At 70.4% G+C, this 902,884-nt stretch carries 816 protein-coding genes, 20 tRNA genes, 3 rRNA genes, 1 other RNA gene, 5 pseudogenes and 1 riboswitch (1 of these 846 cut by a window edge); of the genes and pseudogenes, 387 read left to right on the top strand and 458 right to left on the bottom strand.

The features are described 5' to 3' along the window. Nucleotides 1–563: 563 nt before the first annotated feature. Entirely contained in the window at nucleotides 564–1,559 is a 996-nt protein-coding gene (trpS, locus tag OHT77_RS25450) for a tryptophan--tRNA ligase (protein WP_328830770.1), read from the top strand. Nucleotides 1,560–1,593: 34 nt separating this feature from the next. Here trpS and proC read toward each other — a convergent pair whose 3' ends face one another. The 3 genes from proC to OHT77_RS25435 form a co-directional block, all read right to left on the bottom strand. Then, nucleotides 1,594–2,403 carry a pyrroline-5-carboxylate reductase gene (proC, locus tag OHT77_RS25445; protein ID WP_328830769.1) on the bottom strand — a complete coding sequence of 270 codons (810 nt, stop codon included), beginning with the start codon at nucleotides 2,401–2,403 and terminating at the stop codon, nucleotides 1,594–1,596. A gap of 158 nt (nucleotides 2,404–2,561) precedes the next feature. Next, nucleotides 2,562–3,383, bottom strand: coding sequence for an ABC transporter permease (locus tag OHT77_RS25440; RefSeq protein ID WP_328830768.1), 822 nt, complete (start codon nucleotides 3,381–3,383; stop codon nucleotides 2,562–2,564). After that, nucleotides 3,380–4,246, bottom strand: a complete 867-nt coding sequence (locus tag OHT77_RS25435) for an ABC transporter ATP-binding protein (protein ID WP_328830767.1) — start codon at nucleotides 4,244–4,246, stop codon at nucleotides 3,380–3,382. Before OHT77_RS25435 ends, OHT77_RS25440 begins: the two co-directional genes overlap by 4 nt. Nucleotides 4,247–4,293: 47 nt before the next feature. On the opposite strand from OHT77_RS25435, the gene OHT77_RS25430 reads away from it, so the two are divergent. Next, nucleotides 4,294–4,518 (top strand): hypothetical protein, encoded by a 225-nt coding sequence (locus OHT77_RS25430; protein ID WP_328830766.1) that lies wholly within the window; start codon nucleotides 4,294–4,296, stop codon nucleotides 4,516–4,518. Between the two features lie 79 nt (nucleotides 4,519–4,597). Here the strand turns inward: OHT77_RS25430 and OHT77_RS25425 are convergent, their stop codons facing one another. The 4 genes from OHT77_RS25425 to OHT77_RS25410 all read right to left on the bottom strand — a co-directional run bounded on the left by OHT77_RS25425 (nucleotide 4,598) and on the right by OHT77_RS25410 (nucleotide 6,984). Continuing rightward, nucleotides 4,598–5,380, bottom strand: coding sequence for a class I SAM-dependent methyltransferase (locus OHT77_RS25425; RefSeq protein WP_328830765.1), 783 nt, complete (start codon nucleotides 5,378–5,380; stop codon nucleotides 4,598–4,600). A 355-nt stretch (nucleotides 5,381–5,735) separates the two neighbouring features. Further along, nucleotides 5,736–6,251 (bottom strand): EamA/RhaT family transporter, encoded by a 516-nt coding sequence (locus OHT77_RS25420; protein WP_328830764.1) that lies wholly within the window; start codon nucleotides 6,249–6,251, stop codon nucleotides 5,736–5,738. 45 nt (nucleotides 6,252–6,296) lie between these two features. Further along, nucleotides 6,297–6,644 carry an SH3 domain-containing protein gene (locus OHT77_RS25415; protein WP_328830763.1) on the bottom strand — a complete coding sequence of 116 codons (348 nt, stop codon included), beginning with the start codon at nucleotides 6,642–6,644 and terminating at the stop codon, nucleotides 6,297–6,299. A 28-nt stretch (nucleotides 6,645–6,672) separates the two neighbouring features. Next, on the bottom strand, nucleotides 6,673–6,984 hold the full coding sequence (locus OHT77_RS25410) for an SH3 domain-containing protein (RefSeq protein ID WP_328830762.1): 312 nt from the start codon (nucleotides 6,982–6,984) through the stop codon (nucleotides 6,673–6,675). A gap of 182 nt (nucleotides 6,985–7,166) precedes the next feature. Here OHT77_RS25410 and OHT77_RS25405 point away from each other — a divergent pair, with 182 nt between their 5' ends. Continuing rightward, a complete protein-coding gene (locus tag OHT77_RS25405) occupies nucleotides 7,167–9,251 on the top strand; it encodes a serine/threonine-protein kinase (RefSeq protein ID WP_328830761.1) in 2,085 nt (694 codons plus the stop codon). Between the two features lie 139 nt (nucleotides 9,252–9,390). Here OHT77_RS25405 and ilvD read toward each other — a convergent pair whose 3' ends face one another. The 4 genes from ilvD to OHT77_RS25385 all read right to left on the bottom strand — a co-directional run bounded on the left by ilvD (nucleotide 9,391) and on the right by OHT77_RS25385 (nucleotide 14,168). Further along, a complete protein-coding gene (gene ilvD / locus OHT77_RS25400; RefSeq protein ID WP_328830760.1) occupies nucleotides 9,391–11,244 on the bottom strand; it encodes a dihydroxy-acid dehydratase in 1,854 nt (617 codons plus the stop codon). Between the two features lie 203 nt (nucleotides 11,245–11,447). Further along, on the bottom strand, nucleotides 11,448–12,053 hold the full coding sequence (locus tag OHT77_RS25395) for a TetR/AcrR family transcriptional regulator (RefSeq protein ID WP_328830759.1): 606 nt from the start codon (nucleotides 12,051–12,053) through the stop codon (nucleotides 11,448–11,450). Then, the gene (locus OHT77_RS25390) at nucleotides 12,050–12,874 is read right to left on the bottom strand and encodes a sugar phosphate isomerase/epimerase family protein (protein ID WP_266769759.1); all 825 of its coding nucleotides are present in this window, start codon (nucleotides 12,872–12,874) and stop codon (nucleotides 12,050–12,052) included. The genes OHT77_RS25395 and OHT77_RS25390 overlap by 4 nt, the downstream gene beginning before the upstream one ends. 361 nt (nucleotides 12,875–13,235) lie before the next feature. Next, complete coding sequence (locus OHT77_RS25385; RefSeq protein ID WP_266769761.1) at nucleotides 13,236–14,168, bottom strand: Ppx/GppA phosphatase family protein; 933 nt, start codon at nucleotides 14,166–14,168, stop codon at nucleotides 13,236–13,238. Nucleotides 14,169–14,251: 83 nt separating this feature from the next. Between OHT77_RS25385 and OHT77_RS25380 the strand changes: the two genes are divergently transcribed. Next, the gene (locus tag OHT77_RS25380; protein WP_328830758.1) at nucleotides 14,252–15,109 is read left to right on the top strand and encodes a hypothetical protein; all 858 of its coding nucleotides are present in this window, start codon (nucleotides 14,252–14,254) and stop codon (nucleotides 15,107–15,109) included. A 3-nt stretch (nucleotides 15,110–15,112) separates the two neighbouring features. On the opposite strand, the gene OHT77_RS25375 is transcribed toward OHT77_RS25380, so the two are convergent. After that, complete coding sequence (locus OHT77_RS25375) at nucleotides 15,113–16,807, bottom strand: BACON domain-containing protein (RefSeq protein ID WP_443048116.1); 1,695 nt, start codon at nucleotides 16,805–16,807, stop codon at nucleotides 15,113–15,115. A 201-nt stretch (nucleotides 16,808–17,008) separates the two neighbouring features. Between OHT77_RS25375 and radA the strand changes: the two genes are divergently transcribed. Together radA and disA are read left to right on the top strand one after the other, a co-directional pair. Further along, nucleotides 17,009–18,418: a DNA repair protein RadA gene (gene radA / locus OHT77_RS25370; RefSeq protein WP_266769766.1), complete on the top strand. Its 1,410-nt coding sequence runs from the start codon at nucleotides 17,009–17,011 to the stop codon at nucleotides 18,416–18,418. A gap of 137 nt (nucleotides 18,419–18,555) precedes the next feature. Beyond that, nucleotides 18,556–19,614 (top strand): DNA integrity scanning diadenylate cyclase DisA, encoded by a 1,059-nt coding sequence (gene disA, locus OHT77_RS25365; RefSeq protein ID WP_328834341.1) that lies wholly within the window; start codon nucleotides 18,556–18,558, stop codon nucleotides 19,612–19,614. 46 nt (nucleotides 19,615–19,660) lie between these two features. On the opposite strand, the gene OHT77_RS25360 is transcribed toward disA, so the two are convergent. Continuing rightward, the gene (locus OHT77_RS25360; protein ID WP_328830756.1) at nucleotides 19,661–20,560 is read right to left on the bottom strand and encodes a hypothetical protein; all 900 of its coding nucleotides are present in this window, start codon (nucleotides 20,558–20,560) and stop codon (nucleotides 19,661–19,663) included. A gap of 490 nt (nucleotides 20,561–21,050) precedes the next feature. On the opposite strand from OHT77_RS25360, the gene OHT77_RS25355 reads away from it, so the two are divergent. The 5 genes from OHT77_RS25355 (at nucleotide 21,051) to cseC (ending at nucleotide 25,714) form a co-directional block, all read left to right on the top strand. Beyond that, nucleotides 21,051–21,992 carry an A/G-specific adenine glycosylase gene (locus OHT77_RS25355; protein ID WP_328830755.1) on the top strand — a complete coding sequence of 314 codons (942 nt, stop codon included), beginning with the start codon at nucleotides 21,051–21,053 and terminating at the stop codon, nucleotides 21,990–21,992. A gap of 300 nt (nucleotides 21,993–22,292) precedes the next feature. Beyond that, entirely contained in the window at nucleotides 22,293–22,832 is a 540-nt protein-coding gene (locus OHT77_RS25350) for a SigE family RNA polymerase sigma factor (RefSeq protein ID WP_019064956.1), read from the top strand. Beyond that, complete coding sequence (locus OHT77_RS25345) at nucleotides 22,820–23,509, top strand: hypothetical protein (protein ID WP_405880119.1); 690 nt, start codon at nucleotides 22,820–22,822, stop codon at nucleotides 23,507–23,509. Before OHT77_RS25350 ends, OHT77_RS25345 begins: the two co-directional genes overlap by 13 nt. Nucleotides 23,510–23,654: 145 nt before the next feature. After that, the gene (cseB, locus tag OHT77_RS25340; RefSeq protein ID WP_328830754.1) at nucleotides 23,655–24,362 is read left to right on the top strand and encodes a two-component system response regulator CseB; all 708 of its coding nucleotides are present in this window, start codon (nucleotides 23,655–23,657) and stop codon (nucleotides 24,360–24,362) included. 44 nt (nucleotides 24,363–24,406) lie between these two features. Beyond that, complete coding sequence (gene cseC, locus OHT77_RS25335) at nucleotides 24,407–25,714, top strand: two-component system sensor histidine kinase CseC (RefSeq protein ID WP_390923493.1); 1,308 nt, start codon at nucleotides 24,407–24,409, stop codon at nucleotides 25,712–25,714. 18 nt (nucleotides 25,715–25,732) lie between these two features. Here cseC and OHT77_RS25330 read toward each other — a convergent pair whose 3' ends face one another. From OHT77_RS25330 to OHT77_RS25315, 4 genes are all read right to left on the bottom strand, one after another. After that, nucleotides 25,733–26,608 carry a class I SAM-dependent methyltransferase gene (locus OHT77_RS25330; RefSeq protein WP_328830752.1) on the bottom strand — a complete coding sequence of 292 codons (876 nt, stop codon included), beginning with the start codon at nucleotides 26,606–26,608 and terminating at the stop codon, nucleotides 25,733–25,735. Beyond that, nucleotides 26,605–27,039: a VOC family protein gene (locus tag OHT77_RS25325; protein ID WP_266769776.1), complete on the bottom strand. Its 435-nt coding sequence runs from the start codon at nucleotides 27,037–27,039 to the stop codon at nucleotides 26,605–26,607. The genes OHT77_RS25330 and OHT77_RS25325 overlap by 4 nt, the downstream gene beginning before the upstream one ends. Continuing rightward, complete coding sequence (locus OHT77_RS25320) at nucleotides 27,036–27,518, bottom strand: helix-turn-helix transcriptional regulator (RefSeq protein WP_328834339.1); 483 nt, start codon at nucleotides 27,516–27,518, stop codon at nucleotides 27,036–27,038. Before OHT77_RS25320 ends, OHT77_RS25325 begins: the two co-directional genes overlap by 4 nt. A gap of 339 nt (nucleotides 27,519–27,857) precedes the next feature. After that, entirely contained in the window at nucleotides 27,858–29,444 is a 1,587-nt protein-coding gene (locus OHT77_RS25315) for an MDR family MFS transporter (protein ID WP_328830751.1), read from the bottom strand. Nucleotides 29,445–29,572: 128 nt separating this feature from the next. Between OHT77_RS25315 and OHT77_RS25310 the strand changes: the two genes are divergently transcribed. After that, nucleotides 29,573–30,169, top strand: a complete 597-nt coding sequence (locus OHT77_RS25310; protein WP_328834338.1) for a TetR/AcrR family transcriptional regulator — start codon at nucleotides 29,573–29,575, stop codon at nucleotides 30,167–30,169. Nucleotides 30,170–30,179: 10 nt separating this feature from the next. Here the strand turns inward: OHT77_RS25310 and OHT77_RS25305 are convergent, their stop codons facing one another. After that, nucleotides 30,180–30,761 (bottom strand): M23 family metallopeptidase, encoded by a 582-nt coding sequence (locus OHT77_RS25305; protein WP_328830750.1) that lies wholly within the window; start codon nucleotides 30,759–30,761, stop codon nucleotides 30,180–30,182. Between the two features lie 461 nt (nucleotides 30,762–31,222). Between OHT77_RS25305 and OHT77_RS25300 the strand changes: the two genes are divergently transcribed. Then, nucleotides 31,223–31,825 carry an HAD family acid phosphatase gene (locus OHT77_RS25300; RefSeq protein WP_328830749.1) on the top strand — a complete coding sequence of 201 codons (603 nt, stop codon included), beginning with the start codon at nucleotides 31,223–31,225 and terminating at the stop codon, nucleotides 31,823–31,825. Nucleotides 31,826–31,872: 47 nt separating this feature from the next. After that, nucleotides 31,873–34,757: pseudogene (locus OHT77_RS25295) on the top strand (NACHT domain-containing protein). 82 nt (nucleotides 34,758–34,839) lie between these two features. Here the strand turns inward: OHT77_RS25295 and OHT77_RS25290 are convergent. Next, nucleotides 34,840–37,368: an ATP-dependent Clp protease ATP-binding subunit gene (locus tag OHT77_RS25290; RefSeq protein ID WP_328830748.1), complete on the bottom strand. Its 2,529-nt coding sequence runs from the start codon at nucleotides 37,366–37,368 to the stop codon at nucleotides 34,840–34,842. A gap of 441 nt (nucleotides 37,369–37,809) precedes the next feature. Between OHT77_RS25290 and OHT77_RS25285 the strand changes: the two genes are divergently transcribed. Continuing rightward, complete coding sequence (locus tag OHT77_RS25285; RefSeq protein WP_328830747.1) at nucleotides 37,810–38,457, top strand: SCO3374 family protein; 648 nt, start codon at nucleotides 37,810–37,812, stop codon at nucleotides 38,455–38,457. Here OHT77_RS25285 and OHT77_RS25280 read toward each other — a convergent pair. From OHT77_RS25280 to OHT77_RS25235, 10 genes are all read right to left on the bottom strand, one after another. Continuing rightward, the gene (locus OHT77_RS25280; RefSeq protein WP_055512928.1) at nucleotides 38,436–38,771 is read right to left on the bottom strand and encodes a histone-like nucleoid-structuring protein Lsr2; all 336 of its coding nucleotides are present in this window, start codon (nucleotides 38,769–38,771) and stop codon (nucleotides 38,436–38,438) included. The two genes, OHT77_RS25285 and OHT77_RS25280, sit on opposite strands and share 22 nt — an antisense overlap. A gap of 224 nt (nucleotides 38,772–38,995) precedes the next feature. Continuing rightward, nucleotides 38,996–39,529, bottom strand: coding sequence for an amino-acid N-acetyltransferase (locus OHT77_RS25275; RefSeq protein WP_019064250.1), 534 nt, complete (start codon nucleotides 39,527–39,529; stop codon nucleotides 38,996–38,998). 9 nt (nucleotides 39,530–39,538) lie between these two features. After that, nucleotides 39,539–39,952, bottom strand: coding sequence for a BlaI/MecI/CopY family transcriptional regulator (locus tag OHT77_RS25270; RefSeq protein ID WP_266769787.1), 414 nt, complete (start codon nucleotides 39,950–39,952; stop codon nucleotides 39,539–39,541). A gap of 120 nt (nucleotides 39,953–40,072) precedes the next feature. Continuing rightward, nucleotides 40,073–40,252, bottom strand: coding sequence for a hypothetical protein (locus OHT77_RS25265; protein ID WP_266769788.1), 180 nt, complete (start codon nucleotides 40,250–40,252; stop codon nucleotides 40,073–40,075). A gap of 48 nt (nucleotides 40,253–40,300) precedes the next feature. Then, nucleotides 40,301–40,960 (bottom strand): hypothetical protein, encoded by a 660-nt coding sequence (locus OHT77_RS25260; RefSeq protein ID WP_328834337.1) that lies wholly within the window; start codon nucleotides 40,958–40,960, stop codon nucleotides 40,301–40,303. A gap of 221 nt (nucleotides 40,961–41,181) precedes the next feature. Further along, the gene (locus OHT77_RS25255) at nucleotides 41,182–41,979 is read right to left on the bottom strand and encodes a type III pantothenate kinase (RefSeq protein ID WP_266769789.1); all 798 of its coding nucleotides are present in this window, start codon (nucleotides 41,977–41,979) and stop codon (nucleotides 41,182–41,184) included. A 2-nt stretch (nucleotides 41,980–41,981) separates the two neighbouring features. Next, nucleotides 41,982–42,968, bottom strand: a complete 987-nt coding sequence (gene nadC / locus OHT77_RS25250) for a carboxylating nicotinate-nucleotide diphosphorylase (protein WP_328830746.1) — start codon at nucleotides 42,966–42,968, stop codon at nucleotides 41,982–41,984. 5 nt (nucleotides 42,969–42,973) lie between these two features. Continuing rightward, a complete protein-coding gene (locus tag OHT77_RS25245; RefSeq protein ID WP_328830745.1) occupies nucleotides 42,974–44,692 on the bottom strand; it encodes an L-aspartate oxidase in 1,719 nt (572 codons plus the stop codon). Beyond that, the gene (gene panC, locus OHT77_RS25240) at nucleotides 44,689–45,696 is read right to left on the bottom strand and encodes a pantoate--beta-alanine ligase (protein WP_328830744.1); all 1,008 of its coding nucleotides are present in this window, start codon (nucleotides 45,694–45,696) and stop codon (nucleotides 44,689–44,691) included. Before panC ends, OHT77_RS25245 begins: the two co-directional genes overlap by 4 nt. Next, nucleotides 45,693–46,613, bottom strand: coding sequence for a Rossmann-like and DUF2520 domain-containing protein (locus tag OHT77_RS25235; protein WP_328830743.1), 921 nt, complete (start codon nucleotides 46,611–46,613; stop codon nucleotides 45,693–45,695). Before OHT77_RS25235 ends, panC begins: the two co-directional genes overlap by 4 nt. Nucleotides 46,614–46,797: 184 nt before the next feature. Between OHT77_RS25235 and OHT77_RS25230 the strand changes: the two genes are divergently transcribed. Continuing rightward, nucleotides 46,798–48,006: a threonine aldolase family protein gene (locus OHT77_RS25230; protein WP_328830742.1), complete on the top strand. Its 1,209-nt coding sequence runs from the start codon at nucleotides 46,798–46,800 to the stop codon at nucleotides 48,004–48,006. Between the two features lie 135 nt (nucleotides 48,007–48,141). Here the strand turns inward: OHT77_RS25230 and OHT77_RS25225 are convergent, their stop codons facing one another. After that, complete coding sequence (locus tag OHT77_RS25225; RefSeq protein ID WP_328830741.1) at nucleotides 48,142–48,366, bottom strand: hypothetical protein; 225 nt, start codon at nucleotides 48,364–48,366, stop codon at nucleotides 48,142–48,144. A 99-nt stretch (nucleotides 48,367–48,465) separates the two neighbouring features. Here OHT77_RS25225 and OHT77_RS25220 point away from each other — a divergent pair, with 99 nt between their 5' ends. Continuing rightward, entirely contained in the window at nucleotides 48,466–49,578 is a 1,113-nt protein-coding gene (locus OHT77_RS25220; protein WP_328830740.1) for a DUF5937 family protein, read from the top strand. 49 nt (nucleotides 49,579–49,627) lie between these two features. Here OHT77_RS25220 and OHT77_RS25215 read toward each other — a convergent pair whose 3' ends face one another. After that, the gene (locus OHT77_RS25215; RefSeq protein ID WP_328830739.1) at nucleotides 49,628–50,299 is read right to left on the bottom strand and encodes a response regulator transcription factor; all 672 of its coding nucleotides are present in this window, start codon (nucleotides 50,297–50,299) and stop codon (nucleotides 49,628–49,630) included. A 135-nt stretch (nucleotides 50,300–50,434) separates the two neighbouring features. Beyond that, nucleotides 50,435–51,640 carry a sensor histidine kinase gene (locus OHT77_RS25210; protein ID WP_328830738.1) on the bottom strand — a complete coding sequence of 402 codons (1,206 nt, stop codon included), beginning with the start codon at nucleotides 51,638–51,640 and terminating at the stop codon, nucleotides 50,435–50,437. Nucleotides 51,641–51,758: 118 nt separating this feature from the next. On the opposite strand from OHT77_RS25210, the gene OHT77_RS25205 reads away from it, so the two are divergent. Next, nucleotides 51,759–52,784: an SAM-dependent methyltransferase gene (locus tag OHT77_RS25205; protein WP_328830737.1), complete on the top strand. Its 1,026-nt coding sequence runs from the start codon at nucleotides 51,759–51,761 to the stop codon at nucleotides 52,782–52,784. Between the two features lie 58 nt (nucleotides 52,785–52,842). Here the strand turns inward: OHT77_RS25205 and OHT77_RS25200 are convergent, their stop codons facing one another. Further along, the gene (locus OHT77_RS25200; RefSeq protein ID WP_328830736.1) at nucleotides 52,843–53,994 is read right to left on the bottom strand and encodes an NADH-quinone oxidoreductase subunit D; all 1,152 of its coding nucleotides are present in this window, start codon (nucleotides 53,992–53,994) and stop codon (nucleotides 52,843–52,845) included. Between the two features lie 31 nt (nucleotides 53,995–54,025). Here OHT77_RS25200 and OHT77_RS25195 point away from each other — a divergent pair, with 31 nt between their 5' ends. Both OHT77_RS25195 and OHT77_RS25190 read left to right on the top strand, forming a co-directional pair. Continuing rightward, a complete protein-coding gene (locus OHT77_RS25195) occupies nucleotides 54,026–54,526 on the top strand; it encodes a PH domain-containing protein (protein ID WP_328830735.1) in 501 nt (166 codons plus the stop codon). Further along, nucleotides 54,523–55,878, top strand: coding sequence for a PH domain-containing protein (locus tag OHT77_RS25190; protein ID WP_443048113.1), 1,356 nt, complete (start codon nucleotides 54,523–54,525; stop codon nucleotides 55,876–55,878). The genes OHT77_RS25195 and OHT77_RS25190 overlap by 4 nt, the downstream gene beginning before the upstream one ends. A gap of 7 nt (nucleotides 55,879–55,885) precedes the next feature. On the opposite strand, the gene OHT77_RS25185 is transcribed toward OHT77_RS25190, so the two are convergent. Both OHT77_RS25185 and OHT77_RS25180 read right to left on the bottom strand, forming a co-directional pair. After that, complete coding sequence (locus tag OHT77_RS25185) at nucleotides 55,886–57,334, bottom strand: hypothetical protein (RefSeq protein WP_328830734.1); 1,449 nt, start codon at nucleotides 57,332–57,334, stop codon at nucleotides 55,886–55,888. Between the two features lie 88 nt (nucleotides 57,335–57,422). Then, nucleotides 57,423–58,559, bottom strand: coding sequence for an alpha/beta hydrolase (locus OHT77_RS25180; protein ID WP_328830733.1), 1,137 nt, complete (start codon nucleotides 58,557–58,559; stop codon nucleotides 57,423–57,425). Between the two features lie 226 nt (nucleotides 58,560–58,785). On the opposite strand from OHT77_RS25180, the gene OHT77_RS25175 reads away from it, so the two are divergent. From OHT77_RS25175 to OHT77_RS25150, 6 genes are all read left to right on the top strand, one after another. Beyond that, the gene (locus tag OHT77_RS25175; protein ID WP_328830732.1) at nucleotides 58,786–60,597 is read left to right on the top strand and encodes a phosphatidylglycerol lysyltransferase domain-containing protein; all 1,812 of its coding nucleotides are present in this window, start codon (nucleotides 58,786–58,788) and stop codon (nucleotides 60,595–60,597) included. Nucleotides 60,598–60,748: 151 nt separating this feature from the next. Next, nucleotides 60,749–61,657 carry a dihydropteroate synthase gene (folP, locus tag OHT77_RS25170; protein WP_328830731.1) on the top strand — a complete coding sequence of 303 codons (909 nt, stop codon included), beginning with the start codon at nucleotides 60,749–60,751 and terminating at the stop codon, nucleotides 61,655–61,657. Then, nucleotides 61,654–62,157, top strand: coding sequence for a nuclear transport factor 2 family protein (locus OHT77_RS25165; RefSeq protein WP_328830730.1), 504 nt, complete (start codon nucleotides 61,654–61,656; stop codon nucleotides 62,155–62,157). Before folP ends, OHT77_RS25165 begins: the two co-directional genes overlap by 4 nt. Before the next feature lie 300 nt (nucleotides 62,158–62,457). Further along, a complete protein-coding gene (folB, locus tag OHT77_RS25160) occupies nucleotides 62,458–62,817 on the top strand; it encodes a dihydroneopterin aldolase (RefSeq protein ID WP_266769819.1) in 360 nt (119 codons plus the stop codon). Next, nucleotides 62,814–63,425 (top strand): 2-amino-4-hydroxy-6-hydroxymethyldihydropteridine diphosphokinase, encoded by a 612-nt coding sequence (gene folK / locus OHT77_RS25155; protein WP_328830729.1) that lies wholly within the window; start codon nucleotides 62,814–62,816, stop codon nucleotides 63,423–63,425. The genes folB and folK overlap by 4 nt, the downstream gene beginning before the upstream one ends. Before the next feature lie 59 nt (nucleotides 63,426–63,484). Next, a complete protein-coding gene (locus OHT77_RS25150) occupies nucleotides 63,485–63,973 on the top strand; it encodes a DUF3180 domain-containing protein (protein WP_328830728.1) in 489 nt (162 codons plus the stop codon). Between the two features lie 99 nt (nucleotides 63,974–64,072). Here OHT77_RS25150 and folE read toward each other — a convergent pair whose 3' ends face one another. From folE to dacB, 6 genes are all read right to left on the bottom strand, one after another. Then, entirely contained in the window at nucleotides 64,073–64,678 is a 606-nt protein-coding gene (gene folE, locus OHT77_RS25145) for a GTP cyclohydrolase I FolE (RefSeq protein WP_266769825.1), read from the bottom strand. A gap of 132 nt (nucleotides 64,679–64,810) precedes the next feature. Then, a complete protein-coding gene (ftsH, locus tag OHT77_RS25140; RefSeq protein ID WP_328830727.1) occupies nucleotides 64,811–66,844 on the bottom strand; it encodes an ATP-dependent zinc metalloprotease FtsH in 2,034 nt (677 codons plus the stop codon). A 185-nt stretch (nucleotides 66,845–67,029) separates the two neighbouring features. Next, a complete protein-coding gene (gene hpt / locus OHT77_RS25135; RefSeq protein ID WP_033286141.1) occupies nucleotides 67,030–67,590 on the bottom strand; it encodes a hypoxanthine phosphoribosyltransferase in 561 nt (186 codons plus the stop codon). A gap of 65 nt (nucleotides 67,591–67,655) precedes the next feature. Next, entirely contained in the window at nucleotides 67,656–68,696 is a 1,041-nt protein-coding gene (gene tilS, locus OHT77_RS25130) for a tRNA lysidine(34) synthetase TilS (RefSeq protein WP_266769829.1), read from the bottom strand. A 193-nt stretch (nucleotides 68,697–68,889) separates the two neighbouring features. Continuing rightward, nucleotides 68,890–70,014: a zinc-dependent metalloprotease gene (locus OHT77_RS25125; RefSeq protein WP_328830726.1), complete on the bottom strand. Its 1,125-nt coding sequence runs from the start codon at nucleotides 70,012–70,014 to the stop codon at nucleotides 68,890–68,892. Nucleotides 70,015–70,106: 92 nt separating this feature from the next. Continuing rightward, nucleotides 70,107–71,723 (bottom strand): D-alanyl-D-alanine carboxypeptidase/D-alanyl-D-alanine endopeptidase, encoded by a 1,617-nt coding sequence (dacB, locus tag OHT77_RS25120; RefSeq protein WP_328834335.1) that lies wholly within the window; start codon nucleotides 71,721–71,723, stop codon nucleotides 70,107–70,109. A gap of 124 nt (nucleotides 71,724–71,847) precedes the next feature. On the opposite strand from dacB, the gene OHT77_RS25115 reads away from it, so the two are divergent. Continuing rightward, entirely contained in the window at nucleotides 71,848–72,339 is a 492-nt protein-coding gene (locus OHT77_RS25115; protein ID WP_019070224.1) for an inorganic diphosphatase, read from the top strand. Between the two features lie 103 nt (nucleotides 72,340–72,442). After that, nucleotides 72,443–74,095, top strand: a complete 1,653-nt coding sequence (locus OHT77_RS25110; protein ID WP_328830725.1) for a threonine/serine ThrE exporter family protein — start codon at nucleotides 72,443–72,445, stop codon at nucleotides 74,093–74,095. Between the two features lie 34 nt (nucleotides 74,096–74,129). Here the strand turns inward: OHT77_RS25110 and OHT77_RS25105 are convergent, their stop codons facing one another. Then, on the bottom strand, nucleotides 74,130–75,089 hold the full coding sequence (locus tag OHT77_RS25105) for a DedA family protein (protein WP_405880137.1): 960 nt from the start codon (nucleotides 75,087–75,089) through the stop codon (nucleotides 74,130–74,132). 146 nt (nucleotides 75,090–75,235) lie between these two features. On the opposite strand from OHT77_RS25105, the gene OHT77_RS25100 reads away from it, so the two are divergent. Further along, the gene (locus OHT77_RS25100) at nucleotides 75,236–75,601 is read left to right on the top strand and encodes a YbjQ family protein (protein ID WP_328830723.1); all 366 of its coding nucleotides are present in this window, start codon (nucleotides 75,236–75,238) and stop codon (nucleotides 75,599–75,601) included. A 22-nt stretch (nucleotides 75,602–75,623) separates the two neighbouring features. Here the strand turns inward: OHT77_RS25100 and OHT77_RS25095 are convergent, their stop codons facing one another. After that, the gene (locus OHT77_RS25095) at nucleotides 75,624–76,385 is read right to left on the bottom strand and encodes a MerR family transcriptional regulator (protein WP_328830722.1); all 762 of its coding nucleotides are present in this window, start codon (nucleotides 76,383–76,385) and stop codon (nucleotides 75,624–75,626) included. Between the two features lie 145 nt (nucleotides 76,386–76,530). Between OHT77_RS25095 and OHT77_RS25090 the strand changes: the two genes are divergently transcribed. Both OHT77_RS25090 and OHT77_RS25085 read left to right on the top strand, forming a co-directional pair. Beyond that, nucleotides 76,531–77,814 (top strand): ion channel protein, encoded by a 1,284-nt coding sequence (locus OHT77_RS25090; RefSeq protein WP_328830721.1) that lies wholly within the window; start codon nucleotides 76,531–76,533, stop codon nucleotides 77,812–77,814. A gap of 39 nt (nucleotides 77,815–77,853) precedes the next feature. Continuing rightward, complete coding sequence (locus tag OHT77_RS25085) at nucleotides 77,854–79,260, top strand: glutamate decarboxylase (RefSeq protein WP_328830720.1); 1,407 nt, start codon at nucleotides 77,854–77,856, stop codon at nucleotides 79,258–79,260. A gap of 469 nt (nucleotides 79,261–79,729) precedes the next feature. On the opposite strand, the gene OHT77_RS25080 is transcribed toward OHT77_RS25085, so the two are convergent. From OHT77_RS25080 to OHT77_RS25055, 6 genes are all read right to left on the bottom strand, one after another. Further along, nucleotides 79,730–80,491 (bottom strand): ABC transporter permease, encoded by a 762-nt coding sequence (locus tag OHT77_RS25080; protein WP_328830719.1) that lies wholly within the window; start codon nucleotides 80,489–80,491, stop codon nucleotides 79,730–79,732. Further along, nucleotides 80,488–81,489 carry an ATP-binding cassette domain-containing protein gene (locus tag OHT77_RS25075; RefSeq protein WP_328830718.1) on the bottom strand — a complete coding sequence of 334 codons (1,002 nt, stop codon included), beginning with the start codon at nucleotides 81,487–81,489 and terminating at the stop codon, nucleotides 80,488–80,490. Before OHT77_RS25075 ends, OHT77_RS25080 begins: the two co-directional genes overlap by 4 nt. 78 nt (nucleotides 81,490–81,567) lie before the next feature. Then, the gene (locus OHT77_RS25070; RefSeq protein WP_266769845.1) at nucleotides 81,568–82,209 is read right to left on the bottom strand and encodes a PadR family transcriptional regulator; all 642 of its coding nucleotides are present in this window, start codon (nucleotides 82,207–82,209) and stop codon (nucleotides 81,568–81,570) included. 24 nt (nucleotides 82,210–82,233) lie between these two features. Next, nucleotides 82,234–82,782, bottom strand: coding sequence for a DinB family protein (locus tag OHT77_RS25065; protein WP_328830717.1), 549 nt, complete (start codon nucleotides 82,780–82,782; stop codon nucleotides 82,234–82,236). A gap of 201 nt (nucleotides 82,783–82,983) precedes the next feature. After that, complete coding sequence (locus OHT77_RS25060) at nucleotides 82,984–84,444, bottom strand: aldehyde dehydrogenase family protein (protein WP_328830716.1); 1,461 nt, start codon at nucleotides 84,442–84,444, stop codon at nucleotides 82,984–82,986. A 118-nt stretch (nucleotides 84,445–84,562) separates the two neighbouring features. Continuing rightward, nucleotides 84,563–85,387, bottom strand: a complete 825-nt coding sequence (locus OHT77_RS25055) for a helix-turn-helix domain-containing protein (protein ID WP_328834334.1) — start codon at nucleotides 85,385–85,387, stop codon at nucleotides 84,563–84,565. Nucleotides 85,388–85,741: 354 nt separating this feature from the next. Between OHT77_RS25055 and OHT77_RS25050 the strand changes: the two genes are divergently transcribed. Beyond that, nucleotides 85,742–86,254, top strand: a complete 513-nt coding sequence (locus OHT77_RS25050) for an ATP-binding protein (RefSeq protein ID WP_328830715.1) — start codon at nucleotides 85,742–85,744, stop codon at nucleotides 86,252–86,254. A gap of 66 nt (nucleotides 86,255–86,320) precedes the next feature. On the opposite strand, the gene OHT77_RS25045 is transcribed toward OHT77_RS25050, so the two are convergent. The 5 genes from OHT77_RS25045 to rpmG form a co-directional block, all read right to left on the bottom strand. Further along, on the bottom strand, nucleotides 86,321–86,539 hold the full coding sequence (locus OHT77_RS25045; RefSeq protein ID WP_051105974.1) for a DUF397 domain-containing protein: 219 nt from the start codon (nucleotides 86,537–86,539) through the stop codon (nucleotides 86,321–86,323). 287 nt (nucleotides 86,540–86,826) lie between these two features. Continuing rightward, on the bottom strand, nucleotides 86,827–87,060 hold the full coding sequence (rpsR, locus tag OHT77_RS25040) for a 30S ribosomal protein S18 (protein ID WP_328830714.1): 234 nt from the start codon (nucleotides 87,058–87,060) through the stop codon (nucleotides 86,827–86,829). 2 nt (nucleotides 87,061–87,062) lie between these two features. After that, nucleotides 87,063–88,424, bottom strand: a complete 1,362-nt coding sequence (locus OHT77_RS25035) for a GTP-binding protein (RefSeq protein ID WP_328830713.1) — start codon at nucleotides 88,422–88,424, stop codon at nucleotides 87,063–87,065. A gap of 2 nt (nucleotides 88,425–88,426) precedes the next feature. Further along, nucleotides 88,427–88,675 (bottom strand): type B 50S ribosomal protein L31, encoded by a 249-nt coding sequence (locus OHT77_RS25030; protein ID WP_328830712.1) that lies wholly within the window; start codon nucleotides 88,673–88,675, stop codon nucleotides 88,427–88,429. A gap of 5 nt (nucleotides 88,676–88,680) precedes the next feature. Continuing rightward, entirely contained in the window at nucleotides 88,681–88,845 is a 165-nt protein-coding gene (rpmG, locus tag OHT77_RS25025; protein WP_328830711.1) for a 50S ribosomal protein L33, read from the bottom strand. 75 nt (nucleotides 88,846–88,920) lie between these two features. Here rpmG and rpmB point away from each other — a divergent pair, with 75 nt between their 5' ends. From rpmB to OHT77_RS25005, 4 genes are all read left to right on the top strand, one after another. Continuing rightward, entirely contained in the window at nucleotides 88,921–89,157 is a 237-nt protein-coding gene (gene rpmB / locus OHT77_RS25020; RefSeq protein ID WP_328830710.1) for a 50S ribosomal protein L28, read from the top strand. Then, nucleotides 89,157–89,462: a 30S ribosomal protein S14 gene (gene rpsN, locus OHT77_RS25015; protein ID WP_328830709.1), complete on the top strand. Its 306-nt coding sequence runs from the start codon at nucleotides 89,157–89,159 to the stop codon at nucleotides 89,460–89,462. Before rpmB ends, rpsN begins: the two co-directional genes overlap by 1 nt. Before the next feature lie 111 nt (nucleotides 89,463–89,573). Beyond that, entirely contained in the window at nucleotides 89,574–90,044 is a 471-nt protein-coding gene (locus tag OHT77_RS25010; RefSeq protein ID WP_328834333.1) for a hypothetical protein, read from the top strand. A 90-nt stretch (nucleotides 90,045–90,134) separates the two neighbouring features. After that, on the top strand, nucleotides 90,135–90,656 hold the full coding sequence (locus OHT77_RS25005; protein WP_266769861.1) for a DUF4232 domain-containing protein: 522 nt from the start codon (nucleotides 90,135–90,137) through the stop codon (nucleotides 90,654–90,656). 19 nt (nucleotides 90,657–90,675) lie between these two features. Here OHT77_RS25005 and OHT77_RS25000 read toward each other — a convergent pair whose 3' ends face one another. Further along, nucleotides 90,676–91,797, bottom strand: coding sequence for a DUF2786 domain-containing protein (locus tag OHT77_RS25000; RefSeq protein ID WP_328830708.1), 1,122 nt, complete (start codon nucleotides 91,795–91,797; stop codon nucleotides 90,676–90,678). A gap of 224 nt (nucleotides 91,798–92,021) precedes the next feature. On the opposite strand from OHT77_RS25000, the gene OHT77_RS24995 reads away from it, so the two are divergent. Then, the gene (locus OHT77_RS24995) at nucleotides 92,022–92,747 is read left to right on the top strand and encodes a Clp protease N-terminal domain-containing protein (protein WP_328830707.1); all 726 of its coding nucleotides are present in this window, start codon (nucleotides 92,022–92,024) and stop codon (nucleotides 92,745–92,747) included. A 136-nt stretch (nucleotides 92,748–92,883) separates the two neighbouring features. Beyond that, nucleotides 92,884–94,572 (top strand): bifunctional 3'-5' exonuclease/DNA polymerase, encoded by a 1,689-nt coding sequence (locus tag OHT77_RS24990; RefSeq protein ID WP_328830706.1) that lies wholly within the window; start codon nucleotides 92,884–92,886, stop codon nucleotides 94,570–94,572. Between the two features lie 3 nt (nucleotides 94,573–94,575). On the opposite strand, the gene OHT77_RS24985 is transcribed toward OHT77_RS24990, so the two are convergent. The 4 genes from OHT77_RS24985 to OHT77_RS24970 all read right to left on the bottom strand — a co-directional run bounded on the left by OHT77_RS24985 (nucleotide 94,576) and on the right by OHT77_RS24970 (nucleotide 100,265). Next, nucleotides 94,576–97,257 carry a tetratricopeptide repeat protein gene (locus OHT77_RS24985; protein ID WP_328830705.1) on the bottom strand — a complete coding sequence of 894 codons (2,682 nt, stop codon included), beginning with the start codon at nucleotides 97,255–97,257 and terminating at the stop codon, nucleotides 94,576–94,578. A gap of 100 nt (nucleotides 97,258–97,357) precedes the next feature. Beyond that, the gene (locus tag OHT77_RS24980; protein ID WP_443048111.1) at nucleotides 97,358–98,206 is read right to left on the bottom strand and encodes an AfsR/SARP family transcriptional regulator; all 849 of its coding nucleotides are present in this window, start codon (nucleotides 98,204–98,206) and stop codon (nucleotides 97,358–97,360) included. 428 nt (nucleotides 98,207–98,634) lie between these two features. Continuing rightward, nucleotides 98,635–99,528 carry a glycosyltransferase family 2 protein gene (locus OHT77_RS24975; protein WP_328830704.1) on the bottom strand — a complete coding sequence of 298 codons (894 nt, stop codon included), beginning with the start codon at nucleotides 99,526–99,528 and terminating at the stop codon, nucleotides 98,635–98,637. 275 nt (nucleotides 99,529–99,803) lie between these two features. Continuing rightward, nucleotides 99,804–100,265 carry a DUF5707 domain-containing protein gene (locus OHT77_RS24970; protein ID WP_328830703.1) on the bottom strand — a complete coding sequence of 154 codons (462 nt, stop codon included), beginning with the start codon at nucleotides 100,263–100,265 and terminating at the stop codon, nucleotides 99,804–99,806. A gap of 205 nt (nucleotides 100,266–100,470) precedes the next feature. Here OHT77_RS24970 and OHT77_RS24965 point away from each other — a divergent pair, with 205 nt between their 5' ends. The 4 genes from OHT77_RS24965 (at nucleotide 100,471) to OHT77_RS24950 (ending at nucleotide 104,331) form a co-directional block, all read left to right on the top strand. Next, complete coding sequence (locus OHT77_RS24965) at nucleotides 100,471–102,810, top strand: sensor histidine kinase (protein ID WP_328830702.1); 2,340 nt, start codon at nucleotides 100,471–100,473, stop codon at nucleotides 102,808–102,810. Next, nucleotides 102,807–103,493, top strand: a complete 687-nt coding sequence (locus OHT77_RS24960; protein ID WP_328830701.1) for a response regulator transcription factor — start codon at nucleotides 102,807–102,809, stop codon at nucleotides 103,491–103,493. The genes OHT77_RS24965 and OHT77_RS24960 overlap by 4 nt, the downstream gene beginning before the upstream one ends. Nucleotides 103,494–103,536: 43 nt before the next feature. Further along, a complete protein-coding gene (locus tag OHT77_RS24955) occupies nucleotides 103,537–103,869 on the top strand; it encodes an SCO4225 family membrane protein (protein WP_328830700.1) in 333 nt (110 codons plus the stop codon). 81 nt (nucleotides 103,870–103,950) lie between these two features. Continuing rightward, nucleotides 103,951–104,331 carry an ANTAR domain-containing protein gene (locus OHT77_RS24950; RefSeq protein ID WP_328830699.1) on the top strand — a complete coding sequence of 127 codons (381 nt, stop codon included), beginning with the start codon at nucleotides 103,951–103,953 and terminating at the stop codon, nucleotides 104,329–104,331. Between the two features lie 174 nt (nucleotides 104,332–104,505). Here OHT77_RS24950 and OHT77_RS24945 read toward each other — a convergent pair whose 3' ends face one another. Then, nucleotides 104,506–105,096: a hypothetical protein gene (locus OHT77_RS24945; RefSeq protein ID WP_328834332.1), complete on the bottom strand. Its 591-nt coding sequence runs from the start codon at nucleotides 105,094–105,096 to the stop codon at nucleotides 104,506–104,508. A gap of 328 nt (nucleotides 105,097–105,424) precedes the next feature. On the opposite strand from OHT77_RS24945, the gene OHT77_RS24940 reads away from it, so the two are divergent. After that, nucleotides 105,425–106,249, top strand: coding sequence for a SigB/SigF/SigG family RNA polymerase sigma factor (locus tag OHT77_RS24940; protein ID WP_328830698.1), 825 nt, complete (start codon nucleotides 105,425–105,427; stop codon nucleotides 106,247–106,249). Nucleotides 106,250–106,265: 16 nt separating this feature from the next. Here the strand turns inward: OHT77_RS24940 and OHT77_RS24935 are convergent. The 13 genes and pseudogenes from OHT77_RS24935 to bldG form a co-directional block, all read right to left on the bottom strand. After that, nucleotides 106,266–106,715 (bottom strand): annotated as a pseudogene (locus OHT77_RS24935) (DUF5994 family protein); the annotation flags it as partial. 267 nt (nucleotides 106,716–106,982) lie between these two features. Continuing rightward, nucleotides 106,983–107,056 (bottom strand) — tRNA-Thr (locus OHT77_RS24930). Nucleotides 107,057–107,162: 106 nt separating this feature from the next. Continuing rightward, nucleotides 107,163–108,830, bottom strand: coding sequence for an alpha/beta hydrolase (locus tag OHT77_RS24925; protein WP_328830697.1), 1,668 nt, complete (start codon nucleotides 108,828–108,830; stop codon nucleotides 107,163–107,165). A 170-nt stretch (nucleotides 108,831–109,000) separates the two neighbouring features. Continuing rightward, on the bottom strand, nucleotides 109,001–110,206 hold the full coding sequence (locus OHT77_RS24920) for a DNA polymerase III subunit delta' (protein ID WP_328830696.1): 1,206 nt from the start codon (nucleotides 110,204–110,206) through the stop codon (nucleotides 109,001–109,003). Between the two features lie 410 nt (nucleotides 110,207–110,616). Further along, the gene (tmk, locus tag OHT77_RS24915; RefSeq protein WP_328830695.1) at nucleotides 110,617–113,883 is read right to left on the bottom strand and encodes a dTMP kinase; all 3,267 of its coding nucleotides are present in this window, start codon (nucleotides 113,881–113,883) and stop codon (nucleotides 110,617–110,619) included. Between the two features lie 212 nt (nucleotides 113,884–114,095). Further along, nucleotides 114,096–116,927, bottom strand: a complete 2,832-nt coding sequence (gene topA / locus OHT77_RS24910; RefSeq protein WP_328830694.1) for a type I DNA topoisomerase — start codon at nucleotides 116,925–116,927, stop codon at nucleotides 114,096–114,098. A gap of 270 nt (nucleotides 116,928–117,197) precedes the next feature. Beyond that, entirely contained in the window at nucleotides 117,198–117,395 is a 198-nt protein-coding gene (locus tag OHT77_RS24905) for a hypothetical protein (RefSeq protein ID WP_266769886.1), read from the bottom strand. Between the two features lie 95 nt (nucleotides 117,396–117,490). Continuing rightward, on the bottom strand, nucleotides 117,491–118,384 hold the full coding sequence (locus OHT77_RS24900) for a septum formation family protein (protein ID WP_328830693.1): 894 nt from the start codon (nucleotides 118,382–118,384) through the stop codon (nucleotides 117,491–117,493). Nucleotides 118,385–119,694: 1,310 nt separating this feature from the next. Next, nucleotides 119,695–121,215: a DUF7059 domain-containing protein gene (locus OHT77_RS24895; protein ID WP_328830692.1), complete on the bottom strand. Its 1,521-nt coding sequence runs from the start codon at nucleotides 121,213–121,215 to the stop codon at nucleotides 119,695–119,697. A 181-nt stretch (nucleotides 121,216–121,396) separates the two neighbouring features. Continuing rightward, nucleotides 121,397–121,993: a small secreted protein gene (locus OHT77_RS24890; protein ID WP_266769890.1), complete on the bottom strand. Its 597-nt coding sequence runs from the start codon at nucleotides 121,991–121,993 to the stop codon at nucleotides 121,397–121,399. 195 nt (nucleotides 121,994–122,188) lie between these two features. Continuing rightward, entirely contained in the window at nucleotides 122,189–124,600 is a 2,412-nt protein-coding gene (locus OHT77_RS24885; protein WP_328830691.1) for a sodium-translocating pyrophosphatase, read from the bottom strand. 288 nt (nucleotides 124,601–124,888) lie between these two features. Further along, nucleotides 124,889–125,326: an ATP-binding protein gene (locus tag OHT77_RS24880; RefSeq protein ID WP_328830690.1), complete on the bottom strand. Its 438-nt coding sequence runs from the start codon at nucleotides 125,324–125,326 to the stop codon at nucleotides 124,889–124,891. A gap of 118 nt (nucleotides 125,327–125,444) precedes the next feature. Next, entirely contained in the window at nucleotides 125,445–125,786 is a 342-nt protein-coding gene (bldG, locus tag OHT77_RS24875; RefSeq protein WP_003975386.1) for an anti-sigma factor antagonist BldG, read from the bottom strand. Between the two features lie 80 nt (nucleotides 125,787–125,866). On the opposite strand from bldG, the gene OHT77_RS24870 reads away from it, so the two are divergent. Then, on the top strand, nucleotides 125,867–128,377 hold the full coding sequence (locus OHT77_RS24870; RefSeq protein ID WP_328830689.1) for a DEAD/DEAH box helicase: 2,511 nt from the start codon (nucleotides 125,867–125,869) through the stop codon (nucleotides 128,375–128,377). A 179-nt stretch (nucleotides 128,378–128,556) separates the two neighbouring features. On the opposite strand, the gene OHT77_RS24865 is transcribed toward OHT77_RS24870, so the two are convergent. The 7 genes from OHT77_RS24865 to ssd all read right to left on the bottom strand — a co-directional run bounded on the left by OHT77_RS24865 (nucleotide 128,557) and on the right by ssd (nucleotide 134,097). Further along, complete coding sequence (locus tag OHT77_RS24865) at nucleotides 128,557–128,973, bottom strand: Rv3654c family TadE-like protein (protein WP_443048216.1); 417 nt, start codon at nucleotides 128,971–128,973, stop codon at nucleotides 128,557–128,559. Between the two features lie 26 nt (nucleotides 128,974–128,999). Further along, entirely contained in the window at nucleotides 129,000–129,377 is a 378-nt protein-coding gene (locus OHT77_RS24860) for a TadE family type IV pilus minor pilin (protein ID WP_328830688.1), read from the bottom strand. Then, nucleotides 129,364–129,597: a DUF4244 domain-containing protein gene (locus OHT77_RS24855; RefSeq protein WP_328830687.1), complete on the bottom strand. Its 234-nt coding sequence runs from the start codon at nucleotides 129,595–129,597 to the stop codon at nucleotides 129,364–129,366. The genes OHT77_RS24860 and OHT77_RS24855 overlap by 14 nt, the downstream gene beginning before the upstream one ends. 84 nt (nucleotides 129,598–129,681) lie before the next feature. Continuing rightward, nucleotides 129,682–130,611: a type II secretion system F family protein gene (locus OHT77_RS24850; protein ID WP_328830686.1), complete on the bottom strand. Its 930-nt coding sequence runs from the start codon at nucleotides 130,609–130,611 to the stop codon at nucleotides 129,682–129,684. Nucleotides 130,612–130,682: 71 nt separating this feature from the next. Next, complete coding sequence (locus tag OHT77_RS24845) at nucleotides 130,683–131,543, bottom strand: type II secretion system F family protein (protein ID WP_328830685.1); 861 nt, start codon at nucleotides 131,541–131,543, stop codon at nucleotides 130,683–130,685. A gap of 110 nt (nucleotides 131,544–131,653) precedes the next feature. Further along, the gene (locus OHT77_RS24840; protein WP_328830684.1) at nucleotides 131,654–132,811 is read right to left on the bottom strand and encodes a TadA family conjugal transfer-associated ATPase; all 1,158 of its coding nucleotides are present in this window, start codon (nucleotides 132,809–132,811) and stop codon (nucleotides 131,654–131,656) included. Nucleotides 132,812–132,993: 182 nt separating this feature from the next. Then, a complete protein-coding gene (gene ssd, locus OHT77_RS24835) occupies nucleotides 132,994–134,097 on the bottom strand; it encodes a septum site-determining protein Ssd (protein WP_328830683.1) in 1,104 nt (367 codons plus the stop codon). 582 nt (nucleotides 134,098–134,679) lie between these two features. Here ssd and OHT77_RS24830 point away from each other — a divergent pair. Continuing rightward, nucleotides 134,680–135,513: an HAD family hydrolase gene (locus tag OHT77_RS24830; protein WP_328830682.1), complete on the top strand. Its 834-nt coding sequence runs from the start codon at nucleotides 134,680–134,682 to the stop codon at nucleotides 135,511–135,513. Between the two features lie 153 nt (nucleotides 135,514–135,666). Next, complete coding sequence (locus tag OHT77_RS24825) at nucleotides 135,667–135,831, top strand: hypothetical protein (RefSeq protein ID WP_266769908.1); 165 nt, start codon at nucleotides 135,667–135,669, stop codon at nucleotides 135,829–135,831. 42 nt (nucleotides 135,832–135,873) lie between these two features. Here the strand turns inward: OHT77_RS24825 and OHT77_RS24820 are convergent, their stop codons facing one another. Then, nucleotides 135,874–136,698 carry an oxidoreductase gene (locus OHT77_RS24820; RefSeq protein ID WP_328830681.1) on the bottom strand — a complete coding sequence of 275 codons (825 nt, stop codon included), beginning with the start codon at nucleotides 136,696–136,698 and terminating at the stop codon, nucleotides 135,874–135,876. Between the two features lie 101 nt (nucleotides 136,699–136,799). Between OHT77_RS24820 and OHT77_RS24815 the strand changes: the two genes are divergently transcribed. Beyond that, nucleotides 136,800–137,780: an ATP-binding protein gene (locus tag OHT77_RS24815; RefSeq protein ID WP_328830680.1), complete on the top strand. Its 981-nt coding sequence runs from the start codon at nucleotides 136,800–136,802 to the stop codon at nucleotides 137,778–137,780. A gap of 33 nt (nucleotides 137,781–137,813) precedes the next feature. Here the strand turns inward: OHT77_RS24815 and OHT77_RS24810 are convergent, their stop codons facing one another. Then, nucleotides 137,814–139,085 (bottom strand): hypothetical protein, encoded by a 1,272-nt coding sequence (locus OHT77_RS24810; RefSeq protein ID WP_328830679.1) that lies wholly within the window; start codon nucleotides 139,083–139,085, stop codon nucleotides 137,814–137,816. A 335-nt stretch (nucleotides 139,086–139,420) separates the two neighbouring features. Between OHT77_RS24810 and OHT77_RS24805 the strand changes: the two genes are divergently transcribed. The 6 genes from OHT77_RS24805 (at nucleotide 139,421) to OHT77_RS24780 (ending at nucleotide 147,687) form a co-directional block, all read left to right on the top strand. Continuing rightward, the gene (locus OHT77_RS24805) at nucleotides 139,421–142,108 is read left to right on the top strand and encodes a bifunctional SulP family inorganic anion transporter/carbonic anhydrase (protein WP_328830678.1); all 2,688 of its coding nucleotides are present in this window, start codon (nucleotides 139,421–139,423) and stop codon (nucleotides 142,106–142,108) included. A 167-nt stretch (nucleotides 142,109–142,275) separates the two neighbouring features. Next, nucleotides 142,276–144,237 (top strand): acetate--CoA ligase, encoded by a 1,962-nt coding sequence (gene acs, locus OHT77_RS24800; protein WP_328830677.1) that lies wholly within the window; start codon nucleotides 142,276–142,278, stop codon nucleotides 144,235–144,237. Nucleotides 144,238–144,431: 194 nt separating this feature from the next. Then, complete coding sequence (gene nhaA / locus OHT77_RS24795; RefSeq protein ID WP_328830676.1) at nucleotides 144,432–145,871, top strand: Na+/H+ antiporter NhaA; 1,440 nt, start codon at nucleotides 144,432–144,434, stop codon at nucleotides 145,869–145,871. 43 nt (nucleotides 145,872–145,914) lie between these two features. Next, entirely contained in the window at nucleotides 145,915–146,400 is a 486-nt protein-coding gene (locus OHT77_RS24790; protein ID WP_328830675.1) for a phage holin family protein, read from the top strand. After that, the gene (locus OHT77_RS24785) at nucleotides 146,397–147,347 is read left to right on the top strand and encodes an alpha/beta fold hydrolase (protein WP_328830674.1); all 951 of its coding nucleotides are present in this window, start codon (nucleotides 146,397–146,399) and stop codon (nucleotides 147,345–147,347) included. Before OHT77_RS24790 ends, OHT77_RS24785 begins: the two co-directional genes overlap by 4 nt. Before the next feature lie 160 nt (nucleotides 147,348–147,507). Next, entirely contained in the window at nucleotides 147,508–147,687 is a 180-nt protein-coding gene (locus OHT77_RS24780; RefSeq protein ID WP_078623198.1) for a hypothetical protein, read from the top strand. Between the two features lie 44 nt (nucleotides 147,688–147,731). Here OHT77_RS24780 and OHT77_RS24775 read toward each other — a convergent pair whose 3' ends face one another. The 3 genes from OHT77_RS24775 to nth form a co-directional block, all read right to left on the bottom strand. Further along, nucleotides 147,732–148,931 carry a MarP family serine protease gene (locus OHT77_RS24775; protein WP_328830673.1) on the bottom strand — a complete coding sequence of 400 codons (1,200 nt, stop codon included), beginning with the start codon at nucleotides 148,929–148,931 and terminating at the stop codon, nucleotides 147,732–147,734. A 120-nt stretch (nucleotides 148,932–149,051) separates the two neighbouring features. Next, the gene (locus OHT77_RS24770; protein WP_328830672.1) at nucleotides 149,052–149,747 is read right to left on the bottom strand and encodes an NUDIX hydrolase; all 696 of its coding nucleotides are present in this window, start codon (nucleotides 149,745–149,747) and stop codon (nucleotides 149,052–149,054) included. Nucleotides 149,748–149,822: 75 nt separating this feature from the next. Beyond that, entirely contained in the window at nucleotides 149,823–150,701 is an 879-nt protein-coding gene (gene nth / locus OHT77_RS24765) for an endonuclease III (RefSeq protein ID WP_328830671.1), read from the bottom strand. A 252-nt stretch (nucleotides 150,702–150,953) separates the two neighbouring features. On the opposite strand from nth, the gene OHT77_RS24760 reads away from it, so the two are divergent. The 3 genes from OHT77_RS24760 to OHT77_RS24750 all read left to right on the top strand — a co-directional run bounded on the left by OHT77_RS24760 (nucleotide 150,954) and on the right by OHT77_RS24750 (nucleotide 153,703). Beyond that, nucleotides 150,954–151,628, top strand: a complete 675-nt coding sequence (locus OHT77_RS24760) for a Crp/Fnr family transcriptional regulator (protein ID WP_019063754.1) — start codon at nucleotides 150,954–150,956, stop codon at nucleotides 151,626–151,628. Nucleotides 151,629–151,742: 114 nt separating this feature from the next. Continuing rightward, complete coding sequence (locus OHT77_RS24755) at nucleotides 151,743–152,786, top strand: outer membrane protein assembly factor BamB family protein (RefSeq protein ID WP_328830670.1); 1,044 nt, start codon at nucleotides 151,743–151,745, stop codon at nucleotides 152,784–152,786. A 92-nt stretch (nucleotides 152,787–152,878) separates the two neighbouring features. Then, the gene (locus OHT77_RS24750; RefSeq protein WP_328830669.1) at nucleotides 152,879–153,703 is read left to right on the top strand and encodes a nucleotidyltransferase domain-containing protein; all 825 of its coding nucleotides are present in this window, start codon (nucleotides 152,879–152,881) and stop codon (nucleotides 153,701–153,703) included. Here OHT77_RS24750 and OHT77_RS24745 read toward each other — a convergent pair. The 4 genes from OHT77_RS24745 to OHT77_RS24730 form a co-directional block, all read right to left on the bottom strand. After that, nucleotides 153,700–154,530, bottom strand: a complete 831-nt coding sequence (locus tag OHT77_RS24745) for an MBL fold metallo-hydrolase (RefSeq protein ID WP_328830668.1) — start codon at nucleotides 154,528–154,530, stop codon at nucleotides 153,700–153,702. The genes OHT77_RS24750 and OHT77_RS24745 overlap by 4 nt on opposite strands. 55 nt (nucleotides 154,531–154,585) lie before the next feature. Further along, complete coding sequence (locus tag OHT77_RS24740) at nucleotides 154,586–155,455, bottom strand: NUDIX hydrolase (protein ID WP_328830667.1); 870 nt, start codon at nucleotides 155,453–155,455, stop codon at nucleotides 154,586–154,588. A gap of 244 nt (nucleotides 155,456–155,699) precedes the next feature. Then, nucleotides 155,700–156,167, bottom strand: a complete 468-nt coding sequence (locus tag OHT77_RS24735) for a RidA family protein (RefSeq protein ID WP_328830666.1) — start codon at nucleotides 156,165–156,167, stop codon at nucleotides 155,700–155,702. Beyond that, nucleotides 156,164–156,322 carry a DUF4177 domain-containing protein gene (locus OHT77_RS24730; RefSeq protein WP_019063748.1) on the bottom strand — a complete coding sequence of 53 codons (159 nt, stop codon included), beginning with the start codon at nucleotides 156,320–156,322 and terminating at the stop codon, nucleotides 156,164–156,166. Before OHT77_RS24730 ends, OHT77_RS24735 begins: the two co-directional genes overlap by 4 nt. A 95-nt stretch (nucleotides 156,323–156,417) precedes the next feature. On the opposite strand from OHT77_RS24730, the gene OHT77_RS24725 reads away from it, so the two are divergent. Together OHT77_RS24725 and OHT77_RS24720 are read left to right on the top strand one after the other, a co-directional pair. Further along, on the top strand, nucleotides 156,418–157,395 hold the full coding sequence (locus OHT77_RS24725) for an ArsA family ATPase (protein ID WP_266769935.1): 978 nt from the start codon (nucleotides 156,418–156,420) through the stop codon (nucleotides 157,393–157,395). Next, nucleotides 157,392–158,798 carry an ArsA family ATPase gene (locus OHT77_RS24720; RefSeq protein WP_328830665.1) on the top strand — a complete coding sequence of 469 codons (1,407 nt, stop codon included), beginning with the start codon at nucleotides 157,392–157,394 and terminating at the stop codon, nucleotides 158,796–158,798. Before OHT77_RS24725 ends, OHT77_RS24720 begins: the two co-directional genes overlap by 4 nt. Before the next feature lie 93 nt (nucleotides 158,799–158,891). Here OHT77_RS24720 and wblA read toward each other — a convergent pair whose 3' ends face one another. Continuing rightward, nucleotides 158,892–159,230 carry a transcriptional regulator WblA gene (wblA, locus tag OHT77_RS24715; RefSeq protein ID WP_019063745.1) on the bottom strand — a complete coding sequence of 113 codons (339 nt, stop codon included), beginning with the start codon at nucleotides 159,228–159,230 and terminating at the stop codon, nucleotides 158,892–158,894. A 406-nt stretch (nucleotides 159,231–159,636) separates the two neighbouring features. Here wblA and OHT77_RS24710 point away from each other — a divergent pair, with 406 nt between their 5' ends. Then, nucleotides 159,637–161,961, top strand: coding sequence for a transglycosylase domain-containing protein (locus OHT77_RS24710; RefSeq protein ID WP_328830664.1), 2,325 nt, complete (start codon nucleotides 159,637–159,639; stop codon nucleotides 161,959–161,961). 106 nt (nucleotides 161,962–162,067) lie between these two features. Here OHT77_RS24710 and OHT77_RS24705 read toward each other — a convergent pair whose 3' ends face one another. Beyond that, nucleotides 162,068–162,535 (bottom strand): GatB/YqeY domain-containing protein, encoded by a 468-nt coding sequence (locus OHT77_RS24705; RefSeq protein ID WP_266769940.1) that lies wholly within the window; start codon nucleotides 162,533–162,535, stop codon nucleotides 162,068–162,070. Nucleotides 162,536–162,676: 141 nt separating this feature from the next. Between OHT77_RS24705 and OHT77_RS24700 the strand changes: the two genes are divergently transcribed. From OHT77_RS24700 to OHT77_RS24690, 3 genes are all read left to right on the top strand, one after another. Next, nucleotides 162,677–163,603: a metallophosphoesterase gene (locus OHT77_RS24700; RefSeq protein ID WP_328830663.1), complete on the top strand. Its 927-nt coding sequence runs from the start codon at nucleotides 162,677–162,679 to the stop codon at nucleotides 163,601–163,603. Nucleotides 163,604–163,980: 377 nt separating this feature from the next. Continuing rightward, the gene (locus OHT77_RS24695; RefSeq protein ID WP_328830662.1) at nucleotides 163,981–164,763 is read left to right on the top strand and encodes a Pr6Pr family membrane protein; all 783 of its coding nucleotides are present in this window, start codon (nucleotides 163,981–163,983) and stop codon (nucleotides 164,761–164,763) included. A 54-nt stretch (nucleotides 164,764–164,817) separates the two neighbouring features. Further along, a tRNA-Pro gene (locus OHT77_RS24690) sits at nucleotides 164,818–164,891 on the top strand. A gap of 105 nt (nucleotides 164,892–164,996) precedes the next feature. Here the strand turns inward: OHT77_RS24690 and OHT77_RS24685 are convergent. Continuing rightward, nucleotides 164,997–165,353: a hypothetical protein gene (locus OHT77_RS24685; RefSeq protein WP_328830661.1), complete on the bottom strand. Its 357-nt coding sequence runs from the start codon at nucleotides 165,351–165,353 to the stop codon at nucleotides 164,997–164,999. A gap of 204 nt (nucleotides 165,354–165,557) precedes the next feature. Beyond that, nucleotides 165,558–166,352 (bottom strand): DUF4232 domain-containing protein, encoded by a 795-nt coding sequence (locus OHT77_RS24680; protein ID WP_328830660.1) that lies wholly within the window; start codon nucleotides 166,350–166,352, stop codon nucleotides 165,558–165,560. A gap of 220 nt (nucleotides 166,353–166,572) precedes the next feature. Between OHT77_RS24680 and OHT77_RS24675 the strand changes: the two genes are divergently transcribed. From OHT77_RS24675 to OHT77_RS24660, 4 genes are all read left to right on the top strand, one after another. Further along, nucleotides 166,573–168,168, top strand: a complete 1,596-nt coding sequence (locus tag OHT77_RS24675; protein ID WP_328830659.1) for a helix-turn-helix domain-containing protein — start codon at nucleotides 166,573–166,575, stop codon at nucleotides 168,166–168,168. A 271-nt stretch (nucleotides 168,169–168,439) separates the two neighbouring features. Then, entirely contained in the window at nucleotides 168,440–168,793 is a 354-nt protein-coding gene (locus OHT77_RS24670) for an STAS domain-containing protein (RefSeq protein ID WP_328830658.1), read from the top strand. A gap of 10 nt (nucleotides 168,794–168,803) precedes the next feature. After that, on the top strand, nucleotides 168,804–169,691 hold the full coding sequence (locus OHT77_RS24665; protein ID WP_328830657.1) for an ANTAR domain-containing protein: 888 nt from the start codon (nucleotides 168,804–168,806) through the stop codon (nucleotides 169,689–169,691). After that, on the top strand, nucleotides 169,688–170,434 hold the full coding sequence (locus OHT77_RS24660) for a GAF and ANTAR domain-containing protein (RefSeq protein ID WP_328830656.1): 747 nt from the start codon (nucleotides 169,688–169,690) through the stop codon (nucleotides 170,432–170,434). Before OHT77_RS24665 ends, OHT77_RS24660 begins: the two co-directional genes overlap by 4 nt. 17 nt (nucleotides 170,435–170,451) lie before the next feature. On the opposite strand, the gene OHT77_RS24655 is transcribed toward OHT77_RS24660, so the two are convergent. Further along, nucleotides 170,452–171,474, bottom strand: coding sequence for an acyl-CoA desaturase (locus tag OHT77_RS24655; RefSeq protein ID WP_328830655.1), 1,023 nt, complete (start codon nucleotides 171,472–171,474; stop codon nucleotides 170,452–170,454). A gap of 283 nt (nucleotides 171,475–171,757) precedes the next feature. On the opposite strand from OHT77_RS24655, the gene OHT77_RS24650 reads away from it, so the two are divergent. Then, the gene (locus OHT77_RS24650; protein ID WP_328830654.1) at nucleotides 171,758–172,117 is read left to right on the top strand and encodes a hypothetical protein; all 360 of its coding nucleotides are present in this window, start codon (nucleotides 171,758–171,760) and stop codon (nucleotides 172,115–172,117) included. A gap of 65 nt (nucleotides 172,118–172,182) precedes the next feature. Here the strand turns inward: OHT77_RS24650 and OHT77_RS24645 are convergent, their stop codons facing one another. The 3 genes from OHT77_RS24645 to OHT77_RS24635 all read right to left on the bottom strand — a co-directional run bounded on the left by OHT77_RS24645 (nucleotide 172,183) and on the right by OHT77_RS24635 (nucleotide 180,014). Beyond that, entirely contained in the window at nucleotides 172,183–176,994 is a 4,812-nt protein-coding gene (locus OHT77_RS24645; RefSeq protein WP_328830653.1) for a DNA repair ATPase, read from the bottom strand. A gap of 82 nt (nucleotides 176,995–177,076) precedes the next feature. Beyond that, on the bottom strand, nucleotides 177,077–179,191 hold the full coding sequence (locus OHT77_RS24640; RefSeq protein WP_328830652.1) for a flotillin family protein: 2,115 nt from the start codon (nucleotides 179,189–179,191) through the stop codon (nucleotides 177,077–177,079). Nucleotides 179,192–179,354: 163 nt separating this feature from the next. Next, a complete protein-coding gene (locus OHT77_RS24635) occupies nucleotides 179,355–180,014 on the bottom strand; it encodes a hypothetical protein (RefSeq protein ID WP_328834330.1) in 660 nt (219 codons plus the stop codon). A gap of 272 nt (nucleotides 180,015–180,286) precedes the next feature. Here OHT77_RS24635 and OHT77_RS24630 point away from each other — a divergent pair, with 272 nt between their 5' ends. Beyond that, entirely contained in the window at nucleotides 180,287–181,345 is a 1,059-nt protein-coding gene (locus OHT77_RS24630) for a PucR family transcriptional regulator (protein ID WP_328830651.1), read from the top strand. A gap of 90 nt (nucleotides 181,346–181,435) precedes the next feature. On the opposite strand, the gene OHT77_RS24625 is transcribed toward OHT77_RS24630, so the two are convergent. From OHT77_RS24625 to OHT77_RS24610, 4 genes are all read right to left on the bottom strand, one after another. After that, the gene (locus OHT77_RS24625) at nucleotides 181,436–181,774 is read right to left on the bottom strand and encodes an SCO5918 family protein (RefSeq protein ID WP_266769996.1); all 339 of its coding nucleotides are present in this window, start codon (nucleotides 181,772–181,774) and stop codon (nucleotides 181,436–181,438) included. A 151-nt stretch (nucleotides 181,775–181,925) separates the two neighbouring features. Further along, nucleotides 181,926–182,129, bottom strand: coding sequence for a cold-shock protein (locus OHT77_RS24620; RefSeq protein WP_019063123.1), 204 nt, complete (start codon nucleotides 182,127–182,129; stop codon nucleotides 181,926–181,928). A 203-nt stretch (nucleotides 182,130–182,332) separates the two neighbouring features. Next, nucleotides 182,333–182,704, bottom strand: a complete 372-nt coding sequence (locus tag OHT77_RS24615) for a MerR family transcriptional regulator (RefSeq protein ID WP_328830650.1) — start codon at nucleotides 182,702–182,704, stop codon at nucleotides 182,333–182,335. Nucleotides 182,705–182,839: 135 nt separating this feature from the next. After that, entirely contained in the window at nucleotides 182,840–183,610 is a 771-nt protein-coding gene (locus OHT77_RS24610) for a hypothetical protein (protein ID WP_328830649.1), read from the bottom strand. Between the two features lie 288 nt (nucleotides 183,611–183,898). Between OHT77_RS24610 and OHT77_RS24605 the strand changes: the two genes are divergently transcribed. After that, complete coding sequence (locus OHT77_RS24605; protein WP_328830648.1) at nucleotides 183,899–184,357, top strand: DUF5994 family protein; 459 nt, start codon at nucleotides 183,899–183,901, stop codon at nucleotides 184,355–184,357. A 27-nt stretch (nucleotides 184,358–184,384) separates the two neighbouring features. On the opposite strand, the gene OHT77_RS24600 is transcribed toward OHT77_RS24605, so the two are convergent. Together OHT77_RS24600 and OHT77_RS24595 are read right to left on the bottom strand one after the other, a co-directional pair. Beyond that, complete coding sequence (locus OHT77_RS24600; protein WP_328830647.1) at nucleotides 184,385–185,170, bottom strand: TIGR03943 family putative permease subunit; 786 nt, start codon at nucleotides 185,168–185,170, stop codon at nucleotides 184,385–184,387. Further along, on the bottom strand, nucleotides 185,167–186,261 hold the full coding sequence (locus tag OHT77_RS24595) for a permease (RefSeq protein ID WP_328830646.1): 1,095 nt from the start codon (nucleotides 186,259–186,261) through the stop codon (nucleotides 185,167–185,169). The genes OHT77_RS24600 and OHT77_RS24595 overlap by 4 nt, the downstream gene beginning before the upstream one ends. A gap of 180 nt (nucleotides 186,262–186,441) precedes the next feature. On the opposite strand from OHT77_RS24595, the gene OHT77_RS24590 reads away from it, so the two are divergent. Next, nucleotides 186,442–188,373 (top strand): potassium channel family protein, encoded by a 1,932-nt coding sequence (locus OHT77_RS24590; RefSeq protein ID WP_328834329.1) that lies wholly within the window; start codon nucleotides 186,442–186,444, stop codon nucleotides 188,371–188,373. 132 nt (nucleotides 188,374–188,505) lie between these two features. Here the strand turns inward: OHT77_RS24590 and OHT77_RS24585 are convergent, their stop codons facing one another. Continuing rightward, complete coding sequence (locus OHT77_RS24585) at nucleotides 188,506–190,305, bottom strand: S9 family peptidase (RefSeq protein ID WP_328830645.1); 1,800 nt, start codon at nucleotides 190,303–190,305, stop codon at nucleotides 188,506–188,508. A gap of 159 nt (nucleotides 190,306–190,464) precedes the next feature. On the opposite strand from OHT77_RS24585, the gene OHT77_RS24580 reads away from it, so the two are divergent. Next, nucleotides 190,465–191,259 (top strand): SURF1 family protein, encoded by a 795-nt coding sequence (locus OHT77_RS24580; RefSeq protein WP_328830644.1) that lies wholly within the window; start codon nucleotides 190,465–190,467, stop codon nucleotides 191,257–191,259. A gap of 51 nt (nucleotides 191,260–191,310) precedes the next feature. Here OHT77_RS24580 and OHT77_RS24575 read toward each other — a convergent pair whose 3' ends face one another. The 4 genes from OHT77_RS24575 to OHT77_RS24560 form a co-directional block, all read right to left on the bottom strand. Then, complete coding sequence (locus OHT77_RS24575; protein WP_328830643.1) at nucleotides 191,311–192,645, bottom strand: hypothetical protein; 1,335 nt, start codon at nucleotides 192,643–192,645, stop codon at nucleotides 191,311–191,313. Continuing rightward, on the bottom strand, nucleotides 192,642–193,217 hold the full coding sequence (locus OHT77_RS24570) for a SigE family RNA polymerase sigma factor (RefSeq protein ID WP_019063113.1): 576 nt from the start codon (nucleotides 193,215–193,217) through the stop codon (nucleotides 192,642–192,644). Before OHT77_RS24570 ends, OHT77_RS24575 begins: the two co-directional genes overlap by 4 nt. A gap of 502 nt (nucleotides 193,218–193,719) precedes the next feature. Continuing rightward, nucleotides 193,720–194,787 (bottom strand): aspartate-semialdehyde dehydrogenase, encoded by a 1,068-nt coding sequence (locus OHT77_RS24565; protein ID WP_328830642.1) that lies wholly within the window; start codon nucleotides 194,785–194,787, stop codon nucleotides 193,720–193,722. Continuing rightward, complete coding sequence (locus tag OHT77_RS24560; protein WP_266770013.1) at nucleotides 194,787–196,058, bottom strand: aspartate kinase; 1,272 nt, start codon at nucleotides 196,056–196,058, stop codon at nucleotides 194,787–194,789. Before OHT77_RS24560 ends, OHT77_RS24565 begins: the two co-directional genes overlap by 1 nt. Before the next feature lie 252 nt (nucleotides 196,059–196,310). Here OHT77_RS24560 and OHT77_RS24555 point away from each other — a divergent pair, with 252 nt between their 5' ends. Continuing rightward, nucleotides 196,311–197,030: a sulfite exporter TauE/SafE family protein gene (locus OHT77_RS24555; protein WP_328830641.1), complete on the top strand. Its 720-nt coding sequence runs from the start codon at nucleotides 196,311–196,313 to the stop codon at nucleotides 197,028–197,030. A 37-nt stretch (nucleotides 197,031–197,067) separates the two neighbouring features. On the opposite strand, the gene OHT77_RS24550 is transcribed toward OHT77_RS24555, so the two are convergent. The 3 genes from OHT77_RS24550 to OHT77_RS24540 form a co-directional block, all read right to left on the bottom strand. After that, a complete protein-coding gene (locus OHT77_RS24550) occupies nucleotides 197,068–197,727 on the bottom strand; it encodes a DUF5063 domain-containing protein (protein ID WP_266770016.1) in 660 nt (219 codons plus the stop codon). Continuing rightward, nucleotides 197,720–198,319 carry a recombination mediator RecR gene (gene recR / locus OHT77_RS24545; protein WP_328830640.1) on the bottom strand — a complete coding sequence of 200 codons (600 nt, stop codon included), beginning with the start codon at nucleotides 198,317–198,319 and terminating at the stop codon, nucleotides 197,720–197,722. Before recR ends, OHT77_RS24550 begins: the two co-directional genes overlap by 8 nt. 69 nt (nucleotides 198,320–198,388) lie before the next feature. Further along, entirely contained in the window at nucleotides 198,389–198,736 is a 348-nt protein-coding gene (locus tag OHT77_RS24540; protein WP_328830639.1) for a YbaB/EbfC family nucleoid-associated protein, read from the bottom strand. 261 nt (nucleotides 198,737–198,997) lie between these two features. Between OHT77_RS24540 and OHT77_RS24535 the strand changes: the two genes are divergently transcribed. Next, complete coding sequence (locus OHT77_RS24535; RefSeq protein ID WP_328830638.1) at nucleotides 198,998–199,708, top strand: SLATT domain-containing protein; 711 nt, start codon at nucleotides 198,998–199,000, stop codon at nucleotides 199,706–199,708. A 19-nt stretch (nucleotides 199,709–199,727) separates the two neighbouring features. Here the strand turns inward: OHT77_RS24535 and OHT77_RS24530 are convergent, their stop codons facing one another. Both OHT77_RS24530 and OHT77_RS45050 read right to left on the bottom strand, forming a co-directional pair. Next, nucleotides 199,728–201,254: a substrate-binding domain-containing protein gene (locus OHT77_RS24530; RefSeq protein WP_328830637.1), complete on the bottom strand. Its 1,527-nt coding sequence runs from the start codon at nucleotides 201,252–201,254 to the stop codon at nucleotides 199,728–199,730. 2,189 nt (nucleotides 201,255–203,443) lie between these two features. Next, nucleotides 203,444–204,520 (bottom strand): annotated as a pseudogene (locus OHT77_RS45050) (serine/threonine-protein kinase); the annotation flags it as partial. A 204-nt stretch (nucleotides 204,521–204,724) separates the two neighbouring features. On the opposite strand from OHT77_RS45050, the gene OHT77_RS24520 reads away from it, so the two are divergent. The 4 genes from OHT77_RS24520 to OHT77_RS24505 all read left to right on the top strand — a co-directional run bounded on the left by OHT77_RS24520 (nucleotide 204,725) and on the right by OHT77_RS24505 (nucleotide 210,120). Next, on the top strand, nucleotides 204,725–206,080 hold the full coding sequence (locus OHT77_RS24520) for an aspartate aminotransferase family protein (RefSeq protein WP_328830635.1): 1,356 nt from the start codon (nucleotides 204,725–204,727) through the stop codon (nucleotides 206,078–206,080). 150 nt (nucleotides 206,081–206,230) lie between these two features. Then, nucleotides 206,231–206,932: a GntR family transcriptional regulator gene (locus OHT77_RS24515; protein ID WP_328834328.1), complete on the top strand. Its 702-nt coding sequence runs from the start codon at nucleotides 206,231–206,233 to the stop codon at nucleotides 206,930–206,932. Between the two features lie 41 nt (nucleotides 206,933–206,973). After that, nucleotides 206,974–209,379: a glycosyltransferase gene (locus OHT77_RS24510; protein ID WP_328830634.1), complete on the top strand. Its 2,406-nt coding sequence runs from the start codon at nucleotides 206,974–206,976 to the stop codon at nucleotides 209,377–209,379. Nucleotides 209,380–209,469: 90 nt separating this feature from the next. Next, nucleotides 209,470–210,120, top strand: a complete 651-nt coding sequence (locus tag OHT77_RS24505) for a hypothetical protein (RefSeq protein WP_328830633.1) — start codon at nucleotides 209,470–209,472, stop codon at nucleotides 210,118–210,120. Here the strand turns inward: OHT77_RS24505 and OHT77_RS24500 are convergent. Next, on the bottom strand, nucleotides 210,117–210,989 hold the full coding sequence (locus OHT77_RS24500; protein ID WP_328830632.1) for a helix-turn-helix transcriptional regulator: 873 nt from the start codon (nucleotides 210,987–210,989) through the stop codon (nucleotides 210,117–210,119). The two genes, OHT77_RS24505 and OHT77_RS24500, sit on opposite strands and share 4 nt — an antisense overlap. Nucleotides 210,990–211,141: 152 nt before the next feature. Here OHT77_RS24500 and OHT77_RS24495 point away from each other — a divergent pair, with 152 nt between their 5' ends. Continuing rightward, complete coding sequence (locus OHT77_RS24495) at nucleotides 211,142–211,357, top strand: tautomerase family protein (RefSeq protein WP_328830631.1); 216 nt, start codon at nucleotides 211,142–211,144, stop codon at nucleotides 211,355–211,357. 4 nt (nucleotides 211,358–211,361) lie between these two features. Here OHT77_RS24495 and OHT77_RS24490 read toward each other — a convergent pair whose 3' ends face one another. From OHT77_RS24490 to OHT77_RS24480, 3 genes are all read right to left on the bottom strand, one after another. Beyond that, nucleotides 211,362–211,652 carry a hypothetical protein gene (locus OHT77_RS24490; protein ID WP_266770037.1) on the bottom strand — a complete coding sequence of 97 codons (291 nt, stop codon included), beginning with the start codon at nucleotides 211,650–211,652 and terminating at the stop codon, nucleotides 211,362–211,364. Nucleotides 211,653–211,770: 118 nt separating this feature from the next. After that, nucleotides 211,771–213,579, bottom strand: a complete 1,809-nt coding sequence (locus OHT77_RS24485) for a bifunctional metallophosphatase/5'-nucleotidase (RefSeq protein WP_328830630.1) — start codon at nucleotides 213,577–213,579, stop codon at nucleotides 211,771–211,773. Between the two features lie 164 nt (nucleotides 213,580–213,743). Then, on the bottom strand, nucleotides 213,744–215,027 hold the full coding sequence (locus OHT77_RS24480; RefSeq protein ID WP_266770043.1) for an adenylosuccinate synthase: 1,284 nt from the start codon (nucleotides 215,025–215,027) through the stop codon (nucleotides 213,744–213,746). Nucleotides 215,028–215,213: 186 nt separating this feature from the next. Between OHT77_RS24480 and OHT77_RS24475 the strand changes: the two genes are divergently transcribed. Next, the gene (locus OHT77_RS24475; RefSeq protein ID WP_328830629.1) at nucleotides 215,214–216,089 is read left to right on the top strand and encodes a diacylglycerol kinase; all 876 of its coding nucleotides are present in this window, start codon (nucleotides 215,214–215,216) and stop codon (nucleotides 216,087–216,089) included. A 397-nt stretch (nucleotides 216,090–216,486) separates the two neighbouring features. On the opposite strand, the gene OHT77_RS24470 is transcribed toward OHT77_RS24475, so the two are convergent. The 3 genes from OHT77_RS24470 to OHT77_RS24460 form a co-directional block, all read right to left on the bottom strand. Further along, entirely contained in the window at nucleotides 216,487–217,209 is a 723-nt protein-coding gene (locus tag OHT77_RS24470) for a DUF4232 domain-containing protein (protein WP_328830628.1), read from the bottom strand. 255 nt (nucleotides 217,210–217,464) lie between these two features. Continuing rightward, entirely contained in the window at nucleotides 217,465–218,226 is a 762-nt protein-coding gene (gene eutC / locus OHT77_RS24465; protein ID WP_328830627.1) for an ethanolamine ammonia-lyase subunit EutC, read from the bottom strand. Next, the gene (locus OHT77_RS24460) at nucleotides 218,223–219,611 is read right to left on the bottom strand and encodes an ethanolamine ammonia-lyase subunit EutB (protein ID WP_328830626.1); all 1,389 of its coding nucleotides are present in this window, start codon (nucleotides 219,609–219,611) and stop codon (nucleotides 218,223–218,225) included. Before OHT77_RS24460 ends, eutC begins: the two co-directional genes overlap by 4 nt. Nucleotides 219,612–219,761: 150 nt before the next feature. Between OHT77_RS24460 and OHT77_RS24455 the strand changes: the two genes are divergently transcribed. Continuing rightward, nucleotides 219,762–221,273, top strand: coding sequence for an APC family permease (locus OHT77_RS24455; protein WP_328830625.1), 1,512 nt, complete (start codon nucleotides 219,762–219,764; stop codon nucleotides 221,271–221,273). Nucleotides 221,274–221,368: 95 nt separating this feature from the next. Here the strand turns inward: OHT77_RS24455 and OHT77_RS24450 are convergent, their stop codons facing one another. After that, the gene (locus tag OHT77_RS24450) at nucleotides 221,369–221,866 is read right to left on the bottom strand and encodes a GbsR/MarR family transcriptional regulator (protein WP_328830624.1); all 498 of its coding nucleotides are present in this window, start codon (nucleotides 221,864–221,866) and stop codon (nucleotides 221,369–221,371) included. A gap of 74 nt (nucleotides 221,867–221,940) precedes the next feature. Here OHT77_RS24450 and OHT77_RS24445 point away from each other — a divergent pair, with 74 nt between their 5' ends. Then, the gene (locus tag OHT77_RS24445) at nucleotides 221,941–222,885 is read left to right on the top strand and encodes an ABC transporter ATP-binding protein (protein WP_328830623.1); all 945 of its coding nucleotides are present in this window, start codon (nucleotides 221,941–221,943) and stop codon (nucleotides 222,883–222,885) included. Next, complete coding sequence (locus OHT77_RS24440; RefSeq protein ID WP_328830622.1) at nucleotides 222,882–224,492, top strand: ABC transporter permease; 1,611 nt, start codon at nucleotides 222,882–222,884, stop codon at nucleotides 224,490–224,492. The genes OHT77_RS24445 and OHT77_RS24440 overlap by 4 nt, the downstream gene beginning before the upstream one ends. Before the next feature lie 68 nt (nucleotides 224,493–224,560). Here OHT77_RS24440 and OHT77_RS24435 read toward each other — a convergent pair whose 3' ends face one another. Continuing rightward, nucleotides 224,561–225,259 carry an MBL fold metallo-hydrolase gene (locus tag OHT77_RS24435; RefSeq protein ID WP_328830621.1) on the bottom strand — a complete coding sequence of 233 codons (699 nt, stop codon included), beginning with the start codon at nucleotides 225,257–225,259 and terminating at the stop codon, nucleotides 224,561–224,563. A gap of 160 nt (nucleotides 225,260–225,419) precedes the next feature. Between OHT77_RS24435 and OHT77_RS24430 the strand changes: the two genes are divergently transcribed. Beyond that, entirely contained in the window at nucleotides 225,420–226,103 is a 684-nt protein-coding gene (locus tag OHT77_RS24430) for a TetR/AcrR family transcriptional regulator (RefSeq protein WP_328830620.1), read from the top strand. Nucleotides 226,104–226,155: 52 nt separating this feature from the next. Next, complete coding sequence (locus OHT77_RS24425) at nucleotides 226,156–226,647, top strand: hypothetical protein (RefSeq protein ID WP_328830619.1); 492 nt, start codon at nucleotides 226,156–226,158, stop codon at nucleotides 226,645–226,647. Nucleotides 226,648–226,724: 77 nt separating this feature from the next. Here OHT77_RS24425 and OHT77_RS24420 read toward each other — a convergent pair whose 3' ends face one another. After that, entirely contained in the window at nucleotides 226,725–228,185 is a 1,461-nt protein-coding gene (locus tag OHT77_RS24420) for an MFS transporter (RefSeq protein ID WP_328830618.1), read from the bottom strand. An 81-nt stretch (nucleotides 228,186–228,266) separates the two neighbouring features. On the opposite strand from OHT77_RS24420, the gene OHT77_RS24415 reads away from it, so the two are divergent. Then, a complete protein-coding gene (locus tag OHT77_RS24415; RefSeq protein WP_328830617.1) occupies nucleotides 228,267–228,821 on the top strand; it encodes a MarR family winged helix-turn-helix transcriptional regulator in 555 nt (184 codons plus the stop codon). 32 nt (nucleotides 228,822–228,853) lie between these two features. On the opposite strand, the gene OHT77_RS24410 is transcribed toward OHT77_RS24415, so the two are convergent. The 4 genes from OHT77_RS24410 to OHT77_RS24395 form a co-directional block, all read right to left on the bottom strand. Next, nucleotides 228,854–230,077 (bottom strand): cytochrome P450, encoded by a 1,224-nt coding sequence (locus OHT77_RS24410; RefSeq protein WP_328830616.1) that lies wholly within the window; start codon nucleotides 230,075–230,077, stop codon nucleotides 228,854–228,856. Between the two features lie 115 nt (nucleotides 230,078–230,192). Next, nucleotides 230,193–230,861, bottom strand: a complete 669-nt coding sequence (locus OHT77_RS24405; RefSeq protein ID WP_328830615.1) for a response regulator transcription factor — start codon at nucleotides 230,859–230,861, stop codon at nucleotides 230,193–230,195. Beyond that, nucleotides 230,858–232,204 carry a sensor histidine kinase gene (locus tag OHT77_RS24400; RefSeq protein WP_420311398.1) on the bottom strand — a complete coding sequence of 449 codons (1,347 nt, stop codon included), beginning with the start codon at nucleotides 232,202–232,204 and terminating at the stop codon, nucleotides 230,858–230,860. The genes OHT77_RS24405 and OHT77_RS24400 overlap by 4 nt, the downstream gene beginning before the upstream one ends. A 121-nt stretch (nucleotides 232,205–232,325) precedes the next feature. Next, complete coding sequence (locus OHT77_RS24395) at nucleotides 232,326–233,258, bottom strand: alpha/beta hydrolase family protein (protein WP_328830614.1); 933 nt, start codon at nucleotides 233,256–233,258, stop codon at nucleotides 232,326–232,328. Nucleotides 233,259–233,488: 230 nt separating this feature from the next. Here OHT77_RS24395 and OHT77_RS24390 point away from each other — a divergent pair, with 230 nt between their 5' ends. Beyond that, complete coding sequence (locus OHT77_RS24390) at nucleotides 233,489–234,151, top strand: TetR/AcrR family transcriptional regulator (protein WP_328830613.1); 663 nt, start codon at nucleotides 233,489–233,491, stop codon at nucleotides 234,149–234,151. On the opposite strand, the gene kynU is transcribed toward OHT77_RS24390, so the two are convergent. The 11 genes from kynU to OHT77_RS24335 all read right to left on the bottom strand — a co-directional run bounded on the left by kynU (nucleotide 234,148) and on the right by OHT77_RS24335 (nucleotide 245,606). Beyond that, complete coding sequence (gene kynU, locus OHT77_RS24385) at nucleotides 234,148–235,338, bottom strand: kynureninase (protein ID WP_328830612.1); 1,191 nt, start codon at nucleotides 235,336–235,338, stop codon at nucleotides 234,148–234,150. The genes OHT77_RS24390 and kynU overlap by 4 nt on opposite strands. Continuing rightward, nucleotides 235,331–236,170 (bottom strand): tryptophan 2,3-dioxygenase family protein, encoded by an 840-nt coding sequence (locus OHT77_RS24380; protein ID WP_328830611.1) that lies wholly within the window; start codon nucleotides 236,168–236,170, stop codon nucleotides 235,331–235,333. Before OHT77_RS24380 ends, kynU begins: the two co-directional genes overlap by 8 nt. A gap of 153 nt (nucleotides 236,171–236,323) precedes the next feature. Then, entirely contained in the window at nucleotides 236,324–236,737 is a 414-nt protein-coding gene (locus tag OHT77_RS24375; RefSeq protein ID WP_328830610.1) for a DUF3151 domain-containing protein, read from the bottom strand. Between the two features lie 78 nt (nucleotides 236,738–236,815). Next, nucleotides 236,816–238,285, bottom strand: coding sequence for an MFS transporter (locus OHT77_RS24370; protein WP_328830609.1), 1,470 nt, complete (start codon nucleotides 238,283–238,285; stop codon nucleotides 236,816–236,818). Nucleotides 238,286–238,351: 66 nt separating this feature from the next. Beyond that, nucleotides 238,352–239,383 carry a class II fructose-bisphosphate aldolase gene (fbaA, locus tag OHT77_RS24365; RefSeq protein ID WP_328830608.1) on the bottom strand — a complete coding sequence of 344 codons (1,032 nt, stop codon included), beginning with the start codon at nucleotides 239,381–239,383 and terminating at the stop codon, nucleotides 238,352–238,354. 174 nt (nucleotides 239,384–239,557) lie between these two features. Then, nucleotides 239,558–240,106 carry an orotate phosphoribosyltransferase gene (gene pyrE / locus OHT77_RS24360; RefSeq protein ID WP_328830607.1) on the bottom strand — a complete coding sequence of 183 codons (549 nt, stop codon included), beginning with the start codon at nucleotides 240,104–240,106 and terminating at the stop codon, nucleotides 239,558–239,560. 10 nt (nucleotides 240,107–240,116) lie between these two features. Next, complete coding sequence (locus OHT77_RS24355) at nucleotides 240,117–240,905, bottom strand: aldose epimerase family protein (RefSeq protein WP_328830606.1); 789 nt, start codon at nucleotides 240,903–240,905, stop codon at nucleotides 240,117–240,119. 44 nt (nucleotides 240,906–240,949) lie between these two features. Further along, nucleotides 240,950–241,843 carry an SRPBCC family protein gene (locus tag OHT77_RS24350; RefSeq protein WP_328830605.1) on the bottom strand — a complete coding sequence of 298 codons (894 nt, stop codon included), beginning with the start codon at nucleotides 241,841–241,843 and terminating at the stop codon, nucleotides 240,950–240,952. Nucleotides 241,844–241,942: 99 nt separating this feature from the next. Then, the gene (locus tag OHT77_RS24345) at nucleotides 241,943–243,538 is read right to left on the bottom strand and encodes a polyamine aminopropyltransferase (RefSeq protein ID WP_328830604.1); all 1,596 of its coding nucleotides are present in this window, start codon (nucleotides 243,536–243,538) and stop codon (nucleotides 241,943–241,945) included. Nucleotides 243,539–243,666: 128 nt separating this feature from the next. Next, complete coding sequence (locus tag OHT77_RS24340) at nucleotides 243,667–244,203, bottom strand: DUF2617 family protein (protein ID WP_328830603.1); 537 nt, start codon at nucleotides 244,201–244,203, stop codon at nucleotides 243,667–243,669. Between the two features lie 1,103 nt (nucleotides 244,204–245,306). Continuing rightward, on the bottom strand, nucleotides 245,307–245,606 hold the full coding sequence (locus OHT77_RS24335; RefSeq protein WP_328830602.1) for a hypothetical protein: 300 nt from the start codon (nucleotides 245,604–245,606) through the stop codon (nucleotides 245,307–245,309). A gap of 129 nt (nucleotides 245,607–245,735) precedes the next feature. On the opposite strand from OHT77_RS24335, the gene OHT77_RS24330 reads away from it, so the two are divergent. Next, entirely contained in the window at nucleotides 245,736–246,965 is a 1,230-nt protein-coding gene (locus OHT77_RS24330; protein WP_328830601.1) for a pyridoxal phosphate-dependent aminotransferase, read from the top strand. A 110-nt stretch (nucleotides 246,966–247,075) separates the two neighbouring features. Here OHT77_RS24330 and OHT77_RS24325 read toward each other — a convergent pair whose 3' ends face one another. Together OHT77_RS24325 and clpB are read right to left on the bottom strand one after the other, a co-directional pair. Further along, nucleotides 247,076–247,609, bottom strand: coding sequence for a YbjN domain-containing protein (locus OHT77_RS24325; protein ID WP_328830600.1), 534 nt, complete (start codon nucleotides 247,607–247,609; stop codon nucleotides 247,076–247,078). 125 nt (nucleotides 247,610–247,734) lie between these two features. Further along, nucleotides 247,735–250,332, bottom strand: coding sequence for an ATP-dependent chaperone ClpB (gene clpB / locus OHT77_RS24320; RefSeq protein ID WP_328830599.1), 2,598 nt, complete (start codon nucleotides 250,330–250,332; stop codon nucleotides 247,735–247,737). A gap of 132 nt (nucleotides 250,333–250,464) precedes the next feature. On the opposite strand from clpB, the gene OHT77_RS24315 reads away from it, so the two are divergent. Beyond that, nucleotides 250,465–250,878, top strand: a complete 414-nt coding sequence (locus OHT77_RS24315; protein WP_328830598.1) for a pyridoxamine 5'-phosphate oxidase family protein — start codon at nucleotides 250,465–250,467, stop codon at nucleotides 250,876–250,878. A 140-nt stretch (nucleotides 250,879–251,018) separates the two neighbouring features. On the opposite strand, the gene OHT77_RS24310 is transcribed toward OHT77_RS24315, so the two are convergent. Beyond that, the gene (locus OHT77_RS24310) at nucleotides 251,019–251,354 is read right to left on the bottom strand and encodes a hypothetical protein (protein ID WP_266770105.1); all 336 of its coding nucleotides are present in this window, start codon (nucleotides 251,352–251,354) and stop codon (nucleotides 251,019–251,021) included. 297 nt (nucleotides 251,355–251,651) lie between these two features. Here OHT77_RS24310 and OHT77_RS24305 point away from each other — a divergent pair, with 297 nt between their 5' ends. Further along, nucleotides 251,652–252,689, top strand: a complete 1,038-nt coding sequence (locus OHT77_RS24305) for a helix-turn-helix transcriptional regulator (protein WP_384877186.1) — start codon at nucleotides 251,652–251,654, stop codon at nucleotides 252,687–252,689. Then, a complete protein-coding gene (locus tag OHT77_RS24300; protein WP_328830596.1) occupies nucleotides 252,686–253,657 on the top strand; it encodes a helix-turn-helix transcriptional regulator in 972 nt (323 codons plus the stop codon). Before OHT77_RS24305 ends, OHT77_RS24300 begins: the two co-directional genes overlap by 4 nt. Here OHT77_RS24300 and OHT77_RS24295 read toward each other — a convergent pair. Continuing rightward, nucleotides 253,620–254,681, bottom strand: a complete 1,062-nt coding sequence (locus OHT77_RS24295; RefSeq protein ID WP_266770112.1) for a helix-turn-helix transcriptional regulator — start codon at nucleotides 254,679–254,681, stop codon at nucleotides 253,620–253,622. The two genes, OHT77_RS24300 and OHT77_RS24295, sit on opposite strands and share 38 nt — an antisense overlap. A gap of 262 nt (nucleotides 254,682–254,943) precedes the next feature. Between OHT77_RS24295 and OHT77_RS24290 the strand changes: the two genes are divergently transcribed. The 3 genes from OHT77_RS24290 to OHT77_RS24280 are packed head-to-tail and all read left to right on the top strand — an operon-like array spanning nucleotide 254,944 to nucleotide 258,261. Beyond that, complete coding sequence (locus OHT77_RS24290) at nucleotides 254,944–256,488, top strand: circularly permuted type 2 ATP-grasp protein (RefSeq protein ID WP_328830595.1); 1,545 nt, start codon at nucleotides 254,944–254,946, stop codon at nucleotides 256,486–256,488. Further along, nucleotides 256,485–257,417 (top strand): alpha-E domain-containing protein, encoded by a 933-nt coding sequence (locus OHT77_RS24285; RefSeq protein WP_033284781.1) that lies wholly within the window; start codon nucleotides 256,485–256,487, stop codon nucleotides 257,415–257,417. Before OHT77_RS24290 ends, OHT77_RS24285 begins: the two co-directional genes overlap by 4 nt. A 1-nt stretch (nucleotide 257,418) precedes the next feature. After that, complete coding sequence (locus OHT77_RS24280; RefSeq protein WP_328830594.1) at nucleotides 257,419–258,261, top strand: transglutaminase family protein; 843 nt, start codon at nucleotides 257,419–257,421, stop codon at nucleotides 258,259–258,261. Between the two features lie 232 nt (nucleotides 258,262–258,493). On the opposite strand, the gene OHT77_RS24275 is transcribed toward OHT77_RS24280, so the two are convergent. The 6 genes from OHT77_RS24275 to OHT77_RS24250 form a co-directional block, all read right to left on the bottom strand. Then, complete coding sequence (locus tag OHT77_RS24275) at nucleotides 258,494–259,600, bottom strand: sugar ABC transporter substrate-binding protein (RefSeq protein ID WP_328830593.1); 1,107 nt, start codon at nucleotides 259,598–259,600, stop codon at nucleotides 258,494–258,496. 285 nt (nucleotides 259,601–259,885) lie between these two features. Then, nucleotides 259,886–260,338 carry a heat shock protein transcriptional repressor HspR gene (locus tag OHT77_RS24270; protein WP_033284884.1) on the bottom strand — a complete coding sequence of 151 codons (453 nt, stop codon included), beginning with the start codon at nucleotides 260,336–260,338 and terminating at the stop codon, nucleotides 259,886–259,888. Between the two features lie 5 nt (nucleotides 260,339–260,343). Continuing rightward, the gene (dnaJ, locus tag OHT77_RS24265; protein WP_266770126.1) at nucleotides 260,344–261,534 is read right to left on the bottom strand and encodes a molecular chaperone DnaJ; all 1,191 of its coding nucleotides are present in this window, start codon (nucleotides 261,532–261,534) and stop codon (nucleotides 260,344–260,346) included. 60 nt (nucleotides 261,535–261,594) lie between these two features. Further along, a complete protein-coding gene (gene grpE, locus OHT77_RS24260; RefSeq protein ID WP_266770128.1) occupies nucleotides 261,595–262,269 on the bottom strand; it encodes a nucleotide exchange factor GrpE in 675 nt (224 codons plus the stop codon). Further along, complete coding sequence (dnaK, locus tag OHT77_RS24255; protein WP_328830592.1) at nucleotides 262,266–264,110, bottom strand: molecular chaperone DnaK; 1,845 nt, start codon at nucleotides 264,108–264,110, stop codon at nucleotides 262,266–262,268. Before dnaK ends, grpE begins: the two co-directional genes overlap by 4 nt. Before the next feature lie 96 nt (nucleotides 264,111–264,206). Beyond that, nucleotides 264,207–265,229: an MraY family glycosyltransferase gene (locus OHT77_RS24250; RefSeq protein WP_328830591.1), complete on the bottom strand. Its 1,023-nt coding sequence runs from the start codon at nucleotides 265,227–265,229 to the stop codon at nucleotides 264,207–264,209. Nucleotides 265,230–265,470: 241 nt separating this feature from the next. Between OHT77_RS24250 and OHT77_RS24245 the strand changes: the two genes are divergently transcribed. The 4 genes from OHT77_RS24245 to OHT77_RS24230 all read left to right on the top strand — a co-directional run bounded on the left by OHT77_RS24245 (nucleotide 265,471) and on the right by OHT77_RS24230 (nucleotide 270,085). Continuing rightward, nucleotides 265,471–267,762 carry a (Fe-S)-binding protein gene (locus OHT77_RS24245; protein WP_328830590.1) on the top strand — a complete coding sequence of 764 codons (2,292 nt, stop codon included), beginning with the start codon at nucleotides 265,471–265,473 and terminating at the stop codon, nucleotides 267,760–267,762. 206 nt (nucleotides 267,763–267,968) lie between these two features. Continuing rightward, nucleotides 267,969–268,370, top strand: coding sequence for a hypothetical protein (locus OHT77_RS24240; protein WP_328830589.1), 402 nt, complete (start codon nucleotides 267,969–267,971; stop codon nucleotides 268,368–268,370). 359 nt (nucleotides 268,371–268,729) lie between these two features. Next, nucleotides 268,730–269,683, top strand: coding sequence for a Yip1 family protein (locus OHT77_RS24235; protein WP_328830588.1), 954 nt, complete (start codon nucleotides 268,730–268,732; stop codon nucleotides 269,681–269,683). 90 nt (nucleotides 269,684–269,773) lie between these two features. Next, entirely contained in the window at nucleotides 269,774–270,085 is a 312-nt protein-coding gene (locus OHT77_RS24230; protein WP_328830587.1) for a hypothetical protein, read from the top strand. A gap of 307 nt (nucleotides 270,086–270,392) precedes the next feature. Here the strand turns inward: OHT77_RS24230 and OHT77_RS24225 are convergent, their stop codons facing one another. Together OHT77_RS24225 and dcd are read right to left on the bottom strand one after the other, a co-directional pair. Next, complete coding sequence (locus OHT77_RS24225; RefSeq protein WP_420311388.1) at nucleotides 270,393–270,902, bottom strand: phosphoribosyltransferase; 510 nt, start codon at nucleotides 270,900–270,902, stop codon at nucleotides 270,393–270,395. A 2-nt stretch (nucleotides 270,903–270,904) separates the two neighbouring features. Then, entirely contained in the window at nucleotides 270,905–271,480 is a 576-nt protein-coding gene (dcd, locus tag OHT77_RS24220) for a dCTP deaminase (RefSeq protein WP_266770151.1), read from the bottom strand. 622 nt (nucleotides 271,481–272,102) lie between these two features. On the opposite strand from dcd, the gene OHT77_RS24215 reads away from it, so the two are divergent. Further along, nucleotides 272,103–272,176: transfer RNA gene (locus OHT77_RS24215), tRNA-Gly, on the top strand. Between the two features lie 90 nt (nucleotides 272,177–272,266). On the opposite strand, the gene OHT77_RS24210 is transcribed toward OHT77_RS24215, so the two are convergent. The 11 genes from OHT77_RS24210 to OHT77_RS24160 all read right to left on the bottom strand — a co-directional run bounded on the left by OHT77_RS24210 (nucleotide 272,267) and on the right by OHT77_RS24160 (nucleotide 279,725). Beyond that, nucleotides 272,267–273,433, bottom strand: a complete 1,167-nt coding sequence (locus OHT77_RS24210) for a tyrosine-type recombinase/integrase (RefSeq protein WP_328830585.1) — start codon at nucleotides 273,431–273,433, stop codon at nucleotides 272,267–272,269. Continuing rightward, nucleotides 273,433–273,645 carry an excisionase family DNA-binding protein gene (locus OHT77_RS24205; protein ID WP_328830584.1) on the bottom strand — a complete coding sequence of 71 codons (213 nt, stop codon included), beginning with the start codon at nucleotides 273,643–273,645 and terminating at the stop codon, nucleotides 273,433–273,435. Before OHT77_RS24205 ends, OHT77_RS24210 begins: the two co-directional genes overlap by 1 nt. Next, nucleotides 273,642–274,940 carry a replication initiator gene (locus OHT77_RS24200; RefSeq protein WP_328834326.1) on the bottom strand — a complete coding sequence of 433 codons (1,299 nt, stop codon included), beginning with the start codon at nucleotides 274,938–274,940 and terminating at the stop codon, nucleotides 273,642–273,644. Before OHT77_RS24200 ends, OHT77_RS24205 begins: the two co-directional genes overlap by 4 nt. 152 nt (nucleotides 274,941–275,092) lie before the next feature. Further along, nucleotides 275,093–275,335 (bottom strand): SpdD protein, encoded by a 243-nt coding sequence (locus OHT77_RS24195; protein WP_328830583.1) that lies wholly within the window; start codon nucleotides 275,333–275,335, stop codon nucleotides 275,093–275,095. 25 nt (nucleotides 275,336–275,360) lie between these two features. After that, nucleotides 275,361–275,555, bottom strand: a complete 195-nt coding sequence (locus OHT77_RS24190) for a hypothetical protein (RefSeq protein WP_019075277.1) — start codon at nucleotides 275,553–275,555, stop codon at nucleotides 275,361–275,363. A 16-nt stretch (nucleotides 275,556–275,571) separates the two neighbouring features. Further along, entirely contained in the window at nucleotides 275,572–275,763 is a 192-nt protein-coding gene (locus OHT77_RS24185; protein ID WP_328830582.1) for a mobile element transfer protein, read from the bottom strand. A 266-nt stretch (nucleotides 275,764–276,029) separates the two neighbouring features. Beyond that, nucleotides 276,030–276,653, bottom strand: coding sequence for a DUF2637 domain-containing protein (locus OHT77_RS24180; protein WP_328830581.1), 624 nt, complete (start codon nucleotides 276,651–276,653; stop codon nucleotides 276,030–276,032). An 82-nt stretch (nucleotides 276,654–276,735) separates the two neighbouring features. After that, nucleotides 276,736–278,112 carry an FtsK/SpoIIIE domain-containing protein gene (locus tag OHT77_RS24175; RefSeq protein ID WP_328830580.1) on the bottom strand — a complete coding sequence of 459 codons (1,377 nt, stop codon included), beginning with the start codon at nucleotides 278,110–278,112 and terminating at the stop codon, nucleotides 276,736–276,738. Beyond that, on the bottom strand, nucleotides 278,112–278,468 hold the full coding sequence (locus OHT77_RS24170) for an SCO3933 family regulatory protein (protein WP_328830579.1): 357 nt from the start codon (nucleotides 278,466–278,468) through the stop codon (nucleotides 278,112–278,114). The genes OHT77_RS24175 and OHT77_RS24170 overlap by 1 nt, the downstream gene beginning before the upstream one ends. A gap of 172 nt (nucleotides 278,469–278,640) precedes the next feature. Further along, on the bottom strand, nucleotides 278,641–278,922 hold the full coding sequence (locus tag OHT77_RS24165; RefSeq protein ID WP_328834325.1) for a DUF3027 domain-containing protein: 282 nt from the start codon (nucleotides 278,920–278,922) through the stop codon (nucleotides 278,641–278,643). A 14-nt stretch (nucleotides 278,923–278,936) separates the two neighbouring features. Next, a complete protein-coding gene (locus OHT77_RS24160; RefSeq protein WP_328830578.1) occupies nucleotides 278,937–279,725 on the bottom strand; it encodes a GntR family transcriptional regulator in 789 nt (262 codons plus the stop codon). Between the two features lie 110 nt (nucleotides 279,726–279,835). Between OHT77_RS24160 and OHT77_RS24155 the strand changes: the two genes are divergently transcribed. From OHT77_RS24155 to OHT77_RS24145, 3 genes are read left to right on the top strand one after another with little or no spacing between them, the layout of a single operon-like run. Continuing rightward, the gene (locus OHT77_RS24155; protein WP_328834324.1) at nucleotides 279,836–280,243 is read left to right on the top strand and encodes an NUDIX hydrolase; all 408 of its coding nucleotides are present in this window, start codon (nucleotides 279,836–279,838) and stop codon (nucleotides 280,241–280,243) included. A gap of 46 nt (nucleotides 280,244–280,289) precedes the next feature. Beyond that, nucleotides 280,290–280,718, top strand: a complete 429-nt coding sequence (locus OHT77_RS24150; protein ID WP_328830577.1) for an ATP-binding protein — start codon at nucleotides 280,290–280,292, stop codon at nucleotides 280,716–280,718. Further along, nucleotides 280,712–281,095: a hypothetical protein gene (locus tag OHT77_RS24145; protein WP_328830576.1), complete on the top strand. Its 384-nt coding sequence runs from the start codon at nucleotides 280,712–280,714 to the stop codon at nucleotides 281,093–281,095. The genes OHT77_RS24150 and OHT77_RS24145 overlap by 7 nt, the downstream gene beginning before the upstream one ends. A 22-nt stretch (nucleotides 281,096–281,117) precedes the next feature. On the opposite strand, the gene OHT77_RS24140 is transcribed toward OHT77_RS24145, so the two are convergent. The 3 genes from OHT77_RS24140 to OHT77_RS24130 all read right to left on the bottom strand — a co-directional run bounded on the left by OHT77_RS24140 (nucleotide 281,118) and on the right by OHT77_RS24130 (nucleotide 283,830). After that, nucleotides 281,118–281,645, bottom strand: coding sequence for a hypothetical protein (locus tag OHT77_RS24140; protein ID WP_328830575.1), 528 nt, complete (start codon nucleotides 281,643–281,645; stop codon nucleotides 281,118–281,120). A gap of 431 nt (nucleotides 281,646–282,076) precedes the next feature. Next, nucleotides 282,077–282,625, bottom strand: coding sequence for a hypothetical protein (locus OHT77_RS24135; protein ID WP_328830574.1), 549 nt, complete (start codon nucleotides 282,623–282,625; stop codon nucleotides 282,077–282,079). Between the two features lie 5 nt (nucleotides 282,626–282,630). Next, nucleotides 282,631–283,830 carry an AAA family ATPase gene (locus OHT77_RS24130; RefSeq protein WP_328830573.1) on the bottom strand — a complete coding sequence of 400 codons (1,200 nt, stop codon included), beginning with the start codon at nucleotides 283,828–283,830 and terminating at the stop codon, nucleotides 282,631–282,633. Between the two features lie 1,112 nt (nucleotides 283,831–284,942). Here OHT77_RS24130 and OHT77_RS24120 point away from each other — a divergent pair. From OHT77_RS24120 to OHT77_RS24090, 7 genes are all read left to right on the top strand, one after another. Next, nucleotides 284,943–285,353 (top strand): hypothetical protein, encoded by a 411-nt coding sequence (locus OHT77_RS24120; RefSeq protein WP_328830571.1) that lies wholly within the window; start codon nucleotides 284,943–284,945, stop codon nucleotides 285,351–285,353. A gap of 344 nt (nucleotides 285,354–285,697) precedes the next feature. Further along, complete coding sequence (locus tag OHT77_RS24115) at nucleotides 285,698–287,230, top strand: hypothetical protein (protein WP_328830570.1); 1,533 nt, start codon at nucleotides 285,698–285,700, stop codon at nucleotides 287,228–287,230. Between the two features lie 272 nt (nucleotides 287,231–287,502). Further along, nucleotides 287,503–288,033: an RNA polymerase sigma factor gene (locus tag OHT77_RS24110; protein WP_328830569.1), complete on the top strand. Its 531-nt coding sequence runs from the start codon at nucleotides 287,503–287,505 to the stop codon at nucleotides 288,031–288,033. Nucleotides 288,034–288,347: 314 nt separating this feature from the next. Further along, the gene (locus OHT77_RS24105) at nucleotides 288,348–289,202 is read left to right on the top strand and encodes a zf-HC2 domain-containing protein (protein ID WP_328834323.1); all 855 of its coding nucleotides are present in this window, start codon (nucleotides 288,348–288,350) and stop codon (nucleotides 289,200–289,202) included. Nucleotides 289,203–289,302: 100 nt separating this feature from the next. After that, nucleotides 289,303–290,109, top strand: a complete 807-nt coding sequence (locus OHT77_RS24100) for an ABC transporter ATP-binding protein (protein WP_328830568.1) — start codon at nucleotides 289,303–289,305, stop codon at nucleotides 290,107–290,109. Continuing rightward, on the top strand, nucleotides 290,106–291,560 hold the full coding sequence (locus OHT77_RS24095) for a hypothetical protein (RefSeq protein WP_328830567.1): 1,455 nt from the start codon (nucleotides 290,106–290,108) through the stop codon (nucleotides 291,558–291,560). The genes OHT77_RS24100 and OHT77_RS24095 overlap by 4 nt, the downstream gene beginning before the upstream one ends. A gap of 101 nt (nucleotides 291,561–291,661) precedes the next feature. Next, the gene (locus OHT77_RS24090; RefSeq protein ID WP_328834322.1) at nucleotides 291,662–292,237 is read left to right on the top strand and encodes a hypothetical protein; all 576 of its coding nucleotides are present in this window, start codon (nucleotides 291,662–291,664) and stop codon (nucleotides 292,235–292,237) included. A gap of 11 nt (nucleotides 292,238–292,248) precedes the next feature. Here the strand turns inward: OHT77_RS24090 and OHT77_RS24085 are convergent, their stop codons facing one another. Beyond that, nucleotides 292,249–292,995, bottom strand: a complete 747-nt coding sequence (locus OHT77_RS24085; RefSeq protein WP_328830566.1) for a hypothetical protein — start codon at nucleotides 292,993–292,995, stop codon at nucleotides 292,249–292,251. After that, nucleotides 292,988–293,536, bottom strand: a complete 549-nt coding sequence (locus OHT77_RS24080; RefSeq protein WP_328830565.1) for a SigE family RNA polymerase sigma factor — start codon at nucleotides 293,534–293,536, stop codon at nucleotides 292,988–292,990. Before OHT77_RS24080 ends, OHT77_RS24085 begins: the two co-directional genes overlap by 8 nt. Before the next feature lie 159 nt (nucleotides 293,537–293,695). Between OHT77_RS24080 and OHT77_RS24075 the strand changes: the two genes are divergently transcribed. The 5 genes from OHT77_RS24075 (at nucleotide 293,696) to OHT77_RS24055 (ending at nucleotide 299,128) form a co-directional block, all read left to right on the top strand. Beyond that, on the top strand, nucleotides 293,696–294,844 hold the full coding sequence (locus tag OHT77_RS24075) for a sigma factor-like helix-turn-helix DNA-binding protein (protein ID WP_328830564.1): 1,149 nt from the start codon (nucleotides 293,696–293,698) through the stop codon (nucleotides 294,842–294,844). Next, nucleotides 294,841–296,616, top strand: coding sequence for a transglycosylase domain-containing protein (locus tag OHT77_RS24070; RefSeq protein WP_328830563.1), 1,776 nt, complete (start codon nucleotides 294,841–294,843; stop codon nucleotides 296,614–296,616). Before OHT77_RS24075 ends, OHT77_RS24070 begins: the two co-directional genes overlap by 4 nt. Before the next feature lie 153 nt (nucleotides 296,617–296,769). Then, nucleotides 296,770–297,201, top strand: coding sequence for a hypothetical protein (locus OHT77_RS24065; protein WP_328830562.1), 432 nt, complete (start codon nucleotides 296,770–296,772; stop codon nucleotides 297,199–297,201). A gap of 146 nt (nucleotides 297,202–297,347) precedes the next feature. Next, nucleotides 297,348–298,457, top strand: a complete 1,110-nt coding sequence (locus tag OHT77_RS24060) for a sensor histidine kinase (protein ID WP_328830561.1) — start codon at nucleotides 297,348–297,350, stop codon at nucleotides 298,455–298,457. Beyond that, nucleotides 298,454–299,128 (top strand): response regulator transcription factor, encoded by a 675-nt coding sequence (locus OHT77_RS24055; protein ID WP_328830560.1) that lies wholly within the window; start codon nucleotides 298,454–298,456, stop codon nucleotides 299,126–299,128. Before OHT77_RS24060 ends, OHT77_RS24055 begins: the two co-directional genes overlap by 4 nt. Before the next feature lie 205 nt (nucleotides 299,129–299,333). Here the strand turns inward: OHT77_RS24055 and OHT77_RS24050 are convergent, their stop codons facing one another. Then, nucleotides 299,334–300,122 carry an SDR family NAD(P)-dependent oxidoreductase gene (locus OHT77_RS24050; protein ID WP_328830559.1) on the bottom strand — a complete coding sequence of 263 codons (789 nt, stop codon included), beginning with the start codon at nucleotides 300,120–300,122 and terminating at the stop codon, nucleotides 299,334–299,336. A gap of 108 nt (nucleotides 300,123–300,230) precedes the next feature. Between OHT77_RS24050 and OHT77_RS24045 the strand changes: the two genes are divergently transcribed. Continuing rightward, nucleotides 300,231–300,941, top strand: coding sequence for a TetR/AcrR family transcriptional regulator (locus OHT77_RS24045; RefSeq protein ID WP_328830558.1), 711 nt, complete (start codon nucleotides 300,231–300,233; stop codon nucleotides 300,939–300,941). Between the two features lie 45 nt (nucleotides 300,942–300,986). Here the strand turns inward: OHT77_RS24045 and OHT77_RS24040 are convergent, their stop codons facing one another. Continuing rightward, entirely contained in the window at nucleotides 300,987–302,168 is a 1,182-nt protein-coding gene (locus OHT77_RS24040) for a hypothetical protein (RefSeq protein ID WP_328830557.1), read from the bottom strand. 226 nt (nucleotides 302,169–302,394) lie between these two features. On the opposite strand from OHT77_RS24040, the gene OHT77_RS24035 reads away from it, so the two are divergent. From OHT77_RS24035 to OHT77_RS24015, 5 genes are all read left to right on the top strand, one after another. Next, nucleotides 302,395–302,670, top strand: a complete 276-nt coding sequence (locus OHT77_RS24035; RefSeq protein WP_328830556.1) for a hypothetical protein — start codon at nucleotides 302,395–302,397, stop codon at nucleotides 302,668–302,670. A 182-nt stretch (nucleotides 302,671–302,852) separates the two neighbouring features. Next, nucleotides 302,853–303,989, top strand: coding sequence for a lactonase family protein (locus tag OHT77_RS24030; RefSeq protein WP_328830555.1), 1,137 nt, complete (start codon nucleotides 302,853–302,855; stop codon nucleotides 303,987–303,989). Between the two features lie 168 nt (nucleotides 303,990–304,157). Next, nucleotides 304,158–304,742, top strand: coding sequence for a sigma-70 family RNA polymerase sigma factor (locus OHT77_RS24025; protein ID WP_328830554.1), 585 nt, complete (start codon nucleotides 304,158–304,160; stop codon nucleotides 304,740–304,742). After that, a complete protein-coding gene (locus OHT77_RS24020; protein ID WP_328830553.1) occupies nucleotides 304,739–304,882 on the top strand; it encodes a hypothetical protein in 144 nt (47 codons plus the stop codon). Before OHT77_RS24025 ends, OHT77_RS24020 begins: the two co-directional genes overlap by 4 nt. After that, nucleotides 304,879–305,631 carry an anti-sigma factor gene (locus OHT77_RS24015; RefSeq protein WP_328830552.1) on the top strand — a complete coding sequence of 251 codons (753 nt, stop codon included), beginning with the start codon at nucleotides 304,879–304,881 and terminating at the stop codon, nucleotides 305,629–305,631. The genes OHT77_RS24020 and OHT77_RS24015 overlap by 4 nt, the downstream gene beginning before the upstream one ends. Before the next feature lie 25 nt (nucleotides 305,632–305,656). On the opposite strand, the gene OHT77_RS24010 is transcribed toward OHT77_RS24015, so the two are convergent. The 3 genes from OHT77_RS24010 to OHT77_RS24000 are packed head-to-tail and all read right to left on the bottom strand — an operon-like array spanning nucleotide 305,657 to nucleotide 307,223. Further along, the gene (locus OHT77_RS24010; RefSeq protein WP_328830551.1) at nucleotides 305,657–306,019 is read right to left on the bottom strand and encodes a hypothetical protein; all 363 of its coding nucleotides are present in this window, start codon (nucleotides 306,017–306,019) and stop codon (nucleotides 305,657–305,659) included. Next, on the bottom strand, nucleotides 306,016–306,645 hold the full coding sequence (locus tag OHT77_RS24005) for an Asp23/Gls24 family envelope stress response protein (protein WP_328830550.1): 630 nt from the start codon (nucleotides 306,643–306,645) through the stop codon (nucleotides 306,016–306,018). Before OHT77_RS24005 ends, OHT77_RS24010 begins: the two co-directional genes overlap by 4 nt. Beyond that, a complete protein-coding gene (locus tag OHT77_RS24000) occupies nucleotides 306,642–307,223 on the bottom strand; it encodes an RNA polymerase sigma factor (RefSeq protein ID WP_328834321.1) in 582 nt (193 codons plus the stop codon). Before OHT77_RS24000 ends, OHT77_RS24005 begins: the two co-directional genes overlap by 4 nt. 298 nt (nucleotides 307,224–307,521) lie before the next feature. On the opposite strand from OHT77_RS24000, the gene OHT77_RS23995 reads away from it, so the two are divergent. The 5 genes from OHT77_RS23995 (at nucleotide 307,522) to OHT77_RS23975 (ending at nucleotide 310,794) form a co-directional block, all read left to right on the top strand. Next, complete coding sequence (locus OHT77_RS23995) at nucleotides 307,522–308,016, top strand: Asp23/Gls24 family envelope stress response protein (protein WP_328830549.1); 495 nt, start codon at nucleotides 307,522–307,524, stop codon at nucleotides 308,014–308,016. A 67-nt stretch (nucleotides 308,017–308,083) separates the two neighbouring features. After that, nucleotides 308,084–308,269, top strand: coding sequence for a hypothetical protein (locus OHT77_RS23990; RefSeq protein WP_328830548.1), 186 nt, complete (start codon nucleotides 308,084–308,086; stop codon nucleotides 308,267–308,269). Further along, nucleotides 308,266–309,267 carry a DUF6286 domain-containing Asp23/Gls24 family envelope stress response protein gene (locus tag OHT77_RS23985; RefSeq protein WP_328830547.1) on the top strand — a complete coding sequence of 334 codons (1,002 nt, stop codon included), beginning with the start codon at nucleotides 308,266–308,268 and terminating at the stop codon, nucleotides 309,265–309,267. The genes OHT77_RS23990 and OHT77_RS23985 overlap by 4 nt, the downstream gene beginning before the upstream one ends. Continuing rightward, on the top strand, nucleotides 309,267–309,851 hold the full coding sequence (locus OHT77_RS23980; RefSeq protein ID WP_328830546.1) for a hypothetical protein: 585 nt from the start codon (nucleotides 309,267–309,269) through the stop codon (nucleotides 309,849–309,851). The genes OHT77_RS23985 and OHT77_RS23980 overlap by 1 nt, the downstream gene beginning before the upstream one ends. After that, nucleotides 309,841–310,794, top strand: a complete 954-nt coding sequence (locus tag OHT77_RS23975; protein ID WP_328830545.1) for a YihY/virulence factor BrkB family protein — start codon at nucleotides 309,841–309,843, stop codon at nucleotides 310,792–310,794. Before OHT77_RS23980 ends, OHT77_RS23975 begins: the two co-directional genes overlap by 11 nt. Nucleotides 310,795–310,871: 77 nt before the next feature. Here the strand turns inward: OHT77_RS23975 and OHT77_RS23970 are convergent, their stop codons facing one another. From OHT77_RS23970 to OHT77_RS23930, 9 genes are all read right to left on the bottom strand, one after another. After that, entirely contained in the window at nucleotides 310,872–311,522 is a 651-nt protein-coding gene (locus tag OHT77_RS23970) for an alpha/beta fold hydrolase (protein WP_328830544.1), read from the bottom strand. Between the two features lie 80 nt (nucleotides 311,523–311,602). Then, a complete protein-coding gene (locus OHT77_RS23965; protein WP_328830543.1) occupies nucleotides 311,603–312,421 on the bottom strand; it encodes a DUF1295 domain-containing protein in 819 nt (272 codons plus the stop codon). Further along, on the bottom strand, nucleotides 312,418–313,734 hold the full coding sequence (locus OHT77_RS23960; RefSeq protein WP_328830542.1) for a cyclopropane-fatty-acyl-phospholipid synthase family protein: 1,317 nt from the start codon (nucleotides 313,732–313,734) through the stop codon (nucleotides 312,418–312,420). Before OHT77_RS23960 ends, OHT77_RS23965 begins: the two co-directional genes overlap by 4 nt. Continuing rightward, complete coding sequence (locus OHT77_RS23955; protein ID WP_328834320.1) at nucleotides 313,731–314,492, bottom strand: DUF1365 domain-containing protein; 762 nt, start codon at nucleotides 314,490–314,492, stop codon at nucleotides 313,731–313,733. Before OHT77_RS23955 ends, OHT77_RS23960 begins: the two co-directional genes overlap by 4 nt. Before the next feature lie 68 nt (nucleotides 314,493–314,560). Next, entirely contained in the window at nucleotides 314,561–315,859 is a 1,299-nt protein-coding gene (locus tag OHT77_RS23950; protein ID WP_328834319.1) for an NAD(P)/FAD-dependent oxidoreductase, read from the bottom strand. A gap of 162 nt (nucleotides 315,860–316,021) precedes the next feature. Then, nucleotides 316,022–317,239 carry a serine hydrolase domain-containing protein gene (locus OHT77_RS23945; protein WP_328830541.1) on the bottom strand — a complete coding sequence of 406 codons (1,218 nt, stop codon included), beginning with the start codon at nucleotides 317,237–317,239 and terminating at the stop codon, nucleotides 316,022–316,024. 192 nt (nucleotides 317,240–317,431) lie between these two features. Then, on the bottom strand, nucleotides 317,432–319,963 hold the full coding sequence (locus tag OHT77_RS23940) for an ABC transporter permease (RefSeq protein WP_328830540.1): 2,532 nt from the start codon (nucleotides 319,961–319,963) through the stop codon (nucleotides 317,432–317,434). 3 nt (nucleotides 319,964–319,966) lie between these two features. Continuing rightward, nucleotides 319,967–320,710 (bottom strand): ABC transporter ATP-binding protein, encoded by a 744-nt coding sequence (locus OHT77_RS23935; protein WP_328830539.1) that lies wholly within the window; start codon nucleotides 320,708–320,710, stop codon nucleotides 319,967–319,969. Continuing rightward, entirely contained in the window at nucleotides 320,707–320,916 is a 210-nt protein-coding gene (locus tag OHT77_RS23930) for a hypothetical protein (protein WP_266770193.1), read from the bottom strand. The genes OHT77_RS23935 and OHT77_RS23930 overlap by 4 nt, the downstream gene beginning before the upstream one ends. Before the next feature lie 176 nt (nucleotides 320,917–321,092). On the opposite strand from OHT77_RS23930, the gene OHT77_RS23925 reads away from it, so the two are divergent. The 3 genes from OHT77_RS23925 (at nucleotide 321,093) to OHT77_RS23915 (ending at nucleotide 324,426) form a co-directional block, all read left to right on the top strand. Continuing rightward, the gene (locus OHT77_RS23925) at nucleotides 321,093–322,382 is read left to right on the top strand and encodes a sensor histidine kinase (protein ID WP_328830538.1); all 1,290 of its coding nucleotides are present in this window, start codon (nucleotides 321,093–321,095) and stop codon (nucleotides 322,380–322,382) included. A 72-nt stretch (nucleotides 322,383–322,454) separates the two neighbouring features. Beyond that, entirely contained in the window at nucleotides 322,455–323,114 is a 660-nt protein-coding gene (locus tag OHT77_RS23920; protein ID WP_266770195.1) for a response regulator transcription factor, read from the top strand. Nucleotides 323,115–323,262: 148 nt separating this feature from the next. After that, the gene (locus OHT77_RS23915; RefSeq protein WP_328830537.1) at nucleotides 323,263–324,426 is read left to right on the top strand and encodes a serine hydrolase domain-containing protein; all 1,164 of its coding nucleotides are present in this window, start codon (nucleotides 323,263–323,265) and stop codon (nucleotides 324,424–324,426) included. A 117-nt stretch (nucleotides 324,427–324,543) separates the two neighbouring features. On the opposite strand, the gene OHT77_RS23910 is transcribed toward OHT77_RS23915, so the two are convergent. Beyond that, nucleotides 324,544–325,365, bottom strand: coding sequence for a COG4705 family protein (locus OHT77_RS23910; protein WP_328830536.1), 822 nt, complete (start codon nucleotides 325,363–325,365; stop codon nucleotides 324,544–324,546). Nucleotides 325,366–325,500: 135 nt separating this feature from the next. On the opposite strand from OHT77_RS23910, the gene OHT77_RS23905 reads away from it, so the two are divergent. Continuing rightward, the gene (locus OHT77_RS23905) at nucleotides 325,501–326,178 is read left to right on the top strand and encodes a response regulator transcription factor (RefSeq protein ID WP_328830535.1); all 678 of its coding nucleotides are present in this window, start codon (nucleotides 325,501–325,503) and stop codon (nucleotides 326,176–326,178) included. Nucleotides 326,179–326,465: 287 nt separating this feature from the next. Here the strand turns inward: OHT77_RS23905 and OHT77_RS23900 are convergent, their stop codons facing one another. Next, on the bottom strand, nucleotides 326,466–327,257 hold the full coding sequence (locus OHT77_RS23900) for a COG4705 family protein (RefSeq protein ID WP_328830534.1): 792 nt from the start codon (nucleotides 327,255–327,257) through the stop codon (nucleotides 326,466–326,468). Nucleotides 327,258–327,580: 323 nt separating this feature from the next. On the opposite strand from OHT77_RS23900, the gene OHT77_RS23895 reads away from it, so the two are divergent. Continuing rightward, nucleotides 327,581–328,423 (top strand): alpha/beta fold hydrolase, encoded by an 843-nt coding sequence (locus tag OHT77_RS23895; protein ID WP_328830533.1) that lies wholly within the window; start codon nucleotides 327,581–327,583, stop codon nucleotides 328,421–328,423. Between the two features lie 442 nt (nucleotides 328,424–328,865). Here the strand turns inward: OHT77_RS23895 and OHT77_RS23890 are convergent, their stop codons facing one another. Then, a complete protein-coding gene (locus tag OHT77_RS23890; RefSeq protein WP_328830532.1) occupies nucleotides 328,866–329,705 on the bottom strand; it encodes an SDR family oxidoreductase in 840 nt (279 codons plus the stop codon). Between the two features lie 92 nt (nucleotides 329,706–329,797). Between OHT77_RS23890 and OHT77_RS23885 the strand changes: the two genes are divergently transcribed. Then, complete coding sequence (locus OHT77_RS23885; RefSeq protein WP_328830531.1) at nucleotides 329,798–330,172, top strand: winged helix-turn-helix transcriptional regulator; 375 nt, start codon at nucleotides 329,798–329,800, stop codon at nucleotides 330,170–330,172. 41 nt (nucleotides 330,173–330,213) lie between these two features. On the opposite strand, the gene OHT77_RS23880 is transcribed toward OHT77_RS23885, so the two are convergent. Beyond that, nucleotides 330,214–331,155, bottom strand: a complete 942-nt coding sequence (locus OHT77_RS23880) for an alpha/beta hydrolase (RefSeq protein ID WP_328830530.1) — start codon at nucleotides 331,153–331,155, stop codon at nucleotides 330,214–330,216. A gap of 125 nt (nucleotides 331,156–331,280) precedes the next feature. Here OHT77_RS23880 and OHT77_RS23875 point away from each other — a divergent pair, with 125 nt between their 5' ends. Together OHT77_RS23875 and OHT77_RS23870 are read left to right on the top strand one after the other, a co-directional pair. Further along, complete coding sequence (locus tag OHT77_RS23875; RefSeq protein WP_328830529.1) at nucleotides 331,281–331,757, top strand: MarR family winged helix-turn-helix transcriptional regulator; 477 nt, start codon at nucleotides 331,281–331,283, stop codon at nucleotides 331,755–331,757. Between the two features lie 227 nt (nucleotides 331,758–331,984). Continuing rightward, entirely contained in the window at nucleotides 331,985–333,376 is a 1,392-nt protein-coding gene (locus OHT77_RS23870) for an alpha/beta fold hydrolase (protein WP_328830528.1), read from the top strand. 43 nt (nucleotides 333,377–333,419) lie between these two features. Here the strand turns inward: OHT77_RS23870 and OHT77_RS23865 are convergent, their stop codons facing one another. From OHT77_RS23865 to OHT77_RS23825, 8 genes are all read right to left on the bottom strand, one after another. Continuing rightward, the gene (locus OHT77_RS23865; RefSeq protein WP_328830527.1) at nucleotides 333,420–335,363 is read right to left on the bottom strand and encodes a serine/threonine-protein kinase; all 1,944 of its coding nucleotides are present in this window, start codon (nucleotides 335,361–335,363) and stop codon (nucleotides 333,420–333,422) included. Between the two features lie 145 nt (nucleotides 335,364–335,508). After that, nucleotides 335,509–336,711 carry a cytochrome P450 gene (locus tag OHT77_RS23860; protein WP_328830526.1) on the bottom strand — a complete coding sequence of 401 codons (1,203 nt, stop codon included), beginning with the start codon at nucleotides 336,709–336,711 and terminating at the stop codon, nucleotides 335,509–335,511. Continuing rightward, nucleotides 336,708–337,469, bottom strand: coding sequence for a ferredoxin (locus OHT77_RS45045; RefSeq protein ID WP_443048101.1), 762 nt, complete (start codon nucleotides 337,467–337,469; stop codon nucleotides 336,708–336,710). Before OHT77_RS45045 ends, OHT77_RS23860 begins: the two co-directional genes overlap by 4 nt. Nucleotides 337,470–337,529: 60 nt before the next feature. Continuing rightward, nucleotides 337,530–338,525, bottom strand: a complete 996-nt coding sequence (locus OHT77_RS23845) for a 3-oxoacyl-ACP synthase III family protein (protein WP_328830525.1) — start codon at nucleotides 338,523–338,525, stop codon at nucleotides 337,530–337,532. Nucleotides 338,526–338,623: 98 nt separating this feature from the next. After that, nucleotides 338,624–339,859: a beta-ketoacyl-[acyl-carrier-protein] synthase family protein gene (locus tag OHT77_RS23840; RefSeq protein WP_328830524.1), complete on the bottom strand. Its 1,236-nt coding sequence runs from the start codon at nucleotides 339,857–339,859 to the stop codon at nucleotides 338,624–338,626. Continuing rightward, nucleotides 339,859–340,092, bottom strand: coding sequence for an acyl carrier protein (locus tag OHT77_RS23835; RefSeq protein WP_328830523.1), 234 nt, complete (start codon nucleotides 340,090–340,092; stop codon nucleotides 339,859–339,861). Before OHT77_RS23835 ends, OHT77_RS23840 begins: the two co-directional genes overlap by 1 nt. Nucleotides 340,093–340,369: 277 nt before the next feature. Beyond that, complete coding sequence (locus tag OHT77_RS23830; RefSeq protein ID WP_328830522.1) at nucleotides 340,370–341,461, bottom strand: beta-ketoacyl-ACP synthase 3; 1,092 nt, start codon at nucleotides 341,459–341,461, stop codon at nucleotides 340,370–340,372. 234 nt (nucleotides 341,462–341,695) lie between these two features. Beyond that, a complete protein-coding gene (locus tag OHT77_RS23825) occupies nucleotides 341,696–342,010 on the bottom strand; it encodes a hypothetical protein (RefSeq protein ID WP_328830521.1) in 315 nt (104 codons plus the stop codon). 143 nt (nucleotides 342,011–342,153) lie between these two features. On the opposite strand from OHT77_RS23825, the pseudogene OHT77_RS23820 reads away from it, so the two are divergent. After that, a pseudogene (locus OHT77_RS23820) lies at nucleotides 342,154–342,621 on the top strand (helix-turn-helix domain-containing protein); the annotation flags it as partial. A 27-nt stretch (nucleotides 342,622–342,648) separates the two neighbouring features. Further along, nucleotides 342,649–343,011, top strand: coding sequence for an antibiotic biosynthesis monooxygenase family protein (locus tag OHT77_RS23815; protein WP_328830520.1), 363 nt, complete (start codon nucleotides 342,649–342,651; stop codon nucleotides 343,009–343,011). Between the two features lie 45 nt (nucleotides 343,012–343,056). Here the strand turns inward: OHT77_RS23815 and OHT77_RS23810 are convergent, their stop codons facing one another. Continuing rightward, complete coding sequence (locus OHT77_RS23810; RefSeq protein WP_328830519.1) at nucleotides 343,057–344,604, bottom strand: PH domain-containing protein; 1,548 nt, start codon at nucleotides 344,602–344,604, stop codon at nucleotides 343,057–343,059. 123 nt (nucleotides 344,605–344,727) lie between these two features. Further along, nucleotides 344,728–345,636 carry a helix-turn-helix transcriptional regulator gene (locus OHT77_RS23805; protein WP_328830518.1) on the bottom strand — a complete coding sequence of 303 codons (909 nt, stop codon included), beginning with the start codon at nucleotides 345,634–345,636 and terminating at the stop codon, nucleotides 344,728–344,730. A 217-nt stretch (nucleotides 345,637–345,853) separates the two neighbouring features. Here OHT77_RS23805 and OHT77_RS23800 point away from each other — a divergent pair, with 217 nt between their 5' ends. The 4 genes from OHT77_RS23800 (at nucleotide 345,854) to OHT77_RS23785 (ending at nucleotide 351,332) form a co-directional block, all read left to right on the top strand. Beyond that, the gene (locus OHT77_RS23800) at nucleotides 345,854–346,831 is read left to right on the top strand and encodes an aldo/keto reductase (protein WP_328830517.1); all 978 of its coding nucleotides are present in this window, start codon (nucleotides 345,854–345,856) and stop codon (nucleotides 346,829–346,831) included. A 105-nt stretch (nucleotides 346,832–346,936) separates the two neighbouring features. After that, nucleotides 346,937–347,965 carry an alcohol dehydrogenase catalytic domain-containing protein gene (locus OHT77_RS23795; protein WP_328830516.1) on the top strand — a complete coding sequence of 343 codons (1,029 nt, stop codon included), beginning with the start codon at nucleotides 346,937–346,939 and terminating at the stop codon, nucleotides 347,963–347,965. Between the two features lie 63 nt (nucleotides 347,966–348,028). Continuing rightward, nucleotides 348,029–349,162: an acyltransferase family protein gene (locus tag OHT77_RS23790; protein WP_328830515.1), complete on the top strand. Its 1,134-nt coding sequence runs from the start codon at nucleotides 348,029–348,031 to the stop codon at nucleotides 349,160–349,162. 229 nt (nucleotides 349,163–349,391) lie between these two features. Continuing rightward, a complete protein-coding gene (locus OHT77_RS23785) occupies nucleotides 349,392–351,332 on the top strand; it encodes a YncE family protein (RefSeq protein ID WP_328834317.1) in 1,941 nt (646 codons plus the stop codon). Nucleotides 351,333–351,358: 26 nt separating this feature from the next. Here OHT77_RS23785 and OHT77_RS23780 read toward each other — a convergent pair whose 3' ends face one another. Next, nucleotides 351,359–352,003 carry a TetR family transcriptional regulator gene (locus OHT77_RS23780; RefSeq protein WP_328830514.1) on the bottom strand — a complete coding sequence of 215 codons (645 nt, stop codon included), beginning with the start codon at nucleotides 352,001–352,003 and terminating at the stop codon, nucleotides 351,359–351,361. Nucleotides 352,004–352,159: 156 nt separating this feature from the next. Here OHT77_RS23780 and OHT77_RS23775 point away from each other — a divergent pair, with 156 nt between their 5' ends. Together OHT77_RS23775 and OHT77_RS23770 are read left to right on the top strand one after the other, a co-directional pair. After that, nucleotides 352,160–353,734, top strand: a complete 1,575-nt coding sequence (locus OHT77_RS23775) for an FAD-dependent monooxygenase (RefSeq protein WP_328830513.1) — start codon at nucleotides 352,160–352,162, stop codon at nucleotides 353,732–353,734. Between the two features lie 10 nt (nucleotides 353,735–353,744). Beyond that, nucleotides 353,745–354,116: a DUF6479 family protein gene (locus OHT77_RS23770; protein ID WP_328830512.1), complete on the top strand. Its 372-nt coding sequence runs from the start codon at nucleotides 353,745–353,747 to the stop codon at nucleotides 354,114–354,116. Between the two features lie 69 nt (nucleotides 354,117–354,185). Here the strand turns inward: OHT77_RS23770 and OHT77_RS23765 are convergent, their stop codons facing one another. From OHT77_RS23765 to OHT77_RS23735, 7 genes are all read right to left on the bottom strand, one after another. Further along, nucleotides 354,186–355,298 (bottom strand): sensor histidine kinase, encoded by a 1,113-nt coding sequence (locus OHT77_RS23765; protein WP_266770236.1) that lies wholly within the window; start codon nucleotides 355,296–355,298, stop codon nucleotides 354,186–354,188. A 3-nt stretch (nucleotides 355,299–355,301) separates the two neighbouring features. After that, nucleotides 355,302–356,066: a response regulator transcription factor gene (locus tag OHT77_RS23760; protein WP_328830511.1), complete on the bottom strand. Its 765-nt coding sequence runs from the start codon at nucleotides 356,064–356,066 to the stop codon at nucleotides 355,302–355,304. Between the two features lie 160 nt (nucleotides 356,067–356,226). Then, complete coding sequence (locus OHT77_RS23755; RefSeq protein ID WP_328830510.1) at nucleotides 356,227–356,739, bottom strand: DUF7144 family membrane protein; 513 nt, start codon at nucleotides 356,737–356,739, stop codon at nucleotides 356,227–356,229. A gap of 72 nt (nucleotides 356,740–356,811) precedes the next feature. After that, nucleotides 356,812–358,140 carry a hypothetical protein gene (locus tag OHT77_RS23750; RefSeq protein ID WP_328830509.1) on the bottom strand — a complete coding sequence of 443 codons (1,329 nt, stop codon included), beginning with the start codon at nucleotides 358,138–358,140 and terminating at the stop codon, nucleotides 356,812–356,814. A 67-nt stretch (nucleotides 358,141–358,207) separates the two neighbouring features. Further along, a complete protein-coding gene (locus OHT77_RS23745) occupies nucleotides 358,208–359,560 on the bottom strand; it encodes a dipeptidase (RefSeq protein WP_328834316.1) in 1,353 nt (450 codons plus the stop codon). Nucleotides 359,561–359,565: 5 nt separating this feature from the next. Continuing rightward, nucleotides 359,566–360,003: a hypothetical protein gene (locus OHT77_RS23740; protein WP_328830508.1), complete on the bottom strand. Its 438-nt coding sequence runs from the start codon at nucleotides 360,001–360,003 to the stop codon at nucleotides 359,566–359,568. Beyond that, entirely contained in the window at nucleotides 360,000–361,481 is a 1,482-nt protein-coding gene (locus OHT77_RS23735; RefSeq protein ID WP_328830507.1) for an APC family permease, read from the bottom strand. The genes OHT77_RS23740 and OHT77_RS23735 overlap by 4 nt, the downstream gene beginning before the upstream one ends. A gap of 137 nt (nucleotides 361,482–361,618) precedes the next feature. Between OHT77_RS23735 and OHT77_RS23730 the strand changes: the two genes are divergently transcribed. After that, the gene (locus OHT77_RS23730) at nucleotides 361,619–362,908 is read left to right on the top strand and encodes a threonine/serine exporter family protein (protein WP_328830506.1); all 1,290 of its coding nucleotides are present in this window, start codon (nucleotides 361,619–361,621) and stop codon (nucleotides 362,906–362,908) included. A gap of 32 nt (nucleotides 362,909–362,940) precedes the next feature. Here OHT77_RS23730 and OHT77_RS23725 read toward each other — a convergent pair whose 3' ends face one another. Then, the gene (locus tag OHT77_RS23725) at nucleotides 362,941–363,639 is read right to left on the bottom strand and encodes a DUF6445 family protein (protein ID WP_328830505.1); all 699 of its coding nucleotides are present in this window, start codon (nucleotides 363,637–363,639) and stop codon (nucleotides 362,941–362,943) included. A 213-nt stretch (nucleotides 363,640–363,852) separates the two neighbouring features. Between OHT77_RS23725 and OHT77_RS23720 the strand changes: the two genes are divergently transcribed. Further along, a complete protein-coding gene (locus tag OHT77_RS23720; RefSeq protein WP_328830504.1) occupies nucleotides 363,853–364,326 on the top strand; it encodes a carboxymuconolactone decarboxylase family protein in 474 nt (157 codons plus the stop codon). A gap of 262 nt (nucleotides 364,327–364,588) precedes the next feature. After that, complete coding sequence (locus OHT77_RS23715) at nucleotides 364,589–365,329, top strand: DUF4142 domain-containing protein (RefSeq protein ID WP_266776568.1); 741 nt, start codon at nucleotides 364,589–364,591, stop codon at nucleotides 365,327–365,329. A gap of 5 nt (nucleotides 365,330–365,334) precedes the next feature. Here OHT77_RS23715 and OHT77_RS23710 read toward each other — a convergent pair whose 3' ends face one another. Beyond that, the gene (locus OHT77_RS23710) at nucleotides 365,335–366,984 is read right to left on the bottom strand and encodes a glycoside hydrolase family 13 protein (RefSeq protein ID WP_328830503.1); all 1,650 of its coding nucleotides are present in this window, start codon (nucleotides 366,982–366,984) and stop codon (nucleotides 365,335–365,337) included. Nucleotides 366,985–367,180: 196 nt separating this feature from the next. Here OHT77_RS23710 and OHT77_RS23705 point away from each other — a divergent pair, with 196 nt between their 5' ends. Then, a complete protein-coding gene (locus OHT77_RS23705) occupies nucleotides 367,181–368,110 on the top strand; it encodes an LAETG motif-containing sortase-dependent surface protein (protein ID WP_328830502.1) in 930 nt (309 codons plus the stop codon). Between the two features lie 74 nt (nucleotides 368,111–368,184). Here OHT77_RS23705 and OHT77_RS23700 read toward each other — a convergent pair whose 3' ends face one another. The 4 genes from OHT77_RS23700 to OHT77_RS23685 form a co-directional block, all read right to left on the bottom strand. Continuing rightward, a complete protein-coding gene (locus OHT77_RS23700; protein ID WP_328830501.1) occupies nucleotides 368,185–369,144 on the bottom strand; it encodes a nucleoside hydrolase in 960 nt (319 codons plus the stop codon). A gap of 63 nt (nucleotides 369,145–369,207) precedes the next feature. After that, a complete protein-coding gene (thrS, locus tag OHT77_RS23695; RefSeq protein WP_328830500.1) occupies nucleotides 369,208–370,428 on the bottom strand; it encodes a threonine--tRNA ligase in 1,221 nt (406 codons plus the stop codon). A 220-nt stretch (nucleotides 370,429–370,648) separates the two neighbouring features. After that, nucleotides 370,649–371,344 (bottom strand): type 1 glutamine amidotransferase domain-containing protein, encoded by a 696-nt coding sequence (locus OHT77_RS23690; protein ID WP_328830499.1) that lies wholly within the window; start codon nucleotides 371,342–371,344, stop codon nucleotides 370,649–370,651. Between the two features lie 407 nt (nucleotides 371,345–371,751). Further along, nucleotides 371,752–372,672: a LysR family transcriptional regulator gene (locus OHT77_RS23685; protein WP_328830498.1), complete on the bottom strand. Its 921-nt coding sequence runs from the start codon at nucleotides 372,670–372,672 to the stop codon at nucleotides 371,752–371,754. Nucleotides 372,673–372,807: 135 nt separating this feature from the next. On the opposite strand from OHT77_RS23685, the gene OHT77_RS23680 reads away from it, so the two are divergent. Then, the gene (locus tag OHT77_RS23680) at nucleotides 372,808–373,623 is read left to right on the top strand and encodes an inositol monophosphatase family protein (RefSeq protein WP_328830497.1); all 816 of its coding nucleotides are present in this window, start codon (nucleotides 372,808–372,810) and stop codon (nucleotides 373,621–373,623) included. Nucleotides 373,624–373,716: 93 nt separating this feature from the next. Then, nucleotides 373,717–374,313 carry an NADPH-dependent F420 reductase gene (locus tag OHT77_RS23675; RefSeq protein ID WP_328830496.1) on the top strand — a complete coding sequence of 199 codons (597 nt, stop codon included), beginning with the start codon at nucleotides 373,717–373,719 and terminating at the stop codon, nucleotides 374,311–374,313. Here the strand turns inward: OHT77_RS23675 and OHT77_RS23670 are convergent, their stop codons facing one another. Further along, the gene (locus tag OHT77_RS23670) at nucleotides 374,314–374,811 is read right to left on the bottom strand and encodes a pyridoxamine 5'-phosphate oxidase family protein (RefSeq protein WP_328830495.1); all 498 of its coding nucleotides are present in this window, start codon (nucleotides 374,809–374,811) and stop codon (nucleotides 374,314–374,316) included. Nucleotides 374,812–374,966: 155 nt separating this feature from the next. Here OHT77_RS23670 and OHT77_RS23665 point away from each other — a divergent pair, with 155 nt between their 5' ends. Then, the gene (locus OHT77_RS23665; RefSeq protein ID WP_328830494.1) at nucleotides 374,967–376,700 is read left to right on the top strand and encodes a RecQ family ATP-dependent DNA helicase; all 1,734 of its coding nucleotides are present in this window, start codon (nucleotides 374,967–374,969) and stop codon (nucleotides 376,698–376,700) included. A gap of 418 nt (nucleotides 376,701–377,118) precedes the next feature. Beyond that, nucleotides 377,119–377,895 (top strand): hypothetical protein, encoded by a 777-nt coding sequence (locus OHT77_RS23660; RefSeq protein WP_328830493.1) that lies wholly within the window; start codon nucleotides 377,119–377,121, stop codon nucleotides 377,893–377,895. 16 nt (nucleotides 377,896–377,911) lie between these two features. Here OHT77_RS23660 and OHT77_RS23655 read toward each other — a convergent pair whose 3' ends face one another. The 5 genes from OHT77_RS23655 to OHT77_RS23635 all read right to left on the bottom strand — a co-directional run bounded on the left by OHT77_RS23655 (nucleotide 377,912) and on the right by OHT77_RS23635 (nucleotide 382,247). Further along, the gene (locus tag OHT77_RS23655) at nucleotides 377,912–378,640 is read right to left on the bottom strand and encodes a TIGR03943 family putative permease subunit (protein ID WP_328834315.1); all 729 of its coding nucleotides are present in this window, start codon (nucleotides 378,638–378,640) and stop codon (nucleotides 377,912–377,914) included. Further along, complete coding sequence (locus OHT77_RS23650; RefSeq protein ID WP_328834314.1) at nucleotides 378,637–379,653, bottom strand: permease; 1,017 nt, start codon at nucleotides 379,651–379,653, stop codon at nucleotides 378,637–378,639. Before OHT77_RS23650 ends, OHT77_RS23655 begins: the two co-directional genes overlap by 4 nt. Nucleotides 379,654–379,792: 139 nt before the next feature. Then, entirely contained in the window at nucleotides 379,793–381,136 is a 1,344-nt protein-coding gene (locus OHT77_RS23645; protein ID WP_266770263.1) for a helix-turn-helix domain-containing protein, read from the bottom strand. A 48-nt stretch (nucleotides 381,137–381,184) separates the two neighbouring features. Next, nucleotides 381,185–381,439, bottom strand: coding sequence for a DUF397 domain-containing protein (locus OHT77_RS23640; RefSeq protein WP_328830492.1), 255 nt, complete (start codon nucleotides 381,437–381,439; stop codon nucleotides 381,185–381,187). After that, complete coding sequence (locus OHT77_RS23635) at nucleotides 381,390–382,247, bottom strand: helix-turn-helix domain-containing protein (protein ID WP_328830491.1); 858 nt, start codon at nucleotides 382,245–382,247, stop codon at nucleotides 381,390–381,392. The genes OHT77_RS23640 and OHT77_RS23635 overlap by 50 nt, the downstream gene beginning before the upstream one ends. A 112-nt stretch (nucleotides 382,248–382,359) precedes the next feature. On the opposite strand from OHT77_RS23635, the gene OHT77_RS23630 reads away from it, so the two are divergent. Continuing rightward, complete coding sequence (locus OHT77_RS23630; protein WP_328830490.1) at nucleotides 382,360–382,677, top strand: DUF6401 family natural product biosynthesis protein; 318 nt, start codon at nucleotides 382,360–382,362, stop codon at nucleotides 382,675–382,677. A gap of 305 nt (nucleotides 382,678–382,982) precedes the next feature. Here OHT77_RS23630 and OHT77_RS23625 read toward each other — a convergent pair whose 3' ends face one another. Continuing rightward, nucleotides 382,983–383,795, bottom strand: a complete 813-nt coding sequence (locus tag OHT77_RS23625; RefSeq protein ID WP_328830489.1) for a mechanosensitive ion channel family protein — start codon at nucleotides 383,793–383,795, stop codon at nucleotides 382,983–382,985. 145 nt (nucleotides 383,796–383,940) lie between these two features. Between OHT77_RS23625 and OHT77_RS23620 the strand changes: the two genes are divergently transcribed. Beyond that, the gene (locus OHT77_RS23620; protein ID WP_328830488.1) at nucleotides 383,941–385,179 is read left to right on the top strand and encodes an amidohydrolase; all 1,239 of its coding nucleotides are present in this window, start codon (nucleotides 383,941–383,943) and stop codon (nucleotides 385,177–385,179) included. 5 nt (nucleotides 385,180–385,184) lie between these two features. On the opposite strand, the gene OHT77_RS23615 is transcribed toward OHT77_RS23620, so the two are convergent. The 6 genes from OHT77_RS23615 to OHT77_RS23590 form a co-directional block, all read right to left on the bottom strand. Continuing rightward, nucleotides 385,185–386,543: an extracellular solute-binding protein gene (locus OHT77_RS23615; protein ID WP_328830487.1), complete on the bottom strand. Its 1,359-nt coding sequence runs from the start codon at nucleotides 386,541–386,543 to the stop codon at nucleotides 385,185–385,187. After that, nucleotides 386,543–389,131, bottom strand: a complete 2,589-nt coding sequence (locus tag OHT77_RS23610; RefSeq protein ID WP_328830486.1) for a substrate-binding domain-containing protein — start codon at nucleotides 389,129–389,131, stop codon at nucleotides 386,543–386,545. Before OHT77_RS23610 ends, OHT77_RS23615 begins: the two co-directional genes overlap by 1 nt. Before the next feature lie 4 nt (nucleotides 389,132–389,135). Beyond that, complete coding sequence (locus OHT77_RS23605) at nucleotides 389,136–389,486, bottom strand: hypothetical protein (RefSeq protein ID WP_266770273.1); 351 nt, start codon at nucleotides 389,484–389,486, stop codon at nucleotides 389,136–389,138. A gap of 82 nt (nucleotides 389,487–389,568) precedes the next feature. Beyond that, the gene (locus OHT77_RS23600) at nucleotides 389,569–390,798 is read right to left on the bottom strand and encodes a hypothetical protein (RefSeq protein WP_328830485.1); all 1,230 of its coding nucleotides are present in this window, start codon (nucleotides 390,796–390,798) and stop codon (nucleotides 389,569–389,571) included. Nucleotides 390,799–390,884: 86 nt separating this feature from the next. Continuing rightward, entirely contained in the window at nucleotides 390,885–392,105 is a 1,221-nt protein-coding gene (locus OHT77_RS23595) for a PP2C family protein-serine/threonine phosphatase (RefSeq protein ID WP_328830484.1), read from the bottom strand. 4 nt (nucleotides 392,106–392,109) lie between these two features. After that, nucleotides 392,110–392,748 carry an NAD(P)-dependent oxidoreductase gene (locus tag OHT77_RS23590; RefSeq protein WP_328830483.1) on the bottom strand — a complete coding sequence of 213 codons (639 nt, stop codon included), beginning with the start codon at nucleotides 392,746–392,748 and terminating at the stop codon, nucleotides 392,110–392,112. Between the two features lie 102 nt (nucleotides 392,749–392,850). Between OHT77_RS23590 and OHT77_RS23585 the strand changes: the two genes are divergently transcribed. Further along, on the top strand, nucleotides 392,851–393,336 hold the full coding sequence (locus tag OHT77_RS23585; protein WP_328830482.1) for a hypothetical protein: 486 nt from the start codon (nucleotides 392,851–392,853) through the stop codon (nucleotides 393,334–393,336). 86 nt (nucleotides 393,337–393,422) lie between these two features. Here the strand turns inward: OHT77_RS23585 and OHT77_RS23580 are convergent, their stop codons facing one another. Further along, nucleotides 393,423–393,986, bottom strand: a complete 564-nt coding sequence (locus OHT77_RS23580; RefSeq protein WP_328830481.1) for an SH3 domain-containing protein — start codon at nucleotides 393,984–393,986, stop codon at nucleotides 393,423–393,425. A 199-nt stretch (nucleotides 393,987–394,185) separates the two neighbouring features. Here OHT77_RS23580 and OHT77_RS23575 point away from each other — a divergent pair, with 199 nt between their 5' ends. After that, entirely contained in the window at nucleotides 394,186–395,154 is a 969-nt protein-coding gene (locus tag OHT77_RS23575) for a hypothetical protein (RefSeq protein ID WP_328830480.1), read from the top strand. A 128-nt stretch (nucleotides 395,155–395,282) separates the two neighbouring features. On the opposite strand, the gene OHT77_RS23570 is transcribed toward OHT77_RS23575, so the two are convergent. Beyond that, on the bottom strand, nucleotides 395,283–396,647 hold the full coding sequence (locus OHT77_RS23570) for an aminotransferase-like domain-containing protein (RefSeq protein ID WP_328830479.1): 1,365 nt from the start codon (nucleotides 396,645–396,647) through the stop codon (nucleotides 395,283–395,285). 91 nt (nucleotides 396,648–396,738) lie between these two features. Between OHT77_RS23570 and OHT77_RS23565 the strand changes: the two genes are divergently transcribed. The 3 genes from OHT77_RS23565 (at nucleotide 396,739) to OHT77_RS23555 (ending at nucleotide 400,637) form a co-directional block, all read left to right on the top strand. Continuing rightward, entirely contained in the window at nucleotides 396,739–397,488 is a 750-nt protein-coding gene (locus OHT77_RS23565) for an alpha/beta fold hydrolase (RefSeq protein WP_328830478.1), read from the top strand. 78 nt (nucleotides 397,489–397,566) lie between these two features. After that, complete coding sequence (locus OHT77_RS23560; RefSeq protein WP_328830477.1) at nucleotides 397,567–398,565, top strand: endonuclease/exonuclease/phosphatase family protein; 999 nt, start codon at nucleotides 397,567–397,569, stop codon at nucleotides 398,563–398,565. Between the two features lie 26 nt (nucleotides 398,566–398,591). After that, complete coding sequence (locus OHT77_RS23555) at nucleotides 398,592–400,637, top strand: FUSC family protein (RefSeq protein WP_328830476.1); 2,046 nt, start codon at nucleotides 398,592–398,594, stop codon at nucleotides 400,635–400,637. 33 nt (nucleotides 400,638–400,670) lie between these two features. On the opposite strand, the gene OHT77_RS23550 is transcribed toward OHT77_RS23555, so the two are convergent. Then, nucleotides 400,671–401,228: a hypothetical protein gene (locus OHT77_RS23550; protein WP_328830475.1), complete on the bottom strand. Its 558-nt coding sequence runs from the start codon at nucleotides 401,226–401,228 to the stop codon at nucleotides 400,671–400,673. 304 nt (nucleotides 401,229–401,532) lie between these two features. Between OHT77_RS23550 and OHT77_RS23545 the strand changes: the two genes are divergently transcribed. From OHT77_RS23545 to OHT77_RS23530, 4 genes are all read left to right on the top strand, one after another. Next, nucleotides 401,533–403,227 (top strand): VWA domain-containing protein, encoded by a 1,695-nt coding sequence (locus OHT77_RS23545; protein ID WP_328830474.1) that lies wholly within the window; start codon nucleotides 401,533–401,535, stop codon nucleotides 403,225–403,227. 157 nt (nucleotides 403,228–403,384) lie between these two features. Next, on the top strand, nucleotides 403,385–405,106 hold the full coding sequence (gene metG / locus OHT77_RS23540; protein WP_328830473.1) for a methionine--tRNA ligase: 1,722 nt from the start codon (nucleotides 403,385–403,387) through the stop codon (nucleotides 405,104–405,106). A 30-nt stretch (nucleotides 405,107–405,136) separates the two neighbouring features. After that, a complete protein-coding gene (gene metG, locus OHT77_RS23535) occupies nucleotides 405,137–406,708 on the top strand; it encodes a methionine--tRNA ligase (protein WP_328830472.1) in 1,572 nt (523 codons plus the stop codon). A 53-nt stretch (nucleotides 406,709–406,761) separates the two neighbouring features. Further along, nucleotides 406,762–407,238, top strand: coding sequence for a hypothetical protein (locus OHT77_RS23530; RefSeq protein ID WP_328830471.1), 477 nt, complete (start codon nucleotides 406,762–406,764; stop codon nucleotides 407,236–407,238). Between the two features lie 61 nt (nucleotides 407,239–407,299). Here the strand turns inward: OHT77_RS23530 and OHT77_RS23525 are convergent, their stop codons facing one another. The 4 genes from OHT77_RS23525 to aspS all read right to left on the bottom strand — a co-directional run bounded on the left by OHT77_RS23525 (nucleotide 407,300) and on the right by aspS (nucleotide 412,270). Further along, complete coding sequence (locus OHT77_RS23525) at nucleotides 407,300–408,649, bottom strand: pectate lyase family protein (protein WP_328830470.1); 1,350 nt, start codon at nucleotides 408,647–408,649, stop codon at nucleotides 407,300–407,302. A 219-nt stretch (nucleotides 408,650–408,868) separates the two neighbouring features. Continuing rightward, entirely contained in the window at nucleotides 408,869–409,252 is a 384-nt protein-coding gene (locus OHT77_RS23520) for a hypothetical protein (protein WP_328830469.1), read from the bottom strand. A 157-nt stretch (nucleotides 409,253–409,409) separates the two neighbouring features. Beyond that, nucleotides 409,410–410,384, bottom strand: coding sequence for an intradiol ring-cleavage dioxygenase (locus OHT77_RS23515; RefSeq protein WP_328830468.1), 975 nt, complete (start codon nucleotides 410,382–410,384; stop codon nucleotides 409,410–409,412). A 122-nt stretch (nucleotides 410,385–410,506) separates the two neighbouring features. Then, nucleotides 410,507–412,270 carry an aspartate--tRNA ligase gene (gene aspS, locus OHT77_RS23510; RefSeq protein ID WP_266770304.1) on the bottom strand — a complete coding sequence of 588 codons (1,764 nt, stop codon included), beginning with the start codon at nucleotides 412,268–412,270 and terminating at the stop codon, nucleotides 410,507–410,509. A 165-nt stretch (nucleotides 412,271–412,435) separates the two neighbouring features. Between aspS and OHT77_RS23505 the strand changes: the two genes are divergently transcribed. Then, nucleotides 412,436–414,619 carry a SpoIIE family protein phosphatase gene (locus OHT77_RS23505; protein ID WP_328830467.1) on the top strand — a complete coding sequence of 728 codons (2,184 nt, stop codon included), beginning with the start codon at nucleotides 412,436–412,438 and terminating at the stop codon, nucleotides 414,617–414,619. Here the strand turns inward: OHT77_RS23505 and OHT77_RS23500 are convergent. Next, nucleotides 414,547–415,635 carry an AI-2E family transporter gene (locus OHT77_RS23500; protein WP_328830466.1) on the bottom strand — a complete coding sequence of 363 codons (1,089 nt, stop codon included), beginning with the start codon at nucleotides 415,633–415,635 and terminating at the stop codon, nucleotides 414,547–414,549. The genes OHT77_RS23505 and OHT77_RS23500 overlap by 73 nt on opposite strands. A gap of 117 nt (nucleotides 415,636–415,752) precedes the next feature. Between OHT77_RS23500 and OHT77_RS23495 the strand changes: the two genes are divergently transcribed. Together OHT77_RS23495 and OHT77_RS23490 are read left to right on the top strand one after the other, a co-directional pair. Continuing rightward, nucleotides 415,753–415,989, top strand: coding sequence for a hypothetical protein (locus OHT77_RS23495; RefSeq protein ID WP_328830465.1), 237 nt, complete (start codon nucleotides 415,753–415,755; stop codon nucleotides 415,987–415,989). Between the two features lie 65 nt (nucleotides 415,990–416,054). After that, nucleotides 416,055–416,258: a cold-shock protein gene (locus OHT77_RS23490; RefSeq protein WP_266770310.1), complete on the top strand. Its 204-nt coding sequence runs from the start codon at nucleotides 416,055–416,057 to the stop codon at nucleotides 416,256–416,258. Nucleotides 416,259–416,356: 98 nt separating this feature from the next. Here OHT77_RS23490 and OHT77_RS23485 read toward each other — a convergent pair whose 3' ends face one another. Together OHT77_RS23485 and OHT77_RS23480 are read right to left on the bottom strand one after the other, a co-directional pair. Continuing rightward, nucleotides 416,357–417,328, bottom strand: coding sequence for a pirin family protein (locus tag OHT77_RS23485; RefSeq protein WP_328830464.1), 972 nt, complete (start codon nucleotides 417,326–417,328; stop codon nucleotides 416,357–416,359). Nucleotides 417,329–417,458: 130 nt separating this feature from the next. Further along, nucleotides 417,459–417,932, bottom strand: coding sequence for an SseB family protein (locus tag OHT77_RS23480; RefSeq protein ID WP_019073480.1), 474 nt, complete (start codon nucleotides 417,930–417,932; stop codon nucleotides 417,459–417,461). Nucleotides 417,933–418,081: 149 nt separating this feature from the next. On the opposite strand from OHT77_RS23480, the gene OHT77_RS23475 reads away from it, so the two are divergent. The 3 genes from OHT77_RS23475 to OHT77_RS23465 all read left to right on the top strand — a co-directional run bounded on the left by OHT77_RS23475 (nucleotide 418,082) and on the right by OHT77_RS23465 (nucleotide 421,674). Further along, nucleotides 418,082–419,908 (top strand): acyl-CoA dehydrogenase, encoded by a 1,827-nt coding sequence (locus OHT77_RS23475; RefSeq protein ID WP_328830463.1) that lies wholly within the window; start codon nucleotides 418,082–418,084, stop codon nucleotides 419,906–419,908. A gap of 120 nt (nucleotides 419,909–420,028) precedes the next feature. Beyond that, complete coding sequence (locus tag OHT77_RS23470; protein WP_266770320.1) at nucleotides 420,029–421,345, top strand: M18 family aminopeptidase; 1,317 nt, start codon at nucleotides 420,029–420,031, stop codon at nucleotides 421,343–421,345. Between the two features lie 89 nt (nucleotides 421,346–421,434). Then, complete coding sequence (locus OHT77_RS23465; protein WP_328830462.1) at nucleotides 421,435–421,674, top strand: DUF6458 family protein; 240 nt, start codon at nucleotides 421,435–421,437, stop codon at nucleotides 421,672–421,674. Between the two features lie 160 nt (nucleotides 421,675–421,834). On the opposite strand, the gene OHT77_RS23460 is transcribed toward OHT77_RS23465, so the two are convergent. Both OHT77_RS23460 and OHT77_RS23455 read right to left on the bottom strand, forming a co-directional pair. Continuing rightward, nucleotides 421,835–423,673 (bottom strand): thioredoxin-like domain-containing protein, encoded by a 1,839-nt coding sequence (locus tag OHT77_RS23460; RefSeq protein ID WP_328830461.1) that lies wholly within the window; start codon nucleotides 423,671–423,673, stop codon nucleotides 421,835–421,837. 29 nt (nucleotides 423,674–423,702) lie between these two features. Further along, on the bottom strand, nucleotides 423,703–424,119 hold the full coding sequence (locus OHT77_RS23455) for a cupin domain-containing protein (protein WP_328830460.1): 417 nt from the start codon (nucleotides 424,117–424,119) through the stop codon (nucleotides 423,703–423,705). A 52-nt stretch (nucleotides 424,120–424,171) separates the two neighbouring features. On the opposite strand from OHT77_RS23455, the gene OHT77_RS23450 reads away from it, so the two are divergent. Further along, nucleotides 424,172–425,197 carry a GlxA family transcriptional regulator gene (locus OHT77_RS23450; protein ID WP_328830459.1) on the top strand — a complete coding sequence of 342 codons (1,026 nt, stop codon included), beginning with the start codon at nucleotides 424,172–424,174 and terminating at the stop codon, nucleotides 425,195–425,197. Beyond that, entirely contained in the window at nucleotides 425,194–425,685 is a 492-nt protein-coding gene (locus OHT77_RS23445; RefSeq protein ID WP_328830458.1) for an LURP-one-related/scramblase family protein, read from the top strand. The genes OHT77_RS23450 and OHT77_RS23445 overlap by 4 nt, the downstream gene beginning before the upstream one ends. Before the next feature lie 122 nt (nucleotides 425,686–425,807). On the opposite strand, the gene OHT77_RS23440 is transcribed toward OHT77_RS23445, so the two are convergent. Further along, the gene (locus OHT77_RS23440) at nucleotides 425,808–426,632 is read right to left on the bottom strand and encodes a carbon-nitrogen family hydrolase (RefSeq protein ID WP_328830457.1); all 825 of its coding nucleotides are present in this window, start codon (nucleotides 426,630–426,632) and stop codon (nucleotides 425,808–425,810) included. 179 nt (nucleotides 426,633–426,811) lie between these two features. Between OHT77_RS23440 and OHT77_RS23435 the strand changes: the two genes are divergently transcribed. Both OHT77_RS23435 and OHT77_RS23430 read left to right on the top strand, forming a co-directional pair. Further along, nucleotides 426,812–427,636: a maleylpyruvate isomerase family mycothiol-dependent enzyme gene (locus OHT77_RS23435; protein ID WP_328830456.1), complete on the top strand. Its 825-nt coding sequence runs from the start codon at nucleotides 426,812–426,814 to the stop codon at nucleotides 427,634–427,636. A 124-nt stretch (nucleotides 427,637–427,760) separates the two neighbouring features. Further along, on the top strand, nucleotides 427,761–428,588 hold the full coding sequence (locus tag OHT77_RS23430) for an SAM-dependent methyltransferase (RefSeq protein WP_328830455.1): 828 nt from the start codon (nucleotides 427,761–427,763) through the stop codon (nucleotides 428,586–428,588). A 90-nt stretch (nucleotides 428,589–428,678) separates the two neighbouring features. Here the strand turns inward: OHT77_RS23430 and OHT77_RS23425 are convergent, their stop codons facing one another. Together OHT77_RS23425 and OHT77_RS23420 are read right to left on the bottom strand one after the other, a co-directional pair. Continuing rightward, the gene (locus tag OHT77_RS23425) at nucleotides 428,679–429,998 is read right to left on the bottom strand and encodes an MFS transporter (RefSeq protein ID WP_328830454.1); all 1,320 of its coding nucleotides are present in this window, start codon (nucleotides 429,996–429,998) and stop codon (nucleotides 428,679–428,681) included. Next, nucleotides 429,995–430,708, bottom strand: coding sequence for a GntR family transcriptional regulator (locus OHT77_RS23420; protein ID WP_328830453.1), 714 nt, complete (start codon nucleotides 430,706–430,708; stop codon nucleotides 429,995–429,997). Before OHT77_RS23420 ends, OHT77_RS23425 begins: the two co-directional genes overlap by 4 nt. A 298-nt stretch (nucleotides 430,709–431,006) precedes the next feature. Between OHT77_RS23420 and OHT77_RS23415 the strand changes: the two genes are divergently transcribed. Beyond that, the gene (locus OHT77_RS23415; RefSeq protein ID WP_328830452.1) at nucleotides 431,007–431,918 is read left to right on the top strand and encodes a D-alanyl-D-alanine carboxypeptidase family protein; all 912 of its coding nucleotides are present in this window, start codon (nucleotides 431,007–431,009) and stop codon (nucleotides 431,916–431,918) included. A gap of 103 nt (nucleotides 431,919–432,021) precedes the next feature. Here OHT77_RS23415 and OHT77_RS23410 read toward each other — a convergent pair whose 3' ends face one another. From OHT77_RS23410 to OHT77_RS23400, 3 genes are read right to left on the bottom strand one after another with little or no spacing between them, the layout of a single operon-like run. Beyond that, nucleotides 432,022–433,122, bottom strand: coding sequence for a DUF6183 family protein (locus OHT77_RS23410; protein WP_328830451.1), 1,101 nt, complete (start codon nucleotides 433,120–433,122; stop codon nucleotides 432,022–432,024). Next, nucleotides 433,119–433,310 carry a DUF397 domain-containing protein gene (locus OHT77_RS23405; protein WP_328830450.1) on the bottom strand — a complete coding sequence of 64 codons (192 nt, stop codon included), beginning with the start codon at nucleotides 433,308–433,310 and terminating at the stop codon, nucleotides 433,119–433,121. The genes OHT77_RS23410 and OHT77_RS23405 overlap by 4 nt, the downstream gene beginning before the upstream one ends. 5 nt (nucleotides 433,311–433,315) lie before the next feature. Beyond that, on the bottom strand, nucleotides 433,316–434,194 hold the full coding sequence (locus OHT77_RS23400; RefSeq protein WP_328830449.1) for a helix-turn-helix domain-containing protein: 879 nt from the start codon (nucleotides 434,192–434,194) through the stop codon (nucleotides 433,316–433,318). A 232-nt stretch (nucleotides 434,195–434,426) separates the two neighbouring features. On the opposite strand from OHT77_RS23400, the gene OHT77_RS23395 reads away from it, so the two are divergent. The 7 genes from OHT77_RS23395 (at nucleotide 434,427) to OHT77_RS23365 (ending at nucleotide 439,296) form a co-directional block, all read left to right on the top strand. Then, nucleotides 434,427–434,876: an ATP-binding protein gene (locus OHT77_RS23395; protein ID WP_328830448.1), complete on the top strand. Its 450-nt coding sequence runs from the start codon at nucleotides 434,427–434,429 to the stop codon at nucleotides 434,874–434,876. Nucleotides 434,877–434,999: 123 nt separating this feature from the next. Next, entirely contained in the window at nucleotides 435,000–435,431 is a 432-nt protein-coding gene (locus tag OHT77_RS23390; protein WP_328830447.1) for a WXG100 family type VII secretion target, read from the top strand. 91 nt (nucleotides 435,432–435,522) lie between these two features. Next, the gene (locus tag OHT77_RS23385; RefSeq protein WP_328830446.1) at nucleotides 435,523–435,837 is read left to right on the top strand and encodes a WXG100 family type VII secretion target; all 315 of its coding nucleotides are present in this window, start codon (nucleotides 435,523–435,525) and stop codon (nucleotides 435,835–435,837) included. Further along, the gene (locus OHT77_RS23380) at nucleotides 435,837–437,582 is read left to right on the top strand and encodes an RNase A-like domain-containing protein (RefSeq protein WP_328830445.1); all 1,746 of its coding nucleotides are present in this window, start codon (nucleotides 435,837–435,839) and stop codon (nucleotides 437,580–437,582) included. Before OHT77_RS23385 ends, OHT77_RS23380 begins: the two co-directional genes overlap by 1 nt. Nucleotides 437,583–437,603: 21 nt before the next feature. Next, on the top strand, nucleotides 437,604–438,161 hold the full coding sequence (locus OHT77_RS23375) for a hypothetical protein (RefSeq protein ID WP_328830444.1): 558 nt from the start codon (nucleotides 437,604–437,606) through the stop codon (nucleotides 438,159–438,161). Between the two features lie 14 nt (nucleotides 438,162–438,175). Beyond that, on the top strand, nucleotides 438,176–438,475 hold the full coding sequence (locus tag OHT77_RS23370) for an RNase A-like domain-containing protein (RefSeq protein WP_328830443.1): 300 nt from the start codon (nucleotides 438,176–438,178) through the stop codon (nucleotides 438,473–438,475). A 131-nt stretch (nucleotides 438,476–438,606) separates the two neighbouring features. Then, nucleotides 438,607–439,296, top strand: coding sequence for a contact-dependent growth inhibition system immunity protein (locus tag OHT77_RS23365; RefSeq protein WP_328830442.1), 690 nt, complete (start codon nucleotides 438,607–438,609; stop codon nucleotides 439,294–439,296). A 50-nt stretch (nucleotides 439,297–439,346) separates the two neighbouring features. Here the strand turns inward: OHT77_RS23365 and OHT77_RS23360 are convergent, their stop codons facing one another. From OHT77_RS23360 to pdhA (OHT77_RS23350), 3 genes are read right to left on the bottom strand one after another with little or no spacing between them, the layout of a single operon-like run. Further along, nucleotides 439,347–440,738, bottom strand: coding sequence for a dihydrolipoamide acetyltransferase family protein (locus OHT77_RS23360; protein WP_328830441.1), 1,392 nt, complete (start codon nucleotides 440,736–440,738; stop codon nucleotides 439,347–439,349). 10 nt (nucleotides 440,739–440,748) lie between these two features. Then, the gene (locus tag OHT77_RS23355) at nucleotides 440,749–441,741 is read right to left on the bottom strand and encodes an alpha-ketoacid dehydrogenase subunit beta (RefSeq protein WP_266770356.1); all 993 of its coding nucleotides are present in this window, start codon (nucleotides 441,739–441,741) and stop codon (nucleotides 440,749–440,751) included. A gap of 1 nt (nucleotide 441,742) precedes the next feature. Beyond that, a complete protein-coding gene (pdhA, locus tag OHT77_RS23350) occupies nucleotides 441,743–442,900 on the bottom strand; it encodes a pyruvate dehydrogenase (acetyl-transferring) E1 component subunit alpha (protein ID WP_266770357.1) in 1,158 nt (385 codons plus the stop codon). 321 nt (nucleotides 442,901–443,221) lie between these two features. Between pdhA (OHT77_RS23350) and OHT77_RS23345 the strand changes: the two genes are divergently transcribed. The 3 genes from OHT77_RS23345 (at nucleotide 443,222) to OHT77_RS23335 (ending at nucleotide 445,511) form a co-directional block, all read left to right on the top strand. Continuing rightward, complete coding sequence (locus OHT77_RS23345; RefSeq protein WP_328830440.1) at nucleotides 443,222–443,884, top strand: response regulator transcription factor; 663 nt, start codon at nucleotides 443,222–443,224, stop codon at nucleotides 443,882–443,884. Between the two features lie 104 nt (nucleotides 443,885–443,988). Continuing rightward, nucleotides 443,989–444,390 (top strand): pyridoxamine 5'-phosphate oxidase family protein, encoded by a 402-nt coding sequence (locus OHT77_RS23340; RefSeq protein WP_328830439.1) that lies wholly within the window; start codon nucleotides 443,989–443,991, stop codon nucleotides 444,388–444,390. A gap of 113 nt (nucleotides 444,391–444,503) precedes the next feature. Further along, the gene (locus tag OHT77_RS23335; protein WP_266776576.1) at nucleotides 444,504–445,511 is read left to right on the top strand and encodes a phosphotransferase; all 1,008 of its coding nucleotides are present in this window, start codon (nucleotides 444,504–444,506) and stop codon (nucleotides 445,509–445,511) included. Between the two features lie 137 nt (nucleotides 445,512–445,648). On the opposite strand, the gene OHT77_RS23330 is transcribed toward OHT77_RS23335, so the two are convergent. Beyond that, nucleotides 445,649–447,226, bottom strand: a complete 1,578-nt coding sequence (locus OHT77_RS23330) for a protein kinase domain-containing protein (RefSeq protein ID WP_443048096.1) — start codon at nucleotides 447,224–447,226, stop codon at nucleotides 445,649–445,651. Nucleotides 447,227–447,545: 319 nt separating this feature from the next. Here OHT77_RS23330 and OHT77_RS23325 point away from each other — a divergent pair, with 319 nt between their 5' ends. After that, entirely contained in the window at nucleotides 447,546–449,171 is a 1,626-nt protein-coding gene (locus OHT77_RS23325) for a Stk1 family PASTA domain-containing Ser/Thr kinase (protein ID WP_328830438.1), read from the top strand. 62 nt (nucleotides 449,172–449,233) lie between these two features. Here OHT77_RS23325 and OHT77_RS23320 read toward each other — a convergent pair whose 3' ends face one another. After that, nucleotides 449,234–449,773, bottom strand: coding sequence for a bacterial proteasome activator family protein (locus OHT77_RS23320; RefSeq protein WP_328830437.1), 540 nt, complete (start codon nucleotides 449,771–449,773; stop codon nucleotides 449,234–449,236). A gap of 161 nt (nucleotides 449,774–449,934) precedes the next feature. On the opposite strand from OHT77_RS23320, the gene OHT77_RS23315 reads away from it, so the two are divergent. Then, entirely contained in the window at nucleotides 449,935–450,618 is a 684-nt protein-coding gene (locus tag OHT77_RS23315; RefSeq protein WP_328830436.1) for a hypothetical protein, read from the top strand. 12 nt (nucleotides 450,619–450,630) lie between these two features. Here OHT77_RS23315 and OHT77_RS23310 read toward each other — a convergent pair whose 3' ends face one another. From OHT77_RS23310 to pdhA (OHT77_RS23280), 7 genes are read right to left on the bottom strand one after another with little or no spacing between them, the layout of a single operon-like run. Then, nucleotides 450,631–451,611: an NAD(P)H-quinone oxidoreductase gene (locus OHT77_RS23310; RefSeq protein ID WP_328830435.1), complete on the bottom strand. Its 981-nt coding sequence runs from the start codon at nucleotides 451,609–451,611 to the stop codon at nucleotides 450,631–450,633. Between the two features lie 46 nt (nucleotides 451,612–451,657). Further along, nucleotides 451,658–452,752: a potassium channel family protein gene (locus OHT77_RS23305; protein WP_328830434.1), complete on the bottom strand. Its 1,095-nt coding sequence runs from the start codon at nucleotides 452,750–452,752 to the stop codon at nucleotides 451,658–451,660. Further along, entirely contained in the window at nucleotides 452,749–454,134 is a 1,386-nt protein-coding gene (locus OHT77_RS23300; RefSeq protein ID WP_328830433.1) for a molybdopterin molybdotransferase MoeA, read from the bottom strand. Before OHT77_RS23300 ends, OHT77_RS23305 begins: the two co-directional genes overlap by 4 nt. Further along, nucleotides 454,131–455,111 carry an NTP transferase domain-containing protein gene (locus OHT77_RS23295; RefSeq protein ID WP_328830432.1) on the bottom strand — a complete coding sequence of 327 codons (981 nt, stop codon included), beginning with the start codon at nucleotides 455,109–455,111 and terminating at the stop codon, nucleotides 454,131–454,133. Before OHT77_RS23295 ends, OHT77_RS23300 begins: the two co-directional genes overlap by 4 nt. A gap of 54 nt (nucleotides 455,112–455,165) precedes the next feature. Next, nucleotides 455,166–456,560 carry a dihydrolipoamide acetyltransferase family protein gene (locus tag OHT77_RS23290; RefSeq protein ID WP_328830431.1) on the bottom strand — a complete coding sequence of 465 codons (1,395 nt, stop codon included), beginning with the start codon at nucleotides 456,558–456,560 and terminating at the stop codon, nucleotides 455,166–455,168. Further along, nucleotides 456,560–457,564, bottom strand: coding sequence for an alpha-ketoacid dehydrogenase subunit beta (locus OHT77_RS23285; RefSeq protein ID WP_328830430.1), 1,005 nt, complete (start codon nucleotides 457,562–457,564; stop codon nucleotides 456,560–456,562). Before OHT77_RS23285 ends, OHT77_RS23290 begins: the two co-directional genes overlap by 1 nt. After that, nucleotides 457,564–458,697, bottom strand: coding sequence for a pyruvate dehydrogenase (acetyl-transferring) E1 component subunit alpha (gene pdhA / locus OHT77_RS23280; protein WP_266770373.1), 1,134 nt, complete (start codon nucleotides 458,695–458,697; stop codon nucleotides 457,564–457,566). The genes OHT77_RS23285 and pdhA (OHT77_RS23280) overlap by 1 nt, the downstream gene beginning before the upstream one ends. A 189-nt stretch (nucleotides 458,698–458,886) precedes the next feature. On the opposite strand from pdhA (OHT77_RS23280), the gene OHT77_RS23275 reads away from it, so the two are divergent. Further along, nucleotides 458,887–459,372, top strand: a complete 486-nt coding sequence (locus OHT77_RS23275; protein WP_328834312.1) for an Lrp/AsnC family transcriptional regulator — start codon at nucleotides 458,887–458,889, stop codon at nucleotides 459,370–459,372. A gap of 101 nt (nucleotides 459,373–459,473) precedes the next feature. Here the strand turns inward: OHT77_RS23275 and OHT77_RS23270 are convergent, their stop codons facing one another. Both OHT77_RS23270 and OHT77_RS23265 read right to left on the bottom strand, forming a co-directional pair. Then, complete coding sequence (locus OHT77_RS23270; RefSeq protein ID WP_328830429.1) at nucleotides 459,474–460,070, bottom strand: TetR/AcrR family transcriptional regulator; 597 nt, start codon at nucleotides 460,068–460,070, stop codon at nucleotides 459,474–459,476. Further along, on the bottom strand, nucleotides 460,067–461,581 hold the full coding sequence (locus OHT77_RS23265) for a 3-hydroxyacyl-CoA dehydrogenase (RefSeq protein ID WP_328830428.1): 1,515 nt from the start codon (nucleotides 461,579–461,581) through the stop codon (nucleotides 460,067–460,069). The genes OHT77_RS23270 and OHT77_RS23265 overlap by 4 nt, the downstream gene beginning before the upstream one ends. Nucleotides 461,582–461,741: 160 nt before the next feature. On the opposite strand from OHT77_RS23265, the gene paaN reads away from it, so the two are divergent. Then, a complete protein-coding gene (gene paaN, locus OHT77_RS23260; protein ID WP_328830427.1) occupies nucleotides 461,742–463,433 on the top strand; it encodes a phenylacetic acid degradation protein PaaN in 1,692 nt (563 codons plus the stop codon). A gap of 34 nt (nucleotides 463,434–463,467) precedes the next feature. Here paaN and OHT77_RS23255 read toward each other — a convergent pair whose 3' ends face one another. From OHT77_RS23255 to OHT77_RS23245, 3 genes are all read right to left on the bottom strand, one after another. Beyond that, nucleotides 463,468–464,232, bottom strand: a complete 765-nt coding sequence (locus OHT77_RS23255; RefSeq protein ID WP_328830426.1) for a TrmH family RNA methyltransferase — start codon at nucleotides 464,230–464,232, stop codon at nucleotides 463,468–463,470. Between the two features lie 66 nt (nucleotides 464,233–464,298). Continuing rightward, on the bottom strand, nucleotides 464,299–465,537 hold the full coding sequence (locus tag OHT77_RS23250) for an HTTM domain-containing protein (protein ID WP_328830425.1): 1,239 nt from the start codon (nucleotides 465,535–465,537) through the stop codon (nucleotides 464,299–464,301). Next, complete coding sequence (locus OHT77_RS23245; RefSeq protein WP_328830424.1) at nucleotides 465,534–466,457, bottom strand: DUF5819 family protein; 924 nt, start codon at nucleotides 466,455–466,457, stop codon at nucleotides 465,534–465,536. Before OHT77_RS23245 ends, OHT77_RS23250 begins: the two co-directional genes overlap by 4 nt. Before the next feature lie 678 nt (nucleotides 466,458–467,135). Here OHT77_RS23245 and OHT77_RS23240 point away from each other — a divergent pair. Further along, complete coding sequence (locus tag OHT77_RS23240) at nucleotides 467,136–468,269, top strand: acyl-CoA dehydrogenase family protein (protein ID WP_328830423.1); 1,134 nt, start codon at nucleotides 467,136–467,138, stop codon at nucleotides 468,267–468,269. A 147-nt stretch (nucleotides 468,270–468,416) separates the two neighbouring features. On the opposite strand, the gene OHT77_RS23235 is transcribed toward OHT77_RS23240, so the two are convergent. From OHT77_RS23235 to OHT77_RS23220, 4 genes are all read right to left on the bottom strand, one after another. Next, nucleotides 468,417–468,746 (bottom strand): rhodanese-like domain-containing protein, encoded by a 330-nt coding sequence (locus OHT77_RS23235; RefSeq protein WP_043675918.1) that lies wholly within the window; start codon nucleotides 468,744–468,746, stop codon nucleotides 468,417–468,419. 14 nt (nucleotides 468,747–468,760) lie between these two features. Next, nucleotides 468,761–469,834 (bottom strand): J domain-containing protein, encoded by a 1,074-nt coding sequence (locus OHT77_RS23230; RefSeq protein WP_328830422.1) that lies wholly within the window; start codon nucleotides 469,832–469,834, stop codon nucleotides 468,761–468,763. A 120-nt stretch (nucleotides 469,835–469,954) separates the two neighbouring features. Further along, nucleotides 469,955–471,364 carry a DUF2252 domain-containing protein gene (locus OHT77_RS23225; RefSeq protein ID WP_328830421.1) on the bottom strand — a complete coding sequence of 470 codons (1,410 nt, stop codon included), beginning with the start codon at nucleotides 471,362–471,364 and terminating at the stop codon, nucleotides 469,955–469,957. Between the two features lie 375 nt (nucleotides 471,365–471,739). Next, nucleotides 471,740–472,102 carry a winged helix-turn-helix transcriptional regulator gene (locus tag OHT77_RS23220; RefSeq protein WP_266770386.1) on the bottom strand — a complete coding sequence of 121 codons (363 nt, stop codon included), beginning with the start codon at nucleotides 472,100–472,102 and terminating at the stop codon, nucleotides 471,740–471,742. A gap of 142 nt (nucleotides 472,103–472,244) precedes the next feature. On the opposite strand from OHT77_RS23220, the gene OHT77_RS23215 reads away from it, so the two are divergent. Then, a complete protein-coding gene (locus OHT77_RS23215; RefSeq protein WP_328830420.1) occupies nucleotides 472,245–472,898 on the top strand; it encodes an FMN-dependent NADH-azoreductase in 654 nt (217 codons plus the stop codon). A gap of 704 nt (nucleotides 472,899–473,602) precedes the next feature. Here OHT77_RS23215 and OHT77_RS23210 read toward each other — a convergent pair. Then, nucleotides 473,603–473,686: transfer RNA gene (locus OHT77_RS23210), tRNA-Leu, on the bottom strand. A gap of 920 nt (nucleotides 473,687–474,606) precedes the next feature. Here OHT77_RS23210 and OHT77_RS23205 point away from each other — a divergent pair. The 6 genes from OHT77_RS23205 to pknB all read left to right on the top strand — a co-directional run bounded on the left by OHT77_RS23205 (nucleotide 474,607) and on the right by pknB (nucleotide 482,726). Beyond that, nucleotides 474,607–475,455: an FhaA domain-containing protein gene (locus OHT77_RS23205; protein WP_266770389.1), complete on the top strand. Its 849-nt coding sequence runs from the start codon at nucleotides 474,607–474,609 to the stop codon at nucleotides 475,453–475,455. Nucleotides 475,456–475,465: 10 nt separating this feature from the next. Next, entirely contained in the window at nucleotides 475,466–475,987 is a 522-nt protein-coding gene (locus OHT77_RS23200; protein WP_328830419.1) for an FHA domain-containing protein FhaB/FipA, read from the top strand. A 90-nt stretch (nucleotides 475,988–476,077) separates the two neighbouring features. Beyond that, complete coding sequence (locus OHT77_RS23195) at nucleotides 476,078–477,610, top strand: Stp1/IreP family PP2C-type Ser/Thr phosphatase (RefSeq protein WP_328834310.1); 1,533 nt, start codon at nucleotides 476,078–476,080, stop codon at nucleotides 477,608–477,610. Nucleotides 477,611–477,640: 30 nt separating this feature from the next. Beyond that, nucleotides 477,641–479,080 (top strand): FtsW/RodA/SpoVE family cell cycle protein, encoded by a 1,440-nt coding sequence (locus OHT77_RS23190; RefSeq protein WP_328830418.1) that lies wholly within the window; start codon nucleotides 477,641–477,643, stop codon nucleotides 479,078–479,080. Continuing rightward, complete coding sequence (locus tag OHT77_RS23185) at nucleotides 479,077–480,564, top strand: peptidoglycan D,D-transpeptidase FtsI family protein (protein WP_328830417.1); 1,488 nt, start codon at nucleotides 479,077–479,079, stop codon at nucleotides 480,562–480,564. The genes OHT77_RS23190 and OHT77_RS23185 overlap by 4 nt, the downstream gene beginning before the upstream one ends. A 170-nt stretch (nucleotides 480,565–480,734) precedes the next feature. Next, nucleotides 480,735–482,726: a Stk1 family PASTA domain-containing Ser/Thr kinase gene (gene pknB / locus OHT77_RS23180; protein WP_328830416.1), complete on the top strand. Its 1,992-nt coding sequence runs from the start codon at nucleotides 480,735–480,737 to the stop codon at nucleotides 482,724–482,726. Nucleotides 482,727–482,796: 70 nt separating this feature from the next. Here pknB and OHT77_RS23175 read toward each other — a convergent pair whose 3' ends face one another. From OHT77_RS23175 to OHT77_RS23150, 6 genes are read right to left on the bottom strand one after another with little or no spacing between them, the layout of a single operon-like run. Continuing rightward, nucleotides 482,797–483,546: a class E sortase gene (locus tag OHT77_RS23175; protein ID WP_328830415.1), complete on the bottom strand. Its 750-nt coding sequence runs from the start codon at nucleotides 483,544–483,546 to the stop codon at nucleotides 482,797–482,799. 12 nt (nucleotides 483,547–483,558) lie between these two features. Next, nucleotides 483,559–484,656: a class E sortase gene (locus OHT77_RS23170; RefSeq protein WP_328830414.1), complete on the bottom strand. Its 1,098-nt coding sequence runs from the start codon at nucleotides 484,654–484,656 to the stop codon at nucleotides 483,559–483,561. Then, nucleotides 484,653–485,291: an aminodeoxychorismate/anthranilate synthase component II gene (locus OHT77_RS23165; RefSeq protein WP_266770399.1), complete on the bottom strand. Its 639-nt coding sequence runs from the start codon at nucleotides 485,289–485,291 to the stop codon at nucleotides 484,653–484,655. Before OHT77_RS23165 ends, OHT77_RS23170 begins: the two co-directional genes overlap by 4 nt. Then, nucleotides 485,288–485,485, bottom strand: coding sequence for a hypothetical protein (locus OHT77_RS23160; RefSeq protein WP_026150117.1), 198 nt, complete (start codon nucleotides 485,483–485,485; stop codon nucleotides 485,288–485,290). The genes OHT77_RS23165 and OHT77_RS23160 overlap by 4 nt, the downstream gene beginning before the upstream one ends. Nucleotides 485,486–485,501: 16 nt before the next feature. After that, nucleotides 485,502–486,200 (bottom strand): class E sortase, encoded by a 699-nt coding sequence (locus OHT77_RS23155; RefSeq protein WP_328830413.1) that lies wholly within the window; start codon nucleotides 486,198–486,200, stop codon nucleotides 485,502–485,504. 21 nt (nucleotides 486,201–486,221) lie between these two features. Then, nucleotides 486,222–487,001, bottom strand: coding sequence for a DUF881 domain-containing protein (locus OHT77_RS23150; protein WP_328830412.1), 780 nt, complete (start codon nucleotides 486,999–487,001; stop codon nucleotides 486,222–486,224). Between the two features lie 142 nt (nucleotides 487,002–487,143). Between OHT77_RS23150 and crgA the strand changes: the two genes are divergently transcribed. After that, nucleotides 487,144–487,398, top strand: coding sequence for a cell division protein CrgA (gene crgA / locus OHT77_RS23145; protein ID WP_033285718.1), 255 nt, complete (start codon nucleotides 487,144–487,146; stop codon nucleotides 487,396–487,398). 248 nt (nucleotides 487,399–487,646) lie between these two features. Here crgA and OHT77_RS23140 read toward each other — a convergent pair whose 3' ends face one another. Next, on the bottom strand, nucleotides 487,647–488,558 hold the full coding sequence (locus OHT77_RS23140; RefSeq protein WP_328830411.1) for a rhomboid family intramembrane serine protease: 912 nt from the start codon (nucleotides 488,556–488,558) through the stop codon (nucleotides 487,647–487,649). Nucleotides 488,559–488,656: 98 nt separating this feature from the next. Continuing rightward, nucleotides 488,657–489,184, bottom strand: coding sequence for a peptidylprolyl isomerase (locus tag OHT77_RS23135; protein ID WP_328830410.1), 528 nt, complete (start codon nucleotides 489,182–489,184; stop codon nucleotides 488,657–488,659). Nucleotides 489,185–489,504: 320 nt separating this feature from the next. On the opposite strand from OHT77_RS23135, the gene OHT77_RS23130 reads away from it, so the two are divergent. Then, the gene (locus tag OHT77_RS23130; protein ID WP_328830409.1) at nucleotides 489,505–490,206 is read left to right on the top strand and encodes a DUF5324 family protein; all 702 of its coding nucleotides are present in this window, start codon (nucleotides 489,505–489,507) and stop codon (nucleotides 490,204–490,206) included. 443 nt (nucleotides 490,207–490,649) lie between these two features. Here the strand turns inward: OHT77_RS23130 and OHT77_RS23125 are convergent. Next, nucleotides 490,650–490,722 (bottom strand) — tRNA-Ala (locus OHT77_RS23125). Nucleotides 490,723–490,901: 179 nt separating this feature from the next. On the opposite strand from OHT77_RS23125, the gene OHT77_RS23120 reads away from it, so the two are divergent. After that, nucleotides 490,902–491,450, top strand: coding sequence for a helix-turn-helix domain-containing protein (locus OHT77_RS23120; protein ID WP_019055167.1), 549 nt, complete (start codon nucleotides 490,902–490,904; stop codon nucleotides 491,448–491,450). 204 nt (nucleotides 491,451–491,654) lie between these two features. Further along, the gene (locus OHT77_RS23115) at nucleotides 491,655–493,337 is read left to right on the top strand and encodes a serine/threonine-protein kinase (RefSeq protein WP_328830408.1); all 1,683 of its coding nucleotides are present in this window, start codon (nucleotides 491,655–491,657) and stop codon (nucleotides 493,335–493,337) included. A 7-nt stretch (nucleotides 493,338–493,344) separates the two neighbouring features. Here OHT77_RS23115 and OHT77_RS23110 read toward each other — a convergent pair whose 3' ends face one another. Continuing rightward, entirely contained in the window at nucleotides 493,345–494,775 is a 1,431-nt protein-coding gene (locus OHT77_RS23110; RefSeq protein ID WP_443048095.1) for a hypothetical protein, read from the bottom strand. A gap of 153 nt (nucleotides 494,776–494,928) precedes the next feature. Next, a complete protein-coding gene (locus OHT77_RS23105; protein WP_003999697.1) occupies nucleotides 494,929–495,057 on the bottom strand; it encodes a DLW-39 family protein in 129 nt (42 codons plus the stop codon). Between the two features lie 337 nt (nucleotides 495,058–495,394). On the opposite strand from OHT77_RS23105, the gene OHT77_RS23100 reads away from it, so the two are divergent. Then, a complete protein-coding gene (locus tag OHT77_RS23100) occupies nucleotides 495,395–495,742 on the top strand; it encodes a DUF6344 domain-containing protein (RefSeq protein WP_328830406.1) in 348 nt (115 codons plus the stop codon). 517 nt (nucleotides 495,743–496,259) lie between these two features. Here the strand turns inward: OHT77_RS23100 and OHT77_RS23095 are convergent. The 9 genes from OHT77_RS23095 to dnaA form a co-directional block, all read right to left on the bottom strand. Next, nucleotides 496,260–496,333, bottom strand: a tRNA-Ile gene (locus OHT77_RS23095). A 136-nt stretch (nucleotides 496,334–496,469) separates the two neighbouring features. Then, a complete protein-coding gene (locus tag OHT77_RS23090; RefSeq protein ID WP_328830405.1) occupies nucleotides 496,470–497,288 on the bottom strand; it encodes a DUF3566 domain-containing protein in 819 nt (272 codons plus the stop codon). Between the two features lie 18 nt (nucleotides 497,289–497,306). After that, complete coding sequence (gyrA, locus tag OHT77_RS23085) at nucleotides 497,307–499,901, bottom strand: DNA gyrase subunit A (protein WP_328830404.1); 2,595 nt, start codon at nucleotides 499,899–499,901, stop codon at nucleotides 497,307–497,309. A 42-nt stretch (nucleotides 499,902–499,943) separates the two neighbouring features. Further along, nucleotides 499,944–502,004: a DNA topoisomerase (ATP-hydrolyzing) subunit B gene (gene gyrB, locus OHT77_RS23080; RefSeq protein ID WP_328830403.1), complete on the bottom strand. Its 2,061-nt coding sequence runs from the start codon at nucleotides 502,002–502,004 to the stop codon at nucleotides 499,944–499,946. A gap of 353 nt (nucleotides 502,005–502,357) precedes the next feature. Next, nucleotides 502,358–502,912 (bottom strand): DUF721 domain-containing protein, encoded by a 555-nt coding sequence (locus OHT77_RS23075; RefSeq protein WP_328830402.1) that lies wholly within the window; start codon nucleotides 502,910–502,912, stop codon nucleotides 502,358–502,360. Beyond that, nucleotides 502,909–504,030: a DNA replication/repair protein RecF gene (gene recF, locus OHT77_RS23070; RefSeq protein WP_328830401.1), complete on the bottom strand. Its 1,122-nt coding sequence runs from the start codon at nucleotides 504,028–504,030 to the stop codon at nucleotides 502,909–502,911. The genes OHT77_RS23075 and recF overlap by 4 nt, the downstream gene beginning before the upstream one ends. An 86-nt stretch (nucleotides 504,031–504,116) precedes the next feature. Then, nucleotides 504,117–504,992 (bottom strand): phosphogluconate dehydrogenase (NAD(+)-dependent, decarboxylating), encoded by an 876-nt coding sequence (gene gnd, locus OHT77_RS23065; RefSeq protein ID WP_328830400.1) that lies wholly within the window; start codon nucleotides 504,990–504,992, stop codon nucleotides 504,117–504,119. Nucleotides 504,993–505,141: 149 nt separating this feature from the next. Next, nucleotides 505,142–506,272 (bottom strand): DNA polymerase III subunit beta, encoded by a 1,131-nt coding sequence (gene dnaN / locus OHT77_RS23060; protein WP_266770422.1) that lies wholly within the window; start codon nucleotides 506,270–506,272, stop codon nucleotides 505,142–505,144. A gap of 4,441 nt (nucleotides 506,273–510,713) precedes the next feature. After that, on the bottom strand, nucleotides 510,714–512,720 hold the full coding sequence (gene dnaA / locus OHT77_RS23055; RefSeq protein WP_328830399.1) for a chromosomal replication initiator protein DnaA: 2,007 nt from the start codon (nucleotides 512,718–512,720) through the stop codon (nucleotides 510,714–510,716). 399 nt (nucleotides 512,721–513,119) lie between these two features. On the opposite strand from dnaA, the gene rpmH reads away from it, so the two are divergent. From rpmH to OHT77_RS23010, 9 genes are all read left to right on the top strand, one after another. Continuing rightward, complete coding sequence (gene rpmH, locus OHT77_RS23050; RefSeq protein ID WP_006381191.1) at nucleotides 513,120–513,257, top strand: 50S ribosomal protein L34; 138 nt, start codon at nucleotides 513,120–513,122, stop codon at nucleotides 513,255–513,257. A gap of 21 nt (nucleotides 513,258–513,278) precedes the next feature. Then, the gene (gene rnpA, locus OHT77_RS23045) at nucleotides 513,279–513,650 is read left to right on the top strand and encodes a ribonuclease P protein component (RefSeq protein WP_266770423.1); all 372 of its coding nucleotides are present in this window, start codon (nucleotides 513,279–513,281) and stop codon (nucleotides 513,648–513,650) included. Then, on the top strand, nucleotides 513,647–514,000 hold the full coding sequence (gene yidD, locus OHT77_RS23040; RefSeq protein WP_019073355.1) for a membrane protein insertion efficiency factor YidD: 354 nt from the start codon (nucleotides 513,647–513,649) through the stop codon (nucleotides 513,998–514,000). Before rnpA ends, yidD begins: the two co-directional genes overlap by 4 nt. Before the next feature lie 3 nt (nucleotides 514,001–514,003). Further along, nucleotides 514,004–515,302 (top strand): membrane protein insertase YidC, encoded by a 1,299-nt coding sequence (gene yidC / locus OHT77_RS23035; protein ID WP_328830398.1) that lies wholly within the window; start codon nucleotides 514,004–514,006, stop codon nucleotides 515,300–515,302. A gap of 15 nt (nucleotides 515,303–515,317) precedes the next feature. Continuing rightward, on the top strand, nucleotides 515,318–515,830 hold the full coding sequence (locus OHT77_RS23030) for a Jag family protein (RefSeq protein ID WP_019055151.1): 513 nt from the start codon (nucleotides 515,318–515,320) through the stop codon (nucleotides 515,828–515,830). 144 nt (nucleotides 515,831–515,974) lie between these two features. Beyond that, entirely contained in the window at nucleotides 515,975–516,691 is a 717-nt protein-coding gene (gene rsmG / locus OHT77_RS23025; RefSeq protein ID WP_328830397.1) for a 16S rRNA (guanine(527)-N(7))-methyltransferase RsmG, read from the top strand. A gap of 363 nt (nucleotides 516,692–517,054) precedes the next feature. Further along, nucleotides 517,055–518,128, top strand: a complete 1,074-nt coding sequence (locus OHT77_RS23020) for a ParA family protein (protein WP_266776587.1) — start codon at nucleotides 517,055–517,057, stop codon at nucleotides 518,126–518,128. Further along, nucleotides 518,125–519,216 (top strand): ParB/RepB/Spo0J family partition protein, encoded by a 1,092-nt coding sequence (locus OHT77_RS23015; RefSeq protein ID WP_328830396.1) that lies wholly within the window; start codon nucleotides 518,125–518,127, stop codon nucleotides 519,214–519,216. The genes OHT77_RS23020 and OHT77_RS23015 overlap by 4 nt, the downstream gene beginning before the upstream one ends. A 329-nt stretch (nucleotides 519,217–519,545) precedes the next feature. Next, complete coding sequence (locus OHT77_RS23010) at nucleotides 519,546–520,163, top strand: GNAT family N-acetyltransferase (protein WP_328830395.1); 618 nt, start codon at nucleotides 519,546–519,548, stop codon at nucleotides 520,161–520,163. A 69-nt stretch (nucleotides 520,164–520,232) separates the two neighbouring features. Here the strand turns inward: OHT77_RS23010 and trxA are convergent, their stop codons facing one another. From trxA to OHT77_RS22975, 7 genes are all read right to left on the bottom strand, one after another. Then, a complete protein-coding gene (gene trxA, locus OHT77_RS23005) occupies nucleotides 520,233–520,565 on the bottom strand; it encodes a thioredoxin (RefSeq protein WP_266770431.1) in 333 nt (110 codons plus the stop codon). Between the two features lie 42 nt (nucleotides 520,566–520,607). Continuing rightward, a complete protein-coding gene (trxB, locus tag OHT77_RS23000; protein ID WP_266770433.1) occupies nucleotides 520,608–521,576 on the bottom strand; it encodes a thioredoxin-disulfide reductase in 969 nt (322 codons plus the stop codon). Between the two features lie 183 nt (nucleotides 521,577–521,759). Next, a complete protein-coding gene (locus OHT77_RS22995; RefSeq protein ID WP_328830394.1) occupies nucleotides 521,760–522,761 on the bottom strand; it encodes an anti-sigma factor family protein in 1,002 nt (333 codons plus the stop codon). Further along, nucleotides 522,758–523,483 (bottom strand): RNA polymerase sigma factor SigM, encoded by a 726-nt coding sequence (gene sigM, locus OHT77_RS22990; RefSeq protein WP_328830393.1) that lies wholly within the window; start codon nucleotides 523,481–523,483, stop codon nucleotides 522,758–522,760. Before sigM ends, OHT77_RS22995 begins: the two co-directional genes overlap by 4 nt. 26 nt (nucleotides 523,484–523,509) lie before the next feature. Then, nucleotides 523,510–525,228, bottom strand: a complete 1,719-nt coding sequence (locus OHT77_RS22985; RefSeq protein WP_328830392.1) for a protein kinase family protein — start codon at nucleotides 525,226–525,228, stop codon at nucleotides 523,510–523,512. A gap of 118 nt (nucleotides 525,229–525,346) precedes the next feature. After that, complete coding sequence (gene murJ, locus OHT77_RS22980) at nucleotides 525,347–527,587, bottom strand: murein biosynthesis integral membrane protein MurJ (RefSeq protein WP_328830391.1); 2,241 nt, start codon at nucleotides 527,585–527,587, stop codon at nucleotides 525,347–525,349. A gap of 46 nt (nucleotides 527,588–527,633) precedes the next feature. Beyond that, nucleotides 527,634–530,039, bottom strand: coding sequence for a DUF6049 family protein (locus OHT77_RS22975; RefSeq protein ID WP_328830390.1), 2,406 nt, complete (start codon nucleotides 530,037–530,039; stop codon nucleotides 527,634–527,636). Between the two features lie 285 nt (nucleotides 530,040–530,324). Between OHT77_RS22975 and OHT77_RS22970 the strand changes: the two genes are divergently transcribed. Then, a complete protein-coding gene (locus OHT77_RS22970; RefSeq protein ID WP_328830389.1) occupies nucleotides 530,325–531,767 on the top strand; it encodes a CCA tRNA nucleotidyltransferase in 1,443 nt (480 codons plus the stop codon). 95 nt (nucleotides 531,768–531,862) lie between these two features. On the opposite strand, the gene OHT77_RS22965 is transcribed toward OHT77_RS22970, so the two are convergent. The 4 genes from OHT77_RS22965 to OHT77_RS22950 form a co-directional block, all read right to left on the bottom strand. Then, nucleotides 531,863–532,435 carry an LppU/SCO3897 family protein gene (locus OHT77_RS22965; protein ID WP_328830388.1) on the bottom strand — a complete coding sequence of 191 codons (573 nt, stop codon included), beginning with the start codon at nucleotides 532,433–532,435 and terminating at the stop codon, nucleotides 531,863–531,865. Between the two features lie 132 nt (nucleotides 532,436–532,567). After that, nucleotides 532,568–533,845, bottom strand: coding sequence for an MFS transporter (locus OHT77_RS22960; protein WP_328830387.1), 1,278 nt, complete (start codon nucleotides 533,843–533,845; stop codon nucleotides 532,568–532,570). Nucleotides 533,846–533,922: 77 nt separating this feature from the next. Then, nucleotides 533,923–535,005: an inositol-3-phosphate synthase gene (locus tag OHT77_RS22955; protein ID WP_328830386.1), complete on the bottom strand. Its 1,083-nt coding sequence runs from the start codon at nucleotides 535,003–535,005 to the stop codon at nucleotides 533,923–533,925. 44 nt (nucleotides 535,006–535,049) lie between these two features. Continuing rightward, a complete protein-coding gene (locus tag OHT77_RS22950; RefSeq protein WP_328830385.1) occupies nucleotides 535,050–535,736 on the bottom strand; it encodes a PadR family transcriptional regulator in 687 nt (228 codons plus the stop codon). Nucleotides 535,737–536,471: 735 nt separating this feature from the next. Here OHT77_RS22950 and OHT77_RS22945 point away from each other — a divergent pair. Beyond that, nucleotides 536,472–538,715, top strand: a complete 2,244-nt coding sequence (locus tag OHT77_RS22945; RefSeq protein WP_328830384.1) for a transglycosylase domain-containing protein — start codon at nucleotides 536,472–536,474, stop codon at nucleotides 538,713–538,715. 135 nt (nucleotides 538,716–538,850) lie between these two features. Further along, nucleotides 538,851–540,350, top strand: a complete 1,500-nt coding sequence (locus OHT77_RS22940; protein ID WP_328830383.1) for a glycosyltransferase family 87 protein — start codon at nucleotides 538,851–538,853, stop codon at nucleotides 540,348–540,350. Nucleotides 540,351–540,476: 126 nt separating this feature from the next. Here the strand turns inward: OHT77_RS22940 and OHT77_RS22935 are convergent, their stop codons facing one another. The 3 genes from OHT77_RS22935 to OHT77_RS22925 form a co-directional block, all read right to left on the bottom strand. After that, nucleotides 540,477–541,508 (bottom strand): alanine racemase, encoded by a 1,032-nt coding sequence (locus tag OHT77_RS22935; RefSeq protein ID WP_328830382.1) that lies wholly within the window; start codon nucleotides 541,506–541,508, stop codon nucleotides 540,477–540,479. 83 nt (nucleotides 541,509–541,591) lie between these two features. Continuing rightward, nucleotides 541,592–542,713, bottom strand: coding sequence for a peptidoglycan bridge formation glycyltransferase FemX (gene femX, locus OHT77_RS22930; protein ID WP_328830381.1), 1,122 nt, complete (start codon nucleotides 542,711–542,713; stop codon nucleotides 541,592–541,594). Nucleotides 542,714–542,892: 179 nt separating this feature from the next. Further along, nucleotides 542,893–543,207, bottom strand: coding sequence for a hypothetical protein (locus tag OHT77_RS22925; protein ID WP_266770454.1), 315 nt, complete (start codon nucleotides 543,205–543,207; stop codon nucleotides 542,893–542,895). 276 nt (nucleotides 543,208–543,483) lie between these two features. Here OHT77_RS22925 and rpsF point away from each other — a divergent pair, with 276 nt between their 5' ends. From rpsF to rplI, 4 genes are all read left to right on the top strand, one after another. Next, nucleotides 543,484–543,774 (top strand): 30S ribosomal protein S6, encoded by a 291-nt coding sequence (gene rpsF / locus OHT77_RS22920; protein WP_006604399.1) that lies wholly within the window; start codon nucleotides 543,484–543,486, stop codon nucleotides 543,772–543,774. 78 nt (nucleotides 543,775–543,852) lie between these two features. Continuing rightward, nucleotides 543,853–544,464 carry a single-stranded DNA-binding protein gene (locus OHT77_RS22915; RefSeq protein ID WP_328830380.1) on the top strand — a complete coding sequence of 204 codons (612 nt, stop codon included), beginning with the start codon at nucleotides 543,853–543,855 and terminating at the stop codon, nucleotides 544,462–544,464. Between the two features lie 57 nt (nucleotides 544,465–544,521). Then, complete coding sequence (rpsR, locus tag OHT77_RS22910) at nucleotides 544,522–544,758, top strand: 30S ribosomal protein S18 (protein ID WP_006381652.1); 237 nt, start codon at nucleotides 544,522–544,524, stop codon at nucleotides 544,756–544,758. A gap of 18 nt (nucleotides 544,759–544,776) precedes the next feature. Next, nucleotides 544,777–545,223, top strand: coding sequence for a 50S ribosomal protein L9 (gene rplI / locus OHT77_RS22905; RefSeq protein WP_019055128.1), 447 nt, complete (start codon nucleotides 544,777–544,779; stop codon nucleotides 545,221–545,223). A gap of 265 nt (nucleotides 545,224–545,488) precedes the next feature. Here rplI and OHT77_RS22900 read toward each other — a convergent pair whose 3' ends face one another. Beyond that, on the bottom strand, nucleotides 545,489–546,826 hold the full coding sequence (locus tag OHT77_RS22900; protein WP_328830379.1) for an MATE family efflux transporter: 1,338 nt from the start codon (nucleotides 546,824–546,826) through the stop codon (nucleotides 545,489–545,491). 459 nt (nucleotides 546,827–547,285) lie between these two features. Here OHT77_RS22900 and dnaB point away from each other — a divergent pair, with 459 nt between their 5' ends. After that, on the top strand, nucleotides 547,286–548,764 hold the full coding sequence (dnaB, locus tag OHT77_RS22895; protein ID WP_026150108.1) for a replicative DNA helicase: 1,479 nt from the start codon (nucleotides 547,286–547,288) through the stop codon (nucleotides 548,762–548,764). 45 nt (nucleotides 548,765–548,809) lie between these two features. On the opposite strand, the gene OHT77_RS22890 is transcribed toward dnaB, so the two are convergent. Further along, nucleotides 548,810–548,968: a hypothetical protein gene (locus OHT77_RS22890; RefSeq protein ID WP_328830378.1), complete on the bottom strand. Its 159-nt coding sequence runs from the start codon at nucleotides 548,966–548,968 to the stop codon at nucleotides 548,810–548,812. Nucleotides 548,969–549,012: 44 nt separating this feature from the next. Continuing rightward, nucleotides 549,013–549,576, bottom strand: a complete 564-nt coding sequence (locus tag OHT77_RS22885) for a dihydrofolate reductase family protein (protein WP_328830377.1) — start codon at nucleotides 549,574–549,576, stop codon at nucleotides 549,013–549,015. 270 nt (nucleotides 549,577–549,846) lie between these two features. Here OHT77_RS22885 and OHT77_RS22880 point away from each other — a divergent pair, with 270 nt between their 5' ends. Beyond that, a complete protein-coding gene (locus tag OHT77_RS22880) occupies nucleotides 549,847–551,232 on the top strand; it encodes a serine hydrolase domain-containing protein (protein ID WP_328830376.1) in 1,386 nt (461 codons plus the stop codon). Between the two features lie 112 nt (nucleotides 551,233–551,344). On the opposite strand, the gene OHT77_RS22875 is transcribed toward OHT77_RS22880, so the two are convergent. Together OHT77_RS22875 and OHT77_RS22870 are read right to left on the bottom strand one after the other, a co-directional pair. Further along, nucleotides 551,345–551,797, bottom strand: coding sequence for a GNAT family N-acetyltransferase (locus OHT77_RS22875; protein WP_328830375.1), 453 nt, complete (start codon nucleotides 551,795–551,797; stop codon nucleotides 551,345–551,347). 43 nt (nucleotides 551,798–551,840) lie between these two features. Continuing rightward, nucleotides 551,841–552,299 (bottom strand): MarR family winged helix-turn-helix transcriptional regulator, encoded by a 459-nt coding sequence (locus OHT77_RS22870; protein WP_328830374.1) that lies wholly within the window; start codon nucleotides 552,297–552,299, stop codon nucleotides 551,841–551,843. A 141-nt stretch (nucleotides 552,300–552,440) separates the two neighbouring features. Here OHT77_RS22870 and OHT77_RS22865 point away from each other — a divergent pair, with 141 nt between their 5' ends. Both OHT77_RS22865 and OHT77_RS22860 read left to right on the top strand, forming a co-directional pair. Continuing rightward, complete coding sequence (locus OHT77_RS22865; RefSeq protein WP_328830373.1) at nucleotides 552,441–553,649, top strand: MFS transporter; 1,209 nt, start codon at nucleotides 552,441–552,443, stop codon at nucleotides 553,647–553,649. Between the two features lie 109 nt (nucleotides 553,650–553,758). Then, a complete protein-coding gene (locus tag OHT77_RS22860; protein ID WP_266770468.1) occupies nucleotides 553,759–554,181 on the top strand; it encodes a GlcG/HbpS family heme-binding protein in 423 nt (140 codons plus the stop codon). A 72-nt stretch (nucleotides 554,182–554,253) separates the two neighbouring features. On the opposite strand, the gene OHT77_RS22855 is transcribed toward OHT77_RS22860, so the two are convergent. Beyond that, nucleotides 554,254–555,120: a GNAT family N-acetyltransferase gene (locus OHT77_RS22855; RefSeq protein ID WP_328830372.1), complete on the bottom strand. Its 867-nt coding sequence runs from the start codon at nucleotides 555,118–555,120 to the stop codon at nucleotides 554,254–554,256. Nucleotides 555,121–555,315: 195 nt separating this feature from the next. Here OHT77_RS22855 and OHT77_RS22850 point away from each other — a divergent pair, with 195 nt between their 5' ends. After that, complete coding sequence (locus OHT77_RS22850) at nucleotides 555,316–555,951, top strand: HAD family hydrolase (RefSeq protein WP_328830371.1); 636 nt, start codon at nucleotides 555,316–555,318, stop codon at nucleotides 555,949–555,951. 283 nt (nucleotides 555,952–556,234) lie between these two features. Further along, on the top strand, nucleotides 556,235–558,070 hold the full coding sequence (locus OHT77_RS22845; RefSeq protein WP_443048092.1) for a globin domain-containing protein: 1,836 nt from the start codon (nucleotides 556,235–556,237) through the stop codon (nucleotides 558,068–558,070). Nucleotides 558,071–558,086: 16 nt separating this feature from the next. Here OHT77_RS22845 and OHT77_RS22840 read toward each other — a convergent pair whose 3' ends face one another. The 5 genes from OHT77_RS22840 to OHT77_RS22820 form a co-directional block, all read right to left on the bottom strand. Continuing rightward, nucleotides 558,087–558,569 (bottom strand): NUDIX domain-containing protein, encoded by a 483-nt coding sequence (locus OHT77_RS22840; RefSeq protein WP_328830369.1) that lies wholly within the window; start codon nucleotides 558,567–558,569, stop codon nucleotides 558,087–558,089. Nucleotides 558,570–558,691: 122 nt separating this feature from the next. Further along, on the bottom strand, nucleotides 558,692–559,597 hold the full coding sequence (locus OHT77_RS22835; RefSeq protein ID WP_328830368.1) for a LysR family transcriptional regulator: 906 nt from the start codon (nucleotides 559,595–559,597) through the stop codon (nucleotides 558,692–558,694). Between the two features lie 227 nt (nucleotides 559,598–559,824). Further along, nucleotides 559,825–560,982 carry a cystathionine gamma-lyase gene (locus tag OHT77_RS22830; RefSeq protein WP_328830367.1) on the bottom strand — a complete coding sequence of 386 codons (1,158 nt, stop codon included), beginning with the start codon at nucleotides 560,980–560,982 and terminating at the stop codon, nucleotides 559,825–559,827. Further along, entirely contained in the window at nucleotides 560,979–561,470 is a 492-nt protein-coding gene (locus tag OHT77_RS22825; RefSeq protein WP_328830366.1) for a low molecular weight protein-tyrosine-phosphatase, read from the bottom strand. The genes OHT77_RS22830 and OHT77_RS22825 overlap by 4 nt, the downstream gene beginning before the upstream one ends. Nucleotides 561,471–561,477: 7 nt before the next feature. Then, nucleotides 561,478–561,855, bottom strand: coding sequence for a phage holin family protein (locus OHT77_RS22820; protein WP_033285767.1), 378 nt, complete (start codon nucleotides 561,853–561,855; stop codon nucleotides 561,478–561,480). Between the two features lie 48 nt (nucleotides 561,856–561,903). On the opposite strand from OHT77_RS22820, the gene OHT77_RS22815 reads away from it, so the two are divergent. The 4 genes from OHT77_RS22815 (at nucleotide 561,904) to OHT77_RS22800 (ending at nucleotide 564,489) form a co-directional block, all read left to right on the top strand. Continuing rightward, nucleotides 561,904–562,221, top strand: a complete 318-nt coding sequence (locus OHT77_RS22815) for a cupin domain-containing protein (RefSeq protein ID WP_033285768.1) — start codon at nucleotides 561,904–561,906, stop codon at nucleotides 562,219–562,221. 231 nt (nucleotides 562,222–562,452) lie between these two features. After that, a complete protein-coding gene (locus OHT77_RS22810; protein WP_328830365.1) occupies nucleotides 562,453–562,665 on the top strand; it encodes a DUF5326 family protein in 213 nt (70 codons plus the stop codon). A 552-nt stretch (nucleotides 562,666–563,217) separates the two neighbouring features. Next, entirely contained in the window at nucleotides 563,218–563,952 is a 735-nt protein-coding gene (locus OHT77_RS22805) for an IclR family transcriptional regulator (protein ID WP_328834309.1), read from the top strand. A 99-nt stretch (nucleotides 563,953–564,051) separates the two neighbouring features. Next, a complete protein-coding gene (locus tag OHT77_RS22800; RefSeq protein ID WP_266770484.1) occupies nucleotides 564,052–564,489 on the top strand; it encodes an SsgA family sporulation/cell division regulator in 438 nt (145 codons plus the stop codon). 365 nt (nucleotides 564,490–564,854) lie between these two features. On the opposite strand, the gene OHT77_RS22795 is transcribed toward OHT77_RS22800, so the two are convergent. Further along, the gene (locus tag OHT77_RS22795) at nucleotides 564,855–566,378 is read right to left on the bottom strand and encodes a YibE/F family protein (protein ID WP_328830364.1); all 1,524 of its coding nucleotides are present in this window, start codon (nucleotides 566,376–566,378) and stop codon (nucleotides 564,855–564,857) included. Between the two features lie 253 nt (nucleotides 566,379–566,631). Between OHT77_RS22795 and thiC the strand changes: the two genes are divergently transcribed. Beyond that, a complete protein-coding gene (gene thiC / locus OHT77_RS22790) occupies nucleotides 566,632–568,452 on the top strand; it encodes a phosphomethylpyrimidine synthase ThiC (protein WP_328830363.1) in 1,821 nt (606 codons plus the stop codon). A gap of 10 nt (nucleotides 568,453–568,462) precedes the next feature. Here the strand turns inward: thiC and OHT77_RS22785 are convergent, their stop codons facing one another. Beyond that, a complete protein-coding gene (locus OHT77_RS22785) occupies nucleotides 568,463–569,704 on the bottom strand; it encodes a serine hydrolase domain-containing protein (protein WP_328830362.1) in 1,242 nt (413 codons plus the stop codon). Nucleotides 569,705–570,047: 343 nt separating this feature from the next. Here OHT77_RS22785 and OHT77_RS22780 point away from each other — a divergent pair, with 343 nt between their 5' ends. Then, nucleotides 570,048–571,046 carry a hypothetical protein gene (locus tag OHT77_RS22780; RefSeq protein WP_328830361.1) on the top strand — a complete coding sequence of 333 codons (999 nt, stop codon included), beginning with the start codon at nucleotides 570,048–570,050 and terminating at the stop codon, nucleotides 571,044–571,046. Nucleotides 571,047–571,304: 258 nt separating this feature from the next. On the opposite strand, the gene OHT77_RS22775 is transcribed toward OHT77_RS22780, so the two are convergent. From OHT77_RS22775 to OHT77_RS22765, 3 genes are all read right to left on the bottom strand, one after another. Then, entirely contained in the window at nucleotides 571,305–572,165 is an 861-nt protein-coding gene (locus tag OHT77_RS22775) for a hypothetical protein (RefSeq protein WP_328830360.1), read from the bottom strand. 192 nt (nucleotides 572,166–572,357) lie between these two features. Further along, entirely contained in the window at nucleotides 572,358–573,461 is a 1,104-nt protein-coding gene (locus OHT77_RS22770) for a metallophosphoesterase (protein WP_328830359.1), read from the bottom strand. A gap of 1,893 nt (nucleotides 573,462–575,354) precedes the next feature. Continuing rightward, nucleotides 575,355–576,467 carry a LacI family DNA-binding transcriptional regulator gene (locus OHT77_RS22765; protein ID WP_328830358.1) on the bottom strand — a complete coding sequence of 371 codons (1,113 nt, stop codon included), beginning with the start codon at nucleotides 576,465–576,467 and terminating at the stop codon, nucleotides 575,355–575,357. Between the two features lie 618 nt (nucleotides 576,468–577,085). Between OHT77_RS22765 and hisC the strand changes: the two genes are divergently transcribed. The 6 genes from hisC to OHT77_RS22735 all read left to right on the top strand — a co-directional run bounded on the left by hisC (nucleotide 577,086) and on the right by OHT77_RS22735 (nucleotide 587,527). Beyond that, nucleotides 577,086–578,159 (top strand): histidinol-phosphate transaminase, encoded by a 1,074-nt coding sequence (hisC, locus tag OHT77_RS22760; protein WP_328830357.1) that lies wholly within the window; start codon nucleotides 577,086–577,088, stop codon nucleotides 578,157–578,159. Between the two features lie 336 nt (nucleotides 578,160–578,495). After that, the gene (locus OHT77_RS22755) at nucleotides 578,496–580,004 is read left to right on the top strand and encodes a cytochrome ubiquinol oxidase subunit I (RefSeq protein ID WP_328830356.1); all 1,509 of its coding nucleotides are present in this window, start codon (nucleotides 578,496–578,498) and stop codon (nucleotides 580,002–580,004) included. A 21-nt stretch (nucleotides 580,005–580,025) separates the two neighbouring features. Next, nucleotides 580,026–581,030 carry a cytochrome d ubiquinol oxidase subunit II gene (gene cydB, locus OHT77_RS22750; protein ID WP_328830355.1) on the top strand — a complete coding sequence of 335 codons (1,005 nt, stop codon included), beginning with the start codon at nucleotides 580,026–580,028 and terminating at the stop codon, nucleotides 581,028–581,030. A 73-nt stretch (nucleotides 581,031–581,103) separates the two neighbouring features. Continuing rightward, nucleotides 581,104–584,598, top strand: coding sequence for a thiol reductant ABC exporter subunit CydD (cydD, locus tag OHT77_RS22745; protein ID WP_328830354.1), 3,495 nt, complete (start codon nucleotides 581,104–581,106; stop codon nucleotides 584,596–584,598). A gap of 62 nt (nucleotides 584,599–584,660) precedes the next feature. Beyond that, entirely contained in the window at nucleotides 584,661–586,346 is a 1,686-nt protein-coding gene (locus OHT77_RS22740; RefSeq protein ID WP_328830353.1) for a sensor histidine kinase, read from the top strand. Nucleotides 586,347–586,483: 137 nt separating this feature from the next. Then, entirely contained in the window at nucleotides 586,484–587,527 is a 1,044-nt protein-coding gene (locus tag OHT77_RS22735) for a M23 family metallopeptidase (protein ID WP_328830352.1), read from the top strand. Between the two features lie 37 nt (nucleotides 587,528–587,564). Here the strand turns inward: OHT77_RS22735 and OHT77_RS22730 are convergent, their stop codons facing one another. The 8 genes from OHT77_RS22730 to OHT77_RS22695 all read right to left on the bottom strand — a co-directional run bounded on the left by OHT77_RS22730 (nucleotide 587,565) and on the right by OHT77_RS22695 (nucleotide 595,142). After that, on the bottom strand, nucleotides 587,565–588,455 hold the full coding sequence (locus OHT77_RS22730; protein WP_328830351.1) for a Cof-type HAD-IIB family hydrolase: 891 nt from the start codon (nucleotides 588,453–588,455) through the stop codon (nucleotides 587,565–587,567). 88 nt (nucleotides 588,456–588,543) lie between these two features. Further along, nucleotides 588,544–589,446: an LLM class flavin-dependent oxidoreductase gene (locus OHT77_RS22725; protein ID WP_328830350.1), complete on the bottom strand. Its 903-nt coding sequence runs from the start codon at nucleotides 589,444–589,446 to the stop codon at nucleotides 588,544–588,546. Between the two features lie 42 nt (nucleotides 589,447–589,488). Continuing rightward, the gene (locus OHT77_RS22720) at nucleotides 589,489–589,935 is read right to left on the bottom strand and encodes a hypothetical protein (protein ID WP_328830349.1); all 447 of its coding nucleotides are present in this window, start codon (nucleotides 589,933–589,935) and stop codon (nucleotides 589,489–589,491) included. 93 nt (nucleotides 589,936–590,028) lie between these two features. Further along, nucleotides 590,029–590,577, bottom strand: a complete 549-nt coding sequence (locus tag OHT77_RS22715) for an RNA 2'-phosphotransferase (RefSeq protein ID WP_328830348.1) — start codon at nucleotides 590,575–590,577, stop codon at nucleotides 590,029–590,031. A gap of 122 nt (nucleotides 590,578–590,699) precedes the next feature. Next, nucleotides 590,700–591,665, bottom strand: a complete 966-nt coding sequence (locus OHT77_RS22710) for a MerR family transcriptional regulator (protein WP_328830347.1) — start codon at nucleotides 591,663–591,665, stop codon at nucleotides 590,700–590,702. Further along, nucleotides 591,662–592,549 (bottom strand): metal-dependent hydrolase, encoded by an 888-nt coding sequence (locus OHT77_RS22705; protein WP_328830346.1) that lies wholly within the window; start codon nucleotides 592,547–592,549, stop codon nucleotides 591,662–591,664. Before OHT77_RS22705 ends, OHT77_RS22710 begins: the two co-directional genes overlap by 4 nt. Continuing rightward, nucleotides 592,546–594,303 (bottom strand): SDR family oxidoreductase, encoded by a 1,758-nt coding sequence (locus OHT77_RS22700; RefSeq protein WP_328830345.1) that lies wholly within the window; start codon nucleotides 594,301–594,303, stop codon nucleotides 592,546–592,548. Before OHT77_RS22700 ends, OHT77_RS22705 begins: the two co-directional genes overlap by 4 nt. Beyond that, nucleotides 594,300–595,142: a M24 family metallopeptidase gene (locus OHT77_RS22695; RefSeq protein ID WP_328830344.1), complete on the bottom strand. Its 843-nt coding sequence runs from the start codon at nucleotides 595,140–595,142 to the stop codon at nucleotides 594,300–594,302. The genes OHT77_RS22700 and OHT77_RS22695 overlap by 4 nt, the downstream gene beginning before the upstream one ends. Before the next feature lie 246 nt (nucleotides 595,143–595,388). Here OHT77_RS22695 and OHT77_RS22690 point away from each other — a divergent pair, with 246 nt between their 5' ends. The 5 genes from OHT77_RS22690 (at nucleotide 595,389) to OHT77_RS22670 (ending at nucleotide 599,222) form a co-directional block, all read left to right on the top strand. Then, nucleotides 595,389–596,369 (top strand): ABC transporter ATP-binding protein, encoded by a 981-nt coding sequence (locus tag OHT77_RS22690; protein WP_266776591.1) that lies wholly within the window; start codon nucleotides 595,389–595,391, stop codon nucleotides 596,367–596,369. Beyond that, the gene (locus OHT77_RS22685; RefSeq protein ID WP_328830343.1) at nucleotides 596,359–597,267 is read left to right on the top strand and encodes an ABC transporter permease; all 909 of its coding nucleotides are present in this window, start codon (nucleotides 596,359–596,361) and stop codon (nucleotides 597,265–597,267) included. Before OHT77_RS22690 ends, OHT77_RS22685 begins: the two co-directional genes overlap by 11 nt. Then, nucleotides 597,264–598,175 (top strand): ABC transporter ATP-binding protein, encoded by a 912-nt coding sequence (locus OHT77_RS22680; RefSeq protein ID WP_328830342.1) that lies wholly within the window; start codon nucleotides 597,264–597,266, stop codon nucleotides 598,173–598,175. The genes OHT77_RS22685 and OHT77_RS22680 overlap by 4 nt, the downstream gene beginning before the upstream one ends. 9 nt (nucleotides 598,176–598,184) lie before the next feature. Next, on the top strand, nucleotides 598,185–598,904 hold the full coding sequence (locus OHT77_RS22675; protein WP_328830341.1) for an ABC transporter permease: 720 nt from the start codon (nucleotides 598,185–598,187) through the stop codon (nucleotides 598,902–598,904). A gap of 78 nt (nucleotides 598,905–598,982) precedes the next feature. Next, nucleotides 598,983–599,222: an SGM_3592 family protein gene (locus OHT77_RS22670; protein WP_328830340.1), complete on the top strand. Its 240-nt coding sequence runs from the start codon at nucleotides 598,983–598,985 to the stop codon at nucleotides 599,220–599,222. 475 nt (nucleotides 599,223–599,697) lie between these two features. Here OHT77_RS22670 and OHT77_RS22665 read toward each other — a convergent pair whose 3' ends face one another. The 9 genes from OHT77_RS22665 to OHT77_RS22625 form a co-directional block, all read right to left on the bottom strand. Beyond that, the gene (locus tag OHT77_RS22665; RefSeq protein WP_328830339.1) at nucleotides 599,698–600,501 is read right to left on the bottom strand and encodes an HAD family hydrolase; all 804 of its coding nucleotides are present in this window, start codon (nucleotides 600,499–600,501) and stop codon (nucleotides 599,698–599,700) included. Further along, nucleotides 600,498–601,775: a serine--tRNA ligase gene (serS, locus tag OHT77_RS22660; RefSeq protein WP_328830338.1), complete on the bottom strand. Its 1,278-nt coding sequence runs from the start codon at nucleotides 601,773–601,775 to the stop codon at nucleotides 600,498–600,500. Before serS ends, OHT77_RS22665 begins: the two co-directional genes overlap by 4 nt. Nucleotides 601,776–602,359: 584 nt before the next feature. Then, the gene (pheA, locus tag OHT77_RS22655; RefSeq protein WP_328830337.1) at nucleotides 602,360–603,292 is read right to left on the bottom strand and encodes a prephenate dehydratase; all 933 of its coding nucleotides are present in this window, start codon (nucleotides 603,290–603,292) and stop codon (nucleotides 602,360–602,362) included. Between the two features lie 71 nt (nucleotides 603,293–603,363). Further along, nucleotides 603,364–604,662, bottom strand: a complete 1,299-nt coding sequence (gene efeB / locus OHT77_RS22650) for an iron uptake transporter deferrochelatase/peroxidase subunit (RefSeq protein WP_328830336.1) — start codon at nucleotides 604,660–604,662, stop codon at nucleotides 603,364–603,366. Nucleotides 604,663–604,670: 8 nt separating this feature from the next. After that, complete coding sequence (locus tag OHT77_RS22645; RefSeq protein WP_328830335.1) at nucleotides 604,671–606,749, bottom strand: copper resistance CopC/CopD family protein; 2,079 nt, start codon at nucleotides 606,747–606,749, stop codon at nucleotides 604,671–604,673. Nucleotides 606,750–606,764: 15 nt separating this feature from the next. Further along, entirely contained in the window at nucleotides 606,765–607,214 is a 450-nt protein-coding gene (locus OHT77_RS22640) for a copper chaperone PCu(A)C (RefSeq protein WP_328830334.1), read from the bottom strand. After that, a complete protein-coding gene (locus tag OHT77_RS22635) occupies nucleotides 607,211–607,861 on the bottom strand; it encodes an SCO family protein (protein WP_328830333.1) in 651 nt (216 codons plus the stop codon). The genes OHT77_RS22640 and OHT77_RS22635 overlap by 4 nt, the downstream gene beginning before the upstream one ends. A gap of 93 nt (nucleotides 607,862–607,954) precedes the next feature. Further along, nucleotides 607,955–608,683, bottom strand: a complete 729-nt coding sequence (locus OHT77_RS22630) for a YcnI family copper-binding membrane protein (RefSeq protein ID WP_328830332.1) — start codon at nucleotides 608,681–608,683, stop codon at nucleotides 607,955–607,957. Between the two features lie 175 nt (nucleotides 608,684–608,858). Next, nucleotides 608,859–609,704: a hypothetical protein gene (locus OHT77_RS22625; protein WP_328830331.1), complete on the bottom strand. Its 846-nt coding sequence runs from the start codon at nucleotides 609,702–609,704 to the stop codon at nucleotides 608,859–608,861. 236 nt (nucleotides 609,705–609,940) lie between these two features. Between OHT77_RS22625 and OHT77_RS22620 the strand changes: the two genes are divergently transcribed. Beyond that, nucleotides 609,941–610,387, top strand: coding sequence for an ATP-binding protein (locus OHT77_RS22620; RefSeq protein WP_266770533.1), 447 nt, complete (start codon nucleotides 609,941–609,943; stop codon nucleotides 610,385–610,387). A 26-nt stretch (nucleotides 610,388–610,413) separates the two neighbouring features. Here OHT77_RS22620 and OHT77_RS22615 read toward each other — a convergent pair whose 3' ends face one another. The 4 genes from OHT77_RS22615 to OHT77_RS22600 form a co-directional block, all read right to left on the bottom strand. Further along, nucleotides 610,414–611,670 (bottom strand): MFS transporter, encoded by a 1,257-nt coding sequence (locus OHT77_RS22615; RefSeq protein WP_328830330.1) that lies wholly within the window; start codon nucleotides 611,668–611,670, stop codon nucleotides 610,414–610,416. Nucleotides 611,671–611,793: 123 nt separating this feature from the next. Then, nucleotides 611,794–613,185, bottom strand: a complete 1,392-nt coding sequence (gene pdxR / locus OHT77_RS22610; RefSeq protein ID WP_328830329.1) for a MocR-like pyridoxine biosynthesis transcription factor PdxR — start codon at nucleotides 613,183–613,185, stop codon at nucleotides 611,794–611,796. 129 nt (nucleotides 613,186–613,314) lie between these two features. Next, nucleotides 613,315–614,817: an aminopeptidase P family protein gene (locus OHT77_RS22605; RefSeq protein ID WP_328830328.1), complete on the bottom strand. Its 1,503-nt coding sequence runs from the start codon at nucleotides 614,815–614,817 to the stop codon at nucleotides 613,315–613,317. Nucleotides 614,818–614,910: 93 nt separating this feature from the next. Next, the gene (locus OHT77_RS22600) at nucleotides 614,911–616,455 is read right to left on the bottom strand and encodes a PP2C family protein-serine/threonine phosphatase (protein ID WP_328834308.1); all 1,545 of its coding nucleotides are present in this window, start codon (nucleotides 616,453–616,455) and stop codon (nucleotides 614,911–614,913) included. A gap of 457 nt (nucleotides 616,456–616,912) precedes the next feature. On the opposite strand from OHT77_RS22600, the gene OHT77_RS22595 reads away from it, so the two are divergent. Continuing rightward, the gene (locus tag OHT77_RS22595; RefSeq protein WP_266770541.1) at nucleotides 616,913–617,578 is read left to right on the top strand and encodes a bifunctional DNA primase/polymerase; all 666 of its coding nucleotides are present in this window, start codon (nucleotides 616,913–616,915) and stop codon (nucleotides 617,576–617,578) included. A gap of 95 nt (nucleotides 617,579–617,673) precedes the next feature. Continuing rightward, complete coding sequence (locus tag OHT77_RS22590) at nucleotides 617,674–618,264, top strand: hypothetical protein (protein WP_328830327.1); 591 nt, start codon at nucleotides 617,674–617,676, stop codon at nucleotides 618,262–618,264. A gap of 244 nt (nucleotides 618,265–618,508) precedes the next feature. Here the strand turns inward: OHT77_RS22590 and OHT77_RS22585 are convergent, their stop codons facing one another. The 3 genes from OHT77_RS22585 to OHT77_RS22575 all read right to left on the bottom strand — a co-directional run bounded on the left by OHT77_RS22585 (nucleotide 618,509) and on the right by OHT77_RS22575 (nucleotide 621,876). Continuing rightward, on the bottom strand, nucleotides 618,509–619,498 hold the full coding sequence (locus OHT77_RS22585) for a DUF5926 family protein (protein ID WP_328830326.1): 990 nt from the start codon (nucleotides 619,496–619,498) through the stop codon (nucleotides 618,509–618,511). 753 nt (nucleotides 619,499–620,251) lie between these two features. Continuing rightward, on the bottom strand, nucleotides 620,252–620,803 hold the full coding sequence (locus OHT77_RS22580; RefSeq protein ID WP_401323551.1) for an ATP-binding protein: 552 nt from the start codon (nucleotides 620,801–620,803) through the stop codon (nucleotides 620,252–620,254). Between the two features lie 230 nt (nucleotides 620,804–621,033). Continuing rightward, on the bottom strand, nucleotides 621,034–621,876 hold the full coding sequence (locus OHT77_RS22575) for a glycerophosphodiester phosphodiesterase (RefSeq protein ID WP_328830325.1): 843 nt from the start codon (nucleotides 621,874–621,876) through the stop codon (nucleotides 621,034–621,036). A gap of 305 nt (nucleotides 621,877–622,181) precedes the next feature. Between OHT77_RS22575 and OHT77_RS22570 the strand changes: the two genes are divergently transcribed. The 3 genes from OHT77_RS22570 (at nucleotide 622,182) to OHT77_RS22560 (ending at nucleotide 624,997) form a co-directional block, all read left to right on the top strand. Beyond that, entirely contained in the window at nucleotides 622,182–623,735 is a 1,554-nt protein-coding gene (locus OHT77_RS22570; protein WP_328830324.1) for a S1C family serine protease, read from the top strand. A 216-nt stretch (nucleotides 623,736–623,951) separates the two neighbouring features. Then, nucleotides 623,952–624,815 carry a GNAT family N-acetyltransferase gene (locus OHT77_RS22565; protein ID WP_328830323.1) on the top strand — a complete coding sequence of 288 codons (864 nt, stop codon included), beginning with the start codon at nucleotides 623,952–623,954 and terminating at the stop codon, nucleotides 624,813–624,815. 95 nt (nucleotides 624,816–624,910) lie between these two features. Then, nucleotides 624,911–624,997, top strand: a tRNA-Ser gene (locus OHT77_RS22560). Between the two features lie 76 nt (nucleotides 624,998–625,073). Here OHT77_RS22560 and OHT77_RS22555 read toward each other — a convergent pair. Then, entirely contained in the window at nucleotides 625,074–625,946 is an 873-nt protein-coding gene (locus tag OHT77_RS22555; RefSeq protein ID WP_328830322.1) for a bifunctional DNA primase/polymerase, read from the bottom strand. 357 nt (nucleotides 625,947–626,303) lie between these two features. Here OHT77_RS22555 and OHT77_RS22550 point away from each other — a divergent pair, with 357 nt between their 5' ends. The 8 genes from OHT77_RS22550 to OHT77_RS22515 all read left to right on the top strand — a co-directional run bounded on the left by OHT77_RS22550 (nucleotide 626,304) and on the right by OHT77_RS22515 (nucleotide 635,455). Next, nucleotides 626,304–626,615 (top strand): hypothetical protein, encoded by a 312-nt coding sequence (locus OHT77_RS22550; RefSeq protein ID WP_328830321.1) that lies wholly within the window; start codon nucleotides 626,304–626,306, stop codon nucleotides 626,613–626,615. A gap of 242 nt (nucleotides 626,616–626,857) precedes the next feature. After that, nucleotides 626,858–628,120, top strand: coding sequence for an acyl-CoA dehydrogenase family protein (locus OHT77_RS22545; protein WP_328830320.1), 1,263 nt, complete (start codon nucleotides 626,858–626,860; stop codon nucleotides 628,118–628,120). Nucleotides 628,121–628,212: 92 nt separating this feature from the next. Continuing rightward, nucleotides 628,213–629,190 (top strand): bifunctional MaoC family dehydratase N-terminal/OB-fold nucleic acid binding domain-containing protein, encoded by a 978-nt coding sequence (locus OHT77_RS22540; protein ID WP_328834306.1) that lies wholly within the window; start codon nucleotides 628,213–628,215, stop codon nucleotides 629,188–629,190. A 1-nt stretch (nucleotide 629,191) separates the two neighbouring features. Further along, a complete protein-coding gene (locus tag OHT77_RS22535; protein ID WP_328830319.1) occupies nucleotides 629,192–630,376 on the top strand; it encodes an acyl-CoA dehydrogenase family protein in 1,185 nt (394 codons plus the stop codon). A gap of 44 nt (nucleotides 630,377–630,420) precedes the next feature. Beyond that, nucleotides 630,421–630,858 (top strand): MaoC family dehydratase, encoded by a 438-nt coding sequence (locus tag OHT77_RS22530; RefSeq protein ID WP_328834305.1) that lies wholly within the window; start codon nucleotides 630,421–630,423, stop codon nucleotides 630,856–630,858. Continuing rightward, nucleotides 630,855–632,027, top strand: coding sequence for a lipid-transfer protein (locus tag OHT77_RS22525; protein ID WP_328830318.1), 1,173 nt, complete (start codon nucleotides 630,855–630,857; stop codon nucleotides 632,025–632,027). Before OHT77_RS22530 ends, OHT77_RS22525 begins: the two co-directional genes overlap by 4 nt. A 968-nt stretch (nucleotides 632,028–632,995) precedes the next feature. Next, entirely contained in the window at nucleotides 632,996–633,499 is a 504-nt protein-coding gene (locus tag OHT77_RS22520) for a SigE family RNA polymerase sigma factor (RefSeq protein WP_328834304.1), read from the top strand. A 279-nt stretch (nucleotides 633,500–633,778) separates the two neighbouring features. After that, nucleotides 633,779–635,455, top strand: a complete 1,677-nt coding sequence (locus OHT77_RS22515; RefSeq protein WP_328830317.1) for a long-chain fatty acid--CoA ligase — start codon at nucleotides 633,779–633,781, stop codon at nucleotides 635,453–635,455. 575 nt (nucleotides 635,456–636,030) lie between these two features. On the opposite strand, the gene OHT77_RS22510 is transcribed toward OHT77_RS22515, so the two are convergent. Continuing rightward, nucleotides 636,031–637,260, bottom strand: coding sequence for an MFS transporter (locus tag OHT77_RS22510; protein ID WP_328830316.1), 1,230 nt, complete (start codon nucleotides 637,258–637,260; stop codon nucleotides 636,031–636,033). 132 nt (nucleotides 637,261–637,392) lie between these two features. Here OHT77_RS22510 and OHT77_RS22505 point away from each other — a divergent pair, with 132 nt between their 5' ends. Further along, on the top strand, nucleotides 637,393–637,971 hold the full coding sequence (locus tag OHT77_RS22505) for a TetR family transcriptional regulator (protein ID WP_328830315.1): 579 nt from the start codon (nucleotides 637,393–637,395) through the stop codon (nucleotides 637,969–637,971). A 42-nt stretch (nucleotides 637,972–638,013) separates the two neighbouring features. On the opposite strand, the gene OHT77_RS22500 is transcribed toward OHT77_RS22505, so the two are convergent. Beyond that, nucleotides 638,014–642,366 carry a PAS domain-containing protein gene (locus OHT77_RS22500; RefSeq protein ID WP_328830314.1) on the bottom strand — a complete coding sequence of 1,451 codons (4,353 nt, stop codon included), beginning with the start codon at nucleotides 642,364–642,366 and terminating at the stop codon, nucleotides 638,014–638,016. 213 nt (nucleotides 642,367–642,579) lie between these two features. After that, entirely contained in the window at nucleotides 642,580–643,068 is a 489-nt protein-coding gene (locus OHT77_RS22495) for an SSI family serine proteinase inhibitor (protein ID WP_328830313.1), read from the bottom strand. Nucleotides 643,069–643,237: 169 nt separating this feature from the next. Between OHT77_RS22495 and OHT77_RS22490 the strand changes: the two genes are divergently transcribed. The 4 genes from OHT77_RS22490 (at nucleotide 643,238) to OHT77_RS22475 (ending at nucleotide 644,343) form a co-directional block, all read left to right on the top strand. Then, a tRNA-Ser gene (locus OHT77_RS22490) sits at nucleotides 643,238–643,328 on the top strand. A 205-nt stretch (nucleotides 643,329–643,533) separates the two neighbouring features. After that, nucleotides 643,534–643,606, top strand: a tRNA-Arg gene (locus OHT77_RS22485). 268 nt (nucleotides 643,607–643,874) lie between these two features. After that, the gene (locus tag OHT77_RS22480; protein WP_026150079.1) at nucleotides 643,875–644,096 is read left to right on the top strand and encodes a hypothetical protein; all 222 of its coding nucleotides are present in this window, start codon (nucleotides 643,875–643,877) and stop codon (nucleotides 644,094–644,096) included. A 79-nt stretch (nucleotides 644,097–644,175) separates the two neighbouring features. Beyond that, nucleotides 644,176–644,343 carry a hypothetical protein gene (locus OHT77_RS22475; RefSeq protein ID WP_328830312.1) on the top strand — a complete coding sequence of 56 codons (168 nt, stop codon included), beginning with the start codon at nucleotides 644,176–644,178 and terminating at the stop codon, nucleotides 644,341–644,343. 433 nt (nucleotides 644,344–644,776) lie between these two features. Here the strand turns inward: OHT77_RS22475 and OHT77_RS22470 are convergent, their stop codons facing one another. Further along, entirely contained in the window at nucleotides 644,777–645,295 is a 519-nt protein-coding gene (locus OHT77_RS22470; RefSeq protein WP_328834303.1) for a hypothetical protein, read from the bottom strand. A gap of 204 nt (nucleotides 645,296–645,499) precedes the next feature. Next, a complete protein-coding gene (locus OHT77_RS22465) occupies nucleotides 645,500–645,985 on the bottom strand; it encodes a MarR family winged helix-turn-helix transcriptional regulator (protein WP_328830311.1) in 486 nt (161 codons plus the stop codon). A 163-nt stretch (nucleotides 645,986–646,148) separates the two neighbouring features. Here OHT77_RS22465 and OHT77_RS22460 point away from each other — a divergent pair, with 163 nt between their 5' ends. The 10 genes from OHT77_RS22460 (at nucleotide 646,149) to OHT77_RS22415 (ending at nucleotide 657,889) form a co-directional block, all read left to right on the top strand. Beyond that, nucleotides 646,149–646,523 (top strand): HGxxPAAW family protein, encoded by a 375-nt coding sequence (locus OHT77_RS22460; protein WP_328830310.1) that lies wholly within the window; start codon nucleotides 646,149–646,151, stop codon nucleotides 646,521–646,523. Nucleotides 646,524–646,559: 36 nt separating this feature from the next. Beyond that, on the top strand, nucleotides 646,560–647,450 hold the full coding sequence (locus OHT77_RS22455; protein ID WP_328830309.1) for a DUF2797 domain-containing protein: 891 nt from the start codon (nucleotides 646,560–646,562) through the stop codon (nucleotides 647,448–647,450). A 230-nt stretch (nucleotides 647,451–647,680) separates the two neighbouring features. Then, nucleotides 647,681–648,184 (top strand): antibiotic biosynthesis monooxygenase family protein, encoded by a 504-nt coding sequence (locus OHT77_RS22450; protein ID WP_328830308.1) that lies wholly within the window; start codon nucleotides 647,681–647,683, stop codon nucleotides 648,182–648,184. After that, entirely contained in the window at nucleotides 648,181–649,059 is an 879-nt protein-coding gene (locus tag OHT77_RS22445; protein WP_328830307.1) for an amidohydrolase family protein, read from the top strand. Before OHT77_RS22450 ends, OHT77_RS22445 begins: the two co-directional genes overlap by 4 nt. 220 nt (nucleotides 649,060–649,279) lie before the next feature. Next, complete coding sequence (locus OHT77_RS22440) at nucleotides 649,280–650,020, top strand: response regulator transcription factor (protein WP_328830306.1); 741 nt, start codon at nucleotides 649,280–649,282, stop codon at nucleotides 650,018–650,020. Next, nucleotides 650,017–651,651: a HAMP domain-containing sensor histidine kinase gene (locus OHT77_RS22435; protein ID WP_328830305.1), complete on the top strand. Its 1,635-nt coding sequence runs from the start codon at nucleotides 650,017–650,019 to the stop codon at nucleotides 651,649–651,651. The genes OHT77_RS22440 and OHT77_RS22435 overlap by 4 nt, the downstream gene beginning before the upstream one ends. A gap of 14 nt (nucleotides 651,652–651,665) precedes the next feature. After that, on the top strand, nucleotides 651,666–653,168 hold the full coding sequence (locus tag OHT77_RS22430; RefSeq protein ID WP_328830304.1) for a bifunctional glycosyltransferase family 2/GtrA family protein: 1,503 nt from the start codon (nucleotides 651,666–651,668) through the stop codon (nucleotides 653,166–653,168). Continuing rightward, entirely contained in the window at nucleotides 653,165–655,402 is a 2,238-nt protein-coding gene (locus OHT77_RS22425; RefSeq protein WP_328830303.1) for an ArnT family glycosyltransferase, read from the top strand. Before OHT77_RS22430 ends, OHT77_RS22425 begins: the two co-directional genes overlap by 4 nt. A gap of 104 nt (nucleotides 655,403–655,506) precedes the next feature. Then, entirely contained in the window at nucleotides 655,507–656,982 is a 1,476-nt protein-coding gene (locus OHT77_RS22420; protein ID WP_328830302.1) for an MFS transporter, read from the top strand. Nucleotides 656,983–657,094: 112 nt separating this feature from the next. After that, nucleotides 657,095–657,889, top strand: coding sequence for a TetR/AcrR family transcriptional regulator (locus OHT77_RS22415; protein ID WP_328830301.1), 795 nt, complete (start codon nucleotides 657,095–657,097; stop codon nucleotides 657,887–657,889). 64 nt (nucleotides 657,890–657,953) lie between these two features. On the opposite strand, the gene OHT77_RS22410 is transcribed toward OHT77_RS22415, so the two are convergent. From OHT77_RS22410 to OHT77_RS22395, 4 genes are all read right to left on the bottom strand, one after another. After that, a complete protein-coding gene (locus tag OHT77_RS22410) occupies nucleotides 657,954–658,421 on the bottom strand; it encodes a PPOX class F420-dependent oxidoreductase (protein WP_328830300.1) in 468 nt (155 codons plus the stop codon). Nucleotides 658,422–658,469: 48 nt separating this feature from the next. Next, on the bottom strand, nucleotides 658,470–659,291 hold the full coding sequence (locus OHT77_RS22405) for a YceI family protein (RefSeq protein WP_328830299.1): 822 nt from the start codon (nucleotides 659,289–659,291) through the stop codon (nucleotides 658,470–658,472). Between the two features lie 102 nt (nucleotides 659,292–659,393). After that, nucleotides 659,394–661,937, bottom strand: a complete 2,544-nt coding sequence (locus OHT77_RS22400; RefSeq protein ID WP_328830298.1) for an MFS transporter — start codon at nucleotides 661,935–661,937, stop codon at nucleotides 659,394–659,396. A gap of 21 nt (nucleotides 661,938–661,958) precedes the next feature. Next, a complete protein-coding gene (locus OHT77_RS22395; protein ID WP_328830297.1) occupies nucleotides 661,959–662,483 on the bottom strand; it encodes a MarR family winged helix-turn-helix transcriptional regulator in 525 nt (174 codons plus the stop codon). A gap of 198 nt (nucleotides 662,484–662,681) precedes the next feature. Between OHT77_RS22395 and OHT77_RS22390 the strand changes: the two genes are divergently transcribed. Next, nucleotides 662,682–662,885 (top strand): hypothetical protein, encoded by a 204-nt coding sequence (locus tag OHT77_RS22390; protein WP_266770592.1) that lies wholly within the window; start codon nucleotides 662,682–662,684, stop codon nucleotides 662,883–662,885. Nucleotides 662,886–662,945: 60 nt separating this feature from the next. On the opposite strand, the gene OHT77_RS22385 is transcribed toward OHT77_RS22390, so the two are convergent. The 10 genes from OHT77_RS22385 to OHT77_RS22340 form a co-directional block, all read right to left on the bottom strand. After that, nucleotides 662,946–663,389 carry a GNAT family N-acetyltransferase gene (locus tag OHT77_RS22385; protein ID WP_328830296.1) on the bottom strand — a complete coding sequence of 148 codons (444 nt, stop codon included), beginning with the start codon at nucleotides 663,387–663,389 and terminating at the stop codon, nucleotides 662,946–662,948. Between the two features lie 22 nt (nucleotides 663,390–663,411). Continuing rightward, nucleotides 663,412–664,128 carry a hypothetical protein gene (locus OHT77_RS22380; protein ID WP_328830295.1) on the bottom strand — a complete coding sequence of 239 codons (717 nt, stop codon included), beginning with the start codon at nucleotides 664,126–664,128 and terminating at the stop codon, nucleotides 663,412–663,414. Nucleotides 664,129–664,178: 50 nt separating this feature from the next. Beyond that, entirely contained in the window at nucleotides 664,179–665,069 is an 891-nt protein-coding gene (locus tag OHT77_RS22375; RefSeq protein WP_328830294.1) for an RNA polymerase sigma factor SigF, read from the bottom strand. Nucleotides 665,070–665,355: 286 nt separating this feature from the next. Beyond that, on the bottom strand, nucleotides 665,356–666,204 hold the full coding sequence (locus OHT77_RS22370; RefSeq protein WP_328830293.1) for an RNA polymerase sigma factor SigF: 849 nt from the start codon (nucleotides 666,202–666,204) through the stop codon (nucleotides 665,356–665,358). Nucleotides 666,205–666,378: 174 nt separating this feature from the next. Further along, nucleotides 666,379–666,672 carry a Dabb family protein gene (locus tag OHT77_RS22365; protein WP_328830292.1) on the bottom strand — a complete coding sequence of 98 codons (294 nt, stop codon included), beginning with the start codon at nucleotides 666,670–666,672 and terminating at the stop codon, nucleotides 666,379–666,381. Nucleotides 666,673–666,697: 25 nt separating this feature from the next. Next, nucleotides 666,698–666,874 carry a hypothetical protein gene (locus tag OHT77_RS22360; RefSeq protein ID WP_043685720.1) on the bottom strand — a complete coding sequence of 59 codons (177 nt, stop codon included), beginning with the start codon at nucleotides 666,872–666,874 and terminating at the stop codon, nucleotides 666,698–666,700. A gap of 123 nt (nucleotides 666,875–666,997) precedes the next feature. After that, nucleotides 666,998–667,082, bottom strand: a tRNA-Ser gene (locus OHT77_RS22355). Between the two features lie 66 nt (nucleotides 667,083–667,148). Continuing rightward, nucleotides 667,149–667,580, bottom strand: coding sequence for a tRNA adenosine(34) deaminase TadA (gene tadA, locus OHT77_RS22350; protein WP_328830291.1), 432 nt, complete (start codon nucleotides 667,578–667,580; stop codon nucleotides 667,149–667,151). Nucleotides 667,581–667,636: 56 nt separating this feature from the next. After that, nucleotides 667,637–668,170: a tRNA adenosine deaminase-associated protein gene (locus OHT77_RS22345; protein ID WP_328830290.1), complete on the bottom strand. Its 534-nt coding sequence runs from the start codon at nucleotides 668,168–668,170 to the stop codon at nucleotides 667,637–667,639. Nucleotides 668,171–668,413: 243 nt separating this feature from the next. Continuing rightward, a complete protein-coding gene (locus OHT77_RS22340) occupies nucleotides 668,414–668,656 on the bottom strand; it encodes a hypothetical protein (protein WP_328830289.1) in 243 nt (80 codons plus the stop codon). A gap of 128 nt (nucleotides 668,657–668,784) precedes the next feature. Here OHT77_RS22340 and upp point away from each other — a divergent pair, with 128 nt between their 5' ends. Continuing rightward, nucleotides 668,785–669,420, top strand: a complete 636-nt coding sequence (gene upp / locus OHT77_RS22335; RefSeq protein ID WP_266770606.1) for a uracil phosphoribosyltransferase — start codon at nucleotides 668,785–668,787, stop codon at nucleotides 669,418–669,420. A 123-nt stretch (nucleotides 669,421–669,543) separates the two neighbouring features. On the opposite strand, the gene OHT77_RS22330 is transcribed toward upp, so the two are convergent. After that, nucleotides 669,544–670,164 (bottom strand): LytR C-terminal domain-containing protein, encoded by a 621-nt coding sequence (locus tag OHT77_RS22330; protein ID WP_328834302.1) that lies wholly within the window; start codon nucleotides 670,162–670,164, stop codon nucleotides 669,544–669,546. A 192-nt stretch (nucleotides 670,165–670,356) separates the two neighbouring features. Continuing rightward, on the bottom strand, nucleotides 670,357–670,653 hold the full coding sequence (locus OHT77_RS22325; protein ID WP_003999914.1) for a type II toxin-antitoxin system VapB family antitoxin: 297 nt from the start codon (nucleotides 670,651–670,653) through the stop codon (nucleotides 670,357–670,359). Between the two features lie 105 nt (nucleotides 670,654–670,758). Here OHT77_RS22325 and OHT77_RS22320 point away from each other — a divergent pair, with 105 nt between their 5' ends. Further along, the gene (locus OHT77_RS22320) at nucleotides 670,759–672,282 is read left to right on the top strand and encodes a helicase HerA-like domain-containing protein (RefSeq protein ID WP_328830288.1); all 1,524 of its coding nucleotides are present in this window, start codon (nucleotides 670,759–670,761) and stop codon (nucleotides 672,280–672,282) included. A 23-nt stretch (nucleotides 672,283–672,305) separates the two neighbouring features. On the opposite strand, the gene OHT77_RS22315 is transcribed toward OHT77_RS22320, so the two are convergent. The 6 genes from OHT77_RS22315 to OHT77_RS22290 form a co-directional block, all read right to left on the bottom strand. After that, nucleotides 672,306–672,428, bottom strand: a complete 123-nt coding sequence (locus tag OHT77_RS22315; protein ID WP_328830287.1) for a hypothetical protein — start codon at nucleotides 672,426–672,428, stop codon at nucleotides 672,306–672,308. 51 nt (nucleotides 672,429–672,479) lie between these two features. Next, on the bottom strand, nucleotides 672,480–672,818 hold the full coding sequence (locus OHT77_RS22310; RefSeq protein ID WP_328830286.1) for a hypothetical protein: 339 nt from the start codon (nucleotides 672,816–672,818) through the stop codon (nucleotides 672,480–672,482). 78 nt (nucleotides 672,819–672,896) lie between these two features. Next, nucleotides 672,897–673,556 carry an HdeD family acid-resistance protein gene (locus tag OHT77_RS22305; RefSeq protein ID WP_328830285.1) on the bottom strand — a complete coding sequence of 220 codons (660 nt, stop codon included), beginning with the start codon at nucleotides 673,554–673,556 and terminating at the stop codon, nucleotides 672,897–672,899. Nucleotides 673,557–673,632: 76 nt separating this feature from the next. Beyond that, nucleotides 673,633–674,229, bottom strand: a complete 597-nt coding sequence (locus tag OHT77_RS22300) for an HhH-GPD-type base excision DNA repair protein (protein ID WP_328830284.1) — start codon at nucleotides 674,227–674,229, stop codon at nucleotides 673,633–673,635. A gap of 76 nt (nucleotides 674,230–674,305) precedes the next feature. Then, nucleotides 674,306–674,659, bottom strand: coding sequence for a VOC family protein (locus OHT77_RS22295; protein WP_266770615.1), 354 nt, complete (start codon nucleotides 674,657–674,659; stop codon nucleotides 674,306–674,308). Between the two features lie 55 nt (nucleotides 674,660–674,714). Next, on the bottom strand, nucleotides 674,715–675,428 hold the full coding sequence (locus tag OHT77_RS22290) for a siderophore-interacting protein (RefSeq protein ID WP_328830283.1): 714 nt from the start codon (nucleotides 675,426–675,428) through the stop codon (nucleotides 674,715–674,717). A 105-nt stretch (nucleotides 675,429–675,533) separates the two neighbouring features. On the opposite strand from OHT77_RS22290, the gene OHT77_RS22285 reads away from it, so the two are divergent. The 5 genes from OHT77_RS22285 to OHT77_RS22265 all read left to right on the top strand — a co-directional run bounded on the left by OHT77_RS22285 (nucleotide 675,534) and on the right by OHT77_RS22265 (nucleotide 681,644). Next, entirely contained in the window at nucleotides 675,534–677,795 is a 2,262-nt protein-coding gene (locus OHT77_RS22285; RefSeq protein WP_328830282.1) for a penicillin acylase family protein, read from the top strand. Then, nucleotides 677,788–678,396 (top strand): GNAT family N-acetyltransferase, encoded by a 609-nt coding sequence (locus tag OHT77_RS22280; RefSeq protein ID WP_328830281.1) that lies wholly within the window; start codon nucleotides 677,788–677,790, stop codon nucleotides 678,394–678,396. Before OHT77_RS22285 ends, OHT77_RS22280 begins: the two co-directional genes overlap by 8 nt. A gap of 9 nt (nucleotides 678,397–678,405) precedes the next feature. Then, complete coding sequence (locus OHT77_RS22275) at nucleotides 678,406–678,888, top strand: cupin domain-containing protein (RefSeq protein ID WP_328830280.1); 483 nt, start codon at nucleotides 678,406–678,408, stop codon at nucleotides 678,886–678,888. Beyond that, nucleotides 678,876–679,658, top strand: a complete 783-nt coding sequence (locus tag OHT77_RS22270; RefSeq protein WP_328830279.1) for an SDR family NAD(P)-dependent oxidoreductase — start codon at nucleotides 678,876–678,878, stop codon at nucleotides 679,656–679,658. The genes OHT77_RS22275 and OHT77_RS22270 overlap by 13 nt, the downstream gene beginning before the upstream one ends. A gap of 213 nt (nucleotides 679,659–679,871) precedes the next feature. Then, a complete protein-coding gene (locus OHT77_RS22265; RefSeq protein WP_328834301.1) occupies nucleotides 679,872–681,644 on the top strand; it encodes a copper resistance CopC/CopD family protein in 1,773 nt (590 codons plus the stop codon). Between the two features lie 21 nt (nucleotides 681,645–681,665). Here the strand turns inward: OHT77_RS22265 and OHT77_RS22260 are convergent, their stop codons facing one another. Together OHT77_RS22260 and OHT77_RS22255 are read right to left on the bottom strand one after the other, a co-directional pair. Continuing rightward, nucleotides 681,666–682,661 (bottom strand): cytochrome c oxidase assembly protein, encoded by a 996-nt coding sequence (locus OHT77_RS22260; protein WP_328830278.1) that lies wholly within the window; start codon nucleotides 682,659–682,661, stop codon nucleotides 681,666–681,668. A 138-nt stretch (nucleotides 682,662–682,799) separates the two neighbouring features. After that, nucleotides 682,800–684,212, bottom strand: a complete 1,413-nt coding sequence (locus OHT77_RS22255; RefSeq protein WP_328830277.1) for an alpha/beta hydrolase-fold protein — start codon at nucleotides 684,210–684,212, stop codon at nucleotides 682,800–682,802. Between the two features lie 439 nt (nucleotides 684,213–684,651). Here OHT77_RS22255 and OHT77_RS22250 point away from each other — a divergent pair, with 439 nt between their 5' ends. From OHT77_RS22250 to OHT77_RS22240, 3 genes are all read left to right on the top strand, one after another. Further along, nucleotides 684,652–685,194: a hypothetical protein gene (locus tag OHT77_RS22250; protein WP_328830276.1), complete on the top strand. Its 543-nt coding sequence runs from the start codon at nucleotides 684,652–684,654 to the stop codon at nucleotides 685,192–685,194. Between the two features lie 71 nt (nucleotides 685,195–685,265). Beyond that, the gene (locus tag OHT77_RS22245) at nucleotides 685,266–685,595 is read left to right on the top strand and encodes a hypothetical protein (RefSeq protein WP_328830275.1); all 330 of its coding nucleotides are present in this window, start codon (nucleotides 685,266–685,268) and stop codon (nucleotides 685,593–685,595) included. Nucleotides 685,596–685,650: 55 nt separating this feature from the next. Next, nucleotides 685,651–686,115: a PH domain-containing protein gene (locus OHT77_RS22240; protein WP_328830274.1), complete on the top strand. Its 465-nt coding sequence runs from the start codon at nucleotides 685,651–685,653 to the stop codon at nucleotides 686,113–686,115. A 39-nt stretch (nucleotides 686,116–686,154) separates the two neighbouring features. Here the strand turns inward: OHT77_RS22240 and OHT77_RS22235 are convergent, their stop codons facing one another. Together OHT77_RS22235 and OHT77_RS22230 are read right to left on the bottom strand one after the other, a co-directional pair. Then, nucleotides 686,155–686,442 (bottom strand): glutaredoxin domain-containing protein, encoded by a 288-nt coding sequence (locus tag OHT77_RS22235; RefSeq protein WP_328830273.1) that lies wholly within the window; start codon nucleotides 686,440–686,442, stop codon nucleotides 686,155–686,157. Nucleotide 686,443: 1 nt separating this feature from the next. Beyond that, nucleotides 686,444–686,674 carry a hypothetical protein gene (locus OHT77_RS22230; RefSeq protein ID WP_328830272.1) on the bottom strand — a complete coding sequence of 77 codons (231 nt, stop codon included), beginning with the start codon at nucleotides 686,672–686,674 and terminating at the stop codon, nucleotides 686,444–686,446. Nucleotides 686,675–686,777: 103 nt separating this feature from the next. On the opposite strand from OHT77_RS22230, the gene OHT77_RS22225 reads away from it, so the two are divergent. The 5 genes from OHT77_RS22225 (at nucleotide 686,778) to OHT77_RS22205 (ending at nucleotide 692,733) form a co-directional block, all read left to right on the top strand. Next, complete coding sequence (locus OHT77_RS22225) at nucleotides 686,778–688,205, top strand: acyclic terpene utilization AtuA family protein (protein WP_328830271.1); 1,428 nt, start codon at nucleotides 686,778–686,780, stop codon at nucleotides 688,203–688,205. Between the two features lies 1 nt (nucleotide 688,206). After that, complete coding sequence (locus tag OHT77_RS22220; protein WP_328830270.1) at nucleotides 688,207–688,539, top strand: AtuA-related protein; 333 nt, start codon at nucleotides 688,207–688,209, stop codon at nucleotides 688,537–688,539. A gap of 4 nt (nucleotides 688,540–688,543) precedes the next feature. Then, nucleotides 688,544–690,073 carry a carboxylesterase/lipase family protein gene (locus OHT77_RS22215; RefSeq protein ID WP_328830269.1) on the top strand — a complete coding sequence of 510 codons (1,530 nt, stop codon included), beginning with the start codon at nucleotides 688,544–688,546 and terminating at the stop codon, nucleotides 690,071–690,073. A gap of 196 nt (nucleotides 690,074–690,269) precedes the next feature. Next, nucleotides 690,270–690,506 carry a hypothetical protein gene (locus OHT77_RS22210; protein ID WP_328830268.1) on the top strand — a complete coding sequence of 79 codons (237 nt, stop codon included), beginning with the start codon at nucleotides 690,270–690,272 and terminating at the stop codon, nucleotides 690,504–690,506. A gap of 1,897 nt (nucleotides 690,507–692,403) precedes the next feature. Continuing rightward, complete coding sequence (locus OHT77_RS22205) at nucleotides 692,404–692,733, top strand: hypothetical protein (protein WP_328830267.1); 330 nt, start codon at nucleotides 692,404–692,406, stop codon at nucleotides 692,731–692,733. Nucleotides 692,734–692,871: 138 nt separating this feature from the next. Here the strand turns inward: OHT77_RS22205 and OHT77_RS22200 are convergent, their stop codons facing one another. The 5 genes from OHT77_RS22200 to OHT77_RS22180 form a co-directional block, all read right to left on the bottom strand. Continuing rightward, entirely contained in the window at nucleotides 692,872–693,330 is a 459-nt protein-coding gene (locus OHT77_RS22200; protein WP_328830266.1) for a hypothetical protein, read from the bottom strand. A gap of 78 nt (nucleotides 693,331–693,408) precedes the next feature. Continuing rightward, nucleotides 693,409–693,696 (bottom strand): hypothetical protein, encoded by a 288-nt coding sequence (locus OHT77_RS22195; RefSeq protein ID WP_328830265.1) that lies wholly within the window; start codon nucleotides 693,694–693,696, stop codon nucleotides 693,409–693,411. 631 nt (nucleotides 693,697–694,327) lie between these two features. Next, the gene (locus OHT77_RS22190) at nucleotides 694,328–695,566 is read right to left on the bottom strand and encodes a type II toxin-antitoxin system death-on-curing family toxin (protein ID WP_328830264.1); all 1,239 of its coding nucleotides are present in this window, start codon (nucleotides 695,564–695,566) and stop codon (nucleotides 694,328–694,330) included. Between the two features lie 222 nt (nucleotides 695,567–695,788). Beyond that, on the bottom strand, nucleotides 695,789–696,547 hold the full coding sequence (locus OHT77_RS22185) for a hypothetical protein (RefSeq protein ID WP_328830263.1): 759 nt from the start codon (nucleotides 696,545–696,547) through the stop codon (nucleotides 695,789–695,791). 15 nt (nucleotides 696,548–696,562) lie between these two features. Beyond that, nucleotides 696,563–697,204: a hypothetical protein gene (locus OHT77_RS22180; protein WP_328830262.1), complete on the bottom strand. Its 642-nt coding sequence runs from the start codon at nucleotides 697,202–697,204 to the stop codon at nucleotides 696,563–696,565. Between the two features lie 975 nt (nucleotides 697,205–698,179). Here OHT77_RS22180 and OHT77_RS22175 point away from each other — a divergent pair. Continuing rightward, the gene (locus OHT77_RS22175; protein ID WP_328830261.1) at nucleotides 698,180–698,665 is read left to right on the top strand and encodes a hypothetical protein; all 486 of its coding nucleotides are present in this window, start codon (nucleotides 698,180–698,182) and stop codon (nucleotides 698,663–698,665) included. A 220-nt stretch (nucleotides 698,666–698,885) separates the two neighbouring features. Then, nucleotides 698,886–699,698 (top strand): annotated as a pseudogene (locus OHT77_RS22170) (tyrosine-type recombinase/integrase); the annotation flags it as partial. Between the two features lie 15 nt (nucleotides 699,699–699,713). Here the strand turns inward: OHT77_RS22170 and OHT77_RS22165 are convergent. Then, nucleotides 699,714–700,055 (bottom strand): hypothetical protein, encoded by a 342-nt coding sequence (locus tag OHT77_RS22165; protein WP_328830260.1) that lies wholly within the window; start codon nucleotides 700,053–700,055, stop codon nucleotides 699,714–699,716. 160 nt (nucleotides 700,056–700,215) lie between these two features. Continuing rightward, nucleotides 700,216–700,303, bottom strand: a tRNA-Ser gene (locus OHT77_RS22160). Nucleotides 700,304–700,374: 71 nt separating this feature from the next. Between OHT77_RS22160 and ffs the strand changes: the two genes are divergently transcribed. The 6 genes from ffs to OHT77_RS22130 all read left to right on the top strand — a co-directional run bounded on the left by ffs (nucleotide 700,375) and on the right by OHT77_RS22130 (nucleotide 709,109). Then, nucleotides 700,375–700,473: signal recognition particle sRNA small type (gene ffs / locus OHT77_RS22155), an RNA gene on the top strand. 73 nt (nucleotides 700,474–700,546) lie between these two features. Continuing rightward, nucleotides 700,547–702,784: a DNA polymerase III subunit gamma and tau gene (locus OHT77_RS22150; RefSeq protein ID WP_328830259.1), complete on the top strand. Its 2,238-nt coding sequence runs from the start codon at nucleotides 700,547–700,549 to the stop codon at nucleotides 702,782–702,784. A 154-nt stretch (nucleotides 702,785–702,938) separates the two neighbouring features. Further along, a complete protein-coding gene (gene purD, locus OHT77_RS22145) occupies nucleotides 702,939–704,192 on the top strand; it encodes a phosphoribosylamine--glycine ligase (RefSeq protein ID WP_328830258.1) in 1,254 nt (417 codons plus the stop codon). Between the two features lie 371 nt (nucleotides 704,193–704,563). Beyond that, nucleotides 704,564–706,411: a hypothetical protein gene (locus OHT77_RS22140; protein WP_328834299.1), complete on the top strand. Its 1,848-nt coding sequence runs from the start codon at nucleotides 704,564–704,566 to the stop codon at nucleotides 706,409–706,411. 193 nt (nucleotides 706,412–706,604) lie between these two features. Next, nucleotides 706,605–708,116, top strand: a complete 1,512-nt coding sequence (locus tag OHT77_RS22135; RefSeq protein WP_328830257.1) for a N,N-dimethylformamidase beta subunit family domain-containing protein — start codon at nucleotides 706,605–706,607, stop codon at nucleotides 708,114–708,116. Nucleotides 708,117–708,209: 93 nt separating this feature from the next. Next, nucleotides 708,210–709,109, top strand: a complete 900-nt coding sequence (locus OHT77_RS22130; protein WP_328830256.1) for a phosphoribosylaminoimidazolesuccinocarboxamide synthase — start codon at nucleotides 708,210–708,212, stop codon at nucleotides 709,107–709,109. 45 nt (nucleotides 709,110–709,154) lie between these two features. On the opposite strand, the gene OHT77_RS22125 is transcribed toward OHT77_RS22130, so the two are convergent. From OHT77_RS22125 to OHT77_RS22090, 8 genes are all read right to left on the bottom strand, one after another. Further along, a tRNA-Gly gene (locus OHT77_RS22125) sits at nucleotides 709,155–709,227 on the bottom strand. A 23-nt stretch (nucleotides 709,228–709,250) separates the two neighbouring features. After that, nucleotides 709,251–709,868, bottom strand: coding sequence for a response regulator transcription factor (locus tag OHT77_RS22120; RefSeq protein ID WP_328830255.1), 618 nt, complete (start codon nucleotides 709,866–709,868; stop codon nucleotides 709,251–709,253). A gap of 241 nt (nucleotides 709,869–710,109) precedes the next feature. Further along, entirely contained in the window at nucleotides 710,110–711,348 is a 1,239-nt protein-coding gene (locus tag OHT77_RS22115; protein ID WP_328834298.1) for a sensor histidine kinase, read from the bottom strand. Nucleotides 711,349–711,365: 17 nt separating this feature from the next. Then, nucleotides 711,366–712,139 carry an ABC transporter permease gene (locus OHT77_RS22110; protein ID WP_328830254.1) on the bottom strand — a complete coding sequence of 258 codons (774 nt, stop codon included), beginning with the start codon at nucleotides 712,137–712,139 and terminating at the stop codon, nucleotides 711,366–711,368. Beyond that, the gene (locus tag OHT77_RS22105) at nucleotides 712,136–713,074 is read right to left on the bottom strand and encodes an ABC transporter ATP-binding protein (RefSeq protein WP_328830253.1); all 939 of its coding nucleotides are present in this window, start codon (nucleotides 713,072–713,074) and stop codon (nucleotides 712,136–712,138) included. The genes OHT77_RS22110 and OHT77_RS22105 overlap by 4 nt, the downstream gene beginning before the upstream one ends. Nucleotides 713,075–713,197: 123 nt before the next feature. Next, a tRNA-Gly gene (locus tag OHT77_RS22100) sits at nucleotides 713,198–713,273 on the bottom strand. A gap of 83 nt (nucleotides 713,274–713,356) precedes the next feature. Then, nucleotides 713,357–713,428: transfer RNA gene (locus OHT77_RS22095), tRNA-Gly, on the bottom strand. Nucleotides 713,429–713,553: 125 nt separating this feature from the next. Continuing rightward, nucleotides 713,554–713,871 carry a histone-like nucleoid-structuring protein Lsr2 gene (locus OHT77_RS22090; RefSeq protein WP_019073805.1) on the bottom strand — a complete coding sequence of 106 codons (318 nt, stop codon included), beginning with the start codon at nucleotides 713,869–713,871 and terminating at the stop codon, nucleotides 713,554–713,556. 371 nt (nucleotides 713,872–714,242) lie between these two features. On the opposite strand from OHT77_RS22090, the gene purS reads away from it, so the two are divergent. The 3 genes from purS to purL are packed head-to-tail and all read left to right on the top strand — an operon-like array spanning nucleotide 714,243 to nucleotide 717,462. Beyond that, complete coding sequence (gene purS, locus OHT77_RS22085; protein ID WP_266770661.1) at nucleotides 714,243–714,506, top strand: phosphoribosylformylglycinamidine synthase subunit PurS; 264 nt, start codon at nucleotides 714,243–714,245, stop codon at nucleotides 714,504–714,506. Further along, nucleotides 714,503–715,207: a phosphoribosylformylglycinamidine synthase subunit PurQ gene (gene purQ / locus OHT77_RS22080; protein WP_266770663.1), complete on the top strand. Its 705-nt coding sequence runs from the start codon at nucleotides 714,503–714,505 to the stop codon at nucleotides 715,205–715,207. The genes purS and purQ overlap by 4 nt, the downstream gene beginning before the upstream one ends. Further along, on the top strand, nucleotides 715,204–717,462 hold the full coding sequence (purL, locus tag OHT77_RS22075; RefSeq protein ID WP_328830252.1) for a phosphoribosylformylglycinamidine synthase subunit PurL: 2,259 nt from the start codon (nucleotides 715,204–715,206) through the stop codon (nucleotides 717,460–717,462). The genes purQ and purL overlap by 4 nt, the downstream gene beginning before the upstream one ends. Before the next feature lie 99 nt (nucleotides 717,463–717,561). On the opposite strand, the gene OHT77_RS22070 is transcribed toward purL, so the two are convergent. Next, entirely contained in the window at nucleotides 717,562–718,704 is a 1,143-nt protein-coding gene (locus tag OHT77_RS22070) for an FAD-dependent oxidoreductase (protein ID WP_328830251.1), read from the bottom strand. A 172-nt stretch (nucleotides 718,705–718,876) separates the two neighbouring features. Between OHT77_RS22070 and OHT77_RS22065 the strand changes: the two genes are divergently transcribed. Then, nucleotides 718,877–719,473, top strand: a complete 597-nt coding sequence (locus tag OHT77_RS22065; protein WP_328830250.1) for an O-methyltransferase — start codon at nucleotides 718,877–718,879, stop codon at nucleotides 719,471–719,473. 108 nt (nucleotides 719,474–719,581) lie between these two features. Here the strand turns inward: OHT77_RS22065 and OHT77_RS22060 are convergent, their stop codons facing one another. Further along, nucleotides 719,582–721,069: an MFS transporter gene (locus OHT77_RS22060; RefSeq protein ID WP_328830249.1), complete on the bottom strand. Its 1,488-nt coding sequence runs from the start codon at nucleotides 721,067–721,069 to the stop codon at nucleotides 719,582–719,584. Between the two features lie 95 nt (nucleotides 721,070–721,164). Here OHT77_RS22060 and OHT77_RS22055 point away from each other — a divergent pair, with 95 nt between their 5' ends. The 5 genes from OHT77_RS22055 to purM all read left to right on the top strand — a co-directional run bounded on the left by OHT77_RS22055 (nucleotide 721,165) and on the right by purM (nucleotide 726,142). Further along, nucleotides 721,165–721,809, top strand: a complete 645-nt coding sequence (locus OHT77_RS22055) for a TetR/AcrR family transcriptional regulator (protein WP_328830248.1) — start codon at nucleotides 721,165–721,167, stop codon at nucleotides 721,807–721,809. 315 nt (nucleotides 721,810–722,124) lie between these two features. Beyond that, on the top strand, nucleotides 722,125–722,922 hold the full coding sequence (locus OHT77_RS22050) for a maleylpyruvate isomerase family mycothiol-dependent enzyme (RefSeq protein ID WP_328830247.1): 798 nt from the start codon (nucleotides 722,125–722,127) through the stop codon (nucleotides 722,920–722,922). Nucleotides 722,923–722,986: 64 nt separating this feature from the next. Further along, complete coding sequence (locus OHT77_RS22045) at nucleotides 722,987–723,445, top strand: META domain-containing protein (RefSeq protein ID WP_328830246.1); 459 nt, start codon at nucleotides 722,987–722,989, stop codon at nucleotides 723,443–723,445. Nucleotides 723,446–723,506: 61 nt separating this feature from the next. Continuing rightward, nucleotides 723,507–725,033, top strand: coding sequence for an amidophosphoribosyltransferase (gene purF, locus OHT77_RS22040; RefSeq protein WP_266770673.1), 1,527 nt, complete (start codon nucleotides 723,507–723,509; stop codon nucleotides 725,031–725,033). Nucleotides 725,034–725,068: 35 nt separating this feature from the next. Further along, complete coding sequence (gene purM, locus OHT77_RS22035; RefSeq protein WP_328830245.1) at nucleotides 725,069–726,142, top strand: phosphoribosylformylglycinamidine cyclo-ligase; 1,074 nt, start codon at nucleotides 725,069–725,071, stop codon at nucleotides 726,140–726,142. Between the two features lie 125 nt (nucleotides 726,143–726,267). On the opposite strand, the gene OHT77_RS22030 is transcribed toward purM, so the two are convergent. Both OHT77_RS22030 and OHT77_RS22025 read right to left on the bottom strand, forming a co-directional pair. Further along, complete coding sequence (locus OHT77_RS22030; RefSeq protein ID WP_019061825.1) at nucleotides 726,268–726,525, bottom strand: DUF3073 domain-containing protein; 258 nt, start codon at nucleotides 726,523–726,525, stop codon at nucleotides 726,268–726,270. Between the two features lie 303 nt (nucleotides 726,526–726,828). Further along, nucleotides 726,829–727,923 carry a Leu/Phe/Val dehydrogenase gene (locus tag OHT77_RS22025; protein WP_328830244.1) on the bottom strand — a complete coding sequence of 365 codons (1,095 nt, stop codon included), beginning with the start codon at nucleotides 727,921–727,923 and terminating at the stop codon, nucleotides 726,829–726,831. A gap of 222 nt (nucleotides 727,924–728,145) precedes the next feature. On the opposite strand from OHT77_RS22025, the gene OHT77_RS22020 reads away from it, so the two are divergent. Both OHT77_RS22020 and bldC read left to right on the top strand, forming a co-directional pair. Beyond that, nucleotides 728,146–728,991 carry a hypothetical protein gene (locus OHT77_RS22020; RefSeq protein WP_266770679.1) on the top strand — a complete coding sequence of 282 codons (846 nt, stop codon included), beginning with the start codon at nucleotides 728,146–728,148 and terminating at the stop codon, nucleotides 728,989–728,991. 531 nt (nucleotides 728,992–729,522) lie between these two features. Beyond that, nucleotides 729,523–729,729 carry a developmental transcriptional regulator BldC gene (gene bldC / locus OHT77_RS22015; protein ID WP_003949541.1) on the top strand — a complete coding sequence of 69 codons (207 nt, stop codon included), beginning with the start codon at nucleotides 729,523–729,525 and terminating at the stop codon, nucleotides 729,727–729,729. 400 nt (nucleotides 729,730–730,129) lie between these two features. On the opposite strand, the gene OHT77_RS22010 is transcribed toward bldC, so the two are convergent. The 9 genes from OHT77_RS22010 to OHT77_RS21970 form a co-directional block, all read right to left on the bottom strand. Next, complete coding sequence (locus OHT77_RS22010) at nucleotides 730,130–730,306, bottom strand: DUF6274 family protein (RefSeq protein WP_328830243.1); 177 nt, start codon at nucleotides 730,304–730,306, stop codon at nucleotides 730,130–730,132. Between the two features lie 178 nt (nucleotides 730,307–730,484). Continuing rightward, a tRNA-Asp gene (locus OHT77_RS22005) sits at nucleotides 730,485–730,559 on the bottom strand. A 95-nt stretch (nucleotides 730,560–730,654) separates the two neighbouring features. Next, the gene (hrpA, locus tag OHT77_RS22000; protein ID WP_328830242.1) at nucleotides 730,655–734,653 is read right to left on the bottom strand and encodes an ATP-dependent RNA helicase HrpA; all 3,999 of its coding nucleotides are present in this window, start codon (nucleotides 734,651–734,653) and stop codon (nucleotides 730,655–730,657) included. 93 nt (nucleotides 734,654–734,746) lie between these two features. After that, nucleotides 734,747–735,055, bottom strand: coding sequence for a hypothetical protein (locus tag OHT77_RS21995; RefSeq protein ID WP_328830241.1), 309 nt, complete (start codon nucleotides 735,053–735,055; stop codon nucleotides 734,747–734,749). A 69-nt stretch (nucleotides 735,056–735,124) separates the two neighbouring features. After that, a tRNA-Phe gene (locus OHT77_RS21990) sits at nucleotides 735,125–735,198 on the bottom strand. A 24-nt stretch (nucleotides 735,199–735,222) separates the two neighbouring features. Next, nucleotides 735,223–735,297 (bottom strand) — tRNA-Asp (locus OHT77_RS21985). A 49-nt stretch (nucleotides 735,298–735,346) separates the two neighbouring features. Further along, a tRNA-Glu gene (locus OHT77_RS21980) sits at nucleotides 735,347–735,419 on the bottom strand. A gap of 80 nt (nucleotides 735,420–735,499) precedes the next feature. Next, nucleotides 735,500–737,134 carry a metallophosphoesterase family protein gene (locus tag OHT77_RS21975; RefSeq protein ID WP_328830240.1) on the bottom strand — a complete coding sequence of 545 codons (1,635 nt, stop codon included), beginning with the start codon at nucleotides 737,132–737,134 and terminating at the stop codon, nucleotides 735,500–735,502. 407 nt (nucleotides 737,135–737,541) lie between these two features. Further along, nucleotides 737,542–737,892, bottom strand: a complete 351-nt coding sequence (locus OHT77_RS21970; protein ID WP_266770685.1) for a metallopeptidase family protein — start codon at nucleotides 737,890–737,892, stop codon at nucleotides 737,542–737,544. A 275-nt stretch (nucleotides 737,893–738,167) separates the two neighbouring features. Between OHT77_RS21970 and OHT77_RS21965 the strand changes: the two genes are divergently transcribed. From OHT77_RS21965 to OHT77_RS21930, 8 genes are all read left to right on the top strand, one after another. Next, the gene (locus OHT77_RS21965) at nucleotides 738,168–738,677 is read left to right on the top strand and encodes a hypothetical protein (protein WP_328830239.1); all 510 of its coding nucleotides are present in this window, start codon (nucleotides 738,168–738,170) and stop codon (nucleotides 738,675–738,677) included. Nucleotides 738,678–738,897: 220 nt separating this feature from the next. Beyond that, nucleotides 738,898–741,102, top strand: a complete 2,205-nt coding sequence (locus OHT77_RS21960) for a DEAD/DEAH box helicase (protein WP_328830238.1) — start codon at nucleotides 738,898–738,900, stop codon at nucleotides 741,100–741,102. A 182-nt stretch (nucleotides 741,103–741,284) separates the two neighbouring features. Continuing rightward, complete coding sequence (locus OHT77_RS21955) at nucleotides 741,285–744,368, top strand: FG-GAP repeat domain-containing protein (protein ID WP_328830237.1); 3,084 nt, start codon at nucleotides 741,285–741,287, stop codon at nucleotides 744,366–744,368. A gap of 69 nt (nucleotides 744,369–744,437) precedes the next feature. Continuing rightward, on the top strand, nucleotides 744,438–745,997 hold the full coding sequence (locus OHT77_RS21950) for an amino acid permease (RefSeq protein ID WP_328830236.1): 1,560 nt from the start codon (nucleotides 744,438–744,440) through the stop codon (nucleotides 745,995–745,997). Between the two features lie 130 nt (nucleotides 745,998–746,127). After that, a tRNA-Lys gene (locus OHT77_RS21945) sits at nucleotides 746,128–746,200 on the top strand. A gap of 237 nt (nucleotides 746,201–746,437) precedes the next feature. Next, nucleotides 746,438–747,316 carry a CPBP family intramembrane glutamic endopeptidase gene (locus OHT77_RS21940; RefSeq protein WP_328830235.1) on the top strand — a complete coding sequence of 293 codons (879 nt, stop codon included), beginning with the start codon at nucleotides 746,438–746,440 and terminating at the stop codon, nucleotides 747,314–747,316. Nucleotides 747,317–747,364: 48 nt separating this feature from the next. Further along, nucleotides 747,365–748,648 (top strand): sensor histidine kinase, encoded by a 1,284-nt coding sequence (locus OHT77_RS21935; protein WP_328830234.1) that lies wholly within the window; start codon nucleotides 747,365–747,367, stop codon nucleotides 748,646–748,648. Nucleotides 748,649–748,652: 4 nt separating this feature from the next. Beyond that, the gene (locus OHT77_RS21930) at nucleotides 748,653–749,345 is read left to right on the top strand and encodes a response regulator transcription factor (RefSeq protein ID WP_328830233.1); all 693 of its coding nucleotides are present in this window, start codon (nucleotides 748,653–748,655) and stop codon (nucleotides 749,343–749,345) included. Nucleotides 749,346–749,407: 62 nt separating this feature from the next. Here the strand turns inward: OHT77_RS21930 and OHT77_RS21925 are convergent, their stop codons facing one another. The 3 genes from OHT77_RS21925 to OHT77_RS21915 all read right to left on the bottom strand — a co-directional run bounded on the left by OHT77_RS21925 (nucleotide 749,408) and on the right by OHT77_RS21915 (nucleotide 751,230). After that, on the bottom strand, nucleotides 749,408–750,247 hold the full coding sequence (locus OHT77_RS21925; protein ID WP_328830232.1) for an RNA polymerase sigma factor SigF: 840 nt from the start codon (nucleotides 750,245–750,247) through the stop codon (nucleotides 749,408–749,410). A gap of 255 nt (nucleotides 750,248–750,502) precedes the next feature. Then, nucleotides 750,503–750,856, bottom strand: a complete 354-nt coding sequence (locus OHT77_RS21920; protein ID WP_328830231.1) for a PRC-barrel domain containing protein — start codon at nucleotides 750,854–750,856, stop codon at nucleotides 750,503–750,505. Between the two features lie 203 nt (nucleotides 750,857–751,059). Beyond that, nucleotides 751,060–751,230 (bottom strand): hydrophobic protein, encoded by a 171-nt coding sequence (locus tag OHT77_RS21915; RefSeq protein WP_266770719.1) that lies wholly within the window; start codon nucleotides 751,228–751,230, stop codon nucleotides 751,060–751,062. A gap of 181 nt (nucleotides 751,231–751,411) precedes the next feature. On the opposite strand from OHT77_RS21915, the gene OHT77_RS21910 reads away from it, so the two are divergent. Next, complete coding sequence (locus tag OHT77_RS21910; protein WP_328830230.1) at nucleotides 751,412–751,588, top strand: CsbD family protein; 177 nt, start codon at nucleotides 751,412–751,414, stop codon at nucleotides 751,586–751,588. Between the two features lie 218 nt (nucleotides 751,589–751,806). On the opposite strand, the gene OHT77_RS21905 is transcribed toward OHT77_RS21910, so the two are convergent. Further along, entirely contained in the window at nucleotides 751,807–752,196 is a 390-nt protein-coding gene (locus OHT77_RS21905; RefSeq protein WP_328830229.1) for an ATP-binding protein, read from the bottom strand. Between the two features lie 680 nt (nucleotides 752,197–752,876). Here OHT77_RS21905 and OHT77_RS21900 point away from each other — a divergent pair. Then, nucleotides 752,877–753,212: a MerR family transcriptional regulator gene (locus OHT77_RS21900; RefSeq protein WP_328830228.1), complete on the top strand. Its 336-nt coding sequence runs from the start codon at nucleotides 752,877–752,879 to the stop codon at nucleotides 753,210–753,212. A 40-nt stretch (nucleotides 753,213–753,252) separates the two neighbouring features. On the opposite strand, the gene OHT77_RS21895 is transcribed toward OHT77_RS21900, so the two are convergent. Further along, a complete protein-coding gene (locus OHT77_RS21895) occupies nucleotides 753,253–754,533 on the bottom strand; it encodes a phospholipase D-like domain-containing protein (RefSeq protein ID WP_328830227.1) in 1,281 nt (426 codons plus the stop codon). A 74-nt stretch (nucleotides 754,534–754,607) separates the two neighbouring features. Here OHT77_RS21895 and OHT77_RS21890 point away from each other — a divergent pair, with 74 nt between their 5' ends. Continuing rightward, nucleotides 754,608–755,447 (top strand): DUF1206 domain-containing protein, encoded by an 840-nt coding sequence (locus OHT77_RS21890; RefSeq protein WP_328830226.1) that lies wholly within the window; start codon nucleotides 754,608–754,610, stop codon nucleotides 755,445–755,447. A 71-nt stretch (nucleotides 755,448–755,518) separates the two neighbouring features. On the opposite strand, the gene OHT77_RS21885 is transcribed toward OHT77_RS21890, so the two are convergent. Continuing rightward, on the bottom strand, nucleotides 755,519–756,133 hold the full coding sequence (locus OHT77_RS21885; RefSeq protein ID WP_328830225.1) for a TetR/AcrR family transcriptional regulator: 615 nt from the start codon (nucleotides 756,131–756,133) through the stop codon (nucleotides 755,519–755,521). Continuing rightward, nucleotides 756,133–756,981, bottom strand: a complete 849-nt coding sequence (locus OHT77_RS21880; protein ID WP_328830224.1) for an oxidoreductase — start codon at nucleotides 756,979–756,981, stop codon at nucleotides 756,133–756,135. The genes OHT77_RS21885 and OHT77_RS21880 overlap by 1 nt, the downstream gene beginning before the upstream one ends. 172 nt (nucleotides 756,982–757,153) lie before the next feature. Between OHT77_RS21880 and OHT77_RS21875 the strand changes: the two genes are divergently transcribed. Next, nucleotides 757,154–757,600 (top strand): NUDIX domain-containing protein, encoded by a 447-nt coding sequence (locus OHT77_RS21875; protein ID WP_328830223.1) that lies wholly within the window; start codon nucleotides 757,154–757,156, stop codon nucleotides 757,598–757,600. Between the two features lie 49 nt (nucleotides 757,601–757,649). Here OHT77_RS21875 and OHT77_RS21870 read toward each other — a convergent pair whose 3' ends face one another. The 5 genes from OHT77_RS21870 to OHT77_RS21850 form a co-directional block, all read right to left on the bottom strand. Next, complete coding sequence (locus tag OHT77_RS21870; RefSeq protein ID WP_328830222.1) at nucleotides 757,650–759,332, bottom strand: carboxylesterase/lipase family protein; 1,683 nt, start codon at nucleotides 759,330–759,332, stop codon at nucleotides 757,650–757,652. Between the two features lie 149 nt (nucleotides 759,333–759,481). Then, nucleotides 759,482–760,429 (bottom strand): SGNH/GDSL hydrolase family protein, encoded by a 948-nt coding sequence (locus OHT77_RS21865; protein ID WP_328830221.1) that lies wholly within the window; start codon nucleotides 760,427–760,429, stop codon nucleotides 759,482–759,484. Between the two features lie 161 nt (nucleotides 760,430–760,590). Further along, complete coding sequence (locus OHT77_RS21860; RefSeq protein WP_328830220.1) at nucleotides 760,591–762,795, bottom strand: MMPL family transporter; 2,205 nt, start codon at nucleotides 762,793–762,795, stop codon at nucleotides 760,591–760,593. Nucleotides 762,796–762,982: 187 nt separating this feature from the next. Next, on the bottom strand, nucleotides 762,983–763,624 hold the full coding sequence (locus OHT77_RS21855) for a GTP cyclohydrolase II (protein WP_318017270.1): 642 nt from the start codon (nucleotides 763,622–763,624) through the stop codon (nucleotides 762,983–762,985). Nucleotides 763,625–763,781: 157 nt separating this feature from the next. Continuing rightward, nucleotides 763,782–764,279 carry a MarR family winged helix-turn-helix transcriptional regulator gene (locus tag OHT77_RS21850; RefSeq protein WP_328830219.1) on the bottom strand — a complete coding sequence of 166 codons (498 nt, stop codon included), beginning with the start codon at nucleotides 764,277–764,279 and terminating at the stop codon, nucleotides 763,782–763,784. A 92-nt stretch (nucleotides 764,280–764,371) separates the two neighbouring features. Between OHT77_RS21850 and OHT77_RS21845 the strand changes: the two genes are divergently transcribed. The 6 genes from OHT77_RS21845 (at nucleotide 764,372) to OHT77_RS21820 (ending at nucleotide 770,815) form a co-directional block, all read left to right on the top strand. Beyond that, the gene (locus OHT77_RS21845) at nucleotides 764,372–765,511 is read left to right on the top strand and encodes a dihydrofolate reductase family protein (protein ID WP_328830218.1); all 1,140 of its coding nucleotides are present in this window, start codon (nucleotides 764,372–764,374) and stop codon (nucleotides 765,509–765,511) included. Between the two features lie 242 nt (nucleotides 765,512–765,753). Next, a complete protein-coding gene (locus OHT77_RS21840) occupies nucleotides 765,754–766,959 on the top strand; it encodes an alginate lyase family protein (protein WP_328830217.1) in 1,206 nt (401 codons plus the stop codon). 52 nt (nucleotides 766,960–767,011) lie between these two features. Further along, a tRNA-Met gene (locus tag OHT77_RS21835) sits at nucleotides 767,012–767,085 on the top strand. A 107-nt stretch (nucleotides 767,086–767,192) separates the two neighbouring features. After that, nucleotides 767,193–768,371 carry a PP2C family protein-serine/threonine phosphatase gene (locus tag OHT77_RS21830; RefSeq protein ID WP_328830216.1) on the top strand — a complete coding sequence of 393 codons (1,179 nt, stop codon included), beginning with the start codon at nucleotides 767,193–767,195 and terminating at the stop codon, nucleotides 768,369–768,371. Between the two features lie 233 nt (nucleotides 768,372–768,604). After that, nucleotides 768,605–768,761: riboswitch (cyclic di-AMP (ydaO/yuaA leader) on the top strand. Between the two features lie 11 nt (nucleotides 768,762–768,772). Continuing rightward, on the top strand, nucleotides 768,773–769,783 hold the full coding sequence (locus tag OHT77_RS21825) for a M23 family metallopeptidase (protein WP_266770745.1): 1,011 nt from the start codon (nucleotides 768,773–768,775) through the stop codon (nucleotides 769,781–769,783). Between the two features lie 87 nt (nucleotides 769,784–769,870). Next, nucleotides 769,871–770,815, top strand: a complete 945-nt coding sequence (locus OHT77_RS21820) for an aldo/keto reductase (RefSeq protein ID WP_328830215.1) — start codon at nucleotides 769,871–769,873, stop codon at nucleotides 770,813–770,815. A 12-nt stretch (nucleotides 770,816–770,827) separates the two neighbouring features. On the opposite strand, the gene OHT77_RS21815 is transcribed toward OHT77_RS21820, so the two are convergent. The 4 genes from OHT77_RS21815 to OHT77_RS21800 form a co-directional block, all read right to left on the bottom strand. Next, entirely contained in the window at nucleotides 770,828–772,120 is a 1,293-nt protein-coding gene (locus OHT77_RS21815; protein WP_328830214.1) for a PrsW family intramembrane metalloprotease, read from the bottom strand. Between the two features lie 49 nt (nucleotides 772,121–772,169). Then, the gene (gene trmB, locus OHT77_RS21810) at nucleotides 772,170–773,000 is read right to left on the bottom strand and encodes a tRNA (guanosine(46)-N7)-methyltransferase TrmB (protein WP_328830213.1); all 831 of its coding nucleotides are present in this window, start codon (nucleotides 772,998–773,000) and stop codon (nucleotides 772,170–772,172) included. 182 nt (nucleotides 773,001–773,182) lie between these two features. Further along, nucleotides 773,183–774,457 carry an L-2-hydroxyglutarate oxidase gene (gene lhgO, locus OHT77_RS21805; RefSeq protein WP_328830212.1) on the bottom strand — a complete coding sequence of 425 codons (1,275 nt, stop codon included), beginning with the start codon at nucleotides 774,455–774,457 and terminating at the stop codon, nucleotides 773,183–773,185. A gap of 154 nt (nucleotides 774,458–774,611) precedes the next feature. Further along, nucleotides 774,612–776,036: an MFS transporter gene (locus tag OHT77_RS21800; protein WP_266770753.1), complete on the bottom strand. Its 1,425-nt coding sequence runs from the start codon at nucleotides 776,034–776,036 to the stop codon at nucleotides 774,612–774,614. A 671-nt stretch (nucleotides 776,037–776,707) separates the two neighbouring features. Between OHT77_RS21800 and OHT77_RS21795 the strand changes: the two genes are divergently transcribed. Beyond that, entirely contained in the window at nucleotides 776,708–778,786 is a 2,079-nt protein-coding gene (locus tag OHT77_RS21795; RefSeq protein WP_328830211.1) for an asparagine synthase-related protein, read from the top strand. 71 nt (nucleotides 778,787–778,857) lie between these two features. Here the strand turns inward: OHT77_RS21795 and OHT77_RS21790 are convergent, their stop codons facing one another. Then, complete coding sequence (locus OHT77_RS21790) at nucleotides 778,858–782,700, bottom strand: amino acid adenylation domain-containing protein (RefSeq protein WP_328830210.1); 3,843 nt, start codon at nucleotides 782,698–782,700, stop codon at nucleotides 778,858–778,860. Between the two features lie 163 nt (nucleotides 782,701–782,863). On the opposite strand from OHT77_RS21790, the gene OHT77_RS21785 reads away from it, so the two are divergent. The 11 genes from OHT77_RS21785 to OHT77_RS21735 are packed head-to-tail and all read left to right on the top strand — an operon-like array spanning nucleotide 782,864 to nucleotide 793,273. Further along, nucleotides 782,864–783,439 carry an NADPH-dependent FMN reductase gene (locus tag OHT77_RS21785; protein WP_328830209.1) on the top strand — a complete coding sequence of 192 codons (576 nt, stop codon included), beginning with the start codon at nucleotides 782,864–782,866 and terminating at the stop codon, nucleotides 783,437–783,439. Next, entirely contained in the window at nucleotides 783,436–784,068 is a 633-nt protein-coding gene (gene epsC / locus OHT77_RS21780; protein ID WP_328830208.1) for a serine O-acetyltransferase EpsC, read from the top strand. The genes OHT77_RS21785 and epsC overlap by 4 nt, the downstream gene beginning before the upstream one ends. 43 nt (nucleotides 784,069–784,111) lie before the next feature. Beyond that, complete coding sequence (locus OHT77_RS21775; protein WP_328830207.1) at nucleotides 784,112–785,056, top strand: PLP-dependent cysteine synthase family protein; 945 nt, start codon at nucleotides 784,112–784,114, stop codon at nucleotides 785,054–785,056. After that, complete coding sequence (locus OHT77_RS21770; RefSeq protein ID WP_328830206.1) at nucleotides 785,053–786,324, top strand: MFS transporter; 1,272 nt, start codon at nucleotides 785,053–785,055, stop codon at nucleotides 786,322–786,324. Before OHT77_RS21775 ends, OHT77_RS21770 begins: the two co-directional genes overlap by 4 nt. 58 nt (nucleotides 786,325–786,382) lie before the next feature. Then, nucleotides 786,383–788,878, top strand: a complete 2,496-nt coding sequence (locus OHT77_RS21765; RefSeq protein ID WP_328830205.1) for an ATP-grasp domain-containing protein — start codon at nucleotides 786,383–786,385, stop codon at nucleotides 788,876–788,878. Further along, nucleotides 788,875–789,615 carry a hypothetical protein gene (locus OHT77_RS21760; RefSeq protein WP_328830204.1) on the top strand — a complete coding sequence of 247 codons (741 nt, stop codon included), beginning with the start codon at nucleotides 788,875–788,877 and terminating at the stop codon, nucleotides 789,613–789,615. Before OHT77_RS21765 ends, OHT77_RS21760 begins: the two co-directional genes overlap by 4 nt. Further along, a complete protein-coding gene (locus tag OHT77_RS21755) occupies nucleotides 789,616–790,881 on the top strand; it encodes an ATP-binding protein (protein WP_328830203.1) in 1,266 nt (421 codons plus the stop codon). A 26-nt stretch (nucleotides 790,882–790,907) separates the two neighbouring features. Beyond that, nucleotides 790,908–791,885, top strand: a complete 978-nt coding sequence (gene cysK / locus OHT77_RS21750) for a cysteine synthase A (protein ID WP_328830202.1) — start codon at nucleotides 790,908–790,910, stop codon at nucleotides 791,883–791,885. A gap of 1 nt (nucleotide 791,886) precedes the next feature. Then, the gene (locus tag OHT77_RS21745) at nucleotides 791,887–792,102 is read left to right on the top strand and encodes a tautomerase family protein (protein ID WP_266770767.1); all 216 of its coding nucleotides are present in this window, start codon (nucleotides 791,887–791,889) and stop codon (nucleotides 792,100–792,102) included. After that, complete coding sequence (locus OHT77_RS21740) at nucleotides 792,099–793,148, top strand: phosphoribosylglycinamide synthetase (RefSeq protein ID WP_328830201.1); 1,050 nt, start codon at nucleotides 792,099–792,101, stop codon at nucleotides 793,146–793,148. The genes OHT77_RS21745 and OHT77_RS21740 overlap by 4 nt, the downstream gene beginning before the upstream one ends. Next, nucleotides 793,121–793,273 (top strand): hypothetical protein, encoded by a 153-nt coding sequence (locus OHT77_RS21735; protein ID WP_328830200.1) that lies wholly within the window; start codon nucleotides 793,121–793,123, stop codon nucleotides 793,271–793,273. Before OHT77_RS21740 ends, OHT77_RS21735 begins: the two co-directional genes overlap by 28 nt. Nucleotides 793,274–793,348: 75 nt before the next feature. Here the strand turns inward: OHT77_RS21735 and OHT77_RS21730 are convergent, their stop codons facing one another. Further along, entirely contained in the window at nucleotides 793,349–796,354 is a 3,006-nt protein-coding gene (locus OHT77_RS21730) for an AfsR/SARP family transcriptional regulator (protein WP_328830199.1), read from the bottom strand. 221 nt (nucleotides 796,355–796,575) lie between these two features. Between OHT77_RS21730 and OHT77_RS21725 the strand changes: the two genes are divergently transcribed. After that, nucleotides 796,576–799,824, top strand: coding sequence for a BTAD domain-containing putative transcriptional regulator (locus tag OHT77_RS21725; RefSeq protein ID WP_328830198.1), 3,249 nt, complete (start codon nucleotides 796,576–796,578; stop codon nucleotides 799,822–799,824). Between the two features lie 75 nt (nucleotides 799,825–799,899). Here the strand turns inward: OHT77_RS21725 and OHT77_RS21720 are convergent, their stop codons facing one another. Together OHT77_RS21720 and OHT77_RS21715 are read right to left on the bottom strand one after the other, a co-directional pair. Next, entirely contained in the window at nucleotides 799,900–801,840 is a 1,941-nt protein-coding gene (locus OHT77_RS21720) for a sigma-70 family RNA polymerase sigma factor (RefSeq protein WP_328830197.1), read from the bottom strand. A gap of 538 nt (nucleotides 801,841–802,378) precedes the next feature. Next, nucleotides 802,379–803,149, bottom strand: coding sequence for a TetR/AcrR family transcriptional regulator (locus tag OHT77_RS21715; protein WP_328830196.1), 771 nt, complete (start codon nucleotides 803,147–803,149; stop codon nucleotides 802,379–802,381). 377 nt (nucleotides 803,150–803,526) lie between these two features. On the opposite strand from OHT77_RS21715, the gene OHT77_RS21710 reads away from it, so the two are divergent. After that, on the top strand, nucleotides 803,527–804,894 hold the full coding sequence (locus OHT77_RS21710) for an NAD(P)/FAD-dependent oxidoreductase (protein ID WP_328830195.1): 1,368 nt from the start codon (nucleotides 803,527–803,529) through the stop codon (nucleotides 804,892–804,894). Between the two features lie 132 nt (nucleotides 804,895–805,026). Continuing rightward, nucleotides 805,027–806,685, top strand: a complete 1,659-nt coding sequence (locus OHT77_RS21705; protein ID WP_328830194.1) for an ATP-binding SpoIIE family protein phosphatase — start codon at nucleotides 805,027–805,029, stop codon at nucleotides 806,683–806,685. A 1-nt stretch (nucleotide 806,686) separates the two neighbouring features. Here OHT77_RS21705 and OHT77_RS21700 read toward each other — a convergent pair whose 3' ends face one another. Beyond that, the gene (locus OHT77_RS21700) at nucleotides 806,687–807,985 is read right to left on the bottom strand and encodes an MFS transporter (RefSeq protein ID WP_328830193.1); all 1,299 of its coding nucleotides are present in this window, start codon (nucleotides 807,983–807,985) and stop codon (nucleotides 806,687–806,689) included. A 118-nt stretch (nucleotides 807,986–808,103) separates the two neighbouring features. On the opposite strand from OHT77_RS21700, the gene OHT77_RS21695 reads away from it, so the two are divergent. From OHT77_RS21695 to OHT77_RS21675, 5 genes are all read left to right on the top strand, one after another. Continuing rightward, nucleotides 808,104–808,655, top strand: a complete 552-nt coding sequence (locus OHT77_RS21695; protein WP_266770783.1) for a MarR family winged helix-turn-helix transcriptional regulator — start codon at nucleotides 808,104–808,106, stop codon at nucleotides 808,653–808,655. 683 nt (nucleotides 808,656–809,338) lie between these two features. Further along, a 16S ribosomal RNA gene (locus tag OHT77_RS21690) occupies nucleotides 809,339–810,864 on the top strand. A 306-nt stretch (nucleotides 810,865–811,170) separates the two neighbouring features. Continuing rightward, nucleotides 811,171–814,293 (top strand): 23S ribosomal RNA (locus tag OHT77_RS21685). A 91-nt stretch (nucleotides 814,294–814,384) separates the two neighbouring features. Next, nucleotides 814,385–814,501, top strand: a 5S ribosomal RNA gene (gene rrf, locus OHT77_RS21680). Together the 16S, 23S and 5S rRNA genes form the textbook arrangement of a ribosomal RNA operon. 71 nt (nucleotides 814,502–814,572) lie before the next feature. Beyond that, nucleotides 814,573–815,118 (top strand): GNAT family N-acetyltransferase, encoded by a 546-nt coding sequence (locus OHT77_RS21675; protein WP_328830192.1) that lies wholly within the window; start codon nucleotides 814,573–814,575, stop codon nucleotides 815,116–815,118. Between the two features lie 25 nt (nucleotides 815,119–815,143). Here OHT77_RS21675 and OHT77_RS21670 read toward each other — a convergent pair whose 3' ends face one another. The 9 genes from OHT77_RS21670 to OHT77_RS21630 all read right to left on the bottom strand — a co-directional run bounded on the left by OHT77_RS21670 (nucleotide 815,144) and on the right by OHT77_RS21630 (nucleotide 826,804). Next, the gene (locus tag OHT77_RS21670; protein WP_328830191.1) at nucleotides 815,144–816,622 is read right to left on the bottom strand and encodes a type VI secretion protein; all 1,479 of its coding nucleotides are present in this window, start codon (nucleotides 816,620–816,622) and stop codon (nucleotides 815,144–815,146) included. Nucleotides 816,623–816,638: 16 nt separating this feature from the next. Next, nucleotides 816,639–818,072 carry an ATP-binding protein gene (locus OHT77_RS21665; RefSeq protein WP_266770788.1) on the bottom strand — a complete coding sequence of 478 codons (1,434 nt, stop codon included), beginning with the start codon at nucleotides 818,070–818,072 and terminating at the stop codon, nucleotides 816,639–816,641. A 7-nt stretch (nucleotides 818,073–818,079) separates the two neighbouring features. Further along, the gene (locus OHT77_RS21660; protein ID WP_328830190.1) at nucleotides 818,080–819,639 is read right to left on the bottom strand and encodes an SCO6880 family protein; all 1,560 of its coding nucleotides are present in this window, start codon (nucleotides 819,637–819,639) and stop codon (nucleotides 818,080–818,082) included. Beyond that, complete coding sequence (locus tag OHT77_RS21655; protein ID WP_328830189.1) at nucleotides 819,636–820,949, bottom strand: hypothetical protein; 1,314 nt, start codon at nucleotides 820,947–820,949, stop codon at nucleotides 819,636–819,638. The genes OHT77_RS21660 and OHT77_RS21655 overlap by 4 nt, the downstream gene beginning before the upstream one ends. Continuing rightward, the gene (locus OHT77_RS21650) at nucleotides 820,939–821,778 is read right to left on the bottom strand and encodes a hypothetical protein (protein WP_328830188.1); all 840 of its coding nucleotides are present in this window, start codon (nucleotides 821,776–821,778) and stop codon (nucleotides 820,939–820,941) included. Before OHT77_RS21650 ends, OHT77_RS21655 begins: the two co-directional genes overlap by 11 nt. A gap of 168 nt (nucleotides 821,779–821,946) precedes the next feature. Continuing rightward, the gene (locus OHT77_RS21645; protein WP_014673544.1) at nucleotides 821,947–822,255 is read right to left on the bottom strand and encodes a hypothetical protein; all 309 of its coding nucleotides are present in this window, start codon (nucleotides 822,253–822,255) and stop codon (nucleotides 821,947–821,949) included. A gap of 370 nt (nucleotides 822,256–822,625) precedes the next feature. Beyond that, nucleotides 822,626–823,942 (bottom strand): S53 family peptidase, encoded by a 1,317-nt coding sequence (locus OHT77_RS21640; protein ID WP_328830187.1) that lies wholly within the window; start codon nucleotides 823,940–823,942, stop codon nucleotides 822,626–822,628. Between the two features lie 390 nt (nucleotides 823,943–824,332). After that, nucleotides 824,333–825,694 carry a S53 family peptidase gene (locus OHT77_RS21635; RefSeq protein ID WP_328830186.1) on the bottom strand — a complete coding sequence of 454 codons (1,362 nt, stop codon included), beginning with the start codon at nucleotides 825,692–825,694 and terminating at the stop codon, nucleotides 824,333–824,335. A gap of 513 nt (nucleotides 825,695–826,207) precedes the next feature. Then, the gene (locus OHT77_RS21630; RefSeq protein WP_328830185.1) at nucleotides 826,208–826,804 is read right to left on the bottom strand and encodes a TetR/AcrR family transcriptional regulator; all 597 of its coding nucleotides are present in this window, start codon (nucleotides 826,802–826,804) and stop codon (nucleotides 826,208–826,210) included. 99 nt (nucleotides 826,805–826,903) lie between these two features. Between OHT77_RS21630 and OHT77_RS21625 the strand changes: the two genes are divergently transcribed. Further along, nucleotides 826,904–827,842, top strand: coding sequence for an oxidoreductase (locus tag OHT77_RS21625; protein WP_328830184.1), 939 nt, complete (start codon nucleotides 826,904–826,906; stop codon nucleotides 827,840–827,842). Here OHT77_RS21625 and OHT77_RS21620 read toward each other — a convergent pair. Further along, nucleotides 827,839–828,222, bottom strand: coding sequence for a VOC family protein (locus OHT77_RS21620; protein WP_328830183.1), 384 nt, complete (start codon nucleotides 828,220–828,222; stop codon nucleotides 827,839–827,841). The genes OHT77_RS21625 and OHT77_RS21620 overlap by 4 nt on opposite strands. A gap of 254 nt (nucleotides 828,223–828,476) precedes the next feature. On the opposite strand from OHT77_RS21620, the gene OHT77_RS21615 reads away from it, so the two are divergent. The 3 genes from OHT77_RS21615 (at nucleotide 828,477) to OHT77_RS21605 (ending at nucleotide 831,365) form a co-directional block, all read left to right on the top strand. Then, nucleotides 828,477–829,268 carry a trypsin-like serine peptidase gene (locus tag OHT77_RS21615; RefSeq protein ID WP_328830182.1) on the top strand — a complete coding sequence of 264 codons (792 nt, stop codon included), beginning with the start codon at nucleotides 828,477–828,479 and terminating at the stop codon, nucleotides 829,266–829,268. Nucleotides 829,269–829,558: 290 nt separating this feature from the next. Further along, a complete protein-coding gene (locus OHT77_RS21610; RefSeq protein WP_266776622.1) occupies nucleotides 829,559–830,503 on the top strand; it encodes a bifunctional lytic transglycosylase/C40 family peptidase in 945 nt (314 codons plus the stop codon). A 166-nt stretch (nucleotides 830,504–830,669) separates the two neighbouring features. Continuing rightward, complete coding sequence (locus OHT77_RS21605) at nucleotides 830,670–831,365, top strand: phosphatase PAP2 family protein (protein ID WP_328830181.1); 696 nt, start codon at nucleotides 830,670–830,672, stop codon at nucleotides 831,363–831,365. Between the two features lie 73 nt (nucleotides 831,366–831,438). On the opposite strand, the gene OHT77_RS21600 is transcribed toward OHT77_RS21605, so the two are convergent. Continuing rightward, nucleotides 831,439–833,010, bottom strand: a complete 1,572-nt coding sequence (locus OHT77_RS21600) for an FAD-dependent oxidoreductase (RefSeq protein ID WP_328830180.1) — start codon at nucleotides 833,008–833,010, stop codon at nucleotides 831,439–831,441. A 394-nt stretch (nucleotides 833,011–833,404) separates the two neighbouring features. On the opposite strand from OHT77_RS21600, the gene OHT77_RS21590 reads away from it, so the two are divergent. After that, the gene (locus OHT77_RS21590; protein WP_328830178.1) at nucleotides 833,405–834,280 is read left to right on the top strand and encodes a hypothetical protein; all 876 of its coding nucleotides are present in this window, start codon (nucleotides 833,405–833,407) and stop codon (nucleotides 834,278–834,280) included. Nucleotides 834,281–834,387: 107 nt separating this feature from the next. After that, the gene (locus OHT77_RS21585) at nucleotides 834,388–834,570 is read left to right on the top strand and encodes a hypothetical protein (protein ID WP_328830177.1); all 183 of its coding nucleotides are present in this window, start codon (nucleotides 834,388–834,390) and stop codon (nucleotides 834,568–834,570) included. Between the two features lie 20 nt (nucleotides 834,571–834,590). On the opposite strand, the gene OHT77_RS21580 is transcribed toward OHT77_RS21585, so the two are convergent. Continuing rightward, complete coding sequence (locus tag OHT77_RS21580; RefSeq protein WP_328830176.1) at nucleotides 834,591–834,944, bottom strand: metal-sensitive transcriptional regulator; 354 nt, start codon at nucleotides 834,942–834,944, stop codon at nucleotides 834,591–834,593. Between the two features lie 197 nt (nucleotides 834,945–835,141). Here OHT77_RS21580 and OHT77_RS21575 point away from each other — a divergent pair, with 197 nt between their 5' ends. Further along, on the top strand, nucleotides 835,142–835,762 hold the full coding sequence (locus OHT77_RS21575; protein ID WP_266770821.1) for a DUF47 domain-containing protein: 621 nt from the start codon (nucleotides 835,142–835,144) through the stop codon (nucleotides 835,760–835,762). 7 nt (nucleotides 835,763–835,769) lie between these two features. Next, nucleotides 835,770–836,768, top strand: coding sequence for an inorganic phosphate transporter (locus tag OHT77_RS21570; protein WP_328830175.1), 999 nt, complete (start codon nucleotides 835,770–835,772; stop codon nucleotides 836,766–836,768). Between the two features lie 427 nt (nucleotides 836,769–837,195). Here the strand turns inward: OHT77_RS21570 and pstB are convergent, their stop codons facing one another. The 12 genes from pstB to OHT77_RS21510 all read right to left on the bottom strand — a co-directional run bounded on the left by pstB (nucleotide 837,196) and on the right by OHT77_RS21510 (nucleotide 849,824). Continuing rightward, complete coding sequence (gene pstB / locus OHT77_RS21565) at nucleotides 837,196–837,972, bottom strand: phosphate ABC transporter ATP-binding protein PstB (protein WP_328830174.1); 777 nt, start codon at nucleotides 837,970–837,972, stop codon at nucleotides 837,196–837,198. Nucleotides 837,973–838,043: 71 nt separating this feature from the next. Then, nucleotides 838,044–839,105 carry a phosphate ABC transporter permease PstA gene (gene pstA, locus OHT77_RS21560; RefSeq protein ID WP_328830173.1) on the bottom strand — a complete coding sequence of 354 codons (1,062 nt, stop codon included), beginning with the start codon at nucleotides 839,103–839,105 and terminating at the stop codon, nucleotides 838,044–838,046. Further along, complete coding sequence (gene pstC / locus OHT77_RS21555; RefSeq protein ID WP_328830172.1) at nucleotides 839,102–840,112, bottom strand: phosphate ABC transporter permease subunit PstC; 1,011 nt, start codon at nucleotides 840,110–840,112, stop codon at nucleotides 839,102–839,104. The genes pstA and pstC overlap by 4 nt, the downstream gene beginning before the upstream one ends. Before the next feature lie 108 nt (nucleotides 840,113–840,220). Beyond that, on the bottom strand, nucleotides 840,221–841,354 hold the full coding sequence (gene pstS / locus OHT77_RS21550; protein WP_328830171.1) for a phosphate ABC transporter substrate-binding protein PstS: 1,134 nt from the start codon (nucleotides 841,352–841,354) through the stop codon (nucleotides 840,221–840,223). Between the two features lie 349 nt (nucleotides 841,355–841,703). Then, nucleotides 841,704–842,144, bottom strand: coding sequence for an NUDIX hydrolase (locus tag OHT77_RS21545; protein ID WP_328830170.1), 441 nt, complete (start codon nucleotides 842,142–842,144; stop codon nucleotides 841,704–841,706). A gap of 41 nt (nucleotides 842,145–842,185) precedes the next feature. Further along, nucleotides 842,186–843,340, bottom strand: coding sequence for a CHAD domain-containing protein (locus OHT77_RS21540; RefSeq protein WP_328830169.1), 1,155 nt, complete (start codon nucleotides 843,338–843,340; stop codon nucleotides 842,186–842,188). Beyond that, entirely contained in the window at nucleotides 843,321–845,555 is a 2,235-nt protein-coding gene (locus OHT77_RS21535) for an RNA degradosome polyphosphate kinase (RefSeq protein ID WP_328830168.1), read from the bottom strand. The genes OHT77_RS21540 and OHT77_RS21535 overlap by 20 nt, the downstream gene beginning before the upstream one ends. Before the next feature lie 265 nt (nucleotides 845,556–845,820). Further along, entirely contained in the window at nucleotides 845,821–846,771 is a 951-nt protein-coding gene (locus OHT77_RS21530) for a hypothetical protein (RefSeq protein WP_328830167.1), read from the bottom strand. After that, complete coding sequence (locus OHT77_RS21525) at nucleotides 846,768–847,526, bottom strand: hypothetical protein (RefSeq protein ID WP_328830166.1); 759 nt, start codon at nucleotides 847,524–847,526, stop codon at nucleotides 846,768–846,770. Before OHT77_RS21525 ends, OHT77_RS21530 begins: the two co-directional genes overlap by 4 nt. Continuing rightward, the gene (locus OHT77_RS21520; RefSeq protein ID WP_328830165.1) at nucleotides 847,523–848,554 is read right to left on the bottom strand and encodes an ABC transporter permease; all 1,032 of its coding nucleotides are present in this window, start codon (nucleotides 848,552–848,554) and stop codon (nucleotides 847,523–847,525) included. Before OHT77_RS21520 ends, OHT77_RS21525 begins: the two co-directional genes overlap by 4 nt. Then, on the bottom strand, nucleotides 848,551–849,441 hold the full coding sequence (locus OHT77_RS21515; RefSeq protein WP_266770839.1) for an ABC transporter ATP-binding protein: 891 nt from the start codon (nucleotides 849,439–849,441) through the stop codon (nucleotides 848,551–848,553). Before OHT77_RS21515 ends, OHT77_RS21520 begins: the two co-directional genes overlap by 4 nt. Further along, nucleotides 849,438–849,824, bottom strand: coding sequence for a GntR family transcriptional regulator (locus OHT77_RS21510; RefSeq protein WP_266770841.1), 387 nt, complete (start codon nucleotides 849,822–849,824; stop codon nucleotides 849,438–849,440). Before OHT77_RS21510 ends, OHT77_RS21515 begins: the two co-directional genes overlap by 4 nt. A 199-nt stretch (nucleotides 849,825–850,023) precedes the next feature. Between OHT77_RS21510 and OHT77_RS21505 the strand changes: the two genes are divergently transcribed. The 5 genes from OHT77_RS21505 to OHT77_RS21485 all read left to right on the top strand — a co-directional run bounded on the left by OHT77_RS21505 (nucleotide 850,024) and on the right by OHT77_RS21485 (nucleotide 854,832). Then, nucleotides 850,024–850,575, top strand: a complete 552-nt coding sequence (locus OHT77_RS21505) for an RNA polymerase sigma factor (RefSeq protein ID WP_328830164.1) — start codon at nucleotides 850,024–850,026, stop codon at nucleotides 850,573–850,575. Then, entirely contained in the window at nucleotides 850,572–851,408 is an 837-nt protein-coding gene (locus tag OHT77_RS21500) for a zf-HC2 domain-containing protein (RefSeq protein WP_328830163.1), read from the top strand. Before OHT77_RS21505 ends, OHT77_RS21500 begins: the two co-directional genes overlap by 4 nt. Before the next feature lie 237 nt (nucleotides 851,409–851,645). Continuing rightward, nucleotides 851,646–852,506 (top strand): ABC transporter ATP-binding protein, encoded by an 861-nt coding sequence (locus tag OHT77_RS21495; RefSeq protein WP_328830162.1) that lies wholly within the window; start codon nucleotides 851,646–851,648, stop codon nucleotides 852,504–852,506. Continuing rightward, on the top strand, nucleotides 852,503–854,029 hold the full coding sequence (locus OHT77_RS21490; protein WP_328830161.1) for an ABC transporter permease: 1,527 nt from the start codon (nucleotides 852,503–852,505) through the stop codon (nucleotides 854,027–854,029). The genes OHT77_RS21495 and OHT77_RS21490 overlap by 4 nt, the downstream gene beginning before the upstream one ends. Nucleotides 854,030–854,157: 128 nt before the next feature. Then, nucleotides 854,158–854,832, top strand: a complete 675-nt coding sequence (locus OHT77_RS21485; RefSeq protein WP_328830160.1) for an ABC transporter — start codon at nucleotides 854,158–854,160, stop codon at nucleotides 854,830–854,832. A 453-nt stretch (nucleotides 854,833–855,285) separates the two neighbouring features. Here OHT77_RS21485 and mshD read toward each other — a convergent pair whose 3' ends face one another. Continuing rightward, on the bottom strand, nucleotides 855,286–856,215 hold the full coding sequence (gene mshD, locus OHT77_RS21480; protein WP_328830159.1) for a mycothiol synthase: 930 nt from the start codon (nucleotides 856,213–856,215) through the stop codon (nucleotides 855,286–855,288). A gap of 144 nt (nucleotides 856,216–856,359) precedes the next feature. Between mshD and OHT77_RS21475 the strand changes: the two genes are divergently transcribed. The 3 genes from OHT77_RS21475 (at nucleotide 856,360) to OHT77_RS21465 (ending at nucleotide 860,911) form a co-directional block, all read left to right on the top strand. Then, nucleotides 856,360–858,171 (top strand): bifunctional metallophosphatase/5'-nucleotidase, encoded by a 1,812-nt coding sequence (locus tag OHT77_RS21475; protein ID WP_328830158.1) that lies wholly within the window; start codon nucleotides 856,360–856,362, stop codon nucleotides 858,169–858,171. A 263-nt stretch (nucleotides 858,172–858,434) separates the two neighbouring features. Beyond that, nucleotides 858,435–858,566 (top strand): hypothetical protein, encoded by a 132-nt coding sequence (locus OHT77_RS21470; protein ID WP_328830157.1) that lies wholly within the window; start codon nucleotides 858,435–858,437, stop codon nucleotides 858,564–858,566. Between the two features lie 512 nt (nucleotides 858,567–859,078). Further along, nucleotides 859,079–860,911 (top strand): ABC transporter ATP-binding protein, encoded by a 1,833-nt coding sequence (locus OHT77_RS21465; RefSeq protein WP_328830156.1) that lies wholly within the window; start codon nucleotides 859,079–859,081, stop codon nucleotides 860,909–860,911. 1 nt (nucleotide 860,912) lies between these two features. Here OHT77_RS21465 and OHT77_RS21460 read toward each other — a convergent pair whose 3' ends face one another. Further along, the gene (locus OHT77_RS21460) at nucleotides 860,913–861,635 is read right to left on the bottom strand and encodes a response regulator transcription factor (protein ID WP_328830155.1); all 723 of its coding nucleotides are present in this window, start codon (nucleotides 861,633–861,635) and stop codon (nucleotides 860,913–860,915) included. Between the two features lie 83 nt (nucleotides 861,636–861,718). Continuing rightward, nucleotides 861,719–862,264, bottom strand: coding sequence for a CGNR zinc finger domain-containing protein (locus tag OHT77_RS21455; protein ID WP_328830154.1), 546 nt, complete (start codon nucleotides 862,262–862,264; stop codon nucleotides 861,719–861,721). A 61-nt stretch (nucleotides 862,265–862,325) separates the two neighbouring features. Between OHT77_RS21455 and OHT77_RS21450 the strand changes: the two genes are divergently transcribed. Continuing rightward, on the top strand, nucleotides 862,326–863,501 hold the full coding sequence (locus tag OHT77_RS21450; RefSeq protein WP_328830153.1) for an epoxide hydrolase family protein: 1,176 nt from the start codon (nucleotides 862,326–862,328) through the stop codon (nucleotides 863,499–863,501). Here the strand turns inward: OHT77_RS21450 and OHT77_RS21445 are convergent. The 4 genes from OHT77_RS21445 to OHT77_RS21430 form a co-directional block, all read right to left on the bottom strand. Next, entirely contained in the window at nucleotides 863,498–864,973 is a 1,476-nt protein-coding gene (locus OHT77_RS21445; RefSeq protein ID WP_328834297.1) for a sensor histidine kinase, read from the bottom strand. The two genes, OHT77_RS21450 and OHT77_RS21445, sit on opposite strands and share 4 nt — an antisense overlap. A 50-nt stretch (nucleotides 864,974–865,023) precedes the next feature. Then, on the bottom strand, nucleotides 865,024–865,761 hold the full coding sequence (locus OHT77_RS21440) for a response regulator transcription factor (protein WP_266770858.1): 738 nt from the start codon (nucleotides 865,759–865,761) through the stop codon (nucleotides 865,024–865,026). A gap of 169 nt (nucleotides 865,762–865,930) precedes the next feature. Next, nucleotides 865,931–866,137 carry a hypothetical protein gene (locus OHT77_RS21435; protein ID WP_328830152.1) on the bottom strand — a complete coding sequence of 69 codons (207 nt, stop codon included), beginning with the start codon at nucleotides 866,135–866,137 and terminating at the stop codon, nucleotides 865,931–865,933. Nucleotides 866,138–866,173: 36 nt separating this feature from the next. Further along, nucleotides 866,174–867,436 carry a S1C family serine protease gene (locus OHT77_RS21430; RefSeq protein ID WP_328830151.1) on the bottom strand — a complete coding sequence of 421 codons (1,263 nt, stop codon included), beginning with the start codon at nucleotides 867,434–867,436 and terminating at the stop codon, nucleotides 866,174–866,176. Nucleotides 867,437–867,778: 342 nt separating this feature from the next. Here OHT77_RS21430 and OHT77_RS21425 point away from each other — a divergent pair, with 342 nt between their 5' ends. Further along, complete coding sequence (locus tag OHT77_RS21425) at nucleotides 867,779–869,530, top strand: trypsin-like serine protease (protein ID WP_328830150.1); 1,752 nt, start codon at nucleotides 867,779–867,781, stop codon at nucleotides 869,528–869,530. A gap of 28 nt (nucleotides 869,531–869,558) precedes the next feature. On the opposite strand, the gene OHT77_RS21420 is transcribed toward OHT77_RS21425, so the two are convergent. Together OHT77_RS21420 and OHT77_RS21415 are read right to left on the bottom strand one after the other, a co-directional pair. Next, entirely contained in the window at nucleotides 869,559–870,584 is a 1,026-nt protein-coding gene (locus OHT77_RS21420; RefSeq protein ID WP_078652459.1) for a LacI family DNA-binding transcriptional regulator, read from the bottom strand. A gap of 119 nt (nucleotides 870,585–870,703) precedes the next feature. Continuing rightward, nucleotides 870,704–871,504, bottom strand: coding sequence for a response regulator transcription factor (locus tag OHT77_RS21415; RefSeq protein ID WP_328830149.1), 801 nt, complete (start codon nucleotides 871,502–871,504; stop codon nucleotides 870,704–870,706). Nucleotides 871,505–871,697: 193 nt separating this feature from the next. Here OHT77_RS21415 and OHT77_RS21410 point away from each other — a divergent pair, with 193 nt between their 5' ends. The 8 genes from OHT77_RS21410 (at nucleotide 871,698) to OHT77_RS21375 (ending at nucleotide 877,354) form a co-directional block, all read left to right on the top strand. Continuing rightward, on the top strand, nucleotides 871,698–872,600 hold the full coding sequence (locus tag OHT77_RS21410) for an alpha/beta hydrolase (RefSeq protein WP_328830148.1): 903 nt from the start codon (nucleotides 871,698–871,700) through the stop codon (nucleotides 872,598–872,600). Nucleotides 872,601–872,652: 52 nt separating this feature from the next. Beyond that, a complete protein-coding gene (locus tag OHT77_RS21405; protein ID WP_266770868.1) occupies nucleotides 872,653–872,907 on the top strand; it encodes a MoaD/ThiS family protein in 255 nt (84 codons plus the stop codon). A gap of 8 nt (nucleotides 872,908–872,915) precedes the next feature. Further along, nucleotides 872,916–874,034, top strand: a complete 1,119-nt coding sequence (locus tag OHT77_RS21400) for a hypothetical protein (RefSeq protein WP_328830147.1) — start codon at nucleotides 872,916–872,918, stop codon at nucleotides 874,032–874,034. 164 nt (nucleotides 874,035–874,198) lie between these two features. Beyond that, nucleotides 874,199–874,945 carry an LmeA family phospholipid-binding protein gene (locus tag OHT77_RS21395; RefSeq protein ID WP_328830146.1) on the top strand — a complete coding sequence of 249 codons (747 nt, stop codon included), beginning with the start codon at nucleotides 874,199–874,201 and terminating at the stop codon, nucleotides 874,943–874,945. A gap of 458 nt (nucleotides 874,946–875,403) precedes the next feature. Beyond that, nucleotides 875,404–876,243 carry a sulfurtransferase gene (locus OHT77_RS21390; protein ID WP_266770872.1) on the top strand — a complete coding sequence of 280 codons (840 nt, stop codon included), beginning with the start codon at nucleotides 875,404–875,406 and terminating at the stop codon, nucleotides 876,241–876,243. A gap of 38 nt (nucleotides 876,244–876,281) precedes the next feature. Continuing rightward, nucleotides 876,282–876,569, top strand: a complete 288-nt coding sequence (locus OHT77_RS21385; protein WP_019064558.1) for a DUF1416 domain-containing protein — start codon at nucleotides 876,282–876,284, stop codon at nucleotides 876,567–876,569. Between the two features lie 111 nt (nucleotides 876,570–876,680). Then, complete coding sequence (locus OHT77_RS21380; protein WP_043673068.1) at nucleotides 876,681–876,941, top strand: DUF3099 domain-containing protein; 261 nt, start codon at nucleotides 876,681–876,683, stop codon at nucleotides 876,939–876,941. 29 nt (nucleotides 876,942–876,970) lie between these two features. Next, nucleotides 876,971–877,354, top strand: a complete 384-nt coding sequence (locus tag OHT77_RS21375; RefSeq protein ID WP_328830145.1) for a VOC family protein — start codon at nucleotides 876,971–876,973, stop codon at nucleotides 877,352–877,354. Between the two features lie 30 nt (nucleotides 877,355–877,384). Here the strand turns inward: OHT77_RS21375 and OHT77_RS21370 are convergent, their stop codons facing one another. Further along, nucleotides 877,385–878,077: a TetR/AcrR family transcriptional regulator gene (locus OHT77_RS21370; protein ID WP_328830144.1), complete on the bottom strand. Its 693-nt coding sequence runs from the start codon at nucleotides 878,075–878,077 to the stop codon at nucleotides 877,385–877,387. A 123-nt stretch (nucleotides 878,078–878,200) separates the two neighbouring features. Here OHT77_RS21370 and OHT77_RS21365 point away from each other — a divergent pair, with 123 nt between their 5' ends. Then, on the top strand, nucleotides 878,201–879,325 hold the full coding sequence (locus OHT77_RS21365; protein WP_328830143.1) for an FAD-dependent oxidoreductase: 1,125 nt from the start codon (nucleotides 878,201–878,203) through the stop codon (nucleotides 879,323–879,325). Nucleotides 879,326–879,356: 31 nt separating this feature from the next. Here the strand turns inward: OHT77_RS21365 and OHT77_RS21360 are convergent, their stop codons facing one another. Then, nucleotides 879,357–879,605, bottom strand: a complete 249-nt coding sequence (locus OHT77_RS21360; protein WP_328830142.1) for a hypothetical protein — start codon at nucleotides 879,603–879,605, stop codon at nucleotides 879,357–879,359. Then, entirely contained in the window at nucleotides 879,602–879,967 is a 366-nt protein-coding gene (locus OHT77_RS21355; protein ID WP_266770882.1) for a hypothetical protein, read from the bottom strand. The genes OHT77_RS21360 and OHT77_RS21355 overlap by 4 nt, the downstream gene beginning before the upstream one ends. A gap of 175 nt (nucleotides 879,968–880,142) precedes the next feature. Here OHT77_RS21355 and OHT77_RS21350 point away from each other — a divergent pair, with 175 nt between their 5' ends. Next, nucleotides 880,143–880,988 carry a DUF5753 domain-containing protein gene (locus tag OHT77_RS21350; RefSeq protein ID WP_328830141.1) on the top strand — a complete coding sequence of 282 codons (846 nt, stop codon included), beginning with the start codon at nucleotides 880,143–880,145 and terminating at the stop codon, nucleotides 880,986–880,988. Continuing rightward, nucleotides 880,970–881,155 carry a DUF397 domain-containing protein gene (locus OHT77_RS21345; RefSeq protein WP_328830140.1) on the top strand — a complete coding sequence of 62 codons (186 nt, stop codon included), beginning with the start codon at nucleotides 880,970–880,972 and terminating at the stop codon, nucleotides 881,153–881,155. The genes OHT77_RS21350 and OHT77_RS21345 overlap by 19 nt, the downstream gene beginning before the upstream one ends. Here OHT77_RS21345 and OHT77_RS21340 read toward each other — a convergent pair. Continuing rightward, the gene (locus OHT77_RS21340) at nucleotides 881,149–881,511 is read right to left on the bottom strand and encodes a DsrE family protein (RefSeq protein ID WP_328830139.1); all 363 of its coding nucleotides are present in this window, start codon (nucleotides 881,509–881,511) and stop codon (nucleotides 881,149–881,151) included. The two genes, OHT77_RS21345 and OHT77_RS21340, sit on opposite strands and share 7 nt — an antisense overlap. A 99-nt stretch (nucleotides 881,512–881,610) precedes the next feature. Here OHT77_RS21340 and OHT77_RS21335 point away from each other — a divergent pair, with 99 nt between their 5' ends. The 6 genes from OHT77_RS21335 to ygfZ all read left to right on the top strand — a co-directional run bounded on the left by OHT77_RS21335 (nucleotide 881,611) and on the right by ygfZ (nucleotide 886,388). Next, the gene (locus OHT77_RS21335) at nucleotides 881,611–882,396 is read left to right on the top strand and encodes a hypothetical protein (RefSeq protein ID WP_328830138.1); all 786 of its coding nucleotides are present in this window, start codon (nucleotides 881,611–881,613) and stop codon (nucleotides 882,394–882,396) included. Next, nucleotides 882,393–883,208: a hypothetical protein gene (locus tag OHT77_RS21330; RefSeq protein WP_328830137.1), complete on the top strand. Its 816-nt coding sequence runs from the start codon at nucleotides 882,393–882,395 to the stop codon at nucleotides 883,206–883,208. The genes OHT77_RS21335 and OHT77_RS21330 overlap by 4 nt, the downstream gene beginning before the upstream one ends. Further along, the gene (locus tag OHT77_RS21325) at nucleotides 883,205–884,164 is read left to right on the top strand and encodes a hypothetical protein (protein ID WP_328830136.1); all 960 of its coding nucleotides are present in this window, start codon (nucleotides 883,205–883,207) and stop codon (nucleotides 884,162–884,164) included. The genes OHT77_RS21330 and OHT77_RS21325 overlap by 4 nt, the downstream gene beginning before the upstream one ends. A gap of 206 nt (nucleotides 884,165–884,370) precedes the next feature. Further along, a complete protein-coding gene (locus OHT77_RS21320) occupies nucleotides 884,371–884,946 on the top strand; it encodes an FABP family protein (RefSeq protein WP_266770912.1) in 576 nt (191 codons plus the stop codon). Nucleotides 884,947–884,962: 16 nt separating this feature from the next. Next, a complete protein-coding gene (locus OHT77_RS21315) occupies nucleotides 884,963–885,412 on the top strand; it encodes a Fur family transcriptional regulator (RefSeq protein ID WP_328830135.1) in 450 nt (149 codons plus the stop codon). A 10-nt stretch (nucleotides 885,413–885,422) separates the two neighbouring features. Beyond that, nucleotides 885,423–886,388, top strand: a complete 966-nt coding sequence (gene ygfZ / locus OHT77_RS21310; protein ID WP_266770916.1) for a CAF17-like 4Fe-4S cluster assembly/insertion protein YgfZ — start codon at nucleotides 885,423–885,425, stop codon at nucleotides 886,386–886,388. 28 nt (nucleotides 886,389–886,416) lie between these two features. Here the strand turns inward: ygfZ and OHT77_RS21305 are convergent, their stop codons facing one another. Further along, nucleotides 886,417–886,794 carry a nuclear transport factor 2 family protein gene (locus tag OHT77_RS21305; protein WP_328830134.1) on the bottom strand — a complete coding sequence of 126 codons (378 nt, stop codon included), beginning with the start codon at nucleotides 886,792–886,794 and terminating at the stop codon, nucleotides 886,417–886,419. Between the two features lie 41 nt (nucleotides 886,795–886,835). Beyond that, the gene (gene dtd / locus OHT77_RS21300) at nucleotides 886,836–887,261 is read right to left on the bottom strand and encodes a D-aminoacyl-tRNA deacylase (RefSeq protein ID WP_328830133.1); all 426 of its coding nucleotides are present in this window, start codon (nucleotides 887,259–887,261) and stop codon (nucleotides 886,836–886,838) included. Nucleotides 887,262–887,499: 238 nt separating this feature from the next. Between dtd and OHT77_RS21295 the strand changes: the two genes are divergently transcribed. From OHT77_RS21295 to OHT77_RS21280, 4 genes are all read left to right on the top strand, one after another. Then, on the top strand, nucleotides 887,500–888,102 hold the full coding sequence (locus tag OHT77_RS21295) for an RsiG family protein (protein WP_328830132.1): 603 nt from the start codon (nucleotides 887,500–887,502) through the stop codon (nucleotides 888,100–888,102). A gap of 31 nt (nucleotides 888,103–888,133) precedes the next feature. Then, a complete protein-coding gene (locus tag OHT77_RS21290) occupies nucleotides 888,134–889,096 on the top strand; it encodes an asparaginase (RefSeq protein ID WP_328830131.1) in 963 nt (320 codons plus the stop codon). Between the two features lie 772 nt (nucleotides 889,097–889,868). Further along, a complete protein-coding gene (locus tag OHT77_RS21285) occupies nucleotides 889,869–891,143 on the top strand; it encodes a GNAT family N-acetyltransferase (protein ID WP_328830130.1) in 1,275 nt (424 codons plus the stop codon). A gap of 284 nt (nucleotides 891,144–891,427) precedes the next feature. Next, nucleotides 891,428–892,342 (top strand): winged helix-turn-helix domain-containing protein, encoded by a 915-nt coding sequence (locus OHT77_RS21280; protein ID WP_328830129.1) that lies wholly within the window; start codon nucleotides 891,428–891,430, stop codon nucleotides 892,340–892,342. Nucleotides 892,343–892,357: 15 nt separating this feature from the next. On the opposite strand, the gene OHT77_RS21275 is transcribed toward OHT77_RS21280, so the two are convergent. Then, a complete protein-coding gene (locus OHT77_RS21275; protein ID WP_266770963.1) occupies nucleotides 892,358–892,546 on the bottom strand; it encodes a hypothetical protein in 189 nt (62 codons plus the stop codon). 166 nt (nucleotides 892,547–892,712) lie between these two features. Between OHT77_RS21275 and OHT77_RS21270 the strand changes: the two genes are divergently transcribed. Together OHT77_RS21270 and OHT77_RS21265 are read left to right on the top strand one after the other, a co-directional pair. Then, nucleotides 892,713–893,594 carry a FadR/GntR family transcriptional regulator gene (locus OHT77_RS21270; RefSeq protein ID WP_328830128.1) on the top strand — a complete coding sequence of 294 codons (882 nt, stop codon included), beginning with the start codon at nucleotides 892,713–892,715 and terminating at the stop codon, nucleotides 893,592–893,594. Beyond that, nucleotides 893,594–894,331 carry an HAD family hydrolase gene (locus OHT77_RS21265; protein ID WP_328830127.1) on the top strand — a complete coding sequence of 246 codons (738 nt, stop codon included), beginning with the start codon at nucleotides 893,594–893,596 and terminating at the stop codon, nucleotides 894,329–894,331. The genes OHT77_RS21270 and OHT77_RS21265 overlap by 1 nt, the downstream gene beginning before the upstream one ends. On the opposite strand, the gene OHT77_RS21260 is transcribed toward OHT77_RS21265, so the two are convergent. Further along, entirely contained in the window at nucleotides 894,322–894,504 is a 183-nt protein-coding gene (locus OHT77_RS21260) for a hypothetical protein (protein ID WP_328830126.1), read from the bottom strand. The genes OHT77_RS21265 and OHT77_RS21260 overlap by 10 nt on opposite strands. A gap of 186 nt (nucleotides 894,505–894,690) precedes the next feature. On the opposite strand from OHT77_RS21260, the gene OHT77_RS21255 reads away from it, so the two are divergent. The 3 genes from OHT77_RS21255 (at nucleotide 894,691) to OHT77_RS21245 (ending at nucleotide 898,927) form a co-directional block, all read left to right on the top strand. Continuing rightward, on the top strand, nucleotides 894,691–895,611 hold the full coding sequence (locus tag OHT77_RS21255; protein WP_328830125.1) for a GntR family transcriptional regulator: 921 nt from the start codon (nucleotides 894,691–894,693) through the stop codon (nucleotides 895,609–895,611). 162 nt (nucleotides 895,612–895,773) lie between these two features. Next, nucleotides 895,774–897,999, top strand: a complete 2,226-nt coding sequence (locus OHT77_RS21250) for a phosphotransferase family protein (protein ID WP_328830124.1) — start codon at nucleotides 895,774–895,776, stop codon at nucleotides 897,997–897,999. A gap of 40 nt (nucleotides 898,000–898,039) precedes the next feature. Further along, nucleotides 898,040–898,927: a hypothetical protein gene (locus tag OHT77_RS21245; RefSeq protein WP_328830123.1), complete on the top strand. Its 888-nt coding sequence runs from the start codon at nucleotides 898,040–898,042 to the stop codon at nucleotides 898,925–898,927. A 12-nt stretch (nucleotides 898,928–898,939) separates the two neighbouring features. Here the strand turns inward: OHT77_RS21245 and OHT77_RS21240 are convergent, their stop codons facing one another. After that, nucleotides 898,940–899,824, bottom strand: a complete 885-nt coding sequence (locus OHT77_RS21240) for a nitroreductase/quinone reductase family protein (RefSeq protein ID WP_328830122.1) — start codon at nucleotides 899,822–899,824, stop codon at nucleotides 898,940–898,942. Nucleotides 899,825–899,999: 175 nt separating this feature from the next. On the opposite strand from OHT77_RS21240, the gene OHT77_RS21235 reads away from it, so the two are divergent. The 5 genes from OHT77_RS21235 to OHT77_RS21215 all read left to right on the top strand — a co-directional run. Next, the gene (locus tag OHT77_RS21235; protein WP_328830121.1) at nucleotides 900,000–900,623 is read left to right on the top strand and encodes an RraA family protein; all 624 of its coding nucleotides are present in this window, start codon (nucleotides 900,000–900,002) and stop codon (nucleotides 900,621–900,623) included. A gap of 109 nt (nucleotides 900,624–900,732) precedes the next feature. Continuing rightward, on the top strand, nucleotides 900,733–901,224 hold the full coding sequence (locus OHT77_RS21230) for an HAD domain-containing protein (protein ID WP_328830120.1): 492 nt from the start codon (nucleotides 900,733–900,735) through the stop codon (nucleotides 901,222–901,224). 39 nt (nucleotides 901,225–901,263) lie between these two features. Further along, on the top strand, nucleotides 901,264–901,716 hold the full coding sequence (locus tag OHT77_RS21225) for a GNAT family N-acetyltransferase (RefSeq protein WP_328830119.1): 453 nt from the start codon (nucleotides 901,264–901,266) through the stop codon (nucleotides 901,714–901,716). A 55-nt stretch (nucleotides 901,717–901,771) separates the two neighbouring features. Next, nucleotides 901,772–902,233 (top strand): hypothetical protein, encoded by a 462-nt coding sequence (locus tag OHT77_RS21220; RefSeq protein WP_328830118.1) that lies wholly within the window; start codon nucleotides 901,772–901,774, stop codon nucleotides 902,231–902,233. Continuing rightward, a protein-coding gene (locus tag OHT77_RS21215) for an SDR family oxidoreductase (RefSeq protein WP_328830117.1) crosses the window boundary here: on the top strand, nucleotides 902,230–902,884 show its 5' portion. Its footprint extends 125 nt past the window's final position; only the first 655 of its 780 coding nucleotides appear in the window; the start codon lies at nucleotides 902,230–902,232; its stop codon lies off the right edge, out of view. The genes OHT77_RS21220 and OHT77_RS21215 overlap by 4 nt, the downstream gene beginning before the upstream one ends.

Genomic DNA, 902,884 nt, shown 5'->3' with positions numbered 1-902,884 from the left:
TTTCCGGTGCCGATTTCCTCGGTGCTTTCCAGGTTTCCGCTTCCGCGTTTCCCTTTCCGGCGGTTCCGACTCTATCAGATCCTTTCGGGCCTGACTCCCAGTCAGAGTGGGTTGCCTTCCCGGCTGTTGGGCCGTTCCGACGAGTGAGACATTAGCGGATTCCTGAGTCCCGAGCGAATCGGGGCTGTGCGTCCTTTCGAACGCGGATTCCTCATTTCGCAAATACGCATGGCAATACAAGGCGACGACGGATCGTCGCTCGATTGTCTGTAGGTACTTGCGGAATGGCTGTCCGGGGACCGACCGGAGTCGGCGCTCACGTCGGACAACTCGGAGAACACTACGTAGCTGGTGGGGGCGTGTCAACTCCGCTCCGGAGAGCAGTGCGGAGGCGTACCCTGGGTGACGTGACTACGCATACGTGCACCCAGCAGTGGTGGGCCGCCTGACGGCGGCCGTACATACGTATGTACTCAACGGCCGCCGCCTCGGCGGCCGTTCGCGTTTCTCCCTCCTGAGGGTCGGCCGGCCGAGAGCGGCGGTCTCGACCAGGAGGTAGAGAGATGACACGGGTCTTCAGTGGGATCAAGCCGACCGGACACCTGACGCTGGGGAACTACCTGGGCGCGATCCGGCGGTGGGTGGATGTGGATCAGCGGCAGAGCGACGCGTTGTTCTGTGTGGTCGACCTGCATGCGCTGACCGTGGACCACGATCCCGCTCGGGTGCGCAGGCTCAGTAGGCAGGCGGCGACGCTGTTGCTGGCGGCCGGGCTGGATCCCAAGCTGTGCACCGTCTTCGTACAGAGTCATGTGGACGAGCACGCGCGGCTGTCGTACGTCATGGAGTGTGTGGCGACCGACGGTGAGATGCGGCGGATGATCCAGTACAAGGAGAAGGCCGCGCGCGAGCGCGAGCGGGGCGGGAGTGTGCGGCTGTCCCTCCTGACGTATCCCGTGCTGATGGCGGCGGACATCCTGGCGTACGGGACGGACGAGGTGCCGGTCGGGGACGACCAGACGCAGCATGTGGAGCTGGCCCGGGATCTGGCGGTGCGGTTCAACCAGCGGTACGGGCACACGTTCGTCGTGCCTCGGGCGACCCGGCCGGGGGTCGCGGCTCGGGTGATGAACCTGCAGGAGCCGATGTCGAAGATGGGGAAGTCCGACGACTCCGGGCCGGGGATCGTCTATCTGCTGGACGAGCCCGATGTCGTACGGAAGAAGGTCATGCGGGCCGTGACGGACAGTGCGGCGGAGGTCGTCTACGACCGGGAGGCGCGGCCGGGGGTGGCCAATCTGCTGGAGATCCTGGCCGCTTGCGGTGGTGGGAACCCCGAGGACCTGAGCGGTGTATATGAGTCGTACGGAACTTTGAAGAAGGACACGGCGGAGGCCGTGGTCGAGCTGCTCAGGCCCGTGCAGGAGAGGCACAAGGAGTTGTGCGCGGATCCCGCTTATGTGGAAGGGGTGTTGCGGGATGGGGCGGAGAAGGCGAGAGAGATGGCGAAGCCGATGGTCGACAGCGCGTATCGAGCCATCGGGCTTCTGCCTGCGTAGTCGCGTGAGCGGTTAGCCGGTTAGCCGGTCCCGGTCAGCCGTTTCCGGAGGCCAGTTCGCGGCTGCGGTCGCGGGCTGCCTCCAGGGCGGCGATGAGTGCGGCGCGTACGCCGTGGTTCTCGAGTTCGCGGATGGCGTTGATCGTCGTGCCGGCGGGCGAGGTGACGTTCTCGCGGAGCTTCACCGGGTGCTCGCCGCTGTCGCGGAGCATGACGGCGGCGCCGATCGCGGACTGGACGATGAGGTCGTGGGCCTTGTCGCGCGGCAGGCCGAGCAGGATGCCGGCGTCCGTCATGGCTTCGACCAGGTAGAAGAAGTACGCCGGGCCGGAGCCGGAGAGGGCGGTGCAGGCGTCCTGCTGCGACTCGGGGACGCGGAGCGTCTTTCCTACGGCGCCGAAGATCTCGTCGGCGTACGCGAGGTGGGCCTCGGTGGCGTGGCTGCCGGCGGAGATGACGGACATGGCCTCGTCAACCAGGGCGGGGGTGTTCGTCATGACACGGACGACGGGGGTGCCCGCGGCCAGGCGCTCCTCGAAGAAGGAGGTGGGGATGCCCGCGGCGCCGCTGATGATCAGGCGGTCGGCGGGAAGGTGCGGGGCGAGTTCGTCGAGGAGCGTGCCCATGTCCTGCGGCTTGACCGTGAGGATCAGGGTGTCGGCGGTCTTCGCGGCCTCCGGGTTGGTGACCGGGGTGACTCCGTGGCGGGTGCGGAGTTCTTCGGCGCGCTCGGGGCGGCGGGCGGTGACCAGCAGGTCGGCCGGGGCCCAGCCCGCCCGGATCATTCCGCTGAGCAGGGCTTCACCGATCTTGCCGGTGCCGAGGACTGCGACTTTCTGAGCCATGGCTGGGGGGTCCTCCCGGGGGTGTGTCGTCCGGGTTCATCCTCCCATCGGGGTCGGGGGTGTGGGGGTGGTGTCCGGTGGGCGGGATGTGTGGGGTGCGGGTGGCGGGTGACTGGGTTTCGTGGGCGGGGCGGGTGGTGCGGGCCGGGCTGTGCGGGTCAGGCGGCGCGGCGGCGCAGGGTGGCTGCGCCGAGGGTGAGGACCAGGAGCGCGCAGCCGGCCACGATCAGTACGTCGCGGACGAAGGTGGCGGTCATGTCGGTGTGCTTGAGGATCTCGTTCATGCCGTCGACGGCGTACGACATGGGGAGGACGTCGGAGACGGCTTCCAGGGCGGGGTGCATGTTGGAGCGGGGAGTGAAGAGGCCGCAGAGGAGGAGTTGGGGGAAGATCACCGCCGGCATGAACTGGACGGCCTGGAACTCGGAGGCGGCGAAGGCCGAGACGAAGAGGCCGAGGGCGGTGCCGAGCAGGGCGTCGAGGAGGGCGACCAGGAGGAGGAGCCAGGGGCTGCCGGTGACGTCGAGGCCCAGGACCCAGACGGCGAGACCGGTGGCCAGGGCGGACTGGATGATCGCGAGGATGCCGAAGGCGAGGGCGTAGCCGGCGATCAGGTCGCCCTTGCCGAGGGGCATGGCGAGAAGGCGTTCGAGGGTGCCGGAGGTACGTTCGCGCAGGGTGGCGATGGACGTGACCAGGAACATCGTGATGAGGGGGAAGATGCCGAGGAGTGAGGCGCCGATGCTGTCGAAGGTGCGCGGGCTGCCGTCGAAGACGTAGCGCAGCAGGAAGAGCATCACGCACGGGATGAGGATCAGCAGCGCGATCGTGCGGGGGTCGTGGCGGAGCTGGCGGAGGACCCGGGCCGCGGTGGCGGTGGTGCGGGATGCGCTGAGGGCGCGGGTGGGAGTGGGGACCGGGGCGGAGGTCGTCGCAGCGGCCGTGGTCGGCGCCGGGGTCGGGGTAGTGGTCGGGGTCATCGGGACGTCTCCTTCTGGTGGGCGGTGGCAGTGGCCTCGTCGACCAGGTGCAGGAAGGCGGCTTCGACCGTGTCGGAGCCGGTACTGGTGCGGAGGGCGTCCGGGGTGTCGTCGGCGAGGATCTCGCCCTCGCGCATCAGGAGGAGGCGGTGGCAGCGCTCGGCCTCGTCCATGACATGGGAGGAGATGAGGAGGGTGGCGCCGCGCGAGGCGGCGATGTCGTGGAAGAGGGCCCAGAGGTCTCGGCGGAGGACGGGGTCGAGGCCGACGGTGGGTTCGTCCAGGACGAGGAGTTCCGGGGTGCCGAGGAGCGCTACGGCCAGGGAGACGCGGCTGCGTTGGCCGCCGGAGAGGTTGCCGGCGAGGGAGTCGGCGTGGGTGGTGAGGTCGACGTCGGTGATGGCGCGGGTGACGTCGTCGTGGCGACGGGTCGCTGCGGCGCGGCCGGGGTCGAGGATCGCGGCGAAGTAGTCCAGGTTCTGGCGAACCGTCAAGTCGTCGTAGACGGAGGGGGCTTGGGTGACGTAGCCGATGCGGGTGCGGAGGGTGGGGTGGCCGGCGGGGTGGCCGAGGACGTTCAGGGTGCCGGTGACTTTGGCCTGGGTGCCGACGATCGAGCGCATCAGGGTCGACTTGCCGCAGCCGGAGGGGCCGAGCAGGCCGGTGATCTGGCCGCGCGGGACGGTGAAGTCGAGGGCGCGTAGGACGGTGCGGGGGCCGCGGAGGACGGTGAGGGCTTCGGCGCGGACGGCGGGTTCGGGTTCCGGGTGGGGGGAGGTGGTGGTGGAGGCAGGGGTCCGGGCGGGTGTGGTGCCGGGTGCTGTGTCGGGGGAGCCCGTTGGGCCGGGGAGGTAATTCATCATGTGATGAATAATGCTCTCGCCGGGTGGGGGCGTCAAGCAGGGTGGAGGTGGTGGACCCCGGGGACGCGGGGATCGTCGTACGGGTGCTGGGGCGGGCGACGTTCTTGGGGTTGCCGAAGCTGGTGGACGGGTTGGACGGGGTTGAGGGACTGGAGGCGTCCTTGCCGCGCGGTCGCGGGGTGCGGCTGGAGTTGGGCGGGTTGGGGCCTGCGGGTCACGCGTGCGCGGCGGCCCTGGAGGGTGGGCCGCCGCGTGAGGCAGGAGCGGGGTGAGGGGGTAATGGCCTTGTGGGGAGCAGGAGTTGGGGCGGCTCGGTGACTGCTCGGGGCCGGGGTGTGGGGGCTCAGGGGGTCATGGCGTGCGGGCGACGACGAGTTCCACGACGTAGGTCTCCTCGACTGTTCCGTCCGGGAACGTGGTGAGCAGGTGGTTGCGCTCCTCGGTGAGGAAGGCGGTCGCGCTTGCCTCGTCGTGGACCAGGAAGGCCGAGTGGCTGCCGATGTTGGCGAGGTGGGTGTCGATCGGGACGCGGCGGCTCCAGCGGACTTTGCGGTGGGCGAAGTCGAGTCGGCCGGTGGGGTCGGCGAGGGCGGAGCGCAGGCCGCTGCCGTTCTGCTCGACGACGCGGTCGATGCCGAAGTGGAGCCGGATGCGTTCCGACTGCTCCGCGATCCAGGGGACGTCGAGGGCGCCGGTGTTCCACCAGAGCGCGAGTGCGCCGCCCGGGCGCAGGACGCGGAGGGCTTCCGGGACCGATCGGGTGGGGTCGGTCCAGTGCCAGGCCTGGGCGTAGGTGAGGAAGTCGAGGGAGTGGGTGGTGAGGGGGAGGGCATTGCCGTTGCCCCGGACGATCGGGACGTCGGGGAGGGTGCGGCGGAACTGGGCCGCCATGCCCTCGCCGGGTTCGATCGCGACCACTTCGGCGCCTCGGGCGTGCAGCAGGGCTGTCGCGATACCGGTGCCTGCGCCGACGTCCGCGACTCGGGCACCGGTGAGGAGGTGGCCTGCGAGTTCCTCGATCGCGTCGAAGAGGGCGGGTGGGTACGAGGGGCGGTTCTCGGCGTACTGGGCCGCGGCGGCGTTGAAGGAGTGGGCTCGGGCGGCCGGTGAGGGGGGATTCGGCGAAGTGGTCATACGGCCATGGTTACCGGGGTGGGTGCAGGGTGCAGGTGGTTTTTGGTGAGAGGTGGGGTGGCGTGGGGTGCGGTGAGGGGGTGGGGTTCGGCGGAGTTGCTCGGGTGTCGTGGGCCGTGAGTACCCGGGGCAATCGGGGCTGGGCTCGCCTGGCCGACGTCTAACAGGGAGCGGTTGGGTGCCGTAGGGCATGGGTGCCCCGAAGTCGCTCCAGGTCGGGAGGCTGCTGCTCGCCAGGCATGGATTCGTGCGGCGTGGCGGGTGAGGCCTGCGGGTGATCGGCTCTCGTGGGTTCCGAAGGTGTCGCGTGCCCGGTGTGTCGTAGGCCCCGTGCCGAATGTGGTCGGCCCTTGGGTCAGGAGCGGCGCTTCTTCGATGGGTTGCGGGTGCGGCGGGACGTGCGCTTTTCGTGTTGGGCCACGGCCGCTTCGTACTCCTGGCGGTGGAGTTTCTCGCCGGGGGCCTCGGTGAGGGAGCGGAAGAAGTACGCGAGGAGGGAGCCGACGAAGCCGATGGCCAGGAGGCCGCGGAGGGAGGCCTGGCGGGCGGGGTCGGGGCGCTTCTTGAAGGTTTCCCAGGTGTGGCCGAAGGCGAGGGCGCTGCAGATCGCGAACATCACGATGATGAGGAGGGTGACGAAGCTGCCGACGTTCGCGATCTGGATGCCCTGGTAGGCGAAGCGGAGGACCAGGCAGGCGACGGCCGCGGCGGCGAGGGAGCCGACGGCCGTTCCGATGCGGCGGGCGGCGTAGCCGTTGTCGTGGTTCACCCAGGTGGTGCCGTAGAAGCGGAGGGGCTCGGGGCGGGGGCCCGTGCCGTCGCCTGGGGAGCCCGCGGGGGTGTCCTGGGTGCCGGTCGTCTCGTCGTTCACGGGACGATTATGGCTCCGGGGGTGGGGGCGGGCTCCCTTTGGGGCTCAGGCGCAGCGCGGACGGATGTAGCCGTCGCTGCCCGTGTTCACGTAGGTGTCCGAGATGTACTCGCCGTTGTCGATGTTGTCCCAGATGCTCGACGTGCCGTAGTAGCCGCTGACGGTCGTGCCCGGTGTCTGGCAGTAGATGGGGACCTTGGAGCCGACGGCCAGGACGCGGACGATGGTGTAGCCGGTGCCGGGGCCGCTGCGGACGTTGATGCTGGTGCCGGGTGCGGTCGAGTAGTACGTGACCGCCGCGGCCGCGTTGGCCTGGGCCGGTGAGCCCATCACCATGAGCAGGGCTCCGGCCGCGCCGGCGAGTAAGACGGATTTGCGTCTGCGGGATGACATGCGTGTCCTTCGGGTCGGAGACGTGGGATCAGGAGCAGCGGGAGGTCACGTAGCCGTCGCTGCCGGTCTGCACGTAGGCGTCGGAGATGTACTCGCCGCTGCTGATGTTGTCCCAGATGTTCGACGTGCCGTAGGTGCCGCTGACGGTCGTGCCCGGCGTCTGGCAGTAGATCGGGACCCTCGAACCTCCGGGCAGGGAGCCGACGATGCTGTAGCTCGTCCCCGGGCCGCTGCGGACGTTGAGGCGGACGTCGGCGGTCGTGTAGTAGTGCACGGACGCTGCCGTCGCGACGGCCTCGGCCTCGCTGCTCTGCGTCTCTTGAACACGGTCAACAGACATGAAAATCCTCCCCCGTTGCACCCCATGACTGCCATGGGGTCCCGTTGATTCCCCTAAATCACGCCATGAAACACATGTACGCAACTCGCACGCGGAGGCTAGCAAGCCTCCTCTGTCCCGTGCGGGTCATCGACTAGGCTCCGTGCGTCGCGCGCGCGAACGAACAGCACGGGGGTGGTTCCATGGCGCCACAGCGCAACACCGGAGCGGGCGCGGAAGCGGAACTTCCCGAGTACGCCGGTCACTACCGCCTGGAGTCCTGCCTGGGCTCGGGCGGCATGGGCGTGGTGCATCTGGCGCAGAGCACCTCGGGGATGAAGCTCGCCGTGAAGGTCGTCCACGCGGAGTACGCCCAGGACCCTGAGTTCAGGGGGCGGTTCCGGCAGGAGGTGGCTGCCGCGCGGCGGGTGAGCGGGGCCTTCACCGCGCCGGTCGTCGATGCCGATCCCGAGGCGCAACGGCCTTGGATGGCCACGCTGTTCATCCCCGGCTCCACCCTGTCCGATCACGTGAAGCGGAACGGGCCCATGGCTCCGGCCCAGTTGCGCCAGCTGATGGCCGGGCTCGCCGAGGCGCTCCGCGACATCCATCGTGTCGGCGTCGTGCACAGGGATCTCAAGCCGAGCAACGTGCTGCTTGCCGAGGACGGGCCGAAGGTCATCGACTTCGGTATTTCCCGGCCGAAAGACAGCGAACTGCGCACCGAGACCGGCAAGTTGATCGGTACGCCGCCGTTCATGGCGCCCGAGCAGTTCCGGCGGCCGAGGGAGGTCGGGCCCGCCGCGGACATCTTCGCGCTCGGGTCGGTGATGGTGCACGCGTCGACCGGGCGGGGGCCGTTCGACTCGGACAGTCCGTACGTCGTGGCGTACCAAGTCGTGCACGACGAGCCCGACTTGGCCGGGGTGCCGGACAACCTGGCCCCCCTCGTACTCCGTTGCCTCGCCAAGGAGCCCGAGGACCGTCCCACGCCGGACGAGTTGATGCGGGAACTGCGGTCCGTGGCGGCCTCGTACGACACGCAGGCGTTCATACCGGAACAGCGGACGGGTGGTTCACCGGCCTCGAAGCCCGACCCGGTGGCCGGGCCCGAACGCAGGCCCCGGCGGCGCCGGTTGACGATCCTCTCGGCCGCTGCCGCGGTGCTGGTCGCGGGCGGTGTCCTCGCGTCGGTTCAGCTGGCCGGAGAAGCGGACTCCTCACCGAAGAGCACTGGCGCGCGGACCTCGCCGGCCCCGTTCAAGGCCTGGGCCGTCCAGCCTGCGGCCAAGGCCGGGGGTGTGCCCCAATGCGCTTACGGGGCAGGCGAGTTGCTGTGTGCGCAACCGGGTGTCGTCTACGCTCTCGCACCGGCCGACGGCACTCTCCTGTGGCGGCATTCCGTCGCCGAGGAGAGACCCGACGGCGCACCGGTCGTCGCCGGCGGCCTCGTGCATCCGAGCATCGGCGCGGGCCGGCATCTCGAAGGACTCGATCCGTCCTCGGGCGCGCGGGTCTGGCAGCGGGACATCCCCGGGAGCGAGTCCGTGCGTTACGTCGGCGGCATGGTCCTGCTCACCCACGCCGACGGCACGGTCACAGGCGTGGACGCCGCGTCGGGCAGGACGAAGTGGAGCCGCCCGATCCCTGGTGTCTCCTCGTTCGTGTCGCTCGCAGGGAGTCCGCTCGCCTATGCGACGAGAGTGTCCGACGACGGGTCGACCACGCAGGTCACCGCGGTCGATCCGGACACGGGTGACGTGCGGTGGAAGGCACGGTTGCAGGGGATGCTGAAACCCGTAGGCGTCCACGGCGGATCGGTGTTCTTCCTCTCCGCCGACTGGAGCACCGGCAACACGACGGCCATCCTCCGCTACGCCCCCGGGACCAAGGATTCGAAACGGGTGGCGCTGCCCGTCCCGCGTCAGGACGCCGTGGCCACCGTGCGAGGGAACGTCGTGTACGTCCTGGCCACCGGCGGTTCGCTGGAAGCCATCGACACGGACACCCACAAGCGGACGTGGCATCTCGAGACGTCGGTGAGCCGCGGCTCCGTGCCGGTCGCCGACGCCCGGCACGTGTACGTCACCGCCCCCGACGGACGCCTCCTCGCGGTCGACGCCGGCACCGGGCGACTCGTCGGGCAGACGGCCGCCCGGCTCGGCGCGGACTCCGGGCAGGTGGTCGCCACCCTGCCCGAACCCGTCGTAGCCGACAACCGCGTCTACGCCGCCGCCCCCGACGGCACCGTCTTCTCCGTCGACTCCCGTACTCCGGGCGCCTGGTAGCAGTCATAGGACCGGCACGCCATGCCAAAGGGCCGCCCCCGCGGAGGGGACGGCCCCAAGCCTCAACGAGCCCTGTGGCTACCGGAGTTGCGACCGGCTTGCTCGAATCGGTCGCAGGGGCAGCGGAGTTGCAGGGAACTCAGCCCAGCTTGCTGACGTCTCGGACCGCGCCGCGGTCCGCGCTGGTGGCCATGGCCGCGTAGGCCCGCAGGGCCGCGGAGACCTTGCGTTCGCGCTGCTTCGGGGCGTAGCGGCCGTCCAGGGCGGCTTCGCGGCGGGCCAACTCCGCGTCGTCGACGAGGAGTTCGATCGAGCGGTTCGGGATGTCGATGCGGATGCGGTCGCCGTTCTCGACGAGGGCGATCGTGCCGCCGGAGGCCGCCTCGGGGGACGCGTGGCCGATGGAGAGGCCCGAAGTGCCGCCGGAGAAGCGGCCGTCGGTGATGAGGGCGCAGGTCTTGCCGAGGCCGCGGCCCTTGAGGAAGGACGTCGGGTAGAGCATCTCCTGCATGCCGGGGCCGCCCTTGGGGCCCTCGTAGCGGATGACGACGACATCGCCGTGCGTCACCTGTTTGTTGAGGATCTTCTCGACCGCTTCCTCCTGCGACTCGCAGACGACCGCCGGGCCCTCGAAGGTCCAGATGGACTCGTCGACGCCGGCCGTCTTCACGACGCAGCCGTCGACGGCGAGGTTGCCCTTGAGGACCGCGAGGCCGCCGTCCTTGGAGTACGCGTGCTCGGCGGAGCGGATGCAGCCCTCGGCCGCGTCCTCGTCCAGCGCCTCCCAGCGCTCGGACTGGGAGAAGGCCTCGGCCGAGCGGACACAGCCGGGGGCCGCGTGCCACAGTTCCACGGCCTCCGGGGACGGGGAGCCGCCGCGCACGTCCCACGTCTTCAGCCAGTCCGCCAGGGACGGGCTGTGGACGGAGTGGACGTCCTCGTTCAGCAGGCCCGCGCGGTGCAACTCGCCCAGCAGGGCCGGGATTCCGCCCGCGCGGTGGACGTCCTCCATGTAGTACGTGCGGTTCTTCGCGACGTTCGGGGCGACCTTCGCGAGACACGGGACGCGACGCGAGACCGCGTTGATCTCGTCCAGGCCGAAGGCGACGCCCGCCTCCTGCGCCGCGGCCAGCAGGTGCAGGATCGTGTTGGTGGAGCCGCCCATCGCGATGTCGAGGGCCATCGCGTTCTCGAAGGCCGCGAAGGTGGCGACGTTGCGCGGCAGGACCGTCTCGTCGTCCTGCTCGTAATAGCGGCGGGTGATGTCCATGACCGTGCGGGCCGCGTCCTGGTACAGGCCCTTGCGGGCCGTGTGGGTCGCGAGGACCGAGCCGTTGCCGGGGAGGGAGAGGCCGATCGCCTCCGTCAGGCAGTTCATCGAGTTGGCGGTGAACATGCCGGAACAGGAGCCGCAGGTCGGACAGGCGTTCTCCTCGATATTGAGGACGTCCGCGTCGGAGATGCTCTCGTTGGCGGCGTCGACCATCGCGTCGATCAGGTCCAGCGTGCGGACCGTGCCGTCCTGGAGGGTGGCGCGTCCGGCCTCCATCGGGCCGCCGGAGACGAAGACCGTCGGGATGTTCAGGCGCAGTGCCGCCATGAGCATGCCGGGCGTGATCTTGTCGCAGTTGGAGATGCAGATCAGGGCGTCGGCGCAGTGCGCCTCGACCATGTACTCGACCGAGTCGGCGATCAGGTCGCGCGAGGGCAGGCTGTAGAGCATGCCGCCGTGGCCCATCGCGATGCCGTCGTCCACCGCGATGGTGTTGAACTCGCGCGGGATGCCCCCGGCCGCGGTGATCGCCTCGCTGACGATCCGGCCGACGGGCTGCAGGTGGGTGTGGCCGGGCACGAACTCGGTGAAGCTGTTCGCCACCGCGATGATCGGCTTCCGGCCGATGTCCGCACCGGGTACACCGGAGGCGCGCATAAGGGCGCGTGCGCCCGCCATGTTGCGGCCGTGGGTGACTGTACGGGACCTCAGCTCGGGCATCGTCGATCGCTCCTTCAGACAGATAGGGCTGCTAACGAGCGTACGCCGGTCATCCAGGGGGCGGACACGGTGTCCGTATCGCGGGACACCCATCTCGCGAAAAGGGTCACCTCGCGGTCCGGCCGAGGACAGCCGCACCGCCCCGCCGACAGTGGCCGCACCGCCCATCCGACAGTGGCCGCACCACCCCGCCGACGGTGGCCTCACGGCCCCGTCAAATGCCCCTGCACCACCGGCGCCACCCGCGCGATGATCCGCTCCACGTCCACCGACGCCAGCGGTTCCACCTTGATCACGTAGCGCAGCATCGCCGTACCGACCAGCTGCGCCGCCGCCAGCTCGGCGCGCAGGTCGCCGTCCGGGAGGTCGAGCCGGGCGGCGACCCGGCCGAGCACCTGGGAGACGACGAGCCGGCGGAAGACGGCCGCGGCGGCTTCGTTGTTGACGGCGGAACGGACCACCGCCAGCAGCGGGGTACGGGTCGCCGGGTTCTCCCAGATGCCGAAGATGAAGCGGGTCAGGCGTTCGCCGACGCCGTCGAGCGGGCCCTCGGCGACCGTCTCCGGCGCGTTCTGCGCGGGCGCGAACGCGACCTCGACGGCCGCCTCGAAGATCTGCTCCTTCGTACCGAAGTAGTGGTGCACGAGCGCCGGATCGACCCCGGCCGCCTTCGCGATACCGCGTACGGACGTCTTCTCGTAGCCCCGCTCGGAGAACTCCTCGCGTGCCGCGGTCAGGATGCGGTCGCGGGTGTCGGCGGACTCCGTACGAGGGGGCCGGCCCCGGCGCTTGGCGGTGGCGTCGGTCACCGCCGGGGCACCTTCACGGCCGAGGCCAGATGCAGCCGCGTGAACGCGAGCGCCTCCGCGAGGTCGGCCTCGCGTTCGGCGCTGGACATCGCGCGCCGGGTGTTGACCTCGATGACGACATGGCCGTCGAAGCCGGTCGTCGCGAGCCGCTCCAGGAGTTCGGCGCAGGGCTGGGTGCCGCGGCCGGGGACGAGGTGCTCGTCCTTGTTGGAGCCGTTGCCGTCGGCGAGATGGACATGGCCGAGCCGGTCGCCCATGCGCCCGATCATCTCGGTGGCGTCGGTGCGGGCGGTCGCGGTGTGGCTGAGGTCGATCGTGAAGTGCCGGTAGTCCTCGTTCGTCACGTCCCAGTCGGGGGCGTAGGCGAGCATCTCGCGGTCGCGGTAGCGCCACGGGTACATGTTCTCTACGGCGAACCGCACATCCGTCTCGTCCGCCATCCGCCAGATCCCGCTGACGAAGTCGCGCGCGTACTGGCGCTGCCAGCGGAACGGCGGATGCACCACGACCGTGCTCGCGCCGAGCTTCTCCGCGGCCACCTGGGCGCGCTGGAGCTTGATCCACGGGTCGGTCGACCACACCCGCTGCGTGATGAGCAGGCAGGGCGCGTGCACGGCGAGGATCGGGACCTGGTGGTAGTCGCTGAGCCGGCGCAGCGCGTCGATGTCCTGGCTGACCGGGTCGGTCCACACCATGACCTCGACGCCGTCGTAGCCGAGGCGTGCGGCGATCTCGAAGGCCGTCGCCGTCGACTCCGGATACACGGACGCCGTGGACAGCGCGACCTTCGCATCCGGGATGCGCACGACTGGTTCTGCCACGGAGGACAGACTACGGGGCGGCGCTTTGCGCGGGGGAGCCGGTCGCTGTGCACGCGCTGTGCGGGAGACGGCAACCGGCCAAGTCCGGCGAGCTGCCGCGTTGTGGCGATACTTCATGCGGGTCTGATACGTCACGTACCGGGTCGGCGTTCAGTACGCGCGCGTGGGACTACCGTTCGGGCGTTCAGTACGGGGGTGCCGTGCGGGCGTCAGGATGGGCACGCGTGTGTACGCGATGGACAACAGGCACGCGTGCGTACGGCACGAAAAGCGGGCACACGCGTGTGCGTCACGAACAGCACCTCACGCGCGCCCCGCAGCCGAACCCGCCACGCCCCGACGCCTCCCCCGATGCCGCTTCCTACGCCGACGGCAACTGATCCAGCCGCCGCAGGATCACGCCCTCGCGCAGCGCCCAGGGGCAGACCTCCAGCGTCTCGACGCCGAACAGGTCCATCGCCCCCTCGGCCACCATCGCGCCGGCGATGAGCTGTTCGGCGCGGCCCTCGGAGACGCCGGGGAGGAGGGCGCGCTGGGCGGTGGTCATGCCGGCCAGGCGCGGGACCCAGGACTCCAGGGAGCCGCGCTTCAGCTCGCGCTGGACGTAGAGGCCGTCGGCGGAACGGGCGGCGCCGGCCAGGCGGGCGAGCTGCTTGAAGGTCTTCGACGTGGCGACGACGTGGTCGGGGGCGCCGAAACGGCTGAACTCCCCCACCGTGCGGGCGATCTGCGCGCGCACATGGCGGCGCAGGGCCCTTATCGCGTCCGGTTCCGGCGGGTCGCCGGGGAGCCAGGCGGCGGTGAGGCGGCCCGCGCCGAGGGGCAGGGAGACGGCCGTGTCGGGTTCCTCGTCGATGCCGTAGGCGATCTCCAGGGAGCCGCCGCCGATGTCGAGGACGAGGAGCTTGCCTGCGGACCAGCCGAACCAGCGGCGGACGGCGAGGAAGGTGAGCCGGGCCTCCTCGGCGCCGGTGAGGACCTGGAGTTCGACGCCGGTCTCGGTCTGCACGCGCGCGAGGACGTCGTCGGCGTTGCTGGCCTCGCGGACGGCGGAGGTGGCGAAGGGGAGGAGTTCCTCGACGCCCTTGTCCTCGGCGGCCTGGAGCGCCTCCTGGACGACGCCGACGAGTTTGTCGACCCCTTCCGGGCCGATCGCGCCGTCCTCGTCGAGGAGTTGGGCAAGGCGCAGTTCCACCTTGTGCGAGTGCGCGGGCAGCGGGCGCGCGCCCGGGTGTGCGTCCACCACCAGCAGATGCACCGTGTTCGATCCCACGTCGAGGACACCGAGTCTCATATACGGAACGCTACTGCCACCTGCACCTATCTCGGTCCTCGGTGCGGTGTCTGGGGCCGCCTCGGGCGACTTACCCTGGACGCGTGCCAAAGACGAAAAAGGCGAAGACCGACAAGGCGGCCAAATCACCCGGCGACTCTTCGCCGGTGACGTCGGCCAAGCCCCCGAAGCCGTCGAAGAAGGCCCTGAAAGCCGACGAGAAGGGGCTCGACTTCGCGCGCGCGTGGGTGGAGTTCCCGGATCCGGCGGACGAGGAGCAGCTGTTCCGCTGCGATCTGACATGGCTGACCTCTCGCTGGAACTGCATCTTCGGAAGCGGCTGCCAGGGCATCCAGGCGGGCCGCGCGGACGACGGGTGCTGCACCCTGGGCGCGCACTTCTCCGACAAGGACGACGAGAAGCGGGTCGCCGGGCATGTGGCGAGGCTCACGCCCGACATCTGGCAGCACCACGACGAGGGCGTGGAGAACGGCTGGATCTCCAAGGACGAGGACGGCGACCGCCAGACCCGCCCCTTCCAGGGCTCGTGCATCTTCCAGAACCGCCCCGGTTTCGCCGGCGGCGCGGGCTGCTCGCTGCACATCCTGGCCGTCAAGGAGGGCCGCGAGCCCCTGGAGACCAAGCCGGACGTCTGCTGGCAGCTGCCGGTGCGGCGGACCTACGAGTGGATCGAACGACCGGACGACACACGCATCCTCCAGGTGTCGATCGGTGAGTACGACCGCAGGGGCTGGGGTCCCGGCGGCCACGACCTGCACTGGTGGTGCACGTCGGCGACCTCCGCGCACGGCGCGGGCGACCCGGTCTATGTGTCCTACGGCCCGGAGCTGACCGAGCTGATGGGCAAGGCGGGCTACGACCGCCTGGTCGAGCTCTGCGAGGAGCGCCTGGCCTCCCAACTGCCGCTGGTGGCACCGCATCCGGCGGACCCGGTCCGCTAGCCGCTACGACGAACCCGGGCTCGGGTCGTCGCTGTCGCCGGGCGGTGGTGTCGAGCCGCCCGGGTCGGTGGGGGACGAGTCCGTGGGCGTCGGGGTCGGGGTCGCTGAGGTCGGCGGGTCGCTCGGGGTGGGGTCGGTGGGCGCGCTGCTGGTGGGCGTCGGGTCCGGACTGGACGGGGGCGGGTCCCCGGGGTCCGTGGGACCGGTCGGGCCGGTGGGATCCGTCGGGGTGGGCGCGCTGCCGTAGCCGTCGATCGAGACGACGGCGCCCGCGGGCGAGACGGCCACGCGCGCGGCCCAGTGGCCGGAGGGCTCGCGCAGGTGGTCGACGTACACCTTGATCGTCAACGAGTCGCCCGGGGCGAGGGTTCCCGAGGACTGGCTGAAGTAGAGCCAGGGTGCGCCGGTGGTCACGGACCAGCGGACCGGGGCCGGGCCGGACGCGGTGAGGGTGATCAGCGTGGTGTCACCGCTGTTGGCGGCCGAGACGGCGAGGTGGCCCGCGCCCTTCTTGCCGGCGCCGGTGACGCTGATGACCTCCACGGAGACGTCGTTCTTGCCGCCCTTGCCGGGGCGGGGGCTGGTGGTGTCGTTGCCGGTGTTCTCGTAGCCGCCGCTCGCGACCTCGCCCTCCAGGCTGCCGGGGCCGCGCTGTTCGCTCGCGGTGGCGGGCCTGCCGTCGATGCCCTCGCCGGTCGGGGTGCCCCGGTAGGCGGCCCACAGGGCGAGGACCGGGGCCGCGATCACGGTGGCGACGACGGTCGTCGTGACGGCACGCGCGCGGAGGCGGTCCCGCCGGGCCGCGCGGTCCTTCGGGTCCATCGGGAAACCACGCCGGTCGAAGCGCGGTGCGGCGGCTCCACGCGCGCGCGGGAGGTGCGCCATGGCGACATGCAGGGCCGCGCGGGGTGCCTCCAGGACGGGCAGTTCGGCGGGCGTCACGCTGGCGCCGGGCCAGCTGCCGGGGACCGCGCGCTCGGCGGTGCGGCGGCAGTGCGGGCAGTCGTCGACGTGCCGGACCAGCTCACGGCGCAGTGCGCTGCTCAGCACGAGCTGATGGTCGCTGGTGAGCCGGGCGACGCTCGGGCAGCTCCCGGTCTCCACGACGGCCAGGGCGGCACGCGTGCGTTCCACCTCGCAGGCGGCGGACGCCAGCAACTCCCGTGCTCCGGCGAGGTCCATGCCCAGGACGGCGGCGACCTCGTGGGCGGCGAGCCGGTGGCGCACGGCTAGTTCGAGCGCCTCGCGCTGCTCCGGGGTGGTCCCGGCGGCCTCCGGCCAGGCGAGCAGGGCGAGTTCACGGCGCCGCTGCTCCTTCAACTCCTCGGAGAGGGGCGGCTCTTCCGTCTCGGTGCGCCCCACCGCGTGCGTGCCCTGACGTTTCTGCTTGGCCTCGGCGAGCTTGCGCAGACAGGCCCAGCGGGCCAGCGCGTAGAGCCAGGCACGGCGGTCACCGGCGGTCTCCGGCGCGCGTGCGCCGCGTCGTTCGGCGAGCGCCAGCACGTCCCCCAGGGCGGCGGTCGCGGCGTCGTGGTCGCAGAGCACGGACAGGCAGTACGTGAACAGGCCGTCGAGATACGGCTCGTAGCGCGCGGGCGGGCGTTGCGCCAGCGTGCGCGCCGCCCCGCGGTCACGCGCCTCCCGATGCGCCCGGTGTGCGCCGGTGGTGCGGGTCGAGGTCTCCGGACTGCTGCTCATCACCCGTGCGACCGTAGGCGGCCGGTGATGCCCCCTTCCGCCCCCTTGAGCACTTTTAATCCGTACGGGTGAAACGATCCCTCAAAAGGGGACCGGCACCCTGACCTCCCTGACTCGTTCCCGACGGGCGGTGGCCGGATACCGAAGGGGCACGGCCCGACCGCCGACCGCGTTGTCAGTGGCGGCGGTTACGGTTCACGCATGGCTGCCCGTACGAAGACCACCAAGGACCGACCGTCCTACCGCTGCACCGAGTGCGGCTGGCAGACGGCCAAGTGGCTCGGCCGCTGCTCCGAGTGCCAGGCCTGGGGCACGGTCGAGGAGTACGGCGCGCCCGCTGTCCGTACGACCGCCCCCGGCCGCGTCACCACCTCCGCGGTCCCGATCGGCCAGGTCGACGGCCGTACGGCCACCGCCCGTTCGACCGGCGTGCCCGAGCTGGACCGGGTGCTCGGCGGCGGCCTGGTCCCCGGAGCGGTGGTCCTCGTCGCGGGCGAACCGGGCGTGGGCAAATCGACCCTCCTCCTGGACGTGGCGGCGAAGTCGGCGAGCGAGGAGCACCGCACGCTCTATGTCACCGGTGAGGAGTCGGCGAGCCAGGTCCGGCTGCGCGCCGACCGCATCAAGGCGATCGACGACCACCTGTATCTCGCCGCCGAGACCGATCTGGCCACGATCCTGGGCCACTTGGACGCGGTGAAGCCCTCCCTGCTCATCCTGGACTCCGTGCAGACGGTGGCCTCCCCGGAGATCGACGGCGCCCCCGGAGGCATGGCCCAGGTCCGCGAGGTGGCCGGCGCGCTGATCCGCGCCTCCAAGGAGCGCGGCATGTCCACCCTCCTGGTGGGCCACGTCACCAAGGACGGCGCGATCGCCGGCCCCCGCCTCCTGGAGCACCTGGTGGACGTGGTGCTCTCCTTCGAGGGCGACCGCCACGCCCGCCTGCGTCTCGTACGGGGCGTCAAGAACCGCTACGGCACGACCGACGAGGTCGGCTGCTTCGAGCTGCACGACGAGGGCATCACCGGGCTGGCCGACCCCAGCGGTCTGTTCCTGACCCGCCGCGCGGAGCCGGTCCCCGGCACCTGTCTGACGGTCACCCTGGAGGGCCGCCGCCCCCTGGTCGCCGAGGTCCAGGCGCTCACGGTCGACTCCCAGATCCCCTCCCCGCGGCGCACCACCTCGGGCCTGGAGACCTCCCGCGTCTCGATGATGCTCGCGGTCCTGGAGCAGCGCGGCAGGATCAGCGCCCTGGGCAAGCGGGACATCTACTCCGCGACGGTCGGCGGCGTGAAGCTCTCCGAGCCGGCCGCGGATCTGGCCATCGCGCTCGCCCTGGCCTCCGCGGCGAGCGACACCCCCCTCCCCAAGAACCTGGTGGCGATCGGCGAAGTGGGCCTCGCGGGCGAGGTCAGACGGGTCACGGGCGTCCAGCGCAGGCTCTCCGAAGCGCACCGTCTGGGCTTCACCCACGCCCTCGTCCCGAGCGACCCGGGCAAGATCCCGGCGGGCATGAAGGTCATCGAAGTGGCCGACATAGGAGACGCTCTCCGGGTCCTCCCGCGCTCCCGTAAGCGAGAGGCCCCACGGGACGACGAGGACCGCCGGTAGACTTTGCCCTGGTCTCGCCCGTCCGTACGAAGAGAGTGCACGGAAACGGGAGCACCGGAAACACCTGCGACCGGAGGAGTGCAGTGGCAGCCAACGACCGGGCGTCAGCTCCCGGAAAGTCCGGCGGCGATGGCCTGATGCGCGCCTCACTGAGCGCCGTGGCCCCCGGCACGGCGTTGCGCGACGGCCTGGAGCGCATCCTCCGCGGCAACACGGGCGGCCTCATCGTGCTCGGTTCCGACAAGACCGTCGAAGCGATGTGCACGGGCGGCTTCATCCTGGACGTCGAGTTCACGGCCACGCGCCTGCGCGAACTGTGCAAGCTCGACGGCGGCATCGTGGTGTCGTCCGACCTCTCCAAGATCCTCCGGGCGGGCGTCCAGCTGGTCCCCGACCCGGACATCCCCACCGAGGAGACCGGCACCCGCCACCGCACGGCGGACCGCGTCAGCAAACAGGTCGCCTTCCCGGTGGTCTCGGTCTCCCAGTCGATGCGCCTGATCGCCCTCTACGTGGACGGCCAGCGACGCGTCCTGGAGGACTCGGCGGCGATCCTGTCCCGCGCCAACCAGGCCCTGGCGACGCTGGAGCGCTACAAGCTCCGGCTGGACGAGGTGGCGGGAACGTTGTCAGCGCTGGAGATCGAGGACCTGGTGACGGTCCGGGACGTCTCCGCGGTGGTCCAGCGGCTGGAGATGGTCCGGCTGATCGCCACCGAAATCGCCGAGTACGTAGTGGAGTTGGGCACGGACGGCCGCCTGCTCGCCCTCCAGCTGGAGGAGTTGATCGCGGGCGTGGAGCCGGAGCGCGAACTCGTCGTACGCGACTACGTCCCCGAGCCCACGGCCAAACGATCCCGCACGGTGGACGAGGCACTCGCCGAACTCGACGCCCTCTCCCACGCGGAGCTCCTCGAACTCCCCACCGTGGCCCGCGCGTTGGGTTACACCGGCTCCCCCGAGGCCCTCGACTCGGCGGTCTCCCCCCGCGGCTTCCGTCTGCTGGCCAAGGTCCCGCGCCTCCCCGGCGCGATCATCGACCGCCTGGTCGAGCACTTCGGCGGCCTGCAGAAACTCCTGGCGGCAAGCGTCGACGACCTGCAGACGGTCGACGGCGTGGGCGAAGCGCGGGCACGCAGCGTCCGAGAGGGCCTCTCCCGCCTGGCGGAGTCCTCGATCCTCGAACGCTACGTCTGACCCGACCACCGCGACGCCAGCCCCCCCCCCGGGGGCTCAACCACCCCTAGTCGCTGGCGAGAACGAACGAGGTCTGGGCCTTGGCGAAGCCGGAGGCCGCCGCCTCCACCAGGTAGGTCCCGGCGCCGGCCGAACCGGCCGGCGGGGTCGCGCACTCGGGGGCGCTCGGCTTGCGGTCCCACTTCAGGGTGTACGTGACGCTGCTCCCGGCGGACACGCGGTAGAACACGCTCCCGGAGTTCTTCGGGCAGTCGGCGGAGGACCAGAAGTCGGCGGCACCGCCCGCCTCCGTGATCGTCAACACCGTGCTCTTGGGCCCGAGATCGACCTTGCAGTCACTGCCGGAGGAGTTCTTGGCGGTGAGCACGAAGGTCGGGGTCTGGTCGGGCGAGTACGAGTTGTGGAGACTCCGCAGACTCAACTGGACAGCACTACCGACGCAGTTGGGCAACGTCGAGTCGGCGGGAACCGTAGTACCCGTACTGCTACCCGCAGTTGACGACCCACCAGAACCACCGGACCCGCCGGACCCACTGCCGCCACCGGCACCCGCCCCAGCGCTCGACCCGGCACCGGACCCACCGGAACTCGTCCCGTCCCCGCTGCCGCCACCGGCACCCGCCCCAGCGCTCGACCCGGCACCGGACCCACCGGAACTCGTCCCGTCCCCGCTGCCGCCGCCGGAGCCGCCACCACTCGACTCGTCGCGCCCGCCCGGGTGTTGACTGATCGCGGGACCCGATCCCGACGGTCCGGCAGTGATCGTAGGAGCGGGAGTCTTGCCGTTCTTGCCCCCGTCCGCACCGTTCTTGCCGCCCCCGCCACCCGAGGTGACGATCCAGGTGATCAGCAGTGCCAACAGGGCGACCACGGACACCATGAGGACCCTCCGTCGCCAATAGATGGAGGAGGGAAGCGGCCCGACCGGATTGCGCAGAGATCCCACGGCGCAAACTGTACGAGAGATCGGCGAGTTACCTCGCCCCACCCGCCGCCCCAGCCCCAACTTTTCCGGATCATCATCCCGGCAACCCCGCCTGGAACAGCCCGGGATGGCCCCACGCCCCCGCACCCACCGACAAAACGGAAGCGGATCGAGCGGCACGGCGCAGCCCACCACACAGCCGGTCCCGCACGACGGCGCCCGCCCACCGGGACCGACGCCACACGGGCGAACCACGGGACGGACGACCCACGCACCCGCAGCCGCCAACGAGACGGGAGCGGGTCGTGGCGGTGCGGCGCGGTCCGCCGCGTACCCGGCACCAACCCCGCTCACCCCTGTCAACAAACGGAGGGGCCCGACCGGCGGCGGACTCGCCGTACCGCCACGACCCCGACCCCACAACGCAACCCGCCGCGCACCACCCCGACCCTCAACGCACCCCAGGCCGCACCACCCCAACCCCCCACACCCATGGCAGGATCGGTAAGCCATGACTGCGCCCACGAAACCCCCGCACAGCACCCCCTCCGACGACGCCCCCGCCCAGGGAGCCCCCCTCCACGCCCCGGTCATCGAGTGGTTCGAGGACAACGCCCGCGACCTCCCCTGGCGGCGCCCCGACGCCGGCCCCTGGGGCGTGATGGTCAGCGAGTTCATGCTCCAGCAGACCCCGGTCAGCCGCGTCCTCCCGGTCTACGAGCAGTGGCTCGCCCGCTGGCCCCGCCCCGCCGACCTCGCCAAGGACGCCCCCGGCGAGGCCGTCCGCGCCTGGGGCCGCCTCGGCTACCCCCGCCGCGCGCTACGGCTGCACGGCGCCGCCACCGCCATAACGGAACGGCACGGCGGCGACGTCCCCACCGACCACGCGCAACTCCTCGCCCTCCCCGGCATCGGCGAGTACACGGCCGCCGCCGTCGCGTCCTTCGCCTACGGCCAGCGCCACGCCGTCCTCGACACCAACGTCCGCCGTGTCTTCGCCCGCGCGGTCACCGGCGTCCAGTACCCCCCGAACGCCACCACCGCCGCCGAACGCAAGCTCGCCCGCGCCCTGCTCCCCCCGGACGATCCGACCGCCGCCCGCTGGGCCGCCGCGTCCATGGAACTCGGCGCACTGGTCTGCACGGCGAAGAACGAGGCCTGCCACCGCTGCCCGATCTCCGCCCAGTGCGCCTGGAACCTCGCGGGCAAGCCGGAGCACGACGGCCCGGCCCGCCGCGGCCAGACGTACGCCGGCACCGACCGCCAGGTCCGCGGCAAGCTCCTCGCCGTACTCCGCGAGGCGGCGGCCGACACCCCCGTGCCGCAGTCGGCGCTCGACCGGGTGTGGCACGAGCCGGTGCAGCGGGCCAGGGCGCTGGACGGTCTGGTGTCGGACGGCTTGGTGGAACCCCTCCCGGACGGCTTCTACCGGCTGCCCGCGGCCCGCACCTGACACACGGTCAATTCACAGACTCGCGTCCCACCCCGGAGAACATCACAGCCCACACCCAGCTCTCGTCACACTCCCGCGGGCCCCAAATCACCCCGTACCACCCCCAAACACCCCGCCCCCTTACCCCGTACCTACTTCCGTTACACAACCGACGGACAGCCGAGCGCTCTCCGCAGGCTGCTCCGCACAGTGCCGTGACAACCGCTCCGTAGCTTCCTTTGTGTGCCGCAGACCGGCGGCGCGGCAGCAGAGGACAACCGGCAGCAGGCGGGTCGGAAACGGGGATGGAGGCGGTTGATCATGGCGCAGGGCGAGGTGCTCGAATTCGAGGAGTACGTCCGCACCCGACAGGACGCGCTGCTGCGCAGCGCCCGCCGGCTGGTGCCGGACCCGGTCGACGCCCAGGACCTGCTCCAGACGGCGCTGGTACGGACGTACGGCCGCTGGGAGACCATCGAGGACAAGCGCCTCGCGGACGCCTACCTGCGCCGGGTCATGATCAACACGCGGACCGAGTGGTGGCGGGCCCGCAAGCTCGAGGAGGTCCCCACCGAGCAGCTGCCGGACGCGAGCGTCGACGACGCGACCGAACAGCACGCGGATCGGGCGCTTCTTATGGACATCATGAAAGTTCTCGCTCCGAAGCAGCGCAGTGTGGTCGTCCTGCGACACTGGGAGCAGATGTCCACCGAAGAGACGGCCGCCGCCCTCGGCATGTCGGCCGGTACGGTCAAGAGCACGCTGCACCGGGCGCTCGCCCGGCTCCGGGAGGAGCTGGAGGCCCGCGACCTGGACGCACGCGCGCTGGAGCGTGAGGAGCGGGAGCGTTGCGCGGCCTGAGCGACGACACCCCTGGGCCCGGCCCGAGCCACACCCCCGGGCCCGGGCGGGTGCGCGGCAGCCTGGAGGCGGCGTTCACGGCGATGGTCGTGCTCGCCGCCCTCGCCCTTTTGGTGTCCGGCTGCGCCACGGGCGGCACCGGCGCGCGTGACGAGGGCCCGGCACACTCCGACTCGGTGGCCGGGGTCGCGGAGGCGTCGACGCCCTCCCCGTCCGCGACCGCCGACGACCATGTGAACGCGGTCAAGCTCGTCATGGACGACCCGAAGGTCTCGGCGGCGGTCAAGCACGAGCTGAAGCCGTGCGTCGCCGACGAGTACGCGGTCGACGTGTCGTACGGCATGCTGACCGGCGGCACCGCGAACGACGTCGTCGTCAATGTGATGACCTGCGGCGATGCGGTGGGGATCGGCTCGTACGTGTATCGGGACACCGGTGGGACGTACGAGAATGTGTTCAAGGCCGAGGAACCCCCGGTCTACGCGGAGATAGACCGCGGCGATCTCGTCGTCACCAAGCAGGTGTACGAGAAGGGCGACCCGGTGTCGAGTCCGTCCGGTGAGAACGTGATCACGTACCGCTGGACCTCGGGCCGTTTCGCGCAGGAGTACAGCACGCACAACGAGTACAGCAACGCGGTCGGGGGCGACGCCTCCCCCGTCCCCAGCAAGAACTGACCCGATCCGAACCGACCGCCGTCGGAACCGGACCGGTCGCGACTGAACCGATCGGGGCCCCCGATCCGATCCTTCGGTGAACGTGGACGCCGCTCCGGGCGTCCCCTGCTTGAGAACGACCCACACGAGGACTGAGAGCACCGGGATGGCAGACCAGACCCACGTCCTGTTCGTCGAGGACGACGACGTCATCCGCGAGGCCACCCAACTCGCCCTGGAGCGGGACGGTTTCGTGGTGACCGCGATGCCCGACGGGCTGTCCGGCCTGGAGGCGTTCCGGGCCGACCGCCCCGACATCGCGCTGCTCGACGTGATGGTGCCGGGCCTGGACGGCGTGAGCCTGTGCCGCCGTATCCGGGACGAGTCGACGGTTCCGGTGATCATGCTGTCGGCGCGCGCCGACTCGATCGACGTGGTGCTCGGCCTGGAGGCGGGCGCCGACGACTACGTCACGAAGCCCTTCGACGGCGCCGTCCTGGTCGCCCGTATCCGCGCGGTGCTGCGCCGCTTCGGACACGCGAGCGGCGGCGACCGTACGACGGACGCCGACGCGGCTCCGGTCGCCGGCGGGGTGCTGACCTTCGGGGACCTGGAGATCGACACCGAGGGCATGGAGGTGCGCCGCGCCGGGCAGCCGGTGGCGCTGACGCCGACCGAGATGCGGCTGCTGCTGGAGTTCTCCTCGGCACCGGGCACGGTGCTGTCCCGGGACAAGCTCCTGGAGCGGGTGTGGGACTACGGCTGGGGCGGTGACACCCGGGTCGTGGACGTCCATGTGCAGCGGCTGCGGACGAAGATCGGCCAGGACCGGATCGAGACGGTCCGCGGCTTCGGTTACAAGTTGAAGGCCTGAGCAGGGGTATGCGGGGGAATTCACAGCGCAGGGTGCCGTCGTTCATGGACAGAGCGGGCATCCGTACGGGCCTGAGATGGAAGCTCAGCGCGGCCATCGCCCTGGTCGGCACGCTGGTCGCGATCGCGCTCAGCCTGGTCGTGCACAACGCGGCCCGCGTCTCGATGCTGGACAACGCGCGCGACCTCGCGGACGAGCGCGTCCAGATCGCGCAGCGCAACTACGAACTGTCCGGGCGGCCCAACTTCCCCAGCATCAAGATCGACGACCCGAGGCTGCCGTCGGCGCTGCGCGAGAAGGTCCAGGAGGGTCGGCGGGCGACCTACGTCACCGACCGGCCAAGCGGTGTGCCGGACATCTGGGCGGCCGTACCGCTCAAGGACGGCCATGTGATGTCCCTGCACACCGGGTTCACCGACCGCAGCACCGACATCCTCAAGGACCTCGACCAGGCCCTGGTGATCGGCTCGATCGCGGCCGTGCTCGGCGGCAGCGCGCTCGGAGTCCTGATCGGCGGCCAGCTGTCGCGCCGGCTGCGGAAGGCCGCGGCGGCGGCGAACCAGGTCGCCAAGGGCGAGACGGACGTACGGGTGCGGGACGCGATCGGCGGGGTCGTACGGGACGAGACCGACGACCTCGCGCGTGCCGTGGACGCGATGACGGACGCGCTGCAGCAGCGACTCGAGGCCGAGCGCCGGGTGACGGCGGACATCGCGCACGAGCTGCGCACCCCGGTGACGGGCCTGCTGACGGCGGCCGAACTCCTGCCGCCCGGCCGCCCCACCGAACTGGTCCTGGACCGGGCGAAGGCGATGCGCACGCTCGTCGAGGACGTGCTGGAGGTGGCCCGGCTCGACGGGGCGTCCGAGCGGGCCGAGCTGCAGGACCTCATGCTGGGCGAGTTCGTGAGCCGCCGGGTCATCGCGAAGGACCCGGACGCGGTGGTCCACGTCGTGCACGAGTCGGAGGTCACCACCGACCCCCGCCGCCTGGAGCGCGTCCTGTTCAACCTCCTCGCCAACGCGGCCCGCCACGGCAAGCCGCCGATCGAGGTCTCCGTCGAGGGCCGGGTCATCCGCGTCCGCGACCACGGCCCCGGCTTCCCCGAGGAACTCCTCGCGGAGGGCCCCAGCCGCTTCCGCACCGGCAGCAAGGACCGCGCGGGCCACGGCCACGGCCTGGGCCTCACCATCGCCGCCGGCCAGGCCCGAGTCCTCGGCGCCCGCCTGACCTTCCGCAACGTACGGCCTGCGGGGGCGCCGGACCACATTCCCGCGGAGGGGGCGGTGGCGGTGCTGTGGCTGCCGGAGCACGCGCCTACCAGTACGGGGAGTTATCCGATGCTGCCGTAGAGGACGAGGGGTCGGCTCTCACGTACCGGCCACCATCACCTCCTCCCCCCGAGACGGCATCGCTCCATCCCCCACCCCCGCGAAATACCGCTCCGCGAGCTCCGCCGCCGGCACATGCCGAACGTCCCGGAACCCGCACTCACGCCCCAGCTCCAGCATCCGCTCCGGGGTGAAGAAGCTCAGGAAGGGTGTCCCGGCGGCGCGGGCTCCCCGGACGGCCACCTCCAACTGGGCGCGCTGTTCCGGCTCTACGTCGTCCACGGGGCGGAGGAACGTGGTGACCAGGGTGGAGCCCGGGGCGAGGCCGGCGACCCTGCGGAACATGGTCGTGATGGCGTCGAGGGTGAGGTACATCGTCACGCCGGTCGCGGCCACGACGGCGGGGCGGTCGGTGTCGAGGCCGGCGGCGGAGAGCTGGCCCCACCAGTCGCCCTCGAAGTCCACTGGTACGAAGTGCAGCCAGTCCGGGACGGCGTGGCCCAACTCCGCAAGCCGCCGCCGTTTCCACGCCTGCGTGCCGGGCCGCTCGACCTCGAACACCCGGAGTTTGCCGCCCAGTTCGGGCCGCCGCTGGGCGAAGGTGTCGAGCCCGGCACCGAGCACGACGTATTGATCGACCCCCCGCCCGGCCTGCTCCTCCACCACGTCCTCGACGAAACGGGCCCGCGCCACGATCGACGCCCGCACCCGGCGCGTGGCCTCGACGTCCATGTCGGGACGCTCCCGCCAGTCGTCCCCGGGGTCGGCGAGCGCGAGCCCGACCTCGTCCTCGATGACATGCGGCGGCGGATCGGCCCGGACGTGCAGGGCCCGCCACAGCGCGACCCGCACGGCGGTGTGATCCGGCTCGACCTCGACAACCTTCCTCACCTCCCCCGCCTGCTCCGGGCTCACGCGAAGTCCTTGGAGAAGTCCAGCTCCGCGCGGCGCTCGGTCAGCGAGTACCAGTTGCCGCTGTCGTCGCGGAAGATCGCCTCGATGCCGTACGGCCGCTCGGTCGGCTCCTGGAGGAACTCGACGCCGCGTGCCTTGAAGGTGGCGTAGTCCCCGCGGCAGTCGTCGGTGGTGAACGCTCCTGCCCCGATCGCTCCCTTGCCGACGAGCTTCTTCAGCGCCTCGGCGGACTCCGGGTCGAGGCCCGGGCCGTCCAGGCTCATCAGGGTGAGCGCGAGGGCGGGCTGGTTCTTGGCGCCCACGGTGACCCACTGCATGTCGCCCATCGAGATCTCGTCGCGGATCTCGAAGTCGAGTTTCTCGGTGAAGAAGGCTTTGGTGCGCTGCTGGTCGAAGGTCCACACGGTGGCGATGCCCAGGCCCTGGATCATGTTTCCGCACTCCTGTCGGACGAGTCGGGTGAGGGTGGAACTGCTTCCTGTTCCTCACCGTAGGCAGGGCGGCCGGCGCGACGCTTCTTCAAAGTTGCGCTGGGGAAACCGCCGGCCCACAGCATCGCGTAGCACCCCGGGATGAGCGCGGCCCCGCGGCCCACGTGCTTGGTCCGGTACTCGCTCGGCGTCAGCCCGGTGAGCGCCTTGAACCGCGCCGAGAACGTCCCGAGGCTGCTGAACCCGACCAGATGGCAGATCTCCGTGACGGAGAGATCGGCGCTCCGCAGCATCTCCTCGGCCCGCTCGATCCGCCGATGCGTCAGATACTGCCCCGGCGTCTCGCCGTACGCCTCCTTGAAGGCCCGCAGAAAGTGATACCGCGAGTACCCGGCATGCGCGGCCACCCCGCCAAGATCGAGCCCGGGCTCGGCCCAGTCCCGATCCATGGCGTCCTTGGCAAGCCGCAACTGCCGCATCTTGTCCATGCCCCCGATGGTGACACGCACCACTGACAGCGACTCCGGCCAGCGCGTATCGGCTACACCGGGACTGGTCGACACCGGCCCGCCAATGTCAGCTACCGCCTGTGCTCATCAACTCAGGCCGGACCTTTTCAGCCCGTCCGGCGTGTGAGGACGAGGCCCCTTCAGGGCCGATACGGGGGCCCGGGGGCAGAGCCCCCGGCAACGCACCCGCGGCCGACCCCGCAAGCGCACCCCTACGCACCCGCAGCCGAACACCCAGGCGTACGCACACAAAGAAGGCCCCCCGGGGCGGACACCATCCGGGGGACCTTCAGCCAACAGGCGACAGACTCAGACCGCTTCCACGATCGGCATCTGCTCCGCCACACCCTCGCCAGAACCCTCAGCCTTGGGCCCCGCCCCCTTGAGCGGAACCTCCTTCACGAACACCGCGGCAACCAGCGCGACGATCGCGACCACGGCCCCGAGCATGAACGCCGAGTGGATACCGGAGGACACCGCGTGCTGGTACGCCTCACGCGCCACCGCCGGCAGCTTCGCCAGACTCTTCGCATCCAGCTGCGCGGACTGCTCGGTCACCTTGGACCCGATCGACCCGGCCCGCGCGGCCATGACGTCCTGCACCTTGTGGTTGAACAGCGCGCCCATGATGGCGACACCGAACGACGACCCGAGCGTCCGGGACAGCGTGCTCGTGGAGGACGCGACCCCCATGTCCTTCATCTCGACGCTGTTCTGGGCGACCAGCATGGTGATCTGCATCAGGCAGCCCATGCCGAGCCCGACGACGGCCATGAACACACCGGACATGAACCGCGTCGTACCGGTGTCCATGGTGGAGAGCAGATACAGCCCGATGACCATGAACACGCTGCCGACGACCGGGAACACCTTGTACTTGCCGGTGTTGGTGGTGACCCGCCCGGCGACCATGGAGGTCACGAGCATCGCCCCGAGCATCGGGAGAAGCAGCAACCCGGAGTTCGTGGCGGACGCGCCCTGCACGGACTGCTGGTACAGCGGCAGGAACAGCGTCGCCCCGAACATCACGAACCCGGTGATGAAGCCGATGATGGCCATCAGGGTGAAGTTGCGGCTGCGGAAGATGTGCAGCGGTACGACCGGCTCGGTCGCCTTGGTCTGCCAGAACACGAACCCGATGAGCGCGGCCACGCCGATGCCGATCAGCTCCATGATCCGCGCGGACGTCCAGGCGTACTGCGAACCGCCCCACGTGGTGACGAGCACGATCGAGGTGATGCCGAGGGTCAGCAGACCCGCGCCCAGGTAGTCGATCCGCGCCTGCGACCGCTTCTTCGGCAGGTGCAGCACCGCACTGATCGCGGCGAGCGCGATGACACCGAGCGGCAGGTTGATGTAGAAGGACCAGCGCCAGCCCCAGTTGTCGGTGATGGTGCCGCCGACCAGCGGTCCGCCGATCATCGCGAGCGCCATGACGCCGGCCATCATGCCCTGGTACTTGCCCCGCTCACGCGGCGGGATGAGGTCGCCGATGATCGCCATGACGCCGACCATCAGACCACCGGCGCCGAGGCCCTGGATGGCCCGGAAGCCGATCAGCTGCCCCATGTTCTGCGCCATGCCGCTGAGCGCGGAACCGGCCAGGAAGATCACGATCGACGTCATGAAGGCGCCCTTGCGCCCGTACATGTCGCCGAGCTTGCCCCACAGCGGGGTGGAGCTGGCGGTCGCGAGCGTGTACGCGGTGACGACCCAGGAGAGGTGCTCCAGGCCCCCCAGCTCACCGACGATCGTCGGCATCGCCGTACCCACGATCATGTTGTCGAGCATCGCGAGCATCATCGTGATCATCAGGGCGAGCAGGACGACCCGCACGCTCCTGGGTTGTTTCTCGGTCTCCTCCGGACCCGTGTCGACCGTCTGTGTGTCCGCCATCGTTCCCACTCCCCTATGTACTGCCCCCGGCCGACTACTTACTTGCCGCCCGGCTAGTTGACTACACTAAGGGAAAGTAGACCCGTAACTAGCCGGGCGTCAAGTAAGTTTGCTGGGGCATGAGACGAATGGGCGGCACCATGGACGGCACCAAGCGGCATCGTCGCGGAGACACCCGCCAGCGCATCCAGGACGTGGCGCTCGAACTCTTCGCCGAGCAGGGCTACGAGAAGACCTCGCTGCGCGAGATCGCCGAGCACCTGGACGTCACGAAGGCCGCGCTCTACTACCACTTCAAGACCAAGGAAGAGATCCTCGTCAGCATCTTCGAGGACCTGACGAAGCCGATCGAGGACCTCATCGAGTGGGGCCGCGGCCAGCCGCACACCCTGGAGACCAAGCAGGAGATCGTACGGCGCTACGGCGACGCGCTCGACGGCGCGACCCCCCTGTTCCGCTTCATGCAGGAGAACCAGGCGACGGTACGGGACCTGCGCATCGGCGAGCGCTTCAAGGAGCGCATGCGCGGCCTCCGGGAGATCGTGATCGACCCCGAGTCGAGCCTGGTCGACCAGGTCCGCTCGCTGAGCGCGATCTTCACGCTGCACGCCGGCATGTTCGCCGTGCAGGACCTCGAAGGCGACCCCGAGGACAAGCGCAAGGCCGTCCTGGAGGTCGCCACCGACATGATCACGCAGGCCCACGCGGGCTCGAAGCCCGCCTAGCCGGACCGGGTCAGACGGACACGCCCTTGCCGCGCAGGAACGCGACCGGGTCTATCGCCGAGCCGTAGTTGGCGGTCGTACGGATCTCGAAGTGCAGGTGCGGGCCGGTGGAGTTGCCGGTGTTGCCGGAGCGCGCGATGTGCTGACCGGTCTTGACGACCTGGCCGACCCGCACGTCGATGCGCGAGAGGTGGGCGTACTGCGAGTAGGTGCCGTTGCCGTGCTTGATGACGATGGCGTTGCCGTACGCGGGTCCGTCACCGGCGCCGTTGCCGCCGGCCTTGACGACGGTGCCGCCGTGCGCGGCGACGACGTTGGTACCGCTCGGCACGGCGAAGTCCTGCCCGCTGTGGGTGGACTGCCACATGCCGCCGGCCTGGGCGAAGCTCGCGGAGAGCGTGTACTTCTTCACCGGGTCGACCCAGGAAGCGGCGGCCTTCGCGCTGACGGCCTTCGGCGCCACGCTCGCGGTGGCGGCGCTCGCGACCCCGGTGCCCAGCACGGCGGTGGCCCCCAGTCCGACGGCCATGACGGCCATCCGGGTGCGGAGCGAAGACGTACGGGAAGAACGGGACGTGGCGCGCTGGAACATCGAAACCTCACGGGGGACGGGGACAGAAAAGCCACCCGGCGCACGGACGCCACCGGATGACACGTCCATTGGTAACCCCCACCCCCAGGAACCCCCAAACAGCTCTTCTACGACGGAAGCTAGTACTTCATCCCAAAACTTCCGACTTCTTGACAGAGCACCCGTTCAGCAGAATTCGCACTACGAACGGCGAAAACGCCCATGAGGTTCCATCCCGCCCAGGAGCGAAAAGTCCTTTTTGCCCCGAACGAGGCTTACGACTACCCGCCTTAGTAGGGGTCGAATCGCCTGTGCGGCTTGTCACCGGGCGAGGTTGCCTCGGACCGCGGAAATGTGGCGCAGACCTCTGTACGCCTACCGTTCAGTAACCTTACGGTTCCCCTCTCGCCACCCTCGCCCGCGACCATGCCTCCGTGCCTTCTGCACCGGCCGCGCACTGACGTGAGAGGAACCCCCACCCCATGACGAGACGACGCCCCTGGGCCCGCCGTACCGCCACCGTCGCCGTGACCGCCGCCGCCCTCGCCGCGGTGAGCGTCCCCGCGGAGGCCGCGACGGCGACCGCCACCGCCGTCGACTACGCCACGTGGCAGACCGACTGCCAGACGGTGATGAACCAGGCACTGCCCTACCTGAAGCAGCGCATCGCGGCCACGAAGCCGGGCGAGAAGCAGGCGATCGTCTTCGACATCGACAACACCACCCTGGAGACCGACTTCGGCTTCAGCTGGCCCCAGCCGGCCAACAAGCCGGTCCTCGCGGTCGCCAAGTACGCCCAGGAACACGGGGTTTCACTGTTCTTCGTCACGGCCCGCCCCGGCATCATCTACCTGCCGACCGAGTACAACCTCGAACACGACGGCTACGACGTCGACGGCCTCTACGTCCGCGGCCTCTTCGACCTCTTCAAGGACGTCGCCGACTACAAGACGGCCCAGCGCACCGCGATCGAGAACAAGGGCTACACGATCATCGCGAACATCGGCAACAGCGCCACCGACCTGTCGGGCGGCCACGCCGAGAAGACCTTCAAACTCCCGGACTACGAAGGCCAGTTGTCGTAACCGGTTAGGCTCCCTCCGTCCGCTCGACGACGGGGGTGAGGCGGCGGATGGAACCCGCGGTACTCGGAGGCAAGCTGGCGTCGAGCCTGATCGCGCCGCTGGTGAAACGGCTGTTCGTGGCGGACGGGCCCGGCGCGGGGCTGGTCGACAAGCCGGTGCGGCTCAAGGACCTGGTGTCCTGGGGCGAGAAACGCACGCTGACGGAGAAGGACGTCCACAAGCTCGCCGGCCAGCTGGTCGCGCGGGCGGTGGACTCCCCCGGCGAGGCCCCCTTCCCGCCCGACGAACAGACCGCCGTGGCCGACGCGTTGGCCCGCCGCCTGCTCACCCTCGGCGACCTGGACATGGACGACGTACAGGCCGTACGGCTCGGACACCGCGACCTGGCGCGGCAGTTGGAGCACGGCGCCCCCACCCCGCCCGGACTCTCCACGGACTCCCGCTACTTCCTCGGCAACGCCACCGAGTGGGCCTGTCTGCAGATCCTGGAGTTCTTCACCCGCCGCTCCACGTTCGTCGCCCGCACCCTCGTCGAGCAGACCCGCACCCAGGCCGAACTGATCGCCCGCGTCGACGAGTTGATCGCCCGCACGCCCCGCCCCGACGCCCGCGACACGGCCTTCGAGCGCCGCTACCTCGCGTACCTCGCCGAACGCCACAACCACATCACCATCTACGGCATCGACCTCCGCGACTCCCCGGACCGCTGGCCCCTTGAGGTCGCCTACCTCAGCCTGGAGGCGACGGCGACGGAGGAACGCCCCCTGCCCGAGGGCCACCCCGGCGCCCGCTACGACCTCCAACTCCCCGCGGAAGAAGCCCTGGTGTCCCACGACAGGGTCCTGCTGCGCGGCGACGCGGGCTCCGGCAAGACGACGCTGGTGCAGTGGCTGGCGGTGACGCCGGCCGCGCCCTGATCCTGGTCGACGGCCTGGACGAGATCCCGTCCGCCGACCGCCACCGCACCCGCGACTGGCTCCTCTCCCTGATCGGCGCCTTCCCCGGCAACCGCTGGCTCCTGACCTCCCGCCCCACAGCCGTCCGCCCCGACTGGCTGGCCACGGAGGGCTTCCGCGAACTCACCCTGGCCCCCATGCGCCGCCCCGAGGTGAAGACCTTCGTCGAACGTTGGCACACGGCGGCGGAGGCCCCCGAGTACGAGGCCCCCCTCCTCGACTCCCTCCACACCAAACGCGACTTGGCCCGGCTCGCCACCAACCCCCTGATGTACGGGCTGATCTGCGCCCTGCACCGCGAACGCCGGGGCTATCTCCCCACCGGCCGCAAGGAGTTGTACGACGCCGCCCTGACGATGCTGCTGGCCCGCCGGGACCGCGAGCGGGGCATGGGTGCGCTGGAAGGCGCCGAGCTGGGCGAGGAGGCCCAGCTGGAGATCCTCCAACGCCTCGCGTACGCGCTGGTGTTGAGCGGCCGCACGGAAATGGACCTGGAGACGGCGGAGGGAATCGTCGAACGCTGCCTGCCCACGGTCGCGGGGCACGGCGACGCCAGAACGGTCCTGCAGGACCTGCTCCTCAGAAGCGGCCTCCTCCGCCAACCCGCCGACGGCGTCGTCGACTTCGTCCACCGCACCTTCCAGGACTACCTGGGCGCGCGCTACGCCGTCGAGGAGGGCCACCTCGACGTCCTCACCAGCCACGCGGACGACACCCAGTGGGAGGACGTCATCCGCATGGCGGTCGCCCACGCGAGGCCGCGCGAACGGGTCGTACTCCTACGGCAGTTGCTGGCCCGGGAGGAACCCCGGCTGACGTTGCTGGCACTGGCCTGTCTGGAGCATGCGACGGCGTTGGATCCGGGGGTGCGGGCCGAGGTCGAGAGCCGGTCCGCCGCGCTGATCCCGCCGCGTACGAGGGAGGACGCGCACACCCTCGCGGGCGCCGGGCCACTGGTCCTGGAGCTGCTGCCGGGTCCGGAAGGGCTGACGGACGAGGAGGCGAGGGCCGTCACGATCACCGCCTCGGTCCTGGGCGCGGGCGAGCCCGACGGTGCACTGACCGTACTGCGGCGCTTCCGCGACCATCGTTCCCTCGACGTGAGACGTCAACTCGCGGGCACCTGGGACCGGTTCGACACCCGCGAGTACGCGGTCGACGTACTCGACCATCTGCCGCGCGACGATCTCTTCGTAGTGTGCGACTCGCCCGAGCATCTGGACGCACTGCGGCTGATGCGCCCTTGGCACAGGCTGACGATCCGTGGTTCGTCCTCGCCGGCCGAGATCATCGATGCCGTAGGTGATCCCGACACGGTCGACGTCCTGGGTCTTGAGCGCAACGAGACGCTGTCCACCCTGGAGGAGCTGGTGGCCTTCCGGTCCCTGGGCTCGTTGTGGCTGAAGGACTGCGCCAACGTCCACGGCCTGGGCCGCTTGTCCGAACTGCCGCTCACAGAGCTGACGTTCAACCACATCGTCGACCCGTCCGGTCTGCGGGCCCTGCGTGGGCTGGCCCGGCTCTCCCTGGAGCAGCGGCTCCCGGGCGGACACCTGGACGACCACCTGCCCCGGGACGCGCCTCTTGAGTACCTGTACCTCGGCCGGAACACGCTGGCCTCCGTCGGCCTGCGCGGGCTGGAGCGATGGCCGACACTCACCACCCTCAGCCTGGACAGGATGGACACCCCGCTGAGCGCCGGGGACTGGCAGGAAGCGAAACGTCTGCCCGCTCTGCGGAACCTCGTCCTGAGCGGGTCCCTCGACGGCTACGCCGTGGACACCATGCCGGAGCTGCCGTCGGTCGAGCACCTCCGGATGCCCACCCAGGGCGGAGTCCGGAGCCTGCTCCGCACCCTCGCCTCACGGCTCCCGGCGCTGCGCACGGTGACCATCAAGACGTACGGGCGAAAGGTCCCCCTCGATCTCTACGCCTCCTTCTTCCCCACCGCCCGAGTAATCGACGACCGCCTCTGACTCCCGCCCCCGGACAAACGAAAGGGGCCGGTGCCAAAAGCACCGGCCCCTTTCTCAGCCGTAAAACCCGAACCGCCGGGTCTTACGCCTCCTTGCTCAAATTCGGACCCGCGCCACCCGCGGCGGCGTCCTCGATCGGCGGCACATCGGGAAGCGCCGACTTCTCCTCACCTCGGAAGGTGAAGGTCTTGGCGTCGCCCTCGCCCTCCACGTCGACGACCACGATGTGGCCGGGACGCAGTTCGCCGAAGAGGATCTTCTCCGAGAGGGTGTCCTCGATCTCGCGCTGGATCGTGCGTCGCAGCGGACGCGCGCCCAGCACCGGGTCGTAACCCTTCTTGGAGAGCAGCTCCTTCGCGGCCTGGGAGAGCTCGATGCCCATGTCCCGGTCCTTGAGGCGCTCGTCCACCTTGCCGATCATCAGGTCGACGATCTGGAGGATGTCCTCCTGGGTGAGCTGCGGGAAGACGACGACGTCGTCGACACGGTTGAGGAACTCGGGGCGGAAGTGCTGCTTGAGCTCGTCCGAGACCTTGTTCTTCATGCGCTCGTAGTTGGACTTCGTGTCACCCGTGGCCGCGAAGCCCAGGTTGAAGCCCTTGGAGATGTCACGGGTTCCAAGGTTGGTCGTCATGATGATGACCGTGTTCTTGAAGTCCACGACGCGGCCCTGGGAGTCGGTCAGGCGACCGTCCTCCAGGATCTGGAGCAGCGAGTTGAAGATGTCCGGGTGGGCCTTCTCGACCTCGTCGAAGAGGACGACCGAGAACGGCTTGCGGCGGACCTTCTCCGTCAGCTGACCGCCCTCTTCGTAGCCCACGTAACCGGGGGGCGAACCGAAGAGACGCGACACCGTGTGCTTCTCGCTGAACTCCGACATGTCGAGGGAGATCAGCGCGTCCTCGTCGCCGAAGAGGAACTCGGCGAGCGCCTTGGACAGCTCCGTCTTACCGACACCGGACGGGCCGGCGAAGATGAACGAACCACCCGGACGCTTCGGGTCCTTGAGGCCCGCACGCGTACGACGGATCGCCTTCGAGAGCGCCTTGACGGCGTCCTTCTGGCCGATGACCCGCTTGTGGAGCTCGTCCTCCATGCGGAGCAGCCGCGAGGACTCCTCCTCGGTGAGCTTGAAGACCGGGATGCCGGTGGCGGTCGCGAGGACCTCGGCGATCAGCTCGCCGTCGACCTCGGCGACGACGTCCATGTCGCCGGCCTTCCACTCCTTCTCCCGCTTGGCCTTGGCGGCCAGGAGCTGCTTCTCCTTGTCGCGGAGGGACGCGGCCTTCTCGAAGTCCTGCGAGTCGATCGCGGACTCCTTGTCGCGGCGGACGCCGGCGATCTTCTCGTCGAACTCGCGGAGGTCCGGCGGCGCGGTCATCCGGCGAATGCGCATCCGGGAACCGGCCTCGTCGATCAGGTCGATCGCCTTGTCCGGCAGGAAGCGGTCCGAGATGTACCGGTCGGCCAGCGTGGCGGCCTGCACCAGCGCCTCGTCCGTGATGGAGACACGGTGGTGCGCCTCGTACCGGTCGCGCAGACCCTTGAGGATCTCGATGGTGTGCGGCAGGGACGGCTCCGCGACCTGGATGGGCTGGAAACGGCGCTCGAGGGCCGCGTCCTTCTCCAGGTGCTTGCGGTACTCGTCCAGCGTGGTGGCACCGATGGTCTGGAGCTCACCGCGGGCCAGCATCGGCTTCAGGATCGAAGCGGCGTCGATGGCGCCCTCGGCGGCACCCGCACCGACCAGCGTGTGCAGCTCGTCGATGAACAGGATGATGTCGCCGCGGGTGCGGATCTCCTTGAGGACCTTCTTCAGGCGCTCCTCGAAGTCACCGCGGTAGCGGGAGCCGGCGACCAGCGCGCCGAGGTCCAGGGTGTAGAGGTGCTTGTCCTTGAGGGTCTCGGGCACCTCGCCCTTGACGATGGCCTGGGCGAGGCCCTCGACGACGGCGGTCTTGCCGACGCCGGGCTCACCGATCAGGACCGGGTTGTTCTTCGTACGGCGGGACAGCACCTGCATGACCCGCTCGATCTCCTTCTCGCGCCCGATGACCGGGTCGAGCTTGGATTCGCGAGCGGCCTGGGTGAGGTTCCGGCCGAACTGGTCGAGGACCAGGGACGTCGAGGGGGTGCCCTCCGCAGGGCCGCCGGCGGTGGCGGTCTCCTTGCCCTGGTAACCGGAGAGCAGCTGGATCACCTGCTGCCGCACACGGTTGAGATCAGCGCCCAGCTTGACCAGGACCTGGGCGGCGACGCCCTCGCCCTCACGGATCAGGCCGAGCAGGATGTGCTCCGTGCCGATGTAGTTGTGGCCCAGCTGAAGGGCCTCGCGGAGCGACAGCTCCAGGACCTTCTTGGCACGGGGGGTGAAGGGGATGTGCCCGGACGGGGCCTGCTGCCCCTGCCCGATGATCTCCTCCACCTGCTGGCGGACCGCCTCGAGCGAAATCCCGAGGCTCTCCAGGGCCTTAGCGGCGACACCCTCACCCTCGTGGATGAGACCCAGGAGGATGTGCTCGGTGCCGATGTAGTTGTGGTTGAGCATCCGGGCTTCTTCCTGAGCCAGGACGACAACCCGCCGCGCGCGGTCGGTGAACCTCTCGAACATCGTTAATCGCTCCTCAGAGCGGTCAGGCAGTAAGGGGACGCTCCCCTCCCTGTCCTTCCGCAGCTTAGTCCCGCAAGCGGGGACCGCTCATTCCAACTGCCGACACCGGACCGAGAACCAACACTGCCTCCTGAACCCGAACGCCGACATCTGCTCCAACCTGATGGTGCGAGACGATGTTCCCGCAGGCCAGGCAGTTACCCTCACCATGAGTACGCCGATGGCGAACGTGAGACGCCCTTTTCTGCGTGTCGCCCCCTCCCACTAGGGATGTCTTACCCGTTCGCACTGACACTCCATGCCGAGTGCCCCGGTTCCCTCCGCTACGGGCGAACAACCTTGCGCCGGTCGGCACCCCCGAACGCCCCCTTTTCCGGCACCCAGCGCATTCGCCGGGCCACCCAGCGTAACTCCCGGCCCGCTTGAGCGGTTGCTCTTGGCATGGTTGGCACAGTCCCCCCTCGCACCACGGTCCCGCTCCCCCGCCGCCCGCTCGATCCGGACGACCGGCAGCGGCACTGGTACGAGAACGAACTGGGGTGGCGCACGGTGCCCGGGGAGCCGCTGAGGCTCGTCACCGGCCTGCGCTTCGACGTCCTGGACGTGCCGGTCGAGGCGGGCGCGGCGGCGCTGTGGCGGCTGGGCCCCGACTCCCCGGTGGCCGTACGGGGCGACCGGATGCGGCTGCTGGTGGCCGCGGGCAGCGCGGAGGAGCTCCCGGGGCTGCTGGACTGGCTGGAGTGGGGCGCTCTGGCGCCGGCGCTGGATCTGGTGGCGCTGGGCGCGGACGGGCACATGGAGGCGCCGTCGAGGCCCGGGGAACGGCCCGTGAGGGCGCCGCTGCCCGGAGCGGGGCCCGCGGAAGGTCGATCGCTTCCTCCGGGCCGCTCGCGTCCCTTGCAGGGGGCCGCCGTATGGCTGCGGCCCCCCGAGCCGGGGTGCGAGGTCGAGGCCTCGCTGCCGACGCTGTCGGCCGTGGGGGGCGTCGGGGACGCCCCTGATCTCGTACGACTCGTGGACACGGTGGCCACTCAATGCCACCGGGTCCGACTGCGGCGCTCGTGCGCTCAGCCGTTGGCCTTCTCGTAGGCCTCGCGAATGGACGCGGGAACACGGCCGCGGTCGTTGACCTCGTAGCCGTTCTCCTTGGCCCACGCGCGAATCTGCGCGGTGTCCTGGCTGCCGCCGGTGGCGGCGCGCGCCTTTCCACGGCCACCAGAAGCGCGGCCACCGGTACGGCGTCCGCCCTTCACGTAAGCCTCGAGAAGGCCACGGAGCTTGTCCGCATTCGCGGTGGTGAGATCGATCTCGTACGTCTTGCCGTCCAGCGCGAACGTCACCGTCTCGTCCGCCTCGCCGCCGTCGAGGTCGTCGACAAGAAGGACCTGAACCTTCTGTGCCACCGGATTTCCTTTCATCGATTACTTGCGGGCCTGGGGTCTGCGGCGTCCGCCGTTTCGCCGTCCCCTGTTATATGCAGTACTGCAGTACGTCGGAAAGCAAACCGCTTTTGCTGGAAAAACACAAACCCCTGGGAGAGACCGAGTGACCTCCCCGGCCCAGAAAGATGCGCGTTTCGGACATAGGGAACCTGGGCAGGGGGACCCGGCCGAATTGAGCGGGGCGATCACAGATGCAGAAGCATCCGGCTGTTGCCCAAGGTGTTCGGTTTCACCCGTTCGAGACCGAGGAACTCCGCCACGCCCTCGTCATAGGAACGCAACAGCTCCGCGTAGACATCGGTGTCGACCGGCGTCTCACCGATCTCCACGAAGCCGTGCTTCGAGAAGAAGTCGACTTCGAAGGTGAGACAGAAAACGCGACGAACGCCTAGCCAACGAGCCGTGTGCAGCAACTTCTCCAGCAACTGATGACCGACACCGGCACCCTTCAGGCCGGGCTTCACCGCGAGAGTACGGACTTCCGCGAGGTCTTCCCACATGACGTGCAGTGCCCCGCAGCCGACGACCTCCGCGTTGTCGTCCCGTTCGGCGACCCAGAACTCCTGGATGTCCTCGTAAAGAGTCACCGTCGCTTTGTCGAGCAGGATGCGACCGCGGACGTAGGCGTCAAGGAGTCGGCGCACCGCCTCGACATCGCCCGTCCTGGCCCGCCGGACGGTGATGGCTTTCGCGGTGACTTCGGGGTGCTCTGCTGACATGAGCGGACGCTATCGCCCGCCGCCCGAGGGCGCGGAGCCGGGGTTCTGGACGCCATCCGAGGGTTCGGGTGTTTCCGGTCCCTGGACGATCCGTACGGCGCTGCGGAGGGCCTCGCGCTGTTCGTCGCTCATCATCCCGAAGAACGCGACGAGAGCGGCGGCGGGGTTGTCGCTCTGGGACCAGGCGTCGTTCATCAGGGCGGCGGAGTAGGCGGCTCGTGTGGAGACCGCCTCATATCGATAGGCCCGGCCTTCCGCCTCACGACGCACCCAGCCCTTCTGATGGAGATTGTCCAAAACGGTCATCACCGTGGTGTACGCGATCGACCGTTCCTGCTGAAGGTCTTCCAGGACTTCTCGAACGGTCACCGGGCGGTTCCACTTCCACACCCGCGTCATGACCGAGTCTTCGAGTTCTCCCAATGGGCGAGGCACAGCTCAGAACCATAGTGGAAAAGGAACAAAAAGGGCGTACGACTCGGAAAGCACGTGCACGCGTGCGGGAGTCGTACGCCCTTGAAGGCGCCGCGGAAAGCGGAAGGTTCAGGCGTCGCCGGCCGAAGAGGCCTGGCGGGCGCTCTCCGCGCGCGCGATGGCGGCGTCTACGGCCGCGTCCTCCTTGGCCTTCATGGCCCCGCCCTGGGTCTTCACGATGACCCGGATCAGTCCGATGAAGAACACGGCCATGACGACCGGGGGCACGAGCGCGGAGACATAGTCCATGTCCTCCAGAGTAGCCACGGGCCCACGGGAGGACGGGGCGGGGTCGCTTCAGCCGGCGGCGAGCTGCTGCGGCGGGTTCGTGGGGGGCGGTGCCGGTTTGCGCCGGGGGAAGACCTCGCCCGGGGTGGGGATCGGCCGCGACGGTTTCGGCGCCGCGGGCGAGGGCGCCGGCGAGGGCCGCCCACCCGGCCGCTCCACGGGCTTGCGTACGGGCTCCTTCGCGTCCTCCCCGACCATGTCCCCGGCGTCTCCCGAAAGGCCGCCGGAGAGGCCTCCGGGGAGCGCCAGGAGGCGGGTGCGGGACGCCGGGACCGTCGGGGCGGGCCGGGTGGTCGTACGGCGGGCGAGGCGCGCGCGGACGTCCTGTTCGGCGAGCGTGAGGCAGCGGTCCAGGAGGACGGCGGCGGAGGGGTTGCCGCGCAGCGCCCTCAGCGCGGAGAGGTCGTCGACGTCCGGGCGGTACCCGGCGCCGAGCGCCTCCTCCAGGAGCGTGAGGTAGCCGGCGGTGGTGCCGGGCAGGGCGGCGCGGTACCGGGCGAGGTCGGCGACCAGGAAGGCGCGCAGCCGGACTCCCTCGCGTACCGCCTCGTCGAGGGATTCGGCGAGCCGGAGACAGTCCTGGACGTCCTCGGCCGAGGCGGTGCGGGGCTGGAGGGCGAGGGCGAGAGCGCGGCGGAGCACACGCAGCTCCTCCGCACCGAACGCCATGCCGCCGCGGGATCCGTATGGCGTGGGCATGCGGCGACGATACGCGCTAATCAGACAAATTCGACATAGGGGGCGGGTGTGGCGTGGGGTTTTCGCCTGATGGCGGGGATGTGAACCCCGCGCGCGTGGTCACGCCGGGGGGGGGCGGCACGCGCGCGGGGTTCACACCCGGGACGCCCGCAAGGTGGCCGGGCAGCCTCTTGTGTGTCCCGCGCGCGTGGTCACATCCGCGAGACGTTGCGCTCGTAGACCAGCCGGAGGCCGATCAGCGTCAGCCAGGGCTCGTGCTCATCGATCACCGAGGCCTCGCCGAGGACCATGGGGGCGAGGCCGCCGGTCGCGATGACAGTGACGTCCTCGGGGTCGTCGGCCAGCTCCTTGGCCATGCGGTTGACGACGCCGTCGACCTGGCCGGCGAAGCCGTAGACGATGCCCGACTGCATCGCCTCGACGGTGTTCTTGCCGATCACGCTGCGCGGCCTGGCCACCTCGATCTTGCGCAGCTGGGCGCCCCTGACGCCGAGCGCCTCGACCGAGATCTCGATCCCGGGGGCGATGACACCGCCGATGTACTCCCCGCGCGCGGAGACCGCGTCGAAGGTGGTCGCCGTACCGAAGTCGACGACGATCGCCGGGCCGCCGTAGAGCTCGACGGCCGCGACCGCGTTGATGATGCGGTCGGCGCCGACCTCCTTGGGGTTGTCGGTGAGGATCGGGACGCCGGTCTTGACGCCCGGTTCGACGAGGACGGCGGGCACGTCGCCGTAGTAGCGGCGGGTCACCTCGCGCAGTTCGTGCAGGACGGACGGGACGGTGGCGCAGATCGCGATGCCGTCGATGCCGTCGCCCAGCTCCTCTCCGAGGAGCGGGTGCATGCCCATCAGACCCTGGAGGAGGACGGCGAGTTCGTCGGCCGTGCGGCGCGCGTCCGTGGAGATGCGCCAGTGCTCGATGATCTCCTCGCCGTCGAACAGGCCCAGGACGGTGTGCGTGTTGCCCACGTCGATCGTGAGGAGCATGACTACTGCGCCTCGCGGAGGTCGAGGCCGATGTCCAGGATCGGCGAGGAGTGGGTCAGGGCGCCCACGGCGAGGTAGTCCACCCCGGTGTCGGCGTACGCCTTCGCGTTGTCCAGGGTGAGCCGTCCCGAGGCCTCCAGGGCGGCGGCGCCGGCGACGATGCCGACGGCCTCCGCGCACTCCTCGGGCGTGAAGTTGTCCAGCAGGATCAGGTCGGCGCCGGCGTCCAGGACGTCGCGGAGCTGGTGCAGGGTGTCGACCTCGACCTCGATCGCCACGTCCGGGAAGGCCTCCCGTACGGCCTTGAAGGCCTGGGCGACGCCGCCCGCGGCGACCACGTGGTTGTCCTTGACGAGGGCCGCGTCCGAGAGGGACATGCGGTGGTTGACCCCGCCGCCGCAGCGGACCGCGTACTTCTCCAGGGAGCGCAGTCCCGGTGTCGTCTTGCGGGTGTCGCGGACCTTCGCCTTCGTGCCCTCCAGGACGTCCGCCCACGCGCGCGTGGCGGTCGCGATGCCGGAGAGGCGGCACAGGAGGTTGAGCGCGCTGCGCTCGGCGGTCAGCAGGTCACGCGTGCGCGTGGTGACCGACAGGAGCTTCTGTCCTGCCTCCACGCGGTCGCCGTCCTCCACGTGCCGCTCGACCTCGAACTCGTCGGTGCAGACCACGGAGATCACCGCTTCGGCGACCCGGAGGCCCGCCACGACACCGGCCTCGCGCGCGGTGAAGTCGGCGGTGGCGACGGCCTCTTCGGGAATGGTCGCCACAGTCGTCACGTCGACGCCGCCCGCCAGGTCCTCCTGGATGGCGACATTGGCGATGTCCTCGACCTCCAGGGGGTCGAGTCCGGCGTCGGCCAGGAGCTCGGCGAGCGCGGGGTCGAGACCGCACACTGCGTACTCTGCGGCCTCCTCGTCGGCGCCCGCGCCGCAGGCACAGCCGTCGCCGCAGCCGCCGCTCTCGGCGAGGGGAAGGTCGTGGGTGCTCACTTCTGTCACTGCTCCTGGGGACGGTGCTGCCGGGTCGGGGGGAAGTCTGCGGTGTCCGTGGTGTCCACGGCCAGCGTGCGGTCGGGATTCAGCCGTACGACGATGTGGCGCCGCCACGCGGTGTCGTCACGGTCGGCGTGGTCCTCGCGCCAGTGGCAGCCGCGGGTCTCCGCGCGGCGGGCGGCGGCGGTGACCAGGACACGGGCCACGCACAGGAGGTTGGTGGCCTCCCAGGTGTCGACGCCGGGCTCGGCCGTCTTGCCGTTCTCGTCGAGGGCGTCACGGGCGTCCGTGTGCAGCTGCTGGAGCTGTGCCGCGGCCCGGGCCAGGGATTCGGCGGAGCGCAGGACACCCGCGCCCTCGGTCATGATCCGCTGGATCGCGAAGCGGGCCTCGGGGGCGAGCAGCGGGTGCGCGGGCTTCTCGGGGTGCGGGACCGGCTCGGGCACACGCGCGTGGAGGGCGTTCTCGGCCTGGTTCCCGGTGATGTCGGCGACGATCCGCTCGGCGTAGACGAGGCCTTCGAGGAGCGAGTTGGAGGCGAGCCGGTTCGCGCCGTGCACACCGGTGCAGGCGACCTCCCCGCACGCGTACAGGCCGGGGACGGTCGTACGGCCCCGGGAGTCGGTGCGGACACCGCCCGAGGCGTAGTGGGCGGCCGGGGCGACCGGAACCGGCTCGGTGACCGGGTCGATGCCGTGGCTGCGGCAGGCGGCGAGGATCGTCGGGAAGCGGTGCTCCCACATGTCGGCGCCGAAGTGCCGGGCGTCGAGGAACATGTGCTCGGCGTCCTGCTCCAGCATCCGCCGCGTGATGCCCTTGGCGACGATGTCCCGGGGCGCCAGCTCGGCGAGCTCGTGCTGGCCCACCATGAAACGCACGCCCTGGGCGTCGATCAGGTGGGCGCCCTCGCCGCGCACCGCCTCGGAGACCAGCGGCTGCTGGCCCTCCGCGTCGGCGCCGAGGAACAGCACGGTCGGGTGGAACTGCACGAACTCCAGGTCGGAGACCTCGGCGCCCGCGCGGAGGGCCAGCGCGACCCCGTCACCGGTCGACACGGACGGGTTGGTGGTCGCCGAGAAGACCTGTCCCATGCCGCCGGTCGCGAGGACCACCGCGGGCGCGTGCACGGCGCCCACGCCGTCGTGCTGGCCCTCGCCCATGACGTGCAGGCTCACGCCCGCCGTACGCCCCTCGGCGTCCGTCAGGAGGTCCAGCACCAGCGCGTTCTCGATCGTGCGCAGGCCACGCGCGTGGACGGCCTCGACGAGCGCCCTGGAGACCTCCGCGCCGGTCGCGTCGCCGCCCGCGTGCGCGATCCGGCGCCGGTGGTGACCGCCCTCGCGGGCGAGCTCCAGGCCGCCTTCGGAGGACTCGTCGAAGTGGGCGCCGGTCTCGATGAGCCGCCGTACGGCGTCGGGGCCCTCGGTGACGAGGATGCGGACGGCCTCCTCGTCGCACAGGCCCGCGCCCGCCACCAGGGTGTCGTCCAGGTGCTGTTCGGGGGTGTCGCCCTCCCCGAGGGCCGCGGCGATGCCGCCCTGGGCCCAGCGGGTGGAGCCGTCGTCGAGGCGGGCCTTGGTGACCACGACCGTCCGCAGCCCGGCCGCCTCGCAGCGCAGGGCCGCCGTCAGACCGGCCACTCCGGAGCCGACGACCACCACGTCCGCGTCGATGGACCACCCGGGGGCGGGTGCGTGCAGTCGTATGCCTGTGCTGGTCACGAGGCGGCTCCGAGGGTTCCGAAAGCGAGTGGGATGTTGTCGATCAGCCGGGTCGTCCCGACCCGGGCGGCGACCGCGAGGACGGCCTCGCCGGTGAAGTCCTCGTCGACGTCCGTGAAGTCGGACGGGTCGACGAGGGCCAGGTAGTCCAGGACCAGCGGCGGGTCCAGCCGGGCCGCGTCGTCGAGGACCAGGCGGGCCGCCGCGCGGACGGACGCCGGGTTGCCGGGACCGGGGGCCGCCTTGGCGACGGCGTGCGCGTCGGCCGCCGCGCGGGACTCCCCGATGGCGCTGAGGGCCTCGGCACGCGCGTGCGTGGCGGGCACCTCGCGGGCCCGGGCGCGCAGCGCCTCCTGGGCCGCGTGCCGGTCGCGGCCGGCGAACAGGGCCTGGGAGAGGGCGAGCGCGGTACGCCGCTCCCGGGAGGACAGATAGCGGTTGCGGCTGGACAGGGCCAGGCCGTCGGCCTCGCGCACGGTCGGCACGCCGACGATCTCCGTGCCGAAGTTCAGGTCGCGCACCATGCGGCGGATCAGGGCCAGCTGCTGGGCGTCCTTCTGGCCGAACAGCGCGGCGTCGGGGCGGGTGAGGTGCAGCAGCTTGGCGACCACGGTGAGCATGCCGTCGAAGTGGCCGGGGCGGACCGCGCCCTCCAGGCGTTCGCCCATGGGGCCCGCAGAGATGCGCACCTGGGGTTCACCGCCGGGGTAGACCTCGTCCACGGAGGGGGCGAACACGACGTCCGCGCCCGCCTGTTCGGCGATCTTGAGGTCGGCGTCCAGGGTGCGCGGATACCGGTCGAGGTCCTCGCCCTGACCGAACTGCAGCGGGTTCACGAAGACGGTGACCACGACCTCGCCGTCCGGTCCCGCGATCTCGCGCGCGGCGCGGACCAGCGTGGCGTGGCCCTCGTGCAGGGCGCCCATCGTCATCACGACGGCGCGACGGCCCGCACGCGTGCGTGCGTGCAGTTCGTCGGCGGTGCGCACCAGGGTGGTGGTCATCGGGCATCTCCCTCGGCGCCGTTGGCGAGTACCCCGAGGAGGTCCTCGGCGAGTTCCGGCTTCAGCAGCCCGTGGGCCAGGGCGCGGTCGGCCGTCGCGCGGGCCATCGCCAGATAGCCGGCGACGGTCTGCGGGGCGTGCTTGCGCAACTCGGTGATGTGCGCGGCGACGGTGCCCGCGTCCCCGCGCGCGACGGGGCCGGTCAGCGCCGCGTCGCCGGAACGCAGGGCGTTGTCCAGGGCGGCTCCCAGCAGCGGGCCGAGCATCCGGTCGGGGGCCTCGACGCCGGCCGTGCGCAGCAGCTCCATGGACTCGGCGACCAGGGTGACCAGGTGGTTGGCGCCCAGCGCGAGGGCCGCGTGGTACAGCGGGCGGTTCTCCTCGGCGATCCACTCGGGCTCGCCGCCCATCTCGATCACCAGGGCCTCGGCGGCCAGCCGCAGCTCCTCGGGCGCGGTGACCCCGAAGGAGCACCCGGCGAGCCGCTGGACGTCCACCGGGGTGCCCGTGAAGGTCATCGCGGGGTGCAGCGCGAGCGGCAGCGCGCCCGCCCGCAGCGCGGGGTCCAGGACCTGTGCGCCGTACCGCCCGGAGGTGTGCACGAGCAGCTGCCCGGGGCGTACGGCCCCGGTGTCGGCGAGGCCTTCGACGAGCCCGGGCAGGGCGTCGTCAGGGACGGTCAGCAGCACCAGGTCGGAGCGCTCCAGGACCTGCGCGGGCGTCACGACCGGCACGTCCGGGAGCATCAGCGCGGCCCGTCGCCTGGACGCGTCGGAGACCCCGGAGACGGCCACCGGGCGGTGCCCGGCCAGCTGGAGGGAGGCGGCCAGCGCGGGGCCCACCCGGCCGGCGCCGACGACACCGACGGCGAGCCGCGCGGGGCGGTCCTTGGGCTCTGGCTGTTGGAATGTACTCACGCGACGGCGGCCTTCCCGTTCCAGTCCGCTCCGGGTACCGGACGATTTCTCGTCATGTTAACGCGATCGGTTCGGGAGGCGTCCGGTTGTCCACAGGCTGTGGGTTGTCACACAGCCCCGCCGTACGGGAAAGCCCGGGAAAACCAGGTGTTCCGACGGACCCGCGCCAGGCATCATCCGGAGCATGAGCGATACGCCGGAACAGGCAGAGCAGAGCGACCGGGCGACAGAGGCGACCACCGACGAGGAACGCGCCCTGACGCGCCGCGCACGGCGCACCGCCGCGAACCGGAACGCGGAGCGCGCCCTCGCCCGCTTCGCCTTCACGGACCCCCTCCGGGAGCGGCTCGCGTTCCTCCAGGAGGCGGCCGAGCTGTACGACCTGGACGAGCCCTCCGACATCTACGGCACCGGCCTCGTCGAGGTCCTGGAGAAGCGGGTCGCCGCACTGCTCGGCAAGGAGGCCGCGGTCTTCTTCCCCACCGGCACCATGGCGCAGCAGATCGCCCTGCGCTGCTGGGCCGGCCGCACCGGCAACCCCACGGTCGCCCTGCATCCGCTCGCCCACCCCGAAGTGCACGAACGCGACGCGTTCAGCCAGGTCAGCGGGCTCCGCCCGGTCCATGTGACGCGCGAGCCCCGGCAGCCGACCGCCGACGAGGTACGCGACTTCCCGGAGCCCTTCGGGACGCTGATGCTCGAACTGCCCCTCCGGGACGCCGGTTTCCTGCTGCCTTCCTGGGAGGAGCTCTCCGCCGTCGCCGAGGCCGCGCGCGAACGCGACGCCGTGGTCCACTTCGACGGCGCCCGCCTGTGGGAGTCCGCCGCCCACTTCGACCGCCCGCTCGCCGAGATCGCCGATCTCGCGGACAGCGTCTACGTGTCGTTCTACAAGTCCCTCGACGGCCTCGGCGGCGCCGCGATCGCCGGCCCGAAGACCCTCGTCGACGAGGCGAAGACCTGGCGGCACCGCTACGGGGGCATGGTCTTCCAGCAGTTCCCCACCGTGCTGACCGCCCTCGCGGGCCTGGACCGGGAGCTGCCCCGGCTGCCCTCGTACGTGGCCCACGCGCGCGTGGTCGCCGACGCGCTGCGCGAGGGGTTCGCGGCGGCCGGGGTGCCCTGGGTACGCGTCCACCCCGAGCGACCGCACACCAACGAGTTCCAGCTCTGGCTGCCGTACGACCCCGACGTCGTCATGGAGGCGGCGATCCGGCACGCCGAGGAGACGAAGACCGCCCTCTTCAGCGCTCCCTGGGACGCGAAGGGCCCGGGCCTGGCCGTGACGGAGGTCTCCGTACGGGCCGACGGCCTGGAGTGGACCGCCGACGACGTGAAGACGGCGGTCGCGGACTTCGTGGTCCGGCTGGAGGAGGAGTCGAAGGGCGGCTGAGGGGGGCTGCTCGGGACACGGCTCCTCTGGAACCGGCTCTGGAAGGCGACGGCCGCGCGGCGGCGCCGGAACACGGCCTCGGGCGGCGCTGCCCGTTTGCCGTCAGCCGACGGAACGTAGACGCAGGTGTTGTCGTCAGCAGGCGGACCTCGGGCGCGGCCGTCCCAACCGCCCCAACCGCCCCAGCGCCCGCCGTACCCGCCCCCCGGCCGGGCGCCCGGTGACGACCGCGCGGAACTGCCAATAGCCGCGCAGCTCGCGGGCGGTCTGCCGGTCGTGGGTGCCGGGCGGGGGCGGCGGGGTCTCGCCGAGGCGCCGGGCGCGGTAGGTGTCGAGAGCGTGCTGCTGGGTGATGCTCATGCGTCCAGGCTGCGCCGCTCCCCCGTGGCTGTCGCGTCGATTGACGGGCGGCGTCAAACGAGGGGGGCGTTGTCAGTGGCGGGGTGCACGATTGGGGACATGAGCGTGCACATCGACATCACCGGGCTGCGGCAGGAGCGGATCACCTTCGCGCCCTCACCCCTGGGCGAGCTGTGCATGGCGCTGCACGCGATGTCCGAGCCCGGGCACCACCCCGGCCTCCAGGGCTGGGTGACCGGTGTCACCGCACGGCTCGACCCGCATCTGGCCGACCGGATGTGCGAGGCGGACTTCCTGTGGCGGTCGACGTTCTCCGACCTGTTCCTGCCGTACGCGGGCATCCCGGGCCGGAGCACGCTCCCCGGGGCCACGCTCGCCGAGGAGCTGGACCTGCTGGACAAGCTGACGGACGAGCAGTTCGTGGACGCCGCGATGGAGTTCACCACCTGCGCGATCTCGTACAGCACGGGCGGACCGGGGCCGCTCACCGACGCCGGGATCCGGCGCCGCGCCCTGGAGCAGGCGGCCGCGCGGGGTCCGCATCAACTGGCTTTCACCGAGCGGCTGTTGGCCGACCCGCCGCGGACCAGGGCCTGGCTGCGGCAGTTCCTGGAGGACTGTGACGAGGCGTTCTTCGCGGAGACCTGGTCCCGGACGCACCATCAACTCGTGGCCGACGCCCGCCACAAGACGGACCTCCTGCGCCACAAGGGCCTCGCCGAGGCGCTGACGTCGATGTCCAGCGCCGTGACCCTGGACGAGAGCGCCACGCGCATCACGGTCGACAAGCTCGGCACCGGAAGCACGGCCACCCAGGACGGCGGCCTCCTCCTGGTGCCCACGGCCCTGGGCTGGCCGCACCTCACGGTCCTGTACCGGTTCGGCTGGCAGCCCGTCGTGCACTACCCCGTGCACAACACCCCGAAGATCGCCGCGCCGACCTCCCTGGAGCAGCTGACCCTGCGGATGACCGCCCTGTCCCACCCGGTGCGCATGCGCCTGTGCCGCAGCCTGGCCCGGAGCGCGTTCACCACCAGCGAGCTGACCCAGGTGCACGGCATGACGGCCCCCGAGATATCCCGCCACCTCGGCGTCCTGAAAAAGGCTGGCCTGATCACCACCCGCCGCCGCGGCCGCTATGTCCTGCACCAGCTGGACGTCACGATGGTGGCCCGCCTGGGCAGCGACTTCCTGGAGGGCATCCTCCGGTGACCGCCCCGGGCACGGCATCCTCCGGTGATCGCCCCTGGGAGGCCAGAAGTCAGCCGTGCCCGCCGGCCCGCACCAGACCCGTCTCGTAGGCCAGGACGACGACCTGCACCCGGTCCCGGAGGCCGAGCTTCGTCAGGATGCGGCCGACGTGGGTCTTCACGGTCGCCTCGGAGAGCACCAGGCGGGCCGCGATCTCACCGTTGGACAGGCCCTGGGCGACGAGGATCATGACCTCGCGCTCGCGCTCGGTGAGCCGCTCCAGCTCCTTGTGCTGGGGCTCCTTGCCGGAGGCGGGCAGCATCGGGGCGAAGCGGTCCAGGAGGCGCCGGGTCGTCGAGGGCGCCACCACGGCGTCGCCGCTGTGCACGGAGCGGATCGCGGTGAGGAGTTCGCCGGGCGGCACGTCCTTGAGCATGAAGCCGGAGGCGCCGGCCTTCAGCCCGGAGAAGGCGTACTCGTCGAGGTCGAAGGTGGTCAGGATCAGCACCTTCGGCGGGTTCTCGCCCTGGCAGATGCGGCGGGTGGTCTCCACGCCGTCCAGCTTCGGCATGCGGACGTCCATCAGCACCACGTCGACCGCGGTCGCGGCCAGCACCTGAAGGGCCTCGACGCCGTCGCCCGCCTCGGCGACGACCTCCATGTCCGGCTGGGCGGCGAGCACCATCCGGAACCCGGTGCGCAGCAGCACCTGGTCGTCGACGAGCATCACGCGGATCGTCATCGGGTTCTCTTCCGTTCCGTCAGGATCGTTCAACAATTGCTTCAACAGGTCGTGAACTGGTGCAACAGGTCGGTCAGCGGTCCAGCAGATCGTTCAACAAGGCGTTACAGGTGTCACTGCCCGGCGTACGGGACGTCAGTGCGCCGGTTTGAGCGGAAGCAGCGCGCTGATGCGGAAGCCGCCGCCAGGCCGCGGGCCCGCGTCCAGGGTGCCGCCGACCATGCCGACCCGCTCGCGCATACCGATCAGACCATGCCCCTGCCCGTCGGCGCCGCCCTCCTCGTACAGCTCGTGCGGGGCGCCCTTGCCGTCGTCCTCGACGAGCAGCCCGAGACCGTCGTCGAAGTAGACCAGCCGCACACTGGCGCCCGTGTTCGGGCCGCCGTGCTTGCGGGTGTTGGTGAGCGCCTCCTGGACGATGCGGTACGCCGTCAGCTCGACGCCGCTGGGCAGCGGGCGCGGGGTGCCCTCGACCTTGAAGTCGACGGGAAGCCCGGACGTACGGCACTGCTCGACCAGGTCGTCGATCTGCTCGACGTCCGGCTGCGGCACGTACTCGCCGGCCTCCTTGTGCTCGCCGGTGCGCAGCACGCCCAGCAGGCGGCGCATCTCGGCGAGGGCCTGGCGGCCGGTGGAGGAGATCGTCTCCAGGGCCTTCTTCGCCTGGTCCGGCGCGGAGTCGAGGACATAGGCGGCGCCGTCGGCCTGGACCACCATCACCGACACGTTGTGCGCGACCACGTCGTGCAGCTCGCGGGCGATCCGGGCGCGCTCGGCGGCGACCGCGACCTTCGCCTGCGCCTCGCGCTCCTTCTCCAGCCGGGCCGCGCGCTCCTCCAGCTGCGCGAAGTACGCGCGCCGGGTGCGCATCGAGTCGCCGAGCACCCAGGCCAGCGCGAACGGCACCGTCTGGAAGACCGCTATGGCGACCAGCCCGGCGGAACTGGTCCCCTCCTGCGGCCAGCGGATCTGCGCCAGGGTCGCCGCGGACAGACCGGAGACCAGGGCGAAGCGGGACGCCCAGCGGGCACCGGTCGCGGCGACCGTGTAGACGATCACCAGCATGGCGAAGTCGGCCGCCACGGGCTCGACGTCGAGGAACAGTTGCGCAAGACCTGTCGCCGCGGCCAGGACGAGCATCTTCTCCGGCCAGCGGCGGCGCAGCGCGATCGCCACACACATCACGGCGGACACCGCCATCGCCCCGGCGGCCGTCCCGTGCCGGCCGGACGCGTAGCTGGTGCTGGCAATGCTCACGCCGCTCAGCCCCAGCAGGAAGACAGCCCAGAAGGTGTCGACCCATGTCGGGTGTCTGCGGAGGAAGTCGTAGAGGCGCTGCACGTAACCCAGCGTAGGGACGCGTGCGGTGTGCGGGGGTCAACCGGAGGATCGATCCGTATACGCCCGGCGTACTCCCCAAGGTGGAGGCCCCGTTGTCCTGTGCACTTAGTCTGACCACGTGACGGAAGACACCACGGGCCGGTGGCGCGGCTGGCGGACGGCGTCCCAGGAGGCCCTGTACGGGCCCGAGGGCTTCTACCGCAGGCCCGAGGGCCCCGCCGGACACTTCCGGACGTCGGTGCACGCGTCGGCGCTCTTCGCGGGCGCCGTGGCCCGGCTGCTGTGCCGGGTGGACGGGGCGCTGGGCAGCCCGGCCGCCCTGGACTTCGTGGACCTGGGCGCAGGCCGCGGCGAGCTGGTGACCGGAGTCCTCGCCGCGCTCCCCGCAGAGGTGGCCGCACGCGTGCGTGCCCACGGCGTCGAGCTCGCCGACCGCCCCGCAGGGCTCGATCCCCGCGTCGAGTGGACGGCCGAGCCCCCGAAGGGGATCACCGGGCTGCTGTTCGCCAACGAGTGGCTGGACAACGTGCCCGTGGAGGTCGCCGAGGTCGATCCGGCAGGCGTCCCTCGGCTCGTCCTCGTACGGGAGGACGGCACCGAGCGGCTCGGGGAGCCCGTCTCCGGCGCTGAGGCCGCGTGGCTCGCCCGGTGGTGGCCGCAGGCGCCCGAGGAGGGGCTGCGGGCCGAGATCGGCCTCCCCAGGGACACGGCCTGGGCGTCCGCCGTCGCCGCCGTCGACCAGGGGCTCGCGATCGCCGTCGACTACGCGCACACCCGGGACACCCGCCCCCCGTTCGGCACGCTCACCGGCTTCCGCGAGGGCCGTGAGACGGCACCCGTACCGGACGGCTCGTGCGACATCACCGCGCACGTCGCCCTGGACGCCTGCGCGAGCGCGACGGCCACCGCTCCGGCGGGCGCACTCCTCGGCGCACGCCTGCTCACCCAACGCGCCGCCCTGCGCGCCCTCGGCGTCACGGGCGCGCGCCCCCCGCTCACCCTGGCCTCGACCGACCCGACGGCGTACGTCCGCGCCCTCGCGAGCGCCGGCGAGGCCGCCGAACTCACCGCAGCGGGCGGCCTCGGCGACTTCGGCTGGCTCGTGCAGCCGGTCGGCATCCCGGACCCGCTGGACGAGCCCTGAACAGCCGCTGCTTGCCGATCAGTTGGCGACATCGCCGCCTGCCTGCCGAAGTCGCGCCCTACTTGTCGATGTCCCCGACCACGAAGAACAGCGACCCCAGGATCGCCACCATGTCCGCCACCAGCGTCCCCGGCAGCAGCACCGCGAGCGCCTGGATGTTGTTGTACGACGCCGAGCGCAGCTTCAGCCGGTACGGGGTCTTCTCGCCCTTGCTGACGAGGTAGTAGCCGTTGATGCCGAGCGGGTTCTCGGTCCACGCGTACGTGTGCCCCTCGGGCGCCTTGAGGACCTTCGGGAGCCGCTGGTTGATCGGACCGGGCTCCAGCTCGGCGAGCCGGTCGAGGCAGGCGTCCGCGAGGTCGAGCGCGTTGTGGGTCTGCGCCAGGAGCACCTCGAAGCGGGCGAGGCAGTCGCCCTCCTGGCGTGTGACGACCTCCAGGGTGTCCTGGAGCTCGCCGTACGCGAGGTACGGCTCGTCGCGCCGCAGGTCGAAGTCGACGCCGGAGGCACGCGCGATGGGCCCGCTCACGCCGTACGCGTGCACGGCCTCCGCCGACAGCGCGCCCACTCCGCGCGTGCGGCCCCGGAAGATCTCGTTGCCGAGCACCAGGTCGTCGAAGCGGTCCATCCGGGAGCGCACCGCGGCGACGGCCTCACGCGCGCGTGCCGTCCAGCCCGCCGGAACGTCCTCCTTGAGTCCGCCGACGCGGTTGAACATGTAGTGCATGCGCCCGCCGGAGACCTCCTCCATGACGTTCTGCAGCACCTCGCGCTCCCGGAACGCGTAGAACACCGGGGTGATGCCGCCGAGTTCGAGGGGGTACGACCCCAGGAACATCAGGTGGTTGAGCACCCGGTTCAGCTCGGCGAGCAGCGTGCGCGTCCACACCGCGCGCGGGGGCACCTCCATGCCGAGCATGCGCTCCACCGCGAGGACGACGCCCAACTCGTTCGAGAAGGCCGACAGCCAGTCGTGGCGGTTGGCGAGCATGATGATCTGGCGGTAGTCGCGCGCCTCGAAGAGCTTCTCGGCGCCGCGGTGCATGTAGCCGATCACCGGCTCCGCGTGCTGGATGCGCTCGCCGTCCAGGACGAGCCGAAGGCGCAGCACACCGTGTGTGGAGGGATGCTGGGGGCCGATGTTGAGCACCATGTCGGTGCTCTCCGCGGCGCCGCCGATCCCGACCATGGTCTCCGTCGTGGGAGTCATGGACACAGTCTGTCGTACGTACGCTTGCGGCATGGAAACGGGGACTGCCGCCCAGGACGGCGCGGCGAGCGAGCCGGTGTGGACCGGGCTGCCGCCGGGGCTGCTGAAGATGCGACGCCTGTTGCTGGTGGTGTGGCTGGGGCTGCTGACCGTGGCCCTGGGGGTGCCACTGGGGCTGTTCGTCGGCCCCGGGTGGGCCGCGTTCGCGCTGCTGCCGCTCGCCCTGATCGTGTGGGGCTGGGTGGTGCTGGGCCGCAACTGGCGCTCCTGGAGGTACGCCGAGCGCGCGGACGACCTGCTGATCACCAGGGGCGTGCTCTGGCACCACGAGACGATCGTGCCGTACGGGCGGATGCAGCTCGTGGAGGTCACCTCGGGGCCGGTGGAGCGGCACTTCGGGCTGGCCAGCGTGCAGTTGCACACGGCGGCCGCGGCGACCGACGCGACGATCCCGGGGCTCGTGCCGGCCGAGGCCGAGCGGCTGCGCGACCGGCTCACCGAGCTGGGCAAGGCCCGATCGGCGGGGCTGTGACGACGCCGGGCGCCGAGAAGGACGTACCCGAGGGCGCCGGGGTCATACGGGAGCACGCGCCCGTGGTGGAGCGGCGGCTGCATCCGGTGACGCCGTTGCGGCGGGCGTGGGCGCCGGTCGCCGTCGTCATCGGGTGGGCGGTGCACGACCCGAACCAGGCGCAGGAACAGCTGACGAAGCTGACCACCATCACCCTGCTGATCGCGCTGGCCGTGATCGTGCCGGCCGCCGGCCTGTACGGCTTCCTGACCTGGTGGTTCACGCACTTCGCGGTGACCGACACCGAACTGCGCATCCGTACCGGCCTGTTGTTCCGGCGCACCGCGCACATCCGGCTGGAGCGCATCCAGGCCGTCGACGTCACACAGCCGCTCCTCGCGCGCGTGGCCGGTGTCGCCAAGCTGAAGCTGGACGTCGTAGGGACCGACAAGAAGGACGAACTCGCGTTCCTCGGCGAGGGCGAGGCGCGGGCGCTGCGGGCCGAACTCCTCGCGCGGGCGGCCGGTTTCGCGCCGGAGACCGCGCACGAGGTCGGCGAGGCGCCCGCGCGGCAACTGCTGCACGTGCCGGGCGGCGTCCTCGCCAAGTCCCTGGTGCTGACCGGCGCCACCTGGGGATCGCTGGCCGCCGCCCTCGTCGTACCGCCGCTCCTGTGGCTGGCCACCCACAGCGTGTGGACGGTCCTCGCGACCGCGCTGCCGCTGCTGGGCGCGGCGGGCGCGAGCAGCGTGGGGCGGTTCGTCGGGGAGTACGACTGGACGGTGGGCGAGTCCCCGGACGGGCTGCGCATCGACCACGGGCTGCTGGACCGCACGCACGAGACAGTGCCCCCGGGGCGCGTGCAGACCGTACGGATCGTGGAGCCGCTGCTGTGGCGGCGGCGCGGCTGGGTGCGGGTCGAGCTGGACGTGGCCGGTTCGTCCAACTCGGTGCTGGTGCCGGTCGCCCCGCGCGAGATCGCCGAGTCGGTCGTCGCGCGCGTGCTGCCCGGCGTGACCGTGCCGCCCCGCGAGGCGCTGTCCCGTCCCCCGCGCCGGGCCGGCCGCTGCATGCCGCTGTGGTGGCGCGGCTACGGCCTCGCGGTCACCGACACGGTGTTCGTGGCCCGGCACGGGCTGCTGCGCCGGAGCGTGGCGCTGGTGCCGCACGCGAAGGTGCAGAGCGTACGGCTGGCTCAGGGGCCCTGGCAGCGCCTCTGGCGGCTCGCGGAGGTCCACGTGGACACGGGGGCCAACAAGACCGTCACGGCCCGTCTGCGGGACGCGGAGGAGGCCACGGAGCTGCTGCGCGGCCAGGCCGAGCGGTCACGGACGGGGCGCAGGGACGCCCGCCCGGACCGCTGGATGGCCTGACGGCGGGTCAGGAGGCCGCGCTGCGCAGCCCTTGGAGGTTGATCTGCTCGGTCTCGTCGTGGGCCGTCAGGTCGATGACCTGTCCGACGCCGACATCGCGCGAGCGGTCGTCGGCCGGCTTGAACTGCGCCTCGGCCTCCGCCTTGTGCACGGCGAGGGCCTCCTGGCCGACAACGTCGGCGAGGTCCTCGTTCTGCACGGCGTCCATCGCGGCGGACGTCGCGCCCTTCTGCATCCCGAAGAAGTCGAAGCCGCCCTCGACCATCGGGCGCCGTACGGGAGCCGCCGGCACGACCGCCACCGCGGTCGGCACGGTGAAGTGCCCCGACGGCTGCGCGGAGTGGGCGGGCTGAGCGTGCTGGACGGACTGCGCGGCCGGGGGAACGGCGGCCGCGTGCTCATGCCCGTCGACCGCCTCGGGCTTCCCCTCCGCCTCGTCCTCCTGCGCGGCCTCCGACTCGGAACCGCCGCTGTCGGCCCGCACCGGGGCGGGTTCGCCGCCCGTGGACTCCTCGTCCTTCGGGGCGAAGTCCTTCGACGCGGGGGCCTTCGATGCTGCGGCCTTCGATGCAGGGGCCTTTGACGCCGGAGCCTTTGACGCCGAGTCCTCGGCGTCTGAGTCCTCAGGAGCCGACTCCTCGGGCCCGGCGTCCTTCGCCGCGGGGTCCTTGGGCGCGGGGTCCTCGGGCCCGGGCGTCCCGCCGTCGTCCTCGTGCCGGACCAGCGCCGCCTTGGCCCGCAGGAAGAGCTTGGAGCCCTCCGGGGAGAACACCGTGGCCGCCGCGGGCTTCTCCGCCGGAGCGACGACCTCGCCCGGCTCCGGCTCGTCGTCCTCGGCGTCGAACTCGTCCTCCGCGTCCGTCCCGTCCTCGGCGTCGACCGAGGCAGCCACAGCCTCGGTGTCGTCGGTCTCGGGAACGTCGTCCTGGAACTCCGGCTCGACGTCCGCCACGACGTCATCGGCCTCCACCGGAACCGGCGGCAACGCGCGCGCGGGCTCAGCGGCCTCTATCTCCAGCAGCCGGCGGCCCTCCAGGGCGCTCGCGCGCTCGGTCTCCGCCGTGGCGTACCGGCGCAGCAGCGCCGCGTGTTCGTTGCGCAGGCCCGCGAGTTCGGTGCGCTTGGCGCGCAGCTTGTGCTCCAGCTTGACGCGGAGTTCGCGCGACTCGTCGAGGTCGGACTCGAGTTCGGCGAGCCGCTCCTCGTAGCGCCACTCGTCGCTCGTACGCGCGCGTATCAGGTCGGCGACCTGTTTGCCCGCCTGTGTGTCCCAGCGGCGCATGAACGCCGCCCCGACGAGCGCGGTCGCGGCGGCGATCGCCGCCACTATGCGGAGCGCCGCCGGCTGCGAGAAGACCCAGGGCCCGAAGGCGCAGACGAGCGACACGCCCGCGATCGCCGAGGGGGGCAACAACCGGTGCAACGGCGGGGAATGGCGGTGACGTCCACGTGGCATGGCCAGAAACTTACCGCGCGTAGGCGAATCATGGTGCCCCGCCCGGTAAAAACACAGCCACCCCTCTTCCCTCACACGGGTCCCGTGGTCACTTCCACCAGTCGGTGAGCCGCCCGCTGATCCACTGGAGGGCCGGCGGGATCTCCCGTCGCCAGGTGTTGAAGTTGTGGCCGCCGCTGTCCAGGATGATCGACGAGATCCGGGTGGAGTTCCTGGCCTGCACCTGGTCGATGAATTTCAGGGTGTCGTGGTAGTTGTGCTCCCCGACTTTGCTGCTGGTGACGAGCAGTGAGGTGTCGGGCGCGGGACGGTGCTTGAGGTACCAGGACAGGTCTGCCTCGTTGCGCAGCGTCTCGTCGCCCTGGAAGAGGTCTCCCGTGGTGGGGTCCTTCGGCGCCTTGTAGTACGGCGACAGGCCGGCCCCCGCGACATACGTCCCCGGGTGGTGCATCGCGAGTTTCAGAGCGCAGTAACCACCCGTGGAATCGCCGATGATGCCCCAGCTCGCGGGCTTCTTGCTCACCCTGTAGTGACTCACCACCGCGTCGGGAAGGTCCTTGGCGAAGAACGACTCGGTCTGCGGTCCGCCCGGGACGTCCACGCACTCCGTGTCGCGCGGCGGCGCCACCGTGGGCCGCATCATCACCAGGATCATCGGCTGCATCCGGCCCGCCCTGGCCAACTGGAGGGCGGTGCGCGGGTAGTTCAGCTTGTCGACGAGCGCCTTGGCGGTGCCCGGGTACCCCGTGAGGACGACCGTCGCCGGGAACGAGCGCGTGCGGTACTGCGGCTGGAAGTACTCCGGCGGCAGGTACACGTACGCGGGGGTGGCGATGTGGGTCGTACGGCCGACTATGTCGACCCGCTGCACCTGGCCCACGCGCTGCGGCCGCGAGGAGCCGCCCGGCGCGTCCACCCGCCGGGTGTCGACCACATGGAGCGGGCCGCCGGTGTTCTGGAGCGCCGAGTGGTCGACGACCACTCCCTGGTCGGTCTCCTTGCCGAACAGGTCGGCCCAGCTGGCGTAGAAGCCGAAGGCCTGGTTGACGCCGAGGCCGACCGAGGCGAACAGCACCAACTGGGTGGCCAGGAGCAGGCCGACGCGGCCGCTGACGGCCCGCCAGTTCCGCCTGGCCAGGCGGGGCCACAGCCACACTGTGCCGATGAACAGCAGCACGGCGAACGCGACCGCCAGTACCAGCACTTTCCTGCTCGTGAGTCCCATGAGCTGTCCCCGCCTGCGCTTTCCGCCCGCCGCGCGCACGCAAGTTTCGCGAACGTTTGCCCCGGGCTTTCCTCTGCCTTTGAACCGGCTTTCCGGTGAGGAAGGAACCTCCTTCCCCTAGACACCGTCCTAGAGGGCGCAATGTCGCCGGATGCCCGAATCGGGCCCGGATCCAAGGTCTCTCGCAGAACTATGGGATGCGATGTCTGTCAGGATAGATGGGGAAATGTCGGGCGGGGTTCCTAGCCGAACAAGCCGGGTCCGGCGCATAGTCCGTGGTCCGCGCCCCGAGGCCGTTCCCACGCTCGTCGCCAGGGCCTGTGCCCTCGTCGGCCTGCTGGACATCGCCGCAGGGGTGTTCCCGCGCTTCCGGCACAGCCGGATGCACACGATGGCGGAGGTGCTGCCGGGCGCGCTCGGGCCCTTCGCGGCGGCGCTCTCGCTCAGCGCCGGTGTGCTGTTGCTGCTGCTCGCGCACGGGCTCAGGCGGCGCAAGCGCCGCGCCTGGCGGGCCGCCGTCGCGCTGCTCCCGGCGGGCGCCGTGGCGCAGTTCGCGTACCGGCACTCCCTCATAGGAGTCGTCATCTCGGCCGCGCTGCTCGCGCCGCTGCTGATGCACCGGGACGAGTTCCGGGCACTGCCCGACCCGCGCAGCCGCTGGCGCGCGCTCGCCAACTTCGTGCTCATGGGCGCCGGTTCCCTCGTCCTCGGACTGGTCATCGTCAGCGTCCACTCCAAGCGCATGGTCGGCGACCCGAGCCTGGCCGACCGCATCACGCACGTCCTGTACGGCCTGTTCGGCTTCGAGGGACCCGTCGACTACGAGGGCAGCACCTCCTGGACGGTGGCCTTCTCGCTGGGCGCCCTGGGGCTCCTCACGGCGGTCACCACGATCTACCTCGCGTTCCGGCCCGAACACCCGGCCGCGCGGCTCACCCCGGAGGACGAGACGCAGCTGCGTGCCCTCCTGGAGAAGCACGGCCGTCGCGACTCGCTCGGCCACTTCGCGCTCCGCCGCGACAAGGCCGTCGTCTTCTCGCCCAGCGGCAAGGCGGCGGTGACGTACCGCGTCGTCTCCGGGGTGATGCTCGCCAGCGGTGACCCCATCGGCGACGTGGAGGCCTGGCCGGGCGCCATCGAGCGGTTCATGGACGAGGCGAAGGCCCACTCCTGGACGCCCGCCGTCATGGGCTGCTCGGAGACGGGCGGCGAGGTGTGGACCCGCGAGACCGGTCTCGACGCCCTCGAACTGGGCGACGAGGCGGTGGTCGACGTGGCGGATTTCTCGCTCGCCGGGCGCGCGATGCGCAACGTACGCCAAATGGTGAAGCGCATCGAGCGGGCCGGCTACGAAACCCGGGTACGGCGTGTACGTGACCTCGGCGAGGGCGAGTTGGAGCGGATCCGGCTCGCCGCGGAGGCATGGCGGGGCACCGACACCGAGCGCGGCTTCTCCATGGCGCTCGGCCGCATCGGCGACCCGGCCGACGGCGACTGCTTCATCGCGACCGCCCACAAGGCCGACGAACAGCCGGGCGAGTACGGCGACTTGAAGGCCATCCTGCACTTCGTGCCCTGGGGCACCGACGGCATGTCGCTCGACCTGATGCGCCGTGACCGCGCGGCCGACCCGGGGATGAACGAACTGCTGATCGTCGCCTCCCTCCAGGCGGCGCCGAAGCTCGGCATCACGCGCGTGTCGCTCAACTTCGCGATGTTCCGCGCGGCGCTCGCCCGGGGCGAGAAGATCGGTGCGGGCCCGGTGCTGCGCGCCTGGCGCGGACTGCTGGTCTTCCTGTCCCGCTGGTTCCAGATCGAGTCCCTGTACAAGTTCAACGCGAAGTTCCAGCCACGCTGGGAACCCCGCTTCGTCGTCTACCGCGCCTCAGGCGACCTCCCCCGCATCGGCTTCGCCGCCATGCAGGCCGAGGGCTTCGTCAACCTGGCCATCCCGTTGCCGCGCTTCCTGCGCCGCCGTACGGCCGCGGCCCCGGCCTGCGCCCACGGGCTGGCGGAACGGGATGTCCGGGCGGCCTGACCGACCGGCCCGGCCCGAGCGGGCACCCCGCCTCCCCCCGAGGCGGGCCCGCCCGGGCCGGGTCCCGCGGACCGCGGTCCCCCGCCGGACCAGGCCGCTTCCACCCGGCCCGCAGGGCCGTGCGCCCTCCCTCTGGGCCTACGCTGGCCGTATGAGCAAGCAGAGCGGACGCGGGCGCGTCACGGGCCTTCCGGAGTGGGACCGGTGCGCGGTCATGGGAGTCGTGAACGTCACCCCGGACTCCTTCTCCGACGGCGGCCGCTTCTTCGACACCACGGCGGCCGTCAAGCGCGGCCTCCACCTGGTCACCGAGGGCGCCGACCTGGTCGACGTCGGCGGCGAGTCGACCCGCCCGGGCGCCGCCCGCGTGGACGAGGCCGAGGAACTCAAACGCGTCATCCCCGTGGTGCGCGGCCTCGCCTCCGAAGGCGTCACCGTCTCCGTCGACACCATGCGCGCCTCCGTCGCCGAACAGGCCCTCACCGCGGGCGCCGTCCTGGTCAACGACGTCAGCGGCGGCCTCGCCGACCCCGCGATGATCCCGGTCGTCGCCGCCTCGGGCGCCCCCTTCGTCGTCATGCACTGGCGCGGCTTCCTGGAGGGCGGCAACGTCAGGGGGGTCTACGACGACGTCGTCACCGAGGTCGTCGACGAACTGCACGCACGCGTGGAGGCCGTTCTGGCCGGCGGTGTCGCCCCCGACCGGATCGTCGTCGACCCGGGACTCGGCTTCTCCAAGGACGCCGAGCACGACCTCGTCCTCCTGGCCCACCTCGACCGCCTGCTCGCCCTCGGCCACCCCCTCCTGGTCGCCGCCTCCCGCAAACGCTTCCTCGGCCGCGTCCTCGCAGGTCCCGAGGGCGCGCCCCCGCCCGCACGTGAGCGCGACGCCGCCACGGCCGCCGTCTCCGCGCTCGCGGCGCACGCCGGCGCATGGGCGGTGCGCGTGCACGAGGTCCGCGCCACCGCCGACGCGGTACGCGTGGCACGCGCCGTGGAAGGGGCGCGCGCCCCCGGCGCCCACCCGGCCCCGCACACCAACTCCGAGGCCGCCCTGTGACCGCCCCCCACACCGACGTCGAGCAGGTGGAACTCGCCAACACCGCGTTCTACGAGACCCTCGAACGCGGCGACTTCGACAAGCTGTCCTCGCTCTGGCTCACCCCGGCCGACCTCGGCGTCGACGAGGAATACCACGACCCGGCGGACAGCGGCGTGATCTCCTGCGTGCACCCGGGCTGGCCGGTGCTGACCGGGCGCGGCGAGGTCCTCAGGTCGTACGCGCTGATCATGGCGAACACGGAGTACATCCAGTTCTTCCTGACCGACGTGCACGTTTCGGTGACCGGCGACACCGCGCTGGTGACCTGCACGGAGAACATCCTCAGCGGCGGCCCGTCCCCCGACGACAGCGACGAACTGGGCCCCCTGGTGGGCCAACTCGTGGTCGCCACGAACGTGTTCATGCGAACACCCGACGGCTGGAAACTGTGGTCGCACCACGCGTCCCCGGTTATGGCCGAAAACGACGAGGACGAGGGCGAGGACACCCCCACCTGAGTGGGTAGACGCCCCTCCTGGACATCCGCCGGGGGTCGACCAAGCTCATCCGAGCGCATCGGAAACCCGTCGGGACCAAGAAGTGGTTGAAATCACGAACGTGCGGGTAGGGGCGGCTACCGACCCATGAGCCACCGGGTTCCCCAGGGGAAACGCTCGATGAACCCTCTGGCCCCGGGCAGTGCCCCCGCCCCCGCGGCCCGGCACTGTCAGTGCCCGCAGGTAGATTCGCTCGAGGCCGGGGTACCGCCCGCACACGGTACGAACCGGCCACCACCGACGATTGCAGGAGTGATTCGCGTGGATCGTGTCGCGCTGAGCGGCCTGAAGGCCCGCGGGCACCACGGCGTGTTCCCGAAGGAGCGCGAAGAGGGCCAGACCTTCATCGTGGACATCGTCCTGGGCCTGGACACCCGGCCGGCCGCCGCCGACGACGACCTGACGAAGACCGTGCACTACGGCATCGTGGCCGAGGAGGTCGTGGCCGTCGTCCAGGGCGAGCCCGTCAACCTCATCGAGACCCTCGCCGAGCGCATCGCGCAGACCTGCCTGAAGCACGAAGGGGTCGAGGAGGTCGAGGTCCGCGTCCACAAGCCGGACGCCCCGATCACCGTCCCCTTCGACGACGTGACCGTCACCATCACCCGGAGCCGAGTATGACCTTCTCGTTCACCGAGGGTCACAGCGACCCGACCGTCCAGCCGGTGCCCGCCTCCGTGGTGCAGCAGGTGGACGCCGCCGACACCACACTCAGCAACCCCAGGCGCGCCGTGATCTCCATCGGCGCGAACCTGGGCAACCGCCTGGAGACCCTCCAGGGCGCCATCGACGCGCTGGAGGACACCCCCGGCGTCCGCATCAAGGCCGTGTCGCCGGTCTACGAGACGGTGCCGTGGGGCGTCGACCCCGACAGCCAGCCGTCGTACTTCAACGCGGTCGTCGTCCTCAAGACCACCCTGCCCCCGTCCTCCCTGCTGGAGCGGGCGCACGCGGTCGAGGAGGCCTTCCACCGGGTCCGCGAGGAGCACTGGGGCGCGCGCACGATCGACGTCGACATCGTCGCGTACGCCGACGTCGTCTCGGACGACCCGGTCCTGACGCTCCCCCACCCGCGCGCCCACGAGCGGGCCTTCGTGCTCGCGCCGTGGCATGACGTGGAGCCCGAGGCGCAGTTGCCGGGGCGCGGTGCGGTCGCCGCCCTCCTCGACGCCGTCACGCGTGACGGCGTCGCGCCCCGCAAGGACCTGGAACTCCGGCTGCCCGAGTAGTCGTTAAGGTCGAGACGACCACTACGCCCGGACAGGGCACGGGGAGCTGAAGGGACACCGTGAGAGAGCTGCGGATCAGGGTGCTGGCCGGCGTGTTCGTGATCGCCGGAGTGCTGTCCTGGGCAGGGGCCCGGCTGTGGAGCGCGGTGGGGACCCTGCCGAGCGTTCCGCTGGCCGCGCCCATCGTCCTCGCCGTGATCGCCGTGGTCCTGCTGGCCACGGCGCTCTCCCTGCGCGCCCGCCTCAAGGCGCAGCGGGAGCGCCGCCCCGGCGCCAAGGGCGTCGACCCCCTGATGGCCGCCCGCGCGGTCGTCTTCGGCCAGGCCAGCGCCCTGGTGGCCGCCCTCGTCGCCGGCATGTACGGCGGCACGGGCGTCTACCTCCTGGAGTCCCTCGACATCCCGGCCCGCCGCGACCAGGCCATCTACGCCGGCTTCTCGGTCGTGGCAGGCATCGCGGTCATAGCGGCAGCCATCTTCCTGGAGCGCATCTGCAAGCTCCCGGAGGACGACGACAACAACGCGGCAGGAGCAACACCCGTCACCTGAGGGCCCCGAAAGGGGCGCGGGGAACTGCGCGCCCAGCCCCCACGGACCCGCACCCGACAGACAACCGCGACACGGCCCCCGGCACAGCGCCCCGCGTCGTCAACGAGCCATGATCAAGCTCATCGCCTCGTTACGGGTGGCCGGATCCCGCAACTGCCCCCGCACAGCAGACGTAATGGTCTTGGCGCCAGGCTTCCGCACCCCCCGCATCGACATGCACATGTGCTCGCACTCGACCACGACGATCACCCCGCGCGGCTCCAGAATCGACATCAGCGAGTCGGCAACCTGCGTGGTCAACCGCTCCTGCACCTGAGGCCGCCGGGCGTAGACATCCACCAGCCGAGCCAGCTTCGACAACCCGGTGATCTTCCCGTCGGCCGACGGAATGTACCCGACATGCGCGACTCCGACGAACGGCACCAGATGGTGCTCACACGAGCTGAGCACCTCGATGTCCTTCACCAGGACCATCTCGTCGTGCCCCAGATCGAACGTCGTCGTCAGCACGTCCTCGGGCCGCTGCCACAACCCCGCGAATATCTCCTTGTACGCCCGCGCCACCCGCGCCGGCGTCTCCCTGAGCCCCTCACGCTCCGGGTCCTCACCAACCGCGATCAACAGCTCACGTACGGCGTTCTCGGCGCGCTTCTCGTCGAAGACACCGATCGTTCCCTCGCCGTCCAGCGTCACGGGGTCGGTCATCTCTGCCTCGTTCCTGTGCGGGTCACGCGTGTGCGGGACACACGCCTCAGTTGCGGGCAAATGGAAAAGCCGCGCCCCCCAGGCTAAATCCCGGGGGGCGCGGCATCCATTTCAAGCCGTGTGAGACGCGCTTCAGTTGTCGGGGCGGTCCTCCGGAGCCTTCTCCAGCGTGGGAGAGGACTCGGTGGTCGCACCGGCGGTGAGCGCGGGTCCCGCGCCGTTCGTCCCGTTCGTCAGCGACAGCTCCTTGGGGGAGAGCACCGGCGGGCGGGTGGACGGCGTACGGCGGGAGGAGCCGGTCCAGGAGGGACGGGCCGGACGCCGGACGATGGGAGCGAAGACCTCGGCGATCTGCTCCTTGTTCAGCGTCTCCTTCTCCAGCAGCTGGAGCACGAGCGCGTCGAGCACGTCACGGTTCTCGACCAGGATTTCCCAGGCCTCGTTGTGCGCGTTCTCGATGAGCTTCTTGACCTCTTCGTCGACGAGCGCGGCGACCTCTTCCGAGTAGTCGCGCGGGTGCGACATCTCCCGGCCCAGGAAGGGCTCGGTGTTGTCGCCGCCGAACTTGATCGCGCCGAGGCGCTCGGTCATGCCGTACTGCGTGACCATCGCGCGGGCCGTCGCGGTGGCCTTCTCGATGTCGTTCGCGGCGCCCGTGGTCGGGTCGTGGAAGACCAGTTCCTCGGCCGCGCGGCCGCCCAGCATGTAGGCCAGCTGGTCGAGCATCTCGTTGCGCGTGGTCGAGTACTTGTCCTCTTCCGGCAGGACCATCGTGTAGCCCAGAGCACGGCCTCGGGAGAGGATCGTGATCTTGTGCACCGGGTCGGAGTTGGGGGAAGCCGCCGCGACCAGGGCGTGTCCGCCCTCGTGGTACGCGGTGATCTTCTTCTCCTTGTCCGACATGATCCGGGTCCGCTTCTGCGGGCCCGCGACCACACGGTCGATCGCCTCGTCCAGCATGGCGTTGTCGATCAGCTTGCGGTTGCCTCGGGCGGTGAGCAGGGCGGCCTCGTTGAGGACGTTGCTCAGGTCCGCGCCGGTGAAGCCCGGCGTACGGCGCGCGACGGCCGACAGATCGACGTCCGGAGCGACCGGCTTGCCCTTCTGGTGGACCTTGAGGATCTCCAGACGGCCCTGCATGTCCGGGCGGTCGACCGCGATCTGGCGGTCGAAGCGGCCGGGGCGCAGGAGGGCCGGGTCGAGGATGTCGGGCCGGTTCGTCGCGGCGATGAGGATCACGCCGCCCTTGACGTCGAAGCCGTCCATCTCCACGAGCAGCTGGTTCAGCGTCTGCTCGCGCTCGTCGTGACCGCCGCCGAGGCCGGCGCCGCGATGGCGGCCGACCGCGTCGATCTCGTCGACGAAGACGATCGCCGGGGCGTTCGCCTTGGCCTGCTCGAAGAGGTCACGGACTCGGGAGGCACCGACACCGACGAACATCTCGACGAAGTCGGAACCGGAGATCGAGTAGAAGGGCACCCCGGCCTCGCCCGCGACGGCGCGCGCCAGCAGGGTCTTGCCGGTGCCGGGGGGGCCGTACAGGAGTACGCCCTTGGGGATCTTGGCGCCGACGGCCTGGAACTTCGCCGGCTCCTGGAGGAACTCCTTGATCTCGTGCAGTTCCTCGACGGCCTCGTCCGAGCCCGCGACGTCCGCGAACGTCGTCTTCGGGGTGTCCTTGGTGATGAGCTTGGCCTTGGACTTCCCGAAGTTCATGACTCGGGAGCCGCCGCCCTGCATCTGGTTCATCAGGAACAGGAAGACGACCACGATGAGGACGAAGGGGAGCAGCGACAACAGGATCCCGACGAAAGCGTTCTGCTTCGTCGGCGACACCGTGTAGCCGTCCGGAATCTGCTTGTCCTGGTACTTGGTCTGCAGCGTGGCCGCGAGGTCCACGCCTTGGTCGCCGATGTAGCTCGCCTGGATCTTGGAGCTGCCCTCGACCTTTACGCCGTCCTTGAGCGTGGCCTTGACGGTCTGCTCGTCACCGGTGGTGATCTTGGCCGACTCGACCTTGTTGTCATTGATCGCCTGGACGATCTGGCCGGTGTCCACCGTCTTGTAGCCGCCGGACGAGCCGACGACCTGCATCAACACGACCACGGCAAGGACGGCCAGCACGATCCACATGACCGGCCCACGGAAGTATCGCTTCACGTCCATCCATACGGAGCGAATTCGCTCCGTCCCTCCTGCCATAGTGAGTTTGATAAAGACAGTTCTTCTGACGGTACCCCAGCATGGTGGGCCGAAGCCGCACAGGACCGCTGAGAGACGCGTCTGCATGCTCCAACGGCGCGAAACCCGCTGGGGTTCCCGATCGTCTTACAGGCTTGGGCCGAGTGGCCCTAGCCGCCGTAGACGTGCGGCGCGAGCGTACCGACGAACGGGAGGTTGCGGTACTTCTCGGCGTAGTCGAGGCCGTAGCCGACGACGAACTCGTTCGGGATGTCGAAGCCGACCCACTCCACCTCGATGGCGACCTTCGCCGCCTCCGGCTTGCGGAGCAGGGTGCAGATCTTCAGCGAGTCCGGCTCGCGCGAGCCGAGGTTGGAGATCAGCCAGGACAGCGTCAGCCCGGAGTCGATGATGTCCTCGACGATGAGGACGTGCTTCCCCTTGATGTCGGTGTCGAGGTCCTTGAGGATCCGCACGACACCGGAGGACTGGGTGCCCGCGCCGTACGACGACACGGCCATCCAGTCCATGGTGACGGGGGTGGACAGCGCCCGGGCGAGGTCCGCCATGACCATCACCGCGCCCTTGAGGACGCCGACGATCAGCAGGTCCTTGCCCGCGTACTCCGCGTCGATCTTCGCGGCGAGCTCCACGAGCTTCGCGTCGATCTCTTCCTTGGTGATGAGCACCGACTGGAGGTCGTCACCCATGTCTTTCGCGTCCACCCGCATCACTTTCGGTCGTCCAACCGGCTACTACCTGGCCCCTCCCCCGGAGGCCCGGAGGGGGTGTCGATTCAGCCTTGCCGAATCACCAGTCTGCCACCCTGGCGCTGGGCGACGACTTTGCCCGGGAGATTGATGGCTCCCTGGCCGCGCCAGCCGGTGATCAGGCGGTCGACTTCCTCGATGTGACGGGCGAACAGCGAACCGGCGGGGGCGCCGGCCTGGATGGCGGCCCGGCGCAGCACGCGGCGGCGCACGGCGGGCGGCAGCGCGTAGAGCTTGGCGCACTCCAGGAGCCCGGTGGCGTCCCGTACGGAGGCCTCGGCCTGGCTGGCCCAGGTGTCGAGGGCGTCGGCGTCGTCCCGCGACAGCTGCGCCGTACGGGCGAGTGCCTCCACGACCCCTTTGCCGAGCGCCTTCTCCAGGGCCGGGAGGCCTTCGTGGCGGAGGCGGGAACGTGTGTACGCGGGGTCGGTGTTGTGCGGGTCGTCCCAGACGGGCAGCGACTGGACCATGCAGGCCTTGCGGGCGGTCTGCCGGTCGAGCTGGAGGAAGGGGCGGCGGTAACGGCCGTCGGCCCCCGAGACCGCGGCCATCCCGGACAGGGAGCGGATGCCGGAGCCGCGGGCGAGGCCCAGCAGGACGGTCTCGGCCTGGTCGTCGCGGGTGTGGCCGAGCAGGACGGCGGCGGCGCCGTGCCGGGCGGCGCAGGCGTCGAGGGCGGCGTAACGGGCGTCCCGGGCTGCTGCCTCGGGGCCGCCCTCGCGGCCCACGGTCACGCTGGTGGCCTCGACCGGGTCCAGGCCCAGCTCTCGCAGGCGCAGGACGACCTCGTCGGCGCGCAGGTCGGAGCCGGCCTGGAGGCCGTGGTCGACGGTGATGCCGCCGGCCCTGATGCCCAGCTTGGGGGCTTCGAAGGCGAGGGCGGAGGCGAGGGCCATGGAGTCGGCGCCGCCGGAGCATGCGACGAGCACGAGCGGCGAGGGCGGGCGCTCGTGCGAGGTGTGCCGGGAGGCACCGGCGGTCTGGAGGGCCTCGTGGTCGGTGAGGATGTCGTGGAGTACGCGGCGGACCGCCAGGCGTATCGCCGCGACCGCAGGATGGGGACCCATGTCCGGTTCCCTTCATGAAGTTTTCGGGGGGTTGGCCCGAGGTTCGGTCACTCAGAGTGTGTAGATGGTGACAGAACCGGGGCGTTCCCCGAGCATCGCACGCCTACCCATCGCTCACGGTCCCTCGGACGGGTGATTGCAGGGGCGTTCGCCTGCCGTAGGCCGGATTCGTCTCACCCCGCCCACGGCCCGTTCACGACTCGGCCTTGCGGTGCACCCGCGCGACCCAGTCCGCCGGTTTGGCGATCTCCGTCTTGGTCGGCAGCGTGTTCGGGGAGGTCCACACGCGGTTGAAGCCGTCCATGCCGACCTCGTCGACGACCGCGCGGACGAACCGCTCGCCGTCCCGGTACTGCCGCAGCTTGGCGTCCAGGCCGAGCAGCTTGCGCAGCGCCGAGTCCAGTCGCGAGGCGCCCTTCGCGCGACGCTGCTGGAACTTCTCGCGGATCTCCGCGACGCTCGGCACGACGTCGGGACCGACGCCGTCCATCACGAAGTCGGCGTGCCCCTCCAGGAGGGACATCACGGCGGTGAGGCGGCCGAGGATCTCCCGCTGCGCGGGCGTCTGCACGATCTCCACCAGGGAGCGGCCGTCGCTGTCGTCCTCCTCGCCCTCGGGCCGGCCACCGGCCAGCGACTGGGCGGCCTCCCGGATGCGCTCCAGGACCGTCATGGGGTCGACCTCGGTCTCCCCCAAGAACGACTGGATCTCGCCCTCCAGATGGTCACGCAGCCAGGGCACCGCCGTGAACTGCGTGCGGTGCGTCTCCTCGTGCAGGCACACCCACAGGCGGAAGTCGTGGGGCTGTACGTCGAGTTCGCGCTCCACGTGCACGATGTTCGGCGCGACCAGCAGCAGCCGACCGCCCTTCGCCCCCGCCGGCAGCTCGCGGGAGGCCGGGGCGAACGTCTCGTACTGGCCGAGCACCCGCGAGGACAGGAACGACAGCAGCATGCCCAGCTCCACGCCGGTCACCTTGCCGCCGACCGCGCCGAAGACGGCGCCCCCGGGGGTGTTGCCACGCCGCTCCTGCATCTTGTCCAGCAGCGGCTTGAGGACCTCCCGGAACCCGGCGACGTTCGCCCGCACCCAGCCGGGGCGGTCGACGACCAGGATCGGAGTGTCATGGATGTCGTCCGTGCCCATCCGGGTGAAGCCCCGGACGTGTTGCTCCGAGGCCTTCGCATGCCGGCGCAGCTCCGCGACGACGGCCCGGGCCTCGTCGCGGCTCACCTCGGGGCCCGGCCGTACAAGTCGGGTCGCGGTCGCCACCGCGAGATTCCAGTCGACCATCTCGGCACCACCGATGCTCGTCATGCGTCAACCGTACGTGAGCGCTGCCGCTTGGGGCAGGGCACGCGGTGGGCGAGGACGGGCTTGGTCGGAACGTTGCCCGGCGCCGTGGGGGTCTAACTGCAGCCGCAGGCCGCCAGTGCTGTTGCCGTGTGGTCGAGGGCCGCCTGGGCCTCCAGGGTGTTCGTGGTGTCGGAGGCCATGAAGGCGAAGGCGAGGAGTTGGCCGTCCTTGTCCACGACCGTGCCCGCCAGGGTGTTGACCCCGGTGAGGGTGCCGGTCTTGGCGCGGACCACGCCCGCGGCGCCTGTGGCGTCGGTGTAGCGGCTGGTCAGGGTGCCGGTGAAGGCGGCGATGGGGAGGCCGGTGAGGACAGGGCGGAGTTCCGGGTGGGCCGGGTCGCCTGCCTTGACCAGGAGGGCGGTCAGGAGGTCGGCGGTGAGGCGGTCGTCGCGGTTGAGGCCGCTGCCGTCGTTGAACGCGGTGCCCTTGAGCGGGAGGTGAAGCTTCGTCAGCTGGGCGGCGATCGCGGCGGCGCCGCCGGCGAAGTCGGCCCGCCTGCCCGTGGCCACGGCGGTCTGGCGGGCCAGCGCCTCGGCGATGTCGTTGTCGCTGTTGGTCAGCATCCGCTCGACGATGTCGGAGAGCGGCGGCGAGGTGACCGCGGCGAGGGTGTCGGCCCGGCCGGTCGCCTTGGAGGGGCCCGGGGACGTCGTCGTGATGCCCTGCTTCTTCAGGAAGCCCGCGAACTTCTTGGCCGCCTCCGCCGCGGGGTCCGTCACCCGCTGCACCTGCCCGCTGGACGAATCGTCCGTACGGCCCTCGTCGGCCATCAGGGCGCTGACCGGGGCGAGGTTCTCGTTCTCCCCGATCGGGTGGAGTTCGGGCCCGGCGTACAGGGTCGTGTCGTACGACAGCGTCACGTCGCTCATGCCGCGCTTCTTGAGGGTCGCCGCCGTCTTGTCGGCGAGGGTGCGCAGGCTGGCCCAGCCTTCGGCGTCCTGGTGGGCCGTCAGGGTGGGATCGCCGCCGCCGACCAGGACGAGTTCCTTGGTGTCGGGCTCCAGGGCGGCGCGGGTGGTGAGGCGGTGGTCGGGGCCCATCGCGGAGAGGGCGGCCACGGCGGTGGCGATCTTCGTCGTCGAGGCCGGGGTCAACGCGTCGTCGACGCCGACTCCGTAGAGGCGCTTTCCGGTCGAGATGTCCACCACGGCGGCCGTGTGGCGGGTGCCGAGCGCCGCGTCGCCCAGGAGGGGCGTGAGGACGTCCGCGAGCGCCGTGCCGGTCGGGGACGACTTCACGGTGTTCGCGGAGCCGCCGAGGCCGACCAGGACGGACGCGGCGCTCGGGGCGGGGCGGGGTGCCTTGGCGGACGTATCGGAATTACGGCCGTGATCTACGCCACCTGACTGTTCGAGTGCGACGGCGCGGTCCCGCTCGGCCGTACGCTGACCCGAGGAGTCCCAGGGACCCGCGGCGGTCACCACGACCGCGGTCAGCGCCATTCCGGCGGTGGCCGCGACGGCGGTGAACTGCCAGGTCCTGTCGGGCCGCGGCACCTTCGCGACCTGCGGTGACACGGACGCGACGAGCCGGGCGACCTTCGGCGACACGGCTTGAGTGAGCCGCGAGACCTGCGGTCGTACGGCTTGATCGAGCCGTGTGACCTGCGGTTTCACGGACTTCGCGGCCCGCTCGAGACGGGGCCGGACGGCTCTCGCGATCCGCGCCACTTGCGGTCTCGCGGCCCGCCAAGGCCTCAGCTCCGGCACGACCACCAGCCCCTTTCGCGATCACCCACCTGCGTGAGGGACACTTAACCACCAGAACTATGTGCTGATCATGGAGGAGCCACCGGTGGAGTTCGACGTCACGATCGAGATCCCGAAGGGTTCGCGGAACAAGTACGAGGTGGACCACGAGACCGGTCGGATCCGCCTGGACCGTCGACTCTTCACCTCGACCAGTTACCCGGCCGACTACGGCTTTGTCGAGAACACGCTCGGCGAGGACGGCGACCCGCTCGACGCGCTGGTCATCCTGGAGGAGCCGACTTTCCCCGGCTGCCTCATCAAGTGCCGCGCGATCGGCATGTTCCGGATGACCGATGAGGCCGGCGGCGACGACAAGCTGCTGTGCGTCCCGGCGTCCGACCCGCGTGTGGAGCACCTGCGTGACATCCACCACGTGTCGGAGTTCGACCGCCTGGAGATCCAGCACTTCTTCGAGGTCTACAAGGACCTGGAGCCCGGCAAGTCGGTCGAGGGCGCCAACTGGGTGGGCCGCACGGACGCCGAGGCGGAGATCGAGCGCTCCTACAAGCGACTCAAGGAGCAGGGCGGCCACTGAGCCCCCCGCGCACCGACGGGCCGCACGCGCACGCGTGCGGCCCGTTTCCATGTCTGTGCGCATACTGAAGATCACCGAAGCGTCGTACAGGGAGTGCCGCGGAGTGACGGAAGCCGAGGACCGCAAGCCGCAGTCGGACGAGGCCAGGAGTGCCTTCACCGCTCCGGCGGGCGTCGAGGCGGCGGCCGTGTCGATCGACGGCGAGTCTTCTACGACGTCCGAGTTCGCCGTGCCGAGCGGGCTCGACGTGACGCCCGCGCCGGCCGTCGAGGACTCCGAGGGCTCGGCGTTCAGTCCGCCCAGCCTCTACAGCGCGCGCAAGGCGCCGCCCGCCTTCACTCCCCCGACCGGGATCCCCGTCGTCAGCCTCACCAAGGACGTGCCCTGGCAGGACCGGATGCGCACGATGCTGCGCATGCCGGTGGCCGAGCGGCCCGCGCCGGAGCCGGTGCAGAAGCCGGACGACAGCGGCCCCGCCGTGCCCCGTGTGCTCGATCTGACGCTCCGCATCGGGGAGTTGCTGCTCGCGGGCGGTGAGGGCGCCGAGGACGTCGAGGCGGCCATGTTCGCGGTCTGCCGGTCCTACGGCCTCGACCGGTGCGAGCCGACCGTCACGTTCACCTTGTTGTCGATCTCCTATCAGCCCTCCCTGGTGGACGATCCGGTGACCGCGTCCCGGACCGTACGGCGCCGGGGCACCGACTACACGCGGCTCGCGGCCGTGTTCCGGCTGGTCCAGGACCTCAGCGACCCGGAAACGGCCCTCTCCCTGGAGGACGCCTACCGGCGGCTCGCGGAGATGCGGCGCAACCGGCACCCGTACCCGGGCTGGGTGCTGACCTCCGCCAGCGGGCTGCTCGCGGGTGCCGCCTCCGTGCTCGTCGGCGGCGACATCATCGTGTTCTTCGCCGCCGCGCTCGGCGCGATGCTCGGCGACCGGCTGGCGTGGCTGTGCGCGGGGCGCGGGCTGCCGGAGTTCTACCAGTTCACGGTCGCCGCGATGCCGCCCGCCGCGATAGGAGTCGCGCTCACGGTCGCGGACGTCAATGTGAAGGCCTCCGCGGTCATCACCGGTGGCCTGTTCGCCCTGCTGCCCGGGCGGGCGCTGGTGGCGGGCGTGCAGGACGGGCTGACGGGCTTTTACATCACCGCGTCGGCACGGCTCCTGGAGGTCATGTACTTCTTCGTCGGCATCGTGGCCGGCGTCCTGATCGTCCTGTACTTCGGCGTGAAGCTGGGCGCGCAGCTCAACCCGGACGCGGCCCTCGGCAACTCCCACCGCCCCCTGTGGCAGATCGCCGCGTCCGTGCTGCTGTCGCTGACCTTCGCCGTACTGCTCCAGCAGGAACGATCCACCGTGCTCCTGGTGTCCCTCAACGGAGGCGTCGCCTGGTCTGTGTACGGGGCGATGCACTACGTCGCCAAGATCTCGCCGGTCGCCTCCACGGCCGTCGCGGCGGGGCTGGTCGGGCTGTTCGGGCAGTTGCTGTCGCGGTACCGGTTCGCGTCGGCGTTGCCCTACACGACCGCGGCGATCGGGCCTCTGCTCCCTGGTTCCGCCACGTACTTCGGGCTGTTGGCGACCGCGCAGAACGAGGTCGACCGGGGGTTGGTGTCACTGGCCACGGCGGCTTCTCTCGCCATGGCCATCGCCATCGGGGTCAACCTGGGGTCGGAGATCTCGCGGTTGTTCCTACGGCTGCCGGGCGCTTCCAGCGGGGCTCGGCGGGCGGCCAAACGGACCCGGGGTTTCTGAGCGCCCGACAACTCGGGGAGCTTGGCTTCTGCGGCTAGCCCTGGGGGTAGCCGTTCTGGGGGTAGCCCTGGCCCTGGCTCTGGTTGTCGTACGGGGGGTACTGCTGGTTGCCGTACTGCTCGTTGCCGTAGGGCTGTTGCTGGTACGGCTGCTGTTGCTGGGGCTGGGCGTAGTACTGGTCGTAGCCGTTGTTCTGGTCGTACCCGTTGTTCTGGTCGTAGCCGTTGTGCTGGGGCTGCTGTTGTTGCTGCTGGGGCTGGTGCTGCTGGGGCCTGTCCACGCGGCGGAGCTGGGTCGTCGAGTCGTCCATGATCACGGGGAAGGGCTGGGTCGCCGCCGGGTCGCCGGGCAGTTCCTGGTGGGCCGGGGGGTTCTTCCTGGCCTTGGAGCGGGCGCGGAGGAACTCGATGATGATCGGGACCACGGAGATCAGGACGATCAGGATCAGGATCGCTTCGATGTTCTTGTGGACGAAGTCGATGTTGCCGAGCCAGGAGCCGAGCAGCGTGACGCCCGCGCCCCACAGGACGCCGCCGATGATGTTGTACGTGATGAAGGAGCGGTACTTCATGCCGCTGACGCCGGCGATGATCGGCGTGAAGGTGCGCACGATCGGCACGAAGCGGGCCAGGACAAGGGACTTGGGGCCGTACTTCTCGAAGAACTCGTGCGCCTTGACCACGTTCTCCTGCTTGAACAGGCGTGAGTCCGGGCGGTTGAAGAGCGAGGGGCCGACCTTCTTGCCGAAGAGGTAGCCCGCCTGGTCGCCGAGGACCGCCGCGACGCAGATCAGCACGACGGCCGCCCACAGCGGGAAGTCGAGGGTGCCCGCGGTGATCAGCAGACCGCAGGTGAACAGCAGGGAGTCACCCGGCAGGAAGAACCCGATGAGCAGGCCGGACTCCGCGAAGACCACGAGCAGGAGGCCCCAGATCCCGAACCGGTCGAGCATGGTGTTCGGGTCGAGCCAGCTCGGGCCGAGGGCGAGCGTCATCACGGTTCCGGGCTCCTGAGGGGTGGAGGGAGGTGCGTCGGCGTCCAGGTGCAGCCGCACAAAGCTATCAACGCGATGTGTCCGTCCCAGGTTCCACCGGTGACTCCAGGATGCACTGTGCATCCCGTAGGACAAAGCTGTGAGCCATGGGTATCGAAGAGTACGGCGGCGGCCAGGGGCCGCAGGCGGATGTGTTGGTCGTGACGACGAACGACGTCCCGGGGCACCGGGTCGAGCAGGTGATCGGTGAGGTGTTCGGGCTGACCGTGCGGTCACGGCATCTCGGGAGCCAGATCGGCGCCGGTCTGAAGTCGATGGTCGGCGGTGAGCTGAAGGGGCTCACCAAGACCCTCGTGCAGACCCGCAACCAGGCCATGGAGCGGTTGATCGAGCAGGCACGCGCGCGGGGGGCCAACGGCGTCCTGGCGTTCCGCTTCGACGTGACCGAGGCGGCGGACGTGGGCACCGAGGTGTGCGCCTACGGGACGGCGGTGGTCCTGGCCCGGGAGTAGCGCGTACCCCCGGGCCGGGCCTCTAGGAGGTGTGCCGGGACGCGTTCGCCAGGATCGCGTCCTTCAGGTGCCCGGCCAGGCCCGGGGCCATCGCGTCGTAGAACGCCTTGAAGCGTTCGTCGGAGATGTACATCTCGGCGAGGCAGGTGTGCATCTCGTAGGAGCACGGGTAGAACCAGCGGTCGATGTGCAGGCGGTGCTCCTCGGCGAGGTCCATCGCCGCGTCGGCGGTGGGGAGTTCGCCCGCGGTCACCAGGGTGGCGTACCGCTCGCTCCAGTCGTCGACCTCGGCCTGGAGGCGTTTCCAGTCGGTCTTCGTGTAGCGGGCGGCGCGGCGCTGGGACTCGGCGTAGGCCTCGGTGCCGCCCCAGCGCTGTTCGGCCTCTTCGGCGTACTGCTCGGGGTCCTTGTCGCCGAAGATCTCGAAGCGTTCCTCGGGGGTGAGGTTGATGCCCATCGTGCGTGCCTCCATGGCGTGTTCCACGGCCTCGGCCATCTTCTGGAGCTTCTCGATCCGGGCGGTCAGCAGCTCGTGCTGGCGGCGCAGGTGGGCGCGCGGGTCCGTCTCCGGGTCGTCGAGCAGGGCCGCGACCTCGTCGAGCGGGAAGCCGAGCTCCCGGTAGAACAGGATCTGCTGCAGCCGGTCGAGGTCGACGTCGCTGTAGCGCCGGTGACCCGCGTGGCTGCGCTCGCTCGGGACGAGCAGGCCGATGTCGTCGTAGTGGTGCAGCGTGCGCACGGTGACCCCGGCGAATCCGGCGACCTGTCCTACGGAGTAGCTCACTTCCGCTCCTTCTTCTGTCCGTGCTCCACGGTGGTTCCTCACGCCACGTGAGGTGCAAGCCCTTGAGCCTGGCGGCGTACTGACCCGTCCCTCTCTGGACGTCCCTCAAGATGTTGGGTCCGTTTTGCCCGCTTATGGTGAGCGCGTGGCCCAGGACAGCGCGCAAGAGGCACCCGCAGCCCCGGCGACCCCGGCGCGCACTCTGCTGCCGATGATCGTGCCCGCGCTGGTCGTGGGGGTGGGCGCGAGTCTGCTCTTCATCGGGGTGAGCGAGGCGGCCGAGCAGCTCCAGCACGTGCTCTGGAAGAACCTGCCCGACGCCCTGGGCATCGGCCGGTACTCGGTGCTCTGGATGCTCATCATGCTGACGGCCACCGGCATCGCGGTCGGACTGGTGGTGTGGAAGGTGCCCGGGCACGCGGGCCCCGACCCGGCGACCACCGGCCTGGAGGCCGCGGCGCTGCCCCCGGCAGTGCTGCCGGGGCTGCTCCTGGCGACCGCGCTGATGCTCGCGGGCGGCCCGAGCCTCGGACCGGAGAACCCGATCATCGCCGTGAACGTGGCCCTCGCCCTGTGGCTGGGGCGCAGACTGGCGCCGCGGCTGCCGGGCGGGGTGTGGGGGGCGCTGGCCGAGGCGGCGACGATCGGGGCGCTGTTCGGGACGCCGGTCGCGGCGGCGCTGCTCATCTCGGAGGCGCTGGCCGCACGGGAGACCAGGGGTGCGCTGTGGGACAACGTGTTCGCGCCGCTGGCCGCGGCCGCCGCGGGCGCCATGACGACCACCCTGGTGGCCCATCCGACCTTCGACCTGCACCTGCCCGCGTTCGGCCGCCCCGGCTGGGGCGACCTGCTGACGGCCCTGGTCCTGGCCCCGTTGGCGGCGGCGCTGGGCATGGCGGCCGTCTACCTCTTCCCGTACGTCCACGGCGCCTTCTCCCGGCTCAAGCACCCCATGCTGACGCTTCCGGCCGGCGGGCTGGTCCTGGGCCTTCTGGCGGCGCTGGGCGGCCATCTGACGCTCTTCAAGGGGCTGGACGAGGTCGGGGAGCTCGCGGCCGATCCCGAGGGCTGGTCGGCGGGCCAGTTCGCGACGATGACCGTCGTGAAACTGGCGGCCCTGCTGGTCGCCGCGTCCTGCGGCTTCCGGGGCGGCCGGATCTTCCCCTCCGTCTTCATCGGCGTCGCGTTCGGCCTGTTCGCCCACGCGGTCGTGCCCGCGGTGCATCCGGCGCTCGCGGTCGGGGTCGGCGTCCTGGGCATGCTCCTCGCGATCACCCGCCAGGGCTGGGTGAGCCTGTTCACCGCCGCGATCCTGGTCGCCTCCCCCGCGATCCTCGCCCTGCTGTGCATCGCCTCGCTGCCGGCCTGGCTGCTGGTGACCGGCAGACCGCAGATGCAGTTGCACGCGGACGGAACTCCGGTTCGCTAGTACCCGTTGGTTCTGTTGATCCTTATCGGAGGCAAGCCCATGCCGTTGCACCAAGGTCCCGACCCGTCCGCCGAGCGCCCCATGTCCGTGAACCCCTTCTACGGAGAGGCCAATCCGGTCGGCGGCATGTCCGAGGCCCCGCCCAAGCACCGGCTCCCCGACGCCCCGCTGCCCCCGATGACGGCGGCGCAGCTCGTGCACGACGAGCTGATGCTGGACGGCAACTCCCGCCTGAACCTGGCGACTTTCGTCACCACCTGGATGGAGCCGGAAGCCGGCGTCCTGATGGCGGAGTGCCGCGACAAGAACATGATCGACAAGGACGAGTACCCCCGCACCGCAGAGCTGGAGAGGCGCTGCGTGGCGATGCTCGCTGACCTGTGGAACGCACCGGACCCCTCATCGGCCGTGGGCTGTTCGACCACGGGCTCCAGCGAGGCCTGCATGCTGGCCGGCATGGCCCTGAAGCGCCGCTGGATGCAGCGCAACAAGGACCGCTACCCAGCGGCCCGCCCGAACCTGGTGATGGGCGTCAACGTCCAGGTCTGCTGGGAGAAGTTCTGCAACTTCTGGGAGGTCGAAGCCCGCCAGGTCCCCATGGAGGGCGACCGCTTCCACCTCGACCCCCAGGCCGCCGCCGACCTGTGCGACGAGAACACGATCGGCGTCGTCGGCATCCTCGGCTCCACCTTCGACGGCTCCTACGAGCCGATCGCCGACCTGTGCGCCGCCCTGGACGCCCTCCAGGAGCGCACGGGCCTCGACATCCCGGTCCACGTGGACGGCGCGTCCGGCGCCATGGTCGCGCCCTTCCTGGACCCGGACCTCATCTGGGACTTCCGCCTCCCGCGCGTGGCCTCGATCAACACCTCGGGCCACAAGTACGGCCTGGTCTACCCGGGCGTCGGCTGGGCCCTCTGGCGCGACAAGGAGGCCCTCCCCGAGGAACTCGTCTTCCGCGTCAACTACTTGGGCGGCGACATGCCCACCTTCGCCCTCAACTTCTCCCGCCCCGGCGCCCAAGTGGTGGCCCAGTACTACACATTCCTCCGCCTGGGCCGAGAGGGCTACCGCGCGGTCCAACAGTCCACCCGGGACGTGGCCCGCGGCCTCGCAGACCGCATCGAAGCCCTGGGCGACTTCAAACTCCTCACCCGGGGCGACGAGTTGCCGGTCTTCGCCTTCACCACGGCCCCCGGCGTGGAGAACTACGACGTCTTCGACATCTCCCGCCGCCTCCGGGAACACAGCTGGCTGGTCCCCGCCTACACCTTCCCGGCCAACCGCGAAGACCTCTCCGTCCTCCGGATCGTCTGCCGCAACGGCTTCTCAGCAGACCTGGCCGAACTCTTCCTGGACGACCTGACCCGCCTCCTCCCCGAACTCCGCCGCCAGTCCCACCCCCTCACCCGAGACAAACAAGCGGCAACAGGCTTCCACCACTAACAGAGGCAGCAGGCCCCCCGTCACCCGCGCACGGCGAGAAGGCGACGTGTCGGGGGGTGTCCGCCCGCAGCGGTCGGCGCTCAACTCGCCGCACTCTCAAGAAACGCCGCCGCGCCGATCCGAGGACGGACACCCCCCGGCGCGGCGCCGCCCCCCAACGCACCGCAGGCGAACAAGGACGCACGGGCACCCACCCACAAAGCCGCACCCCCACTCACCCCAGGGGCGCGGGGCTGTGTCGATGTGCGGCTCCGCCGCGTGGCCGCGACCAGCCCCCACCGACCGGCGCCCCGCACTCTCAAGAACTGCGCCGCGCCGATCCGAGGACGGACACCCCCCAACACGTCGCCGCCCCACAACGCACCCCACGGGAAAGCGAACGGGCACCCACCCACAAAGCCGCACCCCCACTCACCCAGGGGCGCGGGGAACTGCGCGACCAGCCCCCACCGAACCCGCACCCGACAACTCACCGCCCCAGCCCCCGAAACCGCCGCACCGCAAGCGGCAGAAACACCACGAGCAACCCCACAGGCCAGGCCACGGCACCCCACACATGCCCCGCCTCACCCCCGGGCCCCCCGAACAACTCCCGCACGGCAGTAGCGGTCTGAGACATCGGGTTCCACTGAACCACCACGCCCAACCACCCAGGCATGGCCGCAGGCGTAGCCAACGCATTGGAGAGAAACCCAACCGGCCACACCAGAATCTGCACGGCCTGCACCATCTCAGGCCGCCCCGCCACAAGCGCCAGATAGATCCCGACCCAGAGCATGGCAAACCGAAAAAGAAGCAACAGCCCCACAGCACCGAGGAATTGACCGGCCCCCGCATCGAGACGCCACCCCAGCCCCACCCCCACCCCGATCAACACACCCAGCCCAATACCCGACTGCAACATGTCCGCCGCGGCCCGCCCCACAAGCACAGCCCCGTCAGCCATGGGCATCGACCGAAACCGATCAATCACCCCCTTGTTGAGATCCTGCGTAACGGCGACCATCGTCCCCTCCAGCCCAAAGGCCATGGTCAGCGCCAGCATCCCGGGCACCAGATAGTCGACGTAAGCACCCTCGACAGCCCGCCCACCCCCCACCAGATAGCCGAACATCAGCAGCAGCATCACCGGGAAAACGAGACTCACCACGACCTGCACAGGCTGCCGCGCCCAATGGGCGAGTTCCCGCCGCGTCATGGTCCAGGAATCGGTCAGAACGTAGGCACTCACACGGCCTCCTTCACGCTCGTCCGGTCATCGCCCCCGGTGAGGTGAAGAAACACCTCGTCCAACGTAGGCCGCCGCAAAGCAACATCCTCCGCACCGATCCCACCCGCCTCCAACGCCCGCACAACACCCGAGAGCGCCGACATCCGATCGGCCACCGGCGCACTGAGCAACCGCCGATCGACATCAACCCGAATGTCATCGCCAGGAAGCGGCAACAAGGCGACAGCGGCCCCCAGTTGACCCGCATCACGCAGCACGACGTCGATACGGTCACCCCCCACACGGGACTTCAACTCGTCCGGCGTGCCGTCGGCGATGACCCGCCCCCGGTCAACCACCGAGACCCGATCGGCAAGTTGATCGGCCTCTTCCAGATACTGCGTGGTGAGCAGCACCGTCGTCCCCCCACCGACGAGCGAGCGAACCGCCGCCCACACCTCCGCACGACCCCGCGGATCAAGACCGGTAGTCGGCTCGTCCAGAAAGAGAACCTCCGGTGCGGTGACGAGCGACGCGGCGAGATCCAGCCGCCGCCGCATCCCCCCGCTGTAGGCCCGCACCGCCCGGCGCCCGGTATCGGCGAGGTCGAACCGCTCCAGGAGTTCATCGGCCCGCACCCGCGCCCGCCGGGCCCCGAGATGGTGAAGCCGCCCGAACATCTCCAGGTTCTGCCGCCCGCCCAACTCCTCGTCCAGCGCGGCATGTTGACCAAGCAGCCCGATACGGAACCGAACCGCACGAGCCTGGCTCGTCACATCGCACCCGGCCACCTCGACCCGCCCGGAGTCGGCCCGCAGCAACGTGGACAGAACCCGAACCAGCGTGGTCTTGCCCGCCCCGTTGGGCCCGAGCACCCCCTGCACGGTCCCGCGCGCAACACACAGATCAAGCCCGTCCAACGCCTTCTTCCGAGCTTCCTTGCCCCTCTCGCCCCCCTTGCCCCTCGTGCCGCCGTACGCCTTGCACACGCCCTCGACAACGATCGCCGCATCGACCACTGAGCTCGAGACCCCCTAGCTAGTCAAACTTGACTACACGCCGAAAGTAACGCCGCGTCTCCCATTAGTCAAACTTGATTAGCGAGCATCCCCAGGATGCCGTTCCCCCGTCGCGTACGGATTCTCCTCACCGTCCGTGAGGATGCCCACGAACGGCTCCCCCTCCCCCGCGAACACGTACGCCCCACCCTCGATGCGCTCGATCAGCCCCTGGGTCCACGCGGCCTCGGCATCGGCCGTGTGGATCCAGAGGTTCATGATCTCGCCGATGTGGCCGAGCTGTTGGGGCCCGTCCTCGGGGATGTAGTGCTCGGTGACGGACGCCCGCCACTGGTCGATCCCCCGGGTCCGCTCCTTGAGCAGCGCCACCGCCTCCGCCCGGGGCAGATCGACGATCCCCCCGATCGCGGCCGACTTCACGTCCATCTGCTGGTCGTACGACGTCAACGCCTCGCGCAGCAGCCGGAAGTACTCCTCGTTGCCCCAGTCGGTGATCTCGTACTCCGTGCGCGGCGGACCCCCGACGGTGGACGGCGCGACCTCATGGGCGTGCAGGAAACCCTGCTTGGCCAGCTGCTTGAGCGCGTGATAGATCGAGCCGGGCTTGGCGTTGGACCACTCGTGCGCGCCCCAGTACTCCAGGTCGTTGCGCACCTGGTAGCCGTGGGCCCGCCCGTGCTGGCGCACGGCGTTGAGCACGAGAAGACGGATCGCTGACATGGGGCCAGCGTAGAACCCGCGAGGTCAGCCCCCGGTCGTGCCCCGTTCCTTCAGGACCAGCTCGTAGGCCGTGGCGCCGTCGATGGACTCGCGGATGATGTCGGCGTGCCCGGCGTGCCGGGCGGTCTCGCGGATCAGGTGCAGGCAGAGCCAGCGCACGGAGACGCGGCCCTCCGGCGGGAACCAGGGTTCGCTCGGGACCGGGAAGGTGTCGTCGAGGCTGGGCACCGAGCGGACGTACGCCTCGGTCTCGGCGGCGACCTTGTCCCAGTACGCGAGCTGGGACTCGACGGTCTCGTCGCCGACCAGCCGGAACGTCTCGTGCCAGTTGCTCTGGTCGCGCTGGACGGCCGGCGGCTCCTGCTTCGCCCGCGCGATCCAGCCCTGCTCGACGTCGGCGACGTGCTTCAGCAGCCCGGAGAGGGAGAGCCCGCTCGCGCTCGGCGTGCTCGCGGCCTGCTCCTCGGTCAGCCCGAGCAACGCCCTGCGGATACCGCCCCGTTGGTCCTCGATGAACGTGAGCAGCGACCCGCGCTCGTCGCCCTGTGCGTCCGCGGGTACATGCGTGACCATGGCCTTCGCCTTTCGCCGGTGCCGGCCGGGAGCCTGTCCCCCTGCCCGACACCGACGAAGCTACGGGCCATCGAGGTCAGTTTCTGTCCTCAATGGCCCCGGGGCTACGGCGTCGTAGAGAAACCGGCTGTTCAGGAAGACCGGCCGCTCAAGGGATCTGCCCTCAAGGGGTCAGCCCTCAGGGGGTCGGCCCTCAACGGGTCAGAACGGGAAGCCGCTCCGGCCGTGCTGCACGGAGATCCACTTCAGGCTGGTGAAGGCGTCGAGCATCGACTCGCCGTTGAGGCGGCCCACGCCGGAGGCCTTCTCGCCGCCGAAGGGGACGATCGGCTCGTCGTGGACGGTGCCGTCGTTGACGTGGAACATGCCCGTGTCGATCTGCTTGGCGAAGTGCACACCGCGCTCGATGTCGCCGGTGTGGACCGCGCCGCTCAGGCCGTACGGCGTGTCGTTGACGATGCTCACCGCCTCCTCCTCGCCGTCGAACGGGATGAGGAAGGCGACCGGGCCGAAGACCTCCTGGCGGAGCAGGTCCGAGTCGGCGGGGACGTCGGTGAGGACCGAGGGGGCGACGAGGTTGTCGGTGGTCGTGCCGTGCAGCAGGGCCGTCGCGCCCTCCGCGATCGCCTGCTCGACGACCCCCGAAAGGGCGTCCGCCTGCGAGGAGTTGATGACCGGGCCGATCACCGTCTGTGGGTCGCTCGGGTCGCCGACCTTGAGGGACTTGACCTTGGCGACGAACTTCTCGGTGAACTCGTCCCGGATCGACCGGTCGACGAGGACGCGGTTCGCGGCCATGCAGACCTGGCCCTGGTGGACGTAACGGCTGAAGACCGCCGCGTCGACGGCGTAGTCGATGTCGGCGTCGTCGAGGACCACGAGGGCGCTGTTGCCGCCGAGTTCGAGCACCGTGCGCTTGAACTGCGCGGCGCAGACGGTCGCGACGTGGCGGCCGACCTTGTCGGAGCCGGTGAAGGAGATGACCTTCGGGATCGGGTGCTCGATGAACGCGTCGCCGATCTCCGCGATGTCGGTGATGACGACGTTCAGGAGGCCGCCCGGCAGGCCCGCGTCCTCGAAGATCTTCGCGACCAGGGAACCGCCGACGATCGGGGTGTTCTGGTGCGGCTTGAGGACCACGCCGTTGCCCAACGCCAGTGCGGGGGCTACCGACTTGAGGGAGAGGAGGAAGGGGAAGTTGAAGGGGCTGATCACGCCGACGACGCCGACCGGGACGCTGTAGACGCGGTTCTCCTTGCCGTCGACCGGCGAGGGGATGATCCGGCCCTGGGGGCGCAGCGCGAGGTGGATCGCCTCGCGCAGGAACTCCTTGGCGAGGTGCAGTTCGAAGCCGGCCTTCAGGTGGGTGCCGCCGAGTTCGGCGATGATCACCTCGGCTATCTCCTGCTCGCGCTCCTCGATGAGCCGCAGGGCCTTCTCGAACACGGCCCGCCGGGCATAGGGGTTGGTGGCACCCCAGGTCTTCTGCGCGCGGGCGGCGGCCTTGTACGCCTCGTCGACCTCGTCGACCGTGGCTATCGTGATCGACGCGAGCTTCTCGCCGTCGTACGGGTTGAAGTCGATGATGTCCCAGGAGCCGGTGCCCGGGCGCCACTCACCGTCGATGTACTGCTGAGCCAGGTCGGTGAAGTAGGACGACATGTGATCCCTCAATCGCTCAATCGTCAGCAGACACGATCAGTTGCAGACACGATCAACAGCAGACCGGGCAATCCCTCACGATCATCACGGTCTGATCACACGTCATCGTACTTGTGTTTCAAGAGAGTTGGAGCAGTCCCCGGAGAAGATCCCGGCTCTCGTCCGGGCCCGGACTGTCCTGCTGGAGCTCCTTCAGCGCCTTCTCGTACTGGGCCACGTCCTCGGCCTTGTCGAGGTACAGCGCGCTGGTGAGCTGCTCCAGATACACGACGTCCGAGAGGTCCGACTCGGGGAAGGAGAGGATCGTGAAGGCGCCGGACTCGCCGGCGTGCCCGCCGAAGCCGAACGGCATCACCTGAAGGCGGATGTTCGGGTGCTCGGAGACCTCGATCAGATGCTGCAACTGCCCGCGCATCACCTCGCGGTCGCCGTAGGGGCGGCGCAGGGCGGCCTCGTCCAGGACGATGTGGAAGTCCGGGGCGTTCTCGTTCACCAGGTACTTCTGCCGCTCGAGGCGCAGCGCCACTCGTCGCTCCACGTCGGCCTCGCTGGCGCCCTTCATGCCGCGCCGGACGACCGCGCGGGCGTACTCCTCCGTCTGCAGCAGCCCGTGCACGAACTGGACCTCGTAGACGCGGATGAGGGAGGCGGCACCCTCCAGGCCCACATAGGTGGGGAACCAACTGGGCAGGACGTCGGAGTAACTGTGCCACCAGCCCGCTACGTTGGCCTCCTTCGCGAGGGAGAGGAGTGAGATGCGCTCCGCCTCGTCCGTGATGCCGTACAGCGTCAACAGATCCTCGACATCCCGCGTCTTGAAGCTCACTCGCCCCAGCTCCATGCGACTGATCTTGGATTCGGAAGCGCGGATCGAGTACCCCGCGGCCTCGCGAGTGATCCCACGTGCTTCCCGCAGTCGCCTGAGTTGCGAGCCGAGCAGCATCCGCCGCACCACCGATCCGGGCTCTCCCGCGCTCACGTTCGCCAGCCTCCCCAACCGTCTTCAGGGGCCGCAGTCTGCCACTAAAACACTTCGAGCAGTACTCGTTCGATTACAGATATGGAAAGAAGGGGCGGCTGTCCACAGGAAGTTGTCAGCAAGTCGTCAGGAAGAAGCAAGCCCGGAGCCCGAGAACGGCGTGAAGTTGGCGGAAAAAATGGCCAACAAGCGGTACGGGAGGGTCCAATTCGGTCAGCTGCACGTGCATCTGCCCTTGCATCTGCTGTACGCATCCGAAACCATGGTCTCGCGCCACCGCTGCATCGCAACGACCGCGAATTCCCGGGAGTGCCTCGCATGGGGACGAATGGATCGACCATGCTCGAGCCGTTACGGCAGGGCCTTCCGCCGCTGGACCCCTCGGCCGTGTCCAGCGCCGCGTCGTGTGCTCTGCCCGCCCGCTACGAAGCGGTGCGCGAGGCACGGCAGTTCACCCGCCGCACCCTCGACCAGTGGGACATCGGCGACCGCTTCGACGACGTCTGTCTGGTCGTCTCCGAGTTGGTCACCAACGCCCTGCGGCACGCCCTGCCCGCCAACACCCCGCGCGTCCCGGAGCAGAACCCGCCCGTGCGGCTGCACCTGATGCGGTGGACCGAGCGGCTCGTGTGCGCCGTGCGCGACCCCAGTCACGACAGCCCCGTCGCCCGCGACTCGGAGGACTTCTCGGCGGAGTCGGGCCGCGGCCTGTTCCTCGTCGACTCGTTCGCCGACGGCTGGGGCTGGCACCCGCTGGCGGGCACGCTCAGCGGCAAGGTGGTATGGGCGCTGTTCCGGCTGCAGGGTGAGCCGGCCCAGAACAACGCGTGAGGAACCGCGGCTCTTTTTGGGGTCGCGGTTCTACGCGCGTTGCCGTGGTTTCCGCAGGTCGGCGCGCTATCCCGCGATCAGGTGGTCGAACTCGCCGTCCTTGATGCCGAGCAGCATCGCCTCGATCTCGGCGCGGGTGTAGACGAGCGCCGGGCCGTCGGGGAAGCGCGAGTTGCGCACCGCGACGTCGCCGCCGGGCAGTCGCGCGAACTCCACGCAGGAACCCTGCGAGTTGCTGTGCCGGCTCTTCTGCCAGGCCACTCCGTCCAGCTGCGTGGCAGCCATGCCGTTGTACACGTCGAACCCCAAGTACACGCTGTCAACGCGGTGGTCCACAGGTCGCTCCCGGTTGTGCACTGGCTGGTGTGGCCATTGATGCAGTGGTCAACTGTTCCGGATCATAGCCCTGTTCATGTGCAGATGCATGGGCAGATGCACGTGCACGCGGGGTGGTCCTCCGGTTACAGCTTTGACGACTGCTTTACCGTTGCCGTTCCAGCGTCTGCCCAGGAGTGGGCAGGGCATGTACTGGGGAAGACGCGTACGGGAGCCTTCGTGTTCCCTGCGAACGCCTATCGGTTCGAGTACGGCAACAATGCCATCTCCCGAGCGTTCTTGATCGCAATCGCCAACTGCCTTTGCTGCCGGGCCGATACGCCGGTGACCCGACGGCTGCGGATCTTGCCTCGGTCGGAGACGAACGCCCGCAGCAGCGCGGTGTCCTTGTAGTCGATGTACGTCACGCCGGCCGCGTCCAGGGGATTACGGCGGGACTTGGCGGGCCGGCGCTCGGGCTTGCGGGGCACGGTCAGATCTCCAGGAGGGTGTCGAAGGCGGGCGGGAGGCGTTTCCAGGCGCTACGGCCCGCGGCGTACTCGGTGTCGGTCAACAGGCAGGACTCCAGGAGCCGTTCGAGTCCGTCGCGGTCGAGCCCGGGGGATGTGAAGACGAGGTGCTGGCAGCAGTCGCCGTGCTCCGGGTGCCAGTCGAGCGCGGCGGCCGCGCGGCGTACCGGTGGCACCAACTCCCAGGCGGCGTACGGCAGGGAGGCCAGCCACGGGCCCGCGCTCTCCACGCAGAGGGCTCCGCCGGCCGCGTCCCAGTGAAGGAGCGCGTCGGGTTTGTCGGCGAGCCAGAAGCGGCCTCGGCTGCGGGCGGCGGCGCAGGTGATGTCCTCGAGTGCGGCGTAGAGGCGCTGCGGGTGGAAGGGGCGGTGGCGGTGCCAGACGAGGGTGGTTACGCCGTGGGCGTCTGCCTCTACGGGGAGCAGGGCGGAGGCGGGGTGTTGGGCTGCGGCTGCCGCTTCTACGTCGAAACCGGCGAGGGCGGCGTGGGCGAGGATGCCGCGTGGGGGTGGGGTGGGGTAGGTCGAAGCGTCGTGTGGGGGTGGGTGGTTGGGGTTGTGTGCGGAGTCCGGGTCGGTGGGGGCTGGGCGCGCAGTTCCCCGCGCCCCTGGGGAGTTGGGGGTGCTCGGGGTGGGCGGGGCGGGGGCGGGCTCCGGCGGGCGGGCGGGATCAGCGGGGTTCGTCGAGCCGTCTCGGCCGCCCTGGGAGCTGCTGCCTCTCTTCAAGTCGGCGCTGCTCACCGCTACTTGGCGGGCCGTCGGGTGCAACTGGCCCAGTAGCTCGCGGTCTTCGTCGTCGGCCTCTTCCGAGTCGAGGATGGCGAGGACGGGGGCGTACTCCAGTTGGCGGGCGAAGGTGTCCGCGATGGTGCGTTCGTCCGTGGCTGCCGCTGCGAGGCCGGCCGTGGCCAGGTCGTCGCCGTTGCCGAGGTACGGGAGGACGAGGGCCGGGTCCACGGCGGTGATGACCCCGGTGACCGTGAGGCCGCCGGAGCTGATCACCTCGGCCATCGCCTTGGGCTCGACGGAGTCCCACAACTCGACCACGGCGAGCCGGACTTGACCGGCGTCGGCCAGTCGGCGCAGTTCGGGGACCAGGTCCTCGCGGAGCGCGCAGCACGCGCAGTCGTTGACGAGGGGGGTCTCGCCGGCGTCGAGGATGCCGGTGGCGTCCCTGACCGTGCGGACGACCGTGCCCGCGGTCGCCGTAGCGAGGTCGTGGTGGAGTACGACGCTGCCGGGGACGTCGTGGAGGAGGCGGGCGACGGTCGCTCGGCGGGCCTCGGCGTGCAGGCCGGCGACGATCGCGACGGAGAGGTCGGACACCGTCAGGCCTGCTTCCCGTACCGGCGCTCGAAGCGCTCCACGCGGCCGGCCGTGTCCAGGACGCGGGCCGTGCCGGTGTAGAAGGGGTGGCTGACGTTCGAGATCTCGACGTCCACGACGGGGTAGGTGTGGCCGTCCTCCCACTCGATCGTCCGCGTGCTCGTCATCGTCGAGCGGGTGAGGAAGGCGTGGCCCGCGGCCCGGTCCCGGAAGACGACGGGGCCGTAGGGCGGGTGGGTGTTCGCGCGCATCGGGGTCAGCGCTCCTCTCGGAAGTCGACGTGGTGGCCGGCGGCCGGGTCGTACTTGCGCAGGACCAGGCGGTCGGGGTTGTTCCTGCGGTTCTTGCGGGTCACGTAGGTGTAGCCGGTGCCGGCCGTGGACCGGAGCTTGATGACCGGGCGGAGTTCGTTGCGAGCCATGGCTGATACCTTACTGAAAATGAATTCCATTAGCATCACTGGCTACGACCCCGATCGAGGAGAGGTACGTCACTCATGTCCGCCCACTGCATGCTGACCGGCGCCCGGCCCGGCTTCGGCAACCGCATCTCCCACTCCCACCGGCGCACCTCGCGCCGTTTCGACCCGAACATCCAGTCCAAGCGCTACTGGCTGCCCGGCGAGGGCCGGTACGTACGGCTGCGGCTGAGCACGAAGGGGATCAGGACCGTCGACGCGATCGGCGTCGAGGCGGCCATGGCCCGGATCCGCGAGCGCGGGGTGAGGATCTGATGGCGAAGAAGAGCAAGATCGCGAAGAACGAGCAGCGGCAGCGGATCGTCGCGCGGTACGCGGCACGGCGGGCCGAGCTGAAGGAGATCGTCCGGCGGCCCGGTGCGACGGACGCCGAACGGGCCGCTGCGCAACGGGAGTTGGGGCGCCAGCCGCGGGACGCGAGCGCGACGCGGGTGCGCAACCGCGATCAGATCGACGGACGGCCCCGCGGTTACTTCCGAGCCTTCGGGCTGTCCCGGGTGAACCTGCGCGGCCAAGCTCACAGCGGATACCTGCCCGGCGTCCGCAAGTCCTCCTGGTGACCCCTGGTAACTTGCTGCGGTCGTTCCGGCCAAGGCCGACCGGGCGGCCGTCCGGCTACAGCTTGGGAGCTACCAGTGACTACGGCGTTTTCGACGGTGTCGACGGTACGGATGGCGGCGGCTGCCGCGGGTCTGGTGGGCGCGCTCGTCCTGACCGGGTGCAGCGGTGACTCCTCGGACGACTCGTCGTCCACGCCGAGCGCGTCCTCGACCTCCACCGCGACGGGGGGCTCCGGCGGCTCCGGCAGCAGCCCGTCGGCCGCGTCCGACGGGCTGCAGGGCAGCTGGCTCGCCACCACGGACGGCAAGGCGGTGGCCCTGGTGATCACCGGCAAGCAGGCCGCCCTGTTCACCACGGGCGGGAGCGTGTGCAGCGGGACCGCCGGTGAGGAGGCGGGCATGCAGATGATCCACCTCAAGTGCACGGACGGCGCGAAGACCCGGGCCACCGGGATGGTCGACTCCGTCAGCAAGTCGGCGCTCGCGGTCACCTGGTCGGGGAGCCTCGGCAAGGAGGCGTACACGCGGGCGGAGGGCGGGAAGTTCCCGTCCGGGTTGCCTACGGCGAGTCTGGGGTCGTAGGGGGAGCATCCGCCTGAGCCGTGGGCCCGGTGGCGCTCTCGGGGGGTGGGGCTGGCGGCGGAGTGGTGGCGGGTGCGGGATGATCCCCTCATGCGCACCATTCCCCTCGCCGTCGCCGCACTCGCCTCGGCTCTGCTTCTGACCGCCTGCGACAGTGGCGGCGGTGGCGGTTCGTCCGACGGCAAGAACGGCTCGGCCTGCTCGTTCGACGGGGTCTCCGTCCAGGTCGGGCCCGCCAGTACCGCTCCGGCGGCCGGTGACACGGGCGAGGTGCCCGTCTCGCTGACCAACCAGAGCAAGCCGTGCGACCTCAACGGCTTCCCGGGCGCCACGTTGGAGGCCGGCGGCACCAAGGTCGCCCTCCCCACCCTGAAGGGCGCCAAGGCGCAGAAGCTGCGGCTCGCCAAGGGCGACGCGGCGTCCTTCACCATCACCTACGTCCGCGGCAAGGCGGGCGACAAGCTGAGCCTCGCCGCGACGAAGCTGGTCGTCACCCTGCCGGGCAGCAGTGAGAGTTCCGACTACAAGTGGTCGTACGGGCCTGTCCAGGGCAAGAGCGACGTGAGCGACGCGGAGGCCTCGGTGAGCGCCTTCACGCAGGCCGGCGACTGACGGCGTCCCCGTAATACCCCTAGTCCTCGAGTCGGGGTCGGGACCTGACCTGGGCCCGGTCCGCCGCCTCCGCGCCCTCCGTCCAGCCCGCCTCGTCGGTGACCCCGCGCAGGCGGGTCGTGGTCGTCTCCGGGAACATCGCGTCGACGCGGTCCGTGACGGCGACCTCGCGGGTGGCGAGGACCGGGAGGAGGTCGTCGGTGACCTGCGTCTCGGCGGCCTCGGCGAGGCGGGTGCCGATGCGGTGGGCGTAGGCGGCGAGGAAGGACTGCCGGAAGGTCTTCGTCCGCCGGCGGCCACCCGCGCGCTGCGCCGCCTCCGCGCGGGTCATCGCGGAGGTGGCCTGGACGAGGAGTGAGGTGTAGAGGAGTTCGACGACCTCCAGGTCGCCCTCGAAACCGACGACCGTCGAGAACCCGAAGGCCTCGTTCCACACGGCCCGGCAGTGGTTCGCGCCGGCGACCGCGTCCAGCAGCACGGCCTTCGCCTGTTCGTACGGCGCCTCGACCCCGATCCGGCACGCGCCGGGCGCGTCCTTCGCCGGGGCCTGCGCGTCGAGCAGCGCCTCGTCGATGCTGTGCCGCGCCATCAACTCCTGCGCCTTGGCACTGAGCGCCTCCGCCTCTTCCGGGAATCCGGTGGCCTCCGCCTTCGCGAGGAGGGCGCGGATGCGGGTGAGTATGCGCGAGGCGGGCTTGCGGTGCTCTTGCGGGCGCTGTTCCTCAAGGGGTTCCAGGCTCGGCAGGCGCAGTAGCAGGCGGTACAGCTCCAGCACGGTGGTGGCGTGCGTGAAACGGTCCGTGCGGGGCGGTCCGTCGGCGGTCAGGTCGTCCAGCTGTGCCGTCCAGCGGGGGCCGCGTGCGCGGTCGTCCTTCGCCTGTGCGCGGATCAGTGCGGATACGAGGCGTACGTGTACGTCGTCCAAGTCCCGCCGCACCAGCCGTACGACGTCCGCGGGCTGCCATCCACGCCGCCAGGCCGCCGCGATGAACTCCCTTCCCCGGCGAGCGAGTTCGGCGTCCGACGCGGGGTCGGCGGCGAGGATCGAGGCACCTTCGTCCAGGGCGTCGTGGGTGTCGTTGTAGAGGGCGGCTTCGAAGGCGCGCTCGATGGGGGTGGGGGTGGGGGTGGTGCGGGTCACCTGGTGATCGTGCCATGGGGTGGGCCGGCGGGTTTGTGGGTGGGTGCGGGTCCGTGGGGGCTGGGCGCGCAGTTCCCCGCGCCCCTGGGTGGGTCACGGGGGCGTGGGTTTGATGGTGAGCGCTGATACCCGTTGCGGCACGGATGGGGCGGGCGGCGCGAGTTCGGCCGGGCAGGTGTCAACTTGGGGTTGACAGTCTTGGGGTGTCAACCTAGGGTTGACATATGACGACCAATCCCAACGTCACCTCGTCCGTACGTCTCGACGACCTCATCGACGCCATCAAGAAGGTCCACCCCGCCCCCCTCGACCAGCTCGAGGACGCGGTCATCGCGGCCGACCACCTGGGCGATGTCGCCGACCACCTGATCGGCCACTTCGTGGACCAGGCCCGGCGTTCCGGTGCCTCCTGGACCGACATCGGCAAGAGCATGGGCGTCACCCGGCAGGCAGCCCAGAAGCGCTTCGTGGCGAAGGAGCCGAAGGAGTCGGCGGACCTCGACCCCGCTCAGGGGTTCAGCCGGTACACGCCACGCGCCCGCAACGCGGTGATGGCCGCCCACAACGAATCCGTCGCCGCCCGCAACCCCGAGGGCCGCCCCGAGCACCTGATTCTCGGGCTCCTCGCCGAGCCGGACGCCCTCGCGGCCAAGGCGATCCTCGCGCAGGACGTCCTCCTGGACTCCGTACGGCAGGCCGCCACCGCCGCGCTCCCGCCGGCCGCCGAGGAGGTCCCGGAACTCGTCCCCTACGGACCCGACGCCAAGAAGGTCCTCGAACTCACCTTCCGCGAGGCCCTGCGCCTCGGCCACAACTACATCGGCACCGAGCACATCCTGCTCGCCCTGCTGGAGCACGAGAACGGCGAGGGCGTCCTCAACGGCCTCGGCATCGACAAGCCCACCACCGAACGGCACATCGCCGAGATGCTCAACCGACTCCAGGGCTGACCTGTACGTACGCAGGCCGCGGTCCTGGCGGTCGAGCGCACGTCTCCGCGCCCGGGTACCCGGTGAACGGCTCCGTCCGCGAGCCGGTTCGTGCAGGTCGGGGGTGTTGTCAGACCTGCGTGCCACACTCGCTGACATGACCGATCGCTGGGCGCTCGCCCCGGCCGAGGGCGGCGGTGCGGAGGTCGCCGCCCTCGGCCCGGACGGGCTGCCCGCGGGGCCGGTGCTGCGCGAGCCGGACCTCGTCGAGGCCGTGCGCACGCGGCCGGACGTGAGCCGATGGGTGTGGCGGTCCACGGCGGAGGTGTACCCCCCGCTGCTCGCCGCGGGCGTGCGCGTGGAGCGGTGCTACGACGTGGAGGACGCCGAGACCCTCCTCCTCGGCCACGAGGGGCGGCACGGCGAACCCCGGTCGGCCGCCGCGGCGCTGGCCCGTTCGCGGGGCGGGCCCGTGCCGCCGGACCCACCGCAGCGCGCCGCCGAACCGGGCGCGCAGTCCTCCCTCTTCGAACCGCAGAGCGTCCACCTCCCCCTCACCGACCTGCTCACGGTCTACGCCGAGCAGCAGCGCCGCCACGACGCCACCACCCACCCCGACCGGATGCGCCTGCTCACCGCGTCCGAGTCGGCGGGGATGCTGGTCGCCGCCGAGATGAACCGCGCGGGGCTGCCCTGGAGCGCCGAGGTGCACCGGGAGATGCTGCACGAGCTGCTGGGCGATCGGTATGCCGGAGGCGGTGAGCCGCGCCGGCTGGCCGAGCTGGCGGACGAGGTGTCCGTCGCCTTCGGGAGACGGGTGCGGCCGGATCTGCCCGCCGATGTGGTCAAGGCCTTCGCCGAGGCCGGGATCAAGGTCAGATCGACCCGGCGCTGGGAGATCCAGTCCCTCGACCATCCGGCCGTGAAGCCGCTGTTGGAGTACAAGAAGCTGTACCGCATCTGGGTCGCGCACGGCTGGTCCTGGCTGCAGGACTGGGTGCGGGACGGGCGGTTCCGGCCGGAGTTCCTCGCGGGCGGGACGGTCACCGGGCGCTGGGTCACCAACGGCGGGGGCGGCCTCCAGATCCCCAAGGTCATCCGGCGTGCCGTGGTCGCCGACCCCGGCTGGCGGCTCGTCGTCGCCGACGCCGACCAGATGGAGCCGCGCGTCCTCGCCGCGATCTCCCGCGACCCCGGGCTGATGGAGGTCGCCGGCCGCGCCACCGACCTCTACCAGTCCGTGTCCGACCGCGCCTTCTCCGGCGACCGCGACCAGGCCAAGATCGCCGTGCTCGGCGCGGTCTACGGCCAGACCTCAGGCGACGGCCTCAAGAACCTCGCCGCGCTCAGACGCCGCTTCCCCAAGGCGGTGGCCTACGTCGACGACGCCGCGAAGGCGGGCGAGGAGGGGCGGCTCGTACGGACCTGGCTCGGGCGGACCTGCCCGCCGGTCGCCGGGGGCGAGGACGCGGCGGAGGAGGCGGGCATCCCCCAGGACGATCCGGTCACGGCCCCCGCCGACCAGGGCTGGGTGCCGGGTTACGCGTCCACCAACTCCCGCGCCCGCGGCCGTTTCGCCCGTAACTTCGTCGTCCAGGGCAGCGCCGCCGACTGGGCCCTGCTGATGCTCGCCGCGCTCCGTCGGTCCTGCGCGGAGCTGGCGGCCGAGCTGGTCTTCTTCCAGCACGACGAGGTGATCGTGCACTGCCCCGAGGCGGAGGCCGAGACGGTGGCCACCGCGATACGCGAGGCGGCCGACCTCGCCGGCCGGTTGACCTTCGGCGAGACACCGGTCCGTTTCCCCTTCACCGTCGCGGTCGTCCAGTGCTACGCCGACGCGAAATAGTCCCTACGGCCGAGACGGTCGACGCGCGTCACGCTGCGACAACAGCTCGCTGAGTTCCTGGACGACGGCCTTCTCGTCGGTCCCGTCGAGGGCATCGAGGGCGGTGCGCCAGGCGTCGTAGGCCTCCTGCTCGCGGCCCATTTCCCTTAGCAGCAGGCCGAGTTGGTGACGGGCGAGGCCGCCCATGTAGCGGTCGGCGCGGGCGTCGGCTCGGCGGAGGAGTTCGGTGCATTCGGTGTGGGCGCGGGTGGCGTGGGTGGAGGTGCCTTCGGTGGAAGTTCCTTCGGTGAGGGTGCCTTCAGTGGCCGCCTGCTCGGTGGCGGTGTGGCCGAGGAGGCGGAGGGCGCGGACCAGGCCGAGGCGGGTCTGGGACTCGCCGTGCCAGTCGCCGTGGCCGCCGAGGATGCGCAGGCTCTCCTCGAAGTGCGGTACGGCAGCGGCCGGTTCGCCGAGGGTGAGGTGGGCGTAGCCGATGTTGCAGTGCGCGGAGTGCTGCACGATGACGGCGCCGATGTAGTCGCCGATCGCGAGGGAACGGCGGTGCTGCTCGATGGCGGCGCGCGGGTCGGTGTGTTCGTACAGGTTGCCGAGGTGGCTGTGGGTCACGGCCTCGCCGTACGGGTCGTTCAACTGCCGTGAGTAGGCGAGGCTTTGGCGCAGCGCGACGCCCGACTCGGCGTAGCGGCCCAGGCCTTCGAGGAGCAGGCCGCGGTTGTTGAGGCAGCGGCGGATCCAGGAGACCGCGTTCAGACGCCACCAGATCTCGAGGGCCTGGTCGTTGAGCCCGAGTGCCTCGCCCTGCCGGCCGGTCAGGAAGTGCAGCCCGGCGAGGTCCCCCAGCGCGTACGCCTCCGCCGCCGCGTCCCCGAGCCGCCGCGCCGCGCCGAGGGCGACCCGGCCGAGCACCTCCATCTCGGCGACACGGCCGCTGCGGAGGACGTAGGGGAAGAGGAGCCGGACGAAGGTCGAGATGTGGGCGGTGCGGCGGGGGTCGGCGGTGTCGCGGTACCGGGTCACCAGCGCGACGATGTTCTCCAGCTCCGAGTCGCCCCAGGCGAAGGCGTCTTCGGGGCGGGGGAAGGGGTCGGTGGCGGCAACTTCCCCGGCATGCGCGGGGAGTTGAGCCGCGGTCGGGCGGCGCCGGTCGTCCTGGTCGAGACCGGGTTCGACGATCGCGGTGAGGGTGTGTTCGGCGCGGGCGGTGTACCAGGCCAGCGCGGTATCGGTGAGGTCGAGGGGGAGGGGAGGGGGCGGCTCGGTTCTCGCGGGGGCGCTGTGCGGGTTGGCCGCCGGGGTGAGGGTGGGCGGACCGGTGTCCGCGAGGCTGCTGTGCCGGCCGGCGGGGGTGGCCAGTTCGCGGGCGAAGTCCCGGACCAGGTCGTGGGGGGTGTAGCGGCCGTACGCCGTCTCCTCCAAGAGGGCCACGTCCACGAGGCGGTCGAGGGCGGATTCGGTACGGCGTTCATCGGTGCCGGCGAGGCGGGCGAGCAAGGGGGCACCGTACGACGGGAGGTCGAGGGCGCCGATGTGGCGCAGGGCGAGGGCCGCGTCGCGGTCGGTACGGCGGTCCGAGGCGGCGAGGGCGTCGTGGGCCACGGCCAGCGAACGGCGGACGCTGAGGTCGTCGTACTCCAGGTGGTGCAACCGGCTTTCCGTGGCGGCCAGTTGACCGGCCAGGACGTCCGGGGTGAGGGCCCGGCGCGCGGCGAGCCTGGCGGCGACGACGCGCAGGGCGAGCGGGAGGCGGCCGGTGAGTTCGACGAGCGGGTGGGCCGCGTCGAGGGCGTCCCGGCCGGATACGGCACGCAGCAGCGCCGCGCTGTCCTCGCCGGACAGGGGTGTCAGCGGGAAGCGGCGGGCACCGTCCAGCGCGGTCAGCGGCGAACGGCTGGTGACGATCACCGCGCAGCCGGTACCGGCAGGCAGCAGCGGCCGTACCTGAGCGGCGTTCTCGGCGTCGTCCAACACCATCAGCGTGCGGGTCGGGGCGAGCAGGGTGCGGAGCAACGCGGTTGCCGCGTCCGGGTGTTCGGGGATGTGACGAGGCTCGACGCCCAGGTCCCGGAGCAGGGCGTGGAGGGCCTGGCCTGAGGTGAGGGGGGTCATTCCGGGGGTCGCGCCGTGCAGGTTCACGTACAACTGCCCGTCGAAGAAACGATCCTTCAACGCGTGCGCCGTGTGCAGCGCGAGGGCGCTTTTGCCTACGCCGGCCATGCCGGTGATGACGGCGAGGGGGTGGGAGTGCGAGGTGGGGTAAGGGTGCGCGTTGGGGTCGGTCGAGAGGGGCGCGAGGGTTTCGTACAGGGCGCGGTGGGTGTCGGCTCGGCCAGTGAAGTGGGCAGGTGGGGGCGGGAGTTGGGCTAGGCGGGGCGGCGAGCCGGGGGTTGGGTGACCGCCGGGGTCGGGGGCGGGGGTGGAACTGGGTTTGGCGGATGGGGAGTTGGGGGTGTCGGGGCCGTGGGGGGTGGGCGTCGGGGGGTGGGAGTCGAGCGGGGGTGCGGGGGCGCCGAGGGGGTCGGCATCCGAGGCGTGCGGGATGAGGGCGTCGGGCTTGTGGGCGCCGGAGGTGTGCGGCACGGGGGCGTTGGGCTTGTGGGCGCCGGAGGTGTGCGGCACGGGGGCGTCGGGCTCGTGGACGTCGGAGGCGTGCGGCACGGGGGCGAGGACGCCGGGGGCGAGCGGCACGGGGGAATGGGACGCGGGCGGCGAGTGAGCCCCGTCCACCAACTCATCCGCTCCTACGGCACCTACGCCACCGCCGACTCCAGCCGCTCCCCCCACCCCTTCAACCCCCCCGCGGCAGATCCCACGCCTCCCGCACCTCCGTGCCCTGCGGCATCACCCCGGCCGCGTCCCGCACGGCCGCCCCGCGCGGATCCTCGCCCCGCAGAACCTCCACGTGCGCCCCCCGAACCCCCGCCCCCGGCTCGATCCCCAGCTCGTCCAGCAGTCGGTTGCGCAGATCCCGGTGGACGGCGAGGGCCTCCGCCTGGCGGCCCGTGTGGTGGAGGGCGAGCATCAGTTGGCGGTGGTAGGACTCGCGGAGGGGATGGTCGGCGACGAGCGCGGCCAACTCCGGTACGAGCGCGCCGAGTCGGTCGCCGCCGAGGGCCAACTCCGCGTCGTAGCGCCACTCGAGGACGAGGAGTCGCGCTTCGGTGAGGCGTTGGGCGAGGGCGTAGCCGCCGAGTTCGGCGGGGAGGCCGCTGAGCGGGGTGCCGCGCCAGAGGGCGAGGGCGGCCGTGCAGGCGCGGACGGTGCCGGGCCAGTCCCCCGCCGCGTGCGCGGAACGGGCCGTAGCGACGTGTGTCTCGAAGACGTGGACGTCCAGTTCGCCCTCGTCGACGCGGAGGACGTAGCCGGGCGGTACCGCGCGCAACCGTTCCGGGTCGTCGAGGAGTCGGCGCAGGCGGGTCACGTGGTTGTGCAGGGACGCGTGCGCGGACGCCGGCGGTGAGCCGCCCCACAGCGCGTCCTTGAGGGCGTCGACCGAGACCACCCGGCCGGGTTCGAGGAGCAGCGCGGCCAGCAGGGTCCGCACCTTGGGGCTGCTGACGGGGTGCACTGCGTCGTGGTCCACCGGGTCGAAAAGGACAGGCGTGCCGAGCAGTCCGAACCGCAGCCCGTACCGCATCACACCGAACCCGTCACCTTTCCGCGCGGCCTCGCAGGGCCGTGCTCCGCGGCGGAGGTTCCGCCGTTCCTGGCGGATAACCGCCCTGTCCACGACGGTTTCCCGCCACCTTGCACCGGCCTCCGGGGGCCGGAATCCGCTACCGTACCCGCCGTCTCCCGCGATCGTGAGGCGACTTCAGGCCACACAGCTCGGGAGCATCCCGCGCACCGTTGGCCACATGTTAGCGATCCGTTGGTGCGACCTGATGTGATCACATCATCGGATCTGGCCCGACGGCGCGCGCGTACGACGCGCAGCTCGGGGGAGTGTCGCCGTCGCGGCCGGGTCCGGGGACGGGAGAGGGCCCCGGTCGTCGGAGGTGAACGACCGGGGCCCTCGTCCCTTACTTCCCAGGTACTGAGGCCCTACGGGTACTACGGGCCCGCTCAGATAACAGGCGGTCGCCCCAGCCGCGTGAGCCGCCACACCGTCCGCCACCGCATCGGCCGCCGCTCCCCCGCGCTTTCCCGCACGCCCTCCACGAACCCGCCGAACCACGCCCGGAGCCCGGCCACCGACCGTGTCCGTACGAGCGTGAGCAGCGTCCAGATGCCCAGGTGGACCGGGATCAGCGCGAGCGGGAGGCGGCGGCGGACCAGCCAGACGCGGTTGCGGGCGGTGACCCGGTAGTAGATGGCGTGCCGGGCGGGCGAGGTCTTGGGGTGCTGGAGCAGCAGCTCGGGGGCGTAGAGGATGCTCCAGCCGGCGTCGGCGGCCCGCCAGGCGAGGTCGGTCTCCTCGTGCGCGAAGAAGAACTCGGCCGGCCAGTCCCCCGTCTCGGCGAGCATCGCCATGCTGAGCGCGTGGCCGCCGCCGAGGAACCCGGTGACGTAGCCGCCCTGCATCGGATCGCCCGCGCCGACCCGCGGCACATGGCGCCGCTGGGTCTCCCCGTGCTCGTCGGCGATCCTGAACCCGACGATGCCCAGGCGGGGTTGGGCCGCGTACAGATCCCGTACCCGGCGCAGCACGTCCGCGTCGACGAGGAGTCCGTCGTCGTCGAGTTCGACCACGACGTCCACGTCACCGAAGGCGCGGAGCCGGGCCAGACCCACGTTGCGGCCGCCGGGGCAGCCGAGGTTCTCGTCGACGTCGATGGTGGTGACCTCGCCGGGGAGCGAGAGCCGGGCGGCGAACTCGGGGAGCCTGCAACCGTTTCCGACGATCACGATGCGGGTGGGCGGGAGGTCCTGTTTGGCCACGGACTCGAGGAGCGCGTCGACCTCCGCGGGCCGGTTTCCCATGGTCACCACGGCGACGGCGATCCTCGGCTCGACCACGTCTCTCACTCCATCCGGCCATCCGGCGATGCCCGCGCCCTGACCGCGCAGCACTCGCCGTTCACCAAGATGTTGCCTCAGATCGACCGGTTGCTACGACTCAAGTTCATTTTGCGGGACCTTTGTTGTCGCTTTGCCGGTTTTCCCCCCGCCGCACGAACTTCAGCGCCGACCGGTCGTCCCCCAACGCGGCGACCTCCACCTCGACGACACCGAGCGGGAGGAAGAGGTCCCGACGCGCGGACCACCGGCGCTCACCCGACCGCGCGCAGACGTCAGCCCGCGATCTCGAACGTCGCCGTCCTGGGCGCGAACCCCGTGTCCCCGTCCTTGGCCGTGGCCAGCGCCGACACGTACCACGTGCCCTTCGCCGCCTCGGTCGCCTCCTGCTGGGTGATCTTGAGTGTGTAGGTGCAGCGGGAGGTGTCGTCCGAGGTGGCCTCGCAGGTGGCGGACTCGACGTCGCGGAGGTCCGTCGCGGTCGGGTCCAGCTTCGAACTCGCGGGCCAGGCAACGACCTTGAGGCCACGGATGCCCGAGTTGTCGCTGACGTCGACCGTGTAGGTGAAGGAACCGGCGCGGTGCGCGGAGGGCGCGGTGTAGTGCGCCGAGCCGTTCGTCAGGGTCGGCTTCTCGGGGGCCGTGGCGGCCGACGCGGCGAGGCCGCCGGCGACGACTCCGCCGACCGCGGCGACGCCGGCGAGGGAGAGGAGGAGAGCGCGCTTGGACATGGACATGGGAGATCCCCCTGATGGTGTGGGTGGTGACGGGAGCGGTGGTCGACCGCTTCCCTCGATGTGATCGAGCCTAGGAGCGGGACGGGACGCGGTCCTCGGGCTGGAGGACGGTTGCCGCGTGGAACCAGAGATAGAGAAGGACGGGTCCGTCATCCCCCTTCCGCCCGACCCGGCCCCTCACCTGCGCCCATAGCCTTTGGGTGTCATGAAACGAACCGACGACCGGCTGCTCCCGGTCCTGCTGATCTGCGCCCAGGCCCTGGTGTGGCCGGTGGCTCCGCTGCTGCGCGGCACCGTGCCGACCGCGGCCGACCTGCTCGTGGCCGCGCTGGTCGCCGGACCGGTCACGGCCGCGCTCGCCCTGCGCCGTACGCGTCCGGTGTTCACGCTGGTCGTGGTCGCCGCCGCCTGCGCGGTGGGTGCCGGTCCGCTGCCCGTCGGGGCGATGGCCGTCCTCGGCACCGCGGGCGTCGCGCTCGCCCTCTTCACCGTCGCGACCGAGCGCGACACCTTCACCGCGGTCCTGTCCGTCGTCACGCTCGCCGTCTGGCAGCTGCTCCAGAACATCACCCTGACCGGTCTCAGCGACCACAACGGCCTCGACCTCGTCCTGACCGCCCTCCTCTACGGCTCCGCGTGCGGCGCGGGTCTCCACATCCGCCGCACCCGCCGCGCCCGCCGGGCCGCCGAACTCCTCCTGAACCGCGCCGAGTCCGAGCGCCACCGCCTCCCGGCGGCCGAACGGCGGCGTATGGAACGGGAGTTGCACGACGTCAGCGCCCACCACCTCACCGCCGTCGTCGTCACCGCGGGCGCCGCGCTCGGCCTGCGCGAACGCCGTCCCGAACTCGCCGCCGAGGCACTGGAGTTCGCGACCGAGACCGGCCGCGAGGTCACCCGCGCCCTCGGCGCGGTCCGCGCCCCCGCTCCCTCACGCGAGGAACTCCCGTCCCCCGAGCAGCGGTTGCGCGCCCTGGTCGCCGGCTTCCGCCGCCTCGACCAGCCGGTCGACCTCGACATCGACCCCCTCCCCGACGGCACCGTCGCCGACGCGGTCTACGGCATCGTCCGCGAGGCCCTCACCAACGTCGCCCGCCACGCCCCGGGCGCGCGCACGACGGTGACCTGCCGCTACGGCGACACCCGCACCGATGTCGTCGTCACCAGCGCGGCGCCACCCTCCGGTACGACGGCCCACGGCGCGGGCCTGGGCGGCGGCCGCGGCCAGGGCTTCCTCCGCTCCCGCGCCCGGGAGGCGGGCGGCACCCTGACCACCGGCCCCACCCCGCAAGGCGGTTGGGAGGTCCGCGCGACCCTGCCCGGCCGCACCGCGGCCCCGGTGGAGGACACCGTCCCCCGCAGCTACCGGGCCGCCCAGCTGATCGCCGCCATCGGCCTGGCCGTACAACCCCTGCTGCCCGTACTGATCACCCGCCAGGAATCGGCCCCCACCGGCTCCCACGTCTCGGCAGGCGTCCTCTTCGCCCTCCTGGCAGCAGCCCAGGCGGTGACCCTGCTCTGGCTCCGCAGGACCCCCCGCACCGCCCAACTCGCCTTGCTGACCCTGGCGTTGCTGTGGCCCCTGGCAATGCGGCTCGGCACCTACACGGGCCCGGTCCTTCTGCCTCCAACCCTGAGCATGGTGGCGACATGCTCAGCGGTGGCAATCCTTGAGGGGCGCGGGGAACTGCGCGCCCCGTCCCCACGCGCCCACACCCCCCGACTACCTCAAGTCCCGGTCTCCGTCTTCGCGTTGGCAGCGACAGCCGTACACGCCACCGCCCTGACGATCGCCGTCCTCCACCGAGGCACCCACCTCCCCGCCTGGGAAGTGATCACGGCAGCAACCGCCTTCACCTCCCTGGCAGTCGGCGCGGCCTGGCTCGGCGGAACCCTGCGGGCAAGGCAGGCCCGGGCAACCCAGGGCGCCCAGACAGAACAACTGGCCACCTGGACGGAGGAGGCCGTGAGAGACGCCTGGTCGGAACGCCGCCGCATCGCCGCCGGCCTGGAAACCACCGTCCTCGCACGCACCGCCGACATGGTCACCGAGGCAGAGGCAGGCCACCTGGACGCGACAGCCACCCGCGCCCGCGAGGCCCTCGCCGCGATGCGCGCCCTCCTGGACGCGGTCCGCGACGGCGAAGGAGACACCGCCCCCGACCTACGCCCCCAACCCACCGTCCAGGCGCTGGACCTGCTCGCCCACCAGTGCCGCGCCACCGGCCGGGACGTGCAGATCAGACTCACCGACCGCGTCCCGGAACGGCTCCCCACCGAGGTCGACCTCGCCGCCTACCACGTCGCCGAGACCCTCCTCGCGACCGGCGACGACACCCCCGCCGTACTCGAACTCGACGCGGACGAGACCACGTTGACGATCACGGCAACCGGCGTGCCCCGTGGCGCCGACACCGCCGTACGGGCCAGGCTGACCGCGCGGATCGCGCCGCTCGGCGGGACCCTGACGGCCGGCCGGCCACCGGGCACGGCCCAGCTGCGGCTGCCGCTCACGGCGCCGGACGACGAGGAGAGACAACGATGAGCCTCAGGGTGCTGGTCGTCGACGACCAGGGCATCGTCCGCGCGGGCTTCGCCGCCGTGATCGACGCCGAGGACGACATGACGGTCGTCGGCGAGGCCGCCGACGGTGTGACGGCGGTGGTGCTCGCCGCCGAACTCGCCCCCGACGTCATCGTGATGGACGTACGGATGCCCGAACTCGACGGCATCGCCGCCACCCGGATCATCACGGCCCGCGAGAACGCGCCGCGCGTGCTGGTGCTGACCACCTTCGACCTCGACGCGTACGTCTTCGACGCCCTGCGCGCCGGAGCCTCCGGCTTCCTCCTCAAGGACGTGCACGCCGCCGAACTCCTGCACGGCATCAGGGTGGTGGCCGACGGCGAGAGCGTGCTCGCGCCGTCCGCGACCCGGCGGCTGATCGGCCACTACGCGTCGGGCGCGGGCACCGGTTTCCGGTCCGAGGGCGTCCCGCCCGAGCTGGAAAGCCTCACCACCAGCCAGCGCAACGTCCTCGCCCTGCTCGCCTCCGGCCTCAACAACGCGGAGATCGCAGCCGAGTTGGACATCACCGTCGGCACCGTCAAGTCCCACGTCAACGCCCTGCTCCGCAAACTCGGCCTGCGCGACCGCGTCCAGGCCACGATCCTCGCCTACGACCTCGGCATCGCCCGCCCGAACCCGCCCGGCGCCGAACACCTCTGAGCCTCAACTCCCCTACGCCCAGCAGCAATCAGGAGACTTCGCCATGCCCGGTACCGACGCCACCGACACCCCTTCCCCGCTGCACCGGATCGGCCGCAACCTCCGCAACCCCTTCGCCCTCGGCTACCTCGCGCTCTGCCTGGCCCTGCTGGTCTGGGCGCTGGTCGTCACCGTCGCCGACGACTCCGGCGAGTCCATGGCGGGCGTCATCCCCCTGCTGGCCACCGCCCCGACCAGCTTCGTCTTCCTCTCCCTGCCGGGCGGCGCCCCGACGCTCGTCCTTTCCATGGTCGTCGGCGCGCTGGTCAACGCGAGCGTCATCGGCTGGTGCGCCCGCGCGCTGACCCGCGGCAACCGCTCCGACCCGACCCGCTGAGGCCCGTACGGCGCTACGCTGTGGCCGCGGTGTTCGCCCTGCTTCGCATCGGGCACAACCACCGCGTCGAAGGACTGCGGCATGAGGCACGCGACCTGCACCACGCACCAACCGACCACGACCCGTGCAGAGCGACCGCAGTTGACGGTCGTCCCCCCGCCCGCCGAGACCGACCTGCTGGCCGAACTCGACCAACTCCGCGCTCAGAACGCCCAGTTGCTGCTGGCCCTGGAGACCCGTGCGGTGATCGACCAGGCCCGCGGGATGGTGATGGCCCTGGCACCGTGCTCCGGCGACCGCGCCTGGGACCTGCTGGTGGACGTCTCCCAGCACTGCAACATCAAGCTCCGGGTGGTGGCCACGGCCCTGGTCGCCACGACGGCCGACGAGGCTCTTCCGGCCCCGATCCAGCGGGAGTTGCGCCGCGCGCTGCGACTCCTCCACGCGGCGGACCGTACATAGAGGCGGCTGCGGGCCGTACAGAGCAACCGTCGAAACGGCTACGGATGGGTCGGCACCGGGAGCTGTGGTTCCAACTCTCCGGTGCCTTCGTCCAGAACGGCCGACGGACGCCATTGCTGGGTAGCCCGGCCCGCGGAACCTAAACAGCTGGGAAACCCGCGGAGCCCGTGGCGCCTATTCGGGCCGCTGCGTACGGTCGTTGTGCGCGAGCCCGTCCGGATGGTCCTCGGTCCGCTCACCGAGCGGAAGTACCAGTACCCGTACGGCAGTTGAGTCCGGTTCGCGCCGGATCCGGCCGATCTCCCGCCACCCCCAGCCCTCCAGGGTCCGCCCGACACCCCGCGCGGACTCCTCCACCAGCGTGACGCCCAGCGAGGCCTGGTGGTCGGCGAGCAGCCGCTCCTGCATCAGGCGGGCCAGCCCGTGCGCGTGCTGGTGCGGGTGGACGAGGGTCTCCAGGATCGCGAACACATGCCCGGACGCGGTGAGTTGCTCCAGGTTCTGCGGCAACGGTCCCTCGAAGCCCTCCCACCACGACCCGTCGCGCGGCACGGAGAACCCGCAGACGCAGCCCGCGAGCGCCGCAGCCTCCGCGACGAGCATGTCGAAGCCGGCCAGCTTCACCTCGTCGGCCAGCCGGACCAGGAACTTCTGCCGGTCGTTGAACTCCTCGCCCGCCTCGGCGTCGGAGGACTCCACATACAGATCCGCCAGATCCTCCCGAAGCCCCTCCGCCTGCCAGCGGTTGAGCCGGCGCAGCCGCACCGTGTCCAAGGGGGACGGGTCCGGAGCGGGCGAATCGTGCGATGGCGAAGGGGTGTTCATGAGGCGCCTCGGTTCGGAAGACTCGGTCACTGGGGTGACGCGGTGGGGCGGAACGGCGCCTGGGTCTGGGACGTCTGTACGTGAGCATAGCCGCGAAAGTCACGAAAACCCGTTCGAACAAAGCCGTTTGAGGGCGACGCCACCGGGCACTCGTCCGGTGTGCTTCGGACTGGAGGCACCCCCGTGGGAGCGGTGTTCACTGCTCCCCACTCTGCTGCGATCTGCCGACCCCACGGTGAGTGACACCACCGAAGAGGGAGCACGTCCCATGCAGGCCGACAGCACACTCAAGTCCCGTACTCCCAAGCGGACTTACGACGACTCCCCCGACACCGACGAGTCGTTCCGCCGGATCGCCGCACTGCCGGAGGGACCGGAGCGGGCGGCGCTGTGCCAGGCGGTGGTGTGCGCGTGGATGCCGATGGCCGTACGACTGGCCCGGCGCTACCGGCACCGCGGCGAGTCCGCCGAAGACCTCACGCAGGTGGCCCAACTCGGCCTGGTCAAAGCGGTGTCACGCTTCGACCCGAGCCTCGGCACCGCGTTCCCGAGCTTCGCCATCCCGACCATCCTCGGCGAGGTGAAGCGGCACTTCCGCGACGACCTCTGGGTCGTCCACGTCCCGCGCCGGGTGCAGGAGCTGCGCGGACAAGTCCGTTCGGCGGACTACGAGTTGAGCTCCACCCGGGGCGGGACGGTCTCCGCGGTCGACGAGATCGCCGCGCACACCGGGCTGACGGAGGCCGAAGTACGGGTGGGCCAGGGGGCGTTGGAGGCATACACCGCCTGGTCCCTGGACGCCGTACCCGGACATCCCACCGACGGCCATCCGCTCACCGACACCCTCGGCGCCGTAGAACCCGACTTCGACCTGATCGTCGACCGCGAGGCCCTGCTCCCGCTGCTGCGGGCACTGCCCGAGCGCGAGCGCGAGATCCTCTACATGCGGTTCTTCTGCGACATGACGCAGGCCCACATCGGGCGGCAGCTCGGCGTTTCGCAGATGCACGTCTCCCGCCTGATCACCCGCACCTGTGCCCGCCTGCACGACCAGGTGATGGCCGAGCCGCGCGCGTTCAGGCGGGCGTCGTGACGGCGTCCGACGCGTCCGCCGCCTCGGCGACCAGCTGACTCCCGGTCGCCGTACGCAGCGGGTCGCTCGCGGCGGTCATCAGCCAGGCCGCCGTGGCGGGGTCCGTCTCAGGGGGCACGACCAGCAGGTCCCAGCGGGCCGTGCGGTACGACAGGAGCAGCAGCTGATGCGGGTCCTGCTCGCCCAGGAACCAGCCCACCTTCACGACATGCCCCTCGACCGGCACCCTGCGCGGGAAGTCGGACGGCCAGTGCGTGGGATTCACCGTGATCCGGGTGATCCGCCCCCACAACGGGTCGAGCGCGGCGACGAGTTGAGGCAGCTCCGCCGCCAGATCGCGGGTACGGGGCCACCAGGCACCGTCCAGCAGAGCCGGCTTGGAGCCGAGAGGAGCCAGCGACATCCGGAGTGCGGGGGCGGATGCCCCGGCCTCGGGTGCCGGCGCGGAAGAAACGGGCGCAGTCATGACGCGAACCCTGCTCTGGGCCGACCACGGCCGACCCGGCGTAATCAATCGCCGAAAACGACACGGGCATGGAGGCCGGTGCGCGAAATACCCTCGGTGCCTCTGAGCGTACTCCGAACCCCTCGACCACCGGCCACTCTCCAAGAGCAGGCCGATGGACACCGACGCGGTGATGCCCTACGACCCACCCGGCCGCCCCCGCCTCGACGGCCCCCGAGCAAAGCAAAAGCCCCAGGTCACGGCGAGTGAGTCCTGAGGCTTCTACAGAGCCGCCTTCGGGATTCGAACCCGAGACCTACGCATTACGAGTGCGTTGCTCTGGCCATCTGAGCTAAGGCGGCGCGCTGTCCACACCATGGTGCGATCAGCAACGTCGGAAAGTCTACACAGTTTCTGGGGGTGCTCCGTACACCCCCCGGACGCACCCCGTCCCCGCCCCCGCACGCCCTACGAACAGCGCTTCCCCTCCCCCGGCGCCGTCCCCCGCAGCAGATACGCGTCGATCGCCGAGTCGATGCACGAGCTGCCGCGGCCGTAGGCCGTGTGACCGTCGCCGACATACGTGAGCAGCCGGGCCGAAGAGAGCTGGTGGGCCAGGGACTGGGCCCACGGATACGGGGTCGCCGGGTCGCGGGTCGTGCCGACGACCACGAGGGGGGCGGCGCCCTTCGCCTCGATGCGGTGGGGTTCGCCCGTGGCCTTGACCGGCCAGTACGCGCAGCTCAGGGACGCCCAGGCGAGGCCGTCGCCGAAGACGGGGGACGCCTTCTCGAAGTCGGGGAGGGCCTGTTCGACCTGGTCGGGGGAGGTGAACGCGGGCGGCAGGTCGAGGCAGTTCACGGCGGCGTTGGCGAACATCAGGTTCGAGTAGCGGCCGTCGGCGTCCCGCTCGTAGTAGCTGTCCGAGAGGACCAGCAGGCCCGCGCCGTCGTTCTCCTTCATCGCCGACGTGAGTGCCTCGCGCAGCTGCGGCCAGGCCGCCTCGTCGTACATCGCCGCGATCACGCCGGTGGTGGCGAGCGCCTCGCCGAGCTTGCGGCCGTCCGCGTCGCCGGTGGGGATCGGGTGCGCGTCGAGCTTCTTGAAGAAGGCCTTCAGGTGGTCGCCGACCTGGCCCGGCGTCGTACGCCTGCCGCCGAGCGGGCAGTCGGTCTGCCGTACGCAGTCCTTCGCGAAGGACTGGAACGCCGTCTCGAAGCCCGCCGTCTGGTCGAGGTTCATGCGGCGCGCGGGCAGGGACGGGTCCATCGCGCCGTCCAGGACGACGCGGCCGACCCGGCCGGGGAAGAGTCCCGCGTACGTCGCACCGAGGAACGTGCCGTACGACGCCCCGACGTACCTCAGTTTCCGGTCCCCCAGCACCGCCCGCAGGATGTCCATGTCACGCGCCGCCTCGACCGTCGAGACATGGCGCAGGAGGTTGGCCGAGTGGGCGCCGCAGCCTTCCGCGAACTTCTTGTACTCGGCGACGAGTTCGGTGGTCTCGCGCTGGTCGTCGGGGGTGGTGTCGGTCTGCGTGAACGTGTCCATGGCCCGCCCGCCGAGGCACTCCACCGGCTCGCTGCGGGCGACGCCGCGCGGGTCCATCGCGACCATGTCGTAGCGGGCGCGGATCTCCGCCGGGTACCCGATCCCGGCGTACTGCTGGAGATAGCCGACCGCCGAACCGCCCGGCCCGCCTGGGTTCACCATCAGCGAACCGAGCGGCATGCCCTTGCCGGTGGCCTTCTTGCGGGCGACCGCGAGCCGGATGTCACCGGCGCCGGGCTTGGCGTAGTCCAGCGGCGCCTTCATCGTGGCGCACTCGAAACCGGGGACACCGCAGGTGTGCCAGCTGAGCTTCTGCGCGTAGTACGACGTCAGCGTGGACGGCGTCGCCCGCGGCAGCGCGGCCAGCGCCACGTCCGCGGCCGGACTCGCCGCCGTAGTCGAACTCCCCGCGGAACACGCGGACACGAGCAGCGCGGCTACGGCGAGCAGCGCGCCACCGGCCCTGTGGGTGCGGCTGCGCCGACTCCCGTGCCGGCTTCGGGGACTTCGACGGACCTCGACCTCGCTGGGCCGACTCGGCTGACTGCTCCGGCTGGGCCGGCGAAGGGGGCGCCTGATGTGCATCGCCCGAGCGTAACGCTGCGCGATCTCTTGAATGCTGTACGTGCATGATCAGCCCCGGACGAGTTACGCCGTCAACCTCACGCCCGGCGTGTCAGTCACCCGCCGGCCAATCAACCCGCCGCCCGTCCGGCCACCCCAGCGGATCACCCCACCCGTGCCGCCCAGGCCGCTCAACCCGCTCTGAGCGCCAACGTCATCGCCTCCACCGCGAGCAGCGGCGCCACATTGCGGTCGAGCGCCTCCCTGCACGCGCCGATCGCCTCGATACGACGCAACGTGGACTCCGGCGAACCGGCTCGCGCGAGCCGCTCCAACGCGTCCTCGGCGTCCGCGTTGGCGATCGCCACCCGGGAGCCGAGCTGGAGGGCGAGCACATCCCGGTAGAACGCGGTGAGGTCGGTCAGCGCGAGGTCGAGGCTGTCGCGCTGCGTACGCGTTCTCCGGCGCTTCTGCTTGTCCTCCAGGTCCTTCATCACCCCGGCCGTGCCACGCGGCATCCGGCTGCCCTGGCCGCCGCCCATGGCCGCCTTCATCTCCTCGGTCTCCTTGTCGTCCACCTCCTCCGCCAGCTGCTTGGCGTCCTCGGCGGCCGCGTCCACCAGCTCCTGGGCGGCCTTGAGACAGCCGCCGACGTCCTCGACGCGCAACGGCAGCTTCAGCACGGCGGCCCGGCGCTGGCGGGCGGCCGGGTCGGTGGCCAAGCGGCGGGCCCGGTCGACATGGCCCTGCGTGGCACGCGCGGCGGCCATCGCCACGGCGGGCTCGACGCCCTCCCGCCGGACGAGCAGGTCGGCGACGGCGTCGACCGAGGGCGTGGTCAGGTTCAGGTGGCGGCAGCGGGAGCGGATCGTGGGGAGGACATCCTCGATCGAGGGGGCGCAGAGGAGCCACACCGTGCGGGGGGCGGGTTCTTCGACGGCCTTGAGGACCGCGTTGGCCGACTTCTCGTTCAGCCGCTCGGCGTCCTCGACCAGGATGATCTGCCAACGGCCCGTCGCCGGTGACGTGAAGGACTTGCGGACCGTGTCCCGCATGTCGTCGGCGAGGATCTGGGTGCCGACCGCGGCGACCGTGGTGACGTCGGCGTGGGTGCCGATCAGCGCCGTATGACAGCCGTCGCAGAAGCCGCAGCCGGGGCTGCCGCCGAGCGCGCGGTCGGGGCTCACGCACTGCAGCGCGGCGGCGAAGGCCCGCGCCGCCTGATTCCGCCCGGCGCCGGGCGGACCCGTGAACAGCCACGCGTGCGTCATCTTCGACGCCTCCGGCGGGGCCGTGCCGGTGGTCGCGGCGGTGACGAAGGCGTCGGCGTCCCGAGCGGCGGCATCAAGCTGCTCACTCACCTTCTCCTGCCCCACCAGGTCATCCCACACCGTCATGGGTCACCGGCCCTTTCGTCACGCTTCGAGTCACGAGATCCATTGTGCGGGGCACCACTGACAAGGGGGGCCGGGTGGTGTGTGGGGGGGGGAGTCAGTTGGGAGGGGCGGGAGCTGGGTGCGGGGTGCTGATTGGGAGAGGGGGGCTGGGCCAGTGCACTGATCTGGAGACGGTGGGAGCTGGGCGCGGGCGGCTATTCGGAGGGGCCGAACGCTGAGTGCGGGCGCCGATCCGGAGGTCCGGGCACTGGGTGCGGGGCGCTGATGCGCGGCGGGCACGCGAGGCGCGGGTCACCGTCCCGACGCCGCCAGCCCACTCGGCCCACGTCACCGTCAGCCGTACGCGCCCTTCACCATCGGTCCCGCACCCGGTGTACCCCGAACCCGTCAGCCCCGCCCCCGCCCAGACGTCAGCCCCGCCGCCCCCGCCCACGACCCCGCCCGCGTCCGGTGTCGTCGTCGTGGTCGCCGTCCTCGCGCGGGCCGAGCAGTTCGTCGGCCAGGGAGGGCAGGTCGTCCAGCGGAGTTTCCTCAGCCCAGTCGGGGCGCGGCCGGCGCCGGGGTGTGCCCTGCTCGTCGACCTGGGGCAGTTCGCGGGTACGGTCCTCGCCGCCCTCGGGCCGGTCGCCCGAACGCTCGTCCCGGAAGTACCCGGCCGGCACCCGGTCCGAAGGACCATGGTCGCGCACCGGCGGCAGCACCGCGGTCTCGTCCGCCGCGCCGACCGGCGGCAGCTCGGCCGTCTCGTCGGCGGCACCGGACGGGACGGGCGGCAGTACGGCCGTCTCCTCCGTGGCGGACACCGGCGGCAGTACGGCCGTCTCGTCCGCGGCCCCCGTGGGAGCCGGCGGCTGCGGCAGCTGGGCCGTCGTCTCGGAGTCACGTGCGTCGGAGTCGCGCTTCTCGGCGTCCGGTGACACCGACCGCAGCACAGCCGTCTCCTCCGACGACCGGCCACCCGCACTCGCACCCGCACCCGACGGCTTCACGACCGGCGTCTGCACGGTCGACGCCTCGGGCCTGACCCCCGGGGCCGGAGGAGCCGTGGGCTGACGGGCAGCCCGCTCCGCGGCGGCCGCCGCCTCGGCCGCCAACCGGCGTGCCTCCTCGGCCGCGAGCAGGGCCGCCTCGGCCTTGCGCTGCTTCTCCAGCCGCCGTGCCTCCGCCTCGGCGCGCAGCCGGGCCTCGTCCTCGGCCTGCTTGCGCAACCGGTCGGCCTCCGCCCTGCGGCGGCTCTCCTCGGCGGCGCGGGCCTCCTCCTCGGCGAGAAGGCGGGCCTTCTCCTCCTCGGCACGCCTGCGTGCGTCCTCGGCGCGCTGCCTGGCCTCCTCGGCCTGGCGCTCGGCCTCGCGGCGCTGGGCCTCCTCCAGCTCGCGCCGCTTGCGCTCCTCCTCCTCGGCGCGCAGCTGGGCGAGCTGCTCCTGGCGCTCGCGCTCCAGGCGCTCCTCCTCGGCCTTGCGGGCGGCCTCTTCCTCGGCCTTGCGCCGGGCCTCTTCCTCGGCGGCCTTGCGCGCTTCCTCCTGGGCCTTGATCTCGGCCTCGGAGAGCGGCAGCACGGTGTCGAGGCGGTGCCTGATCACCGTGGTGACGGCCTCGGGCTCCTGGCCGGCGTCGACCACGAGGTAGCGGCTGGGGTCGGCGGCGGCCAGGGTGAGGAAACCGGACCGTACGCGCGCGTGGAACTCGGCGGGCTCCGACTCCAGTCGGTCCGGCGCCTCCGTGAACCGCTCGCGGGCGGTCTCCGGGTCCACGTCCAGCAGGACGGTCATGTGCGGGACGAGTCCGGCGGTCGCCCAGCGGTTGATGCGGGCGATCTCGGTCGGGGAGAGGTCACGGCCGGCGCCCTGGTAGGCGACGGACGAGTCGATGTAGCGGTCGGAGACGACGATCGCGCCGCGCTCCAGGGCGGGCCGTACGACGGTGTCGACGTGCTCCGCGCGGTCGGCGGCGTAGAGCAGGGCCTCCGCGCGGTGGGACAGTCCCGCCGACGACACGTCGAGCAGGATCGACCGCAGCCGCTTGCCGACCGGGGTCGCACCGGGCTCGCGGGTGAGCACGACCTCGTGGCCCTTGCCCCTGATCCACTCGGCGAGGGCCTCGGCCTGCGTGGACTTGCCGGCGCCGTCGCCGCCCTCCAGGGCGATGAAGAAGCCGCTGGTCGCGGGCACCGTCTCGGGGTCGTCGCCGCCGAGCAGCGCGTCCCGCAGGTCGTGGCGGAGCGGCACTCCCGCGCGGTCGTCGACCTTGGCCAGGACCAGTGCGGCGACCGGCAGCAGCAGAGCGCCGACCAGCATCAGCGTGAACGCGGCACCGCCGTGCGCGAACACGAACTTGCCGTTCTCCAGGCGGTGCGGGCCGATCAGCGCCGCCACCAGGGGGGCGATCAGCGCGCCGAGCGCGACGGCGACCCGGACGACCGCGTGCAGGTGCTCGGTCGTGCGGGCCTTGCGGTAGTCCTCGGCCTCCTGGTCGAGCAGGGTGTGCCCGGTGTTGGCGGCCACGCCCGCGCCGATACCGGCGAGCGCGACGATCAGCAGCACCGTGGTGACGTCCGGGACCAGGCCCGCGGCGAGCAGCGCGATGCCGGTGAAGGCGATGGCGAGGGTCAGCAGCCGGCGGCGCGACAGGGTCGGCAGCAGCGAGGGCGCCGTACGGATGCCGACCACGACCCCGCCGGTCAGGCCGAGCACCAGCAGCCCGAAGGTCACCGGGCCGCCATGCAGATCCTTGGCCTGGAGCACGGACACGGCGACGGCGGCGGAGATCGCCCCGGCGACGGCCGCGCAGGCGATCACGAGCAGCGCGATCGCGCCCGTACGGCCCTTGTCGATGCCGGTGCCCGTCCGGGGGCGGCGCAGCCCCTCGAGCGGCGACCGCGCGCGCGGGGTGCGGATTCCGGGCAGCTCCAGGGCGGTCAGCACGGAGAGGGACGCGGCGAACAGCCCGGCCGCGACGTACGAACCGAGCGCGGCCTGGTGCTGGTCGAACCAGGCGATGCCGGTGCCCAGCAGGTTGTTGAGCAGGGCCGCCACGACGAGTGCGGCGGCGGCGAGCGGGATGGCCACGAAGCTCGTGCGCAGCGAGAGCCGGCGCAGTGCGTCCATGTGGTCGGGCAGCGGCCGGACCGTGGCGCCCTCGGGCGGCGGGGCCGGCAGCAGGGCCGGGGCCGCGCTCTCGCGGCACACCGTCCAGAAGCGCTCGGCGACTCCGGTGACGAAGGCGGTCACCAGGAGCACCGCCAGGGCGTTGTCCGGTGTCCAGTCGATCCACAGGGGGGCGACGATCAGCAGCGCGGCCCGCAGACCGTCCGCGCCGACCATGGTCCAGCGGCGGTCGAGCGGCCCGTCCTGGGAGGTGAGCGAGGTGAGCGGGCCGAGCAGCACCGCCCCGAAGAGCAGCGTCGCCAGGACCCGCGCCCCGAAGACGGTCGCCACCGCGAGAGCCACACCCCGGTAACCACCGCCGAACGAGCCCTGGGCGATCGCCGCCTGGAAGGCGAGCACGACCAGGACCAGCAGGGCGAGGGTGTCACCGACACCCGTCACGAACTGCGCACTCCACAGCCGCTTGAGCTGCGGTTGGCGCAGCAGGGCGCGGACGGCACGCTCGCGGGAGTCCGCGACAAGGGCGTCGTCGGGGGCCGGCTGGTGGCCCGTTGGCTGCTCGGCTGGCGTCATGCTTTCAGCCTATCGGCAGCCACCGACAACAAGCCGCGCCCGTCCGGAGCCGCACACACCCCGACACCAAAGTGATGCCGGGGCGTGCGTTTCGCGACCCTGCGGTGCAGGAAGCGTGTGCTGATCGGTCCTCGGACGGGAGCCCGACGGACCGTCAGCTCCCGTCCGTCGGCTCTCGTCCCGTCGGCTCTCGTCCGGTCGGCTCTCGTCCGTCAGTCCTCGGACGTCACCTTGGAGGAGGCCGTCTTCTTGGCGGTGGCGGCGGCCGTGGTCTTCTTGGCGGCCGTCGTCGTCTTCTTCGCCACGGTCTTCTTCGCGGTCGTCGTCTTCTTGGCGGGCGCCTTCTTGGCCGCCGCCTTCTTCGCCGGGGCCTTCTTCGCCGTCTTCTTGGCGGGCGACTTGGCCCGCTTCTCGGCGAGCAGCTCGTAGCCGCGCTCCGGGCTGATGTCCTCGACGCTGTCGCCGGAGCGCAGGGTCGCGTTGGTCTCGCCGTCGGTGACGTACGGCCCGAAACGGCCGTCCTTGACGACGACGGGCTTCTCGCTGACCGGGTCGGTGCCCAGTTCCTTCAGCGGCGGCTTGGCGGCGGCCCGGCCGCGCTGCTTGGGCTGGGAGTAGATCTCCAGCGCCTCTTCGAGGGTGATCGTGAAGAGCTGGTCCTCGGCCGTCAGCGAGCGGGAGTCCGTGCCCTTCTTCAGATACGGCCCGTAGCGCCCGTTCTGCGCGGTGATCTCCACGCCCTCGGCGTCCTTGCCGACGACGCGCGGCAGCGACATCAGCTTGAGGGCGTCGGCGAGCGTCACCGTGTCGAGGGTCATCGACTTGAACAGCGAGGCCGTACGCGGCTTGACGGCGTTCTTCCCGGTCTTCGGGGTGCCCTCGGGGAGCACCTCCGTGACGTACGGGCCGTAGCGGCCGTCGCGGGCGATGATCTGGTGGCCCGACTCGGGGTCGGCGCCCAGCTCGAAGTCGCCGCTCGGCTTGGCGAGCAGTTCCTCGGCGTGCTCGACGCTGAGCTCGTCCGGCGCGAGGTCCTCGGGGACGTCGGCACGCTGGTGGTTCTCGGAGTCCTTCTCGCCGCGCTCCACGTAGGGGCCGTAGCGGCCGACGCGCAGCATGATGTCGTTGCCGACCGGGAAGGACGACACCTCGCGGGCGTCGATCGCGCCCAGGTCGGTGACGAGTTCCTTGAGGCCGCCGAGGTGGTCGCCGTCGCCGTTGCCGGCCTCGGCGGCGCCGCGGGCCTCGCCCTCGCCGAAGTAGAAGCGCCGCAGCCACGGCACGGCCTGCGCCTCGCCGCTGGCGATGCGGTCGAGGTCGTCCTCCATCTTGGCGGTGAAGTCGTAGTCGACGAGCCGCCCGAAGTGCTTCTCCAGGAGGTTGACCACGGCGAAGGACAGGAAGGACGGCACCAGGGCCGTGCCCTTCTTGAAGACGTAGCCGCGGTCGAGGATCGTGCCGATGATCGACGCGTACGTCGACGGGCGGCCGATCTCGCGCTCTTCGAGCTCCTTGACGAGGCTGGCCTCGGTGTAGCGGGCCGGGGGCTTGGTGGCGTGCCCGTCGACCGTGAGTTCCTCGGCGGTCAGCGCGTCGCCCTCGGCGACCTGGGGCAGCCGGCGCTCGCGGTCGTCCAGCTCGGCGTTCGGGTCGTCGGCGCCCTCCACGTAGGCCTTCAGGAAGCCGTGGAAGGTGATCGTCTTTCCGGAGGCGCTGAATTCGACGTCCCGGCCGTCGGACGAGGTGCCCGCGATCTTCACGGTGACGGAGTTGCCGACCGCGTCCTTCATCTGGGAGGCGACGGTCCGCTTCCAGATCAGCTCGTAGAGCTTGAACTGGTCGCCGGTCAGGCCGGTTTCGGCGGGCGTGCGGAAACGATCACCCGAGGGGCGGATCGCCTCGTGCGCCTCCTGGGCGTTCTTGACCTTCCCGGCGTACACGCGCGGCTGGGCCGGCAGGTAGTCGGCGCCGTACAGCTGCGTCACCTGGGCGCGGGCGGCCTTGACGGCCGTCTCGCTCAGGGTCGTGGAGTCCGTACGCATGTAGGTGATGTAGCCGTTCTCGTACAGCTTCTGCGCGACCTGCATCGTGGCCTTCGCGCCGAAGCCGAGCTTGCGGCTGGCCTCCTGCTGGAGGGTCGTCGTGCGGAACGGCGCGTACGGAGAGCGTCGATACGGCTTCGACTCGACGGACCGGACGGCGAACCGCGTGTCCTCCAGGGCGGCGGCCAGCGCGCGGGCGTTGGCCTCGTCCAGGTGGAGGGTGTTCGCGCTCTTGATCTGGCCGAGGGAGTCGAAATCGCGTCCCTGGGCGACGCGCTTGCCGTCGACCGCCTGGAGACGGGCGACAAGGGTCGACGGGTCGCTCGCGTCACCGGCCCGGCCGGTCCCGAAGGTGCCGGTCAGGTCCCAGTACTCGGCGGAACGGAAGGCGATGCGCTCGCGCTCCCGCTCGACGACGAGCCGGGTGGCGACGGACTGGACACGGCCGGCCGACAGGCGCGGCATGACCTTCTTCCAGAGGACCGGCGAGACCTCGTAGCCGTAGAGGCGGTCGAGGATGCGGCGGGTCTCCTGGGCGTCGACCATCAGCTGGTTGAGGTCGCGCGGGTTGGCCACGGCGGCCCGGATCGCGTCCTTGGTGATCTCGTGGAACACCATGCGCTTGACGGGGACCTTGGGCTTCAGGACCTCCAGGAGGTGCCACGCGATGGCCTCGCCCTCGCGGTCCTCATCGGTGGCCAGGAAGAGTTCGTCGGAGTCCTTGAGGAGATCCTTGAGCTTCTTGACCTGGGCCCGCTTGTCGGCGTTGACCACATAGATCGGCTCGAAGTCGTGGTCGACATCCACACCGAGGCGACGGACCTCGCCGGTGTACTTCTCAGGCACCTCCGCGGCGCCGTTGGGAAGGTCGCGGATGTGCCCGACGCTCGCCTCGACGACATATCCGGGGCCGAGGTAGCCCTTGATCGTCTTCGCCTTGGCAGGGGACTCGACGATGACGAGTCGGCGGCCGCCGTGTGCGGTCTCGCTGGTCGGGGACAACTTCGCTCTTCTCTCCGGTCGACGCTGGGGCCTCCCCCGGGGTCGCTTGCCCCGGGGTCGGGTCATGGTGACGCTGCGGAGTGTGACGGTACATCCCGCCCCCGTGTCAAACGGGAAAAGCCCGCAACGGCCACTCGAACGGTAACCCGACTACCGCCATTCCTGCCGCCCGGAGTCCCCACCGGCCTTTTCGGCGCCGTCCGGGGAGTGATCGCCCAGCTGTCCGCCGCCGGTCCGCCGACGGTCCGTGCCGCGGCTACGGCGCGCTGCTCAGACGTGCAGGAAGCACCAGGTGCCGAGGAGGAGGGCGGCGACCGCGGCGAGGCTCGCGAGGGTCGCCGATGCGACCGGGTTCACACCCTGGGCGACGGGTTCGCGGTGCCGGACCCTGACCACGGTCCACAGCAGCAGCGCGCCTCCGAACAGGGCGAACACCAACCCCGCGAAGATCGCAGGCCCGCTCTCCATGCGTGTCCCCTCCCGGCCGGATGCCCCGGTCCCGGAGGCTGGCACCTGCGGGCGACGGGCGGGCCAACCCCGGGTGAACTCGCGGCGGACAGCCCTCAGGGGGTCGTGCCGGAGGACGATATCGCGCCGGTCGTCCGGGAGCGGTCGGCCTTCCCCACGGTGCACACGACGGAGTCGAAACCGGCCTTCCAATTGCTCTCGTCGGACAGATACCCGAAGACGGAACGGTCGGATCCGGGTGCCCAAGTCGACTCGAACCTGTTGCCGCACAGCGTGTTCGCCCGCCGCAGCGCGTCCTGGAACGCCATCGCCTTCGGGGCGGTCACCGAACCGATCACCTGGTCGGTGTGCTGATCGGCACAGTCGGTCAGGGTCGCGGTGAAGTACGTCGTGTGATCGACGTACAGCCAGCAGTCGCCGACGCTCATCTCGGTGGTCCACACGTTTGACCCAGGGCTCCGGAAGCGACCTATCGCGCCACCGATCGGCGCGTGCCTGCCGAGCACGAGACACGCGGTACCGCCCCGGGCGGCCCCGAAGCCGGCCTCGGTCGGGGTGAGCGCGTAGACACCCGCGTCGGCCAGCGCCCCGGCCACCCCCTTCACGTCACCCGCACACCGCTCGCCCCCGTGATCCCGCGCATCGCCGAAGTCCTTCGCCGCGACAACAGCCATCACCTGCCCGTCCGGAACGCCATGCGCACAGCTCACAACCCCGAGCCTGGGCCGCGACGCGAACGGGGTCCCGGTCCACACGGCCCGCACGCAATCACCGGTCCGCAGCGGCGACTTGAGCCCGACGTCGGCGCCGTACGGGTAGCCGGCCCCGGCGCTGGCCCCGCCCCCGGATGACGACGACGCGCTCGGCGACGCCTTCTTCGTCGCCGCCGTGTGCTTGGCGCCGCTGCTCAATGCGGTCACGGCCCAGACACCGGCGACGACTACGAGGGCGACGGCCACGACGAGGACGAGGACCCCGACGACCGGCATCCGCCGCCGCTGGCCGCCATGTGCCGGTCCGCCGGTGAGGGGCCCCGGTCCACCGGGATGTGTCGGGCGCTGGACGCCTGCGTATGGGGGTGTCTGCGCGGGGCCCTGGTGGGGGTGTGGCTGGGGGCTCTGGTGGGGGTCTGGCTGGGGGCCCTGGTAGGGGTTCGGCCGGGGGCCCTGGCGAGGGTTCGGCTCGGTGCTCTGATGGGCGGCCGGGTGGGGTTCCGGATAGGGCGGCTCATTGGGCGTCGTGGGGGTGCTCGCGTAGGGGTTCCATTCGCCGTGCGGGGTGTGCTTGAGCGGGCTGGGGTGGCTTTGTGGGGAGTACGGGGAGGGGGCGGGGGGTGGGGAGTTGGGGGTTGGTGGGGTGGCCGACGTGGGCGGGATGTCGTACGGAATCTGCGGGATGCCCGGGGTGCGGGAGATACCGGAGGTGCTCGGAGCGTGCGGGGCGTGCGGGGCGTGCGGGGCGTGCGGGGTGTGCGGAACCTGCGTGATGCCCGGCGTGGGCGAGGTCCGCGGAGTGCCGGGGTTGTGCGGGATACCCGGAGCGTCGGGGGCGCTCGGCGCCTCCGGCGTTCCTAAGACCTCCGGGGTCCCTGGCGTCTGCGGGCTGCCCGGAGTGGGGCGACCTGCGGGCGTGAAGCCGCCGAGGACCGATGCGGACCGGTCCCCGTGCGGCGCCGGGTCCTGGTGGGTGGCCCCGGGCCCTCCCGAGGTCCGCGGAGCGTAGGGGCCGCCAACGTAGGGACCGCCCAGCGCGTATCCGGGCGCCCCGTCCGGGAGTTGACGCCGGGACGCACCGGGAAGTTGGCCTCGCACCCCTCCCGGGAGTCGGCCTTGCGCCCCGCCCGGAGCTTGCCCTTGAGGCCCACTCTCCACATGGCCGGACTGATCACTCTCGACGTTGCCGGGTGAGCCGCCCTCGGCATCGCGGTCAGGACCACTCCCCGAGTAACCACTCCCACCCTGACCGGGCGTACCCCCTGCCATGACGCCTCCACCGAGACGGCGCGCCTCCCCCGAGGACGCGTGGAACCTGTCACCGAAGGTAGCCCCGCCCCCGCCACTGACAAGAGGTCTTTTCCACAGCGGATCCGAATAATCACACCGGATACGGACACACACGACTCACGGGCACGAACAGGCCCACGCGCGACGCCGGGCCCCACGCGTGACACCGGGCCGCGCAGCGTACGACGCCCACCAGGCCAGCCCACGCACGACACCCACCGACCCGGCTCCCGTACACCGCCCCCCAACCCGGCCCCGCCTCCGCCCCCTCAAGCGCGCCCCCCCCACCACCCCGCTCAACCAACCGGCTCCAAAAACCCCTGCTCCACCAGCAACCGAATCTGCGCAGGCGTCCGATCCCGGAGCAATACCGGGTCCTCGCCCACGAGTTGGGCGATCGCGTCCAGGATCCGCCCCGCGCTCATCGTGCCGTCGCAGACGCCCGCGAAACCCGCGCCGACCGTGTCGACCTTGGTCGCGCGCCGCATCCCCCGGTGCTGGCGCAGCACGACGTGTTCGGGGTCCTCCGCGCCGGGCAGCCCGACCTGTTCCTGGATGATCTCGGGGGCGAGCCTGAAGTGGGCGGCGAGCAGGGCCGCGTCGTCATGGGTGCGCAGATAGTCGACCCGGTCGAAGTGCTCCCGCACGGCGTCCCCGAGCGGCTGCTCGACCGGGTGCGGCCACTCCTCGACGGTGATCGAGGGCGCGTCGGAGTCCGTCCTGCGCAGGGTGATCCAGCCGAAGCCCACAGCCTTGACCTTGCGCGCCTCGAACTCGTCGAGCCAGGCGTCGTAGAGCGCCTCGTACGCGGCCGTGTCGCCCCGGTGGTCGCCCGCGTCCCTGAGCCACAACTCGGCGTACTGCGTGACGTCCTGGACCTCGCGCTGCACGATCCAGGCGTCGCACCCGCGCGGCACCCACGAGCGCAGCCGGTCCTGCCAGTCCTCCCCCTCCACGTGCTGCCAGTTGGCGAGGAACTGTGCGAATCCGCCCTCGCGCAGCCGCTCCCCCGACTGCTGAACGAGCGACCGGCACAGATCGTCCCCGCCCATCCCGCCGTCGCGGTACGTCAGCCGCGCACCCGGCGAGATCACGAACGGCGGGTTGGACACGATGAGTTCGTACGTCTCGTCTTCCCGGACCGGCTCGAAGAGCGAGCCCTCGCGGAGGTCGGCGGCCTGCGCGCCGGACAGCGCGAGGGTGAGCGCGGTGATGTGCAGGGCACGGGGGTTGAGATCGGTGGCCGTCACGCGCGTGGCGTGCCGGGACGCGTGCAGCGCCTGGATGCCGGACCCGGTGCCGAGGTCGAGCGCGGCGGAGACCGGTGTCCGTACGGTGATCCCGGCGAGCGTGGTGGACGCGCCGCCCACTCCGAGGACGACGCCTTCCTCCCGGCTGCCGATCCCACCGGCCCCGCCGACCGCGCATCCCAGGTCGGACACGATGAACCAGTCTTCGCCGTCGGGGCCGCCGTAGGGCCGTACGTCCACGGTCGCGGCGACCTCGTCGGTGCCCACGGAGACCAGCCAACCGCTCTCCAGGCATGCGGCGACGGGCAGGACGTCGGCCACGCGTGCGTGCGGCACGGGCTGCTGGAGGAGGAACAGCCGGACCAGGGTCTCCAGCGGGGTGTCGCCTCTGGTCGCCCGGAGCGCCGGCACGGTCTCGCTGCGGGCGAGCGCCGTGTAGGCGGGGGCGCCGAGCAGTTCGAGCAGTCCGTCGGCGGTGAAGGCGGCGCCGAGCAGGGCGTCCCGGAGCCGGGCGGCGACCTCCGGGCGGTCGGATGCGGGCAGGGCGGGGAGGCTGGAGTTACTCACACGCCCATTGTGGCCGCTCCCACCGACACCGCGTCCGGCACCGGCCGACAACCGCCCCCCGCACAGCCGAAGGCCCCGGCACGCACGCGTACCGGGGCATCTTTCAGCACCTGAAAGATCGCTGCCTACAGGAGGCTGCCCACGGGAGACGTCCTACAGGGATGCCATTTCCCGGGCCGGGTCAGGCCGCCGACGACGAAGCCACCGGCGTCGCCGTCTTGCACGCCTCCTGCTTGGTCATCGCCTTGCCGACGTCGCCCTCTTCGAGGGTCTTCAGCGCGTCGTTCCCGCTCGTGCTGAGCTTGTCCAGGGAGGTCGCGATGTCCTTGAGGCCGTCCGCGAACTTCGCCTGGTCCTTGGTGTTCAGCGCGTCCACCTGCGTCTTCAGGGTGGCGTACGACGTGGAGATGTCGTTGAGCTCCTTGACGGCGTCCTGCTGCTTCTTCGCGCCGTTGTCGACGTCCGGCGCGCCGGCGGTGTTCACGGCGGCCCCGATCGCCTTGTAGGCGTCGGACATGTCCTGGAAGGCCTGCGAGTCGGTCTTCTGGACCTCTTCCGGGGTGCTGTTGTCCGAGGTCTCCTTCTGGATCGCCGTGTTGGCGGCCTCGATCTTCTTCGCCTGCGGCTGTACCGCGACGCAGACCTGCTTGGCCCAGGAGTCCAGCTTGGCGTCGCTGTCGTCGCCGCTGCCGCCGCATCCCGACAGCCCCAGTACCAGTACCGCACCGCCGGACAGTGCGAGCGCAAGCTTCTTGTTCACCGGATCGGTCCCTTCCATGGCTCTCGGCCCCGGAACATACACGGCGGACGGGCCGCACCTCCGGGCCCAAGGTCCGATAGGAGACTTTTTGGGACCATTTGCACCAAGCGAGAGAAGGCTCACGGCGAGGTACTGAACACAGCGGAAACGGGCGGGCGGCGCCCACAACTCGCGCCACCCGCCCGCCCGTTGAGCCGAGCCCCGCAGGACCCCCTACGAAACGACGGCCGGGTCCGGCGACTTGGCCGACCGGTCGCTGCCGTCCCCGTCGCCGTCTCCCACGGCGATCCCGCGCCGCTTGGAGATGTACACGGAGACGGCGATCACGAGGAACGCGAGCACCGAGATCGTGATGCGCACCCCGATGTTCTTGTCGTCGCCGTAGCTGAACTTGATGACCGCGGGCGCGATGAGGAGCGCGACGAGGTTCATCACCTTCAGCAGCGGGTTGATGGCCGGGCCCGCGGTGTCCTTGAACGGGTCGCCGACCGTGTCGCCGATCACCGTGGCGGCATGGGCCTCGCTGCCCTTGCCGCCGTGGTTGCCGTCCTCGACGAGTTTCTTCGCGTTGTCCCAGGCACCGCCCGAGTTCGCGAGGAAGACCGCCATCAGCGTGCCGGTGCCGATCGCGCCCGCGAGGAACGAGCCGAGCGCGCCGACGCCGAGCGTGAACCCGACGGCGATCGGCGTGAGCACGGCGAGCAGACCGGGTGTGGCCAGCTCACGCAGCGCGTCCTTGGTGCAGATGTCGACGACGCGGCCGTACTCCGGTGTCTCGGTGTAGTCCATGATCCCCGGGTGTTCGCGGAACTGCCGCCGCACCTCGTAGACCACGGCCCCCGCGGACCGCGAGACGGCGTTGATCGCCAGCCCCGAGAAGAGGAAGACGACCGCGGCGCCGACGATGAGCCCGACCAGGTTGTTGGGCTGGGAGATGTCCATCATCAGGTTGAGTGGCGCGCCCGGTCCCGAGACCTTCTCGCCGACGTCGTTGGCGGCGGTCACGATCGCGTCCCGGTACGACCCGAAGAGCGCCGACGCCGCCAGGACGGCGGTGGCGATGGCGATGCCCTTCGTGATGGCCTTGGTGGTGTTGCCCACCGCGTCCAGGTTGGTGAGCACCTGCGCGCCCGCGCCCTCGACGTCACCGGACATCTCGGCGATGCCCTGCGCGTTGTCGGAGACCGGCCCGAAGGTGTCCATGGCCACGATCACGCCGACCGTGGTGAGCAGCCCCGTACCGGCCAGCGCCACCGCGAACAGCGCCAGCATGATCGAGGCGCCGCCGAGCAGGAACGCACCGTAGACCGCGAGACCGATCAACAGGGCGGTGTAGACGGCCGATTCGAGGCCCAGCGAGATCCCGGCGAGGATGACGGTGGCAGGACCGGTGAGCGAGGTCTTGCCGATGTCCATCACGGGACGGCGGTTGGTCTCCGTGAAGTAGCCGGTCAGCTGCTGGATCAGCGCGGCGAGCACGATGCCGATGGCCACGGCGACGAGCGCGAGGATCCGCGGATCGCCGTCCTTGGCCTTGATCGCCGCGTCGGTGACGCCGTCAAGATCGCCGTACGACGACGGCAGGTAGACGAAGACCGCGACCGCCACCAGCACGAGCGAGATCACCGCGGAGATGAAGAACCCCCGGTTGATCGCGGACATGCCGCTGCGGTCGGTCCGGCGTGGCGCCACCGCGAAGATGCCGATCATGGCGGTGATCACACCGATCGCCGGCACGAGCAGCGGGAAGGCGAGCCCGGAGTCGCCGAAGGCCGCCTTGCCGAGGATCAGCGCGGCGACCAGCGTCACGGCGTACGACTCGAAGAGGTCGGCCGCCATGCCCGCGCAGTCGCCGACGTTGTCGCCCACGTTGTCGGCGATGGTCGCGGCGTTGCGCGGGTCGTCCTCCGGGATGCCCTTCTCGACCTTGCCGACCAGGTCGGCGCCGACGTCGGCGGCCTTGGTGAAGATGCCGCCGCCGACACGCATGAACATGGCGATGAGGGCGGCACCGAGGCCGAATCCCTCCAGCACCTTGGGCGCGTCGGCCGCGTACACCAGCACCACGCACGAGGCGCCCAGCAGACCGAGCCCCACCGTGAACATGCCGACGACGCCGCCCGTGCGGAAAGCGATCTTCATTGCTTTGTGCGAGACGGCGGTGAGATCCTTTTCCGGCTCACCCTCCGCCGGGGTCGCTTCCCGGGCCGCCGCGGCGACACGGACATTACTGCGTACGGCGAGCCACATGCCGATATAGCCGGTGGTCGCCGAGAACACCGCGCCGATCAGGAAGAAGATCGACCGTCCGGCGCGCTGATTCCAGTCGTCCGCGGGAAGCAGCAGAAGCAGGAAGAAAACGATCACGGCGAATACGCCGACCGTGCGCAACTGCCGTCCCAGATAGGCGTTGGCGCCCTCCTGGACCGCTGCCGCGATCTTCTTCATGCTGTCGGTGCCCTCACCGGCCGCGAGCACCTCGCGGACCAGGATGCCCGCGACCACGAGCGCGGCCAGCGCCACGAGGCCGATCACCATCACGAGGATGCGGTTGTCGTCGGTCAGAACTGCGGCTGCGAAGGTTGTGGGGTGGTCAAACTGCTGAGGGGTAGAAAGCCCCGCCATTCGTCCTCCTTGACGCCTGTGCTGAGCTCAAGATGTGGACGGATTGTAGGTACCGGAACCTGATCAAAACAGAGCGCGGCAAACGGAATTGGCCTTCGCATAGTAATGCCTTAAAAGCATTGGTGCTTGATCAAATTATCGGGGCGCCCGGCTGCATTGATCGTGAATTCATTCACGAATTCGGTCGCGCCGGGGATACGCCAGGGAACACACCCCGGCCACCCTCACCCGGAAATGCCGAAGGGCCCTGCTCAGCAGGGCCCTTCGGCTGTGAACGTGCGGCGGGTCTCAGGAAAGCGTCGTGGCCGGCGGTGTCGTCGGCCAGGTCATACGGATCGAGCCGCCGTGCTCTCCGGCGGTGACCTCGACGTCGTCGACGAGCCCGCTGATGACAGCGAGGCCCATCTCGTCCTCCTCGGTCTCCGCGTCCGGATCGGAGCCCAGCGCCCCGGGCGCCTTGTCGCCGGGGGCCGAGCGCGGTGCCTCGTCGCCGACCTCGATGGAGAACTGCTTCTCCTCCTCGATCAGCAGCACCTTCACCGGGGCGGTGATCCCGCTGCTCTGGTGCAGCCCGACGGCGCGGGTGCAGGCCTCGCCGACGGCGAGTCTGACCTCGTCGAGTACGGCCTCGTCCACTCCGGCCCTGCGCGCCACCGCTGCCGCCACCAGACGGGCGGTCCTGACGTGCTCGGGCAGCGCGCTGAAGCGGAGTTCAACGGTGGCCATGCATCCCCCTCGGGACTACGGGCGTGCTGTCGGAGGGCCGGGCCGCCGAAAGCCCGGTCCACCGGTCGTCTATACGGCCGATCGGGGAGCGGTCACACGCCGCTCCCTGAACGGTCGGTCAGTCGGTGGCCGCCACCGCTTCCTCGACCGAGGTGTGAATCGGGAACACCTTGGTGAGGCCGGTGATACGGAAGATCTTCAGAATGCGCTCCTGGTTGCAGACCAGGCGCAGCGAGCCCTCGTGGGCACGCACCCGCTTCAGGCCGCCGACCAGCACACCGAGCCCGGTGGAGTCGAGGAAGTCGACTCCCTCCATGTCCACGACGAGGTGGAAACTCCCGTCGTTCACCAGCTCGACCAGCTGTTCGCGCAACTTGGGCGCGGTATATACGTCGATTTCGCCACCGACCTCGACGACCGTACGATCGCCGACGGTACGGGTCGACAGGGACAGGTCCACGGATCCTCCAGCACCTTGCTATCGAGCGGTCATCCCATGGGACACCTCGGCAGAGCCCCCAGGACGGTTCGCCAGCCGCGATGGCATTCAATCACTTACCGCAGGGCGTGCACGACGCCTTGGCTCCATTGTCCGTCACGCCAGTGACACACTCGGTGCCGATGGCCAAGAATCAGCGAACCGATCGACCCTCGGCGGACCCCGTGTCCGGCCTCTCGCCGAGCACGGTTCTGGACCGGCTGGCGTCGGGACCGAGCCGGGCTTCGCGCATCACTCATACGGAGCACTTGCCCCCACGTGCGGGCCGCCATGCCGTCTGGCCTGACCGGATTCGCGCGGAGGTGATCGCCACCGTCCAGGAAGCCGGTGTCGAACACCCCTGGGCCCACCAGGCACAGGCGGCCGAGCACGCCCTGGACGGCGAGTCAGTGATCGTTGCCACAGGCACCGCCTCGGGCAAGTCGCTGGCTTATCTGGTACCGGTCCTCTCGACGCTCCTGGACGGCTCCGAGGCGCCGAACGGCCGCGGCGCCACCGCGCTCTACCTCGCGCCCACGAAAGCCCTGGCCGCCGACCAGCTCCGTTCCGTGAAGGAACTTTCACAACCGCTGGGCAATGCCGTTCGCCCGGCCGTGTACGACGGCGACACTCCGTTCGAGGAACGCGAGTGGGTCCGCCAGTACGCCAACTACGTCCTGACCAACCCCGACATGCTCCACCGCGGCATATTGCCCTCGCACCCGCGCTGGTCCTCCTTCCTGAAATCCCTGAAGTACGTCGTCATCGACGAGTGCCACACCTACCGGGGCGTCTTCGGCTCCCACGTCGCCCAGGTCCTACGCCGCCTGCGCCGCCTCTGCGCCCGCTACGGCTCCTCCCCCGTCTTCCTCCTCGCCTCCGCCACCGCCGCCGAGCCCTCGGTCGCCGCCCGCCGCCTCACCGGCCTCCCGGTCGTCGAGGTCGCCGACGACGCCTCACCGCGCGGCGAACTGGTGTTCGCCCTCTGGGAGCCCCCGCTCACCGAGCTCCACGGCGAGAAGGGCGCCCCGGTCCGCCGCACGGCCACCGCCGAGACCGCCGACCTGCTGACCGACCTCGCCGTCCAGGGCGTCCGCTCGGTGGCCTTCGTACGCTCACGGAGGGGCGCCGAGCTGATCGCGCTGATCGCCCAGGAACGCCTCGCCGAGGTCGACCGCTCGCTGGCCCGGCGGGTCGCCGCCTACCGCGGCGGCTACCTCCCCGAGGAACGCCGAGCCCTCGAACGCGCCCTCCACTCCGGCGAGTTGCTCGGCCTCGCCGCCACCACCGCCCTCGAACTCGGCATCGACGTCTCCGGGTTGGACGCCGTCCTGATCGCCGGCTACCCCGGCACCCGCGCCTCCCTGTGGCAGCAGGCGGGCCGCGCCGGACGCTCCGGCCGGGGCGCGCTCGCGATCCTGATCGCCCGCGACGACCCCCTGGACACCTTCCTCGTCCACCACCCTGAGGCCCTCTTCGACCAGCCGGTCGAGTCCACGGTCCTGGACCCGGACAACCCCTACGTCCTGGCCCCCCACCTGTGCGCGGCGGCGGCCGAACTCCCGCTCACCGAAGAGGACCTGGACCTCTTCGGCCCGGCGACGGCGGACCTGCTGCCGCAGCTGGAGGCCGCGAAGCTGCTCCGCCGCCGGGCGAAGGCCTGGCACTGGACCCGCCGCGAACGCGCCGCCGACCTCACCGACATCCGCGGCGGGGGCGGCCGCCCGGTCCAGGTCGTCGAGAACGGCACCGGCCGCCTCCTGGGCACGGTCGACGAGGCCGCCTCCCACGCGTCCGTCCACGAGGGCGCGGTCCACCTCCACCAGGGCCGCACATACCTGGTGCGCACCCTTGACCTGGAGGACTCGGTGGCCCTGGTCGAGGAGGCCAACCCGCCCTACTCGACGGTCGCCCGCGACACCACGGCGATCTCCGTCCTGGAGACGGACGTCGAAGTCCCGTGGGGCCAGGGCCGGTTGTGCTACGGCTCCGTCGAAGTCACCAACCAGGTCGTCTCCTTCCTCCGCCGACGTGTCATCACCGGAGAGGTCCTCGGCGAGTCCAAACTCGACCTCCCCCCGCGCACCCTCCGCACCCGCGCCGTCTGGTGGACGGTCACGGAGGACCAGCTCGACGCCGCCCGCATCAACCCCGAGATCCTCGGCGGCGCCCTCCACGCCGCCGAACACGCCTCGATCGGCATGCTCCCCCTCTTCGCCACCTGCGACCGCTGGGACATCGGCGGCGTCTCCGTCCCCCTGCACCCGGACACCCTGCTCCCCACGGTCTTCGTCTACGACGGCCACCCGGGCGGTGCGGGCTTCGCGGAACGCGCCTTCCACACGGCCCCCGCCTGGCTCACCGCCACCCGCGAGGCCATCGCCTCCTGCGAGTGCGACGCCGGCTGCCCGTCGTGCATCCAGTCCCCCAAGTGCGGCAACGGCAACGAGCCGCTGCACAAGCGGGGAGCCGTGCGGTTGCTCGTGGAGTTGTTGCGAGGGGTGCCGGACGGGGCCGGGGAGATACCAGGGGATGTGTCAGGGGCCCCTGGAGAGAGGGTGGGCGGGGTGTGACGGGCCGCCCGGCACGGCGGGGCCACGACGCCGCACGGCATCGGTAGGCGGCGGCTCAGGGCGCCGGTGGTGCGGGTGCGGAGGCCGAGGGTTCGGGTGCGGAGGCCGCACGTGCGGGTGCGGAAGCCGCAGGTGCCGGTATCGACGCTCCAGGGGTGACGCAGGCGCCGGTCGACGGCTCAGGGCACCGATGACGGGGCCGGCGCCGGCAGTCCGGGCACCGGGGGCGCCACCGGCCCCGCAGGTCCCGCCCGTGACCTCACCTCCGTCGCGAACGGTCCCCCGCCCGCCGACGCCGTCACGTCCGACGTCTCGCCCACGATCACGCACCGCACCAGCCGGATCCCCTGCGCCCGCGCCACCCGCTCCGCCCGGGCGCAGGCCCCCGCACCGCCCTCGGCCCAGTGGTCGGCCGCCGCAAGCGCCGCGAGATCCGCACCGCCGGCCGCACGGTGCCGGGCCACGACGGCCTGCCCCAAGGCCAGCACGACCCCGAACACGACACACATCACGGCCATCCCGCCAAGACTCCACACGGTGGCGGACCCGCGATCCGAGCCCCGGGATCTCCAACGCCGGCCCAGCGCCCGCAGCACACACCGCCCCGCCCCGATCCGCCGCCTCACGGCCCCGCCCTCCCCTCGCCCACCGTCTCCTCCGCCAACGCCACGGCCTCCTCCCGCACTTCGAAGGGCAGCCCGCTCAACACCGGCGGTTTCGCGACGACGACCACATGGACCTGGTCGCCCTCCCGGCCGACGGTGACCTTCGCGCCGCGCGGTGCCGTGTCCCGGACCACCTGGACGACCGCCTCGGCCGGGTCCTGCCGAGCCGCCGCCCGGGCGCCCGAACGGGCCGCGTCCACGCACTGGATCTGCGCGGCCACCACCAACAGCCCCCACACCAGCGCCATCGCGAACATCACCAGCACCGGCAGCACCACGGCCGCCTCCGCCGTCACGAACCCCCGGTCCCCGCCCCGGCCTTCACACCTGCGCATCGAGAGCCCGCTTCACGATGCTCTGCAACTCCTCGCTGACCACCCCGCTGGTCACCACCTTGTAGAGCACCACCGCGAACGCCACCGCCGCGACCAGCCCCATCGCGTACTCGGCGGTCGCCATCCCCGCGTCCCGACGCGCAGCCGCACCCCACCTCGCCCGCACCGCTCGCACACCCCGTACCGCCACTGCCTGCATCGCCTGCACTGCCTTGTACATCTCAACCCCCGTGAGGTTCTTGTCAGTTCACTTGCTTGCTAGGTCGTCGTTCGTCGTACGTCCGTCACCGCCGCGCTCCGCCCGTCAGTCACCACCCCCTCCCACCGCTCCGCCCGCGAGCCCGATCACCACGGGCAGTACGCCGACCGCGATGAACGCGGGCAGGAAGCACAGCCCCACCGGCGCGGTGATCAGAACGGCCGCCCGCCGCGCCCGTGCCGTCGCGGTACGGGTCCAGTCGGCACGAGCCTCCGCCGCGAGCCGCGCGACCGGTCCGGCGGCGGGGAGCCCCGACTCGTCGGCCCGCTCGAGCAACCGGGCCAGCGGTCCCGCACCCGGAAGCGCGGCCAACCTCCGCCAGGCATCGGCCGGTTCGCCACCGAGCCGCACCTCCGCCGCGGCCCGCGCCAGCCGTTCTCCCACGGGCCCTGCGAGCGCCTCCCCCACCGCCTGGGAGGCGATCACCGGCGAGGCACCGGCGGCGATGCAGGCGGCCAGCAGATCGGCGGCAAGGGGGAGTTGGCGGGCGGCGGTGGCGGCATCGCGCTCGGCGCCGGTGTCGCCGGCCACCTGCCGTCGCCGCCATTGCCACAGCCCACCGGCGACGACCCCGCCGACCACGACCCCGACAACCCCGCCGACCACCACCCACCCGGCCCCCACCACACCGGCCACGGGCAACCACCGCCGGGCAACGTCCCGAGCCCCGAAGCGCGGCCCACCAGACGCACCTTCCGGAACCTCGCGGGCTTCCCGACCTCCTCGGGATCCCGACGCTCCCCGGATGCCGAGCGCTCCCTGGATTCCCCGCGCCCCCTGGATTCCGAGTGGTCCCCGGCCCTCGCGAACTTCCCGGACTTGCCGCGCTTCCCGCACCTCCCGAAGCAGCAGCCCAGCCAGCCTCCGCCGCGCCCTCCGCTCACGCCGGACCCCCTCCAGCCACCACACGAACCACCCCACGGCCAACACCGCCCCCAGGGCCACCCCCAGCCTGTGGACAACTTCCGCGCTCATACGACCTCCCGCCTCCGACTCCGACTCCCACTCCGGCCAACTACCGCCACCGAGCCCCACCCCACCCCCGCTCACGCCGCCTCCACCCCCCGCACAATCCGCATCGCCCACCACAACCCCAGCCCCTCCAGCAACCCCCCGACCACCAGGCACCCCAACCCCGCTCCGCTGTGCAGCAGCACCCGCAACGGATCCGCCCCCATCGCCGCCCCCAGCAACAGCCCGAGCACCGGCAACCCGGCGAGCATCACCGCGGTCGCCCGAGCCCCCGCCAACTGGGCGCGCAGATCAGCCCGTTGATCCCGGTCGGCACGCAACGCCCCTTCGAGCCGGTCGAGTCCCGCCGCGAGCCCGGCCCCCTGATCCACGGCGACCCGCCAGCACGCGGCCAGTCCCAACAGCCCCTCCGCGCCCGGTTGTCGCGCCGCCGAGGTGAGCGCGCCCGGCACATCCCCGCCGAACCGTGCCGCCGCCAACACCGCGGCCTGCGCCTCACCGAGCCCACCGGAGTCCTGCGCCGCCCGCAGCAACGCCTCCCCCGGCTGCCGCCCGGCCCGCACCTCACCGGCGAGCGTCGAGCACAGCGCGATCACCGCGTCCCCGCGCACCTCCCCAGCCCGCCGTGCCTCCCCGGCGACCCGCACCCGCCGCAGCAACGGCACCCCGACCGCCCCCGCGACGACCGGAACCACCGAGGCCCCCAACACCGCGACCACCAACCCGACCCCGAGCGCCCACCACTCGACCCTCAACCGCCTCCGGATCCGCCGCAGTTCACCGAAGGCCCGCTCCCACGAGGGCGGTCCGACACCCACGCCCCCACCACCCGCGAACAGCAACTCGGCCCGCCGAGCCCCGGGTTGGCGCCCACCCATCAGCCACACCAGAACCCCGACACACACCACGACCACCCCGCCCGACACCTCACCCATGACCACTCCCACTCGCCATCACCGCGACCCGTCCCGCACTCACGCCCATCACCACTCCGCCCCACTCCCACCGCCCAACTCCCGCACCGCACCCAGCCCACCGCCCACCCCTAACCCGCCTCACCGCCACCCCGAATCAGCTCCCGCAACCGCTCCCACCCCCGCTCGTACGCGAACGCCTCCACCCCCCACCGCAGCGCCGGCACCGTCCGCACCAGCCCCGACGCGTCCCGCTCCAGGACATGCACCTCGGCGATCCGTCGCCGCCCGGCCCGGTCCCGTACGAGATGCAGGACCACCGACAGCGCGGCCGCCAACTGGCTGTGCAGCGCGGCCCGGTCGAGGCCAGCGGCCGTACCCAGGGCCTCCAGGCGGGCCGGTACGTCGGCCGCCGCGTTCGCGTGGACGGTGCCGCAGCCGCCCTCGTGGCCGGTGTTGAGCGCGGCGAGGAGGTGGATGACCTCCGGGCCGCGCACCTCGCCGACGACCAGCCGGTCCGGTCGCATCCGGAGTGCCTGGCGGACGAGGTCCTGGAGGGTGACGAGCCCGGCTCCCTCCTGGTTGGCGGGTCTGCTCTCCAGCCGTACGACGTGGGGATGGTCCGGTTTCAACTCCGCGGAGTCCTCGGCCAGTACGACCCGCTCCCCCGGTCCGACCAGTCCCAGCAGCGCGCTCAGCAACGTCGTCTTGCCGCTGCCCGTACCGCCGCTGATCAGGAACGAGAGCCGTGCCTCGATCAGCGCCCGCAGGATGCGGTCCCCGCCCGGCGGCACCGTGCCCGCAGTCACCAACTCGCCGAGCGTGAACGCGCGCGGTCGTACGACCCGCAGCGACAGGCAGGTGCAGCCGACGGCCACCGGGGGCAGCACCGCGTGCAGTCGGGTCCCGTCGGGCAGCCGGGCGTCGGCCCAGGGGCGGGCGTCGTCCAGCCGGCGTCCGGCCACCGCGGCCAGCCGCTGCGCAAGGCGGCGTACGGCTGCCGCGTCCGGGAAGGAGACGCCGGTCAGCTCCAGGCCGCCGCCCCGGTCGACCCACACCCGGTCCGGGGCCGACACGAGGACGTCGGTCACGGAGGGGTCGGCGAGCAGGGACTCCAGCGGGCCGCTGCCCACCAGCTCCGACCTCAACTGCTCGGCGGCGCCCAGCACTTCGGCGTCCCCCAGCACCCGCCCCTGCTCCCGCAGCGCCTGAGCGACCCGTGCGGGCGTCGGCTCACCCCCGCTCTCGGCCAGCCACCGGCGCACCCCGTCGAGCAGCCCCGCGGGCATCTCCGGCCCACCGCCACCCGAAGCCCAGCGCCCCGAGTCCCGCACCGGCTCAAGCCCGGCAGCCCCACCCACCGGTGCACCCGCCGAAGCACCGGCTCCAAAAGAAGAGCCCGAAGTCGCGCCCCTCGACGCGCTCGGCGAACCACTCCCGGAAGCCCCGGCACCGCTCCCCACCAGCCCCCTCATACGCCACCCGCCTCGACCAGCGCCCGCTCCAGGAACTCCCGGCAGAACCGCGCCAGCGGCCCCTTCCCCGCCGTCCCCGGTGGGGACTTGCCCTCGTGCGGTCGCAGCAGCCCGGACTCCACGGGCACCTCCCCGGCCAAGGGCAGGGCGAGGAGGCGGGCCACCTCGCGGTCGTCGAGGCCGGGGGCGTACGGGCCGCGTACGGCCACGCGGAGGTCGCGCAGGACCATGCCGACGGCGGACGCGACGCGGCCGGCCGCTGCCACGGCGCGGAGTTCGGCGGGGACCACCAGGAGGCCCACGTCGAGCTGGGCCAGGGCCTCGGCGACGCCGTCGTCGACGCGGCGGGGCAGGTCGACCACGACCGTGCCGCCGCGCCTCCTGGCGGCGGCGAGCACCGCCCGTACCGCCTGCGGCGGGATGGCGACGCAGTCGCCGCGGTCCCAGCTGAGCACCCGGAGCGAGTGCAGTTCGGGGAGGGACTCCTCCAGGGCGCCGCCGCCGACCCGGCCGCGCGAGGCGGCGAACGCGGGCCAGCGCAGGCCTTCCGCCGTCTCGCCGCCGAGGAGTACGTCGAGTCCGCCGCCCAGCGGATCCGCGTCCACCAGGAGGGTGCGCAGCCCCTCACGCGCGGAGGTGACGGCGAGCGCGCAGGCCAGCGTGGACGCCCCGGCCCCGCCGCGGCCGCCGATGACGCCCACGGTGAGTGCGGGGCGGCCGACGCCCTCGGCGACGTCGGCGATGCGGTCGACCAGCCACTGCTCGCCGTCGGGCAGCATCAGGACGTGGTCGGCGCCGATCTCGACGGCCCGCCGCCAGACCCCGGAGTCGTCCTGGTCGCGGCCGACCAGCACCACCCCGCGCCGGCGGGCCGCCCCGCGCACCCGTCGGACCGCGTCGTCGCCGACCAGGACGAGCGGTGCCGTCTCCCAGTCGCCCCTGCGCTCCGGCACTCCGTGGTGGACCTCGGGTGTCGCGCCGGCCGCCGCGCACAGGCGCAGCAGGTCGTCGAGGAGGTCGGCGTCCTCGGTGACGATCAGCGGTCCGCCCTGTCGTCCTCCGGCGGCGGGCCGCGGATCGCCTGTGACAGTTCCGGCCATGTTTTGCATCCCCCATCGATGTCTCTCGCGTCACCCCTGCGGCCACGCGATTCCCAAACGTGCGGAGAACCGGCGATCGGCCCTCTTATGCACGGCCGACAGAAACCGGCCAAACGCGTCCGACAAACGGAACGGGCCCATGAACTCGGCGCGAGCGAGGACGCGTTGGAATCACGGTGCGGGCATCGCGGAAATCGTGTGGATCTTGGTCAAAAACTGTGGACAACTCAGGGCCTGTGAATATCGCCTTCACCCATACCGGTGACCCCTGTACTGGCCTCTGTGCGAGTTCCGCAGCGCAGTCCACCGACTACGCACAGTGACGGGTTCTGGGCATGAAAAAAGGCGGCATCAGCCGCCTCGGGTTGGTCTCACGACCACGTGCAGGGAGCGAAAACGCGTCCGGACATGCGACGACCCCCACCGGGGGGGAGAGTGGGGGTCGTCTTCACGGCCGACTCGGGGGGGGAGGAGCCGGACCGCGTTAGCACGGTCGCGAACGATCCGTGACTTCCATGGTGTACCCGAGAGGCCTCTCAGGCAAACCCACGCGCCTCACCTTACGCCGAATGGGCTGCGCCTATGCTCTGGGTTGTGGAAAACCACTCCTTGCCCCGCACAGCAGCCTTCTTTGACCTGGACAAGACGGTCATTGCGAAGTCGAGCACGCTCACCTTCGGCAAGTCCTTCTACCAAGGCGGACTGATCAACCGCAGGGCCGCCCTGCGGACCGCCTATGCGCAGTTCGTCTTCCTCACCGGTGGCGCCGACCACGACCAGATGGAGCGGATGCGCAAGTACCTGTCCGCACTCTGCCGCGGCTGGAACGTCCAGCAGGTCAAGGAGATCGTCGCCGAGACGCTGCACGACCTGATCGACCCGATCATCTACGACGAGGCGGCCTCCCTCATCGAGGAGCACCACTCGGCCGGCCGGGACGTGGTGATCGTGTCCACGTCGGGCGCCGAGGTGGTCGAGCCGATCGGTGAACTCCTGGGAGCGGACCGGGTGGTGGCGACCCGCATGGTCGTGGGCGACGACGGCTGTTTCACGGGCGAGGTGGAGTACTACGCGTACGGCCCGACGAAGGCCGAGGCGATCAAAGAGCTGGCGCAGTCCGAGGGGTACGACCTCGACCGCTGCTTCGCCTACAGCGACTCGGCGACGGACGTGCCGATGCTGGAGTCCGTGGGCCACCCCTACGCCGTGAACCCGGATCGCACGCTGCGCCGCGAGGCAGTCGCGCGCGGGTGGCCGATTCTGGACTTCAACCGCCCGGTGCGGCTCAAGCAGCGGCTGCCCACGCTCTCCGTACCGCCCCGCCCGGCGCTGGTGGTGGCCGCGGCGGTGGGTGCGGCGGCGGCCACGGCGGGGCTCGTCTGGTACGCGAGCCGACGCAAGGCGGCGACCGTTTAGGACGGTTGGTGACCCTTTGAACGTAAAAGTAAAGAAGCGCGGCGAGGGGTTCCGCTTCCTCCGGGCCAGGAGTACAAAGGATTCAACGGCCCGCGAGACCAAGGACATCCGAAAGGATCACCTTAATACCGCATTTGGCCCCACGGACCGCGCATGAACATCGAGCACCCACGCGACGTCGACCCGTCGATTACGGGCCAGCCGCACCAGGTGACGGGCCAAGTTCCCGACCTGATGGGCAATATTTCGAGGACGCTTGGTAACCCGGTGGATCATGCCAGCGGCGGTACGAATCCTCGTACCGCCGCAACCCTGTGATCGCCCCCCTGTAGGGGGCTTTTTTCATATGAAAGCGCGCTATTAAGCAGCGCCGCGCTGGAGCGCCTCGCACACCGCCGTCGACTCGCGCGCCCCCAGCTCGACCGCCTTGCCGCAGTGCGCGATCCAGGCGGCCATGCCCTCCGGGGTGCCCGACACGTACCCGTCCAGTGCGGCGAGATAGGCAGCGCGCCCCAGTTCGGCGTGGCCGACCTCCGCAGGGCAGACGGACTTCGGGTCGAGGCCGCTGCCGATGAGGACGATCCGCTCGGCGGTGCGCGCGACCAGGCCGTTGCGGGAGGTGAAGGGGCGCAGGGCGAGCAGTTCGCCGTGCACGACGGCGGCCGTCACCAGCGCCGGTGCCGAGCCGCCCGCGATGATCAGGTCCGCGAGTCCGTCCAGCCGCCCGGACACCTCGGCCGCGCCCGGCAACGGCAGTTCGACGAGCGGTTCGTGAACCGCCTCCCCCTGCTGCCGCGGCCGCCCGACCGTGTCGTCGTTGCTCGCGGCCGCCACGAGGTGCAGCCGGGCGAGCACCCGGAGGGGCGACTGCCGCCAGATGGACAGGAGTTGGCCCGCCTCGGCGGACAGCCGGAGGGCCGCGCCCATGGTGCGCGCCTCCTCGTCGCCGCTGAAGTCGGTACGCCGGCGCACCTCTTCGAGGGCCCAGTCGGCCCCGGACAGCGCGGCCGAACCGCGCGCCCCGCGCAGGGCCGCCTCGGCGGTGAGCTCGTTGCTGCGACGCCGCATGACCCGGTGCCCGTAGACCCGGTCCACGGCCTTGCGCATGGACTCCACGGCCTCGGGCACTCCGGGCAGCGTGCCCAGGGCCGCGAGCGGATCGGCGGTCGCGTCTGTCGTACTCATGAGTACGACAGTAGCCATCCCCGGGGTCCGCCCCACGATGGAGTGGTCTTCTTCACGCACACCTGCCACGTAGAGCAAGGTCACGACTACTCTTCGTGAACATGAAAATTGCTTTCGTCGGGAAGGGCGGCAGCGGGAAGACCACCCTGTCCTCCCTGTTCATCCGCCACCTCGCCGCCACCGGCCGACCCGTCGTCGCCGTCGACGCCGACATCAACCAGCACCTGGGCCCCGCCCTCGGCCTGGACGAGGCGGAGGCAGCCGCACTGCCCGCCCTCGGCGAACACCTCCCGCTGATCAAGGACCACCTGCGCGGCACCAACCCGCGCATCGCCTCCGCCGACACGATGATCAAAACCACCCCGCCCGGAGAGGGCTCCCGGCTGCTGCGGGTGCGCGAGGACAATCCGGTCTACGACGCCTGCGCGCGACCGGTGGAACTCGACGGCGGCACCGTCCGTTTGATGGTCACGGGCCCCTTCACCGACGCCGACCTTGGGGTCTCCTGCTACCACTCCAAGACGGGAGCGGTGGAGCTCTGCCTGAACCACCTGGTGGACGGGCGGGACGAGTTCGTGGTGGTGGACATGACGGCGGGCTCGGACTCCTTCGCCTCCGGCATGTTCACCCGCTTCGACATCACGTTCCTGGTGGCCGAGCCGACCCGGAAGGGAGTCTCCGTCTATCGCCAGTACAAGGAGTACGCCCGCGACTTCGGAGTCGTCCTCAAGGTCGTCGGCAACAAGGTGCGGGACCAGGACGACCTCGACTTCCTCCGCGCCGAGGTCGGGGACGACCTACTGGTGACGGTGGGGCACTCGGACTGGGTGCGTGCCATGGAGAAGGGCCGGCCGCCCCGGTTCGAGCTCCTGGAGGACGCCAACCGCCGCGCCCTGCGCCTGCTGGAGGTCGCCGCCGACGCGACGTACGCACTGCGGGACTGGGAGCGCTACACGCGCCAGACGGTGCACTTCCACCTGAAGAACGCGCAGAGTTGGGGCAACGAGCGCACCGGGGCCGACCTGGCGGCGCAGATCGACCCCGGTTTCGTGCTCGGCGAGAGCGTCACCGCCACCGCGTGACGCCACCCGCGCGGCGGGCCCTCCCGGGACTGCCTACTGCTTGACCGCCGGCGCCCCGGGGACGCCCTTCGGGGCCGGGGCGGGGCGGCCGGTCAGGAAGGACGTCCAGCCCTCCTTCGGTGCCTCACCGACGTTCAGGCCACGCAGCTTGGCCAGGGTCTGCGGGTCTTGGGCGTCCAGCCAGTCGGCCAGCTCCCGGAAGGACACACAGCGCACCTCGGACTTGTTGCAGACCTTCTCGATGACCTCGTCGAGGGCACGCATGTAGGTGCCGCCGTTCCAGGACTCGAAGTGGTTGCCGATGACCAGGGGCGCGCGGTTGCCGTCGTAGGCGCGGTCGAAGCCCTTGAGCAGGCCGTCACGCATCTCGTCGCCCCACTGGTCGTACTTGTCGGGGTCGCCCTGGGTCTGCGTGCCGGACTGGTTGACCATGAAGTTGTAGTCCATGGTCAACTGTTGGTAGGAGTGGCCCGGGAAGGGGACGAGCTGCATGGACAGGTCCCACAGCCCCTCCTTCTTCTTGGGCCACATCTGCTCGTTGACCCCGCTGGTGTCGTAGCGGAAGCCCAACTGGCTGGCCGCCTTCATGAAGTTGGCCTGGCCCTCCAGGCAGGGCGTGCGGGCGCCGACCAGTTCCTTGTCGTAGTCGAAGGGCAGCGGAGACGCCTTCTTCATCCCGGAGTTGGTCTTCCAGGTCTTCACGAACTGCTTCGCCTGGGCGATCTCGCTCTTCCACTCGGCGACCGACCACTCGCCGACCCCGCCGTTCTTGCCGCAGAAGTGGCCGTTGAAGTGGGTGCCGATCTCGTTGCCCTCCAGCCACGCCAGGCGCAGCTGCTTCACGGTGTCGGAGATGCCCTGCTCGTCGTTGAAGCCGATGTCGGAGGCGCCCGGCGAGTGCTCCGGGGGCTTGTAGAGGTCGCGCTTGTCCTCCGGCAGCATGTACACGCCGCTGAGGAAGTACGTCATGTTCGCGTGGTTGGCCTTGGAGACCTTGCGGAAGTGGGAGAACAGCTTCTGGCTGTCCTCGCCGGCGCCGTCGAAGGAGAAGACCACGAACTGCGGAGGCTTCTGACCGGGCTTGAGCCGCTCGGGTCTGGGCAGATGCGGCTGCGCTCCGGTGTACGACGTGGAGCCGTCCCCGATGAGGCGGACTCCGCTCTTGGGTGCCGGGGCGGGCGCCGCCTTGTGCGGACCGTGCGCTCCCTGCGGGGAACCGTTGTCACCGATCGCGCAACCGGCGAGCGACGCGGCACAGGCCGCGGCGATCACGGCGCCCGCGGTGATCCTCTGGGTGGCGGCCATGTCCGCCCACCTTCTTCCTTCGTTCGGACCGACGCCGGTCAGGGCGTTCTCTGGCGATGTGCCGGGAGTCCCGACAGCGCCGCCAAGGTCGCACGGGGCCGAAGGTGGGATTAGTACGACAAGCCGATGAAATTTCCACTTCACTCCACGAGGTGACTTATTCGCCCATTTGCCCGCAATCCCTATGCTTGACCTTTACTCTGCATTACGATCCATTTACCGAGCGTTGAGAAATCCCGCCGCTGCACGCCGTGACCCACGGCCGCGACCGACCCCCGCCATCGACGGGGACCACCAGTTCCGCGACCGCGCTGCCCCGGAGGAGACGGGAAGACATGTCAGCCTGCGTACCCACCCGCGCCACCGACTCGCATCAGAATCGGACGAAGCGCGCCCCCCAGCCCCACAGCCCGCCGCCGTCCCCGCCCCGCCGTTTCCGGATCGCGGGCGCCGACGTGTCGGCCTCCATCGCGGTCTTCCTGATCGCCCTGCCCCTGTCCCTCGGCATCGCCCTCGCCACCGGCGCGCCCCTCCAGGCCGGCCTGGTCGCCGCCGCCGCGGGCGGGCTCGTCGCCGGCCGGCTCGGCGGCTGCCCCCTCCAGGTCAGCGGCCCGGCCGCCGGGCTCACCGTGGTCACCGCCGACCTGATCCACCGTTACGGCTGGCGTACGACCTGCGCGGTCACCGTCCTCGCGGGCCTCGCCCAACTCGCCCTGGGCTGCCTGCGCGTGGCCCGCACCGCGCTCGCCGTCAGCCCCGCGATCGTGCACGGCATGCTGGCCGGCATCGGTGTCACCATCGCCGTCGCCCAGCTGCACATCGTGCTGGGCGGCACCCCCCAGAGCTCGGTCCTCGCCAACCTCCGCGCGCTGCCCGCCCAGTTGGCGGACGTGCACCCCGCCGACGTGGCGATGAGCGTGCTGACGCTGGCCCTTCTGCTGTTGTGGCCGCGCGTCCCTGGCCGGCTCGGACAGCTGATGCGCAAGATCCCGGCCGCGCTCGTCGCCGTCGCCGGAGCCACCCTCACCGCGTCCCTCACCGGGCTGAGCCTGGCCAAGGTCGACCTGCCGTCCTGGAGCAGTCACGCACTGGCCGGCCTGCCCGAGGGCCCGGCGCTCGGCATCGCCGCCGCCGTCCTCACCACCACGCTGGTGTGCAGCGTGCAGTCGCTGCTCGGCGCGGTCGCCGTGGACAAGCTGGTCGCCGGACAGCCCGGGCTCTCCGCCCGCGTCGGGCGCTCCAACCTGAACCGCGAGTTGCTCGGCCAGGGCGCCGCGAACATCGTCTCCGGCACGCTCGGCGGACTGCCCGTCGCGGGCGTGGCCGTACGGAGTTCGGCGAATGTGCAAGCCGGTGCCGTGAGCCGGAACTCCACGATGCTGCACGGCGTTCTCGTAGTGGTAGCCGCGCTGCTGATGGTCCCGGTGCTGGAGCTGATCCCCCTCGCTTCGCTCGCCGCACTCGTGATGGCCGTCGGCATCCAGATGGTGTCCCTGAACCACATCCGCACGGTGACCCGCCACCGCGAAGTCCTGGTCTACGCCGTCACCACCCTCGGCGTGGTCTTCCTCGGCGTCCTCGAGGGCGTGCTCCTCGGCGTCACCGTCGCCGTGGCCGTCGCGCTCAACCGCCTTGCCCACACCCGCATCACGCACGACGAGAAGGAAGGAGTCCATCACGTACACGTCCGAGGGCAGTTGACGTTCCTCGCGGTGCCGCGGCTCAGCCGCACCCTGCATCTCGTACCCCAGGGCACCCACGTCGTCGTGGAGTTGGACGGTTCGTTCATGGACCACGCGGCGTACGAGTCACTGCAGGACTGGCAGAACTCGCACACCGCGCGCGGGGGCACGGCCGAACTGACCGGACGCCGCATGGGAGTTCGCGACACAGCCTCGGACCGCACCGGGTTCGAGGCGGCACTGGCCGACACCGCGACCGGTGCGACGAGCGGTACGACGACCGAGGCTCCGGCCCGCACCACGGCCGACACCCCGACCGGCGGGCCGACGACGTCCACCATCTGCCGCTGCCACCCCTGGACGCCCTGGCGCAACCACCAGTGCGACCACCGGCGTTCCACCCCGGCCGGCGGACACCCGGCCGACCCGACGGACGAGCCTGCGGACCGCCCCGCGCCGGGCACCGCCGAGCCGAACAGCCCCGGCACCGCCGAGCCAAGCGGCCCTGGCACTGGAACCCATCCCGGGACCGGAACCCACCCCGGCGCCGTACCCAACCCCGGCGCAGACGAAGGAACCCACCCCGGCACCGCCGGGCCGAGCAACCCGGGCACAGGCACCCCCACCAACACCGGCACCCCCCGCTCCGGCACCGGCACCGGCACCAGCACCGCCGGCAGCCAACTGGCCCGTGGCATCAGCGCGTTCCAGCGCGACACCGCGCCCCTCGTGCGGGGCGAGCTGGCCCGGCTGGCCAGGGAAGGGCAGCGGCCCTCACAGCTCTTCCTGACCTGTGCGGACTCGCGGCTGGTGACGTCGATGATCACCTCAAGCGGTCCCGGCGACCTGTTCGTCGTGCGGAACGTGGGCAACCTCGTGCCACCGCCCGGCGAGGAGAGCGGGGACGACTCGGTGGCCGCGGCGATCGAGTACGCGGTGGACGTGCTGCGGGTGAGATCGATCACGGTGTGCGGGCACTCCGGATGCGGGGCCATGCAGGCGCTGCTCAACTCCGAGCCCGGGAGCGCCCGGACGCCGTTGAAGCGGTGGCTGCGGCACGGGGTGCCGAGCCTGGAGCGGATGGCCGACGACGGCCGGCCCTGGGCGCGGCTGGCGGGAAGGGCGCCCGCCGACGCCGTGGAGCAGCTGTGTCTGACCAATGTGGTGCAGCAGTTGGAGCATCTGCGGGGGCACGAGTCCGTGGCCCGGGCCTTGCGGGAGGGGGCGTTGGAGCTGCACGGGATGTATTTCCATGTCGGCGAGGCGCAGGCGTACTTGCTGACCGAGGCGGACGGGGGCGGGTTGTTCGACGGGGTGGGGGTGGCGGACATGTCTGCCTGAACCTGGTTCACCCGGCGTCCGTGGGTACGAAAGACCCTCGCCAGGCGTCTCCGGCCCTGGGTCCGATGACAGGTCTAAACCAATATTTCGGCGACCCTTGTCATCGGACCCCCGGGTCTGATGAGCTGGCCCGGGACACAACGGACACCCTGGGAAAGGCAGATGCCGTGAGCAACGAAAGCCTGGCCAACCTGTTGCGCGAGGAGCGCAGGTTCGCACCCCCCGCCGACCTGGCGGCGAACGCCAATGTCACGGCGGAGGCGTATGAGCAGGCCAAGGCTGACCGGCTCGGCTTCTGGGCCGCGCAGGCCCGCCGCCTTAGCTGGGCGCAGGAACCGACCGAGACGCTGGACTGGTCGAACCCGCCGTTCGCCAAGTGGTTCAAGGACGGCACGCTCAACGTGGCGTACAACTGCGTGGACCGGCACGTCGAGGCGGGCAACGGCGACCGGGTCGCCATCCACTTCGAGGGCGAGCCCGGCGACAGTCGCTCGATCACCTACGCGGAGCTGAAGGACGAGGTCTCCAAGGCCGCGAACGCCCTGCTGGAACTGGGAGTTCAGAAGGGCGACCGGGTCGCCGTCTACATGCCGATGATCCCCGAGACCGCGGTCGCGATGCTGGCCTGCGCGCGGATCGGCGCCGCGCACTCGGTGGTGTTCGGCGGTTTCTCGGCGGACGCGCTCGCGACCCGCATCCAGGACGCGGACGCCAAGGTCGTCATCACCACGGACGGCGGCTGGCGGCGCGGCAAGCCCTCGGCGCTGAAGCCGGCCGTGGACGACGCGGTCGACCGCGCGGACAGCGGCGTGGAGCACGTGCTCGTGGTCCGCCGTACGGGCCAGGACGTCGCGTGGAACGACGAGCGGGACGTGTGGTGGCACGAGATCGTCGACCGGCAGTCGGCGGAGCACACGCCCGAGGCGTTCGAGGCGGAGCAGCCGCTCTTCATCCTCTACACCTCCGGTACGACGGGTAAGCCCAAGGGCATCCTGCACACCTCCGGCGGCTACCTCACCCAGGCCGCGTACACCCACCACGCCGTCTTCGACCTCAAGCCGGAGACCGACGTCTACTGGTGCACGGCCGACGTCGGCTGGGTCACCGGCCACTCGTACATCGTCTACGGCCCGCTGGCGAACGGCGCGACCCAGGTCATGTACGAGGGCACCCCCGACACCCCGCACCAGGGCCGCTTCTGGGAGATCGTCCAGAAGTACGGGGTGACGATCCTGTACACGGCGCCGACCGCGATCCGTACGTTCATGAAGTGGGGCGACGACATCCCCGCGAAGTTCGACCTGTCCTCCCTCCGCATCCTGGGTTCGGTGGGCGAGCCCATCAACCCCGAGGCGTGGATCTGGTACCGCAAGCACATCGGTGCCGACAAGACCCCGATCGTGGACACCTGGTGGCAGACCGAGACGGGCGCGATGATGATCTCGCCGCTGCCCGGCGTGACCGCGACCAAGCCCGGTTCCGCGCAGACCCCGCTGCCCGGCATCTCCGCGACGGTCGTCGACGACGAGGCCAACGAGGTCCCGAACGGCGGCGGCGGTTACCTGGTCCTGACCGAGCCGTGGCCCTCCATGCTGCGCACGATCTGGGGCGACGACCAGCGGTTCCTCGACACGTACTGGTCGCGGTTCCCAGGCAAGTACTTCGCCGGCGACGGCGCGAAGAAGGACGACGACGGCGACATCTGGCTGCTCGGCCGGGTGGACGACGTGATGCTCGTGTCCGGGCACAACATCTCCACCACCGAGGTCGAGTCGGCGCTCGTCTCCCACCCCGCCGTCGCCGAGGCGGCCGTGGTGGGCGCGGCCGACGAGACGACCGGGCAGGCGATCGTCGCCTTCGTGATCCTGCGCGGCACGGCGAACGCCGAGGACGAGAACCTCGTCGCCGACCTGCGCAACCACGTCGGCAGCGTGCTGGGCCCGATCGCCAAGCCCAAGCGGATCCTCCCGGTGGCCGAACTGCCGAAGACCCGCTCCGGCAAGATCATGCGCCGCCTGCTCCGGGACGTGGCGGAGAACCGGCAGCTGGGCGATGTCACGACCCTGACCGACTCCACCGTCATGACCCTGATCCAGGACAAGCTCCCGGCCGCGCCCAGCGAGGACTGACCTGCGGTTACGACGAGAAGGGGCGCCCGGCGGCGAACATGCCGGGCGCCCCTTTCGCGCATAACGTGAGATCCACAGGGCCCATCCCGCCGCATCTTAGGTAAGCTAAGTAAAGCGTCAAGAACGCGCCAAGGTGTGCCGGGAAGTCTGGTCGGCAAGTGCTCTGTGCTGCCCGCCACCCCGGAGGTCTCCCCGTGACCGCGCCCCGCCCCACCGCCGCCCGCAAAGTACTGGGACGGCTGTCCCTGCCCGAGCGGAACTTCGTCGCGGACGCGCTGCGCACCGAGACCGTCGGCGGTGTCCTCCTCCTGATCGCCGCCATCAGCGCGCTGATCTGGGCCAACGTCCCCGCGCTGCACGACAGCTACGAGAGCGTCAGCCACTACCACTTCGGCCCCGCCGCCCTCGGCCTGCACCTGTCGGTCGCCCACTGGGCCGCCGACGGCCTCCTCGCCGTCTTCTTCTTCGTCGCCGGCATCGAGCTCAAGCGCGAACTCGTCGCGGGCGACCTCCGCGACCCCAAGGCCGCCGCCCTGCCCGTCGTGGCGGCCCTGTGCGGAATGGCCGTACCGGCACTCGTGTACACGCTCACCAACCTCGCCGGCGGCGGCTCGCTGGAGGGCTGGGCGGTGCCGACCGCCACCGACATCGCCTTCGCGCTGGCCGTCCTCGCGGTGATCGGCACCTCCCTGCCGAGCGCGCTACGCGCCTTCCTGCTCACCCTCGCCGTGGTCGACGACCTGTTCGCGATCCTGATCATCGCGATCTTCTTCACCGACCGGATCGACTTCGCCGCGCTCGCCGGCGCCGCCGTCGGCCTCGCCGTCTTCTGGCTGCTGCTGCGCAGGGGCGTGCGCGGTTGGTACGTCTACGTCCCGCTCGCGCTGGTGATCTGGGCGCTGATGTACAACAGCGGCGTCCACGCGACCATCGCGGGCGTGGCGATGGGCCTGATGCTGCGCTGCACCACCCGCGAGGACGAGAAGCACTCCCCCGGGGAGCACGTCGAACATCTCGTGCGGCCACTGTCGGCGGGGCTCGCGGTGCCGCTGTTCGCGCTGTTCAGCGCCGGAGTGGCCCTCTCCGGGCGAGCGTTGGGTGACGTGTTCACGAAACCGGAGACCCTGGGTGTGGTCCTCGGACTCGTCGTCGGCAAGGCGGTCGGCATCTTCGGCGGGACCTGGCTGACGGCCCGTTTCACCCGGGCCTCGCTCAGCGAGGACCTGGCCTGGCCGGACGTGTTCGCGGTCGCCTCGCTGGCCGGCATCGGCTTCACCGTGTCGCTGCTCATCGGGGAACTCGCGTTCGACGGCGACCAGATGCTCACCGACGAGGTCAAGGCGGCCGTCCTCGTCGGCTCGCTCATAGCGGCCCTGTGCGCGACCGTGTTGCTCAAGCTGCGCAACGCCAGGTACCGCAGGATGTACGAGGACGAGGAGCGCGACGAGGACCTCGACGGCATCCCCGACATCTACGAGCAGGACGACCCGGCGTACCACCTGCGCATGGCCGAACTCCACGACCGCAAGGCCGCCGAGCACCGCAGGATCGCCGAGGAGAAGGCCGCGGAACAGCGGCACGGGCTTGCCGAAGTGGCGGGCGGGGCAGGCGAGGACAACGACGGTCCGGCATGATCTGACCAGACGGTACAAACACATGCAGATGAGGGAGTACGCGATGAGCGCACCCGACGGCAGCCCGGTCGGCGCCGAACGCAGCATCGGCCAGCTGTTCGCCTCGGCGACGACCGAGATGTCCGCGCTGGTGCACGACGAGATCGCACTGGCCAAGGCGCAGCTCAAGCAGGACGTCAAGCGCGGTGTCGCGGGCGGCGGCGCGTTCACGGTCGCCGCGGTGGTCCTGCTGTTCTCCCTGCCGATGCTCAACTTCGCGCTGGCGTACGGCATTCGCACCTGGAGCGGCTGGAACATGGCCCTCTGCTTCCTGCTCTCCTTCGCGGCGAACGTGCTCGTCGCGATCGTCCTCGGGCTGGTGGGCGTGCTCTTCTTCAAGAAGGCCTCGAAGAGCAAGGGCCCGCAGAAGGTGGCCGCTTCGGTGAAGGAGACCGCGGGAGTCCTCGGCAACGCCAAGCCGCATCCGCGGCCCGCGATCGAGGACCGCGTCCCCGAAGCCATCGAGGCTGTGGCACGCTCGTCCTCATGACGGACCCCGCCAATCCTTGGGCGCAACCTGCTTCGGTCGTACGGCTCGGCATTCCCGGCGGGCGCGAGGTGACCCACCGGGATGTCGCGGCCAACGGCGCGCGCTTCCACATCGCGGAGGTGGGCGACGGACCGCTGGTGCTGCTGCTGCACGGCTTCCCCCAGTTCTGGTGGACCTGGCGGCACCAGCTCGGCGCGCTGGCCGACGCCGGTTTCCGGGCCGTCGCCATGGACCTGCGGGGCGTCGGCGGCAGCGACCGCACCCCGCGCGGCTACGACCCCGCCAACCTCGCCCTCGACATCACCGGCGTGATCCGCTCCCTCGGCGAACCCGACGCCGCGCTGGTCGGCCATGACCTCGGCGGCTATCTCGCGTGGACGGCGGCGGCGATGCGCCCCAAGCTGGTGCGCCGGCTCGCCGTCTCCTCGATGCCGCACCCCCGGCGCTGGCGCTACGCGATGCTCTCCGACGTCAAGCAGACGGCGGCCGGCTCCTACATCTGGGGCTTCCAGCGCCCCTGGCTCCCCGAACGGCAACTCCTCGCCAATGACGCCGAGTTGGTCGGCACCCTGATCCGCGACTGGTCCGGCCCGAGCCTGCCGGACGACGAGGCGGTCGAGGCGTACCGGCGGGCCATGCTGATCCCGTCGACGGCGCACTGCTCGATCGAGCCGTACCGCTGGATGGTGCGGTCGATGGCACGCCCGGACGGCATCCAGTTCAACCGGCGCATGAAGCGGCCGGTGCGGGTGCCGACGCTGCATCTGCACGGCTCGCTGGACCCGGTGCTGCGCACCCGCAGCTCGGCGGGGTCCGGGGAGTACGTCGAAGCGCCGTACCGCTGGCGGCTGTTCGACGGGCTCGGGCACTTCCCGCACGAGGAGGACCCGGTGGTCTTCTCGACCGAACTCGTCAACTGGCTCAAGGATCCCGAACCCGATCGTTGACCGATACATGACCGAAACGTGACCTGTGCGTGACCGGTCGACTGCGCCTGGTATCCGCATCTGAACACCTGTCCTACGAACGGCTACTTGCCTCGCGCATAGGCCAATTGGGGCCCCAAGGGGTGGTTATCGACCTTGGGGCAGGGGCAGACGTCGGGGTATGGGCTGGACGCACGACTACAGTGACGCAGCACGCAATCGCCGCTCGGACCACGGTCTGAGCTCCCACCAACGGGGCGCCCCGCAACTCCAGGGCACAGACCTCAGGGTGGGGATCCCGCGCATTCTGCGCCGCCGGGCCCGCTGGGTCTCGGTACGGCTGCGTCATCCCCGAGGCTGACGCGCCCATCTCCTACAGGGCACGCATGTCAGTCCGCACACCTCTCAGAGTGCGCAACTGTCGCTGTCCACCTGCTCGTTGGCACTGCGCCCCTTGACGATGTCCGGCCGGATCTCGTCCGCGGTGAGCGCGTACCCGGTGTCGGGGTCGTCGAGGGACTTCGCGAAGACCACTCCGTAGACCTTGCCCTCGGGCGTCAGCAGCGGGCCGCCGGAGTTGCCCTGACGGACGGTCGCGTAGAGGGAGTACACATCGCGGCGGACCGTGCCGCGGTGGTAGATGTCCGGGCCGTTGGCCGTGATGCGTCCCCGCACGCGCGCGGCACGGACGTCGTACGACCCGTTCTCCGGGAAGCCGGCGACGATCGCGCTGTTGCCGCTCGTGGCGTCCTTGGTGGCGAACTGCAAGGAGCGCGCCCTCAGGTCCGGTACGTCGAGTACGGCGATGTCGCGGTGCCAGTCGTAGAGGACGACCTTGGCGTCGTACTTGCGGCCCTCGCCGCCTATCTGGACGGTGGGTTCGTCGACGCCGCCGACCACGTGCGCGTTGGTCATGACGCGGCGGTCGCCGAAGACGAAGCCGCTGCCCTCCAGGACCTTGCCGCAGCTCTGGGCGGTGCCCATGACCTTGACGATGGACTGCTGGGCGCGGGTGGCGACCGCGCTGGAGGCGAGCGCCGGGTCGGGCGGCTGGACGTCGTTGATCGGCTCGTTCGCGAAGGGGCTGAAGACCTGCGGGAAACCGTTCTGCGCGAGGACCGAGGAGAAGTCCGCGAACCAGGTGTCGGCCCGCTGGGGCAGCGCCCGGGAGACCCCGAGGAGCACCTTGGAGCTGCGGACCTCCTTGCCGAGCGTCGGCAGGGTGGTGCCGGCCAGCGCGGAGCCGATCAGCCAGGCGACCAGGAGCATCGCGAGGACGTTGACGAGAGCGCCGCCGGTCGCGTCCAGGGCGCGGGCCGGGGACCAGGTGATGTACCGGCGCAGCTTGTTGCCGAGGTGGGTGGTCAGGGCCTGGCCGACGGAGGCGCAGACGATGACGACGATGACCGCGACGACGGCCGCGGTGGTGCTGACCTCGGCCTTCTGGGTCAGCGCGTCCCAGATCACGGGCAGGGTGTAGACGGCGACGAGCCCGCCGCCGAGGAAGCCGATCACCGACAGGATGCCGACGACGAACCCCTGGCGATAGCCCACGATCGCGAACCACACGGCGGCGACCAGCAGCAGGATGTCCAGCACGTTCACCGGTTCAGGCCTCGCCTCAGCACTTCGCGATCACTCCAGGTCGGTCGGGGGGCCGGCCCGCCGCGCAGCGGCAATCGACTACGGCGTCCCCCGGGAAGACACAGCACGACGGACACCTTGTCATGACCGCCAGTCGAGCGGGACCTGCTTCTCGCGGTCCCACGGCCGCTCCCAACCGGAGTAGTGCAGCAGGCGGTCGATGACCCCGGCCGTGAAGCCCCACACGAGGGCTGATTCGACCAGAAATGCCGGACCCAGGAAGCCGCTGGGGTGCGTGACCGTGACCCTGTTGGCCGGGTCCGTGAGATCCGCCACGGGGACCGTGAACACGCGCGCCGTCTCATTGGGGTCGACCACGCCCACCGGTGTCGGCTCCCGCCACCAGCCCAGCACCGGTGTCACCACGAAGCCGCTCACCGGGATGTACAGCTTGGGCAGCACCCCGAAGAGCTGCACGCCGGCCGGGTCGAGCCCGGTCTCCTCCTCGGCCTCGCGGAGAGCGGCCCGCAGCGGTCCGTCACCGGTCGGGTCACCATCCTCGGGGTCGAGGGCACCGCCGGGGAAGGACGGCTGGCCCGCATGGGACCGGAGCGAGCTGGAGCGCTCCATGAGCAGCAGCTCGGGTCCGTGCTCCCCGTCCCCGTCGCCGAACAGGATCAGGACCGCCGACTGCCGTCCCGCCCCGTCCTCCGGCGGCAGGAAGCGGCTCAGCTGGAGCGGCTCCACCGTCTCCACGGCGTGCACCACCGGATCAAGCCAGCCCGGCAGCCCGTCCTTGCTGAGCCCCACGCCCTGGGTATGGCTCGCGCGTGTCATCCCCCACCCCCGTTCCCACTGATCAACGCCCCGTACCTCCGCGATCGTTCCGTCATCCGGCCCCCGACATCGTCGTCACGCGGCCCCCAGCGGCGGCGCCGGCTTCCCGCCCGCGTCCAGATAGGCCTGCGGGGGGTTGAGGCGCTGGCCCGGGTAGCCGCCCTTCTCGTACTTGAGCAGCTTCTTCGCCTTCTCCGGGTCGGTCTCGCCCTCGCCGTACGCCGGGCAGAGCGGGGCGATGGGGCAGGCGCCGCAGGCGGGCTTGCGGGCGTGGCAGATCCGGCGGCCGTGGAAGATCACGTGGTGCGAGAGCATCGTCCAGTCACTCTTCGGGAAGAGCGCTCCCACGGCGGCCTCGATCTTGTCGGGCTCGCTCTCCTCGGTCCACTTCCAGCGCCGTACGAGCCGCTGGAAATGCGTGTCCACGGTGATGCCGGGCCGCCCGAAGGCGTTGCCGAGCACCACGAAGGCGGTCTTGCGGCCGACACCGGGGAGCTTGACGAGGTCTTCGAGCCGCCCGGGCACCTCGCCGCCGAAGTCCGCGACCAGCGCCTTGGAGAGCCCTATCACCGACTTGGTCTTGGCCCGGAAGAACCCGGTCGGGCGGAGGATCTCCTCGACCTGCTCGGGGTCGGCGGCGGCCAGGTCCTCGGGGGTGGGGTACTTGGCGAACAGGGCCGGTGTCGTCTGATTGACCCTCAGGTCGGTGGTCTGCGCGGACAGGACCGTGGCGACCACCAGCTGGAAGGCGTTCTCGAAGTCGAGCTCCGGGTGGGCGTACGGATAGATCTCCGCCAGCTCGCGGTTGATCCGGCGGGCGCGGCGGACGAGGGCGGTGTGCGATTCGGTCTTCACACCAGCTGCCACTTTTGCCCCTTTTGCCGCTTTTTTTCCGTCACCCTTGCCGCCGTCAGGGCCCTGTTCGCCCACAGCGGAATCACGAGGTACAACCATCCGCCCAGCCCCCTTGGCCTGTGCTCTCACCGGCGATTTGGACACCCGGCCAGCCTAGAGCCCGGCACTGACATCCGCCCCGGACCCCGAAGATCAGCCCCCAATTGGACCCCTGCCGCTTACCTCGGGACACCTGTGCGGCATCCTTGTGACAGATCACACTGTTTGGACGGTCCAGCAAAATGGGGAGCACGGTCCCCTGGTACCAAGGGGGAACACCTTCCCCTGAGCAGGTCGACAAGGAGAGAACTCGTGGACGACGTTCTGCGGCGCGCCCCGCTCTTCGCGGCGCTCGATGACGATCAGGCCGCGGAGCTGCGCGCCTCCATGAGTGAGGTGACCCTCGCGCGCGGGGACTCCCTCTTTCACGAGGGCGACCCGGGCGACCGGCTGTACGTGGTCACCGAGGGCAAGGTGAAGCTCCACCGCACCTCCCCCGACGGCCGCGAGAACATGCTGGCGGTCCTCGGCCCCGGCGAGCTGATCGGCGAGCTGTCGCTGTTCGACCCGGGCCCGCGCACGGCGACCGCCAGCGCGCTGACCGAGGTCAAGCTGCTCGGCCTCGGCCACGGCGACCTCCAGCCCTGGCTGAGCGCCCGCCCCGAGGTGGCCTCCGCGCTGCTGCGCGCGGTCGCCCGCCGGCTGCGCAAGACCAACGACGCGATGTCCGACCTGGTCTTCTCGGACGTCCCCGGCCGCGTGGCCCGCGCCCTGCTGGACCTCTCCCGCCGCTTCGGCGTGCAGTCCGAGGAAGGCATCCACGTGGTGCACGACCTCACCCAGGAGGAGCTGGCCCAACTGGTCGGCGCCTCCCGCGAGACGGTCAACAAGGCCCTCGCCGACTTCGCGGGCCGCGGCTGGCTGCGCCTGGAGGCCCGCGCGGTCATCCTGCTGGACGTGGAGCGACTGGCGAAGCGCTCCCGCTGATCATTCCGCACGACTTCTCCGTATGAGTTCTTCGTACGGACGAATGCCTTCGAAGGGCCCCGCTCGTACGGCGGGGCCCTTCGTGTACCGCCGGGTGGGGCCCAAGGGGTGGGGATGGACGTGGACAAGGCGCCGGAGTCGGTCTGGAGACGCTCTTGGTGGCGAAGATCGGCGCGCCGGCTGTGGCGGACCCCCGACGAGACGGACGACCCGGGCGGCAGACCCCTGGGCCTGTGGCTGACGGACGACACCGTCGTCGTCGCCCGCGTCGACGGAGTGCGGGCCTTCCGGACGGCCACGGGCGAGCCGCTGTGGACCTGGCGGCCGCCCGGCGGCCAGATCGTCGGCCTGGTGTCCGCCGACGCCCAGGGCGGCGAGGGCGTGGTGATGCACTACGAAGAGTCTCGCCGGGACGTACGCCGCGTCGGCCTCACCACCCTGGCGGTCGCCACGGGCGAGGTCGTATGGCGCCGGAAGCAGGACGCCGCTCCCCTGGGGCACCTCCCCTCCAAGGTGGCGCTCGGCGGGGGCCTGCTCGCGACGGCCGGGGAGTCCTGGAAGGACTGGGAGACACGGCCGGTGATGCGCGCCCTGGACGTGGACACGGGCGAGGTCCGTTGGAAACACGAACTGACCGACCCGCGCGTGGAGAGCGCCTCCGTCATCAGCGCCAGCCCCTTCGTGGCCTCCCTGAGGACACGCGGCGCAGGCGGCCGACGCAGCCTCCTTTTCCTGGGAGACGGCGACACGGAGGCCGTCACGCTGCAACTCCCGGAGGGATACGAGAAGTTCGGCGAGCGGGTCGCCGTGACCGGGGGCGTCCTGGTGGTGGGCCTCGTCCCCAAGGACCGCACCGAGCACGACCCGGGCAGCCCCCTCGGCGCGTACTCCCTCACCACGGGCGAGCTGATCTGGCGGTGGCAGGGCGGGGACACCCACCACGACACCCCCCTCGCCCACCGCGGCTGGCTGCTGATCGTGCACGGCTACGGCGGCCGGCTCAGCGTGCTCGACCCCGCGAACGGCCGGGTGGTGGCCCGGCGCCGACTCCGGGGCACCGCCTTCGACTCGCTCGCCGCCGCCTCCGGGGACTTCATCGCGGTGGGCTGCGAGGCGGGCGACTACAGCCACGGGCTGCGGGTGTTCCGCTGGCGATGACCACGCTCCCCCAGCCGGATCCGCCGGAGACGACCCCGCCCGGCGGCCGGAAAAGTGCCCCCCGGGGGCCCGTCCCCCGGCACAGTGATCCCATGGCCGGAACCGTTCACCACAGAAGGCTCGACGCCCAGGGATACATCGAGCGCGAGGGCTCCCTGGGCCGGATCCCGCCCGCCTTCCGGCCGGTCGTCGCCGCCGCGCGTGACCGGCTGCTCGACGTCTACGGGGGACGCCTCAACAGCGCGTACCTCTACGGGTCGATCCCGCGCGGCACCGCGCGCGTGGGGCGCAGCGATCTGGACCTCCTCGTGGTGACCCGGCAGGAGCCGACCGAGGAGGACCGGGACGCGGCCCGGAGCCTCGGCGAGGCGCTCGACAAGGAGTTCCCGGAGATCGACGGCGTCGGCACGCTGCTGTACGGCCGGGCACGGCTGCTGAGCGAGCCGGAGACGTACGACATGGGGTGGTTCGTGGCCTGCCTGTGCACCCCGCTGCTCGGGGAGGACCTCGCCGAGGACCTGCCCCGCTACCGCCCCGACTCCCTCCTCGCCCGGGAGACCAACGGCGACCTGGCCCTGCTCCTCCCCCGCTGGCGCGACCGCATCGCCGCCTCCGGGGACACGGACGAGGCCCGGCGCCCCCTGGTGCGCTTCATGTCGCGCCACCTGGTCCGCACCGGCTTCACCCTGGTGATGACCCGGTGGGACGGCTGGACCAGCGACCTCGGGGAGATGGCCGAGGCGTTCGCCGCGTACTACCCGGAGCGCGCGGAAGCCCTGCGCAGGGCGGCGGAACTCGGACACGAACCGACGGGCGACGCGCGCGTCCTGCGGTCCTACGTCGACGACCTGGGCCCCTGGCTGGCCGAGGAGTACGCGCGCGTGCACGGCGTCAAGGCAGCCCGCCCCGCCGACTAGATCAGGCCGTGTTCCTTCAGGTAGTCCAGCTGGGCCCGTACGGACAGCTCCGCCGCCGGCCACAGGGAGCGGTCGACGTCCGCGTACACGTGGGCGACGACCTCGGCCGGGCTCCGGTGACCGTTCTCGACGGCCGTCTCGATCTGGGCGAGCCGGTGGGCGCGGTGGGCGAGATAGAACTCGACGGCACCCTGGGCGTCGTCCAGGACGGGCCCGTGGCCCGGCAGGACGGTGTGGACGCCGTCGTCGACGGTCAGCGACCGCAGCCGCCGCAGCGAGTCCAGATAGTCGCCCAGGCGGCCGTCAGGATGCGCCACCACGGTCGTACCGCGCCCCAGGATGGTGTCCCCGGTCAGGACGGCCTGATCGGCCGGGAGATGGAAGCACAGCGAGTCCCCGGTGTGCCCGGGCGTCGGCACGACGACCAGTTCCAGCCCGCCGACCCGGACCACCTCCCCGGCGCCCAGCCCCTCGTCCCCGAGCCGCAGCGCCGGATCGAGCGCGCGCACCTTGGTGCCGGTCAGCTCGGCGAACCGGACGGCGCCTTCCGCGTGGTCGGGGTGCCCGTGCGTCAGCAGGGTCAGCGCGACGCGTTTGCCCGCCTTCTCGGCCACGTCGAGGACGTTGCGCAGATGCCCCTCGTCCAGCGGCCCCGGGTCGATCACCACGGCCGACTCGGAGTCCGGCTCCGCGACGATCCACGTGTTCGTCCCGTCCAGCGTCATCGCGGACGCGTTGGGCGCGAGCACGTTGACGGCCCGCGCGGTGGCGGGCCCGCTGAGCGCCCCGCCGCGTGGCTGACCGGGGAGGGCGGCTGCGTCGGTCATGTCAAGGCGCCTTCCTTGGCGATGGCGGGGTGAGGGGTGCCGTCGGAGCGGGTGGTCATGCGGATGCCCCACCCGTGGGGATGTGTTTCGTGAACTCACCGTGGCCCGGCCAGCTCAGGACGATCTCCCCGGCCTCCAGACGGGCCTGGGCGAGGACAGGCGTGAGATCGCGCCCCGGGGCCGCCGAAAGGGCCTCCGCCGCGCTGCCGTACGGGATCAGCCCGCGCAGGGTCGCGATGGTCGGCGGCATCATCGTCAGATCGCCCTTGTCGTACGACTCCGCGGCCTCGCCCGGGGTGATCCACACCGTGCGGTCGGCCTCCGTGGAGGCGTTCCGGGTGCGCTGCCCCTCCGGGAGGACGGCCACGAAGAACCAGGTGTCGTAGCGGCGGGACTCGAACTCCGGGGTGATCCAGCGGGCCCACGCGCCCAGCAGGTCGGAGCGCAGGACCAAGCCGCGGCGGTCGAGAAACTCCGCGAAGGACAGGTCACGGGCGACCAGGGCGGCACGGTCGGTCTCCCAGTCGGCGCCCGTGGTGTCGCCGACGACCGAGTCCGGGGTGCGCCCGGCCAGCAGGACGCCGGCCTCCTCGTACGTCTCGCGCACGGCCGCGCACACGATCGCCTGGGCCGCCGTCTCGTCCACGCCGAGCCGGTCCGCCCACCACGCGCGTGTGGGGCCCGCCCAGCGGACGTGCAGGTCGTCGTCGCGCGGGTCGACACCGCCGCCCGGGTACGCGTACGCGCCCCCGGCGAAGGCCATGGAGGCGCGTCTGCGCAGCATGTGGACGGCGGGGCCGGTGTCGGTGTCCCTGAGGAGCATCACCGTGGCCGCCCGCCGGGGCACCACCGGCGTGAGCTGCCCTTCCGTGAGCGCCCTGATCCGCTCGGGCCACTCCGCCGGGTACCACTGACCGTTCGCCATGGGCGGAGGCTATCCCGTAGCGCGCGGATGTTCGAGAGGCAACAAGACGTACCCCTGGGCTGCGATTACACCCGGTACGGCCGATCACCCGGTACGGGAGGGGTGCCAGGGCCGATCACTCGTCCCGGGACGGTGAGTGCGGTCACGTGAGGTCGTCGTGCGCCCCGGGACGGCGACGGCGATCGACTCGGCCCGCCACCGACCCCGGGACGACATCAAACGCTCAGCCGCCCCGGGACACCGACTATGCCTCCGTCAGCTCCACCTGGATCTCGACCTCGACCGGCGAGTCCAGCGGCAGTACCGCCACGCCGACCGCGCTGCGCGCGTGCACGCCCTTGTCGCCGAGGACCTCGCCGAGCAGCTCGCTGGCGCCGTTGATGACGCCGGGCTGGCCGGTGAAGTCGGAGGCCGAGGCGACGAAGCCGACGACCTTCACGACGCGCGCGACACGGTCCAGGTCACCGGCGACGGACTTGACCGCCGCGAGGGCGTTCAGCGCGCAGGTACGGGCCAGTTCCTTGGCCTCCTCGGCGGTGACCTCAGCGCCCACCTTGCCGGTGACGGGAAGCTTGCCGTCCACCATGGGCAGTTGGCCCGAGGTGTACACGTAGACCCCGCTCTGCACGGCGGGCTGGTACGCGGCGAGCGGCGGGACGACCGCCGGCAGGGTCAGACCGAGTTCGGCCAGCCGGGCGTCGACGGCGCTCATGCCTTCTCCCGCTTGAGGTAGGCCACCAGTTGCTCGGGGTTGTTCGGCCCGGGCACGACCTGGACGAGCTCCCAGCCGTCCTCGCCCCAGGTGTCCAGAATCTGCTTCGTGGCGTGGACGAGCAGCGGCACAGTCGAGTATTCCCACTTGGTCATGCGGCCGACTTTAGCCGCTGCGAACCGGCCGCCCGCGGTCGCGTTATCCACAGCCTCTGGCTTGGTTCGGGCGCGGACTGGTTAGGCTCGAAGACGTGAGCAGGCTCCAGGTCGTCAGTGGCAAGGGCGGTACCGGCAAGACCACGGTGGCCGCAGCCCTAGCGCTGGCCCTGGCCACCGAGGGGAAGCGGACGCTTCTCGTCGAGGTCGAGGGTCGCCAGGGCATCGCGCAGCTCTTCGAGACGGAGACGCTGCCCTATGAGGAGCGGAAGATCGCCGTCGCTCCCGGGGGCGGGGAGGTGTACGCCCTGGCCATCGACCCCGAACTGGCCCTACTGGACTACCTCCAGATGTTCTACAAACTCGGCGGAGCGGGCCGCGCCCTGAAGAAACTCGGGGCGATCGACTTCGCCACCACGGTCGCGCCCGGCCTCCGGGACGTCCTCCTGACCGGCAAGGCCTGCGAGGCCGTCCGCCGCAAGGAGAAGAGCGGGCGGTTCGTCTACGACTACGTCGTGATGGACGCCCCGCCGACCGGCCGCATCACCCGCTTCCTGAATGTCAACGACGAGGTGGCCGGCCTCGCGAAGATCGGCCCGATACACAATCAGGCGCAGGCGGTGATGCGGGTCCTGAAGTCGCCGGAGACGGCCGTGCACCTGGTGACGCTGCTGGAGGAGATGCCCGTCCAGGAGACCGCGGACGGCATCGCCGAACTCCGGGCGGCCAAGCTGCCGGTGGGCCGGATCATCGTCAACATGGTCCGCCCCGAGGTGCTCGACGCGACCGACATCGACCTCGTGCGGGCCGTCCCGCGCACCGCCGTCGCCCAGGCGCTGTCCTCCGCGGGCCTCGGCGGCGCCCGGCGCGGCGGCAACGCCGAGAAGCTGGTCGACCCGCTGCTCGCCCAGGCCGAGGAGTACGCCGCGCGGTACACGCTGGAGCACGACCAGCGGGCCGTCCTGGCCGAGCAGGGCCTGCCGTTGCACGAACTGCCGTTGCTCACCGAGGGCATGGACCTCGGGGGCCTGTACGAACTCGCCAGCGAGCTGCGGAAGCAGGGGATGTCATGAGTCCGGACCCGGCCCACACGCAGGACCCCGCCCGCGACCGCAAGACCGCCCAGGACTCCCGCTCCCACCGCATCACCCACGCGCGCGTGCTCGACGTGGACCCGCTGATCGACGACCCGGAGACCCGCATCGTCGTGTGCTGCGGCTCCGGCGGGGTCGGCAAGACCACCACCGCGGCGGCGCTCGGGCTGCGGGCCGCCGAGCGCGGGCGCAGGGTAGTCGTGCTGACCATCGACCCGGCGCGGCGGCTCGCCCAGTCCATGGGGATCGACTCGCTGGACAACACCCCCCGGCGCGTGAAGGACGTCGACGGGGACGGCGAACTGCACGCCATGATGCTCGACATGAAGCGCACCTTCGACGAGATCGTCGAGGCGCACGCGGACCGCGAGCGGGCGGCCGCGATCCTCAACAACCCCTTCTACCAGTCGCTTTCGGCGGGCTTCGCGGGCACGCAGGAGTACATGGCGATGGAGAAGCTGGGCCAGCTGCGCGCCCAGCACGACTGGGACCTGATCGTGGTGGACACCCCGCCGTCCCGCTCCGCGCTCGACTTCCTGGACGCGCCGAAACGTCTCGGCTCGTTCCTGGACGGCAAGCTGATCCGGCTGCTGACCGCGCCGGCGAAGCTCGGCGGACGGGCCGGGATGAAGTTCCTCAACGTCGGCATGTCGATGATGACCGGCACGCTCGGCAAGCTGCTCGGCGGTCAACTGCTCAAGGACATCCAGACGTTCATCGCCGCGATGGACACCACCTTCGGCGGGTTCCGCACCCGCGCGGACGCGACGTACAAGCTGCTCCAGGCGCCCGGCACGGCGTTCCTGGTGGTCGCGGCCCCGGAGCGGGACGCGCTGCGCGAGGCGGCGTACTTCGTGGAGCGGCTGGCGGCCGAGGAGATGCCGCTGGCCGGTCTGGTCCTCAACCGGGTGCACGGCAGCGGAGCCGCCCGGCTGTCTGCCGAGCGGGCACTCGCCGCTGCGGAAAATCTTGAAGAGCCCCGCATTGTCGATCAGATGGGCGGGAAAGCTGGACTTCGTAACTCTCCCGACACGTACGGCAGTTCAGATTCGCCCGGTCCCAGCTCTCCCGGTTCCCAGGCATCGGCTCGTGACGAAGGCTCCCCCGCCACCACGGACGACGAGCGATCCGCCGACCAGCAGTCCGACGACGAGCGATCTGTCGATCAACTCACCGCAGGCCTGCTGAAGTTGCATGCCGAGCGGATGCGGCTGCTCTCCCGCGAGCAGCGCACACGTGACCGCTTCACCGCACGTCACCCCGAGGTGGCCGTGGCCGAGGTGGCCGCGCTGCCCGGCGATGTGCATGACCTCGCGGGGCTGCGGGCCATCGGGAACCGGCTCGCGGCCGGTCGGCCGGAGCTGCCCGAGACGAAGGTCTGACGCGCACCCCGGGGACCTGTCCCGGGGATGCCACCCCTCGGACGCACGCCCCGGGGATCGCCCGGGGTCGGCCCCGAGGGGGACCGGTGGGGGTCAGCCCACCGCCGCGTAGTTCTCGTAGATCTCGTCGTCGTCGAGGGGGATGATGCCGACCCCTCGTTCGTACTCGATACGCGCGGTCTCCAGTAGCCGGCGCCATGAAGTGACAGTGGGCCGCCTGCGCAGCAGTGCGCGGCGCTCCCGTTCCGTCATTCCTCCCCACACGCCGAATTCGACGCGGTTGTCGAGCGCATCGGCGAGGCACTCCGTGCGTACCGGACATCCGGTGCACACTGCCTTCGCCCTGTTCTGCGCTGCTCCTTGAACGAACAGTTCATCCGGATCGGTAGTGCGGCAGGCCGCCTGCGCACTCCAGTCGGTTACCCAGCCCATACCGGCGCCGTCCTCTCCCGAATCGAGGCTCCCCCACGGCGGCAGCGGCATATTCACCGCCGCCAGTTGAGGACGTTACGGAAGGTGGGCACAGCGCAACACCCCCTTCGGGCCCAATCTTGAATGGCCCGAACGGACTATGGGTAAGCGGCAGATCACCCGGGGGAGTGAGCTGACGACATGCGTGACTATCCCGGCAAACCGGGACAGTTGACATGCGCCACAAGGGGCACCAGGTGACACAGGAGGCGGATTCGGACACGCCCCCGACAAAAAACAGGGGACGACCGGAACGATTCGGGGTCGCCGGACGTATTGATACGTGACCGCTCTGCTGTGACAGTTGAGAGCAGCTTAGGCCAACGCCTATACACGTGTCCGGCGAATGAGAACGTAGGCTGCCCCCATGCCAAAAAAGCGCTCGGGTGGTGGCCTGTCCCCCATGCAGCAGGCCGCCAAGTTCCTCGGTGTCAGTGTGCTCGCCGGTGCCGTCATGGCCGGAATCGCGATGCCCGCGGCCGGCGCGCTCGGACTCGCTGCCAAGGGCTCGGTCCAGGGATTCGACGACATCCCGGACAATCTGAAGAGCCCTCAGCTGAGCCAGCGCACCACGATCCTGGACAGCAAGGGCAACCAGATCGCCTCGGTCTACTCCCGTGACCGCACGGTGGTGGAGCTCAAGGACATCTCGCCGTACATGCAGAAGGCGATCGTCGCGATCGAGGACTCGCGCTTCTACCAGCACGGCGCGATCGACCTGAAGGGCGTCCTGCGCGCCCTCAACAAGAACGCGCAGAGCGGCGGGGTCTCCCAGGGCGCCTCGACGCTCACGCAGCAGCTGGTGAAGAACTACTTCGTGGAGGAGGCCGGTGACGACCCGACGAAGGTCGCCCAGGCCACCCAGCAGACGCTCGGCCGCAAGGTCAAGGAGCTGAAGTACGCGATCCAGATCGAGGAGAAGCTCGGCAAGAAGAAAATCCTCGAGAACTACCTGAACATCACGTTCTTCGGGGAGCAGGCCTACGGCGTCGAGGCCGCCTCCGAGCGCTACTTCTCCAAGCACGCCAAGGACCTCACCCTCCCGCAGTCGGCACTCCTCGCGGGCATCGTCCAGTCGCCCACGCGCTACGACCCGATCAACGACGAGGCCGAGGCCAAGAAGCGGCGCAACACCGTGCTGGCCCGCATGGCGGAGGTCGGCGACATCTCCAAGGCGGAGGCGGACGCGGCCGAGAAGACGGACCTCGGCCTCAAGGTCAGCCAGCCGAAGAACGGCTGCATCACCGCCGCCAAGGGCGCCAGCTTCTTCTGCAAGTACGTCGAGAACGTCTTCCTGAGCGACCCGGTCTTCGGCAAGACCAAGGAGGCCCGGGCGAAGATCTGGAACCAGGGCGGCCTGACGATCCGTACGACGCTGGACCCGCAGGCGCAGGACTCGGTGCAGGCCTCGCTCAAGGACCACATCTACAAGTCGGACTCGGTCGCCGCGGCGGCCACCCTGGTCGAACCCGGCACCGGCAAGATCCTCGGGATGGGCCAGTCGAGGCCGTACGGCTACGGCAAGAACGAGACGGAGTACAACTACTCGGTCAACGCCGACATGGGCGGCTCGAACTTCGGCTTCCCGACCGGTTCGACGTTCAAGCCGTTCGTCGCGGCGGCGGCACTGGAGCAGGGCCTGCCCGCCACGCAGCAGTACCCGGCGCCGTACTCGATGGACTACCCGAGCCCCGTCTCGACCTGCAGCGGCAAGAACTGGGTCAACACGGGCGGCGCGACGGTGGAGAACGAGAGCGAGTCGGAGCACGGTCCGTACGCGTTGAAGGAGGCGATGGCCAAGTCGGTCAACACCTACTTCGTTCAGATGATCTCCGACATCGGTCTGTGCCCCGTCGTGAGCATGACCAACAAGCTCGGTGTCGTGCAGGGCAACGGCGACAAGATCCCCGAGGTCCCGGCCATCGCGCTCGGCTCGAAGGGCCTCTCGCCGCTGACGATGGCCACCGCCTACGCGGCCTTCGCCAACGAGGGCACCTACTGCACCCCGATCGCCATCGAGTCCATCACCCAGAAGGTGGGCAACGAGGAGAAGTCGCTCGCCGTCCCGAAGTCCACCTGCTCGCGGGCGATGAGCAAGAAGACGGCCGACACCATCAACACCGTGCTGCGCGGCGTGGTCGACTCCGGCACCGGCCAGGAGGCCGGCCTCACCGACCGCGAGAGCGCCGGTAAGACCGGTACGACGGACGCCCGCAAGAACGCCTGGTTCGTCGGCTACACGCCGAACCTGGCCGGCGCGGTCTGGGTCGGCAGCCCGAAGCAGAACGTCGAGATGACCAACATCCGCATCGGCGGGGTCTACCACGACGAGGTCTACGGCGCCGACACCCCCGGCCCGATCTGGAAGGACGCCATGTCCGGCGCCCTCGAAGGCAAGCAGGCCCAGTCCTTCACCCTCGTCAACATCCCGGACCCCACGAAGGACAAGGACAAGGGAAACGACGGCGGCAAGAACAACGACAACGGCGGGAACAACAACGGCGGGAACAACAACGGCGGCAACAACAACGGGGGCAATGACAACGGCGGCCTGACCACCAACGGCGGCACCATCGGCACCACCGACGGCGGCGCCAACCCCGACCCGACGTTCTCCCTCCCCGACGGCTTCTTCCAGGGCAACGACAACGGCGGGAACAACGGCAACGGAAACGGCGGCAACAGGGGCTAGCCCCCGGCCGACCGAACCGCCTTTTCGTCTACGACGACGGGGGCGCCCCTTGTGAAAAGGGGCGCCCCCGTCGTCGTGGAGAAACGGCTCTCTCCAGGCGGGCGATTCAGCCGGCGAGGAGCTTCTTCACCGCGGCGGCGACGCGGCCGCCGTCTGCCAGGCCGGCGACCTTCGGGTTCACGATCTTCATGACGGCACCCATGGCGCGCGGGCCCTCGGCACCGGCCGCCTTCGCCTCCTCGACCGCCTGGGAGACGATCGCGGCCAGCTCCTCGTCACCGAGCTGCTTGGGCAGGTACTCGGCGAGGATCTCGCCCTCCGCCTTCTCCTGCGCGGCCTGCTCGGGACGCCCGCCCTGCGCGAAGGCGTCCGCGGCCTCGCGGCGCTTCTTCGCCTCCTTGGTGATCACCTTGAGGACCTCGTCGTCGGAGAGCTCACGCTTCTCCTTGCCCGCGACCTCCTGGTTGGTGATCGCGGAGAGCGTCAGCCGGAGCGTGGAGGAGCGCAGCTTGTCGTGCGCCTTGATCGCGGCGTTGAGGTCTTCCTGCAGCTTCGACTTGAGCGTGGTGGTCATGGGTTTGATTCTCGCAGGTGCGTGAGTGCGGGCGCCCGCAGATTTTCCCGACCGCCCGCGGGGACGCTGGCGGGGTGCTTGCGGGGGTGCTTAAGCGGCCGCGCCCGACGGGGTGTCAGTGCGGTCTGACACGATGGCGGTATGCGCGCGCGATACGGAGTACCTCTGGGAATTGCGGCGGCCGGCGCCGCCGGTCTGGTCTACGCGGCGGGCTTCGAGGTCCGCTCCTTCCGGCTGCGGCGGGTGACGGTCCCGGTGCTGCCGGCGGGGATGCGCCCGCTCAGAGTCCTCCAGGTCTCCGACATCCACATGGTCGGCGGCCAGCGCAAGAAGCAGCGCTGGCTGCGCTCGCTGGCGGGCCTGCGCCCCGACTTCGTGATCAACACCGGCGACAACCTCTCCGACCCGGAGGGCATCCCCGAGGTGCTGGACGCGCTGGGCCCGCTGATGGACTTCCCGGGGGCGTACGTCTTCGGCTCGAACGACTACTACGGCCCCAAGCCCCGCAACCCCGCCCGGTACCTGTTGGAGAAGAGCGCCGGCCGCCACGGCCTGAACGGCAACCCGCCCGTCACCGGCGTGATCCACAACCCGTGGGAGGACCTGCGGGACGGCTTCGACGCCGCGGGCTGGCTGAACCTGACGAACACCCGGGGGACGCTCAAGTTCGAGGGCGCCTCCGTGGAGTTGACCGGCCTGGACGACCCCCACATCAAACGCGACCGCTACGCCCAGGTGGCCGGCGGCCCGTCCGACAACGCCGACTTCTCCATGGCCGTGGTCCACGCGCCGTACCTCCGCGCCCTGGACTCCTTCACGGCGGACGGCTACCCCTTGATCCTCGCCGGCCACACCCACGGCGGCCAGCTGTGCATCCCGTTCTACGGCGCACTGGTCACCAACTGCGACCTGGACGCGGACCGGGTCAAGGGGCTGTCCCGGCATACGGCCGAGGGGCGGACGTCGTATCTGCATGTGTCGGCGGGGTGCGGGACGAATCGGTACACGCCGGTGCGGTTTGCTTGTCCGCCGGAGGCTACGTTGATGACGTTGGTGGGGCGGGAGTAGGGGGACCCGGGGTTCCTCGGAGGGCGGGCGGGGAGTTCCGGGGGACGGGAGTAGGGGCGTGCCGGAGGTCCAGGGGGCCGGGTGGGGCGCTCCGGGGGCGGGAGTAGGGACGTACCGGAGGTCCAGGGGGCAGTGCCGGAGGGCCAGGGAGGTAGTGCCGGAGGTCCGTACGCAGGACGTGCTGAGGGCGAGATCGGGGTGTGCGTCGGGGTGTACGTCGGGGTGTACGTCGAATTGTGTGGACAGCCGGGGTGAGCTCCGGACCCGGGGCCGGAGCGGCGGAGTGCGTCGCAGCCGGCGTCGCGTCGGTTAGACCGGCGTAGCTCGTCCAGCCCACCCGTATCGCCCGATTCGTCCCCGCTGCCTAGCGTGAGGGCATGACCGCCCCGATACCCAGGGACATCCCGGACCTCCCCGCGGTACCCGGCATGCCCGCGCTGCTCGCCTCGCCCGTTCCCGCCACCGCGGTGGTGGCCCCGTACTCCCGCCCGCTGACAGCGGCGTACCGACTGCTGGTCGCGTTGGTGGCGGCAGCGGCGGTGACCGTCGACCTGTTGCTCGGCAGCCCGATCCGGGTGCTGACGTACTTCACGATCCAGAGCAACATCCTGCTCGCGCTGGTCATGCTCGCCACGGCCCGCCGAGCGTGGACGGCCCGCCGCCCGGTCTCCCCCCTGATCACGGGCGCGGCGCTGCTCTACATCACGATCACGAGCCTGGTGTACCACCTGATCCTGGTGCCGCACGCGTCGAGCCCGTTCGCGATGACGGGCGGAACCGTCACGGGCTGGCAGGCGGTGACCAACCAGATCCTGCACACGGTGACGCCGATCGCCGCGGTGATCGACTGGCTGTTCCTGACCGCCCCCGGCCGGCTACGGCTGCGGATGGCCGCGACGTGGCTGCTGTACCCGCTGACATACCTGGCGGTGTCGCTGGGCCGCGGCGAACTGATCCTCCCCGGCACCCCGGGCCGCTACCTCTACTCGTTCCTGGACGTCGAACGGCACGGCTACAAGAGCGTCCTGGGCAACGCCCTCCTCCTCGGCCTCGCCTTCTACGCCCTCTCCGTCCTCCTCGTGGCCCTCGACCACGCCCGCCCGAACCTCACCCGCCACCGCACCAAAACCGGATTTCGTCTCCAGCCACCGGTGGGCTAAAGTAAACGACGTCGCCGCGATGAGCAGCAACACTCGCAAGATGAGTGGCGACATCGGGGTGTAGCGCAGCTTGGCAGCGCGCTTCGTTCGGGACGAAGAGGTCGTGGGTTCAAATCCCGCCACCCCGACAGCCAAATAGCAGTTCAGAGGGCCCGGTGTGTACGTTGCACCGGGCCCTCTGGCATTGTGCGTAGCTTTTTCTTCGGAGGCGGGGGCGGGTGTAGGTCGAACTCCTAAAGCGGTGGGTTCCTGACCAGCGGCAGCGGCCAGCCGGCGCAGGCCACCAGTGTGCTGCCGTCCTCGGTGAGGAAGAGCAGGGTGGTCCATGTCCGGTCGGCGGCATCGATGAACCCTGTGCGCACGGGCTGGCCATGTTCGCGGACGAGCTGCACTGCTCGTTCCAGCCCAAGGGGTTCGAGTCCGTGCATCCGCATGCGTTGAAGTCGGCCCTTGAAGACTCCGGCGTGCCGGGCTGCGGGTTGCGCCCGAGCCGTCATCCAGTAAGTGGCGCCGTCTCGGAGGGTGGCCAGGGCAGCCACGGACGCCTCGTCATCACCGGCCAACAGCGATTCCAGCACATGCCGTTCCATGGTCACCCCCGCTTGGAGCCTGCAGTACGGCAGCCAGGTACCGCAACCCCGGCGATCGCCCGCGTCGGGTAGCACCCCCGCAGGGATCGGTAGTGGCCGGGGTGGCAGGGAAACGAGCTATACGGGGGGGCATCAGCGCAGTTGAGGGCCGGTACTGAACCAGTACCGGCCCTCTGATCTTCCACGTCCCCGGTACTCAGTACGTCAGTACGTCAGCGCGTCCTGCGCGCTAGACAGCCAGTACGTCACCCGCAGCGAGTCGTCGATGTACACGCCCTTCGTCGGAAGGGAGGGTGTTGCTGCCGGGCTGATGCTGTTGTTGTTGCGGTCGAAGAAGTAGACGGCGAGGGACTTGGCGGTGTGGCCGTTGGTGCCGGTGCCGTTGTCTCCGTCGGCGAGGGCGACGCCGGCGTAGCCGGACTGGCCCGGGGTGAGGGTGGTGACCGCCTGGGGCTGGGACTCCTTCATGACCGGGGGGACCGACTGGGCGTCGTCGAAGTTGAGGGCGGGGTAGTAGTAGAGGTCGCAGGTCTTGGTGCCGGTGTTGGTGACCGTGAGCAGCATGTGGTTGATGGGGCGGGACACCGACTGGGCCGTCACCTTCGTGTTGGCTCCGCTGCACGGGACGCTGCTCGCCGAGGTGTTGGAGCCGGAGTTCGCACCGGAGTTCGCGCCGGACCCCCCACTCGTCTTGCCCGCGCCCGTCTTGCCGCCGCTCGACTTGCCTCCGTTCGAACCCGTCGCGCCGCCTGACCCCTTGTCACCCCCGGTCGAGGAGTTGCCCGACGTCGAGTTGCCCGACGTCGAGCCCCCGGTATGGCCCGCCCCACCCGTCTTCTCCGGCGCCTGCGTCGACGTCGGTGCCGTCGTGCCGGTCTGGGCCGCTCCCTCGTCCTGTACTCCCAGCTTGTCGTTGCAGGCGGTGAGGGAGAGGGCGGCGAGGGCGACCGTGGCCGCGGCGAAGAGGCGGGTACGGGGACGGGCGGTGAACGCGGACATGGTGATCCCTTTCGGAAAGGTGGGGAAGGGTGGGGAAACGTGGGAAGTCGCCGGCCGCCCAACCGTTCGGCGGGCGGCGTGCTTTGATGACCGCAGCTTGTGCCGCTTTCCGTCCCACCCGCTACGACAGCCGGGATCTACGGGAACCTGGAACGTTCGCACCGGCTCTTACCTGGGGGAACAGTGACCCCCTGGAACGCTCGACTGGAATGGGGGCACGGTGGCGGGGGCTGAGGAGACGGCCGATTTCGCGGCGCTGATACGGGAGCTGAAGGACCGGTCGGGGCTGAGTTACGGCGTGCTCGCGAAGCGGCTGCACATGAGTACGTCGACGTTGCACCGCTACTGCAACGGCGATGCCGTACCCACGGAGTACGCCCCCGTCGAGCGGTTCGCCCGGCTCTGCAAGGCGACCCCGGACGAGCTCGTCGAGGCCCACCGCCGGTGGATCCTGGCCGACGGGGCACGCCAGCGGGAGCGGAAGGCCGCCATCACCGGCACCCCAACCAACACCGCGAGCGCCACGACCAGCGCCACGAGCGCCACGAGCGCCACGAGCGCCACGAGCGCCACGAGCGCCACGACCAGCATCGATAACGCCACGAGCGCCACCCCGAGCCCGACCGCCGCCGCAAGCGCACCCGAGGCCGCCGCGACACCCCCGGATCCGGGCACCGACACCGGCACCCCCGCTCCCACCAACACCAGCACCAACACCCCTGCTCCCACCGGAGCCACCGCCGAAGCCAACGCCCACGCCAGCACCGCCACCGCCACCGCCACCGGCACCCGCACCCGCACCCGCACCCACACCGCCACCGAACCCCCCACCACCCCCCAACCCCCCGCACCCAACACCCCCACCCCCCGCACCCCCCACACCCGCCGCCGCACCACCCTCTTCGCCGCAGCCGCCGTAGCCGTGGTCCTCGCTGCCACCGCCCTCGTCCCCCGCCTCCTCTCCGGTGACGACGGCGGCGGTGACCGCAAGCAGGAGGCAGGCTCCGTCACCTCCACCGGACAGGGCAACGGCACCGGCTCCACCTCGGCCCCGCCGAAGTCGACGTCGGAGGCGACCTCCTCGCCCTCCTCCACCTCCCCCTCCGACAGCACGAACCCCTCCGCGTCCGCGAGGACGAGCGGCAACGCGGCCGCGGGCACGGCGAGCGGAGGCGGCGGCGGAGGCGCCGGCACGGACCAGTCCGCGGCCGTTCCGCTGACCGTCACGACCCGGCCGTACGCCTGGGAGAGTCCGTGCAGTCAGACCTACCTGGTCGACGAGAACGCGGCGAAGGTTCCGCCGCCGCCCACCGAGCAGGACGCGCCGAGCTGGGTGAGTGCGCTGGGGGCGGTGTCGGCCGGCAGTCAGTATCTGGAGCTGACCGTGCAGGGCACCGGTGCGGACACCGTCGTACTGCAGTCGCTGAACGTGCGGGTGGTCGGCAGCGGGGCGCCGCTCGCCCGGAACGCGTACACGATGGGGTATGTCGGCGTCGGCTGCGGCGGCGGGGTGCCCACGCACTCCTTCGACGTCGGGCTGGACGCGGCCCGGCCGGGGGCCACACCCATGGCCGGGCAGACCGGGCTGCCGTACAAGGTGAGCGAGAGCGATCCCGAGGTCCTGTACATCACGGCCGCCGCGGACTCGCACGACGTGCGCTGGTATCTGGAGCTGGCGTGGTCCAGCGGCACCCGGCACGGGGTGCTCCGCATCGACGACCAGGGGAAGCCGTTCCACACCAGCGGGATGAACGGCCGTCCGCGCTACGGCTATTCACTGGACAAGAGCGAGTGGGTACCGCACCAGGACGACTAGCGAGCCGACACCCGGCCCGCTCGACCACTGACCGGCGAGCACCCCGCGGCGCACCCACCCGACACCCCGCTATCGCATCCGCCCGCCCCGCGCGACGACAAGGCCGAAACCGGTACCCGTTAGCCGGAAACGATTCCCGGCGGCTCCCGCCCCCGCAGTACCGTGGCCGTACGGCAGCCCGAGTCCCCGGCCCTCTCCGTGGTGGTCCCGTTCCGCGCAACTGAGGCCCTGCGCACGACGAGAGTGATCAACTCACCGGGAGTCGGTGGCCATGGCACCGCGACCTGATCTGTTCGACGAGTTACGAGTGGTCCTGGCGGACGGCGAGCTGGATCTGACGACCGTGCCGGCGTTCGCACGTGAGCTGGACGCGGCCCGGCACGGCACGGGGCGGCTCTTCGTCGTCGTGGACCTGCTCGGCGTGACCTTCATGGACGGCAGTGTTCTGGACCCGCTGTGCGTGGCGTGGGAGGAGTGTCGTGAGCGGCTCGGCTGGCTGCGTGTCGTCCATGTCCGTCCGGGGCCGGAGCTGGTGTTCCGGGCCAGTGGTCTGCTGGAGCGGTTCCCGCGGTACGCGAGCACCCTGGACGCCTGGAAGGACGTACCGGCGCGGCGGGCCACGTAATGTACGGCGCATGCCGGTCGGCGTCTCGTCTCGAGGTGTCCCGGCCGCCGCGGAACGGAGCAGGGTGATCAGCGACGGCATGGCCGAAGTCCTGCGGTCACTGCGCCTCGGCGAGGGCGGCGATCCGGCGCAGGCCTGCGCCCGGGCGCTGGGTGCCGCGGGCGTCGCGCTGTCCCTGCTGGTCGGCGACGACCGTACGGCGGAGCCGCTGTGGTGCCATCCAGAGCTGAGCGCCCGTTTCGAGGAGCTGCAGTTCACGCTGGGCGAGGGTCCGGGACCGGAGGCGGTCCGTACCGGGCTGCCGGTGCTGGAGCCGGATCTGGAGCGGGTGCGGCCCGAGCGCTGGCCGGTGCTCCTGCCGGCCGCGCGCGATCTGGGGGTGGCGGGTGTCTGCGGGTTCCCGCTGGGCATCGGGGCGATCCGGGTGGGCGTGCTGACCGTGCTGTGCGACGGCGAGCGCCGGGTCAGCGAGCAGCAGTACGCGGACGCGACCGCCCTGACCTCGGCGCTGACCGTCACGTTCCTCAGCGGCAGCGGCGACATCGGCGGGGGAAACATCGGCGGCGGAAACGGCGGAAATGGCAACGGGGGCGGGTATGACGGGGAGTACGACGGCGGGTACCCGGACGGCACGACGGGCCCGGAGACGGTTCCGCACTGGCCCTCCGGGCTCAACCGGCCGGTCGTGCACCAGGCCACCGGCATGATCAGTGTGCAGCTGGGCGTGTCCATCCAGGAGGCCCTCCTCCGGTTGCGCGCCCACGCCTACGGAAGTGAACGCCCCCTCGGCGAGGTCGCCGAGGACGTGGTCGCCCGCAGGCTCCGTTTCAAGGACGGACTCGACGGCGACATGGACGACAGAAGCGGGCCGTACTCGCCCGACGGTGGAAAGGGATGATCGGCATGGCCCGCGAACGACGTCTGGCCGAGATCTTCGTGGAGGTCGCGGACTCGCTGGTCGAGGACTTCGACGTCATCGACCTGTTGCACCGGCTGTCCGCGCGCTGCGTCGAGCTGCTCGACGTGTCGGCGGCCGGCATCCTCCTCGCGGACGCGCACGGCGAACTGCAGATCATCGCCGCGTCGGACGAGCACACCCGGCTGCTGGAGCTGCTCGCGCTCCAGCACGACCAGGGTCCGTGCGTCGAGTGCTACGCCACCGGCGCGGCCCGCACCAACATCGATCTGACCCGCGCGGAGGCGAGCGCGGCCTGGCCGCGGTTCGCGGCGCAGGCCCGTGCGACGGGGTATGTGACCACGCACGCCATCCCGCTGCGGCTGCGCCACCGGGTGGTCGGCGCGCTCAACCTGTTCCAGACCGCCCCGAACCCGCTCGGCGACGACGACATCGCGCTCGCCCAGGCCCTGGCGGACGTGGCGACGATCGCGGTGCTCCAGCAGCGCACGCTGGAGCAGTCGCACGTCGAGAACAGCCAGCTGCAGAACGCGCTGACCAGCCGCATCCTCATCGAGCAGGTCAAGGGTGTGCTGGCGGAGCGCTGGAACACCTCCGTCGACGAGGCCTTCGCCGCGTTCCGTGCCTACGCCCGCGCCCGCCATCTGCGTCTTTCGGACCTGGCGGCCCGCATCATCGCCGGCGACTTCGACACCGGCAGCATTCCGGCGCCCGAGCGGTCGTAGCGAGGGGCGGGCACGGGTCAGGCGCGGCGGGCGGTGATCCGGTCCGCGGTCGGCCAGTGCACGTCGTGGACCCAGCCGGCGCGCTCCATCAGGCGGATGACGGCGGCCGAGGGGTCGATCTGGCCGCGGTCGACGCCGTGCCGGGCGCTGGTGGGTTCGGCGTGGTGGAGGTTGTGCCAGCTCTCGCCGAAGGAGAGCAGGGCCAGCGGCCACAGGTTGGTGGCGCGGTCGTGGCGCCGGGTGCGGAAGGGGCGTTCACCGATCATGTGGCACAGCGAGTTGACGCTCCACGTGACGTGGTGGAGCAGCGCGATGCGCACAAGTCCCGCCCACAGCAGGCCTGTTACGCCGTACAGCCAGCTGCCGCCGATCGCCCAGCCGAGGCCGAACGGCAGCGCGAGGGTGACCAGGCACAGCCACGGGAAGGCGCGGGAGACGGCCCGGATGTCGGGGTCGGCGACGAGGTCGGGGGCGTAACGCTCGGGCGGGGTCTGCTCGTTGCGGAACAGCCAGCCGACGTGCGCGTCGAACAGTCCGTGCAACTGGCCACGCAGATGGGTGCCGTAGCGGTACGGCGAGTGCGGGTCGCCGGGCCGGTCGGTGAAGGCGTGGTGGCGGCGGTGGGTGGCGACCCAGCCGATGACGTCGCCCTGGAAGCTCATCGACCCGGCGACCGCGAGCACGATGCGCACGGGCCGGATCGCGCGGTACGAGCCGTGGGTGAGCCCGCGGTGGAAGCCGACGGTGACGCCGAGGCCGGTGACCGTGTAGAGGACGGCCGCGAGCACGATGTCGACGGGGTGGATCAGCCGCCCCCACAGCAGCCAGCCGGCCAGGCCGAGGCCCACGAACGGCAGGACGACGATCGCCGCCGTGATCCCGACGTAGATCCGGTCCCCGCTGCTGCGGACGGGCGCCGGGCCCTGGTCGGGCGGGAAGGGGGACGTGCCGTCGTAGGGCGCGGGCGGTGTCGGGGACGGGGGCGGCGGGTCGGTGCCCGCCGGGATGCCCGTCGGGGACGGGGTGGAGATGGTCGACATGCCGGGACTCCTCGGCCTCGCTGCGGATGGCGCGGCCGGGGTCACGGGCTGCCCCTGGGAAGGGAAACGCGAGGACAGGGCGCCGGAGCGGAGGATCGGCGCGCGCAGGCCTCGGTCCTTCCACGGTACTCCGGCCCGCGCCGGAACGCGGCGGCCGAGGCGGCGTGACCGTCGCGTTGACACGGACCGTCGCCGCACGTTGACTGGCAGCACGGCGCAGGGCAGTGGCCGGTGCACGGACGAATCCCAGAAACGCCTTCGGGCGGAACGGAAGCGACTCCCGATGATGTACGACCAGACACGCGCCCAACAACCCGCAGGTCAGAACAGGGTTCCCTCCGAGCGCCGCACCCCGGGACCGGAGCCGCTGCTCCCGTCGGGCGAGCGGGACCAGGTCCTCCAGCGGCTGCGGCACGCGCTGAACACCTTCGCGGACACCCCGCGCGACGCGTTGCAGGAGGCGGAGAGCGCCTACGACGAGGCGACCGCCCACCTCGCCTCCGCCCTCGCGGCCCGCCGCGACCTCCTGCGCGCCGCGTGGGCCGACCAGGACCCCGAGGCCCAGGCGGAATCGGAGTCCGAGGAGTTCCGCAACGCGCTGCGGCAGTACCGCGAGATCACCCAACGCCTGTTGCAGCTCTAGCAGTTGAGCGGGCGGGTCGACGGCCGTCCCGCCGAGGACACGGCTCCACGACGGCTCCGTGGCCGTCAACTCGCCCCGCTCGCCCGGGTGATCGCCGACTCCACCGCGCCGATCCGCTCGGCCAGCACCCCGAGTGCGGCGACCGCGCGGCGCAGCGGCTCGTCCTCCCCGGCACCCCGCTCCCGCACATAGGCCGCCTTCAACTCAGCCCAGCGCACGGCCTGTTCGGCACTCAGGGTGCCGCGCAGCTCCCCCAGCTTCAGCAGGTTCGCCTCGGCTCCGGTCGCCAGGGTCTGCGCCTCGGCGGTGTAGTGGTCGTCCACCACGGCGGCCACCTCACGGGAGTTCATCACCGGCTCGATGCGCTGGGCTATGCGGTTCATCGTGCGGTACGACCCCTGGAGCCGGAACGGCGGTTCCGTGCGGGCCGCGTCCGTCGCCCCCGCCGACGCCATGTACGCGGAGTTGACCGCGAGCACGGTGTCGCGGGCGGTGAGCAGCTGCCCCAACACCGCGACGATACGGCCGAGTTCGGCCGGGTCGCAGGCGTAGGAGAGCCGGTCCGCGCGGGCCGAGGGGTCGCCCTGCGCCAGCCGGATCAGCAGGTCCAGGTCGTTCCGGTCGCGGCCGGCGAGTGGGGCGAGGACCGGGTTGGAGGTCAGCGCGTTCTCGACGAAGCTCAGCGCGAACACCGCCTCCTTGCCGGTGAGGACGTCGCCGAGGTTCCAGACGTCGGCCCGGTTGGCCAGCATGTCGGGGACCCGGAACCGCCCGCCCGACTCCGTGTAGGGGTTGCCGGTCATGCAGACGGCGAACCGTTTCCCCCGTAGGTCGTATGTACGCGGCACGCCCTCCCACACGCCCTCCACCCGTCGCGTCGCATCGCACAACGGGATGAATTTCTCGAGGAGTTCGGGCGAGGTGTGCTGGATGTCGTCGAGGTGGAGCAGCACGTTGTTGCCGGCCGCGAGCGCGAAGTTGACCTTCTCCACCTCCTGGCGGGCGGTCGCGTTCGGCGCCTCGGCCGGGTCGAGGGAGGTGACGCCGTGTCCGAGGGCGGGCCCGCTGACCTTGACCAGCACCAGCCCGAGCCGCTCGGCGACGTACTCCATGAGGGTCGTCTTGCCGTACCCCGGCGGCGAGACGAGCAGCAGCAGGCCGCTCGTGTCGGTCCGCCGCCCCTCCCCCGTCGTACCGATCTGCCGCGCCAGGCTGTCGCCGACCAGCGGCAGATACACCTCGTCGACCAGGCGCCCCCGCACGAAGGTCGACATCACCCGCGGCCGGAACTCGTCGAGCCGCAGCCGGGCACGCTCGGCCGCGACGAGCGCCGTACGGCGGCGCTGGTACGCGCGATGACCAGGGACGTCCGACGCCCTGAACTCCCGCGTCCTGCCCAGGAAATCATCGACCCGCAGCGACAACGCCCCCGCCTCGATGCGCGGATGGGTGCCCAGCAGTCCCCCGACCGTCTCGGTCAGCCGCGCGTCCGACTCGTAGCGCGGTACGTCCGGGCAGAGTTCGGCGGCCACCGCCTCCGCGAGGTCCCCCGGGCCGGCCTCCGTGCCGGACGCCGTCGTGTACGCGGTCAGCCACGCCTCCACCAGCTGACGGCGGGCGGACAGGTCGGCGACGGCGCGCACATCGTCGTCGTAGGCCGAACTCCCGACCGCCCGGCGGAACTTGTCGAGCAGGGTGCGGGCGGCGGCGCTGATCACGAAGCCCTCGGGGCCGGTGGTCAGTTCGTCGAAGAGGTACGCGGCGGCACTCTCGCCCATGTCTCCGGCCAGTTCGGTGAGGAAGTCGGCGACGGCCGGGGTCGGCCCGAAGGTGTCGCGGGCCCGCGCGAGCGACCGCGCCCGGCGGGTCCATCCCGCGCGTTCCTCAGGGCTCGTGTCCTGTGCCCAGAACTCCAACGCCCGTGCTCGGGCGACAGGTTGGTGCCGCAGCAGGCCCGCGCCCTCGTACCGGCGGAGCACGGCGGTGAGGATCGCGGTCGCGTCGTGGTCGTGCACCCCGAGTTCGTAGCCTTCGTCGTACGACTCCTGCGCGGCCCGGCGGACCAGGGCGGCGAGGTCGGGTTCCTGGGCGAGGGCCTGGGCGCCGTGTTCGTCGAGGAGGCGGGCGGCGAGGTGTTCGGCGCGGTAGACCTGGGGTGACTCGGAGGGCAGCGGGCGGTCCCAGAAGCGGCGGGTCTCCGCGAACTCCGGGTCCCTGACCGGGGTTCGGTAGTCCGTGCCGGTGAGGGCGAAGGCGAGACCGTCGCCGGACGGGACCAGGGTCAGGTCGAGGGGCTCGGTGTTCACGGCGAACCGGTGGCGGCCCAGGCGCAGGGTCCGGCCGCCGTCCGTGTAGAGGTCGGCGCGGTCGCGCAGGGCGCGGGCCGCCTCCTCGCGGGCCGAGGCCAGCCGGCCGGTCAGTTCCTCCGCCCTCACCTGGTCGCCCAGGTCCCGCAGTCGGGCGACCGTGCGGTGGATCTTCGTGACCATCGGGTCGGAGGCGAAGTACGTGCTGACCGCGTCGGCGTCGGCGAGCGTGGCCGCCCGGCGCACGACCGTCTCCAGGACGCGGGTCGCCGAAGCCGCCAACTGCTCGGCCTTGCGCGCGCGTTCGTCGGCCAGAGCCTGTCGGCGGGCGGCGAAGGTCTCGTAGATCTCGGTGCGCTTGCCGGTGAGGTCGGCGAGGAAGTCGTCGAAGTCGGTGAAGCGGGCTTCGAGGTTCTCCAACTGCACCAGCAGCCGGGCCAGTTGGGTGTCGCAGGCCTCGGGTGTCGTCGCGTCCGCGAGCGCGCCGGTCACCGCCTGCCCGAGCAGCGCGAACTCGGCCGCGAACTCCGCCCGGCCTTCCCGGTCCTGGAGTTCCCTGCGCCGGGCGTCGAGCGTGGCGCGGGCCCGGTTGACGCCGCCCAGGACCTCGGCGATCCGCTCCAGGATGGACGTACGGACCGTGGCGTCGCCGATGTCGAGCCCGGCGACCACCTCGGTCACCGTCCGCAGCCCGTCGGTGAGTTCGTCGAGCCGGGCGGCCACCGGTGCCGCCTGCGCGACCGTGGCCAGCTCCCCCGCCTCCGCGACCAGCCCGCCGATCACCTCGTGGTGCCCGGCGAACGCGTCCTCCCGCCCCAGGAACGCGACCGCCCGCTGCCCGAACGCCCCGAGTTCCGCCTCCGCCTCGCCCGCGACCTCGTCGATCCGCGCGGTGTCCGCGTACCGCATCTCCTTCAGCGTCAGCACGTGCCCCTGCGCACGCCGGAGTTCGGTCAGCCCCGCAACCCATCCGGCCGCGTCCCGGGGCACCTCGCCCCGCAGCCGTCGCACCAGCCCGGTGAGCCGCTCCGAGGTCCCAGCGAGGGCGTCGGCGGCCTGCCCGGTGAGCGTCCTGACCGTCTCGAACTCGGCCAGGACCTGCTCCGCCGTTACCCGCACCTCCTCCAACGGTCCACCCAGAGCGCCGAGTTCGGCGTCCCCGAGCCAGTGGTACGAGTCCGCCGCCCGCACACACGCGCCGACCAGCGCCTCGTACACCTCCGCCGTGGGCTCCATCCCGGCGACCGCCCCCGCGAGGGAGAGACAGTCGGAGATCCCCCGCACGAGATCGGCGTTGCCGACCCTGAACAGCGGACCGGCCCCTACGAGTTGAGCGGCGGCGTACGTGTCCGAGACGAACGGGGTACGCCAGACCCGCACCGGATGGACCCGGGCGGTCTCCCCCTCCCCGCCCGCACGCAGCACCGTCAGCACACCGTCGTCGAAGAGCGCCCACCCCTGGCAGGACAGCGGGTTGGCGACCTCCTTGCGGATCATGTTGTACGGCAGCAGCAGGCTCCGGCCGGGCACCCGCGCCCGGTACGCGAACAGCACGTCCTCACCGTTGGGCGAGCGCACCACCCGCTCCAACTCCAGCCCGGCGGTGTCCACTTCGAAGGTCTTCCACGCCCCCGTGGCCAGGCAGTACCCGCCCGGGAACACGATCCCCTGCTCCTCCGGCAGCCGCCGGCACGACAGCCCGATCCCGTCGAGCCGTACGACCCCTTTGGTCAGCGTGTTGAAGACCAGGTACCGGCGGCTCTCCTCCTTGTAGGGGCGGACGCGCAGCAGCACCAGCGCTCCCACCCGCGCGTACGCGATCTCCGCGTCTGCCGCCGACTGCAACGGCTCGTCCACGGGTTCGGAGTAGATCCCCTCCCCCGTCTCGGTGTCGTCCTCCACCTTCACGGTGAGCGTGCCGCCGACCGTGCCGACGTACAGCCCGTCCTGGATGCGGACATGCGGATGCCGTCCGGGGACCTGGTCCTCGCGGGCCGTCTCCGTCCAGTCGACGTCGTAGGGCGGCGGAAGGACGTGATCGCGCTCGCCGTGCGCGTCCAGGAAGGTCGCCGACCGCCCGTCCTCCGGCACCGCCCAGCGCAGCACCCGGATGTCGTCGGCCTTCTCACCGGTGCGGAAGACGGCCAGCAACTTGCCTTCGATCCGCCGGAGTTGGAGCAGTCGGGCCTGGCGGTAGTACCGGTGCAGGGCCGTGAACTCGCGTACGAAGTCCGGGTCGTCGAGGAGTCCGGGCACGGCGTCCTCGGGCAGCCGGCTCAGCTCGTGGCGGTCGTGCAGGGCGAGGACGTCGGCGACCGTCGTCTCGCGGGTGACGCCGTGGGAGACCTGGCGGCCGAAGAGGAGCGTGTCCCCTACGGCGACGAGGTCGCGCGGCGCGGCCGGGTGCTCGGTGTCGAGGCGTTCCGTGCCGGTGAGTTCGAGGCGGGTGGAGCCGAACTCCTCGGTGCGGCGGGCGTTGAGCGCCTCCGCGCGGCGGGCGAGTTCGGCGGCCTGTGCGGCGAGGCGGTCGCGCAGGACCTCGTAGGTGCCGGTGTCCAGGCCGGTGGTCATGGGTCCCTCTCAGGTCTTGGGTGGGCTCGGCAGGGTCCGGAACTGCCGTCCCCTGTGCGGCAGTTCCGGACCGTCGGTGGGGTCAGACCTTCGCCGGGTGGCCGTTGAGCGCGGCCAGCGGGGTGTCCGCGAGGCCCAGCTCGCCCGCCTTGTCCAGCAGTTGCCGCAGCTGACCGGCGTTCGCCGTGTCCGAGGTCATCAGCTTCATCAGCAGCGCGGACACGGTGAGGTTCTGCACGTCGGCCGTGGAGACGGAGCCGAGGACACGGGCGAGGTCGTCGGCGATGTTCGACGTGCCGTCCAGCCAGGGACGCGCCAACGCCTGCGCCGTCTGGGAGTTGGCGACGAAGCCGTCGACGCTCCTACCCAGCGAGATCGACGACATCAGCCGGTCGAAGAAGACCGAGTCACCGCCGACGATGTCGATGTCGGCGTGCTCCAGGCCGGTCGCGAGGACCGTGGCCTGCGCCTCGGCGACCTGCCGCTGCACATCGAGCCCGGCGAGCCGGATCTCCTTCTCGGCCTGCAGCCGCAGCCGGTACTCCTCGTGTCCGCGTGAGGCGTCGTCGAGGGCGGCCATCGCGGCGGCCTTCTCGGTGAGGCCCTCCGCCTCGGCCTTGAGCTTCTCGCCGATGCCGGTGGCCTCAGCGAGCGCGTTCGCCCGGACGCCCTCGGCCTGCGCGAGCACCTTCGCCTGCGCCCCCTCGGCCTCGGCGAGCGCCTTGGCCCGGGTGCCCTCGGCCTCCGCGCGCAGCCTGGCCTCGGTGGCCTCCGCCTCGGCGCGGCCCGCCTTCACGGTGACCTCGGCCTCCTTGTCGCGGACCTGGACCTCGGCGAGTCCGGCCGCCGCCGCCTCCGCCTGAAGGCCTTCCGCGAGCCGCAGCTTGGCGCGGGCGTCGAGGTCGGCGGACTTCAACCGGGCCTCGGCGAGGGTCAGTTGCTCACCGGCGCGGTGCTTGGCGGCGGCCTCCGCGGCCTCGGCGCCCTTGATGTCCTTGACCAGCTTCTCCTGCGCCTCCGCCTCGGCGGCGATGATCACCGACTGGCGGGTGCGCTCGGCCTCCTCGACCACCCGCAGCTTCTTGATGGCCTCCTCCTGCTCGGCGACCGTACGGTCCACGGCGATCCGCTCCCGGACCACGTCCGCGACCTCGCGCCGCTCCGCCTCGACCTCCTTGTCCCGGGCGATCCCGGACAGGCTCGTCTCCCGTTCCCTGGCGATGACTTCGAGGAGCCTGTCCTTCTCGATGCGCTCGTTCTCGACGGCGATGACCCGCTCGCGGTTCTTCTGCGCGACGGCGATCTCGCGGGCCTGGTTCTCGCGCTGGACGCCGAGTTGCTCCTCGGTGCGCAGGAACGCGGTCTGCGCGCCGAGCCGTTCCTCCTCCTGCACCTTCGCGGTGGCGGCCTCCTCCTTCGCACGCAGGGTCTCCACCTCGCGCCGCTGCCGGATCTCCGCCTCCGCCTGCCGGCGCTCCAGCTCCAGGATGGTCTCCCGGGCGTCGACGTTCTGCCGGGTGATCTCCTTCTGCTCGGTGCGCTGGAACTCGTTCGTGCGCACATGCTCGATGGTCGTCAGCTCGGTGATCTTCCGGATGCCCTGCGCGTCCAGGATGTTCTGGTTGTCGAGCTGCGTCATCGGCGTCTGCTCAAGGAAGTCGATGGCCGCGTCGTCGAGGTGGTAGCCGTTCAGGTCGGTGCCGATGACCTGGATGATGCGGTCCCTGAACTCCTCGCGCTTGGTGTAGAGATCGACGAAGTCCAGCTGCTTTCCCACGGTCTTGAGCGCCTCGGAGAACTTCGCCGCGAAGAAGTCCTGGATCGCCGCCGGGTCGCTCGCCGTCTGCGTACCGATGGCCTGCGCGACCTTGATGACGTCCTCGACGGTCTTGTTGACCCGCACGAAGAAGCTGATGTGGATGTCGGCGCGGATGTTGTCCTGGCAGATCAGGCCTTCGCGCCCGGTGCGCCGGATCTCGATGGTCTTCACCGAGATGTCCATGAACTCGGCCTTGTGCAGCACCGGCAGCACGACCGCCCCGGTGAAGGTCACATCGACCTTCTTCGTCTTCGACACGATCAGCGCCCGCCCCTGCTCCACCTTCCGGAACAGCCGCCCCACCACGAGGAGCAGGGTGAGCGCGATGAGCAGGACTACGGCGACGAACACGCCGATGCCGACGGTGATGGCGTTCATGACATGGGTCCTCGTTGGGTGAGAGGGGGTGGATCGTGGTGGGTGGTGAAGTGGGCGTACGGCAGCCTGCGCGGGCCAACAGGGTCCGTTGTCGCGGCTGTTGGCGTGCGCCTGGTGGCAGGCCAACTCGCCTCAGTTGCGGGCTGGTTGGCGGCCCATCGGCCTATCCCGGCGTGCCGGGCGGAGCCAGCAGCCCCAGGCCCGGTCCCAGCTCGCCGTCCGGCGGATACGGGGTGACCCAGAAGAACTCGCCCACCTCGTCGTAGGCGTAGAGCAACCCCGTGCTGCCACTGCCGAGCACGCCCGCCGCGGTGTCGCCGGCCGGCAGCCGGACCTGGACCACCGCCGCCGAGCCGTCCGTCGCCCTGACCTCGGCCTGGCCGAAGGCCGCGTCCACCCGCCCGGTACGGATCGTGCAGGTCAGGCCGACGAAGTCCAGCCGCGAGGGCCCGGGTTCGTCGGGGAACAGGCGGTGCAGGGGTCGTACGAACAGCTTGGTCGCGCGCCAGGAGACATACACCGTGCCGATCAGCACGGCCGCCCCGACCAGGATTCCGACGGGCCCCGACGGGACCAGCAGCACGCTCGCGCAGTAGCTGATCAGCCAGCCGACGGAGACGAACAGCGAGAAGACGAGGGTCACCGGGACCCCGCCCAGACCCCAACCGTCGCCGTGCGCACGGGAGTTGAGATGCATGTGGGCGTGTCCGTGCGCGTCCGCCGCGCCCAGCGCGACCAACAGCCAGAACAGGACGACGACCACGAGCGCCGCGGTGAAGACGACGGTGGGGAAACCGGTCGCGGCAGCGAGAAACGCCCCCATGACCCCGGCCCCCCGTTCCCCGTCCAGTGCCCACGACGCGACTCGCGCGTGCGGCACGCGTCAAGATTCCGGGGATGCGCGGATCGCGGCCCCGGTGCTGGACACCTGCCGGTGTCCGGCACCGGAACCTTCCGCGGTGCTCCCCTGGCGCCATGGTGCACGCGGGGTGCACGCCCGCGCATTGCCGGAACCCGGCAGTGTTCATTAGGGTCTTGATGCCGGTGACGCGCTAAGAAAGCGTCACCGGGGCGTCAAGGAAAACGGGGGCGGAGTTGTCGGAGCGCGGAATACCTGAGCACTATCTCGAGGGGTATGCGCGGCTCCTGGCGGAGGTCGCCGGTACCGGACGCCGCCTGACCCGGGCCGAGTTGGCGGCCCGCCGCACCCTGGGCGAGCAGGCCGCCGAGGCCGGTCACGAACTGCGCGCCCTGGTCAGCGCCCATCTCGCCGCGACCCGCGCCGCCTGGCCGCAGACCCCCGGTGCCGCCGACTGCACCCTCGCCGCGGTGCAGCAGGCCGTCGACGCCTTCGCCGAGGGCTACGAACGCGCGCAGCGGCTCGCCGTACGCCAAGAGGAGGCGGCGCGACGGGAGTTCATCGACGACCTCCTCTACGGCCGCAGCGATCTCGGCCGGCTCGCGGAACGCGCCGAGCGCTTCGGCCTGCGCCTCTCCCACACGCACGCGGTCGCGGTCGTCCAGGGTCCGACGCCGTACGACGAGAGCGCGCCGGTGCCGCGTCAGGTGGAGCGCGCGATGATCAGCCGTTTCGGTGACCGCAACATCCTGCTCACCACGAAGGCCGGCCGGATGCTGTGCGTCGCGCCCGGCGACCAGGACGACATCCTCACCCACTTCGCCAAGCAGGCGTACGCCGCCGCGGAGCGCACCCGCGCGGCGATCGGCCGGCCGCAGCCGGGCGCGGGCGGGATCGTCCAGTCGTACGAAGAGGCCCTGAACACGCTCGAACTGGCCGAGCGGCTCGACCTGGACGGCCCGCTGCTGCGCGCCGCCGACCTGCTGGTCTATCCGGTGCTCACCCGCGACCGGCAGGCGATGGCGGATCTGGTGCTCGACGCGCTGGGCCCGCTGACCAGGGCGCGCGGCGGTCCCCGGCCGCTGCTGGAGACGCTGTCGACGTACTTCGACAGTGGCTGCGTGGCCGCGGAGACCGCCCGCCGGCTGTCGCTGAGCGTGCGCGCGCTGACCTACCGGCTGGAGCGCATCCACCAGCTCACCGGTGCCGACCCGGCGGACCCCGGCCAGCGGTACACCCTGCAGACCGCGGTGATCGGGGCCCGCCTGCTGGACTGGCCCGACAAGGAGCTGTGACGAGCGGGGAAGCAAAGAGCGACCTCGCGCCCGGATGGTGCTTCGGCGGCGTGGTCGCTCGGGGTGTGCGGGGACGTGCGGGCGGAGGCGTCAGCCCAGTGTGGTGCCGATGTACGACGTCGAGTCCGGGCCGGAGTCCGTGGGGTTCTCCGTGGCGGGGGCCGGCGCGGGCGCGGGGGTGGCGGGCGCGGGCGGCGTCTCGTGGCAGGTGAAGCCGAGCCGGGTCAGGGCCCTGGTCACCTCGAAGGCGGTGAAGTCACGGCGGTCCTGCTTGGTGATCACCTCGCCGACCTGCTTCACCGGGTACAGCTTGCGACTGATGACGGCGCAGGGACCGGTGACGGGCTGCTCCGGCCGGATGCCCTTGAGCATCTCCTCCACCTCGCTCTTCGTCAGATCGAAGGGGTAACGGGCGATCACGCAGCGCATGGTGCCTCACCAAGGGGTTCGAGCGGGAGGAGAGGGGAGGATTTTCTCCTCGGGGAAAGCAAACAACGGCCGTGGAACGGCGGGTAAATGAACAGATACGAAAAGGGGCCCGCACCCAAGGTGCGGGCCCCTGTTTCGCAGTCTCGCGTGCTTAGGCGGGAACGATGTTCTCCGCCTGCGGGCCCTTCTGGCCCTGCGTGATGTCGAAGGTCACCTTCTGACCTTCCTGCAGCTCGCGGAAGCCCTGGGTGGCGATGTTCGAGTAGTGGGCGAAGACGTCAGCGCCGCCGCCGTCCTGCTCGATGAAGCCGAAGCCCTTTTCCGCGTTGAACCACTTCACGGTACCGGTGGCCATGTCTTAACTCCTAGGCAGTGCACGAGATCCGCACTTTACGAATCTCCTCCATCGCCGTGATGATCACCTGCACCGGATGTCCGGTTCAAAATTGGCAACCACAACTGCAACTGAAGTCAGCCTAGCACGGAACCCATTTTCGCGACGGGGGAATTGGGCCGGAAAAGGGCCGCCCGAAACGGTGAATTTCTGTTTCGGGGACATCAGATTTTCTCACCGTGGGATGCGCCGCGCCGACCGTCGTGCGCATGCTGCCGGTCGGGGGAACGCAACTCCTCGTTGACCCTCAGCGCCTCGTCCAGCCGGTCCTCCAGGCTGATGATGCGGCAGGCGGCCTCGATGGGGGTCCCCTGGTCGACCAGCTCGCGGGCGCGGGAGGCCGTACGGAGCTGGTGGCGCGAGTAGCGGCGGTGACCGCCGTCCGACCGCGTCGGAGTGATCAGCCCTGCCTCGCCCAGTGACCGGAGGAAACCGGGAGTGGAGGCGATCAGCTCGGCGGCCCGGCCCATGGTGTAGGCCGGGTAGTCGTCGTCGTCGAGCCGGTCGGCCGCGGGCTGCTGGCTTTCTGCGGGCATGTACACCTTTCCTGCGGACCACCGGGGTCGGGACCGCCGCCCCGGGAGACCTGGTTCCCCCGTGAGGGAACTCTAGTCGCACCGGGCGAATCTCTGTCGCGGCGAACACAGATGTCCTGACGCCGATCGGCGCGGTCAGGGAGCCAGGATCAGCACCCGGCAAGAGCCCGGGAGCCGTGGATCAAGGCCATCCGGGTCCCCCGGGGAGCCTCGTTCGGCGGCTCGCACGGGGCGTACGGGACGTATGGGGTCAGCCGCGGCGCCCGGTACGACGTCCTGCCAGCCCCACGCGCGGTACGCCGTCAGAGTGGCGGTGTCCGCGCGGGGGATCAGGGTGACGCCGACGGCCGGGGCGTGATCGGCGAGCAGCCGGCGCTGGAGGCGGCGGGCGAGGTTCCAGTCCCGGTCCTGGTAGTGGGTGCGCACGCGGGGCGGGACGACGATCCCGGAGACCGCGAAGAGCCCGCCGGTCAGCGCCAGGCCGTGCAGCCGCCGGGGCAGCCGGGCGTCGTGGCCCTGCCACCAGGGGTCGGCGGCGCGCACGGGAAAGCCGTAGGCGCAGGCCGTCAGGGTGGTGTTCTCGGCGATGAGCAGGGCGAACCCGGGCCGGCGGACCTCGCCTGCCAGCCGGCGGAGGAAGGCATCGCGGTTGCCGTTGCGGCTGCCGCCGCTGGTCTCCTCGTACAGGACGCCCAGGTCCTGGAGGCGGTCCTCGATCTGGCGGCGGCTGAGCGGGCGGACGCGGTCGCCCTGCCAGGGCGAGGGACCGCGGTCGCGGGCGCGACCGGAGCCCGCGCCCTCCGCTCCCTGCGTCTTCTCCCAGGCCGCCGTACCGGCAGCACCGTCCCCGCCGGGGGCCGCGGTCGCCTCCGCGGTCGCCGGCCGACCGGGCACATTCACGGTCATGGGCCGAGCCCTGCCCCGGGCGCGGACACGTCCGCCCCGGCGTCGTGGTTCGCCGGGAACGGCACCGGTGCGATCCGGCGCACGGGTAATTCCCGGTCTCTTCACGGTACGCCCGCGGGCCGCGGAGGGGGGCGGAGTGCCTCCGGCGCGGGCCCGCCCGCGCGGGGCGGGAGTACCGTGAGCCATACCGGGAGTTCTCCGTACCTCGGCTCTGGCGCCGGCGTCGTTCCCAGTGCACCACGGCACCGGACCGCCGCCCGACGGACGGCCGGGGACAGGGACCGCGACATGAACGCGCCCACGGACACGCACAGTTCGCCCACCTCGCTCACCCCGGCCGACGCGGACCTCCGCGTGGCTCCCGGCGTGGAGCAGAGCGACCCGCCACTCCTCAGGCTGCGCCTCGCCGCGCACACCGCCGTACCGCGACGGCTCGACGGGGCGTGGTGGCCGTACTCCTACGACCTGCTGACCGAGGTGCCGCGACTGCTCGCCGGGCTGCCGCGGACCTGGGGACACATCGTCAGCGTGATGGTGAGCGGGCGGGTGTGGTCCGCCGCGCCGGGCCGGATGCTCGTGGCCAACCAGGTCGTACGGCTGCACCGGACCACCGCCGCGCACGCCCCGAACACCGTCGTGCTGCTCGCGCCGGGACGCGGCCGCTGGGACCTGCTGGTCGTACCGCCGGAGCTGACGGCTGAGGCGGCCGAGCCGCTGATGGCCGCCGCGGTCGCCAACCTCCGCTGAGGTCGCGGCAGTTGACCGCTCCGGCCGTTACTGGTTCCAGCTCTCGTCGTACGGGTCCTTCGGCGTCGGGACCGGTTTGGCCTGGGTGACCTGGAAGTAGGGGATCGGGCGGTTGTTGATGGGGTCCTTGGTCTGCTTGGGGCTGTACGTGCCGGTGATCTCCAGCCAGGTGTCCGGCTGAAGTACCGGCGGGATCTTGCCCGTCAGCGCGATCTTCACCGGCTGGGCGTCCGCGGCACAGCAGTTGAGGGCCATGCGGACGAGGAACGGCGACCCCGACTTGTCCAGCGCGACGAAGCCGGTGACCTTCAACTGCCGGGTGCCCAGGGACCGTCCGTGGTCGTAGACCGCGCGGCTCGCGTAGTCGACCAGGCCGATGGTGAGCGGGTTGCTGTTGGGGAGCTTGAGCAGGCCGTACGGCTGCTGGATGGCCGTGCCGGTGCGGACCGCGCTGTACGAGCCGAGGGCCGGCGGGGCGACCAGGATCAGCGCGAAGAGGGGGAGGATCAGGAACCAGGAGATGCGGGGTTCGCGGTGGACGTGACCCGCGTGAGTGCCGGCCTCGGTGTGAGCCTCCGCGTGGGCCTCCGTGTGCGCTTCCGCATTCGCTTCGGCGTGCGCCTTCTCCAGCCGCGTGCGGCGCCACTCGTACCACGCCGTCGCCAGCGCCGTGATGATGAGGACCGCGCCGGAGAGCAGGAGGAGCGGTTGGAGGCCTGCCTTGACGTAGCGCAGGTAGAGGTTGGTGAAGCCCGCGTGCAGGAGGGCCGCGCCGACCAGGAACAGGACCGCCGCCTGCGCCTGCCGGTTCACAGGAGCACCGCCCCGGTGACGACCGCGCCCGTGATGGCGAGGACGAAGGTGGCGGGTGCGAAGCGCAGGGCGAAGCCCCGGCCGAACGTGCCCGCCTGCATGGCGAACAGCTTCAGGTCGATCATCGGGCCCACCACCAGGAACGCGAGTTTGGCCGTCAGCGAGAACTGGGTGAGCGACGCGGCGACGAACGCGTCCGCCTCCGAGCAGATCGACAGCAGGACGGCGAGGATCGAGAGGGCGAGGATCGCGACCACCGGGTTGTCGGCGGCCGTGCGCAGCCAGCTCGCCGGTGCGACCGCCTTGAGCGTCGCCGCCGACATCGCGCCGAGCACCAGGAATCCGCCGGCCTGCATGACGTCGTGCCGGACCGAGCCCCAGAACGCGGCCCCCTTGGTCTCCCCCTCGTGCGGCTCGTGAGCGGGCAGGCGCAGCCAGTCGGTGCGGCCGAGGCGGGTCCACAGCCAGCCCATCACACAGGCCACGAGCAGACTGCCGACGAACCGGGCGAGCACCATCTCGGGGTTGCGCGGGAACGCCACCGCCGTCGCCGTCAGCACGATCGGGTTGATCGCCGGGGCGGACAGCAGGAACGCGATCGCCGCCGCCGGGGTCACGCCCCGCCGCACCAGCGCCCCGGCCACCGGCACGGACGCGCACTCGCAGCCGGGCAGGATCGCGCCCGCCATGCCCGCGATCGGCACGGCCAGCGCGGGGTTCTTGGGGAGCGCGCGGGCGAAGAAGGTCGCCGGTACGAACACCGCTATCCCGGCCGACAGCAGCACGCCCAGCACCAGGAAGGGCAGCGCCTGCACGACCACGGCGACGAAGACCGTCATCCAGCTCTGCATCACCGGCGCGGAGAGCGCCTGACGGATCGGGCCCTGGGCGAGCACGACCAGGAGCAGGACCATGGTCAGCACGAGGGGCGAGTTGAGCTGCCAGCCGTCCTTCGACGCCTTGGCGGGATCGGCGCCCTGTGACCGCTTGGCGGGCGCGGTCGGTTTCGTCTCCGGTTTCGTCTCCGGTTCCGTCTGTGGGTCCGGCGGCGTCTCGGTGGTCGGCGCGGCTGGTTCGGTGATGATGGCCACGGGTGAGATACCTCCGGCAGACGCCTGGTTTCGCGAGTTTTGCTCCCTGTCTCTGCATACGGCAGCAGGGGCACGGGTGTTCAGCGGAATACTGGAACCACCCGCCTCCTTGGGGCAGTCTTTCCCCTCGTGGCGAGCAGCGTTCCGAATCAGACCCCGCCGGGCGGTGCCCGTGCGCACATGGTGGTGTGCGGAGACGACGCCCTCGCGCACCGGCTCGCCGCCGAACTCCGCAGTGTCTACGGCGAACAGATCACCCTCGTCGTCCCGCTCTCCGAGGCCACCGCACGCCCGCCCGTCGTGGGCCGGGCGCGTGCCGCCTCGGCCGCGCTGCTCGACCGGGTCAACGCGGCGGTGGGCCGGACGGGCGCCAACGGTGGTGCCAACGGCGGGCCCACCACCCCCGAACCCCCGCGCGGGGAGCGGGTGTTGGAGGCCGCCGAGCTGACCGAGGCCGTGTTCGCCGAAGCCGGGGTGGAGCGGGCGACCGCACTGGCCCTCGTCCATGACGACGACGAGACCAACATCCGCGCCGCGCTCACCGCCCGCCGCCTCAACCCCCGGATCCGGCTGGTGATCCGCCTCTACAACCGGCGGCTCGGCCAGCACATCGAGGAACTCCTCGACCAGGCGGCCGCGTTGGCGACCGGGGACGGTACGGGTGACGGGTCGGGCGGCGGGGCGGGGAGCGGGCCCGGTGCCGGGTTCGACGCGTCGACGACCGTGCTCTCCGACGCCGACACGGCCGCGCCCGCGCTGGCCGCGACCGCCCTCGCCGGGACCAGCAAGGTCGTCCAGACCGACGGGCTGCTGCTGCGCGCGGTGGAACGGCCGCCGCCCGCACCCGGGGAGGTCGCCGACCCGGGGCTTGCCACGCTCGCCCTGCTCTCGGCGACCAGCAGTGACCCGGCCGGTGCCGACGGCTCCGAGGGCATGGGCGAACACGGGCCGCGGCTGCTGCCCGACGCGGCGGCCGTCGCCTCCGCCACCGGGCGCGGCACCGTCGTCCTGGAGCAGGTGTCCTATGCCGGGCCGCAGTTGCCCGGCGGGCGCGGGGGCGGGGTCGTGCCCCCGTTCTCCTCGCTGTTCTCGCGGCGGCTGCGGTGGTCGCTGGCGGGCATGGTGGCGTGTGTGATCGCGCTCGCCGTCTCGCTGTGGCTGGTGACGCAGATCCATCCGCTGACCGCCTTCTATCTGACCCTGCTCGATCTGTTCGCGATCGACGACCCCGCGATCGGGGCGTCTCTGGGGCGGCAGATCCTTCAACTCCTCTCCGGGCTCGTCGGGTTGCTGATGCTTCCGGTGCTGCTGGCCGCGGTGCTCGAAGCCCTCGGTACGTTCCGTACGGCGTCCGCGTTGCGCAAGCCGCCGCGGGGGCTCGGCGGGCATGTCGTGCTGCTCGGGCTCGGGAAGATCGGGACCCGGGTGCTGACCCGGCTGCGTGAACTCCACATCCCCGTCGTCTGTGTCGAGGCCGATCCCGAGGCACGGGGGCTCGCGGTCGCGCGGCGGCTGCGGGTGCCGGTGATCCTCGGTGACGTCACCCAGGAGGGCGTCCTCGAATCCGCGAAGATCCATCGGGCCCACGCGCTGCTCGCGGTCACCAGCTCCGACACGACGAACCTCGAAGCGGTGCTGTACGCGCGGTCCGTGCGGCCGGATCTCCGGGTCGTGCTCCGGCTGTACGACGACGACTTCGCCACCGCCGTGTACCGGACCCTGCGGGCGGCTCATCCCGGTGCCCTCACCCGGAGCCGGAGTGTGTCCCATCTGGCCGCGCCCGCGTTTGCCGGGGCGATGATGGGGCGGCAGATCCTGGGGGCGATTCCGGTGGAGCGGCGGGTGTTGCTGTTCGCCGCGATGACCGTGGGCGGGCATCCGCAGCTGGAGGGGAAGACCGTCGCGGAGGCGTTTCGGGCGGGGTCCTGGCGGGTGCTGGCGCTGGACACGGCCACGCGGGATGCGGCGGAGGATGTCCGGCGGTCGGGGCTGGTGTGGGATCTGCCTGACTCGTATGTGCTGACCGGGTCGGACCGGGTTGTGCTCGCGGCTACGCGGCGGGGGTTGGCGGAGTTGCTGGGGCGGCGACCACGGGATCGTACGGGGGCTTGAACAAGTACCCCGTGCCGAAGCGGGCGTTGCTGGGGGCTGCGCCCCCAGACCCCCGCTTCGGCCCTGAAGGGGCCTCGTCCTCAAACGCCGGACGGGCTGAGTGATACCGACCGGCGCTCAAAGGCTTTGAGGTCAGCTCCCCAAATGCCGCTCCGCGAAGTCCAGTTCCAGCTTCACCTGCTTGATCCGCTCGTCCACGACCAACGACCCGTGCCCCGCGTCGTACCGGTACACCTCGTGCACCGCGCCCCGGGACTCCAGCCGCTTCACGTAGTTGTCGATCTGGCGGATCGGGCAGCGGGGGTCGTTGACGCCGGCCGAGATGTAGACCGGGGCGGTGACCTCGTCGACGTAGGTCAGGGGGGAGGACGCCTCGAAGCGGGCCGGGACCTCTTCCGGGGTGCCGCCCAGCAACGTGCGGTCCATGGCCTTCAGGGCTTCCATCTCGTCGTGGTAGGCCGTGACGTAGTCGGCGACCGGGACGGCCGCGATGCCGAGGGTCCACGCGTCGGGCTGGGTGCCGATGCCGAGGAGGGTGAGGTAGCCGCCCCAGGAACCGCCGGTGAGGATCAGGCGGGCGGGGTCGGCGAGGCCGGAGGTGATCGCCCACTCACGGACCGCCGCGATGTCCTCCAGCTCGATGAGACCGACGCGGTACTTCAGGGCGTCGGTCCAGGCGCGGCCGTAGCCGGTGGAGCCTCGGTAGTTGACCCGGACGACCGCGTAGCCGTGGTCCACCCAGGCCGCCGGGCCCGCCGAGAAGGAGTCGCTGTCGTGCCAGGTCGGGCCGCCGTGGATGTCGAAGACCGTGGGGAGCGGGCCCGTCGCGCCCGCCGGTTTCTGGACCAGGGCGTGGATACGGCCGCCGGGTCCCTCCACCCACACGTCCTCCACCGGGACCGAGCCGGGTGACTTCAGGCCGGGCGGGTCGAGGACGACCTCGCCCGTCGTCGAGCGCACGGCGGAGGGTTCCGCGGCCGACGACCAGAGGTACTCGACGCTGCCGTCCGGCCTGGCCGTCGCGCCCGAGACCGTGCCCGGAGGGGTCGGCACCTTCTCCAGCTCGCCCGACGCGAGGTCGTAGCGGAAGACCTCGCTGCGGGCCTCGAAGCTGTGCGCGATGAGGAGGGACGAACCGTCCGGGTACCACTCGGCGCTCACATCGCCGGGCAGGTCCAGGGACAGGTCCGTCTCGCCGCCCTTGACCACGTCCCACACCAGGGGCTCCCAACGGCCGCGCCGCTGATGACCGATGAGGAGACGCGTGTCGCCGTCGACCGGGGCGAAGCCGAGGACCTCGAGGCCCAGCTCCTCGGTGCCGCCCTTGGTGTCGTCCAGGTCGGCGACCGCCGTGCCGTCCGGGCGCAGGACGCGCAGCGCGGAGTGCATCGCGTCGCCGTGCTCCGTGTGCTCGATGGCGATCAGCGAACCGTCGTGCGAGAGGTCGCCCACGCCGGCCGACTCGCGGTGCCGGTAGATCAGCGTGGTCTCGTCATCGGTGCGGGCGAGGTGGATCGTCGTACCGTCCTCGTCCGTGGAGCGGCCCACCACCGCCGTTCTGCCGTCGCGGGCCAGGGCCAACCCTGCCGGATAGGACGGTTCGAGGCCCGGTACCGCCGGTTCGTCGGGGCCGCCCTTGAAGGGCTGGCGGCGCCAGACGCCGAACTCGTCGCCGTCCTTGTCGTCGAACCACCAGATCCACTCCCCGTCCGGGGAGAGCACACCGTCCGTCGTGCCGTTCGGCCGGTCCGTGACCTGGCGTTGCTCACCCGACGCACGGTCCCAGGCGTACAGCTCATACGTCCCCGTCGCGTTCGACACGAACAGGGAACGGTCGGGTGCGTCCTCCGCCCAGTCGGGCAGGGACACGCGGGGCGCCCGGAAGCGCTTCTCCCAGTCCGGTGTGTTCTCGGACCCGTTGCTCTCAGTCATGGCCCCATACTGCCCGCCCACGACGACATTGCACTGGCCGGATCCTCAGCCTGTGGATAACTTCGACCAAGTCCCGGTCGGAGCATTGCCGACGCCCGGTGAACCGTCGGGCCGACCCCCGGGCCGAGCGCCCCACGGGAGCCCCGTACCGTGGAAGGCGTGTACCGGTTTCTGCTGACATCGCGCTGGTGGGGCATCAACGTCTTCGTACTGCTCGCCATCCCCTTCTGCATCTTCATGGGGTCGTGGCAGCTGAGCCGGTTCCAGGCGCGCGTGGACAGCAGCCACCAGGCCACCAAGCAGGTCGAGACCGACCGCACGGAAACCGCGCGCCCGCTCGCCTCACTGCTGCCGGTCGACCAGAGCACCTCGGGCCGCCAGACCACCGCGACCGGCCGCTACGGCAAGCAACTCCTCGTCCCCGACCGCCAGTTGGACGGGAAGAACGGCTTCTACGTCCTCACCCTGCTGCGCACCGACGCCGGCAAGGCCCTCCCCGTCGTCCGCGGCTGGATCCCCGGCGAGCCCGACGCGGCGAAGGCACCGGCCGCGCCCACCGGCGAGGTCACCGTCACCGGCTCGCTCCAGGCGTCCGAGACCCCCGGCGACAACGGCGTCAGCGCCCAGAGCGGCCTCCCGTCCGGCCAGACCGCCGCGATCAGCGCGGCCTCGCTGGTGAACCTCGTCCCGTACCACCTGTACGACGCGTGGGTCACCCTCGACAAGGGCGACTCCGGGATGAAGGCCGTGCCGGCCACCGCGCCCGCCAACACCGGCCTCGACCTCAAGGCCTTCCAGAACCTCGGCTACACCGGCGAGTGGTTCGTCTTCGCCGGCTTCGTCGTCTTCATGTGGTTCCGGCTGCTGCGCCGCGAGGTGGAGTTCGCCCGCGACGCCGAGCTGGGTCTGGTCCCGGAGGACGAGAACGAGGAAGCGGCCCACGCGACCGTGTGACGTGGCCGGGTCCCCCGACCCGGCCGACCTCGTGCGGACCGACAGTCCGGTCTACGACCCCGCCAGCACGCCCGTCCGGTACACCGTGCCCGCGCACGCGTTCGTCACGGTCGCCGTGACCGTGGGCGAGCCCGTGTCCGGGGTGTGGGTGACCTGGACGCTGCCGTCGAGCGTGCCGTCCTCCAGGAGCTGGGTGGACGTCCCGGTGTCGCCGGTCGTCGAACCGCTGCTGGTGCTCGCGTCCTCGGTGGGCGACGGGCTGGCCGTCGAACCGCCGGTGGTGGTGCCGCCGGTGCTGGTCCCGGTGGTGGGGCAGGTCTCGGAGGGCACCCAGGCGAACTTGACCAGGTAGGCGGAGCCCGGCGCCAGCACCAGCTGGGAGACCTCCGTCGACGGGTCGGGCAGTCCGGCCGCCGCGTCCCCCGCGCTGTGCTGCACCACGGTGATCTTGGTGCTGTCGGCCGCGCCGATCGCGGTGGTGCCGACCGTGCCGGGGCCGCTGACCGTGCAGCTGGTGCCGGAGGTGTTGGTGACGCTGAACGTGCCGTAGACGACGCCCGCCGCGTCGGGGGCGTCGACCGTCGAGTTGGACGAGCCGAGCTGTGTGGCCGTACAGGCCAGGGCCGAAGTCCCGGTGGTGGCCGAGGGGTTCGCGCTCACGGTGCCGGGGCCGGGGGCCTTGCCCGCGCCGTCGTCCTTCTTGCCGCCGGGGCTCTCCGAGGCCCGGCCCGAGGCGCCGCCCGCGGTGCTCGCGCCGCCGCCGGGGCCCTTGCCCTGGCTGGTGCCGCCCTGTGCCTGGGAGCTGTTGCCCGCCATGGACGGGTCCGGGTTGGAGCCGGTGGAGTTCGAGACGTGCACGAGGGCCGGGATCGCGGTGCCGAAGAAGAGCAGGGTGGCGGCCATGCCGACGAGGGCCTGGCGCTTGCGGGCCCTGCGGGCCGGTACCGCCTTGCGCAGGTGGTCCAGCGTGCCGTCGCGCGGCTCGACCTCCTGGACGGCCTGGTGCAGCAGCCGCCGCAGGGCCAGCTCGTCGGGGCCGAAGCCCTCCGGGGCGTGGAGGTCGTCGCCGTGCACGTCGTCGCCGTGGTCGTGGGAGCCCTGTCCTGCGGACCCCAGGCGCCCTAGGGGTCCTAGGGGTCCTACGGGCTCTACGGGTCCTACGGGGGGCCGTTCCTCGATGTCCTCGGTGTCCCCGGAGTTCTCAGGGTTCTCGGGGTTCCCGTCGAGGCTCGGCCCGGTGGGGCTCTGTTCGTCGGGGGCGTGGTTCACAGTTCCGTTCCCAGCGTGTGTTTCGTTCGGCTGTTCCTTGCGCGCCCAGGTCGGGCCGCGCCGGACGTCCTTGCCGCCGGCCGTGCCGTTTCCGTTTCCGTCGGCCTTGTCGCTCATGCCGTGGCCTCCATGGCGATCCGGAGGGCGGCGATCCCGCGCGAGCCGTACGCCTTCACCGAGCCCAGCGATATGCCGAGCGACTCGGCGACCTGCGCCTCCGTCATGTCCGCGAAGTAGCGCAGGACCAGGACCTCGCGCTGGCGGCGCTGCAGTCCCTTCATGGCCTTGATGAGGGAGTCGCGCTCCAGCAGGTCGTAGGCGCCCTCTTCCGCGCTGGCCATGTCCGGCATCGGCTTCGAGAGGAGCTTGAGGCCGAGGATGCGGCGGCGCAGGGCCGAGCGGGAGAGATTGACGACGGTCTGGCGGAGATAGGCCAGGGTCTTCTCGGGGTCACGGACGCGTTTGCGCGCCGAGTGGACCCGGATGAACGCCTCCTGGACGACGTCCTCGCACGAAGCGGTGTCGTCGAGGAGGAGTGCGGCCAGGCCCAGCAGCGAGCGGTAGTGCGCCCGGTAGGTCTCGGTGAGATGGTCGACCGTCGTGCCGGCCGCGACGGCGTCGTCGACACCGTCGCGCTGGTTCGGGATGCGGGCGGGCCGCGCTGCGGGCATCGGCGCGATCACCGGCATGCCGCCGGGCGCACGGGATCCACGCGGAGGCCGTAGGGCTGTTCCGCGTGCCGCAGTGAAGTCGAGTACCTGAGCCACGCCAGTTGGACACGCTTCCCCCCTTGGGGGTTGTACGCGTCGGCCGTCACATTTACGTCAGACGGAACACACCGTCCACCCGACCGCCCGGCGACATCACCCACCCGTCTGGTGTCAGGCAGCACAACCGGCAGTGCGTCGAACACCCTCATGCCTACCCGCTCTTCCCCTGTGTCACGAAAGTCCGGGGCGTCCCCACGCCCCTTGCCGCATCACCGCGCGCCCACCTGAAGGGCGTTCGCAAAGACGCTCCCCGCTCGCCGCGCGGTTGCGGGAAGCGGGGAGTGAAATCTTCGGATGCGAAGGCGGCCGGATTCAAGGGTTCCCAACCATTAATCCGGCCACATCAAGCACGCCGATCCTACAAACTTGTGCGCCACTGGCCAGCGGATTTACGGCCGGGCAGGCCGAGTTGACCCCGCGGTCAGGCCAGTTCGCGCGCCACCAGCTCGGCGATCTGCGCGGTATTGAGGGCCGCTCCCTTGCGCAGATTGTCGCCGCAGACGAAGAGTTCGAGCGCGGTCGGATCGTCCAGCGCCCGCCGCAGCCGCCCCACCCAGGTCGGGTCGGTGCCCACCACGTCGGCGGGCGTGGGGAACTCCCCGGCGGCCGGATTGTCGAAGAGGACGACCCCCGGCGCCGTAGCGAGAATCTCGCGCGCCCCGTCCACGGTGACCTCGCCCTGGAAGCGGGCATGGACCGTGAGGGAGTGCGTGGTGACCACCGGCACGCGCACGCACGTGACGGCGACCGGCAGCGCGGGCAGCCCGAGGATCTTGCGGGACTCGTCCCGCACCTTCATCTCCTCCGAGGACCAGCCGTCCTCGCGCAACGACCCGGCCCACGGTACGACGTTGAGCGCGACCGGCTCCGGGAACGGCCCGGTGTTGTCGCCGACGGCCCGCCGCACGTCACCGGGCTTGGTGCCCAGGTCGGTGTGGGCGACGAGGGCGAGCTGCTGGCGCAGGGTGTCGACCCCGGCCCGGCCCGCCCCGCTCACCGCCTGGTACGAGGACACCACCAGTTCGCGCAGCCCGAACTCGGCGTGCAGCGCGCCCACGGCGACGATCATCGACAGGGTGGTGCAGTTCGGGTTGGCGATGATCCCGCGCGGCCGGTGCCGCACCTTGTGCGGGTTGACCTCGGGGACCACGAGGGGCACCTCCGGGTCCATCCGGAAGGCGCCCGAGTTGTCGACGACGACCACGCCCTTGGCGGCGGCGATCGGCGCCCACCGGGCGGAGACCTCGTCGGGGACGTCGAACATGGCGACGTCGACCCCGTCGAAGGCCTCCTCCGTCAGGGCCACCACCTCGACCTGCTCCCCGCGCACGGCCAGCTTGCGGCCGGCCGAGCGCGGGGAGGCGATCAGGCGGATCTCGCCCCAGATGTCCGCGTGCTGGGACAGGATCTGGAGCATGACCGTGCCGACGGCCCCGGTCGCGCCGACCACGGCGAGCGTCGGACGCGCGGTCGCTCCGGTGCTGGCCATCAGCGGCCGGTGCCTCCGTAGACGACGGCCTCGTCGCTGTCGGAGTCCAGGCCGAACGCCGTGTGCACGGCGCGGACGGCCTCGTTGACGTCGTCGGCGCGGGTGACCACCGAGATGCGGATCTCGGAGGTCGAGATCAGCTCGATGTTGACGCCCGCGTCGGACAGGGCGGTGAAGAAGTCGGCGGTGACGCCGGGGTTCGTCTTCATGCCCGCGCCGACCAGGGAGATCTTGCCGATCTGGTCGTCGTAGCGCAGCGACTCGAAGCCGATGCCGCCCCGGTTCTTCTCCAGGGCGTCGATGGCCTTGCGGCCCTCCGCCTTGGGGAGGGTGAACGAGATGTCCGTGAGACCGGTCGAGGCCGCCGACACGTTCTGCACGATCATGTCGATGTTGACCTGCGCGTCGGAGATCGTCCGGAAGATCACCGCGGCCTCGCCCGGCTTGTCGGGCACGCCGACGACCGTGATCTTGGCCTCGGAGGTGTCGTGCGCGACACCGGAGATGATGGCCTGCTCCACCTTCTGGTCCCCAATCGGCTCACTGCTGACCCATGTGCCCTGAAGTCCGCTGAAGCTGGACCGCACATGGATCGGGATGTTGTATCGGCGGGCGTACTCCACACAGCGGTGGAGCAGCACCTTGGAGCCGGAGGCGGCGAGCTCCAGCATGTCCTCGAAGACGATCCAGTCGATCTTCTTCGCCTTCGGCACCACCCGCGGGTCGGCGGTGAACACGCCGTCGACGTCGGTGTAGATCTCGCACACCTCGGCGTCGAGGGCGGCGGCGAGCGCGACGGCGGTCGTGTCCGAGCCGCCCCGGCCCAGCGTGGTGATGTCCTTCTTGTCCTGGCTCACACCCTGGAACCCGGCGACGATGGCGATGTTGCCCTCGTCCAACGCGGTGCGGATCCGACCGGGCGTGACGTCGATGATCCGTGCTTTGTTGTGGACCGAGTCGGTGATGACGCCTGCCTGGCTGCCGGTGAACGACTGGGCCTCGTGACCCAGGTTTTTGATCGCCATGGCCAGCAGTGCCATGGAGATCCGCTCTCCGGCGGTCAGCAGCATGTCGAACTCACGCCCGGCGGGCATCGGAGATACCTGCTCGGCGAGATCGATCAGCTCGTCCGTCGTGTCGCCCATCGCGGAAACGACGACGACCACTTGGTGGCCGTTCTTCTTCGCTTCGACGATTCGCTTGGCGACGCGCTTGATGCCCTCGGCATCGGCTACGGAGGAGCCTCCGTACTTCTGCACGACAAGGCCCACGTGCGCTCCTCGCTCAGTCCTGGTGTGTCGGCTCAGTTTAACGAGCACCCGAAATTCGCTTCCGCGGTATCGCATGGTGAGATTCGGACGCCCAGGTCAGCGCATGCCCACTTACGAGCTGCGGGAAAAGTGCCGAGTGTCACAGGTGACCCCAAGGAATTGGTTTTCCCGCACTGAGGTGCGCCGTGTGCGCGTACCTGACGCTCGGGACCGGTGGTCGCGGCGACCGTGGGATCGGAATGATGTCGCTCCATGACCACCGACATACTCCTGGGCGGAATCGTCCTGCTCGGCGCTTCCGTCCAGTGGCTGACGGGCATGGGCTTCGCCCTGGTCGCCGTACCCGCCCTGATCCTGCTCCTCGGCCCGGCCCAGGGTGTCGTCCTCGCGAACTGCGCCGGCGGCGCGATCAGCGTCGTGGGCCTCGCGGGCGGCTGGCGGCAGGTGCGGCTGCGGGCGATGGTGCCGTTGTGCGTCGCGGCGGTCTGCACGGTTCCGGCGGGCGCCTGGACGACCCGTCAACTCCCGCCGCCCGTGCTGCTGTTGGTGATGGGCACCCTGGTGACGGCCGTCGTCCTGCTGGTGATGCGCGGCGCCCGGGTCCCGGCCCTGCGCGGCACGGAGGGCGCGGTCGCGGCGGGCGCGGCGGGCGGTTTCATGAACGCGGCGGCGGGCGTGGGCGGCCCGCCGGTCTCCCTGTACGCGGTCAACGCGGGCTGGACGGTACGGGAGTTCGTCCCCAACGCGCAGTTCTACGGCGTCGTCGTCAACGCCTTCTCGGTCGCCGCGAACGGGGTGCCCAGCTTGCGTACACCGCAGTGGGTGGCGGTCGTCGCCGCGATGGCGGTGGGCGGGGTGATCGGGCGCGGCCTCGCCGGGCGGATACCCGAACACCGGGCGCGCGCACTGGTGTTGACGCTGGCGCTGGCGGGTGGACTCACGGCCGTGGGAAAGGGGGCCTGGGGGCTGTGACGCCCGCCGAGCCCCCTTCTGTCCGGCAGCGAACCGGTTACTTCACCGGCCTGATCCCCAGCGGTCCCGCGATCTCCTCGGCCATGACCGCGCCCGCCTCGAACTCGAGGGTCTCGTCGCCCATGCTGACGTCCGTGTCCAGGCCGTCCAGCTCCGGGAGGGGCTGGTTGAGGCGGACGTGGGCGACCAGGGACTGGAGGGCGCGCAGGGCGGCCGAGGCGGTGGAGCCCCAGTTGGAGAAGTAGGAGAACTGCCACCACCACAGGGCCTCCGTGGTGCGGCCCGCGCGGTAGTGGGCCATGCCGTGGCGGAGGTCGGTGAGGACGTCGGCGAGGTCGTCGGAGATACGGGCCGGGACCGGGGCCTTGCGCGGCTCGTAGGGGTCGAAGACCTCCGAGTACACGTCGATCGGCTCCAGCATCACCGCGAGGCGCTCGCGGATCTCGTCCACGTCCGCCTCCGGGCCCAGGTCGGGCTCGTAGCGCTCGTCCGGGACGATGTCCTCGTGCGCGCCCAACCGGCCGCCCGCCAGGAGGAGTTGGGACACCTCGAGGAGCAGGAAGGGGACCGCCGAATCGGGGTCCTCGCCCTTCGCTACCTCCGACACGGCCACCAGGAAGCTCTCGACCTGGTCGGCGATCTGGACCGCGAAGTCGTCCGGGTCCTGCGCAGTGGCATGCAGCGTGGCGTCAGACATCTAGGAGTCGTCTCCCCTCGAAGGCGCGGCCGAGGGTCACCTCGTCCGCGTATTCCAGGTCGCCGCCCACCGGGAGGCCGCTGGCCAGGCGGGTGACCTTGAGGCCCATGGGCTTGATCATGCGGGCGAGGTACGTGGCCGTGGCCTCGCCCTCCAGATTCGGGTCCGTGGCAAGGATCAGTTCCGTGACGGAACCGTCGGCCAACCGCGCGAGAAGTTCTCGTATACGCAGGTCGTCGGGTCCGACCCCCTCGATCGGGCTGATCGCGCCGCCCAGGACGTGGTACTTGCCCCGGAACTCACGCGTCCGCTCGATCGCGACCACGTCCTTCGGCTCCTCCACGACACAGATCACCGTGAGGTCGCGGCGCGGGTCGCGGCAGATGTTGCACAGCTCCTCCTGCGCGACGTTGCCGCAGGTCGCGCAGAAGCGGACCTTCGCCTTGACCTCCATCAGGCACTGCGCGAGCCGGCGGACGTCCGTCGGCTCCGCCTGCAGGATGTGGAAGGCGATCCGCTGCGCGCTCTTGGGACCGACGCCGGGGAGTCGCCCCAACTCGTCGATGAGGTCCTGGACCACGCCTTCGTACAACGGACTGCCTGCCCTTCCTGGAGTCGTGCGGGTACGTGCCGTACGTACCGTAGTTGGCCGCGGGCCGTCTTAGAAAGGCAGACCGGGGATACCGCTGCCGCCACCGCCGAGACCCTGGGCCAGCGGGCCGAGCTTCTGCTGCTGGAGGGTCTGCGCGTTCTCGTTGGCCGCCTGGACGGCCGCGACGATCAGGTCCGCGAGCGTCTCCGTGTCGTCCGGGTCGACGGCCTTCGGGTCGATCTTCAGCGCGCGCAGCTCGCCGGAGCCGGTGACGGTGGCCTTGACCAGCCCGCCGCCCGCCTGTCCTTCGACCTCGGTCCGCGCCAGCTCCTCCTGCGCGTTCGCCAGGTCCTGCTGCATCTTCTGGGCCTGCTGGAGCAGCTGCTGCATATTGGGCTGGCCACCACCGGGAATCACGATCAGCTCCTGGTTTCGTACGGCTGTCAGTCATGGATACGGCTGTATGGGCGAGGTTTTCCCCGCTCGGCACGAGCCTACGTGGTCCGGGGAGTCATCGCTTCAGCACTCTTTCGAGTGAGTCCTCACCGTGTCCTATACCTGATCAAGACCCACTTCCGGGCGGAAAAGAGGTGAAACCAGATCCTTCGCCACCCATTGGGCGGTAGGAAGGGTCCGGCACATCAGCATCAGGTGTCACACGACGTAAGGGAGTGCCGGGTGGGTCAGCCCGAGATTCAGCCCGAAGGTGGCGATCTGGCCGGGCGGACGTTTCCGCTCGGGGACTGGGGCGAGCCGACGGCACGGCTGGACGAGCTGTACCGGTGGGTCGAGCGCGGGGCGCTGGAGACGGCGTCCGGCTATCTCACCGGCCGGGTGTGGAAGCGGCGCGGGGCGCGGGTGCTGCGCGCGGGCGCGGCGCTGGGCACGGTGGCGGGGGCGGCGCTGCCGCTGCTGGACCTGACCGGGGCGGTGGGCGGGGTGGCCGCGTGGGGTTATCTGGCGCTGCTGCTGGGGGCCGCGTGCGTGGCCGGGGACCGGTTCTTCGGGATGACGTCCGGGTGGATGCGGGACGTGGCCACGGCGCAGGCGGTGCAGCGGCGGCTTCAGGTGCTCCAGTTCGACTGGGCCTCGGAGGGTGTCCGGGAGTTCCTGGGGCCCGCGGAGGGCACGGCGAGCGAGGCCGCGGAGCGGTGTCTCGCGGTGCTGCGGCGGTTCTCGGAGGACGTGACGGAACTGGTCCGGGTGGAGACCGCCGACTGGATGGTGGAGTTCCGGACCGGGGCGGGGCCGCTGGGCATCCAGTCCTCGGTGGTGCCGGGCGGGCGGCAGGAGGGGACCGTGGTGCAGGGCAGGTTCCCGATGCCGCCGGGACCGGCGGGCGGGACGCGGCCGAACATGCCGAGGCAGCGGCCGCCGGAGCCCCGGTGAGCGGACCCGCTCGCTGAGGCTAGGCGCAGAGTTTGAGGCCCTCCGGGGTCCAGCACGGGATGTGGCCGTGGGTGCGGATCACGTCCTGGCCGTTGCCCCGGGACAGATAGGTCAGGAAGCTCGACGCGAGGGAGTCGGCCGGGGGCTGGCCGTAGGTGTAGGCGTACTCGATCTCGCGGTACGGGTAGTCGCTCGTGCCGTGCTCGATGGCGTCCACGGACGGCGGGTGGCCGTCGAGGTCGAGGGTGTGCAGGCCCTTGGCGCCGGAGGCGAGGGTGAGTTCGCTGTAGCCGATGGCGCCGGGGAGTTCGGCGACCTGCGTCAACACCTGGTCGGTGGAGTCGAGTTCACAGCGGATGACCGGCGCGGTCGGGTCGTCCTTGTGGACGCAGTCGACAGAGGAATTGGCGATCTCGCCGCGTTTCAGCACCCGGCGCTGGAACACCTGGCGCGTCCCGGAGTTGGCGTCCCGGCTGACCAGGTGCACTGCGAGGTCCGGTCCCCCGAGCTGCTTCCAGTTGGTGATCTCACCCCGGTACAGCCGTCGTACGTCCGCCGTGGACAGGTTCTTCAGGCGGACGCCGTTGTTGACGACGATCGCGAACACCGACACCGCGATCCGGTTCTCCCGCAGCTGCGGCATGTCGCTGGGCTTGGGTCCGTCCGACAGCGCTACGACGGCCGGTGAGCCGTTCTTCGCGGCGAGCCCGGTGGCCTCCAACTCCCGTACGCCCGCGGTCGATCCGTGCGGATCGACGGTGACCTGCGCGCCCTCGCAGTCCCGCGCGTACTTCTTCCCGACCTCCTCCACCACCGGCGCGAACGCGGTCGAACCGGTGACGGTGAGGGTGCCGCGCGCGCAGCCGATCGGGGGCGGGGAGTCGTCGCGGAGCACGACGATCGCGGCGAGGGTCACCACGCACACCGTGAGCATGATGGTGATCAGCCGGGAGGCGCGGCTGAACAGGGGCGCCTTGTCGTCCGGGGTTGCGCTGCGGTTGGGGTGCACCTCGCCGTCGCGGATGCCGCCGATGAGCCGTATCGGGCAGCCGACGTCGCCGCCGGAGAGCAGTACCAGCAGCTTGAAGTGGTCGCGGGGGTTGAGCGGGACGCGCGGGATGCGCAGGGTGTTGCCGTCGTAGCCGAGGCCGGCCGCCGGGGTGAAGTGGTCCATCAGATGGTCGGTGCCGACGGGCTGGGTGACGGAGACGCCGCGGATCGTGCGGTCGGTGAACACCGCGGTGAGGCCGTGGAGTTCACGTCCGGTGTAGTCGTTGTCGGCGATGCTCTGCGAGCCGTCGTTCTCGATGCGCAGCAGGACGAGGGTGGCGTCGGACATGCCGGGGACCTCGTCGAAGAGGCCGAGGCGTCGGTTGGCGCGGCCCGAACGGACGTCGTCGCCGATGGGGTTGTCCATCTGGACGCGGTAGCCGATCCTCTTCCGGCGCGGCACCCGGCGTTCGTACCAGACCATCACGCCGGACGCGACGATGCCGAGCAGCGCCGTGCCGACGGCGACGACGTTCTCCGCGCTCAGCCACTCCACTGCGGGCCCCCGCTCCCCAGTCGGATCGTGGGGTCACGGTACGAGCGGGACCGGGAAACCCGCAGGGGGTCTTGGCCGAAGTTCGCGTGACGTTCAACTGGAGCGGCCGTGACGGGAGTTGCCGGTCGCGGTCAGCCCGACTTGGTGTACGTCAGCTTCTCGCCGGTGCTGGTGCTCACGCGCTGGAGCGTGCTGTCGGAGAGCAGGGTGATCTCGGTGGCGGAGCCCGGGTTGCAGGACGAACGCGGTTGCCCCGAGGTGACGGTGGAGGCGCCGATCGCCAACGGGCTCTCGCCGCCCGGCTCTTGGGCGAGGTCGGCGCTGAACTCGCAGTGGTAGCCGGGTCCGTCCGCGACCAGGGTCAGCACCGGGTCGCCCACCTTCCCCTGCCTGATGGTGAGTTGGCGGGTGTTGTGGCCGGTGTCGTTGTCGATGGACGCGTTCCAGGTGCCGAGATAGCCGGTCGGTACGGCGCCGTCGCCGGTCGGGGTGGCGGACGGGGAGGGTGACGCGCTCGGCTCCCCCGTGCTCGGACCCGGGGTCGTGGGCGCGGCGCTGGTGGCCGCGCCGCCGCCCGAACCGGCCTTCGTACGGCTGCCGTTGCCGCCGTCCTTCATCAGCGCGTACACCGAACCGCCGGCGCCCAGCGCGACGATCAGCGCGACCACGACGAGCAGCGCGGTCGACCGCCCGTTGCGGGGCGGCGCGTGGGGCTCGCCGCCCGGGCCCGGGCCGTAGGGCGGGGTGGGGCCGAGGCCGACGTCGTGGTTGTGCGGGTAGGGGTTGTAGGGCACCTGCCCGCCCCAGCCGACGAGTTGGCGGGCCGGGGGCTGCTGTTCCGGGTAGCCGTACGCGGCGGGCGGGGGCGGCGGGTTGTAGGCGGCCGGCTGGGGATGCTGCTGCGGGTAGCCGTAGGCCGGGTGCGGGGCGGGCGGGTTCGGAGTGCGTGAAGCTCCCGCCCGGCCGGCGACCGCCGTGGGGAGGTGGTTGTCCGGCACGGTGGGCGTCGGGGAGGAGTCGTCGGAGGCGGGGGCGTGTTCGGGGGATGCCTCGGAGGAGGGGGCGGGAGCAGGGGCGGGTGCGGAGGCAGGGGCGGGGTCAGGAGAAAGGGCAGGGGTTTCGCGGAGGGAGGTGTCCGGCTTCTCCAGATCGACGGGAGTGGCCAGGGGCACGGACGGGACAGCGGGCACGGCCCCCTCGACTGCCGCGGGGTTCCGCAGGGCGGGGTTCTGAACGGCCGGGGTTTCGGCGCCCGGATTTTCGGCGCCTGAGTTCTGGACGGCCGGATTCTGGACGCCCGGGTCCTGCCCGCCCGGGTTTCCGGCGCCCGAGCTCTGGACGGCCGGATTCTGGACGGCCGGATTCTGGACGCCCGGGTCCTGCCCGCCCGGGTTTCCGGCGCCCGAGCTCTGGACGGCCGGATTCTGGACGGCCGGATTCTGGACGCCCGGGTCCTGCCCGCCCGGGTTTCCGGCGCCCGAGCTCTGGACGGCCGGGTTCTGGACGGCCGGATTCTGGACGCCCGGGTCCTGCCCGCCCGGGTTTCCGGCGCCCGAGCTCTGGACGGCTGGGTTCTGGGCTGCCGGATTCTGAGCTGCCGGATTTTGCACACCCGAGTTCCGGACTGCCGGGCTCTGGACGCCCGGGCTCTGCACGCCCGGATTTTGCACACCTGGGTTCCGGACTGCCGAATTCTGGACGCCGGGGTTTTGCACACCCGGGTTCCGGACTGCCGGATTCTGGACGCCCGGATTTTGCACACCCGGGTTCTGCACGCCCGGGCCCTGGACGCCCGGATCTTGCACACCCGGGTTCTGGACTGCCGGGCTCCGGACTGTCGGGTTCTGCCCGTCCGGGTCCTGCCCGCCCGGGCCCCGCGTCTCCGGAGCCCGCCCCTCCGGGCTCATCTGTCCCGGAGACGCCGACCCCGAGCCGGGCCGGTCCGAACCGGGCCGCTCCGAACCGACGCCCTCCACACCAGCACTCCCCGAACCGGCGCCCTCCGGACCAGGCCGCTCCGAACCGGCACCCGCCGAAGCGGCACCTGCCGAGCCCGCCTGTACCGAACCGACGCCCTCCGAACCAGGCCGGTCCGAACCGACACCCTCCACACCGGCACCCCCCGAACCAGCACCCCCCGAAGCGGCGCCTGCCGAACCGGCACCCTCCACACCGGCACCCCCCGAACCAGCACCCCCCGAAGCGGCGCCTGCCGAACCGGCACCCTCCGAACCAGGCCGGTCCGAATCGGCCCGTACCGAATCCGCGCCGTCCGCAGCCGCGCCCTCCGCAGCCGCCCCCTCCGAGCCCGGCGTCGCCAGGGCAACCCGCTCCAGTTCCGCCGTCTCCGGGTCCTCCGTGTCCAGCAACTTGACTGCGTGGCGGCCCAGTTGGGCGACGAGGGTGTTGGGGAGCCAGGGGTCGTGGGAGCGGCCGTCGGAGACCGTGTCGTCGGCGCCTGTGCGGTCGAGGATGTGGTGGAGGGTCGGGCGGGCCGCCGGGTCCTTGCGGAGGCAGTCGCGGACCAGGTCGGCGATGCCCTCGGGGACGCCCGACAGGTCGGGTTCCTCCTGGGCGATGCGGAACATCAGGGCGTGGACTCCGCTGTTGGCGGCGCCGAACGGCAGGGTGCCGGTCGCCGCGTAGGCGAGGACGGAGCCGAGGCAGAAGACGTCGCAGGCCGGGGTGATCCGGTCGCCCCGCACCTGTTCCGGTGCCATGAAACCGGGCGAGCCGACCAGCGAACCGGTGCGGGTGAGCCCGTCCCCGGCGAGGGTCTCCAGGGCGCGCGCTATGCCGAAGTCGATGACACGGGGACCGTCGATGGTCACCAGCACGTTGGACGGCTTGAGGTCGCGGTGGACGATCCCGGCGGCGTGGATGTCCTGCAGCGCGTGCGCGAGCCCGGCCGCGAGGATCCGTACCGACCGCTCGGGCAGTGCCCCGTGGTCGCGCCCGACGACCTGCTGCAGTGTGGGTCCGGCCACATACCCGGTGGCCACCCACGGCACCGCGGCCTCGGTGTCCGCGTCCAGCACGGGTGCCGTCCAGTGCCCGCCGACCCGCTGCGCGGCCCGCACCTCCTGCCGGAACCGGGCCCGGAACTCCTCCTGCGCGGCCAGTTCCTCGCGCACCAGCTTCACCGCGACCGTGCGTCCCCGGTCCGAGCGGGCCAGGTACACCTGCCCCATGCCGCCGGCCCCCAGCCGGGCCACCAGCCGGTACGCCCCGATCCGCTGCGGATCGGCCGCCCCCAGTTTCTCCATGGCCGCGCCGCCTCCCCCGAAATCCCCGGTCACACCCCTGTGCCCTGCGCGAGACCGAGAATAGTGCGGGGACACGGCCCGATGACCGGGGCGGTGTCTACGGTTCCGTAACGGGAGACCCTGGACAACCTGTCGTGGAAAGCCGCCGACCGCAGACAGGACGCCGATACCGCTTCCGCATCGCGGACATTTACGCTCACCCGCATGACCCCTCATCCCCACCCCCAGGCCGGCGCCGCCGTGAAGGCCGCGGACCGTGCGCATGTGTTCCACTCCTGGTCCGCGCAGGAGCTCATCGACCCGCTCGCCGTGGCCGGCGCGGAGGGGTCGTACTTCTGGGACTACGACGGGAAGCGCTACCTGGACTTCACCAGCGGGCTCGTCTACACGAACATCGGGTACCAGCACCCGAAGGTCGTCGCCGCGATCCAGGAGCAGGCCGCGACCCTCACCACGTTCGCGCCCGCCTTCGCGATCGAGGCCCGCTCCGAGGCGGCCCGGCTGATCGCCGAGCGCACGCCCGGCGACCTGGACAAGATCTTCTTCACCAACGGCGGCGCCGACGCCATCGAGCACGCGACGCGCATGGCCCGGCTGCACACCGGTCGCGCGAAGGTGCTGTCCGCCTACCGCTCGTACCACGGCGGCACGCAGCAGGCGATCAACCTCACCGGGGATCCCCGCCGTTGGGCCAGCGACAGCGGCACGGCCGGGGTCGTGCACTTCTGGGCGCCCTTCCTGTACCGGTCCCGTTTCTACGCCGAGACCGAGGCGCAGGAGTGCGAGCGCGCGCTCGAACACCTGGAGACGACGATCGCCTTCGAGGGCCCGGCGACCATCGCCGCGATCGTCCTGGAGACCGTCCCGGGCACCGCCGGGATCATGGTGCCGCCGCCGGGTTACCTCGCCGGGGTCCGTGAGATCTGCGACAAGTACGGGATCGTCTTCATCCTGGACGAGGTGATGGCCGGGTTCGGGCGCACCGGTGAGTGGTTCGCGGCCGACCTGTTCGACGTCGTACCGGACCTGATGACCTTCGCCAAGGGTGTGAACTCCGGCTACGTGCCGCTCGGCGGTGTCGCCATCTCCGGCGCGATCGCGGACACCTTCGGCAAGCGGCCCTACCCCGGCGGACTGACGTACTCGGGGCACCCGTTGGCCTGTGCCGCGGCCGTCGCGACGATCAACGTCATGGCCGAGGAAGGGGTCGTGGAGAACGCCAAGACCCTTGGTGCGACCGTCGTCGAACCCGCTCTGCGGGCGCTGGCCGAGCGGCACCCGAGTGTCGGCGAGGTGCGCGGGGTCGGCATGTTCTGGGCGCTGGAGCTGGTGCGGAACCGCGAGACGCGGGAGCCGCTGGTGCCGTACAACGCGGCCGGTGACGCGAACGCGGCGATGGCCGCCTTCGGGGGTGCCGCCAAGCAGCAGGGGCTGTGGCCGTTCGTGAACATGAACCGCACCCACGTCGTCCCGCCCTGCAACGTGAGCGAGGCCGAGCTGAAGGAGGGCCTCGCCGCCCTGGACACGGCACTCTCCGTGGCCGACGAGTTCACGGAATAGTCCGCGCGTACCCGGATCGGGGCCGGAATCGGCCCTTCCACAGAGTGGGTGCCCGCATCCGGGCAGGGCGGGAACCCGAACGCGTAAGGTGGCGTGCTCGTAGACATATACGAGTACGCCATCGAACGCGACGAGGGAGACGCCCCGACGATGCCCGGAAGCAGCGGCAGCGGCGCCGTGACCCGCAGCACCCTGCGGCAGCAGATCGCCGACGCGCTTCGCGACGAGGTCCTGGCCGGCCGGCTCCAGCCCGGCCAGGAGTTCACGGTGAAGGAGATCGCCGAGCAGTACGGCGTCTCCGCCACCCCGGTCAGGGAAGCTCTCGTCGATCTCTCCGCGCAGGGACTCCTGGAAGCCGACCAGCACCGCGGCTTCCGCGTCCACGAGTACTCGGTGGCCGACCACCGCGGGATGATCGAGGCCCGCGCCCTGGTCACCGAGGGCATGTTCCTGGCCCTGACCGGGGGGCACCCCGTCTTCGACCGCACCGACGACCCGCGGACGGTCGCCGCGCTCGCCGGGGTCCGCCGCCGCGGCGAGGAGGCGCAGCGCGCCGCCGACGCCGGTGACCTCTCCGTGCTGATCGGCTACGACCTGCGCTTCTGGCGCGAGTTGAGCGCCATGTTCGGCAACCCCTACCTCGGCGACTTCCTGCACCGGCTGCGCGTCCAGTCCTGGGTGTGCACGGTGCAGCACCTGCGGCGGCTGAGCGATCTGCGCGGCCGGCTGTGGTCCGAACACACCGAACTCGTCGACGCCCTGGCGCGCCGCGACACCCCGGCCGCCCGCTCGATCGTCCTCGCGTACAACACGCACTCCCTCGACCTCATCGAGCGGCTGGCCGCCCGGTGACCGGACCGGAAAGGGCCGCTCCGGCCGTGGACAGTGCCTCCGTGGACCTCAGTGTCGTCGTGCCCGCCTACAACGAGGAACGGCGGCTCGGGCCGACGCTGGACGCGATCACCACGTATCTCGCCGACAACGAGGGCCGCTTCGGCGAGTGGGAGATCGTCGTCGCCGACGACGGCTCCGACGACGGGACCCGCGAGGTCGTCAACTCCCGCGCCGACCCCCGGGTGCAGCTGGTCACCAGCCCCCGCAACCGCGGCAAGGGCCACGCCCTGCGCCTCGGCGTCGCCGCCTCGCGCGGCCACCGGGTGCTGGTCACGGACGCCGATCTGGCCGCGCCCATCGAGGAGTTGGAGAAGCTCGACAAGGAGCTGAGCGAGGGCCGCGCGGCCGCGATCGGCTCCCGCGCGGCGCCCGGCGCGACGATCGAGAGCCACCAGCACCCCATACGTGAACTCCTGGGCCGCGCGGGCAACTTCCTCATACGCCAGGCCGCGGTGCCCGGCATACGGGACACCCAGTGCGGCTTCAAGCTGTTCGAGGGCGACCGGGCCCGCGAGGCCTTCGCCGCCTCCCGCATCAACGGCTGGGGCATCGACGTGGAGGTCCTCCAGCACTTCCGCCGGGCGAACTGGGAGGTCGCCGAGGTGCCGGTGCGCTGGGCCCACCAGTCCGGCTCGAAGGTGAGACCCCTCGACTACGCCAAGGTCCTCACGGAACTGGGCCGCCTCCGCGCCCGCTCCCTGCGCCCCGCCGACCTCCTGGTCGTCGTCCTCTTCCTGCTGATGTCGGTCGGCCTCTACTCGGGCCGCCTCTTCGACCCGAACCACCGCTACCTGGTCGACTCGCTCCAGGACCAGAACCAGTGGGAGTGGTTCTTCGCGGTCACGGCCGACAACGTCGCCCACTTCCACAACCCGCTCTTCAGCGACCTCCAGGGCTTCCCCGACGGCGTGAACCTCATGGCCAACACGGTCATGCTGGGCCTGTCGGTCCCCTTCGCGCCCCTCACCCTGCTGGCAGGGCCCGCGGTCTCGCTGAGCGTCTGCATGGCGCTGGGTCTCGCGGTCACGGCCGCCGCCTGGTACTGGCTGATCGTGAAGCGCGTCGTACGGCAGCGGGCCGCGGCCTTCGTCGGCGCCTCGCTCGCGGCCTTCGCCCCGCCGATGGTCAGCCACGCCAACGCGCACCCGAACTTCGTCATCCTCTTCATGATCCCGCTGATCATCGACCGCGCCCTGCGCCTGTGCGCGGGCACCCGGGTCGTCCGGGACGGGATCGTGCTCGGCCTGATGGCGGCCTACCAGATCTTCCTCGGCGAGGAGCCGCTGCTCCTGGCCACGATGGGCATGATCCTGTTCGCCGCCGCCTACGGAGTCCTCCACCGGGACGTGGTGAAGGCGTCCTGGCGCCCGCTTCTGAAGGGCCTCGGCATCGCGGCTGCGGTCTGCGCCCCGATCATCCTGATCCCGATCTACTACCAGTTCGTGGGCCCGCAGAGCTACAAGAGCGTCCTGCACGGCGACAACGCGGGCAACAGCCCCCTCGCGCTGCTCTCCTTCGCCGAACGCTCCCTGATCGCGGGCAACGAGGTCCGCGCGAACTCCCTCTCCCTCAACCCCACCGAGCAGAACGCCTTCTACGGCTGGCCGCTCGTCGCCCTCGCCTTCGCGATCGTCGTACGGCTGTGGGAGCACGCCCTCGTCAAGGCGCTCGCGTTCACCGCGGTCGCCGCCGCGATCCTCTCCATGGGCCCCAAGATCCGCATCCCGCTCACGGACACGGTCTACCCGGGGCCCTGGGCCCTGCTCGCCCACAAGCCGCTCTTCGAGTCGGTGATCGAGGGCCGGGTCGCGATGATCTGCGCGCCCGCGCTCGGCATGCTGCTGGCCATCGCGGTCGACAAGCTGGCGGCGACACGGCAGCTCGGCACGCAGTACGTGGGCCTGCTCGCCGTGGCCATGGCCCTGATCCCGATCATCCCGGCGCCCCTGAAGGCCGTCGACCGGGCGACCGTGCCCGCCTTCTTCACCGACGGCACCTACAAGTCGTACGTCCGCGCCGGCGAATCGATCGTCCCGCTCCCGCTCGCCGACCCCGGCGCGGCGGAGCCCCTGCACTGGCAGACCGCCGCCGACCTCGGCTTCAAGATGCCGGGCGGCTACTTCAACGGCCCCTACGGCGACGACCGCATCGGCATCTACGGCGCCCCGCCCCGCTACACCTCCAACATGCTGCGGGACGTCCGCTACACCGGTGTGATCCCGACCATCGGCAGGAACTGGCAGGCGCAGGCCAAGGTCGACTTCGCGTACTGGCACGCGGGTGCGCTGGTGGTCGCGCCGCAGCCCAACGACGACAAGCTCCGCGCGGCGGTGGAGAAGCTGGTGGGGCGCCCCGGTAAGTGGGTGGACGGTGTGTGGGTATGGGACCTGCACGAGGGGAGCTGACCCGGGCCGCACCGACTACTCTTCCCCCTACTCTTGCCTGACCACCATGCGAGATCCACGATGCGCAGCGAGTAACCGAGGAGCCCCCTTTTGGCCTGTGACCTGTGGCTGGTCCCGCTCGTCGACGTGTTGTGCCACACCCCCGACAACCCGTTCGCCGACGAACTCGCGCTCTACAACTCCCTGTTGGCCGAGGCCGGGCTCCCCCCGGTGCCGGTGTACCAGTACATGCCGGGACTGTCCGGCGAGGTCGCCCCGGTCGCGGGTTTCGACTACGACGCGCTGCACTTCCTGCGCCGGGCCTACCTGCTCCAGGTCTGCGGCCTCCCGGTGACGCCGGTCGACGAACTCGGCGGCGACTACGAACAGCTCCTGGAGATGTTCGAGAACACGGCCCAGCAGTCCCACCTGGTCTGGCACTACGACCACGCGGGCGCCTATGTCCCGGTCGACTTCCCGCATCCGCTGTCGAACGACGAACTCCTCGCGGGCGGCGGCCCGTTGGGCTCGTCCCAGACGCTGCTCCGCGAGCTGGAGTTCGTCGCCCCGACGATCGGCATCGACCCGGCGAACCCGCCGGCGACGCCCGAACCTCCCGCCGCGCCCACGGAGTTGGAGGAACCGGCCGTTCCCGCGCCGTACGACCCCAGCCCGTTCGCCCGCGAACGGCACGTGTGGCTGGGCCTGCACGCGGCGGCGACCCGCAGCCTGGCCCAGGGCTCGATGATCGTGTTCAGCTAGCGCCGCGTGCGGAAGGTGTTCTCGTCCGCCGCCATGTCCTGTGTGCCGATGACGCCGAGCAGTTCGAGCTGGGCGGCGCCCTCGGTGCCGGGCGGGGCCGTGAACCACAGGAGGCGCTGACGGCCGTCCTCGCTGAACAGGCTGTGGCAGTCCAGCTCGATGACGCCCAGCGTGGGATGCACGATCCGCTTGTGGTCGGTGCGCCGCAGGCCGACGTCCTGTGTGTCCCACAGCGCGGCGAACTCCGGGCTGCGCTTCCGCAGGGCCGCCGTCATCCCGGCGACCTCGCTGTCCCGGCTGCGGCGGGCGGCCACCGCGTGCAGGTCGGCGACGAAGACCCGTGAGTGATGCGCGTGGTCCTCGGGCGGATAGACCGCGCGGGACGCCGGATCGGTGAACCACCGGTACGCGAACCCGGAGACGGGCCCACGCGGCTCCGGTGCCCGCCCGAGCAGCGCGACGGCCAGTTCGTTCTGTACGAGGGTCTCGTGCAGGTCGGTGATCACCTGGGCCGGGGTCGTCGCCAGCCGGTCCAGCAGCCCCAGCAGCGCGGGCTGGACGTGCCGTGCGCCCACCCCGTGCGCCGACTCCGGCAGCGGCCGGTCGGCGAGGTGGAACAGATGGTCCCGCTGGTCACCGCCGAGCCGCAGCGCACGGGCGAGCGCGGACAGGGTCTGGGCGGAGGGCTGGGCGCCGCGCCCGCGCTCCAGCTCGGTGTAGTAGTCGGCGGACAGCCCCGCGAGCTGCGCGACCTCCTCCCGGCGCAGACCGGGCACCCGGCGCCGGGGCCCGACGGGCAGCCCGACGTCGGCCGGCCGGACCCGGTCACGCCGGGACTTCAGGAACGCCGCGAGCTCGGGAAGGTTCACCCGTCCATCGTCCCCTCTCCGCGAGGTCCGAGCCAGGGGCCGCCAACCCCTGGGTGGGCTCAGCCCTGGCCGGGCGGGCGCGGCGGACGGATGGTTGTCCCGTCCCGCACAGCACCACGAGGAAACACAGCAGCACGAGGAAAGAGAGCACCATGCCTTTCGCCAACTTCAAGGTCCCCGCCGGCGCCCTCACCGCGGAGCAGAAGGAGCAGATCGTCACGCGCACGACCGACCTGTACGCCGAGATCTTCGGCGACGGCGCCCGCGCCACCACCCTCGTCCTGGTCGAAGAGGTCGCCGACGCGGGCTGGGGCATCGGCGGCGGGGTCCTGACCCTCGCCAGGATCCAGGGCACCCCGCGGGAATGAGGCCCTACCGCACCTTGCCGAGACCCGCCTCGACCTCCTCCGGGTTCATCACCGGTACGTAGGTCAGCTCTGCGCCGAGGTTGAGGAAGAGCGGCTCGCTGATCGCCGGAATGTCGGTCGGGTCCTTCAGATCGAAGAACACCAGCGCGGTCCGCTTGCCGTTCTCCGCCGTGAAGTACGCGGCCTCGGGCTTGATCTGCTCCAGGGACTCCTGGATCAGCTTCCCCAGAGTCCCGCTCCGAGCGGCATCGTTCGCCTTCTCGGTGTCCAAGGACGCCTTCAGCATCATGCGCATCGCAGTCACCTTCTTCGGGTTGGCGTGCGCGGGGTGGACTCCGTCAGGATATGCCCGATATGCGGGTGATGTTCGATTTCCTGACGGATCCACGACGGAACCGGGCGGAGCGGTCGGGCTAGAAGACCGCCGTACCGGCCTGCGTCAGCTTCCAGTTCACCGCCGCGAAGTCCGCCGGGTCCAGGCTGCCCTTCGCCGTGACGTAGGCGATCATCAGGTCGCGGACCTGGTCGGGGGCGCTGTAGACGGTCTCCGCCGACGCGATGTGCGGGTAGCCGGAGCCGCCGTTCGCGCGGTAGTTGTTGACCGCGACGACGAAGACCTGGTCGTCCGTGACCGAAGTGCCGTTGTACGTCAGGTTCTTGATGCGCGAACCCTCGGCCTGGGCGATGTCGATGTCGTAGGAGACGCCCACGGCCACGTCGTACATGTAGTCCCAGAAGCTGTTGGCGTTGGTGAGGGTCGCGGTGTCGACCTTCGTGCCCGCCGGGACCTGGTGGTAGTACTTCGCCGCGTACTCCAGGTAGTCCTTGAGCTGGGCGCCGGTGAGCTTCTTGCCGTAGAGGGTGTTGTCGTAGATGTAGAGGCCGGCGATGTCCTTGATGGTGACCGCGCCCTCGGGGATGTCGGCCGTGCGGCTGAAGGGGGCCGCGACCGAGATCAGCGGGAGGGCCGCGTCGGCGGTCGAGAGGCCCGCCTTCACCGAGTCCATCTGCACCTGCTGGATGAAGTCCATGATCGGCACGTCCTTCCAGCAGGACTCCGCCGCCGAGAGGTCCTCGGTGCAGGTGCCGACCGCCGTGTTGACGTACTTCACGACCAACTCGTGGTCCGCTTCGAGGAGTTTCCTGATCTCCGGGTCCTCGTCCACCGTGTTCGGGTTGAGGGTCTGCGCCGTCTTGCTGGTGATCTTCCACTGGCCGCGGACGAGTTCGAGCTCGAAGTCGAAGACGCTCAGGCGGTAGCCCCAGCAGTACGGCTCGGAGAGCAGGACGTCCGCGCCGGTCTTCTCGTTCTTCACCGTGTACGACGGCACCTCGACGTGGGTGTGGCCCACGAGGATCGCGTCGATGCCGGGGACCTGCTCGGCGACGAGGTTGGAGGCGTTCTCGACGTACGGCAGCTCGTCGCCGTAGGACGAACTGCCGTCCAGGCCCGAGTGGTCGGTGAGGAAGACGACGTCACAGCCGAGCGCGCGCAGCCGCGGCACGTACTTCTTCGCCTGCTCGACGAGGCCCGGGAAGACCATCTTGCCGCTGACGTTGTCCTTGTCCCACAGCGCGATGCCCGGGTTGGTGAGGCCGAGGATGCCGACCTTGATGTCGGGGGCGCCGGGGACCCGGATGTGCTTCACGGTGTACGGCGCGAACGCCGGGCGCAGGGTCTTCGCGTCCAGCGCGTTGGCCCCGAGCAGCGGAAAGTGACACTGCTGCTCGAACTTGCGCAGGGTGTCGATGCCGTAGTTGAACTCGTGGTTGCCGAGGGCGGCGGCGTCGTAGCGCATGTGGTTCATGGCCGTGGCCATCGGGTGCTTGGCGCCGCTCGTGATGGGGTCCACGCGCGCGAAGTAGTAGCCCAGCGAGGTGCCCTGGATGATGTCACCGGCGTCGACGAGCAGGACGCGGCCCTCGCCCTTCGCCTTGCGCTGCTCCTTGATGAGGGTGGCGACGCGGGCGACGCCGACGGAGTTGCCCTTGCTGTCCGAGTACGCCTTGTCCGAGTAGTAGTCCCAGTCGAAGACGTGGCTGTGCAGGTCGGTCGTGCCCAGGATGGAGAACGACCAGGTCTTCGGCCGGTGTGGGGGCTTGTGGTGACGGTCGGCCGCCTCGGCCGGGGTCACCGCCGCCGTCCCCGCGACGGCCGCGACGGCGCCCGTGACGGCGGACTTCTGCACGAACTCACGGCGATTCATGGGATTGACGGGCATTCAGGACTCCTGAGGGGGCGCGGAGGGCGGGTGGTGGCGTACGGGGTGCGGCGGGCTACCCGCGTAGATGTTGGCCTCCGCCCGTTACCGGCGTAACCACGGGCAGCCCAAGGGCCGGTCAAGGATTCCCAAGACCGGCCCAAGCACCCCAGCCAACCGCCGTGCTAGATGAACGAGTTGATCTCGATCGTCTCCGTACGGCCGGGCCCGACGCCGATCGCGGAGATCGGTGCGCCGGACATCTCCTCCAGCGCCTTCACGTACGCCTGCGCGTTCTTCGGGAGGTCCGCGAAGGTCTTGGCCTTCGTGATGTCCTCGCTCCAGCCGGGCAGGGTCTCGTAGATCGGCTTCGCGTGGTGGAAGTCGCTCTGCGAGTACGGGAGTTCCTCGACGCGCTTGCCGTCGATCTCGTACGCCACGCAGACCGGGATCTCCTCCCAGCCGGTCAGGACGTCCAGCTTGGTGAGGAAGAAGTCGGTCAGGCCGTTCACACGGGTCGCGTAGCGGGCGATGACCGCGTCGAACCAGCCGCAGCGCCGGTCACGGCCGGTGGTGACACCCCGCTCGCCGCCGATGCGGCGCAGCGCCTCGCCGTCCGCGTCGAACAGCTCGGTCGGGAACGGGCCCGAGCCGACCCGGGTCGTGTACGCCTTGAGGATGCCGATGACCCGGCTGATCTTCGTCGGGCCGACGCCGGCGCCGGTGCAGGCGCCGCCCGCGGTCGGGTTCGACGACGTCACGAAGGGGTACGTGCCGTGGTCGATGTCCAGGAGCGTGCCCTGGCCGCCCTCGAAGAGGACCACCTTGTCGTCGTCCAGCGCCTTGTTGAGGATCAGGACGGTGTCCGCGACGTACGGCTTGAGCCGGTCCGCGTAGCCCAGCAGCTCCTCGACGACCTGCTCGATGGCGATCGCGCGGCGGTTGTAGAGCTTGGTGAGCATCTGGTTCTTGACGTCGAGGGCAGCCTCGACCTTCTGCGTCAGGATCGACTCGTCGTAGAGGTCCTGGACCCGGATGCCGACGCGGTTGATCTTGTCCGCGTAGGTGGGCCCGATACCCCGGCCCGTCGTCCCGATCTTCCGCTTCCCGAGGAAGCGCTCGGTCACCTTGTCCACCGTCACGTTGTACGGCGTGATGATGTGGGCGTTACCGCTGAGCAGGAGCTTGGACGTGTCGACGCCGCGCTCGTTCAGTCCGTCCAGCTCGGAGAACAGGACCGACGGGTCGACGACGACACCGTTGCCGATGACCGGAGTGCACTCCGGTGTGAGGATCCCGGAAGGGAGCAGGTGAAGGGCGTACTTCTGATCGCCCACGACTACCGTGTGGCCGGCGTTGTTGCCGCCCTGGTAGCGCACCACATAGTCGACCGACCCACCTAGCAGGTCCGTCGCCTTTCCCTTGCCTTCGTCACCCCACTGAGCACCGAGCAGCACAAGTGCGGGCACGCGCGTACACCCCTTCCGGGCGGGGCATGTCCAAGGTCAGAGGCGTACGTGACACATGTGTGCCTCGTACGCCCGCGACCCTCGTCGGCCGCAACCCGTCGGACCGGATGCCCCGGAATAGACGAAGCCCCTGGCGCAATAGCGCAAGGGGCTCTTGCACAAAGATGCTACCCGAGGAAGCGAGGCATGGCCGAGGTGGCGACTTTCGCGACTTCAGATCAGCTGCTGGTCGTCATCGATCAGGTCGCCCGGCGCGCCGACGCGGAGTCCGTCCGTATCGCGAAAGACGTGCTCAGCGCGGGTGCGGCGACGAAGGTGTGCCTGCCGGACGGGCCCGAGGAGTTCGCCCGGGTGCTCGCCCGGCGGGGCTCCCGGCGCCCGGTGGTGATCGGCGACGACCGCGCCCTGCTCCGCGCAGTGTCCCTGCTGTACCGGCAGCGGGAACTGGCCGGATGTGCTCTGTCGATGGTGCCGGTGGGAGCGGCCCTCTCCCTCGCGGGGGCGCTGGGCGTGCCCACGGGCGCGGTCGCGGCGGCGCGTGCGGTGCTCGACGGCGTCGTACGGCGGAAGGACCTGCTGGTCGACGAGAGCGACGGGGTGGTGCTCGGCGCGCTGCGGATCCCCTCGCTTCCCGTGCGGGCGGCTCCGGCGGAGGAGCAGACCCCGGTGCCGTCCGGTTCCGGTCACGCGTCCTGGCTGCGGACCTGCCAGTCGCTGGTACGGACCCTGGTGCCGCCCCGGCCGCCCCGCGAACCCCTCGCCGGGGTCACCCGGCTCGGGCCCGCGCGGCTGCGGGTCGAGGTGGACGGGGTGACGCTGGTGGACCTGGACCAGCCGGTGGACGGGGTGTCCGTGACCCCGGGCGCGTCCGGCTTCGCCGAGGTGGAGGTACGGCCCGTCTCGGTCGGCGCCGAGGCGTCACCGCTGTGCGCGCGGGGGCGGAGCGTGACCGTGTCGGGGGCGGATTTCCGGTACCGGGCGGATGCGGTGGTCGGGGGGCCGGTGCGGACACGGACGTGGGTGGTGCGGGAGGGAGCTTGGGGGCTCACGCTGCCCGGGTGACGGGGGTGCCGTGGGGGTGGGGCCGGGGTGGGGGTGGGCGGTTCGGGTCGGTTGGGTGCGGGGTGCGGTCCGGGTGTGTGCGCGGTTCGGGTCGGTTGGGTGCGGGGTGCGGTCCGGGTGTGTGCGCGGTGCGGGTCGGTCGGGTGCGGAGTGCGGTCCGGGTGTGTACGGGGTGCGGGTCGGTCGGGTGCGGAGTGCGGTCCGGGTGTGTACGGGGTGCGGGTCGGTCGGGTGCGCGGTGCGGCGCGGTGGGGGCTGGTCGCGCCCGCGCGGCGGAGCCGCAGATCGATGCGGCCTCGCGCCCCTGAGGGGGTTGGGGTGGGCGGGGTGGGGCGGGTGCCGGAATGCGGTCTCCCCCCGGCGCGTCGGTGGCCGGAGGGACCAGGGGAGGGTTGGTTCAGCCGCCCTGGCCGGCGCTGCCGATCGGGCCGACCTTGACCGAGGAGCCGGAGCCGTCGGTGACGGGCAGGGACGCGGCGCCCGGCCAGGCGAGGGTGACCGAGTGGGTCTCGTCCGGCGGGGTCACGACCAGCCCGGTGATCCGGACGCCGGAGCCGCCCGACGTGTTGAGCGGGTAGCTGACCGGGAAGTACGTCGACTCACCGTTCTTGAGCACGGCCGACACGGTCTCCTGACCGGTGCGCTTCGCGGACAGCGACCCCGCGTTGGTCTTCAGGTCGACGCCCGCGTACCCGGCGACGGTGCAGTCGTGGCCGCTGCGGTTGGTCAGCGTGACGACCACCGTGCCGTCGGTGTCACCGCCGATGGTGCCGTCCTGCGCGGTGATCTTCAGACCGGCGGTGAGGCACTTGCCGGTCCTGGCACTCGCACCGGTGCCGGACCCTGACCCGGCGGTCTTGCCCGAGCCCTTCGAGCCGGAGCCGGACGAGGTCCCGGTCCCCGTCGAGGTCCCACTCCGGTCCGAGGCGTTCGTACCCGAACCACCGCCCGTGGACGAGGAGTTGGAGTCGGAGCCGGAGCCGCCCCCGGTCGACGCGGAGGACGTGGACGACGGGTCGCTCGGCCCGTTGCCCGCGTTGTCGTTCCCACTCTGGCAGGCGGTGAGCGAGAGACCGGCGGCGACGGCCAGGGCGGCGAAGGTGAGCTTGTGAACGCGCATCGTCTTGATTCCTCGGTGTCGGTCAGCAGTGAGCGTTTCCGACCAGGAGGAGCGCCCGAGGCCACACCGCCGTTCCTCCCAACCCCCTCCCAGGACATGCCTGTTACACACACCTACCGGCACCACACCCCCCGGTCACCGCCCCGGCCCAGCCCCGACAGGCGTTCCGGCCCCTGACATCAACCCACCCAAGCGGACAGCCCGTTGGGACAGACCCGTGACCCGCGCCGGCGAACCCCCCACCCGCCCCCCGCCTCACCCAGGCAACCCCACCCCCACATCCGCGTCGTCCTTCAACCCCACCCCCGTGACCCCCAACTCCCGCGCCCTCCCCATGAGCCCCGCCAACTTCCCCGCAGCCACCTCATACGCCATCCCCGAGGGCGGGCGAATATTGGAAAGGCAGTTACGAGACGCATCCGTGGTAACCCCCGGCACAGGCCGGTACGTCAGATACGCCCCCAACGAATCCGCCGCCGACATCCCAGGCCGCTCGCCGACGAACACCACGATCATCACCGCCCCCATCGCGGCGGCCACGTCATCGCCGAGGGCAACCCGCGCCTGCTCTGCCAACACCACCGGCCCCACCCGCCACGCCGTCGGCAACAGCGCCGTGGTCGCCCGCACCATCGCCGCCCCGTGCTCGTGCACCGCCCGGCTGGACAGCCCGTCCGCCACGACGAACACCACGTCCCACTCCCCCACCGGCAGATGCGCCCGGTCGGCAGGATCCAACCGCCGCCCCAGATCAGGCCGTTGGAGATAGGTCAGCCGGTCGGGCGCGGCACTCCGCACCCGCACGGTCGGCTCTCCCCGCAACGCCCCCGCCACCAGCTCCGGTTGAAAGGGCGAGTGCACCGCGTCCCGCGCCGCCGCATGCGCGGCCTGCAACTCCAGCCGGTGCTGCGTGGGCAGCCCCGACCCGGCCCGCCCCAGCCCGATCCGCGCCTGCGTGTGCCGACGCAGGGCAGGCCACAAGTCCCGTTCCACCAAAGCTATTTGAGCGTTCGTCATGCGGCCAGTTCCCTTCCGATCGCGGTCAACGGGTGGGCCGTACCGGACACGTCCTGGATCGCGCCGCCCTCGCCCAGCAGGCCGATCGAGTCGAGCCAGGCCTCGAACTCCGGTGCCGGGCGCAACCCGAGGACCTCACGGAGGTACAACGCGTCGTGGTACGAGGCGGATTGGTAGTTGAGCATGATGTCGTCGCCGCCCGGGGTGCAGATCACGAAGGACGCGCCGGCCACGCCGAGCAGGGTGAGCATCGTGGCGATGTCGTCGTCGTCCGCGTCGGCGTGGTTGGTGTAGCAGATGTCCAGGCCCATGGGCAGGCCGAGCACCTTGCCGCAGAAGTGGTCCTCCAGGGCGGCGCGGAGGATCTGCCGGCCGTCGTAGAGGTACTCCGGGCCGATGAAGCCCACCACCGTGTTCACGAGGAACGGGTCGTAGCGCCGGGCCACCGCGTACGCCCGTGCCTCGACCGTCTGCTGGTCCACGCCGTGGTGCGCGTCGGCGGAGAGGGCGCTGCCCTGCCCGGTCTCGAAGTACATGACGTCGGAGCCGACGGTGCCCCGGCCGAGGGCCTTCGCCGCCTCGTACGCCTCGTCGAGCAGGCCGAGCGTGACGCCGAAGGAGGCGTTCGCCGCCTGGGTGCCCGCGATGGACTGGAAGACGAGGTCGACGGGCGCGCCGGACGCCATCAGGTCGACGCTGGTGGTGACGTGGGACAGGACGCAGGACTGGGTGGGGATGGCGTACCGCTGGATGACTCCGTCGAGCAGTTCCAGCAGGTCACGTACCGCCTTCGGGCTGTCCGTCGCGGGGTTGATGCCGATCACCGCGTCGCCGGAGCCGAGCAGCAGCCCGTCGAGGAGGGCCGCGGCGACACCGGCGGGGTCGTCGGTGGGGTGGTTGGGCTGAAGGCGGGTGGCGAGCCGCCCCGGCAGACCGATCGTCGAGCGGAACGCGGTCACGACCCGCACCTTCCGCGCGACGGCGACGAGATCGGCGTTGCCCATCAGCTTCGAGACGGCCGCGACCATCTCCGGCGTCAACCCGGGTGCCACGGCGGCCAGTTCACCGCTGTCCGCAGCGAGCAGCCACTCCCGGAACCCGCCGACCGACAGCCCGGCCACCGCCGCGAACGCGCCCGTGTCGTGCGTGTCGAGAATCAGCCGCGTCACGTCGTCGGTCTCGTACGGGATCACCGGCTCGGCGAGGAACGCGGCCAGCGGCACGTCCGCCAGCGCCCAGCGAGCGGCCACCCGCTCCTGCGCGGACTCGGCTGCCAGCCCCGCCAGCCGGTCGCCGGACCGCTCCGGGCTCGCGGCGGCGAGCAGGCGCGCGAGGGAGCCGAAGCGGTAGCGGTGGCCGCCGAGCGTGGAGGTGTACGTACTCATGCCGGTGACCGTACGAGGGGCGTGTTGCGGCCAGATTTCTAATGGTCTGGTTGACAAACATTTAACGTCCCGCAACCCTTGCCCGACTTATTCGGCCTACAGAGTTCCGGTTCGACGCACCAGCCGAGCAGCAGGAGAGGAGCCATCCCGATGGCAGTGGACGAAGGAGTCGCCCCCGCGGCGGACGTAAGCGAGGACGGCGCCGTTCACCGGCTCAAGCCCAACGCCATCGGCCTGCTGGGCGTGGTCTTCATGGCCGTCGCGACCGCCGCTCCGATCACCGCGATGACCGGCAACGTGCCCTTCATGGTCTCGTCGGGGAACGGCATAGGCGCCCCGGCGAGCTACCTCGTCGCAATGGTCGTCCTGGCAATCTTTTCCGTCGGCTTCACGTCGATGGCGAAGCACATCACCTCGACCGGCGCCTTCTACGGCTTCATCTCCTACGGCCTCGGCCGCACCGTCGGACTCGCCTCCGGGATGCTCGCCACCTTCGCCTACATGGTGTTCGAGCCGGCCCTCATCGGCATCTTCTCCACCTTCGCCACCGGAACCTTCAAGGACCAGACGGGACTTGACGTCCCGTGGTGGGTCTTCGCGATCGTCATGCTGGCCGTCAACGCGACGGGCACGTGGTTCGGCGTCTCGGTCGCCGAGAAGCTGCTCGTCGTCCTCCTCGGCACCGAGGTGACCGTCCTCGCCGCGATGGCGATCTCGGTCGCCCTGCACGGCGGCGGCCCGCACGGTTTCACCTTCGGTCCGGTCAACCCGGTCAACGCGTTCAAGGGCACCAGCGCGGGCCTCGGCCTCTTCTTCGCGTTCTGGTCGTGGGTCGGCTTCGAGTCGACGGCGATGTACGGCGAGGAGTCCCGCGACCCGAAGAAGATCATCCCCAAGGCGACGATGATCAGCGTCCTGGGCGTCGGCGTCTTCTACGTCTTCGTCTCCTGGATGGCCATCATCGGCAACGGCGAGAGCGAGGCCGTGAAGGTCGCCTCGTCGGCGAACCCGCTCGCCCTCTTCTTCAACCCCACCGAGCACTACGTCGGCCACTGGGCGGTCGACCTCATGCAGTGGCTGATGATCACCGGCTCGCTCGCCTGCGGCATGGCCTTCCACAACTGCGCCAGCCGCTACATGTACGCGCTGGGCCGCGAGGGCGTCCTCCCCTCCCTGAAGAACACGGTCGGCCGCACCCACGCGAAGCACGGTTCCCCGCACATCGCCGGGTTCGTGCAGACCGTGGTGAGCGCCGTCCTGATCCTCGCGTTCTGGGCCACGACCAAGGACCCGGCCAACGCGCTCTACGTCCTTCTCGCCATCCTCGGCACGATGGCGATCCTCGTGGTGCAGGCGGTGTGCTCGTTCGCGGTGCTGGCGTACTTCCGCAGGAACCACCCCGAGAGCCGGCACTGGTTCAAGACGTTCACCGCGCCTCTCCTCGGGGGCATCGCGATGCTGGCGGTGGTACTGCTCCTGGTGTCCAACATGAGCGTGGCGGCGGGCTCGGAGTCCGACTCCCCCGTACTGAAGGCAACCCCGTGGCTGGTACTCCTGGTCGCGGCAACGGGCATCGGCTACGCCCAGTACCTGAAGCGCCGCTCCCCTGAACGCTTTGCCTTGCTGGGGCGCACGGTCCTCGAGGAAACCAAGGAGCGCTGAGGTTCTTTCAGGGGCGCGGGGCTGTGTCGTACTTGTCCGCAGGCCGGTGGTGGGCTGGTCGCGCAGTTCCCCGCGCCCCTTCAGGGCGCGTCCCCTCAGGGCGTAGTGCCGAACCGCTCGTCCCGGTGGACCCGCCAGCGCTCCATCATCGCCGTGATCTCCCCGTCGACGAACTCGAAGAACGCGAGCGTCTCGGCCATACGACGTCCGGCGGGGGTCTCCGCGCCGAGGCTCGCGACCCCCTCCCCCAACGCCGCCTCCCACCGCTTGAGCACGGCCTCGCGGTTGGTCAACGCCTCGTACCACTGGTTCCCCTGAACCCGGTACCGCTCGCGCCGCGAACCCGGTTCCCGTTCGCGCGAAACCATGTGCTGCTGAGCCAGATACCGCACCCCACCCGACACCGCCGCAGGACTGATCCGCAGCTGCTCCCCCAGCTCGACGGAGGTCATCGCCCCCTCGTCGGAGGACAGCAGCGCGGCGAAGATCCGCGCCGGCATCCGCTGCATCCCCGCTTCCACGAGCTGCGCCGCGAACGACTCGACGAACTTCGACACGGACTCCGCGTCCCGCGCACCAGGTGTATCCGTCATGACCTCACCCTAACCCGGGCTTCATACACTTCCTTAACTTCACAAATTTCTGAAAGAAGCGTACGTTCTGAACCATGACGAAGGCCATCACCGTCTCCGGACTGCACAAGTCGTTCGGCACGACGCATGCCCTCACCGGTCTCGACCTGGACGTCGAGGCCGGCGAGGTGCACGGCTTCCTGGGGCCCAACGGCTCCGGCAAGTCCACGACGATCCGCGTCCTGCTCGGCCTCCTCCACGCGGACTCCGGCGCCGCCCAGCTCCTGGGCCGCGACCCCTGGACCGACGCCGTCGAACTGCACCGCCGGGTCGCCTACGTCCCCGGCGACGTGACGCTGTGGCGCAACCTCTCCGGCGGTGAAGTCATCGATCTCTACGGCAAGTTGCGCGGCGGCCTCGACAGGTCCCGGCGCGCCGAACTGATCGACCGCTTCGAACTCGACCCCACCAAAAAGGGCCGCACGTACTCCAAGGGCAACCGCCAGAAGGTCGCCCTCGTCGCCGCGTTCGCCTCGGACGTGGACCTGCTGATCCTCGACGAACCGACGTCGGGCCTCGACCCGTTGATGGAGGAGGTCTTCCAGCGCTGCGTGGAGGAGGAGCGCGACCGGGGCCGGACGATCCTGCTCTCCTCCCACATCCTCAGCGAGGTCGAGGAGTTGTGCGACCGGGTGAGCATCATCCGCAAGGGCCGCACGGTGGAGACCGGTTCTCTGGCCGACCTGCGCCACCTCACCCGCACCAGCGTGACGGCCGAACTGGTCGGTGTCCCCGAAGGGTTGGGAACCCTGCCCGGCGTCCACGACCTCGACATCCAGGGCAAGCGGGTACGGCTCCAGGTGGAGAGCGACCAACTCAACGCGGTTCTAAGGTTGTTGAGCGAGTCCGGCGTGCGGTCGCTGACCTCGAAGCCGCCGACACTGGAGGAGCTGTTCCTCCGCCACTACCAGGAGGCGGACGGCGGTACGGCAGGCGAACCCGGCGGCGGTACGGTCACGGAAGGCGCGGTGTCCCGATGACCGCCGCCGCCACCCTCGCCGTACGCCCCGGCGGCGGCTCACGCCAACTCACCGGCACCGGCGCCCTGTTGCGCTTCAACCTGCGCCGCGACCGCGTGGTGGTCCCGGCCTGGGTGGCCGTGACCGGCCTCCTCGTCCTCTCCCTCCCCGGCTCGCTCAAGAGCGTGTACTCGACGCCCGCCCAACGCGCCGACATCGCCCGCCAGATGCTCACCAACAGCTCGCTGCGCGCCACCTACGGTCCGGTGTTCAGCGACTCGCTCGGCGGTCTCACCGCGTGGCGCATCGGCGGCTACGCCGCGATCCTCGCCGGGATCATGAGCCTGATCGTCGTCGTACGGCACACGCGTGACGAGGAGGAGAGCGGCCGTCAGGAGCTCATCTCCTCGGCGACGGTGGGCCGCAGCGCACCACTGACCGCGGCCCTGCTGACGGCCCTGGTCGCCAACTCCGCGCTCGCCCTGCTGATTTGGGGTGGCCTGGCAGGTCAGGGGGCGGCCGGAGCCCTCGCACTCGGGCTCGGCATCGGCGGGGCCGGCATGGTGTTCGCGACGCTCGCGGCGATCGTCGCGCAGTTCACGGACAGCGGCCGACTGGCGAAGGGCCTGACCGGCGGACTGCTGGGCGCGGGCTTCGTCCTCCGCGCGGTGGGCGACTCGACCACCGACGACGGCTCCTCCCCGGCGACTTGGATCTCCCCGATCGGCTGGCTGGAGAACCTGCGCCCGTTCGCGGCCGAACGCTGGTGGGTACTGGCCCTGTTCGCGGCTGCCGCACTCGTACAAGGCGTGGTGGCCTACGAGTTGGCGGGCCGCCGGGACGTGGGCATGAGCTTCTTCCCGGCCCGCCCGGGTCCGGCGCACGGCCGTCTCGGCACGGCGGCGGCGCTGGCCTGGCGGCTCCAGCGGGGCAGCGTCCTGGGCTGGAGCCTGGGCTTCCTCGCGGCCGGGGTCGCCTTCGGAGGGATCACGAAGGGCGCGGCGGACCTCGTCGGGGACAACGCCAGGACGCGGGAGATCATCGAGCGGATGGGCGGCCAGTCCGGCGTCCAGAACGCGTTCCTGGCCACGATGGTCGGCCTGTTCGGCATGCTGGCCGCGCTGTACGCGGTCGCGTCGGTCCTGCGCCTGCACGGCGAGGAGACGAGCGGCCGAGCCGAACCGATCCTGGCGAACGCGGTGGGCCGACTGCGCTGGGCGGCAGGCCACTTGGTCATCGCCTTCGGCGGCGCGGTACTGATCATGCTCCTGAGCGGCCTCGGCCTGACCCTCGGCTACGGCGCCGACCCGGGCCCGATCCTCGCGGCCTGCCTGGTCCAACTCCCCGCGATCTGGACCCTGGGCGCCCTCGCGGTCCTCCTCCACGGCCTCTTCCCCCGCCTCGCCCCGGCATCCTGGGCGGCGGCGGGACTGGCCCTCGCGCTCGGCTGGATCGGCCCCGCGCTGAACCTCCCCCAGGCGGTCCTCGGCATCTCCCCCTTCGGCCACCTGCCGAAGCTCCCGGGCGGAGACATGGCCTGGGGCCCGGTGATCGTCCTCACGGCGATCGCCGCGGCCCTGGTCGCCGTAGGCCTGACGGGTCTGCGGCGGCGGGACCTCACGACCTGACCGACGGCGGCACGGGAACCTCCGGGGCCGGACCAGCGGGATTCCGGTCGGCCGGGACGGGCGGCCCCTCAGCCGGATGCCGCGGGCCGATCGGTCACCGGAGCGACCTTGTCGAGGCGTCGGCGGGTCTCGTCCGCGTCGAGGGGGCCGCCGTGGCCGGGGAGCAGGCGCTGCGGGCGGCGGTCGAGTGCGGTCATGAGCGCCCTGCGCACTCCGGCGGCGTCCTCGGTGAAGAAGTGGCGCTTCGGGCTCCGGGGGCGCAGCACGCCACCGCGGACCAGGTCGCCGACGAGGGTGTCGTCGCCGACGCGGACGACGAGCGACCCGGGGGTGTGGCCGCCGAACCGCTCGGCGTGCGCGTCGACGCCGTAGGGACTCAGGTCGAACGTGTCCTCGACCAGGATGTCGGCCTCGACCGGCTGGGCCTTCGCGCGCAGGACCATGGGCTTCAGCAGGGCGCCGGCGGGATGACTGACCGGGAGGGCACCGATGCGTCCGGTGCGCAGGAGGTGTTCGTCCCCCAGGCCGACCGCGATCGGCACGCCGGCCTCCGCGAACGAGGCGGCCGTACCGCTGTGGTCGTTGTGGCCGTGGGTCAGGAGGACCAGGGCGATGTCGCGAGGCCGCAGACCCTGCGCGGACAGCGCGTCGCGGAGGCGGTCGCCGTCCTCCGGTCCGCCCGCGTCCACGAGGACGGCCTGCTCACCACGGAGGAGGTAGGCGTTGCTGTTGCCCATGGAGAGCGGGGTGACGGTCGTGGCGCTCATGCGCTGCACCGCGAGGCCTCGGCGCCGGCACCGGCGGCCGTGCGGCCGTCGGCTGTGGATATACGAACGGAAACGTCCATGACCATCCTCTGTCGCGCTACCCATGTAACCTTACGGCCGTAAGTAGAGCATGGGAACTTACGGCTGTAAAGTCATCGTCATGGCTCCACCCGCAGCACGGCGACGCAACCCCCGAGGCCAGGGAGGGCAGCTCCGCGACGAGATCCTGACCGCAGCACGCGAGCTGCTGATCGAGACCGGAACGGACAGCGCGGTGACCCTGCGGGCGATCGCCCGCAAGGTCGGCATCGCGCCACCGTCGATCTACGCGCATTTCGACACGCCCGACCAGATCGTGGAGGCCGTGGTCACCGAGACCCGCTCCCTGCTGGTGCGTCAGCTGGAGACCGCCCGGGCGGAAGCGGACGGCGCGCGTGAACGACTCCTGGCCGACTGCCGCGCCTACCTCGCCTTCGGCGCCGAACGGCCCGAGCTCTACGCCCTGTTGTTCTCCCGGCCGCGCCCCAGGGGCCACAGCACCACGGAAGAACGCGTCGACCAGGCGGTGCACCACCTCGCGCCCATCGTCGGCGAGACCGTGGCGAGCCGGCTCGCGCCCGCCGAGGCGTTCTCGATACTCCTGCGCGACGTCGCCGACGCGATGCACGACGGCACGTCCCGTGCGGAGGACCCCTTCACCACGGCGACCGCCCTCTGGGCGGCCCTGCACGGCCTCATCATGCTCCGCGCCCGGATTCCCCGCTTCCCGTGGCCGCCCCCCGGCCCACTGGAGGACGAGATCATCAGCCGCCTCGCCTTCCCGCCCGGGCCCACGACCGCATGACGTTCCCGCGCGACGCCCCAACTCGCCCTTCCCCAGGAGGAGTTGTCACCTCATGAGAGTGTGGATCACCGGTCACCGCGGACTGTCCGGCGAGGTCGAGCGGAAGGTGCGCGCGCTCATCGAGGCGGCGGTCACGTCATACGCCGGTACCGGCATCGGCAACGCGGGCCTGGTGGGCGTCAGTTGTCTCGCCGACGGTCCCGACGTCTGGTTCGCCCGGGCCGTCCTCGCCCACGACGGCCGACTCGAAGTCGCCCTGCCCGCCCGGCAGTACCGCGCCGCCCTGCCCACCTGGCACCACCCCGCCTACGACGACCTCCTCTCCCGGGCCACGCGGGTCCACCGCACCGGACTCGACGCCTCGGGCCCCGACGCCTACATGGCGGGCAGCGAACTCCTCGTGGACCAGGTCGACGAACTCCTCGCCGTCTGGGACGGCCACCCCTCCCGCGGCCACGGCGGCACCGCCGACGTCGTCGCCTACGCGCGGCGGCACGACGTACCCGTGAAAATCCTCTGGCCCGAGGGCGCCGCGCGCGACTGACCGGGGACCGGCGACCGGCGGGCAGGTGGTCGCCTCGGTGAAGGTGTGGGCGGCCACGGCTGCTGAGCAAGTGCAGCTCAGGTGGTCCCGGGCTCGTTGTCCACCGCCCTGCGGGGCAGTGCCAGGCACAGCGCCGCGCACAGGACGTAGGCCGCGATCGCCCACGGGGCCGCCTTGGTCAGGGCGGGGGTGAGGCCCGTGGCGGTGTGGGAGAAGAACGCGGTGCCGATGACGGCGACGCCGAGCGCTCCGCCGAACTGCTGGGCGGTGGAAAGGATTCCGGAGGCGCCGCCCGCGAGGTCGCTCGGGACGGTGCTCAGGATCGTGTTGACCAGCGGGATGACCAGGAAGATGAGGCCGACCCCGGCCAGGACGAGGCCCGGGACCAACGGCCAGGCGCCCGTGTGGAGTCGGGCCGAGTGCTGAACCTCGTGACGTACCCAGAACAGGCCGCCCGCCATCACCAGGGCACCCAAGACCAGTACGGTACGCCCGAGTCGGGCGACCAGCGGGTCGACCGCCGGGGCGGCGAGGATGGCGCCCGCGCTGAACGCGACCATCAACAGGCCTGCCTGCGTGGGGGTGTAGCCCTGGCCGGACTGCAGCCAGATGGTGAAGACGAGCATGAAGCCGGACATGCCGCCGTAGAAGAGGAGTTGGATGAGGAGGCCGGCGCCGAAGGCGGGCTTCTTGAACAAGTCCGTGGGGAGCAGGGGGTGTTCGAGGCCTCGGCGCTTCTCCGAGAGCGTCAGCGCGGCGATCGCGGCCACGCCCGCGGCCAGACAGAGCCAGCCCCACAGCGGCCAGCCGTTGGAGCGGCCCTGGACCAGCGGCAGCACGATCGCGACCAGGCCAGCCGCGAGGACCACGTTACCGGGCAGGTCGATCCGGCCGCTGAAGGCGCGGTCCCTGGACGCCGGGATCCACCGGGCGCCGAGGACCAGGACCACGGCCGCCAGCGGGAGGTTGATGACGAAGATCGTGCGCCAGCCCCAGCCGAACAGGTCCCAGTCGGTCAGCACCCCGCCGAGCAGCACGCCCACGGCGGTGGAGACGCCCGCGATCGCGCCGTACAGGGCGAACGCCTTGCCGCGTTCCTCGCCGTCGAACATCGTGCGGAAGGAGGCGAGGATCTGCGGCATGATCACGGCCGCGGCCACGCCCTGGAGGCCTCGGGAGGCGACGAGCACCCCGGCCGAGGTCGCCAGCGCGCTGGCCAGACTCGTCAGCGCGAACGCGGTGACGCCGGACAGGAACAGGGTCTTGCGGCCGTAGCGGTCGCCCAGGTGCCCGGCGATGATCAGCGTGGCGGCGAAGCCGAGCATGTACGCCGACACCGTCCACTGGAGGTCGGCGGGGGTGGCCCGCAGGCCCTTGCCGATGGACGGCAGCGCGGTGTTCACGATCGATCCGTCGATCATGTCCAGCAGCGCCGCGAGGATCATCACGAACGCCGCGGCCCACCGCCGTGGATAGGGCACCGGCCCGCTGCCGGCGTCAGCGGATAGGTTCCTCGTGTCGGTCGTGCTGGACGACATGGCGTCTACCCCTCAGTTCAGCTTGACTCTCATGTATCTTGGCTTTCAAGACAATAACCACGATGAGGAGAGATACCTCGAATGTCAAGCGGAACGGATTCGGCGGTGGGCGACGGACCGGACTCGGTCGAGGCGCGGCTGGGTGCCGCCGTGCAGGGCTACCAGAGCGCCGTCGACGACTTCGACCGCGAACTGGCCCGGCTGATGGGCGTCAACGAGACCGATCTGCGCTGCCTGGAGATCCTCATCGCGGTGGAGGAGACCACCCCGCGCGAGCTGAGCCGGCAGCTGGGCCTGACCACCGGGAGCGTCACCACGATGCTCGACCGGCTGGAGAAACTCGCCTACCTCACCCGCGCCCCGCACCCCAGCGACCGGCGCAAGACGCTGATCCGCATCACCCCGGAGGCGTCCCGGCGTGCCTACGGCCTGATCGCGTCGTTCCTCGACGACGCCGGGGGGCGGGTGCGCGCCCGCTACACCCCCGACCAGCTGGAACTGGTCATCGACTACCTCACGTTCACCCGCGACATCCAGCAGGAGCACGTCGAACGGCTGCGGAAGACGCCCGCCGCCCACCCGACCCGGACGGGCGGACGCCAGTCACCGGGGCCCCGCGGCGGAGCGGCGTCGTAGGCCCGACCCGGCCCGGTCCCCACGAGGGGTCCTCACCCGACCTCGACGCTCAGCCCCTCCAGGCCCCGGATCACGAAGTTCGGCTTCCGCTCCGGCTCCGCCGCGAGGCGTAGCGTCGGGGCCTTCTCCAGCAACGCCCCCATGGACGCGGCCAGTTCGATACGGGCCAGGGGTGCGCCGATGCAGTAGTGGATGCCCGCGCTGAAGCTGATGTGCGGGTTGTCCGTGCGGGTGAGGTCCAGGCGGTCTGGGGCGGCGAAGACGGCCGGGTCGTGGTTCGCGGAGCCGAAGAGCATCGCGATCTCCGCGCCGCGCGGGATCGTCGTACCGTCGATCTCGATCTCGTCCAGCACCCAGCGCTCGAAGAGCTGGAGCGGGGTGTCGTAGCGCATCAGCTCCTCGACGGCGGACGGGATCAGGGAGTGGTCCGCGCGGAGGGCCGCCAACTGGTCCGGGTTGCGGAACAGGGCCCACCAGCCGTTCACCGTGGAGTTCACCGTCGCCTCGTGGCCCGCGTTCAGCAGGAGTACGGCGGTGGAGATCAGCTCCTGCTCGGTGAGACGGACGTCGTCCTCGTCATGGGCCGCGATCATGCCGGAGATGAGGTCGTCGCCCGGGTTCTTGCGGCGGGCCGCGATCAACTCGCGCAGATACGCGGAGAACTCGTCCGACGCCCGGACCGCCTTCGCCGCCGTCTCCTCCGACGGGCTCAGCTCGTACATCCCGCAGATGTCCGCCGACCACGGGCGCAGCGGGGCACGGTCCGACTCCGGGATGCCCAGCATCTCCGCGATCACCGCGACGGGGAGGGGCTCCGCCACGTCCGTCAACAGGTCGCCGCCGCCCTTCGCCACCAGACCGTCCACCAGCTCGCCCGCCAACTGGCTGACGTACGGCTTCAGTTGCTCGACCGTGCGCGGCGTGAACGCCTTCGAGACCAGACGGCGGATACGGGTGTGGTCCGGGGGCTCCAGGTCGAGCATGCCGTGGTCGTTGAGGGTGTGGAAGGACTCGTGCTCGGGCGGGGGTGCCGTCCGGCCGAAGTCCTCGTGGGTGAAGCGGTGTTGGTAGGTGCGGCCGAGGCGGCGGTCGCGCAGCAGCGCCGAGACGTCAGCGTGGCGGGGGACGAGCCACTGGTCGGTCGGCTCGTAGTACGTGACCCGGCCGCGCTCCCGCAGTTCGGCGTAGGCGGGGTACGGGTCGGACACGAACGCCGGGTCCCAGGGGTCGAAGGCGAGGTCGTCAGCAGCTGCCATGAACGGACGCTAACTCCTGGACGAGCTTCTGACCAGGGGTGTCTTCAGCGGTGTGCGCCGCCTGGACGTCCCGAGCGGCCACTGGAGCCCGGGCTCACCGCGCCGGAACCCGGGCTCACCCCGGCCTCACCAGCCTCGCCTCGTACGCGAACACCGCCGCCTGGGTCCGGTCCCGGAGGCCCAGCTTCACCAGGACGCGGCTGACGTGGGTCTTGATCGTCGACTCGGCGACCACCAGCCGCTCGGCGATCTCCCCGTTCGACAACCCCTGCGCGATGAGGACCAGCACCTCCGTCTCCCGCTCGGTCAGCTCCCCGTACGTCCCCTGCGCCGCGGCCGGCATCACGCGGGGCGAGTCGGCCAGCTTCGAGAACTCCGTGATCAGCCGGCTGGTGACCGAGGGGGCGAGCAGGGCCTCGCCTGCCGCCACCACCCTCACCCCGTCGGCCAGTTGACGTGCGGAGGCGTCCTTGAGGAGGAAGCCGGAGGCGCCCGCCCGCAGCGCCTGGTACACGTACTCGTCGAGGTCGAACGTGGTGAGCACCAGCACCTTCGCCGCGCCGTCCGCCGCGACGATCTCCCGGGTCGCCTCGATGCCGTTCAGCTCCGGCATGCGGATGTCCATCAGGACCACGTCCGGGGCCAGTTCGCGTACGCGCTCCACCGCGTCGCGTCCGTTCACCGCCTCGCCGACCACCTCGATGTCCGGCATCGCGCCCAACAGGACCGAGAAGCCCTCGCGCACCATCATCTGGTCGTCCGCGATCAGCACGCGGATGGTCATGCGTCCCCCCCACTCGCACTCGGGACCGGCAGGAACACCGTCACCTCGTAGCCGCCGTCGTCCGCCGGGGCCGCCGTCATCTCGCCGTTCAGCATGGAGACCCGCTCGCGCATCCCGGTGATACCGTGCCCCGCGCCGGGCGAGGGCTTCACCAGACCGGGCTCGGGCATCGGGCCGTTGACTATCCGCAGGCCCAACCCGCCCAGTACGTAACCGATCTCCACGCGGGCACTCGCGCCGGGCGCGTGCCGCAGGGTGTTGCTGAGCGCCTCCTGCACTATCCGGTACGCCGACAGCTCGACGCCCTGCGGGAGTTCACGCACCGCGCCCGTCACCGCCTTGTCGACGCTCAGGCCCGCGTCACGCACATTGGCGAGCAGCGCGTCCATGTCGGCGAGGGTGGGCTGCGGGGCGTCCGGCGCCTCGTAGTCCTCCGCGCGGACCACGCCCAGGACCCGGCGCAGCTCGGTCAGGGCCGCCACCGCGTTCTCCCGGATGGTGACGAACGCGCGCTCCAGCTCCGGCGGCGGGTTCTCCACGCGGTAGGGCGCGGCCTCCGCCTGGATGGCGACCACCGACATGTGGTGAGCGACCACGTCGTGCAGCTCGCGGGCGATCGTCGTGCGCTCCTCGAGCAAGGTGCGGCGGGACCGCTCGTGGGCCGTCACCGTCTGCTGCGCGGTCACCTCCTGCCGGGCCTCCCTGCGTATCTGCCAGACGGCGACGCCGAGCAGGGCCAGCGCGGAGGCGAACAGCATCTGCGGAGTGTCCGAGGGGAAGGCGTGGCCGCCGACGACGTTGCCGGCGACGAAGCCGTAGCCCGCTGTCAGCGCCCACATCCAGGCGGCCGTGCGCGGCCGGGTGCGGATGGCCACGATCGTCAGCACGAACAGATGGCAGGCGAAGCTGCCCCCCAGCCACGGCCACGAGTCGTCCCACTCCGTCGCCAGGGCGCTCGCGATCGGCGTCGCGGCCATGGACAGCCAGAACGCGCCGACCGGCCGCACCATGGTCAGCAGCACCGGCGCCAGGGCGAGCAGGCCGAGGACCGTGTTGCTGCCCGCGCCGCGGATCCCGTCCTGCGAGGCGATGAGCATCGCGAGCAGACCGGCCGCGAGGATCAGGGCGTGCGGGGTCCAGGCCGCGTACTCCCGCGCCCGCCCCTTCAGGCGCCGGGTCAGCGGGCCGTCGGCGGTGGAGTGGGGCAACGGGCGGTAGGCGAAGGCGTCGTGGTGGAACAGCTCCTGCCGCAGCCCGCGCAGGGCGTCCACGGCCAGCCTGAACTCCGGGCTGCGCGGCTTGGTGGCGGCGCCTGGTGGCATCTGCTGGGTCGTCTCGGTCACGTTCGAAACGGTAGGCGGCGGGGCGGGTGGCCGTCGTCACCTGTGAGAAGGGTCCTGGGCCGTCCGTCTCAAGTACTACGGCCGTGACCGGAGCGCCCGGACGACGCTCCTCGCCGCCCGTTCACCAGGCGAGCTGGGCGATCTCCTCCGCCACCACCGCGCACGCGTCCGCCGCCGGGTCGATGAGGGGGAAGTGGCCGACGTCCTCGAGGAGCGTGAGGCCCACGACCTCGCCGGACTTGGCTGCCGCGTCCGCGTAGGACTCGGCGACCGCCTGGGGGACGTCGAGGTCGGCGCGGCCCTGGACGAGGGTGGTGGCGATGCCGGTGGGGAGGAGGAGGGAGGGGTCGGCGTACGGGAGGCGTTCGGCGAACTTGGCCGGGCCGCCGAGGAGTTGGGCCGCCGCTCCGCCGCACACGGACAGTTTCTCGGCGACGGTGAAGTCGGCGATCGGGGCGAGGGCGACGACGCCGCGCAGGGGGGCGGGGGCGGCGGTGTGCCAGGGGGCGTCCTTCGGGAGGACGTGCCGGGCCGCCGCCCACAGGGCGAGGTGGCCGCCCGCCGAGTGCCCGGTGAGCACCGTGCGGCGCGGGTCGGCCTGGGGCAGCGCCTCCCGTACGAGTGCGGGGAGCGCGTCCAGCGCCGCGGCGACGTCGTCGAAGGTGTCGGGCCAGCGGCCCGCGACGGGGCCCCCGGCAGCGTCCTCGGCCGAGCCGCCCTGCGCCGGGATCGAGGCGCCCTCCGCAGGGATCGCCGGTCCCCGCCGGTACTCCACGCTGGCCACCGCGAAGCCGCGCCGGGCCAGGAAGTCCGCGAACGGGGTCATGTGCCTGCGGTCGTACGGGGCGCGCCACGCGCCCCCGTGCAGTACTACGACCAGGGGTGCGGCCTCGCCCGGCATGCGTTCGCCGCGCGGGACGTAGAAGTCGATCACCTGGTCGGGGTGGTCGCCGTACGCGGCGGTGGAGTCGGGGTCGACCTCGGGGTGCGAGAAGGCCGACTCCTCTTCTGCGGCGGCACGTGCGGCGGCACGTGCGGCGGCGTCGTCCGGCATGCTCCAACCTCTCAGCGGTGAAACGGACTTGGATGGTTCGGATGTGACGGACCTGGAGAAGATTGCGGCCGTGGGCGGGACGCTACCAGGCCGGTGACGTGCGCGGACACGCGGATGTCACGCTGGGTGAGGATTAAACGGTTCTCCTGTTTCGTTACGCTGACGCCGTGCCCGTCACCGCACTTCATCGGCACCCCCACGGCACCCCACTGGCACTGCAAGGAGACCCCATGTCCGCCGAGCCCGGCCCCGAACCCGGCCCCGAACCCGGTCCGGAAACCGGCCCCGAACCCGGCACCCTGCGCCCCGGCGGCCGTACCGCACGCGTGCGTACGGCGGTGCTGCGGGCCGCGGGTGACGTGCTGGCCGAGCAGGGCGTCGACCGGCTCGACCTCTCGGACGTCGCCCGGCGGGCGGGGGTCGGCAAGACGACGGTGTACCGGCGGTGGGGTTCGGTGACCGCGCTGGTCGCCGACCTCCTCGTCGACATGGCCGAGCAGTCACTGCCCCGCGAGGAGACCGGCTCGCTGCTCGGGGACCTGCGCGCCAACGCCCTGCTGGTGCAGCGCACCCTCGCCGACCCCCGGCAGGGCGCCCTGTTCCGCGCCGTCATCGCCGCCGCGACCTGCGACGACCGTACGGCCGACGCCCTGCGCCACTTCTACGAGGTACGGGTCGCCGAGTGGGCGCCCTGTGTCGAACAGGGCCTGGCGCGCGGGGAGTTGCCCGCCGACACCGATCCCTCCCAGGTCGTACGGGCCGTGTCGGCGCCCCTCTACTACGAGCTGCTGACCACCGGGACCGCCCCGGACGCCCCCGCCGCGGAGCGCGCGGCGCGCGCCGCGTGGGCCGCCGCCGTGGCAGGGGTGTACGTCACGAAGCCCAGCCGCTAGCGGACCACGTCTCCCAGCACCCGCGCCGCCCGCTCCACGTCCGCGAACCCGACGTACAGCGGCGTGAATCCGAACCGCAGCACGTCCGGGTGCCGGAAGTCGCCGACCACGCCCCGCTCGATGAGCCGCTTCATCACGTCCCCGGCGTCCGGGCAGCGCAGCGCGACCTGGCTGCCGCGCTCCGCGTGGGCCGCCGGGGTCACCGACTCCACCCGCCCGGCGGGGATGTACGACTCCACGCACCTGAGGAAGAAGTCCGACAGGGCGAGGGACTTGGCGCGCACCGCCCCGATCGAGACGCCGTCGCCGTCCCACACCTCCAGGGCCGCTTCGAGGGCGAGCATGGACAGGATGTCCGGGGTGCCGACGCGGCCGCGCACCGCGCCCGCCGCCGGTTCGTAGGCCGGTCGCATGCCGAAGGGTTCGGCGTGCGAGTTCCAGCCGGGGAGCGGGGAGTCGAAGCGGTCCTGCAGCGACCGGCGCACATACAGGTACGCGGGTGAACCAGGGCCGCCGTTCAGGTACTTGTAGGTGCAGCCGACGGCGAGATCGACCCCGTGCTCGTCGAGCCCGACCGGCAGGGCGCCGGCGCTGTGGCACAGGTCCCAGACGACCACGGCACCGGCCGCGTGCACGGCGGCCGTCAGCGCGGGCAGGTCGTGCAGGCGGCCGGTGCGGTAGTCGACGTGGTTGAGGAGCACTGCCGCCGTCCGGTCGCCGAGCGCGCCCGGCACCTCCGCCGGGGTCACCGGCCGCAGGGTGCAGCCGGTCATCCGGGCCGCCGACTCGGCGATGTACCCGTCGGTGGGGAAGGTCGTGGCGTCGACGACGATCTCGTCCCGCCCCTCCCCCGCGAGCCGCACGGCGCCCACAAGTGCCTTGAAGACGTTGACACTTGTGGAGTCGCCGACGACGATCTGCCCGGCCGCCGCCCCGACCAGCGGGGCGATCCGGTCGCCGATCCGCTCCGGCGCGGTCCACCAGCCGCTCTCGTCCCAGGAGCGGATGCGCAGCTCGCCCCACTGACGCCGGACGACGTCCTCGACCCGGCCGGGGACACCGGCCGGCAGCGCGCCGAGCGAGTTCCCGTCGAGATAGACAACGTCGTCGAGAACGAACTGCGCGCGTACGCCCGCCAGTTCGTCGGCGGCGTCCAATTTCTCTGCTTCGGCGGCGAGTTCAGACATGGGACCGCGCCGTCCACAGCTCCGGGAACACGTTCTTCTGCGCGCGCTTCTCCAGCCAGGCCACCCCGGCGGAGCCGCCCGTCCCGGTCTTCGCGCCCATCGCGCGCCGGGTGGCGACGAGGTGGTCGTTGCGCCATCGCCACACCAGCTCGGCGACATCCGTCAACGCCTCGCCGAGCCGGGCGAGTTCGTCGTCGGCGTCCCCGGAGTAGAGGGCGGTCCACACCGCCTCGACCTCCTCCGACGGCTCGTACCGCAGCGTCACGTCACGCGTCAGCACGGCCTCGGGGACCGCGTGCCCGCGCCGGTCGAGGAGCCTCAACACCTCGTCGTAGAGGCTCGGTTCGTGCAGGGCCTTCTCCAGCTCGGCGTGCACGCGCGGCGCGCCCCGGTGCGGGACGAGCATGGACGCGGACTTCTCGCCGAGCAGGAACTCCATCCGGCGGTACATCGCGGACTGGAAGCCGGAGCCCTCGCCGAGGGCGGAGCGGTAGGAGTTGAACTGGGCCGGGGTGAGCTGTCCGAGGGGCCGCCAGGACGCGTTGAGCGCGTCGAGCTCCCGTACGGAACGCTTCAGCGCGTCGACCGCGACCGGCACCCGGTCCTCGCGCAGGGCCCGCGCGGCGGTCTCCCACTCGTGGACGATGACGGTGAACCACAGCTCCATGACCTGGGTGGTGACCAGGAAGACCATCTCGCCGGGGTCGTCGGAGCGGGTGTGCTGGAGGTGGGTGAGGACGTCGGCCTGGACGTAGTCCTCGTAGGGGGTGGTCCCCTGGAAGTCGAGATGCGGGGCCTCGGGCTCCTGGATTTCCTGAGCCGGTTGGGACATCGCTGTCTCCTGATGCGTACTCCGGGTAGCGGTCCGCCCCTGCCGTTACCGACACGGGGGCCCCGGTCCCCACCGGGCATCCTCCACAATCGTCCCCCGAGACCGCAAGGTCCGCCTGGTCACACCAGGCGGACCTGCACCAGAGTCCCCGGACTAGCCGAGCGTCTGGGCCGCCGTGGGCGAGGAGTCCTTCAGGAACTGCGAGCAGCGCGCGTACTCCTCCTGCTCCCCGATCGCCTGCGCGGCGCGGGCGAGCGCGTGCAGGGCGCGCAGGAAGCCGCGGTTCGGCTCGTGCTCCCAGGGCACCGGGCCGTGGCCCTTCCAGCCGTTGCGCCGCAGGGAGTCCAGGCCGCGGTGGTAGCCGGTACGCGCGTAGGCGTACGACTCCACGACGCTTCCCCGCTCGTACGCGTCGTCGGCCAGCCGGGCCCAGGCGAGCGAGGAGGTCGGGTACTTCGCGGCGACATCGGCGGGCGCCGTACCGCCCGCGAGGAGGTCGCGCGGGCCCGGGTCTTCGGGGAGGTGGGTCGGGGGCGGTCCCCCGAGGAGGTTCTCGTGAATCGTCATGGGTTCCAGTCTCCCCCAGCGGCGGCGATTGCCCGGCATCCCGGTCCCGGCAGCCCGGCGCCGCACGGCGGCGAGCCGCTATTCGAGGGGCCCCTTCCCCACCCGGGGCTCCAGCGGCGGGGCGGTGACCCAGCCGTGGGTGAGGCACTCGGGGCGACGGCAGTCGGGGGCGGGGCGCCGTACGGTCGCGAAGGCCAGGACCGAGCCGGCCACCAGGACGCCCGCGCACCACAGCATCGCCCGGTCGAAGGCGTGGTCGAACGCCGGGGCCGAGCGGTACGCCTCCGGGCCCATCCCGGCGAGCAGCGGCAGCGCGGCGATCGCGATGAGGCCGGCCGCGCGGGCCGCCGCGTTGTTGATGCCGCTGGCCAGGCCCGCGCGGGCGGTGTCGACGGAGGCGAGGACGGTCGCCGTGAGCGGGGCCACCAGGGTGACCATGCCGGTGCCCATCACCAGCAGCGCCGGTACCACGTCCGCGAGATACGAGGCGTCCTGGCCGACGCGGAGCATCATCAGCATCGCCGCCGCGCACAGCAATGGCCCGACCGTGAGGGGGATGCGGGGGCCGATCCGCTGGGCCAGTTCGCCGGAGCGGGCCGAGAACAGGAGCATCAGGGCGGTCGTCGGGAGCAGGGCGGTGCCTGCCTGGAGCGCCGAGTAGCCCGCCACGACCTGGAGTTGGAGCGCGGTCAGGAAGAAGAAGCCGCCGAAGGCCGCGTACACGCAGAGGGTGACGAGGTTGACCGCCGTGAACTGGCGCGAGCCGAAGATGTCCGGCGGCATCATCGGATCGGGGCTGCGCTTCTCGACGTGGACGAAGGCGACACCCGCCGCCACGCCCGCGACGGCGGTCAGGACCACGACGACGAGCGAACCGTCGCCCGCCTCGATCAGCGCGTACGTCACGAGCGCGAGCGCCACCGCGCCGAGGGCCGCGCCGAGCACGTCGAAGCGGCCGTGCTGACGGCCGTCCGCGGACTCGGGGACGTGCCGTACGGCGATGGGGGCGCAGATGAGGGCCATGGGGACGTTGATCAGGAACACCCAGCGCCAGCCGGGCCCGTCCACCAGCCAGCCGCCCAGGAACGGACCGACCGCCGCGCCGATGCCGCCGAACCCGGACCACAGGCCGACCGCCTTGGCCCGGTCGTCGGGGTGGAAGGAGGCCTGGATGAGCGCGAGGGAGCCCGGGGTGAGGAGTGCGCCGCCGATGCCCTGGAGCGCGCGGGCGGCGACCAGGACGCCCACGTTGGGCGCCAGGCCGCACAGCAGCGAGGCCGCCGCGAACCACACCACGCCCAGGACGAAGATCTTGCGGCGGCCGTAGCGGTCGCCGAGGGAGCCGCCGAGGAGGATCAGACCGGCCAGCGTGAGCATGTACGCGTTGACCGTCCACTGCAGGGCGGCCAGGTCGGCGTCGAGATCCCGGCCGATGCGGGGCAGGGCGACATTGACGACGGTGGAGTCCACCATGGCCATGCTGGAGCCGAGGACCGTGGTCAGCAGGATCCACTTGCCCTGGGGCGAGGCGAGCCGGACGTCGGACATGCCCCTAGGTATACAGCGAGCCCGGCGCCGTAGACAGACAGCGCCGGGCCCGTGATGCGGTGCGGGTTACTTGATCTTCGTGCCCGTGGAGCGCAGGTTCGCGCACGCCTCGGTGACGCGGGCCGCCATCGACGCCTCGGCGAGCTTGCCCCAGGTGCGCGGGTCGTAGGTCTTCTTGGAGCCGACCTCGCCGTCGACCTTCAGGACGCCGTCGTAGTTGCGGAACATGTGGTCCGCGATCGGGCGGGTGAACGCGTACTGGGTGTCGGTGTCGAGGTTCATCTTCACGACGCCGTTCTCCAGCGCGGTGGCGATCTCCTCCGGGGTGGAGCCGGAGCCGCCGTGGAAGACGAAGTTGAACGGCTTGCTGCCGGCCGGCTGGCCGTACTTCGCGGCCACGCCCTCGTTCAGCTCCTTGAGCAGCTCGGGGCGCAGGACGACGTTGCCCGGCTTGTACACGCCGTGCACGTTGCCGAACGACGCGGCCAGCAGGTAGCGGCCCTTCTCGCCGAGGCCGAGCGCCTCGACCGTACGGATCGCGTCGTCGACCGTGGTGTAGAGCGAGTCGTTGATCTCGTGCGAGACGCCGTCCTCCTCGCCGCCGGTCGGGGTGATCTCCACCTCGAGGATGATCTTCGCGGCGGCGGCGCGGGCCAGCAGCTCCTGCGCGATGGCGAGGTTGTCGGCGAGGGTCTCCGCCGAGCCGTCCCACATGTGCGACTGGAACAGCGGGTTGCCGCCGGCCTTCACGCGCTCCTCGGAGACGGCGAGCAGCGGACGGACGTAGCCGTCGAGCTTGTCCTTGGGGCAGTGGTCGGTGTGCAGCGCGACCGTGACCGGGTACTTCTCGGCGACGATGTGCGCGAACTCGGCCAGGGCCACGGAACCCGTGACCATCTCCTTGGCGTACTGGCCGCCCAGGAACTCCGCGCCACCCGTGGAGATCTGGACGATGCCGTCGCTCTCGGCCTCCGCGAAGCCGCGCAGCGCAGCGTGCAGGGTCTGGGTCGAGGTCACATTGATGGCCGGGTAGGCGAACTTGCCTGCCTTCGCCCGGTCGAGCATCTCGTTGTAGACCTCGGGGGTTGCGATGGGCATCTGTCCGCTCCTTGTATGTGCGGGTGGGCGATCTTCGCGATCTGCGTGCTACGGCCCTGACCTAGACCTTGGGTGCGACGTCATCGTCGGCCCCATCTTTCCAGACCCGGCCGGATGGTGGCCCCTGCCGTCTCGCCCTGTGGATGACCCGGGCGGACGCGGGGGCGGTGGGCCTCAGTCCAGGCCCAGTTCGTCCTTGGAGTAGGCGAAGAGGTACGGCACTCCCGCGCCCTGCTCGATCTTCTCGGCGGCGCCGGTCGCCCGGTCCACGATGGTCGCGACGGCGACGACCTCGGCACCGGCCGCGCGCACGGCCTCGACGGCGGTGAGCGGGGAGTCGCCGGTGGTGGAGGTGTCCTCGACGACCAGGACCCGGCGGCCCTTGATCTCCGGGCCCTCGACCTGACGCTGCATGCCGTGCGCCTTCGCGGCCTTGCGCACGACGAAGGCGTCCAGCTTCCGGCCGCGCGCGGCGGCGGCGTGCAGCATCGACGTGGCGACCGGGTCGGCGCCCATGGTCAGCCCGCCGACCGCGTCGAAGTCGAGGTCCGCGGTCAGGTCCAGCAGCACCTGCCCGACGAGCGGGGCGGCCTCGCCGTCGAGGGTCACACGGCGGAGGTCGATGTAGTAGTCGGCCTCCAGCCCCGACGACAGGGTCACCTTGCCGTGCACCACGGCCTTGTCCTTGATCTGCTGCAGCACCACGCCGCGTACGTCCGTCATGCCTGTCAGCTTAAAGGCGCGTCCAAGTCCAGGTCATCGTGGCTTCCAGCGGCTCGATCGGGGTGACCAGCCGGGGCAGGGTGTTGAGGCCGTTCGGCGGGCCGGTCTGCGGTTCCACGCACACGGCGGCCTCCTGCTCGTCGTAGACGACGACCCACTCCTCCGGGCTCGTCACCTTCAGCTCCAGCTGGCCCGGCCAGGTCAGCGTGACGTCGACACCGCCCGGCATGCCGAAGCAGTCGTCCCAGGGGCCGGGTTTCCGGTCGACGCGCTTGCCGGTGGGGAGGTGGTCGTCGCCGCGCTCCTCCTGCCAGGCCGGGGCGAAGTCGACGGTCACGTCCTCGCCGCCGAGGTTGCGGTGGAACCACGGGTGCCAGCCGATCTGCGCCGGGAACGAGTCCCCGTGCGCCTCCACCGCCATCGTGACCGTCAGGGCGTCGCCGGTCAGCGCGACGGCCTGGGTGACCCGGCCGGGGAAGGGCCACGGCTCGACCAGGTCGTACGTGATGACCGTCTCGTCGGCCGTGCGGCGGGCGGTGCGCCAGGCGCCGTCGCGGACGGTGCCGTGGATGGCGTGCGGCGGGGAGTTGAGGGGCATCTGGTGGACGGTCCCGCCGTCCAGGAAGCGGCCGTCGCGGATCCGCCCGCACCAGGGGACCATCGGGAAACACCCGAACCGCTCGCCCTGGCGCAGGAGTTCGGTGCCGCCGATCCGCAGTCCTCCGATACGGCCGCCGTTGCCCGGCTGCACCGTCACTTCCGCGTCGCCCGCGGTCAGCGTGATCTCTTCGTTACTCACGGCACGACCCTACTGGGCGGATCAAGAGGGCGGACGGCGACCCGTCAACGGCGTTTGCGCAGCACCCTGTTGACCACGATCGCCGACGCCACGACCAGCGCGGCGGCGGGAGCGGCCCAGCGGAGCGTGGCACTCGACGAGACGCTCTGCGGGGCGGGCACGGGGGCGTAACGGCCGCGCGGAGGCGCGTGATCGACCTCCTCCGCGCTGCGGCCGATCATCGTGCGGCGCGCGTGCGCGGCTTCGGCGGGGGGAGCGGGGCTGTCGCCGAAGTTCTCGGAGACATGCGGGTCGTCCAGGCCGCCGATGTCCCCGATGCCGGCGACGGTGTCGGCGATCTCGGGGATTCCGTCGATGTCATCGGGGTCGTCGAGGTCGTCGACGTCATCGGCCGCTTCGAGGTCGTCCCGCGCTTCGACGGCATGGGGCTCGTCGGGCTCGGCGGCTTCCGCTGTCCCGAACTCGGGCGCGGGGGCGGGGGGTTCGGGCTGTTCGGGCTGTTCCGGCTGCTGCTCCTCCACGTCCGCCCCGAGGTTCTCCGCGAACCGGTCAAGCAGCCTCGTCGTCGCCGACCTGACCGCGTCCGGGGCCAGTTCGGTGATACGGCCGTCCGCCGTCGCCGTGCCGTCGAAGGTGACGGTGGAGCCGTCGCCCGCCTCGCGGACGCGCAGGGTGAGGGCGAGTTTGACGGAGCCGGTGCCGCGGGTCTCCGTCGCGTCGCCCTCCATGGCGTACGAACCGTCGTCCTGCACGGAGACGCGCAGCGCACCCCGGTAGGTGATGGAGTGGCTGCCGACGCGGACCTTCAGGCGGCCGGCGACGGGTTCGGTGCCGGCGTCCTGCTGGAGGCCGGGGACCGCGCGGGCGATCCTCGCGGGGTCGGTGAGTGCGGCCCGCAGCCGGGCGGGCGGAACCGGAACGTGCACCTCATGCTCCATGCTTGCCGAGCCTACCCAGGTTGTCCGGAGGTGCACCTGTCGTTGCCCTTAAGTACGGCCGTGTTGGGGCCCGCGCTGAAAAAAGCCGCCCCCGTGGCCTCAGTACCGCGGATGCACCAACGTGGAAGCCGCCAGCCCCGGCACCCGGGTCCGTTCCGCCGCGCGCTCCTCGCTCTCAAGGCCCGGTTCCGCGGGTGCCGCTCCCCGGGCCGCCAGTACGAACCCCCAGTCGCCCGGCGCCCGGGACGTGCCGGTCGTACGGTCGGGGCCGGCCGCGTAGCCCGAGGCGCGGCCGCCGACGCGGTACGGGACGGGGTGGAGGCCTGCGGCGCGGATCGTGGAGACCACCGTCCAGAAGACGTGGGGCCGGGACGTGACCGGACCCGCGTGCACCACCAGCCGGCCCCGGTCCGTGAGGGCGCGGCGGGCGAGGCCGTAGAACTCCTGGGAGTACAGCTTCGTGCTGGCGGTGATGCCGGGGTCGGGGAGGTCGGCGACGACCACGTCGTACGTGCCGGGGCGGACCGCGCGCAGGCGGTCGAAGGCGTCGCCCGTGGTGACGTGGACGCGCGGGTCGTCGTAGACGTGGTCGTTGAGGGCGGAGAGGGCGGGGTCGTGGCGGGCCAACCGGACGACGCCCGCGTCGAGTTCGACGATGTCGACGCGGCGCACGCCCCCATGGCGCAGCACCTCGGCGGCGGCGAGGCCGTCACCGCCGCCGAGGACGAGCACGCGCGCGTGGGGGCCGTTCATCGCCGGGCCCACGAGGGCCTCGTGGTAGCGGTGCTCGTCGCGTCCGCTGACCCGCAGGCGGCCGTCGAGGAAGAGGTCGAGGGGGCGGCCGTGGTCGCCGCCGGTGAGGACGACCTCCTGGATGTCGGTCTGGAGCGCGACGCGGACGTCCTTGCCGTAGATCGCGTGCCGTGCGGCCCGTTCGAAGTCGTCGACCAGGACGGCGGCCGAGGCGAGCAGGCCGAGGACGGTGAGGTTGGTGATGACCAGGAGCCAGCGGCCCCGGCGGGTGAGGTCGCGGCGGAACAGGCCGAGGACCAGGGAGCCGCCGGCGACCACGTTGACCGTGCCGGTGAGGAGGGTGCCGGTCAGCTGGCCCAGGAAGGGCAGCAGGAGGAACGGGAAGGCCAGGCCGCCGACCAGCGCGCCCACGTAGTCCGCCGCGAACAGGTCCGCGACCGCGCCGCCCGCGTCCTGGCGGCGGATGCGCTGGATCAGCTCCATGAGGAGCGGGACCTCGGCGCCGATCAGCAGCCCGATGGCGAGGGAGAAGGCGACCAGGAGGCAGCGCGGGCCCTGGGCCCACAGGCCGCCCCAGTTCCCGGTCCAGGCGAAGACCGCGTACAACGCCATCGCGCTGCAGCCGCCGATCAGCGCGAGGGCCGCCTCGACCGCGCCGAAACCGGCCGCCGCGTGCCAGCGCAGGCGCTTCGCCGCGAGGGAGCCGATGCCCATCGCGAAGACCATCACCGAGAGGACGACGGAGGCCTGGGTGACCGAGTCGCCGATCAGGTACGAGGCGAGGGCGACCAGTTCGAGTTCGTACACGAGTCCGCAGGCCGCGCAGACGAAGACGCCCGCGAGCACCAGGAACCGGCCCGTGCCCGGCCGCACGGGCAGCCGCGCGGGGCCTTCCCACGGTGGCTGGGTGCCCGGACGGGCCGGGGCGTGCGGTTCGATCACGCTGCGACGTTACGTCACATGATGGGCACGCTTCGTCACCCACACGTGTGGAATGTGTTTACAGCGCCCCGGGTCGGTGTCGGCGATCCGACCCGGGCCCACGAGGTTTCATGGGCATTCATGACGTTTCATACGGGCGACGGCATCGCGTGCCCGACCGGCACCCGTACCCCCACCCGGGTCCGGGTGGCGACCAGTTGGCCGTCCTGCGGATAGGCGTGCCAGGTGCGCCAGTGCACCTGGCCCTCGTACCGCTGGGCGAGCATCGCGGTGAAGGCGTGGGGGCTGCCGGGGAAGACCCCGGCGAGGCCGTTCGGGTGGTCGGCGACGAGGGCCAGCAGTTCCTGGGCGCGGCCCGCGAACTGTCCCGGGGACAGCACCTCGACCCGGGCCGCGAACTCGTACTCCCAGTCGCCGACCCGTTTGGCCACGCCGAGCGGCAGCGGTGTGCTGGAACCCGGGATGCACGCGACCGTCTCCGAACAGCTGCCCCGCTCCTCGTCCAGGAGTACCTGGTGGGATGCGCCGAGCAGTCTCAACTGGAGCGTCGCACCGGCCAGTTCGAGATCGAGCGTGGCCAGGGCGGGCAGCGGCTCGCGCCCCAGGGTCCAGGCGAGGTCGGCCGCGCGCGTATCGGTGTAGGAGGTCTTCAGGGTCGTGAGCATGGATCGGCTCCGCTAGCACGCAAAAAGGGGAGGAGTGGGGTCCGGCACACCCCGTTCGACACCGGGAGAGGGGCCCGGCCAGCCCGTCAGCCCAGTCAGGAGAAGGTGCCTGCAGGCGTCCGAGGGGCTGCGTTGGGGCTGCGTTGATGTATTAGAGGGAATCATGAGCGATGGCGCCACCACAGCGTTTTTACCCAACTTCGTGGGGTTTCCATCCCTCAGGGGGCTGCACAGCTCAACTGTTCAACCAAGGCGTACGCCCAGCCGTGTCAGGCGCACGCCGGAGCGGGCGCCGCGGGCGGCGTTCTGAGAGGGCGGGGCCTTCCGGCTGACGCTTTTCGATAGCTTTCGATATGTTTTCGGGGGCGGGGTGGGTGTTGGCGGGGTGGTGTGTTGGGGGTGGGGGTGGTTGGGCGGGGTGTTGGGGAGTGGGGTCGCCTCCCCGGCGCGATGCCCTGGAGGGACGGTTGTCTCTGCGGCCCGATGTCTTCGGGGTGCGGTTGCCTCCGCAGTCCGATGCCTAGGGGGCAGTGCCTCCGCGGCTCGACGTCTTTGGGCGGGGGCGGTTGCGCCCTTGCCGTCGGCTGTCATTAGGGGTGCGCAGCCGACCCCGCCCGACATCTGGCGCAGTGCTTGGGCGCCGCGCTCGACACCTGGTGCAGTGCCGCAGTCACCCCGCCTGACGCCTTTCGCGCCGCGCGGTCGCCCCACGCCTCCCGTCGGGGTGCCGAGTCACCACACCCGATGTGCTTCGCGGCGCCCGGTCACCCCCGCGCGACACCGTCGCGGTGCCGGAGTCGCCGGCGCTCGATCTCTTTCTCGGTGGGAAGTCACCCCCCGCCCGGCATCCGGCACATGCTCGGGCGCCGCGCTAGACACCCGGCGCGGTGCCGCAGTCACCCCGCCCGATGCCTTTCGCGGCGCCCGATCACCCCCCCAACCGACACCGTCCCGGTGCTTAATCACCTCACCCGAGACGGCTCGCGGTGCTCAACCGCCCGCACGAGAAGCCCCGCGGCGCTCAACCGCCCCCGCCCGACACGCCCCGCGAGGCCAGTCACCCCGCCCGACCCGCCCCGCGAGGCCAAGTCGCCCCCCGCCGTTCAGTTCCCCCCGCCGCAGCCGCCGCCCCCGCAGGACGAGCCTCCGCCGCAGGAGGAGCCTCCGCCGCAGGACGAGTGGCCGCCGCCGCAGGAGTGGTGGCCGCCTCCGTGGTGGCCGCCGCCGCCCGAGGACGACGAACCGCCGTCCCCTGCCCACCAGCTGGTCGAACCGGCCGCGCTGCCGCCGGTGAGGCCCGACCGCCGGCCCGATCCCTTGCTGAGTTTGTCCTTGCGCCCGGCGCGGACGACCGCGCCTACGAAAGCCACTGCGATGACCGCCAGGATGATGCCGAAGAACATGGCCCCACCCTCCTTCCGATTCCCCCGAAGCGGCCCCCCGTGGGCGCCTCGGTTGGTGCGTGAAGCAGAGATGCCCGGCCGTCTCCGCCGCCAAAGCAGAGTTGAGGAACTCCAGAGCTTGGGCGCAGGATGACGGCCATGACCTCCACCGCGCGCCCCCTCCTCAACCGCCGGCTCGCCGAGTTCGGGACCACGATCTTCGCCGAGATGTCCGCCCTCGCCCTGAAGACCGGTTCGATCAACCTCGGCCAGGGTTTCCCCGACACGGACGGCCCCGAGGAGATCCGCGAGGCGGCGGTGCGCGCCCTGCGCGACGGACGCGGCAACCAGTACCCACCCGGCCCCGGCGTCCCCGCACTCCGCACCGCGATCACCGCCCACCAGCAGCGCCGCTACGGCCTCTCCTACGACCCCGACACCGAGGTCCTGGTCACGGCGGGCGCGACGGAGGCCATCGCCGCGGCCCTGCTCGCCCTGGTCGAGCCCGGCGACGAGGTCATCGCCCTGGAGCCGTACTACGACTCCTACGCCGCCTGCATCGCCATGGCCGGCGGCACCCGCGTACCGGTCACCCTGCGCCCCTCCGAGGCCCCCCGCGACGGAGTCGCCCAGCGGCACTTCCGCCTCGACCTGGACGAGCTGCGCGCCGCCGTCACCGACCGCACCCGCCTGCTCCTGATCAACACCCCGCACAACCCCACCGGCACCGTCCTCACCCGCGAGGAACTCGCCGCCATCGCCGAACTCGCCGTAGAACGCGATCTGTTGGTGATCACCGACGAGGTGTACGAACATCTGGTCTTCGACGACGCCGAGCACATCCCGCTCGCCACCTTCCCGGGGATGCGGGAGCGGACGGTGTCGATCGGGTCGGCGGGCAAGACGTTCTCGTTCACCGGGTGGAAGGTCGGCTGGGTGACGGCCGCGGCCCCGCTGGTCACCGCCGTACGCTCGGCGAAGCAGTTCCTGACGTATGTGGCGTCGGGCCCGTTCCAGTACGCGGTCGCGGAGGCCCTCGCGCTCCCGGACTCGTACTTCGACGCGTTCCGCGCGGACATGCTGGCCAAGCGGGACGTCCTGGCGACGGGTCTCACGGAGGCGGGCTTCGGGGTCTTCAGCCCGGCCGGCACCTACTTCGTCACCACCGACATCCGCCCCCTCGGCCCGGAGCTGTCCCGGAACGGCGACGGCTTCGCCTTCTGCCGCGCGCTCCCGGAGCTCGCCGGGGTCGTCGCCATCCCGAACGCGGTCTTCTACGACCACCGGGACGCGGGCGCGCCCTTCGTCCGGTTCGCGTTCTGCAAGAAGGTGAGTGTCCTGGAGGAGGCGGTGGACCGGCTGAAGAAGCTGGCCGGCTGAGGCCCAGGCAGAAGCCGGCTGGGGCCCACGCAGAATGGCCTGCGCCCGTCCACAGGCTGTGGACGGGCGCAGGCCATACGTCGTTCGGAACCCAGGAGAGGCTTGGAGGACTACTCCTCGTCGTCCTCGGGCTTCTCAGCGGCCTCGTCTACTTCCTCGGTGAGGCCGAGCTGCTCGACGAGCCAGCGGTCGAACTCGATCGCGGCACGCACCCAGCTGACCGTCGAGGACACGAAGTGGTTCAGGTCGACGCCGGTACCGATCAGCATCTGCGCCTCACCGATGAGACGGACGGTGCCGTCGTCATGGGTGTGGCTGTAGACCTTGGGCCACAGGGTGCGGCGGTTCCAGTCGTCGATGGACTCCAGCAGCTGCGGCTTGGCGTCGATCTCGTGCGGGCGGTCGTAGAACGTCCGCACCGAGAAGACGAGCTGGTCGTCCTCGCCCCGGAACATGAAATACGTACGGAACTGCTCCCACGGCGCCGCGAGGTCACCCTCGTCGTCGACGACGTACTTCAGCTCCATCTGGTCGAGGAGCTGCTTCACAAGGTCCTGATCCGGGACGACGGGGCCCGCCGGTCCTTGGGGGTTCGGCTCGGGCTGGCCCCCGAAGTTCGGAATCGAGGACGGGTCGATGCTCACCGTGTATTTCCCTTCGTACGGATTCCGCCATCCTCCCCCATCCGGGGAGGGGGGTGGCAACCCCTGCCGGGACTGTCCGCCCTGGGCTGACCTGATCCGGTCGGCCCAGGGCCCTACGGTGCCACCTACAGCGTCTTCCCCGTCGACGGCCCCACGATCAGGCCGTCCCCGAAAGCGTCGACCCGGACCGTGTCGCCGTCCTTGACCTCGCCCGCCAGGATCTCCTTGGCGAGGCGGTCGCCGATCGCGGTCTGGACGAGGCGGCGGAGCGGTCGCGCGCCGTACGCCGGGTCGTTGCCGTTGTCCGCGAGCCAGGTCAGGGCCTCGTCGCTGATCTCCAGGGTGAGGCGGCGTTCCGCCAGGCGCTTGGCCAGGCGGCCGATCTGGAGGGCGGCGATGCGGCCGAGCTCCTCGCGGTTCAGGGCGGAGAAGACGACCAGGTCGTCCAGCCGGTTCAGGAACTCCGGCTTGAAGGACGCCCTCACCACCTGGAGGACCTGGTCCTTCTTCTCGTCCTCGCCGGTGACCGGGTCGATCAGGAAGTTGCTGCCGAGGTTGGACGTGAGGATCAGGATCGTGTTGCGGAAGTCGACGGTGCGGCCCTGGCCGTCGGTGAGGCGGCCGTCGTCGAGCACCTGGAGCAGGACGTCGAAGACCTCGGGGTGCGCCTTCTCGACCTCGTCGAGCAGGATCACCGAGTACGGCCGCCTGCGCACCGCCTCGGTGAGCTGGCCGCCCTCCTCGTAGCCGACGTAGCCGGGCGGGGCGCCGACCAGCCGGGCCACGCTGTGCTTCTCGCCGTACTCCGACATGTCGATGCGGACCATGGCCCGCTCGTCGTCGAAGAGGAAGTCCGCCAGGGCTTTGGCGAGTTCCGTCTTTCCCACGCCCGTCGGGCCGAGGAAGAGGAACGAGCCGGTGGGGCGGTCCGGGTCCGCGATGCCCGCGCGGGTGCGTCGTACGGCGTCCGAGACCGCCTCCACCGCCTCGCGCTGGCCGATGAGCCTGCGGCCCAACTCCTCCTCCATGCGCAGGAGTTTCTGGGTCTCGCCCTCCAGGAGACGGCCTGCGGGGATGCCGGTCCAGGAGCCGACGACGTCCGCGATGTCGTCCGGGCCGACCTCTTCCTTGACCATCGTGTCCTTGGAAGCTTCCTCCTCCGCCTGGGAGGCCTCCTCCAAGTCCCGCTCCAGGGAGGGGATTTCGCCGTAGAGCAGCTTGGACGCGGTGTCGAAGTCGCCGTCGCGCTGGGCGCGTTCGGCCGTGCCGCGGAGTTCGTCGAGCTTTTCCTTCAGCTCGCCGACGCGGTTGAGGGACTGCTTCTCCTTCTCCCAGCGGGCGTTGAGGCCGCGCAGTTCTTCCTCGCGGTCGGCGAGGTCGCGGCGGAGCCTCTCCAGGCGCTCGATGGAGGCGGCGTCCGTCTCCTTGTCGAGGGCCAGCTCCTCCATCTTCAACCGGTCGACGGAGCGCTGGAGTTCGTCGATCTCGACGGGGGACGAGTCGATCTCCATACGGAGGCGGGAGGCCGCCTCGTCGACGAGGTCGATCGCCTTGTCGGGGAGGAAGCGGGAGGTGATGTACCGGTCGGAGAGGGTCGCGGCGGCGACCAGCGCGCTGTCCGCGATGACGACCTTGTGGTGCGCTTCGTAGCGTCCCTTCAGGCCGCGCAGGATCGCGATGGTGTCCTCGACGCTCGGCTCCGCGACCAGCACCTGCTGGAAGCGGCGCTCCAACGCCGGGTCCTTCTCGATGCGTTCGCGGTACTCGTCGAGGGTGGTCGCGCCGACCATGCGGAGTTCGCCGCGGGCCAGCATCGGCTTCAGCATGTTGCCGGCGTCCATCGAGGAGTCGCCGCCGGCGCCCGCGCCCACGACGGTGTGGAGTTCGTCGATGAAGGTGATGATCTGGCCGTCGGAGTCCTTGATCTCCGCGAGGACGGTCTTCAGCCGCTCCTCGAACTCGCCGCGGTACTTCGCGCCCGCGACCATCGCGCCCAGGTCGAGCGAGACCAGCCGCTTGTTCTTCAGGGACTCCGGCACGTCCCCCTTGACGATCCGCTGCGCGAGCCCCTCGACGACGGCGGTCTTGCCGACGCCGGGCTCACCGATCAGCACCGGGTTGTTCTTCGTACGGCGGGACAGCACCTGGACGACCCGCCGGATCTCCTGGTCCCGCCCGATGACCGGGTCGAGCTTGCCCTCGCGCGCGGCGGCCGTGAAGTCCGTACCGAACTTCTCCAGCGCCTTGTACTGCCCCTCGGGGTCGGGTGTGGTCACCCGGCGCCCTCCCCTGCTCTTCTGGAACGCGTCCAGCAACTGCTTCGCACCGGCGCCCTGCCGGGAGAGTACGTCCCCGGCCGCCCCGCCCTTCGCGGCGATACCGATGAGCAGGTGCTCGGTCGAAAGGTAGTCGTCACCGAGTTCCTTGGCACGCTCGCCCGCGTCCGCGATCACCGCGAGCAGCTCACGGCTGGGCTGCGGGGGCGCGACGGTCGATCCGGTCACGCTGGGCAGCGCGCCGAGCACCCGCTCGGCCCCGGAGCGTACGGCGGCCTGGTCCGCGTCGACGGCGGCCAGCAGGTCGGTGATGTTCTCGTTGTCCTGCCCCTCAAGCAGGGAGAGCAGCAGATGCGCCGGGGTGAGGTCCGCGTGCCCCCCGGTCACGGCACGGTTGCTGGCCGCGTTGATCGCGTCCCGGCTCCTGTTGGTCAGCTCGGCGTCCACGTTCCGGTACTCCTCCTCCTACGACCTGCGTGCGACCTTCGTGCACGGAATGACACGGTCAACGTGCACAAAGTTGAGTCTATTCCACTCAAGGCAGTGGAGGGAGCGATCCGGCGACTAAGTTCCGGAGACATGACCACCCACCCCGTCGACCCCGGCGCCCCCGACCCGTCGTACCTCGGCTTCTGGCAGGAACGGCACCTGTGCACCCTCACGACCCCGCGCCCCGACGGCAGCCCGCATGTCGTCCCTGTCGGAGTGACATACGACCCGGAGGCACGCCTCGCTCGGGTCATCGCGAACAAGTCGAGCCGGAAGGTGGCGAACGTGCTGGCCGCCGGCCCCGAGGGCGCGCGGGTCGCCGTCTGCCAGGTGGACGGGCGGCGCTGGGCCACACTGGAGGGCCGGGCCTTCGTACGCGCCGAACGCGACCGGGTGGCCGAGGCGGAGCGCCGGTACGCGGAGCGGTATGAGCGGGCGCCGTCGCCGAACCCGTCGCGCGTGGTGATCGAGATAGAGCTGACACGGGCCATGGGAAAGCGCTGAAGCGATCATTTCCGGCCACTGCGGCAGGGGGCATACCCGCACATTCCGCACAAACTGCAGCGGCGTCACCGTGTTCAGGTCACGGTGACGCCGCTGCGGGGGGAAGCACCTGAGCGATCTTTTACGACGGGGGAATCGCGTCAGGCACTGCGGGGGGTGGCTGAGATGGTCTGGACGTCGGGGGCATCCGGTTCCACCAGCCGGTGGTCTCGCTGGTCAAGATTCACAAAGATCATTCCGTACCGAATGGCACATCGCACTGGCTGCGGCGCCCCCCGTGGCCGCCGCAGACACCGGTACGCCCGTACGTCCTCGTCCTCGTCCCGCGTCACGACGACCGGCTCACCGAACACGGTCACCATGAGCGAGTCACCGCTGTGGGGGATGGCGGTGGCCAGGTCGATGAAGTGCCAGCCGGAGCGGTAGGCCGTGGCCATTTCGCGACGGAAGCTGCGGTCGTCAGGAGGCGTTGTCATATCAAGACCATTGGGTGTCGCCGGGTGTGGCCACTACGGCTTCGCTGACGACCGCGTCGGCCCTCACCGCTGACCACTGGGTGTCCCCCGCTCGCATGTCGCTCTTCGCACCAGAGAGGCCACTCAGCGTTCCGAAGGCCACAACGGCGGAGAAGGCGGCGACAAGCACCGAGCGAAGCATTCTCTTACGCATAGTCGGCTTCGTCCTCACTTGAAGGTCCCCTCTTCCCCCGTCTGATAAGACGATGGCTCATTCAGGCACGTCATGACCACACAATGAGTGCATCATGTTCCTGCATGTTCAGGACCCTGGGGGGTGGAGATTTGACGACAAATCCGACAGAAGCGGCACATCCCCACACCATCGCCGAACTGTGCGAGGAGGGGAGGCGCGTATATGCCAACGCTCTGCGCACAGGACGAGTCGCCCGTGTGGATGTGGAGGCCGCTCCCTGTCTGATGGAGTTCGCCCTCCTGCACGCCGATCCTGACGACGAAAACTGGCTCCGCCCGGTTCCCCCCGCGGTGGCGCTGTCCCTGCGGCTCAACCCGCTCGAACGCGAGATCTCCGACCGCAGGCGTACGTCCATGGAGCTCGCCGAGGTCTTCGAGCCGTTCATGACGCTCACCGCGCAGGGCTCGGCCCCGGCGCACTCGATCACCGTGCTGGAGGGCCTCGACCGCATCAACGGAGCCCTCGACCTGGCCACCGACCAGTGCCGCAACGAGGTGCTCACGGTGCAGCCGAGCGTCCGCCACCCCGAGCGCCGGATCATCGAGGGCCTGGAGCGCGACAGAACCCTGATCGAGCGCGGCGTACGGATCCGGACCCTGTACCAGCACACCGCCCGGTACATCCCCGAGCGGCTGGCCTACGTGGACCAGTTCGCCAACGGCAAGGCGGAGTACCGGACCATCGACGAGCTGGTCGAGCGCCTGATCATCTGCGACGAGACGGTCGCCTTCATCCCCATCCGGGACGACCGGCAGGTCGCCCTGGAACTGCGCCACCCGGGGCTCGTCGGCTATCTGATCAAGGTCTTCGAGTTCATGTGGAGCCGCGCGGTCCCGCTGAGCGCCGGCAGCCCCTACGAGACCGCCGCCGACGGCATCACCGACATCCAGCACTCCATCGCCAAGCTGCTGGTCGAGGGCCATGTCGACGAGGCCATCGCCCGGCGCCTGGGCATGAACGTGCGCACCTGCCGGGCCCACATCGCCAAGCTCGCCACGGCCCTGGGCAGCGGCAGCCGCGCCCAGCTCGGCTTCCTCATAGCCCAGTCGGGGATCCTGCAGAAGGACCAGCCGGCGCAGGAGGGAGACAGCCCGACGTGACCGAGGCACACACGCACGGCGCGGAGGAACTGTGCGCGGAGGGCCTGGGCCTGTACGTCCGCGCGCTGCGCGACGGGCGAGTCCCTGCCGAGGACGCGGAGTCGGCACCCTGCCTGGCCGGTCTCGGACTGCTGCATCCCGACGAAGCGGATCCCGGGCGGCTGCGCCCGGTCGCACCCGCCTCCGTGCTCAACCGCCTGCTGCGGCGGTCGGCCGAGCGCATCGCGGACGAGCGGCGCCGCGAGGAGCGCCTGGAGACCGCCTTCGCGCCGCTGCTGCGGCTCGACGGGTCCCGCACGGCCGCGGACTCCCCCGCGCTCACCGTCCTCGGTGACAAGGAACGCATCAACGACGCGATCACCGAGGCCATGGCGGACGCCACGGACGAGCTCCTCGCCATCCAGCCCAACGTCAGCCCGCGCAGCGTGGAGGCCCAGGCCGTCGCGCTCGTCCGCGACCAGGCCCTCCTGGACCGCGGCGGCCGGATCCGCACCCTCTACCAGCACACCCAGCGCCACAAGCCGCTCGTGCTGGCCCGCTACGAGCAGCTGCGGGGCGACGCGGAGGCCCGCACCCTGGACGAGGTCACCGACCGGCTCATCGTCGTCGACCGCAGGGTCGCGTTCATCCCGGCGAGCAGGGACCGCAGCCTCGCCCTGGAGGTCCGCCACCCCGCGCTGATCGACTACTTCACCAACGTCTTCGACCGCCTCTGGCACCTCGCCGTGCCGATGCACCCGGAGGCGGTCCAGCGCCCCTCCATGAACGGCATCAGCCAGCGCCAGCGCGCCATAGCGAACCTCCTCGTCGAGGGCCACACCGACGCCGTCATCGCCGACCGCCTCGGCATGAACATCCGCACCGCCCGCGTCCACATCGCCAAACTCGCCGCCACCCTGGGCAGTGAGAGCCGGGCCCAACTCGGCTATCTCATCGGGCAGTCGGGGATTCTCGCTCCGCCGGAGTGAGCTGGACCGGGACGTCCGGGTGGCGGGTCGGGGTGCCGTCGAGGCCCACCTGGGCTATGCGGACGCCGAGTTGGGTGCGGCTGGCCGCGCCGAGGGTCTCCGAGAGGCGGGCGATGTGGGCGCGGCAGGTGCGCACGCTTATGCCGAGGCGTTCCGCGATCACCGCGTCCTGGTGGCCGTCCGCGAGGAGGGCCGCGATGGACTGTTCGCGGTGGGAGATGCCCTCGATGCCCGTGTCGGGCAGGGCGGCGGCGACCGGGATGGCGAGGCGCCACAGGCGGTCGAAGACCGTGACGAAGTACTCGATCAGCGCGGGGTGGCGCAGTTCCAGGGCCATGGTGTGGTCGGCGTTGGCGGGGATGAAGGCGACCGTGCGGTCGAAGAGGATCAGCCGGTCGACGACCTCGTCGAGCGTCCTCGCCTCCACCGCGTCGCCCATCAACTCCAGGTAGTTCAGCAGGCCTTGGCCGTGGCGGGCCACGTGGGTGTACAGGTCGCGCATCCGCACCCCGCGTGAGCGCAGCGCGAGGGCGCGGTGCAGGCCCTCCGTGAGTTCCGGTTCGCGACGGATGCCGCCGGGCTGGACGGTGAGGACCTCGCCGGTGCAGGCCTCGGTCGCGTCGTCCATCGCCGCCTGGATCCGGGACAGCCCGTCCAGGACGCGGATCGCGGCACCGCCTTCCAGCGACGCCGACGCCACCGCGGACGCCTGGATACGGCGGCCGAGACCGGCGTACCGCTCGAAGGCGGCGACCGCGGAGCCGACCCGGCGGTGGCTCTCGCTGACCTCGTCGTAGACCCCGCGCAGCAGGCGGGTCATGACCTCCTGCGGGGAGGTCGGGACCAGCCAGGCCATGTCGTCGGGGTCGGGGTGGAGGAGGGCCAGCTCCAGCAGGCACGGCACCGGTTCGGCGTCCGTGCGCGGCACCCGGCCCCGTCGTACGGCCCGGGAGTACACACGGTCCCCCGCATCGCAGAGTCGGTCAGCACCGTGTGGATGCTCGTCCGTCCCGTGCCCGGCCATCGCCCATCCCACCCCCGCTTCCCGCCTCTTTGCAGCGCAACTATGCGCGGACCCGACCTGCTCCGCAACACGGCTGCCCCTCGAACAGCCCCCGAAAACCTCCTATTTACCCCGCTATCTCCCGGCCTCCGTGGCTCACCTTGCAACAAGCTGGGGGGTGTCCGGCCAGACGCATCGAGCCTCTCGTCGTATCACTTTCCGCGTGAGCTGCCGGAAATCACTCAGAGATCACGGTGTTACCTATCGCACTTAACGTCCCCTCATGGCGGACATATTTGACGCATACGCATTGGCCGATGCGTGGGACGAGATGTTTGTGCGGCCGGGTGAGGTCAGAACCGCCTATGAGCCGGTCCTGGCGGCACTCCAGCCGATCGAGCCGAGTGAACTGCGCTTCCGCGCGGACCAGATGGCCCGCGCCTTCACCGACCGCGGCGTGACCTACGCCTTCGCGGGCGAGGAACGGCCATGGCCCCTGGACCTGGTGCCGAGGATCATCGACGCGCTGGAGTGGGACCTCATCCAGCGCGGGGTGGCGCAGAGAGTGCGGGCCCTCGAGGCCTACCTCTCCGACGCGTACGCGCACTGCCGCGCCTTCGAGGACGGGGTCGTGCCCTGGCGGCTGCTCCTCAACTCGGCCCATTTCCACCGGGCCGCGCAGGGGGTCGAGCCGCCGGGCGGGGTCCGCATCCACGTGGCCGGCATCGACCTCGTGCGCGACGAGGCCGGCGACTTCCGGGTCCTGGAGGACAACGTCCGGGTGCCGAGCGGGGTCTCGTACGTCATCGAGAACCGCAGGGCCATGACGCGGATCTTCCCCTCCCTCTTCGCCGAGCAGCACGTGGTCCCCGTCGACGGGTACGCGCACCGCCTGCTCGCCGCGTTGCGGGCCGCCGCGCCCGCGGGCACCCAGGACCCGCGTGTCGTGGTCCTCACCCCGGGGCCGAGCAACGCCGCCTACTTCGAACACGCCCTGCTGGCACGGCTGATGGGCGTGCAGCTGGTCGAGGGGCACGATCTGGTGTGCCGCACCAACCGGGTGTGGATGCGGACCACGCGCGGCGAGGTGCCCGTCCACGTCGTATACCGGCGGCTCGACGACGACTTCCTCGACCCGCTGCACTTCCGCCCCGACTCGGTGATCGGCTGCCCGGGGATCATGAACGCCGCCCAGGCCGGGAACGTCACACTCGCGAACGCGGTCGGGAACGGCATCGCGGACGACAAGCTCCTCTACACCTACGTCCCCGACCTCATCCGCTACTACCTCTCCGAGGAACCGATCCTGCCCAACGTGGAGTCCTACCGGCCCGACGAGCCGGGGCAGTTGGAGGCGGTCCTCGACCAGATCGACCAGCTGGTGGTGAAGCCCGTCGACGGCGCGGGCGGCACGGGCATCGTCATCGGGCCCAAGGCGGACGCGAAGACCCTCGAACGCACTCGCAAAGCCGTCGCCGCCGACCCGCGCGGCTGGATCGCCCAGCGCCCGGTCGCCCTCTCCACCTCCCCCACCCTCGCGGGCGAGCGCATGGCACCGCGCCACATCGACCTGCGTCCGTTCGCCGTCAACGACGGCACCGACGTCTGGGTGCTGCCCGGCGGCCTCACCCGCGTCGCCCTCCAGGAGGGCAACCTGATCGTCAACTCCAGCCAGGGCGGCGGCTCCAAGGACACCTGGGTGCTCGCGGAGGGCCCCGCCGAACAGCCCGAACCGGTCACCCCGGACGGCGAACCGCCCGAGGTGGCACCCCGCCAGCTCGGCCCCGACGGCAACCCCGTGGTCGTACAGGAAGGGGCGCAGCAGTGAACGACGTGATCCTCTCCCGGATAGCCGAGGCCCTGACGTGGACGGGCCGTTACGTCGAGCGGGCGGACGCCACCGGGCGCATCCTCGACGCCTATCTGCACCGCCTGCTGGAGGACCCCTGGCGCGACGAGGACGCGGCCTGCCGGTCGCTGTACGCGATCCTCGGGGTCGACGCGGGCGGCCAACGCGTCGACATGCAGCAGGTGTTGGACCAGCTCGCGTTCGACGCCCGGTCGACCTGTTCCATCGAGGGCGCGCTCGGCGCCGCCCGGCTGAACGCCCGCAGCGCCCGGGAGGCCGTCTCCTCGGAGATGTGGGAGTGCCTCAACTCCACCTGGCACGCCCTGGCCGACCAGCGCCTCGCCGCCCGCCGCACCGGCCCCTACGCCTATCTCGAACTCGTGCGCAGACGCGCCGCGTTGTTCTTCGGCCTCGCCGACTCGACGATGAGCCGCGACGACAGCTGGCGTTTCGTCGTCCTCGGCAGGAGCCTGGAACGGGTGGACATGACCGTACGGCTGCTGTCCGTAAGGGTGTTGGACGCGGCGCACGCCCCCGACTGGCCGACGCTGCTCAGCGCTTCGGGCGCCGACGAGGCGTACGCGCGGGTGTATGGCGGGTTCGGGGACACCCCGCGCGTGGCCGAATTCCTGTTGCTGGACCGGGACTTCCCGCGTTCGGCGCTGCACGCGCTGACGACTGCCGAGGAGTGCCTGACCGCGCTCGGCCGGCAGCGCCAGGACCCCGCCCGCCGCCCGATAGGCCGGCTGCGCACCCGTCTCGAATACCTGGACTCGCACGCCCTGGAAGAGCAACTGCCCGCCCTCCTCAAGGACTTGCAGCACGCCTGCATGGACTCGGCGGAAGCGGTCGCGGAGTTGTTCTTCCCGTACCAGGGGCCCGTCGAGTGGGCCCAGGAAGGAGCCTGAGATGACCCGGAGGCTTCGCATCCGTCACACCACCCGCGTGTCGTACACCCAGGCGGCCGTCTCCTCCCACAACGAGGTCCGGATGACCCCGCTCACGCTGCCCGGCCAGACCACGCTGGACGCCCGCGTGACCGTCAACCCGACGACGCCGACCTGGTCGTACTGGGACTACTGGGGCACCCAGGTCACCGGCTTCGACCTGATGGACCCGCACGCGAACCTCACGATCACCGCGTCGAGCCTCGTCGAGACGTCCCCGCCGGAGGAGCTCGCCCCCGCGCCCACCTGGCAGGAGGTGGCCGAACGGGCCACGAACTCCCGCCTGTTGGAGTTCCTCGGCCCCACCGTCCGTACGACGGTCCCGCCCAAGCTGCTGAAGAAGGCGCGCAGGACGGCCGTGGACCTCGATCCGCACGACACGGCGGTGGCGGTCTCCGCGCTGGTCGCAGACCGGGTGGCCTACCTCCCCGGCGTCACCGGCGTGAACACCTCGGCCGCCGAGGCCTGGGAACAGGGCGCCGGGGTCTGCCAGGACATCGCCCACGTGACCATCGCGCTGCTGCGCGGCCTCGGCCTGCCCACGCGCTACGTCTCCGGATACCTCCACCCCGAGCGGGAGGCCGAACTGCACCGCCCGGTGGCCGGACAGAGCCACGCCTGGATCGAGTACTGGGCGGGCGACTGGTGCGGCTACGACCCCACCAACCGCACCCGCCCCGACGAGTCCCATGTGGTGGTCGGACGGGGACGGGACTACGACGACGTGACCCCGCACAAGGGCATCTACCGAGGGGTGGCGGGCGGACCGCCCGAGGTGACGGTGGAGTTCACCCGGGTGGCATGAGCGAACGGCGGCGGGACACCTCCGGGACGGGATCGACAGCCCCTTGTCCGGCCCGTCCGCCCAGTCCGGCGGAATCCTCCACGTCGGCACCGGCAAGGCCGTCAGGCCGTCCCCCACGGTCGCGGACGGCACCGTGTACGCGGGGGACGACGACGAGCGCCGCTACGACGCGGCCACCGGTGAGATCAGGTGGCGCTTCCGGACCGACGTCACCGACGCCGGGGACCGGGCGCTACTTCAGGCCGATGGCCGAGCACGCGGACTTGTAGTCGGAGGTGCAGATGTCGGAGATCTTGTAGATCCCGTCCGCGACCACCGTCGACTTGATGTTGTCCTGGGTCAGCGCGACCACGGACACCAGCTGCGAGGGGATCTTCTTGTTCGTGGGGCTGTCGACGGTGTCACGGGTGAGGGCGTCGAACTCGATGTCCCTGCCCTGGACCTTGGCGACGGCGATCTTCGCGGCGGCCTCGGCGAGGTCGGGGTACGGCTTGTAGACGCTCATGTACTGCTCGCCGGTCACGATCCGCTGCACGGCGGTGAGTTCGGCGTCCTGGCCGGTGACGGGGGGCAGCTTCGTCAGGCCCGAGGCCTTCAGGGCCTTGATGATGCCGCCGGCCATCGCGTCGTTGGCGGAGTACACGGCGGCGATGTTGCCCTTGCCGAGCTTGTTGATCGCCTCGGTCATCTCCTGCTGGGCCACGACCGGGTCCCAGGCCTTGGTGTTGTAGCTCTCGGCGATCGTCACCTTGCCCTGCAGCTCGGACAGCGCCCCGCCCTTGAACACCGCGGCGTTGGGGTCGGTGGGCGAGCCGTTGATCATCACGATCTTGTCGGAGGTGTCGACGTTGCTGCCCAGCGCCTCGACGAGGGAGCGGCCCTGCACCTCGCCGACCAGTTCGCCGTCGAAGGAGACGTACGCGTCGATCGGGCCCTCGGCGAGACGGTCGTAGGCGATGACCGGGATGCCGGCCGCCTTGGCCTTGGCCACCATCGTCCGGATGGCGTGCGAGTCGACGGCGTCGAGCACGATGATGTCGACCTTCTCGTCGATCATCTTCTGCATCTGCTTGTCCTGGACGGACGCGACGCCACCGGCGTTCTCGTAGTCGGCCTTGCCCTTGTTCGCGGTGAGTTCCTCGATCTTCGCCTTCATGATCGGGTAGTCGAACTCCGCGTACCGCGTGTTCGTCTTCTCCGGCATGAGCACGCCCACCGTGATGTCGTTGCCCTTCGCCGGAGTCGCGTCCGAGCTGCTCCCCGAGGAGTCGAGGACGCCACAGGCGGCCAGGGGGAGGGCCAGCGAGAACGCGGCCACGGATATGGCGATACGACGCATTGGGGTGCTCACTTCTGGTGCCGTCCGGACGAGGGTGCAGCATTGCAACCCAGGTGACTGAAAAGCCAACGCGGATGCGACCACCGGCGTCAAGCGGAACCACTTAACGAGATGGCAACGCCACGTTCCGTTCGGTATGTGGAGACCTTGCGAAACCACCTCCAAACACTCTTTACGGACCCTCCATCCAAAGGGAGTTCATGAAACGGCAAAGATCGCCACAACCGACGGCACACGGAAGGGGCCCGGAGAAATCTCCGGGCCCCTTCCGTGTGTGCGTGGACGTCAGTCCGAGGACTGCTGCCGCTTCGGCCGCCACACCACCAGCGCACTGGTCTGCTGGACCTCCTGGTACGGCACCAGGTCGCGCCGGTACGACGCGTGCACCGCGGCCTCGCGCTGCTGCATGGTCGCCGCCGCGCCCTCGACCGCCGACTGGAGCTCGGCGACGCGCTGCTGGAGCGCGACCACCTGGTTCTCCAGCTCGATGATGCGCTTGATGCCCGCCAGGTTGATGCCCTCGGTCTGCGACAACTGCTGGACGGTGCGCAGCAGTTCGATGTCGCGGGCCGAGTAGCGCCGGCCGCGCCCGGCCGTGCGGTCCGGGGAGACCAGGCCGAGGCGGTCGTACTGGCGCAGCGTCTGCGGGTGCAGGCCGGAGAGCTGGGCCGCCACCGAGATGACGTAGACCGGGGTCTCCTCGGTCAGCTCGTACGGGTTGCGTCGACGGCCGTCCATCACTCTCATGCTCCCTTCGCGGCCTGGAACAGCTCCGCCCGCGGGTCCTCGCCCGCGGTCGCCTCTCTGTACGCCTCCAGTGCGTCACGAGCATTCCCCGTGACGTCCTTCGGGACACTCACCTCGACCGTGACGAGGAGATCGCCCCGCGTGCCGTCCTTGCGGACCGCGCCCTTGCCGCGGGCGCGCATCGTCCGGCCGTTCGGCGTGCCCGGGGGCAGCTTCAGCGTCACCGGGGGCCCGCCCAGGGTGGGCACCCTGACCTCGCCGCCGAGTGCCGCCTCGGCGAACGTCACCGGGACGGTCACCGTGAGGTTGTCGTCCTTGCGGCCGAACACCGGGTGGGCGTCGACATGCACCATGACGTACAAGTCGCCCGCGGGGCCGCCCCGTTCACCCGGTGCGCCCTTGCCGCGGAGCCGGATGCGCTGGCCGTCCGTGACCCCCGCGGGGATCCGGACCTGCATGGTCCGGGACGACTTGGCGCGCCCGCTGCCCTTGCACTCGATGCAGGGGTGCTCGGCGATGAGGCCGCGGCCCTTGCAGTCGGGGCACGGGTCGGTGAGGGAGAAGCCGCCGCCGGAGCCGCGCGCCACCTGGCCGGTGCCGACGCAGGTCGGGCACACACGCGGTGTGCCGTTCTTGTCGCCGGTGCCCGAACAGGCCTTGCAGGGCTGCTGCGAGGACATCCGCAGCGGCACCGTGGCCCCTTCGATCGCTTCCGTGAAGCTGAGCGTGACCTCGGACTCGATGTCCTGGCCGCGCCTGGGCTGCGTACGGGTCGTGCCCGCGCCGCCCCGGTTGAACAGGCCCCCGAAGACGTCACCGATCCCGCCGCCGAAGCCGCCGGCACCCCCGGCGCCACCACCGCCCTGGGCGCCGCCTCCGAAGAGGTCGCCCAGGTCGAAGTTGAAGTTGCCGCCGCCCGCGCCGCCCGGTCCCGGGCGGAAGCCGCCGTTGCCGAACAGGGCGCGGGCCTCGTCGTACTCCTTGCGCTTCTTGGGGTCACCGAGGATGTCGTTGGCCTCGGAGATCTCCTTGAAGCGCTCCTCGGCCTTGGCGTTGCCCTTGTTGGCGTCCGGGTGGAACTCGCGGGCGAGCTTCCGGTACGCCTTCTTGATCTCGGCCTCGGTGGCGTCCTTGGGGACGCCGAGGACCTTGTAGTAGTCCTTCTCGATGAAGTCCTTGGTGCTCATCCTCGACGTCCCTCCTTTCCTTTGGTGCTACTCGCTCTGCGGGTCCCGTGGGGTGCGATGTCAGCCCTCGTCCGGGCCACCGCTCTCCTTGTCGTCGTCCGCCGTCTCGGCGGCGTCCGAGGACTCCGCCTTGCCGGTCTGCGCGGCGCCGGGCTGCGGCTCCGCGACCGCCACCCGCGCGGGGCGGATGGTGCGCTCGCCGATGCGATACCCGGGCTGCAGGATCGCCACGCAGGTCGTCTCCGTGACGTCCGGCGCGTACGAGTGCATCAGGGCCTCGTGGATCGTCGGATCGAAGGGCTCGCCCTCCTTGCCGAACTGCTGCAGTCCCATCTTCGCCGCGGCGGTCTCCAGGGATTCCGCCACCGACTTGAAACCGCCGACGAGTTCACCGTGTTCCCGCGCGCGACCGATGTCGTCGAGCGTGGGCATCAGCTCGGTCAGGAGGCTCGCGACGGCGATCTCCTTGACCGCGATCCGGTCGCGCTCGACCCGGCGGCGGTAGTTCTGGAACTCGGCCTGGAGCCGCTGGAGGTCCGCGGTGCGCTCTTCGAGCGCCTTGCGCACCTGGTCCAGCTGGGCCGTCAGACCGGCGATCTGTGCACTTGCGTCCCCTGCCGGGGCCGCCCCCTCCCCACTGCTGGAGGGGGAGGCGGCCTGCGGCTCGGCGTCGTCGGGGGTGGCGCCGGAGGGGACGTCGGGCTTCTCTTCGAAGCCCGGGGTCTCCTCCGTCACGCGGCACCGTCCTTGCGCTCGTCGTCCACGATCTCGGCGTCCACCACGTCGTCGTCGGCCTTGGGGGCCTCGGCACCCGGGGCGTCGCCTGCGGCGGCCTGACCGGCCTGGGCGTCGGCGTACATGGCCTGGCCGACCTTCTGCGAGACCGCGGCGACCTTCTCGGTGGCGGTGCGGATCTCGGCGGTGTCCTCGCCCTTGAGCGCGGCCTTCAGCTCCTCGACGGCGGCCTCGACCTCGGTCTTGACCTCGCCGGGGACCTTGTCCTCGTTGTCCTTGAGGAACTTCTCCGTCTGGTAGACGAGCTGCTCGCCCTGGTTGCGGGACTCGGCGGCCTCGCGGCGGCGGTGGTCCTCGTCCGCGTACTGCTCGGCCTCCTGGCGCATGCGGTCGACCTCGTCCTTCGGCAGCGAGGAGCCGCCGGTGACGGTCATCTTCTGCTCCTTGCCGGTGCCGAGGTCCTTGGCGGTGACATGCATGATGCCGTTGGCGTCGATGTCGAAGGAGACCTCGATCTGCGGGACGCCACGCGGGGCCGGCGGCAGACCGGTCAGCTCGAACATTCCGAGCTTCTTGTTGTACGCCGCGATCTCGCGCTCGCCCTGGTAGACCTGGATCTGCACGGAGGGCTGGTTGTCCTCGGCGGTGGTGAAGATCTCGGACCGCTTGGTCGGGATCGTGGTGTTGCGCTCGATGAGCTTGGTCATGATCCCTCCCTTGGTCTCGATGCCGAGGGACAGCGGGGTCACGTCGAGGAGCAGGACGTCCTTGACCTCACCCTTGAGGACACCGGCCTGGAGGGACGCGCCGATGGCGACGACCTCGTCCGGGTTGACGCCCTTGTTGGCGTCCTTGCCGCCGGTCAGCTCGCGCACGATCTCCGCGACGGCCGGCATACGGGTGGAGCCACCGACGAGGACGACGTGGTCGATCTCGTTGATCGAGATGCCGGCGTCCTTGATGACGTTGTGGAACGGCGTCTTGCAGCGCTCCAGCAGGTCGGCCGTCAGCTGCTGGAACTGGGCGCGGGTGAGCTTCTCGTCCAGGTGCAGCGGGCCCTCGGCGGACGCCGTGATGTACGGCAGGTTGATCGAGGTCTCGGTGGAGCTGGACAGCTCGATCTTGGCCTTCTCGGCAGCCTCGCGGAGACGCTGGAGGGCCATCTTGTCCTTGCCCAGGTCCACGCCGTGGCCCGCGGCGAACTGCTTCACCAGGTAGTCGACGACCCGCTGGTCCCAGTCGTCACCACCGAGGTGGTTGTCGCCGTTCGTCGCCTTCACCTCGACGACGCCGTCACCGATCTCCAGGAGGGACACGTCGAAGGTGCCGCCACCGAGGTCGAAGACGAGGATCGTCTGGTCGTCCTTGTCGAGGCCGTACGCCAGCGCCGCGGCGGTCGGCTCGTTCACGATGCGCAGGACGTTCAGGCCCGCGATCTCGCCGGCCTCCTTCGTCGCCTGGCGCTCCGAGTCGTTGAAGTAGGCCGGGACGGTGATGACCGCGTCCGTGACCTTCTCGCCCAGGTAGGCCTCGGCGTCGCGCTTCAGCTTCTGCAGGATGAAGGCGCTCATCTGCTGCGGGTTGAAGTTCTTCCCGTCGAGCTCGATCTTCCAGTCCGTGCCCATGTGGCGCTTCACGGAACGGATGGTCCGGTCAACGTTCGTGACCGCCTGGCGCTTGGCCACCTCTCCGACGAGCACCTCGCCGTTCTTGGCGAAGGCGACGACGGACGGCGTGGTCCTGGCGCCCTCTGCGTTGGTGATGACGGTGGGCTCGCCGCCTTCAAGAACGCTGACGACGGAGTTAGTCGTGCCCAGGTCGATGCCGACCGCACGTGCCATGGTTGATTCCTCCAGCAATGACTTGAGTGGAACGGACTCAAGTGTGCACGACACTCACCGCTGGGTCAACAGAGCTGAGTCGGGCAGGCTCAACTCTTATCCGTTCCTTACACGCAACTGGGCTCTGACCTGCGTCGACGCGGCACGCCGTCCCCCGTAGACAGAGACTTTAAGCAGCCCGAACACGACGACCAGGGCCCCGCCCACCACCCACATGACGGCGGATCCGTCCGCCCACCCGTTGTGCACGAGCACCCCGACGAGCACTCCGGAGAACCCTCCGATCGCCACCAGGACCACCGCCCCCTGCGGGGTGAGCCCCAACCGCCGCAGCCGGTGGGCGAGATGGTCCGGCCCGCCGCGCAGCAGCGCCCGCCCGGCCAGCCGCCGCGACAGCAGCACCAGTACGGCGTCGGCACTGGCGACCGCGGTGAGCGCGAACAGCACGCCCGCACCCTGACCCGGACCGCGCCCGGCCTGGGTCAGCACCGCGGCCGAGGCGAGCAGGAACCCCGTGAACAGCGACCCGCAGGCACCGAGCGCGATCCGCGCGGGATGCCAGTTGTGCATCAGGAACCCGGTGAGCGCGGCGGCCAGCACACTGAGCAACACCGCGAGCCCGTCCATCACTTCCATCGCGGCACAGGCCCCGACCCCGAAGGCGGTGACCACCCCGATGGTCCCCGCGAGCCCGTCGGCGTGATCGAGCCCCTTGAAGGCACCGGCGACGAACACGATCCACACCACGGCCAGCGCGCCGCCGGGCACCCCGAGCTCGCCGTACGGCATGACACAGGCGGCCGCCACCGCCGTACCGAGAACCAGGAACCGGGTCTTCAGCCGCCACACGTCGGCGACGAGCCCCAGCCCGGCGACCGCGGCCCCGGCGGCCAGCAGTCCGTCGACACCGTCGCCGAGGGGGGCGAGTCCGGTCCGGTCGCACACCCAGGTGACCGCCGAGACGGCGAGGGCCACCGCCAGTCCCCCGAGCAGCGGAACGGGTCGGGTCCGTCGCCGCCGGTCGACGAGTCCGGCCTTGAGCGCGGGCACTCGGAGCAGTGCGGCGAGCAGGGCGGAGAGGAGGAGGGCGGTCGTGGCGGCGAGAATCCCGTAGAGCACGGATCCAAATTAGCCGCAAATGTACCAATTCCGTACGAATAACACGATCAGACCGTAACAAGCTTGCGAACTGGCCCGGAGCAGGTCTTTTTAGGCGACCCTCAGCGACGCACGTCACCGCACGCCTGGCTACAGTGCGACGCAAGATAGGGGTAGTCTCGGTCGAACCGATTAAGTTACCGCTTAGTAATGTGCTGAGCGGTGATGCCATTGACCCCTCGCAGGCCCGAGGAGCCCTGAAATGCAACTCGCCGCGATCATCGTGTCGCTGGTTCTGATCGTGGTCGGTGTGGCGCTGTTCGCCCGCGCCGTCCTGCAGATCTACACCTTCATGCGACTCGGCCAGAACGTGCCCAAGGGCACCCGCACCGACGAGCCCGTCCAGCGCACTGTCACCGTGGCCAAGGAGTTCCTCGGCCACACCCGGATGAACCGCTGGGGTGTCGTCGGCGTCGCGCACTGGTTCGTGGCGGTGGGCTTCTTCTCACTGCTGCTGACGATCGTCAACGCCGTCGGCCAGCTCTTCCAGGCCGACTGGCTGCTGCCGATCATCGGCGAATGGGCGCCGTACAACGTCTTCGTCGAGTTCATCGGCACGATGACGGTCCTCGGCATCGTGGTCCTCATCGCGATCCGCCAGCTGAACAAGCCGAACAAGCCGGGCCGCAAGTCCCGCTTCGCCGGCTCCAACTTCGGCCAGGCGTACTTCGTCGAGGCCGTCATCCTCATCGTCGGCGTCTGCATCTTCATGCTGCACGCGCTCGAGGGCGCCCAGCACCACGTGGACGCGTACGAGGCCTCGTTCTTCATCTCGTACCCCGTCGTCTCGGCCCTGCGCCACCTGGACGTCTCCACCCTCCAGAACCTCACGTACTTCTTCGCGGGCCTGAAGATCGCGACCTCCTTCATCTGGATGATCACGGTCGCCCTCAAGACCGACATGGGCGTGGCCTGGCACCGTTTCCTGGCGTTCCCGAACATCTGGTTCAAGCGCAACGCGGACGGCGCCACGTCCCTGGGTGGGCTGCTGCCGATGACGTCGGGCGGGAAGCCGATCGACTTCACCGACCCGGGCGACGACGACGTCTTCGGTGTCTCCCAGGTCGAGCAGTTCTCCTGGAAGGGCCTGCTGGACTTCTCCACCTGCACCGAGTGCGGGCGCTGCCAGTCGCAGTGCCCCGCCTGGAACACCGGCAAGCCGCTCTCCCCGAAGCTCCTGATCATGTCCCTGCGGGACCACGCCCACGCCAAGGCGCCCTACCTGCTGGCAGGCGGCGGCAAGTCGATGGAGGGCGAGGAGAAGGCCACCGCGGAGCAGCTCGCCGGCGTCCCCGCCGCGGCGCTGGCGGAGGCGGAGCGCCCGCTGATCGGGACGGCGGAGGAGAACGGGGTGATCGACCCGGACGTCCTGTGGTCCTGCACCACCTGCGGCGCCTGCGTCGAGCAGTGCCCGGTCGACATCGAGCACGTCGACCACATCGTCGACATGCGCCGCTACCAGGTGATGATCGAGAGCGCGTTCCCCTCCGAGGCGGGCACGATGCTGAAGAACCTGGAGAAGAAGGGCAATCCCTGGGGCCTGGCGAAGAAGCAGCGCCTGGAATGGCTCAAGGAGGTCGACTTCGAGGTCCCCGTCGTCGGCCAGGACATCGAAGACCTCACCGAGGTCGAGTACCTGTACTGGGTGGGCTGCGCGGGCGCCCTGGAGGACCGGGCGAAGAAGACCACGAAGGCCTTCGCGGAACTCCTGCACATCGCGGGCGTCAAGTTCGCGATCATGGGCGGTGACGAGAAGTGCACCGGCGACTCCGCCCGCCGCCTGGGCAACGAGCCCCTGTTCCAGGAACTCGGCATGGACAACGTCATGGCCCTGAACACGGCCTTCGGCGAGGAACTCGACGACGACGGCAAGGTCGTCGCGGAAACGGCGAAGCCGAAGTCGGCGAAGAAGATCGTCGCGACCTGCCCGCACTGCCTCAACACCATCGGCAACGAGTACCCGCAGCTCGGCGGCGACTACGAGGTCATCCACCACACCCAGCTCCTCCAGCATTTGGTGGATGCGGGCAAGCTGGTGCCGGTGACCCCGGTCGAGGGCATCATCACCTACCACGACCCCTGCTACCTGGGCCGCCACAACAAGATCTACACACCCCCGCGCGAGATCATCGCCAGCGTCCCCGGCCTGCGCAACGAGGAGATGCACCGTCACAAGGAACGCGGCTTCTGCTGCGGCGCCGGCGGCGCGCGCATGTGGATGGAAGAACGCATCGGCAAGCGCATCAACAACGAACGCGTCGACGAGGCACTGTCGTTGAACCCCGACATCGTCTCCACGGCCTGCCCCTTCTGCCTCGTCATGCTCACCGACTCCGTCAACGGCAAGAAGAACGACGGCAAGGCCAAGGAATCCATCCAGGTCGTCGACGTGGCCCAACTGCTCCTCGACTCGGTCAAGAAGCCGACCGAGGACGAGCCCCCGGCGGGCACCTCGGAACCGGAGAACGCCCCAGAGCCCGAGCCGGTGAAGTAAGAACCTCATTGCCTACGACGACGCCCCGCGCCCTCACGAGAGGGCGCGGGGCGCTGTCGTGTGCCGGGGGGGCAGCGGGGGGGGGTGTAGCGGGGGGTGTAGCGGGCTCCACCACGCATCCGGGAGAGCGGCCCCTCGTGACGACGAGCGCGCGACGGAATCGTGGAGGGCAGAGATCAGCCCGCCCTCCTCCGAAGGAAACCCCCGTGAAGTCGCTTCTCACCACCGCGAAGTCGTTCGTCACCAACCTCCTCCTGTGGTCGTCCTTCATCGCCGGCCTCGTCGCGAGCACGGCCTCCGGGGCGGTGCTGGACGGCACGGCGAAGACCGCCGCCACCTTCACCGGAATCGCCGTCTCACTGCTGACTGGCTCACGCATCGCGAAGAAGCCGAGAATCAAGGCGTTCCTGTCGAAGCGGTCGACGCTGTGGTTCCTGTTCCTCTTCAACGGCGGCGTGGCAGCGTTCTGTTACCTCTCCATGGCCGGCGCCAAGGGCATCGCGACGGCCGCCGGCATGGGCCTGGTGTCCCTCGGCGCGGCAGGCGGCCTGCTGACGGCCCGGCGAGCCCCGGTGGCCAAGACGGCAGCGCAGGAGCCCTGGGCGTGAGCCTGTCCATCCGCCGTGGTCGGCGCGGCAGCCGATAGCCGATAGCCGATAGCCGAACCCTGCCCCGCCCTGCCCCGCCCTGCCCTGGCTTGCCCGACATGGGGACGTGTCCCGAGGCGCCCCCTCAACGCCGACCGCGGACGCAGTTCAGGGACGGGGCCTCCCACCTGGGACACCACTCCTCTCCGGCCGCCATCCACCCGGGACGCGGAGTCCCGACACCGCCCAGAAGCGGGCGGCCCCTCACCAATCCCCCACCCATCTCCGACCCCCTAGGGGATGTCACAGCTCGGCAGCAAAGCCCCTCCCGAAACCCCGCCCCGACACGTGACTCTGCGGAACCAGGTACGTTCGATGACGTGGCTGGATTCAGGAACGGACGCGGCGGCCGGGGCTCCCGGTCCCCGCAAGCGCGCCCTCAACACCCCCCATACGGTCAGCAGGTACCCCCGGCGCCCCAGGGCCAGCCGTCGTACGGCTACCCCGCGGCCCCGCAGCCGTACCCGCAACAGCGCCCCCAGCAGCCCCAGTACGGCGGCGGCGCGGGCAGCGGCGGAAACGGCGCCTACGGCGACGAGCCGGAGTACTTCGGCGACAACGGGGGGTACGGCCAAGGCGGCTACGGAGGCCAGGGCGGTCACCCCGGCACCCCGGACCCGTACGCGGCGAACAACCCGGGCCACACCCAGTCGTTCGCGGTGGGCGAGGACCCGTACAGCCAGGGCGGTACCTACCGCGCAGGCTCGGCCCAGGCTCCCAGCGGCCCGATCGGCCCCCGCCTGCACTGGAAGGACCTCCTGAGGGGCATCGTCCTGGCCCCCCAGCAGACCTTCCTCCAGATGCGGGACTACACGATGTGGGGCCCCGCCCTGATCGTGACGTTCCTCTACGGCCTGCTCGCGGTCTTCGGCTTCGACGGCGCCCGCGAGGACGCGATAAGCGCGACCCTGTCGAACGCGGTCCCGATCGTCCTGGTGACCGCCGTGGCGATGGTCCTGTCGTCCTTCATCCTGGGCGTGGTCACCCACACCCTGGCCCGCCAGCTGGGCGGCGACGGAGCCTGGCAGCCCACGGTCGGCCTCTCCATGCTGATCATGTCCATCACGGACGCCCCCCGCCTGGTCTTCGCCATGTTCTTCGGCGGCGACGCAACCTTCGTCCAGGCCCTCGGCTGGGCCACCTGGGTGGCAGCCGGCGCCCTCCTCACCATGATGGTCAGCCGCTCCCACGACCTCCCCTGGCCCAAGGCCCTGGGCGCGTCGGCGATCCAGCTGGTGGCCCTGCTGTCGATCGTGAAGCTGGGCACGTTCTAAAGGCTGCCAGAGGATTTATCCGCTACGACGACGAGGGGCTCCCGGTGTCTGCCGGGAGCCCCTCGTCGACGGCATTGGGATGATGTCGCCATGGCAGCTGGATCAGTACGTCCCCTGACCGAGCTTCGGCGAGGCGAGACAGTCCAAGCGACGATCACCAGTCACCAGCCTTGGGGCTTCACGGCGAAACTCAACGGATACGAGCCCGTGGGCGCCTCGCTGGACATGATTCGCCGCGGCGACGAGCCGGGAGTGCAGCGCCTCGCGCGGGAGCTGCCCTCGGTCGGGGCGACTGTCGACCTCGTCGTGGGCGAGATACGTACGTGGGACCACAAGCCGTGGATATGGCTGGACCTCACGGCTCCCAGCCAGTCCGAACCCGGGTGGGATGTAGGAGCGTGACGCGACGCGGCCAGGAACGGCAGGACGACCGCCGACCTCGACACCGCCGCGCGCGTCCAGGGCGTGGCGCCGGAACCCGCCTATGTCACCAAGGTCTCCGGCCGCACCGTGTTCCAGGGCCGGTCGGCGAGTACGGCGATGAGTTGCCATCGCGTACGGGACCGAGAAGCGGCAAACGGTCAGGCGTCCTGGCACAGGACAAGATCAGAACGCACCGTCTGAGAACTGTCCCAACACAAGAGGCCCTCGGTATTCATCCGAGGGCCTCTTCACTCACCAGTACCGCAGCGGCAGCGGAACCCGCAGGTCAGACAGCTTCCGTGTTCGGCTTCGCCGCTTCCCCCGACCTGTGTACGGGAGGCAACACACTCCACGGGAAGTTGATCCACTCATCCGTGCGCTTCCACACGTACTCGCACTTCACCAGGGACTGCGACTTCTCGTAGACGACCGCGCTGCGGACCTCCGCGACGGTGTCGAGGCAGAAGTCGCGGACCAGTTTGAGGGTCTTGCCGGTGTCGGCGACGTCGTCGGTGATCAGGACCTTCTTGTCGGAGAAGTCGATCACGTTCGGGACGGGCGCGAGCATGACGGGCATGTCGAGGGTGGTGCCGACGCCCGTGTAGAACTCGACGTTCACGAGGCTGATGTTCTTGCAGTCGAGGGCGTAGGCGAGGCCGCCGGCGACGAAGACCCCGCCGCGGGCGATGCTGAGGATGACGTCGGGCTCGTAGCCGTCGTCGGCGACGGTCTGCGCGAGCTCGCGCACGGCGATGCCGAACGCCTCGTAGGTCAGGTTCTCCCGCACGTCGGCCACGGTCACACCTGCGTTCGGTGGAAGTTGAGGAAGGAACGGGAGGCGGTCGGGCCGCGCTGGCCCTGGTAGCGGGAGCCGTAGCGCTCGCTGCCGTAGGGGAACTCGGCCGGCGAGCTGAGCCGGAACATGCACAGCTGGCCGATCTTCATGCCGGGCCAGAGCTTGATGGGGAGCGTGGCGAGGTTCGACAGCTCCAGCGTCACGTGACCGGAGAACCCGGGGTCGATGAAGCCGGCGGTCGAGTGCGTGACGAGCCCGAGGCGGCCGAGGGAGGACTTCCCCTCCAGGCGCGAGGCGAGGTCGTCGGGCAGGGACACGACCTCGTAGGTCGAGGCGAGCACGAACTCGCCGGGGTGGAGGATGAAGGGCTCGTCGCCCTCCGGCTCCACCAGCCGGGTCAGGTCCGCCTGTTCGACGGAGGGGTCGATGTGGGGGTAGCGGTGGTTCTCGAACACCCGGAAGTAGCGGTCGAGGCGCACGTCGACACTCGACGGCTGCACCATGGATTCGTCGTAGGGATCGATCCGGACCCGCCCGGCGTCGATCTCGGCCCGGATGTCCTTGTCTGAGAGAAGCACGCCCCGAGGATACGCAAGACGCGCGGACCGACCACAATCGGACGGACCCGCGCGCCTGCGACTACGTGCATGTACTTCTTGTACCGGCCCTGCGTCCGCACTGACCGTGCTGCCGTAAGGGCCCTGCTGCTGTACCGGTTCTGCTTCTCTCTACCGGTCCTGCTGCCGTACCGGTTCTGCTTCCCTACTGGTCCTGCTTCTCCAAGGCCACCGGCACCACACTGCGGAGCCGGGCACACCGCGGACACCTCACGAGCCGGCCGGGGCCGAGCCGCTCCGCCTGCTGCATCGGGAACGAAGCGGTACTGAACACGTGCCCATCGGCACATCGGACGACGGTGCGCTCCATCAAGTCCAAGAGTCCCTTCCCCAAGAGCCGCGTCCGACTGCTGCTCGCCGGACGCCAAATGCCACATTACGGGATGAAAGGAGCGACTCTCCAGGCGGCACTCCGACCCCACCCGGACCCTCTTCCACGCCTCCACCGTACGCCCCAACTCCGGCCCGCCGCAGCCCCCGTCGCCCCGCACCCCACCCGCCCGAACCCCACGGCCCCAGCACCCGGGGCGCGACATGCGGTACAGTGACGGAGCGTTCCGACACCGGTTCAACCGGCGTTTTCGCGGGTGTAGTTTAGTGGTAGAACATCAGCTTCCCAAGCTGAGAGTGCGAGTTCGATTCTCGTCACCCGCTCCACCAGAAACCCCCAGGTCGATGACCCGGGGGTTCTTTGTTGTCTAGACCAGTGGGCGGGGCGCGCACCATAACCGCACCATAGGGGCCCTGTTAGCTGCCGGTGGGCTTCTCCTTGTTGTGCGCGCGGTCGTCGATGTGGTGCTTCGCACGTTCGGTGCGGACCATGTCGTCGAGTCCGGCCGCCAGGTCGCGTTGCCGCTCCTCGTCGGAGTGCTGATAGATCAGCGCGGCCTTCTCGGAGGACTGACCGGCGCGCACCATCGTGTCCTTGAGGGTGGCGCCCGAGCGCGTCGCGAGCGTGTGTCCGGTGTGGCGAAGGTCGTAGAAGCGGAAGTTGTCCGGGAGGCCGGCGACCGTGCGGGCCCGACGCCACTTCCGGCCGAAGGAAGTGCGGCGGAAGGGAGCTCCTTTCTCGCCGACGAAGAGCAACCCGTCCGGCCCCTTCTCCGCGAACCACGCGAGGTGCTGCTTCACGTCCTTGTGGAGGAAGGCCGGGAGTACGACGGCACGGACACCGGCGTCGGACTTGGTCTCGCCGGGAGCGCGCTTTCCGTTGGTGCGTTCTGGCTCGGCGACGCGGACGCGGATCACGAGATTGTCGGGGTCGACGTCCCGGCGGCGGAGGCCGGCCAGTTCCTCGGGGCGCATCGGGCCGTAGGCGCCGAGGTAGACCATGAGGCGCCAACGGATACCGATCGCGTCGGCGAGGGCGTCGACCTGGGCGACGGTGGCGATACGGCGCTCGGCGGCGGACTCCTTGCCCGCGCCCTTGATCCGGCACGGGTTGCGGCTGATCAGGTCGTCGTCCACGGCCGTCTCAAGAATGCCCTTGAGGAGGCGGTACGCCTTGGCGACGGTCGTCTTGGCTTTGGTCGTGCGGAGACGCTCAGCCCGCCATTCACGGACGCGAGGAGCGGTGATCTCGTCCAGGTCGAGCGTGCCGAAGGTCGGGAGGATGTAGAGCCGGAGAAGGTGCTTGTACAGGTCCTCGGTGCGAACGGCCAGCTCCCGTTCCTCGACCCACTTCTCGGCGTAGACACGGAAGTTGACCTCTCCGGCGTCGGGGGCGCGCCAGTCTCCTCGGGTGAGGTCAGCCTCTACCTGGGACAGCCAGACTTCCGCGTCCTTCTTGGTCTCGAAGGTCTCGTCCGCACGGATGCGCTCGTCGTCGGGCCCGAGGTACGACGCGGTCCAGCGGCCTGATCGGTACTGCCGCACCGCGCCGAAGCGGCGTCTCCTTCCCTTCTTGTTGGCCATCAGGCAGCCCTCCGCAGGCTGGTGCGACGGAGCCGGATCGGCTCCACCGTGCGGGACTGGATGAACTCTTCGACCGCACTCACCGGGATGCGGACGTGCCGGCCGACCTTCACGTACCGGATGCGTCGCTCCTCGATCAGCCGCCGGGGGAAGCGCGCGGTGGTGCCGAGTAGCTCGGCGACCTGGTCGACGGACAGGTAGCGGTCGGTCACTTGGTCGGTTCTCCTTCCGTTCCGGGCGCGGGTTCGAGGGACTCGGACAACCAGGCTTCGGTGGACGAGAGGCCTGTTCCGGCGAAGACCCAGTGCGCGAGTACGTACGTGGTGTTGGTGGTGGGGCCGTTGGCGGGTGTGGCTTGTGCCCGGCGCCATTCGGCTCGGGCGTCGCGGAGGGCGCCGAGGGTGGTGGAGTAGCGGCGGGACTTGGTGGAGAAGTGGCCGCGGAAGCCGAGCATGTGGGCCCAGGCGCGCAGGCGGAGGTGTTCCAGGCTCTTGCGGGCGCCGAGGGTCCAGGCGGTTCGGATGAGGCGGCGGGCGTGGTCGCTGATGTCGAGGTGGGCGAGTTCGGCGGCGAACTTGAGCGGGCGGTCGAGAGCTCCTGTCGCTGTTTCGGCGCCCTTGGTTGCGTACTTGGCGATGTAGGCGGCGACGGCTCGTTCGGTGAGTTCCTGGCCGTCGTTGAAGTCGGCGGATCGGATGGTGCGGACGTCGAGTTGGCGGCCGAAGGTGAAGGTGTGGTTGCGGCCGTCGATGGTCGGGCCGTCGACGTGGACCTTGGCGGTCGCGGTGCGGATGGCGTCGGTGAGCAGGTCGGCGGTGGCCCAGGGCGGGGGTGGGGTGTCGCCTCCGGTGGGGCCGTCGATGCGGATCACCGCGTGGAAGTGGACGGCTCCGCGTTTCTGGTACTCGGCGACCTTGGCGAAGGACACGCGTGCGTGGTCGCGGAAGCGGCGTTGGGAGAGGCCTGCGCGCTTTGCGACCTCTCGGCGTAGGTAGGTGGAGAAGCGGCGCCAGAGGGGACCGGCGTGGGCGTTCCAGAGGACGGCTGCTTCGTAGTCGTAGGTGTCGGGGTTGAGTGGGGTGCCGAGGGTGTCGTCTTCCTGGGCGTGGTGGGTGCCGCAGCGGCAGGGGCGGCCGTCGGTGCGGCGGTTGTGGACGGGGCCGAAGCCGGGGGCGGTGAAGGTGGCGAAGACGCGGGGGTGGGTGGCGACGTGTTCGGGGGTGCCCTTGCCACCTCGCAGACCCGAGGTGATCAGGTGGAAGGTGTCGCGGCGGTAGACCTCGGAGCAGGCCGCACAGCGGGTGGTGCGGCGGTTGTTGCAGCGGACTAGAAGTTGGCCGGCCGGGAGGTCGCCGGAGTTGAGGTGGTGGAGGACCGTGCCGATCTCGCCGGTCGTGGTGTCGACCTCGTATTCCGTGCGGTGGCCGTCGAGGCGGATGGGGTTGGTGCAGCCGCCGAGGCTGGAGAGCTGGCGGAGGATACCCGGGAGGGTGCCTTGCGCGGCCAGGTTCGCTAGTTCGGGGAGTGGGGCCGGGGTGGGGCGGGTGAAGATGGCTTGCTCCTTCTGGCTGGCTCGGTCAGGAGAGACGGGCCCCGGGGCGGCGTAATGCTTGGTCGTGTGCCGCCGCCCCGGAGGTCAGGGGGCGTTCCGGGAGTCGTTCAGCGACGGTGGTCGCGGAGCATCGAGCGCAGGACCACGGCGGCGACGGCTACGGAGATGGCCGTGACGGCGACGGCGGCCAGGAGCGCGGTGAGGACGACTCCGACGACGACCAGGCCCACGACCGTGTTGCGGTCGATGGCGACCGGCGGGAGCGAACGCCGTGCGGGCACCGGCTCGGCCGAGGTGTGGGGGTGTGTGGGCGGCGGGGTCGGGTTGTCGGGGTACTTGGGCAGGAACATGGCGAACCCTTTCTCATCTACTCATCTAGTCATGTGAGCCGTTTACGACACCCACGCCGGAACGCGTGCCGGACTCGATGGCGGGGGCGAGGAAGGTGTGCGAGAGCCAGAAGCCGAACAGGGCGATCAGCACGACGATCCAGGTGCGGACGCCGAGGAACTTCACCGCTCCCCAGGCGAAGAAGCCGAGAACGACGACGAGCGGCAGGCTGACGGTCACGGGGTGGAACTCCCTTTCAGCGGACGGGGCAGCGGTGGGTGTGGGCCGCCAACTCAGCGGCGGCGCGGCTGTCGTAGTCGGCGGACGTGTTGCATCGCGGGGCAGTGCAGGCGGCGGTGTGCTTCTCCCGGCCGCGGTCGTCGTTGTACGTGGCGACCTGGACGGGGCCGATGCGGATGACGTTGCGGAAGCGGCGGCTGGCGGGCACGGATGATCTCCATTTCGTTGATCGCTCACCCAAGGGGTGTGTGGGCGTGTAGACAGGCGGCATGTCACAGGGGGCGCGGCAGCTGGCCGCCTTCGGTACGGCCGCGTTGGTACTTGGACTCGCGTGTCTTGGGGGACGGTGGTGGTTGGGCGAGTCCTGGGCCACCGTGATCACCACGTGCTGCCTTGAGGTACTGATCATTTCGGCCGTTGTCGGAACGCGGCGAGCGTTGCGGAAGCGGTAAAGCCTCCCGCCACGGACCGACTTCAGAGCTGGGCGGCGATGGCTTCGGCCATGGGTACCGGGACGCCGAGGCGGGCGCGGAGGGCCGGGGTGTCGATCGGTGCGCCCGTGCGGGCGTGGTGCTCGGCGGCGACCTTGCGGGCGTGCTCGACCAGGGCGGCCGGGACCTGCACGGCAGGGCGGTTGGGTGGTGCCTCGATGGCCGGTTGCGCCGGTGTCTGAGGTGGGGGTTCGGGCGCGTCCTCCTGGACGTCGACGGCCTCGATGTCGTTGGTCGTTGCGGGTGTTGTGGTGTGGGCGAGGAGGGTTCCGCCGAGGAAGGCGACGGCGGGCCAGCCCGCGACGAGGATGCGGAGCCAGGCGGGGACGTCTCCGAGATCGAGCAGGCCGGCGGTGGCGACGTTCGCGCCTAGGGACGCGGTCAGCGCGATGACGAACCAGCACCAGCCGGAGGCTTTCGCTTCGCCGGTCCGCAGTCGGCGCCAGGCGGCGACGAGGAGCAGGTCGACGCTGATGGGGTAGGCCCACGCTTTCCACCCGTCCTGTCCGGCCGCCGAGGCGATGTCGTGGAGGTGGGCGAAGGAGAGGGCGGCGGCGATGAGGGCTTGGACGAGTACCGCGTCGACGCGGGCCAGTTGGGCGCGCATGATGCGGCTCCTTCCGGGTTCGGGCATGGGAGGGGTAGGGACGTGGCGCGAGGCGGTCACGCCAAACCGGGGTGGGGGAAGGTCAGTTGGTTGCCGGGCGTGGCTGGACGTTGGGGCCCGGGGCCTTGACCGGTTGTGCGGGCGCGTACGGCTGGAAGCGCTTGAGGGCGGGTAGGTCGGGCACCAGGTGCGCGGAGTCGCGGCAGATCTCGGCAGCGTCGCCGAGAGACAGGTACGGGGTGCGGATGCGGGACCAGCCGCCGGAGGTGTCACCCGCGACGGCGAGGCCGGGGCGTTCGGGTGCGATGGCGCCGGCTGCTCCGACGGCTTCGGGGGCGATGTCGCCGAGTGCCATCTTGGCGGAGGCTTCGTCGTTGACGCGGTGGCAGACGCGGCCGGTGAGCTGGGCGCGGAGCATGGTGGCGCCCTTGCCGAGTTCGGCGCCGAAGCGCTGGCCGCAGACTTCGAGGTAGATGCCGGCAGCGCGGCCGAGTTGGGCGAGGCGGATGAGTTGGGTGACCATCTCGTCGCGTCGTTCCTCGTCCTTGCGGGTGGCGACGAGGAAGAGTTCGGCGACCTCGTCGACGAACAGCACGATCGGTACTGGGCGTTCGCTCTCGGGCAGGCCCCAGATGTCTGAAGTGATCTCCTCGTCGGGGGTGTTGGGGGCGATGCCCTGCCGGGACTTGATCAGGTCGTAGCGGTCCTCCATCTCGTCGATGAGCGCAGGGAGTAGGTTGGCGGCCTGGTCGGGGTCGGTGGCCAGGGCCGAGAGGCGGGCAGCGAACGGGGAGAGTTCCACGCCGCGTTTGCAGTCGATGCCGACCAGGGCGACCGGCTGATGGGCGAGTCCGGCGACCAGGTGGCGCAGGTACATGGACTTGCCCGACAGCGTTGCGCCGAGGGTGAGTTGATGCGGGACAGTGCGGTAGTCCCGCACGAACGGAGTGGCATCCTCCCGCAGAGCCACCGGCACCTTGAGGAGACCCGACGGGAGCTTGCGCGGCATCCGCACCCGCCGCAGCACGTCGTAGCCGACGAGCCGGAGTTCGACGGTGCCGGGCTTGAGGGTGGTGACGTAGACGGCGTGAACTCCCCAGGCGTGGCGGAGCCGTTCGGCGGAGGCGGCGACGTCGGCGGGTTCCTGTCCGGGAGCCAGACGGAGACGTATCCGCAGGCCGGTTGTGGTGGGTCGGATGATGCCCCGGCGGGGCGGTACGGGCCGGACCTCGCGGCGGGTGGTGGCTTTGACGGCGAGGATGCGCAGCCGGGACGGGGCGACGGTCAGGCCGCAGGCCTCCATGACCGAGCCGTACGAGCTGAGCAGGCGGGTTGTGGATATCGGCAGGCCGATCGTGGACCAGTACGCGGCCGGGTACTTGGCCCGGGTGTAGGCGGCCCCGCCGCCGAGTGCGGCGAGGGGACCACCCACCTCCAGTAGCGTCGCTAGGTCGGTCATCAGGCGGCGGCCTCTGCGACGGCCGGGAACGCGGCCGGAGTGATGGCGGCGGCGCGGAAGGCGATGCCGTGGCGCTGCTGCCCGTTGAACACGCTCTCCCACGGCCGGGCGACCAGTCCCGGGAGCGAGACCGGAGCTCCGAGCGCCAGCCCCTCGGACACCCCGCCCTCCGGGACGGTGACCTTGATGAGGGACGACTCGCCCTCCTCGATGTAGACGACGCCGAGCGTCATCAGCGCCTCGCCGCTGACGGCGTCCTTGGCGATCTCGCCGGTCTGACGGTCGCGGACCTTAGGCTCCGGGGCCTCGGTCAGCAGGATCGTCGCGGCTGCGGTCTCAACACGGATGGTACGCAAGGAAGTTTCCCTATCTACTCGTCTATATATGTAGTGATCCGAGAACCCGGCCTCCGGGTTCGTGTGGACCACCCTGCCACACAACTTGCCCACTCGTCTATACGAGTATGCATGTTGGAGTGTACGAGTTCGGAGAAGCGCCTCCCACGTGCCAACCGAGACCGACACGAACTCACCCGAAGGAACCGTCCGTTCGCAGGGCGAACAGCTCGCAACCGTCATGCTCGAAGCGTGCTCGTCCGTCGAACGCCGAGTCAGAGCGGGTGCAGACGCCCCAGTCCCGCCCCATCTCTCCACTCAGCGCGACCCAGAACCGGCAGCCACCGCACTGTTCGTCGAACCAGCCATCCCGGTAACCGGGCTGATCGGTAGACCTGTTCCGCGCACGCAACCAGCGCTCGTGGCAAGCGTCGTTGTGTTCGCGGTCGTCGCCTGTCCAAGCATCGCCCCGCATCAGGTGATCCACCCTTACGTAGCCGGGAGTTGATAGGAGAGGACGTACGCGTCAGCCGCCATGACCGTGTCGCAGACCTCCACAGCCCGCCCCTCCGTGTCATACGCGGTGCGGATGAGGTGGATCACCGGCACACCTGCGGCGAGCCGGAGCGTCTTGACCTCGGTGGGCGAAGGCATCCGGGCGCGGATCTCCTCCTCGAAGTGGTCCAGGTGGTGGCCGAGTTCTTCGAGGCGGGCGTAGATGCCGCCGGGGCCCGGGTTGGGTTCGGCGATCGGTGTCCCGCGGGCGATGTCGAGGGGGAGGTAGGAGGTGGCGAACTCGACCGGCTTCCCGTCGAGGAGATACCGGCGCCGGCGAGCAAGCACGCGCCGCACGGAACCGAGCCGGGTGGAGATGTCCTGGCTGGCCTTCTCCTCCTTGACCTCCAAGCTGTCGACCTGGGGGTGACTGCCAGCCGCGTCCGCCTCGACGATGAACGCGGACTTGCCCTGCTCGCGATGGCGGCGGGCGAAGCGGTCGGAGGCGAGACGCCGTACGGGTGGCCGGGGTCGGACGAAGACGCCCTTGCCGTGCTCGGCGTGCACCAGGCCCTCGCCCTGGAGGACGGAGAAAGAGTTGCGGACGGTCATCCGGGAAACCCCGTAGTGCTCGACGAGGTCAGCTTCGGAGGGCAGCTTTTCGCCCTCCTTGAATCGCCCACGGTCGATGGACTCGCGCAGTTGGTCGGCGATCTGCCGGAAGACCGCACGATCACTCGTGGGGTCGAGATCGCCGAGCAGGCCGGAACGGAGAGGGCTCACGTCGAGTACTCCTTTAGGTATCTAGACGAGTGGGCGAGTGTTGTTGCTACGGTGGAGAGCCTAGCCAGCCGGGAGGGCCGAGGAACGTGAGCATGGACCGTCCGCACTCCGTGAGCGTCGCCGGAGTCATCGTCGACGACCACGGTCGCGCCCTCCTGATCAAGCGCCGGGACAACGGCAAGTGGGAACCTCCGGGTGGCGTCGTCGAGCGAGACGAAACCCTCCCCGAGGCCCTTCAGCGCGAAGTCCTCGAAGAAACCGGCATCAAGATCGCACTCCCTGCGACCCTCACCGGCGTCTACAAGAACATGACCGGGCTGATCGTCTCCCTGGTCTTCCGCTGCCAGGCCGCCGACGGCACACCCACCACCGGGGACGAGACCCGCGCACTGCGCTGGGCCACCCGCGAAGAAGTATCCGAACTCGCCGACGAGGCATACGCGATCCGCGTCATCGACGCACTCGATGCGGCGTCCCCGCCGGCCATCCGCGCCCACGACGGCGTGAAACTCGTCTAGCCCGAACCCGCTGCACATGGCGGCCTACCAGCACGAAGGAACTTGTATGCACGAGTATACGAGCACTGCGCGGGTCTGGGGGCTCACTTGCCCAGGTTTCCCGGAAGAGGTCAGCAGGGCGCGGCGCTGGACGCGGGACATCCTGCGCGGCTCGCCCTTGGCCGAGGACGCCGAACTGATCGTGAGCGAGCTGAGCGCGAACGCGATCCTGCACACGGCCAGTGGGCGGGAGGCCGGGAGCTTCCATCTGGCGCTTGCGGTGTCCTCGCAGGTGGTCGCCCTTTCGGTGACGGATGGCGGGGGCGCAGGTACGGCTCCGAAGGTCGAGCACCGGGGCCAGGAGGCGGAGCACGGCCGGGGGTTGGGCATGGTCAGCGCGATTGCCCACCGGGTCGTGGTGCACGACAGCGACGGCGGTCACACGGTCACCGCGGAGCTCTTCACGGACGTACGACGAGGAGGGCACCCGTGCTGAACGTCACGACCAGGAGGGGGTTCTGGTGCGAGTGCTGGACGGAGGGCTTGGACAGGCAGTTGCCGCCGACCCTGTTCGGCCCCTACGACGCGTACTCGGAGCGCGAGGCGGACAGTTGGGTATCGACGACCCTCCGCACCATCTCACCGGCCCTCGACACCGATGCATCTCAAGAAGCATGGGAGCAGCTCTACGACCACCGCATCGACACGAGACGAGCCCTCTTGCGCAGGGAACCGTGGGCGGTATCCGTCACCTACGGCACCACGCGCATCACGTGGACAGTCCGACCGGCACTCTTCTTGCCGCTAGCGCACCGCCAGGGCAGCGAACTCCCGGCGTGCGCGCACGACTTCAAGCCCCGGCAAGGTGGTTGACGGGCCAGCGTCGGGTGATGGGCTACCACCCCTCCTCAGTGGGCCCTACGATTCGGGCGCCGACTCGTGCCGCCAGCCAGGCGGCACGCGCCTCGTGTCCGGGCCGTGCATGGATGAAGACGGTGTGCTCAGCCGCCCACTCCTGGCAATGGATGTCGTGGCTGTTGCACGCAACCTGCAACTCGGCGTACTTGTACTCCTCGTCCAGCCCAAGCTCAACCACGGCCGGCCACTTCATGTCATGCCACAGGACATAGCACCTGGTGATGCCCGCCCAAGTTGTCAGTGCCTCCTCTGCCTGCGCAAAGGCGGCCGCCCCCAGGCTCACAGTCGCAGGGAAGTCACCAGGGCCCTTGCCGTACCACCTGACCCCTGCTCCTAGAAGAGCCTGAATCAGGCGCCGCAGCTCACCGTCATCGTGCACCCATGCGTTCAAGTGACAGGCGTTCGGGTTGTACCAGGACGCGACCGAGAGCAACTTCTCCGCGAGCGTCAACGCCTCAGCCAGGTCAGTGGTCCGCAGTATTGGCCACGCACACGTGTTCCCCATGACGGCATCCTGCCAGGGTGATCCCTGTGCCCGCCGAGACATAAGTCGAGGCCGAGGCACACGGTGTCAAGCATCAACCGAGGCACGACAGCCCCAGCAGCCTTACTGAGTTACAACTTTCTCTACTGGTTCAAGGCGGCTCGCTCCGCTCCCCGCGCGCGGCACAGCCCCCGGCCAGGCCTGCGCTCCTGTCTCCGCCCCGCTCCAGCCCGGCCGGCGCCCGTGCCGCGCGGACCGGAAACAGCCACGGGTTACAAAGGGGAACATCGTGGCCGGTGTGTTCGGCCTCAAAGATCATGCCCTCAGATCGCACTGCACGGGCGAGATATACAAGCTGCCCGAATTTTATGGCGTCTGACTATTTGCGTCAAATAGCAGCGTTTTAAATCCGACACACCAAATCTGCAGATTGCTAGCAGTGGCGTAGCAGGTCACTGCTCCCAGCGCCCATCCAATGATCTATTCTTCAGCTTTCGATCTTCTTCGGTCCGCGCCCCCGCCTTGAGCCAATCTATGGCGACCTCCTCAGCCTTAGAGGGATTTACCCAAACAATCCCACCCAGCTTCCCGCAGTTCCGCGAAATGGCTGTGAATATATTTCGAACAGTATCGTCGAGAGAGCTAACCAAGCCATCCGTCACCCAAGCGCAATGCGCAAGGTGCACATCCTTAAGCGCGGCTTGCTGTTCGTTTAGTGTTAGGTTATCGGCTTCATTAATCAGCTTTGCCAGATATTCTCTATCCACCGTTGGGCATTTGACGGATACAACCCTTCTTCTGCTTTGCATCAACCCAAACCATCTGAGAGCGTATCCAGACTGATGCTTCCTCCACTCGGCCATCAGAACAGCATCAAATGCCGCCTTATGTCCTACCGAATACATCTCCTGCAGAAAGTCTCGGCATGCCTTGGAAACTGGATGCTCAGTAGTTCCGGACGATCTGGCGATTGACGCGTCGACAACGATGGTCCGTTCCATTCGACTCACAGCTTAGCCGCCTTTTCCATTGCGGCATCGAGGTAAGCAGCCTCGGAGCCGAGATATACGTCGTCAAAGTCTTCTGGCCAGTCTCCAAAAGCTCCATCAGGAGAAAGCTCGGCGGTCGAGATCTCGGTTTCTCCCGTTGTAAGACTTCTGGTAAACCAATGTAGCGCAACGTCGTTAGCGTCCATCTCATCGCGCGCGATCATAGTTTGAACTGCCCTGATCAATAGCGAGCTGTGAGTCTCAATAATGACACGAACCTGCCTTTTTAGGGCGCGATTCACCAACCGAGCAAAGTACAGTTGAGCGCGTGGATGCAAGTGAATTTCAGGCTGCTCCAGATAGACAGTTTGCCCGGGATCGGCAGCCAATAGGGCTACCACGACAGGCAGCGTTTGCGAAACGCCGAAGCCAACATCGGCAATGTTAACGAGATCTCTGGCGCCGCCCTGTCGCGCATGAGGCAACCGCCCAACTAGAAGTTCGACCTGAGTGTCGTCCAGTTGTCGAGCTTCGACTTTCCAGGTAAGACCAAGCTCTTCGACGTCCCTCTTGAGCTGATTCAGTTGCTCTGTGCGTCCATTGTTTTGCCAGTAGGAGATGATGCCAGCCGTATAGGTGTCGAATGTCCCGGGATATCGTCCCTCAATCGCGGCTGTTCGATAGGTACGCTTAGGGTTTCCCCGGAGCGCAGGAAGGTGAATGATTCTGGATACCTCAGACGAAAGTTCCGTCCCTCCAAGGATCAGAGGAAGGAGGGTTGAGGTATCCCCAGCCTGAATCGTAATTCCTACTTGAAGGGCGAACCTGTCCCGAGCGACGGAAAGTTTGGCCTCGTTGCGTTGAAGAATGCTGGACGGGAATTCATTCTTCTTGAGGGTCGGCGCAAAAATTTTGCGAAGAGTACTGTCCGTCATCCCCTCCCGCAAGGTAACGGGTTCGCTTTGCCCTGCCATGAAAAGCGCGGTGTATTCGGCTACGCGTAGATTGCCGCCTGTGTCACGACTAAATTTCGCCTTCGTGCGATGACTGTCAATACAGAGTTCAACGGAGAAGCTTGTCACTCTACTGGCGACTGAAGCGCCCCGCGACAGGATCTGATCTACAGACGTGATACTAACATTTGGGCCATCGAGTTGCAGAGGTCCCGGATCGTATGCAGCATCGACTGTCTGCTTCAATAGAAGCAGTGGTTGCATGATGCTGGACTTTCCAGAGCTATTGACCCCGGCAATTACTGTGAGGGGAGGAGTTGAAATCTCTTTACGTGTTCGAAGGGACTTGTATCCCTCAATTGCGATACTCTGAATTCCGGAATGGATAGAGCGCTTACGGGTAGCCACTGCCGCAGTTCTCCCCTTGGGTAGGTTAGATCACTCTGCTCGAAGAGGAGGCATGTTAGTAGATTTGCGACCAAATAGCTTCCCCTAGAACGTCTGTCCTCCCTGCCAGACAATCATCGCCGCAGGTGAACCAGCCAACGCCTACGAGCAACGTGGCTGCCCCCGTACGCTGACTAGTTCTGGAGGCATGGACGGTGGCCGTGTCAACGAGCAGCGTGGTTAAGGCCCGGTTGTGAGTGCCCTCGCACACGCGCGCCTGATCCGTCGGCGCACTCACCATCGTGGCTGACTGTCGTGGGCTGAGGTACGAGCACCGACAACGCACCGCATCTGGTCAGTTCGAAGGGGTGAAGCCGGCGGACTGATCGAGGTGGAATGGGGAGCCCGGAGCCGTCGGAGTCCAACCCTCACGCCGAGCAAGCCGGACAGCCGCGGCAACACCAGATGGCAGTACAGGCTCAGCCTCACGACCGAACCAGTTGTTCGAATGCGGCTGGTCGGTGGCGACCACGAGCGTCACGCCCGGGGCGGCATGCTCGACCGCGAACGTGCACGGCGACCAAGCCATCCCCTGGAAGTAAGTCGGCCTGCCTCCCAGCCGCCAGCGGTAGACCATGCCGTCGACAACGATCCGTCGTGAACCCTTGCGGACCAGTGCCATGGCTCCCCTTCAACAGCGTCGATGATAGCTAGTCCGACCCTGCTCTCCGTCTCAGTTTCCGTCTCATTCATCGCCGTTCACGGCCGTTGAGACGGGACTGGAGGCGGTAGTTGCCCAGACGACCGGCCGCCCATGAACCCAGGTGAACGCCCTCGCACACAACCCACAGCCCCACCACCACAGTTGGAAAGCGTGTTGGTCCTCGCGGCAGCGCTGACCCACGACACCGCCAGTTGCGGCAGCTAGGTTGAGGACGTGGACGAGGGAGCGATCACCATCAGGCTCACGCGCGATCAAGCGTTCGCGGTTGTCGGACTGGCTCTACCAGGTCATGTTCCAGTCCGACGACCTTGAAGGGATCGTGCACGATCGAGCCGTCTGGTCGCCGATCTACGCAATCTCCGGAACGCTGGACAAGACGCTGAGCGAGATCTTCATGCCCGACTACGGCTCACGCCTCAAAGCGGCCAAGGAGCGTCTACGCGCCGATCTGTACGGCGTAGCCGGCGAGTCGACGGCACCGCGCCACGACACGACCGACGCACCACAAGCGCACCAGATAGAGCGGGGAACAGCGGGGAACCACGGTGAAAGCAGCCGAGCCCGGCGAGGCCCCTGTTCCACCGTTCGTCCAGGTCAGCGCCCGAACCAGCCCCAAATGCCCGCAGCTTCCCAAGCTGAGAGTGCGAGTTCGATTCTCGTCACCCGCTCTTTCTGAAGCCCCAGGCCAGCGGCCGGGGGCTTTTTCATATGCCACCAGCCTGCGGCTTCGCCACGTCAGCTCCCTCGGCCACGCCGGTGAGTACTCGGCTTGCCCGTCCCCTCGGAGCAGGTCCGCCGCCCTCGCCTGACGCAGGCACGTCGGACGTGTCGAACAGGTGGATCACCGGCCGTGCTTCCCCGCCCGGTGCAGACGCTCCGCGTCCTCGACAGCGAACACGGGCCGCGGCCTCGGCGATCGCCGGTGAGGGCCGGTGGAGGATCAGTGAGGGGGCGATGCCGATGACGGGTGCCCCGCACGCTACGGTGTCGTGTTCATGTCGCGCACCTATGGGGGGTTTGATGCGGCGAACCACGGCAGCCGCGAGTGTCGTCACCATGCTCGTGCCGCTTCTCCTGGCCGGCGCTTCCGCTGCGTCGGCCGCAGCCAATGGCTCACTCACCGTCAGGACGTTGGACCGCAGCGGCAAGCCGGTCTACGCCCAGGTGGCGGTCTACAACACGAGGACGAACGACTTCCGCTACATCGACGGCAACAAGAAGACGTCGCTGCCCAACGGCAGTTACGAGCTCGCCACTTCCTTCACCGGCGGCAACAGCGAGGACGGCATCGTCGGCGGCCACAGTGTGAAGGTCTCGGGGGCCACGACGACCACGTTCGACGCCCGCAAGGGCCGTGCGGTCAAGGTCTCGATCAGTCCCGCCCCGGGCAGCGGATACGACCGTACGGTCAGCGCGGCCGTCTGCGCCGCCGACAACAGTCCGGCGACCATGAGCACGTCGGCCGCGCCGGGCGACCTGTACGTCATCCCGAACAGCAGCAAGGCGTACGAGCTGGCCTACGGCACCACCTACACACCGCGGTCGACGACCGGCGGGGACTTCTGGCTGGCCTCCGCCACGCACAGCCGCGGCGTGCCGTCCGGGGTGTCCGCGACACTCAGGAAGTCGGGGCTGACCACCCTGAAGGTGTCCGCGCGCTCCGGTCCCGACAGCGGGCAGGCGCAGTTCTCGTTCAACGGCGAGCCGACGGGCGGCTCCGACTGCTCGTCGTCCATGGACATCCTCGACTTCCAGCGCGACCTGCCCAACTCCTTCAGCGTCCACGTCCCGGCCGGCCAGTGGTCGGTGGGTCAGCAGGGCAACGACTTCATCTACGACGGCTTCCACACGTACGCGGCCGGCAAGACCACCTCGCTGTCCCTCGGCCACGCGGTCTGGGGGCCGGGCGGGCAGCTACCGTACACCTGGTACCACCAGCTGTACTTCGGGAACGACAACCCGTTCGCCGACCCCACGCTCACTGCGGGCGGCATCCTGGCCTCCGGCACCGTGAAGCTGACGCACGCGGGCAGGACGCTCTACTCGCACAAGTACAGCCCCTCGCAGGAGCTCGGCGCGCAGCCGCGCATCCCGGGGTCGGGCTGGTACACGATCACTGAAACCGGTCACCGCGACCATCTGCCGGCCGGCTCGCTGTCGACCTCGTCCAGCCTCGCCCTGCACTTCTACGCCGACGCCGGCAAGAACCAGCAGATCCGTGCCTACATCACCCGGTTCTCGCCCGAGGCACTGAACTCCAGGAACCAGGCGGCTACCGCGTCGACCACGACCGTCGACCTGGGCATGCAACGCAACGGCACGGGCGACAGCACGATCGGCCGGCTGTCGGACGGGGTGAAGTCCGTACGTGCTTGGTACACCACCGACAACGGCTCCACCTGGCATGCCATCACCGCGAAGCTGTCCCACGGCAAGTGGACCACCGCCGTCCACAACCCGGCCTCTGGCCGCGTCGGCCTGCGCTCGACCGTCACCGACACCCACGGCGACAGCTCGACGACCACGGTGTACAACGCGTACGCCGTGGCCTGAGGACCGGCAGAACCGCCACCGCCACACCGTCGGCCCGTCCGGGAACCCCCCGGACGGGCCGACGACTGCGTCCCGGCCACCGACGTGCCTCGGCCGCGCCGATACGGCGACCTCCCCGCCCCGCAAAGCAACCCAGCCACACCCCCACCCCGTTCCCCCACCCACCCCAACACCACCCCCCACGTGTGACACAGCTCACCCCTAGGAGAAAACCCGCCGTCCCCGCCCCACGTCTAGCCGGTGTGAGACGAGTCAGGAAAGTGCCGGGGGAGATGGACGAGGAGCGGCTCGTCCGGCTGGTGGCCCGGGGGGACCGTGCGGCGTTCGACGAGTTGTACCGGCGCACCGCGCCCTGGCTGGCCGTGCGGCTGCGGCGGCGGTGTGCCGATGAGCAGATCGTCGCCGAGGTGATGCAGGAGACGTATCTGGCGGTGTGGCGGGCGGCGGGGGCGTTCGCGGGGGCCTCGGTGGGCGGTACGGCCGTCGGGTGGCTGTGGACGATCGCGGCGCGGCGGCTTGTCGACGCCTTCCGGCGCCGGGCCCATCACGCCGAGCCGCCGCCGGCCGCCGCTCCCGCCGGTGCTGCGCCCGCCGCCGAGGAGGAGGTGCTCGCGGCCACCGTCGGCGGGGACGTCGGTGACGCGTTGCGGTGTCTCGCGCCCGAACTCCGCCAGGTTCTGCAGGCGTTGGTGCTCGACGGGCTGTCCGTGCGCGAGACCTCCGTCCTGCTCGGACTGCCCGAGGGCACGGTCAAGACCCGCGCCCGCCGGGCCCGGATCGCGATGCGGAGGGCCCTGACATGAAAGCGGAGGGCCCTGACATCGATGCCGACGTGAACACCGACATGAAAGCCGCCACCGAGGCCGACGTGAAAGGCGACACCGAGGCCAACGAGGCCAACGTGAAGGGCGACACCGAGGCCGACGCGAAAAGCGACACCAAAGCCGACGTGAAAGCCGACGCGGACACCGGCAAGAAAGCCGACGTGGATACCGAGAAGAAAGCCCACCTCAGGGCTCACCTCAAGGCCCGCCTCAGGGCTCACCCCAAAGCCCGCCCCACCGCTCACCTCGAAGCCCGCCCCACAGCTCGCCGAAAAGCCCACGTGAAAGGTGACATGAAGGCCCACCGCAGCGTCGCGCACGTCTCGGCCCGGTTGATCGACGGGTACGCGCGGGGGCTCGGCGAGCCTGACCTCACCGCCGATGAGGTGTGGGCCGTAGAGGCGCATCTGGAGGGATGCCAGGGGTGTCGGGAGCGGCTCGCGGGGGCTGTCGGCGGGCGGGTTGCCGGGCTTGTCGAGGGGGTGTGGGCGGGGCTTCAGCCTCGGCTGGACGTTCCTGTCGCTCGGCGGCGGTATCGGTCCGTGCGGGTGTCGGGGTGGGTGACGCCGGTGATGGTGCCGTGGCTGGGGATGGTCGTCAGCGTCGCGCTGGTGGCCTTGCTGCTTGATCTCGTCGGAGGTGGGTTCGGGTTCGGCGGTACGGGCGGGGGTGTGTCGCTCGTCCTGCTGTGCGCGCCTCTGCTGCCCGTGCTCGGGGTCGCCGCCTCGTGGGCCCAAGGGCTCGACCCCGCCTACGAGTTGACCGCCTCCGTGCCCCGGGCCGGGCTGTATCTGGTGTTGCGGCGTACGGCGTCCGTGCTCGTCGTGGTCGTGCCCGCGCTGGCCGTCGGCGGCTGGGCGACGGGCGTGCCGGGGGTGACGGCCGCGCAGTGGCTGCTGCCGTGTCTGGCCTTCACCTCTACGACGCTGGCGCTCGGCGGGGTCGTCGGGGTGACCCGGGCCGCGGTCGCGGTGGTCGTCGTGTGGGCCGGGGTGGTGGTGACGCCGACCGTGGCCGCTCATCGTGCGACCTTCGCGCTGCAGACGGGCGGGCTGCCGGTGTGGGGGGTCGTGCTCACGCTCGGTGTCGGGGTCGTGGTCGTGGCGGCCCGTAGGGGTGCGTACTCCGTGCTGGGGGCTCATCGGTGAGCGAGCGAACACCTGCCACGCAATCCAATGGGACCGGGACTGGGACTGGGACGGATATGGATATGGATATGGGGCTGGGAATGAGAGGGAACCTCACGTGATGTCCTCGGTGAGCGCGGCCGATCTCGCGCCGACTGCCTATGCCTGGGAGATCCGGGCCAGTGGGCTGAAAGTCAGGGCCGGGCGCAAGCGGATGGCCGTCGACGGGCTGGATCTGTCGCTGGGTACCGGAGTGCACGGAGTTCTCGGGCCGAACGGGGCCGGGAAGACCACACTCATCCGGGCGTTGGCGACCGTACTGCGGCCCGCCGGGGGGACGTTGGAGCTGCTCGGCGAGTCCGCGGGCGGGGTGGGTGAGCATCGGGCGCTGCGGCGGCGGATCGGGTATCTGCCGCAGGAGTTCGGCTACTACAAGCGGTTCACCGTGCGTGAATTCGTCGAGTACATGGCCTGGTTGAAGGAGGTGCCGAAGTCAGAGATCCCTGGGGCGGTCCAACGGGCCGTGGAACGCGTCGGGTTGGCCGACCGCGCCGACGACCGGATGAAGTCGCTCTCCGGTGGCATGGTGCGGCGGGTCGGTATCGCCCAGGCCATCGTCAACGACCCGGCGATCCTGCTGCTCGACGAACCGACGGCGGGGCTCGACCCGGCCCAACGGCTGCGGTTCCGGGGCCTGTTGCAGGAGTTGGGGGCGGACACCTGCGTGGTCGTGTCGACCCACCTCGTCGAGGACGTCGCCGCCGCATGCAGTGACGTGGTGCTCTTCGCCGAGGGGCGGCTGGTCTTCCAGGGCACCCCGGACGAACTGGCCGCGGCCGGTGGTTCCGAGCACGCGGGGGACAGCCCATGGGAACGCGGGTACTCGGCGCTGCTGCTGGACCCCGAGCGCGAAAGGGGTTCCTGGTGAACGCCCGTGCCCTGCGCGTCGGCGCGACCTCCCGCGCCCCGCGCCTCGACCTCAACCTCCGTGTCCTGCGTACCGAGTTGAGACGTTCCGTCGCCCCCTGGGCGGGCGGGGTGATCCTGACCGGCGCGCTGGCGTTCCTGTATCTGCTGGACGCCGGCTGGTGGCGCGGCACCACCGCGTGGACGGCGCAGTGGACGTCCCTCGCCCTGTGGACCCGCGGTCTGCTGTTCTATCTGTGGCCGCTCGCCGTGGGGTTCGGGACGTTGCAGGGGCTGCGCGACCGCCGCTCGAAGATGGTCGAGCTGCTGACGAGCACGCCCCGGCCCGCCCGGCACCGCGCGGCCGTACCGGCGGGCGCGACCGCGCTCACGCTGGCCTCGGCCTTCGCGCTCGTCGTCGCGGTGGGCGGGGTGCAGGTGATCGCCAACACCGGTTACACGCAGGTCGGTTGGCTGCCGATCACGCTGATCGCGATGCTCTTCCTCGTCGCCGGGGCCGTCCTCGGCATGGGCGTCGGACGGGCCCTCCCGTCGGTGCTCACCCCGCCGCTGATGGCCATGGCCGCCTTCGCGTTCACCGCGCTCATGCACTCGTCGCTCGGCCGTACGGCGAAGCTCGACCCGGCGATCGGGTTCACGACCACCGAACCGAACCGCCTGTCCCTGCTGTCACCCGAGGTGGACGAGGTGCGCAGCACGCTCGTCACGCTCTCCTCCGCCGTGCACATCGGGCAGACGATCTGGGTCCTCGGCATGGCCGCGACCGGCTTCGCCCTGCTGGTCGCCGCGAACCGGCGCGCCCGGCTGATCGCCCTCACCCCCGTCGTGGCGGGCGCCGCACTCGCCCTGCTCGTCCTGCCCTCCGCCCCGAACCGGATGTACGTCGTCGACACGGCCGCCGCCGCGCCGGTGTGCGACGGCCCGGTCTGCGTGGCCAGGGTCCACGAGGACCGGCTCGCCGCCCTCGCCGGTCCGGGCAAGGAGGCGCTACGACTGCTGCACCGCGCCCTCGGCGACCGGGCGCCGGTCTCGGTCCGGGAGAACACCACCGTCGCGCCGTGGGGCTCCACGCCCAAGTGGTCCCGTACGACTGTGCTGTTCACCTTCGACGACGACATCGTCGCGGACGCCACGACCCCGGAAGAACTGACCTCGGCCCTGCTCGCCGAAGGCATGGTCCCGGGGTGCAGTCCGGTCGGCTGGAGCGGGTTCGGGGGCGACCAGTACGCGCAGAGCGTCGCGGTGGGCTGGATCCTCGGCAGGCTTCAGCCGCTGCCCGGCACGCCGGCGACGGTACGTGACGAGGTCGAGGCCAAGTCCCGTCCTGTGTGGGAGAAGCTGAAGGCGCTTCCCTGGTCGGGACAGCTCGCGCGGATCAACGCGATGCGGGGCGCCGCGCTGGCTTGCAAGGGGGACCCGTTCGAGGTGGTTTCGGGGCGGGGGGCGGGGTGAAGTCGCCCCGCTTGCGGGTGGGACGGCCGCGCCCAGCTCTGAAGGTGCCTCGCACCTCGCCGAGATGTCACCGCCCGCCCGCGAACTCGCCCCGTCTCCCGCTGAGATGGCTGACCCTCTACGCCCGTTCCCGTCACGTACCCGCCTCCCTCGCCGCCTTGGTGATCGGTGCCGTGACCGTGTGGGCGCTCGCGCCGAGCAGTGCTGTCGGGGGCGGTGATCCTCGGTCGGCGGTGCTGGGGATGGGCGTAGGGGTGGTGGCTGTTTCGGTGGGGTTCGGGGGGCAGGATCTCGCGCTGGACCGGACGGCGGCGGTTCGGTGGGTGCCGAGGCGGGCGGCGCACGTGTTGCTGGCCGGTGTGGTGGTCGCCGCGGTGTCGTGGGGATTGTGGGTGCCCGGGCCGGAGTCGGGCGGCGTCGAGGTGCTCGTGCGGGGCAGTGCCGGGCTGACGGGGCTGGCCGCGCTGGGGGCCGCCCTGTCGGGTGGGCAGTACGCGTGGACGTTGCCCTTCGGCTGGCTGTCGTTCTCGTTCTTCGCGCCGCCCGCCACCAGTACGGCGACCCGGGTGGCGGGCTGGATGCTGCTGCCGCCCGGCACTCCGGCGGCGACCTGGACGGCCCTGGTCCTCCTGGTCGCCGGCACCTCGGCGTACGCCCTCGCGGGGCCGAGGCGGTAGCGGCAAGGGAGTCAGGACAGGGTGCCGGTCACCGCCAGCGACGTGCCCGTCTTCATCGACGTGTAGAACCACTTCGCGTCGGTCGCGCTCAGGTCGATCCAGCCGCCGCCCCCGGAACCGCCGACGTTCTCCTTGTCGTAGCGGAGGGCCGCGCCGACGTAGACCGGGGTGTTGTCGGCGTCGCGCAGTTCGACGGCGTACGAGATCTCGGCGTTGTAGCGGGAGCCGTCGGCGGGGTTGGCGACGGTGACGAGCTTCATGTCGGGTCGCCTGTTGTACACCGTCAACGGGCCGGTGAACTTGGGGGTGTTGGTGGAGCCGTTCGACAGCGAGATGATCCGCTTCCCGATGAACATGACGCGTTTGTCGAGGCTCAGGGTGCCGACGACGGGGTGGGCGCGGACCGGAGTCGATGGGACGACCGAGGGGGTGGCCGGTGAGGGGGCGGGTGTCGCGGCCGTGGTCGTGGCCGCCGGGATGCCGTTGTCGTACCCCGGGGCCGCGGGTTGGGTGGAGTGACGGGGGTTCGAGGAGTCGGTCAGGTCCAGGGTCGAGGCGTAGGCGACCAGGGCTACGGCCGCCGTGGCCGCGACGAGGATGCCCGTCATCCGGCGGCGGCCTCGGCGTGCGGCCCGGCCGCGTACCTGCGCGCCGGTGAGGGGCGAGTAGGTCTCGTTTTGTGCGGCGAACTGGCGTAGCGCGAGGGAGAGTTCGGCGTCGGTGGGGTCGGTGTCGGTGCCGGAGATTTCGTCAGACACGGCCGCTCTCCTTCCGAACCGGGGCGACCGGGGTGACCGGAGCAGCCGGAGTCACCGGGGTGTCCGGCTCGTCGACCGTCAGGTGTTTCGCCAGGGCCGCCCGGCCCCGGAACAGCCTCGCCTTGACCGTCCCCACCGGCGCCCCCGTCTCCGACGCTATCCGCTCGACGCTCAGGTCGCACAGATGGTGCAGGACGATCACCCTCCGTTGTGCCGTGGGCAGTTGGCGCAGGGCGGCGACCAGGGCGGTGTGGTCGGGGTCGGGGCCCGGCACGGACTCGGGCGGTGGCGTACGGCGCACCAGCTCCAGCCAGCGCCGCGCCCGGCGCCAGCGGCTGACCGCCAGCCGCATGGCGACCGTACGGATCCACGCCTCCGGCGCCTCGTCCGCGAGGAAGTCCCCGCGCCGGTCCCAGGCCCGTACGAACGCCTCCTGGACCACGTCCTGCGCCTCCTCCCGATCTCCGGTGAACGCCGCGAGCTGGCCGGTCAGACGGGGAAACGTGGCCGCGTAGAAAGCGTCGAACTCGTCCTCGGTCATGACCTCACCGGCGTCTTGGAATTCCCGTGCAACCTGTCGGCCCTCACCGTGCGTACAGGTCTCGAACGCCGCGTTCCTCACCACACGGCCCACAGGAAAGACGAAGAACACACGTCTCTGGATCCACTTCCCCCACAGCAGTACCGGAGGACCACCGAAGTGCCCCACCCCCACGACGACTTCGCCGTGTACGCCCACGCGGGCCTGCACCGCCTGGCCACCACCGCCCACCTGCTCTCCGGCGCCCCGGCCGACCCGGGAGAGGCGACCGAGCTGGTGCGCAGAACGCTGGTGCGGGTGTGCGCGCGGTGGCGGCGCATACCGCGGGCCGACGTGGACTTCTATGTACGACGGTCCCTGGTCAAGGAGTTCCTACGGCGCTCCCGGCGCCAACCCGCCCCGTCCGAAGGGGTGTTGAAGGGCCTGTCGGCGCGGCAGCGGGCGGTGCTCGTGCTGCTGCACCGGGAGGGGCTGCGGGAGGCCGAGGTCGCCCAGCTGCTCGGCTGCTCCACCGGCGCGGTCAGGAGCCGGGCCCGGCGCGCGCTTGCCGTGTACGGGGGTGATGTGGAGGAGCTGCGGAAGCGCCTTCGCCAAGCCGCCGAGGCCGCTCAAGTCGCGGCCGGGGAAGGGGCGTTCGACGTGCCGCTCGATGTCGTCAGGCGGCGGGGGCGGACGCTGCGGCGGCGGCGTAGAGGCGTGGTGGTGGGGGTGTGCGCGGCGGTGCTGGTTCCTGCCGTCGTGGTCGGGGCGGGGCAGTTCGTGGGCTCGGGGTCCGGTGGCGGGGCGGAGACCGGTGCGGTCGGCGTGGCGTTGAGTCCGATCCGGGTCGTCGCGCCCGGGGAGCGGGTGGACGCGGTGCCGGGGGTGCAGGTCTGGCTGACCGCCGACGGGGAGCACTGGTCGACTCCGCAGGGGTCCAGTCGGTTCCGGGGGTTGAACGACCGTGGCTACACGGACAGTTACTGGGAGAAGGTGAAGGGCGGGCGCGGGGGCGGGGCCGAAGTCAGCGGCGGGAGTGGCAAGTCGGGCGTGTCCGTGCGGCTCGACCCGGTGAACAGTTCCTACTTCCTGTCCGGCCTGTACCGCGGGCTGTCCGCCGATCCGGCGCGCGTCGAGGTGAGCGTCGACGACCGCAGGATCACCGGCACCGTCCTCACCCTGGCGGGCGGCCCGGGTTGGGGCGTCTGGTACGCGCGGTCACCGCTGTCGCTGACCGAGGTGAAGACGAGCCTGACCGGGGACGGTCCGACCGTCACGGTGTACGACACGGCCGGCAAGGTCGTCGCCCGGGGCGGGGTGGACGAGTGAACCGCCCCAAGCCGGACGGGTCGGCCGATTCCCCCGTATCCCCCGCGCCGCCCAACTCCCCGTCCCCCGAACCCCTCGGCCCCACCAACACCCCCACCCCACCGACTCCCCGCGTCCCCCTCCGCCTCCGTCTCCGCCGCAACCGAGGCCGCCTCCTGCGCCGTTCGCTCGCCGCCCTCCTCGTACTCGTCGTGGCCCTGTGCACCGCCGCGGTCGTCGCGTACCGGATGACGGACATCCCCGAGCCGCACCCGGAGACGGTCACGCAGAGCACCGTCTTCGTCGACGACAAGGGGTCCTATCTGGGCCGGCGTGGGCCGGTCGACCGGCAGGAGGTGGCGTTGTCGCAGGTCCCCAGGTATGTGCAGGACGCGGTGATCGCGGCGGAGAACCGTACGTTCCGTACCGATGACGGGGTCTCGCCGCGGGCCATCGCCCGCGCGGTGCTGGCCTCGCTGACCGGTGGGGAACGGCAGGGCGGTTCCACCATCACCCAGCAGTACGTGAAGAACGCGCTGCTGAGCCCGGAGCAGTCGCTGTCGCGCAAGGCGCGCGAGGCGCTGATCGCGATCAAGCTCGACCGGACCCGTTCCAAGGACGCCATCCTGGAGGGGTATCTCAACACCGTGTACTTCGGCCGGGGTTCGGCCGGTATCGAGGCGGCCTCCCGCAACTACTTCGGTGTGGACACCCGCCGACTCACCGTCTCCCAGGGCGCCGCGCTCGCGGCGATCGTCAACATCCCCTCGTACTACGAGAAGGCGGGCTCCGACCCCGAGGTGACCGCGACGCTCCGGGCCCGCTGGGTGTGGGTGCTGGACGCGATGGCGGCGAGCGGCAGCATCACGGCGAAGCAGCGCGCCGAGGCCGCCTTCCCGGCGTTCCGTTTCTATCCGCCGGGCACGACCGAGGGGCAGCGGCAGTACATGATCGACGTGGCGGCGCAGGAGGCGGCCGACCGGCTCGGCATCACCGAGGACCAGTTGGCCCGTGGCGGCTACACCGTGCACACCACCTTCGACCTGTCCCTCCAGGACGCCACCACCGAGGCGGTGAAGGACCTCAAGGGCGGCAAGAGCGGCAAGGGGAGCAAGGGCGTCACCCTGCACGCCGCCGTCGTGGCCATCGCGCCCGGCGACGGCGCCGTACGGCTGCTGTACGGAGGGTCGGACTACGCCCGGCAGCCGTTCAACGACGCGGTGGGTGGCGCGGTGGAGGCGGGTACGGCACTGGACCCGTTCCGCAAGGTCCGGCTGAGCGGCCCGCTGGGCGCGCTGCGGAAGACCGCCGCGCCCACCCCGCTGAAACTCGCCTCGGCGTACGCGGCCGTCGCGGCGGGCGGGGTGTACGCGGCGCCGTACACGGTCACGAAGATCACCCGGGACGGCCGGCAGGTGTACGCCGCGCACCCGGACACCCGGCGCGCGCTGGACGAGAAGGAGGTGTTCATGGTCGACCAGCAGATGCTCACGGCGTACCAGCAGGCGGCTCCCTCGATCCGGGCCGTTCCCTCCACGTCGGCGGACGGGAGCGTCCCGCGGACCTTCTTCACCGCCGGGGCGGGCGGCGGGATCACCCGGCGGACCGTCTGGTCCACCGGCCTTGACCCCCAACTCGCCCTGACCGTGGCCCTCTTCGCCGACCGCCCCGGCAAGAAGAAGGACACGACCGTGCCCGCGCAGCTCCCGAACGATCCCCCGCCGACCGACTCCGCGGCGGAGACGGCGGCCCAGATCTGGCAGCTGGCCATCACGGGGGCGAAGAAGGGATAGCCCTCGCCGCGAGCCCCGCGACCCGCGTACCCCCTCCCCTTCTTCGAGGTCGCCGGTATCGACCCTTTGAGGTCGGCGGTATCGACCAAAGTCGTAGGACGCGCAGACCTTGCGCCGATGTGCGGTGCGGGGGTGTCGTCGCAGGCTGGGGGTATGGACATGGACACGGAGCGGACAGAAGCGGCGCGGCGGACCCGGGGCGAGTACGTGGGGGCCACGGCGGACGAGTTGCGTGCGAAGACCGGTGCCGACCGGGTCTCGGCCGGGGTCAGCCAGAAGGTGCTCTTCCAGCGGCGCGGGACCATCACCCTCGACGGCGACCGGCTGGTGCTGGGCCAGTGGGACGGGAGCACGGACCTGACCCTGCGCCGCGCCGACATCACGGCCGTGGAGACCCGTTTCACCCGGTTGTACGGCCGTTTCCTGGGCGGCCTGCTGAACGCGGGCAAGCCGCTGATCCTGGACACGACCACGGTCGGGCAGGTCTATCTGCTGATCGACCGCAAGGAGTTCATGGAGACGACCCGGGACCGTGCGTGGGAGCGGCACATCACGGCGTGGCTCGCGGCCGAGCCCGGTCGCTGAACCCCGGAAGGACGGGGGCGGCCGCCATGGGGACGAGCCCGGAAGCCGCTGCGGTCGGAAGGGGATCGCGGCCGGCCGGGGTCGCGTTCCCGGGGCTGGTGCCGTCCGCGCTGGGCGGGGGGCCGCGTACGGCCCGGGATCATGCCGTGGACGGGGCGTGTGTGCTGGTGGCGGCGGGGCTGGCGGCGGCCGGAATGTGGCTAATGCCGGCGGAGGACCGGCTGCCGGTCGGGGTCGATGTCGGCGCGGCGGTGGCCGGGTGCGCGGGGCTGCTGTGGCGGCGGCGGTTCCCGGTGGCCGTGGCGGTCGGGCTGGTCGTGCTGTCCGTCGTCCTGCCCGTGGTGGGCGGTGCGAGCGCGATCGCCCTGTTCACGGTCGCCGTCCACCGCAAGGCGGCCGTAGCGGGGGCGGTCACCGTGCTCGCCGTGCTGACCGCGCCGCTGGAGTATCTGCTGTGGCCCGGCGCGGCCGGACCCGCCGGGGTGCTCGTCGCCTCCGCCGGCGCGGCCGTCGTGTGTCTGGCGGTGACCGGCTGGGGCGCGGTGGTCCGGGCCCGCCGGCAGCTGGTGCTCGCCTGGGCGGAGCGGGCCCGGCAGGCCGGCACCGAGCAGTGGCTCCGGGTCGAGCGGGGCCGTAGAGCCGAACGCGAGCGGATCGCGCGGGAGATGCACGACGTGCTCGCGCACCGGCTGTCCCTGCTGAGCCTGCACGCGGGCGTGCTGGAGTACCGGCGCGGTCTGCCGCCGGAGCAGCTCGCCGAGACCGCCGCGCTGATCCGGGCCGGTGCCCACCAGTCGCTGGAGGACCTGCGCGAGGTCATCGGCCTGCTGCGCGCCCCGGACGGCGAACGCGACCGCCCGCAGCCCACCCTCGCCGATGTGCCCGGCCTCGTCGAGGAGAGCCGTACGGCCGGACTGCGCCTCGCCTACGCGAACCGGCTCGACCCGGCCGCGGACATCCCCGAGCGGCTCGGCCGGACCGGCTACCGGATCGTGCAGGAGGCGCTGACCAACGCCCGCAAGCACGCCCCGCCCCGGGCCGCCGGCCGCCTCGAACTGCGCGGCGGCCCCGGGGAGGGGCTGACCGTCGAGGCCGTCAACCCGCTGGGAGGGTTCGGCGGTACGACCGTCCCGGGCAGCGGCACCGGTCTGGTGGGGCTGGCCGAACGCGTGTCGCTGGCCCAGGGACGGCTGAGCCACGGGCCCACACCGGACGGCGAGTTCCGGCTCACCGCCTGGCTACCCTGGGCGCCATGAGCGCCCCCGCCCCGGTACGGGTTCTGATCGTGGACGACGACCCGCTGGTCCGCGCGGGACTGGTCACGCTGCTGGAGGGCGGGCCCGGCCTCGAGGTGGTCGGCGGCGCGGGCGACGGAGCGGCGGCCCTGACCGCCGTCGAGCAGGCCGTGCCGCCGGTGGACGTCGTCCTGATGGACATCCGGATGCCCGGCGTCGACGGGATCACCGCGACCGCGCGGCTGCGCGAACTCCCCTCCCCGCCCCAGGTGTTGGTGCTCACGACCTTCGACACCGACGAGCAGGTGCTGCGGGCGCTGCGCGCGGGGGCCGCCGGGTTCCTGCTCAAGGACACCCCGCCGGAGCGGATCGTGTCCTGCGTGCACAGCGTCGCGGCCGGCGAACCGGTGCTGTCCCCGGCGGCGGCCCGCCGCCTGATCGACTTCGTCGCCGACGACCCCGCCCCCGCCCGCCGCGACCGTGCCCGCACGGCGCTCGCCGCCCTGACCGAACGGGAACGCGCGGTCGCCACCGCCCTCGCCGACGGCCTCACCAACCAGGAGATCGCCGCCGCCCTCCACCTGAGCGTCGCCACGGTCAAGGCCCACATCACCCGCCTCCTCCGCGAACTCGGCCTCAACAACCGCACGCAGGTTGCCCTGTTGGCGTACGACGCGCGGGGCGAACGCTGAGCACTCCCGCGTTCGCGAGCCGCCGGTCGGCGCCTGCCGGGTTCCGGTCTACGGCTGTGAGGTGCCGCTCGGCGGGCCGGGTTCGGGGGCGTGGTGAGGGTCGCCGTGAGCGTGCCGGCCGGCCGGGTCTCGTACGCGTCCGTCGACCAGCCCCGGCCGGGCGTACAGGGCCCCGAACTCCCCTGCCCCACCGGCCTTTTGAGTTCTACGCCGCCGCGACGACCGCGACCCCGGTCCTCCCCCCGTCCACGTCGACGACGGTCCCGTGCACGAACGCGGACTCGTCGCTGGCCAGCCAGACCGCCGCGTGGGCGACCGCGTCCGGGGTGCCGATGGTGCCGGCCGGGGTGCCCTTCATCATGATCTCGCCGGGGTGGGGCTCGCCGCCCTCGGGTGCCGGGGGCACGATGACACCCGGCGACACGGCGTTCACCCGCACGCCGAGCGGGCCGAACTCCGCGGCCCAGGCCCGGGTCAGGGTCTCCACCGCGCCCTTGGTCGAGCTGTAGAGGCTGCCCATCGGAACGCCCAGGCGGGCGATCCACGAACCCAGGTTGACGACCGCCCCGCCGCCCGCATCGACCATGCCGGGGACGAGGGCGGCGGTGAGGAAGAACGGCGCCTTGACGTTGACGCCGTAGACCCGGTCGAAGGTCTCCTCGTCGGTGGCGAGGGTGCGGGCGGGCGGGTAGATGCCGGCGTTGTTGACCAGGATGTCGACCCGGCCGCCCAGGGTCGTACGGGCCCGGTCGGCCAGGTCGCGCGAGGCGGCGGCGGTGCCGTCGAGGTCGGCGGCGAGGAAGTCGGCCCGGCCGCCGGACGCGCGGATCCCGGCGACGACACGGGCGCCCCGTTCGGCGTCGCGCCCGGACACGACGACATGCGCTCCCTCGGCGGCGAACGCCTCGGCGATGGCCTGCCCGATATTGCTGGTGGAACCGGTGACCAGCGCGGTCTTGTTCCGCAGTCGTCCGCCGGTGACGTGCTCGCCCATGACGTGTTCTCCCTCTCATCGTGGTGTGCGGACCAGGGTGCGTCGTGGAAAATGGACCGGCAAGTTCAGAAAATGCGGGTCCAGGAGGAGCAGGAGGCGAGGGAGCAGATGCCGGACACACTGACCGCGAAGGGCCGCGCGCCCGCGAAGGACGGCCTGACGACGAAGAACCGCCCGACCGCGAAGAACAGCCCGGCCACCAAGGACGGCCTGACCGCGAAGGGCCGGGCGACCCGGGCCCGCATCGTCGAGGGCGCGGCCGAGGTGCTGCGCGAGCGGGGCGTCGGGTTCACCACCCTCGACGACATCCGCGACCGCACCGCCACCAGCAAGAGCCAGCTCTTCCACTACTTTCCCGACGGCAAGGACGAACTCCTGCTGGCGGTCGCCCAGTTCGAGGCGGACCGCGTCCTGGAGGACCAGCAGCCGCACCTGGGCCGCCTGGACTCCTGGGAGTCATGGCACCTGTGGCGGGACACCCTCGTCGAGCGCTACGAACGGCAGGGCGACCACTGCCCCCTGGGCTCCCTGTTCCTCCAGGTCGGACGCTCCCGCCCGGGCGCCCGGGCGATCGTGACGGAACTCCTGCGCCAGTGGCAGGAACAACTCGCCCGAGGCATCCGCGCCCTCCAGTGCAACGGCCTGACCTCCCCGACCCTCGACCCGGACCGCGCAGCCGCCGCACTCCTCGCGGGCATCCAGGGCGGCGTGACGATGATGATGTCCACGGGCGACTCGACCCATCTCCGGGCGGCACTGGACGTGGGGATCGAGAACCTGGGGACGACGGGGAGCGGGGGCGGGGGCGGGCGGTCGTAGACGGGGGTCACGCATGTACGTCACGCATGTCGGGGGCGGACCCGCTCACCCGGAGGTCTGCGGCTGCTCCTCCCCCGCGACAAGCCCCTCGATCGCGGACAGGACCGCCTCCAAAGCCGTGGGATCGGCGGCGAGGACGGGCAGGGAGACGGACGGCCAGCCGTTGTAGCCCTTGGCGGGGAGGGCGGCCAGTCTCTCCGTCAGGCCGGGGAGGGACGGGAGGGAGGCCGCGAAGGCCGCCGCCCGGTCGTGGCCGAGGTGGTAGGTGATCGAGCCGAAGGCGAAGGAGAGGTCGTCCTTCGCCGGATCGTCGTGGAGGGAGAGGGTCGCGACCGGTACGCCACGGCCGGAGACGCGGTAATAGGCGCGCATGCTGCGGTACTTGGCCGTGCCGCACTCCAACCGCCCCTTGGCCGCCGCGTGATCGAGCAGGGCGGTCGCGGTGCGCCGTACGTCCGGGTCGGTGCGGGACCGGATCGCCGCGTCCATGTCGTCGCGGGTGGTGCGCTGAGTGGTGCGACCCGAGGGGGACTTGGCCGCGGTGGCGACCTCCCCGTGCACACGCGGGACGAGGACACGGAGGTCGCCGCCGCCTCGGTACTGGGTCAGCTCGACGGCGTACACATCGATCTGCCGCATCTGCCGGTTGAGGAACTCGACGATCGCCCGCAGCTCCAGCGGGATCTGGTCGGCGACGAACAGCAGCCGCATCTGCCCGGCGGCGAGCCGCTCCTCGACCGTCGTCCAGAACTCCTCCGCCGAACGGTCACCGTGCTCGCCCTGATCACCCCGGTCGCCGAGGAGTTCCCCGTACGCCTCCTCCAGCGACCGCCCGTCCTTGGCGCAGGTGTCCTCGAAGGAGTGCCGGAGCAGGGCAGCCGGCCAGTAACGGGCCGCGTTCGCCGCGTAGTCCAGCATCTGCCCTACGACCTCACGCCGGATGCGGGTGTCGGTGGCCCGCTTGACCTCCACCAGGGTCGGTACGCCGTCGGCGTCGACGAAGAGGTGGTCCAGCCAGTACGCGGGGGCGCCCTCCGCGCCCGTCGGCACCCCCATCTCCCGTGCCACCAGCACGAGTCGGAGGGGCCGGCCGTCCGCCAGCGAGCCGAAGTCCAGGACGCGTGGATGGCGGGCGAGCAGTTCCTGGAACTCCGCCTCGGTCTCGAACCCGGCCCGCTCCAGCGCCCGCAGTTCGTCGCCCAGGACGAACACCGGCTGGTTCGTCATGTGCCCCCACCCCCGTGATCCCGATCCCGCAACCACCCGTGACTACCCCGCGTTTCCGCACCCCTTGATACCGGAATCCGTCGGCAGGGGTGCCCGGTGCCGGAGATGTACGTCGAAAGTAGGGGCCGCCGGCCGAAATGCCCGAAGCGTGTCCACCTTTTGATAGAGCCGCCGCTCCTCCCTGCCGCCGACGACTCAATCTCCTGGCGGCGGAAGGCTGTTGGGCATGGACATCTCGTCGCTCACCGTCGTGCTCAGCGGGATCGCTGTCGTCGCCGCCTCGGTCCTCATCGCGTGCAATGAACCTCCGCTGTGGGTCTGCCTGTTGGGCTGTGCGGGGTCGCTGCCGCTGAGCAGTGCGCTGCTCGACGGGGTGGACTTCACGTCCGTCGTGGGGGACGGGTCCGTCGGGGCGTGGGCGCTGCGGGTGGTTGTCGCGGCCACTGTCACGGTCGTCCTGAGTTTCTTCTTCGGCAAGGACGGGCGGGTGCGGGCGGTTTGACGGTGGGTCAGGTGGCCTGTCCGGTGACGGGTACGGCGGCGGGTCGACTTCTTACGGACCCGGGACATCAACCTGAAGCGCCCCTTTTGCCCGTTACCTCACCCTGAACTCGCTCTAGCGTGGCGACACCTGGTTCCCCTCAGGTTCCCCTTCTCGCACGTCACGCAGAGGAGTACGCCCGCATGTCCCTCGCCAAGACCCGTCCCGTCCGCACCCTGGCCGCCGTCGCCGCCGGTGCCGCCCTCACCGCCGCCGTCCTCGTCGCCGCCCCCGCCGCCGGGGCCGTGGAGGCGCATCACGACCGCGGTTCCGCGGTGTTCGTGCAGAGCGACAACACCGCTGCGAACACCGTGGTCGCCTACGAGCGCGCCGCCGACGGCACCCTCGCCCGGAAGGGCGTCTACTCCACCGGCGGCAAGGGCGGCATGCTCGCCGGCACCGTCGCGGACCACCTGGCGTCGCAGGGGTCGCTCGCCTACGACCGGCACAGCGGACTGCTCTACGCGGTGAACGCGGGCAGCGACACCGTGACCGTGTTCGCCGTGCGCGGTACACAGCTGCGGCGGGTCCAGGAGATCTCCAGCGGGGGGAGCTTCCCGGTCAGCGTGACGTTCCACGGTGACCGGGTCTACGTCGCGAACACGCTCGGCGGCGGTTCCGTGCAGGGCTTCGCGCGGGTCGGCGAGCGGCTGGTGAAGGTCGACGCGTGGCACCGAGACCTCGGTCTGGACAAGGGGACTTCGGCGGTCGGGCAGATCTCGTTCACGCCGGACGGTTCGAAGCTCGTGGTCACCACCAAGGCCGCCGGGCAGAGCATCGACGTCTTCCCGGTCGGCCGGCTCGGCGGCCCCTCCGCCCACCCCGTGGTGACCTCGACCCCGGGCGCCGTACCGTTCGGTTTCGCCTTCGACGCCGCCGGGCGGATCCAGGTCACGGAGGCCGGTACCAACTCGGTCGGCACCTTCGTCGTAGGCCACGACGGGAGGCTGACGGCGAAGGGGACCGTCCCGACCGGCCAGACCGCCACCTGCTGGGCGGTGACCGCCGGTGACCACGTCTACGTGTCGAACGCGGGCAGCGGCACCCTGTCCGGCTACCGGGTGGGCCACGGCGGCGGGCTGACCGCGCTCGGCGACACGGCCACCCACCCCGGCACGGTGGACGCGGCGGCCTCCTCCGACGGCCGGTACCTGTACGTCCAGACGGGTGTGCAGGGCACGGTCGACGCGTTCCGGGTCGGCCCGAAGGGGGCGCTCACCGCGATCGGCTCGGTCGTCGTACCGGGCGCGGTCGGCGGCGAGGGCATCGCGGCGGGCTGATCGACACCGGCAGGATCGAGAAGGGGCCCGTCGCTGCACAGCGGCGGGCCCCGGACGCGTCCCCGGCCCCGTACCCCTCCCCCCGTCTTTTCGTTGGCACCGCATCCAATCCGAGGTCCCGGCAGGAACGGATTACGCCCGGACATGTCCCGACCGCGGAGGCCCTCGGTGAAAGAAGCAGTGCACATCGGCAGCAATCCAGCCGCTGGGCCCGACCTGGAGGAACTCGTCGGCCGGGTGGCCCTGGGGGACGAGGACGCCTTCGCGGGTGTCTACGACGCCGTGGCGGGCCCGGTGCTGGGGGTCGTACGGGCCGTGCTGCGCGACCAGGCGCAGTCGGAGGAGGTCACGCAGGAAGTGCTGGTGGAGGTGTGGCGGACGGCTCCCCGTTACCGGCGCGACCGGGGCACCGCCGTCAACTGGATCCTCACCCTCGCGCACCGCCGCGCGGTGGACCGGGTGCGCTCGGTGGACGCGGCGGCGGCCCGCGACCACAAGGCCGCACTGCTGGACCGGCTCCCCGAGTACGACGAGGTGGCCGAGCGCGTCGAGGCCCGGCTGGAACGCGAACAGGTACGCCGCTGCCTGCGCACCCTGACCGAACTCCAGCGCCAGTCCGTCACGTTGGCGTACTACCGGGGCCTGACCTACCGCGAGGTCGCGGAGGCTCTGGCACTCCCCCTGGGCACCGTGAAGACCCGCCTCCGCGACGGCCTCATCCGGCTGCGCGACTGCCTGGGGGTGACGGCGTGACGACCGCCGACCACGCCACCCGGCCGAGCGGCACCCACACCCCGCGCGCGCTGCCCGGACGGGACTGCGCGACGGCCACCGCCTCGCACCACGAGATCGACACCGCCGCCCTTCCTGCCCGCCCGGAGGTGACCCCGTGACGACCGCCGACCTCCACCTGCTGACCGGCGCCTACGCCCTGCACGCGCTCCCCGACGAGGAGAGCAGTGCCTTCGAGCGGCACCTCACCGGGTGTGAGGCCTGTGCGCAGGAGGCCGCCGAGCTGTCCGCGACCGCCGCCCGGCTGGGGCTCGCCGTGTCCTCGACGCCTCCGACGGAGCTGCGCGCGCAGGTGTTGCGCCGGATCACCACCGTCCGGCAGGAGACCCCGGGCCGGCGCCCGCAGAACCGCACCACCCTGGCCGGTCTGCGGACCCGCGCGCTCTCCCGCTGGGCGCTCGCCGCCTGCCTCGCCGCGGCGACCGCGCTCGGCGGTACGGCCGTGTGGCAGCACCAGCGGGCCGAGGACGCCCGGGACCGGGCGCGGCAGGCCGTGCAGGCGTCGGACGAGATCGCCGCGGTGCTGGCCGCGCCGGACGCGAGGACCCGGGCCGCCGCGCTGGCCGGGGGCGCCACCGGCACGGTCGTCGTCTCGCACGGCCGGGACCGGGCCGTGTTCGTGGTCTCCGGGATGGCCCGGCCGCCGGGCGGCAAGGTGTACCAGCTGTGGTTCGACGACGCCGGGACCATGCGCTCGGCCGGTCTGATGAACCCGGCCCGCAGCGCCCAGACCGTCCTGCTGCGGGGCACGGTCGACGACTCGTCGGGCATGGGCATCACCGTCGAGCCGGCCGGGGGGTCCCTTCACCCCACCTCCGCGCCGGTCGCGCTGCTGACGTTCCCGACGTGAGGTGACGTGACGCGGCCCGCCCCGGTCAGACGAGCCCGGTGACCGTCACCGTGACGCGCGGCGCGGGCAGGGTCGGAGCGAGGGCGGCCAGCCGCCGTTCGACCGTGTCACGGACTACGCGGGCCACATCCACGGTCCTGGCCCGCCGTAGCGCGACGACATGGATCTCGACCTGCCAGGGGCCGTCACCGTCCACCCGGCTCATCCGCACCCCGGCGGGCACCCCCGCCGCACCCCGTCCGAGCACCGACCGCAGCCGGTCGGTCAGTCCGGGGCGGAGGAAGGCGACCCCCGAGACCCCCTCGACGGCGGCGGCGACCTCCACGGCGAGCGTCGCGTCGGCGGGGTTCTGGTACGGAGCGGCTTCGTCGACGCGCTGCGCGGTCATGCCGTACCGCCTTCCTGATCGTCGTCGTCGGGCAGAGAGGTGGACACGAGGTCCGTCACGCGGATGTCGACTGCCGTGACGCCCATGCCCAGTTCACGGTCCGCCGCCTCCCACACGCGTTCGCGCACCTGGGCGGCGAGGTCGGGCAGCGGCGCGTCGGCCGGGGCGTGGATGTCGAGGCGGACCTCGACCGTGCCGGGTTCGGCGCCGTCGCGGAGCCGGCAGGAACCGGCCCGGACACCCGGCACCGACTCGGCCGCCGCGCGCAGCGCACGGGCCGCGACGGCCTCCATGATCCAGAGGTCCTCGGCGGGCTCCCCGAGCGGGAGCGGCCGGCCCGGGCGCAGTTCGAGGCGTACGACGTCCATGATCCGGCGGGTCAGCGGCTCGGTGTCGTAGGCGGAGGCGGTGGTGTCCGTCTCCGCCTGGAGGCCGCGCACGACGGACTCCAGGTCGTCGAGTCCGCGCACGGCCTGGCCGCAGTACGGGCAGGAGTGCAGGTGCGGGTCGTCCACCCCGCGCTCCCAGTCGTCCCAGGTCCGGGACAACAGCCGTCCGCAGGGCAGGAGTTCGTCGTCGGCGGCCTGGGTCGGCGTGGTGTTCGGCTGGTCGGTGCGTTCGGTCATCGCCAGGCCCCCATTGCTTGGGTCAGAGATCGGCGGGCGCGGAACACCCGGGCGCGGACGGCCTCCTGGCTGATGCCGACCGTACCCGCGATGAACTCGTAGGAACGGCCGTCCAGTTCGCGCAGCACCCAGCACGCGCGCTGTTCGGCGGAGAGCAGGTCGAGGGCCTCGCGCAGTTCGCGGACCGCGTCCCGCCCCTCGGCGATCCGGGCCGGGGAGGTCGTGTACTCGGCCGCGGCCACGTCACCGGCCGCCTCCAGGGAGGCCACGGGTCTGCGGGCACGCAGCACGTTCAGACAGCGGTTGGTCACGATGCGGTAGATCCAGGTGCCGAAGGCGCTGCGCCCCTGGAACTCCGGCAGCCGCCGCCACGCGCTGAGAAAGGCGTCCTGTACGGCGTCCTCGGCCTCCGCGCCGGTGCCGAGCAGACTCGTGGCGAGCCGGATCAGCGCGGGTGCGTGCCGGTGCACGAGCACGGCGAAGGCGTCCTCGTCGCCCTCCGCGGCCCGGACCGCCAGCAGGGCGTCGTCCGTACCGGCAGGGTCGGCCGTGTCGGCTGTGCCGGCTGTGCCGTCCATGTCCTCGTCCATGGCATCCATGTCGTCCGCGTCGGCCCGGCTGTCCGGTGGTGCGTTCTGCGTGCGGGGCCCCGCCACTGGGCGGCTCCTCTCGTCCGGTCTGTCCGGTCATTGGACACGGCGGCGCCGTCCCCGTTACGGAGAACTTCCGGGAAGGCGCTCGTACGGATGCGGTACGGCCGCCGACCCGGGCGCCCACAGGGCATCCGAGTGGCCGGCCGAACTCTCCGCGTCACAGACCCGGCCGGGGCGGGTCTGAAGAAGTGAGAGCACATCGGCCACAGAGAGAGGGCATGTCATGACCACTCAGACAGCACCGGTCGTCACCAAGGACCGGACGGCCGGCAAGGACCTGGCCACCACCGCCGTGTCCGGCGGAACCAGCGGCGCCGACCAGCCCGCCGCCGACCGCGGCCGTACGTCGATCGCCGATGTCGTCGTCGTGAAGGTGGCCGGCATCGCCGCGCGGGAGATCCCCGGCGTGCACGCCATGGGCGGCGGCCTCTCGCGCAGCATCGGCGCCGTCCGCGACCGCGTACCGGGCGGCCGGCCCAACGTCGGGCGCGGTGTGAAGGTCGAGGTCGGCGAGCGGCAGACCGCCATCGACCTGGACCTCGTCGTCGAGTACGGCGTGTCCGTGATGGACGTCGCGCAGGACGTGCGGGAGAACGTGGTGGGCGCCGTGGAGCGCATCACCGGCCTGGAGGTCGTCGAGGTGAACGTCACCGTCAACGACGTCCACCTGCCCGACGACGACGAGCCCTCGCACGCCGGTGAGACCCGCGTGGAATAGGGCAGCCGGTCAGGGGCACGGGCAGGAGTGGAGTGGTGGATCCGGTGACAGGTGGAGGTGGACGGGCATGCGCACACCGTTCGTGGGGATGATCGCGGGCATGGCCCTGGCGTTCGCCGGCTGGTTCGGCGGCTTCGGCGCCTTCCTGCTCGTGGCCGCGCTCGGCGGCCTGGGCTGGGCGGTGGGCCACTGGTTCGAACGCGGCGGCACGGTCCAGGACGTACGGGACGCGTTCGAGCGGGGCCGTCGATGACCACGGCCGCGCAGCGGGAGGCGGACCCGCTCCCTGCCGAACAGGGCGCCCCCGCCCCGGAGTTGGCGCCACCCGCCGCCTCCTTCCGGGGCACCACCACCGTCTCCGAGCGGGCCGTGCGCAGGATCGCCGAGCGGGCGACCGCGGAGGCGCTGCCCGGCCGTACGGCCAAGGCGACCGCGACCGTGCGGGGCGGAAGGGCGGAGGTGTCGCTCGGGGTGACGCTCCCCTATCCGGCCCCGCTGGCCGAGGGCGCGCGGGACGTCCAGCGCCATGTGGTGGACCGTACGAGGGAGTTGACGGGCTTGGACGTACCGACCGCGCACGTCGACGTCACCGCGCTCGCGGCGCCGAAGTACTCCCGCGCTCCGGTGTCCCCGACCGAGGACACCGACTCCCCCGCCGCGGCCCGCCGTTGGTGGTCGGGGCGCAGAACTCCGCTCACCCTCCTGACCCTGCTCGCCACGGTGGCCTGCGGAGCCCTCGCCTTCGACCTGATCCAGGTGCACACCGCGCACCGTCCGGCGGCGGCCTGGCGCATGTCGGCGGTCCACTGGCTCGCGGACCACGGTCCCGGCGACCCGGTGGTGGTGATCGCGGGCGCGCTGATGGGGCTGCTCGGCATCTGGATGGTCGTCCTCGCGCTCACGCCCGGACTGCGCCACCGGTCCACCGTCGTCACGGCGGCCGAGCGGGTGGACGCGGCCGTGGACCGCTCGGCGGTGGAGTCCCTGGTCCGCGACGCGGTGGGTGACGTACCCGGCATCGCGTCGGTCCGGGTCAGGGCCCGCCGCCGCCGGATCACCGTGCGCACCCGGCTGGCCTTCGGCGACCGCGCCATCGCCCGCGCCGCCGTTACGGCCGCTGCCCGCGCCGCCGTGACATCCTGCCGACTACGACGCGAACCCCGCCTACGGGTCACGGTCACCCCGGACCCGGTGTGGCAGCCGCCCGCTCAGCCCCCAACCCCTCGTGTCGCCAAGGAAGTTGACCAGTGATGCGTACCACCCACACAGCCGTCAACCGAACCGTCCTCGGCGCCACCGGCCTCGCCCTCCTCCTCACCGGATCGTGGCTGGCCGCGACCGACCGCACCCTCACCCCCCACCTGCCGTCCTGGTGGCCCACCGCCGGCACGGGCACGGTCCTGCTGGACCCGGACCGGCTGGCGCGGCTGCGCGGCGAGGGCTGGTGGACGCCGACGGTGATGGCCGCGTCGATCGGCCTGACCGTGCTGCTGGCGCTCTGGACACTCGGACAACTCCGTACGGGCGCCACCCGCCGCCTGGCCCTCCCTTCCCCCGGCTGCACGGTCCGCCCGCAGGCACTCGCCGAGGCGCTGGCGGCGCGCGCGGCGGCCGTCCCCGGGGTGGCCCGCGGCCACGCCCGGGTCCTGCCCCGGCGCGGCCGACGGCTGGAGGTGGAGCTGCGGATCTGGCTGGCGCCGGACACCTCCCCCGACGCCGTACTCCCCGCCCTGCGCGCGGTGACCGCAGAGGCGGACGCGGCGGCGGCCCCGTACACCGCGCACACCAGGCTGCGGCTGAGCGCCACCTCGCACCGCGCGCCCCATGTCCGCTGAGTCGCACCTCGGCCGGGTCCGCCGCATCGCGGGGGCCCGGCCCCCGGCTGCCTGGTGGCCCGCGCTGCGCCGCACCCCGGTGTCCCTGTGGAACGACGACATCTCGGACTACGCGGCGGCCCTCACGTACTACGCCATCCTCGCGGTGCTCCCGGCGATGCTCGCCACGGTCATCGCGTTCGGCATGATCAGCCCGGAGACGGCCGAGGAGTTCGTCACCCACGTCACGGCGTACGCCCCCGCGGACTCCGGCACCGAACTCCACGCGGCCCTGATCCACGTCCTGCGCACCGACCGCACGGCCTGGCCCCTGCTGGTCGCGGGCAGCGTGAGCGCCCTGTGGTCCTCCACGAGCTACCTGGCCGTGTTCCGCCGAGCCCTGCACCGCATGCACCGCACCCAGGACCGCCGTTCCCCCCTGCGCAAGGCCCCCCGCATCGTCCTCACGGCACTGGCGCTCCTCGGCCTGCTCCTGGTCGGCTCCCTGACCCTCCTGCTGACCGGCCCCCTGGCAGAGGCGGTAGGCCGCATGGCAGGCGTCGACGAAACAGTGGCCTGGGCCTGGGACCTCCTACGCTGGCCGGTCCTCCTCTGCCTGGTGGCCCTCCTGGTGGTGGTCGTCTTCCACACCGGCCCCACCGGAGCCCGCCGCCGCAGCCACAGCCTCCCCGGCGGCGTCCTCGCCGCCGCCCTCTGGCTCCTCGTCTCCGCCGGCTTCTCCACCTACGCCACGACCCTCGGCGCATACAGCCGGCTCTACGGCTCCCTCTCCGGAAGCGTCGTGTTCCTCGTCTGGCTGTGGCTGTCGAACCTGGCACTGCTGAGCGGGGCGCAGTTCGCGGCGGAACTGTCCAAGGGCAGGGCGGGAACAGCCGGTACGTCCCAGGAGGGCTGGGACTCGAGCAAGCACAGGCCGGACACACCCAGCCCGTCCGGCGTGTGAGGACAAGGCCCTTCGGGGCCGATGGGGATCTGGGGCCGCAGCCCCCAGGGGCGGTCACCCCCGCTCACCCGCACCCCTCAGAGGACCGGCACCTCCCCCACCCCATAACTCCCCTCAGGCAACGGGTCGGCGAGACCGCCGGGGTCCAGCAGGTGGGCGACCAGGGCGGCCGTCATGTCGTGCCAGAGGCCGTGGCGGCGGAGCATCCCGTGGTCGCCGTCGGCGATGCGTGCCATGCCCGCCCGGGTCGCGCCTTCGTCCCGTGCCCGGCGTACGCAGTCCGCCGTTTCCGCGGGGGAGGTGACGTGGTCGCGTTCGCCGTGCAGCGCGACGACATGACGCCCCGCCGTCTGCCCGACCGGCTCCCCCGGCGGCCACCACGGGGCGAGGGCGACGACACCACGCACCTGGGGATGACCCGCCGCGCGCAGCGCTGCCCGGCCTCCCATGGAGTGGCCGAGCAGCACCGTCGGTACGGGACCGGTGAGTTCGGTCAGGGCGTCCAGCGCGCGCAGGGTGTCGTGGGCCGCGTCGGCACGGTCGCCGTTCCAGCCGCGGACGCGGTAGGCGACCCGGGCCACCAGCACCTCAGGGAAAGGGAGTTGGGCGACCACCGCGCGCTCGACGGAGTTCATGCGCAGCGCGGCCAACTGCCAGGGCCGCGCGGGGCGTTCACTCGTCGACTGGCCCCCGTGCAGGACGAGGACGGCGGCCCGGGGGTGCGCCACGCGCCGCCGTACCCTCAACGCCGCGTGCTGACCGACCCGTTGGGAGATGCCGGGCTCTGCCTCGATGACGTACCCCTTCCTCACTCCCGCGCCGGCGGACGCGGGAAGAAACCGCTGGTGCGGGCACGGTACTCGGCGTACCCGGGCCGGTCGGCCATGTGCTGTTCCAGGAGGCGTTTTCCGCTGCCCTGGGTCAGCAACAGGCTCATCACCACCGGCGATACGACGGACACGGCGGCCGCCGCCGCGGAGTCGCAGGTGAGCAGGAACAGGCCCCACCACACGCAGAAGTCACCGAAGTAGTTCGGGTGCCGGGTCCAGGACCACAGCCCGCGGTCCATGAGCTTGCCCCGGTTGGCGGAATCGGCGCGGAACCGGGCCAGTTGGGCGTCCCCGACGGCCTCGAAACCGATTCCGACCGCCCACAGCGCCGTACCGGCGATGTAGTTGACGAGGGACGGCCGACCCGGCACGTACTGCGCCGCCTGTACCGGCAGGGACACCAGCCAGACCAGCGAGCCCTGCAGGAGATAGACCATGCGCAGGGCGTACGCGTTGCGGCTGCCGGGCGCCTTGGCCAACATCTTTTCGTAGCGCGGGTCTTCGCCGTGGCCCCGGCCCCGGCGCCCGATGTGGATCGCCAGCCGCAGCCCCCAGACCGCCGTCAGCACCGTCACGACCAGCCGTCGTACGACATCGCCCTCGCCGGCGGAGGCGGCGAAGGTCGCTACGGCCACCGCCGCGAAGGCGGCACCCCAGGCGACGTCGACGATCCGGTGCACGCCGATGCGCAGCGCCACGGCGAAGGTCGCGAGCATCACCGCAAGGGAAGCCCCGGCCGCCCAGGCGAGGTTGAGCGCGAAGGCGCTCCAAGGGAAGCCCGAAGAGAAGCCGTTCATCGCCCGTCCCGCGTCTCGGGGTGCGGCTTGGTGAACAGGTACTGCTGGACGTCCAGATAACCGGAACGGAAACCGGCCTCGGAGTAGGCGAGGTAGAAGGTCCACAGCCTGTGGAAGACCTCGTCGAAGCCGAGCGCGGCGACCTCGTCGGCCCGCTCGGTGAACCGTTCGCGCCACAGGCGCAGCGTCTCGGCGTAGTGGGCGCCGAAGGCGTCGCGGCGGGCCAGGCGCAGGGCGGTGTGGTCGCGGGCGGTCTCCTCGATCGCGTCGGTGGAGGGGATGAGTCCGCCGGGGAAGACGTACTTGTGGATCCAGGTGAAGGTGTCCCGGGACGCGAGCATCCGGTCGTGCGGCATGGTGATGGCCTGGAGCGCCAACCGGCCGCCCGGCGCGAGCCGTTGGTCGATCGCGCTGAAGTACACCGGCCAGAACTCGGCGCCGACGGCCTCGATCATCTCGACGCTGACGACCGCGTCGTACGTCCCCGACGCCTCGCGGTAGTCGCACAGTTCGATGGAGACCCGCTCGCCGAGACCCGCCGCCCGCACCCGTTCCACGGCCAGGTCGCGCTGTTCGCGGGAGAGGGTGAGCGAGGTGACGCGGGCGCCCCGGGCCGCGGCCCGCAGGGCGAGTTCGCCCCAGCCGGTGCCGATCTCCAGGAGCCGGGTGCCCTCGCCGACGTCCGCGAGGTCCAGCAGGCGGTCGATCTTGCGGTGTTGGGCCGCCGCGAGGAGGTCCTGGCTCGCGGGGAAGCCGCGGAACACGGCGGAGGAGTAGGTGAGGGTGTCGTCGAGGAAGAGCGCGAAGAGGTCGTTGGACAGGTCGTAGTGGCGGCTGATGTTGGCGCGGGAACCGTCGGGGGTGTTGCGCTCGGTGTGCGGGTGGCGCGGCGCCCAGAGGGTGCGCAGCCGTTGCAGCGGGGCCGGGATCAACTCGGCCGCGTGACCGGCCAGCACGGTCAGCGCGGCGACCAGGTCGGGGGCGTCCCACTCACCGGCCATGTACGACTCGCCGAAGCCGACCAGGCCCTCGGTGCCGATGCGGGCGTGGAAGGCGGCCGGGTCGTGGACGTCGATCAGCGGGCCGCCCTTGCCGACGTCCGGGGCGCCCGCGAACCGGGCCCGGAGCGGGAGTTGGGCGAGGGCTCGGCGGACGAGAGCCCTGGTGAGGGCGGTACGGACGCGGGAGGCGCGGGGTATGGCGGCGATGTCGGGCCAGGCCGTGGGGTCGACGGGGCGCGGGTGGCTTGCGGGCACCGCACCGGCGTCGGCGATGGGCGTGCCGGTGGTGAACCGGCGCTCTGCTGTCGTCATGTCGCTGTCTCCGAAGTGCGGTGCTCGGGGCGGTCGTCGGAAGGGAGTCCGGGGCGTTCGTCGGCTCGGCGGCGGGGCTGGACCGGCAGTCCCCGCAGGTAGAGGCGGATGCCGTGGACCCGGATCGCGGCCGAGACCGCGAGGGTGGACAGGGGGTGGCGCACCGCCAGCCGCAGCAGCCGCGCGGTGCTCGCCTCGCGCCGGGTGCCGCGTACCGTCGCGGTGAAGGCACGGCCGCCCTCGCGGTCCAGGTGCACGGTCAGGGAGAGGTGGGCTCCGGGCGCGGGCAGCCGCATGCGGTAGTGGCCGTCGACCGGGAAGAACGGCGAGACGTACAAGGCCTTCTCGGTGTCCGCGGTCCCGGTCGCGTCCGGCCGGAGGAGGTAGCAGTGCCGGCCGCCGTAGGTGTTGTGCACCTCGGCTACCACACACCGCAGCTGCTCATCGGGGCCGTGACACCAGTACAGCGTCAGCGGGTTGAACACGTACCCGAACACCCGCGCGTGCGCCAGCATCACCACCCGGCCGCCGTCCAGATCCACCCCGTGCCCGGCGAGGAAGGCGTCGAGCCCGGCCCGGATCGAGGGCTGGCCGTCGTCGCCGGTGAAGTGGTCGCGCGGGTCGAAGCGGGCCAAGGGGCGCAGCAGGCGCGGGAGCCGGGGCGGCCGGTCGGGGTCGATGAGCCACATGTACGTGCGATGCCGCAGCGCGTAGCGGCTCGGGGTGGTGCGGACGTGGGCGATCGTGCAGGAGTACAGGGCGGGTACGGCACTCGGCGGCGCCGAAGCCTCCTCCGGCGCCGGACTCCCCCACGCTGCCTGTCCGTTCACCACCGCACCCCCAGCGCCGCCGCGGCCTCCACACCCGACCGGCACCCGTCCTCGTGGAAACCCCACCCGTGATAGGCGCCCGCGAACACGCAGACATCACCGGCGAGTTCGGGCAGTCGCTGCTGCGCGGCCACCGACTCCGGGGTGTAGACGGGGTGTTCGTAGACCATGCGGGCCAGCACCCGGCCGGGGTCGACGCGGTCCTCGCCGCCGAGGGTGACCACGAACGTCTCGGTGGCGTCGAGGCGTTGGAGGCGGTTCATGTCGTAGCTGACCCGGACCCGTTCGGCGCCGACCTCGCAGGACGGCATCAGGTGGTTCCAGGACGCGCGGGCGCCCGGCGCGCGGGGCAGGAGCCGGGTGTCGGTGTGCAGGAGCGTGGTGTTGCGGGAGTACGGGAACGCGCCGAGCACCTCCCGCTCCAGCGCGGTCGGTTCGGCGAGCAGCCGGAGCGCTTGGTCGGGGTGGACGGCGATCACGACGGCGTCGTAGGACTCGGTGGTGCCGTCCTCGGCGGTGATGTCCACGCTGTCGGCGTGACGGCGTACGGACCGCACGGGGGTGTTGGTCCGGATCTCGCCGATGTGCTTGGCGATGCGGTCGACGTAGGTGCCGGAGCCGCCGGTGACCGTGCGCCACACGGGCGAGCCGCTGACCGACAGCATGCCGTGGTGCTCCAGGAACCGGAACAGATAGGCGGCCGGGTAGCGCTGGGCGGTCTCGGCGTCGCAGGACCAGACGGCCGACACCATTGGCGTGACGAAGTGGGTGCGGAAGTAGGCGGAGTAGCCCTCCCGGTCAAGGAACTCGCCCAGGGTGAGGGCCTCTTGGCCGCCCCGGGCCAGCAGGCGGCGGGCCGCGCGGTGGAAGAGGGGCACCTCGGCGAGGAGCCGCAGATAGCGGGGACGCAGGAGGTTGCGGGGCTGGGCGAAGAGCCCGGCGGGGCCGCGCGCGCCGGCGTATTCCAGTCCGCAGCCCTCGCAGCGGACCGACATGCTCATCTCCGACTCCTGCGTGGGGATGCCGAGTTCGTCGAAGAGCCGCAACAGGCGGGGGTACGTACGCCGGTTGTGCACGATGAAGCCGGAGTCGACGCGGTGCACCCGGCCGTCGTGCGGCGAGGTCAGTTCATGGGTGTGCGCGTGTCCGCCGAGTCGGTCGTCGGCCTCGTAGAGGGTGACGTGACCGGCCCGGCCCAGGAGGTAGGCGGCGGTCAGCCCCGCCACCCCGGAACCGATCACCGCGGTCCGGCGCCCGTACCGCGCCGTCCGCTCCGTCTCCGTCTCCTGCTCCATCTCCGTCACGTCTCCTTCCGCCGGTCAGAGGTCCACGCGTAATCCGGATCAGGTCGGGGAGCGGATTGGCCGAATGTCGAAATGAGTGGCGAGGCGCCCGCCCCAGTACGAAACCCCCAGGTCAGAGACCTGGGGGTGGGGTGTCGAGCGGGCGGAACGGGTCTAGCGCGTGGGCGTCGAGCCGTCGTAGACGTGACCGGGGGTGGCGATCTGCGTGATCGCGCGGGCGACCAGGGTGGACGGCTCCTGGCCGCCGGTGGTGATGTCCGTGTTGAGCAGCACGACCAGGGTCGCCTTGAGGGCGGGGAGGTAGACCGTCACGGACTCGTAGCCGGGGATGGAACCGTTGTGCCCGATCCAGCCGCCGGTCTCGAAGATCCCGAGGCCGTAGTCGAGGCCCGGGAAGCCGGTCGGCAGCACCTTCAGACGCTGCTTCTGGGTCTCCGGGCTGAGCAGGGCGCCGGTGGCGACGGTCTTCGCCCAGCTGTGCAGGTCGTGCAGGTCCGAGATCATCGCGCCGGCCGACCAGGCCCAGCTCGGGTTCCAGTCGGTGGAGTCGGTGACGGCGCCGGTCAGGGTCTGGTTGGTGTAGCCGTGCGCGTGCGGCTCGGGGAACTCGCGGACGTTCGGGCCGTCGGGGAACAGCGTGCGCTCGAGGTGGGCGGGGCGCAGCACCCGCCGGTTGATGACGTCGGCGACGTGGTGGCCGGTGACCTTCTCGATCACCAGGCCGAGGAGGACGAGGTTGCTGTTGTTGTAGACGAAGACCTTGCCGGGCGCGCCGGTGTTGCGGTGCTTGAAGCCGTACGCGAGCAGCTCACGCGGGGTGAACGTGCGGTACGGGTCGCTCAGCAGGTCGTGCGCGAAGCCGGCGTCGGCGCTGTACGGGTACAGTCCGCTGCGCATCTCGGCCAGGTGGCGCAGGGTGATGTGGCGGCCGTTCGGTACGCCCGGGACGTAGCGCGAGATCGGGTCGTCGAGGCGGATGCGCCCCTCGTCGACGAGCTGGAGCAGCGCGGTGACCGTGAAGGTCTTGGTCTCGCTGCCGATCCGCGAGTAGAAGCCGGTGCTCATCGGCTGCCCCGTGGCCTTGTCGGCGACGCCGGTCGCGCGGACGTAGCAGCCCTTGCCCGGCATCCACAGCCCGACGGCGACACCGGGGATACCGGCGTCGCGCCGGACCCCGGCGATGGCCTTGTCCAGCCGGGCCGTCACATCCCGGCCGAGCCCGGGGCCCGAGGAGCACTCGTCGTGGGCACTGCCGTGGGTACGGACCACGCCGACGGCGGTCGCGGCCGGCGCCGCCGTCATCGGGACGGCCAGCACGGACGCCATCAGCAGCGCGGCCGCGAGGAGTCGTCGGGGAGGAGTACGTCGCATGTGGGGGCGCTTCTTCCGGGTCGGGGGTGGGGATGCGTCGGGGTGGGAGTTCCACGGCACCATCCGGGGCCCGCCGCACGGCCGTCCTGCGGCACGCGTCCCCCCGAGACCACTCGATCGGACCGATGTTCGTCTACGGCACGGATGTCCTCCGGTGCGGCGGACGGGGACGGCCGGTGAGGGGGCGGCCGGTCACTGGGCGCGGATCGCGTCCGCCGGCGGAGTCCGCAGGGCCTGCCGGGTGGGCAGCTCGATGGTGAGGAAGGCGGTGACCGTCACCGTGAGGGCGAGGCCGGGCAGGAGCCAGACCGGGCCTGCGGGCCAGGGCCGGCCGAGGAAGCCCTGGCCCAGCAGCGCCAGCGGGATCGCGGAGAGCAGGAGGGCCGTGGTGAGGGCGGTGGCCGCCGTCATCGCGGCCTCGCGGCGCATCATCGCCCGGATCTGCCGGGGTGTGGTGCCGTTGAGGCGGAGGGCGCCCAGTTCGACCCGGCGCTGGGCGGTGGCCGCGACGAGCTTGTTGGCGATGCTCAGCAGGAGGTAGACGAGCAGGACCACGATCGTGGCGAGGTTGATCCACACCTCGGGCGGTGCGTCCTTCAGGCCGCCGGTGGACGGGGAGGTGGCGGGTCCGAGGGTCAGGCCGGGGCGGGACGCGGCGAGCGCCGTCAGGTTCTGTCGTGCCGCCGCCGTGCCGTCCGTGCGAATCAGGAGGGACTGGTCGAGGGCCGTCGTGGTGTGTCCGGCGGCGAGGTCGTGGGCCAGCACCACCGTGCCGAAGCCGAGCCCTCGGTCGTAGACCGCGACCACCTTGGGGTGGACCTCCGTGCCGTCGCCGAGGACCAGGTCGATCGTGTGGCCCACGGTCGCGGACCGCGTCCGGGCGACATCGCTGCTGACGGCGACGGTCGCGCCGGTGAGGCGGCCGAGGCTGCCGTCCCGTACGCCGAGGTCGAGGACGCCCGCCGCGTCCGGGGTGAGGATCGTCGCGGCACCCGACTCGGCCGCCGGGTCGCCGAACTCCTTGTACTGCCACACCACGGTGGTCGAACCGACGGGCGCGGCGGCCCGTACGCCCCGCGTCGTGCGTACGGCGGCGGGCGTGCCGTCGGGCAGGCCGCCCAACGCCGTTGCGCTCAGCCGGAGTTGGGCCAGGGTCCCGGTCGTCGTGTCCTGTGCGGTGGCGGCCAGGACGGTCGTCTGGGTGAAGGTGTACGTCAGCACGAACACGACCGCCATGGCCAGCGTGGAGACGATCCCCGCGTTGCGCAGGGCGTAGGCGCGCAGGTTGGCCATCGCCAGCCAGGTCGGCGCGGAGCCGCCGTGCCGTGTCGCACGGGCCGCCGCCCCGCCGACGCCCCGCACCAGCGCCGGTCCCGCCAGGGCCAGCCCGATCGCCCCGATGATCCCGGCGAGCGAGGTCGCGGTGGCGCCGATGACCGTGCGGGAGAACAGCGGCAGCGCCGACCCCGCGGTCGCCACGACGATGACGGCCACGCCGATCCGGGTCCGGGTCCGCGACGGATCACGCGGCTCGCTGCGCGACTCGGCGACCGCCTCGGTCGCCGGCATCCGCGAGGTCCGCCAGGCCGACCCGCGTGCCGACACCTGGACGGCGAGCAGCATCAGCACGACCGCGGCGAACGCGGGCAACGGGCTGAAGGTGAGCGGCAGTTGGGCCGGTATCACACCCCGGTCCGCGAGCAGTCCCCTGAACTGTCCGGCCAGCAGATACCCGAGCCCCACCCCGGGTGCCACGGCGACGGCCGCGACCACCGTCGACTGCGCCGCGGCCAGCCGCCGGATCTGCTTCGGCGTCGCGCCCACCGCCCGCATCAGCGCCAGGTCCCGCCGTTGCCCGCCGATCGCCACGGCCAGCGCGCTCGCCATCACGAACCCGGTGATCAGCAGCACGATCCCGGACAGCGACCCGGCCAGCAGCACCAGCAGCGACCGCGAGGCCCCGGCCCCGGGCGCCGCCGTGTCGCCCCGCCCGGCTCCGGTGACGGCCAGGAGTCCGGTGCCCTTCAGCTTCGTACGGACTTCGGCGGCGACCCGCGACTCGGCGCCGGGCGCGGTGCGCAGACCGACCAGGTCGACACGGCTGGACAGGCCCGACAGTTTTGTGGCCGTCCTGTCGGCGAAGTAGACACCGGCGCCCGGGGCGTTGACCACCGCCGACACGCGATAGCCGCTCGCGGGCCGGGAGTTGACGACGACCTGGACGCGGTCGCCCGGCTTGACACCGGCCGCCGCGGCGGTCGTACCGTCCACCGCGACCTCGCCGGCACCGGTGGGCGCGCTGCCCTCGATGCGCGGGGCGGCCAGCAGCTTCGTCGAGGACCAGCCGTGCCCCGTCACCTGCGGGTCCTCGGACGACGCCGCCACGACCCGGCCGTGCGCGTCGACGAGAGCGGCCGGGAAGCCGATGTCGCCGACGGCCTCGGTCACGCCCGGCAACGTGCCGAGCTCGCCGACAAGTTGGGCCGGGACGCGACGACGTTCCGGGAGGGCGAGCGGGAGGTCGCCCGGCGGGTGGAACTCCTGGTCGGCGGCGACCACGACGGAGGCTCCGGCGAGGCGGCCCGCGGGCAGGTGGGAACGGAGGCCGGACTCGGCGAGGACGCCGGTCGCGGTGACCAGGGCCGCGCCGCCGAGCACCGCGCAGGCCACGGCGATCAGGGCGGTGACCCGGTGGCCGACCATCTGTAGCGCGAGACGGAACATGGCTCAGGCCCTCCCCAACTCGACGAGACGGCTTGCCAGTTCGGCGGCGGTGGGTGCCTTGAGGGCGTCGACGACCCTGCCGTCGGCCATCACCAGCACGTGGTGGGCGCGGGCGGCGGCGGCCGGGTCGTGGGTGACCATCACGACCGTCTGGCGCAGGTCGTCGACGAGGTCGCGGAGCAGGTCGAGTACCTCGTGGGCGCTGCGCAGATCGAGCGCCCCGGTCGGTTCGTCGGCGAACACGACAGCGGGGCGGGCCACCAACGCCCGTACGACGGCGGCTCTTTGCTGCTGGCCGCCGGACAGCTCGGCCGGGCGGTGGGACAGCCGGTCCGCGAGCCCGACCCGCTCGACCAGCGTGCGCAGCCAGTCGCGGTCGGCGGTGCGGCCCGCCAGCCGGAGCGGCAGCGTGATGTTGTCCTCGATGGAGAGGGACGGGATCAGGTTGTACGCCTGGAACACGAACCCCACGCGCTCACGACGGAGTTGGGTCCGCTTGGTCTCGTTCAGCCCGGCGATCTCGCGGCCTTCGATGCGGACACTGCCCGACGTCGGGGAGTCGAGCCCGGCGGCACAGTGCATCAGCGTGCTCTTGCCGGAGCCGGAGGGCCCCATCACGGCGAGGAAGGTGCCGCGCTCCACGGTCAACGACACGTCGTCCAGGGCGCGTACGCCCCCGGGGTAGGCCTTGCTGACGCCGTCCAGGGCGATGGCGGCGGTGCTCACTGCGGTGGTGGTGGTGTTCATCGCCGGCCCCGCAGACCGCGTACCGCGAGGGTGCCCGCGCACAGCACGGTGACCGCGCCGCACACCAGGTGCACCCAGGTGTCGGCGCCGCCGAAGGACACCGCCATGTTGGCGACCGCGCTGGCCACCACCGCCGTCCAGAGGAGGGTGCGGGCGATGTCCCCGGGGCTGAGCCGGTCGGGATCGGTGCTCGTCGTGTCCGGCATGGGGGCTTCTCCCGTGGTCGTGTGCCGTACGTCCTGTCGTCACCGACGCTATGGATCAGCACCCCTCGCGGCCGATCCCGCAGCCCGCCCGGTTCGGGGTACAGCAGGCTGTACTCCTTGTTTCTCCACCCTTCCTCCGCCCCCGGGGAACAGCCGTACGGCATAGGGTCCTCCGCATGACAGCGAGCACGCGCGAGGCCGGTGACGGGGCGGTCGCGGCCATCCCCCGCGAGAGCGCCAAGGACATCGCGCTACGGACCCTGCGCGCCGCCGCCCGTGCCGTCGCGCAACTCGCCTCCGGCCTCAACACGGCAGCGCGTGCTGTGCTGTTGACGCTGTGGCTGGCCCTCGCCGCCGTGACGAGCGTGGTCGGGGTGGGGCTGCTGATGGCGCCCGCGGCGCTGCGCGCCCTGCACTCCCTGGCCGGACGGGAGCGCGACCGGCTCGCCCGCTGGGGCCCGGAGGTCGTCGCCCCGGAGCCACCGCCGACGCGGCTGCGGGCGGCCCTCGCCGACCCCGCCACCCACCGTGAACTGCGGTGGCTGGTACGGCACTCCACCGTCGGGGCGCTGCTCGGGGCGGCCGGGGTGCTGCTGCCGGTCCTCGCCGTGCGGGACACCGCGTTCCCGCTGTACTGGACGTTCATGCCCGCGAACACGACGGCCACCTCGCTCGGCGTCGGCAGCGCGCACACCTGGCCGGACGCCCTCGCCGTGGCGCTGCTGGGCATCGGCTGGATCGCGATCATCCTGGGGTTGACACCCGGCATGGCCCGGCTCCAGTCGGGCCCGGGACAGCTGCTCCTGGCGGCCGGTCCGGACGTCGATCTGTCCCTGCGAGTAGCGGAGTTGACCGCGACGCGGGCCGCCGCGCTCGACGCGCACGCGACCGAACTCCGGCGCATCGAGCGGTCGTTGCACGACGGCGCGCAGAACAGGCTCGTCTCCGTCGCCGTGTTGCTGGGAGCGGCCCGCCGCATGGTGGCCCGCGACCCCGAGGGCGCCGACGAACTCCTCGAACGCGCCCAGTCCGCCGCCGAACAGGCGCTGGCCGAACTGCGCACGGTCGCCCGCGGCATCCTCCCGCCGGTGCTCGCCGACCGGGGTCTCGCGGGCGCGCTCTCCGGTCTCGCCGCGGACAGCGCGGTGCCGTGCCGGATCGACGTGGACGTGCCCGCGCGCTGCGCCGCGTCCGTCGAGGCCACCGCCTACTTCGTCGTCGCCGAGGCCCTGACCAACATCGCCAAGCACAGCGGGGCGCGGCACGCGACGGTCACGGCACGCGGCAGCGGCGACCGGCTCCTGCTGCGCGTCGAGGACGACGGCCGGGGCGGCGCGGACGCGGAGGGCGGCTCGGGGCTCACCGGCATCCGGCGCCGTGTCGCCGCGCACGACGGCGGCCTCACCCTGACCAGCCCACCGGGCGGCCCGACCGTCCTGGCCGTGGATCTCCCCTGCGGTATGTGAGGCGGGGATCGTGACGAGCGAAGAGAGCCGAGAGCCTGCGATGCGGTACCTGAACAGGAAGGCCTGACGGACATGCGGATCGTGATCGCCGAGGACGACGCGCTGCTGCGCGAGGGGCTCGCCCTGCTGCTGCGCGCCGAGGGCCTGGACGTGGTGGCCACCGCCGGCACCCCGGACGAGGCCCTGGACGCCATCGACGTCCACAAGCCCGATGTCGCCATCCTCGACGTGCGGATGCCGCCGACCCACACCGACGAGGGCATCGTCGCCGCCGTCGAGGCCCGGCGGCGCCGCCCCGACCTCGCGGTGCTCGTGCTCTCCGCGTACGTCGAGCAGAGCTTCGCCACGGAGCTGCTCGGCGGCGGGGTCAGTGGGCTGGGGTATCTGCTCAAGGAACGGGTGGGCCGGGTCGAGGAGTTCCTCGACGCGCTGCACCGCGTGGCGGCGGGCGGCACCGCCATCGACCCCGAGGTCGTCGCCCAGCTCTTCACCCGCTCCCGCCAGGACACCCGCCTCGACCGGCTCAGCCCGCGCGAACGCGACGTACTCGCCCTGATGGCCGAGGGGTTGGGCAACTCGGCCATCGCCGGAAAGCTCGTCGTCACCGACGGCGCCGTCCACAAACACATCCGCAGCATCTTCGCCAAGCTCGACCTGTCCCCCACGGACCAGGTCGACCGACGGGTCGCGGCGGTCCTGCGCTATCTGGAGGACCTACGACGGCAGGGGTGACCGGCCGTCGGGCCGAGCCCCTTGGTACAGCAGGCTGTACGGCGGACCGGCCCGTGCGCTGGATCGATCACCGTGTGCCGTCTCCCTAGGTTGGTGAACACACCGCGAGTCCGGAGCGCCGGACCACCAACTCCCCTGGAGACAGCCCATGTTGAAGCCCCGTCACCTCACCGCCGTAGCCGCGCTGGCCGCCGTCGGACTGGGTCTGGCGACGCCCATGGCGAGCGCCACGGAGTCCCGGCACCGGAGCACGCTCCAGCAGAGCGTGGACGCCATCGAGAAGACCGGAACGGTCGCCGTCGTGGCCCAGTCGACGGGTCCGGGCGGCCGGCGGTACGCCACCACCGGGGTCTCCGACACCGCGACGGGCCGGGCGGCCCGGGTCACCGACAAGTTCCGGATCGCCAGCAGCACGAAGGCGTTCGTGTCCACGGTGATGCTCCAACTGGTCGGTGAGGGAAGGGTGTCGCTGGACGACACGGTCGAACACTGGCTGCCCGGCGTGGTGGACGGCAACGGGAACGACGGAAACGCCATCACCGTACGGCAGTTGCTGAACCACACCAGCGGACTCTTCAACTACACGGCGGACTTCCCGGCGATCACGACGGCGGCGGGCTTCGAGGCCGACCGCTACACGACGTGGACCTCGCAACAGCTGGTCGGCATCGCGATGCGGCACGCCCCGGACTTCGCGCCGGGCACGCAGTGGGAGTACTCCAACACCAACTACATCCTCGCCGGGATGATCGTCCAGAAGGCCACCGGCCACACGTGGCAGCAGGAGGTGACCCGGCGGATCATCCGCCCGCTGTCCCTGCGCGACACCTCCGCCCCGGACACGTCCGCCCGCATCTCCGGCCAACACCTGCACGGTTACTCGGACTTCGGCGAAGGCGGCCCGGTCATCGACGTCACCGACTTCAACCCGTCGGCCGCGGGTTCGGCGGGCGCGATGATCAGCACGACGGGCGACCTGACCCGCTTCTTCTCGGCCCTCGTCGGCGGCAAACTCCTGCGCCCGGCCCAGCTGGCGGAGATGAAGACGACGGTACGAGCCGCGTCCCTCGACCCCGTCTGGCCCGGCGCCCGCTACGGCCTCGGCCTGATGGAGATCCCCCTGACCTGCGGCGGCGTCTACTACAGCCACGCTGGCGACCTCTCCGGCTACACCACCCGCGACGGGGTCAGCGCGGACGGCCGCCATGCCGTGGTGCTGGAGGCGACGGGGGACGGGGCGTCCGATCTGTCGACCGAGGTGGCGCAGAACGCGTTGATCGACACGGAGCTGTGCGGCGCCGGGGGGAAGTAGGGGACCTGGGGGAGGTCAGGGTCGTAGGGGATCTCAAGCACCTAGGGGATGTCGGGGGGTCGTAGGGGACGGGTTCGGCTGGCGGCGCCCAGGGTTTCTGGGCGCCGCCTCCTGCGGTCAACTGCCGTGTGCCACCGGCTCGATGACGTCCTTGCGGGTCACCGCCAGGTGGACGACCAGGCCGAGGATGACGGCCAGGAACAGCGCGCTGGTGACGACGGTGCCGAGGCCGATGCCGCCGTCGCCGGTCGGCTGGGAGAGGTAGTCGCCGATCGAGGCGCCGAGCGGGCGGGTGAGGACGTAGGCGATCCAGAAACTCACCACCGCGCCCAGGCCCAGCGCGCGGTGGGCGATCGCGACCGCGCCGATGGCCAGGGCGAAGAGGGTCGCGGCGAGCCAGTAGCCGAGGTTCATGCGCTCGGAGACCAGGTCACCGGCCGCCGTGCCGAGGGCGAAGGTGAACAGGACGGCCAGCCAGTAGTACGCCTCGCGGCCCGTCGTGTCGATGCTGTGGATCGACAGGGTGCCCTCGCGCCGGTACCAGACGACGAAGACGACCGCGAGGGCGATCGCGAACACCGTGGTGGTGGTCTCCAGCGGGACGCCCATGTTGTCGGTGAGGTTGTCGCTGATCAGGGTGCCGACCACGCTGATGAGGGCCACGGCGAGCCAGTACACGCCCGCGCGGTAGGCGGCCGTACGGAACTGGACGACCAGGACGACCGCGAGCAGCGCGCTCATCAGCAGCGACACCCCGGTCAGGCCCAGGCCCGCCTTCTCGTTGAGCAGGTCGGCCGCGGTCTCGCCGACCGTCGTGCACAGCACCTTGATGATCCAGAAGTACGCGGTGACTTCGGGGACCTTGTTGCGGCGCGGGCGGGGCGGGGCGGGTGGCGGCGGGGCGGCGGTGTCGCCGCTGCGGGGGATCTCGTAGGTCATGGGGTCCGACGGTGCCAGCGGGTGCCTGAACGCATCCTGACTGCCGCGGGGCGCCGGCTTCGTCTACAGTTCGGTAGACCGTCTACATGACTGTAGTCACCATGGTCACGGCACGGCAGTCAGCACAGGAGGACCATGCGCCCGGCCATCCTGGTCGTCGAGGACGATCACACCCTGCGGGACGTGCTGATGCGCGGGCTGCGCGACGAGGACTTCGACACCGTGCCCGCGCCGGACGGGGCGACCGCGCTGCGGCTGGCCGGTGCGGACATCGCCGCCGTCGTGCTCGACATCGGGCTGCCCGACGCCGACGGGCGGGACGTGTGCCAGGCGATGCGGGCGAACGGCTTCCGCTCCCCCGTCGTCTTCCTGACCGCCCAGCACCGGCTGCCCGACCGGCTGTCCGGGTTCTCGGCGGGCGGCGACGACTATCTGACCAAGCCGTTCCATCTCGTCGAACTCGCGGCCCGGCTGCGGGCGGCGCTGCAGCGGACGGCGCGTCCGCCCGCCGCGCCGGAGGGAGAGCCGCCGGAGGGTGACCTGATCCTGGATGCCGTCCGGCACGCGGTCGGCGTCCGGGACACCCGGGTCGGCCTGACCCCGACCGAGTTCCGCCTGCTGGCCGCGCTCATGGCCGCGTCGGGCGGGCTCGTGGGCCGCCGCGAACTGGTCCGCGCGGCCTGGCCCGAGGGCGCCCGCGTCCACGACAACACCCTCGACCAGTACCTGACCCGCCTCCGGCGCAAACTCCGCGAGGCGGGCAGCACCCGCACGATCGGGACGGCTCGCGGGGTCGGGCATCGGTTGACCTGAGCGGGGACGGGGATGGGGAGGGGGATGGGGCGGGCGGCGCCGGGGAGCGGCACGTCGTAGCGCCAAGGGGAGGGGCTCGTCGTAGCGGCACCGGGAAGGTCCCGTCGTAGCGCCACGGGGAAAGCCCCGTCGTAGCGCCAGGCGGAGGGTCTGTCGTGACATGGGGCTGAACTCCCTTGCCTCGTAAGGCGGGAGGACCGGACGAACCGAAGAAACGGGACGGGCCGGACGAGCCCAGGGGGCAAGGGAACCGAGGGAGCCGAGGGAGCCGACGCCGTACCGCCGTGTCACACCACCGCGTCGCGCCGTACGTCCTTGCCCGAGACCGCCAGGTAGCCGACGAAGCCGAGGATCGCCACCGTCCAGGCGGCCGTGACCGGGCCGAGTCCCAGCGCGAGCCCGCCCCGGCCGTGGCCGACGGCCATCCAGTCGGCGACGGAGGCGCCGAGCGGGCGGGTGATGACGTAGGCGGACCAGAAGGCGAGGACCGCGCCCATCCGGCCCGCGCGGTGCGCGACGGCGGGGACGGCGATCGCGACGGCGTACAGGACGGCGGAGCCGAGGTAGCCGAGGCCGATCGTGGCGGTGAGGTCGCCGGCGGCGGTGCCGAGGGCGAAGGTGGCGAGGACGGCGGCCCAGTAGAAGGTCTCGCGGCGGCGGGTGGTGATGCTGTGGATCGACAGGGTGCGCTCGCTCGCGTACCAGAGGGCGAAGACGGCGGCCAGCGCGAGCAGGAAGAACGGCGTGGAGAGGGCGTACGGCACCCCGAGCCCGACGTGCAGCACGTCCGCGGCCATCGTGCCGAAGACGCTGACCATGACGATCGCCGTCCAGTAGATCCAGGCGACGTACCGGCGGGCGGTGAACTGGACCGCCAGCGCCGCGACGAGGGCGAGCCCGCCGAGGCCGACCGCCGGGATCGGGCCGAACAGATGGGCCAGGAAGTCGGAGGCCGTCTCGCCCATGCCGGTGGTCAGCACCTTGATGATCCAGAAGTAGACGGTCACCTCCGGCACCTTGCTCGCCGCGTGCGGGATGCGGCGCGGAGGCCGGTCGTGGGTGAGGTGATCTGTCGTCATGCGGGCACCCTGACACGGTCCCCGACCCTCCCCCCAGCCCCCTTTGCCAGAGCTTTTGCGCTTCCGGTGCATGAGTTGCCCAAGTCCCACACGGACCTGAAAGCAACCTGAACGAGAGCGGGGAAGCGCTGGTCAGGGGCGTGGGCGGGGTGCTATCGGCGCTCGGGGGCCACTCTTCCCGTCCCAGCCCGCCGAGCCGTCCGCACGAGACGCGCGACTCTCATCGTGAGAGTGGACTTGCATAAAGAGAGCCGACCCCCTACCTTCATGAGAGCCAGCTCTCAGCACGCGAGAACACGAGAACAAGCGACAAGGACCCCACCATGACCACGCCTGCCTCCACCCCCGCTTCCACCCCGGCCTCCACCCGCACCGTCGCCCTCCCCGGCGGACTCTCGGTCACCGTCCAGGAGTTCGGCGAGAACACGGAGGGCACCGGCGTCCTGGTGCTGCACGGCGGCGCCGGCCCGCGCACGGTGGCCGGCTTCTCCGCAGCCCTGTCCGAGCACGTCTACGTCGTGGCGCCGACCCACCCCGGTTTCGACGGCACGCCCCGCCCGGACGGCTTCGACTCGGTCGCCGACCTGGCCATCGCCTACCTGGACCTGCTCGACGCCCTGGACATCAAGGACGTCATGGTGATCGGCAACTCGGTCGGCGGCTGGATCGCGGCGGAGATGGCCCTTCGCGACAACAAGGGCCGCATCGGCGCCCTGACCCTCCTGAACGCGGTCGGCATCCACGCCCACATGGTCGAGAACCGCGTCGTCGACCCGCGCACCATGGCCCCGGCCGACATCAGCCAACTCTCCTTCGCCAAGGCCGAGTTCCGCCCCGACTTCACCTCCTTCACCGACGCCCAGCGAGCCGCGACCGCCGCCAACCAGCAGACCCTCGCGATCTACGGCGGCGACCACTTCACCTACGACCCGAAGCTCCGCGCCCGCCTCCACCGCGTGACCGTCCCCGTCCTGGTCGTCTGGGGCGAGGAGGACGGCATAGCCCCCCTCAAGTACGGCCGCGGCTACGCCGACGCCTTCCCCGAGGGCCACTTCGCCCCCATCCCGGACGCGGCCCACTTCCCCCAGATCGAGGCGCTCGGCGCGACGCTGGAGGCGATCGGCAACTTCGTGAACACGGTGGTGAAGCCGGGCTCGACGGACTGAGGTCGCTCCAGCCACACGACCGGGGCCCGGGTCGTCAACCTGGGCCTCAAGGCCGACAACCGGGTCGAGCTCGACGCGCTCAGGGTACGAACTCGCGATGTCATCAGCCGACTTGTCGGCCAGGGCAAGCAACACCTTTGATGCGTACGCCGGACAAGAAGTGCGCGGCCGGCTCTGACAGGTCACCTCTTGGCCATCAGCTGAGCCCGACCGTCGGTTAGGTCCCGGACACGTTCTCCGGGCCGCCCCCGGGAAGATCGGGGATGCAACCATTCCCTACGGAGCTGGAACCCCCGGAAGCCGGCCGCGCGCTTGCGACCATAGCCGTAGGCACTGACAACGGGCCTGTCGGAGAAGGTCTGTTGGTGCATGCCAGTGGTTCCTCGACAGACAACTCCGGCCGTGGACGCGGGCCCGCATTCCGTCAGATCCAGCCCCCCCCTCACCGAAACGCCGCAACATTCCGCCCCGCCCACTCAGCGAACGTACGCGGCGCTCGCCCCAAGACCCGCTCCACATCCGGGCTGATGCGGAGTTCCTCCGGCGTCGGGGCGCCGAGGATGGTGAGGGTGTCTTCGGCGAGTTCTGGGGGCATCGCCTGGGACATGGCGGACTTGGCCTCGGCTCGGGTGAGGTTGTGGAAGTGGATCGGGGTGCCCAGGGTGGTGGCGATGGCATCGGCCTGGGCGCGGGGGGCGATTACCTCCGGGCCCGTCAACTCGTAGGTTGTGCCAGTGTGTTGGTCGGTCAGGAGGCCGGCCGCCGCCACCTCGGCTATGTCCGTGGGATCGATGATCGGTACGCCCACGTCACCGAAGGGGGCCGCGACGACCCGTTGGGCGCGGACGGACTCGGACCACCACAGGGCGTTGGAGGCGAAGCCGCCGGGGCGGAGGATGGTCCACTCCAGGGTGGAGTTCCGTAGGACGTCCTCCAGGGCGCGCATCGCTATGCGGGTCGGGCCGAAGGGCCTCGTCGACACGCCCTGGGTGGAGAGGAGGACGATGCGGCGGACTCCCGCGGTGTCGGCCGCGCGGATGATGTCGGCGGGGTTGGAATCGGGGGAATGCAGGTCGCCGGAGAGCAGGAGGAACAGTGCCTTCGCTCCCGTCAACGCGGGTGTCAGGCTTGCCGGTTGGGCCAGGTCGGCGACCACGTGGCGGACGCCGTCCGGCACCGTCGCCGTGTGCCTGGACACCGCCGTCACCTCCTGGCCCGCTTCCGCCAACGCCCTCGTCAGCGGCCTGCCGATGTTGCCGGTGGCCCCGGTCACCACGATCATGTTCAGCTCCTTGTCGCCCGTACTTCGGTGGGCCTCACGCTAGGAGCTGGGCTAACTTTCGGTAAGGACATACCCCGAGGTAAGCTCCTCACGTGACTGAAGGCTTGCAGCGCAGGCGGGTTGAGCCCGGGGCTCGGTATGAGGTGTTTCACACCGACTGCCTCGCGCGGACTGTCGTCGACCACGTCACCAGCCGGTGGGGGATCTGGGTGCTGATCTCCCTGCGCCGCAACAGCCTCCGGTTCTTCGAACTGCGCGAGAGCATCCAGGGGATCAGCGAGAAGATGCTCGCCCAGACCCTGCGCTCCCTGCTCGATGACGGCCTGATCTGGCGCGAGGTCGAGCCGACCACCCCGCCCCAAGTCACCTACGGCCTCACCGAGTTCGGGCGTGATGTCGGGGAGCCGCTGTCGGAGCTCTTCGATCGCATCACGCGCCGGTTGTCGGAGCGGGACGTAGCTCTCTAGGCCTGCAGCGCGTCGTCCGTACGGCACCCTCACCGCACGCGTCACCCTTCCGACGTACGGGTCACACCCCCGCCACCCCGGATCCGCTGGCCGATGAAGAACGCCGCCCGATCCAACGCCTCGTCCGCCTCGTCCAGGACGCCCGCGAAGGACTGGAAGACGTGTGGGACGTCGGCGGTGATGTCGAGGATGACGTCCACCCCGGCGTCCCTCGCGCGGGTGGCCAGGCGGGTGGAGTCGTCCAGGAGTACTTCGTAGGTGCCCGCCTGCAGAAGGAGAGGGGGCAGGCCGGTCAGGTCGGCGGAGACGGCGGGGCTGAGCAGGGGGTGGTGGGGGTCCTCTCCCCCGCGGTACATCGCTCCGGTGTACTCCAGGCCCGCGCGGGTGAAGTACGGGTCGACGTCCGCCTTGGTCTCCATGCTCTCGCCGGTGCGGGTCGCGTCGAGGCCGGCGGAGAACGTGACGATCGCGGCGGGCAGCGGCAGACCCGCGTCGCGGGCGGCGAGGCAGGTGGTGACCGCGAGGCCGCCGCCCGCGGAGTCGCCGGCGAACACGATCGTCGCAGGGTCCTCGCCGCTGTCGAGCAGTGCGCGGTACGCGCTGAGGCAGTCGTCGATCGCGGCCGGGAACGGGTGCTCGGGGGCGAGCCGGTAGTCCAGCGAGTACGACCTGACCCCGGTCCGGGTCACCAGGTTCCCCGTGAGGGACAGCGCCGTCTCCGGTGAGCCGACCACGAAGCCGCCGCCGTGGAAGTAGAGGATCGTCCCGGTTCGCGGGGTGCCGGTCGGTTCGACCAGCAGTGCGGGGCGGTCACCGAGGGACGTGGCGCGGGTGTCGAGCCCCGCCGGGACCAGCATCTCCGCCATCAACACCCGGAATCCGGCCCGGAGTTCCTCCACCGACGCGGGGGCCTCCGGCTCGCCGCCCTCCGGCCGGGGCCGCCGTACCATCGCGTCGATCTTCGCGCGCTGCTGCCTGCTCATGGTCGCCTCCGTCGCACGTACCACCCAAGAACCGCATGCCAAGAGCCACACACTCAAGAACCGCATGCTCGGGAACCGCATGCCCAGGAATTACCTTCCCAGGAATGTAGACTAAACTATATGCCATGGCATCCAAGTCAAGCCGCGGCCCGATCGACCTCCCGGGCTTCTTCGCCGATCTCGTCCGCTGCGAGACCCGCCTCTACAACGCGCTCAACGACCGTCTTCGCGAGCGGCACGGGATCGTCACCTCGCAGTACGAGTCCCTGCGCTTCCTGCGTGACCACCCCGGGTCCCGGGTCGCGGACCTCGCCACCGAGTTCGCCATCGGCATCGGCGCGAGCAGCAAGGGCGTCGACCGGCTGGAGAAGCAGGGGTGGGTCGTACGGCGGAGCAATCCGTCGGATCGCCGCTCGTCGCTGCTGGAGCTGACCGCCGCGGGCCGGCAGCTCATCGAGGCGGCGGAGGGCACCTTCACCACGACCATGACCGAGCTGGCCGCGGACATCCTCGACGGTCCGTCGGGAGCGGCCGCCGCGCACTTCCTCTCGGAGCTGCGCGCCACCCTCGAACACGACCAGATCGGCCTGCCTACGGGCTGATCGCCCGTCCTGTGCGGCTGCCCGTTCCGACGGCGAGCGAGCCGGAGGACAGCCGCCTGACGCTCGTTCACATTACCGAAACGTAACCTACCGACGGGTATCACGAGTAACTTACCGGTAGGTAAGTTCGAGACGAACCACTTCTCCAGCGGCGCCGGCGCACCCGTGGGACGCGGGTGCGCCGGCGTGCCGCCGCTTCCTGCCGGCCGCTTCACAGGAGGTTCGTCATGCCCACCCCACCTGTCATGACCACCACACCCAGCACCTCTGCGCGCCAACGACGCCTGTTCGGCGCCTCGTTGACCGTCGCCGTCTGTCTCACCGCCCAGGCCGTCGCCCTCACGAGCGCCACCGCCGCCACCGCCGCATCCCCCTCCGCCACGGCCGACGTCGTGTCCAGAGGCGTCACCATCCCCGAGTTCTACAACCCGCCTGCCACCCTCCCCGCCGCCGACGGCGCCCTCGTCCGCAGCGAGCCGCTCCCCCTCGCGCTCAGCCTGCCGGGGCTCGACGGCTCCACCCTCCCCGGCACCGCGACCCGCCTGATGTACAAGTCCACGGACTCGAACGGACAGCCCGTCGCCGTCACCGGCGCCTACATCGAACCGTCCGCCGACTGGTCGGGCACCGGTCCGCGCCCCCTCGTCGCGGTCGCCCCCGGCACCCTGGGACAGGGCGACCAGTGCTCCGCGTCGATGGGACTGGAACACCCGCTGTCCCTCAACAGCCAGACGGTGACCGTGGGTTACGAGGACCTGGCGATCTACCGGCTCCTCGCGAAGGGCGTCGCCGTCGTCGTCACCGACTACGTCGGCCTGGGTGCGACCGACCGGCTGCACACCTACGTCAACCGGATCGACGAGGCGCACGCGGTGCTGGACGCGGTGCGTGCCGCGCGTTCGGTCGGCGGGGCCTCGGTCACCGCCGGTTCGCCGGTCGGGCTCTACGGCTACAGCCAGGGCGGCGGGGCGACCGCGGCCGCCGCCGAACTCCAGTCGTCCTACGCCCCCGACGTCACCCTCTCCGGCACCTACGCCGGTGCCCCGCCCGCCGATCTGACCTCCGTCACCAAGGCCATCGACGGCAGCGAACTCGCGGGCGCGCTGGGCTGGTCGCTCAACGGGTTCCTGCAGTCCGACCCGTCCCTGAAGCCGCTCGCCGAGGCGCATCTCAACGACGCGGGGAAGGCGGCGCTCACCGACCTGTCGACGATGTGCGTCGGCGACGCGCTGTTCGGCTACGCCTATAAGAAGAGCACCAGTTGGACCACGGACGGCGAGTCCCTCAGCGAGATCATCGCCTCGACTCCCGCCCTCCAGAGCTTCCTCGACAGCCAGCGCATCGGCACGATGAAGCCGTCCGGCCCGGTCCGCCTCGCCACCGGCGTCAGCGACAACCTCGTCCCGCACGCCCAGGCCCGCCAACTCGCCCTCGACTGGTGCGCGAAGGGCGCCGACGTCACGTACAAGCCCGTCGTCCTGCCCAGTGTCGGCAGCGCGCTCCTCAACCACTTCGCGCCGCTGCTCACCGACCAGGGCGCCGCCATCTCCTGGCTCACCGACCGCCTCGCCGGAAAGGCCACGACCTCCAACTGCTGGACCATGCCGGTACAGCCCTGACCGGTCGCTCGACCGGTAATCGGTCGCGGCACCGGTCGGCTCGTCACCGGGTCGGGAGGCGATTCGCGATCTCCCCTACGACCGCTGCCGCCAACCCCCGCGCCACACCGCACAGTTGCTTGCCCGGTCGCGGCGCGTACACGGTGAGCTGGAACAGCTCGGTGGTCTCCTCGCCCACCGAGTCCGTGTACGTGCGGTGCGGGGTCCGTACGGTGCAGCTGTCGTCCTCGGCCTCGTCGGCGACGACGTAGCTCTTGACGCCGGCGACGTTCACGGGCGTTCCGTCGTCGGCGTCGAGGGAGTTGTCCCGGCTGAACTGGATCTCGACGTCGCGCTTGCCGTCGTCGCTCGACCAGTCGCAGTCCCAGGCGCCGAACCCCCGGTCCTGGTTGTCGTGTTGGACACCGGGGACCTGCTTGAGGTCGGTGGCGTCGAGCAGGTCGCAGGCGTCCAGGCGGGCCAGGGAGTTCGCTGCCGGTGCCGAGGCGCGGCGGGGTACCGGGCCGCCGGACAGGACGCCGACCACGTGATCGGTCGCGGCGTCGGCGAGTTGGCACGGGTCGGGTGACGACGGGGCCAACTGCTGCCCGATGACCCTGATCTGGGTGCCGTCGGTGGGCAGCACCGCCCGGTCGCAGGTGTTGCCGTCCCGTTTGATCGTGACGACCGTGATGCCGCCGACCAGGCGCGTGGACTGGATGCCGTCGAAGTCGTCCCGGTCCGTGTCGAGGTTGACCTGGATGTCCGCAGTGTCGTCGCCGCCGGCGTTGTGCACGAGGACGTCGCACCGGTCGATCTCCCCGTAGTCCGGGTCGAGTTCGGTGTGCCCGAAGCGGCTGAGCGAGGCCGCGTCGACGAGGCCGCAGGGGTCCGCCGTGCGGGCGTCGCCCATGGTCCCGGCGCGCGCGGAGGCTGAGTGCTTCGCGTCGGTCAGGCCAATGTCCTTGCCACCGTTGTCCTTTGAGTCCCAGGGGCCGAAGAGGACCAGCCCGGCCGTGACCGCGCCCACCGTCACCAGGGCCGCCGCCGCGATCGCCGGCGGGCGGCGGCGGATACGGCGGGGCAGCGGGAGGGTGAGGACGTCCCGGGTACGGCGGGCGGCGCGGCCCAGCCGGAGGGTCGAGGACGCGAGGTCGAGGGTGCGGTGGTCGTCCAGTTGCTGCTGGATGTGCGCGGGCGGCGGGGCGGCGCGGGTCAGCAGTTTCCGTGCCTGCGCCGCGTCGGGCCGGTCCCGGGGCTCGACCTCCAGCAACGCGGCCAGTGGCTCGGCGAGTTGGCCGGCCCGGCGGGTGGGCTCGATGTGTCCTTCGACGGCCCGGGCGAGATAGGTCATGAGGTGTTCGGCCTCGCCGTACGGCGACTGTCCCTCGACCGCCGCGAACAGCGAGGCGCCCAGGGAGAACACGTCCGCCTTCTCCCCCGCGGGTTGCCCCTTCGCCAACTCCGGCGCCAGGTAACGGGGTTTGCCGCGCACGGTACCCGTCGTGCTCTGGGTGGCGTCGTTGCCCAGGGCGCGGGAGATGCCGAAGTCGGTGAGGCGGGCGACGCCTTCGTCGGTGACGAGGATGTTCTCCGGGGTGACATCGCCGTGCACCACGCCCGCGGTGTGCGACTTCACCAGCGCGTCCGCGATCTGGCAGCCGATCGACCCGGCCTCCTCGGGCGCCAACGGGCCGCGCTCGGCCATGAGTTGGGCGAGGCTGCGGGAGGGGACGTACTCCATGACGATCCAGCAGGTGGTGCCCTCGTCGACGTAGTCGAAGACGGCCACGATGTTCGGGTGGTGCAGGCGGCCCGCGTTGCGGGCCTCGCCCATCAGGCGCCGGGTGGCCCGGTCGTCGTCCAGGCGGGCGCACTTGACCGCGACCCAGCGTTGCAGCCGTTCGTCCCAGGCCCGCCAGACGACGCCCATGCCGCCGGTGCCGATGGGTTCGTGCAGGAGATACCGGCCGTCGATCCTGTCCCCGGCCGCTGGCGCCACCGACACCGCCCCCACCCCACCCTTCACTCACGCACGGTTCTGACGGGTAACGGAGTGTACAGATCGGGCACTTGGAGGTGATCGCATTCACGGGACTTCAGGCGGACCCACCCCGAACCACCACACCCCGTCCTCGGCCGCCGCGGCCTGCTCACCATGACCAGGTCACCGGCAGTTCGCGCAGCCCGTACACGATGGCGTCCCGGTTGTAGGTGAGCTGGTCGGCGGGGACGGCCAGGCGCAGGGCGGGCAGGCGGCGGAGCAGGGTGGTCAGGATGATCTGGAGTTCCACGCGGGCCAGGGTCTGGCCCAGGCACTGGTGGATGCCGTAGCCGAACGCGACATGGCGGCGGGCGTCGCGGGTGAGGTCGAAGTCGGCGCCGGAGGTGAAGAGTCGCTCGTCACGGTTGGCCGTGGACAGCATGCAGATCACGCCCTCGCCCGCCGGGATCGTCACCTCGCCCACCCGTACGGTCTCGGTCGCCGCCCGGCCGAGACCGAGGTGGATGATCGTGAGGTGACGCAGGAGTTCCTCCACCGCCCCGCGCACCAACTCCGGCTGTTCGCGCAGCAGTTCCGCCTGGTCGGGGCGGCGGAGCAGGGCCAGGACGCTGACGGCGGTCATGTTCGCGGTCGACTCGTGCCCGGTGACCAGCAATAGGAAGCCGAGTGACGCGGTCTCCTGGTCGGTGAGGTCGTCGCGGGCGGCGAGCCTGCTGAGGATGTCGTCGGCGGGCTCGCGGCGTTTGCGCTCCGCCAACCGCGCCAGATAGCCCATGAGTTCGGCATGCGCCCGCTCCGCGTCCGGGCGGCTGGTGCGGTTGTCGAGGAGGGTGCGGCTGAGCGACTGGAACAGGTCGTGGTCCTCGTACGGCACCCCGAGCATCAGGCAGATGACCAGCGACGGGATCGGCAGCGCGAAGTCGGCCACCAGGTCGGCCGAGTCGCGGCCCTCGGTCATGCGGTCCACGGCGCGGTCGACGATGTCCTGGATACCCGGGCGCAGTTCCTCGATCCGCCTGACCAGGAAGTCCTTGGTGACCATGCGGCGCAGCCGGGCGTGCTCGGGGTCGTCCATGCGGATGAAACTCGGCTTGGCGGTGGCCAGTTCACGCTGTCCGGCGGAGAGGAACGGGAAGCCCGGGGTGCGCGCGTCCGCGCTGAAGCGGGCGTCGGCCAGGACGGCGCGGACCTCGTCGTAGCCGGTCACCAGCCAGCACGCGGTGCCGTCCGGGAGCGTGGCGCGGGAGACGGCGGCCTCGCGGGCGGCGGCGGTGTAGGCGGGCGGCGGGTCGAAGGAACAACTGCCGTAGGGGGCAGGCAGGTTGAGGGCGGGGAGGGCGGTGACGGTCATGAGTGGGCGGTCTCCTCGTGGTCGACGAGTGTGATGGCACCGCTGGGGCACAGGTCGGCGGCGAAGCGCACCTCGTCGGCGTAGCGCGCGTCCGGGTCCGGGACGAGCAGGGTGACCCGGCCGTCCGACTCGTCCTGCTCGAACACCTCGGGCGCCACGCCCACGCACTGGCCCGCGCCGCAGCAGCGGTCCCGGTCCAGGAGCACGGTGAGCGAGGGCTGCCGGTCCGAGGGGGTGCGGAGGGTGTTGAGCGTCGTGCACATGGTGGCGGTCTGGCCTGCCAGGACCAGGAGTTCGACGAGTTGCTCGGGGGTGAGGAAGCGGGCCAGCCGGTCCCAAACAACCCCGGGAATGGGTGAGTTGGCGGCGAGCAGGTCGGCCGCCTCCAGGAGGGCGCGGTCCTCCGGCTGCCAGGGGTGGACGGCCAGGCCGGCCGCCGTCGCGTCGATCTCCGCGCCCGTCAGCCCGGCGTCCTCGGCCGGGACGCGGTGCCGGCCGTGGACGTAGGGCGCGTCGAGCCGGTGCGCGACCCGCAGCACGACCAGCTCGCGTCTTCGGTGACCGAGGGTGCCCTCGTGGGTGAGGACCCGCGCGAGGGAGAGCCAGGCGTGGGCGAGGACGGGGTGGTGGGCGAGCGTGCCGAAGAGGTTCTCCCGGCCGGGGCCGTCCTGGCGGGAGTCGGCGAGCAACGACCGCAGAACCGGGGGCCATTGGGCGGGCGGGAGGGGAGGGATGCGCGGGGTGCGGGTCGCGGTCATGGGGCTCTCACCTTCTTACGGTGGCGGGGTCTGGGGAGTTGTCGTGGTGGCCGGACACCTTCACCAGCGGCACACGACCACCCCCGCGCTCGCCCCGCTCGCGAAGCCGAACATGCCCACCAGGTCGCCGCGTTGGAGGCGCCCGCTGTCGAGGGCGGCGGCGAGCTGGAGCGGGATGGTGTTGGTCGCGACGTTGCCGTGGGTGGGGAAGGTGGCCAGGATGCGGCCCGGGTCCACGCCCACCCAGTCGCAGACGACCTTGGTGAACGGCACCGACGGCTGGTGCACACAGACGAGGTCTAGGTCGTCGCCCTCGACGCCCAACTCCCGCAGCGCGCCCCGCACTTTGCCCGGCAGTCCGTCGAAGGACCCCACCAGCTGGGCGGAGTCGATGCGGAGATGGCCGAGGGTGCGGTGCTGCGCGTACGGGTTGGGGAGGGTCGCCGCGCGCCAGCCCCAGGAGTTGGCGAAGAACCGGGAGCCGAGGATGCCGGGCCGGTCCCCCGCCTCCACCAGCAGCGCCGAGCCCATGTCGCCGGTGCTCAGGCTGGGCAGCGCGGTCGGCAGGTCGGCGGGGTCGTCCAGTTCCCACCGGCTCTCCCGGGTGCTGACCTCGGCCGTGGTCACCAGCACCCGCCGGTACTGGCCGCTCCGGATGAACGCGTCGGCGACCTCCAGCGCGTTGAGGACGCCGTTGCACGCGTTCTTCAGGTCGAACACCGGGCAGCCCAGGCCGAGTTTGTCGGCGACGACATGGGCGGTGGCCGGCTCCTCCATGTCGGCGAGGATCCCGGCGTAGAGCAGCAGGTCCACGGCGCCCGGGTCGGTAGCGGTGTCCGCGAACAGCCGCCGGGCCGCGTGCGCGGCGAGGTCGGAGGGCTGCTCCAGGTCGTCGGCCACCGTGCGCTCGGCCAGGCCGTACATGCGCTGGAGCACGCCTCGGGAGAGCGGTACGCCGGGGCTGCCCGCGCGGAACCGGTCCTCCACCGCGGCCACGGTCTGGCGTCCCTCGGGGATGTGGACGGTGGCGTGAACGATCCTGCTGTGAACGGTCATTGGTCCCTCCTCGGTCGTGGTCGTCGGTCTGGGTCCCGGCCCCCGGTGACCGCTGATCAGCCCCCGGCGTTCAGTCCTCGGTGTTCAGTCCTCGGTGTTCAGTCCTCGCCGGTGAAGACCAGCACCACGTTGTGCCCGCCGAAGCCGAAGGAGTGGCTGGCGGCGGCCCGGACCTGCTGGGCGCGGGGGCGGCCCGTGACGCAGTCCAGGTCGTAGGGGAGGGTGTCCGGGGTGAGGTTGGCGATCGGCGGGACCGTGGCGCGGTGCACGGTCAGGGCGGTGAGCGCCGCCTCGATCGCACCGGCCGCGCCCAGGCTGTGCCCCAGAACTCCCTTGGCGGCGGTGACACTTGGCCGGTGCGGCAGCACCCGCTGGATCAACTCCGCCTCGGTCAGGTCGTTGAGCGGGGTCGAGGTGCCGTGCGCGTTGACGTGATCGACGTCCCCTGGCCCGAGCCCCGCCTCCGTGAGCGCCGCCCGCAGCGCCGCCTCGGCGTGAACTCCCCCTGGTGCGGGCGCGGTCGGGTGATGCGCGTCGGACGTCTGACCGGCGCCCGCGAGACGGGCGTAGCGCCGCTGTCCACGGGCGCGGGCGTCCGCCTCGCGTTCCAGGACGAGGATCGCGGCACCCTCGGAGATGACGAACCCGTCCCGGTCCGCCGCGAAGGGGCGCGAGGCGGTCTCGGGGTCGTCGACGCGGGACGACAGCGCCCCCATCCGCTGGAAGCCGGAGGTGATCACCGGGGTGACCGCCGCCTCCGTACCGCCCGCCACCGCGATGTCGCACAGCCCGGCCTGCAGCAGCCCCCGCGCCACGGCCAACGCGCTCGCCCCGGACGCACACGCGCTCTCGGTCGCGAGGGACGGGCCACGGGCGCCGAGGTCCAACAGCACTTCCCCGGCAGCCATGTTGGAGATCAGCATCGGCACCAGCGCGGGTGACACCAGTTCGGGTCCGCCCTGGTGGTGGCGGAGGGTCTGGTCCTCCAGGTGCGCGGCCCCGGCGAGCCCCGAACCGATCACCACGGCGACCCGCGCGCCGTCCCACCCGGCCGGGTCGAGCCCGGCGTCGGCGACGGCCTCGCGCGCCGCGAGCACGGCGAGCTGGCTGAACCGGCCCATGCGCCACGCCTTGCCGCCGCCGATCCGGGCCTGCTCCGGGGTCATCAGCGGGATGCGGCACGACAAGTCGACGGCGCAGCCCTTGAGTTCGGGGTCGGTGGCGGCGGTGGACCGCCCGCTCAGGACCCCCTGCCAGGTCTCCTCGCGGCCGACCCCGGCCGGGGTGATGAGCCCCAGGCCGGTGACGGAGACAGGAGTGCGGGAGGCCTGCATCACGCGCGCTTGGCGTTCAGCGTGGCGACCAGCTCGCCCACGGTGCTGTGCTTGGCGGCCTCGTCCTCCGCCACCGGAACCCCCAGCGCCTCCTGGAGCGCCAGGGCGAGTTCGGCGAGCGCGAGCGAGTCCAGGTCGAGGCTCTCCAGCGTGGCCTCGGGACGGATGTGCTCGGGGCTGACCTCGAACTTCTCGGTGAGTACGGCGGTCACGGCGGTCTGGACGGGGGACATGGGGTTCCTTTCGACGGGTGGGATCGGCGGGCGGGATCGGTGGGCGGGACAGATGGCTGGACAGGTGGCTGGATCGGCGGACGGGATCGGTGGGCGGGCGGATAAACGGACAGCGGAACAAGGTCGTCCGACCCGTTTCGCGCGTATCCGGAGCCGAAAGCCGGGGAGCGGCGGCGCGCCCCGGCACTGGCAAGGCTTCGGGCGGGGTTTCCGGCGAGGTGCGGGTGGGGGTCTCGTGCGGTGTTTCGGGTGAGCGGTGGTACGGGTGAGCGGTGTCTCAGACGATCGGGGTCGTCCGTGGGGCGGGGTGATCGAGATCGTCGATCCGGGGTACGGCCGGCAGCTCCGGCCAGACCAGGGCCGCCGAGCCCCAGGTGAGTCCGGCACCGAAGGCGGTGAGCAACACCCTTTCGCCGGGCCGGAGTTCACCTCGCGACTGGGCGTCGGCGAGGGCCAGCGGGATGGAGGCGGCGCCGGTGTTGCCGACCCGCTCGATATTGGTGACATGCCGTTCGCCGGGTACCGGGATGCGGTCGCCGACGGCGGACAGGATCCGGGCGTTCGCCTGATGGGCGCAGAACCGGTCCACATCCTCGGCCGCCCAGTCCGCGCGCTTGAGCACGGTGTGGGCCGACTGGGTCATACGCGTGACCGCGTGCTGGAACACCTCACGTCCCCGCATGCGGAAGTAGCGGTCGTCCGGGCCGTAGTCAGCGGGGCGGGAGCGTTCCTGCGCACCGCCGCCCGGCACCTGGATCAGTTCGTCGCCGGAGCCGTCGCCGCCGAGGTCCAGGGCGAGGACGGCACCGGGTTCGTCCCGTTCGCCGCGCCGCAGGACGACCGCCCCGGCGCCGTCCCCGAACAGGATTCCGGCGGAACGGTCCTGCGGGTCGAGCAGCGTCGAGTACACCTCGGCCGAGACCAGCAGGACGCGGTCGGCGCACCCCGAGGTCAGGGCGCCGACGGCGGCGGCGAGGCCGTAGACGAAGCCGCTGCACGCGGCGGACACGTCCCAGGCGGCGATCTCGCCGAGGCCGAGGCGGGTGGCGAGGCGGGGGGCCATGGCGGGCATCGGGCGGTCGGGGGTGGAGGTGGTGACGATCACGGCGTCGACCAGGGGGGCGCCCGCGACGGCGAGTGCGCGGGCGGCGGCCGTCAGGGCGAGGTCGCCGGTGGTGACGCCGGATGCGGCGCGGTGGCGTTCGCCGATACCGGTGCGTCTGCGGACCCAGGCGTCGTCGACGTCCCACGCGACGGGCAGGGCGTCGTTCGCCACCGCGTCCGGGGGGACGAAACCGGCGAGGCCCTCGAGGACGGCCGTCTGCGGCGTCTTCAAGAGCGGGGCTGCGCTGGGCAGTCGGAAGGTCACACACGCCTCGATGGGAAGTGATCTTGGACGAGCGGCACGACTGTAATTCGGATCAAGAGGGGGGCGTGGGCGTGACGCGACTCGAATACCTGCGCAGTTTCGCGCGCCCGTCCGTAAAACCCCAGCTCAGCGACCGAAGTGAGGAAACGTTACGTCTGTTATGTCGTCCTGAGATCACCCGAAAGGGGGCGGTTGGGGGCGGCCGTTCGACACACAACCGCCAACAGGGTCATGTCAGTTCGTGAAGTCGAGCGTCAAGTGCCCCGGCACCAGCGCGGTGAGGAAGCCGCGGGCGTCCGCGAGGGCACCGGCGGTGACCACCCCGGACGGCCGGTGCGGGTCGGTGAGCACGCGGCAGGCAGCCTCCACGACGAGGGGGGCGGTGACCGCGTAGATGTCCTGGCCGGAGGCGACGGCACGGCGGGTCTCGCCGTCGCGCGTCGCCACGACCTCGACGAGGAAGGTCTGCGCGGAGCGCCCGGAGTCGTCCACGGCGACGGGCCCTGACGTGTCGGCGGAGCGCAGGTCCTCCACGGCGGACACCGTCATACAGGTGTCAATGTCCGGTACGGAGAGATGAGTTGGGATGGTCGCACTGTCGGCCATGGTGAACTCGCCCACGACGGGCCGGGTTCCGATCGGGTCCGGGAACGTCCAGTCGGCGCGGGGGGCGTCACCGGACCGGGTCTGGACACGTCGTCCGCACCGATCACGGGGCCGCGGTGGCGAACGCGCTCGCCCGTACCCTGGTCGTACCACCCCACCGGCTGGGCGGGCAGGCCCAGTTCATCCCGGCACCGGTGGCGCACGGCACGCGCGACGGGACGGGACACGCCCTCACGGAACTGCTGGCCTGGGCGACGGGCCGCCTCGACGAGCCGCTCACGGTCACCGCTCTCGCCCGGCACGCGGCGATGAGCCCGCGGACCCTCACCCGCCACTTCCACGCGGTCACCGGCACCAGCCCCCTGCAGTGGCTCCTGGTCCAACGGGTCAACCGGGCACAGGAGTTGCTCGAACGGACCGATCAGGGGATCGACCAGGTCGCCGCCGGCTGCGGGCTGGGCAGTGGGGCGACACTGCGGCGGCACTTCAACCGGGTGCTGGGGGTGCCGCCGGAGGCCTACCGGCGGACGTTCCGGGAGGGTCTGCGGTCCTGAGGACCCTCCTGCTGAACAATGGGACCCATGAGCATCGTCAAGATCAACGTACTCACCGTCCCCGAGGAGCAGCGCGAGACGCTGGAGAAGCGGTTCGTGAACCGGGCCGGGACGGTGGACAGCTCGGACGGGTTCGAGTGGTTCGAGCTGCTGCGTCCCGTCGAGGGCACCGACACCTACCTCGTGTACACGCGCTGGCGTGCCGAGGAGGACTTCCAGAACTGGATGTCCGGCATGGGCCGGGCCGCCCACCGGGGCGCGCCCCAGGAGGGCGGCGCACAGGGTTCCGCCGAGGGTTCCGCGCAGGGTGGGCGGCCCCGGCCCGCCGCGACGGACTCGACGCTGTGGACGTTCGAGGTCGTGCAGCAGGCCGGGCCCAGGGAGAGCTGAGGCTTGACCGTCGGCTCCCGCGGCGGCACCGCGAAAGGGCCCGCGCTACGACCGCTCGCGCACAACCGGTCTCAACTCCCTTAGTACGCGCGCCAGATCGTCCGGTGCCGCCGCGAGCCGCACCGTCCGCCCCCCGTCGTCGAGTTCGGCGATGTGCCAGTCGCCCGGGACGGTGTCGCCGTCGGCGCCGCGGACGCGTCGTACCGTGCGGACGGTGAGGCGGTCCACGGGGATGCGGCGGGCCGCGAAGCGGTCGGGGCCCGGGGTGACCGCGGGCGGGCCGTCGCCGAGGGCGATGTGGGTGCCGAAGCCGTGCGGGTTGTAGTCGGTGTGGTCCAGGAAGCGGGCCCGGACGAAGACCTCACCGGGGAGGTCCACCAAGTCCGTTGTGTCTAGGCGGACTTCGGGCCTCTTCGGTGGGTGGATCTTCGTCGCTCGCCAGGCCCACGTGAGGAGTGCCAGGGTCGCGAGCGTGCCCGCTGCCGCCCAGGCGATCGTCGTCGCCGAGGCGAACAGGGTCGTCGGGTGGAGGTAGCAGAGGGGGAGCAGCCACGCCGCCGTGCCGGCCAGGGCGAAGGCGAACGGCAGGGCGGACGGGAGGACTTCGTCGTCGGGGAGGCGGCGGTTGCGCAGGGCCAGGAGGAGCAGGGCGGCGGGGTAGCCCGCGGCTACGGCGGCCAGGGATGCGAGGGCGGCCAGGCCTCCGGCGGACTGGACGTGCCGGTGCCAGACGTAGTGGGCGCCGGTGATCGTTCTCACCTCGCCGCGCCAGAAGGTGAGTTGGACCTTGTCGCCGGCCCGGAAGCCGTCGGCGGCCTCGACCGGGACGGCCAGGCGCTCGAAGGGACGGTCGTCGGCGAAGTACACCCAGCTGGTCTTCTTGGGAGTGTTGCGGTCGGTGCGGGCTATCACCGTCGAGGAGTGGCTCAGGCATTCGCCGCGCTGCGCGACCGGGGTCGCGGCGGTGCAGGGCCTCGCCGCCTCCCAGGCCCGCTGGTCCGCCGCCGTGCCCGACACGAACGCCGCCGCCACGCCCGCGCCCACCAGCAGCGCCACGCACCACGCGAACGCCGCCACCGGGGCGCTCCCCGCGCTGTGGTCCGCGATGACGGGGACACGGGACGACTCCGGCGGGACGTCGGTTCCGTAGTGGTGGTGCAGGGCGCGGAGGGCCGTCAACTCGTCCTCGAATCGCGGGAGTTCCTGGTCGCGGCCGATCGGCAGGGGCAGGGTCCGGCGGCGGCCGTTCCGCAGGAGCACGCTCACGTGACGGCTCTGGCCGCCGCGCGAACCGCTCGTGTGGCGCAGTCGTATCCGGAGGTCGGCGATCTCGTCCCACGGCGCGCTCCAGCGCCGTAGCAGGGTGCGGGAGCGCAGGCCGTGGGCGTCGGCGTCCACGCGGGCGGTGACCACGTGGAGCGCGACGACGGCGATGAGGGCCAGGGCCGCGCCGAAGGACAGGGACAGCGGGTCCGGGCCGCGGTACGCCGTCCACGCCCCGGCGCCGCCCGCGCCCACCGCGCCGATCGCGACGGAGGACCACAGGGCGCGGGGCGCCCCGGGACGGCAGGTCACCTCTCGGGGTTCGGTCATACCGGTGACTGTGCCGGAGCGCGGGCGGCGGGCGCTTGTGCGGACTCCGGCAGTGTTCCGGCAGGCCAGGCTGCCTGCCCGTGTCCTCCGACGGCCAGGTGGGGCGTCCGGGACGTACCCCGCCTACGGCTGCTGACCGGTCGCCTCCGGGGCGGGGGCGGGACGGTCCGCGGGCCGGGGTGCGGTCAGGTCGAGGAGGAGCAGGGCGTCGTGGTCGGGGGTGCCGGGTTCGGCGGTGTAGACGCCGATGCGCTGACCGGGGGTGCCTTCCACGTGCAGGGACTGGGAGGTGAGGGTGAGCGTGCCGACCTGGGGGTGGAGGAACGTCTTGTGGGCGGGCTTGCGGCCGGTCACCTCGTAGCGCTCCCAGAGACCGGCGAAGTCCGGGCTCTTGAGGAGGAGTTCACCCACCAGGTGGGTCAGGTCGGGTGCGTCGGGGGCCGTACCGGCGATGACGCGCAGGCGGGCGACGCAGCCGGTGATCTGCCGTTCCCAGTCGGTGAAGAGGGACCGCGCCGAGGGGTGCAGGAACAGGTAACGGGCCAGGTTGCGCTGCTTGACCGGCCAGTCGTCCAGACCCGGGTACAGGGCGAGGCCGCCGGGGTTCCAGGCGAGCATGTCCATGCTGCGGCTGATGACGTAGGCCGGGTTCGGGCGCAGTGACTCCAGGATCAGCTTCAGGTGGGGGCGCACGGTACGGCTGGGGGCGGGCGGCGGTTCGGGGGCGTAGCGGGCGGCGCGGGCGGCGAGTTCGCGCAGGTGCTGGTGTTCCTGGTCGTCCATGTGCAGGGCGCGGGCGAGGGAGTCCAGGACGGCGGGGCTGGGGCGGGTCTCCTTGCCGCGTTCCAGGCGGACGTAGTAGTCGATGCTGATGCCGGACAGGGTGGCCAGTTCCTCGCGGCGCAGCCCGGGGGTGCGGCGGATGCCGGTGCCCACGGTGAGGCCGACGTGCTCGGGGCTGGTCTGGGTGCGGCGGGCGCGCAGATAGCGGCCCAGCTCCGCGCCCTCGCTGTGCGCGCTCTCGGATGCCATGCCTCCAGTCTCACCCGCCGGGCGTCCGCCACGCAGCGGGGAGGGGAGCCCTGCCATTACCCCTGAAGAGCCCGCCCTGCCACATCGGATCACTCCGCGCGAAGGTGGGTGAGGAAGACGTCGGACCCCGCGCCGTCTCCCAGGCTTCGACCGGCACGATCTGCCGGGCCGGGCGTGGGTGCGGGGACGGGCGACACCACCGAGCGGAGAAGGCGAGATGCGGTACATAAAGTTGCGTGACCTGGAGGTCTCCCGGATCGGGCTGGGCGCGATGGGCATGTCCCACGGCTACACGGGCGCCGGCACCGACGACGCGGAGTCGATCAGGACCGTGCACCGGGCGCTGGAGCTGGGCGTCACGCTCATCGACACCGCCGAGATCTACGGCCCCTACACCAACGAGGAGTTGCTCGGGCGGGCGCTGAAGGGCCGTAGGGACCAGGTGGTGCTGGCCACCAAGTTCGGCCTGGTCTCGCACTCCGGTGAGGGTGCGTGGAACCTGGACTCCCGCCCGGCCAACATCCGCACGGCGGTCGAGGGGTCCCTCAAGCGGCTGGGCACCGATCACATCGACCTGTACTACCAGCACCGGGTGGACCCCGAGACGCCGATCGAGGAGACCGCGGGAGCCGTGGGCGAGCTGATCGCCGAGGGCAAGGTGCGCGCCTTCGGCCTGTCCGAGGCCGGCCCGGACACGATCCGCCGCGCCCACGCCGTGCAGCCGGTCACCGCGGTGCAGTCGGAGTACTCGCTGTGGACCCGCGGGGTCGAGGAGCGCGTCCTGCCCGTCCTGCGGGAGCTGAACATCGGGCTGGTGCCGTTCTCCCCGCTGGGCCGCGGCTTCCTCACCGGCACCGTCCACTCCACCGACGAGTTCGACGAGAACGACTTCCGGCGCGACAACCCCCGCTTCACCGGCGAGAACTTCCGGCACAACCTGGCGCTCGCCGACCAGGTCACGGCGCTGGCCGACGAGGCCGGTGCCACGCCCGCGCAGGTGGCGCTGGCCTGGCTGCTCGCCCAGGGCGACGACATCGCCCCGATCCCCGGCACCAAGCGCGTCAGCCGGATCGAGGAGAACACCGCCGCCGACGCGCTCACGCTGACCGCCGAGCAGCTCGACAGGCTCACCGGCCTGCCGCCCGCCGCGGGCGACACCCACACCGAGGCCCAGGCCCGGATGCTCGAACGCTGATCACCCGAACCACCCTCGTCGGAGCAGGCCCGTCACGCGTACGGCACTGCTCCGGCGCCGATCACCCGGACCGCCGGGCACGAACCCGTTGGGAGCAGACCCCTCATGCGAGCGGCAGTGATGTACGGAGCCGGCGACGTCCGCGTCGAGAACCGGCCCGACCCGAAGATCGTCCGGCCCACCGACGCCGTGGTCCGCACGCTGGCCGCGTGCGTGTGCGGCAGCGACCTGTGGCCCTACGCGTCGATGCCCGCCACCGGCACCGGCCGCCCCATGGGGCACGAGTTCCTCGGGATCGTGGAGGAGACCGGCGCCGACGTCACCGGGCTGAGGCCGGGCGACCTCGTCGTCGCCCCCTTCACCTACAGCGACAACACCTGCGACTACTGCGCCAAGGGCCTGCAGATCTCCTGCCGCAACGGCGGACGCTACGGCTTCGACGGCGTCGACGGCGGCCAGGGCGAGGCGGTCCGTGTGCCGTACGCCGACGGCACCCTGGTCGCCCTCCCGGTGGCCGCCGACTCCGCGCTGATCCCGTCGCTGCTGGCGCTGTCGGACGTGATGACCACCGGCCACCATGGCGCGGTCACCGCGGGCGTCGGCCGCGGCGACACGGTGCTGGTCGTCGGGGACGGCGCGGTCGGCCTGTGCGCGGTGATCGCCGCCAGGCGGCTCGGCGCCGAACGGATCGTGCTCACCGGCCGCCACGCCGTACGCACCGACCTGGGCCGGGACTTCGGCGCCACCGACGTCGTCGCCGAGCGCGGCGACGAGGGCATCGCCCGCATCCGCGAGCTGACCGGCGGTGTGGGCAAGGTCATCGAGGCCGTCGGCACCCGCCAGGCTCTCGACACCGCCCTGGGCGCGGTCCTGGACGGCGGCACGATCAGCCGGCTGGGCGCCCCGCAGTACGAGGAGGGGCCGCTCGGCCGGGCCGAGTTCATGCGCAACCTCACCCTGACCGGCGGCGCGAGTCCCGCCCGCGCCTACATCCCGGACCTGCTGCCCGACGTCCTCGACGGCTCGATCACCCCAGGCCGCGTCTTCGACGAGACCTTCCCCCTGGACCGCACCCCGGACGCCTACCGGGCCATGGCCGACCGCCGGGTCCTCAAGCCCCTCGTCCGCCCCTGACGGGACGAGAAAAAAAGCGCGCTCCCGATGTTTGGATCGCCGGGAAGCGGTCAGGCGAGCCGAATGCGTGCTTCTCCCACCGCCTCCACGGGGGGCTCCGCCTCCGCCGGGGCCCTCGGCTCCGCCCGGCCGTCCCCCGCACCCGCCGAGGTCCCCTCGGCGGAGCGCACCCGGGGAAAGCAACGCGACCCGTTCTTCGACAACGCCAAGTACCTGGCGATCGTGCTGGTGGCGATCGGCCACTCCTGGGAGCCGCTGCGCTCGGGCAGCCGCAGCGTCACCGCGTTGTACACGCTGGTGTACGCCGTGCACATGCCGGCGTTCATCGTGATCTCCGGGTACTTCTCGCGGAGCTTCCGGGCGACGCCGCCGCAGATCCGGCGGCTGCTGGGGGGAGTCGTGGTGCCGTACGTCGTCTTCGAGACGGCGTACACGCTGTACACGCGGTGGACGGACCACCAACCCGACCGCGCCATCAGCCTGTTGGACCCGCTGTATCTGACGTGGTTCCTCGCGGCGCTGTTCGTGTGGCGGCTGACCACGCCGATCTGGAAGCACGTACGGCAGCCGCTCCCGGTGGCGCTGGTCATCGCGATGCTGGCGACGCTCTCGCCCTCCATCGGCAACGACCTCGATCTGCAGAGGGTGTTGCAGTTCCTGCCGTACTTCGTGCTCGGGCTGTGTCTGAAGCCGGAGCACTTCCAGCTCGTACGGCGGCCCGAGGTACGGCAGTTGGCGGTGCCCGTCTTCGTCGTCGCGCTCGCGGTGGCGTACTGGTCGGTGCCGCGCTTCGACTACTCCTGGTTCTTCCACAACGCGAGCGCCGAGCAACTCGGCGTGCCCGCCTGGGAAGGGCCGCTGATGACGCTGGCCCTGTTCGTCTGCTCGACGCTCCTCGTCGTCTGCTTCCTGGCCTGGGTGCCGCGCCGCCGCACCTGGTTCACCGCGCTCGGCGCGGGCACGCTCTACGGCTACCTCCTGCACGGGTTCCTCGCCCAGGGCGCCAAGTCCTGGGGCTGGTACGACCCTTCGTGGATGCGGGGCCCGCTCGGCGAGGTCACGGTGACGGTGGTCGCCGCGGTCGTCGTGACGGCACTGTGCACCGCGCCGGTGCGGCGGGTGTTCCGGGGCGTGATGGAACCGGAGTTGACGTGGGCGTTCCGCCGTGACGCGGACGAACTGGCCCGTACCCCCTAGCGAGGGTTGTGGCGGATCGGCGGGCCGGTTCAGGGTCCTGACGGGGGCTGTCGGGCCACCCCCGACAAACTCCTTTCCCCGCTGTCACAGGCATGTCATACGCTGCTCCCAGCAGCCGCGCCCCGCGCGTCACCGCGTCTCTCATCCGCGGTCATGTCCGGGTGCTGCGCGGCGCTCTCAACTCCCGGTCCCCGGACCGGATTTCCTTGTGGGGGAACAGCACGTGCGGATGCGCAGCATCTCGACCGCGACAGCGCTCGCGGTCCTTTTCGGTTCGGCGGCGCTCAGCGTCGTAGCGACGGGTACGGCCTCGGCGGCGACCGCCAACATCACCTCTCCCGGCGGGCTCGTCGCGGACGGCGCCCTCAAGCGGGTGTTCGTCGGCGACAGTTCGACCGGCTGGGTCGTGGGCACCGACTACTCGGGCAATGTCGTCGCCTCGGTGAGCGGCATCAGCGGGGTCAGCGCGGTGACCGTGTCCGACGACGGGTCCACCGTGTACGCGGCGGCCCAGGGCTCGCACGAGATCGTGGCGCTCGACGCGACCACGCTGAACGTGAAGGCCCGTTACCCGGTCACCACCAGCAAGGGCCCGCTCCACCTCGCCTTCTCCGCCGGCAAGGTGTGGTTCACCTACGGCAACCAGTGGGACGGCAACCTCGGCTCGGTCGACCCGGCGACGGACCCGGCGAGCGGCACCGACCCGGTCACGCTCGGACTGCTGCCGGAGGGCGTCTCGATCTACGACCCGGGCTTCCTCGACACCGCCGCGTCCCGGCCGGGCGTGCTGGCCGTCGGCGAGACCGGTATCTCCACGGACTCGATGGCCGTCCTGGACGTCTCGGGGGCCACCCCGCAGAAGATCGCCTACTACAACCGCGACTACACGCTCAACAGCGGTATCTGGGACATCGACCTGGTGCCCGGCGCCGACGAGGTGCTGGTCAACGGCTACCTGCGGGACGCCTGGGCGAACGGCGCGTTCACCCAGGTCGGGACCTACCCGGGCGGGATGCCCGCCGACATCGCCCCGGACGGGACGGTCGCGCTGGCGAGCGGCACCTCGATCGCGACGTACAAGCCGAACGCCACGAAGTCGATCCGCACCTACGCCGTCGCCCCGTACGGCACGGCCGACCTGACCTGGGCCCCGGACAACTCGCGGATCTTCGCGCTCGTCGCGAAGTCCGGCGGCGGCTACACGCTCAAGGCGCTGACCGACCCGGAGAAGAACGTGCCGACCCTCACGGTCAGCGCCCCCTCCTCCGCCGCCCGCGCCAAGAAGCTCACCGTCACCGGCAAGCTCTCCGCGACGGTCGCGCTGCCCGCCGGAGTGAAGCTCCAGGTCACGCGCACCGACCTGGAGTCCACGAAGGGCAAGGCGCTGCCCACCGTCACGGTGAAGGCGAACGGCACCTACTCCTTCACGGACACCCCGCCGGTCGGCGGCACCGTCACGTACAAGGTGAGCTACGCGGGCGACGCCGGGCACGCGGCGGTCAGCGCCTCCGACAAGGTCGCCGTCTCCCGCGCGGCCACGACCCTGAGCCTCAACAACAACGGCAAGCTGTACGGCTACGGCGCCGACGTGAAGTTCACCGCGCACCTCGGCAAGACGTACAAGAACCGCACGGTCGCGATCTACTCGGACCCCTTCGGCGGCGACAAGCCGAAGAAGCTGGTCAAGACCGGCAAGGTCAACTCCAGCGGCAACCTCACGGTGACCGTGGACATGACCCGCGACACGGCCGTCTCCGCGGTCTTCGCCGGTGACGCCCGCTACGCGTCCAGGACGGTGAAGGTCACGGCGTACGCCAAGGTCAAGGTGTCCGAGGCGATCAGCAGGCACTACAAGACGGCGAAGATCGGCTCGACGTCGTACTACTGGTTCCACAAGAACTCGGCGCCGGTCGTCACGACGACCATGTCGTACTACAAGAACCGCCAGGAGCGGCTCGACCTGCAGGTCTACTACAACGGCAGGTGGTACGACTCCGACTCGGAGTACTTCGCCCTGGGCACCAGCGGCAAGGTCGCCGTGGACCTCGGCGCCCCCGGCCAGTCCGGGATCAAGGCCCGCGTCCGGTCCGCGTACATCAACGGTTCGTCCGGGGACACGGTCAACTCGACCACGTACACCGGGTGGAAGTACCTGTACTTCTCCAACTGAGCGTCGGGTACGTCTCCCCCTGAGCGTCAGGCGTAGGGCAGCCCGGTCATGAGCTGCCCGTACGCCCGCTCCGCGGCCGTCACGGCATCCGCGTACGCCTCGTCGGCGGTGCGTCCTGACGTGATCGTCCGCCAGTTCTCCTGCCCCAACTCCTGCTGTACGGCGATCAGATGGGCCGCGGCCAGGTGTCTCACGACGGGTGGGGTGCCGCCGGGGTCGTGCGGATCGGCCGGGAGGGCGTCGGCGAGTGCGTCGACGTCCTCGCTGGTGTAGCGCAGACGCATGCCGATGCGGAGGCTGGGCGTGCGGTAGATGAGGTCCTGGAAGGACAGGATCTCGGGGTGGTCGTTCAGACCCGTGATCGGGTCGCGGGCCGCGAGGCCGGCCAGGAAGTGGTCACGCAGGGCGGCCGTCGGGGTCACTCCGGCGGGGCGCGCCCGCACCACCCGGGCCGCCTCGCCGAGATGGTCGGCGAAGCGGTGCAGGACCAGGTCCTCCTTGGTCGGGAAGTACCGGAACAGCGTGGCCTTGGAGATCTCCGCCGCGGCCGCGACCTCGACCACGGACACCTCGTCGAAGCCCTGTGCCCGGAAAAGGCGCAGGGCTTCCCGTGCGATGAGGCTCCGCGTGCGTTCCTTCTTCCGCTCGCGCAGGCCTGCGGGTTCGTCCATGCCGGGCAGTCTACACGAGAGGTGAGGCTCGGGCTCGAACAAGACCGAGGAACTTTTGAGACCAGGAGACTTCTGAGTCCGAGAAACTTCTGAGACCTGGTTGCATTTTCTCGTCGGGCGATGTTCCATGGACGCACGACGACGAGAGGGGCCGCCATGACCGACGGCGTTGCACGGAACGAGGATGTGCTGATCGCGGGCGCCGGGCCGACCGGGCTCACGCTCGCCGTCGAGCTGGCCCGGCGCGGCGCGGGAGTGCGGATCGTGGACGCGGCGCCGGTCCCGCACCGAGAGTCCCGGGGCAAGGGGCTTCAGCCGCGCACACTCGAGGTCCTGGAGGACGTCGGCATCACCGAGCGCGCCCTCGCCGCCGGGACGACCCGGCTGCCGTTCCGCAAGTACTTCGACGGCGCGCACGTGAGCGACACGGACCCCTTCGCCGACGCCCGCCCCACACCGGACGCGCCGTACGAGCGGGGGCTCCTCATAGGGCAGTGGCAGGTGGAGAAGCTCCTGCGCGAGCGGCTCGCGGAGTTCGGGATCGGCGTCGAGTCCGGCACCGAGGTCACCGGGTTCGAGCAGGACGAGGACGGTGTCACGGCGTTCCTCGCCGACGGCGGGCGGATCAGGGCCGGTTACCTCGTCGGCTGCGACGGCGGGCGCAGCCGGGTGCGCAAGGCGATGGGGGTGCGCTTCGACGGGACGACGGACGAGACGCAGTCGATGGTCGTCGGCGACGTCGAGGCCGAGGGGATCAGCCGGGACGTCTGGCACCAGTGGTTCGCGTCGGACGGAGCCGGGGTGATGCTCTGCCCGATGCCCGGCACGAACTCCTTCCAGTTCCAGTCGGGACCCGAACTCGGCGCGGACGGCGAGCCGTTGCCCCCGTCGCTGGAGAGCTTCCAGCGGATCTTCGACCGGTACGCGGGCGTGCCCGGCGTCACGCTCACCGACCCGACCTGGCTCTCCGTCTGGCGGGTCAACGTCCGCATGGCCGACCGGCTGCGCGTCGGCCGGGTCCTGCTGGCCGGGGACGCGGCCCACATCCACCCGATAGCCGGCGGCCTCGGCATGAACACGGGCATCCAGGACGCCTACAACCTCGGCTGGAAACTCGCCCTCGCGACCGCCGGCCTGGCCGGCCCCGGCCTCCTGGACACCTACGAGGAGGAGCGCCTCCCGGTGGCCGCCTGGACCCTGGGGATCAGCACCGAGCTGTACGCCCGGGTCCGCGAGGCGGTCAGGGAACCCGGCACCGGCGTCGAGGCCGCCGCCCCGCCGCCGATGGGCACGGGGTACCGCTGGAGTTCCCTCGCCCGGGGCTCCCTCGCCGACCCGCGCACCGCCAGTGACCCCGCGACCGTCGGTGACCCCGCCGTCCTGCGTCCCGGCGACCGTGCCCCGGACGCTCCGTGTCTGGACGCCGCGGGCGACCCGGTCCGGCTGTTCCAGGTGTACGCGGACCCGCGGTTCACGCTGCTCGGCTTCGGCGCCGAAGTCGCGAGCGCGGTGGGCAAGTTGGGGGCCGAGCACGCGGGGCTGGTGCAGGCGTTCGCGATCGACGGCGGCGACCTGCGGGACCACGAGGGGCACGCGCATCGGGCGTACGGCGTGACCGACCCGGCGCTCGTCCTGGTGCGGCCCGACAACCACGTGGCGCTGCTGACCCGGGACCCCGACGAGGTGACGGAATACCTGTCTCGAATCGTGCTAATTACGCCCAAAGAGTGATACTCGGAGTATGAGCATGGCAACGTACGAAGTACTCGCCGCGTCGCACAACACGCTCGACGTGGGCGCCGCTTTTCTCGGTGGCCTGCTGATCGCAGGCGCGCTGGTCTGGGCCATCCATTTCGGCATGAAGGTCCGGGACCAGGAATCACCCCGGCCGCTCCCCGAGGAGCAGCCCCACCTCCCCGCCGGCGGGGCCGTCCATGAGATGCGCGAGATGCGCGAACCCGACGAGATGCCCATCGCCACGAAGGAGGGTGAGCGGCTGATGCCCTACCAGCTCCACCACTCCGGGACGAGAACCGGAAAGGACCAGAGCCGGTTGCGCTGGCTGCCCGGGCGGAGCGGGTCCTTCGGGGGCGGCGGCATAGGCCACGTGTGACGGTCGGCTCCCGGCAGGGAACGGTCGGCTCGCGGCGTGAGGGGTCGGCTCACCGCCTGACCGGTGGGCTCACGCCTCCGCCGCCGGGAGGATGACCTCGAAGCGGCAGCCGCCGGAGACGTTCCGTACGGCGGCGCGGCCCTGGTGGGCCTCCACGATGCCGCGCACGATCGCGAGGCCGAGACCGGCTCCGGCCGGTGGGGTCCTTGCGTGGGTGCCGCGCCAGCCGGTGTCGAAGACCCGGGGCAGATCGTCCTCGGGGATGCCGCCGCAGCCGTCCGTGACGGAGAGGACGACGCCGTCGGCGGAGCGTTCCGCGGCGATGGCGACGGTGCCGTCGGCGGGAGTCCGGCGGATCGCGTTGACCAGCAGGTTTCCCAGGACGCGGCTCATCTCCTTGCCGTCCACCTCGACGGGCACCGGTTCGATGCGGTCGCCGACCAGCCGGACGCCCAGTTCGCGGGCGAGGGGGTCCGCGCCGGCGAGGGCGTCGCCGATCAGGTCGTAGAGGGACATGCGGGAGCGGGTGAGGGCGAGGGAGCCCGCGTGGATGCGGGAGAGTTCGAAGAGGTCGCCGACCATGTCGTTGAGGCGTTCGACCTCGGTGCGGATCTGGCGGAGGTAGCGGTCGGGGTCGGCGGCGACGCCGTCCTCCAAGGCCTCGGACATCGCCCGGAGACCGGCCAGCGGGGTGCGCAGGTCGTGGGAGATCCAGGCGACGAGTTCACGACGGGACGACTCCAACGCCCGTTCACGGTCGCGGGATTCGGCGAGCTTGGCGCTGGTGGCGGCCAACTCGCGGCTGAGGTCGGCGAGTTCGGCGGTGGCGGGGCCGACCGGGGCGGAGAAGTCGCCGCCGTCGCCGAAGTCGCGGGCGGCGAGAGCGAGTTCACGGCTGCGGGCGACGACCCAGCGGCCAAGCAGCAGGGCGGTGAGGAGGGAGACCACGGCGGCCATGGCGACGACGGTCGTGACGACGGAGAGGTCGTGCGAGGAGAGGAACATGGCCTGGGCCACCGCGAGGGTTCCGGCGAGCATCGCGGTCACGGCGACGGCGGCGACCACGGCGACGGACGCGGTCAGCGAGCGGCGGCGCAGCAGCCACAGGGCACCGGCGCCGAGCACCCCGGCAGCGGCGGCACCGAGGAAGGCGAACAGGGCGATGAGCAGGGCGTTGTGCATCGGTCAGCCCTCGTCGCTCTGCTGGGGGTCGAAGCGGTAGCCGATGCCCCACACGGTCTGGATGTAGCGCGGGCGGCCGGGGTCGTCCTCGACCTTGCCGCGCAGCCGCCGGACGTGCACGGTGACGGTCGACAGGTCGCCGAAGTCCCAGCCCCACACCTCGCGCATCAGGTCCTCGCGCCCGTAGACCCGCCCCGGGTGCCGGAGGAAGAACGCGAGGAGGTCGAACTCGCGGTGGGTGAGGGAGAGTGGAACGCCGTCCTTGCTGGCGCGGCGGGCGGCGGGGTCGACGGCCAGGCCGCCGGCGTTCAGCGGGACGGGCGAGCCGACCGGGGTGCGGGAGCGGCGCAGTACGGAGTCGACGCGCAGGACCAGTTCACGGGGGCTGAAGGGCTTGGTGACGTAGTCGTCGGCGCCGACCTCCAGGCCCAGGATGCGGTCGTCCTCGTCGCCGCGGGCGGTGAGCATGATGACCGGGACGGGTCCGCGGCCCCGCATCCGGCGGCAGACCTCCAGGCCGTCCATGCCCGGCAGCATCAGGTCGAGCACCACGAGGTCGGGCCAGTGGGCGTCGGCCCGGGCCAGTGCCTGGGGGCCGTCCTCGGCCCGTTCGACGATGTATCCGGCGCGGTCGAGATAGCCGGAGACGACTTCGGCGACGGTCGGGTCGTCGTCGACGACCAGCACACGGGCGCCGCCGATCCCGCCGGGCTCGCCGGTGTCCTCGACCCGTCCGGCCTTCCCGGGCCTCTCCTGCGGCTGCTGCATGCTGCCAGCCTCGCACTCCGCCGGCAGCCGGTGCCGCCGCGCACCGGCTCAGGGTGCCGGACGTCCGTAAATCGTAAGAACCCCGGCGCCCCGCACCGGCCCGCTCACCGCGTTGCGGCCGGCCGGCCCGCTTGCCCGACCGGCCGGCTAGGCGTCGTGCTTACTGGCGTACGCCCGCCCGCTCCGGGTTGTACGTCGCCAGGGCCCAGATCACGAAGACGTCGACCGCGATCATGATCACCGACCAGACCGGGGCGTACGGGAGGAACATGAACTGGAGGATGGCGCTGAGGCTGGCGAGGACGATGCCGCAGACGCGGGCCCAGCTCATGCCGCGGAGGATGCCCCAGCCGGTGATCACGCCGACGGCGCCGAGGCAGAGGAGGATGACGCCCCAGCCGGTGAGGTTGATGCTGTAGACGTACGAGCCGACGCGCGTGTACACGTCGTCCTTCGCGAGGGCGGATATGCCCTGGAGGATGGCGATGACGCCGTTCATCAGCATCAGGACGCCGGCGAAGACCGCGCCGCCCATCGCGAGGCCGCCGCCGGGCGGGGGCGGGACGTGGCCCCGGGTGCCGGGGGCCTGGCCGGAGTCGTTCCAGACCGGAGGCGTCTCCTGGCCGGGGGACGTCGAGTGCGGCTGCTGCGTCGAATGCGGCTGCTGGGTCATGGCCGTGCCCCACCTCTCTGTGGTGTGTGGTGCTTCGACCATCCGGCCGCGTCACCCCCTCCACCAGGGGGGTTACGCCATTCGGGTGACACCCGACGCGGCCCCCGGCCCCGGGCCCGGTCCGTCCGCCGGTTCCGCGGGTTCCGCCGGTTCCCCCGGTTCCGCCGCGAGGAACTCCACCACCGCCAGCGCGAACAGCAGCGCCAGTGCGAGACCGACCACCACCCACCCCGTCGGATACGACCACAGCAGATAGGCGAGCAGGGCCCCGCCCACCAGCACCCAGCCGATCCACATCCGGTACCGGCGCACGAACGGTCCGACCGGCCCCGTGCGCAGCCCCGCGCCGTCGGCCACCGACCGCACCGCGCCGATCCCGGAGGTCCACAGGCGCCGTACGAGGCCGGCCCGGCGGCCGGGGCCGGTGAGCCAGGCGGCGAGGGCGATCACCAGGCCCAGGGCGACGACGTTCCGGACGGTCGTGTGCAGGAAGCGGGTCAGCGCGTCGTACACCGCGCCGGCCGCGGGCGGGGAGACGCCCGCCGGGAGGGCGTCGAGGTAGACGGTGCGGAAGATCCGTAGCGCGATGCCGAGCAGGGCCGTCGCGGCGGCCACGCCCAGGGCGCCGGTCACCAGGGCGCGGCGTCGGCGGCCCGCCAGCAGGACACCTGCCGCGACCAGCACCACGGCCACCAACGGGAGCCAGGTACCGGCGAGTTGGAGGAGACGGAAGTACGTCTTGTACGTGTCGAGGTCGTCGCTCTTGAGGAGGGTGATCGACGTGTGCAGCTCGGGGATCTTCCCGGCGACGGTCATGCCGTCGTCGACGAGCCGCTGTTTCACCTGGTCGACGACCGGGCCGACATCGAGCGTGACCGCGCCGTCGTCGAGTTTCACCGCGCCGCCGCCGCTGCCGGTCAGGGCCTTGTCGACGGTGCGGTGGATGCGGCGGTTGGCTTCCTTCCAGATGGTGGCGAAGGTGCCGGACGCGGCGACGGACTGGGCCTTGTCGTGGACGAAGGCACGGACCGCGTCCTCCAGCGAACCGCCCAGCGCGCCCAACGCCTTCTCCAGCAGCGGGCGTTGGTCGGGTGCCGCGCCGGAGAGGAGGTCGGTGAGGTCGAGGTGGTCCATGACGGCCGAGGTGACCCGGTCGGCGACGGCGTGCTGGATGTCGCGGTCGGCGGCGAGCGGCGCGACCGTCGCGACATAGCGGTCGGTGTCGCCCACGGTGTCCGCCGTCCACGCGGCCACCGCCGCGAGCGGCGCGAGCACGCACCCCAGGACGACGAACACCACGGCGAGCAGCGAACGCGCCCGGTGCCGCGGGCGCCGCTCCGCCTCCAGTACGGCGACCCGCGCCCGCAGCCGTTCCAGTTCCCCGGCGTCGTTGTCCGTCACCCGCTCCTCCTCCGCCGATGCTGACGCCGACACCGATGCCGATGCCGACGCCGTGACTGCCAGGTCTTCAGTGCGGCCGGACCTTCGCGAACTCCGTCAGGAACAGCGCCTCCACGTGCGCCATGTGCTCGATCTCCGTCGGGTCGACGCTCTCGTTCGGGGCGTGGATGAGGCAGCGGGGTTCCTCGACGCCCATGAGGATGATCTCGGCGCGGGGGTAGGTCTCGGCGAGGACGTTGCACAGCGGGATGGAGCCGCCCTGGCCGAGGTAGGCGAGGGGTTTGCCGTAGACCTCCTCCATCGCGGTGCCGAGCGCGGTGTACGCCGGGCCGTCGGTGGCGGCGCGGAACGGGGAGCCGGTGCCCTCCGTCTCGACGGTCACCTTCGCGCCCCAGGGGGCCGCGTCCGTCAGGTGTCCGGTGAGGGCCTCGCGGGCCGCGCCGGGGTCCGTGCCGGGCGGGACGCGCAGGCTGACGCGGGCGCGGGCGGTCGCGGGGACGGCCGCCGCCGAGCCGACCACCGGCGGGCAGTCGATGCCGAGGACGGTGACGGCGGGGCGGGACCAGAGGCGGTCGGCGACGGTTCCGGTGCCGGTCAGGCGGACGCCGTCCAGGACGCCCGCGTCCGTGCGGAACTGCTGCTCGTCGTAGCCGACGCCGTCCCACGTGCCCTCGCAGTCCAGGCCGTTGATCACCGTCGCGCCGGTCTCCGGGTCGCGGAGGGAGGCGAGGAGCTGGATCAGGGCGGCGAGCGCGTCGGGGGCGGGGCCGCCGAACATGCCCGAATGGACCTCGCCCTCAAGGGTGTCGACCGTGACGACGACGTTCGCGAGGCCGCGCAGGGTGGTGGTCGCGGTGCCGACGCCGACCGCCGCGTTGCCGGTGTCGCACACCAGCAGGGCGTCCGCGAGGAACTTCTCCGGGTGCTGGGCGACGTACTGCTCAAGTCCGCCCGTGCCCTGTTCCTCGGAGCCCTCGGCGACGAACTTCACCCCGACCGGGAGGTCTTCGCCGAGCGCGCGCAGGGCGGTGAGGTGCATGACGATGTTGCCCTTGCAGTCGGCGGTGCCGCGTCCGTACCAGCGGCCGTCGCGCTCGGTGAGCGTGAAGGGCGGGGTCGTCCAGGCCTTGTCGTCGAGCGGGGGCTGGACGTCGTAGTGGCAGTAGAGCAGGACGGTGGGGGCGCCGGGCGGGGGCGGGCGGTGGCCGATCACGGCGTGGCTGCCGTCCGGGGTCTCCGCGAGGTGCACGTCGCGCAGGCCCGCCTCGGTGAAGGCGTCGGCGACCCACTGGGCGGCCTTGTGGCATTCCTCGGGCGGGTACTGGCGGGGGTCGGCGACCGAGGGGATGGCGACGAGTTCGGTCAGGTCGGCCTGCGCGCGGGGCATCAACGCGGCGATACGGGAAGCGAGTTCGGTCATCGTGGTCACTGCCTCACCGTGTTGTCGGTCTTCAGGTCGTCGATCTTGTCCTGGATCTTGTGCAGCTTGTCGGGGCAGTAGATCTCCAGGATCTTGATCTCGGCGCGCAGCGCGGCGGTGTCGCCGATGACCGGGCGCTGGCCGACGAACGCGGCGCCGTTCGAGACGTTGATCTTCCACAGGGCCGACTTCAGGGCGCTGCCGGGGTTCTTGCAGACGATGCCGCCGTCGGTGCCGAGCGCGCGGGCGATCGTCTTGGTCTCGGGCCGGGGGTAGCCGGCCGCCACCGCCGCGTCGGCGAGCTGGTTCGCCTTGTCCGTGGCCTTGTTGGTGGTCTTCACGCTGTCGTACTGGATGACACCGACGACGGCGAGCGCGACCAGCAGGACGACCGCGCCGACGTAGATCCACCGGTGTTCGGAGGCGAACTTCGTGGGGCTCATGCGGCACCGCCCGTCGTCGCGTCCTCCGCGGCGGCTTCCGTACGCCAGCCCGGTTTGCGGAACTTGAGGAACGCTCCCGGGATCAGCAGGCCGAGGATGATCAGGCCGCCGCCGATGATGCCGATGTACGACCAGATGCTGCCGCCGCCGAACTGCGAGGGCGGGACGAAGCCGATCGCGAGGGCGGCGACCGACGCCAGCAGGCCGACGGTGCACAGGAGATGGAGGGCGGGGACGCGGTAGCCGCGCGGGTGGTCGGGCTGGGTCTTCCGCAGCCGCATCGCGGCGGCGAACATCAGCAGGTAGACGATCAGGTACACCTGCGTGGTGATGGTCGAGAAGATCCAGTACACGTTGGAGACGTTGGGGATGAACGCGTACCCGAGGGCGATGACGGTGGTCACCACGCCCTGGGTGACGAGGATGTTCTGCTGCACCCCGAACTTGTTCAGCTTCTGCAGGAACGGCGGGAGATAGCCCTCGCTGCGGGAGATCTCCAGCAGGCCCTTGGACGGTCCGGCCAGCCAGGTGAGCATGCCGCCCAGCGAGGCGGAGACCAGCATCACGGCGGCGATCGGGGTCATCCAGCCGATGTGGAAGTACGAGAAGAACGCGTTGAACGCCTGCATCACACCGGCGGTGAGGCTCGTCTGGTCGGAGGGCACGACCCAGCTGATCGCCAGGGCGGGCAGGATGAAGATGAGCAGCACGAGCCCCATCGCCAGGAACATCGACTTGGGGTACTCCTTCGCCGGGTCCTTCAGCGACGAGACGTGGACGGCGTTCATCTCCATGCCGGAGTAGGAGAGGAAGTTGTTGACGATGAGGACGAGGCTGGCGAGGCCGGTCCACTCGGGCAGCAGGTGGCTAGACGTCATCGGGGCGGCCGACGGGTTGCCCTGGGCGAGGAAGATCATGCCGAGGACGACAAGGATCGTGCCCGGTACGAGCGTTCCGATGATCAGGCCCCAACTGGACAGTCCGGCAAGGGCTTTGGTGCCGCGCGAGGACACCCACACGCCGGTCCAGTACAGGACCATGATGACGATCGCGGTGTAGAGGCCGTTCGAGGCGAGGGCCGGGTCGATGACGTACGAGATGGTGCTCGCGACGAAGGCGAGCAGGCTCGGGTAGTAGAAGATCGTCATCGCGAACTGGCACCACACGGCGAGGAAGCCGAGCGGTTTCGACAGGCCCTCGCTGACCCAGCGGTAGACGCCGCCGCTCCAGCCCGAGGCGAGTTCCGCGGAGACCAGCGCGGTCGGCAGCAGGAACACGATCGCCGGGACGAGGTACAGGAACACGCAGGCCAGGCCGTACACGGCCATCGTCGGGGCGGCCCGCAGACTGGCCACCGACGAGGTCGTCATCAGCGCGAGGGTGACCCAGGTCAGCGTGGGCGCGGGCCGGGTTCTCGCCGCCGTGCGTGCCGACGGCACCGGTTTCGGCAGGTCGGCGGGGACGTCCATCGAGGCCACAGGCCCTCCCTGGGGATGACTTCCGGGTGGTGTGGCCAGGCTCTGCGGTGGTCGCGACGGGCGCAGGTCGGGTGGGCCGTCCGGGTGAGGTGCGGGTGCCCGGGGTGCCGGTGCGGCGGGGAGCGTCCAGGCTGGTCGTGACCGTGGTCTCCGTGGCCGCGGGCCACGCGAGGGAGGCGGTCGTGGAGCACCAGCGCACGGACGCCGCGCTCGACGAACTCACCCTGTTCCTGGCCCGGTTGACCGGGTTGCTGCTGCGGTCGAGCGGTGAGGGCGCCGAGTTGATCGAGGACTCGGTGCGGTCGGCGGCCCGGTCGCTGGGCGGGGAGGCGTCCCTGCTGCTGGTGCCGGACGCGGCGGCGCTCACCGTCACCGCCGGGGGCGGGACGCGGACCGTGACGGTGCGCGGCTTCCCCGAGGTGTTCCGGCTCGACCAGGTGATCGCGCTGAAACCCCTGCTCACGGACGTGCGGGAAGGCCGCCTCGGTGTCCTGGAGGCCGACCGGCGGCTGACCAGGATCGAGAACGCGCCCGCCCCCTACCCCTGGCCGCTGAAGCTGCTCGGCATCGTCCTGTTCTCGCTGGGCTTCGCGCCGCTGATGCAGCCCACCTGGTACGAGGTCGGGTCGACGGCCGTACTGGCGTCCATCGCGGCGGTGTTGGCGATCGCGGCCGACCGGCTCCCGCGCCTGGAGAAGGTGTTGCCGCTCGTCGTCTCAACGGTCGTGTCGGTGGTGGCACTTGAGGTGTTCGCCCGTGAACCCTCGCACGGCGGGCCGGTGTTGCTGATGCTGCCCGCCCTCTTCTTCTTCGTCCCCGGCGACTATCTGAGCGCCGCCACCGCCGAGTTGGCCGCGGGCCTCATCACCACCGGCGCGATCCGGCTCGTCTACGCCGTGTTCCTGCTGGTGCAGCTGTATCTGGGCGTGATGCTGGGCGTGTTCGCCACCGGCACCTCCACCCACGCGCTCTGGGACATCGCCGCCGACTCCGACATGGCGCGCTGGGCGCTGTTCCTCGGCTGGATCGTGTTCACCTTTGGCACGGTCCTGGCGTTCGCGATCCCGCGCCGCCTGTTCTGGCCGCTGCTCCTGCTGGTCTACGTCACCGTCGGCGTGCAGTCGCTGTTCACGAAGCTGGTGGGGGAGGTCGGCGGCACGTTCGTGGCGGCGGCGGTGCTGGCGGCGGCGGCCACCCTGCTGGCCCGCGCCGAGCACCGCCCGCCCCGCCTGGTCCTGCTGCTGCCCGGCTTCTTCACCCTCACCGTCGGCTCCCTCGGCATGCGCGGCCTGACGACACTGGCGGGCGGCCATCCCGTCGAGGGCTTCCGCGACCTGCTGAAACTGGTCACGATCGTCACGGCCATCGCGGTGGGGATGGTGTTCGGGGCGGCGCTGACCGAGCGCCGGGGCCGGCAGGGAACGTAGAAATCCGCCGGTCGGCTCCTTCCGGGACCCGGTCAGGCCATCCAGAAGAAGACGGCCGTCATGCGCTTCTCCTCCAGCGTGCTGCCGTGGTAGCCGGTCGCGCTGTGCACGAGGTTGGCGTGGTAGAGCAGCAGGCTGTTGTAGCGGTGGGGCACGCGGACGTCCTCCTCGAAGGCGTCCGGGGCGACGAAGCGGGTGCCGAGGGCCTCGACGAGGTTGTTGTGCGGGGCCTGCACGACGTTGCCGCCGAGGCGTCCGCCGGGGAGGTGCTGGCGGTAGAAGCTGGTGCCGCAGTCCTTCGGCACGGACGGGTTCAGGTACAGCACGGCGGCGTACCGGCACAGGGAGCGGGAGTCGGTGTGCGGGCGGGGCTCACTCTCGCCCTTCCCGACGACCTGGATGCAGTTGTGGTTGAGGGTGCCGCCGCCGGGCGCCTGCTGCACCCAGAGCTCCTTGGCCCCGGTGGCCTGCCTGACCAGGCGCTCGATGCGCCCCATCTCGGCGGGTTCGAGACCGGGCATCGTCCGCAGCCCCGGCCAGGTCTCCGACGTGTACGGATACCCCTTGACCCAGTCGTCCTTCGCGAGACACCGCTCCCGTACGGCGTCCACGTCCGGGAGCACGTCGTTCAGCACCCAGTAGTCACGGCCCTTGGTGGGCTTGCGGTACGGGAGGACGGGCAGGGGGGCCTGCTGCCGGGCCCGCTGGGGGTGTGGGGGGAGTGGTGGCATGGGGCCGAACGTATAGCCGGGGTTCACCAATGCTGTGCCATACACGGGTCAACATTCCGTCAACGAAGGGGAGTTGACCACCGGGGTACGACGGGGCCGCGCGGCGAGATCCAGGTCACAGACGGGCGTTGTCACATCCGCGGGGGTTCGTTACGTCAGAGCAGTGCAGGCATCGATCACGGCAGTACACACGACAGAACAGAGGAGCCCATCATGGGTGCTCGTTTGAACGCCTTCGCCAGCCCCCTCGCCGGAAAGGCCCTGAAGCACTTCGTCGCGGCGGGCAAGGTCGTGGAGGACTCGCCGCTCCCCGCCGCCACCCAGGAGCTGGTGAAGATCCGGGCGAGCCAGATCAACGGCTGCGGTTTCTGCACCGACATGCACACCAAGGACGCCGCCGCGGCCGGTGAGACGTCGCTGCGCATCAACCTGGTCGCCGTCTGGCGCGAGGCGACCGTGTTCACCGACGCGGAGCGGGCGGCGCTTGAGCTGACCGAGGAGGGCACCCGGATCGCCGACGCGGCGGGCGGGGTGCCGGACGACGTGTGGGCGAACGCGGCCAAGCACTACGACGAGGAGCAGCTCATGGCGCTCGTCATGCTGATCGCCCTCATCAACAGCTTCAATCGGATGAACGTCATGCTGACGATGCCGGCCGGTGGTTACGAGCCCGGCCAGCACATGTGACCGACCCGGTATCGGGCGCCGGGCGCGGTCCCGGGGCGGGTACGGAGGGTGGCGGCCGGTCCCGGTCCGCCGCCCTCCGTACCCCCGCGCGAACCGGAGGACCCACCCGTCACTTGTGACGCGCCCCACTCGGGCTTTACCAAAACCAAAGACTTCGCGCGCTTCCCCGATCCGTATTCCTGACTGTCCGTACCGCCGACGGGCGGTCCACGACACAGGAGGTACGGTGCGCTTTTCGCGGAACGCGACGGGAACCATGGTTGTGGGAGGTGCCCTCAGCCTGACCCTCGTCGCACTCGCCTATCCGGCAATGCTGGGCGTCAACACGGTCTCCAGCGCGCCCACACGCGTGATCGCCAACACGCAGTGGGGGCCGCTGACCGAGGCCGACCGCGACTTCGTGGTCAAGGTGCGCGCGGCAGGGCTGTGGGAGTACCCCGTCGGCCAGATGGGCCTGAAGAAGGGGGCGAGCCCGGCGGTCATCACCGCGAGCAAGCACCTGATCGACGGGCACGCGGCGCTGGACGCCAGCTGCCGCAAGATCGCCCCCATGCTCAACATCACCATCCCGAACCAGCCCAGCCCGCAGCAGCAGGGGTTCATCAACACCCTGAACGGCGACAGCGGCAAGCAGTTCGACACGGACTTCGCCAACATCCTCCGCGTGACGCACGGTTCGATCTTCAACACCATCGCGAAGATCCGCTCCACGACGGAGAACACCCTCGTGCGGATCCTCGCCAACCAGGCCAACGCGACGGTCCTGGACCACATCACGGTGATGGAGGAGACCGGCCTGGTCAACTTCAGCCAGGTCCTCTTCCAGGAGACGACCCCGCCGAAGCTGCCCGCCACCGACCTGACCCCGCCGCCCCCGCCCGCCGGGCAGCCGGAGGTCGTGCTCACCCCGCCGGTGAACAGCACCACCCGGCCGCCGCTCCTGCCGGGCGAGTCCCCCACGGCCAGTGCGGGCAACCCGAGCCAGACACCGACCGTGGGGTGAAGCCCCTACACGCCGAGCCACACCGTCGTGTCCGGCGCCAACTGCCGCTCCCCCGCCGCCGGTTCACTGCTCAGCAGCAGTTCCCCCGGCGGCAGGGCGACCGGCGCGCCGGACAGGTTGGTGACACAGCGCCAGCCGTCGGAGCGGGCGAAGTGCAGCACCCCGGGCGGACTGTCGGCCCAGGTCAGCGCCTCCCCGTCGAGCAGTTTGCGGCGCAGGCGCAGCGCGGTGCGGTACAGCTCCAGGGTCGAGCCCTCGGTGCCGTCCTGCGCCTCGACGGCGTACGCCGCGAAACTCGCCGGCTGCGGCAGCCACGCGGGCCCCGCCCCGAAGCCGTACGACGGCCCCGTCGTGGTCCACGGCAGGGGGACCCGGCAGCCGTCGCGGCCCTTGTGGGTGTGGCCCTGCTGTTCCCAGATGGGGTCCTGGAGGGCCTCGACGGGCAGGTCGGCGACCTCGGGGAGGCCGAGCTCCTCGCCCTGGTAGACGTACGACGAACCGGGCAGCGCCAGCATCAGCAGGGTCGCGGCCCGGGCGCGGCGCAGGCCCGCCGCGGTGTCGACGGGGGGCGTGTGGCCGTTGGAGAGCAGCCAGGTGTTCGGGTCGGTGCCCGGGGGGAGCATCAGGCGCGAGGCGTGCCGTACGACGTCGTGGTTGGAGAGCACCCAGGTGGCCGAGGCGCCTGCCGCGCGGGCCGTGGCGAGGGAGCCGGTGATCACCTCGCGCAGCTGCTCCGCGTCCCAACCGGCCTCCAGGTACTCGAAGTTGAAGGCCTGGCCGAGTTCGTCCGGGCGGGCGTAGAGGGCGCGCCGGGCGGACGGGACCCAGGCCTCGGCGACCGCCATGCGGGGCGGGGTGTACGTGTCGAGGACCGAACGCCGCCAGTCGCGGTAGATCGCGTGGACCTCGTCGCGGTCGTAGTACGGGTGGCTGCCGGGCGGGATCGAGTCGAGGACGTCCTCGGAGTTCGCCGCGAGGGGGCCGATGTCGCGGAGCGGTTCGGTGAGGTCCTTGGCGAGGGCGTGGGCGACGTCGACGCGGAAGCCGTCGACGCCCCGGTCGGACCAGAACCGCAGCGTGGTGCGGAAGTCCTCCCTGACCTCTTCGTCGTCCCAGTCCAGGTCGGGCTGTTCGGGGGTGAAGAGGTGCAAGTACCACTGTCCGTCGGAGACTTGGGCCCACGCGCTGCCGCCGAACACCGACGGCCAGTCGGTGGGCGGGAGTTCACCGTGTTCGCCGCGGCCGTCCCGGAAGACGTAGCGGCCGCGGGCGGCGGAACCGGGCGGGGCGGCCAGCGCCTCCCGGAACCAACGGTGCTGCCGCGAGGTGTGGTTGGGCACGATGTCGACCATGACCTTCAGGCCGAGCCGGTGGGCCTCGGCGACCATCGCGTCGAAGTCGTCGAGCGTGCCGAGGCGCGGGTCCACGTCACGGTAGTCGGCGACGTCGTAGCCGCCGTCGGCGAGTTCGGACGGGTAGAACGGGCTGAGCCAGAGCGCGTCGACGCCGAGCGCGGCGAGGTGGCCGAGGCGCTGGGTGATGCCCTTGAGGTCCCCGAGTCCGTCGCCGTCGGCGTCGGCGAAACTGCGCGGATAGACCTGGTAGACGACGGCTTGCCGCCACCAGTCCGGGTCACGGGAGGACAGGTCGGTCACGTGGTCTCCTTATGAATTCCCGCTGCGCTTGCGGAAGTTGACAGTCAACTTCCGGTAGACCCACGATGTGCACACGCTGTGGCGCATGTGACCGATGAGCCCGGTGTCGCTGAGCTTCTTCGCCTCGTCGCCTCCTCGACTCTCCGCCTGTGTGCTCCACCACCCTCCACTCCTCGCACCGCCAGATGGGATCAGTATGTCCATAGCCAGTCGTGTCACCGTGCGCCGCCTGTTGGGGACGGGCGCCGCCTCCCTCGCCCTCGCCGCCGCCTCCGTCGGCGGGGCGTCCGGGGCCTGGGCCCACGGCGGCGGCGGTGACGGCTGGGGCTCCGGCCACTACCGGCCCGGGTCCGGCGCCGGCACGGTCACCGAGACGGAGGGCTGCCAGTTCTCGCTGAACGGGACCGACTTCTTCCCCTCGGTGAAGGTCGACGACCAGAACCTGAAGCCCACCGACGACGGCAAGATCCACATCAGGGTCCGCACCGCCGGTGGCGCCTCCACCTGCACCGCCTCCCTCGCCTCGTACACCGCGCACGGCCCGACCTTCGCCACCTCCGCGCAGCAGGTCTTCGTCGACTTCGACACGGCGACCGTGAAGAAGGGCCAGACGGACTCGCTGGACATCGCGGTGCCGGACGAGGGCTGCTTCGCGCAGATCGACCTCTACCGCGGCGCGGTGAAGTTCGACGGCAACCCCGCCGCCGGTGACGGTCTCGTCCACGGCGACCTGCCCAAGGGCCCCGACCACCCGGTCATCAAGGACAAGCTGATCGCGGCCTGGAACGGCGGCACGAAGGACTGCACGACCAAGGAGTCCCCGTCCCCCTCGGCCCCCGCGTCGGTCCCCCCGTCGGCCCCGGAGTCCACCCCGCCCGCCTCCGAGTCCTCGGCCCCGGCCCCGAGCGCGTCCGAGTCGGCCCCGGAGTCCACCCCGACCCCGGCCGCCTCCGGGTCGAGCAGCGCCCCGGCCGCGGCGCCCTCCCCCAACGGCGGCGGCGGTGACCTCGCGGAGACCGGCGGCGGCGGCAACACCGGCGCGCTGGTCGGCGGGGCGGCGGTCCTGCTGGCGGGCGGCGCGGCGATCGTGGTCGCGACGCGGCGTCGGCGGGCTTCGCACTCGTAGCCCGTGATCTGACGAACAGGACGCCGGGCCGGGACAGGATCCCGGCCCGGCGTCCGTCTGCCGTCGCCCTCGTCCTAGCCCTCGACCGTCTCCAGCCACAGCTTCACGTACCGGTCCACGTCCACGTCCAACCCCACGTCCACCAGGGCCTGTTCGCGCAGGCCGTCGTGGATCTCGGACTCTCCGTGGCGGGCCCGGCGGTCGACGATGGTCTGGCCGCGGGACGGTCCCGGGGCGAGGGAGACCTCGACCGGGAGGAGGCGGGTGGTGAGGCCGCCCGGGTCGGCGACGGCGCAGACCGCGCCCGCGTCGCCGAGGCCGCCGGTGGGGGTGGGGTCGGCGGTGACGGCCGGGTCGCGGTGGGCGAGGAGGGCGCCGGCGAGCTTCAGCCGGGGTTCCGGGCTCTCCCGCAGCCGCTGGATGTCGGCTGCCTGGACCTGGACCCGCTCGAAGACGTCCAGGCCGTACATGGTGATCGGGACCCCTGCGGTGAGCATGATCGCGGCGGCCTCCGGGTCGTGCCAGACGTTGAACTCCGCGACCGGCGAGGCGTTCCCGACCGCGACCGCGCCGCCCATGAACACGATCCGCTCGATGTTGCGGGTGACCTCGGGGAACGTGCGCAGGAGCAGCGCGATGTTCGTCAGGGGTGCGGTGGGGATGAGCGTGACCGGGCTCGGCGAGGCGAGGATCTCGCGGCGCAGCAGGGTCACCGCGTCCACGTCGACGGGCGTGCGGGCGGAGTCCGGGAGCCCCATGTCGCCCATGCCGTCCTGGCCGTGGACGTGGGCGGCCGAGCGCGCCGGTTCGATCAGCGGGCGGGCCGCGCCGCGTGCGACGGGGATGTCACCGGCGCCCGCGTGGTCGAGGACGATCAGCGTGTTCCGTACGACCTGGTCGACGTCCGTGTTCCCGGCGACGCAGGTGACCGCGCGCAGGTCGAGGCCCGGGTGCCGGACGGCGAACAGCAGCGCCAGGGCGTCGTCGACCCCCGTGTCGCAGTCGATGATCACGGGGGTGGGCTGACCGGTCACGTCAGGCTCCTCTCGGGGGCGGTTCGGCGGATCGAGGCAGTTCAAGGCAGTTCAAGGGTGACCTTACGCATCCGCCCACAGCGCGGTGCCGCGCGCCTCGACCCGCGCCCCGATGTGGTGCAGCAGCTCGGCGGGCGCCAGCGGCCCGATCCGCCGCCCGTCCCGCAGTCGTACGGCGACCAGACCGTCGGCGGCCTCCCGTTCGCCGATCACCGCCTGGTACGGGGTGAGGCGGGCGGCGCGGACACGGGCGCCGAGGCTGCCGTCGCCGGGGGCGGCCAACTCCGCCCGCAGCCCGCTCTGTCGGGCTCGGCGAAGCAGCTCGTGGGCCGGGCCCGCCTGCGCCTCCGACACCGGCAGGACGGCCAGCTGCACGGGGGCGAGCCAGGCCGGGAACGCTCCGCCGTGTTCCTCCACGAGGTGCGCCACGGCCCGTTCCACGCTTCCGATGACGCTGCGGTGCACCATGACCGGCCGGTGTTTTCCGCCGTCGGCGCCGATGTAGTGCAGGTCGAAGCGTTCGGGCTGGTGGAAGTCGATCTGGACGGTGGAGAGGGTGGCCTCGCGGCCGGCCGCGTCGGTGATCTGGACGTCGATCTTCGGACCGTAGAAGGCGGCCTCGCCCTCGGCGGACTCGTACGCGATGCCGGAATCGTCGAGGACCTCGCGCAGCAGCGCGGTGGCCCGGCGCCAAAGGGCCGGATCCGCAACGTACTTGCCGCCCTCGCCCGGCAGCGAGAGCCGGTGGCGGGAGGCGCGGATGCCGAGGTCGGCGTAGGCGCGGGTGATGAGGGCGAGGGCCTCGCGGGCCTCCTCGACGGCCTGGTCCAGGGTGCAGAAGATGTGGGCGTCGTTGAGCTGGATGGCGCGGACGCGGGTGAGGCCGCCGAGGACACCGGAGAGTTCGGAGCGGTACATGGCGCCCAACTCGGCGATACGGAGCGGCAGTTCGCGGTAACTGTGCGAGCGGGAGCGGTAGATGAGGGCGTGGTGGGGGCAGAGGCTGGGCCGCAGTACGACCTCCTCGGCCCCGAGTTTCATCGGCGGGAACATGTCGTCGCTGTAGTGGGACCAGTGGCCGGAGATCTCGTACAGCTCGCGTTTGCCGAGGACCGGCGAGTACACGTGCCGGTAACCGGCGGACCGCTCCAACTCCCTTACGTACTGCTCCAGTTCGTGCCGGACGACGGCTCCGTCCGGGAGCCAGTACGGCAGGCCCGCGCCCATCAGGGGGTCGGTGTCGAAGAGGTCGAGTTCACGGCCGAGGCGGCGGTGGTCGTGCATGGCGGGGTTCCTCGCTTTGCGGCTGGCGGGGCGAGGAATCCGGCGACGACGAAGCCCCGGGGCACTCGCCCCGGGGCTTCGACTTGAGTCAGCAGTCAGCGCGCCGGGACAGGGTCCGGCGTCGTCGTCCAGGCGGACGGGAACGGCTTGGCGCGCTTCATGCGGGGGACCGTAGCAGTCGTACGCCGGCTGCGGCGACGGAATTTGCCGCCGCCTTCGATCAGCCGAGCTTCTTGAGCAGCTCGTCGGCGACGGGGGCGGAGGACGCCGGGTTCTGGCCGGAGACGAGGTTGCCGTCGACCACGACGTACGGGGCCCAGGGCTCGCCCTCCTGGAAGTCGGCGCCGAGGGCCACGAGGCGGTCCTGGAGCAGCCACTTCACCTTGGGGGCCAGGCCGCCCTGGGTCTCCTCTTCGTTCGTGAACCCGGTGAGGCGGCGGCCGGCGAAGGCGTTCGTGCCGTCGTCCTTGGTGGCCGTGAGGAGCGCGGCCGAGCCGTGGCAGACCACGCCGAGGGGCTTGCCGGAGGCGAGGGCCTCGGTGAGGAGGCGGCCGGAGTCGGCGTCGACGGCGAGGTCCTCCATCGGGCCGTGGCCGCCGGGGTAGTAGACGGCGGCGTAGTCGGCGAGGTCGACCTCGGTGAGCTTGACCGGGTGCTGGAACTCGGGGGCCGCGGCGAGGATGCCCGCTACGCGGTCGGCGTTCTCCTGGCCGCCGTTGTAGTCCGCGGCGAGGCTGCCGCGGTCCACCGGCGGTACGACGCCGCCGGGCGTCGCGACGACGACCTCGTGGCCGGCCGCCTTGAACGCCTCGTACGGGGTGACGGCCTCCTCGGCCCAGTACCCGGTGGGGTGCGGGGTGCCGTCGGCGAGGGTCAGCTGATCGGCGCCGGTCAGCACGAAGAGGATCTTCGACATGGGGGTCTCCCGGGGGGCGTGGGATCGGTGAGGTGTCTTCGACAGTAGGCGGGGCGCGAAAACTCGGCCAATGAGGATTCAAATGGCCGGTATTGGATTCCCGATGACAAGCCCGTCCGGGGGTCGGTCGGGTGCGGGCCGGTGGGGGCTTGTCGCGCAGTTCCCCGCGCCCCTGGAGGGGGGTTGCGCTACGGATTTTCGGGTGCCGGTTCGGTGGGGGCTGAGCGCGCAGTTCCTCGCGCCCCTGAGGGGGGTGCGCTTGGGGCGGCCTGAGTGGCAACCCCCTAGGGGCGCGGGGAACTGCGCGACCAGCCACGACGGCGCGGCACTCGAAATCCCTGGAGCAACCCCCTTTAGGGGCGCGAGGAACTGCGCGACAAGCCCCCGCGGCGCCGCAGCCGGAATATCTACGCGCTTCCGTCGAGCGAACTCACCGCATCCGTCAGGGACGTTCGGGCCAGGGTTCGTAGCCAGATGTGGGCCGGGTCGGTGTCGTAGCGCTGGTGCCAGGACAGGTAGACCGGGGCGGGTGGGAGGTCGAGCGGGAGGGGGAGGACGACCATGCCGAGGTCCGCCGCGGCCGAACGGCACGTGGCCTCGGGCGCGGTGACGACGAGATCGGAACCCCGCGCGAACTCGAACGCGGCGCTCTCCGTCGGCGCGGTGACCACCACCCGCCGCGTGAGCTCGAGACGCGCGAGCGCGTCGTCGAGGATGTTCGAGAGCCGGCCCCGCCGCGACACGCTGATGTGATCCGCCGCGGCGTACCGCGCGGCGGTGACCTCCTCGACCCGGGTGAGCGGATGCCCCCGCCGTACGACGACGACCTGCCGGGTCTCGGCCACCCGGTCGGCGTGGATCTCCGGCGCGGTCGGCCGGCCGGCGTCCGACGCGAGGTCGACCTCTCCGCGCCGCAACTCCGGTGTGTCGACGCTCGATTCGGCGATGAACCGCAGCCGCACCCCGGGCGCCTGCTCCCGCACGGCGGCCAGCAGCGCGGGCCCACTGAGCGCGACCAACGCGTCATGCCAGCGGAGCGTGAACGTGCGCTCAAGGGTCGCGAGGTCGAGCTCACGGCTCGGCGCGAGCACACCCCGTACCTGCTGGAGCAGATCGTGCACCTGCTCCCGCACGGCGATCGCGTACGGCGTCGGGGTCATCGTGCGTCCGGTGCGCACCAGGATCTGGTCCCCCGTCGTACGCCGGATCCGCCCGAGGCTGCGGCTCATCGCGGGCGCGGTGACATGCAGGCGGTCGGCGGCACCGGCCACGCTGCCCTCTTCCAGCAGCGCGTCGAGCGCGGCGAGCAGATTCAGATCCAGTTGCATGGGAGTCATCCTAGCCGTGCTTTACATGCACTTGATGTTAACGATGACCTCTCCTACCTTCGAAGCACGGGCACGAACGAACGAGGTTCTCGCCCGGTCGACCTCACTCCCCGCAGTTCAGACAGGAGCACCGCCATGTCCGCATCGATCCAGGACCCCGCCACCACCTCCGACGCCGACCTGCTCGCAGGGACCGAGACCGCCGTACGCGCAGCGGGTGCCGCCCTGCGCGAGCGCTTCGGCGACGTCGCCCCGTACCGCACCTTCGACGAGCTGATGCAGGCGCTCGCCGCCAACGACGACGCGGTCCTCGACATCCTGCGCCCCCGCCTGACGGCCCTGCGCCCGGACGCCCGCTGGGTGGAGGAGGAGTTGGACGGCGGCGCTCTCCCGGCCGGCGAATGGTGGGTGGTGGACCCGGCCGAGGGCAACGTCAACCACCTGCACGGTCTGTCGGACTGGGCGGTGACCGCGACCCTCGTACGCGACAACCAGCCCGTGCTGACCGTGGTCCACCTGCCGCTGACCGGCGAGACGTACACCGCGCTCGCGGGCGCCGGCGCCCACCTCGACGGCCGGCCGCTGCACGTGTCCCGGACCCCGGAACTCGGGCTGAGCATCGTGGCCACGAGCCAGGCCAGGCCGGACGAGGACGAGAAGGTCGTACGACGGGTCGGGGCATCGATCACCGAGATGCTCGTCGACGCGCTCGTGGTGCGGACGTCCGTGCCCGCCACCCTGCACCTGGTGAACGTGGCCGCGGGCCGGATCGAGGTCTTCTGGCAGTTCGCCGGGGCCCGCGCGGACCTGCTTCCCGGGGTCCTGCTCGTCACCGAGGCCGGCGGACGGATCACCGATGTCGAGGGCCGCCCGTGGACTCCGGAGAGCGAGAGCTTCCTGGCCGCCGCACCTGACGTGCACGCCGACGCGGTCGCCACGCTGTCCCGCTGAGCCCATTCGGCACCAAGCCCAAGTGCCCCTGAGCACTGATCACTGAGTACTGAGTACTGATCGCTTTCGACACGACAGAAGGACCGGATCGACATGACTGACATCACCATTCTCGGCGGCGGCCGCGTCGGCGGCGGCCTGGCCACCGCCCTCACCCGGGCCGGACACCAGGTGACCGTGGCGCCCCGCTCCCCGGAGGCCACCGCGGACGCCGTACGGACGGCCCGCGTCGTCATCAACGCCACCCCCGGCGCGGGCTCGCTGGAGCGGCTCGCCGCGCTGCGCACCGAACTGCGGGGCAAGATCCTCGTGGATGTCTCCAACGCCACCGTCGACGGACCGGACGGACTGCCCGCCGACCTGCTGTACCCCGGTTCGAGTCTCGCGGAGCAGCTTCAGGAGGCGCTGCCCGAGACGCTCGTCGTCAAGACGCTCAACACGATGCTCCACACGGTGATGACCGAGCCCTCCTCGCTCGCCCAGCCGCCCACCGCGTTCCTCTCCGGCGCGGACGCGGAGGCCAAGCAGGTCGTCCGCGGGCTTCTCGTGGACCTCGGGTGGCGGCAGGAGTGGATCACCGACCTCGGCGGGATCGAGACGGCCCGGGCCACCGAGGGCGCGATCCTGTTCGTACCGCATGTCATCCGGGCCGGCGGATTCGCGCCCTTCGCGATCTCGATCGCCCGCTGATCAGGCGTTCTCGCGCTCGGCACGCCGCTTGACCAGTTCCTCCACCGCGGTCGGCAGGGTCGTCTCGAAATCGATCAGCTTCACCCAGGTCGGCGTCACCACGATCCGGACCATCCCGTCGTAGAGGGAGTGGACCTCGGCCTCCCACTCGACCCGCTGCTCGGGCGTCATCTCGTAGGAGCCGTTCATCTGCAGGTACTCCTCCGGGATGCCGTCGACGGCGTCCAGCTCCGCCCGGCCGCGGATCAGCAGGATCTTGGGCGGATGCACCTCGGTGTCGATCGTCAGCGCGACCGTCGGGTTCTCCCGCAGCGCCGGGATCTTCGGGGCGTTCTCCGTCGTACACATGACGATCTCCGCGCCGTTCCAGGTGAACGCGATCGGGACGTTGCGGGGTGTGCCGTCCTTGGCCACGTAGGCCAGCCGGAGCACATCGCGTGCCAGCAGCTCCTGGCTGAACGGCCGGTCCAGAATCTCGGTGATCTCACTCGCTCGCATGATCGTCCTCCAGGGAAGTCGTCGCCATCCGCCCCGGGGACGGAGCCGTCACCGCGTTCTCGACACGGGCAGCCGCATCGCGTGAGGCGATATCGCGGCGAAGCGGGGTAGCCGCCAGACACACGGCGGTTGGACGCCCCATTTCGAGGAGAGCCATGTTCGCACTCACGTCCCGACGTCTGCGCGGCACCGCCCGTCGGGTCTTCGGCTGGCAGCACCTGCGTCCGGCCCAACTGAGCGCGATGAAGGCCGTGATGAAGGGGCATGACGTCCTCGCCGTCATGCCGACCGGCGCGGGCAAGTCCGCCGTGTACCAGGTGCCCGCGGTCCTGCTCGGCGGTCCGGTCGTGGTCGTGTCGCCGCTGATCGCGCTTCAGCGGGACCAGATGCAGAGCCTGCTCGGATCCGGCGCGCTGCGTACCGCCGCCGTCAACTCCGCGCAGCGCAAGAGCGACAACGAGTCGTCGTGGGCCCGCATCAGCGCCTCCTCGGTCGACGTGGTCTTCCTCGCCCCCGAGCAGCTCGCCAAGCCGGAGGTCACCGACCGGCTGGCCGCCGTACGGCCCCGGCTGCTGGTGGTGGACGAGGCGCACTGCGTGTCGTCCTGGGGGCACGACTTCCGGCCGGACTACCTGCGGCTGCGCCACGCGCGCGAACGACTCGGCAACCCGCCGGTGCTCGCCCTGACCGCGAACGCGGCGGCCCCGGTACGGCGGGACATCGCCGAACGGCTCGGCATGAACGACCCGGTGGAGATAGTCGCCGGCTTCGACCGGCCCAACATCCGCCTGGAGGTGGCGGCCTTCCAGGACGCGGCCGCCAAGGAGCGGTTCGTCGTGGAGCGGGCGGCCGTGGAGGAGAAGCCGGGAATCCTGTACGCGGGGACACGCAAGGCGGCGGACAACTACGCCGAGCAGTTGAGCGAGCTCGGGCTGGCCGCCGCGAGCTACCACGCGGGCCTCTCCGCCGCCGAACGCCAGGAGGCCCAGGACCGGTTCAGCTCCGGTGAACTCGACGTGGTCGTGGCCACCTCGGCGTTCGGGATGGGCATCGACAAGGCGGACGTACGGTTCGTGCTGCACGCGTCCGTTCCCGGCTCGCTCGACGCCTACTACCAGGAGATCGGCCGGGCCGGCCGCGACGGGGCGCCGGCCAGGGCGATCCTCGCCTACCGCTCGCAGGATCTGGGCCTGCAGCGCTTCTTCGCCACCGGCGCTCCCGACGCCGACGCGCTGCGCCGCGTCGCCGAGTTCCTGCGCGGCGAGGGGGACGCCGTGAGCGCGACCCGGCTCCGGGCCGAGTGCGGCATCGGGGCGACGGCGCTGTCCGCGGTGCTGAACCTGCTGGAGGAGACCGGGGCGGTCCGTACCGGGCGGAAGGGCAGCCGCTACGTCGGTACGGACGACGATGTCGACGCCGTGGTGCGGAGCGCTCTCGCCGTCCACGCGACCCACGTCAAGCTGGAGCGGTCCCGGGTCGACATGATGCGCGGGTACGCCGAGGCGACGGACTGCCGACGGCGGTTCCTCCTCGGGTACTTCGGCGACGCCGGTCCCGTCCCGTGCGGGGGGTGCGACAACTGCACGGGTCCGGTGCCCGAGCGGCCCGGGGGCACGGACCGAACCGACAAGGCGCCCGCACGGCAACGCCGTTGGACCCGGACCGGTGCCCGCGCCGCCACCCCGGCGGAAGCCGACCGGCCGGCGAAGCCCGACACACCCGACCACGCCTACCTGCCGGGTGTCCGTGTCAGTCACGACCAGTGGGGCGAGGGCGAGGTCATGAGCGAGGGCGACGGCAAGATCACCATCCTGTTCGAGTCGGTCGGCTACCGCACCCTGTCCCTGGCAGTAGTAACCGACAAACAACTCCTCGTCGCCCTGCCGTAGCCCTGTGGGGTGCGGGTCCGGGGGGGGTGCTCCAGGTATTTCGTCTGCGGCGCCGTCGTGGCCGGTCGCGCAGTTCCCCGCGCCCCTAGGGGGTCGCCACTCAGGACGCCCCAAGCGCACCCCCCTCAGGGGCGCGAGGAACTGCGCGCTCAGCCCCCACCGAACCGGCACCCGAAAATCCGTAGCCCAACCCCCTCTAGGGGCGCGAGGAACTGCGCGACCAGCCCTCACCGGCCCGCACCCGAAAATCCGTAGCGCAACCCCCCTCTAGGGGCGCGGGGAACTGCGCGACCAGCCCCCACCGGGCCCGCACCCACAAGAACCGCCCCTCACCCGGACGGCCCGGCGCGCTGGTGGACCGCCGGAGGCGATGGTGCGGTGGGGAGGGAACCGCACCCCGCCCCAGGAGGCACCCTCGATGACCCGCACCCCGGCCCGCGTCCTGCTCGCCGTGATAGCCGCCGCAGGCACCCTCACCACCGCCGGCTGCGCGAACGAGGCCATCCTGCACAAGGTGACGACCGCCCCCTCCCCCTCGGCGGTCCGCACGCCCGCAGCCCACGCGTCCCCCGCCGCCGCCCCCGTCCTCACCCCCGCCCAGGCCCAGTCCGCCCTGATCACGGACGCGGACCTCGGCGCCCCCTGGACCCCGACGCAGGGCACGGCGACCTGGCGGGACTCCCTGCTGAAGGCGAAGACGAACATCCCCGACTGCCAACGCCTCCTGGACGCCCTCTACGCCGACGAACTCCTCGGCACCCCGGCGACGACCCAGGCGGTGACCACCCTGGACGACCCGGACGACGATGCCCAACTCCGTTACCAGGTGGCCGCGTTCCCCCAGGCAGACGTGAACCGCACCCTGGACTGGCTCCGCACCCTCCCCCAGAAGTGCGCCAACTTCACGGCGACGACGACCCGTTCGGGCACCCAGACGATCCAGGTCACCGAGGCCACCCTCCCCGAGGTCGGCGACGCCCGCGAGGCCCTCCACCTCACCCTCACCGGCACCACCCCCGAGGGCGACCAGTCCACCCTCACCCTCGACACGGCCGCCGTCCGCGTCGGCGACGACACCATCACCCTCACGAACGGCGGCCTCGGCACCGTCCCCACCGACGCGATGCAACAGGCGGTACAGACCGGCACCCAACGGCTGACGGACGTACAGAAGCAGGGACGGGTGCAGGTCTAGGCACAGGTCGGCGACGTCAGCGCTTGTCGTACGGGTCAGCCGGTTCCTTCACCTGTGTGACCGTCGTCGCCTTCAGCACCGGCGGCCACGCCCCGTCCGTCCCCAGCTTGCCCTTCGGGATCCACACCCCGGTGACCGCGACCCAGCTGTCCGTCTGTGGGGCGCCGTCCGCCTCGTCGCCGTGGATCTCGACCTTGCTGATCGTCGCGTCGGCGGCGCAGCAGGTGACGAGGAGGCGGGTGACGTACCAGGTGCCGTGGGAGCCGTGGGTGACGAAGCCGGTCAGGCGGAGGGTGCGGCCCTTGAGGGAGTGGCCGGTGTCGTAGATCGCGCGGGAGCTGTACTGGGCCACCGAGATGTCCAGCGGGTTCCCCGCGGGCAGCGCCGAGAAGGTGCCGACGCCCTGTGCCGCCCGTTGGGCCTCCTCGCGGGATGCGCTGTACGAGCCGAGGGCGGGGGGTGGGAAGAGGAGCAGGGCCAGGGCCGGGAGTGTCAGCAGCCACGCGATGCGCGGGCCGCCGTGCGCATGCCCCTGCGGGTGGTTATGCCCTTCTTCCTCCTCCCCTTGTCGCATCCCCCTCACCGCCGCCACCGACCCCAACAGCATCAACAGCACCCCGGAGACCACCAGATACGGCCTCAACGCCGGCTGCACATACCGCAGATACAGCTCGCTGAAGAGGGAGATGCGGAGGACCGCTCCGCCCACCAGCAGCAGCAGGACCGCCGAGCCGTATCGCCTCACAGCAGCCACCAACCCACCAGCGTGCTGCCGGCCACCGCCACCAGCCAGGTCGTCGAGGAGAAGCGGAAGGCGAAGGCTCGGCCGAAGGTGCCTGCCTGGAGGGCGATCAGTTTGAGGTCGACCATCGGGCCCACGACCATGAACGCCAGTTTCGCCGCCGGGGAGAAGCCGCTGAGGGAGGCGGCGACGAACGCGTCCGCCTCGCTGCACACGCACAACACCACGGCCAGCAGGGCCAGGAGGAGGAACGACAGCCAGGACGAACCCGTGAAGACGTCCAGGATCGAGCGCGGTACGGCGATGTTGAAGGTCGCCGCCGCTGCCGCGCCCAGGACCAGGAAGCCGCCCGCGTGCAGGAAGTCGTGCTGCAGGCCCGCCACGAACGCCTTCACGCCGACAGCCGAGTGCGCGGTCCGCGTGCGCTTGGGCAGGCGCAGCCACTCCTCCCTGCCGAATCTCGCCCAGAGCCAGCCCATCACCACCGCCGTCGCCAGCGACGCGACCAGGCGGGCCAGCACCATCTTCGGCTGGTTCGGGAACGCGATGGACGTGGCTACCAGGACCACCGGGTTGATCGCGGGGGCCGAGAGCAGGAACGCCAGCGCCGCCGCCGGGGCCACGCCCCTTCTCATCAGGCTGCTCGCCACCGGTACCGACGCGCATTCGCAGCCGGGGAGGACGACTCCCGCCGCGCCCGCGAGGGGGACCGCCAGGGCCTGGTTGCGGGGGAGGAGCTTCGTGAACACCCGCTCGGGTACGAACGCTCCGATCGCCGCCGACACCACCGTGCCCAGCAGCAGGAACGGCACGCCCTGCACCGCGACCGCCGTGAAGACCGTCCACCAGGCCGCCACGGGCGGGGTGTAGAGGTCGATCGCCAGCATCGGGCCGAGGACCGACACCACGGTCGCGATCGCGAGCAGCGCCGCGCCGCCGAGGACCGCGTAGACGAGCGCGCGCACGGCCAGCCGCAGGCCGTCGGCCACGGTCCGCTCCGGCGGCTCGTCGGCCATGGTCCGTTCACGCGGGCCGTCGGCCACGGTCCGTTCGTTCTGCACGCGCACGCGCCCGTCTCATCCCGTTTCGCACGACTACGGCTACGACTCGTCCGTCGCACGGTAACCGTCCGGGCTGTGCGGTATCCCCGATTTGTCAAAGAGGAGGCTGTGCGGGGGCCGGACCCAGGGTCGTGGTGCCGGGGGCGGTGCGGTGGCCGAGGCCGGTGCGGTACGCGTCGAGCGCCGCCTCCACCCGGCCGGTACGGCGGAGCAGGTCGCCGAGCATGCGGCACAGGTCGGCCAGGTCACCGGCGGCGCCCGCGCGTTCCAGCAGGCTGAGGGCGCGGACGTAGTGCTCCTCGGCCGCGTCCGTGTCCCGGGAGTCCTCGGCGATGATGCCGAGGAGGCGGTGCGCGGCGGCGGAGTGCAGGGCGCCGCGTTCGGAGCTGAGGTCGCTGAGGACGTCGTGGAGGAGGGCGGCGGCCTCGTCGGACTTGCCGCGTTTGTGGAGTACGTCGGCCAACTCGACGGCGACCTGACTGCTGTACAGCGCCGCGCGCTTCGCCGTCAGCATCGCCAGGGCCTGCCTCAACTCGACCTCGGCGCGCTCCAGTTCGCCGTCCTGGGCGTAGACGTAGCCGCGCATCCAGTGGCAGTTGGCGAGTTCGGTACGGAACTGGAGTTGGCGGTACAGATCGGCCGCCTTGGCGAGGGAGGCGTCGGCCTCCGCCACCTTGCCCTCCGCTATCAGCGTCCGCGCCACCGACCGGTGCATGCGCGCCAGCAACGCCGGGTCCGCCACCTGCGGCGCCAGCGCGAGCGCCAACTCCGCCGCCTGGGCCGCCCGCGCGTGCGCACCCATGTCCATGTACGGCCCTATCGCGCTCGCGTAGAGCAGCAGCAGGGCGTCCGGGTCGTGCAGGCCGCCCCGGTTCAGCTCGTCGAGCGTCGACTCCAACAGGTAGACGGCGTAACGGAGTTCACCGGTCAGGTAGTGCGCCACCGCGCGGCCCCGGATCGCCGGGACGCGCGACGGGAGCGGTTCGTCGGCGAGGCGCTGTTCGGCGCGCTCGAAGTACAGGCGGGCGGCGGACAGATCACCGGTGTCGAGGCCGCACTCGCCGAGACCCAGCAGCGCCACGGCCTCCTCGTCCGCGAGGCCGAGCGACTCCGCCTCCTCCAGGAGGTCGGCGTACTGCTCGGCCGCTTCCTCCGACTCCCCTGTGGCCAGGGTGCGTTGGGCCTCGGTGAGGCGCAGGCGGAGTTCGGTGGCGAGGTGGGCGGGACGGCCGGTCGCCAACTCCTCGTAGGCGACGCCGAGTCGCTCCGCGAGGTGGCGCAGCGCGTCGTCCGAGGGGCGGACCCGTCCGGCCTCAAGCGTGGAGATGTACGCCGGCGTATAGGCGGGCTCGGCCAACTGCCGCTGCGTGAGCCCGCGTTCGTGCCGCAACTGCTGGACCCTGCGCCCGATGACTTCCGGGTCGTCCCGTCTCACCATGCATTAATCATGCCAGTAAGCCGACTTACGGACTGGCCAGTAAGTCAGTTACATGGAGAGGGAGTTGATGAATTCCTCGAAGCGGGACCGGTTGACGGTCAGAACGGCACCGTCCGGGTTCTTGGAGTCACGGATCGCGACGCAGGGGGCGCCGGTGGCCACCTCGACGCAGTCGCCGCCGTTGCTGCCACTGAAGGACGACTTGCGCCACGCGACCGTGCCGATGGGGGCGCACTCCACGCACTCGCCGCCGTTAGTGCTGCTGTAGCTCGACTTCCGCCACGTCTGTCGGCCGGTCTCCATAACGCTCCTCCATCACGCGGGCGATCAGGTCGGCCGAGTCCTCCACCGAGAGGGCGCAGGCCTGCAAACGAGCATATCCAACCGAACGCTCCCTGATGGCTTCCGGGTTGGCGGTCATGTGGGCCTGGTCGTAGCCCTCGGAGTAGTGGATGTCAGGGTCGTCGTCGAAGCGGAGAAGGGTGAAGGAGCCCAACAACCCGGTGTGCACGCCCACAGAGAACGGGATCACCTGAATGTTCACCCAGGGGTCGCCGCGAAAACTCATCAGACGAGCGAGTTGCTTGCGCGTGACCTCGCGCCCGCCGACCTCGCGGTACAGCACGGCCTCGTCGAGAACGACCCACACGGCGGGCGGCTGGCCCTTCTTCAGGATGCGCTGTCGTTCCATGCGCGCCGCGACCAACTCCTCGACGCGGTCCGGCGCTTCGACGCCCACCAGGGCACCCGCATATTCCGGCGTCTGGAGCAGGCCGTAGATCACCTGGCACTGGTACGTGGAAATGAACGCAGCCTTCGCCTCCATGTCCGCGTACGCCTGGAACCAGTTGGGGAGTTGGCTCCGCAGAACCATGCCGATCATCCGCGTGAAGGACCCGTCCGTCAGGAACGCCGCGTCGAGGCGTTCGGCGAAGTTCCGGGTCGGTACCTTCTGTGCCGTCTCCACCTGCCCGATGAGCGAGCCCGTACAGAAGAGGATCTTGCCGAGACCTTCCAGCGTGAGGCCCGCCGCTTCCCTCAAGCGGCGGCACTCGTAGCCGAAGTAGTCCAACGGCGATGCGCTCGGGTCGAGTTGACGAACGTTGGCCATACGACAGCCACCTCCGAGTAGTTACGGCCTGTCGCCGAGAGTAACCACGCGGAGCTCTCCGGGTGACGAGAATCACGAACTCTCCCTGACGCACGTACCGTACGGTGGAGAAATGTCCCCTTTGGCCAAGATCAGCAGCGCGTACGGGCCCCGCTTCGCGGAGTTCGCGTTCGAGCCTGCCTTCGTGGCCGAGGTCGACCAGCACGTGGCTGAACTGCGCGAACGGCTGTCGGCCGGCGGGCCCGGGCTGACACCCCCGGCGCCGGACCACGCGGACCTCACGGACTACGCGCTCGGGTTCCTCGACGCGCTCGCGGAGCTGGACTGGCGGGAGCCGGTCGGGCACGACTACGCGGTGTGCAGGCTGACCGCCATCAGCTGGCTCGTACACCGGCACGGACTGCTGCCCGAGCAGCGCCAGGGTGACTGAAAAAGGGTTTCCACTGGCTCAACTCCCCCTGGGCCTCTTCCCGTTGCGTACTCCGACCCCCTAAGTTAGGCACGCATTAAGCGTGTTTAATTCGCTACTGTCGCTGCTGTTGCCGTCGCTGTCACTGTCGTTGCGAGGTAGGTATGTCCGCGCGTTACGTCAGAGGATTCTGCGCCGCCGTCATCGCTGTCGCCGCCCTGATCGGAGCGGCGAACGCGAGCCCGGCCAAAGCGGCCGAGCCCGGTCCGGCCCACGAGGCCACGCGGGTTCTGCATCTCCACACGGCCCCGTAGGGCTGCCCCCACTCACATGCCCGACGACCCGGGCATGTCCCGTCGACCATCCGTCCCCATGTCCGTCCCCAGGTCGGTGCGCTCGCGCACCGGCTGGTTGGTCATCGCGTCCTCACGGCCCGACTGGTAGGCCGTGAGGCTGCCCTTCGCGTTCGTCGTCTCGCGCTCGGCCGCCGTCAGCATGCGCTCCATGCGCTGGCGCATCGGGCCGATCATGCCGCCGCCGACGCCGACGATCATGATGCCGGCGGCGGTCGCGAGGGCCGCGTACAGCACCGGCTGGGTGACCGAGGTGGCGATGCCCGCCTGACCCAGCGCGGCGATCACGCCGAGGGCGACGATGCAGGCCCAGACGATGGTGGCGAGCATCCTGCCGTACGACATCGAGGAGAGGGCGCTGCCGACGATGCCGCGCACCGCGTTCGCGATGGCCATCGCGACGACGACCAGGACGACCGCGACGATGCCGCGCGGCAGCCAGGCGACGATGCCGTTGATCATCGTGCTGACCGGGTTGGTGCCGAAGACACCGAGCGCGAGCTGCAGGGTGATCAGCATCAGCGCGTAGTACACGATCTTGCAGACGATGCCGGTCATGTCGTACTTGGAGTCCCGCAACATCCTTGCCGTACCGGCCCGTTCGGAGAGTTTCTCCGAGCCGACCTTCCGCAGCACCCGGTCCAGGACGCGGGCGATCATCTTCGACACGAACCAGCCGATGACCAGGATGACCAGGAAGCCGACGAGTTTGGGCACGAACTGCGCGACCTTGGACCAGGCGTCGTTCAGCCCCTGGGTGAAGTTGACGGCGAGGGTGGTGGCCATGAGCGGCACATCCTTCGGTGGGTGCTAGTGGGTACTACCGGCCCCCTTGTTTCGTATCCATCAGTGGATCAGTGCCGCGCGGGCGCGGCCGGGTGGGCTGGGCCGTACGAGTGACCCGCAGGTCCGGGCGTCCTACGCTGACGCCATGACGTCTGCTGCCGCGCGCATCGCCCTGGATCTCACCGCCGACCTCCCCGTTTCCGGGCTGGAGGACTTCTACCGGGATCTGCACCGGCATCCCGAGCTGTCCGGCGAGGAGCACCGTACGGCCGGGAAACTGGTCGAGCGGTTCGCCGAGGCGGGGTTCGACACCCTTGAGGGGATCGGGGGGACCGGGGTCGCCGGGGTGCTGCGGAACGGGGACGGGCCCACCGTCCTGTTGCGGGCCGACATGGACGCGCTGCCGGTGCCGGAGGAGACCGGGCTGTCGTACGCCTCCTCGGTGGACGGGGTGATGCACGCCTGCGGGCACGACATGCATGTGACCTGGCTGGCCGGGGCGGCCGGGGCGCTGGCCACCGGGCGGGACGCCTGGTCGGGGACGCTGGTGCTGGTGGGGCAGCCCGCGGAGGAGACGGGCGTGGGTGCGGCGGCGATGGTGGCCGACGGTCTGTACAAGCGCGTCCCGCGTCCTGACGTGCTGCTGGGCCAGCACGTGGCGCCCGGGCCCGCCGGGTTCTATCCGCACTCGCCGGGGCTGATCATGTCGGCGACGACCGATATCGACATCGTCATCCACGGGCGGGGCGGGCACGGCTCACGGCCCGAGACGACCGTCGACCCGGTCGTCACCGCCGCCTATCTCGTCACCCGGCTGCAGACCGTGGTCTCCCGCGAGATCGCCGCCCGCGACTCCGCCGTCCTCACCGTGGGCCGCATCGAGGCGGGCACCCGGCACAACATCATCCCGACCACCGCCCGGCTCTCCCTCAACCTCCGCACCCAGTCCCCCGACGTACGGGACCGGATGCTCGCCGCGATCCGCCGTATCGCGACCGGCGAGTGCCTCGCCGCGGGCTGCCCGAGCGAGCCCGAGATCACCTTCGGCAACGACTTCCCGATCACCGTCAACGACGCCGACACCGACCGCCGCGTCGCCGCCGTGCACACCGAGGTCCTCGGCGCGGGCACGGTCTTCGACCCCGGCCCCGCGATGGGCAGCGAGGACTTCCCGCACCTGGTCCCGGACGGGGTGCCGTACTCCTACTGGTTCGTGACGAGCACCTCGGCCGACGTGTGGGACGCGGCGCCCGGCACGGATCTCATGGAGAAGTTCCACGCCGTGCCCAGCAACCACAGCCCGCAGTTCGCACCCGATCTGGTGACCGTCGCGCCGGGCGTGCGGACCCTGGTGTCGGGCGCGTTGGCCTTTCTCGCCGGCTGACCGACTCAGTTGGGCAGGGCCTTCTTCAGCGCGGTGTCCAGCCTCTTCGCCAGGGTCGCGTCGCTCGGCGGGTCGTCCCGGAACAGGGGGCCCAGCTGTGCGGTGAAGGTCTGGGTGAACGCGCCGTACAGCGGGGTGCGCGGGCGCTGAACCGCCTTGCGCAGCGCGGGGAGCAGGGTGGTGCGGGCGTACGCGGGGCGGCCGGCCGCGTCGCGGGGCATGCTGTCGGTCCGCTCGCCGGTGGGGGAGGCCGACGGCGTCGGGGCGGTGCCGACGCCGCAGGTCACGTTGTTGTCCTGGTAGGCGGAGGTGCGGGTGGCCGCGAACCCCGCGTCCAGCAGGCAGCGTTCGCTCTGCTTGCCCGTGAGGTACTTGATCAGGTCGGCCGCCTTCGCCGCCCGCCCGGACGACTCGGTCACCGCGAGGTTCTGCCCGCCGAGCACCGCGCGGCCCGGCAGCGGGGCGACCCCGAGCCGGCTCGCGTCGAACGACTGGTGCAGGGTGCGGTAGGCGTACGGCCACTGCCGCAGGAACTCCGTCCGGCCGTCCGCGAAGTCGCCCAGCGAGTCGGCCTCGTCGGACGAGAAGGCGGCCGGGAGGGTGTACGAGGGGTCGGTGCGGCTGCGGAGTTCGGCGATCCCGGCCGTCAACTTCCCCACGGAGGCGTCGTAATGGCCGTTGTCGTCGGTCAACTCGAAGTCCGGGTCCGCCGATGCGAACGCCTCGATCGCGTTGACCGTACGGCCCTCGTAGGCGCCCAGCTGGGTGGTCCAGCCGGCGACTTCGGGGAGGGCCTGCCGGACGGCGCGGCTCAGTTCCTGGAGCCGGGCCCAGGTGATGCCCTGGTTCAGGTCGGGCTGCGAGACCCCTGCCTTCTTCAGGAGGTCGGTGCGGTAGTACAGCAGCCCGACATCGCTGTTGAAGGGCGCCGCGTACACCTTGCCGTCCCAACGGGCCGTGTCCGCCACGGACTTGATGACATCGGCGTCGACCGTGCCGTCGGGCAGCGGGCGGACGAGGTGCGCGGCGGCGAACTCCGGTACCCAGGTGACGTCCAGGTTGACCACGTCGTAGTCGGCGCTCCCCGACTGGAGGGCGCCGAGCAGCTGGCTGCGCTGTTCGTCGGCGTTGCCGGGGAGTTCGACCAGCCGGGCGTGGTAGCCCGAACCCGCCTTCCGCTGCTGGTCGTTCCAGGCGGCGATGAGCTGCTCGCGGATGCCGCTCTTGCCGGTGACGTCCCGGCCGCTGGCCACCACGATCTCGCCCGGCCCCTCGTCGGCGGCCGGCCCCGCCGAGGTGTGGCCGCCGGTGCAGCCCGCGAGCAGCAGCAGGGTCAGCAGTGCCGCGTACCTGCGCCGGGCCATCAGTCCTCCCCCATTCCGGTGCGCGCGACCTCGTCGTGCAGGCCGGCGCCGAGATCCGTGTCGGCGTCCAGGCAACGGCCGCCGCTCGCACCGGAGATCCGCTCGTCCGGCTTGCCCTTGTCGCAGCCGCCGCCCACCAGCGACACCATCGCCACCGGCACCTTCACCGACCGCGCCTTCGTCAGTACGGCGTCCAGTTCCGCGCCGGTGAGCCGGTTGTTGTCCTCGTCGTCGGTGACGTACACGATCAGCCGGGGCTGGTGGTCGTCGGCTCCGCGCGCGGCCATGTAGTCGAGCGCGGCGAGCAGCGCGGCGTGCGGGTCGGCCTGGGCGTCCTGGATTCCGATCCTGCCGATGACCGTCTCGGCGGGGCCCCGCTTGTGCGGGCCGAAGGGGAGCACCGCCTTGTACGGCGCGTGGGCGTCCAGCCCGGACACGCCCCACACCCCGTACTGGTCCTTGCCTCCGAGCCCGCCGAGGGACTGCTTCACCAGGCCGGGACCGCCGCTCGGCCCTTCCCAGAGGGCGCCCATCGAACCGGAGTCGTCGATCAGGAAGAGCACCCGGCCGGGGCCGTCGGCACCCCGGTAGCCGGAGAGCGCGTCGACCATGGCCTGCTGTTCGACAACGCTGGTCGGCAGGTCCGCCGGGGTGGGGTCCACGCCGGCGCCGGGCGCGCGGGGGTCCAGCAGGTCGCGGTCACCGCCCGCCGAACGGAAGCCGTCCGCCGCGAACACGGCCCGGCCGCCGCTCCCGGCGAGCCACCGGTGGAAGTCCTCAACCGCCGTGTCCCGCGCCTCCCGGTCCCGGTCGGCGCCCTGCCAGCCGACGCGGACGAAGGCCGGTTCGATGCCGGCGGTGTCGTCCGGGTACTCGGCGACCCGGGGCACCCGGGTCGCACGGTCGCAGCCGACCCCGCTCTTCAGCAGGAACTCGGGGACCAGGGCGGCGGTCGTGCGGTCCACGGTCGAGTCGTCGGGCAGCGTGCACAGCAGGTCGGCGGCCGTGGGCGCGGGCGGGCCCGGCGAACGCACCAGGGCTTCCGCGCTGCGCACGTCCGAGTTGTGGTAGAGCCCCATGGTCGCGAGCAGGGCCGCGTCGGTGAACTCCGGGTCGGGACGGGTCACTTCGGCGTCCGGGGCCCGGCCGCGCAACACGGTGATGAGCTCGTTCAGCCGCAGTCCGCTCCCCGAACTGCCTTCCCCCGCAAGGCTCTTGGGCACGGCGAGCACCAGTGGCGAATAGGCGAGCGGCTCGGCGTCCGAGGTCAGTGCGACGACGGAATCGATGTCCTGGTGGGCGGTCACCCGGGCGGCGTCGGCGACCGAGGCCGGGATCCAGATGTCCGGCTGCGGGCCGATGTCGCGCTGCGGGTCGATGTCGTCGCTGGGTTCCTGCCAGGCGTCCGACTGGCGCTGGAGCGCGGTGACGACATCGGCGGAACCCGCGCTGTAGACGGTGATGCCGCTGCGGCGGCAGCCGTCGCCGGTGGTGTTCGCGTCCGAGGTGAGATACGCGTCGGCGAGCGAACGGACCGTGGACTCCAGATCGGGGTCGGCCAGCACCCGCAGTTCGAGCGGCGGACCGCACGATGGACTGCCGGCGGCGAGCGTGTAGATGCCGTACGACCCGAGTCCCAGGGCGGCGAGGGCCAGCACCAGGGTGATCCGGGTCGCGGCCCGCGGCAGCGCCCCCCAGCGCCCGAACCACCCGGCGACGACACCGCCGGACGCCCGCAGCGCGCCGAGCAGCGCCACCCCCGCGCGCCGTAAGGCGGACGGCCCGCGCTCGGGTCCGACGGTCCTCCGCACCGGCCTCCGCACCGGAGGATCAGGCCGCTCCCCCCGCACCGGCCGGGCCGACAGCAGCACGTCCTCCTCGGGCTCCCACCGCCCGCGCGGCTCCCAGGGGTCACCGCGCACGGTCCTGTACCCGTCCTGGCGCATCAACTCCCGCAACTGTCTGGAGAGTTCGACGAACCGCACCTCGCCGTCCCGGTCGAGGAGCCGGACGAGCCGCTCCGTGAACGGCGTCGGGCCCGTGCCGTCGCCCGCGTCGATGCGGTGGTTGGCCTGCACGCTCAGCTGGAGCAGCACGCGTCGCTTGTCGCGGAAGTTCTCCCAGATCCAGCCCGCGTTCCCGGCGAAGCAGCAGTCGAGGACCACCACGATCCGCTCGGCACGGCCCGCGGCCAGCATGGTCAGCATCGTGGTGACCATCTCGGCGCCCGGGAACACCGCCTGGCCGCCCGCGACCACGCTCGCGTTGCGCATCTGCAGGAACAGCTCGTCGCCCGCCGCGGTGATCGCGCCGTGCCCGGCGAAGTACACCAGGAGCAGACCCTCGGCCTCCTGCGCGGCGGTGCGCAGCGCCCGGTCGAAGTCGTCCAGCGTCGGCGACCGCAGCACCCGCACCTCGTGGTCGCCGAACACCCGGCCCCTGGGCAGCACGTCCCGCAGCAGGTTCAGGTTGTGCTTGACGGCCGGGAGATCACCGGGCACACCGAACGGCGGCACGGTGGTGTCGTACTCCGAGACACCCACCAGCAGCGCCCGGTTGACCTTCCCCCGCGGGTCGAAGTCGGACACCGGGCTACCCGTTGCCGTCGGAGGACACCACATCCACGTCCACCTGCGGCGGGTCCCCGTGCTCGACTTCCCGGCGGTTGTCCCGCCAGGCCACGACGGCCCGTCTGATCTCCTGCACCAGCTGGTTGAAGACAGGCGCGGCGGCCGAGCTGACGAGCGCCACCACGATCTCCGAGCCCACCCCCATGGGCGCCCCGGACTCGGGCTCGCTCGACCGCGCCTCACTGATCCGCAGGCCGCCCGCGCGCACCCGCTCCTCCAGCGGCTCCTCGCGCGCCAGCCACGCCATCAGCGCGCCGACATCGCGCGCGTCCGCGGTTCCGTCCAGCCGTAAGCGAATTGTTTGGTCGGCCACTCCATCCCCCTCAGCCCTGACGCACCATCATGGCACCGCCGTTGACTCCAGGGGAGGGAGATGCGGGGAGCTTCACGAGTCTTCACGAGGTGAGCGGCTGCGACTCCAACTGCCCCAGCTGCCTCCGGACATGATCCAGAGCACCCTTCCGCCGCCCCGGCACGAGCTCCCTCAACTCGGCCAGCGCGAGCCCGAGTTCCCTGGCCGCGGCGGGATCGTGGATCTGCCCCCACTGATGATGCGCCCGATCCACAGCGGCCTCGACAGCGACGGCCCCAGCCGCCTGCCCCGCCGCGAGCCGCGCCCCCGCCACCGCGAGCCACGCCTGACAACTCCGCACCGGATCCCCCGCCAACATCGCCAGATCCGCCCGCACTTCGGTCCAGTGCAGAGCCTCTTCGGAACCCCGACCATGAGCACGGACCGCGGCCTGCTCGTGCTCGGCGGCGAGAGCGTCGGCGTCGGGGTGACGGCCCGCTTGGACGGCGGCGGTGATGGCACCGTGCGGATCGGCATCCTGCGGCCGACCTGGGCTGTTCAGACTCCGGCCGGGGTTGTTCAGCCCCCGCTCGTCTTCCCAACGCCCCGTACTTTCCAGCCCGTCCGGCGTTTGAGGACGAGGCCCCTTCAGGGCCGACGGGGGTCTGGGGGCGGAGCCCCCAGGAACGGCGGCGGCCCCCACGAACCCAGGAGAAGCCAGGAGCACGTCCGCGTACCCCTCCGCCCCCAGCCTCTCCACCGCCTGCTGATGCAACTGCTCCACCGGCGGCCGCCACCCGCTCCGCAGAATCGTCGCCACCGCCTTCATGTACGACGGAACCGCCACCACCCGACGGGCGGGCGGCGGCGCGATGCGACCGTAAACGGCGTTCGTGCGCCCCGAGTCGAGCGGATGCGCCCGCAACCACTGCCAGGTCTCCGCGTCGGTGTGCAGATCGAGCAGCAACGTCGTCGTGCCCGGCGCCCGCAGCCGCAACTCCTCCCGCACCCACGCCCACGGAAACCCGGTGTAGCGAACCGTCGCCGGAGTGGTCCGCGCCAGCGCCAGATGCGGAAGGTGCTGTTTCCGGTCGAGTTGAAGCTGCCCGGCGACGAACACGGTCAACGGCCCGGGGGCCGTGGCGGCGGCGCGCAGCCGCGTCAGCACGGCCTGCGGCTCCAGCGGATCGGCGAGTTCGACAACGTTGGCCGTGTCCGCGCCGGACAGCACCGAGGGCTCGACCGCCGCGAGCACCGGCAGGACGGAGGCCGCGTCCACCAGCCGCCCCTTGCCGACCGGCGAGGCCGCGAGCAGCAACACCGTTCCAGGCATGGCGCCCTCCCCCGAACCATCCGTCACCCACTTCGTACCGAAGCACCGTAACCTCTGCTTACCCTCTGCTGCCGCAAAGGGTGATGTCAGGACCGCCGTACCGCGAAGATCGTGGTGTCGTCGGCGAGGTGTCCGCCGCCGTGCCGCAGTGTGCCGTCCCGGACGAAGGTGACGAGACGGTCCGGTTCGGTGAGCTGCGGATCGGCCAGCACCCCGTCCCTGACAAGGGACTTGAGCGGATAGAAGACACCGTCCCCGTTCCGCGCCTCCGTCACCCCGTCCGTGACGACGAGGAGCGTCTCGCCGGGCGCGAGCCTGATCCGGAGCGTCGGCGGCGGCCCGTCCATGTGGGCCAACTCGCCCAGCCCGAGCGGGAGTCCGTGCCCGGGCGGCAGGGACCGTACGCCCTGCGGGCCGACCACCAGCGGGGGTTCGTGGCCGAAGTTGACGACCTCGACGATGTCCGGTTCGCCGAGGGGGAAGCCCAGCAGCACGGCGGTGGCGAACCGGTCGACGTCCTCGCCCGCACCCAGCGCCGCGAGATGCAGCCCGTGCCGCTGGATCCGTGTCTCCAGCCGCGCGGCGACACTGGCGAGCTCCGGCTCGTGATAGCCCGCCTCGCGGAACGTGCCGAGCAGCGCCGCCGCGGCCTCCACCGCGCCCAGGCCCTTGCCCTGGACGTCACCGACGAGGGCGCGGGTGCCGTACAGGCCGGGCTGGATGTCGTAGAAGTCGCCGCCGACGCGGGCGAAGGCGTCCGCCGCGAGATAGACGGCCGCGTGGTCGAGGCCGCCCCAGCCCGGCGGCAGCGGGCGCAGCAGGGTGCGGCGGGTGGTCTCGGCGACATCCCGCATGTGCAGCATCCGGCGCTCGCCGCGGACCCGGACCACGCAGGCCAGGACGGCGAGGACACCGCCGACGCCGACGAGGATGAAGTCGGGCAGGCCGGTCTGGTACTGGCGCGGCCATGCGTGGTCGGCGAGCGCGTAGGTGGCGACCCCGAGCACGGCGAACACGGCCGTGCCCCACACCCCGCAGATCGCGGCGGCGATGCCGGGCACGAGCACGATCCAGGAGACGGTCCGGAACTCGCCGCCGGTGTACCAGTCGACCTGGAGGATGGTGATGAGCACCAGCAGCGGCGGTATCCAGGCGACGCTGCGCCCGCGCACCCGCAGCAGATGCTGGCGCCGCAGCGCGTCGGGGTCCCCGGCGCGGGGCAGCCGGTCGAGCGGGGAGCGCCCGGAGTCGCCGTGGCGCCAGGGCCCGAGCCCGCGGCGCACCGGTCCGGTCCCCTGGCCGCTCACGGCGTCAGTACGCGACCGACATCCGGGCGCGCGGGTGGGCGTGCTGTTCGAGCTCGTCGACGAAGGCGACCGCGTAGTCCTCGGCGCTGATGAGGCTGCGGCCCTGGTCGTCGGTCATGAACCGGTCCCCGTCGACGCGGAAGCGGCCGGTGCGGGTGCCCGGGGCGATCTCGGCGGCGGGGGAGACGTACGTCCAGTCGGGGCCGTCGTCGAGGGCGCGGTAGTAGGCGAGGACGGCGCGGTGGGCGTGGGCCTCCGGGAGGTAGGCCTCGGGGAAGCCGGGCTGGTCGCTGAGCGCCTGGCCGGGGGCCACCTCCAGGCCGCCGGCGCCGCCGACCACCATGAGCCGTCCCACACCGGCCGCGCGGACACCCGCCACGAGCGCCTCGTTCAGGGCGAGGAACGGATCGCGCGGATCGCTGCCGTCGCGGGGCGGCACACACGCGGAGGCGACCACGTCGGCGCCGCGCGCCACCTCGGCCACCCGGTCCGGGTCGGTCGCGTCGGCCGCGGTGGCGGTGACCCCGGGGACCGGCGACTGGCCGGAACGGCTCACCGCCAGCACCTGGTGGCCGCGGGCCGAGGCCTCGGTGGCGATCCGGCTGCCGACCATGCCGGTGGCGCCGAAGAGTACGAGCTTCATGCGCCCCAGCGAAACACGGGCCAACCGAGGCCGCACTCCGACTTGCCACCGTCTCCGCCGGGGTGTGCATTGGTAGTACGGGGGAGAGAGAGGAGTGCTCTCATGGCCCAAGCGGCACCCACGCCCGGCGGAATGAGCGGCCCGAACCGTATGACAGGCCCGCGCACCACCGGCCCGCGTGGCTTCACGAGCAATCTGCCCGACATCTTCGACGCCCGCGTCCACCGCGTCGCGAAGATCGCGATCCCGGTCGTCCTCGGGCTCGTCTACGGCTACTGGGCGGCGGCCAACCGTCGCAGCGGCGGCCCCATCACCGGCTGGAACATCCTGTTCGGCTTCGTCACGGCAGTCGCGTTCATCGTGCTGTGTCTGGCGGTCGCTCAGTTCGCCCCGCTGCTGAAGCGGGAACTGCACTCGCTGGTCAAGTCCGGCTTCGCGGGTGCCGCGGTCGGCTTCCTGTACAGCCAGACCGGCGAGAGCGTGCTCCGCTCGGCGGCCATCGGTCTCGCGACCACGGCGGGCGTGTTCCTGGTGTTCTTCTACCGCTACTACACGCGCGAGGACGGAGCGGGCAACCGGGTCCGCTGACCCGCACGGACAGCAACACGTGGCCCCCGGCACCGAGTTGGTGCCGGGGGCCACGCACTGCTCACGATCCCTTCGCTACGACCGCGTCACGGCGACCAGCTCCAGATGCCGCCGCCGGTCGACGAACCGGAGGCGCTCCAGCTCCAGGAGCCCGACGCGTCCGACCCGGAGGCCGAGGTGCTCCACGAGGACGAGCTGTTGTCGTTGTTCCAGTCGGAACTGTTGCTGCTCCAGCCGGAGTTGCCGCCGCCGTCCTTCCAGCCCGGACACGGGTCCGAGCAGGAGGGCACGCCGTGGCCGCCGGTGTCGACGAACGCGGCGCTGGCCCAGGCCTGGGCGCCGACGAGCCAGTACCAGTCGGGGTTGCCGTTCACGCTCTGGCCCCTGACCACGCATTGGACGCGGTCCTGACTGCCGGGTGAGAGCGAGTCGACGACGGGTGAGTGGGTGGTGGGCGATTCCCGCACGTTCAGGTCCGTGCGGGAGACGATGGTGCCCCAGATCGGACTGCCGCCACCGCCACCACCGCCATGTCCTTCGGCGTACGTGGTCGGTGCTGCCGACGCCGTGGTGCCCGCCGCCGCGACGGCGAGGGTGCCACCGGTGAGCAGGGCCGCGGCCAGAGTCCGCAGGGCCGGAGTGGTGCGCATGTTCGGCCTCCTTCTCCCCAGCTCCAGGAAACACCCGTTCGGGTGAGGCCTCCACCGGAGAGCGGACCGCCCAGTTCCGCCAAGGGTTCCGGGGCGTTCCGCGAGCCGGCCCACCCATTCGGTTCGACATTTGACCCATACGCAGTCAAAAAGGGCCGACCCGCTCGCGTACGGCGCCTCCCGGGCCTGTCCTGGGGAGGTGCCCCCACGTCTCCGGAGCGCCCTGTCGGCCGTCCTCGTCGCCCTCTCCTGCCTCCTCACGCCCTTCGGCGTGCTGGCGGCCTGGGCGGCGTACGGCCTGACGGACTCCGGCCGCTACGTCACGACGATGGCGCCGCTCGCCGCCGACCCCGCCGTACGGGACGTGATCGCGGACACCGTCGGCACGGGCATCCTGCGCGAGGTGCGGGTCGGCCGTGCCCGGATCGGCGGGACCAGGGTCGACGGGGTCCGGATGAGCGCGACCCAGGGCGTGATGGCGCCCTTCGTCCACGACGCCATGCACTCCTTCACCAAGACCCGGGCGTTCCGTGTGGCCTGGGACGAGGGCAACCGCGTCACCCACGACGCCGTCCTGCGCGCCCTGGAGGACGAGGGGCGGTCCGGCACGGTCACCGTCGACCTGGCCCCCGTCACCGCCAGCGTCAAACACCAACTCGCCCACGAGAACCTGCCGTTGGCGAACAACATCCCCGTCCGGCACACCGAGGTCGCGGTCCTGCCCGCCGGTGAACTGGGCCCGCTCCGGAAGGAGTTCCACGTGCTCCAGGTCGCCGGTTTCTGGCTTCCCGTGGCCGCCGCCGTCTTCGCCGTCACCGGCATCGCCGTCGCTGTGCGCCGCCGTCGCGCGATCACCGCGACCGCGCTCGGCACGGCCCTCGGCGGCGCCCTGCTCGGCCTCGCCCTCGTCATCGGCCGCCACTTCACCGTCGCCGACCTGCCGGCGGAGGTCACCGAGGCGGCGGGCGGCGCGATCTACGACGCCCTCACCGCAACCCTCCGCACCGTCGCCTGGCTCCTCCTCGGCGTAGGCCTCACGGTCGCCGCCATCGCCTGGCTCACCCGCTACGCCCACCAGGCAAGGGAGTTCGTCCTCCTCCGCCTGCTCCGAGACCGGCAAGCCCCCACCGCAGACCCAGCACAACAGCCAACCCGAGCCCAAGTCTGACCACACTCGAACGGCTCACCCAACACGCCGACCAGGCAAGGGAGTTCGCCCTGCCACGCGTCGCGCGAGAACGGCGAGCGCCCGCAGCACCCGCCGCAGACCGGTAAGTAATCCCACGCCCGCGCGACTCACCCAACACGCCCACCAGACACGGGAGTTCCGCCCGCCCCACCCCCGGCGAGAGCAGCCAGTGTTCGTAGTGCTCGGCGCAGGTCGGGGACCGTGGCTGACGCCAGGCCGAGTCGGACTGCGTTCGGGGATCGGGTCGGGTCGGCGGTGAATGTGGTTCCCGGGGTGACCGCGATGCCGTGGGCCGTGGCGGCGGCCGTGAAGGTGTCGGCCCGCCACGGCGGAGGCAGCTCCCACCACGCGTAGTAGGTGAGCGGATCGGCCCGTACGGTGAAACCCGCCAACTCCTCGGCCACCAGCCGCTGTCGGGCCCCCGCGTCCGCCCGCTTGGCCTCGACCAGCCGCGCCACCGTCCCGTCCGTCATCCACCGCACCCCGGCCTCCAGCGCGAACCGCCCCGCACTCCACCCACCCGACCGGATCGCGCCGGCCACCTCGTCGACCCGCTCCTCCGGTACGACGACGAAGCCGACGGTGAGCCCCGGCGCGACCCGCTTCGAGAGCCCGTCCACGGCATGCACGAGGTCGGGCGCGTGGGCGGCGAGCGGGGCGGGGGAGTCGGGATGGAGGAAGGACCAGATGCGGTCCTCGACGCAAGGCAGTCCCAACTCCCGCACGACATCGGCGATTTCCCGCTTCCGGGACTCACCGGTCGTCACGGAGGTCGGATTGTGGAGCGTCGGCTGGAGGTAGAGCGCGGAGAGGGGCCCGGCCCGATGCGCGGCACGGACCGACTCCGGACGCAGCCCGCCCCCGTCCGCCTCCAGCGCGACCAGGGTGACCCCGAGCCGCCCCGCGATCTCCCTGACCAGTGGATACGTCAGCGGCTCGACCCCGACCCGGCCGCCCGGCCGGACGAGGGAGGCGAGGGTGGCGGCGATGGCCTGACGGGCGTTGCCGGTGAAGAGGATCCGGTCGGAGGCCGGGCGCCAGACGGGGGTCGCGAGCAGGTCGGCCACCGCCTCACGGGCCGCCGCCGTACCGGTCGCCGGCGCCGGACGCAGCGCCTCGGTGAGGACGTCCGGACGGAGAAGCGGCGCGAGCGCGGGCGCCAGCAGCTCCGACTGCCCCGGCGCGGAAGGGTAGTTGAGCTCCAGATTCACCGGCGCCGCCGTCGACGGCTCGACGAGCGCCCGCCCGTACGGCCCCGCCGACGCCGCCGCCCGGACGAACGTGCCGCGCCCGACCTCCCCCACCACCAGCCCCCGGCGCACGAGTTCGGCGTACACCCGCCCCGCCGTGGACCCGGCGATCCCGCGCCGCCGGGCGAACACCCGTTGCGGGGGCAGCTGTTGGCCCGGGCGGAGCCGGCCGGAGGCGATGTCGGCGGTGATGCGGTCGGCGATGCGCCGGTAGTCGTCCACTGGTGGTCCCCGTTCGGTGCTCCCGGCCCGATTGCACCGAGGGCAAAGATTTTATTGCACCGAGGAGTTGAGCGGACCTAGGGTCGGTCACATGCCACCCCTTACGCCCACCGGTACCCCACTTGTCCTCATTCACGGCCACCCCTTCGACCACACCATGTGGACCCCGCAGATCGAGGCGTTCTCCCCCGCCCGCCGGGTCGTCGCCCCCGACCTGCGCGGCTACGGCCGTACACCCACGGCCCCCGCCGTCACCCGGTTCGCCGACTTCGCGGCCGACCTCGAGGCGCTGCTCGACGAGCTGGAGGTCGAGACGTTCGTACTGGCCGGGCTGTCGATGGGCGGGCAGATCGCGATGGACTGCTACGGCCGGTTCGGCGAACGCGTCCGGGGTCTCGTCCTCGCCGACACCTTCCCGGCTGCGGACACCCCGGAAGCCGCCCGCACCCGCCGCGAGACCGCCGACCGCCTCCTCCGCGAGGGCATGCGCGGGTACGCAGACGAGGTGCTGGAGCGGATGGTCGCGCCGTACGCCGACCCGCAGGTCAAGGCGCACGTCCACCGCATGATGACGGACACCGACCCCGGCTCCGCTGCCGCCGCCCTGCGCGCCCGCGCCCAACGCCCCGACTACACGGACCTGTTGACGAAGGTGACCGTCCCGGCCCTGGTCGTCGTCGGCGCCGACGACACCTACACCCCGGTCGCCGACGCGGAGGCGATGCACGCGGCGCTCCCCGACTCCACGCTCCGGGTGATCGAGGGCGCGGCACATCTGCCGAATCTCGAACGCCCCGAGGAGTTCAACGAGATGCTGGGGGAGTTCCTGGTACGCGTGTGACAACCCCGGAACCCATGGATGATCTCGGAACGCGTGGGATGATTCGGACACCTGCTCCCAAGACCGGAAGGTCATCACTTGGGCACCGCGACGACCGACTGGCTCGCCTCCGACTTCGTGCCCGAACGCCACCGAGCGCGCCGCTTCTGGCGCTGGTGCGCCGGGCTGCTGTTCACGGGCGTGAGCGTGGTCGTCGGCTGCCGCACGGCGGACACCGACGGCGTCACCCCGGTCCCCCAACTCCTCGCGTTCCTGCCCTGGTTGCTGGTCCCGACCGGCTTCGGTCTGTTCCTCGCGCTGTTCTCCCGCTGGCGGCTCGGCCTGGTGTGGGGGGTCGCGCTGCTGGGACTACTGGCGTGGTTCATCGAGCCGTACGGGAAGAGCAGTGACCCGAGCGGGCCCGCGATCGCGGAGTTCCGGGTGCTGACGTCGAACGTCGAGTTCGGGCGGGGGACCGGTTCGCTGGTGCCGGTGATCCGGCGGGAACGGCCCGACGTGGTGTTCGTGGAGGAGTGCGAGTACACCTGCCAGGCCACCCTGCGGCGGGACTTCGGCACCGGGTACCCCTACCGGCAGGCGGTCGCGGCGGCCGGTTCGCACGGGTCGGTCATCCTCAGCCGCTTCCCGCTCAAGGGCACGAAGGGCGTCACCGGCACGATGGGCATGCCCGGCGCCGTCGCGGACGTGAGCGGCCACCCCGTGCGGCTCCAACTCGCCCACCCCATGCCGCCGTTGCCCCGCCAGGTCGCCCTGTGGCACCGCGAACTGGGCAGGCTCCGCGCCTTCGCCGCGGCCGACCCCACCACCCCCACCGTCCTCGCCGGGGACTTCAACTCCTCCCAGGACCACGCGGCCTTCCGCCGCATCCTGGACACCGGTCTGCGCGACGGCGCCCGCATGGCCGGCCACGACCGCACACCGAGCTGGCCCGAGCGCTGGGCCCCCACCTTCGGCACCCAGATCGACCACGTCCTGCTGTCCCCGGACTTCTCCACGAACAGCGCCCGCTTCCTCGACCTCGCCCACACCGACCACCGCGCGCTGCTGGTCGACATCACCCTTCACCAGCACGAATAAGCGGAGAGGCCGCCCATAATGGGCGCATGTCCCGCGAGTTCCCCATCGGCCTCACACCCCCCGACTGGCTGGTGAGGAACCTCCAACCCCAGCAGGCCCCCCTCAACCGGCCGGCCGTCGCCCGCGCCGCCGTCGCGATGGCCCTCCCCCTGGCCATCGGCCTGGCCGTCGGACAACCCGCCTACGGCGCCCTCGCCTCCATGGGCGCCCTCTCCGGCGTCATCGGCGACACCGCCGACGCGTACCGGATGCGCATCCTCAACATCGCGATCCCCCAGCTCTTCGGCGCGATCGGCGTCACCCTCGGCTCGGCGGCCTACGGCCACGGCTGGTGGGCGGTGGCCGCGCTCACCGGCATCGCGCTGGTCTCCGGGATGATCTCGACGATCGGCGCGGTGGCCTCCGTATCGGGACTGCTGCTGCTCCTCAACTCGGTGATCGGCGCGGGCCTCCCGCTCCCCGGCGCCTGGTGGGTGGCCCCCGCCCTGATGTCCGGCGGCGGCCTCCTCGTCCTCCTCCTCGCCCTGCTGGCCTGGCCCCTGCGCTCCGGAATCCCGGAACGGGCGGCGGTCGCCAACACCTACCGCACGGTCGCCGACCTCCTCGCGACCTGCGGCGACGACCCCACGGCCGGATACGACGCGGCCCGCCAGGCCGTCACCCAGTCCCTGAACCAGTCGTACGACCTCGTCCTCGCCCGGCGCGCCCGCCACCACGGCAGCAGCCCCGACCTCACCCGCCTGCTGGCCCAGTTGAACGCCATCACCCCGGTGGTCGAGGCCGCCCCCGCCGTCCACCAGTCCGGCCGGCCGCTCCCCCCGCAGATCCGCGACACGGTCCGCCACCTCGCCCACGCCGTGGAGACCGGCTACACCGGCCCGATAGGCCTCGACCTGCCCACCCCCACCGGCGAGAGCACCCGCGCGGTCGACCACGCCCTGCGCCACGCGGCCGAGGTGGTGACGGCCCCGGACGTGGACCCGCGAGGCATCGACGACCGCCTCGGCCGCCCGGCCGCCCTCCGCATCCGCGCCACCCGGGCCGCCCGCAACGTCCTGCTGTCCTCCGGCTCCTGGCGCTACGGCCTCCGCCTCGCCGTCTGCATCGGCCTCGCCCAGATCCTCGTCTCCACGGTCCCCGTGGCCCGCTCCTACTGGGTCGCCCTGACCATCACCTTCGTCATGAAGCCCGACTTCGGCTCGGTCTTCTCCCGGGCCCTGCTGCGCGCCCTCGGCACGGTGGTGGGCCTGGTCATCGCGGCGGCGGTCCTGTCCGCGGTCCCGCGCGGCTGGTGGGACGTCCTGGTCCTGCTCCTCCTGGCCCCCCTGATCCCCGCCCTGACCCCCCGGGGCTACGGCTACCAGACGGCCGCGATCACCCCGGTGATCCTCCTCCTCTCCGACGTCCTCAACCACCAGGGCACGGCCCTCCTCCTCCCCCGCCTGATCGACTCCCTGATCGGCTGCGGCATCGCGCTGATCGCGGGCTACCTCCTCTGGCCGGAGAGCTGGCACACGCGAGTGGGGGACCGACTGGCGGAGGCGGTGGCGGACACGGCGAGGTATGTGGAGGCGGCGTTCGGCACGGCGGGAGGTGTTGTGGGGGAGGGTGCCGTCGGGTCGGCGGAGGGTGTCGTCGGATCGGCGGAGGGTGCGGTCGGATCGGCGGAGGGTGCAGTCGGGTCGGCGGAGGTGGATCCGGCGGCCCGCGCGCGGATGCGGCGGCGCCTCTACCGCGACCTCTCCGTCATCCGTACGGAGTTCCAGCGCGCCCTGACCGAACCCCCGCCCACCGGCCGCCTCGCCGCGGGCTGGCTGCCGCTGGTCGTCGCCGTGGAGCGGATCGTCGACGCGACGACGGCGGCGAGGGTACGGGTGAAACACGGGGCGCCCGAGCCGTCACCGGCCGAGGTGACCCAAGTGGCCCGTCAGCTGAGGGAGTTGGCGGAGGGCGTGCGCGAGTCGGAGGTGCTGGTGGAGGTCCGTACGGAGCTGACGGGTCCGGCGGAGAGTGTGCTGGAGCCGCTGCGGCAGGAGGTGGCGGCGGCACGGGCGATCGCTTCGCCGCACTGAGGTCAGGGGAGGGGAGGTCGGGGACCGGGCGGCCTATTCGGGATCGGCCAACTCGGTCTTGGACAGGTCGAGTTCGGGCAGGCCGAAGAAGTCCGAGATCACCCGCACCTGGCGTTCCTCGTCGTCGCCCAGGTCGATCTCCGCGTCCGGCCCGATCAGCCCGGCCGCCGTGAGGGCGGGCGCCAGGAGTCCGGGTTCGGCACCGAAGCCGTAGGACGGGCTCTCAAATCTGATCCCGCTGACGAGGCGTCCGTCGCGGTAGTACGCGAACTCGGGTCCGTGCACCTTGGCGATGCACGGCTCGGTGACGAAGACGGCCAGTTCACCGCCGCTGGCCCGGGACACCCGCTCATAGTCGTCAGGGTCGTAGTAGTCGTCGTCGTCGTTCCAGCCGAACATGTCGTGCATGACGAGCCCCCACGTGGTGCCCTTGGCGTAGGCGAGGGGGAGGAGTCGTTCGGCGAGGAGCGCGCGGGTCAGCGCGTCCAGGGAAGTCCCCCGGAAGAAGACGACGTTGATCTCCTCGTGGCCTTCGAGCGGGCGGTGTATCCAGTGCTGCTTGTAGGGCGAGGGCCTTCCGGTGTACGTCATGGAAGGCACCGTAGAGGCCGCCACTGACACTCCGTTGGACAGCCGGCCTGAGGGGCGGGGGCACGTGGGAGGGCCGGCGTTCGGGATGAACGGCGGGTGAACGGGGCGGCGGGCGGACATTCGGCCGCGGAGGTGAACACGCCGGTGAACGGGTGAGCGAAGTGGCCGTTGAAACGGGGGGTGTTGACGGCGGGCGTCCCACGCGCCCCGACCCTGCCTAAGATCGCCGTCTGAGGCCGCTAACCTTACGTGTCCGTCCTGGCCAGGGATTGACGGGCTTCAACTCACGCGAAGGGTTGCGCACATGGGCATTCTCACTCTCCTGCGGAACGCATTCGGCAGGTCACGCAAGGAGCGTGCCGCCGAAGCAGAGGGTGCGGAACGCACTCCTTCGCACGAGCCACCGACGACCACGGAACCGGACGCCAAGGTCCCGTCCCCGTCCCCCGAACCCGACCTCACGTCGACGCCGACCCCCTCACCTGCGGCAACGGTCCCGGAACCCCGGCCGTCCTCCGCGCTGGAGGACGACGACGAACACGACCTCGTGGCCGCGGCCTTCGACAACGTGACCGTCCCGAAGCCGGCGACGTCCGTCGAGGGGGCGGAGGGTAGCGGGCTTGTCGACGAGCCGGTGACTGAAGTTACCGAGCCGGCCGCCGAGACTGCCGAGCCGGAGGCTGTGGCTGAGCCGGAGGCTGTGGCTGAGCCGGTGACTGAGGCCGAGGCTGAGGTGGCGCCGGTTGTTGAGGCGGAGCCGGTTGCCGAGGCCGTTGCGGAGCCGGTTGCCGAGCCTGCGGCTGAGGTGATGCCGGAGGCTGAGGCGGAGCCGGTTGCCGAGGCTGCGCCGGTCGTTGAGACCGTTGCGGAGACTGAGCCGGAGCCGGTTGCGGAGGTCGCGGCGGAACCGGAGGTCGAGGTTGCGCCGGTCGCGGAGGCCGAGCACGAGGTGGCGCCGGTCGCCGAGACCGTTGCGGAGGCCGAGCCTGCGGTTGAGGTGACGCCCGAGCCGGTCGCTGAGCCCGAGCCCGAGGTGGCGCCCGAGCCGGTCGGCGAGACCGAGCCCGCGGTGGCGCCCGAGCCCGCCGCGGAGCCCGAGGCCGAGGTGGCGCCGGTCGCTGAGGCGGAGCCGGAGGCCGCGAGTGAGCCGGAGACTGTCCGCGGCGAGGCTCCCGAGCCCGTGGCGGAGCCCGTCGTAGAGCCCGTCGTGGAACCCGTCGTCGAGCCGTCCCCCGTGCTCGCGCCCGTCGCGGCAGCCGGCGCGGGCGCGGCCGCCGACGGTGGGTCCGCCCCGCAGGGGCCACTCGCACCCGACGACGAGACCGTCACGGGCGGTGCGGGTGGGGAGACGTTCGAGGCCGAGGGCGTAGCCGAGGCCGGGGGGCTGGATTCCGCCGCCGCCGCTCTCGCCAAGGCGAACCTCACCGGTACCCAGGCAAAGCTCTACCTCGTCCTGGACCGCTCCTCGAGCATGCGCCCGTACTACAAGGACGGTTCCGCCCAAGCCCTCGCCGACCAGACCCTCGCCCTGGCGACCCACCTGGACCCGGACCCCACCCCCACCGTCCACGTCGTCTTCTTCTCCACCGAGGTCGACGGCACGACAGACCTCACCCCCACCTCCCCCGAGAACGCGATCGACAAGGCCCACGCCGGCCTCGGCCGCATGGGCCGCACCAGCTACCACGCCGCCGTAGAAGCCGTACTCAGGCACTACGACCAGAACGCCACCCCCGGCACCCCCGCCCTCGTCGTCTTCCAGACGGACGGCGCCCCGGACGCGAAGACTCCGGCCACCCTGTCCCTCACGGACGCGGCCAAGTCCCACGCCTCGGTGTTCTTCTCGTTCGTCGCGTTCGGTGACCACGACAACAAGGCCTTCGACTACCTCCGCAAGCTGAAGACCGACAACACGGCCTTCTTCCACGCGGGCCCGACCCCCCTGGAGCTCACGGACGCGGAGCTCTACGACGGCGTACTGATCGACTGGCGCCCGTAACACCCGTAAGCACGACGCAGTACCCGCAGGCCCCGTGCCGCCCGCTTCTCACCCCGTAAAACGGGAGGCGGGCGGCACACCCGTGTCGGCTACGATTTCAAGGTTCGCCAGCACGACCAGAAGCCACACCGACAGACCGACCTGGGAGCAGCCCCCGATGGCTCGACACCTCATCACCAGCGCCCTTCCGTACATCAACGGAATCAAGCACCTGGGCAACATGGTGGGGTCCATGCTCCCGGCGGACGTGTACTCCCGCTACCTCCGCCAGCGCGGCCACGACGTGCTGTACATCTGCGCGACGGACGAGCACGGCACCCCGGCGGAACTGGCCGCGAAGGAGCAGGGCCTCCCCGTGGCGGAGTTCTGCGCGCAGGCGCACGACGCGCAGAAGGCGGTCTACGACGGCTTCGCGCTGGCCTTCGACTACTTCGGCCGCAGCTCCTCCCCGCAGAACCGCGAGATCACCCAGCACTTCGCCCGCCGCCTGAACGAGAACGGCTTCATCGAAGAGCGCGCGATCCGCCAGGTGTACTCGCCCACGGACGGCCGTTTCCTCCCGGACCGCTATGTCGAGGGCACCTGCCCGCACTGCGGCTACGACAAGGCCCGCGGCGACCAGTGCGAGAACTGCACCCGCGTCCTGGACCCGACCGACCTGATCAACCCGCGCTCGGCGATCTCCGGCTCGACCGACCTGGAGGTGCGGGAGACCAAGCACCTCTTCCTCCTCCAGTCGAAGCTCCAGCACGAGGTCGAGGAGTGGGTCGCGGCCCACGAGGAGGAGTGGCCGCAGCTGGCGTCCTCGATCGCCCGCAAGTGGCTCACCGAGGGCCTGCACGACCGCGCGATCACCCGCGACCTGGACTGGGGCGTCCCGGTCCCCGCCGACACCTGGCCGGAGCTGGCGGCGGAGGGCAAGGTCTTCTACGTCTGGTTCGACGCCCCGATCGAGTACATCGGCGCGACGAAGGAGTGGTCGGACGCGGCGCCCGCAGGTGAGACGCGGGACTGGAAGTCCTGGTGGTACGAGAGCGACGCGACCGTCCGCTACACGGAGTTCATGGCGAAGGACAACGTCCCGTTCCACACGGTGATGTTCCCGGCCACGGAGCTCGGCATCCGCGAGCCCTGGAAGAAGGTCGACTACGTCAAGGCCTTCAACTGGCTGACGTACTACGGCGGCAAGTTCTCCACGTCCCAGAAGCGCGGTGTCTTCACCGACCAGGCCCTGGACATCCTCCCGGCGGACTACTGGCGCTACTTCCTCATCGCCAACGCCCCCGAGTCCGACGACTCGTCGTTCACCTGGGAGCACTTCACCGCCACGGTGAACAAGGACCTGGCGGACACCCTCGGCAACTTCGTCAACCGCGTCCTGTCCTTCTCGAAGAAGCGCTTCGGCGAGGAGGTCCCGGCGGGCGCGGACGCGGGCGAGGCGGAGACGAAGCTCGGCGAACAGATCGCGGAGCTCCTCGCCGAGTACGAGAACCAGATGGAGGCGCTCCAGTTCCGCAAGGCGGCGGCGGCCCTCCGCGCCCTGTGGTCGGCGGGCAACTCCTACCTGGAGGAGAAGGCCCCCTGGCTGGAGATCAAGACCGACCCGGAGGCCGCGGCCCTCACGCTGCGCACCGCGATGAACCTGATCCACCTCTACGCGGTCGTCTCGGAACCCTTCATCCCGACCTCTTCGGCGGCGATGCGCCAGGCGTTCGCCCTCAAGGACGACACCGCGACCTGGGTCTCGCCGGACGAGGCGAAGTCCCTGACCGCCGTCCCCGCAGGCACCCCCTTCATCGTCCCGCCGGTCCTCTTCGCCAAGCTCACGGACGAGGACCTGGAGACGTACAAGGAGCGCTTCGGCGGCGACCAGGGCTGACCCGACGGCGTACCGAACAGGGATGACCCGATGACGTACTACGTCACCACCCCCATCTACTACGTCAACGACGCCCCGCACCTCGGCCACGCCTACACCACCGTGGCCGCGGACGTCCTCGCCCGCTGGCACCGCCGGCGCGGCGAGGACGTCTGGTTCCTCACGGGCACGGACGAGCACGGCCAGAAGATCCTGCGCACCGCGGAGGCGAACGGCGTGCCCCCGCAGGAGTGGGCGGACCGCCTGGTCGAGGAGTCCTGGAAGCCGCTCTGGTCCCATCTCGCCATCTCGAACGACGACTTCATCCGTACGACGGAGCGCCGGCACACGGACCGCGTCCAGGAGTTCGTGCAGGACCTGCACGACAAGGGCGAGATCTACAAGGGCGGTTACGAAGGTCCGTACTGCGTGTACTGCGAGGAGTACAAACTCCCCGGCGAACTGGTCGCGGCCGAGGACGGCACCCCGCTGTGCGCCATCCACCGCCGCCCGGTGGAACTCCTCAAGGAGGAGAACTACTTCTTCCGGCTGAGCGAGTACGGCGACCGTCTCCTCGCCCACTACGACGCCCACCCCGACTTCATCCAGCCCCCCTCCGCCCGCAACGAGGTCGTGAACTTCGTCCGGCAGGGCCTCCAGGACCTCTCGATCTCCCGCTCGACCTTCGACTGGGGCGTCAAGGTCCCCTGGGACGACACGCACGTGATCTACGTCTGGGTCGACGCGCTGCTCAACTACGCGACCGCCGTGGGCTACAACGAGAACCCGGAGAAGTTCGGGGCGACCTTTCCCGCCGACGTCCACCTCGTCGGCAAGGACATCCTCCGCTTCCACGCGGTGATCTGGCCGGCGATGCTGATGGCCAACGGCCTGCCGCTGCCCGGCCGTGTCGCCGCCAACGGCTGGCTGCTGGTCGGCGGCGAGAAGATGTCCAAGTCGAACCTGACCGGCATCAGCCCGGACACTCTGACCGCGCACTTCGGCGTCGACGCCTACCGCTGGTACTTCCTCCGCGCGATCGCCTTCGGCCAGGACGGTTCCTTCTCCAGGGAGGACTTCACCGCCCGCTACACCAGCGAACTCGCCAACGGCTACGGCAACTTGGCGTCCCGGGTGACCGCGATGACCGTCCGGTACTTCGACGGCGTCCTGCCCGCGCCGGGGGAGGAGACCGAGCCCGAGCGGTCCCTCAAGTCGGCACTTGTCAGGGCGACTTCGGAGGCCGACCACCGTATCGGCGACCAACTCGACTTCCAGGGCGGCATCCTGGCCGTCTTCGACTTCATCCGCCAGGTCAACGGCTATCTGACCGACCAGGAACCCTGGAAGACCGCCAAGTCCGACTCCCCCGAGGCCCGCGCCCGCCTGGCCACCGTCCTCTACACCGCCGCCGACTCCCTCCGCGCGATCGCCGTCCTCCTGGAACCGGTCATGCCGGAGACGTCGGGCCGCCTGTGGGACTCCCTCGGCGCCTCGGCCTCCCTCGGCCCGCTGCGCGACCAGCGGATCGGGCAGGCCTCGGAGTGGCGTCAACTCCCGGCCGGCTCGCCGGTGTCGAAGGGCGCGGCGCTCTTCCCGCGCCTGGACGACCGTACGGAATGATTCCTGACCGACCCCGTCGCATACAGCTCGACGCGAACCCGTAGGGTTCCGCCATGGCAGTCCCCGAGGTCATCCCGATCGCCTACGAGCCGAACCAACGCAGCGGTGCCGTCGGCCGCTACGCGGACGGCCAGTTCCTGGCGTCGGTCACCTACGCGTTTCCCCAAGGCTTCCGTCCCGACGACGGCTGGGAAGAGCAGAAACGTCTTTACACGGTGCTCCACACCTTCGACACCGCGGGCCGGTACCGCGACTCGGAGATCTGGTGCGCCGGCACGTGGGCGCAGCAGCAGAGCGCCCCGGACGGCGACGGTTCGGTCCTCTCGCAGGCCCGTATCCACCTGGCGAAACTGCTCCGCGCCCTCCCCCGCCGCAGCTACACCGACATCGCGATCCGGCCCTTCCAACGCACCGTCGACGGCGTCCTGTTCGGCCTCCTGATCGAGGAGGACGAGGAGGGCAGCTGGGCGGAGCTGTACCCGGACCGGCACTGTTTCGGCCCGCCGTGGGACGGCACGTACGACACCTGACCCCGGACACACCGGCCCGGTGCCGAACCGACCGGTGTTCGCCGGTGCCGCCCCATGCCCGCTAGGACAGGACGCCGGCGCCGGTAGTGGTCGCGAGTTCCGTCGGCAGGTTCTTCGCCGACGTCTCCAGACCGGCGGTGAGGGCCGGCGTCCAGTTCACGGTCGTCCTCAGCTTCTTGGAGTGGGCGGCGTTGTAGACGGCGACGAGGTCGGTGGCGGTGCCGTTGACGAGGTTGCCGCCACCGGCGATCGACCCGGTGCCGTCCCCGCTGAACAGCTTGCTTGTCTTCTGACTCGCGGGAATCCTCCAGTAGTTGTCCTCGGCGACGACCTGCGCCTTGGCGCGGGAGTTGACGCTGTACTGGAGGACGTAGCCGTTGAGGTCGGTGGTGTCGTAGAAGTTGTTGTAGATGTGGATCTGCCCGATCCGGGCCAGCGGAGCGCGCTGCACGATCCCCTTCCACACGTTGTGGTGGATGGAGACGCGCAGCTTGCCGACGCTGTCCGTGTCGCTGGCGCCGATGAGCATCGTCTTGTCGTGGTTGGTGAACTGGTTGCGCTCGACGGTCACCAGGTCCGAGCCCTTGGTGATGTCGAGGTCGCCGTCATGGATCTGGTACTGCCGCCCGTAGTACGTCGGGTCGGCGGAGTCGAGCCCCGGCGCGTCGGTGAACGTGTTGTGGTCGGCCCAGACGTGCGTGGCCCCGCGCAGGGTGACGGCGTCGTACTGCGAGTTCCAGTTGCCGCTGTCCCCGTCCGTCGGGTCCCACTGCGGGAAGCAGTCCTGGGTGGCGGCGAAGGTCAGGTTCCGCACGATGACGTTGTCCACGCCCTGGATCTGCAGCATGCCGCCGGTGATCCCGGCGTGCGTACCGGGCACGCCCACGACGGTCGTGTTGGCCGGCACCCGGAAGACGACGTTCTTCCCCTGCCTGGCCTGCGCGGCGGCCCGCGCGGTCTCCTGCGTCCCCGATGGCAGCTTGGAGGTGCCGTACGTGGCCGGATCGAAGGCCTTGAGGTAGGCGGCCAACGAATACCCGGTCCCGGCCGAGTAGTCGGCGCAGCTCAGCTTCTTCCCGGAGTCATCGGTGTTGGCGTCGATCGTCCCCGTGACCTTGACGATCCGCGGCGCGGTGTCACCGCCGGACCCCAACGCCTTCACGAGCTGGGCACGGGTGGCGACAGAGAAGGTATGCGCGGCATCGGCCTTCGCCCCACCGGTCGTCCCGACCCCGGACGACGCCCACCCGTCCTTCGCGGCAAGGGTCTGGTGAGAGAGACCGACGGACGTACCGGCCGCGTTGGCATTCAGCACAAGAAACCCGGCACCGATACCCGCGACAGCCGCGGCGGCGGTGACGACGAGAGTGCGACGCTTGCGAACTGACCGGCGATGGGAGGGCGTTGCCACGGGGGAGTCCTTAACTGCTGTGTGCGGTGAGGGGGTTACGACTCCTCAGTGGCCGTGGAGATCGAGAAGGTTGCCGCCGACCCGTGAATTTCTCCGCCAACGCGGTGATGGGCCCGTCAGCGATTGGGTCGGGGAGCGGAACACCGCCGGTTGATCACCACGCGCAGAACATCCCGGAGTTGGGCCTCCGACGACCCTCCGTCCTGGCGCCCCTTGCGTCTACGCCGCTGAGTCCGCGAGTGCCGGGCGGTTCTCCAGTGCCGCTCGTGCCGTGGCGACATGTGCGAGCCCCTCCTTCGCTGCCCGGGTCGCCTCCGCGTATTCCGCTGGCGTGTGGGCCTCGGAGAGGCGGGTGGTGGCGGTGCGGTGGCATTCCGCGGCGGCGGTGAGGGCTCGGGTGGCTGGTTCGCCGGCGTCGGACCAGAGGTGGGCCTCGGGGGCCGAGAGGCTTGCGCCGAGGCGGAGTACCCAGCCGCTGGCTTCGACCTCGGCGTCCAGGTCGGAGACGTCGGACCGGTTCCGGGACCGGTGCGAGCGGCGCTGCGCGGCGACGGCGAACGCCGCCCCGGCGATCAACAGCAGTGCGAGCACGACGTATCCCATCGCTACCTCCAGGCCTCACATGGCACGGGCCGGGCGGTTCCGGCCCCGTACGTCCATGACACGCCCTGCCTCTGTGCAGGCACATCGATATTCCTGTGTGTCCGCTGCGAGGTTTCCATGGTGGGGGCGGGAGGGGGCGTACGGGGCCTTCGTTCCGTCAGGCCGCCGAGGGTGACGGTGACGTCGACGGGGATGTGGTCGGGCCGCCGGGGCCTCCCGGTCCCCCGCCGTCCGAGCCGTCGTGCGTCTCGTCGGGCGCCACCCCGAGCGTCAGGCGCGCGCGTACGCCCCGGCCGATCCGGCGTCTGTCGTACTGGAGGTAGAGCAGGCCGCCCGCGTGGCCGTTCTGGGGGTAGATGCCGTCCTCGGCGAGGGTCGTGCGGGTCGTGGTGTTGGAGACGTACGGTTCGAGGACCGACGTCGCGAGGACCGACTTCTCGTCGAAGAAGAGCTGGCCCGTGTGGCAGGTGTGGCCGCCCTCGTAGCCCGCGTCGGTCCAGGTGCCGTCGACGTGGACCTTGACGTGGATGTGGACGCAGCGGCCCTGGTACCAGCCGGGGAAGACCGTCCTGAAGGTGACGTGGCCGTGGCGGTCGGTGTGCCAGGTGCCGCGCAGGAAGCGGTCGTCGTCGGTGGGTTCCTGGTGGCCTCCGCCACCGCCGGGCGGGCCGTCCGTGGGGGTGCCGGTCGGGGTGCCGGACGGCGGCGGGCCCGTGGGGGCCGGGCCACCGCCGCCGCCCGCCTCGTAGCCGGAGTAGACGCCGGTCGCGTTGCAGTGCCAGATGTCGACGGCCGCGTTGCGCAGCGGCCTGCACGTGTCGGCGTCGATCACCGTGAGGTCCAGGGCGAGCGGGATGCCCTCCTGGTCCTCCGTGACGTCGCGGCGGAGCTTGTCCGCGTCGATGTAGTACGGGCCCTCGACCAGCTCCGAGGTGAGCTGGTAGCAGGTGTCCGCCGTCGGGCTCGCGGCCGCCAGGCCGGCCTCCTGCGCGGAGGCGTTCGCCGACAGCACGCCGCCCACGCCCACCGCCGTCACCGCCGCGCCTCCGGCCACCAGGACCGTACGGCGCGTCAACTTCCCCTTGTCCTCGGGGAGTTCAGAATCCATGGGGGGTACTCGGGAATCCGTCATGCCGGGGACGCTAGGGGCAGCCAACATGACATGAACATGAGAATGCGCTGTGAATGCTGTGGGCATACGAAAGGGGCTCGAAACCGTCGTCGGTTTCGAGCCCCCTCGCCTGCCTGGTGGTGCTACTTCGGCTGCGGCTTCCGCACCGACAGGTGCAGCTCGCGCAGGCGCGTCTCGTCCAGCTCCGTCGGCGCGCCCATCATCAGGTCCTGCGCGTTGCCGTTGAGCGGGAACGCGATCGTCTCGCGGATGTTCGGCTCCTCCGCGAGCAGCATGACGATGCGGTCGACGCCGGGGGCGATCCCCCCGTGCGGCGGGGCGCCGAAGCGGAACGCGCGCAGCATGCCGGCGAACTGCTCCTCGACGGTGTCACGGTCGTAGCCCGCGATCTCGAAGGCCTTGAGCATGATGTCGGGCTCGTGGTTCCGGATCGCGCCGGAGGACAGCTCCACGCCGTTGCAGACGATGTCGTACTGCCAGCCCAGGATGTCCAGCGGGTCCTGGGTCTCCAGGGCCTCCAGACCGCCCTGCGGCATCGAGAACGGGTTGTGCGAGAAGTCGATCTTCCCGGTCTCCTCGTCCTTCTCGTACATCGGGAAGTCGACGATCCAGCAGAAGCGGAAGACACCTTCCTCGAAGTGACCCGCGCGCTTGGCGGCCTCGACGCGGACCGCGCCCATGATCTTCGAGACCTCTTCGAACTCGCCCGCGCCGAAGAACACCGCGTGGCCGGGGGCCAGCGACAGGCGCTTGGTCAGCTCGGCGATGTTCTCCTCGGTGAGGAACTTCGCGATCGGGCCCGTCAGCGAGCCGTCCTCGGTCACGCGGACCCAGGCCAGGCCCTTCGCGCCGAGGGTGACCGCGAAGTCGCCGAGCTGGTCGAAGAACTTGCGGGGCTGCGCCGAGACGTCCGGCACCGGCAGCGCACGCACGTGCTTGCCGGCGAAGGCCTTGAACTCCGAGCCCTCGAACACGTCGGTGATGTCGGTGAGTTCGAGCTTGGCGCGCAGGTCCGGCTTGTCGGAGCCGTACTTCAGCATCGACTCGCGGAACGGGATGCGCGGGAACGGCGAGGTGACCTCCTGGCCGCCGCCGAACTCCGTGAACAGCTCCGTCATCAGCTTCTCGATGGGCTGGAAGACGTCTTCCTGCTCCACGAAGCTCATCTCGACGTCGAGCTGGTAGAACTCGCCCGGCGAGCGGTCCGCGCGGGCGTCCTCGTCGCGGAAGCAGGGCGCGATCTGGAAGTAGCGGTCGAAGCCGGAGATCATCAGCAGCTGCTTGAACTGCTGCGGCGCCTGCGGAAGGGCGTAGAACTTGCCCGGGTTCAGACGGGACGGGACCACGAAGTCGCGCGCGCCCTCGGGGGAGGTCGCGGACAGGATCGGGGTGGCCATCTCGTTGAAGCCGAGGGCGACCATCTTCGAGCGGATCGAGGCGATCACGGAGGACCGCAGCATGATGTTGCGGTGCATGCGCTCGCGGCGCAGGTCCAGGAAGCGGTACTCCAGGCGCCGCTCCTCGTTGACCCCGTCCTCGGTGTTGATCGTGAAGGGCAGCGGGGCGGCGGCACCGAGCAGCTCGACCTCGCCGACCTCGACCTCGATCTCACCGGTCGGCAGATCCGGGTTCACGTTGTCCGTGCCGCGGGAGACGACCTTGCCGTCGACGCGGACCGTCGACTCCTTGGTCACCTTGTCGAGAGCCTCGTACGCGGGCGTGCCGGGGCGGGCGACGAGCTGCGTGATGCCGTAGTGATCGCGCAGATCGATGAAGAGGATGCCGCCCAGGTCTCGGCGATTGTGCAGCCAGCCGCTCAGCCGGACGTCGGTGCCGACGTCAGAGGCGCGGAGCTCGCCGCAGGTGTGGGACCTGTACCGATGCATCGTCGTTCATCCAGCCTTCGCGGATCGGGGAGTGTTTCACGTGAAACGTCCGGGGCCGGAGCCCGGACGTCCCAAGGGTACCGGCCACCCATTGATCGCCTCCCCACCATTAACGCAAGGCTCCCTCGGTGGCAGGTTTCGATCCCGTCTTCTTACAGTGGGGCAATGCGCACTGGTGAGCCCCTGCCCGCCGTGGGGGAGGTACTCGCCGCCCTCGCGACCGGCCTGTGGCACTGGGACACCGCCTCGGACCTGGTCACGGTGGACGCCGAGGCCGCACGGCTGCTCGGGCTGCCCCCCGAACAGACCACCCTCACGGAGGCCCAGACCCGGGCCCGACTCCACCCCGTGGACTGGAACGAGATCACGGGGGTCGTCGGGCTGGCCGTCGCCGAGGGCACCCTCGCCGAGGTCCGCATCCGGATCATGGACGAGCGGGGCCGGATCATCCGCGTCGTCCGCAGCCGCTCCAAACCGTCGTACAACCCCGAGAAACGGTCGTACGAGCTGATCGGCACCCTCCAGGAGGTCGCCGAGCCCACTCCGGGCACCCCGGCCGGACGGACGGCCGTCACCGGTGACTGGCGGCGCTCGCGCGAGGCGTTCCTGCTGGACGCGGGCCGGGCGCTCGCGGAGGCGCGGTCCACGGCGGAGGTGCTGCGGGTCGCGGCGGGCCTGTCGATGCCGGGCTTCTCACCGGACGGGCTCGCCGTGTTCGGCGTATCGGGCGACCGCCTGACGATAGTCGGCCACCACGGGCACCAGCCGGGCGACGAGGACCCGTTCTCGCACATGTCGATGGTGACGGACTACCCGGCCGCCGAGGTCGTCCGGACGGGCCGTGCCGTCTATCTGTCCACGCCCGAGCAGTACAAGGAGCGCTATCCGGTCACCTGGCCGCTCGCCCAGCACTTCCACCGGCAGTCCTGGGCGTTCCTGCCGCTGACCGTGGCCGGGCGGACCATGGGCGCCTGGATGGCCGCCTTCACCTACCCGGTCGCCTTCACGCCCGACGAGCGGTCCGTCCTCACCACGGTCGCCCGCATGCTCGCCCAGGCCCTCTCCCGCGCCGGCGTCGCCGAGTCCGAACGCGAGCTGACCGACGGCCTCCAGCGCTCGATGCTGCCCACGCTGGGCCCGGAGATCCCCGGCATGAGCGTCGCCGCCCGCTACATCCCGACCGGCGGCGGCCTCCAGGTCGGCGGCGACTGGTACGACATGATCCCGCTGCCCGGGGGCCCCTCCGGGGGAGGCCGTATCGCCCTCGTCATCGGTGACGTACAGGGCCACGACGTGCGCGCCGCCGGACTGATGGGCCAGCTCCGCATCGCCCTGCGCGCCTACGCCTCCGAAGGCCACCGCCCCGACGCGGTGCTATCCCGCGCCTCCCGCTTCCTGCACGGCATCACCAACGGCGACGCCGAGAAGGCCGACCCGCGCTTCGCGACCTGCCTCTACGTCGAGGCCGACCCGGCGACCGGGGTCCTGGAGATCGCCCGCGCCGGCCACCCCGACCCGGCCATACGCATGGCCGACGGCACGGTGCTGACCCGGCCCACCGCCGGTGGACTGCCGCTCGGCATCGACCCGGACGCCGACTACCCGACGACCACCCTCGCCCTGGAGCCCGGCGAGACCATGCTGATCTGCACCGACGGCCTGATCGAGACCGGCGGCCACGACCTCGACACCGGCTGGCAGCGCATCCGGGCGATCCTGGAGGAGCACAAGGGCGACCTGGAGGAACTCGCCGACGCGCTCGTCCAGGCCGTCCACGGACCCTCCTCGCACCACACCACCGGCCCGCTCGCCGACCGCCGCGAGGACGACATCGCCGTACTCCTGCTGGCCCGGGAGGGCGAGACCTGCGGCTGCGGCGACACCGTCACCGTGCCGCCGAGGATCCGCCGTACGGTCCTCACGGTCGCGCAGGCCGAGCCCGAGCGGATCGCGGTGGCCCGCCAGCAGCTGCGGGAACTCCTCCACGACTGGACCGGCGCCGACCAGGTCGACTCGGCGGTGCTGCTCGTCTCCGAGATGCTCACCAACGTCCTCGTGCACACCGACGCCGACGCCCTGCTGACCGTCGAGGTGACCGGCGAGGTGGGCGAGCGGCGGCTGCGGGTCGAGGTCACCGACGCCGGCGACGACCTCCCGCACAAGCGGCACCCCGGTGAACTGGCGTCCTCCGGGCGCGGGTTGCTCCTCATCGAACTCCTCGCCGACACCTGGGGCGTCGACCCGAGGGGCGAGGGCAAAAGCATCTGGTTCGAGCTCTACGAGTCCGACGGCTCGGGCGACGGCGCGGTCGCCGGTGACATCGCGGAGTTCGGTTCCTGGGACGCGTAACGCTCCCGCAGTTCGTGCACGACCCCGAAGGCGGCGGCGGTCAGCGGCACCGCGAGCAGCATCCCGAGGATCCCGGCGACGGACGCGCCCGCGGTGATCGCGACCATCACGACCGCCGGGTGCATCTGCACGGTCCGGCTCTGGATCATCGGCTGGAGCACGTGCCCCTCAAGCACTTGCACGGCCAGGACGACCCCGAGCGCCCACAGCGCGATCACGAAACCCCGGTCGGCGAGCGCGACCAGCACCGCGACCGCGCCCGAGAGGAACGCGCCGAGGTAGGGGATGTAGGCGCCCACGAAGACGAGCGCGGCCAGGCCGAACGCGCCCGGCACGTCCAGGATCAGCAGTCCGACGCCGATGCAGAAGGCGTCGATGAGGGCGATGACGGTGGTGCCCCGCATGAAGCCCTCGACGCCCTCGAAGGCACGGCGGGCCATGGCCTCGACGACATCGGCGGTGCCGCGCGGCGCGAGCGAGCGCAGGAGTCCGGCGGCGCCGTCGGAGTCCCGGAGGAAGAAGAAGACGAGCAGCAGCGCCAGGACGGCCATCGCGAGGGTCTCGCCGACGACACTGACTCCGCTGATGACGTTCGAGGCGGCCGTACCGCCGAACTTGGTCAGCAACTCCTTGGCGTTGGACGCGAGATCGCCCACCGACGTGCCCGCCGCCCCGAAGTGGTCGGCGAGGGAGTTCCCCGCGTCCTTCAGTGAAGCCACGATCTGGTCGCCGGTGTCGATCAGCGCGGCGACCACGATGTACACGGCCCCGCCGACCACCGCGACCACCGCGACACACGTGATCATCGCGGCCACCGACCGGTTCACGTGCGCCTTCACCAGCCGCCGGTACAGCGGCCCGAGCAGCGCCGTGCCCAGCAGCGCCAGCAGCACGGGCGTCACCGCGGTCTTCAGCTCGGAGCAGAGCCGGATCCCGACGTAGCCGACCCCCGCGACGAGCAGGATGACGGCGCACCAGGCGGCGAGCCGTCGTACGGGATCGGGGAGGAGCTGCACACACCCACCCGATCACGCGCCGGGCGGCCGGGCGCCCGGGACGGGCCGCCCGGGTGACGGCGGGCCGGGACGGGCGGCGTGGCGTGTCCGGGGGCCTGCGTCCGTCGTTGCCGGTGCATGAAGAAGATCATGATGCTGGCCGCGCTGCCCGCCGCCGCCCTTGCATTCGCCGCCCCCGCCGCGCACGCCGACGACGACTCGAACTTCGGGACCGGTGTGAACGCCGCGAACAACTGGAACTTCTCCGCCGCGTCCGTGTGCTTCCAGGAACTCGCCGTGGTGCCGGTGGGCAGCCCCTGGGTGGGCAACACGGTGAACCACTGCGTGAACGGCAACGTCCTGGACCCCTCCTGACGCGACACTGAGTGCCGGTACAGTTACTTTCCGTTCATCGCGTCCAGCTCAAGGGAAGACATCGCATGGCTGAGGGAACTGTGAAGTGGTTCAACGCCGAGAAGGGGTTCGGCTTCATCGCGCCGGACGACGGCACCCCGGACGTCTTCGTCCACTACTCCGCGATCGACTCGGGCGGCTACCGCAGCCTCGAGGAGAACCAGCGGGTCTCCTTCACGACCACGCAGGGCCCCAAGGGCCCGCAGGCCGACCAGGTCCAGGTCGCCTGACCGTCGCCTGACCCGGCTGCCGCGCCGAACCCAACCGGCATAACCCGAAGCCCCGTCCGGCATGGACGGGGCTTCGGTCATTTCCGGTGCGGTGAGGCTTACAGGCCGCCCTCACCCATTCCGTGCACGGCCGGGATGGTGCCCAGCCGGCCCTTCTGGAAGTCCTCGAACGCCTGCTGGAGCTCCTCGCGGGTGTTCATGACGAACGGACCGTAGTGCGCCATCGGCTCGCGGATCGGCTGACCACCGAGGATCGCGACCTCCAGGTCCGGGGTGTTGCCGTCCTGCTGCTCGTCCGCGCGGACGGTCAGCGAGGAACCGGCGCCGAACACGGCGGTCTGGCCCATGTGGACCGGACGACGGTCGGCACCGACCGAGCCCTTGCCCGCGAGGACGTAGACGAGGCCGTTGAAGTCCTCGCGCCAGGGCAGGGTCACTTCCGCACCCGGAGCCACCGTCGCGTGGATCATCGTGATCGGCGTGTGGGTGATGCCCGGCCCCTGGTGACCGTCCAGCTCACCGGCGATGACGCGGAGCAGCGCGCCGCCGTCCGGGGTCGTCAGCAGCTGCACCTGGCCACCGCGGATGTCCTGGTAGCGCGGGGGCATCATCTTGTCCTTGGCCGGGAGGTTCACCCACAGCTGCAGGCCGTGGAAGAGACCGCCGGACATGACGAGCTGCTCCGGCGGCGCCTCGATGTGCAGCAGGCCCGCGCCCGCCGTCATCCACTGCGTGTCGCCGTTGGTGATGGTGCCGCCACCGCCGTTGGAGTCCTGGTGGTCGAAGACGCCGTCGATGATGTAGGTGACGGTCTCGAAGCCGCGGTGGGGGTGCCACGGGGTGCCCTTGGGCTCGCCCGGCGCGTACTCCACCTCGCCCATCTGGTCCATCATGATGAACGGGTCGAGGTGGCGGTAGTTGATCCCGGCGAACGCGCGGCGCACCGGGAAGCCCTCACCCTCGAAACCGCTGGGCGCGGTCGAGACGGCGAGCACGGGACGTGCCACGGCGTCGGCCGGCGCGGCCACGCGGGGCAGGGTCAGCGGGTTCTCTACGGTCACTGCAGGCATGTCGGGACCTCCTTGTGCGTCGAGTTTAGTTGAGCGTTGAACTTTCTGCTACCCCACAACAGAAGAAGCCCGGAGGGCATTCCCTCCGGGCTTCCACAGGAGACGGGGCGATCGAGCGCCGCGGCGCGGGTCAGCCGTACATCCGGCGCATCGCGAACTCCACCATCTGCTCGACCGCCTTCGCGTCGAACACCATCCGGTGCTCGCCCTCCATGTCGACGACGAAGCCGTACCCCGTCGGCAGCAGGTCGATGACCTCGGCGCCGGTGATGACGAAGTACTTGGACTCCTTGCCGGCGTAACGGCGCAGTTCCTTGAGCGAGGTGAACATCGGGATCACCGGCTGCTGGGTGTTGTGGAGCGCGAGGAAGCCCGGGTTGTCACCGCGCGGGCAGTACACCTTGGAGGTCGCGAAGACCTGCTGGAAGTCCTCGGCCGCCATCTGCCCGGTGGTGAACGCGCGCACCGCGTCCGCGAGCGAGGGCGGCGACGGCTCGGGGTAGAGCGGCGGCTGCTGGCCGTAGCCGCCCACGCCACCGGCCATCTGCTGCTGGGGCGGGACGTACCCCTGCTGAGCGCCCACGTTCTGGTCGTAGCCGTACATGGGGGCAAGACTACTGAGTCACAGATGGACGGCTTGGGGTTGCTTCTTATTACCGGCGGGTAGCATCATCGTAGCTACTGCTTGGTACGCAGCTCGATACGCAGCTCAGTACACATCTCGTTGCACATATCTCTTACGGAGTCGTCGCCATGGGGCACTACAAGTCGAATCTCCGCGACATCGAGTTCAACCTCTTCGAGGTCCTCGGGCGCGACAAGCTGTACGGAACCGGTCCGTTCGCGGAGATGGACACGGACACCGCGAAGAGCGTCCTGGCGGAGCTGACGCGCCTCTCGGAGAACGAGCTGGCGGAGTCCTTCGCGGACGCCGACCGCAACCCTCCCGTCTTCGACCCCGAGACCAACACCGCGCCCGTACCGGCCTCCTTCAAGAAGTCGTACAAGGCGTTCATGGACTCCGAGTACTGGCGTCTCGGCCTGCCCGAGGAGATCGGCGGCTCCACCGCGCCCCGCTCCCTCATCTGGGCCTACGCGGAGCTGGTGCTCGGCGCGAACCCGGCCGTCTGGATGTACTCCTCGGGTCCCGCGTTCGCGGGCATCCTCTTCGAGGAGGGCAACGAGGTCCAGAAGCACATCGCGAAGATCGCCGTGGACAAGCAGTGGGGCTCCACGATGGTCCTCACCGAGCCCGACGCGGGCTCGGACGTCGGCGCCGGCCGCACCAAGGCCGTCCAGCAGGACGACGGCTCCTGGCACATCGAGGGCGTGAAGCGCTTCATCACGTCCGGTGAGCACGACATGTCGGAGAACATCCTCCACTACGTCCTCGCCCGCCCCGAGGGCGCCGGCCCCGGCACCAAGGGCCTGTCGCTGTTCCTCGTCCCGAAGTACGAGTTCGACTTCGAGACCGGCGAGCTGGGCGAGCGCAACGGCGTCTACGCCACGAACGTCGAGCACAAGATGGGCCTCAAGGCGTCCAACACCTGCGAGATGACCTTCGGCGACCGCCACCCCGCCAAGGGCTGGCTGATCGGCGACAAGCACGACGGCATCCGCCAGATGTTCCGCATCATCGAGTTCGCCCGCATGATGGTCGGCACGAAGGCGATCTCCACCCTGTCGACGGGCTACCTGAACGCGCTGGAGTACGCCAAGGAGCGCGTCCAGGGCCCCGACCTGGCGAACTTCATGGACAAGACCGCGCCCAAGGTCACCATCACGCACCACCCCGACGTGCGCCGCTCGCTCATGACGCAGAAGGCCTACGCCGAGGGCATGCGTGCCCTGGTGCTGCACACCGCCGCGATCCAGGACGAGATCCAGGTCAAGGAGGCCTCGGGCGAGGACACCGCCACCCTGGAGGCCCTCAACGACCTGCTCCTGCCGATCGTGAAGGGCTACGGCTCCGAGAAGGGCTACGAGCAGCTCGCGCAGTCGCTGCAGACCTTCGGCGGCTCCGGGTTCCTCCAGGAGTACCCGATCGAGCAGTACATCCGGGACGCCAAGATCGACACCCTGTACGAGGGCACCACCGCGATCCAGGGCCAGGACTTCTTCTTCCGGAAGATCGTCCGCAACCAGGGCGCGGCCCTCAACTCCCTCGCCGAGGACATCAAGAAGTTCCTCGCGCTGGGCACCGGCGGCGAGGACCTGGCCGGGGCGCGCGAGCACCTCGCCAAGGCGGCCGTCGAGCTGGAGGCCATCGTCGGCCTGATGCTGACCGACCTCGCGGCGACCGAGCAGGACGTCAAGAGCATCTACAAGGTGGGCCTCAACACCACCCGCCTGCTGCTCGCCTCCGGTGACGTCGTCGTCGGCTACCTGCTCCTCAGGGGTGCCGCGATCGCCGCCGAGAAGCTGGAGACGGCCCCGGCCAAGGACAGGGCCTTCTACACCGGCAAGATCGCGGCGGCGAAGTTCTTCGCGGCCACGGTTCTGCCCGGCGTGACCCTCGCCCGCAAGGTGGCCGAGGGCGTAGAACTGGACCTCATGGAGCTGGACGAGGCAGCCTTCTAGGCGGCCGCGAACACGTTCCAGGACAACACCGGTACAGCTTCGCGAAACCCCACATCGCCCTTGTGAGGGCCCGCTCCCGACACCGGGGGCGGGCCCTCGTACGTCGTTAAGGTGAACCCCATGAGCGAACCCTCCCGCTTCGACCGCGGCCACACCGACGACCTGATGTCCTTCCTGGCGGCGAGTCCCACGCCGTACCACGCCGTGGCGAACACCGCCGAGCGGCTGGAGAAGGCCGGATTCAGGCAGGTCGCCGAGACGGACGCCTGGGACACCGGGACGCCGTCGGCCGCCGCGGGGATCGGCGGCAAGTACGTGCTGCGCGGCGGCGCGATCGTCGCCTGGTTCGTCCCCGAGGGCGCCGCACCCCACACCCCCTTCCGGATCGTCGGGGCCCACACCGACTCCCCGAACCTGCGGGTCAAGCCGCGCCCGGACACCGGCGCGCACGGCTTCCGCCAGGTCGCCGTCGAGATCTACGGCGGCCCGCTGCTCAACTCCTGGCTGGACCGCGATCTCGGTCTCGCCGGGCGGCTGAGCCTGCGGGACGGTTCGACCCGGCTGGTGAACGTGGACCGGCCGCTGCTCAGAGTGCCCCAACTCGCCATCCACCTGGACCGTTCCGTGTCGGCGGACGGGCTCAAGCTCGACAAGCAGCGCCACCTCCAGCCGATCTGGGGCCTCGGGGACGACGTCCGCGACGGCGACCTGATCGCCTTCCTGGAGGAGGAGTCGGGGCTCGCGCCGGGCGAGGTCACCGGCTGGGACCTGATGACGCACTCCGTGGAGGCGCCCGCCTACCTGGGCCGCGACCAGGAGTTCGTCGCCGGTCCGCGCATGGACAACCTGCTGTCCCTGCACGCGGGCCTCGCCGCCCTCACCTCCGCCGCCGCGCACGAGAACCTGCCGTACATCCCCGTGCTGGCCGGCTTCGACCACGAGGAGAACGGTTCGCAGTCCGACACGGGCGCGGACGGGCCGCTGCTCGGCGGCATCCTGGAGCGCTCGGTGTTCGCGCGGGGCGGTTCCTACGAGGACCGGGCGCGGGCGTTCGCGGGGACCGTGTGCCTGTCCTCGGACACGGGGCACGCGGTGCACCCGAACTACGCGGAGCGGCACGACCCGACGCACCACCCGCGCGTCAACGGCGGCCCGATCCTCAAGGTCAACGTCAACAACCGCTACGCCACGGACGGTTCGGGCCGTGCGGTGTTCGCCGCGGCCTGCGAGAAGGCCGGTGTGCCCTTCCAGACCTTCGTCTCCAACAACTCGATGCCCTGCGGGACGACGATCGGTCCGATCACCGCGGCCCGGCACGGCATCAAGACCGTCGACATCGGCGTGGCGATCCTCTCGATGCACAGCGCCCGCGAACTCTGCGGGGACAGCGACCCGTTCCTGCTGGCCAACTCGCTGAAGGCGTTCCTGGAGGGCTAGTCAACTGCCGCCCGGCGCATGGGTGTTGTTTCCCCGGGTACCCGGTGTCCGACCGGGCCGACCGGACCGGACACAGGGAGGCGACACTCATGGGCCTGGGCGGATGCATCATCCTCATCGCCGTCGGCGCGATCCTCACGTTCGCGACCGACTGGCACATGCAGGGGGTCAATCTCGATCTGGTCGGCGTCATTCTCATGGTCGTCGGGCTGATCGGTGTGGCGACGTTCGCCAGCATGGCCCGGCGCCGCCGCGTGGTGATTCCGGGTCAGACGACGGTCGTCGAGGACGAGGAGTCGCGCGGCTACCGCGGTGGCTACGGCGCCTGAGCGGTCGCCGGACAGGACATGCACGCGCAAACCTGAGCAATCCGCGACGCGGTGCGCGATGGGCGCTTGTGTGAACCTCGTGAAGACTTTGTGCGGTTGAGGGCCCGGGGCTGAGGCAGCCCCGGGCCCTTCTCACGTTCTTCTGTCACAGGCCTCTGTCTCAGGCGTCCTTGTCGTCCATCCCCGCCAGCACCAGGGGGAGCCGGTCCGCGCCGCCCTCGGCGAGGCGGACCGGGACGCCCCAGTCCTGCTGGTGGACATGGCACGCGGGGTATTCGTTGGCAGGGTCGTCGTCGCAGGACGCGGCCATCGCGGAGACGTGCAGCACGCCTTCCGATACGGCCGGGTCGAGGGTCAGGGTGCGGTTCAGGTCCGTGCCGGCGCCCTCGCCCGCGAGGAGCAGCTCGGGCGGGGTCGCGGAGACGAGGAGCCGGGTCGAGGGGCCGTAGCGCGTGTCGAGCTTCTGGCCTGCCGGGGCCTGGAAGATGACGTCCAACTTCAGCTCGCCGGGGGCGACTTCGGTGGCCGCGCGCTGGGTGCGGTGGGCGACGGACTCGACCCGCACGGCCTCCTCCGGGAGGCGCAGCCGGGTCAGCCGGTGCCGGGCCGACTCGACGACGAGGATCTCGTCACCGGCGAGCACGGCGTCGCTGGGCTCTCTCAAGTCCGTGGCCAGGGTGGTGACTTCGCCGGTCGCGGGGTCGTAGCGACGCAGTGCGTGGTTGTACGTGTCGCTGATCGCGACCGAGCCGTCCGGGAGGACGGTGACGCCCAACGGGTGCTGGAGCAGCGCCTGTTCGGCCGGTCCGTCGCGGTGGCCGAAGTCGAAGAGGCCGGTGCCGACGGCGGTGTGGACGGCGCCGCCGACGTCCACCCAGCGCAGCGCGGAGGTCTCGGAGTCGGCGAGCCACAGCCGGTCGGCGGTCGCGGCGAGGCCGGAGGGCTGTGCGAACCAGGCCTCGGGTCCGGGGCCGTCGACGAGTCCCTCGTTGGTGGTGCCCGCGGTGACGGCGACCGTGTCGTCGGCCGGATCGTAGGCCCAGAGCTGGTGGACGCCGGCCATGGCGATCCACACCCTGCCCTGCCACCAGGCGACGTCCCAGGGGGACGAGAGGCTGATCTCGCGCGCGGGGCCCGCGGTGGGCTCGCCCTGCATCCACTGGCGGCCCGTGCCGGCGAGGGTCGTGACGGCGCCGGTGGTGAGGTCGAGGCGGCGCAGGGCGTGGTTCACGGTGTCGGCGACGACGACCGAGCCGTCGTCCAGGAGCGTGAGGCCCTGCGGTTCGTTGAAGGTGACCGAGTCGGCCGGGCCGTCCTGGAGGCCGCGGGCGCCGGAGCCGATCCGCCGGACGACCGTCTCGCCGTCCGCCGCCAGCTCGACCAGCTGGTGCCGGGTGGTGTCGCTGACCAGGAAGGTGCCGCCGGGCAGCGCGATCGCCTTGCCGGGGAAGCGCAGCACGGTGGGCTCGGGCTCCGGCGGCACGTACGGGCCGTCGCCGCGGCGGAGGGTGCCCTTCGCCGCGTGCTCGGTCTCCAGCTCCGTCACCAGGCGCTCGATGGCGTGCGCGTGGCCCTCGCCCGCGTGCTGTGCGACGACGTAGCCCTCCGGGTCGATGACGACGAGCGTCGGCCAGGCGCGGACGGCGTACTGCTTCCAGGTCGCGAGCTCCGGGTCGTCCAGGACCGGGTGCTCGACGCCGTAGCGCTCGACCGCGTCCACGACCGCCCGGTGCTCGGCCTCGTGCACAAACTTCGGGGAGTGGACCCCGATGATCACGACCGTGTCCCGGTGCTTCTCCTCCAGCTCGCGGAGCTCGTCCAGGACATGCAGGCAGTTGATGCAGCAGAAGGTCCAGAAATCCAGGATGACGATGCGTCCCCGCAGGTCGGCGAGGGTGTACTGCTTCTCGCCCGTGTTCAGCCAGCCGCCCTTGCCGGTCAGCTCGGGGGCGCGGACGCGGGCTCGGCGGGGCGTCGGGGCCGGGGTTGCATCGGTCATGGATCAAGAGTGCCACCCGCCACTGACAGTCACGACAGCGCGTGCCCCGTCGTCGCGTCCACGTGGTCGGGTACGGCCTCGTGGTGGTCGCCGACCGTGAGGGTGCCGGTGGGTTCGAGCAGGAGGATCTCGGAGGGGACCAGGGCGTAGGGCTTGTGCTCGGTGCCGCTCGGGACGGTGAAGACGGAGCCCTTGGGGAGGACGACCGTGCGTTCGCCGGAGCCCGGCTCCCGCAGGGCGATGCGCAGTTCGCCCTCCAGGACCAGGAAGAACTCGTCGGTGTGGTCGTGGGTGTGCCAGATGTGTTCGCCCTCGACCTTGGCGACGCGGACGTCGTAGTCGTTGACGGTGGTGAGGATGCGGGGGCTCCAGCGGTCGGTGAACGAGCCGAGGGCGGCCGAGAGGGAGACGGGTTCGGTGGAGTGCGTGGGTTCCGTGGTTGTCATGGGGTCAGCCTGCGGGGTGTCGGGGCGGCTCCACGAGTGCTAGGAATCGCATATGCCGCAAGAATCCTCTCAGCGCCCGCAGCGCCCCGATCCGTCTTCTCGACCTCATCGGGTCGCCGTCATCGTCGACGAGGGCACCAACCCCTTCGAGGTGGGCGTCGCCACCGAGCTGTTCGGGCTGCCGCGGCCCGAACTCGGGCTGCCCGGGCCGCTGTACGAGGTGCTGGTGTGCACGCCCACGCCCGAGGTGCGGATGAACCACGGGTTCTTCACCCTCTCCGAGGCGCACGGACTCGACGCCGTGGACTCGGCGGACACCCTCGTGGTGCCGGGGCGGCCGGACAACGTCGTACCGCGCGGGCCCGCGGTCCTGGACGCCATCCGGCGCACCCACGCGCGCGGGGCCCGTGTCATGAGCCTGTGCACCGGCACCTTCGCGCTGGCCGAGGCGGGGCTGCTGGACGGACGCCGGGCCACCACCCACTGGATGTGGGCCGAGCTCTTCCGCACCCTGCACCCGCGCGTGCGGCTCGAACCGGACGTTCTCTTCGTGGACGACGGCGACGTCCTCACCGCCTCCGGGAGCGCCGCCGCGCTCGACCTGGGGCTGCATGTCATACGGCGTGACCATGGCGCGGAGATCGCCAACGCGGTCTCCAGGAGGCTCGTCTTCGCGGCCCACCGGGACGGCGGGCAACGGCAGTTCGTGGAACGGCCGCTGCCCGATGTGCCCGACGAGTCCCTCGCGCCGCTGCTCGCGTGGGCGCGGGAGCGGCTGGGCGAGCCGTTGACGGTGGCCGGCCTGGCCTCCCGGGCGGCCGTCTCCCCCGCGACCCTGCACCGGCGGTTCAGGGCGCAGCTCGGGACGACGCCCTTGGCGTGGCTGACCGGGGAGCGGGTGGCGCTGGCGTGCCGGCTGATCGAGCGCGGGGAGGAACGGCTCGACGTGGTCGCGGCGACCTGCGGTCTGGGCAGCGGCGCGAACCTCCGGATGCGGTTGCGGAGAGAGACCGGATTGAGCCCGTCGGCCTACCGGCGGCGTTTCGGACCCGCGTCCGGGGAAGCCGTAAGGGCATGAGATTCCTCGTACGCGATCGGATCCTCGGCTTCGGTGAGGATTACTGGATCGAGGACCAGCACGGCAACAAGGTGTTCCTGGTCGACGGCAAGGCCATGCGCATCAGGGACACCTTCGAGCTGAAGGACACGCACGGGCGCGTGCTCATCGAGTTCCACAAGAAGATGCTCGCCCTGCGCGACACGATGGTCATCGAACGGGACGGCGAGCCGCTGGCGACCATCAAGCACAAGCGGTTCTCCCTGCTGCGCAACCACTACCGGGTGTCCCTGGTCGACGGCACCGAACTCGACGTCAGCGGCAAGATCCTGGACCGCGAGTTCGGCGTCGACTACGACGGCGAGCTCCTCGCCCAGATCTCCCGCCGCTGGCTGCACCTCCGGGAGACCTACGGCGTCGACATCGTCCGGGAGGACGCGGACGCGCCCCTGCTCATCGCGGTGGCGGTCTGCGTGATCCACCTGGCGGAGAAGGAACGGGAGGACTAAGGAGCGGGAGGACTAAGGAGCGGGAGGACTAAGGAGCGGGAGGACTAAGGAGCGGGAGGACTAAGGAGCGGGAGGGCTGACGGCCCGTCCGGGACGACCGACGCCCTGACGGAGACCGCCGCTCACCCGGCTCGGCGCGGAGGCTCCAACCCCAGCACCCGGTCCTTGAGGGCCGGGAACTGGTCCCTCGTCACGCCCACCTTCGCCGGGTCGAAGTCCACCGTCAGGATCTGCTCCCCCGCGCCCGCCTCCGCGAGGACCTCGCCCCAGGGATCGACCACGATCGAGTGACCGGCCTGGGGAACTCCGGCGTGGGTACCGGCCGTTCCACATGCGAGGACGAAGGACTGGTTCTCGACCGCGCGGGCCTGCGCCAGCAGGGTCCAGTGGGAGCGGCGGCGCTCGGGCCAGCCCGCGGGGAGGACGAGGGTCTCGGCGCCGGCGTCGACGAGGCCGCGGAAGAGTTCGGGGAAGCGGAGGTCGTAGCAGGTGCCGAGACCGATGACCGTCTCGGGCAGACGGACCGTCACCAGCTCGCTGCCCGCGTCCATCAGCACGGCCTCGCCCTTGTCGAAGCCGAAGCGGTGGATCTTGCGGTAGGCGGCGGCCAGTTCACCGGAGGGGGAGAAGACGAGGGACGTGTTGTAGAGGGAGCCTGAGTCCGTGGCGGAGCCGCTGTCGGATGCTGTGCGCTCGGGGATCGAGCCCGCGTGCAGCCACACGCCCGCGTCGCTCGCCGCCTTGGCCATCGCCTCGTAGGTGGGCCCCTCCAGCGGCTCGGCCTCGTCGGCGAACCGCTCGTAGGCGAACGCACCCGTGGTCCACAGCTCCGGCAGGACGACGAGGTCCGCACCCGCCTGCTCACGCACCAGGGACGCCACCCGCACCCGGCGAGATTCGACCGATTCGCGCTCTTCTACGGCGATTTGAAGGAGAGAGGCGCGCACACTACCACCGTCCTGGCATTCGAGCCGTTCACACGGGCCTACGATCGTCACACGAAAGCACTGCCGGGGTGCCTCACAGCAGCGTAACTTAGCGTTCCAAAGCACCCGCCGACAGCCACCTCCCGCTGGCAACGCCGCCCGCCACCAACCTGTACCGACCGCTGAGGGGTCCCGTTTCCGTGAGTCTGCATCCCACTCTCCAGCCCTACGCCGACGCTTGGACCCACTCCATCGACGCGATATCCGAGCTGGTGACCCCGCTCGCGGAGGGAGAGTGGAACCGGCGAACGCCGTGCCCGGGCTGGTCGGTGCGTGACGTGGTCTCCCATATCATCGGGCTGGACAACGAGATGCTGGGCGACCCCCGCCCGATCCACACCCTCCCGCGCGACCTCTACCACGTCAGCAACGAGCACCAGCGGTACATGGAGATGCAGGTCGACGTACGGCGGCACCACACGGCGCCGGAGATGACGTCGGAGCTGGAGTACACGATCATCCGCCGCAACCGCCAGCTGCGGAACGAGTCGCGCGACCCCGGCACGAAGGTGCGCGGCCATGTCAGCACCGAGGTCACGCTGGAAGAGTCGATGCGGAACCACGCGTTCAACGTGTGGGTGCACGAGCAGGACCTGCGCGCCGCCCTCGGCCGCCCCGGCAACCTGGACTCGCCCGGCGCGCACATCGCCCGTGACGTGCTCCTCGACGCGCTCCCGAAGGTCGTCGCCGACGACTCGGGCGCCCCGCGCAGTTCGGCGGTCGTCTTCGACGTGCACGGCCCGATCGAGTTCCTCCGCACGATCCGCGTCGACATCCAGGGCCGCGGCACCCTGGAGACGGCCCCGGCGCTCGGCCCGGCGGCGACGCTGATCCTCGACTGGGAGACGTACGTGCGGCTGGCCTGCGGGCGGGTCTCCCTCGACTCGGTGTCGGACAAGGTCAAGGCGGACGGCGATCCGGAGCTGTCGGCCTCGATACTGCGGAACTTCACGGTCACCAAGTAGGAACGGTCACCGGGCGGGAGCGGCGCGGGGAGCCGGAGCGGCGCGGGGAAAGGGAACGGCGCGGGGAGCGGCCGGGTGGAAACTCGGTGTTGCCGGCCCACCGACTGTCGTTAGCCTCCGCCGCATGTCTGACGTGACGTCCACCGGTACAGAGACCGCCGACCGTACAGAGACCGCCGACCGTGCCGAGGCCGCCGAGCCCGGCGACGGGCCTCCCCGGCTCACCCGGCTCACCTTTCACAACCCCCTCTCCGAGGCGCGGGCCGACCGGATCGTGCGGCGGCTGGCCGGTGCGGGGCCGCGCACGGTGCTCGACATCGGGTGCGGCTGGGGCGAGTTGCTGCTCCGGGTCCTGAGCGTCGTACCGGAAGCGCGGGGTGTCGGGGTCGATGTGAACGCGCGGGACCTGGCGCGCGGGCGGCGGGACGCCGAGGCGCAAGGGCTCGCGGAGCGGGTGGAGTTCGTCGAGGAGTCGGCCGTGGGGACGGGGCGCGGGCCCGCCGATCTCGTGCTGTGTCTGGGCGCGAGCCAGGCTCTCAGCGACGCGGAGCCTCCCCGGCACACCGTCGAGGCGCTGCGGGAGCTGCGGCGGCTCGTCGCCGACGGGGGGCGTGTGCTGCTCGGTGAGGGGTTCTGGCAACGCCCGCCCACGACGGCCGAGTTGGCCGGCATGTGGCCCGAGGCGCGTGCCGACGAGCACCACGACCTGGCGACGCTCCTCGATCTCGCCGTGGCGGCCGGGTTCCGGCCCGAGTGGACCGAGACGGCGAACGCGGACGAGTGGGAGGAGTTCGAGTCGGGGTACCAGGCGGACGCCGAGGTCTGGCTCGCCGGGCACGGCGACCATCCGCTGGCCGCCGCGACCCGCGAACGCCTCGACCGGCACCGGGCCCAATGGATGAGCTACCGGGGCGTGTTGGGGATGGCCTACCTCACGCTCGTGGCGGCCTGAGACTCGCGGCGACCCGCACTCATGTCGACCTGAGACTCATGTCGACCCGCACTCATGGCAGCCCGATACTCGCGGCGGCCCGAAAGAGGTTCACGCGGGCACGTGGACCGTCTCCACGCGGCTCGCCACCAGCCGTTCGCGCTCGCGGCGGGCCGCCCGGCCGCGCAGCCGGAGGATCTGGCTGATGCCGACCGCCTGGAGGACGAAGATCACCGAGAAGGCGATCGAGTAGTTGTCGCCGGTCGCGTCGAGGAGCACGCCGACCAGGAACAGGGTCGTCATCGAGGCCACGAAACCACCCATGTTGGTGATTCCGGAGGCGGTGCCCTGACGCTCCGGGGGGTTCGCCGGGCGGGCGAAGTCGAAGCCGAGCATCGAGGCGGGGCCGCAGGAGCCGAGCACCGTGCACAGCACGATCAGCAGCCACATCGGCGCGTGCTCGCCCGGGTAGAGCAGCGTGACCGCCCACACCAGGGCCGTGGCGCCGACCGTGCCGAGCGCGAGCGGGAGCCGCGCGGTGTGGTGCCGGGCGACGATCTGGCCGTAGACCAGGCCGACGACCATGTTGGACAGGACGACGAGGGTGAGGAGTTCGCCCGCGGTGGCGCGGGACAGGCCCTGGGCCTGGACCAGGAAGGGCAGGCCCCACAGGAGCAGGAACACCATCGCGGGGAACTGGGTGGTGAAGTGCACCCAGAGGCCGAGGCGGGTGCCCGGTTCGCGCCAGGAGGCGGCGATCTGCCGGCGGACGTAGGCCGCGCCGCGGTGCGGGAACGGCTCCGGCTCGTGCCCGTCCGGGTGGTCCTTGAGGAACAGCAGGAGCAGGACGAGGACTACGACGCCTGCGAGCGCGCTGCCCGCGAAGGCGGCCGTCCAGCCGATGCCGTGCAACAGGCGGGCGATGACCAGGGTGGAGACGAGGTTTCCGGCCATGCCCGCGAGGCCGGCGAGCTGGGCGACCATCGGGCCGCGGCGGGCCGGGAACCAGCGGGTGCCGAGCCGCAGGACGCTGATGAACGTCATCGCGTCGCCGCAGCCGAGCAGCGCGCGGGAGGCGAGGGCGGTGCCGTAGGACGGGGAGAACGCGAAGCCCAACTGGCCCGCTGTGAACAGCAGGACGCCGATCGTCAGGACCTTCTTGGTGCCGAGGCTGTCGACGAGAAGGCCTACGGGTATCTGCATGCCCGCGTAGACCAGCAGCTGGAGGATCGAGAACGTCGACAGGGCCGAGGCGTTGACGTGGAACCGCTCGGCGGCGTCGAGGCCGGCGACACCGAGGGACGTACGGAAGATGACGGCGACGAAGTAGACGGAGACGCCGATGCTCCACACGGCGACGGCGCGGCGGCCGCCGGGCGGATCACCGGGCAGGGACAGCGAAGCGGCGGAACTCGAACTGCTGCTGCTCATCGGACCTCGCCCCGAGCCAGGTGGGAGAACCAGTCGACGTGCTGATGGACGATTCCCGCCGCCGCCTCGGCGTCCCCCGTGCGCAGCGCGTCGAGGATCGCCGCGTGCTCGGTGAGCGTCTTGGCGATGCGGTCGGGATGCGAGTGCATGATGGCGACGCCCATCCGGAGCTGGCGGTCGCGGAGTTGGTCGTAGAGCCGGGACAGGATCTCGTTGCCGCCGCTGCGGACGATCTCGGCGTGGAAGCAGCGGTCGGTGACGGCGGCGCCGGCCAGGTCGCCCGCGGCGGCCTGTTCCCTCTGCCGGTCGAGGAGTTCCTCGAGGCGGGCGATGAGCGTCGGGGAGGCCGGTACGACCTTGCGGACCGCGTGCTGCTCCACCAGCATCCGGGTCTCGACCACGTCCGCGATCTCCTGCGAGGAGACGGGCAGGACCAGGGCGCCCTTCTTCGGGTAGAGCCGGATCAGCCCCTCGACCTCCAGTCGCAGCAGCGCCTCCCGCACGGGTGTCCGTGACACTCCCACCGCCTCGGCCAGCTCGCCCTCGGTGAGCAGGGTGCCGCCTTCGTAACGCCGGTCCAGGACACCCTGCTTGACGTGGGTGTAGACGCGGTCGGCGGCGGGCGGCTGCTTGACGGCGGGCGCGGTGGAGGGGCCGGAAGGGGCGGAACCAGCGGCGGCGAGGGGCGGAGCGGGGGACGGGGACGGCATGAGGACAGCATAGATACAACACGTACGCATGAGGACGGGCGTCCAGGATGCGGACGGAACCGGGAGGGGGGTGCGGGGCGTCTACGACGGTGCGCTTCGGTCGACAGGGGTCCACAGGGGGTGTCACCGGGGCGGGGCATCGGGGGGTGCATCGGGGGGGTGCGTCACACCTTCGTGAACCCGGCGCAGCAACCGCACAACCTTCTGTGCTAGTTACGTGTCACACACGTGCGGCCCTCCCATCCCCCTCCAACTGGGCCGCTCCTCAGGGGCATTCAACGTATTCGGGGTACCTCAGTTGATTACTGCCATTACCGGCATCAAGGGCAGCCGCTTCCGCAGAGCCGCCGCGGTCACCGTGACCGCAGGCGCCGTGCTCGCGGGCGGTGCCCTGACCGCGGCACCCGCGCAGGCCGTCACCACGCCCACGATCGTGGCCAAGGGCGGCTACCTGATGAACAACGCCAACGGGTCGACGTTGTTCAACAAGAAGATGGACACCAAGCTGTCCACCGGCTCGACCACGAAGATCATGACCGCCAAGGTCGTGCTCTCCCAGTCGAACCTGAACCTCGACTCGAAGGTCACCATCCAGAAGGCCTACAGCGACTACGTCGTCGCCAAGAACGCCTCACAGGCCCACCTGATCGTCGGCGACAAGGTCACCGTCCGCCAGCTCCTCTACGGGCTGATGCTCCCGTCCGGCTGCGACGCGGCGTACGCCCTGGCCGACAAGTACGGCTCCGGCTCGACCCGGGCCGCGCGGGTGAAGTCGTTCATCGGCAAGATGAACTCGACGGCGAAGACGCTCGGCCTGAAGAACACCAAGTTCGACTCGTTCGACGGCATCGGCAACGGCAACAACTACTCGACGCCGCGCGACCTGACGAAGCTCGCCAGCAACGTGATGAAGAACGCCACGTTCAAGACGGTCGTCAAGACCAAGTCGTACAAGGCGAAGACGATCACCAAGACCGGCAGCACCCGCACCATGGCTGCCTGGACCAACACCAACACCCTGCTCAACAGCTACAGCGGCACGATCGGCGTGAAGACCGGCTCCGGCCCCGAGGCGAAGTACTGCCTCGTCTTCGCCGCCACCCGCCACGGCAAGACGGTCATCGGCACGGTCCTCGCGTCGACGTCGGTCAACCAGCGCTCGGCGGACGCGACGAAGCTGCTCAACTATGGCTTCGCGCGACTTGGCTGACATTCGCTCAGCCTGTTGACCAACCAACCAGAACCGAGGGACCTGCCGCATGCCAGCGGCGGGTCCCTTTGTCGTGTACGGCCCCTGCCTCCGGCCGGGCTCTTCAGTCGGTGTCCGTCGCCGTCAGCACGGCAATACGGCGACGGTCGGGGGAGAGGGCGGCTATCCCGTAGTCGGAGTCGATGTCACCGTGGAACCAGTCCGTGTCGGCCTCGAAGTGGAACCAGGTGCTCTGCAGGGCACGCTGCTCCACCTCCTCCGCGCTCGCGCCGGCCGGGGCACCGCAGAGCCCGGCGACCGAACGCCATGCCCACAGCCGGCCCCAGGCGCCGTGCACGCCCGAGTCGAACATGCCGCCCATCGACGCCGTGGCGAAGAGGAGCCGCCAGATCTCGTCCGGCGTGCGGACGGCGACCCCGAAACGATCCGTGGGGCCGAGCCCGTCGACACACGGCATGGGCAGCGTCGGCAGCAGCACAGGCACCCGCTCGGGTGCGACGGCCTCGTCCAGCAGGAACACCCAGGCGCCGCGGTCACCCCATTCGCCCGCCCGCACGGCGGCGACGATGCTCTCGTGTACGTCCGCGGTGGCCATGTCGCGCAGGGCGGACCGCTCGGACGTACGGGGCGTCGGCGGGTCCACGCGGCCCTCGACGGGCAGCTGACTCGGCACCCCGAAGGAGGAACCGTTGATCGAACGGCGCGGGAAGTCGGCGCCGGCCTCAAGACCGCTGCGGCGCACCGGAAGCCAGGCCAGGGCGTGCCAGCCGGGTCGGACGATCGTCCATGTGCGCAGCGCCGGGAACGCGTCGGCCTCCACACCGCGGAGCACCAACTCGTGGAAGAGGCAGTCGCGCAGTTCGTCCAGGTGCTCCTGTTCGCGACGTTCGAAGATGGCGGCCGCGAGGTCGGCGACCGGGTGGTGCTCCGCGAGGAGTGAGGCGACGAAGGGCAGCAGGGGGTGACGCCCAGTCGACGGGCGCTTCCCGTCGAGGAGTTGGAGCAGGTGCCCCAGACTGTCCCGGCCGGGGGTCAGGGCCAGCACCCTCACCACGTGAGCGAGTTGGCGCTCGTACTCCCTTACCTGCCGTACGGCTTCCGCGTGTTGGTCGGCCAGCTGCTCCCCCAGTTCACGCATGGACGCGGAGTCGCCTTGGGCGGCGCGTTGTTCGGCGTGGCTCCAGAGACCGACGAGATCGCTCACCTCTGGTGGTCACCTACGTGTGCGGCGAAGGCGGTCCAGGCGGAGGGGGTGAGCCGGACTATCGGCCCGTCCACGTCCTTCGAGTCGCGGACGGCGATCGTGCCGGGGATGTTGCGGGCGACCTCGACGCACTCCTGACCGGCATTTCCGCCGCTGTAGCTGGACTTGACGAACTCGAATGCGGGCACGCCGGCTACGTCTCCTTCAGGATCGCGTCGATCAGTCTGACCGAGTTCTGCCCCGCGAGGCCCAACCGCGTGATCCGGTCGAAGAGCCCGTTGTGGTGGTCGGCATCAGTATCGCTCTCCAGCCAGACGGTCGACGAGGTGGTGTCCACGTGAACCACGTCCAGGGCACCGGGTTCGGCGAACGACACGATGGTGAAAGCGCTCGTCATCCCCGGATGCGCACCAGCCAGGTAAGGCAGCACCTGGAGCTTCACGTTCGGTCGGCGCGTCATGTCCAGCAGATGCCCCAGCTGGGCTCGCATGACCTCACGCCCGCCCACGAGTTGACGCAGGGCGGCCTCGTGCACGACCGCCCACAGTTCCAGCGGGGCCTCCCCATGCAGCCGAGCCTGCCGCGCCATTCGGGACTCGACAAAGGGTTCGATCTCATCCGGGTCCTCCCAGTGGCCGTTGCCGACCGCCAGTGCCCGCGCGTAATCCGGCGTCTGCAAGAGCCCCGGGACGACTGCCAGTTGCCATGTCCGGATGTTGGTGGCGATGTCCTCCAGCGCCACGTACTCGACCATCGCCTCCAGTTGGGGGTACTGGTTCCACCAGCCGTGGGCTTTGCGCCGCTCACGGTCCGCCTTGGCGAGGGCCAGCAGCTTCCCGATCACCACCTCGTCGCTCTCGCCGTACAGGTGGCACAGCGCCCTGACATCGGGGTCTCGCATCGGCACCTGACCGCGCTCGATCTTCGCGACCTTGGTCACGGACGCCGTCAGCGCTTCGGCGGCATGCGCCTGCCTCAGGTCACGCGCCTCCCGCATCCGAAGCAGCTCGCCACCAAGCCTGCGGCCCAACACGGTGGTCACCGTCCGCCCGCGGTCAGGGTTGTTGCCCATACAGCGTTCCTTCCCCATGAGTCGGCCCAGTCTGTAGCCCTCTCGAAGCAACCCACAACCGAGGCAGGAAATTTTCTGCCGAAAACTAGTTGCTGCCAACTATCCCGAAACGCTACCGTCAGTAGCCAACAAGCCACCCAGCGAAACCAGTTGGCGGAAGTGCACCGCGCTGCCCTCACACAGCCCGGCAGAGCCACCCCACCTGGCCCGTCCCCCACGGAGGTGCCTCCCGGTGACCGACTCCTGTCCTCCCGGACTCCCCAAGCCCCACGACCGCCGCTACGACCACTACGACGCCGTCACCTACACCCCGTACCCGATCAACATCCCCCGCGCCCGCAGACACGTCGCCCACCTCACCGCAGCCTGGGGACACCCCCACTCCGCCGGCGACGCGGCGCTACTGGCAAGCGAGTTGTGCACGAACGCCTTACTTCACGGGTGCCTCCGGGACCGCCTGTTCCGCGTGGAGACGTCCCTCACCGGCAACGCCCTGCGCGTCGCGGTCACGGATCCGAGGGGCGAGCGACTCCCGTACCCCCAAACCTCCACCCCGGACGACCAGTTCGGCCGCGGCCTGCTCATCGTCCGCACGCTGGCAGCCCGTTGGGCCGTGGAGAGACTCACCGTGGGGAAGACCGTGTGGGCGGAGCTGAACATCGCGGGGCGCCACGAGGCGTAACTCCGTGACCCGACACGGCCATTCGACGACCTGACCGCCTCGCTTCGAGGTCACTGCGAACCGTAGGATTATTGCAACAGCAAGTGACGTGTGATGTCGACGCGACGGGGGCGGAGATACGGCATGGCAGTGCCCGGAACCGGAACGGGCCAGGGCGGCAACCCTGACCTGCACGTCACCTCCGCCGACCTCACCAAGCTCGCCGGTGACCTCGACGACATGCAGGACCACCTCGACAAGCAGGTCAGACGGATGGACGCGGTCGTCGACCGCGTCGAGGCCGGCTGGCGCGGGCCGGCGGCGACGGCGTACCGCGAGTTCCACCGCGCGGCGACCGAGGACGCCGTACGCATCCGCGAAGTGATGAAGCTGCTGGAGCAGGCCGTGCGGATGAGCCGGGACGGTTTCTCCGCGCACGACATCGAGGTGCTGGAGCAGATGCGGAGGATCCAGGTGGACGTCGGCAGCGAGGTCGACAAGCTGTCGACGCCCAACACGGAGGCGGGGACGGGAGACGACGCGGCGCCCCCGCGCAGCAGCCTCGACTCCTTCTGAAATCTGCTGACCACCCTTCCGACTCTTCTCGACGCGGGCTGCCAACTGCCGCTCAGCCAGCCATAGTTACCGACCGATATCCAGGGGGATCATGTCGACCGGGGCTTCCGCCGACGACCACATAGCCGTCTCCTTCGCCACCCTCCACGACCTCGCCGCCGAGCTGGAGGACATCCTCAAGCAGCTCAACGGCAAACTCGACGACCTCTACGACCGCGCCGAACCGGTCGTCCTCTCATGGAAGGGCGAGGCCCGCGAGGTCTTCGTCGAGAAGCTCGACGAGTGGGACAGGTCGGCGCAGGACCTGCAGACCGCGCAGAAGTGGCTGCACGCGTATGTGACGACCGGTCATGCGAACTACGCGGCGGCCCATCGGGCGGTGCTGCGCGGCTGGGGAGCCGCCTGATGGGAACTCCTGCGCCGTCACAGAACGGGACCATCGACGTCAAGCCGTCCCATCTCCACTACGTCGCCGGCGGCTTCGCCGGACAGCAGACGCCCTTCGACAAGGCTGCCAAGGATCTGCTGACCGAGTTGCACAAGTACCCGGACGCGGGTGGCTACGGGACAGCCGCGCAGAACTTCGCCAAGTCGTATGTTGAGGTCGCCAATCTCTTCCTCGACGTTTGGGCCAGGTCTGTGGAGAGCGTCGGCGGTGCCGCCGTCGGTTTCGCCACGACCGCAAACAACTACTCCACGGCCGAGGCAGCCAACGATGCGTCCGGCAAGACCAAAGCGCAGATCCAGCCGCCGCCTCAGGTGATCGACAAAGCCCCGGCCCACGGCCCGGTGCCCGATCTCAAATGGGGTGACGACGATGGCGGCGACGACTTCATCCGGTCCCTGCTGGAGTGCATACCTGACCTCATTTGGCACATCATCCGCCCCCTGCTGCACCACGCCTTCCGCTGGGGCAAGGTCGCCGAGGTATATCCCTATCCACAACAGCATTACCTGAACTCCCTCTCCCAGGCGTGGGGGAACATGACCATAACGCTCTCCACGACAGAGAGCATGCTGACCGGCTTTGTGAACGGCATCACTCAGCAGAGCAACAGTGAGTGGTACGACGCCATGCGTCATTTCTGCAGTGCGCTGTGGGGAACCACCGCGTGGGCAAAAAACGATCCGAACGCCGCTTACAAATGGAAGCACGACAGCGCATCGAGTCCCACCGCCACACACCCGGTCATGTCGGTTCTGTTCGATAGTGCGAAGAAGATCAGCGACCTGCTCTACGAACTCGCAGAGGCCGCAGTCGAACTCAATGGCAAGGTCTGGGACATCTATTTCGAGGCCGTGAAACAGGCGGTAGGCCAGATCGATCTCAGCGACGGCTTCGACCTGGAGGATGTAAAACAGGGAGTCAAGACGGTCGGCAGTGTCGTCAAGGGAATCTTCTCAGCAGGGGCGGAGGTTGGTGCGGAGATCACGCTCAACCTCGATACCGCCGCATTGAATGCGGTGGTCGAGCACTACAACACGCGGGTCAACGGGCTGACACCCCAGTTCCGCGCGCTCAAGCCGAACCTGGAAGAAGCCAAGCGAAGTGCTCCCACTTATGAGGCAGAGGAGGCGCGGGCCGAGGCTTTCGGTGCCCGCACCCTCGACGAATTCAAGAAAGATCACAAATGGACTAATCCAGAGGACACAAAGAATGGCGTATACAAGATAGACCTGGCGAGCAGCGAATGGCTCGACGACGGGCATACCATCGACAAGCATGTCGGAAAGACGCCTGAACAGCTTGCGCAACGTCTACGTGATCAGTCAGACCCACCGACAGCAGCATGGCCCAACAATAAGCCTATGATTGCCGGAGCATCCAGCTTCAAAGACATTGAGAGCGCACAGCGGCTCACTCAGTACAATGTCAATGCACATTCCACTCAAATCAAGGCCTGGCTGGATGGTCCACCTCCACCGGAGGAAGGAGAGGTGAAGAAATTTGTCGGCCCGGGCTCCAATGGGGAGGTCACCGGCATCAGCGTTACAAAGCAGCCCTACGACCCCAACGATCCGATGACTGGATTCAAGCAAGGCGGGATGGATGCCAAGCCTGTCGATGTGAAGAACATCGACACCCGGCTAAAGTACGATTCCGATCTCGACCCTCCTTTTGTTGTCATGACCTCCATGCCGGCTCGCTGATAAATTCCTTTGAGGACGAGAATGGAAACCCTTGCGCAAGCCGACTGGGAAGCAGCCTTGCTTCGCCTCCTGGAGGACGTCTACACGTTCGCGGCAACCGGACCAAAAACCGATACAGACTGGCAGAGCGACATGCTGGCAGTCATGAACCGAGAAGTGAACGACCCTCGCGGCTGGCACATTCTGGACTGGGACAAAAAAAACGTGGAGGAGCGGGAACCGAATGCCCCATCCTTCCCGTTCCTCCCTCTGTCCCACGAGACATTGGCAACGCGGCTATTCCCTGTCACTCCAGACACGGCTGCTCGACTACTGGTAACAATGACATTCGAATGGGGGCCGGTCGAACCCGAGAAAAACACACAGGAATTCCTCGCGGATGCCCGGACTGTGCTCAATCGGTACGGCGACAACATCTCCTGCTACACCAACATCACCGACGCACGCATTTCACCGTCACCGGACCTCACCACCGGTGTCCATGGCTGGACGCCTCTCACGCGGTACGACGGTGATTTCGGACTCGTTGTCGTTTCACCCGAAGAAGTCGGCGTCTTCTGGTCGTTCAACCCCATCTGACGGAGCCCGACACCATGCTTACCCGCACCGCCACCTACCCCGACCGAGAAACCGCCCAATGGGCCACCCAACAAACCGTCACCGCCAACGAACAGGCCATCCATCGCTGGCTCGCCCAGTCCACCCGCCCCCGCCTGACCATCGAGGCGAGCTGGCCCTCCCGCCCCGAACCGGTCGGACGGGTCCTGCTCCAGGCGATGATGCTGGCCGGACGAGACCCCGTGGACGTCCGCGCGGCCCGGGTGATCCTGAAGCGGGACACGTCCCGGCCGCACGGGTTCGCCGTGCACGCCACGTTCCCCGTCTACCTCTAACCCGTAGCCGTAGCCGTAGCCGTAGCCGCACCCCGCACCCCGCACCCCGCACCCGCACCCCATGACGACCCACCCGTAGCGACCCCATCCGAAGCGACCCGACCCGACCCGACCCGTAGAGGCTGACCCCCGTGCCCCTGAGCCCCCTCGAACACGACCGCCGCTACGGCGAGTTGGACCAGGTGATCCGCGCCTACGCCGGTCAGTCGGCCGACGACACCCCGGAGAAGCCGAGCGACGCGCTGGTCGCCTACCTGCGTCACACCTGGCACAGCCGGCCGTGGGCCCTCGCCGTCGCGGAGCGGCAGCTGCGGGAGTACGCCGACCGTCCGCCGGGCCGACTCCGCCTGCGGCTCGGCGAGTTCTACGCGATCCCGGACGTCGGGCTCCCCGAGGGGGAGATCCAGCAGTGGCTGTACTGCCTCGCCGATCACCTCAAGCACAGCGTCGAGGAGGGCGAGGTCCCGCCCCCGGCGACCCCCGCCACCCACTGGGAATGGCACGCCCGCTTCCCGGAACTCGGCCAGTTCCTCGGCGGCTGGTTCTCTCAGGACATGCCGGACGAGTTCGACGACCACGACGCGGCGACCGACGACTACCGCACCGCGACCGACCCGCACCTCGTCGCCCGCCTCACCGGCGAACTCCACGAACTCCTCGCCCTGGACCTCGACGAGTCCGACTACGCCCTCGCCGTCGCCGAGTTGGGCATGGAGATCGACCCGCCGACGCCGTACTCACCCAGTGGCTGGCTCGCGCTGGTCGCCGACCGGCTGACCGCACCGCGCGCCGACTACGGGAATCCCGCGGACCAGAGCTGAGCCGCGCGCCCCCACTCACAGAGACGCGCGGCCCATGAAGGCAGCAGCCGCTACCCCCAGGTGATCAACCGCTTCGGCTGCTCCAGCACCGCCGCCACATCCGCCAGCACCTTCGAACCCAGCTCCCCGTCCACCAACCGGTGGTCGAAGGACAACGCCAGCGTCGTGACCTGACGCGGCTTCACCTTGCCCTTGTGGACCCAGGGCTGGAGTTTGATCGCGCCGACCGCGAGGATCGCGGACTCGCCGGGGTTGAGGATCGGGGTGCCGGTGTCGATGCCGAAGACGCCGACGTTGGTGATGGTGACCGTGCCGCCCTGCATCGCCCCGGGGAATGTCTTGCCCTCGCGAGCCGTGGCCACCAACTCACCCAGGGACTGGGCCAGTTGCGGCAGGGTCTTCGCGTGGGCGTCCTTGATGTTCGGGACGATCAGGCCGCGCGGGGTGGCCGCCGCGATGCCCAGGTTGACGTAGTGCTTGAGGACGATCTCCTGCGCGGCCTCGTCCCACGACGCGTTGACGTCGGGGTTGCGCTTGATCGCGACCAGCAGCGCCTTGGCGATCAGCAGGAGCGGGTTGACCCGGAGGCCCGCCATGTCCTTGTCCTGCTTCAGCTCCTCGACCAGCTTCATCGTGCGCGTCACGTCCACCGTCACGAACTCCGTGACATGCGGTGCCGTGAACGCCGAGCCGACCATCGCCGCCGCCGTCGCCTTGCGGACGCCCTTCACCGGGATGCGGGTCTCCCGGGACGTGTCGTACGTCGCGGGAGCGGCCAGCGGTGCGGTCACCTGAACCTGAGCCGCCGTCGGAGCCGGTGCCGGAGCCGCCGCCGCGTGCACGTCCTCGCGGGTGATCACGCCGTCCGGGCCCGACGGGGTCACCGTCGCCAGGTCGACGCCCAGGTCCTTCGCCAGCTTGCGCACCGGCGGCTTCGCCAGCGGGCGCTGCTCCACGACGGCGGGCGCCGCCGCATGGCCGTTCAGCTCCGCCTGTACGGCCGCCACCGCCACCTGCACGGTCTCCTGGGCCGGGATCTCCGCCCCCTTGCGCGGGCGGCGCTTGGTGGCGGACGTGGACACTCCGTAGCCCACGAGGACCGGTGTGCGGGCCGCCGGCTTCTCCTCCGCGGCCGGAGCCTCGGGGGCGGCCTCGGCCGGGGTCTCCGCCGGAGCGGCGCCGCCCGACACGTCCACCGCGATGATGGACGTGCCGACGTCCACCGTCGTCCCCTCGGGGAAGCGGAGTTCGCGGACCACGCCGTCGTACGGAATGGGCAGTTCCACGGCGGCCTTCGCCGTCTCCACCTCGCAGACGACCTGGCCGTCGGTGACGGTGTCGCCGGGCTGGACGTACCACTTGAGGATCTCGGCCTCGGTGAGGCCCTCGCCCACGTCCGGCATCTTGAACTCGCGTACGGACGCTTCTGTCATCGTCGTCACGACCCTCTCCTCAGTACGCCAGAGCGCGGTCGACGGCGTCGAGCACCCGGTCCAGGCTCGGCAGGTACTCCTCCTCCAGGCGGGCCGGCGGGTACGGGGCGTGATAGCCGCCGACCCTGAGCACCGGGGCCTCCAGGTGGTAGAAGCAGCGCTCCGTGATGCGGGCCGCGATCTCGCCGCCGGAGCCGAAGAACACCGGCGCCTCGTGGACCACGACCAGTCTGCGGGTCTTCTCGACCGAGGTCTGGATCGCGTCGAAGTCCAGCGGGGACACCGAGCGCAGGTCCAGGACCTCCAGGGACCTGCCCTCCTCGGCGGCCGCGTCGGCGACCTCCTGGCAGAGCTTCACCATCGGGCCGTAGGCGGCGAGGGTCAGGTCCGTGCCCTCGCGGACCACGCGGGCCTTGTGCAGCGGGCCGGGGATCGCCTCGGTGTTGACGTCGCCCTTGTCCCAGTAGCGCCGCTTCGGCTCGAAGAAGATCACCGGGTCGTCGCTGAGGATGGCCTGCTGCATCATCCAGTAGGCGTCCGACGAGTTCGACGGGCTGACGATCTTCAGGCCCGGGACGTGCGCGAACAGGGCTTCCGGGGACTCCGAGTGGTGTTCCACCGCGCCGATGCCGCCGCCGTAGGGGATGCGCACGACGACCGGGAGCTTGACCTTGCCCAGGGAGCGGGCGTGCATCTTGGCGAGCTGGGTGACGATCTGGTCGTAGGCCGGGAAGACGAAGCCGTCGAACTGGATCTCCACGACCGGGCGGTAGCCGCGGAGCGCGAGGCCGATGGCCGTGCCCACGATGCCGGACTCCGCGAGCGGGGTGTCCACGACCCTGCGCTCGCCGAAGTCCTTCTGGAGGCCGTCCGTGACGCGGAAGACGCCGCCGAGCTTGCCGACGTCCTCGCCCATGATGAGGACCTTGGGGTCGGACTCCAGGGCGGCGCGCAGCGATTCGTTGATCGCCTTGGCCAACGGCAGGTTCTTGAACGTCGTGGTCTCCGCCATGTCACTTACCCCCTTCTTCGTCCGCGAACGACGCCTGGTAGGCGGCGAACTGGGCCCTCTCCTCGTCGACGAGCGCGTGCCCGTCCGCGTACACGTGCTCGAAGATGGCGAACCGGTCCGGGTCCGGCATGGCACGGACCGCTTCGCGCACTCGCCTGCCCAACGCTTCGCTCTCTGTTTCGAGTTCCGCGAAAAATCCCTCGTCCGCGTGGTTTGAGGCCTCGAGGTACGTGCGCAGGCGCAGGATCGGGTCCTTCGCCTCCCACGACTCGCGCTCCTCGTCGGCCCGGTACTTCGTCGGGTCGTCGGAGGTGGTGTGCGCGCCCATGCGGTACGTGTACGCCTCGACGAGCGTCGGGCCCTCGCCGTTGCGGGCCCGCTCCAGCGCCCACTTGGTGACCGCGAGACAGGCCAGGACGTCGTTGCCGTCGACGCGGACGCCCGGGAAGCCGTAGCCCTGCGCGCGCTGGTAGAGCGGGACGCGGGTCTGCTTCTCGGTGGGCTCGGAGATGGCCCACTGGTTGTTCTGGCAGAAGAACACGACCGGCGCGTTGTAGACCGCGGAGAACGTGAACGACTCGGCGACGTCGCCCTGGCTGGAGGCGCCGTCCCCGAAGTACGCGATCACGGCGCTGTCGGCGCCGTCCATGGTGACGCCCATCGCGTAGCCCGTGGCGTGCAGCGTCTGGGAGCCGATGACGATCGTGTACAGGTGGAAGTTGTTCGTGTTCGGGTCCCAGCCGCCGTGGTTGACGCCCCGGAACATGCCGAGCAGGTTGGTCGGGTCGACCCCGCGGCACCAGGCGACGCCGTGCTCGCGGTAGGTCGGGAAGACGTAGTCGTCCTCCCTGGTGGCCCGCCCGGAGCCGATCTGGGCGGCCTCCTGGCCGAGCAGCGACGCCCACAGGCCCAGCTCGCCCTGGCGCTGGAGGGCGGTGGCCTCGGCGTCGAAGCGGCGGGTGAGCACCATGTCGCGGTACAGGCCGCGGAGCTCATCGGGGGTGATGCCGGCGACGTACTTGTCGTACGGGGCGGTCTTCGCGTTCTTGACTCGCTTGCCCTCGGGCGTCAGCAGCTGGACGAGGTCCGGGTCGGCGCCCTTGGCCTTGCTTCCGGCGCTGCGTCGCGGCTTGCGCGGGGCAGTGCTCTCCACGGTCACGTGTGCTCCTCCGTCGGTCCGGCTCCCCGGGTTCGCCGGGTGCCAGTGCGGCTCACCTGCGCCCCACGGACGCACAGGGTGGGTGCGGTTCGTCGGGAGCAGGCGTGACAGGTGCCCCGGCGAGCGCCCTGCACAATGCACGTTACCCAGTGCTCCACATTTCTGTGAAACCCCTCCTGACCTGCGATTTTGCTTGGATTTCCAAGTAAATCGCGAAAGTCGGGAACAAGTCCTGGTCACAGCCTTGCAGGGGGCCGGAACAACGGCACGTTATCCCGCTCACCTCAGGCACGGGAAGAGGCCGTGTGTGAGACTTGCCGCGTGCCCGGAGACGGAAAAATCAGCGTATTTCTCCTCGATGACCACGAAGTGGTCCGCCGGGGTGTCCACGAAATGCTCTCGGTGGAGGACGACATCGAGGTCGTCGGCGAGGCCGGCACGGCCGCCGACGCGCTGGTGCGGATCCCGGCCACGCACCCGGATGTGGCGATCCTGGACGTACGGCTCCCGGACGGCAGCGGGGTCGAGGTGTGCCGCGAGATCCGCGCCTTGGACGAGTCCGTGAAGTGCCTGATGCTGACCTCCTTCGCGGACGACGAGGCCCTCTTCGACGCGATCATGGCGGGCGCCTCCGGGTACGTCCTGAAGGCCATCCGGGGCAACGAACTGCTGTCGGCGGTACGGGACGTGGCGGCCGGCAAGTCGCTGCTCGACCCGGTGGCGACCGCCCGGGTCCTGGAGCGGCTGCGCAACGGCGGGCCCAAGCAGGACGACACGCTGGACCGACTCACCGACCAGGAGCGCAGGATCCTCGACCTGATCGGGGAGGGGCTCACCAACCGGGCGATCGGCGAGCGGCTGCACCTCGCGGAGAAGACCATCAAGAACTACGTGTCGAGCCTGCTGTCCAAGCTCGGCATGGAGCGGCGCTCGCAGGCGGCGGCCTTCGTGGCGCGGAGACAGGCCGAGCAGCAGCGCCAATAGGCACCCACCTAAGGGCCGACACGCACCCTTCTAGGGACTGATTCGGCGCCATTGGGGACCAAAGACCCCTCCCCCGGAGGGGTCGCCCACCCGACAGTAAGTGCATGTCCACCGATCAGCAGCCGGCCGTCGATCTGCTCGCGCGCACCGATCACGGCCGGGTGGCCACCACCCTGGGGGCGCTGCCCTTCCTGGCGCCCGCCCGGCACATCGTGGCGGACGAGCGGCTGCTGCTGCGGATGCCCCGGAGCAACGGCCACCACCACGCGTGCGTGGACCGTGTCGTCGCGTACGGCGCCGACAACCTGGACTCGGCCGGGCCGGGCGACGACCTGTGGTCCGTGCAGGTGATCGGCACGTGCGAGCCGCACGAGCCGACGGCGGAGCAGATCGAGCGTTTCGGCCCGGCCCGGGACGCGATGGTCTACCTGCGGATCGAACCGCGGCTCAGCACCCTGCACGCGGCGGACGGCGGCCTGGAACGGCGCTTCGGGCCCACCCTGTGACCGAAAGCGACCATCGCCGACCGAGCGGTGACTTTCTGTGACAAACCGCAGGTCAATGGCGCATCCCGTGCCCTAGCATCTGCCGCGTGCCGCGCTTACGTGTACCACCCCCCGTGCCCCACGCGCCCCCGCTGGGCGCCCTCCTCCGCCAGTACGCCGCCGGGTCCGCCGTCACCTGCGAACCCGTCGAACAGGGCCTCCTGAACCGCGGCTACCGGCTCCGCACGACCCAGGGCCGCTACTTCCTCAAGCACCACTTCGACCCCGAGACCGCGGACCCGGCGGCGATCGCCCGCCAGCACACCGCGACCCGGCGCCTGGCCGACCTCGGCGTCCCCGTCGCCCCGCCGCTGCCGGGCCGCGACGGCCGCACGGTCGCCGTCGTCGGCGGTCACGCCTACGCCCTGCACCCCTGGATCGACGGACGGCACCGCCACGGCGGCCAGTTGACCACCGACCAGTGCGGACGCCTCGGAGCGCTCCTGGGGGTCGTCCACGCGTGTCTGGAGCGGGTCATGCCGGGGCGCCGGGAGGAGTGCGCGCCGGGGGCCGACCCCGCCGACACCTTCGCGCTCATCGACGACCTCCTGGGGCACGTCCACCGGCACCGGCCCGCCGACGCCTTCGACGAACTCGCCCGCTACCGGCTGCTGGAGCGCCGCGAGCTGCTGGAGCGGCACGCGGACCGGCGCCCGCCGCGCGGGGGCCTGGTGGGGTGGGTGCACGGCGACTTCCACCCGTTCAACCTGCTCTACAAGGGTGACGCCCCCGCCGCGATCGTCGACTGGGACCGCCTCGGCGTGCAGCCCCGCGCCGAGGAGGCCGTACGCGCCGCCGCGATCTTCTTCGTACGGCCCGACGGGGCGCTGGACCTGCCGAAGGTGCGGGCGTACGCGCACGCGTACCGGCGCACGGCGCGGGCCGAGCCCGCCGAACTGGCCGCCGCCGTGCACCGGGTGTGGTGGGAGCGGCTCAACGACTTCTGGATGCTGCGCTGGCACTACGAGCGCGGCGACACCCGCGCGGACCCCCAGTTCCCTGCGGCGTCCGCGCTCGCCGTGTGGTGGACGCGGGAGTACGACGCGGTGCGGGAGGCGTTCGCGGAGGACACCGCCCCGTAGGACAGCCGTAGGCCGGAAACGGCACGCGCGCGTGGACCCCCGTTTTCGATGCCCCTCCAGGGGGACCGTTTCAAGGGGCGCACGCGCGCGTGAATTCTCTTCGGTGCCGGGGGTGTCGGCCCGCCGGCACCGAGCTGTCAGCCGCCGCCCAGGGCGCCCGCGACACTGCCCGCGTCGCCGCCGTCGTCACCGCCGGCGTCACCCGTGCCGCCGGTGTCCGTCGGGTCCGCCGAGGTCGTCGCGCTCGGGGTGTTCGAGGGCTCCCGGGTGGCCGACGGGGTCGGCGTGTTCGAGGGCTTCTCGGTGGCCGACTCCGACGGGGTGTACGAGGGCTTGTCCGACGGCGTGTACTGCGAACCGGACGTCGTGCCGTTGTCGTCCGTGTCCGTCTCCGACGGGGACGCGGTCGCGTCGTCGCTCGGCGACTCCGTGGCCGTGTCGTCGGTCGCGGTCTGCGAGGTGGTCGGCGACTGCGTGGTGCCCGGACCGTCGCCGCTGTTACCGGTGTTGTTCATGGCCAGCGCGACGCCCGCCGCGATGGCGATCACCGCGAGCACCGCGAGGATCCACAGCTTGCCCCGGCCGCTGCCCTGGTTGCCGTGCCCCTCGAAGCCGCCGTCGTCGCCCTTGCCGTAGCCGCCGGGCAGGATCGGCTGCGGGATCTGCGTGGTTCCGGAGGCGTCGCCCTGGGGCATCACGGTCGTCCCGGCGAAGCCGCCGGGCGGGGTCGCCTGGCCGTTGGCCACGGTCACCGGGCCGGTGTTCCAGGTGCCGGTGTGGCCGCCCTGGTCGTAGAGCATCTGCAGGCCGTACTGGACGAGCCCGCGCATCTCCTCGGCCGTCTGGAAGCGGTCGTCCGGGTCCTTCGCGAGGGAGCGCATGACGAGGCCGTCGAGCTCCGGCGGGCAGACGCCGTTCGACGTCTGGGACGGCGGGACCGGGATGTCCTGGACGTGCTGGTAGACCACCGACAGCGGCGTCTCCCCGGTGAACGGGGGCCGCAGCGCCAGGAGTTCGTAGAGGAGGCAGCCCGTCGCGTACAGGTCGGAGCGGTGGTCGACGGCCTTGCCGAGCGCCTGCTCCGGGGAGAGGTACTGGGGCGTGCCCATGACCATGCCGGTCTGCGTCATCGTCGTGGACGCCCCGTGCAGGGCGCGCGCGATGCCGAAGTCCATGACCTTGACGGCGCCGTTGTGCGTGATGATCACGTTCGCGGGCTTGATGTCGCGGTGCACGATGCCGTGCTGGTGCGAGTAGGCGAGCGCCTCCAGGACGCCGGAGACGATGATCAGGGCCTGCTCGGGCCCGGGCGCCTCGGCGTTGAGGAGGAGGTCGCGGATCGTGCGCCCCTCGACGATCTCCATCACGATGTACGGCACCGACATGCCGCCCACGTAGTCCTCGCCGGAGTCGTACACGGCGACGATCGCATGGTGGTTGAGGCCGGCCACCGACTGGGCCTCGCGCGTGAAGCGGGCCTTGGACGTCGGGTCCTCGGCCAGGTCGGAACGGAGCAGCTTGACCGCGACCGTGCGCCCGAGCCGTACGTCCTCGGCCGCGAAAACCTCGGCCATACCGCCCCGACCCAGTCTGTGGGTCAGCCGGTACCGGCCGTCTCCGACCAGTCCGCCGTTACCCCACAGCTCCGGTGCGTCCGACATTCCGCCGCCAGCCGTCTCGGGGTCGGACGGGCCCTGAGCGTGCTGCTGTGCCATCAGTCCTCGCCGTCGTTTCTGCCCGCGGTGCGCGCGGTGTTGTTACGGTCTCCGTCGGCCACGCTACAGGCTCGGCGCAACCCGCCGGTCCGGGATCGGCGCCGGAATCGTCCGGACACGGACCGGCCATCAAATCGGTATCACGCGCCGTCGTGCAAATTCTGTGTACCGCCGGTACAGCACCTGTAACGCTTCCACGACTCTTCTTTCGCGTACGGTCACGGAACGGGCACCGCGCTTGACGTGTCAGTGCCCTCCGGCAGACTTGGCCGGGAATGGCACTCGATCACTGAGCCGGCGCCGATGGGGGACACGGAAGATGAGCCAGGACGGCGCACAGGGCCGGTACGCGGGGCGCGCGCTCGCGGGCGGCCGCTATCAACTGCGCGACCTGCTCGGCGAGGGCGGCATGGCCTCGGTGCACCTCGCGTACGACTCGGTGCTCGACCGCCAGGTCGCGATCAAGACACTGCACACCGAACTCGGCCGGGAACAGGCCTTCCGCGAGCGCTTCCGCCGCGAGGCCCAGGCCGTGGCCAAGCTCACCCACACCAACATCGTCTCGGTCTTCGACACCGGCGAGGACGCACTGGACGGCACCACGATGCCGTACATCGTCATGGAGTACGTCGAGGGCCGCCCGCTCGGCTCCGTACTCGACGAGGACGTACGGCAGTTCGGCGCGATGCCCGCCGACAAGGCGCTGAAGATCACCGCGGACGTGCTCGCGGCGCTCGACATCAGCCACGAGATGGGCCTGGTCCACCGGGACATCAAGCCGGGCAACGTGATGATGACCAAGCGCGGCGTCGTCAAGGTCATGGACTTCGGCATCGCCCGCGCCATGCAGTCCGGTGTCACCTCGATGACGCAGACCGGCATGGTCGTCGGCACCCCGCAGTACCTCTCCCCGGAGCAGGCGCTCGGCCGGGGCGTGGACGCGCGCAGCGACCTGTACTCGGTCGGCATCATGCTGTTCCAATTGGTCACCGGGCGGCTGCCGTTCGACGCGGACTCGCCGCTGGCCATCGCGTACGCGCATGTGCAGGAGGACCCGGTCGCGCCCTCCTCGATCAACCGTTCGCTGCCGCCGGCCGTGGACGCGCTGGTCGCCCGCGCGCTGAAGAAGAACCCGAACGAGCGCTTCCCGAACGCCGAGTCCATGCGCGACGAGGCCCTGCGGGTCGCCTCCTCGCTGCACGCGGCCCCGCCGAGCATCGTGCCGGGCGCGCCCGCGCAGAGCGGCGCGGGCGTCGGCTCCGCGGTCTTCCCGCCGGTCGACCAGGCGGCCCCGGCACCCACCGGCCCGGTCCACACGCCGTACCAGCCGGGTCCCTACGGCGGCACACCCGCGCCGGCCCCGTCCTACGGCTATCCGCAGCAGGCGGGCTACCAGCCGCAGCCCTCGGCCGGGTTCGGGCAGCAGGGCATCTCGACCCCGCCGCCGTACAACCTGAACCCGCCCCACCCGACCCCGGCCTCCGGGGGCGGCGGCAAGAGCAACAAGCCGGTGATCATCGGCTCCGTGGTCGTCGCCCTGGTCGCGGTCGGCGCGCTGATCGCCGCCCTGACGATGAACAACGGCGGCGGGGACGACGCGAAGGGCGGCGGCGGCAGCGCGAGCGCGAGCACCTCGGCGACGGCGGTGGAGGGTCACCGCGACGGCGACACGTCCAAGACGATCGCGACGACGGCGTGCACGGAGCCCGAGGAGTCGTACAACGACCCCAGCAAGATCCAGATCCCGAACTTCCAGTTCAAATACATCAGCTCGGTCAAGTCCTGCCTCCAGGCCGCGGGCTGGAAGGTCAAGATCAAGTCCGAGGACGAGAACACCTACGGCCAGGGCACGGTCATGGATCAGTTCCCCTCGGCCGGCACGGACGCCGACCCCAAGAACATGCCCGAGATCGAACTGGGCGTCTCGACGGGCAACCCGTCCTGAACCCGTGACGCGGAAGGGCCCGGCAGCAACCGCTGCCGGGCCCTTTGGCCAAGTGGGAGTTCCTACAGGTACGGGCCGCCCACACGTCCGGCGCCCGGCTGACCCTCCTCGGTACCGTCACCGACGCCCGGCGGCAGGGCCCGGCGCATCTGCTCCAACTGCGCCCGCGCGGCCATCTGCTGGGCGAACAGCGTGGTCTGGATCCCGTGGAAAAGACCCTCCAGCCAGCCCACCAACTGGGCCTGCGAGATCCGCAGTTCCGCGTCGCTCGGCGTCACGTCGTCGGTGAACGGCAGCGAAAGACGCTCCAGCTCCTCCACCAGCTCGGGCGCCAGACCGTCCTCCAGCTCCTTCACGGAGCTGCGGTGGATCTCCTTGAGCCGGGCCCGGCTGGCTTCGTCGAGGGGAGCCGCACGCACCTCCTCGAGAAGCTGCTTGATCATGCTGCCGATCCGCATGACCTTGGCCGGCTGCTCCACCATCTCCGTCACCGGGATCTCGCGGGAGTCCTCGTCCCCGGCGCCACCGAGAGCCATCCCGTCCTGTCCCACGACCAGGATCTGAGGCTTCTCCGGCGACCTTTCGTTCCTCGGCATCTCCATACGGCCATTCTCTCGCACCCGTCCACCTCGGCACCGTGGCGCCCCCCTCGAAAGGTGATCCACCGTTTCCGCATGGCCGAATCCGGAATGCCGGACAGCCCGCAGGATGTGACGCTTGTCCCGTCGATCTTGCCGCCTCGGCCCGGGAGGGGGTCACGGACGTGACTCCATGGCTGCGTACATGGCCGTCGCTGCGCGCGACGGGACTGCTGCTCGTGCTGGGCACGGGGGCGGTGGTGAACCCGGCCGGGGGTGTTCTTCCGGCGTACGGGGTGGAGGCGGGGAGCGGTGCGGGCACCGGTGGTGCCGGGGACGGCCGCGTCGCCGGTACCGGTGGCGCCGGGGAGCGGGGCAGTACCGGCGGTGCCGGAGGCGGTCGCGTCGCGGTCACGGCCTCCGCGTCCGACTCGGCCTCGGCTTCTTCTTCCCCCTCCGCCGTGAGACCTGTTTCCGGTCCCGACCCCGCCCGTGCGTCCGCCGAGCCGTCCAGGGCGGGCAGCGAGGCGGGCGAGGGGCGGGAACGGCCGGGCCGTACGGCGGAACCGAGCGCGAACGAGGACGAGGACGAGAGCGGGGGCGTGGACGGGGGCGTGGACGGCGGTGACACGGCCGGGCCGAAGGCCGACGGGGACGATGACACCCCTGCCCCCGACGACTCCGCGTCCGCCGATCAGGCGGCACCCACGCCCACCTCGTCGCCGCTCCAGCCCGCGCAGCAGACCGTCAGCCGCGCCACCGGCTCCGCCGAGCCCATGCTGCGGATCCTGCCGCTGGGCAGCGGCCTGATCCTCATCGGGCTCGGCCTGGGCCTCGCCTTCATCGCCCTCCGAGTGCGCCGGAGCTAGCACCCGACGGTTCTACGGCGCTACGAGCAGCACCTTGCCGATGTGCCCGCTGTCCTCCAGCACCTGGTGCGCGGTGGCCGCCTCGCTCATCGGCAGTTCCCGGTCGACGACCGGCCGGATCTGCCCGGCCTCGATCAGCGGCCACACGTGCTCGCGTACGGCGGCGACGATGGCCGCCTTCTCGGCGAGCGGGCGGGCTCGCAGCGAGGTCGCGCTGATTGCGGCCCGCTTGGCGAGGAGCGCGGCGATGTTCAGCTCGGCCTTGATGCCGCCCTGCATGCCGATGATCGCGAGCCTGCCGTTGACGGCGAGGGCCTGGACGTTGCGGTCCAGGTACTTGGCGCCCATGTTGTCGAGGATGACGTCGGCGCCCGCGCCGCCCGTGGCCCGCTCGATCTCCGCGACGAAGTCCTGCTCGCGGTAGTTGATCAGGATGTCGGCGCCCAGCTCGGCGCAGTAGTCGAGCTTGTCCTTGCTGCCTGCGGTGACGGCGACCTTCGCGCCGACGGCCTTGGCGAGCTGGATCGCCATGGTGCCGATGCCGCTGGAGCCGCCGTGCACGAGGAGCGTCTCGGCGGGGCGGAGGTGGGCGACCATGAAGACGTTCGACCAGACCGTGCAGACCACCTCGGGCAGCGCAGCCGCCTGCTTCAGGTCGAGGCCTGCGGGCACGGGCAGCAGCTGCCCGGCCGGTACGGCGACCTTCTGGGCGTAACCGCCGCCCGCGAGCAGCGCGCACACCTCGTCGCCGACCGACCAGCCGGAGACCCCGGCGCCGATGCCGACAATCCGGCCGGAGCATTCGAGGCCGGGGTAGGAGGACGCGCCGGGCGGCGGGTCGTAGAAGCCCTGGCGCTGCATGATGTCGGCGCGGTTGACGGCGCTGGCCACCACCTCGACCAGGACCTCGCCCTCGCCGGGCACCGGATCAGGGACCTCGCCCCACACCAGCGCTTCGGGTCCACCAGGTTCGGGAATCGTGATCGCATACATGAGGCCGACGCTACTCCTCGACCTACGACAGACCGCCGAAGGCGGGTCACTCAGGCAGCGGCCGGGTGTCCGGCGCGACCTGCGAACCCGGCGAGACCCGCACGATCGTGATGAGCCGGTCCGTCAGCTGGAGGGTCCCGATGGCCGGGTCGTCGTAGCCGAGCACCCGGTGGCCGCGGACGACGCTCACCACGAGGTCGTCCGTCTCACGCGGGGTCCTGCCCACCTCGGCCTTTATGACCGGGCGTTCGGTCATGTCGAGGCCGCTGCCCTGCTGGATGAGGTCCTCCATGACCATGCCGGCGGCGGGGCTGAGCACGGACAGGCCGAGCAGCCGGCCGGCCGCGCTGGCGCTGGTGATGACGGCGTCGGCGCCGGACTGCTTGAGCAGCGGCGCGTTCTCCTCCTCGCGGACGGCGGCCACGATCTTCGCGGAGCGGTTGAGCTGCCGGGCCGTGAGGGTGACCAGGACGGCCGTGTCGTCGCGCTGGGTGGCGATGATGATCTGCCGCGCCTTGTGCACCTCGGCGCGCTTGAGGACCTCGCTGCGGGTGGCGTCCCCGACGACCCCGACGTAGCCCTGGCTGCTCGCCGCCTCGATCGCCTTGCCGCTGGGGTCGACCACGACGACCTGTTCCTTTTTCAGTCCGGTCGCGCACACGGTCTGGATCGCGGACCGCCCCTTCGTCCCGAAGCCGATGACGACGGTGTGATCCCGCAACGTGGACCTCCAGCGGTTGAGGCGCCATTCCTCCCGCGTGCGTTCGGTGAGGACTTCGAGGGTGGTGCCGACCAGGACGATCAGGAACAGCACGCGCAGTGGGGTGACGACCAGGATGTTGGTGAGCCGGGCGCCGTCGCTGACCGGGGTGATGTCGCCGTAGCCGGTGGTCGAGAGGGTGACCGTGGCGTAGTAGAGGGCGTCGAGGAAGTCGACCGAGCCGTCCGAGTTGTCGTTGTAGCCCTCGTGGTCGGCGTAGACGATCAACGCGGTCGCGATCAGCAGGAACAGCGCGATGGACAGCCGTTTCGCGACCTGCTGGAAGGGGTGCTCGACCACTTTCTTCGGGAGTTCCACCCGATGGGTCACGAGATGTTCGTCCGCCTGGCGGGCGATCGCATCATGGCCCGACTGTTTCACGTGAAACACACCCCGATCCCGGCAACAGCCCAGGGAAGATCGATGAGTTCGGCCCGCTGCCCCTGCCGCGCACCACCCGGCGGTACGACCGCGAGCGCGTCGGCCGCCGCGATCCCGCGCAGCATGGCCGGGCCGTTGAAGTGCAGCGGCTCGGCACCCTCGCCGCGCAGCACGGCGGGGATGAGGCGGGTGTCGTATGGGTGCCCGTGCACGGCATCCAGGAGGGGCAGCGCGTACGGCTCCGGGGCGGGGCGGGCGGACAGGGTGCGCAGCAGCGGTTCGGCGAGGGTGAGCAGGCCGGAGATCGCGGCGAGGGGGTTGCCGGGCAGGCCGACGAGGTGCTGGTCGTCCTTGATGCGGGCCAGCAGCATGGGGTGGCCGGGGCGCACCTTCACGCCGTCCACGAGGAGTTCGGCGCCCATGCGGCGCAGGATGGGGTGGACGTGGTCGACCGGGCCCGAGGCGGTGCCGCCGGTGGTGACGATGAGGTCGGCGGAGCTGCCGGTGATGGCCTTGTGCAGCGCTTTCGCGTCGTCGCCGAGCCGGCGGACCGCGATGACCTCGGCGCCGAGCGCACGCAGCCAGGACGGCAGCATCGGCCCGAGTGCGTCCCGGATGAGCCCGTCCCGGGGCAGCCCTTCGGTGAGCAACTCATCGCCCAGGATGAGGACTTCGACCCGGGGCCGGGGCACCGCGGTGACCGTGTCGTACCCGGCCGCCGCGGCGAGGCCGAGCACCGCCGGGGTCACGAGGGTGCCGCCGGGCAGCAGTTGGTCGCCGCTGCGGCACTCCTGGCCGCGCGGGCGGATGTCCTGGCCGTGGCCGATGTCCCGGGCCGCGTGGAGGCGCCCCTTGTCGTCGGTGCGGCCGTGCTCGCTGCGGATGACGGCGGTGGCGTCCGCGGGGACCCGCGCGCCGGTCGCGATCCGTACGGCCTCGCCGTCGCTCAGCGGCTCGGCCTGCGCGTGCCCGGCGAGCACCCCGTCCTCGCGTACGGCCCAGGGGCCGGGGCCCGCCACCGCCCAGCCGTCCATCGCCGAGGTGTCGAACGAGGGCAGATCGCTGAGGGCGACGAGCGGTGCGGCCAGGACGAGGCCGAGGGCGGTGTCGAGGGTCACGGAGACGGGGGCGCGGCGGGTCCCGGAGCGTGTGGCGCGGCCGGCGATCGCACGGGCCTCGGGCCAGGGGGTGGCCTTGTGCGGGGCGGTGTCGGGGTGGCGCGCGGTGGTGTGGGTCTGCGGGGTGCCCTGCGGTTGCGGGGAGGGCACGGCGGGTTCGCCGGAGCCTGTGCTGCCTTCGTTTACGAGGGCGAGCACCTCCTCGACGTCGAGGTCCTCGGCGTCCGGGGCGTGCCCACCGGCGTGAACACCGCGCGCGGTCATCCGGCGACGTCCGGACCCGGGGCGGCCTGCGGGGACTCGGCACCGGATGCGGTGCCGGGCCCGGCCTCGGGCTTCGCCTCGGAGGGGGCTTCCTGGGTGTTCTCGTCGGCCCAGCGCAGCGCGAGGGCGGCGGCCTTGCGGGAGGCCTCCGCGACCGCTTCGGGGCCGCCCTTGCCCTGCGCCGCCGCGTAGCCGACCAGGAAGGTGGTCAGCGGTGCCGCGGGCCTCGCCACCCCGTGGGCGGCGTCGCGGGCGAGGTCGAGCAGGATGCCGGTGTCGACGTCCAGGTCGATGCCCAGTTCGTCCTTGACTGCGGAAATCCATTCATCCAACACGTGCCCATGCTCCCTGATGCGTGCCCTGGCGGTGACGAGGTCGTCCCAGGTGTCGCAGTCGAAGGACGCGACAGGATCGGGGACGCGGGTGAGTGCGAGCGCGGCGGTCAGCCGGCGCAGAGGCAGGCCGGTCAGGCCGCCCGCGGCGGAGTCGCCGACGAATGCGGCCGAGGCGAGCGCGGTCAGCTCGCGGCGGAGCGCCGAGGCGAGGTATGCGGCCACGAGCGGCTGGTCGCGCCCGTCGGCGTCGGTGAGCAGCGCCCCTTCGGCTCCGCTGGCCCGCAGCGCGGTCAACAGCCGCCGCACGGTGGCCGGTTCGAGGAACGGCAGGTCGGCCGAGAGGACCACGACGGCGTCTGCGGTGGTGTGCCGCAGACCTGCGTCGAGCGCGGCGACCGGGCCGGCGCCGGGCGGCTCCTCGCGTGCCCAGCGCACCGGCCGGGCGGTGGGCCTCGGATCCGCCACGACGACGGTGGTCCCGGCGTCCGCGCAGGCGGCGAGCACCCGGTCGAGCAGGGCCCTGCCGCCCACCCGGAGGCCGGGTTTGTCGGCGCCCCCAAGCCTGCGGGCGGCACCACCGGCGAGCACGACGGCGTCGTAGGAGGCGTCGTGAGCGGCGTCGGGGGGCTCGTACGCGGTCACCCCCCGAGTATGCGGCCCCCTCTGATCACAGGGAACTCGCCCGCGCCGCCGTGATCACAGGTTGCGCAACAGCACCGCCGGCTGTTCCACGCAGTCCGCCACATACCGCAGGAAACCGCCCGCCGTGCCGCCGTCGCACACCCGGTGGTCGAAGGTGAGCGAGAGCTGCACGACCTGCCGGACCGCCAACTCCCCCTCGTGCACCCAGGGTTTGGCGACGATCCGGCCGACGCCGAGCATGGCCGCCTCGGGGTGGTTGATGATCGGCGTGGAACCGTCCACCCCGAACACCCCGTAGTTGTTGAGCGTGAAGGTGCCGCCGGTGAGGTCCCCCGGCGTCAGCGCCCCGGTCCTGGCCGCCTCGGTCAGCCGCGCGAACTCCGCGCTCAGCGCCTCCGCGTCCCTTCCCTGCGCGTCCCGTACGACGGGCACGACCAGCCCGCGCTCGGTCTGCGCGGCGAAGCCGAGGTGCACCCGGTCGAACCGGACGATCTCCCTCGCCTCCATGTCCACGCTGGAGTTCAGCTCGGGGAACCGGGCCAGCCCGGCCGTGCAGATCCTGGCGAGCAGCGCCAACACGGAGATCTTGGGGCCGCCCGCGGCGTTCATGGCGGCGCGGGCGCGCATCAGCTCCGTCGCGTCGGCGTCCACCCAGCAGGTCGCGTCGGGGATCTCACGGCGGCTGCGGGAGAGCTTGTCTGCGACGGCGCCGCGGATGCCGCGGAGGGGGGTGCGGGTGACTCCGTCGGCGGGGAGCGCGGGGGTCGGCTTCGAGTCGGCGGGCGTGGGCCGGGCCGTCGCGCCGGGAAGCGTGGGCTGGGCCGTCGGGTCGGGGAGGGTGGCCGGGGGCAGGAGGGTCGCTTCCTGCGCGATCGCCTCCTGGGCCGCCGCCGCGCGGAGTGCCTGCTCGACGTCCGCCCGGAGGATCAGGCCGTCGCGCCCTGAACCGGTCAACTCCCGCAGTTCCAGGCCGTTCTCGCGCGCGAGGCGCCGTACGAGGGGGGAGATCACGGGGACGGGGCCGTCGTCACGCACGGGGGTCCCGTCTGCGGGGGCAGGAGCGGCGGGGACGTCCGCCACCGATGTCACGACGTCCGCCGCCATCCGCCGTACCCGCCGGCGGCGCGCCGGAGGCGCTCCCGTGCCGTAGCCCACCAGCACGTTCCCCGAGCCCTCGGGCTCGGAACCGGCATCGGACGCCGGTGCGCCCACCGCGACCGTCAACAGGGGGGAGCCGACGGGCAGTTCGGTGCCCTCCTCGCCGAAGCGGGCCGTGACCACACCGCCGTAGGGGCAGGGGACCTCGACCATCGCCTTGGCCGTCTCGACCTCGACGACCGGCTGGTCGATGGCGACGACGTCGCCGACCTCGACCAGCCAGCGCACGATCTCCGCCTCGGTGAGGCCCTCGCCGAGGTCGGGGAGCTTGAACTCCAGCACCTGTGCCATCAGTTGTCCGCCTCCCACTGGAGCCGGCCCACGGCGTCCAGGATCCGGTCGACACCGGGCAGATGGTGGCGCTCCAGCATCGGCGGCGGATACGGGATGTCGAACCCTGCGACGCGCAGCACCGGCGCCTCCAGGTGGTGGAAACAGCGCTCGGTGACGCGGGCCGCGATCTCGCCGCCCGGGCCGCCGTAGCCGCCGGACTCGTGCACGACGAGGGCGCGGCCGGTGCGCCGGACGGACGCGCAGACCGTCTCGTCGTCGAACGGCACCAGGGAGCGCACGTCGACGACCTCGAGGTCCCAGCCCTCGGCCTTGGCCGCCTCGGCCGCTTCCAGGCAGACGGGCAGGGACGGGCCGTAGGTGATGAGCGTGGCGCTGCGGCCCGGGCGGCGCACGACCGCGCGGCCGATCGGCTCGACGGGGGTCGGCTCGTCGGGGTTCCAAGTGTCCTTCGACCAGTACAGGCGCTTGGGCTCCAGGAAGACGACCGGGTCGTCGGAGGCGATGGAGGCGCGCAGCAGGCCGTAGGCGTCGGCGACGGTCGCGGGGGTGACGACGTGCAGGCCGGGGGTGGCCATGTAGTACGCCTCGGAGGAGTCGCTGTGGTGCTCGACGCCGCCGATGCCTCCGCCGTAGGGGACACGGATGGTGATCGGGAGGGGCATGGCGCCGCGGGTGCGGTTGCGCATGCGGGAGACGTGGCTGATCAGCTGCTCGAACGCCGGGTAGGCGAAGGCGTCGAACTGCATCTCCACGACCGGGCGCAGGCCGTACATCGCCATGCCGACGGCCGTGCCGAGGATGCCGGCCTCGGCGAGCGGGGTGTCCGTGCAGCGGTCCTCGCCGAACTCCTTGGCGAGGCCGTCGGTGACCCGGAAGACGCCGCCGAGGGTGCCGACGTCCTCGCCCATGACGTGCACGGTGGGGTCTTCGGTCATGGCGTCGCGCAACGCGCGCGTGAGGGCCTGCGCCATGGTGGCCGGTTTGAGGGCGACGGTGGTCATCAGTGCGTCCCCTCCCGCTCGGCCGCCAGCTCCGCCGCCAACTGCTCGCGCTGCTCGCGCAGTTGAGGGGTCAGCTCGGCGTACACGTCGGCGAACAGGTCCATGGGGTCGAGCACCGGGTCCTGGTTCATGTGCGCGCGCAGCTCGGCCGCCATGGCCTCGGCGGCGTCGCGCGCGGCCTTGATGCCGTCCTCGTCGATGAGCCCGCGCTCGGTGAGCTCGTGCTCCAGGAGGGCGATCGGGTCGTGCGCACGCCAGGCCTCGACCTCGGTGTCGCCGCGGTAGCGGGTCGCGTCGTCGGCGTTGGTGTGGGCCTCCATGCGGTACGTGATGGCCTCGACGAGCGTGGGACCACCACCCTCGCGCGCGTGCCGTACGGCGTCGGCGAGGACCTCGTGGACGGCGGCCGCGTCGTTGCCGTCGACCAGGCGGCCGGGCATGCCGTAGCCGACGGCCTTGTGGGCCAGGGAGGGGGCCGCGGTCTGCTTGGCGAGGGGGACGGAGATCGCGAAGCCGTTGTTCTGGACCAGGAAGACGACCGGGGCCTGCCAGACCGCGGCGAAGTTCAGCGCCTCGTGGAAGTCGCCCTCGCTGGTGCCGCCGTCGCCGACCAGGGCGAGCGCGACCACGTCGTCGCCCTTGAGGCGGGCCGCGTGGGCGAGGCCGACCGCGTGCGGGAGCTGCGTGGCGAGGGGGGTGCTCAGGGGGGCGATGCGGTGCTCGCGCGGGTCGTAACCGGTGTGCCAGTCGCCGCGCAGCAGGGTCAGGGCCTGCACGGGGTCGAGGCCGCGGGCGACGGCGGCGAGCGTGTCGCGGTAACTGGGGAAGAGCCAGTCCTGCTCCTGGAGGACCAGCGCGGCGGCGACCTCGCAGGCCTCCTGGCCGGTGGTGGAGGGGTACACGGCGAGGCGGCCCTGCTTGGTGAGGGCGGTCGCCTGCGCGTTGTACCTGCGGCCGCGCACCAGCTCGGCATACAGCCGGCGCAGCAGCGCGGGGTCGGCCTGCGCGGCCGCCTCGGTGCCGAGCACGCGGTACGGCGAGGCGTCGGGCAGCAGCGGCGCGGGGTCCGTGCGCGGCTGCCAGGCGGGCGGCGGTGTGGGCCGGTACGCGCCCCGCTGCTCCATGACCGTCATGACGGCACCTCCTCGTGGGAGTGGCTCGGAGAGGCGCGTCGGACGAGCCGCGCCTCCCTACCGATTGTTCGGTCGTCGGCACATTTTGGCTACAGGCACCTCCAGGCTGTGGACAAACGGTTCTCCACAACCTGGAATGAACGCAGTACGTCCATGGTAGGGAGGCGGGGGGACATGGCACCTGAACAAATGGCCGAAGGCCCGGACGACAGCAGCGCCCTGCCGCCGCCGCGCCCGCTCGACGCCATCGATCAGGACATCCTGAAGATGCTCCAGGCGGACGGCCGCGCGTCGATAAGGTCGGTCGCCGAACGGGTGCACGTCTCCCGCGCCAACGCCTACGCGCGGATCAACCGGCTCATCGAGGACGGTGTCATCCGCGGCTTCGGCGCCCGGGTCGACCATGAACGCGCGGGACAGGGCACCTCGGCGTACATCACCCTGAAGATCGTGCAGAACTCCTGGCGCACGGTCCGCGACCAGCTCAGAGCGCTCCCGGGGGCCTCGCACATCGCGCAGGTGGGGGGCGATTTCGACGTCCTGCTGCTGGTGCACACCCTGGACAACCGGTCGCTGCGCGAGCTGGTCCTCAACCGGCTCCAGGCGATCCCCGAGGTGCTCAGCACGCGGACGCTGCTGGTGTTCGAGGAGGAGGACCTGGAGCCTCAGGGCTGAGTGGGGTGAGGGAGGGCCTGGACGGCCTGGGGCTGGGTCGGGCGAGGGCCTGGACGGCCCGGGGATGAGTTCGAGTGAGGGGCGGACGGCCCGCGGGTCGCTCAGCCCTGGCTCTGCGCGCGCAGTCCGGAGAAGACCAACTGGGCCACCGCGTCGGTCACTTCGCGCTCGCCCATGCCCCGCGCGTCGGGCCGGTACCACTCCACGATGGAGTTGATCATCCCGAAGACGAGCCGGGTCGCGAGCCGCACCTCGACGTCACCGCGCACATCGCCGTCGGCCGCCGCGGCCTTCAGCAGGTCGGCCACCCGGTGGTCGAAGTCCCGCCGCCGCTCCAGGGCCCACCGCTCGGTGTCGGTGTTGCCGCGCACCCGCAGCAGCAGCGTCACGTACGGCAGCTCGGAGGTCAGCACCTCGACCATCCGCCGTACGACGTACTCCAGCCGCTCGACGGCGCGCCCCACGCGTGCGTGCTCCTCGTCGAGGATCCCGAAGAGACCGTCCAGGGCGCGGCTGACCGCGCGGCGGAGCAGCTCCTCCTTGCCGGTGACGTGGTGGTAGATCGACGACTTGGAGATGCCGGCCGCCTTGGCGAGGTGCTCCATGGAGGTGCCGTCGTAGCCGCGCTCGATGAAGACCTGCACGGCGACGGAGAGCAGGGTCTCCGGGGTGTACGTGTCGCGCTTGGCGGTGGTCATGGGGTGCCCTCCCGCTTCTCGGTGGCGTACGCGTGGCGGTAGAGCGCCAGGGACGGCGCGTACCGTCCCGACGGATCACGCAGGTGCAGGTCGTCCAGGAGGTCGTAGGCCCAGCTGCGGCCCAGCCTGCGGCTCCATTCGAACGGACCCAGAGGGTAGTTGACACCCAGGCGCATCGCGGTGTCGATGTCCTCCTCGGTGGCGACGCCCTTGGCGACGGCGTCGTGCGCCAGGTCGACGATCCGGGCGACCGTCCGGGCGACGATCATCCCCGGGGCGTCTCCCACGACGCTGACGTTCTTGCCGAGCGCCTGGAAGAGGCCGGTCGCCTCGGTGAGGGTCTGCGACGCGGTGTCCTGGGAGGCGGACAGGGCGATACGGCCGGCCCTGCGGTAGTCGAGGGCGAGGTCGAAGTAGACGACGTCCCGGAACTCGACGGAGGTCTGCCCGTCGGCGAGCGCCAGCTGGCCACCGCCCGGCAGAACCATGCGGGTGCCGTGGTCCTCTTCCTCCTCGCGGACGACGATGCCCGCCTCGCGGATCAGCGCGACCAGGTCGGCGGCGGGTCCCAGGTCGCCCTCCACGACGACGTAGGCGGGCGCCTGGGCCGGTTCCGCGGTGTGCGGCTCGGGCCGCTCGGCGCCGTCCCCGTGGTCGTACCAGCCCTGCCCGGTCTTGCGGCCGAGGCGTCCCGACTCGACCAGGCGGCGCTGCGCGAGGGAGGGCGTGAAGCGCACGTCCTGGAAGAAGGCCTGCCACACGGAGTGGGTGACGGACTCGTTGACGTCCTGCCCGATGAGGTCGGTCAGTTCGAAGGCGCCCATCTTGAAGCCGCCCGACTCCCGGAGGACGGCGTCGATGGTGGCCGGGTCGGCGGCCTGTGCCTCGTAGACCGCGAAGGCCTCGGCGTAGAACGGCCGGGCGATGCGGTTGACGATGAAACCGGGGGTGTCCGCGCAGGCCACGGGTGTCTTGCCCCAGGCGCGGGACATCTCGTACGCGCGCGTGGTCGACGTGACGTCGGTGGCGAACCCGGAGACGACCTCGACGAGCGGGAGCAGCGGCGCCGGGTTGAAGAAGTGCAGGCCCACGAAGCGGCCGGGGTTGCGCAGGGCGGCGCCGATGGCCGTCACGGAGAGGGACGAGGTGTTGGTGGCGAGCAGACAGTCCTCGTCGACGACGTCCTCGAGGTCGCGCATCAGCTGCTGTTTGACGTCCAGCCGCTCCAGCACGGCCTCCACGACCAGGGTGCAGTCCGCGAGGTCGGCGAGGGTCTCGGCGGGCAGCAGACGGTCGCGTGCGGCGTCCCGGTCGGCGGCGGAGAGCCGGTCCTTCTCGACGAGCCGGTCGAGCCGGGCGACGATCGCGGCGGCCGCGTCCCGGGCCCGCCCGGGGACGGCGTCGTGCAGCCGTACGACGTGGCCCGCGGTCAGCGCGACCTGGGCGATGCCCTGGCCCATGGTGCCGGTGCCGACGACGGCCACGGGGCTGCTGAGGTCCAGTGCTGTCATGTGCGCGATCCTCCCGCACGGGGTTTTCCACAGATGCGGCGGACCCCCTTGTCCCGACCGATCGTTCGGTTACTCTAACTCTGACCGCCTGTTTCCGCCCATGTTCCTGCCCAGGTCATGAGCTTGTAGACGAGTTCTTGAGACGAGGAGTTGGTCCCGCATGGCCGCCGAACTGACCACGCCCGAGCTGATCGCCCGGCACCGGCCCACACTGGACCAGGCGCTGGAATCCATCCGCACGCGCGCGTACTGGTCACCGCACCCCGAGCACCCGAAGGCGTACGGCGAGCACGGCAGCCTGGACGCGGCCGCGGGCAAGGCCGCCTTCGACGCCCTCCTGGGCACCCGCCTCGACCTCGGCCAGCCCGGCACGGACGACTGGGTGGGCGGCGAAGTCTCGCCGTACGGCGTCGAGTTGGGCGTGACGTACCCGCACGCGGACCTCGACGTCCTGCTGCCGGCCATGCGCGCCGGGCAGCGCGCATGGCGGGACGCGGGCGCGGAGGCGCGTGCCGTGGTCTCCATCGAGATCCTCAAGCGGATCAGCGACCGGACGCACGAGTTCGCGCACGCGGTCATGCACACCAGCGGCCAGGCCTTCATGATGGCGTTCCAGGCGGGCGGCCCGCACGCCCAGGACCGCGGCCTGGAGGCGGTGGCCTACGCGTACGCGGAGCAGATCCGCACGCCCGACGTCGCGGAGTGGACCAAGCCCCAGGGCAAGCGCGACCCGCTCGTGATGAACAAGCGGTTCACGCCCGTGCCGCGCGGCACCGCCCTGGTCATCGGCTGCAACACCTTCCCGACGTGGAACGGCTATCCGGGCCTGTTCGCCTCCCTGGCCACGGGGAACGCGGTCCTGGTGAAGCCCCACCCGCGCGCGGTGCTGCCGCTCGCGCTCACCGTGCAGATCGCGCGCGAGGTGCTCGCCGAGGCCGGCTTCGACCCGAACCTGGTGGCGCTGGCCGCCGAGCGCCCCGGCGAGGGCATCGCCAAGACGCTGGCCACCCGCCCCGAGATCCGGATCATCGACTACACGGGGTCGACCGGCTTCGGCGACTGGCTGGAGGCCAACGCCCGCCAGGCGCAGGTCTACACGGAGAAGGCCGGTGTCAACACGGTCGTCGTCGAGTCGACCGACGACTACAAGGGAATGCTGTCCAACCTGGCGTTCTCCCTGTCCCTGTACAGCGGCCAGATGTGCACCACCCCGCAGAACCTGCTCATCCCCCGCGACGGCATCACCACCGACCAGGGCCCCAAGTCCTACGACGAGGTCGTCGCCGATCTCGCGCGCGCGGTCGACGGTCTCCTGGGCGACGACGCCCGTGCGAACGGGCTGCTGGGCGCGCTGGTCAACCCGGACGTGAAGGCCCGCCTGGAGGCTGCCGCCGGGCTGGGTGAAGTCGCCCTCGCCTCACGGGAGATCGCCAACCCGGAGTTCCCCGACGCGGTCGTCCGTACGCCGGTCATCGTGAAGCTGGACGGTGCGAAGCCGGATGACGAGGCCGCGTACATGAGCGAGTGCTTCGGGCCGGTCTCCTTCGCCGTCGCGGTCGACTCGGCGAGCGACGCGGTGGAGTTGCTGCGGCGGACCGTGCGGGAGAAGGGGGCGATGACGGTCGGGGCGTACACCACCGACGAGGGGGTTGAGCGGGACGTCGAGGAGGTGTGCCTCGAGGAGGCCGCGCAGCTGTCGTTGAACCTGACGGGCGGGGTGTTCGTCAATCAGACCGCGGCGTTCTCCGACTTCCACGGGTCGGGGGGCAACCCGGCTGCCAATGCGGCTCTGTGTGACGGGGCGTTTGTCGCGAACCGGTTCCGGGTCGTCGAGGTTCGTCGGGACGCCTAGGGGCTCAGCCGCAGATTGACACAGCCCCGCGACCCTAAAGGGGCGCTGCTGTGCCCGTGCTCCAGTGGTAGAGGGTCATCGCCACGCTTGTCGCCAGGTTGTAGCTGGAGACCTGGGGGCGCATCGGCAAGGACACCAAGTGGTCGGTGTGGGTGCGTAGTTCGGGGGACAGGCCGGTGCGTTCGGAGCCGAAGGCGAGGACGGCGTCGTCCGGGAGTTTGAGGGCCCGGATGTCGTCGCCCTCCGGGTCGAGTGCGAACACCGGTCCGGGCGGGAGTTCGGCGACCGTCAGGCGTTCCACGGCGGTCGCGTAGTGCAGGCCCGCTCCGGCGCGTACGACCGTGGGATGCCAGGGGTCGAGGGTTCCGGTGGTGACCACTCCGGTCGCGCCGAAACCGGCGGCGAGGCGGATCACGGCGCCCGCGTTGCCCAGGTTGCGCGGGTTGTCGAGGACGATCACCGGTGCGCTGCGGGGCGTGTGGGCGAGCTGCCGGAGATTGGCCTCACGCGCGGGGCGTACGGCCAGGGCGGCGACCCCGGTGGGGTGTGGGCGCGGCACGAAGGAGCGGTACGTGTCCTCCGGGACCTCCGTCAGCAGCGCGTCCAGTGTGTCCCGTACATCGGGGGCCAGGTCGTCGGCGAGGGCGAGCGCCGCCCGCCGGTCCGTGGCGACCGCCACCGGGACGTCCGCCCCGAAGCGCAGCGCGTGCTTGAGCGCGTGAAAACCGTCGAGCAGCACGGAGGTTCCGGCGAGCCTCCGCCAAGCGGCCAGGGCGGGATCGGGGGCGGTGGCGGTCATGCCGTGCAGCCTACGTGGGGGCCGCCCGCCCTTTGGACCTACGTGGGGGCCGCCCGCGCTCCAGACCTACGTGGCTGCGCTGCTGCCCTCCGGGCCCACGTGGGTGTGTTCGGGGTCGTCCGGTGGTGGGGCGGAGTCGGCCCCTTCGGGGAGCGGTTTCGGGGTGCGCGACGAAAACAGCCGTCCACGCGCGTGTGCCGCCCAGCCGCCGAGCAGGAGCAGGAACGACGTCGGCAGGAAGACCGCGTCCGTCGCGATCATCGCGAGGGAGAAGAACGGCAGCCCCAGGAGGACGGCGATGACGGCGTGCTCGGTCATCATCGCGGCCAGCAGGACGTTCTTGACGCGCCGGTTGAAGAGGGTGAACGGGAAGGCGACCTGCACGATCACGGTCCCGTAGGTCACGAGCATGACCATCGTGCCGCTGCCGGCCAGCAGGTCGGCGAGGGCGGGCCAGGGCGAGAAGTAGTCCAGGTGGAGCGGGTAGTAGACGGCGGTGCCGTCCTGCCAGCGGGAACCCTGGATCTTGTACCAGCCGGCCGTCGCGTAGATCAGACAGGCCTCGCTCGCGATCACGAACAGGGCGCCGTTGTGGACGACGTTCGCCACGATGTCGAGCAGCACCCGGGGCTCGTACGACCTCGCGTACCGCTCGATCGCCCACCACAGGGCCTGCGCCAGCCACACGCCCCACAGCAGCGCGGGCACGAACCAGTCGCTGTCGAACCGGCCCCCCGAGGTCACGGCGACGAGCACCGCGCCGAGCACGACCCACAGGACGGGACCGACCCGGTCGGGAATCCACTCCCCACGCGCGCGTGCGTCCCGCGTACGCGCGGCCCTGCGTGCGTCGAGGGACCAGACCTGGCCGCAGCGGGTGAACACCAGGTAGATGGACATCAGGTGCAGGACGTTGTCGCCGCCGTCACCCATGAAGACGCTGCGGTTCTGCAGCGAGAGCACGCCGACCATGAACAGCACGGACATCGTGCGGGTGCGCCAGCCGAGCAGCAGCAGGACGCTCGCCAGCACGGCCAGCGCGTACACCGCCTCGAACCAGAACTGCCCGTCCGACCACATCAGGGCGGTGAACGCGCCGTTGTCCGCGACCAGTTGGTGGGCGAGGTCCCAGCTCCACGGTCCGTCGGGGCCGTAGAGCTCCTGGCGGTGGGGCAGTTCGCGGAGCAGGAACAGCAGCCAGGTGCCGGCGAAGCCGATGCGGATCACGGCGCTCTGGTAGGGGCCGAGGGCCGACTCGGTGACGCGGGCGATGCCCCGGGACACCGACAGTGCGAAACGGTTCACCGGACGCCTCCCGCGGCCTCGTCGGCCGGGACCTTCCACCAGGGCAGCAGGCGGTACTGGGGGGTCGTCGACACCTGCTCGTCACTCCACTCGGGCGGGGGCACGTTGGTGGTGCGGGAGCGGATCTGGACGCGCTGGACGGCGCCGCCCTTGCCGGCCGCGTCGTCCCGGCCCAGGCGCAGCACGACGATGCGGCGCAGATACGTCTCCGCGAGTGTGCCGCGCAGGCCGATCGGGCGGTTGGCGTTGTCGTGCGTGGCGGTGAGGAAGTCCCAGGCCCGGCGCAGTTCGTTCTGCTCGGTGTGGCTCGGCAGCAGATTGCCGTCGATGGCAGCGCCGTCCTCGGCCGACAGGTCGTACCAGCCGGTCGTACGGGTCGACCCGTCCGCGCTCCGCACATCCGCGCGCACCTGGACCTCGATGTTCTGCTGCAACGGGTTCGGCGCGAACAGCTTCCAGTTCTGCTCGAACTCCGGATAGATCCACTCGTCGATCGCCTTGCCGTGCTGCTTCGTCACCGTGTTCGACGGCGCGACATGCAGAAACACCATGCCCAGATGCACGAGCGCCCCCACCGCGACGACGGCGACGGCGAGCGCGGCGACGACCTGATAGCGCAGGGAGAGGGCGGATACGCCGATTCGGGCACCTGGGTACGGGTCGGCGGGAGCGTCCGGATACGGGTGAGTGAGGGCGTCTGCAGGAGCGGCGGGATCGTACGGCGACTCCGACTCCGGCGCCCGCTCCGGTATCGGTTGCGCCAGTGGGCCGGGCGGGGGGTGAGGAAGCTGCTGGGCGGGCACGCGCGGCCATCCGGAGGTGGCGGCCGTGTTCGGGTTCTTCGGGGCGGAGGGCGGGGGCGGGATCTCCGGGGCGGAGAGCGTCTGCTCGTCCTGGTCGGAGCCAGGAGTGCGCGGCACCTCATCGGAGACAGGCCCGCGTGGCTCCCCAACGGAGGCAGGAGTGCCGGGCCCCTGGCCGGAGGCAGACGCGCGTGGCTCCCCTACGAAGGCTTGCGTGTGCTCCCCGTCGGAGGCAGGCGGCTGCTCGCCCTCGGAGGCAGGCGGGCGTGACTCCTCTGCGGGGCCCGGCTCGTGCTCACCGTCGTCGGAGACGGGCGCGTGCTTGCCCTGCTCGGGGGCGTTCGAGCCTCCGTCGTTCGCGTCCATTCCGCCCCGTTTCCGGTTCCTGTCCGTCTTTCGGCCAGCTGCCGCCGTTCACCGCGCCCGTCCGGCCGGACAGCGCGCGGCGGTCCACACCTACCGCGCCCCGGTGTCGCACGGAACGGTACTCAGGCGCGCGCCCCGGGCACAGTCCTGTGCCTCACAGGCCACGCACGTTGTCCACAGCGGCTGCCCGCAGGTTATCCACAGCCGTTGACGCCTCTCCTCGGCGGATCCCACCATGGAATCCCTGGACCGAACGATCGGTCGATGGACGGCGCCTGCGGGGAGGCCGCCGGACACGTCGACCGCAAGTACATACCCCGGAGGTGCATCCGTTCCCTTCTTCTAGAACCTGTTCTATCTTGACGCTCCGTCAGATCTGGTCGGACGCCCGGCTGTTGGCCGGTGTGCGCGTGCGGGAGGGCAGGGACCGTGGACTTCACCTTCAGCGAGGAGCAGCAGGCGGCGGCCGAGGCGGCGGCGGGGGTGTTCGCCGACGTCGCGCCGGACGGTGTACCCAGTCCTTCGGACACCACGGGCGCCGTAGCCCAGGACTTCGACCGCGCGCTGTGGGCCAGGCTCGCCGAGGCGGACCTGCTGAGCCTGCTGATCGACGAGGCGTACGGCGGCGCCGGCCTGGACGCGATCGCCCTGTGCCTGGTGCTGCGCGAGTCGGCGAAGGTGCTGGCCAGGGTGCCGCTCCTGGAGAGCAGCGCGGCCGCGGCGACCGTACAGGCCTACGGCGGTGAGGAGTTGAGGTCCGCCCTGCTCGCCCGGGCCGGCCGCGGCGACCTCGTGCTGACCGTCGCCGCGAACGGCCGCACCGGCCACGACCCGGCCGAGCTCGCCGTGACGGCACGGCGGGACGGTGACCGGTGGGTGCTGGACGGGGTGCAGACGGCGGTGCCGTGGGCGTACGGCGCGGACCTGGTCGTCGTACCGGCGCACACGGACGCCGACCGGACCGTCCTCGCGCTGGTCGCCCCGGACCGCGAGGGCGTCGTCCTCGCCGAGCAGATCTCCACGACGGGCGAACGCCTCGCCGAACTGCGCCTGGACTCCGTGCCGATCGCGCGGGTCGACGTCATCGACGCCGAGGGTGCCTGGGAGTGGCTGCGGGACCTGCTGACCGCCGGCACCTGCGCGCTGTCCCTCGGCCTCGGCACCGCCGTGCTGCGCATGACCGGCGAGTACACCAGCAGGCGCGAGCAGTTCGGGTTCCCCGTCGCGACCTTCCAGGCCGTGGCCGTACAGGCCGCCGACCGCTACATCGACCTGCGCGCGATGGAGGCCACCCTGTGGCAGGCGGCCTGGCGGATCGCCTCGGACGCGCCGGGCGCGCTGCCGGCCGCCGCGGACCTGGCCGTGGCGAAGATCTGGGCGGCGGAGGGGGTACGACGGGTCGTGCAGACCGCGCAGCATCTGCACGGCGGGTTCGGCGCCGACACCGACTACCCTCTGCACCGGTACCACGCCTGGGCCAAGCACCTGGAACTGTCGCTCGGCCCGGCGGCGGCCCACGAGGAGGCGCTGGGGGACCTGCTGGCGGCCCACCCCTTGGGATAGTCCGCGCCAGGACCTACGCTCCTGAACCCCTGATGACGGGGACCTACGCTCTTGAACCCCGCAGGACCGGGACCTGCGTTCCTGAACCCCTCAGGACGGGACCTACGCTCCCGAATCCCGCAGGAGCGGCCCCGGAGCCCTCAAGTCCTAGAGCACGAAGCCCGGTTGGCCCTCGTCCGTGACGACGGGGCGGCCCGCGGCGGCCCACACCTGCATGCCGCCGTCGACGTTCACCGCGTCGATGCCCTGCTGGGCCAGGTACATGGTGACCTGCGCCGAACGCCCGCCGGAGCGGCAGATCACATGGACCCGGCCGTCCTGCGGCGCCGCCTCGGTCAACTCGCCGTACCGGGCCACGAATTCACTGATGGGGATGTGCAGCGCCCCCGTGGCGTGACCCGCCTGCCACTCGTCGTCCTCGCGGACGTCCAGCAGGAAGTCGCCGTCCTTGAGGTCTCCGACCTCGACCGTGGGCACACCAGCTCCGAAACTCATGCCCCGACGCTACCCGAAGACCCTTCCGACGTGCCTGGCTCCCCGAGCAGTGCCGCCAACTCGGCCTCCCGCTCGGCGACCTGGGCCAGCAGCTGCTCGGCGATCTCGTCGAGCAACCGGTCCGGGTCGTCCGGGGCGATCCGGAGCATGGACCCGATGGCGCCCTCCTCCAGCTCGCGGGCGACGAGCGTGAGGAGTTCCTTGCGCTGGGCGAGCCATTCGAGGCGGGCGTAGAGCTCCTCGCTGGGGCTCGGGCCGCGCTCCGCCGGGGCCGGTCCGGCCGCCCACTCCTCGGCCAGCTCTCGCAGCAGCGGCGCGTCACCGCGGCTGTAGGCGGCGTTGACCCGGGTGATGAACTCCTCGCGCCGCTTGCGCTCGTCCTCGTCCTGCGCGAGGTCGGGGTGGGCCTTGCGGGCCAGCTCGCGGTAGAGCTTGCGGGCCTCCTCGCTGGGGCGCACCCGCTGCGGGGGCCGTACCGGCTGGTCCGTGAGCATCGCCGCGGCCTCCGGGAACAGGCCGTCGCCGTCCATCCAGCCGTGGAACAGCTCCTCGACCGCGGGCATCGGCATCACCCGGGCCCGCGCCTCGTCCGCCTTGCGGATGTCCTCGGGGTCGCCGGTGCGCGCGGCCTTGGCCTCGGCGATCCGGGCGTCCAGTTCGTCGAGGCGGGCGTACATCGGGCCGAGTTTCTGGTGGTGCAGCCGGGAGAAGTTCTCGACCTCGATGCGGAAGGTGTCCACCGCGATCTCGTACTCGATCAGCGCCTGCTCGGCGGCGCGGACGGCCCGCTCAAGGCGTTCCTCGGGGCGGGGCGTCGCGGTGTCCGCGGGGCGGGCGTCTGCGGGGCGAGGGTCGGTCGGGCCGGGGTCGGCCGCTTGCGAGTCGGCCGAGGGGGCGCCGGTCTCATCGGCACCGGTGCCCTGGGGGTCCAGGGATTCCTGGGTGCCCTCGCTCGCGGAACCGTCGCCCGCCACGGCTCCGTTGGCGGACGGCACCTCGGCACCCGTCTGCTCCGGCGCCGGTTCACCAAGGGGCGCGGACTGGGACTGCTCAGCTTCCGGGGTCGTCACCCGCCCAGCGTAGGCCACGGCCCGACGGCCCAGGGGGCATCGGGTGGGCCGGGGCTCCACAGCGGAGCCCACACCCGCTCGGCACTCGCCGCTCCCAGCCCCCCTGCACCTCCATCTCCCCTACACGCCCATCTCCGCGGCGATCCGCCCCGACCGCACCGCCCCCACCAACTCGGCGTGGTCCGCCTCGGTCCGGTCGGCGTAGGCGACGGCGAAGGTCGCTATCGCCTCGTCCAGTTCGTCCTTCTTGCCGCAGTACCCGGAGACCAGGCGGGGGTCGGCGCTGTGGGCGTGGGCGCGGGCCAGGAGGGCACCGGTCATGCGGCCGTAGTCGTCTATCTGGTCGGCGGCGAGGGCGGCGGGATCGACGCTGCCCTTGCGGTTGCGGAACTGCCGTACCTGGAACGGCAGTCCGTCGACCGTCGTCCAGCCCAGCAGGATGTCGCTGACGACCTGCATCCGCTTCTGCCCGAGCACCACGCGCCGGCCCTCGTGCGGAACCTGTGGCGCGTCGAACCCCGCGGTCAGCAGGTGCGGGACCAGCGCCGAGGGGCGGGCCTCCTTCACCTGGAGGACGAGGGGTTCGCCGCGGTGGTCCAGGAGCAGCACGACGTACGACCGCGTGCCCACGCTGCCTGTGCCGACGACGCGGAAGGCGACGTCGTGCACCGTGTGCCGGGCGAGGAGCGGGAGGCGGTCCTCGGAGAGGGTGTCCAGGTACTCCTCCAGGGACGCCGCCACCGCCGCGGCCTCCTCGTCCGGGATCCGGCGCAGCACCGGCGAGGCGTCGACGAAGCGGCGCCCGCCGTCCTCGACGGCCTCGGTCGACCTGGCTGCGAACCGTCCGCTGGTGTTGCCCCGCGCCTTCTCGGAGACCCGCTCCAGCGTGCCCAGCAGGTCACGGGCGTCGGCGTGGGAGACCAACTCCTCGTCCGCGATGGCGTTCCACGCGTCCAGCACCGGGAGCTTGGCCAGCAGGCGCATGGTCCGGCGGTAGGAACCCACCGCGCCGTGCGCCGCCTGGCGGCAGGTGTCCTCGTCTGCGCCGGCCTCCCGGCCCGCGAGCACCAGCGAGGCGGCGAGCCGCTTGAGATCCCACTCCCAGGGGCCGTGCACGGTCTCGTCGAAGTCGTTCAGGTCGATGACCAGGCCGCCGCGAGCGTCGCCGTAGAGGCCGAAGTTGGCCGCGTGGGCGTCGCCGCAGATCTGGGCGCCGATCCGGGTCATAGGGGTGCGGGCGAGGTCGTGGGCCATGAGCCCCGCCGAACCGCGCAGGAACGCGAAGGGGGTCGCCGCCATCCTGCCCACCCGTATCGGAGTGAGCCCGGGGATGCGGCCGCGGCCGGACTCCTCGACCGCGGTCACCGCGTCCGGGCGGCCGCCGTCCAGGTCGAGAGCGGCGTGCGCGCTGCGCGGGACGCTCGCCCGCAGCGCCTTCCCCTCCTCCTTGGGCGACCCCGCCACGGGCCACGTGGCGAAGCCCCGCACCCCTGGCAGCCTGCGCCCCACACCGACACCTGCCTCGGCCATAGCGACCGCCTCCCCCGTACCCACACCCACGCTCACACGTGCGCTCGCCCGAACATCAACTCGCGACGACCGTACCGCCGCCACCGAAAACACGTCAGGCCCTGTGGACAACTCCGAGGCTGTGGAAAACCGGGGTCGCCGGGTTCGGTGAGGAGGCCGTAGAGCCACGGGCTGTCGTAGAACCGCGGGCTGTCGTAGAACCGCGGGCTGTCGTAGAACCGCGGACTGTCCTAGGGCCGGGCTGTCCTAGGGCCGGGCTGTCCTAGGGCCGGACTGTCCTAGGGCCGGGCTGTCGTAGGGCCGGGCTGTCGTAGGGCGGGCTTTGGGCTCAGTACGCGATGCGACAGGCCGAGCCGCGATCATGCCCGACGACCCTCAGCACCCGCCCGACTGCCACCCCTCGCGCAAGTGCACCTGAGCCCACGCGCCCAGTTCCCGCAGGGCCGGGCCCAGCGCCTTCCCCGACTCCGTGAGCCGGTACGAGACGCGCAGCGGCGGGCCTTCGTCGACCTCGCGGACGAGGAGGCCGGCGGCGCCCAGTTCGGTGAGGCGGTCGGAGAGCATGCGTTCGCTGATGCCCGGGATCGCCCGGCGCAGGTCGGCGAAGTGGACGGGCTGTGCCATCAGGACGGCCACGATCGGCCCGGTCCAGCGCTTGCCGAACAGCTGGAAGACACGGGTGATGCCGTCGTCGACCTTCTTGCACTGCCCCATGTCGTGACTCTGCTCGACCGCCATGCCCTCAGGGTACTGCCCTCCCGTACGGGGATGAAAAAAAGTAAGTACCTGTGTTATTCATAGTCGAGTACGAAATCTCAGCTACTGAACAACCCGACGAGCCCTCCGCGCCCAGCGCGTGCTCGCTTCCCTGGAGACCCCCATGGCCACGCTCCTGCACATCGACTCCTCCGTGTTCCCCGCCGGCGCGTCCGCGTCCCGCGCCGTCGCCGACGCCTTCCGCACGTCCTGGGAGGAACAGCACCCGGAGGGCACGGTGATCCACCGCGACCTCTCCGTGAACCCCGTCCCGCACATCACCGTCGACGCCCACACCGCCGGTTTCGCCGACCCGGCCACGCACACGCCCGCGCAGGCAGCGGCCTTCGCCGAGCGCGTACGGCTCATAGAGGAGCTGGAGCAGGCGGACGCGGTGCTGATCGGCGCCCCGATGTACAACGCCACGATTCCTTCGACCCTGAAGGCGTGGCTGGACAACGTGATCCTCATGGGCCGCACCGCGGGCACCGAGGACTCGAAGCTGAAGGGCATCCCGACGGTCGTGATCGCCAGCCGCGGCGGCGCGTACGGACCGGGCACCCCGCGCGAGGGCTACGACTACGTCCAGAACTACCTGAAGGCGATCCTCGTCGACGCCCTCGGCCTCGACGCCGAGTTCATCGTCCCGGAGCTGACCATGGCCCCGCAGAACCCTGCGATGGCCGACCTGGTCCCGCTCTACGAGGCGTCCCGCGAGCGCGCCCTCGACGACGCGGCCACCAAGGCAAAGGAACTGGCCGAACGCCTCGCCGCCTGACCCGGCACCCGGCCCCGCGCCCGGCCCCCGCCTCAGGTAAGGACATCGTGTGATTGTCCTCACCTGAGGCGGGGCTCACCGAAGGTTCAGGGTGAGAAGGCGAGGAAGGCGATTGCGAGGACAAGGCCCGCCATGAACACGCCTTTCCATAACGAGGCAGCGTCCGGGGAGAGTTGTTCCGCATCGGGTCGATCTTGCACTCGGGTGCGTCCGTCCCCGGGACCGCCGATAGGTCCTGTTGTCGGTGTCGACGTACGTGAAGTCGATGCGCCAGTTGCAGAATCCGCTGCTCAGAGCGCCTACGAAGGCACAGTCGACGCCCGTGTTTCGGGCAGAGCCGATGTCGAGATGCCTCCCGAGGACGACTATGGCCACGCTTCCCGCTCCGGCGACCTTGGTCTTCACGGTCACTGGTGCTGGGCACGGTGGTGACCGCGTCGAAGCTGGAGATGGCACAGCGGTGCGCGATGCAGTCGTCGCGGCGGAATCGACGATGGAACGGCAGGCCGGCGAGTGAGACAGCCCACACTCCAGCGCCCTCTGAAGATCAACGGAGCCAGACCCGACGCCTCGCCGACCACCCCGCAGTCACCGGTGTAATCACGATCACACTGCGCGCAGCCCAGCCCAACGCTCGGCCGAAGTCGGCTCACCGTAGACACGAAGAAGCCCCCCAGGTCCGAGACCTGGGGGGCTTCTGTCTGTGCGCGAGGGGGGAGTTGAACCCCCACGCCCTTTCGGGCACTGGAACCTGAATCCAGCGCGTCTGCCTATTCCGCCACCCGCGCATTGGGTGTGTCCTCGGGCCCTTGCCCCTAGGGGGCTGGCGCCTTCCGACATGCAGAAGATTAGCACGGTGCACGGGGTGGATTCACATCCCTTTCCCCTGAGCAGGAGCCCCACGCGGGACCCTGGCGCAGCCCCCGGCAGAGACCCCGGCAGCAGCCTCACGCAAGCTCCCGCCCAAGCCTCGCCCGAGCCCCGCCGCAGCCCCGCGCAGGCCCCGAGCCAGGCCCCGAGCCAGGCCGCCCCCAGCCTCTCTCCACGACCCTGCCCCCACCCTCCCCACAACCCCGCACCCACTCCCATCAGCACCCCCGCTCCTCACCGCCCCCTCCTCACCGCACTCCACCCCTCACCCGACCCTCCGCCGAACACCCCCGCACCCACCCCACCCAACGCCCAGCGCAACACCCACCCAACGCCCGCCGAACACCCAGCCGGACCCCGACCCGAAGCCCCACTCGACCCCGACCCGAAGCCCCACCCAAAGGCCGCCAATCACCCGCCCAGCACCCTTGAGCCCCCTCCCGAAGCCCACTCCCAGCCCTCTCCCCAAACCCCGCCACACCCCCACCACCCCACCGAATCCCCCCACTCCCTCCCGTCGAACACTCCCCACCCCCACCACGTATCAACGTGACCCCCTCCACGTATCAACCTCGTACCGGTAACCCCCATCTCCCCAGGAGGCGGGCAAGGTGCACAGTCAGGTGCGGGACACTTGTCTGCGGCCCCCTCTACGATCCTGGGCAGGAGTAGTGCACAGGTAGTGGTGCAGAACGAGTTCGACCGGGCCGACAAGGGGGAACCAGCCGATTTACCGGCGCGTGGATACGATCAGTAAGCAGTACCAAGGCAGTCAGCACAGCGGTAAGCACGGCAGTCTGTACGACAACCAGTGCGGCAACGACGGAGGAGGTGCCCCGTGGGAGTCCTGAAGAAGTTCGAGCAGCGCCTCGAAGGTCTGGTCAACGGCACCTTCGCCAAGGTGTTCAAGTCCGAGGTCCAGCCGGTCGAGATCGCCGGCGCGCTCCAGCGTGAGTGCGACAACAACGCGACGATCTGGAACCGCGACCGGACCGTCGTACCCAATGACTTCATCGTGGAGCTGAGCACGCCGGACTTCGAGCGGCTCAGCCCCTACTCCGGACAGCTCGGTGACGAGCTCGCCGGCATGGTGCGCGACTACGCCAAGCAGCAGCGCTACACGTTCATGGGACCCATCAAGGTCCACCTGGAGAAGGCGGACGACCTCGACACCGGTCTGTACCGGGTGCGCAGCCGTACGCTCGCCTCCTCCACCAACCAGCAGGCTCCCGGCACGCCCGCCCCGGCGGCGCCGCCGGCAGCGGGACGGCCCGGCGGGTACGGCTATCCGCCCGCCGCCGCCCCCGCGAGCGCCCCGCCGCCCATGCCGTCCGCACCGCCCCCCGGCGGCCGCGGCTCGGCGCCGTACCTCCAGCCGGCCCCGGCCGCCCCGGCGGCCGGCGCACGGATGCGGTACTGGGTGGAGATCAACGGCGCCCGCCATCAGATCTCCCGCGCGACGTTGGTGATGGGCCGCAGCACCGAAGCCGACGTGCGGATCGACGACCCCGGCGTATCTCGCCGGCACTGTGAGATCCGGACCGGAACGCCCTCGACGATCCAGGATCTCGGGTCCACCAACGGCATCGTGGTGGACGGGCAGCACACCACCCGCGCTACGCTCCGCGACGGCTCGCGGATCGTCGTGGGCAGCACCACCATCATTTACCGGCAAGCCGAAGGGTGAAGCGGGGGCAATGTCAGAGCTGACCCTCACGGTCATGCGGCTGGGTTTCCTGGCCGTACTGTGGCTGTTCGTGATCGTGGCCGTGCAGGTCATCCGCAGCGACCTGTTCGGAACGCGTGTCACACAGCGCGGCTCGCGACGGGACGCCGGACGACCGCAGCAGCAGGCCGCCCGGCAGGCGGCCCCTCCGCAGCAGCGCCAGCAGCAGCCGAGCGGGGGCGGTCGGCGGGGCCGTAACGCCCCCAGCAAGCTGGTCGTCAGTGAGGGAATCCTCACGGGCACCACCGTCGCGCTCCAGGGCCAGACCATCACCCTGGGCCGGGCGCACGATTCAACGATCGTGCTGGACGACGACTACGCCTCCAGCCGGCATGCCAGGATCTACCCGGACCGCGACGGCCAGTGGATCGTCGAGGACCTCGGATCCACGAACGGCACGTACCTGGACCGGTCCCGGCTGACGACCCCCACACCGATTCCGCTGGGCGCGCCGATCCGCATCGGCAAGACCGTCATCGAGCTGCGGAAGTAGTACGAAAATGAGCGAGCGGAGCGAGCACGCAGCGGCGGACCGTCTGGCGGACCCCGGCGCGCTCCCGACCGGAGGGTGGGCACCGTGCGGATGTACCCGGAGCCGACGGGCGAGGTGCGCATGAGTCTGTCACTGCGCTTCGCCGCCGGATCGCACAAAGGCATGATCCGCGAGGGCAACGAGGACTCGGGCTACGCCGGTCCACGCCTCCTCGCGATCGCCGACGGGATGGGCGGCCAGGCCGCCGGTGAGGTCGCCTCCTCGGAGGTGATCTCGACCATCGTCTCGCTCGACGACGACGTGCCGGGCTCCGACATCCTCACCTCGCTCGGCACCGCCGTGCAGCGGGCCAACGACCAGTTGCGCATGATGGTCGAGGAGGACCCGCAGCTGGAGGGCATGGGCACCACGCTCACCGCCCTGCTGTGGACCGGGCAGCGGCTCGGCCTGGTCCATGTCGGCGACTCCCGCGCCTACCTGCTGCGCGACGGGGTGCTGACCCAGATCACCCAGGACCACACCTGGGTGCAGCGGCTGGTCGACGAGGGCCGGATCACCGAGGAAGAGGCCACCACCCACCCGCAGCGCGCCCTGCTCATGCGCGCGCTCGGCAGCGGTGACCATGTCGAGCCGGACCTGTCGATCCGTGAAGTCCGCGCCGGCGACCGGTACTTGATCTGTTCCGACGGGCTGTCGGGCGTCGTCTCGCACCAGACGATGGAAGACACCCTCGCCAGCTACCAGGGCCCCCAGGAGACCGTGCAGGAGCTGATCCAGCTCGCCCTGCGCGGCGGCGGCCCCGACAACATCACGGTGATCATCGCCGACGTCCTGGACCTCGACACCGGCGACACCCTCGCCGCGCAGCTGTCGGACACCCCGGTGATCGTCGGCGCGGTCGCCGAGAACCAGCTCCACCAGCACGACAACGGCATCATGCAGACCCCGGCGGGGCGTGCTTCCGGGCTCGGCCGCCAGGTGCCCGGACAGAACGGCGGGGGCGGCGAGTTCGGCCCGCCCGGCTCCGGCGACACCACCGGTTACACCCCCGAGGGCAGCTTCGGGGACTACACCGACGAAGACTTCGTGAAGCCCTCCAAGGGCCGCAGGTGGTTCAAGAGATCCTTCTACACGGTGCTCGCGCTCGCGGTCATCGGCGGCGGCCTGTACGGCGGCTGGCGCTGGACGCAGACGCAGTACTTCGTGGGCGCCAACGGCGAACACGTCGCGCTGTACCGGGGCATCAGCCAGGACCTCGCGTGGGTCTCGCTGTCGAAGGTGGAGAAGGACCACCCCGACATCGAACTCAAGTACCTCCCGCCGTACCAGCAGAAGCAGGTCAAGGCGACGATCGCCGAGGGCGGTCTGCAGGACGCCCGGAAGAAGATCGACGACCTCGCCGTACAGGCCTCCGCGTGCAAGAAGGAGGCCGAGCGGGACAGCGCGACCAAGAAGCCCGCCGGCACCACGGGAACCACCAGTACCTCGCTCACGTCCAAGGCCACGCCGAAGCCGACCCCTTCGGCCACGACTTCGACGTCCCCGACCCCGTCTGCGACTCCCAACCCCGGTCCCAGCCTTTCGGAGGAAGAGCAGCAGGTCGTCTCGCAGTGCAGCAAGTAATAGGCAAGCCGTGAGAGGCCCCGTCACACGATGAGCAGTTCTACCAACACGCCGTCGCACCACACGTCCACGATCGGCTCCATCGGCGCACCGAGCCGACGCAACACCGAGCTGGCGCTCCTGATCTTCGCCGTCGCCATCCCGGTGTTCGCCTATGCCAACGTGGGCTTGGCCATCAACGACCAGGTGCCGTCCGGGCTGCTGAGCTACGGTCTGGGCCTCGGCCTGCTGGCCGGCGTCGCGCACCTGGCCGTACGCAAGTTCGCGCCGTACGCGGACCCGCTGCTGCTGCCGCTGGCGACGCTGTTGAACGGCATGGGACTCGTCATCATCTGGCGGCTCGACCAGTCGAAGCTGCTGCAGTCCATCAACCAGGCGGGCAACGCCGCGCCGCGGCAGTTGATGTACACCGCGATGGGCATCGGACTGTTCGCCGTCGTCCTGATCTTCCTCAAGGACCACCGCGCCCTGCAGCGCTACACGTACATCTCCATGGTCGGCGCGCTCGTCCTGCTGCTGCTGCCGCTGGTGCCGGGCCTCGGCGCCAACATCTACGGCGCGAAGATCTGGATCTCGGTCGGCGGATTCTCCATCCAGCCCGGTGAGTTCGCGAAGATCGTCCTCGCGATCTTCTTCGCCGGCTACCTGATGGTGAAGCGCGACGCGCTCGCGCTGGCCAGCCGCCGCTTCATGGGCCTCTACCTGCCGCGCGGCCGCGACCTCGGCCCGATCCTGGTCGTCTGGTTCATCTCGATCCTGATCCTGGTCTTCGAGACCGACCTCGGAACCTCGCTGCTGTTCTTCGGCATGTTCATCATCATGCTGTACGTCGCCACCGAGCGGACCAGCTGGATCGTCTTCGGTCTGCTGATGTCCGCGGCCGGCGCGGTCGGCGTGGCCACCTTCGAGCCGCACGTCCAGCAGCGGGTCCAGGCCTGGCTCGACCCGATGAAGGAGTACACGCTCAGCCAGCAGGGCGTGGGCGGCCACTCCGAGCAGTCAATGCAGGCCCTGTGGGCCTTCGGCTCCGGCGGCACCCTCGGCAGCGGTCTCGGCCAGGGCCACTCCGACCTCATCCGGTTCGCCGCCAACTCCGACTTCATCCTCGCCACCTTCGGCGAGGAACTGGGCCTCGCGGGCATCATGGCGATCCTGCTCATCTACGGCCTGATCGTGGAGCGCGGTGTCCGCACCGCCCTCGCCGCGCGCGACCCCTTCGGCAAGCTCCTCGCCGTCGGCCTCTCCGGCGGTATGGCCCTCCAGGTCTTCGTCGTCGCGGGCGGCGTGATGGGCCTCATCCCGCTGACCGGTATGACGATGCCCTTCGTGGCGTACGGCGGTTCCTCCGTGATCGCCAACTGGGCCCTCATCGGCATCCTGATCCGGATCAGCGACACCGCCCGCCGGCCGGCCCCCGCGCCCGCCCCCAGTCCCGACGCCGAGATGACCCAGGTGGTCCGCCCGTCATGAACAAGCCCCTGCGCCGGATCGCGCTCTTCTGCGGCCTCCTGGTCCTCACCCTGCTGCTGCGCGACAACTGGCTCCAGTACGTCAAGGCCGACGGTCTCAAGGACGACCCGAAGAACCGCCGTGTCACCATCGCGCGCTACTCCACCCCGCGCGGCGACATCATCGTCGACGGCAACCCGATCACCGGCTCCACCGAGACCAGCACCTCCGGGCTCAACGACCTGAAGTACAAGCGGACGTACAAGAACGGCGCGATGTGGGCGCCCGTCACCGGATACGCCTCCCAGGCCTTCGGCGCCAACCAGCTGGAGTCCATCGAGGACGGCATCCTCACCGGCAACGACGACCGGCTCTTCTTCCGCAACACCCTCGACATGATCACCGGCAAGGCGAAGTCCGGCGGCAACGTCGTCACCACCCTCAACGCGGCCGCGCAGAACGCCGCGTGGAAGGGGCTGAAGAACCAGGGCGGCAAGGGCGCCGTCGTCGCCCTCGACCCGTCCACCGGCAAGATCCTGGCGCTGGCGTCCTACCCGTCGTACGACCCGTCGTCGTTCGCGGGGAACTCCACCTCCACGGACTCCAAGGCCTGGCAGAAGCTGCAGAAGAAGTACGACCCGAACGACCCGATGCTGAACCGGGCGCTGCGCGAGACTTACCCGCCGGGCTCGACCTTCAAGGTGGTCACCGCGTCCGCGGCGCTGCAGAACAACCTGTACTCGTCCGCCGACGAGGCCACCGACTCGCCGCTGCCGTGGACCATGCCGGGCACCACGACCCAGCTGAAGAACGAGGGCAACATCCCCTGCAAGAACGCGACCCTGCGCGTCGCGCTGCAGTACTCCTGCAACACCGTCTTCGGCAAGGTCGGCTCCGACCTCGGCAACGACAAGATGCTGGCCGAGGCGAAGAAGTTCGGCTTCGACTCCGAGCAGTTCACCCCGATCCGCTCCAGCTCCTCGGTCTTCTCCGACAACATGAACCAGTCGCAGACCGCGCTCTCCTCGATCGGCCAGTACAACACCGCCGCGACCCCGCTGCAGATGGCCATGGTCGCCTCCGCGGTCGCCAACGACGGCAAGCTGATGAAGCCGTACATGGTCGACAAGCTCCAGTCGTCGAACCTCGACACGATCTCGCAGACCGAGCCCGAGGAGATGAGCCAGCCTCTCTCCTCGAAGAACGCGCAGATCCTGCAGTCGATGATGGAGACGGTCGTCGAGAAGGGCACCGGCACCAGCGCGAAGATCCCCGGCGTCACCGTCGGCGGCAAGACCGGTACCGCCCAGCACGGTGTCGAGAACAGCGAGAACCCGTACGCCTGGTTCCTCTCCTACGCCAAGCTCTCCGACGGCAGTTCGCCGGTCGCTGTGGCGGTGGTCATCGAGGACGACAAGGCCAACCGTGACGACATCTCCGGCGGCGGCCTCGCGGCCCCGATCGCGAAGAGCGTTATGGAGGCGGTCATCGACAGCAAGAAGTGACCCCGCTCACGTCCCCTTCACATCGGTGCACGTTGCGATACCGGTCCTGTATCGGGTGACGGGCTTGGCCAGGTCACACAAAGCCAGCCGGGTACGGTAGGCCCGGACGGCTAGCCTCCGACCGCACACCCGTGCGGGTCGGGACCGACGGAGAGGGCTGGTAGGGAACTATGGAAGAGCCGCGTCGCCTCGGCGGCCGGTACGAGCTGGGCCAAGTGCTCGGCCGTGGTGGCATGGCGGAGGTCTACCTCGCCCATGACACACGCCTCGGCCGCACGGTGGCGGTGAAGACGCTGCGCGTCGACCTTGCGCGCGACCCTTCCTTCCAGGCCCGGTTCCGCCGGGAGGCCCAGTCGGCCGCCTCGCTCAACCATCCCGCGATCGTCGCGGTCTACGACACGGGCGAGGACTACGTCGACGGGGTCTCGATCCCGTACATCGTCATGGAGTACGTCGACGGTTCCACGCTTCGTGAGCTGCTCCACAGCGGCCGCAAGCTGCTGCCGGAGCGGACGCTGGAGATGACCATCGGGATTCTCCAGGCCCTGGAGTACTCGCACCGCAGTGGCATCGTGCACCGCGACATCAAGCCGGCCAACGTCATGCTGACGCGCACCGGCCAGGTCAAGGTGATGGACTTCGGCATCGCCCGCGCCATGGGCGACTCCGGCATGACGATGACGCAGACGTCCGCGGTCATCGGCACCGCCCAGTACCTCTCGCCGGAGCAGGCGAAGGGCGAGCAGGTCGACGCCCGTTCGGACCTCTACTCGACGGGTTGTCTCCTCTACGAACTGCTGACGGTACGGCCGCCCTTCGTGGGCGACTCGCCGGTCGCGGTGGCGTACCAGCACGTGCGCGAGGAGCCGCAGCCGCCGTCGGTCTTCGACCCCGAGATCACGCCCGAGATGGACGCCATCGTCCTGAAGGCCCTGGTCAAGGACCCCAACTACCGCTACCAGTCGGCCGACGAGATGCGCATGGACATCGAGGCCTGCCTCGACGGCCAGCCCGTCGGCGCGACGGCGGCACTGGGTTCGGTCGGCTACGGCGGTTACGGCGACGACCACGCCACCACGGCCCTGCGCTCGGACGCCGGCGCCACCACGATGCTTCCCCCCATGAACCCGGACGACGGCGGCTTCGGCTACGACGACCGTCCCGACCGGCGCCGCCAGCAGAAGAAGAAGACGAACACCTCGACGATCCTGCTGGTCGTGGCGGCGGTCCTGGTGCTGGTGGGCGCGATCCTGATCGGGAAATGGGCGTTCAGCGGGAACGACTCGTCGAACGACAACGTCAGCACACCGAACTTCATCGGGCAGACCAAGGATGCCGCCGACACCATGGCGAGCAACATCGGTCTGAAGCTGTCGTACACGTCGAAGACCTGCGAGAACCAGGTCAAGGGCAAGATCTGTACGCAGGACCCGGACCCCACCACCTCGGTGAAGAAGGACTCCACGGTCAACCTGGTCGTCTCGACCGGGGCACCGAAGGTCGTCGTACCGAGTGTCGTGGGCCAGAACGTCGACGACGCGACCTCGACGCTCGAGGGCGACAAGTACAAGTTCGTCGTGAAGACGAAGCAGAAGGTGTCCGGCGAGGACCCGGGGACCGTGCTGGACCAGGACCCGGCGCTGGGTGCGGAGGTTCAGAAGGGCACCACCATCACCCTGACCGTCGCCAAGGCCCAGGCGAAGTCCACGGTCCCGGACGTCAGCGGCAAGAGCTGTGACGACGCCAAGGCGCAGATGCAGCAGAACGACCTCGTCGGCAACTGCACCGAGGTGGCGACCACCGACACCAACCTGAACGGCAAGGTCGTCGCGACCTCGCCCGCGGCCGGGACGCAGGTCGACAAGAACTCGGCGGTCAACATCCAGATCGGCAAGGTCTCCCAGACCCAGGTCCCGAACGTCGTCGGCCAGACGGTGAAGAACGCCAAGCAGATCCTGCAGCAGAACGGCTTCACCAACGTCCAGTTCACCGGCAACAGCGACCAGGGCGACAACGCGATCGTGACCCAGCAGGACCCGGGCCAGGGCACCCAGGTCAATGACCCCGGCAGCACCCAGATCAACCTCACCAGCGTCGGCACCGGCAACGGCAACGGCGGCAACGACGGAGGCGGCGGCTTCTTCGGAGGCCTGAACGGCTAGCCCCGGAACGCGAAGAGCCCCGGCACCCTGTGGAGGGTGCCGGGGCTCTTTCGTCACCGGGGCCGTGCCGTCAGCGGAGTTCCTTCGGCGGTGTCCGTGCGCTGTCCACCTTGTCGACGCGGACCAGTTCGCCCCACACCACGTAGCGGTACCGGGACGTGTACACCGGCGTGCAGGTCGTGAGGGTGATGTAGTGGCCGGCCTTCTTCTTGCCGGACTCCGTGGGGATCTGGGCGAGGGTCTTGACGTTGTACTTCGAGGTCTCGGGAAGGATGTCGTAGACCTTGTAGACGTACCACTCGTCCTTCGTCTCGAAGACGATCGGGTCGCCCTTCTTGATCTTGTCGATGTTGTGGAACTTGGCGCCGTGGCCGTCGCGGTGGGCGGCGAGGGTGAAGTTGCCGTTCTTGCCCGTGGTGGGGAGGGCGGCCTTGATCGGGTCCGTGTAGTAGCCGGCGACGCCGTCGTTGAGGACGCTCGTCTCGGTGCCCTTCTCGACCAGCACCTCGCCGTTCTTCATCGCGGGCACGTGCAGGAAGCCGATGCCGTCCTTGGTGTCGAGGGCACCGGGGCCGGTGTCCTTGTCCTTGGACCAGTTGTTGCGGACCTTGTCGCCCTGCTTGTCGGCCGTGCGGTCGGCGACGACGTTCGTCCACCACAGGGAGTAGACGACGAACAGGCCGAGGATCAGGCCCGCCGTGATGAGGAGTTCACCGAAGACGCTGACGGCCATCGCGACCCGGCCGGTGCCGCGGGGGCCGTCCGGCGGGGAGGCGGGCGTGTCGGTCTGCTCTTCGGTGTCGTCGGTGGTCGCTGCCACGTTCAGTTGCCCCTACTCGATGAGCGCATCCGGCTTGCCCTTGCTGCGCGGCCGTTGCTCGACCATCTTGCCCCAGACGATCAGCCGATACTTGCTGGTGAACTCCGGCGTACAGGTCGTCAGCGTGATGTAGCGGCCGGGCTGGGTGAACCCGGAGCCCTTGGGGATGGGGTCGATGACACTGGTGTTGCTCGGTGACGTCACGGGCAGCGTCTTCGTCATCTTGTAGACGTAGTACGTGTCCTGGGTCTCCACCACGACCTCGTCGCCCGGCTTCAACTGGTTGATGTACCGGAACGGTTCGCCATGGGTGTTGCGGTGCGCGGCGAGCGCGAAGTTGCCGGTCTTCGCGTCCGGCATCGCGGTCTTGAGGGCGCCCTCGCTGTAGTGCCCGACCATGCCCTTGTCGAGGACCTTCTTGTTGCTGACGCCCTCGGCGATCGGCGCGATCACGTCCAGCTTGGGGATGTGCAGGATGGCGAAGCCCTGCCCCGGCGAGAACTCCCCGGGCGCGCGCTTGCCGTTGGCCCAGTCGTTCTGCAGCTGGCTCGCCTCGCTGCCGGCCTGCGCGTGCGCCCGGACGTTCGTCCACCACAGCTGGTAGGTGACGAACAGCAGCATCAGCACGCCGGTGGTGATGAAGACCTCGCCGATCGCCCGGCTCGCGACGACCGCGGCCCCCGGCTTGTTGGCCCGCTGCCGCCGCCGCGCCTCGACCCGCGAGAGGGGCGCGCCGCCACCGGCCGAGGCCGACGCCGACTCCGCTGCCGTGGCGGCCTCGGCGGTCTCGTCCGTCGCGCCGCCGGCCCCATGACGCCCGTGCCGCCCCTTGGCGGCCTTCCTGCGGGCCGCACGGCCCCCGGTGGGGGTTCCAGTGACGGACGAGGCGGCTGTGGCGTCAGACGCCGATATGGACCGGCCGTGGCCCGTCCCCTCCTGGGGGAGGTCCGCCAGCCGCAGCGCGACGGTCTCTTCGTCGATCGGACCGTACGGCACCCCGGGCGCACCCTGCGCCTGCGCGCCGTGCCACTGGTCGAACCCGCTCTGCTCCGCGTACGGCTGCTCCCCGTACGCGGCCTCGGACTCGCGCTCGGGGCGCAGGGCGGTCACGCCGTGGCCCTGCCCACCACCGGGGCGAGCCCCGCCGACCTCGCCACGGCACCCTGGTCGCCGCACTCCACCAGCCAGTTGGCCAGCATCCGGTGGCCGTGCTCGGTGAGCACCGACTCCGGGTGGAACTGGACGCCCTCGACGGGCAGTTCGCGGTGGCGCAGGCCCATGATGATGCCGTCGTGCGTTCTCGCGGTGACCTCGAGTTCGGCCGGGACCGTGCCCGGCTCGGCCGCCAGCGAGTGGTAGCGGGTCGCCGTGAAGGGCGAGGGCAGTCCGGCGAAGACGCCCTTGCCCTCGTGCTCGACGAGCGAGGTCTTGCCGTGCAGCAGTTCGGGGGCGCGGTCCACGACGCCGCCGTAAGCCACCTGCATCGACTGCATGCCGAGGCAGACGCCGAAGACGGGCACGCCGGTCGAGGCGCAGTGCCGCACCATCTCGACGCAGACGCCGGCCTCCTCGGGGGTGCCGGGGCCGGGCGAGAGGAGGACGCCGTCGAAGCCGTCCTGGGCGTGCGCGGTCGACACCTCGTCGTTGCGCAGCACCTCGCACTCGGCGCCCAGCTGGTACAGGTACTGGACCAGGTTGAAGACGAAGCTGTCGTAGTTGTCGACGACGAGAATCCGTGCACTCACTGGTTGTCCACCGTCACATCGTTGAAGGGCAGCAGCGGTTCGGCCCACGGGAAGACGTACTGGAACAGGATGTAGACCACGGCCAGGGCCAGGACGAGCGAAATCAGCGCCTTGACCCACACGTTGCCCGGCAGATGCCGCCAGATCCAGCCGTACATGCCGTCCCTTCCGTCGCGCCACGGCACCAGACTCACGCCGTACGTCACCAGACTAACGGCGCAGCGCGTCCGGTTTCCCGGCCTCCACAGGCTGTGTGGAGTCCAGGTGTGCCCAGACGATCAGCCGGTGGCTGTGCCCCCACTCCGGATCGCACGTGGTCAGCGTGAGATAGCGGCCCGAGGCCGTGTACCCGGACTTACGTGGCACAGGATCGATCACCTCAATGTCGGTGGGCACTGTTTTGTAAGGCCCTTTGTCGATCCGATACGTGAACCAGGTGGTCCCGTCCGTCAGCACCACCGCGTCGCCCACCCGCAGCTTCGGAAAGTCCACGAAGGGGTTGCCGTACGTCCGCCGGTGTCCGGCCACCGCGAAGTTCCCGACCTGCCCCAACTGCGCGGTGCCCGCGTAGTGTCCGAGCCCCTTCTTCAGGGTGCTCACGTCGGTGTCCTCGAGAACCGGCTTGTTCCACGTGAAACCAAGCCGCGGGATGTACATGATCGCGAAGGACCTGCCGTCCTTGTACGCGGCCGGTTTCGCCGGAGCGGGCGAGGCGGCGGGCGCCGGCGCGGGAGACGCCTTCGGGTGCACGGTCTGCCGCGACCACTGGTTCTGCAGCTGGTGGATCTGGTCGCTCATCGTGTGGTCGGCCTTCACGCCGGTCCAGAACAGCACATAGACCACGAAGAGGACGATCAACGTGCCGACGGTGATGCAGAGTTCGCTGACGCTCCTGACGATCACGCGCACCGGCAGCTCCCGTACGGACGCCTACTCCACTGGCTTCGCGTAGTGCAGATCCACTGTGCCCGAGTACCCGGGAAGAGTCACCGTCCCGTCGTCGGTCACTTTCCACCCGAGTCCGTAGACATCGACGTACACCATGTAGTTCTGGATCGCCTTGGACGCCGTCAGCGCCGCCTGCAGCTTCCCCGGGTCCCCGACGGCCGTGATCTTGTACGGCGGTGAGTAGACCCGGCCCTGGAGGATCAGGGTGTTGCCCACGCAGCGCACGGCGCTGGTCGAGATCAGCCGCTGGTCCATGACCTTGATGCCCTTGGCGCCGCCCTGCCAGAGGGCGTTCACCACGGCCTGGAGGTCCTGCTGGTGGATGACCAGGTAGTCGGGCTGCGGCTCGGGGTAGCCGGGGAGCTTGGCGGTGGCGTTGGGCGGGGCGTCGTTCAGGGTGACGGTGACCGCCTTGCCCTTGAGCTGCTGCGCGCCCGCGGTCCGCTCCAGTGCCGTGAGCTTCGTGCCGTCGGCGCCGGTGCTGGTGTCGTCCTCCTTGCGGAGCGCGTCGACCTCGTCGCGCAGGACCCCGTTGGCGTCCTCCAGCCGGCCGTTCTTCTGGCTGCGGTTCTGGATGAGGTCGGACAGCTTCAGCAAGGAGGCGTCCGTGCGGATGTTCGTGCCCTTGGCCGTGTTGAAACTGGTGAAGAAGATGAGCCCCGCGAGGGCGAAGACGGCCACCGTGAGAATCCGCACCGGACGGAAACGGCGGATACGGGCAGGACTGGTACCCGTCCCGGGGGAGTCGGCAGAATTGCTCAACGTACCCTTATCTCCTTCGGCGCCGCGGAAGCACTACGCTAACGGACGCCCGGGGGAGCACTCAGTGTCCCCTTGTACGCTGCCCCGGAGCCCGCCCCAGTTCCCTGCGCGGCCACGCAGCGCATCGACAGGAGAGACCCTCGTGCCGAAGTCACGTATCCGCAAGAAGGCCGACTACACGCCGCCGCCGGCGAAAGCGGCGACCGCCATCAAGTTGAACAGCCGTGCCTGGGTCGCACCGGTCATGCTGGCCATGTTCGTCATCGGGCTGGCCTGGATCGTCGTCTTCTACGTCACCGACGGCTCCATGCCCATCGACAGCCTGGACAACTGGAACATCGTGGTGGGCTTCGGCTTCATCGCCGCCGGGTTCGGCGTCTCCACGCAGTGGAAGTAGCTCTGCCCACGGCTTTCCACTGAGTTATCCACAGCCTGGGAAGGTATCCACAGCGGGCCTGGGGAAAAAGAACGACGATCTGTGGATAACCTCCCGGGTGTTGACGCCGGTGTGACTGACACACCGGCACCCGCAAACCTGTTCGCCCCCTGCCTGACCTGCGGAAACACGGGTCAGTGACAGGGGGCACAGCTGTTCCCGCACCGTGTGCACAAGATCCGGCACACGCTGTGGACAACGGTTTGATATCAGCTGAGCTGAGCCGTCCTGATCAGCGTCAACACCACGACGACGACCAGTACGACGGCACAGGTGCCGTACTGGATCAGGGCCCGCCGCTCCCGCGGGGCGTGCACCATCGCGTACCCGGTGATCACACCGGCGACCAGGCCGCCGATGTGGGCCTGCCAGGCGATGTTGGCCCACCCGAAGGTGAAGATCAGGTTGATCACCAGCAGCGCGATGACCGGCCGCATGTCGTACCGGAGCCGACGCATCAGCACGGCCGTCGCGCCGAAGAGCCCGAAGATCGCGCCGGAGGCACCCAGCGAGGGCTGGTTCGGGGCGGCGATCAAATACGTGAGCGCGCTGCCCGCGAGACCCGAGACGAAGTACAGGGCGAGATAGCGGGCACGGCCGAGCGCAGCCTCCAGGGGACCGCCGATCCACCACAGGCTGAGCATGTTGAAGATGATGTGGATCGGGCTGGCGTGCAGGAACATCGCGGTCAGCAGCCGGTAGGGCTGGCCTTCGGCAATGCCCTCGACGGAGCCGAAGAGCGGGACGTACGCCTGGCCGAGGAGCTCAAGCCGCTCGGTGAAGCGGTCGCCCACCGCCAGCTGCACCAGATACATGGCGACGCAGAGGCCGATCAGGATCTTGGTCGCGAGCTGCGGATCCGCCGCCACCGTGCCGCCGGCGAGCGTACGGGGCTGGGCCGCGGTCGGGGCGTGACCCGTGCCGGAACCGCTGCGGACGCAGTCGGGGCACTGGAAACCGACCGAGGCGCTGACCATGCACTCGGGGCAGATCGGCTTCTCGCAGCGGGTGCAGCGGATGCCGGTCTCGCGGTCCGGGTGGCGGTAACAGACCGGCAGACTCTGGCCGTCCGGGGGCCGCTGCTCCTCCGGGCCCGTCGGGCTGCCTGGCGCCTGGTCCATGGGGTCCCCTCAATCCTTCGTACGCAATGCATCGCCCCGCCCATCCTTACGGATGAACGGGGCGTTTGGTTCCCGGCGGTAAGGACCAGTGTCCGGTCCTAGCGGGTCTCGACGACGACCGACTCGATGATGACGTCCTTGACCGGACGGTCGGTGCGCGGGTTGGTCTCGGCCGCCGCGATGGCGTCCACGACCTTCTGGCTCGCCGGGTCGGTGACCTCACCGAAGATGGTGTGCTTGCGGGTCAGCCAGGCCGTCGGGGAGACGGTGACGAAGAACTGCGAGCCGTTGGTGCCCGGCCCGGCGTTGGCCATGGCCAGCAGGTAGGGCTTGTCGAAGCGCAGGTCGGGGTGGAACTCGTCCTCGAACTGGTAGCCCGGGCCACCCGTGCCGTTGCCCAGCGGGTCCCCGCCCTGAATCATGAAGCCGCTGATCACCCGGTGGAAGACCGTGCCGTCGTAGAGCTTGTCCGTGGACTTCTCACCCGTGGTGGGGTTGGTCCACTCACGCTCCCCCTTGGCGAGCTCCACGAAGTTCTGGACCGTCTTGGGCGCGTGGTTCGGCAGCAGCCGGACCTCGATGTCGCCGAGATTGGTCTTCAGGGTGGCGTAAAGCTGCTCAGCCACGATCTGCCTTCCGTTGTCTTCCTGTGACCCTCAGATCCTCGCACGCTCCACGCATCGCGTCGTCCGACGCCGTTCTCTCGGGGGCATTCCACAGGGTCCGCTTGCAGAAAACCGGTCGAGTGGCTCCGGGACAGGGGCACGGCACGGGGATCCGTGGCATTGTCGACGACAAGCTCCCGTTCCCTCGTATTCATCCGGTATCGCACGTAATCGTGACCCGGATGCCCGCCCTCTACATGCCTCGCGGCCCGTTCGCAGGCATGATCCGTAAATGGGTGGATAGACGAAAATGCGTACCGCCACCGAGGAGGAGGAATCCCGTGACCCGCATCGACAGCGTGCGTTCCGCGACCGGTTCGGCGAAGGACAGCGTGCTGCACGCCGCGGAAGTGGTGGCGCCCTACGCCGACACGGCCAAGGACAGGGCTTCGTACTACGCCCATGAGGCACGTGTACGACTCGCGCCCAAGGTATCGCTGGCCGCCGACCAGGCCCGCGTCCAGTACGACGCCCACGTCGTGCCACGTCTTGAGCAGGCCCGCACTCATGTACCGCCGAAGGTCGACCAGGCCGCCCAGGAGGCCGCCGTCCGTACGCGCAAGGCTGCCGTGCAGGCCGCCGAGTACTCACGGCCGAAGATCGAGCAGGCGGTCGCAGCCGCCGGCCCGGTCAAGGACGAGGCCGCGGCCCGCGGTGCGGCGGCGTTCGCCGCGCTGCGCGGTCAGGTCACGCCCAAGGAGATCCAGAAGCTGGTCCGCAAGCACGAGCGGCGGGCGAGGGCCGGCCGTCTCGCGAAGGGGCTGGCAGTCCTGGGCATCCTTGCGGGCGGTGCTTTCGCCGCCTGGAAGTGGTGGGACAAGCAGGCCAACCCCGACTGGCTGGTCGAGCCTCCCGCCGCGACCGAGGTGCCCGAGCCGGGCCACCTCACCGCGGTGGACGGCAGCCCCGAGGCCGTGCTCGACCCCGAGGTCGAGGCCAAGCAGGCCGAGGACGAGGCCGCGGACAGCGACGACCACCGCTGACGTCCGACGCACTTTCAACATCGCCGTGGGGCAGGAGACTTGAGGGTCTCCTGCCCCACGGCGATGTTTCACGTGGAACGGCCAGCGGGGTTTCACGTGGAACAACCGCCGCCGGCCGCCAACTCCCTTGATTTACGCAGGCTGTCCGCGATGACGTTTGCAACGGCCCAGGTGTACAAGCGCCGCACAGACTCCCTTAACGGACCGCACACCCCTGATTACACGGCCGTATTCGCACCAGCTCACACACCTCCCGCACACGCGGGCACATCACCCCCACACCATGGAGATCACCGGCGCGACGCCCCGCGGATCCCGTCCGGCGCTGATATTTGCGCAAACAACTGCAACGAAGATCGTCCATAGACGTGACGCACGTCACCTACCGGGCGCACAAAAACACCGGCCGGACGCCACTGAGGGCGACCGGCCGGTGCGGAATGTGGAGCCTAGGGGAGTCGAACCCCTGACATCTGCCATGCAAAGACAGCGCTCTACCAACTGAGCTAAGGCCCCGCTAGAGAAGCATCCGACGGTAGAACCACACACCGGCGGGCTTCGGGGACAAGCGTACCGGGTCATCCCGGGTATCTCGCAAAAACTTGGGGCTCCCGGTGAACGACCACTCTCCGTAAGATGCTCGTCGTGGTTCGCTAGAGCGAACCGCGGTTTTGGGGAAGCGATGGGGAGACGCAATGGACGCCGCACAGCAGGAAGCCACCGCCAGAGCGCGGGAGCTGCAGCGGAATTGGTACGGGGAGCCTTTGGGGGCGCTCTTCCGTAAGCTCATCGACGATCTTGGGCTCAACCAGGCTCGTCTCGCGGGGGTGTTGGGACTGTCCGCGCCGATGCTGTCCCAGCTGATGAGCGGTCAGCGGGCGAAGATCGGCAATCCCGCGGTGGTGCAGCGGGTGCAGTTGTTGCAGGACCTGGCGGGACAGGTCGCGGACGGCAGCGTCAGCGCGGCCGAGGCCACCGAGCGCATGGACGAGATCAAGAAGTCCCAGGGGGGCTCGGTGCTCAGCAACACCACGACCACGACGAGCAGTTCAGGGGCGCCCACGGTCAAGCGGGTGGTCCGGGAGATCCAGTCGCTGCTGCGCTCGGTGGCCGCCGCGGGCGACATCATCGACGCGGCCGACACCCTCGCCCCGACCCACCCCGAACTGGCAGAGTTCCTCCGGGTCTACGGCGCGGGCCGCACCTCGGACGCGGTCGCGCACTACCAGTCCCACCAGAGCTGATCCCCACGGCCCGGCAGCCGATCGGGGGTTCGGCAGCCGGGCACGCGGTCGGGGCGCGACACGAGGGGGCCGTGTCGCTCACCGGCAGCACGTGCGGAACCGCCGCGAGGGAGTGCCATGAGGAACTGCCGTCAGGGGGAGTCGTATCGCTCGTCTCGGGGGAAGCAACGGAGGTAGCCGAAGGGGGAGGAGCGACGCACAGCCATGGGTGAGGTCTTCGCCGGCCGGTACGAACTGGTCGACCCGATCGGACGCGGCGGTGTCGGCGCGGTCTGGCGCGCCTGGGACCACCGACGGCGCCGCTATGTGGCCGCCAAGGTCCTGCAGCAGAGCGACGCGCACTCCCTGCTGCGCTTCGTACGGGAACAGGCCCTGCGGATCGACCACCCCCATGTACTGGCTCCGGCCAGCTGGGCCGCCGACGACGACAAGGTCCTGTTCACCATGGACCTGGTGGCCGGCGGCTCGCTCGTCCACCTCATCGGGGACTACGGTCCCCTGCCTCCCGCCTTCGTCTGCACGCTGCTCGACCAGCTCCTCTCCGGTCTCGCCGCGGTGCACGCGGAAGGTGTCGTGCACCGGGACATCAAGCCCGCGAACCTGCTCCTCGAAGCCACCGGCACCGGCCGCCCGCGTCTGCGTCTCTCCGACTTCGGCATCGCGATGCGGCTGGGCGAGGCACGCCTGACCGAGACCAACCTCGTGGTGGGCACGCCGGGTTATCTCGCGCCCGAGCAGATGATGGGCGCCGAACCCGACTTCCCCGCCGACCTGTTCGCCGTAGGACTCGTGGCGCTGTATCTGCTGGAGGGGGCCAAGCCGGACTCCAAGGCCCTGGTGCAGTACTTCGCGGAGCACGGGACTCCGGGGGCGCCCAAGGGCATTCCCGAGGCGCTGTGGCAGGTCGTGGCGATGTTGCTGCAGCCCGACCCGCAGGCCCGCTTCCGCACCGCCACGGGGGCACGCAAGGCGCTTGCCGCGGCCGCGGAGCTGTTGCCCGAGCCCGGCCCCGACGACGAGTTGATCGAGATCTTCGACCAACTCGGCCCGCTTCCTTTGGGGTTCGCGCCCGAGGGTCCGCTGAAGCGGGCGTCCGGGGTGGACACGGGGGCGACGACGTCTGTCGTGCCGTCGGCGTCCGAGGGCGGGAATGGAGGGGGTGGTGGGGATCAGCTGGGCGACGGGGGCGATGTCGGCGGTAGCGGGGTCAGTGGCGGCGGGACCGGTGACGGCGGCGGTGTAGCCAACGGGGTCATAGGCGTCGGCGGCGTCACAGGCGAGGGCCCCGAGTCGGCATGGCCCGGCACGGACTCCGTACCCGTGGATCCCAGGCAGGGCATCACTTCCCGGCCGACCCCGACCGAACCCCCAACCCGGGCCCCGGCTCAGTCTCCGCCCCCTGCGCCGACCCCGATACCGGCTCCGCCCCTGCCGCCCTCCCCGATGTCGGACACCGGCAGCTTCCATCTGCCGCCCCCGCGAGCCTCGTACGGGCAACAAACAGACCAGGCGCGGCAGTTGGAGCAGCCGGAGCAGCTGGGGCAGGCACATCAGGACGGCCACGACCAGTACCAGGACGGCCGCTACCAGGCCGACCAAGGCCAGCACCAGCCCGCGCACTCCTCCCCGTACGCCGCTCCCCACGGCCTGACCTCCCCCCACGACCCCACGCATGTCCTGCCCTCCCCCCAGCCGCGTGCTGAACCCTCTACTGCTTCATACACCGCTCAGGTCCCGCAGGTTCCACCCTCCGCGTCGCCGGTTCCGCAGCACCGCGGCAGGCGGGCACGGCGCCGGCCAGGGCCGCCCGCGAAGGTGGCGATCCCGCTCCTGCTGCTCGCGCTGGCCTGCTACGCGGTGGGGTTCTGGGCACTGACCCGCATCTGAACCGGACTCACAAGGCCGCCGTCGAAGCCCTGTCCCGATCCCGATCCCGATCCCGCTCCCGGCCCCCGTCCCGCCGCCGGGCCGAAATCGTCCACACGCCGAGGCTCGCCAGCAACACACTGCCCGCCCCGATCCCGGCCACCGCGAGGACCTTCATCGAGCGGTTTCCGCCTCCCCCTGCGCCCCCCGTCACAGCCGCCGCGCGGTCCTGCGTTGTCACCTCGAAGATGTTCCGGGGCTCGGGCTTCGCCGCGTATCCGGGACCCGCGTGCGCCGACCCGTCGACCCGCACCCGCAGTGTCACCGGCAACGGTCCCTGGCCGAAGCTGTCGGCCAGCTCCGTGGAGAGGTGCACGACGAGGTAGTAGGAACCGGCGAAGCGCATCCCGTTCACGTGGTCGACGACGGAGTAGCGGTTGCGGTACTCGACGGGCGGCAGCGGCTCCAGCGCCACCGACCGCTCGCTGCCCCGGTATCCGAGGCCCGCCTCGTCTACGGAGCCGCGCACGGGGTTGTAGAGCGCCAGGTCGAGCGCGCGGGTCACATAGCCGCTGCCGCCGTCCGAACCGCCCAGTTCGGCGGTGACGGACAGCTGTTGACCCCAGTCGACCGGCACCTTGTAGAAGAGGGTTCCGCCGGGCCGGACGTCGTCCTGCCACACGCCCTGTCCGACGGCGGCCGCCCCGGCGAAGCCCGAGCCGCCGAGGCGGCGCCGGGCCTCCCCCGTGACGGCCTCGGGCGACGCGGAGTCCCAGACCTGAGGTGCCTCGGTCGTACCGGCCTGAGCCAACGGAGGCTCCGAGACCGCGGTCAGTTCCAGCCCCCAGGTGTCGGACGACGAACCCGACGCGTCGACGCGCTCGACGACCACGTAGTACCTGCCGCCCCCGTTGCACAGCGCCTTCCCCGCCTCCCGCGCCGCCCAGGCGGCCACGGGGTGGGGACTCCTGCTCGCCCCGAAGGTGGCGCTCCGGTGGGTGCAGGCGGTGCCCGAGGCGTTCTCCATCGACACCCTGATGCCGTCGGTGGCGGCGACCGTGGTGCCCGCCGGAGGCACGGCGGTCACGGAGACGTAGGCGTTCGAGGTGGCGTCGAGATCGATGCCGTAGTAGACCTTGGCGCCCTTGGGAAGCGAACTCCGGTACGCCCCACCGGCTTTCAGCGCTACGGCGTCCCCGGTGCCGGTCGCTCCGTCGACGACGTGGTCGCCCTGGTCGTAGCCGTAGGCTCCCGGCGACCCGTCCGCCGTCGAGGGCCGCCCCGTGAGGGCGACCGTCGCGCACAGCGCCGCTGTGAGGACCACGACACGTCGTCCTAGGGCCCCGGCCCCGGCGACGGGCCTACGGCCGCCCTGTGCCCGCGTCCGCGTCCGCCACCACGCCGTACGCCGCCGCCCCATGACGCGCCACCCCTCACCGTTGCTCCGGACGTGGCCCATCCTGCCCCGCACGCGCGCGTGGCATCCGGGCAATGCGTACGAGCGTCCGAAACAGCGGGGTCCCGGCGGCCGTAACCGCAGCCGGGCGGGGGCGCAACACAAAGCCCCGACCGCTAGGGCGGCCGGGGCTTGCTCAGAACTGGATCTCGGTACTCACGAACCCGTGGGCACGGAGTCGGTCGCCTCCGTCCACAGATCCTGCTCGGCGCGATCCGCCTGGATCTGGCGGTACACGAGGAGCCCGCCGATGGCGGCCAGTGCGACCAGGAGAAGCTTCTTCACCGCGCGACCTCGTCTTTCCTTGACGTAGGGGACCTCTGTCGCCCGACTATACACACCGACCGAGACCGATCAGTGACCTGCGTCCTGGGCCAACTCCCGCCCGGGACAGCGCAGTAGAAGCGGACCGAGCCGCTCCGATCTGAGGGTGATCACATCCCCACGGAGGGTTACTTCGCCCTCCTTTCGCGCATATTCGGCCCTTTTATGGCTACTTGCACCCATCCGAGTGGTGTTCATCAGAACATCGACGCGCCACGGGCGTCGGTCCACCACTTCGCGAGCCCCATACACATCATGAGGAAAGTACGCAAATCGCCCAACCTGAAAGTGAGGGGCCATGGCCCAGATCAAGGTCATGAAGTTGTGGAACGCCTTCGTCACCGGCTTCCTGGCACTCTGCACGGCGCTCGGACTCATCACGGTCACCTCGACGGTCGCCGCCGCGACGACGCGGGTCGAGGCCACGAGCACCAGCACGGTCGCCGCAGCCACGACACCGGCGGTCTCCCCCTGGACCTTCACCAGGTCCCTGCCCCCCACGATGAAGCAGCGCATCCGCGCCGAGGCCCACGGCAAGTCCCCCAGCTGCCGCCACCGCCCGCCGTCGGACACGGACGAGACGACGGAGCCCATGGACTCGCTGGAGCCGGCCCACACCGACCAGGCGGCCCCGCTCCAGCGCTGACCCGGGCGCGGCCCCTCAGCACAGAGCAACACGGCCCGGCACGAGACACCCCGCCGGCCTTGACCGAACTGCTCAACCTGCCTGAGCTGCCCGACCTGCTCAACCTGCCAGAGCCGCTCGACCCGCTCGAGCTGCTCGACCCGCTCGACCCGCTCGACCCGCTCGACCCGCTCGACCCGCAGGACCTGCCCGACCACCCGCCCTCTCTGACCCAGCGGCGAACTTGCGTACAACGCTCCAGAGACAACACAAAGGACCCCGAAAACCCCTGGCCGCCCCGGCCGGGGGTCTTCTGGCGTGCCCTCGGGGATCTGCTGACCTGCCTCGGGGATCGGGGTTCTGCTGACGTGCCCCGGGGGGCTTCTTACGTGCCCACGCCCTCCAGGCCACAACTCCACCAGGGGCACAGCCCATTGGCCCGGGGAGACGACCGAGCTGCCGGCACTGAACCGGCCCGGCGAGTGGGCCATGAACGCCAAAGACCCCCAACCGCAACCGGTTGGGGGTCTTCATGCTGTGGGGCTAACAGGATTTGAACCTGTGGCCTCATCCTTATCAGGGATGCGCTCTAACCAACTGAGCTATAGCCCCGCCGCGCTCTGCGGAGTGTGTCCCGCGCGCTGACTCCTGAAGATTAGCGCACGACATGGGCAGTCCCAAAATCGATAGTCACAGGACCGTCGAGAGGGGTTTCAACCCGCGTTCACTCGGCTTCGCGCTGGTCCACTCACTCGTCCTCGGCGAGCGTCAGCTCGATGCCGCCGACGAAGCCGGCGGAGAGGTTGTAGATGAAGGCGCCGAGCGTCGCGAGGGCCGTGGCCAGGACGATGTCGATGACCGCGATGATCCCCGCGAACGTCAGGACGTGCGGAAGGGACAGGAAGGACTGCAGGTCGAAGCCGTTCGACTCGTTCGAGCCGGTCGCCTCCGAGATCGTGCCGCCGACCGTCGAGAAGACCCCCATCGCGTCCATGACCATCCACAGCACCGCGGACGCCACGACCGTGCAGATGCCCAGCGCGATGGAGAGCAGGAAGCTGACCTTCATCACCGACCACGGGTCGGCCTTGGCCACCCGCAGTCGCGCCTTACGGGTGCGGGGCGCGGTGCGCGCACCCGTGCGAGGACGTCGTACGGCACCGCTCTGGGCGGCGGCGGGCGACTGCGTGGGGTACGCCTGCGGCGGGTGGTACGGCCCCGCCGCCTGCTGCGGCTGACGCTCCCCCGGGAGGGGCGAACCCGGCAGCGGGGAACCCGCGGGCGCGCCCGGTGCGGCCTGCTGGGCCGACGACTGCGCCTGGCCCGGGGCCTTGGCGCCCGGCGCGGCCGGACCCGCCCCAGCCGACTGCTGCTGGGTCTGCGGGCCTCGGGTGTCCGTCACAGTTCCCCCCTGGGATCCATGCGTGTCGGGCGAGTGCGCGTCGTTCTTCTTCACGTCGATCGCCCGCAGTTGGGTCGTGTGCGGATCTGTCGCGTTCGCGGCGGAGCCACGGCCGCCGCCGTCCGTGTCCGTACCGGTCGATCCGGCGCCCGTGGCTCCGCTCACGATGACTCTCTCCTCGTGCTACTCGTCCGAGGGTGCGTCACCCTCGTCCGTGCCGGTGGTCGCGGCACCCTCGGTGGTCTCGTCGCCGGCATCGTCGCCTACGACTTCCTCCGCCTCCGGTCCCGCCTCGGCGTTACGAGCGATACCGACGACGGCATCGCGCTTGCCCAGGTTGATCAGTTGGACGCCCATGGTGTCACGGCCCGTCTCCCTGACCTCGTTGACTCGCGTACGAATCACACCGCCGGACAACGTGATGGCGAGGATCTCGTCGGTCTCCTCGACCACCAGCGCGCCGACGAGAGAACCGCGGTCCTCGACGATCTTGGCGGCCTTGATACCCAGGCCACCGCGACCCTGGACGCGGTACTCGTCGACGGCGGTGCGCTTCGCGTACCCGCCGTCTGTGGCAGTGAACACGAACGTACCGGGTCGAACAACATTCATCGAGAGAAGCTGGTCGCCCTCGCGGAAACTCATGCCCTTGACACCGGAGGTCGCACGCCCCATGGGGCGCAACGCGTCATCCGTGGCGGTGAACCGGATCGACTGTGCCTTCTTGCTGATCAGCAGCAGATCGTCCTCGGACGAGACGAGTTCGGCGCCGATCAGTTCGTCGTCGGAACCGTCCTCCGTCTCACGGAGGTTGATCGCGATGACACCGCCGGAGCGGGGCGAATCGTAATCCTTAAGAGGCGTCTTCTTGACCAGACCGCCCTTGGTGGCGAGCACCAGGTAGGGCGCCGCTTCGTAGTCGCGGATCGCGAGGATCTCCGCGATGGCCTCGTCCGGCTGGAAGGCGAGCAGGTTCGCGACGTGCTGCCCGCGCGCGTCCCGGCCGGCGTCCGGGAGTTCGTAGGCCTTCGCGCGGTAGACGCGGCCCTTGTTGGTGAAGAACAGCAGCCAGTGGTGGGTCGTCGACACGAAGAAGTGGTCGACGATGTCGTCTTCCTTCAGCTTCGTGCCGCGGACGCCCTTGCCGCCGCGCTTCTGGGAGCGGTAGTCGTCCGCCTTGGTGCGCTTGACGTAGCCGCCGCGCGAGATGGTGACGACGATGTCCTCTTCGGCGATGAGGTCCTCGATGGACATGTCACCGTCGAAGGGCACCAGCATCGTCTTGCGGTCGTCGCCGTACTTCTCGACGATCGCGGCGAGTTCCTCGCTGACGATGCCGCGCTGGCGGACCGGGGAGGCCAGGATCGCGTTGTACTCGGTGATCTTCGCCTGGAGTTCGTCGTGCTCCTGGATGATCTTCTGGCGCTCCAGGGCGGCCAGTCGGCGGAGCTGCATCTCCAGGATGGCGTTCGCCTGGATCTCGTCGATCGTCAGGAGCTCCATCAGGCCCGTGCGCGCGATGTCGACGGTGTCGCTGCGCCGGATCAGCGCGATGACCTCGTCGATGGCGTCCAGGGCCTTCAGGAGGCCGCGCAGGATGTGCGCCCGCTCCTCGGCCTTGCGCAGCCGGAACTTCGTCCTGCGGACGATGACCTCGATCTGGTGCGCCACCCAGTGCCGGATGAACGCGTCCAGGGAGAGCGTGCGCGGCACACCGTCGACCAGGGCCAGCATGTTGGCGCTGAAGTTCGACTGCAGATCGGTGTGCTTGTAGAGGTTGTTCAGTACGACCTTGGCGACCGCGTCCCTCTTGAGGACGATGACGAGGCGCTGGCCGGTACGGGACGACGTCTCGTCGCGGACGTCGGCGATGCCGCCGACCTTGCCGTCCTTCACCAGGTCGGCGATCTTCTGCGCGAGGTTGTCGGGGTTGGTCTGGTAGGGGAGTTCGGTGACCACCAGGCACTGGCGGTTCTGGATCTCCTCGACCTCGACGACCGCGCGCATGGTGATCGAGCCACGCCCGGTGCGGTACGCCTCCTCGATGCCCTTGCGGCCGACGACGAGCGCGCCGGTCGGGAAGTCCGGGCCCTTGATGCGCTCGATCAGCGCGTCGAGCAGCTCCTCGTGGGAGGCCTCGGGGTTCTCCAGGCACCATTGGGCGCCCGCCGCGACCTCACGGAGGTTGTGCGGCGGGATGTTGGTGGCCATGCCGACCGCGATGCCCGCCGAGCCGTTGATCAGCAGGTTCGGGAAGCGGGCCGGCAGGACGGTCGGCTCCTGGGAGCGGCCGTCGTAGTTGTCCGTGAAGTCGACGGTCTCCTCGTCGATGTCACGGACCATCTCCATGGACAGCGGCGCCAGCTTGCACTCGGTGTAGCGCATGGCGGCGGCGGGGTCGTTGCCCGGGGAGCCGAAGTTGCCGTTCGAGTCCACCAGCGGCATCCGCATCGACCACGGCTGCGCGAGGCGGACCAGCGCGTCGTAGATCGAGGAGTCGCCGTGCGGGTGGTAGTTGCCCATGACGTCGCCGACGACACGGGCACACTTGTAGAAGCCCTTCTCGGGCCGGTAGCCGCCGTCGTACATGGCGTACAGGACGCGGCGGTGGACGGGCTTGAGGCCGTCGCGGACGTCGGGCAGGGCTCGCGACACGATGACGGACATCGCGTAGTCGAGGTACGAGCGCTGCATCTCCGTCTCGAGCCCGACGGGCTCGACGCGCTGGGCGATGATGGCGCCCTCTTCAGGCGTACTGGGAGTGTTCTCGTCGGCCATTGCTGGTGGGGATCCTTCCTGGTGCGGTCAGCTGAGACCGACTCAGATGTCGAGGAAGCGGACGTCCTTGGCGTTGCGCTGGATGAACTGGCGGCGCGCCTCGACGTCCTCGCCCATGAGGACCGAGAACAGGTCGTCGGCCTGCGCGGCGTCGTCCAGGGTGACCTGGCCGAGGACGCGGTGCTCCTGGTCCATCGTGGTGATGCGCAGCTCCTCGGCGTTCATCTCGCCGAGACCCTTGAAGCGCTGGATCGAGTCTTCCTTGATGCGCTTGCCGTTCTGCCGGCCCAGCTCGATCAGGGCGTCGCGCTCGCGGTCCGAGTACGCGTACTCGAAGTCGTCGCGGCCCCACTTGATCTTGTACAGCGGGGGGCGGGACAGGAACACGTGCCCGGCCTCGACCAGCGGCCGCATGAAGCGGAACAGGAAGGTGAGCAGCAGGGTGGAGATGTGCTGGCCGTCGACGTCGGCGTCCGCCATCAGGATGATCTTGTGATAGCGGAGCCTGGCGATGTCGAAGTCCTCGTGGACCCCGGTGCCGAAGGCGGAGATCAGTGCCTGGATCTCCTGGTTCTGCAGGATCTTGTCGATCCTGGCCTTCTCGACGTTGAGGATCTTTCCTCGGATCGGGAGGATCGCCTGGTACTGCGGGTTCCGGCCGGACTTGGCCGAGCCGCCGGCGGAGTCACCCTCGACGATGAAGATCTCGCACTTGGTGGGGTCGTTCGACTGGCAGTCGGACAGCTTGCCCGGCAGGGACGCGGTCTCCAGCAGGCCCTTGCGACGGGTGAGGTCGCGGGCCTTGCGGGCCGCCACGCGCGCGGTGGCCGCCTGGATGCCCTTCCGGATGATGTCCGACGCCTCGTTCGGGTTGCGGTCGAGCCAGTCGTTGAGGTGCTCGTAGACGGCCTTCTGTACGAAGGTCTTCGCTTCGGTGTTGCCGAGCTTGGTCTTCGTCTGGCCCTCGAACTGCGGCTCGGCCAGCTTCACCGAGATGATCGCGGTCAGACCCTCGCGGATGTCGTCACCCGTGAGGTTGTCGTCCTTCTCGCGGAGCAGCTTCTTGTCGCGCGCGTACTTGTTGATCAGCGACGTCAGCGCGGCCCGGAAGCCCTCTTCGTGCGTGCCACCCTCATGCGTGTGGATGATGTTGGCGAAGGAGTACACACCCTCGCTGTAACCACTGTTCCACTGCATCGCGACCTCGAGGGACAGGCTCTTGTCCTTGTCCTCCGCCTCCAGGTCGATGACGGTCGGGTGCACCACGTCTCCCTTGCGGGAGTTGAGGTACGTCACGTAGTCGACGATGCCGCCCTCGTAGTGGTACGTGACGGTCTTTACTTCGTCCTTCTCGTCCGCACCCGCCTCGTCGGCACCGGCCGTGGCCTTGGCCAGCTCGCGCTCGTCAGTGAGTTTGATCGTCAAACCCTTGTTGAGGAACGCCATCTCCTGGAAGCGCCGCGACAGCGTCTCGAAGGAGTACTCGGTGGTCTCGAAGATGTCCGGGTCGGCCCAGAAGGTGACCGAGGTGCCGGTCTCGTCCGTGGCCTCGTGCTGCGCGAGCGGGGCGGTCGGCACGCCCAGCTTGTAGTCCTGCGTCCAGCGGTAGCCGTCGGTCCTGACCTCGACGGCGACCCTGCTGGACAGCGCGTTCACCACGGACACGCCCACGCCGTGCAGACCGCCGGAGACCGCGTAACCGCCGCCCCCGAACTTGCCGCCCGCGTGCAGCACCGTCAGCACGACCTCGACGGCGGGCTTGCCCTCGGAGGGGACGATGCCCACCGGGATGCCTCGGCCGTTGTCGATGACGCGGACGCCGCCGTCGGGAAGGATCGTGACGTCGATGGTGTCCGCGTGCCCGGCCAGCGCCTCGTCGACCGAGTTGTCGACGACTTCCTGCACGAGGTGGTGCAGGCCGCGCTCGCCGGTCGAGCCGATGTACATACCGGGTCGCTTGCGGACCGCGTCCAGACCCTCGAGGACGGTGATGGCGCTGGCGTCGTACGAGGCGGTGACCTCGCCGTTCGAGGCGTGGGCCTCGCCGGTGGCGCCGGCGTCGGTGGACGGGATGTTCTCGTTGGGGTTGCCGGAATCGGCCACGAAGCGCCCTTTCTGGCACAGCACAAGCCAGGCACCCGGCTGATGGCCGGAGCGGCTGCGGCGTGTTGCGTTGGTAAGCCTTAGTCAGCGTTGCTCGGTGTGTGTCCCACAAGTGGGGCGGGATTGCTTCCAGTCTACCGGTAGCGCCGACATGGATGGGGGTTTGCCGGTACCTGAGTCCTCATGTGCCGCCCTCAACCGGTCTCTCCCGACTCCCCATATGCGGAACGGGGCTCAAAGAGGCTCACGGAGGCACTCAGCGCTTCCGGGTGTCAACCCTTTGCTACTCAAGGGTCAGGTCGGTGTTCGCAACCGCGTCGGGTCACCCGCCGGAGCCCTCGCTGTGATGTCAGTCACCCATAGGTGTCGCCGGGACCCGTGCTGCCTGGAGCGCGCAGGGGACCGTAGCGACGGGGCGGCCCACCGGGGCCGTTCACCTTGAGGAACCGCACTGTGCCGTGGCCCAGGTCCTCGTTCAGCCGGGCGACCAGCTGCGGGGCGAGCAGCCTAAGGTTCGTCGCCCAGGCGGTGGAGTCGCAGCGCACGATCAGGACCCGCTCGTCCTCGTCGTACTTCTCGGGGACGCAGTGGTTGGCCAGGTCCTCGCCGACGATCTGCGGCCAGCGGCCCATCACACCGCCCACCGCGGCCGGCGTCTCCCAGCCGCGCTCGGTCAGCAGCCGGTTGATCGCGGCGCCGAGCGCCATGGGGTCACGGCCGTCGGCGCGCGCGCCGGAGCGCAGGCCGCCGCGCCGCGCCTGCTTCTTCTGCTGCGCCGCGTCCCCACGCGCGCGTGCCTGTTCTTTCGCGGCGCGCAACGCCACGCGCGCGAGGTCGACGCCGGAGGGCTCGGCCCCCTTCTTGGCCGCGGGCTCCTCGGGGCTCCCGGCGGGCTCGTCGGCGCTCATACGCGCTCCACCGCCCCCTCCGCCACGCTGTACCGCGTCCCCGCCAGGACATGCGGTACGTCGTCGTCGACGGCGGCCGTCACCAGCACCTGCTCGCCGGGCGCCACCAGCTCGGCCAGCCGCTCCCGACGGCGCGTGTCCAGCTCCGCGAACACGTCGTCGAGCACCAGCACCGGCTCGTTCCCCTCGGCCCTGAGCAGGTCGTACGACGCGAGCCGCAACGCCAGCGCGTACGACCAGGACTCGCCGTGCGACGCGTACCCCTTGGCGGGCAGCTGACCGAGTTTGAGAATCAGATCGTCCCGATGCGGCCCTACTAGAGTGACGCCCCGCTCGATCTCCTGCTTGCGCGCCTCCGCGATCGCCGCCATCAGCTGCTCGTAGAGACCTTCACGCGTGTGTGCCTCACCGGGCGCCGACGGCTTGTACTCCAGGGCCACCGGGCCGCCGCCGGGCGCCAGTTGCTCGTACGCCTTGTCGGCGAGGGGCTGCACCGCGGCGATCAGATCGAGCCGCTGGGCGAGCAACTCGGCCCCCACGCGCGCGAGATGCTGGTCCCACACGTCGAGCGTGGACAGGTCCATCGACCGCCCGCCGTGCCGCCGCGCCAACGCGGCGGACTTCAGCAGGGTGTTGCGCTGCTTGAGCACCCGCTCGTAGTCGGAACGGACCCCGGCCATCCGCGGCGACCGCGCGGTGATCAGCTCGTCCAGGAACCGCCGCCGCTCCCCGGGGTCCCCCTTCACCAGCGCGAGATCCTCGGGCGCGAACAGCACGGTCCGTACGATGCCCAGTACGTCACGGGGCCTGACCTGCGAGGACCGGTTGATGCGGGCGCGGTTGGCGCGGCCGGGGTTCAGCTCCAGCTCGACCAGCTGCTGCCGGTCGCCCTGCCTGACCTGCGCCCGGATGATCGCCCGCTCGGCGCCCATGCGGACGAGGGGGGCGTCGGAGGAGACGCGGTGACTGCCCAGGGTGGCGAGGTAGCCGATGGCCTCGACGAGGTTGGTCTTGCCCTGCCCGTTGGGTCCCACGAACGCGGTGACGCCGGGGTCGAGCGGGACGTCGACCCCGGCGTACGAGCGGAAGTCGGCCAGCGACAGATGCGTGACGTGCATGGTCGTTCGCCGACCTCCCCCAGGTTGTGGATCCACAGGCTGGGCCCGTGGATCTGCGGATCTGTGGACTACTTCGTCGTGGTGGACTACTTCGTCTCTACGGCGTGGCCACCGAACTGGTTGCGCAGCGCGGCGACCATCTTCATCTGCGGCGAGTCGTCCTGACGCGAGGCGAACCGCGCGAACAGGGAGGCCGTGATCGCGGGCAGCGGCACGGCGTTGTCGATGGCCGCCTCGACGGTCCAGCGGCCCTCGCCGGAGTCCTCGGCGTAGCCCTTGAGCTTGTCCAAGTGCTCGTCGCCGTCAAGGGCGTTGACGGCCAGGTCCAGCAGCCAGGAACGGATGACCGTCCCTTCCTGCCAGGAGCGGAAGACCTCGCGGACGTCCGTCACCGAGTCGACCTTCTCCAGCAGCTCCCAGCCCTCGGCGTAGGCCTGCATCATGGCGTACTCGATGCCGTTGTGGACCATCTTCGAGAAGTGGCCCGCGCCGACCTTTCCGGCGTGCACGAAGCCGAAGTCACCCTCGGGCTTGAGGGCGTCGAAGATCGGCTGGACCTTGGCGATGTTCTCGGCGTCGCCGCCGACCATCAGGGCGTAGCCGTTCTTCAGGCCCCAGACGCCGCCGGAGACGCCCGCGTCGACGAAGCCGATGCCCTTGGCGCCCAGCTCCTCGGCGTGCTTCTCGTCGTCCGTCCAGCGGGAGTTGCCGCCGTCGACGACGACGTCACCGGGCTCCAGGAGGCCGGCCAGCTCGTCGACGGTGGCCTGGGTCGGGGCGCCCGCGGGGACCATTACCCACACCACGCGCGGGCCCTTGAGCTTGCCCACAAGCTCTTCCAGGCTGTGGACATCGGCGAGGTCCGGGTTGCGGTCGTATCCGATGACGGTGTGGCCTGCGCGGCGGATGCGCTCGCGCATGTTCCCGCCCATCTTGCCGAGGCCGACGAGACCGAGCTCCATCAGTTGTTCCTTAGGGTGCGACGTGGCATGAAGGCACTTGCGTACCTGTGTCCGAGCCTAGACCCGGACGGTCATGCACACCTGTGGGCATACGCGCTCAGAAGTACCGAGCCGTATGCCCCGACCTGCGGTGTTCTCGTCGGTACGGCTCAGCCGCTCAGGCGAACCGGCATGATCAGGTACTTGTAGGCCTCGTCCGCCTCCGCGTCCAGGGCCGGCTTGCCGCTGAGCAGCGCGGGCTTGGTGGAGGTCGTGAAGGAGAGCTGGGCCACCGGGGAGTCGATGGCGCTCAGGCCGTCCAGCAGGAACGTCGGGTTGAAGGCGATCGACACGTCGTCACCCTCCAGGTTCGCGTCGACGCGCTCCACAGCCTGTGCGTCGTCGCTGGAACCCGCCTCCAGGATCAGCACGCCCTGCTCGAAGCTCAGCCGCACCGGGGTGTTGCGCTCGGCGACCAGGGCCACGCGCTTGACGGCCTCCACGAAGGGCGCGGTCTCGATCACGGCGATGGAGTTGAACTCCGTCGGGAACAGCGAGCGGTACTTCGGGAGGTCGCCCTCCAGGAGACGCGTCGTCGTACGGCGACCGGCGCCCTCGAAGCCGATGAGGCCTTCTCCCGCGCCCGAGCCGGACAGCGCCAGGATCACGCTGTCGCCGCTCGTGAGGGCCTTGGCGGTGTCCAGGAGCGTCTTGGCGGGCACCAGGGCGACCGCGGACGCCTCCGGGTTCTCCGGCTTCCACAGGAACTCCCGGACCGCGAAGCGATAGCGGTCGGTGGACGCCAGCGTCACCGTGTCGCCCTCGATCTCGATGCGCACACCGGTGAGGACGGGCAGCGTGTCGTCACGGCCGGCGGCGATGGCCACCTGGGCGGCCGCCGAGGCGAACACCTCACCGGGGACGGTGCCGGTCGCGGTGGGCATCTGCGGCAGCGCCGGGTACTCCTCCACAGGCAGTGTGTGCAGGGTGAAGCGGGAGGAGCCGCAGACCACCGTCGCCCGTACACCGTCTGTGGAAATCTCCACCGGGCGGTTGGGAAGAGCGCGGCAGATGTCGGCGAGCAGCCGGCCGGAGACGAGGACCGTGCCCTCCTCCTCGACCTCGGCGTCGACCGACACGCGCGCGGAGACCTCGTAGTCGAAGCTGGACAGGCTCAGCTGCCCCTCCTCGGACTTCAGCAGGAGGCCGGCGAGGACCGGCGCCGGCGGACGGGCCGGGAGGCTGCGTGCCGCCCAGGCCACTGCCTCCGCGAGTACGTCGCGTTCCACCCGGATCTTCACTGTTGCCGCCTCCTGCTGTTGCCGGCGCTTCTCGGCCTGCCTGGCTTCGTCATCTGTCTCGGTGTCGTCGGTCCCTGTGAGGGGAAGGACATCGGGGAACAGTCTGACGCACAGCACTGACAGTAGGTGCCTGTCGGGGTCAAGTCGTGACGAGCGGCTGTCGGACGACGAAGAGCAAGTTGTGCACAGGCCCCACTTCGAAACGGATTCCTAGCTCTCTCTAGTTGCTAGTAGTAGTAGGGGCTGTGGATACCGTGGATAACCCCGTTTTCGCAGGTCAGAGCAGGAATTTTGTCCACCGACCCTGTGGGCGACGACGGTGGACAACCTCGGGTTTCTGTGGAGAACGGAAAGTTCTGCACACCCCATGCACAGCCGAGGGCCACTTCTCCCCAGCGCCGTCCCCAGCTTTACCCGCCTTTCCCACAGCCCAACCCGGCACCTTCGTGTGACGCCTTTCACTCGACACGGTGAGGTGGCGCGTTGCGTTGCCGAACAGTGGACAGCGGTGTGGAGAAGCTGAAGATCGCTGGGGACAACCGGCCCCAGCCTGTGGGTTGTCGGTGGACAACTCCGTCCCCAGCCTGTGGATCACGGATTCGTCCCCAGCCTGTGGATATCTTTCGTCCACGGATCCACAACCACCTGACCTGGTCTGATCGTCTCGCACCCACGGCGCCTGTGGACACAGTCTGGACAACTTCGCGGTCCCCAGGATGTGGACGGGAGAAAGTCCCCAAATCTGTGGAGGGGGGCCGTAACCGAGCTGGAAATCGAACAGCGGGCCTTGCTGCGGTGCCCCTCGGGGGCACGGGCTCTGCCGACACGCGGCTCCGCCGCGTGGGTGTGACCAGCCCCCACCGACCGGCACGGGCCCTGGAGTGACCATCGACGGCACCCTCCGTGGCGCGCCCTTCCGCGCCACGGTCACCTTCAACCAGGCCGCCATCCCTCACGGCGGCACGATGACTGCACCAACACCACCATCTCCGGCGGCACGGGCGACCTCGCCACTCGCATCAAAAGGTCCGCCCGTTGCGAAGTGAAGCTCGCGACAAGCGGGTTGATGGTCTGGGTCCGGTCTTGGCCTCGGTGTTTCACCGTGGATTCCAAGATTCGTGACGTTCTGACAGGCACGAGGAAGGTGCCCCGTCACCTGCGATGATCCGGCCTGTTGAAGACATGGATCATGAGCGGGTGGGGCCACTTTCACGTGCAGGATTGTGAGTGGACACGCGGTCTGGTGATGTCGGGGGACGGAAAAGGGCAGGTCGGGCATGTGGGAGGCGTACATGTGCGGTTGCTCGCGGAGCGAACGCGGCTGAGAGGGGCACTGTCGGCGGCCCTCACGCGGCCGGGAGGCGTGCCCGTTCACGACCCGGGGGCAGGCCATGGCCGACCTTGCGGTGGCGATTGCGTTGGGCGCGAACTGCATCCGTGACATCTGTCTGCCGGAGCACCGGCGTCCGGTACTCGGCCTGGTTGGTTCCTAACCCACTCTCTGGCGGACGCTGAGCGAGATCGACGCACTGACTCTGGCCCGGATCGACAGGGCTCGGGCTGTGCTCCGCCGACATGTGCACGCACTGCTGTGGGATTGCCCCGAGGGCTTCCTCGGGGGCGAGCGTCGAGGGGGTGCCGCTCCAGGGGCGGACGGTGATCGACAGTGACGGCACTGATCGGCGCACCATCCGAGAAGGAACGCGCGCACGCCACCTAGAAAGGGTTCCTGGGCCACCATGTTTTAGTCCCGACGTGCGACAACACCGGCGAGGAGCTGGCCACACGCTGGATCCGGGCCACGTGACTGCGAACGACGCAGACGTGAACAACGACGCCCTGACCCGTGAGGTGGCCCAACTTCCTTGATGGCGAAGGCAGAAGATCCTCTCCCGAGCCGACGGAGCAGGGTTCCGCACAAGCCGATTAAGTGGATCGCCTTGGCCAGCGGTCGGGCCAGCCCGCGCTTTCCGCTGGGAGCACTCCACCGGCTGGGCCTTCACCGCCCGCGAGCAGGAGGCCGTCGAACTGGTCGACAGACCGGGACTGTGGCAGCTGGCCGGCGGCGGTGCGGACTGCGGTGTGCGCGAGGCGGCCTTCGTCGCCGACACCACCGCCCTGCTGGGCGAGTTGAACAGTAGGCCCCCGCATCACCGGGTGATCGCCCGGAAGGAGTCGCTGCATCCCCCACTACTTTAGGGACGCCAGCATCTATGAGCTGAAGCACCAGGCGCGCTATCAGACTTTCGCGACCAACAGCTGGTGCGGCCAGATCGCCCACTTGGACGCCCGGCATCGCAAGCACACCCGCGTCGAGCAGGGACCCGCGATCCGAAGGTGTCCGGGATGGATCTGCTGCCCTCTCTGGAGATGCGCGTTGACGCCGCCTGGCTGGCCGCGGCGATGCTGGCCGCCGATCTCCATGCCTGTCTCCAACTCCTTTCTTTGGACGGTGAGTTGGCCAAAGCCACCCCGAAAACCCTGCACTACCGCGTCCTCCACATACCTGGCGCCTCGTGCGCGGCCAGGGAAACGCCGTTTCAAGCTCCCTGCCACCTGGCCCTGTGCCACGGCGATCATCCGCGCCGTCGAACGGATCCTCGCCCTTCCCTATCTCACCTGACCAGCATGAACGAACCCGCCGAGCATCGAGAGGGGAGTCATCCGCACGCTCCGCGACAGTGGAACCCGGCGTCATCCGGCACGAGAGCTGACACACACCCTGACCAGCACCACCCCCGGACAGGGATCAGCGCGACATCACGGGCGCGAAACCCGCCGACCGCCTCTGTGAAACAACGAGGCGGCAGCAGAGCGAAAAGGCCTCATCAGTGTCTGGTGTGTTGGGGAGATACGCCGTAGCGGGCGATCTCGCCAACTAGAAGCCAAGGGTCTGCGCAGTGCGGACAATCGTGACGCGAGGTCACCGTCTTCGCAGGAAATCACTGTAGTCGTTGAACTGGAATTGTTCCGATCTTTCATAGAAGTGAATGATGTCCTTGGTTGCACCTGTTTGGTGGGCTAATCTCCGATTCGCATGATCTTCCTTCTTGACCGTGGGTCGAATTTACTGTTTGCTTACCGTGAAGCATCGCTACCGGGGCAAGAGCGAAATTTCCCGGATGGCACGTGTCACTTCCCTGGACTGGCCTGTTGCGACGGCTGTCGCCTCAAGGCGCCGCGCCATAAACGGCGTGGGGCGCGACACGGTGCAAGCGAACACCAGGCGCTCATACAGAGACCGAAACAAAGGAATAAGTCATGCTCAGTCTTCGTAAGGCCTTCACGGTGGCTGGAGTGGCCACCGGTGCGGTGGCACTCGCTCTCGCAGGCAATAGTGCCTACGCAGCCGGATCCGCTTACCTGGTTTATACAACGGATGGCGATCCTGGGGGTTCCCTGGACTGGCTTGGCGCATACTCGGGCTCTGTGGAGAAGTGGGTCGTATGCGACGAGCAGGCTGATGGCTATGCTGCCAAGGGCACTGTGTCATGGTCGGGTGGCTCGACCACCCTCTACGCCAAGTCGAACGGGGACTGCACCTGGTCTCCGAGTGGTTGGAACTTGGCCGAAGGAACGAAGGTCACACTTCGGGTGTGCCTGAATAACGCGGCAGAGGGTGACCGTTACTGTCACACCGTCTCGTCGTCGGCCTGATTGAGAAACTTTCGGGTGTTCTCTACGATGCGTTCGCCGGACATGGAAAAGTGGCGAAAGCATCATGATTCTGTTTGGCCGGAATAAAGAGGCTGACCCGTAATGTCGACGCCCTTTGGCCTGATCCAGGCCAAAGGGCGTCGGCGCTTCCTAAGGGGTTTTGCAGCTCGGTGTTGTTCTCCTCCGCGGCGTCGAGGCGGGGGATGTGAATTTCGTGAGGCGCTCGCCGCGCCGCCGGCCGTTGTAGACGGTCGAGGTAGGTGCCGTCACTCAGGCGCTCGTCGACGGGCAGGGCGAAGAGGTCTGAGACGCGCCAGCGAGCGGGTCCCGCACTCGCCCAGCGCGACCATGAAGGCCGTGAATCGACGGAGGACGGCCGTAGGCCGCCGCGTACGCGCTGGAGTCGGCACATCGAAGCAGGTCCCATCCATCGACGTCACCTGCACCTCACGCCAGAACACTCCTGGCGTCGCCCGCGTACCCTGCACCCCTGCGACCTGTCTAACAGCCACCGCAACGGCGTCTGACCGATCCAGCCACGCGCCTTCGTGATCGCTCCGCACGAGCCGGGGCGCCACAACCCCCTTTGGGCAGCAGGAAGTGCTCCACCGGCTCCCGCAGCATCGCCCGTACGCCAGGTGCCTGAACAGCCACATCGTCAGCGTGAAATACACCCGCCGCCCCGACCCATGCCAGCCCCCTCCGCACCACCCCAGGACGTCGAAAAGGTGCCCCTGGATTCCTCCAGGGCGCCCTGAACGCCGAGGAATCGTCGGCTCCACCCCTACCCGTTCTTAATGCGGTTGGTCAGTTCGGTGACCTGGTTGTAGATCGAGCGGCGCTCTGCCATCAGGGCGCGGATCTTGCGGTCGGCGTGCATGACCGTGGTGTGGTCGCGGCCGCCGAACTGCGCGCCGATCTTCGGCAGGGAGAGGTCGGTCAGTTCGCGGCACACGTACATGGCGATCTGGCGGGCCGTCACCAGCTGGCGGCCGCGTGAACTGCCGCACAGGTCCTCGACGGTGATGCCGAAGTAGTCGGCGGTCGCTCCCATGATCGCCGTCGCGGTGATCTCCGGTGTGGAGTCCTCACCGCCCGGGATGAGGTCTTTGAGGACGATCTCGGTGAGACCGAGGTCGACCGGCTGCCGGTTGAGCGACGCGAACGCCGTCACCCGGATCAGCGCCCCCTCCAGTTCGCGGATGTTGCGCGAGATGCGGGAGGCGATGAACTCCAGGACCTCCGGCGGGGCGTTGAGCTGCTCCTGCACCGCCTTCTTGCGGAGGATGGCGATACGGGTCTCCAGCTCGGGCGGCTGGACGTCGGTGATCAGTCCCCACTCGAAACGGTTCCGCAACCGGTCCTCCAGCGTGACCAGCTGCTTGGGCGGCCGGTCGCTGGAGAGCACGATCTGCTTGTTCGCGTTGTGGAGCGTGTTGAAGGTGTGGAAGAACTCCTCCTGCGTCGACTCCTTGTCCGCGAGGAACTGGATGTCGTCGACCAGAAGGATGTCCATCTCGCGGTACCGCTTGCGGAAGCTGTCGCCCTTGCCGTCGCGGATCGAGTTGATGAACTCGTTGGTGAACTCCTCGGAGCTGACGTACCGCACGCGCGTGCCGGGGTACAGGCTCCGCGCGTAGTGCCCGATCGCGTGCAGCAGGTGCGTCTTGCCGAGCCCCGACTCCCCATAGATGAAGAGGGGGTTGTACGCCTTCGCGGGCGCCTCGGCGACGGCCACCGCCGCCGCGTGCGCGAAGCGGTTCGAGGCACCGATGACGAACGTGTCGAAGAGGTACTTCGGGTTCAGGCGCGCGGTCGGCTCCCCCGGACCGGCCGCGGGCGCCGGCTTCGAGCCCAGTGGTCCCGGAGAACCCGGACCGCCGCGGTGCACATGCCCGGAGCTGGAGGGCGCGTGCGAGTCCGACAGGTCGCGGCGCGCGTCCCGCTGGTTGTACTCCGCGCGGGACTTCTCGTACTCGGCCCGCGACTGCTCGTACTCCGCGCGCTGCTGCTCGTACGACGGACGCTCCATCGACTGCGGGCGGTACTCCTGCCCCGGCGGCGCGTACTGGTCCTGCTGCGGTTGGTACGAGTCCTGGGGCGGGCCGTACTTGTCCTTCGCCTGCGACCCGTACTGGTCCTTCGGCGGTGCCCCGTACTGGTCCCGGTCGCGGTCCCTGTCCCGGTCCTGGGGCGGCGAGCCGTACTGGTCGCGGTCCTGGGGGCCGTACTGGTCCTGCGGCGGCGACGCGTACGGGTCCCGCTCGGGGAAGCCGAGGCGCTGCTGCTGCCAGCCGTAGTCGTCCTGCGCCGGCCGCGGCCAGGCGCCCGGCTCGGGGCGCTGGTACTCCGACGGGTAGGCGGGACGGGCGGTGGGCAGCTGGTCGCCGGGGCCGCCCGGGAGCGGCTCGGCGCGGTGGCGGCCGTAGCCCTCGTAGGGGTCGCGGTTCTGTTCGGGCTCTTCGTAGCGGCGCTGGGGCGGCGCGGGGGGCGACGGCGGGCCGGAGGGTTCGCCGGCGGAGTCGTCGACGGTGATCGCGATCCGGATCGGCCGGCCGCACTCGCGGCTCAGCGTCTCGCTGACGATCGGGGCGAGGCGGCCCTCGAGCACGCCTTTCGCAAACTCGTTCGGTACGGCGAGCAAGGCTGTGTCGGCGACGAGTGCCAGGGGCTGGCAGCGCCGGATCCAGTGCTCGTCCTTGGTCTCGACACCCTGCCCACGCCCCTCACCGAGAAGTTGCTCCAGCACTCGTGGCCACACTGCGGCAAGATCGGCAGGTACGTCAGCCACAGGGCACGCTCTCTCACAGGTCCCACGAACGTGTGGTTCGCGGACGGGACGGGATGTAAATCGGGTGGGACGCTGGGGAAAAAGGTGTCGGGGCGGGGGACAAAGGAACGAATCGGAGTCCAGCCACGGTAGTCAGGGCGACGGGTGCGGTTCAAGTTGTTGTCCCCAGCCTGTGGATAGTGTCTCCTCGTGACCCCTGGTTTGACCGGATGGCGTAGCCCCGCGTACCGTGACCAGGTCGAGTTGTCGATGGCTGCTGCCGCCTGCCTCCGATGGGCACAGATCGCTTCGAGGTGATCGGGAAGCGGTGCACTCGGGCGTTACTGCGAGCTTCTCGTGGGCGCACGGTGACAGCCAGGACGGCACCCGCCACCACCGATTTATTTCTGGAGCCCCCTCGTGAGCAAGCGCACCTTCCAGCCGAACAACCGTCGTCGGGCCAAGACCCACGGCTTCCGCCTGCGGATGCGTACCCGTGCCGGTCGCGCGATTCTCGCGAACCGTCGTGGCAAGGGTCGCGCAAGCCTGTCCGCCTGATCCCGATCAGGTCATGACGTCGTGCTGCCTACCGAGCATCGGCTGAGGCGGCGCGAAGACTTCGCGACCGCGGTACGACGGGGTCGCCGGGCCGGCCGCCCGCTTCTCGTCGTCCACTTTCGTAGCGGTGCCACGGACCCGCACGCGCCAGGGGAGAGCGCTCCCCCGACGCGTGCGGGTTTCGTCGTCAGCAAGGCAGTGGGCGGCGCCGTGGTGCGCAACAAGGTGAAGCGCAGACTTCGCCATCTGATGCGCGAGCGAGTCGCCCTGTTTCCCCCCGGTAGCCTGGTAGTCGTACGAGCGCTGCCCGGAGCGGGCGACGCCGACCATGCACAGCTGGCCCGAGACCTGGATGCCGCCGTTCAGCGGCTGCTGGGAGGGGGCGCGCGATGAAGTACCCGCTACTGGCGCTGATCAAGCTCTACCAGTGGACGATCAGTCCACTGCTGGGGCCGGTGTGCAAGTACTACCCGTCGTGCTCCCACTACGGCTACACGGCCATAGACCGGCACGGCGCGATCAAGGGCACCGCGCTCACGGCCTGGCGCATCCTGCGGTGCAATCCGTGGTCGCTCGGCGGTGTGGACCATGTCCCACCGCGTAAGCGTCCGCGGTGGCACGAGATGCTGCGCGGCGCACGGCGCGCAGACAAGGGCGGGACCTCCGCCGCCGAAACGGCCACTGAAGGGCTGAGTCCTTCGAGCCCGGCCGCAGAGACACCGTCCCATGCCCAAGGAGCATGATTAGTGGACACGATTGCCAGTCTTTTCAGCTTCATCACGACACCCGTTTCTTGGGTCATCGTCCAGTTCCACTCGGTGTACGGGAAGGTTTTCGGTCCCGACACGGGCTGGGCCTGGGGCCTGTCCATCGTGTCCCTGGTGATCCTGATCCGCATCTGTCTGATCCCGCTCTTCGTGAAGCAGATCAAGGCGACCCGGGCCATGCAGACCCTGCAGCCCGAGATGAAGAAGATCCAGGAACGCTACAAGAACGACAAGCAGCGTCAGTCCGAAGAGATGATGAAGCTGTACAAGGAGTCGGGTACCAACCCGCTCTCCTCGTGCCTTCCCATCCTGGCGCAGTCCCCGTTCTTCTTCGCCCTGTACCACGTGCTCAACGGCATCGCGTCGAACACAACCATCGGCGTGATCAACGACTCCCTGCTTGCCAGTGCCCAGAAGGCGCACATCTTCGGCGCCCCGCTGGCCGCGAAGTTCACGGACGGCAGCAGCAAGGTCGAGGCGCTCGGCGCCACGCTGACCGACGTCCGGGTCGTCACCGCGATCATGATCGTGATGATGTCGGCGTCGCAGTTCTACACGCAGCGCCAGCTGATGACGAAGAACGTCGACACCACGGTGAAGACCCCGTTCATGCAGCAGCAGAAGATGCTGATGTACGTCTTCCCGGTCATGTTCGCCATCTTCGGCATCAACTTCCCCGTCGGTGTCCTCGTCTACTGGCTGACCACCAACGTGTGGACCATGGGCCAGCAGATGTACGTCATCCGCAACAACCCGACCCCGGGTTCCAAGGCCCAGGCCGCCTACCTGGAGCGCCTCACCAAGCACGTCACGCACCACGAGAAGACCCGCAGCCGTGGCGAGCGTGCCATCGTCAAGGCGATCGTCTCCAAGGGCCGTGACCGCAACGAGTTCGAGCGCAAGTTCATCAACAGCCTGACCAAGGTGGGCCTGGTGGCCCAGGCCGACGGCACCGTGGCGAAGGGCGAGAGCACGGCGGTGGAGACCGAGGACGGTACGCCGACCACGGCCACCCCCAGGCGCCAGCAGCCCAAGCGGCAGACCAAGGCCCAGCGCCAGTCCGCCGCCGCGAAGGCCGCCGACGACAGTGCCGAGAACGCGCCCGACGACGCTGGCGAGCCGAAGACTTCGCTGAGCAAGTCGGACGAGCCCGAGGACGCCAAGCCCGCCACCGCTGCGAAGAAGCCCGCGCCGAAGCCGGCCGGCGGTACCCGCAGCAAGGCCCAGTCCGGACAGCGCAAGGGTCCGCAGCGGCCCAAGTCCCCGTCCAAGAAGTAAGAAGGAGTCCATCCCGTGACGGAAGGCACCACCTCCGCCGCTGCCGAGGGTGCAGACACCCTGTCCCGCCTGGAGCAGGAGGGCGAGATCGCGGCGGACTACCTCGAGGGTCTGCTGGACATCGCCGATCTCGACGGCGACATCGACATGGATGTCGAGGCCGACCGCGCCGCTGTCTCGATCATCAGCGACAGCAGCGGCCGAGACTTGCAGAAGCTCGTCGGCCGTGACGGTGAGGTGCTGGAGGCACTTCAGGAGCTCACCCGCCTGGCCGTGCACCGTGAGACCGGGGACCGCAGCCGGCTGATGCTGGACATCGCGGGCTACCGCGCCAAGAAGCGCACCGAGCTCTCCGAGCTGGGCGCCAAGGCGGCGGCCGACGTGAAGAACACCGGCGAGCCGGTGAAGCTGAACCCGATGACCCCGTTCGAGCGCAAGGTCGTGCACGACGCGGTCAAGGCCGCGGGACTGCGCAGCGAGTCGGAGGGCGAGGAGCCGCAGCGCTTCGTCGTCGTGCTTCCCGCCTGATCGGTCCCCGCGTAGTACCGGCCCCGTCTGTTGAGCAGACGGGGCCGAACTTTGTCAGCCTGATAGTCCTGATAGTCCTGTAGTTCTGGTGGTCCTAGTGGTCAGCGCCCAAGGCGCTATTGCGGTACGGAAGGACGGTCCCCCGTGACGGAGGCAGCGGAGCTTCCCCCCGCGCCCGAGCAGGCGCGCGAGGTGTTCGGCGATCGCTTCGACGATGCGGTCCGGTACGCCGAGCTGCTCGCCGACGCGGGTGTGCAGCGCGGCCTGATCGGCCCACGTGAGGTGCCCCGCCTGTGGGAACGGCACCTGCTGAACTGCGCGGTCCTCTCGGAGGTCGTGCCCGACGGAGTGACGGTCTGCGACGTCGGCTCCGGCGCCGGCCTCCCGGGCATTCCCCTGGCCCTGGTCCGCGAGGACATCAAGATCACCCTGCTCGAACCGCTGCTCCGCCGTACGAACTTCCTCACCGAGGTCGTCGAACTCCTGGGCCTCGACCACGTCACCGTCGTGCGCGGCCGCGCCGAGGAGGTCATGGGCAAGCTGCAGCCGGTCCATGTGGTGACGGCCCGAGCCGTGGCCCCCTTGGAGCGACTGGCCACGTGGGGCATCCCCTTGCTGCGTCCCTACGGCGAGATGCTTGCCCTCAAGGGGGACACGGCCGAGGAGGAGCTCAAGAGCGCTGCGAGCGTGCTCAGCAAGCTCGGCGCCGTGGGGACGTCCATCCTGCAGGTCGGCGACGGCATCGTCGATCCGTTGTCCACGGTGGTCCGTGTCGAGGTCGGGGAGAGCCCCGGCGGGGTGCGTTTCGCGGCCAAGCGGGCCAAGGCGGCTCGTACGGGGCGTACGCGTCGACGTCGTTGAGGATGTGTCAGCGGCTGGGGCGGGTCGGTCCCAGGGCTTGCGGCACGTGGGTCTCAACGTTTGAGGCGGGTCGGTCTTAGCGCTGAGGCCTGTCCCGATCCGTCCTGACGACGAGACTTACTCCACACAAGCTGCCAAAACTACGCATGCCGGAGTGTCGCGGCAGTTCGGCCTTGGCGGCTGTGCATCGTGTTTCACGTGAAACGTCGCTCACTGCTGCACGGCATCATCGGTCGCACCCGCGCCGCGGCCGAACCCCGCGACCGGAAGCCTCTCGGATCACTCGGAGAGGGCACGGAGTTGTCCACAGAGGTGGAATTCTCCACAGAACCCCAGGCCTCACTGGTTCACGACCCTGAAGACATGGGAGGCTCTGTTCATTGCGAGCCTGAAGTCGAGGAGAGTGAATCCTTGCGGTCCGACGCCAACATCGCGGGACCGATGACCGATCCGGTCCCCGGTCCCCGTACCGAGTCGATGGGGGAGGATGTTTCACGTGAAACACCGCCCCCTATGGACGACACTCCCATCGGTCGTGCTGCCCAACTGGCGGTGGAAGCCCTAGGCCGTGCCGGCGAGGGCCTGCCACGTCCTGAGCAGACCCGCATCATGGTCGTCGCCAACCAGAAGGGCGGGGTGGGCAAGACGACGACGACCGTCAATCTTGCCGCTTCGTTGGCACTGCACGGCGCCCGTGTTCTGGTGGTCGACCTCGACCCACAGGGCAATGCGTCCACGGCACTGGGGATCGACCACCACGCGGAAGTCCCTTCCATCTACGACGTGTTGGTCGACAGCAGACCTCTCTCCGAGGTCGTGCAGCCGGTCCCCGATGTCGAGGGTCTCTTCTGTGCCCCCGCCACGATCGATCTCGCCGGTGCGGAGATCGAGCTGGTGTCCCTGGTGGCCCGAGAGAGCAGACTCCAGCGGGCGATCCAGGCCTACGAACAGCCGCTGGACTACATCCTCATCGACTGTCCGCCCTCGCTCGGCCTGCTGACGGTCAACGCGTTGGTCGCCGGCGCGGAGGTTCTCATCCCGATCCAGTGCGAGTACTACGCGCTGGAAGGCCTCGGACAGTTGCTCCGCAACGTCGACCTGGTCCGGGGGCACCTCAACCCCAACCTGCATGTGTCGACCATCCTGCTCACCATGTACGACGGCCGGACGCGTCTGGCGTCCCAGGTCGCGGACGAGGTGCGCAGTCACTTCGGCGACGAGGTGCTGCGGACGAGCATTCCCCGCTCGGTCCGTATCTCCGAGGCACCGAGTTATGGGCAGACGGTACTGACCTACGATCCCGGATCGAGCGGTGCCCTCTCCTACTTTGAGGCAGCAAGGGAAATCGCGCTGAAGGGTGTGGGCGTCAGCTACGACGCGACGCACGCGCACATCGGCGCTCAGAGCGACCAGAGCATGGTGGAGGGCATCCAGTGAGCGAGCGACGGAGGGGTTTGGGCCGTGGGCTCGGCGCACTGATCCCCGCAGCCCCGACCGGGGAGAAGACGGTGGCTCCGGCCGCCATGGGTTCCGCGTCCCCGACCGCGGTTCCGGTCATCACCGGCGACCGAGGGGTGGCCGCAGCGAAGGTCACCACGCTGCCGCCGGTTTCCTACGACATGGAGGAGCCGTCGACGAACGGTGCTGTGGAGACGTTCACGCCTCCCATCGGCGCCCACTTCGCCGAACTGCCCCTCGACTCCATCACGCCGAACTCGCGCCAGCCGCGTGAGGTCTTCGACGAGGACGCGCTGCAGGAGCTCGTCACCTCCATCAAGGAGGTCGGCCTTCTCCAGCCCGTCGTCGTACGGCAGATCGGCCCGTCCAGCTACGAGCTCATCATGGGCGAGCGGCGTTGGCGGGCGTGCCGTGAGGCGGGCTTGGAGGCGATCCCGGCGATCGTGCGGGCCACGGACGACGAGAAGCTTCTCCTGGACGCCCTCCTGGAGAACCTGCACCGCGCCCAGCTGAACCCGCTCGAAGAGGCGGCCGCCTACGACCAGTTGCTCAAGGACTTCAACTGCACGCACGACCAGCTGGCGGACCGCATCGGTCGTTCCCGTCCGCAGGTCTCCAACACCCTGCGTCTGCTGAAGCTCTCGCCGTCGGTCCAGCGCCGTGTCGCCGCCGGGGTCCTCTCCGCCGGTCACGCCCGGGCGCTGCTCTCGGTCGACGACTCGGAGGAGCAGGACCGGCTGGCCCACAGGATCGTGGCCGAGGGGCTCTCGGTGCGTGCCGTCGAGGAGATCGTGACCCTCATGGGTTCGCGGCCCCAGACGGCTCAGCGTTCCAAGGGACCTCGGGCCGGCGCCCTGGTCTCCCCGGCGCTGTCCGATCTCGCCACACGTCTCTCCGATCGCTTCGAGACCCGGGTGAAGGTGGACCTGGGCCAGAAGAAGGGCAAGATCACTGTCGAGTTCGCCTCGATGGAGGACCTGGAGCGCATCCTCGGTTCGTTGGCTCCGGGCGAGGGACCGGTCCTGCAGCGGAGCCTGCTGGACGACGAGACGGAGGACGAGGCCTGAGCCCTCCTGCCTTCGGGCATGGGTTCTGTCCGCTCGACCAGAAGTGCGGGCCGTGTCCGGTGTGTACCGGATCGCGGCCCGCTCTTTGCTTTCTGTCGGTATCGATGGAATCGCATCATGGATACGATGCGACTCGGGTATGGCGCATCCACCTGGCAGCACCTCTTAGGGGAGGCGGGGGCCATGCGAACGGTGAGCCGCACCGGACTGGTGAGCGCGGGTCTGGGCCTGGGGGCGGTCGGCGGCTTCGTCGGCAGTCTGATCAGGCAACGTAGCGCTCTGACAGCCGCTCGCGACGCTGCGGGCGAAGGAAGCGAGGATCAGCCTTCATGGGGCGTCGGCTCGTACCGCTCACGCTGGACAACCTCCCGGACATCCCCAACCGCTGTCGGTCGTGCGTCTTCTGGGAGCTGGACCCCGTCAGCGGCCAAGCCGCGGTAAAGGCAGACACGGCAGCCCTGGAGAAGGAAGGCTGGATCTCCGCGGTCCTCCTCGACTGGGGCTCCTGCGGCCGGGTCGTCTACGTCGACGACGTGCCGGTGGGCTTCGTCCTCTACGCACCCCCTGCCTACGTCCCCCGCTCGACGGCGTTCCCCACGAGCCCTGTGTCTCCGGACGCCGTGCAGCTGATGACGTCGTTCATCATGCCGGGATACCAGGGCCAGGGACTGGGACGGGTCATGGTCCAGACGGTCGCCAAGGACCTGCTGCGGCGGGGCTTCAAGGCGATAGAGGCCTTCGGCGATGCCCACGGGAAGGAGGCCGCCTGCGTATTGCCGGCCGACCATCTGCTCGCCGTGGGCTTCAAGACGGTTCGCCAGCATCCCGCCTACCCGCGGCTGCGGCTGGAGCTGCGCACGACGCTCTCCTGGAAGGAAGACGTGGAGCTGGCGCTCGACCGGCTGCTGGGGGCCGTACAGAAGGAACCAGCGCTTCGACCGCTGTAAAGCAAATGGGCCGACTCCGGGGAGTCGGCCCATTCATGTTTCACGTGAAACACGGTTTCACGTGAAACATCACTCGGAGATGAAGTCCTCGAGGTCGCGAACGATCGCGGCCTTCGGCTTGGCGCCGACGATGGTCTTGGCGACCTCGCCACCCTGGTAGACGTTCAGCGTCGGGATGGACATGACGCCGTACCGGGCAGCCGTGGCCGGGTTCTCGTCGATGTTGAGCTTAACGATCTCGATCTTGTCGCCGTGCTCGGCGGCAATGGCCTCGAGGGACGGAGCGATCTGGCGGCACGGACCGCACCAGGAAGCCCAGAAGTCCACCAGGACGGGCTTGTCGCTCTTGAGGACGTCCTCGTCGAAGGAAGCGTCGGTCACATTCTTCAGAGTGCCGGCCACGGCGGGCTCCTTAACTTGATCGTGCGGTGGGGAGGATGGGGGTCAGACGGTGGTCTTCGCGGGCTCTGCCTTCTCCTCGTCCGCGAGGGCGGCGAGGAAACGCTCGGCGTCCAGAGCGGCGGAGCAGCCCGTGCCGGCGGCGGTGATCGCCTGGCGGTAGGTGTGGTCGACGACGTCACCGGCGCCGAAGACGCCGGTCAGGTTGGTGCGCGTCGAGGGTGCCTCGACCTTGAGGTAGCCCTCTCCGTCCAACTCCAGCTGGCCCTTGAAGAGTTCCGTGCGGGGGTCGTGGCCGATCGCGATGAACAGGCCCGTCACCGCCAGGTCGGAGAGTTCCCCGGTCTTCAGGTTGCGGAGCTTGAGGCCGGCGAGCTTCGGGTCGCCCTCGATCTCGGCGACCTCGCTGTCCCAGACGAACTTGATCTTCGGGTCGGCGAAGGCGCGTTCCTGCATCGCCTTGGAGGCACGCAGGCTGTCCCGACGGTGGACGATCGTCACGGACTTGGCGAAGCGGGAGAGGAAGGTCGCCTCCTCCATGGCCGTGTCGCCACCACCGATGACGGCGATGTCCTGGTCCTTGAAGAAGAACCCGTCACAGGTGGCACACCAGGAGACACCTCGACCGGAGAGCGCGTCCTCGTTCGGCAGGCCGAGCTTGCGGTGCTGGGAGCCGGTGGTGACGATGACGGCCTTCGCCTGGTGCACGGTGCCCGAGGTGTCCGTGACGGTCTTGATCTCACCGGTCAGGTCGACGGAGACCACGTCGTCCGGGATCAGCTCGGCGCCGAAGCGCTCGGCCTGGGCGCGCATGTTGTCCATGAGCTCGGGGCCCATGATGCCGTCCTGGAAGCCCGGGAAGTTCTCGACCTCGGTGGTGTTCATCAGCGCGCCACCAGCGGTGACGGCACCTTCGAACACCAGCGGCTTCAGCGACGCGCGCGCGGTGTAGAGCGCCGCCGTGTAGCCGGCGGGCCCGGAGCCGATGATGATCACGTTTCGGACGTCGCTCACGGCTTGGTTCCTCGTCTCTGGACTGCGTCAGTACGACCGGTGGGAGCCCCTCTCAGAGCCTCCACACCACCCAACGGATCCTACGGGGCCCGCATTCCCGCTGTGTCCGGGCACACGGAGAGGGCACATGGAGAGGAAGTACCCAAGGAAGTGCCACGCAGGCCGGAGAGGAGACGTCCGGAATCAGGAACGGGGGTACGACCGCGTCAGAAGGACCTTGCCAGGAGCCGACGTGTGGTGGCTCACGCAGGTCGCGTCCACGACGTATGCCGTGACCCGGTTGCTGTCGGAGGCGTCGGGCAGCACCGCGAGATAGGCGGCGGAGCCGTTGTAGGTGCCTTCCTTGAAACCGAGGACCTCCGTGGTGCCACGGTTGATGCCCTGCCGGATGCAGTCCGGAACGGAGGTGGAGGGCTCGATCAGGGTCTTGGGAGCCTTGCTGGACGGCTCCGTATTGGTCCCCGGATCGGACTCGGCGTTCCAGGGCTTCATGGTGCCCGTGCTTCCGGTGCCCTGGTTCGGGGCTGCCTTGGTGGCCAGGAGATCCGAGACCACGTTCTCCAGCTTCCCCTTGGAGAAGGTGTCCGTGGAACTGGTCGCGTTCCCCTGAGCCGTGTCCGATGCCTTGTGGTCACCCAAGGACTGAATGAAGAGAGAGCCGGCTCCCAGAACGGCCGCGGTGAACACGGCTCCCAGGACGATCCGCCCACGACGTCCGCCGCGGCTCCGGTCCTTGTGGTCCTTCCGGTCCTTGCGTCCGGGGCCGGTCGCCGCGCGGGAGTGTCCGGACGGACGGGCCGCCGCCGTCGTTGTGGGCGATGTTTCACGTGAAACATGCGCCTCGGCGTGCTCGCCGTCCTCGTCGATCTCGTCCGACCCGTCTCGGGACGCGCCCACCAACGTCGGCGCGGCCAGGGACTCGGGGGCGCTGGCACCCAGCAGAGCCTCGGCGGCGAGCGCCGCGTCGATACGGCCCGCGATCTCGGCGGGCATGCGCGGTGGGCCGGGCAGGGTGCCCAGCAGACCCCGGATCTCCTCCAGCGAGTTGTGGACGTCCGCGCAGAGTTCGCACGTGTCCAGATGCTCTCGTACCTCTGCGGTCCTGGACGGGGAGAGAAGGCCCTCGGTGAGGTCGGAGATCTCCGCGACGTCCGGGTGCTCGGCCGTGTCTGTCGTGGATGTCACGCTCGCCCACCTCCGCCCTTCACAGCAGCTGAATCGCTCGGCCCTGCATCCTCGGGACCCGCGTCTCGGGGTCCCGCTGCCGGTGGGACGGATGTCCCCTGCGCCCGGTTCCGTCCTGCGCCCGGTTCCTTGCCGTCACCGGCTCTTTCCGGCCGGAGATGGGTGAGAAGGGGCAGCAGTCTGGCTCTTCCTCTGGCGCAGCGGCTCTTCACCGTGCCGGTCGGCACGTCGAGGATCCGGGCGGCCTCCGCGACGGGGTAGCCCTGCATGTCCACGAGGACGAGAGCGGCGCGCTGGTCGGGCGGGAGGGTGCCCAGGGCTTCCAGCAGCTGGCGGTGCAGGTCGTTGCGTTCCGCGGGAGCCGACGCCGACTCGTGCGGTTCCAGGAGTTGTTCCAGGCGCTCGGTGTCGTCGACCGGGGAGGTCTTCCTGGAGGCGGCCTTGCGGGCGCGGTCCAGGCAGGCGTTCACCGTGATCCGGTGCAGCCACGTTGTGACGGCCGACTGGCCGCGGAAGGTGTGGGCGGCCCTGTAGGCGGAGACGAGAGCGTCCTGGACGGCGTCAGCGGCCTCCTCGCGGTCCCCCAGCGTGCGCAGGGCCACCGCCCAGAGCCGGTCCCGGTGCCGCCGGACGATCTCACCGAAAGCGTCCGGGTCGCCATCGACATGGCGGGCGAGCAGATCCTGATCGCTCGTCCCGTCGTACCCGGCGCCTTCCGCCATCGGACCCCCTCCCCCTCCGGTGAGCGTCAGCCCGTGAACTTCACGTCGGTGATGGCCTGCTTGTAGCCGGAGCCGCTGTAGCCGTCACTGGTCGCCAACGGCACGTCGGTGATCCACAGGAGCACGTACTGCGTCTTCAGCGATTTCGTCGCCTTCACCGTAAGAGAGGATCCGCTGGTGGTGGCGGTTCCGATCTCGGTCATCCCGTCGACCCCCGTCGAGGGCGTCAGTGAGTCGGTGGCGTAGAGGTTGATCGTCGTGTGGTCGCCGGCGTACCGGAGCCCTATCGAAGCAGCCGAGATCTTCTTGGCCGAGCCGAGGTCGTAGACGATGCCCACACCGGGCTTGTAGGGCGCCAGCTTGGGACCGGAGTTGTAGCGCTTGGTCCGCCAGTAGGTGGTGCTGTCTCCGTCGTACGTCTTGTCGACGTCGCCGGGTGCCTGGGCATCCCCGCTCGCCACGTACTCCTTCGCGCCCTGGATCGTTATGGGAGCGGCCGGCTTGATCTTGTCGCCGGTCTTGTCGTTCCCGTCCGTGGTCTGGGTCTGCTTCGTGTCCTCGGACTTGTTGCCCTGGTCCATGAGCGCGTCGGCGAGCTGCCAACTGCCCAGGCCCAGCGCGGCGATCAGCAGCGCGGACACGGCCCACTTGAGGGCCTTGCCGGTGCGGCTCTGCAGCGGGGGCGGCGGGGAGGACACGGGCTGGGCGGCACCGGGATGCGCCGACGGGCGGCCGTACGTGCCCTGTTGGTACGTGGTCTGCTGATACTCGGGCGGCGCGGTGAACGTCGGCTCCGGCGGGCGGATGCGGGGCATCTCACCGATCGCCTTCACCAGCTCCTCCGGCGTGGTGCACGCCGCCTCGTGCCGGGAGGCCGTGGCGCCGTCGTTGGCGAGCGCGCGCATGGCGAGCTCCGACAGACCGCGGTGGACACCCGCACGCACCTGGTCGGGGGCGATCAGACCGACGCCCTTGGGCAGCCCGGAGAGGCCGTAGGCATCGCTCTCGTACGGCCAGCGCTGGGTGAGCGCCGCGTACAGCAGGGCGCCGATCGCCTCAGTGTCAGTGCGCTGCGGGGTGTCCGAACTGATGCCCCGCAGTGCGGCGTTGACGGCCAGTCCGCGGATGCGCCACTGGCCGGACGAGGTGCGCAGCACGGCGTTCGGGTTCAGCCGGAGATGGGCGAGGCCCTCGCGGTGCGCGGCGGCCATGGCCGAGGCGATCTGGCTGACCATCTGGTAGGCCTCGTGGACCTCCAGCGGGCCCGGCGCCAGAAGCGTCGTCAGTTCCGTGGCGTCGGGCAGCCATTCGTGGACGACGTAGACGAGGTCGTTCTCCTCCACCGCGTCCAGGACCTGGACGAAGCGGGGGTCGCCCAGCAGCGCCGAGGAACGGGCCGCGGCCAGCACGGAACGGGCTCTCGCGTGGTCGGCGGGCAGGATGTGGACGCCGACGGCACGGCGGAGTTTCTCGTCCACCGCACGCCAACTGCTGAAGCCGTCCAGACGGGTGACGCACTCTTCGAGGCGATAGCGTCTGGCGAGCTTGTGACCGCTGTGCAGTTCGGGAGGCGAGGCCTTCTCGGTTTCCTCGATCCCGCCGCTCCCCTGTGCCTGGTCGCTTTCCGTGTCCCGCTCCGGGTTCTGGGCCACCCCGTCGGCCGTGGACTGGTCCGCCTTGGCGGTCAGCGGCTTGTCGCCGCTGTTGTCTGCCACGTCGACGGCAGCCGTGCTCCGTTCCGCCACCGTCGCTCCTGCCTCCCCATCCGTTGCACCCTGTTCGACGCCGAAACCAATTGTGCCCACAGTCTGCCGCTATGCACGACACACAGCGGCAGACGATGGTTGTGCGAGTGCCCCCGCGTCAACGTCCCAAGCGCCCGCGCACCATGCCGACGAGGGAGTTGAGTTCCTCGATGCGCATGCGGCGGGCCGCGACGTAGAAGATTCCGAGCAGTACGGCCCCACCCACCACGAGCGCCGCGAACGAACCGACGACGCCCTGGCCGAGCGTATGACCGATCCCGTAGCAGGCCGCACCACTGAGCAGTGCGGCCGGCACGGAGGCGATGCTGAGCCGAGCGTACGTCCGCAGCACGCGCGCCCCGTCCAGGTCGCCGTTCAGCCGCTTGCGCAGCCGGTTCCAGGCGACACCGACACCGATCGCGTACGCGAGGCCGTACGAGGCGGCCATGCCCACCACGGCCCAGCGGGCCGGGAGGACGAAGTAACAGACCGCCGAGGCGCCCGCGTTGACCGCGGCCACGATGACGGTGTTGTAGAAGGGCGTGCGGGTGTCCTCGTAGGCGTAGAAGGCACGCAGGACGACGTACTGCACCGAGTACGGGATCAGGCCGAGGGCGAAGGCCATCAACATGAAGCCCATGTTGGTCGCCGCGTCCGTCCCCGAGGACCCGAAGATGAGGGTGCACATCGGGATGCCGAGGGCGAGCAGGCCGAAGGCGATCGGCACGATCGCGACGGCGGTCGTGCGCAGTCCCTGGGAGATGTCGTCCCGGACGGCGCCTCCGTCGTCCTCGGCCGCCGAGCGCGAGATGCGCGGCAGCAGGGCGGCCATGAGAGACACCGTGATGATCGCCTGCGGCAGGCCCCAGATGAGCTGGGCGTTGGCGTAGGCGCTGAATCCGGTTCCGGCGATGTTCGTGTCCGCGACCGATGCGGTGGCGAGCTGGGTGACCACGAGGGCACCCGCCTGGTTGGCGAGGACGAAGAGGACGGTCCACTTGGCGAGCATCGCGGCCTTGCCCAGGCCGTGGCCCTTCCAGTCGAACCGCAGCCGCAGCTTGAACCCGGTCTCGCGCAGGTACGGGATCATCGCCAGCGCCTGGACGACCAGACCGAGCAGAACGCCGATGCCCAGGAGACGTTGGGCCTCCGGCGGGATGTTCTGGACCCCCATGCCGGAGTCCGCGGAGGTGCCGTAGACCCAGAGGAACATGCCGAGCGTCACGATGATGACGACGTTGTTGAGGACCGGGGTCCACATCATCGCGCCGAACTTGCCGCGGGCGTTGAGGATCTGGCCCATCACCACGTGGATGCCCATGAAGAAGATCGAGGGCAGGAAGTAGCGGGTGAAGGTGATGGCGACGCTGTCGGCCGCGGGATCGCTCGCCACCTTCACCGACAGCAGGCGGACCAGGAGAGGCGCCGCGAACATCGCCAGCGCGGTCAGTACCCCGAGCGCCACGATGACCAGGGTCAGCAGACGGTTGGCGAATGCCTCGCCGCCGTCGTCGTCCTCCTTCATGGCGCGCACGAGCTGCGGCACGAAGACGGAGTTGAGTCCGCCGCCGACGGTCAGGATGTAGATCATCGTCGGCAGCTGGTAGGCGACCTGGAAGGTATCACCGAGGAGAGCCGTGCCCAGCGCCGCCACGATCAGCGCGGAGCGGACGAAGCCGGTCAGGCGGGAGACCATCGTGCCCGCCGCCATCACGGCGCTCGACTTCAGCAGGCCGGTGGCCTTTCCGCCCTTCGTGGGAGCGGCCGCGGGCGCCGGTGCCGTCGGCGTGAGCTGCATCGTGGCGTCGGACATCGCGGGCGGGGGCGCCTGGCCCGAGGGCGGTGCCGGGGACGGGCCGGGAACCCCTGGGGGGTCCATCTGCGGTCGTGCGCCGCCCTGGCCCTGGTCCCGGAAGAGATGGGCGAAGGCGTCGGGCTCGTGGTACTCCTCGCTCGCCCCGGTCACCAGGTCGTCCACGCCCACGAACTGGGTCGTACGGGCGTCGTCGCCGTACGGCAGGTACTGGGTGGGGCCCTCCGGCTCGGGCGCCGGGGTCTGCGCCCACACGCGGGGGTCGGGGGCGTACGGGGACTGGGGCGGCTGGGCGTAGAGCGGGGGCTGCGGCTGGTACGTGCCCGGAGGAGGCGGGGGGTGTGCGGCACGGTCGTAGAGCGCCTCGGCGACCGGGTCCTGGGCGGAGAGGTCCTGCGCCCGGTAGGGATCCTGGTCGTAGGCGTCCTGGAGGTACATGTCCGCGGGGGGCTGCGGCGGCACCTGACCGTGTTCGGGAGGCGGACCCTCGGGGTAGCCCGAGCTGCCCGCGCCCTGACCGCGGTCACCGTCGTACGGCGCGTTCATGGTTACCCCACCTCATCGTCCCCGGGCCCACCGGCCACGACATCGCTCAACGGTCCACTCTCTCACCCGTGCCGGACGGGTCGGCGCTTTCCGGTGCGGTGTCCGGTGTCGGGTCACTCGGGTGCTCCGGGTCGTCGGCCCGGGACGGAGTGCCGGACTCCTCCTGCTGGAGACGGTCCTGAGGGCCTTCGGGGTTCTCCGGGCCTTCGGGTTCCGGGTTCGTGTCGTCGTCGGGCCCGTCGGGGCCCTCCTGCTCGGCCTGGCGGGCCACGGCGCGCTTGCGGTGCGTGTACATCCGGAAGCCGGCGAGGACGAGGAGCAGGACACCGCCGCCGATGACCAGCATGACGGTGGCCGTGACCTCGGTGACCTTCACGTCGAACCTGACGGCCTGTCCGTACTCCTGGCCGTCCTCCGTGTACAGCTGGGCGATCACCTCCACCTTGCCGTTGGCGTTGGCCGACGTGGTGAACTTCACCGACTGGCTGTGCCCGCCGTTGACCGTGACCCGCTGCTCCGTGTACGCCTTGCCGCCGATGTTCAGGCGGGTGGGGCTCGTCGAGGTGAGCCGCAGAGTCAGGTGCCCGACGCCCTGCACCAGGTTGTTCTGCACGGTCACGGGGATCGTGGCGCTGCGGCCCGAGAGCTTGGTCTCGGACTTGTCGATCAGTTTGACCTGGTCGGTGAGGTCGTCGAGATAACCCAGCACGCCCTGGCGGAAGTTGGACGCCTCACCCGCCTGGCCGCGCCACGAGGTGGACATCTCACGGTTCATGGCCCGCCCGAAGGGGGTCACCACCCGCGACTCGTCGGTGAGGATCACCCGGAAGTTGTCGAGCTTGTCCTGGGTGGTCGCGATCTCCTCGAAGGCCGACTTCGGCAGTTCCTGCCTGCGCAGCGAGGAGGGGTACGAGGAGGACGACGGGATCCTCGTGGTGGCGCTCTGGTCGGGCTTGGCCTTGGCCGCCGTGGCGAGGTCCTGGGACTCGCTCCAGTTGCTGCTCTGGAGGGTCGTCAGCGCCTCGGCCATCGTCTGGGCCTGGCTCGCGGTCGGCATGCGCTGCGGGACGACGACGATGCTGCGCTGCTTGTCCGTCTGGAGGTCCAGGGCCAGGCTCTGGGCGAGGAACTGCTGCTCGGCGAGCGTGGCGGCCCCGGCCTTCGTCAGATCGCCGTCGAACGCCGTCGAGAGCCGTGCGTCCGCGACCACCGCCGTCGTACCACCGCCTACGGGGCGGGCGGCCGAGGGCGTGTACGACAGGCCGCCGGTCTCCTGGAGGCTGTCGCTGCGGGCGATCACCTTGTCGGCGCCGGCCGAGGTGGCGACCTTGATGATCGACGGGTCCACGGCGCCGTTCACCGGCCACGCGAAGTCCGTGTTCGGCGTCACGTGCAGCACCGTCTGCACGGTGCTCGCGGCGACGTCGGTGGCGTCCTTGAGGTGGCTGAGCGAGCCGGTGACGCTGGTGCCGTTGTGGGCGAGGGACGCCAGATCCGGGTCGGCGAAGGGGAGGGCGACGACCTCCTTGTCCGCCACGGCCGACTGCAGCTCGGCGAGCCACGCCTTGGCGACCGCCTGGTGCGTGCCCGTCGTGGTGGTGTCGCCGTCGCCCTGGATCTTGTAGCTGCGGGTCATCGCGTCGACCGAGGCCAGCAGGTCCGGGTCGATCACCCAGGTGACGTCGAGATCCTTGCCGAGCGACAGCATCTGGTCGAGGCGCCCGCCCGGGGAGATCTCCTTGGCGAGGTCGTCGTTGAGGAAGACCGGCGTCTGCTGCTCGTTGGAACCCGTCTGCGCCGTCATGTGGACGCCGGAGATGAGCGGCCACAGGTACGTCGTCTTCGTCTTCGTGTCGGCGTCGCCGGGCTGCCACGGCAGGAACGTCCGCTGGATGCCCAGCACCTGCTCCCAGGGCTGCGCCGAGGTCTCGCCGGAGAGCGCGACACCGAGCGGGTAGACGCCGTCGTCACCGAGGTCCAGCTTGTCGACCGGGACGGAGAGGGTGAAGGGCTCGGCGACGCCCGGGGTGAGCTTGGAGAACTTCTCGCTGTACTTGTCGTCGATCTCCGAGCCGTCGACGCCCTGGATGTAGTCGGTGCGCTTGGCGACGGTGTCGATCGCCGAGCGGGTGCTCAGCGCCTGTCCCAGGCGCAGGCCCACATGGGCGTCGGTGACCGTCTGCTTGCTGTTGTTGGTCACCGTCCCCGAGACGGTCAGCGTGTCCCCGTCCGTGGGGACGCTGGGGCTGAGCGTGTCCAGGGAGACGGACACCGACTGCGAGCCGGAGGCCGCCTGCGCGGACGTCTGCTCGGCCGCACCCGCGGGCGCGACGGCGGACAGCTGAAGGAGGCCGGCCAGCAGAGGCGCCCCGGCGAGCAGTGTGCCGGTGCGCCGCAGCCACCGGCGGGCAGGTGAGGGAATCGTCCCCTGGAAGTCTGCCGCCTCGGCCACGCGCTCGCCCGTCCCTCGTCATCGTCAGTGGTCGTCGCAATGTGCGTCCACGCATGGTAACGATGCGCGCTGAGGGTAAGTGCCGCGGACTGGTCCACAAGATCGGAGAACGGCGACGGACCGTCCCGTATGTGCCCGTATAAAAGGGAGCACTCTCGTACGTCGCAAGGGCAGCGCTTGTGCGGGTATCGGGGGGCGTGTCCATGCACGTTTGATGGGGACGACGGCGGTGGCCGGGGTAATCGAGGCGCCCGTGGTGGTCGCGGCCACGTAACCTTTTCTGTTGTGCCGAACGCCAACGAAGACAATCCCAGTGCCCTGAGCCAGGTGCAGCACCGCGCCGTGAGCGAGCTGCTGCGGGTGGCTCCCGTCGCCGACGACCTCGCCCGCCGTTTCCAGGAGGCCGGGTTCTCTCTCGCCCTGGTCGGCGGCTCGGTCCGGGACGCGCTGCTCGAGCGGCTCGGCAACGACCTGGACTTCACGACGGACGCGCGTCCCGAGGACGTACTGAAGATCGTCCGGCCGTGGGCGGACGCCGTGTGGGAGGTCGGGATCGCCTTCGGCACCGTCGGGGCGCAGAAGGACGGCTACCAGATCGAGGTCACCACCTACCGGTCCGAGGCCTACGACCGGACCTCGCGCAAGCCCGAGGTGTCGTACGGCGATTCCATCGAGCAGGATCTCGTCCGGCGGGACTTCACGGTGAACGCGATGGCCGTCGCGCTCCCGGAGAAGGTGTTCATCGACCCGCACGGCGGCCTCGACGACCTCGCGGCCCGGGTGCTGCGGACGCCGGGCACTCCCGAGGCGTCCTTCTCGGACGACCCCCTGCGGATGATGCGGGCGGCACGCTTCGCCGCGCAGCTCGACTTCGAGGTCGCCCCCGAGGTCGTCACGGCGATGACAGAGATGTCCGGGCGGATCGAGATCGTCTCGGCCGAGCGGGTGCGGGACGAGCTGAACAAGCTGATCCTCTCCGCGAACCCCCGCAAGGGGCTGACCCTGCTCGTCGACACCGGGCTCGCCGACCACGTCCTGCCCGAGCTTCCCGCCCTCCGGCTGGAGAGCGACGAGCACCACCGGCACAAGGACGTCTACGAACACACGCTGATCGTTCTGGAGCAGGCGATCGAACTGGAGGAGAACGGTCCCGACCTGACCCTCCGCCTGGCCGCGCTGCTGCACGACATCGGCAAGCCGCGCACCCGTCGCTTCGAGAACGACGGCCGGGTCTCGTTCCACCACCACGAGGTGGTCGGCGCGAAGATGACCAAGAAGCGGATGCTGGCGCTGAAGTACTCGAACGAGTTGGTGAAGGACGTCTCGCGTCTCGTCGAACTCCACCTGCGTTTCCACGGCTACGGCACCGGCGAGTGGACCGACTCGGCCGTCCGCCGCTACGTCCGCGACGCCGGCCCGCTGCTCGACCGCCTCCACAAGCTGACCCGCTCGGACTGCACCACGCGGAACAAGCGCAGGGCCGCCGCGCTGTCCCGTGCGTACGACGGCCTTGAGGAGCGCATCGCCCAGCTGCAGGAGCAGGAGGAGCTGGACTCGATCCGCCCCGACCTCGACGGCAACCAGATCATGGAGATCCTGGGGGTCACTCCCGGGCCGGTCATCGGCCGCGCGTACAAGTTCCTGCTGGAACTGCGGCTGGAGAACGGGCCGATGGAGCATGAGGCGGCGGTGGCCGCGCTCAAGGAGTGGTGGGCCGCGGAGGGCTGAGACCGTGAAACGGGGTCATGTTTCACGTGAAACATGACCCCGGACAGCATCAGGGGCGGTGTTTCACGTGAAACACCGCCCTCGTCGCGTCATCGCTACTTCGAGTAGTCCGTCAGGCAGAGCAGGAAGTCGCTGCCGTCACCGCTCTCGGTGTACGAGTACTTGAAGTCCTTCGCGGCCGCCGTGCACTTGGCGTTGGCCTCGGTCTCGGAGTACTTGCCGTTGATCTTGGCCAGCACCGTGTACTGGGCCTTCGAGTCGCTGCACTTCACGACCTCAAGGTCCGGGTTGGTGTCGCTGGTGCTGCCGCGGTGCATGCAGTCACCGACCTTTGCCGTGTTGGCGTCGTCCCGGCTCGATATGTAGCCGAAGATGGCCACGCCGATCCCGATCACGATGATGACGGCCAGCCGGATCATCTTGAAGCTGAATTTGCGTCTCGGCTGCGGCGGGATCGGAGCGTACGGCCCCGCTCCCTGCGGCGGGAAACCGGGCTGACCGGGCTGCTGCGGGTACCCGCCCTGGGGCGGGTACGGGGCCTGCCCCTGCGGCGGGTACGGACCGGGAGTCTGGGCGTGCGGCGGGTACGGCGTCGGCGTCTGCGGCTGGCCGTAGGGCTGCTGGCCCTGGGCGTATGGGTTCGGGCTCTGAGGCGGCGGAGTTGTCACTTGGGTTCCCCCCTGGAACGTGGACGCATGGCACGGCATGACCCATGGTCAGGCGTGCGGCATGAGGTGAAATAAGACGCCCGTAAGCTACCTGGAGCCACTGACACCGCTGAGACCGCATTGGACTCCGTGTCAGTGATGTGACACTTCTCGGCGCTCAAACTGGGCCATAGTCGCAGCAACTACGCCGTAGACGAGGGCCACGGTGATCACCAGCACCGCTGAGCGGCCGTCAGGGGGAAGCATCAGAGCGGCCATCGCGGCGGCGCCGACGAAAGCGATGTTGAACAGCACGTCGTAGACGGAGAAGATGCGGCCGCGGAAGGCGTCGTCGACCGAGGACTGCACGATCGTGTCCGTTGCGATCTTCGCGCCCTGGGTCGTCAGGCCCAGGACGAAGGCCGCCGCGAGCATGGGGGCGGTGGCGAACGGGAGGCCGAGCGCCGGTTCCAGGAGCGCGGCGCCCGCGGCGCACACGGCGATCCAGCGGCCGGGGCCGAGCCGTCCCGCGGCCCAGGGCGTCACCACGGCCGCCACGAAGAAGCCGGCGCCGGACACTCCCAACGCCAGCCCCAGCAGGCGCAGTCCGTCGTCCGGGGTCGAGGAGAGGGCGTAGCGGCAGAGCATCAGCAGCAGGACGGTGAGGGCGCCGTAGCAGAAGCGCATCAGCGTCATCGCGCCCAGAACCCACAGCGCCTCTCTGCGTTGCGGCGCGGCGAGGTGTCGTACCGCCGCTGTCAGGTCCCGGGCGGTGCCGGCGAGTGCTGTCGCGAGGCGGGGGTGGGTCAGGGCGCGGTCGGGGCCGAGGAGTTCGGGCGCCATGCGCAGGGAGGTGAGGGCCGCGCCCAGATACAGGGCGGCCCCGAGCAGGACGACCGCGGCGGCGGTGTCCGCGACCAGCAGTCGTACGAGGAAGGCGAGGCCGCCGCCGAGCGTCGCGGCCAGCGTTCCGGCCGTGGGGGAAAGGGAGTTGGCGACGACCAGGCGTTCGTCGTCGACCACCCGGGGGAGGGCCGCGGACAGGCCGGCGAGGACGAAGCGGTTGACGGCGGTGACGCACAGCGCGGAGACGTAGAAGAGCCAGTCCGGGACGTGGCTCAGCATCAGGACGCCGGTGCCCGCGGCCAGCAGGGCGCGCAGCAGGTTGCCGTAGAGGAAGACCTGGCGGCGGCGCCAGCGGTCCAGGAGGACGCCGGCGAAGGGGCCGATGAGGGAGTACGGGAGGAGCAGGACCGCCATCGCGGAGGCGATCGCGCCGGCCGAGGTCTGTTTCTCCGGTGAGAAGACGACGTAGGCGGCGAGTGCGACCTGGTAGACGCCGTCCGCGCCCTGGGAGAGCAGCCGTACGGCGAGCAGGCGCCGGAAACCCTGGAAGCGCAGGAGGATGCGCAGGTCACGGACGACGGCCATGGGCACAGCCTCACATACGAGGAGGGTCCCCGGGCAACATGCCCGAGGACCCTCGACGAACGGACCGTCGGCGCGTCTTAGCGCTCGACCTCGCCCTTGATGAACTTCTCGACGTTCGCGTACGCCTCGTCGTCGAAGTACTGGACCGGCGGGGACTTCATGAAGTAGCTCGACGCGGAGAGGATCGGGCCGCCGATGCCGCGGTCCTTGGCGATCTTCGCGGCGCGCAGGGCGTCGATGATGACACCCGCGGAGTTCGGGGAGTCCCACACCTCGAGCTTGTACTCGAGGTTCAGCGGGACGTCACCGAAGGCGCGGCCCTCGAGGCGGACGTAGGCCCACTTGCGGTCGTCGAGCCACTGGACGTAGTCCGACGGGCCGATGTGGACGTTCTTCTCGCCCAGGTCGCGGTCCGGGATCTGCGAGGTGACGGCCTGCGTCTTCGAGATCTTCTTGGACTCGAGGCGGTCGCGCTCCAACATGTTCTTGAAGTCCATGTTGCCGCCGACGTTGAGCTGCATGGTGCGCTCGAGACGGACACCGCGGTCCTCGAACAGCTTCGCCATCACACGGTGCGTGATGGTCGCGCCGACCTGCGACTTGATGTCGTCGCCGACGATCGGGACACCGGCCTCGGTGAACTTGTCCGCCCACTCCTTGGTGCCGGCGATGAAGACCGGGAGGGCGTTGACGAAGGCGACCTTGGCGTCGATGGCGCACTGCGCGTAGAACTTCGCCGCGTCCTCGGAACCGACGGGCAGGTAGCAGATCAGGACGTCGACCTGCTTGTCCTTGAGGACCTGGACGACGTCGACCGGGGTCTCGTCGGACTCCTCGATCGTCATGCGGTAGTACTTGCCCAGGCCGTCGAGGGTGTGACCGCGCTGGACCGTGACGCCCTTGTTCGGGACGTCGCAGATCTTGATGGTGTTGTTCTCACTGGCACCGATGGCGTCCGAGAGGTCGAGGCCGACCTTCTTCGCGTCGACGTCGAACGCGGCGACGAACTCGACGTCACCGACGTGGTAGTCGCCGAACTGGACGTGCATCAGGCCGGGCACCTTGGCCGCCGGATCGGCGTCCTTGTAGTACTCGACGCCCTGAACCAGTGACGCGGCGCAGTTGCCCACGCCGACGATGGCTACGCGAACCGAACCCATTCCGGTTGCTCCCTGTGTGTGCGAGGTGAGGCCCTGACTGGACCTCATGTGGTGGTTTCGTCGGACGGATCCGGCCCGGGGGTGGCGCCCCCGAGCCGGGGCAGGCCGCCCGACTCCCCAGATGTGCTGTCCTGCTGAGAGGAGCCTCCGGAGGCGGGACCCTTCAGGTCCCGTCCGGCTCGCTCGCTCTCGATGAGCTCGTTCAGCCAGCGCACTTCGCGCTCCACGGACTCCATTCCGTGGCGCTGCAGCTCAAGCGTGTAGTCGTCGAGGCGCTCCCGGGTCCGCGCCAGAGAGGCACGCATCTTCTCCAGACGCTCCTCCAGCCGGCTGCGGCGACCCTCCAGTACGCGCATCCGTACATCGCGCGACGTCTGCCCGAAGAAGGCGAAACGAGCGGCGAAATGTTCGTCCTCGTACGCGTCGGGCCCCGTCTGCGAGAGAAGCTCCTCGAAGTGCTCCTTGCCGTCCGCCGTCAGCCGGTAGACGATCTTGGCGCGACGTCCGGCGAGGGTGGCGGTGAGGGCGTCCTCGGGAGTGCTCCCCGTCTCTTCGATCAACCAGCCGTTGGCGACCAGCGTCTTGAGGCAGGGGTAGAGCGTTCCGTAGCTGAACGCACGGAACACTCCCAGTGACGTGTTGAGTCGTTTGCGCAGCTCATAGCCGTGCATCGGGGATTCGCGGAGCAGGCCGAGGATGGCGAACTCGAGGATGCCTGAGCGTCGGCTCAAGGTCGCCTCCTTCCTGTCCGTGGTTCCGCCGTGACGGCCTTTATGCCGAGCTGATGTATCGACTCGATACATCCAGACGATAGAACGGCCTTCCGGATGCGACAAGTGGGGAGATGGTGAGCGGCGTCACATCACCGATTCGTTGGAATCAAGTTGCCTGATTTGGGGTGAACTTCGGGGCTAAGCAGGTTTTGACGGTGCGTAGTCTGTGCGGCATGCACACCACCGGGAACCAAGTGACGCGTGGGGGCGTCGTCGTCCCCGGTGCGGTACGGGTGAATGCAGAACCGACCACATCCGTACTTCGGGGGGACCGGAAACCAGCCGCCGTTTCCAGGCGCGCACGGATGCGCCTGCCCGAGGAGTAATCGTTCGATGAGCGAGCACCGTCGCAAACCGCCGCAGCCGCAGGGAGGCGGACGTGCCGCGGCCCGACGCGGCCAGTCCGGACCGACCTCCGGCCGCCGCGCGGCACCGCGAGGCGCCACCACCGGGTCTCCCTCCGACTCCTATGGGTCGAACCCCGCAGAGCCGGGGGGTGAGGAGCGCCAGTACGGCAGCCGCGCCGAAGCACGTCGGGCTGCCCAGAGAGGCGGCGGCCGTCGCAGAGAGCCCGCCGGCCAAGGTCCCGGCGGCCCGAACGGGCCCGGCCGGGGCAGAGGACGCGCTCCCGCGCCCGGCAAGAAGCGGTTCATCGACTATCCGCGCTTCGACAAGTACGGATGGCGCCGCTGGATGCCCTCCTGGAAGCTTGTCTCCGGCCTGTGCCTGTTCTTCCTCGGCAGCATCGTGGCCGCGGTCGGCGTGGGCTACGCGATGGTCGGCATCCCCAGTGAGAACACCGCGGCCAAGTCGCAGAACAACGTCTACTACTGGTCCGACGGCACGCAGATGGTCGCCACGGGCACCGGTGCGAACCGGCAGAACGTCACCATCGACCAGATCCCCAAGGCCATGCAGTGGTCGGTGATCTCGGCCGAGAACAAGAGCTTCTACACCGACTCGGGCGTCGACCCCATGGGCATCGCCCGCGCCCTGGCCAACATGGCCCGCGGCGGGGAGACGCAGGGTGGTTCGACGATCACCCAGCAGTTCGTCAAGAACACCTACCTGAGCCAGGAACAGACGGTCACCCGTAAGTTCAAGGAGATGTTCATCTCCATAAAGGTGGGCACGCAGCTCAGCAAGCAGCAGGTCCTCCAGGGCTACCTGAACACCTCGTACTACGGTCGCGGGGCCTACGGCATCCAGGCCGCCGCGCAGACCTACTACGGCGTGGACGCGGTCAAGCTGACGCCGAGCCAGTGCGCCTTCCTGGCGGCGCTGTTGAAGGGTCCGACGTACTACGACCCGATCGGCGCCACGAACATCGACCCCGCGGCGGACGCCAAGTCCAACACCGCGCGCTCCAAGGCGCGTTGGAGCTGGATCCTCGAGCAGATGCACAACGACAAGCGCATCACGGACGCCGAGTACCAGACGGCCATCAAGAAGTACCCCGAGCCTCAGGGGCTCAAGGCGACAAAGGGCATGACCGGCCAGATCAGCTATCTGGTGGACACGGCCAAGAAGTACGTCCTGAGCCACTCGGACATCTCGCAGACCGAGTTCGACCAGGGCGGCTATCAGATCTACACGACCTTCCAGAAGGACAAGGTCAACGAGCTGAGCGCGGCCGTGAAGAAGGTCCAGAAGGAGCGCATCGACCCGAAGAAGCGCGACCTGGACAAGTACGTCCAGTTCGGCGCGGCGTCGGTGGTGCCCAAGGACGGAGCGATCGTCGCCCTCTACGGAGGCGACGGCTACGAGAACGGCCACTTCACCAACAACGCCGACACCTCGGGTGTGCCGGTGGGTTCGACCTGGAAGCCGTTCGTGCTCGCCGCCGCCATGCAGTACGGCACGTACAAGACCGACGGCGTCGGGATCTCGCCGCTGAGCAAGTACAACGGCGACGACCATCTCAAGGTGAGAAACCAGGACGGCTCGTACGTCCTGAACAAGGACAACTCGATCTTCTATCAGAACAACGAGAGCAACTACCCCTGGGGCTACATCTCCCTGCGCAAGGCGATGGAGCAGTCCATCAACACGCCGTTCGTGCAGCTGGGCATGGATGTGGGGAACTCCAAGGTGCGGGACGTGGCCAAGGCGTCCGGGATACTGGACGACAGCTTCGCCACGCTGAACCCGTCCTTCGCCATCGGTACCTCGACGCCCAGCGCGATCCGGATGGCCGACGCCTACGCGACGTTCGCCGCTTCGGGCAAGCAGGCAGATCCGTACTCGGTGACCGCCGTCAAGCACGACGGGCAGGCGGTCTCTGGCTTCACCAAGCCGACCGTGAAGCCGGCGATGCCGGAGAACGTGGCGAACAACGTCACGGACACCCTGGAGAACGTCATCCAGAACGGTACGGCTGAGGCCGCCAAGGCTCTGGGTCGCACGGCGGCCGGCAAGACCGGTACCACCGACAGCAACAAGTCGGCCTGGTTCGTCGGCTACACCCAGCAGCTCTCGACGTCGATCGCGATGTTCAGGGAAAACCCCAAGGACGCCGAACTGCTCTCCATGAACGGCACGGCGGGCGTGGCGTCCATCCACGGTGGTGACATTCCGACGGCGGTGTGGACCGCGTACATGGAGTCCGCGCTGAAGGGCAAGTCGGACCCCGGCTTCCCGGACGCGACCAAGATCGACAAGGTGTCGAACGAGGACGGCGCACCGACTCCCACGCCGACGCCGGTGGTGACGCCGAGCAAGACACCCAGCGAGACCCCGAGCGAGACGCCCAGCGAGACGCCGAGTTCGACACCTTCGGCCACCGAGACCTGCCGGTTCAGCTGGCAGTGCAACGACAACGGTGGCACCGACGGAGGGGCGACATCGACGCCGACGGACACGGCTACCGCCACGGAGACAAGTGGCAGCGACAGAGGCAATCAGAACGGCGGCATCTTCGGAGGCTCGACCGGTTAGCCGCATATCGCTCGTGACGGGTGTTTCACGTGAAACACCCGTCACGGGGTGTTTCACGTGAAACATGGGCCGTCGCACCTACGAGGTGCGGCGGCCCTCGGCGTACTCCTAGGTGTGTACGGCAGGATGTCCCCCATGCCCAGTGCAGAACTGACGCCCGCGAGCGTGCACGAGCCGGATCCGGTACGGCCGACCAGGGATGACGAGGTCGCCGCCGCAGGTAGTGAACTGATCGGTGGCCCCATCGGCCGGCGCGCTCTCCTCGGGACGTCCTGGTGGACTCCCGTACGGGTCGTCGCGCTGGTGGCGATCGGCATGTTCGCCCTCGGTCTGGTCCAGAAGGCGCCCTGCTACACCAGTGGTTGGTTCTTCGGCGCCAGCTCGCAGTACACGCACGCGTGCTACTCGGACATCCCGCACCTCTACCAGGGGCGCGGTTTCGCCGACGGGCTCGTGCCGTACTTCGACAAGCTGCCCGGCGACATGCAGTACCTCGAATACCCGGTGCTGACCGGTGTGTTCATGGAAGTGGCCGCCTGGCTCACCCCGGGCAGCGGCAGCATCCAGCACCAGGAACAGTGGTACTGGATGGTCAACGCCGGGATGTTGATGGTGTGCGCGGCCGTCATCGTCGTCTGCGTCAGCCGTACGCACGCCCGTCGCTCCTGGGACGGCCTGCTGGTCGCCCTGGCCCCCGCCTTCGCGCTGACCGCGACCATCAACTGGGACCTCCTGGCGGTCGCTCTGACGGCCGCGGCGATGCTGATGTGGTCCAGGGGTCGTGCGGTCGCGTTCGGCGTCCTGTTGGGCCTTGCAACGGCCGCCAAGCTGTATCCCGTGTTCCTGCTGGGCCCCTTGTTCCTGCTGTGCTGGCGCGCGGGCAAGTGGCGGGACTTCGGGAAGGCGTTCGGAGGTGCCGCCGTCGCCTGGCTGGTGGTGAACCTGCCGGTGATGCTCTTCGCCTTCGACGGCTGGTCGAAGTTCTACACGTTCAGCCAGGAACGAGGCGTGGACTTCGGGTCGTTCTGGCTGATCCTGGCGCAGAACTCGTCCGACCCGCTCAGCACCGACACCGTCAACACGTTCGCCACCCTGCTGGTGCTGCTGTGCTGCGCGGGCATCGCGGTCCTCACGCTGACCGCCCCGCGCCGGCCGCGCTTCGCCCAACTGGCCTTCCTGATCGTCGCGGCGTTCATCCTGACCAACAAGGTCTACTCACCGCAGTACGTGCTGTGGCTGGTCCCCCTGGCGGTGCTGGCCCGGCCGAAGTGGCGGGACTTCCTGATCTGGCAGGCGTGCGAGGTGGCGTACTTCCTGGGGATCTGGATGTACCTCGCGTACACGACCAGCGGAAACGCCCACAAGGGACTGCCGACTGATGGCTACCACTGGGCCATCGGCCTGCACCTGCTGGGCACGCTCTACCTGTGCGCCGTGATCGTGCGCGACATCCTCATGCCGGAGCGGGACGTGGTGCGCCTGGCGGGCGATGACGACCCGTCGGGCGGGGTGCTCGACCGGGCGGAGGACGTGTTCGTGTTCGGCGCGGCGGCCCATCCAGGACGGCACGCGGCCCCCTTCGAGGGACCGCCGGTGGAGTGGGGCAGTGAGGACCCGGCCGAGCGTTCGCTCTGAGCGAACAGGCGCTGGTGGACGCCAACTGGTGGATGCCAACGGGCCGCTGACAAGCTGCGGTGAGGCCACGCGAAAGGCCGTACACGGAAGGTTCCGTGTACGGCCTTTCGGCTGTTCCAGTGGGGCTCAGCGGTCCATGATGCGGTCGAACTGCGTGGTGGTGTGCCGCAGATGGGCCACCAGTTCCTCGCCGACCTTCGGCTCCGCGGCCTCCGCCGGCACGAACAGGATCGACACCTGCATGTGCGGCGGCTCGGCGAACCAGCGCTGCTTGCCGTCCCAGACGAACGGGGAGAGGTTCCGGTTCACCGTGGCGAGGCCGGCGCGGGCGACGCCCTTGGCGCGCGGCATGACGCCGTGCAGCGCCTTGGGAGCCTCCAGGCCCACCCCGTGCGACGTACCGCCCGCCACGACCACCAGATAGCCGTCCGAGGCCGCCTTCTGCTGCCGGTAGCCGAAGCGGTCGCCCTTGGAGACGCGGGTGACGTCCAGGACCGCTCCGCGGTACTCGGTGGCCTCGTGGTCCCCCAGCCACAGCCGGGTGCCGATCCGGGCCCGGAAGCGGGTCTGCGGGAACTGCTGCTGGAGCCGGGCGAGTTCCTCGGCCTTGAGGTGGCTGACGAACATCGTGTGCAGCGGCAGCCGGGCGGCGCGCAGCCGGTCCATCCAGCCGATGACCTCCTCGACGGCGTCCGAGCCGTCGGTGCGGTCCAGCGGGAGGTGGATGGCGAAGCCCTCCAGGCGCACGTTCTCTATGGCCGAGTGCAGCTGCGGGAGTTCCTGCTCGCTGACGCCGTGTCGCTTCATCGAGGACATCACCTCGATGACCACACGGGCGCCCACGAGGCCGTACACGCCGTCGATGGAGGACACCGAGCGGATGACCCGGTCCGGCAGCGGAACGGGTTCCTCACCGCGGCGGTACGGCGTCAGCACCAGCAGGTCACCGCCGAACCAGTCCTTGATCCGGGCGGCCTCGTACGTCGTGCCGACGGCGAGGACGTCCGCGCCCAGCCGCGTCGCCTCCTCCGCCAGCCGCTCGTGCCCGAAGCCGTAGCCGTTGCCCTTGCAGACCGGGACGAGCCCGGGGAACTGCTGGGCTACGCGCATGTGATGCGCCCGCCAGCGCGCGGTGTCGACGGAGAGCGTGAGCGCCATGGCCGGACCTGGAACCTTTCGGGTGGCTGCGGTGTATCAGAAGTATGAGAGCTGTCGACGTTATCGAAGCGAGGACCGTGAGGTCAGCGGCGCGACATGTAGATGTCGAGCGCCTTGTGGAGCAGCTTGTTGAGCGGGAAGTCCCACTCGCCGAGGTACTCGGCCGCCTGCCCGCCGGTGCCCACCTTGAACTGGATCAGACCGAAGAGGTGGTCGGTCTCGTCCAGCGAGTCGGAGATGCCGCGCAGGTCGTAGACGGTGGCACCGAGCGCGTAGGCGTCGCGCAGCATCCGCCACTGCATCGCGTTCGAGGGCCGGACCTCACGCCCGATGTTGTCGGAGGCGCCGTAGGAGTACCAGACGTGTCCGCCGACCACCAGCATCGTCGCGGCCGACAGGTTCACCCCGTTGTGCCGGGCGAAGTACAGGCGCATCCGGTTGGGGTCCTCGGTGTTGAGGGCCGTCCACATGCGCTGGAAGTACGACAGCGGGCGGGGCCGGAAGTGGTCGCGCACGGCCGTGATCTCGTACAGCCGCTGCCATTCCTCGAGGTCGTGGTAGCCGCCCTGGACGACCTCGACACCGGCCTTCTCGGCCTTCTTGATGTTGCGGCGCCACAGCTGGTTGAAGTTCTTGTGGACCTCTTCGAGCGAGCGGTTGGCCAGCGGCACCTGGTAGACGTAGCGCGGCTGGACGTCGCCGAAGCCGGCGCCGCCGTCCTCACCCTGCTGCCAGCCCATACGGCGCAGCTTGTCGGCGACCTCGAAGGCGCGCGGTTCGATGAAGTCGGCCTCGATGTCGCGCAGCCGCTTCACGTCCGGGTTCTGGATGCCGGCCTTGATGGAGGTGGCCTCCCAGCGCCGGATGATGACCGGCGGGCCCATCTTCACCGAGAAGGCCCCTTGGTGCTTGAGGTGGGCCAGCATCGGCTGGAGCCAGTCGTCGAGGTTCGGCGCGTACCAGTTGATGACCGGGCCCTCGGGCAGATACGCCAAGTAGCGCTTGATCTTGGGGAGTTGCCGGTACAGGACCAGGCCCGCGCCGACCAGCTGGCCGGTCTTCTCGTCGATCCAGCCGAGGCTCTCGGAGCGCCACTCCGCCTTCACGTCAGCCCATGCCGGGACCTGCATGTGGCTCGCCGAGGGCAGGCTCTGGATGAATGCCAGATGCTGCTCACGGCTGATGGTCCTCAGGGTCAGACTCATTCGGGGCGCTCCTCGGGCTGGGGTGTCCCCATGGGTACAGGGGCTCCGGCTCTCGCGCCGAAGCCTACTGCGCCTCGCGAGCGCCCCGACTGGGCGTATGCAACCTTCGCCTCGGCCTGTGAGCCGCCGGGGCGATCCGTGGTGGTTTACACGGTGTTGGGGCTACGGCATCCGGGCCGTCAGCTGATGACACCGCCGAACAGGCCGCCGTGGGCCATACCGAGGAAGAAACCGACACCCGCGGCACCGAGACCCAGGATCAGGCCGAAGCGCTCCCTCGTCGTCTCGGAGATCCACTGGCCGTAGGCACCGATGAGGATGCCCACGAGACCGGTCCAGGAGCTGAGCAGATGCAGGCTGTGGAAGAACCCCGTGATGAACGCGGTCAGGCCGAGCACCAGGGTCACCGCGAGCAGCGTGTCCTGGAGCGGATGGGGCTTGCCGTCAGTGGCGAAGAGAGAGCCGGCGGTGTTGGGTCGCAATGCCTGTGCCATGTGGCACCTCCTGCGGAAGGCGGCGCGTCGTCGCGCCGGACACACCCGATGTGTACAGATTGACGCTCTCCGCCACCGGATTTCAACCGGAAGCGGGTGGGCGGGTACTCTGTACCCTCTGCACTGGTGTCTGCCCATGTCACGACTCGGAATCCCCACGAGGGGCGCCCGATGTCAGTGGCGGCTGTTTTACTGGCACACACTGTTGCTTACGCATCACAACCCTCCTGCCACGGATCGACCGTGGCCGCTGAGTCCAAAGGAGGTGGGTTCCACATGCGTCACTACGAGGTGATGGTCATCCTCGACCCCGATCTGGAGGAGCGCGCTGTCTCCCCCCTGATCGAGAACTTCCTCTCCGTCGTCCGTGAGGGCAACGGAAAGGTCGAGAAGGTCGACACCTGGGGCCGTCGTCGTCTCTCGTACGAGATCAAGAAGAAGCCCGAGGGCATCTACTCGGTCATCGACCTGCAGGCCGAGCCTGCGGTCGTCAAGGAGCTCGACCGCCAGATGAACCTGAACGAGTCGGTCCTCCGGACCAAGGTCCTCCGCCCCGAGACCCACTGAGCATTCCTGCTCAGCTGATCTCGGGATTCGAGTAGCAGCACCAAGCAGCCAGCAGCAAACCCGCCGAGAGGTTCCCCCATGGCAGGCGAGACCGTCATCACGGTAGTCGGCAATCTTGTCGACGACCCCGAGCTGCGCTTCACCCCGTCCGGTGCGGCGGTCGCGAAGTTCCGTGTCGCGTCCACTCCCCGCACCTTCGACCGCCAGACGAACGAGTGGAAGGACGGCGAAAGCCTCTTCCTCACCTGCTCGGTCTGGCGTCAGGCGGCGGAGAACGTCGCGGAATCGCTTCAGCGAGGCATGCGCGTCATCGTGCAGGGCCGGCTGAAGCAGCGGTCCTACGAGGACCGTGAGGGCGTCAAGCGCACGGTCTACGAACTGGACGTCGAGGAAGTCGGCGCCAGCCTGCGCAGTGCCACGGCCAAGGTCACCAAGACCGCCGGTGGCGCTCGCGGTGGCCAGGGTGGTGGCTTCGGCGGCGGCGGTGGTGGCGGCCAGGGTGGCGGCGGCTGGGGTGGAAACTCCGGCGGCGGTCAGCCGGCCGGCGGCGCTCCTGCCGACGACCCGTGGGCCACCGGCGCTCCCGCCGGCGGCAACCAGGGCGGCGGCGGTGGCGGCGGCTGGGGTGGAAACTCCGGCGGCGGCGGTGCCGGCGGTGGCGGCGGCTACTCGGACGAGCCCCCCTTCTAGGCCCTTGGGCCGAGGGTGGGCCGTACCCACACTTCTTGATCACACAGGAGATACACCATGGCGAAGCCGCCTGTGCGCAAGCCGAAGAAGAAGGTCTGCGCATTCTGCAAGGACAAGGTCCAGTACGTGGACTACAAGGACACGAACATGCTGCGGAAGTTCATTTCCGACCGCGGCAAGATCCGTGCCCGCCGCGTGACCGGCAACTGCACGCAGCACCAGCGTGACGTCGCCACGGCTGTGAAGAACAGCCGTGAGATGGCGCTGCTGCCCTACACCTCCACCGCGCGATAAGGGAAGGGTGACCGACTAATGAAGATCATCCTGACCCACGAGGTCTCTGGCCTCGGTGCCGCGGGCGACGTCGTCGACGTCAAGGACGGTTACGCTCGCAACTACCTGATCCCGCGGAAGTTCGCTATCCGCTGGACCAAGGGTGGCGAGAAGGACGTCGAGCAGATCCGTCGTGCTCGCAAGATCCACGAGATCCAGACCATCGAGCAGGCCAACTCCGTGAAGGCCCAGCTCGAGGGTGTCAAGGTTCGTCTGGCCGTTCGCTCCGGCGACGCCGGTCGTCTCTTCGGTTCCGTCACCCCGGCCGACATCGCTTCCGCGATCAAGGCTTCCGGTGGCCCCGAGGTCGACAAGCGTCGTATCGAGCTGACGTCCCCGATCAAGACCCTGGGCGCCCACGAGACGTCCGTGCGTCTGCACCCCGAGGTTGCCGCCAAGGTCAACATCGAGGTCATCGCAGCCTGATCGCTGTGCTCGGCATAGCTGAGAGAGGGGCCGCACCCATTGGGGTGCGGCCCCTCTGCTGTGTCCGGAGCGGTGAGGCACAGCCCGCGTTTGTGCGTTCGGAACGCTGGGACATGAGCCGCGGGGCGCCTTTAGGACAGCGAGACATGATTCGCGTGATGCGATCGGGCCGGCGTCCCACGGCCCGCATCGTGTGTTCGCGCGGCCCGGCGGTGCTCATGTTTCACGTGAAACATGGCAGTGCGTGGTGTTTCACGTGAAACGGTCAGCGGGTCGCGCCCGTGACCACCCAGCGGCCCGAGCGGGCCCGCAGCAGGAGCGTCAGCATTCGCACCGCCATCATCAACGTCATCGCTGCCCAGATGGCGGTCAGTCCGCCGCCGAAGGTCGGTACGAGCAGGGCTGCCGGGACGAAGACCGCGAGGGTCACCAACATCGCGCCGGCGAGATACGGCCCGTCTCCCGCGCCCATCAGCACCCCGTCCAAGACGTAGACGACCCCGCAGATCGGCTGAGAGAGCGCCACCATGATCAGGGCAGGCAGGGCGGCGTCCTTGACGGTGGGGTCGCTGGTGAACAGGGGGAGGAAGAGCGGGCGGGAAAGGATCACCAGGAGACCGAGCACCACTCCGATGGCAATCCCCCACTGCACCATGCGACGGCAGGCGGCTCGGGCGCCCTGGGGATCGTCCGCGCCGAGGTAGCGGCCGATGATGGCCTGGCCCGCGATGGCGATGGCGTCGAGTGCGAAGGCCAGCAGAGACCACAGGGACAGGATGATCTGGTGCGCGGCGATGTCGGCGTCGCCGAGGCGGGCCGCGACGGCGGTGGCGATCAGGAGGATCGCGCGCAGGGAGAGTGTGCGCACGAGTAGCGGTGCGCCGGCCTGGGCCGAGGCTCGGATCCCTGCGGCGTCCGGAGCGAGGGAGGCGCCGTGCCGCCGGGCGCCGCGGACGACCACGACGAGATACACGGCGGCCATGCCCCACTGGGCGATGACGGTGCCCCAGGCGGAACCGGCGATGCCGAGGTCGGCGCCGTAGACCAGGACGAGGTTGAGGACGGCGTTGGCGACGAAGCCTGAGATGGCGACGTAGAGCGGTGTCTTGGTGTTCTGGAGGCCGCGGAGGACTCCGGTGGCGGCGAGGACGATCAGCATGGCCGGGATGCCGAGGAAGGAGATGCGGAGATACGTCGTCGCGTAGGGGGCCGCGGTGTCCGAGGCGCCGAAGAGGTTGATGAGAGCGGGTGCCGAGGGGAGGACGACGGCTATGACGGTGGCGCCGATCAGCAGGGCGAGCCAGATGCCGTCCATGCCCTGGCGGATGGCGGCCTGGAGATCACCTGCGCCGACCCGTCGGGCGACGGCCGCGGTGGTGGCGTAGGCGAGGAAGACGAAGATGCTCACGGCTGTCGTCAGGAGGGCGGATGCGACGCCGAGTCCGGCGAGTTGGGCGGTGCCGAGATGGCCGACGATTGCGCTGTCGGCCATGACGAAGAGGGGCTCGGCGACGAGTGCGCCGAAGGCCGGGACGGCCAGCATGACGATCTCTCGGTCGTGCTGGCGTCGGGTGGCCCTGGTGGCCGCGGGAGCCTGTGTCATGAGCACTAATCTAATCGTCCACAGGTAAGAGATGCAATTGCTTCGTGACCCTTACCTCTGATCTCGCCTCGTGTCCTCTCGCGCACTGTTCGAAGCGATCTTGGTCCGATGTGGAAAGTTTTTCTTCTGCACAGCCGGTGGACGGGAAATGAGCAGGTCAGATGGGTTACGGCGGAAGTGGCGAGGGCTTGTTCACAGGGCTGTCCACCGGGTCGTGCACAGGTTTTGGTGGGTTCTCCACAGCATCGGGGCCGTCGTCCACATGGCCTGTGGATAACCAGATTGGCTGACGGTGCCCGCGGGCCTACGGTGGACCGGCGCCCGCTCCGTCCGTCGGCCTGAGAACCATCACAAAACCGACGCGCCCGTACCGGAGTTGGGCGCTTCATTTGTCAGTGCCGTGCCGTAGAAATGAGGGCACGGCGAGGTCCGCTCGGCGGACGGGAGGAGGTGGCTCGATTGAGTATTTCCGAGCCCTTGGACGACCCGTGGGCCGAGAGCGGTCCAAGTGATCGTCTGCCCGCTTCCCGACGACGAGGTGACGGGGGCCGGGGCCGGGACGAACAGCACGACCGCGGCCGGGAAGGCGGCGAGTGGGAGGGCGCTGGGTCGGCCTTCGAGCGCGTGCCTCCGCAGGACCTCGATGCCGAGCAGTCCGTACTCGGCGGCATGCTTCTGTCCAAGGACGCCATCGCGGACGTCGTCGAGGTCCTCAAGGGCCACGACTTCTACAAGCCCGCGCACGAGACGATCTACCAGGCGATCCTCGACGTCTACGCCAAGGGCGAGCCGGCCGACCCGATCACCATCGCCGCCGAGCTCACCAAGCGCGGTGAGATCAACAAGGTCGGCGGCGCATCGTATCTGCACACCCTCGTCCAGACCGTGCCCACGGCGGCGAACGCGGAGTACTACGCGGAGATCGTCCACGAGCGCGCGGTCCTGCGCCGCCTGGTCGAGGCGGGCACCCGCATCACCCAGATGGGATACGCGGCCGACGACGACGTCGACGAGATCGTCAACCGGGCGCAGGCCGAGATCTACGCGGTCACCGAGCAGCGGACCAGCGAGGACTACCTCCCGCTCGGCGACATCATGGAGGGCGCGCTCGACGAGATCGAGGCGATCGGCTCACGCAGCGGCGAGATGACGGGTGTGCCCACCGGGTTCACCGACCTCGACTCGCTCACCAACGGGCTGCACCCGGGCCAGATGATCGTCATCGCGGCCCGTCCCGCCATGGGTAAGTCCACACTCGCGCTCGACTTCGCTCGCGCCGCGTCGATCAAGAACAACCTGCCGAGCGTCATCTTCTCCCTCGAAATGGGGCGCAACGAGATCGCGATGCGTCTGCTGTCCGCGGAGGCGCGGGTCGCCCTGCACCACATGCGCTCCGGCACGATGACCGACGAGGACTGGACCCGGCTGGCGCGGCGGATGCCCGAGGTGTCGTCCGCGCCGCTCTACATCGACGACTCCCCGAACCTGTCGATGATGGAGATCCGCGCGAAGTGCCGCCGGCTCAAGCAGCGCAGCGACATCAAGCTGGTGATCATCGACTATCTGCAGCTGATGCAGGCCGGTGGCTCCAAGCGGCAGGAGAGCCGTCAGCAGGAGGTCTCGGACATGTCCCGAAACCTCAAGCTGCTGGCCAAGGAGCTGGAGGTCCCGGTGATCGCGCTCTCGCAGCTGAACCGTGGTCCCGAGCAGCGCACGGACAAGAAGCCGATGGTGTCCGACCTGCGTGAGTCCGGCTCCATCGAGCAGGACGCCGACATGGTCATCCTGCTGCACCGTGAGGACGCGTACGAGAAGGAGTCGCCGCGCGCGGGCGAGGCGGACATCATCGTGGGCAAGCACCGTAACGGCCCGACGGCGACGATCACCGTCGCCTTCCAGGGGCACTACTCGCGCTTCGTGGACATGGCGCAGACGTGAGCTAAGGGCATTGCGGGCTCACCGGGCGGACAGCTGTGCCGGACGTCAGCCGAGCAGGGCCGCCTCCCGCGCCGGCACCGCTGCCTGGACCTGGTTGGTGCGGTCGGCGCGGGTGAGGATGCTGCTGATGGGGGCCTTGACGGTGCCGGTGCAGCACGATCTCCGTACGACGTCCTCGCGTCCCTGCTTGTCCACCGCGCGCATGGCCTCCAGCAGGGCCGCGACGACGTCCCGCTCGAACTCGACCGTCAGCGCCTCGTCTCGTACCTGGTCAGGGTCAAGCCGCCGGGAAGCGTCCGCGTCTCCACCAGCTTCAGGTTCACCCAGCTGTCCAGCGCCGTGAAGAACGGTGTGCCGCCGCCCACCAGCACCGGCGCGGTGGCCAGCACGTACTCGTCGATCAGCCCGGCCCGCATGGCCGCCGCGGCGAGTGTCGCGCCGCCGATGTCCATCGGGCCGCCGTCCTCGGCCTTGAGCCGGGTGATCTCGGCGACCGCGTCGCCGTTGACCAGGCGGGTGTTCCAGTCGACCTTGTCGACCGTCGAGGAGAACACCACCTTCGACATGTCCCGCCAGCGGCGCGCGAACTCGATCTCCGCCGGGGTGGCACCCGGCAGCTGGTCGGCGGTCGGCCAGTGGGAGCTCATCGTCTGCCACAGCCTGCGCCCGTACAGCGTCAGCTCGGTCGCCTCCAACTGGTCGGACCAGAACTGGAACAGCTCGTCGCTGGGCACACTCCAGCCGATGTCGTCGCCGGGCGCGGCGATGTAGCCGTCCAGGCTCAGGTTCATGCCGTAGATCAGTTTCCGCATGCCGCCAGCCTTCCGTGAATCGGTCTCGCGCGTACAGACCGGCGCGACGCGAGAAACTCATCGGTGCACGATCTGAGCTCGCGTGGAGTCCCCGTCTCGGTAGCTCAGCCGCAGACTCGCCGCTTCGCCGTGAACATCCCGGTGCGCGATGGGTGCGCGATGGGTGCGCGGTCGGCGGCCATGCTGGAGTCCGGGCCGGAGCGGCACCCGCCAGCAGGACCCGCAGAAATGTGCTCGACGTACGGCCGTCCCGCCGGATGGACTGGGGGCATGACGACATCTCAGGACGACTTGCTTCCCGGTACCCGCCGGGCGCTGCTGCATCGGATCGCCGTGGCCCAGGCCGAAGGGCGGGCGCCTTCGTTGGTCGCGGCGGTGGTCCGCGGCGGGCGGGCGGTGTGGCACGGTGCGTGGACCTCGGTGGACGGGCACGGGCCGGACGAGAACGTGCAGTACCGGATCGGCTCGATCACCAAGACGTTCACCGCCGTCCTGGTGCTGCGGCTGCGGGACGAAGGCGTCCTCGACCTCGGTGACCCGCTGGAGAAGTATCTGCCCGGCACCGGCGCTGGGGAGGCGACCATCGCCGAACTCCTCGCGCACACGGGCGGGTTGGCTGCCGAGTCACCCGCGCCCTGGTGGGAGCGGACACCGGGTTCCCTACGGCCCGAGCTTCGCGATGTGCTGGGCGATCAGCCCCTGCTGCATCCGGCCGGCCGCCGGTTCCACTACTCGAACCCCGGCTACTCGCTGTTGGGCGCACTCGTCGAGGAGCTGCGCGGCGCCTCCTGGGAGGACGTGCTCCGGCGGGAAGTACTCGAACCGCTGGGCCTCGACCGCACGAGCGCCCAGCCGCAGGCACCGCACGCGGGTGGCTGGGCGGTGCACCCCTGGGCCGATGCGCTGCTGCCGGAACCCGCCGAGGACTTGGGCCGTATGGCTTCGGCCGGGCAACTCTGGTCCACCACGGGCGACTTGGCGCGGTTCGCGGTCTTCCTCGCCAACGGCGACGACCGGGTCCTGAGCGCGGAGTCCGTACGGGAGATGCGGACGCCGGCCGCACCGGCGGAGGCCGCGGATGTCGTGGACGGTTCCGCGTACGGGCTCGGCCTACAGGTGCAGCACCGTCATGGTCGGTTGCTCGTCGGTCATTCCGGATCGCTGCCCGGCTTCCTGGCGAACCTCACCATCAGCTTGGAGGACGACGTCGCGGCGGTGGTCCTGGCCAACTGCACTTCCGGGCCGTTGCTGTCAGCGGTGGGCGCCGATCTCGTCCGGATCGTCGCGGAGGCCGAGCCGAAGATTCCCGAGCCGTGGCGCCCGCTGTCTGAAGTCGACGCCGAGGCGCTGGAGTTGGCGGGCCAGTGGTACTGGGGCACACACGGCTTCGCCCTACGGCTGACCGCCGACGGCGGCGCCTCGCTGGAGCCGCTGGCCGGCAGCGGCCGCCGTTCGCGTTTCCGGCCGAACGGCGACGGGACCTGGACTGGGCTGGAGGGGTACTACGCCGGAGAGCTCCTACGGCCCGTACGGCGCCCGGACGGGTCCCTGACCCACCTGGACCTCGGATCGTTCGTCTTCACGCGTCAGCCGTACGGCGAGAGCGGTTCTGTGCCGGGCGGGGTGGACCCCGAGGGGTGGCGGGGGATCCGCTAGCCGGTGCGGTCGAGGAGGCGCCATGTTTCACGTGAAACGTCGTGTTTCACGTGAAACACGGCCACCCCGTTCGTTGACGGGGCCGCCGTGCTCTTGCTGGTTGAGGGATTGCTCAGAGAGGGAGCTTGAAGCCGACGTGTGAGGCGGTGAAGCCGAGCCGCTCGTAGAAGCGGTGGGCGTCGGTGCGGGTGACATCGGAGGTTAGCTGGACCAACTGGCAGTCCTGGCGCCGCGATTCGTCGATCGCCCACTCGATGAGCTGTGTGCCCAGGCCGCTGCCCCGCTCGTCCGCGTGGATGCGTACGGCTTCGACGATCGAGCGCGTGGCGCCCTTGCGGGACAGCCCGGGAACGATCGTGAGCTGGAGTGTGCCGACGACCCGGTCCTCGCGGACGGCGACGACGAGGTGCTGGTTCGGGTCGGCGGCGAGGCGCTCCAGCGCGGCCAGGTAGGGCGTCAGGTCGTCCGGTGACTCGCGCTGGGAACCCAGGGGGTCGTCGGCGAGCATGCCGACGATGGCGGGGATGTCCTCGGTGACCGCGGCTCGTATCTCAAGATCTCCCATGGCCCCACCTTAGGCAAAGGTGTGCGGGCGGTGCGGGACGGACCTAGGCGGGCACGTTCATCGACTCCACGACCCGGACCAGGGGCGCCAGTTCGGGGTTCTCGGCCGCCGCGTCGAGTGCCTCGCGCAGGGCGGTGTCGTTGGTCGGGCGGGCCTCTTCGAGCAGGGTGAGACCGGCCTCGGTGACATTCGTGTAGATGCCCCGGCGGTCGGTCGGGCACAGGTACCGCGAGAGCAGGCCACGGTCCTCGAGCCGGGTGACCAGCCGGGTGGTGGCGCTCTGGCTGAGGACGACCGCGTCGGCGACCTGCCTCATCTGCAGATGACCTCCGTCACCGTCGTGCTGCCGGCTGAGCACGTCGAGCAGCGAGTACTCGCGCATGCTCAGGTCGTGCCGGGCCTGCAGGGCGCGCTCGATGTGCGCCTCGATCCTCCCGTGGAGCAAGGAGAGGGCGCACCAGCCCTGGGCGAGGGCGGTGAGTGCGGGGTCCGTCGCTGTCATTGGCGTTTCCTCCGTCCCGGAGCGGCTGAACCCAGGATAGAGCACAGCTGAAATAGTCCGCGCTTGCACTTAGCCCGCGTCTGCAACTATTGTGAACGCACGCAAAGCGCTCCTGCAATCTTCTGGGAAGGGTACATCCCCATGCCTCTCGCGCTTCTGGCCCTCGCGATCGGGGCCTTCGGAATCGGTACGACAGAGTTCGTGATCATGGGCTTGCTGCCCCAGGTCGCGGGCGACTTCGGAGTCTCCATCCCCACCGCGGGCCTCTTGGTCACCGGCTACGCGCTGGGTGTGGTGATCGGCGCCCCGCTGATGACCGTCCTCGGCACCAAGATCCCCCGCAAGCGGATGCTGATGCTGCTGATGGGGCTGTTCATCCTCGGCAACCTGCTCTCCGCCGTCGCCCCCAGCTTCTCCGTGATGCTGATCGGCCGCGTGGTCGCCTCGCTCGCCCACGGCGCCTTCTTCGGCATCGGCTCGGTCGTCGCGGCCGAACTGGTCGCGCCGGACAAGAAGGCCGGAGCCATCGCGATGATGTTCACCGGGCTGACCGTCGCCAACGTCGTCGGCGTCCCGCTGGGCACCCTCGTCGGGCAGTCCGTCGGCTGGCGCGTCACCTTCGCCATCGTCGCGGGCCTCGGCGTGATCGGCTTGGCCGGGATCGCCAAGCTCGTGCCCGACCTGCCCAAGCCCGAGGGCGTCCACCTGCGACACGAACTGGCCGCGTTCAAGAACGCCCAGGTCCTGCTCGCCATGGCGATGACCGTCCTCGGCTTCGGCGGCGTCTTCGCGGCCATCACCTACATCGCGCCGATGATGACCCACGTCGCGGGCTTCGCCGACGGCTCCGTCACCTGGCTGCTCGTCCTCTTCGGCCTCGGCATGGTCGGCGGCAACCTCGTCGGCGGCAAGTTCGCCGACCGCGCCCTGATGCCCATGCTGTACGTCTCGCTGGGCGCCCTGGCGGTCGTGCTCGCGCTCTTCACCGTCACCGCCCACAACAAGATCGCGGCAGCCGTCACCATCGCCCTCATCGGCGCCCTGGGCTTCGCGACCGTGCCGCCGCTGCAGAAGCGCGTCCTCGACCAGGCACACGGCGCCCCGACGCTCGCCTCGGCCGTGAACATCGGCGCCTTCAACCTCGGCAACGCGCTGTCCGCGTGGCTCGGCGGCATCGTCATCGCGGCCGGTCTCGGCTACACCGCCCCGAACTGGGTCGGCGCCGCCCTCGCCGCGGCCGCCCTGGTCCTCGCGATCCTCTCCGCCGCTCTGGAGCGCCGCACGAGCACCCGCGGCGCCGTCGTGGCCGGCGGCACGCCGAGCGAGCAGCTGACCGCCGTCCACCACTGACCCCGCCGGGCCGGAGCGGGGAGGCACGGGGCCAGGGCCGTCCCCGTCCCTTCTCGCCCGGCCGTCCGACCACCACCCCACACAGCAACACCCGCAAGGAGAAACCCTGATGAGCACCACCACCGCCGTAGCCCCGCTGACCATCCAGGACGCCGAAACGCTCGTCGCCGAGGCCCGTCGGGCCGCGGAGGCCGCCGGGGTCACCGTGAGCATCACCGTGCTGGACGCCGGCGGCCATCTGCTCGCCTTCCGGCGCGACGACCGCGCCGTGCTGATCTCCGGCGAGACCAGCACCCGCAAGGCCTACACCGCGCTCCAGCTGAACGCGCCCACCGCCGACCTCGTCGACGCCGTCCAGCCCGGAGGCCTCTTCCACACCCTGCCCACCGCGCTCGACCGGCCGCTGCTGTTCATCGCGGGCGGCATTCCGGTACAGCGCGACGGTCGGCTGATCGGCGCGATCGGTGTCGGCGGCGGCGCCCCGGCGCAGGACCACGGCTTCGCCCAGGCCGCCGTAGAGGCGCTTGTCTGAGGTCTGGAGTGACGGAAACGCCGGTTCCCGACGAGGCAGGTCGGAACCGGCGTTCTGCGTGTCCGGGGAGCGTCAGCCCGCCGCGACCGTCAGGGGAGCGAACCGGCGGGTCCAGTCGCCGGGCAGCTCCGGGGTCCCGTACGTCATCACGGTGTTGAAGGCCGAGGAAACGAGCCCGTGTTCCTTCACCCAGGACAGCAACGCTTCGTGGCGTACGTCGATGTCGGTGCGCAGCGGACGGTCGGTGCGGGCGGCGAGCGAGGCGAGGAGTGCCTGCGCCGTCTCCGTGTCCTGGGCGATCAGCGGGCCCACGACCTGTGTGTCCATGTTGGGCCAGGCCGCGGCGTAGCCGACGATCCGGCCGTTCTCCTCCGCCACCCTCAGCTGGTCGGCGAAGGCGGGCAGCCGTGTGATGAGGGGCGTGCGATCGGTACCGAACACCGCTTCGTCGAGGCGAAGGATGCCGGTGAGGTCCTCGGCCGTGGCCGCGCGGGTGGGGATCGGGGACTCAGGTCCGGCCGCCGTGAAGTGGCCACGCACCGTCTCGGCCCGGCCGGTCGCCTTGAAACCGAGTTCTTCGTAGAGCGGGCGGCCGGACGAGGTCGCGTGCAGGGTCAGTGGGGTGGTGCCCATGGCCGAGACCAGGTGGCGCATCAGCCGACGTCCCACGCCCTGGCGGGCGTACCGCTCGGCGACCAGGACCATGCCGATGGCCACGAGATCCGGGCGGTCCTGCGGGCCGTACTCCGTGGTGACGCAGGCCGCGAGGAGGCCGCCCTCGGGTGCGTCGATGCCGTAGCCCTTTCCGGCGCTGAGGAGGAAACCCCACTTGTGTTCCTCGCGTGGCCACCCCCGGTCCTCGGACAAGTCGGCGCAGGCGAGGCGATCGCGGAGCGTCAGCCGGCGGATGGGCAGAGCGGCGAGGGAAGGAGTCGGCACGCAGGTCAGGCTGTCTGACATGCGTTGTCGGCGTCCACCTGTTTCCGCCGAGACGTACGTGCTTTTGGCCATGTCATGGGCGGCCGCACAAGGCATCGACAGAAGCCGGATGTTTCACGTGAAACAGCGGCGAACGGCAAGCATCCGACAGGCCCGCGGAATGTGCCACAGCTCAGCCGACTAACCTCGTTGGACATGGCGAGACTTCATCTCTTCGACCTCGACGGCACTCTGATGCACGGAACCAGTGCGCCCCTCGAGATCTCCCGGCAGCTCGGTCTGGAAGCCGAGACGGTGGCGCTTGAGCAGGCGATCTCGACCGGACTGATCGGACCGCCGGAGTATGCGACCCAGGTGTACACGCTCTGGGCGAATCTCACCGAGGCGCATGTGGCGGCGGCTTTCGAAGGCGCCCCGTGGCTGGCGCGGATTCGGGACGTCTGGGCCGAGATCAGGAGCGTCGGCGAATACTGCGCCGTCGTATCGCTCTCGCCATCTTTCTTTGTGGAACGGCTCACGGGCTGGGGCGCCCACGCGGCACATGGATCGCTTTTTCCCGCCGTGCCTTTCACCGCGCCGGCCATGGATCTGGGCGGAGTTCTCAACGCGGCGGCCAAAGTGGTGATCGCGGATCGGCTCTGTGAGGAGTTCGGGGTGACGCGGGCGGACTGTGTCGCCTACGGCGACTCGATGTCGGACAAGGACCTGTTCGGTGTCGTGCCCGTCTCCGTCGCGGTCAATGCGGATCAGCATCTGACAGGCCTCGCGACCCACTCCTATGAGGGGCGGGATCTGTGGGATGCCTACGAATTGGTGCGCGGCGCCCGGTAATTGAGGGAATCGATGGTTCGCCCCTCCTCCTGTTCGCGGGGAGTGAGGCGGCACTTGTCTGCGTAGCGCGGGCCGGTATGGTCGACTCCGGTTCTTGTCCGGGGCTGGACGCCGCGTGAGAGTACTGCGGGCAATGTCACACTCTCGCCTTACTTGTCCGTACGCAGTGGGAATGTGGGTTGGATATGGCTGTATCAGCCGCTTGATCGAACGGGGAGAAGCAAGCCGTCCGCGCGGAAAGCAGGCAGCTTCCGGATGAGGAAGCGCGCCGAACGACCGAAAGATGTTCGAGGCGAGGCACACCATGGACGCTCCGACCACCACGTCGGCCGACAACGGCACGTCCGGGGGCAGCGGCGGAAGCGGCTGGTTCACTCCGCGCAAGCAGCCGGAGACGCCTCCGGCCGAGGACCGTGAGACGACGGAGGGACGACGCCCCGCCGTACTGCGCCCGGTCCGCAGGTCCGCCGGAGGGAACAAAGAGCGCCCTTCTACGGAGGGTTCGGCCCCGCAGACTCCATCGGCACCTTCGGCTTCGCCGGGGCAACAGGCACCTCCGGCTTCACCGATGTCAGCGGCTCCACCCGCCTCACCGGCTCCGAGTGGCGATCGCGGACCCGGCGATCCCGCCAGGCACGCTGATCGGCAGGGCGTAGCGCCCGGCCAGGAGCGAATACCGTCGGCCGGGACAACCCCGCAGCCGTCAACTCCCGCTCGGCCCTCAACTCCCGCCCAGCCCATGGCTCCCGGCACTCCTGCCGCGCCTCCTGGCGCCCAGCGCATGCCTCCCGCTCAGCCCCCGGCACCCGCCCCAACGTCGGCGGCACATCCGCCGCACGCCCGGCAGCCCGCTGCCCCCGGCCCCGCTGCGGCTGCGCCCGGGCAGACCGCCCCCGCGCCGACCGCCGCCCCGCCCGCCCGCGCCCACGTGCCCGCCCAGCGTGCTTCCAGTCCCGCCTCCGCGCCTGCTCCGACCGCCGCTCCCGTCACCCCCACCGAGAAGGCCTCCCCGGACGCCGTCCTCATCCGTCGGACCATGTCCGAAGTCGGCCCCGTCGCCGACAAGGTGACCTCGTACTTCTACGCGCTGCTCTTCGTGCGCCACCCCGAGCTGCGGTCGTTGTTCCCGGCGGCGATGGACACCCAGCGGGACCGGCTGCTCAAGGCGCTGCTCACTGCCGCGGAGCACATCGACAACACCGACGTGCTCGTCGCGTATCTGCAGAACCTCGGCCGCGGGCACCGCAAGTACGGCACCCGGCCCGAGCACTACCCGGCCGTCGGCGAGTGCCTCATCGGCGCGCTGAACAAGTACGCCTCCGCCGTGTGGGACGCGGAGACCGAGGCGGCCTGGGTGCGGGCGTACACGACGATCTCGCAGGTCATGATCGACGCGGCCGCGGCGGACGAACTGCGCGCACCTGCCTGGTGGCACGCGGAGGTCGTCTCGCATGACCTCAGGACCCGGGACGTCGCTGTCGTCACCGTCCGCCCGGACCAGCCGTATCCCTTCCTCGCCGGGCAGTACACGAGCGTGGAGACGCCCTGGTGGCCGCGGATCTGGCGGCACTACTCCTTCGCGTCTGCGCCCCGCTCGGACGGGCTGCTGACCTTCCACGTGAAGGCCGTCCCCGCGGGCTGGGTCTCGAACGCGCTGGTGCATCGCGCCCGCCCCGGCGACGTCATCCGGATGGGACCGCCGGCCGGTTCGATGACCGTCGACCACACCACCGACAGCGGACTGCTCTGCCTCGGCGGCGGCACCGGCATAGCGCCGATCAAGGCACTGGTCGAGGACGTCGCCGAACGCGGCGAACGTCGCCCGGTGGAGGTGTTCTACGGCGCCCGTACGGACCACGACCTGTACGACATCGACACGATGCTCCGGCTCCAGCAGTCGCTTCCGTGGCTCTCCGTCCGGCCGATCATCGACCAGCAGGCGCATCTCCAACTGCCGGACGCCATCCGCACGTACGGGCCCTGGAACGAGTTCGACGCCTACGTCTCGGGCCCGCCCGGAATGATCCGCAGCGGTGTCCACGCCCTGCGGGACGCCGGTGTTCCCTCGGACCGCATACGGCACGACTCGGTCGAGGAGTTGGTGGTGACCGGGGACTGACCCGGTGCCGAAGGCGTCAGCCCAGGTCGGGGGCGTGCATCGCGAGGACCCCTTCGATGTTGCCGTCCAGATAGTGCCGTAGCGACAGGGGCACGAGGTGGACGGACGCGATGCCGACTCTGGTGAACGGGACTCTGACGATCTCGTACTCGCCGAGGGGCTCGTCCACCTCGGGGCCGTGGCGCAGGGCCGGGTCCATGGACTCCAGGTGGCAGACGAAGAAGTGCTGCACCTTCACGCCGGTCGAGGCCGCGTCCGCGCCGATGTGCTCGACGGTGTCCACGAAGCAGGGAACCACGTCGGAGATCTTGGCGCCGAGCTCCTCGTACACCTCGCGGTGCAGGGCGTCGACGACGGTGGTGTCCTCGGGTTCGACGCCGCCACCGGGTGTGACCCAGTAGGGATCGACACCGGGCTTGGTGCGCTTGATCAGGATCAGGGCGTCGCCGTCGAGAAGAACGGCACGTGCGGTGCGCTTGACCACGGGTCGGACGGTCATGGGAGAAATGTGGCCCGGCTGGTTCCACGTGAAACATCGCGGGACGTGACCTTGACGGTTCGGAGCGTGATGTTTCACGTGGAACCAGCGGGTTCGCCGCAGGTCGGCGGCAAAGTGCCTGGTCAGCCCCAGCGGGCGGCAGCCCGGTGCAGCCACTCGTGGGCGCGGGCGATGTGCGGCATCGCGAGAGTGCCGGTGCGGACCACCAGGAAATACGTCCGCAGTGGCGGAACCGCGGGTTCGTGGAGCGGGACGACCTCGCCGCGCTTCAGCGCCAACGCGCACAGATAGCGCGGCAGCACCGCGAGCCCGGCGCCCGCGATCGCGCAGGCGAGGACCGCGCGGAGGTCCGGCACGATCACGGTGCCTGGGGCGGCCGGGCGGGAGTCGAAGACGGAGGCCCAGTACCGGGAGACGAACGGCAGCGACTCGTGGACCTCGATCACGGGGAGGTCGTCCAGGACGGGCGCGTCCTTCGGGCCGGGCTGCGCGGAGCCGAGCCGCTCGGCCCGGTGCGGGGCGGCGACCAGGACGTGTTCCTCGTCGCAGAGTGTCGTCGCGCTGAGCAGAGCACCGCGCGGACGGGCCGTGCTGATGGCCAGATCATGATGTCCGGCGGCCAACCCCTCCAGGGTCTCCTCGGCGTTCCCGAAGGACGCCCGCAGCGCGAAGCCCTGGCCGTCGTCGCCGGTCAGCTCGGTGAGCGCGGGCAGGGCCCGCTCGGCGGTGAACTCGGGGGGACCGGCGAGATGCAGGGTGCGCAGCGAGGCGTCGTTGTCGGGGCCCGTCTCGGCTATCTCCACGAGGGCGTCGAGATGGGGCGCGGCCTTGTGCGCGAGTTCGTCGCCCATGGTCGTGGGGGTGACCCCGCGGGCCTGGCGCAGGAACAGGGGGCGGCCCAACTGCCGTTCCAGGGTGCGGATCTGGGATGTCACCGCGGGCTGGGAGAGGCCGAGCAGCGCTGCGGCGCGGGTGAAGGAGCCGGCCCGGTGCACGGTCACGAAGGTGCGCAGCAAGGCCAGATCCATGGCTCGCACGCTCCTTTCCCACCCTTCCTCCGGCCCCGGGCAGGGCCCAACTATAAATAAGTCGATAGGTCTCTGTCGCTACTGTGATTGGACACTGACACAGAGTCAACTAGCCTTGTTCGCGCGGTTCTTCGCGCGCAGAACCGAGGACGGTCCGAGCCACGAGGGGGGAGGCTCGGACCGTCCGTTGTGCGTAGCCGGACGCCTGCAGACGGCACGTAAGGCGCTCACCGCGCCGACTCGTCCAGCGCACGCAGCACGTCGGCCACCAGGTCCTCGGGGTCCTCGGCACCGACCGAGAGGCGCACGAAGCCCTCCGGTACCGCGTCCCCGCCCCAGCGCCTCCGCCGCTCGGCAGTGGACCGCACCCCGCCGAAGCTCGTCGCGTCGTCCACGAGTCGCAGCGCGTCGAGAAAACGCTCGGCACGCGCGCGCGTGGGCAGCGTGAACGAAATCACGCACCCGTAGCGCCGCATCTGCTGCGAGGCGATCTTGTGCGAGGGGTCGTCGGGCAGCCCCGGGTAGCGCAGCCCCGTGATGTCGTCCCGGTCGCGCAGGACCTGCGCGAGGGTCAGCGCGGTGGCGTTCTGCCGGTCGACGCGCAGCTGGAGCGTGGCGATCGAGCGGTGCGCGAGCCATGCCTCCATGGGCCCGGGGATCGCGCCGACGACCTTGCGCCAGCGGCGTACGGCGCCCATCGCGGTCGTGTCGGACCCGGCGACGTATCCCAGGAGGACGTCCCCGTGCCCGGTGAGCTGCTTGGTGCCGCTCGCCACGGAGAAGTCGGCGCCGAGCTCCAGCGGGCGCTGTCCCAGGGGCGAGGCGAGGGTGTTGTCGACGGCCACGAGGGCGCCACGCGCGCGTGCCGCGTCGGCGAGTCGCCGTACGTCGCACACGTCGAGCCCGGGGTTGGACGGGGTCTCGATCCACAGCAGCTTGGCGCCGTCGAGGAGGTCGAGCTGGGCGTCCCCGCCGGTCGGCGCGGTGCGCACCTCGATGCCGTACGCCTCCAACTGCTCGCGCACCAGGGGCAGCACCTGATAGCCGTCGTCGGGCAGTACGGCCACATCGCCCGCGCGCAGCTGCGAGAACAGCACCGACGAGATGGCGGCCATCCCGGAGGCGAACACGAGCGTCTCGACGTCGTCCCGCCCGGGCGCCTCCAGCTCGCCGATGGCGCGCTCCAGGTGGGTCCAGGTGGGGTTCTCGTCGCGGCCGTACTTGTACGGTCCCGTCGCGTCGCCCGGGAGATGGAAGTGCGCGGCGAACACCGGCCCGGGGAGCGTCGGTTCGTACTTCACCGGCTCGGGCAGACCCGCCCGCACCGCGCGCGTGCCGTCCCCCGCGCCGCTTCCGATACCTCCGGCTGTCGCGGAATCACTCATACCGCTCGTCCCTCCACTTCCTCACGCACTGCGGCGAGCAGCCCTGTGCTCGCTGCCTCCACCATCTCAAGACACTCCTCGAAGCCGTCCAGGCCCCCGTAGTACGGATCCGGTACGTCCAGGTCAGCGGGGGCGTCGAGGTCGTAGGAACGGAGCAGGTGGACCTTCTCGGCGTCCTGCTCGGTCGGGGCCAGTCGACGCAGAATCTTGCGGTGGCCGGAGTCGAGGGCGACGACGAGGTCCAGGCGGGCGAACCAGGAGGCCTGGAAGCGGCGGGCGACGTGGTCGGTGCCGTAACCGTGCTCCTCCAGGACGGCGACGGCGCGCGGGTCGGCGCCGTCGCCCTCGTGCCAGCCGTCCGTGCCCGCGCTGTCGACCTCGACCAGGCCGTCGAGCCCGGCCTCGGCCACCCGCGCGCGGAAGACCGATTCGGCCATCGGCGAACGGCAGATGTTCCCGGTGCAGACGAAGCTGACGCGGTACGTCATCGCGTGCTCAGTCCCCTTCGGGGAGGACGACGTTGAGCGCCCAGGAGACGACCGAGATGATCAGGCCGCCCAGGACGGCGGTCCAGAAGCCCTCGACATGGAAGCTCAGGTCGAGCTTGTCGGCCAGCCACGAAGTCAGCATCAGCATCAGCGCGTTGACCACCAGGGTGATCAGGCCGAGCGTCAGGATGAACAGCGGGAAGGTCAGCACCTTGACGATCGGCTTGACCAGGAAGTTCACCAGACCGAAGACCAGGGCGACGAGGAGCAGCGTCCAGACCTTCTTGAAGGTGCTGTCACCGGTCAGGGTGATCTTGTCGAGGATCCATACGGCGACCGCCAGGGCACCCGCGTTGGCGATCGTCTTGACTAGGAAATTCTTCATGTGTCTGATCGTGACAGAAGAGATCGAATCCGAGCGTGGACGAGGGCGATGAAGGCATTCCGGTTGGATGAACTGGAGGCGGAGCGTGCCGCCAACGACGGCGCGTACCTGCAGTTCCTGCGCGAGAAGAACATGTCGGTCGGCCTGTACGCGCTCGATTCCGGTGAGCACGACCGGCAGCAGCCGCACAACCAGGACGAGGTGTACTTCGTCGTGAGCGGCCGGGCCGCGATCACCGTCGGAATGGAGACCACGCAGGTGGCGCGCGGCAGCGTGATCTATGTGCCGGCCGGGGTGGCCCACAAGTTCCACCACATCAGCGAGGACCTGCGGGTGCTGGTGGTGTTCTCGCCTCCGGAGGCCTGAACCTCCCCAAGGCCTGCCCCTTCCGGAGCCTCCGGGTCTCCACCGGAAGCCTGATCCGCGTCTCAGGGTTCCCTAGGGGAACGGTCAGGGGAGGACAAGGGATGCGAGGCCCCCGTTCGGCCTTCGCCCGCCCTAGCATCGAGTGCAGGACATCAGAGATCCGGTGCGGGAGTGCCGGACACAGACCGGACCCGGTTCGAGCGACGGGCGGAGAGGTACAGGACGAGGACAATGCGAGAGATCTTCGCGGGACTGCCGTGGTGGGTTAAGTGGGTCGCGGTGCCGGTCATCGCCCTGGTCGTGTTCGGCGGTCTGATAGCGACCGTCGTGGGCTTTGTCATCGGACTGCTCTTCAAGGCACTGGTCTTCGTGGCGCTGGTCGGCGGACTGGTCTACATCGTGCGGAAGTTCACGTCGAGCTCCTCCTCGCGCAGCGACTGGTGAGGTCCAGCGGGGCGACCGGTGATCGGTAACAGGAATCACCGGTTCCCTCGGCCGGGGGAAGTTTCCCGGACAGGCCGTCTGCGGGCGGTGGCGGGCGGTTAAAGTCCGGAACTCCTCGCGGGGACGAACCCCGCGAGCGGCGCACCCCCTCCCCGTGTTCCCCGCACGGGCCGCCCCCTCGCGCTCCGGAAGTGACCCTTGGCCACGGTTGACACCGCATCCGTAGAACAACCCCACGCACCCCCCGCCCAGCCGGTCCCGCCCACATGGCCAAGCGCCGTGGCGATCCCGGCCCAGCTGCGACCTGTGGCGACCTCCGCACAGGTACGCGCCGGGGTGACCTCGGCGCAGGTAGGACCGGTGGCGGCTCCCGTGCAGCTACGACCGTTGGCGGACGCCCCGCCGCTACGTCCCGCCACAGAAACCCCGCCGCTACGACCCCTGACAGCCGCCGCGCGTACCCGCCCCGTCGCGGCACCGCCGCAGCAGCGCTCTGCTGAGAACGTCGCCGGCGTCGGGGTCGTCGATCCGCAGCCGTCCGCTGCCACGCTCATCGGGTCCGTTCAACGGGCCATGCGTCTGCTGGAGTCCGTCGCTGCGCACGGGCACGGGGCGCCCGCCAAGCAACTGGCCCGCGAGACCGGCCTCGCTCTTCCCACCGCCTACCACCTGCTGCGCACGCTCGTGCACGAGGGCTATCTCCGGCGTGACAAGGGGCTGTTCTTCCTCGGGGAAGCGGCTGCGCGGCTGAGCAGCAGCGGAGCGCAGGAGAAACGTCGCAGCACGATCGTCGACGCGTTGGCAGGTTGGCGCGATTCGATCGGTGTGCCGGTGTACTACGCGATGTACCGCGACGGCGAGATCGAAGTCCTGTGCGTCTCCGACACCCCCGGCAATCCGGCGGTCGAGGAGTGGGCCGACTTCCGTGAGACGGGGCACGCGCACGCGATCGGGCAGTGTCTGCTGGCCCAGTTGGACGAGGACGGCCGCCGCGACCACCTCGACCGGTACCCCGTGCGGTCCCTCACCCCGTACACCGTGCGGGACGACCACGCCCTGCTGCGGCGCCTGGAACGTATGGGGCGAATGGAGCTGGTGGTGGAGCGTCAGGAGTACGCGCTGGGCACGGTCTGCGCGGCGGTCCCGATCACGCTCGGCACCACGGCGGCCACGATGGCCATGTCCCTGCCCTCGCATCAGGCCGGACGACTGCTCACCGCGGCACGGCAGTTGCAGACCGAGGTCGGCAGGCTGCTGGGGTCGCTCGCGCTCTCTATCAGTATCTGAAAACTTACTCCTTGTAATCTAACGTGTACGTTCAGCAATATTCCTTCAGTGTTACGGGGATCATTCCCGGCCAGTCGACGGCAATTGACGGGATAGGCGATGCACGAGTCCGTTCAGGCAGAGGTCATGATGAGCTTCCTCGTCTCCGAGGAGCTCTCCTTCCGCATCCCGGTCGAGTTGCGCTACGAGACGTCCGATCCGTACGCCGTGCGGCTGACCTTCCATTTGCCGGGCGACGCCCCGGTGACCTGGGCCTTCGGTCGCGAGCTGCTGATCGACGGGCTGGGCATGGCGTGCGGGGAGGGCGACGTGCGGATTGAGCCCGTCGACCCCGAGACGTTGGGTGAGGTGCTGATCCGGCTTCAGGTGGGCAGCGACCAGGCCCTGTTCCGCACCGGGGCGGCTCCGCTCGTGGCGTTCCTCGACCGCACCGACCGGCTGGTTCCGCTCGGTCAGGAGGCCGCCCTCGCGGACTTCGACACCCACCTCGACGAGGCGCTGGACCGCATCCTGGCGGAGGAGCAGAGCGCGGGGTGACACGTTCGTCGCCCTGCCGGGGGCGGGAGTTGGCGTAACGCTTCGCCACGCGGCCTGGGGGCATTGATCCCCTGATCCCCTGATCCCCTGGACGCCGTAGAGCTCCTGGACGCGCTGAGAGCCCTGAAGGTCCGTCGGGGCCCGAAGGTTCTCCCAGGGGCCCGGAGTTCCGCAGTAACGCTTCTGCGCGGCTCCCTGGGGCGGTTCCAGCCGCCTACGGTGTTTGCGGTGCGGTGCAGTGGAGTGCGGGTGCTTGCGGCGCCTCAGGCGTTGCGGAACCTCAGCGCTTGGGGTGCCTGAGCGGTACCGGAGCCTAAGTGCCGGCGTCGCCTCCAGGGCTACGTCGCCTCAGAGCCGGGCGTCCCTCAGTGCTTACGGCGTCGACCCTTCCCTCCGCGTGCCGCCGCAGGCTTGGCGCTCGGCGCTGCGGTGGACGTCGTAGCCGAACCGGCCCCACCCGCAGCACTCGTAGCCGCCGCACCCGCTGCCCCCGCCGGAACCGCCTCGCGCCCCGGCCGGTCCGCCGAGACGACCAGGGCCGCGAGGGCCGTCGTGACCGGTACCGACGCGACCAGGCCGATCGAGCCGACCAGTGTGCGGACGATCTCCTCGGCGACCAACTCGCTGTTGGCGACGGACCCCACACTGCTCTGGGCGATGGAGAAGAGCAGCAGCAGCGGCAGCGCGGCACCCGCGTAGGCGAGGACGAGGGTGTTGACGACGGAGGCGATGTGGTCGCGGCCGATGCGGATGCCGGCGCGGTACAGCCCGCGCCAGCCCATCGACGGGTTGGCCTCGTGCAGTTCCCAGACCGCCGAGGTCTGGGTGACCGTCACATCGTCGAGCACACCGAGCGAACCGATGATGACGCCGGCGAGCAGCAGACCGCTCATGTCGATCGACGGGTACAGCCCGTGGATCAGGCCCGTGTTGTCGTCCGTGTTGCCGGTCAGCGCCGCCCAGTCGATGAACACCGAGCCCAGGATGCCGATCAGCACCAGCGACATCAGGGTGCCTAGCACCGCCACGGACGTACGGGCCGACAGCCCGTGGCACATGTAGAGGGCGATCAGCATGATGGCGCTCGACCCGACCACCGCCACGATCAGCGGGTTCGAGCCGTGCAGGATCGCGGGCAGGATGAAGAAGTTCAGGATCATGAAGCTGATGGCCAGCGCGATCAGCGCCATGACTCCGCGCAGCCGGCCCACCACCACGACGGCCAGCGCGAAGATCCCGGCGAGCAGCGTCATCGGGAGCTTACGGTTCACGTCGGTGACGGAGTACTGCAGATCCCTGGGCGCCGAGGGTTCGTACGCGACCACGACCTTCTCGCCCTGATGCAACTGCCGTGACTGGTCGGGCTGGACGATCTCCGTGAACGTACGGCCCTTGTCCTTGCCGGTGGAGACGGTGACCGTGGCCTTCTTGCAGGTGCCGGCCGCTTCCTGTGCCGCGGAGGAGCCCTCGGCAGTGGAGGTGTCCCCGGTCGAGCCGCCGCCGGATGCGTTCACCGACGCGCAGCTCACGCTGACGACCTTGGTGACCGTCGCCTGCTGGGTCTGCCGGTCGAAGCCGACGCCGGTGCGCTTGTGCGAGGGGGCGCCGCCGGGCCACAGCACCACCATGCCGACCACGACCGCCACGGTGAACGGGATCAGGATCGCCGCGATGACCTTCCGCAGATGGCGGGAGACGGGTGCGGCCGGCCCATGGCTGTGTGAATGACCGTGCCCACCGCCTCCACCGGAACCGTGCCCACCGGACCCGTGGCCGCCGTCGCCGCCCGCTCCATGGTCGTGCCCGGAACCGTGGTCGTCGCCGGATCCATGGTCGTGGCCGTGGGGCGGCCCGGTCGGCGGGTACGGGGGCTGCTGTGTCGTGGTCACCGCCCGATCATCGCAAGAACGCCGGAGGCCCACTGTTCACCGCGCCACTTATGGCGCTAGCGTGGAGGCACCTTTGCACACGCGGGAGCTCGGAGCACCGGGCTGAGAGGGCGCTGACCTTCGTCTCTGCGATGTTTCACGGGAAACGTCACCTGAAGCGGGTGATGTTTCACATGAAACATCGGCTGACGGAAACCGCTGCGTCGACCGCCGAACCTGTTACCGGGTAATGCCGGCGTAGGGAGTAGGTCTCATGACCAACAAGGACGCACGCACGCCTGCCTCCAGCCAGGACGAACAGCCCATTCCGGGCAAGGAGTCCGCACGGGCCGAACAGCCCACGGAGGCCGGGAAGTCCATCGGCTGGCACAAGGGGTACATCGCGGGCTCGCGCCCCGATCTACGGGTGCCGGTCCGTCAGGTGCACCTCACCAACGGGGAGTCGGTGACGCTGTACGACACCTCGGGCCCGTACACCGATCCGCTCGTCGACACCGATGTCCGCAGGGGACTGGCGCCGCTGCGGGAGAACTGGATCATCGCCCGCGGCGACACCGAGGAGTACGCGGGCCGACCCGTCCGCCCCGAGGACGACGGGATCAAGCACACCTCACCGCGCGGCGGACTGCGCAACCTGGACGCGGTCTTCCCGGGGCGCCCCCGTCAGCCGCGCCGAGGCCGTGACGGTACGGCGGTCACCCAACTCGCCTATGCGCGACGGGGCGAGATCACCCCCGAGATGGAGTTCGTGGCCGTACGCGAGAACGTCGAGGCCGAGGTCGTCCGGGAGGAGATCGCGGCCGGACGGGCGGTGCTGCCCGCCAACGTCAACCACCCCGAGATCGAGCCGATGATCATCGGCAAGCGGTTCCTGGTGAAGGTCAACGCCAACATCGGCAATTCCGCGGTCACTTCCTCCATCGAGGAGGAGGTCGACAAGATGACCTGGGCGACGCGGTGGGGTGCGGACACGGTCATGGACCTGTCCACCGGCCGCAACATCCACACCACGCGTGAGTGGGTGCTGCGCAACTCCCCTGTCCCCATCGGCACGGTGCCGCTCTACCAGGCGCTCGAAAAGGTCGACGGCCGCGCCGAGGAGCTGACCTGGGAGATCTACAAGGACACGGTCGTCGAACAGGCCGAACAGGGCGTTGACTACATGACCGTCCACGCGGGTGTGCGGCTGCCGTTCGTACCGCTGACGGCGAACCGCAAGACGGGCATCGTCTCCCGCGGCGGCTCGATCATGGCGGCCTGGTGCCTGGCGCACCACAAGGAATCGTTTCTGTATGAGAACTTCGAGGAACTCTGCGAGATCCTCGCCGCCTACGACGTCACGTACTCGCTCGGCGACGGCCTGCGGCCCGGTTCGATCGCGGACGCCAACGACGAGGCGCAGTTCGCGGAATTGCGGACGCTCGGGGAACTCAACACGATCGCGAAGCGTTTCAATGTACAGACGATGATCGAGGGCCCGGGACACGTCCCGATGCACAAGATCAAGGAGAACATCGACCTTCAGCAGGAGATCTGTGATGAAGCTCCGTTCTATACGCTCGGCCCGCTGACGACGGACGTCGCGCCTGCGTACGACCACATCACCTCCGGCATCGGTGCCGCGATGATCGCCTGGTGGGGCACGGCCATGCTCTGCTATGTCACGCCCAAGGAGCACTTGGGCCTGCCCAATCGTGACGACGTCAAGACCGGCGTCATCACCTACAAGATCGCCGCCCACGCAGCCGACCTCGCCAAGGGGCACCCCGGTGCACAGGTATGGGACGACGCGCTGTCCGACGCCCGCTTCGAGTTCCGCTGGGAGGACCAGTTCAACCTGGCCCTCGACCCGGACACGGCACGGGAGTTCCACGACGAGACACTTCCGGCCGAGCCCGCCAAGACCGCTCACTTCTGCTCGATGTGCGGGCCGAAGTTCTGCTCGATGAAGATCTCCCAGGACATCCGCCGCGAACACGGCGGAAGCCGGGAGGAGATCGAGGTCGGGATGGAGCAGAAGTCGAAGGAGTTCGCGGCGGCGGGCAACCGGGTGTACCTGCCGATCGCCGACTGACGACGAGCGGCTAGCTCTTCGGCGAACTCGCGGCGGGCTTCAGGCACAAGGCGTGATCGACGAGGGTACCCGTCGCGCGGTTGAGGGCGGCAAGGTCCGGCGGTGCGGTGGTGGTCGTGATGGAGACCGTCACCGCGCGCCTGCCGTCCGCGCTCACCGCGGGGCGGGTGTTGACGCCCGGTCCGTCGCCCTCGTGCATGTAGTAGAAGCCGCCGCAGGACAGCGGCATCTTGCGGAGGCCGAGGCCGTAGGTGCCCTCGGGCAGCTCGGCCACGTCCTCCGGGTCGTCGTTCCGCGCGACGGTCTGCCGCATCTCGCGCCACTGCTCGGCGGGGAGCAGCCGGCCGTCGGCCAGGGCGCGGAAGAAGGTGTTCAGGTCGGCGGTGGTGCTCACCACACCGGAGTCGGCGGTGTGCTGGTAGCTCTGCTCGGTGACGTCGAGGCGCTTGCCGTCGGCGGTCGTCAGATACGCGTTCACATGCGGGTCGGGGAGGAACGGGTTGAGCCCGGGAATGGAGGTGTTCCGCAGTCCGAGTTTCGCGATGATCCGGTGCTCGACGAGGTCCTGCCAGCTCGCGCCGCCGGCCTTCTCGGCGATCATCCCGGCCAGCAGGTAGTTGGTGTTGGAGTACGCCCACCGGGTGGCTCCGCCCGGCTGCGGCACGAACAGCGGCCGGTGCTTCATCGCCACCGCGACCAGGTCGGCCGTGGGGGTGTCGTCGTAGCGGTTCTCGTCGAAGTGGTTGAGCAGCCGGTCCTGGATCTCCGGGTCGTCGATGTAGTCGTACAGCCCGCTGGTCTGGCGGAGCAGGTCGCGGACGGTGATGCGGCTGCCGTCGTTGCCGTTGCCCGAGACGACCGAAGGGAGCCAGTGTTCGACGGTGTCGTCGAGCGACAGCCGCTTCTCCGCGACGAGTTGGAGGACGACGGTCGCGACGAAGGTCTTGGTCGTGCTGGCCACGCGGAAGTGCGCGTTCCAGGGGACCGGGTCCGTGGAGCCGGCGGTGCGGGTGCCGATGCGGGCCATGAGGGGCGCGGTGCCCGTTCCGTCGACCCTGGCCAGCACGTTCACGTCGCCGCCACCGGCTTTCCGTACGGCCGCGAGGTCGTGTTGGAGTGTCGTCGCGGTGTAGGAGGGGCTCGGCGTCGGGTGTCCGGCGGTGGCGGCGGTCGCGGCCAGCGGTGTGCCCAGTGCGAGCAGGGCTGCTGCCAGCGCGGCGGCGCCGGCCTTCTTCGACGACGGCATCTGCATGGTCGGATCCCCCGGTGCTCTGGTTCTCGGTCGGTGACGATCACCAGCCAACCGGATCTGCCGGCGCGGGAGGATGGGACTGCCCTCCGAATGAGGGGTACACCCAGCCCCCCTGCGGACCACGGGTTCACCCCCGGCGGCCCCCTTCGACCGCGAGGCGGGCGGCACGCAAAGCACTCCACATCGCGGACGGGCGCCCGTAGATTGGCGTTGCGCCGGGGGGGGGGAGTGCCTGGCGGGCATTGGTGTCGGACCGGGGAGGCAGCGCGGGTCGAGGAAGCAGTGCGGGTCGGGGAAGCCGTGCAGGTCGGGGACCGGTGGGGCGAGGGGACCAGGGGGAGCGATGGAGAGCGTCATTCTTCTGCAGGTGACGGACGAGGCGCAGTCGCTGGCGTGGGACGGCGACGAGCTGGTGGACATCGTGGGGGGTCGGCGGTGGGGGCCTGACGGGGTGGAGCGCCAGGTCTCGGACGACCATGGGTACTCCTTCGACCGGAGCGTCAGTTCTCCGTCCGGCCGGTTCACCGTGGTCTACGACGAGCGGGGCACCGAGGCACTGTTGTTGGAGGGCGATCGGCCGGTCCGTGAGCTGCGGCGCGATGACGACTACGCCCCGGACTTCGACTATCCGGTCGCCCTCGGGGTGCTGCGGGACGGCCGTGAGGTGCTGGTGCACTGCCCGGACGGGTACGACCTCCTCCAGATCGAGGACACGGAATCGGGGGAACGGCTCACGGTCGGCGACCGTACGCGGAACGACGTCTTCCACTCGCGGCTGGCGGTGTCTCCGGACGGGACTCGTCTGTTGTCGGCGGGGTGGCTGTGGCATCCGTACGGGATCGTCGAAGTCTTCGACCTGGAACGGGTGTTGAGGGAACCCGCTCTGCTCGACGGCCGTGGCGTGCCGTCCTTCTACCCGGACACCAGTTCCGAGGTGATCTCGGCCTGCTGGATCGACGGGGACCGGATCGCGGTGGCGACCGGGGAGGAGTTCGTCGACCAGGAGGAGATCGCGGAGACCGAAAGCCTGGGCAAACGGCAGTTGGGCGTGTGGTCGGTCTCAGAGGAGCGATGGGTGCGTCGCAACAGGGTCGACTTCCACATAGGCACGCTGATCCCGCGGGGCGACACGATCGTCTCGCTGTACGGGCATCCCCGGCTGATCGATGTCACGACGGGGGCGTCCACGGCGGAGTGGCCGGACGTGGAGGTGCCGAGCAGGGAGGGGAGTTACGGCGCCGTCCCGACGCCGGTCGCGGCCCTGCACCCGGACGGCAGACGACTGGCCGTAGCCCAGCCGGAGAGCATCGCGATCATCACCCTTCCCGGCAAGGCTTCCTGACGGGGCGTCACAAAAGGGCTTCACAATAGGGTCTGGGCTTCACAACAGGGCGTCATGACATGGCGTCCTGAAGGGACCTGCCGTCGGCCGAGTGTGGACGAGCGCACCACTCGGCCGCCCCTGTGCCTCTGCGGCCGTGCCTCTGCGCCCCAGTGACTTGCGGCCCAGTGCCTGTGTAGCCCTGCGGCTCGCCGCCCTGTGTCCCTGCGACCGGACGTTCGGCTTGCGCTCCCCGGGGCGGGGGCGCAAGCCGAGGGGCTACTCCGGCTGGTGTTCGGGCCCCCCGAAGTCCGGGCTGCTGAAGTCCGGGCTGGTGAAGCTCGGGCGGTGACCCGGCTCCGGGCCGTCGTCCGGGCTGGAGAAACCGGGGCTGTCGTAGCCGAGGTGCGGCATGCGACTGGGGCCCGAGGGGGTCGTACGGCGCAGGGCCGCGGTGCCCGGAGCCGCGAGTGCCGCCTGGAGGAACGGCAGGATGCCGCGTTCCAGAAGGGCGTCGTGCCAGGCCTCCCTGGCGCGGGTGACCTCGCCGCCCGACTCGCCGTAGGGGCCGGTGTCGAGCGAGGGCCGGTTGCGCAGTGCGGTGAGCAGCAGGCCGACGGCGGCGACGAGGATCGCCGCGGCGGTCATGGCGCCGAACACCCAGCCGGCGGTGAGCATGGTCTTGGCGAAGGCGGGCTCGGGGGTGAGCATCTTGAGGATGTAGCCCACGAGCAGGAATATCGCCGCGGCCGTGCCGGCCAGGACGGGGGTGAGGACGGCGGCGACGGCGACGGCGCCCGCACCCTCGGCCGCTTCCCCCAGGGTGGTGGCGAGCCCCATCGCGCCCACGCCGTCCGGCTCCGCCGAGCCGGACTCGCGGACGGTCGACGGGGTGGACGACGCCGGCTGGCGCAGTTCCTCGCGGACCTTCACGTAGTGCTGGTACTCGGTCGCCGCGGCCGCCGTGATGAGCGCGGTGGCGTTCAGCGCCATGGTGCGCAGCTGTTCGGGGTTGAGCCGCTTACCGACAGCGGCCAGTTCCGGGCGGGTAGGGGCGGAGCGCAGCGCCTCGTCGAGGATCCGCTCGTACTCCTGGCGGTCCTCGCTGTGCAGGTGCTGCGGAACGCTGTTCATGTGCATCCCCCGATGCTCCGTAGGGCTTGGGGCTCGCATGCCAACGAGCCGTCGGGCAGAAACGGAGGGGAGCCTGCTACGGATAAGCCGATGGTAGAGCGGCGACGGCACACGGTGACAGGGGGTTTCCAGAAATTGGCCCCTGGCCAGCGCTGTCGTCCGCCGGTCCTCCGAGGGGGACGCCTGCCCGATAAACGCTCAGATATCCAGGGGCAGTTGCTGGACCAGCAGTTTTCCGGCCATGGTCACTCCGCCGTCCATCGCGATGGCGAGTCCCTCGGCGTAGACGTGCGGTCCCTCGACCACGGGACCTGCGGTGTCCTCGCCGTCCTCGGAGCCGACGTCGCCCAGGAGGTAGGGAATCGGGCTGTGCCCGTGAACGATCCGGGACCCGCCGTACGTATCGAGGAGGGAGCGGACATGGTCTGCGCCGCCCTCGTCGCGGAAGGAGAAGCGCTTGGTGAACTTGCGGAAGACGTCCCACACCTCGTCCGCGTCGTTGCGCGTGAGGGTCTCGCGGACGTTGTCGTTGACCGCCTCGATCGAGTCGCCGTAGTCGAGGTAGGCGGTGGTGTCGGAGTGCACGAGCAGGTGGCCGTCGACCTCCTCCATGGCGTCGAGCCGGGCCATCCACTGCAGGTGGACGTCCTGGAGGCGGTCCATGTCGGTCTTCTGGCCGCCGTTGAGGAGCCAGGCCGCCTGGAAGGTGGCGGTGCCCGCGCCGGAGTTGACGGGGGTGTCGCCGAACCGCTTCGCGCCGAGCAGCAGCAGCTCGTGGTTGCCCATGAGCGCCTTGCAGTACCCGCCGGCCGCGGCGGCCTCGGCGGACAGCCGCATCACGAGGTCGATCACGCCGATGCCGTCGGGTCCGCGGTCGGTGAAGTCGCCGAGGAACCAGAGCCGCGCGGTGCCCGCGCACCAGCTTCCGGCCGCGTCGATCAGGCCCTTCTCCCGCAGGGCGGCGACCAGTTCGTCGAGATATCCGTGCACATCGCCTACGACGAACAGCGGACCGGCGCCCTCCGTCTCCTGCGGGACGGCCATCGACGCCGGGTCCACCGGGACCTGAACCGTGTCACCCCGACGGATGACGGGCAGGTCGCGCTGCGTGGGTGTGTACCCCTCCGGATAGGCCTCTTCGAAGGCCTCCTCGTCGGGTCGTACGACCTCGCCCGGCTGCGCGCTGTCGGCGTACGGACCGGTCTCGTGGACGTACGCGGGTACCCGGAAGTCGCGCAGCGTCGCCGTCCGCTCCACCTCGGGTCCCTGACCGGCCCCCTGAGTCATCGACCCCTCCACCATCGCGCCGCAGCTGCACCGCGTCGGACTGCCTGGTCGCAGCGGCCCGCGGTGTCGTGGGCCCATCATAGGAATGCGGATCGCGCCATGTGATGACCCAGGGGTGGTGAATCAGAGCAGGACTCAACTCCACCGCGGCTTTCGCCCCGATTGGCCCGGTCTTCGACCGGTCGTCGTCTCCTTGACGGGGGTGGGATCTCGCCGTGAGGGCGGCTGGAAATGGTCGGTGGGGGTGTGGGGGGTGACGGTGGGGGTGGGTGGGGTGCGGGGGGTGATTCCAGGCGGGGTGGTGCCTGGGGTTGATCGTCGGGTCCCGGGTGAGGGTGGTTGCGCGGGGTGGGGCTGGGCGCTTGGTGGGGTCGGTGCGGCTTGGTTGTGGGGTGAGGGCGGGGTGCGTGCCGGGGGGTGGGTGTTGGGTTTCGGGTGAGGGTGGTTGTGGTGGGTGAGGGCGGGGCGCTGGGTGGGTGCGGGTGCTGCCGGATCGTTCGGTGAGGTGGGGTTCGCCGGGGTGATGCCGGGTGAGGCTGCATGTGCTCGGTGGGTGCGGGCGTTTGGCGGGTGTGGGTGCTGCCGGGTCGTCGAGTGAAGGTGGGGTTCGCCCGGGTGGTAACCAGGTGGATGCGCGGGCGCAGGGTGTTTGGCGGGCGCGGGACCTGGTTGGTTCGGCGGTGAGGTTGGGCTGCTTGCCGGGGTGGGTTCTGGGCGCTTGTTCTGGGTGGGTTCGGGGTGCTTGTGAGGTGCGGGTGGTGCCTGGTCATCCGGTGAGCGGCTTGCCGGGGTGGGTCCCTGTGCGGGTGTTGCTTGGTCGGCCGGTGAGGGTGTGGCTCGCTGGGGTGAGTGGCGGGTGCTTGTGCGGGGCGGGTGTTGCTTGGCCAGTAAGGGGTTGGCCCGCCGGGGTGAATGCCGGGTGCCCAAGTGGGTGCGGGGCGGTTGGCGGGCAGGGGTGTCGCTTGGTTGTCCGGTGCGGGTGGGCTGCCTGCCGGGAGCGAGTGCCGGGTGCTTGTTCCACGGTGGGTCCATCGCCCGTGCTGCTCACCTGGACGCCGGTTCCCGTCGCTTGCCCTGCACGGCGACATGACGGCCCCTCAACCCGCCCTGGCCTCCACCGTGTCGGCCTCTACCGCCCGCTCCACGGCCCCCGGCGCCGGGTGGAAGTCCCGGCGCCGTCCGGCCCGCCACGGGCGGTCTGAGGGTGGTCCTGTACGCCGCGCGGCCGGGGAGAGCGGCGCCAGCGTCCCAGGCACCTCCTGGCGGCTGTCCGCATCGTCTTGGTCGACCCCGTGGGAGCTACTGGCATCGATCCGGTCGACCACGTGGGAGCGATCGGTGTCGACCACGTGGGAGCCCTCGGTATAGATCTGGTCGACCCCGTGGCAGCGGTCAGCACGGTCCCGTGCCAATCGCGAGGGAGCCGCCGACGCCGTCCCGGTCAAAGGTGCGGCGCCTGCTCACACCCTCCCGGCTAACCGCGTGGTGCCTCACCCCAGCCCCAACGCCGACAGGCAGCCCACCCAGCCCCGACCCTCCCCCGATTGAGCCGCCGACACCAGCACCCGCCGAGACAACCCCGCCGGCCCGGGGCCCCTAGCACCGCCGAGACAACCCCACCCGCACAGGCCCCTGGACCAGCACTGCAAGACAACCCCGCCCGCACAGGCCCCTGGACCAGCACCGCAAGACAACCCCGCCCGCACAAGCCCCTAGACCAGCACCGCAACACACCCGCCAGCACTAACCCCCGAAGCCAAGCCCCCCCGCACACCCCCCTCGCACAACCTCCACCCAGACAAGCCCCCCGGCCCGTCACCCCCCCGACTCCCCAGGGCTCCCCCCCCCGAACCCTCAGACCCCACCCGCAACCCCGAACCCGAAATCCCCGCCCCCGACCCGACCCGCCTACTTCCCCTCAGGCGACCGAGGCGGACTCACAGTGGTCCGCGGTGGACGCCGCTGGGACGACGTCCGGACGATCAGCTCCGTCGGTATCACCTGCTCGATCGGCAGATCCGACTCGACCCCCTCGATCGCATCGATGAGGAGCTGCACCACCGCCGTACCGATCCGCCGAGGCTTCAACGACAGCGTCGTGATGGGCGGCTCGGTGTTGGCATACACCGTGGACTCGCTGCAGCACACGAGCAGCAGATCCTCCGGCACCCGCATCCCGTACCGCCGCGCCGCCGCCAGCAGATCCGTGCCGTTGGGATCGAAGAGGCCGTAGACCGCGTCGGGCCGGTCGGGCCGGGCGAGCAGCCGGTCCGCGGCGACGGCCCCCGCGCACGGATCGTGCGCCGGATACGACTCGTACACCGGATCCTGGCCCACCCGCTCGCACCAACGCAGGTATGCGGTGGTTGAGAGGTGCGTATACGTGTCCGTGCTGGTCCCCGTGAGCAGGCCGATCCGGCGGGCGCCGGCGTCGGCCAGGTGGTCCAGGATGCCCAGGACCGCGGCCTCGTGGTCGTTGTCCACCCACGCGGTGACCGGGAGCGAACCGGCCGGGCGGCCGTCGGAGACGACCGGTAAACCCTGCCGGACCAGCTCGCTGACCACCGGGTCCTGGTCGGACGGGTCGATGACGACCGTGCCGTCCAGGGCGACGTTCGACCACACGTCGTGGCGCGAGGTCGCGGGGAGGATCACGAGGGCGTAGCCGCGGGCGAGCGCGGCCGAGGTGGCGGCCCGCGCCATCTCGGCGAAGTACGCGAACTCGGTGAAGGTGAAAGGTTCATCCCCGTACGTCGTCACGGTCAGGCCGATGAGGCCCGACTTGCCGGTACGGAGCGTGCGAGCCGCCGCGGAGGGGCGATAGCCCAGCCGGTCGGCGACTTCTCGGACATGGCGTCGGGTGGCGTCCGGGAGCCGGCCCTTGCCGTTGAGGGCGTCGGAGACGGTCGTGATGGAGACTCCGGCCGCGGCGGCCACGTCTCTGATTCCCGCCCGGCCCGGCCGGCTTCCTCGACGAGAGGTTTCCGCGCGGCTCACCTGGTGCTTCCCTGCTGCTGTCATGGCGAGCCGATAGTAGGGCTCATGCGGTGGGGTAGTGCGGACGCATATGCACGCGTTGACAGGCACGTTTCTGCAAGGTCAGAAAGGGTCAACTACCTTAGAAACAAAGTCAGTTAAACGATGCAATGGCATTACGTGACTTGTCGGCGCGCATGGGCCTGCCAAGCCCCCCATGTTTCGAAGAGGTCTCAACTCACCTGCACGAGGGATGCGCGCCAGGGCGCGAGCCACCGGCGCATAGATATATGTACAGCGCGCCCCCGCTTCGTGCGCCTTCGTACGGTGATGCCCCTGTTGCGCATGTGACGCGTGAGGCGACGCCGACAACCACCGCCGACCCTCCGGAAACTGCCGTCCACCTCTCCGGAACCGCTGTCCCCACCTCCGGAACCGCCGTCCCACCTCTCCGGCAACCACCGTCCGCTCCCCTCCGGTCCGGCAATCACCGTCCACACCCCTCCGGCCACCACCGTCCCCACCTCTCTGGAACCCGACCCGCGAGACGGTCGCCGACGGCAGCCGTACGACCTTCTCCGGACCCGACCTGTACGCCCCGCCCCCGAATCCTCATAAGGTGAGCAGTATTCGAAGCCGGTGGTGGTCACAAGGAGGACTGCGGTGAGCGAGACGAGCCCGAAGCTGCGCGCCGAGCTGGAGGGTATCCCCACCTACAAGCCGGGCAAGCCTGCCTCGGCGGACGGTCCGGTGGCCTACAAGCTGTCCTCCAACGAGAACCCGTACCCCCCGCTGCCGGGCGTGATGGAGAGCGTCACCGCGGCGGCCGCGTCCTTCAACCGGTACCCGGACATGGCCTGCACCGGCCTGATGAACGAGCTGGCGGAACGGTTCGGCGTCCCGGTCTCGCACCTGGCCACCGGCACCGGTTCGGTCGGCGTCGCCCAGCAGCTGATCCAGGCGACCAGCGGCCCCGGCGACGAGGTCATGTACGCGTGGCGCTCCTTCGAGGCGTACCCGATCATCACGCGCATCAGCGGCGCCACGGCCGTGCAGGTGCCGCTGACCCCGGGTGACGTGCACGACCTGGACGCGATGGCGGACGCGATCACCGACCGCACCCGGCTGATCTTCGTCTGCAACCCCAACAACCCCACGGGCACGGTCGTCCGCAGGGCCGAGCTGGAGCGCTTCCTGGACCGGGTGCCCGGCGATGTGCTCGTCGTACTGGACGAGGCGTACCGCGAGTTCATCCGCGACATCGAGGTGCCGGACGGCGTCCAGCTCTACCGCGACCGGCCGAACGTCTGCGTCCTGCGCACCTTCTCCAAGGCGTACGGCCTCGCCGGCCTGCGGGTCGGCTTCGCGATCGCCCACGAGCCGGTGGCGGCGGCGCTGCGCAAGACGGCGGTGCCCTTCGGGGTGAGCCAGCTCGCGCAGGAGGCGGCGATCGCCTCGCTGCGCGCCGAGGACGAACTGCTCGGCCGCGTCGGCTCGTTGGTGTCCGAGCGCACCCGCGTGGTCGACTCCCTGCGCGCCCAGGGCTGGACGGTCCCGGAGACCCAGGCCAACTTCGTGTGGCTGCGGCTGGGGGAGCGCACGCTGGACTTCGCGGCGGCCTGCGACCGGGCCGGCGTGGTGGTGCGGCCGTTCGCGGGCGAGGGCGTGCGGATCACGGTCGGGGAGACCGAGGCCAACGACATCTTCCTGAAGGTGGCGGAGGGCTTCCCCAAGTAGTAGCGCTGGCCGTCGCCTGAAGGGGCTCCGGCCGTCGTCTGGAAGAGCTCCAGCCGTCGCCCGCGAGGGCCCGGCCTCGACTGCCGGCGAGTGGTTCGTCACACCCCGCCGATGTGTGGGTTCGTAACGAGTGACGTCAGGGGGGTTGCCACCAGGTGACCCCCCTTCGTAATGGGGTCCTGGAACGGGACCCCCCGTCGTCTGCCGAAAATCCGTACGTCATAATAGCTTGTGAATGTGAACGCGTTCACAAGCGTGTCCCGGTTCGTCCCATGATGTGTGTGACAAAAGGGGCAAACTGCCGCTGTACCACGGCGACGTAAGGAGACTGACGACGTGGAATTGGCTCTGGCGCCGGAGACACTGGCGCGATGGCAGTTCGGCATCACCACCGTCTACCACTTCCTGTTCGTCCCCCTGACGATCTCGCTCGCCGCTCTCACGGCCGGGCTGCAGACCGCGTGGGTGCGCACAGAGAAGGAGAAGTACCTCAGGGCCACCAAGTTCTGGGGCAAGCTCTTCCTGATCAACATCGCCATGGGCGTCGTCACGGGCATCGTCCAGGAGTTCCAGTTCGGCATGAACTGGTCCGCCTACTCGCGGTTCGTGGGTGACATCTTCGGTGCCCCGCTCGCCTTCGAGGCACTGATCGCGTTCTTCTTCGAGTCCACCTTCATCGGGCTGTGGATCTTCGGCTGGGACAAGCTGCCCAAGCGGATCCACCTGGCCTGCATCTGGATGGTCTCGATCGGCACGATTCTGTCGGCGTACTTCATCCTCGCGGCCAACTCGTGGATGCAGCACCCCGTCGGCTACAAGATCAACAAGGCGAAGGGCCGTGCCGAACTCACCGACTTCTGGCACGTGCTGACCCAGAACACCGCTCTCGCGCAGGCCTTCCACACGCTCTCCGCGTCCTTCCTGACCGGCGGCGCGTTCATGGTCGGCATCGCGGCCTTCCACCTGTTCCGCAAGAAGCACATCGCGGTGATGAAGAGCTCGCTGCGGCTGGGCCTGGTCACCGTCGCCATCGCCGGTCTGCTCACCGCCGTCAGCGGTGACACCCTCGGCAAGGTCATGTTCAAGCAGCAGCCCATGAAGATGGCCGCCGCCGAGGCGCTGTGGGACGGCCAGAACTCCGCGCCGTTCTCGATCTTCGCCTACGGCGACGTCAGCAAGGGCCACAACTCCGTCGAGCTGTCGATCCCCGGGATACTGTCCTTCCTCGCCGACGACGACTTCAACTCGTACGTCCCCGGCATCAACGACACCAACAAGGCCGAGCAGGCCAAGTACGGTCCCGGCGACTACCGGCCCATCATCCCCGTCACCTTCTGGGCGTTCCGCTGGATGATCGGCTTCGGCATGGCGTCCTTCGTCATCGGCCTGGCCGGACTCTGGCTGACCCGCAAGAAGTTCATGCTGGCCCCGCATCTGAGGGTCGGTGAGGACGAGGTGCCGAACGTGGTCCTCTTCAAGAACAAGGCCCTCGGCCCGAAACTCACCAAGCTCTACTGGCTCGTGTCGATCTGGACCCTCGGCTTCCCGCTGATCGCCAACTCCTGGGGCTGGATCTTCACCGAGATGGGCCGCCAGCCCTGGGTCGTCTACGGCCTCTTCCAGACCCGTGACGCCGTCTCCCCCAGCGTCTCCCAGGGCGAGGTCCTCACCTCGATGATCGTCTTCACCTCGCTCTACGCGATCCTCGCCGTCATCGAGGTCAAGCTGCTCGCGAAGTACGTCAAGGCCGGCCCGCCCGAACTCACCGAGGCCGACCTCAACCCGCCCACGAAGATCGGCGGCGACTCCCAGGACGCCGACAAGCCGATGGCCTTCTCGTACTAGGCCGAGGGAGCTGCAACTGTCATGGAACTGCACGACGTCTGGTTCGTCCTCATCGCCGTCCTGTGGACCGGCTACTTCTTCCTGGAGGGCTTCGACTTCGGGGTCGGCATCCTCACCAAACTGCTCGCCCGCGACCGCACCGAGAAGCGGGTCCTGATCAACACGATCGGCCCGGTCTGGGACGGCAACGAGGTCTGGCTGCTCACGGCTGGCGGCGCGACCTTCGCCGCCTTCCCCGAGTGGTACGCCACCCTCTTCTCCGGCTTCTACCTCGCCCTGCTGATCATCCTGGTCTGCCTGATCGTCCGGGGCGTCGCCTTCGAGTACCGCGCGAAGCGGCCCGAGGAGAACTGGCAGCGCAACTGGGAGACGGCGATCTTCTGGACCTCGCTGCTCCCCGCGTTCCTGTGGGGCGTGGCCTTCGGCAACATCGTGCGCGGCGTGAAGATCGACAAGAACTTCGAGTACGTCGGCAACTTCTGGGACCTGCTCAACCCGTACTCGATCCTCGGCGGGCTGGTCACGCTGACGCTCTTCACCTTCCACGGCACGGTGTTCACGGCTCTCAAGACGGTCGGCGACATCCGGGCCCGGGCGCGGAAGCTGGCCCTTCAAGTCGGGCTCATCACCGCCCTGTTGGCGTTGGCCTTCCTGATCTGGACCCAGATCGACAGCGGTGACGCCAAGAGTCTGGTGGCGCTGATCGTGGCCGTCGTCGCGCTCGTCGCGGCGCTGGGGGCGATCCAAGTGGGGCGTGAGGGCTGGTCGTTCGCGTTCTCCGGGGTCACCATCGTGGCCGCCGTCGCGATGCTCTTCCTGTCGCTCTTCCCGAACGTCATGCCATCCTCACTCAACGCGGACTGGAGCCTCACGGTCACCAACGCCTCGTCGAGCCCGTACACCCTGAAGATCATGACCTGGTGCGCGGGGATCGCCACCCCGATCGTCCTGCTCTACCAGGGCTGGACCTACTGGGTGTTCCGCAAGCGGATCGGCACCCAGCACATCGCCGAAGCCGCGCACTGAGTCCACGCGCCACAGTCCGACTTGGGGCATGTTTCACGTGAAACATGCCCCTTGAGAAGAGGGTGTGTTTCACGTGAAACCGATCGACCCACGTCTGTTCCGCTACGCCCGTGCCACCCGCCTCTTCCTGATGGCGGTCGTCGGCCTGGGTGCCGTAGGGGCGGCGCTGGTCATCGCGCAGGCGATGCTCATCGCGGAGGTCGTGGTCGGTGCCTTCCAGCACCGGATGTCCGTCGGTGAACTCGGCACTCCCCTCCTGTTGTTGGTGGCCGTCGCCGTCGGCCGCGCCCTGGTCTCCTGGCTCACCGAACTCGCCGCCCACCGCGCCAGCGCCGCCGTGAAGTCGGAGCTACGGCGTCGGCTGCTGGAGCGTTCCGTGGAGCTGGGCCCGGGCTGGCTGAGCGGGCAGCGGACCGGCTCGCTGGTCGCCCTCGCCACCCGGGGCGTCGACGCCCTCGACGACTACTTCTCGCGCTACCTCCCGCAGTTGGGCCTCGCGATCGTCGTCCCGGTGGCGGTGCTGGCCCGGATCGTCACCGAGGACTGGGTGTCGGCGGCGATCATCGTCGGCACGCTTCCGCTCATCCCGCTCTTCATGGTGATGATCGGCTGGGCCACGCAGTTCCGGATGGACCGTCAGTGGCAGCTGCTGTCCCGGCTGTCCGGGCACTTCCTGGACGTGGTCGCCGGACTGCCCACCCTGAAGGTGTTCGGGCGCGCCAAGGCGCAGGCCGAGTCGATCCGCCGCATCACCGGCGAGTACCGCCAGGCGACCATGCGGACCCTGCGGATCGCCTTCGTCTCCTCCTTCGCCCTGGAACTCCTCGCCACCCTCTCCGTCGCCCTGGTCGCCGTGACGATCGGCATGCGCCTGGTCCACGGCGACATGGACCTCTACATCGGTCTCGTCGTCCTCGTCCTGGCCCCCGAGGCGTATCTGCCGCTGCGCCAGGTCGGCGCCCAGTACCACGCGGCGGCCGAGGGTCTCGCGGCGGCGGAGGAGATCTTCGCCGTACTGGAGACACCGGTCCCGTCCCAGGGCACCGCCGACGTTCCGTCCGACGCCCTGGCTTTCGACGGCGTGACCGTCCGCTATCCCGGCCGTTCCGTGGACGCCGTGGCGGATGTGTCCTTCACCGTGAACTCCGGGGAGACCGTCGCTCTCGTCGGACCGAGCGGCTCGGGCAAGTCCACTTTGCTGAACGCCCTGTTGGGGTTCGTCCGGCCCACCGAGGGCCGGGTGCACGTCGGGGGAGTCGATCTCACCGACGTCGACCTGGAGCAGTGGCGGTCCCGGATCGCCTGGGTGCCGCAACGCCCGCAGTTGTACGCCGGGACGATCGCCGAGAATGTCCGGCTCGCCCGTCCCGACGCCGACGACACCGCCGTACGGAGGGCGTTGGCCGACGCGGGTGCCCTGGACTTCGTGGACGCGCTGCCTGAGGGCATCGGGAGCATGCTCGGTGAGGACGGGGCCGGGCTGTCAGCCGGGCAGCGGCAGCGGCTCGCCCTCGCCCGGGCCTTCCTCGCGGACCGGCCCGTCCTGCTCCTCGACGAACCGACCGCCGCGCTGGACGGAGCGACCGAGGCCGAAGTGGTCGAGGCGGTACGGAGGTTGGCGGTCGGGCGGACCGTCCTGCTCGTGGTGCATCGGCCGGCCCTGCTGGCGGTGGCCGACCGGGTGGTGCGGGTGACGGAGGGCACGGCCGCGGTGCGCGCGGAAGCCGGGCCGGCGATCCCCGAGACACGGACTGCCCAGGAGATGTCGGTGAGTTCCGTAGCTCCCGACGAGCCCGAGCCGCGGCTCGTGGCGCACAAGGGCGGTGTCCTCGCGCGGGTCCGTGCCATGTCCGGTGCCCGGCGCGGTCGCCTCGCCCTGGCGCTGCTGCTCGGAAGTCTCGCGCTGGGCAGTGCCGTTGGCCTCATGGGCACCTCGGGATGGCTGATCTCGCGGGCCTCGCAGCAGCCGCCCGTGCTCTATCTGATGGTGGCCGTGACGGCGACCCGGACCTTCGGGATCGGGCGGGCGGTGTTCCGGTACGCGGAGCGGCTCGTGTCGCACGACGCGGTGCTGCGGATGCTGGCCGACACCCGGGTCGCCGTCTACCGGCGCCTCGAACGGCTCGCGCCCGCCGGGCTGCGCGACACCCGCCGGGGCGATCTGCTGTCCCGGCTCGTCGCCGACGTGGACGCGCTCCAGGACTACTGGCTGCGCTGGCTGCTGCCCGCCGGGGTCGCGGTCGCCGTGTCCGCCACGACGGTCGGCTTCACGGCCTGGCTGCTCCCCGAGGCCGGCGCCGTCCTCGCGGTCGGCCTCCTCGCGGCCGGTGCCGGAGTCCCCCTGGTGACCGGCGCCGTGGCCCGCCGTGCCGAACGGCGGCTGGCCCCCGCCCGTGGCGCCCTGGCGACCCGGGTGACGGAACTGCTCACCGGGACGGCCGAGTTGACGGTCGCGGGCGCGCTGCCCGCGCGTACGGCCGAGGCCAGGCGGGCCGACGGCGTCCTCACCCGGATCGCCTCCCGCGCCGCCACCGCCACCGCCCTCGGCGACGGCCTCACCGCGCTGGTCTCCGGCCTGACCGTCGCCGCCACCGCGCTCGTCGCCGCCCAGGCCGTCGCCGCGGGCCGGCTCAGCGGTGTCCTGACGGCGGTCGTCGTCCTCACCCCGCTCGCCGCGTTCGAGGCGGTCCTCGGACTGCCCCTCGCCGTGCAGTACCGGCAACGGGTCCGCAAGAGCGCCGAGCGCGTGTACGAGGTGCTCGACGCCCCCGAGCCCGTACGCGAACCGGAACGGCCCCGGCAGGCACCCGCGACGCCTTTCCCGCTCGTCGTGCAGGGACTGGTCGCCCGCCACACCGGGCAGGACCGGGACGCGCTCGCCGGGCTCGACCTGACGCTGGAGAAGGGCCGCAGGGTCGCCGTCGTCGGGTCCTCCGGGTCCGGCAAGACGACCCTCGCGCAGGTTCTGCTGCGGTTCCTCGACGCGGACGCCGGCACGTACACGCTCGCCGGGGTGGACGCGTACGCCCTGGGCGGCGACGACGTACGACGGCTCGTCGGGCTGTGTGCGCAGGACGCGCACCTCTTCGACAGCTCGGTGCGCGAGAACCTGCTGCTGGCGAAGAGGGACGCGACCGAGGACGAACTGCGGGCCGCGCTGGAGCGGGCCCGGCTGCTCGACTGGGCCGACGGGCTGCCCGAGGGCCTGGACACGCTGGTCGGTGAGCACGGGGCCCGGCTGTCCGGAGGACAGCGGCAGCGGCTGGCGCTCGCCCGCGCGCTGCTCGCCGACTTCCCGGTGCTCGTGCTCGACGAGCCCGCCGAACATCTGGATCTGGCCACCGCCGACGCGCTCACCGCCGATCTGCTGGCCGCCACGGAGGGCCGCACGACCCTCCTCATCACCCACCGGCTCGCGGGTCTCGAGGACGTGGACGAGGTGATCGTGCTGGACGAGGGGCGCGTGGTGCAGCGGGGTCCGTTCGCCGGACTGGCGTCGGTGGAGGGGCCGTTGCGGGGGATGGCCGCGCGGGAGGCGGAGTCGGAGCTGCTGGTGGCGGCGGGCTAGGCGGGCCCGGCCCCGAGCCGCTCGACTTTCCGTGACAAAGGGGACTAATTAGGCTCGGGGGTATGTCAGCCGCCGCGCGCCCCGGTCCCCCGTCGTCCGCCCCGGGACTCTCGGCCGAACTGGCCGTCCGCGTCCCGCAGTTGCTGGAGGCCATGCGGTCCGTGGGCAGCGGGCTCGAACTGCACTCCACGCTGGAGCGGATCTGCGAGGCCGCCGCCGCGCTGACGGACGCCCGGTACGCGGGGATCGGTGTCATCGACGAGGACGGCGACGCGCTCGCCGACTTCGTCTTCCACGGCGTCGGCAACGCGACCGCGCGGCGCATCGGACGGCTGCCCGACGGGCACACGGGACTGCTCGGCGCGCTCATCCGGGAGCCCGGTCCGGTACGGCTGACGGACGTGACCGAGGACCCGCGGTCCTGGGGCTTCCCCGACCACCATCCCCGGATGCGCGCCTTCCTCGGCGTCCCCGTCCGCGTCCAGGGCGAGGTCTTCGGGAACCTCTACCTCGGCGAGAAGCGCGGCGGGAAACCCTTCAACGACTACGACGTCAGCATGGTCCGGGTGCTGGCTACCGAGGCCGGAATCGCCATCGGCAACGCCCGGCTGTACGAGGCCGCCAAGCAGCGCGAGCGGTGGATCGACGGATCGGTGGCCGTCACGACCGCCCTGCTGTCCGGCGGGGACGCCGAGGAGGCGCTCCAGGTCGTCGCCGAACGGGCCCGCCGGCTCTCCGGTTCGGCGGCCGGGATCGTGCTGCTGCCCGCCGCCGAGGGCGGCATGGAGATCGTCGCCGTGGCCTCGGAACAGCCGTCCGCCCAGCTCGGCAGGGTCGTCCCGCCGGACAGCGAGATCATCAGGCAACTCCTCGCAGGGAAGCCGGTGTTCGTCGCCGACGCGGCCACCGACCCCCGGATGCTCAGCGCCCTCGCACGCACCTACGGGCCGATCATGGTGCTGCCCCTGCAGAGCGGCGGGCGGGTCCTGGGAGCCCTGGTCACGCCTCGCGCGCGGGGCGAGCGGCCGTTCACGGAGGCGGAGCGCACCCTCGCGGTCCAGTTCGCCTCGCAGGCCGCGCTCGCGCTGATGATGGCCGAGGCGCAGCGCGACCGGGAGCGGCTCGCGGTGTACGAGGACCGCGACCGCATCGCCCGCGACCTGCACGACCTGGTGATCCAGCGGCTGTTCGCCACCGGGCTGATGCTGGAGAGCGCCCAGCGCGGGTCGCTCGTCCCCGAGGTGCGCCAGGGCGTGGGCAACGCCGTCGACGAACTCGACGTCACCATCCAGGAGATCCGCACCGCGATCTTCGCGCTCCAGCAGGGCCCCGCCGAGGCGCCGTCCGGGCTGCGCACGCGGGTGCTGCGGGAGATCAACATGGCGGCCGTGCCGCTCGGCTTCAAGCCCGGGCACCGTTTCGTCGGCGCGGTCGACACCACGGTCGGCGACCTCACCGGCAAGAACCTCATCGCGGCCCTGCGCGAGGCCCTCTCCAACGCGTTCCGGCACGCGGCGGCGGCCCGCATCGAGGTGGTCGTCGACGCGACCGCGACCCTCCCGGACGGCCGCCCCGGCGTACGGCTCACCGTCGCGGACGACGGCGTCGGCATCCCGACGGGCGGCCGCCGCAGCGGCCTGAAGAACCTCAAGCGCCGGGCCGAGTCCCTGGGCGGCGACAGCTGGTACGGGCCGGGCATCGGCCCGGACGGCGGCGGTACGACGGTGGTGTGGCAGGCCCCGCACTGAACCCGGCCGGTACCTGTCCGACGCGGCGTCGGCCGCGCCCCCGTCACGGCTCCCGCTCAGCCGTTCGCAGCAACGCGTCCCCCATGCGTACGACGTGAACAGGGTCCTCGTCCCGCGCGCGGGTCACGATCGCTGACATGCGCTCATATCGCCGTCATCCGCTGCTCGTTCCGGTGCTGCTGTGCGCGTTCGCGGTGCTGGCGGCCAGGCCGGGCGACGGTGACGGGGGCGCTCCCACCGATGTCAGTGCGCGGGTGGCGCGGCTGTACCAGGACGCGGCCGTCGCGTCCCGGCAGTACGAGACGGGCCGGCAGGAGGCCGACGCGCAACGGGCGCGCGCCCAGCGGGTCGAGGGTCAACTGGACCGCGAACGGCGGGAGATCGCGCGGCTGCACGAGGACCTGGGCCGGATCGCCCGTGCCCAGTACCGCGGTGGTGGCGGTGTCCCGATGGCGGCCCGGATCCTCCTCGCGGACAGCCCCGAGGATCTGATGCGCGATCAGCATGTCTTCTCCCAGGCGGACCTGGCCGTCGGCAACGCGATCGGCCGGAGCCACAGGGCGGAGGTGCGGCTCGCCTCGGACGAGGCGAAGGCCGCGTCGGCGTGGCGGACGCTGGAGAAGCGGAACGCCGAACTCGCCGACCTGAAGCAGGGCATCCAGCGGCGGCTGGAGGAGGCGCGCGGCCAGTTGCAGGGGCAGGCGGACGCCTCGGTCGCGGCGGGCAGCTGCCGGGGCGCCGTCCGCCTCGACCAGCCGCCGAACCGCGTCACCGCCCCGTGGGTCGCGCCGGTGGAGACGATCGACCTGTCGGCAGGCTTCGGCAGCGGCGGCTCCCGCTGGGCGAACCGGCACACCGGCCAGGACTTCGCGGTGCCCATCGGCACACCGGTCAGGGCGGCCGGCGCGGGGCGTGTGGTGCGGGTGTCCTGCGGCGGCGCGTTCGGCATCGCGATCGTGGTCGAGCACCTGGGCGGCTACTACACGCAGTACGCCCATCTCGCCGCCGTCGCCGTCGACCAGGGGGACCGGGTCACCACCGGCCAGTGGATCGGCCAGTCCGGCACGACCGGCAACTCCACCGGCCCGCATCTGCACTTCGAGGTACGGGTCACCCCGGACATGGGATCGGCGGTCGACCCCCTGCCCTGGCTGGCCCAGCGAGGCGTGCCGATCGGCTGAGCCCGCGGGTAGGAGCCGCGCTCCGGGCCGACGGCCCTTACGGCCGCCGTTCCGCCAGTATCCGCTCGATCACGACCGCCACGCCGTCCTCGTTGTTGTCGACGGTCCGTCCGGAGGCCGCGGCGAGCACGGCGGGGTGCGCGTTGCCCATCGCGTACGACTGTCCGGCCCAGGTGAGCATCTCGACGTCGTTCGGCATGTCCCCGAAGGCGACGACCTCCTCGGGGGCGATACCGCGCTCCGCGCAGCACAGGGCGAGTGTGCTGGCCTTGGAGACGCCGGGGCCGCTGATCTCCAGCAGGGCGCTGGGGCTGGAGCGGGTGACGTTGGCGCGGTCGCCGAGGGCGAGGCGGGCGACGTTCAGGAAGACGTCCGGGTCCAGCTCGGGGTGGAACGCGAGGATCTTCAGCACCGGCTCGTCGGCCCCCGGGGCGTCCGGCGCGAGGAGTTTCTCGGCGGTGGCGAGGCTGTCCGGTATCTCCATGTGCAGCTTCGGATACGCCTTCTCCTGGTAGAAGCCGTACGTCAGCTCGATCGCGTACACCGTGCCGGGCGCGGCCTCGCGGACCAGGCGTACGGCGTCGAGGGCGTTCTCCCGGGCCAGCTCGCGGACCTTCACGAAGCGGTGGCTGCCGGGGCCGCCGTGCAGGTCGACCACGGCGGCGCCGTTGCCGCAGATCGCCAGGCCGTGGCCGTGCACGTGGTCGCTGACGACGTCCATCCAGCGGGCCGGGCGGCCGGTGACGAAGAAGACCTCGATGCCCGCCTCCTCGGCCGCGGCGAGGGCGGCCACCGTGCGCGGGGACACCGACTTGTCGTCGCGCAGCAGGGTGCCGTCGAGGTCGGTGGCGATCAGCCGTGGGGGGACGGCGGAGGCCTTGGTCTCGGGCTGTCGAGTCGCTGAGGTCACCCGGCCATTCTCCCGCATATGCCCGCACGGTCGTGCGGGAGTGCGCACATGTGAGTGGTTACCGCCCCTACCAGGGCTGTTGTGCGCCACGGCGTCCGCTGCCGGCTCAGCGGAGCTGGGCCGGGGCCTCCATGGCGATCTGCTCGAAGGTCTTCTCGTCGGCGGCGAAGTCGGAGTCCGGGATGGGCCAGTGGATCACGATGTCGGTGAAGCCCAGTTCCTGGTGCCGGCCCGCGAAATCGACGAACGCGCCGACGGACTCCAGCGGGCCGCCGCGGTCCGGGGTGAAACCGGTGAGCAGGATCTTGTCGATGCCCGCCACGTCCCGGCCGATCTCCGCGCAGGCGTCGGCCAGCTTCTCGACCTGTCCGCGAATGGCGTGAACCGACTGGTCGGGGGTGCCGTTCTCGAACAGCTTCGGGTCACCGGTGGTCACCCACGCCTGCCCGTGGCGGGCAGCGAGCCGCAGCCCGCGCGGCCCGGTCGCGGCCACCGCGAAGGGCAGCCGGGGCCGCTGCACACAGCCCGGGATGTTCCGCGCCTCGTGCGCCGAGTAGAAGTTGCCCTCGTAGGACACCGAGTCCTCGGTGAGCAGCCGGTCCAGCAGCGGCACGAACTCCCCGAACCGGTCGGCACGCTCCCGCGGGGTCCACGGCTCCTGGCCGAGCGCGGTGGCGTCGAAGCCGGTGCCGCCCGCGCCGATGCCTAGGGTGACGCGTCCGTCGGAGACGTCGTCCAGGGAGATGAGGTCCTTGGCGAGGGTCACCGGGTGCCGGAAGTTCGGCGAGGTGACGAGGGTGCCCAGCCGCATCCGCTCGGTGACGGCCGCGGCGGCGGTCAGCGTGGGCACGGCACCGAACCACGGGCCGTCCCGGAAGGTGCGCCAGGACAGGTGGTCGTAGGTGAAGCCGGTGTGGAAGCCGAGTTGCTCGGCGCGCTGCCAGGCCTCGCGGCTCCCCTCGTTCCAGCGGCGGTACGGGAGGATCACGGTGCTCAGGCGCAGGCTCATGGGTCACAGGTTATGCATCTGTCCCTGTTTCACGTGAAACCGTCACCGTATGCGGCTGTTCAGCCACGGCGTGAGGGTGATCATCGAGATCCACTCCTTGTGCGTCCGGTCGCCGGGCAGCGGGACGATCAGGTGGCAACTGGGCGGGAAGGTGCGGGACTTGACCCAGGCGCGGCCGTCGAAGACGGAGCGGAGGAAGGCGGGGACGTCGTCGCGGGCGATGTCGGGGCAGTCGATGCCGTCGACGCTGATCAGCGCGTCGTCCTCGGGGTAGAGCCGCACACTCACCCGCGGCACTCCGCCGAACTCGATGAACGCCTCGTGCGGGAGCGAACCGTCCGGGTCGGTGATGACGCCGAAGCCCGCGGAGGTACGGCGTGAGGTCTGGTCGGCGCCGATGTCATGGGTGACCTCGATCTCCCGCCCGTACTCGGACGCGATGTCGCGGAGGGCGGTGACGGCGGCCTCGGTGCTGTGGAAGTGGTCCATACCACTGATCATGCCGGGGCCGGTGCGCTCGGGACCAGGCAGGGGCGGCACTTCTCGGCCGGGCGACGTGGGTGCTCCTCGGCCCGCGCTGGGTCAGTGGGAGGCGGGGAACCGCAGATACCGCACGGGCACCGCCTCCGTGAGCCACACCCCGTTCTCGCTGACCCGGAAGACATGGCCGTCCTTGTGCATGGCGCCCGCGTCCACGGAGAGCACGACGGGCCGGCCGCGGCGGGCGCCGACGCGGGTGGCCGTCTCCCGGTCGGCGGAGAGGTGGACGGCGTGGCGGTTCATGGGCCGAAGCCCTTCGGCGCGGATCGCGTCGAGGCTGCGGGCGACCGTGCCGTGGTAGAGGTACGGCGGCGGGGTGGCCGGGGGCAGTCCGAGGTCGACCTCGATGCTGTGGCCCTGGCTGGCGCGGATCCGGGTGCCCTCGATCGCGAAACGGCGCTTGTCGTTCGTGGCCACCACATGGTCGAGTTCCTCGCGGCTGAACCGGAACCCGTTCGCCGCGCAGGCGGCGATCAGCGTGTCGATCTCGACCCAGCCGGCCTCGTCGAGGGTGAGCCCGATCCGCTCGGGCTGGTGGCGCAGATGCCTGGAGAGGTACTTCGACACCTTCACGGTGCGTCTTTCATCCATCCGGTCAGGATGACGCGAGAGACGTGGATCACGCATTTTATTTTGCGACCGATGTTTGATCCACAACCAACTGTAGTTATCCACAGGGGAATTGGCGTTTCTGTGGACAACTCCCTGTGATGTCAGCCCTCTTGGTCAACATCGGCTGGGGGCCCACCCCTTGGCATGAGCGCATCCAACGCCCGTGCCCGCACCTCCCGTTCAGCCGCCAGCGCGACGAACTCGCTCGCCCTCTCCACCCCAACCAGCGCTTCCACGGCCCGCATTGTCGACTCGGGCACGGCGACGGAACGTGACGAGGAAGCGGTCCGCGACGACTCCGCCGCCCCGAGGTGCTGCCGCAGCGAACGGTTGGCGAACAGCCGCATCGCGCGGGCGAGTTCGGCGTCCACGGTCTGCTGCGCGAGGGGCCGCAGCCGTCGTACGAGCGAGGCGGCTTCGGCGGCGTCCGCGTCGGTCGGGCGGTGCGGGCCGTCGAGGTAGCGGGCGAAGACGTGCTCGGTGGTGAACTCCAGAAAACGGGAGGCGATGTGCTCGACCTGGACCCTCAACTCCCGCAGGTGGGACGAGATCGCGGACAGCGGGACCCCGGAGGCGTACAACTCGACGGCCACCGCCAGCTCTTGGGGGCTCGGCACGAGGAAGGAATCGGGGTCTCCGGGGACCGCCTCCAGGACGCCGAGTTCGACGGCCTCGGCGACCGCCGCGTCGTCCGGGCTGCCGCCGAAGCGCTGCTCCAGCTCGGCGCGCGAGATCCGCGCCGCCTGCTCGTCCGTCCACGGCCCGTCGACCTCGGCGACCAGTCCGAGGACCCCGCCGAGCCCCCGGCCCGCGTCCCAGGCGTCCAGCAACTCCTTGATGGACGCCAGGCCGTAGCCCCGGTCGAGCAGGTCCGCGATCTGCCGGAGCCGGGCGAGGTGGACGTCGGCGTACACGTTGGCCCGGCCCCGCCGCTCGGGGCGGGGGAGCAGGCCGCGGTCCTGGTAGGCGCGGATGGTCCGGACGGTGGCGCCGCTGAGGTGCGCGAGGTCCTCGATGCGGTAAGAGGCCTCGTGCGGGCCGGAGTCGGCGCCCGGGCCGGAGCTCACGCGGCCCCCGCCCGGGCCGCCGGTGACCGCTTCAGGTACTCCACCGCACGGCTCAGCGAGCCCTCCCGCGACGGGTGGTAGGAGCGCCGCAGATAGCGGGGGACGGCCGCGCCGAGCGAGCGCCAGGTGGGCAACAGGCCTTTGCGCACGGCCATGTTGTGCTCGGCGAGCGAGTAGCGGACGCGGCCCGCGAGCTGGGGGTCGTGGCGGATCAGGTAGGCCGTGCCCCAGGCCCACAGGTAGAGCATCACGGGCGCCGTCACGGCCATGCCGGCGACGCGGCGGGCGTACCGGGGGAGGCCGTGGCCGCCGCAGTGCCGGAACATGTCGTAGGCCACCGCGCGGTGTTCGACCTCCTCGGCGCCGTGCCAGCGCAGCAGGTCGAGCATCGTCTCGTCGGCGCCCGCCCGGTCGAGGGCCTCGGCGGCCAGGATCCAGTCGCCGAGCACCGCCGTGAACTGCTCGATCGCGGCGACGACCGCCAGCCGGAAGCGCAGCCACTCCCGCTCGGGCAACGGGGCGCCGAGCGGCGGGCGTTCGCCGAGGAGCCGTTCGAAGAGGAAGTCGACGTACCGGGTGAAGTCCGCCGACTCGAGCCGCTGGGCCGCGAGATGGTCCAGCACGTGCGCGTGCTGGACGCTGTGGGTGGCCTCCTGGCCCATGAACCCCTTGACGTCCGCGAGGAGTTCGGGGTCCCTGACCAGCGGCAGGCCCTCCTTGAAGACCTTCACGAACCACCGCTCCCCCGCCGGCAGCAGCAGGTGCAGCACGTTGATGACGTGGGTGGCGGTCGGCTCGTCCGGTATCCAGTGCAGGGGTGTGCGCGTCCAGTCGAAGGCGACCCGGCGCGGGGCGATCGCGTGGTGTTCGTGCGCGGAGGTCACAGCGGCGGCTCCAGGCGGGCCATCGCCCGCAACGCGCGCGGGGCGAACCGGGACATGAGGTGGGCGCCGCGCGCCTCCGGGGTGACCGGCACGACCGCGTCGTTGCGCACGACGGCCCGCACGATCGCGTCGGCGACCTTCTCCGGCGGGTAGTTGCGCATCCCGTAGAGCCGCGCCGACTTCTTCTGGCGGCGTTTCTCCTCGTTTGCATCGACTCCGGCGAAGTGCGCGGTGGAGGTGATGTTGGTGTTGACGAGGCCGGGGCATATCGCCGAGACGCCGATCCCCTGCCCGGACAGCTCCGCGCGCAGGCACTCGCTGAGCATCAGCACGGCCGCCTTGGAGGTGCTGTACGCGGGAAGCGCCTTGGAGGGCTGGAAGGCCGCCGCCGACGCGGTGTTGACGATGTGGCCGCCCTGGCCGCGCTCGGCCATCTGCTTTCCGAAGAGGCGGCAGCCGTGGATCACGCCCCACAGGTTGACGTCGAGGACCTTCTTCCAGTCCTCCGGGGTGGTGTCGAAGAAGGAACCGGAGAGTCCGATTCCCGCGTTGTTGACCAGCACGTCCACCACGCCGTACTCGGCGGCGACCTTCTCGGCGAGCTTCTCCATGGCCTGCTCGTCGGAGACGTCGACCGTCTCCGCCCAGGCCTCGGGGGCACCGATCAGCCGGGCCAGTTCGGCGGTGCGGGCCGCGCTCTCCGCGTCCCGGTCGACGGCCACCAGGCGCGCGCCGGACTCGGCGAACGCGAACGCCGTGGCCCGCCCGATCCCGCTGCCCGCGCCGGTGACCAGCACGAGCTGCCCGCCGAACCGCTCCGCGTACTTGCCGGTCGCGGGCGTCGCCGCGGGCCGCCCGCCCTCGTGGGTGGTCACGAACTCCGTGATCCAGGACGCCAGTTGGTCGGGCCGGGTCCGGGGGACCCAGTGCTTGGCCGGCAGGGTGTGGCGCACCACCCCCGGGGCCCACAGCTCCAGTTCGTCGTAGAGCCGCTCCGACAGGAACGCGTCCCCCAGGGGTGTGACGAGCTGCACGGGCGCGTGCGCGTACGCGTCGGGGCGTGGCCTGCGGAGCCGTGCGCGGACGTTGTCGCGGTACAGCCAGGCGCCGTGGGCCGCGTCCGTGCGGAGCGAGGAGGTCGGGTAGTCGCCGCGCGGGACCTTCTCGACGCGCTCCAGGATCTTCGGCCAGCGGGTGCCCAGGGGGCCGCGCCAGGCGAGTTCGGGCAGCACGGGCGTGTGCAGCAGGTACACGTACCAGGACTTGGCGCCCTGGCCGAGGAGCTGGCCGACGCGGCGCGGGGTGGGCCGGGTCAGCCGCTTGTTGATCCAGTGCCCGAAGTGGTCCAGGGACGGCCCGGACATCGAGGTGAAGGAGGCGATACGGCCCCGGGTGCGCTCGACGGTGACGAACTCCCAGGACTGCACCGAGCCCCAGTCGTGCCCCACGAGGTGCACCGGCCGGTCCGGGCTGACCGCGTCCGCGACCGCCAGGAAGTCGTCCGTGAGCTTCTCCAGGGTGAACCCGCCCCGCAGCGGCTGCGGGGCCGTGGACCGGCCGTGGCCCCGGACGTCGTAGAGCACGACGTGGAAGCGGTCCGCCAGCCGGGAGGCGACCTCGGACCACACCTCCTTGCTGTCGGGATAGCCGTGCACCAGGACGACCGTGGGGTTCGAGGCGTCCCCCAGCTCGGCCACGCACAGCTCGACCCCGCCGGTCCGCACCCGGCGCTCCCGCGCACCCTCAAGCGTCACTTGTCCTCCGCCCAGCGCCGCACGTGCGGCAGATCGTCGTCCAGCCAGAAGGCGCTCTGCTCGGGGTCCTTGGAGTCGGTGACGACCAGGATCTCCTCGAACTTGGCGCCGGTGCCCCGGAATCCGAGATGCGGTTCGACCGCCCACAGGCCCGGGTGCGGGGGATGGTCCGAGAAGCGGTACGGCGACCACAGCGGGGACCAGCCGTCGCGGTGGCCGTGCAGCGCGTCGCTCGCGAGGCCCTTCAGGGACTGCGTGCCGAATCCGAACAGCCTTGGGGACCAAGGGCGTTCGGCGACCCGGTCGACCTTGTGCGCGATCACCCCGAAGGGATACGCGCGGTGCCGGTTGGCATACCCCTGGCGGACCATGAGGCGGTCCACGTCCTCGTAGATCTCGCGCAGCGGGCGCCGCTCGCGCACCTCCCGCAGGAGCAGCTCGCGGTGCGCCTCCAGGTCGGCCATCAGCCGGGCCTGCACCGGATTGCCGCCCAGGGAGCCCGAATAGCCGATGTCGGCCGTGAAGCCCTTGTGCACGGGGGCCATGTCCAGGATGAACGGCATCCCGGGCTCGAGCCGGCGGCCCGTGGGGAAGAACTGCAGCGGCACCCGGAAGTTCGTGAACGCCGTGCGGTCGCCGAACCAGGCGAAGGGCAGATGGAACCAGTCCGTCACTCCCCGCGCGCGCAGCCAGGACCGCTGCAGCCGCGCCGCGTCGCGCTCGGTCATCCCGGGCTCCAGCCGGGCCGCGACGGCCTCGGCGCACTCGTACGCCAGCCGCTGGACCTCTCTGAACCCCCGCAGTTCCCCGGAGAGTTCGCGTGTCACCGCCGTAGTCATGCCACCGCCCCACCTGTCCACACCGACTGCGGTACGTGCTCGTAACTTGACACTCGTGAATGTGACAGTTGTTAGAGGCTGCGTCAATAGGCGTGATCTCCACCTGTGGACAAGTGCGAGGACCCCGTCGGGTAGCCCTGAAGCAGGGGATCCCCTACGGACCCGTACGTCTGGAGTCTGACGCGAGGACAGCTCTGCGGGGTGACGACCGGGGTGGCCCGCGTCACTACCTTCGTAGACGTGACTGTGATCGCGACCGAAAGCCTGAGCAAGCGGTTCCCCCGGGTGACCGCGCTTGACCGGCTCTCCGTGGACGTCGGACCCGGTGTGACGGGGCTCGTCGGTGCCAATGGAGCCGGCAAGTCCACCTTGATCAAGATCCTGCTGGGTCTGTCCCCCGCCTCCGAGGGCCGAGCCGAAGTGCTCGGTCTGGACGTCGCCACCAAGGGTGCCGACATCCGCGAGCGCGTCGGGTACATGCCGGAGCACGACTGTCTGCCGCCCGACGTCTCGGCCACCGAGTTCGTCGTCCACATGGCGCGCATGTCCGGACTTCCGCCCACCGCGGCCCGCGAGCGCACCGCGGACACCCTGCGCCATGTCGGCCTGTACGAGGAGCGCTACCGCCCCATCGGCGGCTACTCGACGGGCATGAAGCAGCGCGTCAAGCTCGCGCAGGCCCTCGTCCACGACCCGCAGCTGGTCTTCCTGGACGAGCCGACCAACGGCCTCGACCCGGTCGGCCGTGACGAGATGCTCGGCCTCATCCGCCGCATCCACACGGACTTCGGCATCTCGGTCCTGGTGACCTCGCACCTGCTGGGCGAGCTGGAGCGCACCTGCGACCACGTGATCGTGGTCGACGGCGGCAAGCTCCTGCGCTCCAGCTCCACCACGGACTTCACCCAGACCACGACCACCCTGGCGATCGAGGTCACCGACACCGACGAACACCCGGACGGCACCCGCGCGGTGCGCGACGCGCTCCACGCGCGCGGGGTGGACACCCACGACAGCAGCGGCCTCCCGGGCGCGGGTCACGTCCTCCTCCTGACGGCCACCGGCGAGGAGACGTACGACGTGGTCCGCGACACGATCGCCGACCTCGGTCTCGGACTGGTGCGCATGGAGCAGCGCAGGCACCACATCTCCGAGGTCTTCACCGACGCCGACACGGGCACCGACCACGACGCAGAGCGGAAGGAGGCCGTAGGCCATGGCAATTGACCAGCCCCTGGTCCCCCAGCCGGGCGACCAGACCCGCATCCACAACATCGGCTACCGCAACTACAACGGCCCCCGCCTGGGCCGCGCCTACGCCCGCCGCTCGCTCTACTCGCAGTCCCTGCGCGGCGCCTACGGCCTCGGCCGCTCGGTGAAGTCCAAGGTCCTGCCGATGCTGCTGTTCGTGGTCATGTGCGTGCCCGCGGCCATCATGGTCGCCGTCGCGGTCGCCACCAAGGCGCACGACCTGCCGGTGACCTACACCCGCTACGCGATCATCATGCAGGCCGTCATCAGCCTGTACGTCGCCTCGCAGGCACCCCAGTCGGTCTCGCGCGACCTGCGCTTCAAGACCGTGCCGCTGTACTTCTCACGGCCGATCGAGAGCTCCGACTACGTGCGGGCCAAGTTCGCGGCCCTGGCCTCGGCGATGTTCATCCTGACCGCCGCGCCGCTGATCGTGCTCTACGTAGGCGCGCTGCTCGCCAAGCTGGACTTCGCCGACCAGACCAAGGGCTTCGCCCAAGGACTCGTCTCCGTGACCCTCCTCTCGCTGCTCTTCGCCGGCATCGGCCTGGTCATCGCCGCGGTCACCCCGCGCCGCGGCTTCGGCATCGCCGCCGTCATCGCCGTACTGACCATCTCCTACGGCGCGGTCTCCACCCTCCAGGCGATCGCGGACGCGCAGGACGCCACGGGCGCCATCCCGTGGATCGGCCTCTTCTCGCCCGTCACGCTCATCGACGGACTCCAGTCGGCGTTCCTGGGCGCGACATCGGCGTTCCCCGGAGGCGTCGGCCCCACCCACGCCGAAGGCGTGGTCTACGTCCTCGCCGTCCTGGGCCTCATCGCCGCGACCTACGGCCTCCTGATCCGCCGCTACCGGAAGGTGGGCCTGTGACCACGCTCTCCATCGACCACGTCTCCCGCTGGTTCGGCAACGTGGTCGCCGTCAACGACATCACCATGACCGTCGGCCCCGGAGTCACCGGACTGCTCGGCCCCAACGGCGCCGGGAAGTCCACCCTCATCAACATGATGGGCGGCTTCCTCGCCCCCTCCACCGGCACCGTCACCCTCGACGGCGAGCAGGTCTGGCGCAACGAACAGATCTACAAGCACATCGGCATCGTCCCCGAGCGCGAGGCGATGTACGACTTCCTCACCGGACGCGAATTCGTCGTCGCCAACGCCGAGTTGCACGGCCTCGGCGCCAAGGCGGCCCAGAAGGCGCTGGCCACGGTCGAGATGGAGTACGCCCAGGACCGCAAGATCTCGACGTACTCCAAGGGCATGCGGCAGCGCGTGAAAATGGCCAGCGCCCTGGTGCACGACCCGTCGCTGCTCCTGCTCGACGAGCCGTTCAACGGCATGGACCCGCGCCAGCGCATGCAGCTCATGGACCTGCTGCGCCGCATGGGCGACGAGGGCCGCACGGTGCTGTTCTCGTCCCACATCCTCGAAGAGGTCGAGCAACTCGCCTGGCACATCGAGGTGGTGGTGGCCGGACGGCACGCGGCCAGCGGCGACTTCCGCAAGATCCGCCGCCTGATGACCGACCGCCCGCACCGCTACCTGGTCCGCTCCAGCGACGACCGCACCCTCGCGGCCGCGCTGATCGCCGACCCGTCGACGTCCGGCATCGAGGTCGACCTGGCCGAGGGCGCGCTGCGCGTCGAGGCCGTCGACTTCGCCCGGTTCACGGTCCTGCTGCCCCGGGTGGCCAAGGACCACGGCATCCGGCTGCTCACGGTCTCGCCGTCCGACGAGTCCCTCGAGTCCGTCTTCTCGTATCTCGTCGCGGCGTAGGAGGCCAAGATGTACGACCCCACAGTCGCCCGACTCACCTACCGGGCCCTGCTCGGCAAGCGCCGGGCCCTCATCCTGGGCGCCCTGCCCTTCCTGCTGATCATGATCTCCGTGGTGGTGCGGGGCCTCGCGGGCGCCGACGACCAGACCGCGGTCGACGTCCTCGGCGGGCTCGGCCTCGCCACGATGGTGCCGATCATCGGCGTCATCGCGGGCACCGGAGCGATCGGCCCCGAGATCGACGACGGCTCGGTGGTGTACCTGCTGTCCAAGCCGCTGAAGCGGCCCACGATCATCTTCACCAAGCTGATCGTGGCCATCGCCGTCACCATGGTGTTCTCCGCGGTCCCCATGCTGATCGCCGGGCTCGTCCTCAACGGCAACGGCCAGCAGATCGCCGTCGCCTACACGGTGGCCGCGCTGGTCGCCTCCATCGCCTACGCGGCACTCTTCCTGCTGCTCGGCACGGTCTCCCGGCACGCGGTCGTCTTCGGGCTCGTCTACGCCCTCGTCTGGGAAGCCCTGTTCGGCTCCCTGGTCGCCGGTGCGCGCACGCTCAGCGTCCAGCAGTGGGCCCTGGCCGTCGCCCAGAAGGTGGCCGGCGGCGACCTGGTCACCTCGGACGTCGGACTGACCACGGCCACGGTGTTCCTCGTCGTGGTCACCGCCGGAGCGACCTGGTTCGCCGGGCAGAAGCTGCGCACGCTGAAGCTCGCCGGCGAGGAATGACAGGTCCTGATCTTGACGGGGGCTTCATCTCTGTCCGGGCACACTGGGCAAACGGGACGCGTGGCTAGGAGGACGGGGATGGCCGGAGAGGCTGCGTACGGCGGCGGACAGGCTGAGTCCGGGGACGGCTGGGACAAGCTGGTCCTGGACGACGACTTCATACGCTCGGCCGAGACGGCCGAGCCGTCGGCCCGGGCGCGGATGCTCGCGGCGCGCTGGCGGGCGGAGTCTCCCGAGCCGCAGCCGTGGCGTTCCGACGAGCCGCCCGCGGGGTGGTTCTTCAGCAAGGCCCGGCGGCGCAAGTGGCGGCGGCGGTAGGGGTTCTGGCCGACGGGTTGGTTCGTTGGCTGCGGGCCCGGTGGGGGCTTGTCGCGCCCGCGCGGCGGAGCCGCACAGTGTTACAGCCTCGCGCCCCTGAAGGGGCGAGTACCGGGGGCCCGGTTAATTGAGTGGCGTCCAACTCGGCCTACAGGCACAGTTGTTCTGTCGACGCCGGATCAGGCCGGCGGCATCTACTGGGAGAGGAGCTGGACGATGTCCATGCACGGCAGTACGTCCAACTCCCTTCAGGGCAGCCCGCGGCGGTCTCCGGAGTAGTTACCCTCCGTCGAGTCGCCCACCACGGGGAGCTGCCCGGGGCGGCCGCTTCGAGCACGCGACTCATTATCGCGTGGGCCGCCTTCCCTTTCGCCTCCATCGCCGGGGGCATTTCACGCTGGGGCGGGTCGGTCGCCCGGTTCGGTGCCATGAGGCACCGCTCTCCGGGGGACGGGCGCCGCCCCAGCGGCATGACCTACGGGAGCAGTCGCTCCAGCACCACCGCGATGCCGTCCTCGTCGTGGGAGGCCGTCACCTCGTCAGCCACCGCCTTGAGCTCCTCGTGGGCGTTGGCCATCGCCACGCTGTGGGAGGCCCAGGCGAACATCGCGATGTCGTTCGGCATGTCACCGAAGGCGATCGTGTCGGCGGCCTTCAGGCCCAGGCGGCGGGCCGCGAGGGACAGGCCGGTGGCCTTGGAGAGGCCGAGCGGGAGCAGTTCGACGATGCCCTCGCCGGCCATCGCGACGGAGACGAAGCCACCGGCCGACCGCCGTGCCGCCTCGGCGAGCTGGTCGTCGGTGAGGGTCGGGTGCTGGATGTAGATCTTGTTCAGCGGCGCCGCCCACAGCTCGGACACGTCCGAGAGCGGGGTCGACGGCAGCGAGCCCGTGAGGGCGTATCCGTCGCCGACCAGCACATCGCCGTCCAGGCCGTCCCGGCTTGCCGCGAGGTACAGCGGGCCGACCTCCGCCTCGATCTTCGCGAGCGCCACCCCGGCGAGCTGCCGGTCCAGGGTCACCGACGTCAGCAGGCGGTGCTCCCCGGCGTCGTAGACCTGGGCGCCCTGGCCGCAGACCGCGAGGCCGTCGTAGCCGAGGTCGTCGAGGATGTGCCGGGTCCAGGGGACCCCGCGGCCCGTCACCACGATGTGGGCCGCGCCCGCCGCGGTGGCCGCGGCGAGCGCGTCACGGGTACGCGAGGAGATCGACTCGTCGGAGCGCAGGAGCGTCCCGTCGAGGTCGGTCGCGATCAGCCTGTACGGGAAGCCGCTGCTCACTTGGCGACCGGCTCCAGCAGTTCACGGCCGCCCAGGTACGGACGCAGCACCTCGGGCACGCGCACGGAGCCGTCGGGCAGCTGGTGGTTCTCCAGGATCGCCACGATCGTGCGCGGTACGGCGCACAGCGTGCCGTTGAGTGTGGCCAGCGGCTGGACCTTCTTGCCGTCGCGCAGCCGCACCGACAGGCGGCGGGCCTGGAAGCTGTCGCAGTTGGAGGCCGAGGTCAGCTCGCGGTACTTGCCCTGGGTCGGGATCCACGCCTCGCAGTCGAACTTGCGGGACGCCGACGAGCCCAGGTCGCCCGAGGCCACGTCGATGACCTGGAAGGGCAGTTCGAGGGCGCTGAGCCACTGCTTCTCCCAGTCCAGGAGGCGCTGGTGCTCGTTCTCCGCGTCCTCGGGGAGGACGTACGAGAACATCTCGACCTTGTCGAACTGGTGCACGCGGAAGATGCCCCGCGTGTCCTTGCCGTAGGTGCCGGCCTCGCGGCGGAAGCACGGGGAGAAGCCCGCGTAGCGCAGCGGGAGCTTCTCCGCGTCCAGGATCTCGTCCATGTGGTACGCGGCGAGGGGGACCTCGGAGGTGCCGACGAGGTAGAAGTCGTCCTTCTCCAGGTGGTACACGTTCTCCGCGGCCTGGCCGAGGAAGCCGGTGCCCTCCATGGCGCGCGGGCGGACCAGCGCGGGGGTCAGCATCGGGATGAAGCCGGCCTCGGTGGCCTGCGCGATCGCCGCGTTGACGAGCGCCAGCTCCAGAAGGGCGCCGACGCCGGTGAGGTAGTAGAAGCGCGAGCCGGAGACCTTCGCGCCGCGCTCGACGTCGATGGCGCCCAGCGCCTCGCCCAGCTCCAGGTGGTCCTTGGGCTCGAAGCCCTCGGCGGCGAAGTCGCGGATCGTGCCGTGCGTCTCCAGGACGACGAAGTCCTCCTCGCCGCCGACGGGCACGTCGGGGTGCACGAGGTTGCCCAGCTGGAGCGCGAGACGCTTGGTCTCCTCGTCCGCCTCGTGCTGCTCGGCGTCAGCCGCCTTGACGTCGGCGGCGAGCTGGCCCGTCTTCTTGAGCAGCTCGGCCTTCTCGTCGCCGGAGGCCTTGGGGATGAGCTTGCCGAGCGCCTTCTGCTCGGAACGCAGCTCGTCGAAGCGGACGCCGGACGACCTGCGCCGCTCGTCGGCGGACAGGAGAGCGTCGACGAGCGCGACGTCCTCTCCACGGGCGCGCTGGGACGCGCGCACACGGTCGGGGTCCTCACGGAGCAGGCGAAGGTCAATCACGCGACCAGGCTACCGGTGACGGGTTCCGGCTCACGACTCGGTATTCCGAACTGCGCCTTACCTACGGGTATGCGGCAATTGCGCAGAGTGTCTGAGCTGGGTGACGCGGGTCAATGAAAAGGCCGTCCGCTCCCTGGAACGGGGCAGGCGTGAGGCGGCCCGTTGACCCGAATCCCTTGTGGGAAACGGGACTTGGGGATGCGGTTGTCCACAGGAATCCACATCCCGGAAGAGTTATCCACAGGGTGTGCGAAAGATCTGTGGACATCGGAAGTGATCATTTCCAAGGGGTTTCCCGCGACGGGCAATTCCTGTCCCAAACGCGGCCCCCATCCACTTTCGGGTGGAAATGCGTCGCTCCAAAGGATTGCCCGAAGGAAACAGGTGGACGAAGAGTGACCTACGCGCCGGTGGACGGATCGACCCGCTGTAGGGAGATTTGTCGACTGGATCGCACTTGGTTGTCGACTTGTCCCCAGGTCGAGAAGCGGACCTGTGGATAACTTCTGTGGATAACGAAGATACGCAGGTAGTACCGGGACGATCAGGGGGTACGACCGGTCGGAACCGTGCGGTCCCACCGGTCAGAAACGGCCGTCCTGGCAGTGCGCGACCCAGTCGGCGGCGGCCAGGAAGTCCGCGTCCGAGGTGGCCGGGAACAGCGGCCGCACCCCGTCCACACCGACGTCCGCGCGCGGGTACGACCCGAGGAAGCGCACCTGAAGGCAGATCCGCTTGAGCCCGGCCAGCGCCTCGGCCACCCGGCGGTCGGAGATGTGGCCCTCGGCGTCGATGCAGAAGCAGTAGTTGCCGATGCCGGCGCCGGTCGGGCGGGACTGGAGCAGCATGAGGTTGATGCCCCGGGTGGCGAACTCGCCCAGCAGATCGCGCAGACCGCCGGGGTGGTCGTCCCGCTGCCAGATCACCACGGACGTCTTGTCCGCGCCGGTCGGCGCCGCGGGCCGGGCGGGCCTGCCCACCAGCACGAACCGGGTCTGCGCGTTCTCCGCGTCGTGGATCTCGGTCTCCAGCGCCTCGAGACCGTACCGGGCGGCGGCGAACTCACCGGCGAACGCGGCGTCGTAGCGGCCCTCCTGGACCAGCCGGGCGGCGTCCGCGTTCGAGGCCGCCGACTCCCACAGGGCGTCCGGGAGGTTCGCCTTCATCCAGTTCCGGACCTGCGGCTGGGCGGCGGGGTGCGCGGAGACCGTCTTGATGTCGGAGAGCTTCGTGCCCGGCTTGACCAGCAGCGCGAAGGTGATCGACAGCAGCACCTCGCGGTAGATCATCAGCGGCGCGCCCGCGACCAGTTCGTCCAGGGTGGTGGTGATGCCGCCCTCGACGGAGTTCTCGATCGGCACGAACGCGGCCTCGGCCTCGCCGGTGCGGACCGCGTCCAGCGCGGACTGCACCGACACGTACGGGATCAGCTCCCGGGTGGCCGCCTCGGGCAGCGTCCGCAGGGCGACTTCGGTGAAGGTGCCCTCAGGGCCGAGATACGCGTAGCTGGCTGGCATGACCTCACCCTAATGGGCCTTGCGAAACCGGACGCACGCTTCTCGACGAGCCACCCGTGAGGGCGACGGCCTCACCCCTCCAGCAACCGCTGCCCCACGTACTCGCCCTCCGCCGCCCCGCCCGGCACCGCGAACAGACCGCTCGCCTCGTGGCGGATGTACGTCGACAGGGCGTCACCGCGGTCGAGCTTGCGCTGCACGGTGACGAAGCCACGCAGCGGGTCCGCCTGCCAGCACACGAAGAGGAGCCCGGCGTCCGGGGTGCCGTCGGCGGCGATGCCGTCGTGGTACGAGAAGGGGCGCCGGAGCATGGCCGCCCCGCCGTTCTGGTCGGGCCGGGCGATCCGGGCGTGCGCGTTGATGGGGACGACAAGGGCGCCGTTCGCGTCGGTCTTCTCCAGGTCCATCGCCGTCGTCTCACCGCCCCCGGACAGCGCGGCCCCGTTCGACTTCCGGCGCCCGACGACGTTCTCCTGGGCGTGGACCGAGAGCTTCTCCCAGTCGTCGAGGAGCATGCGGATCCGGCGTACGACGGCGTAGGAGCCGTTCGCCATCCATGCCGGGTCGGCCGAACCGGACGCCGGCACGAAGATCCGTTTGTCGAAGTCGGACTCGGTCGGCTTGGGGTTGCGGGTGCCGTCGAGCTGGCCCATGAGGTTGCGGGCGGTCAGCTTGTGGGACGTGGCACCCGGGGTCCGGTTGAAGCCGTTCATCTGCCAGCGGACCTTGGCCGCGCTGCCCGCGTCCTTCTGGATCGTGCGCAGGGCATGGAAGGCGACCAGTGCGTCATTGGCGCCGATCTGCACCCACAGGTCGCCGTTGCTGCGCGCCTTGTCGAGGTGGTCGGAGGAGAAGTCGGGCAGCGGGTCGAGGGAGCCCGGGCGCTGCTTCTCCAGTCCCGTACGGGAGAAGAAGGAGTTGCCGAAGCCGAAGGTGATCGTCAGCGACGAGGGCCCCGCGTCCCGGGCGACATCCGTGTCGTCCTGCGCCGCCGCCTCGCCCGCCATCAGCCGCTGGGCGGTCGTCGACCAGCGGCGCAACAGAGCCGCCGCCTCCTTGCGGCCCGCGCCCGCCGCCAGGTCGAAGGCGACGAGGTGGCCGCGCGCCTGGAGGCCCTCGGTGATGCCGGGCTGATGTTTCCCGTGAAACATTGCCCTGTCCTCGCCGAGCGAGGTGAGCGGTGTGGCACCGGCGGGCGCGGACGCGTAGCCCACGGCCCCGCCCGCCGCACCGAGCACGAGCCCGGTGGCACCGGCCGTACCGAGGAGTCGTCGGCGGGAAATGCCCTCCCCGGGGGAGGCTTTTTCGGAAACGGCCTCCCCAGGAGGTGCCTCTACGGTCCGGGTCTGGGGAAGGGACTGGTCAGGCATGGCGTGGTTCAGCCGATCTGCGCGTTCTTGTCGACGGTCGTCTGGTCGATGTCGGAGGTCCGCACGGTCACCGAGATCTTCCAGTCGCCCGCCATGGGGATCTGGATTCCGGTCGCGGCCCAGTGCCCGGTGGTGATGTGGTCGGGCGTCACGGGCAGCGGGCCGATCTTCTTCGCGGCCAGGGTGAAGGCGACCTTCACCTCGGGGACGTCGAAGGCCCGGCCGTTGGGGCGCTGCACGTAGACGTGCATCTCGTTGCCGCCCACGCGCGCGGGGTCGAGGTCGAGGCGTATGACGCCCTTGCCGTCCGTGCCTCCGGTGTCGAAGGACATGTCCAGGGTCAGGGCGCCCGCGGACGACGAGGAGGAGGCCGAGGAAGAGGAGGCCTTGGCCGCCTTGGCGTCCTCCTCCGTGCGGCCCGGTTCGGTGGTCGTCAGGGCCGTGGTGACGGCCAGCACGACCACGGCGACGGCGGCCTCGGCGAGCACCGACCGGCGCAGCCCGAACCGGATCGGATCGGCGTCCCGCAGCCGCTTCTGCCGCGTGGAGTCCACGGCGGCCTGCTGCCGGGCGAGTTGAGCGGCCCGCTTGGAACCGCCGGGCGCCTCGGAGTCGCCGCCCTTGGAGGACGCGGACGCGGACGGGGACGAGGGCGCGGTCACGTCGGAGTCGTCCTCGGCGGAGGCCGTGGCGCTTGAGGCACCGGCCTCGCTGGACGTCGTAGCGCTGGAGGAGCTGACCTCGGCGGAAGGGGCGCTGGAGTCGGCGGTCTTCGAAGAGGCGCTGGCGTGTGCCTTCTCCTTGGCGCGCCCCTCGACGGTGTTCTCGGTCGGCTCGGCCGCCGTTGCCGTCTCGCCCGTGTCCGCAAGCCGTGCCGTCCACCGCCGGGAGATCGACGCGATACCGACGAGCAGCGCGACCAGCCCGATCTTCACGAGCAGCAGCTGGCCGTAGCCGGTGTCGGTGAAGGCCGACCAGGAGCCGAGCTGGCGCCAGGACTGGTAGATGCCGGTCGCGACGAGGGCGAGGACGCTGCCGAAGGCGATGCGGGAGAAGTTCTGGACGGCCGCCCGCCCGACCTGGTTGTCGGCGGGCGCGCGGTAGAGCGAGACGAGGAGGGCGGAGAGGCCGCCGAGCCAGGTCGCGACGGCCAGCAGGTGGACGACGTCGACGGGCATCGCGATGCCGGGCTGGAGCCCGGTCGAGGCGTGTTCGGCCAGCGCCCAGCTCGCGGCGAGCCCGGCGGCCACCACACCGCCGCCGATCGCGAGACCGAAGGTGAGGTCCCGCTTCTCCTCTTCCTCGCGCTTGTCGTACGCCCCGAAGAGCACGGCGATGAACAGCGCGGCGGCGGCGAGCAGCAGCAGCCGGGAGACGAGCGCGGCGCCCGTCTTGGTCTGGAGGACCTGTCCCACGAGGTTCAGGTCGAAGATGTCGCCGAGCTTGCCGGTGGTCGTGTACGAGCCGCGCAGGAGCAGCAGCCAGAGCGTGGCCGCGGTGAGCGCGACCCAGCCGGAGACGACGAGGCGCTGCAGCGCGCGCACCCCGGCGCCCCGCTGCCAGCAGGCCAGGATGAACGCGGCGCCGCCGACCATGACGATGAAACCGGCGTACGACATGTAGCGCCCGAAGCCGTACAGGCCGCCGACGAGCCCGCCGCCGACGTCCTGGTCGGAGACGGAGACGGTGGTCTTGGAGGGGGCGCCGACGGAGAAGGTGAAGGCGCCGGCCACGGGGTGGCTGTCGGCCGAGACGACCTGCCAGGCCACGGTGTAGGTGCCGTCGGACAGGCCGCTGCGGACCTGGATGGCGTAGGTCGTCCCGCTGATGTTGGACGGTTTGCCGACGTCGACGCGTTTGCCCTTCGGGTCGAGGACGCGCAGCGAGTCGTTGTTCGTGGAGACCTTCTCGGAGAAGGTGAGCGAGATCTGCGTCGGAGCCTTGTCGACCACCACCCCCGAAGTGGGGTCGCTGCCGGTCAGCGCGGCGTGCGCGGAGGCGGTACCGGCCCCGGCGAAGAGCATGCCGGTGACGGCCAGGAGCAGCAGCACCAGATTGCGGACGCGGGGGGTGATGGTCGTGGTCAAGGTGGGGTCCCTCCCTCAGTGCCCGGTCGTGGGGTTGTACGTGGCCGACTTCACCGGCATCTCAACCGTGAGGGGGCCGGACTTGGCAAAGTGCAGCTTCACGGTCACGTGATCGCCCTGCTTGAGCGTGTGCTTCAGCTTGTCGAACATCAGGTGGTTGCCCCCGCTCTTGAACACGAGTTGACCGTGTGCGGGCACATCGAGGGACTTCACCTCCTCCATCGACTGGCCGACGGTCTCGTGCACGGAGACCGGGCCGAGGTCGCTGGTGACGGAGGTCAACTGGTCCTTCGCGCCGCCCTTGTTGGCGATGTCCAGGAAGCCCGCCGCCATCTCCGAGACGGGCTGGGGCATGTAGGCGGAGCTGACGGAGAGCTGGGCCTTGGCGTCGTCCGAGCCGCCGCAGCCCGTGAGGACCAGCGCCCCCGCGAGTATTGCGACGGAGGACGCGACCGCGTGTTTCACGGCGTCTCCCCCTTGACGATCTTGGGGAGGTCCTTGGTGTAGTCGTCGACGGTGGTGTCCTGGCCGTAGAGCAGATAGCCGCCGTTGGTCTTCGGGGAGAACGCGACGACCTGGGTGCCGTGGACCGAGACCAGCTTGCCGTTCTTGTCCTTCGAGGTCGGCTCGATGGAGATGCCGATCGAGCGGGCGCCGGCCTGGATGGCGGAGAACTTCCCGGTCAGGCCGACGAACTGGGTGTCGATGCCCTTGAGCCACTTGCCGAGTTCCGAGGGGGTGTCCCGGGCCGGGTCGGTGGTGACGAACACGACGAGCAGCTTGTCCTGCTCGGCCTTGGGCAGCGCCTTCTTGGCGACGGCGATGTTGTTCATCGTCAGCGGGCAGATGTCGGGGCAGTGGGTGTAGCCGAAGTAGATCAGCGTCGGGCGGCCCTTGGACTCCGCCCGCAGGTCGTACTTCTTGCCGTGCGTGTCCGTGAGCACCAGGTCGGGCTTCTCGAACGGGGTGTCGAGCACGGTGGCGGCCTGCGTCGCGGTGTCCGCGGAGACCGCGGCGACGGGGCTCTTGCCGTCGTCCCCGCTGCCGCAGGCGGAGAGCGTCAGGGTGGCGGCGGCCAGCAGAACGGCCGCCGCGAACGTCTTCTTGCGCATAGGAAAATGTCCCAGTTGTGAGAGCTCCGGCGCGCACCGGGGTCGGACGCAAGAGTCGCACGGACCCCGGTGCACGCCATCAGTGGACGGGCCTCAGACGGTCGTACGCCGTCGACCGGCCATAACGCCGTACGCCACGCCCGCAGCGCCGACGACGATGCCGACCACGCCGAGGACGCGGGCGGTGGTGTCGGACGAACCGGAGGACGACGACGTGGAGTCGGCGGCGGTGGTCTCGGTCTTCTTCGACGTCTCGGAGGCGTCCTCGGCGGTCGCGCCGGACGCGGCGGCGGAGGTCAGCTTGAGGGTGGGCGCCGGGTTGTCGGGCTCCTCCTCGCCGTCCTTCTGCACCTCGATCCAGCGCACGACCTCCTTGTTGGAGTACGTCTGCAGCGCCTTGAAGACGATCTGGTCGGCGTCCGTGGGCAGCATGCCGACGGAGACCGGGAACTTCTGGAAGTAGCCGGGCTCGACGCCCTTGCCGGTCGCGGTCCAGGTGACCTTGGTGACGGCCTCGGTGATCGTCTCGCCGTGCATCTCGGCCGGCTTGGCGAGCTTCGACTTGGTGACCTTGACGGTCCAGCCGCTGATCGGCTCCGGCATCACGGAGGCCAGCGGGTGGTCGGTCGGGAAGTTCACTTCCAGCTTGGTGGTCGAGGCGTCGTCACGCTCGTTCGGGACCTTGAAGTCGACGACCGCGTAGCCGCCCTTGACGGCTGCGCCCTCCGGCTGCACGGAGACGTGTGCGAAGGCGGGGGAGGACAGCACGAGCACGGCCGAGCCGGCGACACCAACGGCGGCGGCGATACGAGAAGCCTTCATGAAAGGAGCACTCCACTTCGAGTTCGAGTGAGTTCCGGTGGTGAAGAGGGGCGCGTGGGGTCCCAGGTGCACCGGGGTCTCCCGGCGGAGGAACACGGGCACGCGCGTGTGCCGCACGACGGCGGCCTCTCCACGCACGGAACAGAAAGGAGTGCGGGGTGGTGGTCGCGTCGCGTCAGGCGGCGAGGGTGTGTGCGGCGGCGACCGGCGGGCCGCGGCGGATCACCGAGTGCTGGAGCGCGGTGGTGTGCGGCGCGGGCGGCGCGAACAGGGCGCTGTGGCGCGGACGCGGGCCCGCCTCGGGCTCCCCCGGCAGTCCGGCCCGCAGGGCGCGCACCAGGGCGAGGGCCCCGCGCAGGGACCGTACGAGCGCCCCTTCGGCGACTCCGTGCGCCGACAGTTCCATCAGGCGCAGCAGCGCCTGGTCCCCGCGCCGCAGCAGCCAGCCCGCGGCGACCGCCGCGAGGACGTGACCGAGCAGCATCGACAGGGACGGGAACAGCGACATCGAGGAGCCGGCGGACGTGGACATGGCGTCCGCCGGATGGTGCATCGACGCCATGGACCCCATGCCGCTCATCGAGCCCGTCGAGCCCGAAGTCGGCAGCAGTCGCGCGTCGGTGAGGATCTGGTGGGCCTGCGCCGGGCTGATCGCGGCCGCGGTGGTCCCGCACAGGAGATGCGCGGCGCGCGCGACGAGCGTGGCGTCGGACGCCGGCAGGGAACCGCTGGTGGACGTCCCCGCGCTCTGCCCCAGCCCGAACAGCGTGTGCAGCACGGTCTGTCCGACCGCGAGCGGCACCACGATCCCCGGCAGCGAGCGCGCCCGCCCGGCGAGCGGCGCCACGACGAGGAAGGTCGCGAGGAAGCCCGCCCCCACGGTCCACAGCGGAACGGTCGCGCAGGAGGCGATCGCGTGTCCGGCCGCGGCCAGCACGACACAGACCGCGGCGAACACCGCGGCCCGCAGGACCCGGAGTTCACCTCCGGAGCGCGCCGTATGGGGGTGGGGGGCAGTCATGGCGGGCTCATCATCGCACCGGCTCCGTCGTGGCTATACGGCAGGTCCACCACATCGGGGCCATAGTGTGTCGTACGTCACAAAGATCACTCTCCGACGTGAGCTACCTCCGGATACACCAATTACGTTTGGGACACATCCCCCATATGGGCGGCATCACGTCAACTCCGTGCTTACGCAGGGGCACGGGCGGCAATAGGTATCACTATGTCGAGCCGCGGCCGGGAGGCTGGAGCATGAGCATCTGGTGGTCACTCCATCTGAGGCGCGAGGCCGCGAGCGTGCCGCTCGCGCGGCGACTGTTCCTCGGCACGATGGAGACCGCGGGCGTCGACCCGGACATCTCCTACGACCTCTCCGTCGCCCTCACCGAGGCCTGCGCCAACGCCGTCGAGCACGGCGGCGACACCGCGCACGGCACGTCCTCGGAGGCGTACCGGGTCACCGCCTACCTCGACGGCGAGAAGTGCCGTATCGAGGTCGCCGACTCGGGCCCCGGTTTCGCCCGCACCCAGTCCGTCCGCCCGGCCCCCAGCGAGGCGGAGAACGGCCGCGGCCTCTGTCTCATCCAGGAACTCGCCGACCACGTCCACATCGGCAACAAGCCGGGTGTGGGCGGCGCGGTGGTGAGCTTCGACAAGATCCTGAAGTGGCGGAAGGACGCGCCGCTGATGGCCGTGTGAGTTTCTGGACCCGTGACCGGTGCCGGTCAACTCGCCAGTGCCGGCCGCCTGTTGACCCCGCCCGCCGCGTCCGACTCCTCGTCCGTCTCGCGCCCGGCACCCGCCGCCCGCCGTACCGCCGGACCCATCGCGTACGACGCCACGACCGTCGCCCCGCCCAGCAGCAGCCAGCCCGGTGTCCCCCACTCCAGGAGGAGTGACGTGAGCACCAGGGGGCCCATCGTCCTGGCGACCGTGACACCGGTCCCGAAGAAGCCCTGGTACTCGCCCACCCGGTCGGCCGGGGCCAGGTCGAAGGAGAGCTGCCAGGAACCCGCCGACTGCCCCATCTCGGCAGCCACTTGGAGTACGGCGCCGACCACCAGCGCCCCCACGGCCACCCACGGCGACGCGCCCGCCGACAGCGCGAACACCGCGCAGGCCGCCAGCATGATCCAGCCCGACCGCCGCACCGCGCGCGTGGCCGACGCGAGCCCCGTGATCCCGCGGGCCGTCCGCACCTGGAAGGCCATCACCGCACCGGTGTTGAGCACGAACAGCGCGGAGACCAGCCAGGTCGGCGCGTCCGTCCGCTCGGCGATCCAGAGCGGCAGCCCGAGGCTGAGCAACGGCATCCGGAGCAGCAGCACGGTGTTGAGCAGCGTGACGACGACGTACGGCCGGTCCCGCAGCACCCCGAGCCCACCCGCCTTCCGCACCTGCACGCCCCGCACCGACGGCAGTCGCAGCAGCAGCCCGGCACACACCAGGAAGCTCAGCGCGTCCAGCGCGAACACCCCGAGGTACGCCGACCGCGTCCCCGCCCGCAGCGCGAGGCCGCCCAGGCCCGCGCCCACCGCGAGACCGGCGTTCAGCGTCGACTGCAGATGCGCCAGCAGCCCGGTCCGCTCTCCGGCGGACACCAGCCCCGCCAGCAGCGCCTGCCGGGCCGCCGCGAGCCCCGACTGCGCGGAGGCGTAGGCACACGCGGCGATCACGAACGGCACGAAACTCCGGACGACGAGGAAGGACGCCACCGCGAGCCCCGTCGCCAGCGCCAGCAGCACCGCCGTACCGCGCGGCCCGCGCCGGTCCGCCAGCCGCCCCAGCGGCACCCCGACCAGCGAACCTACGGCCCAGGCGAGGGTGAGCCCGAGGCCCACGCGCGCGGGGGCGAGCCCGACGACGTGGGTGAAGTACAGCGCCGAGGTCACGTAGTAGGCGCCGTCACCGACCGAGTTGGTCAACTGGGCGAGTGCGAGCGTGCGTTGCGGGCCCACGGGAGGGACGAGTGAGTTCGTCATGGGTACGACGTTAGAAGCTCGGTGGGCCTGTGAAGAGACCCAATGGTCGCTCCTTTTGTTGGTCCAATCAGACTCGACCGGATCTCGCCACGGCCCCCTCGCCGATCCCGTCAGCGGTCCCCTTCAGGCCCCGTCCAACACCCGCCCCAACGCCTCCAACGCGTCCGGATAGACCCGCTCCCGGGGCGTCCCGTACCCGACCACCAGCCCCTGCGGCCGCCCCTGGCTCGCGTCCGCGTCCGCGTCCACGCCCGCCGTATGCCAGTGCTCACCCAGCCGTCCCACCGCGAGCCCCTCCTTCTCCGCCCGGGCGAGCGCCGCCTCCTCGTCGGCGACCTCCACCAGCGCGTGCAGTCCCGCCGCGATGCCGTAAACGTTTGCGTGCGTTCCCAGCCGACCGAGGAGCTGGTCGCGGCGGCGCCGGTACCGCAGTCGGCACGCGCGCACGTGGCGGTCGTAGGCGTGGCTGTCGATCAGCTCGGCGAGGGCCAACTGGCCGATGGTCTCGGTGTGGTGGTCGCTGTGCAGCTTGGCGTCGGCGACCGCGTCGACGAGGTGCGGCGGCAGCACCATCCAGCCGAGCCGCAGCGCCGGTCCGAGGGTCTTGGACGCGGTCCCCAGGTACACGACCTGGCCCGGTGCCATCCCCTGGAGCGCGCCCACGGGCTGGCGGTCGTAGCGGAACTCCCCGTCGTAGTCGTCCTCCACGATCAGGCCCCCACGCGCGCGTGCCCAGTCGGTGAGCGCGCGTCTGCGTTCCGGGTGCAGGGTGACGCCGGTCGGGTACTGGTGGGCCGGGGTCACCACCACCGCCGCCGCGTCCCCCAACTCCTCGGCGCGGGCTCCCCGTTCGTCGACCCGTACGGGCACCACACGGCCGCCGTTGTGCCGGACCACCTCCCGGTGGAACGGCAGCCCCGGGTCCTCCATGGCCACGCCGGAACCGTCGAGCACGCGCGTGAGGAGCGCGAGTCCCTGCACGTACCCGGAGGTGATCACGATCCGCTCCGGGGGTGCGATCACCCCGCGCGCCCGCCCCAGGTACCCCGACAGCGCGGTCCGCAGCTCGATCCGGCCGCGCGGGTCCCCGTAGTCGTACGCCAGGGAGGGTGCCGTCGCGATCGCGCGGCGCAGGGAGCGCAGCCAGGCCGCCGCCGGGAACGCGCCGACGTCGGGGCTGCCGGGCCGCAGGTCGAAACGGGGCACGCGCGCGCGTGCCGCCGCGCCCGGTGCCTCCGCGTCGACGGAGGGCAGCAGCGCGACCTGGGTGCCGGAGCCCTGGCGCGCGGTCAGATAGCCCTCGGCGACGAGCTGGTCGTAGGCCGCCTTCGCGGTGCCCCGGGAGACGCCCAGTTCGGCCGCGAGGCGGCGGGTCGCCGGGAGGCGGGTGCCGGGGGCGAGGCGGCCGTCCCGTACGGCGTCCCGGAGGGCGCGTTCGAGACCGGCTCTGCGGCCGCCCTCCGGGTCGGGTTCCAAGTGCAGGTCGACGCCGACACCTGACCAGAAGTCGTTCACGAAAAAGCCCTCCCCCTAGGCGCGTTCATGAAAAGTGCCCTCCCCTGGGCACACGATCGGCACACGAATGGCCGGGCACCGCAGGTGTGCCCGGCCATCAGTCTTGTATCAGGTGCCCGCTGCCGGCCGTCAGCCCTTGAGGGAGGCCATCCAGCTCTCGACCTCGGCCGAGGTCCTGGGCAGGCCGTCCGAGAGGTTCCGGTTGCCGTCCTCGGTCACCAGGATGTCGTCCTCGATGCGGACGCCGATGCCGCGATACTCCTCGGGGACGGTGAGGTCGTCCGCCTGGAAGTACAGGCCGGGCTCCACCGTGAGGACCATGCCGGGCTCCAGGGTGCCCTCGACATACGTCTCGGTGCGCGCGGCGGCGCAGTCGTGGACGTCCAGGCCGAGCATGTGACCCGTGCCGTGCAGTGTCCACCGGCGCTGGAGACCCAGCTCGAGGACGCGCTCCACGGGACCCTCGACCAGGCCCCACTCGACGACCCGCTCGGCCAGCACGCGCTGCGCGGCGTCGTGGAAGTCGCGGTACTTGCCGCCCGGCTGCACCGCCGCGATACCGGCCTCCTGGGCCTCGTACACGGCGTCGTAGACCTGCTTCTGGATCTCGGTGAAGCGGCCGTTGACCGGCAGGGTGCGGGTGATGTCGGCGGTGTACAGGGTGTGCGTCTCGACGCCGGCGTCCAGGAGGAGCAGGTCTCCGGAGCGGACCGGGCCGTCGTTGCGCACCCAGTGCAGGGTGGTGGCGTGCGGGCCGGCGGCGCAGATCGAGCCGTAGCCGACGTCGTTGCCCTCGACGCGCGCGCGGAGGAAGAACGTGCCCTCGATGTAGCGCTCGCTGGTGGCCTCGGCCTTGTCGAGCACGCGCACGACGTCCTCGAAGCCGCGGACCGTCGAGTCGACGGCCTTCTGCAGCTCGCCGACCTCGAACTCGTCCTTGACCAGGCGTGCTTCGGAGAGGAAGACCCGCAGTTCCTCGTCGCGCTCGGCGGTGACCTTGTCGGTCAGCGCGGCCTCGATGCCGGCGTCGTAGCCGCGGACGACGCGGACGGGGCCGGTGGCCTCGCGCAGGGCGGCGGGCAGCTCGCGGACGTCGGAGGCGGGGATGCCGTAGAGCCGCTCGGACTCGGTGAGGGAGTGGCGGCGGCCGACCCACAGTTCGCCCTGGCCGGAGAGCCAGAACTCGCCGTTCTCGCGGTCGGAGCGGGGCAGGAGGTAGATCGTCGCCTTGTGGCCGTCCGTCGTGGGTTCCAGGACGAGGACGCCGTCCTCGGTGAGGTTGCCCGTCAGGTACGCGTACTCGACCGATGCCCGGAAGGGGTACTCGGTGTCGTTCGAGCGGGTCTTCAGGTTCCCCGCGGGGATCACCAGGCGCTCGCCCGGGAAGCGCGCGGAGAGCGCGGCGCGGCGGCGGGCGGTGTGCTCGGCCTGCTCGACGGGCTGCAGGTCGTGCAGCTCGGTGTCGGCCCAGCCGGACTTCATGCTGTCTGCGAGTTCGTCGGACACGCCCGGGTACAGACCGTTCTTCCGCTTCTTGATGGGCTCTTCAGGCTCCTCGGACTCAGTTTCCGGGCCCGCTGCGGTAGCAGCTGGATCCGGTACAGCCGGATTGAGCTCGTCGGCCACGGTCATCCTCCTAGATACGGCACTGGACCCCGTCCATCGTACGGTCGTACGGAAGGGGGTCCAGGGCCGTATGGCCTGTTACACATGGCGTCCGGACGACTACTCGAAACGGGCTGCCAGGAGGACGACGTCCTCGTCGCTGTCGGCCGTGTCGAGGCCCTCCGGGAGCACGGTCCGCAGGACGTGGTCGGCGATCTGGGCCGGGTCCTCGCGCAGCGCCCTGGGGACGCTGGCGGCCGCCGCGTGCAGGCGCGCGAAGGCGCGGTCCATGGGGTCGCCGGTGCGGTGCAGCAGGCCGTCCGTGTAGAGCAGAACCGTCTCGCCGGGCTCCGCCTCCAGCTCCACGCTCGGCGCCTCCCAGCAGGCCAGCATGCCCAGGGGCGCGGACACCGAGGTCTCCACGAACTCCGTGCGCCGCTCGCCGACCAGGAGGGGCGGGCTGTGTCCGGCGCCGGCCAGGGTGATCTTGCGCAGCGCGGGCTCGCAGTAGGCGAACAGGGCGGTGGCCGAGCGGGCGGGCTCGGTGAGTCTCAGGAGCAGTTCGAGGTCGGACAGGACCGCGACCGGGTCCTCGCCCTCCATCACGGCGTACGCCCGCAGGGACGCGCGGAGCCGGCCCATCGCGGCGATGGCGCTCGGCCCGGAACCGGTCACCGAGCCGACCGCGAGCCCGAGCGCGGCATCGGGCAGCGGCAGCGCGTCGTACCAGTCGCCGCCGCCGCGCGGACCTGTGCGGTGCAGCGCGGCGAGCTGCACACCGGCCACGCGGGGGAGCCGGGACGGCAGCAGCTCCTCGGCGATGGTCGCCACGCACGCGCGCGTGCGCTCGACTTCCAGCACGCGGGCGAGGTGCTCGGTGGCGTACCGGGCGTACAGGCCGACGAGGTGCCGCTGCCGCTCGACCGGCTCGGCGGGCTCGTCGTACAGCCACACGGCGGCCCCGAGACGCCCGGCCGCGTCGGTCGCCAGGGGCAGCGCGTAGCTCGCCGCGTAGCCCAGTCGTACGGCGACCTCGCGGTGGCGCGGGTCGAGGGCGTCCTCGGCGAACAGGTCCGGGTGCACGATCTCGCCGCCCTCGCCGCCGGGCACGCCGTCGAGGATCTGGCCGTACGACATCGCCCCGCGCGGGACCGTCTCGATGTGGCCGAGGTCGGAGCGGGCGAGGCCGAGGCCGATGGTGGTGTGGGGGCCGAGTCCGTCGCCGGGCTCCAGGACGACGAGTCCGCGGCGGGCGCCCACCAGGGCGGCTCCGGCGCGCAGCAGCTCCTGGAGGGCCTCGTCGAGTGCGTCCGTGCGTGCCAGGCGCTCCGTGAGTTCATGGAGGGTCGTGAGATCGGAGACCCACCCGGCGAGCCGGTCCTGGAGCAGGGCACCTGGCGCGTTCGGCGCGGTTTCCGGCGTGTTCCGGGTGTTCGGGGAGGGGCTCGGAGGGGTACCGGTGGCGGCAGGCGCGGGCGCGACAGTGTGTGCGGGCGAGGGAACCGTTGAATCGATTCCGGCCACTTTCGGAGGGTGAGGGGCGTTCATGGCGTCCGGCTTTCCGACCGGTGCGTATTGCTCAAAAGCATCGCAAACCCCCATGTCATTCTGCGCCGCAAGCAGTGTCTCCACATGTACACGCACTCGTGAGGGGATGTCCAGCATTGTCCTGCTGGGATTCCTGGTGTCCATGGGTTTACCGGGGGTATTTTGTTCTCCCCTTGCGGATTGGCTAAGTTGGCTTAAAACTGCATCAGGGGACGGTCCATTGCGGTCGACTGGGCTTGCTCGACGGAGCGTCACAGCGGTCGTGATGGGTACGTACTCGGAGAAGACCAGGGGTGGCGGGGGCCACCCGGAACCTGGTGAGGGACCCGGGCGTCTTAACCACCGACGATCGTGCCCCATCCTCCCGTGGCGGAGGCGGAGAGAAATACGCGGGACGGCAAACGCCATACTTCGCCACCCCCACGCCACGCCCACGCTTTTCAGCACGTACGGGCTCCCCTTGCCGAAGGCAGGGGTGTGATGCGCCAACAGGTACGCACAGTGAAGTGATCGACACATGGTGTGATGTGGTCCTCGGTGTTGCCAGCGGTGCAACGGAAAGGAACGAGCGCTCATGCGCGAGATCCTCGGAAAGCGACGCAGGCTCCTGTCCAGGCGAGACAACAGGAGGTCTGAGATGCTCAGCGCGGCCCTGACCTTCGCGACGGAATGGCAATGGCCCGTACTCCCGGGCGTGGCACCGGATCCTCAGGGCCGGGCCCGCTGCGGCTGTCCGGACCCCGAGTGCACGGTGCCCGGAGCACATCCCTTCGACCCAGGCCTCCTCGCGGCCACCACCGACGCCCGCATGGTGCGCTGGTGGTGGGGCAACCGGCCCGCGGCCCCGATCGTCCTCGCCACCGGCGACAAGGCTCCCTGCGCGGTCAGCCTGCCCGCACCCGCCGCCGCCCGCGCCCTGGCCGCGCTCGACAGCCAGGGCATGCGCCTCGGCCCGGTCGTCGCCGCGCCCACCCGCTGGTCGCTGCTCGTCAAGCCGTACTCCCTGGAGCAGCTGGGCGAGCTGCTCTACGCCAAGGACCACGTCCCCGGCTCGCTCCGCTTCCACGGCGAGGGCGGCTACCTCGCCCTGCCGCCCTCCGAGACCGGCCAGGGCCAGATCCGCTGGGAGCGTGCACCACTGCCCGGCTCCTCCTCGCCCTGGGTCCCCGATGTCGAGGCCGTGGTGGACGCCGTGGTCGAGGCCCTCACTCGTACGGGTGTGAGCGCCCCCGAGTTGTAGGGGTGTCGGGCGCGCGCGGAACGTGACGCCCGTGGTTGGTCGTTATCTTCCGACACATGCTGCGTCATTCCGGGGGACGACCCCCAGACCCCCGAATGGTTCGTCTGCTCGCCCTCGCGGGCGTCGCGGTGTGCGCGGTCGCGCTGCCGCTGGCCGTGGCGTCCGCGGGACCCGTACGCGACGAGGGGCACGCGGTCGTACGCTCCCTGGTCCGCGGCCCGGGCTCCTCGGATGCCTCGGATCCGTCCGGCGCCTCGGACCCCTCCGCTGGCGACGCCAAGGCGCCGTCCGCCGCGCCCTCGCCCGGCCGCTCCCCGCTGACACTCGGCCTGGGACTGGCCACGGCGGCCCGCTGCGGACCCGAACTCTCCTCCCCCGACGGCATCGAGGCGCAGACCTGTGTCATGACGCAGGGTGAGGACACCTGGGCGCGCACCTACTACCGGAACGCGACCGGCGACGACCTGGACGCGGTGCTGAGCCTCATGGGCCCAGGAGACCGCACCGTGCAGATGCACTGCGTCGTGGAGGCCGAGGACGAGCCCGCGCTGTGCGAGACGCCCCGGGAGCGGACGCGGGGCGAACTGGCGGGCTACACGGCCGTCGCGGAGTTCGCCGGGCGGGGCGGGAGCGGGCCGCTGTTGCTGCGCTCGGGGAGCAACTCCTCGTCGCCTACGGCGAGTTGACGGACGGCGTCGTTCCGTAAACAGCGGCCGGGCATGAAAAGACCCGGTTGCTGGCGACGGGGGATGCACCAGCAACCGGGCTACTCGAACGGTAACAAGAGATCGGCGGTTCGCAAATTCGATCTCGGCTATTCGGACACCGACTTCCCTTTCACAACGGGGAGTTGTGACAGGAGTCACCGGAGTGAACAGGCCTGTTGCGACTGAACGGCCGTTCAGTCGAACCCCTGCTCCCTTCCGGGTGTCAGCTCAGCGTGACCTGCCGGTTGGTGAGACCGCCCCGCGCGCGGCGCTCGTCCGGGGTGAGCGGGGCGTCCGTGGCCAGAGCGGCGGTGAGACGCTCGGCGAACTCGGCGGCCGGCTTCTCGATGTCGTCCGCGCCGAGCCCGCTCGGGAGGTCCCACACGGGCACGGTGAGACCGTGAGCACGGAAGGATCCCACGAGACGGGTGCCCTCGCCGAGACCCGAGCGGCCCGCCGCGTGCAGCCGGGCGAGTCCGTCCAGAAGCTGCTCCTCCGGGTACGGCATGACCCAGCGCAGATGGTTCTTGTCCGGGGTCTCGCACCAGTACGCGGCGTCCACGCCCTGGAGCTTCACGGTCGGGATGGCGGCGGCGTTCGCGCGCTCCAGGGAGGCGGTCACCTCCGGCGACGCGTTCTCCGCCTCCGGGACCCAGAACTCGAAGCCCGGGTGCACAACTGGCTCGAACGTGCCTTCCGGGTCGAGCAGATCCTGCAGTCGCGGACCGTCGGCCGGGGCGCGGCGGGCCTGCACCGGAGTGCCGGGCTCGGCGGTCAGCGCGCGCTGGAGGGTGTCGGCGAGGTCGCGGCTGATGTCGCCGGAGGCCGTGTCGTTCTGCAGGCCCAGCAGCACCGAGCCGTCGTCCCGGCGGAGGGCCGGCCAGGCCATCGGCAGCACCGTGGCGAGGGTGACCGACGGGACGCCCTCGGGGAGGCCGCCCTTCAGGGGCAGCGCGACCGTGGCCGCGGGGACCAGCTCGCGCAGGGCCACCCAGTCGCCCTCGCCGGGCAGGCCGTCGAAGGGGCGCTGGACCAGCTCGGTCACCGCGTGGGCGGCGGCGCGGCCGTGGCAGGCCTTGTAGCGGCGGCCGCTGCCGCAGGGGCAGGGCTCGCGGGCACCGACGACCGGAAAGTCTCCATCAGCGCCCGCGGCGCGGGCCCCGTCGCTGGGCTGCGGCCGCTTGGCCGTGGTCTGGGGGCGCTTCTTGGCCATCGTGGGTGTCTCCCGGTTACGGCTCGTCTCGTACGGGCGGGAGCCTAGCCGTTCACGCCATGACCGACGGGAGCCTGTGGACAACCCGGCGGCACGGAACGGTGGGCTGGGGACGACACGCGGGTGGTGCGGGGTGGTGTCGGCCGGGGGGTGCGGGTGTGGGCCGGGGTGGGGTCCGGTGTCGGCTGGTGGGTGTCGGTGTGGTGCGGGGTGGGGTCCGGTGTCGGCTGGTGGGTGTCGGTGTGGTGCGGGGTGGGGTCCGGTGTCGGCTGGTGGGTGTCGGTGTGGTGCGGGGTGGGGTCCGGTGTCGGCTGGTGGGTGTCGGTGTGGTGCGGGGTGGGGTCCGGTGTCGGCTGGTGGGTGTCGGTGTGGTGCGGGGTGGGGTCCGGTGTCGGCTGGTGGGTGTCGGTGTGGTGCGGGGTGGGGTCCGGTGTCGGCCGGTGGGTGTCGGTGTGGTGCGGGGTCCGGTGCCGACCGGTGGGTGTTGGTGTCGGCCGGGATGCGGACCGGTGTCGACCGATGCGGACCGATGGGGATCACCGGCGACCCGTGCGTGCTTGTGCCGACCGATGTGGGTCGGCGTGGACCGGCGTGGTCTTGCATGGACCTGCGCGGACCGATGTGGACGTGTGTGGCCCGGAGCGGACCGGTGTGGACCTGTGGGGTCCGGAGCGGTCCGGCGTGGACCTGTGCGGTCTGGCGTGGACCTGTGTGATGCGGAGTGGACCGGCGTAGTCCGAATGGGACCCGCGTTCAGTCCAGGTCGTCGAACGCGTCCGCGAACTCCAGCCGAGGGACGGCGGAGACGGTGGGCGCGGTGACGCGCGTAGCGAAGTCGTCGCGGCGGTGCCCGGCATCCGGATCATGAACGTCGTCGTGCACGACGACCCACACCGTGACCTCGCCCCGGGTGTCGTCCCGGACACCCCAGTCGTCGGCCAGCGCCGTGATGATGTTGAGTCCGCGCCCGCCGTGCGCCGTCACCGACGGGGTGGCCGGAGCCGGGCGGGTCGGCCCGCCGCCGTCCGTCACCTCGACCGTGAGCCGCCCGCCGGTCTCCACGCGCCAGGCGCACCGGACGTCACCGTCACCGACCGGGGCGTCGCCCAGGGGCCGGCCGTGCTTGCACGCATTGCTCAGAAGTTCGGAAAGGATCAGTACGGCATCGTCGATGACCGCTTCCGACACACCGCCCGTGCGCAACTGGTCGCGCATGCGATGTCTTGCTTCCCCCACGCCCGCAGGACCATGGGTTACGGCCATGCTCGACGACGTGGGCACCTCCTGTGCCACCACCAACGCCACCCCCGAGACCTCCTTCGCCCCACGCCACGGTGTGGATGCCCCATTGGCCTGTACCGGAAACCGGCCAATCCACGTTCAGTGACGCATTCGCAGCGATCGAACACGGACCGAACGCGCCGGAGCACTCCCTGTAAGCGAGTGGCTTGTTTTCGATGGTGTGGCCGAGTTCGGAGGATGGTGCAGGTGAGGTGCCCGGGTCAAGGGGTGTTTGACGGTCTTTATGAGGTTGTTCAGAGTTCGCGGCCGAGCTGGCTCAGAACAGCCCGCGGCCGGTTGGTGATGATGGCGTCAATGCCCAGGTCAACGCAGAGATCGACGTCCTCGGGCTCGTTGACCGTCCACACGTGCACCTGGTGACCGGCGTTTTTCAGCCGCTCGATATACGCAGGGTGATTACGCACGATGCGGATCGAGGGGCCTGCGATCCGGACACCGGCCGGAAGTCGACCGTCCCTCAGGCGGGGCGAGAGGAACTGCAGCAGGTAGACCGTGGGCAGCGTCGGGGAGGCGGCCCGCACCCGGTGCAGCGAGCGCGCCGAGAAGCTCATGACCCGTACCGGGGAGTCGGCGGCGCTGGCCGGGGCGTCCAGGCCGAAGCGCTTCAGGAGCACCAGCAGCCGTTCCTCGACCTGGCCCGCCCAGCGCGTCGGATGTTTCGTCTCGATGGCCAGCTCCACCCGCCGGCCCGCGTCCGCGACCAGTTCGAGCAGCCGCTCCAGCGTGAGGACGGAGGTGTCCCCGCGGTCCTCTGGGAGGTGCTCCCAGTCGGGCTCCTCGTCGCGCGTCTTCCAGGAGTCGCGGCTGTCGCGGGCCTTCCAGGACCCGAAGTCGAGGGCGGCCAGGTCGGCGAGCTCCAGCGCGGAGACCGCGCCGCGTCCGTTCGACGTCCGGTTCACGCGGCGGTCGTGGACGCAGACGAGATGGCCGTCGGCGGTCAGCCGTACATCGCATTCGAGGGCGTCCGCACCGTCCTCGATCGCCTTCTTGTAGGCGGCCAGGGTGTGCTCGGGGGCCTCTTCGGAGGCTCCGCGATGGGCGACGACTTGGATCCGGTGCTGCCGTGCGAGGGTCACCGCGTCATGGTGCCACCGCGACGGGGAAGGCGTGGAACCGAAGGGCCGTAGGGGGGTCGCGGGGAGGCCTGCAGGAGGGGTCGCGGACGGCTCGTAGCGAGTATGTCGTTTTAGTCCGACAGATCCCTTATAAAGGTTCGCCATGAACCCACAGGCACCGCTTATGGTGCTCTGACGGCCGGTGGGAAAAGCTGACGGCATACAAAAGCACATGCACAGCTGTTTCGCGCCGGACCGATCGACAAGCGTGAAGAGTGTGACCGCATGCTTCCGAGAACAACAGCCGTGGACCGAGGAGAAGAGCTGTGAGCACCGAGAACGAGGGCACTGAGGTACCCCCGGCCCCGTCTGCACCTCCCGTGCCGGTGGAATCTCCCGCAGCTTCCCCGCAGGCGGCCGCGCCCGAAGGGGGCGCGCCCACCACGCAGCTCCCGCCGGTGCCTCCGGGCGCCCCGCGGGACACGCCGCCCGCCGGCCCCGCGCCGGCGTACGCCGCCACGCCCCCGCAGGGCACGGGATCCGCTCCCGACGCCGCCTGGCCGCCCCCGCCGCCCGCCACCCCGGCGTACGCCGACAGTGGCGCGGGCACGGGCGCGTACGGCGGCGAGGGCGTCGGCGGATACGGCGGTGACGCGGCCGGCGGTGGATACGGCGGCTACGGAGGTGACGGCTCCGGAGCCGGTGGCGGCTGGGGCACGCCGTACCAGCAGCAGCCCGCGCCCAAGAAGTCCGGCGGCGGACGCGGTGGCCTGATCGCCGCGGTGCTGATCGCCGCGCTGGTCGCCGGCGGCCTGGGCGGTGGCCTCGGCTACACCCTGGCCAAGGACAACGACAACAACAGCAACTCCACCACCGTCTCCGCCGACACCGGCAGCAGCGCCTCCGTGAAGCGTGACCCGGGCACGGTGGCGGGCGTCGCCGCCAAGGCGCTGCCCAGCACGGTGACCATCGAGGCCGAGAGCACCAGCGGCGAGGGCGGCACGGGCACGGGCTTCGTGTTCGACACCCAGGGCCACATCGTCACCAACAACCACGTCGTCGCCGACGCGGTCGACGGCGGCAAGCTCACGGCGACCTTCCCGGACGGCAAGAAGTACGACGCCGAGATCGTCGGGCACGCGCAGGGCTACGACGTCGCGGTCATCAAGCTGAAGAACGCCCCCAACAACCTCAAGCCGCTCGCCCTCGGCGACTCGGACAAGATCGCCGTAGGCGACGAGACCATCGCGATCGGCGCCCCCTTCGGGCTGTCGAACACGGTGACCACGGGCATCATCAGCGCCAAGAACCGCCCGGTGGCCTCCAGCGACGGCAGCTCCAGCAGCAAGGCGTCCTACATGAGCGCCCTGCAGACCGACGCCTCGATCAACCCCGGCAACTCGGGTGGCCCGCTGCTCGACGCGCAGGGCTCGGTCATCGGCATCAACTCCGCGATCCAGTCGACCAGCAGCGGCGGCCTCGGCTCCACCAGCCAGTCCGGTTCGATCGGCCTGGGCTTCGCCATCCCGATCAACCAGGCGAAGTACGTCGCCCAGCAGCTGATCAAGACCGGCAAGCCGGTGTACGCCAAGATCGGCGCCTCCGTCTCCCTGGAGGACAGCAGCTCCGGGGCGACGATCACCGCCGAGGGCGTCAGCGGCGCCTCCTCGGTCGAGGCCGGCGGCCCCGCGGCCAAGGCGGGCCTCAAGGCCGGCGACGTCATCACCAAGCTCGACGACTCGGTGATCGACAGCGGCCCGACCCTCATCGGCGAGATCTGGACCCACAAGCCGGGCGACAAGGTGACGATCACCTACAAGCGCGGCGGTTCGGAGCACACGACCGAACTGACCCTGGGCTCGCGGGTCGGCGACAGCTGACCTGACGTCACACGATCAACGGGCGGGCCGGGCAAGGGAATCCTTGCCCGGCCCGGTCGTTTTTCGGCCTCCACGCGTGCGTGCGTCACGACGGGTCTCCACGCGTGCGTGGACACGGCGATCAGGCCGAAACCCTCAACGGCGTTTCACCGACGGCGCGTTGAGGACATCACGGATACCGACCCGAGGAGCCCCACGCCCGCGAAATCATGAACCATGCGACCGGACGACTGGCATCTCACCGAAGACCTGGACGACTTCCTCGCCGAAGCCGGCGACTTCCTGCGCTCGCGACCCGCCCTGCACACCCAGCAGTTGACGGTGACGGAGAAGCTGCGCACGCGCGGTCCGGCCGAACACGGCGCCCAGGCAACGCTGTTCGGCCGCCTGGAACGAGCGGGAAAGGTCGAGGCCACGTTCTATCGCCTCCCGTCCCGCGGTCTGGCCCCCACCGCCCTCACCCCCGGACTGGCCGACACCCTCGCCGCGCGTCTGTCGGACCTCGGGCACGAGCTTCCCTACGTCACGGCGGACGAGGAGACCGCCACCGTGTTCGCCGAGGCCTGGCAACGGCACACAGGCGTGACGCCGGTCTTCCGCACCAGGCTCCACCTGTACCGCCTCGGGACGCTCACCCCGCAGGAGCCGATCCCGGAGGGGCACGGCCGGGTCGCGGGAGCGGAGGACCACGACCAAGTAGTCCACTGGTGCCACGAGTTCGCCACCGCGGTGAACGAGGTCCTCCCGGACACCTGGGCCGAAACCCGCTTCGCGGACAAGCACTTCACCTTCTGGGAGACCCCGGACGGCACCCCGGTCTCCATCGCGGGCGCGACCGCGAAGATCGGCGGCATGGTCCGCGTGGACCCCGTGTACACCCCGGCCCACCTCCGGGGCCGTGGCTACGCGGGCGCCGTGACGGCCGAGGTCACCCGAGCCGCACTGGCCACGGGCGCGACGGACGTCGTCCTCTTCACGGACCCGGGCAACCCCACCAGCAACGCCCTCTACCAACGCCTCGGCTACGTCCGCATCACCGACTGGGCGGTCTACGACTTCCCGACCGCGCAGCCTCGGTAACCGCCCACCCCGCCCGCCGAAGCCGGACCACGACCCCGCGCGCGCCCCGGGCCCGGTACGCTGTACCCGCTCCGTCCCTGGTGGGCGTGTGCGCAGGTGGGTTGCCCGAGCGGCCTAAGGGAACGGTCTTGAAAACCGTCGTGGCAGCGATGTCACCGTGGGTTCAAATCCCACACCCACCGCACTGCCCGTAAGGGGCGTCCTCCATTGAGGGCGCCCCTTACGCGTGTCCGCCCCCGCGTGCACAGGGGAGCCGTCTCACGGCCGATGCCGCGTCATCCGGGCCGCCGACGCGATCGTCGCCCGGGCCTCCCGTTCCGTCAGTCCCGTGCCTACGGCCGCCTCGACCAGGGGGTCCACCAGTGCGGGGCCGATGTCGTTCTCGTAGGCGCGGCAGGCCGCCCAGAAGAGGCGGGTGTTGCGTTGGCCTTCGTGGGCTGCGAGGACGAACTGGACCAGGCCCTGGCCGTGTTGGCCGGTCGACGCCGGTGTGGGGTGGGTGCTGCGGGGCGGCGGCAGCAGGAGGCGCAGGAGCGAGGGCGGGCAGGGCGCGGGGGCGAGGTGGGCGGTGGCCGGTGCGGCGCCGTAGAGGCCGTGGTCGGTGCGGGAGCCGGGGCCGACGAGGTAGCCGCCCGCGCCGCGGATGTCGATGCCGGGGGCGAGCCGGCCCGCGGAGTTGGGGACGACCACGTCGGGCGGGCCGCTGAGCCAGAGGTGACGGCCGCCGCTGGGGGTCAGGACGACGACGGTCTCGGGGATCGTGAACAGGTGGCGCAGGGCGAGTTCGCGCAGCGCGGACGAGGAGTCGGTACCGGACTTGGTGTCGAGGTCGATGCCGATCAGGTGGTACGGCGGCAGTCCGCACGCGATGCCGTAGCCGGTGGCCCAAGGCGCGGCGGCGAACAGTTCGCGGATGCGCGCCGGGTCGGTCGAGGCGTCGTACACCCCGTGGCCCATGCGTCCGCACGCGCCGTGACAGATCGGGCCCGCCGGGTCGGGGTCGTCGCGGTGGGGGGAGCGCAGGGCCGGGAGCTTGGTGCGGGACAGGGGGATCACGGCCAGTCCGCGTTCGGCGGCTGACAGGGCGTGTGCGAGGGCCAGCGTCGTGGCCTGCCGGTCGGTGGTGGCCATGGCTCCATGTTCGTACGCATGTTCGAAAAAAGGAAGAGGCAGCGGCGCCGACTCGCCGGGCCGGGCAGAAAGGCCGGAAATCTGGCGGAACGCTTCACCTCTTGGGGCGCCTGGGGCGGACTGTCCGTACTGCACCGAACTGCGGCTTCAGGGCGGCTGAGGGGGTTTATCGACTTGTCATCACGCTTCAGGGGGAATAACCCCTTCCGCTCTGGTTCGCCGGGGATGCGGTGGGCAACTCTGGTTCCGCGACGTCGTGCACCACACCGAGGCGGTCGGCCAACTGCCCTGGTAGAAGCCGTACTTCATGTGCGTTCGGCTACGAAGCCGGTACGTACCTTGTTCTGGAGGAACAACATGGCAAGCATCCGTACCGCCCGCGTCATCGCCGCCGTCTCCGCCCTCCCGCTGGCAGCCGCCCTCTTCACCGGCGTCGCGACGGCGGACAACGGCGCCATCGCGGGCAACGGATCGAACGCGGGTGTGGCGACCGTCAGCGGCAGCGGGGTCGGGCACGACAACAAGGGCAACTCGTCCACCACACAGCAGCAGGCGGTCGGCTCCGGAGCCTCGAACCAGAGCAACACCGCCCAGGTCAACGGGTCCGCGTTCACCGCCATCAACCAGGGAAACTCGAACGTCGCCGTCAACTTCGCCAACTTCTGGTAGCCGAGCCCCGCTTCCGCGTGGGGATGCGCGGGGGTGCGTGAGGTGTGCTCTCTGGGGTTGTAACGCGTCTGCGCGGTGGCACTTCGGTGCCGCCGCGCAGGCGTTTTTCGTGCTCCACGCGTGCGTGCCCGCCGATGGAGCACCTGGGGTGGGGCGGCCGCGGGTAACGACCTTGACAGTGCACGGTATCTGACGGACAGTCAGAAACCCTCGTCCGTACGACGCCCCGGAGGTCCGCCGTCGTGCACCTCGCCCCCACCGAACGCCAGCGGCGACTGCGCGCCGAACTCCGCACGTACTTCGCCGCGTTGATGCCGGACGGCCCACCCGGAGCGGACGACCCCGAGGGCCAGCGAGCGTTGCTGCGCCAGATTGGCGCCGACGGCTGGCTCGGGCTCGGCTGGCCGGTCGAGTACGGCGGTCAAGGGCGGGGCGCGGACGAGCAGTTCGTGTTCTTCGACGAGGCCTACCGGGCGGGCGCGCCCGTGTCGATGGTCACCCTGAACACCGTCGGACCGACCCTCATGAAGTACGGCAGCGAGGAACAGAAGGCCGCGTTCCTGCCGGGCATCCTGCGCGGCGAAATCGTCTTCGCGATCGGCTACAGCGAGCCGTCGGCCGGCACGGACCTCGCGTCCCTGCGCACGCGCGCGGTACGGCGGCCACCGGAGACGGAGACGGAGGGCGAGGCGGAGGCGGAGGGGGACGTTGGTGGAGACGCAGGTGGCGATGCGGGTGGAGGCGCGGGTGGCTGGCTGATCGACGGGCAGAAGATCTTCACCTCCAACGCCCACAACGCCGACTGGATCTGGCTCGCCTGCCGCACCGACCCCGAGGCGCCCAAGCACCGCGGCATCTCGATCATCCTCGTCCCGACCGACGCCCCCGGCTTCTCGTGGACCCCGATCGAGACGGTCGGCGGGCAGCGCACGACGGCCACGTACTACGACGGGGTCCGGGTCCCCGCCGGCCACCTCGTCGGCGCGGAGAACGAGGGCTGGTCCCTCATCACCAACCAGCTCAACCACGAGCGGGTCGCCCTCGCCGCGATCGGAATGCAGGCCGAGAAGTTCTACGCCGCCGTCCTCACCGCCGCCCGCACGCCCGATCGGGTGACGGGGCGGCGCCGGGTTGACGAGCCGTGGGTGCGGTCACAGCTGGCCGAGGCACATGCCCGACTGGCGGCAACGCGCCTGCTCAGCTGGCGTCTGGTGGGTGATGTCGGGGCCGGCCGGCTGGCGCCCGGCGACGCGAGCGGCGTGAAAGTCGTGGGAACCGAATCGACGGTGGCGGTGTACCGAATATGTCAGCACATCGCCGGGACGGACGGGCCGACGGGGCTGGCGGGGATGGTGCGTTCGGGCTCACCGGGTGTGTTCGGTGACGGCGAGCTGGAGCGGTTGAACAGGGCGGCACAGATCAACACGTTCGGGGGCGGGGTGAGCGAGGTGCAGCGGGAGATCGTCGCGACGATGCGGCTCGGGATGACGAGGGGGCGGCGGTGACGGGAGAGTCGGGGGTGAGCGGTGGCTCGGGGGCGCCGGTGACAGGTGAGTCGGGGGCGGCTGAGGCGGGCGAGTCGCGGGTGCGCGGGGGCCTGGAGGCCGCGGCGAAGGGTGAGTCGGGGGCGAGTGATGAGCTGGGCGCGCGGCTCAAGGCGTTCGAGGGTCGGGCGGCGTCTGTGACGGGCAAGGGTAAGGACCTCGTCAACGAGCCGATGATCCGGCACTGGTGCGAGGCCATGGGCGACACCGACCCGGCGTACACGGGCCCGGACGCCATCGCCCCGCCCACCATGCTCCAGGCCTGGACGATGGGCGGCCTCTCCGGCCACACGGGACGGGCGGGGGCCCATGACGAGCTGTTCGACCTCCTCGACGAGGCGGGCTGCACGTCCGTGGTCGCCACCGACTGCGAGCAGGAGTATCTACGGCCCCTGCGCCTGGGAGACGAGGTCGGCTTCGACACGGTGATCGAGTCGGTGTCGGACCGCAAGACGACGAAGCTGGGCACGGGATACTTCGTCACGACGCGCACGGACGTCCGGGTGGGCCAGGACCTCGTCGGCACCCACCGCTTCCGCATCCTCAAGTACGCCCCAGCACGACAGAAAGAGGCACCGAAGGGAACCCGCGCGCGGCGACCCCGACCCGTCGTCAACCGGGACAACGCCGGCTTCTGGGAGGGCGTGGAGCGCCACCAACTCCTCATCCAGCGCTGCACGGACTGCGGAACACTCCGTCACCCCTGGCTGCCGGGCTGCAACGCCTGCGGCGGCCTGGACTGGGACACGGTCGAGGCGAGCGGCGAGGGCACGGTCTATTCGTACGTGGTGATGCACCACCCGCCGTTCCCCGCCTTCGACCCTCCCTACGCGGTCGGCCTGATCGAACTGGCCGAGGGGGTGCGGATCGTGAGCAATGTGGTGGGGGTGCCGTACGACAAGGTGCGCATCGGGCTGCCGGTGCGGCTCGAATTCCGGCGGTACGACGAACCGGACGGGGACGACGAGGGCGGTCCGCTGGTGCTCCCTGTCTTCAGGGTGCTGGAAGACCGAGCGGGCGGGGTGGGCTGACATGGACTTCACGCCTACGGAGGAGCAGGCGGCGGCGCGTGATCTGGCGGCCCGGATCTTCGGCGACCTCGCGACACCGGAGCGGCTCGCGGCGGCCGGGACGGGGAGCGACCCCGAGTTGTGGAAGGCCCTGTGTGCGGCCGGACTGGTGAGCGCCGTCGAGGAGTTGGGGTTGCTCGGGCTCGTTCTCCTCCTGGAGGAGCAGGGGCGGACCACGGCCCAGGTGCCCTTCGCGTCGACCTGTGTGTACGGGCTGCTGGCGGTGGCGGCGCATGGTTCGCCTGAGCAGCGGACGCGGTTGTTGCCGGGGATCGGGGACGGTTCGGTGGTGGTGTGCGGGGCGGTTTCGGGCCAGGGGGGTGCGCGGGCGCGGGCGGCACGGGGTGAGCGTGACGGGGATGGGGACGGGGACGGGGATCAACGGGCTTTCGCACAGGGTGAGTTGAGCGGGACGGTCCCCGTTGTGCCCTGGCTGCGGGATGCCACGCACGTGCTTGTTGCCGACGAGCAGCAGGGGTTGTGGTTGGCGCCGGTCACGGATGCCGTGGGGGTCGAGGCGGTTGAGTTGACGGCGCCTTGGGCGGCGGGGCGGTTGACGCTGGAGGGGGCGCCGGCGGAACGGCTCGGTGCGGCGGGCGTCGACGACGGTGCCGAAGCCCAGCAGTCCCACTCTCGCCCTCCAACCCCAACCCCAACTCCCTCTCCCTACGCCGACGTTCTGGCCACCGCGCGAACTGCCTTCGCCGGGTTGCAGGCCGGGGTGGGGGCCGGGTCGCTCGCCCGGGCTGTGGCTCATGTGAATGCCCGGGAGCAGTTCGGGCGCCCGTTGGCCACGCGGCAGGCGGTTCAACTCCGGGCGGCCGACGCGCACATGGACATCGAAGCGATGCGGGTGACGGCGTACGAGGCGGCCTGGCGACGGGATGCGGGGTTGCCGTACGCCACGCATGCGCTGACCGCCGCCTGGTGGGCGTCCGAGGCGGGTCAGCGTGTCGTCCACACGGGTCAGCATCTGCACGGCGGGGCGGGGGCCGATCTGGACCATCCGGTGCATCGGCACTTTTTGTGGGGGCGGCAGTTGGACGCGTATCTGGGTGGCGGGGGTGAAGTGCTCCAGGAACTGGGGGAGTTGATCGTGAGCGAGGAGGAGGAAAAGGAGAAGGAGCGGGAGGTGGGCGAGGGATGACTGCGGAAGCGAAGTCGGTGCGGTCCGCGAAGGCGGTGAGGTCCGTGCAGCCGGGGGACGAACTGCCTCCGCTGGAGATCGAGATCACCCGGACCCTGATCGTGGCCGGTGCCATCGCGTCCCGGGACTACCAGGATGTGCATCACGACGCGGAGTTGGCCCGGCGGAAGGGCTCGCCCGACATCTTCATGAACATCCTGACGACGAACGGGCTGGTCGGCCGGTACATCACGGACCACTTCGGACCGGGGGCCACGCTCCGCAAGGTGGCGATACGGCTCGGGGCGCCCAACTACCCGGGCGACACGATGGTGTTGACCGGCAGGGTCGAGGAGGTGGACGGCGACACGGCGACGGTGCGGGTACTGGGGGCGAACGGCATCGGCAGCCATGTGACCGGCACCGTGACGGTGACCGTGCCGACCGCGTCGACCGCATCGACCGCACCTGTCGTACCCGCTGCATCGGGGGAGGCCGGATGAGCGCGAGGACGCGGGACGCCCTCGGCGGGCGGGCGGCGATCGTCGGGATCGGGGCGACGGAGTTCTCCAAGGACTCGGGGCGCAGCGAGTTGCGGCTGGCGGTGGAGGCGGTGCGGGCAGCGTTGGACGACGCGGGGCTGACGCCGGCGGACGTGGACGGGATGGTGACGTTCACGATGGACACCAACCCGGAGATCACCGTGGCCCAGGCGTGCGGGATCGGTGAGCTGTCGTTCTTCTCGCGGGTGCACTACGGGGGTGGCGCGGCCTGCGCGACGGTTCAGCAGGCGGCGCTGGCGGTGGCGACGGGGGTCGCGGAGGTGGTGGTCTGCTACCGCGCCTTCAACGAGCGGTCGGGACGGAGATTCGGCTCCGGGGTGACGCACCGGGAGCCGTCGGCGGAGGGTGCGGCGCTGGGGTGGTCGCTGCCGTTCGGGCTGCTGACGCCGGCGTCGTGGGTGGCGATGGCGGCGCAGCGGTATCTGCACAGGTACGGGCTGACGCCGGAGGTGTTCGGGCGGGTGGCGGTGGTGGACCGGAAGTACGCGGCGACGAACCCGGCGGCGTACTTCCACGGCAGACCGATCACGCTCGCCGAGCACGCGGCCTCGCGGTGGATCGTGGAGCCGTTGCGGTTGCTGGACTGCTGTCAGGAGACGGACGGGGCCCAGGCGATCGTCGTCACGTCGGTCGAGCGGGCCTGCGACCTGCCGCGTCCGCCCGCGGTCATCGCGGCGGCGGCGCAGGGTGCGGGGCGGGCGCAGGAGCAGATGACCAGCTTCTACCGGGACGATCTGAGCGGCCTGCCGGAGATGGGCGTGGTCGCGCGGCAGTTGTGGCGGACGGCGGGGTGCGGGCCGGGGGACATGGACGTGGCGATCCTGTACGACCACTTCACGCCGTTCGTGCTGATGCAGCTGGAGGAGTTCGGGTTCTGCGGGAGGGGGGAGGCGGCGGATTTCGTCGGGGAGGAACGCTTGCCGATCAACACGCATGGGGGGCAGCTCGGGGAGGCGTACCTCCACGGCATGAACGGAATCGCGGAGGGCGTCCGCCAGGTGAGAGGCACTGCCGTGAACCAGATACCGGGGGCGGAGCGAGTTCTGGTGACTGCGGGGACGGGGGTGCCTACGTCGGGGTTGGTGCTGACGGAGCTTGGGGGCTTGTGACGCCGGGTGGTTTGGGGGCGGCTTCTGTTGTTCGGGGGGTGCGTGCGACTTCGGGTGCCTCAGCAGCAGCTCCGGTCGGTTTGGGGGCGCCGGCGCCGGCTACCCCGGCTGGGTCGGCCGCAGCCCCACCCGCTCTTGCGGCGCCGGTGAGTCCGGTCGGTTCGGCAGCGGTTCCGGTCGGCTTGAGGGTGGCTTCTACGGTGCCTGCGACCCCGGCGGACTTGGCGGCAGCCTGTGCCGACCTCGCGACCCGGTGACTTTCACAGGCCTGGCGTCCTCGATGCCGTCCACCGTGCCCGTAGCCCCGGCGGTTTCCACCGGGCCCGCGACCCCGGTGACCTCTACAACCCCTACCCGTCTCGCAACCCCGGCGCCTTCCCGCACCCCCACAGCCCCGGCTGCACTCACAACCCCGGACGTCCTCACAACCCCGGCCGCCCTCACAACCCCGGCCGCCCTCACGACCTCGGCCGTCCTCACGACCCCGGACGTCCTCACAACCCCCGCTGCCTCAAGAACCCCTACCGCCAACCACCCTTACCGACCCCGACGCCCCCACACCCCCTACCTCGGACGGGTGAGCCCCCAGGGGTAAACCCGCAGTAGCTGTTAGTCGCTCGTCCACCTTCAGGAGGTGGAGTCAGCCCCACCCCTACAACCTGAGGCGGAGTTCGCTTCGGGACCTGCGGGCGATCCGCGAGTGTGGGGGTCACTCATAGCGTGGAGCCATGACCACAGCAGTCTGCACCAGCGCGCCGAACGCCTCCGCAAGGGCCGCCGCCGGAGCCACCACCCGGCCTTCGACCCGGCCTGCCCCGGGTCCGGCCGCAAGGCCTGCCTCGCGGGCCGCCGCACGGGCCACGCAGACCCGGGCCGCCCAGACCCAGGCCCAGTCCGCCCAGGCCGCTCAGGCTTCCCAGCCTCAGGGCGTTCAGCCGCACGCCGGGCGGGGGCAGGCTCAGGGGCAGATGCTCACGTACCCGTCGTTCGCGTCGTACATGAGGGCCAGGCAGCCGGTGCTGCTGCGCACCGCGCGGTCGCTGACGGCGAACCCGTGCGACGCCGAGGATCTGCTGCAGACCGCGTTGACCAAGACGTATGTCGCCTGGGAGCGGATCGAGGACCACCGGGCGCTGGACGGTTATGTGCGCCGGGCGCTGCTGAACACGCGGACCTCGCAGTGGCGTAAGCGCAAGGTGGACGAGTTCGCGTGCGACGAGTTGCCCGAGCCGGAGACGGTCGGCGGCGCGGAGGACCCCGCCGAGCAGCAGGCGTTGCACGACGCGATGTGGCGGGCGATCGCGAAGTTGCCGGAGCGGCAGCGGGCGATGGTGGTCCTGAGGTACTACGAGGACCTCAGCGAGGTCCAGACGGCCGAGGTCCTCGGGGTGTCCGTGGGCACGGTGAAGTCGGCGGTGTCGCGAGCGCTGGGCAAGCTGCGTGAGGACCCTGAGCTGGGCGTGGTGCGGTAGCGGGCCCTGGTTGAAGGCGGGGCGCCGGACCCAGCTGCGTGAGGCCCCGGGCCGGACGCGGTGCGAGAGCAGCACCAACCCCCGCGTCCCCCCAGCCCAGCCGCCACGAAACCCAGTCCCCACCAAACCCAGCCCCCACCAGGGCGTCCCCCCCCAGCCCCCACCAGGGCGACCCCCACCCCCAACCCACCCAACGTGACGTGATCGATCGCCCAGCCCTAGTGACATACCGTGCGGTATGTGCGCAGAATCAGCGCAACCCTTACTACCGCGTAGGCAATGTCGCCCCGGGAGGACGCCGTGCTGAGCACGATGCAGGACGTACCGCTGCTGATCTCCAGGATCCTGACCCACGGGTCCACGGTTCATGGAACATCGCAGGTGATCAGCTGGACCGGTGAGGGGGAGCCGGAGCGCCGTTCCTTCAAGGAGATCGGTGACCGGTCGGCTCAGCTGGCGCACGCGCTCCGGGAGGATCTCGGGGTCGTGGACGGGGAGCGTACGGCGACGCTCATGTGGAACAACGCCGTCCACGTCGAGGCGTACTTCGCGATCCCCGCCATGGGCGCGGTGCTGCACACGCTCAACCTCCGTCTGCCGGCGGAGCAACTGGCGTGGATCGTCCATCACGCGGCGGACCGGGTGATCATCGTCAACGGTTCCCTGGTCCCGTTGCTCGCGCCGCTCCTGCCCCACCTCAAGACGGTCGAGCACGTCGTCGTGTCCGGGCCGGGTGATCGCACGCCTCTCGACGGCGTCGACGTCCGTGTGCACGAGTACGAGGACCTCATCGCCGGCAAGCCGACCACGTACGACTGGCCCGAGCTGGACGAACGTCAGGCCGCCGCGATGTGTTACACCTCCGGCACCACGGGCGACCCCAAGGGCGTGGTGTTCAGCCACCGTTCGATCTACCTGCATTCCATGCAGGTCAACATGACCCAGTCGATGGGGCTCACGGACCAGGACACCTCGCTGGTCGTCGTGCCCCAGTTCCACGTCAACGCGTGGGGGTTGCCGCACGCCACCTTCATGACCGGCGTGAACATGCTGATGCCGGACCGCTTCCTGCAGCCCGCCCCGCTGGCCGAGATGATCGAGACCCAGCGCCCCACGCACGCGGCGGCCGTCCCCACCATCTGGCAGGGTCTCCTCGGCGAACTCACCGCCCGGCCCCGCGATGTCTCCTCCCTCACCCAGGTCACCATCGGCGGTTCGGCCTGCCCGCCCGCGCTCATGGCCGCCTTCGACGAGCTCGGCATGCGGGTCTGCCACGCCTGGGGCATGACCGAGACCTCCCCGCTCGGCACGGTCTCGCGTCCGCCGGCCGAGGCGGTCGGCACCGACCGGGAGTGGGAGTACCGGCTGACTCAGGGCCGTTTCCCGGCGAGCGTCGAGGCCCGGCTGTCCGGCCCCGGCGGCGAACGGCTGCCCTGGGACGGCGAGTCGGCGGGCGAGCTGGAGGTGCGCGGACCGTGGATCGCCGGCGCGTACTACAACGGCCCCGACGCCGAACCCCTGCGCCCCGCCGACAAGTTCAGCGAGGACGGCTGGCTCAAGACGGGTGACGTCGGCACCATCTCCCCCGACGGTTTCCTCACCCTCACCGACCGTGCCAAGGACGTCATCAAGTCCGGCGGCGAGTGGATCTCCTCCGTCGACCTGGAGAACGCCCTGATGTCCCACCCGGACGTCACCGAGGCCGCGGTGGTCGCCGTACCGGACGAGAAGTGGGGCGAGCGGCCGCTGGCGACCGTGGTCCTCCGCGAGGGGTCCACCGCTGACTTCACCTCCCTGCGCGCGTTCCTCGCCGAGGAGGGGAAGATCGCCAAGTGGCAGCTTCCCGAACGCTGGACGATCATCGAGTCCGTCCCGAAGACCAGCGTCGGCAAGTTCGACAAGAAGGTACTGCGCAGGCGCTACGCAGACGGCGACCTGGACGTCACCCAGCTCTGACCCCGCGTACAGGTTCACGCCCATCAGGCTGATCACGCCGGTCACGCCGGTCACGCCGATCCGCCGGGCAGGGCGCCCCACGGCCCCTGCCCGGTGTACGGCCACGTCATCGTCGTAGAAGAAGAACCCACCACCTTGCAGCCGAAGGTCTCACCGCCGCGCAGCCGACGACCTCACCGGCTCCCAGCCGAAGAACCACCGGCGCCAGCGACGACCCCACCGGTGCCCGGCCGAAGAACCACCGGCGCCAGCGACGACCTCACCGGCGCCCAGCCGATAAATCCACCGGCGTGCAGCCGACGACCCCACCGGCTCCCAGCCGATGAACCTACCGCCGCGCAGCCGACGACCTCACCGGTGCCCGGCCGAATAACCACCTGGGCCAGCGACGACCTCACCGGCGCCCAGCCGATGAATCCACCGGCGTGCAGCCGACAACCCCACCGGCGCTCAGCCGATGAACCCACCGCCGCGCAGCCGACGGCCCCACCGGCGCCCAGCCGAAGAACCACCCGCGCCCAGCGACAACCGCACCACCGCCCAGCGACAACCTCACCCCCGCCCACCCGACGACCTCACCCCCGCGCACCCCGCATCGCCGTAGCCCCCCACCCGATCACGAGCCACACCCCCGCCACCACACACACCCCGCCCCAGCCCCAGTGGCTGAACGCCGGTCCCGCCAGTGCCGAGGCGATGGCGCCGCCGGCGAAGCCCGCGACGACGTACGCCGTGTTGGCCGTCGCCGGGGTCGCGGTGGTGGTCAGGGCGAGGGTCTGGTTGGCGACGTGGGAGGCGACCAGGGCCGCGTGGATCACGATCGCGGCGACGAACAGGGCCCACAGGACGTGCCCGCCGAGCCAGAACAGCGGTACGGACACGGCCGCGAGCACATACGCGGACCGTACGACCTTCCCCGCCCCGAACCGGTCGACGAACCCGCCCGCGAGCGGAGCCACCGCGCTGGCGGCCAGCCCGAAGAGCCCGAACAAGCCGGCCGTCGCGGTCGAGAAGCCGTAGGAACCGCCGGTCGTGCCGGTCAGGAGCAGGGCCAGGGTCGTCCACAGGGCGCTCCACGCGCCGAACATGCCCGCCTGGCGCAGGCACGCGCGCCACAGGTCGGGGGAGGTGCGGACCAGGCCGGGCAGCGCCGCGAGGCCGGCGAACAGGGGGCCGGAGCCGCGCCGCCTCTCGGACGGGAGGACGTACGCGGTGGCAAGGCCGAGGGCGAGGGTCAGGGCGGCCGAGCCGATGAAGACGACCCGCCAGCCGTAGGCCTGGCCGACCAGGCTGCCGACGACCCGCGCGGCCACGATTCCGGTGAACAGGCCCGCTATGACCGCCGCGACATGGCGGGCGCGGTGGTGCGCGGGGGCGCGTTCGGCGACCAGCGGGACGAGGAGCTGCGGTACGACGGTCGCCGCCGCCGCGACGAACACGGCGACCGCGAGGGCGGCCGTGCCGGGGGCCGCGGCACCGGCGAGCAGGGCCGCCGTGGTGGCGACGGAGAGCGCGGCGACCAGGGGGCGCCGGTTCACGCGGTCGCCGAGCGGGGCGAAGAAGAGGAGGCCGGTGGCGTAGCCGAACTGCGCGACCGACGCGATCCACGCCACGGCGGACGGGGTCGAGCCGAAGTCGTGCGCGATGAGGGGGAGCAGCGGGCCCGCGAGATAGATGTTGGCGGCCGTCACGGCGGTACAGACGGCGATGAGGACGAGGAAGAGGCGGTCGGCGGCCGTGGGCACCGGCGTTCCCGTCGGGACCTGCACCGGATGCACCGGCTGAGCCGTGGTTGCGGAGGACATGAGCGGGAGGACTCCTTCGAGCCAGCTCTAGCAACTAACTGGTTGGTTGGCAGCTCCAACAGCATGCGATCTCCCGGAATTCCCTGTCAACCAACCAGTTGGTTACGACCCCTCGCCGAGTACCCTGGCCCCATGGCAGTCAGAGACCCCGAGGCCACCAAGGCCCGGATCTTCGAGTCGGCGGTCGCCGAGTTCGCCCGGCACGGCATCGCGGGCGCCCGCATCGACCGCATCGCAGCCGAGGCCAAGGCGAACAAGCAGCTGATCTACGCCTACTTCGGCAACAAGGCGGAGCTGTTCACCCAGGTCCTCGGCCGGTCCATGCTCGACCTCGCCGTCGCGCTGCCCGTCGACCCGGACGACATCGAGGGCTGGATCGACCGGCTCATGGACTACCACGCGGCCCACCCCGAACTCCTCCGCCTCCTCTTCTGGGAGGGCCTGGAGTACGGCACCGCCGAACTGCCCGACGAGGCCGAGCGCCAGGAGCACTACGCGCTCAAGGTCGCCGCGCTCCAGGACGGCCAGGACCGGGGCGTCGTGAGCGACGCGATCCCGGCCCGCGACCTGCTCTTCCTGCTGGTCGCGATGGCCAACTGGGGTGTCGTCGTACCGCAGATGCGCCGCGTCCTGATCGGCGCGGACGACACGGACGGCGACCGCCTCCGCGAGTCCATCAAGGAGGCGGCGCGGCGCCTGGTCGCCAAGTAGCCCTGTTTCCGGGCTGCTTGGCGAAGTGGTCCATTTCCGGGGCTAGTTGGTACCGATCCGTGCCAGCAGATCCACGATCCGCGACTGGACCTCCGAGCTCGTCGACCGCTCCGCGAGGAAGAGCACGGTCTCCCCCGAGGCGAGCCGCGGCAGATCCGCCTGGTCCACCGCGGCCGTGTACACGACGAGCGGGGTGCGGTTGAGCTGGCCGTTCGCGCGCAGCCAGTCGACGATCCCGGCCCGCCGCTTGTGCACCTGGAGCAGATCCATCACGACCAGGTTCGGCCTCAACTGCCCAGCCAGCGTGACCGCGTCGGCGTCACTCGCGGCCCGGGCCACCTGCATCCCGCGCCGCTCCAGCGTCGCCGTCAGCGCCAGCGCGATCTCCGCGTGCTCCTCGATCAGCAGCACGCGCGGCGGATGCTGCTCGCTGTCCCGCGGCGCGAGCGCCTTCAGCAGAACGGCGGGATCGGCACCGTAGGCCGCCTCCCGCGTCGCCTGTCCGAGCCCGGCCGTCACCAGCACCGGCACCTCGGCAGCGACCGCCGCCTGCCGCAGCGACTGCAACGCCGTCCGCGTGATCGGCCCGGTCAACGGGTCCACGAACAGCGCCGCCGGGAACGCGGCGATCTGCGCGTCGACCTCCTCGCGCGAGTGCACGATGACGGGCCGGTATCCGCGGTCGCTCAGCGCCTGCGTGGTCGTCACGTCCGGCGCGGGCCACACGAGCAGCCTGCGTGGATTGTCGAGCGGCTCGGGGGGCAGCTCGTCGTCGAGCGGCTGCGGCCTGGGTGTGTCCGCGATCTCGACGGCCCCACCGGGACCGTCCAACGGCTCCGGCCCCTCGGCCGCGTTCTCGTCCGGTGCTCCTATGGCGTACGACCGTCCGGCGCCCTCGGTCATCTGCGCGAGCCGCGACTGCCCGGCCATGGACGGCTGCGCCTGCTCACCCTGCGGATGCGTCCGCCCGCCCTGCTCCCCCGCCCCACCGGCGGGTTCGGGCCGCGTCCCCAGCTTCCGTCGCCGACCGCCGCCACCCGGCTGATGCGGCGGCGGAGTCGCGGTCGGCTGCTGCACCTGAGCCGCCTGCCGCGTGAACGGCACCCCCTGCCCCAGCGTCCGCACACTGATCGCCCGCCCCTGAGTGGAGTTGGGATCGATGGGCGCGACAGCCTCGGCAGGCAACGGCTGAGCGGCCCGCGCCTGCGGAGCGTGGGGAGTACCGGCCGCGGGAGTGTGCGGATTCGCCTCCGCGTTCGGCGCTACGGCCGCCTCGGCGCCGTTCGCCACCACGGCGGCCGGAGCCGCGCCGGGCGTACCCGCGCCCGGTGCCGGCTGTGCGGCCGGGAGCGCCTGCGGTGGCACCGGCTGCCCGGACTGCCCCTGAACGGGCGCGACTTGACCGGGAATGCCGTGCGGGGACACGGGTTGCCCCTGAGCCGGAAGCCCCTGTGCGGGTACGGCCTGACCGGGAACACCCTGCGGCGGAATCGGCTGACCGGGCGCCCCGGGGACCGCCTGCCCAGGGATGCCCTGACCCGGGATGCCCTGCGGAGCGACCGGCTGGCCCTGGATCCCCTGCGGCGCGACCGGCTGACCGGGGTTGCCCTGCGGCGGCACGCCCTGAGCCGGGATGCCCTGCCCGGGCACCGCCTCCGCCGGAAGCGGCAACGGCTGACCCGTCTGCGCCTGCCCCGGAGCGCCGGGATTCTGCGCGGGAGCGAGCTGCACGGCGGCACCGGGCTGCCCGGCCACCTGCCCGACTCCCTGCTGTCCTACGCCCTGTTGCTGCCCGGCACCGACCTGCGCCGGCACCCCCTGCCCGGCCGTACCCTGCGCCGGAACCACCGCACCGGGCTGCCCCTGCCCCTGCACCTCGACACCGGACTCCCCGACCTGCGCCTGCTGTTGAGGCTGCGGCTGGGCAACTGCCCTACGCCGCCGCCCGGTCGGCGCACTCGCGGGATGCGGCTGGGGCGGAGTGTGATCGGCGCTCTGATCGACCGGAACGGCATCGTGCCGCCCGTCATCGGCAGGGTGCCCACCGGGAACCTGCCCCGGCACGACCGGAACCCCCGGCGCCTGCGCAGCCGTGGCCGCCGGTACGTCCGGCGTCCGGTCGGCGTCGGCCGGCGGCAACGCGAACACGGTTCGTGCCCCCGCCTCCTGCGCGGCGGCCCGCTCGGCCGCGGCGGCCAGCGCCCGCCTACGACGCCCGGTCGGCTGCCCGTCCTCGCCACCGGACTCGCCTGAGCCCTCGGGGCCACCGGCTTCATCGGCGGAGCCGCCCGCGGGCAACGCCGCCGGCAGCGCCTGCCGTTCGCCGCCCACCGGCACGCCTCGCGGCGACACCGTGCCGCCAAGACCGTTACCGGAGGCCGCGGTCCCGGCGGCGTGCTCCGCCGCCGTCATCACAGCGCCCTCGGAGACACCCTCGGATCCGCTCTCGTCACCGTCGGCCGCGCGCCCGCGCCGCCGCCCGGTGCCGCCGGACGCACCCTCGCCGCCCGCCTCCACGGCAGCCGCCGACTCGTCGCCCGCGCGCCGCCTGCGCCGCCCGGTCGGCACCGCGGCCTCGCCGCCCCCGGCGGAGTCGTCGGGACCCGGCACCTCGCTCTCCAGGAACGCGTCCACGGAGGGCCGCCGGGCCCGGCGCCGACCGCTGGTGCCGGACGCCTGCTCGGGCAGGGCGAGTTCGGCCCCGCCGGCCGCGGCCGGAGCGGCCATCGCGCCCGCCCCGCCGCCGATCGGCACCTCCAGGACGTACGCGCTGCCGCTCATCCCGGGCACGTCGTGCGTCTGGAGCACCCCGCCGTGCGCCCGCACGATCCCGCGCACGATCGGCTCGTGCACCGGGTCTCCCCCGGCATACGGCCCGCGCACCTCGATCCGTACGACCTCACCGCGCTGCGCCGCCGCCACGACGACCGTGTTGTCCATGTAACCGCCCGCCGACATGGGCGAGTTGCCGGTCGCGTCGACGCCCGCGACATCCGCGACGAGATGCGCGAGCGCGGTCGCGAGGAGCACCGGGTCGACCTCGGCCTCGATGGGCGGCGCGTGCACGGCGAACTGCACCCGCCCGGGCCCGATCAGTTCCACGGCCCCGTCGACACCGGCCGCGACCACCGCGTCCAACATCACTTTCGTACGGGCGAGTTCCCCGTCGCCGGTCTCCAGCCGCTGGTACCCGAGCACGTTGTCGATGAGCTGGGTGATGCGCGAGTAACCGGCCGAGAGGTGATGGAGGACCTGGTTGGCCTCGGGCCACAGCTGCCCGGCGTCGTCGGCGGCCAACGCGGCCAGTTCGCGGCGCAGTTCGTCGAGGGGGCCGCGCAACGACCGTCCGAGCAGCGTGAGAAGTTGCTCGTGCCGTCCGGCCAGCTCCTCGAAGCGGTCCTTCTCGCGCTCGCCGAGGGCGGCGTACCGCTCCTCGTTCGCCGCGAGTTCCTCCTCGTGCCGCTCCTGGAGCTCCTCCAGCTCGGTGATGTGCTTCTGGCGCAGCGAGGTCAGCTCGGACGCGTGCTCCTCGTCGAGCCGCTCCAGCTCGTCCCGGTGCAGCTTGTCGGCGGCCTCCTTCTCCTCGGCGAGCGAGTCGTAGGGCCGCCGGTCGGTGAACGTCATGACGGCGCCGACGAGTTGGTCGCCGTCGCGCACGGGCGCGGTGGTGAGGTCGACGGAGACCCGGTCCCCGTTCTTCGCGAACAGCACCTGCCCGCGCACCCGGTGCTTGCGCCCGGACCGCAGGGTGTCGGCGAGCGGCGACTCCGCGTAGGGGAACGGCGACCCGTCCGCCCGCGAGTGCAGCACGAGCGTGTGCAGTTCCTTGCCGCCGAGATCGCTGGCCCGGTACCCGAGGATCTGCGCGGCGGCCGGATTGACGAGCACGACCCGCCCGTCGGTGTCCGTTCCTACGACGCCCTCGGCGGCCGCGCGCAGGATCATCTCGGTCTGCCGCTGGGAGCGGGCCAGTTCGGCCTCGGTGTCCACGGTCCCGGAGAGATCGCGCACGACGAGCATCAGGAGTTCGTCGGAGGTGTAGCCGTAGCCGTCGTAGGCCTGCTGGCCGTCCTCGAGGTTGGCGCTGGTGACCTCGACGGGGAACTCGGAGCCGTCGGTGCGGCGGGCGGTCATGCGGGTGGGCTTGGTCCGGCCGCGCGGGTCCATCGAGTCGGGGCGGCGCATGGACCCGGGGATGAGCCGGGAGTCGAACTCCGGCAGCAGGTCCAGCAGTCCGCGCCCGACGAGCGCGGTGCCCGGTGCCTCGAAGGCCTCCAGCGCGATGGTGTTCGCGTTGACGACGGTTCCGTTGGCGTTGACCAGGACCAACGCGTCCGGGAGCGCGTCGAGTATGGCTGCGAGGCGAGCAGCGCCTCGGGATGGCCTGCTGCTCACGAGACGCTTCCTCCCTGTTACCGCACCTTTCCGACCGCGGAGGCCATCTTGCCAACCTGCCCGCGACGTGTCACGCGAGGGAGTCTAAGGGCAGTCGTCCTGCTCGCGGAGTGAGATGAGAGGGAGGTCGCACGGTGAAGTGACGTAGAACGTGTGACCGATCATTGACCGGCCGCCGATCCGCACCCTCTTCAGCGGGTGGCTCCGGCGTCCTCAGCGGCCGGTGCCGAGAGCGGGCAGCAGCGGGACCATCGCGTTCCAGCGGGAGATCTCGCAGCCGTTGCCGCGGTCGTACGTCGTGTCGACCGGGCGGCCGGCCCAGGTGCCGGTGACATGGGCGGTGGCGGGGCCGCCGTAGATCATCGTGCACATGCTGTCCGGGGGGACCGGGGCGAAGGGGTCCTTTCCCCACTGGGTGTTGCGGCCGACGGCCTCGCAGGCGCCGGTCACGTCCGGGTGGGTGCCGCCGCCGGGGTGGCAGTACAGGTCGTGCGTGCCGTCGGCCGCGGTGCCCGTGTTCCGGACGGTGACCGTGAGGTGGTCGCCGCCGGAGCCGTCCTCGTCACGGACAGGTGGTGGCGCGAGGGTGCGGGGCGCGGCGGGGGCGGTCTGGGCGCGGGCGGCGGCGGACGGCGCGGCCAGCGAGCCGACGGTGGCGGCGGACGCGGCGGCGATCACGAGGAGACGCTTGACCTGCAACATGACCTGACTAACGCCCGCCGGCCCCGGATGTTGCGGACCCGGCCGCCGGCATCAACGGCTTTGCCCTGCGGGCCGCCTGCCTAGTACCGTAGGAGGCGATTGGTGACAGCGCGCTCGTCTGTGTCATCATCTGCACGCACCACTCGCGCTCGCGCGGGTGGTTGATGCTGGAGGCGTCGCCTAGTCCGGTCTATGGCGCCGCACTGCTAATGCGGTTTGGGACGCAAATCCCATCGAGGGTTCAAATCCCTCCGCCTCCGCACCACACTCGAAGCCCCGGTCCACGCGACCGGGGCTTCGGTCGTAGCGGGGGTCGTCCTGAAGCCGCTCTGAGGCCGTTTTCGCAGCTCACAACGGGTATGGCTAACGGATTTCACATGGCGGCGGCAGTCATGTAATGTTCTTCCTGTCGCCGCGAGCGGGCCGGAAGGGCCGGGAGCGAGACAGAAAAACAAGAGAAAACAAGCACTCGTAGCTTAACGGATAGAGCATCTGACTACGGATCAGAAGGTTGCAGGTTCGAATCCTGCCGAGTGCACATCGACGAGAGGCCCCGGAGCGATCCGGGGCCTCTCGTGTGTGTCCCGGCCGCGCTCTGGTCGCGTCCTGCTCGTGCCCCGGCGTCCGTTGTTTCGAAGGCGGGCGGCGGTTTTCGGGTGGTTCCGGGGCGGGTGCGGGAAGGGCCAGGTCAGGGGCGTGAGGGGTACGTCCGGGGCGGCGTTGTGGTTCCCGAGTGCCCGATCTGTGATGAACAAGCGATGTGGACGGCCTCAGCGAGTGGCGTGTCTAGGCCCATACTGGAGTCAATGACAAAGCCAGCTGCACCGAAGCGCTATTTGCCCACCAGTCCCTTCAAGGCCCCGGCCGCGGCGGCACCCAAGCAGTTCGCCGTGGGCGACCAGGTCACACACGACATGTACGGCCTCGGCCGGGTCATCGGCATCGAGGACGGAATCGCGGTGCTCGTCGACTTCGGCTCGGTCCAGGAGCGCATCCTGAGTCCGTACGCCAAGATGAGCAAGCTGTAGGACCGCCGTGCCCGGTCACGGCACACCAGGCCCCAGCGGCCTGTAACGAACGGGAGACCCTCTCATCGACCTGACCTCGTTGTTCTCCGCCCCGGAAGGGGCGTCCCGCCATGCCAACGCGGGATCGCCCCCTCCGGCGACGAACCCCTTCCAGGCCCCGGACTTCGGGGAGGACGAGACCCTGCTGCTCGACGACGGGCAGATGGCCTTCTCGGACATGGACGAGGCGTACCGCAGGGCGGGCTAGTCACGGCGGGCCGGGCTTCCACGGCCACGGCGGGCCGGGTTCCCTGGTCATGACGGGCCGGGTTCGATGGCGCACGACGAGCCGATATCCATGGTTCGTCACCGACCACGTCCCCACGGCCACGGCAGACCAGGCCCCAGACCCCGACGGGCCAGTCCTCCACGCCCGGACCCGACGAAGCCCCGTCAGTCAACGGCGCGGCCTGCGCCGATGACGGCCGATTTCCACCCCTTTCTCCTACTTCCCGCCACGTCCCGTCCCGCGTCCTTCAGCGGGTCCGATCGGACACCGGCGGCATTTTGGCGATCCTGCGCGGGCTGACTCGGGGTCGGAACGCGGCGACGGCGGGGGCGGGCTGCGCTGTGCGGCTGCCTGGCCGATCACCGCCGAGCGCACACTGCCCGCTGGATCCGGTACTTGGTCGCCCGGGGCCTTACGCCGCCGGGCTGAACGCGGGGGAAGCGGGGGTCGGGAGTGCCGGGAGCTTGATCGGCGCGGTGGGTGTGGCCTTGCCGGTGAAGACGAACACGCGGAGGACCAGGAAGCGGCCGATGCCGGCGAGGGCTGAGGCGGTGAGGTAGACGGTCTGTTCGGTGAGCATGCCCGGGGAGGGCTGGACCGTGTGGAGGACGAGGATCGCGGCGGACGTGGCCGCGTAGGCCGCCGCCGCGGAGCCCGCCGACTGCCAGTGCTCGCGCCGGCCGGGACGGCGGCCGGTGCCGAAGGTGAACAGGGCGTGCAGTTCGGTGCAGAGGACGGTCGAGGCGATGGTGATGAGGGCGTTCGCCGCCACCCATGGCATCAGCTCGGCCAGCAGGGGTACCGCCGCGCTGGAGAGGACCCCGACACCGCCGCCGCACACCACGAACCTGACGAACGACGCCAACGCACCAGGCGCGGCCGTCTCCTTGAAGTTCTCCTCGGGCGTCCCCGTGGTCGCCGTGGTCGCCATTCCCGGCTTCGGCGAGAGCAGCGACTTCATGGAATGTCCCTCCGTACGGCGGCCGTTCGGCCTGGGCCGACCCTCTTGACCGGCTGAGGTCAACGATGCCGTCGTACGGTTCCGCGCACGATGAAGCGGTCTCCCGAACCGTTGGTGGAGCGGGCTGTACCAACGGGGTCGGGTTTACCCCCCATGTGGATGAGAAGGGCTCGCTCACAACTCCTTGTCCCTGGCGCGGAGTTCCTCGATGTAGTCGTGGGTCAGCGCCGACGCGCGGGTGAACCAGTCGGACAGTACGGCGATCTCGGCGGGGGAGTAGTCGGCGAAGAGGGCGTTGAGGCGGTCGTAGTAGGGGCCGTAGAGGGCGGTCAGACGGGCCACCGCGGCCGGTACCGAGGCCACGCGGACGCGGCGGCGGTCGGCCGGGTCGGGGACGCGGGTGATGAAACCGGCGCGCTCGAGGCGGTTGAGGATGCCGGTCACCGCGCCCGTCGTGACGTGGGCGTGTTCGGCGAGGTCGCCCGCGGTGAGGAGGTTCTCGCCGGCCTTCAGGACGCAGCCGAAGCAGAGCAGATCGGTGATGTTCAGGCCCAGCCGCTCGGCCATTTCGTGTTGGCCGACCTGGGCGTCGGCGATGAGGGAGTCCATCGCGTCCAGCGCCTGGGCCGGGGTGGCGGCGGGGCGGGGCTTGGCTTGCATCGATATTGCCTTAGCTCGTGAGAGGTTTATGCTCTAAACTTCTTAGGTCGTGAGGTAAATGTGGGGCGGGTCCCTGTGGACGGGGCTGAGGTGTCTGTGGGGTCCGTCCGTTCGGGGTCCGTCGGGTCCGTCGGGTCCGTCGGGATGTCAGGGAGGTCGACGTATGAGCGCACATCAGTATGACGAGGGGCATACGGTCGCGGGCTGGACCGGATTCGGCATCGCGACCGTCGGGACGGCCGTCGCCGGGGTCGGCGTGTGCGCGGTGTCGGCCCTGCTGATCGGTGCGGGGCTGGGGATCGTGGCGGTGAGCGTCCTGGTGACGTGGGCGCTGCACCTCACCGGCTGGGGGAAACCGCCGGGGCGGCGGGACCGGGAGCAGTGGGGGATGCGGGTACGGGACCCGTCGGCGCGGGCAGGGCACGCCGGGTGTGTGGGGTGCCGGCTGGCGGGGCGTGGCCGTGGGCGCGGGCAGGTGGCCGAGGGGCGTGCGGTCGTGGCCCGGGAGTCCGCCCCGGTCGGTGAAACCGCAGGCTGAGGGCGTTGTCAGTGGCGCCCTCTAATCTCGTGAGGGATGGCACAGACATGGAAGTGCTCGGGGTTGCGGTGGGCGGCTGATGGCCCCGAGTTGAAGTGGGACGGCGGGCGCGGGAGCCCGTTGCCCCGGGGGAAGCGGGTGGCCTTCGCGGTCGCGGAAGGGGGCGGGCGGACATGTGTGGGGGCGCGGGGGCACGCCTGTCCGGTGCGGGCGGCGGTGCCGGAGCGGAGTACGGGGGCGCGGTGCGAGGAGTGCGCGCGGCTGGACCGGGCGCACTCGGTGGCCGCCGACACCATCGCGGACGACCCGCGGCCGTACCACGTATATCTGGCCTGGTTCGGCCCCGGCCTGCTCAAGGTCGGCATCACCGCCGAAGAGCGGGGTTCCGCGCGGCTGCTTGAACAGGGCGCCGTCTGCTTCAGCTGGCTCGGCCTGGGCCCGCTGATGGCGGCCCGCCGCTCGGAGGAACTCCTGCGCGCCGCACTGCGGGTACCGGACCGGATCCCCTACGCCGAGAAGCGCGCCGTACGGTCCGAGTTGCCGGGGTCGGCGGCGGAGCGGGCGGCCGAGATCGCCGACCTGCACGTCCGCGCGGTCGCGCTGCGCGAATGGCCGGAGTCGCTGCGCCGCGAGCCGTATTGCCCTGTGGACCACGCCGAGGTGTTCGGCCTCGCGGGACTGCCTTCCGCTGTGGGCGAGGTGAGCGGGCTCGTCGCGGGCGGGGTGGTGAGCGGGGAGGTGGTGGCCGCCGCCGGTCCGGATCTTCACCTTGCCACCGAGCGGGGGGTGATCGTGCTGGACAGTCGGCTGATGACGGGGTGGGAGCTGATCCCGGCGGGTTCCTCCGGGGGTGACGTGGGGGGATTCACTGTGCCGGTGCGGGAGTTCAGGCGGGGGGTGCCGGGGGTGCAGGAGGGGTTGTTCTGAGGGTGGGGCGGTGCGGGTGGGTGGAGCAGGGGGTGCGGTTGGGGGCGGGAGTTGAGGTTGGACGAGGGGGGGTGCGGGCGGAGCGCGGGGTGGGGTCCGCAGAAGTCGGCGTGGCCGTAACGCAGCGCCCCACCCAACCTCACCCCCCAAGGTCAAGACTTGGATCCCCCGTGGATCCCTTTCGGTAAGCCGGTGGACTTCGCTCGGGGTCGGGACTGATCGTGGATGACATGAGCGATCACGGCATTGCACCTGTCCCGGCACCCGTACCCGCACCCATACCCGCACCTGTTGCCGCCCCCGGTTCTCCGCCGATCCCCGCCCCCGCGCCCGTCCCCGCCCACCAACCCCCGTACTACGCCGTCGTCTTCACCTCCCTCCGCACCGAGGGCGACAACGGATACGGGGAGACGGCCGACCGGATGGGTGAGTTGGTGAAGGGGATTCCCGGGTTTCTCGGGGAGGACTCGGCCCGGGTGCCGGGTGGGCTGGGGATCACCGTCGCCTACTTCCGGGACCTCGCCGGGATCGAGGCGTGGCGGGCGCACGCGGAGCATCGGGTGGCGAAGGAGTATGGGCGGGAGCACTGGTACGAGCGGTACTCGCTGCATATCGCCAAGGTCGAGTACAGCCGGGGATTCGAGCGGGGCGCGGAAGCGGAAGCGGACACGGCAGCCGGAGCTGCAACCGGCGCCCGCATCGAAGCCGTAGCGGAAACAGGAGCGCAGGTATGACCGAGGCCGTCGAAGTGAGCCGGTTCTGGGGGCGGTTGGGCCTGCCCGGGCTGATCGACGTGCACACGCACTTCATGCCCGAGCAGGTGTTGCGGAAGGTGTGGGCGTACTTCGACGCACTGGGGGAGGCGACCGGCGGAGTCCTGGAGTGGCCGATCACCTACCGGGACGCCGAGGCCGAACGGGTCGCGCGGATAAGGGAGTTCGGAGTACGCGCTTTCACCGCCATGCTCTATCCGCACAAGCCCGGTATGGCCCAGTGGCTGAACGGCTGGGCGGTGGACTTCGCCGCGCGGACGCCCGACTGTCTGCACACCTCGACTCTCTTCCCGGAGCCGGGAGTCGAGGGGTATGTACGGCAGGCACTCGACGACGGGGCACGCGTGTTCAAGGCGCATGTGCAGGTGGGGGCGTACGACCCGGCCGACGAACTGCTCGACCCCGCCTGGGGGTTGCTCGCCGAGAGCGGGACGCCTGTCGTGATCCACTGCGGTTCGGGGCCCGCGCCCGGCAAGCACACCGGGCCCGAGCCGATCGCCCGGGTGCTGGCCAGGCACCCCCGGCTGCGGCTGGTGTTCGCGCACATGGGGATGCCGGAGTACGAGGACTTCCTGGACCTGGCCGAGCGGTACGGCGAGGTGCGGCTGGACACGACGATGACGTTCACGGACTTCAGTGAGCGGCTCGCGCCCTTCCCACCCCGCGCACTCCCCCGCCTCGCCGCGCTCGGCGACCGGGTCCTGCTGGGCACCGACTTCCCGAACATCCCCTATCCCTACCTGCACCAACTGCACGCCCTGGAGCGGCTGGACCTGGGTGACGACTGGTTGCGCGCGGTCTGCCACGACAACGCGGCGCGGCTGTTCGGACGGTGAGGGGCACCTGAGAGACCGGCCGGTACGGGTGATGCGTGGAGAGGGTGGAGATGCGGGGGAGACGGAGGCCGGTGGAGGGAGGGTGCACGGGTCCGTGACCGTTGGATGAGGGCCGGGCAAGCGGTTCCAAGGCGTTCCCTGAGTGGTGGCTGTGCGTTTCTCAGGAAAATCACAGACTCCGGAAAGCGTGTTCTTAGGGGGCCCCGACAAGGTGTCCACTATGACCACGACCTCGCCCCAGGGGCGCACCGAACTGCTGAGGCCGGACGGGAGCCCCGTCCGAGTGCTTGTGGTGGACGACGAGCTGTCGATCACCGAGCTGCTGTCCATGGCCCTTCGTTATGAGGGGTGGCAGATCCGCAGTGCGGGTGACGGGACCGGCGCGATCCAGACCGCGCGCGAGTTCCGGCCCGACGCCATCGTGCTGGACATGATGCTGCCCGACATGGACGGCCTCACCGTCCTCGGTCGGCTCCGCCGCGAGCTGCCGGATGTGCCCGTGCTGTTCCTGACGGCGAAGGACGCCGTGGAGGACCGTATCGCCGGGCTCACCGCCGGCGGTGACGACTACGTCACCAAGCCCTTCAGCCTCGAGGAGGTCGTGGCCCGGCTGCGCGGGCTGATCCGCCGCTCCGGTGCGGCCGACCGCCGTTCGGACTCCGTGCTGGTCGTGGGCGACCTCACCCTCGACGAGGACAGCCACGAGGTGTCGCGGGCCGGCGAGGGCATCCACCTCACGGCGACCGAGTTCGAGCTGTTGCGCTTCCTGATGCGTAATCCCCGCCGTGTCCTCAGCAAGGCGCAGATTCTCGACCGTGTGTGGTCGTACGACTTCGGTGGGCAGGCCAATGTGGTCGAGCTCTACATCTCGTATCTGCGGCGCAAGATCGACGCCGGTCGTGAGCCGATGATCCACACCCGGCGTGGGGCCGGTTACCTGATCAAGCCCGCCGCGTCATGAGCGGGCGACGACGGCCGCGTGCGCAGAAGAAACGAGCGGGCAAGCCGCGCACCCTGCGGACCCGGCTCGTCGTCGCGTCCGTGACGCTGATCGCGGTGGTGTGCGCGGTGATCGGCACCGTGACGACGCTGGCGCTGCGGTCGCATCTGTACGGCCAGTTGGACGGCCAGCTGAACGAGTCGGCCTCGCGTGCGTCCGGTTCGTTCGGCCCGCCCGGCGCCCAGCAGCCCAAGGGCGGCCTGGGTGCGCCGGACGGGAAGGCGCAGACGGGCACGCAGGCCCGCTCGACCTCGCTGTCGGACTTCGTCACCAAGGGCCCGCAGCCCCAGGGCACGATCATCGCGAAGGTCGAGAACGGCTCCATCACCGACGCCCGCCGCGGTGTGAAGCAGACGAGCGACCTGCAGATGACCCCGAAGACGCTCAGCACCGCCCAGCTCGCCGCGCTCGGCTCCGTCCCCCAGGACGGCAAGCAGCACACCGTGGACATCCCGGGTGTGGGCGACTTCCGCGTCGAGTACAAGAGCGGGGACAACGGCAACTACTACGTCGCCGTACCGACCTCCGAGGTCGACAACACCATCAACACCCTGATCCTCGTCGAGCTCAGCGTCACCGGCGCCGGCCTAGTCGCCGCCGCCATCGCCGGCTACGTCCTCGTCGGTGTGGCCACCCGCCCCCTGCGCCGGGTTGCCGCCACCGCCACCCGGGTCTCCGAACTCCCGCTCCACACCGGCGAGGTCACCCTCAACGAACGCGTCCCCGAGTCCGAGACCGATCCGCACACCGAGGTCGGCCAGGTCGGCGCCGCGCTCAACCGCATGCTCGACCACGTTCACGGCGCCCTGCACGCCCGCCAGCAGAGCGAGATGCGGGTACGGCAGTTCGTCGCCGACGCCAGCCACGAGCTGCGGACACCCCTCGCGTCGATCCGCGGCTACGCCGAGCTGACCCGGCGCGGCCGGGAGCAGACCGGCCCGGACACCAAGCACGCGCTCGGCCGGATCGAGTCCGAGGCGGGCCGTATGACCCTCCTCGTGGAGGACCTGCTGCTCCTCGCGCGGCTGGACGCGGGCAGACCGCTGCAGTTCGACCAGACCGACCTCATCCCGCTCGTCGTGGACACCATCAGCGACTCGCGCGCGGCCGGGATGGACCACAGCTGGCGGCTCGACCTGCCGGACGAACCGGCCCTCGTGTCGGCGGACGCGGCCCGGGTCCAGCAGGTCCTGATCAACCTGCTGGGCAACGCCCGCAAGCACACCCCGCCCGGTACGACGATCACCGCCCGCGTGCAGCGGCGCGGGCCGTGGATGTGCGTGGACGTCGAGGACAACGGCCAGGGCATCCCGCCCGATCTGCTGCCGCATGTCTTCGAGCGGTTCGCGCGCGGCGACTCGGCGCGCTCCCGCTCCACGGGATCGACCGGTCTGGGTCTCGCCATCGTGCAGGCGGTCGCGACCGCACACGGCGGAGCCGTCACCGTGGACAGTGTTCCCGGACGCACGGTGTTCACCGTGCATCTGCCCGCGCTCGCACCGGCCGTGCCCGCGCCCGCCCCCGAAACGAATTGGCAATCGCACTCACAGGCACAGCACAGTGCCACCACATGGGTGCAACAGGGCGCTTGAGCAGAGTCGGTTCCATGCGAACCGACACTTCTCCCGGCACCCTGCCGGCGCGGGAGCACCTCCCGGCCGGAGACGCCGGTACGCCTGTCCTGGACGTAGTGATCCCCGTCTACAACGAGGAGAAGGACCTCCAGCCATGTGTGCTCAGACTGCACGAGCACCTCAAGCGCACGTTCCCGTACGCGTTCCGCATCACTATCGCGGACAACGCGTCGATCGACACCACCCCCCAGGTGGCGGCGCGGCTGGAGTCGGAGATCCCCGAGGTGACCTCGTTCCGGCTGGAGCAGAAGGGGCGCGGTCGAGCACTGCGCACCGTCTGGTCCGCCTCGGACGCCCCGATCCTCGCCTACATGGACGTCGACCTCTCGACCGACCTCAACGCGCTGCTGCCCCTGGTGGCTCCGCTGATCTCCGGTCACTCCGACCTGGCGATCGGCTCCCGGCTGGCCCGCTCGTCGCGTGTCGTGCGGGGCGCCAAGCGCGAGTTCATCAGCCGGACCTACAACCTGATCCTGCGCGGCTCGCTGCAGGCCCGCTTCTCGGACGCGCAGTGCGGGTTCAAGGCGATCCGGCGTGATGTGGCGCAGGCGCTGCTGCCGCTCGTCGAGGACACCGGCTGGTTCTTCGACACCGAGATGCTGGTGCTCGCCGAGCGCGCCGGACTCCGGATCCACGAGGTTCCGGTCGACTGGGTCGACGACCCGAACTCGACCGTCCACATCGTGAAGACGGCGACCGAGGACCTGAAGGGAGTGTGGCGGGTGGGCAAGGCCCTGGCGTCCGGTTCGCTGCCGCTCGACCGTGTCACGCGTCCCTTCGGCGACGACCCCCGCGACCGCGACATCCAGGACGTGCCCAAGGGGCTGGCCCGCCAGCTCGTCGGGTTTTGCGTGGTCGGCGGTCTCTCCACCCTCTTCTACCTGGTCCTCTACAGCCTCTTCCGGCAGTTCGGCGGCTCCCAGGTCGCCAACGCGCTCGCCCTGCTGGTCTCGGCGGTCGCCAACACCGCCGCGAACCGCCGGCTGACCTTCGGGGTCCGCGGCCGGGGCGGCGCCGTCCGCCACCAGGCGCAGGGCCTGGTCGTCTTCGCCATCGGCCTCGCGCTGACCAGCGGCTCCCTCGCCGCCCTGAACGCGGCCAGCAGCGACCCGGCGCACTCCACCGAACTCGCGGTCCTGGTGGCCGCCAACCTCGCCGCGACCGTGCTGCGCTTCCTGCTCTTCCGCGCCTGGGTGTTCCCGGACCGCGACGACAGCGCCGAGGAACCGCCGCTCGCGGCTCTCGACTCCCCTTCCTCGCCGACGTATGCGACGGCACCGCAGTCCCCGCAGCACCCGCAGTACCCCGGTTCCTACGCCCCCCTGCCGCAGCGCCAGTCCCCGCAGGGGACGTACGACACCGCCTCCACCACCCAGTTCCGCGCCGGTGAAGCCGCGGACGGCACCTGGAGGGACGCGACGATGCAGTTGCAGCCGGTGCGTCCCCACGACACCGATCCGAGGAACTCCCGATGACGACCGACACCGATCAGACGACCCGTCCGGGAGGAGGCAGCCCCTCGTCCTGGGGGCCGACCACCGGTGACGGCGACACCGGCAGAGACACGGCCGCCGAACCGGGCGCGCACACCGTCGCCCCCGGGGCCGGTGAGCCGAAGCAGCCGCTCGGCCGCCGACTGTGGCGCGGCCGGCCCGAGGACCCGCGCTGGGTGCGCCCCGCGTTCTGGAGCATGCTGCTGGCCACGGGCCTGCTCTACCTCTTCGACCTGAGCGCGTCCGGGTACTCCAACTCCTTCTACTCGGCGGCGGTTCAGGCCGGCAGCAAGAGCTGGAAGGCGTTCCTGTTCGGCTCGCTCGACGCGGGCAACGCGATCACCGTCGACAAGCCCTCGGCGTTCCTGTGGCCGATGGAGATCTCGGTCCGCGTCTTCGGCCTCAACTCCTGGGCGATCCTGGTCCCCGAGGTCCTCATGGGCGTCGGCACGGTCGCGGTCGTCTACGCGGCGGTACGCCGCCGGCACAGCCCGCAGGCCGGTCTGATCGCGGGCGCCGTACTGGCGCTCACCCCGGTCGCCGCGCTGATGTTCCGCTTCAACAACCCTGACGCGGCACTGGCGTTGCTCATGGCGACCGCCTGCTACCTCGTCGTCCGGGCCCTGGAGGACGGCCGGACGAAGTGGCTGGTCTGGGCCGGAGTCGCGATCGGCTTCGCGTTCCTCTCCAAGACCCTCCAGGCCTTCCTGATCCTGCCGCCGCTCGCGATCGTCTACGCGGTCTGCGCGCCGGTGAGCGTGAAGAAGAGGTTCGCCCAACTGGGCCTGGCCACCGGCGCATTGGTCGTCGCGGCCGGCTGGTGGGTGGCGCTCGTCGAGCTGTGGCCGGCGTCCTCGCGCCCCTACATCGGCGGCTCGCAGAACAACAGCTTCCTTGAACTGACCTTCGGCTACAACGGGTTCGGCCGTCTCAGCGGCGACGAGACCGGCAGCGTCGGCGGCGGCGGCGGCGGCACGGGCACCGGCATGTGGGGTGCCACCGGCTGGAACCGCATGTTCAACGACGAGATCGGCAGCCAGATCTCCTGGCTGCTTCCCGCCGCGCTGATCCTCCTGGTCGCGAGCCTGGTGGCGACGCGGAAGCTCAACCGCACCTCGGTCAGGCGCAGTTCGATGCTCGTGTGGGGCGGCTCGCTGGTGACGACCCTGGTCGTCTTCAGCTACATGGCCGGCATTTTCCACCAGTACTACACGATCGCGCTGGCCCCCTACATCGCGGCCGTCATCGGCATCGGCGCGGGCTCCCTCTGGGAGAAGCGCGGCGAGATCTGGGCGTCGATCACCCTCGCCGCGGCGGGAGTCGCGGCCGGCGTGTGGGGCTACGTCCTCCTCAACCGCACCCCCGACTACCTGCCCTGGCTGAAGTGGCTGGTCCTCATCGGCTCCCTCGTCGGCGCGCTCGGCCTGATCTTCGTGGCCAAGGTCGGCCGCCAACTCGCCCTCGCGGCAGTCGGCTTGAGCATCGTGGCGGGCCTGGCGGGCCCCACGGCGTACACGCTCTCCACCGTCGACTCCGCCCACACCGGCTCGATTCCTACGGCCGGTCCGGCGGGCGCGAGCATGATGGGCGGCGGTCCGGGTGGCGGCGGTCGCGGCGGCTTCGGCGGCGGCAACCGCACCGGCGGCACGGGCACGATGCCCGGCCGGCAGGGCGGCGGCACGACCCAGAACCAGGGCGGCGGCTTCCCCGGCGGCGGCACCATGCCCGGCGGCGGCACGGGTGGCGGCACCGGCACCATGCCCGGCGGCGGCACCGGCACCCAGCGGCAGGGCGGCGGCTTCGGCGGCCAGACGGGCGGCGACGGCGGCATGGGCGGCGGTGGCGTCGGCGGTCTGCTCAACGGCGCGACGGTCACCTCGGCGGCCAAGAAGCTGCTCCAGACGGACGCGGGCAAGTACACCTGGGTCGCCGCGTCCATCGGCTCCCAGAACGCCGCGAGCTACCAACTCGCCACCGGCGACCCGGTGATGGCGATCGGCGGCTTCAACGGCACCGACCCGTCGCCGACGCTGGCCCAGTTCAAGAAGTACGTGGCGGACGGCAGGATCCACTACTTCATCTCGGGCGGCACCGGCATGGGCGGCAGCAGCACGGGCAGCTCGTCGCAGATCTCCTCGTGGGTCGAGAAGAACTACAAGAAGGTGACGGTCGGTTCGGCCACCTTCTACGACCTGACGCAGAAGACGACCAGCTGACCGGAGCGACCTGAGAGGGGCGGTGACCACCCGGTCACCGCCCCTCTTCGCGTCCGACGTATCTCCGTTGTACGCCGTACAGGAACTGTTCTACGGTGTACAGCATGCCGAACTCCCCAGGCCCCCAAGCCCTCCAGGGCCACCCCCAGCGCTGGATCGTCCTCGGGGTCATCTGTCTGGCCCAGCTCACCGTGCTGCTCGACAACACCGTGCTGAACGTGGCGATCCCCTCGCTCACCCGCGAACTCGACGCGAGCACCGCGGACATCCAGTGGATGATCAACGCGTACTCGCTGGTGCAGTCGGGGTTGCTCCTGACGGCGGGCAGCGCGGCCGACCGGTACGGCCGCAAGAAGATGCTGATCGCGGGGCTGGTGCTGTTCGGCGCGGGCTCGCTGATCGCCGGACTCGCCCAGTCCACCGGGCAGTTGATCGCCGCGCGGGCCGGGATGGGGGTCGGCGGGGCGCTGCTCATCACGACCACCCTCGCCGTGGTGATGCAGATCTTCGCCCCCGAGGAACAGCCACGCGCGATCGGCATCTGGGCCGCGGTCAACGCCCTCGGCTTCGCGACCGGCCCGCTCCTCGGCGGCTTCATGCTGAACCACTTCTGGTGGGGCGCGATCTTCCTGATCAACCTGCCGGTCGCGGCGCTGGCGCTGACAGCGGCGGTGGTACTGGTCCCCGAGTCCAAGAACCCGCGCGGCGACCGCCCCGACCTCCTGGGCGCCCTGCTCTCCACGGTCGGCATGGCGGCGCTGGTCTACGCGATCATCTCCGGCCCTGCGCACGGCTGGACGTCGGGCCGGGTGCTGCTGACGGCGGCGGTGGCGGTGGTCGTCCTCGGTGCCTTCGCGTACTGGGAGAACCGCGTCCCGTACCCCATGCTCGACCTCGACTTCTTCCGCGACCGCCGTTTCACGGGCGCGGTCACCGGCGTGGTGCTGATCACTTTCGGCATGGCCGGCTCGCTGTTCCTGCTCACCCAGCACCTCCAATTCGTCCTGGGCTACGGCCCGTTGGAGGCGGGTGTGCGGACGGCGCCGCTCGCCCTTGCGATCGTCGCGCTCAACTTCTCGGGGCTGGCGGCGAAGTGGACGGCGCGGCTCGGCGCTCCGCTCGCCATCGGGCTGGGCATGGTGCTGATGTCGGCGGGGCTGGTGTCGATCGCGGTGCTCGCGGCGGGGGGTTACGCGGGGACGCTGTTGGGGCTGGTGCTGATCGGGGCGGGGGCCGCGTTGGCGAATCCGGCGATGGCTCACGCGATCATGAGTGCGATTCCTCCGGAGAAGGCGGGGGTGGGGGCCGGGGTCAACGGCACGTTGGGGGAGTTCGGGAACGGGTTGGGGGTCGCGGTGTTGGGGGCGGTGCTGAGTTCCCGGTTCGCGGCGGTGTCACTGCCGGTGGGGTTGGCGGCGGCGACCTCGGCGGCCGAACGGCAGCGGGTGACCGACTCCTTCTCCGCCGGGCTGGAGGTGAGTCAACTGGTCGGGGCCGGCGCAGTGTTGACCGGGGGGTTGCTTGCGGCGGCGTTGTTGTGGCGGGCGGAGCGGGCAGACTCGGAATTGGTGGCCGCTTAGGAGCTCGGGTGGCTGGTCGCGCCCACGCGGCGGTAGCCGCACAGGTCACAGCCCCGTGTCCCTGAGGGGGCGCCTACAGTGGCCGGGATGGAGAGATCGAGGAAGGTGCGGCATGGCCAAGACAACCCCGTCGTCCGGGCGTTCCGAGCGCACCAGCGTCTGGCTGAACCGCAAGGCACCTCGAACCGGGCGGGGCGGAGGACAACCGGGGCTCGATCGCACACGGATCACCGAGGTCACCGTAAGACTGCTGGATGCCGAAGGGCTGGCCAAGTTCTCCATGCGGAGGCTGGCGGCCGAGCTGAACGTGACGGCGATGTCGGTCTACTGGTACGTGGACAGCAAGGACGACCTCCTCGAACTCGCCCTCGACGCCGTCTTCGGGGAGCTGCGGCTGCCCGAACCGGAGGCCGAGGATGAGGACTGGCGCGAGCAACTGCGCATGCTGGCAACGGAGTACCGGGCCCTGCTCGTACGGCACGCGTGGCTGTCGCCGCTGGCCGGGACGTTCCTGAACATCGGCCCGAACTCGTTGTCGTTCTCCCGCGTGGTCCAGCGCGTGGTCCGCCGCACCGGCCTGCCGGACCAGGGGCTGACCGGGGCGATCGTGGCGGTCTTCCAGTTCGTGTACGGCTACGGCACGATCGAGGGCCACTTCTTCGCCCGCGTCGCCGACACGGGCATGACCCCCGACGACTACTTCCGCCACGCCATGACCACGGTCACCGAGGCCCCCACCGCCGCCGAGGTCCTCGCCGAGTCCCGACAGCTCATGGCGGCCCGGGGCGGCGACACGGTCGCGGAGATGATGGACCGCGACTTCACCTTCGCCCTGGACCTGCTGGTGGCGGGGATCGAGGCGATGGTGAAGCGGGACGGCGGTCACGATTCGGGGCCGCAGCAGTAACCAGCCCGTTGGGGTCTGGGGGCGGAGCCCCCAGCACCACCTCAGCCCCCGACGGCCCGCACGATCAGCTGTCGGCGAGCCGCGCCGGAAAGCCGCCGGTCGCCACCGGCCCCCATCGCTCAGGAGTGACCCGCACGATCGACTTACCCTGCTTCAGCATCGCCGCGCGGTACTCGTCCCAGTCCGGATGCTCCCCGGAGATGTTCCGGAAGTACTCGACGAGGGGTTCCACGGAGTCGGGTGAGTCGATGACCTCGGCGGTGCCGTCGATCTGGACCCACGGCCCGTTCCACTCGTCGCTCAGGACGATCAGGCTGACCCGCGGATCACGCTTCGCGTTACGGGTCTTGGCCCGCTCGGGGTACGTGGAGACGACGATCCGCCCGGAGTCGTCGACCCCGCAGGTCAGCGGCGACCCCTGCGGGCTGCCGTCCGCCCGCCGGGTCAGCAGGATCGCCCGGTGCCGGGGCCGTACGAAGTCCAGCAGCTCGTCCAGGGACACGGAGGTGTTGCTCGCGATGTTCGGTGCCATACGGATCAGCCTAGGCGCAGCGGGCCCCGGGACGCCTGCTCCGTCCGGTCACGCCTGCGGCAACGACTCCCCCTGCACCGCCTGGACGTCCAGCTCGACCTTGAGCGTCGTACCGATCGCCGCGATCCCCGCCTGGACGACCTGGTTGTAGTTCATCGCGAAGTCCTCCCGGTGCAGCTCGGTGGTCGCCCGGAACGCGGCGCGCGTGCCGCCCCACGGGTCGGCCCCGGTGCCGAGGTAGGCGAGGTCGAGGGCGACCGGCCGTACGACACCGTGAAGGGTCAGCTCGCCGGAGACCGTCCAGCGGTCGGAACCGGCCGGGGCGAGACCCGTGGAGCGGTAGGTGATCTCCGGGAAGCGCGCCACGTCCAGGAAGTCCGCCGAGCGCAGGTGGTCGTCGCGCATGCCGTTGCCGGTGTCGATGGACGCGGCCCGGATGACCGCCTCCACGCGGGACTTGGCGATGTCGTCCGGCGCGATCTCGACGGTGGCGGCGAAGTCGGTGAACCGCCCCCGCACGCTGGAGATCCCCAGGTGCTGCGCGACCGCGCCGACCGTGGAGTGCGCGGGGTCGACGGTCCACGGCCCGGGCGGCGGCAGCTCCGTACCGCCCTGCCGGGCCAGCGTCACCGTGCCGACCTCGGCCCGCCCGCTCGCGGTGACGATCGCGGTGGCGGCGGCGGGCGCGTACCCGACGGCCGTCACGATCACGGTGTACGGCCCGGGCGCCAGCGGGTTCACGTCCCGCACGGCCCCTTCCACGTCGGCCTCGGCCCGCAGCACCTGCGCCCCGGTCATGTCGGTCACCGTCACGACCGCGTGCGACACGGCCCATCCGTCCCGGGTACGGATCTTCGCGGTCAGTCCCATGTCCCTCTAACTCCTTGCCGTACAGCCGAGATTCGGCGGAAATAAGACCGGCCCGCGGAACACGCCCCTGCGTGGGGCGAGTTCCGCAGGCCGGGGTGTCATCTACTCGCCGGGGTGCGCGAGTTCGATGTCGTGGTCGTCGGCCCCGCGGCCGTTGACCGTGAGGGCGGTCGCGACCGGCGGGTAGCCCGTCGCGATCACCGTGTAGTCGCCGCCGCTCAGGTCGGTGAAGGCGTACGCGCCGTCCGTCCCGGTGGTGGCGGTGCCGACCACGTTGCCCGCCGCGTCCACGAGGGTGACGCGGGCGTCGGCCAGGGGGCCGTGCGGGGCGCGGACGACGCCCTGGACCTGGGCGCCGGAGTCGAGGTCGATCTCGACCCGGGTGACGCCGGTGCCGCCGACCTCGACGGGCAGGGCGCGCGGCCGGTACCCGTCGGCGTTCACCGCGACGGTCACGGCACCCGGCACCAGCTCGGCGAAGACGAACTCGCCCTGCTCACCGGTGGTTCCGGTGGAGAGCAGGTCACCGCGCACATCGGTCACGATGACCATCGCGTCCTTGACGGGCAGGCCCGTCTCGGCGGCCCGGACGAGTCCGTTGAGGCCGCTGGTGCCGCTCAGGAGCACGTCGTAGGAGACCGGCTCGTGGCCGTTGACGACGACCGTGGACGCCTGCGGCTGGAAACCGTCGGCGGAGGCGATCAGGACGTACGAGCCGACGCTCGGCGCGTCCAGCGCGTAGGAGCCGTCCGCCTGCGTGACCGAGCGGCCCAACTGGCGTCCCGCGAGGGAGATCAGGGTGACGGCGGCCTGCGGGACGGGCGCGCTCTCGGCGCCGCGGATGTGGCCCCGGACGGGGATCCCGCCGGAGGCGGTGTCGGACAGGGGACCGGAGGCGGATGCGGTCACGGGTGCGGTCTCCTCCCCCACCACCGTTGCCACGGTGGCGAGTCGCTCGGTTCCTTCGGTGCTGGCGGCCCAGCTGGGGACCTTCTCCTCGGCCGGCGCGGCGAACTCGCCCGCGTCCAGCACGCCCACGGCCTCCTCGGCCGCCTGGGCGAGACCGCCGGAGGTCCGCAGCGGGACCTCCTTGATGAACATCACGACGATGAAGGCGATCAGCGCGAAGGGAGCGGCGTAGAGGAAGACGTCGGCGATGCCGTGGCCGTAGGCGCTCTCCAGCCAGGTGCGGACCGAGCTCGGCAGGGCGTCCATGTCGGGCAGCGCGGTGCTGCCGACGGCCTTGGCGGCGGCGGCCTGCGACTGCGGGTCCAGGGAGGCGACGGTGTCCTTGGCGTAGTGCGTGATCCGGCCGGACATGACCGAACCGAGCACGCCGACACCCACCGCACCACCGAGCGAGCGGAAGAAGCTCACCGTGGAGGAGGCGGCGCCGAGGTCCTTCGGGGTCACCTGGTTCTGCGTGGAGAGGACCAGGTTCTGCATCATCGTGCCGACGCCGATGCCCAGCATGGCCATGTAGATGGACAGTTCCCAGTACGGGGTGTCGTACCGCATCAGACCGAGCAGGCCGAGACCCGCGGTGAGGAAGAGACCGCCGGCGACCAGCCAGCCCTTCCAGCGGCCGGTCTTGGTGATGAAGCGGCCGGAGACCATCGACGCGACGAACAGCCCGCCGATCATCGGGATCGTCATGACCCCGGACATCGTCGGGGACTTGTCGCGGGCCAGCTGGAAGTACTGCGAGAAGAAGACCGTGCCCGAGTACATGCCCACGCCGACGAACAGCGAGGCCAGGGAGGCCAGCGACACCGTGCGGTTGCGGAACAGGCGCAGCGGGATGATCGGCTCGCTCGCCCGCGTCTCGGTGAACACGAACAGCAGCGCCAGCACGAGCGTGCCGCCCACCATCGCGTACGTCTGCCACGACAGCCACTCGTACTTGTCGTCGGCGAAGGTCACCCAGACCAGCAGCAGCGAGGCCGCCGCGGTGATGAAGAAGGCGCCGGTCCAGTCGACCTTGACCTTCCGCTTGGCGACCGGGAGGTTCAGCGTCTTCTGCAGCACGACCAGCGCGATCAGCGCGAAGGGGATACCGACGAAGAGGCAGTAGCGCCAGCCGAGCCACGAGGTGTCGGTGATCACACCGCCGAGCAGCGGACCGCCGACGGTCGCGACGGCGAAGGTGGCGCCGGTGTAGCCGGAGTACCGGCCGCGCTCGCGGGGGGCGATCATCGCGGCCATCACGACCTGGACGAGGGCGGAGAGACCGCCCGCGCCGAGGCCCTGGATGACACGGGCGCCGATCAGCATCGCCGGGTTCTGCGCGAGGCCGGCGACGACCGAGCCGATGATGTAGATGACCAGGGATATCTGGACCAGGGCCTTCTTGCTGACCAGGTCGGCCATCTTGCCCCACAGCGGCACCGAGGCCGTCATGGAGAGCAGGGCCGCGGTGACGACCCAGGTGTAGGCCTCCTGGCCGCCGCCCAGACTGCCGATGATGGTCGGCAGGGCGTTGGTGACGATCGTCGACGAGATGATCGCGGCGAACAGTCCGAGCAGCAGCCCGGAGAGCGCCTCCATGATCTGCCGGTGTGTCATCGGCGCGCCGTCGGGGGCCGCGGGGGATCCCCCTCCGTGCTTGGCGTGAGCCCGCACACCGGCTGGTGTGGTCGTTGCCATGGGCTTCCTTTTCTTCCGTGCTTATGCGGGTGTACGGGTGGTGCGTTCGAGTTCGTGGTGGGGGGAGTGGGGGGTGTCGGCCACGACGGGAGGGCGGGTCGGCGGGGGCTGTGCGGTACGGCAGTCGCCGAAGCTGGCCCGCAGCCGGGCCATCAGCTGGATCAGCTGGCCGACCTCCTCGTCGCTCCAGTCGTTCAGCCGGTCGGCGAGCAGCTGGGCGGTCCGCCGGGACAGTTCGTCCACCTGGGTCCGGCCGTCGGGGGTGAGGCGCAGGATGCGGGAGCGCTTGTCGGCGGGGTCGGGGGACCGTTCGATCCAGCCCCGGTCGACGACGTGCGCGACATGGCGGCTGGTCACGGACATGTCGACGGAGAGCAGCTCCGCGAGCTTGCTCATGCGCATGTCGCCGTACCGGTCGAGCAGGGTCAGTACGGCCGCGGAGCCGGCGGGACAGTCGGACGGCATAATCCGCCCCAACTCCCTGCGTACGGCGCCGAAGGCACTGAACTGACGCATCAGCTCCTCGTACTGCGTCCGCTCGGCCATCACACCTCCCAGGTTCAGTTGCTTAGGGCAACCATAAGAGCGTAAGAGAGGTTGGTTGCTACAGGCAAATAAAACGGGTGGGTGTGGCATAAAAAGTTGGCAAAGGCAAGCATTTCTGAACGTAAACCCGCAGGTGGCAAAGGCTGTCCGAGGCCCCGCACTTGGGTGTCACCCCGGGATTCGCTAGTGTCTCGGCCCATGGCAAACACCCAGGGCCCCGAGGGCAACTACGACCCCGCCGGCAGCACCCAGATGTTCCGTGCCTTCGTCGACGAGACTCCACAGGGCAGCCGCCAGCAGGCCGCGCCCACCGCCTCGGCCGGACCCCGCGTCGGCCTGATCGTCGGCGTCGTCGTCGCCGTGCTCGTCGTGGCGGCGGTGGCCTACCTGGCCTTCATGTAACACCGGACGCTTTACCCGGGCGGGGCGGTCTGCCGCTCTGTTCAGCCCGGGTGCGGTGGTCTACCGGGTCGGCTCCACCGGGAACCGGTAGACCGTCGACTCGCGCACCCGGAAACCGAGGCGCTCGTACAGGCGGTTCGCCGCGGTGCGGTCGGGGCGCGAGGTGAGATCCACGGTCCGGGCGCCTGCGGCCCGGGCGGTGCGCAGGGCTTCGTCGAGGAGCAGGGCGGCGATGCCCCGTCCCCGGGCGGCGCTGTCGACGACGACGTCCTCGACGCGCCCGCGCAGCCCGGACGGCACCGGAGACATCACCAGCGTGAGCGTGCCGACGATCGCGCCCTCGGCCCGTGCGATCAGCACGGTGTTCGTCGCGCAGGACACCAGCCGTTCGACCGCCGCCCGGTCCAGATGCGCGGCCGTCGACGACAACTGCGGCAGCAACCGGCCGAAGGCGCCCACGAGTTCCTCGGTCGCCTCGCGTGCGACCTCCACCTGAACGTCCATGGCGCGGAGCCTATCGACCGCGCTACTGCCAGGTGACCGAGACGTCCCGTGTCTCGATGTGCATCCCCAGCGGCACCCGCCACGCGTCCACGCACACCGTCCAGGTGCCGTTCTTGCGTGTGTTCGCCGCGATGGGGGCGGGGAGTTGCTCGGTGGTCCTGATCGTCACCCAGTCGATTCCCAGGGACCCGATGATGTGCGTCCCCAGTGTCACCGTGCCCGAACGCACCGCCGTGCCGCCGGAGTTGTGGAAGGCCAGGGTCACGTCCTCGCACCAGCGTTTGTCCGTGGCCTTGCGGGTGGGGGCGGCCCAGGCGAGGGCGGCGGGGGTGGGGGGAGCCGGCGCGCGGGAATCCGTCGTAGGGGCGGGAGTTGGGGCTGAGGAGCGTGAAGTCGCCTTGCCGTCGCCCGATGTGGCGGCCGGGGGTGACGAGGGTCCTGGGAGTGACGAGGACCCCGGGGGCGACGAGGCCCCCGGGGCGGACGTCGGCGCCGGTGCCGTCCCCGGGCGGCTTGAAGTGCCGCTTGCCGTGGGGGACTTCGGGGTGCCGTCGCCGTCCAGTGGGACCAGGGTGACGCTGCCGGTCGGGCGGGCCGCCGTGGCCGATGGGCGGGGTGGGCCGACCGCCACATAGCCGTCGCCGGTGCTTCCGCAGGCGGTCAGCGTCGCGCAGACGACGGCCGCCGACGCGCCCAGCAGGGCGCCTCGGCGGCCAGTTGTCCATGTCGAACGAAGCATCGCGCCATGGTGGCTGACGCTCCGTCAAATAGGAACCCTCGGTGCCGGGTTCAGTCGGAGATGAGGCCCTCGCGCAGGGTGGACAGGGTGCGCGTGAGGAGCCGGGAGACGTGCATCTGGGAGATGCCGACCTCCTCGCCGATCTGCGACTGGGTCATGTTGGCGAAGAAGCGCAGCATGATGATCCGGCGCTCACGGGGCGGCAGCTTGGCGAGCAGCGGCTTCAGCGACTCGCGGTACTCCACGCCTTCCAGGGCCGTGTCCTCGTAGCCGAGGCGGTCCGCCAGGGAGCCCTCGCCGCCGTCGTCCTCGGGGGCCGGGGAGTCGAGCGAGGACGCGGTGTACGCGTTGCCGACCGCGAGGCCGTCGACGACGTCCTCCTCGGACACGCCCAGTACCGCGGCGAGTTCGGGGACGGTCGGCGACCGGTCCAGCTTCTGGGAGAGCTCGTCGCTGGCCTTCGTGAGGGCCAGCCGCAGCTCCTGGAGGCGGCGCGGGACGCGCACCGACCACGACGTGTCGCGGAAGAAGCGCTTGATCTCGCCCACGACGGTCGGCATCGCGAACGTCGGGAACTCCACCCCGCGTTCGCAGTCGAACCGGTCGATCGCCTTGATCAGGCCGATGGTGCCGACCTGGACGATGTCCTCCATCGGCTCGTTGCGGGAGCGGAAGCGCGCGGCGGCGTACCGGACCAGCGGGAGGTTCAGCTCGATGAGGGTGTCCCGGACGTAACCACGCTCGGGGCTGTGCTCGTCGAGTGCGGCGAGCCGCAGGAAGAGGGAGCGGGACAGGGTGCGGGTGTCGATGGCTCCCGTGGTCGGGAGGGCCGGGGCCGGTACGGCGGGTACGGCCTCCAGGACCGTAACGGCGTCGAGTGCGGGCTCAGCCTCGCTCTTGGTGAGCGTGAGCACCTTCGAGCTGCCCTGGTCTGCGGACATGCCACCCCCTTTGGGTCGCGGGACGGTCGCGGCGATCGCCCCCGTCTGGGGAGCGGTGCCTTCACCTGAATACCGGAGCCGGGGCCACGGCAAACGCGCTTCCCGCAGAATGTCACATGTCGGCAACACGCTGTAGTGACATGTCGACATGTCTGTGACGAATCAGCCCTGGAAAACAGGGGTCTGACGGTTTTTCAGCGCAGAACTGTCGGAAAATGCGCGCCTGGGCGATTCGTTCGTACCGGTGACAGCTCGCTCGGGTTTTCGAACGCGTCCCGAAGTGGCGTCATGCCTCGATGCGGTTGGCGGAGCGGAGCCGCTGGAAGCTGCGCGCGAGGAGCCGGGAGACGTGCATCTGGGAGACGCCGAGCTCCGCGCTGATCTGTGACTGGGTGAGGTTGCTGTAGTAGCGCAGCAGGAGGATCCGCTGTTCCCGCTCGGGGAGTTGGACCAAGAGGTGGCGGACCAGGTCGCGGTGTTCCACGCCGTCCAGGGCCGGGTCCTCGTAGCCGAGCCGGTCGAGCAGCCCGGGCAGTCCGTCGCCCTCCTGGGCGGCTTCGAGCGAGGTCGCGTGGTAAGAGCGTCCTGCCTCGATGCAGGACAGCACCTCGTCCTCGCCGATGCGCAGCCGCTCGGCGATCTCGGCGGTGGTGGGGGTGCGCCCGAAGGCGGTCGTCAGGTCCTCGGTCGCGGCGTTGACCTGCACCCACAACTCGTGGAGCCGGCGCGGGACATGGACCGTGCGGACGTTGTCGCGGAAGTACCGCTTGATCTCGCCGACGACGGTCGGCATCGCGAACGTCGGGAATTGCACGCCCCGGTCCGGGTCGAAGCGGTCGATGGCGTTGATCAGACCGATGGTGCCGACCTGGACGACGTCCTCCATCGGCTCGTTGCGGGAGCGGAAGCGGGCGGCCGCGTAGCGCACGAGCGGGAGATTCGCCTCGATGAGCGCTCCGCGCACGCGGTTGTGCTCCGGCGTACCCGGCTGGAGCCCCTTGAGCTGACCGAAGAGCACCTGGGTGAGGGCCCGGGTGTCGGCGCCGCGGCTGCGGGGCGGAGCGGTCGGCGCCGGGGGCTGGGCGGGCGCCTCCTCCTGGGGTGGCGCTGTACTGGCCGACACGGTCAACGCCACACCTCTTCAATAGGTCAACTCATCCGTCAAAAGCGGTCATAGCATCACAAGACATGTGCACTGTGTGCAAGCACCGCCTAATACCGTGTTATGCCGTGTTGCGCAACAAAAGCCCCCTGCCGTGACGGCAAGGGGCTGTGTGGAGGTGGCGCGTTGAGGGCTTCCGGGGTGCGCTCAGAACTCGTAGTCGGCGATGACCCAGGTGGCGAACTCGCGCCACAGCGCGACGCCCGCCTGGTGCGCGGGGTGCTCGATGTACCGCTTCAGGGCGTCGGGGTCGTCGACCGCCGAGTTGATGGCGAAGTCGTGGGCGATGGGGCGGTCGCTGATGTTCCAGCCCAGTTCCCAGAAGCGCAGGTCGTCGATCAGATCGCCGAGCGGGCGGAAGGCCTCGACCCCCGCCACCACCCTCGGGTCGTCGCGCTCGACACCCTCATTGAGCTTGAAGAGGACGAGGTGGCGGATCATCTGCGCGCTCCTGGTGGGTAGTTGACTACTTCGCCCCGTCGGCCAGCCAGGTCATGAAGTCGCCGATGGCCTTCGCGGCGTCCGATATGCCCTCGAAGCCTATCTGGACGTAGTCGGCGGCCTTGGACGGGTCCGTGATGATCACGTACAGCGCGAAGACCACGAGCAAATAGACGGCGATCTTCTTCGCGTTCACCGCCATCGCGGCCTCCCCTGTGGATCCGTGCCCGTGGGCCCCCTGTTGCCGGCGGTGAGTGTAACCTTCGCGGCCCCCGAATGGATCAACGCACGAAGGGCCCCGTCTTTCGACGGGGCCCCTCAGAAGCGGTAGCGGAGGGATTTGAACCCTCGGTGACTTGCGCCACACTCGCTTTCGAGGCGAGCTCCTTCGGCCGCTCGGACACGCTACCGAGAGAGACCTTACAACAAGGTGGGGCGTGGTTTGAAATCGGTATCGGGGCCCACCGCCGACACCCCTACCGGTCGCGGAAGAACTCCGTGAGCAGGAGCGCGCATTCGTCCGCGAGGACGTCCCCGATCACCTCGGGGCGGTGGTTGAGCCGCCGGTCCCGGACCACGTCGAAGAGCGAGCCGGCCGCGCCCGCCTTCTCGTCGCGGGCGCCGTAGACGACCCGGTCCACCCGGGACTGCACCAGGGCGCCCGCGCACATCGTGCAGGGTTCGAGGGTGACGACGAGGGTGCAGCCGGACAGCCGCCACTCCCCGAGGAGAGCGGCGGCCCGTCGGATCGCGAGGACCTCGGCGTGCGCCGTCGGATCGCCGGTGGCCTCGCGTTCGTTGTGCCCGGTGGCGAGCACGGTCGTACCGTCCGGGGACAGCACGACCGCGCCGACCGGGACGTCACCGCCCCGCGCGGCCGCCGCGGCCTCGTCCAGGGCGAGCCGCATCGCGGCCCGCCAGCGGTCGCGTACCGGGTCCGGAGTCCCTTCTGTGCGTGCTGTGGTCAGCGGACGGTCTCCAGGACCTCCGAGGCCCCCAGGGCCTCGGCGATGGAGCTGAGCGCGTCGTCGGCGTCGAGGAGCAGCAACTCCTTCTCGCCGACGCCCAGATCGTCCAGGATCTGGCTGTCACCGACGGGGCTGTGCGGAACGGCCTCGGCCGAGGTGCCGTCCTCGTCGTCGTCCTCCTCGGTGTCACCGTCCTCGGTGCCGTCGAGGTCGAGCGAGTCCAGGTCGACGACGTCGTCGGCGTCCGGGTCCCGTCCGAGCAGCTCGTCGGTGAGCAGGATCTCGCCGTACGAGCTGCGTGCGGCGGCAGCTGCGTCCGAGACGTAGATCCGAGGGTCGTCCTCGCCGTCGATGCGGACGACGCCGAACCAGGCGTCCTCCTGCTCGATGAGCACCAGCACCGTGTCGTCCTCGGGCGAGGCTTCACGGGCCAGTTCGGCCAGATCCGACAGGCTCTCGACATCGTCGAGCTCTGTGTCGCTCGCTTCCCACCCGTCTTCGGTGCGCGCGAGCAGTGCGGCGAAGTACACCGTGACTCTCCCACTGGTCTTAGGCGTGCCGGTTGGGGGTCCCCCCGGCGGAGGCTGCGGGCGGGGAGAGCTCGTGCTCCGAGCCCCACCCACTCGGAATCGTGGCAGAAACAAGGCGATCAGGGGACGTCTTCGGCTCCCTGTGTCCGCCCGTTTTGATCGACCACCAGCGGGATCGTACGCGGCGATCGCCTTGCACACGCACCCGGTTGGCCTTACAAGCTGCTGTGAGACAGGCCTCAACTACCAGCGGAACGTGCGCATACGCATGGCGTGGCGCAGCCGCGCGGTCTTGGCGCGGCGGGGCTGTACCCGGTCGCGCAGCTCGCGGGCCTCGGTCAGCTCGCGCAGGAACTGGGCCCGGCGCCGCCTGCGCTCGGCCTCGGTCTCCCGGCTCGCTTCCCGGTCGGCTTCCCGGTCGGCTTCCCGGTCGTTCGACCGGCTCTTCGACTGCGACGGGTCCCCTTGGGACTCACGGTCAGGCATCGGTTCACCACCCCGTTCCGTCCCTCCCACTTTCCCCCGGACGGGCGGTTTGATGCCACCGCGGGCCGGATCGGGGCCGGTGGGAGCGCGGACCGCGGCAGCCGCGGGGCCCGGCTACTGTTGTGGACATGCGTCTCCACGTCGTCGACCACCCCCTGGTCGCCCACAAGCTCACCACGCTGCGCGACCGGCGCACCGACTCCGCGACCTTCCGCCGCCTCGCCGACGAGCTGGTCACCCTGCTCGCCTACGAGGCCACGCGCGACGTGCGCACCGAACAGGTCGACATCGTCACGCCGGTCTCCCCGACCACCGGCGTCAAGCTGTCCTACCCGCGCCCGCTGGTCGTGCCGATCCTGCGGGCCGGCCTCGGCATGCTGGACGGCATGGTCCGGCTGCTGCCGACCGCCGAGGTGGGCTTCATGGGCATGGTGCGCGACGAGGAGACGCTCCAGGCGTCCACGTACGCCACGCGCATGCCTGAGGACCTCTCCGGCCGCCAGGTGTACGTCCTCGACCCGATGCTGGCCACCGGCGGCACCCTGGTCGCCGCGATCCGCGAGCTGATCAAGCGCGGCGCCGACGACGTGACGGCCGTGGTGCTGCTCGCGGCCCCCGAGGGCGTCGAGGTCATGGAGCGCGACCTGGCGGGCACCCCGGTGACGGTCGTGACGGCCTCGGTCGACGAGCGCCTGAACGAGCACGGCTACATCGTCCCGGGCCTGGGCGACGCGGGCGACCGCCTCTACGGCGCGGCCGAGTAGGAACCCCTCAACACCCGATTCCCGTACGGCTCTTACCTGCCGGACGGGGATCGGGTGTTGTCGTAGGACCGCTTTCCACGGCCGCTCTCATACGGCCGCTCTCGTACCGCCGCTCTCGTACGGCTACGAGCACGCCTTCGGTGATGCGCTCGCCGTCGGGGCGGGGCCGGTCAGCGCGGCCAGGGCCTTGTCGGCGGCGGCCTTCGCGTCGAGGTTCTTGAAGGCGGTGCCGATGACGAGGTCGACCGCGGTGCCCTTGCGGGTGGCCTCGGTGCGGCGCTCGGCGCCGGTGAGCTGGGTGGCGAGGACGGGCAGCGAGGTGTCGAGGGCGGAGGCGGGGCCGAGCAGGACGCCGGTGCCCTTGACCTTCTTGTCCCACTGCGCGGACGCGTTGCCCACGTCACCGATCTTGAAGCCGCGCTTCTTGAGTTCGTCGGCGGTCGACTTGGCGAGGCCGCTGCGGGGCGTGGCGTTGTAGACGTTCACGGTGATCTGGGCCGGCTTCGGCACGGCGGAGTCGGTGGTGGGCGAGGGGCTCGCCTTGGACGCGCAGGCGGCCTTGGAACCGGCTGCCGCCGCCTGTTTGCCGCCACCGGTGAAGACGTCGATGAGCTGCAACGTGCCCCACCCGCCCACACCCAGTACGGCGACGGAGGCGATCACCATGAGGACGAGCCTCCCGCGGCGCCGCGGACGGCGCATGCGCGGGTATTTGTCCCCCGTGATCCGGTACTGGCCGCCCATGCCTGGGGGAGTCAGCATGCTCATGAGCGCAGCGTAGTGCGCCTGGGCGGCGATGCCTACTAGATGATCATTCGACAGCGCCGAGACCAACCCGAAAGGACGAACGGGTTAGCGGAAGGCAGCCGTCCGGGGCCGTGCGGTGGTCGGTCGTGCGGGGGCTCGCCGTGCTGGAAGGTGCGGCCCGCGCAGGGCTCAGTCCAGCTCCAGGACGCGGGCGTGGAGCACCTGGCGCTGCTGCAGTGCCGCGCGGACCGCGCGGTGCAGGCCGTCCTCCAGGTACAGGTCGCCCTGCCACTTCACGACGTGCGCGAAGAGGTCGCCGTAGAAGGTCGAGTCCTCGGCGAGGAGCGTTTCCAGGTCGAGCTGGCCCTTGGTCGTCACGAGCTGATCGAGGCGGACCGGGCGCGGCGCGACATCCGCCCACTGCCGGGTGCTCTCCCGGCCGTGGTCGGGGTACGGCCGGCCGTTTCCGATGCGCTTGAAGATCACACGGAAAGCCTACCGGTCATGACGTTCCGGGCGCAGCCATGGAGACGGAGTGCGACGCTGGAAAAGATGCCGTAAAGCCGGGCAAAACAGGAACAGAGGCCTGATATGAGTGACAGCGAGACGATCGCCGCCGGGTACGCCTTCACAGGACCTGCACTCGACCTGGGCGCCCTGCTGTGGGAAGGGGCCTGTCTGCCCGACGCGCAGATCCGCGTCCCCCTCCCGATGCTCAACCGCCACGGCCTCGTCGCGGGCGCCACCGGCACCGGCAAGACCAAGACCCTCCAGCTCATCGCCGAGCAGCTCTCGGCGCAGGGCGTGCCGGTGTTCCTCGCGGACGTGAAGGGCGACGTGTCGGGCATCTCGGCACCCGGCGTCACGAACGACAAGGTCGCGGGCCGCGCCGCCGAGGTGAAACAGCAGTGGACGGCGACCGGCTACCCGGCGGAGTTCTACGCCCTCGGCGGCATCGGCCACGGCATCCCGGTCCGCGCCACGATCACCGGCTTCGGCCCGGTCCTGCTCTCCAAGGTGCTCCAGCTCAACCAGACCCAGGAGCAGTCCCTCGGCCTGATCTTCCACTACGCCGACACCAAGGGCCTGGAGCTGATCGACCTCAAGGACCTGCGGGCGGTCGTCACCTTCCTCACCTCCGACGAGGGCAAGCCGGAGCTGAAGAACATCGGCGGCCTGTCCACCGCCACGGCCGGGGTGATCCTGCGCTCCCTCACCGCGTTCGAGGCGCAGGGCATGGCCGACTTCTTCGGTGAGCCGGAGTTCGACACGAGCGAGCTGCTGCGCACGGCGACGGACGGCCGGGGCATGGTCTCCGTCCTCGAACTCCCCGCCGTCCAGGACAAACCGCAGCTCTTCTCGACCTTCCTGATGTGGCTCCTGGCCGACCTCTTCCACGATCTCCCGGAGGTCGGTGACGCCGACAAGCCCAAGCTCGTCTTCTTCTTCGACGAGGCGCATCTGCTCTTCAACGACGCCTCCAAGGCGTTCCTGGACTCCATCACGCAGACCGTCCGCCTCATTCGCTCGAAAGGGGTCGGCGTCTTCTTCGTGACCCAGACCCCGAAGGACGTCCCCGGCGACGTCCTCGCCCAGCTCGGCAACCGCGTCCAGCACGCCCTGCGCGCCTTCACGCCGGACGACCAGAAGGCGCTGAAGGCCACGGTGAAGACCTTCCCGAACTCCCCCTACGACCTGGAGGAGATCCTCACGGGCCTGGGCACCGGCGAGGCGGTCGTCACGGTCCTCAGCGAGAACGGCGCCCCCACCCCGGTCGCGGTGACCCGCCTCCGCGCCCCCGAGTCCCTGATGGGCCCGATCGACGCGGCGACCCTCGACACGGCGGTCAAGTCCTCGTCCCTGTACGGCCGTTACGCACAGGCTGTGGACCGCGAGTCGGCGTACGAGAAGCTCACGGCGGCGGAGCGGCAGCCGGTCCCGGAGCCCCCGAAGGCGGCCTCGAAAGCGGCGCCCAAGCCGGCCAAGGAGGACGAGTCGATGGTCCAACAGGTCGTCGGCAGCGGCATGTTCAAGTCCCTGGCGCGTTCGGTCGGCACCCAGATCGGCCGCGAGATCACGCGTTCCCTGTTCGGCACGGCCCGGCGGAAGCGCTAGCCCCCGCCGGGCCGTACGCAGGCTCAGCGCCCCCGTTCCTCGGGGGGCCGCTGCGGCTCGGGTCGGCGGGTTTCCGGCTTGGGCGCGTTGCGGACGGCCTCGGCGCGCAGCAGGGCGCGCAGGACCGCGTACGGGTCGATGGGCATGGCTGTGTTCCTAGCGTCGTGGTGACGGTTGACCTGGGGAAGGCCGGTCCGTCAGCAGCGCAGGACCACCGTGCGCAGAGCGCGGAGGGTGTACGGCGGTGAGGGCGGCGCGGGGAGGGAACGCGCCCGGGGTGCCCGGGACGCCGGTGCGGGCGCGGGCCGCAGGGGTGCGGTGGGCCGTCGGACGGCGAGGGGACCGACGGGCCGCAGGGCAGCCGCGGTGTCCAGGACGTCGTACTCGATGGTCGTCTCTACGGACGCCGACGCGGCCGGTGTCGCGCGCAGTTCGGCGTGCGTGCCGGGCACCAGCAGGGCGAGGAGCAGCACGAGGGCCCGCAGCCAGGCGCGGCTGCGGGGGAGGCGGTGTGCGGGGCGCACCCTCGTGCTCATGGAAGGTCATCTCCCAGCGGCCGTACGGCGTTCATCGCGGCGGGCGCGTAAACCGCCCGCACGGCCTACCAACGAGGCTCACAGGGCCTGGGGCACCTTCTTGGCGTGGCTCCTCATCCGGACGGCCGTGACGATCTCGACCACGCCGACCGCGACCAGCCAGATGCCGCAGACGAGGGTCAGGACGGCGACCGAGCGGAAGGGGGAGTCGATCAGCACGATGCCGGCGATGAAGGTGACGATCCCCAGGAAGATCTGCCAGCCGCGGGCGGGCATCGTCCGGTCGTGGATCGCGGCCAGGGTCTGCGTGATGCCCCGGATCAGCCAGCCGATGCCGATCCACAGGGCGAGCAGCAGGATCGACTGCATCGGCCCGCGGAAACAGAACAGTCCCAGCACGATCGACAGCGCGCCGCTGATGAACGCGAGGACGCGCAGCGAGGTCGCCCGGTGCGTGCCGAACGCGGCGACCAGCTGGAAGACGCCGCTGATCAGCAGGTACAGGCCGAAGAGGATGCCGGCCGCGAAGAGGGACGCGCCGGGCCACACCAGGACCAGCACGCCGAGGATCAGGGACGCGACGCCGGTGAGCAGGACGACCTGCCACGCGGCTTTGGACAGGGCGAAGAGGGGCCCTTCGAATTCCGGGTCGTCGTGCGGGGGCCGCGGGTCGCGTGGCGCGTGGGCGCGGCGGTCGTCGTACTCCGGGCCCCAGGGGCCGCTCGGTGCCTCGGTCATGGTCCATGTTTTGACCGGGGGCCCACGGCCCGCCACCGGGGCGGGCCACCTGGCTGACGGGGTGCGGAGGCCGGGGCTACTTGCCGCCTGCCGCCTTCGCCGCCTTGGCCGCGGCCTTCATCTCCTGCTTGTGGGCGCGGACCTTGGTCAGGGACTCGGGGCCGGTGATGTCGGCGACGGAGCGGTACGACTTGGGCTCGCCGTAGGCGCCCGCGGCCTCGCGCCAGCCCTTCGGTGTGACCCCGAGCTGCTTGCCGAGGAGGGCGAGGAAGATCTGGGCCTTCTGCTTGCCGAACCCGGGGAGTTCCTGGAGGCGCTTGAGCAGGTCGGCACCCGTCCCGACGCCCTCCCAGACCTTGCTCGCGTCACCGTCGTAGTGCTCGACGAGGTACTGGCAGAGCTGCTGGATGCGCTTGGCCATGGAACCCGGGTAGCGGTGCACCGCCGGCTTCTCGGAGAGGAGGGCGGCGAAGGCCTCGGGGTCGCGGGCCGCGATGTCGTGCGCGTCCAGGTCGGTCGCGCCGAGCCGGTCGGCGATCGTCCGCGGCCCCTTGAACGCCCACTCCATCGGCACCTGCTGGTCGAGCAGCATCCCCACCAGGGCGGCGAGCGGGGAACGGCCGAGGAGTTCATCGGCGTCGGGGTCCTGGGCGAGGTGAAGGGTGACGTCCATGGGTCGATGATGGCGCGTACGGGCGCGGGATGCCCGCCGGTGCGCCGGGCCGGCGGGCATCCACCCGGGCGCGGCCCTACTGCCGGCGCTGACCCAGCACGCAGAACTCGTTGCCCTCGGGGTCCGCCAGGACCACCCAGGACTGCTCGCCCTGGCCGATGTCCACGCGGCGCGCGCCGTGCGCCTCCAGGCGGGCCACCTCGGCGGCCTGGTCGTCGGGCCGGAAGTCCAGATGCAGCCGGCTCTTGCTCTGCTTGGCCTCGTCGAGCCGGACGAAGTCCAGGCCCGGAAGGCGGTCCGGCGCGGGGCGGATCTCGTACTCGTCGGCGTCGGAGTACACCACGACCCACCCCAGCGCCTCGGCCCACCACTGCCCAAGGGCCGCCGGATCCTCCGCGTGCACGATTACCTGTTCCCATTCCAAGGTCATCCGCAGAGGGTAGACCGGCCCCGGCCTCGGAACACAGGTGTTTTCGCCGCTCCGTTCAGCCCGCCCGCCAGTACCCCAGCGCGTGCACCCGCTCCCGGTGTACGCCCAACTCCCTTCGCACGTACGACGACAGGGCCCGCGTGGTCGTCGTGTCGCAGGTGATCCAGACGTACGGGTCGCTGCTTCCCTTCAGCAGGTCGGGAAGCTCCGCCCTTACCCGCTCGGCGAGTTGGCCGCGGGCGGTCCTGTGCACCTCGTGCAGGGCCGGGTCGGTGCGGAAGGGCAGGCCCTCGCCGTCGCCCTCGAACCAGATCGTCGCCGGGACCGCCGAACCCACCGTGCCGAGAAGGGAGTTGACGGCGGGGAGGGAGGCCGGGTCGCCGATGACGAAGAGGTGGGACGGGGTCGGGTCCGGGGTCTCGAAGCCCGTGCCCTGGACCGTCGCCTCGATGGTGTCGCCCGGCTGCGCGCCCCGCGCCCAGTCGCTCGCCCGCCCCTCGTGCAGGGCGAATTCGAGGCCGAACGTGCCGGCCGCCGGGTCGGGGTCGACCAGGGTGTACGCCCGCTGGTGCGGCCTGCCCGCGTTGTCGAACCAGAGCCGGACCCACATGGTCGGGTGGACCCCGGTCGCCGCGAGCATGCCGCCGTCGGTGAGGCGGAGGCGGCGGTAGTGCGGGGTGACGTCCTCGGCTCTCGTCACCGTGAACTCGTAGTCCTTGGCGCGCAGCAGCCTGAGAACCGCGCCCTCCCAACCGCGCCCCTGCACCATGGTCTCTTCACCCTTCGCGTACGCTTTCCTCAGCAATAAATTAGGTAAGGCTAACCTAAAGAATAGCCTCAGCCCTCAGGGCGGAACCAGAACAGGGGCCACAGCGTGACGACCGAGTTCCACCGCGATGCCGCGGTCCACCGCGACGCCTGGGGGATTCCCCACCTGCGCGCCGGCAGCGCCGACGAACTCGCCCGCGCCCAAGGCCGCGTCACCGCCCTCGACCGCGCCTGGCAGCTCGAGGTCGAACGGCACCGGGCGCAGGGCACGTCTGCGTCCTTCCTCGGCGTCCGCGCCCTCCCTTGGGACCTCTTCGCCCGCCGCGTCCGGCTCGACGACACGGCCAGGCGCTGCTTCACGGCCCTGGAGCGCCGGGACGCCGAGACCGCGCGCTGGGTCCGGTCGTACGTCGACGGCGTCAACGAGGGTCTGACGGAGGGCGGTTCAGCACCCGAGTTCGCCAAGGCAGGCCTCGCGCCCGGCCGTTGGGAACCCTGGACCCCCCTCGGCATCTGGCTCGCCACACACATCCTGTTCGCCGGGTTCCCGGCCAAGCTCTGGCGCGAGGAGGCGGTACGGCACCTGGGGCCGGATGCCGTGGGGCTGTTCGCCACCGACGGGCCCGGTACCTCCGGCAGCAACGGCTGGCTGGTCAGCGGTGAGCGGACCACGACCGGCCTGCCCGTCCTCGCCGGTGACCCGCACCGCTACATCGAGGACCCCGGCGTCTACCAGCAAGTCCACCTCTCCTGCCCGGAGTTCGACGTCGTCGGCCTCACCGTGCCCGGCGTCCCCGGCATCGCCCACTTCGGCCACACCGGCACGGTCGCCTGGGCCATCACCAACGCCATGGCCGACTACCAGGACCTGTACCGCGAACGCCTGCGCCGCACCGGCGCCGGTGTCGAGGCCCTTGGCCCGGACGGCAGTTGGCACCGCGCCACCCGCCACACGGAGACGGTCGACGTGGCCGGCGAGGAGTCCGTGGAGGTCGAGATCATCGAGACCGAACGCGGGCCGGTCGTGATCGGGGGACCGGAGGGTCTCGACGGGGGCATCATCGGCGAACCGGACGGGCTGGACGGAGGCGTCATCGGCGAACCGGACGGGCTGGACGGAGGTGTCATCGGCAGGCAGGAAGGTCTCGCCATGGGCATCAGCGCCCCGCCCGGCACCCCGCCCGGCACCCCGCCCGGCACCCCACCCTCCACCCCGCCCCTCGCCATCAGCCTCCGCTACCCGCCCCGCGTCACCCGCGACCTCGGCTTCACCGCGCTGCTCCCCCTCCTCCGGGCCCGCCAAGTCGCCGACGTGGACCGGGCGTTCGACGACTGGGCCGAACCCGTCAACGTCGTCCAGGCCGCCGACACCGAGGGCGGCCTGCTGCACCGGGTCGCGGGCAAGGTGCCGTTGCGCGCCGAGGCCAACCGCACCCGGCTCGTGCCCGCCTGGGAACCCGGTCACGAGTGGCACGGCTGGCACGAGCCGCCCCGCGCCGGACTCACCGACGACGGCATCGCGGTCATGGCCAACCAGCGCGGCCCCGCCACCCCGCTCGGCGTCGAGTTCGCCCCGGGCCACCGCGCCGACCGCATCACCGAGCTGCTCGGCGGGCGCGATAAGTGGTCCGCCGCCGACATGCCCGCGGTCCACATGGACACCCATCTCGGCTCCGCAGCACCCCTGTTGGACCGACTGGCCGCACTCACCGACCTCACCCCGGAGGCCGCCGCGCTCCGCGACCGGCTGCTGGCCTGGGACCGCCGTATGGACGCCGACAGCAGCGACGCCGCCGCCTACGCGGCCGTACGCGGCGCGGTCGTCCGACGGCTCGCGGCCCACCCGGCGTTCGCCGCGCTGGCCGAACCGCCCGCGTACCCGGAGGTGTTCCTGCCCTGGCTCGCCCTGCTCCCGCGCGTCGGCTTCGCGCTCGAACACCTGCTGCGGGCAGGGGAGTTGTACGGCATCGACCGGCCGGAGGCGGTGCGGGCGGCGCTGGAGGAGACGGCGGCAAAACCGTCCGGCACTTGGGGTGACAGCCACCGCCTCGCACCCTGGCGGGCCCTCACCGAAACCAAAACCACCCCAACTCCCGCTCCCCGCCTGTCCGGTGACCACGACTGCGTCCTGTGCACCTCCTCCGTCCCCGGGCTCACCGACCTGAGCGCGCGAGGTCCGTCCGCCCGTTTCGTGTGGGACCTGGCCCGGCGGGACGACAGCCTGTGGGTGGTGCCGCTGGGCGCGTCGGGGAATCCCGCCTCACCGCACCACCACGATCAACTGCCCTTGTGGCTCAAGGGAGACATGGCCCCGGTGATCACCGACTGGCACCTCCTTGAGCCTCCCGCGAAGGAAACCGATGTCTGAGCCGCACGCCCCCGCCCGTCACCCTCTCCACTCGCAGCACGTCGACGGCTTCGGCGCCGTCCACGTCCTCCCCCTGGACCCGGAGGCCGACGCCGGGACGATCCACCGCTGGGTCAGCGAGGAACGGGCCGCGTTCTGGGGCATGAACGGCCTCACCCAGGACCGAGTCACCGAGATCTACGCCCACATGGCCACCCTCGACACCCACCACGCCCACCTCGTGCTCCGGGACGGCGACCCCGTCGCGCTCCTCCAGACCTACGACCCCGCGGCCGACCGCGTCGGCGACTGCTACGACGTACGCCCCGGGGACATCGGCATCCACCTCCTCCTGGCCCCGGCGGGCCCGGACGGCGGCCGGCCCGGCTGGTCGTCGGCGCTGCTGGGCGCCCTCGCGTCGTACGTCCTGCTCGGTCTCGACCGGCGCCGGGTCGTGGTCGATCCGGACGTGCGGAACGAGAAGGCCATCGCGCGGTTCCTGCGGCAGGGGTTCGTGCCGGGGCCGAGGGTCGTCCTCCCGGAGGTGGACATACCGGACGTCTTCCTGCCCGAAAAGCACGCTCAACTGGCCTTTCTCCCCCGCGAGGTGGCCTTCCCGTAGCCTGCCGGAGTGACCCCAGAAGACCTCGTCGCCCACTACGGCCTCGTACCGATCCCCCGCGAGGGCGGCCTGTTCCGGCAGACGTGGGCGGGCCCGGAGCGGGCCGACGGCAACCCGGAGGGCACGGCGATCGTCGCCCTGCTCACGGCCGACGACTTCTCCGCGCTGCACCGCCTCCCCGGCGACGAGGTCTGGCACTTCTACCTCGGCGACCCCCTCGAACTCCTCCTCCTCGCCCCCGACGACACCGTGCGCACGGCGGTTCTCGGCCCCGGCATACGGCACGGCCAGCACCTCCAGTTCACCGTCCCCGGCGGCACCTGGATGGGGGCGCGGGTGGTGGCGGGCGGCGCGTGGACGTTCTTCGGCTGCACCATGGCACCCGGTTTCACCTACGACGGCTACGAGCACGGCGACGCGGGCGAGTTGACCGCCCGCTACGCCCGCACTCCGGCCGAGGCCGCCCGCATCACCGCCCTGTGCCGCCCGTGAACGGCCTCCTGGCAGGGCAGTTCGCCCTGGTCACGGGCGCGAGCGGCGGCATCGGCCGGGCCATCGCGGTGCGGTTCGCGGAGGAGGGCGCGGCGGGGGTCGCCGTCCACTGTCGTACGGCGGTGGAGGCGGCCGGTGAAGTCGCGTCACGCGTACGGGAGTTGGGCGCCCGTGCCGTCGTACTGCAAGCCGATCTGACCGACGAGGACGCCTGCCGCGGGCTGGTCCGCGAGGCGGCGGAGTGGAGCGGCGGGCGGCTGACGGCGCTGGTCAACAACGCGGGCGTACAGCCCACGCAGCCGCTGCCCGGGATGACGGCGGCGGACTGGCGGACGGTCGTCGACACCAACCTGACCAGCGTCTTCGCCTGCACACAGGCGGCGGCGGAGGTCATGCGGGAGCAGAGCGAGGACGGCGGCACGGTGACGCACATCGCGTCGATCGAGGCGGGCGCCCCGGCCGCGCTGCACGCCCACTACTCCGCGTCCAAGGCCGCCGTCGTCATGCACGCGCGGTCGGCGGCCCTGGAGTACGGCCCGTACGGCATCCGCGTCAACACCGTCTCGCCCGGTCTGATCGACCGGGAGGGACTGGCGGCGGACTGGCCGGACGGGGTGCGGCGGTGGCGGGAGGCGGCGCCGACGGGGAGGCTGGGGCGGCCGGAGGACGTGGGCGACGCCTGCGTGTTCCTGGCGTCCCCGCTCGCCTCCTGGATCACCGGGCACGACCTGGTGGTCGACGGCGGGGTGACGGCGAGGCCGACGTGGTGAGCGGGACGGGAGGCTCCTCCGTACCTAACGGGAGGCCTGATGTGACCGGGGCCCGGCGGGACCGAGGGCCTGACACCACCGGGGCCCGCACGTCCGAAGACGGGGAAGTGAAGACGGAGAAGTGACGTGAGCCGACGACGGAACGAGCGCGACCAGGCCGGCCGGGGAATCCTCGGGCACCGGTGGCCCGAACGCCGGGGCCTGCAACGGGTGTTGCTCCTGGCCCCCCTCCTGTTCCTGCTCCTCCTCGGCACCGCGTCCACCGCCTCCGCCCACGCGGCCCTCGAATCCACCGACCCCGCCGACGGCAGCGTCCTCAAGTCCGCCCCCCGCACGGTCACCCTCACGTTCTCCGAGTCGGTCGCCCTGCTCGACGACTCCTTCCGCGTCTACGACCCCGACAACCGCCGGGTGTCGACGAGTTCGGCGCATCACGCCAAGGGCGCGGGCGACACGGCGAGCGTCACGCTGCCGGGGAAGCTGGGCACCGGCACCTTCACGGTCGCCTGGCGCGTGGTCTCCGCCGACAGCCACCCGGTCTCGGGCGCCTTCACCTTCTCCATCGGCAAACCCTCCGCCACCACCACCCCGGTCGCCACCGCCCCCACCGAGGACCCCCTCACCGGCACCCTCTACGACATGGCCCGCTACGTCGCCTACATAGCCGCGGCCCTCCTCATCGGCACCGCCGCCTTCCTGGCCCTGTGCCGCCCCCCGGACCCGACGGTCCTCGACAAGCCGATCCGCACGGGCTGGTGGACCCTGCTGGCGGCCACACTCGCCCTGCTCCTGCTCCGTTCCCCCTACGAGGCAGGCACCGCCCTCACCACGGCCTTCGAACCCTCCGCGATCCCGAAGACCTTGACGACCCGCCCGGGCGAGGCCCTGGCAGCCCGAGTCGTGCTCCTCGCCGCAACAGCCGTCTTCCTCCTACGACTTCGGGGCCGGACCCGCTTCGGCCGCCTGACGACGGCGACAGGCACCGCCCTGGCGATCGGACTGGCACTGACCTGGGCGTCGGCGGAACACGCGTCCGCCGGGATCCAGGTGCCGGTGGCGATGACGTCGGCGGTCCTGCACCTGCTCGCGATGTCGGTGTGGCTGGGCGGCCTGACGGCCCTCCTCACCACCCTCTACCGCTCACCGAGCCTCGACGCGGCCCCGGTCGCCCGCTTCTCCCGCCTCGCCTTCACCTCGGTCACCGTCCTGGTGGTCACCGGCATCTACCAGTCCTGGCGCGGCCTCGGCTCCTGGAACGCCCTGACCGGGACGTCGTACGGCCGCATCCTGCTGGTGAAACTCGGCGCGGTCGTGCTGCTGCTCGCGGCGGCGGGCTGGTCACGGCAGTGGACGAACCGGTTGACGGGGGCCGAAGTCCGGCTCCGGGTACCGGAGTTGGTGCGGGCGGGCGCGGACGGGGCACCGGCTTCCACGGGAGATGGGCCGCCTTCCGCGGGAGATGGCGGGACCGCGCCGGAGGCCGCTGCCGACGACTCCCAGGACCGCCTCCGCCGCGGGCTGCGCCGCTCGGTGCTGGTCGAAGTCGCCGTAGGTGTCGCGGTGTTGGTGGTCACCACGCTCCTCACCAACACCCTCCCGGGCCGCGCGGCCGCCGACGCCCAGCAGACGGCGACCCCGGCCGGCATACCCGCCGCATCCGTCACCACCGTCCCCTTCCGCGTCGGCGACGCCGGCGGCAAGGTGCAGATCACCCTCGACCCCGGCCGCGTGGGCGAGAACTCGGTCGAGGCGGTCGTCTACGGCCCCGACGGCGGCTTCGCCACCGTCCCCGAACTCCGCCTCTCCTTCACCCTCCCCGCCCAGAAGATCGGTCCCCTCGACGCCGGCATCAAGGACGAGGGCGGCTACTGGGGCACCAACTCCCTCAACCTCCCGATCGCCGGGACCTGGACGATGAAGGTGACGGTCCGGACGTCGGACGTGGACCAGGTGAGTGTGTCGAGGGACGTGCGGATCGTGCGGTAGGGGCGGCCCCTCGGGGGCCGGTTACCGCTGGCCCCGGATGCGCTGCGCGACCTCGCTGTTCTCGGTCTCCCACCAGGGGCGTACGAGGTCGGGACCCTCGGCCGACGCGGTCGTCTCCGCCGCTGTCGCCTCCTTGGGCGTCGCGCGGACCACCTCCAGTTCCTCGTCCAGCCGCCGGTCCAGGGCGACCGTCTCGGCGCGTTCCGTGCGGGCCCACTGGACGAGGATCGCGAGGAGGAAGGGGAGGGCGACGAGTTCGGCGATGCTGACCATCGCGCCGCCGCCGAGCTGCTGGTCGTGCTGGATGTCGGGGGCCCAGGACGGGGAGTGGCTGAGGTACCAGGAGCCGGCGATCAGGGTGCCGTGGGTCATCACCACGATGCCCGGGACCGCGTCGATGATCCCGTCCACGAACACCAGGCCCGCCCGCACCGGGTGGGTGCACCAGGCGGGCAGCGCCTCCTCGCGGGTGAGGACCGGGAGGACGAACAGGCTTCCGGCGAGCAGCAGGTGGAGGTACATCAACTGGTGCAGCCAGTTGTCGGCCAGTGCGGTCTCGAAGTACGGCGTGAAGTAGATCGTCAGCTCGGTCGCCAGCACCAGGGCCGTGCTGACCAGAGGGAACGTGAGCAGCCGGACCAGGCGGCCGGTCAGGGTGGCCTGCGCGCGGGCCGCGGCGCGTTCGGGCAGGGCGCGGAGGGCGAGCCGCAGCGGATCGCCGAGGGCCAGGCCGAGGGGGGCGATCAGGTCCAGGAGAACGTTCTGGACGGCGGCCGGCCAGAACAGCACGCGGTCGTAGACGGCGAGCGCGGACATCGTCGCGACGACGATCGTGCCGAGGCCGAGCACCGCGAACGCGGCGGTCCGCGCCACCGGCCACGCCTCGCCGCGCCGCCGCAGCCGCAGGACGCCCCAGCCGTACAGCACGCCGAGGACCACGACGACCAGCAGCGCGGGGACGTCCGCCTGCCAGGAGGAGAACAGCCGTCCGTCGGTGAGCTGCGGCGGGGTCTCCATCGCGATCTGCCTCCACGGGCGGTCGGCCGGCCGGACGGTGGGGTGGTTCCGTCGGTTCGGCCGGTTCTGTCGGATCTGCCGCAGCACTCTATGCCGCCGAGTGCCGCGGCGAGGACCCGACCCCGGGGCCCCGGGTGCCTACCGCGACTGGCGCATGATCCAGTCCCGGATGCCGGGGATCGTGTACGCGATCTGCCAGGTGCCCATGTGCGCGCTGGTCGTCGAGCCGGACGGCACGGTCGTGCCGGTCTTGAACGCGGAGAAGTTCACCGGGGTCCGCTGGGCCGTCATGGCCCGGACGTCCGCCGCGAACCCGGCGGCCGTGGACTGGCCGTCCCACAGCGCGGTGCTGACCTTCGTGCCCTGTTCCTGGATGACCTCGGTGATCGCCTGCTCGCCCGGGTACGCCTTGGTGTCGTCGGCCGAGACGAGGATCCACAGGTTCTTCCTGGCGAGGGGCGCCGCCTGCGCCTCCGGCCACTGCCCGGCCACGATGAACGCGGCGGCGAACAGGTCCGGGTACCGGATGTTCAGGCCGAGGGACATCATCGCGCCCATCGACTGACCGGTCGTGTAGAGGCGGTCGCGGTCGATGCTGTACTGCCCCGCGACGGACTCGACGAGGTTCGCGGTGGCGTCGAAGAGGGTCGACGGCTCGTAGGTGTCGTCGATCACCACCGCGCCGTACTCGGGCGCCAGCACGAACGCCTCGTGCCGGGCCTGGTCCTCCGGGCTCGCCCAGCACACCGCGCCCAGGCCCTGCACCAGCGGACCCTCGGTCGCCACGTTGACCACGCTCGCGTCGTGCATGAACAGCACCAACGGGTAGCTCTTGCGCGGGTTGTAGTGCCGGGGGACGAACAGGTTGTACTTCAGGGTCCGGCCGGTCGCGGGGTCGTCGAAGGTGAACTGCCGGAAGTCGTCCACGATCAGGTTCTTCACGGCGTCGGTGGTCAGCGCCGTGGTACTGGCGGCGTACTGCCTGCCGCGTGTGGTGGTGACGGCACCGGCCTGGGTGAGCGTGGCCTTCGCGGCGACGATCGTCCCGCCCGGGGTGGTGTCACCGACCTGCGGACCACCCGCGCCGACCCCACCACCGGACCCACCGGTCCCACCCGTCCCGCCGGTCCCGCCGCCGGTGGGCGGGGTGCCGGAACCCTGGCCCGTCACCCACAGGGCCGCCGCCGTGTCGTCCGGCGACAGTTCGACGATGACGTAGCGGCCGTCCCGGGACCGCTGCGCGAGGTCGGCGGAACGGTTCGTGTAGACCTTCGTCACCGTGCGGTCGGTGACGCTGAACGTCGACGTCGACAGCGTCCGCCCGTCGATCTCCCGGTCGTACTCGACGGCTACGGCGACGAGCTTCTGCCCCGCTCCGAAGACCTGGGTGATGGCGGTGACGCCCTTCACATGGTCCCCGACGGAATCAGCGGAGCCGCTCCCGCCGGCCGCGCTCGCCTCACTCGCCGAGCTGGGGCTCGCGCCGCCGAACACCGCCAGGGCCCCGGCCGTCGCGGTCGCGGTACCGGCCATGAACCTACGCCTGTCCATGAAGGTGAACTCCTTCGATCGAGGTCTGTCGGGCTGCCGGCGCCACTGTCCAGCCCCAATCTGTGAAGCCATCCGAGAAAGGAGTCCCTTTTTCACAGGTCCCGCAGAGGTTTCCTGGTGGTACGGAGGAATGCACATCGCGCAATCTCAGCTGCCGCGATGCATTGCTCCGCGGTGGTTGACCCGCATTTCCCTGATGAGGGGTGGCGGGAATTCGGCGATGGAATCAGGCCGCATTCAGAGCGAACTCAGAGGGGGGTTCGGGTGGGTTCGGGGGGTGGTGTCTACGGCCGAGTGGGCCGGTAAGCGGGGTGAGGTTGTCCCCCCCTCGAGACTGTTTCCGGCGACAATCACGGGACGAGGGCGACGACGGACGACCGCGCAGGGCGAGCAGGCCGTGCAGGTCCGGGCAGGACACGGGGGCAACGGAGTGGCAGCGATGGGCAGTTCACCGGGCGCGGCCTCGCCGCCGGAAGAGATACGCATCCGTACGACGGCATGGCAAAGGACAACACCCTTCCTCCCCCTGGCAGTTCTCACGGCGGTCCTCTACCTCACCCCCGGAACGGAGTTCAGGCCACCGGGCGGACTACCGGCGGTGACGGCGTTCTGGATCGCCCTGCTGGTACTGGGCACCCTCGTCCCGTCCCGCCTCGGTATCACCCTCACCCCGTCCGCGATCGTGGTCCACACCTTCCGCCGCCGCACAATCCCCTGGTCCGACATCCAGGACATGAAGATCGAAACAACCCTGGGCAGCCGCACGGTCGTCCTGCACGAGACGAACGGCCGCCGTACCGAACTCGGAGTCCCCACCACGGGATTCCTCGTCCGGGACAGCCACTTCGAGGAGAAGTTCCGCACCATAGAAGCCTGCTGGACGACCCACAGGGACCCGGACTGGACCCCGGCCTCGCAGTCCCTGGCCTGGTGGAACACCCAACCGCCCGCAGAACAGGACCCGTTGACCCCACCCAAGTAGCCGAGCAGCAAACCGGGTTGAGTGGCTCGGACCAAATCCGGAGCCCGCCCACGGAGGGAGGAGCGAAACCCATGGCGCTGCCCCGTAAAGGATCCCGAAACATCACTGTCGACGGCACGACCTATCGCTGGCGCCTGCGCCACAAGCCGACCTACTCCCAGGCGCTGGCCTGGTCACCGTGCACCTACGCGGTGGAGCACGCGGACGATGCCGGCACGACCCTCGTGGTCACCACCGACCGCCCACACCCCGGCAACTGGCTCGGCCACGACTCCAAGCCCGTCCTCCCCTGCGACGTCACCCAAGCCATCCAACGGGCCCTGCACGAAGGCTGGATCCCAACGGCCCCGGGCTCCCCGTTCCACCTGAACCTCTCGGCCGGGTCCACGCCCCCGCCCTGAACCGGGCAACGAAACAGCGCTACGAACTCACGCTCCGCCGTACATCATTCGTACCGTGGACGATGTTCGGGACAGCGTGCTGGGCGTGTGGCGGGTCGGGCGGTCGGGGCGGCTCGGGGGCTTTCTGCTGGCCGTCGGTCCGGCGGGCGGGGCGCTGTCCACCTGGTGGGGTGCGGTCTCGCACCCGGACACGCAGAACGTGGAAGCCACCGGCATAGCGACCGCCGTCGCGCTGGGCTTCGCGTTCTTCGCCTGGTGGTTCCTGCTGCGCGTACGTCTGGAACTCACGACGGACACGATCGTCATGGTGAACCCGTGGGGCACTCAACGCCTGCCCTGGTCACGTGTCAGCGCGGTGACCTTCGGCAATTGGGGAGCGCGGTTCCACACGAAGGACGGGTTCACGTACACGGCGTACGCCCTGAGTGACCTGGCTGCCGGAGTCCGTCAGGACGACCGGTTCGCTGACGTGAAACGCGTGGCCGATGCCCAACTCCGTGACGGACAGCCGCCGTTGTAGGAGCCCGAGGTGCCGGCGGGCCGGGGTGTGGACGGACGGTCAGCTGCCGTCCGCCGCCCCCGACAACAGATGAGGCGCGTACGCCCGCACCGCCTCCAGCAGTTCACCCTTCGACGGGTTCACCATCGCCCGCCCGGCCACGGTCACCGTCGGCACGGTCTCGTTCCCGTCCGCGACGGACCGGACGAACGCCGCCGCGTCCGGGTGCTTCCAGATGTTGACCTTGGTGAACTCAAGCTGGGTGAAACGGAGTTGGGTGAGCAGGCGGATGCAGTACGGGCACATGGGCCGCCAATAGACGACGACACCACCGGATTCCTCGGACACGTCACTCCCCCTGGCCCTCGCGTTCGTTTCCGTCATCCTCAGCAGCCGCGATGGTATGCAGAAGCCGGTGAAGAAAATAGACGGACGCCGTCGGCAACACAGGCGTATGCGGTGCATAGACCGCCAACTTCCGCACCGTACCGGGGTCGTTGAGCGGCCGCGTCACCAGTCGCCCGAAAGCCATCAGCGGCAACACCAGCCGAGGCACGGCACTGACGCCGAGCCCGTCCATGCGGCAGAGATACCAGCTCGCCCAACCCCTCATGCACACCCCGCATGAATCAAGACGACATCGATCTTTGCCCCGATCCCCTCCCCGCACCCACAGTGGTCCCATGAGCCGGACACGGACAAGGACGCCTGCAGGGCCCCGGCGCCGGATACGCATCGGCTGCGGCGCGGGCTTCGCCGACGACCGCGTCGACCCCGCCGTGGAACTCGCGGAACACGGCCGCCTCGACTACCTCGTCTTCGAGTGCCTGGCCGAACGCACCGTCGCCCTGGCCCAGTTGGACCGCCTCCGAGACCCGGACGCCGGCTACAACGAGTGGCTGGAGGAGCGCATGGAAGCCGTACTCGAACCCTGCGTCCGCCACGGAACCCGCGTCATCACCAACATGGGCGCGGCCAACCCGACGGCCGCCGCGAGGGTGGTCGCCGAGGTGGCCCACCGCCTCGGCCTCGACGGCCTGCGCATCGCGACGGTCACCGGCGACGACGTACTCCACCTGGTCAAAGGCACCCCCCTCGCCCTCCTGGACGGCCCCGACAGGACACTCACGGCGAACGACCTGGGCGAAGCCGTCGTATCGGCGAACGCCTACCTCGGCGCACCCCCCGTCGCCGAGGCCCTCGCCCAGGGCGCCGACGTGGTGGTGACCGGCCGGGTCGCGGACCCGTCCCTCTTCCTCGCCCCGCTGATGCACGAGTTCGGCTGGTCCCCGGCCGACTGGCCCCTCCTGGCCCGCGGAACCGCCGTAGGACACCTCCTGGAGTGCGCCGGCCAACTCACCGGCGGCTACTACGCCGACCCCGGCACCAAGGACGTCCCCGAACTGGCCCGGCTGGGCTTCCCGCTCGCCGAGGTGGCCGAGGATGGCCGCTTCACCGTCACGAAGGTCCCGGGCTCGGGCGGCCGCCTGACCCCGGCCACCGTCACCGAGCAGCTGCTGTACGAGGTCCACGACCCGGCCTCGTACCTCACTCCGGACGTCACCGCGGACTTCTCCCACGCCCGCCTCACCCACCTCGGGGAGGACCGGGTCGAGGTCACCGGCATCACCGGCCGCGAACCCCCCACCACCCTCAAGACCTCGGTCGGCTACCGCGACGGCTTCCTCGCCACCGGCGAGATCTCCTACGCCGGCCCGGGCGCCGTGGCACGAGCCCGCGAGGCGGCCCGCATCGTGGAAACCCGCCTGACCACCACCGGGATCAAGTGCACGAACGCCCGCTACGACCTGATCGGCGTGGACGCGGTCCACCGAGGTGTCGGCTCCCCGGCCGCAACAGCCGTAGAACCAAAGGAAGTTCGCCTACGGGTGGCAGCCCGCACCGACACCCTCATCGAGGCGCGCCGGGTAGGCAGAGAGGTGGCGTCCCTGTATCTGAACGGCCCCTACGGAGGCGCGGGCGCAACCCGGGACGTACGGGAGAACATCGCCATCACGTCGGTGTCGCTGCCCCGGGAACAGGTCCCGACGACCGTCACCGTCACCGTCACAGCCACGACCACCACCGCCGACGATGCCCCGGAGCCGTGACGTGAAACTCCACGAACTGGCCCACGCCCGCTCCGGCGACAAGGGCTCCACGGCCGACATCTCGGTCATCGCCTACACCCCGTCGACGTACCCCCACCTGCGCACACACCTCACCCCCGACCGAGTCCGCGCCCACTTCCCCGACCTCCCCCCGGGCCCGGTCCACCGCTACGAACTCCCGTCCCTCCACGCCCTGAAGTTCGTCCTCCACAACGCGCTCGACGGCGGAGTCACCCGTTCCCTGGCGCTGGACGCCCACGGAAAGAGCCTGGCGGCCTGCCTGTTGGAGATGGACGTACCGGATCTCCCGCCCCCGACGGATTCGAAGGACTGACCCGATGATCGAACCCACCACACCCACCGCACCGACTGCGCACACCGCCCAAGGCGTCCTGCGTGGGACGGGGATGGAGGACGGGGCGTCACTGTTTGCCGGCGTACCGTTCGCCGCCCCACCCATCGGCCCCCTACGCCTCCGTCCACCTCAGCCCCCCACCCCCTGGGAGGGCGTCCGAGAGGCGACCGCGTACCCCGCCGGCCCCGTGCAACGAGGCGCCGACGGCCCCGGCGGCTGGGAGACATCCGAGGACTGCCTGTACCTGAACGTATGGACCCCGCCCACGCCTCCCACCCCGAACGACCCCCGCCCGGTCCTGGTCTGGATCTACGGCGGCGGCTTCGAACTCGGCACGGCGTCACCGCCGACGACGGACGGAGCCGGACTCGCCCGCCTGACCGGCGCAGTCGTAGTGGCCGCCAACTACCGTGTAGGCGCGCTGGGTTGGCTGCTCCCGGCGGGCCCGGACGCAGCCGGATGGACAGCGAGCGCCAACCTGGGCCTCCAGGACCAGACGGCCGCCCTGCGCTGGATCCACGACAACATCGCGGCGTTCGGCGGGGACCCGGACAACATCACCATCGCCGGCCACTCGGCGGGCGCCTTCTCGATCGGCGCCCTGCTGGCCCATTCCGCCGCCCGAGGCACCTTCCACAAGGCGATCCTCCACAGCGGCAGCATCGGCCGCCTCTACCCGCCCGACCTCTCCGCCTCCATCACGGAAGACCTCCTGGCCCGGGTCGGCGCCAAGACGATGGCCGAACTGCAGGCAGCCCCACTGCCCCGCATCCTCGAGGCCCAACACGCGGTGATCGACCAGGACTTCGGCGCGCGGAACCTCCCCGGCGGCCGGGCCTGGGGCCTGGTGCACGACGGAACGGTCATCACCGAGGACCCCGCGAAATCCATCGCCGCGGGCGCCGCGACCCACATCCCACTCCTGATCGGCGCCAACCGGGACGAGTTCCGCACCTTCCAGTACCTGTACGCCAGCGAGCACTACCGGCACCCGGCGGACGAGCGGGCCCTCCTGGCCGAGATGGAACTGGCGGGCGTACAGCACCCGCGCGACCTGCTGGAGGCGTACCGGAACCACCCGGTGCGGGATGCCCCGACCGACAGCCACTCCACCGCACTCTCGGACCTGCGAACCCGCTTCCTCTCCGACGCCGTCTACCGCCGCCGAGCGACCCGCCTGGCCGAACTCCAGACACGGGCAGGCGGCCCCGCCCACACCTACCTCCTCACCGCCGAACCCCTGGGCCCCCACTACGGCGCCTTCCACGGCTCCGAACGCTTCTACGCCTTCGACCAGCTCACCCTCCTGGGCATCGACACCCCGGAACACCGCGCGACCCGCGACACCTTGGTCGACGCCTGGACAAGGTTCCTCACGGATGGCGATCCCGGGTGGCCCGCGTACGACTTGGAGACCCCCCGGGGCGCGCACACTCGCCAGATCGGAGGGAAGACGCCCTTCGTGGTGGAACCACCGGCGTATGTGTCGCCCTGGTGGAGTGGCGGGGCGTGAGGAGGGGGATATCGGGTGACTGAAGCGCGGCTACGACACCTGCGGCCAACGCTGAATGAGACGGAGTTCGAGACGACCGAGGGCGAGGCATACCCGACCGGGTGATCTGGAACGGGTTCGACATCGGTGATCACCCAGGTTTCCCTACGGTGCGTCTCGCTCTTGTCATCTCAGCGAACCGAGGAGTCGACGCAGCATGACGCCAGCGCCGGATCAGCAGCCCGCCCAGCCGTACGGGCAGCCGCCGACGATCATCATCAACAACAGCAGCTCCGCCACGGCGTCTGCCACAGCCTTCATCGGTGGGGGAGGTCTGAGGTACCGACGCCAGTCCCTGTGGGTTCACTTCTGGCTCTTCATGTTCACCGCGGGCATCGGCAACGTCTTCTACGCGGTGCACGTGAGCCGCTGGAACCGCGACAGGGGTCTGTGACTTCAGGGAGAGACGTCTTACTGGCCTTCCGGCCCCACCCGCACTCATAGGAGGGGCCTTCTTCTTGCCTCCAACGCCTCCACAGCGACGCTCTGTTGTTCCCCCGCTGGATCAGTAGGCTTGATCTTGAGCCCCTTGACCCCTGACGGAGGCTGGAGCGACAGTGGCCAACCCCTTTGCACCGCCGCCAGAGATTCCCAGCCGACCGTTATGGTCGCCGGCTGACGAATACCTCTGGCACTCGTGTGACATCGTCGCCGACGTCCTCGAAGGACGAGTGGCCCGCAGACCGGTTGTGGCCACAACCGCGCGACTGCAACACGGCGATCGCGCACTTGCCGTAGGGCCGGCACAACGCCAGACCTGGAGAGCCGTCGGTAACGGGGGGTACTCACACACCAGCGTCGCTGCCTTCGGCAGCCCTGCCTTTGTGTTCGGTTCATTGGCGGGCGCCGCCATCGGAAATTCCGCCCGCCGACGTCAGGCGGCGCGTGACGCCGAGCCACGCTGGGTTGTGGACGGGAACGGCGAAGCGACGATCACGCTGCGGAGGCTGCACTTCGCGCACACCGCTGAACTGGACCTCGAATGGGGAGGGTTGAGCTCCATCGATCTCGTGGCACCTGACGTGTTCCAAACGAGTTTCATCAATACTCGCGGTTCCCATGGGACGGTTCGAGTGCAGACGCCATGGGCTTCGCTAGCCTTCGCTCTTGCCGCGGTCACCGCGTTTCCGGCCCATCCACGCTTGCTCGCCCGTGGTTGGCTCCCTCCCGACTTCGAGGAACGGTGCGCCCGGGTGGGCCGCCCCTGCCGTCCAGCCGCACAACTCGCCCTGCGGGCAAGCGGAACTTGACGGGCACAATGCCGTCCCGCCCTCTGGCCGTCGGCCAGTTCGTCGGCAATCATCACGATGAGCGCTTTCCCGACGGGGGTGATCTGGCCGTCCTCGACCACGGCAGTGCCTGAAGGAAGCGCGTCGGGGTCGTTGTCGGTGAGGGGCGAGCTCCGGCCGCCATCGCGCTGTACGAGGTTGAACAAGCCGATCCCGGCCTCCACCGACAGGGTTGTGACGCCGCAGTACGAATCGGTCATGGCGCGGAGCGTTGCCAGGAGGCGGGGGTAGGGCCGGAGCTGAGGACTGTGGTGGCGATGCACCGTTCGTCCGGGAGCGGCGACGACGTTGGCGGTGCGGGGATCACGACGGTCATGATCGTTCTCCTTCTCGGGGAGCGCGAGAGTGAAGGCCTTCGTTGGGAATCGCTGGCTACAAGCCAGTGATCTCTGCCCCGCTTTCCTAGTCGCTCGCTGATGGGCGGCCTAAGGGATCGTGCTGGTTCGGCGGACATGCAGCCCGAAGCCGCTACCTGGCAGTACGATCCGTATTTTTGATGGCGCCTGGTCAGCACGGTGAACTGGGCTCTGAGGTCACTGACAGGCGATCGGTATTCGGGATCGATGCTGCGGACCCAGCGCGGATTTGGGCCTGGTCGATCGCTTCGCTCACCGCGGCGCCATGGAAGGAAAACAGAGGCGGCGCCCAGTACAGGACGTGGCGGGAAACGGCGGATGCAGGCCGTTCGCCGGAGGCCGTGTCCATCCCTCGACGGCAACTGCGATCACACACGACGAAGGCCTTACCGTGAACGGTGGGACCTTTCGGCATTGTGCCCGGTGAGGCACCGGCGGAAGATACGAGATTCGAACTCGTGAGGGGTTGCCCCCAACACGCTTTCCAACTGTGGTGGTGGGGTCTGGGGCATCGGACAGGGCCGTTCACTTGCGTTCATCGACGGCTGGTCGTGGGTCCGGCTACTGCCTTCGGTCTCGCCTGAACGGCCGTGAACGGCGCTGAATGAGACGGAAACTGAGACGGACAGCGGTGTTGAGGAGGGGCATGGGACTGGTCCGCAAGGGGTCAAGCCGGATCGTGGTCGACGGCATGGTCTACCGCTGGCGGCTGCGAGGTAGGCCGACGTACTTCCAGGGCCTGGCATGGTCGATGTGCACGTTCGCGGTCGAGCATGCGGACACCCCGGGGGCGACGCTGGTGGTCACCACCGAACAGCCACATCCGAGCAACTGGATCGGTCGCGAGGCCGGCCCTGTGCTGCCCTTAGGTGTTGCCGCATCGGTTCGGCTTGCCCTGCGCGAGGGTTGGGCTCCGACGGTTCCGGGCACCGCATCCCGCCTCGACCTGTCCGGCGGTTTCACGCCTTCGCACTGAACAGAGCTGGAGAATCGTTAGGGCCTGTACCTGAGCCGATGACAGCTCGCCACGATGGCGGGTTCGCCGACCGATCAGGCGCGCGTGTGCCTCGTGGTACCCCTTACCGGCCTCCGCCACGCCTCCGTCGGCGGTTGGTCAACCACCGTAGCGGCTGCGCAAATCCTCGGTGATCCTCGACATCAGCCCTATCGCGCCTTGCGGTTGTATCTCCGCCAGCGGATGTTCCGTCTGGGGGTCGTAGCCTGTCAGCCCCGTTTCCTTCTCGACGATGGCCGAAAGGGCGAAGACCTTGCCGAGCACGGCCGCAGCGTCTTCCCCTGCGTGCCAGTAGGGCACGGTGATGCTTACCTCGTCACCGAAGACGGACAGGTCGATGCCGGTGCCGGAGTGGCTGAGGTCTCGCGACTCCTGTTCGTACTCGGTGATGTCCACTTCGCCCAGCAGCAGTCGGGCCTGCGGGACTATGCGTTCCCAAGCTTCAAGGAGGCGGGCAGGGATCGGCTCGCTGTGCTCGGCCGTGTCTTCCATCGCCTCCAGGACCTCATTCCAGGACTGCCCGTCGCGTCGGCTCAAGAAGTAGATGTCGTAGCTCATCGGGCGATCGTAGACACTCCTCTCGCTGGCCACAGTCGACCCTGATCTCTCACGACGAGGGGCTGCTCACCAGTCCCGCTACCGGTCCGTGAGCTCGTGCCGATCGAGCCCATGCCTGGCAGTCAGGGCCGCGACGTCGACTCCCTGCTCGGTAAGCACCTCATCGATGTAGGCGCACAACTGCTCGCGCTCATCGGTTTCGAAGGCGCACTCGTCGTGAGCCTCGTTCACGGCCAGGACGACGAGCTCCACTGCGGCGAAGATCCGTGCGTCGTCTCCTTCGGTGAGCGTGGGCAACTCGGCCTCGAACACGTTGAGGACGGCATCGGTCGCCAGCAAGAGCTCTTCGGGGAACAACTCGACCATGCACGCGCAGTCGGGATCCAGGGTGCCGGCGGCAAGCTCCGCGGCCTCCTTGGCTATGCCACTGCGTCAGTTCGTCGTCGGTCTCTCCGCCATGGAGCGGACCGTGCCGCGCAGGTCTGACAGCAAGACCCGTCTTCACGAGGGAACCTCAGCTTGGGAAGCTTGGGTCTTTTCGCGGCGATTAATGCGCTGACCTGCGGCGGGACTGTCTTTCAGCCGTGATGAACCGTGGTCTACTCCCCGCTATTCCCCGTGAGTGCCCGTAGGATCTGGCACGTGAATGGCACGGCTGGGCATGGATGTCTGAGCCTCAGCCGACGAACGTCGAACACGGCGGCGGGGGCGTCGAACGATCAGGCGCGCGTGTGCCAGAGCAACCACTACCGGGCCTTAGCCACGCTGCCCGGCCGCGTCCGGCGTTACCGGACGGTGGGGACGCGCTTGGGATCGACTGCAAGCCAACACCCGTTTCCTATGCCAGGTGAACAGAACAGCTGACGGTCGGCAGGCGCATTGTTAATCAGCATGGAAGACAACTGTGACTCTGGTACGACCAATGGGAAATCTCGGATATAAATGATGGGAGTCTAATCGGGTCGGTCTTGCATCCAAGTTCCCTCAAAGTCCGCCGTCACAATTTTGCCAGTCGCTTCAAAAGCGTTCGATATTGAGTGATAAATTCATCCGGTTCACGAGGGTCGCTTCCATAGAAATAGGCGGAGTCGACACCGTGTTCGTCGTCTAGTTGGAGCTCTTTACGTAGGTGCTTCAGGAGGGTTGCGTCGACTTCGTGACCGTCGCTGCGATACCCGACTGTAGCGCCGTAAGTCTTCACTTTCGAAAGACCGAAAAGGCCTTTCGCTTGAACCGTACGTTGTACCTTGATCCTGTTACCGGGCATTGGGGAGCCGATCTGACAGTCAAATCGAGAAAGGATTCGACGGAGTTCGCGCCATTTCAGCAGGCGGTCTCCATGCTGTATTTGTCGACTATTTTTCAAGACCCATCGAGCAATTTCTTGAACTTCTCGGTCGGCGACTGAACTCCAGTCAGTTGATACAAGACGGTGCTGAGCTACCTTCAAAACCAACTTGAACAAGTCGTTCTCTGTGCAAGTGAGAAGCACATTATTCCGGTCTAGGAAGGCGAGGGCTGAGACGAGAGCGGTACGCTTGTTTCCATTATGAAATGGGTGGTTGTGGATAATTGAGTGCAGCAATGCCGCACCAGCCAGTTCGACGGTCGAATATTTACGCTCACCGCCCAGAGAGGTCCCAGGGCGAAACGCGGCAGATTCTAGAAGGTTATTGTCTCGCACTCCGGGTGGATCAATTGGATCTTTAGAAACTCTGAAATCTTCTACAAGAGCATCGTGGATGCTGCGAATGTCTGCTGCCGAAAGCAACTCGGCCTCGCGCTCTCGGCCGACCGTCTGCCAGATAAATTCCGGTTCGTCTGACTGCTTGCTTGATGCGGGAGTAGGAGAAGTGAGTACCGGAGAGAAAACTCCCGACCTTCTTAGTTTTTTGAGGGCGCCTTTAGGTAGCATGCGTGCATCTGGAGATACGGAAATTCCACATTTCAGCAGACGCTCACGCGCTTCTTGTTCCGTCACCTCCCAAGCCTGTACCCAGTATGCTAGACACTGCATCTTCTTAGCTGTGACTACCCCGAGCGTTGAGCACACACCAGACATATTGCGTACAGGTATCGTGTCGTCAATGTCTTCTAGCGACTCATAACCCGCATCCCACAGGGTTACAAGTGCGAGATCGTAGTCAAGGCCAGCTTCATCGGCCAGCTCTCTAATGGTCTTCGACTTGGGCAACAAGGACTCCTCATACGTGATTCTTTTGACCTTCAAGGTCATATTACGACTGAGGGGCCTTCTGCGCGAGGCTTGGGGAAATTGATCATTGACATGCCTCATCCAAGTTGGGGTTGGTGCGAGTCGAGCCGTAATGCCCAACCCTCGACAGCGGACGGTCGGCTGCTTCCCCGGTATTCCCCGTGGGTCCCCGCAGGATCTGGCCCGGGTCTGGCACGCCCGTCGTCGCTGCTGTCCAGACCCACGAATCCGCCTCTCTGGCCACTAGGGAAGCAGCTTCTCTTCCACTTCCTTTTCGCCAAGCGGAGAGATGTGTGCCATGCCTTTTGCGCGGTCGTACTCAATCAGCCTTGTTCGGTGAAGGCGATCCAGTACCCGCCTATAATTTCCAAGCTTATCTTGCTCCAGATTCTTCGCCAGGTCCTTATCTGATTGCGCTCCAAGTTCGGAGTATAGGAGAAGTAGAGTGCCGTCTGCTAGTGTCATTGACGGATCGAGAATCCTAGAGACATCCCCGACCTTCCAGATGGCCGGGACGGTCCGATCAGTTAGATTCTTGACCACTTCGCTGGCTGTTGCAGTGTCTGTGTTGTGAAAAATGCGGACTAGTTCAGCCATTACCCATTGGGCTGTATGCAGAACAAAAGTCGCATCCATATGGTTGGCGTCCACCTCTCCGCCAACATGTCCCACACCTCGGCGATTGCGCACGTCGTATAGCGGTACCAGAAGACGAGGGATAGTTAGACGCGCGGACTCGGAATAGGTCGTGGGGGCATTTGAGAGTCTCTCGCATGCATCCTTGAAGCGTGATGGCTTCTTTGCGTTGGCTGGATAGTTGTCTCCGTCGAGATGCCCGGCAATGATGGAGTATACAATCTCGCACAACCTGCCCCCATTCAGTTCGGAGGCTTCCCAGCGCCCTTCCCGATAATTCCTAGTGATCTTATCGAACTCTTCAACCAGCTCGGATCTTAGAGAAGGTGGGAGATTACCCAAAGCACTAGCCGGATCGATCTTCATGCGCAGCCCAATCCTTTACTTCTTCTGGGCCGGCAGGTCGTGTTCCACGAAGTCACGCCCTCGCTGCGTAGTCTTTATGATCCTCATGTTCGACGTATCCAGCCAGTGATGCCGACTGGAAGTTCCTTGGAGGGCATTCTCCGGGTTGCTGGGATTCCTCCAAACGGCTTCCTTGTATGCGGCCATCACGTGTCCCACTCCAATTTCATCCAGCTCAAGGACTTGTTCGAAGTAGTAGACCGCCAGCAACCCCTTCTGGTCGATTGTTGCGGGCTGCTTCTCTTCGATGAACTCCTTGAATGACACCTTTCCCTCTGGGCGGAACCCGATATCCTTTACGGCAGTCCAGTTTCGCCTAGGCTTTACCTTCCTCCTTCTTTTTTCCGTAGAAGTAGGTTCGGGTGCGGATTCGCTGTCTTCGCCACCTTGGGTGTTTTCGGTGAGTGCTTCGCTCAGAGCGGTGCCCGCGTTGGGGACATTGCCATTCTCTGTGGAGCTTTCGTGATTGACTCCGCTGATTCCCACTGGCGAGATGTTCAATGCGCCAACGAGAGCCTCAAACGCCTGCTTCTGAACTTCCTTGGAAGCGAACGCATTGATTGATTCTGCAATGCGCGGCATAGAATCCAGCAGTTTATCGAACTCTTGCTCGCCCATACGGCCCCCGGTTCACCCTGAACGTGTCTTTTCCGGCAGTTGGACTCAGTGGCCCCCACTGTCCGATCGGCTCATGGTCGCCCCAACCGGAAGGGTTCGCAACCCATTCGGATCATTTTTGACCCACATCGTTTCTAATTAAACAATAGTTCGAATTGACGAGTGTTGGTGACGAGGTCGGCGTAGCGGCTATGGGGTGGCGCTGCTTTGGCGCGAGTGATCATGGGCCCCGTAGGCTTCCGGCGCGTCGGGCAGTCTGTGGACCTGCCCGTTAAAGCACGACGTTGGGGCCATGATCTTCGAGGCTCGCGCCAAAGTGGCTCCGTAAAGCCGTGGAGCCGACCGCCCCAGCCACGATGTACCCCTTCTCTAACGCCAGGCGGCTGCATGCTTTGAGCGCGGCACGGGCGCCGGCCGGGCTGGAGCGGGGCGGAGACAGGAGCGCAGGCCCGGTCGGCGCCCGTGCCGCGCGCGGGGAGCGGAGCGAGCCGCCTTGAACCAGTAGAGAAAGTTGTAACTCAGTAGGTCGCGTGGGGCTGTTGAGTTTCCGCAGTTGGCCAGTGCGGCGCCTGGGGCTGGACGCGCGAGCCATCAGTACTGAACTGTCATGAGCGCAGACTTTTTGCCCGCCTCTGCGTTCCTGGTTGTGACCGCCATGGGGGTCAGGCTTGCGGAGAAATACGGCATCATCGGCGACGGCTGAACCCCGCACTCCTGACGACATCAGCCCCGAACACCGGAGACGCAACGACCGTGGCTCTCTCACGACACCGCATCATGCCGTGGCTGACATTTACACTCCTCGCCACAGCGGCGGCGACTGGCTGCCAGTCCGCACCCGTTGCAGCAGACAAGCCGCCGGCAACGGCCACAACTGATGCAGCTTCTACGGGAAGTGGAAAGAGCTGCCCGACCACACACGCTTCCGGCCGGACAGCAGGTCTCGCAACCCCGCCTGAGGGGGTCACCTGGCAGATGTTCCGCACCGTCGCCGTACCGACGTCTCCCACCCTGGGGCCGAAGAGGACCGCCGGGGACATCGCACGCTGCTACGCACACAACTCTGCCGGTGCACTTCTCGCCGCCTTCCAGATCGGTACCCGCTTTCCGCTGTCGCCCCAGTGGAAAGCTGTAGTGGCAGTGCAAACCTACGGTGAGGGTCGTGAGGGCTACGTGGGTGCGCGCACCAGGCGCGAAGCCGAGGTAGGCAAGCCCTCCTCGCCCAAGCCCGGCAAGATGCTGCAACCGGCCGGCTTTCGATTCGACAGCTACTCCGATCAGCGTGCCGTCATCTCCGTCGCGTACCGGCAGGCCGGAGGTGCCCTTATCCAGGCCAATACCGCCACCGTGCAGTGGCAGGGTGGGTCCAGCGGAGACTGGCGCTTTGAAATCCCTCGGTCCCCCGGCCTCTTCCAGAAACTCGACAGCCTCAAGGGCTACACCGTGTGGGGAGCGTCGTGATGAGGCATGGGGGTGTCTCGAACGGCTCTACGAGGTCGTAGACGCCCAGGGTGACGTGGAAGTCCGGGAGCTTGGAGTCCAAGCGCTGCAAGGAACGGGCGCCGAGCCCGCATGCCTGGACGGGGTTGCACTCCCTCCGGGAAGTCGTACACATCGGTGAGTTCCACGACCCGCCTGAACACGTGAACCGTCCTGTCCAGCTCCGCTAGAGAGCACTTAACACGAGGTGGACGTACGCGTGCAGCTGGTCCCGGGCCTCGGTGCCCACCGACTCGATCGGCTGGAACCCGAGCACCTGGAGCGCTTCTACCAAAAGATGCAGAGCAACGGCAGCGCGGCGGGCATCGCCCACCACGTGCACCACACCGTCCGTACCGCCCTCAGCGAGGCAGTACGGCGTGGACACGTGCCCAGCGACGCGGCCGAGATCGCCAAGGCGCCTCGACTCGAAGTGCACTGGGAAGACGTCGACCTTGCCTCGAGATACGTCCGCATTCGCAAGAACCGGCTCCGCCCCAAGTACGTGCACGACTGCGGCGCCAACCCATGCGGCCGGAAGGCTGGTTACTGCCCCAAGCGGGAGCAGACCCGGCGCGAGCGCAAGTCCACCAAGTCACGCGCGGGCCGACGCACCATTGGCCTGCCCGACCCGCTGATCAAGATTCTCCGCCAGCACCAGGAAGCTCAGGAGCGGGAGCGCATTACGGCCGGCACCGACTGGGAGGACAAGGGGCACGTCTTCGCCTCGGCGATCGGCGGCCCTCTCAGCCCCAACACCGACTTCCACACCCGGAAGCAGCTTCTCCGGGACGCGGGCGTACGGAACGGCCGTCTCCACGACGCTCGCCACACCGCCGCGACCGTCCTCCTGATCCTCGGGGTTCCTGACGTCGTGATCGGCTCGGTCATGGGTTGGGAGCCCGGGGAAGCGGCCCGGATGCGCGCTCGCTACATGCACGTGACCGGGACCATGCTCCGCAAGGTCGCTCAGCAGGCTGGCGACGCACTACGGGAGCCGCATCGGGCGGACTGAAGCTCTGAACGGAGGTCAGGGGGTGTGGGTCCCCTCTTCCCGCTCCGCGAGGAAGTCATCGAGCAGTGCGAAAAGGGTCGTGATGACACGTTCTTCCTGTCCCGGGGAGAGCTGCCAGTGATCCCAGCTTTCATCGGGGAGGGCGATGTGGCGGACCAGACCCATCCACGCGTGGTTGCATTCCCGACCGCGCCTGGCCACCAGCCACTCACGCCAACCGTCGAGCCCGGGGCCGCCGTGCCGCCGCGCGTGGGCGTCGTAGCCGATCATGAAGCTTTCCACCCGGGCGAGTGTGGCCTGCCCCACAAAAATCTCGGGGCCCTCGGAGACAAAGGCCCAGTACTCGCGCTCACTCATGTCTATGTGACTCACTTGCTCATCCTTCCGCATCCAAGTCGGTTGTCCTCGAGCCCAAGCAAGGGACCGGTGACCAACTGAGACGGAAACCGGGACGGCCAACGACGAAGGGCCTCACCGCGAACGGTGGGGCCCTTCGACATCGTGCCCGGTGAGGCACTGGCGGAGGATACGAGATTCGAACTCGTGAGGGGTTGCCCCCAACACGCTTTCCAAGCGTGCGCCCTAGGCCACTAGGCGAATCCTCCGCGGCAAACAATACAAGACGTTGAGGAGTGCTCGCGAACTCGTTCCCCCCGCTCAGATCCTGTAGCCTGTGCGGAGCCCCTCACGCGGCGCTATCTGACTGAACTCCCCCAGGGCCGGAAGGCAGCAAGGGTAGGTTGGCTCTGGCGGGTGCGTGGGGGGCGCTTGCGTTCCCGGGGTGGGACCGCCGCCGTGGATCTTGTCGGCGGCCCGCGTTGTCAGTGGGCGCCTATAACCTCGTACGCGTGTCGTCTCTCGCGCTGTACCGCCGTTATCGCCCGGAGTCGTTCGCCGAGGTCATCGGGCAGGAGCATGTAACCGACCCGCTGCAGCAGGCGCTGCGGAACAACCGGGTCAATCACGCGTACCTGTTCAGCGGGCCGCGCGGCTGCGGCAAGACCACGAGCGCGCGCATCCTGGCCCGCTGCCTGAACTGCGAGAAGGGCCCCACCCCGACCCCCTGCGGCGAGTGCCTGTCCTGCCGCGACCTCGCGCGCAACGGCCCGGGTTCGATCGACGTCATCGAGATCGACGCCGCGTCGCACGGTGGTGTGGACGACGCCCGTGAGCTGCGCGAGAAGGCGTTCTTCGGACCCGCGAGCAGCCGGTACAAGATCTACATCATCGACGAGGCCCACATGGTCACGTCGGCCGGCTTCAACGCGCTGCTCAAGGTCGTGGAAGAGCCCCCGGAGCACCTCAAGTTCATCTTCGCGACCACCGAGCCCGAGAAGGTCATCGGGACGATCCGGTCGCGTACGCACCACTACCCCTTCCGGCTCGTCCCGCCCGGCACCCTGCGCGAGTATCTGGGGCAGGTCTGCGGCCAGGAGAACATCCCCGTGGAGGAGGGCGTGCTGCCGCTCGTCGTGCGCGCGGGTGCCGGTTCCGTGCGTGACTCCATGTCCGTCATGGACCAGTTGCTCGCGGGGGCGAGCACCGACGGTGTGACGTACGCCATGGCGACCTCCCTGCTCGGCTACACCGACGCCTCGCTGCTCGACTCCGTCGTCGAGGCCTTCGCCACCGGTGACGGCGCCGCCGCCTTCGAGGTCGTCGACCGCATCATCGACGGCGGCAACGACCCGCGCCGCTTCGTCGCCGATCTCTTGGAGCGCCTCCGCGACCTGGTGATCCTCGCCGCCGTCCCGGACGCCCTCGAGAAGGGCCTCATCGACGCCCCGACCGACGTCCTGGAACGCATGCAGGCCCAGGCGGGCACCTTCGGCGCCGCCGAACTCAGCCGCGCCGCCGACCTCGTCAACACCGGCCTCACCGAGATGCGCGGCGCCACCTCGCCCCGCCTCCAACTCGAGCTGATCTGCGCCCGGGTGATGCTCCCCGCCGCCTACGGCGACGAGCAGTCCGTCATGGCCCGCCTCGACCGCCTGGAGCGCGGCGTCAACTTCTCGGGCGGCGCCGCGGCGCCCACCATGGGCTACGTCCCCGGCCCCGACGCCCACGTCCAGGCGCAGCCCCCTGCCCAGGCCCCAGCCCAGGCCCCCGTCCCCCCAGGTGGCGGAGCCGCCGCCGCGCGCGCAGCCGTACGAGGCCCGGGCGCACCCGGCACCCCTCCGCCCGCGATGCCGGCGGAGCAGCCCCCCGCACCCGCCGCCTACACCCCACCGGCCCCGCCCACCCCGGAACCCCAACAGCCCCAACAGCCGCAGCCCCAGGCGCAACCCGCGGCCCCCGCCCCCGCCCCCGGCGCCTGGCCCACCGCCACGGCCGCAGGCAGCGGCAGGCGCCCCGGCGGCTGGCCCACGGCAGCCCCGGCAGGCGGCGGCCAACCCCCGGCCCCGGCGCACCACACCCCCGCGCCCACCACCTCCACACAGGCCCCCGCACCCCAGACCCAAGCCGCTCCGCCCCCGGCCGGCGGCCCCGACCCCCGCACCCTCTGGCCGAACATCCTCGAAGTGGTCAAGAACCGCCGCCGCTTCACCTGGATCCTGCTCAGCCAGAACGCGCAGGTCACCGGCTTCGACGGCACGACCCTCCAGATCGGCTTCGTCAACGCCGGGGCGCGGGACAACTTCAACAGCAGCGGCAGCGAGGACGTCCTCAAGCAGGCGCTGGCCGAGCAGTTCAACGTCCAGTGGAAGATCGAGGCGGTCGTCGACCCGTCGGGCGGCGGCACCCCGCCCCCGCAACAGGGCGGTCCCTACGGCGGCGCCGGCGGCGGCCCAGCAGGCGGCTACGGCGGAGCCCCGACCGGCGGCTACGGCACCCCGGCCCCCGCCGCACAGGCCCCCCGCCCGACCTCCCCCCAGCCCACGCCCGCGCCCCATCCCCCCTCGTCCCAGGCGCAGGCCCCCACCCAACCCCCCACCCCGCCGCCGCCCGCCCCCCGCACGGTCTCCGCCGAGGACGACACCCCGGAGGACGACGACCCCGACCTCGACGAATCAGCCCTCTCCGGCCACGAACTGATCGTCAGAGAGCTGGGAGCAACGGTGATGGAAGAGTTCACGAACGAATAGCCCAACCTCCCGACCCCGCCCACCCCAACCCCCTCAGGGGCGCGGGGAACTGCGCGACAAGCCCCCACCCACCGGCACCCCGCAAACAACCCGACCCCCACCCCGATCCCGGCCCCCACCCCGCCCCACCTCCAAGGTGACCTAGGCTGACCCCGTGAAGGTCCTCGTCATCGGTACCGGTGCCCGCGAACACGCCCTCTGCCGCTCCCTGTCCCTAGACCCCGACGTCACCGCCCTGCACTGCGCCCCCGGCAACGCAGGCATCGCCGAGGTGGCCGAGCTGCACCGGGTAGACCCCCTCGACGGCGCAGCCGTGGCCGAACTGGCGACGAAGCTCGGCGCCGAGCTGGTCGTGGTCGGCCCGGAGGCCCCCCTCGTCGCCGGCGTCGCCGACGCCGTACGCGAGGCGGGCATCCCGGTCTTCGGCCCCTCCGGTGAAGCCGCGCAGCTGGAGGGCTCCAAGGCCTTCGCCAAGGAAGTGATGGCGGCAGCCGGTGTGCCGACCGCCCGTTCCTACGTCTGCACGAACCCGGCAGAGGTCGACGAGGCCCTGGACGCCTTCGGTGCGCCGTACGTCGTGAAGGACGACGGACTGGCCGCGGGCAAGGGCGTCGTCGTCACCGCCGACCTCGAAGCGGCGAGGGCGCACGCGAACGCCTGCGAGCGGGTCGTCATCGAGGAGTTCCTCGACGGCCCCGAGGTCTCCCTCTTCGCGATCACCGACGGTGTGACCGTCGTCCCCCTCCAGCCCGCGCAGGACTTCAAGCGCGCGCTCGACGGCGACGAGGGCCCGAACACCGGCGGCATGGGCGCGTACTCCCCGCTGCCGTGGGCCGACCCGAAGCTGGTGGAGGAGGTGCTCCAGACCGTCCTCCAGCCGACCGTCGACGAGATGCGCCGCCGCGGCACCCCCTTCTCCGGCCTCCTCTACGCCGGTCTCGCGATCACGAGCCGCGGTGTGCGGGTCATCGAGTTCAACGCCCGCTTCGGCGACCCGGAGACCCAGGTGGTCCTGGCCCGCCTCAAGACCCCGCTGGCCGGTGTCCTGCTCGCCTCCGCGAACGGCACCCTCGACGACCTCGCCCCCCTGCGCTGGAGCGAGGACGCGGCGGTCACCGTCGTCATCGCCTCGCACAACTACCCCGGCACCCCCCGCACCGGCGACCCGATCACCGGCCTCGACGAGGTGGCCGCGCAGGACGCCCCGCACGCGTACGTCCTGCACGCCGGGACCAGGCACGACGGCGGCACGGTCGTCAGCGCGGGCGGCCGCGTCCTCTCCGTCACGGCCACCGGCACCGACCTCACCCAGGCCCGCGAGCGCGCCTACGCGGCCGTGGCCCGCGTCCGCCTCGACGGCTCCCAGCACCGCACGGACATCGCGGCGCGGGCGGCGGCGGACGCGTAACCGGCGACCCACCACCCGCGACAGCACCGGGCACCGCTCGGCACTCCCCGCACCGCCCAACAGCCCGGCACCGCCCGGAAAACACCCGGTGTCACCGGACTCCGATAAACCCGACAGGCCCCGAATCCGTCTCACGATTCGGGGCCTGATCCTTGCCCTCTGTCATCCACCTTTCCCCTGAGCCATTCCATCGAGTGACCGATCCCCCAACCGGCTGACGGGGGCCGGGGCCCCAACTATGGTGCGGCGCAAGCGTTCCGGCACTTGGCCCACCGGCATTGCGATGTCAGTGACGGGTGCCACAGTGGGGGAGTGAGCAACGCCAGCAGAGCGGGACAGCACGGAGGGGGTGAGGTCCGGTCGTGACCGGTATGGGTGTGGAGGCGGGCGCGCAGGCCGCGCGGTCCAGGGCCTTGGCCGTGCTGCGGATCCGCAGCCGGGCGCTGGCCGTCGCCCTGTTGCCCGCGGCCGTCGCGGTGATCCTGCTCGCGGGCGGTTCCACCGGCCATCTCGTGGGCCAGGGCTGGGACGTCTCCCGCTGGGTGATGGGCGTGGCCGCCGTCGTGGTGCTGCTCGCGGCCGGCGCCATCGCGCTGGTCGTCGCGCGGGCCCGCCCCGCGGTCAGTCCCACGGTCGCGATCGCCGAGGAGTCCGCCCCGGACCTGTACCGCATGGTGCGCGACCTGGCCGACCGCCTCGATGTCCCCGCACCCTCCGCGATAGCGCTCACCCCGGACTGCGACAGCTGGCTGGAGGACCGCACCCACCCGGCCCACGGCCCGCCCCCGCAGGAGGACCGCGACGAGATCACGGGCGTACGGGGCATCACCCCGGGCCGTTCCCGTCGTACGGCCGCCTCGCCCGTCCTCGTCATCGGCTCGCCGTTCCTGTGGTGGATGCGGGTGGGTGAGCTGCGCGCGGTGCTCGCGCCGGTCGTCGCCGGTACGGGACCCTCCGCGCACCCGGACATAGCCGCGGCCCGCCGTTTCGTACGGGGGCTGGACGCGGCGGTGGCCGTGACCTCGGCACCCCGCGGGCCCGTGTTCCGTTCGGTGCTCGCCGGTGTCGGCTGGGTCGCCCGGCTGCTGCTGCGCAGTTGCCGGGGCCACGCGGCCGAGATGGAGCGCGGGGTGGCCGCCGCTGCCGCCGAGCGCGCACAGGCTGTGGACTACGGCCTGCGGATCGTCGCCCAGGAGCAGGTGGGCCTGGCGTACGCGGGCTGGGACCGGCTGCTGACCAGGGTCGCGCTGCCCGCGTGGCGGATGGGCCGCTGGCCGTCCCGGCTGGACGCGGGTGTGGTCGCCGCGCTGACCGAGCTGTCCCGGCGCGACCGGCTGGCCGAGGGCTTCGCGTCCCGGCTCGGCGAGCGCCCGGCCTGTGACCTGCTGGAAGAGCCCGGTTCGATCGACGAGGCGACCTCGCTCCTCGCCGCCCGCCTTTTCCACGGCGGCCCGGCCGAGGCAGGTCCCGACTGGGCGCCGGTGGACTGGCAGGAGTATCCGGAGGAGGTCGTCGACCGTAAGTGGCGTACGGACGCGGCCCGTCTCCACCGCGTCCTGGACACCCTCGGCGTCCGCCGCGCCCCCGACCCGGCCATGCCCCATCACGACGCCCCGACCCTGGCCCGGGTGGTGGAGCACCTGACGGACCCGACGGCGGAGACCGTCCGGTACGGCGAGACGGACGGGGAGATCGGCGCCGCCGGACCGTTCGGCGCGGTCACCACCCCGCCCCCGTCCCTGGACACCCCGCTCCCCGAGCCGGAGCCGTACAGGGCGATGGCGGCCGACGACGACGAGGAGCTCGGCGAGGGCGGCTCACCGCACAGCGCGGCGCTCGCCGCGGGTCTCACCGCGGAGCTGGCGCGCGAGGAGGCCGCGACCCCGCCCCCGAGTTCGGCCCCGCCCGGCCAGGGCCCGGACACGGCACTCTGGGACGACGGTTCGCTCCCCCTCTTCCCGCTCCAACCACCTCGCACAGGGCGGGAGTTGCTCGCCGACCACGTCACGGCGATGGTGTGCTGCGCCGCGATGGACACGGCGGGCGCGACTCCCGGCCTCGACTGGCTCGACGGCCCGACGCTGCTCGTGAACGGCGAGCGGGCGGCCGACCTCGCCCCGAGAGTCCTCTGCCTCGTCGAGGACGGCGACCCGGCCCCCCTGCGGGCCTGGCTGATCGACCTCGGCATACGCCCCGAGAAGCCGGTGCGGCTTGTCTGACCCCGACCCACCTCCCGCTCCCACCCGGCCGTATCGGAACCGGGGCCTCCACTTTTGGTCAATTCGCGACGACCAGTGACAGGGTGCGTGCTTAATGTGATGTGCTGGGGCCGATCCCGTACGTGGCAAGGGCACGCGACATACGACAGTTGAACGAAGGACCACCACGGGGGCATGAAGGAGGGGAGCGACCATGGGGTCGGAGCAGATCCGCCGCTGGGAGTCGGGAGCGCTGGCGCACGCCGTCACGGACCCCTTCGGACAGGGCCCCGTCCCGTGGCTCCGGGGCAGCGAGACCTACTTCGACGACACCGGCCACGTCGTCCCCTGGTACGTGGACCCGACCCCGGCCCACGCCCCCCGCACGTCCGGCAGAAACGCTCCCAAGCTCCCCGCCCCGCGCGCGTCCGAGGGCGGCGGCCCCCGCTCCGCCGACGACGTCCGCCGCCAGATCAAGGGATTCACCTCGGCCGGGGCGGTCGCCCCCGGCGAGGCCCTCGACTTCCATGTCACGGTCGACCCGCCCCAGGAGTTCGCCGTCGACATCTACCGCATCGGCCACTACGGCGGTGACGGCGCCGCGAAGATCACCACCAGCCCGCGCCTCTCGGGCATCGTGCAGCCCCCGCCGCTCACCGCCGACCGCACGGTCTCCTGCCACCACTGGTGGCTGTCCTGGCGCCTGCAGATCCCGAGTTACTGGAGCATCGGCGCGTACGTCGCCGTCCTCACCACCGCCGACGGCTACCGCTCGCACATCCCGTTCACGGTCCGCGACAGCCATCCCGCCGACCTGCTCCTCCTCCTGCCGGACATCACGTGGCAGGCGTACAACCTCTATCCGGAGGACGGCCACACCGGCGCGAGCCTCTACCACGCGTGGGACGGCGCCGGCCGGCTCCTCGGCGAGTCCGAGGCCGCGACGACGGTCTCCTTCGACCGCCCGTACGCGGGCGCGGGCCTCCCCCTCCACGTGGGCCACGCCTACGACTTCATCCGCTGGGCCGAGCGCTACGGCTACGACCTCGCCTACGCCGACGCCCGCGACCTGCACTCGGGACGCGTGGACCCCACCCGCTACCGGGGGTTGGTCTTCCCGGGCCACGACGAGTACTGGTCGCTGCCCATGCGCCGTACCGTCGAACTCGCCCGCGAGCACGGCACGTCCCTCGTCTTCCTCTCCGCCAACACCATGTACTGGCAAGTGGAGTTGGGGCCTTCCCCGTCCGGCGTCCCCGACCGCCTGCTCACCTGCCGCAAGCGCCGGGGCCCGGGCAAGCCGGTGCTGTGGCGTGAAGTCGACCGTCCCGAGCAGCAGTTGGTGGGCATTCAGTACGCGGGCCGGGTGCCCGAGCCGCATCCCCTGATCGTGCGCAACGCCGACCACTGGCTGTGGGAGGCGACCGGCGCCGGCGAGGGCGACCCGATCGAGGGCCTGGTCGCGGGCGAGGCCGACCGGTACTTCCCGCGCACCCAGCTCCCCCCGCACGACGAGCGCATCCTGCTCGCCCACTCCCCGTACACGGACGGCGAAGGCGCCCTCCGCCACCAGGAGACCTCCCTGTACCGCGCGCCGTCCGGCTCCCTCGTCTTCGCCTCCGGCACCTTCGCCTGGTCCCCGGCGCTGGACCGCCCCGGCCATGTGGACGCCCGTGTCCAGCGCGCCACGGCCAACCTCCTGGACCGCATCTGCAAGCACGACTGAGCCCGTGACCAGCGGTCGGCCAACCCCGCGACCAGAGGCCGGCCACGCATACGGGACAATCGAGCCAGTTGGAGAGACCCACTGGAGGAACCCGTGTCCGGATTCGTAGAAAAGCCCGAGCCGCTCCAGGTTCCGGGCCTGACGCACCTCCACACCGGCAAGGTGCGCGAGCTGTACCAGAACGAGGCGGGCGAGCTCGTGATGGTCGCCAGCGACCGCATCTCCGCGTACGACTGGGTGCTGCCCACGGAGATCCCCGACAAGGGCCGCGTCCTCACCCAGCTGTCGCTCTGGTGGTTCGACCAGCTCGCCGACCTGACCCCCAACCACGTCCTCGGCACCGACCTCCCGCCCGGCGCCCCCGCCGACTGGGCGGGCCGCACGCTGATCTGCAAGTCCCTCCAGATGGTCCCGGTCGAGTGCGTGGCCCGCGGCTACCTCACCGGCTCGGGCCTGGTCGAGTACGACGACACCCGCACGGTCTGCGGACTGGCCCTCCCCGAGGGCCTGGTCGACGGCAGCGAACTCCCGGCGCCGATCTTCACCCCGGCGACGAAGGCGGCCGTGGGCGAGCACGACGAGAACGTGTCGTACGAGGAGGTCGCCCGGCAGGTCGGCGCGGAGACCGCCGCGCAGCTGCGGCAGGCGACCCTCGCGGTGTACGGGCGGGCCCGGGACATCGCGCGGGAGCGGGGGATCATCCTCGCGGACACGAAGTTCGAGTTCGGCTACGACGGGGAGACGCTGGTCGCGGGCGACGAGGTCCTCACCCCGGACTCGTCCCGTTTCTGGCCGGCCGAGACCTGGGAGCCGGGGCGCGCGCAGCCGTCGTACGACAAGCAGTTCGTGCGCGACTGGCTGACCGGCCCGGAGTCCGGCTGGGACCGCAAGAGCGAGCAGCCCCCGCCGCCGCTGCCGCAGCAGGTCGTGGACGCGACCCGCGCGAAGTACATCGAGGCGTACGAGCGCCTGACGGGCCTGAGCTGGAGCTAGGCACACGAGAAGACCCCGGTCCACTGGACCGGGGTCTTCGTCTTGAGCGGACGACCAGGTTCGAACTGGCGACCTCAACCTTGGCAAGGTTGCGCTCTACCAACTGAGCTACGTCCGCGCTGCGCCGTGGCGCGAGAGCAACTATACCCAACCTCGCTCGCGTGCGAGACGCACTGCCGTATGACGGTTCTCGGCCCCGAGTTTCGAGGCGGCGGAGGAGAGATAGTTGCGCACGGTGCCCTGCGAGAGCGCGGCCCGTTCGGCGATCTCCGCGACCGGCGCCCCGTCGGCGGCCAGTTCCAGCACCTCGGCCTCGCGGGCGGTCAGCGGGGAGTCCCCGGCGGAGATCGCGTCGGCGGCCAACTCGGGGTCGACGTAACGGTTTCCGGCATGCACGGTACGGATGATCTCCGCGAGCCGCTGCGCGCTGACCGTCTTCGGCACGAACCCGCGCACCCCGGCCGCGAGCGCCCGCTTCAGATGCCCCGGCCGCCCGTGCCCGGTCACGATCAGCACCCGGCACCCGGGCAGTTCGGCCCGCAACGATGTGGCCACCTTCACACCGTCCGCCCCCGGCATCTGCAGATCGAGCACCGCCACATCCGGCTCATGAGCCCGAGCCATGGCCAACGCCTCCGGCCCACTCGCCGCCTCAGCCACCACCACAAGATCATCCTCAAGCCCGAGCAACGCGGCGAGCGCCCCCCGAATGAGGTGCTCATCATCAGCAAGCAGGAGCCTTACGACGGGGCGGGTCATGGGGTGCTCCTGGTCGGGGTGGAGAGGGGATGAGGTAGCGGGGTGATCGTGAGGCGCCCTCGCCGGCAGCTGGCAGAAGTCGTACGGCGGATCAGGTCACCGGCCATCCGGCCCCGCTCACAGCCCGCCAGGATGCCCAGGTCGTTCGCGCGGCGCCCTCGCCCGCAGCTGTCAGAAGCCGTACCGCGCCTCCGGCCACCGAACACCCCACCACCCGGCCGACGTCCATCACTCACCACCGTCACGAGCCCCCACCCCCCGCCCCCGTCGCCGAGGGCACCGGGACCGTGGCCGTCACCCGGAATCTGTCGTCGTCCACCGCGCCCGCCTCCAGTTCGCCGCCGACCGCGGTCAGGCGTTCTCGCAGGCCGATCAGGCCCGCCCCGCTGCCCAGCTCGGGCAGTGTGCCCGCGACCTTGGCGCCGTCGTTCTCGACGGTGAGTACGACCTGGCCCCCGGTCACGCGTACCTCCACCACGCAGCGCCGCGCGTCCCCGTGCCGGAGGACGTTCGTCGTGGCCTCGCGGACCACCCAGCCGAGGGCCGACTGGACCTCGACCGGCAGCCCGGCCGCGTCGCCCGTGACCTCGCACTCGATGCCCGCGGCGCTCAACACGCCCTGGGCGCCCGCCAGTTCGAGGCGGAGGTCGGCCTCGCGGTAGCCCCGTACGACATCGCGTACCTCGTGCTGGGACTCGCGGGCGATCCGCTGGACCTCGATCATCTGCTCGACGGCCTCGGTGCGTCCCCGGCGTGCCAGTTGCACGGCCAGTTCGCTCTTGAGGGCGATCACCGACAGGTTGCGGCCCATGACGTCGTGGAGGTCGCGGCCGAACCGGAGCCGTTCCTCGGCGACGGCGAGGCGGGCGCGGGTCTCGCGGGCCTCGTCGAGTTCGTAGACGGCGTCGAGGAGCCAGACGGAGAACGCGGCGGTGAAGGCGAGCCCGCCGCCCGCGATGAGGACGGCCAGCGCGGTGCCGAGCGCGGCCGGGGCGGCCACCTCCAGCGGGAGCTGTGCGAGCAGCGTGCCGGCGACCGCGCCGGCCACCACCGCGAGGATCTGCCGCGGCCCGCGCAGCCCGAGCGTCAGCGTCCCGACGCCGAAGGTCAGCACCCCGACGAAGACCGTGCTCGCGGCGGCCCGCGCCTGGTCGTCGGCGGGACCCCGTTCGCGCAGGACCAGCGCGACCAGGGCGATCAGCACGGTCACCGCGCCGAGGAACCACATCAGCCGTACGGGCCGCGCGCGCCGGTCCCGGGTCCAGTCGAGCGCCCGGGACGCGGTCGCGGAGCAGAGCAGCGCGTGCACGGCCACGAGCGCCGCGAGCCAGGTCGCCGTACCGGCTCCGACCTGCCCGAACAGCGGCAGTCCGAGCGTGGTGACCTCGATCAGGGCGAAGAAGTGGAAGGACCACCGGGTGTACGTCTCGACCTTCCCGGGCGTGCTCTTGCGTCCCCACCAGCCGCCGGATGCCTGCATCACGTGGTCCCCGTACCTCAGCGCCGCGGTTCCCAGCGGAACCACCGCCGTACAGCAAACACCGCGAGGACGGTCCAGGCCAGCGCGGTCAGGACGGCGCCGAGCGCGTCGTAGCCGGAGAGGTCGCCGTTCCAGCCGCCGCTGATCAGCCGGATCGCGGGGGACAGGGGCAGGAACCGGCAGACGTCCGCGACCCGGTCGGGCAGCAGCTGGAGCGGGATGATGATCCCGGAGCCGAGCATGGACGCGAACAGCACCGGCAGCGCGGTCACCTGCGCGCTCTCCGCCGTCCTGGTCACGCTCGCCGTGAGGGCGGCCAGCGCGGCGCACAGGAAGAGCCCGAACAGCAGCCCCACGACGACGAGTTGGGGCATCACGGGAGCCCCGGCGTCCAGCAGCAGCGTGCAGGCGACGGCCAGCAGCACGGACTGGACGAGCCCGAGGAGCATCGACGGCAGCGCGGTCCCGGCGAGGATCTCGGGGTCGCCCAGCTCGCCGGTGCGCAGCCGCTTCAGGACCAGCTCCTCGCGCCGCGCGACGAACGCGCTGACCAGCGACGAGTACACGGCGAACAGCAGCGAGAACCCGATCGCGGCGGTCAGCATCACCGCGCCGACCGTCAGCCCCTCGCCCTTGAGATCCATCTGGTCGACGGCAGGCCGCACGCTGAACGGCAGCGCCAGCGGCACCAGCAGCGCCGTGACCACCGCACTCCGGTTCCGCCCCAGCAACGCCAGCTCGGCCCGCCCCAGCGCCCGCAGCCGCCCGGCCGGAGTCGTCGTGGCACTCATGCCGCCACCCCCTGCTCGCGCGCGATCCCGAGGAACGCCTCCTCCAGCGAGGCCGACCGCACTTCCAGCCGCCGCAGCTCGACCCGCCCCCGCTCGGCCCACACCAGCAGCCCGGTCGCCGCCCGCTGCGGCTCGTGCGTCTCCAGCCGTACGACCCTCCCGGCCACCTCGTGCCCGACGACCCCCAGCTCGGCGAGCGGCGGCAGATCCCCCACGAAGAATCCGGCGGGCAGTTCGAAGGAGATCCGCGAGGGCCGCCCGGCCGTCACCTCGGCCGGGGTCCCGGTGACCGCGATCCGCCCCTCACGCATGATCGCGAGCCGGTCGGCGAGCCCCTCCGCCTCCTCCAGGTAGTGCGTGGTCAGCAGCACGGTCGTCCCGCCGTCCCGCAGCGCCCGCACCAACTCCCAGGTGTCCTGGCGCCCTTCGGCGTCGAGACCGGTCGTCGGCTCGTCGAGGAACAGCACCTCGGGCGACCCGAGCAGCGCCAGCGCGAGATCGAGCCGCCGCCGCTCACCCCCGGACAACTGCTTCACCCGTACGTCCGCCCGCCGCGCGAGCCCGACGAGACCGAGCGCCTCCGCCTCGGGCCGCGCCCCGCTCGTGCACCCGGCCCACATCCGCGCGGTCTCGGCGACAGTCAGCTCGGACGGGAACCCGCCCTCCTGCAGCATCACCCCGGTCCGCGGCCGTACGGTGGCCCGCTCGCGGTAGGGGTCGTGGCCGAGGACGCGCACCCGGCCGCCGGACGCCGGTGCGAGGCCCTCCAGGAGTTCGACCGTGGACGTCTTGCCGGCGCCGTTGGTGCCCAGGAGCGCGAAGACCTCCCCGCGCCGCACGGAGAAGCTGATCCCTCGCACGGCCTCGAACCCGCCCCCGTACACACGGCGTAGGTCAGTGACCTCAATCACGTGTTCGTGTTCGTTGGTGTCCATGACTTCAGCGTCCCGGCGGCGGGGGCGCGGGAGCAGTGCGCGGTGTCATCACTCGGCATGACAAATGTCAGTCGGGCCCGGGGCACACAAAAAACCCCGGTCCACCCGGACCGGGGTTTTTGCTGGAGCGGACGACCAGGTTCGAACTGGCGACCTCAACCTTGGCAAGGTTGCGCTCTACCAACTGAGCTACGTCCGCATTGCCTCCGACCGGCTCTCACCGATCGGCGCGAGCACCAGCCTACCCGATCCAACAGAGTGGTCCGGACGGTGATGCTGCAGAGCGGGTGACAGGAATTGCACACTGCGCCTTCCCCCTGGAAGGGGGATGTTCTGCTACTGAACTACACCCGCATGTACTCCGTGAGCTGGGCCTTTCGGCCTCGCCCCTCGGCGTGCTCCGAACTCTAGCTGACCAGGAGGGGTGCAGCGCAAGTCGGTTGTCCCGAGGGGCCGGTGACCGGCTGTCGGCTCACGTCCTACTGCGCGGCGGCGAACGCCTCGTAGACCTTCTTGGGGATGCGTCCGCGCGCCGGCACGTCCATCTTGTTCGCCTGGGCCCAGGCCCGGACGGCCGCCGGGTCGGGTGCCACCTCGGTCTGGCGGTAGGCCTTGCCCGACCTCGACCGCTTGCGACCTGCGTCCACGTACGGCGCGAGCGCCTTACGCAGTTTCTTGGCATTGGCTTGATTCAGGTCGATCTCGTACGACTTGCCGTCGAGTCCGAAGGCGATCGTTTCCGCCGCTTCCGAGCCGTCGATGTCGTCAAAGAGAGTGACCACGACCTTCTGCGCCACGAATATCGGTCCCTTCGTGCGACCCCTCCGACACCTCTATCCGTGAGGACGTACGGAGACGCCACGGAGGTGCGGAGATGTCGACTGTCCGCCTGTTAATGGGCAAAGTATCGGCTATTGCCAATTCATTTGTACAGTGCCCGGCAATGCAATGTGAAGCCCGACTAAATCTTCCCGCGTGTCTCCGCGCAATAGGGAACCGGGATCGATCCGGGATCTTTCCCTGAACTTTTCGTGAAGACCCCTGCCCGACACCGGATCGTGATGGTCATCACGTAGATTCCTACAACTCTACCCGCGTAGAAATTTTGTGCAGGTAGTCTGAAGTCACCTGCAGGGACCTGCTCAGCACCACACCACCGGGAGTGCCCGTGGCACGCGTCGTAGTCGACGTCATGCTCAAGCCGGAGATCCTCGACCCCCAGGGCCAGGCGGTGCAGCGCGCACTGCCGCGCCTGGGATTCGACGGGATCTCGGACGTACGTCAGGGAAAGCGATTCGAACTGGAAGTGGACGGACCGGTCGACGAGGCCGCGCTCGCCCGCATCCACGATCTTGCGGAATCCTTCCTCGCGAACACCGTGATCGAGGACTTCACGGTGCGCGTCGATGAAGTCGCGGAGGCCGCGAAGTGACCGCTCGTATTGGCGTCGTCACTTTCCCCGGCAGCCTGGACGACCGCGACACCCAGCGCGCGATCCGTCTCGCCGGTGCCGAACCGGTAGCCCTCTGGCACAAGGACAAGAACCTCCACCAGGTCGACGCCGTCGTCCTCCCGGGCGGTTTTTCCTACGGCGACTATCTGCGCGCGGGCGCCATCTCCCGTTTCTCGCCGGTGATGGAGACGGTCATCGAGCAGGCGAAGTCGGGACTCCCCGTCCTCGGAATCTGCAACGGCTTCCAGATCCTCACCGAGGCGCACCTCCTCCCCGGCGCGATGCTCGGCAACAACCACCTCCACTTCATCTGCCGTGACCAGAAACTGCGGGTGGAGAACGCGGACACCGCCTGGACCAGCGACTACAGCGCCGGCCAGGAGATCCACATCCCGCTGAAGAACATGGACGGCCGCTACGTCGCCGACGAGCACACGCTCGACGAGCTGGAGGCGGAGGGCCGCGTCGTCTTCCGCTACCTGGCCCGTGGCGGAGCCACTGATGAACCCGGCAACCCGAACGGCTCGCTGCGCGACATCGCCGGCATCACGAACGCCGCCGGGAACGTCGTAGGCCTCATGCCGCACCCGGAGCACGCCGTCGAGCCGCTCGTCGGGTCCGGCCGCACCGACGGCCTTCCCTTCTTCACCTCGATCCTCAAGAAGCTGGTCAACGCATGAGCCGGACGCCTCTGGACACGGTCGAGCACGCGGCCGAGACCCCCGACGTCGAGCTGCCCTGGGCCGAACTCGGCCTGAAGAAGGACGAGTACGAGCGCGTGGTCGAGATCCTCGGCCGCCGCCCGACCGGCGCCGAGCTGGCCATGTACTCCGTCATGTGGTCCGAGCACTGCAGCTACAAGTCCTCCAAGGTCCACCTCCGCCAGTTCGGCGAGAAGGCCCCCCAGTCGGACGCCCTCCTCGTCGGCATCGGCGAGAACGCGGGCGTGGTCGACGTCGGCCAGGGCTACGCGGTCACCTTCAAGGTGGAGTCGCACAACCACCCGTCCTACGTCGAGCCCTACCAGGGCGCGGCCACGGGCGTCGGCGGCATCGTGCGCGACATCATCGCGATGGGCGCCCGCCCGGTCGCGGTCGTGGACCCGCTGCGCTTCGGCGCGGCCGACCACCCCGACACCAAGCGCGTCCTGCCGGGCGTCGTCGCGGGCATCGGCGGCTACGGCAACTGCCTGGGCCTGCCCAACATCGGCGGCGAGGTCGTCTTCGACGCCTGCTACCAGGGCAACCCGCTGGTCAACGCCGGCGCCATCGGCGTCATGCGGCACGAGGACATTCACCTCGCGAAGGCCTCCGGCGCGGGCAACAAGGTCATCCTCTACGGCGCCCGCACGGGCGGCGACGGCATCGGCGGCGCGTCGATCCTCGCCTCCGAGACCTTCGACGACGCCAAGCCGTCGAAGCGTCCCGCGGTCCAGGTGGGCGACCCCTTCCAGGAGAAGCTGCTCATCGAGTGCACCCTGGAGGCCTTCGCCGAGAAGCTGGTCGTCGGCATCCAGGACCTCGGCGCGGCCGGACTCTCCTGCGCCACCAGCGAGTTGGCGTCCAACGGCTCCGGCGGCATGACCGTCACCCTGGACGACGTACCGCTGCGCGACTCCACGCTCTCGCCCGAGGAGATCCTCATGAGCGAGTCGCAGGAGCGGATGTGCGCCGTCGTCGAACCGGCGAAGGTCGACCGCTTCCTGGAGATCTGCGAGAAGTGGGACGTCATCGCCACCGTCATCGGTGAGGTGACCGACGGCGACCGGCTGGAGATCTTCTGGCACGGCGGCAAGATCGTCGACGTCGACCCGCGCACGGTCGCGCACGACGGCCCGGTCTACGAGCGCCCGTACGCCCGCCCGTCCTGGCAGGACGCGCTCCAGGCCGACGACGCCAACAAGCTTGCCCGGCCCGGCACTTCGGAGGAACTCCGGGACCAGGTCCTGGCCCTGGTGTCGTCCCCGAACCAGGCGTCCAAGAAGTGGATCACCTCGCAGTACGACCACTTCGTGCAGGGCAACACGGTGCTGGCGCAGCCCGAGGACTCGGGCATGATCCGCATCGACGAGGAGACCGGCCTCGGGGTCGCCATCGCGACGGACGGCAACGGCCGGTACGCGAAGCTCGACCCGTACGCGGGCGCCCAGTTGGCGCTCTCGGAGGCGTACCGGAACGTGGCGACGACGGGCGCGAAGCCCCTCGCGGTCTCCGACTGCCTGAACTTCGGTTCGCCCGAGGACCCGGCGGTGATGTGGCAGTTTGCGGAGGCCATCCGTGGACTGGCGGACGCCTGCCAGCAGTTGGGCACGCCGGTCACCGGCGGCAACGTCTCCCTCTACAACCAGACGGGCGACGTCGCCATCCACCCGACCCCCGTGGTCGCGGTGCTCGGCGTCATCGACGACGTGGCGCGGCGCACCCCGGTCGCGTTCCAGGAAGAGGGCCAGCTCCTCTACCTGCTGGGCGACACCCGTGAGGAGTTCGGCGGCTCGGCCTGGTCCCAGGTCGTCCACGACCACCTCGGCGGACTGCCCCCGAAGGTCGACCTGGAGCGCGAGCGGCTGCTCGCCGAGATCCTGATCTCCGCCTCCCGCGACGGCATGATCGACTCCGCGCACGACCTGTCCGACGGCGGTCTGATCCAGGCGGTCGTGGAGTCGGCGCTGCTGGGCGGGAAGGGCGCGCGGCTGATCGTGCCCGACGGCCTGGACGCGTTCACCCTCCTCTTCTCGGAGTCGGCGGGCCGCGCGGTCGTCGCCGTCCCGCGCTCGGAGGAACTCCGCTTCAACGACATGTGCGGCGCGCGGGGTCTGCCCGTCACCCGCATCGGTGTCGTCGACGGTGAATCCGTGGAGGTCCAGGGCGAGTTCACGCTCACCCTGGAGGAACTCCGCGAGGCGCACGAGGCGACGATCCCGGCGCTGCTGGCGTAGCACCGCCTGGCAGAGGACGACGAGAACGTTCGTGGAACGGTCGGCGTGACCGTTCCACGAACGTTTTTTGTTGCCCGCCGATCCGCGGCCTCTACCGCTCTACTGCTCCCGCCCCTCCTGCCAGTCCGGCCCGAAGGCCTTGATCAGCTCCTGGCCCATGGACTCGTTGACGGCCACGGCCTCGGCCGCCGCCGTGGCGCTACGGGGGAAGAGCGCCGCCTCGTATGCGGTGAGCGCGGCCTCGATGTCGTCGGGGTGCTCGGCGATGAGCTTGCCGAGTTCGGCACCGTCCTGCATCGCCAGGTTGGCGCCCTCGCCGTCCGGCGGCGAGAGATGCGCGGCGTCACCGAGGAGGGTCACTCCCGGTATCCGGTCCCAACGGTGGCCGATCGGCAGCGAGTTGAGCGGCCGTACGGCGAGAGGGGTGTCGCTGTCGGTGATCAGGGCGGTGATCTCGGGGGCCCAGCCCTCGAACTCGGCGGCGATGCGTGCGGTGGCCGCGGCCGCGTCGGTGAAGTCGATGGCGGCGAACCACTCCTGCGGCTCGGCCAGCGTCACATAGGCGTGCAGGGTCTCGCCGCTCTCGCGGTGCGCCCCGATCCACTTCCCGCTCGCTCCGGTGTCCGGGGCCAGCGCGAACAGCGAACCGCCGCCGACCGTTTTCGCGGCGGCCGGGTGCCGGGTCTCGCTTTCGTACAGGTAGGCCTCGACGAACGACCTCCCGAAATACGTGGGAGTCGCGTCGGACAGCAGCGGGCGCACCCGTGACCAGGCGCCGTCCGCGCCGACGAGGAGGCCGGTGACGATCGTGCCGCCGTCGGCGAAGGCCACCTCGTGGCGGCCGTCGTCGAGGGTGCGGGCGCCGGTGACCTTGTGGCCCCAGCGCACGGCGTCGGCCGGGAGCGAGTCGAGCAGGATCTGCCGGAGCTCGCCGCGCTGCACTTCGGGCCGGCCGCCGGTTCCGTCGTCGGGTTTGTCGAGCAGGACGGTGCCGTCCCGGTCGAGGATGCGGATGGCCTGCCGTCCCTCCAGGATGATGGCGCGGAATTCGTCCATCAAGTCGGCTTCCTTCAGGGCGAGTTGGCCGTTGTAATCGTGGATGTCGAGCATCCCGCCCTGCAACCGGGCCGTGGGGGAGGGATCCGCCTCGTAGACCGTGGCAGAGATGCCGTGGACGTGCAGGACGCGGGCGAGGGTCAGTCCGCCGAGTCCGGCGCCGATGATCGTGACGTGTGTGGTCATGACGGTTCCTTGCGGGTCGAGGGCCTGCCGGACGGTCATCCGACCGGTGCTCAGGAACGCTCCCAGCGCCGACCGACAACCCACCGACGCGCCACCGACGCCGCACCGACACCACCGACAGCCGACCGACACGGCTGTTGCGCGGCAGGCACGGCGCTTGCATCATCGCCGGATGGACGACACCCCGCGCTCCGCCCCAACTGCCCTGCTCCGCCTGCGTGTTGCGGCTTCCGCCGCGGATTTCACCAGGTCCTGCGACGCGCGCACCGGCAGCCTGCTGGCCGCGCTCGCCGCGGCCCGCCCGGCCGGTCGCGTCCTCGAACTCGGCACCGGAGTCGGCGAGGGCACCGCCTGGCTGCTGAGCGGGATGGACCGGGCCGCGCGCCTGACCACCGTCGAACTCGACGCCGGCGTCCAGGCGACAGCCCGCGAGGAACTGTCCGCCGACCCGAGGGTGACTTTCGTGACGGCGGACGCGGGGCGCTGGCTGGAGGAGTACTCCGGTGACCCCTTCGACCTGGTCTTCGCGGACACCTGGCCCGGCAAGTTCACCCACCTGGAACGGGCCCTGGACCTCGTCGCCCCCGGCGGCACCTACCTGATCGACGACCTGACCCCCCAGCCGGACTGGCCGGAGTCCCACGCGGCCGCGGTGACCCGCCTGTTGGCCGAACTGGACGCCCACCCGGACTTCCGCTCCGTCCGCCTGGCGTGGTCGAGCGGCCTGGTCATCGCGGTGCGGGGTGCGCCGGGAGGGCACGAGCGGTAGGTCGGCGACGGGGGTCGCTGGAAGCCAGGTGTTCCTCTGACCACTGCCGCGCCACCTGAACACTCAGAACCTGAACACTTGGAACCTGAACGGTCAGAACCTGAACGGTCAGAAATGCCCCCGGCTTCCGGAGGATGCCGGTGCGGGAACGTCGGCCACGATCCGCGCCGCCTCCCGGGGACCGGAGTGCCTCGGCAGCCGCAGGCCCATCAGCACGCACGCCGCCATCAGCACCGCCCCGCACAGGAACACCGTGTCCATCGCGTCGACGTACGACCGCACCCCCGCCACCCGCGCCGCGCCGGTCAGGGCCGTGAGCGGGCCGGGGCCGTCGTACAGCCTGGTGATCACCGTGCCGAAGAGGGCCGCGCCCAGTGCCGTGCCCAGGGTCTGGAAGAAGCGGATGGCGGTGGTGGCCACGCCCAACTGGTGTCGCGGGGCCGCGTCCTGGACCAGCTGGATCAGCTGGCCGAGGAGCAGGCCAAAGCCCATGCCGACGAGGAGCAGGTCGCCGCGGAGCAGCCAGAGGGACGTGTCCGTGCCCAGGGTGGACAGCGACAGGAACGCCACCGCGCCGATCGCGGAACCGGCTATCGCGAAGGTCCGCTCGTGCCACCCGCGTTCCGTGAGCTTGGCCGAGAGGACGCCAACCACGGTCATGCCGAGCGCCATGGGGAGCAGATAGAGGCCGGCCGAGGAGCTGGCGATGCCACGGGCCACCTGGAGATAAACCATGACGTAGTACATGGCGCCCACCATCGCCGCCCCCATCAGCCCCTGGATCGCGAACCCCCACCGCAGCTCCGGCACCCGGAACAGGGACAGCGGCAGGATCGGCTCGGGCGCCGTCCGCTGGCGCTGCAGGAACAGGGCGAGCGCGGCCACCGCGGCCAGGGCAAGACCCACGATCTGCGGTGACGACCACGCGTACTGCTTGCCGCCCCACTCCGTCATCAGCAGCAGCGACGCGGAGAACGCGGCGGCGAGGGCGGCGCCGAGGAAGTCGATGCGGTGCCGGTGCGCCTGCCGGGGGAGTTTCAGGACGAGCGCGCCGAGGACCAGGACGGTCAGGCCGAGCGGCAGGTTGACGTAGAAGATCCAGCGCCAGCTCGCGTGGTCCGCGAGGAGGCCGCCGATCCACGGGCCCAGCGCCATGCCGCCGCCGGAGACGATCCCGCCCATGCCCGCGCCCTTGGAGTCCTTCGCGCCGGGGCCTCTCAGCTGGGCGATCACGACCATCGTGACGCTCATCAGCCCGCCCGCGCCGATCCCCTGCACGGCCCGCGCGGCGATCAACTCCCCTATGGACTGGGCCGCCCCGCACAGCGCCGAGCCGACGAGGAAGACGCCCACCGCCGTCAGGAACACGCGCTTGGCGCCGAGGGTGTCGCACAACTTGCCGTAGAGCGGAAGCACCGCGGCCGACGCCAGCGCGAACGCGCTGACCAGCCACGGGATCTTGTCGATGCCGTGGGCGGGGTCGAGGTCACGGACGATCGGCACGGTGGCCGCGGACACGATCTGCATGTCCAGGACGGCCAGAACGATCGTCACCAGACAGACGAGGAAGCCGATACGGCGCTGGGTCTCTGTCATGCCACCACGATGAGGCAGACGCATATACCGAGTCAATCTTTTTTCCAGGATTATTTTTCGGCCCGGATCATAATTCGTCTTGGTACAGTGGAGTCATGGCTGCTGAGGCGATGGGGCTGCGCGAGCGCAAGAAGATCCAGACGGAGCTGCGGATCTACCGCACGGCCGTGGAGCTGTTCCTGGAGAAGAGCTTCGACGCGGTCTCCGTGCAGGAGATCGCCGACGCGGCCGAGGTCTCGAAGATGACCGTCTTCAACTACTTCGGGACCAAGGAGGACCTGGTCTTCCGCCCCATCGAGGACCACTTCTCCGACGCCGCTCGCGCCGTCCGCGACCGCGCGCCCGGCGAGTCCGCGGTGGCCGCCGTGCGTCGGCAGTTCCTGGAGATGATCGAGACCCGCGATCCGTCGATAGGGCTGCACGTCGAGCCGTTCGGGCGCCGGATCCGCCGGCTCGTCATGGAGACCCCGGTCTTGATGGAGCGCGCCTACCTCACCTCGGAGAAGGGCGCCCGCGAGCTGGCCGACCTGCTCAAGGACGAGACCGGCGACCCCGTCCTCGCCCTGATCGCCGCCGCCACCCTCACCGCCGCGCGCAACGCCCTGGTGGAGGACCACCACCGCCGCCTCGAAGCCGGCGAACCCCTGGAGGAGGTCGTCGCGGACGCCGCCGACCGCGCCCGGCACGCCTTCGCCCTGGTGGAGGGCGGCCTCGGGGACTACGCCCGCAGACCCGCCTGACCCGGGAAGCGAACCCGCCTGACCCGGGAGACAGACCGCCTGACCCGGGAGACAGACCGGCCCGCAGACCCGCCTGAGCCGGGAAGCGGACCCCCCTGACCCGGAAGACAGACCCGCCTGACCCGAGAGGCAGGCCCGCCTGACCCGGGAGACAGACCGGCCCGCAGACCCGCCTGAGCCGGGAAGCGGACCCCCCTGACCCGGGAGGCAGACCCGCCTGACCCGGGAGGCAGACCCACCTGACCCGAGAGGCAGACCCGCCTGACCCCGGAAAACGCCGTGAGCCGCCCCGGCCCGAGGATTAGGCTCACCGCCATGCCACCGGCCAAGAAGCGCGCGCGTACCTACGACCCGGCCAAGACCCGCCTCGCGGTACAGGCCCAGTTCGGGAACGTACGGAAGGCGGTGGCGACCCTCACGCCCGACCAACTCGCCCTGCCCACACGGCTGGGCGACTGGACCGTACGCGAACTCGTCGCGCACATCGGCATGGCGCTCACCGCGATCCACCGCTCCCTGGACCGCCCCGCCCCGCCCGCGCAGGACGTCGTGCTCCTCGACTGGCCCTTCGCCACCTCGGCCAGCTCCGAGGCCATCGCCGACTTCACCCGCACCCTCGCCGCGGACCACCCCGACCTCGACACCTACCTCGCCGACATCGACCGCACCCTCGGCGAACTCCTCGACACCCACCCCGGCACCCGGCTGCTGGAGACCAACGCCGGCGCGCTGCCCCTCGCCGACTACCTCGTCACCCGCACCGTCGAACTCGTCGTCCACACCGACGACCTCAACGCCGCCGTCCCCGGCCTCGACATCCCCTACGACCGCCAGGCCCTCGCCGCCTGCACCCGGCTCCTCGCCGACGCCCTCGCCGCGAAGGCCCCCGGCGGTTCGACCGAGGTGCGCGTCCCGCCGTACGCCGTCGTGCAGTGCGTCGAAGGGCCCCGGCACACCCGCGGCACCCCGCCCAACGTCGTCGAGACCGACCCCCTGACCTGGCTCCGGCTCGCGACCGGGCGGACCCGGTGGAAGGACGCCGTGGAAGAGGCGAAGGTCAGCGCGAGCGGGGAGCGGGCGGATCTGAGCGCGCTGCTGCCGATCATGGGGTGACCCCGAGAGCCCCTTCGGAGAGGCGCGGAGGGAACCCGCCCCGCGTCCCTCCCGTCCCACCCCCATGGACACACAGCGATTCACCCTCGCCGTCCTGACCCTCGTCCCGCTCGTGGTCGCGTGCGGCAGCCAGAAGGCCGACACCGACACCGGCACCGGCAGCGGCTCCGTCGACGCGCGGCGGCCCGTCACCGGGGTCGACTGGCGGGTGCAGGGCATCACCGCGGGCGGCACGGCCAGGAAGGTGCAGGGCAAGCCGTACCTCGCCTTCGACGCGAAAAGCGGCAAGGTCGGCGGCCGGCTCGGGTGCAACGCCGTCAACGCGACGGCCACCGTCCGTGCCGCGCAGATCACACTCGGCCGCCCCTCCACCACCCGAATGATGTGCGACGCCTCACTCATGGGCACCGAACGCGCCCTGCTCGGCCTCTTCGACGGCCGGGTCGACTACCGAGTGGATCACGACACCATCACGCTGACCAGCGAAAACGGCACGATCGTGCGGGCCGTCGCCGACAAGTGATCCACTACCGGCGAGTAACCCGAATTCGGACCAGTGGTCGATCTCGCCTACACTCGGTGCCGTGCCACGTGGTGACGGTCGACTCAGTCATGATCTGCTCCCCGGCGAGAAAGGACCCCAGGACGCTTGCGGCGTCTTCGGAGTCTGGGCTCCCGGTGAAGAGGTCGCCAAGCTCACTTACTTCGGGCTCTACGCCCTCCAGCATCGAGGCCAGGAATCCGCGGGAATCGCGGTCAGCAACGGCTCGCAGATCCTCGTCTTCAAGGACATGGGCCTCGTCTCGCAGGTCTTCGACGAGACCTCGCTCGGTTCGCTCCAGGGTCATATCGCGGTCGGTCACGCCCGCTACTCGACCACCGGTGCCTCCGTGTGGGAGAACGCCCAGCCGACGTTCCGCGCCACCGCGCACGGCTCGATCGCGCTCGGCCACAACGGCAACCTGGTCAACACCGCCCAGCTCGCCGAGATGGTCGCCGACCTGCCCAAGCAGGAAGGCCGTACGCCCCGCGTCGCGGCCACCAACGACACCGACCTCCTCACCGCGCTGCTCGCGGCCCAGGTCGACACCGACGGCAAGCCGCTGACCATCGAGGAGGCCGCCCACGCGATCCTCCCGCAGGTCAAGGGCGCCTTCTCGCTCGTCTTCATGGACGAGCACACCCTCTACGCCGCCCGTGACCCGCAGGGCATCCGCCCGCTGGTCCTCGGCCGCCTGGAGCGCGGCTGGGTCGTCGCCTCCGAGTCCGCCGCCCTCGACATCTGCGGCGCGGCGTACGTCCGCGAGATAGAGCCGGGCGAGTTCGTCGCCATCGACGAGAACGGCCTGCGCACCTCCCGATTCGCGGAAGCGAAGCCCAAGGGCTGCGTCTTCGAGTACGTCTATCTCGCCCGCCCGGACACCGACATCGCCGGCCGGAACGTGTATCTCTCCCGCGTGGAGATGGGCCGGAAGCTCGCCAAGGAAGCTCCGGTCGACGCCGATCTGGTGATAGCGACTCCGGAGTCCGGCACCCCGGCCGCGATCGGTTACGCGGAGGCCTCGGGCATTCCGTTCGGTGCGGGTTTGGTGAAGAACGCCTACGTCGGCCGAACGTTCATCCAGCCGTCGCAGACCATCCGGCAGCTCGGCATCCGGCTGAAGCTGAATCCGCTGAAGGAAGTCATCAAGGGCAAGCGCCTGGTCGTCGTCGACGACTCGATCGTGCGCGGCAACACCCAGCGGGCGCTGGTGCGCATGCTCCGCGAGGCCGGGGCCGCCGAGGTCCACATCCGGATCTCGTCCCCGCCCGTGAAGTGGCCCTGCTTCTTCGGCATCGACTTCGCCACCCGCGCGGAACTCATCGCCAACGGCATGACCATCGACGAGATCGGCACCTCGCTCGGCGCCGACTCCCTGTCGTACATCTCCATCGACGGCATGATCGAGGCGACCACCATCGCCAAGCCGAACCTGTGCCGCGCCTGCTTCGACGGCGAGTACCCGATGGAGCTCCCGGACCCCGAACTGCTCGGCAAGCAGCTCCTGGAGACAGAGCTGGCGGCCGGTCCGGCAGCCACGGCCGCGGCCGACGCGATCCGTCGCCCGTAGAAGCCTCGTATCACCAACCCGAAAGATCCCAGGCAATGTCTGAGACCCCTGTTCCCGGTGCTTCCTACGCGGCTGCCGGCGTCGACATCGACGCGGGCGACCGCGCCGTAGAACTCATGAAGGAGTGGGTGAAGAAGACCCAGCGCCCCGAGGTCCTCGGCGGCCTCGGCGGCTTCGCCGGGCTCTTCGACGCCTCCGCCCTCAAGCGGTTCGAGCGCCCCCTGCTCGCCTCCGCCACGGACGGCGTCGGCACGAAGGTCGACATCGCCCGCCGGCTCGGTGTCTACGACACGATCGGCCACGACCTGGTCGCCATGGTCATGGACGACATCGTGGTGTGCGGCGCCGAGCCGCTCTTCATGACCGACTACATCTGCGTCGGCAAGGTCCACCCCGAGCGTGTCGCGGCGATCGTCAAGGGGATCGCCGAGGGCTGTGTGCTGGCCGGCTGCGCCCTGGTCGGCGGCGAGACCGCCGAACACCCCGGACTGCTCGGCCCGGACGACTTCGACGTCGCGGGCGCCGGTACGGGCGTCGTGGAGGCCGACCGGCTGCTCGGGGCCGATCGCATCCGCACGGGTGACGCGGTCATCGCGATGGCGTCCTCGGGACTTCACTCGAACGGGTACTCGCTCGTCCGGCATGTGCTCCTGAACGAGGCCGGCCTGGACCTGGAGGCGCGGATCGACGAGCTGGGCCGCACGCTCGGCGAGGAACTCCTCGTCCCGACCCGGATCTACTCGCTGGACTGCCTGGCGCTGACCCGCACGACCGATGTGCACGCCTTCTCGCACGTCACCGGCGGCGGTCTGGCCGCGAACCTCGCCCGGGTCGTCCCGGACGACCTGCACGCGATCGTGGACCGCTCCACGTGGACCCCGGCCCCGATCTTCGACCTCGTCGGCCGGACCGGCCAGGTCGAACGCCTGGAGCTGGAGAAGACCCTCAACATGGGCGTCGGCATGATCGCGATCGTCCCCGAGGAGTCGACGGACGCGGCCCTGGAGACCCTGGCCGACCGCGGGGTCGAGGCGTGGGTCGCGGGCGAGATCACCGAGCGGGGCGACCACGCGACGGGCGCGGAGATGGTCGGCGACTACTCGGCCTGATCGGCGACAGCAGTCGTACGACAGGCAGCACAAAACCCGGTCCGGTGTTGATTGCCCCGGACCGGGCGAGGTGCAGTCAGCTGACGGGAAGATCTAACCGGTGAGCGCGCTGCAAGCGATACGCGTTACGCACCGCGACGTTGCGACTGGGGACCGGACTCGTCGTCCTCGTCCTCGTCGTCATCGTTATAGAGATCCGCGTACTGAGCGTACGGGTCGTCTTCTTCCTCGTCGTCGTCCTCGAACGGCTCGCCATTCGGCGGCTGGCTCGAAGTCGAAGCGCCCAGCTCATTGGCCAGACGCGAGAGGTCAGTCCCGCCGCTGCTGTACTTCAGCTGGCGGGCGACCTTCGTCTGCTTGGCCTTTGCCCGGCCGCGCCCCATGGCTCGACCCCCTCGGATACGGGGCTCGATGGCCCCAGAGTCTTGACACGCGTTCATGATCTGGAACGGACTCTCCGTGGAGAGACCGGTCCGTAGGGCTTCCACGGTACCTGAGCCCGCGCCCATACGGTACGTCGCCCGCAGCACGTGCCGGGCTCCAGGACCCGCGAGGTGCCCTGTACTCGCTGGTCAACCGCGATTTTAACCACTTCTTGGCAGGCGACCCGCCGACGAACGTGAGAGTTCTCTCGAAGTCGTCGCCGACGGGTACCGAAGACGCCTGCCGAGGGGCTTACCGGAACCTCAGCGTCCGCGTGCGGCGGCCGCCTCGTGCATCCGCTGCTCGGCGATCCGGTCGGCCGCGGCGGCCGGCGGAATACCGTCTTCCTTCGCACGTGCGAATATGGCCAGTGTCGTGTCGAAGATCTTCGCGGCCTTCGCCTTGCACCGGTCGAAGTCGAACCCGTGCAGTTCGTCGGCGACCTGGATCACGCCACCGGCGTTCACCACGTAGTCCGGCGCGTAGAGGATCCCGCGGTCGGCGAGGTCCTTCTCGACGCCCGGGTGCTCCAGCTGGTTGTTGGCCGCACCGCACACCACCTTGGCGGTCAGCACCGGCACGGTGTCGTCGTTCAGGGCGCCGCCGAGCGCGCAGGGGGCGTAGATGTCGAGCCCCTCGACCCGGATCAGCGCCTCGGTGTCGGTGACGGCGCTCACGCCCGTCGGGTGCTTGTCGAGGATCCGCAGTACGGACTCGGCGCGCACGTCCGTGATCACGACCTCGGCGCCCTCGTCCCGCAGGTGCTCCACGAGGTGGTGCCCGACCTTGCCGACGCCCGCGATGCCGACCTTGCGGCCACGCAGCGAGGCGTCGCCCCAGAGGTGCTGGGCGCTGGCCCGCATGCCCTGGAAGACACCGAAGGCGGTGAGGACGGAGGAGTCGCCCGCGCCGCCGTTCGCAGGGGAGCGCCCGGTCGTCCAGCGGCACTCGCGCGCCACGACGTCCATGTCGGCGACATACGTGCCGACGTCGCACGCGGTGACGTACCGCCCGCCGAGCGAGGCCACGAACCGGCCGTAGGCGAGCAGGAGTTCCTCGGTCTTGTCGCGCTCCGGGTCGCCGATGATCACGGCCTTCCCGCCGCCGTGGTCGAGACCGGCCATGGCGTTCTTGTACGACATCCCGCGCGCGAGGTTCAGCGCGTCCGCGACGGCGTCTTCCTCGCTGGCGTAGGGGTAGAAGCGCGTACCGCCCAGGGCGGGGCCCAGGGCGGTGTTGTGGATGGCGATGACGGCCTTGAGGCCGCTGGCCCGGTCCTGACAGAGCACGACTTGCTCATGACCGCCCTGGTCCGAGTGGAACAGGGTGTGCAGGACGCCGTTGTCTACGTCGGTCACGGTGGTGACTCCTGGGTAAGTAGCGGCGGTTGGAGACAGGCTCCCGTAGGGGTGGCGGGTGCCGTGGCATGAGCGTAGAGCCTGCGTCAGGCCGCCATCCGTGCAGTGTTCAGGATCACCTACCGAAGGGGGGTGTCCGTGCGACGATTTGCATAGTTTTCCCGCACGTTTGTGAGCGGGTTCCGGAGGTTTTCCTGGCGGACGGCGGGGGAGGGAGCAGGCGTGCCCAAGAAGGTGTCCTCGGTGATCGTTCCGTACGCGACCTATCTACGGGTCTACGAGCCGCTGGCCGCTTTCCCCGAGCCGGAGCGCGGCCACTGGACGCGCTACGCCCGCCGCCCGGACCGCCCGTCCTACCAGGACGAACTCCGCCGCGCGCTGGCCGACTTGCTGCCCACCCCGCCGGTCCCGGTCCCGGTGCACGAGAGCGCCGACGCCTTCGTGGTCGAGGTCGACGGCGTGGTCTGCGTCTGCCCCTGGCGCACCCGGCTGCGCGGCTGGCAGGCCCTGGGCGACCTCGCGGAGGAGCTGCCGCCGCCGGTCCTGGACGCCGTGCTCCCGCCGCTCGTACGGCACCAGGCCACCCAGGACTACGAGCGCTGGCTGGCCCGGAACCCGGACGCCCGGCCGTGGATCCGGACGGCGACCTGGCAGGTGCCGCTGAACTGGTTCGTGCTCGTCGGCGACGAGGAGCGCCGCTACGACAAGGCCTCCGGGGACGATCCGCCGATGCTGCGGTACCGGACGCCGATGGTGCAGGCGCGGCGGCGGGTGGCGCGGGCGCTGCGGGCCCTGAAGGACGCGATCGACGACGGCCCGCTGATCGAGGGTCTGGTGGACGTGGGGCGCTGGCTGGAGGAGTTCCACCCGCGGTCCCTGGTCGAGCTGGACTACGGCGGGCTGGTGCACGTCCTGCCGGCCGGCGAGCTGGAGGACGACCACTCGGCGGCGGACGTGGCCGCCGGCATCGAGGCGCTGCGGACCGGCGACGGGGCGGCGGCGGGCGAGGCGTACGGGCGGCTCGTGGAGCGCTGGCGGTCGGTCAGGGACCGGCGCTCGGCGAACTGATCCGAGGATCGCCCCCTGTCACACATTCGAACGTGGCTGACATCTTCGAACAGATGCGCATAGGATTCTTACGGTTCGTCAACACGGGACGTAGGTCCCGATCCGGGCGATTGCCCCCAAGCGTGACGGACCGCACGTGCAGATGCCTTGCGCCGCTTGCCCCTCCTCATGCCAAAATAGGACAAGGAGTCCGGGGAGGACTCCATCCGTCATGCTTTGGGCGGAATCTCGGCATTGCGTGCTTTGGGGGGTCTGGATGACTCCTGATCACCCCTGTGACTGATCGTCACAGTGGTGTGACTGTCCGCTATGGCATGGTCCATCGGCTTCCGTCGCTGATGGACACCTGGGAGGGCAATTCCATCGGTTTGGCCTACGCGGTTGGACAGATGGTGTAGTTGTAGTGCCGAGGACAAGCCGTTCGTCCTATAACCGACTCGACTCGCGTCCGCCATTTCGGGCAACGCGGGTCAAGGTGCAGAATTTAGAGGAAAGAACCGAGAAGGTTCGGTTCTCCCGAGGAGGCCGCTCATGACCGCTCGCACCCCTGATGCCGAGCCGCTGCTGACCCCGGCTGAGGTCGCCACGATGTTCCGTGTGGACCCCAAGACGGTCACGCGGTGGGCGAAGGCCGGCAAGCTCACTTCGATTCGCACGCTCGGCGGACACCGCCGTTACCGCGAGGCGGAGGTCCGTGCACTGCTCGCGGGCATCCCGCAGCAGCGCAGCGAAGCCTGACCAACTGAATACGGGCGAATCGGCAGGTCCCCCAACCCGCCTGACGCCCGACAGCACAGCTCCAAGCGACGCGGGTTCTGCCCCAACAGGGCCCACGCCCAAAGCTTTTGAAGTAACTGAACAGGGTGCGTCGTAGATCGCGCTGGACTCCGCCGGGTCCAGCGCGATCTTTTTTGTGCCTGGTCGTGGGTGCGTGCGAGGCCGGCGCAGGGTTCTGTGAGGGACCTTGTCGGAGTCTGGGGAGGGGTGTCGGATCTCCTGTGGACCATCCCTCGTGGGGGTGCAATTGCACATATTAAATTGACCAGTTGTAGGTGAGGTGTAAGTTCCGACGTTTCAAAAACTTATGCGGTGACACCCGTCACATGCCAGATGGCTTGTTGCCTCTGACCTATGTGCGCTAAGAGGACTGACTCTGCGGCTCGTCCTCCGGCTCCCGGGGCGGCGGGGAGTCCAACGCCAGCCGCAGGAGGCGGTGGCAGATCGGGCAGTGCCGGGTCGCGTGGCGGTACGAGGTGGCGGCCGCCAGGTGCGCACGGAGCAGCGCCCGCGTCTCGTGCCTGACCGAAGCCGCCATGTGCCACCTCCGCGGCCCTGTGTGGAACGGGGCCTGGTTTCTGGGTACCTGGCGGGTGGAGCGGCGTCAAGGGCGCCGTCCGCGTGTGGGGGCGGGCGTCGAAGAGCCTCCGCACGGACACGGGCGCACGAGTAAGGCCCGTGTCTCCGAAGAGATACGGGCCTTTGTCGATCACGTGCGGTCCTGACGGGATTTGAACCCGCGGCCTCCACCTTGACAGGGTGGCGAGCACTCCAAGCTGCTCCACAGGACCTGGTTTCGCGGCACTTGATGGTGCGTTGTGCTGCGAGATGAGACTGTACAGGAGGGGGGCCCGCCTGGTCGAACTCACTCGGTGTGCAGGCGTTGTTACGGTGCGGCGGCGTCGATCGCCTTCACGATCCGCTTGTCCGAGACCGGGTACGCGGTGCCGAGCGCGTGGGCGAAATAGCTGACCCGGAGCTCCTCGATCATCCAGCGGATGTCCCGGACGGAGGCGGGGACCGGGCGGCCCTGGGGGAGTTGTTCCAGGAGCCAGGCGTACTCGTCCTGCATCTCGTGGACCTTCTCCATGCGGGTGGTGTCCCGCTGGACCCCCGTCGCCATCTGCTGGAGGCGGCGGTCGGCGGCCACCAGGTAGCGCATCAGGTCGGGCAGGCGGCGTATCCCCACCGCCGTGACGAAGCCCGGCTTCACGAGGGCGTCCAACTGGGCTCGTACGTCCGCGAGGTTGGGCAGCAGCGCGGGGCTGTGCGCGGCCTTCAGACGGCGCTCACAGGCCTGCCAGGCGGCCAGCACCTGCTGGACCTGGCCCACCGCGCGGACCGTCGTGTCGACGATCTCGGCACGCACCTTCTCGTAGAGCTTCCGGTACGACTCCTCGTCCCACGCGGGGCCCCCGAAGTCGCCGATGAGCTTGTCGGCCGCCGCGAGCGCGCAGTCGTCGAACAGCGCCTGGATCGAACCGTGCGGATTCGCGGACAGGGCGAGCTTCTGCGCGTTGGTGAGCTTTTCGGACGCGAACTTCGCCGGGTTCACCGGGATGTTGCGCACGATGAGCCGGCGCGTGCCCTTCCACATCGCCTCCGCCTGCTCCTCCTCCGTGTCGAAGAGCCGTACGGAGACGGTGTCGCCGTCGTCGACCAGCGCCGGGTACGCCTTCACCGGCTGGCCGGCCCTGCGGGTCTCGAAGACGCGGGTGAGCGTGCCGATCGTCCAGTCGGTGAGGCCCTTGCGCTCCAGGGACTCGCCGCCCTCGCGCTCGGCCGTCGCCGCGGCCGCCTGGGAGATGGCCTGGCGTGCCTTCGGCTTCAGGCGGACCTTCAGCGCCTCTAGGTCCTTGTCCTCGGCGATCTTGCGGCGCCGCTCGTCCACGATCCGGAAGGTGATCAGGAGGTGGTCGGGGACCTTCGACCAGTCGAAGTCGTCGGCGGTGAAGGGGACTCCGACCATGCGCTTCAGCTCGCGCGCCATCGTCGTCGTCAGGGGCTCCTGCAGAGGGGTCGCCGTCGCCAGGAAGCGCTGGGCGAAGTTCGGGGCCGGGACGTAGTTGCGGCGGATCGGCTTCGGGAGGGAGCGGATCAGTTCCGTCACGACCTCCTCGCGCAGGCCCGGGATCTGCCAGTCGAAGCCCTCGTCCGTGACCTGGTTGAGGACCTGGAGCGGGATGTGGACCGTGACACCGTCCGCGTCCGCGCCCGGCTCGAACTGGTACGTCACCCGGAACTTGAGCCGTCCCTGGTGCCAGGAGTCGGGATAGTCGGCCTTGCTGATGTCTCCCGCGCGCTCGTTGATGAGCATCGAGCGCTCGAAGTCGAGGAGTTCGGGCTCCTCGTGCCGCTTGTGCTTCCACCAGGAGTCGAAGTGGGCGCCGGACACGACGTGTTCGGGCACCCGCTGGTCGTAGAAGTCGTAGAGCGTCTCGTCGTCGACCAGGATGTCCCGGCGGCGGGCGCGGTGCTCCAACTCCTCGACCTCGGTGAGGAGTCGGCGGTTGTCGGCGAAGAACTTGTGGTGGGTGCGCCAGTCGCCCTCGACCAGCGCGTTGCGGATGAACAGCTCGCGGGACGCCTCCGGGTCGATGCGGCCGTAGTTCACCTTGCGCTGGGCGATGATCGGGACGCCGTAGAGCGTGACCTTCTCGAAGGCCATCACGGCTGCCTGGTCCTTCTCCCAGTGCGGTTCGCTGTACGTCCGCTTCAGGAGGTGGCCGGCGAGGGGCTCGACCCACTCGGGCTCGATCTTGGCGTTGACGCGGGCCCAGAGGCGGGACGTCTCGACCAGTTCCGCCGACATGACGAAACGCGGGGTCTTCTTGAAGAGGGCCGAGCCGGGGAAGATCGCGAACTTGGCGCTGCGGGCGCCCAGATACTCGTTCTTCGCGCCGTCCTTCACGTCCTTCATGCCGATGTGCGAGAGCAGCCCGGCGAGGAGGGAGACGTGGACGCTGTGCTCGGCCGCGTCCTCCTCGTTGAACTGGATGCCCATCTGCTTGGCCACCGTGCGGAGTTGGCTGTAGATGTCCTGCCACTCGCGGATGCGGAGGAAGTTCAGGTACTCCTGCTTGCACAGGCGGCGGAACGCGGAGGAGCCGCGCTCCTTCTGCTGCTCGCGGATGTACCGCCACATGTTGAGGAACGCGAGGAAGTCGCTCGACTCGTCGCGGAAACGGGCGTGTTGCTGGTCCGCCTGGGTCTGCTTGTCCACCGGGCGCTCGCGCGGGTCCTGGATGGAGAGCGCGGCGGCGATCACCATGACCTCGCGGACACAGCCGTTCTTGTCGGCCTCCAGGACCATGCGGGCGAGCCTTGGGTCCACGGGGAGCTGGGCGAGCTTGCGGCCCGTCTGCGTGAGGCGCTTGCGCGGGTCCTTCTCGTCCGGGTCCAACGCGCCCAGTTCCTGGAGGAGTTGGACGCCGTCGCGGATGTTGCGGTGGTCCGGCGGGTCGATGAACGGGAACTTCTCGATCTCACCGAGACCGGCCGCCGTCATCTGCAGGATCACGGAGGCGAGGTTCGTCCGCAGGATCTCGGCGTCGGTGAACTCCGGGCGGGCCTCGAAGTCCTCCTCCGAGTACAGCCGGATGCAGATGCCGTCCGACGTACGGCCGCAACGCCCCTTGCGCTGATTGGCACTTGCCTGGCTGACCGCCTCGATCGGCAGCCGCTGCACCTTCGTTCGGTGGCTGTAGCGGCTGATCCGGGCGAAGCCGGGGTCGATAACGTACTTGATGCCCGGGACGGTGAGCGAGGTCTCGGCGACGTTGGTCGCCAGAACGATCCTTCGCCCGGTGTGCTGTTGGAACACCCGGTGCTGCTCGGCGTGCGAGAGGCGGGCGTAGAGCGGGAGGACCTCGATGCCCTGCCCATTAGCGCCTCCGGCGCGGGGGTAGTTCTTCTTCGTCAGCGCGTCCGCCGTGTCGCGGATCTCGCGCTCGCCGGAGAGGAAGACGAGGATGTCGCCCTTGCCCTCGCCCTGAAGCTCCTCCACGGCGTCGCAGATCGCGGTGATCTGGTCGCGGTCGGAGTCCTCGGAGTCGTCTTCGAGCAGCGGGCGGTACCGCACCTCCACCGGATACGTCCGGCCGCTCACCTCGATGATCGGGGCGTCGCCGAAGTGCCGGGAGAAACGCTCGGGGTCGATGGTCGCCGAGGTGATGACGACCTTCAAGTCCGGGCGCTTGGGCAGCAGTTGGGCGAGGTAGCCGAGCAGGAAGTCGATGTTGAGGGACCGCTCGTGGGCCTCGTCGATGATGATCGTGTCGTAGGCGCGCAGTTCGCGGTCGGTCTGGATCTCGGCGAGCAGGATGCCGTCCGTCATCAGCTTGATGAACGTCGACTCCGGGTTCACCTGGTCCGTGAAGCGGACCTTCCAGCCGACGGCCTCGCCGAGCGGGGTGTCCATCTCCTCCGCCACGCGCTCCGCGACCGTGCGGGCGGCGATGCGGCGGGGCTGGGTGTGGCCGATCATGCCGCGGACGCCGCGGCCGAGCTCGAGGCAGATCTTCGGGATCTGGGTGGTCTTGCCCGAGCCGGTCTCGCCCGCGACGATCACGACCTGGTGGTCACGGATCGCGGCCGCGATGTCGGCCTTCTTCTGGCTGACCGGGAGTTGCTCGGGATACGAGACGGCGGGGATACGGGTGCGTCGCGCGGCCATCCGCTCCTCGCCGCGGGCGACCTCGGTCTCGATCTCGGCGAGGACCGCGGCGCGGGCCTCCGGTTTCCGGATCCTGCGCGCGCCTTCGAGCCTGCGGCCGAGGCGGTGCGCGTCGCGCAGGGTCAGCTCGGTCAGGCGGGGGGCGAGGTCACCTAGGGCGGGGGCGCCGGGTGACGGGGCGCCGGGTGCGGAGGCGGGGTGCGTAGACATACGCCGTCAAGGATCTCACCTCGGCGAAATTCCTGGCGAATGAATTGTCCCGGGTCAATTGTCCGGGGTGGGCGCCGCCGTCGCGCGGGCTGACTATTGAGGCCCCGCGCTCGATCCGGTGCCGGCGTCCTGTTGCTGCTGGCGTTCGGCGTCCTGCTGCCTGCCGGCCTCCTTGGACATCGACTGCGCCGTGTTCGACACCGCCTTGATGCCCAGGTACGCCGTCGTCAGGCCCGCCATCGCCGTGAAGGCCGAGGTCAGGACGCCCACGATCACCGCGCGGTCGCCGTTCAGCCGCCATACGCCGAAGATCGCCACCGCGGTGATCGCGAGGTTGCTGCCCACCACCGCGAGCAGTCCGTACCGCGCCCGTATCTTCTCCAGGTCGGTGTCCTGGCCCATCGCGCCCCACCCTGTGTCGTCCGGTCACGACGAAAGCCCCGTCCCGGTGGGACAGGGCTTTCGATCCGGTGGCTGGGGCCGGGGTCGAACCGGCGACCTATCGCTTTTCAGGCGATCGCTCGTACCAACTGAGCTACCCAGCCACGAGATTCCTTGCGGAACCTCAGCGGTCCTGACGGGATTTGAACCCGCGGCCTCCACCTTGACAGGGTGGCGAGCACTCCAAACTGCTCCACAGGACCAAGCTTTGCGCGCGAACTGGCGAGAGCCAGTGTCGCACACGGTGTTGCGTGCCCCCAACGGGATTCGAACCCGTGCTACCGCCTTGAAAGGGCGGCGTCCTAGGCCGCTAGACGATGAGGGCTATCGGCCCGCCTGGGCGCTTCTCAGCGCGTCGGGGACGTGAGAAGCATATGGGATGGCGGGAGGTATCGCCAAAACGGTTTACGGGGCCGGTGGGGAGGGGCTCGGGGAGGGCGTCCGGGGCGGACTCGGAGACCGGGTCGAGGTCCCGCTCGGGGTTCCGCTCGGCGACGGGCTCGGGGACGGACTCGGCGACTGGGGTGCGCCCGGGAGGTTCTCCTTCGGGAGGTGGCGGCTCACCTCCGCCGTCGTCAGGCCGAGGCCGCCGAGTTTGATCTCGTCCCAGGCCTGGAGGCGGCGGGTGTCGCGGTCGACGTAGAGGATCGACGCCTCGATGGGGTCGGGGTACTTGCCCTCGACCGCGCGCAGGCCGCTGCCGCCCGTCGAGCCCTCGATGCGCAGCCGGGTGCCGTGCTTCATGACCTCGGTGCCCTCGTGGTGGAGGTGGCCGGCCAGGACCAGGGGGACCTCGCCGTCGGTCTGGCGGGCGGCCGACGGTTCGTGGACGAGGGCGATGTCGACCGGGGTGCCGGCGGCCCGCTGGTCGCGGAGGGCGGAGGCGAGCTGGTCGCCGGCGAGTTCCTCCGAGTTGTCGGCGCCCGTGGTGGTCGAGCGGTCCGGGGTGAACTGGGGGTCGCCGATGCCCGCGAAGCGCACGCCCGCGACCGTCTGCGCGCGGCCCTCGTCCAGGACGTGCACGTTCTTGATGTGTTCGAGGTAGCGCTGGGTGGCGAGGGAGTCGTGGTTGCCCCTGACCCAGACGTAGGGGACGCCCAGGTCGCCGATCGGGTCGAGGAAGCCGTTCTCGGCGGTGGTGCCGTGGTCCATGGTGTCGCCGGTGTCGACGATCACGTCGACCTTGTACTGCTCCACCAGCGAGGCGATGATCTTCCAGCTCGCGGGGTTCAGATGGATGTCCGAGACGTGCAGGATGCGGATCGTGGTCGGGTCCGGCTGGTACGCGGGGAGCGTCGACGTGACGTCGTAGAGCTTGGTCACGTTGGTCACCAGGCGGGCCAACTCCTGCTGGTAGACGTCGAATTCGGTCACGATGTTGCGGGCGTTGCCGACCAGGGACGGGGCGCTGGAGAGCAGGCCGGAGAACTTCGGTTCGAGGATCGACTTGGGGTTCCAGGTCGCGTACGCCGTCGCTCCGGAGGCCGCCAGGAGGGTCAGGGCCAGGCCGCCCGCCGCGAGGGCCCGGCGGGGGCGGCGGTAGATCGCGAGGCCGAGCGTCGTGGCGCCGAGGACCACCGCCGTGCAGGACCGTACGGCGAGGTCGAGGGTGCCGTGTTCCACGTCGCGGGCGACCTCGTCCTGGAGGCCGGAGATGCGCTCGGGGTGGTCGACGAGGGACTGGGAGCGTTCCGGGTCGAGCTGGTCGACGTTGACGTCCAGGCGGACCGGGGCGTGGTGGCTGTCCAGGGACAGGGCGCCGAGCGGGGACACGTTGATCTTCGTACCGCCGGTGAGGGACGGGCGCAGGGTCATCGTGGTGTCCATGGGGCCGACCTGGGCCCGGACGTCGCCGACGATCAGCAGGCCGAGCCAGGCCCCGACGATGACGACCATGACGAGGCCGAGGGCGCGGGCCCAGGGGTGCGGCTGCGGGACGAGTTCGACGGTGGGGCGGGGACGGCTGCTGCGGTACCGGCGGATCAGGGCGTGCCGGGTTCGGCGGAGGCGGTTCAGGGCTGCGAGGGGGACGCTGGCCATTGGTCCCGTATGCCCAGGGCTGGGCAAGGGTATGCGGGCGGGACAGGCCCCTGTTCAGCGAAGCGCCGCTGACTGACCAGCGCGGGTGAACGGGGCACGCCCCCCGGGGCCCGTGTCCCAAAGGGGCGCGAGGAACTGCGCGACCAGCCCCCACCGACGCACAGCCAAAAAACTACCCACTCAACGCCTCGCCCCCACCGACGCGCAGCCAAAGAACCGTCCACTCAGCGCCTGCCCCACCGGCGTGCAGTCAAAGAGCTGTCCACTCGGCGCCTCGCCCCGCCGGCGCGCGGTGAAAGAACCGAGCACTCAGCGCCTTGCCCCACCGGCGTGCAGCCAAAGAACTGCCCACTCGGCGCCTGCCCCCACCGACGCGCAGTCAAAGACCCGCCCGCTCAGCGGAGCGTCTAGCCCCAGCCCAGTTCGTGCAGGCGCTCGTCCTCGATGCCGAAGTGGTGGGCGACCTCGTGGACGACGGTGACGGCGACCTCGTGGACGACCTCCTCGGTGGTCGCGCAGTGGCGCAGCGTCGGGCCCATGTAGATCGAGATGCGGTCGGGGAGGACGCCGGCGTACCACTCGCCGCGTTCCGTGAGCGGTGTGCCCTCGTAGAGGCCGAGCAGCTCGGGGTCGGACGGGTCGGGTTCGTCCTCGACGAACACCGCCACGTTGTCCATGACCCGCGTCAGCTCCGGCGGGATCCGGTCCAGGGCTTCGCTCACCAGCTCTTCGAACGCCTCGCGTGTCATTTCCAGCACACGCCCATTGTCGGGGACGAACGCCGGTTCGGGGCGGCGGCGGAGGGACGGGCCTTTCCTATGCGCGCGGGAGCGGGGTGAAGTGGGGTGCGGAGGTGGGCAGTTGGGGACAGGGGTGGTCGTCGTAGCGGCTGCTTCCGGCCGGTGTCGGGGCGGGAAGGGGTGTTCTCCGGCCAGGAACGGGCGGCGGCGGTCGGACGCGTGTCTTCCGGTGGGCGGTGGGAGTTGAGAGGGGGACTCCCTTTTTCCGCCTCGGAGGTGGCCCCGTGCGCCCCATGTACGTACCCGTCCGTCTGGCCGCCGCGGTCGCCGTCGTCGCCGCTGCCGCCGGCTGCATGAGCGTGGGCGACGACGCGGGCGGCGGTGCCAAGCCCTCGCACTCCGCCGGGCAGCACGCCGGCGAGGCGCCCGACGGCGGTTCGGGGGTGCCGGGCGGCGGGATCGGGTTCGGCGGGTCCGGGGGTGACGGAAAACACGGGCACGGGAAGCCCAAACCGGGGGAGTCCGCGTCGGGTTCGGCCTCGCCGTCCGCGCCCGGCGGTGCGGCGAGCCCGACCGCGTCCAAGGCGCCCAGACCCGGCACGAGTCAGAAGCCGGGCGGGCCGACGACGGCCGCGCCGCAGCCGACCCCGACGCGGACCCCGCCGCCCCCGGACCCCTCGCCGAGCCAGCAGTCGCCGTCCGCGCAGCCGACCGTGGCGGAACCGTCGTCCTCCGCGCACGAGGACCCCGTACCGCAGCTGGTCGACCGTGAACCGGCGCCGGCGGCCGGATCACCGGCGTAGGAACGGTTGTGACGCACGTCAATCGAGGTCGGTTTGCCTCGGGGGGTGGTGGGTGCGTATGGTGGTAGATCGTTTGATCCCATTGCCCGGCGCCACTGCAGAGCGCGCCGTGTGGCGCGTACTCTCCCTTGCCGTGGCGGACCGCATTGAGGCGGTCGATAGCGAATCACGGAGTTGACGGGCGCGTGCCGACGGAGACTCCGGAAGGTTTCGCATTCGCATGTCCATTTCCAGTACTGATCACATCGTCATGCCCGAGAACGAGGGCACCGAAGACGTCGAGACGACCGTGGAGGCCACCACCGAGGCGGCTCCCGAGGTCACCTTCGCGTCCCTCGGCCTCCCCGACGGCATCGTGCGCAAGCTCGCGCAGAACGGTGTGACCGCCCCCTTCCCGATCCAGGCCGCGACCATCCCGGACGCCCTGGCCGGCAAGGACATCCTCGGCCGTGGCCGCACCGGCTCCGGCAAGACCCTCTCGTTCGGTCTGCCGCTGCTCGCGACGCTGTCCGGCGGCCGCACCGAGAAGAAGCGCCCGCGCGGCATCATCCTCACCCCGACCCGCGAGCTGGCGATGCAGGTCGCCGACGCCCTCCAGCCCTACGGCGACGTCCTCGGCCTGAAGATGAAGGTCGTCTGCGGCGGCACGTCCATGGGCAACCAGATCTACGCCCTCGAGCGCGGCGTAGACGTCCTCGTCGCCACCCCGGGCCGCCTGCGCGACATCATCAACCGCGGCGCCTGCTCCCTCGAGGACGTGCGCATCGCCGTCCTCGACGAGGCCGACCAGATGTCCGACCTGGGCTTCCTGCCCGAGGTCACCGAGCTGCTCGACCAGATCCCGGCCGGCGGCCAGCGCATGCTGTTCTCGGCGACGATGGAGAACGAGATCTCCACCCTCGTCAAGCGCTACCTCACCGACGAGGTCACCCACGAGGTCGACAGCGCGCAGGGCAACGTCACGACGATGTCCCACCACATCCTCATCGTGAAGCCCAAGGACAAGGCGCCGGTCACCGCCGCGATCGCCTCCCGCAAGGGCCGCACGATCATCTTCGTCCGCACCCAGCTGGGCGCCGACCGCATCGCCGAGCAGCTGCGCGAGTCCGGCGTGAAGGCCGACGCGCTGCACGGCGGCATGACGCAGGGCGCCCGCACCCGGACGCTCGCGGACTTCAAGGAGGGCTACGTCAACGCGCTCGTCGCGACCGACGTGGCCGCCCGCGGTATCCACGTCGACGGCATCGACCTGGTCCTGAACGTGGACCCGGCCGGCGACCACAAGGACTACCTGCACCGTGCGGGCCGCACCGCGCGTGCCGGTCGTACGGGCACCGTCGTGTCCCTCTCCCTGCCGCACCAGCGGCGCCAGATCTTCCGGCTGATGGAGGACGCGGGCGTCGACGCCGGGCGGCACATCATCAACACCGGTACGGCCTTCGAGCCCGAGGTCGCCGAGATCACCGGCGCCCGTTCGATGACCGAGGTCCAGGCCCAGTCGGCGGGTGACGCCGCGCAGCAGGCCGAGCGCGAGGTCGCCCAGCTCACCAAGGAGCTGGAGCGGGCCACGCGTCGCGCCGCCGAGCTGCGCGAGGAGTCCGACCGCCTGATCGCCCGTGCCGCGCGCGAGCGGGGCGACGACCCGGAGGCCGCGGTCGCCGAGGCCGCAGCCGTCGTGGAGGCCGCCGCCGAGGCGGTCGCCGCGGAGCCCGCGCCGGTCCGCGAGGAGTCCTCTTCCTACGACCGTCCGCGCCAGCAGCGTGACGACCGCGGCAACTACGAGCGCCGTGACCGTCGTGACGACCGGGGTGGCGACCGTGGTGGCCGTTCCTTCGAGCGTCGTGACGACCGCCCGTCCGGTGGCTTCCGCCGTGACGACCGCGGTGGCAACGACCGTGGTGGCTTCCGCCGCGACGACCGTCCCTCGGGCGGTTTCCGCCGCGACGACCGCGGTGGCAACGACCGTGGCGGTTTCCGCCGTGACGACCGTCCCTCGGGCGGCTTCAACAGCGACCGTCGTGACGACCGTGGCGGCGACCGCGGTGGCCGTTCTTTCGACCGTCGTGACGACCGCCCCTCCGGTGGTTTCCGTCGTGACGACCGCGGTGGCAACGACCGCCGTGACGGCGACCGCGGCGGCCGTTCTTTCGACCGTCGTGACGACCGCCCCTCCGGTGGCTTCCGTCGCGACGACCGCGGCGGCAACGACCGTCCCGCGTCCGGCGGTTACCGTCGCGACGACCGTCCCGCGACCGGTCACCGGGGCAGCGACCGCCCGTTCAACCGCGACCGCCAGGGCGACCGCCCCGGCTTCCGCACCGGCGGCCACGACCGTCCGGGCCACCGCGGCACGACCGGCACGGGCACCGGCACCGGTTCCTTCGGCCGCCGCGACGACAAGCCGCGCTGGAAGCGCAACGGCTGACGTCCGGTGACATAGCAGAGCAGTGAGATGGCCCCCGCCCGGGTTCGGGTGGGGGCCATTTTTGCGCGCTTCCTGCTGCGTGTTGTCTGTATGATCAGCCGACTTATGTGGGGGATGTGACGGCTGGGGGCCGGGGGCGGCAGGCACGCCACGCATCCCTCTCTTCTCCGGGGGAGGACCTCTTGGCTCGCCATGCTTTCGTCGCCGTCGCCACCTCGGCCGTGCTCGCCGCCGGCCTGGGGCCGTTGCTGCCGGCGCCCGCGTTCGCGGTGGGTGCCGCCCAGGAGACGGTCGTACCGGCCACGGTGCGCAGCACGTACACGACGGCCTCGCTCTTCAACGCGGACACCCAGGGGGCCGACGCGGCGGGTACCAAGGGCGTCTTCCACCGTCTGGAGGGCCACGCCGGGCTGGTGTGGACGCGTTTCTCGGACGGCCGGTCCTTCGACGCGCCGTCGGTTCCTATCGACGTGATCACCCGGGGGACGGGCGGCGACGTTCTCTCCTTCCGCCACAGCGACGGCCGGGTCGACCTGTGGGACGCGGTCGACGGCACGACCACCACCCTTCAGGTTCCCGCGGGCCAGACCCTGTACGGCGTCTACGGCGGCACGGCCGTCGCCAACCAGGACGTCACGGCCGAGGACGGGACCGTCACCAAGGTCAAGCACCTTTTGACCCCGGGCCCCGACGGGACCACACGTGACGTGACCGTCGAGGGTGTGCCCGAGGGCATGACGCTCGCGGCCCCGCGCAACGGGGATGCCGCCGGGCTGGTCTTCCTCGCCTACTCGGACGACGGCTACCACTTCCTCGACGTCGATCCGGAGACCGGCCGGGTCGCGGACTCGACGCCCGCTGTGCCGACCGGGTACACGCTGAGCAAGATCTCGCCCGAGCGTCTCGTGGCATACCGCGGCTCCAACAGCACCACGGCACTCGTGTTCTCCCGTGCCGATCTGTCGGCCGCCCCGGTCGAGGTCACCCTGGACACGGACAGTTCCGGCGACGGCCGGTCCGTCGGTCTCTCCGTGGTCGGTGACTGGATCGTCCACCGTCCCGGCATCGGTTCGCGTCTGACGGCTCTGCCGATCGCGGGTGGTGCCCCGGTCACCCTGATCGCGGCCTCGAACAGCGGTGTCTCCGTCGGCCCCGACGGCGCCGCCATCGTCATCGGCCGCACCGGCGCCGACGACTGGGGCGTCCAGCACATCCAGGCCGGCCCCGACGGCAGGCCGACCGTCACCCTCGTCAAGCCGCTGCCGAAACCGCCGTACAGGATCCAGGGAATCGCCCTGGAGCAGGGGCGGTTGGCCGTCGCGGACAGCAGCTGGGGCGGAGTTCGCGACGACTACGTACGGACCGTCGCCGCGACCGGTACGCCCACGTTCGGTGCGCGGTCCTCGTACGACGGGACCGATCTGCTCGTGGGCGACTGCCCGGGCACGGAGATCGGCTGCTCGCAGCTGTACGGCACGGACGACGACCGTGCGGTCTGGCTGTCGAAGTTCTCGGCGGGATACGACCGTCTCACCGTCAGCGGGTCCGGCCCGTACGACTACTGGGAGCATCCGGTGCCGGCCGGCGGCCGGATCACCGACGTCTCCGGCCGGTACCTGATCCACACCACGACGACCGCACAGACCGTCTACCGGATCGGCGACGACGGCACCCCGGCGCTCACCCGTACCCCCGGTGCCGCCGCCCTCTCCGGCGACACCCTGTGGACGCCGGGCACCGTCCCCGGCACGCTCACGGCGTACAACCTCACCACGAAGAAGACCACCGAGACCCTCACCATCGATGCCGGCTGCGCGCCCACCGAACTGCGGGCCAATGGCCGGTGGCTGTACTGGGGTTGCGCTGACGGCACGGCGGGCGTCTACGACCGTACGGCGAAGAAGTCCGTCCAAGTCCCCTCCGGTGACGCGGAGTTGGGCGACGGATTCGTCGTCACGCACGACAGGCAGGCCGGGCAGCTGGTCCTCACGACGGTCGCCGACGGCACACCCGTGAGCCGGGTGATCGGCGCGCTGTCCGACACCGGGGTCTCCCAGCGCGAGGTGCGCTGGACGGTCGACAAGTCGACCGGGAACGTGGCCTACGTCGACGACCAGGAGCGCGTACACCTCGTACCGACCGGCGTGGCCCTGCAGCCGCTGCGGCTGCTCGCCCCGGTCGACTCGGCGTCCACGCTCATCGCGCGGGAGACCGACACGACACCGTCCACCCTCACCACCTTGCTGCTGTCGAAGCCGGCCGCGGGCTGGCAGCTGACCGTGCGCAGCCGGGCCACCGGCAAGGTCGTGGACACGCGGACCGGCGGTGAGACGCGCGGCGAGGTGAAGGTGGGCTGGTCCGGGACGGACGCCAAGGGGGCGTTCCTGACGAACGGGTCGTACGACTGGACGCTGTCCGTCGTACCGGGCGACGGGGTCGGGGCCCCGGTGACGGCGAGCGGCACGGTCCGGCTGCTCGACGCCGCGCCGGCCCGCCACGACCACATCGGCGGCGGCGACGCCGTCGGCGACCTGGCCACCCTCAGCTCCTCGGGCACGCTGGCCTTCCGGCAGGGCTCGGGCAAGGGCACGTTCTTCTCCTCGGCCGGCGGCAGCACCGGCTGGACGACGGCCGACAAGGTGGTGTCGATCGGCGACCTGAGCGGGGACCGCTGCAACGACGTCCTGGTCCGGCTGAGAACCGGGGCGCTGCGGGCGTACAAGCCGACCTGCGACGGCACGCTGAAGACGTCGACGGCGTACACCTCGCTCGGCACCAGCGGCTGGAACCAGTACGACGTGCTGACCGCCCCCGGAGACATCAGCGGCGACGGCCGTCCGGACCTGATCGCACGGAACGCCTCCACCGGGGACGTCTACCTCTACAAGGGCACCGGCACGGGCACGCTGTCCGCCCGCGTGAAGCTGTACGCCGACTGGAAGACGTACAAGAAGGTCGTCGGCGTCGGTGACATCAACGGCGACGGCGTCGGCGACCTGATCGCCCAGGACAAGGCGAACACGCTGTACCGCTACTACGGAACCGGCAGGGGCACCTTCGGGGCCCGGGCGAAACTGTTCACCGCGTGGGGCGGGTCGTACGACACGGTGGTCGGGGTCGGGGACATCACCGGGGACGGGAAGGCGGACCTGGTCGAGCGGGACTCGGCCGGGGTGCTGTACCGCAACAGCGGTGATGGGAAGGGGTCGTTCGGGGCGCGGGTGAAGATCGCGACCGGATGGCAGGGCTACAAGGGCATTTTCTAGCCACATCGAGTCCTTATCGATTCCTTAAGTGGCGCATGTCACGCCCCCGGCGAGGGAATCGCTGGGGGCATGACAGATGACGCCATAGCGAGTGGGCTGTCAAAGGGAGATGCTCCCGGTCTCTCCGACGAGGAACGGCTTGCCCAGCTCGGCTATACGCAGGTTCTCGCCCGCCGCATGTCGGCGTTCTCCAACTACGCGGTCTCCTTCACGATCATCTCGGTCCTGTCGGGCTGCCTCACGCTGTATCTGTTCGGCATGAACACGGGCGGCCCGGCCGTGATCACCTGGGGCTGGGTGGCCGTAGGCCTGATGACGCTGTTCGTCGGCCTGTCGATGGCCGAGATCTGCTCGGCCTACCCGACGTCGGCGGGCCTGTACTTCTGGGCCCACCGTCTGGCGCCTCCGCGCACGGCGGCGGCCTGGGCGTGGTTCACGGGCTGGTTCAACGTCCTCGGCCAGGTCGCCGTGACCGCCGGCATCGACTTCGGGGCGGCGTCGTTCCTGGGCGCGTACCTGAACCTGCAGTTCGACTTCGAGGTGACACCGGGCCGTACGGTCCTCCTCTTCGCGGCGATCCTGATCCTCCACGGCCTGCTGAACACCTTCGGCGTGAAGATCGTCGCCCTCCTCAACAACGTGAGCGTGTGGTGGCACGTGCTGGGCGTCGCCGTGATCGTGGGCGCGCTCACCTTCGTCCCCGACCACCACCAGTCGACGACGTTCGTCTTCACGAAGTTCGTCAACAACACCGGCTGGGGCAGCGGGGTGTACGTCGTCCTGCTGGGCCTCCTGATGGCGCAGTACACCTTCACCGGCTACGACGCCTCCGCCCACATGACGGAGGAGACCCACGACGCGTCGACGGCGGGCCCCAAGGGCATCGTCCGCTCCATCTGGACGTCGTGGATCGCGGGCTTCGTCCTCCTGCTGGGCTTCACGTACGCGATCCAGTCGTACGACAAGGAGTTGGGCTCGCCGACGGGCGCACCGCCGGCACAGATCCTCCTCGACGCGCTGGGAGCGACCGCCGGGAAGCTGCTGCTCCTGGTGGTGATCGGCGCGCAGCTTTTCTGCGGCATGGCGTCGGTGACGGCCAACAGCCGCATGATCTACGCCTTTTCACGCGACGGCGCGCTCCCGTTCTCGAACGTCTGGCACACGGTGAGCCCGCGCACGAGGACACCGGTGGCGGCGGTGTGGCTGGCGGCGGCGGGCGCGCTGGTGCTGGGCCTGCCGTACCTGATCAACGTGACGGCGTACGCGGCGGTGACGTCGATCGCGGTGATCGGCCTCTACATCGCGTACGTCATCCCGACCCTGCTGCGGCTGGGGAAGGGGGAGGCGTTCCAGCGGGGGCCGTGGCACCTGGGCCGGTGGTCGAAGCTGATCGGCACGGTGTCGGTGGTGTGGGTGATCGTGATCACCGTGCTGTTCATGCTGCCGCAGGTGTCCCCGGTCACCTGGGAGTCCTTCAACTACGCGCCGGTCGCGGTCCTGGTCGTCCTCGGCTTCGCGGCGGCCTGGTGGAAGGCCTCGGCCCGGCACTGGTTCCTGAACCCGGAACACGCCCGCACGAAGGCGCGGGAAGCGGCGCGGGCGGGGGCGCCCGAACCGGTCGATCCGTAACACTCCACAACACTCCGGACCAGTCGGTCCCCTGTCCGGTCCCTGTTTTGCCGTCCGGCGCGGCCGTGTCCCCGATACCCGATCGGAGACACGGCCACCTCCCGCTATGCTCGGGGAGGCAACATCGCGGGGACCCTTAGCTCAATTGGCAGAGCAGTGGACTTTTAATCCATTGGTTGTGGGTTCGAGTCCCACAGGGTCTACGGGGTCTTCCCTCTCCGGAGGTTCCTGACCTGACGTTGTCCGGTGCCCCGGTCGTCCTCGGACGGCCGGGGCACCGCTGTGTCCGGCCCACCGAAGCGGCCGGCAGGCGTGGGCGCATCCCCCGTGAGAGCTACCCGGGCCGTCCCTGCGCGGGTGATTCGCGGAATCCGGCGGATTTCTAGCGTGGTCGTCAGATCGGTCGCCGTCGGAGTGACCGTTGCCGCAGGGAGGTCACGATGAGCACGCCGTCCGCCGCACACGAGGACGCAGGAACCCGCCCGGACGAGGACGGCGGTGGCCGGGGTGGCCGTCTCGGCCGGATCGTCCGCGCTCCGCTCGGCTGGATGCTGACCGGTCTGGTGGGTGTCGGCCTGGTCTCGGCGCTGACCGCGACCGGCCCCGGTCCGGTCCCGGCGCTGGGCGCGGTCGCGGCGGTCGCCGTGTACTGGGTGGTGATGCGCCGGCTCGCGGGCCGCGCCACCCCGGAGATCGCCCGGCAGGGCGCGGGCCGGGAGGCGTTGTACGGCGGTGCGCTCGGCCTGGGCTTCGTCCTGGTCTCGGCCCTCCTGATCACGGTGTTCGGGGGCTACTCGTTCTCCTGGGCCGGCAACGGCTTCTTCACCGTCGTCTGCTCCGCCGCGATGGTGCAGGCAGGCGCCGCGGTCACCGAGGAACTGATGTTCCGCGGCCTCGCCCTCCAGGCCCTGGAACAGCGCTGGGGCAGCCGCGCCGCCATCGTGGTCACCGGGCTGTTCTTCGGCGCCGCCCACCTGGCCGCGCCGGGAGCCAGTGCCTGGAGCGCGCTCGCCATCGCCCTGGAGGCCGGTGTGATGCTCGGCGCCGCGTTCCTGTGGCGGCGTAGCATCTGGTTCGTCGCGGGGCTGCACTTCACCTGGAACCTCGCCGAGCAGCTGCTCGGCATCCCGGTCTCCGGACACACCCCCAAGGGCCTGTTCACGGTCGACACCCACGGCTCCGCCCTGCTCAGCGGCGGCACCTTCGGTCTGGAGGCATCGATCGTGCCCGTCCTCCTCGGTGTGCTGCTCGCCGTCCGGATGTTCGTCCTCGCCGCCCGGAGCGGCGGTCTGCGGCCCCGCCGTCTCGTACGGCGCTGAGGCTCACCGTCGTACGGCACACCGGCTGATCGGAGGAAGAGGCAAGTGATGTTCCCTCAGGGCCTGTTGCGGACACCGTGGTTGCGGGTGCCGCTGGAGCGGTGGAAGGAGCAGGACGCCTTCCTCAAGGACGGTGTCCTCGCCCTGCTGCTCACCCTGCTGGCCTTCGTGCCGACGCTGTCGGCCATCGGGGCGCAGATCGGCGATCTGCCCGAGCGGCCGGCGAACGCGCTCGGCCTCGCACTGGTCCTGGCCCAGACCCTGCCGCTGGCGGCCCGCCGCCGAAGGCCCGCGGGCTGTCTGGTCGCCGTGGCCGCCGCGTTCGCCGTGCACCAGGCGATGGGATTCGCGACGACGTTCGGCAGCATGGGGCTGTATCTGGCGCTGTATTCGGCCGGAGCCCACCAGGTCCGCTTCCGCCTGGGTCTGGCGGGCGTGGCGACCGCGGGGTACGTGGTGCTGGCGGTCGTCCTGCACCGGCTCGGCTCCCCGCAGGACGCGATGGCCTACCTCGCCTTCTATCTGGCGCTGGCCGCGGTCCGCCTGGTCGGGAGCGGTGTGCGCAGGCGGCGCGCCGAAGAGGCCGAACGGCGGCGCCTGGCAGCCGAGTTGGCCACGGCCGCCGAACGGGCCCGGATCGCCCGGGAGTTGCACGACGTGGTCACCCACCATGTGACGGCCATGGTGGTGCAGGCGGACGCGGCACAGTTCCTGATCGCGTCCGCACCGGAACGCGCGACCACGGGAATGGCCTCCGTCAGCGACACCGGCCGCCGGGCCCTGACGGAACTCCGTTATCTGCTCGGGGTGTTGGAGGCGACCGGCGAGTCCGCGACCACCGGGTCCCTGACCGACGTGCCCGGCCGTGAGGGCTCCTCGCACGGGAGCCGGGGGCCCGCTCTCGGCCGGGTGGGCGACCTCGTCGAGCAGGCCCGCAGGTCGGGTCAGCCGGTGGAGTTCAGCGAGCGGGGCGAGCGGCGGCCCCGGAGCGTGGACGTGGAGCTGGCCGCGTACCGGGTGGTGCAGGAGGCGCTCACCAACGCGATGAAGTACGCGACAGGGCAGCCGACTCGGGTCGTGGTCCGGCACGGCGAGGAGCGCGTCGAGATCGGGGTGACCACCGACGGCCCCCTCCCCGCCACCTCACCGGCGGCCGTGCCGGCCACCCGCGAGCCGGGCCCGGCAGGCGGACGGGGCCTGGCCGGGCTGCGTGTCCGCGTGCGGATGCTCGACGGCGAACTGGAGGCAGGACCCCGGCCCGAGGGCGGGTTCGAGGTCCGTGCCACGATTCCGTCCCAGCCACAGCCACAGCCACAGCCCGTTCAGGAGTGACCACGTGAGCGAAGCGCCGCCACCGATCCGCGTGCTCGTCTGCGACGACCAGGAACTGGTGCGGACCGGCTACGCCACCATCTTCTCGGCCCAGCCCGACATGGAGGTCGTCGGCGAGGCGGAGAACGGCCACGCGGCGGTGGAGGCCGCGCGACGGCTCCGCCCCGACGTGGTCGTGATGGACATCCGGATGCCCCTCCTCGACGGCATCGAGGCGACCCGCCGACTGGCCGCCCCCGGCACCGGGGAACCGCCGAAGGTGCTGGTCGTCACCACGTTCAACGTCGACGCCCATGTCTACGACGCGTTGCGCGCCGGAGCCAGCGGGTTCCTCCTCAAGGACGCGCCGCCCGCGGAGCTGGTGAACGGCATCCGGACCGTCGCCCGGGGAGAGGCACTCCTGGCACCCGCCGTCACCCGCCACCTCATCGGCCACTACGCCGAGCACCTGCGCCCGGCCGAGTCGTCCCGGCCGGGCAGAGAGGACGTCGTGAGCGCGCTGACGCCCCGTGAACTGGAGGTGCTCCGGCAGCTGGCCGAGGGGCTGTCGAACGCGGAGATAGCGGCGGCGCTGTACATCACCCCCGAGACGGTCAAGACGTATGTCTCGCGGATCCTGGCCAAGCTCGCCCTGCGCGACCGGGTCCAGGCGGTCGTCCTCGCCTACCGGGTCGGACTGGTGTCCGGCACCCCGTGAAACGACGGGCCGCCCCTCACCGGATACACGGTGGAGGCGGCCGACGGCGGTGTGCGGGGTGCTCAGTTGTTGGTGAGCATGCCCGTGCGCAGCTTGCTGAGGGTGCGGTTGAGCAGGCGGGAGACGTGCATCTGGGAGACACCGAGGTGCTCGCCGATCTGGGCCTGGGTGAGCTCGTCGACGAAGCGCATGTGGATGATGCGCCGCTCACGGTCGTCGAGCTCGGCGATCAGGGGGGCCAGGGCGTTGAAGTCCTCGACGAGTTCCAGGGCGTTGTCGTCCAGGCCGATGAAGTCGGCCAGCGCGGCTTCGCCGTCGTCGCTGGAGCTGATGGCGGCGTCCAGGGAGGCGGAGTTGTAGCCGTTGGAGGCGAGACGCGCCTCGTTGACCTCTTCCTCGCTGAGGCACATCAGCTGGGAGAGTTCCTTGACGGTGGGCATACGGCCGAGCCGGCTGCGGAGCTCCTCGTTGGCCTTGGCGAGCTGGACGCGGGCTTCCTGGAGACGGCGCGGCACGTGCACGGCCCAGGAGGTGTCACGGAAGAAGCGCTTGATCTCGCCCGTGATGTACGGGATCGCGAAGGAGGTGAACTCGACCTCACGGGAGAGCTCGAACCGGTCGATGGCCTTGATCAGCCCGATCGTGCCGACCTGGACGATGTCCTCCATCTCGTCCTGGCTGCGGCTGCGGAACCGCGAGGCCGCGTACCGGACGAGGGTGACGTTCATCTCGATGAGGGTGTTGCGCGCGTACTGGTACTCGGGCGTGCCCTCTTCAAGAACGGCGAGCTGGTCGAGGAACAGCCTGGTCAGCTGACGTGCGTCCTTGGGCGCGACCTGCGAAGGGTCCGCGATCTCCGGCAGCACCCGGGTCTGTGCGTCTGCCGTCTTCGTCACCGTCATGTCAGGCCCCTCCCTTGTAGATCCAGCCCCCGTGCCGCCGGTTCCTTGTCTACCGACAATGATCGGCCTACCCGGGTTCGCGGAATGCATACCAAGTGATTTCAGATCGGTCCGTCGGCTGTCGTAGACAACGGTACGCCGGATCGTCCGCCCGCCCGTGTCAGGCCCCGGCCTCCCCTCCTGGACCGGGGACGACGAATGCGGGGCCGGCCGGAGTGTCTCCGGCCGGCCCCGCATGTGGGCTGGTGCTTTACGTCAGACGCAGCGCTGGGTCTGGTAGTACTCGGCGACCTGCTGGTGGTAGGCGGCGTCGCCGATGTGCTGGTCCTTGTCGAACTCCGGGGACTCCCTGATCTGGTCCCGCGTGAGGCCGACGTAGATCTTCTGTTCCTCGTGGTCGACCGAGTTCACCGTTCCGGCGGGCAGCAGGACGTGCTGGCCGAAGATCCATACGCCGGTGTCGACGACGAGGTACGCGGCGGCGACGTCGTCCGAGTGCTTGTCGACCTTGCCGATGCTGCCGTCGAGGGCCTCGACCGTGTAACCGATCAGGTCGGTGCCCGTGGCGTGACCGATGGTCGGCTGGTAGCCCCAGATGGTGTCACTCATGGAGAACCGCTCCCTCGTCGAGCTCGTCGAGATTGTTTATTGCTCCCGCATTCGAACCGCGAAGTCCTGCGGGTGCCGTCGAATTCGGTGACGTCTCCGCGTGACTTCAGAAATCCGCATGCCCCGGTCTGCCGGTCCCACACATTCACATCGGGAGGGAATGTGGTGGGAGGGAAAGTCGGCCTGCCGCCGGTGCGGCCGGCCTACCAGCGGTACCAGCGGCCGCGCTTGCCTCCGCTCGCCGTGGGGCGGATCACGAAGCCCAGGACCCAAACGACCAGCACGATGACGGCGATCCACCACAGTGCCTTGAGTGCGAAACCGGCACCGAAGAGGATCAGGGCGAGCAGAAGAACAAGAAGAATAGGAACCATAGTTATCAACCTCCGATCATCCGCTTGCCCTGTGGAGCGATCTTCACTCCTGCGGATTTTCTGTGTTTTCGGAGTGGCTCGGAACCGCCGGGAGTCCGTGCGGTGATCTTCCGGTTTGAAGGTGGGATATGCGGTGAGACGGGGGACGAACCTATTTCGAGACAGGCAGGGGTGAGTGGTTGTGACCGCGAACGAGAAGGCGCAGGCCAAGACCGAGCAGGCCGAGGGCAAGGTCAAGAAGGTCGTCGGCGGAGCGGTGGGCAATGAGTCCCTCAAGGCCGAGGGTCGCGCCGAGGAGACCAAGGGCGACCTCCGCGCGGCCAAGGAGAAGGCCAAGGACGCCATCAAGCCCAAGTAGGGCGCCCCTCCACAGCACGAAGTCCCGGCAACCTGTTGGTTGCCGGGACTTCGTGCTGTCCGGGGCCCGCGCTGCGCGGGGCGGAGGTGACGCCCCGGGGCGGCGGTGACGGGCCGGCTTCCGCGACCCGCGCCGTTTCCCGGCGCCGGCGTCACTCGCCGCGTCCGACCCGTCCGCGTCCGGCCGTCGGCGTCACCCGCCGCGTCCGGCCGTCGGCCTCAGCGGGCGAGGAAGGCGCTCACCGTCTTGCCGCCCGTCGCCCGGCGGGTCACCGAGGTGGTGTCGGCGAGGCGGTTGACCATGGGCCAGCCGAAGCCTCCCGTACCGCCGTTCAGGTCGGGGGTGCGCATGAGCGGCACCTTCGGGCTGTCGTCGTGCACGGTCACCTCGATGCTGTCCTGGTGCGCGGTCAGCTCCAGGGTGCAGCTGCCGCCGCCGTGCCGCAGGGCGTTGGTGACCAGCTCGGAGACGACCAGGACCACGGTGTCGGCGCCCTCGGCCGCGAGCGGACGCACGAGACCTTCGAGGAAGTCCCGGGCGCTGTCGCGCGCACTGGCGATGGAGGTCGCGGAGCGGGCGGGCGCCACGTCGAGGCTCATGGTGTTCATCAGGTCTCCCCGGTCTGTGGATCGTCTATGTCCGGTTCTGCCTGCCGTGTCTCGTTCCCCGGCCCGTGGCCGTTAACCAGGCGCTGTAGCCGTTCTCGACGCGCGACCCCCGTTCGACGCCGATTGCCTCTCTGTCGAACACGCGGAAATCTGCGTTTGTCAGAGTAGACATTGGAGCGTGGGCGTGGTTATGGTTCTCTCGTAGCCCAGAGAGACAGCAAGGCCTGGCAGACACGAACTGCCAGGTGGAGCAGTACACGCACGTGCAGTTCGCAGGACGGTGCGGTGGTGGAGTCGCGAAGCCAGAGCGGTTGCAGGACGGCGACGCGGCTGGCGACCGTACCGGGTGGCCCGCGGTGATCAGGGGCCGCCACCAGCAGGACCGCAGTACCGCAGTACCGACTTGCAAGCAGTTGATCCCAGAGGGAAGAACGGAGGAGCGAGCGCCATCAGGATCGCCCGGGCCGACATCTTGAACCCGGGTACCGCAGGACATCGATAGTGAGGTGGTCTCCGGTCAAGCAACCGCGATCCCAGCAGCCCCGACACGATTCAGGTCAGGGCGGCGGAAACAGAAGGCCGGTGCCTCGACAGGGCCGGCAGATGGTGTAGCAGTTCCTTCGGGGCCTTGGTGCCGTTCGGCACCAAGGCCCCTCGACGCGTTCCACAGAGAGGTGCAAATGACAGCAGACGACTCGTTCGGCCGTATCGACGACGACGACTACCCCGCTTACACGATGGGCGGAGCCGCCGAACTGCTCGGCACCACGCAGGGCTTCCTCCGCGCTCTCGGCGAAGCCCGCCTGATCACCCCGCTCCGCTCCGCCGGCGGCCACCGCCGCTACTCCCGCTACCAGCTGCGCATCGCCGCCCGCGCCCGGGAACTCGTCGACCGCGGAACCCCCATCGAGGCCGCCTGCCGCATCATCATCCTCGAGGACCAGCTCGAAGAGGCCCGGCGTATCAACGAGGAACACCGCAAGGCCGCCAAGTCGCAGCGCGCGGCGGAGGACTGACCCGTCGGCGTGGGCCGAGGGCCGTCCCCCCGTCGGCAGGTCAGAGGAAGCGTCGGATCGGCAGGACGGCCGTCTCCTTGGCGCGCTGGAGCAGGGCGCGGCGCTTCCACCGTCCGGTGCTGATGCGTTCGCTGCGCTTCAGGTCCTCCGTGAAGTGGCCGTCCAGCGTCGCGGTGAACGCGGGGTCCAGCACGGCGAGCATGACCTCCTCGTCGTGGTCCAGGGAGCGGCGGTTGAAGTTCGTCGAGCCGATGAGGGCCGTGGCCCGGTCGACGGTGACGACCTTGGTGTGGAGCATGGTCGGCTGGTACTGGAAGATCTTCACCCCGCAGGCGGTGAGCTCCTCGTAGTAGTGCTGGCCCGCGAGTTGGCAGACCCTCTTGTCGGTGTACGGGCCCGGCAGCAGGATCTCCACCTCGACCCCCCGGCGGGCGGCGGCGCACAGCAGCTCGATGAAGAAGGCGTCCGGCGCGAAGTAGGCGGTGGCCAGCCGGATCCTCTCCTCGGCCGTCTCGATCATCACGCGGAACAGGGTCTGCATGTCCTGCCAGCCGAAACTGGCCGAGCCCCGCACCACCTGCACCACGGACTCGCCCCGCGGGGTGTGGTCGCCGAACCGGTCGCGGTCGTCGAAGAGTTCGTCGTGGCACTCGGCCCAGTTCTGGGCGAAGGCGGCGGCCAGCCCGTCCACGGCGGGCCCGGTCACCTGCACATGGGTGTCACGCCATTCCTCCGGGCCGCGCGCGTCGCCGCACCACTCCTCGGCGATGCCGACGCCGCCGGTGAAGGCGGTCTCCTCGTCGACGACGAGGACCTTGCGGTGACAGCGGTGGTTCTGCTTCAGCGGGGAGAGGTACAGCGGCTTGCGGAACCAGGCCACCTGCACGCCGGCCCGCTCCATCGCCTCCAGCTGCGCCTTCTCGATGAGCCGGCTCCCGAAGCCGTCCAGCAGCAGCCGTACCCGCACGCCGTCGCGTGCCCGCTCCGCGAGCGCGTCGGCGAACTGCCGGGCGATCTCCCCCTTCCAGTACACGAACGTCATCATGTCCACGGTGTGCCGGGCGGAACGGATCCGGCCCAGCATGGCGCCGAAGATCTCGTCCCCGTTGCGCAGGGGGAGCAGCGCGTTGCCTTCCGTGGCCGCGATTCCTATGAGCCGTTCCAGTCGGCGTCTGGTGCGCCGGGCCCGTTCGTCGAGGATGCCGTCGACGCCCTCCGCGCCGTCGGACCGCTCGGACCTGACGCTCCCCGCCGTCCTGACGGATACGGCGGGGACGACGGATACGGCGTCTGCGGCGGCTACGTTCTGCGTGTTTGCCATGGCTGCACCTCCTTGTACATCGAACCGAGGACAAAACCCGGATGCCCTCGTACTTCGAGGGCATTCGGAACGACATGGCTACTGGATCGGCAACGGCACGCGGACAGGGACAGGCCCGTCGTGCGGCGAACAGCAAGGCGGTCGCGGCGGCGGCCCGCGCGGGCTTCGTCGCCCGCGGGGTCATCTACGTACTGATCGGCGTCCTCTCCGTGCGGATCGCCTTCTTCGGCGGGGGTGAACAGGCCGACCGAGGCGGCGCGATCGCGGAGATCGCCCAAAAGCCCTTCGGCACGGTCCTGTTGTGGCTGCTGGGGATAGCCCTGGCCGGCATGTCCCTGTGGCGGCTGTCCGAGGCCGCCTTCGGACAGGCCGGCCCCGACGGCGACAAGCCCGGCAAGAGGGCGATGGCGGCGGGCCGTTGCGTCTTCTACGGCTTCGTGTCGTACTCCGTGCTCTCCTACGCGGCCGGGGACAAGGGCAGCGGCAGCGGCAGCTCCGACAAGAACTCGCAGGACGTCACGGCGAAGGCGCTGGACTGGCCCGGCGGTCAGTGGATCGTCGGCATCGTCGGTGCCGCCGTGACCGCGGCCGGCCTGTGGATCGCCGCACGGGCCGTCATGCGCAAGTTCGAGAAGCACCTCAAGATGACGGAGATGTCCCCGAAGACACGTCAAGTGGTCACGTTCCTGGGCGTGTTCGGCGGCACGGCCCGCGGCATCGTCTTCGCCACCGCGGGAGGCTTCGCGATCGCGGCGGCCGTCCAGCACAAGCCCGGCAAGGCCAAGGGCATGGACGACACCCTGCGGACCTTCGCCGACACCCCGGCCGGCCCCTGGCTGCTGACGGTGATAGCGATCGGCCTCATCGCCTTCGGCGTCTTCTCCTGGGCCAACGCCCGCTGGCGGAAGGTCTGACGGAGGACACGGCACGACGCCGAGGCCGGTCAGCGCGGCACATCCCGCGCTCGACCGGCCGCGTCGGCGGGTCAGGTGGTCAGGCCGGCGGTGGTCAGCCAGATGTGTTCGCAGGTCGCGGATGCCTTGTGCAGGTCCGTGCCGGACTCCTGCGAGGCGTGGTAGAAGGTCCGCTCGATCATCCAGCACAGGGCGCGCGCCAGCGCCGGTGCCTGTTCGGGTCCGGGACCGGCCGGAATGCCGGCTCGTTCCAGGACGGCGGTGATGGCCGAGCTGAACAGGTCGGCCGTACGGCTCCACAGGGCACCGATCTCCGGCACGGTCAGGGAGAGGTCGATCGCCGTGCGCATGACGAGGCCGTGCTCGTTCCACAGCTCGACCGTGCGGCGCATGGCCGCCGCGACGGCCTGGCGCGGATCGTCGGCCTGCGCGGTGGCCCGGGACCGCTCCCACAGGTGCTCGACGGTCCGGGCCACGAGCGCCGTGACCACTTCCTGCTTGGAGCCGAAGTAGAAGTACAGGGCGCCACGGGTGATGCCGGCGCCCTCGGCGATGTCGCCGACGGTCATGGCGTCGTAGCCCTTCTGCGCGAGCAGGGCTTCGCAGGTGTCCAGGATGGCCCGCTCCCGGACATCGCCCTTGCGCTCGGTGGTGCGTCGGCTGCGCGCGGGGTGGTGGCCGGGCATCAGAGCTGAGCACCCTCGGCGAAGTCGGTCGTACGCGAGAGCGTCTCCCATGTGCGGATGTCCTCGTCCACGGCCGTGCGCGCGGCGGTGATCAGCCGCAGCGCGTCCGAGCCCAGGACCAGGTGGGCCGGCGGTCGGTCCAGCGAGGTGATGTGTACGACGGCTTCACCGGCCTTGGCCGGGTTGCCCAGTTGGTTCCCGCTCGCCTTCTGCCGTGCCTCGCGGATCGGGGCGAACAGCTCGTCGTAGTCGTCGATGGACTGCGGGGTGCGGATCATGGACCGTCCGGCCCAGTCGGTGCGGAAGGAGCCGGGCTCGATCGCCGTCACGTGGATCCCGAACTGCGCGACCTCCCTGCCCAGCGCCTCGAGGATGCCTTCCAGCGCGAACTTGCTGCCGCAGTAGGCGGACAGACCGGGCACGGCCATCAGCCCGCCCATGGAGGTGACGGCCATCAGGTGTCCGCGGCGCCGCCTGCGCATGGGGGGCAGCGCCGCCTGCAGGGTGGCCACCGTCCCGAGCACGTTCACCTCGAACTGCCGCCGCACCTCCGCCAGCGGGGTCTCCTCGAAGGTGCCCTCCAGGCCGTACCCCGCGTTGGCGATGACGACGTCCAGGGCGCCGACGTTCTGCTCCACCTCGGCGATCACGTCGGAGACGGCCTCGCCGTCCGTCACGTCCAGGATGCGGCCGTGGGCGTGCCCGGGGCCGAGCTCTTCGAAGGCCCGCAGGTCCTTCTCCGAACGGACCGTGCCGACGACGGTGTGCCCTGCGGCGAGGGCCGCCTGGGCGAAGGCACGTCCGAGGCCCGTGCTGACACCGGTGATGAGCCACTTCTGTTCCTGCATCGTTCCTCCAGCCGGGAGTCGGAGGGTGCCTGATCGCTCTCCCTCACCCCAAAGTCTACACAGCGTCGATTTTTATCGTCGCCGTGCAGATTCTTGTGCCGCCTTGTCGGGGGCTCCATCCGGACACCCGCTGGGTCGGCGTCGTCGCCGAGGCCGTGGTTTCCTCTTCCCCATGACTCTGCTCGTCGCCGCCGTCATCGTTCACGACAAGGCCACCGGCCGGGTCCTGCTCCTTCAGCGAGGCGAGTACGCCAAGTTCGGGCAGGGGATGTGGGATCTTCCCGTCGGCAAGACCGAACCCGGCGAGCCCGTCACCGAGACCGCCGTGCGGGAGCTGTACGAGGAGACCGGCGTCGTCGTGGAGGCGGGGTCGCTGAAGGTCGTGCATGTCGTCCACGCCGCCCACGGGACCGAGGCGCCCAGCGGGTATCTCACCCTCGTCTTCGCCACCGACAAGTGGACCGGCGAGGCCGAGAACCGCGAACCCCTCAAGCACGCCCAGGTCCGCTGGGTCCAAGTCGACGCCGTGCCCGAGGAGTTCGTCAGGGGGAACAGGGTGGCTCTCCGCCAGTACCTCGACGGGGTCGAACCGCAGGTGCGGCTGTACGGGTGGGAGTGACCGGCCGCCACCGACCACTCCCAGCCGCCGACCACTCCCACCCACAGGTTCAGTACTCCGTCGTCTGCGACTCCAAGTAGCCCTTCAGGAACGCGTACTTGGCCGGGCTGTCCGCCGCCGCCAGCGGTGCGAAGTGGTCGCCCAGTTCCATCGACTGCGGCTTCGTGGTGCGCAACTCCGGCCAGGGCGGCAGGCCGTGGCCGTTCGGGTTGCCGGTGGCGACGAAGTTCGCGACGTACGACGACGTGCGGTCGGCTATCGCGTGGTCCGCCGAGGTCCAGGGGCGGTCCGTGCCGTACAGGTTGCCGAAGAAGTAGTACTTCTCGGCGCCGTGGTACGCGCCCACACCGTCCGCCGGTTCGATGGGGTTGGTGGTGTCGTGGCCCGGGGGGACATGGGTCCACCAGTAGGTGTAGACGGGGCTGCGGTTGGCGGCGGTCGCGCGGAATTGCGTGCCCCAAAGGAACGTCGAGACCCGCTCCTCGTCCCTGGCGTAGTTGTTGTACTGCGTCGCCGCCTCCGTGTCCGTGGTCGCGGGGTAGAGGGCGAGGAAGTCGGCCGCCCGGTCGCCGAACGTCGTCGCCGCGAACGCCTGGTACGCCGCGACCGTCATCGTCAGGGTCGGCGACGCGCCGTTCTCGTCCTTGTTGTTGCCGGTGAGGACCGGGATGTCGTACTCCGTACGGGACTTCATCGCGGCGGTGTAGGACTTCGGGAGGACATAGCCGTCGAGTACGTTGCCGAAGTCCGTGCCCGCCGCCGGGGCGTCCGGCGCGTACACCTTGGTCACGATCTCGTCGGCCGTCAGGGCGCGCAGCTCCGTCAGCGTGGACGCGCCCATGTACGTCGCGAACGCCGTGCCGTTGGCCTCCGCAGCCGCCAACGGGGAGTAACCGCCCGCCACATGGCCGAGCGCGGGGTCCTTGGTGTACTGCACGCCCGCCGACAGCAGCGCCCGGTGGAACAGGCCCCGCGCGAGCTTCGAGATCATCAGGATGTTCACGAACGACGAGCCGTGCGACCAGCCCGCCAGGGTGACCCGCTCCGGATCGCCCCCGAACGCGGCGATGTTGCGGCGGATCCACTGCAGCGCGGCCACCGTGTCCCGCACCCCCCAATTCCCTGAACCACCGTGCCCGCCTTCCGAACTCAGCGCCGGATGCGCGAGGTTGCCGAAGGCGCCGACCCGGTGGTTGTACGTCACCACGACCGCGCCCTTGGCCGCGAGGTTCGCCCCGTCGTACACCGGCTGCGAGGCCCACATGGCGCTGTTGCGGCCGCCGTAGATCCAGACGAAGACCGGGCGGAGGTCACGGGAGCGGGTCGAACTCCCGGCCCCTGTCCAGATGTTGAGGTTGAGGCAGTCCTCGCTGAGTGGGGGGACCTTGTCGGCCGCGATGCCGGTGACCGGCTGGGGGCAGGCCGGGCCCCAGGTGTCGGCCTTGCGGACGCCTCGCCAGGAAGCGGGGGGTTGCGGGGCGCGCCAGCGGTTGGGGCCCGCGGTGGAGGCGGCGTAGGGGATGCCCTTGTAGACGGTGATGCCGGGGAGGGCGGCGGGGGTACCCGTGACCAGGCCGGACTGGGTTCTCACCGGGTGGCTCGGGGAGTTGCGGGAGGTGGCCGCCGCCGTGCCGGTGTCCAGCGTGCCGAGCAGGGTGGTGGCGGTCGCCACGGCCGCCGTACCGGCGAGGAAGTCGCGGCGGTCCAGGCGGGGCGTGTCTCGTGGGTCCACGGTGTCTCCCGGTGGCTTGAGGACGGGTCGCCTCATGCTGTTGCGGGAGGTCGGGGACCGCCTAGCCTGCGGTCGTCACTCACAGTTCCCAGGGGTGGAACATAGGTTGCGTGGCACGGGGTTGACAGGCACAGCCCCCAATCCGCCCGCTACAGAGCCGACTTGACCGCGCGCAGGACCGCGTCCGCCATGCCCCGCTCACCCCGCGCGTTCGGGTGCACCGGTGCCGCCGGGTTCTCCGGGGTGAGGGGTTCGATCCAGCGGGTGTCCTTCGTCGTGCAGGCGTCGTGGCCGGCGGAGGGGGCGTACGTGTCGACGTAGGTGACCTTGGCGTCCGAAGCCCGTTGGCGCAGCATGGAGTTGAGTTGTTGCTCCTTCTCGCGGAGGAAGGTCACATCGCCGGGTGCGAGGGACATCTCCCGGCCGCAGTCGGCGCCGTCGGACGGCAGGATCGCCGGGTACGAGACGACGTAGACCCGGGCCTCGGGGGCGCGGCGCTTCACCTCGGTGAGTACGCGGGTGAGGCGGTCGGCCGCCGTGGCGATCTTCGTGCGCACCTCGTCCGAGTCGCCGTTGACGTAGGCGCGTGCGCAGGGGGCGTTCTCGGCGAGGTACTCGCCGCTGCCGGTCAGTCGGTAGAGCGCGCCCATCGCCACGCACCGTTCGATCATCGAGCTGAAGCCGATGTCGTTGCCGCCGATGCCGAGGGTGACCAGCCGGGTGTCGGACGAAAGGGCCCTGAGCTGGGGGGAGTTGGTGCCGTCCGCCGTTTTCTGGGCGGAGGTGAGGTCGGTGGTCGTGGCGCCGCTGCAGCTCACGTCGTGGAAGTCCCGTCCCTTCAGGCCGAGTTCGGCGGCGACGAGGGCCGGGTAGTTGCCGGCGGAGCGGTCGCAGCCCGCCGGGGTGCCGGTGGGGTCGGTGATCCCGGGGCCCGCGGTGTAGGAGTCGCCGAGCGCCACGTACGGGCCCTTCGCCGGGGCCGAGTAGGCGATGCCGGTGTGGGTGTCGTCGCTGTCGCGGGTGACCAGGACGACCGTGAGCAGGGTGCCGCAGGCGAGGAGTCCGGCCACCCCGGCCTGCACGGAGGTTTTCATCATGTGCCCTCTCTGGATTGTGGGTTGTGGACGTCCGCGGGCCCGGCGACAGGCGGGGGGAGTGCCCCGTCGCCGGGCCCGCGGACCTGCGCCGGTCCCCGTCCCCACGGGATCCGGGCGCCACGGGGCCGCCACCGCTCTCGGCGGCCCCGGACTGGGGGCCCCTAAGGAACCGGGGTGAGCTGGACGGGGGCGTCGGGCACCGGTGCCGGGACCCTGCGGGTCAGGGCCTCGCCCTCGACGTCCATGCGGGGCAGGATCCGGTCGAGCCAACTCGGCAGGTACCAGGCCTTGTTGCCCAGCAGGGAGAGGACGGCCGGCACGATCGCCATGCGGACGACGAACGCGTCGAAGAGGACCGCTATGGCCAGCCCGAAGCCGATCATCTTGATCATCGAGGCGCCCGCGCCGATGAAGCCCGAGAACACCGCCATCATGATCAGCGCGGCGGCCACCACCACCCGGGCGCTGTGCCGGAACCCGGAGACGATCGCCGCGCCGGGGCCGTCCCCGTGGACGTACGCCTCGCGCATCCGGGAGACGAGGAACACCTCGTAGTCCATGGCCAGTCCGAAGACGATGCCCACCAGGAAGATCGGCATCAGGCTCATGATCGGGCCGGTCTGGTCGACGCCCAACAGGCTTGCCAAGTGGCCTTGTTGGAAGACCGCGACGACCGCGCCGAGCGCCGCGAGGACCGAGAGCAGGAAGCCGAGGGCCGCCTTCAGGGGGACGAGGAGCGAGCGGAAGACGAGGAGCAGCAGGACGATCGCCAGGCCGACCACCAGTGCCAGGTAGGGGATCAGCGCGTTCTGCACCTTCTGCGCCACGTCGATGTTCAGCGCGGTGGTGCCGGTGACCTCGAAGCTCGCGCCCGCCGTGCCGGACTCGATGCCGGCCCGCTCGTCACGGATCGTCTGGACGAGCTGCTTGGTCTTCTCGTCGGTGGGGCTGGTGGCGGGGGTCGCGCTGAACACCGCTGTGTCGCCTGCGGAGTTGAAGCGGACGGGTGAGACCGAGACGACCCCGTCCGTGGCCGCGATCTCCTTCGAGACGGTCGCCACGGCGCTCTTCGCGTCGCCGGCCTTCTTCGCGTCCACGACGATGGTCAGGGGGCCGTTGAAGCCGGGGCCGAACCCCTGCGCGAGGTCGTCGTAGGCGCGGCGTTCGGTGGTGGCGGTGGACTTGGCCTCGTCGCCGGGCATGCCGAGCTGGAGGTCGAGGGCGGGCAGCGCCATCGCGCCGAGGCCCACGACGCCGAGCAGCAGGACCGGGACCGGGCGGCGGACCACGAGCCGGGCCCAACGGCTGCCGCCGTTCTCGCCGCCCGCCCTCTTGGCCTTCTTCTTCCGCTCCCGCCGGGAGAGCACGGCGTCCGGCCAGAAGCCGAGGACGGCCGGGACGAGGGTCAGGCAGATCAGCACCGCCAGCAGGACCGCACCGGCCGCCGCCAGGCCCATCTTCGTCAGCATCGGGATACCGACCACGGACAGCCCGGCCAGGGCGATGACCACGGTCAGACCGGCGAACACCACGGCCGAACCCGCCGTACCGGCCGCCAGCCCGGCCGCTTCGCGGGGCGCGTGGCCCTTCTCCCGTTCCTCCCGGTAGCGGGAGACGACGAAGAGCGCGTAGTCGATACCGCAGGCCAGGCCGAGCATCGTGGCGAGCGTGCCGGTGGTCTCGGAGAGGCCGAGGGCGCTGCCCAGGGCGAGGATCGCGGACATGCTGATGCCGACGCCGAGGATCGCGGTGAGCAGGGGCAGCCCGGCCGCCGCCAGCGAACCGAAGGTGATCAGCAGCACCACGGCGGCTATCGCGATGCCGATCGCCTCCGCGCTGCCGCCCGCGGCGGGCTGGGTGGCGAGGGCGTCGCCGCCGACCTCGACGGTCAGGCCCGCGTCCCGGGCGGTGTCGATGGCCCGTTCCAGATGGGTCTTGGCTGCGCCGGTGAGGTCGTCGGCCTTCACTTCGAATGCGACGGTGGAGTACGCCGTCGTCGCGTCCTCGCTCACCGCCCGCGCGGTGAACGGGTCGGTGGCGGAGGCGACTTGGGAACCGTCGGCCGCCTCCGTGACCAGCTTCTCGATCGCGGCCCTGTTGTCGGTGGCGGTGACCTTCTCGCCGCTCGGGGCGACGAAGACGATCCGCGCGCTCGCGCCGTCCGCCGCGGTGCCGGGGAAGCGCTGTTCCAGCAGGTCGAAGGCGCGCTGCGACTCGATGCCGGGCATCGTGAAGCCGTCGTCCGGGGCGGCGGGCGCCTTGGTGGCCGCGAAACCGACGGCGCCGAGGACCGCCACCCACAACAGGGTGACGCACCAGCGCCACCGGAAGGCCGCACGGCCCAAGCGATAAAGGAGAGTTGCCATGGCTGGGGAAGGCCTCCACGTCGGCGGTCGGTCGAGAAACAGATCCGGATCGAGATCCGGCTACAGGTCCCGATCGAGTTCGTGATCGTGGTCTCAAGCCTTCCGGCGGCGGCCCCCAGGCACGAGGGAGTGCCCTCCCGAATGGATGGTGTAGCCCGCTACACCATCGCCGTACGGCAACCCGTGGTCAGCCCGCGTTCAGCTCGGTCAACTGCCCCAGCGGCAGCGTGTGTTGGGTCTGCAGGACCTTGGCGCGGAGGTACCGGACGTTGTGGGGCGTGGTGAACACACCGGTCGGCACCCGGTCGTGCACGTCGATGCCGAGCCCGCGCAACTGGTCGGCCTTGTCGGGGTTGTTGGAGAGCAGGTCCAGGGAGGTGATCCCGAGGGCGGTGAGCATCTGCGCGGCGGCCGTGTAGTCACGGGCGTCCTCGGGCAGGCCCAGCGCGGTGTTCGCGGCGTAGGTGTCGAGGCCCTGGTCCTGGAGGGCGTACGCGTCGAGCTTGTTGTAGAGGCCTATGCCGCGGCCCTCCTGGCGCAGGTAGAGCAGGACGCCGCCGCGCTCGGCGATGCGCTCGACGGCCTCGCGCAGCTGGGGTCCGCAGTCGCAGCGGGCGGAGCCGAAGACATCGCCGGTGAGGCACTCGGAGTGCAGGCGGACCAGCGGGGTGGTGCCGGGCGCGGGGTCACCGAGGACGACGGCCACGTGTTCCTGGCCGTCGGTCAGGCCGTGGAAGGTGACGAGTTCGGCGTCGACGCCGTAGCCGTCCTGGAAGCGCAGCGGTACCCGGACGCGGGCACGCGGGGTGGCGGCGGGGAAGTCGGGCATGCGGGTCTCCGTGGTCCGGCGGCAGGTACGCGGATGCGTGTCGTGAGGTGCTTCAGTTTTGAAACACATCCACGATCACGGAGACTACCTCATGCTTGAAATTTGAAGCAACAGAATTGTGGGACGGCTCACGAACGCCGTACGGACACCGGCCGCCCTATGAACACGAGGGCGTGGAGCGCCGCAGCCACGGCACGTCCTCCGGCTCCTCCAGCGCCCGCGCGATCCCCGCGCTGATCTCCTCCAGCTGCCCCACCTGTTCCGGGGTGAGGTGGTCGAAGATCGCGGCCCGTACGGTCTCGACATGACCCGGCGCCGTACGCTCCAGCACGGCCATGCCCTCGGCGGTCAGGACGGCGGTGCTCCCGCGCTTGTCGGAAGGACACCCCTCCCGCCGTACCAGGCCGTCCTTCTCCAGCCGGGTCACGGCGTACGTCAGCCGGCTCCGGGTGATCTTCGACTTCTCGGCGAGATCGGTCATCCGCAGCCGCCGGTCCGGTACCTCGGAGAGGTTGGCGAGGATGGAGTAGTACAGGTGGGGCATGCCGGCGTCCTGCTGGAGCTGCCGGTCGATCGCGTCCTCCAGGAGGTGCGTCGCGGCGATGTACGCGCGCCAGGCGCGCTGCTCCTCGGCGGTGAGCCAGCGGGTCGTCATGCCCCCAGTGTAGTTTTGTTTCAAACTTGAACCAAGCCCCACCGTTCCACTCGGCCTCACCGCCCCGCCCGCCTCGGAGAGAGAGCGCGTCGATGCCCCACCCGTACGTCCCCTACGTCCTCCTGTCGGCCGCCGTCTCCCTCGACGGGTACCTCGACGACACCGGCCCCGACCGCCTGCTCCTCTCCAGCCCGGCCGACTTCGACCGGGTGGACGAGGTCCGGGCGTCGGTGGACGCGATCCTCATCGGCGCCGGCACGATCCGCGCGGACAATCCCCGCCTCCTCGTCAACTCCCCGCAGCGCAGGGCGAGTCGGGCGGCCGAGGGCAAGCCGGAGTACCCCCTCAAGGTCACGGTCACCGCGTCCGGCGAACTGGACCCGGCGGCCAACTTCTGGCACACGGGCGGCGAGAAGCTCGTCTACACGACGGACAAGGGCGCGGAACGAGCCCGCGAACTGGGCCTGGCGGCGGACATCGTCTCCCTGGGCCCGCACCTCGGCTGGCGCACGCTCCTCGAACACCTGCACACGGCAAGGGGAGTTGACCGCCTGATGGTCGAGGGCGGCGGCACCATCCACACCCAACTCCTCCAACAGGGCCTGGCCGACGAACTCCACCTGGTCCTGTCCCCATTGTTCGTCGGCGACGAGAAGGCGCCCCGCCTCTTCGGCCCGGGCACGTACCAGCCCGGCCGCCTCCGCCTCCTGGAGACCCGTCCCATCGAAGACGTCGTACTCATGCGCTACGAACCCACCGCCCCCGGCACCGACGCCCTCCCCTCCGCCGCCGACCACCACTGGCTCGCCCTCGCCTGCGACCTGGCGGCGGACTGCCCGCCCTCGGAGACGGCGTTCAGCGTCGGCGCGGTCGTGGTCGCGGAGGACGGCACGGAACTCTCCCGGGGCCACTCCCGGGAGGCGGGCGACCCGGTGGTCCACGCGGAGGAAGCGGCCCTGGCCAAGCTGGACCCGAAGGACCCGCGCCTCCCCACGGCCACCGTCTACACCAGCCTCGAACCCTGCACCCACCGAGCCTCCCGCCCCAAGCCCTGCGCCCGACTCATCCTCGAAGCGGGCGTCCGCCGCGTGGTCACCGCGTGGCGCGAGCCGGACACGTTCGTCGAGAGCGCGGACGGAACCGGCGCACTGGCCGCGCAGGGGGTGACCGTGGTCGTACTCCCGGAACACGAGGAACAAGCAAAGGCCCCGAACAGCCACCTGCTGAGCTGAGCCATTCGACCAGGGCCGGCATCGATCAGCCTTCCGGCCACCTCTCAACGCAGGCCGGCACCACTCAGCCCGTCCGGCGTTTGAGGACGAGGCCCCTTCAGGGCCGATCGGGGGTCTGGGGGCGGAGCCCCCAGAAGGACGCCCGCCCCCACCACGACCAATCGGCCCAACAGATCCTGCGCCCCACCCCGCCCCGCGTCACGCTCGCAAGGAACCGGTGACCAAAGGCGGAGGTAAGACACATGAGGGCAGCCGCGCTGCTGGGCGCATCCGTGGCCGTAGGACTACTCGCCGCGTGCGGAACGACGGACACCGGTACCCGGACCATGGCAAGGGCGCTCCCCGCGGACGCCGCCTTCACCCACCCCGGAATCCTCGTCAGCAAGCCCCAGCTGGACGCCGTACGCAAGAACGTGGCCGCCGGAAAACAGCCCTGGCTGAAGGCGTACTTCGGAATGCGGGACAGCAAGTACGGCTCGTACAAGTACGCGCCGAAGCCGTACGCCGACGTCGACTGCCCCTGGAACGGCAAGGCCGCCCACGGCTGTGTCGAGGAGCGCGAGGACGCGATCGCGGCGTACACGCAGGCCCTTCTCTTCAGCATCACCGGCAAGCAGCACCACGCGCTGAAGGCGCGGGAGATCATGGACGGCTGGTCGGCGAAGATGAAGGAGCACACCTCCGACGACGCGGGCCTGCAGACCGCGTGGGCGGGTTCGACGTGGGCGCGGGCCGCGGAGATCGTCCGGTACGCGCCCGGCGCGGGCTGGCCGGCCGACCGGGTCAAGCGCTTCGGGACGATGCTGCGTACGGCCTACGAGCCGGAGGTCACCAAGAACCTGCCGGACTACAACGGCAACTGGGACCTCGCGATGACGGACGCGGCGATCGGCATCGCGGTCTTCCTCGACGACCACAAGGCCTTCGACGCGGCCGTCAAACGCTTCCAGGACCGCGTCCCCGCGTACTTCTACCTTGCCAAGGACGGCAAGGTTCCGCTCACCCCGGTGGGTTCGAAGCTCACCACCCCGCAGAAGCTGACGACGTACTGGTTCAAGCAGACGACCTTCCACGACGGCCTCGCCCAGGAGACCTGCCGCAACTTCAAGCACGTCGGCTACTCGCTGGCGGCGACCGCGCACATCGCCGAGACCGCCTGGCACCAGGGCGTCGACCTCTACGACGGCGTCAAGGACCGGCTCAAGGCGGCCCTGGAGTTCCACTCCCGCTACCAGCTCGGCGAGCCCGCGCCCGCCTGGCTGTGCGGCGGGAAGGTCGACCGGAACATGGGCCCCGACGTGGAGGTCGCCGTGAACCACCTGGAGAACCGGCTCGGCGTGAAGGTGCCCGCCGCGCACAAGCTCGCCGAGTCCACCCGCCCGGCCGGCAGCGACGACCTCTTCGTCTCCTGGGAGACCCTCACGCACGCCGAGAATCCGGCCGACTGAAACCCGTGTGACATCGGACCCCGCGCATGGCGTATAGTTGCAATCACAACGGCGCGGGGTGGAGCAGCTCGGTAGCTCGCTGGGCTCATAACCCAGAGGTCGCAGGTTCAAATCCTGTCCCCGCTACTCAGGCCAAGGGCCGGAATCCAGAAATGGATTCCGGCCCTTGGTGTTTCTCCCCCTGTCGGCCCACCCCGCTCGCCGCCCTCCCCCCACCGGGAAAAACTGGTTCCGTGGAGGAGGAGGGTCCGTATGTGCGAGCCGGCGGGCGTCTGCCCGGCGATCCCGTGCCCGACCCCGGCCTCGGCGACAGCCCCGCGCCCCGGCCCGAGAGCGAGGGCCGGCGGATCTCGTACACCCGCGCCGTCGTCCGCCGCCTCCCCGTCCTGCTGCTGATCGCCGCCGCGCTCTACGACTACCTCACCGCGGCCGACTTCACGGCGGCCCCGCTCTTCACCGCCGCCCCGCTGGTGGCCGCCCCGCTCTACTCCCGGCGCGGCACCGTCCTCACCGGCCTCGCGTCCGTCGCCGTCGTCCTCGCCATCCACATCAGGCTCGGCATCGTCTACGACACCGACGCGCTGACCGAGGTCGCCACCGTGGCGACGGTCGCCGTCCTCGCCGTCCTCATCAACCTCCTGGTCCGCCGCAGCAGCGAACAGCTCGCCTCCGCGCGCGAGATCGCCGAGGCCGCCCAACGGGCCGTACTGCCCGAACCGGCCGAGCGCATCGGCGGGTTCGAGATCGCGGCCCGCTACGAGGCGGCGCAGGAGGGCGCGTTCATCGGCGGCGACCTGTACGCGGTGCAGGACACCCCGCACGGGGTACGGCTGGTCGTCGGTGACGTGCGCGGCAAGGGCATGGGCGCGGTCGCCGCCGTCGCCGTGGTCATCGGGGCGTTCCGGGAGGCCGCCGAGCAGGAGGCGACCCTGGAGGCGGTCGCGCAGCGGCTGGAGCGGGCGCTCGCGCGTGAGGGCACCCGGCGCGACGGGCTCGACGCGTTCGAGGGGTTCACCACGGCCGTCCTCGCCGAACTCCCGCACGGCGACGGCGTCGTACGCATCGTCGACCGGGGGCATCCGCCGCCGCTGCTCCTCCACGTGGACGGCACCGTCAGCACGTTGCAGGTCCGGGAGCCCGCACTGCCCCTGGGAATGGGCGAGTTGGGGGTCTGGCCCGACCGGGCCGAGGAGTTCGCCTTCCCGGGCGGGGCCACTCTTCTCGTGCACACCGACGGGCTGTCCGAGGCGCGGGACTCCCGCGGGGTCTTCTACGACCCGGCGGCGCGGCTGGCCGGGCGGACCTTCCGTACCCCCGAGGTGCTGCTCGGCATCCTCGCCAAGGAGGTGCGGCGGTACTCCGGGGGCTGGATGACGGACGACATGGCGATGATCGCCGTACGGCATCCCTAGCCGCTGTTACCAGGTGTGACCGGGCGGGTGCCCTCCGCATAACAACTGACATACCGTCAATACCTGTGGGAATTCTGAGACTTGGCCAACTCGCCCGTTTTTCGCCGGTGGTGGGCTGTTCGTCCAGCAAGGAAAGGTTAATGATCAAGCCGAACAGCTTGGAAACGGGCGCCCGTGTCTATTAACGTTCGATAACGCAGCGCGGTCGTCCCGGCCGTCACAAGAGACGGCTCCGTGCGCACGCGCCGAATCCCGCAAGGGAACCGGGGAACCACCACTTGGGGTGAATCGCTCGTCGACAGCCGTGGAGACACGGCCTGTTTACGCGCGTAGGAGACCTTCCTGCTCCGAACCCGTCAGCTAACCCGGTAGGCGAGAAGGAAGGAAAGGAGCACGCCCACGTGGCGTCAAACCAGGCTGCCCCTGAAGCCCCTGTCGTCTACGGCGGTTACCGCCCCGACGAGGGCCCCTGGGAGGAGTGGAATCCCAGCGCGGAGACCGTTTCCCCCAACCGCGGCAAGCACCGTGTCGCGAAGCAGCGTGGTGGCGGAGGATTCGCCCGCAGCTCCACCGTCCTGGGCGTCGGTGTCATAGCCGCCGTCAGCGCGGGCGGCATGGCCAGCGCCAACACCGGCAAGCCGCCGGTCTCCATCTCGATGCCCGACCTGCCCTCGGTGGGCCACCTCCTGGACGACTCGTCCGGCAGCACCCCCAAGGGTTCCGCGACCGCGCTCAGCAGCGTCGGCGTGACCACCACCGAGACCGCCAAGGGCGCCTCGAACGCGGGCGAGCTGCTCCGGAACCGGATCATGGCGCAGGCCGAGTCGCAGCAGGTGCAGGTCGACGGCAGGACGCAGGCCGTCGCCGAGGCCGCCGTCGCCAAGCAGACCGTCGACGCCGCCGCCAAAGCCGAGAAGGACGCCGCGAAGAAGGCAGCCGACGCGAAGAAGGCCGCGGAGGACGCCGCCAAGAAGAAGGCCGAGGCCGCGAAGCTCGCCGCACTCGCCAAGCAGTACACGCTGCCCGTCGCCTCGTACACGATCACCGGGACCTTCGGCCAGGCCGGCTCGATGTGGTCCTCCGGGTACCACACGGGTCTCGACTTCGCCGCGCCCACCGGCACGCTGATCAAGGCCGTCCACAGCGGCACGGTCACCGAGGCGGGCTGGGCCGGGTCGTACGGGTACCGCACGATCCTCACCCTCGACGACGGCACCGAGCTGTGGTTCTGCCACCAGTCCTCGATCAACGTCAGCGTCGGGCAGAAGGTCTCCACCGGCGAGGTCATCGGCCGCGTGGGCGCCACCGGCAACGTCACCGGGCCGCACCTCCACCTGGAGGTGCACATCAACGGTGCCGCGACCGCGAGCGACCCGGCGCCCTGGCTGCGCAGCAAGGGCCTCAACCCCTGAGCAGCCCCCTGACCGGACCCTGAGTCGACCCCGTCCGCCCGTGCTGTGCCGGAATATCCGGTTCCGGCGCGGGCGTTGACGTACGGCATGACTTCTCTTCGCAAGCTGGGCCGGTCCGATCTGGAGATCTTCCCGCTGAACCTCGGCGGCAACGTGTTCGGCTGGACCGCCGACGAGGCGGCCTCCTTCGCCGTGCTCGACGCCTACACGGCCGCCGGGGGCAACTTCGTCGACACCGCCGACTCGTACACGGCGTGGATCGAGGGCAACAAGGGCGGTGAGTCCGAGACCGTCATCGGCAAGTGGCTCAAGGCCCGCGGCAACCGCTCCGACGTCGTCATCGCCACCAAGGTCAGCCAGCACCCCGAGTACCCGGGCCTGTCCGCCGCCAACATCAAGGCCGCGGCCGACGCCTCCCTGCGCCGCCTGGGCACCGACTACATCGACCTGTACTACCCGCACTTCGACAAGGAGGAAGTGCCGGTCGAGGAGATCGTCGGCACGCTCGACGAGCTGGTGAAGGCGGGCAAGGTGCGGCACATCGCCGCCTCCAACATCTCGCCCCAGCGCCTCCAGGCGTCCCTGGACTTCTCCGACCGCGAGGGCCTGGCGCGGTACATCGCCATCCAGCCCCACTACAACCTCGTCTCCCGCGACACGTACGAGGGCGAGCTCCAGGACGTCGCCGCACGCGGCGGACTGTCGGCCCTCCCGTACTTCTCGCTGGCGGCCGGCTTCCTCACCGGCAAGTACCGCCCCGGTACGACCGTGGAGAGCGCCCGGTCCGGGCGGGCCGCGCAGTACGCCGAGTCGGAGCGCGGCCGCAGCGTCCTCACCGCCCTCGACGAGGTCGCCCAGGCCCATGACGCCCCGGTCGCCACGGTGGCCCTCGCCTGGCTCGCCGCGCAGCCCACGGTCGCGGCCCCCATCGCCTCCGCCCGTACGGTCGAGCAGCTCCCCGCGCTGCTGGGCGTGGCCGAACTGAAGCTGACGGACGCGGAGATCACCCGCCTCACGCAGGCGTCGGCGTAACCGCCCTCGAGGCTATGACCGGTACGGGTTGTACAGGGGAGTCCCGTACGACCCGTACACCGGCGGCCACGGCGGTACCACCACCGGTACCGGGGGTGCCGTGCGGCGGGCCGCGTAGTCCAGGGCGGGGCGTGCCACCTCCCGGCGCAGCCACAGCTCGTGCAGCAACTCCCTTTCCCGTACGGCGAATTCGGGGCCCACGCGGCCCCGGCCCGCCCGGTGCCGCAGGAACGCGAGGGCGGTCGCGTGAGCCTCGTACCGGGCGACCGAGCGGGCCGCCTCGCGGCCGAGGTGATGGCGGGCGTACTCGCGGGCCAGCCGGCGGGCGCTCATCGAGCCCAGCACGAAGGGTTCGGACGGGGGCAGCCAGCCCGCGTGCACATAGACGGGCAACTCCTCGCGCACACTGCGGAGTTCGCGCTGCCTGGTCCACACCGCGAGCCAGGTCAGCAGGCCGAACGCGGGGACCATGAAGACGCCGTAGACCTCGAAGAAGCCGTACTGGCCGAACGTCGAGGAGCCGTTCCAGATCGCGTGCATGCCCATCGCGAGGAGGAGGCCGGTCAGGGGGACCAGGACGCGGCGGACGTGGTGGCGGTCGGGGGAGAGCGCGGCGATGCCGAAGCCGATGCCCGTCAGGACCGTGAACAAGGGGTGCGCGAAAGGGGACATGACGATGCGCACGAAGAAGGTCGCTGCGGTGACGGAGGTGAAGCCGCGGTCGCCGGTGAGCTGGTCGGTGCCGAAGGCCGTGCCCAGATAGAGGATGTTCTCGGTGAACGCGAAGCCGGTGGCGGTGACCCCGGCTATCACCACCCCGTCGACGATCCCGGTGAAGTCCCGTCTGCGGAACAGGAAGACGAGCAGGACGGCCGCCGCCTTCGCCGACTCCTCCACGATCGGTGCTATCACCGTCGCGCCGAGGGTGTCCGCGCTGGTCGGGTCCGCGGTCGTGGTCGCTATCCATCTCGTCGCGAAGCTGTTGGCGACGATCGCTATGAGGGCCGCGGCGCAGGCGCCCCACGCGAAGGAGAAGAGCAGGTTGCGCCAGGGGCCGGGGTCGACCCGGTCCAGCCAGCGGAAGGCGGCGAGGAGCAGGGGTACGGGCAGTACGGCGAGCCCGAGACCCACCAGGAACCCTTCCGTACCGGTCTGTTGGCGGACCAGCGCCAGGATGACGAGCCCGGAGAGGGTGAGCAGGGTGATCAGCGCGACGTGCCGGACCCAGTTCCGTTGCCACCAGCGTCCGCGCGGCGCGTGGGCGGGGCGGCCGGGGTGTGGGGGGAGGGGCGGAAACGTGGCCACGGCATCGACCCTAACGAGGTAAGGGCACGGCCCGCGATGGAGCCTGGCGTCAGCGCTGGTCGTCGTGGGGTACGCGACGGAAGACCAGATCGTTCACGACATGTCCCTTGTCCAGTCCCTGGCCCTCGAAACGAGTCAGCGGCCGGAAGTCGGGACGGGGCGCAAAACCGCCGTCGGGTTGGCTGTTCTCGAAGTCCGGGTGCGCGTCGAGCACGTCGAGCATCTGCTCCGCGTACGGCTCCCAGTCCGTCGCGCAGTGCACGGTGGCGCCCGGCTTCAGGCGGGTCGCGGCGAGGGTGAGGAACTCCGGCTGGATCAGGCGGCGCTTGTGGTGGCGGGCCTTGGGCCAGGGGTCCGGGAAGTACACGCGCAGTCCGTCGAGGGAGTCCGGGGCGAGCATCTCGCGGAGCAGGATGATCGCGTCGCCGTTCGCGACCCGGATGTTGGTCAGGCCGTGGTGGTCGGCGAGGCCGAGGAGGTTGCCCTGGCCCGGGGTGTGTACGTCGGCGGCGAGGATGTTCGTCGCGGGGGCGTCGGCTGCCATCTGGGCGGTCGCCTCGCCCATGCCGAAGCCGATCTCCAGCATCACCGGGTTGTCGTTTCCGAACAGCTCCGGGAGGTCGAGGGTGCGGTGGCCGTCGATGTCCAGGCCCCACTTGGGCCACAGGCGTTCCAGGGCGTCGGCCTGGCCGGCCGTGACGCGGCTTCTGCGGGGCTGGAAGCTTCGGATGCGGCGCTCGTGGTGGGAGCCGGCGGGGTCGGGCGTCGGGCCGCCCGGGAAACGGGGTTCGCCCTTGGGCCGGGTTCGCTGCGCCGCCGCTGGCGCTGGCGCTGGCGTGGGCTCGGTGGGGGTGGCGGGGGTGTTGGGGGTGTCAGACACAATGCGTCGATTTTACTGGGCTTGCGCGTGGGCGTCTGCGTGGCTTGGGTTGTCTGGCGAGTGCGGGCCCGGTGGGGGCTGGTCGCGCAGTTCCCCGCGCCCCTTGAGTGGGTTGCCCTGCCCGGGGTTGGAGGGGGGCGCGCTCGCGCGGCGGAGCCGCACATGTCACGGCCCCGCGCCTCTTAGGTGGGTCTCGTGCCCCGGGGTTGGAGGGGCTCTCGGTCCTCGTGGAGTACTGCCAGGGCTCGGCGGGCTATCTCTCTGCCGATCGGTAGCGACGCTGTTGCTGCGGGGCTGGGGGCGTTGAGGACGTGGATGGCTCGGGGGGATTCCTTGATCAGGAAGTCGTCCACGAGGGTGCCGTCGCGGAGGACTGCCTGGGCTCGGACGCCGGCCGGGGAAGGGGTCAGGTCGGCCGGGGTCACCGCCGGGAGGAGGCGTTGTACGGCGCCGGTGAACGCGGTCTTGGAGAAAGACCGGCGTAGCTCGCCCGCGCCGTAGCGCCAGTGCCGGCGGGCCATGTGCCAGGCGCCGGGCCACGCTGCCGTGGTGGCGACTTCCCGGGGGCGGACGACTCCCCAGTCGTAGCCCTCGCGGGCCAGGGCCGGGACCGCGTTAGGGCCCAGGTGGACCGTGCCGTCGATGCCGCGGGTCAGGTGGACGCCGAGGAACGGGAAGGCCGGGTCCGGTACCGGGTACACCAGGCCGCGGACCAGTTCGGGGCGGGCGAGGGTGTAGTACTCGCCGCGGAACGGGACGATCCGCATGCCGGGGTCGTCGCCGGTGAGCCGGGCCACCTCGTCGCAGTGCAGGCCCGCGCAGTTCACCAGCACGCGCGCGCGGACCACGTCACCGCCGGTCGCGGTCACCGTGCGGACGGCCACCCCGCGCTCCGGGCGGCGGTCGATGTGGGCGACCCGCGCGCCGTAGCGGATCTCGGCGCCGGACGCCTCGGCCAGCCGGCGGGCGACCTCGCCGTAGTCGCAGATCCCCGTGGTCCCGACGTGTATGGCGGCCAGGCCGCGCACCTCCGGTTCGTACTCGGCGATCTGGGCGGCGCCCAGCTCCCGCACCGGAATGCCGTTCTCCCGGCCGCGCTGCACGAGTGCGTGCAGTCGGGGCAGCTCGGCCCGCTCCGTGGCCACGATCAGCTTCCCGGTCACGGCGTGCGCCACCCCGTACTCCGCGCAGAACGCCACCATCTCGGCAGCCCCCCGCACCGCATACCGCGCCTTGAGCGACCCCGGCCGGTAATAGATCCCGCTGTGGATCACCCCGCTGTTGCGACCTGTCTGATGCCGCGCGGGCCCGCCTTCCTTCTCCAGCACGGTGACGCGGGTACCGGGCGAGGCGCGCGTGATCGCATACGCCGTCGACAGCCCGACAATCCCGCCACCCACCACGAGCACGTCACAGTCGAACCCGACCTCAGCCCGCACGTGCACCACCTCCCGCATCCGATAGTGCACTGCACCACTGACAATGCCTTCAAACCCCGGGAGGGCCCTGCGCCCCAAGGGGCGCGGGGCTGTGACATGTGCGGCTCCGCCGCGTGGCGCGACAAGCCACGACGGCGCCGCACTCACAAGACAACGCAAGCCGGGCAGACGCTCAGGCGGGAGCCATCAACAGCGGCCGAGCCCTCTCCCGCAGTTCGACTACCCGCGGTTCGTCCCCGTACGGCTCCAGCCGATGCAGAAGATCCTTCACGTACTCGGTGGTCCGAGCGGAAGAGATCCGCCCGGCGACCTCCACCGCCCGCACCCCCTGCTCACACGCCGCGTCAAGATTCCCCGACTCCAGCTCCGCCACCGCGGACACCACCAGCCGAAGCCCGTGCGACCGCACGAACTCCTCCGTCGGCTTCGACAACGCCTGCTCGGTGAAGCGACGGACCTGCCGGGGCGCCTTGAGGTCCCGGTAGCACTCGGCCGCGTCGGCGGCGAACCGGTCGTAGGAGTAGAACCCGAGCCAGGACGGGTCGTTGTCCCCGTCCCGCGCCCGCTCCAGCCACCCCTCGGCCGCCTTGAGCGCCGCGCCCGCCGCCTGCGCGTCCCCCGCCTTCGCGTGGGACCGCGCCTCGACGAGCCGGAAGAAGCTCATGGTGCGGGCGGTCGCGAGGCCGCGGTTGCGCTCCAGCGCGGCTTGCGCGAGGTCGACGCCCTCGTCGCCGAAGCCGCGGTACGTCGCCTGCAACGACATGGACGCCAGCACATAGCCGCCCAGGGGGACGTCCGCCGCCGCGCGGGCAAGGCGCAGCGCCTGGATGTAGTACCGCTGCGCCGCCTCCTGTTGGCCGGTGTCGAAGGCCATCCACCCGGCGAGGCGGGTGAGTTCGGCACTCGCGCCGAACAGGGCTCTGCCGACCTCGTCGGAGTACGAGCCGAGCAGCAGCGGTGCCGCCTCCACCCGGAGGCACTCGGGCACCATCGACGAACGCCAGTCGCCGCCCCCGTACTTGGAGTCCCAGCGCCTGGCGTCCTCCGCGGCCTCCCGCAGTTTCTGCACGTCGCTGTGGCCGACTTTGAGCGGTGTCCCGGAGCTCTCAGCGGAGTTCGCCTCGCGTGCCACCGAACTGTCGGCCGGGGTTATCAGCCAGCGTGAGGCGGGCGTTGCGTATGCGCTGACTGCGAACGACCCGGCGAGGGACTGCCAGATGCCGCCGCTTCCCGCGCGGCGGCCGGCGAGGTCGAGGCGGTACAACTCCGTTGCGGAACGCACCGCTTGGCCGACGTCCCGGGGGAACGCGAGGCCCACCTCGGGTGCGGGATCCGCGTCCGCCAGGCCGATCTCGTGGAGCGGCACCGGGCGGCCGAGCTTCTGGCCGATGGCGGCCGCGATGAGGTGCGGGGCGGCGCCCTGGGGCACCATCCCCTTCGACACCCAGCGCGCCACCGACGTCTTGTCGTAGCGAAGTGTCAACCCGCGTTGAGCGCCAAGATCGTTGACGCGACGCGCGAGTCCTGCGTTGCTGATTCCCGCGAGGGCGAGAACGGTGCCGAGTTTTTCGTTCGGCCCGCGTTGCTCCCTGGACATGCGCCACCCCTCGACACAGACGGCTGCCGCGCTGGCATAACCACCCGGCATTCGTAAACCCAGCGTAGTTCGCCGCATCCCAAGCGTTAAGGGGCATTGTTCCGGATGGCGGGATTGTGGTCCGTACGCGAGTGCGGGGTTTGCACGCAGGGTTGCGACGTGCCCCCGTCGTGTGGCCGTGCGCCCGTGTGTGCGCTCTTCTCCGGCCATCACGGGAGCGGTTCCATGGATCGTGCGTGGGTCGGCCCGCTGTACTGGATCCAGTGGGCTGGGGGACACCGCCGCCTACATCCCCGCGGGCGGCGGACCGGTCCGGGAGGCGAACTCCGCCTCCCGGACTGTGCGCGGCACGAAGCGGTGCGCAGGGCATGTACGGAGCGTGTCCGAGCCTGTCCTTGTCACGCCGATTTGGCCGAAAAACGCCCCTGCCTCCCGAGGTCGAATACCGCTCCTACCACGGGAGTTGAGGGCGCGTTAGGTGTTTTGGGGGAGCGTATCGGGGGCGCATTCGCGTCGCGGACGTAGGGTCGTCCTTGTCCGGTTGTCCCTCGTCCAGGGCGTCCTCGCGCGATCTCAAGCGGCTTCTCCGGCCCTCCGGAAGGCGTCCTTCATGGCAGCATGGTGCCCAGTTCGTGCGGTGCTCTGGTTGTCCACAGCCTGTGGAGGCGTCGATGCGGTGGTTGGTGGGATGGAGCAGTACCGCCGCTGGAGCCGCCGTGATCGGTTCCGCGGGGGCGACCGGCCTCGACGGTGAGACGGTCCACCCGGTGGGGTCCCAACTCCTGTGGGGGGACCCGGATCCGCTGTGGGCGGTCGGCGACTGGCGGCCCGACGAGGTGCGGGTCGTGAAGGTCGACGCGGAGACGCGCATCGCGGTCCTCGGCACGTGCGGTGCCTCCGACGAGGAGCTGCGCCTGAGCCTGTTCTCCGCGCGCGGAGGGGCACTTCGGCATCTGACGGCCTGGTCCGGCAGTTACACGGCGGTCGTCAAGGTCGGCCGCCGCACCATGGTGTGCGGTGATCTCGCGGGCGCCAAGCCGGTGTTCTACACCCCGTGGGCCGGCGGTACGGCGTACTCCACGGCCGCGCTCCCGCTCGCCGACCTCATCGAGGCCAACCTCGACTTCGGTCACCTGGCCGCGCTGCTCGCCGCCCCGGACGTCCCGGCCGCGCTGCACGACTCGACGCCCTACGACGGGGTACGGCGCATTCCGCCGGGGCATGCGCTGATCCTGCGCGCCGGGGCGCGCGAGATCGCCGGGTACGAGCCGGTGGCCTCCCTGGCGGTGGCGGCGGCGCCCGTGGATCCGGACAGCGCGGTGGACGCCGTACGCGACGCACTGGTGGACGCGGTGCGCGTGCGGCTCTCCGCGCCCCGGCATGTTCCCGACATCGACCCCGGTCCCGTCCCCGGCATGGGGCCCGCCGAACGGCGTGCCGCGCGCGGGATGCCGGTCCCCGGGATCGGCGCCGACCTCTCCGGGGGGCCCGCCTCCGGGACGCTCGCCCTGCTCGCCGCCGGGCTGCCGGGGGCGCCGGGCACGGTCCTCGGGCACGGCACCGGCGCGGGCGAACGCCTCCTCGCCGTCACGTTCAACGATCTCGCCGTCCCCGGGCGCGAGTCCGAGGTGGAGCGCGCGGGCGCCCTCGCGGCCAACCCGCGGCTGCACCACGTGGTGGTCACCGGCGACGAGTTCGTCCTGCCGTACGCCGAACTCGACGGCCCCCTCACCGACGAACCCGGCCCCTCCCTGATCATCGCCGCCCGCCACCGCGCCCGCCTCGCCGCGGGCAGTGCCGACCACTTCACCGGGTACGGCGCCCGCCAGGTCCTGGACGCGCACCCGGCCCGCCTCGCCGACCTCCTCATGGACCGCAAACGACGTCATCTGGTGCGCCCGGTGGCCGCGTTGGCGAAGGCGGACGGTTCGGTGATGGTCCCCGCGCGCGTGTACGGCGCGGCCCGCCGCCTCGCCCGTACGCCCTACGGCGCGGGGCTCGAGGTCCTCGCCGACCGGCTGATGAACCAGCGTTTCGAGGAGCCCGGCGGCGCGGTCGGTGCCTCCCTCGCGGCGCTCACCTGGGCCAGACCGGGGCCCGCCGCACGCTGGCTGACGGGTGAGGCGCTGGCTGAAGTATCGGTTCGCCTGCAGAGCGCGCCCAGCCGACAGGGCAGCGGCCCCGGCCAGCGCCCCGGCGACTTCCGTGCCCGTGCCGCCCTCGCCCGCCACGCCTCCGACCTCCGCGTCCTGGAGCAGGCCGCCGAGATCCGCTCTCAGCGCCTGCACACCCCCTTCCTCGACAACCAGGTGGTCCGCGCCTGCCGTTCCCTCCCCGAGGCGCTGCGGGTCCAGCCGGGCGCCCGCGCGGCGATCCTCCGTACGGTCCTGGAGGGCGCCGGCGTGGGCGACCTCCCGCCCGGCTGGGGCGCCCCGTCCCACGCCCCGGCCGCGGCCGCCGCCCGCAAGGGTCTACGGGTGGCCGCGGACTCCCTGATGGACCTCTTCGCCACGCCGCTGCTCGCGCAGGCGGGCCTGGTCGAGGCACGCGTGGTCCGCAAGGCGCTGAGAGCGGCGGCCCAGGGCGAGCCCCTGCCGCTGGACGGTCTCGCGGACCTGGTCTCCCTGGAGCTGTGGCTGGGGCGGCTGCTGGCCCGCCGGGGCACCTGCTGGACGGGAACACCGGCCCGCGCGCGTGCGGTCCCGGAGGGAATCCGGCCGCAGCGGGGGGCGTTGGCATCGGGCGCGTGAACAGGCGTGCCGGGAGCGGGACGTGAGCCTGCCGCCCCCGACACCCACAGAGTCACACCGCGCCCCTCGGCTCAACTCCCCATGGCCGCCCGCACCGCGGCCACCAGCTCCGCCACCCCCCGTTCCTTCAGCACGCCGTAGTGGTCCCCGTCCAGGTCGACCACGGCCGGCGGCTTCGCGGAGTACCCGGACGCGCCCTCCAGGAACGAGTAGTCGTCGCCCCGGGCCTTGAAGACGGTGATCGGGGCCTCGACCCGCCGCTCCGCCAACTCCCGGAAGGTGTAGTCGAATTCGTACGTCGTCGAGACGATGCGGGTGATCCGGCGGATCGTCTCCGGGTCGAGCGCCGGGAGCAGCTCGCCGACGTACGACACGAAGCTGTCCTCGTCCCGGGTCGCCGCGAGGCAGGCGTCCAGCGCCGCGCCCTCGATGGTGCCGGTGAAGACGGAGAAGAGGATCGTCACGTACGCGGGGTTCGTGTACGACGCGTCGCGGCCCCAAGTGGCCCCGTCCGTCCGCCGGATCTCCGGGTTGCCGGGGCAGATCAGCAGCAGGCGCTCCACCTTCTCGCCCGCCTGCTCCAGCTGCCACGCGGCCTCGAAGGCGACCCGGGCCCCGAAGGAGTAGCCCCACAGGGTGTACGGCCCGCTCGGCTGGACGCGCCGGAGTTCGCGCAGGTCGGCGCTCGCCATCTCGCGGATGGTGGCGTACGGGGTCTCGCCGGCGTTGATGCCGTGCGCCTGGACGCCGAAGAAGGGGCGGTCCAGGGCGACTTGGCCGCCGAGGAGGCGCAGGTTCATCGGGTAGCCGCCGAGCCCGGGCCAGCAGAAGACGGGGGTGAAGCCGCCCTCGCGGGCCAGCGGGATCAGCCGGGAGACCGGTGCGGTGGGGGCCTCGTCGATGCGTGCGGCGAGTTCGCGCAGGGTCGGTGCCTCGAACAGGGCCTGGAGGGGGAGTTTCGTGCCGTACTCCCTGTTGATCCTGTTGACGAGGGCGACCGCGATGAGTGAATTGCCGCCGCTGGCGAAGAAGTTGTCCTCGGTGGAGACGTCTTCCGGGTCCGGGTACTTCAGGGCCGTGCCCCACGTCACCGCGAGGCGGACCTCCGTGGGGGTCTCCGGCGCGACGTACGGACCCGCCGTGCGGGCCGCGGTGACCTCGGGGGAGACCGCGAGGGCCTTGATGTCGATCTTGCCGTTGGCGGTCAGGGGCAGCGCGTCCAGGACGAGGACGCGGCTCGGGAGCATGAAGTCCGGGAGCGAGCGGGCGAGTTCGTCGCGGATCATCTCGGCGGGACCCTTGGTGTGCACGGCGTCCTCGCGCATGCCCTCGCTGGCGACCTGCTCGGCGCTGACCCGGCCGCCGAGGAAGAAGTACGACGCCCCGCCCGGGATGCCGGCGGCGGCGAGGAGGTCGTCCAGGCGGCGGGCGGCCGGCAGCGGGTGCCCGGTCTTCGAGGAGTAGCCCGAGGACATGAAGCCGAAGCCCGGGGTGCGCTGGAGGTGGTGCAGCCGGGTGCCCAGCTCGATGTACTCGAGCCAGGGTTCGGCGGCCCGGCTGACCGCGCTGATGCCGAAGCTCGCCCGGTCGTAGACGCCCTGGTTGATGGCGATGACGTGCCGGGGTTCGATCAACTCCTCGCCCAGCGGCTCCAGTCGGCCGTCGCGGTAGCGGTACTGGCCGCCGGGCAGGCCCTCGACCCGGCCGGGGTGCGCCTGGACGAACAGCTCGGTGGAGTCGCGGCGCGGCTCACCGTCGTCGTCCGGGGTGATCGCGAACGTGCCGAGGTAGTAGTCCTCGTCGGCGACGTCGAGGGTGTCCTTGACGGCGGGGAAGTGGCCCAAGGGCCGTACGGTCAGGCCGTGTTCGGGGAGTACCTCCTCCAGGACGCCGAGCATGTGACCGGTCTCGAACTCCAGGACTTCCTGGATGTTGGTCTTGTAGACGGGTTCGATCGCGCGCCGCTTGCCGAGGAAGTGCAGGACGAGCCCGTCGTCCGGGCAGTGGCCGCTCGGGTCGCCCACGCGGACCAGGGTGTGGTCGGCGGGGTGGTGGTAGTAGACGCCGGGCGCGAGGCCCGCGATCCCGCCGGACTCGATGTGCAGCTGGGTGGCGTACAGCGCGCCGGGGGAGGCGTAGGAGTACTTGGGGAGCAGCCGCTCCTCGCTGCGGAAGGGGCCCAACCAGCGGAGCACCGTGCCGAGTTGTCCGAGGGTGAGGTCGGTGAGCGGGCGCGGGTTCCCGGGCGCCCGGCGCGGGGCGAGCAGGGTGAGGAGGTCGGCGCGGGTGACCGGGCCGCCCTCGTAGAAGCGGTAGGTCTTGCGGGCGAAGGTCTCGCGGCGCTGTTCGGGGGTCGCCTCGCGGCCCGGCAGGGCGACGACGGGGCGGCCCGCCAGCTCGGCGGGTTCACGCAGGCCCGGGTTGGAGAGCTGGGCCTTGACCTGGAGTTTCGACGCCTTGGACTGGTGGTGGGCGCCGTGCGAGCCCTGGTCCATGACGGCGGCGGTGCGGGGGTTCAGCTCCACGCAGGCGACGAGGGCCTGGTGGCCGGTGCGGGCGTCGTCGGTGACGAGCGTGGCCGCGCGGCGCACCCAGGTGTGCTCCTCGATACGGGCCGCGACCTCTTCCAACTCGACGCGGTAGCCGCGCAGTTTGACCTGGTTGTCGGTACGGCCGACGAACTGCAGCGTGCCGTCCGGGTTCCACAGGCACACGTCACCGGTGCGGTAGAGGCGCTCGCCCGCGGCGAACGGCGAGTCGACGAACCGTTCCGCGGTCTGCTCGGGGCGTCCGAGGTAGCCGCGCGCCAACTGCACTCCGCCCAGGTGGAGTTCACCGCTCTCGCCGATGTCCACGGGCGCGCGGTCCGCGTCGAGGACGTAGGCGCTGAGGCCGTCGACGGGGACGCCGATCGGGACGGTCGCGCTGGTGCCGCCGCCGAGGGCGTCGGGGTCGACCTGGTGGGCGGTGGCGTTGATGGTGGTCTCGGTCGGGCCGTAGAGGTTGATCAGGGAGACGCCGGGCAGTTCGGCGAGGAGGTCGCGGGCGAGCCCGTGGGTGAGGGCCTCGCCGCCGGAGAAGACCCGCTCCAGCGAGGTGCAGGACCCGAACTCCTCGGTGTCCAGCAGGGCTTGGAGCAGTGTCGGCACGCACTGGAGGGTGGTGACCCCGCTCGCCCGTACCGCCGCCAGGACAGCTTCGGGGTCGCGGTGGATGCCGGGGGCACCCATCACCACCCGGGCGCCGGTGGCCGGGGCGAGGATCTCCCACTGGGCGGCGTCGAAACTCATCGGCGTCTTCTGCAGCACCGAGACCTGCGGCCCGAGGTGACCGCAGTCCGCGAGCCAGCGCAGCTGACTGACGACGGCCCGGTTCTCGATCATCACGCCCTTGGGGCGACCCGTACTGCCCGAGGTGTAGATGACGTAGGCGAGATGCTCCGGGGCCGGCACGGACGCGGCCGGTGGCAGGTCGCCCTCGGAGGGCGCGTCCTGCGGGGTGAGGACCGTCGTGCCGCGTGGCGCCAGGGCGGTGACCCGGTCGCGCAGGTGCGGCTGGGTGACGACGACCGAGGCCCCGGAGTCCTCCAGCATGTAGCGCAGCCGGTCCTCCGGGTAGTCCGGGGACAGCGGCAGATAGGCGGCACCGGCGGCGAGGATGCCCCACGCGCCGACCATCAGATCGAGGGACGGCTCGGTGAACAGGCCCACACAGGTGTCGGGGCCGATCCCGAGTCGGGCGAGCCGGTCGCCCAAGTCGCGGCTACGGCGGTGGAGTTCGCCGTAGGAGAGCCGGGTGTCGCGGTAGTCGACGGCCGTCGCGTCGGGGCGCAGGGCGGCCTGGTGGGCGAGCAGGTCGGGCAGGTGGCTGCCCGTGAGCGGTATGCCGGACGTAGGTGCACTCGCGGTCTTCATTGGCGTGGTTTCCCCCTGTTGATCAGCCGTTGATCAGGTTGCGGTCGGGGGCTACCGAAGGCTTCCCGTGCCGGTACCGCGGGGCGCGGGAACGGCACGGGACGGGTTCGGGACCGGCGGGGGTCAGGCTCGGAGCCAGCCGAGAACTGAGGGGCAAGCCGCCGTGACCAAGATCGTGCTCATCTCCGGGAGCGTCCGAAGGGACTCGCTCAACGCGTCCGTCCTCGCCACCGTGCGCCGCCTGCTGGCCGAGCGGCCGGACGGGGACACGTACGAGATCGAGTCGCTGTCCGTGGGCCTGCTCCCGCACTTCGACTGGGACGTCGAGCAGGCGGACGGCTCGCCCGAAGTACGGGCCGCCAAGCGGCTGGTGGGGGACGCGGACGCGGTCTTCATCAGCACGCCCGCCTACAACGGCGAGATGCCGGGCGTCCTCAAGAACGCCCTCGACTGGCTCTCCCGCCCGAACGGCGAGAGCGCGCTGAGCGGCAGGACCGTCGCGCTCACCAGCGCCTCGCCGGGTGCCCGCGGTGCCGTCGACGCGCAGACCGCGCTCGCCCGGGTGCTGACCAGGTGCGGCGCGCGGGTGGTCGACCACGAGCCGGTCGCCGTCGGCCGAGCGGGCCAACTGCTCACCCTCGAGGGCGACTTCACGGACCCCGGGACCGTCGCGGCCCTCGGCGGGCTGATCGACGCGACCCTGGCGGCCGTACGGGAACCGGCGGGAGCGAGCGCATGACGGACCGCGTATACGCCCAACGGCCCTCGGAAGAACGCCTGTTGAGCACGCTCCGCGAGGACCTCCGCGTGGTCGTCGAGCGCGACCCGTCCATCCGCAGCCGCCGCGAGGCCCTGCTGCACCCGGCGCTGCCCGCCCTGTGGACCCACCGGGTCGCCCACCGCCTGCACCGGCGCGGCCACCGGATGACGGCCCGCCTGCTGGCCTACGGCGCCCGGCGCGCCACCGGTGTGGAGATCCACCCCGGCGCCGAGCTGGGCCGGCGGGTGTTCATCGACCACGGCGCGGCCGTGGTGATCGGCGAGACCGCGCAGGTCGGCGACGACGTGACGATCTACCACCAGGTGACGCTGGGCGCGGTCGGCTGGTGGAGCGATGTGAAGCGGCCCGAGGGGGAGCGCCGGCACCCGCGCGTCGGCAACGGCGTCGTGCTCGGCACCAACGCCACCGTGCTCGGCCCGGTCACCATCGCCGACCACGCCGTCATCGGCGCCCAGGCGCTGGTCAACAAGGACGTGCCCGCGTACGCCCGGGTCCTCGCGCCGACCGCCGTGATCCGCGCCAAGGGGCACCAACCCCGTCTGATGGAGGACCTGTTCGCGGTGACCGCGTCGGCGGGGTCCTGGTGACCGCCCGCACCGTCCACCGACCGCTTCCCACCGAGGACCGCTCATGTCTCTGGCCGTAGTCGACACCATCGCCGACCTCGTCGGCTCAACTCCGCTTCTGCGGCTGCCCCTTGAGGGCGCGGAAGGCCGCGTGCTCGCCAAACTGGAGTGCGCCAACCCGCTGTCCAGCATCAAGGACCGGGCCGCCCTGTTCATGCTCACGGCCGCCGAGGAACGCGGCGAACTCCGGCCGGGCGACACGGTGGTGGAGTCGACGTCCGGCAACACCGGTATCGCGCTGGCCGCGTTGGCGGTGGCACGCGGCTACCGGTGCCTGATCGTGCTGCCCGACAACGCCACCCAGGAACGCATCCTGACCCTGCGGATGCTGGGCGCCGAGATCGAACTCACCGACCACACCCTCGGGTTCGCGGGCTGTGTGGAGCGCGCCGAGAAGCTGGCGGTCGAGATCCCCGGCTCCTGGTACGCGAGCCAGCACACCAACGCCGACAACGTCCGCGCCCACTACACGACCACGGGCCCGGAGATCTGGGAGGCCACCGAGGGCCGGGTCACCCACCTGGTCTGCACGGTGGGCACCGGCGGCACCCTCACCGGCACCGCCCGCTACCTGCGCGAACGCAACCCGCAGCTGCGGGTCGTGGCCGTGGAGCCCACGGGATCGGCCCTGTTGTCGGGCGGCGAGCCCGGTCCGCACCGCATCCCCGGTCTCAACGGCGGCTTCATCAGCCCGGTCACCGACGTCGAGCTGATCGACGAGGTGATTGCGGTCTCCGACGATGACGCGGCGGCGGCCACCCGCGCCATCGCGGCCCGCACCGGACTCCTGGTCGGCATCTCCTCCGGCGCCGCCGCCCACGGCTGCGCCGAGCTGGCCCGCCGCCACGACCTCACCGGCGCGACCGTGGTGACCGTCTTCCCCGACACCGGTGAGCGGTACCTCAGCTGGTGGCCGGCGGAGCCCATGGACGCCGAGGCCGGCCGGTGAACCTCAAGGAGCTGCACCCCAACCTCCGGCTGCGCATAGCCGTCGCCTTCGTCCAGCGGTTCTTCGACATCATGCTCGTCCCGCTGATGGTGATCCACTTCGCGAAGCTCTACGGCGCCGCGACCGCCGGTCTGATGACGCTGGTCGTGGCCCTCGCGGCCATCACCTGCAACCTCGTCGGCGGCCACCTCTCCGACACCTACGGCCGCCGCCCGGTCCTGCTCGGCGGCGAACTCGGCGCCTGCCTGGCCTACTTGGGCCTCGCGTTCGTGGCGTCACCGGCGGGCGGCGGCAACGGCGTCGTCATGTACGTCCTCTACCTCCTCGCCGCCTGCTCGGCCGGCACCGCGCTGCCCGCCAACGACGCGATGCTTGTCGACGTCACCACCGTCGAGTCCCGCACCGCGATCTACACGATCAACTACTGGTCCACGAACATGGCGTTCATGCTGGGCTCGCTGGTCGGCGGCTTCTTCTACTACGGCTACTTCTTCCAACTCCTCGCCGCGGCAGGCATCTGCCTCGGCGCCGTCTTCACGACCACCTTCCTCGGGATCAAGGAGACGGCGCCCGAGGACGGCGTCGAGAACCCGCGCGGGGTCAAGTCGGCGCTCACCGGCTACCTGTTCGTCGTACGCGACCGGGTCTTCCTGCGCCTGATCGTCGCCGCGCTGCTGATCCGCTCCATCGAGGTGCAGATCTCGTCGTCGATCGCGGTACGCCTCGGCGACCACTTCACCACGCAGGACCTCATCGACCTCGGGCCGTGGCACGTGCGGGTGAACGGGGTCAACATGCTCGGCATCATGCGGGCCGTCAACACCCTGCTGGTCGTGTGCTGCGCGCTGTGGGTCGGCAAGGTGCTCGGCAAGGTCGGCGAACGGCGCCGGCTGATGGGCGGCATCGTGGTGTTCACCGTCGGCTACATGGTGTGGGCGGTCAGCGGCGACGCCTGGACGCTGATCATCGCGACCTTCGTGGTCACGGCCGGCGAACTCATGAACGCCCCCGTGAAGCAGACCCTGCTGGCCAACTCCGTGCCGGACGCCTCCCGCACCAAGTACATGGCCGCGTACGGCCTCCAGGTCCGCCTGGGCCTGCTCGTCGGCTCGCTCTGCGTCACCATCAGCGCGCTCATCCCGGCCTGGGGCATGGCCGTCGTCTACGCCCTCTTCGGCCTCGCCGCGATGGCCCTCTACCAGTCGCTGTTCCGCGCGCAGGACGCCCGCGCGGACCGCGTCGCCCACGCGGTGCCGACCGCCGGCTGACCCTCTCGACCGCCGTATCCCGCACACCGTTCGCGCATCTTCCTGAAAGGGCCCAGCAGTGACCGAGAACCACCGGATCCTCATGGTCCAGCCGTACCGCCAGCTGGTGGAGAAGGCCGTGGCCGCCGGCTTCGAGGTCGTCTCGATCTGGGACCCGACCCTCCAGACGCCGGACTACCTGCGCGAAGTGGCAAGCCACTCGGTCGAGTTGCTCCACGCCGACTTCACCGACGAGGCCGCCCTGCGCACTCTGGTCCGCGAGACGGCCCGCGCCCACGACGTCGCCCACGTCCTGCACCTCGGCAAGGAGTCCACGATGCTCCCGGCCGCCCTGGAGGCCGACGCCCTGGGCCTGGCCCTCAACCCGCCCGAGGCCGTCCGCCGCCTCAACGACAAGGCCGCGATGCGCGCACTCCTCGCCGCCCACGCCCTCTCCCCGATGCGCAGCGCGAGCACCGACACCCCCACCGAAGTCCCGGCACTCCTGCGGGACTTCGGCTACCCGGCGATCGTCAAGCCCACCCGCCTCCAGGGCAGCGCGGGCGTCCGCCTGGTCCGCACCCCCGACGAACTCCGCGCCTGGCAACAGGAGTTGCAGACCTTCTCCTACGACGGTCCCGTGGTCGTCGAGGAGTTCCTCGACGGCCCCGAGTTCAGCGTCGAGACGCTCAGCGCGGCCGGGGTCCACCAGGTCGTCGGCATCACCGCCAAGCAGGTCACCGACGGCGACCTGTTCGTGGAGACCGGCCAGCTCTTCCCGGCGCCGCTGCCCGCCGAAACCGCCGCCGACATGGGCGAGTTGGTGACGGCACTGCTCGACGCGGCCGGGCACCGCTTCGGGCCCGCCCACACCGAGATCATCCTGACCGCCGACGGCCCGCGCATCGTCGAGTCGCAGGCCCGGCTCGGCGGCGACCGCATCCCGCACCTGATCCGCATCGCCACCGGCTTCGACATCGAGGCCGCGATCTTCGAGGCGCTCGCCGGGCGACCCGTCACCCCGGGGCCCGTCGAGCGCTCGGCGGCGATCTCCTTCTTCCAGCTGGAGCCGGGCCGCATCGACCACGTCCAGGGACAGGACGCCATCGGTGAGCTGGCGTACGTCCACGACCTGCGGTTCCCCTACGGCCCCGGCGACGAGCTGCCCGTCACGGTGCACTCCGGAAGCCGGCACGGGTTCGTGGTCGTCGAGGGAGCCGACGCCCGGGAGACCGAGCAACGGGCGCGGGCGGCGCAGGAGTTGCTGACGGTGACGTACACCTCGGCGCGGCTGAACGCCGTACAGCCGGGGACCACGCAGCCGATGGTCCCCGAGCGCACCCTGCTGCTGCTCGGGCATCTCACCGAGCCGCTGCGGATCGCCAAGTCGCTCGGCCTGAACGTGATCCTGATCCAGCACAAGGACAAGTTCGACCCGGAACAGGCGAAGCTCGCTGAAGTCACCTTCGTCGCCGACTTCACCGACTGGGCCGTGGTGGAACCGCTCGCCAGGGCCGCCCACCAGGTGTGGAACTTCGCCGCCGCGCTCTCCCTGACCGAACCGGGCCTGGAGATCGCGGGCCGGATCAACGACCTGTTCGAGCTCGGCGGCACCGGCCACGAGACGGCACGGCTGCTCCGCGACAAGCTCGCGATGCGCCGCCATCTCGCGCAGGTGGCACCGGAGTTCGCGATCGGCGCCGGACCCCTGACCGACCGGGACAGCCTGGCCGCGTTCGGGCCCGCGCACGGCTACCCGTTCGTCGTGAAGCCCACCGACCTGACCGCCGGGTTCGGCATCTTCAAGGTGTCGGGGCCCGAGGACGTCGACGAGGTGTGGCGGCACATCGAGACGCTGCGCGCCGACGGCGTCGACCGGGGCACCACGCTCTACCAGGTCGGCGGCTACCTCATGGAGGAGTACATCCCGGGGCCCGAGTACAGCATCGAGTCCTTCAGCTTCGGCGGCCGGCACGTCGTCGTCGCGATCACCGAGAAACTCGTCGACGAGACCCACTTCGCCGAACTGGGTCACGCGATGCCGGCCAGGCTGCGCGCCGAGGACGAACGGCGCATCGAGGCGGCCGTGGCCGCGTTCCTCGACGCGGTCGGCCTCAAGGACGGCCCCGCGCACACCGAGTTGAGGCTCTCCCCGCGCGGGCCCCTCGTCATCGAGGGCCACAACCGCAACGGCGGCGGCCGCATCCAGACCCTCGTCGAGGCGGCCTACGGCATCGACCTCGTGCGGTACGCCATCGCCTGGCCCTTCGGCCTGGTCGAGCCGCTGCCCGCCCGCCCCGAGGCACGCGCCGCGGGCTGTGTACGCGGACTGCTGGGACGCCCCGGCACGGTCGCCGAGATCACCGGCGCCGAGGAACTCCGCGCCCACCCGGACGTCCTCGCCGTCGACATCGCGGCCCGTAAGGGTTCCGTCCTGCGCGCGGCCCGCGACAACTGGGACCGGCTCGGCCTGATCGCCGTCACCGGCCCGGACACCGACAAGGCGGTCCTGCTGTGCGAGGAACTGGTCGCGACCGGGCTCACGGTCCGCATGGAAGGGGAGGACCGGGCATGACGGTCGTCGTACTGCACCGGCGGTCCCTGGGGGAGCTGCCGTACGGGGAGTGGCTGGGCGGGGACGCGATCGTGGTGGACTCCTCCACCACCGCCGCCGACTCGGCCTCCGCCACCGCCGAACTCGCCGTCCTGAGCCTCGCGTCGAACACCCACGTGACCGCGCTGGTCGCCCTGCACCCCGACGACCAGATCCGCGCCGGCGCGCTCCGGGACCGGCTGGGTCTCCCCGGGCAGACCCGGGACGAGGCCGTCGTCGGCGCCGACGCGATCCGCGCCGCCGACCTGCTCGGCGCCGCGGGAGTGCCCGTCGTACCCCGGGCGCCCGCCGCCACCATCCCCGACCTGTACCGGGCCGCCCACACCTGGGGATATCCCCTGGTGGTGCGGCGGAGGCGCGGCCCCGAGCGGGCGGTCGTCGCCGGGCTCGCGGACGAGACCGCGCTGCGTGCCTTCGCCCGGGGCGGTCTCGCCGAGGGCGACACGGCCGCCACCGCGGGGCTCACCGTCGAACCCGCGACGACCGGACCCCGGCACCGCGGCCCCGGCAACCCCGCCACCGACGCGGCCCTCGCGGCGCTGCCCGCCATGCCGGGCCATCCGTTCGAGGTCGAGGCCGTACAGGACGCACTCGGCACCTGGCGCGTCGACATCGTCCGGTACACGGGAGACACCGCCGACGCACGCCACCTCGTGGACGCGCAGGCACGGCAGTTGGAAAGCGCGGAGGCGGTCTGAATGAGTGTTCTCGTCCTGCACCAGGTCGGCTCGCTGCACGCGGTCCCCTACGACACCTGGTTCGCCGACCACGCCGGAGACGTCCTGCTGCTCGCCTCGCGCGAGAACCTGGACCGGGTGGGCGAGCAACTCCCGCTGTCCGGCGCCGGATACGCGTACACCGAGTCGGTCGACGGCTACGACACGAGCGGCCGGCTGGAGGAACGCGCGCTGGACCTCGCCCGCGAGTACGGCGTCACCCACGTCGTCGCCCCGCACGAGCGGGACCTCGAACGGGCCGCCGTACTGCGGGAGATACTCGGCCTGCCCGGTCAACGCACCGAGACGGTCCTACCGTTCAGGGACAAGTCCCTGATGAAGGAGCTGGCGGCGGCGGCCGGGGTGCGGGTGGCCGCGTACCGGGAGATGGAGACGGCGACCGACATCGTCGCGTTCGCCGACGAACACGGCTTCCCCGTGGTCCTCAAGCCGCGTGACAGCGCGGGCTCGGTCGGCCTCCATATCCTGGACAGCCGCGAGGAGTTGGACACCTACCTCGCCGAGGACTTCGACCTCTACGGCCCCGACCTGCCGAACCTCATCGCCGAGGAGTACGTCCCCGGCCCGCTCTGCCACATCGACGGCCTGGTGCTCGACGGCCGGCTCGCGCTGGCCTGGCCCTCGCAGTACCAGTACGCGCTGGCCACGTTCGCCACCGACACCGGGCCCCGGATCGACCTCACCCTCGACGTGGACGACCCGCTGGCGCACCGCCTGCTCGCGTTCACCGAGCGGCTGCTCGCGGCGCTGCCGGGGCCGGAGAACTTCGCCTTCCACGCCGAGGTCTTCCACACGCCCGACGACGAGCTGGTGCTCTGCGAGATCGCCTGCCGCACGGGCGGTGCCGCGATCCGCGACATCGTGACGCTGCTGTTCGGCGCCGACCCCACGGAGAGCTGGCTGCGCGCCGAGCTGGGCCTGCCGGTGGCCGTCGAGCAACTGCCGTCCGGCGAACGGCCGGTGCCGCGCACCATGACCGGCCAGCTGGTGCTGATGAAGCGGCCGGGGCGGGTCGCCGCCGTACCCGACGCCGTACCGCCGGAGTTTCCCTGGGTCGAGCGCTTCCGGGTGTTCGTGCAGCCGGGCCAGACCCTGGCGGCGGCCCGGACCTCGTCCGACTTCCTGTGCACGGTGCTGGTCTCGGGGCCCGACCGGGCGACCGTGGAGGCGCGGTTGCGGCAGGTCGAGACCTGGTTCCTTGAGCAGCTCGTGCTCGAAGACGCCTGATCCCTTCCGACCCACGTGAGGACACCGTGCCCCAGCCCATCGCCGACAGCATCGCCGACCTGGTCGGCTCAACACCCCTGGTTCGGCTGCGTATGGACGAAGCCGCCGACGACGTACGGGTGTTGGCCAAGCTGGAGTCCGTGAACCCGCTGTCCAGCATCAAGGACCGGGCCGCCCTGTTCATGCTGCGGGCCGCCGAGGAACGCGGCGAACTCCGGCCCGGCGGAACGGTCGTGGAGGCCACCTCCGGCAACACGGGCATCGCGCTGGCCGCCCTCGCCGCCGCGCGCGGCCACCGCTGTGTGATCGTGCTGCCCGACAGCGCCACCGCCGAACGCGTCGCCCTGCTGGGCGCGCTCGGCGCCGAGGTCGTCCGCACCCCGCGCGAGGCCGGCTACCAGGGCGCGATCGCCCGCGCCGAGGAGATCCACGCGGCCACACCCGGCTCCTGGTTCACCCGGCAGCACGAGAACGAGGACAACATCCGCGCCCACTACGAGACGACCGGCCCCGAGATCTGGGCGGACACCGGCGGCCAGGTCGACGTCCTGGTGTGCGGGGTCGGCACCGGCGGCACCCTGACCGGCATCGCCCGGTACCTCAAGGAGCAGAACCCGGCCGTCCACGTCGTCGCCGTCGAGCCGGACAACTCCCCGGTGCTGTCCCGCGGTTCGGCAGGGCAGCACCGCATCCCCGGCCTCAACGGCGGGTTCGTCGCCGCCACCACCGATGTCTCCCTCATCGACGAGGTCGTCACCGTGACCGACGCGGACGCCCTGCACACCGCACGTGAACTCGCGCGCGGGCAGGGCGTGTTCGTCGGCGTCTCGTCCGGCGCGGCCGTGCACGCCTGCGCCCGGCTCGTCGCCAAGCCCGAGTACGCGGGCCGGACCGTCGTCACCGTGCTGCCCGACACCGGCGAGCGCTATCTGAGCCTGTGGCAGGACGACACGGACACCGCCCCTCGCCACACCCCCAACACCCCTTCTTGCAAGGAGCATTGACATGCCGGTGATCACCGTCGACTGGTGGCAGGGCAACGACCGTGCCGCGCGCGCCGAGCTCGTGGCCGAACTGACCGCCACCGCCTCCCGGATCGCGGGCTGCCCCAAGGAGGCCGTGACCGTCCTCGTCCGGGACGTGGCGCACGACCACTGGGGCAGCGGCGGCACCCTCGCCGACGAACTCGTCGGACTGGACCGGTCACCGGCCGGCACATGAGGTGCGGAGCAGACCGGCGGCTGCTCCTCGTCCGGCCCTGTCACACCTCGGTGGTCAGGGCCGTGACGGCCGGGTTCCGGGTCTGGTCGGTGCAGGACCCGGCGCTGTGCGCACCGCACTGCCTCGCCGAGACCGAACGGCTCTCCCAGGGAGTGCAGTTGACCGACACCGGCGACCCGGCCGGCCTCGCCGCCCTGCTGGGCAGGACCGCGCGCCGGCACGGCATCGCCCAGGTCCTGCACCTGGACGACCGGCGCCGCAGCCTGGCCGCCCTGGCCGCCGCCGACCCGGCGGGACCGGCCTCGGCCACCGCCCAGTCCGTGCGGCGGATCAGCGACCACACCGCGATGCGCCGCCTCCTCAACGAGAACGGCCGCTCGCCCGTCCGCGCCCGGGTGGCCCGGTCGGTCGCCGAAGTCCCGGCGCTGGTCAGGACATTGGGGCTCCCGCTGGTCGTCAAGCGGACCGACGCGGCGGGCACGCACCACGTCACCCGGATCACCTGCCCCGGCGATCTGGCCGCCTGGACGGCCCGGCGCGCCGCTGACGCCGCCCCCGGCCCCTATCTGCTGGAGGAGTACCTCGCCGGACCCGCCTTCGGCGTGCACACCCTGACGGTCGACGGCGCCCACCACGTCCTCGCCATCACCGCCCACCACCAGGCCGACGGTCCCGTCACCGAGCTCTACCCGGCCCCGCTGGGCGCCCCCGCCCGGGCCGAACTCCGGGCGGCGGCACGGGCGTTGCTCGACCTGGCGGACTACCGCGCCGGACCGGCGTACACCCGTCTCGTGCTCACCGCGGGCGGCGCCCGGGTGGTCGCCGCCGAGGCGTCCTTCGCCGGGCGCGGCCCCGAACCGGCGCGCGCGGGCGCCGATGCCGACCCCGAACTGAGGCTGTTCCGCGCGCTCGCCGGGCGGCAGGATGACCGACGGTATCCGAGCGGTATCGCTTCGGGATCGCTCGACGACAGCATGAGGGACGTCGAACGACATCACCACCACAGGGGGGAAGAACGATGCGCAGGAAGACGGTCGGGCTCATAGGGATCGTGGCGGCGGTTCTGGCACTGGGCTGGGGGGCCACGGTGGTTCCGGCGAACAACGGGGGACCCGACACGGTGGTCGCGGGCGCGATGAACAACGGGGGGCCGGACTTCATCACCGGCTGACGGCCGCCCACGGCACGACAGTGCCCCGCACCCGGACGCACCGGATGCGGGGCACTGTCGTAGGCGACGGGGTGTTCAGCCCGTGCCCTCCGGCATGTCCATCGACGCGAACAGGTCGTCCGCGCGGGTGCGGTGCAGGCGGGCCGAGGCGCCGTCGCCCAGCGCGGCGGCCGCGTGGGCCATGCCGTCGTGGGCGCGCGCCAGCTCCACCCGGTACTCGATGGCACCGGCCCGGCGCGCGGCGCTGCGGTGCAGCTCCAGGGCCTGGGCGTGGGCGCCGCGCTGGCGGTGCATGCGGCCGACGATGTTCTCGACGTCGCAGCAGCGCAGCGCCGTACCGCGCTCCCGCACCAGGTCGAGGGCCTGCTCCGCGTACGCCGACGCGGTGCGCTGCCGCCCGAGGCGCTGCTCGGCGTCGGCCGCGAGCGCGAGAGTGAGGGCCAGGTCCTCCGGGAACGAGGACTCGTCGCCCACGGACATCGCCTGCTCCAGGCAGGCGCGGGCCCGCTCGGGCTCGCCGAGGCCGAGGAGGGCGATCGCCAGGTCGTTCAGGGCCGGGATCTGGCTGACCGGCTCACCGAGCGAGCGGCGCAGCTCGACGGCCTGCTCGGCGGCGACGGCCGCCTCCGCGTACCGGCCGAGCCAGGCGGAGACGGTACTGAGGTTGCACAGGGCCATCTCCTTGCGCATCGCGTTCTCGTGCAGCTCGATGCTGCGGACCAGGTTGTCCCGGCCCTCCTTCAGATGGCCGAGGCAGCTGTGCAGCAGCCCCAACTGGTCGAGGCTGACCGCCTGTCCGTGGATGTCACCGGCCGCCCGCGCGATCTCCAGCGCCTCCCGCGCCGAGGTCAGACCGTCGCGGAACTTGCCCAGCTTCCAGTGCGAGGACGTCAGGTTGGACAGCCCGGCGCGCAGCGCGGAGGGGTCGCCGAGCCGCCGGGCGGAGGCCACGGCGAGGACGGCCACGTTCTCGTACTCGTCGAACGAGCCGCGCAGGTTCAGATAGAACATCGCGTTGCGGGCGAGCTGCCCGGTCTGCACGTCGAGACCCTGCTCGTGGGCGACGATCACCGCCGACAGCAGCGCCGAGTGCTCCTGGTCGAACCAGCCGCGCGCCTGCTCCACCTCGTGCAGCGGCGGCAGTTCGGCCACGTCGGCGGGGGCCGGGGTGGCATGCCGGGCCCGGCGCGGGAACAGCACCGCGCACGCCTGCTCGGAGGCGGCCACGTAGTAGTCGAGGACCCGCTCGAGCGCCGCGTGGTCGGTGGCCCGGGCGGCGTCCGTGCGCAGGCTCTGCGCGAAGCTGCGCACCAGATCGTGCAGCGCGTACTGCCCGAGCGTGTGCTGCTGCACCAGATGCACGTCGAGGAGCCGCTCCAGGATGTCCTCCGCCGTGCGCCGGTCCGTGCCCAGCAGCGCGGCGCCCGAGTGCACGTCGACCTCGGTCCCCGGATGCAGCCCGAGCAGCCGGAAGGCCCTGCGGTGCTCCTCCTCCATCGCCTGGTACGACAGCTGGATCGTCGCCGCGACACTGCGCTCGCCCGAACTCAGCTCGCCCAGCCGCCGCGTCTCGTCGCACAGCCGGTCCACCAGGTACTGCACGGTCCAGCGCTGGCGGTTGCGCAGCCGGGCGCTCGCGATCCGCAGGGCCAGCGGCAAGTGGCCGCACAGCTCGGCGAGTTCGGCCACCGCCTCCGGTTCCGCCGCCACCCGCCGCTCGCCGAGTGTCTCCGCGAGCAGCGTCAGGCTCTCCTCGGGCGGCATCACCCCGAGCGAGATCCACTCGGCGCCGTCCAGGTCCATCAGCCGGGCCCGGCTGGTGACCAGGACCAGGCAGCCGGGGGAGGCCGGCAGCAGCGGCCGTACCTGGGTGGTGTCGCCCGCGTTGTCGAGCAGGAGCAGCACCCTCCGGCCCGCGAGGGTGGCCCGCCACAGCGCCGCCCGGCCGCCCTCGTCCTCGGGGATCCGCTGGTCGGGGACGCCGAGGGTGCGCAGCAGGGCGCCGAGCACGGCGGCCGGCTGCAGGGGTTCCTCGCCGGGGGAGTAGCCGCGCAGGTCGAAGCAGAGCCGCCCGTCCGGGTACTGGTCGGCGAGCTGGTGGGCGGCGCGCACCGCGAGGGAGGTCTTGCCGCTGCCGCCCATGCCGTCGACGGCCACGATCCGCGTCCCGTCGCAGGGTTCGGCGGCGTGCCGCAGCAGTGTGCGCAGCTCCTCCTCGCGGCCGGTGAAGTCGGAGAGGTCGTAGGGGAGCGTGGACAGGGAGGGCGCGGTGACGGGGGCCTGCGGGACGGTGGCGGGCTGCTGCGGCTCGGGGCCGGTCAGCTCGTCGCTGTCGCGCAGGATCGCCTCGTACAGCTTGGTCAGCCGGGGGCCCGGGTCGATGCCGAGTTCCGCGACGAGCACGTCCCGCACCCGGCCGAACTCCTCCAGGGCCTCGGCCGCGCGGCCCGAGCGGTACAGGGCGAGCATCAGCTGGCCGCGCAGGGTCTCGCGCAGCGGATGCTCGACTATCAACTCGCGTAGCTCCACGACAAGTTCGCGGCTCTCGCCCTGATCGAGACGGAGCTGGAAGAGCTGTTCGGCGGCGGCCAGCCTGCGTTCGTCGAGGGCGGTGGCGGCCGCGGCGAGGGTGGTGCCCCCGGAGCCCGCGAGGACCGGGCCGCGCCACAGCGCGAGGGCCCGGCGCAGCAGGTCGGCGGCCTGGGCGGCGGCCCCGGCGGCGAACTGCTCGCGGGCCTCGCCGGTGAGCCGGGTGAAGCGGCTGAGGTCGACCTGCTCGTCGGCGACGGCGGCGCGGTAGCCGGGCCCGTCGGTGACCAGCAGTCCGGCCCCGCCGGGTATGCGGCGGCGCAGATCGGCGACGGCCTTGCGGATCTGGTGGACGGCGGTCGCGGGCGGCCCCTCGTTCCACGCGGCCTCGACGAGACGTGTTACCGGCACGACACGTCCGGGCTCCAGCAGCAGGGTGACCAGGACCCGTTCCTGGATCGGCCCGCCGAGCCGCAGCCGCTGCTGGTCCGCCCAGATCTCCAGCGCGCCCAGGATGTTGAAGTGCACCGCCTGCGGTGCTGCTCCGGTCAACGCGTCCCCTGCCCCCAAAAACATGCCGAAGCCCAGGTGGGGGCTCCGCTGCGCAGCCTAGGCCCAGGTGAGGGCTTTGGCTGTATACGGACATTAACTGTTCACACACAGTCGTTGCACCGATCCGGGAGGTGATGGGCAGCACACCGCAAACCACCCCATCCGCCGCCCCGCCGGGAAACGCCGTGACCCCGGCCCGCGCACCCGGCGACAATGGTCCGGTGCGGTACAGAATCCTGGGCAGTACCCGGGCCGAGGACAGCCGGGGCACCGCCCTGCCCCTCGGCGGCGCCCGGCTGCGCGCCCTGCTCGCCGCCCTCGCCCTGCACCCGGGCCGGGTCGTCCCCCTCACCACCCTGATCGACGAGGTGTGGGCGGAGGAACCTCCCCAGGACGCCCCGGCCGCCCTCCAGGCCCTCGTCGGCCGCCTCCGCCGCACCCTCGGCAAGGACGCCGTCGCCTCCGACCCCGGCGGCTACCGCCTCGCGGCCACCCGCGACGACGTCGACCTGTACGTCTTCGAACACCTCGTACGCCGGGGCACGGCCGCCCTCGACCGGGGCGACGCCCCCGCCGCCGCCCGCGACCTCGGCGACGGGCTCGCCCTGTGGCGCGGCCCCGCGCTCGCCGACCTGCCGGACCGTTCCGCCGCCGCCCGCCCGGACGCCCTGCGCGAGGAGGCGACCCGCGCCCGGATCGCGGCCGACCTGCTGCTCGGCCGCGCCGCCGACGCCCTACCGGAACTGAAGGAACTGACCGCAGCCCATCCCTACGACGAACCCCTGCACGCCCTCCTCGTCCGCGCCCTGCGCGACTCGGGGCGCGGAGCCGACGCGCTCGCCGCCTACGAGACGGTCCGGCGCGCGCTCGCCGAGGGGCTCGGCACCGACCCGGGGCCGGAACTCCGGTCGCTGCACGCGGAGTTGCTCACGTCGACAGCACCCGCGACTACGACGGCCCCCGCGCCGGGGCGTGCCGAGCGCGACGGCAACCTGCGTCCACGGCTCACCTCCTTCGTGGGCCGGGAACCCGAGATCGCCGCCATCCGTTCCGACGTGCACAGGGCCCGCCTCGTCACCCTCACCGGACCGGGCGGCTCCGGGAAGACCCGGCTCGCCGAGGAGGCCGCGGCCTCGCTCCCGCAGGCGTGGCTCGTCGAGCTGGCCCGGCTCGACCGGCCGGAGGCGGTGCCCGGCGCGGTGGTCAGCGCCCTCGGCCTGCGCGAGACCGCCCTGCGGACCACCGAGCTGATGACCACCCAGGACGACCCGGTCGCCCTGCTCGTGGAGCACTGCGCCTCGCGCGCCCGGCTCCTGATCCTCGACAACTGCGAACATGTCATCGGCGCGGTCGCCGACCTCGCCGAGACCCTCCTGACCCGCTGCCCGCGGCTCACCATCCTCGCCACCAGCCGCGAACCCCTCGGCGTCCCCGGCGAGTCCGTGCGCCCGGTCGAGCCCCTCGTCCCCGACCAGGCCCACCGCCTCTTCGCGGAGCGCGCCGCCACCGTCCGCCCCGACGCGCGGACCGTGCTCCGGGACACCGACGCCGTCGCGGAGATCTGCCGCCGCCTCGACGGCCTGCCCCTCGCCATCGAACTGGCCGCCGCCCGGCTCCGGTTGCTCACCCCGCGCCAGATCGCCGACCGCCTCGACGACCGCTTCCGCCTCCTCACCTCGGGGAGCCGCACGGTCCTGCCCCGCCAGCAGACCCTGCGCGCCGTCGTCGACTGGTCCTGGGACCTGCTCGACGAACCGGAGCGCACCGCCCTGCGCGAGCTGTCCGTGTTCGCCGGCGGCTGGAACCTCGCGGCCGCCGAGACCGTGTGCACCGGCCCCGCGGCCCATCTCCTGGGCTCCCTCGTCGACAAGTCCCTGATCGTGGCCACCCCGGGCGAGACCGACGGCGGCATGCGCTACCGCATGCTGGAGACCATCCACGAGTACGCCGTGGAGCGCGCCGCCGAGACCCCCGACCTGCGCACCGCGGCCGAGCACAGGCACCGCGCGTGGGTGCGCGCCCTCGTCGAGACCGCCGAGCCGCTCCTGCGCTCCTGGGACCAACTCCCCTGGATCGCCCGCCTGGAGACCGAGCTCGACAACATCCGGGCGGCCCTCGCGCGCTCCGTCGCCGACCGCGACGAGGCGGAGGCGGGCGCCCTCGTCCTCGCCGTCGGCTGGTTCTGGTGGCTGCGCAACTACCGCCCCGAGGGCGCCGACTGGGTCCTCCGCGTCCTCGCCCTCACCACAACGGAGAGCCCCGACCAGGACCCGGACGAGAGCTACGTCGATTCCTACCTCGCCGACCCGGAGGCCGACGCCCGCCACCCCCTGCACGGCCGGCGGATGAACCTCCGGCTGCTGAACCTCTTCCTGCGGGCCGAGTCCGAGCTCCTCGGCCGTACGGCGGACGGCCTGCCGGACGAGCGCATGGTGCAGTACATGAAGCTGATCCAGGGCCACTTCGCCGCGGGCGGCCCGCACGCGGCCCGGATGCCCGGACTCATCTGGCCGCTCACCGCCTACTTCATCACCGAGTCCATGGACATCCGCCCCGCCATGGAGGCCGCGGTCGCCAACGTCCGTGTCCACGGCGGCGACTGGGAGAACGCGGTCCTGCTGATGTTCCGCACCCACCTCCTCGTCGACTCACCCGGCGGCATGGCGGGCATCGACGACGACCTCACCACCCTGCAGGTCCTCTGCCGGCGCGTCGGCGACCGCTGGGTCCGCGCCCAGTTCTCCAGCGCGGTCGGCGAGGCCGCCATGATCCGCGGCCACTTCGACGAGGCGAAGACGGCCTACGAGGAGGCACTTGAGCTGGCCTACGAGGTCGGCGCCTACACCGAGACCCCCTTCCTCATCGCCCGCCTCTCCGAACTCGCCTTCCGCGCGGGCGACCGCGACCGCGCCCTCGCCGGCCTCGACGAGGCCACCACGGAGGCCGACCGGCACGGCGTACCGGACGCCCGCGCCTTCGTCCTGATGCTGCGCGCCCACATCGCCCTGGAGGACGGGGAGATCGCCCGCGCCCGGGAGTTCAGCGACCAGGCCGCGGCACAGAGCGAACGGGGCACGCCCCCACCGCAGTTCAGGGCCGGCCTGCACGCCGTCTCCGCGCTGATCGCGGCCGCCGAGTCGGGCCCCGAGCGCGGGCTCGCGATGATGACCGCGACCCTGCGCGAGGCCGTCGAACAGCACTGCGCCGACGCCGTGATCGCCATGCTGGTCGACCACACGGCCCTGCTCTCCGCCGACCTCGGCGAACTCCCGCGCGCCGCCCGCCTGTTGGCCGCCGGTGACCGCCGACGCGGCCCGCACCCGCGCCCCATGCCGGAACGCGTCGGCGCCGACCGCACCGAGGCGACCGCCCGCGCCGCACTGGGCGCCGAGCGCTACGCCGCCGAGCGGGCCCGCGGCGAGACCCTCACGATGGACGAGATCCTGGCGGAGCTGCCCGCACCGGCGTAGCGCCGAGGCGGTGCCCAGGGAGCGGACGCCCGGCGGGCGGGCACTCGGTGGGCACGCACCAGGCGGCCACGCGCCCTACTGGCAGGTGAACTTGGACTCCGCCCAGTCCGCCAGCGCCAGCTTGTCGAAGGAGCTGTGCGGTTCGACCACGAGCCGTACGGTCCTGCGCCCCGAGAGGTCCACATGGACCGGCACCGCCCGGTCCCCGCCGGAGATCTCCCCGGACCGCCACAGCCGGACCCCGTCGGCGTACACCGAGAACGAGACCCGCCCGATCCCCAGCATCATGTCGTCGACGCCGACCGTCGCGTCGTAGGAGACGCACGGACGGTTGAGGTCGATCGTCACGGAGGAGCGGCCGTGCACGGTCGCGCCGTGGGTGTAGCGCGCGCCGCCGATCGAGACGCCGTAGCGCTGCCACACCCAGCTGCTGCCGCCGAGCCGGATCTCCGGGGTGGTGCCGTCGCCGTTGACGTCGTACGAGAGCTCGCTGACCTGGAAGATCGTCGGCGCGGGTGGGGGCGTCGGGGTCGGGGTCGGCGTGGGCTTCGGGGTCGGCCTGGGGGTCGGCTTCGGGGGCGGGGTGGGCTTCGGGGTCGGGCTCGGGGTCGGCCGGGGGGTGGGCTTCGGGGTCGGCTTCGGGGTGGGAGTGGGGGTCGGGTCGGGCCTCAACACCGCCGGTTCCGGGCCGGGTTGCTTCTTCGGGGGCGTCGGGGGCGTCGACTCCGGCTTGGCGACCGGGGAGGACGAGGGCGCCGGCTTCGCCTCGGGCTTCTTCGCGGGGGTGTGGGTGCTGCCGGCCAGCGCGAGGGCGATCGCCGCCGCTGCCGCCGTGGCCACCACTCCGGCCGCGATGCCCGCCTTCACCGGGGCGCCGAGCCCCTCGGAGGCGGCCGCGCCCCCGGCACCCGCACCGCCGGACGAACTCCCGCCCGCGGCGGCCGCGGCACCCGCGGCACCGGCCGCGCCCGCGCTCGCACCACCGGCGATGAGCGCGACCGCCTTCGCGTACCCGGCGGCACCGAACCAGCCGATGACCGCGACCGGGACGACCGCCGGGATACCGCTGGCGACCTCCTCGATCTGCAGCGCGGCCAGCCGGCACTTCGCGCACTCCTCCAGGTGCTTGCGCAGCCCCCGCTCGGCTCGCGTGCGCAGCCGGCGGCGGGCGTAGGTGCCGAGCTGGTCGGCGTAGCGCGCGCACTCCTCGTCGTCGGTGAGGGTCGCGCTGACATGGGCCTGGAGATAGGCCTGCTTGAGCCCCTCACGGGCCCGGCTGGCCAGCACGCGCGTGCCGTTGGCGTCGAGCCCGAAGAGCGTGGCGACCTCGCTCGGCGACTCGTCCTCGACCTCGGTGTGCCACAGCACGGCCTGCCACCGCTCGGGCAACGACCGGAAGGCCCGCATCGCCATCGACTGCTCGGCCTCGTGCATGGCCCGCACGTCGGCACCCAGGCCGAGGGTGTCGTCGTCCGACACCTCCGACACCCGCGCGGACTGCGCCGCGAACACCGCGAAGTCGTCCACGAGTTGCTCGCGCTTCGCCGACTTCGTCCAGTTCGCGGCGACCCGTCGGACGGAGGTCAGCAGATACGCGCGTACGGCGTGCTCGGGCCCCGAACCGCCGCGCACCGCCTGGAGCATCCGGGCGAAGACCTCGGCGGTCAGATCGTCGGCGGTGTGCGCGTCCCGGCAGCAGGTACGGGCGTACCGGCGCACGGCGTCCGCGTGGCGCCGGTACAGCTCCTCGTACGCCGTGTCGTCTCCGGCGCGCATCCGCTCGATCAGCGAGGCGTCGGCGGCGGGCATCTCCCGCGGCGGCAACGGCGGCGGCAGGACACTGCCCTCACGCTGCGGCGGGACGCTGCCCTCGTCCGGGTCGCCCCCGTGCGGGACGGCACCACCGTGTGGAACGGCACCGCTGGGTCCACCCTGACTGGGCACCTGTGGTGAGGTCAGCCCACCGGCCTCCGCGTCACCGTCACCCAGTGACTCGTCACGCCCGTCAACGCTCATCGCGCAAAGCCCCCGCCGCCTGCCCAGCCAGTCCCGAACACCGGGTCAGCGTGCCATATTGGCTTTTGTTCAGGACCCCGTCCCACAGACCTTCCACTCATCCGTGGGGACTTCCCGCAACGCAGTACTAGCGTTCACCCGTCCGGGGAAGCCTCAACTGTCGCCCCCACGCGGCCAGTTGACCCAGCCACCCGAAATGCTCCCGGGTGAGCGGCGAGGCGGGGGCACCAAGGCACCCCCGCCCCACAGTCACCTATTCGAGTCACCGGGGAACGGGTCAACCTGCCGACGAAGGTCGACGTTGATCAGCCCGTCCGGCACCCCTCAACGCCGGCCGACATCGCTCAGCCGTCCGGCGCTTTTCAACGCAGGCCGGCATTGCTCAGCCGTCCGGCGCTTTTCAACGCAGGCCGCGAATAATCAGCCCGTCCGGCGTTTGAGGACGAGGCCCCTTCAGGGCCGATGGGGGTCTGGGGGCGCAGCCCCCAGAAGACGCCCGCCACCTCAAAGGGCTCGCCACCTCAAAAGGCCCGCCACCTCACAGGGGTCGAGACCGCAACCCCTCCAACAAGATGTCCAGCAACCGCGCAGACGCCGCCGCCTGCTGCGCCGCATCCGGCAACGAGGGCGCAGCCGTGGCAATCACCAGCAGCACATCCGACACGGACACATCCGCCCGCAACTGCCCCGCGGCCCGAGCCCGATCGACCAACTGCCCCACAACCTCCAGCAGCGCGGTCGCCCCGGCGTCGTACTCCGCGGACCCCAGAGCCCCCGCAGAGTCCTCCGGAACCAGCCGCAGCTCACCCGCCCCCGGCTGCGTCCGCTGCTGCGGCACCCGCGCCTCGTCGAGAAGGCCCGCACCCTCCCCCTCATCGGCGACGCCGACCCGCAGCACCTGCGGCGGCAGCAACCGCCCCGCCCCCGACGCCACCGACGTCCGCAGGAAGCGCGACAGCGCCGACCACGGCTCGTCCTCCTGCCCGAGCGCCGACCGCGCCTGGTCGGTCAGCCGGGAGGTCTCCTCCTCAGCTATCCGCCGCACCAGGACGTCCTTGCTGGGAAAGCGCCGGTACACGGTCCCGACACCGACCCGCGCGCGCCGCGCCACGTCCTCCATCGGCGCGCCGTAACCCAGCTCGCCGAAGACCTCACGCGCCGCGCGCAGTACGTGCTCCAGATTGCGCTGTGCGTCCACCCGCAACGGGGTCGTCCGCGAGGTGTCCCCGCGTCCGTTCCCCGCCGCTCCGACCGCGCCGCCGGATGCGATGGCTGACGCGGATGTCCAATGAGAGTCCTGAATATGCATACACGTTCCCCCGGTTAATGACGTCTCCCCCCGGAGACTCCCCGCCATTGGCAGCCGGAGCATCGTGAGACAAGCCCGGTTCGCGAGCCTCGCTCTTCGCGGACCCGCTGAGCACATCCCCCTTCACCCCGTCGACACACGAACATAGTTGAGAGGGGGTCAATTCAGAAGGGGCAGGTTCCGCACGGAGCGCCCCCCGATCGGAGTACGGGTCGCATACGTCCCGATTGCACCCCGGAGCACCACCCCGATCACCCCCGCTGACCTGCGAACCTGCCCTGAACGACGGCACTTTCGGCACCCCCGCGCACCCTCCCTCGCCGGTCACACAATTTGTCGAGGCTGTGGACAAACTCAAGCGCCGGGTGCGTCATGGGATGGTGAAGGAACGCGCGCGCATTCTCGTTGTCGGTGGCGGCTACGTCGGGATGTACACGGCCCTGCGCCTTCAGAAGAAGTTGAAACGTGAAATCAAGCGCGGGCAGGTCGAGATCACCGTAGTCAGCCCCGACCCTTACATGACGTATCAGCCGTTTCTCCCCGAGGCCGCCGCCGGTTCGATCTCCCCCCGCCATGTCGTCGTCCCGCTGCGCCGTGTCCTCGACCGCTGCCGGGTCGTCATCGGCGAGGCCACCGCCATCGACCACGGCAAGCGCACCGCGACCCTCAGCACTCTCGCCACCGAGGAAGAGGGCACCGGCACCGAGGAGTTGGCGTACGACGAACTCGTCCTGGCGCCCGGCTCGATCTCGCGCACCCTCCCGATCCCGGGTCTCGCCGAACACGGCGTCGGCTTCAAGACCGTCGAGGAGGCCATCGGCCTGCGCAACCACGTCATCGAGCAGATGGACATCGCCTCCTCCACCCGCGACCCCGCGATCCGCGACGCGGCCCTGACCTTCGTCTTCGTAGGAGGCGGTTACGCCGGCGTCGAGGCGCTCGGCGAACTGGAGGACATGGCCCGCTACGCCGTGCGCTACTACCACAACATCGACGCCGACGACCTGAAGTGGATCCTCGTCGAGGCCACGCACCGCATCCTCCCCGAGATGGGCGAGGAGATGGGCACCTACACGGTCACCCAGCTGCGCCGCCGCAACATCCAGGTCCTCCTGGAGACCCGCCTCGAGTCTTGCGTCGACCGGGTCGCCGTCCTCAGCGACGGCCAGCAGTTCCCGACCCGCACCCTCGTGTGGACGGCCGGCGTCAAACCCCACCCGGTCCTCGCCGCCACCGACCTCCCGCTGAACTCCCACGGCCGCCTGAAGTGCACCCCGGAGCTGACGATCGACGGCGCCACGCACGCGTGGGCAGCGGGAGACGCGGCCGCCGTCCCCGACGTGACGGCCACCGAACCCGGCACCGAGACCGCCCCCAACGCCCAACACGCCGTACGCCAGGCCAAGATCCTCGGCGACAACATCGCGCACTCCCTGCGCGCCGAGCCCCTGGAGACGTACGCCCACAAGTACGTCGGCTCGGTCGCCTCCCTGGGACTGCACAAAGGCGTCGCGCAGGTCTACGGCCGGAAGCTGAAGGGCTACCCTGCCTGGTTCATGCACCGCGTCTACCACCTGAGCAGGGTCCCCACCTTCAACCGCAAGGCCCGTGTGCTCGCCGAATGGACCCTGGCGGGGCTCTTCAAACGGGAGATCGTCTCCCTCGGCTCACTCGAACACCCCCGAGCCGAGTTCGAACTCGCGGCCGGTGGAAAGCCTCCACACGACCCGAAGGGGTCGAACTGACCGGACCGAGGAACTCCACCGGCCACCCCGGCGTCTGACGAATGTCGGCCCGGTTCGGTCACACTGCCAGACTGGTCCACGACTTCGGGCGGGCCCACGCTCGCCCTTCTCACCCAAGAGGCTTTCCCCACTGTGAACTTCACGCGCTGGAGCGCCCGACTCCCCGGAACGCAGCGCCGCGCCGCAGCCCGGACCGACCACACGGTCACCTCGGACCGGCGGGGAGAGGGCTCCGTGCCCGCGGCCCGCGCCGAGCAGCTCACCGACGAGCCGCCGATGGTCCCCGCCGTCGACGACCTGCCCGTCCGCGAGGTCCTCGACCGCGTCCCGGCCCTCGTCGCCCTGGTGCACGGCCCCGACCAGCGCATCGCGTACGTCAACGACGCCTACGCCGCGGCCTTCGGCACCCGCCCCCTCGGCGCCCCGGCCCGCGAGGCACTCCCCGAGCTGGACGAACTGGGCCTGCTCCCGCTCCTCGACCAGGTCCTGCGCAGCGGCAAGCCCCGCACCCTCAAGTCCCGCAAGGCGCCTGGCGGCCGCTCGTACACGTTCACGTGCACCCCGGTCGCCGAGAGCGCCGACAGCGCCGAGGGCGGCGTCCTGATCTTCGCCACCGACGTCACCGACCACGCCGAGGCCGCCGAACGCCTGCGCGCGAGCGAACGCCGCCAGCGCGAAACAGCGGTGACCCTGCAGCGCTCCCTGCTCCCCCAGGAACTCGAAGAACCCGACGACCTGCGCATCGCCGCCACCTACCAGCCCGGCGGCACCGAGGCCGCGGTCGGCGGCGACTGGTACGACGTGATCACCCTCGGCGGCGGCCGCACCGCCCTGGTCATCGGCGACGTCATGGGCCGAGGCGTCCGCGCGGCGGCGGTCATGGGCCAACTCCGCACCGCCGTCCGCGCGTACGCCCGCCTCGACCTGCCCCCGCACGAGGTCCTCCAGCTGCTGGACGGCCTCGCCACGGAGATCGACGCCAACCAGATCGCCACCTGCGTGTACGCCATCTTCGACCCGAACGAGGGCCGCCTGGTGTACGCCTCCGCGGGCCACCTCCCGATCCTCGTCCGCGACGAGACGGGCACGGTCCAGCGCGCCGACGAACCCACCGGCCCCCCGCTCGGCACCGGCGGCTGGATCCACGCCTCGGGCTCGATCCCCCTCAGCCCCGGCTCCACCGCGGTCCTCTACACGGACGGCCTGGTGGAGCGCAGGGACGAGGACCTGGACGAGGGAATCGCCTCCCTGGAGCGTGCCCTGGCCGGCGCGACCGGCACCCCCCAGGTCGTCTGCGACCGCCTGGTCCGCTCGCTCGGCGTCACCGCGGACCACGACGACGACGTGGCCGTCCTGGTCCTCCAGCACCCGGCCCGCAGCGGCCCTTCCGGCGACCTCTTCCGCAATGCGGCCCTGGAGCTGCTCGGCGGAGTGGAAGCGGCCCCCCGCGCGCGTGCCTTCGCCTCCGGGGTCCTCACCAGCTGGCGCTTCCCCACCGAACTCCACGACCTCGGCGTCCTGGCGGCCAGCGAACTGGTCGCCAACAGCCTCCAGCACGGCACCCCGCCCATGCGCCTGCGCCTGCGCCGCACGGACCGCCGCCTCATCGTCGAAGTGACGGACGGCGACGACCACCTGCCCCGCCGCCGCAGAGCGGAACCGGCCGACGAGTCCGGCAGAGGCATCGCGATCGTGGCGACGATCGCCTCGAACTGGGGCTCCCGCCGCACCCCCGGCGGAGGCAAGGCCGTCTGGTGCGAGTTCGTACTCCCCAAGACGGCCCCGGCCTGACCTATGCCTCCACACCCACGGGCTCGACACTCCCGCGCGCCACGACCAGGCTCCCCTTCGCACGCCACGGCTGGTCCTGCACCACGCTCAACTGCCGTCCCAGCCGTACGGCGAGGACACTGATCCCCAGCGAGAACAGGAAGAACGTCACGACATACGGCCCCGGCAGCGAGGCCCCGAGCGGCCCGCCCACCGCGGGCCCCACGGCCAGCGCGAGCTGCTTCACCAGGGCGAAGGCGGAGTTGTACTGCCCGGCCATCCCCTCCGGCGCCAGATCGGCGACCAGCGGAGCGACGGTCGGCGACAGCATCGCCTCCCCGAGCCCGAACAGCGCGTACGTCGACACGAAGGCCGCCGTGGCCATCTCCTGACTCCCGTGCCCGAGCCCGGCGAACCCGGCCGTCACCCACGCGAGCGCCCAGATCATTCCTACGACCGCGATCACGCGCGAGCGCCGGCGCCGCTCGACGAACTTCAGCACCGCGAACTGCGCGACGACGATCATCGCGGTGTTCGCGGCCAGCGCGGTCCCGAGCGCGGACGTGGAAATACCGGCGGCCTCGACGCCGTAGGCACTCAGCCCTGACTCGAACTGCCCGTAGCAGGCGAAGAACAGCACGAAGCCGAGCACGCTCAGCTGCACCATGGCCCGGTTGCCGAGGAGCTGCTTCCAGGCACCCTTGGCCGACTGCGAGGGCGCGTCACCGATCGCGGGCGAGTGCGGCATCCGCACGGTCGCGATCACTCCGGCCAGCACCAGGAACATCGCCGACTCGATGCCGAAGAGCAGCGTGAACGACGACGCGCTGGTCGTGTCGACCAGATGACCGCCGATGAGCCCGCCGACGCCGAGCCCGAGGTTCTGCAGGAAGAACTGCATCGCGAAGGCACGCGACCGCGTCTCCGCCGTGGAGCAGTCCACGATCATCGTGGCGAGCGCTGGCTGCATCACGGCCTGCCCGGCCCCGAGCGCCGCAGCCGACACCAGCACGGCCGTCGCACTCCCCGCCAGCCCCAGACTCATCGACCCCACGGCGGCCAGAACCAGGGCGACGATGAGAACCGGCCGCGGGCCACGCCGGACGATGGCCCGCCCGGCGAACGGCAGCACGATCAGCGCGGCCACGGCGAAGACGGCGAGTACGAGACCCGCCGTCATGGCTCCCAGTCCCCGCACCTGCGCCACATAGACGTACAGGTACGGGACCGTGAAGCCGAGCCCGAACGCGCTGAGTGCGTTTCCCACGTGGATCCGGCGCATCGCTGCGCCCATCGCCCTGGTCACGTTCACCTCAATCATGAGAGTTGGTCAGTCCCGGTACTACTTAGAGCCGAAGACTTCGAAGCTAAAGTTAGAAGCTAAACAGTACACCTAGAAGGACTTCAACGCCAAGCAGGCCCGTGCCATACTGGCGCCCATGGGCGACACCCCCGGCACCCTCGGCGAACCGACACTCGACGAGCAGATCGCGGCCTACCAGCGTGAGTTCCAGGACCTCGACCCCCAGGTCGAGAAGATCGTCTCGGCCCTCGGCCGCCTGAACCGCCGCATGAACGTCGCCTACGGCCGCCAGACCGCGAACCTCGGCATGAGCAACGCCGAGTGGGAGGTCCTCAAGGCCCTCGTCCTCGCCGGCGCCCCCTACCGTCTGGGCCCGAGCGACCTCGCCAAGCGCCTCGGCCTCACCCCGGCCGCGATGACCCACCGGATCGACCGCATGGTCGCCGAGGGTCTGGTCACCCGGGAGCGGGACGAGTCCAACCGTGTGCGCGTGATCGTCGAGCTGACGCCCGAGGGCCGCGGCAAGTGGCTGGAGGCGATGCGCATGGCGACGGTCTTCGAGGAGGACCTCCTCCAGGACCTCTCCCAGGACGAGCGCACGGCTCTCGGCGAGGTCCTGACCCGCCTGCTGCGCAGGGTGGAGCACGCCCAGCCGGACGCCGGCGGGCGCCTGAGCGACCTGGACTGACCGCCGACCCGTTCAGCGCAAAAGATCTTGACAGGGGCGGTTGACACACCCCATCTCGATCCGTAGAGTTCTTCGGGTTGCCGCCGAGCCGTAACGGTTCTCCGGCAGCACCTCCGCCGCGACAGCGGCAACCCAAACCATCCGCACGATCTCCCAACGGGATTGATTTCGGCGTGCCCGAATTCAATTCGATTTGGGCTCGACTGTGTTCGATCAGGTCCCTAGGACTCGATTGGAACTCCGCCGGGGGAATCGGCTAAGGTTTGAGACGTCGGAACGGCCCAACAGCCGGGAAGGCAGCCCACTCTGACTGGGAGTCAGGCCCGAAAGGATCTGATAGAGTCGGAACCGCCGGAAAGGGAAACGCGGAAGCGGAAACCTGGAAAGCACCGAGGAAATCGGCACCGGAAACGGTCTGATAGAGTCGGAAACGCAAGATCGAAGGGAAAAGCCCGGAGGAAAGCCCGAGAGGGTGAGTACAAAGGAAGCGTCCGTTCCTTGAGAACTCAACAGCGTGCCAAAAATCAACGCCAGATATGTTGATACCCCGTCTCCGACTGTCATCTGACGGTTGGGACGAGGTTCCTTTGAAGAAAATACACAGCGAGGACGCTGTGAACGGCCGGGCTTATTCCGCCTGGCTGTTCCGCTCTCGTGATGTATCACCGGATAACCGGTACACATTCACGGAGAGTTTGATCCTGGCTCAGGACGAACGCTGGCGGCGTGCTTAACACATGCAAGTCGAACGATGAACCACTTCGGTGGGGATTAGTGGCGAACGGGTGAGTAACACGTGGGCAATCTGCCCTGCACTCTGGGACAAGCCCTGGAAACGGGGTCTAATACCGGATAACACTTCGGGCCTCATGGTCTGTGGTTAAAAGCTCCGGCGGTGCAGGATGAGCCCGCGGCCTATCAGCTTGTTGGTGAGGTAATGGCTCACCAAGGCGACGACGGGTAGCCGGCCTGAGAGGGCGACCGGCCACACTGGGACTGAGACACGGCCCAGACTCCTACGGGAGGCAGCAGTGGGGAATATTGCACAATGGGCGAAAGCCTGATGCAGCGACGCCGCGTGAGGGATGACGGCCTTCGGGTTGTAAACCTCTTTCAGCAGGGAAGAAGCGAAAGTGACGGTACCTGCAGAAGAAGCGCCGGCTAACTACGTGCCAGCAGCCGCGGTAATACGTAGGGCGCAAGCGTTGTCCGGAATTATTGGGCGTAAAGAGCTCGTAGGCGGCTTGTCACGTCGGGTGTGAAAGCCCGGGGCTTAACCCCGGGTCTGCATTCGATACGGGCTAGCTAGAGTGTGGTAGGGGAGATCGGAATTCCTGGTGTAGCGGTGAAATGCGCAGATATCAGGAGGAACACCGGTGGCGAAGGCGGATCTCTGGGCCATTACTGACGCTGAGGAGCGAAAGCGTGGGGAGCGAACAGGATTAGATACCCTGGTAGTCCACGCCGTAAACGGTGGGAACTAGGTGTTGGCGACATTCCACGTCGTCGGTGCCGCAGCTAACGCATTAAGTTCCCCGCCTGGGGAGTACGGCCGCAAGGCTAAAACTCAAAGGAATTGACGGGGGCCCGCACAAGCAGCGGAGCATGTGGCTTAATTCGACGCAACGCGAAGAACCTTACCAAGGCTTGACATACACCGGAAAGCATTAGAGATAGTGCCCCCCTTGTGGTCGGTGTACAGGTGGTGCATGGCTGTCGTCAGCTCGTGTCGTGAGATGTTGGGTTAAGTCCCGCAACGAGCGCAACCCTTGTCCTGTGTTGCCAGCGTGCCCTTCGGGGTGACGGGGACTCACAGGAGACCGCCGGGGTCAACTCGGAGGAAGGTGGGGACGACGTCAAGTCATCATGCCCCTTATGTCTTGGGCTGCACACGTGCTACAATGGCCGGTACAATGAGCTGCGATACCGTGAGGTGGAGCGAATCTCAAAAAGCCGGTCTCAGTTCGGATTGGGGTCTGCAACTCGACCCCATGAAGTCGGAGTTGCTAGTAATCGCAGATCAGCATTGCTGCGGTGAATACGTTCCCGGGCCTTGTACACACCGCCCGTCACGTCACGAAAGTCGGTAACACCCGAAGCCGGTGGCCCAACCCCTTGTGGGAGGGAGCTGTCGAAGGTGGGACTGGCGATTGGGACGAAGTCGTAACAAGGTAGCCGTACCGGAAGGTGCGGCTGGATCACCTCCTTTCTAAGGAGCACTTCTAACCGAGTTCGCTCGGTCAGAGGCCAGTTCATCAGCGAACGTCTGATGCTGGTTGCTCAAGGGTGGAACGTTGATTATTCGGCACTCGTGACTGTCTTCTCCTTCCAGTACTGCTCTTCGGGGCGTGGAACGTTGAGGGAAGCGGCAAGAGTGTCGGGCACGCTGTTGGGTGTCTGAAGGTACGGCTGTAAAGCTGCCTTCAGTGCCGACCCCGGTAAAACATCGCGTGAGTGGTGTGTGACGGGTGGTTGGTCGTTGTTTGAGAACTGCACAGTGGACGCGAGCATCTGTGGCCAAGTTTTTAAGGGCGCACGGTGGATGCCTTGGCACCAGGAACCGATGAAGGACGTGGGAGGCCACGATAGTCCCCGGGGAGTCGTCAACCAGGCTTTGATCCGGGGGTTTCCGAATGGGGAAACCCGGCAGTCGTCATGGGCTGTCACCCTTGCCTGAACACATAGGGCAAGTGGAGGGAACGCGGGGAAGTGAAACATCTCAGTACCCGCAGGAAGAGAAAACAACCGTGATTCCGGGAGTAGTGGCGAGCGAAACCGGATGAGGCCAAACCGTATGCGTGTGAGACCCGGCAGGGGTTGCGTATACGGGGTTGTGGGATCTCTCTTTCACAGTCTGCCGGCTGTGAGACGAGTCAGAAACCGTTGATGTAGGCGAAGGACATGCGAAAGGTCCGGCGTAGAGGGTAAGACCCCCGTAGTCGAAACGTCAACGGCTCGTTTGAGAGACACCCAAGTAGCACGGGGCCCGAGAAATCCCGTGTGAATCTGGCGGGACCACCCGCTAAGCCTAAATATTCCCTGGTGACCGATAGCGGATAGTACCGTGAGGGAATGGTGAAAAGTACCGCGGGAGCGGAGTGAAATAGTACCTGAAACCGTGTGCCTACAAGCCGTGGGAGCGTCGCGCATTGAGTTTACTCAATGCGTCGTGACTGCGTGCCTTTTGAAGAATGAGCCTGCGAGTTTGCGGTGTGTTGCGAGGTTAACCCGTGTGGGGAAGCCGTAGCGAAAGCGAGTCCGAATAGGGCGATTTAGTAGCGCGCTCAAGACCCGAAGCGGAGTGATCTAGCCATGGGCAGGTTGAAGCGGAGGTAAGACTTCGTGGAGGACCGAACCCACCAGGGTTGAAAACCTGGGGGATGACCTGTGGTTAGGGGTGAAAGGCCAATCAAACTCCGTGATAGCTGGTTCTCCCCGAAATGCATTTAGGTGCAGCGTCGTGTGTTTCTTGCCGGAGGTAGAGCACTGGATAGGCGATGGGCCCTACCGGGTTACTGACCTTAGCCAAACTCCGAATGCCGGTAAGTGAGAGCACGGCAGTGAGACTGTGGGGGATAAGCTCCATGGTCGAGAGGGAAACAGCCCAGAGCATCGACTAAGGCCCCTAAGCGTACGCTAAGTGGGAAAGGATGTGGAGTCGCAGAGACAACCAGGAGGTTGGCTTAGAAGCAGCCACCCTTGAAAGAGTGCGTAATAGCTCACTGGTCTAGTGATTCCGCGCCGACAATGTAGCGGGGCTCAAGCGTACCGCCGAAGTCGTGTCATTCCAGCAATAGGGCCAACGCCTGCTGGGATGGGTAGGGGAGCGTCGTGTGCCGGGTGAAGCTGCAGCGGAAGCTAGTGGTGGACGGTTCACGAGTGAGAATGCAGGCATGAGTAGCGATACACACGTGAGAAACGTGTGCGCCGATTGACTAAGGGTTCCTGGGTCAAGCTGATCTGCCCAGGGTAAGTCGGGACCTAAGGCGAGGCCGACAGGCGTAGTCGATGGATAACCGGTTGATATTCCGGTACCCGCTGTGAAGCGTCAAACATCGAGCATCGTGATGCTAAGGCCGTGAAGCCGTTCCGGACCCTTCGGGGAATGGAAAGTGGTGGAGCCGCCGGCCCAAGCGGTTAGTAGGTGAGTGATGGGGTGACGCAGGAAGGTAGTCCATCCCGGGCGGTGGTTGTCCCGGGGTAAGGGTGTAGGACGAGTGGTAGGCAAATCCGCCATTCATTAAGTCTGAGACCTGATGCCGAGCCGATTGTGGTGAAGTGGATGATCCTATGCTGTCGAGAAAAGCCTCTAGCGAGTTTCATGGCGGCCCGTACCCTAAACCGACTCAGGTGGTCAGGTAGAGAATACCGAGGCGTTCGGGTGAACTATGGTTAAGGAACTCGGCAAAATGCCCCCGTAACTTCGGGAGAAGGGGGGCCATCACCGGTGATTGAATTTACTTCATGAGCTGGGGGTGGCCGCAGAGACCAGCGAGAAGCGACTGTTTACTAAAAACACAGGTCCGTGCGAAGCCGTAAGGCGATGTATACGGACTGACGCCTGCCCGGTGCTGGAACGTTAAGGGGACCGGTTAGTCACTCTTCGGGGTGGCGAAGCTGAGAACTTAAGCGCCAGTAAACGGCGGTGGTAACTATAACCATCCTAAGGTAGCGAAATTCCTTGTCGGGTAAGTTCCGACCTGCACGAATGGCGTAACGACTTCTCGACTGTCTCAACCATAGGCCCGGTGAAATTGCACTACGAGTAAAGATGCTCGTTTCGCGCAGCAGGACGGAAAGACCCCGGGACCTTTACTACAGTTTGATATTGGTGTTCGGTTCGGCTTGTGTAGGATAGCTGGGAGACTGTGAAGCTCACACGCCAGTGTGGGTGGAGTCGTCGTTGAAATACCAGTCTGGTCGTGCTGGATGTCTAACCTGGGTCCGTGATCCGGATCAGGGACAGTGTCTGATGGGTAGTTTAACTGGGGCGGTTGCCTCCTAAAGAGTAACGGAGGCGCCCAAAGGTTCCCTCAGCCTGGTTGGCAATCAGGTGTTGAGTGTAAGTGCACAAGGGAGCTTGACTGTGAGACCGACGGGTCGAGCAGGGACGAAAGTCGGGACTAGTGATCCGGCGGTGGCTTGTGGAAGCGCCGTCGCTCAACGGATAAAAGGTACCCCGGGGATAACAGGCTGATCTTCCCCAAGAGTCCATATCGACGGGATGGTTTGGCACCTCGATGTCGGCTCGTCGCATCCTGGGGCTGGAGTCGGTCCCAAGGGTTGGGCTGTTCGCCCATTAAAGCGGTACGCGAGCTGGGTTTAGAACGTCGTGAGACAGTTCGGTCCCTATCCGCTGCGCGCGCAGGAACATTGAGAAGGGCTGTCCCTAGTACGAGAGGACCGGGACGGACGAACCTCTGGTGTGCCAGTTGTTCTGCCAAGGGCATGGCTGGTTGGCTACGTTCGGGAGGGATAACCGCTGAAAGCATCTAAGCGGGAAGCCTGCTTCGAGATGAGTGTTCCCACCCCCTTGAGGGGTTAAGGCTCCCAGTAGACGACTGGGTTGATAGGCCGGATCTGGAAGCCCAGTAATGGGTGGAGGTGACCGGTACTAATAGGCCGAGGGCTTGTCCTCAGTTGCTCGCGTCCACTGTGTTGGTTCTGAAACCACGAACAACCCCATTGCCATGGTCACGGTGATGGTGCGGTTGTCTGTTTCATAGTGTTTCGGTGGTCATAGCGTGAGGGAAACGCCCGGTTACATTCCGAACCCGGAAGCTAAGCCTTACAGCGCCGATGGTACTGCAGGGGGGACCCTGTGGGAGAGTAGGACGCCGCCGAACAAATATTGCGAAAACCCCCGTACCGTTAATTCGGTACGGGGGTTTTCTGCGTTTCGGCTACCGTGGCTGGCATGAACTACAAGATCCGGTCGATACGCGCCGACGAGTGGGCCGCGGCGAAGGAGCTGCGGCTCGTCGCTCTGCAGGATCCCGTCGCGCACCTCGCCTTCCTGGAGACCTACGACGCGGCGCTGGCCCGGCCGGACTCCTTCTATCAGGAGCGGGCCGTAGGAGCTGCTGAGGGCGCTGAGGGGGCTCAGCAGATCATTGCCGAGGGGCCTGACGGGGAGTGGGTCGGGACGGCGACCGTGCTGATCGAGGAGGCCGGGACCGTCGACTGGGCCGGCTTCGCGGTCGAGCGGAAGCAGGGGCACATCGTCGGGGTGTTCGTGCGGCCCGAGGTGCGGGGGATCGGGCTGACGGAGGTGCTCTTCGATGCCGCCCTTGAGTGGGCCTGGGGGCGCGGGGTCGAGCGGGTGCGGCTCATCGTGCACGAGGACAACGAGCGGGCCCGGCGGTTCTACGGCAAGGTCGGCTTCGTACCAACTGGCGTCGTCGTGCCGCTCGGTGGGAAGGCGGACGAGCGCGAGCTGGAGATGGTGGTCGAGCGGCCGTAGCCGCGCAGTGCCGTAAGTGCTGTTGCTACACCGGTAGTTCGTGGTGGGGCCAGCGGGCTCTGGCCTGTTCTCTGGAGCGGAGGAGGGCCAGGGTCGGCAGGCCGCGGTCTGCTCCGGTGGCCAGGAGGTCCGGGAGCTGGGGGAGCGGGGCGACCGCCGCGATGTCGTCCAGGACAAGCGTCATTGGTGGGTCGAGGCGACCGGCCGATGACCGTTCGGCCATGTGCCGGCCGCGCTCGACCACGCTTGATGCGAGGGCGGTGAGGAGAGGCATCGCGCCCGGGTTCGTCCGGGGGTCCTCGATGGATTCACCGACCAGATAAAGCGTGCCCCCTTCGTTCACGAAGGAATCCAAGGAGAGCGCGTCAGTTCTGTTGGGTGTGCATGCCTCGCGGATGTTGACCGTGAAGAGGGCGGACAGGGCGCGGCTCGTCAACTCCTGGGCGATGTCCCTGCGTTCGGGGTGGGACGTGAGAGCCGCCTCGAGTTCGCCTGCCGCGCCGGGGGCTGCCTTCGGGTTGGTGCGGAGGGTTCGTACCGCGTCCTGGACCTGGGTGCCCTGGGACCAGCGGTGGACGTGGCGGATGGTGCGGCCGTCGATGGCGGCGGCGTGCAGGTAGCTGCGGAGGAGTGTCTCGGCTGTGTCCGCTACCGCCTGGTCGATCTTCGCGGTGGGTCTGACCGGGGCGAGGAGGGCAGCGGCTCGTTTCAGCGCGGTCTGCTTGTCCTCGCAGCCTGTTGTGGGGGACCAGTGGAGGCGGGCCGGGGTGTCGCAGAGGTGGGTGGGGTCGTAGAGGAGGACCGGGCCCAGTTTGGCTCTGGCGTCCTTGGTGTCCTGCCAGATCGCTTTGTTGGACGTGACTACCAGGGCTGGGCCTTCTGCGTCCCGTACGGCCTGGGTGGCTGTGGATTGGCGGCTTTCCGCCGTCGCCAGGAGGATTCTTTCCCACCCACCCACCCGTTCACCGTTGGCCAGAGAGGTTGAAGTGACAGGCACGGGTGCCGTCTGTTCCAGGACGGCCGTGGGCTGCAACTGGGGTTCCGGTTCCGGGCGTTGGGCTGGTACCTCTTGTGGCTCCGGGCGCTGTATCGGTACCTCGTGCGGATCCGGTGACGGCGGGGCCGCCAGCGCCTTCGCCCGGGTTCTTGTGCGTACCGCTCGCCATCTCGCCAGGGTGCCCATCACGAAGATCGTGAGGACGACCAGGATCATCAGCTGGCCGATGAACAGGCCCCAGAAGAGGCCGTAGCCGGAGAACTCGGCGGGTGGGGACTGGGGCCAGGCGCCGGTGATGTCGTGGGGCTGGGCGATGAGGTGGCGCATGGCCATGGGGGTGCGAGCGAAGGTCACGCCGGTCGGCCAGGTGCCCTTGGAGAACAGGGCGGCCAGGCCGGTGGCCGACCAGACCAGCAGGGTCATGCCGATGAGGAACGCGAGCAGGCCCACCAACAGGCCGTCGGGGATGCCCCCTTGGCGCTCGCGTCCACCGTCGTCCGGTCTCATGTCATGCCACCGCCGTTCACGCCACCGTGGACTCGGAGGAGCCGTCGAGATCGTTCAGGTGCTGTTCCATGAAGGCGGCGGCGCGTTCCTCCGCCTCCAACTCGGCGGCGCGCAGGGCGTCGTCGGTCAGCTCCTGGTCGTGTTCGCGGGAGGACTGGGTCATCGCGCGGTCGGTGAAGACCAGGGGGCGTTCCGTTTCGGTGATCAGGTGTTTGACCACCTGGACGTTGCCGTTGACGTCCCAGACGGCGATGCCTGGGGTGAGGGTGGGGATGATCTCCACCGCCCAGCGTGGCAGCCCCAACACCCGCCCGGTGGCGCGTGCTTCGTCCGCTTTCTGGGCGTAGATCGTTCGTGTCGACGCCATTTTGAGGATCGCCGCCGCTTCCTTCGCGGCGGCTCCGTCGACGACGTCCGAGAGGTGGTGGACCACCGCCACGAACGACAGGCCCAGGCGGCGGCCGAACTTCAGCAGGCGCTGGAAGAGCTGTGCCACGAAGGGGCTGTTGATGATGTGCCAGGCCTCCTCGACCAGGAAGATGCGCTTCTTCCGGTCGGGGCGGATCCAGGTGTGTTCCAGCCAGACGCCGACGATGGCCATCAGGATGGGCATGGCGATGGAGTTGCGGTCGATGTGGGACAGGTCGAAGACGATCAGCGGGGCGTCGAGGTCGATGCCCACCGTCGTCGGGCCGTCGAACATGCCGCGGAGGTCGCCGTCGACCAGGCGGTCGATGACGAGGGCCACGTCCAGACCCCAGGCGCGTACGTCGTCTATGGCGACGTTCATCGCCTCGGCCGACTCCGGCTCCGGGTGCCGTAGTTGCTCGACGATGTCCATCAGGACGGGCTGGCGTTCGACGATCGTCTCGTTGACGTAGGCGTGCGCCACCTTCAGCGCGAAGCCGGAGCGTTCGTCGAGGCCGTGGCCCATCGCCACCTCGATGATCGTGCGGAGCAGGGCGAGTTGGCCCGTGGTGGTGATCGCCGGGTCGAGGGGGTTGAGGCGAATCCCCATGTCCAGGGCGGCTGTCGGGTCCAGGCGGATGGGGGTTATCCCCAACTCCTCCGCGATCAGGTTCCATTCGCCGACGCCGTCCTCGCCCTGCGCGTCCAGGACGACCACCTGGCGGTCGCGGAAGCGCAGTTGGCGCAGGACGTACGTCTTCTCCAGGGCCGACTTGCCGTTGCCGGACTCGCCGAGCACCAGCCAGTGGGGCGCGGGGAGTTGCTGGCCGTAGAGCTGGAAGGGGTCGTAGATGTAGCCCTTGCCGGAGTAGACCTCGCGGCCGATGATGACGCCCGAGTCGCCGAGGCCGGGGGCCGCGGTCGGCAGGTAGACCGCCTGGGCCTGGCCTGTCGAGGTGCGGACCGGGAGCCGGGTGGACTCGATCTTTCCGAAGAGGAAGGACGTGAAGGCGTCGGTGAGGACGGACAGCGGATCCCGCATCTGAGCCCTACCTCCGGATGCCCGTGGCGAACGGCAGTGTGTTCACAAACGCGCGGTGGTGTTCGCGGTCGCACCACTCCAGCTTCAGATACGACTTGCCGGCGGACGCCCTTATCGTGCGCTTGTCCCGCGCGAGGGCCTCGGGGTTGCGGGAGGAGACGGTGATGTAGCCGACGAGGTTCACCCCGGCCGCGCCGCTGGCGAGGTCCTCGCCGCGCTGGTCCATGCGGCCGTGCGCGGCGACGTCACGGGGGTCGACGGTGCGGTTCATCTTGGCGGCGCGGGAGGCGTCGGCCTCGTCGTTGGTCTTCTCGGTCAGCATGCGCTCGATGGCGACCTCGGTGGGTTCGAGGTCCATCGTCACGGCGACCGTGCGGATCACGTCCGGGGTGTGAACCAGCAGCGGGGCGAGGAAGTTGACGCCCACGGGGGTCATCGGCCACTCCTTCACCCAGGCCGTGGCGTGGCACCACGGGTCGCGGGTCGACGACTCACGGGTCTTCGCCTGGAGGAACGTCGGTTCCATGGCGTCGAGTTCGGCCGGCCAGGCGTTGCGCTTCGTCATCGCCTGGAGGTGGTCGATGGGGTGGTCCGGGTCGTACATGGAGTGGATCAGTGAGGCGAGCCGGCCCTGGCCGAGCGGCTGGCGTACGCGGATGTCCGCCTCCTGCAACCGCGAGCAGATGTCGGTGAGTTCACGCGCCATGACGACCGCGAGACCGGCGTCGCGGTCCAGCTTGCGGCCCGCGTGGGGGCGGGACGCGCGGGCCATCGCGTGGGCCTCGGCGGAGAGTTCGCGGGTGAAGTGCATGCAGGCGACGAGGTAGGCGCGGTGCTGCTCGCTGCTGGTGGACACCATCGACTGCAGCTGGTCGTACGACTGCTGGAGCCACGTCAGCGACTTCTCGTCGCCGCGCTGGGCGACGTCCTTGGCGTGGGCGTCCGGGTCGGCGGGCAGCGTGCGGGCGAGCATCTGGATGCGGGTGACGAAGCCGTCGCCGTTGGCCACGTGCTTGAGCAGCGTGCCGAAGCGGTCGACGAGGGCCTCCTGGTCCTCGCTGTCGCGCAGGCCGACGCCCGGGCCCTCGATCTCGATCGCCGCGGTGACCGTACGGCGGTCCGCGTGCAGCAGTACGGCGATCTCGTCCGGCCCGAAGGGGGCGGCCAGCCAGTTGATGCGGCCGATCCCGGGGGGCGGGCCGATCTCCACCTCGCGTCCGTCGAGGTGCACGCCGGCCTCCATGACGGAGGAGCGGTACGTGGTGCCCTGGCGCACGGTGCGCTTGTAACTGCGGTTGATCTCGAACCACTTGTAGAACGTACGGCGCTTGTACGGCACGTAGACCGCCATCAGCGCCAGCATCGGGAAGCCCGTCAGCAGCACGATGCGCAGGGACAGGACCGGGACGAGGAGCCCGCACATCATGCCGAGGAACGCGCCCACGATGATGAGCGCGATCTCGCCGGTCTCACGATTCTTGCCGACGATCGCGTTCGGCCGGGCACGGCCGATGAGATATGTCCGGCGGGGCGTGATCGGATGGGACAGGTGGGACTCTGTCGTCAACGCCCTTCACCTCCCGTGCGGTTGTTGCGGGCGTTGCTGGCGTGCGGGGTGTTCGCCGGGCTCTGGCGGGGCGCGGGCGCGGCGGAGGGGACGGAGCCGCCGCCGGACGGGCGGCTGCTGTGCGCGGCCACGCCGCCGGAGACCGGGTTGGACGGGCGGGCGCCGGACGAGGACTGGCCGCCCCCGCCGTCGTTCGTACGGGCGCTGTGGGTCTTGATGCCCTGGGCGACCATGGTGGCCGGGGAGCTGATGACCGCGGCGGCCTTGCCCTCGGCGCCCTGCATGATGCGGTTGTTGCGGCCGCTGGCGATCTCGTCGCCGAAGCCGGGGACGAAGCGGTAGATCATCGCGCTGGCGAAGATGGCGAGCAGGATGATGGCGAGGCCGGAGACGACGGCGGAGAACGAGTCCGGGCCGTCGGCGCTGGACAGGGCGCCGGCCAGGCCGAGCACGATCACGATGACCGGTTTGACCAGGATCACCGCGATCATGATGCCGGCCCAGCGGCGGACGTGGCCCCACAGGTTCTTGTCGACGAGGCCCGCGTAGACGACGGTGCCGAGGAGGGCGCCGACGTAGAGGAGGGCGGCGCGGATGACGAGCTCCAGCCAGAGGACGCCGGCGGCGAGGATCGACACCAGGGAGACCACGATCAGCATGATCGGGCCGCCGCCGATGTTGTTTCCCTTGGCGAGGGCGCCGGAGAAGGTGCCGAAGAAGGTGTCGGTCTGGTCGCCGGTGGTTTTCGCGAGGACCTGGGTGATGCCGTCGGTGGCGGAGACGACGGTGTAGAGGATCAGGGGGGTGAACGCGGAGGCGATGACCGTGAGCCAGAGGAAGCCGACGGCTTCGGAGATCGCGGTGGTGAGGGGGACGCCTCGGACCGCGCGCTTCGCTACCGCGAGGAGCCACAGGAGGAGGGTGAGGATGGTGGACGCGGCGAAGACGACGGCGTACTGCTGAAGGAACCTGGGGTTCGTGAAGTCGACGTTCGCCGTCTCCTTGACGGCGTCGCTGAGCTTGTCGATGGTCCAGGAGGCGGCTTCGGCACAGCCCTTTCCGAGGGAGGAGAGGGGGTCGAGGGTGTCGGTGACGCCCGGGTCGGTGGTGATGCCGCTCTTCTGGTTGCCGCGCTGGCAGTACTTCTTCGCCTCGCCGACGATGAGCTTGCAGGAGTCGGCGCTCTTGGACGCCGAGGGCGAGGGACTGGGGGGCGCGGCGAAGGCGTGGGTGGCCAGCAGCACGAGTGACGTCTGTACGGCGGTCACAACTCCGGCGAGCCGGAGTACGCGTTGCGGGTTACCGGGCATACGTGAACCCTCCGTACTCGTCGATGGCCTTGCTGATCTCGTCCGAGGTGGCGGCCGTGTCGTCGCCGGGGACCGGGGCGGGGCCGTCCTTCTGGGAGTCCGTGACGATCTTCCAGTCGCCGTCGGACCACTGGAGGTCGAACGTCCAGGTCTTCCACGAGGTGGTGACCGGGTCGGTCGAGGCCTGCCCGGACATGCCGATGAGACCCACGTACCAGACCGCGACCTTCGCGTCGTTGTCGCTGTACTGCTGGACGGTCGTCCCGACCGGGATCACGCGCGAGACGAAGGTGCTGCCGGTCGGTGCGTTGCCGTTGGCGTCGAGGCCCAGCTTGCCGAGGAAGTCGGCGGAGTAGGCCTGGTCCATCGGACCTGTCAGTTTGGCTGCCGCGCTGGACGTGTAGAGCGAGTTCACGAGCGAGTGGCGGATGTCCTTCTGGAACATCCCCGTAGAGCCCAGGGACACGGAGTAGTTGGCCGCCGCCGACTGCGCTCCTTGCTGGGTGCGCGCGAACCCCGAGGGAATCCCCCCGGTCTTCGTCTGCACCGGCTTCGTCCCGCTCGCTGCCGTGGAGGCTGCGTCCGGTTTTGAACCGCTTGACGTGGTGCTGTCGTTCGAGGACGACGTGCCGTCGCCGCGGTTGGCGAATGCGATGGCGGCGATGAGGAGTACGACGACTCCGACGACCGTCACCAGGCTTCTGGACGAGGAGCGGCCGCCTCTGCGGGCGCCGCCGTAGATGTCGGTGCCGCTCTGCGGGAGGCGGGTGCGGGTCTGGCCGGTGCCGCCGTAACCGCCGGAGGTCTCGTGCTCGTCTCCGGGACTCATGCCGGGTACGCCCCTTCGCCGTCGTCCAGAAACATCTGGAAGTACGACGGTAGCCGTGCTGGTTCCCGCGCGGGCGCGGTGTGGTGACTCGACATCAGGGAAACGCAACCTCAGCCGGTGGGCACGACGGGCGGGTGGGGTGGGGAGCGGGGCTCCGGTCGGGACCGGCTACACGGCCATGCCGTACACGATCGTGAAGAGGGTGCCGAGGGAGCCGATGATGAAGACCCCGGTCAGACCGGCGATGATGAGGCCCTTGCCCTGCTCCGCGCTGAACGTGTCGCGGAGCGCCGTCGCGCCGATGCGCTGTTTGGCCGCACCCCATACGGCGATCCCGAGGCAGAGCAGGATGGCGACCGCCATCACCACCTCGATCATCACCTTCGCCTCGTTGCCCAGGCTGCCGAAGGGCCCCCAGTCCGGAGCGATCCCGCCGATGATGGTGTTGATGTCGCCCTTGTCGGCCGCAAAGAGCATGTAAGTCACCGCCCCTGGTGGGTAGTTCCGCATCCCCTGCAGGTGCGCAGAGGTCAGGCATCATTGTCGCCGACAAAGGCGCCGTCGGATGTCGACTTGGCGTCATTGATTGGCGGGTTTCGTACGAATACCCCGTACGGTCACTCTGTGTATCACGGTAGGTAACGCCGGGCAACGATTCCGGTGCGGAACCTGTCCGTGGTTTGGTCGTTAGCCCCTGATTACTGGATTTGGTTCGCCTTGATGTTCTCATGATGAACGGGCCGCGGCTGGATGCCGCGGCCCGTTCTCTCGTGCCACGTGTGGCCCCCACGACCCACGGTGGCATGACATGTGACTGTGGATCAGTTCGTGTGGGGCGGGGAGTACGTCAGCCGGTGAAGGCGGAAACGCCCTCCGGGGTGCCCCAGCCGGTCGGGCCGTCGTAGCCCGTGGTGGCGGTGCAGAAGTACGACGTGCTGCAGGTGCCGTTGTTGCCGCTGGTCACGTCGTTGAGGGCGGAGGTGCCGGCCTTGGCGTAGGGGAAGGACGCCGGGTAGGAGCTGGTGGACGGGGTGCCGGCCAGGGCGTAGACGCTCGCGATGATCGGGGACGAGACGCTGGTGCCGCCGAAGGTGTACCAGCCGGCGGTGACGCCGTAGGAGTCGTAGACCGAGACGCCGGTCGCGGGGTCGGCGACCGCCGAGACGTCGGAGATCATGCGCTTGGTACAGCCGGTGTCGGTCTGCCAGGTGGGCTTGGCGTCGTATGCCGAGCAGCCGGAGCCGGTGCCCTCGGTGCTGCTCGTCTTCCACACCGTCTCGGTCCAGCCGCGGGTGGTGGAGGAGGTGGAGAGCTTGGTGCCGCCGACCGACGTCACGTACTTCGACGCCGCCGGGTACTCGGCGCCGTAGGCCTCGTCGCCCGCGGAGACCGTGACGGCGACGCCCGGGTGGTTGAAGTACGAGGAGTCGTACGACGTGTCCGAGGAGGACTCGGAGCCGCCGTAGGAGTTGGAGACGAACTTCGCGCCGAGGGTGACCGCGCGGTTCACCGCGGTGCCGAGGTTGGCCATCGTGGCCGAAGTGGCCTCCACCAGAAGGATGTTGCACTTCGGGCAGACCGCGCTCGCCATGTCGAGGTCGAGGGAGATCTCCTCGGACCAGCCGGCGTCGCTGGTGGGCAGCGAGGTGGTGGAGCCGCTCTGACTGACCTTCTTGAAGCAGCCGTTGGCCGTCGTGCAGGCCGAAAGGCCGTAGTACGAACGGTAGGTGGCGAGGTCGGACTCGGCGTTCGGGTCGTTGTACGCGTCGACGATCGCGATCGTCTCGCCGGCGCCGTTGGAGGCGGCGGCGGAGGTCAGGCCGTAGGCGGCCTGGATGTTGGCGGGGCTGTAGCCCGAGGGGGTCGAGGCGTCGGCGGCCTTCGGGGTGATGCCCGTCCGCTCCGCCTGCGCCTGCTGGTAGGCGGTGAGTCCGCCGGTCACCCGGTAGGACTTACAGGCGAGTTCGCCGGCCTTCTTGGGGGTCGCGCAGGGGGTCGCGGCGTAGGTCACCTTGGTGGAGGTGGTGGCGGCGCTCTGTGCGGCGTCGGCCTGTACGGCGGAGCCGAAGCCGGTGAACACCAGCGCGGCGGTGGCTATGGCGGTGGACCCTATGCGGCGCCATCTACCGTGCGTGTGGGGGGAGTTGGGGGTGGTGGTACGCAAGGTGCAGCCTCCTGAGTCGGTGGAACAGGGGCAGTGCGGGTGCGTGTCGCCGGTACGGTTTCCCCGGCGCTGGGGGGCGGCCCGCGATGACCATCCCTTGTTGAGTACGCGACAACAAGAGGCTGCTGGAATCCTGACCTCCGTATCGCCGAACGGGGTCCCGGCCTTACTCCTCGATGGCTGTCCGATGGCGATCGAGTGGCGGTCGCTTGACCCAACTCACAGTATTTCCATGGTGTTTCCACTGGTCACGCAGGTGCTTGGCACACGGCGAACGGGCCGCGGCTGGTTGCCGCGGCCCGTTGCCACTTGCTCCGCCGAGGGGACCCCACGTCCCCCTCTTGCCGGCGGCTCCCCGTGACCCGACGGGGAGGTTCAGTGCCGAGTGCGTCAGCCGGTGAAGGCCGAGACGCCCTCCGGGGTGCCCCAGCCGGTCGGGCCGTCGTAGCCCGAGCCCGCGGTGCAGAAGTAACTCGTCGAGCAGGAGCCGTTGTTGCCGCTCGTCACGTCGTTCAGGGCGGAGGTGCCGGCCTTGGCGTAGGGGTACTTCGCCGGGTAGTCGCCGGAGCCGGGCGTGCCGGCCAGGGCGTAGACGCTGGCGATGATCGGGGACGAGGCGCTGGTGCCGCCGTAGGTGCCCCAGCCGGTGCCGTCGGCGCCGTAGGTGTCGTAGACCGAGACGCCGGTCGCGGGGTCGGCGACCGCCGAGACGTCGGAGATCATGCGCTTGGTGCAGCCGGTGTCGGTCTGCCAGGACGGCTTCGGGTCGTAGGCGGAGCAGCCGGAGCCGGTGCCCTCGGTGCTCGACGTCTTCCACACGGACTCGGTCCAGCCGCGGGAGTTGGAGGACGTGGAGAGCTTGGTGCCGCCGACCGAGGTGACGTACTGCGAACCGGCCGGGTACTCGGCGCCGTAGGCCTCGTCGCCCGCGCTCGCGGTGATGGCGACGCCCGGGTGCTTGTAGTACGAGGTGTCGTACGACGTGTCGGAGGAGGACTCCGAGCCGCCGTAGGAGTTCGAGACGAACTTCGCGCCCAGCTTCACGGCCTCGTTCACCGCGGTGCCGAGGTTGGCGTCGCTCGCCGACTTGGCCTCGACCAGGAGGATGTTGCAGTTCGGGCAGGCGGCGCTGACCATGTCGAGGTCGAGGGACTCCTCGCCGGCCCAGCCGCTGTCGGCGGTCGGCAGCGAGGTCGTCGAACCGGTCTGACTGACCTTCTTGAAGCAGCCGTTGGCCGTCGTGCAGGCCGAGAGGCCGTAGTACGAGCGGTAGGTCGCGAGGTCGGACGCCGCGTTCGGGTCGTCGTAGGCGTCGACGATCGCGACGGTCTCGCCCGAGCCGCCGGCGGACGCGGCGCTCGCCAGGCCGTAGGCGGACTGGATGTCCGACGGGCCGTAGCCGGTGGGGTCGTCGGAGGCGGCCTTCGGGGAGATGGTCTTCGGCGTGACGCCCTTCAGGGCGGCCTGCTTCTCCATGAAGGCGGTGGTGCCGGCGGTGACGCGGAGGGCGTCGCACGCGGCGTAGCCCGTCTTCGGGGTGGCGGCGCAGCCGAGCTTCGCGTACTGCACGTGGGCCTTGGCGACCTGGGTGGCGATCGTCTTGGCGGTCGCCTTGTGGGGGGTGGTGGCGGCGCTGGCGTGGGCCGCGGTGCCGAGGCCTGCGAGCAGGAGTGCGGCGGTGGCGGTGGCTGCGGAGCCGAGTCTGCGCCAGTTGGCGCGTATGTGGGGGGAGTTGGGGGGTGACGTACGCAACGTACAGCCTCCAGGGAGAGGTTGGCAGAGGCCTGCGGGTGGGGGGTCCACCGGGGGGTTTCCGGTGGGGGCGGCGGCCCGCGATGACCATCTCTTGTTGGGTACGTGACAACAAGGTGGGTTCGGGAGTTCTGACTTCCGCGTTACTGAAGGGGGTTGGGGGATTGCTGATCAGTTGCGGCGGGATGGGGTGGGGATGGCTCGGGCTTGACCCTCTCCACGGGAACTTCACAGCGGGACGCGCGTTGACTTGGGTTCCGGGCGGGTCGGGGGTGGGGGGTTCGGTTGTGTGCGGAGTGCGGGGCCGTGGGGGCTGGTCGCGCAGTTCCCCGCGCCCCTAGGGGGTTGGGGGTGGCGGGGTTGGGAGGTGTGGGGGCTGGTCGCGCCCTCGCGGCGGAGCCGCATATCGATGCAGCCCCGCGCCCCGGAGGGGGTTGGGGGTCGCGGGGTTTAGAGGTGTCGCGGCCTCGCGGTGGAGACGTCTGTCGATGTGGCCCCGCGTTCCTTAGGGCGTCAGGGTTCGCGGGGGGTCAGGCCCGTTAGCAAGTGGTGGATCAGGGTGGGGATGTCTGAGATCGCTGCTTCTGGGGTGAGGGTGCCCTGGGCTGCGAAGGAGGCTGTGCCGTGGAGGGCGGCGCCGATGACGAGGGCGATGGTCCAGGGGGGACCGGGGACCATCTCGCCGCGCTCCTGGGCGTCGATGACGATCTGTACGAACTGGGTCGTCGTGCCGTCGACCGCTGCCCGGAGCTGCTCGGAGATGTCCGCGTCGTGCTTGCGGGAGTACATGACCTCCAGCAGCTCGGCGTTGGTGACCGCGAAGCGGACGTAGGTCGTGGCCAGTTCGGTGAGGCGGGCCTGCAGGGGCAGGTCGGGGTGGTCCGCGGCGGTCAGTTCCCTGGCCATGCGCTCGAAGCCGGTCAGGGCGAGCGCGTCGACCAGGGCCTGCTTGTCCTTGAAATGGCGGCCGGGCGCGGCGTGGCTGACGCCGATGTCGCGGGCCAGCTCGCGCAGGGACAGGGCCGCGACCCCCTTCTCCAGCAGGGTGCGTTCCGCGCTCGCGAGCAGGGCGGAGCGCAGGTCTCCGTGGTGATAGGGGCGTACAGACATGCGAGCCATGGTATCGCGATGTTGACGGCGACAGCATTGTTGTCGGCGTCACCATTGTTGTCATTGACAGCATTGTTGTCGTTGCCTACATTGGGAGGCATGGACACCACGGGCAAGGCCATCAGCAGCAAGAGCGGGACCAAGGGCAAGTGGGACGCCGGGCGGATCCGCGATCTCTCCGGGCGTACCGCCGTCGTCACCGGCGCCAACAGCGGGATCGGCTTCGCGGCCGCCGCCGAGCTGGCCCGGGCGGGCGCGCACGTCGTGTTCGCCGTACGGGACCTGGAGCGGGGGCGGGCCGCGGCGGCGAAGGTGAGCGGGAGTACGGAGGTGCGGCGGCTGGATCTCGCGGATCTGGCGTCCGTGCGGGAGTTCGCCGACGGGTGGGACGGGCCGATCGACCTGCTGATCAACAACGCGGGGGTGATGCTCCTCCCCGAGAGGCGCACGCGGGACGGGTTCGAGATGCAGTTCGGCACGAACCACCTGGGCCACTTCGCGCTCACGAACCTGCTGCTGCCGTACGTCACCGACCGCGTGGTGACCGTCTCCTCCGGCGCGCACCGGATGGGCGACCGCCGGATCCACTTCGAGAACCTGAACCTGGACGGCATCTACGCCCCGCAGCGCGCCTACTCCCAGTCGAAGCTGGCCAACCTGCTCTTCATGCTCGAACTGCAGCGCAGGCTCACGGAGTCGGGCTCCCCCGTCCGCTCCCTCGCCGCGCACCCGGGCTGGGCGGCGACCAACCTCCAGAGTCATACGGCGAACCCGGTCACCCGTGTCCTCATGGCCATGGGCAACAAGGTCGTGGCCCAGGACGACAAGGGCGGCGCCCTCCCGACCCTCTTCGCGGCCACGGAGGACCTCCCCGGCGGAAGCTTCGTCGGCCCGAGCGGCCCGGTCGAGATGCGGGGCGAGCCGACACTGGTCGGACGGAGCACGGCGGCGAGCGATGTCGCGGCGGCGAAGCGGCTGTGGGACGCGTCGGAGGAGCTCACGGGGGCGGTGTTCCCGCTCACGGTGGCCGCGCGCTAACTCCAGGTGCGGGCCTGGGAGGTGAAGACGTCGGGGTCGCTGTGCACGGGCAGGACGCAGAGCAGGTGGCCGCCGGGGGCGCGCAGGATCCGGCACTCCAGCCAGCGGGCGATCCGGGTCGCGCCGAGGGCGAGCAGGCGGGCGGTCTCCGCCTCCACGTCGTCGGCCTCGATGTCGATGTGGAAGCGCGGGTTGGGGTCGTCGATCGACTGAACGGCCGTGACCAGACCGGGAATTGCCTCGCGGAGCGACGTGAACTGCTCCTCCCCGGGGACCGGTACGGCGGGGGCGCCGAGCGCGGCCGACCAGAAGGCGGCGGCTGCGGCGGCCTCCGGGCCGGGGGTGTCGATCAGGAGGGCGGAGACTCGGCTTCTGTGCATGGGCTCGCTCCCGGGCGAGGGCGGAGAGGGATGCCGAAGAGTGTGCCGGAGGCGATGTCGGGCATCCGGGTTTTCTTCGTTCGGGGCCGGGGACACGGGGGATAGAGCGCAGGAGAGGCGGGCGGGGCGGGGGGACAGTACGGTGGACTGACCGCCGGACCGAGCGTCGACCGTCTTACGAACGCGCTGTTCACAGCGAAATTTCAGTAAACGTCGACGTCCTTTCTCACCTTTGTGGGACAGAGTGGGGCCCGATGAAGCGCAGCTCACGCATCTCCCGTTCCGCGCGCCTCGCGGGCAACCGCAGGTACGCGCTGTTCGTCGCCGTGGTCACGCTGGCACTGACCTCGGCGTCCGTGGCGACCGCCGACGACGGTCCCGGGCCCTTCGGGGTGACCACGGTGACCGAGGTGAGCAAGCAGAGCGTCCGGATCGGCGCCCTGTTCGGGGCGGCCCACGCCACCAGCCTGGCCGGCGGCCACCACTGCACCGCCTCCGTGGTGCACAGCGCGGGGCACGACCTGATCGTCAGCGCGGCCCACTGCCTGGACGGCGACCCCGGTGACGTGTTCGTGCCCGGCTACCGGGACGGCAAGGCGCCGTACGGGGTGTGGAAGATCGAGCAGCGGTTCCTGCCGGACGGCTGGTCCAAGGGGCAGGCCGAGGACAGCGACATCGGCTTCGCCACGGTCGCGGAGGTCGGCGGCAGGAACATCGAGGACGTGGTCGGCGCCGACCGGTTCACGACCGGGACGGCGACCGGCGCCACGGCGGTGACCGTCACCGGGTACCCCTCGGCCACCGACCAGCCCATCAGCTGCACGAACAAGCCCACCCAGCACAGCAGCACCCAGCAGCGCATCGACTGCCCCGGCTTCACCGGCGGCACCAGCGGCAGCCCCTGGGTCAACGGGGACCAGCAGGTCGTCGGGGTCATCGGCGGGCACGAGCAGGGCGGGCTCACGCCGGACATCTCGTACAGCGTCGTGTTCGGGAAAGAGGCGGCCGAGCTGTACAAGGACGCGACGGCGGCCGACCCGGCGTAGCGCGGCTGATCGGTCGTATGGCCGGTGGTGCGTGTCGTAGGGCCAGTAGTCCGTAGTCGTATGGCCGGTGGTCCGTAGTCGTATGGATCGTCCGTATTGAGGTGCTGTAAGGCGCGGTGTGCGGTGGGTGCGACTCGCTGAATACGCGTCAGATGTGGCGTAAGCACGGCGAAATGCCGCCACCCTCCCCCGAAATAGCCTTGAACAGGGCCGACATGGGGGAGGGTTGAGCCGTGCGAAAAGTATGGGTGGCCGGTGGGGTCGCGGCTGGGCTCGGGCTCAGCTTTGTGATGCTGCTCGTCGTCGGGGTCTACCTCGTCGCCGGGAACCTCGTGAACGGCGCCGGCGGCGGCAGCGTCGCGCTCGCCAAGGGCGCGGTGCCCACGGCGTATTCGGCGCTCGTGCAGAAGTGGGGCAACCTCTGCCCCGCCCTCAACCCCGCCCTGCTCGCCGCCCAGCTCTACCAGGAGAGCGGCTTCAACCCGAACGCGAAGAGCCCGGCGAAAGCCGAGGGCATAGCGCAGTTCATCCCCGGGACCTGGGCCACGCACGGGATCGACGGCAACGGCGACGGCGTACGCAACGTATGGGACCCGAATGACGCGATTCCGTCGGCCGCGACCTACGACTGCGAGCTCGCCAAGTACGTGAAGGACGTGCCGGGGAACCAGACCGCGAACATGCTCGCCTCGTACAACGCGGGGGCGTACGCGGTCATCAAGTACGGGGGCGTGCCGCCGTACTCCGAGACCCAGAACTACGTGAAGACGATCACAACGCTCTCGCAGAGCTTCGCCGCGCCCGTCAGCCGGGTCGATCCCTCCGAGCAGGCCGCCACCGCGATCACGTACGCGCAGGGCAAGCTCGGTACGCCCTATCTGTGGGGCGGGAACGGTACGGCCGACCAGGGCGGACGGTTCGACTGCTCGGGGCTCACCAAGGCCGCGTTCGCGGCGGCCGGGATCACCCTGCCGCGCGTCGCGAACGATCAGTACAACGCGGGGCCGCATCCGCAGCGGGCCGAATTGCTGCCGGGAGATCTGGTGTTCTTCTCGGACGACCTCACCAATTCCCGGGCCATCCGGCATGTGGGGATTTATGTCGGCGGCGGGTACATGATCGACGCACCCCGGACGGGTGCTGTGATCCGGTTCGACCCCATTGACACCCCCGATTACTTCGGCGCCACCCGGGTCACCGAAGATGGCGCGAAAGCACTCCCCACGACGGTGTGAACCGAGCGTGAACCCACCCCCTGAGCTGCGGCGATGAGTCTCTCTTCGATAACGTCTGAGTGATCATTCGGTGGATGGTGGAACGTAATAAGAGGGACCGTGCGTTCCTGTTGAGTAATGCGCACGAGAGGTGCGCCCGGAACTACGACGAAGGAGCCGCAGCACCATGGCTGTACTCGCCGAATCCGGGTCGAACCCCGACGTCGATCTGCTCTACGACATCAATGGACTCGCGAAGGACGCACCGCACTGGTTCGACCGGGTCGTGGAGTTCGTCGGTGAGTACGGGCTGTTGGTCGCGATGGTGCTGCTCGTGGTGTGGTGCTGGTGGTCCGTGCGGCGGCGGGGAGGCGAGGACGCGGCTGCGTCCGTCGCCGGACTCGTGTGGGCGCCGATCGCCGCGTCCCTCGCTGTCCTCGTGAATGTGCCCATACGCGGGTTCGTGGAGCGGCCTCGGCCCTTCCTCGACCACACCGGGCTCGATGTCCTCATCTCCGGGAAGACCGACTACTCGTTCGTGAGCGATCACGCCACGATCACCATGGCGATGGGGGTTGCCCTGTTCGTGGCGGATCGGCGGTTCGGGATGGCGGGGATCGGGCTCGCGCTGGTCGAGGGGTTCTGCCGGGTCTACATGGGCGTTCACTATCCGACCGACGTGATCGGTGGGTTCGCGCTCGGTACGGCTGTCGCTCTGCTGTTGTCTCCGCTGGCCATGGCTCTGCTCACGCCGGTGCTGAAGGCGGTCGAGGGGTCGGCTTGGGGTGGGTGGGTTGTTTCCTCGGGTGGGGTGCGGGGGGTTGTGATTCCGGGGGCGCGGACCGAGGCGTCCGAGGCCGAGGAGCGGGACCTCGCGGCGTGATGGCCGACACAGCCTCGCGCCCCTAGGGGGTGCGCCTTGCCGGGGCTGACGAGTTCCGCCCCGGCTCGTCCCCCTACAACCCCTGCGGGTACGTGAAGAAGTGAGCGGGGTCGTACTGCTTCTTCAACGTTGTCAGGCGGGTGGCCGCGTCGCCGTAGTACGCCTTGCGCCAGTTCGTGAGAGTCGGGTCCGTGTAGTTCTGGTAGGCCGCGCCGGAGGCGTAGGGCTTCATGGCGGTGTGGAAGGACGTCAGCCAGGACTGGGCCGAGGAGCCGGCCGTGCCGGCGGGCCAGGAGACTATGTACTGGGCCAGCATGCGCGAGCGGCGGTGGACGAAGGCCGTCGCCGTGGGGGAGACGCGGTTGACCGCGCCGCCGAGGGCCGTCAGGGCGATGTCGCCGGAGTTGCCGCGGACCGCCTTCAGCTGGTTGAGCATCGTCTGGATGCCCGTGGCCGAGATCGAGCGGTCGAAGAAGTCGGAGCGGCCCACGTAGGTCTCCCGCCCGAGCGCGCCCTGCGGGGAGCGGCCCGGGGTCGAACCCGGCAGGTGGCACTGGGCGTCCGTCGAGAAGGACGTGCAGCCCGCGTACGCCTCCATCGACTCCTCGTAGGTGTGCCGCTTCAGCGAGACGCTCGACGCGTTGCCGCCGACCAGGTGGGCCAGCTTGTCGACCGCGTTCTGGAGTTCCGTGTAGGTGCCCAGCGAGAAACAGGCCACTGAGACCTTGGGGGTGCCGCCCGGGGTGTTCGTCAGGTGGCAGGACGACCAGATCTCGTCGGGCTGGTTCGGGCCCCACTCCTGCCAGGCCTTCACCACGGCCGCCGCCTTCGACGAGGGCCAGGTCAGATAGCCCGATACGGCCTGGGGCGCGGGGTGGGTCTTGAACTGGAGCTCGGTCACCACGCCGAAGTTGCCGTTGCCCGCGCCGCGCAGCGCCCAGAACAGGTCCTTGTTCTCCGTGGCGTTGGCCACCACCTGCTTGCCGTCGGCCGTGATCAGCGTGGCCTGGGTGAGGCTGTCGCAGGTCAGGCCGTACGCCCGGGAGACCACGCCGTGGCCGCCGCCCAGGGTGAGGCCGGAGACGCCGACGGTCGGGCAGGAACCGGCGGGGATGGTCATGCCCTTCGCCGCGAGACCCCGGTACACGTCGATCAGCTTGGCGCCGGCGCCGACGACCGCGGAGGAGCCGCTCGCCCGGATCTTGTTCAGCTTCGACACGTCGAGGATGAGGCGGCCGTCGCCGGAGGAGTAGCCGGCGTAGGAGTGGCCGCCGTTGCGGATCGCGACGCGGATGCTGTGGGCGCGGGCGTAGGAGAGGACCGAGCGGATGTCGTCGGGGTTCGCGACGTACGCCACCGCGGCCGGCTTCAGGGAGTCGAAGCGGGTGTTGTAGAGCTGGTGGGCCGTCTTCCAGGAGGCGTCACCGGGGCGGACCAGGGTGCCGTCCAGTTCGCGGGCCAGGGCGGACCAGTTGGCCGCGGCGGCCGCGGTGGTGGTGCGCAGGCCCGGTGTGCTCGTCGAGGTGGAGGCGCTGGTCGCCGTCGCGGACGAGTCACCGCCGCCGGTGTTCTTGCCGTTGCACGCGGTGGCCGCGGCCGCCGCTATCGCGGCCACGCCGCCGCCTATGAACGAACGCCGTTGCATTTCGCCTCCTGTGGGGTTCCGTGAAGTGAGATACGGGTCGGACCCCACAAGTTCTCGTGGTCATGTCACAGGTTCGGAACAGGCAGATGCCCGGTGGCATCCGTCCTGGCCTGGCTTCTCGCGCGTCTCGCCGGGCCCCTCCAGCCGCAGACGCAGCGGGCGAAGCAGAAGGGGCCCTGCTCGACCGTCGTCGTGCTGTGTTCGGGATGTACGGGGGAAGCCTGTCCATCGTCCTGCTGCGCCACATCGACCACGGTACCGAGGTTGCGTAAAGGGTTCGTATGGCGGGCGTATCCCGGCGGCCCGGCACCGGGTCCGCGTGACGGGGTCACCCACCCGTCGTTAAGCGGAACGACGGGGTTCCCGTGACGACGTACCGGGGGTACGGCAGGCTATGGAGCGGCAGCAGGTGGGGGTCACCCCGGTCGAGCGGAGCCGGGACCGGGGGAGAGCGGCCGGGGCGGTCGTCGCTGCGGGGCTCGTGGTCGGGGTCTGTGTCGGGGCCGGCGGATGCAGCGGTGACGGGGTGGCGAGCGCGGACGCGCGCGGTGCCGGGGACCCGGTCGCGGTGGTGCGGCGGGCGGCCGACTCCCTGACGGCGGCGGGGAGTTCACAGGCCCGTACGTCCATGGAGATGGCCACCGGCGGCACCCGCGTCACCATCCGCGGCGAGGGCGTCTACGACTTCCGGCGCCGGCTCGGCCGGCTGAAGGTGCAGCTGCCGCAGGACCCGGCGGGCACCAGCGAGCACCGGCCGATCACCGAACTCCTCGCGCCCGGCGCCCTGTTCATGAAGAACCGGGGTGCGGGAGTGCCCGCGGACAAATGGGTACGGGTCGACACCGGGACGCTGTCCGACGGGAACCTCGTGACGGGTGGGGCCACTGATCCGTACGCCGCCGCCGAGCTGCTGCGCGGGACGACTACGGCGACGTATCTCGGGAAGACGGAGGTGGCCGGGGCCCCGGTGCGTCACTATCGGGGGGTCGCCGATCTCGCCGTCGCGGCGCGCAGTGCTTCGGCGGGGAACGAGGCGGCTCTGAGGTCGGCGGCGAAAGGGTTCGCCACCGCGCGGGTACCGTTCGACGTCTACCTCGACGACCAGGGCCGCGTCCGCAAGCTCGGGCAGCGGTTCAGCTTCGTCAACGGGCAGCGCCACAGCACGGTGGCGGTCACCTCGACGACGTTGCTGTACGACTTCGGGGTCGCCGCGGACGTACGACTTCCGGCGTCGAAGGACATCTACGCCGGGCAGATCGCCGAGAAGTGACCGGAACCGATCGGTGTGAGTCCGGGTGCGGACTAGCCCGTCCGTGCCATGCGCGTTGTGTAGACCGCTCCCTACTCTAGGAAGTCGGTGACGGCAGAGAAGAGGTGATGCACGTGGCTCCGGTCGGCGGTACGGCAGTTCAGGACCACGTGGCCCTCGCCGAGATCGAGCTGTGCGGCGACCTGATCATCGCGGCCTCGGCCGCCCAGGACCGGCTCAGCCTGGAGAGCATCGACGAGGTGCTGAAGGTCGCCGAGGAACGGGACGCCCGCGGCGGGGCCGGCGACTGACGGACCGGAGGGGCTGGGGGTCAGGTGCGGAGCAGACGGGCGATCGCCTTCGTCGCTTCCTCGACCTTCGCGTCGATCTCCTCGCCGCCCTTGACGGCCGCGTCGGCGACGCAGTGCCTCAGGTGCTCCTCCAGGAGCTGCAGCGCGAACGACTGCAGCGCCTTCGTGGAGGCGGACACCTGGGTGAGTATGTCGATGCAGTAGACGTCCTCGTCGACCATGCGCTGCAGACCGCGGATCTGGCCCTCGATCCGGCGCAGGCGCTTGAGGTGCTCGTCCTTCTGCTTGTGGTAACCGTGCGTCACCGGCTCGTGGGCCGCTTCGCCCGCCGGTCCGGAAGGCGCCGCCGCCGCGCCGGCCTCAGTGGTCGTCATCGCGTCCATCGCGTCCTCCAGACGTATACCCCTAGTGGGTATATCGTAACGAACTTTGCTGGGTATAGGGCCCTTGGTACGCCCCCGTGCGGATCACTGTGCCTGATGGGCGACACTGGGGGACGGCCCATTAGCCGTGGCCGGATGATGCACTTAGCATCAGCCTGACCGAAACCGATGCATCCCGAGGACCCCTTGTGCGCTTTCGTCTGACCCCCAGGGAGACGAGCTTCTACGACATGTTCGCCGCGTCCGCGGACAACATCGTCACGGGCTCGAAACTCCTCATGGAACTGCTCGGGGCGGACACCGCCGGCCGGGCCGAGATCGCAGAGCGTATGCGGGCCGCTGAACACGCCGGTGACGATGCCACGCACGCGATCTTCCATCAGCTGAACTCCTCCTTCATCACGCCCTTCGACCGCGAGGACATCTACAACCTCGCCTCCTGCCTCGACGACATCATGGACTTCATGGAAGAGGCCGTCGACCTGGTCGTCCTCTACAACGTCGAGGAACTCCCCAAGGGCGTCGAGCAGCAGATCGAGGTGCTGGCGCGGGCCGCCGAGCTCACCGCCGAGGCCATGCCCAACCTGCGCACGATGGACAACCTCACCGAGTACTGGATCGAGGTCAACCGCCTGGAGAACCAGGCCGACCAGATCCACCGCAAGCTGCTCGCCCAGCTCTTCAACGGCAAGTACGACGCCATCGAGGTCCTGAAGCTCAAGCAGATCGTGGATGTGCTGGAGGAGGCGGCGGACGCGTTCGAGCACGTGGCGAACACGGTGGAGACCATCGCCGTCAAGGAGTCCTGACCTCTCCATGGACACCTTCGCTCTGATCGTGACCATTCTGGTCGCGCTCTTCTTCACGTACACGAACGGTTTTCACGACTCCGCCAACGCCATCGCCACGTCGGTCTCGACGCGGGCGCTGACGCCTCGGGCGGCGCTCGCGATGGCCGCCGTGATGAACCTCGCCGGTGCGTTTCTCGGTTCCGGGGTCGCCAAGACCGTCAGCGAGGGGCTGATCGAGACGCCCGAGGGGTCGAAGGGGATGGGGATCCTCTTCGCCGCCCTGATCGGTGCGATCACCTGGAACCTGGTGACCTGGTACTTCGGGCTGCCTTCGTCGTCCTCGCACGCGTTGTTCGGCGGGATGGTGGGGGCCGCGCTGGCCGGCGGTACGGATGTCATCTGGCACGGGGTCGTCGACAAGATCATCGTGCCGATGTTCGTGTCGCCGGTGGTCGGGCTCGTCGGCGGTTATCTCGTCATGACCGCGATCATGTGGATCTTCCGGAAGTCGAATCCGCACAAGGCCAAGCGGGGGTTCCGGATCGCGCAGACCGTGTCGGCCGCGGGGATGGCGCTCGGGCACGGGCTTCAGGACGCGCAGAAGACCATGGGTGTCGTGGTGATGGCGCTGGTGATTTCCGGCCACTCGACGTACAAGGACCCGATTCCGGTCTGGGTGAAGATCGTCTGTGCGTTGATGCTGTCGCTGGGGACGTATGCCGGGGGGTGGCGGATCATGCGGACGTTGGGGCGGAAGATCATTGAGCTGGATCCGCCGCAGGGGTTCGCTGCGGAGACCACGGGGGCGGCGATCATGTTCACCACCGCGTATCTCTTCAAGGCGCCGGTTTCCACGACCCATGTCATCACCTCGGCGATCATGGGTGTCGGGGCGACGAAGCGGGTGAATGCCGTGCGGTGGGGTGTCGCCAAGAACATCGTCCTGGGCTGGTTCATCACGATGCCGGCGGCGGCGATCGTGGCGGCGTTCTCATTCTGGGTGGTCGACCTGGCCTTCCTGTAGGCCGGGGGCTGCGCCCCCTGGCCCCTCGGTTTCCCACCCACCCACCCGTTTGCGGTTGGCTGGGAGGGTGCCGTAGAGGCGGGGCGAATGGGCCGGGGTTGCTGAGCGCTTGAGCGCTCGACCTTTCGGCCTGCCGAGTAAACGGCTGGGCGGGCAAGCGAGTCGAGACGCTGGTCGCCGTGTGACCCGGGTGATTTGGCTCGCCCACCTCTCGACCCACCGCAAACGGGTGGGTGGGTGGGAAACCGGTGACAGGTACCCCCACCGGCCCGCACGGACGCACGGCCTTCCGCGGTTGCCTCTCAGCCCACCCACCCCCCCCGCACAACGAACGGGCCCGCCCCCGGGAGCCAGGGGCGGGCCCTTTTCGTCCTCGCGGTGGCACCGCCATGCAGCACCGCGAGGGGTCGGGAGAGGACGGCTCGGGTCAGCCGAAGCGGCCCGAGATGTAGTCCTCCGTGGCCTGGACCGACGGGTTGGAGAAGATCCGCTCCGTGTCGTCGATCTCGATGAGCTTGCCGGGCTGGCCGACCGCCGCGAGGTTGAAGAAGGCCGTACGGTCCGAGACGCGCGCCGCCTGCTGCATGTTGTGCGTCACGATGACGATCGTGAAGCGTTCCTTCAGCTCGCCGATCAGGTCCTCGATCGCGAGGGTGGAGATCGGGTCCAGGGCCGAGCAGGGCTCGTCCATCAGCAGGACCTTGGGCTCCACAGCGATCGCCCGCGCGATGCACAGCCGCTGCTGCTGGCCACCGGACAGGCCGGAACCGGGCTTGTTCAGGCGGTCCTTGACCTCGTTCCAGAGGTTCGCGCCCTTGAGGGACTTCTCGACGACGTCCGACAGCTCGCTCTTCTTGTAGCTGCCGTTCAGCCGGAGCCCCGCCGCCACGTTGTCGAAGATCGACATCGTCGGGAACGGGTTCGGGCGCTGGAACACCATGCCGATCTCGCGCCGCACGGACACCGGGTCGATCGCGTGGCCGTAGAGGTCCTCGTCGTCCAGGAGGACCTTGCCCTCGACGCGGCCGCCGGGGGTGACCTCGTGCATACGGTTGAGGGTGCGCAGGAAGGTCGACTTGCCGCAGCCGGAGGGGCCGATGAAGGCCGTCACCGTGCGGGGCTCGACCGTCATCGAGATGTCGTCGATCGCCTTGTGGGAGCCGTAGTAGGCCGTCAGCCCACTTACGTCGATTCGCTTCGCCATGACTACTTCACTTCCAAAAGTCTGTGTGTCGCTGGAGGGGCCCCGTGCGGCGGTAGCCGCGTGGTGTTACGTCAGCGAGCGGTCTTGGGGGCCTTCCAGCGGGCGATGCCGCGGGCCACCAGGTTGAGGATCATCACGAAGGCGATCAGGGTGAGGGACGCGGCCCAGGCACGGTCGTAGGCCGCACCGGAGCCCGCGCTCTGCGCGAACTGCTGGTAGATGTACAGCGGCAGCGACGCCTGTGCCCCGTGGAACGGGTCGTTGTTGATGAACGGGTTGCCGAACACCAGCAGCAGGACGGGCGCGGTCTCACCGGCGATACGCGCCACCGACAGCATGATGCCGGTGGTGATGCCGCCGATCGCGGTCGGGAGGACGACCTTGAGGATCGTGCGCCACTTCGGGATGCCGAGGGCGAGCGATGCCTCGCGCAGCTCGTTCGGTACGAGCTTGAGCATTTCCTCGGTGGAGCGGACCACGACCGGCATCATCAGGATGGCCAGGGCGCAGGAACCCGCGAAGCCGAAGGGCTGCATGTCCCACATGAGCATCAGGGACAGGATGAACAGGCCCGCGACGATCGACGGGATGCCGGTCATGACGTCGACGAAGAACGTGACCGCCTTGGAGAGGGCGCCCTGTCCGTACTCGACGAGGTAGATCGCGGTGAGCACTCCGATGGGGGCGCCGATCAGGGTGGCGAGGCCGACCTGCTCCAGGCTGCCGATGATGGCGTGGTAGATGCCGCCGCCGGGCTCGGTGTCGGCGACGACGCCCATCGAGTGGGTCAGGAAGTAGGGGTCGAGGACCTTCACACCGCGCTTGATCGTCGTCCACAGCAGGGAGACCAGCGGGATGACGGCGAGGATGAAGGCGACCCAGACCAGGCTGGTCGCGATCCGGTCCTTGGCCTGGCGGGTGCCCTCGACGCGCGCGGCGATGACGTAGGTGCCGAGGACGAAGAGGACGGCCGCGATCAGACCCCACTGGATCTTGCTGTCGAGGCTGCCGACCAGGCCGATGAGGACGGCGAGGACGATGGAGCCGCCGGCGATCGCGTACGGCGACCACTTCGGGAGGGTGGCGCCCTGCAGGGTGCTCACGGGCTTCTCGGCTACGGCTGCGTTGCTCATGCGTTGGCCCCCGAGTACTCCGCGCGGCGGGCGATGATGAGCCGGGCCGCGCCGTTGACCAGCAGGGTGATGACGAACAGGACGAGACCGGAGGCGATGAGCGCGTCCCGGCCGTCCGCCGTCGCCTCGCTGAACTTGCTGGCGATGTTCTGGGCGAAGGTTCCGCCGCCCGGGTTGAGCAGGCTGGCGTGGATGATGAAGTCGGGGGAGAGCACGGTGGCGACGGCCATCGTCTCGCCGAGCGCGCGGCCGAGGCCGAGCATGGAGGCGGAGATCACACCGGAGCGGCCGAAGGGGATCACCGCCATGCGGATGACCTCCCAGCGGGTGGCGCCGAGTGCGAGGGCGGCCTCTTCGATCATCTGCGGGGCCTGGCGGAAGACCTCGCGGCTGACGTTGGTGATGATCGGCAGGATCATGATCGCCAGCAGGATGCCGACGGTGAGCATCGAGCGGGGTGCGCCGCCCTCCCAGGAGAAGATCCCGGTCCAGCCGAAGAAGTCGTTGAGCCAGCCGTAGAGCCCGATCATGTGCGGTACCAGGATCAGGGCGCCCCACAGGCCGTACACGATGGACGGTACGGCGGCCAGCAGGTCGATGACGTAGGAGACCGGGCCGCGGAGCTTGCGCGGGGCGTAGTGCGTGGTGAAGAGGGCGATGGCGACCGCGATCGGGACCGCGATGACCATGGCGATGATCGAGGACACCACGGTGCCGAACGCCAGGACGGCGATGCCGAACTTCGGCGGCACGAGGTTGGTGTTCCACTCGAAGGTGGTGAGGAAGTTCGCGTGGTCCTTGCTGATCGCGAGGGAGGCGCGATAGGTGAGGAAGACCGCGATCGCGGCCATGATCACCAACAGGAAGATGCCCGACCCGCGGGAGAGACCGAGGAAGATCCGGTCACCGGGTCGGGTGGCGCCGCGGGCTGCGCGCTTCTGCTCCGCGGGCGAGGGTTCGGGGGTGGGGGGCGGTGCTTCTTCGGGGTTCTTCGTAGATATATCCATCGGGATTCTCCGGTCTGCGGGTCCACACGTGCGGTGTGCGGTCCGTGGCGGCGGTGCACCGGACGGTGCGGCCGGGCCCCTGGAGCGGGACCCGGCCGCACACTCGGACTAGCTGATGCTCGCGATGGTGCTGCGAACCTTGGTGATGATCGCGTCGGGGATCGGCGCGTAGTCGATGGTGGAGAGGACCTTCTGGCCCTCCTCGCTGGCGATGTAGGTGAGGAACGCCTTCGTCGCGGGCAGCGTGTCGGCCTTGTTGCCCTTGTCGCAGACGATCTCGTACGTGACCAGGGTGATCGGGTAGGCGCCCTCGGCCTTGGTGTTGTAGTTCAGCTTGAGCGACAGGTCGGAGCCGGTGCCGACGACCTTGGCGTCGGCGATGTCCTTGGTCGCGCTGTCGGTGCTCGGGGCGACCGGGGCGGCGGCACCGGTGTTGATGCTGACGGCCTTGACGCCGTCACCGACGTAGGAGAGCTCGAAGTAGCCGATGGCACCCGAGGTCGCCTTGACCTGCTGGGCCACGCCCGCGGAGCCGGCGGCGGACTGGCCGCCCTTGGCCTGCCACGCCTTGCCGCCGGAGTACTTCCAGTTGTCGGCGGTGGTGGCGATCAGGTACTTGGTGAAGTTGTCCGTGGTGCCGGACTCGTCCGAGCGGTGGAACGCCTGGATCTTGAGGTCGGGCAGCTTGGCGGACGGGTTCAGCTTCTTGATCGCCGCGTCGTTCCAGTTGGTGATCTTGCTGTCGAAGATCTTGGCGAGCGTCGGGGCGTCCAGGACCAGGTTGTCGACACCCGGGACGTTGTAGCCGAGCGCGATCGGGCCGCCGACCATCGGGAGGTCGATGCCCTGGCCGCCGGAGCAGACCTTCTTCGAGGCGGTGACCTCTTCGGGCTTCAGCGCCGAGTCGGAACCGGCGAAGGCCAGCTGGCCCTGGTTGAAGGAGGTGACACCGGCGCCGGAGCCGCCGCCCTTGTAGTTGATCTGGACGCCACAGGCCTGGCTGAAGGCCTTGACCCACGCGTCGATCGCGTTCTTCTGCGCGGACGAGCCGTCGGCGAGGAGCTGCTGGCCCTTCTTCGCCGTGCCGCAGTTGGCGGAGCTGGCGTTGGCCGACGACGAGGAGCTGCTGCTGCTCGACGAGCCGCCGTTGTCGTCAGAGCCGCACGCCGTGAGGGCCAGGGCGCCGGAGACGGCGAGAGCACCGAGGGTGAGGGCCCGCCGGTTCATGCGCTGAAGCTTCACTTGAAAGAGTTCCTTCCGAGAGCCGCCGTCCTGAATTACGGCGGCGTGCGAAGACGGGGTGACGCGGGTGGCGACCCCCAGGTCGCGGCTCGCATCGCGTAAGGCCGAAATTAGGCAGAACAGGTGAAGGCGCCTATGGGCATAAGTGAACGGAGGGTGAACCCCTGTGGGCGGTGCGGTTAGGTCACGGAACGCTCACGTCGAGGACACGGGCTGATTCCGGACTATGCCAGGTGTGGAGCGGTCCGCAGCGCGTCCACGAGGGGGCGTTCCCCCGGCTGGGTGAGGCGGTTTCCGGCGGCCTCCGGGGCGGTTCCGGGCGGCCTCCGGGGAGAGCCGCGCGCGCTCTTCACCGTTCCCGCCCGTCCTCGTCCGTGGCGATGGCGATGAGGGCCAGCGAGATCAGGTCCCGGTCCCGTTCGTAGGAGAGCCGTTCGTGGGCCTCGTCGGGACTCAGCCAGCGCAGCGCGTTGACCTCGTCGTTCGGTGCGAAGGTGCCGCCGGTCGCCTCCGCCGCCCAGTAGCGGACCTCTTTCGGGCGCCCGTGGTGGTCGAGGTACTGGGCCGAGGGGAGCCGCGTCCCCAGCCGGCAGGTGTAGCCGGTCTCCTCCAGCACCTCGCGGCGGGCCGCCTCCTCGAACGTCTCACCGCGCTTGAGCTTGCCCTTGGGCCACGACCAGTCGGCCCACTTGGGCCGGTGGACCAGCGCCAGTTCGAGATCCCCGGCGGCCGGGCGGCGCCACAGGACGCAGCCGGCCGCCTGGACGGTGGTGTCGTTCGTGGAAGTCACTGGTCGTTCACCGTCTCCTCCGCGCGGGTTGGTGCAGGCGGTCAGGGGGTGCCCACCGCCTGTTTCTGCCACGACTGCTGGAAGGCGAAGCGGGCCGCCTCCACCTCGTGGCGCTGGTCGGCGTGGAGCACGCCGAGCGCGTACGCGGTCGCCGGGGCGATCCGCGGGGTACGGGCGGCCGACGCGGCCGCCGCGGCGGCCTCCGAGGCGTCCCGGTGCAGATTGAGGGCCTGGCCGGCCGCCAGCAGGCGTACGTCCGCCGGAGCGCCGTCCCCGTGCAGCACCTCACCGGCGTAGCGGTGCAGCCGCAGCAGCAGCCGGACCTGGTGCCAGGGGCCGTCCTGGGGGTGCGGGGCCGGGTCGGGGGAGAGGCCGTGGATGAGGGCCTCGGCGTTGTAGGGGTGCCCGGCGGTGACCAGCGGCAGTGCGGTGACCGCGTCGGTGAGGCGTTCCCCGGCGGCGGTGGCCAGCGGGCGCAGGTCGGCCGTGGCGGCGGCCGGGGTCAGCGGGACCTCGCTGGCCAGTACGGCGACCTTGTCGGCGACCGCGTGGAAGCGGGACGAGCCGAGCGCCTGGAGCGCGGTGGAGTGGGCCCGGGTCCTGGCCAGGGTGAGCTGGCGTTCCAGCAGGGCGCCCGCCTTGGCCGCGCCCACGGTGAGGTTGCCGCGTTCGGCGGTGGCCGTGGGGGTCGTGGCGGGGCCGGTGCCGGGGGCTCGGGCGCCCGCGGGGGCGGGGATGCCGCGGCCCGCGCCGGTGACCCGGCCGCCGACCGCGGAGGCCGCCGACTGGGCGGGGAAGGCCGCCGAGCCGGAGAGCCGGTGCAGTGCGAGGAGCAGCCGCTCCAGCCGGGCCGCGCAGGCGTGCTCCAGGGCCAATGTGCCCGAGAGCCATGCCAGTTCGGGGCGCATCTCCTCGGACCAGTCGCTGTCGAGGAGCGGCCGGAAGGTGTGCAGGCTGCCGCTGATGCGGCGGGCCGAGTGGCGCAGGGCGCGCGCCGCGTCGACGGACTCCTCCGTGCCGTTCTGCCCGCTGCCGGTCTCCCGGTGCAGTCGCAGGGCACGGAGGAACTCCGTGGCCTGGGCCCGCAGGTAGCCCGCGAGGGCGTCACCTGTGGCGGCCCCGCCCGCCCGGCCGGGGTCGGGTGGGGAGGGCCTGGCCGCGGCCGGGTCCGTCGGGTCAAGGTGTTGCTGTGCCACGCCGGCGCCTCCGGGCGTCTATGAGCATCTCCTGGACGTTGCGCAGGGGTTGGCCTTCCGCGTCGGTCGCGTGCCGGGTCCACTCGCCGTCCGGGCCCAGGTGCCAGGACGAGGTGGTGTCCGACATACCGGTTTCCAGCATCCGGTTGAGCGCGGCGCGGTGGGCCGGGTCGGTGACCCTGACGAGGGCCTCGATCCGACGGTCGAGGTTGCGGTGCATCATGTCGGCGCTGCCGATCCACACCTCGGGCTCGCCTCCGTTGCCGAAGCCGAAGACGCGGGAGTGTTCGAGGAAGCGGCCGAGGATGGACCGTACGCGGATGTTCTCGGACAGGCCGGGGACGCCGGGCCGCACCGCGCAGATGCCGCGCACCCACACGTCGACCTGGACGCCCGCCTGGGACGCGCGGTAGAGCGAGTCGATGATCGCCTCGTCCACCATCGAGTTGACCTTGATGCGGATGAACGCGGGGCGCCCGGCACGGTGGTGCTGGACCTCCTTGTTGATCCGGGCGATCAGGCCGTCGCGCAGGGACTTGGGGGCGACCAGCAGGCGGCGGTAGGTCTCGCGGCGCGAGTAGCCGGAGAGCCGGTTGAAGAGGTCCGAGAGGTCGGCGCCGACCTGTGGGTCCGCGGTCAGCAGGCCGAGGTCCTCGTAGAGCCGGGCCGTCTTCGGGTGGTAGTTGCCGGTGCCGACGTGGCTGTAGCGGCGGAGCGTGTCGCCCTCCTGGCGGACCACGAGCGACAGCTTGCAGTGGGTCTTGAGTCCGACCAGGCCGTAGACGACGTGGCAGCCCGCCTCCTCCAGCTTGCGCGCCCACTTGATGTTGGCGTGCTCGTCGAAGCGGGCCTTGATCTCGACCAGGACGAGGACCTGCTTGCCGGCCTCGGCCGCTTCTATGAGCGCGTCGACGATCGGGGAGTCGCCCGAGGTGCGGTACAGGGTCTGCTTGATCGCGAGGACGTCGTCGTCGTTGGCCGCCTGTTCCAGGAACCGCTGGACGGAGGTGGAGAACGAGTCGTACGGGTGGTGCAGCAGCACGTCCCGGTTGCGCAGGGCGGCGAAGATGTCGGGCGCGGAGGCCGACTCGACTTCTGCGAGGTCGCGGTGGGTGCCCGCGATGAACTTCGGGTACTTCAGCTCGGGCCGGTCCAGCGAGCCGATCCGGAAGAGGCCGGTCAGATCGAGGGGACCGGGCAGCGGGTACACCTCGGCCTCGCTGATCTTCAGCTCGCGGACCAGCAGGTCGAGCACCTCGCGGTCGATGGACTCCTCGACCTCCAGGCGCACCGGCGGCCCGAAGCGGCGCCGCATGAGCTCCTTCTCCAGGGCCTGGAGCAGGTTCTCGGCGTCGTCCTCCTCGACCTCGAGGTCCTCGTTGCGGGTCAGCCGGAACGCGTGGTGCTCCAGGATCTCCATGCCCGGGAAGAGTTCCTCCAGGTGGGCGGCGATCACGTCCTCCAGCGGGACGTACCGGCCGGGGGAGGACTCCAGGAAGCGGGAGAGCAGCGGCGGCACCTTGACGCGCGCGAAGTGGCGGTGTCCGGTGACCGGATTCCGTACGACGACCGCGAGGTTCAGCGAGAGACCCGAGATGTACGGGAAGGGGTGCGCGGGGTCGACGGCCAGCGGGGTCAGCACGGGGAAGATCTGGTGCCGGAACAGGGTGAAGAGGCGGGCCTGCTCCTTCTCGGTCAGCTCGTTCCAGCGGACCAGGTGGATGCCCTCCTCGGCCAGCGCGGGGGCGATGTCCTCGTGGTAGCAGGCGGCGTGCCGGGCCATCAGCTCGCGTGAGCGGGCCCAGATCATCTCCAGCACCTCGCGCGGCTGCAGGCCGGACGCGGAGCGGGTGGCGACACCGGTGGCGATACGGCGCTTGAGGCCGGCCACCCGGACCATGAAGAACTCGTCCAGGTTGCTGGCGAAGATGGCGAGGAAGTTCGCCCGTTCGAGCAGCGGGGTGTTCGGGTCCTCGGCGAGTTCCAGGACCCGTTCGTTGAACGCGAGCCAGCTGCGCTCCCGGTCCAGGAAGCGGCCCTGCGGCAGCTGGGGCCCGTCGTACGGCGACTCCTCGTACTCGTCGAGGTCGGCGTCGATGTCGGGTTCCAGATCGGAGACCGCCGCCGACACGGTGTGCGGGCGGTGCGCGGCTATGGAGCCCACGGAGGGCTGCGCGTGCTGGACCTGTGCCTGGGCGTTGGGCTGGCTGCTCATGTGCCCATTGTTCCGCGCCACCGGTGATACAGGCGCGTCGGACAGCGCCGGAAGGAGCGGGACGACGGCCCCGTTGCTCCCGTGCGCCTCGGGAGGCGGCGAAGGCTCTGGCACGGCGGGCTGCATTGGCCGAGCCTCGCAAGCCCGTCTGAACCGTTGGTTACGGCGACATGGCGTGCGGGATATCGGGGGGCGGCTCCCGGACGTCTACGGCACGGAAACGAACGTAACGGATACCTGGGAGCCGCGGTGAGGGGGGATCCGGTCAGGCCGTGCGGCGGCGCAGCAGGGTGAAGGCGGCGCCGAGGACCAGGGCGGTGAGGGCCAGGGCGATGCCGGTCTCCACGAGCTGGAGGGGCCAGAAGTGGGAGGCGGGGTGGTACTGGACGTAGTACCCGGTGACGTCGGCCGTCTTGAGGCACTTGGCCTGCTCGAAGCACAGGTCGGGGACGTGGCCGCCGCCGGAGGTGACGGCGCCCCGGTCGCCGACGAGGACGTTGCGCGGGGCGTCGTAGCCGGTGTTCAGGGGGCTGGTGCGGGTCACCCACGGCCACAGGTGCGGGCGGGCGTAGGTGAGGGCGGTGCGGGCGAGGCCCATGGCGGCGATCGAGAGGCCGATCGCGGACGGCGCGCGGCGCATGAGCAGGCCCGCGAGGGTGCCCACGGCGAGACCGAGCAGCGGGTAGACGATCGCGAGGGTGCCGTTGGCGGTGAAGGTCTCGTCGTTCCACCAGTGCCAGCTGACCGGCACCAGGTGGGCGTCGAACAGCAGCCGGTGCAGCAGCACCATCAGGGTGCTGCCCGCGACGACGAGCGCGGCCGGTACGGCGAGGGTGGTGGCGAGCCAGCGGGTGGGGGAGACGCCCTGGGTCCAGGCGAGGCGGGTGGTGCCGCGCTCCAGTTCGCGGGCGAGGACGGCGCCCGCGAAGATCGCGGCGAGGTAGGGCGCCCAGCCGATCGCGAACTCGGCGACGGCGCGGGCCGCGTGGTAGAGGCTGATGGCGCCGCTCCAGTCGCAGCCGTGCGCGGTGCACTTGCGCCGCCAGTCGGCCTGCGCGGCGCTCCCGCCGGGGCCGTAGGCCCACAGCAGCAGCCCCGAGACGACGGCGACGTACACGCCCCACCCGATCAGGGCGCCCCGCTGCAGCCGCAGCACGGCGCGCCACGCGCGGGCCGGTCTCGGGCGGACCACCGGGTCCGCGGCGAGTGCGGTCATACGGCGGCTCCCTTGATGTTCGTACGCCGGCCGAGCAGTGCGTACGCGGCGGCGAGGGCGAGTGCGGCGAGGACGAGGAGCAGCGCGGTCGCGGTGAGCTGGACCGGCCAGAAGTGGCGGGTGGGCCAGATGTCGTCCCACGTGCGGCCGAAGAAGTACCGGGCCGCGTAGGTGACCCCGGCCGCCACCGCGAGCGCGGGCAGCGCGCGGCGGAGGGCGACTCCGGCGAGGGTGCCGGCGGCGAGGGCGAAGACGACCAGGGCGACGGAGAGCGGGCCGGCCGGGACGAGGACGCGGTCCCAGGACCAGTTGGTGACCAGGACGTCCTGGCCGGAGGTCCAGACCCAGGCGAAGAGGAGGCCCACCAGGGTGGTACCGGCGACGAGGGGCAGCGCCGCCGCGGTGAGCTTGACGGTCAGCCAGCGGGCCGGGGTGACGGACTGGGTCCAGGCCAACCGGGCGGTGCCGTCCTCCAGTTCACGGCCGACGAGTGCGGCGCCCGCCCAGGCGGCGACGGCTATGGAGACGTAACTGAGCACGTCACCAAGGAAGTTCATGACGTTGTTGACGTCGGTGAGGACGAAGTACGAGGCGAAGTGGTCCTGCCGCGCAGCCGGTGCCCGGAACAGGTGCACCCACAACAGGGCGCCCACCGCGAGCAGTTGGAACACACCCCACACGATCAGCGCCGGCCGGTGCAGCCGCAGGGCGGCGCTGCGCGGGCGGGCGGTGGGGCTCAGGGGCAGGGCGGTCATGCGGCGGCCGCCTTGCGTGCGGGCGCCGTCGGTCCGGTCCGGCGCTGGAGGAGGCGGAACGCGACCACGGTCAGGGCGGCGGTGACCGCGAGGATGATCGCGGTGGCCGTCAACTGGAGGGGCCAGTAGTGGGATTGGGGGTGGAACTCGTTGTAGTAACTGACGGCGTCGAGCTTGCCGTAGACGGCCTTGCAGGGCGCGTAGTCGATGGTCCCGCACTGCGGGTCGGCGATGTGTGCGCCGGTGGAGGTGACGAGTCCCTGCTCGATGACGATGCCGGAGCCCGCCGGGCGGTCGTGCTTGAGGCTGCTGAGCTGGGTGACCGTGGGCCACAGATGGGGCGTGGCGATGGCCATGACGCTCCACAGCAACCCCGTGCCGGCCAGTGAACCCACCAGCGAGCCGAGGGAGTTGGGCTTGCGCAGGCCGAAGAGGGCGCCGATCGCCAGGCCGGCCAGGGCCATGGCGGCGGTGGCGGTGCCGTTGGCGGCGTAGGTGCCGACGTCGTACCAGCTCTTGGCGGTGTCGATGTGGCCCTGGCTCCTCGACCACGCCCAGTGGTGCAGCCCGACCAGCAGGCCGGAGCCGACGGCGATCAGGACGGCCGGGACGGCGAGCTTGAAGGCGAGCCAGCGGGCCGGGGAGATCGACTGGGTCCACGCCAGCTGCGCGGTGCCGTTCTCCAGTTCGCGGCTGGTCAGCGTCGCGCCGGACCAGGCGGCGACCAGGAAGGGGACGGCGAGGACGGCGACGGTCGTGTAGGTGTACCAGTCCTTGTAACGGCCGATCGCGCTCGCGTCGTACCGGCACTCGCGGCCTGGCGAGCAGGCGGCGTACTGCTTCCACGCGGCGGCCGACGCGTCGGTCAGCGGGCCGCCCAGCCACAGCAGGAGGCCGCCGAGGACGAGCACGAGGCCGAGCCAGCCCAGCAGGGCGGGGCGGTGCAGCCGGATCAGCCAGCGGAGCAGGTGCGGGCGCGCGGGACGGCGGGCCGCGGCCGGGGGCGCGGGGGTGGCGAGCGCGGTCACGCGACGGTCTCCTCGGTCTTGACGGGGGCGGTGGGGGCCGCGGGGTTGCGCAGGTAGGCGAGGACCAGCTCCTCCAGCGAGGGCGGGCCTGCCTGCCAGCCGGCGGGCAGCGGGGCCGCCGGGCGGATCAGGGCGGTGAGCTGGCGGCCGGTGGTGCGGGACTCGACGACCGTGTGCGCGTCGAGGTCGACGGCGTCGGCCGGGGCGGAGACCAGGGCGTGGGCGTCCCGCAGGTCGTCGATGTCCCCGGCGAGGCGGACGTGTCCGTCGCCGATCAGGAGCAGGTGGTCGCAGGAGTTCTCCAGCTCGGCGACCACGTGCGAGGACATCACGATGGTGGTGCCGGACTCGGCGGCCTGCGCCATGAGGAGGCCCATCATCTCGTGCCGGGCCAGCGGGTCCAGGTCGGCCATCGGCTCGTCCAGGAGCAGCAGTTCGGGCCGCTTGGCCAGCGCGAGGGCGAGCGCGACCCGGGTGCGCTGCCCGCCGGAGAGCGAGCGGATCCCGGACTTCGGGTTCAGGTCCCCGTCGGCCACGACGCGTTCGGCGACGGAGGCGTCCCAGCGGTCGGTGTTGAGGTCGGCGCCCATGCGGAGCGTCTCGGCGACCGTGAGCTGGGTGTAGAGGGGCTTGTCCTGCGCGACGTAGGCGACCCGCTCGCGGGCGGCGCCCGGGCGTTCGCCGAGGACGGCTATCGAACCCTCGGTGGGGGCCAGCAGTCCGGCGGTCAGCGCGAGGAGCGTGGACTTGCCGGCGCCGTTCGGGCCGACGACCGCGCAGACCCGCCCCGCGGGCAGCCGGAAGGCGCAGTCACGCAGCGCCCACCCTCCCCGCCGGCCGAACCGCTTGCCGAGCGCGGCGGCCTCTATCGCGGCGGTGCCTGTCATGAAGGTTCTCCTTGGAAGTGCTTGTCGAGTACGGCGGTGAAGAGCGCGGCGACGTCGTCGCGCCCCAGTCCGGCGGCCCGGGCGCGGTCCGCCCAGTCGTCGAGTTCGGTGCGCAGGGGCGAGTCGGCGGGCGTGGTGCTGAGGCCGCGGCGGACGAAGGTGCCCAGACCCCGGCGGGCCTCGACCAGGCCCTCGCGCTCCAGCTCGCGGTAGGCCTTGAGGACGGTGTTGGGGTTGATGGCGGTGGCCTCGACGACCTCGCGGGCCGTGGGCAGCTTGTCGCCGGGCTCCAGCATGCCCAGGCGCAGGGCCTGCTTGGTCTGCTGGACGATCTGTACATAGGTGGCCACGCCGCTGTGCCGGTCGATGCGGTACTCGACCACTGGGGTTCCACCACCCTTTCACTAATTGAGTAGTGAAAGGGTGGTACAAGGGGCCTGAGAAAGTCAAGACGAGAGAGTTCGGCACAGGCAGACGCAGGCAGACGCAGGCAGACGCACGCAGACACAGGCCGGCAGAGGTCCACGGAGATTCATGAGCCGATCCGTGAACCGATCGGCGGGGCTCGTCCGATGAGGAGACGTGAGCGATACGGGAAGCGACGGGGAGCTGCTGCGGGCCATCGCGGCGGACGGCGACCGGCGCGCGTTCGAAGAGCTGTACCGGCGGTACGCGCCATGGCTGACCGCCAGGCTGCGCGGCCGGTGCGCCGACGCCGGCATGGTCGACGACGTCGTACAGGAGACGTTTCTCGCGGTGTGGCGGGGCAGTGCCCGCTACCGGGAGGACGGGTCCTCCGAAGACGCTGCCGGGTGGCTGTGGCGGATCGGGTCGCGGCGGCTGATCGATCTCCTGCGCGGTGACGGGGCGCGCGGGCGGCTGCGGCAGGCGCTGACGCGGCTGCGGCACCGGGACGAGGCCTCGGCGGAGGAACGCGTGCTCGCGGGGGTTGAGCACGGGGACCTCGCCGGGGCGCTGGTCCGGCTCTCCCCGGAACTGCGGGCGGTCCTCCAGGCCACCGTGATCGACGGGCTGACCACCCGGGAGACCGCCGTGCTGCTGGGCATCCCGGCCGGCACGGTCAAGACGCGGGCCATGCGGGCCCGTAAGCAACTGCGGGAGGAGCTGGCATGACCTGGCATGTGGCCGAAGACGACGTACGCGCCTATGCGCGGGGCGAGTTGGCACCGCCCCTGCTCTGGTCCGCCGACACCCATCTCGCCCAGTGCGCGGACTGCCGGGCCCTGCTGGCGTCCGTCACCGACCCGGTGGCGCTCGACGCGGGCTGGGAACGCCTGGACGCCGAACTCGACGCCCCCAAAAGGGGATTGCTCGAATCCCTGCTGGTCAGGGTCGGCGTGGCCGACCACACGGCACGGCTGCTCTCGGCGACCCCGGTGCTGCGCCGATCGTGGCTCGGCGCGGTCGTCGCGCTGCTCGTGATGACCGTGCTCGTCACCAACGCACAGCAGGCCTCGGTCTCGCCCACCCTCTTCCTGGTCCTCGCCCCTCTCCTGCCGCTCGGCGGAGTGGCCCTCTCCTACGGCCCGAGGTTCGACCCGACCTACGAGATGGCCGTCGTCGCCCCGCTGCACGGCTTCCGGCTCCTCATGATCCGCACGGTCGCCGTCCTCGTCGCCTGCCTCGGCCTGAACGGCCTGGCGACCCTGGCCCTGCCCGAGTACGGCCTGCGCGCCCTCGGCTGGCTGCTGCCCGCGCTCGCCCTCACCACCACCGGCCTCGCCCTCATCCCCCGCCTCGGCCCGGTCCTCGCACCGTCCCTGGTGGGCGGCGCCTGGGCCCTCTCTCTGCTCGCCGCCTACGAGATCCACGGCGGCACGCTCGCACCCTTCACCCCGGCGGGCCAGGGGGTGGCCGCGATGGTGGCCGCGCTCGCCGCCGGACTCCTCTACCTCCTGCGGGACCGCTTCGACACACGGCCGGGGGCGTTCCCAGGCGTGGCGTGACCCCGGCTCCCCTCCACAAGGCGGACGGCACGAAGTGCGCCCCGCCCTCTCAACTCACCGCGCGCGACCGGGCACTTCGGCCTGCCCGCACGAACGCACACCGCTGAACCTCAGCAGCTCCGCACCACCGAACCTCCGACATCTCCGCACCACCGAACCTCCGACATCTCCGCACCACCGAACCTCCGACTTCTCCAAACCTCCGACATCTCCGAACCTCTGACTGGAGTGCCGTACATGACCACCACCGTCTCCGCGGCCGGGCTCAGCCTGCGCTACGGCTCGACGCAGGCCCTCGACGACGTGTCGCTGCGCCTGGGCGAAGGCGTCACCGGCCTGCTCGGCCCCAACGGGGCAGGGAAGACCACCCTGTTGAGGGTGCTGGCCACCGCCGCGCCCGCCGACTCGGGCAGCTTCACCGTCCTCGGCCACGACCCGGGCACGACCGCCGGACGCCAGGAGGTACGGCGGGTGCTCGGCTACCTCCCGCAGACGCCCGGCTTCCACCCGGACTTCACCGCCTTCGAGTTCGTCGACTACGTCGCGATCCTCAAGGAGCTGACCGACCGCGCCGGACGCCACCAGGAGGTACGGCGCGTGATCGAGGAGGTCGACCTGTCGGACGTGCGCGGCAAGCGCATCAAGAAGCTGTCGGGCGGAATGCGGCAGCGGGTCGCGCTCGCGGCGGCGCTCGTCGGCGACCCGGGCTTCCTGGTCCTGGACGAGCCGACGGTCGGACTCGACCCCGAACAGCGCATGCGCTTCAGGGAGTTGATCGCCAGGGCGGGCGAGGGCCGCACGGTGCTGCTCTCCACCCACCAGACCGAGGACGTCGCGATGCTCTGCAACCGCGTCGTCGTCATGGCCGCCGGCGTCATCCGCTTCGACGGCACCCCGGCCGAACTCACCGCACGGGCCGCGGGCCGGGTGTGGAGCAGCGCGGAACGCGAACCCGGCGCGATGGCGGGCTGGCGCACCGGCCTCGGCGTCTTCCGCAACGTGGGCGACCCGCCCCCCGGCGCGGAACTCGTCGAACCCACCCTGGAGGACGGCTACTTGATCACGCTCGACGGCATGGTCGCGGAGGTGACGGCATGAGCGCGGTCCTGGACAAGACGCCCCTCACCGCACACACCGAGGGCCAACGACAGCCCTGGGCGGCCGTGGTGCAGCTGGCCCGCTTCGAGGCACGCAAACTCCTGCTGTGCGCACCGGTGTTGGGCACGTTCGCGCTCTACGTCGTCTGGATCGTGTGGCGCATGCCGAGCACCGGCAACGGCTTCCCGGCGCTCCAGGACGTCGACCGCGCGACCCAGACCGGGCCGATGCTGCCCGCCCTGGCCGTCATGCTCTGCGCGAACCAGGCCGTCCTGCGCTCCCGGCGCCAGGACACCGACCGGCACTTCGGCGTCCTGGTCCTGGAACCCTGGCGCCGTACGGTCGCCCACGTGCTGTCCGTCGTCCCGGTCGTCGCGCTCACCGCGCTGCTCGTGGCGGCGCAGTTCACCTGGGCGGTGCTCGACCCCGGTTCCGTCGGCAGCGGCTCGGTCAACGAGCTGCTCGTCGGCCCGCTCACGGTCCTGCTGGCCGGCGCGGTCGGTGTGCTGCTGGCCCGGCTGGTGCGCTCGCCGTTCGCGGCCCCGATGCTTCTGGTGCTGGCCTTCTTCTCCACCCTGTTCCTCGGCGCGGTGGCGTCCGGCGGCGAAGGCAGCGCGACGCGCTGGCTGGTCCCGGTGGTCGAAGGCTCGAGCAGCACCTCCCTCCCGTCCGACCTCCTGGGCCGCCCGGCGGCATGGCACGCGCTGTACCTGCTGGGCCTGGCGCTGACCGTGGCCCTCGCCGCGGTCCTGGTCAACGGCGGCCGTACGAAGACGGTGGCGGCGCTGCTGGTGTTGGCGATCGGCCTCGGCACGTGGGGTGCGGTGGGCCAGGCGGGCAAGGTCCCGAAGGCGACGATCACCGCCCGCGAGGTGGCCACCGTCACCCCGGAGAAGGTCCAGTCCTGCGAACGGCACGGCCGTGCGACGTACTGCGCGTACCCGGAGTGGATGCCCCGCGCCACGACCTGGGCGAACGTGACGGACCACGTCCAGTCCCTCGCCGGCGGCACCGCGCCCCAGGAACACCTGCTGGTACGCCAGCGCGTCGACGCCCGCTACGGCATGGACGGCGACGGCGCGATCCAGCCGTCCCCCGTCCCGTACCAGGTCACCGTCGGCACGGGTTGGGGCGGCCCGCGCGTGCCGGAGTTCGCCGCGGCCGTCTCCGCGGTCCTGGTCCTCCGCACCGAGAAGGCGTCCGAGCAGCTGTGCGACGGCCGCATGGTCACCATCATGTGGCTCGCCCTCAACTGGCAGTCCGACCCCCTCGCCGAGCTGAGCAAGGTCCGCCTCGACGACAGCATCACCGGCTCGGCCCTGGTCCTCTCCCCGACCGACCCGATGTCCATGACCGCCGAACAGACCACGGTCGTAAGGGAGTTGTTCAAGGCAGGCAGCACGTCGGTCGCCCCGAAGGTGAAGGCCCACTGGGCGGAACTGACGGCCCCGAAGGTCACGACGGCCCGCGTCGCGGAGCTGCTGGGGGTCAAGGCGCCGGCGGGGGCGGACAAGTGCAGCTGAGGGAAGGGGTCTTGGGCCGGGGCCCGACGGGGACGCCGGGCCGGGGGTCGGTAGGGGTGTCGAGCTGGGGGAGTGATGGGATGCCGGGCCGGGGGCCCGCGGGGACACCGGGTGGCGGATCGGTAGATGTGGCAGGGCAGTTGGCGCAGCTGCTGCGGCCCGTCGTCCGTGCGATGCCCTGGCGGGCGCTCGGGGCCGGTGCTGTCGCCGGGCTGGTGTTGGCCGCGCTGCCTCGCTTCACCTCGTCGGACCCGAACCCGTGGACGGCGTTGCTGCTGCTGCGGGGAGCCGCGCTCGCCTTCGCGCTGGGGCTGACGTTCCTGCTGGACGACCCGGCCCGGCAGGTCACCGTCGCGGTACCGACCCGGCGCATGGTGCGCGGCGCCCTGCGGACCGCGCTGGCCGCTCCGCTCGCGGTGCTGTGGTGGACGGCGGCGGTGCTGCTGATCCCGGCGAAGGTACGGCCCCCGGTCGGTGACATCACCCTGGAGGCAGCCGCCGCCGCGGTCGTCGCCCTCGCCGCGTCAGCCGCGGCGGTCCGCCTCACGGACGAACCGGAACCGGGCCAGCGAGTAGCCATCGCCCTGCTGGCCACGTCCATGGCAGCGGCCCTGTTCCTGCCCTCCAGCTGGGGCCTGTTCGCCACCCCGGGCGCGAAGACCTGGGCCCCGGGACACGACCACTGGGCGATGATCCTCGCGGTCGCGGCACTCACATGGGCTGCGTGCGGCCCGGAACCGATCAGACGAAGGCACTTGTTCCCGACGCGACGACCGACACGGTCGGGCCTGTCGGGGGCGTGAGAACGGGCGTCTCCGACCGCCTAGCGGGTGCGGGTCCAGCGCGCTGCCTTGCGGTTCGGGGCGAGCGCGCTGGCTTGCGTTTGGGGGTGGGGGCGGTGACTCGTGGTCGGGGACGGGCGGGGGCGGCACGATCCAACCCGTCCGTCGCTTGGCAGCGGGCTAGGTCGCACAATCCAGCCCGCCTCGCGCCTTGGGAGCTCGGTGGCTACTACTCACCCAGCCCGTCCACCCTCCAGCCCAGGCCCGCAATATTCAGCCCGTCCACCCTTCAGCCCAGGCCCGCAATATTCAGCCCGTCCACCCTTCAGCCCAGGCCCGCAATATTCAGCCCGTCCACCCTTCAGCCCAGGCCCGCAATATCCAGCCCGTCCGGCGTTTGAGGACGAGGCCCCTTCAGGGCCGATGGGGGTCTGGGGGCGGAGCCCCCAGGGGGTCACCGGACCAACCCCCGCCTCACGACTCCGAGCGGTACATCAGGTCCGTTTCGTACGTCGTGAACCCGAGCCGCTCATAAACAGACACCGCCGCCTTGTTGTCCGCGTCGACGTACAGCATCGCCGTAGGCAGCCCCTGCGAGGCAAGATGACGCAACCCGATCGTCGTCAGCGCCTTGCCGAGCCCACCCCCCTGCACCCCGGGCAACACCCCCACGACGTACACCTCACCCAGCCCCTCCTCGGCGTGGACCTTGGTCCAGTGGAAGCCCACCAGCTCCCCACCCCGTTCGGCGAGAAAGAACCCCGCGGGATCGAACCACGCCTCGGACATCCGGTCATCGAGGTCGCGCTGCGTGAGAGACCCCTGCTCAGGATGGTGCGCGAACGCCGCCGCGTTGACGGCGAGCCAGGCCGCGTCATCCTGCCCGGGCACGAAGGTCCGCACGGTCACCCCCTCGGAAAGCACCGGCTCGGGCAGTTCCAGCCCGGTCAACGGCCGCCGCAGCTGCCGGAGTTCACGGAACATCGTGAGCCCGAGGACCTGCGCGAGATGACGCGCGGCGGAGTGCCCACCATGCGCCCACACCCGCAACCGCTTCCCGGACGCGGCAAGCAGCGCAGCGCCCAGCGCCCGCCCGTGCCCATGCCCCCGGTACGAGGGATGCACGACGAGCTCCGCCGCCGGCGCCTCCACCGGATCGGTGTCCTCCAGCTGCGCGTACCCCACGAGTTCGTCGCCCAGGGTCAGCAGCAGATGGGAGACCCCCGCCCGCTCACCCCCGCGGATCCGCAACCGCCCCTGCTCGGACACCGCCTGCTGCCCGTCGACGCGGGCGGCCTCGGCGATCAGCGCGAGGACGGCCGCGCCCTGGTCCGGGGAGAGCGCGGAGTAGGTCTCGATGGAGCGGGAGGAGGGCGCGGGCCGTGCGGTGTCGTCGCTGGTCATGGGCATCAGGGTAAGCGGATCCCGCAGCAAAGTGGCGGCAAAGAAGAAACCAGGATGTAACCAAGAACCCCCTGCCGCGCTACGCGCGTTGACCCTAGGCTGCGCCGGAAAGTGGTGACTCTCAGCCGACACACAGGGGGGCTCATGCCAGCCACGACCCAGCCGCACCGCCCGCGCAGACGCCGTACCGCCGCACTGCTCGCCACCACGGTGAGCCTCGCCACGGCGGCGGCGCTGGCCTCCGCACTGCCCGCCGACGCCCACGGCAACTCCGGCGGCCACGGCCACCACCCCAAGCCGAGCCGCTACCAGGACGTACAGCTGCTGTCCTTCAACGACCTGCACGGCAACCTGGAGCCCCCGACCGGTTCCTCCGGCCGCGTCACCGAACTCCAGCCGGACGGCACGACGAAGACGATCGACGCGGGCGGTGTCGAGTACCTCGCCACGCATCTGCGCGACGCCCGCAAGGGCAACCCGTACTCGATCACCGCGGCCGGCGGCGACATGGTCGGCGCGTCCCCGCTGATCTCGGGCCTGTTCCACGACGAGCCCACCATCGAGGCGCTCAACAAGCTGGACCTGGACGTCACTTCGGTCGGCAACCACGAATTCGACGAGGGCGCGAAGGAGTTGGCCCGGCTGCAGAACGGCGGCTGCCACCCCACGGACGGCTGCTACACGGACAAGAAGTTCAAGGGCGCCGACTTCCCCTACCTCGCGGCGAACGTCCTCGACGAGAAGACGAAGAAGCCGATCCTCAAGCCGTACTGGGTCTGGAAGAAGAAGGACGTCAAGGTCGGCTTCATCGGCGTCACGCTGGAGGGCACCCCGGGCATCGTCTCGGCGGACGGCGTCAAGGGCCTCCAGTTCAAGGACGAGGTCGAGACGATCAACAAGTACGCCAAGGAACTGCAGAAGCAGGGCGTCAAGTCGATCGTCGCGCTGATCCACGAGGGCGGCTTCCCCGCCTCCGCGTCCTACAACTACGACTGCGACGCGTCCGGCGGCGGCTCCGGCATCTCCGGCCCGATCGTCGACATCGCGAAGAACGTCACCCCGGCCGTCGACGCCCTCGTCACCGGCCACACCCACAACGCGTACGTCTGCACGATCAACGACCCAAGTGGCAAGCCCCGTATGGTCACTTCGGCGTCCAGCTTCGGCCGCCTCTACACGGACACCACGCTGACCTACGACCGCAGGACGGGCGACATCGCGCGTACGGCGGTGAAGTCCGCGAACCACGTGGTCACCCGGGACGTGCCCAAGGCCGCCGACCTCACCAGCCTGATCGGCAAGTGGAACACCCTCGCTGCCCCCATCGGCAACCGCCCGATCGGCTACATCTCCGGTGACGTCAACAGCACCGGCACCGAGTCCCCGATGGGCGACCTCATCGCCGACGCCCAGCTCGCCTACGGCAAGAAGCTGGACCCGGAGACCGACCTCGCGCTGATGAACCCGGGCGGGGTGCGGGCGGGGCTGACGTACAAGGCCACCGGGGCCGAGGGCGACGGTGTGGTGACGTACGCCGAGGGCTTCACGGTGCAGCCGTTCGCCAACACGGTGAACCTCCAGGACTTCACCGGTGCGCAGGTGGTGCAGGCGCTCAAGGAGCAGGTGAGCGGGGCGAACGCGGCGGCGCCGAAGGTGCTTCAGGTGTCTTCCGGGCTGACGTACACGCTGGACCTGACGAAGACGGGTGCGGACCGGGTGGTCACGGACTCGATCAGGCTCAACGGTTCCGCCATCGACCCGGCGGCCACGTACCGCGTCGCGACGAACAGCTTCCTCGCGGGTGGCGGTGACGGCTTCACGACGCTGGGGCAGGGCACGGGTGACCTGGTCGGTACGGACGACCTGACCGCGCTCGCGGACTATCTGACGGCGAACTCGTCGGCCGCGGGCCCGCTCGCGCCTCCGGCGGCGAACCGGATCACGATCGTGCAGTAGCAGCCAGCAGTTCTTCAGCAGTCCCCTCTGCTCAGGGGCCCGGTGCCGGGTATGTCGGCACCGGGCCCCTTCTGCTTTCCCGTTCTAAATTCTGTGTAAGGGCGGATTCAGTTCCGCGAATTGCATAAGAGTCTTCCACAGGAATTGCTCAGGAAGGTCTCAGCAGAAAAGGCTTTTCCTGCGCCGGAAGTCCAGTAGTGTTTTCCATGTCGAAAGCAAAAAACGCAAACGACAAGAAGATGAAAGATATCAAGGAGAGCCCGATGAGCTTCCACAAGATCGCCCCCGTGAAGAAGGCTGCCAAGCCCGCCCCGGCCCCCAAGAAGGCGCCCAAGAAGCCCCTGGGCAAGCCGCTCGGCGCCCCCAAGCGCCGCCCGGTCACCCACAAGGGCTGACAAAGAATTTACAGGCGTAATTCCAAAGTAAATCAAAGAAAGGGAAACAGTCATGAGCTTCCACAAGATCGCCCCGGTCAAGAAGACCCACAAGCCCGCGCCGGCCCCGAAGAAGCCCGCGCCGAAGAAGCCGGCTCCGGCTCCGCGGCGCCCGGTCGGTCACAAGTAAGCCGGCGGGGCGGCCGTAGAAGACCCGTAGCGCCTGCAGCGCCAGTCGCAGTACTCGACAACTCGCCGCACCACCGCGGCATTTACAGGGAGGGAATCCGTCATGAGCTTCCACAAGATCGCCCCGGTCAAGAAGACCCGCAAGCCCGCCCCGGCGCCCAAGAAGCCCGCGCCGAAGAAGCACGCTCCGAAGCGGCGGCCGGTCGCCCACAAGGGCTGATTGCGCGGACCGTGAGGCGGGGCCGCTGGGTGGCGAGTGCGCTCGCTCCGGTGGCCCCGCCTCGCCATGTCCGGGCCGTGGATTCGTCATTGAACTCGACCTGTCCTGAAGGGAGTTGTTGACCATGAGGGAAGCCCGTGAGGCCTTCCGCCGTTTCTGGCCGCTGACCCGCGGTGACCGCAAGTGGCTCGCGGTGATCATCGCGTGCGTCGTGGTGTCGGCGCTCTCCGAGACCGCCGCGATCCTGCTGTTCGCGGACCTCACCGACAACGCTCTGAAGGCCGGTTCGCTGTCCGACTTCTGGGGCCCGGCCACCGCCTGGCTCGGCGTCGCCGCACTGGGCGCGCTCGTCGGCTACTTCGGAAACTCCCTCGCCACCTGGACCGCGGAGAGATTCGTCCTGCGTCTGCGCGCGAACGTGTTCCGCCATGTCCAGGACCTCCCACCCCACTTCTTCCAGAAGCACCGCCAGGGCGACCTGGTCGAACGCCTCACCGGAGACGTCGAGGCCATCGAGCAGATGGTCGTGTCCGGGGTCGTAGGCACCGTCTCGGCGGCCTTCTCCGCCGTGTTCTACGCCTGCGCCGCCCTGTACCTCCGCTGGGACCTGGCCCTCGCGACCTTCGTCCTGGCCCCCCTCTTCCTCCTCGCCGCCCGCCGCTTCTCCGGCCGCATCAAGCAGGCCTCGCAGGACGAGCGGGTCGCGGACGGCGCGATCACCTCGGTGGTCGAGGAGTCCCTCGGCAACGTCGTCCTCACCCAGGCCTACAACCGCCGCCGCGACGAGGAGAAGCGCCTCGACGTGGAGGCCCGCGCATGGATGAAGGCGTCCGTCCGCGGCGCCCGGCTCAGCGAGATGTACGAGCAGTTCGTGGAGGTCGTCGAGACGCTCTGCGTCCTCGCGGTGATCGGCCTAGGCGTCTGGGAGATCTCCGCCGACCGCATGACCCTGGGCGCACTCCTCGCCTTCGCCGCCTTCATCGGCTACCTCTACCCCCCGGTGCGCAACCTCGGCCAACTCGGCCTCACCCTCACCGCCGCCACGGCCGGCGCCGCCCGCATCAACGAGATCCTGGACGCCACCCCGTCCGTCGGCGACCCCCGCGAACCCGTCCCCGCCTGGCCCGTCCACGGCTGGGTCAGCTTCCACGGCGTGACCTTCGGCTACCCCGGCGCGCCCCGGAACTCGGTCGCCGACGTCACCTTCAGGGCGGACCCGGGCGAGCTGGTGATCATCACCGGCGAGAGCGGCGCGGGCAAGTCCACCCTGTCCAAACTCCTCACCCGCTTCTACGACCCCTCGGCGGGCGTGATCTGCCTGGACGGCGTCCCCCTCCGCGACGTACCGCTCGAATTCCTGCGGGAGAACGTCGCGTTGCTCCCGCAGCAGACCCTCATCCTGAACGGCACGGTCCGCGAGAACATCGAGTGCGGCCGCCCCGGCGCGACCGACGAGGACATCGAACTGGCCGCCCGCGCGGCGGCAGCGCACGACTTCATCACCGCACTCCCCGAGGGCTACGACACCCGACTCGCCCCCGGCACAGCCGCGTTGTCCGGCGGCCAGCTCCAACGCATCGCGATCGCACGGGCGATGCTCCGCGAGGCCCCGGTGCTGGTCCTGGACGAACCGACGGCCGGCCTCGACTCGGTGGCCGCCCGCCAGGTGGTCCAGCCCCTGCGCCGCCTGATGTCCGGCCGTACGACCATCATGATCACCCACGACCTGAGCCTCGCCCCGGACGCGGACCGCATCCTGGTGGTCGAGGGCGGACACCTCGTCGAGTCCGGCACGCACGCGGAGCTGGTGGCGAGGCGCGGCGCGTACGCCCGACTCGCGGGCCCGCTCCCCGAACTGGCCCTTGAGGGAAGGCAGTCGGACGACACGGTGACCCTGCGCGCGGTCCCGCCGCGGGCACCGGACGAGACGATGATCCTGCGGCTCCCGAAGCGCTAGGTCAGTCGGGGGCTCGGGTACGCAGGCTGTACCCGAGCCCCCGCACGGTGTGGATGAGCCGCGGTCCGCCGCGGCTCTCCAGTTTCCGCCGCAGGTACATCACATACACGTCAAGGGTGTTGGACGCGGGCTCGAAGTCGAAGCCCCACACGTGCCGGTGGATGCGGGCCCGGGTGAGCGCGGTCCCCGGATGGTGCATCAGGTACTCCAGCAGCAGGAACTCGGTCCGTGTGAGGTCGAGCGGCCGGCCGTCCCGGGTGACGTCCCGCGTGCGCAGGTCCAGGACGAGATCCTGGAAGACGAGCCGTTCCAGCTCGGGCAACGCCTCGGCCCCGGCGGCGGGTTGGGCACTGCGCCGCAGCAACGCCCTTACGCGGGCGAGCAGTTCCTCGACGGCGAACGGTTTGCTGAGGTAGTCGTCGGCGCCGTTGTCGAGCGCGACGATCCGGTCCCCGACCGCGTCCCGCCCGGTGAGCATGAGGATCGGCACGGTGGATCCGGAGGCCCGGATCCGCCGGGTGGCGGCCAGCCCGTCCAGCTCGGGCATGGTCACGTCCATCAGCACGAGATCAGGGGCGGCGACATCGTCCACCGGCCCGAGGAGATCGAGCGCGGTACGCCCGTCCCCCGCGAGAACGGTCTCGTACCCCTCGAACCTGAGCAGCCGCCCGAGCCCTTCCCGTACGTCCGCGTCGTCATCGGCCAGCAGGATCTTCCGCGCCATCTCAACACGGTGTGACGGGCGGCTGTGGTGGGGCTGGCAGGGAGGTGTGCGTGGGCTGAGGGCCCGAGGGCCGGGGGAGTGGTTCAGTCCGCGAGGCGGCGGCGGTAGGCGCGGGTCTTGTTCCGGTTCCCGCAGACGTCCATCGAGCACCAGCGGCCGCCGCCGTTGCGCGAGGTGTCGTAGAACGCCCAGCGGCAGTCCGCCGAGGCGCACAGCTTGAGGCGGCTCCAGCCGCCGCCGGCGACGTTCGCCGCGACCGTCTCGACGAGGGCGTCGAGCCCGGGCGTACCGCTGTCGGCGACGAGCCGCAGCCCGCCGCCGTCCGCGTCCGCGTCCGGGGCCAGAGTCAGGGGGAACGGGGCGAGGGCCTTGGCGGTCCCGCCGCTGTCGTCGCCGCTGAGCGCGTCCCGCAGACCGGCGCGGAGTGCGCGGGCGGCGGTCAGGTCGGACGCCCGCAGCTCCTGCCCGGCGCCGACCAGGTCATGGGCCTCCAGCCACGCCGACAGGGCCTGGACGGAGGTCAGTTCGTCGTGGCCGGTGTGCCGCTCCCCGTGCCAGCTGAAGGCTCTTTCGTCGAGCGTGTTGAGGAACTGCTCGACCACCACGAGATCCACGACGCCATCACTCACGACACCACCGTACCGCGAAGCCGGTGTTGACGGGATGCGACACCGGTTATAGCTTTCAATGGTGTCGAAAACATGGACGACCCCGACGACGGACACCACCCCCGGCCCCTTGATCGAGGTCCCGGAAGCGGCCCTCGACGACCTGCGGACCCGGCTGCGCGGGACGAGGTGGGCGGCGCCGTGGCCCGTGCCCGGGTGGCAGGCGGGAACGGACGCCGAGGAGCTGAGGCGGCTGGCCGAGTACTGGGCCGACGGCTACGACTGGCGCGCACACGAGACCGAGATCAACGCGCTGCCGTCCCGCTTCGCCGACATCGACGGCACGACCGTCCACTACCTCCGCTTCGACGCCGAACGCGAGGGCGCCCTGCCCCTCGTCCTGACCAACGGCTGGCCGAGCACGTTCTACGAACTGGTGGAGCTGGCCCGGAGGCTCTCGACGCCGTCGCGCCACGGCGGTGATCCGCGGGACGCGTTCACGGTGATCGTGCCGTCCCTCCCGGGCTTCACGTTCTCGTCCCCGCCCACGAGCCTGGACCAGTCACCGCCCACCCACGAACTGTGGCACCGCCTGATGCACGACGAACTGGGCTTCGAGCGCTACGGCGCACACGGCGGCGACCTGGGCTCGGGGATCACGGCCCGCCTCGGCCAGGCCCACCCCGAGAACGTGGTCGGCATCCACGTCCTGGACATCCTGAGCACGCCGCCGGACGCCGGCTCCGCCCGACTGACCGACGAGGAACGGGAGTACCTGACCGCCGTCACCGCCTGGTCCCAGGAGGAAGGCGCGTACGCCCACCAGCAGCGCACCCGCCCCCTCACCCTGGCGCAGGGCCTGAGCGACTCCCCGGCGGGACTGCTCGGCTGGATGGTGGAGAAGTACCGGTCCTGGAGCGACTGCGACGGCGACCTCTCCACCCGCTTCACGGACGACTTCCTGCTCACCCAGGCGTCGCTGTACTGGTTCACGAACACGATCGGGACGTCGTTCATCCCGTACTACGTGTCCGGCCAGGGCCTCCTCCCGAAACTGGACCGGGTGGAGGTGCCGACCGCCCTGGCCCTGTTCCCCGCCAACCTCGGCGCCCCCGCCCCGCGCGGCTTCGTGGAACGCAGATACCATCTCACCCGCTACACCACGATGCCCCGGGGCGGCCATTTCCCGGCCCACGAGGAACCCGAACTGCTGGCCGACGACATCACCGAGTTCTTCAGGTCGGCGAGTACCTGTTAGTGCGACAGTTCCGAGTCGCTCGGGTACTCCGGTGTCTCCGGGGGCGGAGCCGTCGGCGTTCCCGGCAGTCGTACGGTCGCCACCGTGCCGCCGCCCGGCGCGTGCGCCAACGTCACCTCGCCGCCCGCCTGTTGGACCGTGCGGGCGACGATCGACAGGCCCAGGCCGGAACCGGGGAGGGCGCGGGCGCTCGGCGAACGCCAGAAGCGGTCGAAGACGTGCGGGAGTTCGTCGGCGGGGATGCCGGGGCCGTGGTCGCGGACGGTGAGGACGCCGTGGGTGAGCTGGACGTCGATGGTCCCGCCCTCGGGGCTGAACTTCACCGCGTTGTCGAGGATGTTGACCACCGCGCGCTCCAGGGCGGAGGGCTCGGACTGCACGAACCAGGGCTGGACGTCCGCGGTGATCGTCAACTCCGGGCCGCGGAGCCTGGCTCGGCGGAGCGCCGCCTCGACGGTGTCCTGGAGCGAGACCACCTGCACCCGCTCACCCCGCTGGCCCTCCGACCGGGACAACTCCTGCAAGTCGCCGATCAGGGACGCCAGTTCGGTCATCTGGGCCTTCACCGAGGCGAGCAGGGCCTTGCGGTCGGCCGGGGGGATCGGGCGGCCCGTCTCCTCGCTGCGGGTGAGGAGCTCGACGTTCGTGCGGAGGGAGGTGAGGGGGGTGCGCAGCTCGTGACCGGCGTCCGCGATGAGCTGCTGCTGCAGCTCGCGGGAGTTGGCCAGGGAGGTCGTCATCGAGTTGAACGACCGGGAGAGCCGGGCGATCTCGTCGTCACTGTCCTCATCCACCGGGATCCGGATGGCCAGGTCCTCGGTCCGTGCCACGTGTTCGACGGCCTCGGTGAGTTTGTCGACGGGCCGGAGACCGGCACGGGCGACGGCGAGACCGGCTGCGCCTGCGCCGATGACTCCGATCCCGGAGACGAGGAGCAGGATGAGGGCGAGGTCGTTGAGGGTGTTCTGGGTGCTCTTGAGGGGGACGGCGACGAGGAGCGCGGTGCCGGGGTACCACTGGTTGGGGCCGGCCGGCCCTTGGCTGACCAGCAGAGGCGTGGTCAGCACCCGCACGGAGTTGCCCTTGGCGTCGACGCCGTTGCGATACACCCCCTTGAGGGTGGCCGACATCTGCCCGAGGTTGCTCTCGTCCTTGATCACGCCCTTGTCGTCGGCGGTGACTTTGATGACGCCCGCAGAGTTCGCGGAGATGCATGCCTTCCCGTCCGACTCGACCAGTTGGATGTAGCTGGTCTGGGACGAGAAGCTGTTGAAGTCGGTGGTGTTGTCCTGATCCGTCTGGGGGGCCTGCGGGCAGCTGCTGAGGAACTCGGCGACCTGACCGGCACGTTGGGGCTGCGCCATCTTCCTCAGGTCACCGTCTACCTGGTCGTACAGCTTTCCCTGCACGATGAACCAGCACGTCACCGACACCGCCGCCACCGCGAACGCCACCGCCGCCGCCACCAACATCGCCAGCCGCGACCGAATCGGCAGCGTGCGGAACCGGTGTCCGAGCTTGCTCACTCCGCTCCACCCTGTCGCAGTACATAGCCCACGCCCCGGACGGTGTGCACGAGCCGCGGCTCGCCCCCGGCCTCCGTCTTGCGGCGGAGGTACATCACGTACACGTCGAGGGAGTTGGAGGACGGCTCGAAGTCGAAGCCCCAGACGGCCTTGAGGATCTGCTCGCGGGTGAGGACCTGCCGCGGGTGCGCGAGGAACATCTCCAGGAGGGTGAACTCCGTGCGGGTCAGCTCGACTTGGCGGCCGTTGCGGGTGACCTCACGGGTCGCGAGGTCCATGCGGAGATCGGCGAAGGTGAGCGAGTCGTCCTCGGGTCCGGTACCGGCCGCAGCCGCCGCCGCGTACGAGCTGCGGCGGAGCAACGCCCGCACCCGCGCGAAGAGTTCGTCGAGTTCGAACGGCTTGACCAGGTAGTCGTCCGCGCCCGCGTCGAGCCCGGTGACGCGGTCGCCGACGGTGTCGCGGGCGGTGAGCATCAGGATCGGGGTCGTCGTGCCCGCGCCCCGCATCCGGCGGGCCGCCGTCAGGCCGTCCATGCGCGGCATCTGGATGTCGAGGACGACCAGGTCGGGCTGGTACGCGGTCGCCTTCTCCAGCGCGTCCGCGCCGTCGACGGCCACCTCGGTGTCGTACCCCTCGAAGGCCAGGCTGCGCTGGAGTGCTTCGCGTACCGCCGGCTCGTCGTCGACGATCAGGATGCGCTGGGTGTCACGGTCGCCTTCGGCGGGACTCATGGGCTGGATTCCTCGGGTGCGGTGGGACGGGGGCAACGAACGGCTGGGCGCCTTCAGCCTCGCATGTTTCCCGCCCGGTGCGTAAAGAGGAGAAGAGGGGATGAGAGGGAGAGGTCGGGAGGGGTCGGGAGGGGTGGGGTGAAACAGGGGCCTCGGCCGGAGGCCGGTCTCAGGCGCGCATCGTCTGGAGGCGGTTGAGCGGGACCTTGCGGTGGTGCGGGCGGGCCGCGCTGGTGCGCAGGCCCATCAGCTCCGGGACGGCCGCCACTTCCGGCGCCCGCACCTGCGGCGCGTGCAGTTCGTACGCCACCCCGAGGGCCAGGCCGAGACCGGCCGCTCCGGTGTCGGTCACCGTGTGCGAAACCTGCTTGATCATGACGTACTCCCTACGCTGGTTCGTGTGGCGCGGTGCCTAGTTGTCAGAGCCGCCCGCCCGCAGCGACGCGAGGTCCGCCTTGACGGTGTTGATCGGGATGGCGAAGCCGAGGCCGACGCTGCCGGCGTCGGACGACGAGGACGAGGAGTCCGAACTCGCCGAGTACATCGCGGAGTTGATGCCGATGATGTTGCCGCTCGCGTCGATGAGGGCGCCGCCGGAGTTGCCGGGGTTGAGGGACGCGTCCGTCTGGAGCGCCTTGTACGTCGTGGTGGACGTACCGGTGTCGCCGTTGAACTGCTGGCCGCCGAACTGGAACGGCCACTGGCCGTCGCCGCCGGAGTTCTGCCCCTGGTTCTCGTCGGTGGAGACGGTCACGTCACGGGAGAGGGAGGAGATGATGCCGCTGGTGACCGTGCCGGTCAGGCCCTCGGGGGAGCCGATCGCGACGACGGTGTCACCGACCTGGACGCCGGCGGAGTTGCCGAGGGTGGCGGGCTTGAGGCCGGAGGCGCCCTCCAGCTTGAGGAGCGCGAGGTCCTTCTTGCTGTCGGTGCCGACGACCTTCGCGGTGTACGACTTGCCGTCGCTCGTCTTGACCTTGATGGTCGAGGCGCCGGAGATGACGTGGTTGTTGGTGATGATCTGGCCGTCGCTGGTGAGGACGACCCCGGAACCGGTCGACGAGCCGTTGCTGAGCGTCGCGTTGACCTCGACCACGCTCGGGCTGACGGTCGCGGCGATGGTGGCGACGTCGCCCTTCTTGCTGGAGGGCACGACGGCCGTGGTGGTGCTGGAGGTGGCGACGGTGTCCTTGCCGGTCAGCTCCTGGAAGGCGTAGGCCGTGCCGCCGCCGACGGCCGCGGCGACGATCGCCACCGCCGCGAGCAGGGCGATCGGGCCGCGCCGGGTCTTCTTCGGCCGGGGCGCGTCGCCCTGGACGTGGGTGAGGAGAGCCGTGTCGCCGCCGCCGTGACCGCCGCCGTCGGCGGCGGCGGCCGTGCCGTCACCGGCGCCGTACGCGCCGCCGTCGGCGCCGAAGGCGGCCTGCGGGGCGGGCGAGGGGGCGGGGGTGTGCGTCGGCCACCCGGACGCGGCCGGCTGCTGCGTCTGCTGGACGGGCTGGGCGGGCTGCGCGGGCTGCTGCACCGGCTGCTGGGCCTGCTGCGGCTGGTAGGCCGGCGGGGGCGGCCATTCCGGGTTCACGGGAGAAGAGGCGTGCTGCTGCTGGGGGTACGCCTGCGGCTGGTCGCCCTGGGGGGTCTCGTACTCGCCGCTGCGGCGGAAGCTCTCGGTCATGGAACAGAGCCTGTCGCGCGATCATGAGAGGTACCTGAGTGCCCGCTGAGAAGCCCGACAGAACCTCGTATGCCCGATATAAAGACGCCGGATCCCCGGAAACTCGGGGAAACGGGAGGTTGCGGGGGAGTGAGGGCACGGCACGCGCCGGACGAATACTTGTGTGACCCCTGTGCGGCCCGTGTGCGCGGTGACAGCCGGGGCCTACGATCTCCGGGCCGGAGGGGGGCTCCGCGATCAGCGCCGGTCCATGCGCCGCAGGAACAGCATGGCACCGGCTCCGCGTGGCCGCGTCGTACGCCCTTCTCGGGCCCACTACGACACCCACACCAGGAGCCCTGAGTGATACGTGCCCTGCGCGGCCGACTGAGACGCCCCACCACGGCGTTCCCGGCCGCCGCTCTCGCGCTGGCCCTGAGCTGCGCCGGCGTTCTCGCGGCGCAGCCCGCCACCGCCGCCGACGGCCCGCCCGGACTGCCGTCCACCACCGCCGCCGCCCCGGCGATCCCGCAGCACACCGCCTCCGACAAGGAACTGCGCTCCCGTGTCGTCGACGCCGCGGGAACCCAGGCGGCCGAGAAGAAGACGCCGAGCAGGACGCCGTTCATCATCGGCGGCACCGAGACGACCATCTCCAGCGCGCCCTGGATGGTCCAGCTCGCCTACTACGACGACACCAGCGGCGACGGCTACTTCTGCGGCGGCACCCTGGTCGCCCCGAACAAGGTCCTCACCGCCGCGCACTGCGTCGCCGGCCTGGACTGGACGAAGAACGGCGCGGTCCTGGCCGGTGCCACCGGCCTCTACGACGACACCACCGGCACGGTCGCGGGCGTCCTGCACCAGTGGAACCACCCGCACTTCAACGCCGAGACCGCGCAGAACGACATCGCGGTGCTCACCCTGGACCGCCCGCTGGACCAGCAGTGGATGCGCCTGGCGTACCTGAACGACCTCGCGTACGTCACCCCGGGCCAGACCGCCACGGTCTACGGCTGGGGCCTGACCTCGGGCACCGGCACCGACCTCTCGGCGAACCTGCGCAAGGCCACCCTGCCGATCGTGCCCGACGCCACCTGCGACAGCGCGATGAAGTCCGTGCTGGGTGACGACGAGTTCATCGAGGGCTCGATGTTCTGCGCGGGCACCCCCGCCTCCGGCGCCGACGAGGGCACCACCAGCCCGTGCAACGGCGACTCCGGCGGCCCGGTGATCGCCGACAACAAGATCATCGGCATCGTCTCCTGGGGCGTGGCCGGCTGCACCGCCAAGGGCGCCTACCCGGTCTTCACCAAGGTCGGCTCCTACGCCTGGGCGGCCCAGCCGCGCATCGACGACACCGACCTGTCCTACGACGGCCGCGCCGACCTGCTCGGCCGTACGCCCTCGGGCGGCCTGTTCCAGCAGGACAGCGAGGGCACCTCGCTCGCGCAGCGCGCCTACCAGGGCAACGGCTGGCAGACGGCCAGCTGGGCGCTCCAGGCCGACCTGGACCGGGACTACTTCCAGGACCTGATCATCCGGGACGCGACGGACGGCCATCTGTACCGCGAGTACGTGGACCACACCACGGGTGAGTACGTCTGGAAGCAGATCACCTCGGTGTGGGGCGGCTACAAGTCCTACGCGATCCCCGGCGACCTGACCGGCGACGCCCGCCCCGACCTGGTCGCGGTGGACGCCGACGGCTCGGTCTACCTCTACCCGGGCAAGGGCAACGGCGAGTTCTACGGCAAGGTCAAGGTCGTCGACAAGTCCTGGAAGAACGTCAAGATCTTCGGTCACGGCGACCTGACCGGTGACGGCCGCGCCGACCTCCTGGTCCGCAACTCCTCCGGCGTGCTCTACCTCTACGCCGGCACCCAGGTCGAGCACACCCCGTGGAAGACCCGCGTCCAGGCCCGCACCGGCTGGAACTTCACGTCGTACGTCGCCAACGGTGACGTCACGGGAGACGGCGTCGCGGATGTCATCACCCGCGACTCGGGCGGCACGCTGTGGCTGTACCCAGGCACCAACAAGGCGACGACGGCGCTCTTCGGGACGCCGGTCAAGCTGGGCACGGGCTACAACCAGTACAACCTGCTGTTCTGAACCCCGCTGAGTGAGACGGCGGTCCTGCTCAGCCCTCGCAGCCGCAGGACTGCCGTATCACCAGCCGGGACGGGAACACCTTCAGCCGCTCGCGGCGGGAGCCCGCGACCCGCAGGCCGTCGTCCAGGACGAGGTCGACGGCCGCGCGGGCCATCGCCGGGCGGTCCGATGCGATCGTTGTCAGCTTCGGGTCCGCGAGGGCGGCTTCCTTGATGTCGTCGAAGCCGATGACCCCCAGCTCGCGCGGCACGTCGATGCGCAGCTCGCGCGCGGCCCGCAGCAGGCCGATCGCCTGGTCGTCGGTGGAGCAGAAGATCGCGGGCGGGCGCCGGGGCCCGGAGAGGATGCCGAGGGCGACCTGGTAGGCGTCGTAGCGGTTGTACGGCGCTTCGAAGAGGCGTCCCTCGGTCGGCAGCCCGGCCTCGGTCATCGCCCGCCGCCAGCCCTCGACGTGGTCGGAGACCGGGTCGCCGACGGACGGCGTCTCCGCCGTACCGCCCATACAGGCGACGTAGTCGTAGCCGTGCTCTAGGAGGTGGCGTACGGCGAGCTGGGCGCCCCCGAGGTCGTCCGTGACGACGGCCACGTCGTCGATCGCCTCGGGGCGTTCGTGCAGGAGGACGACCCGGGCGTCCCAGGCCTCGATCTCGGCGGCCGCGTTGTCGTTCAGCGCGTGGCTGACGAGGATCAGGCCCGAGACGCGCATCCCGAGGAACGCGCGGAGGTAGTGCACCTCGCGCTCGCCCACGTAGTCGGAGTTGCCGACCAGCACCATTTTTCCGCGCTCGGAGGCGGCCTGTTCCACCGCGTGCGCCATCTCCCCGAAGAAGGGCTGGCGCGCGTCCGGCACGATCAGGCCTATGAGGTCCGTGCGCCGCGAGGCCATGGCCTGGGCGACCCGGTCCGGCCGGTACCCCAGTTCCTTGATCGCGGCGAGGACACGCTCGCGCGTGGCCGGTGCGACCGGCCGGGGTCCGTTGTTGATGACATAGCTGACAACGGCGGTCGAAGTACCCGCCAGCCGCGCCACATCATCCCGAGTCACCTTGGCCACGCGCGGAGTCTACGCGGATGGACCCGCTCTGGGCAGGGCGTTTCGAAGCTTCTCCGTGCTTCCGCGCACCAGCTGTGCGCGGAGGCGAACCGATAAGCGACGCCCTGCCCGGATACGGCTTACGCCTCGGCCGGGATCTCGGCCGCGTCCAGGGCGGTCGAGTCGGCCGTCTGGTCCGCATCCTCCGGCTTTGCCCCGGCGAGAGCGGCGCTCGCCTTGAGCTTTGCCTCCTCGCCGCCCCGGTCGCCCTTCTCCGGGGTAACGAATCGATAACCCACGTTCCGGACGGTCCCGATCAGCGACTCGTGCTCGGGGCCGAGCTTGGCGCGCAGGCGTCGTACGTGGACGTCGACCGTGCGCGTGCCGCCGAAGTAGTCGTAGCCCCAGACCTCCTGGAGCAGCTGGGCGCGGGTGAAGACGCGGCCCGGGTGCTGGGCGAGGTACTTGAGGAGCTCGAACTCCTTGAAGGTCAGGTCGAGGACCCGGCCCTTGAGCTTGGCGGAGTAGGTCGCCTCGTCGACCGACAGGTCGCCGTTGCGGATCTCCATGGGGGAGTCGTCGTTGACGATCTGCTGGCGGCCCATGGCCAGCCGCAGCCGGGCCTCGACCTCGGCGGGGCCCGCCGTGTCGAGCAGGACGTCGTCGATGCCCCAGTCGGCGGTGACGGCGGCGAGGCCGCCCTCGGTGACGACGAGGATGAGCGGGCACCCCGGGCCGGTGGAGCGGAGCAGCTGGCACAGGCTGCGCACCTGGGGCAGATCACGGCGGCCGTCGATCAGGATGACGTCGGCACCGGGGGTGTCGACGAGGGCGGGGCCTTCCGCCGGTGCCACGCGCACGTTGTGCAGCAGCAGGCCAAGGGCCGGAAGCACCTCCGTCGACGGCTGGAGGGCATTGGTCAGGAGCAGCAGAGAACTCATACGTCTGGTTCCTCCTCGGTCCCTGCGAGGACGTGTGTCGTGCGGCACAGCGTTTGCGGTCCCGGGGGCCCTGTATCACCGGCGTCCACCTGTGGTTTCCCGTGGTGTACCGCTTCGTATACAACGCTCCTGAAAGCACAAAAGGACCCGGGGGCTTCTCTGCCCGAGTCCTCTGTCCAGCAGAATAGCCCACATGAGCGCTGGTACGGCAGGTCATGTGGCACGATCCACCGTTCGTCCGAACTCTGAGACGATCAGACGTACACCTTTGCGGACGTTTCTGCACACCGACGACGGGGTGACGATCGATTCCGTATACAACCCGGGGGCGGCCGTATACGACGCCCCCCGGTCACCTTCCGGTGATCCCGTGTTCGTCGTGGCGCACGGTTTCACGGGCGACGTGGACAAGCCCCATGTCCGGCGCGTGGCCGAGGCGTTGGCGCAGTACGGAGCCGTGGTCACGTTCTCGTTCCGGGGTCACGGAGCCTCCGGCGGACGGTCCACCGTGGGCGACCGCGAGGTGCTGGATCTGGCCGCGGCGGTCGCCTGGGCGCGGGAACAGGGGCACGCGCGCGTGGTCACCGTGGGCTTCTCGATGGGCGGTTCGGTGGTGCTGCGGCACGCGGCGCTGTACGGATCGGACCGTTCCGAAAGTTCACCGGGTGATTCCGGGGGTTCGGGGCGCGAGGGGCGCACGGAAGCGCACACGGACGCGGTGGTTTCGGTGAGTGCGCCGGCCCGCTGGTACTACAGAGGCACCGCCCCCATGCGGAAGCTGCACTGGCTGGTGACCCGTCCCGAGGGCCGGCTCGTCGGCCGCTACGGCCTCAAGACCCGCATCCAGAACGGGGGTTGGGACCCGGTCCCGCTCTCCCCGGTCGAGGCGGTCCCGCGCATCGCGCCCACGCCGCTGCTGATCGTGCACGGCGAACGCGACGGCTACTTCCCCGTCGACCACCCCCGGATGCTGGCCGAAGCCGCCGCCGACCACGCCGAACTCTGGCTGGAGCCGGGCATGGGCCACGCGGAACACGCGGCCACCGACGACCTGCTGGCCCGCATCGGTCGCTGGGGCGGTTCACAGGACAGCTAGCCTGGCGGGTGTTGACGCCGGATCCGTCGACACCGATCTATCGAGGAAGCACATGCCAAAGGTCACGGTGCGCTACTGGGCCGCCGCGAAGGCCGCGGCCGGCACCGCCGAGGAGCCGTACGACGCGGACACCCTCGCCGACGCCCTCACCGCCGTCCGCGAGCGACACCCCGGGGAACTCGCCCGCGTACTGCTGCGATGCTCGTTCCTCGTCGACGGTGACCCCGTGGGCACCCGCGGACATGAGACGGTACGGCTGGCCGAGGGCGGCACGGTCGAGGTGCTCCCGCCGTTCGCAGGAGGATGAGCGAAGCGATGAGCAACCAGCCGTACGAGGGTTATGGCGAGGGCTACGACCCCTACGCCCGGCAGCAGCCCCAGCAGGCACAGGCGCAGGCCTGGCCCGGGCATCAGCAGCAGGCCTACGACGACCCGCAGGCCGACCAGCAGTACACCCAGCAGTGGCAGGGCCAGACCTGGGACACCCAGGTCCAGCAGACGAGACCCGCCGCGTCCGACCTGGCGTACTTCCCGCCGCAGAACTACCAGGCGGAACCGCAGAGTTACGACCCCTACGCGCAGGCCCAGCCCCCCAGACCCGACGTGCCCGCGGCGCAGACCCCCGCCCCCTCGGCCGGAGACGGCTACGGCCCGCCCTCCCTCGCGGGCAACGCCCGCATCACCGACGCCCAGCGGGCCAGGCTCGAAGGCCGTTCGCCGATCATCGAGCCCGGCATGCAGCCCGCCGGCCTCACCGCCGTCCTGGCGCTCCTTCTTTCCGTCACCGCGCAGGTCGGGTCGTACGCCCTCGTCGTACCGCTCGTCATCCTCCAGGCGGTGACGGCGGCGGGCTGGTTCCGGCTGAACGGGATGTGGCCCGCCCGGCAGGGCATCGCGCTCGCCTTCGCGGGGGCGCTCGTCGCGGACGTGGCGCTGCTCGCGGCCGGCCGGGAGAACGGCCCGGCCGCGATCCTCGGCACCCTCGGTGTCTGGGTGCTGCTCTCCCTCGTCATGCAGCTGCGCTCGCACGCCGACCCGGACACCAGGATCACCGGCCTGATGGCGACGGTCGCCTCGGCGGCCCTGGCCATCGTCGCGGCCGGGCACCTCGCGGCCGACCCGGACGCGGTGACGGTCGGCGCGGCGGCGGTCGCGGTGGCGATCCTGGCCCGCGCGCTGCCGCTGCCGACGGCGGCGTCGGTCGTCGTCTCGCTGCTCGCCGCCGCCGGTGCGGGCATCGCCGTGGGCGGCGCGACGGGCATGGGCGCGAAGGGCGCGCTGCTCGGCGCGGGCGCGGGGGTCTGTGCCCTCATCGGCCACCGTGTGGCGAGCTACGACTACCCGTCCCGCTTCGTCCACTTCACGGCCGGTGTGGCCCTCCCGCTGGCGGTCGCCGCCCCCGCGGTGTACGTGCTGGGGCGCGCGCTCGGCTAGAGCCTCACGGTCAAGTGCCGTGTCGTAGGCGGGAGTTAAGAGACCTGTCACAGGTGATCGACAATTTCGCGGTACACGCGTCGGACAGGACTACTCTCACGCTGGGCGGCCACCAGGTCGTTGTACCGCTTCCGTCGACGACCACCAGGTGGGGAACTCCGTACATGCGTGGGCTACGAATACTTCTGATCGTCGTGGTGATTCTCGGGGCCCTGTTCGTGGTCGTGGACCGGGTCGCGGTCCACTTCGCGGAGCAGGAGGCCGCGTCCAAGGTGAAGACCAGCGAGAACCTGGCCAGCACCCCCGACGTCTCCATCAAGGGTTTCCCCTTCCTCACCCAGGTCGCCTCCGGTGAGCTGGACGACGTGGAGCTCGGCGTCAGCCAGTACGAGGCGCCGACCGGCAACACCGCGGGCAGCGGCGGCGCCACGTCGATCCGGATCGACGACCTCAAGGCCGACATGAAGGACGTCAAGTTCTCCAACGGCTACAGCACCGCGACGGCGGCCAGCGCGACGGGCACCGCGATCATCTCCTACGACCAGCTGCTCAAGGCCGCCAAGTCCGCGCCGACGAGCGTCTTCACCGGCGTCACGGCCCAGATCGTCGGCCTCTCGGACGGCGGCGACGGCAAGATCAAGGCCGACATGAAGGTCACGGTCACCGGGATCGGCACCACGACGTATCCGGTGCTCAGCACGGTCACCGTCGTCGGCAACACGGTGAAGGTGCACGCGGACAACCTGCCCAAGCTCGTCGTCGACCTCGCGGACTCGCGGATCCGCACGATCACCGACTTCCAGCAGACGCTGGACCAGCTGCCGGGCGGGGTGCAGCTGGACAGTGTGCAGGCGGCGAAGAGCGGTGTGGACATCAAGGTGAAGGGTTCGAACGTCAAGCTGGCCGGGTAGGACCTGCTCCGGGCGCGCTCCGGACCTGGACCGGGCGCCGTCCGTGCGGGCGGTGCCTGTCCGAGGGGCGAGACGGCAGTGTCCGTGCGGCGGCGGAGTCACTCGTCGCGAGGCCCCGAAACCCCTGCCGTGGAACGCCCGGCGGGTTTCTCGTCTCACATCACGGACGATCGCGTCTCAAAATACGACACACCGGTGACATGTGCGGCGATCCGTCCCTACGATCGTCGCTATGCAGTGCACTTTGAGCGTCCTCCGGTCGCGGGGACAGGCGGACTTCACGAAGCGGCGGGCAGTAGACCTGTGCCGCGTCGCCGCCATGCTCTGTCGCACGTTCTGAGCGGAAGCGCAGCCTTCCGTCTTCCCCCGTGCCCCTGACCTCGATCAGGGCACTCGCGCGAGCGCGCACCCCCTCTCTCACGCACCGCACCGCCGTAACTGCCCCGGAGGAGAAAAGCATGAGCCGCAGTGACGTCCTGGTCGACGCCGACTGGGTCGAGGCCAACCTCGACAACCCGAGCGTGGCGATCGTCGAGGTCGACGAGGACACGTCGGCGTACGAGAAGAACCACATCAAGAACGCGATCCGGATCGACTGGACGAAGGACCTCCAGGACCCGGTACGCCGTGACTTCGTCGACCAGGAGGGCTTCGAGAAGCTCCTGTCCGGCAAGGGCATCGGCAACGACACGCTGGTGATCCTCTACGGCGGCAACAACAACTGGTTCGCGTCGTACGCGTACTGGTACTTCAAGCTCTACGGCCACGACAACGTCAAGCTCCTCGACGGTGGCCGCAAGAAGTGGGAGCTGGACGCCCGCGAGCTGGTGGAAGAGGTCCCCTCGCGTCCCGCCACCGACTACAAGGCGAAGCCGCAGAACAAGGCGATCCGCGCGTTCCGCGACGACGTCGTGGCGGCGATCGGCTCGCAGAACCTGGTCGACGTCCGGTCGCCCGACGAGTTCAGCGGCAAGCTGCTCGCGCCGGCGCACCTTCCGCAGGAGCAGTCGCAGCGTCCGGGTCACGTCCCGTCCGCGCGCAACATCCCGTGGTCGAAGAACGCCAACGACGACGGCACGTTCAAGTCGGACGACGAGCTGAAGGAGCTCTACGCCGACGAGCAGGTCGACCTGGCCAAGGACACCATCGCGTACTGCCGTATCGGCGAGCGCTCGGCCCTGACCTGGTTCGTGCTGCACGAGCTGCTCGGTGTCGAGAACGTCAAGAACTACGACGGTTCCTGGACCGAGTACGGCTCCCTGGTCGGCGTTCCGATCGAGCTCGGCGCCAACAAGTAAGCAACCGCACCACCGCTGCGACCTGAAGGAAACAAGACATGTGTGGAGCGAAGGCCGGCGGCCCCGACGCCTCGACGATCAAGCCCGGTGAGACCACCATCCAGGGCCAGGTGACGCGCAACGGCGAGCCCGTGACGGGTTACGTCCGGCTCCTGGACTCGACCGGCGAGTTCACCGCGGAGGTCCCGACGTCCGCGACGGGCCAGTTCCGCTTCTACGCGGCCGAGGGCACCTGGACCGTCCGCGCCCTCGTCCCCGGCGCCACCGCCGACCGCACGGTGGTCGCCCAGACGGGCGGCCTGGCGGAGGTCGCGATCGCCGTCTGACCACCGTCCGACGGCAGCGCTCGACTGCTGAGGGGCCGCACCTCCCGGGGTGCGGCCCCTTTGCTTTCCCTGGGCGCGACCCTTTGGCGTGCCCGGGCCTACCCTGGAGAGATGCTGGCACGTCGCCGTCGCACCTACTTCGTCATGATGGGCATCTGCATCGGGCTCTTCGTCCTGGCCTGGGGAGTCGTGCGGATCTGGTCGGTGCCCGCGGCCGTCGGGATGTGTGTGGTCGCGATGCTGATCCCGCCGGTGGCCGCGATGGTCGCGAACCGGCGAGGCCCCGACGACCGCTGGTGGGACGACCCGTCCGGCGATCCCAAGTCGGACGAGTGGTGGGACGAGCTGGACGGCAAGAAGCGCCGCCCGTGAGGCACGCGGTGAGCGGGTAGAGGGCGGGCATGTCGCCTACGAGACTGTCCACCGTGGTCCTCGACGCGCGGGACGCGCACGAGCTGGCCGGCTTCTACGTCCGCCTGCTCGGGTACGTGATCCGCGCCGAGGAACCCGACTGGGTCCTCATCGGCCCGCCCGACGGAGGCACCGGCCTCTCCTTCCAGACCGAGCCCGAGTACGCCCCGCCGGTGTGGCCCACCCGCACTCCCGGCGACCAGCAGATGATGCTGCACCTCGACATCCAGGTCGACGACCTGGCGGGCGAGTCCGAGCGGGCCGTGGCCCTCGGAGCCACCCTGCACGACCATCAGCCGCAGGACGACGTGCGTGTTCTGCTGGATCCCTCCGGGCATCCGTTCTGCCTGTGGCGGGAGGAGCAGGGGGTGTGAGCGAGGGGCGTCACGCGTGCCCGCTGCGGCTCAACCGGCCGTCGGCGCAAGGTTGTTCATGAGCAGGCCCAGGGTGAACTCGAAGCGGTCGGGGCCGGTGCCGGAGATCAGTTCGGCGGCGTGGGCTCGGGTCTGCGGGAACTTCTCGGCGGGCAGGGCCGTGAAGCGGTCCAGCAACTCCTCCTGGCTGAGCACCCATTCGGGGTTCTCCTGCCGGCGCCGCTGCCGGACCAGGGACTGCTCCAGGGCGTACGCGCCGACGTAGAGGGACAGCGCGTCGCGGGCCCAGCCCGCCGTCCTCGGTTCGATGCCGCCCGCGAGGAGGATCGCCAGGATTCCCTCGCCGACCCGCAGTGTCTCCAGGCTGGTCGGCACCATGGCCAGCGCGGCGCGTGAGATGCCGGGGTATTTCAGGTAGAGGTCGCGGATCTGCGTGTAGACCCCGGCCAGTTGCTCGCGCCAGGCGGCCGGGTCCGGTTCGGGGAGCGTGACCTCGGCGTAGAGCCTGCCGATCAGCAGGTCGTCGAGGTCGTCCTTGGTGACGATGTGCGCGTACAGCGACGAAGGACCGGTGCCGAGCACGGCGGCGACCCGGCGGATGGTCAGCGCGTCGTACCCCTCGGTGGCTACGACCTCCAGCGCGGCGTCGGTGATCCGCTCGACGGTGATCGGCTTCTTGCGGGTTGCGCGGCGTTGGCGGGGATCGCGGGGATCGGCTGGCATGCCGACCAGCTTACCTTGACACGAACTTAGTTCGTTAAGTAGAACTTAGATCGTCAGAACGAACTAAGTTCGTCAGCCAGCGCGGACCTGGTTCGTGGCGCGTCGATTTTCCGGAGGTACGTCATGCGAGTTTCCGTGGTCGGAGCCGGTCTGGGAGGTCTCGCTCTCGCGCAGGGCCTGCGCGGCGCCGGGATCGAGGCCGACGTCTTCGAGCGCGACCCGGGGATCGTCGCCCGGTTCCAGGGCTACCGGCTCGTGCTGAACCCGACCGGGTTCCAGGCGGTGCGCGACTGCCTGCCGACGCGCTGGCACCCGCTGCTCGACGAGATCGTCATGGAGGCCTCCGCCGAGCAGCTGGTCCTGGACCCGCGGCTGAACGAGATCGGCAGGCTCGGCGCGGGCCGCACCGGCATCGTGGTCGACCGGCAGGTGCTGCGACACCTGCTCCTGACCGGCCTCACCGTGCACACCGACGCCGCGCTGACCGGCTACGACGTCCTGCCCGACGGCACCGTCCGGGCCCGGTTCGCCCACCGCGCCCCCGCCACCGCCGACCTGCTCGTCGGCGCGGACGGCGTCACCTCGGCGGTCCGCGGGGTGCTGTCGCCGCGGACCACTCCGACCGACACCGGCGTCCGCTTCGTCATCGGCCGCACCCCGCTGACCGACGAGTTCGCCGCCCTGTCCAAGGCGTACGGCTCGAAGATCGCGGGCGACGGCGTCAGCCTGCTGCTCGGCGCGATGCGCTTCCGCACCCCGCCGAAGCAGGCCGCCGAGCGGCTGGCCCCCGACGTCACGCTGCCCGACATCGGCGACTACGTCCGCTGGGCCATGATCCTGCCGCCGAACGGCTCGCTGGAGAACCTGACCGCGCAGGACGCCGTGCTGGCCAGGATGGACGGCTGGCACCCGCAGCTGCGCGCGCTGATCGAGCAGGCCGACCCGGACAACAGCACCCTGCTGTCCATCCGGGTGGTCGAGCCCGCCGAGCGCTGGGCACCCGGCCCGGTCACGCTCCTCGGCGACGCGATCCACGCGACCTCCCCGACCGGGGGCAACGGCGCGAACACCGCGCTGCGCGACGCGGACCTGCTGCGCCGCCGCCTGATCGAGGCGGACGGCGGCAGCCGGGATCTGCTCGACGCGGTCGGTGACTACGAGCGGCAGATGTTCGAGTACGGCGCGGAGGCCGTGCGCAGCAGCCTTGAGAGGCTTCCCGCGTTCGCGCCCGGGGCGAAGCTGTCCTGAGGCGGGGTCGTCCTTGGAGCGGGGCGGTGTCTCAGCCCGTCGCGATGATCGCCAACAACAGGCCGCCGATGCACATCGCGGTGAGCGCGCCGGTCCAGAAGGCGTCCTCGCGGAGGGCCCGCGGTGTCCGGAACCGGCGTCGGCGACGGACCGGGGCGGGTGGAGGTGCCGGGGGCCTCTGCTGTCGTACGACGGGTAAGGGCGCCGGCGGGATGACCGGGGGCGGTACCGCCTGGGCCGGGGGGACCTGGATCAGTTGGTGGGGGAGGGGGCGGTTCATACGGGGTGGGCCTCGCTGCGGTGTTTGCGGAGCAGGACGTTCGCGTCGGTCTCGGCGCTGTGGTCGTGCTCGGCGCGGGCCAGCGAACGGAGTTCGGCCAGTTCCTCGCAGGGCGCGCAGTCGGGGACCGGGCGGGGTGGCACGTTGACCAGGAACGGGGCGTCGGTGCGGGCGCGGTTGTTCGCCGCGTGGACGCCCGCGAGGAGGCGTTCCCGGTCCGTCGCGGGGCGCAACGACTCCGGGTCGGCCTGCCATTCGCGGCCACCGCCGACGGGGCGCAGCAGGGCGTACGGGCCGGCCGAGTCCTGGTACTCGCCCACTTTGCCGGTGTCGGGGTCGTAGAGCAGCGCTCCGGGTTCCATCGGCTCTCCTCCTTTTTGTGCAACTTCCATACGTAATGCGTTAGTTGCACTACTCTGTGCAGTCCTGGGTGTGTTACGAGGATGGCCCAGGTCGGAGGCGAATGCAGTGCCAACGGGCTCAACTTCCGCGCGGGGCACGCCAAATTCCACAAATTCCACAGCACAGGAGGTTGTGATGCCGCAACGGGTGGCCGTCACGGCGCTGAGCCATGAACCCAGGAAGCGGTTCTCGGAGGAGGTGCGGAGGCTGAGGCGTGAACGGGGCCTAAGTCTGCGGGACTTGTCGAAGGCGGTTGGCTGGGACTCGTCGCTGCTCGGAAAGATGGAGGCCGGGAGCACGCTGGGCGGACCCGAGGTGGTACAGGCCCTGGATCAGCACTACGGAACAGGGCCGCTGCTACTCACCCTGTGGGAGCTCGCGCTGGGGGATCCGAACCAGTTCAAGGAGCAGTACCGGCGCTACATGGTGCTTGAGGGCGAGGCGACGTGCCTGTGGCACTACTCCGTGAGCATCTTGCCTGGCCTGCTTCAGACGGACGCCTATGCACGTGAGGTTCTCGCGCTGGGTGGCTATCGCGGCAAGGATCTGGACCTACAGGTCGAAGCGCGGGTCGGTCGGCGGAAGTTACTGGAAAGGCTGGATGACTCGCCGCCGTTCCGCGGACTCATCTCCGAGGCGGTGCTGCGCACGCCCCTACGGGCCCCTGAGGCGTGGCGGCACCAGCTTGAGTACCTGTTGGAAGTGGCAGGTCGACGGGATGTCGCCATCCAAGTCCTGCCGCTCAGCACGGGGTTGTGCGGGCTGGTGAGTACTGCCGTGATGTTCCTGCGACTGTTGGACGGCACTACCGTGGCGTACACGGAGAATGCCCATCGGGGCGAACTCATCGAGGACAGCACTGCAGTTGAGCGTTTGCAACGTGCGTACGATGCAATGCGCGACAAGGCGCTCAACCTGGCTGAGTCGCGGTCGTTCATCATGCGGATGTTGGAGGAAGCGCCGTGCGTGCCATCGACCTGACCAGCGTGACGTGGCGGAAGAGCAGCTACAGCAACCCCGACGGCGGCGAGTGCGTCGAGGTCGCCCCCAACCTCCCCCTCGTCCCCGTCCGCGACAGCAAGAACCCCGCCCACGGCACCCTGTTCTTCGGGGTCGACGCGTGGGCGGAGTTCATCCGGGCTCAGTAGACCAACGCCTGCGTCCCGTCGGCCATGACCTCCTGTACGAACACCTGCGCCCCGGCGATCCGGACCCCCTCGATGACATCCTTCTCGGAGATGTCCCGCCGGGCCGCGCACTGCGTGCACAGCGTGACGCGGCCCGCTGCCAGGATCGAGTCGATCAGGTCCGGCAGCGGGGCGGCATGCGGGAGTTCGAACTCCGCCGCGCGCCCCGGCAGGGCGAACCACGCGGACTCACCGGTCAGCCACAGCGAGACGTCCACTCCGCTGGCGACGGCGACCGCGGCCACCGTGAACGCCTGTGAGCAGCGCTCGGGCGCGTCCGACCCGACCGTCACCTTGATCACGAGCTTCTTCGACATGACCGAATCGTAATCAACTCCCTTACAACTCCTTGCAGTAGCCACGGGTCTTCTGTGCGCGCATATGGAATGCGCACGTCATGTTCCGTGGGGGACGTCTTGGAAGTACCGGAAAAATCCATCGAAGAAGCAGCGGAAGTACCCGACCCTGAGCCGGAGTCGGGGCCCGCGCCCCGCCCGCGCCGCCGGGGCCGTACCACCCTCCTGATCGCCGTCGCCGCCGTGCTCGGTGTCGTCGCCGGTACCTGCACGGGGTTCCTCGTGCAGGCGAACCGCGCACCCGACGCGCTGCCCTCCCTCTCGCAGGCCACGCTGGCCCAGGCGAAGGGGCCGGCTCCGGAGCCGTTGTCCGCAGCGCAGGACCGCGAGGTCAAGGTCGACGGCGACCTGCGCAAGCTCCTGCTGAAGAAGCCGAGCGGGGCGCGGGACGCGGACTACACCGTCGGGCAGGACGGGTGGCTGGACCTGGCCGGATACGCGGAGATGTACGACAAGCCGGCCGGGGCCTTCGGTGACCTCGTCGCCAACGAGTTCCGCCGCGCGGCCGTCGTGAACTGGCGCGAGGGCAGCTCGCTCTTCGTCGAGATCAGGCTCGTGCAGTACCGCCAGCAGGACCAGCTCGTCGTCGCCGACGACGCGAGCAGCGCCTACAGCTATGCCGAGGACAAGCCCCACACCGACAGCTGGCCCATCCCGGGCACCGGTGACGGGATGGCCTACGTCCACAACTCGCCCGACCGCAAGGCCGGTTACACGGACATCTACAACGCCGACGCGCACGCCTGGCGCGGCGACATCGAGATGGAGATCTGGGTCACCTCCGGGAGCCCCGTCTCCCAGAAGAAGATCATGGATCTGGCCAAGCGGCAGATGGAGCGACTGTGACCACCGAGAACCCCGAACTGGTCGGTGGCTCCGAGGAGTTGCCCCCTGAAGTCGTCAAGAAGCCGGTGCGCAAGGGTCGTATCGCCGCCATCGCCGGGGTCGTGCTGCTGAGCCTCGCCGTGGTCGGCGCGGTCGGGTACACCGTCGTGACCGTGAACGGCGCGGACCGGGACGCGGGTGACGCCGTATGGGCGTTCCCGAAGGCGTCCTCGGAGAAGGCGGAGAGCGCGGCCAAACCGACCGGGCTCGCCGCGGCGCTCGTGCCGTACGGCCCGGACGGCTGGAGTCAGGGGCCGGACATCGCGCAGTACGGCTACGACACCTCCTTCACCGGGACGCAGGCGGCGGCGCTGCGCAAGGAGGCGCTGAAGGACCTGCCGCTCAAGCAGCGCAAGCCGCTGGAGAAGGCGATCGACAAGCAGCACACCAAGGGCCTGGCGATGCGCAGCTATGTCAGCACCGACGAGCAGTCGTCCGTCTACACGGACAAGGCGTCGACGGTGAACATCGTGCTGGCCCAGATCGCGGACACGTCGGCGGTACGGAACGCGTCCCGCTTCCAGAACGAGTTCCTCGACTCCCTGGGCGTCTTCCGGCCCGGGCCGTCGATCAACGGCTACAAGAACGCCAAGTGCTTCCTCACGCCGAAGAGCAGCGACGAGAAGCTCGACACGATCTACTGCTCCGCCTACCAGGGGGAAGTCCTGGTCTCCCTCACGGCGCAGGCCGTCAGGCCGATGCAGACGTACGCCATCGGGCGCCTGCTCCAGGAACAACTCGACCGCATCAAGGACCCGGGGGAGGCGGTATGACCGACCAGCAGCAGGAGAAGGCCGTGGAGACCGTCCCCGAACCCCGGGAGACCGTCGAGATCCCGGCCGTCGAACCCCCGGCACCCGCCGAGAGCCCGGCCGCGGTCCCGGCGCCCCCGCTCCTCCCGCCCACCGCCTTCCAAGAGCCGGAGCAGGCGCAGGAGCCGGACCCCCTGCCCGTCGCCGTCAAGAAGGACCGCCGGGTTCTTCGCGCGGTGCTCCGGTGGTCCGCCGCCGTGGTCGTCTTCGCGGTGGTCGGGGCAGCGACGGCGTACGGGATCACCGACATGAAGCGGACGGACGTGCCCGGCCTCGCGACGGCGTCGGACGGGCGGTGGGACTACCCCACCCTCACCAGGCCGCCGCTGCCGAAGGGCAGCCCGGGGCCGTTGGCCGAGGCGAACCGGTCGGGGTCCCACTTCGCCGACCTGCGGGCGCTGGTGCTGCCTGCGCCGAAGGGGGCCACCGGGGACAAGGCGCTCGACGGCAGTGACGGCTGGCTGGCCACGAAGGTGTTCCTCGCCGAGTTCTCGGCCGCCGACGACCGGACCGAGCTCGCGCAGAAGCTGACCGACGACGGCCTGCGGCACATCGCGGCGCGCGGCTGGACCACCCCGGACGGCACGCACACCCGGATCTACCTGCTCCAGTTCGACACGTCGACGGTCGCCGACGGCCTGGTCTCGGGGAACCTGGCCGGGTACGCGTCGCCCACCTACCCGGTGACCGGCGCCGACAGCTACGAACCGGACGACGACTTCCCGGACGCGGCGAAGGTCACGAGCGTCTCGTCGGTCCCGTACGCCGAGGTGAAGCCGTACGGCGCCGAACAGGTCCGGCTGGCGTTCGTCACGGCCGGCGACACCGTCGCGATGATCGTGCAGTCGAGAAAGGGCGAGGCGAACCCCGTCCCGTTCCAGCAGACGGTGACCCTGCAGAGCCAGCTGCTCGGCTAGCCGCACCTCGCAGAGAGAGCCGGGGTCCAGCCGCGTAAGCTGGGCCCCGGCCCCGTGTACACGTACCGCTCGAGGAGCACCCGTGGAGATCTTCTTCGAAACCCTGCTGGTCCTGGTCTGCGTCGGCGTTCTCGCCTTCGCCGGACTGAGCGTGAAGAAGCTGTACCAGGGCCAGCGCTGACCCCCACCGAGGAACTGCTGACGCCATGATCGAGATCCCGTCCGACCTCCACAAGGACCTGGTCCCCCTCGTCTTCCTGCTCGGCGAGTGGGCCGGCGCGGGCGTGCACGACTTCCCCGGCTCCGAGAAGTGCAACTTCGGCCAGGAAGTCTCCTTCACGCACGACGGCCGCGACTTCCTGGAGTACCACTCGCACACCTGGGTCCTGGACGCCGAAGGCAACAAGGTCCGCCCCCTGGAGACCGAGTCCGGCTTCTGGCGCATCGACGCCGACCGCAAGGTGGAAGTCACGATGACCAGGGACGACGGCGTCGTCGAGATCTGGTACGGCGACCTCGCCAAGCAGAAGCCCCAGATCGACCTGGTCACCGACGCCGTCGCCCGCACGGCCGCCTCCGGCCCGTACACCGGCGGCAAGCGGCTCTACGGCTACGTCAAGAGCGACCTCATGTGGGTCGGCGAGAAGCAGACCCCCGAGGTCGAACTCCGCCCCTACATGTCCGCCCACCTGAAGAAGGTCGTCACCCCGGACGACGTCGAGCGCTGGGCGAAGGCCCTTCCGGACGACATGCCGGACGACGGGATCGCTTTCTTCAAGTAGTCCTAGACTCTGAGGTGTGGTGAGCACCGACTGGAAGAGTGACCTCAGGCAGCGCGGCTACCGGCTGACGCCGCAGCGGCAACTCGTGCTCGAAGCCGTGGACACCCTGGAGCACGCGACCCCCGACGACATCCTCATCGAGGTGAGGAAGACGGCGTCGGGGGTCAACATCTCGACCGTGTACAGAACACTGGAGCTGCTCGAGGAGCTCCAGCTGGTCAGTCACGCGCACCTGGGGCACGGGGCGCCGACGTACCACCTCGCGGACCGGCACCATCACATCCACCTCGTCTGCCGTGACTGCACGAACGTCATCGAGGCCGATGTCGAGGTCGCCGCCGAGTTCCGGGCCAAGCTGCGGGACACGTTCGGTTTCGAGACCGACATGAAGCACTTCGCGATCTTCGGCAGGTGCCGTGACTGCTCCCTGAAGACGTCCGCGAAGACTTCGACTACCGAGTCGTAGGCTTACCCGTATGAAGAGCCCCCTGCTGTCCCTGCCCGGCGCCGTCCCCGCCGAAGGAGTGGACGAAGGCGTCGCCGCCCACTACGGCGACCTGTTCCGTGAGCAGCGCACCCTCGCCGACGGCACCGGTTTCGTGGACCTCTCGCACCGCGGGGTCGTCGCCGTCACCGGGGACGACCGGCTGAGCTGGCTGCACCTCCTGCTCACCCAGCACGTCAGCGACCTCCCCACCGGCGTCGCCACCGAGGCGCTGATCCTCTCCGCGCACGGTCACATCGAGCACGCGCTGTACCTCGTGGACGACGGCACCACGGTCTGGATGCACACCGAACCCGACACCCAGGAGGCGCTGATCGCCTACCTGGAGTCGATGAAGTTCTTCTACCGCGTCGAAGTCACCGACCGCACAAGCGAGTTCGCGGTGGTGTACGTCCCCGCCGGTTCCATCGCCGAGGTCCCGTCCGGCGCGGTCGTCCGCGAGACGCCGTACGGCCGCGATGTCTTCCTCCCGCGCGAGGACCTGGAGTCGTACGCCGAGAAGTCGGGTCCCCCGGCCGGCATCCTGGCCTACGAGGCGCTGCGCGTCGAGCACCACCGCCCCCGCCTCGGCTTCGAGACCGACCACCGCACGATCCCGCACGAGCTGGGCTGGATCGGCACGGCGGTCCACCTCCAGAAGGGCTGCTACCGCGGCCAGGAGACGGTCGCCCGCGTCCAGAACCTGGGCAAGCCCCCGCGCCGCCTCGTCTTCCTCCACCTCGACGGCAGCGAGGTCCATCTCCCGGGCCACGGCACGGAGTTGAGGCTCGCGGCGGAGGGCGCCGAGGGCCGCAAGATCGGCTTCATCACCACCTCCGTACGCCACCACGAACTGGGCCCGATCGCCCTGGCCCTGGTCAAGCGCAACATCCCACTGGACGCCCCGCTCCTGGCCGACAGCACGGCCGCCGCGCAGGAGGTCGTCGTAGAGCCCTAGGGCCTGGACGGTGCCGGAGGGGACTGACTCAGGCGGTGGGCGGCTCGATCTCCCCGGCGAAGACGATGACCTGGTCGATGAGGCTCCGCCGCAGGTGGACGACGTCCGTCCCCGCCAGGCGCGGGCCTCCGTCCGGCGTTGTGAAGACCCACTGGTACCGGGCCCACTCGTCCGGCATGTCCACCGCCGAACAGCGCACCATCGTGCCGGTCCCCGCGGGGTGGCGCCGGATGTCCAGCACGAACCGCTCGACCGCCTCGATCCCCTCGCTGCGGCCCAGCGGTCCCCAGAAGACCACGTCCGAGGTCAGGGCCTGGGAGAGCAGCGCCGTCACATAGCTGTCGTCAGAGGCGTTGAAGGCGGAGATGAACGTGTCGATCGCGGACCGCGCGGTCTCTTCCTGCATACATCAGTAATACCAGTCGCCCTGGGGACCTGGTGGCGGCTCTAGAGGTCCACGACCACCGTGAACGGGCCGTCGTTCGTGAGCGCCACGCGCATCTGGGCGCCGAAGCGGCCCGTCGCCACGGTGGCGCCCAGGGAACGGAGTTGGGCGACGACCTCGTCGACGAGCGGCTCCGCGATGTCGCCGGGGGCGGCGGCGTTCCAGGTGGGGCGGCGGCCCTTGCGGGCGTCGCCGTAGAGCGTGAACTGGCTGATGACGAGCAGCGGGGCGTCGATGTCGCTGCACGACTTCTCGTCGTTGAGCATGCGGATCGACCAGAGTTTGCGGGCCAGTTGGGCCGCCTTCTCCTTCGTGTCGTCGTGCGTGACGCCGACGAGGACGCACAGCCCCTCGCCGTCGATCGCCCCGACGGTGTCGCCCTCCACGACGACGCTCGCGCCGTCCACCCGCTGCACCACTGCTCGCATGGGTTCCATGATGCCGTGCGGGCGGGAAGGGCCGTGAGGCGGCCGTGGAAGAGCGGCGGGCGAGCGGCGGGAGAGCGGCGGGAGAGCGGTGGGAGAGTGGGAAAGCGGGGCTGTAAGGGGCCGATTTTTGATGCTTAACCCCCCATCTGGGGCCGTTCGGGGGCACTCGGTCACATAGCGGCCACTTGGGGTGGCACGATGCTGTCCACACGCCGGTCGAGGGGACGGGTTGAGGCACATGAGCACACCGAGTACCGGGCAGCCCCCCGGGACTGTCTCGCTGATCCGCGCGGGGGGACCGGCCGGCCGCCGGCCGCCCGTGCAGCGCGTCGACAGCCCGCTGCTGCCCGTCGATCCGCCCGCGCCCGACCTGACCGTCCTGCGGCTCCCGGAGCTGCGCGCGCTCCGCCGTGACGCGCAGCGCGACGAGGCCGACCTGAGTTACGTCCGCCGGCTCCTCCAGGGCCGTATCGACATCCTCCGCGCCGAACTGGCCCGGCGTTCCCCGGCGGGCGCGGCCTCCGTCGTCGACCGCCTGTCGGAGATCCTCGCGGACGCCCCCGCCCGGCACCGTTCCTCCGCCCGGCATGTCACGCTCGGCACGCCGCACAGCGAGGAGTACCGGCTGCTCGCCGCCGAGATGCTCGCCGAGGTCGAACTGTCCGACCTGGAGGCCCGCACCGACCTCGAACTGACCACCGCGATGGGGCGTCTCGTCCGCTACGAACAACAGGTGTCCCGGCGCCGTCAGGTCCTCCAGCACACGGCCGACGGCTGTAGCGCGGAGATCGCCCGCAGGTACCGTGAGGGAGAGGCACAGGTGGACGACCTGCTGACGTGAGGGGTTCCGTGTGACAGCCGACCCGTACGACATGTCATCGCCAGAGCGGGTGCCGGTGCCTGTGCCGGTTCTGGCGGAGGTGGTCCGGTCCGGCTTCGTGGAGAGCCGGCATCGCGGCAGCCTGGTGATCCTCGCGGCGGACGGCTCCGTGGAACGGGCCCTGGGTGACGCGACGACCCCCGTCTTCCCCCGCTCCTCCAACAAACCGATGCAGGCGGCGGGCGTACTGCGCGCGGGCCTCGACCTCTCCGGCGAACGCCTCGCCATCGCGGCGGCGAGCCACTCCGGTGAACTCTTCCACCGCGATCTCGTACGCCGACTTCTCTCCGAACACGGCCTGGACGCCGGGCAGTTGCAGTGCCCGCCGGATCTTCCGCTTGACCCCGTCGAGCAGGAGACGTATCTGGCGTCGGGTGCCGTGCGTGACCGCATCGCCATGAACTGCTCCGGCAAGCACACGGCGATGCTGGCGGCGGCCGCGCTGCGGGGCTGGCCGTTGTCGTCGTATCTGGACCCGGATCACCCGCTGCAAAAACTTATCCACAGGGTTGTGGAAGAAAGTTCGGGAGAGCGGGTGGCGGCTGTCGGCACGGACGGCTGCGGCGCCCCCCTGATGGCGATCACGCTGACCGGCCTCGCTCGCGCCTACCGCTCGTTCGTCCTGGCGGACCCCGGTTCGCCGGAACGGCGGGTCGCGGATGCGATGCGTGCGTATCCCGAGCACGTCGCCGGAACCCGCCGCCCCGACACGCACTTGATGCGTGCCGTGCCGGGGGTGCTGTCGAAGATGGGGGCGGAAGGGGTCCAGGCGATGGCCCTGCCGGATGGACGGGCGCTGGCCTTCAAGGTGGAGGACGGGGCGGGGCGGGCGTTGGGGCCGGTGCTGGGGCGGGCGTTGGATTTGATGGGCGTACGGGGAGGGAGTGACGCGCTGGGGAGGTCGGTGGTGCTGGGCGGGGGGCGTGAGGTGGGGGAGATCCGGGCGGTGTTCTAGGGCGTGGGTCGGGGCGGGTCGGGTCGGCTTGGGTGGGGTCGGGTTGGGTCTGGTTGGATCGGCTCGGGTTGGATTGGACGGCTCGGGTCGGCTCGGGTCGGCGTGGGTCGGATCGGCGTGGGTCGGCTCAAGTCGGGTCGGGTCGGGCCACTCGCTTCTTGGGCAGTGTCGTGCTTCCACGGCCCGAGTAAAGGGCGCTCCCTGCGGTCGCGTCGGCTGCGCCGATTCCGCTCCGCTTCACCCTTGACTCGGTCCGCTCCAGCCCGTGTGAGAAGCGAGCGAGCGGCCCGGAGGGGTGGGTGGCCAGGTGGGGATGCCCTTGCCTGCACTGCGTTGCGGGGCGGTGTGAGGGGGCGCGGGCGCGGCTCGGCTGCACGCCGGGTGGGCTTGGCGGCTATCCGCCGGTGGGTGGGCCCCAGCGTTCCGGTGGGTGGGGCCAGCGTTTTGAAGCCCACCCTTTCAACCCGGGTCGGCACCCATCACCGCTCAGTTCTCCGGCAACTTCTCAGTCCAGGCCCGCATCAGTCAGCCTCCGGCACCCTTTCAGTCCAGGCCCGCACCAGTCAGCCTCCGGCACCCTTTCAACCCAGGCCCGCACTAATCAGCCCGTCCGGCGTTTGAGGACGAGGCCCCTTCAGGGCCGTTGGGGGTCTGGGGGCGGAGCCCCCGGGCGGGGTCGAAGGGGCGCAGCCCCTGGGGATGGGACGGGTAGGGGCGGCGGGGGCGAAATAAATCCCGGCAACCCCCACCCACCCCGACCTACCGTGAATCCATGACCCGCCCCCACCCCACTCACCCCACCCTCCCCGTCCGCCCCATCACCCAGCCCGAGATCCCGGACTGGATCCGCGCCCTGAACACCGGCTTCCTCCGCACCCCAGAAGTCGGCGAAGAAGAGATCGCAGACCGCAGCACCTACATCGACCCGACCCGCACCCTCGCCGCCTTCGACAACGGCCGCTGCGTAGCCACCTTCCGCTCCTTCCCACAGGAACTCACCGCGGTAGGAGGAACCCCCGTCCAGGCCGACGCCATCTCAAACGTCACGGTCACCTCCACCCACCGCCGCCGAGGCCTCCTGACCCGCATGATGACCCAGGACCTCACCGCGGCGAAGGAACGGGGAGACGTCGTAGCCACCCTCATCGCAGCCGAGTACCAGATCTACGGCCGCCACGGCTTCGGCCCCGCCACCACCGCGACGAAGTGGCAGATCGACGTCACAAGGGCAGGCCTGGACCCCCGCTGGTCCGCCCCGGAGAACGGCGGCCGTATCGACTTGGTGGACGGCGCGGACGTACGCAAGCTCGGCCCGGAGCTGCACGAACAGCTCCGCCGCACCCAGCCCGGCGTGGTCAACCGGGACGACCGCTGGTGGCAGGTCGCCACCGGCGCCGTACGCCTGACCCGCTCCCCGGCATGGATGGAGCCGTTCTACGCCGTCTACCGGTCGGCGGACGGTGAGGTGGAGGGCCTGGCCGCCTACGTCTGCGACGACACGTGGACGGATGCCAAGCAGCCGCTGGACACGGCGACGGTGAAGGGGCTGATCGCGACCACCCCGGCCGCCGAACGCGCCCTGTGGCACCACATCTGCTCCATCGACTGGGTGACGAAGGTGACGTCGGACTGGCGGGCCCCCGACGACCTGCTTCCCCTCCTCCTGCCGGACCCGCGCGCGGCCACGATCACGACCCAGGCGGACTGGCTGTGGGTGCGCATCCTGGATGTCGTACGGGCCATGGAGGCGCGGTCGTACGAGGGGGAGGGCGCGTTGGTGTTCGAGGTGGTCGACGCTGCCGGGCTGGCCGGCGGGCGTTACCGGCTGGAGGCGTCGGCCGCGCAGGGGGCCTCGTGCACGCCGACCGCCGAGAGTGCCGAACTCACCTTGGATGTAAGGGAGTTGGGGGCACTGTGGCTCGGTGACGAGTCCGCGGTGCGGCTCGCCGCGCTGGGCCGGGTCCGGGAAGAACGAGCGGGCGCCGCCCGTGTGGCCGACGCCCTGCTGCGTACGTCCAGGCGGCCATGGTGCCCGGACATCTTCTGAACCTGGACGACCCTTCCGCTGACGCCGATCGATGGACTGGACTGGCTGTACTGGACTCATCCGTAGCTGTTCAGTTGTGGTTGTTGTTCGGTGACGCGGTGACGCGGTGACGCGGTGACGCGGTGGTACCGGCTGACCGGGCTCTCGGCTCCCCTCCAGGAGAGAGACCCGGTCGTCCAAGTTGGCTAAGTTGGCGACCAACTCACTTCTAGTTATCTCCGCTTGGAAGCGTCTCATAACCACCTTTCCCTGAACTGCCCAAAGATGGCGGGAAGTTGTAGTGTTTGGTCGTGGACCCGGAACACGCCACCGTCAATGGACGGTCGAGGTCACCACGGCCACAGTGGTCACACCGCGAGCTGGCCGACGAGCTGCGCAGCCGGATCAGGTCCGGTGTACTGCGGCCCGGCCAGCGCATGCCCACCCAGGCCAAGCTGGCGGACGAGTTCGGCGTGGAGCGCGGGGCCGTACGACAGGCACTGCGCATCCTGCAGTCCGAGCGTCTGCTCACCAATGTGACCAAGGGCAGCCCGGCGACCGTCGCTCCCGACCTCAGCCCGGCCCTGACCGGCCCCGGAGCCCCGCCGCAGCCCACGACGGTGGGCCTCGCGCCACGTATCGCGGAGGCCTTCGCGCAGCCGCACGTCGAGATCGAGGCCCTGTGTCTGACGGCGGTGTCGCTCACCCTCGCCATCGGCGAACCGCTGCGTCAGATCCACGCCGGACGACTGAAACCGGCCAAGGTCGACGTCCGGGTGCTGCTGCCGAGCAGCGACATCGAACTCGCCTTCCCGTCCCGGGTGGACGCCCCCGCCGACGGCCGGCTGCAACAGCGCTGGCTCGCCCAACGCAACGCCCAGGGACAGGTGTTGAAGCACAACCTGCTCGCGTTGCGCGCGACGCACGGCATCGATGTGCACATCACGTTCCGCGCGCTCCCCTTCACCCCACCGGTGAAGCTGTACCTGCTCAACGGCTCGGAGGCCCTGTTCGCCTACTACACGCTGTTCCAGCGGGAGGCGGAGATCGGTCACGAGCAGGTGGAGATGTACGACGCGGAGGGCACCCAGTCGATGCTGTTCGCCTTCGACCAGGGTGCGGGACTGCGGGACACGACCTTCGTGGAACAGTCGCATCTGTGGTTCAACGCGCTGTGGGAGACGATCAGTTCGGAGCTGACACTCACACCCCGGAGCTGACCGCCTCCGAGTGACTCACAGAGCCGGTCCGGTGACCAGCAGGGCCAGGACGACGGCCCCGATGGAACTGATGGCCGGGCTCTTGGCCTTGATGCCGATGGAGAGCAGTAGCAGGCCGATGATCCCGGTGGCGCCGTACTTCCACTGGACGATCTGCTCGAAGCCGACGACGAAGACGGCGGTGAGGAGGGCGATGGCAGGCACGGTGGTTCCCCCTTCGGGCTGCGGAAGCAAAACTTCCACCAACTTGAAGCAACTCGATGAAGTTGGCAGCCAACTCTGCTTAAGTTGTGCCCGATTGGCACCTACTCACACCTACTCACAATGAGGTTCCAAATAACTCCCCTTAGATGGGGCAGAGTTATACCGTTTGGTAGTGACCCAGGAGAACGTGGCAGTGAACGGCAGCAGAAGTTTCTCGCCCCAGGAGATCGCCGACGCCCTGCGCGACCGCATCCGCACCGGCGACCTCAAGGCCGGCGACCGCCTGCCCACCCAGGCCGACCTGGCGGAGGAGTTCGGGGTCGAACGAGGCGCCGTACGCCAGGCACTGAGGCTCCTCCAGGAAGCGGGCCTCCTGACCAACGTCAGCAAGGGGAGTCCGCCGCGGATCGCTGAACCGCCGGCGCCGACACACGGTGAACCCCAGCCGACGATGGTCGGGTTGGCACCACGGTTGACGGAGGCGTTCTCTGCGGGGGACGTCCGCATAGACGTGGTGTGCCACACCGCCGAGACCCTGATGGTGGCCATCGGCGAACCGCTCCGCCAGATCCACGAGGGGCGCCTGCGCCCCGAGTCGATCGAGGTCCGCATCCTCGTCCCCTCCAGGGAGATCACCCTCGCCTTCCCCGTCCCGGTCGACGGCAGCGGTGAGGACAGCCCGGTCCACCAGCGCTGGCTGTCCATGCGCAACGCCCAGGGTCAGGTGCTCCAGCACAACCTGCTGGCCCTGCGCGCCACACACGGCATGGAAGTCAAGGTCACCTTCCGCGCGCTCCCCTTCACCCCGCCCGTGAAGCTGTACCTCCTCAACGACCAGGAGGCGCTGCTCGGTTACTACCTGCTGACGCGGCGGGAGGAGGAGTACGGCAGCCAGACCCTGGACATGTACGACGCCCTCGGCTCCCAGTCCCTCCTCTTCTCCTTCCAGCGGCAGTCCGGCGAACGGGACGCGGCGTTCGTGGAGCAATCCCAGCTGTGGTTCGACGCCCTCTGGGAAACCATCACCACGGACCTGACACTCTCCTAGTGACTTCTGATGCAGCGCAGACTGAACAGGTGACAGTAGAGACAGAGAATCTGCGAGAACTGATCACCAAGGCCCGCAACGTCCTGTTCGACTTCGACGGCCCGATCTGTCGGCTGTTCGCGGGGCACAAGGCGGAGCGCGTGGCGGGCGAACTCGTCGAGTGGCTCGAAGGGCGAGGACTGCACGGGCTGTTGACGAAGGAGGAGCGCGACTCCCTGGACCCGCACATGGTGCTGCGCGCCGTGGACCGCCGGCATCCGGGCAGCGACCTGGTCGCGGAGCTGGAGGAACGCCTCACCCAGGAGGAACTGCGGGCCACCTCCTCGGCGATGCCCACGGCGTACGCAGACCCGCTGGTCCGCACCTGGTCCGCGGTGGGCTCACGGCTGGCCATCGCGACCAACAACTCCCCCCGGGTGGTGCGTACTTACCTGACCGGCCGCGGGCTCCTGCCCTGCTTCGCCCCGCACATCTACGGCCGCACCCAGGACCTCCAGCTCCTCAAGCCCGACCCGCACTGTCTCAACCGCGCCCTGAACGGCCTGGGCGCCGCACCGTCGGCCACCCTGATGATCGGCGACACCCCCACGGACTTCGAAGCCGCGCAAGGGGCCGGCGTGCTGTTCCTCGGCTACGCGCGTAACGACCGCAAGGAGAAGTTGCTGCGAGACGCGGGAGCCGAGCATGTCGTCGACTCCCTGCAAGCGGTGCTGCGGATCCTGCTGGTTCAGCCCTGAGCCATCAGAAGCGCGAAGACCACGACTCCGGCGGACAGACAGGCGGTGTTGCGGGCCTTGATGCCGACACCGAGCAGGAAGAGGCAGAGGAGGCCGAGGGCCCCGTACCGCGACTGCATTAGTTGGTTCACTCCGAGCGTCATGATCGCTGCCAGTAATTCGAAGAAGATCATGGGACCCCACCCCTTGTTTCTCTCTGCTCGCAACCATTCCAATTGGGCTGCTTGCCTTGAAGTTGATGTGCCCAGGGGGCTAGATCCCTTAACGTCGCCGTCCAATGTGTAGGTCGAGATGTCAACTCCTCCGCCAATATGGCTGGAAGCGGTTTGATGTTTGTGCCGAAGAGGTACGGTCGCGATGTGAGCTCAGGACGTGGTGAAGGCGGCGGCAGGGAGTTCAACGCCCTGCTGGAGGAACTCCGTGTCCGCATCGCCGACGGCCGATACGCGCTGGGCCAGGTCCTGCCCCCGCAGCGTGAGCTCGCCGACGAGTTCGGGGTCTCCCGTGACACGGTCCAGCGTGTGTTGCGCGAGCTGAAGGACGAAGGGTGGATCGAGTCCCGTCAGGGAAGCGGTTCGCGGGTGGTGAAGAGCCCCATACACTCCGGCAAGGTTCCGCAGGAGGCGCCGAGGCTCCGGGCGGCTCTGGGGCCGTTCATCACCCGGGCGTTCGCTCAGCCGGTCGTACGACTGGACGTCTTCACCCTCACGTCGGAGAGCCTGGACGCACACGTCCGTCTTCAGGCCGAGCACATCCGTACCGGCGAGATCACCACCCCTGAACGCATCGAGTTGCGGATGCTGTTGCCCGCCGAGTCGCTCGAACTTCCCTACCCGCGCGCCTTGAAGAGCGCGGACGCGGCTGAAGAGGCTGCGGGAACCGAGCAATTGGACCGGTTGCAGGAACAGATACAGGAGCGGTTGCGAGGCATCACCCGACGGCACACGACGTCGCTGCGCGCGGCCCTGCGGAACCTGGAGACGGAGGGACTGGTGCCCTCCGTGTCGGTGGAGGTCAGGAGCATCCCCCTAGTCCCGGCCTTCAAGCTGTATCTCCGCCCGGGCGCCGAGGCCCTGTTCGGCCCCTACGAGGTCGTGGAGCGCTCCATCCTCCTCGACGACGGAACGGAGATGGACGCCCTCGACGTCCTCGGCCTGGGATCCACCCTGATCCGGCACGTCAACGACGAGGGTGATCCCAACTCCACCGGATCCGTGTTCATGGAGAGCATGCAGGCCTGGTTCGACGCCTGCTGGCAGCGCCTCTCGGCAACGTTCTGAAATCCGCGGACCGTTCGCCCAAGGTCATCAAGTGCGGTGCGTTTTAGCGAGGTTGTCCTTCTCGCTCCAGCGCGGGGCATTACAGTGTGCCCACTCTCTCGCGACACATGCACATCAGTGGCGACCTACAGCAATTCAGGAGCGACCTTGGGTGGTCCGCCAATGCCCGGAACTCCCCCTCAGCCGAGGGCTACGGGTGAGGCTTTCGACGAGCTTCTGGCCTACGCCAGGAGTGAGGGGGAGTTCAGCCGGGGTCACCACAATCTGAACTACGTGGTGCAGCCGCCGGATTCGGTCACTGCCAGGTTGCCGTCGCTGAAGGGCCATGGCCGGGTCACCATCCGCCGGCGGATCGGCGACGCGCTGCCTGTCGTCATCCGGACCTGGCAGGACGAGGCGGAGATCCTCGACGCGCTGCACGGGGTGCTGCCCCATGTCCCGCAGTGCCTCGTCAGACACGGCGACATGACCGTCCTGAGCTATGTGCAGGGAGTGCCCCTCTCGACCATCTGCCGCAACGGCAAGAGGGTGGAGCCGCACCTCATCTCCGCCCTCGCCGGCCTGCTCGCGGACATGACGCAGGTACGCAGAAAGGATCTGCCACCACTGCCGCCGTCCTGGCCCCGCAACAGCCGGGACGGCCGGGCCTTCCTCCGGGCCCTGGCCCTGGCGACCGAAAAGCAGATCCGTAGGCGCAACTGGTCGAAGTTCGGGGGCCTGTTCGCCACGCTGGGCATCCCCGAGGACGCGATGGTGCGGTTCGCCGAGCGGGTCCCCGCGATGATCAGCCGCCCCTTCAGCCTGCTCCACACCGATCTGCACCGCGACAACGTGATCTTCTCGTACGACGGCGCCCCACCCTTGATCTGCGTCGACTGGGAACTGGCGACCTTCGGCGACCCGGTGCACGACCTCGCCACCCATCTCGTACGGATGGACTACCCGCGTGAGCAGTGGTCCGAGGTGATGGACGCGTGGCGGGTGGCCATGATCGAGCGGTGCGGCGAGGCCGTGCAGGGCGCCGAGCAGGACCTGAAGCACTACGTCGACTTCGAGCGCGCGCAGTCCGTCTACCCGGACGTGATGCGTGCGGTGACCTCGCTGGGCGACAAGTTCGACCAGCGGGACCTGGACGCCGCGACGCACGCGGTGCACCAGGCACTGGTGGCGGCCGAGACCCCGCTGCGGCTCAAGAGCGTGCCCGACGAGCAGGCCATCGAGGGGATCCTCTTCCGGTGGAACGTGTCCAACGGAAAGCAGCACAGCAAGGACCAGGGCAAGCTCAGCATCTACTGGAAGCCGGACGCCAGAGTGCCCGAGCACCCGAAGTTCCCGGCTTGGGCGGTCCGGGAAGCTCTCTTTCTGGAGGGCGCCGCCCCCGCCGACCACGTGTTCAAGGGAACGGCCCATCTCAGCACGGCGGTGCAGGTGCGCGGTATCCCGTTCCCGGTCATGGTGCGTCGGAAGGTGGGACCGGCCAACCCGCGGGAGAAGCGATTCCTCAACGAACATGCCGTCCTGGCGGCGATCGAGAGGTCCGGGGCCAAGGTGCGTGCTCCACGGGTGCTGGCTCTGGGCATCAGCCATCGCCGTCTGAGTGACCAGTTCACCGTCCACTCCTACGAGGGGCCGAAGGGGGCGATCCGGCACCCGGACCATCCGGCCGAGGGGCTGCTCCCGCACGAGGCCGATGATCTCGTCGACCAGCTCTGCGAACTGACGAAGATCGACTGCGAGGAACTGGGATCGGACACGCTGGGCCAGGACTTCTACCTGGGACTGCGCCTCGAACTGCTGCGCATGGTGGCTCAACTCCCCAAGGAGACCCTTGCGTTGGCCCGGGAGCTGGGGCTGCCCGGCAACATCCTGAGGCTGGGCGAGATCCTCGAACGGCACATCCTGACACCGCGTCGTTCCGCGCTCCTGCACGGTGACCTCAACCCGTGGAACCTCGTGCGCCGCGAGGACGGCACGGGGCTGACCCTCATCGACTGGGAGATGGCCATGGTCGGTGACCCGCTCTACGACCTCGTGCGCCATATGCACCTGACCCAGACGAGCCCGGACATCCGTGACCGCCTGTTCACCCGCTGGGCGAAGAGGATGCCGGAGGAGTACACCAAGGGCTGGTACGACGACTGGAACGTCTACCGCTGGATCGAGACGGTGCGATCCGCCTATGTGGACCTCGACCGGCTGGTGACCGGCGACAGCCTTGAGGCTCCCAACGTCCGCCGGGCGGTGGACACCTACGCCATGACCCTGAAAACGGCGACGGCGTCACTCGGGCTCAAGGACAGATCCACGGCAAATCCCTACCTTGCCTTGGCACTTCCCCGGCCCGACCATGGACAGGCGTGGACGCACGAGTACCTCGCGGACATCTGACTCGAGGCCATGCGCTGCGCGACGGGGGAGAGGGGCTGCGATGGCCGGCGGCGGAAGGGGGCTGCCCGAGAGCACTCTGGGTGAGCGGCTCAGGCGGTTCCAGGCTCGCTACGAACCGACGATCACGCGGCTTCTGCTCCTTCTCGTCTTCGTCGTCGGGCTGATCGCACAGTTCGTGAAACCGGTCGGTGACGCCCTCCAGAACAAGGTATTCCTCGGCAGCGCCCTCCTCAGCGTCGTCGCCTATGCGCTCTACGACAAGGTCAACGACCTCGACACGTCGCTCCGGCTGCCCTCCCGGGCCCAGGTGAAGTCACGGGAGCTGGGCACGTTCGTGACCGAGGCCTTCCGCGCCAGGGAGGTGGAGATCAGCTTCCTCGGCTACACCGGCGAGACGCTCTACAACGAGCTCTATCACCGGCTGGAGGGTCTTGACGACGATCCCGGTCCGACACGGCATGTGGTGGTCCGATTCCTGGTTCCGGACTTCCGTGCCCCCATGACCGTGCCATCCCGGGTGGGCACGGACGGTGGCCCTGTCGACGACGTGGAGTTCCGCGAGCGACTGGAGCTCAGGTGCAAGGAGTTCGACCAGAGACTGTCGGCCATCGCGCGGCGGCTGACAGCGGTGGGGAGTGTGACGGCCACGTGCGAGTACCGCTTCTACCCGGGGATACCGCGGGACAAGATCTGCATCTTCAATCGGGAACTCGTCCTGCACGGTCTCTACGACGTGTCCGCGCGCACCATGGGATTCAGTCCGGAAGCGGATTACTACGACCCCCAGGGGTACCGCACCGACCTCAACATCTGGTCGCGGGAGGACACCGACGACGCCAAGGCCGCCATCGCGACCTGGAACAAGCACTTCGACGACTTGTGGAATCTGGCCGCGAGGCCGCCCTGGCACCGGGGCTCGCTCACCTGAAAACGGTCAGCCCTATGCGTCGAACAGAGGAATCAACTCCTGCTCCTCATAAGTGAGATGGGCCTCCAGCGCGGCTGTCAGGCGGTTCACCTCTGCGCGGGTCGTCGCCGGGGCCGTGGGGGTCGTGAGAGTCTCGCGCAGGGCGTCGACCAGGGTGGCGATCTGTTCGTGTTCCTCGCGCAGGCGGGCCAGGGCCGCGGTGGCGCCGGGGTGGCGTTCGGCGATGAGGGGGAACAGGACCGTGTCCTCGCCGGTGTGGTGGTTGTGGAGGCCCTGGCAGAACGTGAGGCAGTTGACGCGGAGTTGGGCGCCCAGGGTTGAGAACTCGGCGCCTGTGCCGGTATCTGCGTCTGCGTCTCTGTCGGTGTCTGTCGCCGTGCTTTTGTTCAACTCGCCCCGTATCAGCGCGAGTTCATGGCGGAACGCGTCATGCACCACCTTGATCGCCTCGCCGAACGAGGTCGCGTTGATGGTGCCCGGGCCGCCCTGCGCCAGGCTGTGCAGGGCGACGACCGGGATGATCCGTTCGGTCTTCTCCTGGTACGCCGCCCAGCCCGGGTCCGCCTCGACGGCGCGGGCGAAGACCTCGTCGCGTTCCTCGCCGGTGAGGACGACCGCTTGCGCGTCGTAGGTGAACACGCCGCTCTCGACGGTGACTTGGGGGTGGGCGACGAGGTTGCGGAACCAGTCGGGGTGCCGGTCGGAGCCGGCCGCCGAGGCGATGACGAGGACCCGGTCGCCGTCGGGGAGGTAGCCGACGGGGGTGGTGTGCGGGGTGCCGGTGCGGGCGCCGGTGGTGGTGAGGAGGAGCAGCCGGGCACCTTCGAAGTACCCGGTCATACGGCCCTTGTTGGCGCGGAACTCGTCGATGATCGGCTGGTTGAAGTCATGGGGCATCGGGTGGTGAACTCTTCTCTCTGTCGCTGCGCGGTGATGTGTTGACTCGACTTCGACGCAGTGACAGATGGCGGGCCTCTGGCCCGCCACGGCCTCACTCGGAGGCCGGGTACCCGACTCGCTCACGGCACAAGGCCGACCCGGCAGTCATGGGGGTGACGGTAGCGTCCGGCGTATGACTGACGCCAGAGAATTCCAGGACGTCCCCACGACCACCCTCGCCGATCTGCTGGGCCACGCGCAGGTGCTCGACCTCGGTATCCGGTCACTGTGGACGCCCGTACCCCGCCTCGCCGGACCGGCCTTCACCGTGCGGTGTCCTCCCGGCGACAACCTCATGCTGCACGCCGCGATCCACCGCGCCGCACCCGGTTCGGTCGTCGTCGTGGAGTCCGGAGACGTGGAGTACGCCCTCGCCGGCGGCAACGTGTGCGCCGTGGCGCAGCGGCGCGGGATCGCCGGGTTCGTCGTCGACGGGATGATCCGGGACGTGGGGGAGGTACGGGAGGCGGGGTTCCCCGTGTTCGGGCGGGGCGTCGTACCGATCCCGGGGGTCAAGAAGGCCGTACTCCCGCTGAACGAGCGGGTGCGGTGCGGGGGAGTCGCCGTCGACCCCGGGGATGTCGTGGTCGCCGACGAGGACGGGGTCGTGGTCGTGCCGGGTGCGCGGCGGGCGGAGGTGCTCGCGGGGGCGCGGGAGCGGTTGGCCAAGGAGGCGGGGGAGAGTCTCGACGCTTGGGAGGCGGCGCATCGGGCACGGGTCGACGAGCCGTTGCGGGCGGGCGGGTTCCAGGGGTGAACCGGGGTTGCGGGCGGGCGGGTTCCAAGGGTGAACCGGGGTTGCGGGGCGCAGGGGACGCGGCTGGTGTGCATGGCGTAGAACGGCAAAGTGCTCGATCCTGGTCGCGATGCTTCTCTTTCTCGATGTCGACGGGACATTGCTCCCCTTCGGTGCGTCGCGGCCGTACCCGGTGTACGAGCCGGGCTTCGCGCCGCCGGTCGCCGGCGCCCCGCCCCTGCTGACCCGGGTCGACCCCGCGCTCGGGGCCCGGCTCACCGCGCTGGGGTGCGAACTCGTGTGGGCCACGACCTGGATGGACGACGCGAACGTGTGCCTCGCGCCCTGGCTCGGACTGCCCCAACTCCCCCTGGTGGACTGGCCCGACCCGGCCGAGGACGACGCGCCCGGCGGCCTGCACTGGAAGACCCGGCCCCTGGTCGCCTGGGCCGCCGGGCGCCCCTTCCTCTGGGTGGACGACGAGATCAGCGACACCGACCGTGCCTGGGTCACCGCCCACCACCCCGAACGCGCCCTCCTGTACCGCGTCGACCATCGGCAGGGGATCACCGGTGCGGATTTCGAGGCCATGGAGGCTTGGCTCGCGGTCAACAACAGGTAGAGGGGCGAGGGTAGTTGGGGATCAGCAGGTGGAGTGGGTGTGGCTGACTGGGTGGTGCGGGGCGCGTCGGCGGGGGACGTCGAGGTCATCGCGGAGTTGCGGGCCGATGTGTTGCGTGGCGATCTGGAGCGGGTCGGGCGGTACGACGCGAAGCGGGTCCGGCAGCGGTTGCGGGACGGGTTTGTGGCGGGGCACACCTGGGTGATCGAGGTGGGCGGGGAGTTCGCCGGGTGTGTGGCGCTGCGGGCTGATGCGGAGCGGGGTTGTCACTGGCTGGAGCACTTCTATCTGGATGCCCGGCTCCAGGGGGGTGGCATCGGGTCCGGGGTGTTGGGGGAGTTGCTGGAGCGGTGTGACCGGGACGGTGTGCGGGTCGTACGGCTGAATGTGCTGCGGGGGAGTCCGGCTCGGCGGTTGTACGAGCGGTTCGGGTTCGTCGTCGAGGCCGAGGACGCGGTGGATGTGTTCATGGTGCGGGAGGCGGGCGGCTGACCTGCGGCTTCGGTGGCCGCCGTGACATTCGCGGGGGCTGTGTCGTCGTACGGGTATGAACACAGGAATCCGGTACGTCAGCCTCGGTCTGCTGGCCGTGGTCAGTCTGTACACAGGGCTGTGGGCCTACTTCTCGCCGTCGGGGTGGTACGCGAACTTCCCCGGGCTCGGGCTGAAGTGGCTGCCCCAGCTGGGCCCCTACAACGAGCACCTCGTCAAGGACGCGGGGTCCATGTTCCTCGCGCTGGCCTGTCTGACGGTCATCGCGTTGCGGCAGGTGCGGAACACCCGGCTGGTGCAGACGACGGGGGCGGTCTGGCTCGTCTTCAACGTGCTGCACTTCAGCTATCACGTGCAGCACCTCGACATGTACGGCACGCGTGACCAGGTCCTGAACGTCGTGTCCCTGTCCTTGCTGATGCTGCTGTCGGCGGTGCTGTTGGTACCGGTGTCCGTGTCGGCGTCGGCGTCGGCGTCGGCGTCGGCGCGTTCCGAGCGGGAGGGTGACGAGCGATGAAGGTGGCGGTGGCGGGCGGTACCGGGCTGGTCGGGCGGTACGTCGTCGAGGAGTTGGGCGCGGCCGGGCATGAATCGGTCGTACTCAGTCGGTCGCGCGGTGTCGATCTCGTCGCGGGTGGCGCGGGGCTCGATGCCGCGCTGGACGGGGTGGACGCCGTCGTCGACGTGAGCAATGTGACGACCACGAGCGCGCGGAAGTCGGTCGCGTTCTTCGACGCGGCCGGGCGGAACCTGCTCGACGCGGGGGAGCGGGCCGGCGTACGGCATCACGTGGTGCTGTCGATCGTCGGCATCGACCGGGTCGGGCTCGGCTACTACCGGGGCAAGCTCCGGCAGGAGGATGTGGTGCGGGGCGGTTCCGTCCCGTGGTCGGTGCTGCGTGCCACGCAGTTCCACGAGTTCGCCGGGCAGACCCTCGATCGGGTGCCGAAGCCGTTCGCGGTCGTGCCCCGGATGCGGACCCGGCCGGTCGCCGCGCGGGAGGTCGCGCAGCACCTGGTGAAGCTGGCGAGCGGGCCCGCTCAGGGCATGGCCCCCGATCTCGCCGGCCCGCGTGTCGAGCAACTCGTCGACATGGTGCGGCAGTTGCTGCGGGCTCGCGGGGAGCGGCGGGTGGTGCTGCCGGTGCGGATGCCGGGGGCGGTGGGCG

It is taken from the genome of Streptomyces sp. NBC_00252, from assembly GCF_036187565.1.
Lineage (GTDB): Bacteria > Actinomycetota > Actinomycetes > Streptomycetales > Streptomycetaceae > Streptomyces.
This window is presented reverse-complemented; position numbering and strand designations above follow the sequence as displayed.

Coding starts and splice junctions, on each gene's coding strand:
- trpS (WP_328830770.1), top strand. CDS start 564: ATGACACGGGTCTTCAGTGGGATCAAGCCGACCGGACACCTGACGCTG.
- proC (WP_328830769.1), bottom strand. CDS start 2,403: ATGGCTCAGAAAGTCGCAGTCCTCGGCACCGGCAAGATCGGTGAAGCC.
- OHT77_RS25440 (WP_328830768.1), bottom strand. CDS start 3,383: ATGACCCCGACCACTACCCCGACCCCGGCGCCGACCACGGCCGCTGCG.
- OHT77_RS25435 (WP_328830767.1), bottom strand. CDS start 4,246: ATGATGAATTACCTCCCCGGCCCAACGGGCTCCCCCGACACAGCACCC.
- OHT77_RS25425 (WP_328830765.1), bottom strand. CDS start 5,380: ATGACCACTTCGCCGAATCCCCCCTCACCGGCCGCCCGAGCCCACTCC.
- OHT77_RS25415 (WP_328830763.1), bottom strand. CDS start 6,644: ATGTCATCCCGCAGACGCAAATCCGTCTTACTCGCCGGCGCGGCCGGA.
- OHT77_RS25410 (WP_328830762.1), bottom strand. CDS start 6,984: ATGTCTGTTGACCGTGTTCAAGAGACGCAGAGCAGCGAGGCCGAGGCC.
- OHT77_RS25405 (WP_328830761.1), top strand. CDS start 7,167: ATGGCGCCACAGCGCAACACCGGAGCGGGCGCGGAAGCGGAACTTCCC.
- ilvD (WP_328830760.1), bottom strand. CDS start 11,244: ATGCCCGAGCTGAGGTCCCGTACAGTCACCCACGGCCGCAACATGGCG.
- OHT77_RS25385 (WP_266769761.1), bottom strand. CDS start 14,168: ATGAGACTCGGTGTCCTCGACGTGGGATCGAACACGGTGCATCTGCTG.
- OHT77_RS25375 (WP_443048116.1), bottom strand. CDS start 16,807: ATGAGCAGCAGTCCGGAGACCTCGACCCGCACCACCGGCGCACACCGG.
- radA (WP_266769766.1), top strand. CDS start 17,009: ATGGCTGCCCGTACGAAGACCACCAAGGACCGACCGTCCTACCGCTGC.
- disA (WP_328834341.1), top strand. CDS start 18,556: ATGCGCGCCTCACTGAGCGCCGTGGCCCCCGGCACGGCGTTGCGCGAC.
- OHT77_RS25355 (WP_328830755.1), top strand. CDS start 21,051: ATGACTGCGCCCACGAAACCCCCGCACAGCACCCCCTCCGACGACGCC.
- OHT77_RS25350 (WP_019064956.1), top strand. CDS start 22,293: ATGGCGCAGGGCGAGGTGCTCGAATTCGAGGAGTACGTCCGCACCCGA.
- cseB (WP_328830754.1), top strand. CDS start 23,655: ATGGCAGACCAGACCCACGTCCTGTTCGTCGAGGACGACGACGTCATC.
- cseC (WP_390923493.1), top strand. CDS start 24,407: ATGGACAGAGCGGGCATCCGTACGGGCCTGAGATGGAAGCTCAGCGCG.
- OHT77_RS25325 (WP_266769776.1), bottom strand. CDS start 27,039: ATGATCCAGGGCCTGGGCATCGCCACCGTGTGGACCTTCGACCAGCAG.
- OHT77_RS25320 (WP_328834339.1), bottom strand. CDS start 27,518: ATGCGGCAGTTGCGGCTTGCCAAGGACGCCATGGATCGGGACTGGGCC.
- OHT77_RS25315 (WP_328830751.1), bottom strand. CDS start 29,444: ATGGCGGACACACAGACGGTCGACACGGGTCCGGAGGAGACCGAGAAA.
- OHT77_RS25310 (WP_328834338.1), top strand. CDS start 29,573: ATGGGCGGCACCATGGACGGCACCAAGCGGCATCGTCGCGGAGACACC.
- OHT77_RS25305 (WP_328830750.1), bottom strand. CDS start 30,761: ATGTTCCAGCGCGCCACGTCCCGTTCTTCCCGTACGTCTTCGCTCCGC.
- OHT77_RS25300 (WP_328830749.1), top strand. CDS start 31,223: ATGACGAGACGACGCCCCTGGGCCCGCCGTACCGCCACCGTCGCCGTG.
- OHT77_RS25290 (WP_328830748.1), bottom strand. CDS start 37,368: ATGTTCGAGAGGTTCACCGACCGCGCGCGGCGGGTTGTCGTCCTGGCT.
- OHT77_RS25285 (WP_328830747.1), top strand. CDS start 37,810: ATGGTTGGCACAGTCCCCCCTCGCACCACGGTCCCGCTCCCCCGCCGC.
- OHT77_RS25275 (WP_019064250.1), bottom strand. CDS start 39,529: ATGTCAGCAGAGCACCCCGAAGTCACCGCGAAAGCCATCACCGTCCGG.
- OHT77_RS25265 (WP_266769788.1), bottom strand. CDS start 40,252: ATGGACTATGTCTCCGCGCTCGTGCCCCCGGTCGTCATGGCCGTGTTC.
- OHT77_RS25260 (WP_328834337.1), bottom strand. CDS start 40,960: ATGGCGTTCGGTGCGGAGGAGCTGCGTGTGCTCCGCCGCGCTCTCGCC.
- OHT77_RS25255 (WP_266769789.1), bottom strand. CDS start 41,979: ATGCTCCTCACGATCGACGTGGGCAACACGCACACCGTCCTGGGCCTG.
- panC (WP_328830744.1), bottom strand. CDS start 45,696: ATGACCACCACCCTGGTGCGCACCGCCGACGAACTGCACGCACGCACG.
- OHT77_RS25230 (WP_328830742.1), top strand. CDS start 46,798: ATGAGCGATACGCCGGAACAGGCAGAGCAGAGCGACCGGGCGACAGAG.
- OHT77_RS25225 (WP_328830741.1), bottom strand. CDS start 48,366: ATGAGCATCACCCAGCAGCACGCTCTCGACACCTACCGCGCCCGGCGC.
- OHT77_RS25220 (WP_328830740.1), top strand. CDS start 48,466: ATGAGCGTGCACATCGACATCACCGGGCTGCGGCAGGAGCGGATCACC.
- OHT77_RS25215 (WP_328830739.1), bottom strand. CDS start 50,299: ATGACGATCCGCGTGATGCTCGTCGACGACCAGGTGCTGCTGCGCACC.
- OHT77_RS25200 (WP_328830736.1), bottom strand. CDS start 53,994: ATGACTCCCACGACGGAGACCATGGTCGGGATCGGCGGCGCCGCGGAG.
- OHT77_RS25195 (WP_328830735.1), top strand. CDS start 54,026: ATGGAAACGGGGACTGCCGCCCAGGACGGCGCGGCGAGCGAGCCGGTG.
- OHT77_RS25185 (WP_328830734.1), bottom strand. CDS start 57,334: ATGCCACGTGGACGTCACCGCCATTCCCCGCCGTTGCACCGGTTGTTG.
- OHT77_RS25180 (WP_328830733.1), bottom strand. CDS start 58,559: ATGGGACTCACGAGCAGGAAAGTGCTGGTACTGGCGGTCGCGTTCGCC.
- OHT77_RS25175 (WP_328830732.1), top strand. CDS start 58,786: ATGTCGGGCGGGGTTCCTAGCCGAACAAGCCGGGTCCGGCGCATAGTC.
- folP (WP_328830731.1), top strand. CDS start 60,749: ATGAGCAAGCAGAGCGGACGCGGGCGCGTCACGGGCCTTCCGGAGTGG.
- folK (WP_328830729.1), top strand. CDS start 62,814: ATGACCTTCTCGTTCACCGAGGGTCACAGCGACCCGACCGTCCAGCCG.
- folE (WP_266769825.1), bottom strand. CDS start 64,678: ATGACCGACCCCGTGACGCTGGACGGCGAGGGAACGATCGGTGTCTTC.
- ftsH (WP_328830727.1), bottom strand. CDS start 66,844: ATGGACGTGAAGCGATACTTCCGTGGGCCGGTCATGTGGATCGTGCTG.
- hpt (WP_033286141.1), bottom strand. CDS start 67,590: ATGCGGGTGGACGCGAAAGACATGGGTGACGACCTCCAGTCGGTGCTC.
- tilS (WP_266769829.1), bottom strand. CDS start 68,696: ATGGGTCCCCATCCTGCGGTCGCGGCGATACGCCTGGCGGTCCGCCGC.
- OHT77_RS25125 (WP_328830726.1), bottom strand. CDS start 70,014: ATGACGAGCATCGGTGGTGCCGAGATGGTCGACTGGAATCTCGCGGTG.
- OHT77_RS25105 (WP_405880137.1), bottom strand. CDS start 75,089: ATGACGCTCGCCCTCGGCCCGAGCTGGCTCGACCCGAACACCATGCTC.
- OHT77_RS25100 (WP_328830723.1), top strand. CDS start 75,236: ATGGGTATCGAAGAGTACGGCGGCGGCCAGGGGCCGCAGGCGGATGTG.
- OHT77_RS25085 (WP_328830720.1), top strand. CDS start 77,854: ATGCCGTTGCACCAAGGTCCCGACCCGTCCGCCGAGCGCCCCATGTCC.
- OHT77_RS25070 (WP_266769845.1), bottom strand. CDS start 82,209: ATGTCAGCGATCCGTCTTCTCGTGCTCAACGCCGTGCGCCAGCACGGG.
- OHT77_RS25065 (WP_328830717.1), bottom strand. CDS start 82,782: ATGGTCACGCATGTACCCGCGGACGCACAGGGCGACGAGCGCGGGTCG.
- OHT77_RS25060 (WP_328830716.1), bottom strand. CDS start 84,444: ATGTCGTCCTACTTCACCGACCTGGCTCAGCAGTACATCGACGGTGAG.
- OHT77_RS25055 (WP_328834334.1), bottom strand. CDS start 85,387: ATGCTGCTCGGCTCGCAACTCAGGCGACTGCGGGAAGCACGTGGGATC.
- OHT77_RS25050 (WP_328830715.1), top strand. CDS start 85,742: ATGGGGACGAATGGATCGACCATGCTCGAGCCGTTACGGCAGGGCCTT.
- OHT77_RS25045 (WP_051105974.1), bottom strand. CDS start 86,539: ATGGCTGCCACGCAGCTGGACGGAGTGGCCTGGCAGAAGAGCCGGCAC.
- OHT77_RS25030 (WP_328830712.1), bottom strand. CDS start 88,675: ATGCGCGCGAACACCCACCCGCCCTACGGCCCCGTCGTCTTCCGGGAC.
- rpmG (WP_328830711.1), bottom strand. CDS start 88,845: ATGGCTCGCAACGAACTCCGCCCGGTCATCAAGCTCCGGTCCACGGCC.
- rpmB (WP_328830710.1), top strand. CDS start 88,921: ATGTCCGCCCACTGCATGCTGACCGGCGCCCGGCCCGGCTTCGGCAAC.
- rpsN (WP_328830709.1), top strand. CDS start 89,157: ATGGCGAAGAAGAGCAAGATCGCGAAGAACGAGCAGCGGCAGCGGATC.
- OHT77_RS25010 (WP_328834333.1), top strand. CDS start 89,574: ATGGCGGCGGCTGCCGCGGGTCTGGTGGGCGCGCTCGTCCTGACCGGG.
- OHT77_RS25005 (WP_266769861.1), top strand. CDS start 90,135: ATGCGCACCATTCCCCTCGCCGTCGCCGCACTCGCCTCGGCTCTGCTT.
- OHT77_RS24995 (WP_328830707.1), top strand. CDS start 92,022: ATGACGACCAATCCCAACGTCACCTCGTCCGTACGTCTCGACGACCTC.
- OHT77_RS24990 (WP_328830706.1), top strand. CDS start 92,884: ATGACCGATCGCTGGGCGCTCGCCCCGGCCGAGGGCGGCGGTGCGGAG.
- OHT77_RS24980 (WP_443048111.1), bottom strand. CDS start 98,206: ATGCGGTACGGGCTGCGGTTCGGACTGCTCGGCACGCCTGTCCTTTTC.
- OHT77_RS24970 (WP_328830703.1), bottom strand. CDS start 100,265: ATGTCCATGTCCAAGCGCGCTCTCCTCCTCTCCCTCGCCGGCGTCGCC.
- OHT77_RS24965 (WP_328830702.1), top strand. CDS start 100,471: ATGAAACGAACCGACGACCGGCTGCTCCCGGTCCTGCTGATCTGCGCC.
- OHT77_RS24960 (WP_328830701.1), top strand. CDS start 102,807: ATGAGCCTCAGGGTGCTGGTCGTCGACGACCAGGGCATCGTCCGCGCG.
- OHT77_RS24955 (WP_328830700.1), top strand. CDS start 103,537: ATGCCCGGTACCGACGCCACCGACACCCCTTCCCCGCTGCACCGGATC.
- OHT77_RS24950 (WP_328830699.1), top strand. CDS start 103,951: ATGAGGCACGCGACCTGCACCACGCACCAACCGACCACGACCCGTGCA.
- OHT77_RS24940 (WP_328830698.1), top strand. CDS start 105,425: ATGCAGGCCGACAGCACACTCAAGTCCCGTACTCCCAAGCGGACTTAC.
- OHT77_RS24925 (WP_328830697.1), bottom strand. CDS start 108,830: ATGCACATCAGGCGCCCCCTTCGCCGGCCCAGCCGGAGCAGTCAGCCG.
- OHT77_RS24920 (WP_328830696.1), bottom strand. CDS start 110,206: ATGACGGTGTGGGATGACCTGGTGGGGCAGGAGAAGGTGAGTGAGCAG.
- tmk (WP_328830695.1), bottom strand. CDS start 113,883: ATGACGCCAGCCGAGCAGCCAACGGGCCACCAGCCGGCCCCCGACGAC.
- OHT77_RS24905 (WP_266769886.1), bottom strand. CDS start 117,395: ATGGAGAGCGGGCCTGCGATCTTCGCGGGGTTGGTGTTCGCCCTGTTC.
- OHT77_RS24900 (WP_328830693.1), bottom strand. CDS start 118,384: ATGCCGGTCGTCGGGGTCCTCGTCCTCGTCGTGGCCGTCGCCCTCGTA.
- OHT77_RS24890 (WP_266769890.1), bottom strand. CDS start 121,993: ATGGAAGGGACCGATCCGGTGAACAAGAAGCTTGCGCTCGCACTGTCC.
- OHT77_RS24885 (WP_328830691.1), bottom strand. CDS start 124,600: ATGGCGGGGCTTTCTACCCCTCAGCAGTTTGACCACCCCACAACCTTC.
- OHT77_RS24880 (WP_328830690.1), bottom strand. CDS start 125,326: ATGGCCACCGTTGAACTCCGCTTCAGCGCGCTGCCCGAGCACGTCAGG.
- OHT77_RS24870 (WP_328830689.1), top strand. CDS start 125,867: ATGGCATTCAATCACTTACCGCAGGGCGTGCACGACGCCTTGGCTCCA.
- OHT77_RS24860 (WP_328830688.1), bottom strand. CDS start 129,377: ATGCGCAGGTGTGAAGGCCGGGGCGGGGACCGGGGGTTCGTGACGGCG.
- OHT77_RS24855 (WP_328830687.1), bottom strand. CDS start 129,597: ATGTACAAGGCAGTGCAGGCGATGCAGGCAGTGGCGGTACGGGGTGTG.
- OHT77_RS24850 (WP_328830686.1), bottom strand. CDS start 130,611: ATGAGCGCGGAAGTTGTCCACAGGCTGGGGGTGGCCCTGGGGGCGGTG.
- OHT77_RS24845 (WP_328830685.1), bottom strand. CDS start 131,543: ATGGGTGAGGTGTCGGGCGGGGTGGTCGTGGTGTGTGTCGGGGTTCTG.
- OHT77_RS24840 (WP_328830684.1), bottom strand. CDS start 132,811: ATGCCCGCGGGGCTGCTCGACGGGGTGCGCCGGTGGCTGGCCGAGAGC.
- ssd (WP_328830683.1), bottom strand. CDS start 134,097: ATGGCCGGAACTGTCACAGGCGATCCGCGGCCCGCCGCCGGAGGACGA.
- OHT77_RS24830 (WP_328830682.1), top strand. CDS start 134,680: ATGCTCTGGGTTGTGGAAAACCACTCCTTGCCCCGCACAGCAGCCTTC.
- OHT77_RS24825 (WP_266769908.1), top strand. CDS start 135,667: ATGAACATCGAGCACCCACGCGACGTCGACCCGTCGATTACGGGCCAG.
- OHT77_RS24820 (WP_328830681.1), bottom strand. CDS start 136,698: ATGAGTACGACAGACGCGACCGCCGATCCGCTCGCGGCCCTGGGCACG.
- OHT77_RS24815 (WP_328830680.1), top strand. CDS start 136,800: ATGAAAATTGCTTTCGTCGGGAAGGGCGGCAGCGGGAAGACCACCCTG.
- OHT77_RS24810 (WP_328830679.1), bottom strand. CDS start 139,085: ATGGCCGCCACCCAGAGGATCACCGCGGGCGCCGTGATCGCCGCGGCC.
- OHT77_RS24805 (WP_328830678.1), top strand. CDS start 139,421: ATGTCAGCCTGCGTACCCACCCGCGCCACCGACTCGCATCAGAATCGG.
- OHT77_RS24790 (WP_328830675.1), top strand. CDS start 145,915: ATGAGCGCACCCGACGGCAGCCCGGTCGGCGCCGAACGCAGCATCGGC.
- OHT77_RS24785 (WP_328830674.1), top strand. CDS start 146,397: ATGACGGACCCCGCCAATCCTTGGGCGCAACCTGCTTCGGTCGTACGG.
- OHT77_RS24780 (WP_078623198.1), top strand. CDS start 147,508: ATGGGCTGGACGCACGACTACAGTGACGCAGCACGCAATCGCCGCTCG.
- OHT77_RS24770 (WP_328830672.1), bottom strand. CDS start 149,747: ATGACACGCGCGAGCCATACCCAGGGCGTGGGGCTCAGCAAGGACGGG.
- nth (WP_328830671.1), bottom strand. CDS start 150,701: ATGGTTGTACCTCGTGATTCCGCTGTGGGCGAACAGGGCCCTGACGGC.
- OHT77_RS24755 (WP_328830670.1), top strand. CDS start 151,743: ATGGACGTGGACAAGGCGCCGGAGTCGGTCTGGAGACGCTCTTGGTGG.
- OHT77_RS24750 (WP_328830669.1), top strand. CDS start 152,879: ATGGCCGGAACCGTTCACCACAGAAGGCTCGACGCCCAGGGATACATC.
- OHT77_RS24745 (WP_328830668.1), bottom strand. CDS start 154,530: ATGACCGACGCAGCCGCCCTCCCCGGTCAGCCACGCGGCGGGGCGCTC.
- OHT77_RS24740 (WP_328830667.1), bottom strand. CDS start 155,455: ATGGCGAACGGTCAGTGGTACCCGGCGGAGTGGCCCGAGCGGATCAGG.
- OHT77_RS24735 (WP_328830666.1), bottom strand. CDS start 156,167: ATGAGCGCCGTCGACGCCCGGCTGGCCGAACTCGGTCTGACCCTGCCG.
- OHT77_RS24730 (WP_019063748.1), bottom strand. CDS start 156,322: ATGACCAAGTGGGAATACTCGACTGTGCCGCTGCTCGTCCACGCCACG.
- OHT77_RS24720 (WP_328830665.1), top strand. CDS start 157,392: ATGAGTCCGGACCCGGCCCACACGCAGGACCCCGCCCGCGACCGCAAG.
- wblA (WP_019063745.1), bottom strand. CDS start 159,230: ATGGGCTGGGTAACCGACTGGAGTGCGCAGGCGGCCTGCCGCACTACC.
- OHT77_RS24710 (WP_328830664.1), top strand. CDS start 159,637: ATGCCAAAAAAGCGCTCGGGTGGTGGCCTGTCCCCCATGCAGCAGGCC.
- OHT77_RS24705 (WP_266769940.1), bottom strand. CDS start 162,535: ATGACCACCACGCTCAAGTCGAAGCTGCAGGAAGACCTCAACGCCGCG.
- OHT77_RS24700 (WP_328830663.1), top strand. CDS start 162,677: ATGCGCGCGCGATACGGAGTACCTCTGGGAATTGCGGCGGCCGGCGCC.
- OHT77_RS24695 (WP_328830662.1), top strand. CDS start 163,981: ATGACCGCCCCGATACCCAGGGACATCCCGGACCTCCCCGCGGTACCC.
- OHT77_RS24685 (WP_328830661.1), bottom strand. CDS start 165,353: ATGGAACGGCATGTGCTGGAATCGCTGTTGGCCGGTGATGACGAGGCG.
- OHT77_RS24680 (WP_328830660.1), bottom strand. CDS start 166,352: ATGTCCGCGTTCACCGCCCGTCCCCGTACCCGCCTCTTCGCCGCGGCC.
- OHT77_RS24670 (WP_328830658.1), top strand. CDS start 168,440: ATGGCACCGCGACCTGATCTGTTCGACGAGTTACGAGTGGTCCTGGCG.
- OHT77_RS24665 (WP_328830657.1), top strand. CDS start 168,804: ATGCCGGTCGGCGTCTCGTCTCGAGGTGTCCCGGCCGCCGCGGAACGG.
- OHT77_RS24660 (WP_328830656.1), top strand. CDS start 169,688: ATGATCGGCATGGCCCGCGAACGACGTCTGGCCGAGATCTTCGTGGAG.
- OHT77_RS24655 (WP_328830655.1), bottom strand. CDS start 171,474: ATGTCGACCATCTCCACCCCGTCCCCGACGGGCATCCCGGCGGGCACC.
- OHT77_RS24650 (WP_328830654.1), top strand. CDS start 171,758: ATGATGTACGACCAGACACGCGCCCAACAACCCGCAGGTCAGAACAGG.
- OHT77_RS24645 (WP_328830653.1), bottom strand. CDS start 176,994: ATGACCACCGGCCTGGACACCGGCACCTACGAGGTCCTGCGCGACCGC.
- OHT77_RS24640 (WP_328830652.1), bottom strand. CDS start 179,191: ATGAACGCCATCACCGTCGGCATCGGCGTGTTCGTCGCCGTAGTCCTG.
- OHT77_RS24635 (WP_328834330.1), bottom strand. CDS start 180,014: ATGGGGGCGTTTCTCGCTGCCGCGACCGGTTTCCCCACCGTCGTCTTC.
- OHT77_RS24625 (WP_266769996.1), bottom strand. CDS start 181,774: ATGCGCTGCGTGATCGCCCGTTACCCCTTCGATCTGACGAAGAGCGAG.
- OHT77_RS24620 (WP_019063123.1), bottom strand. CDS start 182,129: ATGGCCACCGGTACCGTGAAGTGGTTCAACGCGGAAAAGGGCTTCGGC.
- OHT77_RS24615 (WP_328830650.1), bottom strand. CDS start 182,704: ATGCCCGCAGAAAGCCAGCAGCCCGCGGCCGACCGGCTCGACGACGAC.
- OHT77_RS24610 (WP_328830649.1), bottom strand. CDS start 183,610: ATGACCGTGAATGTGCCCGGTCGGCCGGCGACCGCGGAGGCGACCGCG.
- OHT77_RS24605 (WP_328830648.1), top strand. CDS start 183,899: ATGAACGCGCCCACGGACACGCACAGTTCGCCCACCTCGCTCACCCCG.
- OHT77_RS24590 (WP_328834329.1), top strand. CDS start 186,442: ATGGTGGTGTGCGGAGACGACGCCCTCGCGCACCGGCTCGCCGCCGAA.
- OHT77_RS24585 (WP_328830645.1), bottom strand. CDS start 190,305: ATGACTGAGAGCAACGGGTCCGAGAACACACCGGACTGGGAGAAGCGC.
- OHT77_RS24575 (WP_328830643.1), bottom strand. CDS start 192,645: ATGAGCGACAAGGCCGACGGAAACGGAAACGGCACGGCCGGCGGCAAG.
- OHT77_RS24570 (WP_019063113.1), bottom strand. CDS start 193,217: ATGCCGGTGATCGCGCCGATGCCCGCAGCGCGGCCCGCCCGCATCCCG.
- OHT77_RS24565 (WP_328830642.1), bottom strand. CDS start 194,787: ATGGCCAGCACCGGAGCGACCGCGCGTCCGACGCTCGCCGTGGTCGGC.
- OHT77_RS24555 (WP_328830641.1), top strand. CDS start 196,311: ATGACCACCGACATACTCCTGGGCGGAATCGTCCTGCTCGGCGCTTCC.
- OHT77_RS24550 (WP_266770016.1), bottom strand. CDS start 197,727: ATGTCTGACGCCACGCTGCATGCCACTGCGCAGGACCCGGACGACTTC.
- OHT77_RS24520 (WP_328830635.1), top strand. CDS start 204,725: ATGACCCCTCATCCCCACCCCCAGGCCGGCGCCGCCGTGAAGGCCGCG.
- OHT77_RS24515 (WP_328834328.1), top strand. CDS start 206,231: ATGCCCGGAAGCAGCGGCAGCGGCGCCGTGACCCGCAGCACCCTGCGG.
- OHT77_RS24495 (WP_328830631.1), top strand. CDS start 211,142: ATGCCTTTCGCCAACTTCAAGGTCCCCGCCGGCGCCCTCACCGCGGAG.
- OHT77_RS24490 (WP_266770037.1), bottom strand. CDS start 211,652: ATGCGCATGATGCTGAAGGCGTCCTTGGACACCGAGAAGGCGAACGAT.
- OHT77_RS24485 (WP_328830630.1), bottom strand. CDS start 213,579: ATGCCCGTCAATCCCATGAATCGCCGTGAGTTCGTGCAGAAGTCCGCC.
- OHT77_RS24475 (WP_328830629.1), top strand. CDS start 215,214: ATGGCCGAGGTGGCGACTTTCGCGACTTCAGATCAGCTGCTGGTCGTC.
- OHT77_RS24470 (WP_328830628.1), bottom strand. CDS start 217,209: ATGCGCGTTCACAAGCTCACCTTCGCCGCCCTGGCCGTCGCCGCCGGT.
- eutC (WP_328830627.1), bottom strand. CDS start 218,226: ATGACGAACGCTCAAATAGCTTTGGTGGAACGGGACTTGTGGCCTGCC.
- OHT77_RS24460 (WP_328830626.1), bottom strand. CDS start 219,611: ATGAGTACGTACACCTCCACGCTCGGCGGCCACCGCTACCGCTTCGGC.
- OHT77_RS24455 (WP_328830625.1), top strand. CDS start 219,762: ATGGCAGTGGACGAAGGAGTCGCCCCCGCGGCGGACGTAAGCGAGGAC.
- OHT77_RS24450 (WP_328830624.1), bottom strand. CDS start 221,866: ATGACGGATACACCTGGTGCGCGGGACGCGGAGTCCGTGTCGAAGTTC.
- OHT77_RS24445 (WP_328830623.1), top strand. CDS start 221,941: ATGACGAAGGCCATCACCGTCTCCGGACTGCACAAGTCGTTCGGCACG.
- OHT77_RS24440 (WP_328830622.1), top strand. CDS start 222,882: ATGACCGCCGCCGCCACCCTCGCCGTACGCCCCGGCGGCGGCTCACGC.
- OHT77_RS24435 (WP_328830621.1), bottom strand. CDS start 225,259: ATGAGCGCCACGACCGTCACCCCGCTCTCCATGGGCAACAGCAACGCC.
- OHT77_RS24430 (WP_328830620.1), top strand. CDS start 225,420: ATGGCTCCACCCGCAGCACGGCGACGCAACCCCCGAGGCCAGGGAGGG.
- OHT77_RS24425 (WP_328830619.1), top strand. CDS start 226,156: ATGAGAGTGTGGATCACCGGTCACCGCGGACTGTCCGGCGAGGTCGAG.
- OHT77_RS24420 (WP_328830618.1), bottom strand. CDS start 228,185: ATGTCGTCCAGCACGACCGACACGAGGAACCTATCCGCTGACGCCGGC.
- OHT77_RS24415 (WP_328830617.1), top strand. CDS start 228,267: ATGTCAAGCGGAACGGATTCGGCGGTGGGCGACGGACCGGACTCGGTC.
- OHT77_RS24410 (WP_328830616.1), bottom strand. CDS start 230,077: ATGGCAGCTGCTGACGACCTCGCCTTCGACCCCTGGGACCCGGCGTTC.
- OHT77_RS24405 (WP_328830615.1), bottom strand. CDS start 230,861: ATGACCATCCGCGTGCTGATCGCGGACGACCAGATGATGGTGCGCGAG.
- OHT77_RS24395 (WP_328830614.1), bottom strand. CDS start 233,258: ATGCCGGACGACGCCGCCGCACGTGCCGCCGCACGTGCCGCCGCAGAA.
- OHT77_RS24390 (WP_328830613.1), top strand. CDS start 233,489: ATGTCCGCCGAGCCCGGCCCCGAACCCGGCCCCGAACCCGGTCCGGAA.
- kynU (WP_328830612.1), bottom strand. CDS start 235,338: ATGTCTGAACTCGCCGCCGAAGCAGAGAAATTGGACGCCGCCGACGAA.
- OHT77_RS24380 (WP_328830611.1), bottom strand. CDS start 236,170: ATGTCCCAACCGGCTCAGGAAATCCAGGAGCCCGAGGCCCCGCATCTC.
- OHT77_RS24375 (WP_328830610.1), bottom strand. CDS start 236,737: ATGACGATTCACGAGAACCTCCTCGGGGGACCGCCCCCGACCCACCTC.
- OHT77_RS24370 (WP_328830609.1), bottom strand. CDS start 238,285: ATGTCCGACGTCCGGCTCGCCTCGCCCCAGGGCAAGTGGATCCTGCTG.
- fbaA (WP_328830608.1), bottom strand. CDS start 239,383: ATGCCCATCGCAACCCCCGAGGTCTACAACGAGATGCTCGACCGGGCG.
- pyrE (WP_328830607.1), bottom strand. CDS start 240,106: ATGACGGACGTACGCGGCGTGGTGCTGCAGCAGATCAAGGACAAGGCC.
- OHT77_RS24350 (WP_328830605.1), bottom strand. CDS start 241,843: ATGGAGCATGAGGTGCACGTTCCGGTTCCGCCCGCCCGGCTGCGGGCC.
- OHT77_RS24340 (WP_328830603.1), bottom strand. CDS start 244,203: ATGCTCACGACCCTGAAGACCTCCTACACCGATACGCGCGCGGCCGAC.
- OHT77_RS24335 (WP_328830602.1), bottom strand. CDS start 245,606: ATGTTCTTCGGCATCATCCTGGCGGTCATCGCAGTGGCTTTCGTAGGC.
- OHT77_RS24330 (WP_328830601.1), top strand. CDS start 245,736: ATGACGGCCATGACCTCCACCGCGCGCCCCCTCCTCAACCGCCGGCTC.
- OHT77_RS24315 (WP_328830598.1), top strand. CDS start 250,465: ATGACCACCCACCCCGTCGACCCCGGCGCCCCCGACCCGTCGTACCTC.
- OHT77_RS24310 (WP_266770105.1), bottom strand. CDS start 251,354: ATGACAACGCCTCCTGACGACCGCAGCTTCCGTCGCGAAATGGCCACG.
- OHT77_RS24305 (WP_384877186.1), top strand. CDS start 251,652: ATGTTCAGGACCCTGGGGGGTGGAGATTTGACGACAAATCCGACAGAA.
- OHT77_RS24295 (WP_266770112.1), bottom strand. CDS start 254,681: ATGGCCGGGCACGGGACGGACGAGCATCCACACGGTGCTGACCGACTC.
- OHT77_RS24290 (WP_328830595.1), top strand. CDS start 254,944: ATGGCGGACATATTTGACGCATACGCATTGGCCGATGCGTGGGACGAG.
- OHT77_RS24280 (WP_328830594.1), top strand. CDS start 257,419: ATGACCCGGAGGCTTCGCATCCGTCACACCACCCGCGTGTCGTACACC.
- OHT77_RS24275 (WP_328830593.1), bottom strand. CDS start 259,600: ATGCGTCGTATCGCCATATCCGTGGCCGCGTTCTCGCTGGCCCTCCCC.
- OHT77_RS24270 (WP_033284884.1), bottom strand. CDS start 260,338: ATGGACGGCCGTCGACGCAACCCGTACGAGCTGACCGAGGAGACCCCG.
- dnaJ (WP_266770126.1), bottom strand. CDS start 261,534: ATGAGCACCAAGGACTTCATCGAGAAGGACTACTACAAGGTCCTCGGC.
- dnaK (WP_328830592.1), bottom strand. CDS start 264,110: ATGGCACGTGCGGTCGGCATCGACCTGGGCACGACTAACTCCGTCGTC.
- OHT77_RS24245 (WP_328830590.1), top strand. CDS start 265,471: ATGCAACTCGCCGCGATCATCGTGTCGCTGGTTCTGATCGTGGTCGGT.
- OHT77_RS24230 (WP_328830587.1), top strand. CDS start 269,774: ATGGCAGCTGGATCAGTACGTCCCCTGACCGAGCTTCGGCGAGGCGAG.
- OHT77_RS24210 (WP_328830585.1), bottom strand. CDS start 273,433: ATGGCCAACAAGAAGGGAAGGAGACGCCGCTTCGGCGCGGTGCGGCAG.
- OHT77_RS24195 (WP_328830583.1), bottom strand. CDS start 275,335: ATGTTCCTGCCCAAGTACCCCGACAACCCGACCCCGCCGCCCACACAC.
- OHT77_RS24180 (WP_328830581.1), bottom strand. CDS start 276,653: ATGCGCGCCCAACTGGCCCGCGTCGACGCGGTACTCGTCCAAGCCCTC.
- OHT77_RS24175 (WP_328830580.1), bottom strand. CDS start 278,112: ATGACCGACCTAGCGACGCTACTGGAGGTGGGTGGTCCCCTCGCCGCA.
- OHT77_RS24165 (WP_328834325.1), bottom strand. CDS start 278,922: ATGCGGGGCGATGCTTGGACAGGCGACGACCGCGAACACAACGACGCT.
- OHT77_RS24150 (WP_328830577.1), top strand. CDS start 280,290: ATGCACGAGTATACGAGCACTGCGCGGGTCTGGGGGCTCACTTGCCCA.
- OHT77_RS24140 (WP_328830575.1), bottom strand. CDS start 281,645: ATGGGGAACACGTGTGCGTGGCCAATACTGCGGACCACTGACCTGGCT.
- OHT77_RS24135 (WP_328830574.1), bottom strand. CDS start 282,625: ATGGAACGGACCATCGTTGTCGACGCGTCAATCGCCAGATCGTCCGGA.
- OHT77_RS24130 (WP_328830573.1), bottom strand. CDS start 283,830: ATGCAACCACTGCTTCTATTGAAGCAGACAGTCGATGCTGCATACGAT.
- OHT77_RS24115 (WP_328830570.1), top strand. CDS start 285,698: ATGCGGCGAACCACGGCAGCCGCGAGTGTCGTCACCATGCTCGTGCCG.
- OHT77_RS24110 (WP_328830569.1), top strand. CDS start 287,503: ATGGACGAGGAGCGGCTCGTCCGGCTGGTGGCCCGGGGGGACCGTGCG.
- OHT77_RS24105 (WP_328834323.1), top strand. CDS start 288,348: ATGAAGGCCCACCGCAGCGTCGCGCACGTCTCGGCCCGGTTGATCGAC.
- OHT77_RS24100 (WP_328830568.1), top strand. CDS start 289,303: ATGTCCTCGGTGAGCGCGGCCGATCTCGCGCCGACTGCCTATGCCTGG.
- OHT77_RS24080 (WP_328830565.1), bottom strand. CDS start 293,536: ATGACCGAGGACGAGTTCGACGCTTTCTACGCGGCCACGTTTCCCCGT.
- OHT77_RS24065 (WP_328830562.1), top strand. CDS start 296,770: ATGGACATGGACACGGAGCGGACAGAAGCGGCGCGGCGGACCCGGGGC.
- OHT77_RS24055 (WP_328830560.1), top strand. CDS start 298,454: ATGAGCGCCCCCGCCCCGGTACGGGTTCTGATCGTGGACGACGACCCG.
- OHT77_RS24050 (WP_328830559.1), bottom strand. CDS start 300,122: ATGGGCGAGCACGTCACCGGCGGACGACTGCGGAACAAGACCGCGCTG.
- OHT77_RS24045 (WP_328830558.1), top strand. CDS start 300,231: ATGCCGGACACACTGACCGCGAAGGGCCGCGCGCCCGCGAAGGACGGC.
- OHT77_RS24040 (WP_328830557.1), bottom strand. CDS start 302,168: ATGACGAACCAGCCGGTGTTCGTCCTGGGCGACGAACTGCGGGCGCTG.
- OHT77_RS24035 (WP_328830556.1), top strand. CDS start 302,395: ATGGACATCTCGTCGCTCACCGTCGTGCTCAGCGGGATCGCTGTCGTC.
- OHT77_RS24030 (WP_328830555.1), top strand. CDS start 302,853: ATGTCCCTCGCCAAGACCCGTCCCGTCCGCACCCTGGCCGCCGTCGCC.
- OHT77_RS24010 (WP_328830551.1), bottom strand. CDS start 306,019: ATGACCGCGCAGCGCGTCGACGAAGCCGCTCCGTACCAGAACCCCGCC.
- OHT77_RS24005 (WP_328830550.1), bottom strand. CDS start 306,645: ATGACCGAACGCACCGACCAGCCGAACACCACGCCGACCCAGGCCGCC.
- OHT77_RS24000 (WP_328834321.1), bottom strand. CDS start 307,223: ATGGACGGCACAGCCGGCACAGCCGACACGGCCGACCCTGCCGGTACG.
- OHT77_RS23995 (WP_328830549.1), top strand. CDS start 307,522: ATGACCACTCAGACAGCACCGGTCGTCACCAAGGACCGGACGGCCGGC.
- OHT77_RS23990 (WP_328830548.1), top strand. CDS start 308,084: ATGCGCACACCGTTCGTGGGGATGATCGCGGGCATGGCCCTGGCGTTC.
- OHT77_RS23985 (WP_328830547.1), top strand. CDS start 308,266: ATGACCACGGCCGCGCAGCGGGAGGCGGACCCGCTCCCTGCCGAACAG.
- OHT77_RS23980 (WP_328830546.1), top strand. CDS start 309,267: ATGCGTACCACCCACACAGCCGTCAACCGAACCGTCCTCGGCGCCACC.
- OHT77_RS23975 (WP_328830545.1), top strand. CDS start 309,841: ATGTCCGCTGAGTCGCACCTCGGCCGGGTCCGCCGCATCGCGGGGGCC.
- OHT77_RS23965 (WP_328830543.1), bottom strand. CDS start 312,421: ATGAACGGCTTCTCTTCGGGCTTCCCTTGGAGCGCCTTCGCGCTCAAC.
- OHT77_RS23960 (WP_328830542.1), bottom strand. CDS start 313,734: ATGACGACAGCAGAGCGCCGGTTCACCACCGGCACGCCCATCGCCGAC.
- OHT77_RS23950 (WP_328834319.1), bottom strand. CDS start 315,859: ATGGAGCAGGAGACGGAGACGGAGCGGACGGCGCGGTACGGGCGCCGG.
- OHT77_RS23945 (WP_328830541.1), bottom strand. CDS start 317,239: ATGCGACGTACTCCTCCCCGACGACTCCTCGCGGCCGCGCTGCTGATG.
- OHT77_RS23940 (WP_328830540.1), bottom strand. CDS start 319,963: ATGTTCCGTCTCGCGCTACAGATGGTCGGCCACCGGGTCACCGCCCTG.
- OHT77_RS23935 (WP_328830539.1), bottom strand. CDS start 320,710: ATGAACACCACCACCACCGCAGTGAGCACCGCCGCCATCGCCCTGGAC.
- OHT77_RS23930 (WP_266770193.1), bottom strand. CDS start 320,916: ATGCCGGACACGACGAGCACCGATCCCGACCGGCTCAGCCCCGGGGAC.
- OHT77_RS23925 (WP_328830538.1), top strand. CDS start 321,093: ATGACAGCGAGCACGCGCGAGGCCGGTGACGGGGCGGTCGCGGCCATC.
- OHT77_RS23920 (WP_266770195.1), top strand. CDS start 322,455: ATGCGGATCGTGATCGCCGAGGACGACGCGCTGCTGCGCGAGGGGCTC.
- OHT77_RS23915 (WP_328830537.1), top strand. CDS start 323,263: ATGTTGAAGCCCCGTCACCTCACCGCCGTAGCCGCGCTGGCCGCCGTC.
- OHT77_RS23910 (WP_328830536.1), bottom strand. CDS start 325,365: ATGACCTACGAGATCCCCCGCAGCGGCGACACCGCCGCCCCGCCGCCA.
- OHT77_RS23905 (WP_328830535.1), top strand. CDS start 325,501: ATGCGCCCGGCCATCCTGGTCGTCGAGGACGATCACACCCTGCGGGAC.
- OHT77_RS23900 (WP_328830534.1), bottom strand. CDS start 327,257: ATGACGACAGATCACCTCACCCACGACCGGCCTCCGCGCCGCATCCCG.
- OHT77_RS23895 (WP_328830533.1), top strand. CDS start 327,581: ATGACCACGCCTGCCTCCACCCCCGCTTCCACCCCGGCCTCCACCCGC.
- OHT77_RS23890 (WP_328830532.1), bottom strand. CDS start 329,705: ATGATCGTGGTGACCGGGGCCACCGGCAACATCGGCAGGCCGCTGACG.
- OHT77_RS23880 (WP_328830530.1), bottom strand. CDS start 331,155: ATGAGCAGGCAGCAGCGCGCGAAGATCGACGCGATGGTACGGCGGCCC.
- OHT77_RS23875 (WP_328830529.1), top strand. CDS start 331,281: ATGGCATCCAAGTCAAGCCGCGGCCCGATCGACCTCCCGGGCTTCTTC.
- OHT77_RS23870 (WP_328830528.1), top strand. CDS start 331,985: ATGCCCACCCCACCTGTCATGACCACCACACCCAGCACCTCTGCGCGC.
- OHT77_RS23860 (WP_328830526.1), bottom strand. CDS start 336,711: ATGACCGTCACCGCCCTCCCCGCCCTCAACCTGCCTGCCCCCTACGGC.
- OHT77_RS45045 (WP_443048101.1), bottom strand. CDS start 337,469: ATGACCGCGACCCGCACCCCGCGCATCCCTCCCCTCCCGCCCGCCCAA.
- OHT77_RS23845 (WP_328830525.1), bottom strand. CDS start 338,525: ATGACCGTTCACAGCAGGATCGTTCACGCCACCGTCCACATCCCCGAG.
- OHT77_RS23840 (WP_328830524.1), bottom strand. CDS start 339,859: ATGCAGGCCTCCCGCACTCCTGTCTCCGTCACCGGCCTGGGGCTCATC.
- OHT77_RS23835 (WP_328830523.1), bottom strand. CDS start 340,092: ATGTCCCCCGTCCAGACCGCCGTGACCGCCGTACTCACCGAGAAGTTC.
- OHT77_RS23825 (WP_328830521.1), bottom strand. CDS start 342,010: ATGACGGTGTCCGCCGTGGAGGACCTGCGCTCCGCCGACACGTCAGGG.
- OHT77_RS23815 (WP_328830520.1), top strand. CDS start 342,649: ATGAGCATCGTCAAGATCAACGTACTCACCGTCCCCGAGGAGCAGCGC.
- OHT77_RS23810 (WP_328830519.1), bottom strand. CDS start 344,604: ATGACCGAACCCCGAGAGGTGACCTGCCGTCCCGGGGCGCCCCGCGCC.
- OHT77_RS23805 (WP_328830518.1), bottom strand. CDS start 345,636: ATGGCATCCGAGAGCGCGCACAGCGAGGGCGCGGAGCTGGGCCGCTAT.
- OHT77_RS23800 (WP_328830517.1), top strand. CDS start 345,854: ATGCGGTACATAAAGTTGCGTGACCTGGAGGTCTCCCGGATCGGGCTG.
- OHT77_RS23795 (WP_328830516.1), top strand. CDS start 346,937: ATGCGAGCGGCAGTGATGTACGGAGCCGGCGACGTCCGCGTCGAGAAC.
- OHT77_RS23790 (WP_328830515.1), top strand. CDS start 348,029: ATGCGTGCTTCTCCCACCGCCTCCACGGGGGGCTCCGCCTCCGCCGGG.
- OHT77_RS23785 (WP_328834317.1), top strand. CDS start 349,392: ATGCGCAGCATCTCGACCGCGACAGCGCTCGCGGTCCTTTTCGGTTCG.
- OHT77_RS23780 (WP_328830514.1), bottom strand. CDS start 352,003: ATGGACGAACCCGCAGGCCTGCGCGAGCGGAAGAAGGAACGCACGCGG.
- OHT77_RS23775 (WP_328830513.1), top strand. CDS start 352,160: ATGACCGACGGCGTTGCACGGAACGAGGATGTGCTGATCGCGGGCGCC.
- OHT77_RS23770 (WP_328830512.1), top strand. CDS start 353,745: ATGAGCATGGCAACGTACGAAGTACTCGCCGCGTCGCACAACACGCTC.
- OHT77_RS23765 (WP_266770236.1), bottom strand. CDS start 355,298: ATGCACAACGCCCTGCTCATCGCCCTGTTCGCCTTCCTCGGTGCCGCC.
- OHT77_RS23760 (WP_328830511.1), bottom strand. CDS start 356,066: ATGCAGCAGCCGCAGGAGAGGCCCGGGAAGGCCGGACGGGTCGAGGAC.
- OHT77_RS23755 (WP_328830510.1), bottom strand. CDS start 356,739: ATGACCCAGCAGCCGCATTCGACGCAGCAGCCGCACTCGACGTCCCCC.
- OHT77_RS23745 (WP_328834316.1), bottom strand. CDS start 359,560: ATGACCGAACTCGCTTCCCGTATCGCCGCGTTGATGCCCCGCGCGCAG.
- OHT77_RS23740 (WP_328830508.1), bottom strand. CDS start 360,003: ATGAGCCCCACGAAGTTCGCCTCCGAACACCGGTGGATCTACGTCGGC.
- OHT77_RS23725 (WP_328830505.1), bottom strand. CDS start 363,639: ATGCCACCACTCCCCCCACACCCCCAGCGGGCCCGGCAGCAGGCCCCC.
- OHT77_RS23720 (WP_328830504.1), top strand. CDS start 363,853: ATGGGTGCTCGTTTGAACGCCTTCGCCAGCCCCCTCGCCGGAAAGGCC.
- OHT77_RS23705 (WP_328830502.1), top strand. CDS start 367,181: ATGTCCATAGCCAGTCGTGTCACCGTGCGCCGCCTGTTGGGGACGGGC.
- thrS (WP_328830500.1), bottom strand. CDS start 370,428: ATGCACGACCACCGCCGCCTCGGCCGTGAACTCGACCTCTTCGACACC.
- OHT77_RS23690 (WP_328830499.1), bottom strand. CDS start 371,344: ATGTCGAAGATCCTCTTCGTGCTGACCGGCGCCGATCAGCTGACCCTC.
- OHT77_RS23685 (WP_328830498.1), bottom strand. CDS start 372,672: ATGCAACTGGATCTGAATCTGCTCGCCGCGCTCGACGCGCTGCTGGAA.
- OHT77_RS23680 (WP_328830497.1), top strand. CDS start 372,808: ATGTCCGCATCGATCCAGGACCCCGCCACCACCTCCGACGCCGACCTG.
- OHT77_RS23675 (WP_328830496.1), top strand. CDS start 373,717: ATGACTGACATCACCATTCTCGGCGGCGGCCGCGTCGGCGGCGGCCTG.
- OHT77_RS23670 (WP_328830495.1), bottom strand. CDS start 374,811: ATGCGAGCGAGTGAGATCACCGAGATTCTGGACCGGCCGTTCAGCCAG.
- OHT77_RS23665 (WP_328830494.1), top strand. CDS start 374,967: ATGTTCGCACTCACGTCCCGACGTCTGCGCGGCACCGCCCGTCGGGTC.
- OHT77_RS23660 (WP_328830493.1), top strand. CDS start 377,119: ATGACCCGCACCCCGGCCCGCGTCCTGCTCGCCGTGATAGCCGCCGCA.
- OHT77_RS23650 (WP_328834314.1), bottom strand. CDS start 379,653: ATGGCCGACGAGCCGCCGGAGCGGACCGTGGCCGACGGCCTGCGGCTG.
- OHT77_RS23645 (WP_266770263.1), bottom strand. CDS start 381,136: ATGGTGAGACGGGACGACCCGGAAGTCATCGGGCGCAGGGTCCAGCAG.
- OHT77_RS23640 (WP_328830492.1), bottom strand. CDS start 381,439: ATGGAGACCGGCCGACAGACGTGGCGGAAGTCGAGCTACAGCAGCACT.
- OHT77_RS23635 (WP_328830491.1), bottom strand. CDS start 382,247: ATGGCCAACGTTCGTCAACTCGACCCGAGCGCATCGCCGTTGGACTAC.
- OHT77_RS23630 (WP_328830490.1), top strand. CDS start 382,360: ATGTCCCCTTTGGCCAAGATCAGCAGCGCGTACGGGCCCCGCTTCGCG.
- OHT77_RS23625 (WP_328830489.1), bottom strand. CDS start 383,795: ATGGCCACCACCCTCGCCGTCAACTTCACCCAGGGGCTGAACGACGCC.
- OHT77_RS23620 (WP_328830488.1), top strand. CDS start 383,941: ATGACGTCTGCTGCCGCGCGCATCGCCCTGGATCTCACCGCCGACCTC.
- OHT77_RS23615 (WP_328830487.1), bottom strand. CDS start 386,543: ATGGCCCGGCGCAGGTACGCGGCACTGCTGACCCTGCTGCTGCTCGCG.
- OHT77_RS23600 (WP_328830485.1), bottom strand. CDS start 390,798: ATGCCTGGAACGGTGTTGCTGCTCGCGGCCTCGCCGGTCGGCAAGGGG.
- OHT77_RS23590 (WP_328830483.1), bottom strand. CDS start 392,748: ATGAAGCTCGTACTCTTCGGCGCCACCGGCATGGTCGGCAGCCGGATC.
- OHT77_RS23585 (WP_328830482.1), top strand. CDS start 392,851: ATGGCCCAAGCGGCACCCACGCCCGGCGGAATGAGCGGCCCGAACCGT.
- OHT77_RS23580 (WP_328830481.1), bottom strand. CDS start 393,986: ATGCGCACCACTCCGGCCCTGCGGACTCTGGCCGCGGCCCTGCTCACC.
- OHT77_RS23565 (WP_328830478.1), top strand. CDS start 396,739: ATGCCACCCCTTACGCCCACCGGTACCCCACTTGTCCTCATTCACGGC.
- OHT77_RS23555 (WP_328830476.1), top strand. CDS start 398,592: ATGTCCCGCGAGTTCCCCATCGGCCTCACACCCCCCGACTGGCTGGTG.
- OHT77_RS23550 (WP_328830475.1), bottom strand. CDS start 401,228: ATGACGTACACCGGAAGGCCCTCGCCCTACAAGCAGCACTGGATACAC.
- OHT77_RS23545 (WP_328830474.1), top strand. CDS start 401,533: ATGGGCATTCTCACTCTCCTGCGGAACGCATTCGGCAGGTCACGCAAG.
- metG (WP_328830473.1), top strand. CDS start 403,385: ATGGCTCGACACCTCATCACCAGCGCCCTTCCGTACATCAACGGAATC.
- metG (WP_328830472.1), top strand. CDS start 405,137: ATGACGTACTACGTCACCACCCCCATCTACTACGTCAACGACGCCCCG.
- OHT77_RS23530 (WP_328830471.1), top strand. CDS start 406,762: ATGGCAGTCCCCGAGGTCATCCCGATCGCCTACGAGCCGAACCAACGC.
- OHT77_RS23520 (WP_328830469.1), bottom strand. CDS start 409,252: ATGGGATACGTCGTGCTCGCACTGCTGTTGATCGCCGGGGCGGCGTTC.
- OHT77_RS23515 (WP_328830468.1), bottom strand. CDS start 410,384: ATGACGGATTCCCGAGTACCCCCCATGGATTCTGAACTCCCCGAGGAC.
- aspS (WP_266770304.1), bottom strand. CDS start 412,270: ATGCATCGGTACAGGTCCCACACCTGCGGCGAGCTCCGCGCCTCTGAC.
- OHT77_RS23505 (WP_328830467.1), top strand. CDS start 412,436: ATGCGCACTGGTGAGCCCCTGCCCGCCGTGGGGGAGGTACTCGCCGCC.
- OHT77_RS23495 (WP_328830465.1), top strand. CDS start 415,753: ATGAAGAAGATCATGATGCTGGCCGCGCTGCCCGCCGCCGCCCTTGCA.
- OHT77_RS23490 (WP_266770310.1), top strand. CDS start 416,055: ATGGCTGAGGGAACTGTGAAGTGGTTCAACGCCGAGAAGGGGTTCGGC.
- OHT77_RS23485 (WP_328830464.1), bottom strand. CDS start 417,328: ATGCCTGCAGTGACCGTAGAGAACCCGCTGACCCTGCCCCGCGTGGCC.
- OHT77_RS23480 (WP_019073480.1), bottom strand. CDS start 417,932: ATGTACGGCTACGACCAGAACGTGGGCGCTCAGCAGGGGTACGTCCCG.
- OHT77_RS23475 (WP_328830463.1), top strand. CDS start 418,082: ATGGGGCACTACAAGTCGAATCTCCGCGACATCGAGTTCAACCTCTTC.
- OHT77_RS23470 (WP_266770320.1), top strand. CDS start 420,029: ATGAGCGAACCCTCCCGCTTCGACCGCGGCCACACCGACGACCTGATG.
- OHT77_RS23465 (WP_328830462.1), top strand. CDS start 421,435: ATGGGCCTGGGCGGATGCATCATCCTCATCGCCGTCGGCGCGATCCTC.
- OHT77_RS23460 (WP_328830461.1), bottom strand. CDS start 423,673: ATGACCGATGCAACCCCGGCCCCGACGCCCCGCCGAGCCCGCGTCCGC.
- OHT77_RS23455 (WP_328830460.1), bottom strand. CDS start 424,119: ATGACAACCACGGAACCCACGCACTCCACCGAACCCGTCTCCCTCTCG.
- OHT77_RS23450 (WP_328830459.1), top strand. CDS start 424,172: ATGCCGCAAGAATCCTCTCAGCGCCCGCAGCGCCCCGATCCGTCTTCT.
- OHT77_RS23445 (WP_328830458.1), top strand. CDS start 425,194: ATGAGATTCCTCGTACGCGATCGGATCCTCGGCTTCGGTGAGGATTAC.
- OHT77_RS23430 (WP_328830455.1), top strand. CDS start 427,761: ATGTCTGACGTGACGTCCACCGGTACAGAGACCGCCGACCGTACAGAG.
- OHT77_RS23425 (WP_328830454.1), bottom strand. CDS start 429,998: ATGAGCAGCAGCAGTTCGAGTTCCGCCGCTTCGCTGTCCCTGCCCGGT.
- OHT77_RS23420 (WP_328830453.1), bottom strand. CDS start 430,708: ATGCCGTCCCCGTCCCCCGCTCCGCCCCTCGCCGCCGCTGGTTCCGCC.
- OHT77_RS23400 (WP_328830449.1), bottom strand. CDS start 434,194: ATGGGCAACAACCCTGACCGCGGGCGGACGGTGACCACCGTGTTGGGC.
- OHT77_RS23390 (WP_328830447.1), top strand. CDS start 435,000: ATGGCAGTGCCCGGAACCGGAACGGGCCAGGGCGGCAACCCTGACCTG.
- OHT77_RS23385 (WP_328830446.1), top strand. CDS start 435,523: ATGTCGACCGGGGCTTCCGCCGACGACCACATAGCCGTCTCCTTCGCC.
- OHT77_RS23380 (WP_328830445.1), top strand. CDS start 435,837: ATGGGAACTCCTGCGCCGTCACAGAACGGGACCATCGACGTCAAGCCG.
- OHT77_RS23375 (WP_328830444.1), top strand. CDS start 437,604: ATGGAAACCCTTGCGCAAGCCGACTGGGAAGCAGCCTTGCTTCGCCTC.
- OHT77_RS23370 (WP_328830443.1), top strand. CDS start 438,176: ATGCTTACCCGCACCGCCACCTACCCCGACCGAGAAACCGCCCAATGG.
- OHT77_RS23355 (WP_266770356.1), bottom strand. CDS start 441,741: ATGGCGGAGACCACGACGTTCAAGAACCTGCCGTTGGCCAAGGCGATC.
- OHT77_RS23340 (WP_328830439.1), top strand. CDS start 443,989: ATGTCCACCGATCAGCAGCCGGCCGTCGATCTGCTCGCGCGCACCGAT.
- OHT77_RS23330 (WP_443048096.1), bottom strand. CDS start 447,226: ATGGCACAGCAGCACGCTCAGGGCCCGTCCGACCCCGAGACGGCTGGC.
- OHT77_RS23325 (WP_328830438.1), top strand. CDS start 447,546: ATGAGCCAGGACGGCGCACAGGGCCGGTACGCGGGGCGCGCGCTCGCG.
- OHT77_RS23320 (WP_328830437.1), bottom strand. CDS start 449,773: ATGGAGATGCCGAGGAACGAAAGGTCGCCGGAGAAGCCTCAGATCCTG.
- OHT77_RS23310 (WP_328830435.1), bottom strand. CDS start 451,611: ATGTATGCGATCACGATTCCCGAACCTGGTGGACCCGAAGCGCTGGTG.
- OHT77_RS23300 (WP_328830433.1), bottom strand. CDS start 454,134: ATGACCGCGCGCGGTGTTCACGCCGGTGGGCACGCCCCGGACGCCGAG.
- OHT77_RS23290 (WP_328830431.1), bottom strand. CDS start 456,560: ATGGCACAGGTGCTGGAGTTCAAGCTCCCCGACCTCGGCGAGGGCCTC.
- OHT77_RS23285 (WP_328830430.1), bottom strand. CDS start 457,564: ATGACCACCGTCGCCCTCAAACCGGCCACCATGGCGCAGGCCCTCACG.
- pdhA (WP_266770373.1), bottom strand. CDS start 458,697: ATGACGGTCATGGAGCAGCGGGGCGCGTACCGGCCCACACCGCCGCCC.
- OHT77_RS23275 (WP_328834312.1), top strand. CDS start 458,887: ATGGCCGAAGGCCCGGACGACAGCAGCGCCCTGCCGCCGCCGCGCCCG.
- OHT77_RS23270 (WP_328830429.1), bottom strand. CDS start 460,070: ATGACCACCGCCAAGCGCGACACGTACACCCCGGAGACCCTGCTCTCC.
- OHT77_RS23265 (WP_328830428.1), bottom strand. CDS start 461,581: ATGACAGCACTGGACCTCAGCAGCCCCGTGGCCGTCGTCGGCACCGGC.
- paaN (WP_328830427.1), top strand. CDS start 461,742: ATGGCCGCCGAACTGACCACGCCCGAGCTGATCGCCCGGCACCGGCCC.
- OHT77_RS23255 (WP_328830426.1), bottom strand. CDS start 464,232: ATGACCGCCACCGCCCCCGATCCCGCCCTGGCCGCTTGGCGGAGGCTC.
- OHT77_RS23225 (WP_328830421.1), bottom strand. CDS start 471,364: ATGGCCGAGGCAGGTGTCGGTGTGGGGCGCAGGCTGCCAGGGGTGCGG.
- OHT77_RS23220 (WP_266770386.1), bottom strand. CDS start 472,102: ATGGCGGTCGAGCAGAGTCACGACATGGGGCAGTGCAAGAAGGTCGAC.
- OHT77_RS23215 (WP_328830420.1), top strand. CDS start 472,245: ATGGCCACGCTCCTGCACATCGACTCCTCCGTGTTCCCCGCCGGCGCG.
- OHT77_RS23200 (WP_328830419.1), top strand. CDS start 475,466: ATGTCAGAGCTGACCCTCACGGTCATGCGGCTGGGTTTCCTGGCCGTA.
- OHT77_RS23195 (WP_328834310.1), top strand. CDS start 476,078: ATGTACCCGGAGCCGACGGGCGAGGTGCGCATGAGTCTGTCACTGCGC.
- OHT77_RS23190 (WP_328830418.1), top strand. CDS start 477,641: ATGAGCAGTTCTACCAACACGCCGTCGCACCACACGTCCACGATCGGC.
- OHT77_RS23185 (WP_328830417.1), top strand. CDS start 479,077: ATGAACAAGCCCCTGCGCCGGATCGCGCTCTTCTGCGGCCTCCTGGTC.
- pknB (WP_328830416.1), top strand. CDS start 480,735: ATGGAAGAGCCGCGTCGCCTCGGCGGCCGGTACGAGCTGGGCCAAGTG.
- OHT77_RS23140 (WP_328830411.1), bottom strand. CDS start 488,558: ATGGACCAGGCGCCAGGCAGCCCGACGGGCCCGGAGGAGCAGCGGCCC.
- OHT77_RS23120 (WP_019055167.1), top strand. CDS start 490,902: ATGGACGCCGCACAGCAGGAAGCCACCGCCAGAGCGCGGGAGCTGCAG.
- OHT77_RS23115 (WP_328830408.1), top strand. CDS start 491,655: ATGGGTGAGGTCTTCGCCGGCCGGTACGAACTGGTCGACCCGATCGGA.
- OHT77_RS23110 (WP_443048095.1), bottom strand. CDS start 494,775: ATGGGCCACGTCCGGAGCAACGGTGAGGGGTGGCGCGTCATGGGGCGG.
- OHT77_RS23100 (WP_328830406.1), top strand. CDS start 495,395: ATGGCCCAGATCAAGGTCATGAAGTTGTGGAACGCCTTCGTCACCGGC.
- gyrA (WP_328830404.1), bottom strand. CDS start 499,901: ATGGCCGACGAGAACACTCCCAGTACGCCTGAAGAGGGCGCCATCATC.
- OHT77_RS23075 (WP_328830402.1), bottom strand. CDS start 502,912: ATGAGCGCCGACGAGCCCGCCGGGAGCCCCGAGGAGCCCGCGGCCAAG.
- recF (WP_328830401.1), bottom strand. CDS start 504,030: ATGCACGTCACGCATCTGTCGCTGGCCGACTTCCGCTCGTACGCCGGG.
- gnd (WP_328830400.1), bottom strand. CDS start 504,992: ATGGAGCTCGGTCTCGTCGGCCTCGGCAAGATGGGCGGGAACATGCGC.
- yidD (WP_019073355.1), top strand. CDS start 513,647: ATGAAGTACCCGCTACTGGCGCTGATCAAGCTCTACCAGTGGACGATC.
- OHT77_RS23020 (WP_266776587.1), top strand. CDS start 517,055: ATGGGAGGCTCTGTTCATTGCGAGCCTGAAGTCGAGGAGAGTGAATCC.
- OHT77_RS23010 (WP_328830395.1), top strand. CDS start 519,546: ATGGGGCGTCGGCTCGTACCGCTCACGCTGGACAACCTCCCGGACATC.
- sigM (WP_328830393.1), bottom strand. CDS start 523,483: ATGGCGGAAGGCGCCGGGTACGACGGGACGAGCGATCAGGATCTGCTC.
- murJ (WP_328830391.1), bottom strand. CDS start 527,587: ATGAACGCGCCGTACGACGGTGACCGCGGTCAGGGCGCGGGCAGCTCG.
- OHT77_RS22960 (WP_328830387.1), bottom strand. CDS start 533,845: ATGGCCGTCGTCCGTGACCTGCGCATCCTCCTGCGCTTCCAGGGTTTC.
- OHT77_RS22955 (WP_328830386.1), bottom strand. CDS start 535,005: ATGGGTTCGGTTCGCGTAGCCATCGTCGGCGTGGGCAACTGCGCCGCG.
- OHT77_RS22945 (WP_328830384.1), top strand. CDS start 536,472: ATGCCCTCCTGGAAGCTTGTCTCCGGCCTGTGCCTGTTCTTCCTCGGC.
- OHT77_RS22940 (WP_328830383.1), top strand. CDS start 538,851: ATGCCCAGTGCAGAACTGACGCCCGCGAGCGTGCACGAGCCGGATCCG.
- OHT77_RS22935 (WP_328830382.1), bottom strand. CDS start 541,508: ATGGCGCTCACGCTCTCCGTCGACACCGCGCGCTGGCGGGCGCATCAC.
- femX (WP_328830381.1), bottom strand. CDS start 542,713: ATGAGTCTGACCCTGAGGACCATCAGCCGTGAGCAGCATCTGGCATTC.
- OHT77_RS22925 (WP_266770454.1), bottom strand. CDS start 543,207: ATGGCACAGGCATTGCGACCCAACACCGCCGGCTCTCTCTTCGCCACT.
- rpsF (WP_006604399.1), top strand. CDS start 543,484: ATGCGTCACTACGAGGTGATGGTCATCCTCGACCCCGATCTGGAGGAG.
- OHT77_RS22915 (WP_328830380.1), top strand. CDS start 543,853: ATGGCAGGCGAGACCGTCATCACGGTAGTCGGCAATCTTGTCGACGAC.
- rpsR (WP_006381652.1), top strand. CDS start 544,522: ATGGCGAAGCCGCCTGTGCGCAAGCCGAAGAAGAAGGTCTGCGCATTC.
- rplI (WP_019055128.1), top strand. CDS start 544,777: ATGAAGATCATCCTGACCCACGAGGTCTCTGGCCTCGGTGCCGCGGGC.
- OHT77_RS22900 (WP_328830379.1), bottom strand. CDS start 546,826: ATGACACAGGCTCCCGCGGCCACCAGGGCCACCCGACGCCAGCACGAC.
- OHT77_RS22890 (WP_328830378.1), bottom strand. CDS start 548,968: ATGCGCGCGGTGGACAAGCAGGGACGCGAGGACGTCGTACGGAGATCG.
- OHT77_RS22885 (WP_328830377.1), bottom strand. CDS start 549,576: ATGCGGAAACTGATCTACGGCATGAACCTGAGCCTGGACGGCTACATC.
- OHT77_RS22880 (WP_328830376.1), top strand. CDS start 549,847: ATGACGACATCTCAGGACGACTTGCTTCCCGGTACCCGCCGGGCGCTG.
- OHT77_RS22875 (WP_328830375.1), bottom strand. CDS start 551,797: ATGGGAGATCTTGAGATACGAGCCGCGGTCACCGAGGACATCCCCGCC.
- OHT77_RS22870 (WP_328830374.1), bottom strand. CDS start 552,299: ATGACAGCGACGGACCCCGCACTCACCGCCCTCGCCCAGGGCTGGTGC.
- OHT77_RS22865 (WP_328830373.1), top strand. CDS start 552,441: ATGCCTCTCGCGCTTCTGGCCCTCGCGATCGGGGCCTTCGGAATCGGT.
- OHT77_RS22860 (WP_266770468.1), top strand. CDS start 553,759: ATGAGCACCACCACCGCCGTAGCCCCGCTGACCATCCAGGACGCCGAA.
- OHT77_RS22850 (WP_328830371.1), top strand. CDS start 555,316: ATGGCGAGACTTCATCTCTTCGACCTCGACGGCACTCTGATGCACGGA.
- OHT77_RS22845 (WP_443048092.1), top strand. CDS start 556,235: ATGTTCGAGGCGAGGCACACCATGGACGCTCCGACCACCACGTCGGCC.
- OHT77_RS22840 (WP_328830369.1), bottom strand. CDS start 558,569: ATGACCGTCCGACCCGTGGTCAAGCGCACCGCACGTGCCGTTCTTCTC.
- OHT77_RS22835 (WP_328830368.1), bottom strand. CDS start 559,597: ATGGATCTGGCCTTGCTGCGCACCTTCGTGACCGTGCACCGGGCCGGC.
- OHT77_RS22830 (WP_328830367.1), bottom strand. CDS start 560,982: ATGAGTGATTCCGCGACAGCCGGAGGTATCGGAAGCGGCGCGGGGGAC.
- OHT77_RS22825 (WP_328830366.1), bottom strand. CDS start 561,470: ATGACGTACCGCGTCAGCTTCGTCTGCACCGGGAACATCTGCCGTTCG.
- OHT77_RS22820 (WP_033285767.1), bottom strand. CDS start 561,855: ATGAAGAATTTCCTAGTCAAGACGATCGCCAACGCGGGTGCCCTGGCG.
- OHT77_RS22815 (WP_033285768.1), top strand. CDS start 561,904: ATGAAGGCATTCCGGTTGGATGAACTGGAGGCGGAGCGTGCCGCCAAC.
- OHT77_RS22810 (WP_328830365.1), top strand. CDS start 562,453: ATGCGAGAGATCTTCGCGGGACTGCCGTGGTGGGTTAAGTGGGTCGCG.
- OHT77_RS22800 (WP_266770484.1), top strand. CDS start 564,052: ATGCACGAGTCCGTTCAGGCAGAGGTCATGATGAGCTTCCTCGTCTCC.
- thiC (WP_328830363.1), top strand. CDS start 566,632: ATGACCAACAAGGACGCACGCACGCCTGCCTCCAGCCAGGACGAACAG.
- OHT77_RS22785 (WP_328830362.1), bottom strand. CDS start 569,704: ATGCAGATGCCGTCGTCGAAGAAGGCCGGCGCCGCCGCGCTGGCAGCA.
- OHT77_RS22780 (WP_328830361.1), top strand. CDS start 570,048: ATGGAGAGCGTCATTCTTCTGCAGGTGACGGACGAGGCGCAGTCGCTG.
- OHT77_RS22775 (WP_328830360.1), bottom strand. CDS start 572,165: ATGCACATGAACAGCGTTCCGCAGCACCTGCACAGCGAGGACCGCCAG.
- OHT77_RS22770 (WP_328830359.1), bottom strand. CDS start 573,461: ATGGTGGAGGGGTCGATGACTCAGGGGGCCGGTCAGGGACCCGAGGTG.
- OHT77_RS22765 (WP_328830358.1), bottom strand. CDS start 576,467: ATGACAGCAGCAGGGAAGCACCAGGTGAGCCGCGCGGAAACCTCTCGT.
- cydB (WP_328830355.1), top strand. CDS start 580,026: ATGGAACTGCACGACGTCTGGTTCGTCCTCATCGCCGTCCTGTGGACC.
- OHT77_RS22740 (WP_328830353.1), top strand. CDS start 584,661: ATGTCAGCCGCCGCGCGCCCCGGTCCCCCGTCGTCCGCCCCGGGACTC.
- OHT77_RS22735 (WP_328830352.1), top strand. CDS start 586,484: ATGCGCTCATATCGCCGTCATCCGCTGCTCGTTCCGGTGCTGCTGTGC.
- OHT77_RS22730 (WP_328830351.1), bottom strand. CDS start 588,455: ATGCGGGAGAATGGCCGGGTGACCTCAGCGACTCGACAGCCCGAGACC.
- OHT77_RS22725 (WP_328830350.1), bottom strand. CDS start 589,446: ATGAGCCTGCGCCTGAGCACCGTGATCCTCCCGTACCGCCGCTGGAAC.
- OHT77_RS22720 (WP_328830349.1), bottom strand. CDS start 589,935: ATGGACCACTTCCACAGCACCGAGGCCGCCGTCACCGCCCTCCGCGAC.
- OHT77_RS22715 (WP_328830348.1), bottom strand. CDS start 590,577: ATGGATGAAAGACGCACCGTGAAGGTGTCGAAGTACCTCTCCAGGCAT.
- OHT77_RS22695 (WP_328830344.1), bottom strand. CDS start 595,142: ATGACTACGGCGGTGACACGCGAACTCTCCGGGGAACTGCGGGGGTTC.
- OHT77_RS22685 (WP_328830343.1), top strand. CDS start 596,359: ATGGCAATTGACCAGCCCCTGGTCCCCCAGCCGGGCGACCAGACCCGC.
- OHT77_RS22675 (WP_328830341.1), top strand. CDS start 598,185: ATGTACGACCCCACAGTCGCCCGACTCACCTACCGGGCCCTGCTCGGC.
- OHT77_RS22670 (WP_328830340.1), top strand. CDS start 598,983: ATGGCCGGAGAGGCTGCGTACGGCGGCGGACAGGCTGAGTCCGGGGAC.
- pheA (WP_328830337.1), bottom strand. CDS start 603,292: ATGCCAGCCAGCTACGCGTATCTCGGCCCTGAGGGCACCTTCACCGAA.
- efeB (WP_328830336.1), bottom strand. CDS start 604,662: ATGCCTGACCAGTCCCTTCCCCAGACCCGGACCGTAGAGGCACCTCCT.
- OHT77_RS22635 (WP_328830333.1), bottom strand. CDS start 607,861: ATGCGCAAGAAGACGTTCGCGGCGGCCGTTCTGCTGGCCGCCGCCACC.
- OHT77_RS22630 (WP_328830332.1), bottom strand. CDS start 608,683: ATGAAGGCTTCTCGTATCGCCGCCGCCGTTGGTGTCGCCGGCTCGGCC.
- OHT77_RS22625 (WP_328830331.1), bottom strand. CDS start 609,704: ATGACTGCCCCCCACCCCCATACGGCGCGCTCCGGAGGTGAACTCCGG.
- OHT77_RS22620 (WP_266770533.1), top strand. CDS start 609,941: ATGAGCATCTGGTGGTCACTCCATCTGAGGCGCGAGGCCGCGAGCGTG.
- OHT77_RS22615 (WP_328830330.1), bottom strand. CDS start 611,670: ATGACGAACTCACTCGTCCCTCCCGTGGGCCCGCAACGCACGCTCGCA.
- OHT77_RS22605 (WP_328830328.1), bottom strand. CDS start 614,817: ATGACCGTGGCCGACGAGCTCAATCCGGCTGTACCGGATCCAGCTGCT.
- OHT77_RS22600 (WP_328834308.1), bottom strand. CDS start 616,455: ATGCTGGACATCCCCTCACGAGTGCGTGTACATGTGGAGACACTGCTT.
- OHT77_RS22595 (WP_266770541.1), top strand. CDS start 616,913: ATGCGCGAGATCCTCGGAAAGCGACGCAGGCTCCTGTCCAGGCGAGAC.
- OHT77_RS22590 (WP_328830327.1), top strand. CDS start 617,674: ATGGTTCGTCTGCTCGCCCTCGCGGGCGTCGCGGTGTGCGCGGTCGCG.
- OHT77_RS22585 (WP_328830326.1), bottom strand. CDS start 619,498: ATGGCCAAGAAGCGCCCCCAGACCACGGCCAAGCGGCCGCAGCCCAGC.
- OHT77_RS22565 (WP_328830323.1), top strand. CDS start 623,952: ATGCGACCGGACGACTGGCATCTCACCGAAGACCTGGACGACTTCCTC.
- OHT77_RS22555 (WP_328830322.1), bottom strand. CDS start 625,946: ATGGCCACCACCGACCGGCAGGCCACGACGCTGGCCCTCGCACACGCC.
- OHT77_RS22550 (WP_328830321.1), top strand. CDS start 626,304: ATGGCAAGCATCCGTACCGCCCGCGTCATCGCCGCCGTCTCCGCCCTC.
- OHT77_RS22535 (WP_328830319.1), top strand. CDS start 629,192: ATGGACTTCACGCCTACGGAGGAGCAGGCGGCGGCGCGTGATCTGGCG.
- OHT77_RS22525 (WP_328830318.1), top strand. CDS start 630,855: ATGAGCGCGAGGACGCGGGACGCCCTCGGCGGGCGGGCGGCGATCGTC.
- OHT77_RS22520 (WP_328834304.1), top strand. CDS start 632,996: ATGCTCACGTACCCGTCGTTCGCGTCGTACATGAGGGCCAGGCAGCCG.
- OHT77_RS22515 (WP_328830317.1), top strand. CDS start 633,779: ATGTCGCCCCGGGAGGACGCCGTGCTGAGCACGATGCAGGACGTACCG.
- OHT77_RS22510 (WP_328830316.1), bottom strand. CDS start 637,260: ATGTCCTCCGCAACCACGGCTCAGCCGGTGCATCCGGTGCAGGTCCCG.
- OHT77_RS22505 (WP_328830315.1), top strand. CDS start 637,393: ATGGCAGTCAGAGACCCCGAGGCCACCAAGGCCCGGATCTTCGAGTCG.
- OHT77_RS22495 (WP_328830313.1), bottom strand. CDS start 643,068: ATGTTGCAGGTCAAGCGTCTCCTCGTGATCGCCGCCGCGTCCGCCGCC.
- OHT77_RS22480 (WP_026150079.1), top strand. CDS start 643,875: ATGACAAAGCCAGCTGCACCGAAGCGCTATTTGCCCACCAGTCCCTTC.
- OHT77_RS22470 (WP_328834303.1), bottom strand. CDS start 645,295: ATGGCGACCACGGCGACCACGGGGACGCCCGAGGAGAACTTCAAGGAG.
- OHT77_RS22465 (WP_328830311.1), bottom strand. CDS start 645,985: ATGCAAGCCAAGCCCCGCCCCGCCGCCACCCCGGCCCAGGCGCTGGAC.
- OHT77_RS22460 (WP_328830310.1), top strand. CDS start 646,149: ATGAGCGCACATCAGTATGACGAGGGGCATACGGTCGCGGGCTGGACC.
- OHT77_RS22455 (WP_328830309.1), top strand. CDS start 646,560: ATGGCACAGACATGGAAGTGCTCGGGGTTGCGGTGGGCGGCTGATGGC.
- OHT77_RS22450 (WP_328830308.1), top strand. CDS start 647,681: ATGAGCGATCACGGCATTGCACCTGTCCCGGCACCCGTACCCGCACCC.
- OHT77_RS22445 (WP_328830307.1), top strand. CDS start 648,181: ATGACCGAGGCCGTCGAAGTGAGCCGGTTCTGGGGGCGGTTGGGCCTG.
- OHT77_RS22440 (WP_328830306.1), top strand. CDS start 649,280: ATGACCACGACCTCGCCCCAGGGGCGCACCGAACTGCTGAGGCCGGAC.
- OHT77_RS22435 (WP_328830305.1), top strand. CDS start 650,017: ATGAGCGGGCGACGACGGCCGCGTGCGCAGAAGAAACGAGCGGGCAAG.
- OHT77_RS22430 (WP_328830304.1), top strand. CDS start 651,666: ATGCGAACCGACACTTCTCCCGGCACCCTGCCGGCGCGGGAGCACCTC.
- OHT77_RS22425 (WP_328830303.1), top strand. CDS start 653,165: ATGACGACCGACACCGATCAGACGACCCGTCCGGGAGGAGGCAGCCCC.
- OHT77_RS22420 (WP_328830302.1), top strand. CDS start 655,507: ATGCCGAACTCCCCAGGCCCCCAAGCCCTCCAGGGCCACCCCCAGCGC.
- OHT77_RS22415 (WP_328830301.1), top strand. CDS start 657,095: ATGGCCAAGACAACCCCGTCGTCCGGGCGTTCCGAGCGCACCAGCGTC.
- OHT77_RS22410 (WP_328830300.1), bottom strand. CDS start 658,421: ATGGCACCGAACATCGCGAGCAACACCTCCGTGTCCCTGGACGAGCTG.
- OHT77_RS22405 (WP_328830299.1), bottom strand. CDS start 659,291: ATGGGACTGACCGCGAAGATCCGTACCCGGGACGGATGGGCCGTGTCG.
- OHT77_RS22400 (WP_328830298.1), bottom strand. CDS start 661,937: ATGGCAACGACCACACCAGCCGGTGTGCGGGCTCACGCCAAGCACGGA.
- OHT77_RS22395 (WP_328830297.1), bottom strand. CDS start 662,483: ATGGCCGAGCGGACGCAGTACGAGGAGCTGATGCGTCAGTTCAGTGCC.
- OHT77_RS22390 (WP_266770592.1), top strand. CDS start 662,682: ATGGCAAACACCCAGGGCCCCGAGGGCAACTACGACCCCGCCGGCAGC.
- OHT77_RS22385 (WP_328830296.1), bottom strand. CDS start 663,389: ATGGACGTTCAGGTGGAGGTCGCACGCGAGGCGACCGAGGAACTCGTG.
- OHT77_RS22380 (WP_328830295.1), bottom strand. CDS start 664,128: ATGCTTCGTTCGACATGGACAACTGGCCGCCGAGGCGCCCTGCTGGGC.
- OHT77_RS22375 (WP_328830294.1), bottom strand. CDS start 665,069: ATGTCCGCAGACCAGGGCAGCTCGAAGGTGCTCACGCTCACCAAGAGC.
- OHT77_RS22365 (WP_328830292.1), bottom strand. CDS start 666,672: ATGATCCGCCACCTCGTCCTCTTCAAGCTCAATGAGGGTGTCGAGCGC.
- OHT77_RS22360 (WP_043685720.1), bottom strand. CDS start 666,874: ATGGCGGTGAACGCGAAGAAGATCGCCGTCTATTTGCTCGTGGTCTTC.
- tadA (WP_328830291.1), bottom strand. CDS start 667,580: ATGCGGCTCGCCCTGGACGAGGCCGCGGCGGCCGCGCGGGGCGGTGAC.
- OHT77_RS22340 (WP_328830289.1), bottom strand. CDS start 668,656: ATGCCTGACCGTGAGTCCCAAGGGGACCCGTCGCAGTCGAAGAGCCGG.
- upp (WP_266770606.1), top strand. CDS start 668,785: ATGCGTCTCCACGTCGTCGACCACCCCCTGGTCGCCCACAAGCTCACC.
- OHT77_RS22330 (WP_328834302.1), bottom strand. CDS start 670,164: ATGGGCGGCCAGTACCGGATCACGGGGGACAAATACCCGCGCATGCGC.
- OHT77_RS22320 (WP_328830288.1), top strand. CDS start 670,759: ATGAGTGACAGCGAGACGATCGCCGCCGGGTACGCCTTCACAGGACCT.
- OHT77_RS22315 (WP_328830287.1), bottom strand. CDS start 672,428: ATGCCCATCGACCCGTACGCGGTCCTGCGCGCCCTGCTGCGCGCCGAG.
- OHT77_RS22310 (WP_328830286.1), bottom strand. CDS start 672,818: ATGAGCACGAGGGTGCGCCCCGCACACCGCCTCCCCCGCAGCCGCGCC.
- OHT77_RS22305 (WP_328830285.1), bottom strand. CDS start 673,556: ATGACCGAGGCACCGAGCGGCCCCTGGGGCCCGGAGTACGACGACCGC.
- OHT77_RS22300 (WP_328830284.1), bottom strand. CDS start 674,229: ATGGACGTCACCCTTCACCTCGCCCAGGACCCCGACGCCGATGAACTC.
- OHT77_RS22295 (WP_266770615.1), bottom strand. CDS start 674,659: ATGACCTTGGAATGGGAACAGGTAATCGTGCACGCGGAGGATCCGGCG.
- OHT77_RS22290 (WP_328830283.1), bottom strand. CDS start 675,428: ATGGTGCAGGGGCGCGGTTGGGAGGGCGCGGTTCTCAGGCTGCTGCGC.
- OHT77_RS22280 (WP_328830281.1), top strand. CDS start 677,788: ATGTCTGAGCCGCACGCCCCCGCCCGTCACCCTCTCCACTCGCAGCAC.
- OHT77_RS22260 (WP_328830278.1), bottom strand. CDS start 682,661: ATGGAGACCCCGCCGCAGCTCACCGACGGACGGCTGTTCTCCTCCTGG.
- OHT77_RS22255 (WP_328830277.1), bottom strand. CDS start 684,212: ATGGACAGGCGTAGGTTCATGGCCGGTACCGCGACCGCGACGGCCGGG.
- OHT77_RS22250 (WP_328830276.1), top strand. CDS start 684,652: ATGGGCAGTTCACCGGGCGCGGCCTCGCCGCCGGAAGAGATACGCATC.
- OHT77_RS22245 (WP_328830275.1), top strand. CDS start 685,266: ATGGCGCTGCCCCGTAAAGGATCCCGAAACATCACTGTCGACGGCACG.
- OHT77_RS22230 (WP_328830272.1), bottom strand. CDS start 686,674: ATGGACGGGCTCGGCGTCAGTGCCGTGCCTCGGCTGGTGTTGCCGCTG.
- OHT77_RS22225 (WP_328830271.1), top strand. CDS start 686,778: ATGAGCCGGACACGGACAAGGACGCCTGCAGGGCCCCGGCGCCGGATA.
- OHT77_RS22215 (WP_328830269.1), top strand. CDS start 688,544: ATGATCGAACCCACCACACCCACCGCACCGACTGCGCACACCGCCCAA.
- OHT77_RS22210 (WP_328830268.1), top strand. CDS start 690,270: ATGACGCCAGCGCCGGATCAGCAGCCCGCCCAGCCGTACGGGCAGCCG.
- OHT77_RS22205 (WP_328830267.1), top strand. CDS start 692,404: ATGGGACTGGTCCGCAAGGGGTCAAGCCGGATCGTGGTCGACGGCATG.
- OHT77_RS22200 (WP_328830266.1), bottom strand. CDS start 693,330: ATGAGCTACGACATCTACTTCTTGAGCCGACGCGACGGGCAGTCCTGG.
- OHT77_RS22195 (WP_328830265.1), bottom strand. CDS start 693,696: ATGGTCGAGTTGTTCCCCGAAGAGCTCTTGCTGGCGACCGATGCCGTC.
- OHT77_RS22190 (WP_328830264.1), bottom strand. CDS start 695,566: ATGACCTTGAAGGTCAAAAGAATCACGTATGAGGAGTCCTTGTTGCCC.
- OHT77_RS22185 (WP_328830263.1), bottom strand. CDS start 696,547: ATGAAGATCGATCCGGCTAGTGCTTTGGGTAATCTCCCACCTTCTCTA.
- OHT77_RS22180 (WP_328830262.1), bottom strand. CDS start 697,204: ATGGGCGAGCAAGAGTTCGATAAACTGCTGGATTCTATGCCGCGCATT.
- OHT77_RS22175 (WP_328830261.1), top strand. CDS start 698,180: ATGTTCCGCACCGTCGCCGTACCGACGTCTCCCACCCTGGGGCCGAAG.
- OHT77_RS22165 (WP_328830260.1), bottom strand. CDS start 700,055: ATGAGTGAGCGCGAGTACTGGGCCTTTGTCTCCGAGGGCCCCGAGATT.
- OHT77_RS22140 (WP_328834299.1), top strand. CDS start 704,564: ATGGGTGTGGAGGCGGGCGCGCAGGCCGCGCGGTCCAGGGCCTTGGCC.
- OHT77_RS22135 (WP_328830257.1), top strand. CDS start 706,605: ATGGGGTCGGAGCAGATCCGCCGCTGGGAGTCGGGAGCGCTGGCGCAC.
- OHT77_RS22120 (WP_328830255.1), bottom strand. CDS start 709,868: ATGACCCGCCCCGTCGTAAGGCTCCTGCTTGCTGATGATGAGCACCTC.
- OHT77_RS22115 (WP_328834298.1), bottom strand. CDS start 711,348: ATGCAGGCATCCGGCGGCTGGTGGGGACGCAAGAGCACGCCCGGGAAG.
- OHT77_RS22110 (WP_328830254.1), bottom strand. CDS start 712,139: ATGAGTGCCACGACGACTCCGGCCGGGCGGCTGCGGGCGCTGGGGCGG.
- OHT77_RS22105 (WP_328830253.1), bottom strand. CDS start 713,074: ATGGACACCAACGAACACGAACACGTGATTGAGGTCACTGACCTACGC.
- purL (WP_328830252.1), top strand. CDS start 715,204: ATGAGCCGGACGCCTCTGGACACGGTCGAGCACGCGGCCGAGACCCCC.
- OHT77_RS22070 (WP_328830251.1), bottom strand. CDS start 718,704: ATGACCACACACGTCACGATCATCGGCGCCGGACTCGGCGGACTGACC.
- OHT77_RS22065 (WP_328830250.1), top strand. CDS start 718,877: ATGGACGACACCCCGCGCTCCGCCCCAACTGCCCTGCTCCGCCTGCGT.
- OHT77_RS22060 (WP_328830249.1), bottom strand. CDS start 721,069: ATGACAGAGACCCAGCGCCGTATCGGCTTCCTCGTCTGTCTGGTGACG.
- OHT77_RS22055 (WP_328830248.1), top strand. CDS start 721,165: ATGGCTGCTGAGGCGATGGGGCTGCGCGAGCGCAAGAAGATCCAGACG.
- OHT77_RS22050 (WP_328830247.1), top strand. CDS start 722,125: ATGCCACCGGCCAAGAAGCGCGCGCGTACCTACGACCCGGCCAAGACC.
- OHT77_RS22045 (WP_328830246.1), top strand. CDS start 722,987: ATGGACACACAGCGATTCACCCTCGCCGTCCTGACCCTCGTCCCGCTC.
- purM (WP_328830245.1), top strand. CDS start 725,069: ATGTCTGAGACCCCTGTTCCCGGTGCTTCCTACGCGGCTGCCGGCGTC.
- OHT77_RS22030 (WP_019061825.1), bottom strand. CDS start 726,525: ATGGGGCGCGGCCGGGCAAAGGCCAAGCAGACGAAGGTCGCCCGCCAG.
- bldC (WP_003949541.1), top strand. CDS start 729,523: ATGACCGCTCGCACCCCTGATGCCGAGCCGCTGCTGACCCCGGCTGAG.
- OHT77_RS22010 (WP_328830243.1), bottom strand. CDS start 730,306: ATGGCGGCTTCGGTCAGGCACGAGACGCGGGCGCTGCTCCGTGCGCAC.
- hrpA (WP_328830242.1), bottom strand. CDS start 734,653: ATGTCTACGCACCCCGCCTCCGCACCCGGCGCCCCGTCACCCGGCGCC.
- OHT77_RS21995 (WP_328830241.1), bottom strand. CDS start 735,055: ATGGGCCAGGACACCGACCTGGAGAAGATACGGGCGCGGTACGGACTG.
- OHT77_RS21975 (WP_328830240.1), bottom strand. CDS start 737,134: ATGGCCAGCGTCCCCCTCGCAGCCCTGAACCGCCTCCGCCGAACCCGG.
- OHT77_RS21965 (WP_328830239.1), top strand. CDS start 738,168: ATGTACGTACCCGTCCGTCTGGCCGCCGCGGTCGCCGTCGTCGCCGCT.
- OHT77_RS21960 (WP_328830238.1), top strand. CDS start 738,898: ATGTCCATTTCCAGTACTGATCACATCGTCATGCCCGAGAACGAGGGC.
- OHT77_RS21950 (WP_328830236.1), top strand. CDS start 744,438: ATGACAGATGACGCCATAGCGAGTGGGCTGTCAAAGGGAGATGCTCCC.
- OHT77_RS21940 (WP_328830235.1), top strand. CDS start 746,438: ATGAGCACGCCGTCCGCCGCACACGAGGACGCAGGAACCCGCCCGGAC.
- OHT77_RS21935 (WP_328830234.1), top strand. CDS start 747,365: ATGTTCCCTCAGGGCCTGTTGCGGACACCGTGGTTGCGGGTGCCGCTG.
- OHT77_RS21925 (WP_328830232.1), bottom strand. CDS start 750,247: ATGACGGTGACGAAGACGGCAGACGCACAGACCCGGGTGCTGCCGGAG.
- OHT77_RS21920 (WP_328830231.1), bottom strand. CDS start 750,856: ATGAGTGACACCATCTGGGGCTACCAGCCGACCATCGGTCACGCCACG.
- OHT77_RS21915 (WP_266770719.1), bottom strand. CDS start 751,230: ATGGTTCCTATTCTTCTTGTTCTTCTGCTCGCCCTGATCCTCTTCGGT.
- OHT77_RS21905 (WP_328830229.1), bottom strand. CDS start 752,196: ATGAACACCATGAGCCTCGACGTGGCGCCCGCCCGCTCCGCGACCTCC.
- OHT77_RS21900 (WP_328830228.1), top strand. CDS start 752,877: ATGACAGCAGACGACTCGTTCGGCCGTATCGACGACGACGACTACCCC.
- OHT77_RS21895 (WP_328830227.1), bottom strand. CDS start 754,533: ATGGCAAACACGCAGAACGTAGCCGCCGCAGACGCCGTATCCGTCGTC.
- OHT77_RS21890 (WP_328830226.1), top strand. CDS start 754,608: ATGGCTACTGGATCGGCAACGGCACGCGGACAGGGACAGGCCCGTCGT.
- OHT77_RS21885 (WP_328830225.1), bottom strand. CDS start 756,133: ATGCCCGGCCACCACCCCGCGCGCAGCCGACGCACCACCGAGCGCAAG.
- OHT77_RS21880 (WP_328830224.1), bottom strand. CDS start 756,981: ATGCAGGAACAGAAGTGGCTCATCACCGGTGTCAGCACGGGCCTCGGA.
- OHT77_RS21875 (WP_328830223.1), top strand. CDS start 757,154: ATGACTCTGCTCGTCGCCGCCGTCATCGTTCACGACAAGGCCACCGGC.
- OHT77_RS21865 (WP_328830221.1), bottom strand. CDS start 760,429: ATGATGAAAACCTCCGTGCAGGCCGGGGTGGCCGGACTCCTCGCCTGC.
- OHT77_RS21860 (WP_328830220.1), bottom strand. CDS start 762,795: ATGGCAACTCTCCTTTATCGCTTGGGCCGTGCGGCCTTCCGGTGGCGC.
- OHT77_RS21855 (WP_318017270.1), bottom strand. CDS start 763,624: ATGCCCGACTTCCCCGCCGCCACCCCGCGTGCCCGCGTCCGGGTACCG.
- OHT77_RS21850 (WP_328830219.1), bottom strand. CDS start 764,279: ATGACGACCCGCTGGCTCACCGCCGAGGAGCAGCGCGCCTGGCGCGCG.
- OHT77_RS21845 (WP_328830218.1), top strand. CDS start 764,372: ATGCCCCACCCGTACGTCCCCTACGTCCTCCTGTCGGCCGCCGTCTCC.
- OHT77_RS21840 (WP_328830217.1), top strand. CDS start 765,754: ATGAGGGCAGCCGCGCTGCTGGGCGCATCCGTGGCCGTAGGACTACTC.
- OHT77_RS21820 (WP_328830215.1), top strand. CDS start 769,871: ATGACTTCTCTTCGCAAGCTGGGCCGGTCCGATCTGGAGATCTTCCCG.
- lhgO (WP_328830212.1), bottom strand. CDS start 774,457: ATGCGGGAGGTGGTGCACGTGCGGGCTGAGGTCGGGTTCGACTGTGAC.
- OHT77_RS21800 (WP_266770753.1), bottom strand. CDS start 776,036: ATGTCCAGGGAGCAACGCGGGCCGAACGAAAAACTCGGCACCGTTCTC.
- OHT77_RS21795 (WP_328830211.1), top strand. CDS start 776,708: ATGCGGTGGTTGGTGGGATGGAGCAGTACCGCCGCTGGAGCCGCCGTG.
- OHT77_RS21790 (WP_328830210.1), bottom strand. CDS start 782,700: ATGAAGACCGCGAGTGCACCTACGTCCGGCATACCGCTCACGGGCAGC.
- epsC (WP_328830208.1), top strand. CDS start 783,436: ATGACGGACCGCGTATACGCCCAACGGCCCTCGGAAGAACGCCTGTTG.
- OHT77_RS21775 (WP_328830207.1), top strand. CDS start 784,112: ATGTCTCTGGCCGTAGTCGACACCATCGCCGACCTCGTCGGCTCAACT.
- OHT77_RS21760 (WP_328830204.1), top strand. CDS start 788,875: ATGACGGTCGTCGTACTGCACCGGCGGTCCCTGGGGGAGCTGCCGTAC.
- OHT77_RS21755 (WP_328830203.1), top strand. CDS start 789,616: ATGAGTGTTCTCGTCCTGCACCAGGTCGGCTCGCTGCACGCGGTCCCC.
- OHT77_RS21745 (WP_266770767.1), top strand. CDS start 791,887: ATGCCGGTGATCACCGTCGACTGGTGGCAGGGCAACGACCGTGCCGCG.
- OHT77_RS21740 (WP_328830201.1), top strand. CDS start 792,099: ATGAGGTGCGGAGCAGACCGGCGGCTGCTCCTCGTCCGGCCCTGTCAC.
- OHT77_RS21735 (WP_328830200.1), top strand. CDS start 793,121: ATGCGCAGGAAGACGGTCGGGCTCATAGGGATCGTGGCGGCGGTTCTG.
- OHT77_RS21720 (WP_328830197.1), bottom strand. CDS start 801,840: ATGAGCGTTGACGGGCGTGACGAGTCACTGGGTGACGGTGACGCGGAG.
- OHT77_RS21715 (WP_328830196.1), bottom strand. CDS start 803,149: ATGCATATTCAGGACTCTCATTGGACATCCGCGTCAGCCATCGCATCC.
- OHT77_RS21710 (WP_328830195.1), top strand. CDS start 803,527: ATGGTGAAGGAACGCGCGCGCATTCTCGTTGTCGGTGGCGGCTACGTC.
- OHT77_RS21700 (WP_328830193.1), bottom strand. CDS start 807,985: ATGATTGAGGTGAACGTGACCAGGGCGATGGGCGCAGCGATGCGCCGG.
- OHT77_RS21695 (WP_266770783.1), top strand. CDS start 808,104: ATGGGCGACACCCCCGGCACCCTCGGCGAACCGACACTCGACGAGCAG.
- OHT77_RS21675 (WP_328830192.1), top strand. CDS start 814,573: ATGAACTACAAGATCCGGTCGATACGCGCCGACGAGTGGGCCGCGGCG.
- OHT77_RS21670 (WP_328830191.1), bottom strand. CDS start 816,622: ATGAGACCGGACGACGGTGGACGCGAGCGCCAAGGGGGCATCCCCGAC.
- OHT77_RS21665 (WP_266770788.1), bottom strand. CDS start 818,072: ATGCGGGATCCGCTGTCCGTCCTCACCGACGCCTTCACGTCCTTCCTC.
- OHT77_RS21655 (WP_328830189.1), bottom strand. CDS start 820,949: ATGCCCGGTAACCCGCAACGCGTACTCCGGCTCGCCGGAGTTGTGACC.
- OHT77_RS21650 (WP_328830188.1), bottom strand. CDS start 821,778: ATGAGTCCCGGAGACGAGCACGAGACCTCCGGCGGTTACGGCGGCACC.
- OHT77_RS21645 (WP_014673544.1), bottom strand. CDS start 822,255: ATGCTCTTTGCGGCCGACAAGGGCGACATCAACACCATCATCGGCGGG.
- OHT77_RS21630 (WP_328830185.1), bottom strand. CDS start 826,804: ATGTCTGTACGCCCCTATCACCACGGAGACCTGCGCTCCGCCCTGCTC.
- OHT77_RS21625 (WP_328830184.1), top strand. CDS start 826,904: ATGGACACCACGGGCAAGGCCATCAGCAGCAAGAGCGGGACCAAGGGC.
- OHT77_RS21620 (WP_328830183.1), bottom strand. CDS start 828,222: ATGCACAGAAGCCGAGTCTCCGCCCTCCTGATCGACACCCCCGGCCCG.
- OHT77_RS21615 (WP_328830182.1), top strand. CDS start 828,477: ATGAAGCGCAGCTCACGCATCTCCCGTTCCGCGCGCCTCGCGGGCAAC.
- OHT77_RS21610 (WP_266776622.1), top strand. CDS start 829,559: ATGCTGCTCGTCGTCGGGGTCTACCTCGTCGCCGGGAACCTCGTGAAC.
- OHT77_RS21605 (WP_328830181.1), top strand. CDS start 830,670: ATGGCTGTACTCGCCGAATCCGGGTCGAACCCCGACGTCGATCTGCTC.
- OHT77_RS21600 (WP_328830180.1), bottom strand. CDS start 833,010: ATGCAACGGCGTTCGTTCATAGGCGGCGGCGTGGCCGCGATAGCGGCG.
- OHT77_RS21590 (WP_328830178.1), top strand. CDS start 833,405: ATGGAGCGGCAGCAGGTGGGGGTCACCCCGGTCGAGCGGAGCCGGGAC.
- OHT77_RS21585 (WP_328830177.1), top strand. CDS start 834,388: ATGCACGTGGCTCCGGTCGGCGGTACGGCAGTTCAGGACCACGTGGCC.
- OHT77_RS21580 (WP_328830176.1), bottom strand. CDS start 834,944: ATGACGACCACTGAGGCCGGCGCGGCGGCGGCGCCTTCCGGACCGGCG.
- OHT77_RS21570 (WP_328830175.1), top strand. CDS start 835,770: ATGGACACCTTCGCTCTGATCGTGACCATTCTGGTCGCGCTCTTCTTC.
- pstB (WP_328830174.1), bottom strand. CDS start 837,972: ATGGCGAAGCGAATCGACGTAAGTGGGCTGACGGCCTACTACGGCTCC.
- pstA (WP_328830173.1), bottom strand. CDS start 839,105: ATGAGCAACGCAGCCGTAGCCGAGAAGCCCGTGAGCACCCTGCAGGGC.
- pstC (WP_328830172.1), bottom strand. CDS start 840,112: ATGGATATATCTACGAAGAACCCCGAAGAAGCACCGCCCCCCACCCCC.
- OHT77_RS21535 (WP_328830168.1), bottom strand. CDS start 845,555: ATGAGCAGCCAGCCCAACGCCCAGGCACAGGTCCAGCACGCGCAGCCC.
- OHT77_RS21530 (WP_328830167.1), bottom strand. CDS start 846,771: ATGACCGCACTCGCCGCGGACCCGGTGGTCCGCCCGAGACCGGCCCGC.
- OHT77_RS21525 (WP_328830166.1), bottom strand. CDS start 847,526: ATGACCGCCCTGCCCCTGAGCCCCACCGCCCGCCCGCGCAGCGCCGCC.
- OHT77_RS21515 (WP_266770839.1), bottom strand. CDS start 849,441: ATGACAGGCACCGCCGCGATAGAGGCCGCCGCGCTCGGCAAGCGGTTC.
- OHT77_RS21500 (WP_328830163.1), top strand. CDS start 850,572: ATGACCTGGCATGTGGCCGAAGACGACGTACGCGCCTATGCGCGGGGC.
- OHT77_RS21495 (WP_328830162.1), top strand. CDS start 851,646: ATGACCACCACCGTCTCCGCGGCCGGGCTCAGCCTGCGCTACGGCTCG.
- OHT77_RS21490 (WP_328830161.1), top strand. CDS start 852,503: ATGAGCGCGGTCCTGGACAAGACGCCCCTCACCGCACACACCGAGGGC.
- mshD (WP_328830159.1), bottom strand. CDS start 856,215: ATGACCAGCGACGACACCGCACGGCCCGCGCCCTCCTCCCGCTCCATC.
- OHT77_RS21475 (WP_328830158.1), top strand. CDS start 856,360: ATGCCAGCCACGACCCAGCCGCACCGCCCGCGCAGACGCCGTACCGCC.
- OHT77_RS21470 (WP_328830157.1), top strand. CDS start 858,435: ATGAGCTTCCACAAGATCGCCCCCGTGAAGAAGGCTGCCAAGCCCGCC.
- OHT77_RS21465 (WP_328830156.1), top strand. CDS start 859,079: ATGAGGGAAGCCCGTGAGGCCTTCCGCCGTTTCTGGCCGCTGACCCGC.
- OHT77_RS21460 (WP_328830155.1), bottom strand. CDS start 861,635: ATGGCGCGGAAGATCCTGCTGGCCGATGACGACGCGGACGTACGGGAA.
- OHT77_RS21445 (WP_328834297.1), bottom strand. CDS start 864,973: ATGTTGGTGGCGGCGGCGGTGGCGTTCGCGGTGGCGGCGGTGTCGGTG.
- OHT77_RS21440 (WP_266770858.1), bottom strand. CDS start 865,761: ATGAGTCCCGCCGAAGGCGACCGTGACACCCAGCGCATCCTGATCGTC.
- OHT77_RS21435 (WP_328830152.1), bottom strand. CDS start 866,137: ATGATCAAGCAGGTTTCGCACACGGTGACCGACACCGGAGCGGCCGGT.
- OHT77_RS21430 (WP_328830151.1), bottom strand. CDS start 867,436: ATGACCGAGAGCTTCCGCCGCAGCGGCGAGTACGAGACCCCCCAGGGC.
- OHT77_RS21415 (WP_328830149.1), bottom strand. CDS start 871,504: ATGAGTTCTCTGCTGCTCCTGACCAATGCCCTCCAGCCGTCGACGGAG.
- OHT77_RS21410 (WP_328830148.1), top strand. CDS start 871,698: ATGAGCGCTGGTACGGCAGGTCATGTGGCACGATCCACCGTTCGTCCG.
- OHT77_RS21405 (WP_266770868.1), top strand. CDS start 872,653: ATGCCAAAGGTCACGGTGCGCTACTGGGCCGCCGCGAAGGCCGCGGCC.
- OHT77_RS21400 (WP_328830147.1), top strand. CDS start 872,916: ATGAGCAACCAGCCGTACGAGGGTTATGGCGAGGGCTACGACCCCTAC.
- OHT77_RS21395 (WP_328830146.1), top strand. CDS start 874,199: ATGCGTGGGCTACGAATACTTCTGATCGTCGTGGTGATTCTCGGGGCC.
- OHT77_RS21390 (WP_266770872.1), top strand. CDS start 875,404: ATGAGCCGCAGTGACGTCCTGGTCGACGCCGACTGGGTCGAGGCCAAC.
- OHT77_RS21385 (WP_019064558.1), top strand. CDS start 876,282: ATGTGTGGAGCGAAGGCCGGCGGCCCCGACGCCTCGACGATCAAGCCC.
- OHT77_RS21380 (WP_043673068.1), top strand. CDS start 876,681: ATGCTGGCACGTCGCCGTCGCACCTACTTCGTCATGATGGGCATCTGC.
- OHT77_RS21375 (WP_328830145.1), top strand. CDS start 876,971: ATGTCGCCTACGAGACTGTCCACCGTGGTCCTCGACGCGCGGGACGCG.
- OHT77_RS21370 (WP_328830144.1), bottom strand. CDS start 878,077: ATGCCAGCCGATCCCCGCGATCCCCGCCAACGCCGCGCAACCCGCAAG.
- OHT77_RS21365 (WP_328830143.1), top strand. CDS start 878,201: ATGCGAGTTTCCGTGGTCGGAGCCGGTCTGGGAGGTCTCGCTCTCGCG.
- OHT77_RS21360 (WP_328830142.1), bottom strand. CDS start 879,605: ATGAACCGCCCCCTCCCCCACCAACTGATCCAGGTCCCCCCGGCCCAG.
- OHT77_RS21355 (WP_266770882.1), bottom strand. CDS start 879,967: ATGGAACCCGGAGCGCTGCTCTACGACCCCGACACCGGCAAAGTGGGC.
- OHT77_RS21350 (WP_328830141.1), top strand. CDS start 880,143: ATGCCGCAACGGGTGGCCGTCACGGCGCTGAGCCATGAACCCAGGAAG.
- OHT77_RS21340 (WP_328830139.1), bottom strand. CDS start 881,511: ATGTCGAAGAAGCTCGTGATCAAGGTGACGGTCGGGTCGGACGCGCCC.
- OHT77_RS21325 (WP_328830136.1), top strand. CDS start 883,205: ATGACCGACCAGCAGCAGGAGAAGGCCGTGGAGACCGTCCCCGAACCC.
- OHT77_RS21320 (WP_266770912.1), top strand. CDS start 884,371: ATGATCGAGATCCCGTCCGACCTCCACAAGGACCTGGTCCCCCTCGTC.
- ygfZ (WP_266770916.1), top strand. CDS start 885,423: ATGAAGAGCCCCCTGCTGTCCCTGCCCGGCGCCGTCCCCGCCGAAGGA.
- OHT77_RS21305 (WP_328830134.1), bottom strand. CDS start 886,794: ATGCAGGAAGAGACCGCGCGGTCCGCGATCGACACGTTCATCTCCGCC.
- dtd (WP_328830133.1), bottom strand. CDS start 887,261: ATGCGAGCAGTGGTGCAGCGGGTGGACGGCGCGAGCGTCGTCGTGGAG.
- OHT77_RS21295 (WP_328830132.1), top strand. CDS start 887,500: ATGAGCACACCGAGTACCGGGCAGCCCCCCGGGACTGTCTCGCTGATC.
- OHT77_RS21290 (WP_328830131.1), top strand. CDS start 888,134: ATGTCATCGCCAGAGCGGGTGCCGGTGCCTGTGCCGGTTCTGGCGGAG.
- OHT77_RS21285 (WP_328830130.1), top strand. CDS start 889,869: ATGACCCGCCCCCACCCCACTCACCCCACCCTCCCCGTCCGCCCCATC.
- OHT77_RS21260 (WP_328830126.1), bottom strand. CDS start 894,504: ATGATCTTCTTCGAATTACTGGCAGCGATCATGACGCTCGGAGTGAAC.
- OHT77_RS21250 (WP_328830124.1), top strand. CDS start 895,774: ATGCCCGGAACTCCCCCTCAGCCGAGGGCTACGGGTGAGGCTTTCGAC.
- OHT77_RS21245 (WP_328830123.1), top strand. CDS start 898,040: ATGGCCGGCGGCGGAAGGGGGCTGCCCGAGAGCACTCTGGGTGAGCGG.
- OHT77_RS21240 (WP_328830122.1), bottom strand. CDS start 899,824: ATGCCCCATGACTTCAACCAGCCGATCATCGACGAGTTCCGCGCCAAC.
- OHT77_RS21235 (WP_328830121.1), top strand. CDS start 900,000: ATGACTGACGCCAGAGAATTCCAGGACGTCCCCACGACCACCCTCGCC.
- OHT77_RS21230 (WP_328830120.1), top strand. CDS start 900,733: ATGCTTCTCTTTCTCGATGTCGACGGGACATTGCTCCCCTTCGGTGCG.
- OHT77_RS21220 (WP_328830118.1), top strand. CDS start 901,772: ATGAACACAGGAATCCGGTACGTCAGCCTCGGTCTGCTGGCCGTGGTC.